This is a genomic window from Rhizobium sp. LjRoot254, from assembly GCF_964254105.1.
Classification (GTDB): domain Bacteria; phylum Pseudomonadota; class Alphaproteobacteria; order Rhizobiales; family Rhizobiaceae; genus Rhizobium_E.
Genome location: NZ_CAXUSM020000001.1, coordinates 1 through 895,246, shown reverse-complemented (window position 1 = coordinate 895,246; position 895,246 = coordinate 1). Strand labels below are relative to the sequence as shown.

Here is an 895,246-nt window from a genome sequence, read left to right as displayed (position 1 = left end):
AGATACAAGCTGAGATGATGGAGTCGTTCGGATACGTGGCTCTGCGCTTCGACTTCCGCAGCTGCGGAGAGAGCGAGGGTGAGCGCGGTCAGGTGCGGTGCCTCGACCAGGTGGCGGACGCCAAGAACGCACTGACCTTCCTCGCTTCGCGCGAGGAGGTCGATCCCAAACGGATCGGCATTACCGGACACAGCTTCGGGGCTGCGGTGTCGGTCTACGCGACTGGCGCGGATGAGAGGTTCGCTTGCTGTGTCTCTTCGTGCGGTTGGGGCGACGGGGAAAGGAAATTCCGCGGGCAGCACCCGACGCCGGAAGCGTGGGAGAAGTTCACCGGGATTCTCAAGCGAGGACGTCTGCATAAACGCGACACGGGTGAAAGTGCCTGGATGTCACGGTTCGACGCGGTGCCGATTCCGGAGCACCTGCGCAAGAACCTATCCCCCAAGGCGATCATGGAAATCCCCGTCGAGACCGCCTGGTCCATGTACAACTTCAGGGCCGACGACGTCGTCGCCAACATCGCCCCGCGTCCTCTTCTTCTTTTCCATACCGCCAACGACACTATCACGCCGACATCGGAATCTATCAGGATGTTCGAGAAGGCGGGACAGCCCACCGAACTCATGCTCATTGACACCACGGCTCATTTCCCGCTGGCACCGAGTGACGCGCCCCGGACGAAGGCCATGATGAAGGGCTGGCTGGACAAGTTCTTTCCGTCGCCACTCGGGGGCGCGACATGAGCGGCGGCAAAACGATCGTCTCCCGGGTCGCGCTAGAGGACTTTGCGCGGGCGCTTCTCGAAGCGGGCGGTTTTAGCGCCGAGTACGCGAAAACATCCGCTGAGCTCCTCGTCTGGGCGAATCTGCGCGGCGCGGATTCCCACGGCGTTCTCCGCATCCCGCGTTACGTTGAGATGGTCGAGAGGGGAATTGTGCACGGCCACGCCGAGCCTCGATATCTGACGGAGAGAGGTGCGACGGCTGTCATCGACGGAGACAAGGTGCCAGGTGCCTCTGGCATGGCAATGGCGACGGACAAGGCACTTGAACTCGCAGAGAAGTTCGGCATTGGCCTATGCTCGATCATGCGAACGAGCCATGCCGGGGCGATCGGTTATTTTGCCGAGCGCGCGACGTTCTCGGGCAAGATCGGCATCGTCATGTCCGCGTCCAAGCCCTTGATGGTCTACCACGGCTCCAAGAAGGAAGGCGTCTCGACTAACCCGATAGCGATAGGGGTCCCAACCTCGGACCCGGCACGGCCCATCGTACTCGACATGTCGACCGCCGCCGTTGCTCTCGGCAAGATCATGGCCGCCAAGGATTCTGGAAAGACAATCCCGGAAGGCTGGGGTGTCGATGAAGATGGCTCTAGCACGACCGATCCCGCAAAGGTCAAGGCGGTCTTGCCAATGTCAGGTCCAAAGGGTTCCGGACTCTCCTTGATGATCGAGATGTTGGTAAGCATTCTGGGTTCAAATCCTATCATCGCTCCTGCACTGACACAGAACCGCGATGCCGGCTTCAATGGAATGGTGATCGTGATCAATCCAGGATTCTTTCCGGTCGCCGACTTCGCCAAGGTCGCGACTGAGCTGGGTACGGCCATCACTGCTCTTCCGCCAGCGAATGGGACGGAGAAGGTCCATTTACCTGGCGAACGCGGTTCCGATTTGGCCGTTGGAAGGAAGGTAGACGGCATACCGCTCTCAACTGGCACGGCCTCTCGATTGCGCGATCTGGCATCGAAGTTGAACGTTGCTGTGCCCGACGCATTTGCCTGAAACTCGACGCAAGCGATCCCAGCGAGGTAGCGAACATCGGTGGGACCGCGGGGTTCGGCTACAGTTGTGCCACCTTGAATCGGCGCTTGTGACAGCCGTCCTCGCAGGGTGCTCTTGAGAGCTGGCCTAAATCGACTTGTCGACGACAGTGGCCTGAGTGTTCTGCCGATGATAATATAGAGCATCGCCAGGGGAGCTCCGAGTCCGCTTTGGGCCACGAACCGCCCAGTCGTGGTATTCTGTCGACGCTCATAGGGAGCGACGTGGTGGGAGGCGCGGCGGAGGAACCGTCATGGAGTCCGATGTACCGCGTGCCCGTCATCCATGGAACAAGGGTATTCTCGTAGGTCAGAAGCGACCGCTTCAGCCCAAGAACGTGTGGTCAATTCGCGTCCGACTCGAGATGAGCGGCGCAACCAGGGAACTGGCCCTGTTCAATCTCGCGATCGACAGCAAGCTCCGCGCGTGTGACCTCGTCAGACTGAGAGTTGAGGACCTTTGGTCCGGAAGCGCGATCAGGGACCGGGCTACGATCATCCAGAAGAAGACAAGACGCCCTGTCCAGTTCGAAGTCACAGAACAGACGAAGGCGGCCCTCGCCGCATGGCTGCCGTCGGTGAAGAGAACCGGAGGGAGCTATCTGTTCCCGGGCAGACGTCGACAATCAACTCATTTGTCGACACGGCAATATGCGCGCATCGTTCACCGATGGGTCCGGAGCATTGGGCTCGAAGCGAGCGCCTATGGAACTCATTCGATGCGGCGAACGAAGGCAGCCTTGATTTACAAGAAGACGGGCAACCTGCGCGCCGTCCAAATCCTCCTCGGGCACACGAAACTGGAAAGCACAGTTCGCTACCTCGGCATAGAGATCGACGACGCGCTGCGGATCGCCGAGCAGATCGAACTCTGAGATCGGCGGCCATCAGCGAACGCTGGTGGTCGCCATCGCGCCAATTGCAGACAATTCGACTCACTTTATAGTGTCGTTCATGGATCACGCCACACCCAACCTCCCGTCGCGCGACTATGAAGCGACTTTCCAATTTTTCGCCAGTCTGGGGTTCCAGGAAAGCTGGCGCGATGGAGGCTGGATGATCCTCACACGAGGCAGCATCCATCTTGAGTTCTTCCCTCACCCCGATTTGGACCCCGCAACGAGCTGGTTCAGCTGCTGCCTCCGGCTTGATGACCTTGATGATTTTTACGCCGTCTGTCTCGCTGCAAACATCCCAGAAGCCACCCTGGGCGCACCCCGTGTCCATAAACCTGTACTGGAAAATAGCGGGTTGCGCATAGGCGCGTTGATCGATCCCGACGGCACACTCATCCGGCTCATCCAAAACTGATGTAGCAGAACGAATAAATCCGGAACCTTCTGCTAAATCGTTGGCGAGTTAGATTCCTCAAATCGGGAGCTAGCGACGTCTTCCCGTGGCAGCTTCGGGCCAACGGGAGCCAAGACTTCAGGTCTCTGAAGCGCCAATAAGAGACATTGGGCTGCGCGGCCTGACACTATTTCCGCTGTCTATGTCGGAAAGCATCGACGAATGCCGAGAAGGCTGGCGAGGAATTTCGACGGCTCGGATAATAGAGGTGGTAGCCCTGGAAGGTCGGGCACCAGTCCGAAAGTACCTGCCGCAGCCGCCCACGCTCGACATGCTGCAAGACGAGGTCCGTGGGCACGTAGGCAAGACCGATGCCGTCCAATGCAGCGTCGATCGCGGGAGCGATGTTGCTCAGGGTGAGCTGGCCCTCGACCCGCACGCTGAACTCACGGCCGTCCCGCTCGAACTCCCAGGCATAAAGTCCCCCCGACGTTGGAAGTCGAAGGTTGACGCAGTTGTGGCCTGTCAGGTCCTGCGGGATTGACAGCGGCTCGTGACGCTTCAGGTAGTCGGGCGACGCGACGACGGAATAGGACACGTCAGGTCCGATACGCACGGCCACCATATCACGGGCGACGGCCTCGCCGAGCCGCACACCAGCGTCGAACTGCCGCTCGACGATGTTGGTGAAGCCGTTGTCGACAATGATCTCCACCGTGACATCAGGGAAGTCCCGCAGGAAGGTCGAGAGCTTTGGACGGAACACGAGTTCGACCGCATCGTCCGGGCAGACGACCCTTACTTGACCCGATGGCTTGTCGCGCAGCGCACTGATCGCGTTAAGACCCGCGGCGATACTTTCAAAGTGCGGTTGGATGCTCACAATGAGACGTTCGCCGGCCGCCGTGGGGGCGACATCCCGGGTGGTGCGGGAAAGAAGCCGAATACCGAGGCGCTCCTCCAGCGCACTGACCGTGTGACTGAGCGCCGAGCGTGTGAGCCCGAGCTTGGCGGCGGCACGGGTGAAGCTCCGTTCCCTGGCCACTTCGAGGAAAGCCCTCATCTCGGTGAACTCGTCCCGCCGCATTGTTGAATCTCCCTCACCTCGACATGCAGATTATACCTTCTAGTCCATCTAACCCCGTTTGGCTATTTGTTGCGGCAACCGCACAGGAGAGCCCGGAATGGCCATTGAGCTGACAGCGAATGACGTAGTCTCGACGGAAACCGCAGAAACGCCGTGGGCGGCCGTGACCTGCCTGTCGCTCCTGACCTTTCTTCTGGTCGGATTGGAGTTCCTCCCGGTCAGCCTCCTGACCCCGATCGCCGCAGAACTGTCGGTTTCGGAAGGACAGGCGGGATTGGCCATCACCATCTCGGGCGTCTTCGCGGTCATCACCAGCCTCTTCGGCAATGGCCTCTTGTCGAAGATCGATCGGAAGGCGGTCGTCCTGCTCTACACCGCGGTCCTGGTCCTCTCCAGTCTGGCCGTCGCTCTCGCTCCCAACTTCGCGGTCTTTCTCATGGGCCGGGCGCTCGTCGGCGTCGCGATCGGCGGCTTCTGGTCGCTCTCGACGGCCATCCTCGCGCGCTTGGCTTCGAAGTCGGACCTGCCCAAGGCCATTGCTCTGCTCCAGGGCGGCACCGCATTCGCCATCGTCATCGCCGCCCCTCTCGGCAGCTTTCTCGGCGGGCTGATCGGCTGGCGCGGCACCTTCCTGATCACGGTTCCGATCGGTCTCGTCGCCCTTGTCTGGCAGTTTGCAGTCCTGCCGAAGATGCCCGCGACTGAGACCGTATCGGTCCGCCGGATGTTGCGCCTCTTGCGCAATCGCGCCTTCCTGATCGGAATGGCGGCGACGGGTCTCGTCTTCATGGGAATGAACGCCCTTTCGATCTATCTGCGTCCGTTTCTCGAAGGTGTCACCGGGGTCGGCGTCAACACGCTCTCGCTGATGCTTCTGGGTGTCGGACTCGGCGGTTTGGCTGGAACGTCCCTGATTGGCTTCGTTTTGCGCCGACACCTGATCGCCGCGCTGATTGGCCTGCCCGGCACGGTCGCCGTGATCGCACTCCTGCTGATCGGCTTCGGGCCTTCACCGTGGGCCACTGCGGTCCTTCTCGTGCTCTGGGGATTCTTCTCGACCCCGACCCCGGTGGCCTGGAACACCTGGATGGCGAGGTTGGTCCCCGGTGAGTTGGAAGCAGCGGGCGGTGTCCAGGTCGCTTTGATCCAGTTGGCCATTGCAGGCGGAGCGTTTGCAGGTGGCGTTCTCTTCGACATCGCAGGCTGGTGGAGCGCTTTCCTTCTCGCCGCCCTCCTTCTTGCGAGCTCCGCCGCGTTCGGAGCACTCGCCGGCCGCCGCGTTTGACCTCTCAACAATCTCGAACAGGAGAACATCATGTCTCAAGGAATCGAAAACAAAGTCGTCGTCATCACCGGGGCAAGCAGCGGACTTGGAGCAGCTACGGCACGCCATCTCGCCCAGCGAGGTGCCGCCGTGGTACTTGGTGCGCGGCGGCGTGAACGCATCGATGCGCTGGCGGAGGAACTCACCGCAAATGGCCACAAGGCAAGGGCGATTCAGACCGATGTCACGGACCGACAGCAGGTCAAGAACCTGGTGGACACGGCGGTACAGGAATTCGGCCGCATCGATGTCATGTTGAACAATGCCGGACTAATGCCGCTTGCCCCGCTCGAACGCCTCAAGGTGGACGAGTGGGACCGCATGATCGACGTCAACATCAAGGGCGTGCTCTATGGCATCGCCGCCGCGCTGCCTCACATGAAGGCGCGGAAGTCCGGCCACATCATCAATGTCTCGTCGGTCTACGGCCATGTCGTCGATCCGGGTGCCGCCGTCTACTGCGCCACCAAGTTCGCCGTCCGCGCGCTCTCCGAAGGGCTGCGCAAGGAGGTGAAGCCCTACAACATCCGCACCACCATCATCTCGCCCGGCGCGGTCAGCACCGAGCTTCTCGAGCATATCAGCGAGAAGGACATCCAGGCAGGTACGAAGGAGTTTGTCAGCCAGATCGCCGTCGGCGCGGACACCTTCGCCCGGACAGTCGCGTTTGCGGTGAGCGAGCCTGACGATGTCGACATCAACGAAATCCTGTTCCGGCCCACGGCGCAAGCTGTTTGACAGGCCCCGAACCATGACGACGAACACCTTGGCTATAACCCGACGAAGGATCGTGGGTGGAGCCCTTGCAGCCGCGACTTTCCCCTTCGCAGTGCGCGGGCAGCAAGGTCGCGATCCAGCCAGCCAGGAGCCGAGCGACGTGAGGATCAGGTTCACGTTCAACGACCTGTCGATTACGGCCACGCTCTACGACAATCCGTCGGCACGTGATCTGGCATCGATGCTTCCTTTGGACCTCCAGATCGAGGACTTCGGTGGGAACGAGAAGATCGTCCATCTGCCTCGCAAGCTGACCGAGGAAGGCAGCGGTCCGTTCGGAAACGAGCGGCCCGGCGACCTCTGCTACTTTAAGCCATGGGGCAATCTCGCCCTGTTCTACGACGACTACCGCTGGGACGGGCTGATCCGTCTCGGCCGTTTCGACGGGGACTTCGAGCCTCTGCTCGTTCGCGGCGCATACCCCGTGCGCATCGAACGGATTTGAACCATCCACGCCATCATCCAAGAAGGAACAACTGAATGAAAAACCTCAAGATCGCACTTATGGCACTGACGATGACCATATCCTCACCCGCCTTCGCCGACGACGGAAAGTCCGAGATAATGGGGGCGTGGCGCATGACGTCGCTGCAGGTCACCGACGCGAGCGGCAAGCAGACCGAAATCCCCTATTCCGGCCAGGTCATCTTCTCGCAAGGCGGAACTCTCTCCGTCCAGGCGATGAACCCGGACGCCGCCGCAAAACCGACGCCCTACACGGCAAATGGCTACGAGGCATACTATGGCCCAGTCGAAGTCGACGAAACCAAAAGGACCTTCGCCATCACGGTGGAATCGTCGCTTGTCCGAAATCTCATCGGTCAGCGCATGGAGCGCAAGTTCGAGGTCGATGACGATCAGCTCACGATCACGCCCGCCGATCCCAAGGAAGGCTGGCGTGTGACCTACGAACGGCTCTGAGGAGAAGGGCCTACTGAGAGGGGGCTGGAAACGGAAGGAGGCGCTCGACCCGAACGGGGAGCGCCTCCTTCGTTAACCCGGAGGACGTCTAGCGTGCCAGCTATGCAGACTGTGTGACTCAACACACTCGATAAACAAGTTGCTCGATCAGCTCACATCTAGCGGTCCATCTCGATGGATGACTGCAATGGGCCACTGGCGTCAAGACCTCAGGTCTCTGAAGCGCTAATGGCCGACCTCGCCGGCGAATGCGAACTTGGGAGCTAGTACGAGCCCAGATGTGCGGCCGCGCGAGACCTCCCGAACCGGATGGGCGATGTCGCGAGGCATGAGCCTTAACGTGTCCTGCCCCACAGATAGCCGACCAACGCGGCGATGCCGACGGAGGCGAAGACGTTTCGCTTTAAAGCCTCCTCGACATCGGCGACTGTCAGGTCCACCTTTTCAGTCGCCACTCCCCGCGCCGTGGTGGCGATCGTCGCGACCGAATGCTTGAGGTTCTCGAGTTCAGCCTTCAATGCTTTAAGTTGGTCGTCCGCCGCATTTGTCTTGTCTCGCTTCAGCGCACTGCCGTTACCATCGACCAGCGGCGGGGTCTTGGTCGTGGTTCCGGAAGACGAGCCATCGGAAGCCGCACTGCGCGCGATCGAACGCTCGAATTCGGTGTTTGGAGCTCCGCCGTTTGCGTTTTCGAATTTCTCTGCCACATGAACCTCCCATTGAACTCATCGGCCTCGTTTCTCGGGCAACAGAGGACAGCATGTTGAACTCGCAGGAATCCTGTTGGTTCCTCGACAACCGATCTGGGCCACCCGCCGGAAGACTCTGTCTTGAAGGGATTTCGGGAAACGGGTAGGCTAGTAGTGCTGGATTTTGTGAGCAACAATTCTTCACGTGAGAGCTCAAAGGGCCAGAATCACAATTGTTGACCAGACCGTTGCCCAGAAACGGGTGGCAGGCAAATCGGGTTGGCGCGAGAGAAAGCGAAAGCCGTGGAAAGCGCCAGCCTCTCCCAAAAATCATTTAATGGTTATCGAGCGTTGGACGCCGTTTATCAACCGTCGAACGCCGTTTATCGCGCGCAAATTCCCCATGTGAAAACAAGTCATTCTCATCAGTTGCCCAAAGATTCTTTGGTAACCGGTTGAAAACAAAGTCTGTTTGCGGTAATGTCAGGTCGCCAAATTAGATTTGGCATGTAGCCCGGGGACCGTCGTCAGACGGGCATGGACGATGCGATCCCTAGGAAGCGGTGGTGGGCCCGGAGGGACTCGAACCCCCAACCAAGCGGTTATGAGCCGCCGGCTCTAACCATTGAGCTACAGGCCCACTCTGCCCTCGTGCGGGCGCGATGCAATGGTCATTGACGTGGCGAAGGCTCTAGCGGAAAAATCGGAGGCCGGCAAGCCGCTGCCGCAAAAGGCGCACAATCGATTGCGAGGACGTATGTTCATGCAACTCAAGGGGAAAACCATGCCCGCCTACCCGCTTCGTCTCGCTCTCGCCGCCCTCGCCGTCGTGGCGGTGCCGCTATCGATGGCTTCCGCCCATGATTCCGACAAGAAGGAGCCGGTGATCGTGGTTTCCGGCCAGGGCGATGCCTCGGTCGTGCCCGATCTCGCCATCGTCACGCTGAGCGTGGCCGAGACGGCCAGGACCGCGCGCGAGGCGCTCGATATCAACAATGGCGCCATGACATCGGTCATGAAGGCCCTGAAGGACCAGGGGATTGCCGACCGAGATCTGCAGACGTCCGGCCTCGCCATCCAGCCGCAATACAGCTATCCGCAGAACGAGGACGGCACGCCGAAGCTGCCCATTCTCAACGGCTACACCGTCACCAACGGCCTGACCGTCCGGGTGCGTGACCTCGCCAAGCTCGGCGCGATCCTCGATCAATCGGTCACATCGGGCGTCAACCAGGGTGGCGATATCCGCTTCACCAACGACGATCCGGAAAAGGCGCTCGAAGAGGCCCGGACCGAGGCCGTCAAGAACGCCGCCGTCAAGGCCAAGACGCTCGCCGACGCCGCGGGCGTAAAACTCGGCCGCGCCGTCGAGATCAGCGAAGGCGCCGGTGGTGCCGATCCGCAGCCGATGATGCGGATGCAGATGGCCAAGGAAGCGGCCGATGCGGTGCCGATCGCGGCCGGTGAGAATACCTACGTCGTCAATGTCAGCGTCACCTTCGCGATCGCCGAATAGACAGTAAAAGAGCCGGTTCGCTTTTCAGCAAACCGGCTCTCGGACATGGCCAGACACCACTCACAGGCCCTGTCCTAACTTCTTGGTCCGCCCGCTGCTTCCTCCATGGCAGCAAGCCATGGAGGAAGACGGTCCATCGCGAATTGGGGGCGACAGATGGACCGGAGCGTGCCGGCCGTTACAGGCGCGGGCAGCCGCGGACGTTGGCGAAGGAGATCTTCGCCCAGGCGCCATGGATCTTGCCGGAAACCGTCACGCGGTTCGGGCCGATACGGCTGATCGCCACCTTGTTGAGGCCGTTACGCGACGCCTTGGCAAGCGCCAGGCCAGGCTGGCAGCGGCCATATCCCGGCTTGACCACGACAACAGGCGCCGGCTTGACGACAACCACACGGCGCGGCGCGGGCTTGATGACGACACGGGGGTTCACGACCACGTGCGGGTTCTTGACGATGACATCGACGCTGCCGGCATTGGCCTGGGACGTGGCGCCGAATGCGCCAAGGGTAACCGCTGCAGCGACTGCAATCTTTGTGAATATAGAGGTCATTTTGCTCTCCTGAAATCCTGTTGTTTCGTACGTTCCAGGGGCTGGTTTTCGTCCCGCTCTGAAGCGTTGAGGTGACAATAGGATGAGGAGGCTGAATGGATTCGGAACTGGCTGTTCAGAATCGGTTCAGAATGGTGAATGCGCGTTAACACCATAACGAGTTGATTTCGCAAGTAATTTCAGGCGCGGCGCGGCAACTCCGCTCAGTTGATCGTCCCGATCAGCTCGCGATAGGCGGATTCCGGAAACGCCTTCATCGTCCGGCTCCTGACGTTACCCGCTAGGCTGAGAGTCAGGCAGAACCGGGCCATGACCGCGTCATCGGGCGCCTCGCAGATCGCCACCATGTCGCTTTCGCCCATGGTCAGGTAAAAATCCCGGATCGCACCCCCCATCGCTTCGAGCGATTTCTTGGCGGCATCCAGGCGCTTGGGCGATTCGCGCAGGTTGCGCGCGCCCTGATCGGTCCAGTTGAGCAACAGGATATAGGTGGTCATGGCGATCCTCCCATCAAGCCACCCGCAGGGCGGCGCAGGGATTTTACGCCGCCTGTGCCTGTTCGGCAAATCACACATGAAAAAAGCGGCCCGGAGGCCGCTTTCGTCGATGTCGTAGTGGATTGCTCAGCTATCCAGGAAGCTTCTGAGCTTGCGGCTCCGGCTGGGGTGCTTGAGCTTGCGGAGCGCCTTTGCCTCGATCTGGCGGATACGTTCGCGGGTGACCGAGAACTGCTGGCCGACTTCTTCCAGCGTGTGGTCGGTGTTCATGCCGATGCCGAAGCGCATGCGCAGCACGCGTTCCTCGCGCGGCGTGAGCGAAGCGAGCACGCGCGTGGTCGTCTCGCGCAGGTTCGCCTGGATTGCCGCGTCGATCGGCAGAAGCGCGTTCTTGTCCTCGATGAAATCGCCGAGATGCGAATCCTCTTCGTCGCCCACGGGGGTTTCGAGGCTGATCGGCTCCTTGGCGATCTTCAGCACCTTGCGCACCTTTTCGAGCGGCATGGCGAGCTTTTCGGCCAGTTCTTCCGGGGTCGGCTCGCGGCCGATCTCGTGCAGCATCTGGCGCGACGTGCGGACGATCTTGTTGATCGTCTCGATCATATGCACCGGAATGCGGATGGTGCGGGCCTGGTCGGCGATCGAGCGGGTGATCGCCTGCCGGATCCACCATGTGGCATAAGTCGAAAACTTGTAGCCGCGGCGATACTCGAACTTGTCGACAGCCTTCATCAGGCCGATATTGCCTTCCTGGATCAGGTCGAGGAACTGCAGGCCACGGTTCGTGTACTTCTTGGCGATCGAGATGACGAGACGAAGGTTGGCTTCCACCATTTCCTTCTTGGCGATGCGGGCTTCGCGCTCGCCCTTCTGCACCATCTGCACGATGCGGCGGAATTCCGAGATCGAGATACCGGTTTCGGTCGCCAGATTCTGGATTTCCAGGCGGAGATCCTTGATCGTCTGGTTCTCGCTACGGGAGAATTCCTTCCAGCCGCGTGCCGAGAGATTGCCGATCGACTTCATCCAGTTCGGATCGAGTTCGGCGCCCATATACTGGTTGAGGAACTCGTCGCGGGCGACGCCGAAGCTCTCGGCGAGACGCAGCAGCTTGCCTTCGTTCTGCACGAGGCGCTTGTTGATCTCGTAGAGCTGCTCGACAAGGCTGTCGATGCGGTTCTGGTTGAGAGACAGCGACTTGACCGCGGTGATCAGTTCGTCCTTGAGCTCCTTGTAGCGGCGCTCCTGGGCTGGCGAGAGCGTGGCGGAGGCGGAGAGGCGCGCTTCCACCTGCTGGTCCTGCAGCTTGCGCAGTTTCTTGTAGGTTTCGGCGATCTGGTCGAGGGTTTCCATGACCTGCGGACGCAGTTCCGCTTCCATCGCGGCGAGCGACAGGTTGCTCTCGTCCTCGTCTTCTTCCTCTTCCTCGAGGTTCATGCCCTCGCCGCCGACATTGGTGACGTCGTCGTCCTCGCCGCCACCGAAGCGGGCGCGGCGAACCTTTTCCTTCTCTTCGGCAGCCTTGCGGTCGGCCTCGATCTTTTCAGGCGACTGGAACTGCGGTGCGGCCTTGGCTTCCGGACCGGAATAGGTGGTTTCGAGATCAATGATCTCGCGCAGCAGCGTCGTGCCTTCGTTCAGTTCGTCGCGCCAGATGATCAGCGCCTGGAAGGTCAGCGGGCTCTCACAGAGGCCCTGGATCATTGTTTCGCGGCCGGCCTCGATGCGCTTGGCGATGGCGATTTCGCCTTCGCGCGACAAGAGCTCGACAGAACCCATTTCGCGCAGATACATGCGCACGGGATCGTCGGTACGGTCGGTCGGTTCTTTCTTCTTGGTGGTCGCAAGCTGCGTGCCCTGCGACGGGGCAACCTCGCCGCCTTCGCTCTCGCCTTCGGAATCGCCGTCGCTGTCGGGCTCTTCCTGCGTCTGCTCCTCGGCTTCCTCGTCCTCGACGACGTTGATGCCCATGTCGGACAGCATCGCCATCGTATCTTCGATCTGTTCCGAGGTCACTTCTTCCGAGGGAAGCACGGCGTTGAGCTCGTCCATGGTGACGTAACCGCGCTTCTTGGCGGTCTTGATCATCTTCTTGACGGCGTCATCAGAAAGGTCCAGAAGCGGGCCGTCCGGAGCGCCTTCGCGTTCGGTTTCCGCCTCTTCGTTTTCTTTGACTTTTGTTGCCATAGTGTGTGACTTTCTCTACGCCAATAACGATATACGAAGCTGTGGATGTGACCTGCCGCCTGACGGCACGCGAATCAACAGCGACGAACTAACAGGATGACGGATTAAGAGCCGATTAATCGCGGCGCCGTTTCATCAGTCGAAACCGGCGCTTGCCGAAGCGAGCGATAGATCGTCCCGTACCCTACCCAACCTGCAATGAATTTATTCTCGAGTGTTGCCTGAATTGGTGATTCCCGCAATTTTATGTCTCGTCAAGCAAATAAGCTCAAAAACCGACAATTAGCCTGATTCCTGCGGGTTACCATTCACTTCTGCGGCTTGCCTCCTATTTAGGGTGCGAATCGCAAAAGACAAGGTCGTGAGCGGATACGCCGACGAAAGCTTGCGGCAAACTTCCCATGCGAGAACGAATTTCGCACGCCCGTATGGTGAAGACCTCGCGCGGCGGAAAGTTCCAACCCGCATGATCGAAGGCCCAGGATGAAAACGAAGCGAGGCACCGCCGGCATCGACGATTTGAACGGCACCCGTCTTGCGGACCAGATTCTTGGGTTGGAGGGCGCCGACATCATTTCCGGCAAGGGCGGAAACGACAAGCTGCGTGGCGGCGAGGGATCCGATGAAATTCGCGGCGGCGGCGGCGGCGACAAGATATTTGGCGACGGGAACGACGATTTTCTGTTCGGTGACAGCGGCAGTGATGTCATCAGCGGCGGCGATGGCAACGATATCATCATCGGCGGATCGGGCAGCGATGGCCTGAACGGCGGCGACGGCAACGACAGGATGTTCTCCAACACCGGCAACGACCGGATGAATGGCGGCGAAGGCGACGATTATTATGAGATCGGACGCGGCACGGTTGAGACCGTCGACAAGATCGGCAATGACGAATACAAGATCACGGCCGACAGCTCAGTCAAGATCGACGACATGGATGGGCACGACAAGCTTCGCTTCGCCGATACCGAGAAGAGCTGGACCATCACCATGCGCGATCTCATGTTCCAGCGGTCGGGCGACGACCTGGTGATTACGGTCGACGGCTACAAGGGCGAAACCACCATCACCTTCTTCTACGCCGAGGAAGAGACCTATCGCGTCGAGCGGATCTACGACGAGGATCCCGATCACGTCACGGGCTACAACCTCGAGATCGAGAACATCCTCAATCTCTCGAATGGCGACGAGCCGATCCGCGGCATAGACCTCTGGGAACTCTGACCGCTGAAGGCAGCGTCAGTTCCAGTCCATCACCACCTTGCCGGAATTGCCGGATCGCATGGCCTCGAAACCATCGCGGAACTCGTCGATCTTGATCCTGTGCGTGATGATCTGGCTGACGTCGAGCCCACCTTGGACGAAGGCGATCATCTTGTACCAGGTCTCGAACATCTCGCGACCATAGATGCCCTTGAGCGTCAGCATCTTGAAGATCACCTTGTTCCAGTCGATGCCGAAACCATCCGGCGCGATGCCGAGAATGGCGATCTTGCCGCCATTGTTCATCGTGTCGATCATCGAACGGAAGGCAGGCGGCGCACCGGACATTTCCAGCCCGACGTCGAAACCTTCCTTCATGCCGATCGAGGTCATCACGTCCTTCAAGTCCTCTTTCGAGGGATCGACGACATAATCGATGCCGCACTTGCGGGCGAGTTCGAGCCGGAGTGGATTGATGTCGGTGATCACCACCTTGCGGGCGCCCGAGCGCTTGGCGACCATGGCGCCCATGATGCCGATCGGGCCTGCGCCGGTGACCAGCACATCCTCGCCGACGAGATCGAAAGACAGCGCGGTATGCACCGCATTGCCGAACGGGTCGAAAATCGCGGCGACCTCGTCGGGCACGTCGTCAGGGATCGCCACGACATTATGCTCCGGAATGCAGACGAACTCGCCGAATGAACCCGGCCGGTTGACGCCGACGCCCTTGGTGTAATGGCAGAGGTGGCCCCTGCCCGCACGGCAGTTGCGGCACTTGCCGCAGACGATATGACCCTCGCCCGAAACCCGCTCGCCGACCTGGTACTTGGTGACGGACGAACCGATCTCGGCCACCTCGCCGACGAATTCATGACCAACGACCATCGGCACTGGAATGGTCTTCTGTGCCCAAGAATCCCAGTTCCAGATATGCACATCGGTGCCGCAGATCGCCGATCTCTTCACTTTGATCAGCACATCGTTCGGACCCGGTTCCGGCACCGGCACGTTTTCCATCCAGAGACCGACTTCCGGCTTCGCCTTGACCAGCGCTCGCATCATACTCGACATTTCAATTTCCCTATCGAATTCTGCCGGGGTTTCACCCCTCACCAACTTCGGCCAGGGGTTCGCGTCGCTCACCCGGCCTTCGTATCCTCTCCCGCAAGGGGAGAGGTAAACTCGTTGCACCACCTCGCCTCAAGCAAGGCCGAGCGTGAAGGGCACCCTACCTCTCCCCCTGCGGGAGAGGATAGCAAGCCCGCATGAGACATAGTCGAATGCTTGGGCGCGCTTGGTGAGGGGTTCTCCCATCAAGCCCGACATCAAATCACACCCAATTCCTTGCCAACCTCGGCAAACACGGAAATCACCTTCTCGACATCGGCCCGCGAATGCGCCGCCGACATCTGCGTCCTGATACGCGCCTGACCCTTCGGCACGACGGGGAAGGAAAAGCCGACGACATAGACCCCGCGCTCCAGCATCCGGGACGCCATCTCCTGCGCCAGCGACGCATCGCCCAGCATGACCGGAATGATCGGGTGCCCCTCGCCGGCCAGCGTGAAGCCAAGCTTGGTCATCTCGGTGCGGAAGAGCGCCGCATTGTCATCAAGCCGCTCGCGCAACGCGTCGCCATGCTCGATCAGATCGAACACTTTCAGCGAGGCCGCTGCGATCACCGGCGCCAGCGTGTTGGAAAACAGGTAGGGCCGCGAGCGCTGGCGCAGCCAATCCACCACCTCGCGCTTGGCCGAGGTATAGCCACCCGAAGCCCCGCCCAGCGCCTTGCCGAGCGTGCCGGTCATGATGTCAATCCGCCCTTCGACACCGCAATGCTCCGGCGAACCGCGCCCATGCCTGCCGACGAAACCCACCGCATGGCTGTCATCGACCATAACCATCGCATCGTATTTCTCAGCGAGATCGCAGACGCCGCCGAGATTGGCAATGATGCCGTCCATCGAGAACACGCCGTCGGTGGCGATCAGTTTGAAACGGCTGCCCTCGGCCTTCTTGAGCTCCTCCTCCAGCGCCTTCATGTCGTTGTTGGCATAGCGGAAGCGCTTGGCCTTCGAGAGCCGGACGCCATCGATGATCGAGGCATGGTTGAGCGCATCGGAAATGATCGCGTCCTCTTCGCCAAGCAGCGTTTCGAACAGGCCGCCATTGGCATCGAAGCACGAGGAGTAAAGGATCGTGTCCTCATAGCCGAGAAACTGCGAGATCCGCGCCTCGAGCTGCTTGTGTTCCTCTTGCGTGCCGCAAATGAAGCGCACAGAGGCCATGCCGTAGCCGTAGCGATCGAGCGCCTTCTTTCCCGCCTCGGCAAGTTCCTCGTTATCGGCGAGGCCGAGATAGTTGTTGGCGCAGAAATTCAGCACCTTGGCACCGGATGCGACCTGGATCTCACCAGCCTGCTTGGAGGTGATCACACGCTCGGATTTGTAAAGCCCGGCGGATTTCAATCCATCGAGTTCGGTTCTCATATGCTGGAGAAAGGGTGAGGTCATCGGGGTCTGCTTTCATGGCCTGTCAGGTCGAAGCGGTATAGCAGAAGCCGGCGCCCAATGCTGCATTTGCGACGCCGGATTTCTGCCGTTTGAAGGATATCGTTTTCAGTAGCGCTCGGGCCGGAAAGGCCGGATATCGACATCGGGCGTGCCGCCATCCATCATCGTTGCGAGCACATCGGCACTCGCCGGACCGAGGGTAAAGCCTTGGTGCCCGTGCCCGAAATTCATCCACAAGCCTCGCTCGTGCTGGGACTGGCCGATGACAGGCAGCATGTCGGGCATGCACGGCCGCGTGCCCTGCCAGGGCTTGTCCTCGATGCGCGGGCCGAGATCGAACAGGTCCCTCGCCGACTCTTCGGCGTGTTGAAGCTGGTTATAGGCCGGGCCGGCATGGAATCGTGCGAGATGCGCTCCCGTGGTAATGCGCGTGCCAGCCAGCATCGGCAGCAGAAGATAGCCATTCTCGCTATCCATGACCGGCGCGTTGAGCTGCTCCGGCGAGCGGTAGTGCGCATGATAGCCGCGCTTGTAGACCATGGGAAAATGATGGCCGAATTTCTTCAGCGTGTCGGATGACCAAGGCCCGAGCGAGAAGACGGCATGTTCGGCCTCGATCGATCCTTCCTCCGTCATCACAGTCCAGCCCGCGCCGACGCGTCGCAGCGTTGCCGCATCGCCATGAACAAACCTGCCACCCGATCGCTGGAAGAGATCGGCGTAGGACTCGACCAGCCCGCCAGGATCACTGACCGTCCAGGAATCGAGCCAATGGACCGCGCCCGCGCCGCCGGTCTTGAGCGCTGGCTCGGCTGCCGCCATCTCGCTTGCCGAGAGCGCGGTATAGCCGATGCCATAGGCCTCCTTCTTACGCTCGGCATCCTTCAAGGCAGCTTCGAGTTCAGCTGCGGTACGATGAAGCACACGAAAGCCGGATTTCCGGACGAGATTGCCGGCGCCGGCGCGTTCGATCAGCTTTTCATGCGTCGAAGTCGCCTGCGCGATCAGGCTCGCCCAGGCAATGGCGGCCGCGCGGTGGCGACCTTCCTCGGAATGCCACCAGTAGCGAAATAACGCGCCTATATGGAACGGCAGTTCGCGGAAGGCGTAGAAGACGTCATTGGTCTGGCCGAACGCGATATCCACGAGTTCGCGGATCGAGCGCGGCATCGCATAGGGCTCGACGGCCTCTGATTGTATGATGCCGGCATTCCCGAAGCTGGTTTCCCGCCCCGGCGCCTTGCGATCGACCAGCGTGACCGCCCAGCCGCGGTCCTGAAGCGCCAAAGCAGTGGAAACGCCTGATATGCCGGCTCCCAGGACGATTGCGCTCTTCATCGACGGCTTCCCTGCCCAAAGTCTCTTGTTTGAGCTTCTCAGTAGGTTCGGACGCCCTGCCGTTCAAGCTCTCTTTGAACCGAAGGCATATCGACACGGTCGAAATCGCTGCCATCCTTCACCGAGATCGCCGCAGCGACACCCGCGCCCTGCCCCGCGACCGCGCAGCAGGCCATGTTGCGGGTGGCGGCGTGCGCGATACGGTCGCCCCCGATGGCCCGGCCGGCGACCAGCAGGTTCTTCACGCCCTTTGGCAGCATGCAGCTATAGGGAACATGCATGTAGCGGCCCGTCGTCGGCAGGATCAGTACGCCATAGCCATCGATGAACTCGGGGTAGATGCCGATCGTATCCTCGAACCGGCCCTCGTTGCGCACGTCATTCTCGGTCATGTTGTAGACTGCATCGAGCTTGCGTGTGTCGCGGATGCCGATGGACATGCCGAAATTCCTCAACCGCGCGCCCTCGCAGCCCGGTGTATAGAGGCGCAGTGCCTCGATCGCCAGCATCGCCTGCTTGCGGCCCTCGATCTCGAAGATGGTCATGCTGTCGGGGTCCGTGCCGTCGCATCCCGCCAGATGGACGAGGTTCATATAGGTCAGTTCGCCGCTGTCGTGCATCGCGCCCCAGGTGCCGGCGATCGTGTTGAGATGCTTGGGGATCACACCATCCTTGATGGCCTGGGCAAAGGGTTTTGCCAGGAAGGGCGAGAACATCTCGTCTTCCTTGCCCGAGGTCTCGATCTGCCACTCGCCGGTCGACCAACTCGAATAGGTCTGCGGATCGGCGCGGATACCCTCCATGAATTTCTTCTTGTCGACGCCCGCGAGATGAAACATCACCGAGGCGGCCTGCATCTGTTCGACCGGCGTCTTGAACGTGGCGGCACCCGCGCGCGTCGCGACATCGGCGTCACCCGTGGCATCGATGACGCGCCTGGCCAGGATCGCCTCCCGGCCTGCCTTGGATTCGACAACGATGCCGATGATCGTATCGCCCTCCATCAGCGGCGCCACGAACTGCCGGTGGAGCATCGGATGGATGCCGGCTTCCTCGACCAGACGGTCGGCCACCAGCTTGAAGCCCTCGGAATCCAGTTCGTAGGACAGCGACTGGCTCTCGGGCACCGCAGCTCCCATCGCCTTGGCGCGTTCCTCGAACTCCCGGCCGATGCCGTTCGCCTCGACCGTCGCTTCATGCCGGTACCAGGCAAAGCCCTCGACGCCGACGACGGTGATATTGCCGCCGAAGCAGCCGAAACGCTCGACCAGCGTGACCTCGACGCCGGCTCGCGCCGCAGCCAGTGCGGCCGCCAGCCCCCCGGGACCCGAGCCTACGACCAGCACATCCGTCTGGCGGATAACCTCTATCTGGCGGGCGGGTTCGGTGATGAAGGTCGGCGTGATGGGCATCGGGAATCTCATGAAAACGATGAATCTCGGGAGAGTAGCCGGATGCGGCGGCTTGCACCATGTCAGGCGCGACAGGCCAGCGGCGGCTTCTGACAAGGACCGTCAACTGGCTTGTTTACAGGCTGTCCAGAGCCATAGCATTCAATTTCCTGAAGAAAATACAGCCGCCCAAAAACTAGCGGTTGCTTTCGAGGGTCATAGCGCCTACATATGGAGCACCGATATTTGCTTGCTGAGCTTTTGTTATCGCACCCTGGCAGGTGCAGTTGCCGAACCCTCTTCAAACATCGCTACACAATCTGTCGCGCATTCCCGCGTGCCGGAAATTCAATCTGCTATGAAAGGGTTCATTATGGCCACTGGCACAGTTAAATGGTTCAATTCCACCAAGGGCTTCGGCTTCATCCAGCCGGATAACGGCGGCGAAGACGCATTCGTCCACATCTCCGCCGTAGAGCGTGCTGGCATGCGCGAAATCGTGGAAGGCCAGAAGCTTTCCTACGAACTCGAGCGTGACAACAAGTCGGGCAAGATGTCCGCCACTCAGCTTCGCGCTGCTTGATCAAGATCCGATCTCGCCTCTGACCACGAATGTACTGGCATTGCGTGGGATCGATCTAAAGACAAAGCCAGGCACCATGCCTGGCTTTTTGCAATTTCCGACAGGATAAGATATTGACCGAATCCACCAGCAAAGCCCGCGAACGGGCCGAGTCTGCGTTCGGCAAGACACAATCGCAATTCATGGCACGTAGCCGGATCGTCTCCGAAGACGACGCGATTGTTCAAGCCCGCGACGAGAAGACGATGCGCCTGCGCGAATTGCGCAAGGCAAAGGAAGCCAGCGATCTGGCGGCAGCGGCCGAAGCGCCCAAGCCGACCAAAGGCGGCCGCAAACCCTGACCATGATGCAGCAAGGCCAAAGGCCCGTGGCTGCTGAACGCCTCCAATGGAACCGAGATTTGAAAAAGCGCGACAATGAACTGAATGACCGCCGCAAGGCAGCGACCGACACCAAGGCAGCGCTGCTGGAGAAATTCCGCGCGGCGCAGAGCGATCCCGAGCGTGAAGCCAAGCTGGCCGAGCGAGTTGCGCTGGCCGCCGCACGCGAAGAGCGCCAGGCCGAACGCGATCGCCTCAAGGCCGAAGAACAGGAACGCCTCAAGCGCGAGGAAGCCGAACGCTTGGCAGCGCTGGAAGCTGCGGCCCGTGCCGAAGCCGAAGAGCGCGAAGCTGCTGACAAATTGCGCATCTCCCGCGTGATCGAAGACGAAGCCGCCCGCAAGGCCGAACGCGACCGGCGCTACGCCGCCCGCAAGGCACGCCAGGGCTGATCAGCATTCATTGTTGAGAACGGCGGGATCAATGCCCGCCGCCGGCCGGCCCCTTGACGCGGCCCGACATCACGCCGAAGCCATCGACCAGCGCCTCCTGGTTTTCCAGGCGCGTGACTTCGAGTTGCACTTCCTTCAGAGTGCGCATCAAGCGCTCAACATACTCACTCTGGTTATGCTCCGTCGCCTCAGCGAGTTCACGTTCGATTTCGCGCTGTTGGCGAATGAGCGCGCGCGCACGAATGTTAAGAGAGAGTGCTTGTCCAAAGCCCTCTCGCGCATCCTCAATTGCAGCATGCTCACTTGCGGTCCACAAACGGGCGTAACGTATTTGCTGATCAATTTTCGCCAGCAGACTATCCAGATTGCGCACTTCCAATGCCGTTATTAACTCTTCCCGGGTCAGTTCATCGCCACTTGCCGCAGCGATGGAAAGTATCGCTTGCCAGAATTTTTGAGATTCTGGATTCTCAAACTCAATCTGAGAGAGTTCGTCATAGGCCTCAAAAAAGAGTTGCGGATGATTGACGACAGTTAAGATCAATACGCTCTCGCGAAGCTTCGGCAGTGAGCGATATCCAACCACCACTCCGGATCGAGCAAGCTTTTCAGTAACTTGAACGGACTGCGACGGCGCATTACTTTCTGCGCGGGTCTCTCGTGATCTCTTTTGTGAATTACCTCGACGATCGTCTTTGCCGGGTCGCGCGGCATTTTGGAAGAACGCATAGAGCCGGTCGCGCATATCTTGCTGGTAATGCCGGCGCACGCTTTCGTCGCCGATCACCTGCGTCACCTGCTTCAGCCGCGCCTCGAGTTCGGCGCGCTTCTCCGGCGTTTCAAAGGTCGCGCCCGATGTCTCGCGCAGCCAGACCATGTCGGCCAGCGCCCGTGCCTCGGCAATAACCTTGTCGAACGGTGCACGGCCCTCGATCTTCACCAGATCGTCCGGATCCTTGCCATCGGGCAGAAGCGCGATACGGAGCGACTGGCCGGGCTTCAGATGCGGCAGTGCCAGATCGACCGCACGCGAGGCCGCGCGCATGCCCGCCCCATCGCCATCGAAGCAGAGCACCGGCACCGGCGTCATCTTCCAGAGCAGCGCCAGCTGGTTCTCGGTCAGCGCGGTGCCGAGCGGGGCCACCGCGTTCTCGACGCCGGCCTGTGCCAGCCCGATCACGTCCATATAGCCTTCGACCGCGATGATGGTGCCAGCACCATCGGCACCTTGCGATGCGCGGCGGGCGCGGGAGAAATTGTAGAGAACCTGCCCCTTGGAAAAGAGTTCTGTCTCGTTCGAATTGAGATATTTCGCCGGCGCATCCGATGACAGCGCCCGGCCGCCGAACGCAATGACCTTCTCGCGTGACGACAGGATCGGGAACATGATGCGGTCGCGGAACCGGTCATAGGAGACCGGAACATCCGGCCCATGCACGACCAGACCACAAGCCTCGATCTGTTCCCTGGCGACACCCTTGGACGCCAGGAATGCCTTCAGCGCATTGCGGCTGTCCGAGGAATAGCCGAGCCGGAAAGTCTCGATCGTCCGGCCGGTCAGCCCGCGATCGCGAAGATAGGCCCGCGCCTTCGCACCCGCCGCCGTCTGCAACTGGTCCTGGAAGAAGCGTGTCGCAAGCTCCATCACATCGAAGAGATTGTGCCGCTCGCGTTCGCGGCGCTCGGTCTCGGGATCGGGCGCGGGAAGCGCCACGCCCGCCATGTCGGCAATCTGCTGCACCGCTTCGTTGAACGGAAGGCCATCCAATTCCATCAGGAACCGGAAGTGATCGCCCGACACGCCGCAGCCGAAGCAATGGTAGCGGCCCTTGCGGTCCTCGCAGTGGAAGCTCGGTGATTTCTCGCCATGGAACGGGCAGCAGGCCCAGTAGTCGCCCTTGCCGGTATTGGTCTTGCGCCGGTCCCAGGTCACGCGACGGCCAATCACGTCCGAGATCGTGACGCGGTCGCGAAGCTCATCCAGAAACTGGTTCGAAAAGCGCATGGATATTTTGGAGCCTTGTTAGGGAGAAGATATAACCACGTCCCCAACCGATTGCCAATCGATCAGCGCCGATATCAGCTAAGCAAGCCCTTGATCTGCCCCGAAGCCTTGCCGAAATCGAGCTGGCCGGGATAGCGTTCCTTGAGAGCGCTCATCACCTTGCCCATGTCCTTCATGCTGGTGGCACCGGTCTCGGCGATGATGCCCTTGATGATCTCGATGACTTCGGTTTCCGAAAGCTGCTTCGGCATGAATTCGCCGATGATCGCGATCTCCTCGCGCTCCTTGGCGGCGAGTTCCGGCCGGCCACCTTCGTCATAGATCTTGGCAGACTCTTCGCGTTGCTTGACCAGCTTTGAAAGCAGCGACGCGATGTCGCCGTCCGAGGTCGTTGGATCCGCCTTGGTGCGGTTGGCGATCTCGAGATCCTTGATGGCAGACTGCATCATGCGGATCGTTGAAATCCGGTGCGGCTGCTTGGCCTTCATGGCCTCTTTGACGGCATCCATCAGTTTGTCGCGCATCGCGGGATTCTCCTAATTGTGACGCGCTTATGACCCCGGCCTACAAAAAATGCAACGCGGATTCAATAATCGATTGAAATTGCTCGTCTTTTAATAAGTGAGAAAAGTGCTCCACACATTGACCGCGAAAGCGTCATTCACTATTTTCCGGCCTCAACCAGAACAATGGGGAAAATTGGCAACGCCGGATGATGATCCGTGCGCCTTTTTTCGCGAGCAAATGGCGCCCGCAATATCGCGAGCCGCGCCGGAATGGAGAACCATGACCCAAGGATGGACCCGGGAAAAGCCCACTGCCCTACTCGTACTCGCCGATGGCACCGTCATCGAAGGCAAGGGAATTGGTGCTACGGGACGAACCCAGGCCGAGGTCTGTTTCAACACGGCGCTCACCGGCTACCAGGAAATCCTGACCGACCCGTCCTATCTCGGCCAGATCGTCACCTTCACCTTTCCGCATATCGGCAATATCGGCACCAATGACGAGGACATCGAGGACCTGACGCCGGCGGCCCGCCGCGGCGCGGTCGGCGTGATCTTCAAGGCCGACATCACCGACCCGTCGAACTACCGCGCCGCCAAGCATCTCGATACCTGGCTGAAGGCACGCGGCATTATCGGTCTCTGCGGCATCGATACGCGCGCGCTGACATCGTGGATCCGCGAAAACGGCATGCCCAACGCGGTGATCGCACATGATCCCAGCGGCGTCTTCGATATCGAGGTGCTGAAGCAGGAAGCCAAGGCGTGGAGCGGGCTCGAAGGCCTCGACCTGGCCAAGGAAGCAACCTCGGGCCAGTCCTCGCGCTGGAGTGAGAAGCCCTGGGTGTGGAACGAGGGCTATTCGGAGCTTTCGGAAACCGAGGCTAAGTATCACGTCGTCTGCCTCGATTTCGGCGTCAAGCGTAACATCCTGCGGCTGTTTGCTGGCCTCGATTGCAAGGTTACCGTCATGCCGGCCACCGCCTCGACCGAGGAAGTGCTGGCGCAGAAGCCGGACGGCATCTTCCTGTCGAACGGCCCCGGCGACCCGGCAGCGACCGGCATCTATGCCGTCCCTGTCATCAGGGACCTGATCGGCACCGACATCCCTCTCTTCGGCATCTGCCTCGGCCACCAGATGCTCGGCCTGGCGCTCGGCGCCAGGACCGAGAAGATGCATCAGGGCCATCACGGCGCCAACCATCCGGTCAAGGACTATACGACGGGCAAGGTCGAGATCGTCTCGATGAACCACGGTTTTGCCGTCTCGTCGAAGTCGCTGCCATCAGGCGTAGAGGAAACCCATGTCTCGCTGTTCGACGGCACCAATTGCGGCCTGCGCGTATCAGGCAAACCGGTCTTCTCGGTACAGCACCACCCCGAAGCATCGCCCGGCCCGCAGGACAGCCACTACCTGTTCCGCAGGTTCCTCAACCTGATCAAGGAAAAGAAGGGCGAACCGGCATTGGCCGAGCGCTGACAGACGAAAGGGAGGCTCAGGCCTCCCTTCTCTTTATGTGGCTCGGGATGGAAGTCCATCGACCAGAAGCCGCGCGCCGAGTGCGCCGAGAACGGCGCCGGCCACCCGATCCACCCAGGTCTTGGACCTGAGATACGCCGCGCGCGGACCGCTGGAGGAAAAGGCCAGCGCCACGATCGCATACCAGCCGGTCTCGATCAGGAAGATCAGTGGCGGCAATGCGAACATCAACCATGGCGCAGGCTTCGCCGGCAGGAGCGCCGCGAAAATACTCGCATAATAGATCGCGGTCTTCGGATTGCTGAGTTGGGTGACCAGTCCGAGCCAGAACGAACGAGCGGCCGATCTCTTCCTGCCCGCCCCCATTTCATCCATGACAAGTGGCGTCGTAGCGCTCCGCCAGATGCGGATGCCGAGATAGACGAGATAGAGCCCGCCGACGATCTTGAGTGCGAGATGAAGCCACTCGACCTGCTGGAGCAGGGCGCTCAGCCCCGCGAGCGCCAGCATGCCGAACGTGGCACCGCCGACCCCCATCCCGAGCGCAGCCGCAAGCCCATTGGGTCTGGAAGCGGTAACCGCCACGCGCGAGACGAGAACGAAGCTCGGACCCGGGCTCATCGCACCGATGGCGAGCGCCCCGGCAATGGTCAGGAGAATGACAATATCGGGCATCGCGAATTCCTCCATATGACGCTGGCTGTCACGGCGCCAGCCACGCCGACGTCACACTTCCATCCGGCGAACGAGAATAACGAATCTTCCGAGCAGCAAGAACGACGCGGCCAGCAGGCCGAATACGAAGCCCAGCCAGATGCCGATGCCGCCCCAACCCAGCGGAAATGCCAGGACATAAGCCAGCACAAAGCCGATCCCCCAATAGGAAATCAGGGCGAGGATCATCGGTATGCTTGTGTCCTTGATGCCGCGCAGCAACCCCGCGCCGATCGCCTGCAGGCCATCGACCAGCTGGAAGACACCGGCGACGATGACGAAGGTCGTGGCGAACCCGAGCACTGTCGTCGCATCGTCCTTCGTCCGGTCGAGGAAAAGCCCTGCAAAGAAAGCCGGGAAGATGGAGAAAGCCAGCCCGCCGATCACCGCGATTCCAGCGGAGATCGTCACGACGACCCAGGACGCCCGGATCAGCGCCTCGCGATCGTTGGCACCCGCGGCAACGCCGACCCGCACGGTCGCGGCTTGCGCCAGGCCGAGCGGGATCATGAAGGCGAGCGACGCGCATTGAAGCGCAATGCCATGGGCGGCGAGCTCGGCGGTGCCGATCCATCCCATGAGGAGCGACGCAACGGTGAAGAGGCTGACCTCGGCGAGAATGGTGAAGCTGATCGGCAGGCCGAGATTGAAGACCTCCTTCAGCACATGCCAATCCGGACGCCAGAAACGCACGAAGATCTCGAAGCGCTGAAGATCGGCCTTGGTGTGGATGTACCAGATCGTCAGCACAAGGCTCAGGATGTTGACGCCGAGCGCCACCATCGCCGCGCCGCGCAGCCCCAGCGCCGGCATGCCGAAATGACCGAGAACCAGCGCATAGGCGAAGGCGGCATTCACCACGAGGATGATCAGCGTCACATAAAGCACAAAGCCGGCGCGGCCCACCGCGCTCAGGAAGGACCGCAGCACCATGAAGCCGAGGGCGGGGAACATGCTCCATCCGGCGATTTGCAGATAGCTCGCCGCAAGCTGCGCCACATGTGGATCCTGGCCGAGCGCAAGCAGCACGGGTTCCGAAAGAAGAACGATCGGCATGGTCAGCGCCGAGAAGGCCATCACGACCCACAGGCCCATGCGCGTCGCGCGGCGAACCTGTTGTATGTCGCCACGCGCAAAGGCCTGCGCCGCAAGCGGCACCACGGCGGCCGCAAAGCCGGAACCGAAGATGAAGATGGTGAAATAGAACTGCGCCGCGAGCACCATTGCCGCAAGCTCGTTGGTGCCGATGCGGCCGATGATCACGATGTCGGTGACATGAATGCCGTTCTGCGCCAGCTGCGCGCCGATCAGCGGCAGGCCGAGCGCGAGCGTCTCGACGAAATGGCTTTTCCAGCCACTGCCTTTCGCTACGAGAACATTTCTTTCGGCAATCTCGGCCATCACGGCACCTGTCTCCTCACAAAGGCGACCTGATAAGGGAGAACATCCCGTAACGCCACCTGTGGAAGCCCACTCAACTCAAACATTCATAACCACCATCACCTTCAGTGATGGGTTGCAGCCGCCATTTCGCCCGTGCCGCGCCAATGCGGCACCTTGAGCACGAAGATCGCGAGGCCCGCCGCAGTCATCAGGGCGGCGACGAAATAGGGCGCTCCGGGAAAGTGGACCGAGGCACCGGGGCCGGAGAAGGTCGCGAAGATATAGGAGAACATCAAAGGCCCGACGATCGAGGTGACGCTCGAAAGGCTCGTCAGCGTGCCCTGCAGGTCGCCCTGCTCCGACGACGGCACGCCGGCCGAGGTGATCGCCCTGAGCGCCGGGTCGGAAATACCTTCGAGACAGGCGACCAGGATGACGACGAACACCATCCAGCCTTCCCAGGCGAAGGTATAGCCGAGGAAGCCGACGGCACAGAAGACCAGGCCGATCACCGATGTGTTCCACTCTCCATAGCGCTTGACGATCTGCGGCAAAGCCAGGCCCATCACCACGGCGCTCATGACGCCGAAGGCACCGAGCGACAGACTGATCATCAGCGGACCCCAGCCATAACGGTAGTCCGAAACGAATGGCCAGACGACTGGATAGACCACATGCGCCAACCAGAACAGGAACATGACGGTCACGATCCAGCCGATGCCGTGATACTTCCTAAGCTGCAGCAGCCCGCCGAGCGGATTGGCACGCTTCCATTCGAACTTGCGGCGCTGATGCCGCTCAAGCGTCTCGGGCAGCAGGAAAGCAGCAACGACGAAATTGAGGAAGGCCAGTCCCGCCGCCACATAGAAGGGCACACGCGGGCCGAACTCGCCGAGCAGGCCGCCGATCACAGGCCCAAGCGTGAAGCCGACGCCGAAGGAAATGCCGACAAGCCCGAAATTCTTCGCACGCGTCTCGTCAGTCGAGATGTCGGCGACATAGGCCGAGGCCGTCGCGTAGCTGGCGCCCGAAATGCCCGCCAGCACGCGGCCGACGAATAATATCCAGTAGCTGCCGGCCATGGCGCAGATCAGATTGTCGATGGCGAAAGTCAGCACCGAGGCGAGGAGGATCGGGCGGCGACCGAAACGATCGGAGAGATTGCCGATGAACGTGCCGAACAACAGCTGCATCAGCGAATAGACGATGAACAGCCAGCTGCCTTCCATCACGCCCTGGGTCGCGTCGGCGCCGGTCAGTTCCTTCAGATAGGCCGGCATGACGGGCATGATCAGCGCGATGCCCATCATGTCCAAAAGCAGAATAAAGAATACCAGCGCGAGCCCGCGGCGGGCGCGTTTTTCATCGATCATGGCAAACGTCCGAATTACCCGCGCGTAGAATTGCGGAACATAAAATGAACAGACCGCCTTCTAATGGAAAAATTGCCGCGGTTCAAGGAGTAGAGAGCGTTCTGTCGCGGCACACGCACCAGCTTTGAGGGCGATGAGGCTTTTCCGCAACCCCGATCAAATCCGGTGGTTGAACCCATCTCCAGAATTGATGAAAAATAAGTTGACTCTTTTTATCATGTAAAATAGTTGACATGCATGGGTTGAGCCAGCCGCTCGAAGCACTCGCTTCTGAAGCCATATTGCCAGCGAAATCCGATCCAACGATCGACAGCGAGATGTGAGAACGCCTGCCTCGGGATGCCTTGTCCGGGGCCGCTTGGGCGCGCCCGCATGCCAGCCATCCATTCGCTTCGCGACCCCACCCCAGCGAACAGGACTGAACGATGGCCATCCATCCCGACCGCCGACCTTGCGAACGCCTCCCACTGTGTCCGGCACCCGGCCAAGGGTGCTTGGGGGCAATCATCAAGGAGGCACAATCATGACAATTACGATTTCGGTCAACTCCACTGCCGGCGTCAACGTCAATTACGGCGCTACGAACTATCTCGACACGGTCAACGACAATTTCAACTCGATGACCGGCAGGTTCGGCTACTTCTACAACTCCTTCACCAACGCCTCCCAATACGGCATCGCGACATCAGACGATGCCGATCTCGATGCGTATGTCGATGACGGCAACGCCTTCGTCGCCGGCGGCAACATGACCTACAATCTGATGACCAACACGCTTTCGGGCTCCATCGATACGCTCGCCTTTGGCGACGGTATCAATGGCGTATCGTCGGTGGCGCCGGGCCTGACGACCGGCTCTATCTCTGTTGGCACCTCGGCTTTCACCATCACAAGCCTTGGCATCACGGGAACGGCGCAGACCGACGACACCCACGAAATCCTCTACAACCTGATGAACGGCGACGAGTCCTACCTCGAAGCCTATCTCAATTCGCAATCGGTCATCTTCCAGGGCAACAGCGGCAACGATCTCTATCAGGCCGGAAACTCGGCCGATACGCTTCACGGCAATGCCGGCAACGACACGCTGGCCGGCGGCGGCGGCGCCGACACCATCAACGGCAATGATGGCAACGACACGGTGCTCGGTGAAGCCGGCAATGATACGATCGACGCCGGCAAGGGTACCGATATCCTCAATGGCGGCGCGGGCGTCGATACACTCATCGGTGGCGACGATGCCGACATCTTCGTGTTCTCGGCGGCAGGCGACAGTGCTGTTGGTGCAAACGACACGATCGCCGTCTTCGATGCCGGTGGCATTTCGACCTCGGTCGACAAGTTGGATCTGGATGCACTCAACTTGACTGGTTTCTCAGCTGGAGGCGTCGCGGCCGCCAACAAGGCCTGGGTTTCGGGTGGCTTTGTCTATGCCGACACGACGGGGGACACCACGGCCGACTTCGCCGTGAATATCACGACGCTCAACGGCACGCTGAACGCCGGCGACTTCATCTTCTAACGCGCTCGGCCGCCCGCCCGTTGGGCGGCCGGCCATTCACTCGAAACGGCCTTCCGGCCACGCACCATTTCATCAGCAGGAACCGAGATGACCACGACGACCTTCACCAGCGAGAACGGCACGACCGTCACGATCGAATATGCGGAACTAGCCGACGAAACGCCCGCGGGAACCGTCCTGGCGAGCGTCACTGTCACCAGCGTCGGCCACACTCTCGCGGACGTATATCTCTCGATTCCTCTCAATATCGTCGATCAGAACGGCAACTATCTCGAAGACCTTATCGCCTACAGCACTGATAACGGCGCGACGTCCTCAAGCTACAATCTGGGTCTCTATGCGGCAGGAGCCACCAGCTTCACCTTCCAGCTTGTCTCGATCGCGGCGATAGATTTCTCCGATTTCGATCTCGGCGGCGATCTCGACCTCTCCTTCGACGCTGGCCTCGACGATTCCTCGATCTACGACTTCTTCGAAGCGGTCGACGTGCCGGTGGAGGAAGACCTCAACCAGGCCCCTGTCGACCTCGGCATATCCAATGCCATCGTCTCGGAAGCTGCTCGCGCAGGCTCAGTGGTCGGCACGCTCTCGGCGACCGATCCTGACGGCGACGCTATCACCTGGTCTCTGGTGGCCGGTCAAGGTGACAATGACGACTTCTTCAGCCTGAAGACCAATGACGACGGCACGGTCAGCGTCGTGCTGAAACAGCCCCTTAACTTCGAGGGCAATGCGGCGGTCAACGGCGTTTACGATCTGGTGGTCAAGGCAACGGATTCGGCGGGCAACGAGACGACCGAAACCATCAACGTGCAGTCTACCGACGAACTGATGCTGATGGCCGCTTCGCCCACCGGCAAGAACTATGTCAGCGTCATGGAAAACGTTGACGCAGGCACCGAGATCGGCTTCTTCGTCAATTTCGACGATAGAGCCACGCCTCTTACAGCCACGCTGCTCGACGATGCGGATGGCATGTTCGAGATCAAGACCCGCACGGTGGACGGCGTCACGCGCTATTATCTGACGACGAAGGGCGAACTGGATCACGAGACCGAGGACCTGCATTCGGTCACGGTCCGGGCGACCGATGCAAATGGCAATACTCAGGACAAGACCTACGAGGTGCATGTCCTGGACGCGGCCGAAACCGGCGATACGGCACGCGGCCGCATCACCATCGATGCCGCGACCGCGCTTGCCAAGTCCAATGGCGGAGTCAACTGGAACACCTACATCCAAGCCGCCTATGAAAAGGTCACCGCCAACCTGCCGAACGGCGTGACATTCGCACCGGATACGTCGTCGGAATATCTCTATACCTATGACGATGGCGACGGCCTGATCTCGCTCAAGGGTTCGGACCTCGCCTATTGGTGGACCGATCCCGAAAGCGGCGAGGACGTGCATGTCGTCGGCGGCACCGTCAATTCGCTGGCCTTCGGCAACAACGATAACGGCGAGATGACCGAGACCGAACTTTCGATCACCGGCCTCGACCTGAGCAACGGCTCGAACCTGCTCGACCGCATCTATGGCGAAACCAACGCCATGGCGTCGGCCTGGATGCATGGCTCGGATGGCAACTCGCCGTCTGAAATCGAATTCGTCAAGGCGTTGCTCTCATCCTACGCCCAGGACTTCATCGGCTCGGGCGGTAAGGACAGCTTTACCGGCACGATCTTCGACGACACGGCCGACGGTGGCAGGGACAAGGACACCCTCAAGGGCGGCGAAGGTGCCGACACCATCGACGGCGGCCAGGGCGCCGACAAGCTCTATGGCGGCGCGGATGCCGACATCTTCGTCTTCGCCAAGGGCGATACCGGCAAGACGAAAACCGAAGCCGACACGATCTATGATTTCGTGGTCGCGGACGGCGACACCATCGATCTCTCCGCCATCGACGCCAATGGCAGGAAGGCCAACGACCAGGCGTTCAGCTTCATCGGCGGCCAGGGCTTCCATGACAAGGCGGGCGAACTGCGCGTCGTCAAGGAAAAATCCGACACCTGGATCCAGGGCGATACCAATGGCGACGGCAGGGCCGATTTCATCATTCATCTCGATGACGCGATGAAGCTCGAGGCCGAACATTTCGACCTTTGATGACCTGACGAAATCGGCGCGGGCGGGTGTTGCAGTCCGCCCGCACGATCGCGCGTGCAAAACAAGGAATCCGGGATGACAATCAAGATCACCATGCAGTCGGCCGAGGGCGTCAACGTCAATTCGGGCAATGGCAGCTATCTCGACCAGATGCCTTCGACATTCGATACCGGCGCGGGCAATTTCGGCTATTTCCGCGACACGTTCAACAAGTCCAAACAGTATGGCGTCGCCGAGGACAAGCAGAGCGGAACCATGATCTATAGCGAAGGAGCAGCACTCCTGGCAGGCGGCGCCCTCACCTATGATCTCTCCAGCCACACGCTGACCGGCAAGCTGGACACATTGTCGTTCGGCACGGGATTGGGCGGCGTCACATCGTCAAGCGGCGTCACCCGTTCCAAAATGAGCCTGGACGAGACGGATCTCAGCTTTTCGGGCCTGGGCCTGAACAGCGCACAGAACGACAAGGTGCACGACATTCTCTACGGCATGATGACCGGTGATGCCGGTGCGTTCCTGAATTATCTCGCCAAAAACGCCGTAACATTCAGCGGAGGCGATGGCGCCGATGCGTTCGCCGGCGGGCGCAAGGCCGATAGGCTGAATGGCCTCGCTGGCGACGACAAACTGTCGGGGGGTAATGGTAACGACCAGATCAACGGCGGCTTGGGAGCGGATATACTATCTGGCAACCAAGGCAGGGATATTTTTGTGTACAAGTCCGTGGAGGCCTCGACTTTGAGTGATATGGATACCATATCTGCCTTTGATGGTGCTGCCGGTGATCGGATCAATCTGAAGAGGATCGATGCCGAAATCGGCTCAAGCACCAACGATGCATTCGATTTCATTGGTGAAGCTGCGTTTTCAGGCAAGGCGGGCGAGCTTCGCTTCGAGGTCTCCTTGGATACGACGATGCTCTACGGCGACGTCGACGGAGACGGCAATGCAGACTTTGCCATTCAGTTCGACAGCCTCTTGTCACTGCACGAAAGAGATTTCGTACTGTGACTGAACCGGGTCGACCGCTGCGTTTCCAGCCATGTTTTCGCAGCGGCCGGCCCGGGCCCGGCTCAAATCGGGCCGGACAATGTGTTGCAGGCGTCTACCCTACCCGTGTCGAAACCGCGACGGAACCACTTGGCGCGCTGGGCAGCCGTTCCGTGCGTGAAGGAATCCGGCACGACATAGCCCTGTGAACGCTTCTGCAGTGTATCGTCGCCAATCTGGTTGGCGGCATTGAGGGCCTCTTCGAGGTCACCCTTCTCTAGAATGCCTTTCTGGTCGGTATAGCGGCCCCAGATTCCGGCATAGCAATCCGCCTGAAGCTCGACCCGAACCGACATTTCATTGGCCTGCGATTCACTCATCGACTGCCGCGCGCGGTTGAACTGCGGCAGCACGCCGGTGAGGTTCTGTACGTGGTGCCCCACCTCGTGCGCGATCACATAGGCCTGGGCGAAGTCGCCTTCCGCCTGGAATTGGCTGCGCATTTCATCGAAGAACGCCGTATCGAGATAGACCTTCTGATCGCTGGGGCAATAGAACGGACCGGTCGCCGCACTCGCCATGCCGCAGGCAGAAGGAACCTGGCCGCTGAACATCACCAGCCTGGGCTCGACATATTTTTCGCCGCTCGCGGCGAAAATGCCCCTCCAGGCATCTTCAGTCTCGCCGAGGATCTTGCGGATGAACACCGCCGACTCGTCGTTGGAATTCTGCGTTTGCACGGTCTGGCTGTCGCCCGGACGCGAAGTCGTCGTATCGGAACCGCCGCCGAGCAGCGAACTCACATCCACGCCCATGAATTGCAGCACGATGATGACGATGATGATCAGCACGATGGAACCGATGCTGCCGCCGCGCATGTTGCCGATGGGAATATTCATCCCACGCCGGCCGAAGGGGTCACTGCCCGGCCCAGGGCCACGTCCCATTCCGCGCACGTCTTCGACGTTGTCGGATTCCCTGCTGTCCTTCAGATCCATGGGCGGTTTTCCTCTCCGTATGCCAGCCGGTTATAGACCCGGAGCCGTGGGCGAGGCAAGCTTGTAAAGCCCGACCATGGCTAGGGTGTGAAGGAACGGCGAAGGGGCCGTGTGAGTTCCGGTGGGCCTTCGCAAAACGCAAGATAACGGCGCCTGAGAGCGCTGGATGCCACGCCTGGTTGCGGTGAGGTCCGACTTGAGCTGAACCCACGAGAATTCCCGCATTTACACGTCAAAAACCATAGAACTATTTCAATCTTTCATTAATTCTCACCGATTAGCCTCACGGCAGCAGAATGAGTCTGCCGGATTGCCGACGCTTCGCGTCGTTTCATTTCCCACATTCCCAAAAACGCACGCCATACCGATCTCCTGGGGGACATCTCATGCTTTTCAAATCTGCAACCGGTCGGAACATCTTTGCGATCGCAGCTTCCGGCCTGGTTGCGACGCTGGCAACGGCGGGCGTGCTTTTCACCATTGCCTACAAGGATTCCGAGGAAGCAAGCCTGGAGCAGATGCGCCAGATCGCCAGCAACAACGCGCTCGGCATCGAAAAATCCATGGCGCAGGGGATGCAGACCGTCGACAACCTCAAGAGCACGCTCACCGCGATGAAGCTTGGCGGCAACGCCGATCGCGCCAGCGCCGACCGGCTTCTGGAGACGTTGCTCAAGGACAACAAGATGGCGCTCGGCGTATGGACGGGCTGGGATCCGAATGCCTTCGACGGCAAGGATGCAGAATTCGTCGGCAAGAAGGGCCACGACAAGACCGGCCGCTACGTCCCCTATTGGGTGAAGAGCGGCGATAAAATCATTGTCGAGGCGCTGGTTGACTATACCGTGCCCGGCGCCGGCGATTACTATATTCTCGCCCACAGCCAGAAGAAGGCTGTCGTCATCGAACCATACATCTATCCGATCAATGGCAAGCCGGAACTCATTACGACGCTTGTGACGGCCATCCTCCTGGACGGCAAGTCGGCGGGCGTTGCAGGCATGGACATTTCGCTCGCCAGCGCCAATGAGGCGCTGTCTGCGATCCGGCCTATGGGTGACGGCTTTCTGAGCCTGGTCACTGGCGCTGGGAATATCGTCGCCCATCCCGTGAAGGAGCTAGCAGGCAAGCCCATCAAGGATGCCGGCGAGATGGCCATGGGCTGGGATAAGCTGATGGCCAATCCCGGCGTAGTCGAGGAAACCACGCTTGCGAATGGCGAGACTTACCTCTCCGTCGCCTACGCCGTAAAACTCACAGCCGACAACAACTGGTACGCTGTAGTTTCCATCCCGAAGAACACGGTTTTCGCCGGCCTCTATCACATGGCCTGGATGGCTGCAGCCGTCACCGCCATTGCGGCAATCCTGCTCGCGGGCCTCGGCCTGCTGATTTCGCGCCGCTTCATTGGCCGCATTTCAAACGTCATCGGCCAGACCGACCGGATCGCCAAGGGCGACCTCGACGTCGTGCTGTCCGACGCCGACAAGAAGGACGAAATCGGCGATCTCTCCCGCTCGCTCGCGATGCTTCTCGAAAACAACCGCCACAAGGTCGAACTCGAGGCACAGGCGCATGCCAATCAGGCCCAGCAGGAAAAGGAGCGCGAGGATCGCGCCCGCATCACATCCGCCCAGGAGGAGGAAGTCCGCTTCGCCGTCACCGAACTCGCCGGCGGCCTGAAGCAGCTCTCCGATGGTGATATGACGATCCGCCTCGAAAAGCCGTTCACCGGTGCGCTCGAGCAGATCCGCAACGACTTCAACGGCTCGATCGAAAAGCTGCGGGAAGCGCTCGTCTCCTTCTCGGAAAATGCCGCGACGATCGAATCGGGCTCGAAGGAAATCCGCTCCGCCGCCGACGACCTGTCACGCCGGACCGAGCAGCAGGCCGCCTCAGTGGAAGAAACCGCAGCCGCGCTCGAACAGATCACGACCTCGGTCAAGGATTCGACCACGCGCGCCGAGGAAGCCGGTTCGCTGGTTGCCAAGACCAAGGACGGCGCCGAAAAATCCGGCGAAGTCGTTCGCAATGCCGTTGCTGCAATGAGCGAGATCGAGCGTTCCTCGCAGTCGATCTCCAATATCATCGGCGTCATCGACGAGATCGCATTCCAGACCAACCTGCTGGCGCTGAACGCGGGTGTCGAGGCGGCACGCGCGGGTGAGGCCGGCAAGGGTTTTGCCGTCGTCGCCCAGGAAGTCCGCGAACTTGCCCAGCGCTCCGCCAACGCGGCGAAGGAGATCAAGGGCTTGATCACCTCGTCGGGTGACCACGTCAAGCGCGGCGTCAGCCTCGTCGGCGAGACGGGCCAGGCACTGGAAATGATCGTTGTCGAGGTCCAGCAGATCAACAGCAACGTCCAGGCCATCGTCCAGGCCGCACGCGAGCAGTCCATCGGGCTCCAGGAAATCAACACGGCCGTCAACCAGATGGATCAGGGAACCCAGCAGAACGCCGCCATGGTCGAGGAAACCAATGCCGCGGCACACACACTGGCGACCGAAGTGTCCTCGCTGTCGAACCGCCTCGGCCAGTTCAATCTCGGCGGCCGCACCGCGAACTCCCGTGTGGAACCTGTCCGGCATTCGCAGCCTGTTGCAGCAAGACCGGCTGCCATCAGGCCGGCCTCGGCCCCGGTGCGCATCGCGCCGGCAGCCGTCTCCCGCGCAGTGCCTGCCGCCTCCCCTGCCCGCGCGCTCGGCAACAAGCTGGCAGCCGCTTTCCCTGCCGCCTCCGCCCCAAGCGGCGGCGAGTGGGAAGAATTCTAGGATCGCTCCAAATATTCGCACATATGAGCGGCGGGATTTTCCCGCCGCTTTTCATTTGTGGCGACCTTCCAACGCGGCTTGACCCTTGGCAGCTTTCCCGCTCCAATCAGAGCTGAGCATATTGGGAGGAACGTTCATGAAGGCCATGCGGCTGGAATCCGTCGGAAATCTCTTCGTGCGGGACGTGGAGAAGCCGCAGCCCGGTCCGGATGATCTGCTGGTTCGGGTTGAGGCCTGCGGCGTCTGCGGCACGGACCGTCACCTACTCCTTGGCGAGTTTCCGTCCAAGCCGCCCGTGACCATCGGACACGAGTTCGCCGGCATCATCGAGGCCATCGGCACCGATGTGACCGGCTTCAAGATCGGCGACCGCGTTACCGGCGACCCGAACATTTCCTGCGGCCGCTGCCCACAATGCACGGCCGGCCGCGTCAACCTGTGCCGCAACCTCCAGGCCATCGGCATCCACCGGGATGGCGGCTTTGCCGAATATGTGATCGTGCCGCAGAAACAGGCTTTCTCCATTCCGCTCGACCTCGACCCGATGCATGGTGCCTTCTGCGAGCCGCTCGCCTGCTGCCTTCACGGCGTGGATATGGCCGAGATCAGGACGAGCTCATCCGTGGTCGTGCTCGGCGGCGGCGTCATCGGTCTGCTGGTCGTCCAGCTTGCACGGCTGGCCGGTGCGACGACCGTCATCCTCTCGACCCGGCAGGAATCAAAACGCCGTCTCGCCGAGGAACTGGGTGCGACCGCAAGCGTCGATCCCTCCTCTTCCGACATCATCGAGGAGATCACCGGCCCGAACGGCCTCGTGCCGGGCGGTGTCGATGTCGTCATCGAATGCGCCGGCGTGGCTGAGACCGTGGAGCAGACGACGCGGTTGGCCAAGGCCGGTGGCACGGTAGTGATCCTCGGCGTCATGCCGCAGGGCGCCAAGGTCCAGATCGAGCCGTTCGATATCCTGTTCCGCGAGCTTCGCGTACTCGGCTCCTTCATCAATCCCTTCGTCCACCGCCGCGCCGCCGACCTCGTCGCATCCGGTGCGATCAATGTGGAGAAGCTGATCTCCCGCCGGGTGTCGCTCGATGAAGCGCCGGAAGTCGTCCGCAACCCGGCTCGGGCGGGAGAGGTGAAGGTGCTGGTCGTGCCAGCCTAGCTCTCTTGCAGTTGTTTCGCGTGCAGTTTCTATCTCTGGATGATATGATTGCGCAGAAACATCCTTTGACCAATGTTTGGAGGAAAAATTGAAGGAACCAGCCAAGGCGAGAAAAGCAGTTGCGGTCGTGCGGTTCCACCCGAAACCCGGCCATGAAGAAGAGTTCGAACAGCTGTACAAAAAAAGCGACACGTGAATTCGAAGGGCTTCGACGGGTACGTCTCGTCGAGGCCCCGAACGGCGGGTACTTCGCCATTGGAGAGTGGGATAGTTTTGACGATATCGTGGCCGCCCGACCCTTGATGGCCGGGAATCTGAGCAAGTTCCGGCATACTCTGAAGGAACTGGATGGAAAGCAGGAAGGCGTCACCGATCCGATTTCGGGAGAGGTGATCTTCAGCAAGCGGTACGACGGAAAAGTCGAGACCGGGCGCAAGCGAAAAGAAGAGCAATAGGATCAAGCCGTGTAGTTCGTCTGCGCCACATCATTTTCCTGTCCATTGTCGCATTTGCGGGGTTCCGTTCTGCGAAACATTTCCCTATAAGCCGCTTCTAGCCTTGACACACCCGCAGTCTGCGCCCGGCCGGTTCCCAGAACCGAATGCCGGCTCTTGCCGCAGGCCATTGAGATGGAAGCATAGATGCCGAAGCGCCAGGATATCAAATCGATCCTCATCATTGGTGCCGGCCCGATCGTGATCGGTCAGGCCTGCGAATTCGATTATTCCGGCACACAGGCCTGCAAGGCGCTCAGGGAGGAAGGCTACAGGGTCATCCTGGTCAATTCCAACCCCGCCACGATCATGACCGACCCCGATCTCGCCGACGTCACCTATGTCGAGCCGATCACCCCTGAAGTGGTCGCCAAGATCATCGCCAAGGAACGCCCCGACGCGCTGCTGCCGACCATGGGCGGCCAGACCGCGCTCAACACCGCGCTCTCGCTCCGCCGCATGGGCGTGCTCGACCGCTACAATGTCGAGATGATCGGCGCCAAGCCCGATGCGATCGACATGGCCGAAGACCGCGCGCTGTTCCGCGAAGCGATGAAGCGCATCGGCCTCGAAACCCCGAAATCCATGCTGGCCAACGCCACCGATATCAAGGATCTGGACCGCAAGACCCATGAGGCCGAACGCGCCAAGCTGAAATCGGAATTGTTCGGTGCCGAACTAGATGTCGCCCTCGACGCGCTGGAAAACCGCTGGAACCTCGGCGAGAGCGACCGCAAGCAGCGCTATATGAGCCATGCCCAGGCGATTGCCGCCCAGGCAATGGATTTCGTCGGCCTGCCGGCCATCATCCGTCCGTCCTTCACGCTCGGCGGCACCGGCGGCGGCATTGCCTATAACCGCTCGGAATTCTTCGAGATCGTCGGCTCGGGCCTCGATGCCTCCCCGACGACAGAGGTACTGATCGAAGAATCGGTGCTGGGCTGGAAGGAATATGAGATGGAAGTGGTCCGCGACAAGGCGGACAATTGCATCATCATCTGCTCGATCGAGAACATCGATCCGATGGGCGTCCATACGGGCGATTCCATCACCGTCGCGCCGGCGCTGACGCTGACCGACAAGGAATACCAGATCATGCGCAACGCCTCGATCGCGGTGCTTCGCGAGATCGGCGTCGAGACCGGCGGCTCGAACGTGCAGTTCGCCGTCAATCCGGCCGATGGCCGTCTGGTCGTCATCGAAATGAACCCGCGCGTCTCGCGCTCCTCGGCACTCGCCTCCAAGGCCACCGGCTTCCCGATCGCCAAGATCGCGGCGAAGCTCGCGATCGGCTACACGCTCGACGAACTCGACAACGACATTACCGGCGGCGCGACGCCTGCCTCGTTCGAGCCTTCGATCGACTATGTCGTGACCAAGATCCCGCGCTTCGCCTTCGAGAAATTCCCCGGCGCCTCGCCGATGCTGACCACCGCCATGAAGTCGGTCGGCGAAGTCATGGCCATCGGCCGTACCTTCCAGGAAAGCCTGCAGAAGGCGCTGCGTGGCCTGGAAACCGGCCTCACCGGCCTCGACGAAATCGAAATCCCCGGCCTCGGCGACAGCGACGACCACAATGCGATCCGCGCCGCGATCGGCACGCCGACACCGGACCGGTTGCGGCAGGTCGCACAGGCGCTCCGCATGGGCATGGGCGAAGACGAAGTCCACGGCGCCTGCAAGATTGACCCGTGGTTCATCTCCCAGATCAAGTCGATCGTCGATATGGAAGCCCGCATCCGTGAGCACGGCCTGCCCGACGACGCCGAGAACCTGCGCATGCTGAAAGCCATGGGCTTCTCCGACGCGCGCCTCGCGACACTGACCAACAAGCGGCCAAAGGAAGTGGCGGAGATCCGCAACCGTCTCAACGTCCGCCCGGTCTACAAGCGCATCGACACTTGCGCCGCCGAGTTCGCCTCACCCACCGCTTATATGTATTCGACCTACGAGACGCCCTTCGTCGGCGCCGCGCGTTCGGAAGCCCAGGTCTCCGATCGCAAGAAGGTTGTCATCCTCGGCGGCGGCCCGAACCGCATCGGCCAGGGCATCGAGTTCGACTATTGCTGCTGCCACGCCGCCTTCGCGCTGAAGGATGCGGGCTTCGAAGCGATCATGGTCAACTGCAACCCGGAAACCGTCTCCACCGACTACGACACCTCCGACCGCCTCTATTTCGAGCCGCTGACGGCCGAAGACGTCATCGAGATCCTCAAGATCGAGCAGGAACGCGGCGAGCTTCTCGGCGTCATCGTCCAGTTCGGAGGCCAGACGCCGCTCAAGCTCGCCGATGCGCTGGAACGCGCCGGCATCCCGATTCTCGGCACCGCGCCCGATATGATCGACCTCGCCGAAGACCGCGACCGCTTCCAGAAGCTTTTGATGAAGCTCGACCTCACGCAGCCGCTGAACGGCATCGCCTATTCGGTCGAACAGTCGCGTTTGGTCGCCACCGAGATCGGGTTCCCGCTCGTCGTGCGTCCGTCCTACGTGCTCGGCGGCCGCGCCATGCAGATCATCCATTCGGAAGGCCAGCTCCAGACCTACCTGCTCGACACGGTGCCGGAATTGGTGCCCGAGGATATCAAGGCCCGCTACCCCAACGACAAGACCGGCCAGATCAACACCCTGCTCGGCAAGAACCCGCTGCTGTTCGACAGCTATCTGACCAACGCGATCGAAGTCGACGTCGACTGCCTCTCCGATGGCAAGGACGTCTATATCTGCGGCATCATGGAGCATATCGAGGAAGCAGGCATCCATTCGGGCGACAGCGCCTGCTCGCTGCCGCCCCGCACGCTCGCTACCAACATTCTCGACGAACTCGAACATCAGACCAAGATGCTGGCCAAGGCGCTCAATGTCGGCGGCTTCATGAATGTCCAGTATGCCATCAAGGATGGCGTGATCTACATCCTCGAAGTCAATCCGCGTGCCTCCCGCACGGTGCCCTTCGTTGCCAAGACCATCGGCGCGCCGATCGCCAAGATCGCCGCCCGCGTGATGGCTGGCGAAACGCTCAACACCGCCTTCCATGCCTATGTGCCGGAGCGGCCCGACCCGCGCGCGCTGAAGCACATCGCGGTCAAGGAAGCCGTGTTCCCCTTCGCAAAATTCCCGGGCGTCGATACGCTGCTTGGGCCGGAAATGCGCTCGACCGGCGAAGTCATCGGCCTCGATACCGATTTCGCTTTGGCCTTCGCCAAGGCCCAGCTCGGCGCCGGCGTCGAGCTGCCGCGTTCCGGAACGGTCTTCGTTTCGGTCCGCGATGACGACAAGCAACGTGTGCTGCCGGCGATCCGCCTGCTCGACGAGATCGGCTTCAAGGTCCTCGCGACGGCAGGCACGCAGCGCTTCCTGATCGAGAACGGCATCCAGTCCGCCAAGATCAACAAGGTGCTGGAAGGCCGTCCGCATATCGAGGACGCGATCCGCAACCGCCAGGTCCAGCTCGTCATCAACACCACCGACGGCAACAAGGCGATCTCGGATTCGAAATCGCTCCGCCGCGCAGCGCTGATGCAACGGGTGCCTTACTACACCACGATGGCCGGGGCGCTTTCCGCCGCCGAGGCGATCAAGGCACTCAAGGCCGGCAGCCTGGACATCAAGCCGCTGCAGGCTTATTTCGCATAAGCAATGACCTGATAGCTTCGCATGATGCTGTCATTTTTTGACAGCATCATGCAGTAAGGTTCTTCCATCAAACGAACAGGAGGACGCCATGCTGAAGACCTACCGCGGAAGCTGCCATTGCGGCCGAGTGAAATACGAAGTCGATGTCGATCTCGCCTCCGGCACTGGCCGCTGCAACTGCACCTTCTGCTCCAAGTCCCGCTCGTGGGTCGCCAATGTCAAGCCGGAGGCCTTCCGCCTGCTCTGCGAAGAATCCGACACGACCGACTACCAGTTCGGCACGATGAGCGGTCATCACCGCTTCTGCAAGACCTGCGGCCTGCACGCCTATGGCGACGGCTATGTCGAACAGATCGGCGGCGCCTTCGTCTCCGTCAATGTTGCCTGCCTCGACGATGTCGCACCGGAGGAACTCGCGAGCCTTCCTATCCACTATGCCGACGGGTTGAACTACAACTGGCAGAACTCTCCCAAGATCACATCCTATCTCTAGGGGTTCTTGGCCCTGGATGGCTTGAGGAATGGCGATTTGATGTCGATGCGCGAGGGTGGCACGGAATCCCGGATTCCCATCCGCCCCGCACCGACCGTCTTGTCGCCTTCCCATTCATGGGCGGAGCCGCGCCGTTTCGATCACGGACCGTCAATTCAGCTCGCGTAATTCATCCTCAGGCAGGGTGGCGTCCTTGGGCATGACGATATGCGACACGCCGGGAATATAGGGCCGTCCTCGTATCATGCGCTGCCACGGCTTGAAGCCCTCGCCCGTCACGTCGTATTCCGGCCGGTCGAATGCGGTCGCAATGTCGAGCCGCTTCAGGATGGTCCAATCGATCTGGTCCGTCTGGTAAGGACGCTGTTCCAATTCGCTCTTTTTTGCCAGTAGGGCGGGGTTATCCTTCAGCCATAGGATCACTGGCACGGTAAATCCGGATTCCAGAAAGAGCTGGTGGCCCCAGACATCCGTTAACTGGCCAACTTCCTGCCCGTGGTCGGAGAGAAAAAGCATTTCGCTGTTTTTCACCTTGTCAGCCTTGAGCCTTGATATCACCGAGGACAGGATGAAGTCGGTATAGCGGATGGTGTCGTCGTAATGGTTGCGAGCAACCGCAAGCCCGCTCCATTTGGCGGCCATTTCGTGCGCGACCTCGTCGTCGGCATTGTCATAGACCGCGAAATTCTCCGGATAGCGCAATTGGTAATGCTGATGCGAGCCGATCGTGTGCAGCACGATGAATTTGCGTTCGGCAGGGTCTGCCAAGGCCTTGTCGAGTTCCGGCAGCAGTTTCTCGTCAAGGCTGGTATCGCTGCGCTGGCCGAGACCATTATTGACGATTGTGAACTGATCCGCCTGTTGGGCGAAAACGGTATTGATCAGAAAACCATTCTGGTTGGTGAGCCAGAAGGTCTTATAGCCCGCGGCCTTGGCAAGGCCCAGGACATCTGGCTCCGCGCGCCAACTGTTATCGTTTTCATGGTCGGCAATGGTGAAGATGCGGGTGACTTCGCGGTTGGTACTGCCCCAGGAAGAGACAGCATCGCGGAAAACCAGCGTTTCGCCGGCCAGCGCGTCGAGTTTCGGCGTCGTTTTGCGCTTGTAGCCGTAAAGCGACCAATCGGAGCGATTGGAGCTTTCCCCAATGACCAACACGAAGGTTTTCGGATCCTTGGCGGCAATGTGCGGGCTCCAGGCGGGAAGACGCTTCTCGGCATCCTTGCGCGAGGCGACCAGCAGAACGCGATAGTTCTGCTCGTTCTGATACTTCTGGTAAAACTTGATCCAGCGCCACGCGGGGTCGGCGCGCGCGACGACCGGATTGCCGTGATAGGCGAGCGGCAGCACGATCAGGATCAGACCCGCCAGCATTACGAAAGCCCGATGCCAGCGAACGGGGCCGAAGCTCCTCGCGGATATCCGGACCAAAGCTGTCAGCAGCCAGGCCAAAAGTGGCGTGAGCAGCAGAATGACGACGATCAGCATCCAGGAGTCGTCGAAATATTCCCTGACATCGAGCAGGCTTGTATTGGAGAGCGCCTCGATAACCACCGGCGACTCGAGGCTCAGGCTGTAGCGCGCCATGACGAAACCGGCGGAAAAGAAATCGGCGACCCAGAGCATCGCCCAAAGAAAATAGAGCCCATATCCGATGAAGGCCCAGCGCGGAAAGAGGATCGCAAATCCCCAAGCCGGCATCGCCATAACAGGAATGGCAAGGCCAGCGACGGCGGCGATGCGCGTCGGGGCGCCGCAAAGGTAGAGAATGCCGGTAGCAAGCCCGTAAAGGCTCAGGAAAATTGCCGCGTCGCGCAGCAATTTCGAGGTCGAGATTTGCATGGGTACTTCCGAGGGGTCTTGCGACATCGCGCTCTTGTTTTCCGCTGTTAACAGCAAACATCAGGAGCAACAAGACAATTTTGTGACACTCTAATGGAGGAAGCGGCTTCGCTCAGATGCCGACCTCTCCCTCTCGAAGCCGGTCAACAATCCAGGAATGCTGGCGCTTTAGTTATCAGGATTCCGTCAACAGGCCACGCTCGGCTTCGGCCTTCATCGCGGCGAGGCCGCGTTCGAAATCGCCGCCCACCATTTTGTCCATGCTCATGAACATGCCCATGATCTTGAACATGAGATTGTTGGTGCCGGTCATTTCCCACAACACCTGCGATGCACCGCCGACGGGCGTGATGGTAAATACCGTACGGTTCTCCGCTTTGAATGGCTTGAGGAATGACAGTTTGATATCCACGCGCGAGGGTGGCACGGAATCCAGGATTTCCATCCGCCCCGCGCCGACCTTCTTGTCGCCCTCCCATTCATAGACCGAGCCGCGTCCAGCCTCCGCGCCGGAAAGCGTCCGCTTGAGATGGGGATCGAGCTTTTCCCAGGGCGACCATTTCGGCCATTGCCGGAAATCGTTGATCAGCGCGAAGACCGTGTCGGCGGGAGCCTTGATCTCGGCCGTGCGCTTGACCGAGAACTCGTTGGGCCGCGTCGATGCGAATGTCAGCACCACGACGGCGACGGCCAGCAGGATTACGACGATATAGAGGAGGACTGTGAGCATATCTTTTCCCCATCGCTGCCAAGGCTATCAATTTACGAACAATGCGCCGGCAAGCAAGCAAATCCTTGGCAAAACAGCCGTTGTTCCAGTCGAAGGAGAGTCTTAAGGCGTATGCGGTAGGGTAAGCGAATGCGCATCGGGAACTTCAGGGCATGCAGCAATCGATTGCCATCAAACGACCCGTGACGATTCTTTCGCGTCTTCGACGCTTCGCTGGGTTGAGCGCCGCGACGATCCTAGTCGTGATTGGTGCAGCGCTCGCCTGGTATTCGCTCGCGGCTTTCCTTCGCGAGACGGTCGAGCCGGGACGTCATGGGCATCCGGGCACCTACATCGAGGCAGCCGGGCTCGACATCCATTACAAGAGCTGGGGGCCGCCCACCGGCACGCCGATCCTGCTCATCCACGGCACGCTCGCGTGGTCCGACACTTGGTACGAGATCGCCGACAGGCTGGCCAAGCGCGGCTTTTACGTCATCGCGCCTGACCTGCCGCCATTCGGTTTTTCCGAGCGGCCTGGGGATGGTGACTATTCGCGCAAGGCGCAGGCCGGTCTTATCCTTGGCTTTGCCGATTCACTCGGCCTCAGGACCTTCGTTCTTGCGGGCCATTCCTTCGGCGCCGGCGCAACGCTTGAGGCTGCATTTGCCGCCCCGGACCGGATCGAACGCCTGCTGCTGCTCGATGCAGCGTTAGGACTCGACAATCCAGCCGGCTCAAGCATGATCGCCAGCCTGTTCGGTGCGCCCGTCCTGGGCCGCGCGCTAACGGCCTCGCCCTTCACCAATCCGCTGATGACCAGCAAGGGTCTGCGCGACTTCATCTATGACGACCGGATCGTCGATGCCAAGCGCATCGCGCTCTACCAGCAGCCCTTCGTGTTGACGAACACCAGTAGCGAAACCGCCAAATGGCTGGCCGGAGCGCTCTACGCCGACGAAAGCCGGTCGCTGGCTGCCGATCCAGCCAATTACGCAAAGTTCGATCGGCCTGTCGTGCTGGTCTGGGGCCGGCAAGACAGCGTCACCCCGCTTGCCCAGGGCGAGCACATCCGGTCGCTCTTGCCGCGCGCAACGCTTGTCGTGCTCGATCATGTGAACCACATTCCGCATGTCGAGAAACCGGAAGAAGTCGCCGATATAATCGCCGAGTTCGCAGGGTCTCTCGGCGGACAGGAAACGCCCCTACCCCAGGCGCTGCTGCGCCGGACACATTGATCCACGGGCGGCACGCAGCAAAAAATGCTCGCATTTTCCACCCGGACTCTGCTATATAAACAAAACACGAATTTTATTGACGGTTCAGAAGTTCGCGCTTCTGGGGCCGTTTTCTTTTTGTGCCCGGTTGGATGGGGCACGAATGCCAAGGAAGAATGAAATGGTCGAAAAGGTACCGATGACACAGAGCGGCTTTGTGAAGCTGAACGAGGAACTGAGGTGGCGCCAACAGGAAGAGCGTCCGCGGATCATCGAGGCGATTTCCGAAGCCCGTGCGCATGGCGACCTCTCTGAAAATGCTGAATATCACGCCGCCAAGGAAGCCCAGAGCCACAATGAGGGCCGCGTCGGCGAGCTTGAGGACTATATCGCTCGCGCAGAGGTGATCGATCTCTCCAAGATGTCTGGCTCCAAGATCAAGTTCGGCGCCAAGGTCAAGCTGATCGACGAGGATACCGAAGAGGAAAAGACCTATCAGATCGTCGGCGACCAGGAAGCCGATGTGAAGGAAGGCCGCATTTCGATTTCCTCGCCGATCGCACGCGCGCTGATCGGCAAGGAAGCCGGCGATTCCGTCGAGGTGAATGCACCCGGCGGCTCCAAGGCCTATGAAATCGTGGCGGTCAACTGGGGCTGATCGCCCTTGTCTGGAATTGACGACATCGAGGTCATCGCGCCGCATTTCAAGCAACGCTTGTCCGGCGTGACCTCGACGATCATCCAGCTCATTCCCCGGCAGATCGAGGCGGGCGTCAAGATCGCAGCGCTCGGTCCCGGCCTGCCCCATGATCTTCCCAGGATGCAGTATCGCCAGCTTGCCGGGCTGTGGAAGCTGTTGGCAAACGGCCGCCCGCGCATCTGGCATGCGCGCCGCAATGTCGAAATGCTGGCGGGCATCGCGCTGCGCGACGTGCTGGGCATGAAGCTGAAGCTGATCTTCACCTCCGCCTCGCAGCGGCACCATACGCGCTATACGAAATGGCTGATCTCAAGGATGGATCACGTCATCGCCACCAGCGCGCGCGGAGGCTCCTATCTCGATGTGCCACACACCGTAGTGATGCATGGCATCGATACGGAGAGGTTTCATCCAGCGCCCGAAGGCCAGGCGGACGCCGGATTGGTGATCGGCTGCGCGGGCCGCGTGCGGCATCAGAAGGGCACCGACCTGTTCATCGATGCGCTGATCGCGCTATTGCCAAAGTATCCCGAATGGCGCGGCGTATCCGTGGGCCGGGTGACACCGGAACATCAAGGATTCGCCGACGACCTGAAAGAGCGGATCGAGGCAGCCGGTCTTTCGAACAGGCTCGTGCTGGCCGACGAGAACCACGACATGCCGGCCTGGTACCAGCAACTTGCCCTCTACGTCGCGCCGTCGCGCACCGAAGGCTTTGGCCTCACGCCGCTCGAGGCAATGGCATCCGGCGTGCCGGCGATTGCAGGCGACGTCGGCGCCTATCCGGAATTGATCGTGAACGGCGTGACCGGTGCGGTCGTCCCCACCGGCGATCTCGATGCCTACAAGGCCGCAATCGAACCCTATCTTGCCGATCCCAGCCTGGCCCGCGCGCACGGCGCCAATGCGCTTGCCCATGTGCATGAGAAATTCGCGATCGCCAACGAGGTCCAGGCACTCTCGAACGTCTATGAAACAGTCTGGTCCAACGGCCGGTAGTCGAAGCCGATCGATCTGAGCGCCGATACCTGGGAATGGTTGGAAAGCCGCACGCCCCTCCTTGCGGCCACATCCCGCGCCAGTGCGATATGGGCAAGGATGCGTGCTTCCGCTCCGGCTATCCCGGAATAGGCAACATCGCCCTCCTTCTCGTAGAAACGCGGCGCATTGGCATTGGCGATGTCGACGCCGAGAAACCCGATCTCGCGGGCGCCCGCCGCGAGCGCGAATTGCAGCGCGGAGATGGCCACCGAGCCACCCTGGAAAACACCCCGGTCTGGATCGGCTGAGAATCCTGCCTCGCCTTCGAGTACCACGAAATCGAAACCCGCAAGCGCCGCCTTGTCGCGGCGAGGCAGGCCATAGGGTTTGCGGATATCGTCGATCAGGATGATCGGCCTGTCGCGAAGAAATGTTGGGTCCAGTTCGCAGGTCGCGCGGATCACGCCGGGCGACAGAAGCAATGGCACCTCCCGTCGAGTCATCCTTTCTCGCATTAGGCCGAAATGACGCCAGACGAAGCGCTCGTCCTCGATCGCCACCGCCAGCGGCTCACGAATTTCCGAGCCGATCAGGCTGATGGCGCCGTTCAATAGCAATGCGCTGCGATCCGGCAACGAGGACAGGTCCGCACCCTTTACCGAAGGACCGGAGCCGATGATGACGATCCTCTCACCTGCACGCTCCGACAGGCTGCGAATGTCGCGCAAGGGAAAGTCGATCCCACCACGAAACTTCACTTTTCCAGGATGGCCTTCGCTCCGTCCCTTGATCACGAGCGACGGCAGCCAGGAATGATAATGCGCCCGCCGGTTCCCGAGCAGGACGCGTGCAAGAAGCTTTATCGCCTGGCGGCGAAGTGGCCGGTCGGATGCCAAAATATACTATCCCTGCCTTCAGGTTGTCCAGGGCGCTCGTGACAGCAAGCGGCCTTATGTTCCAGGCAAATCCCACATCACTTTGCCTAGGGATGGCCCTATTTCGCAGGCTCCGGCATCGTGAGGCCGGGCAGGCCTCCGGGGTCAGCACCGAGCGACGGCAGGTCGATCTTGATATCGATCGTGCTCGGATCAACCGTCGGCCCGCTGTCGAGCCAGTAGGTGACCGATTCCGGCCAGAAGATCACGATGGCCACGAGAATGATCTGCAGCCCCACCCACGGCAGCGCCCCGAGATAGATATCCGAACTCTTCACCGAAGGTGGCGCGATGCCACGCAGGTAAAACAGCGCGAACCCGAACGGCGGGTGCATGAAGCTGGTCTGCATGTTGACGCAGATCAGCACGCCGAACCAGACGAGATCGATCCCCAGCGAATGGGCCACCGGCGCCAGCATCGGAACGATGATGAAGGCGATCTCGAAGAAATCGAGAAAGAACGCCAGGATGAAGATGAAGATGTTGACGAAGATCAGGAAGCCGATCGCGCCGCCCGGCAGACCCGACAGCATGTGTTCGATCCAGCGGCCACCGCTCATGCCCTGGAACACCAGGCTGAAGACGGTGGCACCGATCAGGATGAACACCACCATGGCAGTGATCCGCATCGTGGATTCCATGCCCTGGCGGATCAGCGGCAGTGTGAACCTGCCGTTGATGGCGGCGAGGATCATCGCGCCCACCACGCCAAGCGCACCGGCTTCTGTCGGCGTGGCGATGCCCATGAAGATCGTGCCCAGCACCAGGAAGATCAGCACGATCGACGGGATCATGCCCAACAGCACCCTGAAGATCAGCTTGGCATCGAGGTCACCGCGCGCCTCTTTAGGCAGCGGCGGCATCATCTTGGGGCGGAAAATGGCAATGACGGTGATGTAGAGGATGAAGATGCCGATCTGCAGCAGCGACGGGCCGATCGCGCCGGCATACATGTCGCCGACCGAACGGCCGAGCTGGTCGGCGAGAACGACCAGCACCAGCGACGGCGGGATCAACTGCGTGATCGTGCCCGAGGCTGCAATCACACCGGTCGCTAGCTTCATGTCGTAGCCGTAGCGCTGCATGATCGGCAGCGAAATCATGCCCATAGTGATGACCGAGGCCGCAACGGTGCCGGTGATGGCACCGAGAATAGCGCCCACGAGGATCACCGCGAAGGCCAGGCCGCCGGGGATGCCGCCGAAGAGCTTTCCTGTGCCCTCCAGCAGGTCCTCCGCCAACCCGCATCGTTCGAGTATGGCGCCCATGAAGGTGAAGAACGGAATGGCGAGCAGCAGTTCATTGGAAATGATGCCGTAAAAGCGGAACGGCAGGTTTTCGAGGAAGGCCTCGGTGAAATGCCCGGTGCTGATGCCGATAATGCCGAAGAACAGGCCAACGGCGGCAAGCGAGAATGCCACCGGAAAGCCGTACAGCATGAAGATGATCATGCCGAGGAACATCAGCGGCGGTATGATACCGAAATCAAACATATGGCGTGTCCCCAGTCCGGCTTACTGCAGCGGTTTTTCGTAGTGCGTGTCGATCTTGACGACGCCGATCAGCGCGGCGACGCGCTTGATCAGTTCCGATATTCCCTGCAGGAACAGGAAGCCAAATCCGACCACGAGAAGCAGTTTCACCGGCCAGCGGATCAGACCGCTGGCATTGGACGACATCTCGTTGCCGACGAAAGAGCTGTAGAAGAATGGCCAGCATGCATAGGTGAAGTAAGCCGCCACCGGCAGCAGGAAGACGATGATGCCCACGATGTCGATCCACAGCCGTGTGCGGTCGCTGACCCAGCCGTAAACCAGGTCGACCCGGACATGCTCGTTCATTTTCAGTGTATAGGATGCGCCGAGCAGGACCATGCCCGCGAACATGTACCACTGGATTTCCAGCCAGCCGTTCGAACTGTAGTCGAACAGGTAGCGCACGATGGCATTGCCGGCGCTGATCAGCGCGCAAAACAGAACCAGGTAATCCGCGATTTGGCCAAGCTTTTTCGATACGGCATCGATGGCGCTGCTCAAGGATAAGAGAGCCTGCATTTCTCCTCCAGTCGGCCCCGCTCAAGGCTGTTGTTTTTCCGCGGGGGTTCCCCGGTCAAATCGTTTAAACGAGAAAGCCGGGCATGGAAAGTGCCGGAGTGTCACGTAACCCGGGGAAAAGGTCGTACTTGACAGGTCACGAATACGTGCTGCACTTGAATATCCATGCGCTCCGATCATAGATAAGCATCACATCGGCGCATGGCTTGCGCGACTGGAATCACAGGGATCTACGAAATGTCTGCTCGTCATACCAAAGTCCTGATCATCGGATCGGGACCGGCCGGATACACGGCGGCGATCTATGCCGCGCGCGCCATGCTCAACCCCGTGCTGATTGCAGGCATGGAACAGGGCGGGCAGTTGATGATCACCACCGATGTGGAGAACTATCCCGGCTACGCCGATCCGATCCAGGGGCCGTGGCTGATGGAGCAGATGCTCGGCCAGGCCAAGCATGTCGGCGCCGAGATCGTCAGCGACCTCGTGACCAATGTCGACCTCTCCAGCCGCCCCTTTCACGTAAAGACCGATTCGGGCCAGGACTGGATCGCCGATGTGATCGTCATCGCGACCGGCGCCAAGGCCAAGTGGCTCGGCATCGAGTCCGAGAAGGCCTATCAGGGCTTCGGCGTTTCCGCCTGCGCGACCTGTGACGGCTTCTTCTATCGCAACAAGGACGTGATCGTGGTCGGCGGCGGTAATTCCGCCGTCGAGGAAGCGCTCTACCTCTCCAATATCGCCAAATCAGTGACAGTCGTGCATCGCCGTGACTCGTTCCGTTCGGAAAAGATCCTGCAGGAGCGTCTCTTCGCCAAGGAGAACATCAAGGTCGAGTGGAACAGCGAGATCGCCGAGATCACCGGCGAACAGCTCTATCCGCCGGTTCCGGCCGCCGTCAACGCCGTCAAGATCCGCAATACCAAGACCGGCGAAGTGACTGCGCGCCCGATCGATGGCATCTTCGTCGCGATCGGCCATGCGCCAGCGACCGAGCTCTTCGCGAACCAGCTCCGCATGAAGCCGAACGGCTATATCTGGACCGCGCCGGATTCGACTGCGACCAATATCGAAGGCGTGTTTGCGGCCGGCGACGTGACCGACGACACGTTCCGCCAGGCGGTCACGGCCGCCGGCATGGGCTGCATGGCGGCGCTCGAAGCCGAGCGCTTCCTGGCCGGCGTTTTGCATGTGGCACAAGCCGCGGAGTAACCGCGGCACAAAAGGGGGAACTGGAACAAGATGGCGCTCGACTGGGACAAACTGCGGATATTCCATGCCGCGGCGGAGGCGGGCTCGTTCACGCATGCCGCCGACAAGCTGCACCTGTCGCAGTCAGCCATCAGCCGCCAGGTTTCGGCACTTGAAGCCGACATCAACACCAAGCTGTTCCACCGCCACGCCCGCGGCCTGATCCTGACCGAGCAGGGCGAGCTTCTCTATCGCACGGCGCACGACGTGCTGATGAAGCTCGAAATGGTCAAGATGCAGTTGACCGAGACGACCGAAAAACCGACCGGCCGCCTGAGGATCACCACGACGGTCGGCCTCGGCCAGGGCTGGCTGACCGACAAGGTGCAGGAGTTCCTGTCGCTCTACCCCGAAATGCAGATCCAGTTGATCCTCGACAACGAGGAGATCGACGTCAACATGCGCCACGCGGACTGTGCCATCCGCCTGCGCGAGCCGCAGCAGTCCGACCTCATCCAGCGCAAGCTGTTCACGGTGCATATGCATGTCTATGCGGCGCCCTCCTATCTCAGCCGCTATGGCGAGCCGCAGACGCTCGAGGACCTCGACAATCATCGGATCATCAGTTTCGGCGAGCCCGCGCCCAACTACCTGCTCGACGTGAACTGGCTGGAGACGGCCGCCCGCCCGGACGATGATCCACGCGTGCCGGTCCTGCAGATCAACAGCCTCACCTCGATCAAGCGCGCCGCCCTGTTGGGCATTGGCATCGCCATGCTGCCGGATTACATCGTCGGCCGCGATCCCGGCCTCGTGCAGCTCGTGACGGGTGCCGATGTGCCATCCTTCGACACCTATTTCTGCTACCCGGCGGAAATGAAGAATGCCGCCAAGCTGAAGGTCTTTCGTGACTTCATAGTAGCCAAGGCGCGCAACTGGAATTTCTGAGTATTTTCCGATCTCCGCAAATGCAGCGAAACATCCGGCATATTTCCGCCGGTTTTTCTGCTTCGACTCATTCATCCGGTCAATGAAACAGTACTATTATTGATGCTTGCCAATTCTGGATTTTGAAGCTTCCCAAAATTCTCAAGTATTATAAGTGCTTAGGTTGAATATTAGGAGTTCATGCACCCACTGCATATCAGTCATGCGTCAGCGTACATTGTGCCCTGCACAAAAAACACCCATATCGCACTCAGTTGATGCACATGGCGGTTTTCCTCCCAGTGCCGCCGCATCAGCTGTTCCCCTCTGGAGGTTTAAATCACCTTCAAAACTATAAGGGCCCGGCACTTGCCGTGGCCCTTTTTTTTGCCTTCAAATCCCCGAACGTTCGCCGTGCGCAGATGATTGAAACTCAGCTGCTTTCATTTTCCATCAAATTTGCATCTTTTATTCTACTTGTCCGGAATAATCGCGGCTGTGTCCACGTATTTCCAATATGAAGGCGGCTTGGGCCGCAATTCACGCGGAATGATCGGAGATCGTCATGGCCTACACCGGTGGTAAGGAAAGAAGGATCAATTCCTATACGACAGGCAACCAGTCCGACCCGGAAGTGACGGGCCTAGACGATGGCGGCTGGCTCGTGAGTTGGTCATCCTATGGGCAGGACGGCTCCGGCAACGGCATCTACCAGCAACGCTACAACGCAAACGGAACCAAGTTCGGCGCGCAGGAGAGCAAGGTTCCCACGACCACAACAGGCGTTCAGGACGCCTCCGATGTCGCGGCTCTCGATGACGGCGGCTGGGTTGTTACCTGGTCGTCCAGGCCGGCGCTGAACCCCGCAAATTTCGAGATTCGCTTCCAGGCCTACAATGCCGATGGCTCCACGCAAGGTGTAGAGACGCAGGCGAATACGACCTCGCTCAACGAACAAACCAGATCCAATGTCATCGGCCTCGACAATGGCGGCTGGGTCGTGACGTGGCAGAGCCAGAATGCCGACGGCGTCTTCGACGTCCATCAACAGGCCTACAATTCGTCGGGCACAAAGGTCGGCGTCGAGGCGCTGGTCAACACCGTAACCTCATCGGACCAGTTCGATCCTGCCATCACCGCGCTGGACAACGGCCGTTGGGTGGTCGCCTGGTCGTCCTACGGCCACAACAGCGATTTCAGCGGCATCTACCAGCAGGTCTACAATGCGAACGGTACGAAGTCCGGCACCGAGGTCCACGTCAACACCTATACGACGGGCAATCAGTACGATCCGGAAGTGACGACGCTCGACAACGGCGACTTTGTCGTGACCTGGGAAAGCCAGGGCCAGGATGGCAATGGCTTCGGCATCTACCAGCAACGCTTTAACGACAACGGCACGAAGGATGGCGGCGAGGTGCGCGTCAACACCATCACGGCCAAGGACCAGACCCATGCGGACGTGACGGCACTCTCGACCGGCGGCTATGTCGTCACCTGGGAAACCGTCGGGAAGGCCAATGCGGCCGGCGACATTCACGCCCGGGTCTTCAATGCCGCCGGCCACAAGGTCGGCAAGGAACTGCTGGTCAACACGCATACCAACAGCGAGCAGCTCGACCCGTCGGTCGCGGCGCTGGACAACGGCAGGTTCGTCATCACTTGGCAATCCTATGGCAAGGACGGAGACGGCGGCGCCATCTGCCAGCGCGTCTTCACCGACAAGGGCCTGAATATGGCCGACCAGAAGTTCACCCTCGACTTCCGCCCTGTCATCGAGGGCAATGGCAAGGACAACTCGCTGATTGGCAAGGACATCGGCGAGAAGTTCTACGGCAAGGGCGGTGACGACACGATCAACGCCAAGGGCGGCAACGATTTGCTCGACGGCGGCAAAGGCCGTGACCTGCTCATCGGCGGCGATGGCAAGGACGTCTTCGTGTTCAAGACCGGCTACGGCAACGATACGATCCGCGGCTTCTTCGACGGCGACCGCGTCGATCTATCCAAGCTCGGTAGCATCGCGGATTTCGATGATCTCACCGAGAACCACATGACCCAGGTCGGTGCGGATGTGCTGATCGACGGTCTGAACGGCGATCATATCTGGATCCGCCACGCACTCGGCGGCCAGCTGACCCAGGAAGATTTCATCTTCGCTTGACGGATGCGGCGGAGGTCTAGCCTCCGCCCATCTCAACTTATTTGCAATTGTTGCAAAAGCGCTGGATGCGTCGGCAGGACTCTTCCAGCAGTTCCTCCGAAGTCGCATAGGAAATGCGGAAATTCGGGCCAAGTCCGAACGCCGATCCATGCACCACGGCCACGCCCTCCGTCTCCAAAAGTTCGGAGACGAAATCCTCGTCGGTCTCGATGACCTTGCCCGACGGCGCCGTCTTGCCGATCAGTTCAGCGCAGGACGGATAGACATAGAAGGCGCCTTCCGGCGTCGGGCACTTGATGCCCTTGGCCTGGTTGAGCATCGAGACGACGAGATCGCGCCGGCCCTGGAACACCGCCTTGTTCTTGACGATGAAATCCTGCGGCCCTTCCAGCGCTTCGAGCGCCGCCCACTGGGCGATGGAATTGGTGCCCGAGGTCTGCTGACCCTGGATCATGTCCATCGCCTTGATCAGCTGTAACGGACCCGCGGCATAGCCGATGCGCCATCCGGTCATCGCATAGGCTTTCGACACGCCATTCATCGTCAGCGTACGCTCATAGAGGCCCGGCTCGACCTCGGCGGGCGTCGCGAACTTGAAGTCGTCGAAGGTCAGGTGCTCGTACATGTCGTCGGTCAGCACCCAGACATGCGGATGCTTCATCAGGACATCGGTCAGCGCCTTCAACTCGTCGCGTGAATAGGCGGCGCCCGAGGGATTGGACGGCGAGTTGAACATGAACCACTTGGTCTTCGGCGTGATCGCCTTGTCGAGATCGGCAGGCTGAAGCTTGAACTTGTTGTCGATCGTCGTCGGCACGAAGACCGGCGTTCCGCCGCAAAGCGCCACCATTTCAGGGTAGGACACCCAGTAGGGCGCCGGAATGACGACTTCGTCACCGGGATTGAGCGTCGCCATGAAGGCGTTGAACAGGATCTGCTTGCCGCCGGTGCCGACGATCACCTGGTTTGCCGTATAATCGAGATTGTTCTCACGCTTGTATTTCTTGGCGATCGCCTCGCGCAGTTCGACAATGCCGGCAACAGCCGTGTACTTGGTCTCGCCGCGGTTCATCGCGTCGATCGCCGCCTTCTTGATATTGTCGGGCGTATCGAAATCCGGCTCGCCCGCACCGAGGCTGATGACATCCCTGCCCTTGGCTTTCAGTTCGCGCGCCTTCTGCGAAACAGCAATGGTTGCAGAGGGCTTCACGCGGGAAAGGGCATCGGCAAGAAAGGCCATCTAAAGGTTTCCTTGGTAAGGGTGGGTGGGCGGTGGTTTTATAAGAGATGGCGTTGATGCGATCAAGGAAGGAATGCCCTTCAACGCCCTCGCTTTCATGAAGAATCTTGATGCCTGCTTAAGCCAACGGTAATGATTCACCCCCTATGATTGTGCCTTGGGCAGGGTTTGTCTGCGGAAGGACACATGAGCAGCATCTTTTCCAATCTCCGGCGTGACGAAGACGATGCGTGGGTCGCCGATTACGGCGTATACACCCTGCATTCCGCGCTCCAGCCGATTTTCAGCCAGGACCACGAGGGCGTGCTGACGCTCCAGGCGTTCGAGGGCCTTATCCGCCCGATGCGCAATGGCGAATTCGTTCGTCCCGGCGAGTTCTTCGCGAGTGTGGCGAGAGAAGACAGTGCGATGATCGACAGCCTCTGCCGCTCGCTGCATATTTTCAACACCGGCGCACTCAACCGCCGCCGTGCCAAGCTCTTTCTCAATTTCAATCCTGGCGTCTTCGTCACCAATGCCGATATCCGGCGCGAGGTCGAACTCATCAAGCTCGCGACGCTCGAATCCGGCATGAGCCCCGACCGCGTGGTCTGCGAGATCACCCAGAAGGAAAACGATTCCGAGGACATGCTGTCCCGCTTCGTACAGGAACTGCGCCACCACGGCTTCCGCATTGCCATCGACGAATACGGCGCCGAAGAGCGCGACATCGCCCGCCTCAACCTCCTGAAGCCCGATTATGTGAAGTTCGAGGCTGACTGGGTGAAGGAGTTCCTCGAGAATTCCGCCGGTTCCGCGCTGTTGCGCGTGATGGTCAACCAGTTCCGCGAACAGGGCATCCTCGCCATCTTCGAGGGCCTCGAGGACATCCGCCAGGTCGATATCTGCAACAATCTCGATGTTCCGCTTTTGCAGGGCTACGCCCTGGCGCGGCCGGAACTCGCCCCCACGCATTTCAACGCCGACTTCCCCGAGACCGGCGAACTGCCGCGCGAGGATGTGAGGCCCAGGGTCGACCTCGAACCTTACGACCCATCGGTCCACATGCCGAAACCTGCCCCCATCGCCTACACCGCGGCTCCGAAGCGCACAGCCACATTCGGCAAGCGCATGCGCTGATCTTCGGATTTAGAAACGGCACGACGCGATAACGGATTGTTGATCCGGATATCGCCGATGGTGAGGCCGTTCCGTCGCTCGCGCGAATCCCTGACATGTTCTGGCCGCAGTTCGCCGGGAACCTGCGTTGGTTCAACGTAGGAGGAAGACAATGTCGTCCACTCTATTGAAACTAGCGCTCCCGGCTCTTGCCGTGGTCTTGGCTGGCGCGGTGCAAGCCGAAGAATTCACGACGAAGGACGTCAAGATCAAGGTCGATGTCGTGGCCTCCGGTCTGGAGAATCCCTGGGCCGTCGAAGTGCTGCCGGATGGTGCCTATATCGTCACAGAGCGGCCGGGAAGGCTTCGGATCATCCGCGACGGCCAACTCTCCGAACCCATTTCGGGCCTGCCGAAGGTCGCCGTGCGCGGCCAGGGCGGGTTGCTCGATGTCGCACTCAGCCCGGATTTCGCGCAGGACCGGACGATTTTCCTGACCGCCGCGCTCGCCTATGACGGCGGCGCGGGCACCGGCGTGATACGAGCCAAGTTGTCCAAGGACGAACGCGCGCTCACCGACGTGAAGACGATCTTCCGGATGAAGAAGGTCGGCAGAACCGGCCGGCACTTCGGCTCCCGCATCGCCTTCGGCACCGATGGCACGCTCTATTTCGCCATCGGCGACCGCGGCGACATGAAGCGCGGCCAGGATTTCTTCGATCATGCGGCAGCCATCATGCGGATCAATACCGATGGCTCGGTGCCCAAGGACAATCCCTTCGCCGATGGCAGCAAGGCGCTGCCGGAGATCTTTTCCAAGGGCCATCGCAATGCCCAAGGCCTCGTCTTTGATCCCATGACATCGGGCATGATCACCGCCGAGCACGGTGCGCGCGGCGGCGACGAGATCAACCTGCCGAAAGCCGGGTTGAATTACGGCTGGGCGAAGATCACCTATGGCAAGAATTATAACGGCCGCAAAATCGGTGTCGGCGTCTCGGCACCCGGCCTCGAGCAGCCGGCGCACTACTGGGATCCGTCGATCGCGCCGGGGGCGCTGGTGGTCTATAGCGGCAAGATGTTTCCCGAATGGAAGAACGACATCCTCGTCACCTCGCTGAAATTCGGCCTGATCTCCCGCCTCGACCGGGATGCTACGGGCAAGGTGACAAGCGAGGAGCGCTTCATCGACGAAGAGTTCGGCAGGCTGCGCGACATCATCATGGCACCGGACGGGTCGCTGCTGGTGACCACGGATGAGGCTGACGGCCAGTTGCTCAGGATCAGCCGCGCGGGCGACGCCTCATAGCGTCGCCTTACGGCTGCCCACCGACCGGCCATTCCAGGGGAAAACTCTCCGGCCCGTCGCGGCTGCCGTCACATTCTTCCCAGGAGCGTTTTTCCAACAGCACCAGATGGCCCTCCAACGTCAGTTCCCATTTGTGCCATAGGCCGCAGATGCCCATGCCGTTGTCCTTTAGAAAAGCCGTCATGATCCTGGTCGCCGGATCGAAATCGACATTGTATTCGACTTCCGAGACACTTGGCTTGCCCTCCGCGATGTCGGGAAAGGATATCCGTGAGAGCGTGCCGTTGTAATAGCCCCGATAGAGAGCATATCCCTGATTATGAGCCCCGCCCTCACTACAGGGCACCAGCACGAGACGGATTCCCGACATGGAGATATCGAAGCCGTTGTATCGTTTGAGATCATCAGACATGAAAGATTCGGTGCAACTGCCGCCCGGAGCGATGAAATCGTCGCGGATCGAAGCCGGAATGTCGTCGATCGATTCAATGTCCTTTGAATCCGGTCCCTCCGGCACATTCTGCCCCACGGCCAGAAGCGCATCGTTGCGGCCCCGCCGGCCCTGGACATCGTCGATGAAGAACAGCGAACCCCGAAAGCCGGCAAGGTTCATATCCGTGGAAAATTTACCGGTCACGCCCTCATAGGACAGCTGCAATGCCGCACCAGTCTTCAGCGCTTCAAGCAATATCTGCACGGAAGCCCGATCCGTGAGCACGAACTTCCCCCACTCCACATCGAACTTCAGTTGCTGAAGGGTAAGCCGCAGCACCTCCTTGCCATCAACGGCGAGGTGAAAGATGCCGCCCGGGTCGAGATTGCGACTGACGCCCGGTGGCTTGGGCAGCCAGAGGGTGACATCGGAACTGAGGGCGCCCGAACGCCGGAATTCGAAGGCACCGAACTGTTCATAGAAATCCTCATAGCGCAATGAGCAGGTCAATCCGCTGGTACACGACGTGCTCCATTTGTCGATGTCTTTCCCCGTCCATGCCTGCACGCCAGCGGGGACAAGCAGGGCAGACAGAAGGCAAGCGGCGGCAAACGATCTTCGTACTGTCATGTCCTCCTTCTCCAATTCTCCAAGCGTACAATTTGGCGATTGCCAAGGCGCGGCGAACTGCCTATGCCTTTGCCATCATCCTCGTCTTTCCGAGAAGCTCGATACTATGACGCGCATACAGGCCAATCTTATTCTCCTGCTCACCGCTGCGATCTGGGGCGCGGCTTTCGTCAGCCAGAATCTGGCGATGAAGAGCATGGGGCCGCTCTGGTTCGTCGGCATCCGCTTCATGATCGGCTTCCTTGTCGTGCTGCCGTTCGCCCTGCGCGAGGATCGCAGGTCCGCAAAGCCGCTGTCGTTGAAGACCGGCCTGACCTTCGGGCTCTGTGGCATCGCACTGCTCGCAGGCGCTGTAACCCAGCAGATCGGCATGCTCACCACGACAGTGACCAATGCAAGCTTCCTGACCGGCCTCTACGTCATCATCGTACCGGTGCTGAGCGTGCTCATCCTGAGAAAGCTGCCGCATTGGGTGATCTGGCCAGCGGCGGCACTCGCGCTGACGGGTATTTTCTACCTCAGCGGCGGCGAGCTTTCGCGGCTGGTGGTCGGCGATTTCTGGATCATCCTCTGCGCGTTCTGCTTCGGCATGCAGGTGCTGCTCGTGGGGATCTTCGTGTCCGGCAGCGACCGTCCGCTCGGGCTTTCGGCGATCCAGTTCCTGGTCACCGGCGCCGGCGCTCTGGTTGTCGCGGCGTTCGTGGAGCCGATCACCTGGGAGGGGCTGAAAGAGGCCGCCCCGCATATCCTTTATTCGGGTGTCGTCTCGTCCGGCGTCGCATATACATTGCAGGTGGTCGGCCAGCGCTGGACCACGGCACCGCAGGCCGCGATCTTTCTCGCCAGTGAATCCTTGTTCGGCGCGTTCTTCGGGACACTGTTTCTCCACGAACGGATCCCGCCGCTCGGGTACTTCGGTTGCGCCTTGATCTTCATTGCAATGTTACTGGTTGAGTTCGTACCAGAGTTTACGAAAAAACGCAGCGTAGTTCGCTAATCTGAAATAAAGATTACATTTCCGAAGAAACCCTGCCTGCATATAATTGCGGCAGATTGCTTTTGCGCGCCATGACATCACAAAATTGGGCGCCGAAAGAAAGTTTCGCTTGCCAAAACCCCTTAAAACCATCACCTTACCTCTGTTCGGGCAATTGCGAACAACGGGAAGAACCTTGAGAATAGCGCGCCGGAGGCGCAATAAGCTCCGGGTGGCAGACAGACGGGAAACCGCCGGCCTGGCACGATATACAGGACTTTCCTTATCGACATCTGCCTGCTTACGCCCTTCGAGGGCTTTGATGACGATGCCTTCCTGCGTCGGAAGGCGATGATAAGGGAACAGTAAAATGGACACCGGCACCGTTAAGTTCTTCAATGCCGATAAAGGCTTCGGGTTCATCAAACCTGACAAGGGCGGCTCCGACATTTTCGTGCACATTACCGCAGTCCAGGCCTCCGGCCTGACGGGCCTGACCGAAAATCAGAAAGTCACCTACGACACCGAGCCGGATCGCCGCGGCAAGGGTCCGAAGGCCGTGAACCTCAAGGTCACCGGCTGATATCAATTCCTCCTGAAGGAGAAAAACGCCGCCCCGGCTTTTGCCGGCGGGCGGCGTTTTTGCTTTCGAACCCTGGAAATCCGCTGCCACAAAGAGGTCATTTTCCGTTCAGCCGTCATTCATGCTCGCGGCAATAGCGTCCGATCCCAAGAGGCCGAGCGTCTCCCCAAGCAGGGAAGAAGACCATGAACAAATTTTCAAAGACCCTTATCCTGTCGGTCGCGGCACTGGCCACGGTTGCCGGCACCGTCGAATTCGCATCCGCCGGCGATCGTTACTGGCGCAAGCATCATCGCGGCCACTGGCGTGGCAATGCGGTGATTGCCGGTGTCACGGCGGGCGTCGTCGTCGGCGGCCTGATCGCCGCCTCGCGGCCGCGTGTCGTCTACCGGGATGCGCCCGTCGTCGTCGAAGAGGAGCCGATCTATGAGGAGCGCGAGACCGTCTATGTCGATCCGGATGAAGATTACGAACGCCCCGTCTATCGCGAGCGGGCGCCGGTCGATGACGAATATGCGGCCCCGGATGACCGCTATGTCGAGCCGCAGGGCGACGGCTATGAGGACGACCAGCAAGCCGACCGTAGCGATTACTTTCCTGATAAGCCCGCGAAGCGTCAAAGCCAGCGCCGTGACGATAACAGCCGCGACTACGCCGATGCCGGCAACCTGAAACCCTGGACCTCCGAATGGCGCCGCTACTGCGCCGATCGTTACGCGTCGTTCAATTCGTCGAACGGCACCTATCTCGGCTACGACCAGAAGCGGCATTTCTGCAAGGCCGGCTGATCACGCCAAACTGACCGATACGAATGCCGGGGTTCTCGCCCCGGCATTTTCATATGCCAGCGAGGAATGGGTTCGACCGGCGCTCGTCACCGATGCGGCTCCCCGGCCCATGACCACAGATGAAGCCCACATCGTCGCCCAGCGGCAGGACCTTGGTGCGGATCGATTCCAGAAGCTGCTCGTGATTGCCGCCCGGCAGGTCCGTCCGTCCGATCGACCCGTTGAACAGCACGTCGCCGAGATGGGCGAAATTCTGCTCGCGGTTGAAGTAGATCACATGCCCCGGTGCATGGCCCGGCGTGTGGTAGACCTCGAATATATGATCGCCGAACGAGACCGTCTCCCCGTCTTCGAGGAACCTGTCCGGCACCATGTTGCGGATATTCATGTCGGCGCCGAAGCGCGCGGCGCTGGCCTCCATGCTCTGCAGCAGTGGCAGGTCGTCCCTGTGCGGCCCGATCACCTCGATGCCTAAGGCCTCCTTGAGGTCGAGGGCTCCACCTGCGTGATCCAGGTGACCGTGAGTCAGCCAGATCTCCTTGAGTCTGATGTCGTTCTCTTTGATCGTCTGGAGGATGACCTCAACGTCGCCGCCTGGATCGACAATCACGCCCTCCATCGTATCGGGATCGAAGAGCACCGTGCAGTTCTGCTGGAACGGAGTGACGGGAATGATCCCGGCTTGAAGCTTGGCCATGGCGTGTCCTGATGTCTGTCTCAGGCGGATATAGGCCGGGGTCTTCGCTTTGTCATTACCTCACAGGTAATTGAGATCATTCCCTCCAGTCATGATGATGGTCACGTCAACAGAGACAAAGAGGAAAAGACAATGACCAACGCTCAGGAAATCGCCACCAACTACATCGCAACCTGGAACGCGGCCGATGCCGCATCGCGCGACGCTTTGCTGGCCAGCCATTGGGTTGAAGAGCCGACCTATCACGATCCGCTGATGGCGGCGACGAATGCCAATGAATTAATCGGGCTGGTCGGCGCGGTCCAGGATCGCTTCCCGGGCTTCCGCTTCAAGCTCACCAATACGCCCGACGGACATGGCGACTTCATCCGCTTTTCATGGGGGCTCGGCCCGGATGGTGCGGAACCGGTGATCGAAGGCAGCGATGTGATCATGCTGGAAAATGGCCGGATGAAACACGTCGTCGGTTTTCTCGACAAGGTTCCAGCCACAGCCTGACGCACTTGGGCAGCGGCGCGTGCAATGCGCGCCGCGCTATCAATTTTGGTCGAGACTTGCGATTTCCATCGAGTTGATCGGCGATGCGCCAAGGGTCGCGGTCGTTACCAGCAGCGCCGTGACGGCAAAGCTAAAGGCAGCGACCATCATGACGAGCGGGCGAAGCTGGTGGGCGACGGATGCGGTTTCGGTGGCGGCGTTCATTGTCTTGTCCCTTGGTTGGCGACACATGGGCCGCTCTGCAAATTTAACGTTCTTATCCGCCAATTTGTTCGCCAACGCTGTTACCAAGGATACAGTTTCATGCCCGCCCAAAAAAAAGGCGGCCCGAAGGCCGCTCTGATGCATTCCTGTGCCGAAAATATCACTCGGCCGCCTGTGCGGCCGCCGGATAGACTTCCTTCATATAATCGTTCATCAGCGTCTCGCTGATCGTCGCCGGCGTGAACTTGTATTTGCCGCCGATCTCCGAAACCGGGGTCACCTCGGCCGCCGAACCGGTCAGGAAGCATTCGCTGAATTCAGGCAGTTCTTCCGGCATGATCGCGCGCTCGATAACCTGGATGCCGCGACGCTTGGCAAGCTCGATCACCGTCTGGCGCGTAATGCCGTTGAGGAAACAATCCGGATCCGGTGTATGGATCACACCATCCTTGACGAAAAAGATGTTGGCGCCCGTGGCTTCCGCAACGCGGCCGCGATAGTCGAGCATCATCGCATCGGCATATCCTTTGGCTTCTGCCGCGTGCTTGGAGATGGTGCAGATCATGTAGAGGCCGGCAGCCTTCGCCTTCGAGGGCGCGGTCATCGGATCGGGACGGCGGTATTCGGCAAGATCAAGCTTGATGCCCTTGAGCTTCTCCGCCGGATTGAAGTAGCTGCCCCATTGCCAGATGGCGATCGCGACATTGATCTTGTTGTTCTGCGCCGAGACGCCCATCATTTCCGACCCGCGCCAGGCGATCGGGCGGACATAAGCGTCGGCGAAACCCTGGCGCTTCAGAAGCTCGATCGTCGCTGCGTCGAGTTCTTCCACCGTATAGGGAATCTTGAAGCCCATCAGGTTGGCCGATGTGTGCAGGCGCTCGTTGTGCTCGGTCAGCTTGAACACCCGGCCGCCATAGGCCCGCTCGCCTTCGAACACCGCGCTGGCATAGTGCAGGCCATGGGTCAGCACATGGATCTTGGCGTCCTTCCACGGCACGAACTCGCCATTCATCCAGATCTGGCCGTCTAGCTGGTCAAAAGGAACTGCCATAGTGTAACCTCCGCGGCGCCTGAAGAAGCGTCTTTTTGAAATGGTTTTGCTTCCGTCCGGCCGGTCCGCGAGCTGTTGGCGAAGAGGGGAACGGCGCCTGGGGACGAAGTGGCGATCGGTGGATCGTATCTGTCCTCAAGATTGAAATTAGGCTATCAGGGGCATTAAATTATGTCAACGAAGCTGACTTATCGCATGTCGGCGGAACAGGAATGCGCGTGACCGCAAGGCATGAAAAGAAGACCGATTACAGCGACATCGTCCGCACGCCGATGACGGGCGATGGCGCCATCGATTTCGAAATCATCGAACTCCTGTTCTTCGCCTATCGCGACTTCATTTCCGATCCGGACGCGATACTGGCGAAGAAGGAGTTCGGCCGCGCCCATCACCGCGTCGTCCACTTCGTCAATCGCAATCCGGGCATGACGGTGGCCGACTTGCTCGATACGCTGAAGATAACCAAGCAATCGCTCGCGAGAGTGCTCAAGCAATTGATCGACTCGGGCTATATTGCCCAGGTCGAGGGAACCGAGGACCGCAGGCAGCGTCACCTCTACCCGACCGAGGCCGGACGAGAACTGGCGCTCGATCTGGCAAGGCCGCAATCGCGCCGCATTGGCCATGCATTCGGCGAAGCGAGGGCTGATATGCGGGAGGATGTCGTGCGGTTCCTCGCGGGCATGCGCGACAATGGAGGAAGGAAATGACCGAGCTCGAGCCGATGCCGGACGATGCACCGCATCTTCTCATTGTCGATGACGACACCCGTATCCGCGAACTGCTGCAGAAGTTTCTCAGCGGCAAAGGCTTTCGCGTCACCGTGGCGGCCGATGCCGCCGAAGCGCGCCGCAAGCTCGAGGGCCTCGATTTCGACCTTCTCGTGCTCGACGTGATGATGCCCGGCGAAACGGGTCTGGCTCTGACAAAATCGTTGCGCGAAATCCGCGACGTGCCGGTCATTCTGCTGACTGCGCGCGCCGAGGCGGAATCCCGCATTGCAGGCCTCGAAGCCGGCGCCGACGATTATCTGCCGAAACCCTTCGAGCCGCGCGAACTGGTGCTGCGCATCAACAATATCCTGAAACGCTCCGTCAATCCGTCGAAACCCAAGATCGATCAGCTCATCTTCGGCCCCTTCACCTTCTCCCTGGTCAAGAAGGAATTGCGCCGGGGCGCCAGCCTCGTCGGCCTGACCGGCCGCGAGCAGGACATCATGATGATTTTCGCCGCAAATGCCGGCCAGACCATCGCACGCCACGAACTCGCGGGTACCGGCGCCGATGTCGGCGAGCGGACGATCGACGTGCAGATCAATCGCCTGCGCCGCAAGATCGAGGAAGATCCCGGCAATCCGGTCTGGCTCCAGACCGTGCGCGGGATCGGCTACAAGCTGTCGCTGGACCAGAACGGATGACCGACACGGAACTGCCGCCGATCGTACTGGAAGAACCGAAGCCGAAAGCTCCGCTCTTCGAGGTCGGTCGGTTTTTCCGCCGCAACCTGCCGCGCGGCCTGTTCGCGCGCTCGCTGCTGATCATCGTGCTGCCGATGCTGATCCTGCAGACCGTGCTGGTTTTCGTCTTCATGGAACGCCATTGGCAGATGGTGACCAACCGCCTCTCCGCAGCCGTGACGCGCGACATCGCCGCCATCATCGACATGCTCGACACGACGCCCGGCAACGAAGCGCAGATCATCCATATTGCCGAGGAGCGCATGGGCTTGACGATCAAGCTCATGCCGGGCGGCAAGCTTCCGCCGCGCAAGCCCATCCCGCTGTTCTCGATCCTTGATAAAACGCTGTCACGGCAGATCAACAACCAGATCGATCGTCCTTTCTGGCTGAACACCAGTTTCGCCGAGAAAGAGGTCGAAATCCGGGTTGTCATCGACAATAATCGCATATTGAGAGTGGTGACGCGCCGCGATCGCACATCCGCATCCAATACTCATATCTTCCTGATATGGATGTTCGGCACCTCGCTGGTGCTGATCGTCATCTCCGTCCTCTTCCTGCGCGGACAGATCCGGCCGATCCTGGCGCTCGCCAGCGCGGCGGAAAGCTTCGGCAAGGGACAGAAGATCGCAGAGAACTATTATCCACGCGGCGCGGTCGAGGTCCGGCGCGCCGGCATTGCCTTCCTGCAGATGCGTGAGCGCATCGAGCGCCAGATCGAACAGCGCACGGCGATGCTCTCGGGCGTCAGTCATGATTTGCGAACGATCCTCACCCGATTCCGGCTGCAACTCGCCATCGCCGAGGACGTGAAGGATCTCGAAAGCCTCAATCGCGACGTCGACGACATGAACGCGATGCTCGACGGCTATCTCGATTTCGCACGCGGCCAGTCCGAGGAGGCAGAGGGCGATCTCGATCTTGAAAGCTTGCTAAGCCAGCTCGAACAGACCGCAGGGCTGCACGGCAAGACGCTCACCTCGTCGATCGAAGGCCCATCCCAAGTCCGGGTCCGGCCGAATGCATTCACGCGGCTCGTGACCAATCTGGCCGCCAACGCCTGGCGCCATGCGGCCACTGTCAGGATCGGGGCTAGGAATTCCGCCCGCTTCCTGACGATCATAATCGACGACGACGGCCCCGGAATTCCCGAAGCCATGCGCGAGGAGGTCTTCAAACCCTTCTTCCGGCTCGACGAGGCGCGCAATATCGACGCCTCCGGCACCGGTCTCGGGCTTGCCATCGCCCGCGACATCGCACGCGGCCACGGAGGTAATGTCACGCTCTCGGAAAGCCCGATGGGTGGATTAAGGGCGACGGTGCGCGTGCCGGTCTAACTCTACCGCCCGTAAACCTCATGCGGCACAAGCTCGAAAAAGCGCCGCTTGATGTTGTAACGATCCCAGGCCCTGATCCTGTTGGGATACCGTTCGCGCATCGCATCGAGCGGCCTGAGCAACGCCCCGTCGCACTGCCATTTCCGGTCGAGGATCTCGATGATGCGGCGGTTCGGCCAGGGCTTGTTGACGATGGAGAGGAAAGCACCGAAGGCTTCGTTTTCCATGCCGCGCCCTGCCCGATACGCAATCATGGCGTAGCAAAAGGCCGTCGAGCGGGAAACGCCCGCATGGCAATGGACGAGAATGCGCGAATGCGGGCTCTCCACCGCAGGACGGATGGTTTCGAACAGGCTCTCGACAATCTCGGGAAAATGATCGGTGAACTCAAGCGTTTCCTGGTCGCGCAGGCGCGCGACGATATGCTCGGCATTCCTGATGACGGGCACGTGCTCGGCGGCGAGTGCCGGGTCGATCAGTGACACGACATGCGTAGCGCCCCATTCCTCGGCAACCAGCGCAGCCTTCGGCAGGCATGACACGCGGAAGCGTTCATGGATCCCGTTGAGCGGCATTGTCCCCTTCTCCCCGATCATGTGACTTGATCCGAGATTGAGACCGAAACTGGGAGAAAATGAGTCAAAGCAGCTTCCGTCCATTGGGAATCTGTTGGCCGGGTCCGGCCAGCACGATCGCGCCGCTCTCGTCCTCGAAACCCAACGTCAGCACCTCCGACCGGAACGGACCGATCTGGCGCGGCGGAAAGTTGACGACGCCGAGCACCTGGCGGCCGACAAGGCTCTCCGGCGTATAGTGGATTGTGATCTGCGCCGAGGACTTCTTGAGGCCGATTTCCGGCCCGAAATCGATCACCAGCTTGATCGCCGGCTTGCGCGCTTCGGGAAAGGGCGACGCTTCCACCACGGTGCCGACACGGATATCGACGCGCTCGAAATCGGCGTAGCTGATCTGGTCCGACATGGATTTACCTTGCGAGTTCTTCCGCCCGGTCGCGGGCAGCCTTGATGGCGGCATCGAAAAGCGGCTGCATGCCACCCTCTGCCATCAGCACTTCGAGCGCCGCTGCAGTCGTGCCACCGGGAGACGTGACATTCTTGCGCAGGACGGCAGCGTCGTCGGGCGACTGGTGAACGAGTTCACCAGCGCCCGACACTGTTGCCCGTGCGAGACGCATGGCGAGGTCCGCCGGCAGACCGAGCTTTCGGCCTGCCTCCGCCATGCACTCGACGAGGTAGAACACATAGGCCGGCCCCGAGCCCGAAAGCGCGGTGACGGCATCGATGAGGGCTTCGCTCCCGACCCATTCGACGGGACCGGAGACTTCGAGAAGCGAGTGGACAAGTTTGCGCTGGGCCTCGCTGACGCGCCCGTTCGCGAATGCGCCCGTCACGCCGCGGCCGATCATGGCGGGTGTATTGGGCATGGCGCGCACCATGGGAGCGTCCCCAAGCTGCGCTTCGAGAAAGGCCAACGGCTTGCCGGCGGCAATGGAAATGACGATTGTGTCCGGGCCGATCAGCTTGCGATAGGCCGGAAGCACGGCTTCCATGACCTGCGGCTTGACTGCCACGAAGATCACGCCAGCCTTGAGGTTTTCAGGCGCGGCGGAAACGATATTGAGGCCCGCCTCACCGAAGCGCGCCTTCATCGCCTCGGGCGGATTGGGATCGGCGGCAATGATCGAGGATGCGGCAATGCCGCTCTTGATCCAGCCCAACGCCATGGCACCGCCCATATTCCCAGCACCGATAAGGACGATGGGTCCGGGTAGTGGAAGACTCATGCTTCCCCCACGGTTTCAAACATCACGGCGCTGACGGCGGACTGTGCGTCCATGCCGGACCAGACGACGAACTGGAATGCCTGATAGTAAGCTTCGCAGGCATCGAGCGCAGACGAAAGCAGGACTTCGACCTGCCGGCCGGTTGGCTCGACGCCGCCGGAGAGCAGAAGCGATTGCCGGAAGATGACGATATCGGCGCGCTGCCAGACATCGAAATGACCAAGCAGAACCTCGCCGTTGATATGGGCAATCAGCTTGATCACCTCGTTCATCCGGCTGTCGGGAATTTTGAGATCGAAGGCGCAGGAGAGATGCAGCGCCTCGAATTCCTCCATCCAGGCGAAAGAGACCTGATAGTCGGCCCACTTTCCCTCGACCGTCATGGCGATCTCGTCATCCGCGGGACGCTCGAACGACCAGTCATTGGTGTCCGCGACGAATTCGATCATGTCCACGGGATGGGACTGGCGTTCTGCTTTCAAGTCAAAAAGGCTCATGCGGCACCTAAAAACGGAATCATAGCCTCATCGCGCCCGGAAACAGACCAAACGCGACCGGAAGATTACCGGAAACTCAATGGAATGATCCGCGAACCGATATGGGCATAGTAGGCGTCCTAGCCTGCCCGGAACTTACGCATCCGCTTCGAATCATCTTGTAAAATCAGTGTATAACGGCGGATTCACGAAACCAGTCCCGTCACGCCAAAAAGCTGGTGATAGTTCGCCAGCCGGATTCATAAATTGATTCAATTTTGAATGGTAACCGACTCTCGCATATGGCTTTTCAGGCCTTTGGAGTGGCGGAAACTTTTGTCTTCCGCCGCTCTTCGCAGCTGTGGATAACCCTCCAGAGCGCGGGATCAGGGCTTCAAAGCGGCGAGTTTGGCTTCGAGTTCTGCGAGGCGGGCGGCAAGTGCGTCGTTTTCTTCGCGTGCCTTGACGGCCATTTCGCGCACAGCCTCGAACTCCTCGCGCTTGACGAGGTCCATGCCGTTGAGCCAGCGCTCGGCCTGCGCCTTGAATGCGCCTTCGACCTCGCGGCCCACGCCCTGCACGGCGCCGGCGGCATCGGTCATCAGCTTGGCGAAATCGTCAAGAATGCGGTTCGGTCCATCGGCCATGGCGTGTCTCCCTGGAGATTGTTGGTCGTGGAATTGAGGTAGGACGCGCCTCCGGCCGTTGCAAGGAAAAATCGGAACGCGCGGCATTTTGCGTGACGGGCTGCCTTTGAATGCGCTGTCCGCCGAACCATATCGTGCTATAAGCCGCCGAAAGTTCAGCCCGAATCCGGACATGCCGTTGGACCCCTTCATCCAGACCCTCGCCCTCACGCCCTTCCCTGATGTCGATCCGATCGCCTTTTCTGTAGGACCGGTCGATATCCGCTGGTACGGCATCTCCTACGTCGTCAGCATCCTGCTCGGTTGGTTCTACGCGCGAAAGATCGTGTCGGCGCCGAGGCTGTGGAAGAACGACATACCGCCGATGACGCTGCTCGACATCGATGATTTCGTGCTTTGGGCCGCGATCGGCATCGTGGTCGGCGGCCGCATCGGCTTCATCCTGTTCTATGACCTTCCGGTCTATCTCGCCGATCCCTTGCGCGTCTTCCAAGTGTGGCATGGCGGTATGTCCTTCCATGGCGGTATTACGGGCACGGCAATCGCCATGATCCTGTTCGCTCGCAAGCGCGGCATCAGCATGTGGTCGCTGTTCGATGTGGTCAGCACGGTCTGCGTCACCGGGCTGTTTCTGGTCAGGCTCGCCAATTTCATCAATGGTGAACTCTGGGGCAGTCAGAGCTTCCTGCCATGGGCCGTGATCTTCCCCGGCGAGATGTTCCCGCGTCATCCGAGCCAACTCTATGAGGCCGGTCTCGAGGGCCTGTTGACCGGCGTCGTGCTCGCGATCATGGTCTTCCGGTTCGGCGCCCTCAAGCGACCCGGCCTCGTCGCCGGAACCTTCGTCAGCCTCTATGCCATCAGCCGCATCGCCGTCGAGTTCGTCCGCGTGCCGGATGAGCAGGTCGGCTACCTCCTCGGCACAAGCTGGCTGACCATGGGCATGGTTCTATCCGTGCCGATGCTGCTGCTCGGCCTGTGGGCGATCTGGCGCGCCAACCGGATGGCCATCGCTGCATGACCACGCCGCTTGCGGAGAAGATCAAGGCGATCATATCGGTCAATGGCCCGATCAGCGTCACCGATTATTTCGCGCTCTGTCTGGCCGATCCGGAACATGGCTACTACAGGACGCGCGATCCGTTCGGCCGCGGTGGCGACTTCGTCACCGCGCCCGAAGTCAGCCAGTTGTTCGGGGAAATGATCGGCGTCTTCCTGGTCGAAGCGTGGCAGAAACATCTCAGGCCGACCCGCAACCTGCGCATCGCCGAGATCGGCCCCGGTCGCGGCACGATGATGGCGGATATCCTGCGCACCATCCGCCAACTGGCGCCGGAACTCCATGACGCGGCAACCGTGCATCTGGTCGAGACCAGCCCGGCTCTTCGCAGGATCCAGCAGACCACGCTGGCATCTCACTCGGAAAAGCTGGCATGGCACGAGAGCTTCGACACGATTCCACCCGGCTTCCTCCTGTTCGTGGCCAACGAGTTTTTTGACGCGGTGCCGATCCGGCAATTCGTCAAAACCGCGAACGGTTTTCGTGAGCGGTTGGTTGGCGCCGATGAGAAAGAAAATCTCGCCTTTGCCGCCGGGGTGACGGGCGTCGATCCGGCCCTCCTGCCGGCAGGGCACCAGGCTGCCGCACCCGGTACGATCGCCGAAGTCGCACCGGCCCGCATGGCAATCATGCAACTGCTGTCGGACAGGCTTTTCGACGGCGGCGGCACGGCATTGATTATCGACTACGGCCACTTGGCCACGGGGCTCGGCGATACGCTGCAGGCCGTCTTCAAACACACTTTCGACCCGCCGCTCGCTCATCCTGGCGAGGCGGACCTGACGAGCCATGTGGATTTCCAGTCGCTGGCGGAGATCGCCCGGAGCCGCTCCATCGCAGTCAACGGCCTGATGACACAGGGCGAATTCCTGCTGAAGCTTGGCCTCCTCGAACGCGCGGGCGCGCTTGGTCGCGGCAAGAGCCCGAAGCAACAGGCGGAAATTCAGGCCGCCGTTGAAAGGCTCGCCGGAACCGCCCCGAACCAGATGGGTGAACTTTTCAAGGTCATGTCGGTTTCAAGCCCGGATGTGCAGTTGGCACCGTTTATCGATTGAGTTGACACCTTCCATATGCTTCTGCAACATCCCGCCGCAATGACCGCTTCGCCGCGTGCCCAGCGCCAGACTTCGAAAGGCCGATCCTCGATGATATCAGCCGCGCGACCCTCCCCGATCCAGAGTCCCCTGCTGAGCGAGAATGCTGGAACCGGCATTGCGCATGGCTTCTTCACGCGGGCGGGTGGCGTATCGGAAGGTCTTTACGCCGGTCTCAATGTCGGCCTGGGCTCGCATGACGAACCCGAGCGTATCCGCGAAAATCGAGCGCGTGTCGCCGGCTGGTTCGGCGCCGGCGCTGGCGATCTTGCCACGCTCTACCAGATCCATTCGCCTGACGTCGTCACCGTGGACAAGGTCGGCGACGGCGAGCGGCCAAAGGCCGATAGTCATGTAACGGCCACGCCGGGCGTCGTACTCGGTGTGCTGACCGCCGATTGCGGGCCGATCCTTTTTGCCGACCCGGTTGCCCGCGTCATCGGTGCCGCCCATGCCGGCTGGAAGGGCGCATTCGACGGCGTGCTCGAGAACACAATCGCCGCGATGGAGACACTTGGCGCGAGACGCAAAAACATCGCGGCCAGTCTCGGCCCATCGATCTCCAAAGCCAATTACGAAGTCGGCCCCGAGTTTCATGCCAGGTTCATCGAGCGCAACGCCGATTGGGCGCGGTTCTTCACGCCATCCGAAAAACCGGGACACTTCATGTTCGACCTGCCGGGCCTGACGATCAGCCGGCTTGAACAGGCTGGCGTCCGGGCGGAAAATGTCGATGTCTGCACCTATGCGGACGAAGAGAGATTTTTCTCATATCGCCGCACGACACATAGAAACGAGCCGGACTACGGACGGCAGGTTTCAGCAATAATGATACGGGAGGACTAAATGGCGCTACATTTTTCGAGAGACGAATTCGCCTCCCGCCTGGAATTGGTCAAGGCGCGGATGAAGGAAGAAAAGCTCGATGCCCTGCTGATCTTCGCCCAGGAAAGCATGTACTGGCTGACCGGCTACGACACATTCGGCTACTGTTTCTTCCAATGCTTGGTGGTGAAAGTCGACGGCCAGATGGTGCTGATGACGCGTTCCGCCGACCTCAGGCAGGCTCGACATACATCCATCATCGAGGACATCCGCATCTGGGTCGATCGGACCAATGCCGACCCGGCGCAGGACCTCAAGAACCTCTTGATGGATCTCGACCTGCTCGGGACGAAGATCGGCGTGGAATACGACACCCACGGCCTGACCGGTCTCAACGCCCGCAGGCTCGATCATCAGCTGACGTCCTTCGGCACCTCGACCGATGCCTCCTACATCATCTCAAAACTTCGGCTGGTGAAGAGTGCGGCCGAAATTGAATATGCAGAGAAAGCCGCGGCACTTTCCGACGACGCCCTCGATGCAGCCCTGAGGCTCGCCAAATCAGGCGCCAACGAGGCCGATATTCTCGCCGCAATGCAAGGCGCGATCTTCGCCGGCGGCGGCGACTATCCGGCCAACGAGTTCATCCTTGGCTCAGGCGCTGATGCCCTGCTGTGCCGTTACAAGGCCGGCCGCCGCAATCTTGATGCCGTCGACCAGCTGACGCTCGAATGGGCCGGCGTCTTCGCGCATTATCACGCGCCGATGATGCGGACAGTCATCGTCGGCACGCCCAACGACCGGCAGAAGGAACTCTATGCCGCCTCGCGCGATGCCATCGAGGCGATCGAAACCGTCCTGATCACCGGCAACACATTCGGCACCGTCTTCGACACCCATGCGCGGATCATGGACGAGCGTGGCCTCGCCAAGCACAGGCTGAACGCCTGCGGCTATTCGGTCGGCGCGCGCTTCTCGCCGTCATGGATGGAGCACCAGATGTTCCATGCCGGCAATCCCGAACCGATCCTGCCCGGCATGACGCTCTTCGTGCACATGATCATCATGGATTCCGAAACCGGCACCGCCATGACCCTCGGCCAGACCTACCTCGTGACCGATGGTCCGGTGAAAAGCCTGTCGCGCCATAGTCTCGACCTGATTTCGGTATGAGTTAGGCCGGTCATTCCACCCCGGCCCCGGAACGATTGACTCGCGCAAGGATAACGAACGATACTTCCGGGCCGTCGGGGGTATCGGGCGGGGTTGGAGCCTTTCATGATGCGCAGGGTTTATCACGCATTGGCGGCGGCTGTTTTCATGGCTCTGCTCGCCGGCTGCAACACCGACGGTCTCACGCCGCAGGCGGAAATTCCCGGCGCCAGCCAGACGACCCAGCCAACCCAAGTGGATCAGCAGACCAAGGTCGCCGAGGTTCCGCAGGACCGGAAGCCAATGATCGATTCCGAGCCGGACCAGACGTCGACCGTGCGCTCGCCGCAGAATACGCTCGAGGCCCAGGCCCAGGCGATCGAGGGCGGCCAGGACAATCCATCCGAGACAAAGGTCAAGCAAACCGGCAATCTCGGCGCCAATCTCTACAAGACGGATGCCGACACCACGAAGGTCGCCAGCCTCTATTCGGCGAAGGCCACCGAAGGCTCGATCCGCTTCCTGCCGATCATCGGCGCGCCCGTGCAGGCCGTTACGCCCTTGTCCAAGGAACTCGGCGTCTCGGCACGCGGCAACGGGCTGACGATCAAGAGTTCGAGCGACCAGACCGCGCAACATGTCTTGAAGGGCTATCTCAGCGCCTTCAGTGATGGCAACAAGGTGACGGTCGTCTATGTCTGGGATGTGCTCGACAATGCCGGTGGACGGTTGCATCGCATCCAGGGGCAGGCAAGCGTGCCCGGTGGGGGCGGAGACGCCTGGGCTTCGGTCCCCGCGAGCGTCATGCAGGAAATCGGCGTCAACACGATCGCCGAATACATGAAATGGAAGCAGTCGCTGGGATAGAGACCGCAAACTGCGACCATTCGCACCTCATCGACGTTTCCCAACAGGAAAATCCGGCTATCCCCTTGCAATCACGGTGCAGCGCGGTATTAGAGCGCCATCCTGCATGAAATCAGGCGGACCCACATGAAGGTATTTTCTGGTAATTCCAACCGGCAGTTGGCCGAGGCCATCTGTGCGTACCTGAAGGTACCGCTTGGAAAGGCCAGCGTCCGGCGCTTCGCCGATCAGGAAATCTTCGTCGAAATCCAGGAGAACGTGCGCGGTGAGGATATCTTCCTCATCCAGTCGACGTCCTACCCGGCCAACGACAACCTGATGGAACTGCTGATCATGATCGACGCGATGCGTCGGTCCTCGGCAAAGCGCATCACTGCGGTCATCCCCTATTTCGGCTACGCCCGACAGGACCGCCGCGCGTCCGGCCGCACGCCGATCTCGGCCAAGCTGGTCGCCAACCTCATCACCGAAGCCGGTGCCGACCGCGTGCTCACGCTCGATTTGCATGCAGGTCAGATCCAGGGCTTCTTCGATATTCCTACCGACAACCTCTTCGCCGTGCCGATCCTGACCCGTGACATCAAGTCCACCTATGACCTTGATAACGTCGTGGTTGTTTCACCGGATGTCGGCGGCGTGGTGCGCGCCCGCGCGCTTGCCAAGCGCCTTAACGACCGCAACTTGGCCATCGTCGACAAACGTCGCGAACGCGCCGGAGAGTCCGAAGTCATGAACATCGTCGGCGACGTCGAAGGCAAGGACTGTCTGCTGATCGACGATATCGTCGACTCCGGCGGCACGCTCTGCAACGCCGCCGACGCGCTACTGGCACAAGGTGCTGCCAGCGTCACGGCCTACATCACGCATGGCGTTCTCTCGGGCGGCGCTGTCGATCGGGTCGCCTCGTCGCAGCTGCGCGAACTCGTCACCACCGACTCCATTCAGCCCCCGACCCGGGTTCTCTCCGCGCGCAACATACGTGTCATCAGCACCGCGCCTCTCATCGGCGAGGCAATCAATCGCACAAGCCTTGAAGAATCGGTCTCGAGCCTGTTTGATTGATCCTGGCGTCGATGACAGCGCCGGGAGGTACCTTTGGCGCTCAGCAGAGACGAAATCTTCCTTCACCCTGAACTGCATGCCCATATCAAAGTTCAGTCCGCGTCTCTGGTGGGAATGTTCCAGCAGGATGCCCGGCTGGCGGCGGTGTTTGCCACCCAGCAGCGCTGGCTGATGTCCCATGTCGGGCTTGCACTCTATTTCCGGGGCATGACAGCGGGCGGCCGCACAGGCCTTCACATCACAACCTTCCTGCAGACAGTCGATAACGCGCGCATCGCGAGCCGGAATACGGCCGATTCCTACCTCAAGGAAATGATCAAGTACAAATATGTGGAGATGCTTCCCTCGCCGGAGGACAAGCGCGTCCGCCCGCTGGCACCGGCTCCGCATGTCCTGATGGCGATCAGCGGCTGGCTGCGCATTCACCTGGCGAGCCTCGACAGCCTTGTGGGCGGTGAGCGTCTTGCAAATTTCGACCGTGATCCGTCGGTGATCTCGGAAATGCAGCCGATCATCTCCGACGGTCTCGTCACCGCGCGTGCGGTTCGCCATCCCGAGAAGACGTTTTCGCTCTTCACCTGGCTCGACAATGGCGGTCTCGTGATGGATTGGGTGATCACCAATATGGAGAACGCCCCGATGTCAGCGGAACGCGTCGCTGTCGGAAACGTGTCCACGGTGGAGATGGCGCACCGGCTCAATCTCTCCCGCACCCATCTCGCCCGCAAGCTGCGCGAGGCGGAAAGCATGGGCTCGATAGGCTGGGAAGGCCGCCGCGGAGATTCCGTCATGTGGGTCTCCCGCGGCTTTCGCGAGGAATATGCCGGCGCCCAGGCCGCCAAGCTTTCGATCGTCGACCACGCCTGCGAGGCCATGTTCGGCACGAGAGCCTGATCACCCGTGCATGCCGAGCCGGTTGATCTTCCGGTGCAGCGTGGCGCGGCTGATGCCGAGCATCTGCGCCGTCAGCGACACATTGTTGTTGTTGCGTGAGAGCGCCCGGCGAAGTGCCGCCCGTTCCGCCTCCAGCAGATCCCTGCCCTCGGCATCGAGATGCTCATGCAGAAGATCGGCCGCCGGCATGCCGCTGTCGATCATGTGGTCGTCGAGCTTGAGCGCCAGCCGTGCCGCCCGGGTCGCACCGAGCACCATGTCGTCGCGATCCACAGCCAGCAGAGCAGAGCCCGCATGCGACGAGGACTGGACGAGCACGATGCGCGCATCCTTGTAGGCGCGCCGGAAGAGATTGATCTCGATGCGGGCGGCCGAATCCCTCACCGCCTGGGCGAGCATGGGCATGACCATCTCGGTCGCATCGCGGCGTGCGGTGGAAATATCGATCGCCGCCACGATCCGGCCCTTGTGGTCGCGCACGGGCGCAGACGCGCAGGACAGGCCGATATTGGCGGAAAGGAAATGCTGGTCGCGGAACACCGTTACCATCCGGCCCTCGGCGAGTGCGGTGCCGATGCCGTTGGTGCCAACGCTCGCTTCGCTCCAGAGCGCGCCCATCCACAGGCCGAGATCCCTGAATTCCTTGTCTTCGGAGGCCACGCCGCGGCGGTCGAGCACCACGCCTTCGCTATCGGTGAAGACAAGACAGCAGCCGGCCTTGCCGACCATGCCGAACAGCCAGTCGAGTTCCGGCGACGCCTCTTCGACGACATGGCCGGAGCGGCCGAGTACCTCCTGGAATTCGGCATCCATTAACCGCACGGGCGGATGCGCCACCTCTGGCGCAAGCCCATGCCTGGTCAGACATCGCCGCCAGGATGCCGTAATCGGCGAGGCAGCAGGTCCGGATTTCTCGTTGGCCAGGGCATAGACCCTGTCCGCATGCTGGTTCTCTTCAAGCATTCGCTCCTCCCAAAGCATCGTGCTCGCATTCCACACCACGACCATAACACGGCGCGCCCGCATTGTTAGCAGGCATTTGGTCGAATTCACCCTGCATATATTAGCCAATCCGCCTTGAGGCACGAGAGCCCTCCGGGCCTTGCGACATCGGGTGCCACGACGTGTGATGCATTATTGAGACAGGTGCCGGTTCACACCGGCAGCGGCTGGCCATTGATGGTGATCTTGCCGCGCCCGTCCACCTTCACGTTCCAGAGCATCGAGCCGTCGGCCTGGGTCTTGCCGAGGCCCTTCGCCATCAGCGCGAAGAACGACGCCTGGCCGAAGATCGGCACCGTCTTGGAATTGTCCTGCAGGAACTTCACCGTTTTGTCGAAGTCCTTCGCGGTGATCGTCAGATCGGCCTCCGACTGAGCGTCGTCGCGGCCCGGTCGCATGAACAGCGAGCCCTCAAGGCTGAGGTCATAAACGTCGGAACGGGCATAGGTGTTGGAGAACTGCATGGTCACGCGCCCATCCGGCAGCATCACTTTGCGTATGTCGGTATCATGCGCTGCCATGTCTGGCTTCGAAAACGCCTCCCAGACCGGCTCGAATTTGAAGCCGAAGTAGCGCGCGTGAACCGCCATCTCCTTGGGCAGCGCCTTTTCCAGACCCGCCGGCCAGAAGCCCGGCGTGACGGAGGGATTGTAGGCGGTCGCGCCGAACACGAGGGCGCCATCCTTGGCCATGTCCTCGAACGACCAGTCGTAGGCCAGTTTTTCAACCATGAAGGCCTTGCCGGAAGAGTTTATCCTGACACCGGAAATCGCTGTCTTTCCGCCGAAACCATCGACGAACGGCTTGTGCATGCCGACGATCGACGAAAGCTCCTTCAGTTCTTCCGGCTTGAGAGACTTGATGTCCTGCGCCCTGCCCTCGGTGCGCCAAAAGGCCATCAGCTTGGCGATGCCTGCAATGTCGAAGCTCCTGGCGCTCAACTGGCCTTCGAGCGTTTCGCCAGTGATCTTGACCTCAGGATTGGGGAATGTGCCGAATGTCTGCGAAAGCCCGCTGCCGTTGTAATCGGACACGACATCCAGGACACCTGCCTTCACGTCGGTGGACCGTATCTTGGCCGAAAAGTCCTTGATGCCGGCCTTGATCGTGTCCTGGCTCGAACGCATCGTGGAGGTGACGTCATTCACCGAAATATCGGCTTCGCGAATAAAGGGAATGCTTGGGTCGAACTTGCCCTTGTCCTTGAGTTCACCGATTGAAAGCTGGAAGGCGCTTGTCCGGTTGGCAGCGAGAAGTTCGGTCGCCAGCCTGAAGCTGCCCTGCGTGGAAAAATCCCATAGCCCATCAGTGCCTAACGTGAGCGCGTGGATGACCGGCGTCACTTCCTTGACGGTCCACGGCGCGGTGCTCTTCGCCAGCAGTCCGGCGAGATCAAGCGTCACATTGAAATGATCGGTCGAAGGCGCCACCGTCACCGCGCCGGCCTTTCTCATCGCCGCCGGCAGCGACGAGGAGATCGCTCCCTCGATCCGCTTGGCCTCCGATTCATTGATCTCGGCGGCCAGCGAAGCCAGCGGCACAAACGCGACAGTGAGGACGAGGACGTTGCGAAGGGCTGCGTTCATACGAAAGACTCTCCTGTGAAACCCGCGATCACTAGTGGTGCTATTTGCGGGCAAGTTAAGGCAGCGTCAACGGTCGCTATGGCGCAAACAAAAACGCCGAACGCGAGGTCCGGCGTTTTCCAGATCAGTTGGTCGTGAAAATCAGATCTTCATTTCCTGGCCATTGATCATCACCTTGCCCGTTTCGTCCAGCTTGACATTCCAGACAATTGTGTCGCCCTCGGCCTTGCCGAAGCCCTTCATCATCAGCACCATGAACGACGCCTGGCCGAATTCCGGCACCTTGGCCGCATTGTCCTGGAGATACTTGATCGTCTTGTCGAGATCGCGCGCGGTGATCGTCACATCGACGATCGGCTTGTCGCTGTCATCAGGATTGACCTGCATGTTGCCGGCGAGCGAGAGGTCATAGACGGCGTTTTTCGCAAACACATCCGTGAACTCGATATGCATCTTGCCGTCCGGCAGGACGATCTTGCCGATTGCGGCGTTTTGTTCCGGCGTCAATGGCTCCGGTTTGGTGAAATCGGCATGCTCGACCATGTAGTTCACGACGCCTTCGAGATCGAGATTGCTGATCGCCACGGCGAAATTGGCGGATTCGGGCACCGCGCCTTCCGTTCCCGGCGGCAAGAGGCTCGCCGGAATGACCGGCTTGGTCATGCCCATGTTGAACCGGGCGCTCGCATCCTTCTTCAGCCCGGTGAAGCCAATGCCGTAGGTGAAGCTTTCCAGCGACACGTCCATGCCCTGGGCGCTGACCTTGACGCCGTCGAACTTCAGCTGCTCGTCGAACTTGTCGGTGAAGGGAACGTTGGCCTTGATCAGCGTCTTGAGCTTGTCAGCCTGGGCCTGGTCGAGCTTCTGAACGTCGGCTTTGACAAGGTCGAGCCCGAAGACGAGCAGGTCGCGCAAGGCATTGATGCCGAGGCGCTTGGCCTCGATCGTGCCGGTCATGGAGTTGGCGGAGATGACGACGTTGTTGGTCTTGTCGACGATCGTCTCGGTCAGATTGGCCATGGCCATCGTGCCGGAGAGATCGACGATACCATCTGCGACCTTGTCGCCCTTCATGTCGGCGGACATCGTGTCCATCGACATGTCGATATTGGCCTCACCGCCCGTCGTGGTCATCTTGACCTTGTCGATGCTGTACTTGCCCGTCGTGAAATAGCTGATCGACGGGTCGAACATGCCGTCGAACACCATCCTGTCGATCTTGTAGGTGAAGTCCTGCTTCTTGCCCTCGGCGGTGAAGCTGCCATTGACGTCGAAATTGTCGTTGACCTCGACCTTCCACATGCCACCGTCCTGCGGCGTCAGGTAATGCACGAACGGCTTGAGGCCGTTGATCGTGAACACATCCTTCTTGACGTCCTTCAGGAGCGGCATCAGGTCGACGGAAAGTTCGTAGCGATTGGCGGCAGGCGTGACCTTGAGGAAGCCCGTGTCGACCACATCCTTCGGCAGATAGTAGGTCAGCTTTTCCTTGATCTGGTCAGCGCCGGCCTGGTCGATTTCCGCTGCCTGCGCATGAATAGGTAGAATGATCGCGAGCGCCGCGACGGTGGAAAGAAGCGCCTTGCGCATGATTGGACCTCCAGGTGCCTGTATGCATATGATGTGTTCGACGGGAGATTGCCCCGATGCTTAGAGCCTTTCATTGTTAAATGGAAGGCTCTTGGGTCCCGTCAATGCCGCATCTGGGTGAGGCGGATACTACAGGAACGGTTGACCCGGTCGGGAAATTCGCCGACATGGCGCCTTGCAATCCCGGAACTTCTGGTCTATGAGCCCGCATCCGCCCAGACACCCTTGGAGGCACGGCGGAGGTATGCCTATGGCATGCCGGTTCCCGGTTTCATCTGATGCTTGGAACTCTCCATAACACTTGAAAGGAATAGCCATGAGCCACGATACTTACGAGCTCAAGGCCGAGCTGCGCGAACGGGTTGGTAAGGGGTCCTCCCGTGAACTTCGCCGCAAAGGCCTTATTCCTGCGGTCATCTATGGTGACAAGCAGGAACCTGTTGCCATTTCCCTGCCCAGCAAGGAAGTGACACTGAAGATCCACTCCGGCGGTTTCATGACCACCGTTGCCACCATCGATGTCGGTGGCAAGAAGATTTCGGTTCTGCCGAAGGATTACCAGCTGGATCCCGTCCGCGACTTCACGATGCATGTCGATTTCCTGCGCGTGGGTGCCAACACCCAGGTGAACGTCGAAGTGCCCGTGCATTTCATCAACGAAGCGAAGTCGCCCGGCATCAAGATCGGCGGCGTTCTCAACATCGTTCGCCACGAAGTCGAGCTGCATTGCCCGGCCGATTCCATCCCCGAATTCCTCACGGCCGACCTCTCGGGCCTGAAGATCGGCGACGGCATCCATATCTCGCACATCAAGCTGCCGCAGGGCGTTACGCCCGTGATCGGCGACCGCGACTTCACCATCGCAACGATCGTCTCGCCGGCTGGCGGCACGACGGGCGAAGAAGAAGCGACCCCGGCAGCCGAAGGCTGATCCGCGGCTGGACATTGTCCGGCCACATCGCATGCATTCTCAGCCGCTCGGCCCCTGGGCCGGGCGGCTTTGCCGTTTTAGCGGTTCGAGATTTAGCGACATCTTAAGACTCGTACGCCTATAGTCACTGCCGCGAAACCCGCAGACCGTAGCGCGAGCATCGACATTCCGGTGCTCGGCGAGCGGTGGTAGAGAGTGAGACGGCGCCTAGATGTTGGCCCATTCTGTCGAGAAGCGGTTCATCGCCATCATCTTTGCCGTTCTCGTCCTTCTGGTCGCCCCGCTCTTCGTGTTGTTTTTTCAGCTCTCAGCGAGCCGGTATGAGAAAGACGCTCTCGACCGCGGCGCGATTATCCTCGAAGCCAATGCGAAGGCGCTTGGCAAGCCGCTCTGGGATTTCGATACCGAAAGCGTGAAGCAGATCGCCCGCGCTATTGCGACGGGTCGCTCCGTGATCGAGGTGCATGTTCGCGACGTCTCGGGCGAGATCGATATATCCGTACCGGAAAAGCCGACCGGCGAATTTGAAGGCGAGCTTTTGACCGCCGAAGTAACCTACCAGTCCATCAGCGGCCTCAGGACCGTCGGCACGCTGGAAATGCGCCTCGCGCCGCAGTCCATGTTCACCGGCGACCATCGCGGCGACTTCGCCTTCATCGCCATATTCGTAATCGCGGTGCTTGCGATTTTCGTCACCGCAATCATCGGCAACCGCCAGATGGTCATCAAGCCGCTGCTGAAGCTGACGGCGGCGATAGAGGCGACCCGCAGGCTCGGCTTCCGCCACCATGTGGACTGGGTGGCGGATGACGAAATGGGCGCTCTTGCCGCCAATTTCAACGAAATGCAGGAGCGTCTTTCGCGCGAGGAGAACGAGCTCAAGCGGGCACATGCGCGGACCACGGAAATATACAACCGCACGCCGGCCATGCTCTACTCGGTCGATGCCGACGACAATCTCATTGCCGTCAGCGATTACTGGCTGCTGGCAACGGGCCATACTCGCCTGGCGGTCATTGGCCGGCCATTCGCCAGCCTGCTGGAACCGGAATGCCGCATCCTCTATGGCGCGCGCAGGCGCATTTCGCTCGATGGCCATCTCGATCAAGGCGTTACGCTCAAGTTCCGCTGCGCCGACGGCCGCGTCATCGACGTGCTGATCATGGAAGCGGCAATGGAGCAAGCCGCCAGCGAGACATCGCTCGCCCTATCCGTGATGACCGATGTAACGGAACTCAAGGCTGCCGAGCGCCAGAACCATCTCCAGGCGATCACCGATCACCTGACCGGCCTCCTCAACCGGCAGGGTTTCGAGATGGCGATCGAGGACAAGATCCGCATCGCCGACCTCGAGAAATCCGAACTGGCCTGCCTCTTCGTCGATCTCGACCGTTTCAAGTGGATCAACGACAATCTGGGGCATGCGGCCGGTGACGAGGTTCTCAAGAACGTGGTCGCGGCCATCGGCACGCAGCTCAGGACCACCGACACGATCGCTCGTCTCGGCGGCGACGAATTCGCCATTCTCGTCAGCGCCAGATCGGCGAAGACGGCCGCGCTCGAAATTGCCGCCCGCATCAGCACGGCCGTCGAACGGCAGATGGACGTCGCCGGCAGCATCGTGAAGCTCAGCGCCAGCATCGGCATCGCGCTCTATCCCGAACATGCGCCCAACGCCGCCGAACTGCTGCAGAAATCCGATCTCGCCATGTATGCGCGCAAGAAGGCGGGCAAGAACGGCACGCGCTTCTTCGATCCCGATCTGGCAAATGCGGCGCGAAACCGCGCCTTCATGGAAAAGAATATCGAAGCCGGGCTCCGGGAAGACTGGTTCGACGCTTATCTGCAGCCGATCTTGAACCTTCAGACCGGCCGCGTTGCCGGCTTCGAAGCGCTGATGCGCCTCGTCCACCCGATCGAAGGCATCATTCCGCCGGCGGGCATCATCCAGATCGCCGAAGAGACCGGCTCGATCGGCCGTGTCGGCGAACGGATTTTCGAGAAGGCCGTCAGCCGTCTTGCCAGCTTTTCGAAGCATGCAGCGCTCAGCGACGCCTATGTCTCTGTCAACATCTCGCCGCTGCAATTCGAGCCCGCCATGCTCGACCGGATGATGGCTGTCCTGATGAAATGGGGCGTCCTGCCCTCCCAGATCGTCGTCGAGATCACCGAAGCCGTGCTGATGCACCACAATCCGGTGATCCAGCAGGTGCTCGAAGCGTTGTGCAAATCGGGCTTCCGCATCGCACTCGACGATTTCGGCACGGGTTATTCGTCGCTGAGCTACCTCAACCGCTTCCCCGTCGATATCGTCAAGATCGACCAGTCCTTCATCCGCTCCATGACCGAGGACGACGAGACCTCGCGCCGGAAGAGCCGCATGCTGGTCGAAGGCATCAAGACGATCTCGCACCAGATGAACTGCATCGTCGTTGCAGAAGGCATCGAAAAGCAGGAGCAGCACGACGCGCTTGCCGCCATGGGCGTCGATGCCGGCCAGGGGTATTTCTTCAGCCGCCCGCTGCCGGCACTGGAAATCATCGCCAAATATGCCACGCTCGGGGACGCGTCCCTGCCGGCCGCCAAATCCGCATAACAACAGCCTTTGGGGACACCATGAGATACTTGATCGTGACTGCCTGTCTCCTGTTCGGCTCCGTCGCACAAGCCGAGGACATCCATCTGGTGACCGAGGAATATCCGCCCTTCGCCTTCCGCGAAGACGGCAAGTACAAGGGCTCCTCGGTCGACCAGGTGGAAATCCTGATGAAAGATGCAGGCCTCGATTACTCGATGGACATGATGCCATGGGCGCGCGCGCTGGCGCTGGCCGAGAGGCAACCCATGCACTGCGTCTTTACCGCCGCCCACAACGAGGAGCGCGACCCGCATTTCAAATGGGTCGAGCCGCTGCTGGCCGGCCGGACGCTTCTGATCCGCAAGGCCGGTTCCAAGATCGCGCCGAAGACCATCGACGAGGCCAAGGACTATCTCGTCGGCACCCAGCGGGACGACTTCACGGCTGACCTCCTGAAGAAACACGGCTTCGACAAGCTCGATCTAGCCACCGATTTCAATCTGACCCTCAAGAAGCTGATGCTCGGCCGCATCGACCTGATGCCGATCTCCGAGGACAATTATGGAAAACTCCGGAGCGAGGGCGCCAAGATCGAATCGACCCTGGTGCTCTCCGAACAGATCTATTCGATCGCCTGCAACAAGTCCGTGCCCGACGCCGATATTGCCAGAATGCAGGCGGGTCTGGACAAGCTGATCGCCGACGGAACGCAAGCCGCTCTGCTCAAGAAATACGGTCTCGTATCCCACAGCCAGTAAGCGCGCTGTTGACACCAACGTCATTCTGCGTTTTTGAAAGCGTCAAACAGACGAGGCGCTTTCGTGTTCATCATCGCAGGGCTCGGCAATCCCGGCCGGCAATATCAGGATAACCGCCACAACATCGGCTTCATGGCGGTCGATGCGATCAAGCACGCACATTCCTTTTCGCCCTGGTCGAAGAAGTTCAAGTCGGAAATCTCCGAGGGCACGATCGGGACTGAAAAGGTCCTGCTGATGAAGCCGCAGACTTTCATGAACCTCTCCGGCGACGCCATCGGCGAGGCGATGCGCTTCTACAAGCTCGCGCCTGCCGACGTCATCGTCTTCCACGACGAGCTCGACCTGCCCGCCGCAAAGGTGCGGGTCAAGGTCGGCGGCGGCAATGGCGGGCACAACGGCCTGAGGTCGATGGACGCCCATGTCGGCCGCGACTACAAGCGTGTCCGGCTCGGCATCGGCCATCCCGGCGTCAAGGACATGGTGAGTGGCCATGTGCTGGGTGACTTCCACAAGGTCGATCAGGAGTGGCTGGAGCCCCTGCTGGAGGATATCGCCCGCAATGTCGAACTCCTGTTCACCGGCGACGGCAGCCAGTTCATGAACAAGCTTGTCGGCCAGTCCCCCGCCCCGAAGGCCGAGAAGCCTGCTCCCAAGGCGCAGTCGCATATCCGGCAAGCGCGTGAGCCCGGCCGCCCAGTTGTCGAACCGACGGGACCGATGGCCGCCATGCTCAAGAAGCTGCTGGGCAAGGGCGATTGAGCCTGCAGCCGCTCGCCTTACCGTTGCAGTTCGGCAACAACCGACCGCCTAGCGCCGTTTTTGAATAAAACGGGTTTGCATTTCGTCAAATCGGGACTAAGTACGCCACATCCGGGCCATTCGGCCCCTGATTTACGAGACAGGAGCGCGCAATGAGCACTATTGCTAGCCGCCCTACGGGGCTTTGTGGCTGATCAGCGTTTGATACGCTGAGCACCGTTTTGTTCTGAACTGGCCGCCACGGCCGGACGTCAATCCGTATTCGGAAATCAAAATCATGAGCAATCCTTCAGGGGGCGAAATCCCCTTTGACGCGTCTTCGCGCGACCGCGCGATTTCACGTTTCTACTCCTCCGCGACCTGGATCGAAGGCGCGGCCGAGAAACAGCTCCACGATGTCGCGGCCTTGGCGGGCATGATGTCGGTCGCTGCGTTCCCCGACCTCCACCCGGGCAAATACGGCCCGGTGGGCATGGCGGCACGCAGTGACCGGCTCTATCCCCAGCTTGTCGGCAACGATATCGGCTGCGGCATGTCCTTCTTCGAACTCGATCTTCCCCTCAGGAAGCTCAAGATCGAAAAGGCTGCCAACCAGTTGCGCGGGCTCGAGGACATCGAACTCGACGACCCCGCCGAACGCCTCGAGGCGCTTGGTATGGCGGGCGATTACTTCGCGAGCGCGCTCGGGACGATCGGCGGCGGCAATCACTTCTGTGAACTGCAGGCCGTTGAGGATGCCGTGGACGGCGCAGGCGTGGACCGGCAGCGGCTCTATCTGCTCGTCCATTCCGGCTCGCGCGCGCTCGGCGCGTCCGTCTTCGGCGATGTGATCGCCGCCAACTGCTCCATGCCCGAAGGGCTGGAAATCGGCACGGAAGCAGCCGTGGCCTACATGCTGGATCATCAGTCGGCGCTCGCCTGGGCGAGCCTCAACCGGCAGATGATTGCCGAGCGTGCCGCCACGACGCTCCGCGCCGACCTCAGGCTGGTGGCCGATGTGCCGCACAATCTCGTGCGGCTCACCGACAACGGCGTGGTGCACTACAAGGGCGCGGCGCATGTCGCGCCCGGTGCGCTGGCGCCGGTCGCGGGTTCACGCGCGACGCTCAGCCATCTGGTGCGGGCGCTCGATGGCGTGGAGGCGTCACTCGAAGCCATCTCGCACGGCGCCGGCCGCAAGTATGACCGCAAGTCGATGCACGGTCGCGCCGGCGCCAACCGGTCGGAGCGCGAGGCGCTGATAACCAACGAATGGGGTGGCATCGCAATCTGCGACGACCGCGACCTGGTCATCGAGGAAGCCGCCGGCGCCTACAAGGATGCCGGCAAGGTGGTCGCCGATCTCGAAAGCTTCGGGCTGGTCGAGCCGGTCGCCACCATGCGGCCGCTGGTGACCTACAAGGCCGCAAGATTGGAAGACGCGCCGCGCGCGCTCGATTGGAAGCGCGAACGGACATTCGCAAGGAGGCGTAACAATGGATGAGACGTCACTTTTTCTGACCTCGGGAAACGGCCCGGTGGAATGCCGGGCCGCCCTTTCCGAACTGATCGAAATCCTCAAGGTCGAAGCCTGGAACGGCGGGCTTCGAGCCGAGATCGCGCTCGGGCCCCAGCCGGATGCACACGGCCCGAAATCGGCGATCGTCACGCTCACCGGCGATGGCGCGCAGGCCTTTGCCCGGCGTTACCACGGCACGGTCCAGTTCATCTTCAAGAGCCGGATCCGGCCGGGCCACAAGCGCCAGAACTGGTTCGTCGGCGTCAAGCCGATCAATCTTTCGACACTGGAACCGGAGACGGAGGATATCCGCATCGAGGACCTGCGCTTCGAGACACTGCGCGCCGGTGGTCCCGGCGGCCAGCACCGAACACGACCGACAGCGCTGTGCGGGCAACCCACATGCCGACCGGCATCACGGTCGTTTGCCGGGACGAGCGCTCCCAGCACCGCAACAAGGCGCTCGCCATCAGGCGGCTCGCCGGCATGCTGAACCTGCTCGCCATCCGCCGGGAGCAGGATGCCAAGGCGTCGCTGTTCATGGCGAGCAAGGATCTGGAACGCGGCAATGCGGTCAGGGTGTTCAGGCTTGGATAAGGGTATCGCGGATTTCCGCGCTACCCAATCTCACCACCAACTCGCCTCGGCGAGCCGTTGGACGAAGAGCCCCCCGACCCATGCGAAAAGCGCATCCGCCGCTGTGACGAAGGCAAGCGCGATCTCCGTCGAAAGCAGCATCGCGCCCCAGCCAAGCGCGAGCGTCGACAGCACCGCGATCTTGAGGTTCCTGCCGCTGTCGAGCTTGTAGAAACCGGCCTCGTCATATTCGGTGCCGAACAGCCAATCGTCTGCATCGTATCCGTCGCTGATCGCCATATCCATCAAAGGCTTGTCGGAAAGCCTGTCGGGATAGACGTTGAACACCGCGCGCGACACATGGGCCACCGTACCGAAAAGCACGAAGCACATACCGGCCAGGAGATAGTACCAGAGGCCAATCACGGTCTGCATGGTTGGAACCTAACAGGCCAATGGCAAATTTGCGTTAAGACCCCGGTTTCAATTTTCACGATCCGCATGTATCGATGGCCTTGCCCAGATGGAGGAACCCATGCCCGAGATTTCGATCGCCGATGAACTTTTCACCGTCCGCGACTTCTGGCGCCATGCGATCAGCCGGTTCCAGGCCGCGAAGCTCAGCTTCGGCCATGGCACCACGACGGCGACCGATGACGCAGCCTTCCTGGTGCTCGATTCGCTCGACCTGCCGATCGATACGCTCGACCCGTTCCTCGATGCCCGGCTGACCACGGCAGAGCGCAAATTGCTCGCCGAACGGATTGATGCCCGCGTGACGACCCGCAAGCCATCCGCCTATCTCACCGGCCGCTCCTATATCCAGGGCATCCGCTTCTATGTCGACGAGCGGGTCATCGTGCCGCGCTCGTTCATCGGCGAGATCCTGTTTTCGGAATACGGCGGCCAGGAGGATTCGCTCTACCTGCCGGACCGGTTCGGCGTCGAAAGCGTGGTCGATATCTGCACCGGCTCAGGCTGCCTAGCGGTCATCGCAGCGGGCCTGTTTCCAAATGCCGAAGTCGACGCGGTTGACTTGTCGTCCGACGCGTTGGAAGTGGCAAGGATCAATGTCACTGACCACGAATTCTCAGAGCGGCTGACGCTTTATCGGGGAAATCTGTTCGCACCGCTCAAAGGCAAGACCTACGACCTCATCATCACCAACCCACCTTATGTCGATCACGACGAAATGGCGGTGCTGCCGGAGGAATACCAGCGCGAGCCGGCCATGGCGCTCGACGGTGGCCCTGACGGGCTCGACCTCGTCCGCAGCATCCTCTCGCAGGCGCCAAAGCATCTCAATCCGGGCGGCGGGATGATCTGCGAAATCGGCACCGGCCGCGAGATGCTGGAAGAGGAATATCCCGACCTCGACTTCTTCTGGCTGGATACGGCGGAGAGCCAGGGCGAGGTGTTCTGGATCACGGCCGAGGCATTGGGCGCGGGTGACAGGAAGAAGCGGAAATGACACCAAGACCCGTCACCATAGAAGAATGGCGCGGAGCGTTGGGCGTCGCGATTCAACGGTTAAGCTCGATAAGCGGTCAGCAATTTTTTCACGAGGAAACCCTGCAGTATGACTCCGACTGTGGGGCACTCGATTGGATTGGTGGCGCTTTCGAGTGGGATATCGACCACTGGAAGCTGTTTATGGCGGCAAACAAGCCCGGCAGAGGACCTTGGCTTCCGCCGAACTCCGATGCATTGGACAGCATGAGCACAACCGAGATCTATTACCGCCTGCGTGAAAACATTGCCGGCGAAAACTGGGTTGATGGCGCGCTTGTCGAGGCTTTCGAAAGCGGCGTGCTGGTCCGGGCGCTCGAGAGGCTGCTTCTCGGAATCGACGATTTCATATTGACTCGATAGTCCGCCCTACTCCTCCGGCTCAGCCGTGAGCATCAGCGGAAAACCCGCATCCTTCGCATAGTCCATCGCTTCCTTGACCTTGGTCTCGGCGATGTCCCTGGCATAGACCGCCACCACGCAGGAACCCTTCTGGTGGGCCGTGATCATGATGTGGTAACCGACGGATTCGCCGGTCTTGAACACCGCCTGCAGGATCATGATGACGAATTCGCGCGGCGTATAGTCGTCGTTGAATAAAATGACCTTATAGAGCTTGGGCTTGTCGACCTTGGGAATGACCTCGGTCTTCGGTGTGATGACAATGTCGTCTTGGCTCATCGGCGTCGGTCCCGCGATGACAATGGAAGTAAGGTTTTGAAAGAGCTGGCGCGGAGCCACGTCTGGAGGCCCACGCCAACCAATATATTGCACCGCAAACACGGATTTTTCAAGTGACTTCCGCTCGGGCCTCGTCAGAGCCAGCCGCGCTTCTTGAAATACAGGAACGGCATGACCGCCGAGAGCAGCATCAGCAAGATGGCCCATGGATAGCCCAGCGCCCATTTGAGCTCCGGCATGACATCGAAATTCATGCCGTAGATCGAGGCGACGAGCGTCGGCGGCAGGAAGACCACCGAGGCCACCGTGAAGATCTTGATGATCTGGTTCTGTTCGAGGTTGATCAGGCCGAGCGTCGCGTCGAGCAGGAAGTTGATCTTGGCCGACAGCGAGGTCGCATGCTCGGCGAGCGAACCGACATCGCGCTGGATCAGCTTTATGCGTTGCCGCGACTCTTTCGACATCTTGCGCGCATCGGTTTCAAGCGCCAGATGATAGGCGGTCAGGCGCGCGATGCTGACAAGGCTTTCGCGCACCATCGACAGGAAATCGCCCTTCCGCCCGATCTGCTCGATCAGCGACTGGAGATCGCGCGTCTTCTTGGTGGCATTGGACGCCTTGTTACGGAACACGTCGCGCGAAATGCCATCGATCTCGTTGGCGAGCCGCTCGAGCGTATCGGCCATCCGGTCGATCAGGGCTTCAAGCAATCCGATCATCACGGATTCGCCGGCAGCGGAAGATGCCCCAACGCCATTGGACCGCTGCACCCGGCTTGCGAAGATGTCGAACGGCTTGTGCTCGGCATAACGAATAGTCACGAGGCACGCGTCCTTCAACACGAAGGTAATCGGCGTCTTGCGGGGGTCATCGCCTTCCAGCCCGGCCAGCGCCGTGATGGTCATGAAGTCCGCGCCATCCTCGTAGTAAAGTCGTGCGGATAGCTCGATCTCTTCCATCTCGTCGCGGGTCGGGATGGAGATCGCCAGCCGTGCCTCCACCGTCCCGCTTTCGGCGGCAAGCGGATTGACGAGGTCGCACCAGACCGGCAGTTGTGGCCGGCTCAGTACCTGGGTGTCAGCCTGGGCGTCGGGTTTGGAAAACGAAGCCATAGCTTCGACGACGGCAAGATGATCGGCCTCGCGTGCGTAGATGCGCAGCATGTTACTCTCCTTGACAGCTCTGTGGCCTGTCCGGAGAGCGACCCCTCAAAGATCACATTGCCGGAACAGGCGTGATTATTGACGTCGAACTTCGACTGTCGGGGTTCATCTGGGTTGTCCTTTTTGAAGGGCGGCACGGAAACTGTGCCGCTGGAGGCGGCTATGCGCCTCGCATCCGGGCTTGTCAACAGCGAGCGAAAACCGCGACAAACCGTAACAATCCGAGGTCATGCGGCGCGCGATTCGACCTCGATCGTCACATGCGAGAGGTCATCGATATGGGCCAGTTTTTCCCGATAGAAGGCAGGCGGCTGCGGCCTCTCCGACTCCAATGAAACGATCGCCGCATGGTGCCCGGGGCCGACCTGCCAGACGTGCAGGTCGGTGATGCGATCAGCCTCGCCCTCGATCGCCTCACGTATTTCGGCGGGTAGGTTTTCGCCCGCCGGCACATAGTCGATCAGCACCGCGCCGGATTGCCGGATGAGGCCCCACGACCAGCGCGCGATCACCAGAGCACCCACGACACCCATTGCGGGGTCGAGCCAGAGCCAGCCATAAAGGCTGCCGAGCAGCAGCGCGGCTATGGCCAGCACTGACGTCAGCGCGTCGGCGAGCACGTGCAGATAGGCCGCCCTGAGATTGTTGTCCGTGGCGTGGCCGTGGTGATGGGCGTGATCATGCCCGCCATCGTGCTGGTGACCGTGATGATGGTGCGAATGATCTTCCCGCAGCAACCAGGCGCTCGCGAGATTGACCACCAGCCCAATGACCGCGACGCCGATCGCCTGCGAAAAGTCGATCGTCACGGGATTGTACAGCCGCACGAGGCTCTCCCAGCCGATCAGCAGCGCCACGAGCGCCAGTACGACGGCACTCGCAAAGCCGGCGAGGTCGCCCACCTTGCCGGTGCCGAAGGTGAAGCGCGGGTCGCGCGCATGACGGCGGGCGTAAAGATAGGCAAGCGCCGCAATCAGCATGGCGGCGGCATGCGTCGACATGTGCCAGCCATCGGCCGTCAGCGCCATCGACCCATAGAGGCTGCCGGCAACGATTTCCGCCACCATCATCGTCGCGGTCAGCGCGATCGCAAGCCAGGTCCGGCGCTCGTTGCGCGCGTGGCTTTTGCCGAGGAAGACGTGTTCGTGCGGATTGCCAAGACGGCCGATGTTCTCGTTCATTTCATGTATCTCCTGACGACCTCGATCAGATCCGCCGCACCCTGCGCCCGGACCGGGTCCGGATCGCGCACGGGATCTGCGATATGCTCGCGGATATGGTCCTCGATCAGTTCGCCTGTCAGCCCGGTCATGGCGCCACGGACCGAGGCGACGAGATTGAGAACGTCGCCGCAGGGCGTGTCGGTTTCGATCGCCCTCTCAATGGCCTCGACCTGCCCCTTGAGGCGGCGAACACGCGCCAGCAACTTTGCCTTGTTCTTCGAAATGTGGCTCATAGCATAGCCCCCTACCCTATATTTGCGACGTTGGCAACGCATCCTGTCCAGCTTCCGCGCAGGGCCGCCAAGTTTGCGCATCACGATCCGGCAGGTTTATCCCGGCATTTTGCCATCGTCTCTTGACCTTGCCGGGACCATTGCCCATAGGCAGGGGCAACAACGAGATCAATAGAACCGGGCATCACTCCCATGGGCTTCAAATGCGGAATCGTCGGGCTGCCGAATGTCGGCAAGTCCACCCTCTTCAACGCGCTGACCAGGACGGCGGCGGCACAGGCCGCCAACTATCCGTTCTGCACCATCGAGCCGAATACCGGCGAGGTGGCGGTGCCCGATCCGCGCATGCAGAAGCTCGCTTCGATCGCCGGTTCCAAGGAAATCATCCCCACCCGCATCTCCTTCGTCGATATCGCCGGCCTCGTGCGCGGCGCCTCGAAGGGTGAAGGACTGGGCAACAAGTTCCTCGCCAATATCCGCGAAGTCGATGCCGTGGTCCATGTGCTGCGCTGCTTCGAGGATGACGACATCACCCATGTCGAAGGCCGCATCAATCCGGTCGGCGATGCCGACACGATCGAGACCGAGCTGATGCTCGCCGACTTGGAAAGCCTGGAGCGCCGCGTCGATCAGACCCGCAAGCGTGCATCCAGCAAGGACAAGGAGTCGCTGGCGCAGCTCCCGATCATGGAAGCCGTGGTCAAGCTGCTCAACGACGGCAAGCCCGCGCGCCTGCTGCTCAAGACACTCGCCGCCGACGAGATCGAGATCCTCAAGGGCCTCAACCTGCTCACCTCGCATCCGGTCCTTTATGTCTGCAACGTCGCCGAAGCCGACGCGGCCACCGGCAACGAGCACACCAAGGCCGTCGAAAAGATGGCTGCGGAACAGGGCGCGGAATGCGTCACCATCTCGGCCGCGATCGAAGCCGAAGTCGCCCAGCTTCCGGACGATGAGTCCAAGGAATTCCTCGAAGCGCTAGGGCTGCACGAAGCCGGCCTCGACCGCCTGATCCGCGCTGGCTATCACCTGCTCGACCTGATCACCTATTTTACCGTCGGCCCCAAGGAAACCCGCGCCTGGACGATTCCGCGCGGCACCAAGGCTCCGGCTGCGGCGGGCGTCATCCATACTGATTTCGAACGCGGCTTCATCCGCGCCTTCACCATCGCCTATGACGATTTCGTCAACCTCGGCGGCGAAGTGCCAGCCAAGGAAGCCGGCAAGGCGCGCGACGAAGGCAAGGAATATGTCGTCCAAGACGGCGACGTGATCCACTTCCGGTTCAATACGTAAATCGCCACGGGTGATAGGGCTCGACAGCAAAAGTGGACTCCGCCCCCAACCATTCCAAATCTGGGGTGACCCTGATATCTAAGCCATTCTGCAACGACCCTGGCTTAGAACACAGTCCTTCGTTCAAAGTGGAGGTTCCGGAAGCGTAGGCAAATGGAAATAGGGGTTTGCCGGATCGTAGTGATTGGGCTTTGCAACCCCAATCTTGAAGAGGCCGGGACCCATGACGCCGTTCTTGCCGAAGAGATATTCTATTCCGGAGCACAGATGTGCAATCTCTCGGTCTGTCGTTCCGCGAAGACTGTTTCTTGCCTGAAACTCGGCGTCAGACCACCTTTTCCCCTTCAGCGCGAAAAAGCCATTTTCCGCAAGAAACCGCTGCTGCGCTTTTTGATCTATCGTAATGCCGTCGCATCCGCGAACGGCAAGTACCGATACCAGAAGGGCGCGCACCAACTCAGCATCTTTGTTTACCAGCGGCGACGTTATCTGTGCCAGAAAGTAGTTGGTTGAGGGATCGTTTGTCATGGTCTTCATCCAGCTTTTTGGGATTTCCGGAGTGCCGCCCGACGCCGACCACGGCAAAGCTGCCAACACCAAGACAGGAACCATCAAACGCCAAGACATAGAGCTACCTCTCAATCCACTCAAGATCCGGTCGTTATAGACGCAGGCTGTTTATAGAATCCACTGCAAAAGCTCGGTCGCGCTTCCTCCGCTGAAGCCTCAGGAGCGGGGGTGGCGCCAGGGGTCGTCGCACCGCATAAAGCTCCGCGAAAGGATTGTCCGCTAGGCTTTGCTGAAACGAGAGCCTGATGCCCCAACCCACCCTTTCCATCTGTGTGCCTTCGCGCAACCGGCAGATCTATTTCCAGCAAACCATCACGTCGCTGATGGCGTCGCTGCGCACGGATGTCGAGTTCGTCTTTGCCGACAATTCCGACGACGCGTCTGTCATGGATGAGTTCATGGCCGAACGGATGCGTGATCCGCGCGTGCGCTATCTTGCCTCCACCGGCCGTGCATTGCCGATGATGGAAAACTGGGAGCGCTCGATATCGGCCGCATCAGGGCGCTTCGTGGCCTTCATCGGCGACGACGACTATATCGATCCGGATCTCGCGGCGTTCATCATCAATCTCGAAAAGACCACCAAAGCCGACGCGATCGCCTGGACCGGCCCGAATTTTGTCTGGCCGGTGGAAGGCGCCCCGGTCCGTTCGGTCAGGGTGTCCCTCGGCAAGGAGGTGACCCGTTTTTCCAAGGCATCGCTCATGCGCAAGGCTTTCCTCTGGGAGGGCGCCAGCCACGTGCCGCTGAGTGGCTTCTCGATCTATCATGGCGCGCTATCGCGTGGGCTACTCGACAAGGTCAAGCTTATGGGCAACGGCCGCTTTTTCGAGTTTCCGATCGTCGACTACGAAATGGCCTTCAAGGCGATCCTGCTCGGCGAGAACTTCATCCATTCCGCTCGGCCATTCTCCATTCTCGGCGCCTGCCCACTGTCGAATTCCGTCGTGATCGGCAATGTCGCAGCCGAGCGCGAAGCCCAGCGTGTGTTCTTCGAAGAGCATGGCTGGAACATAAATGATGCGGAATGGATGGAAGGCACGCCCTTCCGGACATGGCATGGCGTCACCGCCTGCATCTACCTGATCCAGCATTGGCTCTCCCGCAAAACAGGCATGCAGCATCACGGCTTCGAAGAAAACCTGGTCCGCGCCTTCGCCGCCAATTGCGGCCTTTACCGCAAGCGCGCCGATTTCGACCAGATCACCGGCGAATTCCGCGAGGCTTTGGCCGGCTGGCACGATGGAAAATATCTCGAGCTTTTCACCCCCCGGTTTTTCGAGCCGCCTGCCGCCCAGGGACAGCGGCCTCCGGCTTTCACGGGACTTGGCGACAATTCAGTCCTGCATTTCCCCGACAATATCGGTGATATCAGCACGCCAGGCGAATTGTTCAAGCTGTTTGCCGATGTCATCGTGCGAGCGGACGAGATCCCTATCGACGCTGAAAAGCTGGTCTGTCAGCCGCCAAGCGCCACGATCGCCGCCTAGCGGACGGCCGGCAACAGTTTCTGCAGGCCATCAGGCAGATTGCCGACGATCACCCGCCGTAGCGGCTGCCACCCGATGCCGAGCGCCAGCACGACCACGCCGATCGTCAGCAGGGTCAGGAACGCCAGCGTATCGGTCGCCGCGAAAACCTTGGTGAAGCCGCCCTCTGTGAGCAGCACCTTGAAGGCATAACCGAAGGACAGCAGCCCCGATGTGACGAAGGCCCGCCGGTCCAGCACGATGCCGATCAGCATCAGCAGTAGCACCGCCCCGACGACCATTGCCGCCTGCCCGGCGGTTGTTTCCGCCGAGAACCACCCCTGTTTGTCGCCGAGATAGACATGCGCCATGATGGTGTAGAGGATCGCCGGCGCCGCTGCGAGATGCATCCAGAAGGCGACATCCGAGCGCCGTGTCAGGCGGTTCCGATCGGCGAAATCGAACTTCAGCGCCGCGCCAAAGACGACGAGCGCGAACAATCCGAGGAAGAATACCAGTATCAGTGGATGACGATCATAGAGCGTCGCATCGCCGGAGAAAACTCGCGTCGCGAGCGCCGCGCAATAGATGACCGATGCGAACAGGGTCACCAGTCCCGCCGCCAGCGCCAGCGGTATCTTGTAGCGCCAATAGAAGAGAAAGGTGACGACCGAGATCGTCGCCGCGATGCCGACGGGAGTCCATTCGTCGAGTTGAGGAGACATATCCTCCCAGATCGGAAAAGTTCCGATCGCCGACGCGATGCCGATGGCGATCGTCAGTGTCACCGCCGGAAGTGCCAACCGCTGGCGCCGGACCAGCACCTCGCCGAGAATAATCGCAGCCGGGATCACGGCATGGACGGTCGCGAGCCCGCCCAGACCAAGCAGCCCGACAATGATGCCGATCGTGATGAGGATATCGTGGAAGCCACGGATGAAGCGAGGCGCCTCGCTCTCCTCCACAGTCGAAGCAGGTTCGCTGGCGCGCAACGTATCGAGGCCCGAACCATCCACCACCGGAGCAGAAACCGGCGCACCGACACTGACTCCCCGGCCGAGCAAAAACTCCCCGAGCCGGGCTGTCGCATCGCCCTGCACGAGGCCTTCGCGGGCGGCGTCATCGAGCACCGGCAGCAGCAATCTCTTGCGGTTTTCCCAATCGCTTAGGTCAAATTTCACTTGCGCGAACTCCCCGAAACATCTTTTCTCCGCCAGATCATTCCTGAATTGAAGTTGCGATCAAAAATGCCCGAAATCCATTACGCGTTCGAAGATTTCACGCCCGGTCGCGCGTTTCATCACGCGACCCGGACTATAACGGCGGATGAAATCGTCCTATTCGCCGCGGACTTCGATCCGCAGCCTTTTCACCTCTCGGAAGAGGCCGGCAAGGCGAGCATTCTTGGCGGCCTATCTGCCTCCGGCTGGCATACCTGTTCGATCGCCATGCGCCAGTTCTTCGATACGATTCTGCAGTTCACCGCTGGCGAAGGCTCCCCCGGCGTGGACTTCGTGGAATGGCGCAAGCCTGTGCTGGCCGGCGACACACTGGGCGGCACGATCACGGTGCTTGAATCCCGCGCCCTCAAGTCTAGGCCCGGCCTCGGCATGATCCGCCTCCGGCATGAAACGACAAACCAGCGTGGCGAACTGGTCATGACCATGGAGCATCCGTTCATGGTCCGCTTGTGGGAAGGGGTTTCCGCATGATGCTGAAGGACTTGATGAAGCCCGGCGAGCCCATCGAGATGGGCACTTACGAATTCACCGCCGAAAGGATCGTCGAATTCGCCTCGCAGTTCGATCCGCAATTCTTCCATCTCGATGCGGAAAAGGCGAAGAACTCGGTGCTGGGCGGCCTCTGCGCGTCCGGCTGGCACATCTCGGCGGCGATGATGAGATGCAATGTCGAGGCCATCAAGCGTCAGGCCAAGGCGGTGATCGAGGCCGGCGGCGCGCCTCCGAGAATCGGCCCCTCGCCGGGGTTCAAGAACATGAAGTGGCTCAAGCCCGTCTATGCCGGCGATACCGTGACCTATTCCATGCGCTTCACAGGTAGCCGCCCGATACCCAGCCGGCCGGGCCGCAACATCGTAGAGATCAACTACGAAGGCCGCAACCAGAAGGGCGACCTCGTCTTCACGGTGGACGCCAGCGTGGTGGAGTTTGACTGAGCAATAGTGTCAGCCGTTCCCCTGCTGCCGCCACGCACCGGGCGACAGGCCATAGGCCCGTGTGAAGGCCCGGTTGAACGCGGCCTCCGAACCATAATTGGATTCGATCGCCACGCGTGTGATGGAATCGGATGTGTTTCGCAGCCGGACGCTTGCGAGGTAAAGCCGCCAATCCCGGAGATAGCGCATCGGCGACGTATCCAGCGCCGTCTGGAAGCGCTCGATCAGGCCGCTGCGGGACACCGCCGAGATCGAGGCCAATTCCCGCAATGTCCATTCACGCTCGGGATTGCGGTGAATGGCATTGAGGCAGCGCGACAGGACCGCATCCGACATCACGGGAAGCGTTTGCACTACGTTCTTCTCGGCATCCGACATCTGGTGACGCAGCACTTCGATCAGGGTCAGCTCGGTCATCCGCTCGATCATCGACTGGCTGCCATGCCGTGGCTCGTCCACCTCGCGAACGATCTGCCGAACCATGCTGGAAAGCCATGCCAGTTCCGCCTGGCCTGTCGTCCTGATGTGGACGAGTTTCGGCAGGACGCGCTGCAGCGGCGCGAAGTCCAGCACCTCGCAATGCAGGTATCCGCAGAGCAGCCGCACCAGATCCGGCCCATCCCCATAATGCAGCACCGGCGTTCGCGCCCACGGCTTCTGCGGCAGATCTCCAGTCGGGATGATGAGCCGTCCATCCTTGCCGGCACCGAGCTGGTGGCCAGTTCCGAACGGAAACACGACAATGTCGCCAGCATGGAGAACGACTTCGTCGCCCTCGATCCTCAACCAGCATGTGCCCTCAGCCATGATGTGGAAGGGCATCACGCCGGTGTTCGAAGCAGAGAGATTGGCGAGCGATGGCTTGGCATCGGTCTGCCAGTCACCTGATGGCATGAAGCAGAATTGCAGCGATCCGGACAGCCGGACCGATTCCAGCACGCTCGAAAGAAGATCGACGTAGGTCCCCTCACCCACATTTGGAATTTCGGTCAACACTCATGGACCTCCGGCCAACGACTTTCCCTCACGGCTCTCCTACCCTTCCCTCATAGCATGAACACACGGAAGGATAGAACCATGCAGAACACCACCGAAAACCTCGTCGTGCTCCTCACCAAGGGCATCGATTCCGAACTCTCCTCGGTCGCGCTGACCATTGCCAATGGCGGCATCACCGCGGGCCTCAAGGTCTCGCTGTTCCTCACCAGCACGGCGATCGACCTCGTCCGCAAGGGCGGCAACCGGATGACCCACGTTTCCCCGCTGGAGCCGCTCGCGGCGCTGATCGACGACTTCATGAAACGCGGCGGCACCATCTGGGCCTGCCCGCCCTGCGTGAAGTCGCGCGGCTACGAGCAGTCCGACCTCATCGACGGCGTGATCATCATCGGCGCGAGCGCCATGCATGCCGAGATCAAGGCCGGCGCGGCGACGCTGTCGTTCTGAGCATCTCCACCACAAATTCCTATGAGATTGGTCGGTATTTCGCGCAAACGACTCCGCAACCGAGCTTGCGGGGTCGCCCCTTGCGCGCAGGGAACCGTTTCATTTAACAATGAGACGCCTTGGGACCGTCGCATGAATGTCTTCGAAAGCCTCTTGCTGTTGCTGTTGAGCGCGGTTCTGCTGCTGCAGGTCGCGCGCAAGCTTTCCATGCCCTATCCCTCGATGCTGGCGATGGCCGGGGTCCTGTTCGCGCTGATCCCCGGCGCACCCCACTTCACCTTCGATCCGCACATCGCGCTCGCGCTGTTCATCGCGCCCGCGCTGATGGATGCGGCTTTCGACTTTCCGCTCGGCACAGCGCGGCGGCTCTGGCTGCCGCTGGTGGTCTTCGCAATCGGCGGCGTGCTGATGACGACTGCCGTGGTGGCCTATGCCGGATGGGCGTTCGCCGGCCTGCCGCTCGCGGCGGCGGTCGTGCTGGGGGCCATCGTCGCCCCGCCGGATGCGGCCGCCTCGACGGCGATCCTCTCGACCATGGCAATTCCCCGCACCACCGATACCGTGCTGCGCGGCGAAAGCCTGTTCAACGACGCGGCCGCATTGCTGATCTTCGGCGCGGCTCTCGCCGTGCAGTCCGCCGGCAGCGTCGATTCGTCGGTCGCGCTTCACCTTACGGCCGCAGTTCCGGGCGGCATTCTGCTCGGCGTGGCGGCGGCCTATGTCCTGGGCTGGCTCAATCGATACATCGCCGATTCGCTCGGCGGCAATCTGATGCAATTCGTCCAGACCTTCCTGCTCTGGATCGTCGCGGAGAGGCTGGAACTATCGGCCGTCCTCGCCATCGTCGCGTTCGCCATGACGATCGCCAGCCGCAGTACGGTGGTATCCTCGGCCCGCATGCGGGTGCAATCCTATGCCGTCTGGACGGTCGTGGTCTTCGTGCTCAATGTCGTCGCCTTCCTGATGATGGGCATGCAGGCACGCGACATCGTCACCGCCATGAGCGGCACGCATCTTCGCGATGCGATCTTCTTCGCCGCTCTCGTCGTTGTGATCGTGATCGTCGCCCGCTTCATCCTCTGCATCGGCTTCAACCGCGCCCGTGCCCTCTATGCCAGGCGCCACGGGCAGCCGGAGCCCGCCGGCATCAAGCAGGCAATCCTCGCAGGCTGGTGCGGCATGCGCGGCCTGGTGACGCTGGCGACCGCCTTTGCGCTGCCCGCGGATTTTCCCGAGCGGGAAACCGTCGTGCTCGCGGCCTTCGCCGTGGTGCTGGCAACGCTGGTCATCCAGGGGCTGACGCTTTCGTATCTGGTCCGAGCCCTCGGCCTCGATTTCCGCGACAAGGGCATCAGCGAACTGGCTGGCCTCAGGGGCGAACTCGCTTCCGTCGCGCTATCGAAGCTCGACGGCATCGACGTGCCGGAAGCCGAGTTGCTGCGTTCCGTCTTCCGGCTTGAGCAGGACGCCACCAACGATCCGGAGCGCACATTGCCGTTCGAGAAGTATCGCAAGCTGGCGCTCAAGGCCGTGATGGCCCAGCGGCAGTTGCTTGAGCAATTGCGTGCGGAAAACCGGGTCAATATCGACGAATACAATCTCCTGCTCGAGGAGATCGACTGGCGGGAACTTTCAGTGCTTCCCGCCGAAGCACGGCATATCGAGGAAACGTCCTGAGCGACAAGATACCCTTGCGGATCAATGCCCTTCGAATTCGATCAGCGTGCGCACGGTTACGCCAAGCGCCTCGAGCTTCTTGCGCCCGCCGAGTTCCGGCAGGTCGATTACGAAACATGCCGCGACGATATCCGCGCCCATCTGGGTGAGCAGCTTGACGGCGCCCTCCGCGGTCCCGCCCGTTGCGATCAGGTCGTCGACCAGGATCACCTTCTCGCCGGGCTTCACCGCATCCCTGTGCATCTCCATCTCATCGATGCCGTATTCCAGGCTGTAGGCGATGCGCACTGTGTCGTGCGGCAGCTTGCCCTTCTTGCGGATGGGAATGAAGCCGGCCGACAGTTGATGCGCCATGGCGCCGCCGAGAATGAAGCCGCGCGCCTCGATGCCTGCGATCTTGTGGATGTTCCGGCCGGCATAGGGATGAACGAGTTCATCGATCGCACGCCTGAAAGCCTGCGGATTGCCGAGCAGCGTCGTGATGTCGCGAAACAGGATGCCCGGTTTGGGATAATCCGGAATGGTCCGGATGGCGGCAAGCAGGCTTTCGCTAACAGTGCTCATATGCAAGTTCCCGGTTGAGGCGGCGCGAGCATAACAACATGCCCAACGCCTGACAGCAAAAAAGGCGGCACGAGGCCGCCTTTCCCAAATCGATCAAGACCGATCAGTGATCCTTGCCTGCGTAGATCGCGCGCTTGGTCATCCAGACCAGGGCGGTGAGGCCGAGGAGGAAGATCAGCACCATGAAGCCGGTGCGCTTGCGGTCTTCGAGCTTCGGCTCCGCCGCCCACATCATGAAGGATGCGACATCGTGCGAATACTGCTGCACCGTCTGCGGAGCGCCATCGTCGTAAGTGACCTGGTCATCCGAAATCGGCTTGGCCATCTTCAGCGCAATGCCGCCAGAGAAGTGCGGATTGAAATGCGTGCCCTCGGGAACTGTGATGCCGGCTGGCGGCTCCACATAGCCATTGAGCAGCGCATGGATATAATCCGGGCCGCCTTCCTGGTAGCCGCCGACCACGGGGATCATGTCGATCAGGAACTGCGGGAAGCCACGTTCGACACCGCGTGCCTTGGCGAGCAGCGAGAAGTCGGGCGGAGCAGCGCCGCCATTGGCGGCAGCGGCGGCCTGCTCGTTGGCGAACGGCGACGGGAAGTAATCGGAGGGAACGGCCTTGCGGGTGAACATCTCGCCCGCGTCGTTCGGTCCGTCCTGCACTTCATATTCGGCGGCGAAGGCCTTCACCTGCGCCTCGGTGTAGCCGAGGTCGTGCAGATTGCGGAACGCGACCCGCTGCATGGCATGGCAGGCCGAACAGACCTCCTTGTAGACTTTCAGGCCGCGCTGAAGCTGACCCTTGTCATACTTGCCGAACACGCCGGCAAAGGACCACTTTTCTTCCTCGGGCTTGAGCACGGGAAAATGCCCTAGCTCCACCGCATGCTTTACTTCGGCCGCGAGGTCATGTGCCTCTTCCGCCGCGTGGAGAGCGTCGACACCGGCGCCCGTGAGGGCCAGGGCGAGGACGAAGCCAGTCAAAAGTTTCTTCATCGGTCTTCTCCCCTCAAGCCCTGGCGTTCTTTTCAAGAACCGCTTCCGTAATCGAATTCGGAAGCCGCCTTGGCGTTTCGATCAGACCAAGTACCGGCATGATGACCAGGAAGAAGCCGAAGTAGTAGAGCGTGCCGAGCTGCGACATGGCAGTGAAGAGCGGGGTCGGCGTGCGCGAACCCAGCCAGCCCAGCATGATGGCATTCGCCACGAACAGCCAGAAGAACAGCTTGTACCAGGGACGATAGACCGCCGAACGAACCTTCGACGTATCGAGCCAGGGCAGGAAGAACAGGATGATGATCGAGCCGAACATCACCAGCACGCCGCCAAGCTTGGAGTCGATCGGGCCGACATTGAAGGTGATCGCACGCAGCATCGCGTAGAACGGCAGGTAGTACCATTCAGGCACGATATGCGCCGGGGTCTTCAGCGGGTTGGCCTCGATATAGTTGTCCGGATGGCCGAGGAAGTTCGGCATGTAGAAGACGAACCAGGCATAGACCAGCAGGAAGATCATCACGCCGAGCGCATCCTTCATCGTCGCATAAGGCGTGAAGGCCACGGTGTCGGTCTTGGATTTGACCTCGACGCCGGTCGGGTTGGTCTGGCCGACCACATGCAACGCCCAGATATGCAGCACGACGACGCCGGCGATCATGAAGGGCAGCAGGTAATGCAGCGAGAAGAAGCGGTTGAGCGTCGGATTGTCGACCGCGAAGCCGCCGAGCAGGAACTGCTGGATCCACTCGCCGACTAATGGGAAGGCAGAGAAGAAGCCGGTGATGACCGTCGCACCCCAGAAGGACATCTGACCCCAGGGAAGCACGTAGCCCATGAAGCCCGTTGCCATCATCAGGAGATAGATGACCACGCCGAGGATCCACAGGATTTCGCGCGGCGCCTTGTACGAACCGTAGTAGAGGCCGCGGGCGATGTGCAGGTAGACCGCAATGAAGAAGAACGATGCGCCATTGGCATGCAGGTAGCGCAACAGCCAACCTTGATTGACGTCGCGCATGATCTTTTCGACGGAGCCGAAGGCGAGCGTCGCTTCGGACGAATAATGCATCGCCAGCACGATGCCGGTCAGGATCTGCACGCCCAGCATTACGGAGAGCATGGCGCCGAACGTATAGGCGAAATTCAGATTGCGCGGCACCGGATAGGCGACGAAGGAATCGTACATCATCCGTGGAAGCGGCAGACGCGAGTCCACCCATTTCTCGATGCCCGTCCGCGCCTCGTAGGTTGATTGATGATCAACACTCATAATAAATTGTCCCCTCTATCAACCGATGCGGATGACGGTGTCCGAAATAAAGCTCGATACCGGAATGATCATGTTCTCAGGTGCCGGACCCGAACGGATGCGCCCAGCGGTATCGTAGACAGAGCCGTGGCAGGGACAGAACCATCCGCCGAATTCGCCGGACTCGCCGAGCGGTACGCAGCCGAGATGGGTGCAGACGCCGATCATCACCAGCCAGTTTTCCTTGCCCTTGCCGGCAGAACGGTCGGCACCGGTCGCGGGCGCGTCGGCAGCGACGTTGGCGTTGCGCGCCAAGGGATCCTTGAGTTCAGAGACGTCGATCTTGTTGGCGTCCTCGACTTCCTTCGGCGTGCGATTGCGGATGAAAACCGGCTTGCCGCGCCACTTGACGGTCAGCGACATGCCCGGCTCGAGCGCCGAGACATCGACTTCGATGGAAGCCATCGCGAGCGTGGATGCATCCGGGCGCATCTGGTCGATGAACGGCCAAGCGACTGCAGCCGCGCCCACGACGCTCGCCATACCCGTTGTCAGATAGAGAAAATCGCGGCGGGTCGGACCGCCCCCTGCCCCACTTGTCGTGTCGTGTCCGCTCACGGCATTACCATCCTTTGCGCGAATTAACGTAAGTCCCTCAAGCTCAGTTCGCCTGAAGCCATATTCAGGCCACAGATTCCCCTACTTTCGGGCGCGTTCTAAGCTTGATCGCAGATTATGTCCAGCCTTGGCAAGGGGATGTGGGCACAATGTCGCGGGAAAACAGCGAGGAGCGCGCGGGTCGCGCGATCCAGCCGCCCGCCGGACCGGAAGGCCTGTAATCGCGCCGTTCTTCCGATGCTCCGATCAGGCGAATTCAACCGATCATTTCAAATCGGCCGCTCGCGTTTGCATGCCCTCTTCGGGCGTGTTAGCCGGTTTGTGCCTCAACCATGGACATTGCCGAAATGAAGAACCTGTCGACCATCATCGGCACCTGCGCCTTCCTCCTCATCCTGGCGCTTTCGGGCCGCTATGTCAGCGGGCACTGGATCTTCGCGACATTTGCAAGCTTCCAGATCCAGGGCGCGGCAATTGCTGCAGTGGTCGCGGCGCTCGCCTGGCTTCTTCATCGCAATGCAGTGGCCAGTCTCCTCGTTATCGCAGCGCTTGCGATCGGCATTCACGGCTACGCGATGCTCGGTGACTTCCGCCAGGACCAGCCATTGCCGCCGCAAAGCTGGCCGCCGCAGCTGAAGGTGCTCTCGATGAACGTCATGGGCGACAATTCCTTCGACAACGGCGGCAAGGTCGCCGACTACATGATCGCCTCGGGCGCCGATGTGATCTTCATCCAGGAGTCGGCACCGCTCGGCCCGCATATCGATCGCATCAAGGTCGCATATCCCTATCGGCTCGGCTGCGGCGCGCAGACGATCACCTGTGACTCGTCGCTCTGGTCCAAGCGGCCGCTGGTCGCCGGAGAGGTGAAGACGGCAAGCCCGATCTATCGCGACAGGCTGTTGCTCGCTTCGATCGATATCGACGGAAAGCGCATCAACTTCGCCAATGTGCATCTGACGAAACCCTATTTCGACAATATCGTCGCCATCGAATTGAAGAAGGTACGGGAATTCATCTCCGATTTCGCTGGCGTGCATGCAGGCCCGACAATCGTCGCAGGCGATTTCAACGCCTCGATCCTGACGCGCGACGTCAGACGCTTCGTGTCGGAAACTCAGTTGATGACAGCCAATAAGGAACCCGTAACCTGGCCGGTCGATGCAGCGACGGTCGGCATGGCGATCGACCATATCTTCGTCGCCGATCCGCTGCGGTTCCGGAAGCTCGAGAGGCTGCCGGAAACCTTCGGCTCGAACCACTACGGGTTGATGGCCGAAATCTGGTGGCAGGACATCACCCTCAGCTATCCGCCGCAATGAACCCATCTGACTGGCATTTTCATTTCCTCGCTTATCTTTTATGATCGTTGCATGCTCAACGAGAAACTGAAGACCAAGCTTGAACACGTGAGGCCTGCGCTGTCTAACGCGGGCGTATCTCATTTGGCGGTTTTTGGTTCCCAGGCACGTGGGCAGGCCAGCCCCGAGAGCGATCTCGACATATTGATCGACGTCGAGCCAAAGGCGTCGTTCAGCCTTATCGACCTGATCGGCGTCGAGCACATCCTGACCCAGGCGACAGGGATCAAGGTGAATGCGTTGATGCGAAGAAGCCTCGATGAGCAGTTCAACAAGGAGATCCGCCAAGATATCGTCGAGATATTTTGATGGATCAGCGGACACGTCTTCGGCTCGAAGATATTCAGGATGCAATCGAGCAGTTGAACTTCATTTTTGGCGGCACGAGTTATTCCGATTTTGTAACTGACAAGATCAAACGTGCTGCGTGCGAGCGCTTCCTTGAGATCGTCAGCGAAGCCACTCGACACATTCCTGATGATTACAAGGCCCAGTTTCCGGAAATTCCCTGGAAGCAGATCGCGGATATCGGGAACCATCTACGACATGCGTATCACCGCATCGATGCAGAGATCCTTTGGCAGATACACGCAAGCGGACAGCTTGCCGATTTGCGGAGTGCTATCGAAGCGATGTTGAACGGCTCCGAGCCCCGATAATAACTCTAGCTATCCGCCGCAATGAACCCGCCGGATTGACGCGCCCAGAGCTCGGCATAAAGACCGCCGTTCGCAAGCAGTCCGGCATGTGTGCCCTGTTCGATGATCGCACCCCTGTCCATCACCACAAGCCGGTCGAGGCTCGCGATAGTCGATAGCCGGTGGGCGATGGCGATCACCGTTTTGCCCTTCATCAGCTTTGCCAGGTTCTGCTGGATTGCGGCCTCGACCTCCGAGTCCAGCGCCGAGGTCGCCTCGTCGAGCACGAGTATCGGCGCATTCTTGAGCAGCATGCGGGCAATCGCGATGCGCTGGCGCTGGCCTCCTGAAAGCTTCACCCCGCGCTCGCCGACATGGGCGTCATAGCCCGTCCGGCCACGATAATCCTGCTGTGCAAGAATGAACTCATGCGCCTCCGCTTCCTGCGCCGCCTCCACCAGTTCCGCCTCGGTGGCATCCGGCTTGCCGAACAGGATATTGTCGCGGATCGAGCGGTGCAGAAGTGCGGTATCCTGCGTCACCATACCGATCCGGCCGCGCAGCGATTCCTGGCGCACATCGCGAATATCCTTGCCGCCGACAAGGATCCGGCCGCCCTCGACATCGTAAAAGCGCAGCAGAAGATTGACCAGCGTAGATTTTCCCGCACCGGACCGGCCGATGATCCCGACCTTTTCGCCCGGTGCGATATCGAGCGTCAGGTTCTCGATGAGGCCTGTACCGCGTCCGTAATTGAACGTGACATTGTCGAACTTGACCGACGGTTCCTCGAACACCAGTTCACCTACGCCCGGCCTGTCCGCCAGCCCGACCGGCAGCGAAATCATGTCGGCGGAGTTCTGGATGGTGCCGACATTGCGCATGATGCTGTTGAACTGTGTCATCATCCGGCCGAGCAGCATGTTCATGCGCAGCACGAGCGCCAGCGTGAACGCCACCGCGCCCGTGCTGATTTCGCCATCCAGCCAGAGCTTCACAGTGAGCACGGCCACGGTCGCGATCATCAGGCCCGACAGCATGGCAAGCGCGGTACGGACGCCGGTCAGATAGCGTGTGAATGGTACGACGGAAGCATAGAATCGCTCGAAGCCGTCCCTGATATAACGGTCATTATCCTCTTCGCGGCCAAACAGCTTCAGCGTCTGGATATTGGCGTAGGAGTCATTGAGCCGGCCGTTGAGCATCGATGACACCTCGGCAGTCTCGCGCGCATGCTTGCGGATGCGCGGCACGAAGTAGCGGGCGAGGAAGGCGAATGACACAAACCAGGCAAGGATGACGAGTCCCAAGCGCCAGTCGAGGCTGGTGACCAGCGACAGCGTCGTGATCGCATAGACCAGGATGAACCAGGCGACCTGCAGCAGCGATACCATCAGATCGCCGGACGCCTGCCCGGCCGCCCAGACCTTGGCGACGATGCGGCCGGAGAAATCGTTCTGGAAGAACGTCATCGACTGGCGCGAAATCTGCGCATGCGACTGCCACCGGACGAGATTGAAGAAACCCGGCACCACGGTCTGCTCTTCAAGCAGCGCCGTCAGCGCGACGACAATAAAGCGGCCGACTGCGACCGCCAGGATCATGACCAGCAGTTCGGGACCGTGCTCGCGGATCAGGCCGGCCCAACCATCCGTTCGCGGGGTCGCGTCGAGGATATCGACAAGCCGTCCCGTGAACCAGAACAGCGACGCTTCGAGCATGGCGACGAACCCGCCGACGACAAGCATCGCGAGAAATATCCATTTGGCCTGGGAGACATAGAACCAAAGGAAGCCCAGCGCGCTTGCCGGCGGCTGAAATCCTGATGTCTTGCGGTAGGGATCGATCCAGGTTTCGAAGCGTCTGAGGATGCGGGTAAAAAACATGACCACTTCACTAAACGGATTCCCGCCCGAGGCAAAGTGCGACAGAAGCATGACCGCCTTTTCGGCGCACAAATGCACTTGCCCACTGGGCGAACTTCCCCCATCACTTTGGCGACAATCTGACGGGAGGTCCTATGCGTATTGCCATTATCGGAGCCGCCGGCATGGTCGGCCGCAAGCTCACTCAACGACTGGTCGGGGATGGCAGCCTGCGTGGCGGCACCATCGAACAGATGATCCTCGCCGACGTTTTCCCGGCCGACGCCCCGGCTGACTTCGAGGGCGATGTACAAATTCTCTCAGGTGATTTTTCATCGCGAGAAGAGATCGACAAGCTGGTCGCGGCTCGGCCCGACATCATCTTCCACCTGGCGGCGATCGTATCCGGCGAGGCGGAACTCGATTTCGACAAGGGCTACCGCATCAACATGGACGGCATGCGCCACCTGCTCGAATCGATCCGCGCGGCGAATACGGCCGAGGGCTATCTGCCGCGGCTGGTCTTCACCTCATCGATCGCAGTCTTCGGCGCGCCCTTCCCGGAGACGATCCCCGAGGAATTCTACCATACACCACTCACGAGCTATGGCACTCAAAAGGAAATCTCCGAACTGCTGCTGGCGGACTACAGCCGCAAAGGCTTCGTCGACGGCATCGGCATCCGCCTGCCGACGATCTGCGTGCGCCCCGGCAAACCCAACAAGGCAGCCTCCGGCTTCTTCTCCAACATCATCCGAGAACCGCTGAACGGCGAAGAGGCAATCCTGCCCGTCTCCGATACTGTCCGCCATTGGCATGCGTCACCGCGCTCCGCCGTCGGCTTCCTGGTCCACGCCGCCGAACTCGACACGGCGCGCCTCGGCCCGCGCCGCAACGTCACCCTCCCCGGCGTTTCCTGCACCGTGGAGGAACAGATCGAGGCACTGCGCAACATCGCCGGCGAGGACGCCGTGAAACTCATCCGCCGCGAACCCGACGAGATGATCATGCGCATCGTGGGAGGATGGGCGACGCGGTTTGATGCCTCGCGGGCGGAGAGTCTTGGATTTACGGCGGACAAGTCGTTCGAGGATATTGTGAGGGTACATATCGAGGATGAGTTGACGCCCGCCAAGCAGTAACGGGCGTTCATCCCGCCAAAGCTAAAACGCCGGGGTTCTCACCCCGGCGCCCTCATTCACTCAGCGGCCACATCGGCCTCTTCCTCATCATCCTCTCGCCTGGCCTTAGGTGCCAGCACCACCTGTTCGCCTTCCTCCGCATCGTCGGAGATGAAGCCGCCGGATTGGCGCGCCCAGAGGTCGGCATAGATGCCGCCGCTCGCAACCAGCGCATCATGCGTGCCCTGCTCGTGGATCTCGCCCTTGTCGAGCACGATCAGCCGGTCCATCTCCGTCAGCGTCGACAGGCGATGGGCGATGGCGATCACCGTCTTGCCCTCCATCAGCTTGAAGAGGTTTTCCTGGATCGCCGCTTCCACTTCGGAATCGAGCGCCGAGGTCGCCTCGTCGAGCACCAGGATCGGCGCGTTCTTGAGGAAGACGCGCGCGATTGCCACGCGCTGCCGCTGGCCGCCCGAGAGCTTCACGCCGCGCTCGCCGACTTGCGCATCGAGACCCTTGCGGCCGTTCGGATCGACCAGCGTCTCGATGAACTCCCAGGCATTGGCGCGCTTGGCGGCCTCGATCACCTCGGCGTCCGTCGCATCGGGCTTGCCATAGGCGATGTTGTCGCGGATCGAACGGTGCAGCAGCGACGTATCCTGCGTCACCACGCCGATCTTGCCGCGCAGGCTATCCTGCTCGACCTTGCTGATATCCTGCCCGTCGATGCGGATCTCGCCCGACTCCAGGTCGTAGAACCTGAGCAGCACATTCATCAGCGTGGTCTTGCCGGCACCCGACCGTCCCACCAGACCGACCTTCTCGCCAGGCTGGATCGAAAGCGAGATCGAGTCGATGACGCTCTTGCCCGACTTGCCGTAGTGAAAGCCGATCTTGTCGAACTCGATACGGCCTTCCCTGGCCGCCAGAGGAGTGGCGCCCGAAACATCGCGGATGTCCTGCTTCTTCACCAGCATCGCCATGCCGTCGTACACCGTGCCGATATTCTCGAACAGCGCCGAGACTTCCCACATGATCCACTGCGACATGCCATTGACGCGGAGCGAAAGCGCAATCGCGATGGCAATGGCACCGGTCGAGATCGAACCGGACATCCAGAACCAGATCGAAAGCGACGTGACCGTGAAGGTCAGCACCGCATTGTTGGCATAGACCAGCCCGTGGAAGGTCGTGACCAGTCGCATCTGCCGGTGCACCGTTTGCAGGAACGCGTCCAGGCCTTCCTTCGCGTAGATCTCCTCGCGGCCGGCATGCGAAAACAGCTTCACCGTTGCGATATTCGTGTAGCTGTCCACGATGCGGCCCGTCATCATCGAGCGGGTGTCGGCCTGTTGCTGGGAGATCGTCCGCATTTTCGGAATGAAGTACCAGAGCAGGCACGAATAAAATGCCACCCAGGCGCCGAGCGGCAGCATCAGCCGCCAGTCGGAGGTGCCGATCACCACGAACATCGTGATGAAATAGCTCAGCACATAGACGAAGACATCGAGTACTTTCATCGCCACTTCGCGCACAGCAAGCGAGGTCTGCATCACCTTGGTGGCGACGCGACCCGCGAATTCGTTGGCGAAGAAGGTCATGCTCTGGCGCAGCAGATAGCGATGCATCTGCCAGCGGCCGATCATCGGATAATTGCCGAGCAGCACCTGATGGATGACCATCGACTGGAAAAAGACCAGCAGAGGCAGCGCCAGCAGCGTGAACAGCGCCATGACCCACAGCCGGGCGGACTCGTCCTGCAGAAAGGTCTTCGGATCGGCCTTCGAGAGCCAATCGACGATCTGGCCAAGGAAGTTGAACAACATCACTTCGCCGACGCCGATCCCGGCTGTCATCACTGTCAACAGCGCAAGCCAGCCCACGACCGGGCGCGAATAATGATAGATGAATGCGAACAGTCCTTCCGGAGGCCGCTGGGGCTCTTCGGAGGGATAGGGATTCACACGATTCTCGAACCAGGCGAACATAAGGAATTCTCCGGATAAGAGCCGCCAATGCTGCTCTTGAGGAAATTGGCCGGTAGAATGCAGGCGGCGAGGGCAAATGCCGTCAGGATAAAACCGGTAAATCTAGGAAAGGCGAAGGATCCGTAGGATTTAGGACGCTCGTTGCATCATCCGGCGGAGGAAGCGAATAGCTGCAATGTTATCCATCTTTTACCCTCCTTGATCTTCGCGTTAGAGATGGCCTTGGATAGACCCGTTTTCAACCAAACGCCAGACCCGTTTCTGATCTTTATCGAGAGAAAACAGCTTGAGGCTGCAAATGTTGCGAATTGAGCACAGATGCGGTAGCGGCCTCCATCACCACGGAACCAGCCAATGCCCGAACTCTCCATCGCCCTTTACCAGCCCGACATTGCCGGCAATACCGGCACGATCCTGCGGCTCGCCGCCTGCCTGGGGCTCACGGTCGAGATCATCGAGCCGGCCGGTTTCGACCTCTCGGATCGCAATCTCAAGCGCGCGGGCATGGACTATCTCGCGTCGGTCGCACTGACGCGACATCTTGATTGGCGGCATTTCGAGGAGTGGCGGCACGGCACCGGCCGCCGGCTGATACTGGCTTCGACCAGGGCCGCTGATATCTATACGGAGTTCCGGTACGAGAGGAACGACATCCTGCTGTTCGGCCGGGAAAGTGCGGGCGTTCCCGGCGCAGTCCATGAGCACGCCGATGGCTGTGTGCTCATCCCGATGGTCGCCGGCCAACGATCGATCAACGTCGCGATGTCGGCGGCGATGATTGCTGGAGAGGCGCTGCGACAGACCGGCTTTGCCGCTTAAGCGGACATTGCCTTGCCGTCCTTGAACGTGTCGATATAACCGATGAAATTATCGATCGGCAGCGGCTTGGACCAGTAGTAGCCCTGGCCGGAATCGACGCCGAACAGCGACAGCATCGAAGCGGCACGCTGGGTCTCGACGCCCTCGGCAACGATCCTCAATCCGAGGGCCTTGGCCATGCGGACGATGGCTTCCACCAGCGCCAGATCCTGTGCGCTGTCGAACATGGCGAAGACGAAGGACTGGTCGATCTTCAGCGTCGCGACATCGAACTTGCCGAGATTGCCGAGGTTGGAATAGCCCTTGCCGAAATCGTCGACCGAGAAGGAAATGCCCTTGGCGGAAAGACGGCTGATCTGCCCCTTGATATCGAATTCGTCCTCGAGCAGCAGCGACTCGGTCAGTTCGAGTTCCAGCGATTCCGGCGAAAGACCGCAGACCTCGAGCGCGTCAAGCACGACGGCTTCCAGATTGCCTCGCTTGAACTGGACGGCGGAGATATTGACGGCGACCGCGAAATCCTTGTGGCCGAGATCCTGCATGCGTCTGCACTCGCGGCATGCCTCCTGGATCACCCATGCGCCAATCTCGATGATGATGCCGGTATCCTCGGCAACCGGAATGAAGACATCCGGCGGTATCGGCTTGTCGCCATCGGGGAACCAGCGCAGCAGCGCTTCGGCGCCCCTGATTCGGCCGGTTTCCAATTCGATCTTCGGCTGGAAGTAGAGCTTGAATTGCTGTTTCTCGATCGCGGTGCGGAGCTGGGCCGCAAGCGAAGCCGAGGCCATGACCTTGTTGTTCATGGTTTCGTCGAAAAGCTTGAACGTGTTCGCCGCCACGCCCTTGGCGCGGTACATCGCGATATCCGCCTCGCGCCTGAGGTGCTCGAAGGTCACCGAACCGTCGAGCCTGATCGCGCCGCCGATAGAGCAGGTCATCATGATCACATGCCCGCCAGCTTCCAGAGGTGCGGACACCCGCTTTTGAACGGTGTCTGCGAGCGCCTCGACCTGCTCGGGCGTGATTGCCGACAGGCTCATCATGCCGAAGACATCGCCGCCGATGCGGAAAAGGAAGGCGTCGCTCGCCACATCGGCAAGACGCGCCGCGATCGCCTTCAGCACGCCGTCGCCGAAGACATGGCCGAGTGAGTCGTTGACCGCCTTGAAATTATCAAGGCCGATCATCAGCACGGTAGCCTTCGGACCGTCGCGGCCGGAAATCTCGTCGCGGTATTTCTTCTCTGCCATGAAAAGGTTCGGCAGGCCGGTCAACGTGTCGTGGTTGGCAAGCCGGAAGATCTCATCCTCGGAGGCCTTCGCCTTGCGGTATTCCTTGTTGTAGCGCGACAGCAGCTGGCGCATGTCGTAGGCCAGGATGAAGACCGTGACCGCGGTGACCGAGTAAAGCATCACGGCGTCACCGACATTGGACCAGTCGAACGCAAAGCCGGAATAGTCGACCCAGCCAAATTCGTTGGCGAGACCGAGCGCGATCGTATTGAGCAGCACGGCCGCATACATTACGACAAAGTGGCGCGGCGTGGCCAGGATCGCGGCAAAGACCAACGAGACCGAATTTCCGAGGATGATCTGGTCGCGCAGGCCGTCGCCGGCCCATGTTATATAGCTGACGGCGCCGAAAATCGTCCATAGGAAGATGAACTGCGCGGCGGACGGGCGATCGGTGTCGTAATAGCGGCGTGCCACGAAGAGGACGCAGAAAACGGCGCCGGCCGCGAGGCTGAGCCACAGGCCGCGATCAAAGAGAACGTTGTTGATGATGGAAAGCACGATCAGCGCATTGATCGCGAGGATCATCTGCTTCACACGGCGCGCATTATAGCTGGCGAGCGCCTGGATCACATCGATCTTGTCGGAAGTCGACAGCAGCAGGTCGTCGGGCGAGGACGAACGGCCGGCAGCATGGCTGCTGCCCTGGTCCGGTCTGAATCTCGCGAATAAATCAAACAACATCACATTTCCGCTCAGTTGGCGCTATTTTGCCTTGTATGGCTTCTGCGTTCAACCTGTCGCATATGGGCGACACATAACTTCCTCAGGTTTGCCGGGAAAAACGTTGTGGTACCGGCACATGCCCGGTCTAGACCCGATCTTTTAGTAAACTTTTAATGCGGCGTGCAAAATCCGACATCTCCTCGACTGTTTGCCATCATGGTTGATTTTCTCTTTCGCTGCCGGGGCTGAGTTGCTAACAGGCGTCACCTGCAATTCGACGGAATAAAGACGTAATGGAAAGACCGGAACTGCCGAAAGGCCTGCCCGCTGACATAGAAACGAAGAAGGAGCAGGCCCGGCATTGGTTCGAAAGCTTGCGCGACGCGATCTGCGCGGAATTCGAAATGCTGGAGAACGAGCTCTCTGGCCCGCTCTCGCATTTCCAGCCGGGAAAATTCGTCAAGAAACCATGGCTTCGGGATGATGGTCGCGGTGGCGGCGGCACCATGTCCACACTGGAAGGCCGCGTGTTCGAAAAAGCGGCGATCCATACGTCCACCGTCCATGGCGAATTCTCACCGGAATTCCGCGGCCAGATGCCCGGCGCGAACGAAGATCCGCGCTTCTGGGCGTCCGGCATCTCGCTGATCGCCCACCCCGTCAATCCCAACGTGCCTGCCGTTCATATGAACACGCGCATGGTGGTCACGTCCTCGCACTGGTTCGGTGGCGGCGCCGACCTTACCCCCGTGCTCGACAGGCGTCGCACCCAGCAGGATCCGGATACGCTACTGTTTCATCGCGCTCTGGAGATCGCCTGCTCGCGCCATCCGGTTGCCGACTACCCGAAATTCAAGGCGTGGTGCGACGAGTATTTCTTCCTCAAGCACCGCAATGAGCCGCGCGGCGTCGGCGGCATTTTCTACGATTGGCAGCACTCGCCTGCCGAACAGGGCGGTTGGGATGCCGACTTCGCCTTCACGCGTGATGTCGGCCGCGCCTTCGCGCTGGTCTATCCCAAGATCGTGCGCGGCAGCTTTAACCAGCCGTGGACCGAGGCCGAACGCGATGAGCAACTGGTTCGCCGCGGCCGCTATGTCGAGTTTAATCTTCTCTACGACCGGGGCACGACATTCGGTTTGAAGACGGGAGGCAATGTCGAGGCGATCCTGTCTTCCTTGCCCCCGGTGGTGCGCTGGCCCTGAGGCACGTACCGCAGTACGATGGCGTTCAAAATGGTGTGAAACCAAGCTCCATCGTGTCTTTCTAATGCAAACCGTGTTATGATTCTTCAGTTCCTGAGAAACTGGAGGAGTTGATCATGGAAAGATTTGATGACGGTGCCCCATCCGCTTCGGATACGGGCAATGCCGTCGATCCCTCGACTTTGAGTTTCATCGATCGCATCTCCTGGTTCGAGCGGCAGAAGCCGGTCGAAGCCGACAATGACAATCATTCACCCCATGCGCGCGACGAACAAGGCTCTGCCTGCTTCGACAGCTGGGCACTGCCCGATTTCATGAGGAATTGAACGTTTTCCTGGCGGGGCTAATGCTTGAGCTTCGCCAGAAGTTCATCCTTCGATAGCTTGAAATTCGAGGAGACCCACAGGTTTTCGAGAGTCGTGAGCTTTTCGCCGATCTGTGGACCGGGCTCGAATCCCAATTCGACAAGATCCGCCCCTTTCACGGGCATCACTGGCTTTTGCCACTTCATGGCCTGGGCGAGAAGAGAATTGAGCCGCGCCACGCGCGGTAACTCCTCGGCATTTCCTTCAGCCTTGGCGGTCGCATTGGCAAGGGCGATCTTCAAATTCACCTCTGCACCGAGCGCTCCATGCGCATAGAGCATCGCGTCGAATTGCGGCCCGGATATCGGGTCAGGTATCGTGGGATGATCCGCAAACGCCGTCAGATAGGCGCGTTCCACCGTGGAGAGCTTCAGCCGATCCGCCATCGCCATCAGCCGCTCACCATCCGGCGGCACGATTGCGGCGAGCCTCAGCATCGGATCAGGCGCCCAGCCGAACTTGCCTTCCGCTGCCACGAGCGCTGGGACAGCGTCGATCCCCCATTTCTCGGTTTCGGGCAGGACCACGGTGAGCACACCTGATGTCCGCATCCACAGCAGCGCCCGGAACGGATCGGAAGCCGACAACAGCTTCTTCATCTCGGACCAGACCCGCTCGGACGAAAGCGTCCTGATCTTCTCCTTGGCGACAGCACTCGCCTTGATGCCCTGGGCATCCGGTCGGCCACGGCCATAATGGGCGAAGAACCGGAAGAATCGCAGAATCCTGAGATGATCCTCTTCGATCCGCTCGGCAGCATCGCCGATGAATCGGATATTCGCTTTTTCGATGTCTTCCAGCCCGCCGGCATAATCATGCACCAACCCCGACTGATCGGCATAGAGCGCGTTGATAGTGAGGTCGCGCCGTTCCGCATCCGCCCGCCAGTCCGTTGTGAATTCGACCTGCGCGTGACGGCCATCCGTCTCCACATCACGGCGCAGCGTCGTCACCTCGAACGGATGGCCATCGACCACCAGCGTGACGGTGCCATGCTTCATGCCGGTCGGCACGCATTTGACGCCTGCTTTTTCGGCCCGCGCCTGCACATCCTGCGGCAGCAGGCTGGTTGCGATATCCATGTCGGATACGGGAATGCCCATCAGGCTGTTGCGCACGGCGCCGCCCACGACACGCGCTTCGCCGCCATCCCGGTTGAGCAGTGCGAGTACACGCTGGAGCCCGGGGTCCTGGAACCAGCCCTCGCCGGCGACCGATGTCATTCATATAGCCTTTCGTAAACCGAACGGATGATGCCCGCGGTAATGCCCCAAATGCGCCAGCCGTCATAGGGCATCACATAGAATTTGTGGCTGAGGCCTCGCGTCTTCCACACGTCTTCCTCATGATTGCCGGGGTTCATCAGGAAGGCCAGCGGGACCTGGAACACATGCTCGACCTCATCTGGATTGGGGTTCAGCGTGAAGCCGGTGCGGATCGTCGCGAGAACGGGCGTGATGCGAAAGCCGGACAATACAGGTATCGCCGGCAGGGCGCCGATCACATCGACGAAATGCCTCGCGAGCCCGATCTCCTCCTCCGCCTCGCGAACTGCCGCCACTTCGGCACTCTCGCCGGGATCGAGCTGGCCGCCGGGAAAGGCGATCTGGCCGGAATGCTTTCTGAGCGCGTCGGTGCACTTGGTGAGGATGACATGCGCCGCATCATCCTCGACAATGCCGACCAGCACGGCGGCATCTTTCAGCTTCATGCCCTCGAGGCCGAGATGCAGGCGGTCGTTCAGGCGATAGTCACCATATCCAAGAAAATCCTCGGCATTACCGCCGGCATGCCTCTCCGCACGGAGGCGAAAATCTGTCGCTGTGAATATGCTCATATCGAAAGGGCTTCCAACTCGTCAGCGGGCATGACGGGGAACAGCTTGCCGCCCGAGCGTATGCAGAACATCATCACGCCGTCCAGTTCGACCTGCTCGCCAAGCTCCACCAGGTCATACATGACTGGCCGCGACACCAGCGCCTCCAGATTGCCCCGGATATGCAAATAGGGCTTCAGTTCGTGGTTTTCGCCATAAATCTCGAACCGCAATGCGTGATCCGGCCCGGCCTCTGCGACATCACCAACATTTGTTCGGAACGTGAGAACCTGGCCGGCGCCCTCGCCGCTCACCGCCATTTCAACAGCAAGAAACGGCGCGTCCTGCACGCGTATCCCCACCTTTTCCACCGGCGTGACGAGATAGGTCTTGCCGTCGTCGTCCTTCCTGAGCACGGTCGAAAACAGGCGGACCAGCGGCTGGCGGCCGATCGGCGTGCCCATATAGAACCATGTTCCGTCGGCACGGATTTCCATGTCGATATCGCCGCAAAAGGGTGGGTTCCAGCGATCCACGGGCGGCAGGCCGGTCTTGTTGTTGGTGTCATCAGCCGCCCGCGTGATCAACGCCGCCAGCTGTCCGGCATCCCTTAGGGCACTTATTTCGCCGTCTGCCATTGTTCTGTCCTCATCACCACCATTATGGGTGACGCAATCTTGATTGGAAAGCCGCTTGTCTGTTGTGGATACCCCTGTAAGGTTGAGAAGAGGCTTTAGACAAGCTGAAATTCCGATTCGTTCGGCGGCTTATTATTTCCGGAGGTTTTCATGGGTGCAATGACACCGGCGGAAGGCACGATCGACGAGGCAGCTGTCGCAGCCGAAGCCGAGCAGGCACTTGAGGATATCGCGCGCATCAAGACCGAGACCGCAAAGGCGATCTTCGGTCAGGAGGCCGTGGTCGAGCAGACGCTCCTGGCGGTGCTCTCGGGTGGCCACGCGCTTCTGGTGGGCGTGCCGGGTCTGGCAAAGACCAAGCTCGTCGCCACATTGGCCACCGTCCTCGGCCTCGCGACCAGCCGCATCCAGTTCACACCCGACCTGATGCCATCGGATATCCTCGGCTCGGAAGTCATGGACCAGGACGCAGCCGGCAAGCGCAGCTTCCGTTTCGTCAAGGGCCCGGTCTTCACCGAACTGCTAATGGCCGACGAGATCAATCGCGCCAGCCCACGCACCCAGTCGGCGCTGCTGCAGGCGATGCAGGAATATCATGTGACGATCACCGGCCAGCCCTATGCGCTGCCGCAGCCGTTCCATGTTCTGGCAACCCAGAACCCGCTGGAACAGGAAGGCACCTACCCGCTTCCCGAAGCGCAGCTCGACCGTTTTCTTCTCGAAATCGACGTCGAGTATCCGGATCTCGTAGCGGAAAAGCGCATCCTGCTTGAAACGACCGGCGTCCGCGAGCAATCCGTGCAGGGCATGATCGACGCCAAGCGCCTGCAGCAGATCCAGACCCTGATCCGCCGTATGCCGGTGTCCGAAAGCGTGCTCGAAGCGATCCTCAAGCTCGTACGCTCGGCGCGACCCGGCAATGGCAACGAATTCGCCGACCAGAAGGTCGCCTGGGGACCGGGACCGCGCGCCGGCCAGGCCCTGATGCTGACCGCCCGCGCCCGCGCCCTCTACGAAGGCCGCTTCGCTCCCTCCGTCGATGACGTCATCGCGCTGGCAGGCCCTGTGCTCCAGCACCGCATGGCACTGACCTTCGCCGCGCGCGCCGATGGCGTGACGATGAAGGAAGTGATCGCAAAACTCGTGGCTCCCCTCAGGGCCGGCTAACAGGCCGGATAAAGGAAAGACAAGCCCGACATTGGCACCCATTGGCCAGACCGTCCCTGCCACGACACCGGACGCCGCTCTTTTCCGGGCGCGTGAACGCGCGCGCCTGCTGCCCGATTGCCTGGTGGAGGCCAAACGCATCGCCAATACTGTGATATCAGGCTGGCACGGGCGCAAGAAGAAGGGCATCGGCGAAAACTTCTGGCAGTTCCGGCCCTTCGTCGATGGCGACAGCCTGTCGCGCATCGACTGGCGCCGCTCGGCGCGCGACGATCATACCTATATCCGCGACCGCGAATGGGAAGCCGCGCATACGATCTGGCTCTGGGCCAGCCTTTCGCCGTCGATGATGTACAAGTCGCAACTGGGCCTCGTCTCCAAGGAAAGCCGCGCATTGGTGCTGATGCTCGCCATCGCCGAGATCATGGCGCGCTCCGGCGAACGAATCGGCTGCCCCGGCGTTATGGAGCCGGTGGCCGCTCGCAACGCGGCGGAACGACTGGCGACGGCGCTGATGCATGCTGATATTTCCTCAAGCCTGCCGCCCACCGGCATGATCCGTGGTTCGAGCGACGTGGTGCTGTTCGGGGATTTCCTTGAGCCGCCCGATGAGGTCATCGCGACGCTGCAGCCCCTCTCCCGGCGCGGCCTACGCGGCCATGTGGTGGAGGTCTCCGACCCCGCGGAGGAAGGCTTCCCCTATGCCGGCCGCGTGGAATTCTCCGACCCGGCGACCGGCCGGAAATTCCTCTCCGGCCGGTCCGAGCTGCTCAAGGACGAATATCGCCAGCTCTATTTCGCCCGGCGCGAGTCGCTACGCGATGGATTGCGGCATCTCGGCTGGAATTTCGTATCACACAATACTGGAAGGCCTGCTTCCGAAGCGCTCGTCTCCGTCCATATGTATCTCTCGGGCCAGCCGGGCCGCACCGAGGGGAGCCGCTGATGGGAGCGCTCGCCTTCACCGCGCCGCTGATCCTGACCGCGCTCATCGCCCTGCCGCTGATCTGGTGGCTGCTGCGGCTGACGCCGCCGCGCCCGGAAAAGGAAGTGTTTCCGCCCTTCCGCATCCTGCTGGCGCTGGGAAAGCGCGAGGAAACACCGGCGACGACGCCATGGTGGCTGCTTCTGCTGCGGCTCGTGCTCGCCGGCCTGATTATCATCGCGCTTGCCGGCCCACTGCTCAATCCGAATGCCGCGACGCTATCGTCCGGCGGTCCGCTGGCGATCGTCTTCGACAATAGCTGGGCATCGGCACCGGCCTTCGACCGCCGCCGCGCGACCGCCGAATTCCTCATCGAGGAAGCGCGCGACAAGGACCTGCCGGTCAGCCTCGTCTTCACCGCTGATGAAACCCATGACGCCACCTTCGGAAGTGCCTCCGACGCGCTGACGCGGCTCGCGGCATCTGTGCCGAGACCCCTTCCCGCCGTCCGCGGTTCGGTGATTGCAGCCCTCAACACAGCCTTCACCGATGCGAAGCCCTCGACCCTCGCCTTCATCACCGATGGCGTCGCCGCAGCGCAGGACCAGCCGTTCCTCGACGGCCTCTCGGCGCTCGGCGCGAGCGATTTCCGCGTCATCGGCCGCGACAATCCCGATGCCGTCGCACTGACGGCGGCGGCCAACACCTCGGACCAGATGAGCGTCACCGCCGCCCGGCTCGACCCGGCTGGCGAGCAGACCCTGACCGTTTCGGCGCGCGACATGCAGGGCCATATCCTCGCCAACACCAACATCGTCTTCAAACCGGGCGAGCGCTCCGCAGAGGGCCTGATCGACGCGCCATTTGAACTGCGCAATGATTTCGCCCGGCTGACGATCGACGGCTATGAAACCGGCGGCGCGGTGCGGCTGCTCGACGACAGCTTCAAGCGCCGCAGCGTCGGCCTGATCTCGGGCGAAGTGGGCGACCGCAGCCAGCCGCTGCTCTCGCCGCTCTATTACATCACCCGCGCGCTGTCGCCCTATGCCAACCTTTCGCAGCCGGAGAGCAACGACCTCGCGACCTCGATCCCGGCGATGATCCAGACCGGGCCGTCCCTCATCATGCTCGCCGATATCGGGCGCATGCCGGGCGCCGCCGAACAGGCGCTCACGCAATGGATCGAACGCGGCGGCACGCTCGTGCGGTTCGCCGGACCGAGGCTCGCCACCGCGCCGGGTGACGATCCCCTGATTCCCGTGACACTGCGCCAAGGCGAACGCGCGCTTGGCGGCTCGATGTCCTGGGCTACGCCGCAGCCGCTCGATGTCTATCCCGAGACGAGCCCGTTTTATGGCCTGAAGGCGCCTGAAGGTGTACTGGTCAACCGCCAGGTTCTGGCCGAGCCCTCAAGCGAATTGCAGAGCATGACATGGGCCAACCTGCGCGACGGCACGCCGCTGGTGACCGCCAAGAAGCTCGGCAACGGCCGCATCGTGCTCTTCCATGTCAGCGCCGAATCCTCGTGGTCAAACCTGCCTCTATCCGGTGATTTCGTCGAAATGCTGCGCCGGATCGTGCAGATTTCCTCGACTGCGGCGCAGGCCACCACCACTGCCGAGGGCAAGATGGTGCTTCCCCCCTTCAGGATGCTGACCGCCAAGGGCACGATGACCACCGAAAAGGGACTCGCAAAGCCGATCGAGGCGATCGGCCAGACACGCGTCAGCTTCGCCAATCCGCCCGGCCTCTATGGCAGCGAGGATGGCTTCCAGGCGCTCAATCTGGTCAATAGCCAGCAGGCGCTGGCACCGATCCGCCTGCCTGATAATCTGGCCTACACCGAATCCGGCTTCATCGGCGATGGCAGCATGTCGCTCAAGCCATGGCTGCTCTCCGCCGCCGTGCTGCTCGCGCTGGCCGACACATTCGCCATGCTGCTGCTCGGCGGTGCCTTCGCCCGCCGGCTGGGTGCTACCGCCGCTGCCGCGATCATCGCTCTTGGTTTCGCGGGCATCGCCCCTGACTACGCACGCGCTGACGACACAAAGCCCGGCGACGAACAATTGATGGCCCGCCTCGACAAGACCCATCTCGGCTACGTGATCACCGGCGAGGCCGAGGTCGATCGCATATCCGAGCGCGGCCTCGCGGGCCTCACCGACTATCTCTATTACCGCACGACGCTCGAACCGGGCGACCCGGTCGGCGTCGATATCGCCAAGGACGAACTCTCCGTTTTCCCGATCCTCTACTGGCCGATTTCGTCGACCGCCAGCATGCCGAGCGAGAAGGCGATCAGCCGTATCGATGCCTATATGCGCGCCGGCGGTACCGTGCTGTTCGACACCCGTGATCAGTTCTCCGCGATCTCGGCGACCGGTTCGGTGAGCCCCAATACGGAGCGCCTGCGCGCCATCCTCGCCAATATCGACATTCCGCCGCTCGAAGCCGTGCCGACCGATCACGTTCTGACCAAGAGCTTCTACCTGCTCAAATCCTATCCCGGCCGTTATTCCGGCAGCCCGCTCTGGGTCGAGGCTTCGACCAGCAAGGCCGACCCGAACCGTCCGGCGCGTGCGGGTGATGGCGTGACGCCAATCATGATCACCGGCAATGATTTTGCCGGCGCCTGGGCGATCGACGATGCCGGCGCGCCGCTGCTGCCATTGGTGCCGCCGGATGAGAACCAGCGCGAGATGGCCTACCGCACCGGCGTCAATATCATGATGTATATGCTAACCGGCAACTACAAGGCCGACCAGGTGCATGTGCCGGCTCTGCTCGAAAGACTGGGGCAGTAAGAGATGAGCATCACCTTCGATCCGCTTCTGTCACTGTCCCTCATTGCCTTGCTGGCGCTTGCCGCCGTGGCTTTTGCCGGCCTCGGCCTTTATCGCCGCCAGCGCGGCATGGTCCTGCGCACCATCGCACTGGCGCTGCTCGTCGGCGCGCTGATCAACCCCGTCATCCTCAATGAGGAACGCGAGCCCCTCTCGACAATTGTCGCGATCGCCGCCGACCGCAGCCAAAGTCAGGACGTGGGCGACCGCAAGGCACAAACGGACTCCGCGATCGACCAGCTGAAGACCGCGCTCGGCCGCTTCAGCGGCATCGAAACGCGCGTCATAGATGCCGGCCGCGACACCGGTTCAGACACGCCCTCGACCATGCTGTTCTCCAATCTCGCCAGTGAGTTGGAGGACGTACCGCCGAGCCGCATCGGCGCCGTGATTTCAATCACCGACGGCCAGGTGCATGACATTCCGCGCGACAACAAGCTGTCGGGCATAGATGCGCCGGTGCACGGCCTGATCACCGGCAAGCCCGACGAGTTCGACCGCCGCATCGAAATCGTCAAGGCGCCGCGCTTCGGCCTGGTCGACCAGGAGCAGGAGCTGACGCTTCGGGTGATCGATGACGGCGTCGCGCAATCCGCGCCCGCCGAGGTCACAGTCCGCGTCAATGGCGAGGTGACCAACCGCATGGAGGCAACGCCGGGCGAGAACCGCGTTGCGCGCTTCAGGCTGCCCCGAGCCGGCAACAACATCCTCGAAATATCAGTGGCCGAGATTCCCGGCGAAGTGACCCCGATCAACAATCGCGTGGTTCAGAATATCGACGGCATTCGTGAGAACCTGCGCGTGCTGCTGGTCTCGGGCGAACCCCATGCCGGCGAGCGCGCCTGGCGCAATCTCTTGAAATCCGATGCCTCCGTGGACCTGATCCACTTCACCATTCTGCGGCCGCCCGAGAAGCAGGACGGCACGCCGATCAACGAACTGTCGCTGATCGCCTTCCCCACCCGCGAACTCTTCGTCGACAAGATCAAGGATTTCGACCTGATCATTTTCGACCGCTACCAGCATCGCGGTGTGCTGCCGATCCTCTACTACGACAACATCGCCCAGTACGTGAAGGAAGGCGGCGCGCTGCTGCTGGTCTCCGGCCCCGAACATGCCGGCGCGGAATCGATCGCCTATACCCCGCTCTCAACCGTCCTGCCCGCCATGCCGACCGGCAGCATGAACGAGAAGGCCTTTTTCCCGCGCCTCTCGGACCTCGGCAACCGGCATCCGGTCACGCGCGGCCTGACGGGTGCCAATACCGAGCCGCCGCATTGGGGCCGCTGGTTCCGCTCGGTAACGGTCAATCCGCCCGAAGGCAACATCCTCATGGATGGACCCGACAAGTCACCGCTGCTGGTGCTCAACCGCAATGGCGAGGGCCGCGTTGCGATGTTGCTCTCCGACCAGGGCTGGCTCTGGGCGCGCGGCTTCGAAGGTGGTGGCCCGCATGTCGATCTCTATCGGCGCATCGCCCACTGGCTGATGAAGGAGCCGGCGCTCGAGGAAGAAGCGTTGACCGCCAGTTCGCGCGGACGCGATATAGAGATCAACCGCCAGACGCTCGGCAAACAAGTTCCACCGGCAAGCGTGAGAGCCCCGGACGGCAAGACGAGCGAGGTGACCCTTACCGAGACTGAGCCGGGCCGCTTCACCGGGACTTTCAAGACCGCCGCGACCGGGCTCTACGAAGTCAGGAACGGCAACTTCACGACGCTTGTCCATGTCGGCGCCGTGGATGCTCCGGAATTCCGCCAGATGGTTTCGACCACCGAGAAACTGGCACCGATGGCCAGGGATAGCCGCGGCATCGTCCGCCGGCTCGACCAGGGCAACGGCACGGTAGAGCTGCCACAGATCCTCACCGTACGCGGCCAGGTCCGCGTCAGCGATCCAGACCGGATGGTGATCCGCATGACGGATGAAACGGAATTGAAGGGCGTCACCTCGCTGCCACTCTTCGCCGGCTTCATGGGCCTGGGCCTGCTGGCGCTGGCGATCGGCTCGACCTGGTGGCGTGAGGGGCGCTGAGCCTCTTCACTTGAAGGAAGGGCCGCCTGAGAGGCCCCTCCTCCTCACGGCCGCGAAGTTACATCATGTTCTTGTGCGCATTTTCCATGTGCATCATGCAGTCGTCCGTCTTGTTCATCTTCATCGCCTCCTTGGCCATGGTCAGCTCCTTCATGGCCTTGTCCTTCATTGCCGCGTCCTTGATGCCGTCGGCGTCCTTGTCCATTTTCATCAAGGTTGCCTCGTCGCATTTCATGGTCATGGCGTAAGCCGCTGGGGACATGGCGAGTGCGCCGGCGAAAACGGCGGCGGCGAGCGTCAATTTCAACATGGTTATCTCCTCGGTGTTTCGGGCGACATTGCCCCTTGGACACAGTCTCTCCATTGGCCGGCAAGTGATTGCCGGACCCCAGGATTCCTGGATCTGGATACGTGTCGAAGACCGTCTCGCGAGCCGGCCTTCATGCTGACTACGAGGCGGAGATGGAGATTGTTACAAGCATCGTCAAACGATTATGCCGGGTCTTTGTATCGAAGGCGGTCGCATAGCCGAGCCGGAGTTTTTGAGCTATCACATCCGGCAAGGCCTGCGGACGTTACTTTGCACCAGCCATTTCACCCGCGTTTCACGGAGATGTAACAAAGTCGTGTATCGCATCGTAGAGGATAATGTCGGGTGAACAGTTCGGCGCGTGAAGAGCAATGGGCGGCGTGGATGCGCGCGGCGATCGATGGCGACAAGCAGGCCTACCAGCGCTTTCTTGAAGCCGTCGTGCCCCATCTGCGCGGCCTGGCAAAACGGCGATGCGAGCAGTTTCGCGCGCCGGCCAGCGAAGCCGAGGATGTCGTGCAGGAAGTGTTGCTGGCAGTGCATCTGAAGCGCGGAACCTGGGATAGCTCGCGCCCGATCGGACCATGGCTTTCGACCATCGTGCGCAACAAGATGATCGACAGCCTTCGACGCCGCGGCAGGCATATCAACGTACCGATCGAGGATGTGATCGAGACGTTGGAAGCCGCAGAGCAGACCGACGCCATGGACCTTCTCGACGCCGAGCGCCTGCTCGAACGTCTCGGCGATCCGCAGCGCGACATCGTCCGTTCGATCTCGCTGAATGGCGCGGGCATTCGCGAAACGGCCGAGAGGTTGAAAATGACGGAAGGTGCGGTGCGCGTGGCGCTGCATCGTGCTTTGAAGACCCTTGCGGCCCTATACCGGAGTAACGAGCGTGAAAACTGATGATCTGATCAGTCTGTTGGCGGAAGACGCGACCGTTCGCACGAAGCTCGGCCGTATGCTTACCTATGCCCTGGTGGCCGGGATTGCGATATCCGCGATCATGCTCATCTCGACGATCGGCATGCGCCGCGACATGGCGGATGCGATGGAAACAGCACGTGTCCTGTTCAAGATCGGCGCAACGCTCGTGCTTGCGGTTGCCGCCTCAAGCCTGGTCTTCCAGATCGGCCGTCCTGCGGCACCGTTGAAGACACGCGGTCTGCTTCTGCTGGTGCCCCTGGCGCTGGTCGTGGCAGCCGTCATCGCCGAAATGAGCGTGATGCCGGCCGATAGCTGGCGGACCCGGATGATGGGCAACAATGCCCGCTTCTGCGTGATGTTCATTCCCGTACTGGCGCTTGCTCCGCTCGCCGCCTTCATGATCGCGCTACGCAATGGCGCGCCGGATAATCCCGGGCTTTCGGGCGCTGTGGCCGGTCTGGCGTCCGGTGGCATAGCCGCCGCCATCTATGCCTGGCATTGCCCTGATGACAGTCCGCTTTTCCTCGCCACCTGGTACACGCTGGGAATCGCCGTGGTCACGACAGCAGGCTACTTCACCGGCCGCCGTCTTCTTCGCTGGTGAGCGATCAGGCCACCGCCCGCACCGGCATCGTCGCTTCCTGATCGGGGTTCCACCACCGGATTTCGCCCTTCAGCCGCTCATGAACGCCATCGGCCATCGGCACGACGAGGATACGGCCGGGATCGACCGGCGCCGGAAACTTCAGCGCGTTATAGGCGACCTTCTCGAAGCCGAGCGGCATGTAATAGGGCGGGTCGCCCACAAGGATGACGCCCTCGGAGCCATGGCGCCGCGCGGCTTCCACGGCAATCCGCACAAGCTCGCGGCCGATGCCCATGTTCTTGTGCGAAGGCCGGACGGCCAGCGGCCCGAGCAGATGGCCCTTCACGCCTCCGGCCAGCACCGGCGTCATCCGCACCGAGGCGATCGTCTCGCCGAGATCGGCGCAGACGAAGGACAGCGACAGGTCATGCGGCCCCTGCTCCCGGATGCGAGCGGCAGCGCGCGCGAACCGGCCGGGGCCGAAAGCTTCTTCGTTGATATGTTCGATGGCGTCATGATGCGACGCATCTTCGGTCAGATAGACAAGATCATGCTTTTTCATGGAAAGGACAGTTCCCGGAGACGACAATGTGCGATGAGGGCTCGCGCGGTTCACGCACGGGCAGTAACGAGGTTCATCGCGGTCGTCGCAGCTGGGTCATCCGTCGGTCTATCTCTAGAGGAGTACGAAAGCGCCGATAGCAGGAAATTTTCAATCCGCCAAGAGCCAAAACGCAGCGTTCATAGTTTTGCCTCTCGTCATCGTGCATTTTGATTGCCACATTGGCGGGACGACACGATCAAGAACATGGAGAGACCCGATGGGACTGCTGGTCAACGGCGAATGGACGGATGCCTGGTACGACACCAAGGATACGGGTGGCCAGTTCGTGCGCTCCGCTTCCAGTTTCCGCAATTTCGTTACTGCCGACGGCAGCGCCGGCCCCACGGGCAAGGCAGGCTTCAGGGCCGAAAGTGGCCGCTACCATCTCTATGTCTCGCTGGCCTGCCCCTGGGCGCATCGTACGCTGATCTTCCGTAAGCTGAAGGGCCTCGAAGACCACATCTCCGTCTCGGTCGTGCACTTCCTGATGCTGGAGAACGGTTGGGAGTTCAAGGAAACCGACGGCGCAACGGGCGACCAGCTGTTCGGCCTGGATTACCTGTACCAGGTCTACACCAAGGCCGATCCCAACTATTCCGGCCGCGTCACCGTGCCGGTCCTGTGGGACAAGCAGACCGGTACCGTCGTCTCCAACGAATCCTCCGAAATCATCCGCATGTTCAATTCCGCTTTCGACGGCATCACGGGCAACAACCAGAATTTCTATCCGGAGAGCCTCCGCGCCGAAATCGACGAACTCAACGCGCTGGTCTACGACACCGTCAACAACGGCGTCTACAAATGCGGTTTCGCCACCAGCCAGGCGGCTTACGAAGAGAATTTCGACAAGCTGTTCGCCACTCTCGACCTGCTCGAAGCGCGGCTGGCCGGCAAGAAATTCCTGTTCGGTGACCGGCTGACTGAAGCGGATTGGCGGCTATTCACTACGCTCGTCCGCTTCGACCCCGTCTATGTCGGCCACTTCAAGTGCAACAGGAAGCGCATCGTGGATTACCCCCACCTGCAGGCCTACCTCAAGACGCTCTACAATGTCCCCGGCGTCGCCGAGACGGTGAGCTTCGACCACATCAAGAACCACTATTACCGGAGTCACAAGACGATCAACCCGAACGGCATCGTGCCGGTCGGGCCGATCATTGATCTCTCCGTCTGAGGTCGCTAGAACCCGGGCTCGATAAGCAGGGAGCATGGGCATGACGGTAACGATTCTCGATGGCGGCATGGGCCGTGAACTCGAACGCAGCGGCGCACCCTTCCGCCAGCCGGAATGGTCGGCGCTGGCGCTGATGGAAGCGCCTGATCATGTCGGGATGGCACATGCCGCCTTCGCCCGGAACGGCGCGGACGTCATCACCACCAATTCCTATGCCGTGGTGCCCTTCCATATCGGCCAGGAGCGCTTCGAGGCGGAGGGCCTGCGCCTTGCCGATCTCGCCGGCCGCATCGCGCGCACGACCGCCGACGAATTCGGCATCCGGGTCGCCGGCTCGCTCCCGCCGGTGATGGGGTCCTACCGGCCGGACCTCTTCGATGCCGAACTGGCGCGGCCGATTCTGGAAACGCTGATCGAAGGCCTCTCGCCCCATGCCGATATCTGGCTGGCGGAAACGCAAAGCTCGCTGGCCGAGGTTACGCTGGTCAGGCAATTGCTGGGCGATGATCCTCGTCCGCTGTGGCTGTCCTTCACGCTGGACGATCATCACTCTCATGACGTGCTGAAAGGCACGGAAAAGCCGGCGTTACGTTCAGGCGAAACCATCGCCGATGCGACACGCCACGCCATGACGCTTGGGGCGTCGGCCCTGCTGTTCAACTGCAGCCAGCCGGAAGTGATGGAAGCCGCCGTTCGGGAGGCTCGCGCAGCAGCCGGCGATGTCGATCTTGCGATCGGCGTCTATGCCAATGCCTTCGCCTCGGAAGCCGATGACGCGGCTGCCAACGAAACGCTGCACGGCATCCGCGCCGATCTTACCCCTCCCCTCTATCTGGGCTGGGCGCAAAAGTGGGTCGATGCCGGCGCCAACATGGTCGGCGGCTGCTGCGGCATTTCGCCGGAACATATCGGGGAACTCGCCAGGGCCTTGAAATAGTCTCACCAGACGTCGTCGAACTCGGCCTCGCCGGCCAATTCCTTGAGCCGGCGATAGGTTGCCGACGTAGTGCCAGTCGGAAGCGCATCGAGCGGAAAGAAGCCGGCCTCGACGATCTCGCGATCCCTCAGCCTCGGCGTGGTCTGCCTGACATCGCAACGGTAGAACACGACATGGTCGCGCTTCGAGGTGCGCCGGTTGAAGTAGACATGCACCAGCTGCGGCGGGGCGGTGAGTTCGAGATTGCCTTCCTCGCGCAGTTCCTTGGCAAGCGCCTCCCGCACCGTCTCGCGGCGCTCGACGCCGCCGCCCGGCATATGCCAGCCGGGAATGTAGGAATGGCGCACGAGGAAAATCCTGCCCTGGTCGTCGAAACAGGCGGCACGCACCCCCATCGTCATGCCCTTGATGAAGAAATAAACGAAATGCGCGACACGCGTGAGCACGCGGTAGCGGAACGCGCTCATCTCCGGCGGCGTTACATCCTGCATGCCACTTGCTCCTTCATCACGGCCACCATACAACGAGACAATGTTCACACTCGCGCATATCTCCGACGTTCATCTCGGACCATTACCTGACCTGACTTTCCTCGAACTGCTGTCGAAGCGCATTACGGGTTATGTGAACTGGCATCGCAACAGGGGCAAGAACCTTTTCGGCAACACGCTGGAACTGCTTCTCCTCGAAATCGTCAAGGCCAAGCCCAACCATCTCGCGATCACCGGCGATCTCGTCAACCTCGCGGCCGATATCGAATTCGATGCCGCCACGACGTGGCTGCGTGCTTTCCCAAGGGCGACCGAGGTTTCCGTGGTACCCGGCAATCATGACGCTTATGTGCCGGGTGCGCTCGACGACGCGGCGCGACTTTGGAAGCCGTGGATGAGCGGTGATGCACCGCGCGACGATGGTCACATCTTCCCCTATCTCAGGCTCCGCGACAAGGTTGCACTGATCGGCCTCTCCACCGCCACCGCCACGCCGCCATTCATGGCCTCGGGCTTCTTCGGACCCAACCAGGCGCGTCGCTTCGAAAGGGTACTCAAGGAAACCGGAGATGCGGGCTATTTCCGCGTCGTGATGATCCATCACCCGCCAATCCGGGGCGCAACCCCCAATTATAAACGCATGATGGGCATACGGCGCTTTGCTGCGGCCGTTCACATGGATGGCGCCGAACTCGTTCTGCACGGCCACACCCATCTCAACACCACCTATTGGCTCGATGGCCGCACCGGCAAGATCCCGGTCGTCGGCATCGCCTCCGGCAGCCAGATGTTCGGCGGGCGCAAACCCCCATCAGCCTACAATCTCTTCCATATCGATGGCGAGAGGGGCAACTGGTCGCTGCGCAAGGAACGCTTCAGCCTTATCGAGGACAAGACGAGCTTCGTGCGCGACGACGACGTCATGCTGATCAATCCAGCGTCCGCTTGAAGCGCATCAGCGCCAGCCCGGCATAGACGAGAATGAACACGCCGAGCATCGAGACCTCGAAGGCGATGATGTGCCAGTCGGCACCCTTGAGCATCACCGCGCGGATGACGCGGAGGAAATGCGTGAGCGGAAACAGTTCGCCAAGCCACTGCGCCCACTCCGGCATGCCGCGGAACGGAAACATGAAGCCCGACAGCAGGATCGACGGCAGGAAGAAGAAGAATGTCAGCTGCATCGCCTGCATCTGCGACTTGGCGACGCTCGATATCGTATAGCCGAGCAGCACCAACGACAGCACGAAGATCAGCACCGCCGCCAGCAACAGCGGCAACGAGCCCATGAAGGGCACGTCGAACAGCAGTTTCGCGGCGACCAGCACCACCACGACCTGCACGCCGCCGACCACCAGATAGGGAACGATCTTGCCGATCATGATCTCGAACGGGCTCGCCGGCATCGCCAGCAGGTTTTCCATCGTGCCGCGCTCGGTTTCCCGCGTCAGCGCCATCGATGTCATCATCACCATGGTCATCTGCAGAATGACGCCGAGCAGGCCGGGGACAATGTTATACTGCGTGATGCCCTCGGGATTGTAGCGGCGTTGGACGACGACTTCGAGGGCGTGCTTCTGCGCATCGTTCGCCTCGATTTCCTGGCCCTGTTCGCGGAGCAGCGCCTGCGCCGCCACGGTCGAGAGCGTCGATATCGCACCCGATGCGACCGACGGATCGGTGGCATCGGCCTCGATCAGGATCTGCGGCCGGTCGCCCCGGTCGACGCGCCGCGCGAAATCGGAGGGAATGGTCACGACGAAGGACACATGCCCGCCCTGGATCAGGTCCTCGGCATTTTCGGCACTTTCGCCGACCGAGACGAAACGGTAGTAGCCGGTAAGTTCGAGCGCCGACACCATGGCCCGGACATAGTGATCCGACGACGATGTCACGAGTGCGGCGGGCAGCCCCTTCGGATCGCTGTTGATGGCAAAGCCGAACAGGATCAGTTGCATCAGCGGCACGCCGAGCATCATGGCAAATGTGATGCGGTCGCGCCGCATCTGGATGAATTCCTTGATCAGCAGCGCCCTGAGCCGGGAGAACGAGAAGAGCCTGTTCATCCCATATTGTCCCTGGAGCCGGCCATGAACTGGATGAACACATCTTCGAGGCTGGTCTCGCCCGGTGTGACCTTGAACTCCGCCGTCTCGCGATAAGGCGCGAGTGTCGCTTCCAGCGCCTGGCGGTCCTTGCCGACGACATGCAGAGCCGTACCGAAGGCAGCAACCTGATCGACACCGGGCTTGCCCGCCAGTTCCTCGACCAGCGTTTCCAGCCCCTCACCTTCGATGACGAATGTCGTGAGCCCGGCACTGGCCACGACCTCGGGCACCGTGCCGCTTGCCAGCAGCTTGCCGTAGGAGATGTAGTGGATGCGGTGGCAGCGCTCGGCCTCGTCCATGTAATGCGTCGATACCAGCACGGTGAGGCCGCGCGCGGCAAGCCGGTGGATTTCGTCCCAGAACTCGCGCCGCGCCTTGGGGTCGACGCCTGCAGTAGGCTCATCGAGCAGCAGCAGTTTCGGATTGTGCATGATGCAGGCGGCGAGTGCCAACCTCTGCTTCCAGCCGCCCGAGAGCTTGCCGGCGAGCTGCTCCCTCCGCGTCGCGAGCCCAAGATCCTCAAGCGTCCGGTCGACATGTTCCTTGGCCGGCTTCAGCCCGTAGAGCCGGGCGACGAACATCAGGTTCTCCTCGATCGAGAGATCCTCGTAGAAGGAGAACTTCTGCGTCATGTAGCCGACTTCGCGCTTGATCCTGAGGCTGTCCTTCAGGAGATCGAAGCCGAGCACATTTCCCGAACCGGCATCCGGCGTCAGCAGCCCGCACATGATGCGGATCGTCGTGGTCTTGCCCGACCCGTTGGGACCGAGGAAGCCGGCGATCTCGCCGGTCGCAACCGTCATGGACACGTTGTCGACGACGGTCTTGTCGCCGAAGCGCTTGACCAGTCCATGCACCTCGATGGCGTTCATTTGCCAAGCACCGCATCGACGATCAGGCCGGGCTTCAGCACGCTTTGCTCGCTCTCCGGCCGCGCCTCGATGAGGTAGACGAGCTTCTGCCGGTTTTCGAGCGAGTAGATGACCGGCGGCGTGAACTCCGGACTGTTCGAGATATAGGTGATCGAGGCCTTCAGCCCCGGCGCGCAGCCATCACAGCGGATTTCCAGCGAGGTGCCCAGCTTGAGCGTCGAGACATACTGCTCGGCCGCATAGAGCCGGACCTTCACCGCGCCATCGGGCAGGATCGACAGGACCGGCTGCGACGGCCCCGCGACTTCGCCGACGCGCCGCACGACATCCTCGACCACGCCATCTTCGGGAACGGTAAGGCGCCTGTGTTCGAGCCGCCATTTCGCGTCGGCCAGCTTCGCCTCGGCCTGCTTGACCAGCGCATCCGCCGCGTCGATTTCCATTGGTCGCGCCGCCAATCGTGCCACCGACAGGTTGGCGGTCATTTCGCTGACTTTCGCATCCGCCTGCAGCAGCCCTGTCGACGCCTGGTCGAGGTCGGCCTTGGCATTGATCCCGCGCTTGGCGAGAGCCGTCTCGCGGTCGAAGACCCGCTTGGCTTCCGCGGCCTGCGCCCGGGCCGACTGCAGCGACGCTTCGATCACATCGATCTCCTCGCGGCGCTTGCCCTCCTTCAGGTTTGCCAACTGTGCTTGGGCGTGTTCGAGCGCCGCCTGCGCCTCATGGACGGCGATATCGGCATCGGCGCCCTCCATCTGGACGAGGGTCTCCCCCTTCGCCACGCGGTCGCCGCGCTTCTTGGATAGAGCCTCGATACGGCCGACCTCGACGGGCGCCAACAGCACATATTCGCCCTCGACATAACCGGTCGCCAGCGGCGGCGCCGGCGCGCAGGAAGCAAACAGGCCCGCGATCAGGGGCAATCCGCAAATCAGGTCCATCATGGGAAACTCCGATAGGCCAGAACGATGGCGCGTGTATTCTTGACCAGGCCCTCGACCACGTGCTCGGCCTCCCTGTCGCCGAGTTCGTCCCAATCCAGCCGGCGCATGATGAGCGGCTGCCCGACCCGGAAATGGAACACCTGGCCGATAAAGGAGAACACCGCGATCTTGACCTCGTGCGACTCCGGATCGCGGCCGGTCGCGATGCCGAAAAGCTCGCAGAACCGTTTATGCATCGGCTTCATCCAGGTGCAGTAGAACAGTTCCGAGACCTCGCCCTTGACCAGCAGTTCGCGCAGGATGAAGTTCACGAACGTCTGGCTGTTGGGATTGACCAGCCAGAAATTGCAGAACACCTTCATCATCCGCTCGATCATGTCGAGCGCTTCATCCGGCCTGAGCGGCGGCAGCGGCTTGAGGAAGGCCGGGCCTACAGTGGCCGAGATATTGCCGATGACATGTTGCGCGCAGGTCAGCCTGAGCCCCGGCTTGCCGCCGAAATGATAGGCGATCGACCCGATATTGGCGGCAGCGAGATCGGCAATCTCCCGGGTCGAGACGGCGTCATAGCCGCGCTCGCCGAAAAGCCGGATGGCGGCTTCGATCAGGGCAACGCGTGTGACTTCGGCACCGGATATTGGCTTGTCCATGCTGTTCTCCCGATATCAATTTAATCGCTTGATTAACTCAAGGCAAGCGCTGCCTGAAATAAACCGGCCAAAGTTGGAACGGTCATCACGAACATTTAGGTTGCGCATTTCAGGATTTCGTATGACCCTCGCATCAACCTCTCGGCCACGACAGGCCCAGGTTCATAACACTCAAGGACTAAGGAGCTCCCCCATGACCACCTTGACGATGAAGAACACCCTGCTGGCACTCGCAGCCACCGCCTCGCTGGCTTTTGCCGCACCCGTCTTCGCCGCCGGCGGCGGCAGCGATGGCGATAGCAGCGGCGGCGGCGACGCCAACAAATGCCCTGCAGGCCAGGTCTATGACAACGCGGCGAAGAAATGCGTCAAGAAGTCCAGCCAACTCAATGACAACCAGATCTATCTGTTTGCGCGTCAGTACGCCTATGCCGGAAAGTACGATGAGGCGCTCGATATGCTCAAGCGCGCCAAGAACCAGAACGATCCGCGCATCCTGAACTATTACGGCTACACCAACCGCAAGCTCGGCAATGTCGATGTCGCCATGACCTACTACAAGAAGGCCATCGCGCTCGACGGCAATTACCTCCTCGCACGCTCCTATATGGGCCAGGGCCTGGTGCTTCAGGGCGACATCGAAGGCGCGCGTGTGCAGCTCGTCGAGATCCGCGATCGCGGCGGCAAGGACACCTACGCCTACAAGGCGCTCTACGAAGCGCTGAAGACCGGCAGCACCTACTGACCCGGCACTTTACTCGCAGGCAAACCTGTGGGAAAAGGACAACAAGAGACAAGTGGACGCGAGCTTTCGCGTCCATTTTCTTTTATGCCCTTGCGAAATAAAGCCAAAATGTTTCATACCATGGGCCGCTCGAAGCCCCTTCCGGGACCTGGGGAATTTTCGACAGCAAATGAATAAACACGCCACAAACCACGTCATCATGTGTGAGGGTCATGAATAGCCAAGGCAAGGCAGATCAAATTAGCCGTGAACTGGTGACTTTGCTGCCAAAGCTGAGACGCTTTTCCATGACACTCACGCGCAATGCATCGGATGCAGACGATCTGGTGCAGGAAGCTTGCGAACGGGCCATCACCAGGAGCCACCTTTGGAACGGGGAAGGACGACTGGAAAGCTGGATCTACGCCATGACGAGGAATTTGTGGGTTGACGAAATAAGGAAACGGAAAGTGCGTACCGGTGGCGGTACGGTCGATGCGGCGGAGCAGGACGAGTTGATCGTCGAGGCCAATGCCGAGAAAGCCATTTATGCCGGCCAGTTGCACCAGATGATCCTGTCCATGCCGGAGGGCTTGTCCTCCGTATTTCTCCTCGTCAATGTCGAAGGGCACTCCTACAGGGAAGCCGCCGACATCCTTGGCATTCCGATTGGCACCGTGATGAGCAGGCTTTCGACCGCGCGTTTGAGGTTGGCCGCCATGGTCAACGGCACACAGGAAGCGAGGGCATGAGCATGGAGAATTTCAAGGAACTTCCTTTGGAAGTCAGGCTGTCTGCCTTTATCGACGGGCAGGTCGGCGAAGACGATGCACGCGAGCTCGAAGCGCTGATCGCTTCGAATGACGATGCGCGTGGCATCTACGAAACATTGAAGATGGGCTCGGATTTCGGCAACAAGGCATTCGAAGAAATGCTGCGTGAGCCGGTGCCGCTCGACCTCGTCCGCAAGATCAAGGCCATCGAGGCCAAGCCGGCGCCTGTGCGCCAGGCAGCGAACAACAACGTTGCGTCCTTCATGCGGTTCATTCCGCAGGCGATCGCCGCATCCGTGATGCTGCTCTTCGCCGGCGCCTATGCCGGCTACTACGTAGCCGAGAACCGCGTTCCCGGCGATCTTCCGGAACTGGTATCCGAGACATCGAATATCGAAGCGCCCGGCGGCGAAGTCAAAACCCGCGGCATGGGCAACCTGACTTTCGAACTGCCGGCTCCCGAAGCCGATAGCGAGATAAAGCCGGTTTCGACGCGCAGCATTACCAAGGCCGACGTCGCACTGGCGGAAGTCGCCAGCGCCCACAAGGTCTATGCGGCCGACAAGGTCCATGCCGACGAGGTTCCCGCGGCGCAGGAAAGCGAGTTGGTCGGTTATCTCGAAGCGGTCACGTCGGTGAAATTCGCCGTGCCGGATCTCTCCGCCGAAGGCTACAAGCTGCGTGGCGGCAAGTTCGTCGAAGTCGTGGGCCAGCCCACCGGCGCGCTGTTCTACGAAGACGGCGCGGGCAAATCCGTGGCGGTCTACTTCATGAAGAACGAGAACATCTCTGGCGCGGCACCCGCACAGGACGGCTTTACGGTGATCGGCGGCCAGAAGGATGCGACGAGCTATTTCATCGCCGCAGCCGACGAGGCGCTCGCCAAGAAGCTTGAGGGCAATGTCCGCTCCGTCTTCTAAGGCAGAGTATCAGCACACTCATTCAAGGCCGGGCCATCGCCCGGCCTTTTGCTTATGCCGTTTGCATCACCGCCTTGCCGTGCTAACCCTGCACAAATGCGAGTGATCCGGCGGAGCGTGCGTACATGCCGAAGGAAATCGAACGGAAGTTTCTCATCGCCGATGATACGTGGCGCGATCAGGCCGGCCGGGGCAAGGCCTTCCGCCAGGCGATTATCTTTTCCGAAAACAACCGCTCGATCCGCATCCGCACGATAGATGACGAAGAGGCCCGGCTGACGCTGAAGATCGGTATCGACGAAATGGCGCGCCACGAGTTCGAATACGAGGTGCCGATCGAAGATGCCAGGGAACTGCTCGACCTCGCCAGGGGCGGGCGTATCGCCAAGACCCGCTACAAAGTCGAGCATCAAGGACATATCTGGGAGATCGACGTCTATGAAGGCGACCTCAAGGGCCTCGTGGTCGCCGAGGTCGAACTCGAAAGCGAAGATGAAAAAGCCGCCCTGCCCCCGTGGCTCGGTCGCGAAGTGACCGGCGAGCGGCGCTTTTCCAATCAGGCACTCGCCGAAGGCAGCCTGGGAAAGGACTGGCGCGATGGAATATGACATCGACTTCGCCGAATCCCTCGAAAGCCAGGTCCGCCGCATTGCGCGCCACAGGCTGGAAGACGCCGCATCGCTTCTCGACGACATGCCCGATGGCCCCGACCATGCGATCCACGGCGCCCGCAAGCACATCAAGCAGTGCCGCGCGCTTTACCGGCTGGTCGCCGACTCCGCGAAGGAATTCCAGCGGGCCGAGAACCAGCGGCTCGGCGATATCGCCCGCGAACTTTCGCACCTTCGCGACGCAGCGGCACTGATGCAAGTGACCCAGTATCTCAAGCACGAGATCAACTCGAAATCCAACGCCATGCTGATGGACCGGCTCGCCAAACGGCTCGAACGCCGCCATCGGCGCTTGACCGGAGAATCAGAGGAGGCTTCGGAGATATTGCACAAGGCGTCAGGCGATCTCAGGCAGGCTGCATCGGATGTCAATCGGCTCGACCTGCCGAACGGCCCGCAAAAGGGCGCCGACTGCGTGGTGACCGGTTGGGAGAAGGTCGGCAAGAAGGCACGGCGTGCAATCGCTGCAGCCGCTTCCGGGCATCACGAGGAAGCCTTCCATGACCTGAGAAAACGCAGCCAGGACCGCTGGATGCACGCGGCCCTGATAAGCGATCTCTGGCCCACCGCGATGATCTCGATCCAGCGCCAGGCAAAAAGCCTTTCGGACCTGCTGGGCCACATGCAGGACCTCTCGGTGCTCGACGAAGCCATCACCACCGCGCCGGAGCTCGTCCAGGACAATGTGGAAAACGAAGCCGTTCGTGATGCCATCCGCACCCAGCAGGCAAAGCTCCGCGAAGAGAGCCTCGATCAGGCGGGCGATCTGTTCCGCAAATCCAAGCCGCGCGACGGCAAGGTAATCGGCCGCCTGATCCGCAAGCGCGCGGGAGAATAAGGGCCGGATTGCTCCGGCCCACGCAGCCTCAGCCGCGCTCTTCCAGCATCCGGTTGATCGCCGAGACGATGGCTTCAAGCGACGCCGCCACGATGTTGGTGTTGATGCCGGCGCCGAAAAGCTTGCCTTTCGGCGTGTTCATCTCGACATAGGCAATGGCCGCGGCGTTCGAGCCATGCTGTAGCGAATGCTCCGAATAATCCTCGACCGAAATCTCCACCCCGAGATAGATCGACATCGCGTTGACGAAGCCATCTATGGGACCGGTGCCCTTGCCTTCGATCCGCTTGGTCTCGCCCTTGTCGGTTATTTCGGCCGCGAGAACCCGCACCCCCTTCTGCCCGACATCGGGATAGGTGTGGTGGTCGATGAACTTGAAGCGGCCGTTCGGCTGATCGACATAGCGCTGGAGGAACCGCGCATGGATCGCCTTCGAGGGCATTTCCTTGCCTTCCTCGTCGGTGATGCGCTGGATATCGTTGCGGAACTCGACCTGCAGGTTGCGCGGCAGGTTGATGCCGTAATCCTCCTGCATGATGTAGGCGATGCCGCCCTTGCCGGACTGCGAGTTGATGCGGATGATCGCCTCGTATGTGCGGCCGACATCCTGCGGGTCGATCGGCAGGTAAGGCACTTCCCACAGCGGCTTGTTGGCCACTTTCAGCGCCTTCATACCCTTGTTGATCGCATCCTGGTGCGAGCCGGAGAAGGCCGTGTAGACCAGTTCGCCGACATAAGGGTGCCGCTCGCCGATTTTCATCTGGTTGGAATATTCGTAGACATCCTTCATCCGCTCGATGTTGGAGCAATCCAGCTTCGGATCGACGCCCTGGGTATAGAGATTCAGCGCCAGCGTCACGATATCGACATTGCCGGTACGCTCGCCATTGCCGAACAACGTACCCTCGACGCGATCGGCGCCGGCCATCAGCGCCAATTCCGTCGCCGCGATCGCTGTGCCCCGGTCATTGTGGGGATGCAGCGAGATCACCAGGTTCTCGCGGTTGTCGAGGTTGCGGCACATCCATTCGATCTGGTCGGCATAGACGTTTGGTGTCGCCATCTCCACCGTCGAGGGCAGGTTGATGATCAGCTTGTTATCCGGCGTCGGCCGCATTTCGGCGATCACCGCATTGCAGATCTCCAGCGCGACATCCAGTTCGGTGCCGGTAAAGCTTTCAGGCGAATATTCGAAGCGGAAGCCACCGCCGGCCTTCTCGGCCATGTCGGTGATCATCTTGGCGGCATCGACGGCGATCTGCTTGATGCCGCGAACGTCCTTGGCAAACACCACGCGGCGCTGCAATTCGGACGTCGAATTGTAGAAATGCACGATCGGCCGGTGGGCGCCCTGCAATGCCTCGAACGTCCGCGTGATCAGTTCCGGCCGGCACTGCACCAGCACCTGCAACGAGACATCCTCCGGCACGCCGCCTTCTTCGACGCACCAGCGCGCGAAGTCAAAATCGGTCTGCGAGGCGGAGGGAAAACCAATCTCGATTTCCTTGAAGCCCATGTCGAGCAACAGCTTGAACATGCGCTCCTTGCGGTCGTGACCCATCGGGTCGATGAGCGCCTGGTTGCCGTCGCGCAAGTCGACCGAGCACCAGACCGGCGGCGTCGAGATGACGTTTCCGGGCCAAGTCCGGTCCCTCAGGCCGATCTGCGGATAGGGTTGGTATTTGATCGCGGCATCGGGCATGCCGTTGTTTACGGAGTGGGTCTTGATGATCATGGTCGCGTCTTCGCTCTTCAGGCAGTCGGCTTCGCTGATACTGTCTCTGGATCGTTTTGACGACAGCAAATCGCGGGCAACCGAACAATTTCAGAAAATTCGGGTGATGGAGAAGGAGCGATTTTGCGCCTGCGGCGGTTTCGGCCGCCGGGCGCTCCTCAGTGGACCCGGCAACCGCGAGTAAGCTTGAGGAGAAGCAGCGACGACAGCGCACGGCAATGGGCGGCGGAAGCCGTCATCGTATGCCTGGAAATGTCCGCGCCGGAAATATTCATGCGGCTTCTATAGCGGGATGAACGCTGACAGGCAATAAGCCTCATGCTTTACCACGGTATTTTCTGCTCAATGCGCCAAGAGCCATAACCGCCCCACCTGCAAGCAATCCCCAGAACGCACCGGAAATCCCCGCAAACGCAATTCCCGAGGCCGTGACGAGAAAGGTCACCACAGCCGCTTCGCGTGTCTCCGGCTCCTTGAACGCCGCCATGGCCGAGCCCGAGAATGCGCCGATCAATGCGAGGCCGCCGACTGCCTCGATCAGGATCGCTGGCGACAGCGCCACGAATGCAGTCACCGCGCCCGCCGCGAGGCCGAGGATCACCTGGCAGGTGCCGTTGATGACCGCTGCCGTGTAGCGCCGCCTGGGGTCGCGATGGGCGTCCTCGCCGGCGCACATGGCGGCCGTGATCGCAGCAAGGTTGACCGCATGCCCGCCGAACGGCGCCGCGAGCAGCGAGAAGATGCCGGTTGTCGTAAACAGCGGCCCCGGCGCCGGCTCGTAGCCATTGACCCGTAGCACCGTGATGCCGGGAATATTTTGCCCGGCCATGGTGATGATGAACAGCGGCAGCGCGATCGACATGATCGCTTCCCGGCTGAACTGCGGGACCACCAATTCCGGCGCCGGCCAGATCGCGTGGCCGACATTGGCGAATGCGCCGTCGGGGATATCGACTCCGAAGGCGATGACAAACACGAAAGCCACCAGAGCCAGAGGAATCGCAGCAAGACGGTTGATCGCGCCGCCGATGAAGTAGGCGATCACAACAGGCAACCCGAACCAGGGATTGAAAGCAACCGCCTTGACCGGTGCGAAACAAAGCCCGATCAGTACGCCCGCCAGCATCGCATTGGCGAGCGGAGCGGGTATCGACGATACCGCCCGGTTCAGCGGCTTGAACAGCCCCGCCGCGATAATCAGCACAGCAGTGACGAGAAAGGCGCCGACCGCAACCGCGAACCCGCCCTGCAGCGGACCCGACGTCGCGAGAAAGGCCGCTCCGGGCGTCGACCAGGCGATGGAAATGGGCATCTTCGTTTTCAGGCTGAGCAGGATGCCGCAAAGCCCCATCGCGACCGACAACGCCATCAGCCCCGAGGCCGCCTGGGCATCGCTGGCGCCCATGCCTTTCAGCCCCTGCAGGACAACCGCAAAGGATGACGCGAAGCCGACGAACGCGGTGAGCGCGCCCATGACGAGGCTCTGCATCGAAAGGTCTTTGAACATGGTGGCGATCCGGCGGCGGGAATGCTGAATGAGAAACGGCGGCACACATGCCGCCGTCTGGAAATACGAGAATGATGCCTTCAAGTCAAAGCGTGGCTGCGAACCACTCGGCCGTCTTCATGATCACGCTGTCGGCCATGGTCTGGTCGGCGCCGAGAACGCCGAAGATGTGATCACCCTCCGGGATGATCATGGCTTCCTTGGTCGGGTTCTTAACGAGACCGACGAAACGATCTGCATACTGCGCCGAGAAATCCTTGGAGCCCGTGATCGTCAGATAGGGGCCGGGATAGGTCGCGATGGCGTCGTCGAGCTTGAAAGCCGAGAGGCTGTCGAAGAAGCTCTGTTTCAGGGCGATGGTGCGGAAGCCGAGATCGAGACCGACGATTCCATCTTCCTTGGCGCGGTCGAAGGCCTTCTGGCCCAGCGCGCCCAGCATGTCGGCCTGGAAATCGCCGACGGACGACCATGTCACGAGCGATTTCACATCCATCGGCTGACCCGACGCGACGAGCAGCGCGATGCCACCGCCGAGGCTGAAACCGAGCACGCCCACGCGGTTGGGATCGACACCCTTGGTGCCCTTGAGCACGGCAAGCGCGGCCTTCGCCTGATCGAGCTGCGCGTCGACTGTTGTTGAACCCGTGTCGCCATCGCTCTTGCCGAAGCCGGCGAAATCGATGCGGAGCGACGCAATGCCCTTCTGCGCCAGCGCCGTGGCGACGCGCGCATACATGCCGCCGACCTCGTCCTTCGAGCTTCCGAAACCGTGCAGCAGCAGCACCGCAGGTACCGGCTGCGTGGCATCTGGCATATTGAGTGTTGCCGAAATTCCGCCATCGAGCGTCAAGGGAACATCCGTGGCATGGGCATTGAGAGGCAAGAGGAAAAGCGCGAAAAGACAGGCGGCGAACCAGACCCTGAGGCCTGCGATGGATACCGGGTTTCCCCGACGGCACGCGCCGGCCTGGAAGCCCTCTGAACTTAGCATGAAAAGTCTCCCAGCATGCTGCAATGGAACGGGCGGGATGCTAAGCGGTTTCCGCCGCCCGTGCAAGGCGTGCAGTGCACAATCGCAGAGCTTTGAAAACAAAAAAGAAATACCCCGGCTTGATGGCCGGGGCAGTACCGAAATGTGGCGATTTTTGCCTTGTCTCAGATATCGGCTTGCGAGTTGATGATGCGCGAAACCAGGCCGTAATCGATAGCCTCCTGAGCGGAGAGCCAATAGTCGCGATCCGTATCCTTGGCGATCTTCTCGACCGGCTGGCCGGTCGCCGCTGCGTAAATCCGGTTCAGCCGCTCGTTCATGCGAATGATCTCGCGAGCCTGGATTTCGATGTCCGAGGCCATGCCACGGGTGCCGCCTGAGGGCTGGTGCAGCAGGAAGCGCGTATTGGGCAGGCAGAGGCGCCGCTCCTTGGGAACCGCGACAAAGATCAACGAGCCAGCCGACGCCGCCCAGCCCGTCGCAATCATCCAGACCTTCGGCTTGATGAATCGGACCATGTCATGGATGGCATCGCCGGATTCGACGTGGCCGCCCGGTGAGCTGACGAAAATCCTGATATCATCATCACTGGCCGCCGCAAGCGCGATCAGTTGTGCGCAGACCTTGTTGGCCAGCTCCTGCGTGATCGTGCCATAGATGAAAATGGAACGCGACTTGAAGAGATTGGACTCCATGTCCTTGCCCAGCGGTGCTTCGCTCTTCTTCTGCTTGTCGTCGTCATCGTCTTCGTCGTCGAGCATCCAATTCTCCAAACTTCCATTCGAATGCCCATGAGATAGGGCGACTCGGCTGCAAAAACAATGCAACATTCTCCGATTAAGGGAAACCGCTGAATTCAGGGTAAATGCCGCGATCCTCGGCGGGCGGCGGAACTGGTTGAAAGAGCGCGATATGGCGTTGCGTCAAACGACGTATCGACACATATTGACGCCTGACCATAAGATAAAGGTTCCTGCCCGGGAACCGCAAGCGACATGCCAGGGGAACAGAATGCTCAAGCGCCTTTCGATATCAGCCGCCATCCTTGCCACCATGACCGCGCCGGCCTTCGCCCATCTCAACCCCGCTGAACACGGCTCCTTCATGTCGGGCCTGACGCATCCTCTGTCAGGCGCCGATCACATGCTGGCGATGATCGCGGTCGGCCTCTGGGCCGCGCAGATCGGCGGCAAGGCGCGCTGGACACTTCCAGCAGCTTTCATATCGGTCATGGCAATCGGCTTCATACTCGCGCTTGTCGGCACCCCCCTGCCCTTCGTCGAGCCCGGCACCCTGGCCTCGGTCATCGGCCTCGGCCTGCTCGTGGCGCTCGCCGTCCGGGTGCCCGTGGCGGCAAGTGCGGCAATCGTCGGCGTCTTCGCGCTGTTCCACGGCCATGCCCATGGCGGCGAGCTGGGCATGGCAACGGCGACGTCATTCGGCCTTGGTTTCGTTGTGGCGACCGCCCTGCTCCACGCGTTCGGCGTCGGCATCGGGATGTTTGTTGGCGGGCGCAACCAAATCGTCACGCGCCTGCTTGGTGCCGCGACCGCGCTCGGCGGCACGGCGCTGATCGTCGGCTAGGACCGGTCGATATTCAGATCAGGCCGAGTCGAAAATGGTGGTTTTCGAGAACCGGAGCGGAGCGTACTTAAGGTACGTGAGCACCGGAAGCGCAGAAAACCGCCATTTGCAGACCGGCATCAGCTGAATGGCGGTCGGTCCTCAACCCCGCCCGCGATAGGGCGCCACACCCTGATCTGGCACCCAGACATGTTCCGGCGGCTTGCCGGATTGCCAGAACACATCGATCGGAATGCCGCCGCGCGGATACCAGTAGGCGCCGATCCTCAGCCATTTCGGCGACAGCAGGTCGACCAGCCGCTTGGCGATATCCATGGTGCAATCCTCGTGGAAGGCGCCGTGGTTGCGGAAGGAATGCATGAACAGCTTGAGCGATTTCGACTCCACCAGCCAGTCGCCCGGCACATAGTCGATCACGATATGGGCAAAGTCCGGCTGGCCGGTCATCGGACAGAGCGAAGTGAATTCGGGGCACACGAACCGCACCAGGTAATCCATGGCGCCATTTTGGGTCGGCACGCGTTCGAGGATCGCTTCATCCGGACCCTTCGCCGTGTGGGTGGTCGAACCGAGCATGGTCAGCCCGGAAACATCAGTCGTCGACATCAAAAGCTTCCTTACATCTGCATTTGAACGCGCACTCCATGCGCCTTTTCGCTTTCCGGCTCAACATGGATTTCGCATTGCGCAGTCGGGAGTACCACCTGGATCGCGTCTTCCAGCCGGTCGCAAATATCATGCGCTTGCGCCACCGTCATTGCGGCCGGCACCACCATGTCGAAATCGATGAAGATCGCCCGCCCCGCCTTGCGCGACCGGAGATGATGGACGTTGAGCGCACCTTCCGCATTGGCCGCGATCGCCGATTTGATCGCGTCTTCCTCATCCGCATCGACGGCATGATCCATCAATCCGCTGACGGAGTGCGAGATCACCTTCCAGCCCTGGTAGAGAATATTGACCGCGACGATCAGCGCCATGACAGGATCGAGAATGGCATATCCCGTACCGAGCACCAGCAGCAATCCGACCAGCACGCCGGCGGACGTGATGACATCCGACAAAATGTGCTCGCCATCCGCCGACAGCGCCGGCGAACGATGGCGCTTGCCCGCGGTGATCAGAACGTAGGCCCAGACTGCGTTGATCGCAGCCGCCACTGCATTGATGCCGAGCCCGAGCACCGGCGCCTCTGGCAGAGCAGGATTATCGAGACTTCCGATCGCCTCACGCGCGATCAGCAACGCGGCAACGACAATCAGCACACCTTCGATAACCGCCGACAGATATTCCGCCTTGTGATGCCCGAAGGGATGGCTTTTATCAGCGGGCCGCGATGCATAGCCGATCGCCAGCCAAGCGATCACGGCAGCAATCACGTTGACGGTCGATTCCAGTCCGTCCGAAAGCAGCGCTACCGACCCGGTCACATGCCAGGCAAGCATCTTCAGCGCCATCACCGCGAGCGAAAGCGGAATCCCCCAGAAGGCAAGTCGCTTCACCACGCTATCCGACTTTTCCATCAAAGCACCTTTGGCCCCGGCCACATTCGCAAATGCGAATGAATAGCAAGTGCATGTTTCAAAACGACAAACCGCGCGCAGGGTTTGCCCTGCGCGCGGTTTTGTCTATTGATGGTGATATGGTCTAATCAGGTGCGTTGGTCAAGCCATGACTTGCTTGTACACACCGCTCGCGATTGGGTGTCAGCTTGGCTTATGCACCAACGCCATCTGGAATTGCGCTATCTTCACCGCTTTGTTCCAACTGATGCCGTCACGTTGATCCACATACAGTGGATGGTCGCTTTCATGCAGCGTGATCAAGGGACGGAGCCCCTCCGCTTGCCAATGCACATCACACGCAAGGTGCTCCGATGGCTCATTAGCTCCGGTTCTTGTATATGAGGCGAGCGTTACCGGCATCCATCCGAAAGTACAGATGCCTCTCTGATCGGTTCCAGCGGCATCGACATAGCGGATAAAACTTTCTCTGGATTGCGTTACCCAAACACCCCACGAAAACGGCTCGGCGATGCTCTGGATAGGAATTTTCAGCATCACACGGATGGCAAATATGTCTTCGTCGGAGATCTCTTCAGCCGTGTTGCGGACGTGGCAAAGATCGTAGTCTTGATAGACTCGCTCAGCCAATTCCTCATCCGGAACGTCAGGAATGAATGGCGGCCCACCCATCGCAAAGGATGGCGACCCGGTCATTTTCTCACCGCAGCAGCTACAGGTGTAGGAAAAGGTTTTCCGTCGCTTCCAGAACAAAGTGACCCCGCCGCAATCTCCCCGGGAACCGAAGCGCACCACTCTTAAACGGCGCGCTCCGAAATGATGTTCCTAAGCCGCCTTCACCTTCACCCGCTTCGCCAGGTGCGCGACCACGTTCTCGATCATCCGCATGCCGGCATCGGAGCCCAGCGTCATGATCGATTCCGGGTGGAACTGCACGGCGGCCACCGGCTCCTTGGTGTGCTCGATGCCCATGATCGTGCCGTCTTCGGCCTCTGCGGTAATGATGAATTCACGCGCCAGCGTCGTGGGATCGGCGAAGATCGAGTGGTAGCGACCCACCGTCACTTCCTTGCCGAGGCCGGAGAAGACGATGCCCGGCTCCAGTACGCGGATGCGCGACGGTTTGCCGTGCATGGGGATAGCGAGATGCCGCAGCTCGCCGCCATAGGCTTCGGCCAGCGCCTGCAAGCCCAGGCACACACCGAAGATCGGCAGCTTGCGGGCACGCGCCTTCTTGATCGTCGCCTTGCAATCGAAATCCGACGGCGAACCCGGTCCGGGCGACAGCACGACGAGATCCGGCTTCATCCGGTCGAATACTTCCTCCGGCACCGGCGTGCGCACGGTCGTCACATTGGCGCCGGTCTGGCGGAAATAGTTGGCGAGCGTGTGGACGAAGGAGTCCTCGTGGTCGACGAGCAGGATGTTGACGCCCGTGCCGACCTTGGCGACATCGCGTTTGTTCATGGCGGAATTTCCCGATTTTGCGTCCCGGATGGCGGAGATCATGGCCGAGGCCTTGAGTTCGGTCTCGGCCTCTTCCTCTTCCGGAATGGAGTCGTAAAGCAGCGTCGCACCGGCGCGCACCTCGGCAATGCCGTCCTTGATGCGGACGGTGCGCAGCGTCAGCCCGGTATTCATGTCGCCATTGAAGCCGACGAAACCGATCGCGCCACCATACCAGACACGCGGGCTCTTCTCGTGCGCCTCGATGAAACGCATCGCCCAGAGTTTTGGCGCGCCGGTGACGGTGACCGCCCAGGCGTGGCTCAAAAATCCGTCGAAGGCGTCCATGTCGTCGCGCAGCCGGCCCTCGATATGGTCCACCGTATGGATCAGCCGCGAATACATCTCGATCTGCCGGCGGCCGATGACCTTCACCGAACCCGGCTCGCAGACGCGGCTCTTGTCGTTGCGGTCGACATCCGAGCACATGGTCAGCTCGGATTCGTCCTTCTTGGAATTCAAGAGCTTCAGGATCTGTTCACTGTCGGAAATTGCATCGTCGCCACGGCGGATCGTGCCCGAGATCGGGCACGTCTCGATGCGGCGGCCATTGACCCGCACGAACATCTCAGGCGACGCGCCGACCAGATATTCCTGGTTGCCGAGATTGATGAAGAAGGAATAGGGCGACGGATTGATCGCCTTCAGCCGCTTGGAAATGTCCGAGGGCTTGCTGTCGCAGCGCTCCATGAATTTCTGCCCCGGCACGACTTCAAAGAGATCGCCGCGGCGAAAGCTTTCCTTGGCCTTGGTCACCAGGCTGGCATATTCGCCGGGCCGATGGTCGCCACGCGGCGGGATTGCGTCGGTATGCTGGAAGGGCTCGGCAGGAATGTCGCCGGCCTTGCCTGATGTCGTACGCCCGCCCTTCTCATACTCGTAGCGGTCGATCCACGCCTTGGCCGAATAGTTGTCCACGACGAGGATTTCATCCGGCAGGAACAGCACCATGTCGCGCTGGTCGTCCGGCCGCTTGAGCTTGAGGTCGATCGCATCGAACTGGAAGCAGAGATCATATCCGAACGCGCCATAAAGCCCGATCGAGGAGTCTTCCGCTGAATGAAAGAGATCGGTAATCGCGCGCAGGACCGTGAACACGGTCGGCATCCGCGAGCGCTCTTCCTCGGTATAGATCCGGCTCGGCTGGTTGATTGTCAGATCCAGACGGCGCGCCGTGCGGGCACCAAGCGTGATCTCATCGACGCCCTCGAAGTGCTCGGCGATGATCTCGAGCAGCACTTCGCCGCGCTCGTTATAGGCATCGAGCCACATCGCCCGACCGAACGAGGAAATCCCGACCGGCGGATCGGCTACGGCGACGTCCCAGCGTGTATAGCGCCCCGGATACTCGTAGTTGGAGGAGAGCACCGCGCCGCGCCGCTCGTCGAGCTTCTCGACATAAGAGGTTATCGCATCGCCATATTGTATTTCGCGGCGGGCGCGGGTGATGACCACGCCGCCCTTGGTCGTATATTGTTCCGAGCCGTCTTCCAGTACGCGCGTTCCCATTCGTCTTCTCCTTGGTAGTCCGGTCTTCGCGCGGCTCCGGATATAGAAAAAGCCGCCTCAGGTCTCCGGGCGGCTTCGTGTCTTGTCGTTTCACATGACTGTTCGAGGCCGCGTTTTCAGCGAGCCCACCACCAGACAGTCTTGATCGACGACGTTTTCATGAAAATACAAATACCAGCGTTTTTCAGATTCACAAGGGGGATCGGACATTCCGCGTCCCGCCCTGTTCCCCGCGAAACATTCAGATCAGGAAATCGGCCTTCACCACAAGCACCTCGGCCTTCGTCACGTCTTCGATGGTCAGGATATCAGTACCGATCTGGATGACGACATTGCCGTCGTCATCCACCATATGATTGTCGAAGAGATCCTTGAAGTTGGAAAATCCCTTGAGGCGAGTGAGATCGATCTGATCGTCGCCTTCTGCGAAATCCTTGATCGCATCCTCACCGTAGCCGGTGGAGAATACGAAGCGGTCGGCGCCGATCTCACCGTAAAGTTCATCATTGCCGCGCCCTCCGTCGATCCGATCGTTGCCTTCGTCACCATGCAGAATGTCCGCACCGCTGCCGCCAAGCATGGTGTCATTGCCTGCAAAGCCGTACAGCGTGTTGCCGCCCTCGTTGCCGATCAGCAGATCACCCTTGTCGCCGCCATTGGCGTCTTCGATCTCGGCGCCATGCGCGATCGAAAAGCCGCCTGATGTGCCCCTGTAATCAGCGCCGTTGGTCGCAAGCACGCGCGAGAGGAACCCGCCCGCGTGATGCCAGGCATCCGTGATCTCATCTTGCAGCCTGGACGACAGGTGATCGAAAAACGCCGTGATCTTCAGCTGGGAAATAAGCGCCTTGAGATCGCCGGTCGGCTTGTTCGTATCGAGCGTCGCGTCATTGAGATTGATAAGGACCGAATTGTCCTCACCGGCATAGTTGATCTGGTCGTTTCCGGCGGAATCCCAGATGCAGTAATAGGCCCGGCCGATATGTACCTCGCCTTCCTCCAGGCTCAGCGCGCCACCGCCAGCATCGAACAGCGTGTAGGTCGAGCCCGTGACAGCATAATCCTCCGCCCCGTAGAGCGCCTGGAGCGAGGCAATATCGAGCGCCATGAAGCTGACGGCGTGCCCGTACTCGTTGGCCTTGGCCGAACCATTATATGACATCACCGAGTAACGCTCATTGTCCATGAACTTGCCGACCGTCGAAAGCGGCGGCGTTCCCCTGCGCTCCTGATGCGTATGCTTGAGCTCCAGCCCATGGCCGATCTCGTGCAGAACGGTCCAGTTGGCATATTCGCCATCGCCGGCGAGTTCCGGCGTCGCTGTCATCACCTCGATCCCGCTGTTGAGGGCACCGAGCGAAAGGCTGTTATCAGGATCGTCAAACTTACTGTCGCCGTCTCGATAGAGCCATCCGGGGAACTCGAAATAGCCCTCGAGCGGCGCTTTCGGGCCGTTGAAACTGACCAGGACATGATCGGCTTCGGTCAGATTGCTCGTTGCATCGAAATTGAGAGAGGAGACCGCGTCGATCATGGCGTATGCTTGTTCGGCCAGCTCGGCGAAATAGAATTCCGAGTCCGGGTCCCTGTGCAGCATGCTGTCATAGCTTTCCTGCAACTGTTCATAGCCCGGCGTGGCGAGGGTATCGGCGTTGCCGAAATAATATTGCAGATCGCTATCGTCCCAGATCGTCCTGGCTGTCAGCGAATTGAGCAGCTTCAGTCCCTTGGCCGAGAGATCACTCAAGTTGTCGGGCAGTGTTTCCGAAAAAACCGGCCTTGGTGTCGTGGCTGCCATTTCCCCTCCGGCGGCGCCCGAAGCGCCTCATCGCATTCCCGTTTCACGGGCAATACCATGATTCACCTCGCTCGCATCACCCCAACTTATGGCGATGGGCGCAAACGAAAAATGCCGGACTCTCCACTCGGAAGAGCCCGACCGCGACCACGCACCACGCTGCGGTCAGATCACGAAATCACCGGCGTTGACTTCGGTTACGCCCTTGATAACGAACTGGTCCGCACCGACAGTTATCACCACGTCACCATCGATGACTTCCATATGGTTGTCGAACAGGTCCTGCATGTTCTCGAAACCGAGCAGGGCGCGTAGATCGATCACATCGTCGGCGTCGAAATCCATGATCGTGTCGGTGCCGTAGCCGTCCGAGAACACGAAAATGTCCCGGCCCGCGCCACCCCACAGAAAATCGTCGTCCGTGCCCCCGTCGATCCAGTCGATCCCGGCATCGCCGCTGATGCGCTCCTCGCCGGCACCGCCGAGGATCGTGTCGTCGCCGTTGCCGCCGACCAGGCTGTTGTCCTGCTCGTTGCCGATCAGCAGATCGGCCCTGTTGCCGCCGATGGCATTCTCGATCTCGGCGCCATGCGCGATCGAAAAGCCGCCATCAATGCCATCGTACTTGTTCTTCTTGATGTCGAGCACCTGGGAGAAGAAGCCGCCGGCATTGTGCCAGGCGTCGAGCACCTCCTGTTTGAGCGACTTCGACATGAAATCGAAGAAATTCGTCGCCTTGAGCTGTTCGAACAGGGCCAGGAGTTCCGCGCTGCTGCCCGATGTATCGAGGGTCGCGTCGTTGAGATTGATCAGTACGGATTTTCCGGCGCTCTTGTAATCGATCGAGTCCGTGCCGCCCGAATCCCAGACACAGTAATAGGCCCGACCGATCTCGACCGCGCCCTCGGCGAGCGAAAGCTTGCCGCCCTTGGCATTCATCAGCGAATAGCTCGAACCATCGTCCGCGTAGGTCTCGGCACCGTAGAGCGCCTGCAGCGCCGCCACGTCGAGCGCCATCATCGAGACGGCATGGCCATATTTGATGCCGTCGGACGCGCCATTGTAGGACATCACCGAATAGCGCTCATTGTTCATGAATTTGCCGACGGTATCGAGCGCCGGCAGGCCTGAGACCTCCTGATGTGTATGCTTGAGGCCCAGGCTGTGGCCTATCTCGTGCAGGATGGTCCAACTGCCATATTGACCGCCGCCCGCCTCCGGCCTCGCGGTCAGCGCCTTCATGCCGCTGTTGAAGGCACCGATCGACCAGTTCTCGAAGGTCCCGTCTTTGTTCATGTTGCCGGGAAACTCGAAGAAACCTTCGAGCGAACTCCTCGGCTTGTCATTGGTGCTGGCGAGCACGAGATCGACTTCTTCCAGGCTGTCGGTCGCCTCGAAATCGAGGTTCGTCACCGAATCGATCATCGTGAAAGACTGTACGGCCTGCTTGAGGAAGGCGAAATTCGCATCCGGCTTGGCATTGCCGAACATCGAACGGAAGATCTGCCTGAACTCGTTATCGAAGGTCAGTACATCGTTGCCACCGAAGCCATATTGAATGGTGGCATCATCCCAGATGACCGATGCGGTGATGTCGTCGAGCAACGCGATGCCGCTGAATGAAACGTCGGGCATGGTCTCGGTAAAGTCGGGCTTGAATGTCGTAAAAGCCATAATTTCCCCTTACAAATGAGCCGGCACGAATACCGGCGGACTGACGCCGGTCACCTGAAACTGGGGCCGGCGATTGTATCAACGGTTCCGAATTTCGATTCATTCGCGGCTGCAAAGAATTATTTGTTACGGCGGACAAGAACGGTGCAGTCTTTGCTGCCGGTTTCGGAATACCGGTCCGTGGCACGGCTCTATCGTCGAAAACGGGTGTACAATCTTGGTCGAGAACGAACTGAATGGGCTCCCGCGCGTTCTCACCCTGCCGATCCGATCCGGAGGACAGCCCATTTCCCGCCGCTTGCCGCTTTTGCTCCCAGCCATCCTGCTGCTGACCGCCGCCGCTTTGCCGGAAGAGATCCCGGTGCCCGAACCGCGGCCGGATATTGCTGCACCCGGTGATACCAAGCCTGCCGACGAGAGGACGGAACCCGTCGAGGACAAGGCCAAACCTGCAACCGATGTTCAGAAAAAGAAACCCGCGACCGAGAGCGAGGACGAGAAGCCCGAGGCCTATGTCCCACCGCCCATCGAGACGGAAAACCCCAAGGTCTACGCCTTCTGCATCGCGGAGATGAAGGCGATGGGCGCTGAATTCACCGAGGCGAAGCGGATCGACGAGCACAATGGCTGCGGCATCGACAAGCCGTTGAAGGTCAAGTCCATCGGCGGCGGCGTCGAGCTTTCCCCACCCGGCACGATGCGTTGCCAGGCAGCCGTCAACCTCGCCCGCTGGACGCGCGATGTCGTCACGCCGATGCTGAAGAAATCGCAACCCAAGGAAACGCTCGCCGAGGTCAACCAGGCCTCGGCCTATGTCTGCCGCAAGCGCAACAATGCCGGGACCGGCAAGATTTCCGAACACGCCCATGGTAGCGCCGTCGACATCGCCGGCTTCACCTTCCGGTCGGGCAAGACCTTCACAATCTCACCCCGCCAGGAGGATTCGACGCTCAACGGCGCCTTCCAGCGAGCCATCGCCACCGCCGCCTGCTTGTATTTCTCGACCGTGCTCGACCCCGGCAGCGATCAGGCGCACGAGACGCATCTCCATCTCGACACATTGAAACGGAAGGGTGGCTTCCGCTATTGCTGGTAGCGGACAGGTCAGCGCAGGGCAGAGGTGTATCCACGCACTTCAGAAACGGGATTGGAACGTCTTGATCGCCCAGTCACCCTTCCCCTCGTTCATCGTTGCCATCAAGATGGTTTCGCCGTCGGTCCTGAGATTGACCAGCCCGTAGATCAGTCCCGCGACAACCTTGGTGCGCGACAGCGGCTTCTCCTTGTTCGCCGTGAAGCCGCCGGCTTTGGTCTCGGTGTAATGCACATCGACATGTTGTATGTCGGCGGGCGCCACCGCCGCCGCCGCGGTCATGCCGGGAAACGCCCCCTGATTGAGCGTGAGGCTCTTGACGTGGCCGATCGAAACCGATCGTGCGAGCTCGGTGGAATAGACGAGCGGCGTGATGATCTCGTCTCGCTTGATCGTCAGATAGCCCGTGGCACCGCTGGCCGCGACGATGCGCGGGCGCGGATGGTCGTGGCCCTCGCCGTCGCCCGAGCTGATCACCGTGGCGCCGGGCTCCATCGCCTGCAGGAACGAGTAGGACACGTCCTCGCTGCCGTGATGGCATGCCTTGGCAACATCGCATTTGAACTCAAGCCGCCGCCCGGCATACGCTTCCATCAGCGATGTCTGGCTGGATTTGTTGAGGTCTCCGGTCAGGAGAATCCGCGAGCGGCCATAGTCGAGCCGGAGCAGGATGCTGTTGCCGTTCGTGGTCTTGGAGTCGCCGCCGAGTTCCTCCAGGGCCGGCTTGCCGCCCACGGTGAATTCCACCGGCCCCAGGACGCGAATGGATGCCTGGCCGCCGTTCGGGACAAAACCCGGCAGGTAGTCGGTCTGGTCGCTCATGCGGGTTATCGGTGTCGGCTGCCCATCGGCGCGTCTCGCCTCCACCACCTTCTCGATGAATTTGCCCCATTCGCCCTGCAACTGTGGCCCCGCACCGCCGGACGTCGCGGCCACCGCCGATGGGCGGTCCCCCAGCAATTGAACGTGGAAATCCTTGGCTCCGTTGCTTTCGACGGCACCCAGAGTTCGTCCAGACCCGCTCATCCACCAGGAAATGCCGGCGTGATAGAAAGCCTCCACCGAGATTTCCTGGGCGTCGAGTTCTTGCTCCTGGCTTGCATCGAGCAGGTCGGCAAGCCCGCCATAGTGGTCGAAATCGTTGTGCGAGGTGATCATTGCGTCGAGGACGATCGCAGTCAGTCCGTAGTCCTTGGCGAACTTCCAATCGACGAAGTCAGCGCCACTTTTTCCGGTGTTCTGCTTTGCGCGGGGATGCCCGCCATCGATCATGATATGGCGGAAATCAGGCAGCTTGATCAGAATGCCGTCGCCCTGTCCGACATCAATGAAATAGACTTCCAGCAGCGACTTGCCGCCATGGAGCGCTTCCTCCTTGATCCAACCGTCCCGGCCACGAGCATGAACCTTGACGTGGCCGCCGGCGGGCGGGGAAAGAATGCGAACGCCGTCCCCCCAGAGCAGGGCTCCTTTTGATGGTTCGTCCGGTCCATCGGGATAAAAAGGAGTTGTCTGAACGCCAACAAATCCGTCGAAGTTTGGATTCACCATGCCACTCGCTCCCGTTTCCGCGAGGATCGCATGGTCTCATGACAGAGTAAAGACGGTTGCAGAAATCAGCCATAGACTCTTAAGATTGAATTCGTTCAATCTTAAGTGCCGGCCTCAGGGATGCCCGATGGTCGCCGCCAAACTTTGCGGACAGTCGCTCTCGGCCTGCCCATCAGATGAAAATGCCCGCCGCCGGAGCGGCAGGCAGATGTCTTCCTGCAGCGATCAGAACAGACCTTCGATCTGCCCCATCTCATTGAGGAAAATCCGTTCCGAAGACGGTGACTTCGGCAGGCCCGGCATGGTCATGATCTCGCCGGTGATGACGACGATGAAGCCGGCGCCGGCCGAGAGCCGCACTTCGCGGACCGGGACGGTGTGGCCCTCGGGCGCGCCGCGCAGGTTCGGGTCGGTCGAGAACGAATACTGGGTCTTGGCCATGCAGATCGGCAGGTGGCCGTAGCCCTGGTCTTCCCAGGCGCGCAACTGGTCGCGCACCGACTTGTCGGCGATCACTTCGCCGGCATGGTAGATGTCCTTGGCGATCGTCTCGATCTTGTGGAACAGCGGCATGTCGTCGGGATAGAGCGGCGCGAACTGCGACTGGCCGGATTCGGCGAGCTGCACGACCTTGTTGGCGAGGTCTTCGATACCGGCTGAGCCCCTGGCCCAATGCTTGCAGAGGATGGCCTCGGCGCCGAGCGTCGCGACATAATCCTTGATCGCCTGGATTTCGCCTTCGGTATCGGAGATGAAGTGGTTGATACCGACGACGACAGGCACGCCGAACTTCTTGACGTTCTGGATGTGGCGGCCGAGATTGGCGCAGCCCTTGCGGACGGCCTCGATGTTCTCCTTGCCGAGATCGTCCTTCTTGACGCCGCCATTCATCTTCATGGCGCGAGCGGTCGCAACGATCACGGCCGCATCAGGCTTCAGGCCGGCCTTGCGGCACTTGATGTCGAAGAACTTTTCCGCACCCAGGTCGGCGCCGAAACCGGCTTCGGTCACGACATAGTCGGCAAGCTTCAGCGCCGTCGTGGTGGCGACGACCGAGTTGCAGCCATGCGCGATATTGGCGAACGGACCGCCATGCACGAAAGCCGGATTGTTTTCCAGCGTCTGTACCAGGTTCGGCTGCATCGCATCCTTGAGCAGCACGGTCATCGCGCCGTCGGCCTTGATGTCGCGGGCGAAGACGGGGCTCTTGTCGCGGCGATAGGCGATGATGATGTTGCCGAGGCGCTTCTCGAGATCCTTGAGGTCCATCGACAGGCAGAGGATCGCCATGACTTCCGAGGCGACCGTGATGTCGAAGCCGGTCTCGCGCGGATAGCCGTTGGGCACGCCGCCGAGCGAGGCGGTGATCTGGCGGAGCGCCCGGTCGTTCATGTCCATCACCCGGCGCCATGCGACGCGGCGGATGTCGATATTCTGCTCATTGCCCCAGTAGATGTGGTTGTCGATCAGCGCGGAGAGCAGGTTGTGCGCCGAGGTGATGGCGTGGAAGTCACCCGTGAAATGCAGGTTCATGTCTTCCATCGGCACGACCTGTGCGTAACCGCCGCCGGCAGCACCGCCCTTGACGCCGAAGCAGGGGCCGAGCGAGGCTTCGCGGATACAGACGATCGCCTTCTTGCCGATGCGGTTGAGGCCGTCGCCGAGGCCGACCGTCGTCGTGGTCTTGCCTTCGCCGGCAGGCGTCGGGTTGATAGCGGTGACCAGGATCAGCTTGCCGCTCTTCTTTTCGCGCTGGGCGGCGATGAATTCTGCGGAAATCTTGGCCTTGTCGTGGCCGTAGGGCAGAAGATGCTCGGAGGGGATGTTCAGCTTGGCGCCGATCTCCATGATGTTCTTCTTATTCGCGGCGCGCGCGATTTCGATGTCGGATTTAACTTCGGCCATGGCCTGTGAGCCTCCCTGGTGTCACTCTTAAAGTTGGCTGGAATAGAGCGCGAACGCGCCCTTTATGGTCTATCGAAATCTGTCGCGGAATAGACAGAATGCGACATTGGCGACATTTCGTACGGCACTTTGCAATAGCCCTCGACTTCCGGCTCTATTTTGCCATCCGCTCCAGCATATGTTGCAGCACCACTGCGCCATAGGCGCCGTTCATATGCAGGAGCTCATCGTCCTCATGCTCGCCGAGCTCCTCATCAAGGCGTGCAGCTCCGGTCGAGTAGATACTGTCGGTCAGCAGGCCCTCCACGAGCAGATTCTCAGGCGGCCTGATGACATCGGCCATTCCGCGCACCGCGCTCTCGGCCGCGTCCCAGAGAATGTCCGAAAAGAGCGGCCCATATCCCATGCCGACAAGTCTGGAAATCGCGCTCTTGGGCTTGAGCGCGAGTGTCGTCGATGACGGAAAGGGGGCAGGCAGATGATATACGGGGATGCTGGAAGAAGCCGCGATCTGCCGGATCAACGCGGCAGCCGGCGTTTTGGCGGACCTGGCGATCATGGTCTGGCGCATCAGCGCGCTCGACACCAGCGAAGGCTCTTGCCCCCGATAGAAGCGGGCAAGCTTTTGCACCGGCTTGCGGTCGCCACCTTCACTTCCCCTGAGAAGATCGGCATTCATGAATGGCGGACACAGGGTCTTGAGGACGTTCGCCATGGTGAATATCCGGGCGCCCGCCCCCACCACGACGATCCGATCATAGGCATCGAGCGCGATCTCCGTGCTGCCGCCGGTCAGCTTGAAATAGGCGACGCTCGTCTCGCTGTCGGCGATGATTTTCCCGTCCGAGACCGATAGATCCAGGAACGATGTGCCATATGTGCCGAACATGTCGATGGTGGTGTCGGGATATTTCTCCCGCACCGCGGGCCAGCCCCGCTTCAAAGCAGCAACATGCGAGTTTCCGACGATGCAGATACGCAAGCTCATCGCGCAAAGGCCTCGAGCAGTTCCTCTTCGCACACGACATCGCCGCGGCGCTCCTCCTTGGCCTTCCGCCGGCTGGCGCGGGCCGCCTTTGCTTCCATCGCCTCGGCGGTAGCCGGCGCAGAGATCGACGCCCCCTCGGCCGCATGCGCTTTCAGGAACTGGCTCATGACCAGCGCCACGCCGTTGCGATTGATCGAACGGAGGTTCGGCTCGTAGAAAAATCCACGCGCGGCCGGCGAGGCAATCAACTCATAGGACGGGAAGTAGTCGACATCGTCGAACATGCCGCTCAGCGAGCCGCAAACGGCCCTCAACACCGATTTCGAATAGGTCGTTGCCACGAGAACATGCCGGCCCGACGCCGTCGCGGTCAACGGCACGGGCGACACAGTCAGAAGCAGTTTCATGTCAGGATTGATCGCCTTCAGCAGCGCACGCACCTCCACCATGTCGGCAAGCACCGCATTGAAGTCGTAATTCACGAACCTGCATTTGCTCTGGTCGAACGCGCCTGCGATCACGCCGGGACATGTCGGATAGGCGATTCCGGACTCGACGCTCTCCCAGGCTTCCGTCAGGCCGAGCGTGAAGATCATCACATCGGTCTCGCCGAAGAGCGCCTGGACCTTCGAGAGGTGCTGTCTGCGATGAAGAACCGCTTCCTCGACGCTTTCGAGACCATCCGGTTCGACATTCGGCCTCAGCGCATCGAACACGCGCTCACCGCGCCACCAGAAATCCTCTTCGCGCGTCACGCCGTCCGCGCTGTCCTTGATCAACTGCACGAGTTGTCGCGCTGTATAGATATTACCGTAGCGGCCGGAATAGATCCCGTAGCCGAATGTCCTGGCAACATCCTCGCTGAGGAACTCGGGCGGCGGCTCCTTGTCGAGCACGTCGAAGCCTTGCGCCTTCAGGTTCCGGCCGACATGCTGAGCAAAACAGCTCCCCGCAACCGTGATCCGGTCGCTCGGACGAAGCACGAATTTGGGCTGATAGAGGTCTTCGAGTTCGGTGACATGACGCTCCGCGACTGCACTCTTCCAGTACCGCGACGCCGGAAGACTGGAATACGGATTGTCTTTTTTCATCCAGGTATCCTGTCCCATTCCACCTTGATCGTCGTCGTGCCGACATTTCGGCGACCATAGAAGGCCGGGTTGCGAAAATCAAATTCTCCTGTCGCGAGGTTCTTCGGCTTACATCAGCAAAAAATCCTTCGGCTGCGGCAATGGCGGCAGATCCGTTTCTCCCAGCGCCTCGCGCAGGTTGATCTCGATCGTCTCGCTCATCGCCGCCAGCGCGAGTCCGTTGGGGTTGTCCTCGAAGGGTTCCTCCAGATGCATCGAAAGCGCATCGAGCCCGAAAAAAGCATAAGCCGTCAAAGCTGCCGCAAAGGGCGTACCCCAGCCGAGCGACTCCGCGAAACCGAACGGCAACAGGAAGCAGAAGATGTAGGCCGTCCGGTGCAGCAGCAGCGTATAGGCGAAAGGCACCGGCGTGTTATGGATGCGCTCGCAGGCCGCCTGCACCAGCGCCAGCCGTCCCGCACTCTGGTCGAGCACCTGGAACAGGATGTCGCTGATTGCACCGCGTGACCGAAGCGCGGCAAGCTCACGCCCCATCAGCCGGAGAATGGCGTCCGGCCTGCTGCGGCTCGCCTCCACCGAGGCAATGTCATCAGGATCGAGGAAGGCTGCGACACCGGAGAAGTCCCCGGCCGAGCGGCGAAGACTGCGCGCCAGCGAGCGCGCAAAGGCGATCTGCAGATGGAGGATGCGCATCCGGCTCGGTGCATCCGGTGTGCCATCGAGCACGATCGTCTGGCGTGCGAGATTTCTCGCCACCGCGATCATCTCGCCCCACTGCCGGCGCGCCTCCCACCAGCGGTCGTAGCAGGCATTGTTGCGGAAGCCGAGGAAGATCGAAAGCGCGATGCCGACCAGTGCGAAGGGTGCGCCGTTGAACACCGGCACGACATGCGGCCAGTTCTTGTGCGCCAGCACGACCAGCGCTGCCACCACTGCGGCCGCAATAATCTGCCCGATGATATCGGGCACGATCGAGCCGCGTGTGATGAAGAGCAGTTGCAGGAAACTCGGGCGCGGACGGACGATCAAGGCACTTACTCCGGAGTGGCTGGAGCGGAACGTAACCGTGATCGGACCCACTGGCTATGCCAGCCGCGACGCGGCTTATCCCGGACCAATCAGGCCGGCTTGCCGGGCTCGCCCTGCGGCTTGATATCCGTCAGCGGCTCCGGATTGCGCATGATGCAGTTTTCCGGCACCGCGCGTGCCGCGCAGATGCTGGGATTGGCAAGCACATCCGATGGCGACATCTCGGTGATCAGCTTGAGACCCAGCATTTCCACCGGCTCCAGCCGGCGGATCTGGTCGGGTGGCGTCGAGAGCATCGCGTCGAGGATCCGGTTTTCGATCCCCATTTCCTTGAAATAGGCGAGCAGCGCCTTGCGGGTCTTCTTCGGCAGCTTGGTGCTGCTCTGGGTTCCCGCTTTCTTGCGGCTGACGACCTTGCGGCTGATCACCTTCTTCTTGCCGTTGACGACGCGATACTTCTCCTTGAAATACACGCGCTCGCGGGCATAGACCGTGGTGATCTGGTGTACGCCGGTATGCGACCACTGGCTGGAAATGCGGCGTTCGCCGGCCGCGAGTATCAGCGGACAGGCCGACCAGCAGAACGCGCCGGCTGAAAATGCCATGCCCCGATACTCGCCTTTCAGCGGGCCGTCCGGCGTGCATTTGTCGTCACGCGGCGAGCAGGAAATGAACCGGGTTGCGCTCACCTCGACATTCATGCCGCGCTTGCGGATGATGCGGCCCATCTCGAGCGCCGCCGTCACATTGCCGCCGGGCGAGACGATGAGCAGCGGCAGCTTCCGGTCGCCGGCCTTCTTGAGGATTTTCTTGAATGCCGCGGGCGACGCGCCGACGATCTGGCCTTCGGCATAGATCCATTCGGGGCAACTCGGCTCGCAGAAACCAGCGGCCGAGCGCACGATCGAGAAAACCATCGGCTGATCGAGCGGATTGACGGCCTTTTCCACGGTCTGCTTGCGGCTCGCCGCGTCCGTCGGCACAGCAAGCGCCAAGGCAAGCGTCATCGCGGCGATAGTCACCGCCATCGCCAGGATAGACCGACGTCCTGCCCCTGTCATTGCCAAACTTTGCCGCACCACCGCGTTTCGAACCGTTTTAAAGGATTAGAGTCACCTGAAATTGGCCGCAAGTGCGGGAACGCAACACTCGTCGAGAACATGATGAAAAGAAGGAATCCATGCAAAAAAGCGCCGGTTTCATCCGACGCTTTTCATATCAGGCGCAACATTGTCGATCAGCGGCCGATCAAGCGGCCGACTTGTTCTCGGCAGCACCAACATAGATGCTTTCCAAGGCATCGAGCAGCGTCAGCACCTGGCTGGCATTGCTGGAATAATAGATGGTCTGCGCATCGCGGCGCGTCTTGACCAGCTTCTGCGCACGCAGCTTGGAAAGATGCTGCGACAGAGCGGACTGGCTGAGACCGACCTGCGTGGCCAGCACGCCGACCGGCACTTCGCCGTTGACGAGATTGCAGAGAATCAAAAGCCGCTTCGGGTTTGCCATGGCGGACAGCAGAGCAGCCGCGGAACCCGAATGCTCTGAAAGCTTTCTCATTTTCATAACAAGGTACTTTCGTTTTTATATTGAGTAACCGCTCAGTCAAAAGCAGCAAGCGGTTTGAAATCGAACGGAAAAAACATATAAATCAGGATTTGAATTTGTACATCGCTAATTTTTAGTCGGTTCTATTAGTAATTTTGAATATTCTGCAATCAAGCCGTTTGAATCGGTAACGCGATTTACAAACTCCAACCGGTGAATCGTCTCTTTCCGCGCGAGATCGACCCCATCCGCGTCGATGCCGCTGATATACCAATTGCCTGTTTTTTCTCTAAAATAATGCTTCGCCAGCAAATCGGGAACATTGCAACCGAGTTTTTCGATTATCGCAACAAAGTGCCCTTCCTGCGTGCATAACTCGAGATTGAACGGTGAATCAATTATTAATTCGTCCCCCGAAATATTATAGGCCCGGCCGAAGCCGGCATTCAGACTGACCCGTTTTGGCACAAGCCTGAAGAAGGAGAAGTCCCGAAATGAGGCATAGAGCTTTGCTTTGGGATGCCGCTTGAGGAAACGCGCGCGGATGCGCTCGTCCGATTCGCCGTCCAGCTCGATCCGTTCGGCTATGCAAAGAAGGGTCACGCGCGGCCAGGCCAGCGGGTCTCCCCTGCCCGGCTCGCCAAGGAGCAGCGAGCAACGCGGATCGGCAATGATCGCCTTCATATGCGTGGTCAGCATCGAGGCCAGTATGACGGGCACGCCGTCGAAATCCGTGCCGACGAGCACGCGGCTCGCGAAGGGATGACCCGTCTCCGGTTCCAGCACGCCGATCGCGCCGAAGCGCGCCTCGCGGACGAGCCTCCGGGCCAGCTTTATGGAATCGGCGTCGGTCGGCCGGATGACGGACGGCTTCTCCGCCTCGGAGCCGCCAGCCGCCACGTCCCCGGCCATCGCGCTCAGACCCTGCGGTGACGCGTCAGTCCGGTCACCACATCCTGCGCCGAGATCACGCCGACGATCGCGCCATTGTCGACGACGCCGACCACGCCCGGCTGCCGCGTCATGGCGTCGAGCACATCGACGAGGCGCGCGGTCGGGGTCGCCGTCCCGGAAACCGTCTCGCTCGGCGATGCCGTCTTGCGCATCACGTCCTGAGCCGTCAGCATGTTGATCGGGTTCATGTTCTGCACGAAATCGGCGACATATTGATTAATCGGATTGCGGACGATCTCCTGTGGCGTGCCGCACTGAATGATATGCCCGCCTTCCATGATGGCGATGCGGTTGCCGATGCGGAACGCTTCGTCGAGATCGTGACTGACGAACAGGATCGTCTTCTTCAGTCGGCGCTGGAATTCAAGCAGCTCGTCCTGCAGACGGGTACGGATCAGCGGATCGAGTGCCGAGAACGGCTCGTCCATCAACAGGATTGGCGCCCCGGTCGCAAACGCACGCGCCAGGCCCACGCGCTGCTGCATGCCGCCCGAGAGTTCCTGCACCTTGCGGCTCGACCATTTCGCCAGATTGACCAGTTCTAGCTGCTCGCCGACCCGCCTCTTGCGCTCGTCCTCCGGCACGCCGGCAAGCTCGAGGCCGAAGCCGACATTCTCCTCCACAGTCCGCCACGGCAGCAGCGCGAACTGCTGGAATACCATGGAGACCGTGTGCATGCGGAGATCCCGCAGCTTCTGCGGCGGGCATTTGTAGGGATTGGTGGTGCCGCCACCGGAGAACACCTTCACCTCGCCGCGCACGACGGGCGCCAGCGCGTTGACCGCACGCAGCAGCGTCGATTTGCCGGAGCCCGAAAGCCCCATGAGGACGAGGATTTCGCCTTCCTCGATATCGAGCGTGGCATTGGCCACGCCGAGCACGAGGCCCGTCGCGGCACTGATCTCGTCGCGCGTCTTGCCCTCGTCGGCCATCTTGAGCGCGCGCTCGGGCGCGTTGCCGAAGACGATGGAAACGTTGTCGAAGTGAACCGCGGTCATCAGGACACCTTCTCGTCGGAGGAGCGGAAGACGCGGTCGAGGATGATCGCGAGGATGACGATGCAGAAGCCGGAATCGAAGCCCTTGGCGATCTGCACCGAGTTCAGCGCGCGCAGCACTGGAACACCGAGCCCCGGCGCGCCGACGAGCGCCGCAATGACCACCATCGACAGCGACAGCATGATACACTGGGTCAAGCCGGCCATGATCTGCGGCTGGGCGAAGGGCAGTTCCACCTTGGTCAGCACCTGGGTTTTTGTGGCGCCGAAGGCTTCCGCCGCCTCCACCAGCGAGGGCGGTGTCGAGATGATGCCGAGCCGGGTGAGCCGGATTGGCGCGGGGATGGCGAAGATCACCGTCGCAATCAGGCCCGGCACCATGCCGAGGCCGAAGAGAATGAGCGCCGGGATCAGGTAGACGAAGGTCGGGATCGTCTGCATCAGGTCGAGAATGGGGCGCAGGATGGCGTAGAGCCAGGGCCGGCGCGCGGCGGCGATGCCGATCGGAACGCCCACGGCCATGGAGACGGCGGTCGCCGCCAGCACCAGCGCCAGCGTCTCCATCGTTTCCTTCCAGTAGCCCTGGTTATAGATCAGCAGAAGGCCAAGCAGCGTGAAGACCGTGACACCCGCCGAACGCCGCATGAACCAGGCAATGGCGGTGAAGACGAGGATCATCAAACCCGGATAAAAGGTTTCGAGACCGGTGCCTTTCAAGAACGGCCCCTGCAATACATAGAGCATCGCGCTGATGATGGCGCTCAGCACGGTTGCGATGAAGTCGAACATCACCGCGAGATTGGCGGTCAGCCAGTCGACCACCGCCTTCGCTCCATTGCCGATCGGTATCTTGTATTGTGTCAGCCAGTTCATGCATTCCCCCGAGGCCCTAGCGGCATCCGCCAAGAAAGAAGGAGCGGCTCTTTGGCCGCTCCTTTATCTGCTATCAGAGGCCCAAGGCGCTCTTGACCGCGGCGGTGGCGTCGCCACCATCCTTGGTGGTCACGCCTGCGAGCCAGGGCTCGAATGCACCCGGATTGGCGGTCAGCCACTCGGTAGCCGCAGCTTCCGGCTCCATGCCGCCATCGAGGATCTTCGCCATGATCTCGTTTTCCATCGGAAGCGTGAACTTCAGGTTCTTGAGGAATGTGCCGACATTGCTGCATTCGGACGTGTAGCCCGCCCGCACATTGGTATAGACGGTAGCACCTCCGAAGTTCGGGCCGAACACGTCGTCGCCGCCCGTGAGGTAGGTCAGCTTGAAGTTGGCGTTCATCGGATGCGGCGCCCAGCCGAGGAAGACGATCGGCTTGCCGTCCTTGTCGAGCTTGGCGACCTGCGACAGCATGCCCTGCTCGGAGGATTCGACCAGTTCAGTGCCCTTGAGGCCGAACTTGTCGCCCTCGATCATGCCGAGGATCAGGCGGTTGCCGTCGTTGCCGGGCTCGATGCCGTAGACTTTGTTTTCCAGCGCATCCTTGTTCTTGGCGATGTCGGCGAAATCCTTGATGCCAAGCTTGGCGCCGGCTTCGTTGGTAGCGAGCGTGTATTTCGCGCCTTCGAGATTGGCGCCGAGCACTTCCACCGACTTGTCGTCGCGGTATGGCTTGAGGTCGGCTTCCATCGTCGGCATCCAGTTGCCGAGGAAGACGTCGATGTCCTTGTTCTTCATCGACTGCATGGTGACGGGAATGGAGAGGACCTTGATGTCGGTCTCGTAGCCGAGCGCCTTGAGGACGACGGATGTGGTGCCGGTCGTCGCGGCAATGTCGGACCAGCCCACATCGGCGAAACGCACCGTGCCGCAGCTTTCGGGCTCGGCAGCGAACGACGCGCCGGCCAATGCGGTCACCGAAAAGCCGAAGGCGAGGATAGTCGTGGAAAGCAGTTTGTTCATATTTGTTCTCCCGGTTGTTTTTATGTCGTTAGCCAATCACCATTGAAAGTTAAATTCAAGCGGATAGACGCCGCCAATCTGCGCATTAGCGACCTTGATGTGACGTTTTGGGATTTGCAGCGGAGATGGAAAGACAAAACCGTGGCCTGAACAACCGGCCAATTATGCCAGCCAGAACTGTATCCCTTGCCGGCTAAGTATCGATGATGTGGAACATCCAGGCTGCATTCCGCAAAATAATCTTGTCTTTTCAGCCGTCTTTTGATCTCGATCACGAGAGAGCAAGAGCGACCATTCCGAGGATCCGACAATGAAATTGCAAGCCATCCTGTTGAGCGCCGCAATCATCTCCGCGGCAGGCGCCGCCCAGGCAGGCGATGCGAGCGCGGGCGCCGTGGTGTTCCGCAAATGCCAGAGCTGTCATAGCGCGACGAACCCCGGCAACCGGGTCGGCCCGTCGCTGATGAACCTCATCGGACGTCCGGTCGCAACATCAGAGAACTTCCGCTATTCCGAGGCCATGACGGCATTCGGCGCCGGCAAGGTATGGGACGAAGCGACGCTCACGGAATATCTCGCGGCACCCCGCGACTTGGTGCCCGGAACAAGAATGGCCTTTCCCGGCCTGAAGACGCCGGAAGACATCGCCAATGTCATCGCCTACATCAAGGATCCTGCTGCGGCGCAGTAAACGTGCAAATAGTCTCGAATATTATCCGCCACTTGTGCGTCAGACAGCCGACACCAATCTATTGTATTGGCAGGTCGGGACCGCGCCGCGCTTTAAGGTTTCAAAGCAACCAAAAAAAGGTAATGTCGCGCTCGACCAATTTATCTCAACCGTTCCGCCCGCCAGCGGACACAAGGGGGACACCATGGCCACACTTCAATCCTTCGATGCGGAAATCCAGAAAACCCAGACGATCGTCAACGACATGCGCGGCAAGCTCGATGCTTCGACCGGCGTGCTCGACCAGTTCGCCAAGGCGGACGCCAAGATCGGCGACGTCAATTTCGATATCGAGAACGCCCGCATCCAGGATGTGATCAACCAGCAGAAGGTCATGGAAGGCAATATCGCCGACCTGATCATCGGCCTGGAAGACGCGACCAACGTCTTCGGCTCCGAATTCGAGAGCATGAAGAGCCAGACCGGCTGGGAAAGCTTCATCGGCATCTTCTCCAAGCAGTCGGCCCAGCGCATGCGCACCGAGCGCGTCCGCAACATGTCGCTCGCCGGCAACCTGCAGGAACTGCTTGCCAAATCCGATTCGATCGTCGGCATGCTGAAGGAGCAAAAATCCGTCCTCGAACAGCGCTATAAGTCCTCCGAGACCAACCTCGTGCAGGTCATCCAGCGCCGCAAGAACACCATCACCAATCTCGAAGCCGTGCAGAAGCGGATCGAGGAAATCAACCCGCTATTGATGGATATCGAAAACAAGATCGCGGCCACCACCGATCAGGTCGCCCGTCAGGATCTCGAGGCCGAGCGCTCGAAGCTCGCCACCGAATACAACCAGATGCAGGCCAAGGAGCAGGAACTGCTCGCCGAGAGCCAGACGCTGGAACGCTACACCTCGATGTTCCAGACCTTCGTCGATTCGCTCAACAACCAGTTGGCGGCCCAGAACACGCTGATCAACAAGCTGACGATCGATACCGAGCAGCGCATCGTGCTCTACAAGGCGCTCGAGGATTCGTTGAAGACCGCCGCCCAGCAGGATGTCGCCCACAAGATCAACACGCTCGGCAGCCAAGTCGATACCGCCGCGGAGGAAACCATGGCCGGCATCGGCGCGGCAGCCCAGAAGCACATCGGCGACCTGCTCGAAATGCACGAGAAGAACATGTTGTCGACCCAGGACATCCAGCGCCGCAAGAAGCTCGCCGACGATGCTTTCGCCCGCCGCTTCCAGACGGTGCTCGACAAGCACAATTCCGCGAACTACGTGAAGCAGTAACGAAAAACAGTTTGGTTCCTTGCCTGGTGGCCGGTCATGCCGGCCGCCAGCGGACCTGTGGGAGAGATTTGAATGGCTGAAGCAGCGGCACCGGCACCCAGGCGAGGCTTCCTGAGAACGGCGGCAATCGCAATCGTCATCGGCATCGTGGCGCTGATCATCTTCGGCGGCAGCTTCTACACGATCGACCAGGGCGAGCGCGGCGTGATCCTGCGCTACGGCGCGGTCGTCGGCACGGCCGAGCCCGGCCTCGGCTTCAAGCTGCCGATGATCGACAGCGTCGTGAAGATCTCCGTCCAGAGCCGCGCCAAGGTCTATGACGACGTCAATACCTATTCCCGCGACCAGCAGCCCGCGAACATCACGATCTCGGTGAACTATCGCCTGCCGGCTGACCAGGTCGACAAGATCTATGCCGAATATGGTGGCGAGGAGGGCATCGTCAACCGCCTCATCGACCGCCGCCTGTTCGAGCAGTTGAAGAACGTCTTCGGCCGCTTCAACGCCGTGACCGCGATACAGGACCGCGCCAAGCTGAACGCCGAGACGGAGGACGCAATCCGCAAGTTCATCGTCGGCCCGGTGGTGATCGAAAGCGTGCAGATCGAGAATATCGATTTCTCCGACGCTTACGAGCAGTCGATCGAAAACCGCATGCTGGCGGAAGTCGAGGTCCAGAAGCTGCAGCAGAACGCCGAGCGCGAAAAGGTGCAGGCGCAGATCACCGTCACCCAGGCCAATGCCCGCGCCGACGCCGTTCGCGCCGAAGCCGAAGCCAACGCCGCCGCCACTCGCCTCGCAGGTGACGCTGAAGCCGACGCGATCCGCGCCAAGGGCGCGGCACTCCGCGACAACCCCTCGCTCATCAACCTGACGGCCGCCGAAAAATGGAACGGCGCGCTTCCCTCGACCATGGTGCCGGGATCGGCCCTGCCCTTCATCGGCGTCAAGTAAAGAGAGCCGGTCGATGCGCCCAGTGGAACCCGCAGTCCAGCAATATTTCTCGACCGTCCGCGCGGCCTTCCAGGGCATGGAGATCTATCTCGATGACCTGAACCGCGGCCAGGCGATCAAGGACCTGACGGCGACGCTGATCATGAAATATGTCGAGCGGCTCAAGACCTCGCTCGGATGCTGGGAAAACAAGACCGGCTTCATGGATCGCTTCAAGATCTCGCGCGCCGAATCCGGCTTTCCGATCTACCAGAACGTGCTCGAACTCGAAAACGACCGCAAGACCGCGCCGGAACGCCTGTCGGGCATCCCCGACGGCAACAAGCTGCGCGCCGAGATGGTCGATTTCATCCTGCGCAACAAGGCTTTCCCTGAGGCACTCCAAGGTCGCATGGCCGAGCGGCTCTATCTCGAGGAAGTGGTCAAGGGCGAGGTGTTCTCCCCCGTCATCCTGCCAGAGACATCGGGTATATCGGTCAGTCCCGATAGTGGCCGCCCCTCGATCGTCGTCAACTGGGCGGCTTTCGACGGCAGCCAGACGTTGCCGATGATCTACATCGCCAAGATCGAGGATTCCTCCGAGAACATGGGCCGCATGCTGGTCACCCGCGACGGCAAGCTCAATAGCGATCTCGATATCCCGCTGCCGGTCGGCGGCCTGCTCAATCCCGAACTCGCCGCCCGCTTCGACGATTTCGTGATCCGCAATTCGGGCTTCGCACTGTCGCCGGTGACGATCGTCACCAACATGGACAAGGATTTCGAAACACTGCATCCCAAGCAGATGCGCCGCATCGTCATCGGCCCCTTCTATTCCGCCGGCATCACCGAGAACAACGCGGTGATCAACGGCATCCTGTCGCGCGTGAAGAGACAAGAGAATGCCTGGCTGCTCACCTGGACCGTGCAGGAAGTCTTCTCGACGCGCGAAAAGCCTGAAGTGAAGGGCTTCTTCTCCTCGACCAAGGCGAGCCAGGAATTCCATATCGACACCACCAACATGGAAGCCTCCCGCATGGGCGTCTCGGCCTTCGAGAAACACGCGCTGGTGCCGCACGAAGCCTATACCGCGCTTTACGCCTCCAACGAAGCCGACACGATTTTCGCCGGTTATAAAGTGCATGTGATCTCGGGCAACCAGGTGACGAGCGAGGTGTAATTTTGGTGTGGGATTCACCCCTCACCAACTTCGGCCAAGGGCTCGCAAGCTCGCCCGGCCTGCGTATCCTCTCCCACAAGGGGAGAGGTAGAGTGCCACAAGCCCGACCTTCACTTTGGGCGGAACGGTGCCACGGATTTTACCTCTCCCCTTGTGGGAGAGGATAGCAAGCCCGCACGAGACCAAAGGTCGAGTGTCTGGGCGCGCTTGGTGAGGGGTTAACCTCCCCACGCGAAGAGCCAGTTTGACTGCCGAAAAGGAAGACCCCCATGTCCCTGAACACCGGCCTGACCGCCATCCCCGAAGACGACATCACCAAGCACCTCGCCATCGCCCAGAGCTTCGTCACCAAGGTGGTGATGCTGGAAAACGATTCCGGCACGTCGGGCACGGCGCTTGCCGGCACCAACCGCCGCTTCGTCTCCACCGTCTCGACCGGCGGCACCCGCCGCACCCGCGAGGTCGAACTCGCCCGCGCCATCCAGTCGGTCCGCGCGGCCGACCAGATGCTCTCGCCGAACCAGCACACGCTGCTCTTCCGCGCCCGGCGTGGCGTGATGGTGGGCCTGGCCGTCGCCGATGTCTTCTCGCGCCAGACCAATCTCGAAGGCCTCCAGGCCCGCAACACAACCGCGCCGCTACAAGGCCCCGACGCAGATAATTTCAAAGCGCTGCTCTCGGCCGCCGCCTACATCACCGCGTTCACCTTCGCGGCCTACCTCACCACCACGCTCCCCGGCGAGGGCGAACCTGCCGAGGATGTTGCGGAACCCGATTTTCTCTTCGATACCCCGCAGGATGCCGCCAAATCCATGGTCGCCGGCCTCGAACGCGCGATCGCGGGCTCCCCGGACGATACTGCCATGATCAGCCGCGCCCGCGCTTTCGCCCGCGTTGCCACCGAGGGGCTTATTTCGCGTAAGGCGCGCTTCACCGGCCTCGCGGCCTTCGAAAACGTCCATATCCGTATCGAGCAGGACGATTTCGACCTAAACGGCTTCGACGTGACGCCGGGTACGAAGCGTAAACCCCTGGTCATGACCTTCAAGAAGCCTGAAGAGGTCGTCGGCAACCACATCGCCAAATACCAGTCCATGAAGCTCGCCAAGATGATCATGGCCTACGACTTCCAGAGACAGATGAACCCCTTCGTCGAACTCGGCGGTTTCCTGTTCACCTTCATCGGCGACGGCATGCCCGGCACCGGCAAGACCACGCTGATCCAGATGATTGCCGGCCTGATGAACAACTATTGCGAAATCGCCGGCTACGCCTTCCACTACGAGAATTTCGGCGTCGACCAGATTTCCTCCTACCAGGGCAAGTCGGGCCAGAACTGCAAGGACTTCATCAACAACGTGATGAACCCCAAGGCGATCGGCTTCGGCACGATCGACGACGTCGACCAGGTCGCCGCCAAACGCTCCGACGACCGCGCCTCCGCCGGCCAACAGGAAGTCACGGCCGTGCTGATGGAGAGCTTCGCCGGCGCCTCGACCGTGGTGCGCGGCAATTGCACGTTCGGCATGCTCTCCAACTACCCGGAAAATGTCGACGATGCGCTCCGCCAGCGTGCCGGCGCCCGCTGGCTTGTCGACGGTCCGCAGACCCGCGAGGACTATATCGATATCTTCGCCCTGCTCGCCGGCAAGAACCACACGATCCCGCTCGGCGAGCACCAGCTCTATGCCAACCAGGAGATCAAGAAGGCCGTCTCCGAAACCTACCAGGCGCATGCCAAGCCGCACGAGGAAGGCCTCGCCGCCGTCTGGGAGAAGTTCGAGAAGGAAAAAGGGGGTCTGAAAACCATCGCCGATGTCGGCACCTACCTCCACATGATCCGCCTCGCCGAACCCCGCTTCACCGGCCGCGCTGTCAAGAACATCACCGACGCGGTCAAGATGCGCGCCATGGATGTCGAGCTCCCTGACCAGTGGTTCGAGAAGCCGGAAAACTTCATGCACAAGTCCTATGACGAGAAAAAAGCCATGATCGAGCATCTGCGCGGCCCGATCACGCTTCCCATGATCCTCCAGGAAATCAACCGCTACGCCGATAGCGAATTCCGCTACACCGACAAATCCGACGACGCCGCGATCAACGACATCATCCGCCGCGAACGCCAGCGCGAGAAGGCGATCAAGGAGATCGAGGAGATGCGCAAGGATGGAAGGTGGAGCGCCACTTGATTTACGAGGATCTTCGTACTAGATGAAGAGGGCGGATGGCTTCAAGGAAGCGAGGTTGAAGGTGCTCAAGGCGCTTGCCGAGGGCAATTTTCAGCATGCCGAGCGAAAGGCCATTGACGTAAAGAACTTATTGCAACTGGGTCACGTGTCCGTCGAGGAAGTCGCTGCGGTGATCCAGCGCTGTAACGGAACGCATCATTCCTGCTCGCCGCATCATTCAGCGCCGCAGGTAATGGTTCACGTCCTGAAACGAGATGGTTGGTACATCAAATTCTACTTCGTTGATCCGCACACCATGTTCGTCAGCGTCCACAGATAGGAAACTCATATGAAACTGTACCGCGCGGGCGAAAAGAGCAAAGCCATTTGCGACCACTGCCACGGTGTTGTCGATGCCACTTTTCAATACCGGGACGTGCCTTTCAGTGATGGCAAGGGTGTTGTGAAGAATATACTTGCGCTCGTCTGCGACACTTGCGACGAGGTGGTCGCCACGCCTGCTCAATCCACGCCAGCAATCAAGGCGGCACGAGAAACGGCTGTAAAATCCGTAGAGGTCAGCCTGCCCGCTTCCTTCATCGAGGCGCTCGACCTTGCCGCCTTCCGGATCGATCCCGAAGCCACGACAGAGTTCCGCAAGCGGCTGCTCGCTTATTACATTCATCGCGCCGCGGAAACCGACCAGTCCAGCGAGCACTTTCAGGACAAGTTTAGAAAGAGTGCTCAGCGCTTCGATGGCAAGGCACCGAAGCGTCGGCTGTCCCTCAAGGTTACGCCACGCCTGATCGGCGAGATCGACCGGATGGTCGAAAAGTCGAAACTGACGAAGTCCGATCTCATTCGAAGCCTTGTCATGCAGATCGACGAGGACATTCTCCAACCGAAATCGCCACAGAATATGAAGGAACTGCGGCGTCTCGCGGCAGTTGCGGCGGCATGAGCCATTTGCGGCCTCCAGGACAATAGGCTAGTGGTTCTCGTGATCGAGATTGGACACAGCAGTGAAATCTACAGGTAGAATATCGGCCGCCGCATGAAACGCCTCCTCGAAGCAGAACTGATTTACGGACGGCTCCTGTCGGTGGGCGAGCCGCATCTGATCGCCCGTTACAACAAGGCGCTCAAGGGTTTCGGCCTGCCCGAGACCCAGCTCACCGAATTCGACATCGACATGACCGGCTTTTCGCCGCAGATCGCGGCCGAGCTCGGCGACAGGGATTATCTCGACCCCAACCGCGTCAACCGCCGCTTCATCATCCTGACACCCGGCCAGGAGCAATTGCCCGTCGTCCATACGAGCTTCTCCAACACCGCCGCCTTGATGCACGAATTCTTCAATGCCAATGCGCGCGCCATCAACGCCGTCACCATCAAGGACGCGCTCTATGGCGAGATCGAGGATTCCGTCGCGACCGTCGACCACATCGAGGACCTGCTCTCGATCAACGAAGTGCATTTCAAGGTCTATTCGGCGGAGGACATTCTCGGCAAGGCCGCCGAGCTCCGCGAGCTATCCGACATGCTGGTCTCCAAGCCCGATGCCTGGCGCGACAACGACATGCTCAACCGCATGGTCGAACTGACGAGAACCACCGGCGACATCCGCCAGAACACGCTCGTTCCCGACCAGCTCGTCTTCCGCCACGATGCGTTCTGGGCCAATCATTTCGGCGGCGTCTTCGTCTTCCACGATGACCGCAGCACGACGGTCATCTGCAAATCCGATGTTCCAGGCTTCCGCAAGGCACGGCCGTGGCAGGTTTCCTATATCGACATCGAGGATTACGAGACGATCTATGGCTTCCTCGCCCGCACCAAGCGGCTCGAACTGCCGCAAGGCTCCTGGATCCGCGAATCCGGTCTGCTCGAACACCGCATGGAGATGGCTCTCCTCAGCCTCGCGGGCCAGCAGGATCCCGCCTTCGATCCCGCCAAGGCGGATCGCGTCTGGCTGCAGACCTGGGCGCATATGAACGCCAGGACGGTCGCCGAGGATGGCGTCTATCCTTTCCTGGCCGAGATGCAGCGCCAGATCGTCTCGACCGGCCAGGTCCGCATGCCCGATGTCGCGGCCCGCTTCCGCTTCCTGCTCGTCCGCGCCAACCCCGACCATCCCGACAAATGGCTGGTCAACCAGTTGATCTCGCAGATGCAGACGTTCGATTTCGTCTCGCTATACGTCTTCGACAAGCAGGGTTTCTACGAAGCATACCAGCGCTACCCGGACAAATTCCAGGAACACGTTGTGCAGGCGCTGCAGGATACATATCTCACTGACAAGGCCGCCTTCCGCCGCCGCCTGTACGGCATCAAAGAGGATTGACCATATGCTCGACCCGATCATCCAGTTCTTCCAGAACATCTTCAGCGCGATCGGACGCGGCATCGGATATGTCATTGCCTGGATCCTATTCCCCTTCCTGAGCGCCGGCCGCTGGTATGCCTCGCGCGGCATGATCATAAAGGCCGTGGTGGGGTTGATCGTCGTCCTGCTTTTCATCGCCTACGCGCATTTCATCTACCAGACGCAGGTCTGGTACGGCTTCAACCCCGATCGCGTCGCCGATTACAAGCTCGCGGCCCGCACCCTGCCCGCCGGCGCGCCGCTGCCGGGCGAAGACGCCGCCGCGCCGAAGAAGTGCCAGCCATCGGCGATCGTCGAGGTGACCGCGGATCTGATCGACATGGAAGTCAACCAGAACAGCTGGATCACCCAGGCGCCGCTCTACAAGATGGGCCTTTTCGGCATCGATTGGGACAATACGCCCTGGCTCGACAACAAGGCATCGTTTCAGCGCGGCGTGAACCAGGCAGTCCGCCGAACCACGGTGGAGCTTGTCGATCGGCTCGCCCGCGTGCGCGGTACGTCGGGCATCAACGCGAAACTGCAGGTCGCTCGTTCCGCCACGCTTTACGATGAGACGGCCTGGTACTTCAACTTCCCCTTCAGCATCAGGGATCCCGCGTCCAAGCAGTTCAACATTGCGATGAACAACCTGAGGGATTTCAATACGGAGTTGGGCAACTGCCAATCGATCTTCGATGGCCGCACCGACAATCTGCTGCAGTTCATGGACAACATTGCCAATGACCTCGGCAATACGTCGAGCATCCTGACCCAGCGCTCGCAGAACTACAATGCAGGCTGGTTCGACACGCGCGCGGATGACCGGTTCTGGTTCACCTTCGGCCAGATCTACGGCTATTACTCCATCCTTTCGGCCGCCCGTGCCGATTTCGCACCCGTGGTCAAAGAGAAGAACCTCGGCGCACTCTGGCAGCAAATGCTCGATCGCCTCCGCGCTTCGCTCAAGATCCAGCCGGTGATTATCTCGAATGGCGCCGAAGATGGCTGGATCATGCCCACACATCTGGCGACGCAGGGCTTCTATCTGCTGAACGCGCGCAACACGATCGTTGACATCCGCGACGTGCTCGACCGCTGACGCGACGAGCTCCAAAAGAAAAAACTCCGTTTCCACGGTCATTTGGAAACGGAGTTATTCTGGCTTGCCGCCGATATTGCAGAGTACAGCCGATGAATTCGCCCTGAATCGAGGCTGCGCTCCGAAGCCATAAGTTGCACCGAAACCTTGCCTCGGCCTTGTCCGATTGCGCGATATGGATCAATTCCGGTGATCTCTTATGAAATTCGTTTGCCTCCCTTGACCCGGCAAGCGCGCTTGGTAGTTTGCGCGGTGATGACGACGGCGCCTAACGCCTGCCCAAACCCTTGAATTTCCGGGCAGCGAGCGAAACCAAGGCGCCCTTTCCGGAGAACGAAATGTCAAACCGCCTGAACACGACGCCCAATGACATGCGGGCGTTCTGGATGCCCTTCACCGCCAACCGCCAGTTCAAGAAGGAGCCCAGGCTCTTCGTCAGCGCGAAGGACATGTATTACAAGACCCATGACGGCCGCACCGTGCTCGATGGCACCGCCGGCCTCTGGTGCGTGAACGCCGGCCACTGCCGCCCGAAGATCACCGAAGCCATCCAGCAGCAGGCCGGCGAACTCGATTACGCCCCCGCCTTCCAGCTCGGCCACCCCAAGGCCTTCGAGCTTGCCAACCGCCTGATCGATATCGCACCCGAGGGCATGAGCCACGTCCTCTACACCAATTCCGGATCGGAATCGGTGGAGACCGCCCTCAAGGTCGCGCTCGCCTATCACCGGGTGAAGGGCAACGGCTCGCGCTTCCGCCTGATCGGCCGCGAACGCGGCTATCACGGCGTCAATTTCGGCGGCATCTCGGTCGGCGGCATCGTCGCCAACAGAAAAATGTTCGGCACGCTTCTCACCGGCGTCGACCACATGCCGCACACCCATTTCCCCGACAAGAACGCCTTCACCAAGGGCGAGCCCGAGCATGGCGGCGATATCGCGTCGGAACTCGAACGCATCGTAACCCTGCATGACGCATCGACCATCGCGGCCGTCATCGTCGAGCCGGTCGCCGGCTCCACCGGCGTCATCCTGCCGCCCAAGGGCTACCTCAAGAAGCTGCGCGAAATCTGCACCAAGCACGGCATCCTGCTGATCTTCGACGAAGTCATCACTGGCTTCGGCCGCCTCGGCACTCCCTTCGCCGCCGATTATTTCGGCGTCAAGCCCGACATGATCACCATGGCCAAGGGCCTCACCAACGGCGTGATCCCGATGGGCGCCGTCTTCGTGACCGACGAGATTCATGACGCCTTCATGCAAGGCCCCGAGCACATGATCGAGTTCTTCCACGGCTACACCTATTCGGGCAACCCGATCGCCTGTGCCGCAGCCCTCGGTACGCTCGACACCTACAAGGACGAAGGCCTGCTTACCCGCGGCGCCGAAATGGCCCCCTACTGGGAAGAGGCCCTGCATTCGCTGAAGGATTGCCCGCATGTCATCGACATCCGCAACATCGGCCTGATCGGCGCGATCGAGCTGAAGCCGATCGACGGCGAGCCCACCAAGCGCGCTTTCTCGGCCTTCCTCAAGGCCTATGAGAAGGGCCTGCTGATCCGCACCACGGGCGACATCATCGCGCTGTCGCCGCCGCTGATCATCGAGAAGAGCCATATCGACGAACTCGTTGGCAAGCTGCGCGACGTGCTGGTGGCGAACGCCTGAGGGCGGGCGCACATAATGGAATAAAAAAGGCGACCGAGAGGCCGCCTTTTTGTTACTCTGCAGAGCAGCTATTTCGCTAAAACAGCATCGGGGGATTTTCACATGGACCAATTGAGCCTGACAAACCCTGTATTCGCGACATACGTCATCGCCGCGACATTGATGATCTTGAAGGGCGTTGCGATGTCCTGGCTGACGGTTATCCGCATGATGGGTGAAAACGGCGGCTTCAGAAATCCCGAGGACCTGAAAAAGACAATGGCCAACCCAAGGCCGAACGACACCCAATTGGCGCCCAACGAGCGCGTCGAACGTATCCGGCGCATTCAGCTCAACGATCTCGAGAATCTTCCCTATTTCCTTGTTGCAGGGCTGTTGTATGTCACGACAGCGCCACCGCTGCTCCTCGCGCAGTTTCTCTTCTATGGCTATGTCGTGACGCGTCTGCTGCACTTCGTTGCCTACTACACCGCCCAGATTCATGACATTCGCGCGGCATTGTGGACACCGGGCTCACTCATCATCATCTTCATGGCGGGCAGCACGTTCGTGAGCGCTGTTTGGTGAGCGGCCCTTTCGGCAACGGCGCAACGTGAACGCTCCCCCGGTGCCCACCGAGGCTCCGATGAGCAACCCATTACGCGGCCAATCATCGTCACACCGCCCGCCGCAACGCATGTCACAATGAAAGTGTTGGATACTGCTGCTGCCGCCACTACATGAGTGTATGAAGACAGCCGGAACCGGGAGAAGGCGATGAAGGCATTTATGAAATCCACTCTCTCCGTGTCCCTCGTGATATCAGGGCTTCTGGGCTTCTCATGGACCAATGCCCTGGCCGATGATTGCCGCGAGGCCCCGACGCCGGGCATTAACTGGCAGGAGTGCGACAAGAAGCTCCTGATGCTGGGCGGCAGCAATCTCGAAGGCGCCAAGCTGGTAGGCACCGATTTCACCACCACCGATCTCGGCAATGCCAATCTGCTCGGAGCAAATCTTGAGAAGGCCAAGCTCTTGCGGGCGAGCCTTGCCGGTTCCACCGCCAAGGGCGCGCGCTTCGTACGTGCCGAGGCCTACCGCACCGACTTCACCGGCATAGGCGCCGACGACGCGAATTTCGAAAGCGCCGAACTTCAGCGCTCCAATTTCAAGGACGCCAAGCTTTCCAACGTCAACTTCACAAAGGCCGAACTGGGCCGGTCGCAGTTCGATGGCGCGGAAGTCGGCGGCAGCCACTTCTCGCTTACCAATCTCGCACGCGCAGATTTCCGCGGCGCGCATTTCTCGGGTCCGGTCGATTTCGATCGCGCCTTTTTCTACCTCACCCGTATCGAAGGCGTCGATTTCTCGGCCGCGACCGGGCTGAGCCAATGGCAGCTCGACATGGCCTGCGGCGACGACAAGACCGTGCTGCCGAGTGGATTGAAGAAACCCGACCAATGGCCCTGCAAATTCCAGCAGGAGTGACAAGCAGTCATTGCACTGGCGGTCTGGCCCCTTCCCTGCGGCATCCGTCTCACGAAAACGGCACCCGCGGGTCCTGCACCAGATAGAATTCGCCGACCGGCGTGACGTCGGTGATGAGAAAGCCGAAGAGCGGCCGGTCCCGGGGATCGACATGACCCTCGCTGAAGCGCAGCCGGTCGAAGCTCTCGAAATTGCTCTTGAAATGGGCGAACCGGTTGGACGAGATAAGGTCCGGATTGGGACTGATCTGAGAAAATGACAAGCCGTCGTAAAAGTCGCTCGGCTTGCCACGGATCTCCTGAAGTTCGAATTCGAACTCGATCCAGGCCAGTCCGCTGTTGTTCGCGGGAACGACGCGCAGGTAGAGGGCGCCGTCGCGCGCCGTGTGCTTTACGGCCCTGATCACCAGTGTCACGGGATTGGCCGAGTCGAGCTGCTCGCTGATCTCGATCGGGTCGGCCTTCGTCCCCGAGCCGGTCACCGAGAGGATGCTGAAGCCGCCAAGCTCGTCGGAAAAGGAATAATCCCCGGCATACCAGCGCCCGTCGTCGGCCGGCCCGGCACTGATGGTCAGCAGTGACAGTGTCAGCAATGCAGCCAGAATTCGCAAATGACGCATCATCGCCTTGGCTCCCAAGGCGGAGTATCGCAGCGATGCGGCGAATTTCAAGCGCGCAATGAAGACGATGCCTTCGGCGCCGGAACCGGCGCGCCTGCCCGGCGATTATAGTGGGCAACCGAGGATCGACGAATGCCCAAATACATCACCATCGGCTATGGCGACCAGGCCGGATATGACAGGACGCCGCATGATGTCAGGCAGGCGGCACATGACCACGATGCGTCGCTCAAGGAGCGCGGCGTGGTGATGGGCATCGCCGAAACGCCGGTACAGGTGAGGAACCCCGATGGCACAGGCGTCGCCACCAAAACCGGCCCCTACATGTCGTCAAACCTGCCCATCACCGGCTTTTCGATCATGGAGGCCAAGGACATCGACGAGGCAATCGCGCTGGCATCGAAATCGCCATGCGCCGTCGCCCATGGCGTGATCGAAATCTGGCCGCTCATGGAATAGCGAAGCTCACTCATCCCGGACTTCATCGGGTTTGTCCGGCGATCGCGGCAACCGGCGTCGCGTCGGGACAGTCCGTTGACGGCGGCTTGCGGAATGATGCAACCTGTCGAAACGAAGGAGAGCGTTATTGTCCATGCACCGCGATCGCCATGAATAGCGCGCAACCCTCCAGCGGCCTTCTCGTCGCCGTCATGATCGCCTGCGTCGCCACATGCTATGGCTTCGGCATCGCCCTGTTTTCCCAGATCATTCCCGATATGCGCCACGACCTCGGCTTCGGCTATGCCTATGTCGGCGCCGTCACCGGGCTGGTCCAGCTTTCCTCGGTGGCGTTCGCTTTGCTTGGAACCTGGCTCGTCCACCGCATAGGCGCGGCCCGGACGGTGGTGGCGTCGGTCTCGCTATGCGGGCTTTGCCTCACGAGCGTCCCCCTTACCGGCAATCTCTACGTGGTCGCGATTCTCCTGATGATATCAGGCGGAACCGGCGCATCGACCTTCGTGCCGATGATCGATCTTGCCGCGCGCGTGGTGAGCACCGAGCGGCGCGGCTTTGCCATGAGCCTGATTTCCAGCGCGCCGGCCTATGGCGTGCTCGCCAATAGCGCGCTCGTGCCGGCCTTCGCCGGCAATGGCCACTGGCAGATGGTCTGGTACGTCACCGGCGCCGCCACCATCGCACTGGCGGTCGCCGCTCATGTGCTGTTCGGACGGGCAGGCCTCTTCGACCATGGGACGCGCCATGACACGCCCGCATCCTCGGCTGGCGGCTCCGTCAGCCTGCGCTCGACGATGCCCTGGGTAGCGCTGATCTTCGCGCTCGGCTTCGTCAACGGCATGATGCCCTATCCCTATCTCACCTATCTCTCGCCGTTCCTGCGCGAGGAACTGGGCTATTCGGTCGGCTTTGCCTCATGGCTCTGGGCAACCATCGGCGCAGTGGGCATCGGCGCGGGCTTCATTATGGGCACGATCTCATCACGCCTCGGCTCCCGCCATGCCATGCTGTTCTGTTATCTGGTCTTCCTCGCCGCGGGCGCGCTGATGGTGCTCGATCCATCGAGAGAACTGTCGATCCTCGCCGGCATCCTGTTTTCCCTCGGCTTCTATCCGATCTACGGCCTGCTGCCGGCCTATGTCTCGCATCGCGCCGTCTCGAGCGTCGCCGTGACGATATTCGGCATCTGCACCGTGCTCCAGGGCATCGGCGGCACAACGGGCAATTTTTTCGGCGGCGTGATCAAGACCTGGACCGGGAGTTTCAGCGGCATCTACCTCGCCGTCGCGATCATATCAGCCATAGCCGTGGCGATGACAATCGCGCTGCCGAAGGACCACCGCACCCGCTGAAACGGTAAAAGGAAATTCTATCGCCATCCCTGTCGCGCACGGAAAACAGCAAGGGCGCCGCAACGCCGGTGAAGAGGTCGCTCGGTTGATGTGAATAATGCACTCTCGCTGCCCGCGAGATTGTCACGACAGGTGTTCCGACGCCCGCTGGCCTGTCGTGACGACGAGCAGTTGACTGACTTGGCGGAAATTTGCAATACTTCGCTACATGGCGAAGTATCAGATATCGAGCATAGACCGAACATTCTCCGCGCTTGCCGATCCTACCCGTCGAGGCGTGCTCCTGCGTCTGAAGGAAGAACCCGGACTGTCGGTGAGCGAACTCGCCCGTCCGTTTTCGCTAAAGCTTCCTGGAATGATGAAGCATCTGGATGTTCTGTCCGATGCGGGATTGATCACCCGAACCAAAACCGGCCGCACCGTATCGGTCAACCTGTCGGTAGGCCCGATGCAAGAGGCGATGGCGTGGCTCGAACGGTACGAAAGCTTGTGGACGGTTAGCCTCGATCGACTTGTTGCGCTCGTGGAAAAGGATGCCGATTGATGGTCGGGAGCCTTCCAAGCGTGACAATCGTGCGCCGGATCAAGGCTCCGGCAGCCAAGGTTTATGCGGCGATTACGGAGCCCACGCAAATGCTGCTGTGGTGGGGTCCCGATGCCGGACCGACGCTCCGCGCCGAGGCGGACGTGCGGCCGGGAGGTCGCTTCAGTATCGTATTCCGGCTGCTGAATGGCGACGAGCACAATCCGACCGGTGTTTACCGGGAAGTGGTTCCCGACAGGAAGCTTGTTTTCACCTGGGAGTGGCCCGGGATGCCCGAACGGGAGTCGCTGGTCACGTTCTTGCTGGAGCCGTTTGACGGCGGCACCAAACTGACACTGATCCACGAAAACCTCCCCGACGAAGAGGCGCGCGAAAGCCACGAGGCAGGCTGGAGCGGCCTCATAGAGAAACTGATAGCTTTCCTTGGAGATGCCAAATGGGCGAGTTGATACTTACCACCTATGACTGGGTTCCCGAGACGCCGCGCGGCTATGTGCGCGACATACGGTTGCGCTGGGCGCTGGAAGAGGCCGGCTTGCCATATCGCGTCGAGAGCACGCCGTTCCACGATCGGGGTGCCGAGCATTTCTGGCATCAGCCTTTCGGCCAAACGCCGTGGTTGACCGACGGCGAGATATCGATCTTCGAGAGCGGCGCGATCCTGCTGTATCTGGGCGAGCTGAGCGACAAGCTGATGCCCACCGACCCACGCGGCCGCAGCGAGGCGGTGGAATGGGTTTTCGCGGCGCTCAATTCGGTTGAGATGGCGAGCCTGCCGTGGTCCCTGTTCATGTTCTCCGGCAACAACAATGATACGCCAGCCTGGAAGCTCTTTGACGGGTTCCTTAATCAGCACCGGCTCAAGCATCTGGAGCCGGTGCTGGCGGGACGCGAATGGCTGGCGGGGAGCTTTTCCATCGCCGACATCGTCATGGCGGATGTGCTGCGCCTTGTGGATCGGTTTGACGGGCTTGCAAATTATTCGTCCTGCCGGGACTACGTTGCCCGCGCGACGGCGCGTCCGTCTTTTGGAAAGGCACATGCGGACCAGTTGGCGCATTTCGAGGCGGCGGACTGAGCATCAATGTGCGGGTGCGCGATGGTCGATCTCGCACCAAACCGGCGCGTTGAAATGTATCTCACAGAAAAGCCCGGGGCGAACCGGGCTTCTTTTCTGTACAAGTTACCTGCACACACGCACGCGCTTGATCACGACGTTGCCCCAGTTGTTCACTCTGCGAACCTTTTTGGTGTAGCAGTCGGAACGATAGACGACGCGCGGCGCCACGTAGACGCGGGCACGGGGCCGCACCACGACGGTGGCATTGTTGCGATGATGATAGCCGTTCTTGTATTTCAGGACGACCTCTGCGTTTGCAGAAGACGCGAACGACGTTGCAGCGATTAAGGCGGCAATGCCGCCGATGATGAACTTACGCATTGGCGTTTCCTCCTTATTCTGGTGTCGTCAATATAAGTCCCCACAAACATAAACGTTCCCAAAATAGGCCCACAAAGAACCGCGGGCCGCACAGTGTTCGAACGCAAAGGCCATAGCGCAACTCGACATGGCGGAGACGCGACCGCATGAGATTTCCGGGGGCGGCACCGCCCAACATCGCCTCTTCACCTTCCCCCGCTTCGCGCCTATCATGGCGGCGAAGTGGGCAGGCAGCAGGAAGATTGAGAGATGCTGGAACAGGTCAAACCAGTCATCCGCTATGGCGACGAGCCCGGCCTGCGTTTCGCGCTGTTGCTCGACGGCAAGGGCGGCTGCACGCCGCTGACGATGGAAGGTGTTTGCGCCTGGAAGCCCGGCGATGGCGTGGTCTGGCTGCATTTCGAGCGCGATCATCCGGCCGCTGCCGACTGGATCACCAACAAGGGCGGCTTTGATCCGCTCGTCACCGAAGCACTGCTGGCCGAGGACTCCCGTCCGCGCGTCGAGCCGATCGAAGACGGCCTGCTCATCATCCTGAGAGCCGTTTGCGCCACTCCTCCCGAGGAGGTGCAGGTCACGCTTCCTGATATCGACCTAGTGCCGGTGCATATCTGGGTCGAGGAACACCGGCTGGTCAGCCTGCGCGACAGTGGCCATTACATCACGGCGCTGCGGGACATCAGAAAGGCGCTCGAAACGGGCAAGGGGCCGAAGCAGACGGGCGAACTGCTCGCCATGGTCAGCGACAAGCTGGTCCGCGATCTCGAACCGGTGCTCGACGGCATGGACGAGGAGGTCGACGATCTCGACGATCTGATGTTCCAGGGCGAGGAAGGCGAGGTGCGTGGACGCCTCAAGCAGCTCCGCCGCCGCTCGGTCCAACTCCGCCGCTACCTCGCGCCGCAACGTGACGCGCTCAACCGCATCGAGCACGACGACGCGCCGTGGCTGAAGGAGCGCGACAAGCTGCGCTTCCGCGAGGTGATCGACAAGCTGATGCGCTTCATCGAATATCTCGACGCCATCCGCGACCGCACCGGCATCCTGCATGACGACCTGTCGACCATGATCAGCGAACGGATCGCCCGCAATTCCAACCGCTTCGCAGCCCTCGCAGCGCTCCTGCTGCCGCCGAGCCTGGTGGCCGGCCTGTTCGGCATGAATGTCGGCGGCATACCCGGCGTCCACGAAACCTGGGCCTTCATCGCGATCGTCGGCGCGGTGGCAATCACCTCCATCGCCACGCTGATGGTCCTGAAGCGGATCAACTGGCTCTGAGCGTTTTCAATTTGCTTCCCGCGCCCTCGCCGCTACACTGAATTGCATCGTGAATCGGAGCCGCGTATGCAAAATCTCGAACGGATGATCGACCAGGGCACCGGCCGCGAGTCGGCCGATATCGTGCTGAAGGGCGGGTGCTTCTTGGATCTCGTCACCGGCGAACTGGTGGCATCCGACATCGCCATATCGGGCGACCGCATCGTCGGCACCTGCGGCGACTATACCGGCAAGACGGAGATCGACGTCTCGGGCAAGATCGTCGTCCCGGGCTTCATCGACACCCATCTGCACATCGAATCCTCGCTGGTCACGCCGCTGGAATTCGACCGCTGCGTCCTGCCCTACGGCGTGACGACGGTGATCTGTGATCCGCACGAGATCGCCAATGTGCTGGGCACCGAAGGCCTGCAGTTCTTCCTCGACTCGGCGCTCGAAACGATCATGGATGTCCGCGTGCAGCTATCGTCCTGCGTGCCGGCGACGCATCTGGAAACCTCCGGCGCCGACCTGCCCATCGAGCGGCTGATGCCGTTCCGCAAGCATCCGAAAGTCATCGGGCTGGCCGAGATGATGAATTTCCCGGGCGTGATCCACAAGGACCCGATCCCGCTCGCCAAGCTCGCGGCCTTCCAGGACGGCCACATCGACGGCCACGCGCCACTGCTTTCGGGCTACGACCTCAACGGCTATCTTGCCACCGGCATTCGTACCGATCACGAATGCACCAGTGCCATGGAGGCGATGGAAAAAATCCGCAAGGGCGTGCATATCCTCATCCGCGAAGGCTCTGTCTCCAAGGACCTGCATGCCCTCATGCCCATCATCACCGAGCGGCTGTCGCCGTTCATCGCGCTCTGCACCGACGACCGCAATCCGCTCGATATCGCCGAGCAGGGCCATCTCGATTATATGATCCGTACCGCGATCGCCAATGGCGCCGAACCCCTCGCCGTCTATCGTGCCGCCTCGATTTCAGCCGCCCGCGCCTTCGGCCTGCGAGACCGAGGCCTCGTGGCGCCAGGCTGGCGCGCCGATCTCGTGGTCATCGACAGTCTCGAAAGCTGCAAAGCCGACATGGTCTTCTCCGCCGGCAGGCGGGTGACATCAGAGCTGTTCGAAACCCGCAATTTCGTCGAACCGGTGGGCCTCGATAGCGTCAGGGCGCGCCAGGTGACATCGGCGGACTTCGCCGTACCGGCGCGCAATGGCGAAACCTCGGTTCTCGGCGTCATCCCCGGCAAGATCATCACCGAACACCGCCGCTATCAGCTACCCAATTCAGGAAATCAGGCGACCGTCGATCTCACCAACGATATCCTCAAGATCACCGTCATCGAACGCCACGGCAAGAACGGCAACATCGCCACCGGCTTCGTCCAGGGCTTCGGCCTGAAGAAGGGCGCGATCGCCTCGACCGTCGGCCATGACAGCCACAATATCTGCGTCGTCGGCGCCAGCGACGAGGACATGGCGCTCGCCGCCAACCGGCTCTCCGTGATCAAGGGCGGCTTCGTCGTCGTCGAGGACGGCAACGTGACCGGCGAGATCGCGCTCCCGGTTGCGGGCCTGATGAGCCTGGAGCCCTACGAAAGCGTGCGCGACACCCTGCATCACCTGCGCCAGGCAGCCTTCGCGCTGGGCTCGACGCTACAGGAACCCTTCCTGCAACTCGCCTTCCTGCCGCTGCCGGTGATCCCGCATCTCAAGATCTCGGACAAGGGTTTGGTGGATGTCGACAGGTTCGAGCTGATCCCATGATGATCTTGAAATGCACGCCGAGTTGTGCGATATATTGTACAAATCAAGAGGTATGGAAATGGATACGATATTCTTCTCGAAAGCACGCGCAGAGTTCGCCAGCCTGTTGGATAAGGTCAACGACGATGCAGCGCCGGTAGAGATTGTCCGCAGGGATAAGCCATCAGCGATTCTTATCAGCAAGGACGATTACGAGGGAATGGTTGAAACGCTTTACCTGCTATCGACACCAGCCAATGCTGACCGTCTCCGTCGGGGTCGAGAGGATGTTGAAGCTGGCAGATATTTTACACCCGTCATTCCCGGCGTGACCGACGAATAGGATGCGTGTTTCATTCAACGCCGATGGCTGGGAAGACTATGTCTATTGGCAAGGGGCAGACCCGAAACTGGCCTCACGCATCAATGAAATACTGAAAGATATTAGACGCCATCCCTTCGAGGGGCTTGGCAAGCCGGAACCGCTGAGGGGCGATCAAAAGGGCTATTGGTCGAGGCGTATAAACCAGGAACACCGGATCGTCTATACCGTGACGGGAAAGGGTGACGATCAAGCCGTGATCGTCACCCAATGCCGGTTTCATTATTGAGGACGATGTTTCAGCTATCGCGGCGATAGAGGACCATCCCGGCATGGTAAAGGATACCATCCTTGAAGTCCCCGTCGGCGATGAAGCCGGTGTCGTCCTGGTATTCGATGTGATCGCCGACGAGGCGGTACTGGCCCTGATAGGCCTGCTCGCGTTCGCCGCGATCTTCGACATAACGGCCGCCGGGCAGCAGCCGGTGCTGGATGTAACCGTCGGCGGTCACCCAGAGCCCGGTATAGGATTGTGTCGTCATCCCAACCTCCTGTTCATCATTCTTCTTGCGGGCCGCGTCGCCCGGTGTGAACCCGAATGAAGCGAGCGCCGCGACGAGCGAGAGCGAAAAGGTCAGCGCACTGAGCAGAATTCCATTTCTAGCCATTGAGCCACCTCGCATCGTCGTCGTTGCGATCCGCGACAAATTTCGCGATTTTTTCGCGGATGATATTGAAAAGCGTCACAGGGAAATCCCACATCACCTGGAGCAGCGAATTTACGGTCATGGTCTTTCCTTTCTTCATCGGTCTTCGTTCCATCCGACGAGTACCGATATAGGCGATGAAACGGAAAATACGGTAGACCATTTCTCCGCAAAGATTGCACATTTCTCCAAACATAGAATTTTCGCCTTTGCCAATTTGGAGTTTTGTTCTATCGATATAGCCACAATCTCCATTCAACGGCCACAAATTGAGATGTAACAATGGAACGCTTCGAGGAACTAAAAAGCCTTATTGCACGATGCGCCAAGACGGACGGTCTCCACGAGACTGCGGTTCCGCGCCTCACTGTGATCCGCAAATCCGCGCCCAGCGAGCCCATGCACGGCGTGCACAAGGCCGCGATCTGCATCATCGCGCAGGGTCGGAAACAGGTGATCGTCGGCGACGAAGTCTTCCAGTATGGCCCGTCGCAGCATCTTCTCGTTTCGGTCGACCTTCCGGTGATCGGCCAGGTGATCGAGGCGAGCGAAGCCGAACCCTATCTCTGTGTCCGCCTCGAACTCGATCTCGATCTCTGTGCCGAGATGCTGCTCAAATCGCCGCCGACACAGGCCGAAACCTGCCTCGGCATGGCAATCAGCCAGACCTCGCCCGATCTGCTCGACGCGGCGATCCGCTTGTTGAAGCTGCACGAGACGCCGGAAGATGCTGCCGAGCTTGCGCCGCTGATCGAGCGCGAAATCCTCTACCGCCTGCTGAAGGGCGACCAGGCCGCCTTCATCCGCCGCATGCTGGAGCCGCAGAACCGCAACCGTCACGTCGGCCGCGCCATCACCTGGATCAAGGAGAATTACACGCGGTCGTTCACGATCGAGGAAGTCGCCTCGCTGTCGGGCATGAGCACGTCTTCGCTGCACCAGCATTTTCGCGATGCCACCGCGATGAGCCCGCTGCAATACCAGAAGCAGCTCCGGCTGCAGGAAGCGCGGCGGTTGATCCTCACACGTTCGCTCGACGCGGCAAGCGCCGGCCATACGGTCGGCTATGACAGTCCCTCGCAGTTCAGCCGCGAATATAAGCGCCTGTTCGGCGCGCCGCCACAACGTGACATCGAACGGCTGCGGACTGAGCCACAGAGATATGCGGATGCGTGAGGGTTAAAGCTGGCGCAGTCCTAGATGCTCCACCATGGGGATGAAGTCGCGGTCGCTGTGAAGAAGAGGCACATCGCTTTCGATGCACCAAGTACCGATAATAAGATCCGGAGTTGTACGGATTGTGACGCCCATCGCGCGCAAATGACGATAGTTAGACGCGGCCTTTATCGCAATTCGATTGTCCAGCATGGTCACTGGTCGATAGCGTGCCAATGTGTCTTGCAGCCTCTTGGCATGCAGATCGTCGCGCGCACCCTGCAGCACCTCAAGAAGAACTATGTCGCCAAGGGCGATAATGTCCTTGTTAATTAGCAATTCCAGTTTGGTGGCGCCGTCCGTCTGCCGGCGCCAAATCCAATCAATCCAGACTGAAGTATCAACGACGATCACTTCGAATCTTCGGTCGGCCAGCGCGACCTGATTTCTTCAAGATCACCGTCCCAACCGATTTCGCGAAGCTTGTAGAGCGACTTCCTTTGTTCCTCCAAGCGGATCAGATGTCTCAACGCTTCTTCGACCGCGCCTTTTTTTGTTGTTTGGCCGGTCACCTTCATTGCACTCTTCAAAAGTTTCTCGTCAATATCGATATTGGTCCGCATCGCTTGCTCCGATGTGTATGAATTCAGGAATCATACACATTGATTGCGACGTATTCAAGCCACGTCAACCCAGCCCCAATTTCACCGCCACCCGCGCCACATCGGTCTCGTCAATCGTCTCGTCCCCCCAACCGTCTGCATCAGGAACAACTCTTCCGGCAGCGTTGTGACCATCTCCATCTTCAGCACCATGGCCGGCGTGGCTCTGCATCTGTGGAAAGTGCCGATGAGGATCGCTAAAGCCCGGCATGATCAGGTGCGGCCGGTGGTCGTTTCGCTGTTATTGCACGACACCGCCGGCGATCGCGCTCTCATACCAGGCCGCCAGCAATTTCCGCTCCTCCGGCGTGATGTCGGTGATGTTGCCTGGCGGCATGGCGTGGCTCCGCCCGGCCTGCAGATAGATTTCCCTGGCATGCATGGCAATCGCATTGTCGCTATCGAGCATCACGCCTTTCGGCGCCGAAATGATGCCTTCCCAGACGGGCTCTGCGGCATGGCACATCGAACAGCGCGTCGAGATCGTCTCAGATGCCTTGGCGAAATGGGTGTCGGACTTGAAGCGCTCGAAGGCGGGCGCGAGCGCCGCATCCTGTTCGCCGGTCAGCACCCTGGGCACTGTGGAGAGCCACATGATGAGGATGAACAGGATCACGGTGACCAGCCATGTCCAGTGCGGCTCGCCCTTGCGCGCATGCACGGTGTTGAACCAATGGCGTATGGTGACGCCCATCAGGAAGACCAGCGCCGCGATGATCCAGTTGAACTGGGTGGCGAAGGCCAGCGGGTAATGGTTCGACAGCATGAAGAAGATGACGGGCAGCGTCAGGTAGTTGTTGTGCAGCGAACGCTGCTTGGCGATCTGGCCGTATTTCGGATCAGGTGTTCGCCCGGCGATCAGGTCGGCGACGACGATCTTCTGGTTGGGGATGATAATCATGAAGACATTGGCCGACATGATGGTTGCGGTGAAGGCGCCGAGGTGGAGGAAGGCGGCGCGGCCGGTGAAGACCTGCGAATAGCCCCAGGCCATGGCGACCAGCACGATGTAGAGCAGGATCATCAGTCCCCAGGTGTTCTTTCCCAAGGGCGACTTGCAGAGCAGATCGTAGAGAATCCAGCCCACGGCAAGCGAGGCGATCGAGATCAGGATCGCGACTGGCGCCGAGACATCCAGCACGTGGCGATCGATCAGGAAAAGATCGGCGCCACCGTAATAGACCACGGCGAGCATGGCGAAACCGGAGAGCCAGGTCGCATAGCTCTCCCATTTGAACCAGGTGAGATGCTCGGGCATGTTGGCGGGTGCGACGAGATATTTCTGGATATGGTAGAAGCCGCCGCCATGCACCTGCCATTCCTCGCCATAGGCGCCTTCCGGAAGGCCTAGGCGCTTCACCAAGCCGAGGTCGAGCGCGATGAAATAGAAGCTCGAGCCGATCCAGGCGATTGCCGTGATCACATGCAGCCAGCGCACGGCAAAGGATAGCCACTCCCAGGCTACGGCATATTCATACATCGGCGTCCCCAGTTTGTTTTTCGCGGATTATGACCATATTTCGCGAGTGCTTGCAAAGCTTTCCCGGAATTCAGAGCAAGGCGCCGAGCAGTTCCGCCGCCACCAGCGCCGCGATCACTTCCGGCCGCTTGTCCCTCAGTTTGCGGCCGCCGATCGGCAGGACGAGACCATTGATCATGTCGTCGTCATAGCCCTCGCGGACGAGCCAGTTGGAAAACACACCGCGCTTGGTCTTCGAACCGATCATGCCGACATAGGCGAGATCGTCGCGCTTCAACGCTTCCGCGCCGACCAGGAAATCCAGCGCGTGATCATGGGTGAGGATGACGACGGCACCGCCCGTCCGGATTTCTCCGACTAGGCTTTCCGGCATGGCGACCAGGCGGGTTTCGATTTCGGGATGGAGGTCCGCGAGTTCCTCCCGTCGCGTCTCGATGACGACAGTGTGAAGCGGCAGAGGCTTCAGCGCGATCGCCAATGCACGGCCGACATGACCGGCGCCAAACAGATAGACATCGGGAAAGGTAAGCTTTTCCCTGGCGAGCCTCGCCTTGAGGTTTGACGTGGCGGCTTCGTCGGCGACCGACAGTTCGAGATCGACCACGCCTCCACAGCACTGGCCGCTGTCGGGGCCGAGCGTGATGCGCATGGCCTCGGATTGGGCTCCGGAGGCGAGCATGCCACGCGCCTCGTCGATGGCGGCGAATTCGAGATTGCCGCCGCCGATCGTGCCCCACATGCCTGTCGCGGAGACGAGCATGAAGGTGCCGGTTTCGCGTGGCACCGAACCCTTGGTGGCGATAACTTCGACGAGGATGGATGGGCCGGAATGGGCGAGGAAGGATTCGAAGGTCATGGTTGTGACCACCGCCGTCAAACCGCCCGCATCCGCTCGACCGCCATCAACACCCGCTCGGGCGTCGCGGGCGCATCCAGCCTCGGGCAGACGCAATAGTCGGCCACCGACGCCACCGCCATCGACAGCGCTTCGAGCACCGAGACGCCGAGCATGAAGGGCGGTTCGCCGACGGCTTTCGAGCGGCCGATCGTCATCTCCTTGTTTTCAGACCACTCGGCGAGATCGACTTTGAAGATCTTCGGCCGATCCGACGCGAGCGGGATCTTGTAGGTCGAGGGCGCATGGGTCCGAAGCCTGCCCTTGTCGTCCCACCAGAGTTCCTCCGTCGTCAGCCAACCCGTGCCCTGCACGAAGGCGCCCTCGACCTGGCCTTTGTCGATGGCCGGATTGAGCGATTTGCCGACATCGTGGAGGATATCGGTCCGATCCAGCAGGTATTCGCCCGTGAGCGTATCGATCGACACTTCGGAAACCGAGGCGCCATAGGCATAATACAGGAACGGCCGGCCCTGCCCGCGTGCGCGATCCCAATGGATCTTCGGCGTCTTGTAGAAGCCGGCGGCGGAGAGATGCACGCGGGCCATATAGGCCTGCTTGATGAAATGCGGGAACGGGATTTCCTCGGTTCCGATTCGCACCCGGTTCGGCAGGAAATGCACATCCGCCACCGGCACCTGCCAGCGCTCGGCAGCGAAGGAATAAAGCCGGTCCTTGATCTGCCGGGCGGCATCATAGGCCGCCATGCCGTTGAGATCGGAGCCGGAAGAGGCGGCGGTCGCCGAGGTGTTGGGCACCTTGGCGGTCGTTGTCGCGGTGATCATCACCTGGTCGATATCGATCTGGAACTCGTCGGCCAGCACCTGGGCGACCTTGGTATAAAGCCCCTGCCCCATCTCGGTGCCGCCATGGTTGAGGTGCACCGAGCCATCCTGATAGATATGCACCAGCGCGCCGGCCTGGTTGAAGGGCGTGAAGGTGAAGGAGATGCCGAATTTCACCGGCGTCAGCGCGATGCCCTTGCGGATGACTTTCGAGCTCTTGTTGAACGCGATGATAGCCTTCCGCCGCGCCTGATAGTCGGAACTCGCTTCGAGTTCCTCGACGATCCGGTGGATGATGCTGTCCTCGACCTTCTGGTGGTACGGCGTCAGGCAACGCTCGTCGCCCTCGCTGGCATAGAAGTTCCGCTTGCGGATTTCGAGCGGATCGACGCCAACGGCATAGCCGATCTCCTCGATGATGCGCTCGGCGCCGATCAGTCCCTGTGGACCGCCAAAACCCCGGAAGGCGGTGTTGGAGACGGTGTTGGTCTTGATCGGCTCGGAGGTCAGCAGGACATTGGGATAGTAATAGGCATTGTCGGCATGGAAGAGCGCGCGGTCGGTGACCGGGCCGGAGAGATCCGACGAGAAGCCGCAGCGCGCCGCGTAATTGGTCTTCACCGCCAGGATATGGCCCTCATCGTCGAAGCCGACGTCGTATTCGGCAAGAAAATCATGCCGCTTGCCCGTCATCATCATGTCTTCGTCGCGGTCGGGGCGGAATTTCACCGCGCGTTTCAGCCGTTTGGCGGCAAGCGCCGAGAGCGCCGCGAACTGGTTTCCCTGGGTTTCCTTACCGCCGAAGCCGCCGCCCATGCGTCTCGTGTTCACGGTCACGGCATGAACCGGGATTTGCAGTATATTGGCGACCATGTGCTGGATTTCGCTCGGATGCTGTGTCGAGGACCAGACGATGACCTCGTTGTCCTCGCCGGGAATGGCGAGCGCGATATGGCTTTCGAGATAGAAATGCTCCTGGCCGCCGATGCGCATCTCGCCCCTGATCCGGCGCGGCGCCAGTTCGAGCGCGGTGATGGCATCGCCCCGCTTTAGCGTCAGCGGATCGGTGACGTTCTTGTAGCCGAGCGCGCGGGCGTCGAGGATGTCGGTCGCATGCGGCAGGTCGTGATAGGTGAACTTTGCTTTCCGCGCGGCGGCGCGGGCGATCTCGCGCGTCTCGGCCACCACCACGAACACCATCTGGCCGTGGAATTCGATGCGCTTTTCCGCCAGCAATGGCTCATCGTCGCGATGGTTGGGGCCGATATCGTTGTGGCCGGGAATGTCCTTGTGGGTCATGACCAGCACGACGCCTGATGTGGCTTCGACTTCCGAAAGGTCCAGCGAGAGAATATCGGCATGCGCCCGGTCCGACAGGCCGGCGGCCATGTGCAGCGTGCCCTCGGGAAGCGGCATATCGTCAATATAGTCGGCCTCGCCGGTCACGTGCTTGTGCGCGGAGTCATGCCGGAGATCGCGGTGCATGCCGCCGGTCACTTCTTCCTTGTGCATGCGGATATCGATATCGATTTCGTTCATGCCCGGCCTCCTGCAGCAAAGCGCTGGAGTTCGGCCTGTTCGCCCTGGCTCTCGAGATAGAACCTTAGGATCAGGTTCTTCGCTGACATGAGGCGATAATCGGCGGAGGCACGCCAGTCGGTTAGCGGCGAGAAATCCTCGCCGAGCAAATCCATTGCCGCCCGGACATTGGTCTCGGTCCAGGGCTTGCCCGTAAGTGCCGCTTCGACAGTCGCCGCCCGCTTCGGCGTGCCGGCCATGCCACCATAGGCGAGCCGGATTTCCGATACAGTGTCGCCGTCAAGCATGAGATAGAAAGCACCAAGCACGGCGGTGATATCCTCGTCGCGGCGCTTGGAAATCTTATGGGCGGCGAATTGGGCGTTTGCCGGCAAAGCCGGAATGAAGATGCTTTCGACGAATTCATGACGCTGCCGGTCCTGCTTACCGTATTCGATGAAATACTCTTCGAGCAGCACCGTCCGGGCACCTTCGCGCGAGCGCAGGCGGACCTCGGCGCCCAGCGCAATGAATGCCGGGGGCATGTCGCCGATCGGCGAGCCATTGGCGATATTGCCGCCGATCGTGCCCATGTTGCGTATCTGCGCGCCACCGATGCGCGGGATCAGCTTGCCCATCGCCGGATAAGCCTCGGCAAGCGCTTCCAGCGCCTGGCTATAGGTCACCCCGGCGCCGATCGTGATGCCATGCCGGGTGACGCTGATTGTCTGAAGTGCAGTAAGACCGTTGATGAAAATAACCGGATTGATCGGCCGCATCTGCTTCGTCACCCAGAGGCCGACATCGGTCGAGCCTGCAACGACCGTCCCGTGCGGATGGGCTGCCAGAATCTCGACGAGGTCCGGCACGCTTGCCAGCACGAAAAGCTCGTCGCTGCCGTGGGAGATATGCACGGAGCCCTGTGCGGCGATCTCGCCCAATCTTGCCATGACCCGTTCGCGCATCGCCTCGATCGGATCGAACGCATCGGCGGGTCTGGTCTTTGCAGCCATTTCCGCTGCCTTGACGATCGGCTCGTAGCCCGTGCAGCGACAGAGATTGCCTTGCAGCGCGACTTCGATCTCTTCTCGGCTGGGATCGGAATTGGCGAGCCACAGGCCATAGAGCGACATCACGAAGCCGGGCGTGCAGAAACCGCATTGCGAACCGTGACAGTCAACCATCGCCTGCTGCACCGGATGCAGCTTGCCGTCCTCACCCTTCAAATGTTCGACGGTAACAACGTGGCAGGCGTTCAGCGAGCCCATGAAACGAATGCAGGCATTGACGGATTCATAGACCAGCCTGCCCTCGATGAGGCGCCCAACGAGCACCGAACAGGCGCCGCAGTCACCCTCCGCACACCCCTCCTTGGTGCCGGTCAATCGCCGATCCAGCCGAAGCCAGTCCAGCAGCGTCTGCCGGGGCGGCACGGAGGCCAACGAGACCTCTTGCCCGTTCAGGATGAATTCGATGCTGTCCCTGTATGCGATAGCCATCATGTTCCACTTTATTGTTATCTCTAGCCAGCCTGTGCGCAGACGCCAAAAATCGCAAGAGGCGATTTTTACCCGATGGTCAAAAAATTTGCAAAAATAATGCCAGATGCGCCGGAACCAAACCGGGACGTTGGGAATTGTTCGGTTTGGCCGTTTTGCGGCCATAGGCAACCCACGAAACAGCATGGAGTTGACATGATAGTCCAGACACCAACGGCAGAGGATCTGCCGGAAATTCAGGCACTATTACGCCAATCATTCCCGGGAGAGGAGGAATCCGTACTGGTCGAGCGTTTGCATGAGGAGGGTGACGCAGAGATAGCCCTGATTGCAAAACATGAAGGCAATATCTGCGGATATGTCGTCTTTTCAAAAATGTCGGCGCCCTTCCGGGCGCTGGGCTTGGGGCCCGTCGCGGTCCGCGAGGATTTGCGCCGAAGGGGCATCGCCGCCAAACTCATCCACGAAGGCCTGCTGAAGGCCGGAGAGATGGAGTTCGAGGGCGTCTTCGTGCTCGGCGAGCCGAACTATTATCAGCGTTTCGGCTTCCGTCCGGATCACGCCGCAAGTTTCGAGTCGGCGTTTGCGGGACCGTACCTGATGGCCGTGCCGCTCAAGCCCGATGGCTTGCCGGCGCAATCCGGAAAGGTCGAGTACGCACCGGCCTTCACCATGTTCCAGTAGCCGGAACCGGCCTACATTGATGAAAGCCGCGGGGCCCTGTGCTCCGCGGCTTTTCTCATATGGCTCCAGAGCTCGAGGCGCGTTTATTTTCCTTTGACTTTCGTTTGAAGTTCAGATTGAAAATCTCTGTGAGGAATTGGGATGGGGAGGATCCGATGAGCGGCTATATCTTGGCGATCGATCAGGGCACGACTTCGAGCCGTGCGATCGTTTTCGATTCCAGCATGAAAGCCGCTGGCTCCGCCCAGAAGGAATTCACCCAGATCTTTCCGCAATCGGGCTGGGTCGAGCACGATCCCGAGGAAATCTGGAGTTCGGTGGTTTCGGTCGTCAAGTCGGCGATCAAGAAGGCCGGCATCACGGCATCGGACATATCCGCCATCGGCATCACCAACCAGCGCGAGACGGTCGTGGTCTGGGACCGGGCGACGGGCCAACCCATTCACAACGCCATCGTCTGGCAGGACCGCCGCACGGCACGCCTCTGCGATGCGCTCAAGATCAAGGGGCTGGAGAAAAAGTTCACCAGGAAGACGGGACTGCTGCTCGACCCCTATTTCTCGGGTACCAAACTTTCCTGGCTGTTGTCCAAGATCAAGGGCGCCCGCGCCCGCGCGGCCAAGGGCGAACTCTGCTTCGGCACGATCGACACCTTCCTGCTCTGGCGCCTCACGGGTGGCAAGAGCTTCCTGACCGACGCAACCAACGCCTCGCGCACCTTGATCTACAACATCGCCGAGAACAAATGGGACGAGGAATTGCTCGGCATACTCGACATCCCCGCCGCGATGCTGCCTGAAGTGCGAGACTGCGCCAGCGATTTCGGCGTCACGGAAAAGTCCCTGTTCGGCGCGGAAATCCCGATCCTCGGCATTGCCGGCGACCAGCATGCGGCAACCATCGGCCAAGCCTGCTTCAAGCCCGGCATGCTGAAATCGACCTATGGCACCGGCTGCTTTGCGTTGCTCAACACCGGCGAAGACATGGTGCTTTCGAAGAACCGCCTGCTCACCACCATCGCCTATCGCCTCGACGGTAAGACCACTTACGCGCTCGAAGGCTCGATCTTCATCGCTGGCGCGGCCGTGCAGTGGCTCCGCGACGGCCTGCGCGTCATCAAGGCCGCGCATCACTCCGCCGAACTGGCCGAGAAGGCCGATCCCAGCCAGAACGTCTATCTCGTCCCCGCCTTCGTCGGCCTCGGCGCGCCTTGGTGGGATGCCGACGCGCGTGGCGCGATCTATGGCCTGACCCGTAATTCCGGGCCGGAGGAAATCACCAAGGCGGCGCTCGAAAGCGTCTGCTACCAGACCCGCGACCTGGCGGACGCAATGCACAAGGACTGGAAGATCGAAGGCGAACGCGAAACGGTGCTCCGCGTCGATGGCGGCATGGTGGCATCAGACTGGACCATGCAATGCCTCGCAGACATTCTCGATGCGCCCGTCGACCGTCCGCAGGTGCTGGAAACGACCGCACTCGGCGCCGCCTGGCTCGCCGGCTCCCGCGCCGGCGTGTGGCCCGACCAGAAGGGCTTTGCCAAGAAATGGGCACTGGAACGCAAGTTCGAGCCCAGGATGGATGAGAAGACCCGCAACGCCAAGCTCAGGGGCTGGAAGGATGCCGTCCGGCGGACCCTGACGACAGGGTAGCTGTCTGTCTTGACATTGTCATGGCACCTTATTAGGCTGAAGGCAGCAAAGGATCGATCCATGGCTACGGCTTCCCAACGCACCGACAAGCTCGACATTCGCATCTCGCCATCGGCAAAGCGCATCCTGCAAGAGGCGGCGCGGGAGCGTCATACGACGATCAGCCAGTTCGTGATCGATAGCGCGCTCAGCACCGCACAGGAAATCCTGACGGAGCGCACGCGCATCGGGCTTGACGCCGAACAATGGGCAGCATTCACGGCGGCACTCGATGCGCCGGCCGAACGGCATCCCCGCATGGAACGGCTTCTCAAAGAACCGACCATTCTCGACTGAGCGCCATGCAAGAGAAGCTGCAAGTCGCCAAGCTGGCTGCGGTGCATGACACAGCATCGTTCGATTGCGGCAACGATGCGCTCAATCGCTTCATTCAAATGCATGCACGGCAAGGACAACAGGCCGGCATCTCGCAGACGTACGTGGCCACGGAGGGCACACGTATTGCCGGGTTTCACACGCTCGTCGTCGGCCAGGTCATGCACGATGAAGCGCCGGAGCGGTTGGCAAAAGGCCTGCCGCGATTTCCCGTTCCTGTGGTGATCCTCGCACGGCTTGCCGTCGATAATGCGTGGAAGGGAAAAGGTCTCGGCGCGGCCCTCGTCACCGACGCAATGCGTCGCGTACTGCAAGCAGCAGACATCGCCGGCGTCCGTGCGATGGTGGTCCATGCGAAGGATGAGACAGCCCAGAAGTTCTATGAACATCTTGGCTTTTTGCCTTTCCCCGGCAAGCCGCTCACGCTCTATCGTCTGCTGAAAGACATCCGCGCGATGCGCGACAGCTGACCGAAAAAATCTATCGCCACCTGTCGGCACGCGCGCTATCCATGCGTCCTCCGTTTCGAGAAAAGGGTTACCCATGCTTTACGCCATCCTTTGCTACAATGAAGAAGACGTGATCCAGGCCTGGTCCAAGGAAGAGGACGAGGCCACCATGGAGCGGCTGTTCACCGTCACCAACCGGCTGACATCGGAGAACAAGCTCGGCCCTGTCGCACGGCTGCTGCCGACCACCGCAGCCACGACATTGCGCAAGAACGGCAAGGAGAAGTTCGTCATGGACGGCCCCTTCGCCGAAACCAAGGAGCAGTTCCTGGGCTTCTACGTCGTGGATGTCGAGACGCTCGACGATGCGATCGCCATCTCGCATGAACTCGCCGATGCCAATCCTGGCACCGGTTCCTATGAAATCAGGCCGCTTGCGGTCTATGTACCTGACGGACGGACGAAATGACTGAGTTAGCCTGGATCGACGCAGCCTTCAAAGCAGCACGGCCCCAGGCACTCGGCGCTTTGTTGCGCTATTTCCGCACGCTGGATCTCGCCGAAGAGGCATTCCAGGAAGCCTGCCTCCGGGCCTTGAAAAGCTGGCCGAAGAACGGCCCGCCGGGCGACCCCGCCGCTTGGCTGATCTTCGTCGGCCGCAATGCCGGCGTCGATCAGATCCGCAAGCGCGCGAAGCTCGAGGCACTGCCCGACGAAGACCAGATCTCCGACAAGGAAGATGTCGAGGCCGATATGGCCGAACGGCTCGATGGCGCGCATTATCGCGACGACATCCTGCGCCTTCTCTTCATCTGCTGCCATCCCGACCTGCCGGCGACCCAGCAGATCGCGCTGGCGCTCCGCATCGTCTCGGGGCTTTCAGTGAAACAGATCGCCCGGGCTTTTCTCGTCAGCGAGGCGGCGATGGAGCAGCGCATCACCCGCGCCAAGGGCCGCGTTGCCGCCGCCGGCGTGCCCTTCGAGGCGCCGGGGCCGGCCGAGCGCGCCGAGCGGCTGGGACTGGTGGCCTCGATGGTCTACCTCGTGTTCAACGAAGGCTACTCGACGGCCAATCCCAATAACACCAATGCCACGCTTTGCGACGAGGCGATCCGGCTGACACGCCTGCTGATCAAGCTCTTCCCCGGCGAGCCGGAACTGATGGGCCTGCTGGCATTGATGCTGCTGCAGCATTCCCGCCTCAAGGCGCGCTTCGACGCACAGAATGCCATCGTGCTGCTCGAAAAGCAGGACCGGACGTTGTGGGACCGTGTGTTGATCACCGAGGCACTCGCACTGATCGACAAGGCCATGCGCCATCGCGAGCCGGGCATGTATCAGGTACAGGCGGCGATAGCCGCGCTCCATGCCCGCGCTGCAACGCCGGAAGACACGGACTGGGCCGAGATCGAACTGCTCTACCGCATGCTGGAGAAGCTGCAGCCCTCGCCCGTGGTCACGCTCAACCGCGCCGTCGCCGTCTCGAAGGCAAGGGGTGCCGAAGCGGCGCTCGCAATCGTCGAACCGCTCGCAGATGAACTCTCGGGATACTTCTATTTCCATGGCGTTCGCGGCGGGTTGCTGAAAGAACTCGGCCGCGCCGCCGAAGCCCGCGAAAGTTTCGACCGCGCCATCGCGCTCGCCAATTCGCCGGCCGAGGCGGCGCATATCCGCGACCATCTCGATTCTCTCGCGGATATCAGCGCCAGCAAGGCCAAGGTTGTGGTCGACGGATAAGTTTTTCTCAGCTGCTGTCGGCGATCGGAGTTGCCTTACGTCCTTGGAGCATAAGCCAACCAACTCTCAGGGACCACGCCATGACCACGATCGAACAGATTCAAGCTCCCGAAGCAGCGATTATTGCAACACCCGGCAAGGCCGCCAAGATCACCGGCTGGGTGCTGAGCGGATTGCTCATCGCCTTCCTGATCTTCGACGGCGCCATCAAGCTCGTGCCGTTGCAGGTGGTGCTCGATACGAGCGCCCAACTCGGCATACCCAATGACGTGACTTCGGCACGTATCCTCGGCGTCCTGACCTTGCTCTGCGCAGCCCTATACGCGATCCCGCGAACCTCGATCCTCGGCGCGATCCTGATGACGGGATACCTCGGCGGCGCGATGGCCACGCATTTCAACGCCGGCAGCCCGCTGTTCAGCCACCTGCTGTTCGGGCTCTATCTCGGCCTGTTCGCCTGGGGTGGGCTGTGGTTCCGCGATCCGCTGGTGAGAAGGATGATTCCGTTCAGAGGTTGACAACAAGAGAGCCGGCGGCAAATCGGCCGGCTCCATTGTTCTGATTGCATTCTCCACCAAATAATGTATAAACGTTCCTACAATTTCGGAGATTGCGATGACATTGATGTCCAGCCGGGAATTCAATCAAGACACGGGCACCGCAAAAAAGCTGGCCGAAAAAGAGCCGCTTATCATCACCGATCGCGGCGAACCTTCTTTTGTCCTGCTTTCATATAAGCAGTATCAAAGGCTTTCAGGCTTGAAGCCCAGTCTCAGTGATATGCTTTCGATGAAGGAAGATATCGAATTCGAGCCCGTCATTCTTGACGATTCATTCCTGCGGCCCGCGGAATTTGATTAATGTATGTGCTTGATACGAATGTTATTTCCGAGCTTCGAAAAAAGGATCTTGGTAAAGCAGCCTTGCCGGTCGTCAAATGGGCAGACAGCGCACCTCCAGAGACACGTTATATATCGTCGATAACCATCATGGAAATCGAGATGGGAATCTTGTCGCTGGAGCGCCGTACAAATCAGCAATCCGACAATCTGCGCAATTGGCTCAGGAATCAGGTTTTGGTAGCCTTTCGCGATCGCATCCTGCCAGTTGACGAGGGTGTTGCGCTCCGCTGCGCACAAATCATGACACCGAGAACTCGACCGCTTCGCGACGCACTTATCGCGGCAACGGCACAGCATCACGGCTACACCGTTGTTACCCGCAATGTGAAAGACTTCATTGAATTGCCAGTGCGGCTTCTCAATCCCTGGGAAGCCTAAACCACCGCCCGCTTCCACCCAACTGCCAGCACCCCCGCCCCGATCATCAGCGAACCGCCGGTGCGGTTGACGATGCGCTGGACGCGCGGCTTGCGGATCTGGCCACGCGCCATCCCGGCGAGCAGTGCGTAGAGGCTGGCATTGGTGATTGCCAGAACCAGGAATGTCGCCTCGAAGATGACGAGCTGCAGCGGCACCGAACCAGACGCATCCAGGAACTGCGGCAGGAAAGCCACGAAGAAGATGATGCTTTTCGGGTTGAGCGCGGTGACCAGATAGGTATGGGCGAAGATGCGGAACGGCTTCTCCCTTGGGAGGGCGGCCGTATCGCCTTCGATGGAAGGCTCAGCTACCGGCGCGCGCCAGAGCTTGATGCCGAGATAGACGAGGTAGGCCGCACCGATCCATTTGAGCACCGTGAAGATCGTTGCGGATGCCGCGAGCAGGGCGCCAAGGCCCAGCATCGATGCGGTCATCGCCGTGAAATCGCCGAGCGCGACGCCTGCGACCGTCGCGAAGGCGGTTCTTCGCTCATGGCCGAGCGCGTAGGATATGACGAGAAGGACGGTAGGGCCGGGGATGGCGAGCAGGATGGCGGACGCAGCGCAGAATGCGAGCCAGTGTTCGATAGACATGGATTCCTCCGCTTAAAAACCAGACTAATCCATAAGGCCCCCAGCTTGGCAAGTGAGAAATTTCGCCTGGAAAGAGAGAAAATTGGACGGCAACGAACACAGTGTTCGTTCGGCTGCCCTTTTCATTTCCAGTGCAGATCGCCATGTTCGCAGAAAGCAAATCCCGGAGTCCGACATGGAACTTGGCCTATACACCTTCGCCGACGTCAATCCTGAAGCCGCCAGCGGCGATCGCGGCCGGGATGCGGCGCAGCGGGTGAAGAACCTGCTTGAAGAGATCGAACTCGCCGATCAGGTCGGTCTCGATGTCTTCGGCCTCGGCGAACATCACAGGCCGGATTACATGGCGTCTGCCCCTGCCGTCATCCTCGCCGCCGCCGCCGCGCGAACGAAGAATATCCGGCTGACCAGCGCAGTGACCGTGCTCAGTTCGGATGATCCGGTGCGGGTCTACCAGCAATATGCGACGCTCGACCTGATCTCCAACGGCCGCGCCGAAGTCATGGCCGGGCGCGGTTCCTTCATCGAGAGCTTTCCGCTGTTCGGCTATAATCTTGACGACTACGACCAGTTGTTCTCTGAAAAGCTGGAACTGCTGCTCGCCATCCGCGACGAGGAGAAGGTGACGTGGTCGGGCGAGACACGTGCCCCGATCGATAGCCGTGGCGTCTATCCGCGTTCGCTGCAGGAGAAGCTTCCGGTCTGGATCGCGGTCGGCGGCACGCCAGCCTCGGTGGCGCGGGCGGGCTATCTCGGCCTGCCCCTGGCGCTCGCCATTATCGGCGGCGAGCCGGCCCGTTTTGCACCGCTCTTCGATCTCTATCGTGAGGCGGCGAAGAAGGGCGGCCATGATCCAGAAGCGCTGCAGACTTCGATCAATGTCCACGGTTTCATCGCCGATACGACCGAAGCGGCGCTCGACCAGTTCTATGGCCCCTCGACTTCGGTGATGAATCGGATCGGCCGCGAGCGCGGCTGGGGTCCATCGAGCCGGGCGCAATTCGACCAATCGGCTTCATCCCGGGGCGCCCTGTTCATCGGCGACCCCGAGCGCGTGGCGGAGAAGATCGTCGCGCAGCACAAGAATTTCGGCAATACGCGCTTCCTGCTGCAGATGGCGATCGGCCTGATGCCGCATGACCAGATCCTGCGCGGCATCGAGCTTTATGGCACCAAGGTCGCGCCTATGGTGCGGCAGATGCTGGCCGACCAGAAAGTTGACGCGGTCGCCGAATGACCGCATAGAACGGCATCGAAAACCGGACGGACTGGCATGGTTGTCTCCAACGACACGGAACTTCAGGCGCTGAAGGAAATCGGGCGCATCTGCGCGACGACGCTCAACCGGATGGCGGCAGCGATGGAGCCCGGCATGACCACCCGAGAGCTCGACCAGATCGGCCGGAAGCTTCTCGATGATGCCGGCGCGCAATCGGCGCCCGAGACCTGCTACCAGTTCCCCGGCGCCACCTGCATCAGCGTCAACGAGGAAGTCGCGCACGGCATTCCGGGTGACCGCGTGCTGCAGCCGGGCGATCTCGTCAATATCGACGTCTCGGCGGTCAAGGACGGCTATTTCAGCGACACCGGCGCATCCTTCGTGATCCCGCCGGCCAAAGGCAAGGCCGACAAGCTGTGCCGCGATGGCAAACGGGCGCTGTGGGTGGGGCTCAACCAGGTAAAGACCGGCCGGCCCTATGCCAAGATCGGTGAGGCAATCGGCGCATTCGCCGCCAAGAACCGCTACACGCTGATCGAAAATCTCGCGAGCCACGGCGTCGGCCGCTCGCTGCACGAGGAGCCGACCGAGCTTTCCACATGGCCGGATGCAACCGAGAAACGGATCATCGAGGACGGCCAGGTCTTCACCATCGAGCCCTTCCTGTCGCTCGGCGCGCATTGGGCCGAAGGCAGCAAGGACCCCTGGACGCTGCTCGCCGAGCCGAAGGCACTGACCGTGCAATACGAGCACACTGTTGTCGCGACCCGGAATGGGCCGATTGTGCTGACGCTGGCGGAGTAGGCGGCATTGCCGAGGAATTCCCGGCATAAGGCTCACCTTCCCGTTACATTTTCTCCATCTTGGCCGCGCGCCATTGAAGCGCCCGATTTTCTGAACTACGGTCCCGGCAAATTCAGTGCTTCGCGGGCGATCGCGGGGCTCAGTGGAGATGTCAGTTGTTCAAGTCTTTCTTTCCCTCCCCCAAACTCTTTTTTGCCTCAGCTGCGGTCTGGTGCCTTTTGGCTGGTGCACTCTGGTTTGGTGTCCTGGATTCCTGGAAGCCAGCTCTGGATTTCTTCCAAAGCCTCGCGCCGACAGGTGTAGGGGCGGACGGCAAGCCTCCGTTCATCACGCCGGACAGGCTTTACATCTATGCCTTTCTGCTTATCACCGGCTTTAGTTTTGCTGCCATATGGGAGCTCGCCAGTGACCATCCCTGGCGCCGATGGTCAGTTTGGGGCTCGGTTATCATTGGGCTGTCCTCGTACTTCAACGTTCAGTTCGATCTTTATATAAACGACTGGTACGGAAGCTTTTTCGACCTTATCCAGGACGCCCTTTCAAAGACAAGACCTGTAAGTGGCGGGGAATACTACGGCCTGCTTTTCTCAATTACCTGGGTTCTAGTCCTCAACATCACAGGACTCGTCCTGCTTGCATTCTACACCCAGCACTATGTCTTTCGCTGGCGCACCGCGATGAATGACTACTATGTCGACCACTGGACAAAAGTCCGGAAAATCGAAGGCGCCTCGCAGCGTGTGCAAGACGACACGATGCGCTTTGCGAGAGGCATTCAGGGCTTGGGCATGCAGTTCATCAGCTCTATTATGACTCTGATCGCGTTTCTGCCTCTGCTCTGGGTTCTGTCGCGGCAAGTGACGGAGCTGCCGCTCATCGGCAAGATTGATGGTTCGATGGTCTTTGTCGCCTTGCTGTCTGCAAGTTTCGGCACCATTCTTTTGGCGTTGGTGGGCATTCGACTGCCCGGTCTCGAATTCCGGAACCAGCGTGTGGAGGCCGCCTATCGAAAGGAACTGGTCTATGGAGAGGATCATGAAGACCGCGCTGAACCGGCCACGCTGAAGGAACTCTTCGACGGTGTCCGCAAGAATTATTTCCGGCTCTATTTCAACTATATGTACTTTAACGTGGCGAAATACGCCTACCTACAGAGTACCACCTTCGTTCCATGGTTCGCGCTGGGCCCCACCGTTATCACAGGCGCGATCACACTCGGCTTCTTCCAGCAGATCAATCAGGCTTTCGACAACGTCGATCGGTCGTTCCGATTCTTCGCGAGCTCGTGGACTGACATCGTGGAATTGATTTCGATCTATAAGCGTCTGCGGGCGTTTGAGGCCGCAATCGAGGGCGACGAACTGCCTTCCATAGAGAAGCCTTTTGTCGATAGCTCGACAACGGAAATCGCCCAGGCGGAAATGTAGCAAACCTCAAAAGGCCGAACCCTCGGCCTTCTTCCCCTTCATCATCCCCATCGCCTGCGCGTAGTTCACGCAGGCGACCTCGGGTTTGCCGCAGGTCTCGGTGAGAAACACATCCAACGCATCCCAATAGGCGCCACCGTTCATCTCGACGAAATGGAAACCCAGCTGCAGCGGCACGCGGCGGCCGTCATACTGTTCCTTGAAGGCATGCCGGAAGGCGTCCAGCGTGCGTGCCTCGAACTGCTTCGCGCGACCCGGTGAGTTCAGCCCTGCGGAGTGCCTGACATAAAGATTGTAATCCATGCCAATCACCAGCCGGCCCTTGGGGCCTTCGGGAATACGCGGCAGCGCGAAGCGGGTGATGCCTGAGGTCTTCTCGACCTCTGCCGGTCCCTTCGAGATCGAGCTCGCATCATAGATGAAGCCTTTGGCCTTCAACGCCGGCAGCAGTCCCGGGCCGGTGGAGAGGTAAGGCGCCCGAAAACCCTTGATATCGTTCTCGACGAAATCCGCCCATTCCTTTGGCTCGAACTCGGCGAAGTCGTTGTTCTTCCATGCTCCGAGCAACGCCTTGTCGAAGTCGTTGAATTCCTGTCTCCACTCAGCCTTGGTCCAGGTCTTGCCGTCGAAATGGCCGCAGGCATGTGAGCCGATCTCGTGGCCTTCGAGATGCGCCTGCCAGATATTGCCGAGCCGTGTCTGGATCTCAGGCACGCTCTGCGCCCAACCGGTATTGGAGCGACCCGGTTTCTGGTGCGGCGCGCGATAGGCGTGCCGATCCCTCGGATTGACCAGATATGTGCAGGACAGAAAATACGTGAAATGCGCGCCGGTCTTCTTTGCGAGCTTGCGCGAACGATCCCAGAGCTTGTTGTCGTGGGCGCCATCGAAGGAGATGATCACCAACTGCCTGGGTTTTTCCTGTGCCTCCGCGATTGAATGTGTCGCTGAGAGAAGAGCGAGCGAAGCAGACAGGAAAAGGCGCATGGAAAATCCGGGAAGCGATGGCGGGAAGCCATCCATCCCGGAACATTGCGGAGATTTCGTGAAGAAGTCTTAAAGTTTCCCGCAGAATGCGTCCATGCCCGCGAGGCTCACCACCTTGCCGTCAAAATCCGGATTGAAGCCCGGAATAGCGAAAGCAGAGATCCCATCGAGGCCGGATGGAACGGCAAACTGCACGGTTTCGCGCGTCAGGTTGAAAACGAAGAGGAACGTGTCCTTGCCCTTCGTCCGGGTGAACGCGAGAAGGTCCTGGTTGGTCGCCAGGAATGCGATGTCGCCATCGATCAGCGCACCATGCGCCTTTCTCAGCTTCAGCATCTGCCGATAGTGCGAGAGCACCGATCCCGCTTGCTTGTCCTGCCTGTCGACGGCAACCGCGGCATGGGCGGGCGGCACGGGCAGCCACGGCTTGACGGTCGAAAAACCGGCAAACGGCATGCCGGCATCCCAGACCATCGGCGTGCGGCATCCGTCGCGGCCTTTGAACGCCGGCCAGAAGCGGATGCCATAAGGATCTCTGAGGTCCTCGAAGGCGAGATCGGCTTCGAACAAGCCGAGTTCCTCGCCCTGGTAGAGGCAGATCGAACCACGCAATGTCGAAAGCACCGTCAGCGCCAGCTTGGCGATGCGCGCCGGATCATCGCCATCGGCCGTGAAACGGCTCGCATGGCGCATCACGTCATGGTTGGAGAACGCCCAGCAGATCCATCCATCTACGCACTGGGTTTCCACTGCCGTGACGCAGTTGCGGATGTGGTCGGCGGTGAAATTCGGCGACAGAAGATCGAACGTGTAGCACATGTTGAGCTTGTCGCCGCCGGTCGTATAGGCTGCGACGGTGGAGAGCGAACGGTAGCCGTCGCCCACCTCGCCGACGGTTGCGCGGGCCTCGTATCTGTCGAGCAGGCTCCGGAGACGCTTCAGGAATGCGACATTCTCCGGCTGGGTCTTGTCATGGAGATGGTGCTGCATGCCGTAGGGATTGGTGTCCGGCGCATCCGCGGTGCCGCCCTTCAAACTGCCATCGAGCGGCGGATTGTCCCGCAGGTGCTTGTCGTGGAAATAGAAGTTCACGGTGTCCAGGCGGAAGCCGTCGACGCCGCGCTCGAGCCAGAATTTCACCGTGTCCAGCACCGCGTCCTGAACGTCGGGATTGTGAAAATTGAGATCCGGCTGCGAGGTCAGGAAGTTATGCATGTAGTATTGCCGGCGCACGCCATCCCATTCCCATCCCGGCCCGCCGAAGATCGAGAGCCAGTTGTTGGGCGCCGTGCCATCCGGCTTCGGGTCCGCCCAGACATACCAGTCGGCCTTCGGATTTTCGCGGCTGACGCGGCTCTCCTTGAACCACGGATGCTGGTCCGATGTGTGCGATATGACCTGGTCGATGATCACCTTCAGGCCGAGCCGATGCGCCTTGTCGACCAGGGTGTCGAAATCAGCGAGCGTGCCGAACATCGGATCGACATCGCAATAATCCGACACGTCGTAGCCCATATCGGCCATCGGCGACTTGAAGAAGGGCGACAGCCATATGGCATCGACGCCGAGCGAGGCGGCATGTTCGAGTCGCCCCGTGATGCCGTTCAGGTCGCCGCTGCCATCGCCGGTCGAATCCTGGAAGGATCTGGGATAGATTTGATAGATTACGGCGCCGCGCCACCAATCCTTGCCCCCTGAAATGGCGGTCGTCTTAACGCTCATGCGGAAATCTCCATCAATGGTCTATCCCCTTTACCGGCTGCCCGCGATTCCGTAAACGGGCATCAGCTTCAACATCCGGATTTCAATGGAGTTTCCATGCCCAGATTCCTGTCGATCGGCGAATGCATGATCGAACTCGCAAGCCTCGGCGGCGACATGATGCGAAAAGGGTTCGCGGGCGACACGTTCAACACCGCCTGGTATGCCCGCGCATTTCTCCCCGAGAGCTGGGCCGTCGAGTATTTCACAGCGCTCGGCGACGATCGTGCCTCGGGCGAAATGCTGGAATTCATGGCATCGGCCGGCGTCGAGACCGGCCGTATCCGCCGTCTGCCTGGAAAGGCGCCGGGCCTCTACATGATCCATCTCGACCAGGGCGAGCGCAGCTTCAGCTATTGGCGCAGCGTATCAGCCGCCCGGCAACTGGCGGATGACAGGGAAACGCTGCGAGCAGCGATCGATGCGGCTGATGTGATCTACTTCTCCGGCATCACGCTTGCGATCCTGGTACCGGAGGCACGCAAGACGCTGCTTGAACTGATGCAGGCTGCGCGCGACGGCGGCAAGACAGTTGCATTCGACCCCAACATCCGGCCGCGCCTGTGGGCGGACAAGCAGGAAATGCTGTCGTCGATTTCAGCCGCTGCCGCGACGGCGTCGATCGTTCTGCCCGGCTTCGACGACGAGGCCGCCCATTTCGGCGACGGCTCGGTCGAAAAGACCATCGAGCGATATCATCGACTTGGCGTAGCTTCCGTTATCGTCAAGGATGGCGCCAAGGGTGCCACGATCTCCGACCAGAAAACCGTCATCCACATCCCCGCCCATCCACCCGCCGCGGTGGTCGATACGACATCCGCCGGCGACAGCTTCAATGGCGGTTATCTTGCTCGGCTCGCGGCGGATGACAGCCCATCGGACTCCGCCCGGTTCGCCGCCCGCTTGGCATCGGCGGTGATCGGCCAGCCCGGCGCGCTGATATCCAGGGAAAAGCTCGGCCTTTGACCGTCATAAGCCTGTAACAAAATCGTAAGAAAAGCCTCCTCGACGGGGTGTTCCGCGAGTGAGTCGGGACAGTTGACACGGGGCGCAGCCATCGCATGGCGAGAATCACTGTAGTCACGGATGCCTGGCATCCTCAGGTGAATGGCGTTGTCCGGTCGCTTGAAAATACGATCGAAGAGATGCGCCGCATGGGCCACGAGATCATGCTCGTGACGCCGGATAAGTTCCGCAACATTCCCCTGCCCTCCTATCCCGAGATACGTATCGCGCTGACGCGTTACAAAACGGTCGCTGCCGCGATCGATCGCTTCCAGCCGTCCTTCGTGCATATCGCCACGGAAGGACCGCTCGGCTTCTACGCCCGCCGCTGGTGCCTGTCGCACAAGATGCCCTTCTCGACCAGCTATCACACGCGCTTTCCGGAATATGTCTCGGCGCGCCTGCCGCTACCGCAGAGCCTGCTCTATTCGATGGTCCGCTGGTTCCACAATGCCGGCAATGTCTGCATGGTGGCGACGCAAAGCCTGGAAACCGAGCTCTCGGGCCGGGGCTTCCGCAACCTCATGCGGTGGACGCGCGGTATCGATCCTACGCTTTATGCGCCCAGGCCCCTCGAGGAAAAGCCGTTCGGGCTGACCCGCCCGATCTTCATGCAGGTGGGCCGCGTCTCGGTGGAAAAGAACATACCCGCCTTCCTCGAACTCGATCTGCCCGGCTCCAAGATCGTCATCGGCGACGGCCCCGATCGAGAAAAGCTCGAAAGGCTCTATCCGGACACACTGTTCATCGGCTCCAAATTCGGCGCGGAACTTGCCGAAGCCTATGCCCAGGCGGATGTCTTCGTCTTTCCATCCAAGACCGACACGTTCGGCAATGTCATTCTTGAAGCGCTCGCCTGCGGCGTGCCGGTCGCAGCCTACCCGGTCACCGGCCCCGCCGATATCCTCGGCAGCCATCCGGAAGCGGGCGCGCTGGACGAGGATCTGCGCACGGCCTGCCTGCGGGCGCTGACTGCATCGCGGCCCGCGGCGCGCACGTTAGCCGAGAGCTTCACCTGGGAGGCGGCGACACGCCAGTTCCTAACCAACGTGATGCGGGCGAACGGGATCACATTGCCGGCGGAGTGAAGATATTGCAATTTCCATTGCCATGTATTATCCTTAGTCAGAATTAGCTAAGGATAATAGCGATGCCTGTCGTCAACATGCTGGATGCAAAGACAAACCTTTCTAAGCTCGTCGATGCTGTGGAAAGCGGCGCCGAACGCGAGGTGATCATCGCGCGCAATGGGAGGCCGGCGGCGAAGCTGGTGGCCGTGTCTAGCGAGAAGCCGCCGCGCAAACGCATGGGTTTTCTGGAGGGCAAATATCCTCCGATGTCCCTTGAGGATTTCAATGCTTCGAACGAAGAAATCGCTAAGGCATTCTATGGAGAGGATGAGTGAGGCTGCTTTTGGACACCCATGTCGCGATCTGGGTTCTTACCAAGCCATCATTGATCCCCGCGCATATAAGGAAAGAAATCGATGAGACGCCTGAGGACGTCTTCATATCTTCGATCTCAATCTTCGAGATCGCAACAAAATTCAAGTTGAAGCGGAATGACTCACCGCCGTTTAACGGTGCCGAAGCAGCTGGTTATTTCGAAGAAATGCATTTTCAGTTTCTATCTGTGACGCCGCAGCACGCCGCCACGGTCGATCAGTTGGAGCCTTTTCACAGCGATCCGTTCGACCGCTTGCTCATCGCCCAGGCAATCGCCGAGCCGATGTACCTGATCTCAAACGACGCTATGATCGCGCTCTACGATTGCCCACGCATCCCGTGGCAGTGATCACTTCCGCTTGTTGGCTCTGCCCTCAAACGGGTTCACCGTGCCGCGGTAGGATATGCGGATCGGCACGCCGGTCAGGCCGAAATCGTCGCGCAACCCGTTGATCAGGTAACGCGTGTAGCTCTCGGGCAAGGCTTCCGGCCGCGACGAGGAGATGATGAAGCCCGGTGGGCGGGACTTGATCTGCGTCATGTATTTGAGCTTGATGCGGCGGCCCGATACGGCCGGAGGCGGATGGCCCTGGGTCTGGAACTCGAGCCAGCGATTGAGCTTCGCGGTCGAGACGCGCTTGTTCCAGATCTTGTCGGCCTCGATCACCGCCTGCATCAGCCGATCGAGCCCCTCTCCGGTCTCGCCCGAAACGGTGACGGCGCGGATGCCGCGCACCTGCGGCAGCAGGCGGTCGGTCTTTTCGCGGAGATCCGCGAGCACCTTCTGGCGATCTTCGATGAGGTCCCATTTGTTGAAGGCGAGGACACAGGCGCGGCCTTCCCGGACCACGAAATCGACGATATGCAGATCCTGCTTCTCGAACGGGATCGTCGCGTCGAAGACGATGATGACGGTCTCGGCGAACCGCACGGCGCGCAGCGCGTCGGCGACCGACAGCTTTTCGAGCTTCTCTACCACCCTTGCCCGCTTGCGCATGCCAGCTGTGTCGAACATCTTGATCGTGCGTTCCTTCCACTTCCATTCGACGGAAATGGAATCACGCGTGATGCCGGCTTCGGGGCCGGTCAGCAGCCGGTCTTCACCCAGGAAGCGGTTGATCAACGTGGATTTGCCGGCGTTCGGGCGACCGACGACGGCGATGCGAAGCGGCTTAGTCTCGTCATAGACCGGCTCGTAATTCTCGTCGTCGAGTTCTTCTTCGGTCGGACGGACATCGACATCGGTCTCGGCGATATCCTCGTCGCCAAAGGCTTTCTCCTCGCCGATGGCGGCGACGATGGCATCGCGAAGATCGATCATGCCTTGGCCGTGCTCGGCTGAGATCGGGCAGGGTTCGCCGAGCCCGAGCGTATAGGCATCGTAAAAACCGGAGTCGGAACCCTTCGCCTCGGACTTGTTGGCGACCAGCACGACAGGTTTTCCCCGACGGCGCAGCATCTCGGCCAGAGTATTGTCGAGGGGCGTCAGGCCGTGCTTGGCGTCGACGAGAAACAGCGACAGGTCGGCCTCATCGATCGCGGCTTCCGTCTGGGCGCGCATGCGGCCTTCCAGCGAGTCCTCATGCGCTTCTTCGAGACCGGCCGTGTCGATGATGCGGAACCTGAGGTCGACAAGGCGCGCATCGCCCGGCCGGCGGTCACGGGTGACACCCGGCAGGTCGTCAACCAGCGCCAGCTTCTTGCCGACCAGCCGGTTGAACAGGGTGGATTTGCCGACATTCGGCCGCCCGACGATCGCCACTGTAAAAGTCATGCCGCTCTCCGGGACAGGGTTCTTGGCATTCAGGACAGTTTGCCGCTGGCAGTGATCAGTGCCAGCACCGTCCGGGCACGCGTCTTGGCGCCTCCAGAGGCATCGGCATCATTGAGCACCAGTTGGAGCCATTCGCGCGACTTGGCATAGTTGCCGGCCTTGAACGCGGACAGGCCGAGCACTTCGCGGGCGCTGTTGCGCACCGGCGACGACGCGGCAGCGAGTTCTTCCACGGCGCTGGCAAGTTCTCCATAGGAACTGTTGTCGACCATCAGCCACGCGGCGCGAAGCTTGGCGGCATTGCGCACAGGGCCCGGCACGGCCGCATCCTGGCCAAGCGCGTTGAAATCGGCGATGGCGCCCTTTGCGTCACCCTTGTCGGCCTTCAATGTCGCAAGCCGCATGCGCGCCAGCACCGGATAGGCGCCGAAGCCATCCTTGCTCAGCGCTTCGAGTTCCTTCATCGCCTGGTCGGACTTGTCGGCGCTTGCATTCTTGACCGCATTGATGAACCGGTCGCCGGATGCGGAGGATTCCCGCGCCTGCCACCATTCGAACAGCGCACCACCGGCCACGCCCAGCACGATCAGCACGGCGACGCCGATGATCAGCGGCCGGAAACGCTTCCAGACATTCTGTATCTGCTCGGAGCGCAGTTCCTCATTCACTTCGCGAATGAAGCTGTCATCACTGTTATTCATTACCATGGCATAGTCCGTTCATGCGGCCGATCGACTTGAAAGGCGCTTCTAACCTATTTTCCCGGCAAAGTAAGGGGGGAAGCTGAGATTCTGGCGGTGGCCGTGACGTGGGGTCAGCCGGCTGACGAAGCGGTCGCCTTACTGTCCGATCCCACCCAGAGGCGGATCTTTTCCTCAAGCCGCTCGGGGCTGATCGGCTTGGTAATGTAATCGTCCATGCCGGCGGCGACGCACATTTCCCTGTCGCCATCGAGCGCATGTGCGGTCACGCCGATGATCGGTATGTGCTCGCCGGAGCCGGTCTCGATGCGGCGGATTTCCTTGGATGCGTCCAACCCGTTCATCACGGGCATGGAAATGTCCATCAGGATGAGGGATGGACGCTCAGCGCTCCAGGCCTCGACCGCTTCCGCGCCATTGGTGACGATGCGATAGGCAACGCCTGCCGCATCCAGAATCTGGCTGAAGACGATGCGGTTGACCTCGTTATCCTCCGCGACCAGCACATCGACGCCACCGAGCGTCGCCGCAGGCACTGCCGGGGTCGGGATGGCCGCCGGTGGCAAATATTGCGGCGCGACCGCTTCGAACCTCGGTGTCGCGCGCATACGTGCCACGGGAGCAACAGTAGTCCCCAACTTTATGCGGTTGCCGCGGATCACGTCGATCACCGTCTCGCGCAGGATCGCCGAACGCGCCGGCTTCATCAGATGGGCCTGTACGCGGAGATCGGAGAGGTTGTCCTCGCTGTCCATGATATCGACCGAGGTCAGGAAGATGATAGCGGTCGCGTCGTTTGCGGGGTTGGCCCGTATCCGGCGGGCGACTTCCATGCCGTTCATTTCCGGCATCTGGCAATCGAGGATGATGACATCGAGACACAGGCCGTGGTCGCGCGCGGCATCGATGATGGAGAGACCCGTGGCGCCATCGGGCGCGGCCACGCCTTCGAAGCCCCATTCCGTCACCTGTTCCAGGAGAATGGTGCGATTGACCTCGTTGTCGTCGATGACGAGGATGCGCGCACCTTCCACATTGATCGGCAGCGGCTTCCTGCGGCCATGGCCGGCGGCAACCGTGAGCGGCAGCGACAGGGTGAAGGTCGAACCTTGACCTTCGATGCTTGCAACGGAAATCGTGCCGCCTTGAATGCGGGCAAGCCTCTCGGAAATCGCCAGGCCAAGCCCGGTGCCCTCGTGACGGCGCGTGGATGAGCCATCGACCTGGGAGAATTGCTGGAAGATCGTTTCCAGCTTGTCGGCGGGAATGCCGATGCCGGTGTCTTCCACCACGACATCCAACGTCACTGTGCCATCGTCAGCTGCGCATGCCGCAATGGTCGCTACCACATGGCCGCTCTCGGTGAACTTCACGGCATTGCCGATGAGGTTGGTAACGATCTGCCGGAAACGCCCCGCATCGCCGCTGACCATCGCCGGCACATCACCCTTGCGGCGGATGATGAGTTCGATGTCCTTCTCGGCCGCGCGCGAGGCAAGCAGCGTTGCGACGTCCTCGACCGCCTCGATAGGATCGAAGGACGAGAGCTTCAACTGCATCTGCCCGGCGTCGAGACGGGAGAAATCCAGGATGTCGTTGATAATGGTGAGCAGCGCCGAGCCCGACTTCATGATGATGTCGGTGAAGGTCTTCTGGCGCGTATCGAGCGCGGACTTCGACAGGAGTTCCGTCATGCCGAGAATACCGTTCATCGGCGTCCGGATCTCGTGGCTCATATTGGCGAGAAACTCCGACTTGGCCCGATCGGCCGCCTCGGCCTTGGAGACCAGGCGCTTGAGTTCCGCCTCGCGCTGGAAGACCTTGGTCTCGTCGCTGCAGATGATCACCGTCTGGTCATTGTCCTTGGCGCGCATTTCGAGATGGATCCACCGACCATCATTGAGCGGAAAATCGTATGAAGGACTCTTGCGACCGATGACGGCTTCACGGAAGCGCGCGGCATTCTCCTCTTCCATAACAGGGTCGTAATCGCGGTTTTGCCTGAGCGTCGCCCGATAGCAGGCCTCCCATGTCTGGCCGGGCTCGAGCATCTCCTCCGGCACATTGAGCAATTGGGCAAGGCTGCGATTGGTCAGCACGATCTCGTCGCCTTCGAGCACCATGAGGCCCTCGGGCATCGTATCGGTCGCGCTCAGCACGAGCTTGTAGGCGCGGTCGGCCTCCTCATGCGCTGCGATCACCTCGCGATCCCTCGCGCGGAGTTCGGTGAGATCAACATAGCACAGCAGGTGCTTGCCGTCGGTGAGCGGAATGCCCGAATAGAGAATGACATTGCCGCTGTCGAAAGCCTTTTCGCGATAGTGCGGACCGCCGCGTATCTCATCCACCCGCTTGTTGTAATAGGTGTCGATATCCTCGCCTTCCGGCTGCTGCCCCGTCTCGAACATGTTGACGACGAGATCGCGGAACGGCCGGCCGATGACATCGCCTTCCCAGGCCTCCTGACCTATGGCGCCCCAGATTCTGGACTTGTAGGCGTCATTCATCAATTGGATGTTGAGGTCCCTGTCGAGAACGATCAAACCGACATCAATGGACGAGACGATGTTCTCGAGGTCACGCGTGATAAGTTCGGCCCGTTCGTTGGCCTGCTGCAGCAGAATCTCGCGCTGACGGATCGCTGAGATATCGATCACCGTGCCCACGACATATGGTTTTTTGTTCTCGCTGATCATGCGTCCGGTCTTGACGATGGTGGCGGCGATGCGCCCGCCCGCGACCGGTGTCTCTTCTTCCTGCTCGTATTCCACGCCATGTTCGAGCGTGTTGCGATTGGCTTCCCAGACTTCCTGCGCATAGTCGCCCAGAAGCGAAAACTCGTCGCTGCCCACCAGTTCGTCGTAGCTGCGACCGAAAAGATCGGCATAGGCTTGATTGATGAAATGCAGCCGCTGGTCCGGTCCGCGCGCGAAAGCCGCGACCGGCAGCCGGTTGAGCAATTCGCGATAAAGGCCTGCCTCTTCGATATGGTTCTTGAGCAGTTGCTCCTGGTCCTTCATCTCGGTCACGTCGACCCTCAGGCCGATGAACGTGCCGTCCGGCAGCCGCCGGTTGACGCATTGCAGCCACTTGCCGTTCGACAGCGGCATCAGGTCCGTGCTCTCGGGCACGCGCTGAAGAGCAATTCTTTGCGCGACCCATCGATCGCGGGTCGAGGCGTTGAGTTCGGGGTCGTCAGGATGCGCGCGGATATTGTCGTCGGCCAGTCGCGAGAGCACATCCCGCAATGTCGCGCCGAGCTTCAATTCGCCGATCAGCGGCGCATAAAAATCCTGGAGCTTCTGGTTGAAATAGACCAGCCGGTCGTCCCGGTCGTAGATGCAGATGCCGGCCACCAGGCCGTCGACAATATGTTCGGCGAGTTCACCCGTCAGTCCGCCCATGGCCGCTACCGGCGCCAGCGGCGGCGGAACGACATGCAGCTTCACGGGGGCCGGCTTGTCGCCGTCGCCGGGCATCGTGATCGACCCTTGCGGGTTAAACACGCAATACAGCAAGCTCTGGCCATCGGCGAGGGTGAAGCGTTCGATCTCGATGATGAACCGGCCCTTGCCGAACGGGTCGGAATGCAGCGCCCGCTGGTCTTCACCGAAGACGATGCAGCTGCGTTCCTTGTCCTCGAGATCGATCAGCGCCTCGATTTCCGAATATTCGCCCGGGCCTGTGCCGACGAGATCGCTCACATTGAGGTTGAAGAGTTGTGCCAGGGCCTGGTTGGCGGCGACGAAGACGCGTTCGCTGTTCTTCACATAGGCCGGGCGGTCCAAATCCGAGATTCGGTCGCAGATCGTATCCAGCAATGGATCCCGGTAATAAATCAACTGACACCCCGAACCCTCGGATCCCCGAGCCTGAGAGCATTAGCATTCCGGGCTTGAACATTTGGTTAACCATGACGGGTAAAACCTCGCCGTAACCGACCTTGCCGCGCAGAGAACAAGGCCTTTTCTCCCAGCGTCACCTGATTGTGCAAATTGTCGTTTTGGCAGGTGCTTTCCTGCGCCCGATTTGCTACTATTATGTATATACAAATCCATTCCAATCAGACAGGCATCAGATGAGCGTCGAGGGCACACAGGCTGCAATCATTCACGAGGAAAATGCCGGCGACGGCACGCGGCGCAGGCGCCCGGGCGGACGCGGTGGCGATCGTGTCCGCAAGGCCAGCGGCTCCTCCTATCTCAACCTGACGAACACCCGCCCGCACACCGAACTGCTATCCGCCGACCAGATCGAGGCCATCCACAATGCTTCGCTCACCGTGCTCGAGGAAATCGGCATGGACATCATGCTGCCGGAGGCGCGCGAGCGCATGAAGGCCGCAGGCGCGCAGGTGACACCCGGCAGCGACCGCGTCCGTTTCGACCGTGGCCTCATCCTCGACATGATCGCTTCGGTGCCCAAGCAATTCACGCTGCATTCCCGAAATCCCATCCGGAGCGTCGAGATGGGCGGCAACAACCTGGTCTTCGCCCAGGTTGCCTCCGCGCCATTCTGCTCAGACCTGCAAGGCGGCCGTCGCACCGGCAACCAGAAGGACTATCGCGATTTCCTGCGTCTCGCCCAGTCCTACGACATCATCCACGCCACAGGCGGCTACCCCGTCGAGCCGGTCGACATCCACGCCTCGGTGCGTCATCTCGATTGCATTTCCGATCTCATCAAGCTGACCGACAAACCGTTCCATGCCTATTCGCTCGGCCAGCAGCGCAACACCGACGCCATCGAGATGGCCCGCATCGGCCGTGGCATATCCCACGAGCAGCTGGAACTCGAGTGCTCGCTCTTCACCATCATTAATTCCTCCTCTCCGCTTCGTCTCGATGGACCGATGCTGCAGGGCATCATCGAAATGTCCTCGCGCAACCAGGCGGTCATCCTGACGCCGTTCACGCTCGCTGGCGCCATGGCCCCGGTGACGGTCGCGGGCGCGCTGGTACAGCAGAATGCCGAGGCGCTCTGCGGCATTGCCTTTACCCAGATGGTGCGACGTGGCGCCCCGGCCGGCTATGGCGGCTTCACTTCCAATGTCGACATGAAGACCGGCGCCCCCGCCTTCGGAACGCCGGAATACATGAAGGCCGTGATTGCCGGCGGCCAGCTCGCCCGCCGCTACGGCTTCCCCTACCGCACTTCCAACACCAATGCCGCCAACACGATCGACGCGCAGGCAGCCTATGAGTCGGTCTTCTCGCTCTGGGGCGTGGTCGAGGGCGGCGGTAATTTCGTCATGCATTCGGCCGGCTGGACCGAAGGCGGCCTGACCGCGTCCTTCGAGAAATTCATCCTCGATGTGGACCTCCTGCAGATGGTCGCCGAATTCCTCAAGCCTCTCGATGTGTCGGATGAGGCGCTAGCGCTTGACGCCATCCGTGATGTCGGCCCCGGCGGCCATTTCTTCGGCACGCCGCACACACTCGCCCGCTACGAGACCGCCTTCTATTCGCCGCTGATCTCCGACTGGCGCAACAACGAGACCTGGGTCGAGGCCGGCAGCCCGACGGCCTTCGAACGCGCCAACAAGATCTACAAGGAAACGCTTTCGCATTACGAGCGCCCGCCGCTGGATCCGTCGATCGAGGAAGAACTCGACGCCTTCGTCGCCAAGCGCAAGGAAGAAGGGGGCGTGGCGACGGATTTCTGATCACCGAGTGACAAAGGTGCTAAGGCGAGACAGCCGATCGGGCTGCTCTGGCGTCACCTTAGCTTGATGACGCCAGCCTCCGTCGACCGAAACCCGCACTTTCGGTAGAGCCCCGCAAAATCTGGTTCGAAGTCGACGTGGAGCCACTCCGCTCCACGGTCTCGTGCGAGCTCAGTTGCCTTCTCGACAAGCTGCGTTGCAATTCCCCGCCGCCGCATGGCGGGCGCAACGCATGTATCCAATATGAAGGCATGAATGCCGCCGTCCCAGGCGATATTGATGAAGCCGACGAGTTGGTCGCCCGCAAAGGCCCCGATATGTCCCAGGCTTCTCGACAGAATGGCCGAGAAATCCCGATCCTCACGCAAACTCCAAGCTGCCCGCCACAGCCCGTTCAGCGCATCGTTGGACGGAAATGGATCGACGCGCAGTGTTACATTTGCAGTATTCAATTCCGTATTCCGCAAGGATTTGCGACGACGTAAGCGCCAGCAGACCATGGTCTCTGTAAGCACAGCGCAGTCACTCGTCGATTGCGTTCCAATGCTGACAAAATCTGGCACCATCTCGCTGTACATTCATTGTCACGAGATGGGGAGGTGACATGAAGCTCACGGGAAGTTGTCATTGCGGTGCCACGAAGTTCGAAGTCAACATGGCACCGACAAGCGTCAAACGTTGCACATGCTCCATCTGTTCCAAGCTGGGTGTTCTCTGGGCCTATTACAAGCCGGAGAACTTCAAGCTGCAGGAGCGGCCGAGATGTGAAACGACCTATCGCTGGAATACCAAGGCCGTCGCGTTCAAGTTCTGCTCTGCCTGCGGCTGCAGTACATACGCTGAGACGTTCGGCTGGGCGACCGGCGATGGCGCCAGGCCGATGATCTCCGTAAACGCCCGGCTGTTCGACGATTTCGACCTCGACGCGGTGCCCATCGACGTGATCGACGGCAAGAACCTCTGGTAGTGCATTTCGCATATGCAAAAGCAACCCCTTGACTTTCCCCGCCAAATACACGACATGAGCCGCAGCTTTCCCCTCAAGGGCGCCGCGTGAGCTGCCCGGGCGATCTCCAAAGATCGCAAGTAACAGGTGAAGCGCCGTTAGTTGGTACCCTCGCCGAGGGTCGAATGCGCCGGAAAGCATAATCCAGAAACTAGCAAGTTCCCAAATCACGCGGGGTTCTTGGGCCAGACGAACCGGGAAGCAATCGTGCTTTTCCGGCCTAGCCGTTTGGTACCCCGAAAGGCATATATAAATTGACCAGCTTTGATACGCTCGGACTTTCCAAGCATACTTTGCCCACACTCGAAGCCAACAACTTCACAGTCGCCACGCCGATCCAGGCGCAGGCCATTCCGCATCTTCTTCTCGGCCGCGACCTCGTCGGCCTCGCCCAGACCGGCACCGGCAAGACGCTGGCCTTCGGCCTGCCGATCATCGAGATGCTGCTGAAGGAAGGCCTCCGCGCCGAGCCGAAATCGGCCCGCGCCCTGATCCTCGCCCCCACACGCGAACTGGTGAACCAGATCTGCGACAGCCTCAACATGTTCACCCGCAAGACCCCGCTCAAGATCACATCGGTGGTCGGCGGCCAGTCGATCAACAAGCAGATGCAGATCGTCGGCCGCGGCGTCGATATCCTCGTCGCCACACCGGGCCGCCTGCTCGACCTTTGCGACCGCCGTGCACTTACGCTGACCGCGACCCGCGTCCTGGTGCTCGACGAAGCCGACCAGATGCTCGACCTCGGTTTCATCCACGATCTCAAGAAGATCGTGAAGATGGTGCCGAAGCGCCGCCAGACCATGCTGTTCTCCGCCACCATGCCGGCCGCAATTGCCGACATTGCCGAGAACTACATGGAAAGCCCGGTCGAGGTCTCCGTGACCCCTCCCGGCAAGGCCGCCGACAAGGTCGATCAGCAGGTTCACTTCGTGCTCGGCCGCGACCACAAGGCCCAGCTTCTCAAGGAACTGCTGCGCGCTAGCCCCGACAGCCTGTCGCTGGTCTTCGCCAAGACCAAGCATGGTGCCGAAAAGCTGATGACGCATCTCGCCCATTCGGGTTTCAAGGCCTCCTCCATCCACGGCAACAAGAGTCAGGGCCAGCGCGATCGTGCGCTCAAGGGCTTCCGTGACGGTGAAGTCCGCGTGCTCGTAGCGACCGACGTTGCCGCCCGCGGCATCGACGTCCCCGGCGTCAGCCACGTCTTCAACTTCGATCTGCCGACCGTGGCGGAATCCTATGTCCACCGCATCGGTCGCACGGCGCGTGCCGGCCGCGAAGGCATTGCCATCGCGTTCTGCGGGCCGGAAGACGTCAAGATGCTCTATGACATCGAAAAACTGCTTGGCACCGCGATCCCCGTTGCCGGCGGCGAGCGTCCCGAATACCAGGGAAAGAAGAAGGCAGGCGGCGGCGAAGGCCATCGCGGCCGTCGTCCGACCGGACACGAACAGCCGAGAGCACCGCGCGAAAACCGCGAGCCCCGCGGTGACCGTCCGGCTCGCGGCGAGCGTCAAACCCGTCCGCAGTCGGCTTTCGCCGAGGTCGAAGAACTGAATGGCGGCGAATTCCGCCCGGTTCGCGAGAGCGCCGGCGAGCATCGCGGCAATCGCGGTGATCAGGGCCGTCGTGATGGCAATCCAGGTGGACGCTACCCCGGCGATACCCGCAACGAGCGCGGCGAACGCCCAGTGCGTGCGGAGCATGCCGACGGCGCCAAGCGTCCGGCCCAGGCTCCCAAGCAGGCCCAGAACCGCCATTCGCCAGCCCGCCATGCAGGCTTCGCTGGGGATGGTAATATTGCCACCAATGGCGAGCGCACACCGGCCGCTGGTCCGGACAATCGCAATCATGGCAAGCCCGCCAACGGCAAGAAGCGCTTCCATGGCGGCGGCAACCGCAGCAACAATGGCGGTGGCCAGGGCGGCGAACGCCGCGCCCAGTCCGGCAATCGCCGCGGCTGATTGATCTTAGACATCAAATCGAATGGGGCGGCCGATCGGCCGCCCCTTTTTGTTGTTGCTGAAACGGCGGTCAGCCCATGGCCACATCATAGGGCAGCTTCACATTGAGCGCCGCAATGAAGACGGCGATAATGACGGAAAATAGCGCGAACCGATAGGAAGCTCTTCGTGAGATCGGAAAAGCGGCCATATTGTCCTTGCAAAAGCGCGCCAACACCCCGACGTTGTGATTGAGGCGTGGGAGAAGGTTGCAAGCAAGGCGCAGATGATTGAATTCCTTTCCACTTATTGGCCGCATTTCCTGGCGGCACTGTCGATTGTGATCGGCACCATCGCTGCATCTCACGCGGCAATGACCAAGGAGGATGTGCGCGCGGCCACCGGCTGGGTCGGTATCATCCTGCTGTCGCCGATTGTCGGCGCGATCTTTTATTCCGTAGCCGGCGTCAACCGCATCCGGCATACGGCGCTCGCCACGCGGCGGTCGGCGCGGCATGCGCTGTGGCGGGAATTCTACGGTCCCGCCGTGCCGCGCCAAACGATCGCCGACTGTTTCTCGACGCAATTCCTGCCGATGAAAATGCTGGGCGATACCGTCACCCGTTTTCCGCTCACATCAGGCAACAACATCCAGATGCTGCATGACGGGGATGAGGCCTATGCGCAGATTTGCGAAGCGATCGAAAAGGCGCGGCATAGCATCGTCTTGGAAACCTATATTTTCGACCGCGACCGCATCGGCAGGCGCATTGCCGACCTGCTGATCGCGGCAAAGGAACGGGGAGTCGCGGTCCGCGTGCTGATCGATTCCGTCGGCGCCCGCTATTCGGTGCCGAGCATCGTGCGTCATCTGCGTGTGGGCGGCGTCAACACACTCACCTTCAACGGCAAGGTCATCACAGGCCTGCGCCTGCCTTATGCCAATCTGCGCACGCACCGGAAGATCATCGTCATCGACGACGAAGTCGCATTCACCGGCGGGATGAACATCCGCGAGGCGTTCACGCGTGAATTCCATGGCGATAACCGCAGCCTGGATACCCATTTCCGCGTCACCGGCCCGGTTGTGGGAGACCTTTTCGCCGTCGCGGCAGAAGACTGGCATTTTGCATCGGGCGAGAAACTCGCGGCCGCCAGCGATCCGCAAGTAACTGTTGCCGCCACTGACCCGATCTTTGCCCGCGTCGTCTCCTCCGGTCCGGATGGCAGCATCGAGACGAACCACAAGATGCTGATCGGCGCCTTTTCGGTGGCGCAGAAGACGATCCGCATCATGTCGCCCTATTTCCTGCCTGATCGCGAACTGATCAGCGCCTTGGTGACAGCGGCCCGGCGCGGAGTGGAGATCGATATCCTGCTGCCGTCGCAGAACAATCTCAAGCTCGTCGATCATGCCATGACCGCGCAATTCGACCAGGTGCTGAAGGGCGGCTGCCGCATCTGGCGCGTCAACGGCGCCTTCGATCACTCCAAGCTTTTGACGATTGATGGCCAGTGGTCCTATGTCGGCTCATCCAATCTCGATCCACGCTCGCTGCGGCTCAACTTCGAGGTCGATCTCGAAGTGCTCGATTCAGGCTTTGCATCCATGCTCGAGGACCGGTTCGCGCTGGCCATGCGCGATGTGACCGAGGTCACGCTGCACGGCCTTCGCAGGCGGCCCTTCCTGCTGCGCCTGGTGGAAAAAATTCTGTGGCTCGGCTCGCCATATCTGTGATCTGATGCGTTGATACTGCATTGCAAACGAGGTTGCTGAACACATGATCCTATCGGCGATCCACGCCATCAGAAGCAGGGGCAGGCAGCAATACCAGCAGTCGGAAGTCCCTGACGGCGCTCTTGTCGTAGCATCCTACAACATCCACAAATGCGTCGGCACCGACGGCAAGCGCGATCCCGGCCGCATCGTGGATGTGATCGGCGAGATCAACCCCGATATCATCGCGCTGCAGGAGGTCGATACCCGCTTCGGCGAGCGCAAGGGCCTGCTCAATCTCGAACGGCTGGAGCACGAATACGGCCTGGTGCCGGTGCCGCTGTCGAAGCCATCCGCCGCGCATGGCTGGCATGGCAATATCGTGCTCTATCGCAAGGGCCTGGTCAGCCATGTCCACGAATTGACTTTGCCGGGGCTCGAGCCGCGTGGCGCATTGGTGACGGAACTCGATCTCGACGAACAACGCGGCGTTCGCATCATCGCAGCCCATTTCGGGCTGCTGAGGCGCTCGCGCGAACAACAGGCACGCGCCATCGTCGACCTGATGCGCCGCGACCGGCAGCGGCCGACTCTGGTGCTGGGCGATCTCAACGAATGGCGCGTCGGGGTTAAATCCGCGCTCAACAGCTTCAGCCCGGCTTTCGGCCCGTTGCAGCCATCGGCAGCGAGCTTCCCCTCGCGCCTGCCGTTCCTGGCGCTCGACCGGATCATTCCCAACCAGCCGGGATTGATTTCCGAGGTCTTGGCCCACGAGACACCGCTGTCCCGCGTCGCTTCCGACCATCTGCCGATCCGAACGACACTGCTTTACGACGCGCTTTGAGATTTCTTTCCGGCAAGCCAGACGCCGAACACGACGACCACGGTGCCGAGAATCATGGCCGGCCCCAAGGGCTCGCCCAGGAAGATGAAGGACTCGATCGCCACGGTCGGCGGCATGAGATAGATAAGTGATGCCGCACGCGACACCTGCCCTCGCCCGATCAGATAGAGCAGCAGCGCCACCGCGCCCATCGACAGCACGAACACCGACCACAGCAGCACGAGCATCAGCGGCAGGCTGAAATCGAAGCGCGGCGGTTCGCCCAGCAGGGTAGCCGGCACGACGAGGCACAATGCGCCGACATATTGCCAGACGGCGGTCGTCCGCATGTCGCCGGATGTGACGAAGCGCTTCTGATAGAGCGTTCCGAGCACCACGCCACTCATCGCCACCACATTGACGGCGACCGGCAAAGCAGTCTTGGCGAAGAGATCACCGCTGATGCCTTCGAATGTGGGAATGAGGCAGATGATGATGCCGGCAAAGCCGAGCAGCAGGCCGGCGATCTGCACGACAGACAGCCTTTCGCGCACGATGATCGGCGCCAGTGCCGCTGTCATCAAGGGCTGCAGCGCGGCGATGACGCCGGAGACAGATGCCGGTACGCCATGAAAGATCGCCCACCAGACGCCGCCGAGATAGACGCCATGCATCAGGAGACCTGAAACGAGCGCGTGAAAGATGGCGCGCGGATCGCGCGGCCAAGGCGCACGGAGAACCAGACTGAGCACGCCAAAGGCCACGGCCGCGCCTGCAAACCGCACGGAGAGGAACAGTTCGGCGCTGGAATGCGAGGCGGCTATGGCCGGCGCGATCCAGCCGGACGACCATAGAAGCACGAACAGGACTGGCGCGATGCGCTCGAGAGACAATGAAAGCTCCGGGGAACGGGCGACGCAGAGTCGCGGGTAAGGTGCGCCAGAACTAACGCAGCCGCCAGGCAACGTCAAAGCGCATTCGCGACGTCTGCTCCACTAAATTGGTCAGGTGTTCAGAGGCCGATAAAGGGCTGTGCAAGGCGGCCGAGCCAGCTCTTGATCCGCATCGGTCCCTCGATGGACGCGAGACAGATGCATTCCCCGCCTTCATCCACGACGGGCGTGTGGTCGGTTTCCTCGTCTTCGCCGATCAGATCGCCAACCATGTAACGGCCGGTTTCGTCATGGAAAGAGCCCTTGACGACGAGAGTGAATTCCTCGCCGGAATGGCTGTGCTCCGGCAGCGCGCGGCCGGAAGGCACGCGCAGAAGAACCAGATTGTGATCGGGATCCTCGGGCATCTCGATCCTGGCAAAGCGCATGCCCGGGCCAAGCCACTTCCACGGACCGATCTTCCGCCTGGTGAGCGGCTCCGGCAAGGTAACCCCCATGGCGAGATGGCTGTAGTCATATGTTTTCGCGATGGATTGCTGGGGCACGCTGTCGCCGATCCGCGCAAGGGTCTGCTCGAAGAGACCGGCCGAGAGCTCCGCCATCGGCTGTTCCTCGATGAGCGCGCCGCCAACATTTTCGAACTGGGTAAGAATCGCGCGGCTCGACTGCGACATCGCAATATGGCTGGCGACCACCAGGGCCGGGGCTGGACGCAACTGCCCGGCTGCGTAGCGCAGCAGCAGGTCCTCGCTGGTCTGGTGAACGGTCGTCATAGATTGTCTTCCATAGTCTGGCGCAGGCGCTGGAGAGCAAGCCGTACGCGTGATTTCACTGTGCCGAGCGGTATTCCCAGCACTTTGGCGATTTCCGCCTGGGGATTTTCGGCGAAGAACGACATGCGAATGACGGCGGCCTGCTCAGCCGGCAGCAGCGTCAGCGCCTGCCTCACCCTCACCTCGCTCTGGCGTGCGATCATGATCGCTTCAGCGGTCGGATCGGGATCGACCTCTTCGAAGGTCTCGAGTTCTCGCCGAGTTCCGCCCCGCCCATCGCGGCGGCGGCGATCGATGCCGAGATTGCGGGCAATGGTGAAAATCCAGGTCGAGACACCTGCCTTCACGGGATCGAAACTGGCGGCCTTGCGCCAGATATTGACCATCGTCTCCTGCACGAGATCCTCGCACTCGTTCTCGGCATAGCCCTGCCTGATCAGGAACGACTTCAGCCGGGGTGCGTAAAAACGGAAGATCGCCGCGAATGCCTGCTTGTCCTCATGCAATGCGACGCGTGTGAGGAGGCCGGCGATTTCATCCGGCGAGGGCATCAGTTCGCGATCGCCGGCAAGCGTCATATAGGACGCTCGCGGCTTCTTTGGTCGCCGTCCACTGGCACCGTGAAGGATGTCGCTATCTGCATTCATGCCCTCATTTACGCGGATGCAGGCAAGTAAGATCACCATTACTCGAGATTAATGGCGGCCTTCTCGCTCGGGACTTGATAGCGCAGGCGGCCGGCAGTTGCCAACCCCGGTCGGCTGTAGCACGCGGCTGGGTGGCGCAAGAGACCGGCCATATCCGCAGGCCCATCGACACACCAAAAATTCGCCTTCCCCGATCCTGCATGGTTCTTGCATTGCAAACAACATTGGTTTCAAATGCCTGCATAAAAATGGGGAACGACAATTTGGCCTTCGACGAAATGATCTGCGCGGATGGGAGTCCGCGCGAACCCTACAAAAAATACTTCGAATGGTTTCAAGCGCAGGATCCAGGGCACTTGCAGGCAAAAGCCCAGGATGCCGAAGGCATTTTCCGAAAGACGGGCATCACCTTCGCCGTCTACGGCCATGAAGACGCCGCCGAAAAGATCATTCCCTTCGACCTTATCCCCCGCATCATCTCAGGTTCCGAATGGCGCAAGCTGGCGCTGGGCATCGAACAGCGGGTGCTCGCCCTCAACGCTTTCCTCGAGGACATCTATCACAAGCAGGAAATCATCCGCGCCGGCCGCGTTCCACGCGAACTGATCGAAAGGAATGTAGCCTTCCTGCCTGAGATGATCGGCATGAAGCCGCCGGGCGGTGTCTATACCCACATTATCGGCACCGACATCGTGCGTACCGGCGAAGACCAGTTCTATGTGCTGGAGGACAATGCCCGCACGCCATCCGGGGTGTCCTACATGCTGGAAGACCGCGAAACCATGATGCAGATGTTTCCGGAGCTATTCCAGAAGGTGCGGGTGCGCCCTGTCGAGGACTATCCGACCAAGCTTCGCCAGAGCCTCGACAGCTTGGCGCCTCCCGGCTGCAAGGGTAAGCCACGCGTCGCCGTGCTGACACCCGGCATTTTCAACTCCGCCTTCTATGAACACGCCTTCCTCGCCGACCAGATGGGCGCGGAACTGGTGGAAGGCTCGGATCTTCGCGTCATCAACGGCAAGGTCTGCATGCGCACCACGCTCGGCTACGAGCCGGTCGACGTGATCTATCGCCGCGTCGATGACGACTTCCTCGACCCCCTCACCTTCCGGCCGGATTCGGCATTGGGCGTCGCCGGCATCATGGACGTCTACCGCGCCGGCAATGTCACCATCGCCAACGCGCCGGGCACCGGCATATCCGACGACAAGGCGATCTATTCCTACATGCCCGAGATCGTCGAATTCTACATGGGCCGCAAGGCGATCCTAGAAAACGTGCCGACCTGGCGGTGCTCCGAAGCCGATAGCCTCAACTACGTGCTCGACAATCTCGCCGACCTCGTCGTCAAGGAAGTGCATGGTTCCGGCGGCTATGGCATGCTCGTCGGCCCGACCGCGAGCAAGAAGGAAATCGCCAGTTTCGGCGAGAAGCTCCGGGCGAAGCCCGGCAACTACATCGCCCAGCCGACGCTGGCGCTGTCAACCGTTCCAATCATGGTCAAGAAGGGTATCGCACCCCGGCATGTCGATCTTCGTCCCTATGTCCTGGTCTCCGACAAGGTGCATATCATTCCCGGCGGTCTGACCCGCGTGGCGCTGAAGGAGGGGTCGCTGGTGGTTAATTCAAGCCAAGGGGGCGGCACCAAGGACACCTGGGTGCTGGAGGACTGATCATGCTCGGAAGAACAGCAAACGGACTATTCTGGATGTCGCGCTATCTCGAGCGCGCTGAAAACATCGCCCGGCTCATCGATGCCGGGTTCCGCATGTCCCTGATCCGCCAGGCCAATGCCGAGGACGATTGGGGCGGCGTGCTCGAAAGCGCCGGCGTGCGCGAAGTCTATGGCGAAAAATCCGATCGCGTGCTCGGCGCGGACGCGATCAATTTCCTGCTGCGCGACAAGACCAACCCGTCTTCCGTGATCAATTGCATGGAAAATGGGCGCAACAATGCCCGAATGGTGCGCACGGCGCTGACCCGCGAGACCTGGGAGAGCATCAACGAGAGCTGGCTGCAGCTCAGCCAGTTGCTCTCCAAGAAGGTGGCGCATTCGAACCTGCCCGACGTGATCGATGTCATCAAGCGGCGCATTGCGTTGATGCGCGGCATGTTCTCCGGCACGCAGCTGCGCGACGAGATCCACAATTTCGCGATGCTCGGCGCCTTTGCCGAACGTGCCGACAACACGGCGCGTATCCTCGACGTCAAATATTACGTGCTGCTGCCGTCGCTGATGCATGTCGGCGGCTCGATCGACAATTTCCACTGGCAGTCGATCCTGCGCTCGGTCTCGGCGCACAAATCCTATTCATGGGTCTACGAGTCCGAATACAAGCCGGCCAACATCGCCCACTTCCTGATCCTCAACCGCCGCATGCCGAGATCGCTCGCCTTCTGCTACGAAGCGATCAACAGCAATCTCGCCCATCTGGCACGCGATTATAAGGGCCAGGTGGCGGCGCACGAGACGGCCGCAAAAACCCGCAACATGCTGCTGACCGCCTCCATCGACCAGATCATGGAGACCGGGCTGCATGAATTCCTCGAGGATTTCATCCTGTCGAACGACAAGCTCGCCACCGAGATCAACGAAGGCTACCGCTTCTACAAGTGACAAGTGAGTTGAGACATGCGCCTGAAGATCAGCCACATGACGGAATATACCTATGCCGAGCCGGTCGAATTCGCGCTCCAGCGGCTGCGGCTGACCCCGCAGGATGGGCCGGGCCAGCATGTGCTGAACTGGCAGACATCGGTCACCGGCGCCGGCCGCGAAGCCGTCTATCGCGACCATTTCGGCAACCGCGTCGAACTGGTCAGCGTCAATGACGGCGCCTCGTCGATCAGCGTCATGGCAATGGGCGAGGTCGAGACCGAGGAACGCAACGGCGTGTTCGGCCCGCATATCGGCTATGTGCCGCTCTGGCTCTTCCGCCGCGAGACGGCGCTGACCAAGCCGGGCAAGCTGGTGCGGGAACTGGTCAAATTGGTAGATGGCGATGGCGAACTCGCCAGGATGCACGCCCTCATGGCGGCGATCACCGATGCTGTCGAGTACAAGAAAGACGTGACCGGCCCCGAGACAACGGCCGAACAGGCGCTCGAACTCAAGGCCGGCGTCTGCCAGGATCACGCGCACATCTTCATTTCAGCCGCCCGACTGATGGGCCTGCCAGCGCGCTATGTCTCGGGCTACATGCTCGACGAAAGCGCGATGGACGCCGCAAGCCACGCCTGGGCCGAAGCCCATGTTCCGGGCCTCGGCTGGGTTGGCTTCGACCCCGCCAACCTCATCTGCCCCGACGAGCGCTATGTCCGCATCGCCTCCGGCCTCGACTACGCCGATACCGCACCGGTCTCTGGCATGGTTGTCGGCAGCTCGCCGGAGATGATCGCGGTGACGGTGAGCGTGGAGCAGTAACGAGCCGGAAGGCCCAGCGAACTCACCCCGCTGTCGATGCCTCCACCACCGCCAGCGCCGCCATGTTGACCACGCCGCGCGAGGTGACCGATGGCGACAGGATATGCGCGGGCTGGGCGGCACCCAGCAGGATCGGGCCGACATGCAGCGCGTCCATCATCGAGCGCACGATGCCGAGCGAGATGTTCGCGGCATCGAGGCTGGGAAATACCAGCAGGTTCGCTTCCCCGGTCAGCGTCGAATTGGGTAGCGCCCGCTTGCGCAGCATTTCATTGAGCGCGGAGCCACCCTGCATTTCGCCATCGATCTCGAGGCTAGGCTTGCTCTCGCGCACAAGGGCCAGGGCATCGCGCATCTTCCGGCCACTTTCGGTATCGCGCGAGCCGAAATTCGAATGTGCAAGCAGGGCCACTTTCGGTTCGATATCGAAGCGGCGCATCTCCTCGGCGGCAAGCATCGTCATCTCCGCAATTTCGGCAGCGGTCGGGTTATCGGTCACGAACGTATCGGCGAAGAAAATGGCGCCCCGTTGCGAAATCAGCAGGCTCAGGCCCGAGAAGGCGCAGACACCAGGCCGCTTGCCGATTATCTGGCCGACATCGCGCAAATGCCGGTCGTACTGACCCTCCACCCCGCAGATCAGCGCATCGGCATCGCCGCGCTTGACCGCAAGTGCGCCGATCACCGTGGCATTGGTGCGCACGACGGTGCGGGCGGCTTCCGGATTGACGCCCTGGCGCCCGGCGAGCTGGAAATAAAGGTCTGCATACTCCCGGAAACGCGGGTCTGCCTCGGGATTGACGATCTCGAAATCTTCCTCCGGCCGGATCCGCAATCCGTAGCGCTTGAGGCGCGTCTCGATCACCTGTGGCCGGCCGATCAGGATGGCGCGGCCGATATCCTCTTCCTTGAGCACCTGTGCTGCGCGCAGCACACGCTCGTCCTCACCCTCGGCGAAGATCACCCGCTTGCTCCGCGCGGCCTTTGCTGCGGCGAAAATCGGCTTCATGATGAAGCCCGAGCGGAAGACGAAGCGATTGAGCCGGTCGAAATAGGCATCGTAGTCGGCGATCGGACGCGAGGCGATGCCGCTTTCCTCTGCTGCTCGCGCAACGGCGGGCGCGATGCGGAGGATCAGCCGCTGGTCGAAGGGCGACGGAATCAGGTAATCGGGGCCGAACACCGGCGTCTCGCCGCCGATCGCCTTGGCGGCAACCTCGTTGACCTCCTCCCGCGCCAACGCAGCGATCGCCTTGACCGCCGCCATCTTCATCTGTTCGTTGATCTCGCGCGCGCCGCAATCGAGCGCGCCCCGGAAGATATAGGGAAAGCAGAGGACATTGTTGACCTGGTTGGGGAAATCCGACCGGCCGGTGCATATCATAGCATCGGGGCGCACGGCGCGCGCCAGTTCAGGCATGATCTCGGGCGTCGGATTGGCGAGCGCCATGATCAGTGGCTTCTCGGCCATCGATTCCAGGAGCTCCGGCTTGAGCACGCCGGCTGCCGACAGCCCGAGAAACACATCGGCGCCACCGATGGAATCGGCTAGCACCCGCTTGTCGCTCGGTTGCGCATAGACATCCTTCCACGGATCCATCAGCACCGGCCGGCCGACATAGACCAGTCCTTCCAGATCGTGCACCCAGATATTCTCGCGCTTGGCGCCGAGCTCGACGAGAAGATTGAGGCAGGCGAGCGCCGCGGCACCCGCGCCCGATGCAACGATCTTGACGTTGGAGAGCGTCTTGCCCGCGAGCTCGAGCCCGTTGAGGATCGCGGCGGCCACGATGATCGCGGTGCCATGCTGGTCGTCGTGGAAAACAGGGATGTTCATCTTCTCGCGGAGCTGCCGCTCGACCTCAAAGCACTCCGGCGCCTTGATATCCTCGAGATTGATGCCGCCGAATGTCGGCTCAAGCGCCGAGATCGTGTTGACCATGGCTTCGATGCCGGATGCATCGATTTCGATGTCGAACACATCGATGCCGGCAAATTTCTTGAACAGGACGGCCTTGCCTTCCATCACCGGCTTGGAGGCGAGCGGACCGATATTGCCGAGACCGAGCACCGCGGTGCCGTTGGAAACCACGCCCACGAGGTTGGCGCGCGACGTATATTCGGCGGCCATGTCGGGGTTGTCGCGGATCGCAAGGCAGGGTGCCGCCACGCCGGGCGAGTAGGCCAGCGCCAGGTCGCGCTGATTGCCCAGCGGCTTGGTCGCCATGATTTCAAGTTTGCCGGGCCTTGGGTGACGATGGTAGAACAGCGCCTGCTCGTCGAGATCCCCGCTCGCTGGCGCGGATTTCACCTTGTCTTCATCCATGACCGACTCCCTGAATATCGGGCGAGAGGTTTAACCGATTTCTCCGGCAAATCCAGTTCGTTCTCCGATTAAAAGTCATACTAATACCAGCACTGAACGAAACAGCCGTCCGTTGGCAGGAATTCGGCCATTCACTTGAGTTGCCAAACCATAACTGAAAGTCATTTGCCTCACACGGCGCCGCCTTCTATCCCCTAGCAGCCCAGCCCTCTGACGCCCAAAGGACCGCAGCAATTTCTGAAATTCTCCAGAGCCTGATCATAGAAGCCCAAGCGCCGATGATGCTCGCGGCATTGACCGGGGCTTTCCTGGCCGGCCTTGCGCGCGGCTTTTCGGGCTTCGGCAGCGGGCTCATCTTCATGCCGATCGCCTCGGCGGCGCTGGGTCCAAAGGTGGCCGTGGCTTCTCTTCTGGTTTTCGATTTCATCGTCGCAGGCCTCCCTGTCATCCGCAATTTCGATGTCGAGCGCGCCAGGCGCCTGCTACCGATCGCCTTGAGTGTCTCCGCAATTATTCCGATCGGCGGATGGGTCGCCGCCAACGGCGATCCCGACGTGATCAGATGGAGCCTGTCCTTCGTGGTGTTTGCCGCGCTGGCAATGATCACCGCCGGCCTCAAATGGCATGGAAGGGAAACGTTGCTGATCGCGATGATGGTGGGCGCGCTGTCCGGCTTCCTCGGCGGGCTGGCCGCACTGTCAGGTATCGTCGTCGTGATCTACTGGCTGGCGCGGGACATCACGCCCTCGGACCTGCGTGCCAACATGTTCACGCTGGCCCTCCTCACGACACTGGTGACGGCCGCGACCTATGCGCTGAACGGCATGCTGACTGCACACGTGTTTCGCGTCGCGGTGCTGATGCTCGTACCTTATCTTGCCGGAGCCTGGATTGGCACCTCTGTCTTCCATCTCGCCTCGCCGCAGACTTTCCGCAAGATCGTCTACGTGATGATCCTGATGTCGGGCGTGATCGGGTTGCCGGTCTTCGACAGTTTGCTCGGCCGCTGAAAAGGCAACGCCATCGGCGACGAATCCATTCAGCCTTGCTAAAGCCCGAATACCAGGCGTTCGCCCTCTTCCGAGAACGGGATGGTCGCGCCGATTGCCTTGAAATGAGCTGCCAGTTTCTCTTTCCTTTCGTTTTCATTTTTGGAAGCCATGGCAAAGGTGGCGATCCATTCGCGTTTCTGCTGGCACGCCACAGCCACGGTTGGCGTGGCACCGCTGACCGAAAACGAGCGGCACTGCTTGCCACGCTTACTGCGGACGGTTGCCAGGAGACGCACGGTAAGGGTTCCGGCGCTCGCCTCATGTCCGGACAGCGTTGTTTCCATCAAGGCTTCGATCTTCGATGGCAGCGGCTTGCCTATGGCAATCTCATCGGACCATTGCCGTGTTGAGAGGAAGATTGCCAACCCCAACACCGCGGCGACGACGACCGCCATGCCTGCGCGCCTGTCGTAACGAAGTTGCCACAGCCAACTTGCAGCTTTGCTGAACACGGATGGTTCGATCGTCGAGGCGCTGCCAATTCCGGCATTCTCGCGACCTTTGAAGAACCCCAGTTGAACATACATCACCAAGGTGGCCAGAGTGACCAGATAAGAGAAGTACTGCAGAACCACGCCGGGTCTGGGCACGATCAAGCTGGCAATCTTGGGGTGCTCCGTCCATATGAAGCCAACCCCGCCGACGTTGATCACCCATTGGTTCCCGAAGGCATAACTGGCCAGGGTAGCGAAATTGAGCAGGAGGCAGAGTTGGAGGTCCCATCCATTGCTTCCACGATCGCGGCGACGCTTTATGGATATGACGTAGAACGGATAGACCAGCAGCAGGAAAAGCAAAAAATGCATCCAGCCCGCGAAGCGATAGAAGGCGATGATATTTCGAGCGCTGACCTCGGAGAGGACATCGAGGGCAATGGTCGTGGAGACATACACCAGCGCGACAATCACGACCGCAATGCAGCCGAATCCAAGCCACCAACCCTTCCTCGACAGAATTCCCGAGGGATTGAAAAGCAGATCGCCAGCACGGATCAAAAGCGTCACAGTCTATCTCCCACAGTCAACCGCCTTGTTGACTACATCAGAGAAGTATATTTCACATTAAGAGAGCTTCTCAAGGTTGAGCAATGTGTTCTCGCGCCGAACTTTGGCGGTGCATGGCCGAGCGCCGGCAACGATTTCCGGATGTCCGGATTGTCTGTGCGGACAAAAAAGCCGCCTCAAAGGGCGGCTTTCATAAATTTGTGGGTCTTCAGCAATCCTAGTCAGCGTGCGGAAGGGCCAACTCAGCCTACCCTGACGCGCTTGCCCGTCGTGGCACTTTCGAGCGCCGCATCGGCCAACTCTAGCGCAATCAGCCCGTCCGTGCCCGAGGGGCTGATCGCCGTGCCCTTTTCGATCGCCGAGATGAAGGAGGCGATCTCGTTGGCATAGGCTTCGGTGTAGCGGGTCATGAAGAAATCATGCAGCGGCGGGCGGGTGTAACCGTCGCCGTTGGCGATCTCGATCGACACCGGACGCTGGTTCTCAGCCGACACGACGCCCTTCGAGCCATGCACTTCGATACGCTGGTCGTAGCCATAGGTGGCACGGCGGGAATTGGAGATCACCGCCTGCTTGCCCTTCGCGGTTTCCAGGATCACCGTGACGGAATCGAAATCGCCCGCCTCGCCGATCTCGGGATCGACCAGCACGGCCGCGTGGGCAGACACCGAAGCGACCTCTTCACCGAGCAGGAAGCGCGCCATGTCGAAATCATGGATCGTCATGTCGCGGAAGATGCCGCCGGAACGCTTGATGTAGTCGACCGGCGGCGCGCCCGGGTCGCGTGATGTGATGGTGACCATCTCCACGGTGCCGATCTTGCCGTCATCGATGGCAGCGCGAACCGCCATGAAATGCGGATCGAAGCGGCGGTTGAAGCCGACCATCAGCTTGGCGCCGGTCTCTTCCACCACCTTGAGGCAGGTTCTCACCCGCTCGGAATCGAGATCGATCGGCTTTTCGCAGAAGATCGCCTTGCCGGCGCGGCTGAAGCGCTCGATGAGATCGGCGTGTGTGTCGGTCGGCGTGCAGATCACGACGGCGTCGATGTCGTTGGCTGCCTCGATCTGGCTGATCGAGCGCACTTCCGCGCCATATTGCGTGGAAAGCGCATTGGCGGCATCCGCGAAGGCATCGGCGACGGCCACGAGCTTCGCATTGGGATTGGCACTGACAGCCTTCGCATGCACCTTGCCGATGCGTCCCGCACCGAGAACGCCAAATCTTACCGTCATCTTGCTCTCCCTAGGATTTGATTTGCGCTGGTCTAGCAAAACGGAACAACCGGATCAATCTCTCACTTTTGGAATATTCATTCTAATCCATGGTTTTTGAATATGGTGTTTCATTCACGCCGCAGTGACTTGAACGCCGCGCATCAAAGTGTCATTGGCTGATATCGCAGCGCCCGGAGGATCGATGACCGACAAGAAAAACAAGCAGCCCTTCTATCTCATCGATACGGATGCCGATTTCTATCGTCCGCTCGGCGTGCGGCTGGCGATCTGCATATCGGTCGCGTGCTGGGCGGCAATCGAGATTTACAATGGCGACGGCTTCTGGGGCGTTCTTTCGGGTGCGGCGGCAGCCTACTGCGTCTATGCGCTTTTCCTGAGCTATAATCCCCCGCCCAAGGTCGAGGTGCCCGTCCGTCCCGCTGATGACGAAGAGGAGGAAGAGGACGTTGTAACGGAAGCGGCCAAGGACGACGAGCCACCCAAGGCCTAGCCCAGCGCAGAAATCGCGTCGTCGATCAGGCGGTTGGCGATCGTCATGCGGATCGTTGCAGGACCGCGATAATCGGGATGCACCACATCGGGATGATTGTTGCGGGCGAATGAGCGGCGGCGTTCCCGCAGGTCGGTATCCGATTTGCAACTCGAGAGGTCGAGATCCTGAGTGATCTCTTCCTTGGATAGCCGCACAAGCCATGCCGGCGGCTGCGCATCCACGGGAAAGACCGGCAAGCCTTCACCGTAATCGGAATAGAGATCGGCGAAATCACCGCGATCCGGCTCACCGCCATTGGACAGGCTTGCAAGAAGCGTGGCGCCGAGGCCCGTCATCCGCCGCGCGGGGCCCGCATCTTCCTCTTCCCGTTCCTCCGGTTCCAGTCCGTCGAGCACGGTTTCGAAGAGCGATTTTCCAAAGACCGGCATCGGCATCCTTTCCTCGCGGGCAACGTGCTATAGCGATCGGAACTGGTCCCGGCCATTCCGAGAGCCTTTCATTGATAAATGGAAGGCTCTGGGGCCTCACAGGCGATTCTACTGTAGTTTGCCTACCGGAATCGTGCTCGGAAGGCCGCCGAACGGGGTTTTCCCCGGTCTCATTAACGTTTTTTTTGAAAAGTAATACTTTTTGAAGATTCCATTTGACAGTCACCGGCATTTGAATGCAGTTTGCCGACCGGCGCGTGGGAGGAAAACCTAGCTCGTTTGAGATCGCAACCGCATAAACCTTAGAAAAGGTGTGCGGTGCGCAATCGATGATCCTGACGACCTCCGGTGCTGCCGGACAGGGGCCGCGCCGCTGACTACAACCTAGGGAGAGAACCTAATGAAACTCATCACATCGCTGCTCGCAGCTGCAGCTATGTCCGTGGCGGCGTTTGTCGCTCCGGCATTCGCGCAGGACAAGGGCACCGTCGGCATTTCCATGCCGACCAAGACCTCCACTCGCTGGATTTCCGACGGCGAAACCATGGAGAAGCTGTTCAAGGACGCCGGCTACACGCCTGACCTCCAGTTCGCCGACGACGATATTCCGAACCAGCTCGCCCAGATCGAGAACATGGTCACCAAGGGTGCCAAGGTTCTCATCGTCGCTGCGATCGACGGCACCACGCTGTCGGACATCCTGCAGAAGGCCCATGATGCTGGCGTCAAGGTCATCGCTTACGACCGCCTGATCCGCGATTCCGGCAATGTCGACTACTACGCGACGTTCGACAACTTCCAGGTCGGCGTGCTCCAGGCAACCTCGCTCGTCGAAGGCCTGAAGGCGAAGTTCCCGGGCGTGAAGCCTTACAATGTCGAACTCTTCGGCGGTTCGCCGGACGACAACAACGCCTTCTTCTTCTATGACGGCGCGATGAGCGTTCTTCAGCCTCTGATCGACTCCGGCGATATCGCCATCAAGTCGGGCCAGATGGGCATGGACCAGGTCGGCACGCTGCGTTGGGACGGTGCTGTTGCACAGGCCCGCATGGAAAACCTGCTGTCCTCGACCTACACCGATGCGAAGGTCAACGGCGTTCTGTCGCCTTATGACGGTCTCTCGATCGGTATCCTGTCGGCTCTCAAGGGCGTCGGCTACGGTTCGGGCGACATGGTCATGCCTGTTGTCACCGGCCAGGACGCCGAACTGCCGTCGGTCAAGTCGATCCTTGCCGATGAACAGTATTCGACCGTCTTCAAGGACACCCGCGAACTCGCCAAGGTCGCCGTGGGCATGGTCGATGCGATCATGAACGGCAAGGAGCCCGAGATCAACGACACCAAGACTTACGACAATGGTGTCAAGGTTGTTCCGTCCTACCTCCTGAAGCCGGTTTCAGCCGACAAGTCCAACGTCAAGGACATCCTGGTCGGTGCCGGTTACTACACCGAAGACCAGATCAACAACTGATCGGTTGATCGATCTTCTGGGGCCTGCATTCAACTGCAGGCCCCTTCTCACTTCCGGAGTGAAATCCTATAGTCCCCGGCCGATCCATGCAGGATCATCCGTGGTGGAACAGCAGGTTATGACTGATATAATTCTAGAAATGCGGAACATTACGAAGGCCTTTCCGGGCGTCAAGGCCCTGGATGATGTGAGCTTCAAGGTCCGCGAAGGCGAAATTCACGCCCTGGTCGGCGAGAATGGCGCCGGAAAATCCACCCTCATGAAGGTGCTGAGCGGCGTCTATCCCGCCGGGACCTACGAGGGTGAGATCATCTATGACGGTGAAGCCCGGCGTTTCTCGACGATCTCCGACAGCGAGCATCTCGGCATCATCATCATCCACCAGGAACTCGCGCTGGTGCCGCTGCTGTCGATCGCGGAGAACATCTTCCTCGGCAACGAGATCGCCACCAATGGCGTCATCGACTGGCCGCAGACCTTCGCCCGCACCAAGGAACTGCTGACCAAGGTCGGCCTCAAGGAACCGCCTGCCACACTCATTACCGACATCGGCGTCGGCAAGCAGCAGCTGGTGGAAATCGCCAAGGCGCTTTCCAAGAAAGTGCGGCTGCTGATCCTCGACGAACCGACCGCATCGCTCAACGAAACGGATTCCGACGCGCTGCTCAAGCTGCTGATGGAATTCCGCAAGCAGGGCATGACCTCGATCATCATTTCCCACAAGCTCAACGAGATCCGCAAGGTCGCCGACCAGATCACCATTCTGCGCGATGGCGGCACGGTCGAGACGCTCGATGCCTATACCGGTGACGTCAGCGAAGACCGGATCATTAAGGGCATGGTCGGCCGCGACATGGAAGACCGCTATCCACCGCGCGACGTGCCGATCGGCGACATGCTGCTCGAAGTGAAGAACTGGAACGTCTTCCACCAGAACCACCGCGACCGGCAGTTCCTGCATAATGTGAACCTCAACGTCCGGGCGGGCGAAGTGGTGGGCATTGCCGGACTGATGGGCGCCGGACGCACCGAGACCGCGATGAGCATCTTCGGCAAGGCTTGGGGTCACAAGATCACCGGCGAGGTGCTGATGCACGGCAAGCCGGTCGATGTCAGCACCATTCCGCGCGCCATCGACGCCGGCCTTGCCTATGTGACCGAGGACCGCAAGCAGCTCGGCCTCGTGCTGATCAACAACATCATGCACAACACGACGCTCGCCAACCTCAACAAGGTCGCGAATGTCGGCGTGATCGACGAGCACGCCGAGCGAAAGGTCGCGAGCGATTATCGCAACCGGCTACGCATCCGCTCGCACTCGATCATGCAGGAGGCCGTCAACCTCTCGGGCGGCAACCAGCAGAAAGTGGTGCTGTCGAAATGGCTGTTCACCAATCCCGAAGTGCTGATCCTCGACGAGCCGACTCGCGGCATCGATGTCGGCGCGAAATATGAAATCTACACCATCATCAACCAGCTTGCCGCTGAGGGAAAAGGCATTCTGATGATATCATCGGAAATGCCGGAACTGCTCGGAACCTGCGACCGCATCTATGTGATGAACGACGGTCGCATCGTCGCCGAACTGTCCAAAGAAGAAGCAAGCCAGGAATCAATCATGCGCGCCATCATGCGCTCCGGGGAGAAGCACTAATGGTCTCCGATACCATCACCGAAAAATCACAGCCGGGCTTCGGAGAATATTTCCGCAAGAACATACGCGAATACGGCCTGCTGATCGCGCTCGTGGTCATCATGCTGTTCTTCCAGATCATCACCGGCGGCGTGCTGTTCCGGCCGGTCAACCTCACCAACCTGATCCTGCAGAACTCGTTCATCGTCATCATGGCGCTGGGCATGCTGCTGATCATCGTCGCAGGGCACATCGATCTCTCCGTGGGTTCGATCGCAGCCTTCGTCGGCGGCATATCGGCGATCATGCTGGTGAAATTCGGCTGGCATTTCTCGATCGTCGTGCCGCTATGTCTCATTATCGGCGGCCTTGCCGGCGCCGCACAGGGCTACTGGATCGCATATCAGAAGATTCCGGCCTTCATCGTGACGCTGGCCGGCATGCTCGTCTTCCGCGGCCTGACTTACCTGGTGCTGTCGAACCGTCCTCTCGGTCCTTTCCCGAAGGACTTCCAGATGCTTTCGACCGGATTCATTCCTGACTTCCTGTCGTTCACGGATCCTTCGACCAGCCTGATCAAGAACTATCTGGCGCTTATCGTCGTACTGGTCCTGGTCGGCCTTGCCATTTATTACGGCTTCCGCGGCCGCAGCCGGAACGAGGCGCACGGCACGGAAAACGAACCCTTCCTGTTTTTCGCGCTGCAGATGGGCATCATCAGCGTCGTCGCGGTGTTCCTCGGCTTCCAGCTTTCGACCTATCGCGGCCTGCCCAACGTGCTGGTCATCATGGGCGTATTGATCGCGCTCTACACATTCGTGACCAACCGCTCGACGATCGGCCGCCGCATCTACGCCATGGGCGGCAACGAGAAGGCGGCCAAGCTTTCCGGCATCAATACCGAGCGGCTGACATTCCTGACCTTCATCAACATGGGCGTGCTTGCGGCGCTCGCCGGCATGATCATCGCGGCCCGCCTGAACTCGGCAACGCCGAAGGCCGGCGTCGGCATCGAACTCGACGTCATCGCCGCCTGCTTCATCGGCGGTGCTTCGGCATCCGGCGGCGTCGGCAAGATCACCGGCGCGGTGATCGGCGCATTCATCATGGGCGTCATGAACAACGGCATGTCGATCATGGGTCTCTCGATCGATTACCAGCAGCTGGTCAAAGGGCTGGTCCTGCTGCTTGCCGTCTATTTCGACGTCTATAACAAGAGAAAAGGCTGAGGAACCACGCGGGCCCAACCGCTCCACCTCACGAATGCTCCTGCCATGAAATTCGGGATCTCGTATCCCGTCTCGGGCCGGGCATGCCATCGAAAGGAATAAGAAAGTGCTGATTTCGCAGATCAGGGATAACTCGGGCGCCATCACCGTCGCCGTCCGCGAACAGGGCGGAGAAGCCCGCGCCGTCAAGAACGCACCGAGCGTCTACGCGCTCGCCATGGAAGCCGCCGACAGCGGCAAGTCGCTGGCCGATATCATTGCTGCCCATGGTCTCGGCGATGTCGTCGACCTCACCAAGGCGCGCGACGAGGGCCGCTTCCTGCCGCCGATCACCCACCCGGATCCGGCGCATGTGCACCTGACCGGCACCGGCCTGACCCATCTCGGCTCGGCCGCGACGCGCGATTCCATGCACAAGAAGACGACGGAAGCCGCTGAAGAGACGCTGACCGACTCGATGAAGATGTTCCGCATGGGCCTCGAAAACGGCAAGCCGAAGCCGGGCGAAAAGGGTGTGCAACCCGAATGGTTCTACAAGGGCAACGGCACGCAGGCCGTCGCCGGCGAGCAGCCGCTGACCTCCCCCTCCTTCGCGCTCGATGGCGGCGAAGAGCCCGAAATGGCGGGTATCTACGTGATCAGCAAGGGCGGCGCGCCGTTCCGCGTTGGATTTGCCGTGTCGAATGAATTCTCGGACCATGTAACAGAGCGGATCAACTACCTCTACCTCGCCCATTCCAAGCTGCGCCAGGCAAGCTTCGGCCCGGAAATCCGCATCGGCGCACCTCCCGAGGATATCAGGGGCACATCACGCATCCGCCGCGGCGACAAGGTGATTTTCGAGAAGCCCTTCCTGTCGGGCGAGGCGAACATGAGCCACACCTTCGCCAATCTCGAATACCATCATTTCAAGTACGGCTTGTTCCGCCAGCCGGGCGACATACATGTCCATATGTTCGGCACCGCAACGCTTTCCTTCGCCGACGGCATCAAGCCGGAAGCCGGCGACGTCTTCGAAATCGAGGTCCCCGAATTCGGCATGGCGTTGCGCAATCCGCTTGCGATCGCGTCCGAAGAAGACGTCACCGTCCGCACACTTTAAGGGCTCCCACCCTTCAATCCTGACCAGGAGATACAAATGGCACTTCACCAGAACCTGATCGCCGGCGAATGGACCGGTGGTGATGCTATCCCGAACATCAATCCGTCCGACACCAATGAAATCGTCGGCGAATATGCCCGCGGCACCGCCGACGACATGAAGAACGCGATCGCGGCCGCCAAGGCCGCCTTCCCCGCTTGGTCACGCTCGGGCATTCTCGAGCGCCATGCGATCCTCAGGAAGACCTCCGACGAGATTCTCGCCCGCAAGGACGAACTCGGCGCGCTTCTGTCGCGTGAAGAAGGCAAGACGCTGCCCGAGGGCATCGGCGAGGTCATCCGCGCCGCCCAGATTTTCGATTTCTTCGCTGGAGAAACGCTGCGCCTGACCGGCGAACTCGTGCCGTCGGCACGCCCGAATATCGGCGTGGAGATGACCCGCGAACCGATCGGCGTCGTCGGCATCATCACGCCGTGGAATTTCCCGATCGCCATTCCTGCCTGGAAGATCGCGCCGGCGCTCTGCTACGGCAACACGGTCGTCTTCAAGCCCGCCGAACTGGTGCCGGGTTCCGCCTGGGCGATCGTCGATATCCTTAATCGCGCCGGCCTGCCCAAGGGCGTGCTCAACCTCGTCATGGGCAAGGGCTCGGTCGTCGGCCAGGCGATGCTCGACAGCCCCGATCTCGCGGGTCTCACCTTCACCGGCTCTCAAGGCACGGGCAAGCGCGTCGCCCTCGCCTCCATCGAGCATAACCGCAAGTTCCAGCTCGAAATGGGCGGCAAGAACCCCTTCGTCGTGCTCGACGATGCCGACCTTACCGTTGCCGTCGAAGCTGCCGCGAACTCCGCCTTCTTCGCCACCGGCCAGCGCTGCACGGCATCCTCGCGCATCATCGTCACCGAAGGCATTCATGATCGTTTCGTCGAAGCGCTGACGGCGCGGCTCTCGGGCCTCAATATCGACAACGCGATGAAGCAGGGCACCCATATCGGCCCGGTCGTCGATCCGTCCCAACTCAAGCAGGACGAAGACTATATCGAGATCGGAAAGCAAGAAGGCGCCAAACTGGTCATCGGCGGCAATCGCGTCGAACGCGAAACGCCCGGCTACTATCTGGCCCCTGCCCTGTTCACCGAGGCGACCAACCAGATGCGCATCTCCCGCGAGGAGATCTTCGGGCCAGTGGCGTCAGTTATCCGCGTCAAGGATTACGACGAGGCGCTCGCCACAGCCAACGACACGCCCTTCGGCCTGTCCTCCGGCATCGCCACGACCAGCCTGAAATATGCGACGCATTTCAAGCGCAATGCCGAGGCCGGCATGGTGATGGTCAACCTGCCGACCGCAGGCGTCGATTTCCATGTGCCGTTCGGCGGCCGCAAGGGCTCGTCCTTCGGTTCCCGCGAACAGGGCAAATACGCAAACGAGTTCTTCACCACGGTGAAGACCGCTTACACGCTGGCATGATCAAAGTGCCCTGGTGCTGGCACCGGGGCCACTCTATCAAGGACGACGACGCATGAAAAAGAAGGCGGAATGGCCGCGCAAGCTGAGATCGCAGGAATGGTATGGCGGCACGAGCCGTGATGTCATCTATCACCGCGGCTGGATGAAGAACCAGGGCTATCCCCACGACCTGTTCGACGGGCGTCCGGTGATCGGCATCCTCAACACCTGGTCGGACATGACGCCGTGCAACGGCCATCTTCGCGATCTCGCTGAGAAGGTGAAGGCAGGCGTTTGGGAGGCCGGCGGCTTCCCGATGGAAGTGCCGGTGTTTTCGGCATCGGAAAATACTTTCCGTCCGACGGCGATGATGTATCGCAACCTGGCCGCCCTCGCGGTCGAGGAGGCGATCCGTGGCCAGCCGATGGACGGTTGCGTGCTACTGGTCGGCTGCGACAAGACCACGCCGTCGCTGATCATGGGTGCCGCGTCCGTCGACCTGCCGTCGATCGTCGTCACCGGCGGGCCGATGCTGAACGGTTATTTCCGCGGTGAACGGGTCGGCTCGGGCACGCATCTGTGGAAGTTCTCCGAAATGGTCAAGGCCGGCGAGATGACACAGGCCGAGTTCCTCGAAGCGGAAGCCTCGATGAGCCGTTCGTCGGGCACCTGCAATACGATGGGCACCGCCTCCACCATGGCATCGATGGCCGAGGCACTCGGCATGGCACTGTCGGGCAATGCGGCGATTCCGGGTGTCGATTCCCGCCGCAAGGTCATGGCGCAGCTCACCGGCCGCCGGATCGTCCAGATGGTCAAGGATGACCTGACGCCATCGGACATCATGACGAAGCACGCCTTCGAAAACGCCATCCGCACCAATGCGGCCATCGGCGGTTCGACCAATGCCGTCATCCACCTGCTCGCCATGGCGGGCCGCGTCGGCATCGATCTGACGCTGGACGACTGGGACCGTTGTGGCCGCGATGTGCCGACCATCGTCAACCTGATGCCGTCGGGCAAATACCTGATGGAAGAGTTCTTCTACGCCGGCGGCCTTCCCGTGGTGCTGAAGCGCCTCGGCGAAGCAGGTCTTCTGCACAAGGACGCAATCACGGTCTCGGGCGAAACCGTCTGGGACGAGGTCAAGGACGTCGTCAACTGGAACGAGGACGTCATCCTGCCGGCCGAAAAGGCGCTGACGCAATCCGGCGGCATCGTGGTGCTGCGCGGCAACCTCGCGCCCAAGGGTGCGGTGCTGAAGCCATCGGCCGCGTCGCCGCATCTGCTGACCCATCGCGGACGGGCCGTGGTGTTCGAGGATATCGACGACTACAAGGCCAAGATCAACGACGACAATCTCGACATCGACGAGACCTGCATCATGGTCATGAAGAACTGTGGTCCGAAGGGCTATCCCGGCATGGCCGAGGTCGGCAATATGGGGCTTCCCCCGAAAGTGCTGAAGAAGGGCATCCTCGACATGGTGCGCATTTCCGACGCGCGCATGTCCGGCACCGCCTACGGCACCGTCATCCTGCACACCTCGCCGGAAGCCGCCGTCGGCGGACCGCTCGCGGTTGTTCGGAACGGTGACTTCATCGAGGTGGATGTGCCCAACCGTCGCATTCATCTCGACATCTCGGAAGAGGAAATGGCGCGCCGGCTGGCCGCCTGGGAGCCGAACCACGATCTGCCGACATCGGGCTATGCCTGGCTGCATCAACAGCACGTCCAGGGCGCCGATACCGGTGCGGACCTCGACTTCCTCAAGGGATGTCGCGGAAACGCAGTCGGCAAGGATAGTCATTGACCTGACGAGGGGCCTACCTTAAAGTGGTCATAAGTGACCACTTTAAGGTGTCGGGATGTCGCAGGTTAGTTTGAAAGACGCGAAGGCCGGATTTTCCGCCCTTGTTGACGAGGCGGTGAAGGGCGAATTCGTGACAATCACCCGCCACGGCAAACCCGTGGCGGCACTGGTCAGTATCGAAGCCGCGGAGGCAGCCAAGAAGGCGCTCAACAAGACCCGTCCCAACTTCGGCGAATATCTCCTGCAATTTCCCGGTGGCATCGAGTTCGAGCGAAACAAATCGAAAATGCGGGACGTCGAGTTTTGAGCGGCTTTCTGCTCGACACCAACGTCGTTTCCAAATTTGCGCCCGGCCGACCGGACGTACCGGCAGAATTGCAGGACTGGATGCGTTCGCAAGGCGCCCTTGGCCGCCTCTTCATATCTTCGATGACCGTAGCCGAGATCAGCAGCGGGCTCAGGCGGCTGCAGCGGAAGGGCGCCACGGCGAAGGCGGCTGCCCTTTCAGCCTGGCTCGATGGGATAATATCGACCTTCGAGGATCAGATACTTGCCATGGATTTGAATGTCGCCTTGCTGGTGGGCCAAATGGAAGACGAGGTCATTGCGAAAGGTTTCGACCCGGGTCTCGCCGACATCATCATTGCCGCGACTGCCAAGGCGCATGGTCTGACGGTCGTAACCGAGAATATCAGGCATTTCGCGCCATTCGATACTGCATGCGAACAGCCCCTCGGATCCCACCCCTTGAAATAATTCCTATCCGCACCATATACGGTCCAGCGATGTCATAATTCCTTAACCATATCGGTTTATGAACATCAGTATTCGATTTTCCAGTGACCACGGATGTACTGGCACTGTAGAGGATCGGATGTCGGAGAGGTCAGGCTGAAATCGCCTGGCCTTTTTGTTTTTCTCCGCCCAGATCAACCGCCCTTCGAAGCGATATATTCGCGCGCAACGCGCTGCATCTGTGCGCAATCCATCACCTCACCATGTCCGGCATAGACCGTGCTCACATCAAGCGATGCCAGCCTGTGCATCGTGCGGAGATAGGTCTCCACATCCGCCCCGGGAATATCGTCCACCAGCCCCTCGTCATAGATCGCATCGGCGCTGAAGAAGTCGCCATTATGCTCGTCGAACAGCGCGATCGAGCCCGGGGAATGTCCCGGCAGGTGAAGTACGATGAACTTGCGGTTCCCCAGATCGACGACATCACCTTCATCGAGGAATTCAGTAAGCGGCGCCGGCGTCAGCGCGTAATTCGTGATCATCCAATCCGGCGATGGCAATGCCGTGACCGGCGACTTGATTCCGACAAATGCCGATGCCAGCGTGCCGGCGTCGTCCATCTCGGCAAAAGTGTGCGCCTCGATCCGGTGCCCGGCACGACGTTCATATTCGTGAAACGACCCGACATGGTCGACATGGGCATGCGAGGCGATCGCCAGCACCGGACGACCAGTCACCGGAGAGACCTCCGTCAGGCTCCTGACACCCACACCGAAATCGAGCTGGATGTCGAAATCGCGGCCCTCTATCCGGTAGAGATTGGCGCGGAAGAATCCATGCACATACGGCTCGGTGAACCGCGTGATGCCGGGGGCAAGGACGGTGGCTTCGAACCAGGGCGTGACGACCATCACCCGACTCTCAGGGGCATTTCCCCCACGCCGGGAATATTGCCATCGAGGAAAATCAGCGCGCTCATCAGGTTGCCGGCTTTTGTCAGCGCCACATGATCCGGCTCCACGTCGATGACGCTGATGGGGACCGGCAGGCCATAGCTCGGATTGTCGAGTGTCCTCGCGATACTGTCCTTCATCAAGTCCATGAATTGAACGCCCGGCCCGGCGAACACCAGGGGGATCGGGTCGAACATGCTGAAGAGATTGGAGAGCCCAGTGCCGATCGCCCGGCCGGCTTCATGAAACGCTTCGCGCTCGGGACCATCCGCGGCACGCGCCTTGTTGGCGAGCGCCTCCAGTTGGGCAGGTGTAGGCTCTTCGGCCAGCATCTTGCCGGTATCTTCGCCCATCGCCGCGCGCCAGATCGAATGCTGGCCGGCATAGGCTTCGATGCAGCCGTGCCGGCCGCAGCGGCAAAGTGCGCCGTCCGGCTTGTAGCACATATGGCCGAATTCGACCGCCGACGAGGCGATGCCGGAGAACAGGCGGCCGTTGAGATAGAGCCCCATGCCGATGCCGATAGTCATCAGCACGGCGGCGAAATTCGGGCCGTAGCGTTCGGGCGCGCGCCAGCGCAGCGCCTCGGCGATCATGTTGCATTCATTGGCAAGCTCGGTCGGCGCGCCGAATTCGCGTTCCAGCGCAGCCCCGATCGGAATGTCGCCCACATCGATAACCGGCGAAGACAGGAAGATCCTGCCATCGCCATCGACAATGCCTTCCGCGCCGACGCTGATCCGCGCCAGCGGGCCGATCTCATTGCATTGCTCGTCGAGTAAGGAGCGCAACGTGCCGATCATCGAATGGATAAGCTCGTCTGAGGTCATCGCCTTTGTCTTCACCGCCTCCGTACGTGAACCGAGGAGATTGCCCGAATAGTCGTGGATATCGGCGCTGATCATGTTCAGCGCCAGCCGCATGATGGCGATCGATGCATAGCGCGGGTTGGGAAGCAGCCGCACCTGCGGGCGCCCGCGGCGCTGGCCGATGGGCTCGCCGACCTGTTCGGCCGTCAACACGTCGCGCTCCATCAGGCTGTTGGTGATCACCGTCACGGTGGAAGCCGACAAGCCCGTCGCTGCACTGAGTTCGGTACGCGACAGGTTTCCATTGCGGCGCAGGGCCATCAGAATACCGAACTGGTTCTGGCGGCGCACGTCATCGGGACGCACGATAATGCTCACAGGCAGGCTCCTCCGCGAAGGCCCGCTGCAGTGCAAAATAATCTTTGCAGCGCAACAGCTTAGGCCTCCATCAAAATCCATCTTGACACAGGTTGCATTGTGCGTCACTACTTTTTTCGAACCTCGAAAAAAAGAGGCTCAGGAGCGGCCAGACGAGCCTGATGCGTAGGTAAGAGGACAGCATCCGGGCCACGCGGCCAAATTTTGTTGATGCGATTCCGCATCGGGAGGACAAGATGAAGAAATTAGCAATCGCGCTCGCCAGCGCCGTATTCGTGATGTCTGCCGCGGGCACTGCGCTCGCCAAGGACAAGACCATCGCCGTATCCTGGAAGATCTTCCAGGAAGAGCGCTGGAAGACCGATGAAGCCGTCATCAAGAAGATCGTCGAAGCCAATGGCGACAAGTATATTTCCGCTGACGCCCAGGGTTCCGCGGCCAAGCAGCTGACCGATATCGAATCGCTGATGTCGCAGGGCGCGGACGTGCTGCTGATCGTCCCCTACGACTCCGAAGCAATTCTGCCTGCCGTCGAGAAGGCGGCTGCCGAAGGCATTCCGATGATCGCCTATGACGTTCAGATCGAGCATCCCTCCGTTCTCTACATGACCTTCGACAATGTCGGCGTCGGCCGCTTGATGGCGCAGGAAATGCTGAAGGCGAAGGATTCCGGCAACTTCGCGATCATTAAGGGCGACCCGGGCGATCCGAACGCCACCTTCCTCTATAACGGCATCATGGAAGTGCTGAAGCCGAACATCGATGCCGGCAAGATCAAGATCGTCGGCGAAGCCTCTTCGGATGGCTGGAAGCCGGAAAATGCCCAGAAGAACATGGAGCAGATTCTGACTGCCAACGACAACAAGGTTGACGCGGTCCTCTCCGAGAATGACGGCATGGCCGGCGGTGTCGTGGCCGCTCTCCAGGCCCAGGGTCTCCAGGGCGCGGTTCCTGTCACCGGCCAGGACGGCGACAAGGCCGCTCTGAACCGCGTTGCTCTCGGCACCCAACTCGTGTCGGTCTGGAAGGATTCCCGCGCGCTCGGCAAGATCGCTGCTGAAGCAGCCCTCATGCTTTCCGACGGCAAGTCCATGGAAGAAGTGCCGAATGTCGGCAAGTTCAAGGACGGCGCGCGCAAGGTCGAGGTCAACGCAGTTCTGCTGACGCCGACCGCGATCCTCAAGGACAACCTGAACCTCGTGATCGACGCCGGTTGGGTCGACAAGGCCACCGTCTGCGCTGGCGTTGCCGCCGGCACAGTCGCTGCCTGCAACTGATCCACGCTTGACAGCGAACGATTTGCGCCGTCCTTTGCAAGAAGGGCGGCGCATTTTACAGATGGACTAGGGACGCTGCACTTCGGGGAGTGCGGCATGGGTGACAACAAGGAACAGGGATCGGCAAGATCCCGTCGGGGAGGCAAGCCATGAGCAACGCGCAAACATTGAGTGGTCCGGCGATGGTCCAGGAAGGACCGATCAAGACATTCTTGCGAGCGACCGAGATCGATTCGCGCATGCTGGGTATGATCGGCGCGCTCGTCGTCATTTGGCTTGGCTTCAATTATTACGGCTACTTCGTCAACGGCAACGCCGCTTTCCTGACCTACCGCAACCTCTGGACGCTTTCGGTGCAGACCGCGTCGATCACCGTGATGGCGACGGGCATGGTTCTGGTCATCGTCACCCGGAACATCGACCTTTCCGTCGGCTCGATGCTCGGCGTCACCGCAATGTTCATGGGCATTTTTCAAGTATGGGTGCTGCCGCAATGGCTGGGCCTGGGGCATCCCGCGATCTGGATCATCACTGTCTTGGCCGGTCTGCTGGTCGGCACCCTGATCGGGACATTCCACGGCTATCTTATCGCCTATCTTGAAATCCCGTCATTCATTGTAACGCTAGGCGGCCTGCTGGTCTGGCGCGGGGCTGCCTGGCTGATGGCACGCGGCGAAACCATTGCACCGCTTGATGCCACCTTTGCGCTCATCGGCGGCGGTCCATACGGATCGATTGGAACAACCGCCAGCTGGATCGTCGCGGTTATCGCCTGCGTCGGGATCGTGCTTCTGCAGGTTTCCGCGCGCCGGCAAAGAATGCGCTTCGGCTTTCCGATGCGTCCGGTCTGGGCCGAGTACCTGATCGGCTTCATAAGCATGATCATCGTGCTTGGGGCCACGTATGTGATGAACAGCTATTTCTGGCCCAAGGGCATCGTTCGCGAATATGCCATAGCCCATAACATCGATCCCGCCACGCTGGTCAATGTAGGCCATGGCTGGGCCATACCGGTGCTGATCGCCCTGTTCGTCGTCATGGCAATGACTTTCGTTGCCACGCGCACTAAATTCGGGCGGTATGTCTTCGCCATGGGTGGAAATCCCGAAGCTGCGGAACTCGCCGGCATCAATACCAAGCGCATGACGATGCTGATCTTCTCCCTCATGGGTTTTCTCGTTGCGATCTCGGCCAGCATATCGTCCGCGCGCCTGAGAGCGTCGACAGCGGATCTCGGTCGTATCGATGAGCTCTACGTTATTGCGGCGGCCGTCATCGGCGGCACCTCGCTGGCAGGCGGCTCCGGCACCATCTACGGCGCCATGATCGGCGCGCTGGTCATGCAGTCGCTCTATTCGGGCATGTCGCTCGTCGGGTTCGACGTGTCGATCCAGAGCATGGTCGTCGGTGCGGTCCTTGTACTGGCCGTCTATATCGACACCGTCTACCGCAAGCACGCGAGCTAAAGGAGGGAAACGAAATGGAAACAGTCGCAACATACCAGAAGCCCTCCGGCACCCCGCTTGTCGAAATGCGTGACGTCTCGATCGCCTTCGGCGGCATCAAGGCGGTCGACCATGCCTCGGTCGATCTCTTCCCCGGCGAAGTGGTGGCACTTCTCGGCCATAACGGCGCCGGCAAATCGACCTTGATCAAGGTTCTCTCCGGCGCCTACCAGCGCGACCACGGCGATATCCTGATCAATGGCGAGACGGTCGAGATCAACAATCCGCGTCATGCCAAGCGCCACGGCATCGAAACCATCTACCAGACGCTCGGTCTTGCCGATAACGTCGATGCCGCCGCCAACCTTTTCCTCGGCCGCGAGATCCTCACCAAGTGGGGCACGCTCGACGACGTGGCGATGGAAGCCGAAGCCCGCAGGGTGATGGGGCGCCTCAACCCGAACTTCCGTCGCTTCAAGGAGCCGGTAAAGGCTCTCTCCGGCGGTCAGCGGCAATCGGTGGCGATCGCCCGCGCGATCATGTTCAACGCGCGCATCCTGATCATGGACGAGCCGACGGCAGCGCTCGGACCGCAGGAGACGGCCCAGGTCGGAGAACTGATCAAGCAACTCAAGGCGGACGGCATCGGCATCTTCCTGATCAGCCACGATATCCATGACGTCTTCGACCTCGCCGATCGCGTGTCGGTGATGAAGAATGGCAAGGTCGTCGGCTATGCGCGGACCCAGGATGTGACCAAGGACGAGGTGCTCGGCATGATCATCCTCGGCAAGGTGCCGCCGGGCGCCGTGCCCGGTCCGGGCGCCATGGTCTGAGTGACACGGAAATCCAGCAGATAGGGCGCGGCATTCCTGCCGCGCCCTTTTTGCTTTTCAAGAGCCGCGAATCACCCGGCGAATATTCATACTTTCTTAACCAAGGGCGTCCTTGGGCGGCGCGATTTCATATCGCGCTATGCAACTGAATCGATTTTATCCCGCACTACACCGCTATATTACCGCCTACGGGTTGCATTAGCGGCACGATCGGTCATCCTGTTCCCTGGAGGAAAGTCGTATGACTCATACGCTGGGGGAAAATGGCAAATCCGGTAGATCATTAAATTGCATCATATCGGCACAAAGATTTCTTAGAAGGTTTCAGGCAATCTCCCGATAGTAAGGTTTGCTCTGGAGGGCACGATGATCTTCATGACCGCGCTTGCCACGGGTCTGTTTACTGCGATGCTGCGATCGGCTTTTGCCGTCATCGCCGTATCGTTCATGATCGCGCTCGCCTTCTTCGCGGCGTTTCTGATCTCCGGCGCGGGGATTTACACCTTTCTCGTATCGGTCGCAGGTTTCAACGCCGGGCTCATCGCCCTCGGCGCGGGCTACATGATCAATTCGGCAGTCACGTCGAACTGAACATGGGCGGCGCCTCCGGCGCCAAATTTGAACATCCTGATTTTGCTAAACGATTGAAACTGCGCGATGCCATTGACCGCGCCCGAAGTTGCGGCAATATCGCTAGCTGCGGCCCTCAAGGGCACGCATCGGTGCCGAACCTGCCTTCAAGGCGGGAACGAAAAAGGGAAGGAATTCGGATGGCGCGTATCACTCTCAGGCAATTGCTCGATCACGCCGCGGAACACAGCTATGGCGTTCCTGCATTCAATATCAACAACATGGAACAGGGCCTCGCGATCATGGAGGCCGCGGCCGCGACCCGCTCGCCGGTGATCCTGCAGGCGAGCCGCGGCGCCCGCGCCTATGCCAACGACATCGTGCTCGCCAAGCTGATCGACGCGCTGGTTGAGCTGCATCCCGACATTCCGGTCTGCATGCATCTCGACCATGGCAACAACGAAGCCACCTGTGCGACCGCCATGCAGCACGGCTTCACCTCCGTGATGATGGACGGTTCTCTGAAGGAAGACGGCAAGACGCCGGCCGATTATGGCTATAACGCCGGCATCACCCGCCGCGTTGTCGACATGGCCCATTGGGGCGGTGTTTCAGTCGAGGGTGAAATCGGCGTGCTCGGCTCGCTCGAGTCGGGCGAAGGCGAGCAGGAAGACGGCCATGGTGCCGAAGGCGTGCTGAGCCATGACCAGTTGCTGACCGACCCCGAACAGGCCTCGCAATTTGTGCGCGAGACCCAGGTCGATGCGCTGGCCGTCGCCATGGGCACCAGCCACGGCGCCTACAAGTTTTCCCGCAAGCCGGATGGCGCGGTGCTCGCCATGAACGTCATCGAGGAAATCCACCGTCGCCTGCCGGATACCCATCTCGTCATGCATGGCTCGTCCTCCGTGCCCGAGGATCTGCAGGAGATCATCAACAAGTATGGCGGCCAGATGAAGCCGACCTGGGGCGTACCGGTTGAGGAGATCCAGCGCGGCATCAAGCACGGCGTGCGCAAGATCAACATCGATACCGACAACCGCATGGCAATGACCGGCGCGATCCGCAAGGTGCTGACCGAGAACCCCTCGGAATTCGATCCGCGCAAATACCTGACGCCTGCCATGGCGGCGATGCGGAAGCTCTGCGCCGAAAGGTTCGAAGCCTTTGGCACGGCAGGCAATGCGGAGAAGATCAAGGTGCTGCCGCTCTCCGAAATGGCCAAGCGCTACAAATCGGGCAGCCTGGCGCCAAAGATCGCCTGATTTATCCCGGACGGATGAACATTGCGCGGCTGCCTCGGCGGCCGCGCTTACGTCAGTGCACCGTGCCACTCTTCTCGAGATCGCGCTCCAGCGCTTCGGCTTGGTGCCTGTGGCCCAGAAATTCGTACCCCACGACGGTGACGATCGGCGCAAACATCAGGATAATCAACGCATAGGTGAGATTGATACCAGCCGCAGCAGCCGCGACCGAGGCCGCGATGACCAACAAAGTTGCGGCAATAAGCCAGACGTGGAAACGATCGCCTTCCTGCACCATGTAGGTATAGAGTGCGTAGATCGATCCGACATAGACCAGCACCGGCAGGGCGACAGTCAATAGCGTCGCCACCGCCCCGATATGGGCCTTGTGATCGATGTAATACGCCGCGACATGCAGGCCCGCGCCCGTCGCCACGATCGCCGCGAAGATGATCATGTGGCTATAGCCCCAGACGAATGAGCGCTCGCGATGCACATGCAGCACATGGGCACTCGGGATGGTGTAATACATCCACCACATGGCGAAGGTCAGCCCCACGCCTGATATGCAGACGAGTCCCGCATCCATGGTCCAGCCCTGGCCATCGACCACCGCCGACAGGCTCGCCACGGTGCCGACCACGCCCTCGCCCAGCGCGATGATGGCCAGCAGGCCATAACGCTCGGCGATGTGATGCGCATGCCACGGCGTGCCGCCGAACTTTCTTTCGGCGATGTAGGGACCGGTCATCTCGATGACCACGAGGACCGCCGCCATGACGAAGGTCACCAGCAGCGAGAAATCGATGAAGATCAGCACGATCCAGCCGATCTGTGCGATGGTGATTGCCACCACATAGGCCATGCAGGCCTGACGGCGCGCCGGATCCTGCCTCGCGGCCCGCAGCCACTGGAAGATCAGCGCCACCCGCATGATGACATAGCCCAGCACCATGATGCCGTTGTCGAACTTGTCTCCATGTTCGATCGAGGCGAACATGCGCGGCAGGCCGATGGCGAGCACGATGACCCCTATCATCTGCACCATGGTGACGACACGGAATATCCAGTCGTCGGTATCGTAGGCCGAGGCGAACCAGGAGAAATTGATCCAGGCCCAGCATATGGCGAAGCAGGCGAAGCCGAAGCCGATGAGCGCGGTGAAATAGTGTGCCTCGGCCAGGGCATGGGCAAATTGCGAGGCAGCCAGCCCGAAGGCGATGACGAATGTCAGGTCGAAGAGCAGTTCGAGCGAGGTCGCCGTCCGGTGCTCCTCATGCGGGTCGCGGCCGCCCATCTGGGTGACATGGTGATGAAGCTCTTCCGGTGTCGGCGGCTTTGGGCTGGACGGCATTGCGCTCCCCTCGTGTCTCTGGCGCGACTTAACGAGGACGCGACGAAAACGTCAAGCCGGTCAGGCGCTTGCCTTTTCCCGTATCGACTGGTGGCCATAGGTGCCGAAGCTTTTGGCGACACCCGCGATCTCGTCATCGGCCAGGAGGACCGGCCCGCCGATCAGCAGTGCATGATAATATTGCTTGGCGATGGTCTCCAGTTCCACGGCCGCCCACATGGCCTTTTCGAGGCTCGAACCGGTGGTGAGCATGCCGTGATTGGCCATCAGGCAGGCGCTGCGCCCTTCGAGCGCCTTCAAGACGTTGACCGACAGTTCCTGGGTTCCATAGCGCGCATAATTGCACACCCGGACATCGTTGCCGCCGAAGGCCGCGATCATGTAGTGGCAGGCGGGGATGGGCTTGCGCGCCATGGCGAGGATGGTGGCGAAGGTCGAATGCGTATGCACCACCGAATTGACCTCCGGCCGCGCGCGCATGATATCGAGGTGGAACCGCCATTCCACGGAGGGCTTCTTCGGCCCATCCCAGGCACCGTCAGTGCTGGCGAGCGAAAGTGACGCGATCATGTCAGGCGCCATCTCGTCATAGGGAATAGAACTCGGCGTGATCAGCATCCGGTCGCCATGCCGCACGCTGATATTGCCCGATGTGCCCTGGTTTAGCCCTGTCGCGTTCATCTGGCGGCAATGATCAATGATGGATCGGCGGATTTCCAGTTCGGACATGATGCTTCCTCGGCGCATGATTTTGAGATCGTTTCCGGCAACATAGGACAGTTGTCCGATCACGGCATCTCAATTTTCGCGAGTCACGTCGGGATTCCAACAAGTTACCGTAATGACTCTATTTTCCTGGATTCGAGTCTTGCTAATGTTCTTCTTTTGTTCTAGTTTTTCCACATGTCTCATTCTTTCGATCCAGTGGCGTTGCGTTTGGTGCGGGTGACCGAAAAGGCCCCGCCCGATACGACATTCGAAGGGTTGAGAGCCTCGATCGCCCCGGCGCCGCTGGTCGAGGTGATGCCGGCGGCCTATGGCGACCATGTCTCGGCACTCGGCTTTTCGCTCGCCTGGGCGTTGATGGCATCCGAGGGCGGGCTGATTTTCTGGGCCGCGCCCGAGCAGGATTTCTTCGAGGACGGCCTGCCCAATGCCGAGGGCTTGGCGCAGTTCGGCATGCCGCTCGACCGGTTGCTGCTGGTCCGGGCGCAATCGCAGAAAGAGGCTCTCTGGGCCACCGAACAGGCACTTTCGACGCCGGGCATCATCGCGCTCTGCGCCATCACACCCTCGAAAAGGGGCGTCGGCCTGACCGAAACACGCCGGCTGCTGCTGATGGCCGAGCATTACCGAACCCGATGTCTGCTGCTCAGGCTCGATGCGGCCGGATCGAGCGCCGCCCGCGCTCGCTGGCGGGTTGCGGCGGCACCGAGCGAAGCGGAGGAGGAGGAACTTGGTGCCCCCAGCTTTTCCGTTCACCTGGCCCGCAATCGCACCGGGCCTCACAATCTTGATTTCAATCTTCGCTGGAGCATTCACGATCATGCTTTCCACCTCATGGAAAAACGGCACGAGCTCACGCTGGATGGCGGTGTGGCTCCCGAGGCTCCCCTGCGACCGGCTGATCCGATCCCGCAAAGTGCCTGACGGCATCCCGCTCGTCGTCTATGCCAAGCAGGGCAACGCCTACACCATCACCTCGCTCGACCGCCGGGCCTCCGCCGCCGGCCTCAAGGTCGGCATGCCGCTCGCAGATGCGCGCTCGATCCGGCCGGACCTCACGGCATGCGAGGCCGACGAAGAGGCCGATGCACTCCTCCTCGACCAGATCGCGGCCTGGTGCGACCGCTATTCGCCTATCGTCGTCAAGGACCCGCCGCATGGCCTGCTGATCGACATAACCGGCTGCGCGCATCTCTTCGGCGGCGAGACAGCCGTGCTGTCCGATATCGGCAAGCGGCTTTCGCGACAGGGTTTCATATCCAGGACCGCGATTGCGCCGACATCCGGCGCCGCATGGGCGCTGTCGCGTGCCGGCCATTGCCACCCGGTGGAAGGGGAGAACCTGCGCGAGGCCCTCTCGCCGCTTCCCGTCACCGCGCTCCGGCTGGTGCCGGAAGCCGTCTCGCTGCTGCGACGGCTCGGCTTGGAGACGATCGGCCAGATCATCGATGCGCCGCGCAAGCCTTTCTCGGCGCGGGCAGGCAAGAATGCCATGCTGCGGCTCGATCAGGCACTCGGCCTGGCGCGGGAAGCACTCTCCCCTCGCCGCCCGCCGCCGGAACAATTTGCGCTCAGACGCCTCGTCGAACCGATCCTCAGCATGGAAGCCGTGATGACGGTGACCGGGGCGCTGTGCAGCGAGCTTTGCGGCAGGCTTTCAGAAAACGGCGCTGGCGCAGGGCTCTTCCGTCTCAATCTATTCGGTGTCGATAACCGGACGCGGGAACTGGAACTCGGCCTCAGCCGGGCGGAAAACGATCCCACGATCGTCACGAGGCTGCTGGGCGAACGGCTAGCCCTGACGCCGGAGGCGCTAAATGCGGAATTCGGCTTCGATGCGCTCCGGCTCGAAGCCTATGAAATCATGCCGATCGTGTTGCGGCCGATCGATCTCGCGCCCGTATCCTTGCGCGATGCGGAAGCCGAAACACGACTGATCGATCGCCTCGGGATCCGGCTCGGTGATACCAGCATCGGCCGCCCCTCGATCCGGCTCGTCCATGCGCCCGAACGGGCCAACCGGTGGGTCAAGATGCCCGTTGCCGCAAACCAGATTCGTCTCGCGGAAGACGGCGTGGTCCGCCGGCCCCTCACCCTGTTTCGCAAGGCCCAGCCGGTCGATGCCATTTCCCCCATGCCGGATGGGCCGCCCAAGCGCTTCACCTGGCGGCGCATTCCTCATGACATCGTGCGCGCCGAAGGTCCTGAACGCGTCGCACCCAATTGGCTGCGCGCGCCGGACGATCGCGCGCGCGATTATTACCGGGTCGAGGACAAGGAAGGGCGTCGCTTCTGGCTCTACAGCGAAGGCCCCCGAAACGGCGTCACGCCGCAATGGTACCTGCACGGGCTTTTCCCATGAGCCGGTTTTTCGAACTCTGCACGACCACCAATTTTTCTTTTCTCCGGGCTGCATCGCATCCCGAAGAATTCGTCGAGCGCGCCTGGGAGTTCGAATATGCAGGCATTGGCATAGCCGACCGCAACACGCTTGCCGGCGTGGTACGGGCCCATGCCAAAGCCAAGGAAATGTATGCCGAGGCGAAGAAGGAAGGAAAGAGCCACAGCGTCAAGCTCGCGATCGGCGCAAGGCTGGTTTTCCGCGACGGCACGCCGGATATCGTCGTCTATCCCAAGGACCGGGAGGCTTATGGGCGGCTGACCCGGTTGCTCACGATCGGCAATCGCCGTGCGCCGAAGGGTGAATGCTTTCTGGATTTCTCCGATTTCCTCGACCATGCCGAAGGCCAGCGCGCCATCGTCATCCCCGACATGCAAACCGGTGCTCTGCCCGACGAAACGCTGCGCGCGACGCTCCAGGCCGTTCAGGCGAAATGTCGCATAGTCTGGCTTGCCGCGCGCTTCATATTCGACGGCGAGGATCACCGCCGTCTCAGGCTTCTGAGCGATCTCGCATTTTCGACCGGCGCCCGCCTCATCGCCACCACGGAACCGCATTGCCATGTGCCGGAACGCCGCGCACTGCTCGATGTCATGACCTGCATCCGGGAAGGAACCACGCTCGATGAAGCGGGACGGCTGCTCGCCGCCAATGCAGAACGGCATCTGAAGCCGGCAGAGGAAATGGAACGGCTCTACAAAATGGCACCGGGAGCCGTGGCCGAGACTGTCAGGTTCGCGAGCAGGCTTGGATTCTCGCTGGATGACCTGAAGTTCAATTATCCGCTGGAACTGGTGGAAGGCTATCCGAATGCCCAGGCAGCACTCGAGGACATGACCTGGAAGGGTGCGGCAAAGCGCTATCCCGACGGTATTCCGGATGGCGTGCGGACATCCCTCGAACGCGAACTCGAAATTGTCAGAGACCTCAAATACGCGGCATATTTTCTCACTGTTGCCGATATCGTGCGGTTTGCCCGATATGAAAAGAATATCCTTTGCCAGGGGCGTGGCTCCGCCGCCAATTCGTCGATCTGCTATTGCCTTGAAGTCACTGAAGTGAACCCCGCGAAAAACACTCTTCTCTTCGACCGCTTCATTTCGACCGAGCGAAATGAACCGCCAGACATCGACATCGATTTCGAACACGAAGAGCGTGAGGAAGTAATCCAATATGTTTTCAAGAAGTATGGCGCCAGACGGTCTGCCCTAACCTCGACCTTGATCTGCTATCGTCAGCGCAGTGCGCTGAGAGATGTCGCCAAGGCCTTCGGCTATTCCGAGGATCGGATCATGGCGATCTCGCGCACGCTGCATTGGTGGTCGAAAGGCATCAAGAAGGAAGATCTCAAAGCGCTCGGCCTCGATCTCGACGACAAGAAGCTGGTGACCTGCCTGCGACTGGTGGAGGAACTCAAGGATTTCCCGCGCCATCTCTCTCAGCATGTCGGTGGTATTGTCATCACAAATGACAATCTCGACGAGATCGTCCCAATCCAGAATGCCCGCATGGATGATCGCATTGTCGTCGAATGGAACAAGGACGACCTGCAGGTCCTCAATATCCTGAAGGTCGATATGCTGGCGCTCGGCATGCTCACTTGCCTGCGCAAGGCCTTCGATATGGTCAATGCGACCTATCCGGATTGGTCGCCGGAGAAGAAGACACTCGACCTTGCCACTCTGCCGAAAGAGGATCCGGCAGTCTATGGAATGCTTTGCCGTGCGGATTCGATCGGCGTCTTTCAGGTGGAAAGCCGGGCTCAGATGTCGATGCTGCCTCGGCTAAGGCCGGAAAAATTCTATGATCTCGTTATCGAAGTGGCGATCGTCCGGCCTGGGCCGATCCAAGGGGGCATGGTGCATCCCTATCTCAAGCGCAGACAGGGTATTGAGGAGGTCACATATCCTTCTAAAGCTCTCGAAGCCGTTCTCGAACGCACACTCGGCGTGCCGCTGTTCCAAGAGCAGGCCATGCAGATCGCCATCGTCGGAGCAGGCTTTTCGCCGCCGGAAGCCGATAAGCTTAGGCGTGCCATGGCCACCTTCCGGCGGGTCGGAACGATCAATCAATTGAAGGATAAGTTCATCGAAGGCATGATATCCAATAAATATGAGCGCGAATTCGCAGAAGCCTGTTTCAAACAGATCGAAGGTTTTGGCGAATACGGCTTCCCAGAGAGTCATGCCGCAAGTTTCGCGCTGCTGGTCTATGCCTCGTCCTGGTTGAAATGCCATTACCCGGACATCTTCGCGGCAGCACTCCTCAACGCCCAGCCGATGGGCTTTTATGCGCCAGCCGAAATCGTCCGCGATGCGGTCGAGCACGGGGTCGAGACCCGGCCTCCAGATGTTAATCACTCAACGTGGGACAATAGTCTTGAAGAAGGACAGGTCGCGGCTGAGAACCTGCATAAACGCCACATCTCCATGACCTATATGATCCAGTCCCATCATGCCCTCCGGCTCGGTTTCCGGCAGATCAAAGGTCTACGAGAGGAGGAGATCAACACCTTTGTCGCCAATCGCGGCGCGGGCTATGATTCCGTGCGTGACGTCTGGCTGCGGGGCGGGCTCGATGCCTCGACAATCGAGCGGCTCGCCGATGCCGATTGTTTCCGCTCCTTGGGGCTACAGCGCCGCGATGCACTCTGGGCTGCCCGGGGCCTGAACCAGGTCGGCGGCCAGGAGGATCTGCCGCTGCTTTCCAGGCCCAAAGCATACAATCTGGAACCCGATTTTATGCTGCCGTCTATGCTTATCGGCGAACATGTCGTGGAGGATTACCGTACGCTCGGACTTTCATTGAAGAACCATCCGGTGGCTCTGCTGCGGGATGAATTCAGGGCGCGGGGCGCAATCGCTGCCGAGGAGCTCGTAAACATTCCAAACGGAAAACGTGTCCGCGTCGCGGGTCTTGTTCTCGTGCGTCAGAGACCGGGCACGGCCTCCGGCGTCATTTTCATGACGCTGCAGGACGAGACGCATGTTGCCAATATCGTTGTCTGGACGAGGATCTTTGAACGCTTCCGGCCGGAAGTGCTGGGCGCGCGGCTCTGCGCCGTCGATGGTATTGTCCAGAAAGAAGGGGAAGTGGTTCACGTCGTCGCGGAACGGCTGCATGATTATAGCCCCATGCTGGCGAAACTGTCGGGCAGCGAATTCGAAATAGCCGCCATCAATGCCGATGAAGTCCGCCGCCCGGTCGAGGCGGACAGTCGATCACACCCACGTAATGTCAGGCACGATCTCAGCTACAAGCCTGCGGCAAAGGTCATGCCGAAAGGCCGGAACTTCCATTAGGGAAGAGCGAATTCAGTGCTTGGGCTGGTTCGTGGTCTCGCGCATCGCGTCCACGTGATACCAAGCCGGCTCGAGCGCCTCGATCATTCTGTTATCGAGTTGCGCGGCCATCTGATCGCGTCGCGCGGCCATGCGCGCATTGGTGGGAAACTGTATGATCTGGGCGCTTTCACGCTTCTTATTCATCATCATTTTCAAATCGCCTCCGGGCAATGGTGACATCCGTTTTGTGCCGCCCAACGAATACATACACTATTTCGTTTCCAATTGCACAAAAAAAATTCATATTGCCTAAAATATAGGCAGTATTTTTATCCGCTTATGCAGCCAGCGTTTGCAGCGGCAACGAGCAGGCGAGGAAACTGCCTCGAAATCACGCAATTCCCGAAAATGCCCGGACAGAATGCCGCACCCGGGCCAACTGGCACGCCACATGCATCATCTTATGCGGCCCATGGAAGCCGGCTTGTCCGGCGGCTCGAATGTGATCCCGGCACCGGTTTTCGGAAGAGATCATGTTCAACAAGAAATAGATGGGGAGCCAGGGAGGCTTCCACTATACCTATGAGAGGTCTGAAATGACGAAATACAAGCTCGAGTACATCTGGCTCGATGGCTATACCCCGGTACCGAACCTGCGCGGCAAGACGCAGATCAAGGAATTCGATGCCTTCCCGACACTCGAGCAGCTTCCCTTCTGGGGCTTCGACGGCTCCTCGACCATGCAGGCCGAAGGCCGCAGCTCGGATTGCGTGCTGAAGCCGGTTGCGCTTTATCCCGATCCGGCCCGCACCAATGGCGTCCTCGTCATGTGCGAAGTCATGATGCCCGATGGCGTCACGCCGCACGCCTCCAACGCCCGCGCGACCATCCTCGATGACGAAGGCACATGGTTCGGCTTCGAGCAGGAATACTTCTTCTATAAGGACGGCCGTCCGCTCGGCTTCCCCGAGCATGGCTATCCCGCACCGCAGGGCCCCTACTACACCGGCGTCGGCTATTCCAACGTTGGCGACATCGCCCGCGAGATCGTCGAAGAGCATCTCGACCTCTGCCTCGAAGCCGGCATCAACCACGAAGGCATCAATGCCGAAGTGGCCAAGGGCCAGTGGGAATTCCAGGTATTCGGCAAGGGCTCCAAGAAAGCCGCCGACGAAATCTGGATGGCGCGCTACCTGCTGCAGCGCCTGACCGAGAAGTACGGCATCGACATCGAGTATCATTGCAAGCCGCTCGGCGACACCGACTGGAACGGCTCGGGCATGCATTGCAACTTCTCGACCGAATATATGCGCACCGTCGGCGGCAAGGCCTATTTCGAAGCGTTGATGGCCCAGTTCGACAAGAACCTGATGGAGCACATCGCCGTCTACGGTCCGGACAACGACAAGCGCCTGACCGGCAAGCACGAAACCGCCCCGTGGAACAAGTTCTCCTATGGCGTTGCCGACCGTGGCGCTTCGATCCGCGTGCCGCACTCGTTCATCAAGAACGACTATAAGGGCTATTTGGAAGATCGCCGCCCGAACTCCCAAGGCGACCCCTACCAGATCGCTTCTGCTGTTCTGAAAACCATTTCGGAAGTTCCGTTGTCGGGCTCCGCTTCGGCCGCAGCATAAGACCTTTCTTTCGTGGCGCGGTCAGCAATGTCCGCGCCACGATTCCGTTCGGGCCCTGCTTCGGACGAGCTCTTGCTCAGACGCCCCGCGGTCGCAAGTGATAAGCCAGCGCCATCGCCAGCATGAATTCGAGCGGCGCCCGGTCGATATCGCCTGTCACCGGCAGCAGCACAGCGCGATTGGTCTCGTATTCGAACATGCCGCCAAATCTCTCGCGGAATGAATCCACCAGCGTCGTGTGACAGATGAAATAGATCGCCGCGCGATCCGGCCTCTTCCGCGGCCAGCCGAGGCGGATCGTGCTGCCGCTTCCGGTCGCCTCCGTCAGATAGGCCGGCTCGCCCCACTTCAGCGTCTCGGTGACGGTCCCAATACGCGGATCGTCGGCGGCAACGTCTGATATCATCGCGCGTATTTCGGCGAGCCGATGCCGCACCTCTGGCGGAAAGGCCTGGAATGCGGCTTCGACATTCTCCGGCATCGGCTGCATCTCAAACCTCGATCGGCAGGAAGATATCGGTGCGCAGGTCCGGCGGCGCCACTTCAGCCGGGCTGTTGAGATATTCCTCCAGCATCGGCCCATCAGCCGCCTCGTGTCCGGATGCCGGCAGCCAGACGCCCATCAGCCAGCGATAGGCGTCGCGCATGTCGGCGTAGGGGCCTTTGTATGAGAGCTTCGCATAGGCGCCGCCCCTCGTCTTGATCACCTCGAAATCGTTGGGCACCGCCCTGCCTTCATCGAGCGGCAGGCAGGCAGCCGAGCGCAGTTCATCTTCGCCCACAGCATAGGGATCGTCATAATAGACGCCGATCATGCGTGACTGGCGCGTGACGAGACCTGCCGGGCCGGCGGCAGCGAAAAGCTGCTCGAAGGCGCGGCTGATCTGCATGTACGAGCCCTTGTGTGGCACGGCAACGCAGCGCTCGGCCGGCAGGATCACGATCTCGACGGGGAAACCGGATGCGTCGCTCGCCCGGTTGGCGGCCTTGAACAGTGCGTGGCTGCCGCCCTCGCGATAGGCGCCCGGCGTCATGCCGTAGGATTGCTTGAATGCCCGCCCGAATGCTTCCGCCGTCGTGTATCCCGCCCGCTTTGCGATATCGCCAAGATCGGCGTCGGAATTGGCCAGCCGGTCGGCGGCGCGCGACAGCCTCAGCCGTCGCACCGTCGCCGCCACGGTCTCGCCCTGCATCGCGGTATAGACCCGGTGCCAGTGCCAGCGCGACATCGCCGCGACATCGGCCAACAGGTCGAGATTGAGCTCGTCCTCCAGGTGGTCGTGCAGGTAATCCACCACGCGGCCGATCCGCGCGGTGTAACTATGCCGGTTGTCGTTGGTCTTCATAAGCATTGGATGATCTCCCTTTTGGCGAAAGGCAACATCCCACAAACCGGGCTGACAAATATTGCTGACTTTCCGCGTTATCAGGGGGCGGAGCGCAGTCATACGCCCGACACAAAACTGTAATCGGCGCGTCACACTCACTTCGCATAAGTCCCGCTCGCCGGCGCTCAACTGTCCGGCTTTTACTTAATTCATTTCCACCCGCCGCCCAGCCACCCAGGAGGACGCCATGCCGACAATTACCACTCCGATCATCCTTACCGGAAACGATAATATCACGCTCGCAGCGGGCGATATTCTCGACGTCTCCACCGGTCCCGCCGTCACCTGGACCGGCACCGGCACCGCGGTCACTTTTACCAACAATGGCTTCATCACCGATGGCGACGACCAGGCCTTCGAACTCGGCAACACACTGCCGACAGGCACGCTGATCTTCAACAATTCGCTCGGCGCCACAGTCGATGCCGAAGTGAAGTTCGAGGATCTCGCAGCCGGCTCGACGGTCACCATCAACAATGATGGTCTGATGACGGGCCGCGACAAGAACGCGCTCGAACTCTCGACCGCTGGTGCGACCTTCATCGTCAACAACCACGCCACCGGCGTGATGACCCAGGACGATCCTGGCTCGGATATCATCAAGGATGCCTCCAACCTCACGCTCAACAATGCCGGCAAGATCATTTCCGCCGGCGACATCGTAGGCCCGGACGGCGAACCCGTGGAAACCGGCGGAGACGCGATCGATCTCGGCGAAGGCACCAACAACGTCATCAACAACCTCGCGGGCGGCATCATCGAAGGCTCGCGCCACGGCATCACCGGCGATATCGGTGCGACCGTTAACAATGCCGTCGGCGGCGTCATCTCGGCCCGCAACGGCGCCGGCCTGAACTTCGACAACAACCCCGACGATCCGGCCGACCTCGAGGACGCAATCCTGACCGTGGTCAATCGCGGCGTCATCCTGGGCAATTCCCGCACCTATGAAGACTCGGACGGCGATGCCATCGACGCCGATGGCCTGCTGATGCTGGACAATTACGGCTTCGTCGGCGGCATGGGCGCGGCGGGCGAGCATGACGGCGGCACCAACCACGCCGAGGGCATCGCGGCCGGCGGCGGCACGATCAACAACCATCTCGGCGGTGTGATCTTCTCCGTGCAGCGCGCCATCCAGATCGATGACAGCTCGGAAGGCGCCGCACCTGGCGCGGTGACGATCAACAACCAGGGCATCATCCAGGGCCTCGATGGCGGCGCGATCGTCATCGTCGGCGAACAGAACGACACGCTGACCAATTCCGGCACCATCCTCGGCGATATCACCATGGGTGGCGGCGATGACACCGTGACCTTCTCCAAGGGCTCGAATGTCGTGGGCGACATCATGCTGGGTGCCGGCGACGACACCTTCACCGGTTGGTCGGGCGACGACATGATCTTCGGTGGCGCGGGCGTGGATGAGATGACCGGCGGACGCGGCGCGGACACCTTCCTCTTCGCAACCGGCGATACCGGCGGCACCAAGGCGACCGCGGATACGATCTTCGATTTCAAAGCCAGGGAAGGCGACCTGCTCGATCTCACGGACGTCGATGCCAACTCGGTTCTGGTCGACGACCAGGCCTTCAAGTTCATCGGCACCAAGGACTTCCACGACAAGGCCGGCGAGCTTCGCTATGTCACCGACAAGAACGGCACATGGATCCAGGGTGACACGGATGGCAACGGCAAGGCCGATTTCTTGATCCATCTCGACGACAAGATGGCCATGAAGGCGGACTACTTCGACCTCTGATATTGAAGAAGCCGTGCGGTCCGATGACCGCATGGCCCTCACTCCAAAAAGAAATGCCCCGCCGGGAAATCCGCAGCGGGGCATTACTCAACAAGCAAATCTGAACCGTTCAGTAGACGTCAGGAACATACATCTCATCGGGCACTTCATGGCGCTGATAGTCCGAATGCCGGATGCGTTCGGGAAGCTCGACCGGCGACTTGGGCACATCCTGGTACGGAATCTGCGCCAGGAGATGGGCAATGCAGTTCAGCCGTGCCTTCTTCTTGTCGACAGCCTCGACCACCCACCACGGCGCTTCCGGGGTATGGGTGCGGGCCAGCATCTCTTCCTTGGCCTTGGTATAGTCTTCCCAGTGCTTGCGGCTCTCCATATCCATCGGCGAGAGCTTCCACTGCTTGAGCGGATCATGGATGCGCATCTGGAAGCGGAATTCCTGCTCCTCGTCGGTGATCGAGAACCAGTATTTGATCAGGATGATGCCGGAGCGCACCAGCATGCGCTCGAATTCGGGTACCGAGCGGAAGAATTCCTCGAGTTCGTCCTGGGTGCAGAAGCCCATGACGCGTTCGACGCCGGCGCGATTGTACCAGCTGCGGTCGAACAGCACCATTTCACCGGCAGTCGGCAGGTGGGCGGCATAGCGCTGGAAATACCATTGGTCCCGCTCGCGCTCGGTCGGCGCGGGCAGCGCGACGACGCGGCAGACGCGCGGATTGAGCCGCTGGGTGACGCGCTTGATGGCGCCGCCCTTGCCGGCGGAATCGCGGCCTTCGAAGATCACCACGACCTTGAGCTTCTGGTGCTGGACCCAATCCTGCAGCTTTACCAGTTCATGCTGCAGCCGGAACAGTTCGCGGAAATAGACCTTGCGCTCCAGCGTCGGCTCGGCCGGTTCGGTCATCCCCTCGACGACGAGTTCGTCAAGACGATCCTCGTCAAGCTGCATTTCCAGCTCTTCATCGAAGCTGTCGGCGATCTCGGCCTTGATGCGCTCGAGCTGGTCGTGTTGGTCCATCGGCATGGTCATGAGTCCTTATGGTTTTCGGCCACAGAAACAGGTGCATGCGACAGAGATGTGACAGAGCAGTCCACGAGCATATCAAGGGTGCCGGAACAAATCTGACGATATGCGTCGACGGACAGTATCAACGCAGACCGAAGAAGGAAAGAACGGCCAGAACGATGACAACCGCGCCGACAAGCCAAACAATGTTATACATTGCAAATCTCCATATTCATGATCGTGCCGGGATAATTCGTAACCCCGCTTCCGAGTTCCCTCGGCCATGTCCCGCATGAAATGATGTATGGAGATCAGGCGTGCCCGACGAGCGCGCCGCATAGTTCTTTTATCGGTCTGAAACGTCTTGAGTTCAGACCGCAGCGCCTGCGCCGACCTTTTCCCCAAAGCTCGAAAAGAACTGGCCGGCCAGCTTCTTGGCGGTGGAATCGATCAGCCGCGCGCCGAGCTGCGCGATCTTGCCGCCGACATCCGCCTTGACGACATAGGTGAGGACCGTCTCTGACCCTTGTGCTTCAAGCGAGACGTCCGCGCCGCCCTTGGCAAAGCCCACCACCCCGCCCTTGCCTTCACCCGATATCGTATAAGAGTTCGGCGGATTGAGATTGGAAAGCTGCACCGCACCCTCGAAACGAGCCTTGACCGGCCCGATCTTCAGCACCACCACCGCCGTCATTTCGGTGTCGGACAGCTTCTGCAATTCCTCGCAGCCGGGAATGCACTGGCGCAGGATTTCCGGATCGTTCAGCGCCGCCCATACCACGTCGATCGGCGCGTTGATCGTTTCGCTGCCCTTCATGTCCATGAGTAGTTCTCCCGTATTTGCAGTTCGGCCGGTGTCGTGTCCTTGCCACCGTTGCCGCAGAAACCATAGTAGTTCATCGGCTACGAGAGCGACGAGCGCAAGCCCTGGCCCGGCAAGATGCGCGCTGACTGATCCAGATCTGCGTCAGTGGCTGCGCGTTTTCCACTGCCCTGACAATCCGTTTTACCTGCTGAACTACGGACGAGTGTCACTCCGGCGTGCCCACAAAGGGCGCCCGGGCGCGGATCAACGTACGTGCGGTATGTTGCGGTTCCGGCATGGGATCGCTCTCGAGTGCTGAAAACAGCCAGTCGATAAAGACCTTGACGATCGGCGCGGCGCGGACGTCATTGCGGCAGGCGACGTAGAAGGCATTGTTGGCGGGAACCGTCAGGTCGAACGGCGCAATCAACTCGCCTTTGGCGATCAGGCCGCCGACGGTGATCGTATCGCCCAGCGCGACCCCCTGATTGTGCAGCGCCGCTTCGGTCGAAAGACGCGCGTCGCTCATGAAATGCTGGCGCCGGCGCGGTATCACCTCGCTGTCGGCAGCGGCAAGCCACGTGTTCCATTCCCGCCCGTCATCCGCATGCAGGATGACGTGATCGCTGAGATCGCGGATTGTGCGAAGCGGCTGCATGTTCAACAGCGCTGGGCTGACGACGGGAAACAGCACCAGCTGACTCCAGAGCCGCGACCAGTGGTCCGGCCAGTCGCCATTGCCATAAAGCAGGCAGAGATCGATATCGGGCGAATGGAGCTGTGCCAGGTCATTCGAGGCGACCAGCGTCAGGCTGATATCGGGATACTGGTCGGTGAACTCATGCAAGCGCGGGATCATCCAGAACGACAGCAGCGCCGGCACGCAGGCAAATCGCAACTGCCCGCTGGTCGTCGGCCGCGTCATCGCCGCCGTCGCTGCCGCGATTTCTCCGAATGCATGCGTGACGGCCGGCAGCAGAAGAGCGCCCTGCGGGGTCAGTTTCAGGCGTTTGCCGCCGCGAACGAACAGCGAGACATTGAAGGAGAGTTCCAGCGCCCGGATCTGATGGCTGACCGCGCCGTGCGTCACGTTGAGTTCGCGCGCGGCGGCCGAAACCGATCCGCGCCGCGCGGTCGCCTCGAAGGCTCTCAATGGGTTGAGCGGCGGCAGACGGTTTGACAAAGGCGGCTCTCCGAATGGAACGACGTGTGAGTTTTTCTCACATCATAGCCAACAACATTGTCAATTGATTTTCAATTCGATTTACCACCTAATATGCAGAACAGGGAAAAAAGCTGGGAAATGCCTCAAAGTGTGAACTTCCGCTGCCCTTCGCAGGGCTCGAAGCACGATCTTTGAAGCTTGGCCAAATGCGATCCGGTAATGCGTATCGCAGCTGACGCGAAGCCCAACTTCTAAACAACTCAAAAAGGGGAATAAGATGACAACGAAATCCACATTGAAATCATCGCTCGCGGCAATCGTCGTACTCGGCGGTGCAATTCTTGCCATGGCAACGAACGGCGCGAAGGCTGATGCGCTGGACGATATCGCCAAGGCCGGCGTCCTGAATGTCGGCGTTTTCTCCGACTTCCCACCATTCTCGTCCGCCAGCGCCGACATGAGCCTCAAGGGCTATGACATGGATGTCGCCCAGGCGATTGCCGATGCGCTGAAGGTCAAGCTCGTTCCGGTCAGCGTCACCGGCCAGAACCGTATTCCCTACCTCACGGAACGCCGCGTCGACCTGCTGATGAGCGTCGGCTATAGCAAGGAACGTGCCGAGGTTCTCGATTATGCCGCGGCCTACGCACCCTACTATATCGCCGTAATCGGTCCTGCTGCCCTCGAGGTCAAGGCTGCGGCAGATCTCGCCGGCAAGAGCGTCGCGGTCAATCGCGGCACACTGGAAGACACGTCGCTGACCGCGGCGGCTCCGGCGGACGTCGATATCAAGCGATTCGACAACTACAATTCCGTCATCCAGGCTTTCATATCGGGCCAGACGCAGTTGATGGTCGTCGGCAACGACGTCGGTGCCCAGGTGCTGGCAAAGCAGGACGCATTGAAGCCCGAGCAGAAGTTCCAGCTGATGACGTCGCCCTCGCATATGGCCGTCAACAAGGGCGAGGATCGCCTCAAGAAGCTTGTCGATGACACGGTGGCCAAGATGCTGGCCGACGGTTCTCTCAGCAAAAGCTCCGAGGCCTGGTTGAAGGTGCCGCTCAATCCTGACAACCTCAAGGATTGAGGATGGGCTATGCGCTCGATTTCGGCTGGCTAGAAGCAGCGGTCGGAGCAATTGCCAACGGCGCGGTCATGACGATCTTCCTGATCGCGGTGACCTCAGTGCTCGGCATTGTGTTGAGCATTCTCGGGGCGGCTGCCAGGCGCAGCCGCTACCGGATATTGCGTAGTGCGATTTCGGCCTATGTCGAAGTGATCCGCAACACGCCTTTTCTCGTCCAGTTGTTCTTCATCTTCTTCGGCCTGCCGCGCTTCGGCATCCGGCTCGATCCGGTCGTTGCCTCGATGCTCGCCATGACGCTCAACATGACCGCCTACACGACGGAGATCGTCGGGGCCGGTCTCGATGCGGTTCCATCGGGCCAGAAGGAAGCCGCGACTGCACTCGGCCTGAGGCCGGTGCAGGTCTTCATCAAGGTCGTCCTGCCGCAGGCGCTGAAGGTCATCTTCCCGGCGCTGACCAGCCAGATCGTCATCATGATGCTGGAATCCTCCGTGGTCTCGCAGATCGCAGTGCGGGAATTGACCTACGAGGCGGATATGCTGCAGGCCCGCACGTTCCGTGCCTTCGAGACCTATTTCATCATCACGCTGGTCTATCTCGGCTTGAGCATCGCTCTGCGCAGACTGCTGTTTGCCGCTGGCCGGAAGGTGATACCGGGGGGCATGGCGTGATCGAGTTTACCCTCTGGGACATCGTCCGCAATCTGTTGCTTGCCGCGCGCTGGACCATCCTGTTGTCGATCGTGGCCTTCGCGGGTGGGGCGATCGTCGGTATTCTCATCCTGTTGCTGCGCATATCCAAGCGCCCATGGCTGCGCCGATGCGGCGAATACTATATCGGCCTGTTTCAGGGCACGCCGCTGTTGATGCAGCTTTTCCTGCTGTTCTTCGGCCTGCCGTTGCTCGGCTTTCGCATCGAGGCATGGACGGCGGCGGCGCTCGGACTGACGCTCTGCGCCAGCGCCTATCTGGCGGAAATCTGGCGGGGTGGTGTGCAGTCCCTGCCGACAGGCCAATGGGACGCCGCCCAAAGCCTCGGCCTGCATTACATATCGCAGCTCCGCCTGATCATCCTGCCCCAGGCCTTCACGATCACGCGCGCCCCGATCGTCGGCTTTCTGGTGCAATTGATCAAGAGCACTGCGCTGACCTCGATCATCGGCTTTGACGAGCTGGTCAAGACATCCAACGCCATCAACAACGCGACCTTCGAACCGTTCACGGTCTATGGCCTCGTCGCGGTGATCTATTTCTGCCTCTGCTATCCCTTGACGCGTTACGCCAGATTTCTGGAACTTCGGACGGCCGGCCGAAGTTAAGCCGCGCCATACGCACGAGCTTAGAATCATCGATTTTCAGCAGCTTGAACCGAACTGGCGCACCCGACAGGATTCGAACCTGTGACCTTTGGAATCGGAATCCAACACTCTATCCAGCTGAGCTACGGGTGCTTCGAGGTGGAAATTTCAGGAGATTCCACCTTGCCGGTATCGGTCTCATAGCCTGTTCGCGGGCGTTCTTCAATGCCTAATTGGCATCATGCGAAAGCCTTCAGGCCGAGGCGCCGAGAAGCGGCATGGCTTCGATCTGGATCGGTGCGGCCTGCCTGAGATGGAACGACAGGAGCGAGGGGATATCCACGTCGTAGCGCACCGCGAGATCCCGCCACCATTGATCGCGCTCGAAGATTTCGATCGCGGTCGCAGCGTGTTCCTGCGCCAATTCCAGCTCGCCCATGCCCTGGTAGCAGCGCGACATGTAGAGATGGCCGAAGGCATGGTCGGGATATTTCGACACCACGTTCTTCATATAATGGACCGCGACGCCGTAATTGCCGATCTTCATATTGTAGTTTTCGATGAAATTGACGCGCAGCTGCGTCTCGTAGGCGTAGGCTTCCAGTTTGACCGGATCAACGCCGGGGGCGCGGATGACCGATTTGGTCGCCACGAAATTGTCGTTGTCGGTATTCTCGATATAGCCGTTCTCGACGCAGATATCGTAGAGCCGGCTGCCGAAGATCGGGATCGCCAGATAGACATGCACCCAGTCGAAACCGTTCTCGATCAGCATCTCAAGAGTTTCGGCCCGGTGCTCGTCCTGCTCGCCGGGCAGGCCGGTGACGATGAAGACATGGCTGCGGACATTGAACTTGCGCAGCGCCTCGACGGCCGGGCGGATCAGCTTTTTCTTGAGCGGCTTCTTGATGATGTTGTTGAGCACGTGGTCGGAACCGGATTCGACGGCAAGCGCCACAGCCGACACGCCAGCCTTGGCAAAAAGGTCGGCGACCTCCTCGTCGATCGCGTAGACCGCCACGCCATTGGGAAACTCCAGCCGGATACCGAGCAAGGCCAGTTCCCGCAGCAGCGTTTTGGCGCGTTCCTTGTCGTGGAAGAAATGGTCGTCCTCAACCAGCAGCACCGTCATGCCGAACTCGTCGCGCATACGGATGACATCCTTGATGATCCGCTCGATGGTCATGAAGCGCACGTCGCGGCCATGCAGCGACGGGTTGGAGCAGAAGACGCAAAGGAAGGGACAGCCGCGCGAGGTGTGGATCGCCATTTCCCGCTTCGGCATATCGACATAGCGCTTGTCGATGCCGCGGTTGTTGTAGTCATTGAGATCGACCATGCCGTAGTTCATCTCAGGGATGTCATCGAGATTGTCGATGAAGCTGTGGCCCGGTTGCTTGCCCTTGGCAGCGGACTCCCGGTTGACCCAGGAACGATGTGTCCGGATCACCGTTTCCGGATCGTCGGAATCGATCAGTTCCTTGAGCGGCAACTCGCCCTCGCCCTTGCAGATGGCATCGAGGTCGGGGCACTTTTCCAGCATCAGCTTGAAGGCCGCCGACGGCAGGCCGCCGCCGCCGATCGTCAGCATGTTGGGGTCGAAATCCTTGACCGCCTTGGCAAGCGACTGGATGTAACCGAAGGACGAATTGAACAGTGCCGAGATGCCGACGATATCGGGCTGGAAGTCCTTCAGGATCTCGACAAGTTCGGCATTGAACACCCGCTCGTAATTATCGACCGAGCGCTCCTCGACCAGCCGCTTGAGCGTGAGGTTGAAATCGACAAGCCGGATTTCCTCGAGATTGGTGCAGTAGCGGGTGAGATAGGCCTCCATCGAAAGGATGCCATAAGGAATGGTGAAGGCCGGCAGGACGGATGCGCGCGACTTGTCGAGATAATCCGCCGCATTGAAATAGGGCGGGATCACAAACAGCACTTTTTTCATATCGAAACGTCCCCGGCCGCTCCCGGCATGAGGTGGGAGGGCAAAACCGGGGTAAGGTTCGCAAATCGAGCTTTAGCGAGGCTGGTCGAAGCCGCTCAGAGGGCCATCTCCCGGCGCTCCTTGTCGGTGAGGAACGCGAGGTCGAGCGCCTTTTGCAGTGTCGCGGCATGGCGGAAATCCGGTTCGCCGTTGACGCCTGATCTCACGGCGTCGGCAAAGCGCATATAGTTGGTCGGCACGGTGCCGGCGTCGATCTCGTCCCATTCGGCGCTCTCGGCGTCCTCGCCGATGCAGGCCCGCAGCGCCGAACCCTTCGGCGTGTGCTGCACCTCGATGCCGCCCTTGTCGCCGTAGATCCTTAGACGCAGGTCGTTGTAATGGCCGGCGGCCCAGCGGGTGGCGTGGATGACGCCGAGAGCGCCGTTCGAATAATCCACCGACATGACGAAGCTGTCATTGGCGTCGAGCGTATATTCGCCGATCTTGCCGCCATCGGCCTTGTCGTAGGTCTTGAGCCGGCCAAAGATGTGGCCGATCTCGAGGCCTGCGCCGTAGGACGCGAAATCGAGGATGTGGATGCCGATATCGCCCAGCACACCGTTCGAACCATGGGCGGTGGAGAGCCGCCACAGCCACTGACTCTCGGTGCGCCAGTCGCCCCATTGCTTGGAAACGAGCCAGCTCTGCAGATAGGAGGCCTCGACATGCTTGACGAAGCCGATATCGCCCGATCGCACCATTTCACGTGCCCGCTGTAGCGGCGCAACATTGCGATAGGTGAGATTGACCATGTTGACGATACCGGCGGCCTCCGCGGCCTCGGTCATTTCCAGGGCCTGGATATAGTTTTCCGCCAGAGGCTTCTCGCAGAACTGATGCTTGCCGGCTTCGATGAGCCGCATCGTGGTGGGGTAGTGCGCGCGGTCGGGCGTGACATTGGTCACCGCGTCGAACTCGCCCCATGCGATGGCATCATCAAGCGAGGTGAAGGTGCGGCCGATGCCGTGCTTCTCCGCAAACATTGCCGCACGCGCGGGGTCGACGTCGACCGCCGCGACCATCTCCACGCCCTCGATATATTTGAAGTTTTCGGCATGGTTGTTGGCCATGCCGCCGGTGCCCAGAACAAGAAGGCGCATGTCAGCTCTCCCGTCCCTGGCTCACTTGTAGCCTTCTTCGCCCGCGGCATGCAGCTTGGGGCCGCGTTCGACGATCGGCTCCAGCGCCTTTTCGACCGGCACGTTCGGCGCGTCGTGAACGGCCTTGTAAGTATTGAGCGGATTATAGGCCCATTTTACCGCGTTCTGGAGCACGCGTTGCACCGGCGCCTGATGATAGGTCGGATAGGTCTCGTGGCCGGGGCGGAAATAGAAGATATTGCCGAGCCCGCGGCGCCAGGTCATGCCCGAGCGAAACACTTCACCGCCCTGAAACCAGGAGATGAACACGGTTTCGAGCGGTTCAGGCACGGAGAAGTGCTCGCCATACATTTCCTCGTATTCGATGACGAAATGATCGCCTACGCCTTGCGCAATGGGATGGCCGGGATTGACAACCCATAGCCGCTCGCGCTCGCCGGCTTCGCGCCATTTCAGGGCGCAGGGCGTACCCATAAGGCGCTTGAAGATTTTCGAGAAATGGCCGGAATGAAGAACAATCAGGCCCATGCCTTCCTGCACGCGCCTGGCGACACGCTCGACGATCTCGTCATTGACGGCACCATGGTCCTTGTGGCCCCACCAGATCAATACATCGGTCTCATCGAGCCGCGCCTGCGGTAGACCGTGCTCGTCTTGCTCAAGAGTCGCCGTGGTGGCGGAAATCGCGCTGTCGGTGTTGAGCGCATCGGCGATCGTCGTATGCATCCCCTTGGGATAGATCTCGGCGACCACCGCGTTTATACGCTCGTGGATATTCTCGCCCCAAACCACTGTCCGGATGGCCATGTCCTGTCTCCTGCTGTCTTTGCTGAAACGCCTTCGAGAATTTGAAAGCGCTTTCAATTTTTGATACAATAAAACCTTGCTGAGCGACTCGCAAGGCCTGCTCTCACTGGAAAACCATTCACGCGCGGAAATGTTCGATCAGATCCGTTTTCCGGTCTCGGGATCGAAGAGATGCACAAGCGCCGGACGGATTTCCACACGCAGCTTATCGCCCGGCCTCACCCGTTCGCGGCCCTGTTCGACCAGCGTCAGTTCGGGGTCATTTCCCATGACGATATAGGTGAGCGATCCCGTCGATTCGATCATCGTCACCGGCAGTTCGAAACCACCCTCGCCCTGGTGAACGACCGTGAGGTGCTCGGGGCGCAAGCCCGCCACGACCTTGCGTCTGGCTTCGACGGCCTGCCCTGCCGTAATCCTCGGCTTACCTGATATCTCGAGCTCGATCATCTCGCCGCCAAGCCCGATGCCATTGACGAAGTTCATCGCCGGTGAGCCGATGAATCCGGCCACGAAGCGATTGGCGGGACGGTCATAAAGTTCCAGCGGCGCGCCCTGCTGTTCGATCACCCCCTCGCGCATGACGACGACATGGTCGGCCATGGTCATCGCCTCGATCTGGTCATGCGTGACATAGACCGAGGTCGCGCCCAGCCGGTCATGCAGCGAGCGGATTTCCTTGCGCATCGAGACGCGCAGCGCCGCATCGAGGTTGGAGAGCGGCTCGTCGAACAGGAAGGCCTTGGGGTTTCGGATGATGGCGCGACCCATCGCGACGCGCTGGCGCTGGCCGCCGGAGAGCTGGCGCGGATAGCGATCGAGAAGCCCCGTCAAGCCGGCGATTGCCGCGACCTCCTCGGCCTTGCGCCTGGCCTCGGGTTTCGGGACTTTCCGCATCCTCAGCGAATAGGTGAGGTTCTGCTCGACGGTCATATGGGGATAGAGCGCGTAGGACTGGAACACCATGGCAATGTCGCGCATGCGCGGCGGCACGTCGTTCATCACGTCGCCGGCGATCTTCATCGTGCCGCCGGTGATCTGTTCGAGCCCGGCAAGCGAGCGCAGAAGGGTCGATTTCCCGCAGCCCGAGGGGCCGACCAGCGCCACGAACTGGCCCTTCGGGATCGTCAGGTTGATGTTCTTCAGCGCGTGATAGGCGCCGTAATGTTTCTCGATCCCGGAGAGTTCAATCTGGATATCCTGGTTCATACGCGGCGACCTTTGCTGCGGGAGAAGAGAGCATGCGGGGCATGAAAGAAAGACCCCGCCCCAACCCCTCCCCACAAGGGGGAGGGGCTAACCTGCGGCCCCGTCGACGCCCCAAGCAGCGTTGTACCGCGCTTCACGGCCGAAGATTGTAGAGGGCGATGCCGCGGGTTAAGCCCCTCCCCCTTGTGGGGAGGGGTTTGGGGCGGGGTCTTTTTCATCGCGAGTACCATCACTTCACCGCCCCCACCGCGATGCCGCGCGTCAGCGTGCGCTGGAAGATGAGGAAGAAGATCAGGGTCGGTGCGATGCCGAGGAGGGCCGCCGCAGCTGTTGTCGTCGGCGTCTGTACGAACTGTCCGTTGAGCACGCCCATCGAAACCGAGACGGTCTGGTTGAAGTTCGACACCAGCAGCACCAGCGGCAGCAGGAACTCGTTCCACGTCCAGATGAAGAAGAAGGTCGCGAGCACGGCGAGCGTCGGCATCAGCATCGGCACGACGATGGTCCAGAGGATTTTCCACGGCGTCGCGCCGTCCATCTCGGCCGCCTCGATGATCTCGCGCGGAAATGCAGTCATGACCGACGAGAGCAGATAGGTGCCGAAGGCGCTTTGCAGCACCGAGAAGACGATGATGACCGACCAGATCGTGTCGAACAGGCCGATCGCCTTGGAGAGATAGTAGATCGGATAGATCAGCGATTCATGCGGGATCATGATGCCGATCAGCAGGATCGTCAGCATCCATCTGTTGCCTTTAACCCGGCCGATCCCGAAGGCATAAGCGTTGAGCAGGCTGATCAGCACGGCGATGACCGCCGTCGATGCGCTGATGATCGTGCTGTTGATCAGCTTCTGGGTGAATTCGACATTGTTCCAGAAGGTGCGGAGCGCCGTGAGGTCGAAGCTGCGCGGAAAGGCCAGCGGGCCATAGGTGCCGTAGTCCTCCGGCGTCCGGATCGCGTTGGTGAAGGCCAGCACGAAGGGGCAGAGGAACAGGATCAGTCCGAAGCTGACGGCCGCCAGCACCCACCAGCGAGAATATCCATGCATCGTGCCTGACGAAGCGGGCGCGCGGCTGATCTTGCTTGAGACGCCGAGTGATATGGTCGCGTCGCTCATCGATCATTCTCCGTGTGGCGTGCCTGGATGCGGATGAAGATGAAGCAGATCACCAGCGTCATCAGCATCTGGGCGGTGGTGATGGCGGCACCGTAGCCGACGCGATTGGTGGCGAAAAACTGGTGGTAGGACATCTGCGACGGGACCATGGTGGCATTGTCCGGACCGCCCGTCGTGAGCACGAAGACCGGCGCGAAGACCTTGAGCGCGGCGATGGTCGTCGTCAGTCCGACCACGAATATCTCAGGTTTCAGCAACGGCACGGTGATCGTCCAGAACCGCTGCAACCACGTTGCGCCGTCGAGCTCAGCCGCCTCCTGCAGCGACGGGTCGACACGGGCGAGACCCGACATGAAGACAACGAGGCAATAACCAAGCTGCAGCCAGATCATGACGACCATGAGGGAGAGCAGCGCGAAATTGGGATCGCCCAGCCAGTTCTGCTTCATGCCGCCAAGCCCGACCGCATCGAGAATGGCATTGACGGTGCCGAATGGGTTCAGCATCCAGCCCCAGAGGATACCGGCTGCCGAAACCGGCAGGATCTGCGGCAGGTAGAAACCGGCCCTGAAGAAGCTGGCGAGCGCGCTGGAGAAGCGCGAACTGATGTAATCGAAAAGCAGTGCCGCGAGCAGCACACCGATCGCGGTCGGGATGATCGCCATGGCGAAGACGAAGGCGACCGTGTTGAGAAGCGAATGCCAGAACGTGTCATCCGTGAGCAGCCGTTCGTAGTTGCGCAATCCGGCGAATTTCGGAATGCCGATGCCCTTCCACGTGGTGAAGCTGATCACCAGATTCATGACGAAGGGTATGAGAATGATGGCGATGAAACCCATCATTCCGGGGATCAGGTAGAGCCAGTAGACCCTGCTTGGCTGTGCGCCGACGGCTGTATCGGACATGATTTCTCCCGCTTCGCTTGCTCCGCTTCTCCCCTTGGGGAGAAGGTGGCCCGCAGGGCCGGATGAGGGGTTGCGCGAAGCGCCGAATACGCCTCTGGGAACCCCTCATCGCCTCGCTTATGCTCCCACTTCTCCCCAAGGGGAGAAGTGGGAGCAAGATGCATGCTCCGATGTCATCTTCTATGACCTCGGTCCTTTTCTCGGTAGACCGGCGGGACGTTTTCGCCCGCCGACCAAATCAATCAGGACTTACTGGTCGCCCTGCACTTCGTCATAGGGCTCCTTCAGGCGCTCGGCGAATTCCTCCGGCGTCACGGAGCCGCCGATAACCGCCTGGGTCGCCTTCAGCATGACGTCGTAGTAGCCGGGGACCGGCCAGTCGGGATAGAAGCCGAGACCGTTCTGCGCGACGAGCTTGTTGAACAGCTCGACCTCGATCTTGCCGACCGGATCGGTGACGTCGGCCGGATCGGCCGCGATCGGCAGGCCGCCGGAATTGCCGAACAGCGCCTGGTTTTCCTTCGACAGCGTGATGTCGATGAATTCGTAGGCGAGGTCCTTGTTCTTGGCGTTCTTCGGCACGACCCAGATATTGCCGGTCGAGGCGGGCGAAATCACATTGCCCGGGAACAGGAACTGGTTGGCCTTGAAGTTCTTGATCTTGCCGAACTGAGCACCGTACCAGGTGCCCGTCACCACCATCGGCGACTTGCCGGTTTCGAAGAGGTTCGCCATGTCAGGCGCCTTGAGGCCGGTCGAGTCCTTCGAGATATAGCCCTTCGAGACCCATTCCTGCAGCTTCTGGCCGGCATAGACGAACGGCGCCGTATCGAGCGGAGCACGCACTGCCTGGAAATCGCTGACCCACTTCGCATCGGCCTTGGACAGCGCGAACAGATACATCAGGTGCTGTGCCGGATAGTCGTTGGCGGCTTCGGCAATCGGGGTGATGCCCTTCTTGACGAAGACATCCATCACCTTTTCCATCTCTTCGAGGGTCGTCGGCACGGCGACGCCTTCGGCCTTGAACATGTCTTCGTTGTAGAAGACCGAGACGAACTCACCATAGTTGGCGACGCCGATCAGCGGGCCGTTGCCGTAGATGCCCTTCTCGTCATAACGGCTGAGCTGGTTGCTGGCATCGGTCAGGACCTTGTCCCAGCCGCGCTCCTTGGCGACGGCGTCGAGTTCCGTCAGCAGGCCCTGCGAGGCGGCGAGGCCGGCGACCGCATTGCCCTTGTTATATTCCATCAGATCCGGCGCTTCGGCCGAATTCAGGATCATCGTTCCGGACTTGGTGATCTGGTCGAACGTCTTCAGCTCGAACTGCACTTTGACGTCGGGATGCTTTGCCTGGAATGTTTCGAGTGCCTTCTTCCAGGTGATGCCGGCTGCGCTATCGGCCGCTTCGTACCACCAGATCTTGAAGGTCTTCTCCTGGGCATAAACGGCCGTGCTCATCAGCATGGACGCGCCAAGGGCCAGTGCAAGTCTTGACAAGGCTTTCATACTCTCCTCCCAAAAATGCGGCAGCGCCGCCCAAAAAACTTTTGTTCGGCCTCTGCGCACGGGTCTCCTCCCTGGCGCCTGGGCACGATAGGTCACTCAACCCGGATCGGCAACAAAATCCCCACCCCGGCAATGCTTCAGATAGTTCAGCGCATGGACCTGACCGGTCATTTCAAGCGCATCGCGATAGACCGGATCGTGCCAGCCCTCGATGTCGATGGAACCGGACCAGCCGGCGAGCCGGAGCTCGGAAATCACATCGGTCCAGTTGGTATCGCCAAAGCCCGGCGTCCGCATGAAGACGAACTTTTCCTTGCCGAAAATCCCGTGTTCCTTGATCACATCCCAGCGGATCGTCGCGTCCTTGCCGTGAACGTGGAAGATCTTCGAGGCCCATTTGCGGATCTGCGGGATCGGCTCGATCAGATAGACCATCTGGTGGCAGGGCTCCCATTCGAGCCCGATATTGTCGAACGGCGTCTCGTTGAACATCAGCTCCCAGGCATCCGGATTATGCGCGATGTTCCAGTCGCCGGTCTGCCAGTTGCCATCCATGGCGCAATTCTCGAAGGCGATCTTGATGCCCTTGTCGGCGGCACGCTTGGCGAGATCGGTCCAGACCTGCTTGTAGCGCGGCAGGCTGTCAGTCAGCACCTTGCCGCGGATACGGCCGGTAAAGCCAGCGACGCAGGCGGCGCCAAAGTGATGCGCGTTGTCGATGCAATCCTTCCAGCCCTGCAAAGTATCGAGGTCGATCGCGGTCTCCTCGAGCGGATTGCCGAACATGCCGAGCGTCGAAATGGTGATATCGCGATCGCCGATCGCTTCAACGCAACGCTTTCCCAGTTCGGCGAGATTCTGACCATTGGTCGTCTGCCAGAAGAACGGCTCGAAACTCTCGAAGCCCAGATCGGCGATCTCTCGGATGCGCGCCGCCGCCTGCCCGCCACTGGCGCTGACCATCGTGCCCACGCGGATTGCCTTTGCCGGATTGCTCATCGTCCTCAACTTTCCCTGATCGTGACGCGCTGACCGGTACGGGCGCTTTCGATCGCTCCCATCACCATGCCCAGACTGCGGATATTGTCTTCGGCCCGCGTTTCGGGCGCGGTGCCGTTGTCGATTGCATCGAGGAAGGCCGCGATGACGCTGGCATGTCCCTCGGTCTCGGAAGCGTTCGCGGCTTCGGGTACGGAAATCTCCTCCTGCTCCCGCAGGAAGCCTTCGTCGGAGGCGACGCGATGCGCCTCGAACGCATCCTTGCCATCCCATAGCACCGTGCCCTTGGTGCCGGTGATGCGCCACTGGCTCTCCCAGCTCGTATTGCCGCCCTCGGCGCACCATGAGCCGCGATAGGTGAAGGGCACGCCGTCGCTCATCTCGAAGATCGCGAAGGCCGACGCGCCGGTCCGGTACCAGGAACCAGCCGGATTGGTCTCATTGCAATAGACAGCCTCGGGCACCTTGCCGGACATGAAGCGCGCCGCGTCGAATGTATGGATCGCCATGTCGAGCAGCAGCACATTGTCCATGTCTTCGCGGAAGCCGCCGAAATGCGCGCCGATGAAGAAATCGGCATGCAGTCCTGTCAGTTCGCCGATCGCACCGCTCTCGATGAAAGCACGCAGTCGGCGGACGCCGGGGATGTAACGGCGGTTCTGGACCACGGCGTGGATACGGCCGGCTTCGCTGGCCTTGGCAATGAGATGACGCGCATCCTCGATCGAATTCGCCATCGGCTTCTCGGACAGCACGTGGCAGCCATGCTTCAAGCCAGCCTCGACCACGGCGCGGCGCGCAATGGGAATGACGATGTCGAATAGCAGATCAGGCTTGAGTTGGGTGAGCGCGACATCGAGATCGGTGAACAGCGGAACATCGCCGAGTTCACATTCCTCGGCAAGCTTGCGTGCCGTCTCGAGGTCGAGATCGACAAGGCCGACAATCTTCACGCGCTCTGAAATGTTCTCGTTCGAGGCTATCGCCTTCAGCCAACCCTTGGCCATGGCGCCGCAGCCGCAAATAACCGCAGTATTTTGCACGGAACCCCTCCCTTGGTTGTGCGAAGCCCGGAAAACATCTTCCGTAAACGTTTACGAAACTATGCGGAACATGCTATCCATGTCAAGAGAGGAAATCGGGGAGGAGGTCTTTTGCGCATGGGACGTGGAAAATGAAGGGCATAAAACACCTCGCCCGCCATCTCGATATCTCCATCGGTACGGTCTCGCGTGCGCTCAACGGCAAGCCGGATGTCAACCCGGATACCCGCAAACGCGTGCTGGAGGCGGCCGACGAACTGGGCTATGTCGCCAACCAGTCCGGCCGCGCGTTGCGCCAGGGCCGCACCGGTGTCATCGGTTTCATGATGCAGACCGGTTCCGAGATCACCGGCCAGGGCGATATCTTTTTCATGAGCGTGTTCGATGGCGTCCAGACCGTCTTCGCCCGTCACAAGCTCGATCTCGTCGCCCTTCTCTGCTCCTCGGACGAAGACCCGCACGACTATCTTCGCCGCATGGTGTCGCGTGGTTTTGCCGATGGCGTCATCATCTCGGCGACCCGCCGGCATGACCCGCGCATCGAGTTCCTCGCCAAGCGCAAAATCCCTTTTGTGACGCTCGGGCGCAGCCTGACCGAAGCCGGGCAGTCCTGGCTGGACCTCGACTTCGAAGGCATGGCGGAAGCGTCGATCGACCGGCTCGTCTCCCACGGCCATCGCCGGATCGCGGTGACGCGGCCGCAGGACGACATGAACCTCGGTTACGTCTTCGTCGATAGATGCCGCGAGGCGATGGCGCGCCACGGACTGTCGCTGGCTGACGAGTGCGTCTTCCGCTCGACGCCCAGTGAAGCCGGCGGCTATCAGATCGCGCGAGACCTTCTGGCGCTGAAGGAACGACCCACGGCAATCGTTCTGGTCAACGAATCCATCGCCATCGGCCTCTATCGCGGCCTGCAGGAGGCCGGCGTCATGCCCGGGCGCGACATTGCCGTGATCGGGCGCCACAGTCCGAACTCCAACTTTCTCTCCCCGCGACTGACCAGCTTCCGGCTCTCGCTCCACGATCTCGGCGAAGCACTGGCGGAGGCCCTGCTGGCCACGATGCCAGATTACATCAGCCTCTATCCGCACGGCACGACCCGGAAAATGTGGCCAATGGAACTGGTGGCCGGCGAAAGCGATGCCTTCACGCTTCCCTAGAGCATGTCGCAGACACGCTCGGGATGAACGCCATGTCGCATTGACCGGCGCCGTTCATCACCGCATATGAAACCCATGACCGAAGAGACAATCACCCTTTATCAAGCCATCGGCGGCGATGCGACCGTGCGGAAGCTGACCCATCGCTTCTACGAACTGATGGACACGCTGCCGGAGGCGAAAAACTGCCGCGCCATCCATCCGGCGAGCCTCTCGGGCTCGGAGGCCAAGCTCTACGATTACCTCACCGGTTATCTCGGCGGTCCTCCCCTTTATGTCGAGAAATACGGCCATCCGCGCCTGCGTTCCCGACATTTCGGCGCCGCCATCGGCCCTGCCGAGCGCGACGAATGGATGCTGTGCTTCCGCCGTGCGATGGAGGAAACCATCGAAAATCCAAAGCTTCGCGACATCATCTGGCCGCCGATCGAACGGCTCGCCTTCCACATGCAGAACAAGGATGAAGGCCAAGGATGAGCACTTCGAACAATCCGATCTTCCCACGGCTGACGCTTTTCCTCGCCGGCCTGGTCGGCGCCTGTGGCGTGATCTTTTCCGCTCTGGCCGCGCATGGCGGCGACACGCATCTCTTTAGCGCCGCAGCCACGGCCTGCATGGCGCAGGCCCCTGCTTTGCTTGGCATCTATATCGGCTGGGAAAAGGTCCGCACCGCGCTGATCGCCAGTGCATTGATCGGCATCGGCTGCCTGCTGTTCGCCGGCGACCTCATCTTCCGCACCCGATTCGGCCACGGCCTGTTTCCGATGTCGGCGCCTACGGGCGGTACGATGATGATATTGGGCTGGGTGGCTGTTGCGGCTGGTGCGCTCTTCAGGCGATAAAACCCCTCATCCGGCCCTTTGGGCCACCTTCTCCCCAAGGGGAGAAGCGGGAGCGAGGGGCGCCCGGCTCAATCCATTTTAAACCGCGATGGTTTAAGATAGTCCCATGCCGATGCCGCAGGCGACCGCTTCTCCCCTTGGGGAGAAGGTGGCGCGCAGCGCCGGATGAGGGGTTCCAATATCTAAGCGTTCCGGCCGAATTTCAGCAGGTTTCCGTGCGGATCCCAGACATAGAATTCCTCCATGTTCCACGACCGCACCTTCATCTCCGAAAGCTTCGGTGCCTTCCGCTTGGTGAATTCAGCATGCAGCGCATCGATGCCACCGCCGCGGATATAGACCGCTGAAACCTCACATATCTTCCGATCGTCCGTCAGCCAGAAATGCAGTTCCATCCGTTCGCCGACGAATTCCCGGCGGATGATCAGGTAATCGCTGGCCTCATAGACGATCTCGTTAAAGCCGAGATGGTGGCGATAGAAATCCCGCGTCTCCGGTATCGAGAGCGAGGGCAGCATCGGCAGCACCTCGACGCGATCGTCATGGGTAAGTATGCGGCTCATGCGTCCCCCATTCGCGGCAAAATCAGCGGCTGATTGTCCCGCGTCGCACATTCGGAAAGGCGATGACATTGTTCTCGTTCGAGGCGGATCTGAGCATCATGGGAGAAACTGGCTCGATATCGCGCTCGGGAAAATGCATGACATTGGCGCTCGCGTCAAAACCTTCCCGGCTGCGCTTCAGGATCTCCAGCATTTCCGGCACTAGGCCGTCGCCGCGTTCGGCGGCCATCTTGTGCAGTCCCACCAGCATGAAATCGTCACCCGTAATTCTCGTCACCGCGTCGCCCTTTCGCTCAATTCATGCATGGCCCGCTCGAAGCTGGATTTCGACCCGTTGCGCAGCGGAATGAAACTCGTCCCGGTCTTCTTGCAGCCGGTCTTCACCCGCAGACACGCGTCATGGCTGATACAGTCGATGGGGCAGAAGACACATTCGACCGACGGCAGAACGGTGTCGATCCGTGAGACCGCCTCGCGCAATCCGCCGTCGTGGTGGATCAGTTCCGCACCGTAGTTTGATGCAATCTGCCGGAGATGCGCGACCTGGCAATCGCGCCCGCCGACATAAAGAATGGAGCGACCGCTGAGGCCAACCCTGCCCGGCGGCTCGGCCGGGGTCGGGGCAACCACAGCACGATCGTTGCCATGCCGGTTCCTATTGAATTTCTTCGCCATCAGCCGCCCTCACAGGAGTTTCATCCTCGTGAATCGACTGATACATAACTTGATAAAACGAGTAAAGATTAAAGTTGACTATTTAAGTCATAATTATCGAAAGCGCGAAATCGGCGTCAATACGGCAACCCCACATAGTTCTCGGCCATCGCTTCCTGCGCGGCATGCGAGGTCGTGAGGTAATCCAATTCGGCTTCCTGGATGCGCTGCCCGAAATCGCCGCTGTCGGGGAATCGATGCAGCAATTGCGTCATCGACCAGGAGAAGCGCACCGCCTTCCAGATCCGGGCGAGCGCACGCGACGAATAGGCATCGAGGGCTGCGTCCGTTTTGTCGAGATAGAAATCCCGCAAACCCTCGAACAGATAATGCACATCCGACGCCGCAAGATTGAGCCCCTTGGCGCCGGTCGGCGGCACGACATGGCCGGCATCGCCGACCAGGAAAAGCGAACCGTAGCGCAACGGCTCGGCCACAAAGGACCGAAGCGGCGCAATGGATTTTTCGAGCGACTGACCCGTCACCAGCGCCTGCGCGACGTCATCCGGCAGGCGGCGACGAAGCTCGTCCCAGAACGCATCGTCCGACCAGTTCTCGACCTTTTCCTCTAGCCCCACCTGCACATAGTAGCGGCTACGGCTCAGCGATCGCTGCGAACAGAGCGCAAAACCCCTGATATGGTTGGCGTAGATCAGTTCATGATCGACCGGCGGCACATCGGCCAGCACGCCGAGCCAGCCGAAGGGATAGACGCGCTCGAATGCCTTCATCCCTTTGTCGGCGACCGCCGCACGCGACGCACCGTGAGCGCCGTCGCATCCCGCGATGAAATCGCAATCGATCCGATGCGTCACGCCGTCCTTTTCGTAGGTGACATAAGGCGCACCACCGAAATCATGCGGCGTCACATTCCGCGCATTGTAGATTGCCTTGCCGCCCGTGGCCTCGCGCCGGTCCATCAGGTCATGCGTGAGTTCCGTCTGGCCGTAAACGGTCACGGATTGGCCCGTCAGTCGCTTCAGGTCGATCCGGTGACGCCGTCCCGAGAACGACAGGCTGAAGCCGTCATGAATGAGCCCTTCTGCATGCATCCGCGCGCCGGCGCCCGCCTCGTCCAGAAGCCGCGTCGTGCCGCTTTCCAGCACGCCTGCCCGGATACGCCCGAGGATATAGTCGCGATCCACCCGGTCGAGAATGACATTGTCGATTCCCGCATTGGTCAGCAACTGGCCGAGCAGCAGGCCCGATGGACCCGAGCCGATGATGGCGACCTGGACGCGCATGCTTCCTCCCATTGAACGCATTCCAGCACCGCTGGAGCTTGCCAAAAGGTAATCCCGCAGGCACAGTCCTTGAATGCAATTTCCGGCCAAGGAATTGCACTTTTCGAACATGGACGACCCGATGCGGACATCGACGGCACGCGTGCCCACCTACGGCCTCTATGGCGAAGCGCAGCAGTCCGCTCCGGATTTCTGGATTCATTCCGAGACCATCGCCTCACGCAGCCGCCTCCACAATTGGGAGATCAAGCAGCACCGGCATGAAAGCTTCTTCCAGATCCTGCAAATTCGCAGCGGCGAAGGCGATGCCCTGTTCGATGCCGAAAAATTCCGGCTGACCCCTGGCACACTGGTCTTCGTACCGCCGGGTTTCATCCATGGCTTCCGCTTTTCGCGCGATCTCGATGGCCAGGTGATCACCATGCTCGCCGAACGCGTCGCCGCGCGACCCATCGAAAGCCGCGACATGTTCGCCCGGCCCCGCGTTGTACATCTCGCCCAAAACAGCGACAGCGCCTTTCTCAGCACCACGCTCGACCGCATGGAAGGCGAACTTGCATCCGGCTTTTCGCCCCGCGGCGCGCTTCTTGAAGCCTGCCTCGACATTGTCCTGACGATCGCCGCAACGCTTGCCGATCCCGGCGCCGACGCACAGCAAATAGCAGCACGCGACCGCATCTCTCGCCTCAATGCCCTGATCGGCAGCCACTACCGCGAACACCGGCCGACGGCCTTCTATGCGGATAAGCTCGGCGTCTCCGTCACCCATCTCAACCGCATCGCCCGCGCTGGGACTGGCAGGAGCATGAACGCTCTCCTGACCGAACGCCTGATATCGGAGGCACAACGCAACCTCGTCTTCAGCCTGCTGAGCATCCAGCAGATCGCCTACGATCTCGGCTTCTCCGATCCCGCCTACTTCATCCGTGTATTCACCCGTGTCACCGGCGAGACACCCGGCGCGTTCCGCGAACGCGAGCGCGGCAAGCCTCCAAGCTTTAAGACTTGACTTGACGACCGTTGACCCGAATATCCCCGCCGCGCACGCAGCATCAAAGAGGATGGCGCGGACGCGGAAAAGGACACGATATGAGTTACGGCAGTACCATTCTTCTCGTTGTTATCCTGGTGATCATGGGCATTGTGCTGGTGGTCGCCATCCGCGGCATCACCTGGGCACAGAATGCGCGCGACGAACTCAATACCGAGGAAGAACAGCGGCTGATGATCAAGAGCATCGGCGACGGCCAGCGCAGCATCGCGGCCGCCCTCATCTCGATCCAGTCGGAACTCGCCGATATCCGCAACCGCATCTCGGCCATCGAGAACCATATCAAGGACGGCAAATGACCAGTTCCGAAGAAGATCGCCGCCAGCTGCGCCGCATGCGGCTTGCCTCGGTCCTCGAGGCCACGACGCTCGCGGTCCTCGTCTTCATTGCCGTGCCGCTCAAGCATGTCTTCGGCATGCCGCAGTTCGTGTCTGCCATCGGTCCGATCCACGGCCTCGCCTTCCTCTTCTATATCTGGATGTTGATCCAGTCTCACTTCCAGCTCAAATGGACTGGCAGGGAATGGCTGCGCGTGGTGGCATTCGCCTTCATCCCGCTTGCCGGTTTCGTCAATGAACGCCTTCTCAAACGCCGCGAAGACAGCCACGCTTACGCATGAAAGGGACTGCGCAATGGACTATTATCTCTGGGTCAAGGCCATACATCTGATCGCGATCATGATCCTGATCGGCGGCATGCTGATGAATGGTTTCCTTTTCCGAAATGTCGCGCCGGGTACGCCGGATGCCGATCGCGTGCTGGGTGCCGCGGTGTCCTTCAACCGCGCCTTCGTCGGCACGGCCCTCGGTGTGGTCTGGATCGCCGGCCTCTACCTGGTCTGGGACAGCGGCTTTTATCGCGACGGCTGGTTCATGGTGAAGTTCGTGCTCGTGCTCGCCCTATCCGGCATCCACGGCGCCCAGACCGGCCGGCTGAGCAAGATGCGGCAGTCGCCGGCAGATCCGGTACCGGCTTTTTTCAGGAATTCCGGCCAGATCACATTGGCCCTCGTCATTATTGTTGTCTGTCTCGTGGCCGTAAAACCGTTCTGAAACGTTATGCCTGGCAGGTAACTATGAGGCCAGGCTAATGTTGATGATCGATACACCCTTCCGGATGCGCCGCCTGGGCGAAAGCACAGTGCTGTTCTACGAGCCAGATGGCGGCAAAATCGCCATGGGTTACCTGCTCAACGAGTTGATCGCCGAGGCATGGTCGGTCAAGGCCGACACGCTGGCGATACCGATCTCCTGCCTCAATCCCAGCTTCTTCGATCTCAGCACCGGCGTTGCGCATGCCGTCGTCCGGCCGCTCGTCAACTACCGCATCACCATCGCCTTCCTCGGCCGCATCCCGCGGGAATATCTCGAAGACGCAGCACTGCGCGATTTCATCCGCGACACCAACCGCGGCCGCTCCGCCTGGTTCCTCGATGATCTGGCGGCGCTGGAGAAGAGGCTCGGCTAGGCGAAATTTGAGCTCGCCCGCTCCAAAAAATTTACCGTTTGATAAAAATTTCAAGTTTTGTTAGCCTCACGCAAGCAAAATATAAAAAGAGGGGTTAACATGGGCAATCTTGCTCCCGGCATTCATAGCGGGCGGCTCGCGCCGCAGGAATATGACGCCAACTTTTCGGACCTGCATCCGGCCTATGACAAGCACGAAGCGCTGGTCGCCGCCGATCGCTGTTACTTCTGTTATGACGCGCCGTGCATGACGGCCTGTCCCACCGCCATCGATATCCCGATGTTCATTCGCGAGATATCGACTGGCAACACGCTCGGTGCCGCGAAGACCATCTTCGACCAGAACATCCTGGGTGGCATGTGCGCCCGCGTCTGTCCCACCGAGACGCTTTGCGAACAAGCCTGCGTGCGCAACACCGCCGAGGAAAAGCCCGTCGAGATCGGCCGCCTGCAGCGCTATGCGACCGATGCCGCCATGGCGATCGAGAAGCAGTTCTACAATCGCGCACCGGCGACCGGAAAGAAGGTCGCCGTGATCGGTGCGGGCCCGGCTGGCCTCGCCGCCGCCCATCGCCTCGCCCTGCGCGGGCATAGCGTCACCATCTACGATGCGCGTGAAAAATCCGGTGGCCTCAATGAATTCGGCATTGCCGCCTATAAGACCCCCGGCGATTTCGCCCAGCAGGAGGTCGAGTACATCATCGGCATCGGCGGCATCGAGATCCAGAACGGCAAGGCGCTCGGCCGCGATTTCTCGCTCGACGACCTCAAGGCCAGCCATGACGCCGTCTTCCTCGGCGTCGGTCTCGCCGCCGTCAACGCGCTCGCCACCAAGGGAGAGGAAGTCCAGGGCGTCGAGGATGCCGTCGATTTCATCGCCAACCTCCGCTCCTCGGTGAAGGCCACCGTCCCGGTCGGCCGCCGCGTGGTGGTGATTGGCGGTGGCATGACCGCTGTCGATGCCGCGATCCAGTCCAAGCTCCTCGGTGCCGAGGAAGTGACCATGGTCTATCGCCGCGGCAAGGAGAACATGAACGCCTCCGAATACGAGCAGGATCTCGCCGCCTCCAAGGGCGTGCTGATCCGTCATTGGCTCAAGCCCCGCGAGATCATCGCCCAGGACGGACGCGTCACCGCCATCGAACTCGAATACACCCATATCGAGAACGGCGCTCTCACCGGCACCGGCCAGACCGTCACGATCGCCTGTGATCAGGTGCTGACCGCGATCGGCCAGAAGCTCGATCTCTCCGGCATCAATGCGCTGAAGATCGAGGGTGGCAAGATCACTGTCGATCCGGAAGGCCGCACGACGGTCACAGGCGTCTGGGCCGGCGGCGATTGCGCGCTCGGCGGAGACGATCTCACAGTATCGGCCGCCGCGATGGGTCGCGACGCCGCTGAATCCATCAACCGCGCGCTTATGGCGTAAAGGGGAGAATGCGAAATGGCTGATATCCGCAACAATTTCGTCGGCATCAAATCCCCCAACCCGTTCTGGCTGGCCTCCGCGCCGCCGACCGACAAGGCCTACAATGTCGAGCGCGCCTTCAAGGCGGGCTGGGGCGGCGTGGTCTGGAAGACGCTGGGCGAGGAAGGCCCGCCGGTCGTCAACGTCAACGGCCCGCGCTACGGCGCGATCTGGGGTGCCGATCGCCGCCTGCTCGGCCTCAACAATATCGAACTGATCACCGACCGGCCGCTGCAGATCAATCTTCAGGAAATGAAGCAGGTCAAGAAGAACTGGCCCGACCGCGCGCTGATCGCCTCGATCATGGTGCCCTGCGAGGAGAATGCCTGGAAGGCCATCCTGCCGCTGGTCGAGGAGACTGAGGCCGATGGCATCGAGCTCAATTTCGGCTGTCCGCACGGCATGTCCGAGCGCGGCATGGGCGCCGCCGTCGGCCAGGTGCCGGAATATATCGAAATGGTGGTGCGCTGGTGCAAGCAATATACCCGCATGCCGGTCATCACCAAGCTCACCCCCAACGTCACCGACGTACGCCGCCCGGCGCGTGCCGCGAAAGCCGGTGGCACGGATGCCGTGTCGCTGATCAACACGATCAATTCGATCGTCTCCGTCGATCTCGACAATTTCGCCCCCAACCCGACGGTCGGCGGCAAGGGCACGCACGGCGGCTATTGCGGCCCGGCGGTCAAGCCGATCGCGCTCAACATGGTGGCCGAAATCGCCCGCGATCCCGAGACCTACGGCCTGCCGATCTCGGGCATCGGCGGCATCACCACCTGGCGTGACGCGGCCGAGTTCCTCGCACTTGGGGCCGGCAACGTGCAGGTCTGCACTGCCGCCATGACCTATGGCTTCAAGATCGTGCAGGAAATGATCTCCGGCCTCTCCAACTGGATGGACGAGAAGGGCCATCGGACGCTGGACGACGTCATCAGCCGCGCCGTGCCCAACGTCACCGACTGGCAATATCTCAACCTCAACTACGTCGCCAAGGCCCGCATCGACCAGGATTCCTGCATCAAATGCGGCCGCTGCCACATCGTCTGCGAAGACACGTCGCATCAGGCGATCACTGCGACCAAGAATGGCGTCCGCTATTTCGAGGTCATGGACGACGAATGCGTCGGCTGCAATCTCTGCGTCAGCGTCTGCCCGGTCGATAGCTGCATCACCATGGTCGGCCTCGAAGCCGGCATGATGGACGAGCGCACCGGCCTGCCGGTCAGCCCGGTCTATGCCAACTGGACCACGCATCCGAACAACCCGATGGCGAAGCCGGTCGCGGGACAGGCTGCGGAGTAATACTTCGCCTCATGGGCGACTTGGGCCCGTGCTGAGCAATCCGCGCGGGCCTTCATTTTCGCTCAATGCCGCTGCCCACTCGCCACCATGTTCGATGCATCGGGCAGTTTCGGCTTCACCTTCGTGTCCTCGGCAAGCGCTTCCACCGGCACCGCCGGCTCCTGCACCTTCTCGAAGGATATCTTCGCCGACTTGCTCAGCGCACGCGCGGTCGGGCCATAATCCGACGTGTTGACCCATGCCTCCAGCTTGATGCTCACGGTGTCCTTGGTGATGTCGGAAACCTGCGTCACCGGAGCAGGCTTGCCGTTGACCCGCGTGTCGCGCTCGGCGATCGCGAGCAGCATCGACTCCGCCTTCCTGATGTCGCTGTCGGCAGGCAATACCACCGTCAGGTCGTATCGGCGCGTCCTGAGACGGCTGAAATTCTTGACCGGCGTGTTCCAGAGCAGCGCATTCGGTACCAGTTGAAAGAGCCCGTCGCCGGTTCGGAGTTCGGTGGCGAAGAGTCCAATTTCCTGCACGCTTCCATTCACGTCCTTGGTCTCGATAGATTCGCCGACGCGGAAGGGCCTCAGGATCAGCAGCATGATACCGGCGGCGATATTCTGCAGCGTGCCCTGAAGGGCAAGACCAATCGCCAGACCTGCGGCACCCATGGCAGCAATGATGGAGGCGGTCTGCACGCCGAACTGCCCGAGCACCGTGACCATCACCAGAAGCAGGATGACATAGCGAAGGAGGTTGGCGAGGAAGTGCGCCAGCGTCACGTCGAAGCCGCGTATCTGCTGCATGCCATAGAGCGCCCATTTGTGCAGGTAGCGCGACGCCAGCCAGCCGACGAACAGCAGCACGAACGCGCCGACGATGGAGAAGGAATACTGCACCAGCAGCGCGCCGGCCTGGGTGACCGCCGCGCGCGTGGCGACAATAAAGTCGAGATTCTGGGGTTCCACGGTCCGCTCCCTTGCATCCACATAAGGAGCCGGAACGCCGGTCATCCGTGTTGGTTCCGCATTGCAGCATGGGCCGGATGGGCATCGAGGCGGTGCCGGATGCTCCAGTCGAAAATGGCCGCGGCGATCGCCTCCGGCTGGTCCTCGGGCACCAGATGCTTGGCCGGGCCGCAGCCGACGACATCGAGCACCGCAATATTGGCTCGGCACCAAGCCACCATATCAGGCCCGATCAGCAGCGTTTCCGGCGAGCCGTCGAAGGTCAGCAGCAGCTTCGGAACATCGTGGCTTGCGGCGAGCCAGCGGTCATACGCCTCGACCCGCTCGACCACATCGCGCGGCTCACCCTCGATCGGCATCGCACGCGGCCATTGCAACAAGGGAATGCGGCTCTCTCGGGTCGGATAGGGTTCACGGTAGATGTCGAGATCGGCGTCGCTGAGCCCGTTCAACGTGGTCGCCCTGAGCGCCTGTTCAATAAAGAAATTCTCGTCCAGCACCTTGGCCTCGCCCGTGCCCGCACCCCGCAGCACATCGTAGCGCGGCCGCGCCCCGGCGGGCATATCGGTCCAGCGGTATGGCCTGATGATCGTCTCCATCAGCACCAGGCCGCGCACACGGCCGCTATTCCGCGCCGCCCAATCCATCGCAAGCGCCCCGCCCCAGTCGAAGCCGACCAGGACAACATCGTCGAGCCCGAGTGCTTCCATCCAGGCTGCGAAATAGCGGGTCTGGTCATCGAATGTGTAGGCGATGGCAGGCTTGCCCGATTTTCCCATGCCGATCAGATCCGGCGCCAGAAGCCGACCGGCATCAGAGAGTGCAGGCAACACATTCCGCCAGACATAGGACGAGGTGGGATTGCCGTGGAGGAAGACATAGATCGGCCCCTCGCCCCGCTCTTCATGGAAAATGGTGGAATCGAGAACCTTGGTGACCGGCATGGCCCTAGCCTTTCCATTGGAAACATAGTAAGGTACCTGTCTAATATGTAGTTTAGTCAGGCACCTGTCAATATCCTATGGCGAAAGATTCCACACATCACTACTCCCTCGGTCTCCTCCTCCGCCTCACCCATCAGCAATGGACGCTGGCCGTGGACACCAAATTGGCCGAGGAAGGCTTCGACGACATCAAGCCGCATTACGCCAATATCTTCACCTTCGTTCCGCCGGAGGGCATGCAGGTGAGCCAGCTCACCGAGCTCGCCCATGTCCGAAAGCAGAGCATGACACAGACCATCGAGGAGCTGGAACAACTCGGCTATGTCGAGCGCCGCCCCGACCCTGGCGACAAGCGCGGCAAGCTGGTCTTCCTCACCGAGCGCGGCAAGAAGGTGAGCCCGATCGCGCGGGCGGCCGGCAGGCTGGTCGACCAGCATTGGGCGGAGATGACGAGCGCAGAAGAGATCGAAGGGTTGCGCAAGGCGTTAAGGTCAGTGCTGGCGGCAACGACCCGGCAGACCCAGGGATAGAACTTGATATCAAATCAATTTCTATGATATCATATTGACGACTGGAGATATCGATGGCCGCTGTTACGATCCGGAATTTACCTGATGAAACGCACCGTGCGCTGAAGCAGCGGGCTACCGCGCACGGTCGCAGCACCGAGGCGGAGATTCGATCCATACTCGAGGCAGCCGTTCACCCGAAGGAGCGACTGAAGCTGGGCTCGGCCATTGTCGCGCGCGTCCGTGAGATTGGTGGCGTGGATTTGGATATTGAGCGCGACCGCTCTCCCATCGAGCCACCCAGCTTCGAATGATCGTACTCGATACCAATGTCGTTTCAGAACTCATGAAGCCGCTCCCGGATGCGCGAGTGGTTGAGTGGCTGGATAGCCAATCAGCCGACATATTTTGGCTAACTTCGGTTGTTCTCGCGGAGCTTCTGAACGGTCTTGAGTTACTGCTGGACGGCAAACGAAAGCGCGATCTCATTCAACTATTGGACGATATTGTGGAAGAAATGATTGAAGATCGTGTCGTTTCCTTCGATGTCATGATGGCGAGGAAATTCGCAACGATCTACAGCGCTGCGCGATCAAAAGGCGTGAGTGTCGGATTTGCAGACTGCCAGATCGCCGCAGCGGCGCTTGTGCATGGATATTCTGTTGCGACGCGTGACGAGCTTCCGTTTCGGGCGATGGGCGTCACCGTCATTAATCCTTGGACGGCCTAACCTCAGCTTACCACCCCATCCAGCAGCTTCTCCAAATTCTCCAACGTATCAGCCTCCGCCGGCGGCTTGTCCCACCTGAGCCGTGAGATGCGAGGAAAGCGCATCGCCACGCCCGATTTATGTCGCGTCGAACGGCTCAGCCCTTCGAAAGCCACCTCGAACACCAGCCCCTCGTTCTCCGTCGCCTTCACCGAGCGCACCGGGCCGAAGCGCTCCGTCGTATGGTCGCGGACATATTTGTCGATCAGTACCAGTTCCTCGTCGGAAAAGCCGAAATAGGCCTTGCCGACCGGCACCAGTTCCAGCACTCCGCCCTCCTCGCGCCAGACGCCGAACGTATAGTCGGAATAGAAGCTCGACCGCTTGCCGTGGCCGCGCTGGGCATACATCAGCACCGCGTCGATCGTGTGCGGATCGCGCTTCCACTTGAACCACGGCCCCTTCTTGCGGCCCGGCAGATAGGGCGAATCCTTGTGCTTGAGCATGACGCCTTCGATGATGGGATGGATGGGTGTCTTCCGGAGTTCGTCGAGCTTCTCCCAGCTATCGAACTCCACCTGCGGCGAGAGGTCGAAGCGGGCAGGATCAATCGTCTTCAGCAACTCTATGAGCCGCGCCCGGCGTTCGTCATACCCGAGCGTCCGTGTGTCCTCGCCATCCAGCATCAGCAAGTCATAGGCCCGCACGAAAACCGGATATTGCTGGATTGTCTTCTGCGTTACTGTCTTGCGATTAAGCCGCTGCTGCAGGTCGGAAAAGGTGCCGGTGTAATCCGCAGGCACGCCGACCAGCAATTCGCCGTCGATCACCGCCTCGAAGATAAGCGCGTCCATCAGATCAGGGAACGCCCCGGATATCTCGTCGCCGCTGCGTGAATAGAGTCGCCGGACGCCGCCTTCGGAACTCACCTGCACGCGGATGCCGTCCCATTTCCATTCGGCGCGATAGTCGGCGATGTCGAGGGTCGCAAGATCACCATCCTCCACGGGATTGGCCAGCATTACCGGTCGGAACAGCGCCTTGGCCAGATTGTCCGGCTTGCCGGTCGTGCCCTCCAGCCAGCTGAACAATTCCGTGTAGGGCACTTTCAGCCCGTGCCAGAGTTCCTCGATCTCGACCACATCCTTGTGCCCGAAATCCGCCAGTGCCTGCTTGGCGAGCCGCGCAGAGACGCCGATGCGAAGGCCGCCGGTCACCAGCTTGATCACCGCATAGCGGCCGGGCGGATCGAGCCGGTCGAGCAGGCTGGCAAACTTCGCCGGCGCCTCGCTGCGTGAAGCCCGCGACAAGGCTTCAACCACATAGGCTAGGCTTGGATCGTCATCGTTGGATATCTGGTTTTCCGGTTCCGGCCAGATCAGCGAGATCGTTTCCGCGAGATCGCCGACATAGTCGTAGGAATAGGAGAACAACACCTCGTCCATGCGCTCGGTGGCGAGCGCCCGGATCACCGCCGGCTTGATCGCCGGAATATCGAGGCCGCCATCGGTCAGCGCCGCCAGCGCGTAGCCGCGATCCGGGTCGGGCGTCTCGGCGAAATAATCCCGAAGCAGCTTCAGCTTGCCGTTGCGCGAGGGCGTCAGCACCAGCCGGTCGAGAAGATCTGAGAACGCCTTCATTCGTTTTCGTCCTCATAACCGACGAGATGCAGCGGCCGCGCCTTGAGGCCGTTGAGTTCGCACCAGCGCACCAGCGCCTCCTCGCGCCCGTGCGTCACCCAGATCTCGCCCGCCTTCACATCCCGGATCGTGTCGGTCAGTTCATCCCAGTCGGAATGGTCCGACAGGATCAGCGGCAGTTCCACACCGCGCTGCTTGACCCGCTGGCGGATGCGCATCCAGCCCGACGCAAAACACGTCACCGGATCGGCAAAGCGCCGCGCCCAGCGATCCTGGAACGCCGATGGCGTGCAGACGATGATCTCGCCGGCGAAATCCTTCGCCTTGCCCTTCTCCAGTGTCGCCGGCGCAAGCGTGCCGAGGTCGATGCCTTGACTCTGGTAGTAGCTGGAGATCCGTTCCAGCGCGCCGTGAATATAGATGGTCTTGTCGTAGCCGGCTTCGCGTAGCAGCCTGATCACCCGCTGCGCCTTGCCGAGCGCATAGGCGCCGACAAGGTGCGTCCTCTCCGGGAACTGCGCCACCGAGTGGATCAGCCGCTCGATTTCCTCGCGATCATCGGGATGCCGGAATACCGGCAGTGCAAACGTCGCCTCGGTGATGAAGATATCGCATTCCACCGGCTCGAACGGCGCGCAGGTCGAATCCCGCCGACGCTTGTAATCGCCCGAGGCGACGATCCGCATCCCTGATTTCTCGACCACGATCTGCGCTGAGCCAAGCACATGACCGGCCGGCACGAAACGCACCTTGACCCCGTTGAAATCGAAGCTCTCCTCATGTCGCGCAACCTGCTGCGACCCGCTGAACGCCCCGCCATAGCGGATCGCCATGATGTCGAGCGTCTCCTTGGTCGCCAGCACCTTGCCGTGACCGGAGCGCGCATGGTCGGAATGGCCATGGGTGATCAGCGCCTGGTCAACCGGCAGTACCGGGTCGATGTAAAAATCCCCGGGCGGGCAATAGAGCCCCTGTGGCATGGGAAGCAGAAGGTCGGAGGCGCGCATGGAGGCCCAACTTGATACTGTGGCGCTGAAAATCAAGACGGAAGCATAATGGAACGACAGTGGACGAAGTTCCGGCAGCATGAAAATCAAAAGGGCCGCTCCAAGAGCGGCCCCCATGAGATTTGGCCTCTAACGGGCCGGATCGCATTTCTACGATCCTAGGAAGGTAGGCTCAGAGCGAGGGCTGCCCCGCTGTCTTCACCTGAACTCCCATGCCGGTCACGAGTACCGAAAACTCATTAGACATCGGATCACCTTCCTTTCTGTTCGTTGACGTTGATTCGAATGTAATCCTGTTCGCCCCGATTGCAAGGTCCCTGCCTCCCAATTAAATTTACATCCTGAGGAGAAACGTGATGGAAAAAATTCTTGGGCTCGGCGGCTTCTTTTTCAGGGCGAAAAACCCCGAAGCCTTGACGGATTGGTACGAAACCCATTTCGGCATCAACCGCGTCGGCCAGAATTATGGCGACCCCGCCTGGCAGCAGAAGGCAGGCACCACGGTGTTCGCGCCCTTCAAGCAGGACACCGACTATTTCGGCGCGGCGGATAAGACCTGGGCAATCAATTTCCGGGTCGCCGATCTCGACAGGATGGTGGAACAGCTTCGCGCGGCCGGCATCGAAGTGACGATCGATCCGGAAACCTACCCCAACGGCCGCTTCGCAACGCTCCACGATCCCGAGCAGAACCGAATTGAACTCTGGCAGCCGATGCCGGCGGAATAAGGCTCACACATGCCCATCCGACGGAATCTTCAGCACTGCACCGCAATGCTTGCAGTGCGCGGCATCGGCCTCGTGCAGGAACAACCCGCAATCCGTGGATAGTGCGCTCGCCCACGCCGCGGCATGCCGGTTCCGGGCCAGCGGACACTTGCGGCATCCTCTACCAGCGGCGTATGATCTACATCTATCTTTTTATCGCGATCGTCGCCGAAGTCATCGCCACATCGGCGATGGCGAAATCGGACGGTTTCACGCGGTTATGGCCGACGCTGATCTCAGCTGTGGGATACGGCCTCGCCTTCTATCTGCTTTCCGTGGTGACCCGCACCGTGCCGGTGGGCATCGTCTATGCGGTCTGGTCCGGCGCCGGCATCGTGCTAGTCGCGGCCGCCGGCTGGCTGCTCTTCGGCCAGAAACTCGATTTGCCGGCGATCATCGGCCTCGTCATGATCGTGGCCGGCGTGCTGATCATCAATCTCGTCTCGAAATCCGTCAGTCACTGAGCGCATTGCATTCAGCGCGCTGCCGGGGCATGTATCCCGCCATGTCCGATGCCCCCACCATAGCCAATCCCCACACCGTCCACGCCACAGGCCACGAGAAGCTCAAGGCGCATTTCGCGATGATGCTGTTTGCCGTGCTCATCGCCGGCTCGTTCTCGCTTGGCGGGCTGGCGGCCACACGCATGCCGGGCTTTGCCGTCAATCTCATGCGTTATGCGGTAGCGATCGGCGCGATGGCGGCATTCGGCATCTGGTTTCTGAAAGTGGAACTGCGCTTTCCCTCGGCACCCTGGCGCTTCCTGCTGCTCGGCGGGCTGATGGCGGTCTACATGTCCACCATGTTCAAGGCGCTCGAATTCACCAGTCCCGTCTCGACCGGCGCGGTTTTCACGCTGATGCCGCTGATCAGCGCGGGGTTTGCCTGGCTCTTCATACGGCAGGTCACGCGCCCCGCCGTGATGGCATCGCTCATCATCGCTGCCGCCGGCGCCATCTGGGTTATCTTCCGCGGGGATATCGACGCGATCCTCTCCTTCGATGTCGGAGCAGGCGAGGTGATTTTTTTCGTGGGAGTCGTTTGCCACGCGGCCTATGCCCCGCTTCTGCGCAAGTTCAACCGAGGAGAACAGCCGTTCAATTTCGCTTTCTGGGCCGTAGCCGCAACGCTCCTCTGGCTGATCCTGCCCGGCGTGCCGACAATCCGAGCGGTCGAACTTGCGCAAGTGCCGGGGATTGTCTGGTTCGCGGTCGCCTATCTCGCCATCGTCACGACAGTGATCACCTTCCTGCTGCTGCAATATGCTTCGATGAGGCTACCGGCGCCCAAGGTGCTTGCCTATGGATATCTGACGCCGAGCTTCATCATCGTTCTCGAAGGACTGCTCGGCCATGGCTGGGTGCATCTGTCGGTCGTTGCCGGCGCGCTTGTGACCGCCTGCGGCCTGCTGGTCATGGCACTGCTGCCGGACTGAGCACTCACTCCGGCAGCAGCGAATATCCGATCTCGGCCGGATGAAGACCAATCCGGCCGATCGATTGATTTGGCTGACCGCTTAGCGGGCCAGCATCTTGTTCTTGATCAGGCCGATGACGATCTGCAGGATCGCGCCGCCGACGCCGCCGCCGACCAACTGGGTCACGATTGCGCCGATATCCATCGAGGCCGCCGCCGGAGCGGCTGCCGTGGCGGTGGCTGCGCCTCCCATGAGGGTACCGAGCAACGTGCCGCCGCCGAGACCGCCGATCGCGCCCACGATCAGGTTGACGATTGGCCCGAGATCGGAATCCTTGATGATCTTGCCGCCGCCGAGACCACCGATCGCGCCGCCGATAAGCTGTGTAATAATTGCCGTAAGATCCATATTACCCTCCACCATAGGTCCCCACTGCTGTGAGACCACACCCTTTGTACTCCATACCGGTGAGTCTGGATAGTAGCCCCAATCGCTGCGCAGGATGCTGTGAAAAGTCAGGCCGGCAGCCGCCGCGCCGCGAACTCCGCCAGCAGCGCCCTGCCGTCCGGCCAACTGCCAATTCCGCTCTTGCCATTGATATGACCGCGATCGCCGATTTCGACGATTGCGCTGCCCCATTGGCGGGCGCGCATCCGCGAATAGTCCGGCGTTCCGAAGGGATCGTTGCCGCTCGCCACGATCAGGGATTCGAAATGGAAGCGATCCGCCGGCGGATCGGCGAATCCCGCAGCGGCGGCCGGAAATGCAGGAGACGCCGGATCGGGCACGGCCACCAGCATCGCGCCCGCAATTCTGGACCTCGTCGCGGCCCGCCAGTGGGCCACCAGCAGGCACGCCAGACTATGTGCGACAAGCACCGGCGGCTCGTGCGATTGCGCTATTTCCGCGTCGAGCGCATGGATCCAATCCGCGAGGTCCGGCCGATCCCAATCGGACGGCCTGAAGCGTCTGAACGCGCCGCCTTCGCGCTCCCAGTGACTCTGCCAATGGTCGCTACCCGAGCCGCCGATACCCGGAAGCAGGATGATATCAGGCATGAATTTCCCTTTCGTGACGTGGTTGACAGGACCCGGGATACTGTCTTCTATGGCCGCGTTCCATGGCAAACCCATGGAAAAACTCGTGAGTTTCCGTTGAATCGAAGGCAACGAATGATTGACCCGCTCAATGGCAGATACGGGCTGGATCCGACCGATGTCGCCATTCTGGAACAGCTTCAGAACGACGGCCGGATAGCCATTGCCGAGCTTGGACGGCGGGTAGGCCTCTCGCAGCCGGCGACAGCCGAACGCATGAAGCGGCTCGAGGAACGAGGCATCGTTTCCGGATACGGCGCCCGCATCGATCCCGCCGCCCTCGGCCTCACCATGACGGCCATCGTCAGGTTGCGCACGACGCACGAGCATATCGCCGCATGCCTTGCGCTTTTTGCGACCATCCCGAATGTCATCGAAGTTTATAGATTGACCGGCGAGGACTGCTTCTTTCTCAAGGTGCTCGTGCCGCGGCCGGAGGAACTGGAGCCGATCGTCGATTCCATCGCGCGCTACGGTGCTGTCACCACCTCGCTCGTGCTTCGCCAGGAAAAGCCGAAGCCGATCTCGCGCAGCCTCATTCCCCGGCCGTGACGGCTATTTGCTGATCGCCAGCCCGCCCATGAACAACTGTTCGAGATAGCGCGCCGCATCTTCGAAACGCCCGTCGCCGGATTTTTCCTGGCCCAGCACGGCGCGCACCTGCACGTCGAAGTCGGCATAGTGCTGTGTCGTCGACCAGATCGAGAAGATCAGGTGGTAAGGGTCGCATTTGGCGATCTTGCCCGCCTTCGCCCAGGCGCGGATCACCTCCGCCTTCTCATCGACGAGCTGCTTGAGCGGACCCTTCAGCTCGTCCTCGATCAAGGGCGCGCCGCGCAGTACTTCATTGGCGAACAGCCGGCTCTCGCGCGGGAAGTCGCGCGCCATTTCCAGTTTGCGCCGGATATAGCTGCGGATCTCGGCTTCCGGATTGCCCTCGGCATCGAATTCCCGGAGCGGATCGAGCCAGGTATCGAGCACGCGCTCGATCAGCGCCTTGTGCATCGTCTCCTTGGTGCGGAAATAATAGAGCAAGTTCGGCTTCGACATGCCGGCGACTTCGGCGATCTGGTCGATCGTCGCGCCACGAAAGCCATGCATGGAGAAAACCTCCAGCGCGGCTTCGAGGATCTGCTCCTCCTTCGCCTCCTGGATGCGTGTCCGGCGCTGGGTCCGTGCTGCCCTCGGTATCGGCATGTGATCGATGTCTCCCGCCCTCGCCCGTCACCGAAAAATGTCTGCTGGCACCTGCTTTTTCGGCTTGAGTGCGGCGCCAGAAATTGTAATGTTTACCAAACGGTCAAATTATTGGACAAATCGTTTCTCAAACGCAAGTCCAATTCGGGAAACAGATGAAAATCATCGGCCCTGACCACGGGAACATCGGCGCGGAACTAACCGCGCCCAAGGCATGAATGCCAGACAGGGAGAAGATCGTGACCGCACGCGGCGAGAACATGCGCATCAACAGCGACCGGCTGTGGGATTCGCTGATGGACATGGCCAGGATCGGCCCGGGCATCGCAGGTGGCAACAACCGCCAGACGCTGACCGATTCCGACAATGAAGGCCGCCACCTCTTCAAACAGTGGTGCGACGAGGCCGGCATGACCATGGCGGTGGACAAGATGGGCACGATGTTCGCCACTCGCCCCGGCACCGATCCCGATGCGCTGCCCATCTATGTCGGCAGCCATCTCGATACCCAGCCGACCGGCGGCAAATATGACGGCGTGCTCGGCGTGCTCGCCGGCCTCGAAGTCGTCCGCTCGATGAACGATCTCGATATCAAGACCAAGCACCCCATCGTCGTCACCAACTGGACCAATGAGGAAGGCGCCCGCTTCGCGCCGGCCATGCTGGCCTCCGGCGTCTTCGCGGGCGTCCACACGATGGACTATGCCTATGATCGCAAGGACCCCGAGGGTAAAAGCTTCGGCGATGAGCTCAAGCGCATCGGCTGGGTCGGCGAGGAAGAGGTCGGCGCGCGCAAGATGCACGCCTATTTCGAATATCACATCGAGCAAGGCCCGATCCTCGAAGCCGAGAACAAGCAGATCGGTGTCGTCACCCATGGCCAGGGGCTCTGGTGGCTGGAATTCACGCTCGCCGGCCGCGAGGCCCATACCGGCTCGACACCGATGAATCTCCGCGTCAATGCCGGTCTCGCGATGGCGCGGATCATGGAAATGGTGCAGGGCGTGGCGATGCAGAACCAGCCGGGCTGCGTCGGCGGCGTCGGCCAGGTGTTCTTCTCGCCCAATTCGCGCAACGTGCTGCCGGGCAAGGTCGTGTTCACGGTCGATATCCGTTCGCCGATTCAAGCCAAGCTCGACCGCATGCGCGCGGAAATCGAGACGAACGCAGCCGAAATCTGCGCCGCCCTCGGCGTCGGCTGTTCCGTCGAAGCCGTCGGCCATTTCGACCCCGTGACCTTCGACCCGGCCCTCGTCTCCGCCGTCCGCAAGGCAGCCGAGGACCTCGGCTACAGCCACATGGACATCATCTCCGGCGCCGGCCACGACGCCTGCTGGACCGCCAGGGTGGCCCCCTCGACCATGATCATGTGCCCCTGCGTCGGCGGCCTTTCCCACAACGAAGCCGAGGACATCTCCAAGGAATGGGCCGCCGCCGGCGCCGACGTGCTGCTGCGCGCGGTGATCGAGACGGCGGGGATCGTGGAGTGAGCGGATGCGCCCTGGCGGGGAACCCCTCATCCGCCCTTCGGGCACCTTCTCCCCAAGGGGAGAAGCGATACCTGTTGCACCGCGGTGCCCCTTCGCTAGCCTTGAGTTGGAGCGCGGTCATAAGTGCCGACAGCGCAACAATCTCCCGCTTCTCCCCTTGGGGAGAAGGTGCCCGAAGGGCGGATGAGGGGTTCCCACTATGACCCAGAAGACCACGGCATGGATGCGGAAGTCCGGAGCAACCGGCCGCGCTCGTGAGCTGAGGAAAAACGAAACCGATGCGGAATACTGCCTCTGGACCGAACTCAGGAACCGCCGCCTCAACGGCCACAAATTCTCCCGCCAAATCCCGCTCGGCCCCTACATCGCTGATTTCGTCTGCCGTGAGAAGAACCTGGTCATCGAACTCGATGGCTCCCAACACGCAGACAGCCAACACGACGTCATCCGAACCCAATGGCTGAACGCCAACGGCTATTCCGTGCTCCGTTTCTGGAACACGGCGGTCCTTCAAGAAAGACGCTCCGTTCTCGAAACAATTGTCGCTGCACTCGACGGCCGGCTGACCACCCGAGACGACAACAACCAATTCTATCCTTCTTGTTCACTGGAGGAGATCATCTGATGACCTCCGACCCCGACGCCGACCTCGACACCCTCCCCCACGCCGACCTCCTCGCCGCAGCCCGCGCCATGCGCCAAGCCATCCGCGCCCACCGCGACACGACCGAACACGAGCTCTGTTGGCATCACCCCGATATGTGGGCGCTCCTGCCCGATCCGCCGCAGGTCAAGCCCATCGTTCCCGAATGGCCGCAATTCATGCGCGGCTGCATCCGCTATCGCCAATCCCTCGATCAACAGCTTGCTGGCGCGCCGCGCACCAATAAGGAGTTTGGACAATGAGCACCAAAGTCATCAAAGGCGGAACCATCGTCACCGCCGATCTCACCTACAAGGCAGACGTCAAGATCGACGGCGGCAGGATCGTCGAGATCGGCCCAAATCTCTCCGGCGACGAGACGCTCGACGCCACCGGCTGCTATGTCATGCCCGGCGGCATCGATCCGCATGTCCATCTCGAAATGCCCTTCATGGGCACCTATTCCACCGATGATTTCGAGAGCGGCACGCGCGCGGGCCTTGCCGGCGGCACGACCATGGTGGTCGATTTCTGCCTGCCCGGACCGCAGCAGTCCCTGCTCGAGGCGCTGCAGATGTGGGACAACAAGACATCCCGCGCCAATGCCGACTATTCCTTCCACATGGCGATCACCGGCTGGAACGAGCGCGTCTTCAACGAGATGGAGACCGTGGTCAAGGATCGCGGCATCAACACGTTCAAGCACTTCATGGCGTATAAGGGCGCCCTGATGGTGAACGACGACGAGATGTTCGCCTCCTTCCAGCGCTGCGCCGAGCTCGGAGCGCTCCCGCTCGTTCATGCCGAGAACGGCGATGTGGTCGCCTCGATGACCGCCAAGCTTCTCGCCGAAGGCAACACCGGCCCCGAGGCCCACGCCTATTCCCGCCCGCCCGAAGTCGAGGGCGAAGCCACCAATCGTGCCATCATGCTGGCCGACATGGCCGGCGTGCCGCTCTATGTCGTGCACACATCCTGCGAACAGGCGCATGAAGCCATCCGCCGCGCCCGCCAGAAGGGCATGCGCGTCTATGGCGAGCCGCTGATCCAGCACCTGACGCTGGACGAGAGCGAGTATTTCGACAAGGATTGGGACCATGCCGCCCGCCGCGTCATGTCGCCGCCCTTCCGTTCGAAGCAGCACCAGGATAGCCTGTGGGCCGGCCTGCAATCGGGCTCGCTCTCGGTCGTTGCCACCGACCACTGCGCCTTCACCACCAAGCAGAAGCGCTCCGGCATCGACAATTTTTCCCTGATCCCGAACGGCACGGGCGGCCTCGAAGACCGCATGCCGATGCTCTGGACCTACGGCGTCGCCACCGGCCGGCTGACGATGAACGAATTCGTCGCCGTGACCTCCACCAACATCGCCAAGATCCTCAACATCTATCCCAGGAAGGGCGCGATCCTTGTCGGCGCCGATGCCGATATCGTCGTCTGGGATCCGAAGCGGTCAAAAACCATCTCGGCCAAGACCCAACAATCGGCGATCGATTACAACGTCTTCGAAGGCAAGCAGGTCACCGGCCTGCCGCGCTTCACGCTGACCCGCGGCGAAGTCGCCATCGAGGAGACGACCGTCAAGACCAGGGAAGGCCACGGCCAGTTCATCAAGCGCGAGCCATTCCAGGCGGTCAACAAGGCGCTCTCGACCTGGAAGGAACTGGTTGCGCCGCGCAAAGTGGAACGAACCGGCATTCCGGCGACGGGGGTATGATCGTTTGAGATTGGAAATCCCGGGCGCTGCTTCCCAACTATCGCTCGGGGAGCGCATCAAGACGGCAGTCCGCTTCATGCTCGGCTACTTAATCGCCGTTGCCGCTGGAGCCGTGCTGTTGTCGGCCGTGAGGTACTTCGAAGATGCGGGTGCTCTAACTGTCGATCTCAAAGCGGCGGGTGCGGCGATCTGGAATACCGCGTCCGTGATCTTTTTCATGGGCTTGGTCTTTGGGCTACCCTACACGATCTTCGGCGCACTCCTGTTCAGGTTTGTCCTGCCGCGCAACTGGATCACTTTCATGGTGGTTGGCACGCTCTGCCCCACCTTCGCGATCTTCACCTTGGATTTGGCCTCCGGAAATTTCTTGTGGGAGGCAGGGAAGCTCGAATTACTATTGATGACGCTGCCTGCGGGCCTCGTCGCCACTTATCTCTTCGGCGCCATCGGCTTCGGTCAAGGCTTTCGCCGCTGGAGGTTCGCATGACCTCAATCCGCAAACCTCTCCAGTTCCGGCAACAACACCACGCTCTCCTGCTCGTTGGGATCGGTGCGCGCGATCACCGCCGTCGCCGGCTCTGTCTTCGACCGGTTGACCGGCAGGTGCGGCACCCCGGCGGGGATGTAGAACATGTCGCCGGCTTTGGTCATGATACGGTGTTCGAGATTGGCGCCGTAGAAGGTTTCCACCTCGCCCGAAATGATGAAGATCGCCGTCTCGTGCCCCTCGTGCATATGCGCCTTGGCGCGGCCGCCGGGCGGCACGGTCAGCAACATCATCGCGATGCCGTGCGAGCCGGAGGATTCCTTCGAAATGCCTTCGAGATAGGAAAATCCCTGCTTGCCGTCATAGGGGATTGCCGGGCGGATCAGCTTGCATTCGGGAAGCGGTGATGATGACATAGCAGAAACGTCCTCTTCAAAAAATTACAGGCGGAGAACCGCCGCGGGAACAGAATATGAAACTGGGTGAACATGTCCAACACTAATGAAACCGTCGTCGCAGCGAGCGATCTGGGTCTCACATTCGACACCAATGACGGGCCCGTGACGGCGCTGACATCAGTCAATCTGGATATCAGGAAGGGTGACTTCGTCTCCTTTATCGGGCCATCCGGCTGCGGCAAGACCACGTTCCTACGCGTGATCGCGGATCTCGAAAAGCCCACATCAGGAACCATCTCGGTCAACGGCATGACGCCCGAACAGGCGCGCCACAAGCGCGCCTACGGCTATGTCTTCCAGGCCTCGGCGCTTTATCCCTGGCGCACGATCGAGAAGAACATCGCGCTGCCGCTGGAGATCATGGGCTATCCCCGGGGCGAGCAGATCGCCCGTATCCATCGCACGCTCGATCTTGTCAACCTCACCGGCTTCGAGAAGAAGTACCCCTGGCAGCTCTCAGGCGGCATGCAGCAGCGCGCCTCGATCGCCCGCGCCCTCGCCTTCGATGCCGACCTGCTCTTGATGGACGAACCCTTCGGCGCGCTCGATGAGATCGTCCGCGACCACCTGAACGAGGAGCTTCTCAAGCTCTGGTCCGCTACCCAAAAGACCATCTGTTTCGTCACCCACTCCATCCCCGAGGCGGTCTATCTCTCGACCCGAATCGTGGTGATGAGCCCGCGGCCCGGCCGAGTCACCGACGTCATCGAATCGACGCTGCCCAAGGAGCGCCCGCTGGATATCCGCGAAACGCCGGAATTCCTCGAAATCGCCCATCGCGTCCGCGAGGGCCTGCGGGCCGGGCACTCCTATGAACTCTAGCCATACACATTGCCCTGGAAAGACACTTCAGACATGAGCGGAACCTTCGTCTTCCTCCTCACCGGCGCCTCGGTTATTTTCATCGCGGCAGCGACGGCGACGCGAGCCTATATCTCTTCGGACAACTGGCTTTGGGTGGCGCTTTCGCTGGCGCTTTATGTTGCAGGCAACCTCGTCATGATCCGCATCATGCGCGAGGGCGGGCTGGGTCTTGCGATCTCCGTTTCGGCGATCGCCCAGCTCATTCTTGTCAATGTCATTGCCTTGACTGTCTTCGGCGAGCGTTTGACCAACATCCAGATCGGCGGCGTTGCGCTCGGAATCCTGGCAATGGCGCTGATGATATGGCCGCAAAAGGTTGGAGCGTAGCATGAGCAGTCCGGCCAAGGCGCGCGACAAGATCTTTCCGGTCCTGACCATCACGGCGATCATCATCGTCGCGTGGTACCTCGCCGCGATCCTCATGAACGCACCATTCCAGCGCGACCAGGACAAGCGCGACGGCGTCACGTCGACCATGTCCGAACTGGTGGCGAAAACGCTCTCGCAGCCGAAGCCCACCATGCCCGCACCACACCAGGTGGTCGAGAACCTCTACAAGAACATCTTCACCGTAAAGCCCTGGTCGGCGCGCAGCCTCGTCTACCATGCATGGGTGACGCTCTCGTCGACCTTGCTGGGATTTGCCATGGGTACGATCCTCGGCGTGGTGATCGCGGTCGGCATCGTGCACGTGCCGGCGCTCGACAAATCCTTCCTGCCCTGGATCATCGCGTCGCAGACCATACCCATCCTCGCCATCGCGCCGATGATCGTGGTGGTGCTGGCGGCGGTCAACATAACAGGTATCTTGCCCAAGGCGCTGATATCGACCTACCTCTCCTTCTTCCCCGTCGCCGTTGGCATGGTGAAGGGGTTGAGATCGCCGGAGGTCATGCATCTCGATCTCGTGCATACCTACAATGCCACGAAATGGCAGACCTTCTGGAAGCTGCGCGTGCCGGCTTCGATCCCCTTCTTCTTCACCTCGATCAAGGTGGCCGTGGCGGCAAGCCTGGTCGGCGCGATCGTCGGTGAACTCCCGACCGGCGCTGTCGCCGGCATCGGCTCCAAGCTGCTCGCGGGCTCCTACTACAGCCAGACCATCGATGTCTGGGCGGCGCTGATCGCCGGCTCCATCGTCGCGGTGCTGCTGGTCACGATCGTCGATATCGCCGCCAAGCTTGTCGGCATGAGCATGGGAGCGCGACCGGAATGATTTCTTTCAAGCCGAATTGGCAATCCATACTTGCCGCGATCGCACTGATCGTCGGCCTGATAACCCTGCCGCTGACAAGCACGGCCTCGGTACTGGTCACTGCGCTCGTCCTCCTCTTGATCGCCGCCTCGGTCGCTTTTGCCTCGTCAGGTGCCGACCGCAATATCACGGCAATCGGCCTCGGCATCATGGTGCACCTCGCGGTGCTCATGCTGATCGGCACGGTCGCCGGCGCCGAGGGAACCGCGGGCTGGAGCTTCTTTGCAGCACTTGCCGCCTGCTGGCTGCTGGCCTGGCGACTGGTTACGATCCTGTCGGGCGGCGGCCGCAGGAACGCCGGCGGCGCCATTGTTGGCCGTGTCATCGTGCCCGCGATCTTCGGGGTCTGGATCCTTATCCTGTGGGAAGCCATCACCCGTGGTGCGGGCGTGCCCTTCGTTCTGCTGCCGCCGCCGTCGGCCATCGGCGTCCGCATCGTCTCGTCGATACCGATCCTCGCCGCGGACTTCCGTCAGACGGTGCTGAAGGCCGTGCTGTTCGGCTTCTTCGTCGGCTCCGGCGCCGGCTTCCTCGTCGCGGTGCTGGCCGATCGGTTCCGTTTCCTCTCCAATGGCCTGCTGCCGATCGGCAATCTCGTCTCCGCGCTGCCGATCATCGGCGTGGCGCCGATCATGGTCATCTGGTTCGGCTTCGACTGGCAGTCCAAGGCAGCGGTGGTGATCGTGATGACCTTCTTCCCGATGCTGGTCAACACGATCGAGGGCCTCAAGACTGCCGGCCGCATGGAACGCGACCTGATGCAAACCTACAACGCCGGCCACTGGCAGACGCTGGTCAAGTTGCGCCTGCCCGCCGCCATGCCTTTCATCTTCAATGCATTGAAGATCAATTCCACGCTTGCCCTGATCGGCGCGCTGGTGTCCGAATTTTTCGGCACGCCGGTGGTCGGCATGGGCTTTAGAATCTCGACCGAAGTGGGTCGGATGAACCTCGACATGGTCTGGGCTGAAATAGCTCTTGCAGCCCTTGTCGGGTCGTTGTTCTATGGCGCTATCGCACTTCTCGAGCGCGCCACAACCTTCTGGCATCCATCATACCGCTCTTGATGGCCGCCTTAACAACAGGGGAATAAAAAATGAGGAAAACAATGAAAGTCACTCTCGCTCTGGCCATGTCGCTGATGGCTGGTTCGGCGCTCGCCGCCGACAAGGTCGTGCTGCAGCTGAAATGGGTCGCACAGGCGCAGTTCGCCGGCTACTTCGTCGCCAAGGACAAGGGGCTTTACGAGAAGGCCGGCCTCGATGTCGAGATCAAGCCGGGTGGCCCGGATATCGCGCCCGAGCAGGTCATCGCCGGCGGTGGCGCCGATGTGATCGTCGACTGGGCCGGTGGCGCGCTCGCCGCCCGCGAAAAGGGCGTCGGCCTCGTCAACATCGCCCAGCCTTTCAAGAAGGCCGGCATGGAACTCGTCTGCCCCAAGGATGGCCCGGTCAAGACCGAAGCCGATTTCAAGGGCAAGACGCTCGGCGTCTGGTTCTTCGGCAACGAATATCCCTTCTACGCCTGGATGAACAAGCTCGGCCTCAAGACCGAAGGCGGCGCCGATGGCGTAACCGTCCTCAAGCAGTCCTTCGACGTTCAGCCGCTGATCCAGAAGCAGGCCGACTGCATCTCGGTCATGACCTATAACGAATACTGGCAGCTGATCGACGCCGGCTACAAGGCCGAAGACCTCGTCGTCTTCAACTATTCGGCCATGGGCAACGACCTGATGGAAGACGGCCTCTACGCCATGGAAGACAAGCTCAAGGACGCGGCCTTCAAGGAAAAGATGGTCAAGTTCGTCAAGGCTTCGATGGAAGGCTGGAAATACGCTATCGACAATCCCGATGAGGCAGCCGCGATCGTCATGGACAATGGCGGCCAGGACGAGAACCACCAGAAGCGCATGATGGGCGAAGTCGCCAAGCTGATCGGCGAGCCCGACGGCAAGCTCGACATCGCGCTTTATGAACGGACGGAGAAGGCGCTGCTCGACCAGAAGATCATCGCCAAGAAGCCGGAAGGCGCCTACACGACCGAAATCACCGACGCGGCGAGCAAGTAAGCTTCGGGATTAGTCGGATAAAGGAGGCGGGTCGCGAGGCCCGCCTTTCTTTTGCACCGAAAATGCTTGGCATGCCTGCCGTCTGGTCGCAGCATCGCGAACGAGAGCGTTAACTTTAGATAGCTCATGAATGCACTATATAGTTGCGCAGGGCAGCTGAGCCCGTATATTCAATTCCATGTCCAAAACCAGTGTTCGAAACGCCCCAGTCGCCGCCCTGATCTACGAATTCCTTTACGACGTCTACGTAATGATAGAAGTGGATCGATCATTTTTAAGTTGGCTTGCGAACGAAGAGACGACACCACTCGGAGTGTTTGATCACAGATTCACGAGCAAGTGGGAATGGAGCGCCAGCATCCTCAAGGAGGTCGGGGCGATTACTCCCATTGAGCCCCCTCGCTTGGCGGCACAAGAGATCGATACGCAGCGTCGGATTGTTCAAACCCCATTTTACACGCCGGCCATGACGTTGGAAGCATGTCAAGCGACCGATTTTTCGGCCTTTGAGAGCTTCGATAACTATTGCTACGCGATGTTCACTTTCGATCAGCACGTGGATCATGATAATCAACTCAGGTTCATATCTCCCCGATTTTCCAATGCAGTCGCTGCCAGGGACGATATTTTCGAAATCGACGAATTTTCTCGCGTGACTTACAACAGCGGCCGTTTCAATGAAAAGGTAATGTCCCGTTGGGAGGAAATGCAAATTCGGGCATTTAAGGCTGCTTGATTGCCTTGGCGGCCAAGGTCAATGAGGCTGCACATTGGTTATGCTCGGATCGATTTGCCAGCGGGGCAAGGCAACTTCTGGCGCAATGTGCTTTCGCAGACATAACACAAGTATCCCAAGCGGTATTGGGCATCATAGTCATGGTGCGAGCATGACAGCGCTTACTGCTGAGGGATAATATTCTAGCCAACACAAAAAAAGCCCGGCGCTTGCGCACCGAGCTCCATTTCATCTATTCAAATTCGGCTTACTTCAGGCCGATTTCGAAATAGTTGTACTTGCCGTCTTCGCCCTTCTTCCACTCATACATGGTGTAGTCGGGACGGGTGATGTCGCCCTTGGTGTCGAAGCCGATGTCGCCGATAACGGTCTTGAACGGACCCTTGGCCTTGGCAGCTTCAGCAACCTTCATCGGATCGATGTCGCCAGCAGCCTTGGCGGCTTCGGCAATGATCTGAACGGCAGCGTAGGAGTAGAGCGTGTAGGCTTCCGGCTCGAAGCCCGCGTCGCGGAACTTCTTGACGGCGTCTGCAGCGTTCGGGTTGTTACGCGGATCCGGCGGGAAGGTCATCAGCGTGCCGTTGACGGCGTCGCCGGCGATCGAAGCCAGTTCGTTGGAGGTGATGCCGTCGCCGGACATCAGGGTAGCCTTGAGGCCCTGGTCGGCCATCTGGCGCATGATGAGACCAGCTTCGGTGTGCAGGCCGCCGAAATAGACGACCGAGACGCCTGCGTCCTTCATCTTGGCGATGAGAGCCGAGTAGTCCTTTTCACCCGGGGTGATGCCTTCATAGATGACTTCGGTGATGCCGAGGCCGTTCATTGCCTTCTTGGTTTCGTCGGCAAGGCCCTGACCATACGGGGTCTTGTCGTGAACGACGGCTACTTTGGCGTCCTTGAACTTGTCGGCGATGTACTGACCGGCAACAGCGCCCTGCTGGTCGTCACGGCCGCAGGTACGGAACGTGTTCCACAGGCCGCGCTCGGTGAAGTTCGGGTTGGTCGAAGCCGGTGTGATCTGGAAGATGCCGTTTTCGGCGTAGACTTCCGAAGCCGGGATCGAAACGCCCGAGTTGAAGTGGCCGACCACGAACTTCACGCCGTCACCGACGAACTTGTTGGCGACCGAGATACCCTGCTTCGGGTCGGAGACGTCGTCGCCGAGCACGATCTTGACCTGCTCGCCATTGATGCCGCCAGCGGCATTGAGGTCTGCGGCGGCCTGTTCGGCACCCTTCTGGAGCTGAGCGCCGAAAGCGGCGTTCGGGCCAGTCAACGGACCCGCGACGCCGATCAGAATGTCGGCCCAGGCGGAACCGCCAAACGCAACCATGGCGGTAAGAGCCACGGCTGAGAGAAGCATCTTCTTCATTTTTTAACTCCCAAATTGAGGCGGGCTTGTTCCCTTTCCTCCCCTGGTCCGCCCGCCTGTTGGACCAGGGAGTATTCCCCTTGCGCCTATCTGTTCATAGGCGATGGAAACTTGTCAAACACTCTTTTTCTTCCATGAGAAGGGACCCGCCTTCTCATAAAGCCAGTAGTACTTCGTCGACATCTGCTTGGCGCGCGTATAGCGGAAGCCAAGTAGTGCGAAGACCATCAGTATGACGGTGTCGATTATATAGTATTGTAGCGAGAACATCGTGCCGTTGAACAGCGCATGATGGATGAAGCGGATACCGATGCCGAGCAGCAGGACGTAGATCACGACATGCGGGACGATTTCGCCCCAGCCGTCGGCCACGCTCTTGCCGGTCCGCCACGCCGTCCAGCCCCCGATCAGGATGGAGATCATGACGAAGGCCCCGAAACTTGGCTCCTCATGCAGAATTCCCTGCAACATTTCAAAGCTCCTTCGCGCGGAAATCTATTCCTTTGCGCCTCAAGCGCAAGCGGTTCCGCGAAATAATCTTAATGGTGGGCGCCTTCGAGATAGGCGGCGCGCACTTCCGGATTGGCGAGCAGTTCCTGGCCGGTTCCGCTCATCGTCACCAACCCGTTGACCATCACGTAGCCACGGTGCGCGAGGCGAAGTGCCGCGAATGCGTTCTGCTCGACGAGGAAGACGGTCAGCCCCTCGGTCTTGTTGAGCCTGCCGATCGCCTCGAAGATCTGCTTGGAAATCAGCGGCGCGAGACCCAGCGACGGCTCGTCCAGCATCAGCAGCTTGGGACGCGCCATCAGCGCGCGGCCGATCGACAGCATCTGCTGTTCGCCGCCCGAAAGTGTGCCGCCGCGCTGCGCCTGGCGTTCCTTCAGACGGGGAAAGAGCGTGAAGATCTTTTCCACGTCCTCGTCGAAATGCTTCTGGTTGTCGAGAGACGCGCCCATCTGCAGGTTTTCGTGTACCGTCATGCGCGGGAAGATGCGACGTCCCTCCGGCGACTGCGCGATCCGGAGCCGGGCAATCTCGTGGGTCGGCATGCGGGTGATGTCGCGGCCCTGGAAGGTTACGCTCCCCGTGCGCGCCTGCGGGCTGCCGCAGATCGTCATCATCAGCGTCGATTTGCCGGCGCCATTGGCGCCGATCAGGCAAACGATCTCGCCTTCGTTGACGTCGACATCGACGCCGCCGAGTGCGCGGATATTGCCGTAAAAGGCTTCGACACCCTGTACCTTGAGGAGAGGCTGGGACATCAGATATTGCCTTCCACGATCTTGAGTGCTTCTTGTTCGTCGTCGACGCCGAGATAGGCGGCGATGACCTTGGGATCGTTCTTCACGTGGTCCGGGTTGCCATCGGAAATCTTCTGGCCGTATTCGAGCACCACGATATGGTCGGAGATTTCCATGACCACCGACATGTCGTGCTCAATGAGCAGGATGGATGTACCTGTCTCCTGGCGGATCGCGCGAAGCAGGGTGTTCAGAACCTGGGATTCGCGCGGGTTGAGGCCGGCGGCGGGCTCATCGAGGCAGAGCATCTTCGGCCCCGTGCACATGGCACGCGCGATCTCAAGCCGGCGCTGGGCGCCATAGGGCAGGTCACCGGCCGGATCGTCTGCGCGGTCGATAAGATCGGCCTTTTCGAGCCAGAAGCGCGCGGTCTCGATCGCCTCGCGGCTTTCCTTGTAATAGGTGCCGATGCCGAGCAGGCCGAGAACCGTGAAGCCCGAAGCCTTCATCAGCTTGTTGTGCTGCGCGACGAGCAGATTTTCGAGCACCGTCATGCCGGAGAACAACCGGATGTTCTGGAACGTGCGCGCCACCTTGGCATGCGCCGTGATCTTGAAATCCGGCATCTGTTCGAGCTGGAAGATCTTGCCCTCGTTCTCGAAGCGGATCATGCCCATCGTCGGCTTGTAAAAGCCGGTGATGCAATTGAAGACCGTGGTCTTGCCGGCGCCGTTCGGGCCGATCAGCGCCGTGATGTCACCTTCATAGGCCTCGAAGGTCAGATCGTTGATCGCCATCAGGCCGCCGAACTTCATCGACAGGTGCTCCACCTGGAGCATGGGTTTCTTGTTCATTGTCGTCATTGTCCCTTGCCCGTCAGCCATGGCCTTCCTTGGTGAAACTGCCCGACACGTTCTTGCGTGCGAACAGGAACGCCGTCGGTTCTCGGCTGCCCACGAAGCCGCGGGGCTTCCAGACCATGATGATGACCATGGCAGCGCCGAAGATCAGCATGCGGTAGAGTTCCGGGGTGAAATTCTGGCCGAATATCTGCTTGAGGAACGACATCTCGCGCAACAGTTCGGTGCCGCCGATCATCGCGATCGCTGCGACCGCGATACCGACCAGCGAACCCATGCCGCCGAGAACCACGATGGCGAGGATGATCGCCGATTCCAGGAAGACGAAGGATTCGGGCGACACGAAGCCCTGGCGCGCCGCGAAGAAGGAGCCCGCGAAGCCACCAAACATCGCGCCGATCGCGAAGGCCGTCAGCTTGGTGTTGGTCGTATTGATGCCGAGCGAGCGGCACGCGATCTCATCCTCGCGCAACGCTTCCCAGGCGCGCCCAACAGGCATGCGGCGCAACCGGATCGTCACGAAGGCCGTCAGCAGGCAGAGCAGCAGGATCACATAGAACAGGAAGATCTTGTAGTATGCCGAGGACATCGGCAGATCCCACATTTTGGCGAAGTTGTTCGGCGCACCCACGTCGAAGCTCCAGATACCGAAGATCGACGCCTTGGCAACGCCGGAAATACCGGCCGCGCCACGGGTCACCTCTCGCCAGTTGACCAGCACGAGACGAATGATTTCACCGAACGCAAGCGTCACGATCGCGAGGTAGTCGCCCTTGAGCCGCAGCACGGGGAAGCCGAGGATGACGCCCCAGAAGGCCGACAGGATGCCGGCGAGCGGCAGCAGGATCCAGAAGGAGAAGCCGAAATGAAGTGACAGCAGCGAGTAGGAATAGGCGCCCACCGCGTAGAAGGCGACGTAACCCAGGTCCAGCAAGCCGGCAAGTCCGACGACGATGTTGAGACCCCAGGCCAGCATCACGTAGATCAGGATCTGGATGCCGAAATTATCGACGTACTTCAATGAGCCCTGGACGCCCGCGAGCCAAACGCAGAGTATAGGATATAGGAACAGCACCACGATCATTAGCGCGGTAAAGTATTTCTTGAAGAAGCCGGGCTCGGAAACGACTTGCGGTCCGGCAGCTTTCGCCGCCTTCTGCCGCTCGAAATACGGCCGGATCGTCGTGATCATCAGGAAGCGGACGACCATCACCGCCACGACGACAAGCGCCAGCTTCAGCCAGTGCGGAACGATGATCAGCTCGTTGCGGATGTTCTGCGTGGTTTCGAGGCCGATGAAGAAGAAGAAGAGGCCGAAGGCGATGACGCCGGCGAAAATCGATTCGCGGATGGCGTAGGCGGTCAGGTTGGAATTGGCCGCCCGGTCGGGGTTCACATTGTTCTGCATTGGATTAGACCTTTTCGACTTCGGGGCGTCCGAGGATGCCTGAAGGCTTGAAGATGAGCGCGATCGCCAGGATCGAGAAGGTCGCGACATCCTTGTAGTCGATGCTGAAATAGGCCGACCACAGCGCCTCGATCAGGCCGATCAGCAACCCACCGAGCACTGCGCCCGGCAGCGAGCCGATACCGCCCATGACGGCTGCGGTGAACGCCTTGACGCCCGGCACGAAACCGTCGGTGAACGAAATGACGCCATAGTACATCATGTACATCGTGCCGGCGACGGCGGCCAGTGCCGCACCCATGACGAAGGTGATGGAAATCGTCCGGTCGACATTGACGCCGAGCAGTGCCGCCATCTTGCGATCCTGCTCCGTCGCCCTTTGCGCGCGTCCCAGTGAGGTGTGGTTGACCAGATACCAGAAGCCGGTCAGCAGCACGGCGGTGATCAGGACGATGATGATCTGCTTGAGCGAAATCGAGATCCCGCCGACGTCATAGACCGAGGTGACCATGCCGGGAATCGACTTGTTGCGCGGCCCTTGCGTGACCTGCACGAAGTTCGAAAGCAGGATCGACATGCCGATCGCGGTGATCAGCGGTGCGAGCCGGAACGAACCGCGCAGCGGCCGGTAGGCCATTCGCTCGATTGTCCAGTTCCACAGGCTGGTGACCGCCATCGCGACGACCATCATGATCAGCAGCGCGAGCGCCACCGGAAAGCCCGCAATCGCCGCAGTGAGCAGCAAGTACACAACCAGCGCCGTGAAGCCGCCCAGCATGAAGATATCGCCATGGGCAAAATTGACCATGCCGATAATGCCGTAGACCATTGTGTAACCGATTGCGATCAGGCCATAAATCGAGCCAAGCGTCAGCCCATTGACGAGCTGCTGGATAAAATACTCCATCCGTTTTCCCCTGCGCGCAGTTTTTCCCGTTCTGCGCCTATTCTTCTTGAAGCAACTGTTACTCGTCGCCTTGTCGTGTTGGGGATTCCATAACGCTTTCATCAAAAATGTGAAGCTAAATTTTAAGCAATCCCGAAAAACTTTCGCCGAACGGTTAAAAGCGGCACTTTTTCCCTCACATTGCGCTAAAATTCGCCAAATCATGCCGCGAAACTAGACAGATTGAGATCATTTTTCCGAAAACCGCGATCCGGACCCATTCCGGTTATTCTGAATTTCAACCTCATGAAACAACTTTTCCCGGCAGGACATAATGCGCAGCCGCCCCGTCGCTCGCGGATTTTCGCACCCACGAGTCCCTTAAAGAGGCGCGCTGATGCTGGGAAATATTTTCCTGCCGGATGATTGAAATCGCTTCGCTCAAACGTTTCGGCAAAGTTGCCGAAGCCTCACGGAATGTTTCAACACGAACAAGATTTCACACCCTCAAAACGCCGCATATCCAGCAAAGAGGTTGCCTTGGCGGGACAAAGACACTAAACGCACACCAAATTTCATGCCTGAGCCTACAAAGCGGAGCATATCCCAATCATGTCGTTGACACATCTTCAGCGTCTCGAAGCTGAATCGATTCACATTTTCCGCGAAGTGGCGGCGAGCTTCTCCAACCCGGTCATGCTCTATTCGATCGGCAAGGATTCGTCGGTCATGCTTCACTTGGCGATGAAGGCCTTCTACCCCGCCAAGCCCCCCTTCCCTTTCCTGCATGTCGATACGACCTGGAAATTCAAGGAGATGACCAAGTTCCGCGACGACATGGCAAAGAAGCTCGGCATCGATCTTCTCGTCCATGTCAATCCGGACGGCATCGCCCAGGGCATCGGCCCGTTCACCCACGGATCGAACACCCACACCCATGTGATGAAGACGCTCGGCCTGCGCCAGGCGCTGGAAAAATACGGCTTCGACGCAGCTTTCGGCGGCGCCCGCCGCGACGAGGAAAAGAGCCGCGCCAAGGAGCGAATCTTCTCCTTCCGCAATGCTCAGCACACATGGGACCCGAAGAACCAGCGTCCCGAGATGTGGAAAACTTATAATACCCGCGTCGGCCAGGGCGAATCCATCCGCGTCTTCCCGCTGTCGAACTGGACCGAACTCGACATCTGGCAGTACATCATGAAGGAAGACATCCCGATCGTGCCGCTCTATTTCGCGGCCAAGCGCCCGGTTGTCGAGCGCGACGGAATGCTGATCATGGTCGATGACGAGCGCATGCCGATCGGCCCCGAGGATACGATCGAGAACAAGCTCGTGCGTTTCCGCACGCTCGGCTGTTACCCGCTGACTGGCGCGATCGAATCCGATGCCGCCAACCTCCAGGACATCGTGCGCGAAATGCTGACGGCGCGCACCTCCGAACGCCAGGGCCGCCTGATCGACAAGGACGAGGCCGGGTCGATGGAGAAGAAGAAGCGCGAGGGTTATTTCTGATGAACGTGACAGTTCCGGCCGACGTTACCGGCGATATGATCGAATATCTCCGCGAGCAGGAAAAGAAGTCCCTGCTGCGCTTCCTGACCTGTGGCTCGGTGGACGACGGCAAGTCGACACTGATCGGTCGCCTGCTCTACGACACCAAGCTGATCTTCGAGGATCAGCTCGCGACGCTGGAGCGCGACAGCATCAAGCACGGCACCGATGGCGAGAACATCGATTTCGCACTGCTGGTCGATGGCCTCGAGGCCGAGCGCGAACAGGGCATCACCATCGATGTCGCCTACCGCTTCTTCGCCACCTCCAAGCGCAAGTTCATTGTCGCCGACACACCCGGCCATGAGCAATATACCCGCAACATGGCAACCGGCGCCTCGACCGCTGATCTCGCCGTCGTGCTGGTCGACTCCCGCCAGGGCATCCTGCGCCAGACGCGCCGCCATTCCTATATCGCCTCGCTCCTCGGCATCCGCCACATCGTGCTGGCGGTCAACAAGATCGACCTGATGGACCATTCCCAGGAGGTCTTCGACACGATCGTTGCCGACTATATGGAATTCGCCAAGGATCTCGGCTTCGCCACCATCCAGCCGATCCCGATGTCGGCCCGCTTCGGCGACAATGTCACCATGGCCTCCCCGAAAATGCCCTGGTATAGCGGCCCGACCCTGCTCGGCCATCTCGAAACCATTCCGATCGAGAACGACTATGCCGGCCGTGCCTTCCGCTTCCCGGTCCAGTATGTCGTCCGCCCGAACCTCGATTTCCGCGGCTTCGCGGGCCAGATCGCTTCGGGTTCGATCAAGGCGGGCGACAGGATCACCGTCGCGAAATCCGGCCAGCAGTCCAGGGTCAAGGATATCGTCACGCCGGACGGCAACCTGAAAAGCGCCTCCGAGGGCCAGGCCGTCACCATCGTTCTCGAGGACCAGATCGATATTTCGCGCGGCGACATGCTGGTCGATCCGGAAAACCGCCCCCACGTGGCCGACCAGTTCCAGGCGCACGTGATCTGGTTCGATGCACAGCCGATGATTCCCGGCCGCAGCTATATCCTGCGCACCGAGGTCGACAGCGTCAGCGCCACGATCACGACGCTCAAGCACCACATCAACATCAACACGTTCTCGCATGAGGCCGCCAAGCACCTCAACATGAACGAGGTCGGCGAGTGCAACATCTCCACGCAGTCGCCGATCGCATTCGATTCATACAAATCGAACCGCGTCACCGGCAACTTCGTGCTGATCGACCGCTTCACCAACGCCACCGTCGGCGCCGGTATGATCGATCATCCGCTGCGCCGAGCATCCAACGTCCATTGGCAGGCGATGGAGGTCAACAAGACCGCGCGCGCCGAACTCAAGCACCAGCAGCCGACCGTGCTCTGGTTCACCGGCTATTCCGGCTCGGGCAAATCGACCATCGCCAACACTCTGGAAAAGCTGCTGCACGCCCAGGGCAAACACACCTTCATGCTCGATGGCGACAATGTCCGCCACGGCCTGAATCGCGACCTCGGCTTCACCGACGACGACCGCGTGGAAAACATCCGCCGCGTCTCGGAAGTCGCCAAGCTGATGACCGATGCCGGCCTGATCGTCATCGTCTCCTTCATCTCGCCGTTCCGTTCGGAGCGCCGGATGGCGCGCGACCTGTTCCCCGAAGGCGATTTCGTCGAGGTGTTTGTCGATACCCCGCTCGAAGAGTGCATCAAGCGCGATCCGAAGGGCCTCTACAAGAAGGCGCAGGCAGGCGAGATCGAGAACTTCACCGGCATCAGTTCCGGCTACGAAGCGCCGGAGAACGCCGAAGTGCATCTGCACACGCTCGGCCATGATCCCGAGGCTCTCGCGATCATGATCGAAACCTACCTCAAGAAGCGGTGAGATGATGCTCAAGATTCTCGAAGACGTGGCGATCTCCGCCGGCAAGGCCATTCTCGAAGTCTATCACGCCGGCCCCAATGTAACGCTGAAGCAGGATGCCTCGCCGGTGACGGAAGCCGACGAGCGCGCCGAGGCGATCATCCTCGCGGGCCTCGCCAAGGCCTTTCCGGATATCCCTGTTATTGCCGAGGAATCCGTCGCCGCCGGCCGCATCCCGAGTGTCGAAGGCGGACGCTTCTTCCTCGTCGATCCGCTCGATGGCACCAAGGAGTTCATCAACAAGCGCGACGATTTCACGGTCAACATCGCGCTCATCGAGAATGGCACGCCGGTCGCCGGCATCGTCTATGCACCCGCCAAGGGCGTCGCCTGGGCTGGCGAAAAGGACAACGTCGAGAAGCTGCTGGTCGATGAGAATTTCGCGGTCACATCGCGCACCAGGATCGGCTGCCGCATGCCGTCCTCGGATCTGACCGCCGTCGCCAGCCGCTCGCACAATTCGCCCGAGACCGAGGCCTTCCTCACCGAGAAGGGCATCAAGTCCACCAAATCCGTCGGCTCGTCGCTGAAATTCTGCCTCGTGGCGGAAGGCGACGCGGACGTCTACCCCCGCTTCGGCCGCACCATGGAATGGGACACGGCAGCTGGCGATGCCGTCCTCCGCGCCGCCGGCGGCATGACCGTCGATCTCGACGGCAAGCCCTTCCGCTACGGCAAGACCAAGCAGGCCACCGACAGCGATTTCGCCAACGGGCATTTCATTGCGTGGGGTCGGCGCGGCTGACGTCGCCGGAGCAGTCGCTCCATCCGCCGCTACTGCTTCCGGGAATTGCCGATAAGCAGCGGGTTCGTCAGTCCCGGCGGGAAGATCCGCAAGCGTCCGGGCGTCGTTCGGCTGACGGCCGGGCGTTGAGTTGGAACAGCGTGCCGCGCTTACAGGATAAAATCCCCCGCCGACATGCTGGCGAGTTTAGTATCCTCCAAGCGGATTGCAAAATCGGCGTCGCGACCGCCTCGCGTGTTGACTTCCACCAGCACGTCCGGCCCGGCGATGTCGTTGATGCGTACCTGTCCGGCTCCCGTGAAAGCACCGTTGTGGCGATAAACCAGTACACCGCCAAAGACGGCTGAAAGGTCGATCTTGTCGTTGCCACCGGAATCATCGAAGTCGGTGATGATGTCGGGATTGCCAACCGACGAATCCGCCCGGGCGTCGAAGATGAAGGTGTCGTTGTTTTCCTTGCCTGCCATGATGTCCCTGCCGCGACCGCCATTGAGTTGGTCGGCGCCGCGCGCGCCGAACAGGAAGTCTTTGCCGTCTTGTCCAAATAGGACGTCATTGTCCGGACCTCCAATCAATCGGTCGTTGCCGGCTCCGCCCGACAGACGATCGGCGCCCAACCCGCCGATCAGGCGATCATCCCCCCCTTGTCCAATCAGTGTGTCGTCTCCGCCGTTACCGTCTACCGTCGCACCATCGATGCGCGACGTGATCGTCTCGCTGCCGTCATCGCCGTTTATGACATTGTCGCGTGGGTCCAGCATCACCTGCGAGATCTCGCCCGTCGTGTTGTTGAACGTCACCAGAATGCGGCCGTCGTCCGTAAGGCCGAGTTCGTGATCCGTGATGGCGCTGCCAGTGGCGATCGTAAACGTTGTTCCGATGACGGTGCCGGTCGCGCTGAAGCGCTGGCCGCGCAACTCGCCTAAAGTGTCATCGTCCCAGGCGACGAAGAAGCCGCCATCCTTGAGTGCGACGAGCTCGGGCTCGTTTTCGGCGTTCGCGCTCCCCTGCACGAGTAAAGCCGGCGTCACCACCCCGCCGGCGTCGCTGCGAATCTCGGCGCGTATGTCTCCATTGTTCGCAGCATCCTGCCAGACGACGACGAACCCGCCGCCTGCGAGCGCCGCAGCATGGGGGTCGGTGCCTGCATTGGCCACCTGGACGTTGGTGACAACCGCTCCGGTGGTCGTGGTGATAAAGCCCTCTATTCCGACACCGCTATCAGTTTCCTCGTAGACGGTGAGGAAGTTGCCGCTCGACAGGACGATAGTGTCTGGGTTCGCATCGACGTCCGCGCTATTCTGTGCGGCTGTCAGCGCGGAACCTACGACATTCGATGCGCCGTTGACGATCTTGGCGAACACGTTGGTGTTGCCAGCTGAAAGCACTTGATAGCTCACCACGAAATCGCCGTTGGCGAATACTGCAATCGACGGATTGGAGTTGACCACGCCGCCGATGCTTCCCGAGACGATCGTCCCACTAGTTATCGGTGTTCCGCTCGCGTCAAAGCGCTGAAAGCGGATGGCGGCGTCGCCACCGGTCCCCGTACCGTTGTCCTCATAGACAACGACGAAGCCGCCATCGGGTAGCGCGGCGATCGCAGGGTCGTTCTCGTTATCCAGGAAATTGGCTAAATTGAGCTGAAAGGCGCCCCCCACGGCATTGCCTTGGGCATCGTAAATCTGGCCGATGATATCGGTCCCCGCATCGTCGTCGATATTATTTGTGTCGTCGACCCAGATTGTGAGGAATCGGTTATCGATAAGGCCGATCGTGACGGGGGAAAACTGTGCCCCCGCGATGTTGCCGGCATTTGCGGTGAATTCTGCCTGCCATACGGTTGGCGTCGTCGTCATGATGACCTCCACGTGGCTTCCTGATCTCATCGGTGCTATGCACACTATGCGACAGTCCAGAGACTAGGCATCCGCTTTACAGGGTCGCCATCACCACAACTGTGTGCGGAGAAGCAACGTCTGCCTGCCATTTATTCTAACATAAAAAATGTGAAGGCACTGCCCGTCATCGAATGATTTGAGACTTTTGGGTCTTTGGAGGATTGGAGTTTCCGGCTCTGTTCACGGGTTGATTTAAGCAGCTTTGGCGTTGTGGTTCAAGCGGCTCTGTCGAAGGGTCTCGTTTGATCCTCTCGCGTTCGAGCCGGATGGTCTGGCCGCGCCCGAAGTAGACGTCGGCCGGGGTGAGATTGTCGAGGCTCTCGTGATATCGGCGGTGGCTGTAATGCTCGATGAAGGCCGCGATCTGCGCTTCAAGATCCTCCTGGAAGAATTAGTTTTCCAAGAGCCGTCGGAAAAGTCTGCGAACTCTTCACGCGACGGGATTGCAGGAACTACTTCGGGCAAACCTCATGTGTCGCAGATTAATCGCCCGATGCTCTGGATCTCACTCCGCCGCGTCGGGCTTTTCCTGATCGAACACGCCGCCGACGATTTCTGCCGATGTTTCGCTGAGCATCATCGCCTTGTCGGCGAGAACCTGCTCGATCTTGACCTTGAGTGTTGCGACCGCGGCCTCCATGCCGTCCTTGGCGTAGAAATCGCCGCCGGCGAGGCATTGGTGGTGGATCCAGCTCAGGTAGCGGTGCCGCATCTTCTCCGGGGCCACGAAGGCCTCGGACCAGAAGCGGTCCATGTCGATGCCGCGCTCGACGCAGAAGGCGAGGTCCGGATGGCGATAGAGCGCCTGGCCGAGAACCGCGAGCGGCACGCCATGGTGGATCGCGGAGAGACCCGAGGTCGAATTGATGGTGATCATGCCGGCGGAATGGCGCGTCAGCAGGCTGAGCGAGCCGCCGTCGAGCACATGTACACGATCCTTGACGTCGTTCAGCGCGCTGACCTGGCGGATGAAGTGCCAGTCGCGGGTATGGCCACGCTCCATCGGATGGATCTTGAACACCAGCTGATGATCGGACGGCGCATTGCGCGCGAAGGAAACGATGGTCTTGAGAATGAGCTTCTGGTTGTTCCAGGCGTTCGCGGCGCGACCGAGCTGGGTATCGTCATGCACCTGCAGCGGCACGATATAAAAGCGCTTATCGTGATGTTCGAGCAGGCGCTCCGAGATGTGATAGTTGCGGCCGACATGGGAGAACTTGCGATAGTAGTTCTTGACCCAGTAGAAGCCCTCGGACAGCAGCGTCCGCTTCTGCTTGTGGAACAGCTTGCGCTCGCCGGGCGTGGAGATCATCGCGCGAACGGTGAAATACTGCAGCGCGGCCCAGGCCATGGCGCTGAAGGAGCCCGATGTGGTGACCGGCTTCGGCCCTTCCCGGCGCGGCGATGTGAATTCAGGTGGCGGCAGCTGGCCCGCGATCGGCGAACGCCAATTGTTTCCGCCGATCTCCATCGTCACAAAACCTGGACGAATATAGCCCTCTTCGAGGCAGATGACGGGAATGCCCATCTGCTCGGCGCATTCGACGGCCACGCGATGCACGATGCGTTCGGAGCCGAACAGCACCACGGCATCAAAACCGTTCTCGCGCAGGATTTCATTGAACCAGGTGCGCCAGGTATCGACATTGCCCGAGAAGTCGAGCGTCTTCTGGCCGCGCGAAAAAAGCCGGTCGCCGGCATTGAAGCTGATGCGCCAGGCATCGAAGCCATTGGCGTTCATATGCTCCTGCGCGCGGCGGAAAAAGCTGCCGACCGGACCCTGCAGCAGCACGACGCGCGGGCAATCCTTGTTCGGAAAACGGTGACGCACCCGGCGCATGAACGGAAAGCTGATCAGCCCGGCCGAATTCCCGTTACCGGGCTTCGCCTTCTTGCGGGCTTTGTCGCCGTTGCGGCCGTTTGAATCAATGGGTGCGTTCATGTTTAAGTTGCTTCAATCATCATGAGGTCGGCAAACCACCTGGGAATGCTCATTACACATATCGGCGGTCACTTTTCAACCGGCGGAGCCGAACCCTCTGCGGCACTGATGCTGCAATATCACACAGGTACCGTGCAGGCCCCAACGTATCGGCACTCTGTTACATGATATTGAATAAAATGCGACCGATTGGAGTTCTGCTAATCTATTGGCAAACATGGTTAATCCGCGCCAGCGCACGGCGATGAACTTAGACGCGGGGCAACCGTCGCCGCCAGCGAAGGTTAGCCGCGACCATCACGTATTCTGACGGCTGAACGATTAATTGATTGCGAAATCCACAGCATCAGCCGCGCGGGCAGCGAGGCCTTCACCTTTCGCTTCAGGGCAATCTCGTCGACCAGTTCCTCCGGCGTGCAGGGCATGGCACTCAGGGGGTGGACATAGAAGGGATAGAGAATCAGCGCCGCCGCCGCCAGCATCTCGATCGTGATCGCCCGCGATCGTCGCGGCACCGGCATCCGGTCGTCGGTGAGGCCCCAGCCGGCATAGAAGGGAATGCCGTGCACGCCGACCGGCTTGTTGCGGATCAGCGCCTCGAAGCCGGCAAGCGAGGTCATGGTTTCCAGCCTGTCGCACCAGGCGATCCAGTGCTTGATGTCACCCTCGCGCACGATGATATCGGCCTGATCAGGAATCTCGCCGCCCGAGCGCAGCCCGGATGTGACATCCGGATGTTCCTTGTAGGCGAGGTAAGCATCGGGATAGAGCCTGCGCACCGCAGCTACCAGCCCGCGATTGGTTTTCACATCGGGCGAACCGAACTTGATCGACGCATCCTTCTCGACCTGGCCCGGCACCAGTATCTTCAGCCGGCCCTCGGCGACATCGGGAAAACGCACATCGGTGCCGACATTGTATTTGGAAACGCCCTTTTCCACGATCGAGGCGACCAGCCGCGCCGCCCGGTCAGTGAGCTCCTGCGGGAACGGATGGCCGGCGATGATATGCTCCAGCCGGCTTTCCCCGCGCGCGTCGTAATAGACGTGATCCCCATCCATGGCCAATGACGACGGCAGCGCAAGATTGGCACCCAGCCCCCGCGACCGGATGAAGCCATCCTCGAACCTGAGCGCCGCGACATCCCGGGGAAACGGCTTGCTCGAACCCCAGAGCGCCACCTGCCCGTTGTTTTCTCGGGCAAGATGCACGGCCTCGCGCAGCCTGCGGCAATGGACCGCCCCGCCCTCAGGCCCGACGACGAACGGATCGAGCGCCCGCTTCTTCCAGGGCGACAATCCACCGGTATAGACGCGCCTGGCGATCTGCCCGCGCTGGTCGCGCACGGTCAGTATCTGGTCCAGCGCATGTTCGATCTCGACCGGCCGACGGTCGTGGAGGTCGAGATAGTGCGAATAGTCGATATAGGCGGCATGGAAAATCTGTTCGAGCGTCGCCGGATTTCGCAGCGCCGGCGCCCTGCAATGGTCCTCGGTCAGCCCCCGGTGGGAATAGTAGGTGACGCCGAACATGTGCACGGTCTTCCGCGCCATCAGCGCTTCGAAGCCAAGCTGGCTCGACACGGTGTAGACAGCCTCGGCACCCTCCAGCAGTGGCCAGGGATTCATGCGGCCGGGGATCGTGACTTCGATGCCAAGCGCGCGCGCAACATTCAGAATCGGACTGCGGTCGCCTGCGGCCGGATGCGTGCGCGCCGCCAGTATGGCATCCGGATATTGCGCCCGGGCATGCTCGACCATGGCAGCGAAGCTCGATTCGTCCGCGAGCGCCCCTGATATCGACGCATCGCCCGCCACCTGATCGACAAGCAGCACATACGGTCTGCCCGAGGGAAGCCCGCTCTCGGACAGTTCTTTCAATGGCGAATTGTTGTATTTGGAAATCCGGTTCCGCCGGATGAAATCCATCGCCGTTTGCGCCCGCGTCGCGGCCTCAGGCGTGATCGGCCTGTCGATCAAGGCCGCGAGATCGCTCGCGCTCGTGGCATCGAAATAGATGCCGCCGTGATCGACGATATAGGAATGTGCCGGCTCGATCTTTCCCGGCGCGTAGCTCTTCAGAAAGCCGTCCTCCAGAATGACCGCCGGCTTGCTGAAGCGCCGCGCGAGCCGCCGCGCCCTTATGCCGGATGCACGACCGCCCCAGCCGACGAATCCATCGACCGCAAAGGGCAGCACTGCCGGAAAGAACCGGATCGTGGCGTCGAGAACGGTGGCAATGTCGATCCGCTGCGCCCAGAGCCCAGGCGACGTCACCGCATAGACCGGCTTGTTGCCGGATCGCGAAGCACTCATCGTGAACGACCCTGGTTCGGACCAGAAAGCTGCTTCAAGGAAACATGCTAATTAGACGCGTTGTTGATCAACTGCACATCCCTGGCGACGGCCAGCGGCCCGCGGATAATCTGGACGAACTTGATGAAATCGGTCGCCGGATGCCGCGAGAGATATAGCACGTCCTTGTTGCGAACCGGGAAGTTCTGCGTCACGAGAAAGGACTGCGGGTCGGTCATGTCGATCTTGTAGACGATCGGATAGCGGCCTTCCCTGTCAGGGACCATGCCCTGCTGTATCAGATCGCGGAAGCGGTTGTCCCCGACGACCTGACGATAGACGACTTCATATTCATAACGGAAGACGAAATAGCCCTTCGGGTCGGCCAGGTCGGCACGGGCGCCGCCGGAAAGAGCGGCCGCCTCGACCAGCGTCAGCGTGCTCGTCTCGAACGGAATCTTGCCGTTCTTGAGAACGTTGCCGAGCGCCGTGAAGGTCTGCGGATCGTAGGTCAGGAAGATCTTGTCGTCCGGGCGGATCATGATGTCTTCTTTCGGACGATCGATCACGCTCTGGAGTAGGACGGTGGAAGACTTCCTGCCGCGCGTCAGCGTGACATAAGTATCGTATGATGCCTTGGTCGGGCCGCCGGCTGCAGCAATCACGCTGGTCAGCGGCTGCGGCGACAGGCCCAGCACGACCATTTCAGGCCGGTTCACGGCGCCTTGCACCGACACCATGCGCGAATAATTCTTGCTGATGTTGACGACGACATCCGGCTCGACGGCCTTGGCCTTGAGCGCCTGGGCAATCTCCTGCCGGGCGCCTTCGAGCGTCTTGCCGGCGAACATGATCGAACCCGCATAGGGGATCTGGCCATGGCCGTTCGGCTGGACAACGACTGGAATCGTAGTGGATTTGCGTTCGACGGTCGAGAACAGCCCGTCCGGACCAGCTTCGAAAATAAGAACACTGAGCTCGTCGCCGACACCGATCACGGGTGTACCGGGCGCGCTGCCGAAACCAAACGTGCTCACCAGCGATGGCTGCCCGAGCGTTGTGACCGAATTGGCAACGCGCTGATCGACATTGATGACATCGAACACCACATTGGTCTGCTCGATCGTCGTCGTCTTTTCGGCACCGGACTCGACGACCTTCGAGCTGAGCGGGCCGTTATTGGGCACGCATCCCGCCAGCAGCGCCAGCGAGGCAGCCGCGAGAGCCAAGGTTGCTCTATTCTTCAATCCCGCCGCCCGTTTCCCGATCACTGCCGTTTGACGCATGTCACCAATATTCCCTCCGGCGATGCTCTTGAGCATCAGCCCCATTTCCGGCAGGCAATGACAGCCCGAACGGCTCTCCTGTCGGAGAAACCCATCCAGACCGCTTACCTGTGCGAGCGGTTTCCCACCCATGTCCGAATTTGCAACATTTCTCTTGCACATTCGTTAAGCCAAAGGAAGTCGCTCGCGGCAATTATCCATTCCCGCGACGCTTCTTATAGCGGGAAATGGCAGAGGTGCTGCAAAAAAATCGCATTGCAGCACCTTACAAATTCTTACAGACCGTCGCTTATCTTGAATAGCCTTGTACAAACAGGCCGTCCGGACGACGCCGGTTTTCGTATCCCAGCGCGGTGAGCTGTTCGTTGGCCGGAAAGGCCTTACGGTTGAAGTGGGCTTCGCGGCCGGGTCTGTCGCGGCGGAGCCTCAGGGTTTCGTAGCCCGAATGAACGGGGCGATGAATTTCACGCATGGCGTTGGTCCTTGAATAAAAGTCCTCCCAAGCCGAGTCATATATTGCGATGCAACGCGAATTTTTGCAACGCAGCAAAGGCTGAACTGCCATGCATCCTGCGCATGGATGTTGACCCATTTGTGGTCGACACAGAGATTTCAGGAAAATCGAGATAATAAATTTTATCGTTAAAAATCAGCACTATGTGGCACGCATTCTCCGACACATTTCCGTCACAGTTATGAATTTTTGGTAGGAATGACGGCGTTTTTGTGGTTTTCCGCACCTGCCCTGTCCGGCGGCATATGTTTGCAAATGCGCCAACGTGATTAAAATGCCACAGGCCAAGGCACTAACCTCGCTGCGGCGGCGCGTCCATCTCGGCGCGAAACCGCAAAATATCCTGCCATGCCAGCCCTTTGCATGTCGGCGCGGTGATCATCTCCTGCGGATGAAAGGTCGCCAAACCGGGCACATCAGCGATGTCGAACCATTTGCCCCTGAGCGAATGGATACTGCCCTTGGCCGCCTTGGAAAGCACCCGCACCGGAAGATTGCCAAGCACGAGCACAGCCTGCGGCCGAACAAGTTCGAGCAGCCGCATGCCGAACGGCAGGCAGATCTCGACCTCCCGCACGGTCGGCGCACGATCGCCGGGCGTTCTCCACGGAATGAGGTTGAAGGACAGCACGCTGGCCGAATCGAGCCCGATGCCGGCCAGCATGCGCGACAACATGACGCCAGCGGGGCCGGAGAACGGAGCACCCTCGCGGTCGTCATCGGCGCTGGGCACGCCTCCAATGACGGCGATGCGAGCAGAGAGGTCTCCCCCCGCAAACACCGTATTGCGCGCGCTGTTGCGAAGATTGCAGCCGCCAAAGCCATTGACGGCTTCGATAAGCGCTTCCGGCGACTCTGCAGCCGCAGCCAGCCTTACCGCCGCTTCGACCGCTTCCGCATCTGGAATCGCCACGGCGGGTGGCGCAGCAGGTCGCGCCTCGGCCCGCTCCGGCCTGCGGCTCGGCCGTTCCGCGGAGGCCTGCTGCGGCTGTTCCAGCGCGGCGGGAGCGGTGCGAGCCTCTTTCTTCGCGCTGCTGAGAGCCACGAATTCGGCAAACCGGTCGATCGGCTCGTCCTCGCCAAGCCAGCCGACACCCGCCTCGGCATAGAAATGCATGAGGGCGGCGAGTTCGTCCGGCAGAAGCTGATCGGCAGGGATTTGGTCCATGCGGGTCAGGATAGCGGCTCCCGGCTGGAATGGAAACGTCCGTTTGCCGACATTTACTAAATGGCGTTTCCAAGTTAGACCGGCCCCACCTTTTCGGCAGATCCAGGGAGTTTTCGATGGCAGTATTGGTGACGGGCGGCGCGGGCTATATCGGCAGCCACATGGTCTGGGCGCTGCTGGATGCAGGGCAGGATGTCGTTGTCATCGACCGGCTTTCGACCGGTTTCCGTTGGGCCATCGCGCCCGAGGCGCGCTTCTACGAAGGCGACATCGCCGACGAGACGCTGCACGAAAAGGTCTTCACCGAGAACAATATCGACGCCATCATCCATTTCGCCGGCTCGATCATCGTGCCGGAATCGGTGGCCAATCCGCTGATGTATTACGAAAACAACACGGTCAAATCCCGTGCGCTGATCGCCGCGGCCGTGAAATACAAGGTGCCGCATTTCGTCTTCTCCTCGACCGCCGCCGTCTATGGCACGCCCCGGGGCACCGAGCCGGTCACCGAGAGCGAGCCGCTCAATCCCGAATCGCCGTATGGCTCATCGAAACTGATGACCGAGATCATGCTGCGCGATACGGCGCTTGCCCACGATTTCACCTATACGGCGCTGCGTTACTTCAACGTCGCCGGCGCCGACCCGCGCAGCCGCACGGGCCAGTCCACCGTCGGCGCGACGCATCTGATCAAGGTCGCCGGCGAAGCCGCACTCGGCAAACGCGGCCATATCGATGTCTTCGGCACCGACTACCCTACACCCGACGGCACCTGCATTCGCGACTACATCCATGTCAGCGACCTCGCGAATGCCCATCTCAAGGCGCTCGAGCGCATGCGTGCCGGCGGCGGCTCGCTGGTCGCCAATTGCGGCTATGGAACCGGCTTCTCGGTGCTCGAAGTGCTGGAAACCGTCAAGAAGGTCCACGGCAAGCCCTTCGAAGTCAGGCTCGCCGGCCGCCGGCCGGGCGATGCCGTCATGATCGTTGCCAATCCGTCGGTCGCCAAGCGCGAACTGAACTGGCAGCCGCAATACGACAACCTCGAATTCATCATCGAGACGGCTCTGGCCTGGGAAGATCACCTCGGCAAGCGCAACGACCGGTGAGGCTCACAGCCTTCCCCTCTCCGCGATCGCGATCCCGACCAGAACCAGCGCCATGGCAAGGAAATGATAGCCAAGAAAGGCTTCACGCAGGAAAATCACCGACAACAGCGTTCCGAAAACCGGAATCGTGTTGATGAAAATGCCGGCACGATTCGGTCCAATCAGTTCGACGCCCCTGACATAGAGGATCTGCGATACCAGCGACGGCGCGAGCGCCGTGAACAGGATGGCACCCCATCCGATCAGGTCGGGCGTGATGAAATCAGCCGAGGATGCTTCCCAGGCGAAAAGCGGAACTGCCGCGACCATCGCTCCGAACGCCGATGCGGCGAACAGGCTTTTCCAATGGATGCTGGGCTTGTAGCGCAGGCTGATCGTGTAGGACGCATAGACCACGCCCGCCAGCAGCATCATGAGGTCGCCCAGATTGAAGCCGAGATCGAGGATGGTCTGCAGTGAACCATTCGACGCCGTCACGGCAACGCCAAGCAGCGTGATCAGATAGCCCGCGATCTGCCCCGCCCCGAGCTTGGTTCGGAAAAGCAGGTAGTTGCCGAGAAAAATAAGGCCCGGAATGCCGGCCTGCTCGATCACCACGTTGATTGCCGACGTGTGCTGCAGGGCCGAATAAAGCAGCGCGTTGAACCCGGTGAAACCCAACCCCGCAGACACGAAGCACACCAGCCAGTTCTTCCTGATCTCCGGCCAGTCGACCTTGATCTGCGGCAGGGAGATAATGACGATGATTGCCAGCGCGATCGACCAGCGCCCGAGCGTGAGCGTCATCGGCCCGACATGGCCGACGGCGAATTTGCCGACGACGGCATTGGCTGCCCAGCCGAGTCCGGTGATGACGAGGAAAAGGTAGGCTTTTGCTGTAGGCGACATGAATGAACTGCATGCATTAAGGAGGAAAAGTCGAGGCTTAGCCTCGCACCGATGTCCTGTCACGCAAAAAGCCCCGCCCGCGCCATTTACCGGGTCGCTTTCCCGATCGTAAAGATTTATATGTGCGCCGGTTTGAAAGGGCGCTGAGACGCCGATCCAAAGGCAGGAAACACAAGATATGGCGAATGTGGTTGTCGTGGGCACCCAGTGGGGCGACGAGGGCAAGGGCAAGATTGTCGATTGGCTCTCCGAACGCGCGGACATCGTGGTCCGCTTCCAGGGGGGACACAATGCCGGCCATACGCTGGTCATCGATGGCACCAGTTACAAGCTCTCGCTGCTGCCCTCGGGCGTGGTGCGTCCGGGCAAGCTCGCGATCATCGGCAATGGCGTGGTGATCGATCCGCACGCGCTGCTGACCGAAATCGACAAGCTGGCCGGTCAGGGCGTGATCATCACGCCGGAGAACCTCCGCATTGCCGACAATGCGACACTCATCCTGTCGCTCCACCGCGAACTCGACGGCATCCGCGAGGATGCGGCCTCCAATTCCGGCACCAAGATCGGTACCACCCGCCGCGGTATCGGCCCGGCCTATGAGGACAAAGTCGGCCGCCGCGCCATACGCGTCACCGATCTCGCCGACCCGTCCTCGCTCGGCCTCAAGGTCGATCGCCTGCTCACCCATCACAATGCGCTCCGCCGCGGCCTTGGCGAAGCGGAAGTCAGCCATGCCGCGATCATGGCGGAACTGGCAGCCATCACCGAGCGCGTGCTGCCCTATTCCGAAACCGTCTGGGCGCTGCTCGACCGCGAGCGCCGCAAGGGTTCGCGCATCCTTTTCGAAGGCGCGCAAGGCACGCTTCTCGACATCGACCACGGCACCTACCCCTTCGTGACCTCCTCCAACACGGTTGCGGGACAGGCTGCGGCGGGCTCCGGCATGGGTCCGTCAGCGCTCTCTTACGTGCTCGGAATCACCAAGGCCTACACAACGAGGGTGGGCGAAGGCCCCTTCCCGACCGAGCTTTTTGACGAGGTCGGCGTATTTTTAGGTGAGCGCGGCCATGAATTTGGCACAGTTACCGGTAGAAAGAGACGGTGTGGCTGGTTTGATGCAGCACTTGTGCGGCAATCCGTTGCCACCAATGGCGTCACCGGCATCGCGCTGACCAAGCTCGATGTGCTCGATGGCCTCGAGGAGTTGAAGATCTGCACCGGCTACAGGCTGGATGGCCAGGAGATCGATCATCTCCCGGCAGGTCAGGCGGCTCAGGCCAGGGTCGAGCCGATCTATGTCACGCTCGAAGGGTGGAAGGAATCCACCGTGGGCGCGCGGAAATGGGCCGATCTGCCCGCGCAGGCGATCAAATATGTGAGGCAGGTGGAAGAGCTGATCGGGGCCCCGGTCTCGCTTCTGTCGACCAGCCCCGAACGGGATGATACTATCCTCGTCACGGACCCGTTCGAAGACTGAACCGAAAGTTCCGGGCATGGATAGTGCACTATCCTGCCCGGCTTATTGAGTTGAGAAGGATCCTATGGCGGATTTTGTAGCAGTTATCCGACGCGCTGTTGACGGCCTCACCGACAACACGCCCGAGATGCGCGCGAAGGTCTATGACAAGGCCAAGAGCGCCGTCGTACGCCAGCTCGAGAACATGAAGCCCCGGCCGCCTGAAGTCATGTTCAAGCGCCAGCTCGACAAGCTCGACGATGCGATCCGCCAGGTCGAGGGGGAACATTCCGAGGCCGCTCCCGCCGAACAGGATGCGCAGCCGGCAGCCGCGGACGAGCCAGCCGCCCAGCCGGTCGTCGCCGATGCCGCGGACGAAGAGGCCGTCGAAACCCGCCACTCCGAAGCCGAACCCGTCGAAGCGGCCTATCACGAACCTGCACCGGTCGAGCCGGAAGCCGTTCGCCATGAAGAACCCGCCTTCATAGACACCGCCCCGTTTGTAAACCGCGAAGAGCCTGTGGCTGCGGTGCAGGACGAGCCCGTCGCGGAAACTGCCCACGTCCAATCCGTCGCCCACGCCGACGATCACGACGATCCGATTCTCGCCCATGCCGAGCCTGCGCGCCGCCATGTCGCCAATCGCGTCATGGAACAGCCGTTCGTCGAGGCCGAATCGGAAGTGCCCGGCGGCGATGACGACGCCACAGCCGAACCGCGCCGTGAAGACCAGGAACCTGCCTGGATGACGGCCATGCAGCAGGAACCCGAGCAGCCCGTGCGCGCCGAGGCCACCACGCCCGATTGGGCGGTGGACATCGACCAGGAGCCGGAAGTCGCCCCGCCGGAGCCTGTCCAGGACGAGCCGCAGATGCCGCGCGCCGCCCTCACCGAGACCGACGTCGCGACAGGCTTCAACGATTTCCTGAAGCAGGAATTCGCGACCCCCGCCGTTTCGCCGCCACCGTCGAAAAAAGGCCAGGACGGCGATTTCTCCTGGGACGCACCGTTCGACGATCTTCCCGATCTGCCCAAGCCCGTCGCCTTCGAGGAGGCTCTCGAGGCCAAGCAGAAGGAAATCGACGCCACCCCTGCGAAGGAACAGCAGCGCCAGAAGAATGCGCGTACCGAGCTCGAGGATCTGATCGGCTACGACAGCCAGGCTGACGGCGACAAGGCAGGCAACGGCGAGAAGCTTCCACCCGAGGTGTCGCGCGCCATGTCGAAGCTCGAAGGCAAGAGCTTCCGGGTTCAGAAACGCAAGAAAAAGAACCGCTTCAACCCGCTCCCGATCGCCATCGGCGTCGGCGCCGCCCTGATCGTCGCAGGCGGAGCGTACGGCCTCTATCATTACCGCGCCGATGTCAGCACGCTGGTTGCCAGCTATATGCCTTCCGGCGAGAGCAAGGACGCCTCGGAAACACGTGCCGTCGATGAAAAGGCCGCCACTGACGCCAAGGGTGTCGAGGACAAGGCAGCCGCAACCGACACGAAGCCGGCGGATGCCGATGCCAAGCCGACCGAGGTGGCCTCGCTCGATCCCAGCATGCCGACGAAATTCACCCAGCGCCTGTTGGCCGATGGTACCGAGGCTGAAACCGATGCCGCCAAGATTCCGGTCGACCAGACCCTGAAGGAAGGCAAGACCATTGCCGGCCAGACGGATGCCGGCGAACAGGTCGCTTCCACCGACGCGGCCGTCCCCGCCGACAACAAGGCCAATGCCGAGACGCCGGCGCTCGCGGTCACCCAGAAGATGTTCCTTTACGAGGAGCAGCTCGGTGGCTCGCCGGTCGCCGTCCCCGGCACTGTGACATGGTCGGTCAAATCGGACACGACCAGCGCAGGCGACAAGAAGCAGCCGATGATCGAGGCGAATATCGACATTCCCGGCCGCAAGATGAAGGTGCTGATCTCCTTCAAGCGCAACAGCGACGTCTCGCTGCCCGCAAGCCATATCATCGAGGTCGTCTTCGACCTGCCCGAGAATTTCCCGGAAGGCAATGTCGAGAAGGTCGAACGCGTCGCCTTCAAGCAGACCGAGCAGGATCGTGGCAACAGCCTGATCGCCGTGCCCGCCAAGATCACCGACGATTTCCACATGGTGGCGCTCAACGACGACGCCGATGCCCGCAAGTCCAACACCGAACTGATGAAGACACGGTCCTGGATCGACATCCCGATCACCTACCGCAACAACCGCCGCGCACTGATCACGATCGAAAAGGGCGCATCCGGCACGGATGCCTTCGACAAGGTGATGGCCGAATGGGCGGCACTCGGCGCGCAGGTCAACAACGACTGATCGGCCGAACTGTTCTCAAAATGAAAGCGCCGGGCAATTGGCTTGCCCGGCGTCTTGGTTTGTATTGGCCCACGATCACCCACGGCAGCGCAACACCCACAGCCGTCATCCTCGGGCTTGTCCCGAGGATCTGGTGAGGGAAGATAGACCCACCATCGTCGATTGCTTGATGAGCGTCACCAGATCCTAGGGACAAGCAACCGTGGTTTTCAGGTTGCGAAAGCTGGATCGGTCCTTGCGATGGCGTTGAGGATTGTGATGAGCTTGCGGATGGTGGCGACCATGGCGAGTTTGAAGGGCTTTCCGTTCTGCCTGAGGCGCTTATAGAAGCCGCCTAGGATTGGGTCGCCTGCCTTGATGGCGCTCAAGACCGCCATGTAGGCAATATCGCGCAGATGTTTACGACCGCCCGAACACCGTCCCGGCCGGTTGGCTTTTCCTGATTGGCGTGCATGCGGTGCGACGCCGAGAAGAGCGGCGACGGTCTTACCCGAGACCTGGCCTAGTTCCGGCAGGTCGGCGAGCAGCGTGGTGGCGAGCACTGGTCCGACACCGCTGACCGCCGGATTGTCGGCGACAAGCGCATGCACCGCGTCCTTGATGCGCACGATCGCTCGCTCGATCGCGGCGAGGCGCTCTTCGATCAAGCTGAGCACCAGGGGTTCGGTCTCGGTATCGCACTGGCTGAGCAACCCACTGCGCTCGGCGACCAGCCGCCGCCTGTGGCCGAGCAGCGCCCCAAGGCTGCCAAGCGCCGGATCCCGACGGTAGGGTGCAAGCGCCTGATGGGCGGTCGCGAGATAGCGGGCAATCACGGCGGCATCGATCGCATCGGTCTTGGCGAGCTGTCCGATCGAGCGGGCAAAGCCGCGCACGCGCGATGGCTGCAGGATACGGACATCGATGCCCGCGGCATGGAGCGCGTCGGCAAGCGGCCGTTCATAGCCACCCGATGCCTCAAGACCGACGACAGATGCCCCCAGAACACGCAGGCGTGCGATGAGATCACTGAAATGCTCTGAAATATTGGCGAGCACCAGGACGTGACCCGCAGGATGGATGTGGACATCGAGGCGGGCTTTGGAAACGTCGATGCCGACAAAGGAAAGTTCAGATATCATGGCCTTGCTCCCAGGCTTGTGGTGCGGGCGAAAGCCCGATCAACCGTTCGGGGTCTAAGGGAGCAGGCAGGGCCAAGCTTGTCCTCGGCTATTCAAAGCCAGCCCAAGTGAACGGCCTCCTGCCTGCACCGGCCGGAAGTTCAGTCCGGCCGGTGCATCAAGTTAAACACACTTCGTCCACACAAGCCCGAGGATGACGACCGGAAGGCCTGTCCAAAAACAGAAGCGCCGGGCAACACAGTTGCCCGGCGCTATCAATTCATGTGTCTCACGACACCGGCCTTTACGCGGGCTCAACCATCCTGAGCGCCTTGGCCTGGGCAAGCGCCGCGTCACGCACGGCATCCTGCACCTTTTCAAAGGCACGCACTTCGATCTGGCGCACGCGTTCTCGGCTGATGTCGAATTCGGCGGACAGCTCTTCCAGCGTCACCGGATCTTCGCGGAGGCGGCGGGCTTCGAAGATGCGCTTTTCGCGATCGTTCAGGACCTTCAAGGCGCCGGCAAGCATCGAACGGCGGTTTTCCAGCTCGTCCTGCTCGATCAGCATGTCTTCCTGGCTTTCATGGTCGTCGACCAGCCAATCCTGCCATTGACCCGAATCGCCCTCGGACGCCTTGATCGGCGCATTGAGCGACGCGTCGCCGCCGAGACGGCGGTTCATCGAGATCACTTCCTCCTCGCTGACCTTCAGCTTGGTGGCGATCTCGGCGACCTGTTCCGGCTTCAGATCGCCGTCATCGATGGCCTGGATGCGGCCCTTGAGACGGCGCAGGTTGAAGAACAGGCGCTTCTGGTTGGCGGTGGTGCCCATCTTCACGAGCGACCACGAGCGCAGGATATATTCCTGGATCGCAGCCTTGATCCACCACATGGCATAGGTCGCCAGGCGAAAGCCGCGATCCGGCTCGAACTTCTTGACAGCCTGCATCAGGCCGACATTGCCTTCGGAGACGACTTCGCCGATCGGCAGGCCGTAGCCGCGATAGCCCATGGCAATCTTGGCGACCAAGCGCAGATGGCTGGTCACGAGCCTGTGGGCGGCATTTCTGTCCTGATGTTCGGCAAAGCGCTTGGCGAGCATGTACTCTTCCTGCGGCTCAAGCATCGGGAACTTGCGGATTTCATCGAGATAACGGTTGAGGCCGCCTTCAGCGGTCAACATGGGCATTGTATTACGGGCCATAGAGCACCCCTCTCTTTCGGCTTCCTTTGCGGCAAGCCTCGCAGGGCAAGTCACGGACTCCGCCCTTGCTATAATTTAGGTGTTGTTGCGGCTGTTTCAAGGCGACAGCCATCACGCTCGCGTGAAAATAAGGTAACCTTATCAATCACGGCGCTAGAGAGTGCGATGCGTCTAAATGCGCAACGAAGATATAAGTTCCCGCATGTCTTCAGGCAAATCCGCCTCGAATCGCATCACTTCGCCGCTCCTGGGATGCACGATCTGCAGCAGGTAGGCATGCAGCGCCTGGCGGTGGAACCCTGACACGACCGAACGCGCCGGTTCGGGCAGCAGGTTGACTTTGGTGCGGAACGCAGCCCCGTATTCGGGATCGCCGAGCAGGGGGTGGCCGATATGGGCCATGTGGACGCGGATCTGGTGGGTCCGCCCCGTTTCCAGCCGGCAGACGACCATTGAAGCGATCGCCGTGGCGTCCGGCCGCTCGTGATATCGCGCGGTCACCTCGTAGTGGGTGACGGCATGGCGCGCATCGGCCGCGTCGTCGTTGCGCACCGCGCGCCGGGTCCGGTCCGACGAACGACCCAAGGCCGCATCGATCGTGCCCTTGTGCGGCCGCGGCAGGCCCCAGACCACGGCCTGGTAGGCCCGTTCGAGCTGCATGGTCTTGCCGTGGTCGGCGAATTGCTCCGACAGGCTGCGATGGGCGAGATCGGTTTTCGCCGCCACCATCACCCCGCTCGTCTCCTTGTCGAGGCGATGCACGATGCCCGGCCGCTTGACGCCGCCGATGCCCGAGAGGCTCTCGCCGCAATGATGGATCAGCGCATTGACCAGGGTGCCGGTCCAGTTGCCCGCACCGGGATGGACGACAAGCCCGGCGGGCTTGACCAGCACGATCAGGTCGTCGTCCTCGTAGAGCACGTCGAGCGGGATATCCTCGCCCTGCGGTTCGGCGTCTTCCGGTTCGGGCATGACGATCTCGATCCGGTCGCCCGGATGGATCTTCTGCTTGGCCTCCTTGGCGGGCACGCCGTTGATGCTGATATCGCCACCCTCGATCAGCGCCTTGATCCGGCTCCGCGACAGCTCGCCCGCCAGCGCGCCTGCAAGCCATGCGTCCAGCCGCCCTGCGGCATGCTGGTCCGCAATGAGGACTTTCCCTGCATCGTCATCTTGGTTAAAGGATTGTGACATCAACGACTAACCAATGCTGGAGCGCAAATGACCAACCCGAACTTCACCGACGAGGAAGAAAAACCGCTTGATCCGGCGATGGAAAAAATCCGCCGCAAGATGGTTCGTCTTCTGGTGATTTCGAGTTCGGTGATCATTATCGGTCTTATGGCGGTCGTCTTCTCGATTGTCTACAAGATCGACAGGAATAAGCCCGATCAAAGCCGGCTGCCGGCAACCACCACGGCGACCATGACGGACGTCGTGCCTGCCGCGAAGCAGACCATCACGCTTCCCGAAGGCTTCGTGCTCGAAAGCTCGTCGCTCAGCGGCAACCGCATATTGATGTTCGGCGCCGATCCCGAAGGCCGCCAGCGCATGTTCGTCTACGATATCGGCACCGGCAAGCAGGTGACCGAGATCGAAGTCAAGTAATCCGTGCCGGCGAGAGCGCTGATCCGCATCGAGGACGCCGATGATCCCCGGATCGCGGGCTTCCGCGAAATCCGCGAGCGCGACCTGACGCGCCGCGAGGGCCGCTTCATCGCAGAAGGCACCGTCGTCCTCAACCTGCTGGTCGATTCGCGCGACGGCGCGGGCGCCTTCGCCGCCGAATCTCTGCTGCTGCTCGAAAACCGCGTCGAGGGCCTTGCGTCCTTGATCGAACGGTTGCCTGATGACGTGCCGGTCCACATCGCCTCGAAGACGGTGATGAACGCCATTGCTGGCTTCGACATCCATCGCGGCGTCCTTGCGCTGGGCGTTCGGAAGAACTCGCCCACCGCACAGGCGCTTCTCGCTTCGCTGCCGGAGAATGCCCTTGTCGTCGCGGCCTGCGGCATCGCCAACCACGACAATATCGGCGCCATCTTCCGCAATGCGGCAGCCTTCGGCGCCGATGCAGTGCTCCTCGACGAAACCTGCTGCGACCCGCTCTATCGAAAGGCGTTGCGCGTATCGGTGGGCTCGGTTCTGCGCATTCCCTATGCCAGGGAGGGATCGATCGCCGATCTGCTGACGGCGCTGCGGGAGGATGGTTTCTCGCTCTGGGGCCTGTCTCCACGCGGCTCGATCGACATCAGGCAGATCACACCCGGCAATCGGGCTGCCCTGTTGACCGGAACCGAGGGGGAAGGCCTGCCGCAGGAGGTTCTCGCCTCGATCCAGACGGCACGCATACCGCAGGCGCCAGGCCTCGATAGCCTCAACGCCGGCACGGCAACCGGCGTGGCACTGTTCGCCATCGCCTCGGCGATGGGGCGGATTTGAAGGGTCAACTCGAGCCCCGCTTCTCCCCTTGGGGAGAAGATGCCGGCAGGCAGATGAGGGGTTGCGCGAAGCGCGGAATGTGGATGGGAACCCCTCATCGCCTCGCTGCGCTCGGCACTTCTCCCCAAGGGGAGAAGTGGGTGCCACGCGTTAGCGCCCCACCTTACTCCTGGTGCATCAGCGATGAAGCCCGGTTCGAAAGCGAGACCCGCGCCGAAGCACTTTCCTGCGGCCGCCCGGACAGCATGGACCGGATCGGCGACGACATGCCTTCCTTCTGCGCGACGATCGCCATCATTTTGGCGGCGATGTCGGCGATGTCGATGCGCAGTGCGTCGTCGCGATCCTCGTTCTCCAGATTGAGCAGCATGTCGGACACCGCATTGGCCTGGCTGCGGGCTTCATCGGAAAGTTCCGAAGCACGCTTCTCGTCGATCAGCCTGGTGGGCAACATCGCAAGCGGCGCGGATTCCGGCGACAGCGCCGGCGGCGTGGCTTCGACCAGCTTCGCGGGCTCGTCCGACTTCAGGTCCTCAAGCGTGGCGCGCCTCACACTGCTGGGCAGCGTCTTGATGCGTTCCGGCGGCGGCAGCTTGGTGATCGCAGGCTTGCGCGCCGTCTCGCGGACCTCGGCATTGGCCGCCTTCAGCCGCTCCTTCAACCGGTTGACCTCGGATAGCCGGCGCTCGATGATCGTATCCTTGTCGACGCTGCCCGAAATCTCGCTGTTGAGGCGATCCTCGAGCCGGGCCGACTTGTTCTCCTCGCGGGCGAGCCGGAGTTCGGCATCCTTGGCGCGCTGGGTCGTCAGCCTCAGGTCGTTGCGTAGCGTCTCGCGTTCGTCGCGCAGCGCATTGATGCGCGACCGGAAGCTTTCCGCCTCGGTGTCGCGCGTGGCGATATCGATCTTGAGGTTGCCGACATCCTGGTCGAGTTGCTGGATCTTGCCGAGAAGCTGCGAAATGCGCTCCTCCTTGGCGCGATCCCGGATCGCGCCTTCCGAGAGCTGCTCGCGCAGGCTCACCACGTGCATTTCCTCCTGGCGCAGCGCCGCACGGATTTCGCCCGCTTCATGGTCAAGCGCTTCCATTGAGGTCCGGAGGTCGAAATTCTCGCTGGCAAGTCCACCGGCTTGGCTGATCAGATGATCGTTTTGGATACCAAGCGTCGCGGCCTTGCCGCGCTCAAGCTTCAGGTCATGACCCGTCCGGGCGACACTGGCCGCCATTTCGGCCCGCACCATGTCCTTCTGCGCGCGCAGTTCGCCGGGGCTGACCGGCATGGTGGCGATGATGCGGTTCTCGGTGAATTTGACGATACGGCGGTGGATGGCGGGTGCCAGCAGAAGGCCTGCCAGCATCGCGGTCACAAAGCCCAGTACGAAAAGCAAAGCATATTCTATCACGGCCGTCGCGCCCGATGTTGAAACAACTTGGGCCGTTTAAAGCATGCGACCATGGCACCTGCAAGTTACGTAGGTAACAGGGCCGGTAATTTTGGCAGATGTTGTTAACGTGGGCGGGAGGAGGATGCCGTCGGGGGCGGCTGGCTCGACTCCGCTTCTCCCCTTGGGGAGAAGATGCCCGCAGGGCAGATGAGGGGTTGCGCGAAGCGCCGACGACTGGATGAGAACCCCTCATCCGGCGCATTCGCGCCACCTTCTCCCCAAGGGGAGAAGCGGGGGCCGTCATTCCGGCAGATCTTCCCTAAAATGTCATATACTGCCCCCAAAACGAGAGCGGCGCCCCGAACCCGGAGCGCCGCCCGTCATCCCCGCCCGATGGGAAAGCTCAAAACGGATTCCACGTAGCCCGCTTGGTCATCTTCAAATACCCGACGTTCACGCCCAGCCGTGCGCCGATGCCCGTGCGGATCGGTACGATCAGCACATTCTTGTTCTTGAGCACCGTCATGCCGAAGCCGGCGACCACATAGGCCTGGCCGGACACGCCGCCGAAGCGGGTATAGATCGAGTTCACGCTCGGCAGCTCATAGACCAGCATCATCACGCGGCTGCCCTGGCCGCCGTAATCCAGCCCGATCGACGGCCCCTGCCAGAAGGTCGTGTGCTGGCCGGCATTCTTGGTATAGAGCTCGCCCTCGCCATACGTGGCGCCCAACACCAGCGAACCGGCGGCTTCCTGGCCGAGAATATAGCCGTTCGGTAGGCCATACTGCTTGAAGGCGGCTTCGATCACCTTCGCCAGCCCGCCGGTGGTGGAACCGAAGAAACCGTGGCCGGCGTCGACGATTTCCTGCATCGTATATTGCGAATTGTCCGCGCGTGCCGGCGCGCCTGCCGCCAGCATCACTCCGAAAACCAGCGCGACAATTGCCGCAGCCCTGCCGAATAAACCCATCATTCCCCGCATTGTCAGCTCCATCGCCTCGTGCTCCCAGCGCCCTCTCGAAAAAAGGCAACTATGGTGAATTATCTGCATTTTGAACCGATGGTCTTAACAATCGGTTTACCAAATGTGGTGTCTTTATGGCAGAGGCACGCGGGCCACCTTGACTCGCCCCATACCCGTTGACTCTCCCGGCTTTGCGTATTGCGGGGAATGCTCGAATTACGTTATGTGACGATCTGCCCGGTTTCGAACGACGAACCGGACGGACCAGGAGAAATCGAATGGCGAAAAACCCGAACCTGACGCTCACCGGTGCCGATCTGGCCTCACTCCTGTGCAGCCGGGTCTGCCATGACGTCATCTCCCCGGTCGGCGCCATCAACAACGGCCTCGAACTGCTCGACGAAGGCGGCTCTGACGCCGACGCGCTCGACCTGATCCGCACCTCGGCGCTCAATGCCTCGGTCCGCCTCAAGCTCGCCCGCCTGGCATTCGGCGCATCCGGCTCCGTCGGCGCCTCGATCGATACCGGCGAGGCCGAGAAGGCCGCCCGCGAATTCGCCGCCGCCGAAAAGAAGACCGAGATCACCTGGAACGGACCCCGCGTCATCATCCCCAAGAACCGGGTGAAGCTGCTGCTCAATCTCTTTCTCGTTGCTTACGGCTCTATCCCGCGTGGCGGCACCGTCGATGTGACGCTCGAAAATCCCGAGACGGACCCGAAATTCACCATGACCGCCAAGGGCCGGATGATGCGTCTGCCGCCGAAGTTCATGGAAATCAATTCGGGCCAGGTGGAAGAGGCGATCGACGCCCACACCATCCAGCCCTATTACACCGTCATGCTCGCCGATGAAGCCGGCATGCAGCTCCACGCCGTGCAGAATCCCGAGGAAATCGTCTTCACGGCGGAGATGGCCAAGGCCGACTAGTCGACGAAACGGTGCGGCTCCGCTTCTCCCCTTGGGGAGAAGGTGGCGCGTAGCGCCGGATGAGGGGTTGCGCGAAGCGCCGAGCAATTAGCTTAGAACCCCTCATCGCCTCGCGTTGCTCGGCACTTCTCCCCAAGGGGAGAAGGGGGAGCAAGCGTCAGCCATCCGCCTCAATCAATCCCCCTGCCGTCCCCCAGGGAACAGCCGGTAAGGTTCCGTTATGCTTTTCTATTTAAATTGAATTGTCCATAACGCGCCAAAACGAGACGGCGCCCAGGGGTCCTGTTCCATGTTGCGTCTGTTGATATCAGATGAATCCGAATCCGTGCGGGAGGCCGCCGACGGTATTCTTTCCGAACTCGGCTTTGCCGTGACCGGTTGCGCCAGTGCCCTCGATGCCATGGCGAAATGCGACAGCGCGCTCCCCGACGTCATCATCGTCGATTCCAATCTCGAAGGCGCCCTGGACCTCATTGCCAATATCCGCCTGATGCCATCAGGCAATTCCACCCGCATCCTCTACGGCGTCGAAACCGCCGACCTCCGCCACCTGATGGCCGCAAAACGCGCCGGCGCCGACGATTTCCTGCTCAAGCCCTATGAGAGCAAGGTCCTGCACGCGCTGTTCGACGAGATGCTCGCCAAATCGGCTGCTGCGGCCTGAAGTTTGCAATACAACTCTTGAGTTTCCATCTGGCGCGAGGCACAATTGACGGGAACGCCACGACGGGTTGCATTTCATTGGATTCAGCATCCATTCCCAGCATCTATCGAACAGCCTGGACTTCAACGAAGTTCAATCTTGGCTTCGCCTCAGCCGGCACGATTATCAATCTCATGCTTCTCGATAGCTATGAGCCAGTACTTGCCGCCTTGCCATTGGTATTGGGGGCTTTGTTTTCAGCGATCGTCGGCCTGACTCGGCACAGGACAATTCGGGAGATCGCGGCTGCCGCAGGGCTGATAATTTTTTCCGAAGCGATCGTGCTGCTTCTACAGCTATCGCTGGCTGACGTGTTGCTGGGGGCGCCGAAAAGCGTTCACGACACCATCTACAATGCCTTTCCCGGCTTGTTGCTGGTCTACTCTCTAGCTCTCATCGGCATTCGACTTACGATGGCCCTGCATGAAAGATTGGTAGGAGACCAATAAATCAGGCGAGACCCACGCCTCGCGATATCCGAACCACCGTCTCGCAATAAACAATTTCACAACCCGCCTCATCACTGGAACACTGCGGTCTTCGCTTAGGCAAGATCGGAGAACTGGGATGATCGCATTCAAGATCGGCACATCAGCTGCGGCACTCGATGTCTGGGGGCCGCCGGAGCGATTGTCCGCCGTCACGCTCGAAGGCGAGCCGATCATGCACGGCACCAATCTCTATACATCGGCCAATGGGCAGGTGCTGAGCGGCATCTACGAAGTCACCAAGGGCAAGTTCAAGGTGATCTATCCCTTCCACGAGCACGCGACCGTGCTCGATGGCGAGGTGACCCTCACCGACGAAGCGGGAAACAGCGTCACATACGGCCCCGGCGACAGTTGGTTCTGCCATCAGGGCGAGGTCGTGACCTGGGACGTTAAGGAAAAACTGCGCAAGACGTTCTTTGTCGTCAACGCCAACCAGTTCGTCACGGTGTCGCCCTTGCCGGTCGAACCCTCCGAATATCGGATGGCGGGTTAAGCGACACAACCCTGCCCCAAAACGCAAATGCCCGCCCCAAACCGGGACGGGCATTGCGAATCGGGTTAACACTTGACGATTGTCAGGCGCTTTCCATCAGTTCGACACCCTCGGGCTCGCGCAGCACGTAGCCGCGGCCCCAGACGGTCTCGATATAGTTGGCGCCGCCGGCAGCTGCCGCGAGCTTCTTGCGCAGCTTGCAGATGAAGACGTCGATGATCTTCAGTTCCGGCTCGTCCATGCCGCCATAGAGGTGGTTGAGGAACATTTCCTTGGTGAGCGTGGTGCCCTTGCGGAGCGAGAGAAGCTCCAGCATCTGGTATTCCTTGCCCGTGAGATGCACCCGCTGGCCGCCGATTTCCACCGTCTTGGCGTCGAGATTGACGATCAGGTCGCCGGTGATGATGATCGACTGGGCGTGGCCCTTGGAGCGGCGCACGATCGCATGAATGCGCGCAACCAGTTCATCCTTGTGGAAAGGCTTGGTCATGTAGTCGTCGGCACCGAAACCAAGGCCTCGTACCTTGTCTTCGATCCCGGCCATACCAGAGAGAATGAGGATCGGGGTCTTGACCTTCGACAGGCGTAAAGTGCGCAGCACTTCGTAGCCGGACATGTCGGGCAAGTTCAGATCCAGGAGAATGATATCGTAATCGTAGAGCTTGCCGAGATCGACGCCCTCTTCACCGAGATCGGTGGTGTAAACATTGAAACTCTCGGATTTGAGCATAAGCTCAATACTTTGCGCTGTCGCGCTGTCATCTTCTATGAGTAGAACCCGCATATTCTTCCCCTTTTCCGCCGCCTTGAAAGGTTCACAACCTCACCTTCAGGGCTGGGATCCAGCTAATTGCCTGATTTGGAGGCTGCCATTAAATGGTTAACAAATTCTGATTCCATCTGGCAAGATGTATCGACTTTGTTAAATATTTTCCCCAGCCACCTGATTTACCACATGAATCCCCAAATGACGACTCTTAACCAATACATTAAGAATTCGCGCTAAGCGATTCAGCCGACTCATTCTTCGCCAAAAAAGTGAAACATCCTTCCGGCATTTACCGAGCCTTAAACCATGGCCGTTATCATTAACGATGCCCGTAAACGAATGGTTACCGTCGTTAGGAATTATTAACGTCCGTGAACATTTTTTTGAGATGTGTCCTTTGGGACTCTTTCAAGCCGGGTTTTGTAAGTTAACCGGGATCACGCTATCCACGGAGTATTGCGTATGAAGTCGCGTGAAAGCCTAGTGCGTCTGAAGGAATTCCAGCTGAAGGAGAAACGCCGTCAGCTGAGACAACTGCAGATGATGATGGCCGAGTTTGAACGCATGGCGAAGGAGCTGGAGAACCAGATCCAGTACGAAGAGAAGAAGTCCGGCATCACCGATCCGAATCACTTCGCCTATTCGACCTTCGCCAAGGCCGCCCGCCAGCGGTCCGACAATCTGGGGGTCTCGATCCGGGAATTGAAGGTCCAGCAGGACGCGGCCGAAACGGCCGTCGAGGAACTTCAGTCCGAATTCGACAAGGCCTCGGCCATCGAGGAGCGGGATCTCAGACTGCGCGCCTGACGCGCGGTCCGGATTTCTCCGACTGACTCTTCCGAACCCTCGCTTGCGGGGGTCCAATGCCGTTGCTCGCAATTCATGCGAAGCTTGAAGGATGGCCCCTGTTCGCATCGGGGCTATTTTTCGTGGTCAGACACACGCTTACGCCGCCCCATCCCCCGACACAGCGTTGTGCGGGAATGGGGCGGCGTGCGCAATTGGTCTTCGCTTGCCTCAGGCGCCGATTGCGCCGCCGTCGGCCTTGCGGATCGCGATCACCGAAGGACGCGGCAGTTCACCCTTGAAATCCGGCCAGAGGGTCTCGACCTTGTCGAGCGTCTCGGCGTTTTCGGCGGGATGCTGGACGGAGATGAACAGCGTCGTGCCATCTGGCGTGAAGCAGGGGCCGGTGGCCTCGGCGCCGGTCGGGCAGGTAAACAACAGTTTCGGCAGGCCGCGGCCCGGGCCTTCGGTATCGACCGCATAGATGCCGTCCGGCAGATCGAAATCGTTGGCGCCGTCGGTCGCGACCCAGAGACGGCCGGCCGGGTCGAAGCTGATATTGTCGGGACAGACGAACCAGCCATTGCTGGATGTCTCGGGATGGAAACTCGCCTTGATCGCCGGATCCGAGGGATTGCCGGCGAGCACGAAAATGTCCCAGGTGTATTTCGCGGCGGTGTGATCGGCATCCGTGCCGCGGCCACCGGGCGGGATCATCTCGACAATATGGCCCCAGAGGTTTTCCGGCCGCGTGTTGGCCGGGTTGAGCTTGTCCTGCTTGCGCTTCTTGTTCTTGGTCATGACGGCATAGACGCGGCCGGTGACCGGGTTGGTCTCGATATCCTCGGGACGGTCCATCGGCGTGGCACCGAGCGCATCGGCCGCAAGCCGCGTCTTCAGCAGCACATCCGCCTGCGAGGCAAAACCCTTCTCCGTCGTCAGCGGCCCTTCGCCATGCACCACGGGCAGCCAATCGAGCGTTCCATCCTCGTTGTAGCGCGCGACCGAGAGCACGCCTTCGTCGAGCAGATCCTTGCCGGATTCGGGCTTGGCCGGGTCATAGGCGTTCTTGCTGACGAAGCGATAGACATATTCGAAATAGTCGTCGTCGCCCATATAGACGACCACGCGGCCATCCTTGTTGAGCACGACGGTCGAGGCCTCATGGCTCATGCGGCCAAGCGCGGTGCGCTTTTTCGGCACGGAATCGGGCGCATAGGGATCGATCTCGACCACCCAGTCGAACCGGTTCGGCTCATTGGGTTCCTTGGTCATGTCGAACCGGTCGTGGAAGCGGGCGCGGCCGTAGAAATCGGAGCCGTCGAAGCCATAGCGCTCGAGCAGGGCCTTGGCCGGAAGCCCTTCTATGGAGCCGCCGAACGTGTCGGAAGCGCCTTCCTCGCAGGTCAGCACCGTGCCCCAGGGGGTCACGCCGCCGCCGCAATTGTAGTTGGTTCCCTTGACCATCCGGCCCTCGGGATCGTCCTTGGTCTTGACCAGGTCATGGCCGACCACGGGACCGGTGAGTTCCATCGGCGTTTCCAATGTCAGGCGGCGATTGTAGGCGCTGTCCTGCACGACCTGCCAGCCCTCGGTCCCGAGCTTGATCTCGACGATCGAATGGCCCATGGCGGCCATGCCGAAATCGACCTGTTCCTTGGTCATCTTCTTGCCCGCGTCATCCTCGGTCATGCCGGGGAAGATCACGTTCGGCGAGATATATTCGTTGTTGACGCAGAGCAGGCCGTGATCGGAGCTCTGCGAGCCCTTGGGCAGCGACATGAAGGCGATATAGTCGCAATTGTAGCCGAAGGACACGGCCTGTTCGGCGGCGGTCGGAACACCTGCGAAAGCCTTGCCGGCTGAGGTCATCGGGTCGCCCCACTTGGCGACGACATGGGCGGAATAACCGTCCGCGACAGCCATGTCCTTGTCATAGACGCGCTTGAGCTCGGTAAAGCCGAGGCTCGACGTGCTCGCGGCGGCAAAGCCCTCGCCGGCGAAGAGCGAGCCGACGAAGCCGCCGGCGGCAATGGTCCCGACGCTCGCGGCACCTTGCAGGAATGCCCGCCGCGACGATCTGAGCGCAATCAGATCGCGAATGACGGGCGACGAATTCTTAGGACAGTCTGTCATGGCCTTTTCCCCCTGAATATGGCGTCGATATCAACCCACGCCAACTATCAGCGGCAGGTGACAGGCGCATGATGCGCCGGAGGTGGCTCAGGCCGGCCGCTGTAGCGGCGCCAGCCCTCTCATCCCGCAAACCTGCTCGGATAGACCCAAAAATAGTCAGGCGCGCACACCAGCGACTTGCTAGAACCCTGCTGTTCACGCCCTGGATAAGGCTCCGCGGTTGAACCCCCTTTATGACAAGCGGAGCAAACATGACATCCAATGCGACAGCCGGCGACGAAACTCGCGTCAACACGTTCACGACGGGCATCCAGGCGCACTCGTCCGTGATCGGGCTTGCCGATGGCGGCTGGCTGGTTGCGTGGCAGTCCAACGGGCAGGATGGCGACGATGGGGGCATCTACCAGCAGCGCTACGACGCCGATGGCGTGGTCGCAGGCGCGGAAATACATGTCAGCACTCACACGACCGGCGCGCAGGAGGACGCGAATGTCACGGCATTGGCTGACGGCGGCTGGGTGGTGACGTGGGCGTCCGATGGCCAGGATAGCGACCTCTCCGGCATCTATCAGCAGCGCTATGACGCCGATGGCATCGCATCCGGGGTGGAGACGCTTGTCAACACCTACACCACGGGTTATCAATGGGAGCCGTCGACCACGGCCCTGTCCGATGGCGGCTGGGTCGTGACGTGGTCGTCTGACGAAGTCGATGGTGACCGCGTTGGCATCAGCCAGCAACGCTATGATGCCGATGGCGTCGCGGTCGGCACGGAGACCGTCGTCAATTCCTATACGACGTTCAGTCAGAGCGAACCGTCGATCGCAGCGCTCTCCGGCGGCGGCTGGGTGGTGACATGGCACTCATACAAGATCGGGAGTGGCGAAGACATCTATCAACAGCGCTACAACGAAGCGGGTGCTGCGGTGGGTTCCGAGACGCGCGTCAACTCCTTCACGACCTCGGATCAAAAATTCTCATCCGTGACCGCTTTGGCCGATGGCGGCTGGGTCGTGGCGTGGGAATCATCGAACCAGGACGGCGGCAGCCGGGGCATCTACCAACAGCGTTACGATGCTTCGGGCGCGACGGACGGCGTCGAGACGCAGGTCAACACCTATACCACCGGCTTACAGTATTTACCTTCGATCACCGCGCTTGGCGACGGCGGCTGGCTGGTCGTTTGGAACTCAAATGACCAGGACGGCAACGACGGTGGCGTCTACCAGCAGCGCTATGACGCCGATGGCGAGGCATCGGGCAGCGAAACGCTGGTCAACCTCTATACGACAGGCGAGCAATATTCCACGTTGGTCGCCGCACTCGAAGATGGCAGCTGGGTGGTGACCTGGTTTTCCGACGATCAGGACGGTAGCAGCCTCGGCGTCTACCAGCGCCACTATGCGCCCGACCGCATCGGCACATCAGCCGCCGAGACGCTTTCCGGCACCAGCTGGAGCGAGACGCTCTCAGGCGCCAGCGGCGCCGATACGCTCAAGGGCTTCGGCGGCATCGACATCGTCGATGGCGGCAAGGGCCGCGACAGGCTCTTTGGCGGCGCCGCCGGCGACATCTTCCTCTTCGAGTCCGGCGACAGCGGCAAGACCAACGCCAAGGCCGACACGATCTTCGACATGACCCACGCCGACCAGATCGACCTGCACCTGATTGACGCCCGCGAAACCCCTGATAACGACCAGGCCTTCAAGTTCATCGGCACCAAGGATTTCACCGGCCATGAAGGCGAGTTGCGCTACGAGAAGCTGAAGAGCGACACCTACATCTACGGCGACACCGACGGCGACAAACGCGCCGATTTCGCCACCCATCTCGATGATGCGATGAAGCTGAAGGCGGACGATTTCGCGCTGTAGCCGTGCCGGGAAAAGCCATCCGCGCCCGCAAATATGCCGGATAGACCCAAAAAAGGTCAGGTGCAAACGCGCCGAACCTGCTAGAACGCATGCGTTCACGCCTTGGATAAGGCTCCGCGGTCGAACCCAACCTATGCGACAAGCGGAGCGAACATGTCATCCAATGCCACAGCCGGCGACGAGACACGCGTCAACACCTACACGACCAGCTACCAAGCCCTGCCATCACTGGCAGCGCTTGCCGACGGCGGCTGGATCGCGACCTGGTACTCCTCCGGGCAGGACGGTGAAGGCGGCGGCATCTATCAGCAGCGATACGACGCTGACGGCACGATGGTGGGGGTCGAAACAGCAGTCAATACCTTCACGACGGGCGAACAAGGATTGCCGGAGGTTACGGCCCTTTCCGACGGTGGCTGGCTGGTTGCATGGACCTCGTACGACGGACAGGATGGCGACGGTTCTGGCATCTACCAGCAACGGTATCATGCCGATGGCTCGGTGTTCGGCGGGGAGATGAAGGTCAACACATATACGACAAACACGCAAGAATTCGCGCAGACGGCGGCGTTTGCCGATGGCGGCTGGATCGTGACCTGGTCTTCCGACGGTCAGGACGGCGACAACAAAGGTATTTACCAGCGGCGTTACAACGCCGCTGGTGAAACCGTGGGTACGGAGACGCAGGTTAACAGCATAACGACAGGTATCCAGGAGCAGCAGGCCGTGGCTGTGCTTGCCGATGGCGGCTGGATCGTCACCTGGCACAGCTTAGACCAGCCGGAGCAAGGGCATAATGTTATCCAGCAGCGCTACAATGCAGCCGGCGAAACAGTCGAAACCGATGCGCTGGTCAATACCACGACGGCGGGACTTCAGGGAGAACCGTCCGTTGCCGCGCTCGTCGATGGCGGCTGGGTGGTGGCATGGCGCTCGGACGGTCAGGATGGTTCAGGCGCAGGCATCTATCTGCAGCGCTATGGCGCCGATGGCGCAACCGTCGGGGTCGAGACACAGGTCAACACCTACACCACGGGCGAGCAGGAAGGGCCTTCAATCGCCGCGCTTGCCGATGGCGGCTGGGTGGTCACGTGGGATTCCGACGGTCAGGACGGCAGCGAGACTGGCGTCTACCAGCAGCGCTATGACGCCGATGGCGCCGCCGCCGGCACGGAGACGCTGGTCAACCTCTTTACCACCGATTATCAATTCAGCCGGGGGCTCACAGCGCACGATGACGGCAGCTGGGTGGTCAGTTGGACTTCCGAGGACCAGGACGGCAGCAACCGCGGCGTCTACCAGCGGCACTATGCACCCGACCGCATCGGCACGGTGGATGCCGAGACCCTCTCCGGCACCAACTGGAGCGAGACCATTTCCGGCGAGGATGGCGACGACACGCTCAAGGGCCTCAATGGCGGCGACATCATCGATGGCGGCATCGGCCGCGACCGGATGACCGGCGGCAAGGGCGCCGACACATTCCTGTTCCTGACCGACGAAACCGGAAAGACCAAAGCCAGGGCCGACATAATCCTCGACATGACCCACGCCGACCAGATCGACCTGCACCTGATCGACGCCCGCGAGACCCCTGATAACGACCAGGCCTTCAAGTTCATCAACACCAGGGCCTTCACCGGCCACGAGGGCGAACTGCGCTACGAGAAGCTCAAAAGCGACACCTACATCTACGGCGACACCGACGGCGACAAACGCGCCGATTTCGCCATCCATCTCGATGACGCGATGAAGCTGACGGCGGGGGATTTCGCGCTGTAGCAGCGGCGGGAGATCGCGGCATCTCCTCGCAAATTGATCAGGTCCGTTGCAAGCTGGGATGGATTGCCCAAGAGGCGGATATCACCCCCGCGCCAGCAACGCCTCGACCTCGGCGAGATCCGGCATCGACGGCGCCGTCCCCGCCCGCGTCACCGAAATCCCCGCCACGGCCGAACCGAAGCGCACTGCCTCCAGCGGCGTCATGCCCTTCGACAGCGCCGCCGCGAAGCCGCCGTTGAAGGCATCGCCCGCGCCCGTGGTTTCCTTCACCGGCCCGGCGTTGAACGGCGCCACCAGCACGCTCTCGGTGGCGCTGTGATAGAGCGCGCCCTTTTCGCCGAGCGTGATGATCGCGGTCTTGACGCCGAGTTCCAGCAGCCGCGCTGCCGCGACCCTGGCTTCCTCGACATTGGTCACCGGCAGGCCGGTCAATATCTCGGTCTCGGTCTCGTTCGGGGTCACGTAGTCGCAGAGCGCGAACACTTGACTGTCGAGTTTCTGTGCGGGCGCCGGATTGAGGACCGTCGCGGCCCCTCCAGCCCGCGCGATCTCCAGCGCCCGCACGGCCGCATCAAGCGGTTGTTCCAACTGTGTGACGAAGACTTTGGCGCCACCGATAAGGTCGGCCTGCGCATCCATGTCGGCGGGCGAGATGGTCGCGGCCGCACCCGGCGAAACGATGATCGCGTTGTTGCCGGTGCCTTCCTCGACGAAGATATAGGCGGCACCCGTATAGCTCGATTTGTCGCGGCTGACGACGGGATGCACGCCCGCCTCGTCCCATGTCTTCATCGCCATGTCGGCGAAAGCATCGTCGCCGAGCTTGGAGAGGAACGCCGTGTCGCCGCCGGCCTTGGCCGCCGCAACCGCCTGGTTGGAGCCCTTGCCGCCCGGGCCGAGCGCAAAGCCGTTGCCGAGCAGGGTCTCGCCCATCTTCGGCTGGCGGGCGGCGCGATAGGCGGTGTCGGCAACGAAGACGCCGAGAATGACGATGTCGTGGCTCATCGCATCAACCTCACTTCATTTCACTTCACTGGGCATCCGGCGGGATCACGCCCTTTGTCAGCACGAAGCAGCCATAGAAGCGGCGCTCGCCGGTCTGGATCACGCAATAGGCCTTCTTCGCCTTCTCGTAGAAGGCGAAGCGCTCAATCGATTTCAGCGGCCAGGACTTACCCTCGGCCTTGTCGATGGCAGCCTGCACCTCCTGCTGCACGGCGGGCAGTTCATCGGGCGAGCCGACGATTTCCATCCGCTCGGCGGCATTGTCGATGAACGTATCGAGCGGCATTAGCGACAGAATCGCAGCGGCCGCCTCGGCCGATGTCGTGTTCTCCATCCTCAGCAGCTCGCCGAGCACAGTCTGGCGGGCGATGGAATCGGCGGGGAAATTGGTGTCCGACAGGATCAAATAGTCGCCATGCCCCATGGCCTTCAGTGCATAGAGCACATCGGCGTTGAGCAGCGGCGAGATGTTCTTGAGCATAGTGTCCTCCCAAGCAGGTTTCGGAAAAGTGTAACGCGGTTCTCCGCTTAAAAACCTGCGACAAACAAAGTGCTATCGAATGTCAGATCCGCTTACCGGTCGCGGTGTCGAAAATATGCGCCGCATCCTTGCGCGGCTTGAGCTTGATCGTCTGGCCGGTGGTAAAGGTGTGCCGCTCGCGGAACAGCACCAGCAAGTCATTGCCGCCGGCATGGACGAACACCATGGTTTCCGAGCCGGTCGGCTCGATCACGCCCACCTTTGCCTCGAAGCCATCCTCGGCGAGTTCGATATGCTCGGGGCGGATGCCGTAGGTGACATCCTGGCCCTCGGCAACCTGATGCTTGGTGCCCGCAGGCAGCAGCGTGCCGCCCGCATCGACGAAAACCTCGCCGTTGATAATCTTCGCCTTGCCCTTGATCAGGTTCATCGAGGGCGAACCGATGAAGGTCGCGACGAACAGGTTCGCCGGGTTGTCGTAGAGATCGAGCGGCGCGCCGACCTGCTCGACATTGCCGTCCTGCAGCACCACGATGCGGTCGGCCATGGTCATGGCTTCCACCTGGTCATGCGTCACATAGACGGTCGTCGTCTTCAGCCGCTGGTGCAGTTCCTTGATTTCCGTTCGCATCTGCACGCGCAGTTTGGCGTCGAGATTGGAGAGCGGTTCGTCGAACAGGAAGACCTGTGGATTGCGCACGATGGCGCGGCCCATGGCCACGCGCTGGCGCTGGCCGCCGGACAATTGGCGCGGGTAACGATCGAGATAGGGCGTCAGGCCGAGGATGTTGGCCGCCGATTTGACGCGTTCTTCCACCACAGCGGGATCGGTCTTCTTCAGCTTAAGCGAGAAGGCCATGTTGTCCTTCACCTTCATATGCGGGTAGAGCGCATAGGACTGGAAGACCATGGCAATGTCGCGGTCTGAGGGCGGCACATTGTTGACGACCTTGTCGCCGATCAGGATCTTGCCGCCGGTAATGCTCTCAAGCCCGGCTATCATGCGCAAAAGCGTGGATTTTCCGCATCCGGACGGGCCGACCAGCACCACGAACTCGCCATCCGCGATATCGATATTGACACCATGGATGATCTCCAAGGCGCCATACGCCTTGCGCACATCGCGCACCAGAACCTGTGACATCCCCTCTCCCCCGGACCTTTGCGTCCGTGTCTGAACCTCAAGATTGCCATTCGCAATTGCTACATATGGTTGTAGCTTGATCGCGCGGCGGCCTCGTTCTTCCTGCCCGGTTTGCCGGTTCTCCCGCCGGGCCTCCCAATGTCCTCTAACCGAGGGGAGAAAGCTTGTCCACTGGTTTTGAAGTCCGCCATTGCCGCGACGCAACGCAAATGCTGCAATGCGGTGAGGCGCTTGGGAAAAATCGCCATTGACGCATTTTGGTAAAAGGGTTTACTTTGTTTCTTACCAGGGCATGAAGACAGCCATTGGAGACGCGTAAGAAATTGCTTCGGTTGTCCTTTTCTAGGACGATAAAATACAATTTGCGCGAGGCAGGATTGCTGTGCAAGACTGCCGGCGACAGGTGGGGTGCGCGGGAGAATGTGCCCTGTCTTGACAACCTTAACGGGAGGATAAGGCGTGAAAGTCGATCTTTATGAACTTCTAGCGATGCAATCCATCAGCCGTCGCGGCTTGATGAAGGGCGCAGCAGGCATTGCCGCAACGGCGGCGATGAGCTCGTCGATGGTAGGCCTCGCCGGCCCGGCCTATGCACAGGCCGTGGACCGCGCGGCACTGCTCAAGGTTCCGGGCGTCGGCGCTGGTTCGCCGACGGATGCCGACTGGCAGAAGGTCGGTGAAATGTGCCTCGGCGCGACCAAGGCAAGCATCAAGGAAGGTGAATTCAAGGGCGTCGAGCTCTCGTTCATGGGCCTCAACAACCAGAACCTTCACAACGTTCTGTTCCGCGGCCTGCTTTATGCGTGGGAGCAGTATACCGGCGCCAAGATCAACTGGATCGACCTGGCACAGGCGGACTATAACGCCCGCCTGCAGCAATCGATCGCCACCGGCACCGTCGATTTCGACATTGCCGAAATGGGCGCGCCTTTCGAAGGCGACGTCTGCGGCAAGGGCCTTGCATCGGTCATGCCGGATTGGGTCAAGACCCAGATCGACATGGACGACTATGTCGGCTACCTCAAGGCGCCGGTCGGCACCTGGGACGGTAAGACCTACCGCATCTCGGTTGACGGCGATTGCCACAACTTCAACTACCGCACCGACGTGTTCGCTTCTGCCGACCTCGCGAAAGCCTGGAAGGACGAAGGCCACGAGGGCGATTTCGGCGTTCCCAACACCTGGCAGAAGGTGCAGGAAGTCACCAAGTTCCTCAAGGGCAAGCAGCTCGATGGCCAGGATCTCTACGGCTATCTCGATGCACCCAAGGGCTGGGGCGGCTTCGGCTTCTACTTCCTCGCCTCGCGGGCTTCGGCCTATGCCAAGCATCCGGACGACAAGGCATGGCTGTTCGACGCCGACACGATGAAGCCGCGCATCAACAACCCGGCCTGGGTTCGCACCATCCAGGACGTCATCGACGCGCTGCCGTCCGAACCGGCCGACCAGCTCAATGCCGATCCGGGCACGACTGCCTTCCAGCAGTTCCTGGCCGGCACCGGCTCGATGGTCGCATGGTGGGGTGACGTCGGCTCGATGTCCAAGACGTCCGACAGCTCGGTCGTCGGCGAAACCGTCGGCTTCTCGATCCTTCCGGGTTCGGACGATGTCTACAACGCCAAGACCGGCCAGTGGGACAAGCTCGCATCGGGCCCCAACTACGCACCGAACATGGCCTATATCGGCTGGGGCGTTTACGTCATGGCCCGCGTCGATTCCGATCCGGTCAAGCAGAAGGCCGCATGGTCGGCTGCAGCGCACCTCGGCGGCAAGGACATCTCGCTCTGGACGGCTGCCTACCCCTCAGGCATGCAGCCTTACCGCAACTCGCATTTCAACATTCCGGAATGGGTCGCGGCAGGTTACGACGAAGCCTTCATCACGTCCTACCTGAACTCGGAAAAGGATTCCTACAACCATCCGAATGCTGCGATCGAGCCCCGTATCCCGGGTATCTTCCAGTATTACTCGATCGCGGAAGACGAACTGGCGAAGATCTTCGCCGGCCAGATGTCCGCCCAGCAGGGCGCCGACAATATCGCCGCCGCGTGGGAAAAGCTGACCGACCAGATCGGCCGCGAAAAGCAGGTCGCGCTCTACAAGGCCTCGCTTGGCCTGTAAGGCGTGACGGTTCAAATTGGAGGCCGGCGGCAGGAGTCGCCGGCCTCTTGGTTGCCGGCAAAGCTCTCCAACGTCATGCTCGGGCTTGTCCCGAGCATCTGGTAACGCTCGATCCGGATGCTTCGTGAGTGGCATACGGGACCGGCACCAGATCCTCGGGACAAGCCCGAGGATGACGTCGCGGGTTTGGGGCGGCCTGTGCCACCAATACGCAGGAAGGCGGCCCCGACCGCGGCAGCCTTCTTGTTGTCTTAAGCGAGAATGCTAATATCCTCCGGCGCTAACAGCCGGAACCAACGGGACTTAAAATACATGGCAGACAAGGACCTGTTGATCGATAGGCTCTACACCGTCAACACCGACGAGGAGATCCCGGCCAGCCGCAAGCGGCTCGGCAAGCTGATCTTCTGGGGCGCTACGGTCCTTCTGCTCGGCACCTTCCTCATCCAGTCGCTGCATGTCGCCGGCAAGCTGGAATTCGGTTTCGCCAACTGGCAGCCCGCGCTCTATGCGATCGTCATCTGGTGTCTCGGCCTTTGCGTTTCGCAAGTGATCATCCGTGGCGAAGCCGGCAAGAAGCTGCTGTTCATCCTGCCTGCCTTTCTCTTCACCGTCTTCATGGTGATATTCCCGACCCTGTTCGGGCTCTACATCGCATTCACCGACTGGAACCTCTCGGCCTTCGAGGGCCAGCATTTCAACGGCACCGACAACCTCGTCCAGATGTGGCACGATCCCTATTTCTGGAACGCGCTGATCAACATGTTCTATTACTCGGCCGCGGTGATCGTCGAATATGCGATCGCCTTCGGCCTGGCGCTGCTGCTCAATGCCGAGATCCGGGCGCGCAAATTCTTCCGGGTCGCCTTCCTCCTGCCCTTCATGCTGTCGCCGGTCGCGGTGTCATGGATGATCGGCAAGTCGCTCGGCGAGTATCGTTTCGGGCCGCTCGCGACGCTTGCCCGCGAACTCGGCTGGTCGCAGCCCGCCTTCTTCACCAATCCGGTCATCGCCCGCATCTCGATCATGATGATGGATGCCTGGACCTACATTCCCTTCATGATGATCATGCTGCTCGCCGGCCTCCAGGCCATGCCGAAGGAAGTGCAGGAGGCCGCCCGCGTCGATGGCGCGAACCCCTGGCAGGCGTTCTGGAAGATCACCTTCCCCCTGATGCTGCCGGTCTCCATCACCGCCATCATCCTCCGCATCATCTTCAAGCTGAAGCTCGCCGATATCGTCATCAACGTCACCTCGGGCGGACCTGGCGGCGCGACCGACACCGTCACCAGCTTCATCTACCGCGAATATCGCGAGCGATCGAATGTCGGCTACGGCACCATGCTCGCCTTCGTCTATCTCGTGATCATCATCCTGTTCATCACCGGGCTCCTGAAGCTCGCGAGCAGGTGGACCATCGCGAACAGCAATGAATAGGAAGTTCGAACCGTGACCGTCACCGCCGAGACACTGCCCAACGTGAGCATCGACGACCAGATCGGGAACCCACCCGCCAGGTTCGATTTTTCCCGCATCTTCATCTATGGCGCGCTGTCGCTATGGGCCATCGTCTGCCTGTTTCCGATCTACTGGACGGTCACCACCTCGTTCAAGGTCGCCAAGGACGTGCAGAAGGGCGCCATCGTGCCTTGGGTCGGCTACAATCCCAACTGGCTCGGCTGGCGCTCGCTCGGCCTGTCGCCGGATACGATCGGGCGGCCTTCCACCGTCCGCAGCGAATTCATCGGCCGCTTCTTCAACAGCGTCATCACCTCGGTCAGCGCCTCGTTGCTCGCGGTGCTGATCGGTTCGCTCGCGGCCTATGGCCTCTCCCGCTTCGCCTACAAGATCGGCTGGATGCGCAACAAGGACATTTCGTTCTTCTTCCTGTCGCAGCTCATCCTGCCGCCGGTCGTATTGGCCCTGCCCTTCCTCGTCCTCTACAAGGAACTCGCACTGCTCGACACCACGGTCGGATTGATCCTGCTCTATACGCTGATGGTGCTGCCGATCGTCATCTGGATCATGCGCGACCAGTTCGGCGGTATCCCGATCGAGCTCGAGGAAGCAGCTCTCGTCGACGGCCTCTCCATCTGGGGCGCCTTCTTCCGCATCGTCTTCCCGCTCGCCGCCCCCGGCATGGTCGCGGCCTTCATCCTGGCGCTGGTGCTCTGCTGGAACGAGTATTTCTTCGCGGCGCTGCTCACCGCCACCCACGGCAAGACGCTGCCCGTCATGGTCGCAAGCCAGACCGGCTCGCAGGGCATCAACTGGTGGTCGATGGCAGCACTTTCGGCCGCAGCCATCGCGCCGCTGGTGGTGATCGGCATCGTGCTCGAACGCTACATCATCAAGGGCATGACGGCCGGCAGCGTGAAATAGGGGCGTTTGCCGGCGCCCCAAAATCCAACGCGGTCGTCGGCACGGCATGCCTACAGGATTATGAAGTCACCCGCATCGAGGTCGGCAAGATCGACATTCCTGAGAAGAATCCTGTCGCCATGCAATCCGTTGATGACAACACCGAGGGCGCCCTCGGTGACGTGATGGGCCATCAGGTCGTCGAATGACTTGATCGTATTGACGCCCGAAAGGTTGAGCGTATCGTGGTCGGCATCCGTCGCGTCGAAATCGGCGATGGTGTCACGGTCATGGCCCTTCTTGAACAGGAAGATGTCCTCGCCAAGCCCGCCCCTCAGCTTGTCATTGCCCGCTTTGCCGTTGAGAATGTCGTCTCCATCGGTGCCGACGAGTTTGTTGTTGCGTCTGTTCCCGTTAATCCGGTCGACGACCTCGGTGACGTCGAAGGTTATCGTGTCCGGGTCGGCATCGGTGTTCTCGCCGCCGTTCGCCTCACCACCGTCATCGACGACCTGGAAGGTGAACGCCGCATAATCGTCGCCGTTCGCGTCCTTGGCAGCCTTCCAGGTGAGTTCGTCGATATCGCCGGCCGCAATGACCTGTCCCGCGACCACATTGACCCCGTCCAGCTTCAGCGTTCCCGCAGTTGAAAGCGTCGTTATCACGACCGCCGACAATTCATCGCCTTCGCCGTCGCCAAATCCGAAGTCCGCCTGCGAGAACGTATAGGATGTGTCCTCGTTGACCGTGACCGTCTTGTCGGTGCCGGTTGGGGCATCGTTGACTGCGGTGACCGCGAAATTGAAGGTCGATGCGACGGGCGTCGAACCATCCTCGTCGCCGTCTTCGACCACGACGTCGAATGACCCCATCGCCGTCTCCGAGCCGTCGTGGTTGAATGCCACCAATCCCGAGGCAAGCTGTGCGCCCGTGAAGCTTGTCGCGGTGGCGCCATCGACCAGCAGCGTGCCATTGATCAGACTGGAGACCGTGAAGGTCACTCCAGCATCTGTATCTTCAGCATCGGTATAACCAAGATCAGCGGCGACAAGTATATAGCTGCCGCCTTCCAGCACGGTGGCCGCAAGATCGCCGGTCAGGACTGGAGGGGTGTTCGGCGGTGCCACCGTGAAATTGAACGTCTGCGCGACAGGCGCCGAACCGTCCTCGTTGCCGTCTTCGACGCTGACATTGAATGACCCGGTCGTGGTTTGGCTGCCGTCGTGCAGGAAAGTCACCAATCCTGCCGCAAGCTGGGCGCCGGTGAAGCTGGTGAGCGCGGAACCGCTGACCAGTATCGTGCCGTTGACGAGGCTGGAGACTGTGAAGGTGACACCGCCCGCACTGTCGTCCGAGTCGGTATAGCCCAGGTCGGCCGTCGTCAGCTGATAGCCCCCGCCCTCCGGAACGCTCGCCGCGAGATCGCCGGTCAGGACAGGCGCGTCGTTGACGGGCGTCACTGTGAAATTGAAAGTCGAGGCAACGGGCGTCGAGCCATCCTCATCGCCGTCTTCAACCACGACGTCGAAAGAACCGGTCACGGTCTCGCCGCCGTCATGGACAAATTTCACCAGCCCGCCCGCAAGCTGCGCCCCGGTGAAGCCGGAGGCCTCAACGTCGTTGACCAGCAGTGTCCCGTTGGCAATGCCGGACACCGTGAAGGTGATCCCAGCCGCGACGTCATCGGTGTCGGTATAGCCAAGATCGGCAGCGCCCAGCGTATAGCCGTCGCCCTCCAGAACCGTCGCCGCCAGGTCTCCCGTCAGGATTGGGGCGTCGTTGACCGCATCGATCGTGATCGTGTGCTGGCCGGAATTGACACCAGTGGGATTGCCTGCCGCTCCGTCATTGACCTGCCAAGTCACCGTCCGGGTCGCGTTGGCGCCATGGTTGGTGGGATTGTCGCCGTTGGGATTGTATCGGATATCGCCCAGCACCTGCTGATAATGGGCGACTGTATCATAGCCGGTGAGCGTCAGCGTCTGGTTGCCGCTGCCGTCGGTGGTAATCGTCACCGTGATATTGGTGCCGCCGATCAGGCCGCTGGTGGTTCCGGCGACGGACAGTTGGTCCCCGCTGCCGAGAAAACTGCCGCCGAGCTTGACGGTCGCGCTCGCAAGATGATCGCCGTCGATATCGGTGATGGTAGGATCGGCAATCAGAACCTGGTGATTGGTCTGCTCCACCGCATTCGCCGTGTTCGACGAAATCGCAAGCTCCGGCAGGTTGTCGTAGAAGATGCCGCCGATGTTGGCGCCCGCCCCGGTCAGGCCGGGCGAGATCGTCTTGACATAGCTGGCGGCCGTGCCGGCGGCATCGAGCTGGAAAACATAGATGACATCGTCGGTTTCGACACCACCGCCCTGTTCGGACTCGACATAGATCTGGCGGGTCGCGGGATCGAAAGTCATGTCGCCCGGATAGAAGAGCGCGGCGTCGGCGAAGCCGGTCAAGGTTACCTTCGCGGCTGTTCCGTTGGCGGCATCGCCGGCAATCCACCAGATTGCATTCTGGCTGGCATTGAAGGTCGCGCCAGGAGATGGATTCTGCGACTCGGTCGTAAAGTAGACCTTGTTGTTGGACGCATCGACTTCGACATCGACGATAAAGCCATTGCTGCCATTGTCGGGAAACTGCGCCTGGCTGACGAGTTGCACCGTGGTGTTGGGGCTGGCAAGATCCAGTCTGAAGAGCCCGATCGAGTTGGCGCCACCGTTCAGCAATTCCGTGTAGTAAAGCGTGTTGGTTGAGCTGTTCAGCGCGAAATCGCGGGGATCAAGAAGATCGAACCCGCCTTCCTGCCCGCGCGTGTCCGTCGCTGATGTCGTGATGAACCCGCCATCGGTCGTAGCGCCCGTCGTCGGATTGTAGTTGTAGACCTTGATGCCCGTGTTCGCCGGCACCGATCCGCTGCCATCCTGATAGCCGACATAAATCTTGTTCGTATAAGGATCGATCTGCATCGTGTTGACGATGACGCTATCGGGGAAATCGACCACCAGCGTGGGTGCGGCGCCGCTGTTGATATTGCCGCGCAACAGAACCGCGGTGTCTCCGAGCACACCACCACTGTTGGAGAGCACGAAGTAATATCCGGTGGCGGGGTCGAGCACGATCTCCTGCGGAAACGAGGTACCGAGATTTGCGGCGCCACTGACGACGATCGTGCTTTCAGTTCCATCGTCATTGATGCGAACCAGCGCCGTTTCGCCGCCATTGCCCTGTGTCAGATACCAAAGCTGCCCACTGACTGCCATTTTGAACTCTCCCGAGACGAACTGAAAATTGCTGCAAGCACGTCCTGTGCCCGGCCGCCGTCAACCGGAGCGAGCATATCCACAGGTTGCGGAAAGGCAAGCACGAAACGCCGCATACATTTGAGCCCTTAGAGCGCTTCATTGTGAAATAGGGACCCGACCTATGAAACAAAAACGGCGCCGGAACGCTTCCGGCGCCGCTATTCGTGACGGTTACATCAACCCGCCGCGCGCGCCGTCTTCAACGCATTGGCCCACCAGACGAGCTCGTCCAGCAAGGTCTTGATGCCGGCCTCGATATGGGCGAGTTCGCGCAGGTTCTTGCCCTGCTGCCAGACCGCCATGAAATCGCCGCCGCCGATATGGACGCCGCTGCGAGTCGGCGCCATCTGCAGTTCAATGGCGATCGTCCGGAGATGCTCGGCGGCACGGGCCGCGCCCACGCTGCCGTAGCCGACGACTGCAGCGGGCTTCTTGTTCCATTCGGGATAGGCGAAATCGAAGGCGTTCTTCATCGGCGCCGTGATCGAACGATTGTATTCCGCGATGACGAAAATATAGCCATCGAACTCGGCAACCTTCTTCTGCCAGCGCTGACCGACCTCGTTCTGGGTCGGCGCCCAGGCGTTCGAAGCGACCTCGTCGAAGAACGGCAACGGCCATTCCTTGAGATCGACGATCTCGGTATCGATATCGTCCCGTGCCGAGGCGATGTCATGCACCCATGCCGCCGGTTTGTCACCGAAGCGGTTGCCGCGTATGCTGCTGATTATAATTGCAATTTTAGGCTTGGCCATATCAGTCTCCCCTGGGTTGAATGGCCGCACCGTATGCCCTGTCACCGGCGTCCTCAATCGACGGAATCAGAACGCTGTGTTCAACTGGTGTTGACAGGCTCAAGGGAGATTTCGCCGGCGGCATCGGGAGGAGACACCGCCGGCGCGACCGCTCAATGCAGCCCGAACTCCGCAAGAAGCTCCTGGCGGAACCTGACGAAGCGGGCTTCGCTCCGGTCTCTCGGCCGTGGCAGGTCGATCTCGATTTCCCGCGGGCGCCCGTCCCGCTCCTTGGGCAGGATGAGTACGCGATCCGCCAGATAGATCGCCTCTTCCAGGTCATGCGTCACCAGGATCATCGTCACCTTTTCCTCCCGCCAGATGCGCGACAGTTCTTCCTGCATGGTGATCTTGGTCATCGCATCGAGCGCGCCGAACGGCTCGTCGAGCAGCAGGATCTCAGGCTGCACGGCAAGCGCCCGGGCGATGCCGACGCGCTGGGCCATGCCGCCCGAGAGTTGCGAGGGCAGAGCGGTCGAGAATTCGCCAAGCCCCACCAGCCTTATATAGCGGTCCGCCAGGCTGCGGGCCTCCCTGCCATGAATGCCGCGAACTTCAAGCGGAAACGCGACATTGTCCTCGACGCTCAACCAGGGCAGCAGCCTCGGTTCCTGGAAGATCACCGCGCGTTCGGTGCCCACCCCGTCGATCGGCCTTCCGTCGATCGAGACATGGCCGCTGTCGGCCTCTTCCAGTCCAGCGAGAATGCGGAGAAGCGTCGTCTTGCCCGAACCGCTGGCACCGACGATAGCGAGGCTTTCGCCACCCTCGATCCTAAGGTTGAGGTCGCGCAGCACGTTGAGGCTGCGGCCGTTGATCGCGAAGGTCTTGGAGAGGTTGCTGATCGCGACATCGCCGCGTTGTGCCAGATGGGCGTCCGTCATGTCGGGCCTCAATTGACCGCGCCGGCCAGCTTGGCCGGATCGAACAGCACGTCGGCGACCTTGATCTGGCCTTCCTTCAACGTGCCGCCGCGCACCAGCACATCGATCCAGAACTGCAGGTCGCGCTCTACCGGCAAGCCGCCGGCGCGGACGCCATAACCAGCGAAATACTGGGCGATGTCAGGGTTCTCGCCCCGTGTCGCCAGCACCTCGGCGATCAGCTTCTTGGTCTCATCCGGGTTCTCGCGGGCATAATCCAGCGCCTTTGCCGATTGCTCCACGAATGTCTTGGCAGCCTGCGGATGCTCGCCGATCCAGTCGCGACGCAGCACCACGAAGCCGCCGGCGATCTCGCCGAGCACCTCGGTATCGCTGAACACCTTGCGCAAACCGCCGTTCTTGCGGGCGACGCCCTCGAAGGTCGATTGCCAGTATCCGAAGGCTGCGACATCCACCTGTTCCGAGCGCAACACCTGTTCGAGCTGCGGTCCGGGCACGACGACGAGCTTGGCCGCATCCTCGGGCAGGCCTGCGGCATGCAGCGCCTCGCGCACGGTATAATCGAGATGCGCGCCGAGCGTATTGACCGCAATCGTCTTGCCGACAAGATCCTTGATCGATTTGATCGGGCTGCCCTCCAGCACGTAGAAAATGCTCTCGACATCCTTGGTGATGCCGTTGCTCGGATAGGCCGCGACGAAATCATTGCCGCCCGCGATCGAATTGAGCACCGCAGCCGTCGCGGCACTGCCGATCTCGATATCGCCGGATGCGAGCGCAAAGAGCGAGGCCGGCCCGCCCGCGGCATAGCCCTTGTTCTCGAGCTTGATGCCGGTATTGTCGAAATAGCCGAGCGCATCGGCAAGTTCATGCGCGGCGAGCCCACCCTGGCTCGCGAGATAGCGCAGCGTCACCGGTTCGGGCTGGCTTGCATGTACCAGGCCAGCGGAGCCGACCAGCGGAAGCAGGCTTGCGGACGCCAGGAGTTTCGAAAAACCGCGTCGGGAAATGTTCATATCGTCACCTCTGTGAGAGTGTTGAGAGAATTGGTCAGCCCTTGATGTCGCTCCACCGGCAAAGCCGCTTCTGGAGCGTGACGAGCGCATAGTTCGCCGTCAGCCCCAGCCCGGCGAGCAGCAGGATCGCGGCGAACATCAGGGGAATCTGGAAATTGTACTGCGCATTCATCACCTGGAAACCGACGCCCTTGTTGGCGCCGATCATCTCGGCCGCGATCAGCAGCAGGAGCGATGTGGTGGCGCTCAGGCGCAGGCCGACGAAGATTGAGGGAAGCGCACCGGGCAGCACGACCCGCCGGAACACGGTCAGCCGGTTGGCGCCATAGACCCGCGCCATCTCGATCAGCTTGCCATCGACCTGCTTGACGCCGCCGGTGGTCGCCAGCAGCACCGGAAACAGCGTCGCCCAGAAGATCACGAACACCTTCGATGTCTCGCCCAGCCCGAGGAGCAGGATGAACACGGGATAAAGTGCCAGTGCCGAGGTCTGCCGGAACAGTTGCAGGATCGGATCGAGGCTGCGCTCGACCCCGCGCATCTGCCCCATCAGCAGTCCGAGCGGCACGCCGATCACGACCGCCGTACCAAACGCGATGCCGGCCCGTTGCAGGCTGATGGCGATATCGCCGAGCAGCGGACCGCCGAACACGCCCTTGAAGAGCGCCGTCACGATCTGGTCGAGCGGCGGCAGCACCGCGGGATTGGTCCAGCCGAGCGCCGGTGCTACCTGCCAGAGCACGAGAAAGCCGACCAGAAGTGCGTAGCGCGAGAAGAACTGGCTCGATGCACCGGCCACCAGCCGCGACGCGGCTTGGCCCCAGTCCGTTCGCTGGCGTGAGAGCCCCAGCGCGCCCGCATGTTCTGTATCCAGGGAAGACATGGCTTGTCCTTTCCAGAATTGCCTTATTCGGCGGCCTGTCGCGCGGTCGCACGCGTCCAGCGGTTTGCGGGAAATGGCAGGCCGAGATTTTCCCTCAGCGTCCGGCCTTCATAGGCCGTGCGGAACAGCCCGCGCCGCTGCAATTCCGGAATGACCAGTTCGACGAAATCGTCCAGCCCCGCCGGCAGCCACGGCGGTAGGATGTTGAAGCCGTCGGCGCCCTCGTTCTCGAACCATTCCTCAAGCGTATCGGCAATCTGCACCGGCGTTCCGACAATGGTGAAATGCCCGCGTGCCGAGGCGATCCACTGGTAGAGCTGGCGGATCGTGAAATTGCGCTCGTCTGCGATCCGGCGGATCAGCGCCTGGCGGCTCTTCATGCCCTCCGTGGGCGGGGTCGGCGGCAGCGGACCGTCGAGATCATGGCCGCTGAGGTCGAGCGTGCCGCCGGTCAGTCCATTGAGAAGCGCCAGGCCATCCTCTTCCAGGATCAGCGCGGTCAGCTTCTCGTATTTCTCGCGCGCTTCCGCCTCGGTCCGGCCGATGAAAGGCGAAACACCGGGCATGACCAAGACATGGCCGGGATCGCGGCCGACGCCGATCGCCCGGGCCTTGATATCGCGATAGAATTCCTGCGCCGTTTCAAGATGCTGGTGGGCGGTGAAGATCACCTCCGCGGTGGCGGCGGCAAGCCCCCGCCCATCCTCGGATTGCCCCGCCTGCACGATGACCGGATGACCCTGCGGCGAACGCGAGACGTTGAGCGGCCCCTTGACCTTGAAATGCTCGCCGCGATGGTTGGTGTAATGCAGCTTGTCCGTATCGAAGAACTGCCCGGTCCGCTTGTCGCGGATGAAGGCGTCGTCCTCGAAACTGTCCCACAGCTTCTTGACCACCTCGACATGCTCGGCGGCGCGGCGGTAGCGCACAGCATGCGGATGCTGCTGGTCGAGGCTGAAATTATAGGCCGCAGCCTCCGTTCCGGTCGTCACCACGTTCCACCCGGCGCGACCCTGCGAGATCAGGTCGAGAGACGCGAATTTGCGCGCCAGATTGTACGGCTCCTCATAGGTGGTCGAGGCGGTGGCGATGAAGCCGAGATGCGTCGTCAGCGGCGCAAGCGCCGAAAACAGCGTCACCGGCTCGAAGCCCGCGACCTTCGCATTGCCCCCTTCCGTGCCGCCGCCGAATGAAACTGCAAGACCATCGGCCAGGAAATAGGCATCGAACAGACCCCGCTCGGCGGTCTGGGCCAACTGCTTGTGAAACTCGAAATCCGTCGCCCCGTCCGCCGGCTGCCCCGGATGCCGCCACGCCGCAACATGTTGTCCACCGCCGGGAAGAAAGGCACCAAGTTTGATCTGTCTGGGCTTGATCTGTGTGGCCATCACGAACCTCCATGTTGATATTGTCTATATTATTTATAGACTATCAGAATGGGGAGCGAGATTTTGCTAAATATGAGCATTCGGAGCGAATGTGGTTCCTCAAAAGCGCCCATTGTCGGAATGAGAACTGCCAAGAGGCTGGCATACTGCACTGCTCGGCGGCGCGATCCCTCGTAGAGAGACGCTTCATGCCCAAGCCCCATAGTCCTCAACGCGTGATCAAAACCATACGCGAAATGGTTTCGCCGGCCTGAAATCGACAAATCCGAGCTAAGCCACGTTCGGCAGGCCCGATGTGAACGTCGCACGCGTCACCGAAATTTCCATTCCATTTTCGTCGATCACGCTCTCCCTGACCGCCTCCAGCTGGCTCACCAGAGCCTGGACGATCGCGGTGCCCAGGCCCGTACCCGTACCCTTGACGTCGCTGGCGGTTTGGCCGACCCCGTTATCGGAAACCGTCAGTTTCCAATCCAACTCATTGGTCTCATATGTCACATATATGTGGGCATCGGCCTTGGATTCTGGGAACGCGTATTTGATTGCATTGATCACCAGTTCCGTGACGATCAACCCGATGCTGACGGCCTTGTCGGAGCCGATCGCGCCCGAGTCGGCACGGACCTTGATCTCGATGGGCTGGCTTTCGCCGATCATCGACGATCCCAGGCTGCTGCAGAGTTTAGTGAGATAGGAGCGGACATCCACCGTGTCGAGCCCGGCCGAGGTGTGCAGATGACGCTGCACCTCCGCGACCGACATCACCCGCTGATGGGCGTCCTTCAAATGCTTGCGCGTCTCCTCCGATGAGACCGCGCGGGCCTTGATAAGCAGGATACTGGCGATGATTTGCAGGGAATTGGCGACCCGGTGTTCCATTTCCTGGAGCAGGACATCCTTCTGCCGAAGCAGTTCCTGCGTTTGCCTTTGAAGCTCGTCCTTCTCGCGCTCGATCGTCCTGCTGACGGTGGCATCGCGGATCGCAAGCAGGATCGTCGATTTGGAGTGATCTTCGTAGACCACCTGCCGGGCATTCAGAAACATTGTCTTGCGGCCGATCCGCGGAAAATCATGTTCGACTTCGAAGCCATCCATTGCGGTCCGCTCCGGAATGATCGTCTCCAGAAGCACCCTGAGACTTGGAATATCCCATTGGCCATCCCCCAATGCGTAAAGCAAACACCCTATCGTTTGCTCGGGATCGACCTCAAAGGTCCGGTAGAATGCCGCGCTTGCCGCGAGCACGCGAAACTGATCGTCGAGCACGAGAAACGGCTCGGGCAGCGTGTTCATGATGGCCTGTGCCAGCGTCTGCGCATGCTCTGTGGTTTGGAAACTGATCATGGGAAAAGTGGACTATCCGATCTGGAACGCGGTTCCGTTCCCCAGGCGGTCTCGGCCGTGTGGATAGACCATATAGATACCGCACGCCCGCGTCCGAATTAAAACGCGGGCGACGACGGCGACCAACGGCGCGCCAGCAGAGTCGACAAATCGCAAACGCCTTCCGCCACGCACTTCACGTCCGCAGCGGCCTTGGTCGCCTACACCTTCTCCTTTTTCCGCACCGGCGCCTTGGGCTTCTCCTCCGGAGGAGCATCGGGGCTTGGCGCGAGAAGCTTTCTCAGCGAGCCTATCCTGTCTTTCACCAGCGGCCTGAACCGCGATGCCCGATACGGCATGTCGGCCGCGCCATAACCCTCGGGGCCATCGTCATTGCCGCGATGGATTTCCTCGAGCTTGACCCCGAGAAACTCGCCATCGACATAGTGCGAATACATGCCGACCCAGCGGATCGTGTAGATCTGCCCCTTTCGGATCACCTGGTCTATCGAGACATGCTTGAACTTGTCATCGATGCACACGACCTGCTGGCCGACGTAGAAATCATTCATGGCAATCTCCGGTCCGCATAGCCGCTTCGTTCGAAACATGGCGCTGGTCTCACCGCCATATCCGTCTTTGCCGCTAAATAATGATTAAAACGCGACCCGGCAACGGTTCACGCGAATGAAGTACCGTGACATCCTGAGAGGTCACACCTTCGGACAGAGCGCGCCCGTATCGACCCAGGCCCGGATGAGCTTGCCGAACTCCTCCTGCGTACCCGGAACCGGCTCGCGTCCGTCTCCCGGTTTCCATCCCCAGCCGACGAGATCATCATGCGCCATGTGCTCGACCATTTCCTCCATGGTCATGTCGCCGTTGCGCTTGCGGTCCTTGAGCTGCTCGCAGATCTTGCCGAGCGACTTGCCCTCCCAGGCCATTTCGATCGGCGCGAGATGCCAGGCGGGATTGCCTGGAATGCTCTTCAGCGTATCGGATTGGCCGACCACCTTGATGTTCTCGGCGCCGTGGCAGGTGTTGCACTGCATGCCCACCAGGCCCATGCCGCCATCGCCGCGAAACACCGGCGGCTGGTGCAGATGCATGTTCATGCCCTGAAGCGGCTGGTCGGCCGCCGGATGACAGTTGACGCACCGGGGATGCTGGATGACTTTCCCCGCCTCCTCGAAGAGCGCGACCGACCGCGCCTGCTCGTCGGCGATCGACTTGAAGGACTCGGCGGAACGAAGCGCGTTGGCATCCTGCGCGACCGAGACGGAGGTGAGCGCCAATCCGGCGCCCGCGATGAGACAGAGCGCTGCAGCGCCCGAAAACAAGAGCTTGATGTTCATGTGTCACGATCCCTCAGGAGGATATGAGATTGACGATGGGAAGCTGGCGTACCGGGGCACCGGTCAGTTTTCGCCATGCATTGGCGACCGCCGGTCCCACCGGCGGCACGCCGGGCTCGCCGACACCAGTCGGCTTCTCGGTGGACTTGATGATTTCCACCGCGACATCGGGCATCTCGTTGATGCGGATGGACCGGTAGTCGTGGAAGTTCGACTGCATGATCTTTCCGCCCTTTCCGAGCGTCACCGCATCGAAGAGGACAGCACCGAGCCCGTAGCCGATGCCGCCTTCCATCTGCGCCTTGATGATGTTGGGGTTGACGGCAACGCCGCAATCCACCGCGCACCACACCTTGTGGACACGCGGCGCGCCATCGGCACCGACTGAAACTTCCGCCACCTGAGCGACGAAGGAGCCGAAGCTCTCGACGACAGCGACCCCGCGCGCACGGCCTTCCGGTACCGTCGCACCCCAGTTCGCCATCTCGGCCGCCTTGCGCAGCACGCCGGCATGACGCGAGGTTTTAGCGAGCAGCGCCAGCCGCCCCTCGACCGGATCCTTGCCGACGCGGATCAGCAGTTCATCGACAAAGGTCTCGACCGCAAACCCGGTATGGGTATGGCCGACCGACCGCCACCAGAGCGGCGGGATCACCAGCTTGGTATTGTGCGAGGTCACCTTGAGGTTGGGGACGTGGTAGGGAAGGTTCGATGCACCCTCCACCGAGGTGGAATCGAGGTCGGCCTTCGCCATGATCGACTGGCCGACGATCACCTGTTCCCACGCCGTGATCTCACCATCCTTGTTGATCGCGCCGCGCATCTTGTGGGCATACATCGGCCGGTAGAAACCGCCCTGGATGTCATCCTCGCGGGTCCACATATGCTTGAGCGGCCGGTCGCCGCCGGTCGCGGCATAGACTGCCGCGGCTTCCTGCATGTAGGGCGACCCGAACTGAGCCTTGCGGCCGAAGCTGCCGCCGGCGAGCTGGGTGTTCACCCGCACCTTCGACTCGTCGAGCTTCAGAATCTGGGCGGCCACCTGCTGGTCGAAACCGGGAAACTGTGCACCGGTATAGACATCGACCGATCCATCCGCTGCCTTGATGAAGACCGCGTCGAGCGGCTCCATCGGGGCATGGGCGAGGAACGGAAAGACGATCTCGGCCTCGATCGTCTCGATACCCGGCTGCTTGAATGCCTCGGCGACATTGCCGGTATTCGTTGCCTCGAGACCCGGCTGGTTGAAATGCTTGGCATAGTCATCGGCCAGTTCCTGCGACGAACGGGTTTCGGCCTTGCTCAGGTCCCATTCGATCTTGAGCGCGTCACGACCCTTCAGCGCCGCAAATGTGTTGTCGGCATAGACCGCGACACCCTGCGGCATCTGCTTGACGTCGACAACGCCCTTTACCTTTCGCGCCTCATTGTCGTCGAAGGATTTGACCGTCGCGCCGAAATGCTTGGGATGCGCGACCACCGCGATCAGCAGATTGTCCGGCGCAATGTCGAGCGTGAAGATCGCCGTGCCATCGGTCTTGCCTTGGGTGTCGAGCTTCGGAAGCTCCTGCCCGATCAGCACGAAGTCCTTGGGGTCCTTGAGCTTCGGATTGTCTGGCGGCGTCTGCTTCGCCGCCTTGTCGGCGAGTGCGCCGAAACCGCTCTCCTTGTTGGAGGCAGCGTGTTTGATGCGGCCCTTCTCGACCGTGATCTCGCTCGCCGGCACCTTCCATTCCTCGGCGGCTGCGGCCACCAGCATGGCGCGGGCCGTGGCGCCTGCCGTGCGCATCTGCTCATAGGCATTGGCGATCGAACTCGAACCGCCCGTGCCCTGCAAGCCGAACAGCAGGTTGGCATAGATCTTGTTGTCGGTCGGCGAATGGACCGCGCGCATCTGGCCCCAATCGGCGTCGAGTTCCTCGGCGACAAGCGTCGCGAGACCGGTAAACGGCCCCTGTCCGAACTCGATATGCTTGGAGAGCACGGTGACCGTATCGTCCGTGCCGATCTTGACGAAGGCGTTGAGCGGCATGAGTTCAGGTGCGCCGCCGCCCGGCACGCCGGTTGGCGCCGCCGAGAGATATTTCGGCGCAATCGCCACGCCGATAACGAGGCCAGCGCCGGCGAGAAAACCGCGGCGGGTCGTATTGATATCATGGATCGACATGGCTCAGCCCTCCATCGAGTTGGCGGCATTGTGGATCGCCACTCGAATGCGATGATAGGTGGCGCATCGACAAATATTGCCCGCCATGGCGCCATCGATCTCTTCGTCGGTCGGCTTCGGCACCATTTGCAGCAGCGCCACGGCGGACATGATCTGCCCGGATTGACAGTAGCCGCATTGCGGCACGTCGAGCCCCGTCCATGCCGTCTGGATCGCCTCGGCTTCTTTGCCCTCGATCCCCTCGATCGTCACCACATCGGAGCCGTCGATCGTCGAGATCGGCGTTATGCAGGACCGTCGCGGCATGCCGTCGAGATGCACGGTGCAGGCGCCGCATTGCGCGACGCCGCAGCCATATTTGGTACCCATCAGCTTTTCGAAGTCCCGGATAACCCACAGCAGGGGCGTGTCGGGGTCGCCGTCGAAGGTTCGTTCTTTTCCGTTGAGCGTGAAAGTTACCATGTCCCTGCTTCCTTCCAAAATTGGTGGGTAGCTTGTTCGAGCCGGGTCAGCGGCCCGGCGCGGTAAAAATTAGACCTGGAAATTCGACCGAGACCGTGGGTGAACCCATCGCCCGCATGCAATTCCAATTGCAGTGAAGGGGCCATTCAACAAACTCCGCCAAAAACGCTTGAATGCGGTTGGCCGGCGTTGGTTCCATGGGTCGACAACTCGCATGTCGAATCTGGCAAGAAGCCAAAATAGGAAAATATTCATAAAATCTCTTCCCATCCGCAAAATCCCGTGCTACATTCCTTGTCGTTCCGTCGTCGGATACGCGGGTGGCCTCACCCGGCGAGACGGATCATGTGCCTTCGGGTTTGCTCAAGAGGCGGAGCGGCGCGCGGGGCTCATGCAGAGAATGGTTCTCCTCCGGGCTGAAAAAGGCCCGGGCGTGCCTGTGAGGCATTGGAGGCCCGAGCGGAATGTGGGGGTGATGGTCCCGCGAACGCCATGCCAGCGATGGATGGCGGGATACGTACATCGGAGGCGATCGGAGACTGACAATCTCCGGCCAAACCCAGGCCGTTCGGTGACGCAGAGGAACCGGAGTTGCATGGGATAAATGCATAACGGGGCGCCTTGTGGCGCATTATAAATCAAACAAATAGAGAGGCTCTACGAGGCGCCCCGTCCGACATTTCTACCAACCCCACGGACCGAAAACCGGCCGCGTGAACGAGGACTTATGTCTTGTCGAGTTCAGCCATCAGATGCTTCGTGCTCAGGTAGAGTTCCTTGAAAATCCGGTAGTTCCTGGCATAGGCGGCATCGGCCACCGGCACGACCTCGCTTTCGACCGGATTCCAGCGCGTGATGGTCGATCGATCCGCATCGCCCACGCCGATCGCCGCAAGGCAGGCATCGCCATAGGAAGCCCCGATCGTCTTCCGCGCCAGGATCTGCTTCAGCCCCGAAATATTCGACGTCGCCTCCAGCCAGAGCTTGTTCCTGGTGCCGCCGCCCACCGCCATCAGCCGCTTCGGCGGGCTGCCCACCTCGGCATAGGTTTCGAAAATATGGTTGGTGCCATAGGCGATGCCCTCGATCAGCGCCCGGTAGATATCACCGCGCTTGTGGGTGAGGTTCAGCCCGAACAGCGTGCCCTTGGCACTGACATCGTGGATCGGCGTCCGCTCGCCGGAGAAATAGGGCAGGAAAATCAAGCCATTGGCGCCCGCCGGCGACAGGGCGGCCTCCCTGGCAAGCTCGCCGAACGCCCTGGCCGGATCGAGCTCCTTGGCCAGTTCGTCGCGGAACCAGTGGGTCAGCGTCCCCGACGTCGCAAGCCCCGACATCGAGGCATGCTGGCCTTCAAACATCCAGGGCGCATACCACAATCGCGCATCCCGCACTCGCTCATCGGTCAGCTGGATGATGAAGATCGTCGAGCCATACATCACCATCATATCGCCACCATCGAGCACGCCCACCGAAAAGGCCTCGGCGCTCGCATCGATCGTGCCGCAGATCACCGGCGTGCCTTCGGCCAAGCCGGTCGCCTCGGCTGCCTTGGCCGTCACATCCCCCGCGACATCCGTGCTCCACATCAGCTCCGGCAGCTTGTCGAGATCGATGATCCCGGGCGCCAGATCGCTGGTATAGCCGAGCTTGCTGACATCATAGAGCGGCGAGAAATTCGCCGCCGTATAGTGATCGATGACGCAATTGCCAGTCAGCCGCTGCACGATGAACGTGGTGGACGTCACGATCTTCGCCGCCCTGGCATAGACATCCGGCCGCTTGTTCCTGAGCCACAATATCTTCGGCCCGACCGATTGCGAGGTCAGCGCATTGCCGCAGACATCGAGCACGCGGTCTTCGCCGATCTCGCCATTGAGCGCCGCGATCTCATCGACCGACCGCGTATCGACACCATAGAGCACGCCGTTCATCAGCGGATTGCCCTCGGCATCGACCGGCAGCATGCACGGCCCGATCGCCGACGTCCCGACCGAACGGATCGACGTGGGATCGATACCGCTCTCGGCGATCAGCTTATTGGAAATAAAGCAGAAATCGCCCCACCAATCCTGCTCCGGATCATGCTCCGCCCAGCCCGGCTGCGGCACCAGCATGCGGTGCGGCCGCGACGCCTGCGCCACGATCCCGCCCGCCTCGTCGACCAGCACACCCTTGGATTCGAAGGTCCCGATATCGATGCCGAGATAGTGTTTCATTGCTCGAAATCATCCCGATCCAGACTGAAATCCGGACCGATATTGGCGATCGCCGAAACCAGCAGCCGCGACAATTCCTCAAGATCGGAGAGATCGCAGACCTCGAGCGCCGAATGCGAGTAGCGCATCGGAAAACCCATATCGATCGAGGCAACACCTTGGCCCACAAGCTGGACATAGGACGAATCCGTAAGGCAGCCGATATGCGCGCTTTTCTGCAGCCGCACGCCGGCGGCCTTCGCGGTGTCTTCGAAGAGACCGACAAGCGCCGGATGCGGGATCGTGCCATTGAGCGTGCCTCGCCCATGAAACGAGAACATCGCCATCCCAGGCCCGCCGCCGAGCACGACATCGCCACGGCTGGTCATATCGGGCGTGTCGGATGTCAGGATCAGGTCGATTTGAACAGCAATATCAGGCTGCAGCACTTGAGCCGCCGTCACCGCGCCGCGCAGGTTGAATTCCTCCTGCGTCGAGAACACGATATGTATGGTCGGTCGCGGCACCGTCGCCATCAGCTGCCGAGCAACTTCCAGCACCACCGCACAGCCGGCGCGATCATCAACCGAGGTGCCGGCAATGCGCCCGTCCGCCAATTCCATGACATGCGGCTTGTAGACCACAGGTGTCCCGATATCGATCCCGGCTTCCCGCACCGCTTCGGCACTCGAAAAGCCGGCGTCGATATAGATGTCCTGATAGGGCACGACCTTGTATTTTTCGTCCTGCCCCGTTGCATGGTGCGATTTGTGCGCGATGACACCAGGCACATCGTGCCCCTCGCCGATCGAAAAGATCACCGCCTGCGCCGCCAGCGCCCGCTCCGGCACGCCGCCCAACCGCTCGACCCGGACAAGCCCGTTCTTCTCGATCTTGCGAACGATGAGGCCGAGCTGGTCCATATGGGTGAACAGCATCACCGATGGCGCGCCTTCCCGGCCCGCGATCGTCGCGATCAGGTTGCCCATCCGGTCGGTTTTCGTCTTGAGCCCGAAGCCCTGCAATTCCGTCTTGAGGTAGCGCCGCACGCGACCCTCGTAGCCCGAAAGACCGGGGATCATCATCAGGTCCGTGAGCCAGGTTTTCAACCGTTCACGCATCGCTCACCTGTCCTGCCTGACGAGCGCCATGAATTCCTTGGCCCGCTCGGGATCGACCGCGTTCCAGGTATGCCCATCGACCTTCAGCGACGAGCCGACGATCACACCATCGGCGATCTTCAAGGTGTCGCGCACGGTCGCATGTTTCACGCCTGTATTGGCGAAGACATAGGTGTCGGGCAGAACCTTCTTGACCGCTTCGAGGTCGACCATCTCAGCCGCCTCGCCGGTGATCGTGCCGGACACCAGCACCGCGTCGGGGATCGACGAGAACACCGCCGAACGCGCACGGTCGGCGACACTGCGCTGGTCGAGCGAATGGGCGAATTCGGCGGAGACATTATAGAGCAGCGCCAGATCCTTGCGGCCCAGCCGGTCGCGGTAGCGCATCGCGCGGCCGGCATCCGGCGTCCACGGCCCCATGTCCGAGGCATAGGTGCCGGTGAAGATTTCGCGCACGAAGGCCGCACCCGTGGCCGCGGCAAGCGCAATGGAGCTCTCGGGATCCCACAGAACATTGACGCCGAAGGGAATGCGGATCTCGCCGGCGAGCCGGCCTATCACATAGGCCATGGTCGCGGTGGAGGCGGTATCGACCTTGAATTCATATGGCCGGTCGTTCTCGTTGCCGAACATCACGGCGTCGAAGCCGGCGTCCTGGAGTGCGGCCAAATCCTTGCGCGCGCCCTCGACCAGCGCCTCCAATCCGCCTTCCTGATCATGCAGCGGCGAGCCCGGCAGCGCGCCGAGATGCACCATCGCGATCACGGGCTTTACGTCGCCGAATATGGCTTTCAACTTATCGCTCAAAATATGATTTCCTCCCATAGAGACGGCGGGAACTTTGCCATTTCGAATCCGGGATGTCATCAACTGATGTTTGAAACACGATTAAAAACAATTGCTTTCGGCCAGCCGACTGTCTTTAATCCGGCCAAAATCAGAGCAGCATTCGGGAGGAATTGGCGATGAAGATCAGGCATTGGGACCGGCTCGGCAATGGCGGCATCAAGTTCAGCGAACTCGGCTTCGGCTGCGCGCCGCTCGGCAATCTCTACCGCGCCATCACCGACGAGGAGGCGCACAATGTGCTGCAGGCGGCCTGGGACGACGGCTGCCGCTATTTCGATACCGCGCCGCTTTACGGCCTCGGCCTTTCGGAGGTCCGCGTTGGCAATTTCCTGCGCGGCAAGCCCCGCGATCAATACGTGATTTCCACCAAGGCCGGGCGCCTGATGAAGGTCAGCCCACCGGACCAGCGAACCGGCATCGGCAAATTCTTCGAAGTGCCCAACCGCCGGGAAGTCTACGATTATTCCTACGACGGCGTGATGCGCTCCTTCGACGCCTCCTTCGAACGCACCGGGCTCGACCGTTTCGACATTCTTTACGTCCACGACCTCGACGTCTGGACGCACGGATCGAAGGAGATCAACGACGCCTATACGGAAACCTTCATGAAGAGCGGCTATTACGCCATGCTGTCCCTGCGCGACCAGGGGGTGATCAAAGCCTTCGGCGGCGGCGTCAACGAATGGCAGGCCTGCGAGGCGCTCGCCCGCCGCGGCGATTTCGACCTGTTCCTGCTGGCCGGCCGCTATACGCTGCTCGAACAGGAGGCGCTCACGAGCTTCCTGCCGCTCTGCACCGAGCGTGGCATCGGCATCGTGCTCGGCGGTCCCTACAACTCCGGCATCCTGGCGCGCGGCCCCTCGGACGACGCGCAGTACAACTATGCCGATGCGCCGAAGGCGGTCATCGATCGGGTCCGCCGGATCAATGCGACATGCGAAAAGCACGGCGTGAAGATGATCGAGGCGGCGCTGAACTTTCCGCTCCATCACCCCGCCGTGGTCAGCGTCATACCCGGCGGCCAAAGCGTCGCGGAGGTCAATTCCAACCGCGCGATGCTGGGCCGAGACATCCCCGCGGCACTCTGGGCGGACCTCAAGTCCGAGGGCCTGATGCGGCAGGATGCACCGGTCTGAGCCATGCCGGAGCCCGTGTTAACGGTTGGGGAACCGTATAGCCTGCGGCTAAAAAATATATCATTTTAACAGCTTGTAAAAATGGGTGACTTCTGGCACACAATCCCGGTCGATTTTTTGAAGGCCGAATGGCTTGGCTCCGTTCCCTGAGTTTTGCTTCCGGACGCGGCCGACCAACTTCCCAGACGAATTTATCGATACGAACGCCAGCTTTCGGCCGGCAAAACTAACGTGTGAAATACAAGGATACCCCAGATGAACACTGGCACCGTAAAGTGGTTCAACGCAACCAAGGGCTTCGGCTTCATCCAGCCTGACAATGGCGGCCCGGACGTTTTCGTTCACATCTCCGCCGTCGAGCGCGCTGGCATGACCACGCTCAATGAAGGCCAGAAGATTTCCTACGAAGTGCTGGCCGACCGCCGCACCGGCAAGTCCGCCGCCGGCAATCTCCGCGCTGCTTGATTTGGATTGCGCCGGCCGCCACCGGCAGATCCCAGAATAAGAAAACCGTCCGGGCCAACCAGGGCGGTTTTTTCGTTTCTACTGCCGAAAAATGAATTCCGGCTGCACGCTCTCGGTCTTGACCAGCCGCCCGTTCGGCAGGTCGTTAACATCCATCTTGTAGGCGAAGGTCTCCGGGTCGAGATCCTTCCAGCGATCGGTCAGCCGCCGGCGCAATTCCTCCTCCGCCACATCGATCAGCACCGTCGTGTCGTAATGCTGGTGCAGCGTGCGCCAGTCGCCTTTGTTGAGCAGGATGTAGTTGCCCTCGACAACAAGGTGCCGCACCGTCTGCGGGATCATCCGCGCGCCGGCGCGGGCGATCTCGATCGAGCGGTCGAAGACCGGCACGGCAATCTCGGTCTCCTGGTTCTGTTTGAGGCGGCCCAGCATCGTGGCAAACCCCGACACGTCGAACGTCTCCGGCGAACCCTTTCGAGGACGCAGGCCGCGTGGCACCAGCACCATGTCGTCATAGTGATAGCCATCCATCGGAAACACTGCTGCCGAACCGGGTTCAGCGGCGTTCAGCGCATCGGCGAGGTCATCGGCCAGGGTCGATTTTCCCGCACCCGGCGGCCCGGCGATCGCGGTGATCGAGCGGCCGGCCTTGCCGCGTTCGGCAACGATTGAAAGAAGGGTCGGAAGATCGATCGGCTTCATGTGATCCTCGAGTGCTGGGAGAAGCTTGCACTATCGGAAATCGGCAACCGCTCCGCAAGTGGCGAGTTACCCTTTGCGGGCATAGCTGACCCGCGCCAACGAGACTGTTCTTTGCGCGCGGCGGGATTATGACTGTCGGTCATACTATTTTGGGAGGATGCAATGCGCGTACTTTTCGATCCGGAACCCCGTGCGGCCAAGGACATTTTCTCCGACGCCGACTATCAGAAATTCCTGTCGACCTATGACGTGATCGCCTGGAACGGCGAGGACCGCGAAAGCTTCTACCGCACCCACCTGCCGACCACCGAAGTGCTGATGAGCCAGCAGCCGATGGAGAAGGCACAGCTCGACTTGGCGCCGAAGCTCCGCTGCATCATCAACGTCGAAACCAACTTCCTGCCCAATGTCGATTACGAGACCTGTTTCCAGCGCGGTATCCATGTCATTGCGCCGAGCTCGGTCTTCGCGGCACCCGTTGCCGAGATCGGATTGGGCATGGCGCTGTCGCTGGCGCGCGGCATCCATACCGGACACGGCGATTTCGTCGCGGGCAAAGAACTCTACGGCCTCGATGGCAATCATGAAGCCGAGCTGCTGGCCGGCGCCGATGTCGGCTTCGTCGGCTTCGGTGATCTCGGCCGCGCGGTCCACAAGCTGCTGGCCGGCTTCCAGCCGAAAATCCGCGCCTTCGATCCCTGGCTTCCGGATGGTGTGTTGGAACGGATGGGCGTCAACCCTGCCCCGCTCGACGAGGTGCTGGCGAAGAGCCGCTTCGTCTTCGTCGTCGCGACGATCACCACCGACAACGCCCATCTGCTCAACGCCGACAAGCTGAAGCTGATCCAGAAGGGCGGCAAGCTGATCCTGCTCAGCCGCGCCGCAGTAGCGGATTTCGATGCGCTGAAGGAATTCGCCGAATCCGGCCGCATCCAGGTCGCCACCGACGTGTTTCCCGAAGAGCCGGTCGCCGCCGACGATCCGATCCGGAAAGTGCCGAACATCCTGTTTTCCGCCCACCGGGCCGGCGCGCTGACCTCGGCGCTCGAGAATATCGGCAAGCTGGCGCTGGAGGACCTCGGCCAGATCGCCAAGGGCCTGCCGCCTGTCGCCTGCAAGCGCGCAGAGCGCGAGACGGTGATGCGGCTGAGGTCGAAGCCTATTGATAAGTCTTAAGTAAGACCCCGCCCCAAACCCCTCCCCACAAGGGGGAGGGGCTTAACCTGCCGCACGGCCTCGAGAGCCTTCAAAGCTTTCGACGATTGGCGACGTTAAAGATGAGCAATGCCAGCGCCACAGGTTGGCCCCTCCCCCTTGTGGGGAGGGGTTTCGGGGCGGGGTCTAATGCCGACGCTTTACTTTCGTTTTTTTCGTTCTATCGTGAAGACGAAATCAACGACGGCTGAAACGAATGTTCCTGATACCGCGCCACAAGGAAATCCTCGACATCGCCCGCGTGCAGGGCAAGGTCTTGGTGGAGGAACTGGCGAGCCGGTTCGAAATCACCCCGCAGACCATCCGCAAGGATCTCAACGACCTCTGCGAGAAGAAGCTGCTCAACCGCATCCATGGCGGCGCGGTCTTCCCCTCCGGCACAGAGAATATGCAATACGAGCAGCGCCGGCTGATCGCGGCGACCGAGAAGGACGCGATCGGCCGGGCGGCGGCGGCGCTCATTCCGGACAATGCCTCGCTATTCGTCAATATCGGCACCACGACCGAGGCCGTCGGGCAGGCACTGCTCGATCATGGCCGGCTGATGATCATCACCAATAATATCAACGTTGCCAACAAGTTACGCGTCTATCCGCAGTTCGAAGTGGTGATCGCCGGCGGCGTCGTGCGCGGCACGGATGGCGGCATCGTCGGCGAAGCGGCGGTCGATTTCATCCGCCAGTTCAAGGTCGATTACGCCGTGATCGGGGCCTCGGCGATCGACGACGACGGCGCGCTTCTCGATTTCGATTTCCGCGAAGTGAAGGTCGCGCAGGCGATCATCGCCAATGCGCGGCACGTGATTCTCGTGTCGGATTCGACGAAATTCGAGCGCACCGCACCCGTTCGGATCGGCCATATTTCGCAGGTCCACACCTTCGTGACCGACAATTGCTTTCCCGAAAATCTCAGGAAAATCTGTCGCGAGAACGATGTGCAGCTGATCGAAACCGCGAAAGTGCGTTAATATTTCCGACTATAAGGTCCTCCGACGTCTTGCTCGGGCTTTTCCCGAGCATCTAGGACGCCCAATAAGTATGCTTCCTCAACGACTTACAGCGCGCTCACCAGATCCTCGGGACAAGCCCGAGGATGACGTCGCGGGTGGGGCACGCCGTCTCGCAGCCGTTGGGCAAATTCATCATCCATATTCGATTGACATTCGTTTTGATTTCGTTTTGAATGCTTTCAGTTTCGCAAATGCAATAAAATGCTGCATTGCGAAAGGGGATGGAAGCATATGACGGACGGAGTCTACGACATCTTTATCGCGGGCGGCGGCATCAATGGCTGCGGCATTGCACGCGATGCGGTTGGACGGGGCTTTTCCGTGTTCCTCGCCGAAATGAAAGACCTTGCCTCGGGCACCTCTTCCGGCTCCACCAAGCTCATCCATGGCGGACTGCGTTACCTGGAACACTACGAGTTCCGGCTGGTGCGGGAGGCGCTGATGGAGCGGGAAGTGCTCTGGGGCATGGCACCGCACATCATCTGGCCGCTCAGGTTCGTGCTGCCGCTGCACAAGGCGATGCGCCCGGCCTGGCTGATCCGGCTCGGCCTGTTCCTCTACGATTACCTTGGCGGTCGCAAGGCGCTACCGCCGACCCGGACACTCAACCTTGAGACCGACCCCGCCGGTGGGCCGCTCAAACCGGGCTTCCGCAAGGCGTTCGAGTATTCCGACTGCTGGGTCAATGATGCCCGCCTCGTAGCGCTCAATGCCCGCGACGCGGCCGATCGCGGCGCCGTCATCAAGACCCGCACGAAAGTGGTCTCGGCCCGCCGCGAAGGCGGCTTCTGGTCTGTTGTCACCGAGGATGTCCACACCGGCCACACCGAAACCATCAGCGCCCGCCTGTTCGTCAACGCGGCCGGCCCCTGGGTCGACAAGCTCCTGCAGAATGCCGCCGGCTCGAATGCCAGCAATGTCCGCCTCGTCCAAGGCAGCCATATCGTCATCCGCAAGAAGTTCTCCGATTCCCGCGCCTATTTCTTCCAGAACAATGACGGCCGGATTTTCTTCGCCATCCCCTATGAGGAAGATTTCACGCTGATTGGTACTACCGACCAGGACTACAAGGGCGACCCGCAGGACGTGAAGATTACCGATGCCGAGATCGACTATCTCTGCGCCGGCGCCAGCGAATATTTCGCCGAACCGGTGACGCGGGCCGACATGGTCTGGTCCTATTCCGGTGTCCGCCCGCTCTACGACGACGGCGCCTCCAAGGCGCAGGAAGCCACCCGCGATTATGTACTGAAGGCCGATGGCGCTGCCGGCGAGCCGCAATTGCTCAATGTCTTCGGCGGCAAGATCACCACATACCGGCGGCTCGCCGAATCCATGCTGGAAAAGATCGAGGACGTGCTCGGCAGCCGCGGCAAGCCGTGGACAGCGGGCGCGACGCTGCCGGGCGGCGATTTCGACAAGCAGGGCTTCGAGGGCCTGGTGGCAAAATTCCGCCGCGAGTTTCCGTTCCTGAGCGAAGCGCATTCGCGGCGTCTGGTGCGGCTTTACGGTACGCGGGCGTGGCGGATCGTGGGGAAGGCAAAGAGTTTTACCGATCTCGGCCAGCTCTTCGGCGGCGACCTGACGGAAGCCGAGGTCGCTTATCTCATGGCAAATGAATGGGCGCTGGAGGCCGAAGACGTGCTCTGGCGCCGGACAAAGCTTGGCCTGAAGCTCGAAGCGAATGGCAGGCAGGCACTTGAGGAATTCATGAAAGGCCGGCCGGGCGCGGATGCCCGGCTCGCCGCCCAGTAAGCGGGCGACAATCGTCGCCTGCCTGGGGAGGAGGATGGAATGCTGGAACTGAAAAGCGTAACCAAGCAATCGGGCGCTGATATTCATATCAACGACGTCTCGATCCGCCTTGAGCGCGGTTCGCTGAACGTGCTGCTCGGCCCGACGTTATCGGGCAAGACATCGTTGATGCGGCTGATGGCCGGGCTGGACAAGCCGACCAAGGGTTCGGTCTGGTTCGAGGGCAAGGATGTCACCGGCGTTGCCGTGCAAAGCCGCAACGTCGCGATGGTCTACCAGCAGTTCATCAATTATCCCGCCATGACGGTCTATGAAAACATCGCCTCGCCGCTGCGCGTGACCGGCAAGAGCCGCGACGAGATCGACAAAGCGGTGCACAAGGCGGCCGATCTGCTGCGCCTGACGCCCTATCTCAAGCGCCTGCCGCTTGAACTCTCAGGCGGCCAGCAGCAGCGCACGGCGCTCGCCCGCGCCATGGTCAAGAATGCCGGCCTCGTCCTGCTCGACGAACCGCTCGCCAATCTCGATTACAAGCTGCGCGAGGAACTGCGCGCCGAACTGCCGAAGATCTTCGCCGAGACCGGCGCGATCTTTGTCTATGCCACGACCGAGCCATCCGAGGCATTGCTGCTCGGCGGCAATACCGCGACGCTGAGCCAAGGCCGCATCACCCAGTTCGGCTCAACGGTAGATGTGTTCCGCAGGCCGGCCGATCTCGTCACCGCTCAGACATTCTCCGACCCGCCGCTCAACACCGTCGGCGCGGTCAAGCAAGGCTCTGTAATCAAGCTCGACACCGGCACTGAAATGCCGGTTCCCGCTTACCTCTCAGGCATTGCCGACGGCCGGGTCGTGATCGGTTTTCGCCCGCATCATCTCTCACCCGTGCCGGTGAGCGCAGCGAGCGTCGCCATTCCGGCCAAGGTCACGGTCACCGAGATCACCGGCTCGGAGAGTTTCGTCCACGTTTCGAACGGTTTCGGCAAATGGGTCATGCTGGCGCGCGGCGTCCATGACCTCACGCCCGATACCGACATCACCGTCAATCTCGACACGCGCCACCTGCTCGCCTTCCGCGAGGATGGGACGAGCGCGGCGCAAGCCCGGCCGCTCGCGGCTTGAGGAGGAACGCTTAACTTGGCCCGCATCAACCTTGATCATATCCGTCATTCCTACATGGAGAAGCCTCAGGCGCCGTCCGACTATGCGCTGAAGGAAGTCGACCATGTGTTCGAGGATGGCGGCGCCTATGCCCTGCTCGGACCGTCCGGCTGCGGCAAGACCACGCTTCTGAATATCATTTCGGGCCTGCTGACGCCGTCGCATGGCCGCATCCTGCTCGGCGAGCGCGACGTGACGAGGCTGCGCACGGAAGACCGCAACATCGCCCAGGTGTTCCAGTTCCCGGTTATCTACGACACGATGACGGTGTTCGACAATCTCGCCTTCCCCTTGCGCAACCGGCATGTGCCCGAGGCCGAGGTGACGCGCAAGGTCAACGAGATCCTCGACGTGATCGACTTGAAATCCATGGCCAAGCGCAAGGCCCAAGGCCTGACCGCCGACCTCAAGCAGAAGGTGTCGCTCGGCCGCGGCCTCGTCCGTTCGGACGTCAACGCGATCCTGTTCGACGAGCCGCTGACTGTCATCGATCCGCATATGAAGTGGCTGCTTCGTGCGCAGCTCAAGCTCCTGCACCGCCAGTTCGGCTATACAATGGTCTATGTCACGCATGACCAGACCGAGGCGCTGACCTTCGCCGACAAGGTGGTCGTCATGTACGACGGCGGCGTCGTGCAGATCGGCACCCCGGCCGAGCTTTTTGAGCGACCGAGCCACACTTTCGTCGGCTATTTCATCGGCTCGCCAGGGATGAACGTGCTGCCTGCGAAGATCGAGGGCGCCAATGCCTTGATCGGCGACCAGACCGTGGAGCTGAGTGCGGCCCCGGTGATCGCGCCGGGCGCCAAGACCGAACTCGGCATCCGCCCGGAATTCGTCCGCCTCGGCCGGGAGGGCATGCCGATCACCATTTCGAAGGTCGAGGATATCGGCCGGACCAAGATCGTCCGCGCCATGCTTGCCGGCCTGCCGATCACCATCGTGGCGCAGGAGGACGACGAGATTCCCGCCGACCCGCGCATCACGTTCGACCCTGCTGCAATGAGCATCTACGCCGATTCCTGGCGCGTGAAGACGGAGGGCTGAGCCATGAACAAGACCGTCAACAACAAGGCCTGGTTCCTCGTTCTCCCCATGCTGGTTCTGGTCGCCTTTTCGGCCGTCATCCCGCTGATGACCGTCGTGAACTATTCGGTGCAGGATACGTTCGGCAACAACGAATTCTTCTGGGCCGGCACCGACTGGTTCATCCAGACCCTGGAATCCGATCGCTTCTGGGATGCGCTCGGGCGCAACCTGCTGTTCTCTTTCATCATCCTCGCCATCGAAGTGCCGCTCGGCATTTTCATCGCGCTCAACATGCCGAAAAAGGGCCTTGGCGTGCCCGTCTGCCTCGTGCTGATGTCGTTGCCGCTGCTCATTCCGTGGAATGTCGTCGGGACGATCTGGCAGATCTTCGGCCGCGTCGATATCGGCCTCCTCGGCTACACGCTCGAAGCGATCGGCATCGATTACAACTATGTCCGCGATCCCTTGGACGCCTGGGTGACGCTCGTCGTCATGGATGTCTGGCACTGGACGAGCCTGGTCGTGCTGCTCTGCTATGCAGGCCTCGTCTCGATCCCGGAAGCCTATTACCAGGCCGCCAAGATCGACGGCGCGTCGCGCTGGTCGGTGTTCCGCTATATCGAACTGCCGAAGATGAAGCGCGTGCTGCTGATCGCGGTGCTGCTGAGATTCATGGACTCATTCATGGTCTATACCGAGCCCTTCGTCGTCACCGGTGGCGGGCCCGGCAACTCGACCACCTTCTTGTCGATCGACCTCGTCAAGATGGCCGTCGGACAGTTCGATCTCGGCCCGGCCGCGGCCATGTCGATCATCTACTTCCTGATCATCCTGCTGCTGTCATGGATCTTCTACACGGTCATGACTTCAAGCGACGCGCAGAATTGAGGGAGGCAAAACAATGAACACCGACAGCAAGAAATTCACCTCCTTCACCGTCTCGACGCTCTACATCCTGTTCCTGCTGGCGCCGATCTACTGGCTGATCAACATGAGCTTCAAGACAAACAGCGAGATCGTCGGCACCTTCACGCTGTGGCCGGCCAACCCGACGCTCGGGAACTACGCCGTTATCTTCACCGATCCGTCATGGTATAACGGCTATATCAACTCGATCACCTATGTGGCGATGAACACCGTCATCTCGCTGCTGGTGGCGCTGCCGGCGGCCTATGCCTTCTCGCGCTACAGGTTCCTCGGCGACAAGCATCTGTTCTTCTGGCTGCTGACCAACCGCATGGCGCCGCCCGCCGTCTTCGCCCTGCCCTTCTTCCAGCTCTATTCGGCATTCGGCCTGATCGACACGCATGTCGCGGTTGCCTTGGCGCACTGCCTGTTCAATGTTCCCTTGGCGATCTGGATCCTGGAAGGCTTCATGTCCGGCGTGCCGAAGGAAATCGACGAGACCGCCTATATCGACGGCTATTCCTTCCCGCGCTTCTTCGTGAAGATCTTCATGCCGCTGATCGCATCCGGCATCGGTGTCGCGGCCTTCTTCTGCTTCATGTTCTCATGGGTGGAACTGCTGCTGGCCCGGACGCTGACCACGACTGACGCGAAGCCGATCGCCGCGACCATGACCCGTACCGTCTCGGCTTCCGGCATGGACTGGGGCGTGCTGGCCGCCGCCGGCGTGCTGACGCTCATACCGGGCGCGCTGGTGATCTACTTCGTCCGCAATTACATCGCCAAGGGCTTTGCCCTGGGGAGGGTTTGATGACCTCTACACGTCGCTGGCCGCTCGCTCTCGGTCTCGTTCTTTTTGCCTATCTCGCGGCTGTCTTCGCGCTCTACAGCGTGCTGCCGGTCAAGGATGGCGCGGTCGATTGGTTCGCTCCGCTGATCCGTGGCGGTTGGATGGCCTGGTCGTTCCCGGGCGGTCTCTTCTTCCTCACCATCGCCCTGCTGATCTCGCTGATGGCGGTGTGGGAATATGCCTCGCCGGGTGGCAATCCGCGCGTCGGCATCCTTCGTTTCGAGACGACCCGGGGGGATCGTCTCTTCATATCGCTGCTCGGCAGCGCATTCATTCATCTCGCATGGTTGGGGCTGGTAGGCGCCAACCTGTGGTGGGCTCTTGTCTTGTCGGTTGTCTACGCCATCGGCGTATTCAAACTGGTCTAGGCAAGGATAGGGAGTGGACGGGACGGCTGCCACCGGACCGTTTTTAGACGTGAATCGCAAAACCCCAGGGAGGATCTTATGCGAAAGCACTTACTGACGACGACTGCGGCAGTGCTGCTTGCCTTTGCCGGCACGGCATTTGCAGGAATGGACGAAGCCAAGACGTTCCTTGACACGGAAGTCAAGGACATGTCGGCGCTTTCCCGCGCCGACCAGGAAAAGGAAATGCAGTGGTTCATCGACGCCGCCAAGCCTTTTGATGGCATGGAAATCAAGGTTGTCTCCGAAACCATTGACACCCATGTCTATGAATCCAAGGTGCTCGCACCGGCTTTCACGGCTATCACCGGCATCAAGATCACCCATGACCTGATCGGCGAAGGCGACGTCGTCGAAAAGCTGCAGACCCAGATGCAGTCTGGCGAGAACGTCTATGACGCCTATGTCAACGACTCCGACCTGATCGGCACCCATTGGCGCTACCAGCAGGCTCGTTCGCTGACCAAGTGGATGGCAAACGAAGGCAAGGACGTGACCAATCCCGGCCTCGACCTCGCCGACTTCATCGGCACCAAGTTCACGACCGCTCCGGATGGCGACCTCTACCAGCTGCCCGACCAGCAGTTCGCGAACCTCTACTGGTTCCGTTACGATTGGTTCAACGACGAGAAGAACAAGGCCGACTTCAAGGCGAAGTACGGCTACGACCTCGGCGTGCCGGTCAACTGGTCTGCCTACGAGGACATCGCCGAGTTCTTCACCGGTCGCGAAATCGACGGCAAGAAGGTCTATGGTCACATGGACTACGGCAAGAAGGACCCATCGCTCGGCTGGCGGTTCACCGACGCCTGGCTCTCGATGGCCGGCAACGGCGACAAGGGCCTGCCAAACGGCCTTCCGGTCGACGAATGGGGCATCAAGGTCAACGAGAAGTCCCAGCCGGTCGGCTCGTGCGTTGCACGTGGCGGCGACACCAACGGCCCGGCTTCGGTCTATGCCATCCAGAAGTATCTCGATTGGTTGAAGGCCTATGCACCGGCTGCGGCCCAGGGCATGACCTTCTCCGAATCCGGACCGGTGCCTGCGCAGGGTGAGGTCGCTCAGCAGATGTTCACCTACACGGCGTTCACGGCGAGCTTCGTCAAGGAAGGCCTGCCGGTGGTCAACGCCGACGGTACGCCGAAGTGGCGCTTCGCACCGTCGCCGCATGGCGTCTACTGGAAGGACGGCATGAAGCTCGGCTATCAGGACGTGGGTTCCTGGACGCTTCTGAAGTCCACGCCTGACGATCGCGCCAAGGCCGCATGGCTCTATGCGCAGTTCGTCGTCTCCAAGACCGTCGACGTCAAGAAGAGCCATGTCGGCCTGACGCTGATCCGCGAAAGCTCGATCCAGCACCAGAGCTTCACGGACCGTGCGCCGAAGCTCGGCGGCCTGATCGAGTTCTACCGCTCGCCGGCCCGCGTGCAATGGTCGCCGACCGGCACCAACATCCCTGACTATCCGAAGCTGGCTCAGCTTTGGTGGCAGGCGATCGGTGACGCATCCTCGGGTGCGAAGACCGCGCAGGAAGCCATGGACTCGCTGTGCGCCGAGCAGGAAAAGGTGCTCTCGCGCCTCGAACGCGCCGGCATCCAGGGTGATATCGGTCCGAAGCTCGCCGAGGAAACCTCGCTCGAGGACCAGAACGCCAAGGCAGTCGCCGCCGGCAATCTCGCGCCTCAGTTGAAGATCGAGAACGAGAAGGACAAGCCGATGACCATCAACTACGACGAACTGGTCAAGAGCTGGCAGAAATAAGAAGAAGTATTACAGCTTCTCTCCCAGGCCGGGGCAGCAATGCCCCGGCTTTTTTTGTGAGTTGATGTAGCCGTAGCGGGACAGCAACGCCATCATCGTACAAACCGCATGCGGTATTCCCGCGGCGTGACCCCGCGCAGGCGCTTGAACTGGCGATTGAAGTTGGCGAGCGAGCCATAGCCCACCTCGCCCGCGACATGGGCGATGGGCAGACTGGTCGCCGACAGCAGCGAGCACGCCTCGCCGATCCGCATGCGGATCAGGTATTCCGAGGCGGTCGTGCCGGTATGCCGGCGGAACAGGCGGTGCAGGCCGGAGACACTGAGCGCGGCGATATCGGCCAGGTCTTCCATGCCGATATCCGTTCGGTGGTGGCCGTGGATGTGGTGCAGCACGCGGTCGATGCGGTCGCGCCCCTCCTGTTTTGGAACAGTGCTGGCGCTCGTGCAAAGCGTGGTGGCCGTACGGTCCGCCGCGAGCCGACCAAGTATCGACAGAAGGCCGAGCAACTGATCGGCGGGTGGCAGATCAAAAAGCGCGCTGTAATCGGCACGAATGGCTTCGGACGCGGCCCGGCTGAAATGGAGGCCACGGCCGGCACGCTCGATCATTGACCGGATCGGCCGGAACTCCACAGAGGATTCCACGATTCTGTCGATCCATTCCTGCCGGAACCAGAAGACCAGCGCGACGTGCGGCGCGGTGTCGTCCAGGCGATCGACCGACGACCAGCTATGCGGCAGGTTCGGCCCGATCAGCACCAGGTCGAGATCGTCATAGGTGCCGACGTGATCGCCGATGAAGCGCTGGCCGCGCGAATTCAGCGTGAGCGTCAGTTCGAATTCCGGATGATGATGCCATTGGAAGGGAATGCCGCCCTCGAGCCGCCGGTTGAGGCTGTTGAGCGATGAGTGTTCGCTGGGCGCGAGCTTTTCCAGATAGGGCTTCATGCGGCCTCGATCGCATCATGGACGCCAGAATAGTATCAGTATTTGCCTTTGCCGTACAACATGGCTTTTCAGTCGTCGCTATGCTGTCTGTCATCGTTAAGCAAACCTGGGAGGGCACCATGCAGCAAGCGACTTTACGCGACCACCACCCCACAACCAGCGCCACCACGCAACTGGCCGAGATCGAAAAGACACTGCCCTTGCGCGTCCTGTCCAGCGCCGATTGGCAGCACTGGATCACCAAGGGCTATGTCATCATCCGCCAGGCCGTGCCGGCCGCCAATGTCGAGCGGCTGGTCGACCTGCTGTGGCAGTTCGACGAGAAGGATCCGGCCGACGCCTCGACCTGGTACGCGCCGCAGCGGCGTGAGCACAAGATGAAGGAGCTCAACAACACCGGCATGCTGGAAATCTATAATCATCAGTATCTGTGGGACAATCGCATGGAGAGCCGCATTTACGATGCCTTCGTCGATATCTGGGATCGCGAGGACCTGTGGGTGACCATCGACCGCGCCAATCTCAATCCACCGAAGAAGGTCAAGGGCAATCCGCACGGCTTCATCCACTGGGATGTCGATACCTCCATCCGTCCGCTGCCGATCGGCGTGCAGGGCGTGCTGAGCCTGAAGAAGCAGGACGGCGATGTCGGCGGCTTTCAATGCGTGCCCGGCCTGTTCTCCGGTTTCGAGGAATGGGAAAAGACCCAGCCGGCCGACCGCGACCCGATGCACCCCGATATGACCGGCCAGACCGTCGTCAATATCGACATGGAGCCGGGCGACCTGCTGATCTTCAATTCGCTGCTGGCCCACGGCGTGCGACCGAACCATTCGGGAGACCGCGTGCGCATGGCGCAATACATTTCCATGCATCCCGCCGAATGGGAAAACCGCGCCGAACGCGAGGAGCGCATAAGGCTGTGGCGCGAACTCGACCACCCGCAGCGCGATGCGTTTCCGGGCGATCCGCGCGACTGGGAGAAGAAGAATGCCACGACTGCGGAACTGACGCCGCTGGGCGAGAGGTTGCTGGGGCTGAAGCGGTGGTGATCTCACGCTCGGCGGACGGTCGGGGCAGGAAAGACCCCGCCCCAAACCCCTCCCCACAAGGGGGAGGGGCTTAACGCGCTTCACCGCTTCGATAAAAAAGCAACCTCCCAACTTGCTGTGAGGTTGCTTTTGGTGCTCGGGGTGCGGCTGGGTTAGCCCCTCCCCCTTGTGGGGAGGGGGTTGGGGCGGGGTCTTTCTCAAATCAACTGTCGCCGTGCTTGTCCGACCACGTTGCCGTCGTGAATTCGAACTACCCCCGAAACAGATACTCTTCCCGCGAAGCTTCCTTCATCTCGATCGAGAAGCCCGGCATGACAGGCGGCATATAGGCTGCGTTCTGGATGTTGCAGGGGTCGAGGAAGTGCTCGTGCAGGTGATCGACGAATTCGATCACCCGGCCATCCATGGTGCCCGACACGGCGACATAATCGATCATCGAGAGATGCTGGACATATTCGCAGAGGCCCACGCCGCCGGCGTGCGGCCAAACGGGCAGGCCGTATTTCGCCGCCATCAGCAGCACGGCGAGAACCTCGTTCAGCCCGCCCATGCGGCAGGCGTCGATCTGGACGATGTCGATGGCGCCACCGGCGATCATCTGCTTGAAGATGATGCGGTTCTGGCACATCTCGCCGGTCGCGACCTTCACCGGTGCGATCTGCTCGCGGATCGCCTTGTGACCGAAGACGTCGTCGGGGCTGGTCGGCTCCTCGATGAAGAACGGCTTGGAGAATGCGAGTTGCTTCACCCAATCCACCGCCTGGCCGACTTCCCAGACCTGGTTGGCGTCGATCATCAGGTAGCGATCCGGGCCGATCACCTCGCGGGCGATGCGGAGGCGGCGAATATCATCTTCGAGATCGCGGCCGACCTTCATCTTGATATGGTTGAAGCCGGCATCGATCGCCTCGTGGCACAGGCGCCGCAGCTTGTCGTCGTCATAGCCGAGCCAGCCGGCCGAGGTCGTGTAGCAGGGATAGCCCTTGGCCTCGAGTTTCGCGATGCGCTCGGCCTTGCCGGGCTCGGCTTGTCTGAGGATCGCGAGCGCCTCGTCGCGAGTGATGGCATCGGTGAGATAGCGGAAATCGACGATATCGACGATCTCCTCCGGGCTCATGTCGGCGACCAGCCGCCAGACGGGCTTGCCGGATTGTTTCGCCAGCAGGTCCCAAACCGCGTTGACCACCGCGCCGGTGGCGAGATGAATGGCACCCTTGTCCGGTCCGATCCAGCGCAATTGGCTGTCGCCGGTGACATGGCGCCAGAAGCGGGCCGGGCTTTCGCGGATCCAATCGAGATCGAGGCCGACGACGAGATGGCGCATCGCCTCGATCGCGGCGCAGCAGATCTCGTTGCCACGGCCGATGGTGAAGGTCAGCCCGTGACCCTCCAGCCCGGATTTATCCGTGCCGAGAATGACATAGGCAGCGGAATAATCCGGATCCGGGTTCATCGCGTCCGAACCGTCGAGGCTCTGGGACGTGGGGAAGCGGAGGTCGAGAGTCTGGAGACTGGTTATCTGGGTCACGGTCGCCTCTTTCATTTGAGGTAGTCGTCTTCATGCTTGTCAGCGTTCGCGGCACCCCCCTCTGTCCTGCCGGACATCTCCCCCTCAAGGGGGGAGATCGGATGGGGGCGTGCTCACCGCATCAAATGAACGTCATGCGGATGATCGACCTTCGTTTGGGGCGATGCCCGAGTCTCCGGCCAATCTCCCCCCTTGAGGGGGAGATGCCCGGCAGGGCAGAAGGGGGGTAAACCCACTCTGCCAACGCCAGCTTACTACTTATCCTGCACGAACGTCTGCTTCTGCGTACCAAGCCCCTCGATGCCGAGCTCGACCACGTCGCCGTCTTTGAGGAAGCGTGGCGGCTTGAGGCCCATGCCGACGCCCGGCGGCGTGCCGGTCGAGATCACATCGCCCGGATGCAGGCTCATGAACTGGCTGAGATAAGAGACGAGGTATTTCACGCCATAGACCATGGTGTTGGTCGAGCCGTCCTGCATCTTCTGGCCGTTGACGGTGAGCCACATGCCGAGATTCTGCGGATCGGGGATCTCATCCCTGGTCACCAGCCAGGGGCCGATGGGGCCGAACGTGTCGCAGGACTTGCCCTTGGTCCACTGGCCGGAGCGCTCGGTCTGGAAGGCGCGTTCGGAGACGTCGTCGCAGACGGCATAGCCCGCGACGTAATCCATCGCCTCCTCCTCGGAGACATATTTCGCTGTCTTGCCGATGATGACGGCGAGTTCGACTTCCCAGTCGGTCTTCTCGGAACCGCGCGGGATCAGCACATTGTCGTTGGGGCCCGATATCGCCGACGTGGCCTTCATGAAGATGATCGGCTCGGGCGGCACCGTGGCGCCCGTCTCGGCGGCATGGTCGGAATAGTTGAGCCCGATGCAGATGAACTTGCCGGTGCCGGCGACGCAGGCGCCGATGCGGGTCGAGGCATCCACCACGGGCAGCGAATTGACGTCGATCGCGGCGATCTTCTTGAGCCCCTCGGGAGAAATCGCTGGCCCGCCGATGTCGGCGACATGGGCCGAGAGATCACGGATCGTGCCATCGGCCGCCTGGATTGCAGGCTTTTCGGCGCCGGGTGCGCCAACTCGCATCAATTTCATTTTATGTCCTCTCCTGGGATTGTCTGATCAGATCGTCCAGCCGCCGTCGATGGCATAGGCCTGGCCGCTCGTGTAGGTGGCGCCGGCGAGATAGAGCGCGAGGTCGGCGATCTCTTCCGGCGTGCCGAGCCGGCCCATCGGCTGGCGGGCGATGAAGGCGGCGCGGGCGGCATCGTAATCGCCCTGCGCACGCATGCGCTCCTGCAGCGACGGGCTCTCGACCGTGCCGGGGCAGATGGCGTTGACGCGGATGCCGCGCGTGACGTAATCGGCGGCGACGGACTTGGTGAGACCGATGACGGCCGCCTTGGAAACGCCATATGCGAAGCGGTTCGGCACGCCCTTGATCGAGGATGCGACCGAGGCGATGTTGACGATGGCGCCATCGTTGCGTTCCAGCATGCCGGGCAGCACGGCGCGGATGGTGCGGATCATCGACTTGAGATTGAGATCAAGCGCGAAATCGAGGTCCTCGTCCTTCATTTCGAGGATCGAACCATTGTGGACGACGCCGGCGGAATTGACCAGCACATCGACCTGCCCGACTTCGGCGACCAGTGCCTTGACGGCGGCGTCGTCGAGCACGTTGAGCTTGGCCGTGGCGATGCCGTCCTGGCCGTCGATCTCGCGCAGCACCGTTTCGTTGATGTCAGTCGCCGTGACTTTCGCGCCGGCGGCGGCGAAGGCCAAAGCGACCGCGCGGCCGATGCCCTGCGCGGCGGCGGTGACCAGTACCGATTTGCCCGTGAAATCCATTGTCGTTCCTTCCTATTCAATTCTGCCGGCTTCACCTTGGGAAGCCGCAGCTTACCTTTTCCGGATCAGTCGGCGTGGAAGACTTCTTCCATCCCGGCCCACCATTCGCCTTCTTTTCGCGTCTCGAACGGCTTCTGGAGGGGACCGCAAACAGCCCACCATTCCTGTGTCCTGGGGTGTGCCGCCATCTTCTTCTGGTCGGCTGCGAAATCGTCGCCGACATATTCGAAATAGGAGAACATCAGGTTCTCCGGCTCCTTGAGATAGATCGAGTAATTGCGGATGCCGCACTTTGTGATCATCTCGAGTACCTCGGGCCAGACGGCCGCGTGCAGCCGCTTGTATTCCTCGATCTTGTCGGCCTTGATGCCGATCACCGATCCCATCCGCTGCATGGTCTACTCCTTGACGATCACGGTGTCGAATTCGGGGATCGAGCGGCGTTTGACCTCGTCCCAGTCCCAATCGATGCCGATGCCGGGTGCATCCGGCGCCAGTGCATGGCCGTTTTCGATCCGCATCCTGGCGCCGGTGATCTCGTCGAGCTGGGGAATATATTCGACATATTTGCCGTTTTGAACCGCGCATGCGAGGCTGACATGCAGTTCCATGAGAAAGTGCGGGCAGACCGGGATGTCGAAGGCTTCCGCCGCATGCGCAACTTTCAGCCATGGCGTGATGCCGCCGATGCGGCCGACATCGACTTGCACGATCGAGCAGGCGCCCTTCTGCATATATTCGCGGAAATGGCGGATGGAATAGAGCGATTCACCGACGGCGATCGGTGTGGCGGTGCTGGCCGACAGCCTTGTGTGTCCGTCGATATCATCGGCGGCGAGCGGCTCCTCGATCCAGGCGAGATCGACATCGCGGAGACGATCCGCGCGGCGGATCGCTTCATCGAGACGAAAGCCCTGGTTGGCGTCGGTCATGATCTCGTAGCCCGGACCGACCGCTTTGCGCACGGCCTCAAGGCGCCCGAGATCCTCGGAGCCATGCGGCTTGCCGATCTTGACCTTGGAGCCGGTGAACCCCTGGGCCTGGGCGGCAAGCGCGTCATCGACCAGCGCCTGCGTCTCGATATGCAGCCAGCCGCCCTCGGTCGTGTAGAGCGGGCAGCGATCCCTGGCGCCGCCGGCAAGCTTCCAGAGCGGTAGGCCCTGCTTCTTGGCGCGCAAATCCCACAGCGCGGTGTCGATCGCGGCGATGGCGATCGCGGTGATCGCGCCGATCGTCGTGGCATGGGTGAAGAATTCGAGATCGTGCCAGATCGCCTCGATGCGATCGGCATCCTGGCCGATGATCCGTGGCGCGAGATGATCCCTGAGCAGCCGCATGACCGACGAGCCGCCGGTGCCGATCGTGTAGGAATAGCCGGTGCCGGTGGCGCCGTCGCTATCAGTGATGGTGACGATGGGCGTTTCCTGGCTGACGAAACTCTGAATGGCATCCGTGCGCTTCACTTTCGGCACGAGATCGACCATCCGGAGCTCGATTTTTTCGATCTTCGCCATTTCTCACTCCCAGGCGCGCCGCTCCATCCACGGCAAGACGAAGTCTTAGTCAGCTTACAACGCCAGCGCAACGGCGGCGGCATTGTTTTCAATTGCCAATTAATGATACATTCATATATAAAGCATTTATTCAAATATAGTCAAGCGTCGTCTTGCCTGCCGTAGACTTTGCGTATATGAATTTGGGAATTCATTAGGGGGATGAAGCGTGACGCCGGACGACGACAAATATCGGGCGCCCGCGCTCGACAAGGGCCTCGACATCCTCGAGCTTCTCGCCGGCATCGACGGCGGCCTGACCCAGGCGGAAATCGCCAAGCGCATGGGCCGCAATGCCAACGAGTTCTATCGCATGCTCGACCGCCTGGTCCGGCGCGGCTACGTCACAAGACTAGAGGGCGACCGCTATTCATTGACGCTGAAGCTGTTCGGCCTGGCGCAACTGCATGCGCCGGTGCGGCGGCTTGCCTCCTATGCCACGCCGCTGATGCGTGGATTGGCCGAAGAGAGCCGGCAGGCCAACCATGTCGTGGTGTTCGACCGGGGCGCGGCGGTGGTCGTCGCCCAGCAGGAAGCACCCGGTTATTTCGGCATTTCACTGCGCGTCGGCGCGCATATGGCGCTGTTCAACACCGGCTCCGGCCATGTGCTGCTCGCCTTCCGCCCTCGGGATGAGCGAGCGATGATGATCCGCGAATATGAGGGCGCAAACGAAGGGCCTGCGGGGCAAACGCCGGAATTCTTCGCGCGGCTCGACCAGATCCGGGATCGGGGTTACGAGATGATGCCGAGCGCCCAGACAGCCGGCGTCGTCAACCTCTCGGTGCCGATCATGGGTGCGGATGGCAATGCCATCGCCGCGCTTACCATTCCCTATATCACGCTGATCAATCTGCCGGCTGCGCCCGATATTTCCGCGACGATCCAGTTGCTGCAGAAGACCGGCCGGCAATTGTCGGAACTGGCGGGCCATGAACTCGCGGCCTGAAATTTCCATCTGAAGATTGCATTTTTATTTGAATGACCGGCTGCCGCATGCCAGCATCAGGTCACCAGGAATAGGAGGAATACCGATGATCGTCGATACACATCTGCATATCGTGGACCAGAACGCGCTCAGCTATCCATGGCTGGCCGGCGCCGGCGCGCTCAACCGCAATTCCTCCTATGATGAATATGCGAGCGAGGCGAAGAAGCTGGGCTTTATCGCATCGATGCATATGGAAGTGGATGTAGCCGAGAGCGATATCGAGAAAGAAACGGCTTACGTGATCGGGATCGCCGCGCGGCCAGGCAGCATGCTCGTCGGCGCCATCGCCGCCTGCCGGCCGGAAAACAAGGACTTCCCAGCATACCTCGAACGCACCCTGGATAAGAAGCGCGTCAAGGGCTTCCGCCGCATCCTGCACGAAATGCCGGACGAGCTCTCCACGCAACCGCTGTTCCGCGAAAACCTTTCCCGCCTGGCCGGTACGGGCCTGACCTTCGACCTCTGCGTCCTTCCCCGCCAGCACGAAAAGGCGATGGCGCTGATCGACCTCAATCCCGACATCCAGTTCATTCTCGACCATTGCGGCGTGCCCAACATCAAGAGCGATGAATATGCCGGCTGGGCGAAGACCATGACCGAGATCGCCAAACGCCCCAATGTGGTGGGAAAACTCTCCGGCATCGTCGCCTATACCGACACCGCAAACTGGACGCTCGACACCATCCGCCCCTATGCGGAACACACGATCGCAAGCTTCGGCTTCGACCGCATGGTCTGGGGCAGCGACTGGCCCGTCTGCACGCTGGCCGGCACGCTTTCCACCTGGGTCGGCGCGACCTATGCGCTGCTCGAGGGCGTGAGCAAGGATGAGAAGGCGAAGCTGTTGGGTGGGAATGCGGTTAGGCTGTGGGGATTAGATCAATTGCGTTGACACCGTATTTGCACGACGCCACTTGACCTATTCTTCCTGCCCTTCCCCTTCACCAAGATTGAGGTTCTTAATCCGTAGAGCGAAGGCTGCACGGAATTTTTGCATTTTGTCCAGCATCCAAGCATGAACGACATCGAAACCGCCTTCGTCAGCGGGGTCGGTGTCGATCCGATAAAGTGCAATGCGGCTCGCTTTCTTACCAGGCAACTCTTGCCATTCAAGTTGAGATCCGATTTGCTGTTCGATCAGTAGGCGATCCTTCTCCAGCGTCTTTATTGCGGTCTTGAACGGGTCACGGTGCATATAAAGCTCCACGCCAACACGCCTTTTCTTTGTATTGATTGTTGCGCTTATCGCAAAACCGGAACGCCCGATTTTGAATTCATGCCAATGGTCTCGATTATCTGCTCGGACGGCAAAGGAAGGATCATGTTGTTTGAGGTACGCCGAAAATGAGTTCCAGTACTTCATACGAATAATATGCCGATCGGCATTGTCGGAATCGGCAGTTACCTTCGCCGCAACGGCGCGCGTCCAGTTATTAGGCTGTGCCACAACACGAAAGAAAGGCGCGGGATCGCTGTCTCCAATCTGCAAAGCCTCCACTTCCACGGCAAAGAAGTCGAAGCCATCTTTGGTCGTAGCATTTAGCCAATCAATCGCGGCGCGATGATCTTCCCTGATCGTTTCGGCAATCCAGATGGCTGTCGCGTCTTTTCTTTGGCTTGCCATATAGGTTATCAATTGACCCAAATGCCCATGGTCGGTTTTCCCAAACTGATTCTCGATTAAAACAGGGTTACCGCCGTCATCTTCGGCGAGTATATCTAGCCTAAACTCGCCTGCGGGCACTTCTGTACTCTTGAGTTCAAGCTCGCCAATACCGAGAGCTTCACCAAGAAGATCCAGATTCTGAGCTAACCATGGCGTAAAGGTTTGGGCCTCGTACAGCCAAACGCTCTTTGCACTAAGAGTTATTAACTTGCCCAACTTCGGAAAATTCAAGTGTCCCCTCCCCCCAAGTGACTGCCTGCGGCTATCATTTAACAACTAACGAGCATAACAGCCAAGATTCAGCAACTAAAGAAAGTACCGCCTTGGGCACGAAATAACCAATATTCGATCGCGTCTGCTACTCCGCTCCCCCATAAATCGCCGCCGCATATAGCTCGTCTTGACTGCGAGCCCGCCGGATCATCTGCTGCACGGCCGGGTCGCGAAGCTGGCGGGAAATGGCGGCCAGGCATGTCAGCTTCTCGGTGGTCTTCTCAGGCGGATTGAAGAGCAGGCAGACGATATCCACCGGCAGGTCGTCGATCGCTTCGAAGTTCACGGGCTGGGACAGACTCGCGAGCAATATGAAGGGCGCATCGATCTCCGTGAGCGAGGCATGCGGCATGGCGATGCCGCCGCCGATTCCGGTGGAACCCAGCCCCTCGCGGGCAAGCAGCCGGGAGAGCAGCATATCAGGGTCAAGCTGCAGCGCTTCTCCCGCCCGGTTGCAGAGCGCTTTCAGAAGCTGCTGCTTCGTCCTTGCCGAAAGCCCCGCCAACATGTGCTCGGGGCGGAATAGAGTGTCGATCTTCATGAGTATTCTCTTGGATTATGCCTGTTCGCCTTCGCGCAGCCGGTAGCCGACACCGGTCTCGGTCAGCAGGTATTCCGGCTGGTCGGGATGCTTCTCGATCTTCTGGCGCAGCTGGCGCATGTAGACGCGCAGATATTGAACATCGGTGGAGCCGTTCCAGACCTGGTCGAGCAGGTGACGGTGGGTCAAGACCTTGCCGGCATGCTGGACCAGCACGCGGAGAATGTCGTACTCCTTGGGTGACAGCTTGATGTCCCTGTCGCCGACCCGGACGATCCTCTTCACCAGATCGACCGAGAGTTCGCCGGTGCGGAATACAGGCCGCTCGCCCTGCTGCGCGAGCCTATGGCGGAGTGCCACGCGGATGCGGGCGCCAAGCTCGTTCATGCCGAACGGCTTTGTGACATAGTCGTCGGCACCAAGTTCCAACGCTTCCACAATTCCCCTCTCGTCGGTGCGGCTGGAGAGGATGATGATCGGCAGTTCCAGCGCTTCGCTTCGCCATGTCCGTAACGCGTCATGGCCGCTGATGCCGGGCAGCCCGAGGTCCAGCAGGATGAGATCCGGCATGTCCTTTGCCATTTCCTCGATCGCGAATTTCACACTCGGCGCTTCAGTTACCGCATAGCCCTGTGCGGTCAGGCCGACGCGCAGCAGCTTGCGGATCGGCGGCTCGTCATCGACCACCAGGATTTTCACTGACGTCGTCGTCATTCGAGGTCTCCAATATCGGTCTCGCCGGTCGGTAGCGGCAGCGTGATCCTGAAGACCGCCCCTCGCCCGCCGGGCCTGTTGCCTGCCGCGATCCTGCCGCCCATCGCCTCGGTGAAGCCGCGCGATATCGACAGGCCAAGCCCAGTGCCGGCGCGCACGGTGTCGCCCTTGCGGACCCGGTAGAAACTGTCGAAGACGCGCTCCAGGTCCTCGGGTGGAATGCCGGGCCCCTCGTCCGTGATTTCCAGTATCACGGATTGGCCCTGCCGCCGCGCCTCGATGCGGATGATCGTATCCTCGGGCGCATATTTCGCGGCATTGTCGATGAGGTTGAACAGCACCTGCTCGAACAGCACCGGGTCGACCCTCACCATGGGCAGGTCGGATGGCACATCCATCTCGGTGCGATGGTGTGCGGTGATCTTGGCGGCGCGGCCGAGCGCGGTTCCGACAATGTCGCCGACATAATGCAGCGCGAAGTTCGGCTGCATGGCGCCGGATTCGATGCGGGTCATATCCAGCAGATTGACGATGAACCGGTTGAGCCGCTCGGATTCATCGACAACGGTGCCGATCAGTTCCAGTTGGGCATTCTTGTCGAGTATGTCGGCATATTCGCGCATGGTTCCGGCCGCGCCGAGGATCGCCGCAAGCGGCGTCTTGAGGTCGTGCGAGATCGAGGTCAGAAGCGCGGTGCGCAGCCGGTCGGTCTCGACCGCGAGCTTGGCCTTGTCCTCGTCGGCAACAAGCTGGATGCGCTCGATGGCGATCGCCGCCTGGTCGGCCAGTGCTTCGAACAGCCGCTGCTGGTCGGTGTTGAGCAGCGGTCCCTGCCGGTCATTGTCGAGGCCGATCACGCCCACGGCCTTGCGGCTGGTGCGGAGCGGCAGATAGAGCCGCTTCGCGCCTGGCAAGGTATCCGCCGCGCGGCCGGCGGGACGATTGTGCTCCCAAGCCCAGCGCGCCGCGGCGATATCGGCATCGACCAGCGTATCATCCGGCGGATAGCCGGCGCGTACCACGATCGTATCCTCCTGCGGCAGCAGGATCACAACCCGCAGCTTCAGCATCGAAGCGATCTGGAAGGCTGTCGCCCAGAGTACGTCGTCCAGCGTGCCGGTGCCGGCAAGTTTCTTGGAGAAGAGATAGAGATCCTCCGCCGTCCGCGCCCGCTGCCGCGCGGCCGCCGCCTGCCTTTGCACCGCGGCAGTGAGATTGCTGGCGATCACCGCGACAAGGAGGTAAAACAGCAACGCGATAATGCTCTCGGGATCGCGCACGGTGAACGTATAGCGTGGCTCGAGGAAGAAAAAATTGAAGCACAGCGCGCCTGCGACACTGGCAAAGAGCCCTGGCCAAAGCCCGGCCCTGACGGCCGTCACCAGCACCGCCATCAGAAAGACAAGCGCCAGATTCTGCACGTCGAGAACCTCGTCGAGCAGCACGCCGGCCAAGAGCGCCAACGCCACCGACCCGGCGCCGATCGCGAACGGCATGATCTGGAACTGGCTCGGCAGCGGGGCCGCCTCGACGCCGCGCCGCGGCTCGTTCTCCTCGCGCCGGGCGGAAATAACATGCACGCTGATATCGCCGGCAAGGCGGATCAGCGCATGCGTGACCGAACCCTGCACCAGTTCGCGCCACAGCGGCTTCCTGGGCTTGCCGACGATGATCTGGGTGTAGTTGTTGGCAGTCGCATATTGAATGATGTCAGCCGCCACATTCTGGCCCGGGAGCGTGACCGCCTCGCCGCCCAGTTGCTCCGCCAACCGCATGCTCGCAGCCAGCCGGTCCTTGTCGGCCTCGCCAATGACGGCAAGCCTGGGCGTCTCGATGGACAGCGCCGCCCATGGCGCGCGCAGGCGGTCGGCGAGCCGCTTGGCCTGCCGTACCAGCGCCGAACCATTCTCTCCGTGATCTATGCAGACCAGCACGCGATCTCCCGCCGGCCATGGCCCTGATATGGCATGCGCCTGCATGTGGTTGAGAAGCTGGTCGTCGACGCGCTGGGCTGTGCGGCGCAGCGCCAGTTCGCGCAGCGCCGTCAGGTTGCCGGGAGAGAAGTAGTTTTCGACGGCGCGCTCGGCGGTTTTCGGGATATAGACCTTGCCGTCCCTGAGGCGCTTGATCAGGTCATCCGGCGTGATGTCGATGATCTCGATGTCGTCGGCCCGGTCGATGATCGAATCGGGGACCGTCTCGCGGACGGTGATGCGGGTGATCTGCGCCACGACATCGTTGAGGCTCTCGACATGCTGGATGTTGAGCGTCGAATAGACATCGATGCCTTGGGCCAGCAGTTCCTGCACATCGAGATAGCGCTTCGGATGACGGCTTCCCGGCGCATTGGTGTGCGCCAGTTCATCGACCAGCACGAGGCCAGGGCGGCGGGCGAGAATGGCGTCGATATCCATCTCCTCGAGGCCATGCCCCCTGTAATCCATGATCCGGCGTGGAATCACCTCCAGCCCTTCGACCAGTGCCTGGGTTTCACGCCGGCCATGTGTCTCGACAACGCCGACCACGACATCCACGCCATCGGCCTTGCGGGCATGGCCCGACAGCAGCATTTCATAGGTCTTGCCGACGCCCGGCGCCGCTCCAAGAAAGATCTTGAAGCGGCCGCGCGTTTCCCGTTCGGCGTGTTCGAGCAAGGCATCCGGATTGGGCCGGGTCCCCTGCTCACTTCTATCGTCAGGCATGCGTCAATTCCCGTCGCCCATGCACTTCCATCAGCTGGACACCAATGAATCCAGCGCGATGTTGAGCTTGAGCACGTTTACCACAGATTCCCCGAACAGGCCGAGTTCCCGGCCATCGACATGCTGCTCGACCAGCGCGCGGAGCTTTGCCTCGTCCACGCCGCGCGCCATGGCAATGCGCGGCAGTTGGAAATAAGCGGCTTCTGGCGAGATATGCGGGTCGAGGCCGCTGCCGGATGTGGTCACCAGGTCCATCGGCACCGGCACGGTTGGGTTCTCGGCCTTCAGCTTCTCGACGTCGGCTTTCATCCGGTCGAGCAATTTCGGGTTGGTCGGGGCGAGGTTGCTGCCGCTTGAGCTTGCTGCATTGTAGCCGTCGCCGGCGGCCGAGGGACGACCGTGGAAATACTTGTCCGAAGTGAACATCTGGCCGATCAGGTCGGAGCCGATCACCTTGCCGTCCTTCTCGATCAGGCTTCCGTTGGCCTGAATGGGGAAGATCGCCTGCGACAGGCCGGTCATGGCGAGCGGATAGGCGAGCCCGAGAAAGGCAGTGAAGAAGACAATCATCACGATCGCGGGTCTGAGTTGTTTCAACATTGTTTGATTTCCTTATGCGAGACCGATTGTGGTGATCACGAGGTCGATCGCCTTGATGCCGATGAACGGGACGACGACGCCGCCGAGGCCGTAGATCAGCAGGTTGCGGCGGAGCAGCGCACCTGCGCCGACCGCCCGGTAGCGGACGCCCTTCAGCGACAGCGGGATGAGTGCCACGATGATCAGCGCGTTGAAGATGATCGCCGAGAGGATGGCGCTTTGCGGCGTGGCGAGGCCCATGACATTGAGCGCGCCAAGCTGCGGATAGAAGGCCAGGAACATCGCCGGGATGATCGCGAAATATTTGGCGATGTCGTTGGCGATCGAGAAGGTCGTCAACGCACCACGTGTCATCAGCAACTGCTTGCCGATTTCCACGATCTCGATGAGCTTGGTCGGATCGGAATCGAGGTCGACCATGTTGCCAGCTTCGCGCGCGGCCACCGTGCCGGTGTTCATCGCCACGCCGACATCGGCCTGGGCGAGTGCCGGCGCGTCGTTGGTGCCGTCGCCGCACATGGCAACCAGCTTGCCCTTGGCCTGTTCCTCGCGGATCAGCGTGAGCTTGTTCTCGGGCGTCGCCTGGGCCAGGAAATCATCCACGCCGGCTTCGGCGGCGATCGCGGCGGCCGTCATCGGATTGTCGCCGGTGATCATCACCGTGCGGATGCCCATGCGGCGGAGTTCGGCGAAACGCTCGCGGATGCCGCCCTTGACGATGTCCTTGAGCTGGACGATGCCGAGCAGGCGTCCGTCGCGGGCGACCGCCAGCGGCGTGCCGCCGGATTTCGCGATCTCGTCGGTGATCGACTGCGCCTCGCGGATCGTCTGCGGATCGCTCGAGTTCGGATGCGTCGTGGCGAGATAGTTGAGCACCGCATCCACGGCACCCTTGCGGACCGAGGACCCCTCGAGATCGACGCCGCTCATCCGGCTCTGCGCCGTGAACGGCACGAAGGTCGCCTGCAGCGCAGCCATATCGCGGGCGCGAATGCCGTACTTTTCCTTGGCGAGCACGACGATCGAACGGCCTTCTGGAGTTTCGTCGGCGAGCGAGGCAAGCTGCGACGCATCGGCGAGTTCCTGCTCGGTCACGCCGCGCACCGGCCGGAAGCTGGTCGCCTGGCGGTTGCCGAGCGTGATCGTGCCCGTCTTGTCGAGCAGCAGCGTGTCGACGTCGCCGGCGGCTTCCACTGCGCGGCCGGACATGGCGAGCACGTTGAAGCGAACCAGGCGGTCCATGCCGGCAATGCCGATGGCCGAGAGGAGCGCGCCGATGGTGGTCGGGATCAGCGTCACGAACAGCGCGACGAGCACGATGATCGGGATCGAACCGCCGGCATAACTGGCGAAGCTCGGTATGGTGGCGACGGCGAGCACGAAGATCAGCGTCATGCCGGCGAGCAGGATGTTGAGCGCGATCTCGTTCGGCGTCTTCTGGCGTTCGGCGCCTTCGACGAGCGCGATCATCCGGTCGATGAAGGTCGAGCCGGCAGCGGCCGTGATGCGCACGCGGATCCAGTCGGACAGCACCTGCGTGCCGCCGGTGACGGCCGAACGGTCGCCGCCCGATTCACGGATCACGGGAGCGGATTCGCCGGTGATCGCCGCTTCGTTGACCGACGCGATGCCTTCGATCACCTCGCCGTCGGACGGGATGATATCGCCGGCTTCGACGATCACGACATCGCCGACCTTGAGGCCAGTGCCGGGCACGGTTCTGTACTGCGTGCGATCATGGCCGGTGAGCAGCTTGGCCTGGGTATCGGTGCGTGCGCGACGAAGTGAATCCGCCTGCGCCTTGCCGCGTCCCTCGGCCACCGCCTCGGCGAAATTCGCGAAGAGTACCGTGAACCACAGCCAGATGTTGATCTGCAACGAAAATGCGAGATCAGGTCCACCTGTCACGAGGTCCTTGAGGAAGAGAACCGTGGTCAGCGTGGAGACGACGGCCACCACGAACATGACGGGATTTTTCGCCAATGTGCGCGGGTCTAATTTCTTGAATGCACCACCTATGGCGGGCACGAGGATGCGGGCATCGAAAATGCTCGCGGATTTGAGATTGCTCATAATCTTGAGACTCCGGAATTAAAATGTCTGCCCGAGCGCCGTGGCGAGATGCTCGACAACAGGACCGACGGCGAGCGCCGGGAAGAAGGTGAGGCCGCCGACGATCAGGATCACGCCGACGAGGAGGCCTACGAACAGCGTGCCGTCGGTCGGGAAGGTGCCTGATGAAGCGGGCACGGTCTTCTTGGCGGCGAGCGAGCCTGCGATGGCGAGCGCTGGAATAATCACCAGGAACCGGCCCATGAACATGACGATGCCGAGCGTGATGTTGTACCAGGGCGTATTGCCGGTCAGGCCGCCGAAGGCAGAGCCGTTATTGGCCGCGGCCGACGTATAGGCGTAGAGGATTTCCGAGAATCCGCGCGGGCCGGCATTGGCGATCGATGCGACAGCCGATGGCATGACGACACTGATCGCGGTGAAGGTGAGCATGCCGAGCGGCAGGCAGAGCACCGCGAGCATGGCCATCTTCACTTCCTTGGCCTCGATCTTCTTGCCGAGATATTCCGGCGTACGGCCGACCATCAGGCCGGCCACGAAGACCGTGATCACCACGAACATTACGATGCCGTAGAAGCCCGCGCCGACGCCGCCGATGATCACTTCGCCGAGTTGCATGTTGATCAGCGGGATCATGCCGCCGAGTGCGGTGAAGCTGTCATGCATGGCATTGACCGCGCCGCAGGATGCGGCCGTGGTGATGACGGCGAACAGCGACGAGAGCACGATGCCGAAGCGGACTTCCTTGCCTTCCATATTGCCGCCCTCGATGCCGAGCGCATGAACCAGCGGATTGCCCGCGGCCTCGGCCCAGTAGGTGACGACGACACCAGCGGCGAAGAGAAGGCCCATCGTGGCGAATATCGCCCAGCCCTGCTTCTGGTTTCCGACCATCCGGCCGAAGACGTTGGTCAATGCCGCACCGATCGCGAAGATCGAAACCATCTGGATGAGGTTCGAGATCGCATCGGGATTTTCGAACGGATGGGCCGAGTTGACGTTGAAGAAGCCGCCGCCATTGGTACCCAGCATCTTGATGGCAAGCTGCGAGGCGACCGGGCCGACCGCGATCGTCTGCTGCGCGCCTTCGAGCGTGGTGGCATTGATGTAAGCGCCGAGGGTCTGGGGCACGCCGAGATAGACATATGCCAGCGTCAGCACGATGCAGAGCGGCAGCAGGATATAGAGGTTGGCGCGGGTCATATCGACCCAGAAATTGCCCACCGACTTGCCCGATGCCCGCGAGAAGCCGCGGATGATCGCGATCGAGATCGCGATGCCCGTGGCGGCGGACAGGAAGTTCTGCACACCAAGGCCCGTCATCTGCACCAGGTAGGACACGGTGCTCTCGCCGCCGTAGTTCTGCCAGTTGGTGTTGGTGACGAAACTGATCGCCGTGTTGAATGTCAGTTCAGGCGGCACCGCCGTCATGCCGGCCGGGTTGTAGGGAAGCGATCCCTGCAGCCGCATGAGGAAATAGAGCACGATGAAGCCGGCGAGATTGAAGAGCAGCATCGCCACGGCATAGGCCGTCCAATGCTGCTCGTCTTTCTGGTTTGTCCCGGCAAGCCTGTAGATAAGCCTCTCGAAGGGCGAGAGGATGGGCGACAGGAATGTCCGTTCGCCCGTGAAGACGCGCGTCATGTAGCCGCCGAGCGGTTTGACGAGCAGAGTAACGATCCCGCAGAAAAGCAGGATCTGGATCCATCCGTTGAGGGTCATGTTGGTTGCTTTCGGAATTTGAAAGGCGGCAAGATTTGAACGCTGCTCAGAAGCGTTCGGGACGCACGAGCGCATAGGTCAGGTAAACGAGCAGGAAGAGCGTCGTCGCGCCTGCGAGCATGTAGTCGATCAGCATGGCTGGCTCCCTCAAATGTCGTTGCAGATTCTGGTGTAGGCGAAGGCCAGCGCGAAAAGCGCGATTGCGCCGCCCACAAGTACGATGTCCATATCGGTCACTCCTGTTGAAAGCCGAGTTCTGGTGTTGCCCGTGAAGGCCGCGTCTTTATTAAGGAGATCAGGTGTGCCTGACGGCAAAGCGAGATGACCCGCGGTTTCCCGGTATCGGAATTTATATGCTCCCGAACCGCATTAAGGTTCGAGATTGCCGGCCTCGAAAAGATATAAAAATCCTATAGGTGAAATGCCGGTGGGCGTTCGCGGAGCCAAGGGTGCATAAAGAAATCCTGATGGTTTCTTTACATCTTTGCACCGGCATCCCAATCGAAACCCTATGCGATAGGGTCTACCTTTCTCATGACATCAACTGCGATGAGTGAGTGCCATGCACAATCCGCGAAACGCCAGCCTGCCGTTGACCACGGCCCGGCTCGCCTTTGTCTATCACCTGATCAGCCGCAGCCCGGGCAGGCAGCAACAGCCCGGCAAGCGGCAGGCAACCAACGGGCATTCGTTGTTTTCTGCCATCCTGATCGTCGGCTTCATGACGGTGGGAACGATCTTCGTGATCAGCCTGCTGCAATTGCTCTTCGCGGCGGCGAATTGAGGCAGTCAAGTCGCAGACTATGACCGGTCAAAGAAAACGTCTCTTCAGATAGCGGGCCAACTGACGCACCCGACTTCCTTGCCCGTCGTTGTGGGTTGTTTCAAACGGGATGTAGTGATCCCAAAGCCTATCATCGTCGGCAATCTTTCTGAACACAGCCATGGTGCTCGCGCGCTGAGGGACCAATTCATAGTGCCTGTTCAATGCAACGAATGAAGCCACGCTCTTGACGGAATCCATCCACAGGTCATCAAACGCCACAATGCCGCCGACTCTGAGAACCTGATCGGCAAGATAGAAATCGACGACCACATCATCAAAGCGATGATTTCCATCGATGAACACCGCGTCAAAGGTCTCGCCGGATCGAATGAAATCACTCAAAGCGTGAATTGAAAACGCCTCATGCCACTTGAACAATTTGTCAAAGCCGGTTGTCTGGTTGACCTGGTGTAGACCGACACCACCCCATCTTCGCTTTTCAAATGGATCGATCGCGTTGTGAGTACCGCCATGCATCGCAACAGCATCCAACAGCCAAATGGTCGAGAACCCATATGCAAAGCCGATCTCAAGGGTTTTCGCGGCTTTGATATCCTTGAGGATCCTGTTCAGTTCAGACCCTTGAAGGATGTTTATTTTTTCCTGCCCAATGGATCTTGCTTTTTCCTCGGTTCCATCAAGAACACTGGATGAGTACATCCGACTGAGAGTTTCACGAGCGGCGCCGGAGATTTGCGGCGCAAGGTCGCCGAGTTCTGTTTCTACTTCTCTCGCGCTATACATCTATCCCCACTGTTGCAGATTGTAGTCTGGAACTGCAACGTTATACGTGAAGGTGGGTTTGATGTAAGCGTTGTTTTCAGAAGAGCATTACCGAGGCGCAGATCAACGTCGTTCAGCCGCGTGAAGAATACCGCTGTGATCTCAAAGGATGGCTCAGCGCCATCGCTGGGCCGGAACTTTCGGCTGATTTTGGTAGCGGGAGGCAGAGTTGAACTGCCGACCTTGGGGTTATGAGTCCCACGCTCTAACCAACTGAGCTATCCCGCCATGGCCGATCCGGGAACGGTGCCCGGCCAGACGGGCGGCTTATAAGTCGGGGCTTCCCGTTCTGTCAAGCGATATCCGGCAAATTCCCGGGGTGAAAACGCTTGCCCGGTCTACGCCGCGACATGGGTCGAAAGCAGTTCCTTGAGCAGCCGTTCGGCCGTCACATCCTTTTCCGAACGCGCGATGAAGCCGCCGCCATAGACGCGGGCATCCTCGCCGGGCGCGGAATAGAGCGCGCAGGCCTGGCCGGGCGCGACACCCGCCTCGCCTTCCTCGAGTTCGACATAGATGCCGGTGGCGTCGGCGAACAGGCGTGCCTCCTTCGGCGGGCGTGTCGAGCGCACCTTGGCGAAGCAATCCATGCCGTCCTCGGCCATCGCGCGGAGATCGCCGTCGCCCAGCCAGTTCACGTCGCGGAGATAGAGCCGATGCGTATCGAGTGCTTCCTTCGGACCGACGATCACGCGCTTCGAGCGGGCATCGAGATGTACGACATAGAGCGGCTCGCCGACGGCGACGCCGATGCCGCGGCGCTGGCCGATGGTGAAATGCAGGATGCCATCGTGGCGCCCGAGCACGCGGCCATCGAGATGCACGATCTCGCCGCCCAGCGCCGCATCCGGCCGAAGCTTGTTGATGACGTCGGAATATTTGCCATGCGGCACGAAACAGATGTCCTGGCTGTCGGCCTTTTCGGCGACGACAAGGCCCATCTCGGCCGCATGCGCGCGAACCTCGGCCTTGGACATGCTGCCGAGCGGGAACCGCAGGTAATCGATCTGCTCCTGCGTGGTGGCAAACAGGAAATAGCTCTGGTCGCGCTCGGCATCGACGGGACGGAACAGCGCCCGGCGTTCCGGATGGCCGGCGGTCGGCGCGGGCTTGGAGCGGATATAGTGGCCGGTCGCGAGAGCATCGGCACCGAGTTCCTTGGCGGTGATCAGCAGGTCGGCGAACTTGACGGTCTGGTTGCAGGCGACGCAGGGGATCGGCGTTTCGCCGGCGACATAGCTTTCCATGAACGGATTGATCACCGCGTCACGGAAGCGGCGTTCGTAATCGAGCACGTAATGGGGAATGCCGAGCGTCTCGCAGACGCGACGGGCGTCATCGATATCCTGGCCGGCACAGCAGGAGCCTGCGCGGTGCACGGCCGCGCCGTGATCGTAAAGCTGCAGCGTGATGCCGATGACATCATAGCCCTCTTGTTTCAGAAGACCGGCGACGACGGAAGAATCGACACCTCCCGACATGGCGACAACCACGCGGGTATCTTCTGGACGCTTGTCGAAATCGAGGCTGTTCACGGGCAGTTTTCTTATTGCACTACAGGGATCGGGCCATGCTTAGCATGAAATTCAGGGCGGATATAGGTCGTTATGTCAGGCAGGACAAGCCAAGGTTTTCAACGGATTGGCGAGTCGATTCCGGCAGAATTTTGTTTTCAAAAGGCTTTTCGTAAAATTCTTTCCCAGTGTTTAGGCAATTTTTAAATGTGACACCGTAAAGTCGCTGCATATGGTCTTTGTTTGTGTAGAGAGTCCAAATGACCGAAGCAATTCGTCCACGTGTTAAATATGTCATCGGCCCCGATGGCAGTCCACTAACTATCGCCGATCTGCCCCCGGCAAACACCAGGCGCTGGGTGATCCGCCGCAAGGCTGAAGTTGTCGCGGCGGTGCGTGGCGGTCTCTTGAGCCTCGAAGAGGCATGCGATCGCTATACGCTGACAGTGGAGGAATTCCTGTCCTGGCAAAGCTCAATTTCCGACCATGGCCTGGCGGGCCTGCGCACCACGCGAATCCAGCAATACCGCCACTAAAGCTTATTTCCGAGATCATATCGAGGGCCGGGTTTTACCCGGCCTTTTTCGTTTTAAATCATAGACTTATAGAAAATTTTCCACACGCTCCAAACAGGCCCGATAATGATCGATGGCGACCCAAGCCTTTTCATTATCCATTTTCCAAGGAGCACTTCATGTCGGAACAAACGGTCAATCTTTCCCTTCCCTATATCCTGTCTTCCCAGGCCCAGAAGCATGTAACCCACAATGAGGCGCTGCGCCGCCTCGACGGGCTGGTGCAATTGGTCGTGCAATCCGAAACCAACACGCCGCCATCGTCGCCGGCCGAGGGCGCATGCCACGCGATCGGCAGCGCGCCGACAGGCGCATGGACCGGAAAGGCGGGCAAGATCGCGCTGTTCGAGGACGGCGCATGGATCTACTTGACCCCCCGCACGGGCTGGGTTGGATGGTTTGTAAACGCATCGCGGCAGAGGATCTGGACCGGAACTGCCTGGGCAGACCTGCTGACCGAGAGCGAAATTTCCCAAATCGGGATTAATGCCTCGGCGGATGCGACCAACCGGCTCGTTGTCTCCGCCGCCGCGACGCTGCTCAATCACGCGGGCGCCGGTCATCAGTTGAAGATCAACAAGGCCGACGACGGCGATACCGGATCGCTGATGTTCCAGACCGGCTTTTCCGGCCGCGCCGAGATGGGGCTTTCCGGCTCGGACGATTTCGAGATCAAGGTATCGGCCGATGGCTCGGCATGGGCTACCGCGTTGAAGACCAGCGCCAGCGGTGCGGTGCTGATGCCCGGCCGGCCGCTGGTGCGCGCCTCCTATGGCGAAACCGCACTGACGCCGGCCAACAACACCCGCACCGGCTTCGGCACGCTGCATCTCAACCAGGGCGGATTTGCGCTCGGGGCGACAGTGACGTCAGGCGTCGGCAGCCGGCTGACGGTGCCGGCGACGGGGTTCTACATGATCACGCTCAACGTATCCTCGCTCGCGGCGGCGAGCTATTCGGTGGCGGTCCAGCAGAACGGCTCAACCAACCTGCTGGCCGTGCGCGACAGCGATACGGGGTCTGAGAGCTACAGCCAGTCGGCGATATCGCTCGCCTATCTCACGGCGGGAGACTGGATCGCGCTGCACCATACGGGGACCGCGGAATTCCAGTTCGGCTATGGCAAGACGGAGTTGGTGATGGCGCTGATGTAAGAAAATTCCCCGCCCCAACCCCTCCCCACAAGGGGGAGGGGCTTAACCCGTTGACGCGCCTTCACCTCTACTCAATATCGAGCGAGACCTACCCGTCGGCGCGACATGCGCGAGAATGAGTGGGGCAATGTGAGCGCCACCAGTTGGCCCCTCCCCCTTGTGGGGAGGGGTTCGGGGCGGGGTCTTCTCAGCCATCCTCAATCGACGTTGAACACCAGCGGCTTGGCCTGGCGGATGGCGTTGTGTGCGGTCAGCTTGTCGAGCACCTCCTGCTTCACCGGCTCATCGACATAGAGCAGCGCGATGGCATCGCCGCCCTGCTTGTCGCGGCCGAGCTGGAAGTTGGCGATGTTGACGCCGCCCTCGCCCAGCGTCATTCCCATGAAGCCGATCATCCCCGGCACGTCGGTGTTGGAGATGTAGATCATGTTGGCGCCGACATCGGCATCCATGTTGATGCCCTTGATCTGGATGAAGCGCGGCTTGCCATCCGAGAACACAGTGCCGGCGATCGAACGGGTCTGGTTCTCGGTGGTGACCGTGAGCTTCACATAGCCCTCGTAGACGCCCGACTTGTCGCGCTTGACCTCCGACAGCATGATGCCCTTTTCCTTGATCATCACGGGTGCAGAGACCATGTTGACGTCTGCGACCTGGCTGCGGATGAGGCCGGCCAGGAGCGCCGAGGTCAGCGCCTTGGTGTTCATCTCGGCGACGACGCCGTCATAGAGGATCTCGATCGCCTTGATCGGGCTCTCCGTGACCTGGCCGACAAAGGCGCCGAGGCAATCGGCGAGCTTGATATAGGGCTTGAGGATCGGCGCCTCTTCGGCGGTGATCGAGGGCATGTTGATGGCGTTGGAGACCGCCCCCTTGATCAGGTAATCCGACATCTGCTCGGCGACCTGTAGAGCAACATTCTCCTGTGCTTCCGTGGTCGAGGCGCCAAGATGAGGCGTGCAGACAACGTTGGGCAGGCCGAAGAGCGGGCTGGCTTCGGCGGGCTCGACCTCGAAGACGTCAAAACCGGCACCGGCGACCTTGCCCGACTTGATGGCTTCGGCGAGATCGGCCTCGACGACGAGACCGCCACGGGCGCAGTTGATGATGCGGACGCCGTCCTTCATCTTGGCCAGTGCCGCATGATCGATGATGTTGCGGGTCTTGTCGGTCAGCGGCACATGCAATGTGATGAAATCGGCCTTCTCGAACAGTTCGTCGAGCTCGACCTTCTGGATGCCCATCTCAAGTGCGCGCTCGTGGCTCAGGAACGGGTCGTAGCCGATGACATGCATCTTGAGCCCAATGGCACGCTGGCAGACGATGCCGCCGATATTGCCGCAGCCGATCACGCCGAGCGTCTTGCCGGTGATCTCGACGCCCATGAACTTGGACTTCTCCCACTTGCCGGCCTGGGTCGAGGCGTCGGCGGCGGGAAGCTGGCGGGCAACGGCGAACATCATCGCCACCGCATGTTCCGCCGTGGTGATCGAATTGCCGAACGGCGTGTTCATAACGATGATGCCGCGGCGCGAGGCGGCCGGGATATCGACATTGTCGACGCCGATGCCGGCACGGCCGATGACCTTGAGATTGGACGCGGCGGCGATCAGTTTTTCGGTCGCCTTGGTGGCGGAACGGATCGCAAGTCCGTCATAATTGCCGATGATCTCGGCGAGCTTGTCCTTGTCCTTGCCGAGCTTCGGCTGGAAATCGACGTCGACGCCGCGATCGCGAAAGATCTGGACGGCGGTTTCCGAGAGTTCGTCGGATACGAGTACGCGCGGTGCCATGATGGCCTCCTCAAAAAGGATATGAAATCTGGAATGACAGCCTTCTCCGATGGCCGGAGGAGGCAAGAAATCAGGCCGCCTTGGCGGAAAGCGTTGCCTTCTGCTTTTCGAAAGCGAAGGAGAGCCACGGCATCAGACGTTCGAGATCGGAGGTCTCGATGGTCGCGCCGCACCAGATGCGCAGGCCGGACGGCGCATCGCGATAGGCGCCGATATCGACCGCAACACCCTCCTTCTCGAGCGTGGCGACCACGCCCTTGGCGAAGGCGTCCTGCGCATCGGCATCGAGCGCCGTCACGGTGGGATCGACGATCTTCAGGCACACCGAAGTATTGGAACGTGTGGCCGGAACTTCGGCGAGATTGGCGAGCCAGGGGTTCTTGTCGCAGAAGTCGAAGATCACTTGGGCATTCGCATCGGCCCGCGCCATCAGAGCCTTGAGGCCGCCGAGCGACTTCGCCCAGTTGAGCGCATCGATATAATCCTCGACGCACAGCATCGAAGGCGTGTTGATCGTCTCGCCCTGGAAGATGCCCTCGATGAGCTTGCCTGATTTGGTCATGCGGAAGATCTTCGGCAGTGGCCAGGAAGGCTCATAGGATTCGAGGCGTTCGACGGCGCGTGGGCTGAGGATGAGAACGCCATGCGCGCCCTCCCCGCCCAGCACCTTCTGCCAGGAGAAGGTGACGACATCGAGCTTGGAAAAATCGAGGTTCTGCGCAAACGCCGCAGAGGTCGCATCGCAGATGGTCAGGCCTTTCCGGTCGGCGGGAATGAAGTCGCCATTCTCGACGCGGACACCCGACGTCGTGCCGTTCCAGGTGAAGACCACGTCACGGTCGAAATCAACCTTCGTGAAATCCACCAGCTTGCCGTAATCGGCGTTGAACTTGCGGACATCGGGAAGCTTGAGTTCCTTGACCACGTCGGACACCCAGCCGGCGCCGAAACTTTCCCAGGCCACCATGTCGACGCCCCGCGCGCCGAGCAGCGACCACAACGCCATTTCGACGGCGCCGGTATCCGAAGCGGGCACGATACCGATGCGATAATCGGCCGGCACGTCGAGAATCTCGCGCGTCAGGTCGATCGCCTGCTTGAGCTTGTTCTTGCCGAGTTTCGAGCGGTGGGAGCGGCCGAGCGCTGCATCCTTGAGCGCGTCGAGCGACCAGTTCGGACGCTTCGAGCAGGGGCCGGAAGAAAAATGCGTGTTAGCCGGACGCAGGTCCGGTGCGGCGAGTTCTACCATGATAAACTACCCTTCCAGGTATATGGCCTCTCGTTGGGGAGAGGTGTCCCGCCGTTGGGAATATGGGAAGGGCAATTCCAAGTCAAGCGCGTTATGGCGCAAACAGAAGATAAATTGACGCATCAAAAAGGCGGGGTCGTGTGCCCCGCCTTGCTGCATCAATTCTGTTGCCGGGTGGCTAATACCAAGGATCGATGATAGGATCCCATAGGATCGGCTCGATCTTCGTTTCCGGCCAGGAGAGGTTCGCAGCCACGATGCCTTCGCATCGTGCAAGAGCCTCGACGCCGCCGGAGACGAAGAGAAGCCGACCGGAGGTGGTTCATACAGGCCTTTCGGCGTTGTTGCGATCCTCGACCGATGCGAAGCATCGCTCTTCGAACCGCGCCTAGCCGAAAGGCCTGTATGAACCATCCTATGGGTTCCTATCATCGATCCTTGGTATTACCAGGTGGTCAGGCGCAGACCGGCGCGGAACTCGTGGCGGCCGATGCCGTCATCCTGGGCCTTGGGGTTCTTGGCGCCCTTCTTCTGCTCGTTCTCGCTGTAGTCCGTCATGTCACCGCCGGCGATATTGGCATAGCGGTAGCCCAGATCGAGCTTGGTGCGGGGAGCAATGTCATAGCTGACACCGGCCATCAGCGCATAGGTGAAACGCCAGCTTTCGATGCCGGACGTCTCCTGGTCCTCGTATTTGATCCCATTGTCGCAGTCCTTGCTGCCGGTGCAATATTTCGAGGTCGTCATGCCCTTCCAGTCGACACTGGCCACACCGGCGCCGGCGCCGACATAGGGCGTCAGCCCCCAGACCGTGCCGAGATCGACATAGGCGTTGGCGAGAAGACCGAGCGAGGCGAGGCTGTCAGTATGGCTGAAGCCGCATTTGGTGCTGGCCAATTGCCCGGCGGAACATGATGTGTTCCGAATCGACTTGCCGTCGAAATCGGTCTTGAAATAATCGAGCGTCAGGTCGGTACGGAAATAGTCGTTGAACTGGTAGCCGGCGCCGGTGCTGAGGTTGAAATTGCCGTCGAGCCGCGCCGAATCGAATGTCACATTGTCGTAGCTGTTGTCTTTGGAACTGTAGCTCTCCCAGCTCGGCTTGCCGGCATCGAGGGAGGCGTTGTAGCCGAGGTCGCCGCGGATATACCAGCCGCTAACGCCCGAGATCGTGCCAGTATATTCCGGCGCTTCGACCGGCGGCGGCAGGTCGAAGGCGAGTGCCGGTGTCGCGACGGCTAAAGCCAGAACGGCAAACAGGCTATGGCGGATTTTCATGGCATTTTCCTCGCGACGCGGCCGGCGCAAACCAGCCGGAATTCGATTTGGAAAAACTATGCCAAGGAGAGGTTAACCCTGAGTTAAGCATACCTGGAGAGGGTTCGTTTACCTCGTTTGTTAACCACAGTCCGCTCTTTAAGATTGTTTGTCACCCGGATCGGGGTCGGGTTCGCCGTTGCTATTTTCAAGGAATTTCACCGCGACGTAAGCGAGCAAACAAATCAATCCGATTCCGACATATTTGTTGATGAAGACCGCCGCGACAAAACAAGACGTAATGGCGGTACTGACGATCAATCCGAAGCGAAAGGAATGGGGTCGTCCCCGTCCGCCCCATCCGACAGTAAGCGTCATGACGATCCAGAAGATCAGGAGAAACGTCGGCATGCCCCATGCAGAATGCCAGAAAGGCCGAAAATACACGGCTACGACGGCACAGGCTGCAAAGGCCACGCCAATCGCACAGCCTAGGGCGAACTGAGCCAGTTTGGTCATCGGCGGACTCCATCGCGCGAATTTCCCTGCCACATTAAAGAATGGCGCTTGAGAAAATCAAAATACTAAAAGTAGAATACAACGGAATTGTCCCGGCATCATCGCTCGCGCAACCGTCAGGTGATCGGTGTCAGGCTTGCGCTGCGTTCGACCAGCGCCTCCACCAGCAGGGCCGCCTCCTTCGCGATCCCCGGAACGATGCCGGAATTCCGCGTCGACGCGAAATCGAGGCCGTAGAAATAGAGACCGGGCACAGTGGCGACGCCATCCACGTGGATTGGCTGGCCGTCGGCGTCGAGGGCGCCCGGGAGCTGGATCCAGGAGAAATCGCCGGTGAAGCCCGTGCACCAGATCACCGTTCCGAGGTCGCTTGCCCGCCAGTCGAGCGCACGGATCGGGGGATGGGGCAGGCGCGGCTCGACGGTCTCGCCGGGGTCGTCCTCGGCCGGCGGCGCATCGGGACCGGCGCGCTCGATATACTCATCGACCAAGCGCTTCGTGTTTGCGGAGACCTCGTCGCCAAATCTCAGATGCTCGTGGAGCTCGTCGCCGAAAATCAGGCAGCCGTCCTCCACGCCCCTGAAGCGGCCGAGCAGCACCACGCCTTGCGCGCTCAGTGATTGCAGGCTGATCGTATGCGTCGCGCCGATAAGCGCGCGGGTTGGCACCCTGCCGGCCAGGCGGATCACCTCGGCACGCGTGACGTCCATGAAGCCGGAAAGCGTCAGCCAGTGGAGCATATTGCCGCCGCGATAGTGCCGCACCCAGCGCCCGGTGCGGCTGGTCGCGAGATACACCTTGCGCCCGGCCAATACCAGATCCTCGGTAATCTGGGCGCCCGACTGCCCGCTGCCGACGACCAGGACCGCGCCGGGCGCAAGTGAATCGGCACTGCGGTATGCGGGACAATCGACCTGGGCAATCGTCGACGGCAGATCCGCCGACATGGGCGGCCGGACGGGTCGGTTCTGGTCGCCGGTGGCGATCACCACATTGCGCGCCAGCAGCACGTCATCCGATGTGGTGACCCGAAACATCCCTTGGTCCGCTACCAGTTCCGTCACGCGGGTCCGGGTGCTGACCGGCAGATGGTGCCGTTCCGCATAGTTTTCGAGATAGGAGACGAAATCCTGGCAGGTCATCGCACCCCAGGGGTCCGTGCCCTCATAGGTATCGCCCGGCAGCAGGGAACGGATGGTGGGCGAGTTCAGTAGAAACGAATCCCACCGCTGGGTCCGCCATGTCTCGGCGATGCGGCCTCCATCGAGCACTCGGTGCGCGAGGCCCTGCTGGCTCAGGAAATAGCTTACGCCGAGCCCCGCCGAGCCGGCGCCTATCACGATGACGTCGAGAATGTCGCCCATGCTGATCCCCAGAGCGATGGTCTGATGCATCCTACGCCTACGTTTCGGCCTCGGGCAAGACCAGCCTGGATGTAGAGCGACGCCATCCTGCCGCTACGCCCCGGCGCGATGGGCGCGACAATACGGATCTCGTCGCCATGCGCCGTTCCCCCTGAGTTGTGAACCCCCTGTTACGCAACGCGACTCGCTGGTAGTCTCTTGCACCCGAGCCCAGCTTGCCGCACCACTGGCGGCCATGGCTCGATCGCCGAAAAGTTGACGGGAAATTACCGATGGCGCTGAGAGACGAACGGACGTGCCCATGGCGCCTGTGAAAGTCGATCCTGAAAAGGTTCATGAATTCGTCGATGAGCAGAGCTTCTACAACTGGCTCGAACAGCACCATGACAGCGAGGACGAGGTGTGGATAAAGGTCCACAAGGTCGGCTCCGGGCTGAAATCGATCACGCCGAAGGAGGCGATCGACGCGGTGCTCTGCTGGGGCTGGATCGACGCCGTGCGCAAGGGTCTCGACGACAAGAGCTACCTGCAGCGCTACACACGGCGCACCCGAAAGAGCATCTGGAGCAAGATCAATGTCGAGAATGTCGCCCGGCTGATCAAGGCGGGCCGCATGACCGAACACGGATTGAAAGAAGTCGAGGCGGCCAAGGCGGATGGCCGCTGGGATCGCGCCTATGGCAGCGGCAAGGACATGAAAATCCCCGACGATCTTCAGGCCGCGATCGATGCCGAGCCGAAGGCGAAGGAGATGCTCGGCAAGTTGAGCGCGCAGAACCGCTTCGCGCTGGCCTTCCGCACCCATCACATGAAGACCGAGGCGGGGCGGAAGAAAAAGATCGAGACTCTGGTGGACATGCTCAAGCGTGGCGAGACGATCTATCCGCAAAACCGGAAATAGCATTCCGACGGAGAGACAGAGAATCCAGCGCCTTCGAAAAGTCCCAATGGAAAGTGAAGGATTGGCCTGTGTCGGCGGCATCTCGAGATGCGCGAGCCCGATCTTTGAGTGGCGTTCACCTCCGGGTGCGGCGGCCAACGGCAATTGAGAAGGACAGTTCAATGGACAAGACAATTATCACGGCCCTCGCCGCAACCGCGCTGGCAATCATGGGCGGTATAGTCGCCCGCGCCGCGGACACGCTCATCGTCGAGGAACCCCCGGTCGCGGTGGAACAGGACGTCGAAGGCGGCGTGAAGATCGGAACCCTCACCTGCGATATCGGCAATGGCGGTGGTTATGTCCTGGGTTCCGCCAAGGAACTCGATTGCGTCTTCCATTCGAGCTTCCGCGGCGATCCACCGGACCTATACACCGGCTCGGTCAAGAAGCTCGGCATCGATCTGGGCTATACCGCGCGGGGCAAGCTCGTCTGGGCGGTGTTCGCGCCCACGGCGGGATATCATCGCGGTTCGCTGGGCGGCGTCTATTACGGCGCGTCGGCGGAGGCCACGCTCGGCGCCGGCATCGGTGCCAACGTGCTGTTGGGCGGCACGAAGGGCTCGATCCAGTTGCAACCGATCAGCGTTGCGGGCCAGTTGGGCCTTAACGTCGCCGCGTCGAAGACGACCGTTACCCTCGTCTCCGTCAGGTAACCGGCCGACGTCGCCTTGACAAAAAAGAAGCCGCCCGTCACCAGGCGGTTTCTTATTTCAGGACCTGCATTCTGCCTTATTTGAAGACCGGCTGCTCGGCAGGAAGTTCAGCTGGCGGCATGTAGGCTACCGGGCACGCGTCGCCGAACTGGTAGCGGATACCGGAGCGGACTTCGTGGATGTCAAAGCCCTTATCGGAGCCTGGGCCGCCGTTAAACTTGCGGCCGAACATGCTGCCGCCGTCCACATGGCGGTAACGATAGCCGACATCGGCCTTCCATTGGCAATTGATGTCGATCGAGGTGCCGGCCATCAGGGCGTAGGTGAAGCGCCAGCTGTCCCTACCCTTGTGCGTCACCGTATCGTCGCAGCCGCTGCCATCGGTAGCGCAGGAAGTGTTCTTCAAATCACCCCAGTTGATGTAGGTGGTACCGAGGCCGGCGCCGACATAAGGCGTGAACACGCCCCAGCGGTAGATGTCGACATAAGCGTTCGCCATCAGGCTGAAGGCCTTGAACGAAGAGGCATCGGTCGAGGTGCACTTGACGTCGCATGCGCCGAAGTCAGACTGGCCGCCCTTCGTCGTTCCACGGAACTTGGTCGAGAACATATAGTCGAAAGTCTTGTCGACGCGGAAGTAGTCGTTGATCTGGTAACCGACACCAAAGCCAAGGTTCCCGGTATCGTCGAGGTCGACGTCGCTAAAATTCGCCATCTCGTTCCCGCGTTTGTATTCGACGCCATCCGAGTTCATGAAATCGTAGGAGATGTCCTTGCGAAGGTACCAGCCGCCGGTGGGCAGCGGTTCGACGGCTTCCGGAGCGGGTGCGGGTTCGACAAAGTCAGCCGCGTAGGCCGGTGCCGACAGCACCGCCAGGACGGATGCGAATGCCAGAATTCTCTTCATGATCAATACTCCACCTAACCGTGCCAGGCTGAAGAGCCGGCTCTTGAATTTCGGATCAGGTTGAATCATGAACGAGAATGGTTAAGGCACGCTTAAACTGGCCCATCATGGTGCAAAAATTGCTAACCGGCTTGGTTAAGGATGTAAAAATTCCGGCATTGCCTTAACCATACTTATGCGTTCGAACACAACTACAGCATCGTGAACTGGAGTTCTGGATTTACCGGCCTCGGCCGCCGAAGGCGCGATTCATCGCTGCAGGCCGGATCACGGTTTCCTGGCGAAGGCTTTCGTCGCGCTTGTCCTCGAGTTCCTCCAGCATGACCGGCCGGGAGAAATAGTAGCCCTGGACATAGCGAATGCTGGTGCAGGCCTTGAGATAGGCCAGTTCCTCGAACGTCTCCAGGCCCTCGACGATGACATCCATGCCGAGCGAGCGGCTGAGCGCTTCCACTGCTTTCAGGATATTCTGGCTGCGCGGCCTCTGGTGCAGGTTGGTGATGAACGAGCGGTCGATCTTCACTTCGTCGGCCGTGATATCGGCGAGCGCCGAGAGCGACGAATAGCCGACGCCGAAATCATCGATCGAGACGCGCGCACCGATCTCGCGGATCAGCGGCAGCACGCTCTCCTGGAAGGTGCTCTTCGACACGAAGGCCTCCTCGGTGATCTCGAGAATGAAACGCGTGGCGAATTCCGTTGCCGCGATGCGGTCGAGCAACGCGCGCATGAACTTTATATCGCCCGCCTGCTTGGCCGCCACATTGAGGCTGATCGACGCCGTCTCCCCGAATGCTTCGTTGATGCGGTCGATCGATCGGACCGTCTTGTCGAGCACGAGGTAGGTCAGGTCATCCATTAATCCAAGTTCGATGGCGAGCGCGATGAAATCGCCCGGCGGCTGGATCACACCATCCTCGTCGATCCAGCGCAGAAGCACCTCGACGCCGCATACATTGCCGGTCAGGATATCCATCTTGGGCTGGTAGGCGCAGCTCACACGGCGATCGCGGATCGCCAGCCTGAGGCGCTGCTCAAGCCGGCTCTTTTCGATCGCCGCGTGCTCGATCGTGGCATCGAAGAACTGGACGGAGCCGGTGCCGACCGCCTTGCCGCGATACATTGCCCTGTCGGCATTCGCCGTCAGCGCGTCGTAGCTCGCTCCGTCATCAGGGAAAACGCTGACGCCGATCGACGCCGACGACAGGATCTCGTTGCCCTCGATGTAGAATGGCAGCTTCAGGCGATTGGTGATCGTGCCGACCTCGTGGTTCACCTGATCGCGGTCGCCGACAGGCGAAAGCAGGAGAAGGAACTCGTCGCCGCTCAGCCGCGCCAGCATGTCGGACGGACGCAATCCGGACGCCACCCGCTCGGCGATCTGGACCAGCAGCGCATCGCCGACATTGTGGCCATAGAAATCGTTGACATGCTTGAAGCCGTCGACATCGATGAAGGCCAGCGCGAACGCCGCCGCACCCGGGCCGACGAGAGCATTGACGCTCTGCTCGATGACACGGCGGTTCGGCAGACCGGTCAGTTCGTCGAAATAGGCGCGCCTGATCAGCGCCTGCTCGCGGGTCATCTGCTCGGTTTCGTCGACCAGCAGCGACACCGTGTACGGCTTGCCGCCGAGGGTGAAATCGAAGCACCGGGTCTTGAGCACGCCGTCCGCTCCCTGACCGGCAACCGCGGCGGAAAGCCACGCAAAGCTCTCGTTGGCATAGGCGACCTCGCCCGCCGGGCCCGCGATCTGCATGCCGAAGGGCAGCACGTCGAGCATATGCCCGAGATCAGGCGCGGACGCGACAACGCCGACCGCATCCAGCTGCGGCCCGAGCGGATCGTCCATCCATTCCGTGTCGGGATTGCGCATACCGAACCCTCGATTGGCGATCGTCGCCTTCGACTAGAATTTGTTCCGTCGCGAAAGCAGGCCCTCGCCGGCAAGTGCTGCCTGCAACCCGCGCGTCAGGGCATTCTGCCCCCCCGCCGTGTCCGGCTGCACCGATGGCTCCTGCGGAATGGGAGCAATGGGTTCACCGGGAACGCCCGCCGGCGTGCTGGTCGCACGGCGCCAGCGGTCGATGGCTTTTTCCACATTGGCGGCGCGCTCGGCGTCTGTCAGATGCATGCCGTTGGTCAGCTGGTCGCTCGACGGGAGACGCTCGCGCGGCAGGCGCCGGAAGGAGAAGCGCATCGGCAGGGGCATTGCTTCGCCCACGCCCACGACTTCGCCGGTACCAAGCGAGGGCACCAGCAGGAGCAGGTTGCTCGCCGCATCGGCCACCGCCGAGCGCAGCAGGCTGTGATCCCGCTCGTTGGACATGCGCATCATGAAGAGGGTCGAGCATTGCGACACGATGGTCGGATCGAGTTCGGCCGGACGCTGGGTGACGAGGCCCAGATGCACGCCGTATTTGCGGCCTTCCTTTGCGATGCGCGACAGCGCGCGGCGCGCCGGTGCGAAACCGATCGAGTGATCGGCGGCGGCAAAGCGGTGCGCTTCCTCGCAGACGATCAGCAGCGGCGTGCCGCCATCGCTCCACAGGCCGAATTCGAAGGCCAGGCGCAACACAACGCAGACGACGGCATCGATCACCTCGCCCGGGAATTCCGCGAGCTTGAGCAGCGTGACACCGGTACGGTTGGTGTTGACCGCAAAGAGCTGGCCGAGCACCGAGGCCATCGTATCGCCGCCGACATTGGCGTTTTCGAACATGAAGGCATAGCGCGGATCGTTGCGGATCGTCTCGATGCGCGCCATCAGGCGATGATGCACCATACGCGTCGCGCGGTTTTCCAGCTTGCCCATGCGATCATCGATCAACGAAACCAGGTCCTGGATCATGTAGGGCGCGGGCGTATCGACGGTGAAGCCGCTCTGGCGCGGATGGCGCCGGGCGAGAAGCGACCGTTCAGCACCGCTCTTGATGCTGGAATAGCTGCTCTTGGCGAGAGGGATCAGTTCGGCCAGGATATCGAGTTCCTCGAGCACCGCCGGCTTGCCGCCGTAGATGGCATCGGTCAGTTCCTCGAAGTTGAACAGCCAGAAGGGAAGCTTGAGGCTGTCCGGATCGACCACGGTGGATCTGGCGCCGAAGCTGTTGGAATATTCGTTGTGCACATCGAGCAGCAGGACGCGGACATCCGGACGCGCGTTGACCAGTTCGTTCAGGATGACGGCGGTGCCCGAGGACTTGCCTACGCCGGTCGAGCCCAGTACCGCGAAATGCTTGGTGAACAGGCCTTCGGCATCGATATAGGCGGGAACGCCGCCATCTTCCTGCACTTCACCGATCTTCAGCGGCTGGCCGGAGAAGGAGGAATAGATCAGGTGGAGATTGTCCCGCCCGAGCAGTTCGACTTCGTCGCCGATTGCCGGATATTCGCGCACGCCGCGATCGAACTTGATCGACCCATCCGTTGCGAAGGTGATCTCGCCCATGAGATCGACCTGGGCCACTGCATGGCAATTTGCCATGCTCCCGGTGGAAGCTGCGGCCGAAATCTCGCTGATCATGCCGACCGAGGCGCCCTTGCCGTGCTTGAGCGCCACGAACTTGCCGACAGTGGCGCGCGGCATTTCCGCCGCCGAGCGCCGGATGAGACCGACATGGGCCTGCGATCCACGACAGGACAGAACACTACCAAGCAGGCTGCCCCGCAATGGGTTTCCAGACGACGACGGCCCGTTGTCTTCGAGGTTCATAAGTCTCTCCAGCGTAAAATCTGCTGGAGAGTAGGCCTGCGACTGCTAAAGAATTGCTACGATAGACGGGCGGCTTAAATCGCAGTTAACGCTTTATCTCGAAAGACCAGTCCCGGTTGCCCTCATGCTGCCGTCTTCACCTTGCCGATGAGATCGATCAGGCCATCGACGATCCGTTCGAGCTGGCCGGGATCGTCGCCTTCCGCCATGACGCGGATCAGGGGCTCGGTGCCCGAAGGCCGGATGACGAGACGACCGCGATTGGAAAGCTGGCTTTCGGCGTCGGCAATCGCGCTCTTGACCTGCTTGTCTTCCAACGGCTTGCCGCCCGAAAAGCGGACATTCTTCAGAAGCTGCGGCACCGGCTCGAAACGGTGGCAGACCTCGCTCACTGTCTTGCCCAGGCGCTTGACGGCAGCGAGCACCTGGAGTGCCGCGACGAGGCCATCGCCCGTAGTGCCGAAATCGGACAGCACGATATGGCCGGATTGCTCGCCACCGACATTGAAGTCGTGTCTCCGCATATGCTCGACCACGTAGCGGTCGCCGACCGATGTGCGCGCCAGCGTCATGCCACGCTCGATCATGAAGCGCTCCAACCCGAGATTCGACATGATGGTCGCAACGATGCCCTGCCCGCGCAGCGTGCCGTCATTGGCCCAGGTTTCGCCGATCAGCGCCATCAGCTGGTCGCCGTCTACGATATTGCCCTTCTCGTCGACGATGATCACCCGGTCGGCATCGCCATCGAGCGCGATGCCGATATCGGCGCGCACTTCGTGCACCTTGGCGATCAGCGATTCCGGATGCATAGAGCCGCAATTGAGATTGATGTTGGTGCCGTTCGGCTCGGTCCCGATCGCCACGACTTCGGCGCCGAGTTCCCAGAGTACGGCGGGGGCAACCTTGTAGGCGGCGCCATTGGCGCAATCGATGACGACCCTCAGACCGTGCAGTGTGACATCGCGCGGCAGCGTCCGCTTGGCGAATTCGATATAGCGGTCATGCACGCCGTCGATGCGCTTGGCGCGGCCGATGGCGTCGGACTTGGCGAGCTGCGCAGTTATATCCTGATCGACCATGGCTTCGATCTGGGACTCGATCTCGTCCGAAAGCTTGTAGCCATCCGGGCCAAAGAGCTTGATGCCGTTGTCCTGATAGGGATTGTGGGAGGCGGAGATCATCACGCCGATATCGCAACGGAGCGAACGCGTGAGCATGGCAACGGCCGGCGTCGGGATGGGGCCGAGCACGAAGGCATCGACACCGGCAGCGGTGAAGCCCGCGACGAGCGCGTTTTCCAGCATGTAGCCGGAGAGGCGCGTGTCCTTGCCGATCACCACGCGATGGCGATGGCCGCCGCGCCGGAAGATCGTGCCGGCCGCGATACCGACCCGCATGGCCAGATCCGGCGTCATCGGGAACTTGTTGGATTGGCCGCGAATGCCATCCGTGCCGAAGTAACGTCTTTTCATGTTTCCACCCGCTCGATCCCTGGGGCGCATTCGGCCCCGTTCTTGATCAATCTGAATGCCATATCCCACGAATTTTGCCACATCAAATTGGGCAAAGCGTCAACACATAGCGTTAACGTGAAAAAGGCCCGGGAAGAGCCCAGGCCTGATTTTCATGCATGTCGGCCGATTATTGAGGCTGAGGCTCGAAACCGCCTTCAGGCTCTTCCTTGCCATGCGAACCATCCTTCTTGTTGCCGGTGGTCGGCACCGACGAATGGCGATGGGAGGGCGTCGTGTCGTCGAAGGGATCGCGTGACGGAGGCTTGCCGTTCATCAGTTCACGCAATTCGTCACCGGTCAATGTCTCGAATTCGAGCAGAGCCTCGGCAACCGCGATGAACTGCTCCCGGTTCTCCGTAATGATATTCCGCGCGGACTGCTCACCCTGTTCAATCAGGCGGCGAACTTCCTCATCGATGATCTTGGCGGTCTCGTCCGATATGTTGGTGGACTGGCTGACGGAATGGCCAAGGAACACTTCCTGCTCGTTGGAACGGTAACGCACGCGGCCGAGCTTTTCGCTCATGCCCCATTCCATCACCATGGAGCGGGCAAGCGAGGTCGCCATCTGGATATCGCCGGATGCGCCAGTGGTCACCTTTTCCTGGCCGAAAGTCAGGATCTCCGCTTCACGGCCGCCGAACAGCATGGTCAGGCGCGAAACGGCCTTCTCATAGGTCCAGTTGTAGCGATCGCTTTCCGGCAGGGTCATGACCATGCCCAGCGCGCGACCGCGCGGGATGATCGTCGCCTTGTGGATCGGGTCTATCGTTCCTGCGAGCTTCAGCGCGATGATCGCATGACCGGCCTCATGATAGGCGGTGTTGCGCTTTTCTTCCTGGGTCATGGCCATCGACCGGCGCTCGGCGCCCATCATGACCTTGTCCTTTGCGTCCTCGAACTCGCTCTGGGTAACGACGCGCTTGTTGCGCCGTGCGGCAAGCAATGCAGCCTCGTTGACGAGGTTCATCAGATCGGCGCCGGAAAATCCGGGGGTGCCGCGGGCCAGCACCTTGAGATCGACATTCGGAGCCATGGGCACGTTGCGCACATGAACCTTGAGAATCTTCTCGCGGCCGATGACATCGGGATTCGGAACCGTGATCTGGCGATCGAAACGGCCGGGACGCAGAAGCGCCGGGTCGAGTACATCGGGCCGGTTGGTGGCGGCGATGATGATGATGCCTTCATTCTGCTCGAAACCGTCCATCTCGACCAGCAACTGGTTGAGCGTCTGTTCGCGCTCGTCATTGCCGCCGCCGAGACCGGCGCCGCGATGACGGCCGACTGCGTCGATTTCGTCGATGAAGATGATGCAGGGTGCGTTCTTCTTGGCCTGGTCGAACATGTCTCGAACACGGGACGCGCCCACGCCGACGAACATTTCGACAAAGTCGGAACCGGATATGGTGAAGAAGGGCACATTGGCCTCGCCGGCGACGGCACGCGCCGTCAGCGTCTTGCCGGTGCCCGGAGGACCGACGAGAAGCACGCCGCGCGGAATACGACCGCCGAGACGCTGGAACTTCTGCGGATCGCGAAGGAATTCCACGACTTCCTCGAGGTCCTGCTTGGCCTCGTCGATACCCGCGACATCGTCAAATGTGACACGGCCATGCGCTTCGGTCAGCAGCTTTGCCTTGGACTTGCCAAAGCCCATCGCGCCGCGCGAACCGCCCTGCATCTGCCGCATCAGGAAGAGCCAGACGCCGATGATCAGCAGGATCGGCAGGAGATTGATCAGGAAGCCGAACAGGCCCGAAGAAGAGTCGGCCTCGGGACGCACGGTCACCGTGACGTTCTTGCTTTGCAGCTTGTTCATTAGGCCGTCATCGACCTGCGGTGCATAGGTCTGGAACACGGAGTTCGTGTCGGCATAGACGCCGCGGGCGCGGTTGCCAGTAAACTCGACCTGCCGGACACGTCCGCCGTCAACTGCCTTGATGAAATCGGAATAGGGAATTTCGCTGGAATTGACGCGATCGCCCTGGCTTTGGAACATGCTGAAAAGCGCTACCAGCAAGACAGCGATGATGGCCCAAAGGGCGATATTTCTGAAATTGGGGTTCATTTCCCTCACCGGAACTATTGGGCTGCCGGATTAAACCGAGAAGCAGGCCTTTTCAAGGTGTAACATAGGCATGCATACCGGGCTTGCCAAGCCGAGATACGTGGAAAACGCGCCGTCAACCAAGAGATAGTGAAGGAAAGTGTTCCAAACCGGCCACAAAAGCAAGACTATTGGCAAGCTCCAACCTGCCCGACGGCAGGAAATGTTCGCACTGTGGAATGATGATACGAACGCGCATGGCTCCGGGATCACCCGAGATCAGCCGGGGAATCGTGATCCTCGCGCGATGATAGACACTTTTGGGCAAGCGGTCGGCCTGCGGCAAATCAATGATCGGATAGGCCTCCAGATCGCCCGCAGCGATCTGCGCAACGGCCTTGCCGCGATTGATGATGTGGAAGCGATTGTCCCAATAGGCCGCCTCGCCCGGCGCGATCGTCACACGCGGCAGACCCCTCGCCTCTCGACCGATGAAAAGCGACCGGCCACGCCTGTCCAGAATCACCCGCTCGGCGGCGAGCCGCATCCCTTCGCCGCGTGCCAGGAAATCGAAGACGCGCGTTGCCGTCTCCTTGCCCGCAAGGTGATCGCGCCCGCCGAAAAAGGCCACAAGCGAGAGCATGGCGAGACGATGCGTCGGATCGTCCGGCGAAAGACGCTCCAAGTCGACCTCCGCGACATGCCCCGGATGGAGCTGCACTGCTGCATGGATAAAGCGGGCTGCCTCGTCCGAGATCGCGGCAGAGTCGCCGCCGGAGTCTGGCTCCGGGGTCGCGGCCGCCGATCGCTGCCTGACCCGTACACGCTCGAAGGCCGGATTGTCGTTGCTGGGATCCTCGATCCAGCCGATGCCCTTGTGCCTCAGATAGCCCCGGATTTCATCGCGACGGACATCGAGGAAGGGCCGAACAACCCACACCGTCCGCTCCACCAGGACCGCGTCCGAAATGCCGCCTATGGCGTCGGGGCTGCGGGCGCGCCGCATGGCGAGCGTTTCCCTCTGGTCTTCCAGATTATGAGCCGTCACGACAAGATCGATCTGGTTACGGATGGCGTGTTCCGCCAACAGACGATAGCGCGCCGACCGGGCCGCAGCCTGGATGCCGGTCTTCGGCTTGTCGCCCACCCATGTCAGCACCGTATGCGGGATATCGAGCGCGCGGCAGAGCGCGCCGACCTTCAGCGCCTCTTCGGCTGAGCCCGGGCGCAGACCATGATCGACCGTCGCGGCCATGATCGCAAGGCCGGGGCAATCCGCACGCAACGCCGCAAGCGCGACCAACAGCCCGGTCGAATCGCCGCCGCCGGAATAGGCGACAAGCAGCCGGCATGGCCGCTTCAGTCGCTTGAGGAAATGGAATGCCGCCGCTTCAGGCTGGGTCCGGCTCGACGCGAGATGCGGAGCATGGCCCTGCGGCTCGGAGATCATCCGCAGGAAAGCCGCTTCTGTTCGCTGGCAACCTTGGTGACGATCGAGCGCGAGGCTTTCGGATAGGCCTTGGCGACCTCGCGCAGCGTCGCGCAGGCGGTATCCTTGCTGTCGAGCGCCGCCAGCGACATGGCGAGCTTCAGGAGCATTTCGGGTGCCTTTTCCGACTTGCCGTATGTCTTGTAGGCATTGAGGAAGGTCTTGGCGGATTCGTTGAACTTGCCCTGCGAATATTGTGCTTCGCCGAGCCAGAAATTCGCGTCGGCGATCTTCTTGCTGTCGGGGTGCGTGGCGATGAAATCGGCAAATCCCGATTCCGCCGAGGCATAATCGCCGGATAGAACCTGCTCGTAGGCCGACTGGTATTGATCGCCGTCGGAACTGTTGTCCTTGTTGAGTGAGGCAGTCTGGTCCACCGTGGTCGTGTCCACCGTGCTCGTGTCGGGCGGCGGCAGATCCTGGGTGGCTACCGCATTGGGATCGGCTTCCTCGGCGCCGAGCACATTACCGCCCTCATCCACCTTCAACTTGCCGAGATCGATCGGCGGCGTGCCGGTGTCGTCCAGCGTATTGCCGGAACTGTCCATCGGCTGGTCGAGCGCCGCCGTGTCGTCCTGCCGGGTCACTTCCGGCGTTTGATCGCCGGAAGTGTTTGCTGCTGTGTCCTTGTCGGCGGGCTGTTCGAGCGAGCTCTTCTTCTTGGCCTTGCCGCCTTCGAGCTCCTGGAAGCGGAACTCATTGTCTTCCTGGGCCTTGCGGAGCGTTTCCTGCATCTGCAGGATCTGGAAACTCATCTCCTCGACCCGGCCGTTCAACTGCCTGAGCTGTTCCTCCAGTTGCTGCACCCTGAGCTCGGCATCCACACCCTGTGCGGAAGCGGAGAGCGGGGCGATCGCAAAAAATGCCGTGGCCGCGATGGCGAGCATGCCGGCCAGAAGCTTCTTCCTCATATGTCCTCGATCCTAGTGTTTCGGTATTCCGCGCGAAGCAGCGCGAACAACTGGAGTTGTTTCAATTCCGGGACAAAAAAGCAACGGAGTCAGGCGGAAGTATGGACGGCGTCACAACAAAATGATGCCGGATCGGCTGATTTGACGCCGACTACACTTCGCGGTCCAGTATTTTGTGCATGCGGAAATTGATGAACGTCTCACCCTCCTTGGTCACCTGCTGCTGCGCATCAACGACAAATCCCCGCTTCTCGAAGAAAGGCCGTGCCGTGATGCTGGCCTCTGTGAAAATTCTGGAGAGGCCCTCCTGCCTGGCAGCGCCTTCGACGGTCGCCAGCAACATGGAGGCCACGCCGATGCCTTGATGTGCAGGATGCACGAACATCATATCGAGATGTCCATCGGCTTCGAGGTCGCTGAAGCCTATGATCTTCTCGTCCAGAACGGCAACCCAGGTAGGCCGAGTGAGCCGCCAGGGCTCCCATTCGTCGCGATCGACTTTCGACCATGCCGCCACCTGCGCCGGATCATAATCGCGGCAGGCGACCTCGCGGATCGCGCGCTGGAAGACCTCGATGACAGCGTCGAGATCGGTCGTCACATACCGCCGTCGGACAATCCGGTCTGTCGATCGCATCCGCTTCACTCCCTCATGGGAAACAAACTGCCATCAAATCCACAAAACGAAAACCGCCCGCAGCGATGCACTGCGGGCGGTTTCGTGTCCAATATTGCCGGTTGCCCGGACCTTATCAGCCGTTCGGGCCGCCCTTGAGGGCTGTCACCGCGCGGCGGTTCTGCGACCAGCAGGAAATGTCGTCGCAGACCGCGACCGGCTGTTCCTTGCCGTAGGAGATCGTCTTCATGCGGCCGCCATCGACGCCTTGCGCGACGAGATAGTCGCGGGTGGCTTCGGCACGGCGGGCGCCGAGCGCCAGATTGTATTCGCGGGTGCCGCGTTCGTCGGCATGGCCTTCGACCACGATGCGATAGCTCGAATACTGGTTCAGCCACTGTGCCTGCTTGCGCAGCGTCTGCTGGGCGTCGGCACGGATCGAGGTCGAATCCGTATCGAAGAAGATGCGATCACCGACATTGACGGTGAAGTCCTGCTGCGAGCCCGGCGTTGAGGCATTGTTGGTGTTCAGGCCGAGATCGTCGGCGCTGTTGAGCTTGTCTTTCTTGGCGCAGCTTGCAAGTGCGATGCCGCAGACAAGGGCGATGACGAAGGGATTGCGTGCGAGCGTCGCCATCTTGCCGGGTTTGTATGTTTCAGAATGGCTCATGGCCTGCTCCTAAGTCTTAATAATCACGGTTTCCAGACTCTAACCCGGTGAGGTTAACCTCGTTTCAACGATCGTGGTTAACAAACCGGAAATTGGCAGCTATTTCATAAAATTCTAATGAACAGCCGCCGGCATTCTCCTCATGAAAGCGCTCACTCAAGGAGCGGCGACCATGCCGGGTCGGATGCGAAAGCCGGGGTCGGCACGCGCAATTCGTTGTAGCCCGACAGGTCGATCGAAAAGAGCGTCGGACCACCAGCGCCGGCGCCCTGACGGAAGAACATCAGGACACGGCCATTCGGCGCCCAGGTCGGGCCTTCGTTATGGAAGCCCGTGGTGAGGATGCGCTCGCCGGAACCATCCGGACGCATGACACCGATCGAGAACTTGCCGCCAGACTGCTTGGTGAAGGCGATCAGATCACCCTTTGGCGACCAGACCGGTGTCGAATAGGCGCCGTCGCCGAACGAGATGCGGTTCTGGCCCGAGCCGTCGGCATTCATCACGTAAAGCTGCTGGCGGCCGCCACGATCGCTTTCGAATACGATCTTCTGGCCATCCGGCGAATAGGACGGGCCGGTATCGATCGCGGCCGTCGAGGTCAGGCGCGTCGTGGTGCGCGAGCGCAGGTCCATGGTGAAGATATTGGCATTGCCCTTTTCCTGCAGGCTCATGATCACCCGCGAGCCATCCGGCGAGAAGCGCGGCGAGAAGGTCATGCCGGGGAAATTGCCGACCACTTCGCGTTGTCCGGTCTCAAGCTGCAGCAGGTAGACCTTCGGCTGCTCGCCCTCGAAGGACATGTAGGTGACTTCCTGCTGGTTCGGCGAGAAACGCGGCGTCAGAACGATCGACTTGGACTTGGTCAGGATGCGCATATTGGCGCCGTCCTGGTCCATGATCGCAAGCTGGCGGACGCGGGCAGTCTTAGGTCCGGTTTCGGACACGAACACGATGCGGGTATCGAAATAGCCCTTCTCGCCGGTCAACTTCTCATAGACGGCGTCGGCGATGATATGCGCCACGCGGCGCCAGTTCTCCGGCCGCGTATAGAACTGCTGGCCGATCAGCTGGGTGCCGCCATAGACGTCCCACAGCCGGAATTCGGCGCGCAGGCGGCCATCGGCCTCCTTGGTCACGCGGCCCGAGACCATGGCCTGGGCACTGATCGTCTGCCAATCCTGGAAACGGGGCGCAGCATCCGGGTTGGTGATCTTCTGGATAAAGGCCTGCTTGCTGATGGGAGCGAAAAAGCCAGAGCGCTTTAGGTCCGCAGCGATCACGTCGCTGATCTGAACTCCAAGTTCATCGTTGGAAATCATGTCGGTGATGGCAATGGGCATGGGCTCGACCGTACCCTTGCGGATGTCGAGCTTGACCTCCGCCTGCGCTGGCATTGCACAGAGTGCGAGCAGCCCAGCGATAACGAGGAGAGCTTTGATCATCTGGTGTTTCATCATCCTATATAAGCCTTTCAGCCATGTATTATGGTTTGCGGCGCGGAAACCCTTTCCGCCGATTGCCGTTCACGTCACATCAATTCGCTCGGATAGAAGCTGAGCTCGACGACTTTCCAGGTCTCGTACTTTTCCTTGGGCAGTATATCGAAGGGTGCGGACTTCATGACCGCACGCTTGGCACCACCCTCAAGCGCGCTCAGCGATGAACCATCGCCGCCGGAACTTGTGATTTCGGGTTCGCCAATAACTTCGCCGTTCTCATCGAGTTCGAACCGAACCACGATTTTGACATCGCTCGAAGACACTTGGCCCGGCATCACGGTCCAGTTCTTTTCGATGAGACCCATCAGCGCGGCATTCTCATCTTGAGAAAGCTTTTCGCCGCCTGTCGCCTTCTTGGCGCCAAGCGATGCTTCCTGCTTGCTGCGCTTGGTGCCGCCGGCCTTGCTGTCGACCTTGCTCAATTCCTTGGCGATATCGTCGGTGTTGAAATCGGTTTCCTTGGTGGTCGTGGATTTGGCCGATTTGGTGTTCTTGTCGGACTTCTTGCGATCCGGCTGCTTTTCGGGCTTCGCCTCGGCGACCTTCACCTCTTTCGGCTCGACTTTCTTTTCCTCGACCTTCTTCGGCTCGACCTTTGGCCGCATCACGGGGACCGGGACATTGTCCGGGATCGGCTCCTCGACCGCTTGCTCGACGGGCTCCGTCTTGGCCTCTTCGACCGGCTTAACCTCCGGCTTGACTTCGACCTTGGGCTGCTCGATCGCAGCGACCTTTTCCTGTGTCGGCTCGATGGCGGTGTCTTCCCTCAGAATATCCTCGACATTCTCCGCCTGGGTAATCTTCTGATCGGGAATGACCTTCTCGGATGCCTTCTCCGCGCCGGCTTCCTGCACGTTGGACGGCTTCTCGGCTGGGGTCGGCACGGCCTTCAGGTCGAAATCATTGTCGCCGGTATTCTCGGCGTTTTCCTTGGTGTCTTCGCGCTTGGTCTTTGCAGAAGCGGATTTCTCCTTCTTCGGCGCTTCCTTGTCGCCTTCCTGAAGCTGTGCCACGTCCTCGAAGGGCACCAGATCAACCGGCAGCGATTCGGACATCGCCACCTCGAGAGGCGCGGGCGAGAACGAGAACAGCAGCCACGCTGCGAGCAGCGCGTGCAAACCGACAGATGTGATGAGGCTGCCCTTCATCGTCGTCCTGCTACTTCGGCGTTTCCGGCTGCGTCACAAGACCGATATTTTTGTAACCTGCGGCCTGGATGCGGCCCATGACACCCATGATCGCGCCATATTCGGTGCCGCCATCGCCGCGCACGAAGATGCGCTCTTCGGCGCCGGTCTTGGCGATCGCCTGGAGCTTCGGCACGACCTCATCGATCGCAATCGCAACTTCGGTTTCGTCGCCGAAGAAGATCTGGCCGTCCTTGTTGATCGAGATGGTGATCGGCTTGGTGTCCGAATTCATTTCCTTCGCCTGCGTTTCCGGCAGGTCGATCGGCACGCCCGTCGTCATCAGGGGCGCGGCGACCATGAAGATGATCAGCAGCACCAGCATGACGTCGACCATCGGCGTCACGTTGATTTCACTCATCGGCGCCTTGCGGCCACCACTGCCGCGGCGGCGGCCACGGCCGCCCGATCCACCTGTCTGCGCTCCAGCCGACATTGCCATAGGAAGCTCCCCTTACTGCGCCGCGGCGCGCGGCTGCAGCCGCTCGTCGATCTGGCGCGACAGGATGGCGGAGAATTCGTCCGCGAAGGCTTCCATGCGTGCCACCAGCTTGTTGGCGTCGCCCGAGAACTTGTTGTAGGCGATAACCGCCGGGATAGCGGCAACCAGGCCTATCGCGGTGGCGAGCAGCGCTTCTGCGATACCCGGTGCCACGACGGCTAGATTGGTGGATTTCGAAGCCGCGATGCCCTGGAACGAAGTCATGATACCGACGACAGTACCGAACAGACCGACGAAGGGCGCAGCCGAGCCGATGGTCGCAAGCGAAGAAAGCCGGGCTTCGAGCGTTTCGGTCTCACGCGACAGCGTGACATCCATGGCGCGATCGATGCGCATCTGTAGGCCGATCGGCGACCGGGCGCCGCGTTCGAAGCTCTTCTTCCATTCACGCATGGCGGACACGAATATCGTCGCCATCCCGGACGTCTGACGTTCGGACAGGGTACGATAAAGCTCTTCCAGCGATTGACCGGACCAGAAGACCTGCTCGAAGCTGTCGAACTGGCGGCGCGCCCTGTTGTAGTTGACCAGCTTGTCGACGACCATTGCCCAGGTCCAGACCGAAGCGCCAAGGAGGCCGATCATCACGAGCTTGACGACCCAGCTTGCCTGCATGAAGAGCGCCCACAAGCTTACATCTGCGTGTACGGCTGCCAGAGGTGCAGTTTCCATATGTTTTCAAATCCCCGAATCGAGACGCCCGGCCATGAGAGAATTCCCAGCCAGGCGGCCATTCACGTCCATCCATCGCTAATCGGCTGGTTCTGCAGCCTTTGGCATCGCCCTATCTGCATCCCAGCCTTCTTTACGCCAAATTTGGTCAAAGGAAGGCGTGCGATGCACAAATTTAACTGAAGTCAGTAAGACTCCATTATAGTTAAAAGAAGGTTATCAAAACCGGGGCAATGCCATGCGGCAATGGCGCGCAGGCCGCTGAAAGCAACCTGCGCGTCAGAGCGAATTGATTCTATTTATTTGCTCCGGCTTACCGGGCGCCAGATTTGCATGATCGCGCCAGACGCAAACAACCTCTGCTGCGCCAGCTTGAAATCGGTCTTGACCTGCGTGTCGGGGAAAAAGCGGAAACCGCTGCCGACAGCGACCGGGAAGACGAGCATCCTGACTTCGTCGATCAGGTCGTGCTTGAACAGCTGATGCACCACCGAATGGCTGCCCGGCACGAGGAGCGGCCCGCCATCGCCCTGTTTGAGCGCTGTCACTTCCTCCACTAAGTCACCCGCGATCACCTTGGAATTATTCCATTCGAGCGATTTCAGGGTGCGTGAGAAGACGTGCTTCGGCATCGCGTTGAGCCGCTGCGACAAGGGATCGGTGCCTTGTGCAAAGCCACCGCAGAACGATTCGTAGGTGACGCGGCCAAGGAGAAGCGCGCTTGCCTCACGCGCTTCATCGATCTTCAGCTGGAACTCATCATCGCCGATGAACGGAGCAGCCCAGCCGGTATGCTTGTGGCCGGGCTCGCCACCTGGTGCTTCCATGACGCCGTCGAGGGTGACGAGCGGGGCGACGACCAGCTTTCTCATTTTGATTCCCACGCCTTGAGGTCCTCGACCACATCGCCGAGCTGGTCGAAGCCCGACTGCATGCCTTCGGCCATGCCGAGGCCAAGATATTCGTCCTTCATGGCGATACTCTCGAAGACGGTTGTCACGGCGAGCGTCGTGCGGCCTTCGAACTCCTCGAAAAGCACGGTGACGTGAAACCTGCCGCTGCCGGGTGCTTCGAAGCCATTGTCATAGACGATCTTCCGGTTTGGCACGATTTCGAGATAGGTACCGCCGAAGGGCGGGCCGACCTCACCTTCGTCGCTGGTCATCTGGAAATGGAACTCACCACCCTCGCGGAAATCCATCTCGCATTTGCTGATCGGCCAACCCTTGGGGCCGAACCAGCGGCTGATATGTTCGGGCTTCGAATGGGCGAGGAACAGAAGCCGTGCCGGTGCATCGTAGACGCGTTCGATCGTAAATTGGCGATCGGCTACAGGCTCTGCGGTCTTGGCAAGGATATCCATGATCATTCTCCCTTTTCGATGAGTTCTTTGACGTAAGCATCGAGATGCTCCAGGCTTTCCTCCCAGCAGCGCTTGTAATTTCCGATCCACATGGAAGCCTCCTTCAGTGGAGTTGCATTAAGTCTCACCGGCCGGAACTGCGCCTCCCGCCCCCGCGAGACGAGGCCCGCACCTTCCAGCACCTTGATATGCTTGGTGATCGTCGGCTGGGCGAGCTTGAAGGGCTCGACCAGCTCATTGACCGTAGCCTCACCATCGGAGAGGCGAGCAAGGATTGCGCGCCGGGTCGGATCGGCGAGCGCCCCAAAGACGAGGTCGAGATGATGACTGTCAATCTGCTGCATTTTGCCTTCCGCGTCATATATATTGATATATAGCAATGTAGCTATATACAGGGTCCGACGTGGAGTCAATCGCAAAGCGCATGTGTCGCCGGCGCCTGGAGGTTTTCCGAAGGCTGGCATTGCCAAGCCATGCCCAGGCAACTAGGAATTCAGCCATGGCTACAGCGTCCTACATCATCTGCGCGACACCGAGATCCGGCAGTACCCTGCTTTGTGATTTGCTGACGGGGACTGGCAGGGCCGGAAAGCCGGCGTCCTATTACAGGCAGCAATCGATACCGTACTGGGCGGAGCACCTCGCCGTGCCTCTACCGCACAAGCCCGGTAAGCTTGAATTCGAGCGGGCCTATCTTTCGGCGGTCATCCGCGAGGGAAATGGCGAAAGTGAAATCTTTGGCCTCCGTCTGATGTGGGAAGGCGGTCGGGAACTCGCGGCTGACCTGGCGATTCTCTATCCAGAGCTTGAGAGCGACCAATGCCGGTTCGCAAAAGCCTTCGGGCAGGTCAGCTTCCTGCATCTGTCGCGCGAGGACAAAGTCGCGCAGGCCGTATCCCGGCTCAAAGCGGAGCAGTCCGGTCTGTGGCACATGGCAGCCGATGGCTCCGAGCGGGAGCGCACGGCCGCGCATCGAGCCCCGGTCTACGACGCGGAACGCATTGCGGCTTTTGTCGATGAAGCGGAGACGCATGACGCCGCCTGGCGGCATTGGTTCGTGGAGCAGGGCATCGAGCCGCTTCACCTGACCTATGAAGGTCTCACCGCCGATCCCGGCAGGGCATTGGCGGCAGTACTGCACCACCTTGGGCTGGATGCGGAGGCGGCGGATGTGAAGACCAGAAAGATGGCCGATCAGCAGAGTCTCGAATGGGCGGCGCGTTTCCGGGCCGAAGCTTCGAGTACGGTGCGATAGCTAACCCTGCATCAATATATTCGCTGCCTTCACCGCCGCCGAGGCACGGTTCTCGACGCCGAGCTTCACATAGATCTGCTCGAGATGCTTGTTGACCGTGCGCGCCGACAGCCCGAGGATTTCGCCGATGTCGCGGTTGGATTTGCCCTTGGCAATCCAGGCCAGCACCTCTGATTCGCGAGCGGTCAGCGCGAAATGCTGCTTGAGGCGTTCGTTGTCGCTGCCCTGCGTCTGGCCGGTCAGCCTGAAAAGATGCTCGTCCTGGCCGATCGAACCGAGGAAGGACAGCGCCAGCGACGCTTCCCCACCGGTTTCCATGACAAAGCCGGGATCTTTCTGGACACCGACCTGCCGGCGCTCTTCCATCCATGTGAGGATACGCGCGGCCACGAGATCGATGCCCTCGTCGCTGCCGGTCGCGGCATTGACCAGCCTGATCGCCTGCGGCGTCGACCATAGGATCTTACCATTGCCTCGCACGGCAAGCAGATGGCGGCCGGCGGCATCGAGCGCCACGCGGGCACTTTGTGCCGAGCGGGCATTGGCGAGATGGACTCGGATGCGGGCGCGCAACTCGTCCACATTGATCGGCTTGGTGAGGTAGTCGACGCCCCCTGCCCCCAACGCCCGAACCACATGCTCGGTCTCGGTGAGGCCGGTCATGAAAATCACCGGCACCTGCGCGGCGGCGCCATGCGACTTGAGCCGCTGGCAGGTCTCGAACCCATCCATTCCTGGCATGACAGCATCGAGCAGGATGAGGTCGGGCGTGATGCGGTCGGCAATGTTGAGCGCCGAGGCGCCCGACGTTGCGATCAGCACCGAATAGCCGGATTCCTCCAGCGCCTCGGTGAGGAAGCTCAGCGATTCCGGGCTGTCGTCGACCAGGAGCACGATGTCGCGCGGGCTCTCCACGGCATTCATGGCCCGGCCTCCTCGCGTTCGAGCTTGCGGAGATCGGCGAGATAGGCATCGATATTGAAGGCCTTGATATGTGCGGTCATGACCTCCGCGAAATGCCTGAGATCACCATGCTTTGCAAGGTCGTTCAGCTTGGCTTCGATGCCCCTGACATAGCCGATCTCGCCCAATCGGATGAGTTCCTGCACGTGGTCGGGTCCCGGGCTGCGGAAAGCCGGCTCGTGATGTCCGTTGATCGCCGCCACGGGAATCGCGGCATAAACCCATTCGAGCCCCATCCAGGTCGCAAGCTTGTCGTGCAACTGGCGGAAATCCACGGGTTTGGCCAGCGTATCGCTGTGGTCGCTGCCAGGCAATGTGCCCGCCGCACCATCGCCGATATTGGCCGACAGCATGATGACGGGCGCGCCGAACCCGCCCGCCCGCAGCTTCGCCGCGAGCTCCCAGCCGTTCATGCCGGGCATGGAAATATCGACGAGGAAAATATCCGGTCGGGCGGCTTCAATCAGCATCAGGCAATCCGGCCCCGAGATCGCCGTCAGCACCACGAAATCGAGTGGCACCAGCGCCTCGCGCATCAGTTCGCGGTGCTCTTCATTGTCATCGACGACCATGATCGTCCGTCGCGGCCCCGTATAGGTGAGGATCTTGCGATCGGGCGCCGGCGCGCTCGGTTTGTTGAGACCATAGAGCATCAGCCGCACCTTGAAGGTCGTGCCGTGACCATGTTCGCTTTCGACCGTGATCTCGCCGCCAAGTGTCTGGGTGAGCAGCCTTGTGATCGTCAGCCCCAGACCGAGGCCGGGTGCGAGTTTCGCCTGATCGCCCGTGCCGCGCTGGAACGGCTCGAAGATCACCGGCAGGTCGCTCGCGGGAATGCCCGGACCGGTGTCAGTGATCGTCAGTGTCGCCACCTGGCCGCGATAGGCGAGTTCAAGCGAGACCGAGCCGTCACTGGTATATTTCACCGCATTGGAGAGCAGATTGACGAGAATCTGCCTCAGCCGCTTCTCATCGGTGCGGACATATTGCGGCAGCTTGTCGTCGATCGTCACGTTGAAGACGAGCCCCTTGGCCTCGGCCTGCGGCCGCATCATGCCGGTGACCTGATCGAGGAAATCGCGGATGTTGATCTCGTTGGAATAGACCTGCAGCCGGCCGGCCTCGATCTTGGAAATATCGAGGAGCCCGTCGATCAGCCCAGAGAGATGGTCGGCACTTCGCTTGATGACCTTGATCGCCGAGCGTTTCGTGTCCGGGATGGATTCGTCGCGTTCCAGCAACTGGGCATAGCCGAGCACCGCGTTCAACGGCGTGCGCAGTTCATGTGTCAGGCCCACCACATAACGGCTCTTGGCGCGGTTGGCGGATTCCGCGGTTTCCTTGGCATATTGGAGCGCCGCATCGGTTTTCTTGTGGGCCGCGATTTCCTTGAGCAGCAGTGTGTTCTGGCGCGAGGATTCCTCTTCCGCCACCACCCGGCTGTCATGCGCCAGCACGAAGAACCATGTGGCGATGCCGGTGAGGATCGCAAAGACAAGAAAGACGATCCACACCGTCCCATTGACCACCCCCGCCGCCTCTGGCAGCACGCTCCCGGCCCGCTCGGCGATCATCCAAAGCACCGCACCGATCAATGTCAGCGCCAATATAGTGATCATCGAATAACGGCCAAGGCGGGTTCCGAGCTTTTCGACCACGCTTTCGGGCAGGATCGCACGCGCCACTTCTGTTGCCTGGTATTGCAGCCGCGCTTTCGGTTTGCAGAGATCGTGGCACCGGCTGTCGAGCGAGCAGCAAAGCGAACAGATCGGCGCTGCATAGGCCGGGCACCAGGCCATGTCCTCGGGCTCGAACGGGTGCTCGCAGATCGAGCAGGTGATCGTTGCAAGATTCTTCCACTGGTGGCGCGGCTTGCGGGCCAGATAGTATTTGCCCTTGGTCGCCCATGCGATGGACGGCACCGAAATGAACGCCACGACGGGCGTGATGTAGATGGCAAGCGAGCCCACATAGGTGCCGAACAGGCCGAAATGCGCGGCGAGTGCGATCGCTACCGTGATCGCCATGCCGCCGACGCCAACCGGGTTGATGTCGTAGAGATGCGCCCGCTTGAACTCGATGCCCTCGGGCGACAGGCCGAGCGGCTTGTTGATGAAGAGATCGGCCGAGATTGAGCAGAGCCACGCCGCCGAGATGATCGAGAAGACGCCGAGCGTTTCCTCAAGCAGCTTGTAGATGCCGAGTTCCATCAGCAGCAGCGCGATGGCGACATTGAAGAACAGCCAAACCACGCGGCCGGGATGGCTATGCGTCAGACGCGAGAAGAAGTTCGACCACGCCAGCGACCCGGCATAGGCATTCATCACGTTGATCTTGAGCTGCGAGACGACGACGAAGGCCGCCGTTAGGATCAGAGCAAGCGTATGGTTCGGCACCATATAGCCAAAGGCCGTGACATACATATGCGCCGGATCGGCCGCTTCGCTCGCGGGTATGCCGGAACTCAGCGCCAGCACGACGAGGAACGAGCCGGCGAGAAGTTTGGGCGCTCCCACGACAACCCAGCCCGGACCGGCCAGGAACCGCATGATCCTCTGCATGATCGACGGCGGTTTGTGGTCCGCCGGCAGGAAGCGCAGGAAGTCGACCTGCTCGCCGATCTGCGCCATCAGCGACAGGATGACAGCGGATGCCGCCCCAAACATCGCGAGGTCGAACGGCGCAATCGTGCCGATCTCACCCGATTCATGGCCGCGCCCGGCAAAGCCGAGCCAGATATCGAACTTCTGCCAGTCCGACATGGCGATGAAGATAAAGGGCAGGATGTTGAGCACGATCCACACCGGCTGGGTGAGCAGCTGGAAGCGCGAGATCATCCGCACGCCATGCGTCACCAGCGGGATCACCGCGAGCGCCGAGATGATATATCCGAGCCAGAGCGGAATGCCGAAGACGAGTTCCAGCGCCCCGGTCATGATCGAGGCTTCGATCGCGAACAGGATGAAGGTGAAGCTCGCATAGATCAGCGAGGTGACCGTCGAGCCGATATAGCCGAAGCCCGCGCCACGGGTCAGCAGGTCGATATCGACGCCGTGTCTGATCGCATATTTGCTGATCGGAATGCCGATCAAGAGCAGCAGAACCGAGGCGACGAGGATCGCGAAAATCGCGTTGGTCGTGCCGTAGGACAGCGTGATCGCACCGCCCACAGCCTCCAGCGCGAGGAACGAAATCGCGCCGATGGCGGTCTGGGAAATCCGCGACGGCGAATATTGCCGCGCGCTCTTCGCCGTGAAGCGGAGCGCATAGTCTTCCAGGGTCTGGTTGGCGACCCAGCGATTATAGTCGCGACGCACCGGAATGATACGCTGCCGGGCCGTCTGATGCGTCGTCCGGACGCCGTTATTGCCTATTTCTGAGGCAGATTTCAGATTTGCGGAATTTTCGTTCATTCCGCATCAAAAGCATGATGCGGCGAGCGCTGCAAGTCTGTTGAGTGCGTGCCATCCTTGCAAATCTTCCACGCCGTGGACAATTTGCAAGGTTGACACAAAAGCGCTCAGCGCTTGAACGGCCATTTCTGGGCGGCGTGCAGGACCGTGATGATATGCACGCGATCACCGATCACGCGGTAGGGGATGACATAGGGGAAGTCCGCAAGAACGAGTTCGCGTGTATTGTTGAGCCGTCCAGGACGGCCGGATTGCGGATAATCGGCCAGCCGCTCCGTTACCGCCATCAGTCGCCCAACGACCTTGGCGGCCGCAGCGGGATTTTCATGGGCAATGTAGGTGCCGATCTCGTCAAGTCTTCTGAGTGCACGGCGGGTCCAAATGACTTCGTGGCTCATCCCGTGGACAATCATGAACCACGCTTGATGTATTTCGCCGCGACCGCCGCAACTTCCTCCGCCGTCGCAAAGTCGCCTGCATCGGCCTCTGCAAGTCCTGCCTCGATCTCGGCGATCTGCCACTCCTCGCGAGCAAGGAAATCCTCAATGGCCTGCTCGGCCATTGTCGATTGCGAGCGATCGAGCTTTCTCGCCAACTGATCTAGGCGGTCGGCGGTGTCATCGGATATACGAATGGTAATCGCGTTCATGGATGGGCTCCAAAATCCCGCCCGATTATCCAGCGCCGGCGCCACATCGTCAACCATGACCGATTCTTCCCTCTTTGCCCCCTGCCGGTACGTCAAATGACGTATGTCGCGGTGCACAATTCGGACGGATAGTTCCCTCAAGACGGCGGATGTTAAGCACGCGTTAATCCGCTGCTCGATGCTCAACAGAGGGGAAATCCAATGAAAATCAAGAACCTGATGACAGGTGCGGCGCTGGCTGGCATGCTTTCCGCGACCATGTTCCAGAGCGCTTACGCAGCCGAAGACACGATCAAGATCGGTATCCTGCACTCGCTGTCGGGCACGATGGCGATTTCCGAGACCACGCTGAAAGACGCCATGCTGATGCTCGTCGAAGAGCAGAACAAGAAGGGTGGCGTTCTCGGCAAGAAAATCGAAGCTGTCGTCGTCGATCCGGCTTCGGACTGGCCGCTGTTCGCTGAAAAAGCACGCGACCTGATCGAGAAGGACAAGGTTGCCGCCGTGTTCGGTTGCTGGACCTCGTCGTCGCGCAAATCCGTCCTGCCGGTCTTCGAAGAGCTCAATTCCATCCTCTTCTACCCGGTGCAGTATGAAGGCGAAGAGTCTTCGCGCAACATCTTCTACACCGGTGCCGCTCCCAACCAGCAGGCAATCCCGGCCGTCGATTACCTGATGGCAACGGAAGGCGTCGAACGCTGGGTTCTCGCCGGCACCGACTACGTCTATCCGCAGACGACCAACAAGATCCTCAAGGCTTATCTCGAAGCCAAGGGCGTGAAGCCCGAGGACATCATGGTCAACTACACGCCGTTCGGTCATTCGGATTGGCAGACCATCGTCTCCGATATCAAGAAGTTCGGCTCGTCGGGCAAGAAGACTGCCGTGGTTTCCACCATCAACGGCGACGCCAACGTTCCGTTCTACAAGGAACTCGGTAACCAGGGTATCAAGGCTGAAGACATCCCGGTCGTCGCCTTCTCGGTCGGCGAAGAAGAACTGGCCGGCCTCGACACCGCCCCGCTCGTCGGCCACCTAGCTGCCTGGAACTACTTCCAGTCCGTCGATGCGCCGGTCAATGCCGAGTTCATCAAGACCTGGAAAGCCTATACCAAGAACGACAAGCGCGTGACCAACGACCCGATGGAAGCCGCCTATATCGGCTTCAACGCCTGGGTGAAGGCCGTCGAGGCCGCCGGCACCACCGACACCGATCCGGTTCTCGATGCCATCATCGGCGTCTCGGTTCCGAACCTCTCGGGCGGCACCTCCACCGTCATGCCGAACCACCACATCACCAAGCCCGTGCTGATCGGCGAAATCCAGGCCGACGGCCAGTTCGAGATCGTCCAGCAGACCCCGGCCGTCGTCGGCGACGAATGGTCCGACTACCTGGCCGACTCCAAGGACCTGATCTCCGATTGGCGCAAGCCCATGTCATGCGGCAACTTCAACGTTGCCACCGGCAAGTGCGGCGGCAAGGGCTCCTGATCATCCTGTTACCCCAAGGATGAGATCCGGAGCGGGCAGTGACGAACTGCCCGCTCTGTTTTCCAAGACCCAAGAAATTTTCAAGACACAAGAAATCTCCAAGACCAGAGAAAAGTTGGACCCGAGATGTCGCGCGCGCTGCAAACCGTCCTTCTGGCTTTATGCCTCGTGATACTGGTGTTCGGCCGGATCGGCTTTGCAGCCGATGACCTGAAAACCCAGATCAACGAACTGGCGACCATTAAGCTTCCGCAGATGGCGGAAAAGGTCCAGGCGCTGGCCTCGACCGGCGATCCCAAGGTGGTTCCCGCGCTCGACGCGCTCGGCGAAGGCGATCTCTATTTCCGCAAATCCGACAACACCGTTTTCCTGACCAAGCCGGCCGGCGCCAATTTCACCTTGATCGATCCGCTCACGGGCGAGGTCGTCGGCGAGGAAGCCAAGGGCGCGCTGACCAAGATCCGCGTCAACAACAGTCTGCGCCGCACCATCCGCTCCGCGCTCGGCGGCCTGACATTGTTGAGCGATGACCGCAACGTGCGCCTCCAGGCGGCCGACGCCGTCCTCAAGTCCCCGAGCGCCGAAAATCTCGGCCTGCTCGAAACAGCCATCGCCAAGGAAACCGATGCCGCCGTCAAGACCCGCATGGAGACCGCGCGCGCCGTTTCCATCCTGACCTCCGATCGTGGTGACGACGAGAAGCGCGCGGCAATCGCGATGATCGGCGAAAAGGTCGGCGGGCGCGATGCAGTCGGCATTCTGATGTCCGCGGCACCGTCACTCGACGCCGCACTGAAACCTGATCTCGACACGGCAATCGCCAAAATTCAGAGCACGCTGGCCTTCTGGGACCTCGGCCAAAATGTCTGGTACGGCATCTCGCTCGGCTCGGTGCTGCTGCTTGCCGCGATCGGGCTCGCGATAACCTTCGGCGTCATGGGCATTATCAACATGGCGCATGGCGAAATGGTTATGCTCGGCGCCTACTCGACATTCGTGGTGCAGGACATCGTCCGTGACAATTTCCCCGGTCTGTTCGACTGGTCGCTCGCGATCGCCCTTCCCGTCGCCTTCATCGTTACCGGTGCCGTCGGATTAATCCTCGAGCGCGGCGTCATTCGCTTCCTCTATGGCCGTCCGCTGGAAACGCTGCTCGCCACCTGGGGCATCTCGCTCATCCTGCAGCAACTGATCCGCTCGATCTTCGGCCCGACCAACCAGGAAGTCGGCAATCCCTCATGGATGTCCGGTTCCTTCCCGCTCGGCGGCATGACCATCACCTGGAACCGGATGTGGATCGTGTTGTTCTCGCTTTCGGTCTTCTTCGCGCTCTTGGCGCTGATGAAGCGCTCGCCTTTTGGCCTGCAGATGCGGGCAGTGACCCAGAACCGGCGCATGGCCTCGTCGATGGGCATCCGCACACCATGGGTCGATGCCTTCACCTTCGCACTCGGCTCGGGTATCGCCGGCATCGCGGGCGTTGCACTCAGCCAGATCGACAATGTGTCGCCCAATCTCGGCCAGTCCTACATCATCGACAGCTTCATGGTCGTGGTGTTCGGCGGCGTCGGCAATCTCTGGGGCACGCTGGTCGGCGCGCTGTCGCTCGGCATCCTCAACAAGTTCCTCGAACCGACGGTCGGCGCCGTGCTCGGCAAGATCCTTGTCCTCGTCCTCATCATCCTTTTCATCCAGAAGCGGCCGCGCGGTCTCTTCGCACTCAAGGGAAGGGCGATTGAAGCATGATTACCGGCTTTCTTCTCCGCGCACTCGACCAGCGTATCATCATCGCGATCGCCATCATCCTGGCCGTTGCCGTGCTGGTGCCCGCCTCCAACCTGCTGCTGCCGGTCGATAGCCCGTTCCGCATCCCGACTTATGTCATGAGCCTGATGGGCAAATACCTGACCTATGCGCTCTTGGCGCTGACGCTCGATCTGGTCTGGGGCTATTGCGGCATCCTCTCGCTCGGCCATGCGGCGTTCTTCTCGCTCGGCGGCTATGCCATGGGCATGTATTTGATGCGCCAGATCGGACCGCGCGGCGTTTATGGCAACCCCATCCTGCCCGACTTCATGGTGTTCCTGAACTGGAAGGAACTGCCGTGGTTCTGGCACGGCTTCGACATGTTCTGGTTTGCGGCGCTGATGGTGGTCGTGGTGCCCGGCCTGCTGGCTTTCATCTTCGGCTGGTTCGCCTTCCGCTCCCGCGTCAACGGCGTCTATCTCTCGATCATCACACAAGCCATGACCTACGCCCTGCTGCTCGCCTTCTTCCGCAACGACATGGGTTTCGGCGGCAATAACGGCCTGACAGATTTCAAGGAAATCCTGGGCTATTCGGTGCAGGCCGACGGCACCCGCGCCTCGCTCTTCGCGGCCACCGCCATCATGCTGGCGGTCTGCCTGTTGATCTCCTCGGCGATTGTGCGGTCGAAATACGGCAAGGTGCTGATCGGCGTCCGCGATGCCGAAAGCCGCACAAGGTTCCTCGGTTACCGCGTCGAGAACATCAAGCTCTTCACCTTCGTCGTCTCGGCCATGATGGCTGGCATTGCCGGGGCACTGTTCGTGCCGCAGGTCGGCATCATCAATCCCGGCGAATTCGAGCCGGGCAATTCGATCGAGGTCGTCATCTGGACGGCGGTCGGCGGGCGCGGCACGTTGATCGGACCGATTATCGGCGCGGTGCTGGTCAATGCCGGCAAGACCTTCTTCACCGGCGCCTTCCCCGAAGTATGGCTGTTCGCGTTGGGCGCGCTCTTCGTGCTGGTCACGCTGTTCCTGCCCAAGGGCATCGTCGGCACATACCAGCAGTTCATGGCACGCCGGAAGGAATATTCCGCCGCCGCAGCCAAGGAAAAATCCCGCGTGGTTGATATGCCAGCCGCCATCGCCGAACCGGGAGCCGCAGAATGAACGCCGTCAACAAGGAAATGAAGCCCAAGAGCATCCTCTATCTCGATGGCGTGTCGGTGTCCTTCGATGGCTTCAAGGCGCTCAATTCGCTTTCCTTCGTCGTCGAGCCGGGCGAGTTGCGCGCCATCATCGGCCCTAACGGCGCCGGCAAAACGACGATGATGGACATCATCACCGGCAAGACGCGGCCCGATTCCGGCGAGGTGTATTTCAACGGTGATGTCGACCTGACCAAGATGGACGAGGCGGCGATTGCCCAGCTCGGTATCGGCCGCAAGTTCCAGAAGCCGACGGTGTTCGAAAGCCACACCGTCTGGGACAATCTCGAACTGGCGCTCAACCGCAGCCGCGGCGTCTTCGGCACGCTCTTCTACACACTCTCGGCGGCCGACAAGGAGCGTATCGAGGAAATCCTCGAGATCGTCCGCATGACCCATCGCAAGGATGACTACGGCGCCAATCTCAGCCACGGCCAGAAACAATGGCTGGAGATCGGCATGCTGCTGGCGCAGGAGCCCAAGCTTCTGTTGGTTGACGAGCCGGTTGCCGGCATGACGGACGCGGAGACGGCCGAAACCGCGATCCTGCTGAAAGACATCGCCAAGACGCGGTCGGTGGTGGTGGTCGAGCACGACATGGGCTTCATCCGCGATCTCGGCGTCAAGGTCACATGCCTGGCGGAAGGTTCGGTTCTGGCGGAAGGCTCGATCGACTTCGTCAGCGCCGATCCGAAGGTGATCGAGAATTATCTTGGACGGTGAGCGGAAATAGAAAACGGCAATTGAACGTCAATGAGAAATAGGCTTCAAACTGATGCAACCTTTCCTCATTGGAGTTTCAACATGCCTTTTCTTGGTGTCCTCTTGATGGTGGCCGCTGGTGCGGCCGTGTGGTGGTGGCGATTGAAGATGGTGAAGGAAGCGGGAAGCGAGATCATCGACTCGGTCGAGCGGATACGCGGCGCCTTCAACCGCCGGCAGTTCCGCAAGAAGGCCGAGGCGGCGCCGCTCGCCTCGATCCAGAACCCGGCGATCGCGGCCGTGGTGTTCCTGCTGACGCTGGCAAATGAAAAGCCGATGCAGAAGGATATCGCGAAGGCGATCATCCGCGAGCGGATGAAGGATATCATCGACGCCAAGGACATGGACGAGGTGCTGATCTTCGCCGACTGGACGGCCAATAGCGTGGTCAATATCGACGATCCGCTTCGCCGCTTCCGGGACCTGTGGCTCAATGCACTCGATGACCGCGAACGCCGGCAGTTGATCTCGATGGCAGAGGACATCGCCGATGTCGGCGGCGAGCGAACCATACAGCAGGCCGACGTCCTCCAGAAACTGAAGAGGGCTTTGCTCAATTGACTTGTAAAGGGGAATGAGATGCTAGCGGTCGAAAACGCCAACCTGCACTATGGTGCCGCCCAGGCGCTACGCGGAATCACCATCAAGGCCGAGATGGCCAAGATCACCTGCGTTCTCGGCCGCAACGGCGTCGGCAAATCCTCCCTCCTCCGCGCCGTCACCGGCCAGCATCCGCTGTCATCAGGCAAGGTGAGCTTCGAGGGCAAGGAACTCAACGGCATGGCGCCTTACAATCGTGCCAAGCTCGGCATCGGATATGTGCCGCAGGGACGGGAGATCTTCCCGCTGCTGACCGTGAAGGAAAATCTCGAATCCGGCTATGCGCCTCTCAAGCGCGCCGATCGCAGCATTCCCGACGACATATTCAGCCTCTTTCCGATCCTCAACAGCATGCTGGGCCGGCGTGGCGGCGATCTGTCGGGCGGCCAGCAGCAGCAGCTCGCCATCGGACGGGCGCTGGTGACACGGCCGCGCATCCTCGTGCTCGACGAGCCGACGGAGGGTATCCAGCCATCGATCATCAAGGATATCGGCCGGGCGATCAAATATCTGCGTGACTCTACGGGCATGGCGATCCTGTTGGTCGAGCAATATCTTGATTTCTGCCGCGAACTCGCCGACCATGTCTACATCATGGACCGCGGCGAGATCGTGCATGAAGGTCCCGCCGAGACGCTGGACACGGCTGAAGCGCGACGGCATTTGACGGTGTAGTTTGGAACTGAGCATGTTGCTTACCCCCCTCTGCCCTGCCGGGCATCTCCCCCTCAAGGGGGGAGATCGGATGTGGCGCCGCCTTGCCCTCCAAACAATCTCCCCCCTTGAGGGGGAGATGTCACGAAGTGACAGAGGGGGGTGCTCTTGATGCTCGCTCCCAACCTCGACGTCCTCCCCCAGCGCACCAAGGGCATCGCCCGGCTCGCCACCAAAAACGTAGACGGCCGCACCCGCCTCGACGTCTTTTATCAGGAGAGCGCCGCCAAGATCCGCATTCCAGAATCCTATGACGGCAGGATGGAAGCGGTGCTGATTAACACGTCGGGTGGCCTGACCGGCGGCGACCGTATCGCATGGGAGGTCGCGGCGGGCGAGAACACCTCGGTCACCGTCACGACCCAAGCCTGCGAACGCATCTATAAGTCCTCGGGCGGCGAGGCCCACATCGCGTCGCGACTGTCTGCGGCATCGGGCGCCAGACTGCACTGGCTGCCGCAGGAGACGATCCTGTTCAACCAGAGCGCTTTGAGCCGCACACTCGATGTCGATCTCGCCGAGGACGCCGAATTGATCGCGCTGGAAGCCGTTCTCATCGGTCGCAAGGCGATGGGCGAGATGGTGCGGAGCGGAAGCTTCCGCGATCGCTGGCGCATACGCCGCGCAGGCAAGCTGATCCACGCCGAGGATGTGCATTTCGCCGGCGATATCCAGAACCTTCTGGGAGGCCGCGCATCGCTGTCCGGTCATCAGGCATTCGCGACATTGCTCTATGTCGGTGACCATGCGGAAGCCCTGCTGCCGAAGCTGCGCGCACTGCTCGGAGACCATCTCGCAGGCGTCAGCCATTGGAGCGGCAAGCTCATCGTGCGCCTCGTCGCATCGGAGGGTTTCGAGCTGAGAAAAATACTGATCCCGGCCATTTCGCTCTTGCGAAATGGTGAGCCCGCGCCGAAAGTGTGGAACCTCTGACGTCGGTGCACACACCGTCATTTGGCGTATTGCGCTGTGTTGCCCAAGCCCTTGAATATGATGCCTGATCATTGCGGAGCCATTCATGAACCTCACTCCCCGTGAAAAAGACAAGCTGCTGATTTCAATGGCCGCCATGGTGGCCCGCCGGCGGCTCGAGCGCGGCGTCAAGCTCAACTATCCCGAGGCGATCGCGCTGATCTCCGACTTTGTCGTCGAAGGCGCCCGCGATGGTCGTTCAGTGGCCGATCTCATGGAGGCTGGCGCGCATGTCGTCACCCGCGCGCAGGTCATGGAGGGCATCGCCGAAATGATCCATGACGTGCAGGTGGAAGCCACATTCCCCGACGGCACCAAGCTGGTGACCGTCCATGAACCGATCCGCTGAGGTTGCGCCATGCTCGACCTGCGACCCAATTGCGAATGCTGCGACAAGGATCTTCCGCCGGATGCCACCGATGCGATGATCTGCACCTTCGAGTGCACATTCTGCGCCGATTGCGCGGAAACCGCGCTCGGGGGCACCTGCCCGAACTGCGGCGGTAATTTCACTAGCAGGCCGATCCGCCCGGCCGCCATGCTCGCCAAATATCCCGCCTCCACCAAACGTATCCTGAAGGCCGAAGGCTGCGCGCCGCAAAAAGCCGCTTGAAGAGGAACAACCATGATCCCCGGTGAACTGATAGCCGCCCCAGGCGAAATCGAACTCAATGTCGGCGCCCCGACCACCACGATCGACGTCGCCAATACCGGCGACCGTCCGATCCAGGTCGGCTCGCATTATCATTTCTTCGAGACCAACAAGGGCCTCGATTTCGACCGCAACAAGGCGCGCGGCATGCGGCTCGACATCCCCTCGGGCACGGCCGTGCGCTTCGAGCCCGGCCAGAAGCGGACGGTTCAGTTGATCCCGCTCGCAGGCAAGCGCGAAGTCTACGGCTTCCGCCAGCAGGTGATGGGGAAGCTCTAAAACAAGAAAATCAACGGGAGATCTGGAATGAAGAGGCTTGTCATTTTGGCACTGCTGCTAACCGGCGCGACATGCGCCCTGGCCCAGGAAGATCCGCCTGTCGACTGCGCCAATGCCGTGACGCAGGCGGATATGAACCAGTGCGCCTACCAGGATTTCGAGAAGGCCGACAAGGAACTCAACGCGGTCTACAAGCAGGCGCTCAAGAGTCAGGAAGAGGCGGATAAGGAAGCGGCCGAAATAAACCCAGTCTATGTCGGCGCGGTCAAGGCGCTCAAGAAAGCCCAGCGCGCCTGGATCGACTATCGCGACGGCCATTGCGATGGCGTCGGCTACGAAGCCGTTGGAGGTTCCATGCAAGGCATGCTCATCAGCGGCTGCCAGGCAACCATGACCACCGCCCGTACCAAGGAACTGCGCGAACTCATTCAAGGCATGGGGAACTGATGGCACGTCGGATCGTGATCGTCGGCAATGGAGAGATCGGCGAAGGTCTTGCCGACGTCATAGATTCCGCCGATCTAGTGATCCGCTTCAACGACTGCCGTTCGGTGGGCGCCGGTGGCGGCAGGACCGACATCGTCGCGGTCTGCAATACCGGCCGCCCCGGAAAGGCCATGCTCGAAGGTGCCGGCTGGTCATGCAACAAGGCTGTCTGGCTCGCCTCATCCATCTGGTGCGTCCGTGACCCACAGAAATTTGCAGCCATGCGCGCACCCCTTGCGCAAACCCATCCCGAACTCGACGATTTCTGCGACGACTACACCGACGGCTTTGCCGACTATGCCCGCCAGAACGGCAAGGATTTCCATATCATTCCGGCCTCCACTCATGAGGCAGTCGACCACGATCTCGCGGCCTTCGACCCGGCGCCTTATGTCGTGCCTTCAAGCGGCGCGATCGTGATCGCCGAATTCCTCGCCCATTATCGCCGGCCCGGCGATGAACTGTTTCTCGCCGGCTTCGGCCACCAGGGCTGGGAATGGCACCCCTGGGATGCCGAGCGGCAATGGGTGGATCACCTGATCGCCGTTAACAAACTCGTCCGCCTCATCGCCAATCCCTCCAGACATTTCGCTTCAGGAGCCTGAACCATGTCCTACAAGATGTCCCGCGCCGCCTATGCCTCGATGTTCGGGCCGACGACCGGCGACAAGCTCAGGCTCGCCGATACCGAACTCTTCGTCGAGGTCGAAAAGGATTTCACCACCTATGGCGAAGAGGTGAAGTTCGGCGGCGGCAAGGTCATCCGCGACGGCATGGGCCAGAGCCAGGCGACGCGCGCCGAGGGCGCCGTCGATACGGTCATCACCAATGTGCTGATCATCGACCACTGGGGCATAGTGAAGGCTGACGTCGGTCTGAAGGACGGCCGGATCGCCGCGATCGGCAAGGCGGGCAATCCCGATACCCAGCCGGGCATCACCATCATCATCGGTCCCTCAACGGAAGCCATAGCAGGCGAAGGCAAGATCCTGACGGCTGGCGGCATGGATGCGCATATCCACTACATCTGCCCGCAGCAGATCGAGGAAGCGCTGATGAGCGGCGTCACCACCATGCTCGGCGGTGGCACCGGTCCGGCGCATGGCACGCTGGCCACCACCTGCACCGGCGCCTGGCATATCGAGCGGATGATCGAGAGTTTCGATGCTTTCCCGATGAATCTGGCGCTCGCCGGCAAGGGCAATGCGTCGCTACCCGCGCCATTGGTGGAAATGGTGCTTGCCGGCGCATCGAGCCTGAAGCTGCATGAGGATTGGGGCACGACGCCGGCGGCGATCGATAACTGCTTGACGGTCGCCGACGAACTGGACATCCAGGTGATGATCCACACCGATACGCTCAACGAGAGCGGCTTCGTCGAGGACACAATCGACGCGATCCGGGGGCGCACGATCCACGCATTCCACACCGAAGGCGCCGGCGGCGGCCACGCGCCCGATATCATCAAGGTCTGCGGCTCGCTGAACGTCATCCCCTCCTCGACCAATCCGACCCGGCCTTACACCGTCAACACATTGGCCGAGCATCTCGACATGCTGATGGTCTGCCACCACCTGTCGCCCTCGATCCCGGAAGACATCGCCTTCGCCGAAAGCCGCATCCGTAAGGAGACCATCGCAGCCGAGGATATCCTGCACGACATGGGCGCCTTTTCGATCGTCTCCTCAGACAGCCAGGCCATGGGCCGGGTCGGCGAAGTAGCGATCCGTACATGGCAGACCGCAGACAAGATGAAGCGCCAGCGCGGGCCGCTGAAGGAAGAAACCGGCGACAACGACAATGCCCGCGTCAAGCGCTACATCGCCAAATACACGATCAATCCGGCGATCGCCCAGGGTCTCAGCCACGAAATTGGTTCCATCGAGGTGGGAAAACGCGCCGATCTCGTGCTCTGGTCGCCAGCCTTCTTCGGCGTGAAACCTGATATGGTACTACTCGGCGGCTCGATCGCCGCAGCCCCGATGGGCGATCCGAACGCCTCGATCCCGACACCGCAGCCGATGCACTACCGGCCTATGTTCGCCGCCTACGGCAAGCTGCGCACCAATTCCTCGGTGACTTTCGTGTCGCAGGCGTCGCTCGATGCCGGGATCGTCAGCCGGCTCGGGGTCGCCAAGAAGCTGCTGGCGGTGAAGAACACCCGCAGCGGCATCAACAAGAAGTCGATGATCCACAACGACCTGACACCGCATGTCGAGGTCGATCCCGAAACCTATGAAGTCCGTGCGGATGGCGTGCTGCTGACATGCGAACCGGCGACGGTACTGCCGATGGCGCAGCGGTACTTTTTGTTCTGAGCAAGGCGACCGAGACCGGCTCGGTCGCCAGACTTCAGATCACTCAGTCTCGCCAAGCGCTTTCCAGACAATCCCGGCGATCGCGGCGCCGAGGATTGGTGCCACCCAGAATAACCAGAGCTGCGGCAGCGCCCATCCACCTTCGGCAAAGAACGCCACGCCGGTCGAGCGCGCCGGGTTGACCGACGTATTGGTCAGCGGGATCGAGATCAGGTGGATCAGCGTCAATCCGAGACCGATGGAGATCGGGGCGAAGCCGGTCGGCGCGCGGCCGTGCGTCGAGCCGAGGATGATCAGCAGGAACATGAAGGTCAGCAGCGCCTCGGCAATGAATGCCGACAGCATCGAATAGCCACCCGGCGAATGTTCGCCATAGCCGTTCGAGGCAAATCCGCCCGGCACCCAGCCGGCCTTGCCGCTGGCGATCAGATAGAGCATCAGCGCCGCGACCACGGCGCCGACCACCTGCGCGATGATGTAGCCCGGCAGGCTCGCTGCGGGGAACCGCCCGGCCGCCGTCAGCCCGATCGATACGGCGGGATTGAAATGGCCGCCTGATATGCCGCCTACGGCATAGGCCATGGTCAAGACCGTGAGGCCGAAGGCGAAGGAGACGCCGACGAAGCCTATCCCGAGTTCGGGAAAACCCGCCGCGATGACGGCGCTGCCGCATCCCCCGAAAACGAGCCAGAACGTACCGATGAATTCGGCGAAGAGTTTCTTGAGCATGAAGTCCCCCGACGGTTGCCTATTTACAAGGCAATGATATTCATCAGGTCTTGATATCAGTCAACAAAAAGCTGCACTAGCGCATGGTTCAACCACCGGATTTTTGCAACCGTGTACTCGGCTTATGCGAAGTCTTGTTCCAGGAGAATGGATTACGCCGCAGTTCGATCACCGCCTTCCAGGCGGCAAAGGACATGAGCATCCAGTAGGCCGGCACGTAGCGCCATTTGATGCCGACACGCATGCGCTCGTTCCAGCCCATGGCTTCCCAGCCCAGTCGCATGAAGATCGTATAGGCCGCGATCACGTTGAACCAATCGAGGCACAACATGCCGATCTCGAACGATGTCGCATGCGGTGCAAAGACAAGGCTCCACATCGTCACCGCGATGAAGAACAGGATCAGTGGGTGGCCAAGCGCGGAAACCAGCATGCCGGTAACCAGGACATGAAACATGATGGTTGCTCGCAAGCCGAGTTCACCGCTCAACTTCACTGGCGTGCGCATGAGGACCAGCCATGTCTGCATCCAACCTTTAAACCAGCGGGTCCTCTGGCCAAGCCAGGCGGCGCGGTCGGTCGGGGCGTCCTCTACCGTATAGCGCGTCAGCATCTCGGCGTGATAGCCGAGGCGATAAAGGCGCATGCCGAGATCGGCGTCTTCCGTCACGTTATACGGATCCCAAGCGCCGACCGCCCTAAGCACATCGGTACGGAAGTGCGGTCTTATGTAGCAAAAGCACCAAGAAAGCAGAGGCTTTAATGGCCACAGAAGGGTACGATCCCCGCCAAGATAATCAGTTGGATGCAGGGATAAAGCCGCATGTCGAATTGCTGCTATCAGTGGGGATTGAGACGTTTGAATCGTGCGAGGGTGGCGAGGGTCACGCGTTCCATGAACCCACAGTGCGGTTTCATGGCGACCGCAGCGTGGGCTTCAAGGCGCTCGCTGCGGCAATGCAAAACGACCTGCATCCGTCAGAGCTTCGGCGCATATGGCCGATCAATGACGGGGAGCCAACCGGCCCGTGGTGGGAAATTACTTTCCGGCCTGATTGAGTTTCGAACATTCGGAACAAATGGGCTTCCCGCCGTCACCTGTTCGGAGGTTCTCTTTCTCGATGTTGTTGCCAGTGTTGCAGTTCGTGTTGTTGTGGTGAACGCTCTGCTTGATGGAGTGCCACGGCGATTTCTTCGGCATGCTATTCCTCCCCTGAATGCGCGTCATGCGCGAAATAATACTATCACAAAATCATAGAGAGTCTATCGTGAGAGTTGCGAGAACTGACACGTACGACCATACGATTAGTGGATTGCTTGCCAAGAGAGCCGAGCTATTCAACGAAGCCGAGCGCATCCGCGACAGGCTTGCCGAGATCAAGAACGATATCGGGGCAGTGGACAGGGTTTTGGGCACGCTTGGCTATACGGGCGATCTGGACGCCGCCATGCCCCGCCAGAAGCGGGAAGTGATCTTCGGCAGGGGCGAGCTATCCAAGGCCATCATGGGCGAGCTACGGCACGCTACAGAGCCTGTAAGCAGTCGGGATATCGCGCGGGAGATTGTTACCATGCAAGGTAACGACGCGAGAGATCGCAAGTACCTATCTGAGTTGACCAAGCGGGTAAGCAAAGCCCTCCGGTCAATGAAGGCCGAAGGGCTGGTTAGATCGGTTGCCGATACAAAGGGCAACCTGAGTTGGGAACGAAGAACTTAAATCGCGTTCACGGTAGCATACCTAGCTATGCGCTGCGGAGTATCATCGGACGAGTAAATCCCCGCCGTTATTCGAGCGAAAGTATCGTTTGGGAAGTTGTCTTTCGGTATGTAGTAGTTGTTGCCAACCAATCGCGAAATCTTTCCCGCGTTCAAAGTTTCTGCCATGCGGTACAGAAGATAACTTGGGCGATCTATGAACGGGTGATCCCCGACATTCAGGACGCACGCCGGATCGTGATATTTTCCCTCTTTTATGCTGGTTATCATGATCGTAAGACAGAGGTTGCCAGAACATTTGTTGTTCATCACCGCAAATAGATGATGGACCTCGTTGAACGGGATTAAAATACCAGCCTTTCGATAGGGCTCGTAGCTCATTTCTCAGCAGCTAGTTCAGCGGTCAAACGACGCTCCGCCTGTAAGTCTTCGGCTAAAGAAACCGGATCGCTCTTACCCAGCTTTGCGAAGATTGTGGCGTAATCGATAGGGATAGAACTTCCGTGCGGGAAAACCCATTCTGGGCAAAATTCATGCGTCCATTCCGCTAGATCAAAGCGGTCTATATCCTCGAATTTCTCCCATACCTCATAAAGGATTTTGACCTCGGATCGGCTCAATTCATCCAAGTCGTCGCCGATTGATATCTCACGCGAAAGAGGGAGATCGTTGCCGTTCCTGATGCCGATAAACTCATGCCATTCGTCTTGCCCGTGGTCGGCAAGACCTTTCATGTAGTTGTACGTTGACGAATTGACCGGACCAAAATCCATGGAGACATATTGGTCATTTGTAATGGGCGCATCCCTGCGCTCCATGCTCAATCTGTCGGACAGATAGATAAGCTTCACTACCTTAAGAATATTAATTTTGCCGCCAGACATCGCAGCAAAAAAGGCTGCGACTTGCGCAGCTTTTCGCGTTTTGAACCAGTCTGGAATGGACGGAATATAATTCATGAAGGAACATATAGCGCGAATTGCGCCAGAAGTGAATCCATCAGTTGGCACGCTGCCAATAGCCCTTCCAAGTGCGGCTAACCGGGTGGTCAAGCGCAGCACCAAGGATGCCAGCGGCATTGCCACCGTTCGAACGGCGGCGATGATCCTCGCACCATGCAGCGTGATTGGCGTACTGATATAGGTACTTGTGCGATACGTGGTGATGCTGGCCAGAAACCATGCGACGAAGGCGTGAGAAGTAGCTTTCAACCCAATTGGTGTGCTTGCCGTTGCGGTCGCTGTAGGCTTCGCTGTGATTGATGCGGCCCGTATCGAAGTTCATATCGAGGATATCCCAATGCGTGGCTTCGTCGGCGTACACGATGGAGTCGGCGTCAATGCGTTCCTTGGCGATATCGACGCCATCGGCTTCCGAGTTGCGGACGAATGTAAGTGTGCGGCCATCACGTTCACGCAACGCCACCACGACGCGGCGCTTGTCTGACTGGTTCTTCTTCAGGCGACGGTCCTTACGGTCTTCCTTGCGGTTCTCAGGGCGAACGTGGCCACCGAAATAGGCACCATCAATCTCGACTTCGCCGTCAAGGGTTGCGAACTCGGTTTCGGCGGCAAGAGCTTCGCGGAGCTTGTGGGCGAGAACCCAAGCTGTCTTGTATTGAACGCAAAGGTCACGCGAGAACTGGAGGGCGGAAAGGCCCTTCACCGCGTTGACGAAGATGCAGATCGCGGCCAGCAGATCGGTGAAGGCCATCTTGCGGCTGGCGAAAATCGTGCCGGATGTAACCGAGAACTGAGCGGAGCATGCAGCGCACTTGAACTTGCGGCGGGTGCTGATGATGTAGCTATCCAGGCAGCCGCACTTGGGGCAAACGGGCTCGCCTTGCGTGTCTTCCCAGCGCAGCTTGCAGAACGTTGCATAGGCCTTGTCTTCTCCACCCTTGTAGATTTCCTTCAGGGAGAGGGAGCGGGCTTCTGCCGAGAGTAGAAAGTGCTGCGCCATTGTCATCATATCCGTTACGTATGTATCGGATATAGTGCGTTGACCGGGCTTTGTAAAGTGCTTATATCATCATATGCGATACATTTTGCATCACAGGTGATACATGGCAGAAAAGACGGACTATGAAATGCTCGCCGCCAACCTCCTGAAGGCGGAATTGAAGCGCAAGGGCGTCACCTACGCCGCGCTAGTTGAGAAGCTGGCACAAATAGGAGTTGACGAGAAGGAAGTGAACGTGCGGAATAAGCTTTCTAGGGGCAAATTCACAGCGGCGTTCTTACTCCAATGCTTAAGCGCTATAGGGTCATCATCCTTGCACTTGGATTGATCTCTGTTTGCTCGTTAGGGCAAGCACAGGATCAGGCCACCCAGCCCGAGCGGAGCGCAGACGCAAAGCAGGCACCATCCTACCAGCTTCCGTTTTCTGTTCCGGTCAACGTGATCGAGAATAAGGCCGCCGCCGATACCCGCGAACGGCAAGAGGAAGAAGCTCGCCAGCGCGAGAAAGAAGACCTGATCGCCCAACAGGGCATGAATTCTGCCACGCAGGCCATGAATGAAGCCACCCAGAGAATGGCTGATTACGCTCTCTGGTCTACCCTCTTGGTCGGCGCCGGCACCATCCTCTTGTTGGTCACTTTGTGGCTCACTCGACAAGCCAATAGGGCCGCTCAGGATGCTGTAGAGGTCACCCGTGACATAGGCCAAGCGCAGATCAGGGCTTACATGAGCCTTAAGGCCTTCCTCTTTGATAGCGACGGTGTGGGTCCAGCGTTCAAAGGCATTAAGATAAACTCCAGATGGGAGAATAGTGGTCAAACACCCGCCCGCGCCGTAAGTCCAGGTATCCACCTTCAAATTGGCCCAGCCGCCGAGAACTTGGCGGGTAAATCGATTGTTGGCGCTGACAAAGGGAACGTTTCGACAGGAACACTCGGGCCAGGTCAAACGAGCCTCAGTGAATTCCGAATTTTGAGCCCTGGCACGCTCGTAGGCATTGAACAGGGAACGCTTAGGGTCTTTCTGATCGGTCGATGCGAATATCGTGACGTCTTCAACGTCCCGCATTTTACGGAAATCTGCTCCGAGATTGTGCTTTATAAAACCGTCGCTCAGATCGTCGCCGGAGATGTTGATAATTGCCTTCGATTCCGCACCGAAGGCGAGATAAACCAGTCCGATTAAAAGCGCAGCGGCGGAAACGAACAAAGCCTTACCCATCAGCGGTCTCCCGCCTTGGTGCTTTTGCTACATAAGACCGCGGAAGTGGTTCGACGTGCCGCCGAGCGGCATCGGCTGGTGGTGAGCACCGAGGAACGGCAAAAGCCGGCGGAAGAGACCGGAATATTCCAGCGCGAATAGAGCGGATAGCCAACTCTCGCCGGCATTGGAAATGATGAGTGGCGCCTGCAGGCAGGCGAGATCGGGCGAGCCATCCTTGAAATGGCGGTATGCTTCAAGCAACTGATCGGCATGCGGGCGATCCTCCGCGTCAAAGATCACGACGAATTCGCCTCTCGCACCAGCAAGTCCGTAGTTGAGCGCCTTCGGCTTGGTGCGCGGCATGCGATCCGGCACTTCGACGATCTCGAAATGTGGCGGCAGTTCCATCGTCTCCAACGCGTCTATCGTCTCGCGGTCGCCGGCCTCACAGATCAGTTTGATATCCAGTCTCGACGTCGGCCAGTCGAGGCGCAGCAACGAATTGACGAGTTGCGGCACGACCTCTTTTTCCCGGTAGAGGGCCGCAAGCACGGTGTAGACCGGCAGGTTCGAGTCCTCGGCCAGCGATGCGAGCGGCTTAGGCTTGGGCGCACGCTTGATCGCGAGCGCCCGCAACACGATCAGGATGCAGAACGCCGATGACAGCGCGACGTGCGAAACATGCAGTGTTGCCAAGGGAAACAATAGGAGACAGCAGAGATATGCCATCAGCATGAAGCCGGCGAGGAAACCCTGCCCGCCCGTCAGGACCGAGCGCGCGCTGAGTTCAGGGCTGGCATCAAACAACTGATCCGCCGCGGTATCGACCCGGCGGGTGGCACCTGCCCGCCAGACAGCATGCCGAAGCACGGACGGCGTCGTGATGGCGAGTGCCGAACGCAACGTCTCCGAAGACTTTAACCGGCTGAGCCAGGTCGCAAGATCTCTCGCTTCAGGAACGACAAGCGTCAACGGGCTGCCCATTGGCGGGCTCAAGCGAAGAATGGAAGGCTTGAGGAGTTGGCTGTCGAGGCCCGGGCTATCGACCACCGATCCCGCATCGATCTCCTGGACGAAACGCAAGCCGAGCACCTTGGCTAGCGCGCCGTAATAGGCATCCTCGCGCACCTGGCCGCTGGCAAGCAGTTCAGTTTCAATTGTTGTGCCGTTTTGGAATGCCCGTGCCTTCATCGCCGCAACGAAGGGCTTGGAAAAGCCGAGCTTCAGGAGAAAACGCTCTTCATCGGTTTTCTCTTCTTGTATAAAGCTTAGGGAAGAGGTGACCTTGCCCTCAAGCCGGAGATCCCGGGAAGGTCCTTCACGCGCTGAATTGTAGTCGACACGCCCCCGGTCGCCCATGTAGTTTCACAGACCAACGCACAACAAGTTTTAATAAAACCGGAAACAATATTCATGAAGCCAGCGGTTGTGTCACGTTGTTTTTGGGTTTTGGCTCTGGCTCTCGGTATTTTTTCGCAATTGCCGGCAGCGCAACCGGCAAAAGCGCAGGAAAACGACGCGATTTCATTGCCGCTGATGTTCGACCCGCGGGAAAGATTGCAGAAACCAGACCTCGCCTCTGTTCCGCGCATCCGGTTTCTCACGACGGTCGATTTTCCGCCTTTCAACTTCATCGATCAATCCGGCAAGCTCTCGGGATTTCATGTCGATCTGGCGCGCGAAATTTGCCGCGAACTGGAGGTGCTGGAGCGCTGCCAGATCGAGGCCGTGCCCTACAAGGACCTGAGATCCGCGTTGGAGAAGGGCGACGGCGAAGTGATCGCGGCGGGCGTCCGCATCACGCCCGAACTACGCCGCGATCTCGGACTCTCCCGGGTGTTCATGCAGCTTCCCGCGCGTTTCATCATTCGCTCGGATGCGGCTGCCGGAGTGAAGACGCCATCCGCCCTGAAACCGGGCGAAACAGGCATCGTCGCGGGCACGGCGCATGAGGCAATGCTGGCATCCTATTTCCCCGATCTCAAACCAAAGACTTTCCCGAAGCGGGAGGAAATGCTGGCGGCACTCAAGAAGGGCGAGATCAAGGCTGCCTTCGGCGATGGCCTGCAGCTATCCTTCTGGCAGGAATCGCCGGATGCCAACAATTGCTGCGACTTCCTCGGCGATCATTATTACTCGTCGATCTTCTTCGGCGATGGATTGGCGCTGGTCACAAGCAAGGATACGCCGCTGATCACACGCGCGATGGACGCGGCGCTTCTCGCGCTTGCGCGCAACGGCCGGCTCAATGAGATCTATCTCCGCTATTTCCCCAACGGGCTGTAAATCCAACTTCCGCTTTTACGCATTGCAAGCCGTGGCGAAATGCGGTGAAGATGACCGCTGAATTCAAGGCGAGGAATGCGCATGCCCTACCGCTCGACACGCATCGAAAAACCCGGCCACACCGACAAGCCGCCGATCGACGTCGTGGTCCTGACCCACGACGAGCGCCATCTGCGCCGCAAGCTCCTGCACATGGTCCACGACGATGTCGTGATGCTCGACCTCAAGGAACCGGTCGTGCTTGAACATGGCGACCTGCTGGCGCTGGAGGGTGGCGGCCACGTCGAAGTCATCGCCGCCGACGAGAAACTGTTGGAAATCAAGGCGCGCAACCTCGTCCACCAGATGGAACTCGCCTGGCATCTCGGCAACCGCCATCTCGCGACCCAGATCGAGGAAGGCCGCATCCTGATCGAGCGCGATCACGTGATCCAGTCCATGCTCGCCGGCCTCGGCGCCGTCGTGACCGAAGTCGTCGAACCGTTTCATCCGGTGCATGGCGCCTATCACAGTCACGCGTCCCACGGACACGGGTCGCACGACCATGGATCGCACGATCACCACGATCATGACCATTGAGCACGACACGCAATCGCTGTTGCGGCTGATGACCTGGCTGTCGCCGGCATTCCCGGTGGGTGCGTTTGCCTATTCGGGCGGTCTGGAAGCGGCCGTGCGCGAAGGGATCGTCACGGATGCCGGCGAGCTTCAGCAGTGGCTCGAAACCTTGCTCCGGAATGGCGCGATCTGGAACGATGCCGTGCTTCTGTCGGAAGCGTGGCAGGCCTACGAAGACCTGCCACGTCTTGCAGCGACTGCCGAGCTGGCGACCGCACTTGCAGGTTCGGCCGAACGGCATCTCGAAATCACCGCCCAGGGCGGAGCGTTCCTGGAGGCAGCTGGTGCCTGGCCGCACCCGGTGCTCGCCGTGCTGGATCATATGACGCCCTATTGCATTGCTGTAGGCGCCGTTGCCGCCGCAAACGGCGTGCCTCTCGAAGGGACACTCGCCGCCTATCTCCACGCGCTGACATCCCAGTTCGTTTCATCAGGCATCCGCCTGAGCGTGCTCGGCCAACGGCAGGGCGTGGCCATGCTCGCCGCACTGGAGCCTGATATTCTCGACGTCGCGGCATGTGCGAGCCGCTCGACGCTTGATGATCTCGGAAGTGCCACCATGATGGCGGACCTGATGGCGATCAAGCATGAGACCATCCACACGAGGCTGTTCCGCTCATGACCTTGATCGCGGCCCTCACCTTCCTGATCCTTGCCGTGATCGCCGCGTTGCATTTTGCCTGGGCGATGGGTTTGACCTTCCCTGCGGCGGATGCGGCGGAATTGTCGCGGATGGTGACTGGCTTCAAGCGCCGTGACCTGATGCCGGGAAAGCCAGCAACACTGCTAGTTTCCGTTGCGGCGCTGCTCGCCGGGTTCTGGGCGCTGATGCTCGCCGAATGGGCATGGCTGCCGGTGCCGAACTGGTTCGTCGGGCTCGGTGGCATCGTGCTGACGGCCGTCTTCCTCGCACGCGGCATCGCCGGCTACACCGATCGCTGGCGCCGGTTGACGCCCGAACAGCCCTTCGCCCGCCTCGATCGCAAATACTATTCGCCGCTTTGCCTCGTGCTTGGCCTGTTCTTCATCATCTTGACCCTGGGATATTTGCTATGACTTCGCGCAACGGACCTCTTCGCATCGGAATCGGCGGGCCTGTCGGCTCCGGCAAGACGGCGCTGACGGAAAAGCTCTGCAAGGCCATGCGGGAGAATTTCTCCGTCGCCGTGGTGACCAACGATATCTACACCAAGGAAGACGCCGAGGCGCTGGTGCGCATGCAGGCGCTGACCTCGGATCGCATCGTCGGCGTGGAAACCGGCGGCTGCCCGCATACCGCCATCCGCGAGGACGCCTCGATCAATCTCGCGGCCATCGCCGATCTCAACCGGAAATTCCCGGACCTCGACATAGTGTTCATCGAATCCGGCGGCGACAATCTCGCGGCCACCTTCTCGCCGGATCTCGCGGACCTGACCATCTATGTCATCTCGGTCTGCCAGGGTGAGGAGATCCCCCGCAAGGGCGGACCGGGCATCACGCGCTCAGACCTGCTTGTTATCAACAAGAAGGATCTGGCACCGCATGTGGGTGCCGATCTCGATGTGATGGAGCGCGATGCGACGCGGATGCGTTCGGGAAAGCCATTCCTGTTCTCCGATATGAAGCGCGGGGATGGCGTCGGTGAAATCGTCGATTATCTGAAAAGTTACGGCGGGCTCGCCGCCTGACTAGAGCCTTTCATTGCTAAATGGAGGCAGTTCTGTTGGCTCAAACGGAGTCGGATGGTCGACCGGCCGGCGCGTGTCGTAGCCAAATCTACGGCCAAGCCGGCCGGTCGATCAGCCGGCCCGTTTCAGCCAACCCGAAGGGCCGGGCATCTTTCCACCAGGGCAGAGGCGATCGTCTCGGACGTATATCTGGATATGCCCGTCGCCAATCGCCTCTGCCCTGACGAAAACCTGCTCCGGCAGAACTGTGTCCATTTAACAATGAAAGGCTCTAGCTTATTCGTGCCAGTCGTCGTGAAGGATGCTCTGCATCAGCTCTTCCTTCCGGCGCGCGGAAAGCGGCGTGTAGTTTGCGTCCTTGCGCTTCGCAAGCTTCTTTGCCTTGCGCGGCGTGCTGAGCTTGAAAGCTTCCTTCGACAATGCGGACATGCCGCTATTCGAAGCCACGGCGGACACCAAAAACAGGCCGGAATTCAATGCACTCATTTCGGCCTCCTTTTTTATTGAGCCCTTGTTTGCTGCTGTGTAATGCTCTGGATATAAAACGGTTCCACAGGACCATCTATTCTCCAGGTAACAGCCTGATGATTGAAATGTGGTGCCGATCGCGGCTTTTCCAAGATAGACGCGGAGGATTCGGCATCACCGGGCTTCACATCTCGGTGAGCGGATAGAGTTTCTTGAGCACCAGATAGAGTATCGCCCCGAAGAACAAGCTGCCGGACGCGACTTCAAGCGACAGCGCGAACCCTGCCGCATGCGTCGCGGCATGGCTCAATATGCCGGAGACGACCAGCGGACCGACGATCTGCCCGATGCCATAGGATGCCGTCATGAGACCGATGAACACGGTGGCGCCCTTCGGCTTCAGCCGTCGCGCCTCCTGCATGCCGAACAGTGTTATCGTCGTGAACGGCAGGCCAAGCAAAACACTACCGATCACGAAGCCCACGATATTGGGCAGCATGAGCGGAAAGAGAACGCCCAGGCCCTGCATGACATAGAGGATGGCAAGTAGAATGCGCCGGTCGATCGTCATCGGCACGAAGCGCGTGACCAGCGCACCCACCGCGACGAATATGCCGACCACCGGCCAGAAGAGATCGACCCAACCGGAGCCCGGAAGAGCCTCGCGTGCGATGACGGGCAGAAACGTCGCCGTGACGATGTAGCCGAAGCCCGCAAGGCCGTAGGCGAGCGTGAGCAGCGCATCCTCGAATGTCCAGTGCTCGGGCGCGGCCTCGGCCGGAGCGCTCGCTTTCTGCGCCACGCGCCGTGTCGGGGTGAAGAACGGCCAGATCGCTGCGGTCAACGCCGACGCGACAGCGCCGAAAACCGCCCAGCCGAGCATCGAGGAGCCACCGGCCGAGGAAAGCGCGAGTGCGGCAAGCCCCGAAAGCGTGATGCCGATACCGGGACCGACATAGATGATGCCGCTGAGATGCGGCTCGCCCAGTTCGGCAAGCCGCGCAAGGCACCAGCCCGACGTGTAGACGAAGGCGACGCCGCTGATCACTCCAGAGAGAAACCGCAGCAGGGGCCATAGGAGCGGACTATCGATCGCCATGGCAAGCGTCAGCACAGCAGTGCTAACGAGCGCAAACCGCACCAGAAGCGCACTATCCGGCATGCCGAACCCGAACCGCCTGAGCAAGCCGGGCAGAACCATGCAGAGCAGCGCACCAGCGAGATAGCCGAGATAATTCGCCGTGGCGAGCCGGCTGCCGGCATTGATGTCGATCAAACCGTCATGCAGCATCATTGGCAGCAGCGGTGTGAAAGCGAAACGACCAATCCCCATGGCGATGGCGAGCGACAGCGCACCGGCAATTGCCACGACAAGCGCGGACGAGCCTTTGCGTTCGCCGGCAAGCGGCGTCATGTTGAGTGTCATGGGAAGGCCTTCTGTTTCCTGCCGGCCAATATATGGGTTGGCCCGACGTTCAATCAATTTGAAACTTTGAATGCTTTGCATCAATTCTGGTGAAGCATGCGCAAGCGATAAAGAGCGACGCAGCCTGCCGCAGCAATGCATTGTCAGCGGTGCCGACTTCTGCTCTGTTCGGACTGCTCCGAAGCGGAGGCCGATATGCCTGACGATGAAGATATCCAAGCCGAATATGCCTCACCTGCCTGTCTCCTGCATGAGATCGATCCGGTCTACGCCGGACTTGCACCGCCCACGCCGCCCGAAGGCGTCTCGGCATGGCGCAAGGCGCGCCGCGAGGCGCTGATCGCCAAACGTCTGGCGCTATCGGCCGATACCCGCAGCGCCCATTCCCAAGCGATTGCCGATGCACTCGATGATCTTCTTGGCGATATCGCGGGAAAAACCGTCAGCCTCTACTGGCCATTCCGAGGCGAGCCCGACCTGCGCGGCTGGATGGAGACTGCGACCGCGCGCGATGCCACCTGTCTTCTGCCCATCGTCGTCGCCAAGGGCCAGCCGCTGATCTTCAAATCGTGGAAACAGGGCGAGAAGCTCGATCGCGGTATCTGGAATATTCCGATCCCCGCCGAGGGCAAGGAAATGCTGCCCGATATCGTGATCTCGCCGCTGGTCGGCTTCGACCCCTCGCGCTATCGGCTTGGCTATGGCGGCGGCTTCTTCGACCGCACGCTTGCCGCCCATCCCGGCAAGCCGCTGGTGGTCGGCGTCGGCTATTCCAGCCAGCACATCCCGACCATCCACCCGCAATGGCACGACATACCGATGCAGGCGATCATCACGGAGCGCGGACTTTGGCGCTAATGCTTGAAGACCGCGATCATGCCATGCTCAATGGCGAGGCAGGCAAGGCCGCGGCCTTCGCTTTCGAGATCCTGGTAGGCTTCGCCGGCTCGGTCGGCGCCAAGGGCTTTCTCGACATCGCGGGATCGCATATCGACGGCTGTCTCTATCACGGCCAGGTCAGTCTCGATTTCGTCGAGCGGCTCGTCGATCTCGGCGGCAAGGTGAAAGTGCCGACGACGCTCAATGTCGGCTCGATCGACCTGATCCATCCCGAAATCATGCTGATGACCCGCGAGGAGACCGAGCCCCTCGCCCGGCTGATGAAGGCGCATGAGGAACTCGGCTGCATGCCGAGCTTCACTTGCGCGCCCTATCAGACCATGTTCCGGCCGCGCTTCGGCGAACAGATCGCCTGGGGCGAATCCAACGCCATCGTCTTCGCCAATTCGGTGATCGGCGCTCGCACCAACCGCTATGGCGATTTCATCGATCTCTGTTGCGCCATATCAGGCCGCGCGCCCGCCTATGGCCTGCATCTCGACGAGAACCGCAGGGGCCGCATCCTGTTTCGACTCCAGGGCTTCAAGGACAATGAATTCGATCTGGATTCGCTCTATGTCGCGATCGGCCTGATCATTGGCCTGAAATCGGGCGAGCGCGTGCCCGTCATCGAAGGCCTGCCGTCGCCGCACGACGAGGATCAGTTGAAGGCACTGGGTGCCGCTTCAGCATCATCCGGCGCAGTCGGCCTGTTCCATGCCGTCGGCATCACGCCCGAGGCGCCGACGCTTCGCGATGCGCTGCATGGATACGAGCCGGACGAGACGATTATTGTTACGCCCGATGGTATCAAGGATGTGCTGGCGCATCTCTCCACCGCACCCGATGGCAAGGAGATCACGGCAGTCTGTCTCGGCACACCGCATTTCTCCCGGGCCGAATGGGACCGGCTGATCCCGCTTCTGCGCGCCACTGAACCGCGCGCCGGCATCCCCATCTACGTCAATACCGGCCGCGAGACTTATGATGGACTGTTGCGTGATGGAATGCTGGGCGGTTGCGAAGGTTACGGCCTCAAGGTCGTCACGGACACCTGCACCTATCTCACCGCGATCCTCGAACGCCTCGACGGCACCGTCATGACCAATTCCGGCAAATGGGCACATTACGCGCCGGGCAATATCGGCGTCCAGGTGGGCTTCGGCTCGATGGAGGACTGCGTCGCGTCGGCCGCCGCCGGCCGGATCGTGAGGCTGGCGTGAGGGGCATCTTTTATCTGAGGGGCACCGCCGAGGGGCTGGTGATCCGATTGGCGACACCATTAAGTTTCTGGGGCGGGGTCGAGGCCGAGACCGGCAGGATCATCGATCAGTCCCAGACCCATCGCGGCGCGCTCCTCAAGGCTAAGGTGCTGGTCATGCCCTCGGGACGCGGCTCGTCATCCGCCTCGTCGGTGCTCGCGGAAACCATCCGGAACGGCACCGGCCCGATCGCTATCGTCATGCAACGGCCGGACCCGATCATTACGGCGGGTGCGATGGTTGCCCACTCGCTCTATGGCATCGTCTGCCCAGTTGTCGTTTGCACGATCGACGGGATCGCAGACGGTCAGACGGTCCGTATCCATGAAGACGGTGAGGCCGCCCTAATCGAAATCAACTGAGTTTAGGCCAAGTATCCGACAGCTTGTAGCCGCCCGGCCACGGGTCAGCCGGATCGAGCATCAGTTGCGATGTGCCGGTGATCCACGCGCGGCCTGAAATTGATGGCACGATGGCTTTCTGGCCGGCGACGGTGGTTTCGCGCACCACCGTGCCGGTGAACCGGGAGTCGATGATCGAGATGCCGGTGAGTGTCTCGCCGACATTGAGCTGGCCGCGCGCATTGAGGATCGCCATGCGCGCCGAGATCGCTGTGCCTGTCGGTGAGCGGTCGATCTTGCCCGGCTGGATTGCCACGGCGGAGCGCGACATCAACCTGCCCTCCTCGCGGTAAAGCGGACCGGCAAAGGCGCAGAACGAGATGTGATCCCAGCCCGTATCTTCCGGATGGGTGAAACCAAGCTGCTCGTTCGCTGCCTTGGTGATCGCAATGCCGGTCTCGGCGAGTTGCCGCGCTTCATCTGCCACCAGTTTGAAGCCCAGCTTTTCGGCATCGACCACCACGAAACTGTCGCCGCCATAGGCCGTATCCACGGTCAGAGTTCCAAGTCCCGGCACTTCAAGTACAGCATCGAGCTTTGCGGCAAAGCTTGGCACATTGGTCACCGTAATCCGCTCGGCCTTGCCATTACGGCATTCGGCGACGACTTCGACCAGCCCTGCCGGCGCTTCCAAAATGATCCGCGTCTTCGGCTCTGTCATCGGCAGGATGCCACTGTCGAGCAGCACAGTCGCGACGCAGATCGAGTTCGAGCCGGACATCGGCGGCGTATCCTCGGGCTCCATGATAATCCAACCCATCTGCGCCTTCGGGTTCTTCGGCGGCACCAGCAGGTTCACATGCCGGAAGACACCGCCGCGCGGTTCGTTGAGCACGAAGTTCCTCAAGCTCTGGTCCTTCGCGATAAAGCGGCTCTGCTCCCAGATCGTATCGCCCGGCGGCGGCGCGACCCCACCCACGATCACATCCCCGACCTCACCCTCTGCGTGGCAGGTGACGACATGGATGACTTTGGAAGAACGCATGAGGAGTACCCGGATGATGACGATATCGTGATCCATAGCATGGAAGCGAGGTCCCGAAAGAGGCCAAGTCTTGCTCCACAAGCCCGTTTGCTCCAAGCTTGCAGCAGGAACGGGAACCGACGCATGTTTCTACGAGCCGTCGTCATGGCAATGGCACTGCTTTTTTCTCTGCCGGCGGTGGCGGAGGAAGAGAAGTCGCCTTCGCTCTCTGCCATTCTGGCGAAAGCCGGGGCGCTGAAACCGCTCCGGACGGTGGTTGTCGCGCGCCGGGGCGAGATCATCGCCGAACACGGCTATCGCGGCTACACGTCGAAGGACCCGACCAGCATCATGTCGGCGTCGAAATCCATCATGTCGGCGCTCGTCGGCATCGCCATCGAAGAGGGCATCCTCCAAGGCACGGACCAGCGCATCGAACCAATCCTGTCCGATGATATGCCCGAGAACGCCGATCCACGCCTATCCCAGATCACCATCGGCAACCTGCTCTCCATGCAGGCGGGGCTCCGCTCGACCTCCGGCGAGGAATACGGCGCATGGATCGAGAGCTCCAACTGGGTGCGGACTGTCCTGTCGCAGCCCTTTGAGGACAATCCCGGCGGAGGCATGATCTATTCCACCGGTTCCACACATCTGCTTTCGGCCATCCTGACCAAGAAAGCCGGCCGTTCGACGCGCGCGCTCGCCAACGAATGGCTCGGCCCGCTCGAAGGGTTCCGGATCTCCTGGTGGAGCCGCGATCCGCAGGGCATCTATGTCGGCGGCAACATGATGGCGATGAGCCCAAGGTCGCTTCTGGCTTTCGGCGAACTCTATCGCACGGGCGGGATCACGCCTGAAGGCAAGCGGCTGATTTCGAAGGACTGGATCGACAAATCCTGGCAACCGCGCACCACCTCCCGCTACACCGGCGACAGCTATGGCTACGGCTGGTTCATGCGGCGGATCGCCGGCGAGGAGGTTCATTTCGGCTGGGGCTACGGCGGGCAGATGCTCTACATCGTGCCGCGTCTGGAACTGACGGTCGTGATGACATCAGACGAAGGTTCGTCCGCCGCGCGCTCCGGCCACCGCGACGATCTTCATGCGCTGCTTGCCCAGATCATCGATGCGACACGCGCTGCAGAAGGCAAGCAGACCAAGACGAACTAGCTAAAGTCCACGATAGAAAAGGGGCGCCGGAAGGTTCCTCCCGGCGCCCTTGATGCATGCCGTTGGGCTTGTCAGTGGGTGATTTCTTCGAGATCGAAGGTGCGCGGTTCGCCGTCGAAGGCAACCAGCACGGCGGCGTTCTCTTCGCGCTTCAGAAGCTGCAGGATCGCGTCTTCGCTCGGATTGCCGGGCGTGTCGTCCATGGCTTCGAAGAATTCGCCGACAGTCATGTTGTCGCTCGGCTGGAATTTCAGCGTCTCGCCGGTCTTGCCACCGACCAGCATGATGAAGCGGAACTCGACATCGTCATGCTCCTCCCCGACCACGACCGCGATATCGTCATCGCTGCCCCCGTATAACAAGACTCCGATGGGTTCGATCATTGCGGTTTACCTTTCTGCGTGGCGGGAACCGGCGACATTGCAAGTTCTCTCATCCGCTCTGAGCACATAAACGGCGACTTTGCAAAACCTGTGAACGCTGGCCGCGAAATAAACGCCATACAGGAACACATGCGGCCGGCACGCGTTCTCAGACAAAATCAGGAGAGGATTTCGTCATGGCGTTCCGCAACAAGATCAACAAGCCCACCCATGCCAGCACCCCGGAAGAGGAGAGTGCACCCTTGGTCGATGAAGCACTGGATGCGGTGAACAACCGCGAGCGTGAGGCCGCCGAGCAGGCGTTCGAGGCGACAAGTGACGAGGAACTGTCGGCGATTGGCGCGGAGATTGAACGCATCAAGGAATCCATAGCGCTGATCACCCAGGCGAGTTCGCACTACGTCAAGCGCCGCGTGGCCGAGAACTCCACCGACATGATCGCGGAAAACCCGGTTCGTGCAGCGCTATGGGCCGCCTTCATAGGCTTCTGCATCGGCCGGCTGTCGCGCTGAATCCGAATGCTTGAGGATGGGTGCCAAGCCCATCCGATCGGACCTCCAGCCTGCGACCGGTCGCCGCATCACCTTTTTGCCGCCATGGAATGACCTCGATTTTTGCCCATATGAAAGGGAACCAAAGGAACTCGGCAAGGTTTGAGTTTCGCGGTTTACCTCGAATTCGCGTGGGTAAAGAGTCGAAGGAGCATACTATGATCAGGACAATTCTCGTTTCTGCCTTGCTGGCGGGTTCGGCCACCGTAGCGATGGCTGCGGACCTCGTCGAACAGGTGCCGACAGCACCGGAAACGGTTGTCGAAGAGGCTCAGGTTTACTCCTGGGACGGCGCTTATCTCGGCGCCTATGGTGGCGCCAGCTGGCTGAGAGGCCGACTGGACGATGGCGTCAATGAATCATCCCGCAACAACATGGGCGGGACGCTCGGCGGCTTTGCGGGCTGGAACAGGCAGCTCGATAACAATATCGTCCTCGGCGTCGAAGGCGATTTCAGCTACGACTGGAACAACAAGAAATTCGACAATGGCGTCGAAGCCGGCACCGATTGGGGCGGCAGCGCCCGTGCCCGCGTCGGTTACGCGTTCGACAACGCGTTGATCTTCGGTACCGGCGGCTGGACTGCAGCCAACGGCTATGTAGATCCCGCGGGCGGCAACAACTCCAAGGAAAAAGTCCTTCAGGGCTACACCCTTGGCGCCGGCGTGGACTACAAGTTCACCGACAGCATGTTCGCCCGTGCCGAATATCGCTTCAACGATTTCGGCGAAGAGAAGATCGGCGGAACGAAGGTCGATTTCCAGCAGCACAAGGCTTTGCTGGGCCTCGGCTTCAAGTTCTGATTTCCATCTCGGGACGGTTTGAAGAGGGCGTCCCTTGCGGGCGCCCTTTTCATTTTGCGCTCTTGCTCGCAGCGGAACATTTCCAACATCCGTCCGTTGAATCCGGACCTTTCACGGAGTGCGGATCATGGTAGATTTCAAGCCTCGCGAGGATCATCGCGGTCAAGACGAACCGCATATCGGCCAGAGCCACTTTGAAAAGGATCAGGTCGAGAAGGCGGCCAAGGCGATCGACCAGGGACCCAATTTCGGGACGCCCGGCGACCCGCCCGGTCTCGATCCGAATGCGGAGAAGAAACTCGACGAGGCCTATGAGGATATCGATCGCGAAGAAGGCGTACCGCGCTCGGGATGATCGGTTTCTCCAATGATCCGCATCACCTCTTCATCAGGCACCTGGCCGAAATCGTCGTAATGGCCGCCCACCGACATGAAGGTCCGTGGCGTCGATAGGCAGTTGACCCGATCGACCTCGCGGGCGAGCCGTTCAATCGTCTCCGGTGGAGCGACGGGAACAGCAAGCAGCACATAAGCCGCCTGCATCTGCCTCAGCCCCTTGATCGCGGCGAGCACGGTATTTCCCGTCGCTATGCCGTCATCGACAAGGATCACGTTGCGTCCCGCCAGCGGAATGGGTGCACGACCGCCGAGATAACGCGCGCGGCGCTCGGCGATGACGGCCAGTTCACGCGTGGTTTCCTCTTCCACATATTCGTCCGTGGCACCGGCATAGCGCATCGCATTCCGATCCAGGACGCGTTCGGGCGGATCGCCGTCGATCACGGCGCCTACGCCATATTCCTTGTTCGCAGGCGCTCCGATCTTGCGCACGAAGAGGAGATCGAGCGGAGCGTCGAGGAAGCGTGCGATCTCATAAGCCACCGGCGCTCCACCGCGCGGCAGGGCGAGCACCACAGGGTCCTCGATCGCAGTGCCGCCGAGTGCCTCGGCAAGCTGCCTGCCGGCGTCTGTTCGATCTCGAAATTCAGCCGATCCAAACATGGTCACAGTCCGAATGGATAGGTTTCGGGCACCCTGCCACCCGATCCGCGTCGTTGGGCTTTAGGTCTGCCATGCTCATGACGTTCACCTTGGCGTGCTATTTGTTGGTGCGTCCTCGTTGTTTTGGATCGATGCCGCCTTGCGGCGTCGTGTCGTTGGCAACGTCGCCTTCCACCGTGTTGTCCGCCTGCAGCGACTCATCCTCCTCGGGCAGGATAATGCCGCGCGAACGGCCGATGCCGGGGTCTTGCTTGAGATCCTTGTCGCTTGGTTTTCGTGTCTTGAAATGTGCAGCCGAAGTCATGATCGGTTCCTTTCCAACCTAGTGTACTTCGAAAGTGCCGGTCAGTTCCGCCTCGGCGAGCGCGTGTTTCCTCGCCTCTTTCCATAGATGCTCCACCCCTGCCGACCCTGGCACAGCCAGATGCGGAACATCGAGCGCCGCTAATCGGAAGTGGTAATGGTGCGTACCGTGACCCTTCGGCGGCTGCGGGCCATCGTAGCGAGCATCGCCGAAATCGTTCTTGGCAAAGCGCGGACCATTGCCGGGCTTGGTGTCGATGCTTTCCGGCAAGCCATCCCAATCGGCGGGAATGTTGAAAATGCCGCAATGACGGAACGTGCCGCGCGGCGCATCCGGATCCTCGACGATCAATACGAAGCTTTTGGTATTTTCCGGCGGACCGCTCCATTTCACCGGTGGAAAAAGGTTCTCGCCGTCGCGTGCATATTTCGTCGGGATTTGCTGCCCATCGGCGAAAGCCGGGCTCATGAGTGTCAGGGACATCTGATCCTCCTATCACTCTCGAATGATGACAGATTCAGTGCGGTTTGCCGGAGCCTTTGTGATGCGCGCTTTCCTGGTTGCCACCGCGGATCACACCACGGTTCTCGGCGAGGCCGTCGGGACCGGGCTTCAGGTTCTCACCTTGCTGGAAAGCTCTCTTGGCCCCATCGGAGCGCTTGAGGTCGGTTTCGATATCGAAATCCGGGCCGGCATTGGCCGTATTGACGCGCTTCTCGATGATGCGCATCTGCTGCTCGTGCGTCTTCTTGGATTGCATCACGAAGCTCCTCTTCATTTTCATGACAGGAGCAGAACAATCGGGAAATGGAAGTGTTCCCGAATTTATCGCGACGTGATCTTGCGGAACGCATATGACATGGGCTGGGCGCCGAAGGTCAAGACAGCGATGAATGCGAGAACGAACAGGTGCGACATTTGAAATGCCTCCATTGGCTTGATTGCCGTTGGAGGGTTTCTTGCATGGCTGGGTCGATTTGGCTGTTCCGAATGTAACAGGCCGTTACTTGCTGAGACGGCGATGGTTGGCGCGGACTTGTCTGCGATAATGCGCGACCGTGCTCTTGCCGACCGATTCCATGGATTTGCCCGAGGCGAGGGCAAACGCGCCATCTATCATAACCGAAGAGGCCGCCTGAAGTTTCTCCGAGGTCATGAGGCTCGCTTCGCTGATTGCCTTGGGTCCGCCCGCTGCGAGTTTCATCATCCTGAGGCCAATCACCATGTTGGATTCGAAGGCGAGTCGCGAGAGATCGAAGAACATCTGGTATGGCGAGTGCCGCATGGCGAGCCCCTTTGCATGTGTGGACCTTCAACGGTCTCTGTTCCTACCGTGTTCCAGCCAGTCAATAATCCCCCGGGCCGCAGCACGCCCCGTGGCAAAGCAGGCTGTCAGGAGATAGCCGCCGGTGGGCGCTTCCCAGTCGAGCATTTCGCCCGCAACAAACGTGCCCGGCAACATATCTAGCATGTAATTGGCATCGATAGTGTCAAAAGTGACGCCGCCGGCCGATGAAATCGCCTCCTCGATCGGGCGCGGCCCGAGCAGCGGAATCGGCAGTGTCTTGATATGCCGCGCCAGCCGCTCGGGATCGGCGAGATCGGCTGGTGGGACGAGTTCGCGGATCAGTGCAAGCTTGACGCCTTCGATTCCGGCGCCCTTGCGGAGCCGGGTGGAGAAGCTGGCCTTGCGATCCTGCCGGGCGAGATCCTTGGCAATGCGCTCCAGGTGTCTTCCCGGCATCAGGTCGACGACCAGTTCGGCATGGCCCTCTTTTTCCAATCTATCGCGCAGGGCGGCAGAATGCGCGTAGACCAGGCTGCCTTCGATGCCATGATGGCTGATGACGAACTCGCCCGAAAACGTGCCTGCGGCCGATGTGGCGGTGACCGATTTAAGCGGGGCACCGGCGAAGCCTTCGCGCATGATATCGCTCCAGCGGACATCGAAGCCGCAGTTTGCCGGCCGGAGCTGCGCGATCCGGATACCCTTGTCCGCGAGCCAGCCAGTCCAGGCGGCATCCGAGCCGAGCTTCGGCCAGCTGGCGCCACCCAGCGCGAGCAGGACGGCGTCAGGTGTGATGGCAAACCGGCCGGCGGGCGCCTCAATCAGCAGGCTCTGGCCGTCGAACCCGATCCACCGATGGCGCGTCAGTATCTTCACGCCCTGCGTTTCCAGGCGTTTCAGCCAGGCGCGCAGGAGTGGCGACGCTTTCATCGTGGTTGGAAACACGCGATTGGATGAGCCGACGAATGTCTCCGTGCCAAGGCCAGCAGCCCAGTCTCGCACGTCCTGCGGCGTGAAGGCATCGAGCGCCGGCCGCAATATCGCGGATGTCTTGCCAAACCGGGTGCGAAACGCGGAATAATCCTCGGCATGGGTGATGTTGAGACCCGACTTTCCGGCCAGCAGGAATTTACGGCCGATCGTCGGCATGGCTTCATAGATGGACACGGCATGCCCGGCGGACGACAGCACCTCCGCCGCCATCAGCCCTGCGGGTCCGCCACCGATGATCGCAATTTCTCTATCAGGCATTCAGCCACCCGAATCCTCTCCCGCCACTGATGACCCAGCCCGGCCGCCGGCGCAAGAATATCAGCGAAATACAAGAAACGGGCTGCCTCGCGCGAATGACCCCGCTAACCTGATCCCTTCTCTCGAATGACATGGAAGGATCGACCGATGAACACGCATTTCCAAAACCCCACCAGCGCCGATGCTGCAAGCCGGGTCGCCGCTTATGATTGGCCGGCGCTACGTGCCGAACTGGATTTACACGGCGCCGCCATCCTCCCGAGACTGCTCACGCCTGAAGAGTGTGCCGATATCGCAGCGCTTTACCCGGACGAATCCTATTTCCGCAGCCATATCATCATGGCCCGCCACGGCTTCGGTCGTGGCGAATACCGCTATTTCCGATATCCCTTGCCATCGCTTCTGTCAGGCCTGCGCGGCGCACTCTATGCGCAGCTTGTCCCGACCGCCAATGCGTGGAACGAGCGGATGGGCGACGAGACCAGATATCCGACCGATCATGCGGAATATCTCGAGTTCTGCCACAAAGCCGGCCAGACAAGACCGACGCCGCTTCTGCTGCAATATGTCGAAGGCGACTTCAACGCGCTGCATCAGGATCTCTATGGCGATCTCGCCTTTCCCCTGCAGGTGGCGGTCCTGCTCTCCGACCCCGGCCGCGATTTCACCGGCGGTGAATTCGTGCTGACCGAACAGCGGCCGCGCATGCAGAGCCGCGCCGAAGTCGTGCCGTTGAGGCAGGGCGATGCTGTAGCCTTTGCCGTACATAACCGGCCGGTGCGCGGTTCGAAAGGCTATTATCGCGTCAACCTGCGGCACGGCGTCAGTCGCCTGCGCTCCGGCAAGCGCCACACACTGGGTCTCATTTTCCACGATGCGAAATAACACGCGATAACGGAGGAAATTCACGCCGTTCTTGAAGGGAAGCGATTTTGACGGGCTGCTATTACCTGACCTGAACGAGATATGGCAGCCTGAGCGCCTCCGGCAGCGCTTCGAGCCGGTTCAGAATTTCGAGGTTGGGATTGAGCGCCCGCCGCAGATGCGCCTCCAATATCGAGCACGCCAGATCGATATCGTCATTCAGCAATGCCTTGTACACCATGACATGTTCTTCCGACATCTGTGTGATTTCACCGCCATGCTGGTAGTTCTCGAAGGCCGAGTGCGTCGCGATCAGTATCCGCTGGCTGCGACGGACGGCGTGAAGGAGCAGTGAATTCGGACATGGCGCGAGCGTATGTATATGCAGGTCCGCTTCCAGTTGCTCACGATCAAGCGGCAGCATCTCATGCTTCCGCGCTGTCTCGATCCGATCGAGCCGGGCGCTGATCTCGTTCTTGTCCAACCACCGATATGCGTGACGCAGTGCCTGCGGTTCGAGTATCCACCGCATTTCGAAATGGTGCTCGAGATCGTCCGATGTCATCGGGCCGGCATACCATCTGTTATTGCTATCCTGTTCGATGATGCCAAGCCGTTCGAGTTGCGTCAGCACTTCATGGGCGATCGTGCGGCTGACATCGAAATGCTGGGCAAGCGCGGTTTCATTGAGCATGAAGCGGCCATAGGCAAGGCAGGCCGCGACCGCATGCTCGACGTCCGAATAGATCTGCTCGCGCCGCGTCACGGACGGATTGACGACCTCGGGCGGAACCACGAGGCCGGCCTCGAAGAGCTCGGTCCTGAACGGCTTCGCGCCTGGCACGACATAGCCCCGGCCCTCGAATGTACTCACCAGGCCATCGTCGCGAAGTCTGGAGAGCGCGATCCCGGCAGGCACGCGACTGACATTGAACGCGCGCGCGACATTGGCCTGGCCGAGCACGAGGCCGGGCGGTAGCTTGCCGCGTTCGATGTGATCGCGCAGCACCGCGTGGATCGTCGCGTAAATGGGCTCGTCGCGGCCACCATTCAGCGTTGCGATTTCGCGCTCCGGTTCCAAAAAACTGTCCTCCCCAAACGGCGCATCCACCGAACAACTCCAATAGAGCCCGATCGGCAAAAAAGTCAATAAACGAATATTGCATGCGATATTCGTTCATGTTACCGATAGCTCCAGAGGCACCCTGCGGGAGGAAATCCAGGCTGCACTCACAAGGAGGAAATCATGCGCACTCGTTTTTCCCGCGGCTTTGCTGTCGCGACACTTGCCTGCTCCGTCGCCCTTTTTCCGCTCGTCGCGTCCGCGTCCGATAACAAGATCGTTCTCGTGCCCGGCGGCCCGCATCCCTATTTCGCGCCTTGGGAACAGGCTGCCGCCGACGCCCAGAAGGACTTCTCGATCGCTTCGGTCGAATACAAGGTGCCTTCCGAATGGAAGCTCGAACTGCAGACCGAGCTGCTCGAAAGCCTCGCGGCACAGGGCACCACTGCATTCGGCATTTTCCCCGGTGACGCCGTCGGCATCAATTCGACGATCGGCGAGTTCAAGGCCAACAACATCCCTGCCGTCGCACTCGGCGGCTGCGCCCAGGACCCGACCGACATGAACTTCTGCATGGCGACCGACGTCTACCAGTCGGCCTATATCGGCACCAAGGCGCTGATCGAAGCCATGGGCGGCAAGGGTGCCGTCGTGCACATGGCGGGCCTGCTCATCGATCCAAATACCGTGCTCCGTGTCCAGGCCGTCGAGAAGGCCGTGGCGGAAACCAATGGCGCGGTCACCCTGCTCCAGACGATCGGCGATACCGACAGCCAGGAAGCCGGCGACCAGAAGGTCAACGCGCTGCTCGCCTCCTCGAAGGACAAGGTCGGCGGCATCATCGCCACCGGCTATGTCTCGTCGGTCGTCACCGCGACCGCGCTGAAAAACCTCGGCGACAAGCGCATCAAGATGATCGGCATCGACGACGACAAGATCGTGCTCGATGGCATCAAGGATGGTTTCGTCTCCGGCACCATGGCGCAGAACCCCTATGGCCAGGGCTATATCGGCGCCTATGCGCTCGACCTGATCGCCGGCGGCTGCACGCTGAAGGCCGACGCGCCTTGGGTGAAGACCCCGCAGACGGCACACTTCATCGATTCCGGCACGCTGCTGATCTCCTCGGCCAATGCCGAGACCTACAAGGACGACCTGAAGGCCCTAACCAAGAAGATCCAGGGCTCCTTCAAGGACACCTACCTGACCTGCCCATAAGGCCGGGTCTCTCGCCTATAAACAGCGGGCGGAAACAAGAGAGGTTTCCGCCCATTGGTTTTTGCGGCACACTATCAGCCGACTTCCGCAAACCGGATTTGCTTTCGCCATGACATCCACGGATCAAGTCAGTACACCCCGACGGCCCGGCATGGCCGCGGGTCTCCTCACGCGCGGCTCGACCCAGTTCGGCCTCTTCGTGATCCTCTTCATCATGTGGGTCGTGTTCTCCAGCCTAGCGCCCGGCTTTCTCTCGCGCTTCAATCTCAATTCGGTCGGCCGGTCGGTCGCCATCGATATCGTCGTCGGCTTCGCTCAGATGGTGGTGCTGGCAACCGGCGGCATGAACCTCTCGGTCGGCGCGATCGGCGTGTGCTCGGTCATGACGCTGGGCTACCTCCTGCAGATGTGGGGCCTGCCCATATCCGTCGCGATCCTGCTGACGCTCGGCCTCGGCGGCGTTTTGGGATGGCTGAACGGCTTCGCGATCACCCGTACCGGCGTCAATTCCTTCGTCGTCACGCTTGCGACGGCGAGCCTGTTCACCGGCGCGATGCTGATCTTCTCCAAGGGCGTGCCATTGAATGGCCTGCCGCCCGAGCTCGGCGCATTCGCCAAATCCTCGGTGGGCCGCGTGCCAACGCTGGCAATCGTCGCGATCGGCATCGGCATCGCGCTCTATGTCCTGTTCAAGCATTCCGTCCTCGGCCGGCAGATTCTCGCCGCCGGCGCAAATCCGCGTACGGCGGAAATGTCCGGTGTGCCTGTCGATCGCGTCATCGTCTTCGTCCATGTGCTCTCCGGTGTTCTTGCCGCAGCAGCCGCCATCATGCTGACCGCCAAGAATGGCGCCGCACTGCCCGGCGCTGCCGGCGATGACTGGCTGCTGCCGTCGTTTCTCGCCCCGGTCATCGGTGGCACATCGCTTGCCGGCGGATTGATCTCCGTGGTCGGCACGATTTTCGGCGCGCTGCTGGTCTCGACCATAAGAAGCGGGCTGCTGGTGCTGCAGATCGGCAATTTCTGGCTCCAGCTTTTCCTCGGCATCTTCCTGCTCTGCGCAATCCTGCTTGAACGTTACCGCTCCGCACTCAGCGTCCGCGCACAGACGAGGGCCGCATGAACCGCATCCTTTCCTTTGCTATCCGCCAGCAATGGTCGGGCATCCTCGCGGGCGTCATCGTCGGCGGCATTGCGCTGTCCTTCGCCACACCGCAATTCCTCAGCGAGTTCAACTGGTTCGTGATGCTGCGCAGCATCTGCGTGTCGCTGCTCGTGGCGTTCAGCCAAATGGTCATGCTCGGCGTCGGCCAGATGAATCTCTCAGTCGGTGCGCTCGGCGGCTTGGTCGCGATCATCGTCGGCGGACTGATGGATGCCTGGGGCATGCCACCGCTGCCTGCCATCCTGATCGCCGTGGCCGCTGGCGGTGCGGCCGGCTTCATCAATGGCTGGCTGACGGTCCGAACCGGCATCAATGGCTTCATCGTGACGCTCGCGACTGCCTCCGCCTTCGCGGGCATCAATACCGGCATCACCCGCGCTATCCCCTTCTACAATCTGCCACCGGAATTCGTGGCCTTCGGCAATGGCCGTCTCGGACCGTTTCCCTATCTGCTCATCGTCCCGCTGATCGTCACGGTATTGCTCGCCGTCTTCTTCTCCCGCGTGAAGACCGGCCGCTACATGCTGGCCGTGGGCGGCAATGCCCATGCGGCGCAACTTTCGGGCATTTCGGCGCCGCGCGCGATCATCACAGCGCACGTCATTTCCGGATTGACCGCGGCGGCTGCCGGCGTGCTCGCCGTCGCTCAGCTCGGGTCTGCGCAACCCAGCATCGGCGCGGAATGGCTGGTGATCTCGTTTGCCGCGCCGATCATCGGCGGTGCAAGCCTGGCGGGCGGATCGATCTCGATCCTGGGCACAGTCATTGCCGTGATGCTGATCGGCCTGATCCAGAACGCCATGGTGCTGCTCGCGGTCGATCCCTACTGGGTTACCTTCCTGCTCGGCGCGTTGATCCTCACCGCGGTCTGGATCAACCGCTACCGCGCCTACCGGCTGGGAGAAGACTGATGGTCATGCTTCTCGACAAGATTACCAAGTCGTTCCCGGGCGTCCGCGCGCTGAACAACGCCTCGATCAGCTTGGCGGCGGGCGAAATCCACGCCCTGATGGGCGAAAACGGCGCCGGCAAATCCACGCTGATCAAGATCATCACCGGCATTCACAAGCAGGATTCCGGCTCGATGACGCTCGATGGCCAGGAAATCTCGCTCGCCTCGCCCCGCGAGGCGATCCGGCTTGGCATCACCGCCGTCCACCAGGAGCGCAATCTCATCCCGCGCTTTTCGATCGCCGAGAACATCTTGCTCGAACAACTACCGACCAAAAATGGCCTCGTCGATTTCAGCCGCGCCAATAGAGAGGCGCGCGAACACCTCGCCAAGATCGGCCTCGATGTCGATCCCGCGATCGAGGTCCGGCATCTCTCGGTGGCGCAGATGCAGATGGTCGAAATCGCCAAGGCGCTGAGCCACAAGGCCAAGGTCCTGCTGCTCGATGAGCCCACCGCGTCGCTGACATCGGCGGAGACCGAGACCCTCTTCAAGCTCGTCCGGCAATTGAAGACGGAGGGAACGGCGATCGTCTTCGTCAGCCACAAGCTGGAAGAGGTTCTCTCGCTCTGCGATCGCGTGACCGTACTCCGCGATGGCGAGACGACGCTGGAAGGCGCTGATATGGCCGGCATGACCCGCCAAACACTGATCGAAGCGATGATCGGCCGCGCCGAGCGCATTGTCGCCCATCGCGATCCACGGGTAAGCCAGGGCGACGCCAAGCTCGAAGTGCGCGGACTATCGACTGCCGTCGGCCATCGCGACATATCGTTCACGCTCGGCCGGGGCGAGATTCTCGGTCTCTATGGACTGGTCGGCGCCGGCCGAACAGAACTCGCCCGCGCCCTGCTCGGCAAGGATAGGATCACCGGCGGCGAGGTCATCATCGATGGCAAGCCGGCCCGCATCCGCTCGGTCGAGGATGCCGTCAAGCGGCACCGCATCGGCTATGTCAGCGAGGATCGCAAGCATGAAGGCGTGATCCTCGAACACCCGATCCGCTCGAACATCGCCATCACCGTCTGGAGCCGGATCGCCAAGGCGCTCGGCTTCCTTACCGCGCGCGACGAGACCACGGTCGCGACGCCGCTATCGAAGCAGCTCGAAATCCGCACGCCGAGCCTCGAACAGCTGGTCGGCAATCTCTCCGGCGGCAACCAGCAGAAGGTCTCGCTGTCGAAATGGCTGGCGGCGAATGCCGACATCCTCATCATCGACGAGCCGACCGTCGGCATCGACATCAAGGCCAAGGCCTATTTCCATGAGTTGATCAACGATCTCGCCGACAAGGGCATGTCGATCCTGCTGATCTCGAGCGACATGCCCGAAATGGTGACACTGGCCGACCGCATCCTTGTCATGCATGAATTCGCGATCGTCTCGGAATATGCGAACGACCGGCGCTACGAGAATGCGAGCCGCGCTATCATGTCCGCTATCCACGCCGGACGCGAGCATTCACAAGCGGCGGCTCACTGAGCCTTTTCAGCGAGCCTGGCTTGCAGCCGGCCGGTCAGATGATCGAGCGAAAACGGCTTCTGGAAGAATTCGGCGCCGGGCGGAAGTTCGCCCATCTCCGTTTCGCTGCGGCCCGAAATCAGGAAAACAATGACGTCGGGCCAACGCGACGAGACGATATGGGACAGGTCGATCCCCGACAGCGTTCCCGGCATCCTGATATCCGCCAACAGCACATCGATCGGGAAATAGGCGAGATGCTGCATCGCCTGGCTGGCATCTTCGACGGCGATGACTTCATACGACGCGTCTTCCAACGCATCGGTCATCGTCGCCCGGACGAGCGGGTCGTCTTCCACCAGGAGAACTTTAGACATGATAGCCCCTTCTCGGGCCGCAATAAATCAAACCTGCGGGCCGAGCGCCATCGCAATTTATTGGGATTGACGGCCGGTTTCCCGAATGGCCCTGCCGGCGCCCTGGAGCAGTTCGAAAGCCTTGAACCGCCTGTCATGCCAATCGGCAACCGCCGGCTGCGGTCGGTAGATTTCACCGAGTTCGGACATCGCCGACATGGCTTCAGCCGTGTCCCTGTAGCGCCCGGCGGCAACCGCGCCGAGAATGGCCGAGCCGAGCAGCACCGGTTCCGGCGAGGTCGAGGCAGCGACCGTCAAGCCCGTCGCGTCGGCCAATAATTGGCGCACGAGCGGGCTCTGCCCTGCTCCGCCGCTGACGACGATCGTGTCGGTTGGGATGCCTTTGCTCTGTTGCGCACGAACGATCTGCTTCGCACCGTAGCCCAGACCGCAAACACCCGCGACATAGAGGCCGATCAGGTTCTCGATGCCGGTCTCCATGCCGATGCCAGCGACGAGCGCACGTGCGTCCGGATCGGCGAAAGGCGCGCGATTGCCGAGAAATTCCGGCACGACATGCAGATCACCCACAAGCTTCGCTGCGGACGCGGCACCGCCGCGCTTCTCGGCCTCCTGCGAAAGCCATGCGCTGAGACTGAGATTGTCCTGGTCGGCAAGGACGCTGGCGCCTGAAGCAGCCGGATGCATCCGCACAAGATGGTCGATTGCGGCGCCCGCCGCCGACTGGCCGCCTTCATTGAGCCAGAGCCCCGGCACCATAGCTTGGTAATACGGACCCCATACACCCGGCACGAAAGCCGGTTCCGATGTCGTCGACATGGTGCAGGCGGATGTGCCGAACACATAGGCCATTCGGGTCAGCACCGTGCCGACATTTCCGCGCGCGCCGACCGTGCCGATGCCGCCGGCGTGGGCATCGATCAGGCCGGCGGCGACGGGTGTTCCCAGAGCAAGGCCGAGATCGTCCGCAGCGTGTTTGCTAAGCCCCGATCCAAGAGATGTGCCACCGGGCACGATTTCCGTACCGATGCGCTCGAATCCTTCATCGGCCAGTGCACCGAGCCCGACCTTCCGGAAATAGCCCTCATCCCACCGCGCTTCGTGCGCCAGATAGGTCCATTTGCAGGTGACGGTGCAGACCGAACGCGCAACGCTGCCCGTGCAGCGCCAGGTCAGGTAGTCGGTCAGATCGAAGAACTGCCAGGCCTTGCCGAACGTCTCGGGCATGTTCTCCGCGAGCCAGAGCAGCTTCGGCGTTTCCATCTCCGGCGAGATCGTGCCGCCGACATAGTCCAGCACCTTTTCGCCGGACTGGTTGATCCGGCGTGTCTGGTCCATGGCACGATGGTCCATCCAGACGATGATGTTGCGATCCGCGTCGCCCGATGGCGAGACCGAGAGCGGCTTGCCGCCCTCGCCCAGCACGACCAGCGAGCATGTGGCATCGAAGCCGATCCCGCCGATCGAAGCGGGCTCGACGCCAGCTTCCGCCACGGCGCGTTTCACGCAATCGCAGACAGCCCGCCAGATATCCTCGCTCGACTGTTCGACGACATCGCCCGCTTCGCGCCATACCTGGATATCGCGCTTTGCCGAGGCCAGCATGTTGCCGGTCGCGTCGAAGACCCCCGCTCGCGCGCTGCCGGTGCCGACATCGATACCGAGGAAATGCTCACTCATGATCCGTTCCGTGTCCTTAGAGGTCGTTGCTCTGCGGCAAGATGACGATGTCACGGATCGTCACGTTCCTCGGACGCGATAGCATGAAGAGCACGGCGTCCGCCACTTCCTTGGGCTCCATCAGTCCGCCCGCCGCCAGTTCCTGTTCGAGCTTGTCCTTCGGCCAATCGCTGATCAGTGCTGTCACCACCGGCCCCGGCGCCACGGCGCCGACGCGGATGCCGTGCTTGGCGACCTGTCGTCGGACCGTATGTGTGAACGCCTGCACCGCGAATTTCGACGCAGTGTAGATCGGCTCCCAAACCACTGGCACCAGACCGGCGATCGAGCTGGTGAGGATGATGTCGCCCGTCTTGCGCTCCACCATATGCGGCAGCACGGCACGCACTGAGCGGAAGACCGCATTGATGTTGAGATTGAGCATGCGATCCCAGACGTCCGGGTCGCCATCGACGATCTCGCCGCCGACATAGGTGCCGGCATTGGCATGGAAGATGTCGAGATGCCCAGCCTTTTCCAGAATCTGCGGTAACATGGTGCTGACGCTTTGCGGATCCGTCAGGTTGACGACCACCGGGATCGCCTTCGGCCCGAGCTCGGCGCAAAGCGTCCTCAAGGCTTCTTCAGCCCGGTCCACGAGCGCCACCGTCGCACCTTCCGCCAGAAGGCTTCTTGCGCATTCGAGGCCGATGCCGGAGGCAGCTCCGGTGATCGCCGCGACTTTTCCCTGGAATTGCTGGCTCATCTTTTGTCTCTGCTTCTTGAAGGTTTCAGGCGCGGCCATGCGACATGCGCGAGCGGCGGGCCAGCGAGTCGACGATGACGGCGATTGCGAGCACGGCACCGGTGATCATGTACCGGAGCGATGATGACAGATCGAGCAGCGTCAGCCCGCTGGCGATCGACTGGATGACGATGATGCCGAGCAGTGCCGAATAGGCACTGCCCCGCCCGCCGAACAGGCTGGTTCCGCCGATCACGGCCGCCGCGATTGCGTTGAGATTGACGTCGCCGGTGCCGGCCTGCTGGCTGGCCGAGGCGAGCCGCGATGCGGCCAGTACGCCACCGGTGGCGGCGAAGATCGAGCACAGTACGAAGGCCGATGTGTAGATGAAGCGGACATTAATGCCGGCGCGGCGCGCGGCTTCGCGATTGCCGCCGACGGCGTGCATCATGCGGCCCCATTGGGTGCGCGTCAGCGCATAGTTCATCGCCATCGCAAGACCGACGAAGAGGCCGAACATCCAGGGAATACCCCGGTCACCGCGATTGATGTAGAAGGCAATGGCTTCCAGCAGCACAGTGATCGCTATGGCCTTGAAGGCCAGCCCGCCAAGCGACGGCGAAGACAGCCCCGCCTCCCTCCGGCGCGCAGCGGTGCGGTATCCCGTGACGAAGATCGACAGGCCGGCAATCGCGGCGAGCGCGTAGGCGACGATGTCGGGCATGACCATTGTCTGACCGAAATCGACCAGCATCGAGCCATAGGGAAGATTGATCGAACCGGTCGAGCCGAGCAGGTAGAGTTGCAACCCGAGCACCGCGAGCAGGCCGGCCAGCGTCGAGACGAAACTCGGCATGCCGAACCTGTTGAAGAGAGTGGCATAGAGCATGCCGATCACCGCGCCGAAGAACATAGCGGTGATGATCGCAAAGCCGACCGGCCAACCCTGGTTGACCCAGAGCACGCCGACGATCGCGGAAGCAAATCCGCTAACCGAGCCCACCGAAAGGTCGATCTCGCCGACCATCAAGATGCAGACGATGCCGAGCGAAATGATACCCACGGTCGAGCAGTCGAACAGCAGGTTGACGAGATTGTTGGGCGCGAGGAATACCGGATTGAGGGTCTGGAATACCGTCCAGATGATCACCAGCCCGACGATGACAGGCAGCGAGCCGAGATCGCCTGACCGCACGCGGTCCCAAAAGGCCTCTATCGATCCGCTGATGCCCTGCCTATGCTTCACGCGCTCGTCGCTACGATCGAGCAGCGGTGTGGGTGCGGCGCCATTGTCCGTCGTGTTGATCATGGCTGCGTCTCCTGGGATTGTTCGCGCTGGGCGCCGCGCCGGCTGGCACGCCGGGAAACGGAATTGTTATCGGCGCCGGTGATTGCGCTGACCAGTTCCTGGTTCGATGCGTCGGGGTCGAAGATGCCGTTATTTTTTCCGAGCCTGAGCACCACGATGCGGTCGGCGACAGCGCGGACATCTTCCATGTTATGGCTGATCATGATCACGCCGAGCCCACGGTCGCGGACGCGCTCGATGAGATCGAGCACTTCGGCCGTCTGCGCGACACCGAGTGCTGCGGTCGGTTCATCGAGCATGATCAGTTTGGGGTCGAGCAGTAGCGAGCGCACGATAGCGACCGTCTGGCGCTGGCCGCCGGAGAGCGACGCGATCGGTTCGCGGACGCTCGGGATTCGCGCGGAGAGTTCGTTGAGCAGCTTCCAGGCCTTGATCTCCATCGAGACCTCATCGAGCCGCCACGGATTCATCTCCTTGCCGAGAAAGATATTGGCGACGACATCGAGGTTCTCGCAGAGCGCCAGATCCTGGAACACCGTGGCGATGCCGAGGCCAAGCGCCGCACTGGGATCGGCGAGCGTGACCGTGTCGCCACGGAACTTGATTGTGCCCGACGACGGCTGATGCACGCCGGCGAGGATCTTGACCAGCGTCGATTTGCCGGCGCCGTTGTCGCCGACCAGCGCCACGACCTCGCCCGCATGGACGTCGAGATCGATATTGGTCAGCGCCGAGACCGCGCCGAAATTCTTCGAAACACCGCGCAGACTGAGCACGATTTCGCGCGGCGAGGGCCGTCCTTGTTGTATGTCCGTCATGAGGCAGGCCCTTCTCGTGGCAGGCGTTGCAGGCTGCCCGGCCACCCTAGGGATGGCGACCGGACAGCGGTCCTGGGAGGATATTACTGGATAATGCCGAGCTTCTTGCAACCCTCGACGTAACGATCGACACAAAGCTGTTCGGCCGTGTTGATCTTCTTGTCGATGATTTCAGCCTTGAGGTTCTCGGCGGTGACGACGGCCGGCACGAAGAGTTCCGACGGCGTGTTGTAGAGCGTCGTCTTGGCCTCGGGTGTCTCGCCCGACAGGAACTTGATGGCGACATTTGCTGCGGCGGCCGCAACGATCTCGGAAGGCTTGGAGATCGTGTTGTACTGGTCGCCTGATATGATCAGCTGGAGTGCCGCGATCGTCGCATCGTTGCCGGTGACCGGCGGAACCGGGTCGAGGCCGGCTGCCTTGAAGGCAGCGATCGCGCCACCACCGGTGCCGTCATTGGCGGCCACGACACCGAGGATGTTCTTGCCGAAGCGGGTCACCTGGCCGCTTGCCCATTGCTGAGCCTTCGGCGGCGCCCAATCCGGCGTGTCGAACTCTGCGAGCAACGGATAGCCGCTGTTGTCGACACCTTCATGGATGCCCTTCTTGATCAGGCCGGCGGCAGCATCGGTTGGCGAGCCGTTGATCTGCAGGATACCCTGACCTTCACCGGCGGTGACGCCCGAAGCCTTCAGATGCGCAACCAGCGAATCCGCAATGGCCTTGCCGATGCCCTGGTTGTCGAACGACACGTAGTAATCGGCGACCGCGTCCGGAATCGGCCGGTCATAGGCAATGACCCTGATGCCCTGCGCCTGGGCCTGCTTGACCAGCGAGGCGGCAGCCGTGGAATCGACAGGGTCGAGCACGATCACCTTGGCGCCCTGAGAGATCACCGAGTTGAACTGCTGCTGCTGGCGCGACATGTCGGCATCGGCATTCTGGTAGAGCACGGTGCAGGTCGGGCAAAGCTTCGCCATCTCGGCCTTGAAGCCCGGATAGTCATGTTCTTCGTAGCGGGTCGAGCCCTGGTCGGGCATCAGGAATGCCACGGTGGCATTCTCGACATTGGCGGCCTGCGCCAGCGTCGATGCGCTTCCGAGTAGAGCCAAAGCCAGCGTTGCGATACCGGCGGATTTGATCAGAAAATTCGTCATTTCGTCTTCTCCCTTTGACGATGCGATTGTCAGTCAGTGGTTGCGTTGTTATGAAGCGCGAAACCCGTGCGGCATGGCCCACAGCTCCTCCGCTGCATCGGCCATGTCGGGAATTCAGGACAAGCGCTTCCCATCACGGGCCGCCTGTCGCGCGCCCGCGTTCGTGAATTTCATCGATTTGGTTTCCTCCCGGTCTCCTCCCGTCTATGCGGCCTTCGCCGCGCTGATATTCTCGACCAGCAGCCTGCGGAACTGCGAGGGCGGCATGCCCTTCTCAGCCAGGAACTGCCGGTTGAAATTCGAAAGATTGTTGAACCCGACCTCGAAACAGATTTCGGTGATCGCCGCCTGCTCGTCGCTCATCAGGATCTGACAGGCGAGGTTGATGCGCAGGCGCTTCACGTATTGCACCAGCGACATGCCGGTATGGCGGCGGAAGGCGCGCGAAAAGGCACTCGTCGATTGTCCCGCGATCTCGGCGAGATCGGCCTCGCTGAACGGTGTCGTCAGGTGTTCGCGGATATAGGCGAGCGCCTTGTTCATGCCGGCCGACATGTAACCCGACGGGTCCGGCAGATAATTTGCACTGGCCAACATTTCCGCACCCTGCGCCCGGCTCAGCATGCCCGCGATGATCATGAAAAGCTCGATGCGACGTACGCCCTGCGCGGTCATCATCTCTTCCATCACGGGCGCCACGAGCCGGCTCGTCTCTTCCGTGAAGCGCAGACCACGGCGCGAGGATTCGAGCAGCGGCCCGAGCGCCGCGAGTTCCGGAAACACGCCCATGACGCCGCCGATGAAGTCCTCGCTGAATTGGATGATCCGGCAGCGGAGCGGAACGCTGGTATCCCTAGGGATGTCGCTGACCCAGTTGTGCGGAAGGTTCGGGCCGGTGAGGATCAGATTGCCCGGCTCGAACTCGCCGATGAAATCGCCGACAAAGTAACGGCCATTGGTCGCCGCGATGATGTGAAGTTCGTATTCGGGATGAAAGTGCCAGCGGACCGTATGGAACGGATAGCCATGCGACCAGGCCTTGAAGGATTCGCCTTCGCGTATCTGTACGACTTCCAGATCCGGCTTCATCTTTATTCCTCCCGGGCCCATGGCGATTGCGCGCCATCTGCCGTCTTCCTCCTCCGACCGGCCGGTTATCCGGCTCTGACCTTGATCCAAAGGTACGCCTCGCGGGAAAGCCGCGCCACCACGATTCACATCCAACGCTGATATTTTTTTGACATTTCGGTGAGGAATATTAGTGAAATCCGAGCCATGGCCGCCTGTGCGGCTTGGCGCAAACGTAAAACGCCGACCGGCGCAGGCCCGGTCGGCGTTCTCCAGCGCGCTACCGCCTACCCTACTCGGCGGCCTGCGGCAGGTGCCTGACATTGTCGGGCAATTCGATCATCGGCTCATCCGCCGGTTCCGGCTGCTCGCCCTTCCGCTTCGGCTCGCGGCCGAAGAACAGGGCGTAGCCGGCCGGCAGGACGAGGATGGTCAGCACCGTGGCAACCAGGATGCCGCCCATCATCGAATAGGCAAGTGGACCCCAGAACACGCCGCGCGAGATCGGGATAAGAGCTAGTACCGCGGTCATCGCTGTCAGCACGATAGGCCGGAAACGACGGACCGCGGCACCGATAATCGCCTCGGATCTCTCCATACCCGCTGCGATATCCTGATCGATCTGGTCAACGAGGATGATGGAATTGCGCATGATGATGCCGAGCAGTGCGATAACGCCGAGGATGGCGACGAAGCCAAACGGCGCGCCCGATATCAGCAGCGCCGCTGCTGCACCGATAATGCCGAGCGGACCGGTGGCGAGCACCAGCATCGCCTTGCCGAAATGCTGCAGCTGGATCATCAGCAGGATGACGATGACCGCCAGCATGACAGGCGCCTTGGCGGCGATCGACATCTGGCTTTCAGCGGCATCTTCGGCGCCGCCCTGGATCTCGACCTTGTAGCCGGCCGGCAGCGCGGCACGCAGGCCCGCCATATCGCCATACATCTTCATAGCGACGTCGTTCGGCTGCACGCCATCCGGCAGCGTTGCCCGGACGGTGATCGTCGGCAGGCGGTCACGGCGCCATTCGATGCCCTGTTCGAGCACCGGCACGACCTTGGCGACCTGCGAGAGCGGAACGAAACCGCCGAGATCGGTCGGGATATAGACCGAGTCCACCGCCGACAGTAGCTTCCGGCTCTCTTCCGGCTCCCGGGCGACGATGGAGACTGTCTCCTCGCCATCGCGGAAGTTGTCGAGCGGCGCGCCGGACATCGTTGCCTGCAGCATCTGGCGGATGCGCTGCGAAGTGACGCCGAGGGCGCGGGCACGGTCCTGGTCAACGACCAGCTTCATCGACGTCACCGGCTCAAGCCAGTCGTCATGAATGGCGCCGAGCTGCGGATTGGCCTGGAACTTCGCCTTCACCTCGTCGGCGATGCGGCGGACCTCGACGCGATCGGGACCCATGACGCGCATCTGTACCGGCCAGCCCGTGGGCGGGCCGAGGAACAGGCGGTCGACCTTGCCGCGCACGTCGGGGAAATCCTGGGCGAGAATGGTCCTGAGCTTGATGATCAGCCTCTCGCGCGCCGGTTCGTCATTCGCCATGATCAGCAGCTGGGCGTAGTTCGGATTGCGCAGCTGCTGGTCGAGCGGCAGGAAGAAGCGCGGCGCGCCTTCGCCGATATAGGTGGCGATGAACTTCTTGTCCTTGTCGTCCATCATCTTGGCTTCCAGCGCCTTGGCCTGGCTCTCGACCTCCTTGATGCTGGTACCCTCGGGCAGCCAGAGGTCGACGAGGATTTCCGGCCGCGACGATTGCGGGAAGAAATTCTGCGGGATGAACTGGAAGGCCCACAGGCTGGTGACGAAGGTCATCAGCGTCAGGGCCAGCACAATGATGCGATGACGTACCGCCCAGCCGACCGTACCGCGCAGGCCGCGATAGAATCGCGTATCGAACGCATCGTGGTGATCGCCGGCATGCGCCCGCTGCTTGAGGATCATATTGCCGAGCCATGGCGTGAAATAGACCGCCACGAACCAAGAGACCACCAGCGCGATGCCGACCACGTAGAACAGCGAGCGGACATATTCGCCGGCCGTCGAGGCCGCGAAGCCGACCGGGATGAAGCCGGCCGTGGTGATCAATGTGCCGGTCAGCATCGGGAAGGCGGTGGAGGAATAGGCGAAGCTCGCCGCATCGACCTTGTGCAGGCCCTCCTCGAGTTTCCGCTCCATCATTTCGACGACGATCATGGCATCATCGACCAACAGGCCGAGCGCGATGATCAGGGCGCCGAGCGAGATACGCTGCAGGTCGATGCCGAGCTCGTACATGATGGCGAATGTGGCCGCCAGAACCAGCGGAATGGTGATGGCGATGATGATGCCGGAGCGCCAGCCAATCGACAGGAAGGAGACGATCAGCACGATGACCAGCGCTTCGCCAAGCGCCTTCATGAATTCGCCGACGGCTTCGGTGACGACTTCAGGCTGGTTGGAGATCTGGCTGACCTCCATGCCATAGGGAAGTGCCGCTTCGAACCGCTTGTAAGTGTCCTCGACCGACGCGCCGACATCGATGACGTTAAAACCCTTGGCCATGACAACGCCGATCTGGACGCTGTCGGCGCCATTGAAACGGAACTTGCGCTGGTAGGGGTCTTCAAGGCCGGTGCTGACATGGGCGATATCGCCGAGCCGCGTCACCTGGCCGCCCGCAGTCAGGCGCAGGTTGCGGATATCCTCGACCCGATCGACGGCACCCTCGACGGAGATGCGCACCGAGCGCGTGCCGGTATCGACCGTGCCCGCCGGATCGACATTGTTCTGGCCACGGATGGCATTCTGCAGATCGGTGAGTGTCAATCCACGCTCGGCGAGCGCCTTGGAGGATACGTCGATATAGATCTTCTCCGGCTGGTCGCCGAGGATAACCGCCTTCTCGACACCCGGGGTCGTCAGCAGCATGTCGCGGGCCTGGATCGCGTATTTCTTCAATTCCGGATAGGAATAGCCCTCACCCGACAGCGAATTCAGGGTGATATAGGTGTCGCCGAACTCGTCGTTGAAGTAGGGGCCGAGCAGGCCCGACGGCAGGTCGCCGGAGATGTCGCCGACCTTCTTGCGCGCCTGGTAGAAGGCATCGGCGACGTCCCGACCATCGGTATCGCCCTTGACCTGCAGCGTGATAATGGCGCTGCCGGCGCGGGTATAGGAGCGCACGAAATCGAGATGCGGCACTTCCTGCAGCTTGCGCTCGATCTTGTTGACGACCTGGTCCTCCATCTCCTGGATCGAGGCGCCGGGCCAGACAGCCTGCACGACCATGACGCGGAAGGTGAAATCCGGGTCTTCCTTCTGGCCCATATTCATCAGGCCGAACACGCCGGTCAGGATGATCAGGCCAAAGAGGAAGCGCGCGATGGAGGGATGCCCGATCGCCCAGCGCGACAGGTTGAAGGATTGCTTACCTGCGTTCGATGTAGACATCGGCTTCTTCCACTTTTGGAACTTGGAAACGCGTTTACCGGCGCGTTGAAGCCCCGCTCCAACGCTCTCGATCTGCTGTCATGCACTGTGGAGTTCGCCGCTCGATGGCGGCGACGCCTACTTCAAGAGGTCGGCTGTCACTTGCCCGATAATGTCGGGCAGCTTGACCTTGAGGTTTTCGGTCATGAACTGCGTGCCGGCCGAGACGACGATGTCGCCGGGCTTGAGGCCTTGGGTCACATCAACCCCCTCGCCGGTAAAATCGGACACTTGGACCGCGCGAGAGTGGACGGTCGCTTGCCTGCGATCGACGGTCCAGACGATCTTGCTGCCGTCCCTTTCCGCCAGCGCGCTGAGCGGCACGGTGATATCGCCGCCATCCCGGGCCGCATCAGCCTCGACGGTTGCCGTCATGCCCAGAAGGACACGAGGATCATCAGGCAGGCTGACGCGGACCGAGAAGGTGCGCGACTGCGGATCGGCGCTGCCGGAGACTTCACGGACCTTGCCTGATAGCACCAGCTTGTCGTCGGACCAGAAGCGCGCCTTGACCGCCTTGCCCGGCTTGAACTCGGAAATATCGTTCTCGGGAACGGCGATCTGCACTTCCTTCTCGTCATCGGCGACGACGGTGAGAACAGGCGTTCCGGGGCTGACCACCTGGCCGCGATCGGCAGCGATGGCGGTGACGATGCCATCGCGGTCGGATTTCAGCTCCGCATAGCTCAGCTGGTTCTTCTCCTGGTCGAGCGAGGAGGCAACGGCGACGCGGGTCGAAACGGCCTGGTCATAGGCAAGCTGCGCCTGCTCGACCTGCGCCTTTGGCACGGCATTCTTCTTGTAGAGGATCTTGGCGCGGTCGATGGCCAGCTTTGCCGTCTCGACCGCCTTGTCGGCGGCCGCGAGATTGGCCCCGGCGGAAGCCACGGCAAGCCTGTAGTCGGTCGGATCGATGCGCGAGAGAACATCGCCCGGCTTCACCCGGTCGCCGATATCGACGAGCCGCTCGGTCACCTTGCCGGCAACGCGAAAGCCGAGGTTCATCTCGGTGCGCGACTTGACCGAGCCGGAAAATTCCAGCGTGCGCGTCTTGGTCGCCTTGGCGATCTCCACCACCTTCACCGGCCGGATGACCGGGGCGGTCTCCGCCTTCTCCTCGGTGCAGGACGAAAGGGCGAGTGCCGCCGCGAGGACAGCCCCGCCGACCGATAGATTTCTGACTGTGCGATTGAGCGAGAGCATATCTGTCTCCGGTCTAGTTCTTGAGGGCGCGGATCGCGAATTCGACCAGCTCCCCGGGTGTTGCGCGATTGGGCTTGGCAAGGCATTGCGCCACCATCTGCGGATGGCACAGAAGCGCGGTCGCTGCGCCGAAGCAGCGCGCCGCCGAATCCGGGTCCTGCTCGGGGAATTCGCCAAAGTCGATGCCCTCGCGGATCACGTCGGCGACGATGACATTGATGCGGTCGATATGGGCATCGACGACGTGCCAGTCACGCTCCATGGCGATAATCACCATTTCGTGGACCTTTTCCTGGTCCATCATCGTCTCGACGGTGATCTTGTGCATGGCATGCACCCACTGCCGCAGGCGATCTTCGGCGCTCACGTCGTCCTGGCTGAGGATCAGCTCTGCGAGCTGCCTCACGGTCGATAGCAGGCGCGCGCAGATCGCCTGATGGATTTCCACTTTCGATGCGAAGAAACGGTAGATATTCGCCGGCGACATGCCCAGATCCTTGGCGATGTCGGCGACATTCGTCTTGGCATAGCCATAGTGGCGGAACAGGCGCTCGGCGCTATCTAGGATGCGCGTGACGCTCTCCTGACGCTGGGTTTCCGCTGGCGTTTCTAGGACTTCGATCATCGACTCAGTGCTTTCGATTTACGAGTGACGAATTTTGAATTTCGTCACTCGTAAATCGAAAGCCGAGTTTTGTCAAGTTCCGCAACGCACAAAATTACATATATCGGCGTAGCCATAATCACGAATTGCATGATAACGATCGGGATGGAGACGCCCGCGTTACGACGTTGGCAGGTGGAATTGCAGGAGGAATGCATATGCGTGAAGCACTGATCGTCTGGGGCGGCTGGAGCGGCCATGAGCCGGAACAATGCGCTGATGTGATCAAGGACATACTCGAGGAAGACGGCTTCACGGTCCGCGTCGAGAGCTCGACCGCAGCCTTCGCCGATCCCTCGATCCACGATCTTTCCCTGGTCGTGCCGATCGTGACGATGTCGAAGATCGAGAAGGAAGAGGCCAACAATCTCGCGTCGGCGATCGAAAGCGGCGTCGGTATTGCTGGCTATCACGGCGGCGCCGGCGACAGTTTCCGCGATTGCGTGGAATACCAATTCATCATCGGCGGCCAGTGGGTGGCTCATCCCGGCAATATCATCGATTACCGCGTCAATATCACGCGGCCGGACGATCCAATCATGCAGGGCATCTCGGATTTCCCCTACACGTCGGAACAGTATTACATGCATGTAGACCCCTCAAACGAGGTGCTGGCGACGACGACATTCACCGGCGACCACGCCTACTGGATCGACGGCGTCGTCATGCCTGTTGTGTGGAAGCGCAAATACGGCAAGGGCCGCGTCTTCTATTCCTCGCTCGGCCATCAGGCCAAGGAATTCGATGTTCCCGAGATGCGGACGATCTTCCGTCGTGGCGCCAATTGGGCCGCACGCTGATCGCATCGGCACCCACTCCGGCTGAAGGCCTTGCGATTAAGCCAGGGCCTTCTGCATCGCTGCAATCACCACGACCGCCGAGGCAGCACCGGGATCCATGTGACCCAGCACGCGGTCACCGAGGCGCGACGCCCGGCCCTTCGACGCCAGCATGGCCTTGGTTGCTTCAGCCCCGACCTCTGCGGCGGTGAGAGCCGCCGCGAGGCATTCGGACAGGGTCCGGCCGGTCGATAGCGCCGCCTCACACGCATCCGCGGCAGGCAACCAGGCGTCGATCATCGTCTTCTCGCCGATCTCCGCCTTGCCGCGCTCCTGGATTCCCCGCGCCATGGCGATGAAGGCCTGCGCGAAGTCACCATCGTCGAGCACGGGCTTGCCTTTGACCGTGGCTCCGGCCCGCATGAACGCGGTTGCATAGAGCGGCCCGGAAGAGGCGCCGACGGCATTGAGAAACGACTTTGCGGCAGTGTTGAACACCAGCGTCGGCTCGGCGCTGGCGAGATCGAGCGCCTGCACCGCCTTCGCGGCCGCGCTAAAACCCAGCTCCATGGCAATGCCATGATCGGCATCACCGATCACACCATCGAGTTCGCAGAGCCGATCCTTCTCACGCGCCATCGCTTCGGCGATCTGCGCAAACATGTTCGAAAGTGTCGTGGAGGTGATTTCCATTCGATGTGCCTCAGCCGGAGCGGAACATGGCGCAGTCGCAGGGATGATCGATCAGCGCTTGAAGCTCGTCGTCAAGATGCATCAGCGTCACCGAAGCGCCCGCCATTTCGAGTGACGTGCAATAATTGCCGACAAGCGATGTGTGGATGACCAGCCCTGCCTGATCCAGCCGCGTCTTGACGTGCCGCATCATGATGTAGAGTTCCATCAGCGGCGTCGATCCCAGCCCGTTGACCAGCACCGCCACGCGATCGCCAGCCTTGCCACCCATCTCATCGAGAATGCGATCCATCAATTGGTCGGTGATCGCATCGGCCGTCTGCAATTCCCCGCGCGCGACGCCGGGCTCGCCATGGATGCCCATGCCGATTTCCATCTCGTTCTCGCCGATCTCGAAATTCGGCTTGCGGGTCTGCGGCAGCGAACAGGGTGAAAGCGCGACACCCATCGTATAGGTGCGATCATTGGCGTGGCGGGCGACGCGCACGCATTCGTCGAGGCTCATCATCCGGTCGCAGGCCGCACCCGCAGCCTTGAAGATGAAGACATTGCCGGCGACGCCCCGGCGTTTCTGCCGCTGATCGCGCGGTGCCGATGCCACATCATCAGTCGTCAGCACCGTGCGGGCCCCGATGTCGTCCATCTCGAGCAATTCTGCCGCCATGTCGAAATTCATCACGTCGCCGGCATAGTTGCCGTACATGAAGAGCACGCCGGCGCCGCCACTGACGGCCTTGGCGCATTCCACGATCGGATCGGGTGGCGGCGAGGCAAAGACATTGCCCACGGCTGCCGCATCCGCCAACCCCTTGCCGACATAACCGAGAAACGTCGGCTCATGGCCCGAACCACCGCCGATCACCAGACCGACCTTTCCCGGCCGTGGACCGTTCACCGCCACGATCGATCGCGGCGAACCATCGACCGCCCTGAGATGTCCGGGATGCGCGGCGAGAATACCTTCCAGCATCTCATCGACGGCATTGGCTCCGTCATTGATGATCTTCTTGGTCGTCACGAACGCCCTCCCACGACATATCGATTTGGCAGGGAAACTAGCAATAATTCCCTCGGCATGTCACCTGAATTGCGGACATTCCAAGGGAACGGACTCTAGTCATCCCATCAGCGCGCGTTGTACTTCGCGTCGACGTCGTTGATCGCATTGACATTGCCGGCCGAGCGGCCGTTTTCGTCGAAGGTCTGGGCCAGGAAGGCGTCGGCCACGGCCTTTGCCAGTTCCGGGCCGATCACCCGCGAGCCCATAGTGATGATCTGGGCGTTGTTGGAAAGCGCCGCGCGCTCCGCCGAATAGGTGTCGTGGGTCAAGGCTGCGCGGATACCCGGCACCTTGTTAGCGGCGATCGACACACCGATGCCGGTGCCGCAGACGAGGATCGCCTTGTCATAGGTGCCATCGAGCACGCCCGAGGCCACGCGATCCGAGAGATTGGCGTAGAAGGCATCGGGACCTGCATCGGTCCGCGACACTTCGGAAACTTCAAAGCGATCCTTGAGATGATCGGCGAGGATCTTGGCGAGGCCTTCGCCCGCGCTGTCTCCGGCAATAGCAAGTTTCATGGTCGTACTCCTAAGGTCTGTATAGGTTAGATTTTGGCCGCGCACTTTGCCAGGATGTCGAGATAGAACTCGACACTCCAGGCCGAGCGGCCGATGAACAGCCCGTCGATATGCGGGCAGGATATCAGTTCTTCGCAATTGCCTGGATTGACCGACCCGCCATAGAGGCAGGGGACCCGTCGCCCGAGCACGTCCTCCGCCACCGCTATGATTTCGGCCTGGCGGGCATCGGCATAGTCCGACGTGGCGGGGATGCCATTCACGCCGATCGCCCAGACCGGCTCATAAGCGAGAAGGATTTCCGCCGATTTCTGTGCGCCCGACAGCTTGCCGAGCGCACCGCGTACCTGACGTTCCAGCACTTCCCTCGCCCGGCCATCCTCGCGTTCGGCAAGTGTTTCGCCAATGCAGATCAGCGGGATCAGCCCATGGCGCACGGCAGCCTCGGTCTTCAATCCGACGGTCTCATCGGTCTCGCCAAAATGCTCGCGGCGTTCGGAATGACCGAGTTCGACGATGTCGAGATTGCAGTCCTTCAGCATCACCGGCGAGACCTCGCCGGTCCAGGCGCCCTCATCGGCCCAATGCATGTTCTGCGCACCAACCTTCACGGATGTCTCCGCCAGCATTGCCTTGACCTCGCGCACGGCGGTGAAAGGCGGAATGACGAAGCGCTGGATGCGCGGATCACGCGCCTTGTCCGCCGCGACCAGACCTGTCGCAAAGACCTGCGCCTCGGCAAGCGTCTTGTTCATCTTCCAACTGGTTCCAACCCAGAACCGGGGCGCTTCAGTCATGTCGTCTCCAAACCATTCTTATCCGCAATTTGCATCCGTCAGCCCTCGCGCAGGATTGCATGCGCCGTACGGTCGTCGGTGATCAAGCCGGTCAGATGGCGGCTCGCCAGCACGGCCTTGATCGCCGCGACCTTGTCCGGACCGCCAGCTACGGCGACGATGTTGTCCTTCTCCCTGCCGTGGAACGACACCGCCAATGTCCGGGCGGTCAGCGTCGTCTCCAGAAGCCGGCCATGATCATCGAAGAAATGACCCAGCAGTTCGCCGACGCCGCCGCCTGCGGAGATCGCCTTGATCTCCTTCGGCTCGATCATGCCGGACGAGACGAGCTGCGCATCGGCCTCCACCGTGCCGATGCCGACCACCTTGAGATCGGCATTGTTGGCCATTTCGAACACTTCCTTCACGCCGCGTTGCGCGAGCAGCACCTGCCGGTCCTCCGCCGTATTGGCGAAAAACGGCACCGGCATCACATGCGCCTGCGCGCCGGTCTTCTCGGCGATGCGATGCATGACGTCATGCGGGTTGGCTGTGTAGTTGCGGGTCAATCCGCCCAGCAGCGAGACGAAACGAAGGCCATTCGACACGATGCGCGGCAATTGCTGCACGGCAGCGGCAAGCGTACGCCCGTGCCCAAGGCCGATCACGGAGTGCTCACCGCGCTCGATCTCACGCCTGAGATAACGCGCACCGGCATAGCCAAGCGCCCGCAGCGGCAGACCCTCCTCACCGAGATCGGGCGCCACCTCGCAATGTTCCAGCCCGAAACGGCTGGCGAGTTCGGCTTCGAGCTTGACGCATTCGACGATGTCGCCCTCGATCGTCACCTTCACCACGCCATCCGCAACAGCGCGCGAGATCAGCCGATGCGCCTTGACCGAGGGCAGGCCGAGCCGCTTGGCAACCGCCGACTGCGTCAGGCCGCCGACATAATGGAGCCAAGCCGCCCTGATGGCGAGAGAATCGTCTTCGTTGTGCATTCAGACACTCATCACATCAGTGTACCAGCTAGATCAAGCCGCTTTATCTCGTTATCGTCACGACGTTGCAATCGCCAACGTCAAATATTCAGGTCTCGCGCGCCAGTATCGATATGTGGCGCCCAGAAGGCGACGCTTTCGGCGATTTGGGCAACGACCTGGCGATCGTTGGGCTCGCGCTCCTTGAAAGAAAGTTCGAGGCATATCTCGTTGTTATCGGCGCCACCCTCGGCGAAGGCCTTTAGCAGCGGTTCGGGCTGGATGCGGCCCCGGGCGTTGAATTCGGCAGTGAACGGGCGATGCCCGCCCTTGTCCATCAGGCTCTGCTTGATGTGGATAATGGGCGAAACATCGGGCACCGCGCGCGCCCAGGCATAGGGATCGAAATCATCAGGATTAGCGGAGGTTACGTCGCCGTGGTCGATATCGGCCATCATCCACATCGGGATTGCCATGTGAGTGGAGGCCAGGCGATCTTGCAGCCGCATGCACTCGGAAATCGTCTCGCCGAATTCGCGGCCCACGCTCATCGGTTCCCAGAAAAGGTATAAGAGGCCCGCCGCCTTCGCATGTTCCGCAACCTCCGCCCAACAGTCGATAGCGATCTGCATCAGCGCCTCGCGCCGCTTGACGTCGTCATAATCCTTGTAGGTGAAGATCGCAAACTGCGTGCCGACCGAGGTGCCGCCGAGATCGGCCGTGATGTCGGCAAAGGTCTTGAACCAGTCGACATAGTAGCGCCGCACCTCCGCATCCGGATGGCCGAAATGGTTTAGGCGTCCATAGGGACCAGTCATGCCCGACGTCACCCGCACCCCTGTCCGGCCGAGCGCCGCCGCCATGTCGCGCGTCAGCCGCCGGATGACATTGGCCGGCCAGCTCGGATTGATGAATTCGTGGGTCAGTTGAAGGTCGCGGATCTTGATATCCCGCGCAACGGTCTCGATCAGGTCGGCCGGTTCGGCGAAGCGGTTCACCAGCGGGTTGGTGTTGAGCGACAGGGTCAGCGGCATCGGTTCGTTTCCTCAGGCCGCCTGGGCCAGTTCATTGTTGAACCACGCCTCGAACGCCGACTTCTGTTCGGCGCTCAGGTGCAGCCCCTGCTTCGTCCTGCGCCGCAGGACATCCTCTGATGTCTGCGCCCATTCATTCGCCACGAGATAGCGCACCTCGGCCTCATAAAGCTCGGCGCCGAAATGGCGGCCTAGCCCTGCAAGCGAACTTGCACCGGCAACGAGCCGCACGGTCCGCGCGCCATAGAGCCGGCCGTAGTGATGGACCAATGCGCGCGGCATCCAGGGATAATCGCGCCGGAGCTTTTCGGTGAACTGCACATAGTCGGCATTCTCGATCTCGCCTCCCGGAAGCGTGGCGCCTCGCGTCCAGTCGCCGCCCATGCCGGGAAAGAACTTCGCGATCCGCTGGATCGCATGCTCGGAGAGCTTGCGGAAGGTCGTGATCTTGCCGCCGAACACGTTGAGCAGCGGCGCGCCGCCGGTCTCGTCGAGATCGAAGACATAGTCGCGCGTCACCGCCGACGGATTGCCCTTGCCATCGTCGAACAGCGGACGCACGCCGGAAAAGCTTTCGAGCACATCGCTGCGCCGCAGCTTTTCCTTGAAGTAGCGATTGACGGCCGCGATCAGATATTCGATCTCGCTCTCGTCCGCCTTCACCTCTTCGGGCCGGCCTTCATAGGGAATATCGGTGGTGCCGATCAGCGCCTTGTCGCCTTCGTAAGGGTTGATGAAGATCACCCGCTTGTCGTGGTTCTGCACGAGATAGGCCTGCTGGCCCTCCCAGAACTTTGGCACGATGATGTGACTGCCCTTCACCAAACGCACATTGCGGCGGCTGTTGGAACCCGCCACCCGGCCGACGATATCATTGACCCACGGCCCACCGGCATTGACCACCACCTTGGCACGCACCGAGCGGATTTCGCCAGTCCGCTCGTCGCGTATCTGCACGGTCCAGCCGCCGTCCTCACGCCGCGCGCTTGTGCAGGCCGTCCGCGTCAGCACGGTGGCGCCCTTTTCCCTGGCGTCGAGCGCATTGAGCAGCACAAGCCGCGCGTCATCGACCCAGCAATCGGAATATTCGAAACCCTTGGCATATTTGTCCAGGATCGGCGCGCCTTCGGGATCGCGGCGCAGGTCGAGCGTACGGGTGCCGGGCAGCCGCTTGCGGCCGCCGAGATGGTCGTAGAGAAACAGGCCGAGCCGCACCAGCCAGGCCGGGCGATCCTCAGGGCTGTGCGGCAGCACAAACCGCATCGGCCAGATGATGTGGCTTGCCGAGTTGAGCAGCACTTCGCGCTCGATCAGCGCCTCGCGCACCAGCCGGAATTCGTAATATTCGAGATAGCGAAGGCCGCCGTGAACGAGCTTGCCGGAACGCGACGACGTGCCCTCGGCGAGATCGCCCTTCTCGCAAAGGATCACCGAAAGCCCGCGGCCCGCAGCATCGCGCGCAATGCCCGCGCCGTTGATACCGCCGCCGATCACAAGGAGATCGATCATCTCGGTTTCACTCATCTCATACTCCCCGGAGCGCTGACATCGCGCCGCTTGTCACGTCGCCGTCCGGCTGTTTTGTAATCGTTGCGGAATTCTGCCGGGCGAGATCATCCCACACCGGCGCAAGCGCCTTGCGGGCCTTCACATAGGCCGGGAACATCGCGTCATAGCGGCGGGCCAGTTCCGCATCCGGCGCCTCGGCCTCGCCGAGCAGCGGCGTTACCCAGTCCTTGATGCAGTCATCCATCGACTTGTAGGCGCCGATCGCCACCGCCGCCATCATCGCGGCACCACTGGCGCCCGCCTCCTCGCGGCTGGAAACGCGGATCGGCGCATTGACCGATGCACCAAGCACGGCACGTAACGACCTCGAACGAGCCGCCCCGCCGGTCAGGCGAAGCTCGGCCGGCAGCGGACCCATGGCCGCGTAGCAATCGCGCGTCGCCATGCCGAGCCCTTCGACGACGGCACGCACCATGTCGGCGAAACCATGCCGGCCTGAAAGCCCGATGAAACCAGCGCGCGCATCGGCATTGACGAAGGGACCGCGCTCGCCCGCTTCCGATATATAGGGATGGTAAAGCAGCGCGCCGGGCCGGCTCTTCGCCAGCCAGCCATCGATGCGCGCGACGAGATCGGCATGGCCGACCTCTTGACCGAGCTCGGACATCAGGTCGCCGGCAATCTTCAGTATCCAGTCGATATTGAGCGTCGCGCTCATATTGGTCTGGACCTGGGTCACCATGTCAGGGACAGGCAGCGCGATCACGTAGCCCGTACTCTCCTTGTTGAGATGCACGTCCCCGGCACGTTTGGCCACCATATGCACGCCGGTCGAGCCGACGGTCGAACAGGCCGCATTGCCCGAACCGGTCCAGACGCCGGCGCCGAGCGCGGTCATCACCATGTCTACATAGCCGAGACAGACCGGCGTGCCAGCGAGAAGCCCGGTGGCGTCGGCAGCGGCTGGCGAGAGCGGATGCGTGACCTCCGTACCTTCGACGATTGTCGGCAACAAATGACGGCGATGGCTGAGGCCCAGCGCCTCGATTACCGTATCGTCGTACTGACGCGTTCTGAAATTGCCGAAGGTGAAGCTTGCCTCCGAGGGATCGGTCGCCCGCACCCCAGTGAGGTTGAGATAGAGCCAGTCCTTGCAATGTAGCGCCACCTCGGCGCTGTCGAGCAATGCCGGGTTCGTGCCATCCATATGCGCCATCTGCGCGCCTTGCTGGCAGGTGTTGAGGCCGGTGCCGGTCGCCTCGAACCGCGGCCGGTCGCTCGATTGCGCGCTGAGGCGCCGCACTGTGGGTGCCGCGCGCGCATCGAGCCACAGCCAGGCATCGCCTACCGGCTTATCGTCTTTACCAACCAGCCAGGTGCCGTCGCCCTGTCCGGTAACTGCGATAGCAGCGGTGCGAGCGGCCAGCCCTTCAACCCGTGAACCCAGCTTCTGCAAAGCGAAAACGCAATCCAGCCAGGTCTGGTCGAGCGATTGAGAGGCCGAGCCGTCGTCGCCCGTCACGTAATTGTTGCGAGCAGAGGCACAGGCGATCTGCCGGCCGGAAAGATCAAAGGCCACGGCCTTGATCACTGATGTGCCGGCATCGATACCAATGATAATATGACCGCGGTCAACCATGACGGCACGGTCCCGATGCTGGGCAAACAGCGATGCCTGTTTCCAATCTCATCCTCTCCTCCCAGTCTCTTCTCGCCCGTGTTCCTCAGACGCATCAAGGGTAAGCAATGCGCTATCGCCGCGCGTATGTCCAACCGCAAGCCGCGCCATATCCAGATGGAACGGCGCTCAAGATATCATCATGGGATATCCTAACCTAGTTTATCTCACAAAGATATCACCTCTGCCGAAAGATTTTTCTGCAAAAGAATTTTTTTTCACCAAAAATTGGTACTCTGAATGGGCGAGAGAACATGTGGAGGCACCTTTGATCGTTGCGACAGTCGAAGGCTCACCCGAAAGCCAGCAGCGGTCTCCCACCGGAGTGATTTGAAGTTGTCATCACCTCAATAACGCGCTCATTGCCAAACAAAAACTCGAATAAGTTCTCATGATTTCAATATAATGTGGAAGCGCGTCGGATCTTCACGCCGTTCGACAAAAACCCATCAAACTCCTTGACGCCAACGACGATCTTGCACCCGAACGGTATGTCAAATCGACCATCTACGGCTTATAAACGCGCCAGTTTTTGGTCCGGGCCAGATCGCTCCAGCCAAAACCGACCGATTGACAGGCCAGAGCTTTTATATCATGCTTCGGGAAATTGATAACATAGTGCTATCACAAAGCGGATACCTCTTTGTGAGACAACAAGTGCGCAGAGCTAGCGGGAGGAAACGGCCGGCTCAAGCGAACACGGACGATGGAGGAGACCATGATCAAGCTTTTTATGGCACACGCTGGCGCGCAATCGCGGCTGCCGGCGCCATCGCGTTCATGGCAACACCTCGAGCCCTCCATCACCTGCTCTCAGATCGCCAGCCTCCCAAGCGGTGACATTGCACTGGCCCGTTCCTGAGGGAGCGGGCCGGTGTCCCCTGATGCTTGTTTTCGAAACCAAATGCCTCGCTGCAACGATCACGTCCAAGGCCGCCCAACATGAGCACAGTGACCGAACCGAAACCGCAAGCGCCCGCCATGTTCACCCGGCGGACGATGATCATTGGCGCCATCGCCGTGGTGCTGGTTGCCGCCATCGCGCTTGACACCAAGGTGGTCCAGATCGGCTCCGAGCATGACGTCCGCAAGGCGGCGTTCTCGCCCGAGACATATGGCGTCGCGGAATATCCGAAGGCGAAGGCCAGCATCGAGGAACGGGCTGTGCCCGCCGCCGAACTCGCCACCGCAATCACCGCCAGCAAGGCCGAAGCGGGCAAGAAATACGGCATCGCCACCAGCACCGGCCCGGTCATCCCCGTCACCTTCAAGGGCGTCGTCGGCGAGAAAAAGGCCAATACTCACACGATCGCCGTGGAGGGCCTTCCCGAGGGGCTGCTGGTGCGGGTGCAGACCGGCCCCGCGATCAACGGCACCGATCTTCGCGACGCGACGGGCACCATCGAGTTCGGCCAGTTCAAGAACCAGATCGAGTATCAGGATGCGGGATCGGCGCTCAACAACGAAGTGAAGAAGCAGGTTCTGGCGCCCGTCGACGTGGCGACCCTGACCGGCAAGACCGTAACCGTCGTCGGCGTGTTCAAGCTCATCAATCCCAAGAGCTGGCTGGTGACGCCGGTAAGGCTGGAAGTCCAATGACGGCGGCGCCATCCAGCGGGGAAGTCGTGCTGGCCGCGCGCAACATCGCCAAATTATACGGCAGCATCCATGCCCTCAAGGGCGTCAATTTCGACATTCATCGCGGGCAGGTGACGACGCTGTTCGGCGAGAACGGCGCCGGTAAATCGACGCTGATGAAGATCCTGTCGGGCGTGGTGCAGCCGACATCGGGCGAAATCCTCCTCGATGGCGAACCGGTGAGTTTCTCCTCGTCCTCCCATGCCCGAGATCGCGGCATCTCGATCATCCACCAGGAACTCAGCCTCGCGCCCAATCTCAGTGTACGTGACAATATCTTCATGGGACGCGAGATCATGACCGCGACCGGGGTCAACTTCGCCGAGGAGGAGCGCCAGACCCGCGCGCTGATGCAGGAACTCGAAGAGGATATCGACCCGCTCACGCCGGTCGAGGAGCTTCGCCTCGGCCAGCAGCAGATCGTCGAGATTGCCCGCGCGCTGTCGGTCAATTCCCGCATCCTGATCATGGATGAGCCGACATCGGCGCTGAGCGCGTCGGAAGTCGAGGTGCTGTTCAAGGTGATCCGCGACCTGACGAGCCGCGGCGTCTCGATCGTCTATATCTCGCACCATCTGGAAGAAGCGCTGCAGATCACCAATCACGCCGTCGTGCTGCGCGACGGCGCGATGACAGCCTATGCCGAGCGTAGGGATATCGATCTCGAATGGATCGTCCGCAACATGGTGGGTGACAATTTCGACCTCGGCTCGCCGCCGACGGACCACAAGATCGGCGAGACCGTGCTTGCGATCGAAAACCTCAGCATCGCCGATCCCGCCGGTGCCGGATATTCCCTGGTCGACCGCATGTCGATCAATCTCAAGGCCGGCGAGATCGTCTGCATCTACGGGCTGATGGGCGCCGGCCGGACCGAACTGCTCGAATGCGTCGCGGGCCGCCTCGCCTCGTCGGGCGGTCGGGTCCTGCTGTACGGAGACGACGTCTCGAACCTCAGCATCGCCGATCGCATCGCCCTAGGCCTGGTTCTTGTGCCCGAAGATCGCCAGCGCGACGGCCTGGTGCAGACCATGACCGTCGGCAACAACCTGTCACTTGCCAGCATCGGCGCCTTCACCAAGGGCCTGTTCACCTCGCGAAGCGCGGAGCAATCGATCGTCACGGATTCCATCCGCAAGGTTCACATCAAGACTGATGGCGGAGCTGCCACGATCGGCTCGCTCTCCGGCGGCAACCAGCAAAAGGTCGTGATCGGCAAGATGCTGGCAACCGATCCGAAGGTCATCCTGCTCGACGAACCGAGCCGCGGCATCGATGTCGGCGCCAAGGCCGAGGTCTTTAGGCTTCTTGCCGAGCGCGCCAAGCAGGGCCTTGGGGTGATCTACTCGACCTCCGAGGTCGGCGAATGCCTGAGCATCGCGCACCGGATCATCGTCATGCGGCGCGGCAAGATTTCCGCGGAATTCGGTTCGGATGTCACCAAGGAAAAGATCATGGCCGCCTCGGGCGAAGCAGTGGTCGCCCACTAAAGGTTCTATGGAGCACTTGTTATGTCGGTCACGAACACGTCGGCGAAAGCAGCGGCAGCGGGGGCAAAGCGCAACCTCAATATCGTGCATCTCTTGCTGGAGGGCCGTGCCTTCTTCGCGCTGATCGCGATCATCATCGTGTTCTCGTTCCTGTCGCCCTACTATCTCAGCATCGACAACTTCCTGATCATGGCCTCGCATGTGGCGATCTACGGCCTGCTCGCCATCGGCATGCTGCTCGTCATCCTCAATGGCGGTATCGACCTGTCGGTCGGCTCGACGCTTGGGCTTTGCGGCGTGGTCGCCGGCTTCCTGATGAAGGGCGTCACGCTCGATTATTTCGGCGTCGTGCTTTATCCGCCGGTCTGGGCGGTGGTGGTGATCACCTGCGCGCTCGGCGCCCTGGTCGGCGCGGTCAACGGCGTGCTCATCGCTTACTTAAGGGTTCCGGCCTTCGTGGCAACCTTGGGCGTGCTCTATGTGGCGCGCGGCGTGGCGCTGCTGATGACCAACGGCCTGACCTACAACAATCTCGAAGGCCGGCCCGAACTCGGCAATACCGGCTTCGACTGGCTCGGCTTCAACCGCCTGTTCGGCGTGCCGATCGGCGTGCTGGTTCTCGGCGTGCTCGCCATCGCCTGCGGCCTGATGCTCAGCCGCTCGGCATTCGGCCGCTGGCTCTATGCCTCTGGCGGCAACGAGCGCGCGGCGGAGCTCTCGGGCGTCCCCGTCAAGCGCGTCAAGATCACCGTCTATGTCCTCTCCGGCATCTCAGCCGCAATCGCTGGCCTCGTCCTGTCCTCCCAGTTGACGTCGGCCGGTCCGACGGCCGGCACCACCTATGAACTGACGGCCATTGCGGCCGTGGTCATCGGTGGTGCCGCGCTGACGGGCGGACGCGGCACGATCGGCGGCACCATGCTCGGCGCCTTCGTCATCGGCTTCCTGTCGGATGGCCTCGTTATAATCGGCGTGTCTTCCTACTGGCAGACCGTCTTCACCGGCGCGGTCATCGTGCTCGCCGTCCTCCTCAACTCCATTCAGTACGGCCGCCCCAGGAAAGCGTGAGCGGCCGGCGTTCGAACTTCTCCGCCAACGCGGAAAGCACCGCCGGGCGTCCGGCACCACCAAACTCATCAAGGGAGAGCAGAGAAATGTTTAAGAGAGGTTTGCGTGTTCTGATGGCCGCCGCGGCTGCCACGACACTGTTCGCCAGCGCTGCCTGGGCCGATGGCCTGATCACCATCATCGTCACCGATCCGGCGAACCCCTACTGGTTCACCGAAGGCGAAGTCGCCAAGGCGACGGCCGAGAAGCTCGGCTATACCGCGACCGTCGGCGCCCACAAGGGCGACACGAATACCGAAAGCAACATGATCGATACCGCGATCACCAACAAATCGGTGGCGATCATCCTCGACCCGGCCAATGCCGATGGCTCGATCGGCGCCGTCAAGAAGGCCGTCGCAGCCAACATCCCGGTCTTCCTCGTCAATGCCGAGATCAATCAGGAAGGCCTCGCCAAGGCGCAGCTCGTCTCCAACAACGCCCAGGGTGCAGCCCTCGGCGCAACCCAGTGGGTCGAAAGCGTCGGCGACAAGGGCAAGTATGCGGAACTGTTTGGCAACCCCGCCGACAATAACGCCGCAACGCGTTCGAACGGCTATGAAACGGTGCTCACGCAGTATCCGGATCTCGTGAAGGCCGCCAAGGAAGTCGCCGATTGGGACCGTACCAAGGGCCACGACAAGATGCAGTCCATGCTGCAGGCCAATCCCGATATCATCGGCGTGATCTCCGGCAATGACGAAATGGCGCTCGGCGCGATCGCAGCTCTCAAGGAAGCCGGCAAGCTCGAAGGCATCAAGGTCGGCGGGTTCGATGGTTCCCCGGATGCGGTGGAAGCGATCAAGGCTGGCGAAATGCAGTACACGGTTCTGCAGCCGGTGGCCGTGTTCTCGGCTGAAGCCGTCCGCCAGGCGGATAACTTCATCAAGACGGGCAAGACAGGTGCCGACAGTGAGAAGCAGCTCTTCGATTGCTTGCTGATCACCAAGGACAATATCGACAAGTACACGGCTCCGTTCGTTCTTTCGGAGTAAGCCAGACGTGAAGGCGCCGGCAACGGCGCCTTCGCCACTTTCCACAGTCTCATTTCCGGAAACGCTCTTGTCCTGTATCGGCCTTTTGCTACAGAGGCTTAGGCGACCAAACATTGGATGGCAGAGACGTGACGAACAAGGCAGCAGTCGGCCAGCTCATGTCGGAGCAGCTTCCCAGCGACAGCAGGCATGCGCGCCAGCTGGTGCGCCGGCAGTTGATCGCCGAAGCCGTGATGTCCGAGGGCTCGATGCGGATCGAGGATCTGACCGCCCGTTTCGGCATCAGCCTGATGACCGCGCACCGGGATGTCGATGAACTCGTCAGCCGAGGGCTGTTCCGCAAGACGCGCGGCATCGTCACCGCCGCCCCCACCAGCCTGATCGAATCCAGCGACGTCTACCGCTCCACCCGCCAATCCGCCGAAAAACGCGCCATCGCCGAGGCCGCGATGCAGTTCATCGAGCCGGGACAGGCGATCTTCTTCGACGACTCCACAACCGTGCTGCAGATGGCAGCGCTGCTGCCCGCCAAGGTGCCGCTGACGGCGATCACCAATTCGCTCAACCTCATGAACGCGCTGCGTGAAATCCGCGACCTGACCATCCTCGGGCTCGGCGGGCATTTCTACAATTGGTGCAATGCCTTCATGGGTCGCATGACGACCAACGAGATCATGCGGCTGCGCGCCGACACGGTGTTCATGTCGATGTCCGCGATCATCGACGACACGGTGTTTCACCAGTCGCCGGAGATGGTGGAGACCAAGCGCGCGATGTTCGATTGCGCCGCCAGGCGCATCCTGCTCGCCGATCACACCAAGTTCGAACGCCGGGCGCTTCACAGCTTCGCGGCTCTCACGGAATTCGACATCGTGATCGTCGATGACGGCACGCCGATTGTGCATCTCGAGCGGATGCGCTCCAAGGGCATCAAGGTCGTCGTCGCCCGCACGGAACGGCAGAACGGCCTAGTTTGACCGTAAGACCTTATCGGCGACAAATTTTTTTGTAACACACATTGCCGTTAATATCACATTTTGATATGTGCATTTCATATCGATCGCTCATATCTGGACATTCTCCGTGCCAAGCCTTCTCGGCATCGACAACGGGTTGACCGTCACCAAGGCGGTGGTCTTCGACATCGATGGCACACCGCTCTCCGTCGCTCGGCGGCGGGTGCCGCAATTGATGCCGCAGCCGCGCCATGTCGAGCGCGATATGGACGGCCTATGGCTGGCAACCGCCGAGGCCATTGGGGAAGCCGTTTCCAGTAGTGGTCGACCAGCCGCCGATATCGTTGCAATCGCCGCCACCGCACACGGCGACGGGATCTATCTACTCGACGCTGGCGAACGACCGCTTGGCCCCGGCATCCTCTCGCTCGACAGCCGCGCGGGCACGATCGCCGACGATTGGGCTGCCGGGCTCGTTGCCCAACAGGCGCTCGTGCTGACCGGCCAGATGCCGCATGCCTCGGCGCCGGCGGCCCTGCTCGCCTGGATCAAGATCCATGAACCCGAGCGCTACCGCCGCATCGCCCATATCCTGAGTTGCAAGGACTGGCTCCGCTATTGCCTCACGGGCACGATCGGAACCGACCGGACCGAAGCCAGCACCTCTTTCACCTCGGTCACCGACCAGACCTTTTCCATCGACGCGATGCGGCTGTTCGGACTGGATGAACTCTATCGCGCGCTCCCTGCCGTCGCTGGCTCGGCGGAGATCGTCGGGCATGTCAGCGCCGCCGCAGCGAAACTGACCGGCCTCACCGAAGGCACGCCGGTCGCGGCCGGCTTGCATGATGTCACAGCATCCGCGCTCGGCATCGGCGGCCACAGGCAGGGCGTCGTGGCGATCGTGGCCGGCACCTATTCGATCAACGAGGTTGTCTCCGCCCAGCCCAAAGTCGATCCCCGATGGTTCTGCCGCAACGCCATCGCACCCGGCAGGTGGAACAACATGGCGATCTCGCCCGCATCGGCCGCAAACTATGACTGGTTCCTCGACACACTCTGCCAGGCCGAACACCAGAAGGCGGAAGCAACCGGCCAGTCCGTCCATGCCTTGCTTGGCCCCGAGATCGACGCCGCATTGGCCCGGCCATCGACCGCCATCTTCCATCCCTATCTGTTCGGTTCGCCTTACGGTTCAGCCGCCAGCGCCAGCTTCCTCGGGCTGCGCGGCTGGCAGGACAGGGGTGATATGCTGCGCGCCGTGCTGGAAGGCATCGCCTTCAATCATCGCGTCCATATCGATGCGCTGCGCGACGGCTTCGCGGTGACCGAGGCGCGGCTGACCGGCGGCGCCTCGCGCAACCCGGCCTTCGCGCAGATGTTTGCCGACATATTGGGAATGCCGGTCACGGTCACCGCCACCGACGAGGCGGCGGCTTGGGGCGCGGCGCTCTGTGCCGGGTCCGGTGCCGGTGTCTTCGCGAGCCCAAACGACGATCCGCGCAATCTGGATGAAATGCAGCAGACCTATAGGCCGGATAGCGGCCGCAGCGCCACCTATCAAACGCGCTACGCACTCTTCCGCGATATCGCCGATGCCCTTCAACCGCTCTGGCCCAGGATCGACGGACTGGCATCAGGGGGAGACACTCCATGAAAGTCGACAATCGCCTCGATGAAATCGCCAACTATGTAATCGAGAAGGGTGAAGTGCGCATCGACGAGCTCGTCACGCGTTTCAACGTTTCCCGCATGACCATCCACCGCCATATCGATCGCCTCGCGCAGCAGGGCGTGATCCGCAAGCTGCACGGAGCGGTCAGCGCCCAGCCGTCCGGCATTTATGAAAGCCTGTTCCGCTACCGCGAGACTGTTGCGACAGCCGAGAAAGCAGCATTGGCCCAAGCGGCACTCGACTATATCTCGGGCGGCGAGGTGATCGTGCTCGACGATTCCTCGACGGTCAATGCACTCGCGCCGCTTCTGCCGGAAGCCGCGCCGCTGACCGTTGTAACCAATTCGGTACCCGCACTCGCGACGTTGCGAGATGTCGATGGCATCGACCTGATCTGCACCGGGGGCCAGTATCACCGCACCTACAATGCCTATATCGGGCACAATTGCCTCAATACGATCGCTCGGCTGCGGGCCGACGTGTTCATCTGCTCCGCCTCCGCCGTCGATGGCACGACGGCCTTCATCCAAGACCAGCAGGTGGTGAGCGTCAAGCAGGCGATGATGGCCTCGGCGAGCAAACGCATCCTGTTGGTCGACCACACCAAGTTCGGCAAGGTCGCGCTGCATGTGTTTGACGATTTGACGTCATTCGATGCGGTTCTCGTCGATGACCGCCTACCCCCGGCGGAAGCCCAGCGGCTGAGGGATGCCGGCGTGCGGCTGCAGGTCATCAGGACTGTAAGGAAATGACCGGCGCAATGGCTGAAGACATGAACACCCGCATCGCCCGAATCTCGCAGGAGGACGTCGATGTCCTTATTATCGGCGCCGGCATCAATGGCGCCGGCCTCTTCCGCGATCTCTGCGAGCAGGGCGTCAATTGCCTGATAGTGGACAAGGCGGATTTCGGCTCCGGCACCAGCGCCGCCCCGTCGCGGCTGATCCATGGCGGGCTCAAATATCTCGAAACCGGCGAATTCGGGCTGGTGGCGCAATCGACGCTGGAGCGGAACCTGCTGCTCCGCAACGCGCCGCATTGTGTCGAGCCACTGCCGACGTTGATCCCAATCTTCTCCTGGACGCGCGGCATATGGGCTGCACTCCGCACCCTGATGGGCTCCACGCGCGCGCCGCGCAGCCGCGGCGCCGTGCTGATCAAGATCGGCCTGGCCCTCTATGATTTCTACGGATCACGCAGCCGGGTGATGCCGCGCCACAGCCTCGTCGGCAAGACCCGCGCCCTGCGCGACCTGCCAGCACTGACCAAGAAGATCGTGGCTGCCGGTACTTATTACGATGCCAAGATCAGCCGCCCGGAGCGACTTGTCTACGAACTGGTGCGCGATGGTCTCGATGCGAACCCCCGGTCGGCCGCCTCCAATTTCACCATGCTTGCGTCTGCCTCGGAGGGTGCGGTGACATTCCAGCAACCAGGCGGAACGTTCTTCTCTGTACGGCCGAAGATCGTCATCAATGCCGCCGGCCCCTGGATCGATCGCGTCAATGCGTCTCTAGGCGTCGAGACGCACCTGATCGGCGGCACGAAGGGATCGCACATCCTTCTCGATCACGACGAACTGATCCGCAGCCTGAACGGCCGGATGATCTATTTCGAGGCCGATGACGGGCGGATCTGCCTTGTTTTCGATTATCTCGGCCGCGCGCTGGTCGGCTCGACCGATATCCCCGCCGGCGACCCCGAGAATGTCCGCTGCGAGGATTGGGAGATCGAATATTTCCTCGACAGCCTGCGCTCGCTGCTGCCGGGGCTTCAATTCAGCCGCGACCAGATCGTCTACACCTATAGCGGCATCCGCCCCTTGCCCGCATCGAATGCCGCCGAGCCCGGGCTGATCAGCCGCGACCACAGCGCGCCTGCGATCGAACCGGTTCAGAACCGCCCCTTCCCCATCATCTCGCTGGTCGGCGGCAAGTGGACGACCTTCCGGGGCTTTGCGGAAGAGGTCGCCGATACCGTATTGGCACGGCTGAAGCGCGCACGGGCGATCTCGACCCGCGACCTCGCCATCGGCGGTGGCAGAGATTTTCCGAAGGACGCATCCGCACGGGCGTTGTGGATCAAAGGGATGGTCGCCCAGGCCAGTATTTCCGAGACTCGGACTGACCAGCTTCTCTCCCGCTACGGCACCACCGCACGCCAGATAATCGCCCACCAGTCTGAATGGACGGATGCCGACCGCCTGCCGGATGCCAGCGACTACAGCCTCGCGGAAATCGACTGGGTCGCCCGCAACGACATGGTGGTCCATCTCGCGGATATCGTCATGCGCCGGACGACGCTCGCAATGTCAAGCAAGCTGACGCTGCGCGACCTCGAAATCATCGCCGGCGTCGCCGCTCAAGGGCTTGGATGGGATGACGCCCGCCAGGATCACGAAATCTCATCGCTCAAGGCCATGCTGGTGCGGGATCACGGCGTTGCAGCCGCGCCGGAGGCGTAGCGCCGGCGAAGCCGTCCGTCCGGAACCTTGCGCCCTGTTTGCTCTCATTTTAGCGCCAGCTTAAATTACAGCTTAAATGCAACTTCCTGCATATAAATGGCCTGCATATCATGCTATTGATTCGCGGTCGCTGTTCATGAGGTGGGGCAAGTTCCATACATCCTTTGGAGGGGGCAATGCAGGCTACACGTGCGTCCAGGTCGTTTTCGCCGCGTCATGCGACCAGCGATCGACAACCGGACACCGTTTCGGGACCAGGGCATTTTCACGTAGTTCAGGAACAATCCTCGCATGGGATTTGTGGCGCGCTTCGACACCTACGGCCATCAGGAACCATATTCGTCGGCATGGCGATCACCTCGCTATACTTTATGGCAAGCGCTAGCGAAGCATTCGCCGGGAACTGCGATTCGCGCGGTGGCCTGGCCTATCTTGGCAACGTAAAGGATGGAACGCGCTCGGTGTGGCTATCCGGAACCACTGCCGGTGTCTTTGGCCTTGAATCGGCCCAGGGCGGCCAAACCGTCGACAACTGGACCAAGGATACGCGTGGCCTACACCTTTCGCTTTCCCCATTCGTTTCGAACGGAAATGGCGGAACACACAAGCTTTACGATCTCTCGGGCAAAAAACCTTGCCTGCTCGATACGCAAAACCAGAAGCGTGCGCTTATTCCACCGGACTTCACGTTTCCCGAGGGGCGTCCGGATAACCACCTGCCGCGCGTCTTTCCCGACTTCGCGTTGCCAGAGGGTCGTCCCGACAACGACTTGCCGCACGTCATCGACCTGCCCGAAGGACGTCCAGACAACGATCTGCCACACGTCATCAATCTGCCCGAGGGACGTCCAGACAACGACCTGCCGATCATCCCGCCGGGTTGGCGCGATGGAACTCCCGATACGGATGATACCTCCCAGCCCGATCGCTCGGCGATCAAAGGAGCGCGCGTGAGGCCTGTTCGCACGACGCGGGATTGTGTCGATCCGCGCTCAGTGGATGAAAATCAAAAGCGCGAACAGCCGATATGCCGGGAACTTGTTCCCGAGGAGGCCGCAAGCCAGCTCTCGCAAGTGCCGCTGACACCTGGCCGTGATCTGCCTGCGCCGTCACCGTGGAATTTCTGGTGGGATACGCAATTCACCGACATATCCGACGACCGTCACGGACGCGACAGCGACACGCTTGCCCGCTCGCTGACCCTAGGCCTCGATCGCCGGATAACCGACAATTTCGTCCTCGGCATGTCCCTTGCATTGGAAGACAGCTCGACAGGCTCGTTCAACGAAACGCTGAATATCGATACCGAGGGATTCAGCGTCGGGCCGTATGCGGCCTACCGCCTTACCAAGCACTGGGCCGTCGACGCATCCCTGACCTACGGAAGGTACAGCAACGACGTGAACCTGAGCGTACTCGACGGCAATTACGATTCGGAGAAGTTTTCCGGATCAGTCACGCTCCAAGGGCAATACCAGTATGGCGAATATTTCTTCCGCCCCAGGACAACCGTCAACTTCTCCCACGTCGAGAGCGACAGCTACGACCTTTCGGGCCGCCTGCTCAATCTGCCGGTCAGCCTGTCACTTGCGGGAGATAGCTTTAACTATGGTGTCCTTGATCTGGCCACCGAGGTCAGCCGGTACGTCCGCTTGCCGGGCGGCAAGCCGATTGTCGTGTTTGGGGAGCTTGGCGCTCATTACGAATTCGAACGCCCGGGTGGCGGCAAGATCCTGACTGCCGATCTCTCCGAGGTAACGACTTCTCCCTGGACGTTTTCAGCCCGCTCGGGATTCAGGACCCTGCTCAAGGACAACCTCCAGGTCGAGGCAACAGTCGGATACCTGAGCCTCGGCCAAACAAACCTTGATGTCTGGGAAGGAAAACTGCGCGTCTCGTGGGCTTTCTGAGGCGGGTGACAAACTGGCAAACTGGCAGCCGGCCGAGCCGGAGCGCTACCAGGGTTAAACCGGATCGCCAGCCCGGCCTGATCAGTCGCGATCACGGCGCGCCTGCAATCGAGCCGGAGCGGCGGACGCCTCTTCCCGATCATCCCGCTTGTCGGCGGCAAGTGGACGACCTTCCGGGGCTTTGCGGAAGAGGTCGCCGATACCGTACTGGGCGGGCTGAAGCGCGCACGGGCCATCTCGACCCTCGCCATCGATCTCGGCCATGCTTCTTAGAGATCATGGTGTCAGGTTTTAGCACGTCGCATCATTTCAGACGGGCCCTGCGGAAAATTCGGTCTTGATAGTCAGGCGTCGCGGCAGCATCTTATTAAAGGCACTCCTGCCTGTCATGTTGCCGCGCCAAGGCGTCTCGCGACAAACGGGACAGGCTCGACTATCCTCCGCCTCCGCCGAGGCTCGCCAAAAGCAACCGTGGGAGAGACCGATGCAAGAAGCCCTCTTGGTACACCGTGAAGCACACATTCCGGCGCCGCCCGCCTCGGTATTTGCCCTCCTGACCGATCCTGAGAAGATTCTGCGCTGGATGGGGACAGAGGCACAGCTCGAGCCGCAGCCCGGCGGACTCTATCTGGTCAACGTCACCGGCGCGCGCTTTGCCCGGGGCTCGTTTCGGGAAGTGGTGCCCGTGCATCGTCTGGCCTACAGCTTCGGTTGGGATGGCAGCGAGGTCGTGCCGCCGGGATCGAGCCTGGTCGAAATCGATCTGGCCGACGAGGCGCCGAACGGAACGCTGCTGCGCCTGACCCACACCGGCCTGCCCAATGCCGAGCAATGCGCGGGTCATAACGAAGGCTGGGCGCATTACATCGGCCGGCTGGCCGTGGCTGCTGCCGGCAAGGACCCAGGCCCGGACCCGATGGCCGGCAGGACCGGCTGAGACGCTGGTTCACCGGGCGGCCGGCGACACATGGCGGGCGGGTGCAATTTCGCGGTCGAACGGATGACAGCCCGTGACTGTCATGCCATGATCCCGGCATGAACCTCTCCGCCCCCCTCGCCTGGCTGGTGGACCATGCCGGCGCATCACCGAGCCCCGAATCGTTCCTGGCCGAACTTGGCCGCAGGCTGCTGGCCGACGGCCTTCCATTGGCCGGCGGGGCGCTTACGCTCGCCGTGCCGCATCCGATCATCGCCAGCCGAACCTGGCTGTGGCGGGCGGAGACCGGCGCCGTGATCGAGGCATTGGATTTCCCCGGCAGCCCGCCCACGAAAGCCGGACACGACTGGCTGGCCGGACTTGGCCCGGTGCAGGCGGACGTGGCGGGCCGTGCTTCCAACAGCCCTTTGCTGGGCTGGGCTTGGGCCGGCGAATTCAGCCCCGATGAGGCCGAGCGCCTGCGCCAGGTCACCCGCTTCGCAGCAGCGCCCTTGGCCGCCCTGGCAGCGAAGGCGGCGCAGACGGCGCTCCTCGAAGCCTATCTCGGCCGGCGCACCGCCGCCCGTGTGCAGGCCGGGGGCATGCATCGCGGCACCGGCGAGACAATCCGGGCAGCGCTTCTGTGCACCGATCTGCGCGATTTCACCGCCCTCTCCGAGGTGACCGAACCCGCGGCGATGATCGCTGCCCTCGACGCCTGGTTCGACCGCGTCGCTGGCGCAGTGCATGCTTTCGGCGGCGAGGTGCTGAAATTCATCGGCGACGGCGTGCTGGCTATTTTTCCGGTCACCAGCCCATCGGCGGCTGAAGCCTGTGACGCGGGGTTGCGCGCAATCGTTGCCGCGCGCGCCGGCATGACCCATCTGGACAAGACCCGCCAGGCCCAGGGACTGCCGCCCTTGCCATTCGGCGCCGCACTGCATTTCGGCGAGATACTATGGGGCAATATCGGTTCGGCCGACCGGCTCGATTTCACCGCGATCGGCCCCGCGGTCAACCTTGTCAGCCGGCTCGAAGGCTTGTGCCGGCCGCTTGGCCGCAGCGTACTCATATCAGGCGCGGTCGCGGCTGAGACGACCACAGCCTTGGTCCCGCTGGGCGAACACACATTGCGCGGCATCGCAGCTCCGTGCGCGGTCTTCACGCTTCCCGGAGACTGAGCCCGAGCGAACGTTCGATCAGCAACTCGAAGTCAGAGGCGATTGCTCACCTCGACGAGGTTCAAGTCCGGATCTCGAAAGTACACCGAAAGTATCCTGCCGACCGCCCCTGCCTTCTCGGCCGGACCTTCGACAATCTCGACATTCATCGATCGAAGCTGCTCGACCACCTCGGCGATCGGCGTGTTCGTCAACACGCAGAAATTGCCACTCCCCGGCACGGTGCGTTTCGCAAGATCCGGAGACGACTGCACATCCTGAAGGCTGATCTTGTTTGATCCAAAATGCAGGGACCATTTACCCGGCCGCTCCTCACGGCGCTGCATTCCGAGGACGCGCTCGTAGAATTCGAGCGTTTCCTCGACGTTTTTGACGCAGAGAACAATATGGTCGAAGCCGAGTATGTTCATGTCTCGACATTACGTTCATGATCGGGCTGCTTCAAGGCGGGAACAGTTGCACTCACGCCCTGAGTCTAAGGCCATCCGCATCGAATGGCGGCCTTTCCAATATGGTTGCTTCATGCGGCCGGCCGAGGATGGCGACGCTGACCTTGTCGCCGGGCTTGGCGGTGCCAGCCTTGATGTAGCAAAGCGCCAGCGACATATCGACGGAATAGCCATAGGCGCCTGAGGATACCTGGCCGATCGGTGTGCCATCGGGAAGGAAGATCGGCTCACCGCCGGTCGCGTCCGCATCCACGGCATCGATTGATACGATGGCGAGCTTTTGGCGCGGCGCCTCCGACGCAACTTTCAGATAAGCGTCCTTGTTGAGGAACTCACCTTTCTCCAGTTTGATCAAGCGATCGAGCCCGCTCTCCTGCGGCCAGTATTCCGGCGAATATTCGCGGCTCCAGCTGCCGTAACCCTTCTCGATGCGCAACGACATCAACGCGCGTGAGCCAACCGGGCCGGCGCCGAGTTCATTGCCGGCATTGAGCAGGGCATCATAAAGCTCCTCCTGTTTGGTGGCATAGCAATAGAGTTCCCAACCGAGATCGCCGGTGAACGAGACGCGAAGCGCCACGACGTCGATGCCCGCAACCACCATCCGCCGCGAGCGCATGAACGGGAACGCCACGTTCGACAGGTCCTCGTTGGTGAGCCGCGACAGCAGTTCCCTCGATTTCGGCCCGGCGACATTGAAGGCACACATGCTCTCCGTGAGCGATTTGAACATGGTATTTTCCGGCAGCGGCACGGCCTTGAAGAAACGCTGATGGAAACGCTCGGCAATGCCCGATCCGAAGATCATGAAATCACCTTCACCGAGCTTCGTCACCGTGAAATCGCCGGCAATGCCACCGCGTTTGCCGATCAGCGGCGTGAGGCAGGAGCGCCCCACTTCCGTTGGCATGCGATTGGCGAAGATGGCGTCCAGCCAGGCCCCTGCGCCTTCGCCCGCCACCGAATATTTCGCGAAGTTCGAGATGTCGATGATACCGGCATGCTCGCGCAGCATGCGCGCTTCGCGGCCGACCGGACCCCACCAGTTCTGCCTGGTGAAGCCGATCGATTCTTCGCGTGGCTCTTCGCCTCGCGCGAACCACAGGGGATGTTCCCAGCCGAAATTGAGGCCGAAAAGTGCGCCCATCGCCTTCTGTTTCTCATAAGCCGGGCGCACGCGCGCCGGCCGGCCGGCCGAACGCTCCTCGTTGGGGAAATGTATCTTGAAGCGATGGCTGTACTGGTCCTGCACCCGCGCCTTTGTGAAGGCCTTGCTGGCCCAATGGCCGAAGCGCGCGACATCCCAGCCGAACATGTCCAGCGACGGCTCGCCCTCGATCATCCATTCGGCGGCGAGCTTGCCCATGCCGCCCGATTGCGAGAAGCCGGGAATGATGCCGTTGCAGCAGAAGTAATTGTTAAGCTCCGGCACTGGCCCGAACAGGACAGCGCTGTCCGGCGACCAGATCATCGGGCCGTTGATGACGCGCTTGATGCCGGCGGTGCCGACAGCGGGCACGCGGTCGATCGCCCGCATCATGTTTTCCTCGATACGTTCGAGATCGTCCGGAAAGAGTTCATGCCCGAAATTCTGCGGCGTGCCACCCTCCGCCCAGAATTTCATGTTGCGCTCATAGGCGCCGATGAGGAGGCCGAGCCCTTCCTGGCGGAGATAATATTCCCCATCGCGATCCGCGACTGACGGCAGGCGACGATCAAGTGCTGCGATCTCGGGAATGGTTTCGGTGACGAAATACTGATGTTCGGTTGGTATCAACGGCAGTTCCAACCCGGCCATGGCCGCGACTTCACGGCCCCAGAGCCCGGCTGCGTTGACCACCCACTGCGTGCGAATGTCACCCTTGGTGGTCCGCACGATCCAGCTGCCGTCCGGCTGCGCCTCGGTGCCGATCACTGGCGTGAAGCGATGGATCTCGGCGCCCCGCTGGCGCGCGCCAGCAGCATAGGCCATGGTAACGCCCGACGGATCGACATTGCCGCCCTCCGGCTCGTACATGATGCAGCGAATGCCATCGAAATCGACGAGCGGATGCAGGCGTTCTGCCTCGTCGCGCTGGATCTCGTAGAAATTCATGTTGTAGCGGCGGGCCTTGGCTTCCTGGAGCCGGAGCTGATGCTCGCGCGCCTCGGTCTGCGCCAGATAGAGCGAACCCGGCTGGAATATGCCGCAACCCTGCGCGGTCTCCACTTCCAGCTCCTTGTAGAGCGACATGGTGTAGTGCTGCAGCAGGCTGATATTGGTGGAGTCGTGCAGGCCGTGGATATTCGCCGCCGCGTGCCATGTCGAACCCGAGGTCAGTTCATCGCGCTCCAGCAACACGACATCGGTCCAGCCCAGCTTTGCCAGATGATAGAGAATCGAACAGCCGATGAGTCCGCCGCCGATGATGACGGCTTGAGCATGAGTGCGCATTGCGTTGCAGCCCCAGGAATGATGACCAAGTTTCAGATCGGCAATCCAGGCCGCCGACTGATGTCATCTTAGAGACAGGTCAAATCCGGGGAAAGCACCGGCACGCACGGTTCTCGCTTCGAATGGCCAAATAAAACGATGCCATTGAGCCTTCAAAAATCAACGGTCGAATTCGTCCGGTCCGGCTGCGACGACTGCGGCATGAACCGTTCCGCTTCCGCCAATATCCATTCCCGGACCTTTTTGACCACCGCACCCTTGGACACCTGGCTCTCCGAGAGATAGTAGTTCCACGGGCTGGCGACATGGTTCGGAAACGGCTCGACCAAAAGCCCCCGTTCCATATAAATGCGCGCGAGCGAGAGCGTGGTCACCAAGCATCCGGCACCGTTGGCGGCGAGTTCGAGCGCGATGTTGGTCGAGTTGGTCGACAGTCGCTTGTCGTTCACCGCGGCATCGATGCCGAGTGCAGTCGTCATGTCCTGCCAGAGTTCCTGGCGGCCATGCACCGCGATCCAGTTGGCCTTGAGAATGTCCTGGGGGGCCTTGAAAGCATCGGGCCCGGCGGCGAACTGCGGTGCGCAAAGCAGTGCCAAACGGTCCTCCCACAGCTGCAACGCGCCCTCCGGCTTGTTGTCGTAGCGGCGGATAGAGATCACGAAATCCGCGATCTGCTCGGTCCGCTCTTCCCAGATCGTTCCGTGCAGCAGGATTTCGACTTCGGGATTCTGCTTGCTGAAATTGGCGATGCAGCGGGAGAGCCAGTTCTCGGCGAGACTGGTCGGGCAGGAGATCACCACGGTCCTGTTGCGCACCGCCGCCAGCACCGACTCGGTGGCGAAATCGATCTGGTTGAGCCCTTGCCGCAGGGTGGGGAGAAAAGCCTCTCCCATTTCGGTGAGTTCCAGGCTCCTCGGATAGCGGATGAAAAGCTGTCGCCCGAGATACTGCTCCAGCGCACGCACGTGGTTGCTAATCGCGGCCTGCGTATAGCCGAGTTCGTTGGCGGCCTCGGTGAAACTCAAATGCCGGGCTGAGCATTCGAACGAGCGGATGTAGTTGAGTGGCGGAGGTGGCTTCATGATATCCCTCTTTGCGAGACAGCCTAAATCCACCCACTCCACCGCCGCAATAGTCATTTGCGCCATGACCTCGTTTTTCTTGGTCATTGCCGACGTTCTTATCGTGTGAAGAGCGCCCGCACTTTGGTCATAGTTCGACCGTGGAGGAAGCGATGCAGTCAGCATTCGTCAGGAAGGGCATTCGGCAATGAGTCAGGACCGGCGCGGCGGCGGACGGCGATCACGGATCGCGCGGGGCGGCAGCGGCATACCGCAAATGCCCTGGCAGGAGGTGCTCAATCCCTATGCGCCCATGCAGATCATGGACGAGGAGCGGATGGAGACGCTGCATCGCACCTCGATGCGCATCCTGTCCGAACTCGGCATCCGCGTGCTGAGCGAAAAGGCCATGGACATTTTCGAGAAGGCGGGCGCCATCGTCGATCGCGAGAACCTGATCATCAAGATCGACGAATCGCTGGTCAATGCCGCGCTGGCAACCGTGCCTTCGAGATTCACGCTGACCAGCCGCAATCCCGAAAAGCGCCTGACCATCGGCGGAAACGCCATGGCTTTCGGTCTCGTGGCCGGCCCGCCCAATGTCCATGATCGGATCAACGGCCGCCGCGCCGGCAATCTCAAGGACTACGAGAATTTTACTCGCCTCGCGCACCATTTCAACGCCATCCACATTCTCGGCAATCAGGTCTGCGCGCCCGTCGAGCTACCCGCCAATTCCCGGCATCTCGATGCCTATAACGCCAACCTGACATTGAGCGACCTGTGCTATCACTGCACGGCCATCGGCGCAGGCCGTGCCATCGATGGCATCAAGATGATGGCGATTGCCCGGGGCGCCAGCCTTGAGGACATGAAGGCGTCGCCCGGCGTGATCACCATCATCTCGGTCAACTCGCCGCGCATGCTCGACGACGCGATGACGGACGGCCTGATCGCCATGGCCGAACATGGCCAGCCCGTGACGATCACCCCGTTCACGCTGATGGGCGCCATGACGCCGGTGACGCTCGCCGCGGCCCTCTGCCAGCAGAATGCCGAGGCGCTGTTCGGGGTGACGCTCACCCAGCTCGTCAATCCCGGCACGCCGGTCATGTATGGCGCGTTCACCTCGAATGTCGACATGCGCTCCGGCGCCCCGGCATTCGGCACGCCTGAAAATACCAAGGCCAATGTGATCGCCGGCCAGCTCGCGCGCCGCTATGGCCTGCCCTACCGTTCCTCGAACGCCAACGCCTCCAATGCCGTCGATCTTCAGGCGGCATATGAGACCGGGATGGCGACCTGGGGGGCGGTGCTCGGCGGCGCCAACCTGATCTACCACGCTGCCGGCTGGCTGGAAGGCGGGCTCACCGCCTCCTACGAGAAGCTCGTCCTCGACGTCGAAATTCTGCAGAACATGATGGGCTTCCTGCGGCCCCTGCCCTTCACGGAGGATGACCTTGGCTTCGAGGCGATCAAGGCCGTACCGGCTGGCGGCCACTTCTTCGGCTCGGAACATACGATGTCCCGCTACGAGACCGCCTTTTACCAGCCGATGCTGTCCAATTGGCAGAACCATGGCGCATGGCAGGAAGCCGGCGCAAAGGACGCGTCGGAACGCGCAACCGATATCTGGCAGCAGGCCCTCCGCGAATACGAGCAGCCCGAGATGGATCCGGCAATCCGCGAGGAGCTCGATGCCTACATCGCGCACCGCAAGGAGGAAATCGGCGCGGGCGAACCCTGACCGGCACGGGAGAGCCGACAGGATTCGCCTCGTAGGAATGAAAGCTGCACATAAATTCAGGATTCTGAGCAATGAGCGCTCGGCGGCTTCGCCCATGGTGAAGCATCAGGACAACGGCGAAAGCCGACGATAACAAAGCCACAAAGGCAGGTTGGGAACGAATGGAGACAGTGGCGTTCATCGCTGACAATATCGACGTGATCGGCACGCGGGCCATCGAGCATATCTCGATCGTCTTTGCGGCTGTCGGCATCGCGATCGCGACGGCTGTGCCGATCGGCATCGCCATCACCCAGTCGAAGAGCGCGGCGGACACTGTTCTCTATCTCGCATCAATGATGATCACCGTACCTTCGATCGCGCTGTTCGGGCTGATGATCCCGCTTCTGTCGCCGATTGGCCATGGTATCGGTTATATGCCGGCCGTCATCGCGGTCATCCTCTATTCGCAGCTCCCGATCATCCGCAACACCTATACGGCGATCGCCAATGTCGACCCGGCGCTGCGCGAGGCGGCACAAGGCATGGGTATGAGCACCTGGCAGCGGCTTCGCCAGGTCGAACTGCCGCTGGCGGTACCGGTCATCATGGCGGGCGTCCGCACCGCCGTCGTCATGAACATCGGCGTCACCGCCATCGCCACCTATATCGGCGCGGGCGGCCTCGGCACGTTCATCTCGCGCGGCATCAGCCAGTCCGATCCACGGCAGCTGATAACGGGCGCATTGGCGGTCTCCTTGCTGGCGATCACCGCCGATCTGTTCCTCGGGTTCCTGCAATCACTGCTGACTTCGCGCGGCATCAAGGTCGAGGTCGCACAATGATCAGGCTCGAAAATCTCACCAAGACCTTCGGCCCGGCAACCAACCCCATCGTGGCCGTCGACAATGTCAACCTCGACCTGCCGACGGGTGAGATCTGCGTCCTGCTCGGGCCTTCGGGATGCGGCAAAACGACGACGATGAAGATGATCAATCGTCTCATCCAGCCGACCAGCGGCAAGGTCTTCATCGACGGCAAGGATACGAGTTCGGTGAACCCCATCGAACTGCGCCGATCCATCGGCTATGTGATCCAGCAGATCGGCCTCTTCCCGAACAAGACGGTGGAAGACAATATCTGCATCGTGCCCGACCTGCTCGGCTGGGACAGGGCCAAGTCGCGCTCGCGCGCCAAGGAACTGCTCGAACTCGTCGGCCTGCAACCAGACCTTTTCCTCAGGCGCTTTCCCAAGGAACTCTCGGGCGGACAGCAACAGCGCGTCGGCGTGCTGCGTGCGCTGGCTGCCGATCCGCCCGTCATGCTGATGGACGAACCCTTCGGCGCGATCGACCCGATCAACCGCGAGGTCATTCAGGAAGAGTTCCTGAAGATGCAGAAGGCGATCCGCAAGACGATCATCTTCGTCTCGCACGACCTCGACGAAGCGGTGAAGATGGCCGACAAGATCGCCATCTTCCGCTCAGGCAAGCTCGAGCAATTCGCAAGCCCAGACGAGCTTCTTGCCAGGCCGGCGAACAGCTTCATCGAGAACTTCCTCGGCACCGACCGGGCGCTGAAGCGGCTGCGGATCGTTCCGGTCAGCAAGGCCATGGTGCCAAACTTCGTGCAGGCCGCTCGGCAAATGCCGATCGCCGAACTCTGTCATCGGCTGAACGCGTCAGTGGTGCCGGCTGCCCTCGTCGTCAACGGCGACGGAATCGCTGAAGCGATCGTCGATGGCGAACTCATCCGGACCGCCGGCGGCACTGTCGCCGATCATGCCAGGCCTGTCCGTGCCACGGTTCCCATAACCGCCGATCTGCGCCAGGCGGTCTCGCTGATGTTCGCACACGATATGCCGGTCCTGCCCTGTGTGGATGAGGCCGGGAAGGTTCGCGGCGTCATGACCTTCCGCTCCATCGTCGACAATCTCGCCAGCGGGGACGAGCCATGAGCCTGCCGGTCACCACAAGCGGCACAGTCGAGGCGCGGCCGGGCGGCATCGCGCCCTATATCGCGCTCGCCGTTCTGCTCCTGGTGATCTACTGGCTCTGGGCCAGCGGCATGGCCGGGGAAATCCTGATCTACTGGGATGACATCGTCTATCTCAGCATCCAGCATATCGAACTCGTGGCCTGGGCCGGCGGCCTTGCGATCATCGTCGCCGTGCCTGTCGGCATCATCCTGTCGCGGCCGTTCATGCAATCGTTTTCCGAAGCGTTCATGCAGGTGTTCAACATCGGCAGCACCGTGCCGACGCTGGCGATCCTCGCGCTGTCGATGAGCTTTCTCGGCATCGGCACCGTGCCGGCGGTCTTCGGCCTCTGGGCCGCGACGCTGCTGCCGATCGTGCGCAACACTTATGCCGGAATCCGTGCCGTCTCGCCGCATCTGATCGAGGCGGCCCACGGCATGGGCATGACGCCGCTGCAACTGCTCTGGCGCGTCGAGCTGCCCAACGCGCTGTTCGTGATCTTCGGCGGGATCCGCACCGCGCTCGCTGTCTGCGTCGGCTCGGCACCGCTGGTTTTCCTCATCGGCGCCGGCGGTCTCGGCGAACTCATCTTCACGGGAATTTCGCTCGACGAGCTGCCGATGATGCTGGCGGGCGCCATTCCCACGGCATTACTCGCGGTCCTGGTCGATTTCCTGGTCGGTCAGCTCCAGTACCACCTCGTTCCACGAGGCATCAATCCACTACGCTAGTTCAACAAGAGAGGAGAAGGGGAATATGTCTATCATTTCGAAATTTGCAAAGGCATTGGCAACGGCTGCGGCACTCGTCATCGCAGGCGGAACCGCCTGGGCGGCGGACACGATCACTGTCGGCGGCAAGAACTTCACGGAGCAGCTCGTCATCGCCGAGATCACCAAGCAGCTTCTGGAAAGCAAGGGCTATACGGTCGACAAAAAGGACGGGATGGGCACCAAGATCGTCCGCGCCGCGCTGGAAAACGGCGAGGTCGATGTCTATTGGGAATATACCGGCACCTCGCTGATCACGTTCAACAAGATCAAGGACCGCCTGTCGCCCGAAGACACCTACAATAAGGTCAAGGAACTTGATGGCGAGAAGGGGCTCGTCTGGCTCGCACCGTCCAAGGCCAACAACACCTATGCCTATGTGGTTCGCGGCGACAACCCGAAGACCGACAAACTGCAGACGCTGTCGGATCTCGCGGCCGCCTATAATGCCGGCACGGCGATCGTCATGGGCACGACCGCGGAATTCCCCAAGCGTCCCGATGGCCTGCTCGGCCTTCAGGAAACCTACGGCTTCGAAGCGGGCCGCGAGAACGTCCGTCCGATGGATCTCGGCCTTGCCTATAACGCACTGGCCAATGGCGACCTCGACACGATCGCCGCGCAGGCAACCGACGGCCAGATCGCAGCGCTCAAGCTGCGCCTTTTGAAGGACGACAAGGGCTTCTTCCCGAACTACGCGCTGACGCCCGTCGTCCGCAAGGAAGTGCTCGACGCGCATCCCGATCTCAAGGAAACGCTGGAAGCCGTTTCGACCAAGCTCGATGATGCCACCATGCAGCGGCTGAACAGCGAAGTCGATGTGGACAAGAAGACCATCGAGACCGTCGCTGCCGGCTACCTGAAGTCGATCGGCATGTAATCGATCGTCCACACGAGGCCTTTGCCCCTCACCCTAGCCCTCTCCACGCAAGAACGGGGAGAGGGACGCTGGAAGCACCAACGCTACCACGTGTCCCTTCTCCCCGCCTGCGGGGAGAAGATGCCGGCAGGCAGATGAGGGGCAAACCTGAAATACAATTGCAGCCTTACGAGGAAATGAGAATGGTCAAGATTACCAAGGTGCGGGTCCGTCCACTGGTCCTGCCTTTGAAGCAGCCCTATCACTGGTCCTACGGCATCCGCGAATCCTTCGCGGTCAACCTGATCGAGATCGAGACCGACGACGGCACTGTGGGCATCGGCGAATGCACCGTGGCGCCGGATCAGACGGGGACTGCCGCCATCCTCAAGCGGCTCGCGGGCCATCTCGTCGGCCATTCGCCCTATGATGTGGCGCCGCTGATCGACCGCATTTTTCGCCAAGAGTATCTCGGCCACGGCGCCAATGTCATGCGCGCCGCAAACCAGATATTCTCCGGCATCGACATGGCCATGTGGGACCTCCAGGGCAAGCTTGCGGGATTGCCGGTGCACCGCCTGCTCGGCGGCGCCCACCGCAAGGCAGTCGGCTATTTCTATTTCCTCCAGGGCGAAACGGCCGAGGAACTGGGGCGCGATGCCGCCGCCGGCTATGCCAATGGCGAACGTGTCTTCTATCTCAAGGTCGGGCGCGGCGAGAAGATCGACCTCGAAATCACCGCGGCCGTGCGGCGGGAAATCGGCAATGCCCGGCTGCGGCTCGATGCCAATGAAGGCTGGAGCGTGGTTGATGCGGTCAACATGTGCCGCAAGCTCGAGAAGTACGACATCGAATTCATCGAGCAGCCGACCAACAGTTTCAGCATTGCGGCCATGGCACAGGTCCGCCAGGCGGTCGGCATACCCATCGTCGCCGACCAGTCGGCGTTCACGCTCTACGATGTCTACGAAATCTGCCGCCAGCAGGCCGCCGACATGATCTGCATCGGCCCGCGCGAGATCGGCGGCATACAGCCGATGATGAAGGTGGCCGCGGTGGCGGAGTCGGCAGGCCTGAAAATCTGCATCCATTCCTCCTTCACGACGGGCATCACCACCTGCGCCGAGCATCATATCGCGCTCGCCATCCCCAATCTCGACGATGGCAACCAGATCATGTGGCAGCTGGTGCAGAAGGACATCGTGTCCTCGCCGAACCTCGCTCCGGTCAATGGCTGGATCGATGCGTTCCAAGGGCCCGGCCTCGGCTTCTCGCTTGCCGAGGATCTCATTGCCGAAGGCGAGGCGCGCTACGCGGCCAAGATCTCGGCGTGACAAGACAACGCCGGGGAGATCACCACCCGGGCGTCCGCACAGCCTATTGAAGCGGCGAAGCCTCACAACGCTGCAATCAAAATCCCGGTATAGGTCAGGTGATGCAGTAGCTGGTCGAAGCCGTGTGAGGCCCAGAATGCGCGGGTCGTCACGTCAGCCGGATGGGTGCGCGAGTAAACTGCCTTGAAATGGTCGATCAGGTAGTGGATCACAAATTCGACCAACGCCGCCACGGCAACTGTCGCCGCGTCCACCCCGAACACCACGAGACCCGGAATAGTGCCCGCGACATGGATCGCGGCATGGGCATATCCGCCGGGATGGCGAAAATCGCCCTTGCCCCGGAGAATCCAGGCCGGCTGCAGCAGATAGTCGGCGACGAAGTGCTTGACCTGCAACCAGGCAAGCAGGCCGATAAGGGGAAGTGCGTTCTCCATGCTGCCTCTCCCTTACACCGAGGCCGATTGCCTGTCCAAGGTAAAGATTTGCACCGATTTCAAACTGCCGCGCCACGACGTCTTTCCAACCAGTGCACGACCATTGGATCATCCGTGCTCCATTTCATTCCAGAAAATCGATTGACAACCGAACAAGCGCCGTTCTATTGATACGTATCACTAATACGTATAAGCGGAACAACAAGTGGCCGGACGGGCAACACAGAAAGACGTGGCGAAGGCGGCCGGGGTCTCCCAGGCCACCGTCTCGATGGTGCTCAGCGGCGGTGGCGCGCCGTCAATCCCCGCCGAGACGTGGCAGCGCATCACCAAGGCCGCCAAGGACCTCGGCTATGTGCCGAACCGCTTCGCCCAGGCGCTGAAGACCAGCCGCTCGATGACCATCGCCTGCATCGTCCCAGATATCTCGAACCCGTTTTATCCATCGCTGATCCGCGGCATCCAGACCGTCACCGACGGCCTCAACTACGATGTGATCGCCGTCAACACGGACGGTTCGTCCGAGCGGGAGAGGCATTTCCTGGATTGGGCGCGGCAGGGTCGTGTCGATGGCGTCATCGGCGTGTTCTTCACCCTGCGTGCCAGCGATTTCGGCCCGCTGGTCGAGGCCGGCGTTCCCGTTGTCCGCATCGAATCCTCGAAAAAGCGCGGCGGCGATCTCGCGATCGACGATATCTTTGTCGATAGCCACGCGGCCGCTTTCGGCGTGACCGAATATCTGATCGGAGAGGGCCATTCCCGCATCGCCATGGTCGCTGGCAAAGGCGGTCCGCAGGGCACGCGCATCATGGGCTATCGTGCCGCCTTGGCCGAGAAGGGTTATGCCGACCATGTCGTCATCGATGAAGAATTCAACGAGGTCGGCGGCATCCGCGCCGCTGAAGCCATCCTCGCAAGTGGCTTCCAGCCGACCGCAATCTTTGCCGCCAACGACCTGATGGCGATCGGCGTCATGCAGGCGCTTCGCGATCGCGGCATCAAGATCCCAGAACAGATCGCCGTGGCGGGTTTCGACGATATCTCGGCCGCCAAACTGGTCACCCCGTCGCTGACGACGGTTGCTCAATTCCAGTCGGACATGGGCAAGACAGCCGCCCTGACGCTGATGGAACGCCTGCAGGGCCGGAAAACCGGCGCAGGCACTGCACTCGAAATGCCATTCGAACTGATCCAAAGGGGTTCGACCCGAACCACTTGAGGCAAAACCTGGAGGAGGAACTCATGGAACGCCGCACACTACTCAAGGCCGGGCTCGGTCTTGCAACCCTGCCATTCATGTCTCGTCTGGCCTATGGCCAGGACGCCAAGCCGGTCGGATTCTGGTACGAATCCGCCTCGCCAGAGAACCAGGAGAACCTGCAGAAGTTTCTTGTGGACGCCTTCAATACCAAGCATCCCGAGAATGCCTTGAGCATCGATTTCCGTGGCTCGGACCTCGACAAGCAGTTGCGCGTGGCGATGTTGTCGGGCACCGGCCCGGATGTCGTCTATACCGCAGGTCCCAGCTATGTCGCGGCGATGGCGCAGGCCGGCCAGCTGCTTCCCCTGGATGATTATGCGAAGAAGTTCGGTTGGAATGAACGCTTGCTGCCGATGTTCCTCGACATGGGGAAATATGAAGGCAAGCTCTACGCGCTGGCCAAGACTTACGAGACACTTGGACTTTTCTACAACAAGACACTGTTCGCCACGAACAATTGGAAAGCGCCGACCACGATACCCGAACTGGAAGCGCTGGCCGACGAGATGAAGGCCAAGGGTCTTGTGCCCTTCGGTGCCGGCAACGCCGACTGGCGCGGGGCCAACGAATGGCACGTCTCGATCGCCTTCAACTCGATCGCCGGCCCGGACAACGTCTACAAGGCGCTTACCGGCGCGATCCCCTGGACGGATCCGGCTTTCGCCACTGCGATCGACAAGCTCGCCGAGTGGTGGGACAAGGGCTATTACGGCGAAAACTATTTCTCGCTGACGCTCGAACAATCCTTCGCCCAGATCGCCACGGGCCAGGCCGGCATGGCGCCGACCGGCACCTGGAGTTTCACCAACATACCGGCCTACTTCCCGCCAAACAACGTCGAGCCCGGCTTCGTTGGCTTCCCCAGCATGAAGGGTGATCCGGTCTTCGCCCTCGGCGTCGGCTCGACGCTCTCAGTCAATGCGAAGTCGGAAAATCCGGATGGCGCCGCCGCCGTGCTCGACTACATGTTCTCGGACGAGTTCTACAGCGCGATGAATTCGGTCTGGCAGGGCGAGTGGAACCTGCCGCTGGTCGACCTCTCCAAGGTCAAGCTGTCCGACAAGGTTCTGCCGCTCTACGCCGAGGTGATGAAGGAATTGTCCAGCGCCGTCGGTGCCGGCAATTACGGCTACACGAGCTGGACCTTCCTGCCGCCCGCGACCGATACCTATCTGGTCAGCGGCATGGAGGAAGTCTGGCTCAAGAAGACATCCACGGCGGATTTCCTCAAGAAACTCGACGAGACGTTCAAGGGCGAGAAGGAAGCCGGCAAGGCTCCCGCCATTCCGCCCCGCGCCTGATATCACGACATGAAGGACCGGAGGCGATGGTGAGCCCATCGCCTCCACCTGGAGGAAAATTCCATGCACTGGCTCTACGTCGTTCCGACGATGATCATCAATTTCGTCATCGTGCTCATCCCGGCATTGCTGACCGTGGTGCTTGCCTTCTGCAATTTCGACGGCCTCGGCATGCCGACATATGCAGGTCTGGCGAACTTTCAATCGCTCGCCGCCGATCGCGTCTTCTGGGTGGCGCTCGGAAACAACATTATCTGGACGGTGATCTTCCTTGTTGTTCCCATGGCGATGGGCCTGCTTGCCGCATCCATGCTGTTGATCGCGCGGCGCGGCAGCAGTTTCTTCCAGATCGTCTACTTCCTGCCGGTGGTGATCGCGACGGTCATCACGGCCCGCGTCTGGCAGGGCATGATCTATAGTCCCGTAACCGGCGTTTTCGGCCTCCTGAAACAGTATGGGATCCCGATCACCAATCCGCTGAGCCAGCCATCCATGGCGTTGTTCGGCGTTGCGACCGTCGATCTCTGGCATTGGTGGGGTTTCCTCTGCGTCATCTTCTTCGCAGCACTCAGACAGGTGCCGCAGGAGCAGATCGAGGCGGCCCGCATCGAGGGCGCCACCTATTTCCAGATGATGCGTTATGTGATGCTGCCAGCCATTCGCCCGACGATCATGCTTCTCATGATCATGACCGTGATCTGGTCGTTCCTCGCCTTCGATTTCGTCTACATCCTGACGCAGGGCGGACCCGCCCTTTCGAGCGAATTGCTTTCGACACTCGCCTATCGCAACGCCTTCTATGATCTCAATGTCGGCCGCGCGGCCGCGGCTGCGCTGGTGATCAGCCTGTTCGGCCTTGTCGGCACCTTCTTCTATGTCCGCATCCAGACGCGGGAGGGCGAGCAATGAGATTGGTCGAAAGCCGCGGCACGCTGTTCATCGCCTATCTGGCGCTCTCGATCTTCGCCTTCATCGCGCTTTTCCCGATCGCGCTTCTGGTGCTCAATTCGCTGAAGCCGGCAGCCCAGATCGTGCAAAATCCGCTCGGCCTGCCTGAGACGATCCGTTGGGAGAATTTCGTCAATGCCTGGAAACACGCGAAATTCTCGCGGACATTCATCAACTCGCTTCTGGTCAGCGGAACGACGATCCTTATCGTCTGCAGCACGTCCTCTCTGACCGCCTATGTCATTGCGCGCAAGAAGATCGAGTCCTGGAAGATCCTGACCTTCTATCTCCTGGCGACCACGACGGCGCCGATCCAGCTCTATATCTTCCCGCTCTATTTCGGCTTCGCCAAGCTCGGCATGATCAACAACATCTTCGGCGTGGCGCTGATCTATTCGGCGATCTTCAGCCCCTTCGCGGTGATGCTGATGCGGACCTATTTCATCGCCGTGCCAAAGGAGCTCGAAGAGGCCGCGATCGTCGATGGCGCGACATCCTGGCAGGTCTTCTGGCGGGTGATGCTGCCGATCGTCTCGCCCGGCATTCTCACCGTGGCGCTGATCATCGGGCTCAATTCCTGGAACGAGTTCCTGATCGCCACGACCTTCCTGCAGAAGCAGGAGAATACCACGGCCGTCATCGCCTTCTTCCTGCTGTCCGGCCAGTACAGCTCGGACTGGGGTGAGATCATGGCTGCCGCCCTGATCATCGTGCTGCCCGTCGTCGCGCTTTTCGTCTTCATGCAGCGGCGTTTCATCGAGGGCATGGCCGGCGGTGCCGTCAAAGGTTGAGCCCCCAACAATCAAGACCTGAACGATTTGAATATTTTGATGGAGAATATGATGCAGCTTCCCAATGACTATCTCGAACGCGTCTATGCCGGTGTTCTCGGCAAGCTGGTCGGTGTTTATCTCGGCCGGCCGTTCGAAGGCTGGACTTACCAGAAGATCATGGAAGAGCTCGGGCCGATCGAATACTACGTGCATGAGCGCCTGAACCAGCCGCTCGTCGTCACCGACGACGATGTCGCCGGTACTTTCACCTTCGTCCGGGCGCTTGAGGATTACGGCATCAAGAAAGATCTCTCGGCCAAGGAGATCGGCAAGGCCTGGCTTAACTACATCGTCGAGGAACGCGCCATTCTCTGGTGGGGCGGCAACGGCAATTCCACCGAGCACACGGCGTGGCTCAATCTCAAGAAGGGCGTTCCTGCTCCTGCATCCGGCTCGATCGCCACCAACGGCCAAGCTGTCGCCGAACAGATCGGCGCGCAGATCTTCATCGATGGCTGGGCGATGGTCGCACCGAACCAGCCGGAACTAGCGGCAAAGCTCGCCGAACAGGCCGGCAAAGTCAGCCATGATGGTGAATCCGTCTATGCCGCCATGCTATGGGCGGCGATGGAAGCCGAGGCTTTTGGTTCCGCTGATATCGACCATCTGCTCGACACCGGACTTGCCCAGATCCCGCGCAACAGCCTGATTGCCAAGCTGATCGCCGATGTCCGCGCATGGCACAAGGCCCATCCCGACTGGCGCGACACGCGACAGAAGATCCAGGACAATTACGGCTACGACAAATATCCCGGAAATTGCCATGTCGTGCCCAATCATGCCCTGATGATCATGTCGGTCCTCTATGCACCGCATGACTTCCAGAAGGCGCAGATGATCGTCAACACGTCGGGATGGGACACCGATTGCAATGCCGGCAATGTCGGCTGCCTGCTCGGCATCATGAACGGTCTTGAAGGACTGGAGGAAGGGCCGGACTGGCGCGGCCCGATCGCCGACCGCATGTTGATCTCGTCGGCCGATGGCGGCAACTCGATCAACGACGCGGTGCGTCAGGCCTATTTCCTCACCAATCTCGGGCTCGAACTCTCGGGCGGCCAGGCGCTCGACGCGCCCAAGAGCGGCGCGCAGTTCCATTTCTCTCTGCCGGGCAGCCAGCAAGGTTTTCGCCCGCAGCCGTCGATCGATGCCAGCAAGACCGTGCGCATCGGCAATGCCGAATTCGAAGGCAGCTGGGCACTGGCGATCGACTATGAAGCACTCGGTCCCGGACAGGTCGCGGGCGTAACCACGCCGACATTCTCGCCGCGCGAAATGCTCGACATGCGCACCTATGACCTGATGGCGACGCCGCTGGTCTATCCCGGCCAGGTTGTCAAGGCGCGCGTGAGCGCCGACGGGAGCAACAAGGGATCGGTTGACGTCCGCCTGCGCATCCGGGTCTATAACGAGCGCGACGAACTCACCGATATCGATGGCGAGATCGTCAACATCGCGGCCGGTAGCGAGGCCGTGCTCGAATGGACGTTGCCCGACACCGGCGGCCAGCCGATTGCCGAGATCGGCATCGCCATCACCGGCAGCGGCAAGCGCGCCGATGGCCGGCTGCTGGTCGACTATCTTCGCTGGGATGGCGCGCCCGACCTGATACTCCGTCGCCCCACCGGGGATTGCGATTTCTGGCGCATGTCCTGGGTCAACGGCGCGAGCTTCTTCTCCAAGCGCTTCCCGCAGGCGTTCCGCATCGCGCAGAACCGTGGCGAAGGCATCATCATCCACGGCACCCGCCAATGGACCGACTACGAGGCGTCGGGAGACGTGATGATGCATCTCGGCAATTACGGCGGCATGGCCGTCCGTGCCCAGGGCCTGCGCCGCTTCTACGGCGCCCGCGTCACCCGCGACGGCAAAATGCAGATCGTCCGCGTCCGTGACGAGGAGACGCAGGTGCTAGCCGAAACCGCCTTCGCGACCGAATTCGAAAAGCCGATCTCGATGAGGGTCTCGGCCAAGGGCAATCGCATCTCCTTCAAGGCCAATGGCACATCGCTCTCGGTCGAGGACGACAGCCGGGAAGCCTTCGCAGATGGCGGCGTCGGCCTGCTGGTGCATGAAGGCGCTCTATCGTCGAACGAAATACGGATCGGAGCGGTTTGATGGCGAACGTCACCATCGACAAGGCCCGCAAGGCCTATGGCGCGATCGAGGTGCTGCACGGCGTCTCGGTCGATATCGCGGATGGCGAATTCGTCGTTCTGGTTGGCCCGTCCGGCTGTGGAAAATCGACGCTGCTGCGGATGATCGCGGGGCTCGAAAACATCACCGATGGTACGATCAGCATCGGCGGACGGGTGGTCAACAACCTCCCGCCGAAGGAGCGCGACATCTCCATGGTGTTCCAGAGCTACGCGCTCTACCCGCACATGACGGTTGCCGAGAACATGGCATTCTCGATGACCCTCGCCGGCGCGCCGAAAGCCGAGAAAGAGCGCCGAGTCGCCGAAGCCGCTCAGATCCTGGGCCTCACGCCTTTGCTAGACCGCTATCCGCGCCAACTCTCGGGCGGCCAGCGCCAACGCGTTGCCATGGGCCGCTCGATCGTGCGCGACCCGAAGGTCTTCCTGTTCGACGAGCCGCTCAGCAATCTCGATGCCAAGCTGCGCGTCGCCATGCGCGCCGAGATCAAGAGCCTGCACCGGCGGCTCGCCACGACGACGGTCTATGTCACGCATGACCAGGTCGAGGCGATGACCATGGCCGACCGCATCGTCGTCATGAATGCCGGCAATATCGAGCAGATCGGCCGCCCCCTCGATCTCTACGACAATCCGCAAAGCGTGTTCGTCGCCGAGTTCATCGGCTCGCCCTCGATGAACCTCCTCAAGGGGAGGATCGAAAATGCTGCCGGATCCGCCGTGTTCTGGTTGAGCCCGGATGTAGTGCTGCCGTTGCCTCAGGCGTTTGCCGCATCCAAAGACTCCGAAGTGATATTCGGCATCCGGCCCGAATATGTCGCCATCACGGAACCTGGAACGGGCTTTCCTGCAAAGGTCGTCGTTATCGAGCCGCTCGGTTCGGAAACCCAGATTGTTTTATCCGCCGGCGACCATACGATCGTCGTCGTCACCAGGGCGCGAACCACGCTGGAGCCCGACGAGGTCATATGGATCAGTCCGGAGGTGGAGCATGTCCGCTTGTTCGGTTCCGATGGCCGGCGTCTGAACGGATAGTCCATCGCGATCCGGATGCGCAATTCGGCGCATAAATCCTTATCGATGAAGATTCATGTCCGCGCTGCGCGGGAGCGGTCATTGCCAACAACTCAAGTTGAATTATTGTCTAAAGCGTGTCGCAGGTAATCAGATTCGGGATTCCGTTATTTTGTGATTTGTGATTCAATTTGCCCACGGAAGGAGAACGACCATGGGCAAGCCGCATCCGATAGCGTTGCGTGCGCGTGTTGTTGCGTTTGTGGAAGAGGGTCATAGTCATCGTGAGGCTGCCCGGCATTTTCGGGTATCTCCTCGGTTCGTCAACAACATGATGATCCTGCAACGATCGTCGGGCTCACTTGCGCCTGCCCGGCAGGGCCAGCCGCCCGGCAGCAAGCTGTCGGCTCACGGCGAATGGATCAACCAACGTGTGTCAGGCCATGGCGAAGTGACACTGGACGAATTGTGTGTCGAGCTCGCCGAGCGCGGTGTCGAAGTCCATCGCGCGACCGTCGGCCGGTTCCTGCATCGGCTGGGGCTCAGCAATAAAAAAAAGCCTCAGGGCAAGCGAACAGTGCAGGCCGCAGATCGCCAAGGCGCGTGACCTGTGGATTAGGCGTCGAAAGCGGTTCTTCAACAAGGCATTGGCGCGGCTGATCTTCGTCGATGAGACATCGACAAACACGCGGCTGACCAAGCGCACCGGATGGTCCCGCAAAGGGCGGCGCTTTGTCGCCTATGCTCCCTTCGGAAAATGGAAGACGCAGACATTCATTGCTGGACTTCGCTGCCACGGCCTCACTGCCCCCTTCATCGTCGATGCACCCATGAATAGCCGCATCTTTGATACCTGGGTTGAAACACAGCTTGCCCCGACGCTATCGCCAGGTGACGTCGTCATTCTCGACAATGTCGGCTTCCACAAGAGCGAGCGCGCAGAGCAGCTCGTCAAGGCCAAGGGTGCCTGGCTCCTCTTCCTCCCGCCTTACTCGCCGGACCTGAACCCGATCGAGATGGCATTCTCCAAGCTCAAGTCCCTATTGCGAAAACGAGCCGCTCGAAGCTTCGACGCCATCACTCAGGCGCTCGGCGACATTGTCGCACTCTTCTCCGTGTCAGAATGCAGAAACTTCTTCAGAGCAGCCGGCTATGAGGCTGAATAAATGCGACACGCTTTAGGCTTTGCAGCCAAGCTTGATGGTGACCATGCCGGCAGTGACGCGACATCTAATCGACCGGGAAGACGGAGCCATGGTCGAGCTTTTTCAAGCTCAGGCTTCGACCAACACGCCCTCGGGAGCAATCCTGTTCGTCCACGGCAACCAGGGTGGTCGTCTCCTTGGCGCGATAGAGACAGTCAATAATGGCGTGCTGCTTCGGTTCTGTTCTGCTTTGAATATTACCGCAGCGGCAGTCTCGCAGCCCGGTTTCGGGGCTTCGGGCGGCCCTCCGGATTTCTGCGGCCCAGGCACCCAGCAAGCGATCGCAACCGCCCTCGCCTTCCTGCGCAAACAGCCGTCCGTCGATCCTGACCGTATCGTTCTCTATGGCAACAGTCGCGGGGCTGTTGCAGCGGCAATGGTCGCCACCCGGGTCTCCGATCTGCGGGCGGTCATTCTATCCAGCGGCGTCTACGATCTCCAGGCGGCCTTTCAAGCCAGTTCGCAAGGTTTGCGATGGGCAATCGAGAAAGAGGCGGGCGTATCGAGTGAAGCCTTTCTGGCTCGCTCGGCGTTACATCATGCGCATAAAATCCAGTCGGAAACGATGTTGTTACATGGAAGGCATGACGACCGCGCTCCTCTCGCCCAGGCCGAACGGTTCTCGAATGCTCTTTCGGATGCCGGACTTCCGGTTACGCTCAGCGTGTTCGAATGCGGACATCGAATTCCAAGGGAATACGCGCAGGCAGTTCTCCGCCCATTCCTGCAAAAGATATTCAGCCCCAATGTAACCTACCACTAAGCCAGCATGCCCGTGATCACGCATCATTGCCCTTTCGCTCATGAATTTCCGCGCTATGCTGTTGCCATGATATCAAACGCGAGACTCTCATGACGGAGCGACGTCAAAACCATTTCGACGAGCGGATGACCATTCGCGGCGCCCTCGAGCCTGCGTCCTTCGTGCCGTGGATCAATCGCCATGCCGCCAAGCTCGGCCTTGTGCAGCACATCGCCCACATGAGTTCAGACCGGATAGAACTCGAGCTTTCCGGTTCGGTGGAACTGATCGACATGATGGAAATGGGCTGCTCGCTCGGACCTATAGAGGTCTGGGTCGAGACGATCGACCGTGCGCCGGCCGATCGGGAATCCAGCTAGTTTTGCGTGCGTTCGCCATTGATTGCACTCGATTTAATCAATGTTGCAAATGCGAAATTATTATGCAAACGTCGCCGGGTCGAGCATTCAGCCATCTTCTTCCGCTGACGCCTCAAGCTCGGCGAATATTGAGTAAAATACGGAAAGTAAGATCATGCTGTCCGACAAGACGGACACCTGGGTCCCAGTCGCCCTTGCCCAGGATTTGCCGCCGGCAACTGCCATGCCGGCACGGATTCCCGCCGGGTCCATTGCCCTTTGGCGCAGCCAATCAGGGCGCGTCGCGGCATCGGCGGATCGCTGTCCGCATCGCGGCATGCGCCTCTCCCACGGCTTCGTGCGCGGCGAGCAGCTCTCCTGCATCTATCACGGCTGGAGTTATTCGCAGGCCGGGAACTGCGTCCGCATCCCCGCCCATCCCGGCCTCGTGCCACCGGATACGATTCGCGCCGTGACGCACGCGACCGATGAGGCGGGTGGCATTATCTGGGTCGCCAACGGGGAGCCGGCTGGCGGGCCACCGCTGTTTGAAGGTTTCGTCCCCCTCCGTTCCCTGCTGGCTCATGCCGGACGCGCGGCGCTCGCCGCCGCCGGCGCGAAGGTTGCGACAGACGGTATCTCCTGGGAGGTGCCAAGCACGCCGGCAATCCGCCTGCTGCCCGTTCCGCAGGAGGATGGCGAGACGTTGATCCATGTCCTCGTGCCTGAAGGCTGCACAGCCTCGGACCGTATCGCCGCCTCGCGGGCAGTCGAGAGTCTTCGGCGCATGGCGGAACGAATCGAAGCGAAAGGGGGCGTGTCATGACCGAGGGTGCGATGCGCGACGAATGGTATCCCGTCGGGATTTTCGGCCAACTCGATAGCGAAGGTCGCGAGACAGCCTTGATGGACGAGCCGATCAAGGTTGCGCTCGACGCCGACGGTACCGCGCGCGTCACAGGCAGCGACGGGCGCACCCTGCCCGTCTGCGTGCGATACGGCCATGTCTGGTCCTCGCTTGGCGATCCGAAGAAGCCGTTATTTCCGATTCCCGAGGCGGACCAACCCGGCCGCCGCTTCGTCGATGTCGGCGTGGTGCGCGTGCGCTGTTCGCCACTGCGCGCCGTCGAGAATTTCCTCGATATCGCGCACTTCCCCTTCGTCCATACCGACATCCTCGGCGCCGAGCCGCATACGGAAGTCCAGAACTACAAGGTCGAAATCCGCGAGGAGGAAGACGAGGTCTGGGCAACCCAGGTGAAATTCTACCAGCCGCAGGCCGCGAAGTCGGCCGCCGGAGGCATCACGACCGAGTACATGTACCGAGTGCCGGCCCCGACCTGCTCGGTCCTCTACAAGACCTGTCCGCCACGCCCCGGCGAATGGGACGTCATCACGCTCTTCGTCCAGCCGCTCGCGGAGGATCTCTGCGATGTCTGGCCGTGGATGGCGTTGTTCGACGACGAAACGTCATTGACAGACCTCATCCATTTCCAGCAGACGATCTTCCTGCAGGATCGTTCGATCCTCGAAAACCAGATTCCGCGTCTGCTACCGCTCGATCCCGGCATGGAAATCCCCACCCGGGCGGACCTCACCTCGGTCGCCTATCGCCGCTGGCTGAAACGCCACAACTATACCTATGGCGCGCAGCTGGTGGCGGCATGAAACTCTACGACTACATCCTCTCGCCAAGTTGCTACAAGGTGCGCCTGATGGCGGCGCTCGTTGACGTGAAGCTCGAACTCCGCCCGGTCGATTTTCATCCCGGCGCCGAACATCGCGGCCCGGAACTTCTGGCGCTCAATCCGGGCGGCTCCATTCCGATCCTCGAAGACGGCGACCTGATCCTCACCGAGTCCTCCGCGATGCTCGCCTATCTCGCCGCGAAGGCCGCGCCCGAGTGGCTGGGCAGCGGCGGGGCGGAAGAGACAGCCCGCATCCAGCAATGGCTGTCCTTCTCTCACCGGCTGACCGCCAATCTCGGCGGCGCGCGCCTGCATGAAATGCTGCTCCGCCCCGGCGACATCGGCGCACTTCAGGCCAATGGCATGGCGGCGCTGCGCGAACTGGAAGCCGGCCTCTTCGAACAGAAAACGCGCGGCATGCGGTTCCTCGCATCCGACCAGCCGACGATTGCCGATATCGCCTGCTTCCCCTATGTCGCGCTGGCGCCCGACGGCGGTGTCTCCCTCGACCCATACCCGACAATTAGACTCTGGTCGCGCGCGCTCCGCAGCCTCGACGGTTTCATCGAGATGCCCGGCATCCACCGGCTGCACGAGCTAAAGCCCGAACCGCAACTCGAACCGGGCGAGGCCTGAGTTGGCGGGCTATCTCCTGAAAAACTGTGCAGCGGTTATTGTCGATGAGGGCAAAGGTCTCAGCGTCCGGCGCAATGTCGATGTGCTGACCAGCGGTCCGGCGATATCAGCGATTGGCGAAGGCCTGCACCGGGGCGAACTGCCGGCCGGCACGACCGTGCAGGATGCCGATGGCTGGTTCGTCTATCCCGGCCTCGTCAACACGCACCATCACTTCTTCCAGTGCTTCGTGCGTAATCGCGCCGAGCTCGACTGGACCAAGCTCTCGGTCATCGAATGGCTCGACCGCATCTATCCGATCTTTTCGGCGTTGAATGAGGATTGCTTCTACCACTCCTCGGTCACCGCTATGGCCGAGTTGATCAAGCACGGATGCACGACGGCCTTCGACCACCAGTATAATTTCCCGCGCCATGCCGGAAAGCGCCTCATCGACCGGCAATTCGAGGCGGCTGAACTTCTCGGCATGCGTTTTCACGCAGGGCGCGGCGGCAATACGCTGCCGAAATCCGAAGGATCGACTATCCCCGACGAGATGCTGGAGACGACCGACGAATTCATCACCGATTGTGCCCGGCTGATCGACACCTATCACGACACCAGCCAATTCAGCATGCGGCAGGTCGTGGTCGCGCCCTGCCAGCCGGTCAATTGCTACCGCGAGACGTTCGTAGAGTCGGTTTTGCTGGCGCGCGATCGCGGCGTGCAGATGCACACTCATGTTGGCGAGGGCGAAAGCCCGGTCATCCTGGCCCGCCACGGCATGCGTACGGTGGACTACCTCGAGGAGATCGGTTTTGCTGGCCCCGATGCCTTCTACGCCCATTGCTGGGAACTGACCCACGACGAGCTTCGCACTATGGCAAAGAGCGGCACCGCCGTGTCGCATTGCCCGGAGCCTGTCTATCTCGTCGGTGCCGAGGTGACCGATATTCCTACCATGTCCGCTTTTGGCGTGCGCGTGGGCCTCGGCTGCGACGGCGCTGCCTCGAACGACAATTCCAACCTGATGCACTGCATCCATTCCGCCTATATGCTGCAATGCCTGGCGGCCTCGACGCGCGCCCATCCGGTACCGCCGCCAGCCGATTTCCTCGGGTATGCGACATCAGGCGGGGCCGCGCTGCTGGGCCGCAAGGACATCGGGCGGCTGGCATCAGGCATGGCCGCCGATCTCTTCGCGATCGACACGCGCCGCATGGATTATGTCGGCACGCGCCATGATCCGCTCAGCCTGATCGCCAAGGTCGGCATCGGCATGGCGACCGACATGACGATGATCAACGGCCGCATCGTCTGGGAGAAAGGTGCGTTCGTTGGTCTGGACGAGGCCAAGCTTGCCGCGGACGCTGAAGCCGCACTTGCCACGGTGGAATTCTAGAAACTCAAAACAGGGGAACTGACATGTTTGATTATCTCACTCGCAGAAACTTGATGAAAGGCCTTGCCGCGACCGGCCTGGCCGGCGCGTTTGGCGGCAAGGCCGCCTTTGCCGCCGACGAACCACTCGGCATTACGCTCGTGGTTCCGTCTCCGATCGGCGATGTCGGCTGGGGCCATGCGCTGGCCGCCGGCCTCGAGCCCATCAAGGCCGCGTACGGCGACAAGGTGAAGGTCACCATCCTCGAAAACATCGCCGAGGGCCCTGATGCCGACCGCATCATGACCAAGACCGTCGCCGACGGTAACAAATTCCTGATCGCCGGCTCCTTCGGCTACCAGAACGGCGCGCTGCAGATCGCCCGCCGCGATCCCAGCGTCACCGTCCTGCATGCCTCCGGCTTCCAGGTCGCACCGAACTTCTCGCCCTTCGCGGCGCAGTATTTCCAGGGCACCTATCTCCTGGGCATGGCCGCCGCTGCCCTGTCAAAGACAGGCAAGCTCGGCTCGGTCTCGGCCTTCGCCATTCCAGAACTCATCACTTCGATCAACGCGTTCGCGCTCGGCGCGCAGGCTGTGAAGCCTGATATCGAAGTGTCGGTCGTCTGGGTAAACTCCTGGTTCGACCCCGCTAAGGAACAAGAGGCCGCCAAGGCATTGATGGCGCAGAATTGCGATGTGATCTTCTCCAACGCGCAGGATACGCCCTCCGTCATCTCCGCCTGCGAAGAGGCCGGCGTCTACGCCTTCAACCTCAATTCGTCGATGAAGAAATATGCCGAGAAGAAGTATCTCGGCTGCGTGGCCACCGACTGGTCGCCCTTCTTCAAGGCCTCGGTCGACGCCCATCTCGCCGGAACCTTCAAGGGCGCCAACGCCTTCCTCGGCGTCGCCGACAAGGTGGTCCAGGTCGTCGATTGGAACCCGGATGTCCCGGCCGACACGATGACGAAGATCAAGGAACTGGAAGCAAAGATCGCCGATGGCAGCTTCTCGCCCTTCACCGGCCCGATCACCAAGGCTGATGGCAGCGAAGGCGTCGCGAGCGGTGTGACAATGACGAATCCGGAGATCATCGCGATGAACTGGCACGTCAAGGGTGTCACCACCCCGCTGCCGCAATAAGTCATGACCCCGCCCCTTCTGTCGCTTCGCGGCATATCGAAGAGCTACGGCCAGATCCAAGCCAACCAGGCTGTGGATCTGGACGTGGCTCCGCGATCGATCCATGCGATCCTCGGAGAGAATGGGGCGGGCAAATCGACCCTGATGAAGCTCATCTATGGCGTCGAGCAACCGGACGACGGCACTGTCGTCTGGAATGGAGAGCCCCTCACCCTCGCCTCGCCAGCCGAGGCACGGCGCAAGGGCATCGGCATGGTCTTCCAGCATTTTTCGCTGTTCGAGACGCTGACGGTCGTCGAGAATATCCAGCTCGTCGTGCCCGGCAGCAAGCCGGAGCTGACGAAACGCATCCGCGCCCTCGGCCAGGATTTCGGCCTCGAGGTCGACCCGCTAGCGGAGGTGCATGCGCTCTCGGTCGGCGAGCGGCAGCGGGTGGAGATTATCCGCTGCCTGATGACCGACCCGAAGCTCCTCATCCTCGACGAGCCGACGTCGGTACTGCCGCCTCAGGCCGTGGGGAAACTGTTCGACACGCTCCGGCGCCTCCGCGACCGCGGCGTCTCGATCCTGTTCATCTCGCACAAGCTGGAGGAAATCCGCGCCATCTGCGACCATGCGACCATCCTCCGTGGCGGCCGCGTTACCGGCAATGTCGATCCGCGCGACCATGACGCGCATGACCTCGCCCGCATGATGATCGGCCGCGACATGCCCGAAGTGATGCCGGCGCTTGCCATGCCGGAGGGCGAGAAGCGGCTGGAAATCATCGGCATGGATTACACGCCGGATGACCCATTCGCCACGCCGCTCGCGGGCATCAGCCTCACGGTGCGCGCCGGTGAGATCCTCGGCATTGCGGGAATATCGGGCAACGGGCAGACCGAGCTTGCCGCACTCATATCAGGCGAGACGCGACTGCCGAAGGAGCAGCGAGACCGGATTTTCATGATGGGCAGCGACGTCGGCAGACTCGACGCGGCCACCCGCAGAACACTCGGTTTCGCCTTCGTACCCGAAGACCGGCTCGGGCGCGGCGCGGTCCCTGAAATGTCGCTCGTCCTCAACACTGTCCTGACCGCCCACCCGTTCGATCTCGTGAAGAACGGCCTGATCGACAGTGCCGGGGCGACGGCGTTCGCCAATGAATGTATCCGCCAATACGACGTCCGCACATCAGGACCGGCTGCCGAGGCCGGCTCGCTGTCCGGCGGCAACTTGCAGAAATTCATCGTCGGTCGCGAGATCATGCTCGCGCCGAAGCTGCTGTTCGTGGCGCAGCCGACATGGGGCGTCGATATCGGCGCCGCATCCGCCATCCGCCAGCGCCTCATCGCGCTCCGCAACGCGGGCATAGCAATCCTCGTCATATCGGAGGAACTCGAGGAGCTTTTCGAACTCTGCGATTTCATCCAGGTCCTGCATCACGGGACCCTCAGTCCACCACTGGTTACGCGCGACACGCGCCCTGAGGAGATCGGTCGGTACATGATCGGAGCCCATTCGTCGCAAGAGAAGGTCCCCGCATGAGTATTCTGGCCGGGACTTTCCTGCCCACGCTCGTCCGCCGCGAGCGTGCATCGCTCACTGCGGCCATGCTGGCTCCGCTGGCCGCCCTCGGCATCGCGATCATCCTCAACTTCAGCGTCTACGTGCTGATGGGTCGCGACCCGGCGGCCGTGCTCTATGCGATGCTGCTCGAACCGTTCCTCTCCTGGGCGTCGTTTTCCGAGGTACTGCTTAAAGCCGGCCCGCTTCTTCTCATCGCACAGGGGCTGGCGATCGGTTTCCGCGCCAAGGTGTTCAATATTGGCGCGGAGGGTCAGTTCATCCTTGGCGCCATCTTCGCCTCGTCGATTCCGATCTGGTTTCCCTTGGCGACGGGCCAGTGGATCTGGCCGCTGATGCTGATCCTCGGCGCCATCGGGGGTGCGCTCTGGGCCTCGATCACCGCCTTCTGGCGCGTCAGGCTGAATGCAAACGAAATCCTCGTCTCCCTGATGCTGAGCCTCGTCGCGGCGCAGTTCCTGAACTACCTCTTGCTCGGACCCTGGAAGGACCCAGCTGGCTTCAATTTCCCGCAATCCGTCATGTTTCAATACGATGCCATGATCCCGACCTTGATATCAGGCACCCGCGTCAACGTTTCGCTGTTTATCACGCTTGCACTCTCGCTCATGGCCTGGGTCTTCATGCAGCGGAGTTTCATGGGCTACAAGCTCAAGGTCGGCGGCCTCGCGCCGCGCGCAGCGGGCTATGCCGGCTTCAGCGAAGGACGCGCGATCTGGCTGTCGCTGCTGATCGGCGGATTTGCGGCCGGGTTGGCGGGTGCGGCGGAGGTCGCAGGGCCGATTGGCCAGCTACAGCGCTCGATCTCGACCGGCTACGGCTATGCCGCGATCATCGTCGCCTATCTCGGCGGCCTGCACCCAATCGGCATCATCTTCTCGGCGCTCTTCATGGCTGTCCTTTATATCGGTGGCGACAACGCGATGGTATCGGCAAACCTGCCGATCGCCGCCGTGCGCGTCTTCCAGGGCAGCCTGCTGCTCGCTTACCTCATCGCCGTAGCCTTCGTGCGCTATCGCCTCGAATGGCCCCACGCCCATCACCGGAGCAGCCAGCCATGAACGCCGTCGAGTTCATCATCGCAGGCATGCTGGCGGCGGCGACGCCCTTTCTGCTCGCTGCATTGGGCGAGCTTGTGGTCGAACGTGCGGGCGTCCTCAATCTCGGTGTCGAAGGGCTGATGGCCTTGGGCGCCGTGCTCGCCTTCATCGTGGTCTATCACGGCGGCGGACATCTGCTGGGCTTCATTGTCGCAGGCCTCGGCGGTGCTGCGCTTTCGCTCGTCTTTGCAGTCGTGGCGCTCGGCTTCCGGGCAAACCAGGTGGCGACGGGCCTGGCGATCGGCATCCTCGGCCAGGGCCTTTCGGCGCTGTTCGGCAAGACCTACGAGAGCCTGACGATCAGGGGAATTCCGAAACTTGCCTTTCCGGGGCTCTCGGAAATCCCCGTCATTGGCCGGCTGTTCGTCCAGGACATCGTCGTCTGGATTTCCCTTTTGGCGACCCTCGCGATCTGGGCGGTGTTTGCCTATACGAGGGTCGGTCTTGTCGTGCGGGCAATCGGCGAGAACCCAAAGGCCGCGCACGCCATCGGCTATCCCGTCATCGCGATCCGTGTCGCGGCAATCGCCTTCGGCGGCATGATGGCGGGCTTTGCCGGCGCCTATGCGGCGGCGGTCTACACGCCGCTCTGGGCGGATGGCATGATTGCAGGTCGTGGCTGGATCGCCATCGCGCTGGTTGTCTTCGGCACATGGCTCACCGGCCGCATCTTCCTCGGGGCCTGCCTTTTCGGAGCCGTCTCGCTGATGAGCCTCGCCGCTCAGGCGACAGGCCTCGACCTGCCGTCGCAACTGCTGTCCAGCCTGCCCTATCTCGTCACGATCATCGTGCTCGGCATCATCTCCGCCGATCGCCGCCTGCTCAAGCTGAACGGCGTCGCCTCGCTCGGTGAGCCTTTCGAACGTTAGGCAGATGCGATCACGGCGGCAGCAGCCTGAAATCCGCACCTTCCGGTAATAGCTGTCCGCCATCGACGATAACAGTCGTGCCGGTGATATAGCTCGCGTCCTCCGAAGCCAGGAACAGGAAGGCATTGGCGACATCGCGCGGTGACCCAAGGCGGCCGAGCGGAATGGCATTTTCCATATTCTTGATGAAGGCGTCGCCGCGATGGAGCTGGATGGCCTCGGTCAGGATATTGCCCGGCTCGACGCCGTTGACGTTGATCCCATAGGAAGAGAATTCCAGCGCCGCCGAGCGGATGAAGCCATTGATGCCGGCCTTCGTCGCCGAATAGTGGCCGTGGCCCGGACTTGTCACATGCGGACCGGTGATCGATGAGGTGAAGAGGATACGGCCTTGGCCCTGCTTCTTCATCTGCGGCAGGGCCGCGCGGGCGGCATTGAAGGCGCCGCGCAGGTTGACCCCCATGACATGATCCCAGTCCTCGGGGCTGGTATTTTCGATGAGCTGCCAGGGATAGATACCGGCATTTTGCACGATGATGTCGAGCCGGCCATAGCGCTCGATGGTGAAGGCGACCGCAGCGATGGTATCGTCCATTTTGGCAATATCGGTCTGGATGAAGGGCACACCGATTTCATCCGCCGTGGCCTTGCCGCCCTCGGCGTCGAAATCTGCGAGGACTACTTTCGCGCCTTCCTCGGCGAAGCGTTCGACAATCGCCCGGCCGATGCCGCGCGAGGCGCCGATCACCAGCGCCACCTTGTTTTCCAGTCTTCCTGTCATGCCAATCTTCCCATCAGGCGAGCCTCTGGCGCAGTCTCTGCTTGAACGTATCGAGAAGCACCGCCGCGAGCACCAGGAAGCCATGGATGACCTGGGTGAAATTGGCGGGTAGTCCCATCAGGTTGATTGCGGTATTGATCGAGGAGAGCAGCAGCACGCCGGCATAGACGCCCGGCAGTGCGCCCACCCCACCTTTGAGGCTGACGCCGCCGATCACCACGGCCGCAAACGCGTTGAACAGCAGGCCGACACCGAGATTGGCGGTGGCCCCCGAGGTGCGGATGACGAGCAGCCAGCCCGCGAGGCCGGCAATGGCGCCCGCCAGCACGAAGGCGATGATCAGGTTGCGGTTGACGCGGATGCCGGCGCGAAAGGTCGCGGTCTCATTGCCGCCGATCATCACCAGATGCCGGCCGAAGGGCGTCTTTGTCATGATGATCGAAAAGATCAGAAAGCAGGCGATGGCGATCCAGGCAGTCAGCGGGATGCCAAGAAAGCGCTCGATCGCGAACCAGCGGATTGCCGGCGCGAGATCCTGCGCCGACCGGCCGCCGGAGACGGCGAGCACGATGCCGCGCACCCAGATGAAGGACGCAAGCGTGATGATGAAGGCGCTCATCTTCAGCTTGACGATAAGCACGCCGTTGAACAGGCCGATCAATCCGCCGACGGCACAGGCGACCAGCAGCGATGCCGGCACCATCAGCCATTCGGGCGAGAGCTTGATGCCGAGCCCGATACCGGCCGAGCAGAACAAGATCCCGACCGCCATGGCCGAAAGCGCGGCCACGGATTCCACCGAGAGGTCCATATGCCCCGCGATGATCACCAGGGCCAGCCCGATCGACATCACGCCGAGCACGCTCGATGCCTCGATGATGTTGACGAAAATGCCGAGCTGGAAATAGTGCGGGATCAGCGCCGAAAACACCGCCAACACCAGGATGAGCATGAACCAGACGAGATTGTCGAGGATGAATTCAAGAGTCTTGCGCGTGCGTGGCGTCATGCGGTTGGTCCGGGTTGGATGGTGTTTGAATGTCGTGCCGGTGTTAAAGCCCCCCAACCCTCCCCACAAAGGGGAGGGGCTCAATCTGCCGCACCCTTGCTGCCCAATCACCGTTGCAGAAAGCCGCAGCGTTGGCTTGGGGCATCGTGGGTGCCGCGGGTTGGCCCCTCCCCCTTGTGGGGAGGGGTTTCGGGGCGGGGCCTTGTCAAGATGCAGTCAGCCCTACTCGACCGACTTCACCGTCGATGTCGGCGGCTTCAGGTTGCCCCAGAAGGCCGGGTCATCGACATTCTCCTTGGTGATCGCAGCGCCGGGGATCTTGATATTCGGACCCCACGCTTCGATCGTCACGGTGCTCTTGAGGCCGAGCACATCATATTCGCCGGCCTTGATTTCCTTCTTGCCGGCGATCTTGTCCATGAACATCGCGACGGCGGCGGCCTGGGCATAGAGCGGCTGCTCGACTTCGGTGTTCAGCCAGCCCTTGCGGATCAGGTCGAGGCCGACGGGCGCGCCGTTCGAGCTCATCATCTTCACGTCGCCCGGCTTCTTGCCGGCAGCCTCGAGCGAAGCGACAGCGGCGACCGAGAGATGGGCGGCATGCAGGAAGATCAGGTCGATGTCAGGATTGGCGAGCATCTGGTCGGAGACGATCGTCCCGGCGTTGCTGGCTTCCCACTGCATGGCGGGCACCGAAATGATGGTGACGCCTGGGAAGGCCTTCATCTTCTCCTCGAAACCCTTCTGGATATCGAGCGTATAGGGATCGCCGGGATCGCCCAACACCTGCAGGATCTTGCCCTTCACGTCGCCGTTCTTGGCCTTGAGCATCATCTCGGCCTGGTCGGCGGCGACATGGCCGATCTCGATCGTGCCGGCCACCGAAGTGAAGTCCGACATGGTCGATGTGATCTGGCGGTCGAACTCGACCACAGGGATGCCGGCGGCACGCGCCGCCTCGATCGAAGGCTTGAGCGCGTTGAAATCGACGGCGGCAAGGATGATCGCCGCGGGCTTCAGCGCAATCACGTCGTTCATCTGCGATTGCTGCGCGTCCGTCTTGTTGTCGGCATTGAGCGTTTTCATCTCGTAGCCGGTCTGCTTGAGAAACATTTCGAGCGCGCTGACGGAGCCGGTCTGGAATTCGTCGAGCAGCGTCGGCACGAGATAATAGACCGTGCCCTTGGATTGGGCAGCGGCCGTGGTGAGCATCGCGAGGCCGAGCACCAGAACGCTCAGCAGGGCTAACGTTATTCGCTTCATGATCGTTCTCTCCAGTTTGCCGGACCCCTTTTCATTAGTTCCCCACCGGTCCGGCGCCAGCGAGGGTTTGCCCTGTGATCATTTCGATCACTGCATCCGGGCTTGTCTTGGCTCTCTCCACGTCGCCTGCCACCACGCCGTGGCGAATGACGACGATGCGGTCAGCGACCTGAAAGGCCTGCTGCATGATGTGGGTGATGATGACGACGCCGATCCCCTGGCTCGCGACATGACGGATCATGTCCAGCCCGCGCCGCGTCTGTTCGACACCCAGCGCCGCGAAGGGCTCGTCGAGCAGCACCAGCTTGCCGCCCCAATGGACGAAGCGATTGAGTTCGATCGCCTGCCGTTGCCCGCCCGAGAGATGCTCGACCTTGGCGCGGAGCGAGGGAATGCGGGTGCCGGCATTGGCCAGCGCCTTCTCCACCACCGTTTCCATGGCATGCTCGTCGAGAAAGGGAATGCCGGCGATCTTGCGGACGATCTCGCGACCCATGAAGAAATTGGCGACGACATCGACATTGGTGCACAGCGAGAGGTCCTGATACACTGTCTCGATCCCGGCGGCCTTGGCCTCGGCAGGGGTCCTGGCCTGATAGTCCTGGCCTTCGAACAGCATGCGGCCGGATGTCGGCGTCAGTCCGCCCGAGATGATCTTGACGAGCGTCGACTTGCCGGCGCCATTGTCACCAAGGAGCGCCACGACCTCTCCCTTGCCGATCGAGAAACTGATGCCTTTCAGCGCTTCGATGGCGCCGAAATTCTTGCGAATATTGTCGAGGACCAGCAGTTTCTCGCTCATGCTGCAGCATCTTTCTCTGTGGTTTCGAACATCTGCCCGAAGCGCGGCGAGAGCACGCCGAACACGGCGAGTGCTGCCGCACCCCTGAGCGCCGAATGCTGACAGTCGCTCGCCACGACCAGGCGCGGATGGCTGCGGTTGGTGCGGGCGGCGATCGAATTGGTGAGCCCCTCGCCGAGCGTGGCGAGCTGCTCGATCAGCGCCTGCGGCGCCAGCCCGCCAAGCACGACGGTCTCGGGATCGAACAGGTTTTCGATGGTTCGCACCGCGTTCCTGAAAATAGGTGCAATCTCGGCCACCCAGTCGGCTTCCGGCAGCCCGCGACGATTGAAGGCGTCGAGCGACAGGTAGCGCTCGAGACAGCCGCGATTGCCGCACGGGCAAGGCTCACCATCGAGCACAACAGGGATATGGCCGATCTCACCGGCATTGCCCCAGGCGCCTCGGATCACGGATCCGTCATGCACCATGACGCCGCCGAGCCCGACGCTGAAGAAGAGATAGTAATAATCGGAAAACTGCTGGCCCAGACCGTAGAGCTGTTCGCCGAGCGCTGCTGCTGCCATGTCGTTTTCCATGAAGGCCGGAAGCCCGGTCGCATCGGCCAGCCGCTCGCGGATATCGACATTCTTCCAGCCGCTCATCGTGGTCGGCCCGACGAAGCTCATGGCATCGACATCGAACGGGCCTGGCAGGGCAATGCCGGCGCCGAGCAGGCGGCCGTGTTTGCCGCTGGCCTTGAGCTCAGTCACCATCTCGCCGATCAGTGCGAAGGCCTCGTCCGGCATTGCATTGGGCGCATCCCGGTGCCGGCTTTCGACGACCTCGCCGCGCAGATTGACCAGTGCCGCCTCGATGCCGAGCGGCGTGAGGTGGATGCCGACGGCATGGCCACCTTCGGGATCGATCGTCAGCGCCGACGGCGGGATGCCCCTGCCCTTGGGCTTCTCCCGCACCGACAGGATCAGGCCTTGTTCCTCGAGTTCGCGGACGATGGTCGATACTGTCTGGACGGTGAGACCGACGCGTTCGGCAATCTCGCCACGCGTCGTCGGGCCTTTCAGGCGGATCGATTCGAGCACGATCCGCCGGTTGTACGGCCTGCCAGATTCCTGATTGGTACCACGCAACGTCATGTCAACGGTCCTCGGAATTGAGGACAGATTGGCACCAGCGCTGTATTTAGTCAAATGGTTTTCAAAAATAGTTGCAAACAGCCATCAGCCATGTTTTGACTTGACGTGCGAGGCAATGGCTCGCCAGATCAGATACCAATATCCGCCGGAACAAAAATCATGCTGCACGCCCGTCCGTATGAAATGCTGCCGAAGCCCGGCGATGCCGTAGCCGACATTTCGACACCACGTCCGATCGTGGATGAGATCAGGATGCGGGCGAATATCGCGCGGGTCCAGGCCTATGCGGACCAGCACGGCCTCGCCTTCCGGCCACACATCAAGACCCACAAACTGCCTGTTATCGCCAAGCTGCAGGTGGCGGCGGGTGCGAAAGGCATCAACTGCCAGAAAATCACCGAAGCCGAAGTCTTCGCCGATGCCGGCTTCGAGGACATCCTGATCACCTTCAACATCCTCGGAATGGACAAGCTTGAGCGCCTCGCCGCACTGAACGAGCGGATTTCGAGTTTGAAGGTCACCGCCGACAGCCGGACGACCGTCGAGGGGCTCTCAAAGCATTTTGCGAAGTTGAAACCGATCGCGGTTATAGTCGAATGCGATACCGGCGCCGGGCGCTGCGGCGTACAGACGCCGCAGGAAGCCTTCGATCTCGCTAGCCTGATCCAGGACATGCCCGGCCTTACCTTCGGCGGTCTACTGACCTATCCGAAGCCGAACGCGGCGGCGGCCGTGCAAGCCTATTTCTCGGAGGCGCTGTCGCTACTTGATGGCGCCGGCATCCCCTGCCCTGTTGTCAGCCATGCGGGCACGCCGAGTCTCTTCGAGGGCCATCAGGTCCCCGCTGCGACGGAGTACCGGGCGGGCACCTACATCTATAACGACCGTTCGATGATCCGCGCCGGCCATTGCACGGAAGCGGATTGCGCAATGACCATCCTGGCGACCGTGGTTTCCCGCCCCACCCCCGGTCGCGCGGTCATCGATGCCGGCGTCAAGACGCTGACCAGCGACCTGCTGGGTTTCTCGGACTACGGCCTCGTCGTCGGCTTCCCTGACGCCGTGATCAAGGCGCTGTCGGAGGAACATGGCGTCCTCGACATCTCGGCTTGCAACGACACATTCCCCGCGATCGGCGAGAAAATCCGCATCATTCCAAATCACACCTGCGTTGTCACCAATATGTTCGACACGATGGTCTTCCATCGCGACGGTGTCGTGACACGTGTCGAGGACATCGCCGCCCGCGGACTCGTCTGGTAAATACACGAGCAACGCCCAAAAAAGCAAAAAGCCCCGGGGGTCCCGAGGCTTGGCGTCTTGGAGAAACTGGAGCGGGCGAAGGGGTTCGAACCCTCGACCCCGACCTTGGCAAGGTCGTGCTCTACCACTGAGCTACACCCGCTCACTATCGCTGGTCCGTGGTAGATCGCTAGACCGCGATGCCGCCCTTCGGCAACGGGGGCTATATGGCCCAAGGCATTTTGAAATGCAACAGAGAAATGACATTTTGGCCGAGAAATTTTCGAACCATCCTCTATCAGATTGATTTCGCGGCGTATTTGGCGCCGGCGGCGACGCGCGCAGGCCATTGCGGCGAGAATGGAACCATACTATCACGGGCATCATTTCAGACGATATGCGGAGCGTGAGCGAATATGAGTGAGAATGCGGCAAAGACCCCGGCGGAACTGTTCGAGTATCTCGATTCGCTCGGAATCGCCCATAAAACCAAGCATCATCCGCCCGTCTTCACCGTCGCCGAGTCCGAATCGTTGCGCGACGAAATTCCCGGCGGCCATACCAAGAACCTCTTCCTCAAGGACAAGAAGGACCAGTTCTTTCTGCTGACCGTGGACGAACATGCGAGCGTCGACCTCAAGACCGTGCACACGATCGTCGGCGGCGCCTCGAAATTCTCCTTCGGTAAGCCCGAAAAACTGATGGAATATCTCGGCGTCATACCGGGCGCGGTCACCGCATTCGGCATTGTCAACGACACCAGCCGCAACGTGACCATTGTGCTCGACGCTGATTTGATGAAGAATGACATCATCAACTGCCACCCGCTTTCAAACGATGCCACCACCTCGGTCTCGAGCGCCGACCTCATCCGCTTCGTGGAGGCCACAGGACATACCGCGCATGTCTTGAAAGTGACCGCCTGACATACGACATTCAGCGCGAGTTTCGGCCCTCGCAGGCCCTCAGGAATTTGGAGAGAGAATCAGGATGACGGGCAATACATCAGGCGCAAGCTTCGCCACGCAGATGACCGCCAGTGCCAATACCACGAATGGTGCGGCCCCGCCGGTTGGCCTCGTCAAGGACACGACGACGGCGACCTTCCAAAGAGACGTGCTTGAGGAATCCACGCGCCAGCCGGTGCTGGTCGATTTCTGGGCACCTTGGTGCGGCCCCTGCAAGCAATTGCAGCCGATCATCGAACGCGTCGTTGCCGAGAGCAATGGCCGCGTCAAGCTCGTCAAGCTCAACATCGACGACCACCCTTCCATTCCCGGCCAGCTCGGCATCCAGTCGATCCCTGCGGTCATCGCCTTTGTCGGCGGCCGTCCGGTCGATGGCTTCATGGGCGCGGTTCCCGAAAGCCAGGTTCGCGCCTTCATCGACAAGGTCGCCGGCCCTGCGGTCGATGATGCCGAAGTGCAGATCGAGGCAGCACTCGAAGACGCCAAGACCCAGTTCGATGCCGGCGACCTGGCAGCCGCCGCCGATATCTATGGCGCCGTGCTGCAGGCCGATCCGGAAAACACCAAGGCGCTTGCCGGCATGGCGGAATGCATGCTGGCGGCAGGCCAGTGGGAACGGTCGCGAGACCTGATCGCCAGCCTTTCCGACGAGCAGAAGGCTGACCCGGCAATTGCGGCACTCTCGGCCAAGCTCGCGCATATCGAGGAAGCCCGCAAGCTGGGCGATCCGCGCGCACTCGAACAGGAACTCGCTGCTGACCCGGATAATCATGAAGCACGCGTCAAGCTCGCCAAGATCCTCAATGTCGAAGGCGACCGCGAGGCGGCGACCGATCATCTGATAAGCATCATGAAGCGCGACCGGACATGGGATGAAGACGGCGCGCGCCGGCAACTGCTCCAGTTCCTCGATGTCTGGGGCTTCAAGGACCCGGCGAGCGTTGCAGCCCGCCGCAAGATGTCGGCCATCTTGTTTTCGTGAAGCCGGTGTACACCTGAGGTAATAGGTCAAGCGTCCACGCAAGCGGAGATCGATTGATGCATGTTGGAAATGCGCGATATCTGACCGAAAGCGACCTGCCGGAGACGCTCGCCGTCTTCCCGCTCTCGGGCGTGTTGCTGCTTTCGGGCGGCCACCTGCCGCTCAATGTCTATGAACCCCGCTACCTGTCTCTGATCGATGATGCGCTGAAAGGCAATCGCCTGATCGGTATCATCCAGCCCGACCTTGCGGAAACCGAAGAGAGCCCGTCAGGACATCCCGAACTCTGCAAAGTGGGCACGATCGGCCGCATCACCACCTTCGGCGAAACGGGCGACGGCCGCTATGTGGTCGATCTCTCCGGTGTCTGCCGCTTTCGCCTGATCAACGAACTCCAGACGACGCAGGCCTATCGCAAGGTCAAGATCGCACCGTTCGTCTCCGACCTGCACGAGCCGGAAGACGATCCCGCCGTCAACCGCGACAACCTGCTGCACGCCTTCCGCTCCTATCTCGACGCCAACAAGTTGGAAGTCGACTGGGAGGCGGTGACCAAGACGTCCAACCGCACGCTGGTCAATTCGCTCGCCATGATGGCCCCCTTCGGCGCGCCGGAAAAACAGGCGCTGCTCGAAGCACCAGACCTCAAGACCCGCGCCGAGACGCTCGTTGCCATGACCGAAATGGTGCTCGCCCGCGCATTCGGCGACGTCGCCAAGACGCTGCAGTGAGGCCCGGCCATGGATCTCAATATTTCCCGCCCCGACCCAAAGATGCTGGAATTGCTGGTCTGCCCGGTCACCAAGGGCCGGCTGGTCTATAGTCGCGATACAAGCGAACTGATCTCCGAAAAGGCCAAGCTCGCCTATCCGATCAAGGACGGCGTGCCGATCATGCTCGAATCCGAGGCTCGCCGGATCGAGGACTGATCAGTTCCCGTTCTGCTTCCTGATCTGCGTCGAACTCAGTGTCGAACGCGGACCATGGATGAAGGTCCAGGCGGGAGCCGGCAAGCGCGCAAGCAGTCCGGCGTCATGCTCATCCACTCGCGCGAAATCAAATGTGCGGGCCATTTTCGAGGACAGGAAGGACAGAGTCGATCCCGGACGATCGATGACCGCGATCGGAAAGGTCTCGGCGATCGCATACCAATTCTGCCAGAGATGGAAATTCCTCAGATTGTCCGCTCCCATGATCCAGACGAAATCGACATCGCGGTTCCTGGCCTTCACATGCGCCAGCACCTGCGCGGTATAGCTCGATCCCAACGCCTTCTCAAACGCCGTGACCCGGATTTTCGGATTGGGGAACAGCGCCTCGGATTGCGCGATACGCTCGGCGAGCGGCGCCAGAACGCGCTTCGATTTCAAGGGATTACCTGGCGTCACCATCCACCAAAGCTGATCGAGATCGAGTGCGCGTAGTGCAATCTCGGCGACCAGTCGGTGACCATCATGCGGCGGGTTGAACGACCCGCCGAACAGCCCGACCTTCATGCCGGCTTCGACATGCGGCATGACGAGGTATTTGCGATCCAACTCCCCCGGCTTCAAGTCTCACGGCCTTGTCTGGCCGTCACCGCGGACCCTGTACTTGAAGGATGTGAGCTGTTCGACGCCGACCGGTCCGCGCGCATGCATCTTGCCGGTGGCGATGCCGATCTCCGCACCCATGCCGAACTCGCCGCCATCGGCGAACTGCGTCGAGGCATTGTGCAACAGGATGGCTGAATCGATCTCGTTGAAGAACCGTGCGACCGAGGCAGGATCCTCCGAGATGATCGCCTCGGTGTGATGCGAGGAGTATCTGTTGATATGCGCGATCGCCCCACCGATGCCGTCCACGATCGCCACTGAGATAATCGCATCGAGATATTCCGTCGACCAGTCCTCGTCGACCGCTGGCTTGAAACCGGGAAACACCTTGAGCACAGTCGCCGAGGCGCGGATTTCGCAGCCGGCTTCGGTGAGCGCTTCGAGCAAGGGCATCAGATGCGTGCCGAGTGCGGCACTGTCGACCAGCAGCGTCTCGGCCGCGCCACAGATGCCGGTGCGGCGCATCTTGGAATTGACGACGAGCCTCTTCGCCATGTCGAGATCGGTGGTGGCATCGACGTAGATGTGGCAGATGCCTTCGAGATGGGCGAAGACCGGCACCCGCGCATCGTTTTGTACCCGGGCGACGAGGCTTTTGCCGCCGCGTGGAACGATGACGTCAATGGCGCCATCGAGGCCGGTCAGCATCTCGCCGACGGCGGCGCGGTCGGACACCGGCACCATCTGGATCGCATGTTCCGGCAGGCCGGCGTCGCGCAGGCCCTTGACCAGGCATTCGTGAATGGCTTGCGACGAATGGAGCGAATCCGAGCCGCCGCGCAGGATCACGGCATTGCCCGCCTTCAGGCAGAGCGCACCTGCATCGGCCGTGACGTTCGGGCGGCTCTCGTAGATCACGCCGATGACGCCGAGTGGCGTGCGCACGCGCTCAATATGCAGCCCGTTCGGCCGGTCCCATTCGGCAATGACCTCGCCGACGGGATCCTTGAGCTCCGCGATCGCGCTTATGCCATCGGCCATGGCGCGAATGCGCGCCTCGTTGAGCGTCAGGCGGTCGATGAAAGACGGCGCCATATCCGAAGCGCGGGCATTTTCAAGATCGATCGCATTGGCGCCCAGAATGACGTCCTTGCGCGCGATGATCTCGCGCGCCATCGAGACAAGCGCGGCGTGCTTGCGTTCCGCCGAGGCGATGGCGAGCGGGTGCGCGGCGGCGCGCGCATTGCGGCCGATCTGCAGCATCAGTGCTCTTACATCGTCCTTGGCAACATCAAGCATCGGCGCTTTCCTTCTTGGCCTTGGCCTTGCGCGCCGCGGTCATCACCATATCGTCGCGATGCACCATGGCCGCCCGGCCGGAATAGCCGAGAATAGCCTCGATGTCAGCGGATTTCTTGCCTGATATCAGCCTGGCCTCCTGCCCGTCATAGCTCGACAAGCCGCGCGCGATCTCGCGTCCGTCGAGAGACATGACAGCGATCGTATCGCCGCGCGCGAAATCCCCATCGACCGCGCGAACACCGGCAGGCAGCAGGCTCTTGCCGCTCATCAATGCGCGCTCGGCGCCGTCGTCGATCGTCAATCGGCCCGCAGGCGCCAGCTTGCCGGCAATCCAGGTCTTCCAGGCGGTCACCGGCTTCGAGGACGGTGCGAACCAGCTGTGCCGGGCGCCATCCACGATCGCGCGCAGGGGGTGATCGACCTTGCCCGAGGCGATGATCATCGCGCATCCAGCGGAGGTCGCGATCTTGCCGGCATCGATCTTGGTGCGCATGCCGCCGCGCGAGAGTTCGGAAGCCGCACCACCCGCCATCGCCTCGATCTCGGGCGTGATCGCCTGAACCACGGGCAGGAACTCGGCTTTGGGGTCGAGATGCGGCGGGGCGGTGTAGAGCCCGTCGATGTCGGAGAGCAGCACCAGCAAGTCGGCGCCGACCATGGTCGCCACGCGGGCGGCGAGCCGGTCATTATCGCCGTAGCGGATCTCCGATGTTGCGACCGTATCGTTCTCGTTGATCACGGGCACGGCCTTGAGCCGCATCAGTTGCGAGATCGTGGCGCGCGCATTGAGATAACGACGGCGTTCCTCGGTATCGCCCAGCGTCAGCAGGATCTGGCCCGCAACGATATCATGCCGGGAAAGTCCTTCCGACCAGGCACGCGCCAGCGCGATCTGGCCCACGGCCGCAGCCGCCTGGCTCTCTTCGAGCCTCAGCGCCCCTGCCCCGATATCGAGCACCGTGCGGCCCATGGCAATCGCGCCCGACGAGACAACCAGCACTTCCGTGCCCTTGGCGGTGAGAGCCGCGATATCCTCGCACATCGCGTCGAGCCATGCCTTTTTCAGGCCCGATGCGCGATCGACCAGCAGCGCCGAGCCGATCTTGATGACAATGCGGCGGCAGGACGAGAGGGTCATGCGGTCAATCGTCATCGCCCCAATCGTCCTCGTCGTCGCCCATCGGCGCCATTTTGACTTTTTGGTTGAGCATCACGCCGCTCTCGGCCTTGGGCAGGTTCGGATCCTGGGCCTTGCTCGCCTCGATGATGCCGGCAAGTTCGCGCAGCACCTCCGGCATGCCCTTGCCGCCCGTGGCGGCCGAGATCGCGAAGGGCGTCTGGCCACAGGCGCGCTTCAGCGCGGCCTTCTTCTTTTTCAACGTTTCGGCATCGACCGTATCGGTCTGCGAAAGTGCGACGATCTCGGCCTTGTCTTCAAGCCCCGCGCCATAGGCGTCGAGTTCGGCGCGCACGGTCTTGTAGGCCTGGCCGACATTCTCTTCCTGCGCCGAGACCAGATGCAGCAGTACGCGGGTGCGCTCGACATGGCCGAGGAACCGGTCGCCGAGGCCGATGCCCTCATGGGCACCCTCGATCAGGCCCGGAATATCGGCCAGCACATATTCCTTGCCGTCCACCGTCGCCACGCCGAGATTGGGATGCAGTGTCGTGAACGGATAGTTGGCAATCTTCGGCCGCGCGCGGGTACAGGTAGCGAGGAAGGTGGATTTTCCGGCGTTCGGCAGGCCGACGAGGCCGGCATCGGCGATCAGTTTCAGCCGCAGCCAGACCGTCTTTTCCTCACCGTCCTGGCCGGGATTGGCCCAATCGGGCGCCTGGTTGGTGGAACTGCGGAAATAGGCATTGCCGAAGCCGCCATTGCCGCCCTTGGCGATGCGGTATTTCTGCCCGACCTCGGTCATGTCGCAGATCAGCGTCTCGCCGTCTTCCTCGAAAATCTGGGTGCCGGCCGGCACCTTCATGACGACGCTTCCACCCTTGGCGCCATGCCGGTTGCGGCCCATGCCGTGGACGCCCGTCTCGGCCTTGAAATGCTGCTGGTAGCGATAGTCGATCAGCGTGTTGAGACCGTTCACCGTCTCGACCCAGACGTCGCCGCCACGGCCGCCGTCGCCGCCATCAGGACCGCCGAATTCGATGAATTTCTCGCGCCGGAACGACACCGATCCGGCACCGCCGTCACCGGCCTTCACATACACTTTGGTCTGGTCGAGGAACTTCATCTTAGCTTACGGGGCCTTGCCATCTCTAGAGTTGCGTGTTCGATATAGTGGCAGCCGTGAAAGGTCAAAGAATAACATGAAATTCGTGAGCTTTAACATCCAATACGGCTTCGGATCGGATGGAAAGTACGATCCCGAGCGCATCGCGGATGCCATCAAGGGGGCCGATGTCATCGCTTTGCAGGAGGTCACCCGAAATCTCCCCAAAAATAGTCGGGCCGATCTGCCTGATGTATTTGCCGGGCTTTTGCCGGAATTTTATCACTTTTTCGGCGCCGGAACCGTTGCTGATTCGGGCTCCGGAATCGTCGATGGCAAGGCTCAAATGCGGCAGGTTGAATTCGGCAATATGATCCTGTCGCGCCATCCGATCCTGGCCACCCGCAACATCCTTTTGCCCCGCACGCGCACCTTCGATCGCCTCAACCTGCAACGCTCCGCGCTCGAGGCGCTGATCGGCACGCCGACCGGTGCGATCCGGGTCTATTCGGTGCATCTCGATCATCGCAGTCCCGAAGAGAGGATCAGCCAGATCGCCTTCCTCAAGGAGCGGATCGTCAACTATTCGCTCGAGGGCGGCGCGGTCAGCGGCGGCGCCGAATTCGGCTTCCCGGAACTGCCAAGCCCCGAGGATTATGTGATCATGGGCGATTTCAACATGCAGCCCGAACAGCCGGAATATATAGCGATGGCCGGCGCCAGCGACCTCTATTACGGCCGCACGCCGAACTCCTCCAACCCGACCGACGCGCTGGACCGGCTCGGCAAGCGGGGCGAAGCTTCCTACACGTGGGAAGAACCGGGAAAGCCCGACATACGCCAATATCTCGATTACTGCTTCCTGAGCGCATCGCTCCTGCCGCGCCTGAGGGATGGCTGGATCGACGAGACCTGCCTCGGTTCCGACCACAAGCCGGTGTGGGTGGAGATCGCATAACATCACGGCGCCCGGTCGGTCCGGCAAGGCTACTCGGCGTAGCGCCGAACGTCGATTATCGATTCAAGGCCCATCACGCGCGGATCAAGTTGCTCACTTATCTTGGTTTGTGGAAGATCGGACTGCTTGAGAGCGGTAGCCAGCATTTCGGCAGGCTTGTTGCGGCAGTGCACGTCCCGACATTCCCCGCCCAGCAATTTGTCCCTGTCCTGCATCTCGATAAACAGCTGGACATTGGATGAGAGCCACCAGCTCATGGAAATCGAGGCGAGTTGAACGCGGCCCGTTTCGCAGTAGTCGCCCTCCGCCGTCAGCGTACCCACGCAGATCGCCTTGTAGATGTTGTTGGCAATGAAACTGTTGTGACCAACACGATTGATCGTCGCGTATCTGTTCTGGAGGATATGTCCCTCGCTTGAATTCAGGAAGGCCTGGACAGGAGACGGGGCCACGTCGATCTTCTCGGTCGAAACCTCGAGGGAGGGTTGGCGGATATTCTTCCGCCCCGGGAAACGCCAGAGACGGTCGGCATTTTCGTCGAGCGGATTGTTCCGGATGCTGATGACGACGCTATCGACTTTGTTGCAGTTGAGCGCATCAACGATGTCGAGAATGCTGGCAAGACCGCTATTGTCGAAATATCCGCCATCGACCAGTTGCCCGACAAGAACACGATCCTTGTCTCTCACATTGCCACGGGTGGATATGACGGGAAAGCGAGCCGAGGAAACGATCGCCGTGGACATGCGGATATCGCGAATGACCTTCTGTCTGTCGGATACCGCTTTCTGCGCGCCGGCCCTCGCATCCATCAGTTCGAAGATATCATAGGCGGTAGGTATGGCGTCAGCATAGACCAAGTGCGCCGGATACACTCTTTGTGCAGTGGATCTGCAGGTGTCCCCCGATGGAAATAACGATGAGGGATCGATGTCGCTCACGACGACGGTTTGTCCGCGTTCGACAAGCGTGCTGTTGAGAATGAGCGCCGGCAACCATGTTGCTGATCGATCGACATGGCCGAATGCCGCGCACAGGCCTTCGAACTTCTCGCAATCCTTGCCGGTTATGGCCGCGTAGTGCCGCTCAATCGCCCGCTCGAGCAACGCGGAACGATCGTCAAACCCCAGGTCGAGAATGGCGGGCACCGCCATCCACCAATCCCGCAACGCCAGCCCAACAACGGCCGGCGTCAGATAGTCCGCCGACACGAGCAGTTGAAGGCATTTGCGCCAACTTATAGTGACGTCCTTGGCGCGATCTGTCTGGTAGAAGATCCAGTGTCTGCCCGCACGACCGGACGTCTCCTTGCATGGCGGCTTGCCGTCTGTGCCATCGGCCAGCGCCTGCCTTACCGTCGCAAGGCCCAAGGAACCACCTGACACGCCGGAGAACAGAAACAGTTTTTCGCGGAAACCCTCCGACGGTGGCCTGTCCAGAAGCCCGCCCATCACGGTCGCAACCTGGAATGCGGCGCGGCTCGCCCCTCCTTCGGCTGTGACGAGTATTGCCTTGCATCGCCCGCGGTCTGCCTCGACCGCGACGCAATTATTGGCGGTCTTCCATCGTTCGATCGCAGCCTGAAGAGTCATTTGCGCCGGTTGTCGCGGCTTTGTCGCATCCTCAGGCATCACCCGGATGTCGTGAAACGGATTGCTCGAATACGCGTTTGCCAAAACCATCGCGAGAACCGCTGCAACGGCGCCCAACTGTACGATCCTGCGCCAGAAGAGGCTGCTTTTGGCAAGCACCATCGACCCCACCAACGGCATGATCCAGCCGCCGACAAGCATGGGAAAGAACAGCAGCCCGCCGAAAAGGTCGGCCACGTGAAACGGTGCCATGCTGGCCACGAAGACGAGGACCACGGAGATCCCGGTGAAAATCATTGACGACCGCCTTCCCGACCGGGCCGACATGGAGTCGTGTGTCTTTTCGCGGATGCCCAGATAGGCAAGGAAGATCAACAAGACGACGAGCGGTACGACCCAGAGCCCTCCGCCGGGTCCATGGAGCGCGCTTTCCTCGAAATGGGTGGTCAGAATCGCAAAGTCCTGGCTCTGGGTGGTTATCGCGACCGCAAGTGCGAGGATTGCCACGAAGCCGAGATCCTTCGGCAACCAGATATCGAGCCTGTCTTGCGGACCGACCTCCTTGTCCGGCTCACCGGTCCGCGTGTTCAGCAATATCCGCGCACCCAGATGCAACGGGACGATCCAGAAGAAGACCAGGCAGACGATAAGGACGATCACCTCGATCAGATCGAGCGGCCTCGCCAGTAAGTCGGCCACCTGTGACAACGTCAAAAGCAGCACGCCGACGATTAACGAGAGAAAGGACGGCCATATGGAGAATAGTCTCTTGAGCAGGATGATCAGATTTTCGATGCAATCGAACGTCAACAACTGCTTGACCGCAAGCATGTGGTCTCTGAGGAAGCTCCTCAGGCCACGCAGGAGAATTCCGAGAAATGCCGGGTATCGGAGCGTCATGCCATTCCCCCACATCGTCGCGCGATGGGAATAACTATAGATTGAACATGAGCTATATTCAATTGAGGAATGCACCGCCACCCCCGGGGCACCGCATCCGATGGCGCGGGGCGGATCGCTCCGCCCCTTGCACGTTCACATCGGCATATAGCCGCCGAAGGTGAGCTCCGTCGTGATCAGCCGCACACCCTCCGCCCGCGAAGCGGCATAGACATCCTCGACCCCGGTGACATCGAAGCCCAACTTGCCCTGGATCCTGAGCGATCCCGGATTGTCGGCCATGACCGACGAGAACAGTGTCTCGCCCATCATCACCGAGAAGAAGCGCGCGACGACGGCATTGACGGCATCGGTCATGATGCCTCGGCCCCAATGCGTTTCATCCAGCCAGTAGCCGAGATGCCAGCCAGTGCGGTTGCCCGCGTCCCGCCATTCGATCGAAACGAAGCCTATCAGTTGGTCCGAGACATTGCCGTTGGCAGCCTCCAGTTCGGGCGACAGGATTGCGCGAACACCACCCAGCGTAATCGCGAAGAGCCACGCCTCCTGCGCGAGCCCGCCGAGCGAGGCAAGCCACTCCTCCGCGTCCTCCAGATGATAGGGCTGGGGGACACGGGTCAGCATCCTAGCCACGCGGTAGTTGGCGAGCGACGCCGAAATCGTTTCGGCATCGCGGGGCTCGGGCCGGCGCAGCGTCAGCCGCCCCGTCCGGATCAGCGGCTGGCGCGGCAGCGCATGGCTCCGGAGTTCGATCTCCGGAACCCGCCGCAACTGGGCCGGCGAAGGCGCGACCGGGAATATCTCTCGATGTTCGATCAGGGCACTCATCTTGCCCCTCCCCAACTTCTCAGCGAACCCCAGGTCTTGCGGTCGAGCCGGAACCATTCAACGGCGACGCTGCCGCCCAGCGCCAGCGAATCGGCCATGCCGGTGCCCTGGAACTGGAAGCCGCATTTCTGGATCACGCGCCGGGAGCCGATGTTCATCACCCGGCAACGAGCATCGATGAAATCGACGTCGAAATGGCGGAAGCCGAAATCGATCAGGGTCTGCGCGGCTTCCGTCGCAAAACCCCGGTTCCAATAGCTTTCGCCGATCCAGTAGCCGAGTTCGATCCCGCGGCCGGTCTCATGCGCCTCCAGCCCGCAGGCGCCGATAAACGCCTTGGTTTCAGCGAGGGTAATGGCGTAGACGCATTTGCCCATCGCGCCCGAGGCGACGCGGGCGACGAAATTCTCGGCGTCCTTGATCGTATAGGGGTGCGGCATGCGCGACACCATGGAGGCGACGTTCATGGTGTTGGCGAGATGGGCAATTGCGTTGGTGTCCGCCATCTCAGGGGCGCGCAGAACGAGGCGCTCCGAGACGAGAATGGGCGAGACGAACTCCAGCGGCGCCGAGTCCCTCGACTCCTGCCGCATCTCACTTCTGAAGCCAGCTTGGCTTTGGCTTTCCTTCAGTTGAGTTTGCATTTTTTCCTCCTGGGGTGAGCGCAAACGAAAAGGGAAGATGGATTTCACCCCATCTTCCCTTTTCTTAACCCTGGAGGTCTTTTGACCTGAAGCGTCAGTCGGGCCGATGAGGCGCCGACTGTTTAAAGAGTGCCGGCTTACTCTGCTGCTTCCGCGGTTTTCGGCATTACGGACACGTATACTCGGCCGTTAGCCTTGGAGCGGTAATTCACGTTGCCTTCGGCGAGTGCAAAAATGGTGTGGTCCTTGCCGAGGCCAACATTGGCGCCGGGATGCCACTGGGTGCCGCGCTGGCGAACGATAATGTTGCCTGCGAGCACGGCTTCGCCACCGAACTTCTTCACGCCGAGGCGCTTGGAATTTGAATCGCGACCGTTACGCGATGAGCCGCCAGCTTTTTTGTGTGCCATGGTCTTACTCCTTGTCCTCTAACCTATTAAGCCGCAATCTCGAGAATGCGGACCTTGGTGAAATGCTGGCGGTGGCCCTTCTTGCGCTTGGAATTCTGACGGCGGCGCTTGACGAAAGAAATGGTCTTCCGCGTGCGGCCCTGCTCGACGACTTCCGCAGTCACGACAGCGCCGATTACAAACGGCGCGCCGATCTTGGCGCTGGCACCCTCGCCAACAACGAGGACTTCTGTGAATTCGATCTTCGCACCGGCTTCGCCGTCCAGCTTTTCGATCTGGATGACGTCGTTGGCAGCAACCTGGTACTGCTTTCCACCGGTCTTGATGACTGCGAACATTTTTTATCCTTTCATGTTCTGTGAACACGCCTCTGGCAAAACCTGTTAAAGGCCTCGGTCGGGCGGTCTTTTTGTTCAGTCGGTTGGTCTTTGGCGGAGAAAACCCCGCCGGTGAGATATGCCCTGATTCCCGCCTCTTGGCAAACATCAAAACACGCCGCGAACACATCTGTCCGCAGTCTTCCGCTCATGCGTGTACGCGAGGCCCCAAATCCTGTCAAGCCAATCGCATGCAAAGAAACGACGATCGGCACTTTTTCTATCTTGCGTCAGCCATTTTTCATCGCTATATCGCGGCCCACACGCTCGGAACCCACGCTGGTTCCCAGTGCCCCGCGGAGAGGTGGCAGAGTGGTTGAATGTACCGCACTCGAAATGCGGCGTACCTGCAAGGGTACCGTGGGTTCAAATCCCACCCTCTCCGCCATATCCCTTTGTTTCATATAGAGATTTTTATTGGCTTCCACAAGAGGCCCACTTTTGCGATGTCCGTTCTGTGTGGACTTCTGCCAAAAGAGGGCGTGATGACAGCAGCAAGCCGACATTTGGATAACTCAGCGTGACCGCTTTGCGCCCGCTTCTCCGTCATAAAGTCGCGCCAAGCCGCGGCTCGAAAGCGGACAATGCAGTAGACCCGCGAGGCGGTATGCTTGCGCCTCGCGGCGGACTGCGGACGAAAACGCCTAATGTATCCGCGACAAAGCCACGTCAGGATAGTAGCGTGTGACGGTCGCATCCGCTCGGTTTACCCTATGCTCGGCCTGTTACCGTAGCCCTTGGTGAAGCTTGCCGCTTTTTGATGAATTCGCGGAGCACGACCGCGCTCCCCCCCTCAAATCTCCGTGTGATGTGCCGCTGTAGTTAGGAACCACAGGCACCGGCGCACCCGGAAAATTAATCCACAGGACGCCCAAAAGCCGGAAAATTGACTATTGCATTTAATTTCTATATTTTTTATAGACGATAAAGAGATACGGAGCGTGAAGAATGAAAAAGGTGCGGGTGATAGGCATATCGGGCAATGTAAAAGCCCCCTCGCGAACCTCGGCGCTCGTCGGCTCGATCCTTGGCTCGATCGAAAAGCAGATCGACGCGGAAGTCAGGCAAATTGACCTCGTCGATGCTGCGCCGACCCTGTTCAAGGCACTCCGTTCGGACCAGCTCGGCGAGGCTGGACAGGAGATCGTGCGGGCCGTCGAGACTGCCGATGCGCTGGTTGTGGGCACGCCCGTCTATCGTGCCTCCTATTCGGGAGCGCTGAAGCATCTTTTCGACCTAGTCCATTTCGAAGCGCTGATAGGACGGCCGGTGATACTGGCCGCCACCGGCGGAACGCCGCTGCACGGCCTTATGACCGAGCATCAGTTGCGTCCGCTGTTCGGCTTCTTCAAGGCGATCACGCTGCCGACCGCGATCTACGCGCTTGAAGCCGATTTCGAATCCCATCGCCTCGTCAACACTGACATCGCCCGCCGCATAGGCCTCGCCGTGCGTGAACTCGAAACCATCCTGCCGGCCAGCCGCCAGCTTGTTTCAACGAACCATTCGATCGACAGGCCGCGCCTTTCGGCCTGATCTCATTACTGGAGGGAAACCAATGCCGCATTCCAAGAAAGAACCCTTAAAATTCGCCTACTGGGTGCCGAATGTTTCCGGTGGCCTGGTCATCAGCTCGATCGAGCAGCGTACCGATTGGGGCATCGACTATAATCGCAAGCTGGCGCAGATCGCGGAGGCCTCCGGATTCGACTATGCGCTGAGCCAGATCCGGTTCACGGCGGGCTATGGTGCCGATAACCAACATGAGTCCCTGTCGTTCAGCCATGCGCTGCTGGCGGCGACCGAGAAGCTTCGGGTGATTGCCGCCGTTCTTCCCGGCCCCTGGCATCCCGCGCTTCTGGCCAAGCAGGTCGCTTCTATCAGCCATTACACCAACGGCCGTATCGACGTGAATGTCGTTTCCGGCTGGTTCCGTGGCGAGTTCTCGTCCATCGGCGAACCCTGGCTCGATCACGATGAGCGCTACCGCCGTTCGGAAGAGTTCATCCGCGCCATTCGCGGCATCTGGACCGAGGAGAGCTTCAACCTGCGCGGCGACTTCTACCGCTTCACGGATTATTCCATGAAGCCGAAACCGCATGGCGGTATCCCGCAGGTCTTCCAGGGCGGCTCGTCCCGTGCAGCGCGCGACATGGCTTCCCGCGTATCGGATTGGTACTTCACCAACGGCAACACGCCGGAAGGCCTGGCGGCGCAGGTGGATGACATCCGCAGCAAGGAAAAGGCTTTCGGCAAGTCATATCGCACCCGGATCGGCATGAACGCCTTCGGCATCGTGCGCGATACCGAGAGGCAAGCACAGGAAGTGCTGAAGGAGATCATCGACAAGGCGATCCCTGACGCCGTCAACGGCTTCAAGCACGAGGTGCAGAATGCCGGCGCAGCTTCGCCCGAACGCGAAGGCAACTGGGCGAAATCCACGTTCCAGGACCTCGTGCAGTACAATGATGGCTTTCGTTCGAACCTGATCGGAACTCCTGAACAGGTCGCCGAGCGCATCATCGGCCACAAGCGGGCCGGCGCGGATTTGATCCTGCTCGGCTTCCTGCATTTCCAGGAAGAGGTGGCGGATTTCGGCAAGAAGGTCCTTCCGATCGTCCGGGAGCTCGAAGCCCAGGAAGATACGGCCCGCGAAGCCGCCGAGTAACGCGTAACGCAACTGAGATGAAAACGAACGGCCTCCCGGCATCGGGAGGTCGATGGAGAAGGCGTGCCCGAACTTGAGGCGCCTCCGATCGAGAGGGATCGACATGCTAGATGCGCATTATACATTCGCGGCCTTGGATGGCAGCACAGCGTTTCGCGAGTTCCCATCGATTCCGCCCTTGCCGCGGCGACGGTCGCTAACTGCCGAAAGAACGCTACCACTCAGCCTCGCGGATCGGCCGGTGCTCGCGCTGGACGACATCAGCCTTTCGTTCGGCGGCGTCACCGCGCTCGCAAATGTAAGCCTCTCGATCCGCCCGGGCGAGATCCGCGCGATCATCGGCCCGAACGGCGCCGGCAAAAGTTCGCTCGTCAATGTAGTCAGCGGTCTCTACCGACCGGACTCCGGGTCGATCCGCCTCAACGGATATTCCTTCAGCCGCATTCCAGCTAGCCGCGCGGCGCGCCTCGGCCTCGCCCGCACATTTCAGAACCTCGCCTTGTTCAAGGGACTGACGGTGCTGGAGAATGTCATGTCGGGCCTCGCCTTCGCCCGCCATTCCACTTTCATCGGCCAGGCACTCGGCTTGCCCTGGGCTCGGCGCGAGGAGCGCGATGCCCGACAGCGGGCGACCGCGATCCTCAATTTCCTGCATCTCGAAGCCGTAACCCATAAGCTGGCCGGCTCTCTGCCCTATGGATTGCAGAAGCGGGTCGAACTTGCCCGTGCCCTGGTGGCTAATCCTGAAATCCTGCTGTTAGACGAACCGATGGCCGGCATGACGGCGACGGAGAAGCAGGAGATGGCGGGCTTCATCCGTCAGACGCGCGAAATTTACGGCACGACCATCATCCTGATCGAGCACGATATCGGGGTTGTCATGAACCTTTCCGACCGCATTGCCGTGCTCGACTATGGCCGCAAGATCGCGGACGGCACGCCCGCCGAGGTCCGGGCCGACCAAGCCGTCATCGATGCCTATCTCGGCATTGCCCGGGATGATGGCCATGAGGACGATATCTGATGGCCGAGAGCTTCGATTATCTGTTCTTCATCGAGGTGCTCACCGGCGGGCTGCTCTCCGGTGTCATGTACTCGCTCGTCGCAATCGGCTTCGTGCTGATCTACAAGACCTCCGGCGTGCTGAACTTCGCCCAGGGTGCCATGTTGCTCTTCGCGGCACTGACTTTCGTGTCGCTGGTCGAGCGCGGCGTGCCCTTCGCGCTCGCGCTTGGCATTACCTTTGGCATCATGGTGCTGATGGGGATCACCGTCGAACGCACGGTTCTGCGACCTCTCGTCAACAAGCCCCCGATTACGCTCTTCATGGCAACGCTGGGCCTTTCCTACGTTATCGAGGGTTCGGCGCAGCTTCTCTGGGGAACGCAGGTGCATGCGCTGGATCTCGGCATCGAGGACATTCCCTTCGAATTCTACGGTGTCTACGTCTCGAAGTTCGACCTTTTTGCCTCGGGTGTTGCGGCGGTCATGGTGACCGCTCTCACCCTCTTCTTCCGCTACACCCGCGTGGGCTTGTCCTTTCGCGCGGTGGCCGACGATCAGTTCGCGGCACTCGCCGTTGGTCTGCGCCTTCCGCGCATCTGGGCGACTGTCTGGGCTGCATCTGGCCTCGTGGCCCTGGTCGCCGGCCTGCTCTGGGGTGCGCGGTCCGGCGTGCAGTTCTCGCTCTCCCTGGTCGTGCTGAAGGCGCTGCCCGTATTGGTGCTCGGCGGTTTCGACTCGATTGCCGGCGCCATCGTCGGTGGGCTGATCATCGGCGCCTCGGAGAAACTCGCGGAGGTCTATGTCGGCGAATATTTCGGCGGCGGCATCGAGGGCTGGTTTGCCTATGTCCTGGCGCTCGCCTTCCTGCTCGTCCGGCCCTCGGGCCTCTTCGGCCAGAAACTCGTGGAAAGGGTCTGACATGGCCGCCATCACCTCTGATCGCGCCGACGGCCCCAACGCCCTTGCATGGGTGGCACCTGTTGCGATCCTGATCGTCGCCTTCGGGATCGTGCCCTATCTGGGGTCGAGCTATCTGATCGAAGCAATCATGCTGCCCTTCCTGGCGCTGTCACTGGCAGGCGTAGGGTTGAACATTCTGACGGGTTATGCGGGACAGGTCTCTCTGGGAAGTGCTGCCTTCATGGCCGTTGGCGCCTTTGCCGCGTTCAACTTCAACTTCCGGATCGATGGACTGCCGTTGGTTGTCAGCATCATGCTAGCAGGCGGCGTGGCGGCGGCTGTCGGTATCGTCTTCGGCCTGCCGAGCCTGCGCCTGAAGGGCTTCTATCTGGCAGTCTCGACGCTTGCCGCGCAGTTCTTCGTTCAATGGGCACTGACCAAGTTCGGCTGGTTCTCGAACTACAATCCCTCCGGCGTGATCGATGCCCCGGCGCTTTCGATCGCCGGTATCGTGTTCGAGGGATCTATCGGCCGCTACTATTTCGCGTTGATCATCGTGACCGCTTTGACCTTCTTTGCCTGGCGGGTCGCCACCTCGCAGACCGGCCGCAATTTCATCGCGGTGCGCGACAACGAAACCGCGGCGAAGTTCATCGGTGTGCCGGTGCTCAAGACCAAGCTGCTCGCCTTCGCGCTGTCGTCCTTCATCATAGGCGTCGCGGGCGTGCTCTGGGCATTTGCCTATCTCAGGACTGTCGAACCGGCGGGCTTCAATCTCGATCGTTCCTTCCAGATCCTGTTCATCATCATTATCGGCGGTTTGGCGACGATCCGAGGCGCCTTCTTCGGCGCGGCGCTGATCGTCGTCTTCCCTGTCGTTCTGTCGCGGATCGGCTCGTTCCTGCTGGGTGACATGTTCGACTCCGGTGTCCTCGACATGAGCCAGCGCATCGTGCTCGGCGCGCTGATCATCGCATTCCTGATTTTGGAACCCGACGGACTTGCCGCACTCGGCCGGCGCTTCTGGTCCAGGATCAGAACGAAAGTCGGATCGCTGTCGGAAGCCTGACCGGTAGCGATTCGCGAAGCATTCAACTTGAAAACATCATCGGGACCGGACTTCGTCCGGCCAATAGAAGGAGCATGCCTCATGACAAGCCTGAAAACCCTTTTGCGAACCGCTGCCGCGGGCCTCGTTTTCTCCATCGCCGCGGCGGCCTTGCCCGCTCAGGCCGACGAGCAGTATTTCCCGCTGCAGAGCTACCGCGTAGGTCCTTACGCGGCTGGCGGAACCGGCTTCTTCGGTGGTTTCATCGACTACATGAACCTGATCAACACCCGCGATGGCGGCGTCAACGGCGTCAAGCTGACTTGGGACGAATGCGAGACCCAGTATGAGGTCGAGCGCGGCGTCGAATGCTACGAGCGCCAGAAGAGTCGCGCCAACGCCGCAGCCTGGAATCCGCTCTCGGTCGGCATCGCCTATGCCATGATCGACCGCATCGCCACTGACAAGGTGCCGCTGATCACCGTCAACCACGGCCGGACCGACTCCACCGACGGACGCGTTTTCCCATACGTCTTCCCGCTGCTGCTCAATCCATACTCCGAGACCTCGGGTATCGTGAACTACCTCGCGTCGAAGGAAGGCGGCCTTGAAGGCCTCAAGGGCAAGAAGATCGTCGTCCTCTACCATGGCTCGCCCTACGGCAAGGAAACGATCCCGATCTACGACCTTCTGGCCGAGAAATATGGCTTCACCGTTCAGCAGATCGAAGTGCCGCATCCGGGCAACGAGCAGCAATCTCAGTGGCTGACGATCCGGCGCGCCAAGCCGGATTATGTCGTGTTGCGCGGCTGGGGCGTCATGAACCCCGTGGCCCTGAAGACCGCCCAGAAGGTCGGCTTCCCCGCGACCAAGATCGTCGGCAACGTCTGGTCCAATTCGGAAGAGGACGTGATCCCCGCCGGTGACGCTGCGATCGGCTACACCGCCATCACCACCCAGGCATCCGGCGCCGATTACCCCATCGTCAAGGAGATCGTCGCATCCATCTACGACAAGGGCCTGGGCAATCTCGAAGACAAGAAGCGCATCGGCTCGGTCTACCACAATCTCGGCATCGTCAACGGCATCCTCAATGTCGAGGCCATCCGTATCGCCCAGGAGAAGTTCGGCAAGCGGACGCTGACCGGCGATGAGGTTCGCTGGGGCTTCGAGCATCTGAAGCTCGATGAGGCCAAGGTCGCCGCACTCGGCGCCAAGGACCTGTTCCATTCGATCAATGTCAGCTGGGATAATCACGAAGGCGAAGGCTATGTGACCTTCCAGCAGTGGGACGGCAAGAAATGGAACGTGGTTTCCGACTGGATCGCACCGGACTGGAAATTGCTGCGCCCGATCATTGAAAAGTCGTCCGAGGCCTATGCCAAGGAAAAGAACATCAAGATCCGCACTTCGGCCGAAGCCGAAAATGTCCTGAATTAATGTGCTCGGGCGGCGTCGCCCTCCAGCCTTGCCGCCCGATGGCATGCGGGTTCGGTCCTGAACACCGAATCCGCATGCCTCTGCAACCCACCGATGGAGCAACTCATGGCCGATCCAGCCATCCTGCTTGATGTCGCCGCGATCCAGGCGACCTACAGTCAGACGATCCGTGCGCTCAATGGCGTCAGCCTATCCGTCCGCAAGGGGAAAATCCTCGCGGTCCTGGGCTCCAACGGCGCGGGCAAGACGACCACGCTCCGCGCGATCTCGAACCTGCTTCCCGCCGAACGCGGCCAGGTGACCTCGGGTTCGATCACCTTCGAAGGTGACAGCGTACTCACGCGCAAGCCCGCCGATCTCGTCCGCGCCGGGCTGGTGCAGGTGCTTGAAGGCCGGCATTGTTTCAAAAGCCTGAATGTCGAGGAAAACCTCGTGTCCGGTGGTCTGGGTCGAAGCGCGACCCGCGCTCAAATCGCAAGTGATCTCGAATTCGTCTATCAGACATTTCCCCGCCTCAAGGAGAAGCGCCGCGTTTCGGCGGGCCTGATCTCGGGCGGCGAACAGCAGATGACGGCCATCGGCCGGGCGCTTATGTCGCGGCCGCGGCTGCTGGTGCTGGACGAACCATCCATGGGCCTCGCGCCCATGATCATCCGGGACATTTTCCGGGCTCTGAAGCGGCTCAACCGCGAAAGCGGCCTGTCCATTCTGGTGGCGGAGCAGAACTCCACCGTCGCACTCCAATATGCCGACTTCGCCACCGTGGTCGAGAACGGCCGAACCGTGCTTTCCGGCACAGCAGCCGAATTGCGTTCCCGTGAGGACATCAAGGCCTTCTACCTCGGCGAAGCCGACAGTCTTTCCACCGGCAGGCCCGCAGCCTGATCAGAAAAGGAGAATTCCATGAACATCAATACCAATATTAAAGCGACCGCCGTGCCGGGCGTCACGCGCCCCAATCAGCCCGCGCATGTCATCAAGTCGGATGCCGAGGCGATCGAAATCGCCCACCGTCTCGCGGCGCAATTCATAAAGGGGTCAGCCGCACGCGACCGCGACCGGATCTGGCCCGTCGAGGAACTCGACGCCTTCTCGCAGAGCGGCCTCTGGTCGATCAATGTGCCGAAGACGTTCGGCGGCCCCGAGGTTTCCTATGCGACGCTCGCCAAGGTCGTCGAGATCATCTCTGAAGCGGATTCCTCGATCGGCCAGATATCGCAGAACCATCTCGGCGTCGTGGCCGCGATCCGCACCGTGTCGGACCCTGCGCAGCAGAAGCTGCTGTTCGGCGAAATCCTCAAGGGCACCCGCTTCGGCAATGCCTTCTCGGAATTCGGCTCCAAGCGGGCAGTGGACTTCGAAACCAAGTTCACCGACCACGGCGACCATATCGTCGTCAACGGCCGCAAGTTCTATTCCTCAGGTGCGCTGCTCGCCCACAAAGTGCCGATCGTCGCTCTCGATGACCAGGGCCGCGCCTGGTATGCGATCGCCGACCGCGATGCGCCGGGCCTCACCGTGATCGACGACTGGTCGAGCTTCGGCCAGCGCACCACGCTCTCGGGTACCGTCATCCTCGATAACGTCAAGGTCGACAAAGCCTGGCTGGTTCCCGGCTACAAGGGCTACGAGGTGCCGACGGCCGACGGTGCGATCTTCCAGATCATCCAGGTCGCGGTCGATACCGGCATCGCGTCGGCGGCGATCAAGGAGACCATCGATTTCGTGCGTACCAAGTCGCGCGCCTGGGTCGACAGCGGCATCGACAATGCATGGGACGACCCCTACACGATCCAGGCCGTCGGCACACTCAAGCTCCGGCTGCATGCGGCGCAGGCTCTGCTTGAGAAAGCCGGTCACGCCATCGACCGCGCCGTCGCCAACCCGAATGCCGAAACCGTCGCCGAAGCCCAGATCATCACCGCGGAATCGAAAATCCTCTCGACCGAGATCGCCATCGAGGCGACCAACAAACTCTTCGAACTCGCTGGCACCCGCTCGACATTGGCCGAACACAATCTCGACCGCCACTGGCGCAATGCCCGGACGCACACGCTCCATGACCCCGTGCGCTGGAAATACTCGATCCTCGGCAAATACTACCTAAACGGCGAAAACCCGCCGCTTCATGCCTGGAGCTGAACGAAGTTTGCCCGCGGCGTCCATCTGGGGACGCCGCGAAGAAAAATCCCGGTTGCCGGCCAACGAACACAGCAGCCTATCCCAGCCTTGGCACCGAGCGCCGAAACGTCCGCTTTCTCGTTGGGTATGCCAACAGCGGACAGTCGGCTACCGGCCCGAAGGGTCGGAGTGACTCCGACCATTTCCGAAGGCAGAAACAGGCAGTGTCTGCAGCGGATTGAACAAGCGCGAAAAATCTGTCGCGCTACTTCGAGCATCCCTGTCGGCCGGAACTTTCAATATCCCTGAGGCGCCTATTTCTCAGAGCCGCGCTTCATTCGAACAACTCGGGATTGTCTGCCTCGATCTGAGGCAAGTCGGACAGAATACCGTTGAGATGCCGGCGCATGGCTGCAGCGGAGGCATCGGAATCCTTCGAATCGATCGCCACAATGATCGCTTCATGCTCGGAGATCAGATTCTTCATCGAATCCGGATGGCGGAGCTGAAGATTGCAGACCCGGTCCATATGCGCCTTGATGTCGGCAACTGCGTTCCAGGCCAACCCGCAGCCCGCGCCTTCGGCAATCGCGATATGAAACTGCTCGTCCTCGCGCCGGAATGCGTTGTGATCGTGCGCTTCCATAGCAGCTCTCTGGCGAGACAGGATCGTGTCGACCCGGCGTCGGGTCCAATTGTCGAAGCCCTCGCTTGCGCGCCGAGCCACGGCCACCTCGATCGCTTCACGCACGAACCGGGCTTCCATCATCTGCCGCGCCGAAATACGAACGACCACCGTCCCCCGATTTGGCCGTATGTCCACCAGTTTCGATTTGCCAAGCGCGATCAGCGCCTCGCGCACCGGCTGCCGCGACACGCCCATGCGGGTGGCTATCTCCTGCTCGGAAAGGCGCGTCCCCGGCGCAAGTTCCAGGCGGATGATCGCCTCGCGGAGATCGCGTTCAACCTGCGCCGCCGTGCTTTCTCCGGTCTCCGTCTTCAGAATTTCAAGTCCCATTACCCGCGCCGCCATGATACGTTGACAACCATCTAAAACCACCATACAGTACCATACAATGCATTCGCAACATAATTCTCACCGCCTGGGGGGCCTGAGAAAAGAGAAGGCTCCGGAACCGGATTCCGGGGGGGAGGAGAAGTTTTGCTCGCCAATTTCATATCACCCGATACCACGGATTCTCGCCTGGACATTAAAGCGCGCTATCGCATGCTTGTCGATGGCAAGTCCGTTGATGCAGCGTCCGGCCGCACGATTGATCGTGTAAGCCCCGGCCATTCCGGCATCATCGTCGGCACATGGCCGGAAGCCTCGGCGGATGACGTCGGTCTCGCGATCGCCGCAGCCCGCCGCGCATTCGACACGGGTCCATGGCCGCGCATGTCGGGTGCCGAGCGTTCGCGCCTGATGTTCAAGGTGGCCGAACTCATCCTTGCCAATCAGGAAGAGCTCGCGGTCGCCGAGAGCCTCGAAGTCGGCAAGCCTATCGCTCAGGCGCGGGGCGAGATCGGCTTCTGCGCGGATCTTTGGTCGTATGCGGCAGGTCAGTCCCGTGCGCTCGAAGGCCAGACGCACAACAATATCGGTGACGACCGTCTCGGCCTCGTGCTGCGCGAGCCGGTCGGCGTCGTCGGCATCATCACGCCGTGGAACTTCCCCTTCATCATCGCATCCGAGCGCGTGCCCTGGGCCATCGGCGCCGGCTGCACCGTGGTGCTCAAGCCGTCGGAATTCACCTCGGGCACGTCGATCCGCATGGCCGAACTGGCGCGCCAGGCCGGCATCCCGGACGGCGTCTTCAATGTCGTCACCGGATACGGCGATCCAGCCGGCCAGATACTGGCGGAAGATCCCCGCATCGACATGGTGGCGTTTACCGGCTCGGTCCGCGTCGGCACGAAACTCGGCGAGATCGCCGCACGCAGCGTCAAGCGCGTCGGGTTGGAACTCGGCGGCAAGGGGCCGCAGATCGTCTTCGACGATGCCGACCTTCAGGCCGCGGCCGATGGCATCGCTTATGGCGTCTATCACAATGCAGGCCAGTGCTGCATTTCGGGCAGCCGCCTGCTGGTGCAGGAGGGCATACGCGACGCGCTGATTGAGCGGGTACTCGACATTTCCCGCAAGGTCACTTTTGGCGATCCGCTGAACGAAAAGACCAGGATCGGCGCGATGATCTCGGAGGCGCATGCAGCCAAGGTCCAGTCATATGTCGATGCCGGCGTTGCCGATGGCGCGGAACTGCTTCTGGGCGGGACGCGGGCCGGCGAGGGCAAGGGCCTCTATTTCGCGCCGACCGTCTTCAGCGGCGTGAACTCGGCCATGTCGATCGCGCGCGAGGAAATCTTCGGGCCGGTTCTCTCGACGATGACCTTCAAGACGGCAGACGAGGCGGTTGCGCTCGCCAATTCCAGCGAATTCGGCCTTTCGGCGTCAGTCTGGTCCACCAATCTCGAAAACGCGCTGCAGAGCATCCGCCGAATCCGCGCCGGGCGCTGCTGGATCAACAGCGTCATCGACGGAACGCCGGAACTGCCGATCGGCGGCTACAAGAAGAGCGGTCTCGGGCGCGAGCTCGGCCGCTACGGTTTCGATGAATATTCGCAGTTCAAGGGCATCCACGTCACATTGGGACGACCGGCGCCCTGGTTCGGTTGATTGCCTGTCGCGTTTCGCGACGGGAGGAGGAGGAAATCTCGGCTGGCGCGATCTTTGGTCGGAGCTCGCCAGCCGAGACATGGGTCATACGACCCCTATTGCACATCCAAAAGGGAGGATACGCAAATGAAACTGACCAGATTGACCACCGCGGCGCTCGCCGCAGGCGTTGCTCTAACCATGTCGTCGGCAGCACTCGCCGCCGACGTCAAGGCAACGATGATCATCTACCTGGATCCGAGCGTCCAGTTCTTTAATCCGGTCGTGAAAGGCGCACAAGATGCGGCAGCCCAGTTCGGCGTCGATCTTGACGTGCAGTATGCCAACAACGATCCCGTGCGCCAGAACGACCTGATCGAAAGCGCGACCGCCGCCGGCGTTGACGGCATCGCCGTCGCAATCTCCAGCTCGGACGCGTTCGACGCCAGCATTTGCTCTGCCGTCAAGGCGGGCATCATCGTGATCGGCTTCAACAATGACGATCTCGAGGGTGCCAAGGGCAATTGCCGGCAGGCTTATGTCGGCATGAATGAATTCGCCTCGGGCTACGAGCTTGGCAACCGCATGATCGAGAAGTTCGGCCTCAAGGAAGGCGACATGGTCTTCAATCCGCGCGAAATCCCCGAGGCGAGCTTCGCCGTGGCACGCGGCGGCGGCATCGAGAAGGCGATGAAGGAGAAGGGCATCAAGGTCGAGACGGTTCGCGCCGGGCTCGATCCCGCCGAGGCACAGAACATCATGGCGCAGTTCCTGATCGCCAACAAGAACGTCAAGGCATTGTTCGGCACCGGTTCGGTCACCTCGACCGTTGGCGCCGGCGCCATCAAGGACGCCGGCATCGACATCCCGTTCGGCGGCTTCGACCTTGCGGTCGAGATCGTCAATGCGGTGGAGTCAGGCGCCATGTTCGCGACGATGGACCAGCAGCCCTATCTGCAAGGCTACTACCCGATCGCGCAGATCGCGCTGGCGAAGAAATATGGGTTGACGCCGACCGACATCGATACCGGGCAAGGCGCCTTCCTCGATCAGTCGCGCATCAGCTCGGTGAAGCCGATGATCGGCACTTATCGCTAACTGCAATGCGCGGGAACCTTCCGGCAAAATCCGGAGGGTTTCCCCGTCATCCCTGCGCGAGTATTCCAAAGTGACTCCCATTATGGCCGACACCGCCCCGCCCCGCACGCGGACCCAACGACAATCGCTTCTGAAGCAGATCATGGCGATGCCCGCCGGCGGCATTCTCCTGGTCTTTGCCACATTGCAGGTCGCCTGCATCGTCGGCGCGCTGATCTATCCGGACGATTTCCGCTATCTCTCACCGCAGAACCTGACGATCCTGATGAAGGCCGTCCCTGTTCTCGGATGCCTAGCCCTTGGCGCTGGCATCCTGATGATATCGGGTGAATTCGATCTCTCGATCGGTTCGGTCTACACATTCACCGCCATTCTGATGGCAACACTGGTCAATGATGGCTTGAGCGCCTTCATCGCCGCACCCATCGGCATCGCGGCGGGCGTCCTGATCGGCATGCTCAACGGGACGATTACGCTGCGTTTCGGCCTGCCGTCCTTCATCGTGACGCTCGGTGGCCTGCTGTTCTGGCGTGGGGCCGTGCTGCTCTACAACGGCGCGGTACAGGTGCGCTTCGATCCGGAACCCGCGTTCTCCAGCCTGTTCGCCGGCACCATCTTCGGCATCAACGCGGCCTTCATCTGGATCCTCGTCCTCGCCGCCGCCTTCCACCTGCTGCTTCATCGTCACCGCTTCGGCAACCATGTCTTCGCCACGGGAGGCAATCCCGGTGCTGCAACGGCGATCGGCATCAACACGGGCCGCGTCAAGCTCATTGCGTTCGCCATTGCCGGCGGCATGGCAGCGGTCGCGGGCATCATCGCAACGGCAAGAGTCGGCAGCGTTCAGCCGGGCCAGGGCGCGGGCCTCGAATTGCAGGCGATTGCCGCCTGCGTCATCGGCGGCCTGTCGCTGCGCGGCGGCCGCGGCACGATCCTCGGCGTCTTCCTCGGCGTGCTCCTGATCCACACGATGACGGACGTGCTGCTGCTACTGCGTGCTCCGGGCTTCTATCTCGACATGTTCATCGCGACGCTGATCGTGGTTGCGGCGATCTTCAACCACCTCATAGAGCGGCGGGGGCTCGCCTGATGGCCAATCTTCTTGAACTCCACAACATCTCGAAGAGTTTTGGCGCGCTGACGGCGCTGCGCGATCTCAGCTTTCATATCAGCGAGGGCGAGGTGGTCGGCCTGCTCGGAGACAATGGTGCCGGCAAGTCGACCACCGTCAACCTGATCTCTGGCATCCACAAGCCGACTGTCGGGCATCTCAGCATCGACGGCACGAAGACCGAATTCACCTGCCGCTCGGATTCCGCCGCCGCAGGTATCGAGACGATCTACCAGCACACTGCGCTGGTGGACTCGTTGTCGATCACCCGCAATATCTTCATGGGGCGCGAACTGACGGATGCCTTCGGTTTTCTCAGGCAGGGCGAAATGCGCGACACGGCCATGCAGGTGCTGAAAAACGCGGTGCATATATCCGGCATCGACTCGCCGGACGTGCTGGTCGGCAATCTCTCGGGCGGGCAGAAGCAGGCGGTCGCCATCGCCCGCGCCGTCCATTTCAAGAAGCGGGTCCTGCTTCTGGACGAGCCGACATCTGCACTTTCCGTCCGCGAGACCGAGGCGCTGCTGAACCAGGTGCTGAAGCTCAAGGCCGAGAATGTCTCGAGTGTCTTCGTCACCCACAATCTCTACCACGCCTACCAGGTCTGCGACCGTTTCGTGATCATGAGCCACGGCACCAAGGTGTTCGATGTCCAAAAGGCGGACACGAGCATCAGCCAACTCACCGAGTACGTGGTTCTGACTTGAACCCGAAATGAAAGACGAAAGGCAAGTGCCGTGACAATTTCCGTGAAAACCCGCCAGGTCGTGGGCCCCGAAGACACCGCCCGCCGCGATACGCAAGGGCTGAGAGACGGGTTCGTGATCGAAGGTATGTTCCGGCCCGACCAGATCAACCTCACCTACAGCCATCTCGACCGCATGATCGTCGGCGGCATAGTGCCGGCCTCGGGACCATTGACGATCGAGCATATCAAGGAAACCGGAACCGACCGCTTCCTCGACAGGCGCGAGGCAGCGATCGTCAATATCGGTGGTGCGGGCGTGGTGACGGTGGATGGTGCGGACCATATACTCGGCAACAAGGAAGCCCTCTATGTCGGCATGGGAGCGAAGGCGCTGACCTTCGCCAGCCGGGACCAAGCAGCGCCGGCCCATTTCTATCTGCTCAGCGCGCCCGCCCACCGGACCTGCCCGACAGTCCTGATCACGATCGACATGGCAAAGAAGGTGGTGACCGGTTCGGCGGCGGAAGCCAATGCCCGCACCATCAACCAATATGTCCATCCCGACGTCTGCGAAAGCTGCCAGCTTCTGGTCGGCCTGACAATGTTCGAGCCGGGCTCAGTGTGGAACACGATGCCGGCGCATGTGCACGACCGGCGCATGGAGGTCTATCTCTACTTCGGCATGGAGGACTCGACGCGGATCTTCCACTTCATGGGCGAGCCGAGTGAAACGCGGCATGTCGTGCTCAAGAACCACGATGCGGTGCTGTCGCCCGGCTGGTCCATTCATTCGGGCGCGGGCACCGGCAGATATTCCTTCATCTGGGCGATGGCCGGAGATAACATGAGTTTCACCGACATGGACAAGGTGCCGATGGAAGCTTTGCGATGAACCCATTCGATCTCACCGGCCGCTGGGCAATCGTCACCGGCGCCAATACCGGAATCGGCCAGGCGATTGCCGTTGGATTGGCTCAGGCCGGTGCCGACATTGTCGGTGTCGGGCGGTCTGACATGGATGAGGCGGCGGCACGGATCATCGCCGCCGGGCGCAAATTCGTGGCGCTCAAGGCCGACCTCTCCAACAAGGCAGAGGCCAGCGCTGTCATAGACCGGGCGATCGCGGCGCATGCCACGCCCGACATTCTCGTCAACAATGCCGGTATCATTCGCCGTGCCGACGCCCTGGATTTCTCGGAAGCCGATTGGGACGATGTCATGGACACCAACCTGAAATCGGTTTTCTTCCTGTGTCAGGCATTCGCGAAGGCCGCGATCGCGGCAGGTCGCCCCGCCAAGATCATCAATATCGCGTCGCTTCTGTCGTTTCAGGGCGGCATCCGTGTCGCATCCTATACGACGGCAAAGAGCGGTGTTGCCGGGCTGACCAAGCTCATGGCAAATGAATGGGCCGCTCGGGGCATCAACGTCAACGCCATCGCTCCGGGCTATGTCGAGACAAACAACACCACTGCACTTCGGGCCGACGCGGAACGCAGTGCGGATATACTCAAGCGCATCCCCGCCGGGCGATGGGCCAAGGCGGAAGACATGGCAGGCGCTGCCGTCTTTCTCGCGTCGTCGGCCTCGGATTATGTTCATGGTACCATCCTGCCCGTCGACGGCGGCTGGCTGGCGCGTTAGGAAAACAGCATGAAGTCGTTCTACAGCCTCCCGGAAGATATCACCTGGATAGAAGTCGCGCCGGGCAATCTCCGAGCAGTTCTTTCAGAGCGCCCGGAAGTGATGCTCGTCGCCTTCAGCTTCGAGCCCGGCACTGTCGGGGCGCTACATTCGCACCCGCATACGCAGGTCAGTTATATAGCGGAAGGCAGCTTCGAGGTAACCGTCGATGGTGTCACCCAGCGCCTCGCCGCCGGAAGCAGCTTCATTGTCGCGCCCAACCTTGTTCATGGGGTTCTGGCGCTGGAAAAAGGGCTGCTGATCGATACATTTACGCCGAGGCGTGACGACTTCCTGTAGGCTCTTGACGGCAGACCGTGGACAAGGCCCTGGTGTAGGCTCCATTCAAGGCGCTCAGGTCAGCGGTCATGCTGCGGCCTGTTGGATATGCTGGGCCCGCTTCACGAAGCCGAGAATTTCACCGTCACGCCGCGCTGCCGAAAGTACGCCTGCATCAGCTTCCTGCCAGACCGGTTGTTCTGGACGAGCCTAGCCGGATCGAATACCGCCTCTTTCAAACCCGCCAGCGTCAACGCTTCCTTAAGAGTCGCGATATGCACGTCGATGTCGGCATTGCCCGCCTGCAGGGATTCATAAATGCGGTTTGTTGCATCTGCTACGGTTGGTTCGCTCACTATGACACTCCTGCTATCGTTGGCTGGCGCTTACCACATTTCGGCATGACCATATCGTGGTGATAAAGGTCCACGTCAATGGGCGTCGATGGATGGATCATCGCGTCCACTTTCGAAGATGGGGCGCAGCAGCGAACCAACGAGGACCGGTCTTTATGGTGGAGATGCCATGGTAGCTTCGCACCAGAGCAATCGTCCTCAATCGAAGCTCATACAGTCCATTAAAATGGAATGAGAAAACAGAAACTGTCGGATTTCGCTTATGTGCATGGCCAAGCGCTTCATGCCGCCGGTCGCCGCGCTTTCGGATTGGATAGGACATGTCCAGGTCCACTTGTTCGTGTGACGGGTGCCGCTGTCGGCAGCGTGTCCGCTGATTGCTCCTTTACAGCGCCGAAGGGACCCGCGACGGCAAGCGCCGGGAGGCAGCGGTCCGCACGGTCCTTCGGAAGATAGAGATCGCCGGACAGTGCGATGCCGTAGCGGTTACGGAACGTGACCTTCTGATGGTCCACGGCTTCGCTCTCGGGAAAGGTCTTGTCCCAGCTCATGTTGTTTTGGGCCATGGCTGGTCCTCCTGTCGCGGTTGCGACGCCCAGAGCGGCGACGCCAACTCCGGTCAGTTTGAGAAAGGTGCGGCGAGCTTCATTGTGGTCGGTCATATGTGGTTCTCCTTGGGTTGCTTGTTGAATGGGAGTCGGGTCAAGCGCGGACGCGGAGATGCCATTGCGGAAGCGACGGCTCCGCATCTGCGATGCGCATCAGGGCGCAGGGGCGGCGGCCGGGCACGAATTCGGCCCGACGACCGGAGGGCGTCAGAAGCGCAGCAACGTCTTGATGGCGCGGCGCTCATCCATGGCCCGATAGCCCTCGGCGACGTCTTCCAATGGGACCTCGAGGTCAAACACCTTGCCGGGATTGATCTTGCGATCCAGCACGAGGTCCATCAGGTGTGGAAGGAAGCGACGAACGGGCGCCGGGCCGCCGAGCAGGCTCTTCTGCTGGAAGAACAGGCTTTGACCATCCAGTTGGACCCCGTGGGGCACGCCGACGAAACCGATTTTCCCGCCGGGCCGGGCGGCGTTGATCGCCTGGGACATGGACTCCTGCGTTCCCACACATTCCAGAACCGAGTCGGCGCCGACACCACCTGTCAATTCCTTGATGCGGGCAACGCCTTCATCGCCGCGCTCGGAGATGATGTCCGTTGCGCCGTATTCCAGTGCAAGGTCCTGGCGGGATTTGTGCCGGCTCATGGCGATGATCCGGCCCGCGCCCATCTGCTTGGCCGCGAGGACGCCCATGAGGCCGACCGCACCGTCGCCGACGACGACTGCCGTCGACCCTTCCTGCACTCCGGCGGCGTCGGCCGCGAACCAACCGGTCCCAAGGACGTCCGACGTTGCAAGCAGGCTCGGGATCAGATCGTCGGACGGCATCTCCCGGGTCGCGACGAGCGTTCCGTCGGCCAGGGGAATCCGGGCATAGGGAGCCTGAGCGCCGGACATGAATTGCCGCTGTTCACAGGAAGACTGGAAGCCGAAACGGCAATGCGGGCAGGTGTTGTCGCACAGAACGAAGGAGCCGACGACGAACTGACCGGGCTTCACGGTTTTGACGGCCGATCCGACCTCGACCACTACGCCGCAGTATTCATGCCCCATATGGGACGGCTCGTTGACGGGTTGGAGACCGCGATAAGGCCAGAGGTCCGACCCGCAGATGCAGGAGACCGAGAGCTTGATGATCGCGTCGGTCGGTTCGATGATCCTGGGGTCTTCGACTTCGACACAACGGACGTCGCCGGGGCTGTAGAGAACGGTTGCACGCATGATGGGGCCTTTCTTTATTCAGCGCGTTCGATGCGCAGGGGAAACTCGCCGCGGGTGAGCAGGGGCTCGATGCTGCCGTCGATGCGACCGAGCCGGATCAGGCCGCGCGAATACCGATAGGCTGCGTAGTACAGGACGATGTTGCCCATCGGGGCGTAGTAGCCGACGTCACCCGGCCGTTCGTTTCCGAAAGGGCCGCTGGCCTCCTCGGTCAGCTTGCGCGGAAGATAGGCAATCTTCTCGTTGTTCGAGTAATCCTCGATCTTGAGGTCGAGCGCAAGCATCGAGGCAAAGTCCCGCGCCGACGGATTGTCGTAAAGCGTCGCGGTGACCGCGTGCCTGTCGAAAAGGAATCTGACTTTCACGTTCGCAGTCTCCTGGTTGGCGGGATCGCGGCCTTGCTGGCCGAGCGCCATCAGCGGCAGGCCGGCGGCGGCCAAACCACCGATCAAGAGCGCTCGGCGATGGATTGGAAAAGGTGTCACGCGACGGTCCCCTTCGAGTTGCGCCACGCGGCGACGGCCAGGACGGACGAGGCGGCGAGGATGGCGGTCGAGAGCACAAACGGTCCCCACCAGCCGACCGTGTCGAAGAGAAGCCCGCCGATCGCGCCGGCCGTGATGCCGTGGGCCACGAGAGGAAGCAGGCTGACGGGCATGAACTCCGAGGCGACCAGGACGAATGCCGCCAGCGCCATCGAGAAGACGGCACCCCAGGCTCCTGCTATGCGGACGGGTTGTTCATCGTAGCTCAATGCCATTGGACTGCTTCCATGTTGTCGTGTTTTTCGGACAACTGGAATATACGCAGGCGTCACTCTCGTGATAAGCCATGGCAATCCGCATGGACCTATCGACTGCGAACATAAATGGAGTGGCCGCCTTGGAGCGTCAGGACCTCAACGACATGCTCTACTTCATCGCTGTGGCCGAAGAGCGAAGCTTCACCAAAGCGGCGGCCAAGCTCGGGACTTCCCAATCCACCCTGAGCCATACCATCAAGCAGTTGGAGACCAGGCTGGGACTCCGGCTGCTGAACCGGACCACCCGTAGCGTGACGCCCACGGAAGCCGGAGAGCGCCTGCTCAATGCCTTCGTCCCGCGCCTGCGGGAACTCGAGGGCGAACTCGACGATCTGATGTCGGCCCGCGACAGACCCGCGGGGATGGTCAGGATCACTCTTTCGGACCATGCGCTCGAAAGCGTCGTATGGCCGAAGCTGCGGCCGCTGCTGCTGGATTATCCGGACATCAAGCTTGAATTGAACATCGACAATGGCTTCAGGAACATTGTGGAAGAGCGCTTCGATGCCGGCGTGCGCCTGGGCGAAAGTCTCGACAAGGACATGATCGCCATTCGAATCGGGCCGGACTGGCGGCTGGTCGCGGTGGCTGCTCCTTCATATTTTGCCACGCATCCGATTCCCGAAATCCCGCAGGACCTTGTCGGCCATATCTGTATCAACACCCGCCAATCCCGATCGGGTGGTCTTTATGCCTGGGAGTTCGAAAAAGATGGCCGAGAACTCCGGGTGCGCGTCGATGGGCAGATCACGCTCAACAGTTCGCTGGCTCAGGTCGATGCGGCGGTCGCCGGCTATGGCATTGCTTATGTGCCGGAGAACCTCGTGGAACGACAAATTGCAGAAGGCACGCTTACGCAGATGCTGGATGATTGGTGCCCCATGTTTACGGGCTACTACCTCTATTATCCGAGCAGACGACAAAACTCCGCAGCCTTTTCTCTGATCATCAGCGCATTGCGTTTCAAGGCAGATTGAGCGGCCGATATAAAGCAACGTGCGAGTGCCACCTCGTTTCCGTTGTAAGCGGCCGTCCCTTGAGGGCCTCGACCGGACCCCGGCGGTGGTCAAGGCAAGGGCTCTGACGGGTGAAAGTTGGTTCAGCCCCGCGCCGATAAGAGCCGCCGCGGCCAAGTATTTGGTCGCCAGGTTCATGTACATCGCGGAAATGATGCCGCTCGCAGCTCGACTGCAAGCCCGCGGTCACAGCGGCCAAGGATCATTCCTATGAGGAAAGGACGGTTGTGGCTGGCCGGTAGGGGGCGTCCTGCACTAATCAGGGGGATTATTCTGGCGCGAGGCGGCGGGTATGCTCGAGGGGGGCAAGGTTGCGAGCGTTTGTTTCGCTCGGGATTGCCAGGTCTTCGCCCCCTGCTTGTGCGCAATGGCCAGAGATTTTTCCAAGGCGGCCCGCGCCTCCGATACCGCGGCGGAGGCCGCTAATTCGCCGCTCAACCTCCAAAGCTCGGCAATAAAGTAGTTTTCTCCCGTCTTGGCGGCCAATGTAATGGCCCTATCTACTGTTTGAGATGCCTCAGAAATACGACCCAACCTGATATAGCTTTCTGCGAGAATGCCGAAGTAACAGGTCTTGTCGATCTCTTGTTCACCCATGTTGTCGCAGATATGACGCATCTGTAGCAGACCCGTCGCGTCCTGACGGTTCATGACCAGCATCCAGCCTTGGAAGAACAAGGCCATGTTGAGCCAGAGTTGGAATCCGTTCCGCTTCGCCAGCGGTATCAACTCGCCGACCATGGCTTCCAACATTCCCGTGTCGTGACGCAGGGCCATAAGGATACAACCGTTGCCAAGACACGCCGCAAGGCGATAGTCCGTCTCCTGGCGTGCCTCAGCCAAGGCCGTCAGGTAGAGCGCCAAGGCTTTCTCCTCGTCGCCAAGCAGTTGCAGCGTCCATGAGAGATAGATCAGGGACATGCTGGGAAAGTCGCTTTGCACCGCGTCAGCATTTGTTCGGTGAGTCAACGCCTCGGTCAGATAGGACTTGGCCATCTTGAGCCGGCCCCGCGAAAACGAACACATGCCCAGGAATTGTGTTCCGAGAACTAGAGCTCTGATATTCTCCTGCTTCTTTCCGATCTCGAGGAGTTGTTTGCTCGCCCATTCCGCGTCGCCAAGGCGAGCCGAATTGAACGCCGTGCCGAACAGGCCGTCCAGTGCGCGAATGGCTGCGTCGGCGTCTCCCAACGCTTCGCTGAGCCTCATCACGTCCCGGTAGGCGGCACTCCCCTCATGCGTCACATATCCGTATGCTGCGTAGAGCACATCGCCACGCTCAAGTTGCAGCCTTAGTTCCTTCCTATCGCGGTGGAGAGACGGAGGGAGCCTATCCAGGCATTCCAAACCCTTGGTAAACATGTTCGCCGCTTCAATCTTTGCCCATGTCTGCCCAACCCTGATGCCGGCTGCCAGCCAACGGTCTGCTGCGCGTTCGAACAGCCCGGCTTCGTTCAGATGCTGAGCCAACACTTCGGGATGTTCGGCTTCCGTGGTCGGCTCTGTTTCCTCCATCGTTTCGGCGACGCGCGCGTGGAGTTGCCGTCGCCTGTCCCGAAGCAACGCCCCACAAGCGGCCTCCTGGAGCAGCACGTGGGTGAATGCATATCTCGGCCAGTCTGCAAAGGGTTGCGGCGCGATCAGGCCGACTTCCGTCAAGCGCTCCAACTGCGTCTTCAGCGCATCGGCGGAGATGTCGGCGACCCGCGCAAGGACCTTCACGTCGAATTCGCGGCCAATCACGGCAGCGACCTGGGCGATGCGCTTTCCCTCGCCAAGCCTGTCGAGCCTGGCGAGCAATGCAGATTGCAGGTTGCTGGGGACTTCTATCAAAGGCGTTCGCAAGGTCTGGGATGCGTCGCCGGACGTCGTCAACTCCAGTGCGGATTTTGCCAACTCCTCCAGATAAAGTGGTACCCCCTCTGCCTTCTCGAGCAAGGATCGTTCGACTCCCGACGCAAGCTTAGCGCCTGATGCGACACTATCGACGAGAACCCCGGCATGTTCATTTGTGAGGCGCCCGATCCTCATCGTATCGACAGGCGGCCGCAGGTTATCGATTTTGAGCTTGTCTTCGCGTGACGTTATCAGCACAAGTGCAGGGACATCCTGGACCTCTTCGTGAAGCGTTGCGAGGAGGCTGCGTGACGAAGGATCTATCCACTGGGCATCCTCTATCGCCAGCAGCAGCGGACCCTGATTTGCCAAGTGATGTAACCAAGCGACAAAGACCCTGTGCACGGTCGCTTGTTGCTCGGTCGTGGTGAGTTCCGAGGGCGGATAACCTGCATGGTCGACGGCCAGGAGCCTTGTGAGGATCGGCATTGAACCAGCGAGCGGCACGTCGATGGCCGCCAATAGTGACTCGAGGCTTCTCGTTGCTGCAGGCGCCGGCAGGGCCTCCGAGATGGCGCATTCCTTCTTCAGAAGTTGCAGAAAAGGAAAGAGCGCGCTGTTGGAGTGCGCCGGAGAGCATTGCGCGATCATCGTCCTTGCGTTTTGAAGCTTCTGGGCGATTTCGAAAAGGAGCCTGGACTTGCCGATTCCTGGTTCTCCGCAGAGGTGAAGCCAGCGAGTGCGATTGTTCTCGATTGCCTGCTTGGCGATAGTCAGAAGTCGTTTCATTTCATTCTCTCGACCGATGAGCGGCGTCAAAGTCGTCCGGGTGAATCTGTTTCCGCGCGGTAAGGGCTTGTCCACGCGCCAAACATGAACCGGCTGAGCAAACCCCTTCAAATTGGCCTGCCCAAAATCCCGAAATTCGAAGGAGCCGCAAGCTGATGCATATGTGCTTTGATCGACGAGAATGGCATTTGGATCCGCGAGCGCCTCCAGCCGCTGTGCGAGATTGGGTATGGAGCCAAAAGCCACGGTGGAGACTCCCTCCGGGGCCCCCTTCACGTCACCGACGACGACGACCCCGCTAGCAATTCCGATCCGGGCATTCGGCCTAATGCCATCCGGCGCCTTGATCTGCGGAACGGCGGCTATCAGGTCGAGGGCGAGAGCAACCGCGCGCTCCGCGTCGTTCTCTTCGGCGGCAGGATAGCCGAAAAGGACCTGAAGCGAGTCGCCCACATAGTTCGCGACAAAACCCCCGTGAGATCTGGCAAGCCCGCCGCATCGGTTGAGATAATTCTGGGTAAGATCGCTGAAGTCCTCGGGATCAAGTCGTGCTGCATATTCGGTGGATCCCACCATATCGCAGAATAGAATCGTAAGTTGTCGGCGCTCGGGCGGCTTTCTCGGATTACCGACCGGCGGCATAGGCCCCATGCCTGCAACCGCGGAAAGCAACTTGAGCCTCGGACCGAGTGGAATGCGCATGTCTCGCAGGTCTTTGTCCGTGAGGAGTCGCAAGCTATCGAAATCAATCTCGGCGCGAGCGAAGCTCTGCGCCAAATGCGCAAGACCAAGCTCCATCAACCACGTCTCGATGTCGCTCATTGCTCCTCCTCGCGGCGCAATAAGGTTGGATACCTCAACATATATGACAAATTACTACAGGCTAAATGAGCAACAGGAAATAGTCAGAAAATTGTGGCCATGACTGCAGCGAAAGCCTGGCAGCGCCCGCCGCCTGTTAGAGCGTTTCATTGTTAAATGGAAGCAGTTCTGCCGGAGCAGGTTTTCGTGAGGACCAAGGCTGCGGGCGAGCGTCGTACCCATAGGTACGGCCGAGGACATCGCCGCGGGTCATGGCGGAAACCTGCTCCGGCAGAACTGATTCCATTTAACAATGAAGCGCTCTAGCCTTGCTCAATGGCACGTCACATCTGCGTAGTGCAGGTAATCCGTGCTCGCATAGGCTAAGATGTTTTGATCGAAGCAAAACCTCTTAGGCAGCAGGCGAACAAGGTAGCGACGATTGCATTTGGCGGGCAAAGTGAGCTGGAACACCCGCAAATCCCTGGACGGTGTGGGCTCGGTAAATCTGGCATGTCCAAGGTAGGACAGGTTGCGAATGATCATCGCTTCGCGCGACGTTCCCACATCCTTTGCGATTGGAGCGAAAAACGCGTCTTTCAAGTCCTCGATCCCGGGATAGGAATCGGCGGCAGGAGCGGCACCTGAAGCGGGAATCTCTGTCGATATTATGCCGACATTGAACCGTACATCGTCTCTCTGGGGAACTTCACCGTAACTGTTGAGATATTTCCACCTGAGGCGAAGTACTCGATCGGACTGCAAATCTGCAGAAACGATGGTCAGCACTCTCGCAGAGAAATCAACGGGTTCGGACGTATCCCCTTGTTCCGGCACGCCCGGCGCCGGGCAGGCGGTGTACAAGGGTTTGTAGTCGCATTCCTTCCCACCGGCACCCCACAGGCAATTACTCAGGACGCTCCAGTCAGTGGCGCTGATCCCGGTGGCCAGCGTCGTCGGATTGTTGCCTTCGATCGGTACCATCCACGGGTGGATCTTCCCGCGGCCCTTGCGGGTTGCCCACTCTGTTCGGTTCGCGGCAATCTCCTGCAGCTTGTGCTGTTCTGCCGTGAGGCGGAGGAATTGCGACCGGCGGGGTCGGTCGATCGTCGGAAGTTGCGCGACTGCATCGGCCGCAAAACGCTGGCCGGTGACCTGCGTCGTCAGCGTATGACATTCCGTGCAGTTGCCCGTGGGGTCGCGCACGGTTCTGGCACGTTCCAGGCTGACGCGATGTGTGGCGGTATAGGCCGATCCGACGATACGATAGGGTGTCGACCTGTATCGTGACGTTGATGGCAGGAAATTACCAAGGCTAAATCCAGCCGTGGCCGGATCGGGGTGGGTTCCGAAGCCGACGCGCGCCTGCTGGATGCTGGGCGTGATGACAAGCGCGGTCTTGTTGTCGTGGCAAGCGGAGCACTCTATGCGAAAGGTTGGGTCATAGAGCTTCGCCGCTGTTTCCCGGCCCTCGCGATCCAAATAGGATAAACCCCCGGGTGGCGCGAAGGTATGGGACCAATCGAATTCGTCGCGATCCTTTCGACCGTCGAAGAATGCCGTCTCTCCTGTACGCCGATTGAAACCGATGACCCCCAGAAGGGCGAATTTGGGATTTGAGCGCTGCCAGTATTGCGTCGGGGTGACTTCACCGTTAGCGCTCGACTTGCGGCAGAAGAAAAGCCATTCGACATTACCGCTCGCGATACGGCTCAGTCGTGAGTTGAGGCCGCAATACAATGCGCTCCCCGCCAATGAAGGTTTGTCGCACTGCGAGATACTGCTCGTCCATTTGACGACCTTGCCAGTTGTATCCCGGTGTTCAAACTCCAATGGGTGCCCCTGTTTACTCAAATTTGGCTTCAGGTCGACGACATTGCCATCGACTTGCAAGGTTAGAGTTCTTGAGTTGCCGTCCGTACAATTGCCCTCGGGGATGGGACCAAGGACGGCGCGGACCTCGTCCCCGAATCTGGTGATCGTCTCGACACTTGCTGATGCCGGCGCCCAAAGATAGGCACCGTTCCAGCGCTGAACGGTGTCTGCAAAAGTGAACTCCTTGAACCCGGACGCGCCGAGGTCGACCAGACGCCAACCATCGCCTCCGCCGTCTCTCCACATTAGCGCCAGTTGCCGGCAGAGTTGATAGCTCTCCAACGCGCGCGCATACCGGCTGTGGGCCTCATCATCGGGCAAGACATCGGCGGCAACGGCTTGCGGACGCACCGGCGCCATGCAGCCGGTTGCCCTGTCACATCGCGCGTTCTGGTCACAGGCGAGTCCGTCGATCCGCTCGTATGCAGACAGCGGGTATGGCGTCGCCTCTTCGGCCACTGTCGGTTCAAGCAAGCTCGATCCGCCTGAGGCAGAAACGACCAAGGCCATGATCGCTAGCCGGTAAATATGTCCCATCGAAATCTAGAGCCTCTTGCATTGAAATGGAGCCGGTTCTGCCGGAGCAGGTTTTCGTCAGGGCAGAGGCGATTGGCGAAGGTCGTACCCAGATGTACGGCCGAGCCGATCGCCTCTGAGCCTGGCGGAAAGATGCCCGGCCCTTCGGGTTGGCTGAAGCGGGCCGCCTCTTTGACCGGCCGGCTTGGCCGTATGCTTTGGCTACGGCACGCGCCGGCCGGTCAAACATGCGACTCCGCTTGAGCCAACAGAACCGGTTCCATTTCAATGCAGGAGGCTCTAACAACCGTCATCGCGCTCGCGCTTGGAGGCGGGGACCGTCTGTTATGAGTGTGATTTCTGTGAACTGCCAGATGTTTCCGTCCTTTTTGAATACGGTCCTTAGCTCGCCCGTGTAGTCGAGCACAGGTGTTTCGATGTCGGAATGTTGCAGCGTCACGACAACAGTCGATTTGCCCTGAACGGTATTCGCATCGACCATATTAAGCAGCGTGTTGCTCTCAATATGCCGGGGCTGAGTGCCGCTTTTGTCAAATACGTCGAAATAGATGCCGAGATAAGATTTCAGTTTCCCGCTATCGCTTGCCGTCATCAGTTGATCTCCGGCGGCGTTGCACAGCTCATAGAAGATTTTGTCGGCAAAGAGGTTCTCCAGTTGCAATGCGCTGTGATCGTCGAGAGCCCAATTGTATCGCGTCAGCAACTTCCGGATCGCGATCTCGTCCGCAGGTGGTGGGTCGTTCGCGTTCAGTGGCCAGGTGATGGTAGGATCGTTTTCGCAAGCCGCTTTATCCGGTTGTTGCGCAGCGGCGGCTGTTGCGAAAATGCCAAGGCCAACCGCGCAGGCAGTCAATTTCGCGCGACAGGCGAGGAGTCTGACGGACTTGGGCAGCATTAGGAACCTCCCTTTTCTTGATAGTGGCGTCGCGCCGCCATCGACTGGCTGAACTGGAATGAGACTCTCTTCAAGTGAAGACGACCACCGATGCGCTCGATACGATGGGTCACAAGACCCTCAGAGAGAGGGCTCTCTGTTTCCTCCTCGCGAATATCGACGAGCCCTCGCTCGAACAACCGATCCACGAACATCGTCGCTGCTTCTTCCGGACTTAAAGGCGAAAGCGACGCGTCTTCCACCGCACTTCTTGCAGTAGTAGCTAGTGGATTGGCCGAGATCTCGACCTCGATCGCCTCAGTCAGGCCGTGGCGTTCAGACGCGACCGAACTGGTTATGATCGCTCGACTGTTTTCCGCGATTTCTCCCGCGAACCCTGTGTCCTCCTGTGGCGTCGGCGAGGACAAAATGGCATCCGCCGATGCCGATGAGAGGATCGAGCGTGCCACGAATATGTCTCTGAAGACCGTCTCATACGCCTCGTTCTTCTCTCTCGCCGCAAGCATCATCTTTGCCGCGACCGAAGCGTAGTATAGCTGCACTAACGGTGCCCGCTTCACTGCCTCGATCATGATGTCGCGCAACTCAAGCGTGATATCATGCAAACGATCAGGCGTGGCGGAGGCATGCACGGCCATCATTCCCTCAAGCGCTTCTAACATCGCGCGGGTGAACACCCGCGAGAAAGAGTGTGGGCTGGATGTCAGTACCGCAGTTGATCCTGTCGAGTTAAGTGTTTCGGGTGGAACATAGCTAAAGCTGTTATGTGCGTTACGGAGGCAATTGGAATCCGCTTCATCAGGCCGCAGGGTGTGCAGCGCTGTTCCGAACTGCTTGGCAATTCGCGAAAGCGCCGTATCTTGGAAAATCGCCCCGCCGGTGACTGCCAAGACTGAATTTCGAACTGATGGTATCTGAAGCGCGCACAATATCGCACTCACGTCGCCGAACGACTCGTGAAAGGCAGCGATTTCATTGTGGCATGTGTTCCAGAGGTTCGGTTGAGCAATATCGAGCATCGCATGCCCGAGTTCGTGGCAGAGCATGTCGGCGCTCTCGGCCGCATATATGACAGTGTCCTGGTTCAGCACCCCCCGATGGAACAAGAGCTTCCGCCTGTTATACACTGCATTCCAGTCGGCCCCAGCATCAAGCCTGACTTCAAGAACGGGACCGGTGAACCATTGCGCGTTCGGGCCCATCGCCGGGCCCCAGAAATCGGCGCCGCGCCTGAGGGCCGCCGCCGCATTCCAGTATCGGAAAGCAGGCGTTGCGCTATCGGGGTCGGGATCCGGAGCAGGAAGTGGAAAAAAGAACGCGAAGGGAGGCCCGTCAATCCGTGGCCTTTCCACACTGATCTGCAAACCTGAGGCGGGATCGGTCTCCCACGTCTGTATTTGCTCAGACACAACATCCTCCTGCAAAGTGGTGCTGCGCGGGCAGGCAGACTTCTTTTGCGCTGAGGCCCGACTTAGTCCACATGTAGATGCATGAATGGCACTATGGCTTGGTGTGAAGCCCCGATGCTGCTGTATTAGCGCTCCGACGGGACCCACTTTCGCATATCCGGCGGAATAACCGAAAAAAATCTAACATAAGTCCGCGCAACTATAAATCGATTTGTTAGGCGTCTTGTCCATGGCCGAAGGACAGAACGATCGCAGTGCGCATCCATCCAGTCAGCCATGTCAATGTATTCCTATCCCGTTCGCGAGCAGGAAAAGAGTCAGGACGGAAATCCGAATTGAGCAAATGGCGAATTGAATTGGTGTGTCCAACATTCAATATCTTGAATCTGTCCGCAGTTATCCTAAATTGAGATTATTCTTTTTTAGTCGAAGATGACCGAAGGAGGATAGCATGCAGGTCATTGAAACCTATTGGCAAAAGCCAATCACCGTCAGGCTGCAAAATGGTCTTCAGCACACTTTTCATTCGCTCGAGGACACGATTGATTTCATGGAAAACGAATGGCCGGTAAAGTTCGGTGTGCATCATCGCCGAGCCTTGGATCTATGTCGTGCGGCGGCAAAACGCATGGTCGCGACCGAGGCCGCGCGGGAGGCATTCATATCGGCCTGTCTTGAGGCCGGAATGCCTCTGGTCATGCACACCGCATCTTCGCGGCGGCAGCATTTGCCCCATGTTGGGAATTGAGCACGCACGCTATGGCAACGAAAAGCCCAGCCGAGCTTTCGCGCGACCGGGCCGGAGTCCTCATGCGATGTAAACGGTGACGAGGCAGTAATGCGGCATCCGCCCATCGGTTCCGCCGTCGAAACCTATTTCACCAAATTGCGTTAAACAAGGTTCGTCCCCGCGAACACCGGACGTGGCGCAAGCCAGGCACCTCATTCCGGCAAGTTTGAACTGCCGCCCTTTGGCCGTCCGGTTACTGTCCCTGCCCTCTCGCAGCGTTGACTCTTCGGAGATAAATTGCGCGTGGTGATGCAGCGCAGGGTCATGGTCATCGATCCAGCGGCAGGTTGCCGCGAGTGGCATGGCGTCCCCTCGCGGCGGGCAGAGTGGGTCTGCCGTTCTTGTCCCCGCTGCAAGCGCAGAATCGTATCATGACAAATTTTTGACAGAGAACAATCACGAGATTTGGGGATGGGGCGGCCCAGCCAACCGCACGCGCGTCGGCTGTCCTCGATTGGGCGCGAAGCATTAAGATTGTGCGTCTCGTCGCGAGCCGGCGCAAGGCCCTGAAACCTGCACGCAACACTTTGTTCGTTTTTGACCAAACGCCGCTGTTCGGGAACTCTGGGGGACATTGGCGGTTTGCTACAGTGTCGCGTGTTTTATATTGCGACCTGCCGCGCCCAGAGTCCATTGCCCATAGACAAGGGCGCGGCTGCCACGCCTAGGTGACCACCGGAACGGCTTGGCTAAGCATGTCGCAGGCCAGGGCGGTCAACGGCTATTCCACGAGCCCGACGATCGGGCCGTAACCGCCGTGGCCGGACCAGTCTTCGCGATCCAAAGCCGGCACGTAAGTTCCCGCGCCCCTGCCGCCGTCGAGAAACAGGGCGTTGGAACATTTCAATTCCTCGCGGAAAAACTCCGCGAAATCATGGAAGTTCACCGGCCCGTCGCTGATCGCAAATCGAACCACGCCACTCTCGCAGATCCCAACGCCGCTTCGTCGGGTTCGGTCCGTTGATCCCGGGATAAAGATAGGGTTGGTCTTGCCATCGATGACAAGCATCGGACCGGACTGGGTCGCAAACGTCGCCTTGCCGTGGTGCTTCAAATAGATGTCCAGGGGGAGTATCCCCGCGTGCCTGTCTTCCAGGAAGAACACGCCTTTCGGCTTCTTGTAGAAATTCGGGACTGAGCCGGGCGGCCCCTTGATCTCGAAGGTGTTGGCTGGCGCCACTGTCTCGCCATCCGCGACAAAGAGGCCCAAGGGCGAGAAATCATCCTTGTACATCCCGGCATTCATGGCGAATGTCAGTGACTTCCCTTCCGTGGCAAGCGCTTCGGCCACGTGCGCGAAGGTTCGGTAGGGCTTGCCTTCGGCATCCTTCCAGAACAGCCTGAGATGCGCCTTCCCGGGATCCGCCGTGCATATGATGTAGTTGACCGCCGCAAAGGTCTGCGCTTTGCACGCAGGCGGCTGCGGCTGTTCGGCGGCCGTGGTTGCGCCGCCGAACGCAATAGCTGCGGACAACAGCAGGCCTTTGAGGAACATCTTCATGCGGAGCTCTTAACCAATCCGCCGCCCTTTCGGCGAGGTGCCGTAGTTTTCGCGATAGCGGCGCGCGAAGTGGGAACGGGAATGATAGCCGGCAGCTTCAGCCGCAGCCACGCTCGATGCGCCGGAGGCGATCGCGCTTCGACCCGCCTTGAGCCTCTCAACCCGCAGGATCTTGCGGAACGACTGATCCTCCGACGCCAGGCGGCGGCGCAGTGTCGAAGCCCCCAGGCCAAGCTGTCGGGCGAGGCGCTCCACCGTCCAGGCCTCGGACGGCGCGGCGCGGATCGTCCAGGCAACCTCTTCGGCGAGACTGGTTTCAAAGAGCGGCCGCGCCGCGGCGAGCGGCTGCATCAGCGTCAGCACCTCGGCAAGGCGCAACGCCTTCAGCACGTCGCCTGCCGCATCGCTGGCGATCGAGGTGGCGGCGTGAACGAGCGCATCGACCAGATCGGTGTCGAGAGGGATGGTGAATCCGTGGGTCCCAATTCCGGATTGCTGCCCGATCAACGGCGATATGCCTGGCGGCAGCGATGGCACTTCGAGCACCAGCGACTCGTAGGGCGTGTGCTCGGCGGGAATGTTGACGACGTCCATCCGCACCCGGCCGGGAAGCACGAATACAGTGCCAGGCTCAAAGACATGAACCGTGTCGCCGAGCCACACTTCCTTCTGTCCGCGCAGGAGAATGCCGATCAATGGATTGGGTAGCTCAATTGCCTTCAACCGTTCCCGATCGATCGAGCAGTAGGAAAACAAACGATTTCCATGCTGATACCACCCGGCAGTCCCCATCGGCGCCAGCATCGGGCGCAGCCGCTCGAGCAGCGTGGTTCTCAGATCTGGGTCATTATTGGTCCGGTGATGCATGTTCATAACCCGAACATAGGCGAGGATCGCATGATAGAAAATACACCCGAGAGCGTTTCGGGCTCAAACGCGATCATACCGGTCCCAAGTTGCGTTTCGAACTCGGGCACAAGCTGGCCTCCATCCAAGGAGACCACAATGAACGTAATGACAACAAACCTTCTCGCCGGCGCAGTCCTGATGATGTCGGGGGCTGCGGCAAATGCCGCGGACGTAGAACTCTGGCGCCTGGACTGCGGAGAGATAGCAGTCGGCGACCTGGCGCTGTTTTCCGACACCTACAATTACTCCGGCGAGAAGCGGACGCTGACCGACAGTTGCTATCTCATCCGTCACGACAAGGACTACATGCTCTGGGATGCGGGACTTCCCGCGGCATTGATCGGAGCCAAAGTCGATAAATCCGCAGCCCTCGCGCCAACGCTGGCGGAAGATCTGCCGACGCAGCTTGCCAGGATCGGCATCAAGCTGGAGCAGATCAGCCGGCTCGGCATCAGCCACAATCATTTCGATCACGTCGGCCAGGCATCGACCTTCCCCGGGGCGACGCTGATGATCGGGGCTGCGGATCTCGCGCAGTTCAAAGCCGATCCCCTGCCCTTCGCCGTCGACCCGGGCTTCATCAAGCCCTGGCTCGATGGGACATCGAAAGTCGATCCGATCTCAGGCGATCGCGATGTGTTCGGTGACGGATCGGTGGTGATCCTTGCCACGCCGGGCCATACGCCCGGCGAAACCAGCCTTCTGGTAAAACTGGCGAAGACGGGGCCGGTGTTGCTGTCCGGCGATGTCGTGCATTTCGAAGAGCAGTTCGCCAATCACGGCGTGCCAAGCTTCAACCACGATCGCGCCGACACGCTGGCGTCGATGGAAAGGCTGACAGGCATTGCAAAATCGCTCGATGCGACCCTGATCGTCCAGCACGATGCGGCTGATATCGCGAAACTCCCGGCTTTCCCGAAGAGCGCAAATTGATGCGGGCATAGCATTGCCGAGACGCGGCCCGTCAATATGACGGGCCGCCCGATTACGGACTATTCCATAAGACGCGGCAGTTCGGTTGCCAATGTATCGATCGCCAGCCGTACTCTCGGCAACATGACCGGCGACCGCGGCCAGACCGCATGCGTTTCGAACGTCACCGAAGGCACCGACGTCAGGACCTGTCGGAGCCGCCCGGCGGCCACGTCGTTCCGGATCATCCAACAGGGCAGCCAGGCAAGGCCGAACCCGGCACAGGCGGCGTCCCGAATCGACTCGAGGTCGTCGAGCCGAAGCCGCGATCGTGGCAGGACGACCCGCCACGGATCGTCCGGCGATGGAAACACCCAGGTGTCGTGGCTATCCCGCTTGCCGTAGACGATGCCCTCATGTGTCGGGAGTTCATCCAGATCGCTCGGCTCGCCATGTTTCTCCAGATAGGCCGGCGCCGCACATACCGTCAGGCGCTGGAAGGCGATCCGCCGGGCCATGGTTTCGCTATCGTCCTTGAGACGGCCGTTGCGAACGGCCAGATCGAGGCCATCGGCGCGAAGATCGGCGACGCGGTCGCTGAACGACAGATCGAGCTCGAGCGCCGGATGCTTGTCGAGCAGGCCGATAAGGAGCGGCGCGACACACTGGCGGCCGAAGATCACCGGCATCGTTACCCTGAGCTTGCCGCGAACTTCGCGGCGGCCGGATTCAAGCTCGGCCTCCCCCGCTCGAATTTCCTCGACGGCCCGCTGGCATCGTTCGTAGAAGAAGCGCCCTTCTTCGGTGATGCTCTGGCTGCGGGTGGTGCGATGAAACAGCCGTACCTTGAGCCGTTCCTCCAGCCGGGCGACCGTCTTGGCGACTGCGGAACGTGTCAGGTTGAGCCTCTTCGCCGCCGCGGAAAAGCCTCCGGCTTCGACCGTTTCGACATAGACCGCAATATCTTTGAGATGCTCCATATTGTATCCCCAATGGAACCAGTATGACGAATTTATAGCGCAACTGCCGATGCATTTTCAACAGTATGCTTCTTTTATCGAACAGTGAAGGAGCAACTTGATGAGAATGGCACGGCAATGGAGCATGACGGCAATCGGCCCGAAGGACTTCGAGATTCGGACGGCCGAGGTCGCCAAACCCGCCCATGGCGAGGTCCTCGTACGGACAGAGGCGGTCTCGCTGAACTATCGCGACAAGCTGGCCTTGGAAAACGGCATGGGCCTGCCGCTGCAATTTCCCTTCGTGCCGACGTCCGACATGGCGGGCACGGTCGAGGCCGTCGGCCCCGGCGTGACCCGCTTCAAGCCGGGAGACAAGGTGATTTCCACGTTCATGCCCGGCCGAATCGAAGGCAAGGGGTTGGGCGATGCGCGCAACCCGCCCTACAGAACACTCGGCGGCGCCTATCCCGGCGTGCTCAGCGAATATGTGACGTTCCCTGCGGACTGGTTCGTCGCAGCGCCACGGACACTCGATCCGGGTGAGGCCAGCACACTCCCCTGCGCCGGGCTCACCGCATGGATGGCGCTTGTGGAGAGCGGACATCTCAAACCCGGTGAAAAGGTGCTGATTCAGGGAACAGGCGGTGTCGCGCTTTTCGCGCTGCAGATTGCCAAGGCCCATGGTGCCGAGACCTTCGTCACCTCGTCGAGCGCCGAGAAGCTCGAGCGTGTGCGTTTGCTGGGCGCCAATCATCTTCTGCCGAGGGATGGCTGGGTTGAAGGCCTTCTCAACCTGACCGATGGCTATGGCGCCGATCACGTACTCGACATTGCGGGCGGTACCGGCTTCGCGGAGGCATTGAACGCCGTCGCCGTGGGCGGCCGTGTCTCGCTCATCGGGGTGTTCGCCGGTCTCGAGATTTCCGGTCCGGCGCCGGCGCTGTTGCTCAAGTCGCCGGTGGTCCAGGGCATCTCCGTCGGCCATCGCAGGGCGTTGGAGGATTTCGTCCGGGCCGTCGATACGATCGGGCTCAAGCCGGTGATCGACAGGCGGTATGGTTTTGACGAAGCCGAACAGGCATTTGCCCATCTCGATCGCGGCCCCTTCGGCAAGGTCGTGATCGAATTCTGATCATGTCCGCGTGAGAAAGAGAACCTGAAAGCGAAAGGCCCGGAAACAGGTGGTTCCGGGCCATTGGCCTTGCATGCCTGATGATCCCTTCACACCAAATAAATCATGGCGTCACGGCCGCGTCGAAGCGCCAAGACAGCCTCGATCCAGCTTCCGGGAGGAATAATAGCGCTTCGCTTTGCTGCTCATCAGCCAATGAAAATTCTCAGCCATGTCAGACGCACTCACGGACGCTCGTTCTATCCGCATCAAAGGCAAGTCCTTTCTTGCTGTCGTCCTGACGCCCGAAATGCCTCTCGACCAATGGCTCGCGGGTCTCGATAACCTTGCGGCGCGTTCGGCGGGTTTCTTTCTTGAGCGCCCTGTCGTCCTCGATGTCACGGACCTCGCGGTGAGCAAGCACGAATTCAAGCATCTCCTCGGCGAACTCTCGACGAGAAGCGTCAGGATCATGGGTATCGAAGGCGCTCGCCCCTCAATGCTCGAGCCTGGCATGCCGCCTATCATGAAGGGCGGCCGTCCCGGCGCGGATATCGAAGTCCATTCCGTCACGTCAGCCGTAGAATCGAAAGCGGAGCCGCAGTTCGAGATCGCGGAGGCCAGCCGCGCACCGGTTGCGGTTCCCGCTTTACAACAGTCCATCGTGATCAGGCAGCCTGTGCGCTCGGGCCAGTCCATCATCTACCCGGAGGGCGACGTCACGATCATCGGCTCGGTCGCCTCCGGCGCGGAGGTGATCGCAGGCGGCTCGGTTCACATCTACGGAACCCTTCGCGGCCGCGCCATTGCCGGCACACTGGGCAACGCGTCGGCGAGCATCTTTTGCCGCAAGCTCGAGGCCGAGCTTCTCTCGATCGATGGCATCTACACCACTGCCGATCAGTTCACGTCGGATCTGCAGGGCCAGGCTGTTCACCTCTGGCTGGACGGTGACGAAATGAAAATTCAGAAAATTGCATAGCAACAACGGAGCGGACCGGATGGGAAAAGTAGTCGTTGTAACTTCGGGCAAGGGGGGCGTCGGCAAGACGACATCCACCGCTGCGCTCGGTGCCGCCCTCGCCCTGCGCAACGAGAAGGTCGTGCTCGTCGATTTCGACGTCGGCCTGCGCAATCTCGACCTGATCATGGGTGCGGAACGCCGGGTCGTCTACGATCTCGTCAATGTCATCCAAGGTGACGCCAAGCTCACGCAGGCTTTGATCCGCGACAAGCGGCTCGAAAACCTGTTCCTGCTTCCGGCCTCCCAGACCCGCGACAAGGATGCGCTGACCGCCGAAGGCGTCGAGTGGGTCATCGCCGAACTCAAGCGCTACTTCGACTGGGTGATCTGCGATAGCCCCGCCGGCATCGAACGCGGTGCGACGCTGGCCATGCGCCACGCGGACGAGGCCGTGATCGTGACCAATCCGGAAGTCTCATCGGTGCGCGACTCCGACCGCATTATCGGGCTGCTGGATTCGAAGACGATGAAGGCCGAGCGCGGCGAGCGGATGGAAAAGCACCTGCTGCTGACGCGTTACGATGCAGTGCGGGCCGAGCGCGGCGACATGCTCAAGGTCGATGACGTTCTCGAGATCCTGTCCATTCCGCTGCTGGGCATCATTCCTGAGAGCCCCGAAGTGCTCCGCGCATCCAACGTTGGTGCCCCCGTCACGATCGCCGATTTCAAGAGCGCACCGGCGCAAGCCTATTTCGATGCGGTTCGCAGGTTGGCCGGCGAAGACGTGCCGATGTCCATCCCGGGAAGCAAGACCAGCCTGTTCGGGAAAATCTTCGGTCGGAGGGCAGCATGAACATACTCAGCCTGTTCAAGCGGCAAAAATCAGCATCCACGGCGCGCGACCGGCTTCAATTGCTGCTCGCCCATGAGCGGTCATCGATCGGGCAGACGGATCTCGTGGCCATCCTGCGGGAAGAAATCCTCGCCGTCATCTCCAAGCATATCCAGCTCGATGCCGACAAGGTCCAGGTCAAGCTCGACCGCGACAAGAACTTCTCCCTGCTGGAAATCGACGTGGAGATTCCGTTGCACAGCGAGCTGGACGCGGCCTAGACGGGCACGGGTTACCGGCCGTCATGACCAGACACCCGGCGTTCAGACGGCTTCGGCGATACACTGCAGTTCGATCTGAACGGCGGCCTGGAAGTCGAGTATCTGTTCCCGCACCTCGTTTTCAGCGACACCCATGGCCTGCATCCTTGCGGCCATGGACCGCATGAGCTCCTTCCACGCCAAAACCGCGGCTGCCCCGTGCGTCTCGTTGAGCATCCTCGCTGCCTGTTCGATCTCCGACCGGCGTCGTGCGGCGGGAAATGCGATGGCGTGGAATGTCATGGACGGCTCCTGAAAAATCGAATCGGTTCGGTTCTTCAGGTTGCACGGCGGATGGTTAAGAATTGACTTCAGGCGCCAAATACAAATCGACGAGAGATCTTGCCCAGATATCACCGGGCAGGATCTCGCAACAGATTGAGGCTCATACGTCGAGCGTGGTCGAATGTTCCCAGGCGGTGAACTGTCCGCAATAGGCATTCCATTCGCCATGCTTGAGCTTGAGGTAGGCGGCCGAGAAATCGGCGCCGAGCGCCGCCTGAAGCTCGGTGTCCTTCTCGTATTCGCGTAGCGCGTCGAGAAGATTGAGCGGCAGCTTCGGTGCATCCTTGACCGTGTGCCCCTCCTTGTACATGTCGATATTGTGATGCGGCCCGGGATCGGCCTGGCTGCGCATACCGGATAGACCGGCAGCAATGATGATCGCCTGCAGCAGATATGGGTTCACCGCACCATCCGGCAGGCGAAGCTCGAAGCGGCCCGGCCCCGGCACGCGAACCATATGCGTGCGGTTATTGCCGGTCCAGGTCACGCTGTTGGGCGCCCAGGTGGCACCCGAGATCGTACGCGGCGCGTTGATGCGCTTGTAGGAATTGACCGTCGGGTTGGTGACGGCGGCCAACGCCGAGGCGTGCTTCATGATGCCGCCCAGGAAGGTACGGCCACGTGCCGAGAGGCCGAAATCCATCTTGGGATCGGCAAATGCATTGGTGTTGCCCTCGTTATCCCAGACCGAGATATGCGCGTGGCAGCCGTTGCCGGTCAGCCCCTTGAACGGCTTGGGCATGAAGGTCGCCCGCAGGCCATGCTTTTCGGCGACCGACTTGACCATGAACTTGAAGAACGAATGCTTGTCGGCGGTCTGCAGGGCGTCGTCATATTCCCAGTTCATCTCGAACTGGCCGTTCGCGTCCTCGTGGTCGTTCTGGTAGGGCTTCCAGCCGAGTTCCAGCATGTGGTCGCAGATCTCGGTGATCACGTCGTAGCGTCGCATCAGCGCCTGCTGGTCGTAGCAGGGCTTTTCGGCCGTATCGAACTCGTCGGAAATCTTGGAACCATCCGGCGAGATCAGGAAGAATTCCGGCTCCACGCCCGTCTTCACCCTCAGGCCGTCGGACGCCGCCTCCGCCACAAGGCGCTTCAATGTATTGCGCGGCGCCTGGTCGACCGGCTTGTTGTCCATCCAGCAATCCGCGGCGACCCAGGCGGTCTCCTTCTTCCAGGGAAGCTGGATCGCCGACGCCGCGTCCGGCCTTGCGAACAGGTCGGGATGGGCCGGCGTCATGTCGAGCCATGTGGCGAAACCGGCAAACCCGGCGCCCTCTTCCTGCATGCCCCTGATCGCTGCCGTCGGAACCAGCTTCGCGCGCTGCGCCCCGAAAAGATCGGTGAAGCTGATCATGAAATATTTGACGCCCCGCTCTTTGGCCCAGGCTTCAAGATCGATTGTCATCCGTCGGTTCCCCATTCCTCGTTTTCGATCGGCCCGATAGGCCTTATTATTCAGCAGGTTCGCACCGCACCTCGGTCCGAACGGAATTGGCGATGAAGCACTCGTCATGCGCCGCATGATGAAGTTCGTCGATAATATCAGCCGCAGGCGTCGCACCTTCCCAGTCAATGCGTGGCTTGAGCGTGACACGGGACACCCAGAAGCGCCCCGCCTCGTTCTTGGACATGATGCCTTCGGCAATGTCCTCATAGCGATTGACCACCAGCCCGCGCTTTGCCGCGAGGTAGAGGAATGTCAGCATGTGGCAGGAGGAGAGGCTGGCGATGAAGGCCTCTTCCGGATCGACCCCGGCGGGATCGGAATAGCGAGGCACGACATGCGGCGACGAGGACGCGCGAATGCTCACCCCGCCGTCGAACGACCAGCTATGTCCACGGCCATAGCGATTGTCGGTGAACGGCTCCTCGGGAGCACGTTCCCAGACTATCGTTGCCGTGTAGCTCGCCATGTCAGAAACCGCCCTTGCCCGGGATCCAGCTGGTGCCGGCAAGCGGCACCTGCGCCATGGCGGATGCCTCGATCGTCAATGCCACCAGGTCTTCCGGCTCGAGATTGTGCAGGTGGTTCTTGCCGCAGGCGCGCGCGATGGTCTGCGCTTCCAGCGTCATCACCTTGAGAAAGTTCGCCAGACGCCGGCCGGCGGCAACCGGATCGAGGCGCATGGCGAGTTCCGGGTCCTGCGTCGTGATGCCGGCCGGATCCTTGCCCTCGTGCCAGTCGTCATAGGCGCCTGCTGTCGTGCCGAGCTTCCGGTATTCCTCTTCCCAATGCGGATCGTTGTCGCCGATCGCCACGAGCGCTGCCGTACCGATCGCGACCGCATCGGCGCCGAGCGCCAGCGCCTTGGCCACATCGGCACCCGAACGAATGCCGCCGGAGATCACCAGTTGCACCTTGCGATGCATGCCGAGTTCCTGCAGCGCCTGGACGGCCGGGCGGATACACGCCAGCGTCGGCATGCCGACATTTTCGATGAAGACGTCCTGCGTCGCAGCCGTGCCGCCCTGCATGCCGTCGAGAACCACGACGTCGGCGCCGGCCTTCACGGCAAGCGCGGTGTCGTAATAGGGCCGCGCACCGCCGACCTTCACATAGATCGGCTTTTCCCAATCGGTGATTTCGCGCAGTTCGAGGATCTTGATTTCGAGGTCGTCGGGGCCGGTCCAGTCCGGATGACGGCAGGCCGAGCGCTGGTCGATGCCCTTGGGCAGGTTGCGCATATTGGCAACACGGTCGGAAATCTTCTGGCCGAGCAGCATACCGCCGCCACCGGGCTTGGCGCCCTGCCCCACCACGATCTCGATCGCATCGGCGCGGCGGAGATCCCTGGGATTCATCCCATAGCGCGATGGCAGATACTGGTAGACCAGCGTCTGGCTGTGGCCGCGCTCCTCGTCCGTCATGCCGCCGTCGCCCGTCGTGGTCGATGTACCGGCAATGGTCGCACCGCGTCCCAGCGCTTCCTTGGCATTGCCCGAAAGCGCGCCAAAACTCATGCCGGCGATGGTGATCGGCGTCTTTAGCCGGATCGGCTTCTTGGCAAAGCGCGAACCGAGCACCACGGACGTGTCGCAGGTCTCGCGATAGCCTTCTAGCGGATAGCGCGAGATCGAGGCGCCGAGAAACAGCAGGTCATCGAAATGCGGCACCTTGCGCTTGGCGCCGGCGCCCCGGATATCATAGATGCCGGTCGCCGCCGCACGGCGGATTTCCGCAAGCGTGTAGTCATCGAACGTCGCTGACTTGCGAGGCGGCGTATAGGGATTGTGGTACGACATGAATGCCCTCTCGTCGCTCAGTATGCGTCGGCGTTGTCGATATTGAAATTGTAGAGTTTGCGGGCCGAGCCGTAGCGTTTGAATTCTTCCGGCTTGACGCCAGTCACGCCGGCCTTCTCCAGAAGCCCGGCCAGCACTGTGATATGCTCCAGCCGCATTTCCTTCTCGATGCAATCGGCGCCGAGGCTCTTGACCTTGCCGCGCACGAAGAGCTTGGCCTCGTAAAGCGAGTCACCCAGCGCATCGCCGGCATCACCCAGCACGACGAGGTGACCGGATTGTCCCATGAAAGCCGACATATGGCCGATATTGCCATGCACGACGATATCGATGCCCTTCATCGAAATGCCGCAGCGCGATGCCGCATTGCCCTTGACGACCAGCAACCCGCCGCGGCCGGTGGCGCCGGCATACTGGCTGGCATCGCCCTCGATGACGACGGTGCCTGACATCATGTTCTCGGCGACACCAGGCCCGGCCGAACCGTGCACGGTGATCGTGCCGCCGTCATTCATCCCGGCGCAGTAATAGCCCACCGAGCCTTTGACATCGACATTGACTGTTGCATCCACCCCGACCGCCACGGAATGGCTGCCGCGGGGATTGATCACCTCGAATTGCGTATCGTTGGCGCCTTGGGGAAGCGCGTGGAGCGCGCTGTTGAGTTCCCTGAGGGGCGTTGTCGAAAGATCGAAAACCGGCATTAGAAAACTTTCTCGCTACAAAACTTTTGACTTCGGCCGGCTCAGGCGGCTTTTTCGTGATCCCAGAAATAGACGGTGGCGGGCTCCGGCTCCCACACACGGGCGTTCTCGATGCCCGGCAGGTTGACGAGCGCCCGGTATTCGGAGCCGAAGGCGACATATTGGTCGGTCTCGGCCATAACGGCGGGCTTGCAGGCGATCGGATCGCGCACCACGCCAAAGCCGGATTTCGTGCCGACGACGAAGGTGAAGAAGCCGTCGAGATCATCGAGCGCGCCGGTCAGCGCTTCGCCGAGATCCTTGCCCTTGGCCATCTCGGCGGTGAGATAGGCGGCCGCGACCTCGGTGTCGTTCTCGGTCTCGAAGGTCATGCCCTCGCGCTTGAGTTCGCGGCGCAGGTTGTTGTGGTTTGAAAGCGAACCATTGTGCACCAGGCATTGGTCGCCGCCGGTCGAGAACGGATGCGCGCCGAGCGTCGTCACCGCCGATTCCGTCGCCATGCGGGTATGGCCAATGCCATGCGAACCAGACATTCCGCGCACATCGAAACGGGCCACGACATCCTTGGGCAGGCCGACTTCCTTGTAGATCTCGACGCTGTCGCCCGAGCTCATGATTTTAACATCCGGGCGGACTTCGGCAATTTTCGAACGGATGGAGGAGACGTTATCGGCGTCGAACTCTATGACCGCGTGGGTGCTCTTGACTGTCACGGTGGCGTCGATGCCCACTCGGGAAAGATCCTCCGCGAGACCTGCGAAATCAACCTTGGGCTTGGCCGATTGCAGCGTCACTTTCGCACGCCCTTTGGCCGCCGAACCATAGATGGCGATGCCGGCCGAATCCGGACCGCGATCCGACATCGTGATCAGCATATCCGAGAGCAGCGCACCCAGTTGGGGTTCGAGACTCCGGTCCTTCAGGAACAATCCGACAATGCCGCACATAGCCAACATCTCCACTTTGTGTAGGTGGAGAAGAGTGCTAACAGAGGACCGCGATCAAATCAACCTTGAGGAATAAAATATTCTTCTTAGGAAAACATGTCCGCTAGTATGAGTGGCCGCCGAGGATGGTCGCCAGCAGTTCGCCTTCCAGTTCGGAAAGCTCCGCCAAACCGTGCTTGCGCGGATGCGGATGAGGCACCGCAATATCCCGGGAAATGCGGCCTTCGTCCAGCACGATCACCCGATCGGCGAGATGCACCGCCTCGCTCACGTCATGGGTCACCAGTACTGCCGTGAAACCCTGTTCGCGCCAGACGCGGCTCAGCAATTGCTGCATGCTGATGCGGGTCAGCGCATCGAGCGCGCCGAGCGGCTCGTCGAGTGCCAGGAAATTCGGCTTCGACACCAGCGCCCGGGCCAGCGCCACGCGCTGCCGCTGGCCGCCCGAAAGCTTTGACGGCCATTCCTTGGCCTTCTCCGAGAGTTGCACTTCGTTGAGCGCAACCCGCGCCTTCGCCCGGCCCTCCGCCGCCTGCACGCCCTCGCCAAGCCCGACCGCGACATTGTCCGCCACATCGAACCACGGCAACAGCCTCGGCTCCTGGAACACGATCCGCCCATTGGCCGTGGTTTCCGTGCCATCGGCGCTGTGGAATGACAGTTGGCCGCCTGTATGGTGGTCGAGTCCCATCAGGATGCGCAGCAGCGTGGACTTGCCGCAGCCGCTCTTGCCGACAACAGCCACGAACTGGCCGGCGGGCACTTCGAGATCGATGCCGCGCAGCACACGGTTCGAGCCGAATGTCTTCTCGATGCCTTCGAGGCGCAACCCAACGGCGCGTTCGCCCGTCTGGCTGTCCGGAAAGTTCTCAAGTCCATTGCCCGTGCGCAGACTAGTTGCGATTGCCATGGGAGGCTCCTTTATTTCTGGTAGGCCGGGTTCCAGCTGAGCGCCTTGCGCTCCAGGAACCGTGCGACGACGTCGGCGAGCTTGCCCAGCAGCGCATAGATCACCAGCGCCAGCACCACCACATCGGTCATCATGAATTCGCGCGCCGTATTGGCCATGTGTCCGATGCCGGAAGATGCCGCGATCGATTCCGACACGATCAGCGTCAGCCACATAATGCCGAGCGCATAGCGCAGGCCGACGAAGATCGACGGCAGGGCGGCGGGGAAGATGATCTTGCGGAACAGAGACCAGTTGCCCATGCCATAGACCCGGCCCATCTCGATCAGGTCGCGATCGACATTGCGCACGCCGTGATAGGTGTTGAGATAGATCGGAAACAGCACGCCGAGCGAAGTGAGGAAAAGCTTGGATTCTTCGCCGATGCCGAACCACAGGATGACCAGCGGGATCATCGCCAGATGCGGCACGGTGCGGATCATCTGCAGGGTCGTATCCGTGAGCTGTTCGGAAAGCTTCGACACGCCATTGGCGATGCCGAGCAGGAAGCCGATCGAGCCGCCCACCGCCAGCCCTGCCAGCGCACGACCGGCACTGACCGCGATATCATGCGGCAATTGCCCTGTCCGCGTCGTTTCCCAGAAGGCCGCCACCACATCGAGAGGCGACGGCATGATGCGCGCCGAGATCCAGCCCACCGCGGACAGGAATTGCCACACCAGGATGACGGCGACCGGCACCGCATAGGGCAGCAGGTTGCGAGGCTCGAAGGACGGCAGCCTTATGGCGGCCGGTTTCGACCGGCGTTCAGAGCCGATTGCCGGCCCTTCATATGTGTCGATCGTGGTCATTGGATCATCTCCGTTCTGGTCAGCCTGAAAGCCTGACGTCTGATGCGAAAGACGCGGCGATTGCCCGCCGCGCCAGTCGTCCAATTCACGATCCCGAAACGACCTTGAGATTGCCGCCATGGCCGCCGCCTCCAAAGACCCGCGCCTGCGGGAACTCGCTGTTGGGGTTCACCGTCTTTGCGCCGCCATCGATGCCGAGTTCCGGGAACAGCAGTTCCGCGACCCTGTAGGCCTCTTCCAGATGCGGATAGCCGGACGCGATCAGCGTATCGATGCCGATGTCCTGATATTCGCGCAGCCGCGCCGCCACAGTTTTCGGCGAGCCGACCAGCGCCGTGCCCGCGCCGGACCGCACGAGGCCGATGCCGGCCCAGAGGTTGGGGGAGACTTCCAGCTTGTCGCGACGGCCGTTGTGCAATGCCGCCATGCGCTTCTGGCCCACGGAATCCGCTTCGGTCACGAACCGCGCCTGCGCTTCGGCGATCGTATCGTCGCCGAGCTTCGAGATTAGTTTGTCGGCCGCTTCCCAGGCTTCCTCGTCGGTCTCCCGTACGATCAGGTGGAGACGGATGCCGAAGCTGGGGTCACGGCCCGTCTTGGCACAGGCCTTGCGAACGGCTTCGATCTTCTCGGCGACCTGTGCTGGCGGTTCGCCCCAGGTGAGGTACTTGTCGCCACGGTTGGCGTAGAAATCGATTCCCGCATCCGACGAGCCGCCGAAATAGAGCGGCGGGCGGGGAGACTGCACCGGCGGGAAGCCGAGCCGCGCACCCTTTGCCTGGATGTATTTGCCGTCGAGCGTCGCCTCGCCCTTGGCCAGCAGCGCTTCGAACACGTCGAAGAATTCGTCGGCATGATCGTAACGCTCGTCATGCGGCAGGAAGATGCCGTCGCCGGCAAGCTCGGCGGGGCTGCCGCCGACCACGATGTTGAGCAGCAGCCGGCCGTTGGAGATGCGGTCGAGCGTGGTGGCGAGACGCGCATAATAGGCGGGCGATGCCGTTCCCGGCCGGATCGCGACCAGGAACTTCAAGCGCTCGGTCGCGGTGGCAAGGCCTGCGGCGGTGACGAAGGATTCCTCGCAAGCAACGCCCGTCGGCAACAGCACGCCGGAATAGCCGAGGCGGTCCACCGCCTGAGCGATCTCGCGGAGATAGCGGAAATCCGGCGCGCGGTTCAGTTCGCTCGAACCGAGATAGGTCCCGTCGCCCGAAGTCGGGATGAACCACATGAAGTCGATCGGTTTCTTGCTCGACATGAGAAGTGCTCCTTGAAAATGTATCGCCGGGGCGCACCTCAAGAGGCGCGCGGTCGCCAGACGATATCGCTGATGTTGAGTTTTTTCGGCAGGATGCCGAGTCCGTGGAACTCGTCGGCAAGCGCCTGCTGGTAGGTCACGGCCTCGTCGGTCAGCAGATAGACCCTGCCGAGGTCGGCGCCGGGCCGGTTGAGCACGATACGGGTCACGTCTTCCTTGACGCCGGTGATCGCCGAAAGCGCCTTGATCGTTTCGTCGAGGTTGGACTGTGCAGCGGTGCCGACCTTGGTCAGTTCGTCGATCACCTCTTCCACGATCTCCGGATTGGCATTCGTGAAGTCGGCATTGCCGAGATAGAAGCTCCAGGATTGGACGATGCCATCCGCCGTGGTCAGGACGCGCGCGTCCGGATCGGCTTCGGCAACCGCATAATAGGGATCCCAGATCGCCCAGGCATCGATCGAGTTGGTCTTGAACGCCGCAGCCGCATCCGGCGGCGGCAGGTCCACGGCTTCCACGTCGCCGATCTCCAGACCGGCCTTGCGCAGCGCCTTGACGGTGAAGTTATGCGCGCTGGAGCCACGCTTGAAGGCGACATTCTTGCCCTTTAGATCTTCCAGTTTCTGGATCGGCGAATCCTTGTGAACGAGGATCGCCGAACCAGTGGACGGCCCCCGGTAGGCGCCGACATAGAGAAGGTTGCCGCCCGCCGCCTGGGCGAAAAGCGGCGGCACGTCGCCGGTCGGGCCGAAGTCCAGCGCGTCGGCGCCGAGCGCTTCGAGCAGCGGCGGGCCGGAGGTGAACTCCGCCCAGGTGACGCTGACGCCGCGAGGCGCCAGCCGCTTCTCGAGCGAACCGAGGCTCTTGGCGAGCGCAAGCACGCCGTTCTTCTGCCAGCCGATCCGGAATGTGGTGGCTGTGGCCGCCTGCGCCGTACGAATGTTCGGCATGGCAAGCGCGGCGCCCGCCGCTCCGATGAGCCCCAAAGTCTGCCTGCGTGTGAACATCGTCGCTTCCTTTCTCTCTTGCCGTGATTGGCCTCGCGTCAGGCGCCCTTCGGTCGCCAGACGATATCGTTGATGGTGAGCTGCTTGGGCAGGACGCCCAGTTTGAAGAAATCGTCGGCAAGCGCCTGCTGGTAGGTCACGGCATCGTCGGTGACGGTTCCCACCTTGCCGAGGTCGGAGCCGGCGCGGGTCAGCGTCACCTTGGTGATTTCTTCGGAAACCCCGGTCAGCGCCGAAAGCGCCTTCGCTGTGCCGTCGATATCGGCTTGCGCAGCCGCGCCGACCTTGGCGAGTTCGTCGATCAGTTCGACGACGATCTCGGGATTGGCGGCGACGAAATCGCCATTGCCAAGCCAGTAGCCCCAAGCATCGACAATGCCTTCGGATGTCACGAGCAGCCTAGCCTGCGGATCGGATTCAGCGACGGCGAAGAAGGGATCCCAGATGGCCCAGGCATCGATCGAACCGTTCTTGAAGGCAGCAGCCGCATCCGGCGGCGGCAGGTCGACATTCTCGATGTCATCGGGCGTCAGGCCGACCGTGGCCAGCGCCTTGAAGGCAAAGTTGTGGGCGCTCGAGCCACGCTTGTAGGCGACCTTCTTGCCCTTGAGGTCTTCCAGTTTCTGGATCGGTGAGTCCTTATGGACGAGAATGCCGTGGAATGCCGCCGGCGGCCTGTAGGTGCCGACATAGAGCAGGTTGCCACCGGCCGCCTGGGCGAAGAGCGGCGGCACGTCGCCGGTCGGGCCGAAGTCCAGTGCATTGGCGCCCAGCGCTTCGAGAAGCGGCGGTCCCGAATTGAATTCCGACCACTCGATCGTCACGCCTTTCGATGCCAGACGCTTCTCCAGCGCGCCGTTCTGCTTGGCAAGCGCCAGCACGCCGAATTTCTGCCAGCCGATGCGAAGCGTCACGGCAGCGCGCGCCGCCTTTACCTGAGGCAATGTGAATGCCGCAGCGGTGGCGCCGAGAAGGCCGAGTGTATGTCTCCGAGTGATCATGGAAGCTGCTCCTGGTCTGTTCCACGGTTATGAGAACGGCGGTCCTGAGCATGTTCGTTCTCGATCGCATTATATTGATATAGTCTATCAAATTTATCGAGATAATAAATTTCTAAATTGACGGCGGTTTATGGATCAGAATTCCAGATATCGAAAAATGGAGGATTCACGATCCAAGAAAGAGCAATGTTCCAAAATCGCGTTGAAAGGAATCAAGCGGCGTCTGTTGCAGACTCACCGCGCGGACCGGCGATCGCCAACGCCACTTCCGAGGCCACGAAGGCCGCATGCTCGGAGACCTGCGGTAGGCCCATCAATTCGCCGAACGTGCCGCGCGCGAGCGGTCCCGCTATGTAGAGCCCGGGCGTCGCCTCACCACTGGCGCTCGTCGCAAGGGCGTGGTCGTCGCAGGCAATGCCGAGATGGGCTGGATCGGCTGTGATAAATCCGCCAGCCGAGAGGCCGGCGAGATAGGGCTGGCTTTCTATGATACCCCCATGTGCTGGACCCGTGGTCACCACGACGGCATCGAAATCCCGGATCTGCGTGCCGCGCTGATGGGCGAGCCTGAGAACCGTCCTGATCTTCGCGCCGTTGTAGCACACGGCTCCGACCGAGGCCGCGAGCACATCGAGCTGGCCCGACGCAATGGCGCTATCGACACTCGCCTCGACCTGCGGCGCGATGCGGAAGCGGTGCACGTCCCAGAAGGGCCTGAGGTGGCGGACCAGCCGCTTCCGTTCCTCGACCGGGAGATTGGTCCAGATTTGCCGGCCCTGTGCCCGTACCGCATCGATCACCGCGTGCCAGCTGAGATCGAAGATCGCGGCATCGCGGATCGCCTCGCGAATGCGTTTCGACAGAAGCCGGACCGAGCGGATCGGCCGCGTGGTGAAATCGCCGAATGCTTCCTGCACTTTCGATGCATGGCCGCGCGAACGCAACCCACGGCGCGAGACCGCGGTAATCTGCCCTTTGTGGCCGCCATCCACCAGTGCGGCAATCACATCGGCCGATGTCAGCCCGTTGCCGACGACGAGTACGGCATCATCCGGACGCACCGGCTTCAGCGCATCGGGCTTCGTCGCATCGGCTATGAAGCGGGGATGGCCTTCGAGAAATGCGGCAAGCGGCTTGGGCGCGGCCGGAGAAGGATGGCTGGTGGCGATGACGACGTAATCGGCCTCGACCGTGCTTCCGTCCTCCGCATCGATTCGCCACCGGGCGCCGATTGGCTCCACGCGAATCACCGATGTCCTAAGATGTTCGATCCGTCCGGATTCGATCAGCGGCGAGACCTGGGCGTGCACATAATCCCCGAACACCCTCCGGCGCGGATAAATGCTGCCATCCGGCCAAGCGACCTTGTCGTCGCCCGCCACCGCGGCGTTCTCCGCGATCCATTGGGTGAAGCTCTCGGGCTCACCGGGGTCGAGGCTCATCTTCGCCGCAGGCACATTGATCCGGTGCACGGGATCGAGCGATTCGTAAGCCACGCCCATGCCGATCTTTTCGCGCGGTTCGAACACCAGGACACGGGCGTCCAGCCCCTCATCGCGTCCGAGATGATAGGCGACCGCAGCTCCGGTAAATCCGCCACCGATTATGGCGATCACCGCCCTTGCATCCACTTGCGCCACGTTCAACACTACCTTCTGTTTCATGGTCACAATATATTGTCTATAAAATTTATTGACAATAAGGATTTTACGACTAGGTTCCTGCCAGAATGCCGGATGACGGCGATAGAGACAAGCATGGAGAATGCCAATGACCCCGGCTCAAAACGCGGCCCGTTCCTCGGACGAGAACGCCTTTCCCGCCAATGCCTTCTCGGCCGACGTCGCCAATGTGAAGGGTGCGATGCGCAGCCTGGCGGGCGGCATCTCTGTCATCACGGCAGGCGTCGGCGATGACCGAACCGGTGCGACGGTGACCACGGCCACGGCGCTTTCCATGGATCCGCCGACCATGATCGTCAACATCAACAAAAGTTCGTCGTCATGGCCGGTGATCGAACGTCACCGCCATTTCTGCGTCAACATCCTGTCGACCGACCAGCAGGGCATTGCGGAGAAATTTGCCGGCTTCGGCGGCGTCAAGGGTCTCGCCCGTTATGATGGCGCGGAGTGGATCACGCTCGAAAGCGGCGCGCCGGTGCTGGCCGACGCGCTTGCTGCGATCGATTGCGAAGTCGAGGAAATCATCGAGCGCCACAGCCACGCCATCATCATCGGCCGAGCCGTCGCTGTGCTGAAGGGCGAAGGCCGTTCGCTGGTCTATAGCGGCGGAAAATTCGGCCACTTCGCGGAGTAAGATCGCCGGGCGCTCCTCAGGCAAGTTTCTGCTTGGCGCCCGCGCTCTTTCCGTCCGAACTCTTCGACCGTTCTTCGAACCGGTCCTTGCCCTTGGCAAGTTCGGCGCCCATGCGGGCCTCCGTCTTCTTTTCCTCCTTGCGCGTGCTCTTCTTGAACCCACGCGCAGCCTGCCGGCCTTTTTCGGTCGGTGCCTGTTCGATACCCATGACGTTTCCTCCAGTCTCAGGTTTTGCTGATCCTGAACGCCGGGGGCACGTCGTTGTTCCGGTGCGCACGATCCTTCAAGACGCCCGTTGTGGACGACAATAAAATGACGCACTCGACGAATTGGAGAGCCGCGTCCCATGACCTACGATCAGTCGCTCGCCTTCCTGGCCTTTGCCGTGGTCGCGGCGGTCACGCCCGGCCCCAGCAATGTCATGATCACGGCGACGGGTGCGGCCGTTGGCATCCTGCGGGGCCTGCCCTGCGTCCTCGGCGCGTCACTCGGCATGGCGTCGCTTCTCTTCACGTCCCAGCTCGGCGCAGGCGCGCTGATCACCGGCAATCCTGCGATCCTCACGGCGCTGAATTGGGGCGGGGCCGCGCTCCTGCTCTGGATGTCCTGGAAGATCGCCACCGCCGGCGCGGCAAAAGGCGAGCTGACTCCCAGGCCCGTCGGCTTTCTCGGTGCCGCCATCTTCCAGTGGCTCAATCCCAAGGGCTGGCTGGTCGCGGTCAGCGCGGCGGGTGCCTATTCGCAGGCCGTATCCCAAGGCGCGCTTGGCAATGCCCTCGCCTTCGCCGGCCTGTTCTTCATCGCCGCCTTTCCGAGCGGCCTGGTCTGGCTCGTCTTCGGTGCCGTGATGCGGAGCTTCCTCGGCGACGAACGCAAGGCGTGGATATTCAACATCGCCATGGGGTTGCTGCTGGCGGCTTCGGTAATCTTGATGCTCGTATGAAGGACATTATGGCCGGTCCATCAGGCCGACCGCACGGCCTCCGGAGCCTTGAGCCAGCGCCGTTCGCGGATGAAGCCGAGCAGATCGCCCGGCGCCATCGGCCGAGCGAGGCCGTAGCCCTGCAACACATGACAGCCGAGGTCCCGCAGGATCGCGGCATGCCCCATGGTCTCGACGCCCTCCGCGACGATTTCGATGCCGCGCGAGCGGCCGATATCGATGATCGAACTGACAAGCTGCTGCTGCGAGCGGGATTCGAGCAGAGGAATGATCAGCTGGCGGTCGATCTTGAGCCGCCTCGGGGTGAGCTTCAGAAGCGTCACGATCGAGGCATGGCCGGAGCCGAAATCATCGATCTCGATATCGGCGCCGAGCGCCTTCAGCCGCTCGATCTGGTGGATCAATCCGGCATCGTCGCCATCAAAGGAAATCGATTCGAGAAGCTCGAAGGACAATGACCCCGGCCTGAATTCGAGGCTTTCGAGCCGCTGGAAGAGGCTCGCATCCCTCAGCCGCTGGGCCGAGACATTGACGGAAACTTTTGGCACGGGGAAGCCTGCCGCCGCCAGCCGGAACTGTTGCAGCAGCGCCTGGTTGAGCACGATGGCATCGATCTGCGAGACGACCTTGAGGCTCTCGGCGATCCTCAGGAACTTGTCGGGGGTGAGGATGCCCTTGGTCGGATGGTCCCAGCGCACCAGCGCTTCGAGGCCGACGATCTCCAGCGTCTTCGCGTCGAATTGCGGCTGGAAGTAAGCGACGAATTCGTTCTGCTCCAGCCCGCGCAGGATCTCGTCGGCTGTCTTCTTGGTGTTGACGGCGACGTGGCGGAGCGTGTCGGTGAACCATTCGACGCGATTGCGCCCTGAACGCTTGGCCTCATAAAGCGCGATATCGGCATTGACCAGCAATTGCCCGACGCCCTCGTCGCCGCCGGTGCGCGAGGCGATGCCGATCGACGTGCCGACCCGACATTCGTGGCCTTCGTGGATGAGCGGACGCGAGATGGCATCGACCAGCCGGGTCGCAAGCTCCATATAGTCCTGCCCGGCATTGGCGGCGCTGGAAATGATGACGAATTCGTCGCCGCCGATGCGGGCGAGGAAGTCGCCTTCGAAAATGTTGGCGCTGAGGGTCGAGGCAGCGTGCTTGAGGATGCGGTCGCCCGCCGCATGGCCGAGCGTGTCGTTGATATCCTTGAAGCGGTCGAGATCGATATGCATGATCGTCAGCCGCGGCTCGCGCTTGGCGCTGAGTTCATGCTCGGTGACGATCCGGTCGAGATAGCGGCGGTTCGGGAGGCCGGTCAGGGCATCGTGCATGGCGGCACTTTCCATGACCAGGCGGGCCTGTTCCAGCTGCGCATTCTGGATATCGGCATGCCGATTGGCATTGCGCAGGTCTTCCTGCAGCCGTACGTCGCCGGTCACATCCCAGTTGACGCCGACGATCTTCTTGTGGCCCCGGGAATCCCGGTAGGCGGTGCCCATCGCCCTGATATGGCGGATGTCGCCATTACGGCAGATGACGCGGAAATCCGAATTGTACTGGCTTTCGGACTCGATCGCCCGGGCAAATTCGGCCTCGCACTTGGCGAAGTCGTCGGGATGCAGCGCGCCCTTCCAATCGCTATAGCTGGCCTTGCCGCCGGACGGATGGACGTCGTAGAGGTCCATCATCCGTTCGTCCCAGATCAGCTCGCCGGTGACGGCGTCGAAATCCCAGACACCGATCTTGGACGTCTCGAGCGCGATGTCGAGCCGCTGCGACAGGACCCGCATCGCTTCCTCGCGCTCCTGCAGCGCCCGGACATGCCTGACCCGCTCTTCGGTGAGACGGCCGGTCCAGAGCATGGGTGCGACGACGATGAAGCCACCCAGCGCAAGCAGCAAGCGGAAAAGCCAGACCTCGGAAAGCGGCTGGCTCCAGCCGGTCTTCGGCATGGCGGCGAGCTGCCAGTCCTCATGGCCGAGCTTGACCGTCATGATCACCGGGTTTTGCTCGAAGATACCGTCGTCGCCGAAGAAGGGGCGGCGTTCGCTACCAGCCTTGGTGGCGGCCATGGCGACATCGATGCCGAGGCTCGCCGCGCGGAGCCCGCTTTCGGCATAGAGCTTGTTGACATCGATGACTGCCGAGACGATGCCCCAGAAACGATCGCTGCCATCGGGCAGCACGTTGATCACGGGAAAGCGTGCGATCACGGCTTCCCCTCCCTGTACGAGTTTTACCGGCCCGGTCAGCAGCATGCGTCGCGTATCGCGCACCTTGAGCGCGGCTGCGCGTTGCGCTTCGTTCTTTGTATAGTCGAGGCCGATCGCCTTCTCATTGCCTTTGACCGGATAGACGAGAGAAACCACGAAATCGGGCGCGGCGGCAACGTTCTTGATCGACGTATCGCCCTTGATTATATGGCTGCCCAATTGCGTGTATCGCGCCTGGGACATATCAGGCTCGGTTTCGAGCGCGGCGACATAGCCCTGCACCAGCTTCACATTGCCGTTGATGTTGTTTTCAAGACGGGTGCTGATCCTGCCGAGTTCCTCGGTCGCGGCCTGGCGGATCTTGCCTTCCTCGATCGTCCGCATCTGCATATCGGCAAAGATAATGACTGCGGACATCGCGAGAAAGGCGACGAACGCCGGCAGATAGTGAGGTGTGAAGAAACGTCGGAACGGCGAAAAGACGTCATCCGAGTCCCGGTCTTGATCTGAATTGCTCGCCGTCATCGATCGCCTACGCTCTTGCTGGCGTGGGCGGCGCCGGCAAAGATATGGGTAATGACCTGATATTTCACGTTTGCCTTAATAATCCCTTGCGGGAGGAGACGCGACAATTCAGGTACCCATGCAGCGAAACGCCAGTCTTTAGAGCGTCAGGCGCAGCGGATTGATGCGCTTGCGCAGGACCTTGCGGGGACCATCCGCAGACCATGTCATGGTCTTGGCCGGCACCCAGCCGCGCTGGCCGTCGGATTTGACCTCGCACCACAGCGTATCCTGCTGGCAACCGAGCACACTGAGGCCCTGCCCCCAGGTGACGATCCCGATGCGCGGATATTCCTTCGACGGGCCGCCATAGAGCACCATGGAATTGCGCGCGAGCGCGATGTCGTCCTTGGCGGTCGAATCGGCCGCGAAAGCCGTGCCTGAAAAGACACACAGAGAAAAAATCGTCGCAGTTACCAATCGGGCGAGCATGACAAATCTCCAGCCACACGGCGAAACCCCGAGAGTTCCACCATTCTGATGTTATGACGATGAAATCCGATATCAAGGGCATTTGTTCCGGAAAAAATGAAAAAAGGCTTGACACACGAAAATGTGATGTTGCAGCCGCGTTGGACTTGGTGCAAGTGCGTCGGATTAATCAGATAATTACGCGCCAGTTCACCGCCTCTGCCCTGCCGGGCATCTCCCCTCAAAATACACCTCTTCCTTCACGCGAGCCCTTCCGCCCCGTGGTATGACCATGCACCACCCCGATCCCTTCGCTGGTCGCTAAGGATCGGCCGGGGCACGTCTCCGTGCCGGAGGGATGAAGCTCACGCTCTCCAGTTCCCCGAAAGCTTCGGCAGCCAAAATGGAGTAAAACAGGATCCCGCATGATGCGGGCGATTCGGATGGCGAGAGAAGCGCGATGAAGGCGGTCATTCTGGCAGGCGGGCTCGGCTCGCGGCTGGCCGAGGAAACCCAGACACGGCCCAAACCCATGGTGGAGATCGGCGGCCGGCCGATCCTCTGGCATGTGATGAAGATCTATTATGCCCACGGCATTCGCGACTTCGTGATCTGCTGCGGTTTCAAGGGCTATATGATCAAGGAATATTTCGCCAATTACGGCCTGCATATGTCCGACATCACCTTCGATCTGGCGGAAAACCGGCTGGAATTCCATCGCCAGAACGCCGAGGCCTGGCGGGTGACACTGGTCGATACCGGCGAGAACTCGATGACCGGCGGGCGGTTGAAGCGGGTCGCGCCCTATCTGCAGGGCGGCGAGGATTTCTGCTTCACCTATGGCGACGGCGTTTCCTCGACCGATATTTCGGCGACCATCGCCTTCCACAAGAAGCATGGCAAGCTGGCGACCGTCACCGCCGTGCGGCCCCCTGCCCGTTTCGGCGCGCTGCGCTTCGAGGGCGACGACGTGACCGGCTTCATCGAGAAGCCCGAGGGCGAAGGCGGCTATATCAACGGCGGCTTCTTCGTGCTCAATCCCTCGGTGCTCGACCGGATCGATAACGACGGCACGAGCTTCGAGGGCGAACCGCTGACCGGACTGGCGGAGGAAGGTCAGCTCAAGGCCTGGTTCCACGACGGCTTCTGGCAGCCGATGGACACGCTACGCGACAAGATACAGCTCGAGAACCTCTGGCAGACGGGCACGCCGCCCTGGAAAGTGTGGTGACGCGATGGGTTTCTGGCGCGGCAAAAGAGTTCTGCTGACCGGCCATACCGGCTTCAAGGGCGCATGGCTGCATTTCTGGCTGAAACAGCTCGGCGCGCATGTGCAGGGCCTGTCGCACGCGCCGGCGACCTATCCCTCGCTGTTCGACCTGCTCGCCAATGACGGCGCGCATGCCAAGGGCATCGTCGATATCCGCGACCGCGTGGCCGTGCTGGCGCGTGTGCATGAAGCCAATCCGGAGATCGTCTTCCACCTCGCCGCCCAGCCGCTGGTGCGGGCGGGCTATCGCGAGCCGGTCGAGACCTTCGAGACCAATGTGCAGGGCACGGTGAACCTGCTCGACGCGCTGCGCGTGGCACCCGACCTGCGCGCGATCGTGGTGGTGACCACCGACAAGGTCTATGAGAATCCGGAAAGCGCCAAACCCTTCGTCGAAGCTGATCCGCTCGGCGGGCACGACCCCTATTCCGCCTCCAAGGCCGCGGCCGATATCGTCACCGCGAGCTACCGGCGCTCCTTCTTCCTGCCGCGCGGTGTGGGGCTGGCGACGGCGCGGGCCGGCAATGTGATCGGCGGCGGCGACTGGGCGGTGGACCGGCTGATCCCCGATGCAGTGCGGGCGCTGACCTCGGGCCAGGTGCTCGACATCAGGCGGCCGGACGCGGTGCGGCCGTGGCAGCATGTGCTCGAACCGCTCAACGGCTACATGCTGCTGGCCGAGAAGCTGTGGAACGCGCCAGAGGCCGGGCCGGCCTACAATTTCGGCCCTGATCCCGAGAGCACGGCGACGGTGCGCGAGATACTGGAACTCTCCGCACTCTATTTCTCGCTCGCCAATATCGGCTGGGGCGATGGCAGCGACGGGCCGCATGAGGCCGGCCTGCTGACGCTCGACAGCACCAAGGCCGCCGACGAACTGGGCTTCAAGCCACGGTTTACGCTCAGCGAGACGATTGATCGTACATGGCGCTGGTATCGCAGTTTGAACGAGGGCAAGTCGGCGTCGGATTTGTGCCTCGCCGATCTCATCGCGTTTGAGGGTGGGCGGCTGGACATGGGTCAAAGGGCGACGGCGTGATCATCGAGCTTTTCCGCCGGAACACCCCCCTCTGCCCTGCTGGGCATCTCCCCCTCATGGGGGGAGAACGGATAGGGCACGCGCACCGCCCTCAATTGAATGCCGCATTTCTAGCACTCGACATGCATTTGAGCCGGAACGCGTGCCACGAGTCATTCTCCCCCCTTGTGGGGGAGATGTCCGGCAGGACAGAGGGGGGTGCCAGCGGGCGCCACACCGCCCGATGACAGCCCGCTTCGAAATCATCGACACCCCCCTCGCCGGCCTGAAACTCCTTCGTCGCAAACGGCTCGGCGACCACAGGGGCTATCTCACCCGTCTCTTCGATGCCGAGGAGCTCACAAAACTCGGCTGGGCCGGCGGCATCTGCCAGATCAACGAGACGGGCACCGGCGAGCGGGGCACGGTGCGCGGCTTCCATTACCAGACGCCTCCGTTCAGTGAGGCCAAGCTGATTGCCTGCACGAAGGGGAAAATCCTTGATGTGGCGGTGGATATCAGGCGGGGTTCGCCTACGTTTCTCCAGCATTTCGCGGCCGAACTTTCGGACGACAATGACCTTTCCTTCCTGCTGCCCGAGGGGTTTGCGCATGGCTACCAGGCACTGACATCCGATGTGCGCATGATCTACGCCCATTCCGCGCCCTACCGCGCCGAGGCCGAGGCTGGGCTCAACATCGCCGACCCCAAGCTTAGTGTGGCATGGCCGCTGCCGGTCGCCAACCTCTCGGCCCGCGACCAGGGATTTGCCATGCTGACAGACGAATTTACGGGAGTGTCCCCATGAAATGCCGGCATTGCGGCCACCAGGATTTCTGGCCGTTTCTCGATCTCGGCACGGCGCCGCCATCCAATTCCTACGTCGCGGAGGAGGCGCTGTCGAAGCCCGAGCTCTGGTATCCGCTGGTGATCCGCACCTGCGCCCACTGCCTGCTGACCCAGACCGAGGACTTTGCGTCCCGCGAGACGTTCTTCTCGGAGAGCTACGCCTATTTCAGCTCGTTTTCGACGTCATGGCTGAACCACGCGAAGGACTATGTGGAGACGATGGCCGCCCGCTTCGGGCTCGGGCCGGAGTCGCGCGTGGTCGAGATCGCGGCAAATGACGGCTACCTGCTGCAGTTCGTCAAGGCCAGGGGCATCCAATGCCTCGGCGTCGAGCCGACGACCAGCACGGCCGAGGCCGCGCGGGCCAAGGGGATCGAGGTCGTCGAGGACTTCTTCGGTGTTGGGCTGGCCGATGATCTTGCTGCCAAGGGCTGGCAGGCCGACCTGATGGCGGCCAACAATGTGCTGGCGCATGTGCCTGACATCAACGATTTCGTATCCGGTTTTGCGCGGCTCTTGAAGCCCGAAGGTGTCGCAACCTTCGAATTCCCGCACCTGCTCAACATGGTCGGCGAAAGCCAGTTCGATACGGCCTATCACGAGCACTATTCCTATCTCTCGCTGATCGCGGTGGAGCGGATTTTCGCCCAGAACGGCCTCACCGTCTTCGATGTCGAGACCACGCCCTGGCATGGCGGCAGCTTGCGCGTCTTCGCGAGCCGGGCGGACGCGAAAACAAGGCCGGTGCAAGCATCCGTGGCTAGGATGCGCGAGACCGAGGAAAAGGCCGGCATGCGCGCCAAGGCATTTTACGAGGGCTTCCAGGCCGCCGCTGAGCGGGTCCGGAACGATTTCGTCGAATACCTGATCGACTGCCGCAGGAAGGGTCTGAAGGTCGCCGCTTACGGAGCCGCCGCGAAAGGCAACACGCTCCTGAATTTCGGCGGCATCAAACCCGACCTGATCTCCTTCGTGGTGGACAAGAACCCTGCCAAGCAGGGCCAGTACCTGCCGGGGAGTCGCATTCCGGTCGTGGACGAAGCACGGCTCAAGGCCGAACAACCGGACAGGGTGGTCATACTGCCATGGAATATCGAGACCGAGATCAGGGCACAGCTTTCCTATATAACCGCCTGGGGTGGGAAGTTCGCGACAGCCGTGCCAAGGCTCCGGGAGATGTGACCGGGGCGCCGGCGACCGAGATCGCGCCGGCCGATTCGGATACCGCACCCGTGGCGGTGCCGGCGATCCAGGTCTTCAAACTGCCCGATGCCTGATGTCCCGAAACTCTCGATCTGCGTACCCTCGCGCAATCGGCAGGACTGCTTCCGCCAGACGATATCGGACCTGACGGCCAATCCGCGCACCGACGTGGAATTCGTGTTCGCCGACAATTCCGACGATCCTGATGTGATGGACGGTTTTATGCGCGGGTTGAATGATGTGCGCGTGGTCTATCTGCGGTCGCAGCCGTCACCGCTCTCCATGGCCGACAACTGGGAACGCACCGTCTCCGCCGCCAGCGGCGCATGGGTCTGTGTGATCGGCGACGATGATTACGTCGATCCTGATCTTGCCGACTACATCCTCGATATCGAGGCGCGCGACGCGGCAGTCGATGCGATCGGCTGGAACCGCGCGCCGTTCCAGTGGCGGTCGGCGCGGACGGACACCAAGTCGGTCCCGTTCTCGCTTGCCAATCGCATCATGCGCCACCCGCTCGGCCAGATAACCGGCCGTCTGTTCGGCTGGCATGGCGCGAGCTACATGCCGCAATGTCCCTATGGCGTCTATCACGGCGCGGTGGCGCGCCATTCGCTGGACCGGGTAAAAGGCCGCTTCTCGGGCCGCTATTTCGAGCACCCGACGGTCGATTACGACTTCTCGCACAAGATGCTCGCGACCGTGGAGAACCTCGTCTACATCAACCGGCCGATGTCGATACCAGGCGTGGCGAAGAGCAGCAATTCGGCTGCGGTCGGCGATGCAGGCCGGATGCGGCAAGCCGTCGATGCGCATCGGCAGGAATACGGCACGGAGTTCGAAGAGGCGGTGCTGGGCGCAGGCTTTCCCTTCACTGCGGAAACGGGCGTCGCCGGCAATATCATGGCGGCGCAATTCTGGTTCAAGCAGAAATACGGCTATGAGCATGCCGGCTGGGAGGCCAATTTCGCCCGTGCAGTCTCCACCGAATGCCAGCTCTGGCTCGAACCGGAGGAATATGCCCGCCATGTCGCCCGCATCCGGGCGGCGTTCGAAGCCTGGGAAGGCGGCAAGTACCTGCATCTGTTCGAGCCCAAATTCGTCGGCGCCGCGACGCGTGATCCCTATTGGGGGCTGCTCCAAGATACCCTTCATATCAGCCAGGAGGTCGCGGGCGCGGAAACCCCGGCACAGTTCTACCGCGTGCTGCAGGACATCCTGCCCGAACGGGCGCAGATCGAATTCACTTTCTAGGACCGACCGACCTTCGGCTGATGCCGGTCTGCAAATGGCGGTCGGTCCGGGAGCACTCAAGCCCCGTGAAAGTCATCGCGGTTAGGGTGACCGCGAACGGAGTTTCCCATGAGCCCCCGGCTTTCCATCTGTGTCCCATCGCGCAACCGGCAGGTCTCGTTCCGGCAGACGATCCGCGACCTCTTGGCCAATCCACGGGGCGACGTGGAGTTCGTCTTCGCCGACAATTCCGATGACGGCGCTGTTATGGATGCCTTCATCGCCAGTCTCCGCGATCCGCGCATTCGCTACCTCAAGTCCTCGGACCATCCGTTGCCGATTCAGGACAACTGGGATCGGACGATAGCGGCGGCATCCGGCGAGTGGATCGTCTTCATCGGCGACGATGACTATGTCGATCCCGATGTCATCGACACGATTGCCGAGATCGCCATACGCCGGCCGACGGTCGACGCGGTGGGTTGGAACCGGATGAGCTTCAAATGGCCGGAATACCGGCCGTTTCGCGGCAACACCTGCCTCTCGCTCGGCAACAGCGTGACGCTCGCCGATCGCGACAAGCAGTTCCGGACGATGTTTCTCTGGGAAGGCGCGGCGCCGATTCCGAAGGTCGCTTTCGGCGCCTACCATGGCGCGGTGCGCCGGGACGTGATGGAACGAATCCGGACAACCTTTTGCGGCCGCTATTTCGAGCACCCGACGGTGGATTTCGACTGTTCGTTCAAGCTTCTGCTGACCGCGCGGGAACTGGTCTATGTCGACCGGCCTTTCTCGGTGCTCGGCACGACCTCGGCCAGCAACTCGGCGGCGGTCGGACGTTTCGACCGGGTTGGCGAGATTCATGACGAGATGTCAGGGCGGGAAGCGTCATCCTTCGAGGACCCGGCCTTTCCGTTCACCAGCAGGCTCGGCGTGGCCTCTTCGATCCTGGCCGCGCAGCATTGGTTCAAGACGAAATACGGCATCCGCTTCGACGGCTGGGAGGAAAATTTCACCCATGCGCTGGCCATCGACTGCGGCCACGCCGAGGACAAAGCAGGCTTCGACCGGCACGCGGCGCAATGCCGGGACGCCCTCTCAAAATGGCAGGGCGGGCGGTTTCTCGCGGCATTCAATCCGTGCTTCCTGCCGCGTCGGAATTCCGGCGTCTATACCGGCTTGCGCGGCCAATATCTCTTTATCGACGAGACGATCGCGGCATGCCGGACGCCGGCGGAGTTCTACGGGATCGCCCAGTCGGTCCTGGAACCACCCTCGGAACTCAAATATCAATTCGACCGGGCAAAGCATCTGGCGCCGATGGTGAGCGCCGCCTGACAACCTCCGACAGGTTCAGAAAAGCAACCCGCTCTACGCTCCCGCCAACGGAGCCATATCATGACCCATGTTCCCACACTTTCCATCTGCGTGCCCTCGCGCAACCGTCAGGTCTATTTCCAGGCGACCATCCGGGCGCTGACAGCCTCCCTGCGCTCCGATATCGAGCTGGTCTTCGTCGATAATTCCGACGATGCCTCCGTTATGGATGCTTTCATCCAGCCCTATCTCGCCGATCCGCGCGTCAAATATGTGCCCTCCGGCGCCACGGTGCGGCCGATGGTGGACAATTGGGAAGTGGCACTGCAGGCGACCACCGGGCGCTGGATCTCGGTGATCGGCGACGACGACCATATCGATCCAGATGTCGCGGGCCTGCTCACACGGATTGAGGCCGAGATGCCCGATGTCGAGGCACTGGATTGGGCGCGGCTGTTCTTCACCTGGCCCTATCCGGGCAAGCCGCCCTACTCCAATGTCGTGCAACTGCTAACCGAAATCCATGAAGTGCCCAAGGACCAGCTCAAGGAGCGCGCCTTTCGCTGGGACCATGCCCGCGAGGTGCTGGGCTGCGGTTTCGGCATCTATCATGGCGCGGTCTCGCGGGTGCTGATGGAGCGGATCAAGTCGCTCTCGAAGACCAATCGCTATTTCGAGCACCCGATCGTCGACTACGACAACATTTATAAGCTGATCATGCACGGCAAGCGCTTCGTGCATTGCCGCCGGCCGCTGTCGGTCATGGGCGCCTGCCCGCTGAGCAACACGGCCGCAGTCAACGATCTCAAGGACGCGAAGAAGAAGCTCGAAGCCTTCCATAGGGAACACAAGAACCCGATCGACGACTGGGAATGCTACAGGGATTTCCCCTTCCGCGCCCATCATGGCGTCACCGCCTGCATCGGCATGACGCAGCACTGGTTCGCCAAGGAATATGGATACGACTTCGCGGGCTTCGAGAAGAATTTCGCCAGGTCATGCGCCATCCAGTGCGAGGGTTATCCGACGCGGGAGGAATTCGAGGTGTCGTCGGCGGCCTATCGCGAGGTCTTCGCGAAATGGCAGGGCGGCAGGTTTGCCAAGTATTTCCGACCGGTATGGAAGGATCGCGAGGCGCCGCAGGCGTTCGGTGGGATGCTTGAGGGCAAGCTCTACCTTTCGGACGCCTACGAGACTGCGGCCACGCCTGCCGAGTATTACGACATGGTCGGAGGAATTCTGTTGCCGGTCGAGAACCTGGTGATTGATTTCGAGAATGTCAGGGTTGTGTCGGGGGTGGCGGCTTAGCTGCCAGAGAGGATCGCCCCTCATCTGCCTGCCGGCATCTTGTGTGTTGAATTTCTGGTAAAGTTGGTTTTGTCCGGTTTGTCCGCCTGATGTTGACGCACCAGGCGGACCACCGTCGGAGGGACCGTTGGCATCAGAGCCCTTTGGGCTGTGGAGAAGCTGGGTCGCCGTCGGCTGTTCACTGATCCGGATGGTTGCAGGGACGATCGGGTCCGGAGCCACAAGGAGGGATCGATGAACATATCGAAGTCTAACACATTTAGCGCCGGGGTCGATGTCGCCAAGCTCTGGCTGGACGCGGCGATCCACGGCTCGGAGGCGATGGTTCGGGTGGCCAACACGCCGGCCGGACATGGCGAGCTGATCGACTGGCTTTGTGCCCAGGGCGCCGGGCGCGTCGGACTGGAGGCCACCGGCGGTTATGAGCGCGCCATCGTCAAAGCCTTGCGCGACGCAGCGCTTGAGGTGGTCGTGCACCAGCCCATCGAGGTCAGGCTGTTTGCCCGCATCAAGCGCCTGCGGGCCAAGAATGATCGCATCGACGCCCGGCTGATCGCCTGCGCCACGGCCCAGGTCGAGAGCGTCAGAGCCGCCGCCGATCCGCGCCTTGCCGAACTGGCCGAGCGACTGACGGCCTATGAGCAAGCCAGCGAGCTTGCAACGCTGCTGAAGACCCAGATGGAGCATCTGAGCCTGCCCGACCTGATTGAGGATGCCCGCGCCCAGTTGACCATCCTGCTGGCGCGAAAGGCCAGGATTGTCGCCGACATCATGGCCCGCGTCCGGCTCTGGCCCGACCTCGCCCGGCGGCTCGCCCTGCTCAACTCCTTGCCTGGTGTCGGTTCCATCGTGGCGCTGAGCCTGCTGATCCGGATGCCCGAACTGGGCGCGATGAAGCGCGGACAGGCCGCCGCCCTGGTCGGTGTTGCGCCGTTCGACCGCGATTCCGGCGAGCGAAAGGGCCAGCGCTTCATTGCCGGAGGCCGCCGCAGGCCTCGAAAACTGCTCTACATGGCTGCTCTTGCCGCCAAACGATGCGATCCCGGCCATCGCAGCTTCGCCCAACGCCTGGCTGCCGCCGGAAAACCGCCCAAGCTCATCCTCGTCGCCATCATGCGAAAGCTCATCGAGGCCGCAAACCTCGTCATCCTGCGCGATACGCCTTGGGTTCCACAATAAAAATGACATGGTTGCTTCTCCCGCAGGCGGGGAGAAGGGAGTCGTGCCTGGACCCCTGCTCCCGCCAACGTTGAGCTCGTGGCAAGGCTGGGCGCCCAGCGCCCCCTCGCCCCGTTCTTACGGGGAGAGGGCTGGGGTGAGGGGCAACCATTCACACCCGCTTCAAGAACCCATCTGGCGCGGCCGTGATCGTGATCTTGTTCTCGATCCTCAGGTCGATATCGAAATTCAGCTTGCCGCCGTCACGCGCGGTGCGGCCTTCATTGGCGAGCCGCTTGCGGTATTCCCAGACGGCGGTCTTCGGGTTGTCGCCTTTGCCCCAAGGGCGATCCGATGTAGCGCCCTCGGGCAGGTCCTCGACGCCGGTATCCCAGACGACACAATAGGAACCCGGGCTGACATACGGCGCGTAGAGTTCCAGTTCCGCGAGCACGTGCTCATGGGTATGGTTGGAATCGAGGAAGACCATGACTCGCTCATAACCCTCGGCAAGTTTGGCGACCTGTTCCATGATCTCGGGCGCCACCGATGAGCCCTGCAGCAGTTCGATCTTGTGGCGCATCGGATGCGCGTCGATTGCCGAGCGGTTATGCGGGCGGATGTCAATGTCGACGCCGACGACCTTGCGGCGGCCGGCGCGCGGGTCGAGCACGGTGCCGGCTTCGACGGCATCGCAATAGTCGAGCATCGCCAGCATTGAAGCGCTCATCACCAGCGAGCCGCCATGGGCGATGCCGGTCTCGATGATCAGGTCCGGACGGCAGGTCCAGATCAGCTCCTGGATCGCATAGAGATCCTGCGGCACCTGGATCACCGGCCGGCCGAGCCAGGTGAAATTCTGGGCGTAGCCGTGGCCGATGGCGGCCATCAGCCAGTTGAGCGTCAGCGCCTTGAAGGACGTATCCTCGCCGATGCCCTTGATATTGCCCTCGACGAGGGTGCGGAAATGTTCGACAGGATCCAAGGTCATTCTCCCTATTCTCGCCGGCACGGACTCTGATCGGAGTCTCGCGGCCGCGGCGTCACGTATCAGTTTTCTCGTTCGGAATGGCATAGACGACCGCGCCCGTGCCGCACCAGCTGTGGGTGCGAAACAGGATGCGGTAAGCCTCAAGGTTTTCCATCAGCCAGAGCGGCGTTTTCCAGATGCCATCGGCATTGTGATAGACGGTTGCGGCGATGATCGGCCGGGCGTGGCGGAACGTCTCGAGGCCGCCTTTCAACGCATCGAGCTCGCCGCCTTCGAGATGCAGCTTGACGAAGGTCGGCTCGATTTCCAGCGTATCGAGGGTGGCGAGCGTGACTGTATCTTGTCCGATCGGCGAGATCTGGGAGGCATAGCCGAGGCCTGAATGGAAGCGCGCTTCACCTGGTTCGGCGCCGAGTGCGTCGCAGATGATCCGGGTGCGACGATCATCCCGCCAATGATCGTTGAATGTCTTTTCGAGCACCGCGCGATTGGCTGCATCCGGCTCGACCGCGATGATTTGGCGCCAGTCCGGGCGCAAGCCATCGAGCGCTAGAGAAACGCTGCCATGGTGGGCGCCGCCATCGAAGAAGACGGGGTCGGGCTCCAGCGCGTGCAGCACTTCGGGGATGAAGAAGCGGTTGTGGTTGGCGACCACGGTGCCATCAAATATCCACTCCTGCCGCAATTGCCGCCAGGCGAGGAACTGTAGGTGGTGCGCACGAGACGCGTCGTCGGCGAAGCCCGAGAGTACGCGGGCGGCATTCCGATGGTCCGCGTCTGACAGCGGCGGCGCATACCAGCCGTTGGACAGCGAATGGACGGCGCGAAAATTCTCGGCGAAATCGTAGAAGGGTGCGACATGCGCGAATCCGAGATCGTCGAGCATCGCTTCCAGCGGCACATAGGGCGCGGTGACGACCGTGACCAGTACGAGATGGCTCTGCTTGAGATGGGCGGGCACGGCATCCGGCGCATAGACCGGCTTGTCGCGCCACAGGGGATTTTCGCTGAGTGCATCCGCGTTGCGATCGATGACGAAATCGAAATCCCGGCCGACCTCGGCGAGGAATTCCCGCGCCATCTGGCCGAGATTGCCGGCACCATAGAGGGCGAGCGGCATGTCGGTTGGCACGGTGGGGAAATCCGGCCTGGAGGCGGCGATCTCGTCGAGCAAGGCTAAGGCTTCACCAGCAGAGGGCGGCGCGGCGAAGTGCCGGGCGCGGTATCGCCCGGTGCCGATGCTGTTCTTGCTTGCCGCCAACTGGGCCAATCGGATTCCTCTGTCTGTGACCGTTCAACTACAATGAACACACTTGCCCGGAGCTAGAGCCGGGCCGCATGGATATCCCACCAATGGGTCCGGTCGGCGATGCGGTTGCCTTCGCGGTCGCGCACAACAGAGGCGTAGAGCGCGACGATGTTCTCGTGCGACAGCCATTCACCGTCGATCTCATCGCCCAACGGACCTGACGCACCCTTGGGAAACGCCGCGCCGCTCGTCTCATCCTGCAAATCCGGCACGGTCGACTGGTCGAGCAGCTTGAAGCCGTTATAGCCCGCCGAGGCGAGGATATCGAGATACTGGAAGCCGAAGCGGCAATCCTCGACGCTGACCCGGGCGGGGAGCAATGGCAGCGACGTGAGCTGTTCCAGCACCTGGAGGTCGACGCCCTCGACATCGATCTTGAGATAATACGGCACGCCGTGCTCGGCGAACAGTTCGCCCAGCGTCATCGAGCGCACGGTGATCGGCTGTGTCGCGCTATTGTCGCGGCCGGCCCAGCCGGTCTCGATCGAACTCCAGTGGTCGTTGTCGAGATTGACGTGGAAGGTCACCTCGCCGGACTGGTCCCAGATCGCGGCGTTGACGATGGCGAGCTTGTCCTCGGCGATCGCATCGACGAAGCGCGCCTCGGCCTTACGGCAGAGTCCCGGATTGGCCTCCAGCGCCACGACCTTGAAACCCTTGCGCAGGTAGAAGCCGGTGTCGTCGCCGTTGTTCATGCCGAGATCGGCGACCAGCCTGCTGTCAAGCGCGTATTCCATCATGCCATCCTTTTGAGCGGCTCATCGGCTACTCTGATATTCCATGGCGGCTTGCCCGTGGCTAATGTCGCTGGCGATTCGCCCATCGAGAAGGATGACATGAAAAAGAGAATCCTGCTCACCGGAGCGTCGGGCTTCGTCGGACGGCAGGTGGCGCGCGCGCTGATCGAGGCCGGACATCGGCTTGTCGTGACCATGCGACCTGGCGGGCTGGAGCGTTCCGGCATGGGCGCGGATGAGGCCGATGTCATCGAAACGCCGGATCTTTTCGCCGAAAGCGAGGACTGGTGGGCGGCGCATATGGCAGGCGTCGATACGGTGATCCATGCCGCCTGGTATGTCGAGCCGGGGAAATATCTCGATTCATCGCGCAATGTGGATTGCGTCGCGGGTAGTCTCAGACTGGCGGATGCGGCGAGACGCGCCGGGGTCGGGCAATTCATCGGCATCGGCACCTGTTTCGAATATCGCCTGCCCAATGACCAGATCACGGCGGATGCGGCCCTCGGTCCGGTGACGCTCTATGCCGCCGCAAAGCTCGCGCTCTATCACATGCTGGAGCGGCGGTTCGCGGGAAGCGCCACGCAACTGACATGGGCGCGGCTGTTCTATCTCTTCGGCGTGGGCGAACACCCCGCACGGTTGTTTCCGATGCTGCACCGGAAGCTTGCCGGTGGAGAAACGGTCGAGCTTTCCTCGGGCGACAAGATCAGGGACTTTCTCGACGTGGCGGAGGCAGGCAGCATGATCGCACGCGTAGTGGAGAGCCAGCAGGCCGGCGTGGTCAATATCTGTTCCGGCCGGGCGGTGACGATCCGCGAGATCGCCGAGGAGATCGCCGATATCCACGGCCGGCGCGACCTTCTGCGCTTCGGCACCGCCACGGTCCATCCCCGCGATCCGTTTGCCGTGGTCGGCGTGCCCAATATTCTCTAGGCACAAGAAAAACCCGCCGGATCGCTCCGGCGGGTTTTGACTGGAGATGTCAGGTATCAGGCGAGCGCGGGCTGAGCCACACCGCGGCGGGCATCGATGGAAATCGCACCGGCACCGACGGTGGCGAGCAGGACATAGGCGCCGGCCAGCGTGAAATTCTTCATCATCATAATCTGGTTCAGTGTGTTGATCCAGCCGAGCGCGCCTTCCGGCCAGCCTTCAATGGCGACAGTGCCGCTGTGGAAGACGGCGCCGGTGAAAATGCAAAACAGCGCAAGTGCCCAACCGGCGATCGTGGTCTGGAAACCGACGAGAACGGCGAGGCCCGCGACAAGCTCGAAGAGACCGGCGAGATAAGCGAGAGCGGAGGCGCCGGGCAAGCCTGCGCCGGTGATCATACCGGCAGTCGCGGCCGGATCGGCCAGCTTGCTGAAGCCGGACAGGATGAAGATGAAGGAAAGGAGAATGCGGGCGACGAGAATGAGAATTGACTTGGACATCGGGGTTGCTCCGTTGAATTCGTTGGAGCCCTTCAACCACGTCTTGGTTGTTTACGATAGAGCGCAAATGATGCACATATCGTGCACTAATATTGAACGACATCCCTCTTGAAATGTGGCTGGAATTGGGCATCTGTCGCTTGTCGCGGCCGATACGAGTAATTATGTTGCCGGCACCATACTTTTCCGCACCCACAAGGACCCCTGCATGGCCGACCTCTCCTCCTTCAAGATCACCCAGCGCTGGCCCGCCGCCAATCCCGACGTGATCCAGCTCTATTCGCTGCCCACGCCGAATGGCATCAAGGTCTCGGCCATGCTCGAAGAGACCGGCCTCGCCTATGAACCGCATCTCGTCAATTTCAGCAGCAACGACCAGCTGACGCCGGAATTCCTGTCGCTCAATCCCAACAACAAGATCCCCGCGATCATCGATCCCAACGGTCCCGATGGAAAGCCGCTGGAGCTGTTCGAGAGCGGCGCCATCCTCTTCTATCTCGCCGAAAAGTCCGGCAAGTTCATCCCCCAGGACGCCGCAGGCCGCTACGAGACCCTGCAATGGGTGATGTTCCAGATGGGCGGTCCCGGCCCGATGTTCGGCCAGGTCGGCTACTTCGTGAAATTCGCTGGCAAGGACATCGTGGATCCCCGCCCGCGCCAGCGCTATCTCGACGAAGCCAGGCGCCTGCTCGGCGTCATCGAAGGCCGGCTCACCGGCCGCGACTACATGATGGGCAGCGCCTACACGATCGCCGACATCGCGCTCTGGCCCTGGCTCCGCACCATCAACGGCTTCTACGGCGCCGGCGAGTTGGTCGGCATTAAGGATTTTCCCAAGGTGCTGGATTACGTAAAGCGCTGCGAGGAACGACCGGCCAGCCAGAAGGCAGTCAACATTCCGGCGCGGGGCTGATCGCATTTACCTTCGTCGCTAGCCGACTTCTACCTGCGCGATCACCTCGCGCAGGATTGCATTGAGCGCCTCGGGACGTTCCATCGGCACATAATGCCCGCAATCCTCGATCACGTGCAGTCGGCCATTCCGGGTGAGCCCGGTCTGTCGCGCCGAGGATTCCACGCCGGGTGCAGTGTCGTCCGCACCGGTAACGAAGACGACCGGGATTTCCAGTTCCGAGAGCAACGCCTCCCGGTTTGGCCGCGTGTGAAACACGCTGACGCCACGCGCAATATCTTCCGAGGGATGGCTGAGCGCGAGTTGATGCGCCCGCGATCTCGCCTCGGTACTGACATCTGCAAAGAGTGGGTTCCAAAAGGTCGCCCACGCCGCTTCGACGCCCGCCTCGTCCAGAATATGCAATGCACGGGCATGAAGTTCGGGATTCGGCCGGTGCCGGGCGTTGGTGCCAACCAGCACAAGCGCCGCAACGCGCTCGGGCGCGATGCTTGCCACTTCAAGGGCACAGGACCCGCCGACGGAGTTTCCGACGACAATGATCCGCTCCTCCTTCACCGGGCTCAGCGCGGCGGTCGCCCAGGCGCGCATGGTATCGCCATATCGGTAGAGCGTCGGCGCATATGTCGAACCCGGAAGAAGGCTCGCCTGCGCCGACCACATCCTGCCGTCCAGTGGCAGCGCATGCAGGAAAAGAATGCCGATCCTTGCGCGTGAGGTCATGGCCACAGCCATCCTTCACATCGGACTGGGGTCAATGGCCCGAGGTCTCGACGGGCATACGGGGAAAGATGAACACGCCGGACATGCGGCCATTGTTATGCTCGCCGAAGCCGCTGGATTCGCCGATGCAGACCAGCGGCTGGCGCTCACCTGGTCCGGTGACGATGTGAGTGGAGAAGCAGAAGGACGAGGCCGACGAAGAGGCATTCTCGAGCAGTTCGAGAATGCTGATCCTGTCCGCCGCATCGTAGCAGCGCAGCAGGGTCAGCAGGCCGCACTCTCCGCCTGCAAGTCCATGCAATTGCTCGCTGAGTGTTCCGAGCTGGAACAGGCCATTGGCCAGATCACCGCTCCATTCGTCGGTGACGCAGAACTTGTCGAGGGCTGACGGCTCGAAACCGCTTTCAAGGCGTTCCTGCGGAATCTGCAATGCAGGCGCTTTCACCTTGGATATTCTGAACACTGCCTGCCCCCGCCCCTTTTCCGCCGACTTGCCGCGAACTCTCTGCTTTACTCATGGTCAATAAGTAAGCTTGCCCTGTTGGCGGCAAGATTGCGCTGATTCAATGACACATTCACCCAATAGTCTGCAGAACAACAGCACTCTTCCGAGCGCGACCATAAAACATGATACTATGTCATGTTTTTGGCCTCCCATTCAGCTGGATGGCAGGTATCCGGACCCCATTTCCTCGAATCGAAGGCAATTCTTATAGGAGCTTTCATCCGCTCGGCAATAGAGAATCCCCGCGCCTTATACTTTAGTAAAAAATACTTGATCACTAGCCAGAGTAAACGGCCTCGTTATTTCTCTTTCCGCACCCAATGAACCTTTTCGCGCATGCAGATAGCACATGACCTTGCTCAAACGAAAAGAGGCGCCTCGAAGGACGCCCCAATTACATTAGACGATGATAATAGGCCGTGGCCTATTACATCATGTCCATTCCACCCATGCCGCCCATGCCGCCCGGCATGCCGCCAGCGGCATCCTTCTTCGGCAGCTCGGCGATCATCGCTTCGGTGGTGATCAGCAGCGAGGCGACAGAAGCAGCGTTCTGCAGCGCGGTGCGGACAACCTTGACCGGGTCGACGATGCCCATGGTGATCATGTCGCCATATTCAGAGGTCTGGGCGTTGTAGCCGAAGTTCTCTTCGTTCTTTTCGAGGATCTTGCCCACGACGATCGAAGCTTCGTCACCGGCGTTCTCGGCGATCTGGCGAACCAGCGACTGCAGAGCGCGGCGAACGATGTTGATGCCGGCTTCCTGGTCGTCGTTCTCACCCTTGGAGGTGATCTTGGTCGAGGAGCGGAGAAGAGCGACGCCACCACCGGCAACGATGCCTTCCTGAACGGCAGCGCGGGTCGCGTTGAGCGCGTCGTCGATGCGGTCCTTCTTTTCCTTGACTTCGACTTCCGTCGAGCCGCCGACGCGGATCACGGCAACGCCGCCAGCGAGCTTGGCAAGACGTTCCTGCAGCTTTTCGCGGTCGTAGTCGGAGGTGGTTTCCTCGATCTGCGCCTTGATCTGGGTGACGCGGCCTTCAATGTCGGACTTCTGGCCGGCACCGTCGACGATCGTGGTGTTTTCCTTGGTGATCGACACCTTCTTGGCGCGGCCCAGCATGTCGAGGGTCACGTTTTCGAGCTTGATGCCGATGTCTTCGGAGATCACGGTGCCGCCGGTCAGGATGGCGATGTCTTCGAGCATGGCCTTGCGGCGGTCGCCGAAGCCGGGAGCCTTGACGGCAGCGATCTTGAGGCCGCCACGGAGCTTGTTGACGACGAGCGTTGCAAGGGCTTCGCCTTCGACGTCTTCAGCAATGATGAGCAGCGGACGCGAGGTCTGGACGACAGCTTCGAGCACCGGCAGCATGGCCTGGAGGTTCGAGAGCTTCTTTTCGTGCAGCAGCACGTAGACGTCGTCGAGATCGGCGACCATCTTCTCGGCGTTGGTCACGAAATACGGCGAGAGGTAGCCGCGATCGAACTGCATGCCTTCGACGACTTCGAGTTCGGTTTCGGCGGTCTTGGCTTCTTCAACCGTGATGACGCCTTCATTGCCGACCTTCTGCATGGCTTCGGCAATGTCGAGACCGACCTGCTTGTCGCCGTTTGCGGAGATCGTGCCGACCTGTGCGACTTCTTCCGAGGTCGAGATCTTCTTGGCCTTGCGGGCGAGATCCTTGACGACTTCGGAGACAGCGAGGTCGATGCCGCGCTTGAGGTCCATCGGGTTCATGCCGGCGGCAACGGCCTTGTTGCCTTCGCGGATGATCGAGGCGGCGAGAACCGTCGCGGTCGTGGTGCCGTCACCAGCGATGTCGTTGGTCTTCGAAGCGACTTCGCGGACCATCTGGGCGCCCATGTTCTCGAACTTGTCTTCAAGTTCGATTTCCTTGGCGACCGAGACGCCGTCCTTGGTGATGCGCGGAGCGCCGAAGGACTTGTCGATGATGACGTTGCGGCCCTTGGGACCGAGGGTGACCTTCACCGCGTCAGCGAGAATGTCGACGCCGCGCAGCATCTTTTCGCGTGCGGTGCGGCCAAACTTGATTTCTTTTGCAGCCATTTTAGAAAACTCCCGGGCTCAGTGCCCATTGGTTGTCATGGATTGAAGGGATACGGCAATCAGCCGATAACGCCCATGATGTCGGATTCCTTCATGATCAGAAGGTCTTCGCCGTTCACCTTGACTTCGGTGCCCGACCACTTGCCGAACAGAACGCGGTCGCCGGCCTTGACATCAAGAGCAACGAGCGAGCCCTTGTCGTCACGAATGCCGGAGCCGACAGCGACGATTTCGCCTTCCTGCGGCTTTTCCTTGGCGGTGTCGGGGATGATGATGCCGCCCTTGGTCTTTTCTTCGGATTCCACGCGGCGTACGACGACGCGGTCATGGAGCGGACGGAAATTGATGTCTGCCATCGTTAGTTTCCTCGATCAAATAGATTGCCGGGTCTTCTCCGGATGAATGGATTGTTAGCACTCGTCTCCTTGGAGTGCTAGCGGCGTGGATTTAGGCTTCACGTGTTCGTGAGTCAAGGATCGGCCTGTGAAATATTTTTGACGGAATGGTGAACGCGACGGACCTGCCCTGCGCGCCGTTCTGCTGGAGGTGCTGGTCCCGGATTGTCAGACCACCTATGACACCCGCATCGCCCCACATTGTGACATTGATCTGGGCAGGGCAAGGCGGCAGGTTAAGCCCCTCCCCCTTGTGGGGAGGGGTTTGGGGCGGGGTCTTTCTTCAAAACGGTACAGGGTCCTCCGGATACCCTTTGAGCAGATGCCGCAGACTGCGTTCGATCTCAATGAACACATGGTCAGGTCCATCGATCACCTGTCCATTGTCGAACCGGAGCACAGTGACGCCCTGCGCCTTCAGGAAGGCATCCCTCTTTATATCGTGCGCCTTACCATGCGCCGTCTCGTGCGTGTCCCCATCGACCTCGACGATCACGCGGACCGACAGCCAAGCAAAATCCGCGATATAGGGACCGATGGGTGTCTCACGCCGGAACCGGGCGCCATACGGCTTGAGGTCGCGGAGCATGTTCCACATTCGCTGTTCGGCCTTGGTCCGATCATGGCGTAGCGCTCGTGCGCGCTTTCGCGTTTCCGGTTCGACATTGGAATGCGGCATGGAAGTGCCCTCATTACATCAAGACCCCGCCCCAAACCCCTCCCCACAAGGGGGAGGGGCTTAACTCGCGGCAACCGCCGTTGCCACATGCAAACACAATACACATTCATCAATGAAGAATTTAAGCGTCAACGCGCAAAGCCGTTTCGGCCGAGCTTATCCTGCCAGTGTTTTCCGAGCGTACGTATCGCCCAAGCTCTTGCTGCCTCGACGCTGCCGGCGGGCAGGGTTGGGAAATCCTCGTAAATTTCACGCGCCGAGCTTCCAGTCTTGAGGTAAATCAGGATCGTCTCGACGGGTACGCGCGTGCCTGAGATCACCGGCTCTCCGCCCATTACTCCCTCGGCGGTTTCGACGGCTACTTCGTCAGGCATCATATGGGCTACAGAAGACATCGTCGTGCTCCAATATTCATTGCATGATGCCACAGACCTGCAGCCGTGCAAATCCCTCCCGCGACTGCCACACTCGTCTCCAGCCAGCGTTGACATCGAGCCTCATTTGCCGCAAGACATTGCCCATGGAGTGTGCGAATACTCCACGAGGCGTCATGCTGCAGTTTCGCATCCCGATTTCCAATTGCGGAGCAAACCCATGGCGAACTTTGGTTTGATTTCGGTCGACAAGCTTTTCAAGCTCATCGGCACACCCCAATCCCCTGTTATCATTGACGTACGCGACGACGACGATTTCGCCGCGGTTCCATCGCTCATCCCCTCCTCGACCCGACTTGATTATTCCACCGCCGATACCTGGGCCCGCAATTTTGCTGGAACCCAGGTCGTCGTGTCCTGCAAGCGCGGCAAGAAGCTCTCCGAGGGCGTGGCGGCCTTCCTCAGGCTCGCCGGCGCATCAGCGGAAGTTCTCGACGGCGGCACGGAAGCCTGGATCGAGGCCGGCCTGCCGATGGTGCCGGTGGCGCGGATTCCTGGCGGCGCGGTGACCGGCGCCACGCTCTGGGTCACCCGCTCGCGTCCGAAGATCGACCGCATCGCCTGCCCCTGGCTGATCCGGCGTTTCGTCGATCCGCAGGCAAGGTTCCTGTTCGTCACCGCGTCCGAGGTCGAGGCGGTAACCGAGAAGTTCGGCGCCACGCCCTTCGACATCGAGGGCGTCTTCTGGAGCCATCGCGGCGAGACCTGCACCTTCGACACCATGATCGAGGAATTCGCGCTCGACATTCCCGCACTCCATCGGCTTGCCGAGGTTGTGCGCGGAGCCGACACGGATCGCCACGATCTCGCACCCCAGGCCGCGGGGCTGCTGGCGGTGTCGCTCGGCCTCTCCCGCATGCATTCGAGCGACCTTGCGCAATTGGAAGACGGCATGCTGGTCTATGACGCCTTCTATCGCTGGGCGCGCGACGCGACGGAAGAGCGCCACACTTGGGAAGCGCACGCGCCGAGGCGGGCCAAGCCATGATCGTGGGCGTTGAAACCGCGGCCCGTCCGGAGCAGGCAGCTCCGGCCGAGGCTCCATCCTTCTCCGAAGCGACCCGTGTCTGGGCGAAGATCGGGTTTCTCTCCTTCGGTGGACCGGCGGGCCAGATCGCGCTGATGCACAAGGAACTGGTCGACGAGCGGCGCTGGATATCCGAGAGCCGCTTCATGCATGCGCTGAATTTCTGCATGCTGCTGCCGGGGCCTGAGGCGCAGCAGCTGGCGACCTATATCGGCTGGCTCATGCATGGCTGGCGCGGCGGCGTGGTGGCCGGAACGCTGTTCGTGCTGCCTGGCTTTCTCGTCATGCTGGGCTTGTCCACGGCTTACGCGCTGTGGGGGCAGACCGATTGGCTCGGCAGCCTGTTCTTCGGGCTGAAGGCGGCGGTGCTTGCCATCGTCATCGAAGCGGTGATCAGGATCGGCAAAAGGTCGCTGAAGACCAATGCCATGAGGGCGATCGCGCTCTTCGCGTTCCTCGCGCTTTTCCTCATGAACGCGCCCTTCCCGCTGGTGATCCTGCTGGCGGGTATCGCCGGCTATGTCCTGTTCCGGACCGGCGCCAAGACGCCGGCAATCGGGCATGGCGCAGCGGTCGAAGTCGCCGACAACCTGCGTACGGACCATCGCGCCTCGCCGAAAGGCGCGCTGGCTGCCGTCATTCTCTGGGGCGCTTTATGGGCGCTGCCCTTCGTCCTCATCTGGATGGCGGGCAATCCCGGACAATACTCGGAGATCGGCAGCTTCTTTTCCAAGATGGCGGTGGTGACCTTCGGCGGCGCCTATGCCGTGCTCTCCTATGTCGCCCAGCAGGCGGTGGATCATTATCACTGGCTGCGGCCGGGCGAGATGCTCGACGGGCTGGCGCTCGCCGAGACGACGCCGGGGCCGCTGGTGCTGGTGCTCACCTTCACCGGCTTCATGGCGGCCTACCGCAATCCCGGTGGCCTGCCGCCGCTGGCGGGTGGCATCACGGGCGCGATCCTCACGACATGGGTGACCTTCGTGCCGTGCTTCCTGTGGATTTTCCTCGGCGCGCCATGGATCGAGAAGCTCAGGGAGAACAAGGCCCTGGCCAGCGCGCTTGCGGCGATTTCGGCAGCGGTGACCGGAGTGATCCTCAATCTCGCGATCTGGTTTGCGCTGCATGTGCTCTTCGCCCGCGTGGACACGGTCCGAGCCGGACCCTTCGCGGTCGTATCACCCGAATGGGCAACGATCGACCCCGCCGCACTGGTTCTGGCACTCGCCTCCGCCATCCTGCTCTTCCGCCTCAAGGCCGGGACCTTCGCCACCCTGGCGATCTGCGGCGCGGCGGGCATGGCGTTGAAATATTCGGGGCTCGCCTGAGAGCCAATCTCAGCGGCTTGACAGACAATGAGAAGGGGCGCGACCTCGCGGGGCGCGCCCCCTTGTTGTTGTCAATAACAACCGCAATCAAGCCGTTTCAAGCGTGCCGTTCGGGCTTGCCTGGTCGACGACCGCCGGCAACTGGTTGGCCAGCACGTTGGCAACCTGATCCATAGGGATGCCGAGCTTGCCGGCCAGTTGCAGCAACTGTTCACTGCCCAGCACCGAACTGATTTCCTCGGCACTAACAGGCACATTGTCGCCCTTACCGAGCCATGAATTGACCTGCGGACCGAGCCCGGCATCATTGAGCTTGGCGAGCACGCCATTGAGCCCGCCCATGCCGTTGAACGCATCCGACATCAGGCCGCTCAACCCGCCGGCATGCGAGCTGATAGCATTTTCGAGCATTCCTGAGAGGCCATCGAAGAGACCCATCACGAAGACGACTTCAATTTCGTGTTGCACAGGCTGTAATAGCCGCCGCCCTTCTGGATCCATTTCAGCGAACCCAGCGTATTGTTGGCCTTGTTCTGGTGATAGGCATCGACGCAGGTGTGGAGACGCCCCTTGCCAGCGGATTCGGACGAATATTTCGCTGATATCGCCTTGGGGAACTGGACACCCTTGGGAGCGGCAACCGTCGCCTTTTCCGGTTCCTCGTCGGCATCCATCGAGACATCCGGCTCGGCGGTCGCGTCGGCGCCGCACTGTGCCTTGCGGAAGTCGTTCCACTTCACGTTCTTGGCCGACCCGTCCTTCTGGGCGATCTTGTATTTGGAACTGCACTCTTTCATCGTCAATGCCGAAGCCGGCGTCGCCGCCGTGAAGATTGCCACGGACCCTAGAAGTGCGAGAGATGTGAGGATTGCGGCTCGACTCGACATGGAAAATCTCCTTCCAGTTGCACGATTGCTACCATCGGATTCATCGAAGCAGTTGTCAATGTGGTAGACACAACTGAAGAAACTGTCGTCGACAGTGGCGGATTGATGGCAAAACAGAGAAGCAAGTGGCCTTCAGGACAGGTCGATGACGAGGCTCTATGCCTTGCCCAGATGTTTGGGCCAGAATTCCTGATGTATTGCGGCGGCTTCCTCTTCAAGGTTCGTCGGACCGACGACGGTGACGATGCGCGCGCCGGTTTGCAACACCGCCCGGCTCGGTACGTTCAACCCGATCCCGGCGATCTCGCCAAGCCGCGTTTCGGAACACGCAAACACCATCCGCCCGATGCCTGACCAGTAAATCGCCCCGGAGCACATCGCGCACGGCTCCGTGCTGGTGTAAAGCGTGCAGTCAGCGAGAAAAGCGGTGTCGTAGTGTTTCGCCGCCAGCTTGACCAGGTTCATCTCGGCGTGGTTCGTCATATCGTGACCGGTGAAGACGCTGTTTTCAGCGCGCAGGATGACTTCGCCGTCCTTCACCAGCACCGAGCCAAACGGTTCGTCGCCGTTTTCCATCGAGGATTTCGAGAGCGCAATCGCCTCGCGCAAGAACGGCTCGTGGTTTTCCATCAGAGTCTCCCCCCAAAAAACTGGCGCGCGATGACTTTGTATTAAATCGAAGGGATTTCATAGAGGCTGCAAATCGGATAACCAGTTCCTCGCTATCAGCCAGAATACCTTGTTCATCAGGGAAGTCATCGAAGGTCTCTTCGCTGATACATGCCTTGCTGGTACTCATGCCGCCTGCTTCCGCCGATACGGATCGAACCGCGTGTAAAACGTCTCGCCCTTCGCCGCCATGTCTTTCAGCAGCGGCGTCGGCGCGAAATGGCTGCCGTATTTGGCGGCGAGTTTTTCGCACAGCGCGACGAAAGTCTTCACCCCCATGCCGTCGATGTAGCTCAGCGTACCGCCGGTATAGGGCGCGAAGCCGAAGCCGAGGATCGAGCCGACATCGGCTTCGCGCGGATCGGTGACGATGCCTTCCTCGACGGTGCGCGCCGCTTCGAGCGCGATGGTGACCAGCAGGCGCTGCTTGAGCTCGTTGAAATCGACTTCTTCGGCCGTCTTCTGCGGGAAGAGACCCTTGAGGCCCGGCCAGAGAGATTTCTTGGCGGGCTTCGGCGGATAGTCGTAGAAGCCTTTCTGGTTCTTGCGACCAAGGCGGCCGAGATCGGTCACCATCTTGTCGACCAGCGCCATGTGGTGCTTCTCGACCGAGGCTTCTCCCAGATCGTTGATCGAGGCTTTCATGATCTTGTAGGAGAGGTCGATCGCTACTTCATCATTGAGCGAGAGCGGCCCCACCGGCATGCCGGCGAACTTTGCGGCATTTTCGATCATGATGGCGGGCACACCCTCGGCCAGCATGTCATACGCCTCGTTGATATAACGGAAGACGCAGCGGTTGACGTAGAAGCCGCGCGTGTCGTTGACGACGATTGGGGTCTTCCTGATCGCCGCCGCGTAGTCGAGCGCAACCGCGATCGCCTTGTCCTCGGTCTTCGCGCCGAGGATGACTTCCACCAGCATCATCCTGTCGACTGGCGAGAAGAAATGCACGCCGATGAACTGGCCGGGGCGCTTGGAATTTTCGGCCAGGCCCGTGATCGGCAGGGTCGACGTATTGGAGGCGAAGATCGAGCCTTCGGGCAGCACCGCCTCGACGGCTTCGGTCACGGTCTTCTTCACGCCGCGATCCTCGAACACGGCTTCGATAACGAGGTCGGCATCGGAGAGTGCGGAGTAATCCGGCGTTGCCGTGATCAGCGACAGCAGCCTCTCGCCGTCCTCCTTGCTCATCTTGCTCTTGGCGACCGCGCCCTTCACTAGGTCCTCGGAATGCGCCTTGCCCTTGTCGGCAGCCTCCTGGTCGCGGTCGATCAGCACAACCGGAATGCCTGATCGAGCCGTGACATAGGCAATGCCGGCGCCCATGAAGCCCGCGCCGATGACACCGATCTTCTTGAACCTGGTCAGCTCGATGCCGGCGGGACGGCGGGCGCCCTTGCCGAGTTCCTGCATCGAGACGAACAGCGAACGCACCATCATCTGCGCTTCGGTGGTCTGCAGGATGTTGGTGAAATAGCGCTGCTCGATCTTCAGGCCCGTGTCGAACGGCACCTGCAGGCCCTCATAGACGCATTTGAGGATCGCATGCGCACCGGGGTAGTTCATGTTGGTCTCGCGGCGCAGGATCGCATTGGCCGCCGAGAACAGCTGCACGCCCTGCGGCGACCAGATCGTGCCGCCCGGCGCCTTGAAGCCCTTCTTGTCCCAGGGCGCGACGGGATCGACGCCCTTCTTGATGAGTTCCTTGGCTGATGAGATCAGATTTTCGGGCTCGACCACTTCGGTCAGCAGACCGAGCGCCTTGGCGCGGGAAGCAGTCAGATCCTGGCCGGTCGTCATGATCTGCAACGCGTCCTGCGTGTTGATCAGGCGCGGCAAGCGCTGGGTGCCGCCGGCGCCGGGGAAGATGCCGATCTTGACCTCGGGCAGCGCGATCTTCACGGACTTGGAATTGGACGCGATGCGGGCGTGGCATGCCATGGCAAGTTCGGTCGCCCCACCCATGCAGGTGCCGTTGATTGCCGCGACCCAGGGCTTGCCACAAGTCTCGATCTTGCGCCACAGCCAGCTCATCCGGCCAGCCGCATCGAAGAGCCGCCTGGTCGCACCGGCAGGGTCGGCCGCCCGTCCCTCTTCCATGGTCCGCGAGATGGCGTTCAACATCGTGATGTCGGCACCGCCCGAGAACTGCGGCTTGCCCGAGGCGAAGACCACGCCCTTGACGGCAGCGTCCGCGACCGTGGCATCGACGATCGCCTCGATCTCGTCCATCACCTCCTGGGTGAAGACATTCATCGATTTATCAGGCATGTCCCAGGTGACGAGTGCTACCCCATCGGCATCGGTTTCGACGGTGAAATTCTTGTAGGTCATGTCCTGTTCTCCCGTCTTACACGCGTTCGATGATCGTCGCGGTGCCCATGCCGGCGCCGATGCAGAGCGTGACCAGCGCGGTGTTGAGGTCGCGGCGTTCGAGTTCGTCGAGCACCGTGCCGAGGATCATCGCACCGGTAGCGCCGAGCGGATGACCCATGGCGATGGCGCCGCCATTGACGTTGATCTTGTCGTGCGGGATGTCGAAGGCCTGCATGTAGCGCAGCACGACGGCCGCGAAGGCTTCGTTGAGTTCGAACAGGTCGATGTCGGCAATTGTCATGCCGGCGCGCTTCAGCAGCTTCTCGGTGACGTCGACCGGGCCGGTCAGCATCAGCGCCGGTTCCGAGCCGATATTGGCGATCGCCCTGATGCGGGCGCGTGGCTTCTTGCCCAGTGTCTCGCCACCCGCCTTGGAGCCGACCAGCACGGCTGCGGCGCCATCGACGATTCCAGACGAATTGCCGGCATGGTGGACATAGTTGATCTTCTCGACATCCGGATGGGCCTGGATCGCCACCGCATCGAAGCCGCCCATCTCACCCATCATGGTGAAGGAGGCCTGAAGCGCGGCCAGCGCCTGCATGTCGGTGGTCGGGCGCATGTGCTCGTCGCGGTCGAGGATCACCATGCCGTTGATATCGGTGACCGGCACGACGGAATTCTTGAAGTAGCCGTTCTGCCAGGCATGGCCGGCCCGCTTCTGGCTCTCGACCGCATAGGCGTCGACATCGTCGCGGGAGAAGCCGTATTTGGTGGCGATCAGATCGGCGGACACGCCCTGCGGCATGAAATAGGCCGGCACCGCCACAGAGGGATCGACCGGCCAGGCGCCACCCGACATGCCCATGCCGACGCGGCTCATGCTTTCGACTCCGCCGGCGATGATCAGGTCGTCAGCCCCCTGCGCCACCTTGGCGGCGGCAAGGTTGACGGCATCGAGACCCGAGGCGCAGAAGCGCGAGATCTGCATGCCGGGCGCGCGATTGGAATAACCGGCCTCGAAGGCCGCCGCGCGGGGGATGACTGAACCTGCCTCCATCACCGGATCGACGCAGCCGAAGATGATGTCGTCGATGGTGTTGGTGTCGATACCGTTGCGGTCGCGCAGCCATTCCAGCGTATGCGCGGCAAGCCGCACCGGCGGCACTTCGTGGAGCGAACCATCCTTCTTGCCGCGCCCTCGCGGGGTGCGGACGTGGTCGTAGATGAATGCGTCGGTCATGGTGTGTTTCTCCCTGGGCGGTCCGCGAGAATTTGCTTGATTGTCATTCGGGGTTACCCCCCTCTGCCCTACCGGGCATCGCCCCCACAAGGGGGGAGAGTGGATGGGGCGCGCTCCCGGCCTCAAACTCAAATCGGAACCAGTGAAAACGCCGTTGCGGTGGGGCATGACGGAAGCCACGAGCCACTCTCCCCCCTTGTGGGGGAGATGTCCGGCAGGACAGAGGGGGGTAAGCCACGTTGAAACCTGTCATTCGAATTTCTCCACCCCGATCGTCCTGATGATCGCGTCACAAACGGCATTGATATTCTTCAACGGTTCGTCATTCCAGAACCTAAGCACCGTCCAACCGTCGGCTTCCAGCCGCGCTGTACGAATCTTATCATATTGCTGGTCACTATCATTGCCATGCTGAGAACCATCGACTTCGATGATTAGTTTGTGATCGGAGCACGCAAAGTCAACGATGTATCCCGCAATTGGCATCTGGCGTCGGAAGCTCAACCCCATGAGACGATGCGCCCGTAGCTCACTCCATAGTTTGCGTTCGGCATCGGTCATTTCAGAGCGTAATCGCCGAGCGTTGTTGCGGGCACGATCAGGGATTTTGGTGTGGGACATCAGATGTGACACCCCCCTCTGTCCTGCCGGACATCTCCCCCACAAGGGGGGAGCCGGCGCACCCTGCTGTTCTCCCCCCTTGTGGGGGAGATGTCCGGCAGGACAGAGGGGGGTGTCGCCAGCATCAAAGCCATCGTCAAAACGCCGCCGCGTCCAGCGCCATCACGCTATCCGCACCGGTCTCGATCCGGGCCTTGCGCAAGACGGTCTCGGGCATCATCCGATCCATGAAGAACCGTGCCGTCACCAGCTTATTGTTGAAGAAATCGGTGCGTGCATCGCCCGCATCCAGCCGTTCATACGCCGCCTTGGCGCTCTTGCCCCACATGAAGCCGAGGATGACGAGGCCGAAGAGGTGCATGTAATCGGTGGCGCCGGCGCCGGCATTGTCGGGCTTGGCCATGGCGTTGCTCATGAACCACATCGTCGATGCCTGGAGATCGTTGAGGCCTTTCTTGAGCGCCTTGGTGAAGGGTGCCAAGCGTTCGTCGGCGCGGTTTTCCTCGCAGAAATCGGCGATCTCCTTGAACACAGCCATCACGGCGCGGCCGCCATTGGCGGCGAGTTTGCGGCCGACGAGGTCCATGGCCTGCACGCCGTTGGCACCTTCATAGAGCATGGTGATGCGGGCATCGCGGACATACTGGCTCATGCCGTTTTCCTCGATATAGCCATGGCCGCCGAACATCTGCTGGGCCTGCACGGCATTTTCGAAGCCACGATCGGTCATCACGCCCTTGAGGATGGGCGTCATGATCGAGAGGATATCGTCGGCCTTCTGCCGCTCCGCTTCATCGGGCGAACGATGGGCGATATCGGATTGCAGCGCGGTATAGAGCAGAAAGGCGCGGCCGGCTTCGTTGATCGAACGGATCTGCATCAGCGTGCGGCGAACATCGGCATGGACGATGATCGGATCGGCCTTCTTGTCCGGCGCCTTGGGGCCGGTCAGCGAGCGCCCCTGGATGCGCTCGCGGGCATAGTGGGCGGCGCTCTGGTAGGCGGCCTCCGAGATCGCCAGACCCTGAAGGCCGACGCCGAGGCGGGCCTCGTTCATCATCACGAACATGGCGGCGAGACCCCTGTTCTCGGCGCCGATCAGGTAGCCGGTCGCCTCGTCGTGGTTGATGACGCAGGTGGCATTGCCGTGGATGCCCATCTTGTGCTCGATCGCGCCGCATGAGACGCCGTTGCGCGCGCCAACCGAGCCATCGGCATTGACGATGAACTTCGGCACGATGAACAGCGAAATGCCCTTCGTGCCTTCGGGCGCCCCTTCGATGCGGGCGAGCACCAGATGGACGATATTCTCAGTCATGTCGTGTTCACCGGCGGAGATGAATATCTTCTGGCCCGAGATCTTGTAGCTGCCATCGGTCTGCGGCACGGCCTTGGTGCGGAGCAGGCCGAGATCGGTGCCGCAATGCGGCTCGGTTAGGTTCATGGTGCCCGACCATTTGCCCGACACCATGTTGGGCACATAGGTGCGCTTCTGCTCCTCGGAGCCATGGACGAGGATCGCGGCGACTGCGCCGTTGGTCAGGCCCGGATACATCATCAGCGCCATATTGGCGGACGACATATACTCGCCGACGGCGCTGTGAAGCGTGTAAGGCAGGTTCTGGCCGCCGAATTCCTCCGGCACCGAAAGACCGGACCAGCCACCCTCGCAGTAGGCGTCATAAGCCTGCTTGAAGCCCTTGGGCGGCGTCACCGAGCCATCGGCGTGGCGTGTGCAGCCTTCCTGGTCGCCTGAGAGATTGAGCGGGAAGAACACTTCCTCGGAAATCTTGGCGGCTTCGCCGGCGATCGCTTCGATCATGTCGGGCGTGGCATCAGCGAAACCCGGAAGGTTGTGATATTTCTCAAGTCCCAGAACGTCGTTGAGAACGAACAGCGTATCTTCGACGGGCGCCTTGTAAACGGGCATTTCAGGTCTCCTCACCCAATCCGGCTTTGCTCTTGCGATGCCATCTCTACTACAAAACTTTGACGTTTGCGTAAACGTCAAAAATCATTTTCGAACAGTTTTGCCGACGCTCCCGGCCTGCCCCCTGGTCTGGCTTCGCGGAATGACGATAGGGCGCCTCGCTTGGGCAAGGATGGATTCATTGAGGGTTTGGGGACGCAAACAAAGGGGCAAATGACCAAAAACCATGCCCAAAACCCGAAAGGTTAAAGAAATTTCATTCGGGTTAACGGGTTGTTTACCACGATTTGTAAAACCTCGTTAATGAAAAGCGGCGCGAGTATTCGATTTGGCCCGCTCTCCGCATTAGTCTGTCCAGTCCCAGTCAGCCCGGCGAAAGTCCTGCTGGCTACTGTTCGAGGACGAAGGACTGCCCGGAGAGCTGGCTTGATCGGCGCCGGTGACAGCAACGCCGGTAGTTTCCGGCAGGGAGTCGAGCGGGCTGCTGATATGAACGGATCGCGATCAAACACCCCCAATGGCGGCAAGTCCTCGCTGGACCAGCTCAATCGCACGATCGAAGGGCTGGAGGCACGGATACAGGGCCTCATGGGCGAGAAAAACCAGATGAAGCCGGCCGGGCGAAGCCCCGTCGACGAGATCCTGGAGCGCCAGCGCTCGCTGGGCGGCACCCGCGAACGCGTATCCGCCGTCATGGAACGCAGCAGACCCGAGCCCCAAAGATATCCCGAGCAACAGAGATACGAAGCGCCCGTTTACGAACAGCCCCAACGCATGAACGAGCCCGCATGGGATCGCCCCGCGCCCCGCGTCGCGGCACCGGACCCGGCGATCGGCGAGATCGCCGCGACGCTCGCGGCGCTCCGCGAGGAACTGCATCGGGAACTCGGCGACGGCCTGCAGGGTAGCCTGAGCGAGCTGAAGAACGAAATGCGCAGCCTGAAGGCAGCCGCCGCGACCGCACCACAGGGCGGCGTGGAAGACCTGCACGACGACCTGATGGTGCTCGCGCAGTCGCTCGACAAGCTCGAAGGCGCCAGCCGCAACATGGACACGCGCCCTCTGCGCGCCGATCTCGACGAGCTACGCGCCATGCTGGGCGGCGTCGCCCGCGAAGACAGCGTGCGCGGTCTCGAAGCGCGCTTCGCAAATACCGAAAAGGCGATTTCCGGCTTCAGCCCCGATGCGCTGAAGGAGGAGCTGGTTCAGCTTGCCTGGCGGATCGACGGCATCAAGTCAGGACTCGGCGAAATGAGCGCGGCCCCCGCGGTCAAGGCGCTCGAGGACAAGCTGCTCGCCGTCGCCAATGCGGTGGAGATGCTCGGCCGCAAGATGCAGGGCCAGAATGTGATCGCCCAGCAACATACTGCCATAGCCGAACAGTTCTCCGGCCTCGACCAGCGGCTCGATGAAATCACCCGCGCCATTGCGGCCTCTGCCCGGCCATCCGGCTCGGTGCTCGATGGTGCTACGCTGCAGCGGCTCGAAAACCGGATCGAGGACCTTGTCGATCATATCGGCGCGATGCAGACCGCAAACCCCGCCGATGAGGTCGCCGCTCGCATCGAGGCGCTCACCGCCCGCATCGAGGAGATGGCGACCGAGGAAGCCACCCGCAAACTCGAGGACAGGCTCGGCCAGCTTTCCAGCCTGATCGAGCGGAATTTCCGTGAGAGCGCTGCACCCGCTGCCTTTACCGGCCATCTCGAGGATATCTCCCGCAAGATCGATAGTCTGGGCGGCGGCAATGCCGATGCGCTGATCGATCGTCTTGAAATGCTGTCGCGCAGGATCGACGAGATCGAATTGCCGGCAACGGTAGCGGCTGTGGCATCGACCGACTCGGCGGCCATGACACGGCTTGAAAACCGGCTGGCCGATATCGCCGCCCGCCTCGATGAAAGTGCGGCAGCGCCCGCCACCGACAAGGGTGCGCTGAAGAGCCTGGAAGAGCAGATCGCCAACCTCTCGGGCCTGCTCAACCAGCCCGGCACGGCGATGCCGGTTGCCTCCGGCCTGCCGCAAGACTTCGGCACCCGGATGAACGCCATCGAGGACTATATCGCTTCCAGCGACGAGTTCATCGTCGAAGCGGCGCGCCAGGCGGCGGAAACGGTCGTCGAGGCCTATTCGCGCAACGGCTTTGCCGCGCAGCAGGGCGTCAGCGCCTCCGAAATGCAGGCGCTCAGCGGCTTGGCCGAAGATCTCCGCACACTGGAATCACATAGCCGCTCCAGCGAGGAACGGACCCAGGCGACCTTCGAAGCATTGCACGAGACCCTTGTGCAGATCGCCGGCCGGCTGAACGACCTCGGCACGCCCGCGCCCACCGAGCGGTACGTCGAGCGCGCAGCCCCGGTTCAGGAACCCGTCCGCGAAAGCCGTGAACGGCTGATGGAAACGGTCGCTATGCCAAGGGCACCGCAGCCGGATTTCGCCCATGTCGACCTGCTGGCCGATGAGCCGAAGCTGCGCCGCGCACCCGAAAATTCCAAGGTCGCGGTCTTCGACGAAGAAGAGATGATGCCGGCGGACGAAACCGCCTCGGACGATCTCGTGGAAGCCAACCCCGCACCGGTGGCGGCAAAGGCTGATGCCAAGCCATCGAAAAGCCTGATCGCCAGCCTTGCCGCGAAGCTGAAGCCGGGGAAAAAGGACAAGCCCAAGGACGCAGCCCGTGTCTCCATCGAGCCGGCGCCCGCGCTCGATCCGGGCGAGGCAGTCGTCGCTGCCGAACCCAATATGTTGCTGGAGCCCGGCTCCGGCGTGCCGGATGTGAAGAAAATTCTCGAAAAGGTTCGCAATGGCCAGCAGAACGGCAGGCGCGACGCCGCTGCGTCTGGCAGTTCGAGCGATGTGATCGCCGCTGCCCGCCGTGCCGCCCAGGCCGCCGCCGCGGAAGCCGGCGCTCAGAAATTCGCTCAGCCGACAGCCTTCAAGAAGGAAAAGCAGCCGTCGAAATCGATGTTCGGCGGTATGGGCAGCAACCGCCGCCCCATCCTGCTCGCCGCTGCCGCCGTGCTGCTGGTGATGATGTCCTATCCGCTGGTGTCCAACCTGATCGGCAATCGCGATGCCGCGGTCGTGGCACCGGAAGTCGCCCAGGAACGTGCGATCGACATTCCCGCCGAGACGACGAATGCCGCCACGACGGATACACCGGTGGCAAACGATGCTGCGGCACCGGTCGAAGCCGAAAAGCCGGTGGACGATGCTGCTGCGCCGGTGGATACGACTCCCGTAGAGGAGACCGCATCCGACAAGATGATGGCACCCGTCGAGAGCACCGACAGTGCATCCGTGCTGGAGAAGCCGGCTGATGCGACGCCTGAGGCCGTCACAGCCGATGCGCCTAGGGATGCGGCCGTTCCCGCCGAAACCACGGACACCATCCCCGCCGCCGACGAGCAGAAAGCAACCGACCAGGCCGCCGAGGTTCCGGCAGACAAGCAGGCATCGGCAAAGACCGAAGTCGAAGTCCCCGCCGGTCTGAGTCCGGCTTCACTCGCCGAAGCCGTCAAGAAGGGCGATCCACTCGCCTATTTCGAAATCGGCGCCCGCTATACCGATGGCCGTGGCGGCGTCAAAGTCGATCTGGCGGAAGCGTCCAAGTGGTATGCGCTCGCCGCCGACAAGGGTAATGCACCGGCTGAGTACCGGCTCGCGAACTTCTACGAGAAGGGCACCGGCGTCACCCGCGATATCACCAAGGCGCGGACGCTCTACACGGCTGCGGCCGACAAGGGCAATGCCAGCGCCATGCACAATCTCGCGGTGCTCTATGCGACGGGTGTCGGCGGCACGCCGGATTTCGCGCAAGCCGCGCATTGGTTCACCGAGGCGGCCGACCTCAATGTGCGCGACAGCCAGTTCAACCTCGCGATCCTTTATGCGCGTGGCAATGGCGTACCGCAGGATCTCACGGAATCCTACAAGTGGTTTGCGATCGCCGCCCGCGAAGGCGACCAGGACGCCGCCCAGAAGCGCGACGAGGTAGCCAACGCCCTTTCGCCCGAACAGTTGAAGAGCGCCAAGGCCAAGCTGGATCTCTGGAAGCCGAAGGCAATGAACGACGCGGCCAACACGCCGATGGTGCCGGACGAATGGCTCGCCAAGGGCAAGACCACCGCGACCGTCGACATGAAGCGTGCGATCCGCAACATCCAGGCGATCCTCAACAACAATGGCTTCGACGCCGGCAAACCGGATGGCGAGATGGGCAAGAAGACCGTAACCGCGATCAAGGCGTTCCAGAAATCCGTCGGCCAGGAACCCAGCGGCCGCATCGACGACGCCCTTGTCAAGGAACTGCTCAAGCGCAACAAGGCGAAGACTCCGGCCTAAGTCGCTCGAACCTTCTCCGCCGCTCCGCAAATCCTCGCCGCAACCGAACTGCCTGTGTCAGGCCTTGGTTGCGGCTCTCTGATTGCGCGTTCTGATATAGTAGATCGCCAACATCAAACCGCCCAATAAAGCGGCCCTTGCGATGTTCCGGCGATCGAGCACGTATTCGAGCACCCAATCGCCACGTTCCAGCGGCCAGATGCCAGCGCTATCTTTTACCGCTGGGCGGCCGGAAGCAGGGTCCAGGATAAACTCGCAACCATTTGTCTTTAGCACCGACGGGCCGCGGTTGAGGAATTTGAACGGCATCTGCAGATTGTCCATCTCACGCCTCTGCAGGAATGTCCCGTCCAGTTTGAAAGTGTCGATCGAGTCCGTTCTGACGCTGAAGATGCTGAGCGTGTCGTCCGGATTGACGGCGATCTTGAACAAGCCCCCTCCATTATCCGGCTGAAAGGCGGTTCTGAATTCCCCGCGGCAATTGTAGCGCTGAACCTTATTTGTCCGACCCATAATCGGGTCGCTCATCTTCACGAAGACATCGCCAGCCGCAGTCACCACCACTTGGTCGAATATGTTGACCGGTGGCCAGACTCTCACGTTCAAGGCGCGCTGATAGAAAAGGTTTGCAGCGGACCCGACTGCCAGCGCGAGAATGATCCCCACGGCTCCAACCCTGCCAAGGCGGCCGTCCCGAGGCTGGCTTCGTCGCCACAGTTGAACGCCCAGGATCAGGGTCATCATCACCGGGAAGGCGATCTCGAACCAATTAGCGGAAACATGCGGATTCATGTCCCCCTCTTACCTCGAAAAATCTTAAACCTGATTAAAGAGTGTTCAGCAGTGACGACATCGGGACGAAATCCGACAAGAAGATCAATCACGACTTAACCTGTCTACAATACAGCGAAAATCTAAATTAATTAAACTTGAAATCAGGTCGGCGGGCTGGTTGACAGCCACAATTGCCCGGCGCAAGAGTTTATTAAAATCAATATGTAACGATCGCAAACAGGCCCGGAAAAACTCCCGCCTGTCCTGCTTGTATTGCGAAAAAGGCTCATAGCCAGTGACGATCTACCTGCCCATCGCCGAGCTTTCGGTGAACATCTTCATCATACTGGGCATGGGCGCGGCCGTCGGCTTTCTCTCCGGCATGTTCGGTGTCGGTGGCGGGTTCCTGATCACGCCGCTGCTGATCTTCTACAATGTACCCCCGGCAATCGCGGTGGCAACCGGTGCCAACCAGGTCGTCGCCTCCTCGATCTCGGGCGCGATTACCCATTTCCGGCGTGGCACGCTGGATTTCAAGCTGGGCGGCGTGCTGCTCGCGGGAGGCTTGGCCGGCGCCACGCTGGGCATATGGATATTCCAGGCGCTGAAGAAGCTCGGCCAACTCGATCTCATGATCTCGCTCCTTTACGTCGTGCTGCTCTCGTCCGTCGGCACGATGATGATGTGGGAGAGCGTTAACGCGATCCGCCGCGCCCGCCGCAACGAGACGATCACCCTCAATCGCAGCGGCCAGCACAATTGGGTGCATCGGCTGCCATTCAAGATGCGGTTCAAGAAGTCGAAGATCTATCTCTCGGTCATCCCGGTGGTGGCGCTCGGCTTCGGCGTCGGCGTGCTGACATCGATCATGGGCGTCGGCGGCGGCTTCATCATGGTGCCGGCGATGATCTATCTGCTGCGCATCCCGACATCAGTCGTCGTCGGCACCTCGCTGTTCCAGATCATCTTCGTGTCGACCTATGCGACGATCATCCAGGCGGTGGTGAACAATTCCGTCGATATCGTGCTGGCTTTCATACTGATGCTTGCCGGCGTGGTCGCCGCGCAATATGGCGTGCGCGCCGGCCAGAAGCTGAAGGCCGAGCAACTGCGCGCGCTGCTCGCCATCCTGATCCTCGCGGTCGGCGCCCGGCTGGCGCTCGATCTCTTCACACCGCCGGCGGATATCTATTCGATCGTCCGCTCGGGAGCCGTGCGATGAGAGGCCGGGTGGCAATAGCGCTGTTGCTGCTGACGGCCGTGAATGCCGTCGCACAGGTGGCGGCTCCGGAAGACCAGACGCCGCTCCGCGAGGCGCTCAATATCGGCATATCCTCGACCGAGATCGCCATCGTGCCGGATTTCGCAGGCACCGATGTCACGCTGTTCGGAGCGATCGAGAATGTCGATCCGGCACTGCTCGCCAAGGGCGGCTACGATATCGTGGTGGCGCTGGAGGGTCCGCGCGACCGCATCACCATGCGGCGCAAGGAACGCGTTGCCGGCATCTGGATCAATCGCCATTCGGTGGTGTTCGAGGCGATGCCGGAATCCTATTCGATGGCCTCGACGCGCGACCTAGACAAGATCGCGCGTGGCAGCGAACTCGTGACCCATTCCGTCGGCCTGCCGCGTGCGCGCATCGTGCCGTCGTCCTTTTCGGGCCGGGCCGAGGACGTGGCGCTCTATCGCGACGCGTTCCTGAAGCTGAAGGAGGATTCGCGCCTCTACCAGACCAATCCCGGCGGCGTGAAATTCGTCTCCTCGTCGCTCTTCGCCGCAACGATCCATATCCCTGCGGATATCCCGAATGGCGCCCACACGATCCGTGCCTACCTGTTCAGGGAAGGCCGGCTTTTCGACGAAAAGACGCTGCAAATGAGCGTCGTCAAGACAGGCCTCGAGGAGGCGATAACCGCCGCCGCCTTCGACCAGCCGCTGCTCTACGGGATGTTTTCCGTGCTGCTCGCGGTGCTTACCGGATGGACGGCGAGCCTGATGTTCCGGCGCGATTGAACTTGCGGCGGATTACGCCGCGACTTCTTTCCTCGCCACGACCGCTTCATAGGCCGAGCGTAACTCTCCGAACACCGATCTCTCAGGCGCCGGCGCGCCGAGATGCAGATGGCGAAGTTCTTCCATGAAGCCCTCCCACATTTTCGGCCCGCCGTTTTCCAGAAGCTCGGCGCGAATCGATAGCTCTTCGGAAACGGCCAGGAACTTGCGGCCCCAGGTACCCATGGCGGCAAAGACCGGCACCAGCTGGATGCCCATCTCGGTGAGGCTGTAGATCGATTTCTGCTTGTGGCTGGGGTCGTCGACCTTGCTCAGCAGCCCCTCCTCCACCAGCCGCTTGAGCCGGTCGGCGAGAATGTTGGAGGCGATGCCCTCCTGGGATTTCGACAGCAATTCGCGGAAATGCCTGCGGTTGCCGAACATCATGTCGCGCAGCACGATAAGGCTCCAGCGATCCCCCAGGATTTCCAGCGTCAGGTTGATCGGACAACCCGACCGATGTGCGTCTTTCATCTTTTTTCTCCTAAACCACTTGCAATATAAAACCGGTTTCGCTACAAATCAACCGCTTGCAAAATGCAACTGGTTAGAAACAACATTGGAGGAATTGAAATGGCTAAGCTCATCGCATGGAATATCCTGTCGCTCGACGGCTTTTTCGAAGGCGAGAAGAAGTGGGATCTGGAACTGCACAATTTCGTCTGGGGTCCGGAACTCGAGAAGCTGAGCGACGAATTCGGCGAGAAGGCTGCTGCACTGGTCTTCGGCCGCGTGACCTATGAAGGCATGCGCGACTACTGGACCAAGTCCGAGCCCTCCACGACGACGACCTACATGAACGCCCTGCCGAAGCTGGTGGCGTCCCGCACCCAGAAGACCTCGGAATGGAACAACACGCGAATGACCGATGATATCGAGGGCGAGATCACCCGTATGCGCCGAGAAGACACGAAGGATTCCTACATCTTCGGCAGTGCCGATCTCACCCATTCACTGCTGCAGGCCGGCCTGGTCGACGAATTGATGATCTGCTACGCGCCGATCGCCATCGGCAAGGGCAACCCGTTCTTCAAAGGCAAGGTGAAGGTCGACCTGATCGAGGCCAAGGGGCTTTCCGGCGGCGGCGTGATCGTGCGCTATCGGCCGGAAAACGTGAAATGAAGAACTCAGCCGCTCAGGCGGCTATAGGAAATCGAGTGGACGCGGCCCTGGCCCAGCATATGGGCAACGAGCTGCGTCTTCTCGAACAGGCCGGCAAAGGCCTTGTGGCGGAGATCGAGCCCGCCGGTCATCACGCCGAAGGACGGCATGATCAGCCGCTTGCCGTCGGTGGCGAAACAGGGGCGGCGCACACCTCGCTCCCGGCGGATCAGTACTGCAGCCGGGTGAAGATGGCCCGAGATTTCGCCGGCATGCGGCTCCTTCAGCGGATCGTGCCGGAAATGCAGGCCGCCATAAGTGAGTGTTTCGGCTGAGATACCGGGCAGGTTCTCGACGCCATCGGGATCATGATTGCCCGAGATCCAGATCCATTCGCGGCCGGCCGCCATCTCGCGGATCATCGTCCGGCCAAGCTCCGGCATTTCAGCCGAACCGCGACGATCGTGGAAATTATCGCCGAGCGAAACGACGAGACGTGGATTGTGGCGCGCGATGACGGTGCCGAGTATTTTCAGTGTCGCGAAGGTGTCCCATGGCGGCAGAAGCTGACCACGCCGCGCATAGGCCGCGCCTTTTTCCAGATGAAGATCGGAAACGCAAAGCAGGCCGCAATCGGGGAGATAGATTGCACCAGCGGGGTCGAGGACAACGGTCTGGCCGTTGAGTTCAGTTTCGATGAAGGCGTGTTGCGCCGGATTTGCGATGGAACTCAAGGCATAAGCAAGGTTGCGCACGATCAGCACCCCCCTCTGCCCTGCCGGGCATCTCCCCCACAAGGGGGGAGAATGGATGGAGCACGCTCCCTGGCTACAATTGCTGTCGAGCACCAATCCTGTGACGCTTGCTTGGAGCGATGGGCGCGCCGCAAGTCGTTCTCCCCCCTTGTGGGGGAGATGCCCGGCAGGGCAGAGGGGGGTGCTATTGACGTCATGCTCATGCCTGCTCAATTCATCCCATTGCATCCGCGATCAAATCCTCGGCGGCCTCCTTGAGGAGTTCCTCGTCAGCGGCGCCGCTGACCGATTCCTTGCCGATTTCGAGCATGACCGGAATCGCCAACGGCGAAATCTGGTCGAGCCGCTGGAGCCTGATATGCCCCTTGATTCGCGCCAGCATATCGCCAAGTCGCTGAATATCCAAAAGCCCCTTTGCCGCGTCGCTGCGCGTGGCTTCGAGCAGGATGTGGTCGGGCTCGTGAGCGCGGAGAACATCGTAGATCAGGTCGGCTGACACCGTAATCTGCCGGCCCGACTTCTCCTTGCCGGGATGCCGGCGCTCGATCAGGCCCGCGATGACCGCGCAGGCGCGAAACGTCCGCTTGAGGAGATAGGTCTCGTTGAGCCAGGCCTCGAGATCGTCGCCCAGCATGTCTTCGTCGAAGAGCTTCGCAAGCGACAACTTCTTCGCCCCGATCATCGCGCCGATATCCTCGAGGCACCAGATGGCGATCGAGTAATCCGTGGCGACGAAACCCAGCGGCTTGGCGCCGGCGCGATCCAGACGCCGGGTCAGCAGCATGCCGAGCGTCTGGTGCGCGAGACGGCCCTCGAACGGATAGGCCACGAAATAGAAGCGCTGCCCGCGCGGAAAAGTCTCGATCAGCAGTTCGTCGCGCTTCGGCAGGACCGATTTCTCAGCCTGTATCGCCAGCCAGTCGCGCACCTGGTCGGGCAGGCGCTCGCGGCGGGCGGCATCGTCGAGCATGGCGCGCACGCCTTCAGCCAAAAAGGTCGAGAGCGGGAACTTGCCGCCGGCATAGGCCGGAATCCTGGGATCCTCGGCGCGCGCTTCCGAGGCCAGGCACTCATTTTCGTGGATGCCCTCGAATCGCAGCACCCGGCCGCCAAACATGAACGTGTCGCCCTGCTTCATCGTCTCCAGGAAGTATTCCTCGACCTGGCCCAGCACCGGCCCGCCGCGTCCGGTGGCACCCCTGCCTTTTCGGACGAGTCGCACGTTCAGTACCGGCGATTCGATGATCGTGCCGATATTGAGCCGGTATTGCGTGGCGTAGACCGGATTGGAGACACGCCAGAGCCCGTCAGCATTTCTGCGAATCTTGGCATAGCGCTCATAGGTCCGGAGCGCATAGCCGCCGGTGGCGACGAAATCCAGCGCTCGCTCGAAAGTCTCCCAGCTTAGGTCCGCATAAGGCGAGGCCGAGATGATCTCGTCATAGAGGTGAAGCGCATCGAAGGGATCGGCGCATGCCATGCCCATGATGTGCTGGCAGAGCACATCGAGCGCGCCGCGACCGACCGGCGGCGTATCCTGCGCGCCGACATAGTTTGCATCGAGCGCGGCCTGGCACTCCATAACCTCGAAGCGATTGGCCGGCACCAGGATCGCCTTTGATGGTTCATCCATGCGGTGGTTGGAACGTCCGATGCGCTGGGCGAGCCGTGACGCGCCCTTGGGCGCGCCGATATGAATGACCAGATCGACATCGCCCCAATCGAGCCCGAGATCGAGAGTCGAGGTTGCCACCACGGCGCGCAGCTTGTTCTCCGACATCGCGGCCTCGACCCGCCGGCGCTGGCCGACATCGAGCGAACCATGATGCAGCGCGATCGGCAGCGAATCGTCGTTGATCCGCCAGAGTTCCTGGAACAGCATCTCCGCCTGCGAGCGGGTGTTGACGAACAGGATGGTCGTCCTGTGCTCGCCGATTGCCTTGTAGACTTCGCCCATCGCATAGCGCGCCGAGTGGCCGGACCATGGAATGCGCTCCTCCGTATCGAGGATGGTGATGACAGGCCGCGCACCGCCCGACACCGTGACGAGGCCGGACAGCCGCGCTTCCTCCGGTGCCTGCGCGACCAGCCATTTGCGAAGGTCGTCCGGCTCCGCGACGGTCGCCGAGAGGCCGAGCGTCTTCAGCTTTGGCGCGAGCTTCCTCAACCGCGCCAGCCCGAGCGACAAAAGATGTCCGCGCTTGGAGGTGACCAGCGAATGAAGCTCGTCGAAGATCACATATTCCATGTCCTTGAAAAAGCGCTCGGCCTCGTTGGAGGCGATCAGCAGCGCCACCTGCTCGGGCGTGGTCAGCAGGATATCGGGCGGATTGAGCCGCTGGCGGGTGCGCTTGCCCTGCGGCGTGTCGCCGGTGCGGGTCTCGACCGAGATGTTGAGGCCCATTTCGGACACGGGGCGCTCGAGATTGCGCTCGATATCGACGGCCAGCGCCTTGAGCGGCGAGATGTAGAGTGTGTGGATGCCGCGGAAAGCCGAGCCCGGCGGCTTCCTGCCACGACGGGTCAGCGCGATCAGTGACGGCAGGAAACCAGCAAGCGTCTTGCCCGCCCCGGTCGGCGCGATCAGCAGCGCCGATTGCCCTTTTGCGGTCTCGTCGACCAGCGCCAGTTGGTGCGGACGCGGACGCCAGCCCTTGGATGCGAACCAGCCGGCAAAGGGCTCGGGCAGCATCGCCCCGGTCTCCTCGTTTGCTCGGCAATCCATCCATGATCCTCTGGCTCCAACAAGAGGAAAATAATCCTTTTGCTCCCGCTGGCAAGACCGAAACGCTGCGTTCACAAAACATGGCTTGATCACTGCGATAATCATAGATAAAAAATATCCACGATTAAGGAACAAGCCAATGAAAATGAGCGACGGCGTAGAGCAGGCCATTCACAGCGTGACGATGCTGGCGCACCTCACGGATGGCAGCGTGCTGTCGGCGGCGGCGCTGGCTGAGTTTCACGGCGTATCGCCGAGTTACCTGCTCAAGCACCTGCAGGCACTGTCCGGCGCTGGACTTGTCCAGACGGTGCCTGGACCCAAGGGCGGCTACCGGCTTGCCCGGGCGCCCAGTGATATCTCGCTGCTCGATATCGTGCTCGCGGTCGAAGGCGATGCCCCGGCCTTCCGCTGCAATGAGATTCGCCAGCGCGGGCCGAACCCCATTCCCGGCATACCCACGAAACCCTGCGGCATCGCCTCCGCGATGCTGAAGGCGGAGCGCGCCTATCGCAATGAGCTTGCCCGCGTGAAGATATCGGACGTGATCAGCGACCTGAACGAAACAGATACCGACGGCGCCATCGCCGCCCGAGGCTGCGCTTTCCTCGAAATCAACGAACGCAAATCCGCGTGAACTCCCCCTGAGAAACTGAAAGGAAAACCTAAATGCAGCCCCGCTTCAACTTCTACAAAGCCGCCCCGGATGCCTATAAGGCCGTCGCCGCACTCGAGGAATATGTCCAGAACTCGGGCATCGAAAAGCGCCATATCCACCTGATCAAGCTGCGCGCGTCGATCATCAATGGCTGCGCCTATTGCGTCGACATGCACAGCAAGGAAGCCCGCCATACCGGTCTTTCGGAACAGTGGATCAACCTGATGTCCGTGTGGAAGGAATCGCCGGTCTACGATATCAGAGAACGCGCCCTGCTCGGCTGGGTCGATGCGGTGACCAACCTCGCCCAGACCGGCGCGCCCGACGATGCATATGAAGCGCTCAAGGCGCATTTCAGCGAGGAGGAGATGACCAAGCTGACGGTCGCGATCGGCGCGATCAACATCTGGAACCGGCTCGCGGTCGGCTTCCGCTCGCAGCACCCGATCGACCAGGCTGCCGAGGCGGCGTGATCATATTGCTATGTAGCGATCGGTGCGATGATTGACGGCGATGAAGAAATTCATCGCCAGCGCGCCGATCACCGAGCAGAGGACGATGAAGGGGCTGGCGACGAAGAAGGACACGGCAAGGATCACCAGATCGATGCCAAGCTGCACCAGCCCCGCCCGCCAGCCGAACCTATCCTGGAAATAGAGCGCCATGATACCGATGCCGCCAAGGCTCGCCCGGTGGCGAAACAGCGCCAGCATGCCCATGCCGATCAGCAGGCCGCCGAGCACTGCCGCCCAGATCGGGTCGATATGGCCGATCTCCAGCAGTCTCGGCTGGTATTCGGTGAGCAGCGCGAGAAGCCCGATCGCAAGAAATGTCTTGATCGTGAACGCCCGGCCGAGCCTCTTATAAGCGAGGTAATAGAAGGGCAGGTTGATCAGGAAGAAGCCGAGGCCGAAGCTCCAGCCGAAGGCATAATGGAGCAGGAATGCAACGCCGGCCACGCCGCCAGTCATCAGCCCGGCCTTGGCAAGCAGCATCACGCCGAGGGCCGCGAGCACCGTGCCGGTGAACAGTCCCTGCGCATCCTCGAACAGGGAATGCCTGGCCGGTTCGGTATTCCAGAAGCCGATCTTCGCCATGCCCGCTCCGCTAAGGTCTCCCGGGTCCTTATCCCGGATTAGGGTGCACTGCAACATGGGCTTTGGTCTTGAGTGATATGTGGAGCTTCGCCCCTCATCCGGCTGCCGCCACCTTCTCCCCGCTAAGGCGGGGCGAAGGGCGCTAGAGGCGCCGACAGTGCCACAAATTTCTTCTCCCCGTAATAACGGGGAGAAGGTGGCGGCAGCCGGATGAGGGGCGAACCAGAATTCGAAGTCGTTATCCCGATCGTCGCGCCAGGAACAACAACCCCGTGATCGGCTCGCCCGCATCCGTGCGGATCACGGTTTCCTCGGTCGCGATTGTCTCCAGCCCGTTGGCGGCGAGCGCGGTTGCCACATGCGTTTCGGAATGGGCGTAGCGGAGCGACGGGCGAAGCTCGAAGCCGCTGTCCTCGGCCGATTTCTCGACCGAGAAAGCGAAGACGCCATCGGGCTTGATCAGCGCGGCGACATTGGCGAAGGCCGCCTTCAAGTCGCCGAGATACATCATGACGTCGGCGGCCGAAACCAGATCGGCGCGGCGGGGGGAGCCGAACAGGCCGGATTGGTCGGGCGGCAGGGATAGGTCGGCCCGGCCGAGATGATTGTAGATCTTCTTCGCCGCTGCCTTGGCCAGCATGGAATCCGATATGTCATAACCTTCGAGCCGGTAACAGTTGGCTGATATCTCGGCGCCGAAAAGGCCGGTGCCGCAGCCGATATCGACGGCGTTGAAGAACTTGTGCCCGGCGCCGAGATGGGCATCAACCAATGCGCTGAGCTTGGCCGGCACAGTATATTGCAGCTTTTCCACCAGGGACTCGTCGAAGCGGCTGGCGTAATCGTTGAACATCTCCGCGACATAGGCGCTCGGCGGCAGATCAGGCGTCCTGCCCTCGATCTTGGCGATCTTGAGCCCGGCGCCGAACATGTCGTTGTGATCAAACTCCGTCACCTTGCGAAACGCATCCACGGCGCGCTGCTTGTCGCCGGCCTTTTCCGCGAGTTCGCCGAGCTGGAACCAGCCCGCGGCCCAGTTGGGCACGAGCTCGAGAGCCTGCTGCATCAGGTCGGTGGCGGCGCTGTGATCGCCGTTCTCCGAGAGCATCTTTGCGTAGTCGGCGCGGCGGTCGGCGGTGATATCGCCGGAGGAAAGGTTTCTGGCCATGGGATTCTTTTCAATGTTGCATCTAATACCAAGGATCGATGATAGGAACCCATAGGATGGTTCATACAGACCTTTCGGCTAGGCGCGGTCCGAAGAGCGATGCCTTCGCATCGGTCGAGGATCGCAACAACGCCGAAAGGCCTGTATGAACCACCTCCGGTCGGCTTCTCCCAGTCTCCGGCGGCGTCGAGGCTCTTGCACGATGCGAAGGCATCGTGGCTGCGAACCTCTCCTGGCCGGAAACGAAGATCGAGCCGATCCCATGGGTTTCTATCATCGATCCTTGGTATAAGGTCTAATTTCCGCCTTGTCGGTGGGTCAAGCGAATTCGCGATTCGAATGGAGAGATTAAATGGCCGAAGGGCTGAACCGGTTGCTCGGGGACACACCGGGACGCACGATCATCAAACTTGTCGTCATTTCAGTGGTGGTCGGCTTCGTGATGAGCATGATGGGCTTCTCGCCGTGGGACCTCGTGCGGTTCATCCAGCGCGGTCTGCGTGACCTCTGGAACTCGGGCTTTGCGGCACTCGGTCGGGTCGGCGATTACCTGATCGTCGGCGCGATGATCGTTGTGCCTGTCTTTATCATTCTTCGCATTCTCAACTGGCGGAAAACCTGAAAACCATGGACTATCCATTCTCCCGGCGTCTCTTCCTGATCGGTTTCGGAACCACGCTTCTTCTCGCCGGCTGTTCGGTCACATCGACGCTCGCGCCGATCGAAAGCGGCACGTCGGCCGACATGACCGATGCGGCACTTCCGATGGTCAATAGCGTCAGGCGCAGGCAGGGCAGATCCAGCCTGTTCAACGATCCGGTCGCGGCCAATGCCGCAAAGGATCACGCAATCCGCATGTCGCGCTACGGCAAGATGAATCACGATCTCGGCGATGACAGGAGTTTCCTCGCCCGCATGAAACGAATGGAAGTGCCCCTGCCCGCCGCCGAGAATATCGCGACAGGACAGGACAGCGCCGAGGCGGCGATCGAGGCCTGGATCAATTCCCGCAAACATCTCGAAAACATGCTGGGTTCCTATAGCGGCGTCGGTGTCGCCGTTGCCAAGAACACCGGCACCGGCGACCGGCCCTTCTGGGCCATGGTGCTCTCCAATTCGCCCGCGCACTTTTCGCTGAGATCCTGATGCAGCGTGATGCCAGGCCAGCCGGTGCGTTCGAGGTGACCCACCGGATGGTGCTGGGTCTGGCGCTGCCGATGACCCTGGGCTTCCTCACCATTCCGCTGCTCGGGATCACCGATACGGCGGTGGCGGGACGGCTCGGCGATCCCGCCATGCTGGCGGGACTGGCGATCGGCGCCGTGCTGTTCGACCTGATTTTCGGCAGCTTCAATTTCCTGCGGGCGTCGACCACGGCGCTCGTGGCGCAAGCCTGGGGCCGCGAGGATCGTGCCGAGCAGGAGGCAGTGTTCTGGCGGGCGCTGGCAACGGCTGTGGTCTGCGGCGTGGCCATCGTGCTGCTTTCCCCATTGCTGCTGGCGGGTGGGCTGTGGATCATGTCACCCGGTACGGAGACGGCCGCTGCCACATCCGAATGGTTCATGATCCGCATGCTGTCGGTGCCGGCCGGGCTCGCGAATTTCGCCATCCTCGGCTATCTGCTTGGCCGGGCGCAGACCCGGATCGGGCTCTTCCTGCAAGTACTGATCAACAGCATCAACATCGTGCTGACCATCCTGTTCGGCCTCACGCTGGGCTACGGTATCGCGGGCATCGCGGTCGCCACGGCGATCAGCGAGGTGATCGGCACGGCGGCCGGCCTTTATGTGGTGCTGAAGCCGTTCCGGGCCAGAAACCCGCTCGATGTGCCCGGCACTTTCGCGCGCGAAAAGCTCAGGGCGCTCTTCGCGCTGAACGGCGATATCCTGATCCGCACCTTCGTGCTGATCGGCGCGTTCTTCATCCTGACCCGCATCGGCTCCGGCTTCGGCCCGGTCACGCTTGCCGCCAATGCGGTGCTGATGAACTTCTTCATGGTCGCGGGCTTCTGGCTCGATGGACTGGCCAATGCGGCAGAGACGATCATCGGACGCGCGATCGGTGCTACCTATCGGCCAGCTTTCGAGCGTGGCGTTTGGCTGACCGGCATATGGTCGGCGGTGCTGGCGGGCTTCACCACGCTGGTCTTCCTCGCCATCGGCCACCCCCTGATCGATTTCCTGACGACAGTGCCGGAAGTGCGCCTTGCCGCCTACCAGCATCTGCCCTGGGCTGCGCTGACCGCGCTGTCGGGCTTCCTCGCCTTCCACATGGATGGGGTCTATATCGGCGCGACATGGTCGCACGCGATGCGCAACCGCATGGTCATGGCCTTCGCGGGCTATTGTCTGGCGCTGGCTTTGCTGGTGCCGTCGCTCGGCAACCACGGGCTCTGGATATCTCTCAACATCTTCCTCGTGTTGCGCGGCGTGCTGCTCCTAATGCGGCTGCCCGGCTTGAAGGCCGGACTGTTCACACCCGCGCCCGCGACTTGAGCCAGCGGTCGAAGGCCACGGCCAGGATCAGGATCAGGCCGATCACCACCGACTGCGTGTAGGACGAGACGTTGTTGAACTGCAGCCCGTTCTGCAGCACCCCGATCAGCGCCGCGCCCACCACCGTTCCCCCAACGCTACCGATGCCGCCGAACAGCGAGGTGCCGCCGATGACCACCGCCGAGATCACGGTCAGCTCATAGCCGAGGCCCGCTACGGCTTCGGCGGAATTGAGCCGTGCGGAGAGCACGAACGCCGCGAGCCCGCAGAAGAAACCGACGATGACATAGACCGAGACCAGCACGCGATCGACCCGGAGGCCGGAGAGACGCGCTGCTTCCGAATTGCCTCCGACGGCATAGACCGCCCGGCCGTAGCGCGTATAGCGCAGCACGATATGGCAGAGCACGGCCGCGATGGCGAAGATGATAACCGGAACTGGAACCGGGCCGATCAGCCCCGTGCCGAACCAGCGCATATCGGGCGTGAAGCCCGAGATCGGCCCACCATTGGAGAGCATGAGCGTCAGGCCACGAAAAATGGTAAGACCGCCGAGCGTGACGACGAAGGGCGGCACCTTCAGCTTGGTGATGGTCAGACCCTGTATCCCACCGGCCGCCGAGCCGACGACGACGGCCGCAAGCAGCGCCGCGAACCAGCCATAGCCGGTGCCCTCGGATGCCGAGAGCGACAGCGTGCTGGCCGCCCCGCCCTTGGCGACGATGGCCGCGACCATGCCGCAAAGCGCCAGCAGCGCCCCGACGCTGAGGTCGATGCCGGCGGTGAGAATGACGAAGGTCATGCCGAGTGCAATCAGCCCCGTGATCGAAATCTGGCGCATGATATTGAAGACGTTGATCGGATCGATGAAGCTTGGCTTCAATACCGTGAAAACGATCATCAGGATGATGAGAAACAGAAGCGGGCCGAACTGCTTGAGGATGCGGAAGATATTCGGACCCTTGCGTTCTTCCGTGTCGATCGTGACTGTCATCAAGCGTCTCCCTGCCGCTGCCCATTCTGATCGGCGCCCAGCGCCATCAGCGCCATGAGCTTTTCCTCGGTTGCTTCCACTGCGGGCATTTCGCCGGTGATCCTTCCCTTGCGCATTGTGACGATGCGGTCGCTGACGGCAAGCACTTCAGGCAGCTCGGACGATATCACCATCACGGCGATGCCGCGCGCGGCAAGTTGCACGAGAATCTGGTGCACCTCGGCCTTGGCGCCGACATCGACGCCGCGCGTCGGCTCATCGACAACAAGCACCTTGGGATCACGGGTCAGCCAGCGGGCGATGATCACCTTCTGCTGGTTGCCGCCAGAGAGGCCCTCGATCGCCTGGTCGGGCGACGCCATGCGGATCGACAATGCCTTCTTGTATTCGCCGAGCGCTTGCCGTTCACGCCCCTCTGCCATGATGCCGATGGCGTTCGAATAGGTATCGAGCGCCGCGACGGAGAAATTCTGCTGGATCTCCAGCATGGCGAAAATCGCCTGGTGCTTGCGATCCTCGGGCACAAGGCCGATGCCGAGTTCGATGGCGTCGGCGGGAGATTTCGGCGCGATGGGCTTACCGTCGAGGGTGATCGTGCCCGCGGCGATCTGGTCGGCGCCGAAGATGGCCCGGGCAAGCTCCGTGCGGCCGGAACCGACAAGGCCCGCCACGCCGAGAATTTCGCCTGATTTGAGATCAATATCGACGCCGTCCAGCACGATGGCATGCGGCGCCTCGGGGTCGCGCTGTGTGCGAAGGCCGCGCACGCTGAGCCGGACGGCACCTGCGGTTTCCCGCTGGGTAGGCCGGGCATAGAGTTCTGATGCGGCGCGACCGACCATCTTCTCGATGATGGCAGGGATCGGCACCGGCCGTCCCTCCTCTCGCAACAGATGTCCGGCGAGTCGCCCGTCGCGCAGCACCGTCATGCGGTCGCAGATCGTGCTTGCTTCCTCCAGCCGGTGGGTGACGAACATGATCGCCACACCTTCCTTGCGGAGGCGGTCCATGATGCCGAGCAGCCGCTGGACTTCGGATTCGGTGAGCGCCGAGGTCGGCTCGTCCATGATAATCAGCCTGCCCTTTATGGAGAGAGCGCGGGCAATCTCGACAAGCTGCTGTTCGGCGACGGAGAGCGCGGAAACCGGTGTATCGGGGTCGATAGAGAGGCCGACGCGGGCGATATGAGTACGGGTCTCGGCCCGCATGCGGCGCCAGTCGATCAGCCCGAGACGGCCCACGGGCGCGCGGCCGATGAAGATATTCTCCGCGACCGACAATGTCGGAATGAGGCTGAGTTCCTGGTAGATGGTGACGATACCGGCGTGCTTGGCGGCAGCGGGATTATGTGGTTTGTAATCGATGCCGTCGAAGGTGATGCTGCCGCTGGACGGCGGCTGGGCGCCCGACAGGATCTTGAGCAGCGTGGATTTCCCCGCACCATTCTCGCCGAGCAGGCCGAGGATTTCTCCGGGCCGGACATCGAGCGAAACATCCTGCAGGGCCGCGACACCCGAGAACTGCTTGGATATGCCGTGGACTTCGAGCAAGGGTACGTGCGTTGGCAAGGCGGCGGCCAATGCGGCCATGGATGTCTCCCGGTTCGAATTCGTTGTCGCCTGCCTGGCGACCACCTGTGGAAATGGCACGGGCGCGGCTATCTCCCGCTTCTCCCCTTGGGGAGAAGTGCCGAGCGTAGCGAGGCGATGAGGGGTTCCCACACCGTCGGGCTCTTCGCGCAACCCCTCATCCGACCCTTCGGGCCACCTTCTCCCCAAGGGGAGAAGAGGGAGCACGCCGCCGGCCATTTGCACCGACCAGCGGCAACCGTCCTTACTTGGCTTCACCAATCCGCTCGGCCTTGTCGAGATTGTCCTTGCCGATGACGATCGGAGTCAGGAGAACGAGTTTCTCCTTGGGCTCGGTCTTGTCCTTGGCATAGGCAACGGCGATCTTGACCGCGGTACGGGACTGTTCGCCCGGGAACTGCTCGACAGTGCCGGCGAGCTTGCCGTCGCGCACCGCGACGATTGCTTCCGGCAGGGCATCGAAGCCGTAGATTTTCACATCGTTGAAGCCGCGGGCCGCGCAGGCTTCCATCGCACCGAGCGCCATGTCGTCATTGGCGCAGATGATCGCATCCGGCTTGCCGTTGGCCGAAAGACCGGCCTCGGTGACCGCCAGGCCCTGATCGCGGGCGAAGTTGCCGGTCTGCTCGAAGATGATCTGGTACTTGTCCTTCATACCGTCGAGAACGTTGTGGACGCCCTTGTTGCGATCGATCGCCGGGCCTGCTCCGGGCTGGCCCTGCAGGTGGAAGAGTTTCGCACCATTCGGGAAGGCATCGACCACGGCCTGCGCCTCGGCTTCGCCGCCCTTGACATTGTCGGCGCCAACATGGGCGAGAATGCCTTCCACGCCATCGACACGACGGTCGATGGTAACGACCGGCACGCCAGCCGCGATCGCCTGTTCGATCGCCGGCGCAAGCGCGTTGACGTCGAGCGGCGAGATGACGATGGCATTGACCTTCTGCACGATCGCCGACTCGATATCGGCGGTCTGCTTCGGCGCTGAATTCTGGCCGTCGCTTTCGATGATGTTGACGCCCTGTGCCTCAGCCTCGGCCTTGATCTGGTTCAGCATGTGGACGAAGAACGGGAAGCCGAGATTGGGCACCGAGCCCAGAATGGTCAGCTTCTCCTGTGCGAGCGCGCCGGGGGTCACCGCGGCAAGGGTAGCAAGAGCTACGGACGACAATAAAAATTCGCGTCTATTCATAAAGCTCATCCTCCTCAAAAAGCTTGCGCGGGATGGCCGCCACTCCTCATTGCAGCCGAGCGCGGGCGGAACCTTATGAATGGAGTTAGTAAAGCGCAATACCAATAGTGTTGCGCAGTGCGAAGCATCTATACCGCACTGCGAATATAGCTAGACGCTTGATCGAATTGTCTTTTTCACTTTTGAAAAAGACAATGTCCGGAACTGGACTTATGTGTCGGAAGACGGCCCGTGATCGCTTCCATGGCCCGCGCCGATGATCTCGCGCTTGCCCACATGGTTGGCGGGGCCGACGAGGCCTTCCTTTTCCATGCGTTCGACCAGCGAGGCGGCCTTGTTGTAGCCGATGCCGAGCCGGCGCTGGATATAGGAGGTCGAGCACTTCTTGTCGCGCAGGATCACCTTGACGGCCTTGTCGTAGAGGTCGTTGCCATCCTCGGCGGCCATGTCGGATTTGTCGAACACGGCGCTGTCCTGTTCTTCATCGTCCTCGCCCTCGTCGTCGGTGGTGACCGTGTCGAGATATTCCGGGCGGCCCTGGAGTTTCAGATGCGCCACGACCTTCTCGACTTCGAGATCGGAGACAAACGGTCCATGGACGCGGGCAATGCGGCCGCCGCCGGCCATGTGCAGCATGTCGCCCTGACCGAGCAACTGTTCGGCACCCTGCTCGCCGAGAATGGTGCGGCTGTCGATCTTCGAGGTGACCTGGAAGGAAATGCGGGTCGGGAAATTCGCCTTGATCGTGCCGGTAATGACATCGACCGACGGACGCTGGGTCGCCATGATCAGGTGGATGCCGGCGGCACGCGCCATCTGGGCGAGCCGCTGGATCGCGCCTTCGATCTCCTTGCCGGCGACCATCATCAGGTCAGCCATCTCATCGACGATGACGACGATATAGGGCATCGGCGCGAGATCGAGCGGCTGGTTCTCGTGGATCGGCTCGCCGGTGCCCTTCTCGAAACCGGTCTGGACGACATGGGTGATCGTCTCGCCGCGGGCGCGAGCCTCGGCAGCGCGTCCGTTGTAGCCGTCGATATTGCGGACGCCGAGCCGCGACATCTTGCGGTAGCGGTCCTCCATCTCGCGAACCGCCCATTTCAGCGCCAGAACCGCCTTCTTGGGATCGGTGACGACGGGGGTCAACAGGTGCGGGATGCCGTCATAGACCGAGAGTTCCAGCATCTTCGGATCGACCATGATCAGCCGGCATTCCTCGGGCGTCAGCCGGTAGAGCAGCGACAGGATCATCGTGTTGATGGCGACGGATTTGCCGGAGCCGGTCGTACCGGCAACCAGCAGATGCGGCATCTTGGCGAGTTCGGCGATCACCGGCTCGCCACCGATGGTCTTGCCGAGGCAAAGCGGCAGCTTGTAGCCGGTCTTGGAAAAATCCGGCGAGTCGATGAGTTCGCCGAAATAGACGGTTTCGCGGGTCGCATTCGGCAGTTCGATACCAATGACATTGCGGCCGGGCACGACGGCAACGCGGGCGGAAAGCGCCGACATCGAGCGGGCGATATCGTCGGCGAGACCGATGACGCGGGAGGACTTCACGCCCGGTGCGGGCTCGAATTCATAGAGCGTGACGACAGGACCGGGGCGGACATGGATGATCTCGCCACGGATGCCGAAGTCCTCGAGCACGCTTTCGAGCAGGCCGGCATTGCGCTCAAGTTGCTCCTGGCTCATCACGAAGCCGATGGTCTCCGGCGGATCCTGCAACAGCGCGCGCGGTGGAAACTCGTAGCCGCCGGCACTGGCTGCGGCACGCGCAATCGGCTCGATCTTGAACGGCTTGGAAACCTGGACCGCCGATGCTGTCTGAACCGGCTCAACTGTAGCAGGAGCCGGCGAAGCTTGGGGCTGGATGGCGGTTGGCACCGCGGCCCGCCCGGCAGGCTTCGCCGTCTCGAGAGGTCTTGCGCCGCGGCTCCACGGGAAAGCCACCGGCTTGGCGGCAAGCGTCGGCACCACTGGAACCGGTGCGGCGACCGTCGTCGCAGATGGCATACTTGCGACGGCCACAGGCGCGGCGGCCTGCTTGACCTCGATGCTCCTGTAAAGCCCGAGCACCGATGACGAAGCCTCGACCGTTTTTGACCGGGGCGATTCCTTCGGCCGGGCGACCGGTACCGGGGCAGGCTCGGCAATCGGCGGAGGCATTTCGTCCCCCATCGCGTCAAAGGATTCCCAGAAGGCGAAATCCGAGAGCTGGGCGAATGGCGCCGACGGTTTCGATGCAATGGGAACCTCTACTGCCTTCACCGGCTCGACAACCGGCACGGCATTATCATTGACGGGTTGCTCTTGTGCCGGCTCGATCAACGTGTTCGGCGCGGCGGAGCCGCTATTCAAAATCATCATTGTGGAAATCATTTCCTGGAGTTCTGAGACCGACGGCGCCTTTTCGGCAATTTCCGAGCGGGGTTCGATCGTCTGCTGCACGTCGTCCGGATGCAGATCGCGATCCGGAGTACGGGTGAACCGTACATTCGGCGCGAGGAAAAAATGCCGCTCCCACATCGGCTGCTCTGCTTTCGCCGCCGCTTCGGCGATCTGCCGCATGCGCCGGAGCGCCGCCCCCTCGCGGGGCTGGTGCTCCTCGCCATCCACGCCGGATTCGCTGCCGTCGTTGAAGGAGGCAGGCGGAAAATTTGTTCTGGGAATACGCATGAGACCTGCACGCAAGGAGAAGATGAGCCCCATCAGGGATAGGAAATGAAGGTTAAGAATGTCTTCCCGGCGCGAAGAAAATTCTCCCCGGTTGATGAGTGCCATCAGCAAAATTCATTAGTTTTCATGCTCTTAAGGAATATGCTACTGCGCAGCTTACAGGAATCGACCGTGTCGGCGCTGTCTCAGCGAGGAGGCCAATGGTTCCGGCGCGCATAGGTGCGTTTTACACGGATTTCCGGGCCGATCAGGTCTTGACGCAGTGCAACAAAACCAATTAAAGAACGAACGTTCGAATTTTAATCCGGCGACATCAATGGCCCGTAACCGCACGATCGATACCGATGCAGTCCTCGATGCTGCCGAGCGCGTCGCGATTCGCGATGGCGCCGTCGGCTTGTCCATCGATGCCGTGGCGAAGGAAGCCGGAATCAGCAAATCGCGCGTCGTCTATGACTATAAATCCAAGAGCGGCCTCTTACAGGCGCTGATCGAACGACGCCTGCGCACCGAGGACGATCGTATCCTGGCGGCGATCGAACAGCATCGCGAGAGCGCAAATCCCGAGCTCTGCGGTCGTATCGCGGCAGCCTCGGAGGTGCCCAAGGACGACGACAGGGCGATCGCGCTCACCATCTGCGCCGCCATGTCAAGCGAGGAACCGCTGCAGGCCATGGTGCGCAAGTGGGTCGATCGTGACATTGGCGCGGTCCAGGTAAGCGCCAGCAACCGGGCGCTCGCGCTCGTCGCCTATCTTGCGCTGCATGGGCTGATGTCACTGGAATACATGGACTTCCATCGCTGGGAACCAGCCGAGCGCGACACGATCCTGACCGAAATCAAGCGGCTTTCCGAAGCCGCTTCGAGCCAAACGACGTGACACCAATGACAGAGTTTCGCCGGGAGATATATTATCCCGGTGCCGATGATTATAATCCGAAGGCCAATAATATGACCCGTAAGTGGACCAGACCGTTCCGTTCTATCGCACTCGCGACGCTGATCGCCGCAGCACCGCTCGCAACCTTTGCCCAGCAGCCCGGCGAAATGCCGCCGACCGGCGTGAGCTTCGTGACACTCAAGGCGCGCGACATACCCGTGACGAACGACCTTCCGGGTCGCATCGCGCCGGTCAGGATCGCCCAGGTGCGTTCGCGCGTGACCGGCATCGTCAAGGAACGCGTGTTCCAGCAGGGCAGCCTGGTCAAGGCCGGCGACGTGCTCCTTCGCATCGAACCCAACCTGTTCAAGGTTCGGGTTGCGAGTGCCAAGGCCTCGCTGCAGAAGGCGCAGGCGACCGAAGTCAATGCCAGCCAGCAACTCGAGCGCCAGAAGGTGCTGCGCAAGCGCAATGCATCGAGCGATGTGGAGTATGAGAACGCGGTCTTTGCCCAGGCCCAGGCCAAGGCCGATGTTGCACTTGCCCAGGCAGCATTGGAAGAAGCAGAAATCAATCTCGGCTATACGGAAGTCACGGCGCCGATCACCGGTATCATCGGCGGCGCATTGGTGACCGAAGGCGCGCTGGTCAATGCCGATGGCGTCCTGCCGCTTGCCGCTATCCAGCAGATCGACCCCGTCTATGCCGACTTCACCCAGGCAGCGGGCGACCTGCTCGCCATCCGCCGCGATATTGCGGCAGGCAAGCTGGCCGCCCCGCCCGAAGCGGCGAATATCCGGCTGATCTTCGACGACGGATCCGTGCACGACAAGCCCGGCAAGCTCCTCTTCTCGAGCACGACAGTGGATGAGACCACCGGCCAGGTGACGCTGCGCGCCGAGTTCCCCAACCCGAACCGCGAACTGCTTCCCGGTCTCTATGTCCGCGTCCGGATCGAGCAGGCGGTGCGGAAGAATGCCCTGAGCATTCCACAGCGCGCCGTGCTCCGAGACGCGTCCGGTGCCGCGACGGTCTATGTGGTGGGTGCCGAAAACAAGGCCGAAGCCAAGTCGTTGACGCTCGGCCCCGCACTCAACGGCGAGTGGATCGTCGAGAAGGGCCTCGCCGCCGGCGACAAGGTGATCGTCGAAGGCGGCCAGAAGCTGCAGCCCGGCATGGTCGTCGCGCCCGAGGAATGGAAGCCGGCGAACACCGCCGACGCCAACGCAACCCAACCGGCGAAGTAAGACAAGACATGGCTCAGTTTTTCATCAACCGGCCTATCCTGGCCTGGGTCATAGCGATCTTCATTTCGATCGCCGGCCTGATTTCATTGCCGTTCATGCCGGTCGCGCAATATCCCAAGGTCGCGCCGCCGCAGCTGACGATCTCGACGGCCTATCCCGGCGCCTCGCCGCAGGAAATCTACCAGGGCGTGACCCGGCAGATCGAGGAGGAACTGAACGGTGTCGAGAACCTCTCCTATTTCGAGTCGACATCCGACACGTCGGGTTCGGTCTCGATCACGGTGACGTTCAAGACCGGCACCGATCTCAGCGAGGCAACCGTGGACGTGCAGGACGCGATTGCCCGCGTCGAGCCGCGCCTGCCGCAGAGCGTCAAGTCGCAGGGCATCAATGTGGAGCAGGCGGGCGCCGGCTTCCTGATGATCGTTTCGCTGACCTCGACCGACGGAAGGCTCGATGACGTCGGCCTCGGCGACTATCTGAGCCGCAACATCCTCGGCGAACTGCGCCGCATCAACGGCGTCGGCCGCGTACAGCTCTTCGCCGCCCAGCGCGCCATGCGCATCTGGCTCGATCCTGCCAAGATGCAGGGCCTGAGCATGACCGTGGGCGACATCAATGCCGCGATCACGGCGCAGAACGCCCAAGTTTCGGCCGGCCAGATCGGCGCTGAGCCGAACCCGATCGGCCAGGACCTGACGGCGACCGTTCTGGTCAAGGGCCAGTTGGTCGATCCGGCGGAGTTCGGCAATATCGTGCTGCGCGCCAATGCCGATGGCTCGCTGGTGCGGCTGAAGGACGTGGCACGCATCGAGGTCGGCTCGGAAAGCTACAATTTCTCGACGCGCCTCGACGGCAAACCGAGTGCCGCCGCAGCCGTGCAGCTTTCCTCCACGGGCAATGCCGTGGCGACATCCGCCGCGGTGAAGGCCAAGATGGCGGATCTCGCAAAGTTCTTCCCTGATGGCATCGAATATTCAACGCCTTATGACACCAGCCCCTTCGTCAACGCTTCGATCCAGAAGGTGGGCGAGACGCTGGTCGAGGCCGTAATCCTCGTCTTCATCGTCATGCTGATCTTCCTGCAGAGCTTCCGCTACACGATCATTCCGCTGCTGGTCGTGCCGGTGGCACTTCTCGGCACGGTATCGGTCATGCTGGTCACCGGTTTCTCGATCAACGTGCTGACCATGTTCGCCATGGTGCTGGCGATCGGCATCCTGGTCGACGACGCCATCGTCGTGGTCGAAAATGTCGAGCGCATCATGGCCGAAGAAGGCCTGCCGCCCAAGGAGGCAACCCGGAAGGCGATGCGGCAGATCACCGGCGCCATCATGGGCATCACGCTGGTTCTCGCCTGCGTCTTCATTCCGATGGCCTTCTTCCCCGGCGGCACGGGCGTCATCTATCGCCAGTTCTCGCTGACCATGGTCGTGGCGATCCTGTTCTCGGCGTTCCTCGCGCTATCGCTGACGCCGGCGCTTTGCGCTACCTTCCTCAAGCCCATTCCGCAGGGCCACCATGAGAAGAAGGGGCTTTCAGGTCTCTTCAACCGTGGTTTCGGCAAGATCACCAGCGGATACGCCTGGACCATCGGCGGCATCACCAAGCGCGCCGGCCGCATCATGCTGATCTATCTGCTGATCGCCGGCGCGCTCGGCTATCTCTTCCTGCAGGTGCCCTCGGGCTTCGTGCCGAACGAAGACCAGGGCTTCCTGATCGTCGGCGTACAGGGCACCCCGGAAGCGTCGGCCAAGCGGACGAGCGAGGCGATCAACAAGGTCGAGGCGATCTTCAAGACCGAACCGGCGGTCGAGCATATGGTGGCCGTGCTGGGCTTCGGGTTCTCGGGCCAGGGACCGAACGCCGCAATCTCCTTCGTCACCCTCAAGGACTGGGACAAGCGCGGACCGGGCAACAGTGTACAGGACATCGCCAATCGCGTGAACATGCAGCTCTTCGGATTGAAGGATGTGGCCTTTGCCTTCGCCGTCTCGCCGCCGCCGATCGAAGGATTCGGCCTGTCGGAAGGCTTTACCTTCCGCCTGCAGGATCGCGCGGGGCTAGGCCCCGAGGCCTTGGCGGCCGCAGGCAACGAGTTGATGACCAAAGCCGCGCAGAGCAAGCTTCTTGCAGGCCTGCGCGTCGAAGGCTTGCCGGATTCGGCGCAAGTAGCGCTGACGATCGACCGCGAAAAGGCCAATGCCTTCGGCGTCACCTTCGCCGACATCAATGCGTCGATCACCGCCTATCTCGGTTCGTCATACATCAACGACTTCCCGAATGCCGGGCGCATGCAGCGCGTTATCCTGCAGGCGCAGGACCGCAGCCGCCTCAATGCCGAGGATTTGTTGAAACTTAACGTGCGCAATGCCTCGGGCAGCATGGTGCCCTTCTCCTCCTTCGCTTCGGTGAAGTGGATCAAGGGTGCGGCGCAGGTCGTCGGTTACAATGGCTATCCGTCGATCCGTATCACCGGCGGCACGGCCCCCGGCATTTCGACCGGCGAGGGAATCGCCGAGATGGAGCGGCTGGCGGCGGAACTGCAGGACGGCTTCGGCTATGAGTGGACCGGCCAGACGCTGGAGGAAATCACCTCCGGCAACCAGGCGCCGCTGCTCTACGGGCTGTCGATCCTGTTCATCTTCCTGCTGCTCGCGGGCCTCTACGAGAGCTGGTCGATCCCGTTCTCGGTGATGCTGGTCGTGCCGCTCGGTGTCATCGGATCGGTACTGGCTGTGATGCTGGTCGGCGGATCGAACGACATCTACTTCAAGGTCGGCCTGATCGCGATCATCGGTCTGTCGGCGAAGAACGCGATCCTGATCGTCGAATTCGCCAAGGACTATTTCGCCGAAGGACGGTCGTTGCAGGAGGCCGCCACGGATGCCGCGCGCATCCGTTTCCGGCCGATCATCATGACCTCGCTGGCCTTCGCGCTCGGCGTCGTGCCGCTGGCGATCGCCACCGGTCCCAGTGCCGCGAGCCAGAACGCGATCGGCACCGGCGTGCTGGGCGGCATGATCTCGGCCACGGTGCTGGCGATCTTCTTCGTGCCCGCCTTCTTCGTCTTCGTGCTCTGGCTGCTAAGGACCAAGCGGCCGGAACATGCGCATCATGTGCTTCCCGACGCACCGCCAGACGAGTCGATCGGGCACGCCTGAACGATAAAGGTTACAAACAAGAAGGCGGGCAGTGTCACCACTGCCCGCCTTTCTCATGAGCAAGGATAAGTGGCGGCCTTAGCGCTTGCGCATCACATTGACCACGACCACACCGAAGATGGCGAGCGCTCCGCCGATGGCGCCGATCAGGGTGGGCACTTCACCGAGCCAGACGAAGCCGATCAGGGTTGCCGTCGGCGGGATTCCATAGAGGAAGTTCGAGGCACGGGCGGCCGGCAGGCGCTTCAGCGCGATGGCCCAGGTCACATAGGCGACCACGGTCGAGAAGATGACAAGGTAGGCGAGGTTCCAGAGGGTCGCTGCCGAAGCGGACTTCAGGACATCCACCGTCTGCGGCACGGTCGGGCACAACGGGATCGAGCCAAGGAACATGATCCACGCCGTGACTGAAAGGGCGGGCATGCGGCCGAGGACCGGCTTCTGGAGGACGCTGGCGATTGCCGAGCACAGGGCTGCACCAACGATGATCAGCGCATTCGGATCGAGCTTGAAGCCTTCAGGGCTCGCAGCGGCGATGAGGCCGACACCACCGAAGGAGATGGCCGTGCCGATCCAGCCCCAGCGGCCGAAGCGTTCGCCGAGCGAGACTGTGGCAATGAGTGCCGTGAAGACCGGCATCGTGTTGATGATGAAGCTCGCCGGTCCGGCCGCCACCGTCGTCTCGCCGATATTGAGCAGCACCGCATAGGTCGCGATGAAGAGTATGCCGGCGACGAACAGACGGGCGAAATCCTTGAGTGATAGAACCGGCCTGACGACCGCGAGGTAGGCGAGTGCGATGAGGCCGGCCGGCACATAGCGGGCGGTGGCGAGTTCCACCGGCGTCAGCGGCCCGAGCAGGACGCGGATGACGGCAAAGGCGGACGACCAGAAGACGATCGTCACGAGGATGGCCCCGAAGGCCACCAGATCGAAATTACCTGACTTTGCTGGCATGACTTGCTCACTGGCAACGGCGCTCATTTGATTGCTCCATTCGTTTGATGAGCAATGGTTACGCCGCACATCTATGCTTGAAAAGCACCGCAATCGATGATCTTATGTGCGCATGGTTCACAGCTCAGCAGTCCTTCCGCCCCTCGATACGCTTGAGACCTTTGCTCGTGCGGCACGTCTCGGCTCCTTCACCGCCGCCGCCGAGGAGAGCGGCGTCACCCATGGCGCGGTCTCCCGGCAGGTCTCGCGGCTCGAGCGCTGGATGGGCGTGAAGCTCTTCGCCCGTGAGGCGCGCGGCGTGACGCTGACACCGGAGGGCATGCGCTTCCTGACCCGCACCGAGGAAGCGCTGGCGCTGCTCGGCAATACCTGGGAACGCTGGACTCCGAAGCCTACCAAGGCGGTGGTGCGCCTTTCGGTGACGCCGTCGGTCGCCTCGCTCTGGCTGTTCTCGCGGCTCGCGAAACTGGAAGGCCGCGATATCCATGTCGAGATCGCGCTCGAACACCGGCTCGCCGATTTCGCCGAAGGCACCGATCTCGCCATCCGTTGCGGCAAGGGGCCCTGGGCCGGCGTGCGCGGGCTTCAGCTATGGCAGGAAAAGCTGTTTCCCGTCGCCTCCCCTGCCCTTGCCGAAAAGCTCGGCGGGCGGTCCGATGCGGCTGCGCTTTTCGAACTGCCGCTCATCCACGATTCCAACATCGAAACCTGGCGGCGCTGGCTGGCGGTGGAGAATATCGCCTACATCCCGCGCGGGCAGGATCGGCGGTTCGAGGACTATAATATCGTGCTGGATGCCTGCGCCCAAAGCGCCGGCCTCGCGCTCGCCCGCCGTCCGCTGGTCGACGCCCACATCGCGTCCGGCCGCCTCGTGGCAGTTTCGGAGAGGACCATCGACCATCATGTCGCCTTCCACCTGATCCGCGCGAACGAGGCCCTGCGCGGCCCCGCCGCCGAGTTCGCACGGCGCTTTCTTAAAGAGTCGGGCCGGGATGAGGAGACGATCGCCGCCTTCATTGCATCGGGTCGTGGTAAAGGCTGATCTGCTTTCGGAAGATCAGGTCAGCGACTCGTTGGCCCAGTAGTCCGCGCGGCTGTCGCGGATATCCCTGATCGAACCGAGCTTTTCGCGCGTGCATAGATCGGACAGGCCGCGAACGATGCGACCCGGCAGGCCTGGCCCTTCATAGACCATGGAGGAATAGAGTTGGATAAGATCGGCCCCGGCGCGGATTTTCTCGGCCGCGCTCTCGACCGAATGGATGCCGCCGACGCCGATGATGGGAAAATTGCCGCCCAGCCGTTTGCGCATCTTGGCCAGCACGATCGTCGATCGCTCGAAGAGCGGCTTGCCGGACATGCCACCCGTCTCGCTCGCCTGGACTTGATCTCTGAGACCCGCACGAGACAGCGTGGTGTTGGAAACGATCAGCCCATCGAGATCGGAGGCGAGGATTTCCGCCGTCACGTCGTCGAGGCCCGCATCGGTGAGATCGGGCGCGATCTTGAGGAAGACAGGCACCTTGCGCCCCACCCTGATCGCCTCTTCGTCGCGGGCCGCCATGACCGCAGAGAGCAGCGCGCGAAGACTGTCCCGCGCCTGAAGGTCGCGCAGCCCAGGCGTATTGGGCGAGGAAATGTTGGCGGTGAAATAGCTCGCGACCGGCGCAAAAGCATGAATGCCGGCGACATAGTCGGCAATGCGATCGGCGGCATCCTTGTTGGCCCCGATATTGACTCCGACAAGGCCGCTGCGCGCCCGGCGTGCCATCAATCGAGCAAGTGCCGCCGCATGGCCTTCGCTGTTGAAGCCGAAGCGGTTGATCACTGCCTGGTCCTGCACGAGCCGAAAGCTGCGCGGCTTCGGGTTGCCCGGCTGCGCGAGCGGCGTGACGGTGCCGATTTCCACAAAGCCGAAGCCGAGCCTGAGGATTTCGTCCGGCACTTCGGCATTCTTGTCATAACCGGCGGCCAGGCCCAGCGGATTGGGAAAACGCAGGCCGACGATATCGACGAACAGCCTCGGGTCGGGCGGAAGCTTGACGATCGGCAAGAAGCCCGATTTCAGGCCGGTGATCGAAAGACCATGGGCGGTTTCCGGGTCGAAGCGGAACAGGCCTGCTCGGATCAGTGGCCAGAGAAAATCGCTCATGCGAAATCATCCGGGAAATCGTGCAGGCCATCGGCTCGTAGAATGAGCGGCTTCTTCCAGACGACGGCTGACAGCGGCAGCGGCCCGTAGAGATGGGGAAACAGATCGCGGTCACGCGAGGCTTCGTATTTCAGCGCATCGCCCAGCTTCTCGCCATCGACAGCCACCAGCAGCAGCCCGTCCTGGCCGCGAAAATAGAGTTCGGCCGTGCGCTTGGCCTGGACGCCCGTCGATAGATGGATGTAGCCGTCGGTCAGGTCGATCGCCGCGCCACCGAAGACACCGGCCAGTTCCGCTTCCTGCCACAAATCGGCTGGAACGATCTTGTAGATGATGCCATTCATGACGAAACCCCCACCGCTTGGGTGTCCTAACGCGTTTGGACGGGGATCGACAAGGGCATTTTGTCCAATTCAGGGAGAGATACGATGCGCTCCATGCCTCTCGTTGCAGCCCTTTGTATGCTGCCGCTCGCTGCGGTTGCCGATGATGCGCCTGTTGGCCGCTATCAGATAAGCCCGGCGCTCGACGGCTATGTCAGGCTCGATACCGCGACCGGCGCCATGCTCTATTGCCGGACCTTCGATCCGACGCTTCGTTGCGAGGAGGTCGGTGCCGATACCACGGGGAAGGCCGCAACCGAGGCCGAGATGGACGACCTCCGGAACCGGCTCGCGGCGATGGAGCGCAAGGTCGCCATCCTCGAACGCGACCAGATCCGCCTGCCGGACCAGAAAGACCTCGATCGCACGCTCGATACGATGGAGAAATGGATGCGGCGCTTCCTCGACGACCCGCCCGGCAAGAACGGCACAGCGTTGTAAAGGCCGGGAATTACGGATTTTTCGCTTGCAACCCCCAAGCTTTTCGTAAACGCTGCCCTATAAAAGAACAAAAGGACGCCGATGGGAGGAGCCGGAGGCGAGCCGGGGGACAAGATGGGCTCTGCTGCCACGATCATCATTGCTGACGACCATCCGCTGTTTCGCGGCGCGTTGGGCCAGGCGCTCGGCAGTGCCGAGGGCGGCCCTGAAATCGTCGAGGCGGCGGATTTCGACAGCGCGCGCCGCGCCGCGACCGAACATCCGGACGCCGACCTGATGCTGCTCGATCTTTCCATGCCTGGCGCCTCGGGCCTGACCGGGCTGATGATGATGCGCGCCGAGCACCAGAACATCCCGGTCGCGGTGATCTCGGCAAGCGACGACACGACCACCATCCGCCGCGCGCTTGAACTCGGCGCCTCGGCCTTCATTTCCAAATCGAGCGGCATCGACGAAATCCGCCAGGCGATCGATACGGTGCTTGAGGGCGGCTTCTGGACACCACCCGGCTTCGACGCCGACCGCGAGCACGATCCTGAGATCGAGACCCTGATCACGCGATTGAAGACATTGACGCCGCAACAGACCCGCGTGCTCGGCATGATCGGCGAGGGCCTGCTCAACAAACAGATCGCCTATGAACTCGGGGTTTCCGAGGCCACGATCAAGGCGCATGTGTCGGCGATCCTGCTGAAACTCAACGTCGACAGCCGCACCCAGGCAGTGATCCAGATGGCCAAGATCGGCGCCGCGCCGGCGGGTCCCTGATCAACAGAATTATTCAGGATTTTATTCCTTAAACTCTTTACGAAAGCCTGGGAAAGGGATAATATTCCGATCATCCGGGTGCCACGAGAGGCGCCCCTGCCGCATTTCACGACGGACCTGCCATGTTCTCACATGACAAAATCTGGGACGCAATCGATCAGCTTGCCAGGCATCACGACCTGACGCCGTCAGGACTGGCGCGCAAGGCCGGGCTCGATCCGACATCGTTCAACAAGTCGAAGCGTCATTCGGCCGACGGCCGCATGCGCTGGCCCTCGACGGAGTCGATCCACAAGATCCTGGGCGCGACCGGTTCCTCGATCGAGGATTTCATGAGCTTCATGGGCGGTCGCAGGAATGCAATTCCCGATGGCAATTTCCCGCCGCAGCTTTCCAGCATTCCCCTGCTCGGCTTTGCCCAGGCCGGCGCCGGCGGCTTCTTCGACGACGGCGGATTTCCGGCCGGACAGGGCTGGGATGTCGTGGATTTCCCGGTCTCCCCGGCACAGAAGGCCGGTTGCTACGCGCTGGAAGTGCAGGGCGAGAGCATGATGCCGCTCTATCGCGACGGTGACGTGCTGATCGTCGAGCCGGGCGCGCAGGTCCGGCGCGGCGACCGCGTCGTGGTCAAGACCCGCGAGGCGGAGGTGATGGCCAAGGTGTTGGTGCGGCAGACACCGAAGACGATCGAACTCTCGTCGCTCAATCCCGAACATCCCGGCCGGACGATTGACATGGCCGATGTCGAATGGATCGCCCGCATCATCTGGGCCAGCCAGTAAAACCGTTCTCCGCTTCTACTGAAGTTCGAGCACCGGCTGCTTTTCACGCGCCGGCTTGACCGTGGCCAGCACGATGCCGCCGACCGCGATGAGTGCCGCGCCGGCCGCGACGCCCCAGGTGGGGATCTCGCCGAAATACCAGCCGATCAGGGCCGCGAAGATCAGCCAGCTGTAATCGACCGGCCCGACAATGGAGATATCCGCCATGCCATAGCCGCGGATGGTGCAATATTGCGCGAACACCCCGACAGGTCCGAGCGCGGCATACATCAGCATGTCCTGAAGCGGCAGCGGCTTCCAGTAGAAGTAGGCCGGAACGGCGAGGAGCAGAATGGCGAAGATGTTGACATGGATCAGCAGCACCATCGGCCGGTCATGCGCGGCGAGATGCTTGATCAGCAGGCCCTCCACCGCAAAGAGTGCCGCCCCGAGCACGGCGCCGCCTGCCGGTAGCAGATAGGCGGTGTCGAAATTCTCGAAGGCGCCGCGCGACATCATGATACCCACGGCGCCAATGCAGCAGAGCAGGATTCCCGTCCATTGCTTGCGCCCGATGCGCTCATGAAACACGACCATGCCGAGGATCAGGACGAAGACGACATAGAGCAGGCCCATCGCCGTGGCATCCACCGTGGGCATATCCGTCTGGGCATATATCATGGCGACCGAGCCGGCCGAACCCAGCACCGCGCGCAGGAAATGCGACACCGGCCGCTTGCTTCGATAGCTCCTTAGCCCATTACCCAGGAAGGCAACGATAATCGAAAGACAAATGAAGCCGCCGATGGTGCGCAGAAGGTTGATCTGGACCACGCTTGCCGAGCCGGCGGCAAACTTGCCGGATGCGAAGATCAACGCGAAGATTCCGGTCGAAAGCAGCACCCAGAGAATTGCCTGGGCATTCGTCGTCCATAAATTCTTCACGCTGCATTCCCTCGATTCCACAACCACTTGTGCCTGCGTCCAAGGGTCGAAATCAAATGAGAAAATCCAACCCTTGCATGATATTTTTTGATGTGCGCGGCCATTGCGGAATGAAGCTGGGCAAGCGCCTTGATTTCATACCCGCCGGGTTCTAACTGGAGCCAAGGAATTCGTCCAAGGACTGGAAGCGATGGCAAAAGAAGTCACGGTGCACGAGGCACTGATCTATGTGATGGTGATGATATCTGCCGCCGACGGCAAGATGCCCGAGATCGAGCTGAAGCGCATCGGCCGGCTGGCGAGCTTCCTGCCCGTGTTCGAAGGCTTCGACCCGGAGCGCATCATCCCGATCGCGCGCGACGTCCAGGCGATCGTTGCCGGCCCGGAGGGCATGGATATCGCGCTCGAGATCGTCAAGGACGCGCTGCCCCACCGCCTTTATGACACCGCTTATTCGCTGGCGGTGGAGATCGCCACGGCCGACCTGCATCTCGACGCGACCGAAATCCGCTTTCTGCAGATGCTGCGCGCGCGTTTCGAACTCGACAAGCTGACGGCTGCCGCGATCGAACGCAGCGCCATCGCCCGCTTCCGCCGCGCCGGCTGACGCCGTGCGCAATCTCGGCCCCAAATCGGAAACGTGGCTGGCCGAGATCGATATCCATACACTCGACGACCTTCGCGCGATCGGCGCCGTCGAAGCCTATGCCCGTCTACGGTTCCGCTTCGGCAGGGAGATCACCCGCAACATGCTGCACAGCATGGCGGCGGCCATTGCCGATATCGACTGGCGCCAGCTTTCGCCCGAGCACAAGGCCGACCTTGATCGGGCGGCGGCGGAGCGGCTGGCCAGATTCAACCTCACGAAAAGTTAATCCCCTTCCTTCGGGCCATCGGATCGAGGACATCCGGGAAAAGATCAGCGGCGGAATTCGCTGATCATTCCGGCGCTTCGCAAACCGCCGACAGCTTGTTACCGTCGGGATCGCGGACATACGAGCCGTAGAAATTCTCATGGAACGGCCGGATCCCCGGCGGCCCTTCATCCGTGCCGCCATAGAGAAGGGCAGCGGCGTGAAAGGCCCGCACGGCTGGCCGGTCGGGCGCGAGTAACGCCGTCATCGAGCCATTGCCGACGCTCGCCTCCTGCTTGTCGAAGGGATAGACGACCCAGAACCGGCAGCGGATATCACGCTGGGATGCATAACCCGCCTCGTCGTGATTGGTGAACAGCCTCTCGTAACCCAGCGTCCTGAGCACCGGATCGTAGAATTCGATCGCCCGATCCAGGTTGTTCGTGCCGACCGTCACGTAGAGAAGCATGCTCACTCCTGATCGGCTGCCTCGGCATGCCGTCCCTTGAAACCCTTGGCGAGCAGGAACATCTCGACCGATTCCGCACGCGAAGCACCGGGCTTCACATGTACAACTTGCTTGAAATTCTGCTTCAGCAAGTTGAGAAGGTCTCGTTCTGTGCCGCCCTGGAAAGTCTTGGCAAGAAAATGCCCGCCTTCCGCAAGAACTTCAATAGCAAAATGCGCCGCCACCTCGCAGAGATGCATGGTGCGGATATGGTCCGTGCGCCGATGACCGGTCGTCGGCGCCGCCATGTCGGAAACCACGAGATCTGGCTCGCCGCCAAGCGCTTTCATCAGCAAGCCGGGCGCCGCATCATCGAGGAAATCCATCTGCAGGAAATGGACGCCGCCGATATTGTCCATCTCCAGGAAGTCGATTGCCACGACGCGGATATTGTCGTTGGTCGAATTGGTCACGCGCGCGGCGATCTGCGACCACCCGCCCGGCGCGGCGCCAAGGTCGATGATGCGCTTGGCGCCCGTCAGTATATGATGTTTCTCATCGATCTCGAGCAGCTTGTAGGCCGCGCGCGAGCGATAACCATCGGCGATCGAACGCTGCACATAAGGGTCGTTGATATGACGCTCCAGCCAGCGGCGGGAACTCTCCTTGAGCTTGGTCTTCTTGATGCGCTGGGTGAGCATCTTGCGGCCGGCGCCGCGGCTCGATTCCGGAGGCTTTGCCATCAGTTCCCTCTTTGATAGGGCGGCCGCGCCCTGGAACGGCGCCAGACGCCGTCATCGGCCATCATCTCGGTGAGCAGGCCCTCGCGCAAGCCCCGATCGGCGACGCGCATGCGGTCGGTGGGGAAGCGGCGGCGGATGGCTTCCAGGATCGCACAGCCGGCAAGTACCAGATCCGCACGATCCGGACCGATGCAGGGATTGGCGGCGCGCGCCTCGAAATCCAGCGACACCAGCTTGTCCTGCATCGATGTCACCTCATCGGCGCTCATCCACAGCCCGTCCACCTGGCGGCGATCATAGCGCGGCAGGTTGAGATAGACGCCGGCAAGGGTGGTGACCGTCCCTGATGTGCCGATCATGTGGAAGCCTGAGTCGGCGCCGTTGAGCGCCGAGGCATGCGGCGCCTCGAAGCCGTCCAGCATCCCCGATACCTCCTGCACCATGTCCTCGAAAATCTCCGGCGTCACATGCTGGCCGCCATGCCGCTCCGACAGCGTCACGACGCCGACCGGCAACGAGGTCCAGTGCGTGATGTGATTGGCAAGCCGCGGCTGGCGCTGGCCCTCGATCTGCAGCACGGCGATCTCCGACGAGCCGCCACCGATATCGAACAGCACGGCTGAACGCGCCTCGCGGCCGATGAGCGAAGCGCAGCCGGACACGGCAAGACGCGCCTCGGTCTCGCGATTGATGATTTCAAGCGAAAGCCCGGTCTCGGCCGTTACACGTTCCAGGAAGACTTCGCCATTGCCCGCCGCACGGCAGGCTTCGGTGGCAATCAGGCGCATGCGGCGGATGTTCTTCGAGGCGAGCTTTGCGGCGCAGATACGCAGCGCCTCGACCGAACGGTCCATGGCGCCTTCGGACAGCATGCCGCTGGCGCCTAGCCCCTCGCCCAACCGGACGATGCGCGAGAAGGCATCGACGACGCGAAACTGACCCGGCCGGGTCGGCTGCGCGACCAGCAGACGGCAATTGTTGGTGCCGAGATCGAGCGCCGCATAAAGCCCATCCTGCTCCGGATGGAAATTGCGGTGATGCCGCTGCGCCTGTTCCGGACGCTGGTCGCGCTGGACAGGCTGCTGCGCGACAGGCGGAGCGATCTGGCGCGGCTGTTCCTTCGGCGGCGTGTTCTGCGGCAGGGGGCGGGCCTGCAGTCGGCGATGGCCGCTGTCGTGACCATGCTTGCTCTGGCGCTGGCCGCCGGGGCGCGTGCCATCCTGCCCGCTATTCGCAGCCTGCTGCCGGCCAGCATCGGCCGGACGCGCAGAAGCATTGGCGCCACGCGAACGCCGCCTGCGCTTCTTCTTCGGGCCGCTGCCCGCTGGAGGATTGCTTTGTGGGTGTTCCGAACCGGCCGGTGCCTGGGGCGCCGCGACCGTTACGGGGGGCTGGACGTTGGCGCTGCCTCTCTTGCGCTTCCGCTTGCCGCGCCTGGATCTCTGTGATCCCGGCATTTGCCCCGCATCCGACACACCCGCTTCATACGGCTTTGCGCCGGAATCGGGGTCGTGCACTTTTACTGTCCATTCGCGCCGCGCAAGACTCAGGAGTCGCAGCAGGCGCATGCTTGTTTTGACGTTGGCGCGACCATATCAGCATGTCACGAAATCGCCAAATTCTTTTTGGCCGGCACAAAAGCACCCGATAGCGAACGATACTCATCCCGCCTTGTGGAAATCCTTTCGAATTACCACTTGATCAGACCGGCGAATATGTTAGAAGGCGCTCGAAACCGGCTACGGGTTTGCCTGACCGAGGCAAACAAGCGCTATCAACGCGCACCACGATCCGGACCAGGACGCTGATCACTCAGCCATTGGGGAATAGGTTAACGGTAGACCCACGGACTCTGACTCCGTTAGTCCTGGTTCGAATCCAGGTTCCCCAGCCAAACTTTCCTAAGCCATTGATCCGAAATAAGTAGTTGCTTTCATTGCCATATAGCGCCTATCGGTGTTCCGGAATCGTGTAACGGTTCGGTGCTACGGAAGGATAGGCCAATGGCTCGACACCCGAACTTGGAGCGCCGCAAACCAAGTGGCGTGTATTATGCCAGGCTAGACATACCCGTCGATCTTATCGCTCACTACAACAGGCCAACTCTAAAGAAATCGCTTTTCACCAAAGATCCAATGAAAGCGAAGCGCCTCTACCCTCCGGTCATAGAGGGCTGGCGATGTGAATTCGATGGAGTCAGGTCCCGGCGCAGCCTCACTGCCGACGATAAAGCGAGAGCCGTTTGGGATCACTTCACTAGAACCGTCGAACTAGACGCGCAGCGACGCCTGGCAATGCCGACACAGTCTGACATTGATGCCGAAGAACAAAAAGTTTGGGAGAAAATCGAAACAGGTCAAATCCAGTCGAACGACATGATTGGTATGATCAATGCGCAGACAGAGCATAGTCTCCTTTCGCTGCAGCGCACGCTTGACGCAAACGGCCGTGCACGGCGGCTTGCCGCCTTGCGAAGAGATTTGGCATCGGGAACGACGGACCTAGTGGCAGGTGAGACTGAAGTTTTCATCACGAAAAACCGTCTTCTTGTCGGACGCAACTCGAGCGAGTTCAACGAACTGTGCCAACTATTGCTACGCGGCGAAATTGAGGGGCTGCGGCGAACACTGGAAAGAGATCTTGGAGACTATTCAGGCGTTCCAAGAGATCCGATCGTCAAGCCATCGACAGGCGTATCGAAGCTGGCAGCACCGGTCGGCGAGACCTTGAGCGAGCTATTCGAACAGTATGCCCGCGAGAACCAGCGCAAGATTTCACTTGCAACGTTGAAGCAACAGCGCCGGGATGTCGGCACCCTCATTCAACTTGTTGGTACGTCATTTCATGTTTCCGGCCTAGATAAGAGTGCCGTGCGGCAATGGAAAGCACTGCTTCTTCGATATCCCGTCAAAGCCACTGAATCTGCCGTGTTTGCTGGAATGACAATGAAGCAAATCATCGTGGCCAATGAGCAGGTTAAGAAGCCCATCATCAGTGGGAAAACGGTGAATCGATACCTAGCTAGCCTGGGAGCATTTTGCAGATGGCTCGTCGACCACAGCTATATCACGGTCAGTCCCACCAGCGGCATGTTTCTGGCCAAGGACGATACTAAAACGACGCTTCCATTTTCAACCGAGCAGCTGAACCTCCTCTTTCGCTCGCCTTTATTCACCGGATGCCAAAGTGATGCCCAGTGGCGCTTTATCAAGAAGCCCGGGAACGTCCGCATACGGGACCACCGTTACTGGATCCCTTTGATAATGCTCTTCTCAGGTGCACGACCTGGCGAGGTCGCCCAGCTGCAGTTGGCAGACGTTCGCGAACAGCATGGTGGATGGATCATGCACATCACCGTCGAAGGAACTGGCGAGAAGCGAGTGAAAACGAAGGGCTCGATGCGTATCCTGCCCGTTCATTCTGAGCTTTTACGCCTTGGGTTCGCGCAGTATCACTCAGAGATGATAGCTGAGGGACACACAGCCTTCTTCCCTGGGGCAAAGCGGAACGATAATGGCCAAATGGTTCCCGAGTTCTCAGATGGCTTCAACAAGTATTTGACCCATCTGAAAATTAAGTCAGGCAAGGGCATATCTCTCTACAGTTTCAGACATGGCACGGTGGACGCATTCAGACGCGACGAACTGCTTGACGAGCAATTTGGTTTCATGCTCGGACACGCCAAAGCAACGATGACGGGCCGATACGGCAATATGCCAGAAGGTATGCTCCGCCAACGCGTCGAACTGGTAGAAAGCATCAAATATCCAGGGCTCGATCTGAGACACCTCTATGGGTAACAAACTGCTGCCGGGTCATCTCGCTTTCGGCCGTCGCCAGTCAAGGCTTCTGTCTGTGGGGGAGTAGCCATGGGCGAAGCGACGAGATGCCAAGTCCTATGTTGATTTATCTTCCAGCAGCGAATTCGGAGGCTTCCAGACAAGTCTCTCGGATGTGGCAGCGATTAACCACGACATGCATACGCAATTATTATACACCTTTAAGTTGAAGATGTTGCATATTGGCAACGAATTCGTCGTCTGGGGAAAATAGTTGTCGCAATATGTCGTTTGCCCAGTTTCAAATAGGTGAATCCTTCGAATTCTCACTATCAGCTTCTGCCAGGGCTCATCCTGGTATCAACAGGAGCTATAATGGCCTCGTACACCCAGCCTAATTCCCACTATCCGCTCATCGGCAAAACTCGTCTCTTCAATCGCCGAGACAGAGCGGGCAACTTCGGCTATTCCACGATTTTTGAGTTTCCATGCAATACCCTCTATCCTTCCGGTCACTCAATGTGGACGTTTAACACAGTTTACGTGCTGGAACTGATTGTCAAACACCTGCGGCAGAGCAATGACGCTCGCTCAGAACTCCTCGCAATGCTTGCTGATTGCCTCGAAAAGGAAATCGAGGCGGACGGCAGGGACGATTCCACTCAGTTGAGCGAGGACGAGATCGATGATCTCCAGCGCACGTTGGATTTGTTGGATGCCGAGCGCGACAACTTGAACGCAGGAACGCTGGAAGATCATAGGCGCCCAGAAGAAGACGAGCGCTGGTCAGAAGCAACAGCAATTGAGTATGGTTCCGATATGTACATTAGACCACAGCGGAACTTCACCATCGCGTTCCCTTCAAAGTATCTGGCGGGAATGGGTGAGAGCAAGTGGCGTTTTTCAACGCGCCAGTTGCTTGATCTCATTTGTGACGACCTGGACGCCTCCGAGAAAATCGAATTGTATGTGGAAGACAACGGCGCCGTCTACGGGTCATACGACTCAGCCCTGCTTAGAGAATTGACTGAATATTTTTTCCCTGCCATCGAACCAAGTAAATGGACTTCCCTTGATCTGCGTTTTGACAAAGGGCATCGGAAGCCTTGCGAATATGCAGATGGGTTCGAAAACTGGGGTGGAGAATGATCGATCGTTGCGATTGATCGCCGGTCACTGCCGACGCTCATAATCCGGTGTCGATCGCAACGATCGTAAGCCAAACCTTTCGATGGCTGCATGCAGGTAATCATAAGTCGTTGCGCTTAAAAATCGGCTGCGTTTCTAACGCAGCCGGTCCGAGGGCGCCGCACTTGTGGGATTTTCCTGCACTGGCAAAAACTGGCGCTCTGCTTCCTCTTCGCCTACTCTCTCCAATAATTACGCCTAAATGCCCGCAGGTCGTCGAGATCGATCAGCCGATCGTCTGGTGCTGACTCACAGTGCGCCGTAGAGGCCACCCAGGAGTCGTCGGCATTGCCGAATGATATATCCAGGCCGCCGAAGGCAAAAACTCGCCCATGAGTCACCTCGTCGGTTTAGCATGCATGACGACAAATGCGTGTAATGCCGTATCTCGACGTCTGCGTGAGTTTTCCAGCCGGTGAGTTGCTAGACCTAAGTATTCCGGAAGGGTGAAAGAGAGGAGGAGGCGCCGGAGGCGCCCCAAGCCCGAAGGGCGCGGAGCGTTCGCCCGCAGGGCGAACCGTAGCATCGGCATGTCACACTTCCTGTATTTCTTGTCTCTTTATAGTCTGATTACAATTATTAGTGTCGACAAAGGATCACCTAGGGAAAAGCCAGAAAGTGTGACACCGGGAAGTATTGACCTTCCGGCCATGACACTGATGTAATCAAACTCCGGCGGTGATACATGCGGCGCCTGTTGCTTCGACACCAGTCGAGGTTTGGAGCCGAACGCCTTGTCCAAGAAAAATGACAATCCCGAAAACTGCGGTGGTGACGAAGATACGCGAAGTTGTTTTCACATTCCCTTCGAGATATCTCATCAGCATCGGCGAACACGAGTGGCGTTTCGAAACCAGGTTGATGTTGAAGCTTTTTTGTGAAGAGCTGACAAGCCGCATGTATGATGAGCACCTCGAACATGTGACTCACGGCTGTATGTTGCATGTTTTAACGGATTTCTTCTTTCCAGAAACTGAGCGTGAAGAATGGCTCAACCTAGAGCCCTGTGTTGCAGACGATGGTTGCGGGAAACCATACTTACTCGATGACATTGCGTAAGCATGGATCAACCAACTTAGTTAAGTCGATCGGCGATACGTCCGCGAAAACAATCGACCGCACAGATAATGCGGTCGATAAAAAGTCTTCCTTGTGCGATCGGCGGCTGTCTCTATTCGTCTTGAATTGCGCTGCATTTAGCTAAGCAAAACTTTACCTCATTTCACATCAATCTGTGCAGTGAGTATTGATCAACACTCACTACCACACGCTAAGTTTACCTCAACTTGACAAAATATCCTCCGTTTTCATTTTTTCCTATCTTGTCAATTAATCGTCGAGAGCGAATTTCGTTAGTAAATATTTCGCAACCAGCAAACGAGTGTCTTCTCAAGAAGCGAAGCTAAGATTGCTAAATTGAGCGTAGATTTTGTTTCGCCAGTATGCCGTCAACAGCCATTGAACAATGTGGCGTTCAGGGATTATTGATAGTTCATGGCGAGACGACGGATCCATTGGGACACGTTCCTATTTCTTGTTGAAATCGCTTTGTTCGGTATCGCGGCACTCTCTTGACTGACCTTCCACGTAAAAGCACACGAACCTCGCGAGCTAAGAAATCGAAACAGCGCCGTCAGCTAGCCCATCCCATTCATTCTTGCCTTAGAGGTTTGGGAACTTCATACCTGTGCCGCTCACGCCGCCCGCTCCCTACCCGGCAGGAAAGCATTGTTTGCGCAGCAACTCCCTCGGGGATTGATCACGAAGCTCACCGCGGTTTCGGAACGATGCACCTGGCTCCCTTGTACCCACCGCGGCGCCTCGAAGATCGTTACATCAGCCGGAGGCGGCGCGGCGATGGTATGCGCGGCGTAAATGCTGTATTTGCAGAGTTATCCATGCAACTGTGCGAAATCAACGCGCAGAGGAACCCCCATGGCCACGCAGACGATCACCAACTTCGGAAATGTAGGCGGGGCCCATTTTTATTCCCTCTACAGCGGCATTGTCACGCTCACGGCGTCGTCGGATCTGAAGGCGCGGTTTGATGACCCCAATTCCCTTGGCTACTACGTTCTTAAAGGTGAGGGGTTTGAATATGCCGACGGCGTGGTCTCATCGGGTGCGGTGAAGTCAATCACCTTCTTCGATGGCTCGGGGAACCTTATGAGCGAGATCAGAGGCATTTCTAAAGGCGCAGAAGATATCTATGCAGGCGGCTTGTCCCCTTTCCATCTCCTTCTAGGTGTTCTTGATGGTGCAGACATAATTACTGGCTCTCGAGCCTCAGAGGGGCTTTACGGATTTCAAGGCCGCGACGTTATCAAAGGTGGGGCGGGCAACGACTTCATTGAGGGCGATGAAGGCGCTGACACCATGACGGGTGGAAGAGGAACGGACGATTTTTTCTTTGGCGCGGCTGATAGACGGAACGTAATCACCGACTTCGATAGCGATGGGCCACGAAGAACGCATGACCATCTTCGATCGGCGTTTGCCGAGGAATACGATGTGATTAAATCTGGCCGGGACACCGTGATTAAGTTCGACGATGGCAGCGACGTGCGTCTCCTGGACTTCAAGCCTGCGGAGTTAGACGGGAGTGATATCATTCTGGCTTTTTAGATTGCGCGCGTCGAGGCCACTGCCACTGGCAACGACACGATTGTGTTTGGTATGTTGAGGATGTTTACTCAAGCGGTCCCTATTCATGGTTGGCTTGACTTGGAAATGGAGGTCTGATGACCCAACCGCTCGGAAAGATGGTCGTGATGGCCGCCTTCGACGAGGATGAGGAAGGCAACCTTGTGCCGGCGTTTGATCCTCGCGAATTCACAGACGCGGCCCGGGCCAAGCGCGAAGCTCAGATGATCTCAGGCAAGCATGCCGGCGTCATTGCTTGGCAAAGGACAGCAGATCCGAGCGTCGGAGAGTACGGGCCGCCCGAGGTGCTGTTTCAGCATGGCAAGTTACCGGATATGGATTGACAGCTCTGTGCCGCATACTCCCAGCTCCGGGTGTGAATACCGGGGAAACTCCAAGCAAATGTGCCGATATGCTCCATTGGCGCCGTCGCGACGTTGACGCGCTAAATTAGCTCGTTGACTATGAAATCAGTGAGCGGGGTGTGGCATGGATTACTTGGAGACAGAACTGGGCGCCTTGAATGCCAAGTTGGTCGATGTCGAGCGGCGTCGGGCATGGATGTCTGAAATCGCAATCGCACTTAAGGCAAGGAACTGCGCTGTCAACGTTGCCGAGCGCCAGGAAGCCAGATTTGCTGAGATGGCTGACGCAATGCGGGTTCTGCGTTCGCGAATAGAAGATTCGATCATCGCGAAGCGGGAGACAGATACGTCCGGCTAGTGCACTGAGTGCATCGGCGCGCTGCGGCCGGATCATTGGTTTTCGTTATCAGGAGGCGTGAACTTCCTCCTCCATGTTTGCTCGACGTGGTCCTTGTGTTCTGCTGGAACAGTCGCATCAGCATCAGCGAGGTAGGTGCCCACATTCTTGCTCTTGCAGACATCACAATGAACTTTGGGAACGAGATACATCGGCAGCGAGCTATGTTTGCGGCCGAGCTTCCTGGCGACCTCGGCAAGATCGATTTCCGCGTCATGGCCGCAATCCATGCAGAAGCCGTGGATCTTGAGGCCTGCATCGATTACTGACCCGATTGTCGTATGCCTCGTGGGATAACGTTTCTCAACCATGGCACGCCACCAACGTTACAGCGGGATAGTCCACGACTGCACCCTACGGATTTGCGTTCGTCAATTGGTTCATTGTTTCAAGCAGGTCGTCGGCCTCTTCAAACGGTAATCCGAAGAGCATCTGGTCGTTCCAGATTGCCGCCGCTTTTGTCGTCTGGTCCATGACCGTAAAGCTGCCGTCCTCTTCTCCGACCAGCACGTATCGTGGCCCGCTTCCCACAATTAGGAGCGGATCAAGGTCAAGCCAGTTCAACGGGCCATTGGCCATGTTAGGGTCCACCTGTTTGAGGGCTGTTTCAGTTGAGAACGGTCACAATACCAGCTTTGATGGTTCAAGCCGCCAGCTTCACCAACTGGTCATCTGGCAACGGACGCTGCAACGCTTTCGCCTCGTCCCACGGCTTCGTCAGCCAGGTGTTGACCTCTTCCGGCGTGATGAGGATGACCGGCATCGCCTTCTTATGAACTGGCTCGACAATACCATTCGGGTCCGTCGTCAGGAAGCCATAGAGATCGGTCGTGATCATGCCTTCCTTGATCTTGCGGACGCTCGTCCACCGTGGCACCCAGATGCCGGCGAAGTAAGCCAGCGGCTCGCTTTCGTCGAGAGCAAACCAGGCGTTGGGTCTATAGCTCAACCTCTCCGCCTCTTGCCGGACAGGATCGGGCTCGGCAAACCGGGTGAAGGGAACGAGGCAACGGTTCTCGATGCCAAGCCAGCGTTTCCAATGTTTGCTGTCGGTCCTGCGGACGTTCGTGGTGCCGCCGTCAGGCTCCATTCTCAACAGATCGTTGAAATCGAATTCCTTGCCCTTGGTCCGCAGTTTGTCAGCGCGCTTCTTGGCGTTTTCGAACAACGCATTTTGCGAGCTCGGCAATCCCCATCGAACGTGCGCCAGTTGCCGGCGGCCAGAGGCGGTGTTGCGGAGGATCAACCCTTCACGATAGGGGTAGACCTCATAGCTGTCCATCATGTTGACGAGGTTGTCGAAGCTCTGAGCGTCTTGGACGAATTTGATCGTCCAATCGCGAGCGTCCAGCCGGTACAGATTGCACATTCACAGCACCCCGTTCTTCCACCTGCTTTTCTTCACATAGTAGACTTCGACCAACTCCCGGATCGGCAACTTTCCAATGTACGACCCGTCGTAGCTTCGAAGCTTTGCCGATATATAGTCCTTCTTCTTGCATTTCTGGCAAGTCATATGGGTTTCGATAGAATAGGTTTTCTGGTCACCCAGTACAGCAATGAGGTCAGCCGGCCGGAAATTGTGCGTGAGGTTGCAGTATCGGCAATGCGCCTCGATAATCTGTCCATTGCGGTCAGCGTCGGACAGTGTGTAGCTCTTCTCGCGATAAGTGAAGGTTGTTTTTTCCGGCATACCGGCACCCGTCTACCACTCATATGGATTGCGTGATTTTTGCAGCCTGCGGATATCGCCAGGCGGCCGGTTCCAGTTCTTACCCTTCCTGTCCTCGGGATAGAATGGGATGCCTCCCAAGGCTTCCTTGAATTGAAGCGCATCCACGACATCAGCGAAGCAGAAGACGAGATACTTTTCGTCGCCGTGCAACACTGTGTGGGCTCGCCCGCAGACGCTCAGCCCTCGAATGAAAGTGTGAGGCGGATCGTAATTCTTGCCCGTACAGCTATCATACGGCATGGCAACCTGATGCGGCCAGCCTTGATCGATGCCCGCCGGGGAAAGCTCGCCTTTGCGGCGAGTCATAGCACGCGCTCGTATTTCGGTTTCCATCCTCGGCCATAGCATTGGCTCATCAAGCGGGAGGCCGTGTAGAGCTGGTCACGAAGGAAGTCGGCATCTAGCATCAACTCAGCGACCGCGCGTCTGGCGTCGCCGCCATGGGCACTGATCATTGCATCGACGAGATCGACTTCTTGACGGGGGCTTCGTTCGAATGAGCCAACATTCAGGCGCAATTGTTCGGCCGCTGACATGGCGGTTCTCCTATCGCTGACAATGTGAAAATGCTCCGCTCATGCGGAATATGTTCTCATTTTGTTCTCAGATAGGAAAAGAGTCAAGGCGGCAATCGGTTTTGATCTGATCGGACACGCTTTGTCTGCTTTCGTACAAAGCCTTGCGTTTGCTGATTATCCCCCTAAATTTTAAGTATCCGCTTAGTTTTTGATGGCCAAAGGAGGATGAAATGCAGGTCATTGAAACTTTTTGGCGTAAGCCGATCACCGTCAGGCTGCAAAATGGTCTTCAGCACACTTTTCATTCGCTCGAAGACACGATCGACTTCCTGGAGAAAGAATGGCCGGTTAAGTTCGGTGTGCATCATCGCCGAGCGCTGGATCTCTGTCGCGCGGCCGCTAAGCGTATGGTCGCGACCGAGGCAGCGCGCGAGGCACTGATATCGGCCTGCTTGGAGGCCAATATGCCGCTTGTGATGAACTTCTCTTCGTCGCCGCAGCAGCCTCAGCCGCAGATGCTGCCTTAGTAAAGGCGCGCGATATCCGAAGAAAGCCCGGCCGCACTTTCGCACGACCGGGCCGGAGTCCTCATTCTGGGAGAAATGACGATGCAATAACGCGACTTTCCGCACATCAGTTCCAACTCCGAAACCTATTTCATAAAGCCGCTTAAACTATGCCCGTCCCCGCGCGTCCCGGACGTGGCGCAAGCCGGGCACCCATCCCGGCAAGTTTGATTTGCCGCCCATCGGCCGTCCGGTCACTGTCCCTGCCTTATCACAGCCCTTAACTCTTGCGAGACAAATTGCGGGTAGTCATTAGGCGGGTGCATCCCAAGGTCGTGGAAGAACCGCCCTGTGCCGCAGATCGCTGAGAGTAATGGAAATGAAAAGAGAATATCCAGACGACAATCTGCCAGCGCGGTTCGCGGCCGTCCGACGGGTCTATGACGCGATTGTCGCCTCTACGTGGTTCTACGACACCGAGGAGACGAGAAGCGACTGTTATGAAATGATCTTTGCGCAATTCCGGAAAGGCGTGACCAATCCCGACGAACTGATGAAAGAGTGCTTGGAAACAGCGCGCGAACGGTTCGCAGCACGCTGATAGCCCCAATCTCCTCTTTCTATCCTCGGCCGAACCGTCCGGCCATTCGGCGCGGCCGACGGGCCGGATGGCTGGAGTTGCGTGGGTTCCGACCTTCATCAGCAAAGAGCAGATGCGACATCAAAATGAAACAGGCGTGTCCCAAAACAAATGGCATGGCAGTCAGAATGTGGTCGAGGCTGGGAAAGTCGATCGACGGTAAGGTTAAGAATGGGTTTCGGTTGCGACGCTCCTCACCTGTGGCATCGTGAAGTCCCGGGCAGTTGGATCTGCGCAAACAGAGCCGGTGGACTACACTGCCCACGCATCCACGCACTGCCCGGGACGATCAATGCACGAGACCTAAGGAGGGACTTGCGCATGCCAAAGTTCATTGAAGCATCAAGATCAACAACGGCGAGTGAGGCGCGAGACCGATGCCGCGCTGTCGCTTGCTGACGCAATGGATGACTACTGCCTGCACTTGGTGAGGGCCCGCGATCACAGGCATATGGCTGCGAATTCCAACTGAGCTACCGGATGCCGCGTTTTCGCCCGCTCTGCATGTTCTCGAGGATAGGCATCAGTCGCTTTGCCAAGGCGACAATTGCGCCACAGATTCATTAAAATGCCACCTGCATTAGTCTGTCATAAATTAGAAGTTCTTGCTGCGCGGCCGTGTAGAGCGCAGGATTGCATTGCTTCGTTTCTTTTGAGGACTTCGCGAAGCACGGGGAGGTTGGCGGACTTCCCCGTTTCTATTTCGGACACTTATCGCCGTTGTTCATCTTGTGGCGCTTCGCGAGCACAATGGCCGCTTCGGTCAATTCATCTTCCGACCATCCCGCCTTCAGGGCGTCGTCGGCAATAGCGATAAGTATTGCATCGAGGTCTATAAACGGCGTGTGGGCGTCTACCACTTCGCGAAGAAAGTCACGCTCGATTGCAAGTTCGCAGTCGGTTGCTCGTTGAGAGTATGATCCGGGATATCGCGGTGAATTTATAGACATGACGCGCGCCTTTACTATCCTCAATTTTGGCAGGCGCGCGCTGGCCGTCAACGGTCGGGCAGTTGAACTGAAGTCTGGTTGCGAAGATTCTTTTCCTCACCCACGGAACGAGTCGCGGGAGATTCGATTGAGCCGCATCGGTTGCGTTAGGAGTGTCGCGTCATGGCCGTTCAGCCCTGGGAAGACGGAGTAGATTTGCAGCTTCACGGCATTGGCGGATATCGAACTGTAGGCTCCACGGAAGACGCAGCACGCTGTTTGCTAGAGCTTTGGCCCCGAGATAGCGGTAAGGCCTTCATGGCCGCTCAGCGGGCCTGTCTCGCGGCTCTCGAGGGCAAGGCGACCGCAGCCAAGGCTCGCTCCGCATTCATCAAGGCAGCCGAGGAAGCAGACATCCATATCCGATCGCATGAAGACCCGCGAAAGGTGGCGATGCGGAACCCGGCCATTTCCCAGGCATGGCGCAAGGCGAACCGGGATGCCATTGACGCGGTCGAGAAATCCGTCACCAAGCTCAAGGCAGAGCGGGAGCGGTTCTTTCGAGCTCGGCGCAACAGTGAGGATTGATGATGGACCCGGGCGCATGGCAGAAAAAATACCGCTGGCGCCGCACCTGGCCTGATGAGACCGACGTGGACGGAAAACCATTCGAGGATTACTGCGCGTTCGATGACGATATCAACGCCGGTAGGATCAGGCTCGACCGAGAGACCCTGAAAAAAGGCCAATGGCGCTGGTCCGGCAGTTGTCCTCCGCGATTTCGCGGCTCGCCGATCATGCCAAATGCCGGATATAGCCCAACGGCATCTGAGGCGGCGAAAGCGGTTGAGAATTACTGGGATCGAATGAAGGCCCGCACGAGAACGCGCTCATAATCGCGCCATTTCGTTTGCCGCAGCCTTGGTCCGGCACGTTGAGGTCAGTGGGAAGTGAGGCCACTGTGCCTTGGTGTCACCTTGAATGGCGCTCATACTCGCTAGCTTGCAACACCACTGATCAGCGCGACCACGCCTGGCGCATAACGCACACACGAAAGGTAAAGCGCATGACCAATAACACGACGAAAACGCGATGACTTATGACGACGCCATCGCCGCAGGGCTGTTTCCCCACGGCGCGGACGCCCTCGAAACCAAAGTCGCTGAAATGATGGAAATCGCCGGCGATTCTAAGACACTTGAGCCGCACACAGCGTCGCAGGTCGGCGAAAATCACGCGCCCGACTTGATCAGCTTGGACTTAACGCAGGAAGAGCACGACCATATTCTGGAGCGCCGCGCCCGAACCCGGTTCGCGTCCCTAGCCAGATAAATTTATCTCTCGACACCACGATATCGCCTCGGCCACCACGCCGGCGCGTTTTCGCATTGGCTTCGCGCCGCTCTCCGGCGCCCACAATCATGTGAGGGCGGGCGACCCCCATTTGGGGGATGGTTGAAGTGTGAGCGTATGCTAATCTATCGCTTTGCGAGAGGCGGGTCGCATGATGGATCTTCATACCACGCTCAGCATGGTCGCTGGGCTAAGCGCAGGCGCGGCTGTCGGGCTCCTATTGATATCTGAGGTTATCCGAAAACGGCGCCGGATTAAGGCGCGGCTTTGGTTGGTCGAAGACCTGCCCGACAATTGATCAATGCTTATATTCATTAGCATGATGGCGGGGGCAGAGCCATGTCGCCCGTGATGTCAGCGGGGCTTGTGGTACATCTTTTTGATTGCCTTATTGCGTTTCTCTTCCTCGGCAGGGGTCAAGCGTCGTTGCGTCATCAACCCGTACGCTATTGCGCAACCGAGGACGATCGGCCCGGCAGCCAGCACCATCACCCACATGAAGGTCGTCATCTGAGTTCTCCTTTTGTCCACTGAAACAGCGGAGGCAAAGAAACGTTCCGGAACCACCGCCCGCTCATCCGCGTTACTGCCGCAAGTCCCTGCGGGTTTTTCTCCCGACCCGCTCTCATCTAGCCGGCCCTAGTGGCCGGCTTTTCTTTTGCGTGTCACCATCCGGTGATCCTCGCGCCGTTGAGCCCCGCCGGCCTGGACGCCAATTACACTCGCAACGAAATTTTACTGGACACCCTTAAATTTAAGGGGTTTTATATTAGTGGGACGATATGTATCTGGGGGTTTCATCGTGCACGCTAAAATCGAAATGTGCGTTCCTAAATTCGCTCCGTCTGACCGACGACGCGACGCGGAAAGGCAAAAAGCGGCTACTTTGCTCGTGCGGCAACTAATGGTCCACCTGGTCCAGGCCGGCTGGCGCGAGAGCGAGGCGGCGCTGTCTCTCGCCGACGCGTGTGACGATTATTGCTTATACCTTGCACAGTATCCTCAGCGGATGCTTGAGCCTGCTAACAGCAACGCGTTTTCGGTCGCGTCGTAGGCGACGGGCCGCCCAAAACAAAAGGCCGACGCGAGCGCCGGCCCAAGTTCGCGGCAGGGGTAGCCACCGCATTTTTGGTGTCTGATCGGCACCTAGCTTGCGTTATACTTTTCCGACAAAACTCCGTCAAGTAATTCTAACTTAAGTCTTATTAAGCTTTTCTTATAATTAACCTGGGTCAATTCCATGAACAAACATCACTCTTCGGGCGTTATCGATTTAAGCGCGCGGGCTTAAAGCCTGAGACCAGTACCCCGGTCTACCCAAACAGCCCTGCATGGGTCGAGCGACTACTCTCCTGATGAAGGCGTGGGTGTTAGCTACCAGATTCCCATTCCGCGCCTCAATCGCGAGTCACCCCGGCCGACGCCCATGGAAACTTGGATCCCAGTCGGCCGGGGCAGCTATCGTTCCTTCGGCAAACCTCGCGCGTCTCCGTCCATTTTTCTTTAGTTCAGTTCGGCGCAACTTATGTTCGATCGGTACGTTACTAAATGCTCGTCCCCACGGGTGCCGGACGGAATTTGTATCTAGTTCTGGCGCCTATTCCGGCAAGTTTGGTGCGCCATCCCTCAAAAGGCCATCCGGCACTCGTGCGGGCTCGCCGATTTTCGAGGAACGTGAACAGGAGGCCTCCATGCCGATACCCAAAGAGCACCTTGAGGTATTCAATCGTCACCTGCGCAGCTCAATTGTCGAGGCAACGGTCGAAGGGGGAGCATATGCATTCCGGGTCAGCGTGCCTGATCTTGAAAGCAGCACTCAGCAGGAGGTCGCCGTGGCTTTAGAAGCCGCTGTAAAGGAGCTTCGCGATAGCGGTCAAACCGTACCGCGTATCAAATGGGGGCCAACAACAGTCCTGCGCGCAAAGCGGGCTCCCCATCATGACTGAGATAATAACCATTGACTGATTTTACTGTCCGGATCACGTCATGGCGTCATCGAAGCATTGACCTTAACACTCAAAAACGGTGCCAGCGGGCGCAGATAAGGTGGACGCAAGGGTGGATATAGAACCAAACTTTTATATATTATCACGTAAAAACAACCTATTGTGATCTGCATGCAGTGCAAATAATCGGCAACGAACGCCATTTTGTCATGGAAATCAACTAATAAGGAAGGGCAACGCGCACGTCCTTCAGCATGTCGAGACTTGAATTTTTAGTCGCCTTTTCTTAAAATGCAGCCCGTCAACCGAGCCTGGATTAAGGAGGTAGCAATGGCATATGCCCGGTTCGATCGCCCTGTATTTCTGCAGCGCAAATACTTCATTGAGGAGGTCACAGGTCTGGATGATGTGTTCGACATCTTGGAAGAATGGCCCGAAAACCAACGCGGGCTCCCATTCGAAATGCTTGAAGAAGCATGTCGTCGCGCCGCGCGTGGTAGCTTTCCGGTGGAAGCCGTTCGCGAGAATTTTCAACGCTACTTAAGGAAGGCTGGATTACTCGCCGAAATCGAAGATGTGCCGAACTTCGAGCGCTTCGTGAATGATCAAAACATCGGCGGCAACTGAGTCCTTTCAATGCATTGCGGTTGTCAGGCCCGTCGAAAGCTCGACGGGCTTTTTCGTGGCTATGTTCAGTAGAAACGGCGTTATCAAGATGCCGCCCGAGACTACTGGGTGTTGGTCGTCGGCTGCGTCGTGTCGGCAGGCGTGGTAGTGGTCGTCGTCGCCGGCCCCGGTCCTGACGTGCGGTCGCCCAGCATGGAGTAGGCAATTATAGCCAGTACGACGACGCCTAAGACGAGGGCGATGATGCGTGTGTTCCGACTCATGGTGTGCTCCCTTCTGATTGGAACCCTCAGCCTCGGATTACTCCGCGACGTCCTTGGCTGCGTCCTGGGTGGCATCGACAGTGTTCGACGTATCCCTGCCTAAGCCACGGATAGTGTTGCCGCATGACGCAAGCATTAGAACCGCCAGGAGGGCCGCTACGATTTTGGGGAAGGTGTTCATGAGTGCGTTCTCAATCTAACATAGAGTATCCGAAGCGCGGTCGCGCCCCGGCCAATGACTGGGCAACACCCCAAAACTGCGTGATTGCACCAGACCCTAAACGCGCGAAAAGCGATTTGGTTCAGATCGATTGAAATAGGCGCCTCTGCCTCGCGCCGTAATGCTGGGGCTTTTTCGTTGCCTGCGATGGTCGGATATCAATCCAACCTCTTTACTGCGGGCAGTCGATATGGTCCTGACGTGAGGCCGCCGGCGGAGCATGGCGCAATCGCATCTAGCTCGATCGCGTTTCCATAGAATGTTGGCCGCGCGCTCCTGCGGCCTTCTTCTAATCCATCGATATCAGACTATCTGGCAACTGGTTCCACTCCCATTGGGCGCCGCTTGGAACAACCTTCCGGGATCCGCATTATGAGCCCGTCCAGCCAAAACTTTTGCCGGTCCCAGTGGCCGGCTCTTCTTTGCTAGATGCGGATCTTCAATCCAGAGGGGGCCGCGTCCTCGTCGATAAACATGGAGCTGGGCGCGGCCTTGTCGCGAATACGCTGGACGCGACCGCCTGATACGCGGTTAGCTCGGAGAGGGTTCCCGCCCAACTGCGGTCGGTCAAAAACGTACAAAGCCGCGCCGACGATAGAAGTGAACCTCGTTTAAGCATATGCTAGGACTGCAGTCCCCCAAAAGATTGCACCCTCCGACGGTCGGCGTCCCCTCAAAAGGGGCGTCGGCCGTCACCATTAATGCGGCAGTATTCGACCGGCCGCGCGTCAGCCTCGCGGGTTTCGCGCAATCACGGATCTTATCAGTGTGACAAACCTGGCCCAACCGCTTTTCGGCGGCGATTGCACTGCGGCCGGTGGCGATTCACGCAAGGGTTTTTGATAGGTAGCGACCAGTTTGATATAAGTGTCGGTCTCCTCCACTGGCCGCATATAAAATTCAGCGATGTAGCGGCCTCGTGGCAGGCGAATATGCACGTCGTGCCCAGCGCCCAACGAGAGATAATAATGCTCCAGCGATTGTCGTAACCGCATCGCCTCAATCCGAACGATGGGATCGGTATCACCGTCGAAATCAGAGTTCCGACCAAACACATCTACGGCGATTGAGTACGCCTTGATCCCCTGAGATTGACCGTTGATCGCCGCTTCGGCAATATACTTCAGGAAGGCCCGGTTTCGCACAGAGACCTTAAATCGCGGATCGGACAGTATAAGCGCCAACTCAGCGCCCGCGACGTCGGTGCCTAGCGCATGATTGCTCGCAATTACCGCCAAGGTGCCTCCTGATGTAGCGTCGATTGCGCCAACATAGCAGTCTGGCGCGATCCGCAAATCACCCAGATGGAGGATGGTTTCTATTTAGTTTAGTAATGCAGACTCACAGCACGCGAGATATGGCGGCAGATAGATCGTCTGTCACTCCACCGGCCGATCAACCCGCACACCGCCGATTATTTGCCGGCCCTGGTGGCCGGCTTTTCTTTATGCTTAGCCGTCACATTTATTAGGCAGCAACCGTATTTAAGTAGTTGCACATATGATCAAATCACTGCACTGAAAGGTAGACCAGTCGGTGACTACCCGCGCCTTTAAGGCCCGCCGGCTTGGGCCGGTGGTTCCTTGGAGAGGTACACGCAGTAATCGTCACAAGCATCGGCAAGGGCCAGTGCCGCCTCACTCTCCCGCCAACCGGGGCCGCCCAACCCATCGCGACCCAGCACTTTTCATTCGGTCGAAGAAGCGATCGATTTCATGGAAAACGAGTGGCCAAACGGTCTCGGTGTGCATCACCGTCGCGCGTCGAATCTATGCCGCTGGGCGAAGGAGCGGTTCATCTCCCGAGAAGTGGCCCGTGAGGCTTTTATCTCGGCGTGCCTGGAAGCGCGGATGCCGATCGTGATCGACGTGGATCAACGTTGCCAAGCCGCTCCACACGCCCCGACGAGCATTTAGACCGGCAGCCGCCCGCAACCCTGCGCAAGCTTCCTCTTGCCCGCCGCCCCGCGCCATGTAATCTAACCCTGTTCATTTCGGGAAAAACATGGAACGCGACTGGCTGACCGTCATCACAGAACAGGGCGAAATCGCGAGGATCAAAATAAGGGTCGCGACGATCTTGCTTGCCGATCCCGACATTAATCCCGAAACGGTTTCCCGGCTCTACCGCGACGTCGAGGAGAAGGCTCGGCAATTCGATGCGGTATTCCTCGAGATATCAGACGAGCTTGACCTTGATCATCCGCTAGTGGACGAGGCGCTCTCGGTGGAGCGCCTTTGGTCCGGCATGTCCGTCAGTATTGCCGATCGCATTAGCTCGATGGCGGGACGTTCGACGAACGCGGCCGAGGACGGGTGAGGGCGACCAGTCACCGTCGCGGCCCATCCACGAATTAGCCAGTGGGCTTCGCGCCCTCAACTGGCCAAAGGCAGGATCAAGCGGGTGATCAAGAGCGTCACGATCGGATCTGAGTCTGAATTACATACTTTCGGCATGGGGCGAGCGCTGACGGCTCCCTTAGGAGAATATATGTTCGATCATGTGAAATTCGGAGTGAACGATTACGCGAGAAGCAAAGCCTTCTATCTCAAGGCGCTGAAGCCTCTCGGTGTAACCTCCGTGTCGGAAGGATCGCCATCCTACGGCGTTGAGCTGAGCAACCCACAAAGCCCGGTATCCTTATGCCTCTTTCAAACCGAGGAAAAGCCGGCGCATCTTCACATCGCATTCATGGCTGAAACCCGGCCACAGGTCGACGCATTTCATCGCGCCGCTTTGGAAGCAGGCGGCAGAGACAATGGTCCGCCGGGTCTGCGCCCGCACTATCATGCAAACTACTATGCCGCCTTTGTCATTGATCCGGATGGGCACAACATCGAAGTGGTCTGCCACACGCCTACGGTCTGATCGGTTGGTCTACAGCCCGGCAACCTTTGGGAAATTCGGGCAACTAAGCGGTGCGAATTTTTTCCGCCGAACTATATCAAGTTGGCGCTAGCGATTGAACGCCTCTCCAAAATGAAAAAGCCTGCCGCGGGAGGAGGTGCAGGCTTCATCTTGCGCTATAGCGTCCTCAGGCTTTGAACCGGTCAAAAGCCGTCAGCCGTCGGATCGGTGGGTCGGCATCCGGCCAACGATAGATCTCCGAGCGGAGATAATGCAGCTCTTCGTCAAGTGCCTCCTCAGGCAGCTCGATCCACCAGGATTTTGGCCGGCCGTCGCTGCCATCCGACCACCGGTAGCCTCGCGCCTTGAGATGATCCTTCATGTCGAAGGGGCTGTTTTCGGCGAAGATGCGAACCCGCGACCGCTGGCTGGTCTGGTAGAGTTCGGCAAATGCTGTCTCGGCAGTGCCTTCCGCCTGACGCGCCAGAACTTCGAGCAGCGCAAAGCAGTCGTCCGCGGCGCGATGGCCGTCGTGAAAATAGCCCGCTTGCCCGATGAGATATCCAAGCTTGGTGCCTTCATAACCTCGCGATGACCATTGAATTTCCGAGTTCGAGCATGCCCAGGCCTTGTCGGCGAAGATCGGCGAGAGCGCCTCGCAAAACGGCCGATCGAAACCGGCATTGTGGGCGATGATCAGATCGGCGGGCTCGATGAGGTTGTGCAGCGCCGCCGTATTGATGAGTTGGCCCGCGACCATCTCGTCGGTAATGCCGGTGAGCTTTGTGATCTCGGCCGGTATCGGAATGCCTGGCTGTTGCAGCCCACTATAGATGCCGGTGACATCACCGATATTGCCGGCGGCATTGAAGGTGAAGGCGATTGCGCCGATCTCGATGATTTCGTCCTTGCGATGATCGAGGCCGGTGGTCTCGGTGTCGAGAATGACACCGCGGAGCGGGAACTCCGGACGAATGACCTCGGCGACGGCTCTCGGCTCGAGCTTGCTCAAAATGCGATACCGGCCTGTCTCCGTGAGATGCTGGACCATATCAGCTTCGGAATATTCGACCGGAACGCGCCGTGTCGAAGCCAAGCCACGACCGCGCTTTGGCGGCTGCTGGCCATCGTCGTCCAAAAACATGTCGAACTGTAATGCCATGCTACCGCACCCTGAGGTCGCCGGTCTCGTAGACCGGACTATTCAAACATCCGCATATCCAGGTCCATGTAGTCAGCCAGCGAGTGGAACAATGAGGCTGATCGTAATCCAACCCGATATAAATGAAAGCCGCCTGGGATGCATCCTTTAGCCACTCGACGCGTTGAATCGGTCGGATAACTTTGAGGCCGAGATTCAAGCAAAGGAGTTTTGGTGATGACCGGCGACATACGCGATGCGCGCTTCTACCTCGTGGACGAAAGCGCATCAGCTCCGAATACTGAACCACTCGAATTCGAGGAAGCCTTTGCCAAAGCGCACGCATTGGCAGACGCCGGCTCGACTGTCCGTGTCCTCTATACCGAGGAAGCCTCGCAGAGCGAGATCACAAGACTTGTGAGCCATGGCATTCCGACTGCGCTTGTCTCTGGAGCTTAAATGACGGCCCAGTTACCGACCAGGATCACCGACATGTCTCTGACCGAGATATATGCCAAATGAAAATGGCGCTCGACCCTTTCGGGGAGCGAGCAGATCTTCAAAACTGTCGAAGGTAATATCTGGATAGCCATGCAAACCTCCTTCCATGAAGGGCTCGAGGCGGTCATTTGTAACAGGCTGGCTAAGGCTGAAGGCGATGCGGACGAAATTGCCGTAGAGTATCGCGTGGCTGTCCTATTCTCTGAAATTGAAACAGGCCTAAAACAAACTTGGCGTGAGCATGTTTAGATAGGTGAGTGGCCTGGACTGGGCCGTATAGGAGGATCCGGCGAAATAGGGAAAGCTAACCAACGTGTCAGTTTCAGTCTGACGATGCCCACTAATGCCAGCCGTCATATCAGAACCCGTTTGCCCATTGCCGTCGGCCAATTGACAGGATCTTCCATGGCTGCGCCACCGCCATCGGCCTCGACGGTTGACCCCGGCTGCACCGAAGAAACCACAAACTCCTCAGCATGTTAATCTGCCCAGATCGGGATGTAATAAGCATCCTCCCAAGGAGGACAATGTGGAGCGCCGGCCGAACCTTTCGTTCCTTGCAGGCGCATTGGCGGCGCTGGTAACGATCGGCACCGTTTGGCTTTTCTGGAATTGAATACCACACCGGACCGGCTGCGATCTAGGAATAACCGGCGCCGCCCCGGCCACGATCAAGGATCGCTGATCGGCGTGGAACTACCAATCCATCGCTATTGATAATTTTTTCGAGAGCGCTCCGAACCCAAGTGCGAACCTAGGCTGCAACGGAAAGACGCTGAGTCAGGTGGGATCTGACGGCATCGCGCGCCTCGGTGGGCGACGAAAAGCTCCTGCCATCGAGTTCCATGACGTCGTACTTGACTGCCATGAAGGCAAGAGAGCCATCACGCGGAAGGAGGACCCCGACTGGGACACCCTGGTATTCGACAACTTGCTTTGTCATGAAAAATTCTCCGATCAAGCGAATGCTGTTTGGTGAGCCATGTGATGGGACGCCGATTGCGTCACATTCGCAGGCAACAGCCGCGCTCGTTTCGGTTTATGGCAACGAGAGACAACGTGCTTATGAGAGCAGGCAAGGCACCCTCCCCTTTTTTTCTTGGGCCTGACCTTTAGGTCGCGAACTGAAAGTACAATACGCGTTGAACATGTCAATTAGAAAACAAGAATAGATAGCAAAAACTTCTAATAGTATTACATTTTGAGAGCATACGCGGAAGTATACTGCGGTATTTCCTTGTGCGACGCAATATATTCCTTGCAACACCGAAATCTCATCGGGGCGCCCGCCCTGTGGGCTGCGCTGATGCAACGGCTTCGGGTCAGTTCACCAAGAAGTCCGAAGCGTCGATCTGGCCGGGCTTCACGCCAAGCAGCGTCAGCGTGTCGCCGTCACCGAAATCAATGATCATGTCATGGCCGGATTTGTGGATCGAGGTCGTTTCGGGAACCAGATGGTGGATGAAGTCCTGATGTCCCACACCACCGACAGCGTCAAAATCGGTGATGAGTCGTGGCTCGACCCTCGACCAAGGAATTTGAACTCGCTGGAGCTGCCTCGACTGCAGGACCCGATTTGTGGAGCCAAAAGCATACTCAGGCCTCCCCGATTTCCCGCCCGTCATCCTGACCTCAATTATCGACGTCCAGCAGAGCCCGGTCCGATCACCTGCCAATATAGGCGGCAAGTTCGTCGGGTGTCCCATTTGGAAAAGCCTGCTTTAGAAAGTCCACGAATGCCGACACGCGCGCGCTGAGCAGCCGCCTGGACGGATAGAGCGTCCAGAGTGCGATCTCGGGGCCGTCGATGTCTCCCCAATTGACCAATGTGCCATCCGCGAGGTCGTGGCTCACCAGCGAAATGGGAAGACGTCCTGCACCGACGCCAGCGCGCACCGCATCCCGGACCATGATGAGTGTCGCCAAGGTGAGCACAGGTTCGATCTTGATGGTCGCCCGGCCGCTGGCTGTCTTCACCTGCCATGTTTGCCGATCGCCTGCTCCGCGCGCAACGCCGGGAGCGGTGTGCCCGCCGGTCGGGCGGGGAAGATCGGGGCTCGCCACGACCACCAGGCGGTCACGGAGAAACGCCCGCCCGACCAGGCTTTCGTCGGGATCTGGATTGACCCGGATAACCAGATCGTAGCCTTCCTCGATCATATCGACGGGCCGGTCCTCACTCGTCACCTCAAGCCTCACCTCCGGATATTTGAGAGCAAAGCCTGCGGCAATCCTCCCCATCGCGGTCTGGGAAAAATGCAAAGGCGCGCTGATCCGCAATCTCCCCTTGGGCCTCTGACCGCCCGAGGCAATCGCCGAAGCCGTCTCGTCCAGTTCGGCGAGCAACGCACCCGTCCGCTCGAACAGCGCTCGTCCTTCCTCGGTGAGTTTCAGGTTACGCGCACCCCGTTCAAACAGCCGCAGATCGAGACCGGTTTCCAGCTCGGCGACACGCCGGGACAGGGTCGCCTTGGGCCGGCCGGTGGCGCGAGCTGCTTTGCCGAACCCTCCATGGCGAGCAACAAGATTGAAATCGCTAAGTGCAAGGAGATCCATGAGTGTTCCAGTCGTGAGACGGATCGTCTAAATTGATGGTCTATTGGATCGATAATGATCCGTCCATATTCGGGGCGTCAAGCAAACAAACCCGGAGATACTCTCATGACCATTCTCGTTACCGGCGCCACCGGCAATATCGGCAGCCAAGTTATCCAGCACCTCGTCAACGCCGGCGCCGACGTCCGCGCACTTGTCCGCGATCCTTCCAAAGCCAACTTCCCGTCGGGTGTTTCTGTCGTTAAGGGTGACTTCCTCGACGTTGACTCGCTCCGTAGCGCCTTCGACGGCGTGTCTACGCTCTTCCTGCTAAACGCCGTGGTATCGGACGAATTCACCCAGGCATTGGTCGCCCTCAACATTGCCCTTGCGGCCGGCATCGAACGCATCGTCTACCTGTCGGTGATTCACCCTGACGCCTACGTGAATGTGCCCCACTTCGCCGGCAAATTCGGCGTCGAGCGGATGATCGAGCAGATGGGCATGCACGCGACCATCCTGCGTCCGGCCTACTTCATTCAGAACGATCTGATGATCAAGGACGCCATCACCGGCTACGGCGTGTACCCCATGCCGGTCGGCGACAAAGGTCTCGCCATGATCGACGTTCGCGATATCGCGGAGATCGCTACCCTCGAACTACTGCGTCGCGAACGGGCCGCTCAGCCGCTTCCTCTCACGCGCATCAACCTTGTCGGCCCCGACACACTGACCGGAACGGATATCGCCACCATCTGGTCGGACGTTCTTGTCCGCCAGATCAACTATGGCGGCGGTGATACTGCCGCCTTCGAGCAGAACCTCAAGCAGTTCATGCCGCCGTGGATGGCTTACGACATGCGGATGATGGGCGAGCGTTTCCTGACTGATGGAATGTTGCCAGAGGGCGGCGACGTCCAGCGCCTGACGACACTTCTCGGCCGGCCGCTCCGCACCTATCGCAACTTCGCCAAGGAAACCGCAGTCGCTGTCTGAGGCAAAGCCGTCCCACAATTTCCAAACAAGGACCGTCGCCATGATCTATTCAACCGCCACCGTCCCCGTGAATCCGGAAGGCGAAACAAAGCTCACCCGCGAGCAAGTCTGGAAGGGCCTGGAACTGAAGGCACGCGACGCCCGCGAGTTCCTTCCACCAGGTCTATGCACACGCTGCGACGTCGTCGAGGAAAGCGCGACCCATTTCGTGCGCGAGGCCACCATCGCCGGCTCCGACTTGCGTGAGATCATCACCCTCGAGCCACAAAGCAAGGTCACCTTCTTCCAGGCTACTGGTCCGCGCGAAGGCGCCATCATCAATGAACTGTTCGAGGACGAATCCGGCGCCCTGCAGCTCAAATTCTACTGCTACCTCGGCCTGCGCGACAAGGAGCCTGATGGCCCCGAGGAGCAGGCGGAGCAGACGCAGTTCGACAGTGACCGGGGCTACAAAGCCGCCTTGCTGTCGACCTTGAAGCGGACCCGCGAACTGCTCGCAGAGGGCCGGCTCTGATCACCTCAAGAAACGAGGGTCGCCTCACAACGAGGCGACCCAGGAAGGCGACGGCGCTGCCCTGACGGGCTTCCAGACCTTCGGATTCGTGCCAGGCAGGTGAAAGCCTAATGGCTGGAGACGCGGAAACTATTTCCGCGTCCGTATGCTAAAGAGTGAAGGGGTTGATTGGATTCGAACCGACGACCTGTTGATGACAAAAGCACCTTATCTCAAATTCACCTGAAGCTGACATCGCTACGGCAGGGAACAAATGACCGATTTGGGGCCGCTTGCGGACTGGCGGCTTCTGGCGTCGGCGGGAAGGGAGCAGACGTTTACGTCTACCACGTACCTGTTCGACGGCAATCTCCGATTGTTCGGCTTCGTCGGCCCTCGCTCGCAGCAAATCGAGACTGAACCCCTTGGAACGACCGATTTCCTTGCCAACTTCCACCATATCCCGCGATATGTAGGTCGATCAGGTCGGAGACCGTCTCGATCTCGTCCATGTGCTGTGGGGCGGGTTTATAACCCAAGTCGATCTCTCGCTCAATTCGACGCGCCCAAATTTCGGCGTCCTTGCAAAGCGAGAAGCTGTTGCTGAGGTGGTGGTCCTTGCAGCGGACCTGGACGCGGCCAGCGCCGCATGGCGGTCTATTGCTACGGCCCGAGCTTGGGGCGTTTGCGCTATCCGTTCAGGATCAGCGAAGGGATGCTGGCGCGGCTGACTCCGGAGCGGCGGACGATCATCGAACCGCAGCCGCAATCGCTCGTGCCACCCGGCGCGGCGGCGTGAGGCCGAACGACCCAGCAGCAAAAAAAGACGGACTCGCGAGCAGTTTTGGTTTATGCCGACGCCCGTTGCCGGTGCGCCGGCCTAGTAGAAACTGGCCTGTCCGATGCAGCGACTGTCAACCACATCGAGCCTTTTGCGTCGCCTGAACCGGTCGGCCGCAGTGGATCTGATCCGCACCGAAGGGGTGATTTCACCATCGAGCCTCGCCGAGCGGCTGAACATCAGCCTGCCCACGGTGATGCGCGTGATCGAGGATCTGATCGCCGAGGATCTGGTCGCCTATGACGGCTTCGACGAGACGCCACGGGGCCGGCCGCGGGCGCGCATCAAGTTCCGCGGTGCGGCGCATGCGATCATCGGCATCGAGGCCGGCAAGGGCGAGTTCTACGGCGCCGTGGCCAATCTCGAAGGCGTCGTGCAGACAGAAATGCACGAGACGGCCGACGATGATGGCGAGCGCAATTTCGAAAAGCTGGTCGGCCTGATCCGCCGGCTGATGGCGGCCCCCCGCCCGCGCGGCCAGACCATTCGCGGCATCGGCATTGGCCTGCCCTCGATCGTCAGGCAGCCGGAGGGCGAAGTGGTGCTGACGCTCGGGCTCGGCTGGCGCGACATGCCGTTGCAGGCGCGGCTTAGCGAACATTTTCAGATGCCCATCGTCGTCGAGAACGGGCGCAACCTCGCCGCCTTGGGCGAATGGGGATTCGGGGCCGGGCGTGGCGCCGACAGCGTCGTGAGCCTCTCGATCGGGCCCGGTGCCGGCGCGGGCGTCGTGATCGACGGCAAGCTTTATGGCGGGCACTCGCATGCGGCGGGCGAGCTCGGATGGTATCTCGATGACCCCCTCCTCACCGGGCGGCCGTTCGAACATCTGGGCGACAAGCAATCGCTGCGCTTTTTCGGCATCCCCGAACAGGCGACCAAGATGCTCGAAGAGGCCAACACGCAGTATGCGGCGGGGAAGCTCACCCTGGCTGCCGTCACCGACCGGCAGGCGGGCAAAATCGCGCCAGTCGTGACCGAACTGCTCGACTATGCGACGATGGCGGTGGGCAGTGTTGCTGCCTTCATGAACCCCGAAATCATCGTACTGGCGGGCCGGGTCGTCGGCGGCGGTGATCTGGTGCTCGATGTGCTGCGGCATCGCCTCAAGGGCAATGTGTACGACCCACCGCGCCTCGTGATAGGCGCGCTGGGGCACCGCGACATCGTGCTTGGAGCGGTGCGCCTGGTGCTCGATGCGACGACGCTCAACCCTGCCGACAGCCTCGTGATGGCCGACTAAGGATCAATCGATCGCGATTGACAGGGACTGAAACTTGCATTAACTTTCTAACTGAAAGAAAATGCGCCGTGGGAGCGTATCTTTCGTGGGAGGAGTTCAATGATGAAGATTTTCAATCCGCTTGGGCGGACAATGCATCGCCGTGACTTCTTGAAAGTTGCGGGCGCGAGCGCAGCGGTAGCGGCCCTGCCAGCGGCAGTTCGCGGTGCCGAGCCCGTCAAGGTGCTTGTGTGGTCGTGGGTGCCGGATCTCCAGCTTCAGGTAGACATGTTCAACGCCGCGCATCCGGGCATCAAGATCGAACTCGTGAATGCCGGCCAGGGCGACCCGGAGTATCAGGCGGTCCGCGCGGGCCTGCAGGCGGGCAGCGGCCTGCCCGACGTCGTCCAAATCGAATACCAGCACCTCGAGAGCTTCCGCCAGGTCGACGCCTTCGCCGACATCGGCCAGTACGCCAATGCCCATAAAGGCGAGTTCCCCGAAGCCACGTGGAAGCAGGTGGCCAAGGGCGACGTGGTCAACGCCATGCCGCAGGATACCGGTCCAATGGCGATGCTCTATCGCAAGGACATCTTCGACAAGCAGGGGATCACGCCGCCCACCACCTGGGCCGAGTTTGCCGATGCGGCCAAGAAGATCCATGCGGCCGATCCGAATGTGTTCATCACCGACGCGCTGTTCAGCTCAGGCGACTGGGTCACTGCTCTGCTGTGGCCGATGGGCTGGAAGCCGGTCAGCCGCGATGGCGACAAGCTCGTGATTAACATCAACGACAAGATTTCCAAGGACTTCGCCGCCTATTGGCAGGACCTTATTACCGCGGGTGTCATCGAGACCAAGCCGGGGTTCAACAATGAGTGGTACACCGGTCTCGACACGGGCCGCTATGCCACCTGGCTCACTGCGGGCTGGGGTCCAGTGTTCCTGACCTCGTTCGCCAAGACCAGCGCGGGCCAGTGGCGTGCCGCCGATCTGCCGCAGTGGGACACGAGCAAGTTCGCGACCGGCAATTGGGGTGGCTCATCGCTGGCCGTGATGAAAGCGACCCAGCATCTGCCCGAGGCCGCCGAAGTCGCGATTTGGCTGTGCACGAATCCCGAAGCCACAATGCTCTACACCACCAAGCAATTCTTCTTCCCCTGTACCTCCGCGCTGCTGTCGAGCCCGGAATGGGCGGGCAACAAGATGGATTTCTACGGCGGCCAGGCGGTGAACGAAGTGTTCGCCAAATCGGCGAATGCCGTGACGCCATTTGAGTGGAGCCCGTTCCAGAGCTTCTTGTACCAATCGATGTCCGATGAATTCGGCGCCTCGATCGGCGGCAAGGGCACGCTGTCGGATGCGTTCGACCGCATCCAGGACGCCGTGGTCACCTACGCGAAGGAACAAGGCTTCACCGTAGCCTGACTTCTCCCGGGCAACGGCCGGGCGCGCTTGATCGGCGCGCCCGATCTTTTCATCTTGCCGGACGGGGGACCATGGCATTGTCGAATTCGCCAGCCGCAGCGACGCGCCCAGCGCGATCGGGCGGTTTTACGTCACGAACGCTCGCGCCCTATCTATTCCTGGCGCCCTTCATGCTGCTGTTTATCGCCTTCATCGTCGCGCCGCTGGTTTATGCGTTCTATATAAGCCTCTACCGTGACACGCTGGTGGGCGGACGGCAATTCGCGGGTGCAGCCAGCTACATCAAGGTCATGGGAGACGCCAAATTCTGGGGCGGCGTGTGGAACCTCGTTTTGTTCGGCATCGTGCAGATGCCGATCATGCTGGGCCTGGCGCTGTTGTTCGCCATCGTGCTCGATCGTGGCCAGGTCTATGCAAAGGGCGTCTTCCGGCTCGGCTTCTTCCTCCCCTACGCCGTGCCGAGCGTGATCGCGACGATCATCTGGGGTTATCTCTACGGCCCCACTTTCGGCCCGTTCACGCAGATGGCCAAGGCGTTCAACCTCCCTCCGCCAGACTTCCTGTCGCCGGGCGCGATGATCTTCTCATTGGCCAATATCGTGACGTGGGAATATGTCGGCTACAACATGGTGATCTACTACGCCGCGCTGAAGGCGATCCCGTCGGACCTCGCCGAGGCCGCGCGGGTCGAGGGCGCCTCGCCCTGGCAATTTGCGCGCCTGGTCCAGCTGCCGCTACTGTGGCCGGCGATCCTGCTCACCATCATCTTTTCGATCAACGGCACACTTCAGCTGTTCAATGAGCCGTATTTGATGCGCTTTCTTGCCAGAAACACCGTCAATTCGAGCTATACGCCGAACCTCTATGCCTATTCGCTGGCGACTTCGAACCAGCAGTATGGCTATGCGGCCGCCGTCTCGTTCGTGCTTGGTATCGTGATCGCCGGTGCCTCCTATATCTTCACCCTGATCACCAACCGCCGTCGGCCGGAGCAATGATGACTGCGACCACCGACACCGCCACTTTCGAAGCTGCCAAGCGCCGGCGCAGAGAGCGGCGGCGCTCGCGGATCATGCTCACGCTGCTGCTATCACTGTTCCTCCTCTACAGCTTCATGCCGCTGGTCTATCTGGTCCTATCGGCAACGAAGACGAATGGCGACCTGTTCACCACGTTCGGCTTCGGTTTCGGCACCGAATTCAATCTCTGGCAGAATCTGAGCGATCTGCTGGCGCGCGACAACGGCGTCTTCATGCGCTGGATGTTCAACAGCCTGCTCTATTCGACCGTCGCCGGCCTCGGTGCCGCGATCTTGGCTACCGCGGCAGGCTATGCGTTAGCCAAATTCAAATTCGTCGGCCGCAATCTGCTGTTTGCGCTGGTCTTGGGCGCTGTGATGATCCCGCAGACGGCCCTCGTCGTGCCGACCTTCCTGCTGCTGGCGCTTTCGGGACTCAGCGACAATCCGCTGGGCGTGATCCTTCCCTCGATGATCTCGCCGATCGGCGTCTATCTGATGCGCGTCTATATGGAGCAGGGCCTCGACAACGAACTGCTCGACGCAGCGCGTATCGAAGGCGCCGGCGAGTTCGTGATCTTCCGCGCTATCGTGCTGCCGCTGGTGGCGCCGGGCATGGTGACCGTGGCGCTGCTCTCCTTCGTCGGAACCTGGAACAATTACTTCCTGCCGCTCATCGTGCTGCGCTCTCCGGAGTATCAGCCGATCACGGTGGGCCTTGCGACCTGGTATCAGCTCGCGCAGCAGGGCGGTGGCGGCGGACAGGTGCTGTTCTCGATCATCATCACCGGCGCGCTGGTCAGCATCATCCCGGTCATCGTAGTGTTCCTGCTGCTGCAGCGGTTCTGGCAGGGCGGCCTCACCGCCGGCGCCATCAAATAGACTATTGCCTGGAGTTTTCCGACTATGACGACTGCCTCGAAATCCGCGCCGCTCTCTGTCTGGCGGCCGATCGCGACCGATACTTTCCTCGTCGGTACCCCGCATTACCCGGAGCATGTCGATGAGAGCTATTGGCAGCGCGACGCCGATCGCATGGCCGCCGCGGGCTTCAACGTGGTGCGACTTGCGGAATTCGCCTGGCATATTATCGAGCCGCATGAGGGAACGTTCGACTTCGATTTGTTCGACCGCGCCATAGATGTGCTGGGCAAGGCTGGCATCAAGACCATCATGTGCACGCCGACGGCGACGCCGCCGCGTTGGCTGACGGCGCGTTATCCCGAAGTGTTGCGGGTCGATGCCAATGGCCGCGCCATGAGCCATGGCTCGCGCCAGCACGCCAATCTGGCGAGCGGAGTGTTCCGCGAGCATTCGAAGCGCATCACTAAAGCGATGGCCCAGCATTATCGCGGCAATTCGCACATCATCGGCTGGCAGACTGACAATGAGCTCAATACCTCTGGATCGCTGTCCTACGGTCCGGTGACTCTGGCCGAGTTCCAGGCCTTCCTCAAGGACAAGTACAAGACCATCGCCGCGCTCAACAATGCGTGGGGCGGGCATTTCTGGGCCACCGCCTACGACAATTTCGATCAAGTGGTGCTGCCCCTCGACTACGCCCCTGCCCCGGTCGGGCCTACCCATGTGGTCGACTATCACCGCTTCCTCGCCTTCGTCACGGCGCGGTTCCAGCACGATCAGGTGCTGATCCTGCGCGCCACCAATCCAGACTGGTTCGTCTTCCACAATCTGGGGCGGATCGACGACATCGACTTCCGCGGCGAGTTCTCGACCGATCTCGATTTTCTCGGCTTCGATATCTACCCGCATCTCTATGACGAGATGCAGCGGGTCGGCGGCGTCGGCGAGGTGCAGGCGCTGCATCTCGACATCTGCCGCGGCTTCACTGGCAACTTCATCGTGCCCGAGCAGCAATCGGGCTTCGGTGCCCAGCCGAACATCTCGACGCTGACGCCCGAACCCGGCGAGATGCGCCGCATGGCCTATACGTCAGTCGCGCGCGGCGCCGATGGCGTGATGTTCTTCCGCTGGCGGCCGGCGCATTTCGGCGCCGAGATCTATTGGATGGGCATCATCGATCACGACGACATCCCGCGGCGGCGCTATGACGAGGCCAAGCAGTTTGCGGGTGAGGTCACGGCGCTCAAGGACAAGATCCTCGGCACGCATGTGCGCATGGATTTGGGCATCGCCGGATCGGATTTCGACAATCAGGAGATGCACCGCTCCTACCCCATCGGCATGCCGAGCCCGCAGGACGATGCGACGCTGCTGCACCGCTATTGCTACCGCCACAACATCGCCTGCGGCTTCATCCATCCCGAGGATGATCTCAGCAAGCTCAAGGCGCTCTACGTGCCGCATTGGCTGAAATGGACCGATGCATGGACGGCGCGGATCGAGGCCTTCGCTAAGGCGGGTGGAACGGTAATCCTGGGCGGCCGCACCGGATCGCGCGACGTTAACAACCACGTCATCCGAGACACCTCGCCGGGCAAGACGCTCTCGGCGCTGGCCGGGGTCACGGTCGAGGAATTCGGGTTGCTGACGCCGATCGGCGGCGAAGGCCTGTTCGAGCATGGCGGCCGCTTCGGCGCCAACACGGTGCGCAAGAAGCTGCCGGCGACGTCGGCGAACCGCCAATACGAGCTAAAGATCGGGAATACGCAGGTGACGGCGGCGCATCTTTATGAGCTGCTTAACGTCGCCCCCGGCACGAAGGTTATCGGCAGCTGGGCCAGCCGCTTCGCCGAGGGCCAAGCCGCGATGACTTCGCGCAAAGTCGGCAAGGGCAATGTGATCTACCTCGGCACGTACCTCACCGATGCTCTGGTCGAGGTGCTGGCCGATCAGGTGCTGGCGCCCGCCGGTATCGTGCCGCTCATCGCCGACACGCCGGCCGGCGTCGAAGCGACCATGCGCGAGAACAAGGACCGCCGCCTGCTGTTCATCCTAAACACGCTGGGCGAGCCGGCAGACGTGCCGAATATTCCAAAGGGGACCGATTTGCTCGTTGACGCGCAGGTGAAGACAGGCCGCATGAGGCTTCCTGCCTATGGCTGCAGCATCATCGAACTGGCTTAGTCTGCATCAGGCGACGACTAGCATCGGACGGAGCGGCGGTGCGAAGACTTCGTTGTCTGATGCTCAGGGTTAGATCGCATCAAGCCGCTGCGGCGATCCCGTTCGAATTGCGGGTCTGTAGTTCGATTCCGATCAAGGCATGTCCAGACAACCGCTGTGAAAGGGTGCAGCCTGACTGCAGAGTCAAGGGCTGATGGTCGATACGTAAACTTTGCCAATCGGAGGATATCGGCATGACTGACGTGACAATTCGTTCGCTGAACAAGACGTTCGGTGCGCTTGAGATAATCCCAGACCTCAACCTGAATGTGCCAGATGGTTCGTTTACGGTTCTCGTCGGACCATCTGGATGTGGAAAATCGACCCTCTTGAGAATGATCGCCGGACTTGAGCAGCCGACGCGCGGCTCCATTGCGATCGGTGGCACCGACGTGACCTATGAAGAGCCGTCGAAGCGCGGGATTTCGATGGTGTTTCAGTCTTATGCACTATTCCCGCATATGACGGTCGGCCAGAACATCGACTTCGGCATGCGCCTAGCAAAGATGCCGAAGGAGGAACGGGAGAAGCGAGTCGCCTATGCGGCTGGCGTGTTGAAGCTCGAGAAACTGCTCGATCGCAAGCCATCGGCGTTGTCGGGCGGACAGCGGCAGCGTGTGGCAATCGGCAGATCGATTGTCCGCGATCCCAAGGTGTTTCTGTTTGATGAGCCTTTATCCAATCTCGACGCCGCGTTGCGCGGGCAAATGCGGGTCGAACTGGCCGAACTTCATCAGCGACTAAAGGCGACAATGATCTATGTGACGCATGACCAGGTCGAGGCGATGACGCTGGCGGACCAAATCGTCGTCATGAATGCGGGCCGCATCGAACAGATCGGCGATCCGTTGACACTTTATGAGAAGCCGGAAACCGAATTCGTCGCAACCTTCATCGGCTCGCCCAAAATGAACCTGATCAAGGGTGCCGCCGCGCAGGCGATGGGCGTGGCGACCATCGGAATACGGCCGGAGCATCTGGAGGTCGGCGACTCCGCCAAATGGAGCGCCGCCGTGCGAGTTGTGGAGAAACTTGGCAACGAAGCGATTGCTTACCTGGACTCGGACGTCGGTGATCTGACCCTTAGACTGGTCGGGACGCCGACATTGAAGCCGGGCGACCAGTTGAGGATATCACCGAGGGACGGCCACGCGCATTACTTCGACCAGGACGGTCGAAGGGTGGCCGGACCCTCCTCCTAGTCCGACTACCGCGGGCGGCCTCGTCCCGATGGCGGGGCCGCCCGTACGGGCTTGAGAACGCATTGGAGCTTCAGTTATCCCGAGGGCCAATCACGATCCCGATCTCAGGAGAACTGACCATGGACAGCGGCGAAGCTCCGTGGGCCGCGGCAGGGTCGGGACACGGTGTTATTCTCCAGCCCATGGAGCTTCTGCGCGCTGGCATCGCATCCAGTCAGGCATACCTGTTCCACTCCTGCCGAGGTATCACATGCCCACGAGGCAATTCCGTGTCCTTCACGCTCCCGATCGGCATATCACATCAAAACTTCGCAGTTTTTTACTTTGCCGCAGCAGAATTCGGCGATCGATAGCCTGTGGGAAAGGCAGCGCATTAGCCGATGTCATGACGTTCGTGCTAACCCCGCTACGTGGTATGACAATTCGTGACGTTGTCATGACGCCGATCAATTTCGACCTCTAGGCCCTCACGGTATTGAACAAGGCCTATAACCGAAGGGGGCCACCCTGGATGTCTCCTCGCACGGGGTACGCGACGTCTGCTTTCAGGCGTGGCCGATAATGGCCTCTATGGCCGAGATGGGGGCGCATAGCCGCTCGTATCGAGACGAACGGCCCCGCTTCGCGGGGCCACATGTTCTCAAATCTCCGTATGCTCTGCCAGTTCCAGCGCATCCTCGATGTCCACGCCTAAATACCTGACCGTGTTCTCGATCTTCGTATGTCCGAGCAGGATCTGGATCGCACGGAGATTGCCAGTGGCTTTGTGCATCATCGCTGCCTTTGTGCGTCGGAGCGAGTGCGTGCCGTAGTCTTCCCGGCGTAGACCAATCGCGGTGACCCACTCATCGACCAATCTGGCATATTGGCGAGTGCTGAGATGATCGGCATGATCGATCCTACTGGGAAAGGCGAAGTCATCGATAGTGCCGCCTCTCCGTTCAAGCCACGCAAGCAAACTTGCCCTGACGTCCGCCGTGATCTCGAATTGTACAGGACGCCCGGTTTTCTGTTGGACAACCATGGCGCGGCTTCGGATCTCCTGGCCTGTGACGAGGGTTCCGATCTTGATCTTAACCCGATCGCAGCCTCGTAGCTTGCTGTCGATCGCGAGATCGAACAACGCTCGGTCTCGCATGCGCCCTTCTCTATCGAGAAGGAAACGAATTGCCCAAATCTGCCGCTGCTTTAGAGGCTTCTTTACGCCGACTTTCCGACTCGTGTTCCAAGCCGGGCGACCCAGTGCAGCAGTATCATATTGTGCGATACCCATCTGAGTTCTCCTGCGGCCACAATTGGCCGCTGTAAGAACGCGCAAATTCGGGATGGGGGCCGACGGCAGACAGTCTGCTGTTAGGACATCCACCGCGAAAGCAGACATTTAGGTACTCGGCGCCAAGGTCTGGGATTGGCCCAAGAGGTCATCTCCAGAGCTTAGGCAATATTCAAAATTTAAAAGCGATCTGGCCCTCAGCATACACCTTGGGCGGTCGCTCCGCCCGAGGTCTCGGTTTGTCATTCTCTGAACGTGGAAGTGACGGATTCGATCACCTCGGTCGCTATCTTGACGCGTCGCATCGTCTTCGAAGCGACCCCCGTGCTACACCGCAAAGAAGAAGTCGGCTGTGTCAAGGTCCGCTTCGGCAACGCCCTTCAAAGTCAGGGTATCTTTGCCCGCGGTGATGATGGCGTCGCCGTTCGCGAATTCGAGGTGATTCTGCATCAAATCATCGAAGCCTGAAATCGCTTTCCAGCCGGAGATATCGATCTTGTCAGATGCGTGCGCAAAATCCGTGATCGTGTCACGGCCGTCGCCGGTCAAGAAGTGGAAAATATCGCCGTCGCCGCCGCCGGTCAGCATGTCCGCGCCTTTGTGGCCATAGAGTTCATCCAGTCCAGACAATCCGTTGATGACATTGTTGCCAGAATTGCCATGGATGATATTTTCCAGATCGGTGCCGGTCGCGCTCGTATTCCTGGAGCCGAGAAGGAAAAGGTTTTCGACATTTTCCGAAAGCGTGTAACTCACGGTCGATCTGACGGTATCGTGAATTCCCTGATCCACCGCCTCGATGAGCTTTACCGTGGCGCTATCGGTGACCAGCGTATCGTTGCCCATTTCCCCACGCACACCGCTATCCGTATTGACAATGATACCGCGGCGATTGTCAAAGCGGTCGTCGCCACCAGCGAGTGCGATTTCGCCTTTCATCGTGCCGTCGTTGATCACGATTTCGTTGCCATCTCCGCCCGAAATAGCGTGCGTCCCACCTGTGATCCTGCCATGGTTTTCGATCCGAGCACTGGTCCCGGGAGATGTTCCAATCTGGACACCATTTTCCAGCGCGATTATCCGTGCGCCCCTGCCATTGATGAGTTCGGCATTGGCAGCACTGCTCGCTCCAAAAAAGAAAACAACGCCGTATGTTCCATTGATATCGCCTGCGTTGCGAAAAGACGCCCCGGAGTCATCCGTCAGGACAGCACCGGCAAGCTTTGCTGATATCTGGCCTCCGTTTACGACGTCGAGGTGATTGCCGGTCGCCACAATGCCGTACCCGCCCGTCAATTTGCTGGTATCGGCGAGAACGATATCGACGTCGTCGGCTTCGGTATAGAGTGCCGCCTGTTTACCGGAAGCTCTTCCGCCCAGGGCGATCCTGGTATTATCGTACTTTGCGGCAACGTGTATGCCCAACATATCGCCTGACACGGAAAACCTGTCCGTGAACCTCCAATCATCACCCGCCCGTTTGATTTCGTAGGTTTTGTGGAAGTCAGCGGTAATCGTATGCTTCGTCATGATTGGTTCCTTGCTGGAGTCGGCGCGAGAATTCGCGCCGGATGCAGGCAGGATGGCGGAGACAAGCGAGGGTTTGAAATGCCATCTGGCTTTGCATTCGATAACCACTGGGTATCGCGGAGAAGGTGCGCATCTCGGTTTGGCGATGACCTATTGAGGTTAGCTCAAGTTGACGATCCGGTACTGGCTATCGCGACTGGCTGAGATCGTAACGACAGACAACTACAGCCAAAAAGGTCGCCTGCAGAGGCGACCTTCCAGCCCGAGTTGGATCGTCATATCCGGTCGAACTCGGGGCCGCCCGAATACAGCCGCATCTTCATTGCTGGACGGATGCTGTGACGGCCTTGATGACTTCCGTCGCCATTTTTAATTGCTTCTTGCGGTTTGTGATGCCGTGGCGGCGCGCGATCCAGTCAAAATCCGTATAGGCGACACGAACTGAACCGTCTTCCGCCTGATAGACAAGCACGCGCACCGGCCAATCCAGGCCCGACGACGGGTTTGCGGTGATAAAGGTGGTGCCCAAAGCGGGATTTCCGAACAGGATCAGACGGGACGGCCGGACATTATTGCCGGCGGCAATGCCGAGTTTGGCTTGGTCGATATCATCGAACAGCATGATGCCCTTCTCGACGATGTCGGCCTTGATCCGTTTGGCGGTCTCGCTGACCGAATACCGGCTCTTGACCGTGACGACGCCGTCACGTTTTCCCGCTTGGGCGATGCTAGCGGATGCCACGCCGAGAGCAGCGGATATCAGCACGGTGAATGCAAATAATAGACTGATAAACCTGGGCATTTCTTCATTCCTTTGTTGGGTTGGAGGATACGTTTGGATTGTCGCAGTAGCTGTCCGGCATGGATAATGCCGTTCGATGTGGGTTTCGATGACTCTGGATTATCGCCGGGACGGACTGAGCGCGGAGCCGATGGGGAGAGCGATCACGATTGCCGCAAGCAGCGCCGCAACCAGCACGCCGACACAGGCCGGCCAGCCCACATGATCGTAGACCTGGCCAAGCACAAGGCTGCCCGCGAGCCCGCCGGTGTAATAGGATGCGAGGTAGATGCCGCTGGCACCCGCCTTGTCGGCGATCGCGCGTCGGCCGACCAGTCCGGTTGCGATCGCCTGAGCGAGAAATGTCCCGATCGCTACGAGCGCAAGCCCTGTAAGCACCAAAGGCAAGCTGACGCTGAGGAGTGCGGCGAGGCCGACAATGGCGAGCGCGATCGTCGAGATGATCCCGCGTTTTGCCCCAATGCGGTTTGCGAGCCTACCGGCCATCGGCGTGGTCAGCATGGACGGAAGGAAGACGAGGTAGACGAGGCCGAGCGCCATCGGTGACAGGCCGAGAGCCACGAGCTGGAAATTCACATAGGTGAAGGTGCCGATGAAGACGAAGAGGATGAGGAAACCGATCGCGAAGACGCAGCGCATTTCAGGATCGGCAAAATGATAGGTCCAGCGGCGCATGTTGAACGAGCCGTCCTCGCTAGTCTGCATCATCATCGATGTCTTTTTGAGCGTGAGCCAGACAAGGAGCGCGCCAGCGAGGTTGAGAGCTGCGAAGGTGAGGAAGTTGATCTCAAGCCCGCCGAGACTGGCTACGGCGGCAGAGAGAATGCGGCCAAAGAAATTGCTGGCGACATTGCCGGTGACATAGGCCGCCAGCGCCCCTGCTGCCTGGGCCGGTGTGAAATGCTCGGAGAGATAGGCCATGGTCAACGTAAACGCCGCCGACATGCAGAGACCCTGGACGACGCGAAGTATGGTGAAAACCCTCAAATCGTCGGTGAAGGCAAGCGCCGTCGTAGGAATCGAAAGCAACGCGAGGCTGATCCAGATGCCGTTGCGGCGATCGATTCTGCTGCCGAAAAAGGCGATACCGAGCCCCGCGACCGCCATGCCGAACGTGCTGGCATTGACGGCGAAACCCATGGCGCCACGGCTGACCTGAAACTTCTCGACCAGCGTCGGCAGGATCGCCTGTGCGGCGAAGAGATCAACCAATGTCAGGAAGGCGATCAGCGCGATGACGGCAAAGCGCCAGCCGTCGGCGGCGGCGGAGCCGAAATTCGTGCGCGGCGGATTGAGAACATGCTCGATGCCGGTCATGGCGATCGCTCCAACGTTTGGATGATGTGGTGCCGCGTCTCCGGCCGAGCGAGGCCGGAGACGCCTTTCCGTGAGCCTGGGGAGAGCCTCACATGGCTTCGTTGGCATCCATTGCCGGGGGCAGAATGTCGGCGGAGTAGAGCACGACCGGTTCGCTGCCATTATTCTTCCACCAATGCGAGAGGTGACCGGATTCGGCGGTCGCGTCGCCGGCCTTGTGCTCGATCGGCACCTTGCAGGTGCTGCTATATTCGGTGATCGAGCCGGAAATGATCACGATGTTGGCAGGGCGGGCCTCGTGCGAATGCCACGGAACGACGCCGCCGGGCTGCACGACGAGCTTGCGCAAGCGCAACGTGTTGTTCTTCCAGGCATCGCCCTTCGAACTGAGATCGATCGAGGAGATGAGCTCGTCGGTCACGTCCTTCGGCATCATTTCGCCGGGCTGCATGCCGTTTGCAGCAACCTCGTCGGCCGGGCATTCGCCGGCATAGGCATGGCCGGTCGGGATTGCGGTGAAGGAAGCGAGGGCGAGAAGGGTGGCAAGCGTCAGCCGCTTGGCATTGAGTTCGAATTTCATCAGAGTTCTCCTTGTTGGGCCCGGACGAAATGTTCGCGCCGGGCATGACAGGGAGCATGGAGAAGGTGATGACGAATGAGAAATGCCGCCTCATTCTCAATTCCATAGCCTGAGGCTATCGTGGAACGCAGGACGTGCGGAAGCGCCCGCATCGGCGGGATACGGAACGCAGTTCATTGTATCGTTATGGATTCAATGCGAACGGCTTGGCAGCGTTGCCCAACCGTAGGATTTGACAGCGCCGACGAAGGCGGAGACAGCGGGAGAGAAGCGGCGGCCAGCTACGGTGACCAGGCAGACTTCGCGGGTTACCTCCGGCTCGGCGACGGGCCGCACTTGCAGGCCAGGCACGACTGCGCTGTATTCCGGAATGAAACAGATACCGAGGCCCCCGGCGACAAGGTTCTGAATCCAGTCCTCGCGCTCGCTCGAATAGGAGACGATGGTGTTCACGCCCTGGGCGTCACAGAGATCTGTGAGATAGTCCCAATATTCGCAATTGACGCGGCGCAGGTAGATCTCTCCATCGATCGCCGCGATCGGGATGGCATCGTATTGGCTGAGGCGATGGCCGGCCGGAAAGGCCAGCATGAAACGTTCCCGAAAAAGCGGAGTCACATCAAAGCGTTCGGGAAAATTTTCTGCGCTCGACATGATCGCAATATCGAGCTCGCCCTGCTCCAGCAATCCCGACAATTTGGCCGGAATGCCCTCGACAAGCTGGAGCTGAATGCCCTTGTGGCGCATGTTGAAGTCCGTCAGTAGACCTGTGAAGCGGCGCGGTCCGATCGTGCACATGATGCCGACCTTGAGATGGGCATCGTTGAGGCAGAGAAACTTCGATGCCTCGGATTTGACGCCCAGCAACTCATCCTGCACCTGCTGGAAACGCGGCCGCAGCAGGTTGCCCAGATCGGTTATGTGCGTGAGGTTCCGTTCGCGACGAAATAATAGACCGCCGACCTCGTCTTCGAGCTGCTGGATTGCTCGGCTCAGCGCGGGCTGGGTGACATTGCAGTTCTGCGCCGCACGCGTGAAATTGCGCGTTTCGCACACGGCCAGAAAATACCGGATGTGATGGATATCCATATCCGCTCCCCGAACGATTACATAAGTGCCGATGCATCTATCCTGGCCCCGTGCGCCATCTTCTGCCAATGCCGCTGAATTATCAATTCCATTCGACAGCGGCATTTCTCTTATGATGCGGGTCGCGCCATTTTGAACGGGAAGCCACACGCAGTGGTGCCTGAAAAATGGAGAATGGGATGCTCAACCTACTGGATAGCGAAACTGAAGCCCTAGCTGGCCGCAAGATGCTTGAGGGCCGCACGGCGATCGTAACAGGCTCGACAAGCGGCATCGGTCTCGGCATTGCTCATGCTCTAGCAAGGGCGGGCGCCTCGGTCATGCTCAATGGTTTCGGTAATCCGGTCGAGATCGAGGCGTTGCGCGCCGAGATGGCCGAGGGCAACGATGTCGATGTCGCCTATGACAGCGCCGACATGTCGAAACGCGATGCCATCATGATGATGGTGGAGCGCGCTCACACCCGGTTCGGTCAGGTTGACATCATCATCAACAATGCCGGCATCCAGCATGTGTCTCCCATCGGCGAATTTCCGCCCGAGAAGTGGGATGCAATCATGGCGATCAACCTGTCGGCCGCGTTCCATCTCGTCCAGGCGACCTTTGACGGCATGTGCGAGCGCGGCTATGGCCGCATCATCAACGTCGCCTCGGCCCACGGCCTTGTCGCTTCACCCTTCAAATCGGCCTATGTGGCCGCCAAGCACGGTCTGGTGGGCTTTACGAAATCGATTGCGCTCGAAGGCGCCGAGTTCGGCGTGACGTCGAATGCGATCTGCCCCGGCTATGTCTGGACGCCGCTCGTCGAGCAGCAGATCGATGCCCAGGCGAAGTCGCACAACATCGCCCGCGATGCTGTGATCCGCGACGTATTTCTCAAGAACCAACCGACCAAGCGGTTCGCGACCGTCGAGGAAATGGGCGCGCTCAGCGTCTTCCTTTGCTGCGATCTCGCAAGTTCAATCACCGGCACCGCCATTCCGGTCGATGGCGGCTGGACGGCGCATTGAACATATCAATCAGGGCAAATCGGGGAGTGACTGACATGAACAAGCACGCAGACGTGAAGAAAATGACCGCCGACAGTGCCGTTGTCGCCTCCCGCAAGCGGGAGCCGCGAATGCTCAATCTTGCCCTCCAGGGTGGAGGTGCCCACGGCGCCTTCACATGGGGGGTGCTCGATCGGCTGCTCGACGAACCGAACCTCTCTTTCGAGGGCATCGTGGCAACCAGCGCCGGCGCCATGAATGCTTCCGTGCTGGCCTATGGCCTGGCCGAAGGTGGTCGCAGCGGGGCCCAGACCGCGCTTGCCAATTTCTGGCGGCGCGTCAGTCACGCATCGGCATCCGGACCTCTGCAGCCGACGATCTTCGACAAGTTGGCTGGATCGCGAGCGCTGGAATTTTCTCCCGCCTTCATGATGTTCGACATGGTGACGCGGCTGATGTCGCCCTACCAGTTCAATCCGTTCAACTTCAATCCACTCCGCCAGGTGCTGGAACAATCGGTCGACATGGATGCGATCCGCATGGCGCGCTGCCCGGTGAAACTCAGCATCTGCGCCACGAATGTCAGGACTGGCAAGGTCAAGGTGTTCGGCAATGACGAACTCTCGATCGACGCCATCATGGCGTCGGCCTGTCTGCCCTTCCTGTTCCAGGCTGTCGAAGTCGATGGCGAATCCTATTGGGATGGCGGCTATATGGGCAATCCGGCGATCTTCCCGCTGATCTATGGCTGCGACACGCCGGATGTGCTGGTCGTCCATATCAACCCGATCGAGCGGGCCGAAGTGCCGCGGACCGCTTCCGAGATCCTCAACCGCATCAACGAGATCAGCTTCAACTCGTCGCTGCTGCGGGAAATGCGGGCGGTGGCTTTCGTCACCGACCTGGTTGATGCCTCGCCGGAAAATTCCAGCAACCTGAAACGCGTCTTCGTTCATGGCATCTCGGACGACGAAACGATGAAGAGCCTCTCCGTATCGAGCAAGCTCAATGCCGACTGGGGTGCGCTGGTCGATCTGCGCGACCGCGGCCGGGAATGCGCGGACATGTGGCTGCTTGCCAATTACCAGGACATCGGCAAGCGATCGACCGTCGACATCCGCGAACGATATCTCTGATCTTACGAGTAGTTCCCCCGCGTAGCCGGTTTCGTCCCGCCCGTTCCCTCCCGGCACGCCATCTCGCCCCCTCCCGCCCGAGGGGGCGTTTTTTTGCCTGTTCGGCAACCCATCGCTGCGCATGGAAACCATGCCGCAACAGCATTTCAAACATCGCCGGGATTACGGGAAAGTAATTCCAGTCAAGCCGGCAAGCGGTTTGATCGAACCTCAAACAGGAGACATTTCCATGAACTCGACCAAAATCCTCATCGGCTCCGCCCTTGCTGCCATGACCTCCATGGCTGCCTCCAGCGCTTTCGCCGGCCCCGCTGCACAGCCCGAATTCTCATTCGAGAAGTGCTATGGCGTCGTCAAGGCTGGCCTCAACGATTGCCAGACGGCCACCCATTCCTGCGCCGGCACCTCGACGGCCGACAAACAGGGCGATGCCTGGATCTACGTGCCGGCCGGCACCTGCGCCAAGATTTCCGGCGGCGCGATCGAACCCAAGGCTTGAGGCCTTCAGAGCTTCATCCAACCGATATGAAGGAGTGACCGATGTCCAAGATATTTCCCAGTCTTCCAGTTCCGGATGTCGCAGGCATTGGTCTGCGCTCCCCCCATATCTCCGAAATGATCTCCCGCCGGCCTTCGGCGGGATGGCTGGAAGTCCATGCAGAAAACTACATGGGCGATTCCGCCGCCGTCGATGCTTTGGAAAAGTTGCGCGAGACCTATCCGCTGTCAGTGCACGGCGTCGGTCTCTCGCTGGGCAGCGCTTCGGGCCTGGATCGGGACCATCTGGAACGGTTGCGGAGAGTGTGCATCCGGTTCCAGCCAGGATTGGTCTCGGAACATCTGGCCTGGAGCGTTGCCGACGGCGCCTATCTCAACGATCTTCTGCCTTTGCGCTATGACGAAGAGGCGCTCGATATCGTTGCCGCCAATGTCGACCAGCTGCAGAACGCGCTGCAGCGCCGGGTCTTCATCGAGAACCTGTCAGCCTATATTGCATTCGCCAATTCCACCATGACCGAGGCGCAGTTCCTCGCCGAGCTCGTCAAGCGCACCGGTTGCGGCCTACTGCTCGATGTCAACAACGTCTATGTCTCGGCCTGCAATCTCGATTTCGACGCCAAGGAATTCATCGACGATCTTCCTCCCGAGGCTGTCGGCGAAATCCATCTCGCCGGCCACGCGGTCAACGAGGTTGAGGGCGACATCGTGCTGATCGACGATCACGGTTCGCGCGTGCCGCCAGCCGTCTGGTCGCTCTATGCGTATGTGCTGCGAAAGATCGGGCCGCGCCCGACGCTGATCGAATGGGACACCGAAGTTCCCGCACTCGATGTGCTGCTCGGCGAGGCGATGTGGGCTGACATGATGGCTGCCTCGATCGGCTTCGAAAAGCGCGCCGCGCCGCAGGCTGCTCGACCGAAAGATCGCAGCTTCGCCCGCATCGACCTGCCGTCCACCAACAATCTCGCGCACGGCGCCATGCCGGGCATATCGGCGATGACCACGATCACGCCGTCAGTCTTCGCCAGCAATTCGGTCACAAGGAGGATGCGTCATGCTGTCTGACCTGAACCTACAGAATGCTGTCGCCCGGGCGATCCTCGGCAATGGCGAATGCGAACTTGCCCGGGCATTCGAGCGGGCCGGCTTCGACTCGATGCGCCGCTTCAACATCTACCGCAACAACACACTCGCTTCACTGAGTGCGGCGCTCGTGTCCGTCTTCCCTGTCACAGTTAGCCTGATCGGGGAGCGGTATTTCCGCCATATCGCTGCAAGCTTCATCCGCGTGAGCCCGCCATCCGAGCCCCGGCTCGTGCGCTATGGCAGCGACTTTGCAGACTTCCTCGGCCGGCTCGAAGACCTCAAGGCCATGCCCTTCATCGCCGACACAGCGCGATTGGAATGGCTGATTGCCGAGGCACTCGATGCACCGGTGCTGACACAAGCCATCATGGCCGAACTCTCGAGCGGTGGCGAAGGCACGATGCCTGACCTCATCCTCCAGCCGTCGCTGCGGATGCTCTTCTGCCGCTGGCCGGCGCTCGACATCTGGTCGGCGCACCAGGCGAGCGGCGATCTTGAACGGCTCGGCGACATCGGGCGGCAACCGCAGCGGATCGCGCTGTGGCGGAACCGGGACAGCGTCCGCTTCCTCCGCCTGAACGGCGCCCATTACGCCTTCCTGCACGCGTTGAAAAGCAGTCGCGGACTCGAACACGCGGTCACGAAAGCCGCCGCGCGCGATCCGGATTTCGACCTCGTCGCGTCGCTTGGCGGCCTCTTTGCCGATGGACTCGTCACACGTGTCCGCCATCAGTCTGCAAACATCAACTGACAAGGATTGGATCGATGACCATGATGACCCCGACATCCATGCCCGCGCGAGGCGGTCTCGCCGGCCACTATTTGCAGGCACTCCAGCTTGCCTCTTCCGTGCCGCTTTCGGCAGTGCAGCTCGTCGCACGGCTCGCGGTGGCGAATGTGTTCTGGCACTCGTCGCAGAGCAAGCTCGCCTCCTGGCCGGTCACCGTGCAGTTGTTCGCCTTCGAATACCGCCTGCCGGTGCTCGATCCTGGTGTTGCGGCCGTGCTGGCGACGGCTGCCGAGCTTTCAGGTGCGATCCTGCTCTTCTTCGGGCTCTTCTCGCGGCTTGCGGCGCTTATGCTGCTCGGCGTCGTGGCAACGATCCAGATCTTCGTCTATCCCACCCATTGGGGAGAGCACCTTACCTGGGCGGTGCCGTTGCTCCTGATCTTCGCGCGCGGCGCGGGCGTCATCTCGCTCGATCATCTCGCCGGCCGCTTTTTCTCGCGGGAGCGCTGAGTCATGCGGATCGAAGCTGAAGGCGCGATGACAGGCGGTGCGCCGAACATGATCCGCCCGATACCCGGGGATGGCCGCCCGCGCGTGGTCATTCTCGGCGCCGGCTTCGGTGGTCTCGCCGCGGCTATGGGGCTGAAGGGTGCCGATGTCGACATCACCGTTATCGATCGTCGCAACTATCACCTCTTCCAGCCCCTGCTTTACCAGGTAGCCACCGCCGGTCTGTCCCCGGCACAGGTCGCCATGCCGATTCGCCGCATCCTGTCGCGCCAGAAGAATGTGACAGTGCTGATGCAAAGGGCGGAGCAGATCGACAAGGCAATGCAACTCGTTCACACCGCCGAGCGCGCCATTCCCTACGACTATTTGATTGTCGCCACCGGCGCCCGCCATGCCTATTTCGGCCACGAGGAATGGGCCGAAAGTGCGCCTGGGCTGAAGACGATCGGTGATGCCACGGAGATCCGAGCCCGTATCCTCTCTGCCTTCGAGCGCGCCGAGGTCACCGAGGATGAGAAGCGGCGCGAGGCTTTGCTGACCTTCGTTGTTGTTGGCGGCGGTCCGACCGGGGTCGAAATGGCTGGTGCGATTGCCGAACTTGCCCGCAAGGTCGTAGTCCGCGACTTCCGCCACATCGATGCCGCTTCGGCGCGGGTGGTGCTGGTCGAGGCCGGAAATCGCATCCTGCCGACCATGCCGGCCTGTCTTTCGGCCAAGGCCCAGCGACAGCTCGAGGGCCTTGGCGTCGAGGTGTTGCCGACGGCTGCCGTCACCCATTGCGATGCCGACGGCGTCCTGCTCGCCGACGACCGCCAGATCCGTTCTGCCTGTGTGCTTTGGGCAGCGGGCGTCATGGCATCGAAAGCGGCCAAATGGCTCGGCGCCGAAGCCGACCGCGCAGGCCGCACAGTGGTCGACGAACGGCTGAATATACTCGGTCATGATAACATCTTCGTCATCGGCGATACCGCCGCCGCGAAGATCAAAGACGGTTCGCCGGTTCCCGGCATCGCGCCGGCCGCCAAGCAGATGGGCGAGCACGCGGGCCGCGCAATCCGGGCGCTGATGGCAGGCAATCCGGTCGAGCCATTTCACTACCGGCACTTCGGTAATCTCGCCACGATCGGCCGCAAGGCGGCGGTCGCCGATTTCGGACGGATCAGGCTCTCCGGCTTTTCGGCCTGGCTGGTCTGGAACCTCGCCCATCTCTGGTTCCTGGTAGGCTTCCGCAATCGCCTCGTGGTTTTCATGGATTGGGGCCTGGCTTATCTCCGCTACGAGCGGAGCGCCCGCCTCATTACCGACCGCCATGAGCGCTGATTTCCTCCCCCGCGTGAAGATGGGTCGTGCGGTCACCGCGCTGCTTCTGCTGGCCGTCCTGTCGACGGCAGGACTGGTCCATCTGATCTGGCAACGCACCGCGAGTGCCAATGTCGATAATGTCGTGGCGGCGCTCGATGCGCAGAGCACCGGAGCCGTGCGCAACGAACTCGCCTCGCAACTCGCACTCGTGTCGAGCACGGCGGAAATCATCCGCTCCGTCTTCTTCCAGGGCGCCATCAAGCCCGACGACGAGGTCAAGCGCGAGTTCCTCTTCCTTTCACTGCTCCGCGAGCAGCCGGCGATCGCCTGGATCGGCTTTGGGTTTCCCGACGGGCGCTTCTTCGGCTCGCATGCCGCGCCTGATGGCCGGATCGAGATGATCGAAATCGGCAAGGCCGCGCCCGGCGAGCCTCGCGCGCTTCGCCGCGACCGCTACAAGCCGATCCCCGGCGACATTTTCTTCGAGGAGCGCGTCAAGACCGAGAGCGCCTATGTGACGGAGGGCTCGCCCTGGTATCGCAGGGGCAAGGACAGCACGGATCCGGCCTGGACCGTCGTGGACATATTGCCGAGTGGTTTCGAGCCATCGATCGTTCTCTCAAAGCGGGTCGAGGCCTTCGGCCGGCTCGAAGGCGTGGTCATGGTGGCGGTGAGCCTGCGGCAATTGTCGCTGACGCTGCAGGACCTCAACATCCCCTCCGAGAGCAAGGTCTATGTGCTCGCCAAGGACGACGTCGTGCTCGCGACCTCCGAACCGTCGGACGGCGTCATGGCCGCCCATCTCGCCGATTTCCCGAAGGCAGATGTGCTTTCCGCCGCCGTCGCATCCGCGCGCCGGGCCAATCCGCAAAGCGTCTTCCGCACGCTGCAGCAGAGTGAGGCGCTCGGGCCGGTCTTCATTTCATCCAGCGCGTTGCCCTTCGAGAATTGGCGGCTGCTAACGGCCATTCCGCGTTCCACCTTCGCCGGCGACATCGACGAGAACACCAAGCGCGTGCTCTTCATCGTCGCGGGCATTGCGCTGCTCGCCGCCGTCACAGCCATCATCTTTGCCCGGCTGCTTTTCGCGCGGCCGCTCGCCCGGCTTGCCCAACAACTGCATGCGGTCGAACGCTTTGAGCTCGATGCCGTTCGCCACACGCCGACCGTGCTGGTTGAACTCAACGACTTCTCGGTGGCGCTAAAACGGATGTCGTCGGGGCTATCGGCCTTCGCGCGTTTCATGCCGCTCGACGTCGTGAGGCCATTGGTCGATGGCGGCATCGAGCCCAAGCCCGGCGGCAAGCTCACCGATATCACGGTCCTCTTCGCCGACCTGCCGGGCTTCACGGAGATGACCGAGGAGCTCGGCGCCGGCGTCGAGCCACATCTCACCCGCTTCCTCACACTGTCCATCGCCGCGATCCACGCCGAGGGCGGCACGGTCGACAAGTTCATTGGCGATGCCGTGATGGCGATTTGGAATGCGCCGAACGACGAGCCGGACCACGCACTGCGCGCCTGCCGCGCCGCTGCCGCCATTCGCGACGCGATGCATGCCATGCCGCCACTGGCTCCCCAGCATGACGCGGTGCGTGTCAGGATCGGTATCAACAGCGGCATCGCCCTGGTGGGCAACATCGGCTCGGCCGAGCGCCTGAGCTACACGGCGATCGGTGATGCCGTAAACCTCGCAAGCCGTCTCGTCGGCGTCGCCAAGGAGAACGGCGTAGAGATCGTGCTGAGCGGCGAGACGCTCGACGGGACTTGCGGGCGAATCGATGCGCGCTCGCTAGGAGAGACGGCAGTGCGTGGCAAGTCGCAACCAGTGCCAATCTTCACCCTGGATAGAAAATTAACCCCGGCTTGAGGAGGGGCAGCATGGAGAATGCACTTTCACTCATCGGCCTGCTCACCTGGTTACAGGCCAAGCACTTCGCCGCCGACTATCTGCTGCAGCCGGGCTGGGTCCTTCGCGGCAAGGGCGATCTCCGCCATCTGGGCGGCTATGCTCATGCGGCAATCCACGCGGCGGGCACCGTTCCGGGGCTCTGGCTGTCCGGTCTGGATGCGATGACTGTGACGGTGCTGGCACTGGCGGAATTTCTGATCCACTACCTGATCGACCACTTGAAGGCGGCCCACGCGAATCTCCATCCGGCGGCGATGACGACCCGCGCCTACTGGGCTGCCCACGGAGCTGATCAACTGCTCCATCACCTGACCTACACCGGAATATTGGTTGTCGTGATGTGATGGAGTCCGCTTTTTTGGGCGCGAAGGTCCCAACTCGCCTAGCTGCTCAAATGTCTGCTTCTGGCCGGCGGCCATAACGGGTTCAATGGCCGACTTGGGGGCGCGAAGCCGTCGTACAATGACAGGATCTAAAATGTCGGCTCGCGCCAGCAGGAGCCAAGACTCCATGTCTCCAATTCGTATCTCAGCCAAACTGCGAAGTTGCGTGGCGAAGGAGGCGATGCTGCCCAACCGTTGATAACCATCGCGTGAAGAATACGCGTTATATCACCTGTTTCGCGTCCCTGAGATCGACGCCATCACCCCGGAACGCCGGCTGCCCTTAGATGGCGCGCGAGGTGTTCGACGTCTTCCGGATTCTTGTACGGGATGAAATCCGGCGACGTCCACATCGCTATCGTCGATGCCGGCTCCTTCGCGAGTAGTTCCTTGACGGTCGCCCCTGCCGATTCCATGTTGCCCAGCGCGGCATGACTGGCCGCCAGATAAACCATCGTGGCTGCAGTGATGTGATTGCGGATACCTTCAAAGGACCGGACAGCGTCTTCGTAGCGCCTTGCGGTGAAGAACACCTGGCCCAGTTGGTCGTCATAGTATTCAGGATGGTTCGGGTTGATGCGGTTTGCTTTGAGGGCGAACGGGATACCCTCATCGGCTCGGCCGACATAGGACAGGAACAGACCCATATCCGCCAATACGTCGGCGTCGTTTGGGTTGAGTTCGACGGCGCGCGTAATGCCGGAAATCGCCCGGTCGTGCCGGCCCTGCTGCATGTCGCATCCGGCGATCGCCCAATATCCCCACGCCTCGGAATCGTCCGCCGCCACCGCCGCTTCGGCGAACTGGAGCGCCGTGCGCAACGAAGCCGCAGCGTCCTCGGTCCAGCCGAAGTTGATCTTGTAGATATGGACCCAGCAGGATTTGGCGTGCGCCTTGGCGTATCGCGGGTTGGCCTTGATCGCCAAAGAGAAATGCTCTCCAGCTCGTTCGACGGATTCCTCGGTGCATTTGTTGAGTTCAACCATGCCCTGGACGAAACTGTCGAAAGCCGGGAATGACGTCGGTCCGGTTGTCGCCGCGCTTTCTGCAGCGGCCTTGCGCAGGCGTCCGCCATATGTGGTCGCCAGTGTCGCCACGATCAGTTCGGTGATGTCGTCCATAACGGCGAACAGATCGTCCGCCTTGCGGTCGTAACGCTCCGCCCAGACATGCTTTCCCGACACGCCGTCGATCAGCTGCGCATTGACACGTATCCTGTCACCCGCCTTCTGTATGCTTCCTTCGAGGACATAGTTGGCCCCGAGTTCGCGGCGGATGTCCTGGACGCGGGCCGCCCTGCCCTTGTAGGCGAAGCTCGAGTTCCGGGCGATGACCGTCAAGTCCTTGAAACGAGCGAGGTCTGTCAAAATGTTCTCCGACATCCCCTCGCCGATGAAATCATGTTCCGGCACGCCGCTCATATTGTCGAAGGGAAGAACCGCGATGGACAATCGGTTCTCCTTGCTCTCGCTCGTCGCAGCCGTTGATGCTGACATGTCTCCAGGACGCAGTCGAAACGCTCGGATCGATTTTGCGATGTTCTTGAGATCGAGGTCGCCGATCTCCTCCGCTTCGAACGCCAGTCGGCCACGCACGGCGTCGTGAACGCTCTGTGAGACGCAGAGTTCGCCCGGCCTGGCCACGCCTTCCAAGCGCGCGGCGATGTTGACATCATCGCCAAAGATGTCGTCGCCGTCGGAAATCACGTCGCCGAGATTGATGCCGATGCGGAGTTGGATGGCGGGCGCATCTGGGGCACTCTCGTTCGCCGCGGCCATTCCATTTTGGATGGCGAGCGCCGACCGCACAGCGTCGACAGCGCTCGAAAACTCCATCAACGCCCCGTCGCCGAGAAACTTAACAACTCGGCCGCCATTTTCATGGACGATGGGTTTGAGCACGGTTTCCCATCGAGCATTGACGGTCGCGACGGTGGACGCTTCGTTCTCGCCGACAAGCTTGCTGTAGCCCACGACATCGGCCACCACCACGGCCGCCAGTCGCCGCTTTGCATTCACAGCCATTCGTCAGCGCTCCCGCGTCCCGAGGCGGACAACGTACCATGCCCATTCGGATTGCGGTAGCGTGAGGCGAATTGCCCAAGCTTTCGTAATTTACAGTATGACCTCAAGTCGCCTTCGCGCTATTTGCGGTCATTCGACACCCCCATACCCCCCATCGTCGGGTTTCGGGGCGAATTCTGCGATTGCAAAAGAGATGACGCTGCGCAGGCGCGGCGTCATCCGCCTGTCACGATGATAGACAAGCCACATTGGCCGCTCGCGCAGATGCCAGTCCGGAAAAAGCCTGACCAGCAGGCCAGACTCGATATCCGCTGTCAGCAGTATGGCGGGTTGCATGATCACGCCCAATCCGGTGCGGGCTGCCATGCGAACAGCCTGACCGCTGTTGACGCTCATCGACATGCGCGGTGTAACTTCGACAGCCTCATCGTGTTTCGACAATTTCCATGGCGACTTTGCCGCAGGGGTGAACCCGACGGCTTCGTGGTTCGAAAGCTCGCTGGGATGCTGGGGCATTCCGCGGCTAGCAAGGTATTGCGGTGAAGCGCAAACGACCATCCTGTAGGGAGCAAGCTGGCGGGCGATGAGGCGGCTATCCGGAAGTTCGCCGATACGGAATGCAATATCGAATCCTTCCTCAACGATATCGACATTGCGGTCGGTCAACGTGACGTCCAGGGTCACGTCCGGTGCAATTTCACGATACCGTCCCAGGGCGGGCATCAGGGCTTCTGCCCCAAAGGTAGTCGGTGCCGTAATCCTGAGTTGGCCACGGGGGTTCGTCTGCGATGCCTCGGCCTCCTCATCCGCAACGGCCACACGCTCGAGAATGTCGCGGCACTGATCGACATAGGTCCTGCCGAAATCCGTCAAGCTCTGACGACGGGTCGTTCTGTTCAGAAGCCGTGTGCCAAGCCGCTCTTCCAGTGCCGCCACATGCTGGCCTACCATCGCGGGCGACATGCCGAGCTTGCTGGAGGCGGCACTCATTGAGCCCTCCTGAACGGTCGTCACAAAAACCTGCATGGACCGAAAAAGCCCCATTCGATAGTTTCACTTTCAGATGAATAATGTATTTTGGCAATTATCACTGTTTACCTACCGAATTACAACCGCCCTGTTGCTGTAACCAAAGGAGCACGACATGGCGCAGAACAGATTTACGGGCAAAACGGTTTTCATTACCGGGGCAGGAACGGGCATGGGGCGGGCCGCCGCACTTCGCTTGGTCGAGGAAGGTGCTCAGGTCGCTCTTATCGGACGTCGCCCGCACCCGATCAATGAATTGCGGTCGGAGGTCGAGACCGCAGGCGGCATTGCCATCGCAATTGCTTGCGACATCGCAGACAACGATGCAGTTGCAGCCGCGGTGCAGACGACCGTAGGGCAGTTCGGGAAACTGGACGCCGTTTTTGCAAACGCCGGGGTCCTGGGCGAATTTAAGCCCCTGGCGGTGACAGAAGCGGACGAGTTTGACGCGCTGATCGGGACCAACCTGCGCGGCACGCTTTTTACCATCAAGCAATGCCTGCCATTCTTAGACAACGGTAGCATCCTCATCAACGCGTCCAGGACTGCGAGTGGGGTCATGCCTGGAGCCGGGGCCTACGCCGGCACCAAGGGAGCCTTGCAGGCGATGATGCGTACGCTTGCGGTGGAGGAAGGTCCTCGGAACATCCGTGTCAATGCCATCAATCCGGGCATTATCCTGACCCCCATGGCAGACGATGTCATCGATCCCGTCTTTGCCGCGCGTTTGGCCAGCCACACGCCACTTCGCCGTAACGGTCGATCAGAAGACGTCGCGGGCACCGTTGCCTGGCTGCTTTCAGACGATGCCAGTTTCGTCACGGGCCAAGAGATCACCGTTGATGGCGGTTTCACCATCGGAGGCATCCGACCTTAGCCGGATCCGACAGCACTGATTCCGGTCCTCGCAACACGCAAACCTGAATCAAGGCCCAGGCTTCGCGTGTTGTCTTCACAAGGCTTGGGCCGATACCGGAGGAGTGATGTGCGGCAGCTTGGGGCCGAAACCTGTCAACTCCTTGGAGGGTCGCCTGCATATGTCGCCTTCCATGTCCACGCCGCGACGCCCCTGCCTTAGCCGACGCTGTCTCTCGGGTGATTTCATATCCGGTCTTGCGCGAACGGCGCCGCCCGCATCACATCCCTGGAGATAGCACCAAAATACCTCGCTCATAGCAAATGCACATAGGAGTCCACTGAGAGTCATCAGCACCTATCGGCGGCACCGGCGAACAAATCAGCGCGAAACGCCTCCAGTAGCTGTTAGCCGACCGCTGCGTTTCAGGTAGCTGGGCCTCACATGACAAGAGCGAGCGGATCGCACTTGCATTTCCGCTATTTGACATCGAATAATGATGCCCGACGGGAGGTCACATGCAGCTTGAGCGTGCGCGCATAAAGAATTTCAGATCGCTTCGCGAAGTCGAAGTTTCCTTTGGCGCCCATACTGCACTAATCGGCGGTAACGGCGCAGGCAAGTCATCGATCCTGAAGGCTATCGAGAAGTTCTACTCGACTTCGAAGAGCTGCGATGCTGATGACTTCTTCGGACGCGACCAAGGACAATCGATCGAAATCGAACTAACTTTCCATCAGCTCGGCGATCAAGAAGCCGCTGCGTTCGAGGACCGGGTGCGTGATGGCAAATTGGTCGTCACCCGTATTTTTGATGGGGGTGCCTCAAGCGGACGCTACCAAGGCCTCGTCCCACAGATTGGAGACTTCGCGGCGATCCGGCTGCATACCACTGCGACCGCTAAGCGCGCCGCCTACCATGTCCTACGGGAGAATAATCCGTCGTACGCCGACCTGCCCAATGCTGGCAGCGCAGCAGCAGTCGACCAAGCGTTGCGGGATTGGGAAGCTAACCATCCCGATCAGTTAGTGCTGTTGCCCGACGATGGCCAGTTCTTTGGGTTCCAGAACAATAGCCGCGGCAAACTCCAGCGGCACACGAGTTTCGTGTTCATCCCTGCGGTGCGCGAGGCGTCGGCGGATGCGGCGGACAGCAAGACGAGTGTCATCGGCAAGTTGCTCGAACTACTGGTACGCAGTCAGATTCTCCAGCGACCAGACGTCCTAGCGTTCAAAGCACAGATGACCGAAGCCTATCAAGCTCTGGTTTCCGCCGAGAATATGCCCGAACTTGGCGCACTCGCTGGGACGCTCACCGCCGACTTGCGAGGTCTGTACCAGGATGCCGAAGTTTCGTTGAACTGGCGTGAGATTGGCGAAATGCCGGTCCCGTTGCCGATGGCGGATGTGTTCCTGAAGGACGATGGCTTCGGTGGTCCGGTGGACAGGCAAGGCCATGGTCTCCAGCGCGCCTTCATCTTTACGTTGCTACAGCATCTTGCGCGAACGGCGGTGCCGGAGCCCGACGACGCACCCATAGAGGATGATGCGGGCGGCGGCGATGATGCGCCGGCTGCCGCCGCGGTCCAGGCACCGACACTAATCCTCGCGATCGAAGAACCTGAGCTGTATCAGCATCCGACCAAGCAGCGGCATTTCGCGGAGGTGCTGCGGGGACTGAGCAGCGGCACGCTTCCCGGCGTCCAAGGTCACACGCAAGTTATCTTTGGCTCGCACTCACCGATATTCATTTCAATGGGGAAGGCCGATGAGATTAGGCTCACGCGGCGCTCACCTTGTGCCGACAGCGAGTTAAAGCAATGTACCTTGCAAGCGCTCGACCTCGGTATCGTTGCCCAGAAGCTCGAACATGGCTGGGGCAAACCCACGGGCACCTTCACCGCAGAGACATTGATGCCGAGGCTCCACATTCTTGGTGCTGAGCTGGCAGAAGGCTTTTTCGCCAACGGCGTCATTCTGGTAGAGGGTCGAAGTGATAAAGCGGCGCTGACCGCGACGGCTCGGATGCTCGGCGTGAGTTTCGAGGCGGCAGGCATCGCCATCTTGTCCGCCGAAGGTAAAGCCAATCTCGATCGCCCTTATGTAATCTTCCGTGAACTGGGTATCCCGATCTTCATGCTATGGGATTGTGACCAGCAGTTGGCCGAGGCCAAACGAACGCCGGCAACCGATCTTGCGTTGAGTAGGCTCGTCAAGCCGGACGATCAATTCGAGGCCGCGCCGACACATGATCTCATCAGCGATTGCTACGCACATTTCGAAAAGACGTTGGAGCACAAGCTCAAGGACGATCTCACGCCCGAGGTACACGCGGAGTGCCTTGCTGCTGCCTGCGAACCATTTGGTGTGCATCCCAACAACGATACGCAGAAAATCCCGGAAGTTGTTTATCAAACAATTCTGCGCGCCAAAGAACATGGTCGCGAAAGCGATATGCTCAAGAATCTTGTCCGCACCACGTGGCGTTTCTTCCGCAACGAGGAAATTCCGGAACCACCTCAGGCGCAATCTGTGGTTGTGGCCGCCTGATCCCTTGCCAGCGCGCCGCTCCAGACGGTGCGGAGCATCGTGAGCTCGGTCTTGGTGACAGTCACGTATCAGCAATATCGCATCGTTCGCCATCTGTGCCATATTCGGAAGTGGGCACACGTTGGCCGAGATCCTTTGGGGGCAGAAATTGAAGCAGATGAATGGTGCGGGCGATATCGAGGCGGAAAATCTGAATCCCGCTCCTAATAGAATCGCCGTCGGCCCTTGGTCCGATCTGGCACTTCATACGATTGGCTGGCGCGCATTTCAGGATCTTTGCTCGCAAATTTGCGAGGTCACGCTCCGTCGACCGGTCGAGATTTTTCGGGAGGCCCAGGACGGCGGTCAGGATGCGGTCTTTCTCATCCCATCCGACGATCCTGCGGGTGCGCCCATAGGTACGGTTCAATGCAAACACACGTCGGATGCCGCAAAGGCGCTCAGGACCAGTGATCTCAATGCGGAAGTCGACCATGTTCGAGAATTGGTCGCTAACGGCCAAGCAAACACCTACGTCTTCATGACCAACATGAGCGTCGACGCGGGTGTCGCGATGGAAATCCGCACGCGCCTTCTCGAGCTCGGGGTTCGCAAAGCCCACATCCTTGGGCGCCAGTATGTCGTTCGTACTATCAGGGGCAGTGCTCGCCTGCGGGCGCTGGTGCCACAAGTGTACGGGCTAGGCGATCTGACTTCGATTATTGACGAGCGCATAACGCAGCAGAGCCGCGCACTGCTCGACAATTGGATACCCAAGCTCAAAACTTATGTCCCGACCCGCGCCCACCGCGATGCGGTGCGGGCGATCGGAAATCACGGCATCGTGCTCCTGCTTGGCAACCCTTCAAGCGGGAAATCCGCGATCGGTGCCATCATCTCCACAATCGCCTCTGAGAACCCTAATAATACCGTTCTCGCCCTGACGAGCCCGCGGGATTTCGAGGCAGGTTGGAATCCCAGCGATCCCGGCCGTTTCTTCTGGATCGACGATGCGTTTGGTTCGAACCAAGTGCGCGAGGACTATGTTCAGGATTGGACATCTGCCTTCGCCAAGCTTCGCGCGGCAATCGGGCATGGCAATCGCTTCCTTCTGACTTCACGAAAACACATCTACGAAGCGGCGCGGCGCCGCCTCGGTCAGCGCAATCTACCGCTCTTTGCGGATGGACGGGCCGTCGTCGACGTCGGTGTGCTGACCGCAGAAGAAAAGGCGCAAATCCTCTATAATCACATCAATTACGGCAGCCAAAGCCAGAGCTGGAAATCGAGTGTGAAGCCGCATCTCGGCGCGGTCGCAGCCGTCGACGAATTCCTGCCCGGGATCGCCGAGCGGCTGGGTGATCCAAATTTTACCAAGAGCCTTGCACCGAGAGAAGCTTCCCTTGTGCGCTTCATGCGCGAACCTCGCGAACAACTCATCGACACAGTCAACGCGCTCGAACCCGTCCTGCAGGCGGCGCTCATCCTCATCTATGTGCATCAGGGTGCATTCAGGATCATTGGGTTCGATCCGGAAGCCGCTGCCGCGGTGGCGGAGTTGACCGGATGCGGCCTGCCGCAGATTCAGGATGCCTTCGCCGATCTGAAGGGGTCGTTCCTCAAGGCCTCTGGCAGCGGCACGGGCACGATGTGGACTTTTGCCCATCCTACTATTTCGGACGCGCTGACCGAAATCCTGAGCGAGAAGCCCTTCATGATGGCGGCTCTCCTTCGGGGGGCTACCATAGATACGGTGTTGGACAACTTCATCTGTGAGGGATCGCAAGACATTCCGAATGCATTGACCATTCCGGCAAGTCTAAACGACACGCTGGTCGAGCGTCTGGCGCGAACGCCCGACGAAGCCGAACGAACCTGGTCGCTGTTCATTTTCCTCGCCTATAGAGCGAGCGATGCTGTATTTGAAAAGCTGATCCGGCTCGATCCCGACATTCTCAAACGCAAGACCTGGGAAACGACCGTGATTGCCAACAGTCCAAAGTTAGTCACGCACGCCCGCGCCTACCGCGCCAGGCTACTGGACGACGATTTGCGCGAACGCGCTGCCGTATCGCTCGAGAGCGCCGCAGCGGATGAGTTCGACTTGTCGTTCTTCGACAATTCAGCGATGTTAGAGCTTATCCCCGCTGAGCGGCTCGTCCGCCTTGGAATGTCGCTTCGCATTCAGAGACTACCTGAACTCGAGGATAAGATATCCGAAATCACCGACAGCGCCGATCTCGATGATGACCCAGAGAGCCACTTTGAGAAGATCGGCAATGCCCTTACGAAACTGGAGAACCTCGATGTCGACGATAGGGGTAGGGAGCTCATTAATGAGGCCCGAAGGGAGATCAAGCGTTCGATACAGCTCCTCGAGGAACGAAAGGAGGAGCGCGATAGCGAGTCGGACGACGATTCCGATTGGAGTCACATCGTCACCGCCTCCGCCGTCGAGGCGCCGGCACCAACCAAACCAGCAAAGACGACAACTCGGTCGATATTCGAGGATGTCGACAGCGCCTAGCCCAAGGCACCCCCTTTCTGACATCGCTCAATCACGACGCATACAGCAGCTAACGCGGTAAACGCGCCAAAACCCGACAGGCAGTAATCGGCCCCTTAGCGGGCATGCACCAACGTGGGAAGCCGGCCGCCGCATTCATTTCATTCTTGAGGCTAGAGCACGTCCTGTTTAATCTGGATCATATCCAGCGGCTTTGAGGTAGTTGGCGCATTCGGGCCGCGTGAACTGGTCAAGAATCCCGCCAACTGCATCCCACGGACGTGCTCTAATTCATTCAAATTTCTATGTTGCTGACTTCGAGTAAGCACCAACCTCCACGAAGCTCTTGGCAGCGATCTAGAAATGACGGTCAATGAGGCACTGCCTGACGCATGCCCCTGTGAGTCGCCCTCATCCCAAATCGAAGCTCTATTCCGTTTTTGCTGCCAGCTCAGGACTCTCCCACCACCATATTTCTTGATGGCGTCGATCTAGGTCCTTTCAAGACCCCTGTCGCAGGAGCCAACGACGTCTGCAACAGCTCAACAACATCTGTTGGAAACCAACTTTTCAGCACCAGGGTGAGAAGTTCGGACTTGTTGCATTCAATTGCATCCGCGAGTGGGGCGACCTTATCGAGCGGCAGTCTGATTTCGGCTCGTCGAAACGCCAAAAGAGTCTTCTCGCTGCGAAAGCCGCATTCTAGAGCAATCTCGGCTGCGGTGAGTGGCGATCGCTTGACATTTTCATCAATGAATTTGGCGACGGCAAACTTCTGTTCCGTAAACATCTAATGATCCATTCAATTACAGTTGTTCATACTCGTTATATAGCGATCTCATGATGGGATACAAAAAGAAATGCAAAACTTCCATTGTGAAAACTTGATTACGTAATAGGAGTAGTAAATCAATTTTTACTTACCATATGTTGTACAAATGTAACAGTTGCACTGCAATAAGTTTTCTATACAATGACGCAAAGAGGATTAATTATGATTCGTAGGCCATTGAACTTCAAGATTACAACTGACATGTATAAACGTTTCTGGCAGCTCGCGATTGAGTTGGATGTTTCAGGAGTCAAGTTATTAGCTCTTATGATTGACGAACTCGAGGCCAAGGTGAGGGCAAAGATCCGTCGAGGCGAATGGTCAGACGGAGAATAGGCTCAACAATTGATGCCAAACTACGGAACTCGGTACGTGAAATTCACTGAGGCTGCGGTCCGAAGACACCTCCACAGGCATCACCCTGGATGCCCAGAATTTGCCGTGGATTATGTCGTAGCGCAGATTGTCGGCCGTGAATGGCAGGGGGTTTCACTGGGAGGAGCTACCGGTATAATCTTGCAGACCCTCCTCCGCCATCTGATGACTGACTACGATCAGCTTCTCCTTGCCGGTGTTGATCGAAAGGCGGCAAGAAAGAGGGTTCAGCCAAAGATCGACGCCATGCTCTCGCACTGGTCGCGGTCACCAACTTCTGATTAGAAACGCTTCCAAAGCGCCACCTGCAATGCAAGCCAAGGCCCGATCAAACTGGTCGTGCGGACGCCAAGGACTAATCAACGGCCTATCCAGCAATTGTCTGGAAGAGCGCCGGAAAAATGCGTAGCTTAAGTGTTCCGGAATCTATTTTTGTGCATATAATAACCTATTGAAAAATAACGATTATCATTGATAACAATAGGATCCAGGTTCCCCAGCCATCTATATATTTATCTTATTTTTCAATGACTTAGTTAATATTATAAAATGCTAAGTGTTACAGACTTGCGGATGATCCATGTGGTCAACCGGATAGCAAAGCGATCAGCTTCGCCACGCCAATCTTGATTATAGAAACGGCGCCTTCGTCACGAATCTTTTTCGCTGTCCATGTTAGCGACGGTATAAGGACGCGCTTGATGAGGTTTTCGTTCACTTGTTCGGACTGGATGAGAACTTTGCCGGCTTCGAGTTCTGCGAGACGCTGCCCACCTTCTGCGTCAGACATCAGCATGTTATCAGACCGCAACTCTTCGATCGCGGTATTCAGCCCGGTCTCGACTTCTCTAAAGTCCGATGAATCTCGGTTCAGCGTCATCTTCCGGCCTTGCTCAACCACGCTAGAACCGAACCCTTGTTCGGCGACTTCATCGATATCGGGCCACAGATTCCAGCCCTCATAGGCGGCAATTCGCTCGGCCTCTTCCAATCCCTTCTCGGTGAGGGTGTATAAATCAGCACCGGCTTCACCCCACTGGTAGGCTCTTCTCAGCTTACTCGCCGATCCTTCATCAGCGTTTAGCACTTCGGATACGTCGAAAAGAGGCCGAGCCCACTTTCGAATGTATTTTTCAAGAACGAATTTTTGCGTTACTGCCGATATCCAGCTTTGCTGAAATTTTCCATTTACAGTGAGCGCCACATCGGCCACGTCAATTGGTCGATCAAAATCAGCCTCTACCGCCACCGCAAGCTTGTATAACAACACGCGCTGAAAATCAGTGTAGGTTAGTCGCTTGATATCCATCTCGCACCGAATCGCTTGAACTAGATCATGCTGATACTAGGTTCGCACCGTCACGTGTCCAATTACAAGGTCACACGTTCCGGTCAAGCTGCCCCCTTGAGCGTTGCACGATCTCTGCTACTGTCGGCATAATCACGCTTGGGTGAAGTTCTTTCGGGTGGACGTATGCGTGTTTTGATAGCGGTTGCTCTTTGTGGCCTATCTTGGAACGGCGCACATGCTGGCCCGTTCGGCCTGGAGAAGGGCCAGCGAAAAGAAGCGCTTTCTCTCGAAAATCCGGGCGACGCTAGCGGTTCGTTTGTCTTACGAAGCGTGCCTAAACCGCATCCTGACTTCGTTGTCTATCAGGTTCAGTTCTCCAAAAAGACTGGCCTCTGCATCGTCAGTGCCGCATCGGCGCCTTATGCCCATGATCCTTATGGCGAGAACGTGGGGAGGGATTTCTTGAAGATCGAACGTCAGCTTAATGACGTCTATGGCGCAAGCATTCCACACAATTATTTGAAGCCAGGCGCCATGTTTGTTGAGCCTCGACATTGGACGATGTCAATATTTCAGAATGAGCGGGTGTTTGGGACACGCTGGAGTAAGAAAACCGGCGCGCATCTGAAAGACAATATCGAAGAAATTAACTTGAAAATTAAGACGATCGCGTTCGACCAATCCTATATTGGAATACATTATTACTTCAACAACTCTCGTGCCTGTCAGGCCGAGAACGATAGTAACGGCCAGGACTCATTGTGATGACTGTCTATCTTCGCGCGGCCGAATCCGCGTCATTGATAACGTAACCGGATAGAGATCGGGAGGTAATGCTCTTGGAATTCGAGGAAGGCACGTTGCACTTACAATGCGATGTCGAGTTGGAGTTCGTCGGCCCTACTGTAGCCGTGGTCAACAAGTGGGCGGCAGACACACTGCGCAAACTGGCCGATCGCATAGAGCAGAATGAGTTCGATAGTGCTTGGCACGATGTCACTGATAACGTCGGCAAGCCGGTCGGCAAGCTCTACGTTGATTACTCAGAAACTTTCGAAGAGCCGTAGCGGCCCGCCGATCTTCACCGGCGGGCTTCGTTGTGGAGTCATGAGCGAGGCAAATTATGTCTTGGTGCCAAAATTCGGGCGGATCACATTGGCAGCAGGGGCCGTCCGCGCAAGATGAAGCCGAACACTCGCCGTTGCCTGTGAGGCGGGATGGCAGAATTAGAACTTCGCCTCGATCCAGTTGGCGATCTCAAGCGCGCTGACGCTGTCCTCGAATATCCCGCTGATGTCTTTCTTGACGATTACCCGCCGGCGCTCGCCTTCTTCGGCGACGATGATCGCCTTATGCACCATGCTCGTTGCGGGATCGGCATCGATCAACACGCCGAACAGCCGGATGGAGCCGAGATATTTCGGCACCTGTTCGACAAGCGCCAGGAGATCGTCGACATGCTCGACCTCGAGCGCATCGGCGAGCGACGTGAAATGCGATCCCTCGATCTCTTCACCGACGAAGGACCCGAGCATTTCCAGCATCTCGCCCTCGCCATTGGCGACCAGGAAAATGCGTGAGCTCTTGTCCAGCCTGCGGATGCGGCCGAACTCCTTCACCTTGGATTTTGCCTTGAGATCGATACTCCCAGCCTGCATTGCCATTCCCCTTTTTTGATTTTGGCATTGATGCATATAAAGCAGGGATTTGAAGTGCTCGGCAAGCTGTTCTTTGTGATCGTTCTGCCGTAAGAGGCTTTGATTGAAGCCGGTCCCAGAACCGGCCATAATAAACCAGTGACGATTGTGGGGGTCGCACGAATGCAAAAGACAAAGGGTGCCAAATCGGGCGCCGGGCCGGTCACGCGCGCCAATGGCGACCAGACCAAGGAAAAGATACTTGACGCCGCCGAAGAACTGTTCGGCGCCCAGACTTTCGATACGGTCTCGCTGCGCGACATTACCAATCGCGCCGATGTGACGCTGGCGCTTGCCAGCTATCATTTCGGCACCAAGGACAACCTGTTCGGCGCCGTGGTCGCCCGCAGGGCGGATATTCTCAACAGGATTCGCTTGGAACGGCTGGAGGAACTGCAACGCGAGGAAAGTACGAGTGTCGAGGCTCTGCTCGATGCCTTCATGCGGCCGCTCTTCACCCAGACGCTGAATGGCGGCGACGGCTGGAAGGCCTATGTCAGCCTGATCTCCAAGGTGGCAATGACCGACCGTTGGCATGAACTCGTGCGCGCCAATTTCGACGAAACCGCCAACCTGTTCGTCGCGCGAATCCGCGATCTCAGGCCGGGCCTGTCCGAAGAGGCTCTCTACCGGGGCTTCGCATTCACGCTTCAACTCGGCCTGCAAGTCGTTTCGCAGAACCAGCGGGTCGATGCGCTGTCGGGCGGACGCTACTCGGGGAGCGAGCTCGAACGCTCTTACGCCATGGCGCTGAAATTCGTCGCGGCAGGCATGCTGGGTCTCGAGGGCTGACGCTGGAGGACCGATCGACATTCAGCTCAGGCCGAGTCGAAAATGGTGGTTTTCGAGAACCGGAGCGGAGCGTACTTAACGTACGTGAGCACCGGAAGCGCAGAAAATCACCATTTGCAGACCGGCATCAGCTGAATGGCGATCGGTCCTAACGCACGCGGTCGAGCGAGCGGGAAACCATGACCACGGGAACCAGGCCGGCGACGATGATGATCAGCGCCGGCACCGCCGCATCGGGCACCTGGGAGCGCGAGGCGTCCTCATAGACCAGCGTCGCCAGCGTGTTGAAATTGAACGGCCTGAGCAGGATCGTCGCCGACAGCTCCTTGATTGTCTCGATGAAGACGAGAAGGGCGGCGGTCAGCACCGCCGGCCGCATGGCGGGGATGAGGATGGCGCGCAGCGTCTGGCCGCCCGTGCGGCCGAGCGTCCGCGATGCATGATCGAGGCTGACGGGCAGCTTGTGGAAGCCCGCCTCCACCGTGCCTTCAGCCATCGTCAAGAACCGCGCCGTCAGCGCATAGACGATCGCGAACATCGTGCCCGACATGATCAGGCCGGGCTGGAGGCCGAACGCCTGGTTTACAAGCGAACTGATCGTGTTGTCGAGCGATGCGAGCGGGATGAGCACCCCGATCGCCAATACCGTTCCGGGAATCGCATAGCCGAACGCCGCCGAGCGTGCGGCGAGCGCCGTGAACCGATTGCGCCCCACACGGGCCGAATAAGCCAGAACGAAAGCCAGCGTCACCGCAATGGCCGCCGTCGCGCATCCCACCAGCACGGTATTCCCCAGTGCCGAGAGAACCCGGTTCGTGAACAGGACGTCGAGCCGCTTGACGGCATAGCCACCCAGCACGAAGGCGGGAATGAGAAAGCCGGCAGCGATTGGCAGGGCGCAGAACAACGTTGCGAGCCATTTGCGCGCACCTCTCAGCTGGACCCGCGCGGCATCATGGACCGTGGTCGTCGTCTTGCCGCCCGCGAAGCGCTGGCTGCGCCGCGCGTGCCGTTCCGCGAGGATCAACAGGACGACGAAGACCAGCATCACCACCGCGATCTGCGCCGCGCCCGAGAGGCTCCCCCGGTTGAGCCAGGTGTCGTAGATCGCGAATGTCAGCGTGTTGACGCCGAGATACTCCACCGCGCCGATATCGTTCAGCGTCTCCATCATCACCAGCATCAAGCCGGCGGCGATCGCCGGCCGCGCCATGGGAAGCTGCACCCGGAAAAACACCCGGACGGGCGAAGCGCCCAGCGTGCGGGCGACATCCGCCGCCGACCGGCCCTGAAGCAGGAACATCGACCGGCAGGCGAGATAGACGTAAGGGTAGAGCACGGAGCCCATGACCAGGACCGCGCCGCCGAGCGATCGGATATCCGGAAACCAGTATTCGCTCGGCCGCGAAAAGCCGAAAATTGCCCGTACGGCCGTTTGCAGCGGACCGGTGAAATCGAAGAATTCGCCCGCCGCATAGGCCGCGAGATAGGTCGGCATCGCCAGCGGCAGCACCAGCGCCACGGTGAGAAGCCGCCGCAGCGGGAACTCGAAGGACACCGTCAGCCAGGCGGCAACGATGCCGGTGACAGCCGTGGCGATGCTGATCAGGACCAGCAGCGCCGCGGTCCGCGCCAGTGCGCGTGGCAGGATGCTGGTCGCGACATGCACGAGGTCCGCCGTGCCGCCGGTCAGCGCGATCCAGACGATCGCCGCCAAGGGAACGATGATGATCAATGAAAAGAGAACCGCCGCCCCCTGTAGCAAGGGGTGCTGCTGTCGCTTGAGAAGCGGCGCGCTCACATGTCCGGCAGGCAGGTCCAAACTGGCGTCCCCAGGTCAGGTTTCAGCCTGGCCTTCTATGCCCGGCGCGCTCAGTCCGCAAGCACGCGCTGGGGCGGAAAGGTGATTTCCACCAGCGTTCCCTCGTTCGGGGCGGAGTGGATCGAGAACATCGCCCGGTTGGCCTCCGTCATTGCCTTGGTCAGCGGCAGGCCGAGGCCGGTTCCGTCGCCGCGTTGACGAGTGCCGGACGAAACCTGACCGAACGGCTTCATCGCCTGGTCGAGCTCGCCTTTCGACATGCCGACGCCGGTATCGCGGATACGAAGCGTCACCGAGCCGGATGGCTCGTAAGCCGTCGATACGACGATCTGGCCGCCGGATGGCGTATAGCGGATGGCGTTGGCCAGGATGTTGAGCGAAATCTGCTTGATCGAGCGCAGGTCGGCCACAATGTCGGGCACCGATTGCGAGAGCGACGTGCGGATGATCACCCGCTGGGCATTCGCCTGGGGCTGCACCAGCGACACGGCTTCCGAGACGCAGTCGTTGATGCCGACGGCGGCGAATTCGAGATCCATCTCGCCCGCCTCGATCTTGGAAATGTCGAGCAGGTCGTTGACGATATCGAGCACGTGGCGGCCGGAGCGGCCGATGTCGCTTGCATATTCCACATAGCGCGCATGTCCGGCCGGGCCGAAATGCTCGCTCGCGATCATGTCCGAGAACCCGATGATCGCATTGAGCGGGGTGCGGATTTCGTGGCTGACGCGGGCGAGGAAATCGCTCTTGTGCTGGTTGGCGGTCTCGGCCGCACGCTTGGCGGCCTTGAGTTCTTCCTCGGAACGTTTCCACTGGGTGATATCGCGCATCACGGCGCAATAGCTGTTCGACCCCGGCATGCGCCCCATGGTCATGAAGAGCGGTATGAAGCCGCCCGAGGATTCGCGGCCGATGACCTCGCGGCCGTCGTTCAGCACGCTGGCAACGCCGTGACCGGAGAGTCCGGCAAGATAATCCTGCACCGACTTCTGGCTCTCATGGGCAAACAACATGGCAAAAGGCTTGCCGCGGGTCTCGGCGTCGTCGAAGTTGAACAGCGCCGAGGCCGAACGGTTCATCGAGCGGATGCGTCCCTCGGTATCGAGGACGACGACGCCGTCGGTGGCGGTCTCCAGGATCGAGCGCATTTCCTCGACCTCGACCTTGAGGCCCGCGAGCTTGCGCGCCGCCTCGCTCTCGCCGATGATTTCAGGCTCGGCGACGACGGCCAGCATGCCCGCAGCCGGCGTGACAGCCAGCATCAGCGCGCTGGAACTGTCATAGCGGACAGATTGCAGCCGTGCTGACACCAGTATCTGCGTTCCATCGGCGCGGACGAGATAGACGCCGGCATCCGGGCCTTCGCGACGGGTGATCAACGCATCGAGACCACCGGCGCGTTCGAGCGCTGCCACGCTGTCATAACCCGTCAGGCGCCTGAATTCCGAATTGGCCTCGATCAGCCGGTCGCCGGCATGGATGAGGATCGCCATCGGCACGAGGTCGATGGCATAGGCCGTCAGGCCAGGGCCTGTGCCGAGATCCTCGAACATGGTCTGGACGCGCTCTTCGTCCATCAAGGGGTCTTCGGCCTGCTCATCATGCTCGCCGCCGCCGGCATCAGCACCCTGCGCGCCTGCGTCCTCGGCATCGAAGACGTCATCGGCCGGCGCGCGATCATCGCGATCCGTCCGGTCGTCATCCCCGCCCTGCATCAGGCCGCTGGTCGACTTCACCACGTCGTCATTCGGCCGCTTGCCGAAAGGCTCGAGCTGGCGCGCGATTTCCTTGAGTGCCGCCTGTTCGCTGGCACTCAACCCGTCACGCGTGCTCTTGGCGCGGCGCTCCTCGAGTTGAATGACCTTGTCCGAAAAATTGCCCAGCGGATTGGAAGCGATGCTGAGGGCCGGCACTTCGCCCTGGAACTCGTCCCGTGACGGAGGCAGAGGCTCGTCAGCCGTCGGCTGGTCGCCCGCAGACTGTTCGAACGTGCCATCGACCGTCAGCGGAACGTCGTCGTCCTCGGCGTCGTCATTGGCTTCATCGGCAGCGAAGGTCAGGCCGAAAGCATGCGGATCCTGTTCGGCGTCACTGACGCGAATGATCCCGAAGCCACGGAAACCGTCGAATTCACGATTGCGCGAATAGGTGGGAAGTGCGGCGAGATCCACCGGCACGACGAGATTCGTGCCCTCGACCGGCCATTTGATCGTACGGCCCGACCAGGTATCGCGGCGGTCGAGCAGGCCGGCAATCTCGTTGTCGGAATCGAGATCGAAGAGTGCCGCGAGATCGCGGAACGACTGGCCGTTGATATCACCGGAGCGGGGACCGACGGTGCGCGCGAATTCATCCGAGACCTCGGCGAAACTGCCATTCGCATCGAGCTTCCAGACGAAGCGAACCGGCCGGCTGCCGGGATCGAACGCGAAGCCAGCATCTGCCGGAATCGGCTCTGGAGCGTCTTTAGGTTGCGTGACGGATGCCACCTCGACAAAATCTTCCGGCGCCTCGGCTGGCTCGTCGGACGCTTCGGCGATATCTGCAACGAGTTCCGGCGATTCGATTTCGCCGGTTGCTTCTTCAAGCGCGACAGCATCCTGTTCAGCCGCTTCAGCCTTTGAGGCCGGTGTCTCTGCGATGTCCTCTGGCGTGTCGACGTGCGCGTCAGACGCTTCGGCGATATCGCCGGTCAATTCCGGCGAGAGGAATTCCTTGTCCGTGTCTTCGTTCTCTTCGGCAGACACTTCTGCGGACGCGTCAGCGGCCACGTCAATTTCGGCATCTGCAACGGCGTCTTCGGTCGTCCCGGCATCCAGGGGCTCGCTGAACGCCTGCTCGGTATCGGCGGCGTGCTCAAGGATTTGCGGATCGGTCACGGTTTCCATAGCGGAAGCCGCTTCGATCTGGTCTTCATCGGCACCATCGATGGCGGCAAGATCGGCGATATCCTCCGGAGCCTCGCCCTCATAGACCTCGTCTGCGGTATTCTGCGAAGGGATATCGAGCGCTTGTTCGGCGTCGAGCAGAGCAGCGGCATGAACCTCATCGGCGACCGGCTCGATGACATCCTCGGCGGCAACCGATGGCAGATCGTTCTCGCCGATGTCGGTATCACCGCTATCCACAACTTCGGATGCGGCAACATCCGTTTCGGCTTGCGCCGGCACGCCGTCGTCCAGTTGCGCGGCAGCCGCCACGAGGGCTGGCGTTTCGTTACGCAGTTCCGAGGCGTCCGATAATGCTGAGTCGTCCTCGACCTCGTCATCCGGTGCATCCATCCGGCCAAGAGACGTCTCGACACAGAACAGCAGATAGAGATCATCGGACAGCTTGCCGATCGCGGCCGGAAGATAACCCGAGCCAGAGGGCACCGGCCGCTTGATCAGGCCATCGGCACTGCGACTGGCTGCCGCGATCAGCGCCCGCGCCGTATCCTGCATGATGCCGATCGAGCTGAAACCCTGGGATGCCTGTAGAACCTCGCCGTCGCGATCGAGCACGGCCATGTGGGTGTCGGGATCGTCGAAGCCCTGAAGCATGCCCTTGAGATGCTGTGCCGTGCCACCGGAAACCGGCGACGAGAACATCACCAGCAACTGATCGCCGATGGCCTCCAGACTGACTTCCGCCTGCATCGCCGATGTGCTGAAGCCGCTCGCGATACGCATCACGAAACCACGCTTGTCGCCGACGGTGACCAGTTGGGCGGCGGTCGCCGTCAACTGGCGATAGGCCACGCCGCCGCGATCCGGTCCGCTGTCGATAAGATCGTAAATGGCGCGATGGCCGAACAGGCGGGCGCCCTCGCCATTGGCCCAGAGCACGTCTTTCATGTCCCGCGAAAACAGCGCGATCGCCTCACCCGCGGCAAAGCGGGCGCGCACCGCCGGGTGCACGGCGACATCTATGAATGGGTATTGAACCTGCGGCATGGCGGACCTTGGAACGCAAAACTTGGTAAACGCGATGTTAACTCTTCATTAATATCTCCTCTGCGGCGAAGGGTCCACAGTGCCATGCGGGAATTGCATGAAAGGGTTAACTTTGCTGCGTTGCGGAATTATGTTGCAATGCACAATAATCGATGCTATATGACGATCATCGAATAGAGACTACCCGGAAAAACCGGTCAACCCATTCCAAGGAGCATTCCACATGGCATTCGCGAAGAAAACCGCTTCCGACGACGTATTCTCCCTCTCCGCCTTCGACCCGTCGAAGTTCTCCGACACCTTCCGCGACTTCGCCGAGAAGAGCTCTTCCAAGACCAAGGAAAGCCTTGCCAAGGTGAAGGAAGTTACCGAGGAAGCCAGCAAGACCGTTGAAGCCACGCTGCAGAGCGCCCAGGCCGGCACCGTCGAACTCGGCATGTCCGCCATCGGCATGTTCCGCACCAACACCGAGACCTCGCTCGCCCATCTCGAATCGCTGCTCGGCGTGAAGTCGGTCTCCGAATTCTTCGAACTGCAGACCTCCTTCTTCCGCAAGCAGGCCGAAGCCGCTGTCGAGCAGGTCAAGGCACTCTCGGAAACCTCCAAGAAGGTTGCAGAGAACGTCGCCAAGCCGGGCAAGGATGCCGCCGAGAAGGCCATGTCGGCCTTCAAGATGAGCGCCTGATTACATCGCATATCAGTAACGCGTCCCCTGTGAAGCGTATGAGGCCGGGCTATGCCCGGCCTTTCTGTTCCCTGCGGCACAGACCGACAGCCATGCCCGCGCTATAAATTGCCTCAAGTTGAAAAAAGCGGCCGAGGGGCTTGAAAAAAAATCTTACCCCTCGTATGTCACGCCCAAGAATGCTAAGAGCGTTCCAGTGGATATGCGGTTGTAGCTCAGTTGGTTAGAGCGCAGGATTGTGGCTCCTGAGGTCGGAGGTTCGAGACCCCCCAACCGTACCATTCACCAAAGTTTCAGCTTGAAAACTTCATGATATTCGGCTCTTGCGGCGAGTATGCCCAGAGTTTGCGAACCGTTCGCACCTGCGGCAATTCTTAACAAAACACTACCTATCCGCTCTTGCTCTCTTCGCACACGCAGCATAATAGATGTGTGTCCAAAAGAGGGCAGAATTGAGCATTGGGGATCTGCCGGTTTCGACAGATAGAATACGAAGGACCTTATATGAACATTTCACTCAATCATCTGGATCAATCCGAAAACGCCATTATCGACGTGTCGCTTGTGGCAAACCGTGTCAGAACGAGCCGCCAGGCCGCTGGATACAGCATCGAAGACCTGGCCGTGACATGCGGCCTTACGAGCGCGGAAATTGTCCGCATCGAAGACGGCATCGAGATCGACATGCAGCACCTGAAGCGCATTGCCCCGGCGCTGCAATTGTCTGTGACCAGTCTTCTCGAAGCCCAGGCTTGACCATTCCCAGCGGCCGACCCTGCTGGGCCGGCCGCCTGCATTCCAGAGCCGCGCATTGTTGAATGTAGGCTCTATCCAAGAAGCCGGGCAAGCGCCTGCAAATCCCTCATGAAATCCTGTCTTGCTTCCGCCCGTGCCTCCGGATCACCGGCACGCAGAACCGCTGACGGGTGAATCGTGATGAAGACATGCGTGCCGTCTTCGAGGGTTTCGATCCTGCCGCGCCGTTTCAGAATGCCTGTACCCGAACCTGTCACGGCCTGGGCGGCAGTCGCCCCCAATGCCACGATCATTTTCGGCTTGATCAAGTCCCGTTCAATGCGGAGCCACCAGCGGCAACACTCGATCTCGCCCGCATTCGGCCGCTGATGCAGCCTGCGCTTGCCCTTGGGCACATACTTGAAGTGCTTGACGGCGTTGGTGACATAGTAGCGATTCCGGTCGATACCGGTCTCCTCGAGTAGCTCATCGAGCAACTGCCCGGCTGGCCCGATGAATGGCTTGCCCGCCAGGTCCTCCTTGTCGCCCGGCTGTTCGCCTACGAACATCACTTCGGCTGACCGCGGGCCCTCGCCGAACACCGTCTGCGTTGCGTATTTGTAGAGGTCGCAGCGCGTGCAGACCGCTGCCGCACGCCGCGCCTGCCCTATCGTCTTGAAATGTTCGACCGGTTCGATGAGCCCGGATGTCCGGCCGGGTCGGCGTGCGGCCCTTTCGTCGTGGGCATGGGTGAGATCCTGCATGTCCAATTTCCTTGCATGTCCGTGCAAAAACGCACGGCGAGGCAAGGCGTTGCAGCTTTCCAGCTCATTCGCGATATAAATGGACGGCTAGTGGTTATGCCTGGGCGGGTTCTTGGCGATCTGCCGGAATTCCGTCGCACCTTCGAGCGTGGCGCCCTCGGCGAGCGAATTGACCGTCTTGCGGTAGATGCGCTGCCAGGGCGTGGCATCGGGCGGAACGCCGGGAATGCCGTCGCCCTTGCGGCGCTCGATCTCGGCGTCATCCACCAGCATGTCGCAGCGGCCGTGGTTGAAATCGATGCGGATGACATCACCGGTCCGGAGCCAGGCAAGCCCGCCGCCGGCCGCGCTTTCCGGCGAGGCATTGAGGATCGACGGGCTGTCGGATGTGCCGGACTGGCGGCCGTCGCCGATCGTCGGCAGGCTCTTGATGCCGCGTTTCAGGAGATGATCCGGCGGCTGCATGTTGACCACCTCGGCCGAACCCGGCCAGCCTATGGGACCGGCGCCGCGAATGACCAGGATCGTCTTCTCGTCGATGCCGAGCGCCGGATCATTGATGCGCTTGTGGTAATCCTCCGAACCGTCGAACACCACGCATTTGCCTTCGAACACGCCTTCGTGGCCGGGTTCCTGCAGGTAGCGGCGGCGGAAATCATCCGAGACCACGCTCATCTTCATGATCGCATAGTCGAAGAGATTGCCCTTGAGCACGAGGAAGCCTGCGCGCTCCATCATCGGCGCCGCATAGGGATAGATGACCTCGCGGTCTTTGGCTTCACGACCCTCGAGATTCTCAGCCATCGTCCTGCCCGTGACGGTGCGACAGTCGCCGTTCAGCTTGCCGTTCTGCAGCAGTTCCCACATCACGGCGGGCGTGCCGCCGGCGCGATGATAGCGCTCGCCGAGATAGGCACCCGCCGGCTGGACATTCGCCAGCAGCGGAATATCGAAGCCGTGCACCTGCCAGTCCTCGGGATAGAGCTCGACGCCGGCATGCTTGGCCATCGCGGCCAGATGCGGCTGGGCATTCGTCGATCCACCGATCGCCGAATTGGTGCGGATGGCATTGAGGAAGGCGTCACGCGTCAGGATGTCGGACGGCTTGAGATCCTCGAGCACGATCTCGACGGCACGGCGTCCGGTGCGATAGGCCATCTGGCCACGCTCGCGATAGGCTGCCGGGATATTGCCGCAGCCGGTCAGCGACATGCCGAGCGCCTCGGCCAACGCATTCATGGTCGAGGCCGTGCCCATCGTGTTGCAATGGCCGATGGAAGGTGCGGAATCGAGGACCGCCTCCATGAATTCTTCCTTGTCGATCTCGCCTGCCGCATAGCGCCGCCGCGATTGCCACATGGCCATGCCGGAACCAGCCAGCTTGCCGTCGTGCCAGCCATCCAGCATCGGACCGCCCGAGAGCACGATCGCCGGGATATCGACGGTCGAGGCCGCCATCAGCGCCGAGGGCGTGGTCTTGTCGCAGCCGGTCGTCAGCACGACGCCATCGATCGGATAGCCGTAGAGCACTTCCACCAGGCCGAGATAGGCGAGATTGCGATCGAGCGCCGCTGTCGGCCGCTTGCAATTCTCGAACAACGGATGCGTGGGGAATTCGATGGCGATGCCGCCCGCATCGCGGATGCCGTCGCGGACCCGCTTCGCCAGTTCGATATGATGGCGATTGCACGGATTGATATCGCTGCCCGACTGCGCGATGCCGATAATCGGCTTGCCGGAACGCAATTCCTCGGGGGTAATGCCTTGGTTCATGAAGCGCTCGAGATAAAGCGCCGTCATGTCGATGTAGTCGGGGTTGTCGAACCAATCCTGCGAACGCAGGCGGCGCTTTGGATTGGATTCGTCGGACATGGTATTCCTCCCACGCGTCGCGTGTCATAAGCCTGCGCTTGGCGCTTCACCCCTCACCAAGCGCGCCTATGCCTTCGACCTGCGGTCTCATGCAGGCTTGCTATCCTCTCCCGCAAGGGGAGAGGTAGGGTGCCACACTTGCCGCCTTCGCTTGAAGGCAGGCGCCGCCGCAGGTTTACCTCTCCCCTTGCGGGAGAGGATACGAAGGCCGGGTGAACGTAGTGAACCCTTGGCCGAAGTTGGTGAAGGGTGAAGCCCAACCCACCAACTTTGTCTTATTTCCCGACCTTGCTCAACGCCCGATCGAAATCCTCGATCAGGTCATCCGCATCCTCGATCCCGGCCGAGAGCCGCAGCAGTCCCGGCGAGATGCCCAGTTCGACGCGCGCATCTTCGGTGAGGTTCTTGTGCGTCGTCGTGGCCGGATGCGTGATCAGGCTCTTCGCATCACCGAGATTGTTGGAAATCATGACGACATCGAGCCCATCCTGCACCGCAAAGGCAGCATTCTTGCCGCCCTTCAGCTCGAAAGCGACGAGCGTCGAGCCGCCGGTCATCTGGCGCGCAATGATGTCAGCCTGCGGGTGATCCTTGCGGCCGGGATAGATGACCTTGGCGACCGCATTGTGGTTGGCGAGAAAATCCGCCACCTTGGTCGCGTTCTCCGTCTGCTGCTTGACGCGTAGCGCCATCGTCTCCAGCCCCTTGAGAAGGACCCAGGCATTGAACGGCGACATGGCCGGGCCGGAATGGCGGAAATAATCGTGCAGGTTGGCGTCGATCCATTCCTTGTCGGACAGCACCACGCCGCCAAGGCAGCGACCCTGGCCGTCGATATGCTTGGTGGCGGAATAGACGACGATATGGGCGCCGAGTTCGAGCGGCTTCTGGAACAGCGGCGTGGCGAAGACATTGTCGACCACGACCTTGGCGCCGACTTGGTTGGCGAGCCTGGCGACGCCTTCGAGATCGACCACTTCAAGTGTCGGATTGGTCGGGCTCTCCAGGAAGAACACCTTGGTCGTCGGGCGGATCGCCTTTTCCCAGTTGACGAGATCCTTGCCGTCGATCAGCGTACATTCGATGCCGTATTTCGGCGCCAGCGTCTCGACCACCCAGCGGCAGGAACCGAAGAGTGCACGGGCAGCGACGATGTGGTCGCCCGCCTTCAACTGGCAAAGGATCGCGGCGGTGACGGCCGCCATGCCGGAGGCTGTGGCGCGGGCATCTTCCGCGCCTTCCAGCAGGCACATGCGCTTTTCGAACATGTCGTTGGTGGGGCTGCCGTAACGCGCATAGATGAAGCCGTCCGTCTCGCCCTTGAAACGGGCTTCGGCCGCGGCCGAATTTTCGTAGACAAAACCCTGCGTCAGGAAGATCGCTTCGGAAGTCTCCCCATATTGCGAACGCAATGTGCCGCCGTGGACGAGTTTGGTTGCCGGCCGCCAGTTCTTGCTCATGTTATCACCTTCAGACATCAAAAAACCGGCCGCAAAAAGCAGGCCGGTTTCCAACGAACCCGGCCTTTTTAGCTACTTGTTTAACGTGGCTGCAAGCCGGCCGGCCAAATCACCACGGGACAAATCGGGCTTAACGCATCTGCCTTCTTGCGTCAACGGCAACGGATTTCTATTGTCCCGCAAAACCTTGGAGATGAAATGGCAGGCATACTTGCAGACCGCGCAATCCGGACATTGTCCGAAGAAGGCCGGCTCATATCCGAAAAGCCGCTCGACGCCGACCAGATCCAGCCGGCAAGCCTCGATCTCCGGCTGGGCGCCAACGCGTTCCGCGTGCGCGCGTCCTTCCTGCCGGGGCCATCCAAGCGCGTCGCCGACAAGCTCGACAGGCTCAAGCTGCATGTGATCGATCTCTCGGAAGGGGCTGTGCTGGAAACCGGCTGCGTCTATATCGTGCCGCTCATCGAAAGCCTCGATCTGCCGGCCTCGCTCTCGGCCTCCACCAACCCGAAAAGCTCGACCGGCCGGCTCGATATCTTCACCCGGGTGATCACCGATTATTCCCAGGAGTTCGACCAGATACCGCTGGGTTACAAAGGTCCGCTCTATCTCGAAATCTCGCCAAAGACCTTCCCGATCGTGGTCCGCCGCGGCTCGCGTCTGTCACAGATTCGCTTCCGCAACGGCCAGTCTCTACTGCGGGAAGACGAGATGCTGGCGCTGCATCTGTCAGACACGCTGGTCGCGAGCGAAAAGCCTGTCATATCAGGTTCCTCGATCGCGCTGTCGATCGACCTCAAGGGCACCGGCCCGGAGGGGCTGATCGGCTATCGCGGCAAGCGGCATTCGGCGGTCATCGATGTCGATGTGAAGGCGGCCCATGACATCTTCGATTTCTGGGAGCCGATCTACAGCCGCGGCCGCAATGAGCTGATCCTCGACCCGGATGAATTCTATATCCTCGTCTCCCGCGAAGCGGTGCATGTTCCACCGCTTTATGCTGCCGAAATGGTGCCCTTCGATCCGCTGGTGGGTGAATTCCGCGTGCACTATGCCGGCTTCTTCGATCCCGGTTTCGGCCACGCCCAGGCAGGCGGCGCGGGCGCGCGGGCGGTGCTCGAAGTGCGCAGCCATGACGTGCCGTTCATCCTCGACCACGGCCAGATCATCGGCCGGCTGGTCTACGAGCACATGCATGAAATGCCCGAGGCGCTCTACGGCTCGGGCCTCGGCTCGAACTACCAGGCACAGGGCCTGAAGCTCTCCAAGCATTTCAGGGGCGCGACCGAATAGAACTTATCCATGTTTTGAGCGGCGCAGTTCGACGAGTTCATGCCGGATCTCGCGCAACTCGCGCAGGATCTCGGCCTGGTCCTCCTCCATCTCGGCCTGTGCCTCCTTCACCTCCGCCTCGTGCTCAGTCTGCATGGCCGAGACGATGATACCGATGAACAGGTTGAGCACCGTGAACGAGGTGGCCAGGATAAAGGGCAGGAAGAACAGCCACGCCTGCGGGTGCCTCTCCATCACCGGCCGCACGATCTCGGCCGCCCAGCCTTCGAGCGTCATGACCTGGAACAGCGTGAAGGCGGAGGCGGCGATATTGCCGAAATAGACCGGAAAATCCGCGCCATAGAGCTTTGTCGCCATGACGGAGAAGACATAGAAGACGAGCATCAGCAGCAGGAAGATCGACCCCATCGAAGGCAGCGCCAGGAACAGGCCTCCGACGACGCGCCGCATGGAAGGGATGATCGAAACCAGCCGCAGGACGCGCAACACGCGCAACGCACGCAGGATCGAGAGCGGGCCGCTGGCGGGAAGCAGCGAGATGCCGATGACGAGAAAATCAAACACCCGCCAGGGATCTCGAAAGAACGCAGTCCTATAGATCACGATCTTGGCCATCAACTCGACGACGAAAACGCCGAGCAGCAGATGATCGATCAGATGCAACAGGTCGCCGTACCTCGCCATAATAGAAGGCGAGGTTTCCAGCCCAAGCGTGACGGCGTTGATCACAATCAGCCACGTTATGGTGAGATCGAATACGCGCGACTCGATCAGGCCCTGCAAGCGCTCCATGTCTCGCCTTCCCTTTTGATTTCACCGCCCGCTCTTAGCAAAGCGGCCCGTGGGGAAGGAAGACCTATCTTGACGATGTTTGTCGGGCCGGGTCGAAATACCCTGGGATCACGATGAGGCCGCGTGCCGGAGCGTGTTTCGCCTGTCGCGGATAGACCCTTGACAGCGAACCGAATGTGTCGGATTTGAAAGGCCGCGCGGGTGTAGCTCAATGGTAGAGCAGCAGCTTCCCAAGCTGAATACGGGGGTTCGATTCCCCTCACCCGCTCCAGCATCTTTCCCGTCAGAAATTCTTCAGCGCCTCGGCATCGGTGATCTGCACCATGCGGCCGCGAATGGAAACGCCGGCGTTCCGGAGCATGGAGAAGGCGCGTGACAGCGCTTCCGGCGCGAGGCCCAGCTTACCCGCGAGCAGGCTCTTCTGGAACGGCAGCTTGAAGGCATTTCCGGGGCCGCCATGGGCATGCCAGAGTTCCAACAGGTATTTGGCAACGCGCTGCGGCGCGGTGTGCAGCCGGTCGTTGGCGACGCTGAGACGGGCATCCATCGCATGGAACGCCATGATCCGCATCAGCGACAGCGCGAGCGCGGGCTCCTCGACGAGCATCGGCCGGATTTTCTCTCCATCGAAGCGGGCGAGCGTTGTCGCCTCCGCCGCCTGCACCTGGAACGGATAGCATTCCTCCAGGAACATCGCGCATTCGGCAAAGACATCGCCGGCGCCGTAGACCGCGATATCCGCCTCGCGGCGATCGTTTTCGAGCCGGTAGAGACGGACATGCCCACTCAAAACCACGAAGAACTCCTGCGGCCGCGAGTCCATCTCGATCAGAATCTCCCGGTTCGGATGGGCAGTCACCACAGCGCTGTCCAGCATCCTTCTCTGCAGCCGCGGATCGAGAGAGGCAAGCAAACGCGACCTGGTCAGGACGTCCCGGTCGCGCGCATTCAATTTCAGGCTCTTGTGCAATCCATAGTCTCCCGATGGCAGCTCCGGCATGCTCCACAGTACAGCAAGCGCGGGCAACCGAATTGATCTGGATCAATTCCGGGCAAATATTCTCGGGAAAAAAAGCAAAACCCGGCACATGGCCGGGTTTGTGTCTTTTGTCATGGAATGGAGAGCTTTACTCCGCAGCGAGCGGCTTGCTCTCCCGGTCATTGGCAGCAAAGTCCCTGCGGCTTTTCGCTGCGGCCGGCGCCGTTTCAGTGTCGGGCCTGTCGCTTTCGATCCGCTGGAGGCGTTCCTCGAGCGAGGAGATCGTACGGCTGTTCTCGTTGAGCAGCCGGGTCAGTTCCTCGTTTTCGAGAACCTCCATCTCCTCTTCCTTCTTGCCGATCATGCGGCCGAAGATCCAGCCAAGCAGGCGGGAAATGTCGTCCATGATCAGGAAGAAGGCAGGCACGACAACCAGCGACAGCACTGTCGACACCAGGATGCCACCCATGACGGCGATGGCCATCGGCGCGCGGAAGGCACCACCCTCGCCTACACCGAGCGCCGAGGGAAGCATACCGGCCGACATCGCGATTGACGTCATGATGATAGGACGGGCACGCTTGCGGCCCGCCTCCACCATGGCTTCGGACCGCTTCATGCCGCGATGCATCATCTCGACCGCGAAGTCGACGAGCAGGATCGCATTCTTCGCCACGATACCCATCAGCATCAGCATGCCGATCATGACGGGCATGGACATCGCATTGTTGGTGATGATCAATGCGATCGCGACGCCGCCGGTCGCCAGGAACAGCGAGAAGATGATGGTGATCGGCTGCAGCACGTCCTTGAACAGAAGGATCAGCACAGCGAAGACCAGCATGATCCCGAGGATCATGGCGGTCACGAAGCCCTGGATCATTTCGCCCTGGATCTTTGTGTCGCCGCTCTCCAGTTGCTGCACCGTCGGCGGAAGCTTCACATCCTTGACGGACTTGTTGAACGCGGCCATGGCCTGATCAAGCGCCACACCCGTCGGCAGGCTGGCACCCAACGTCACGACGCGATTGCGGTCGTAACGCTTGATCATGCTCGGGCCCTCGGAGTAATTGACATCGGCGACCGAGGCCAGAGGCACGCTGGCGCCCGTATTCGTCGGAATCTTGAGCGCCTTGATCTCGGCCAGGCTGCGACGAACCGTGAGATCGAGCTGGACCCGTACCGGGATCATGCGGTCGTCGAGAGAGACCTTCGAAAGCGCCTGATCGATGTCGCCGATCGTGGCGACACGGACCAGCTCGGACACCTGTGCGGTGGTGATACCAAGTCGCGCCATGCGAACCGGGTCCGGCCTGATCTGGATTTCCGAGCGAGGCAGAGCGCCTTCAACGCCGACGTTGAGCAGTTCCTTCTGCTTGCGCAGATCCGCCTCCAGGCGCGCCGCGGCAGCGTCCAGATCCTTGGCATTGGACGAGGTCAGGTTATAGGCGACGTCACGTTCGCCACGGTCGTTGAGCTTCAGGATGCGCGCATCCGGAATATCGGTGACACGCTTGAAGATTTCCGTCTCGATATCCCATTGCGGAACCGTACGCCCGTGGATTTCCATCTTCGGGATATAGGCACCCACAACAGGGAGTTTCCCGAAGACATCGTTGACCATCTTCTTGAGCAGTGAATGTTCGATCTTGTCGAGGTTGACATAGATCGACGCGCGGCGCAGTTCGAGATCGCCTTTCGGTGAGGAGCCGCCGAGAATGTAGATGCTATCGACTCCCTCGATATCCTTGATGCGATCACCGACGACCTTGGTCAGCGCATCCGTATCCTCGAGCTTGGCGCTCGGCGGCAATTCCACCGAGAGGATAACGCGGCCGGCATCCTCAGGCGGCATGAAGCTGCCGGGAACGCTCGCGAGCAGCACGAAGGAGCCGAAAAGCACGCCAAGTGATATGACCAGTGTGCCGTAGCGACCGTACCAGCGGTGCGTGACGGCACCGATCAGCGCGGTGTAGCCGCGCATGATCCAGCCTTCCTTGCCATGCTCGTCATGTCCGACGTCGGCGTCGGATGCCCGCATCAGATAGGCAGCCATCAATGGCGTGATCAATCGCGCCACCGCCAGCGAGAAAAAGACCGAGATCGCTACCGTCAGGCCGAACTGAATGAAGTACTGGCCGGGTATGCCGCCCATGAACGACACCGGCGCGAAGACCGCGATGATGGTGAAGCTGGTGGCGATGACGGCGAGCCCGATTTCGTCGGCAGCCTCGATAGCCGCGCGATATGGCGACTTGCCCATCTTGATATGGCGCGCGATGTTCTCGATCTCGACGATCGCGTCGTCGACCAGGATACCTGTCGCGAGCGTCATGGCGAGGAACGAGACGAGGTTCAGCGAGAACCCGATCATGTCCATGATCCAGAAGGTCGGGATCGCCGAGAGCGGCAGTGCAACGGCCGAGATCAACGTCGCACGCCAGTTCCTCAGGAACAGGAACACGACGATAACGGCAAGCAGGGCGCCTTCGATCAGGGTGTGGATCGCCGATTCGTAGTTGCCGTAGGTGAAGTAGACTGCGTCATCGACGAGCTGGATGTTTACTTCGGGATTCTTTTCGCGGATCGTCTTCAGACCGGCATCGACAGTCTCCGCAACCGTGACTTCGGAGGCCCCCTTCGACCGGAAGACGGCGAAGGAGACGACCGGATTGCCGTTGAAACGTGAAAACGACGTCGGCTCCTTGTAGGTGTCCTTGATCGTGCCGAGATCGGCGAGCTTCACGAACCTGTTGGCCGAAACATAGATCGTCGTATTGGCGAGCGCCTTGACGTCGCGTTGGTCGCCCAGCGTACGGATCGCCTGCTCGGCGCCGGCAAGCTGGCTACGGCCGGAACCCATGTCGGCATTGGTGTTCCTAATCTGGCGGTTCACGTCGGCGGCGGTGATGCCGAACGAATTCAGCTTGGCCGGATCGAGTTCGATATGAACTTCGCGATCGGCGCCGCCGAAGCGATCGATACGGCCGACGCCCGGCTTGCCCTGCAACGCGCGCTTGACCGTGTCGTCGACGAACCATGAAAGCTCTTCGAGCGTCATGTTCGGCGAAGAGATCGCGAATGTCTGGATCGCGTTGCTTTCAACGTCGATCTTGGTGACTTCGGGCGTCTCGGCCGTGGCGGGCAGGTCGGACTGGATCCGGTCGATCGCATCCTTGACGTCCTGCAGCGCCTTGTCGGAGGGCACCTCGATCTTGAACATGATGGCGGTCGTCGAGACGCCGTCATTGACCGTCGATTGGATGAAATCGACGCCGGCGATACCGGCAACGGCATCCTCCACCTCTCGGGTGACCTGCATTTCGAGTTCGGCCGGGGCGGCACCCGCCTGCGACACGCTGACCGAAACGATCGGCACGTCGATATTGGGGAAGCGAGTGATCGGCAAATCGTAGAACGACTTGATGCCGAGCACGGTCAACAGGAAGAACGCCAGAAGCGGCGCGACGGGATTGCGGATGGACCACGCGGAGAAGTTCATGATCGCGCCCCCGTCAGTTCGATGCGGTCTGCGGGAAGACCGGGTTCACGCGGTCGCCATCGCGGACATAGGCGCCCGCCTTCTCGACCACGATATCCCCAGCCTTCAGGCCGCTTTCGATCTCGACGAAGTCGCCGTCCTGCACGCCGGTTTTCACCTTCGTCAGCTTGACGACGCCCTTGCCATCGACCAGGCGCACGATCGGCGCACCGTCTTCCGTCGTCACCGAGGTCAGCGGCAGGGTCAACACATTGCGATCCGAAATGATGATCTCGGCGGTCGCATACATACCGATTCGGGCGGCGGAGGCATCGTCGATCGTTATCTTGACCGTGCCGAGTCGGGTCGTCTGGTCGATCACTGGATCTATGGTACGCACCTTGCCTTCGATCTCAGTGCTCGTGCCGGCGACCGCCAGATGAACGACCTGGCCCGGCTGCAGCTTCAATATATCGCCTTCGGCGACATCCGCCTTCAGTTCCAGCGCGTTGTCGCGAATGATCGTGAACAGCGGATTGCTGCCGCCGAGCGCGATCGCGCCGATCTTGGCATTGCGGACGGAAATGATCCCGCCGACCGGGGTCTTCACCTCGGTTCGTGCCAGCTTGAGATCGATATCGTCAAGCTGCGCATCGACGACCTTAATGTCGGCGACATTAGCGAGGATTGCCTGGTTCGCGGAATTGACGCGCGCTGTGGAGGCCGTTGCGGTTGCCCGCAACTGCTCCGCCTGCGACACGGCGATTGCCTTGCTCTTGACGAGCTTTTCCGCCCGTTGGGCCTGGCGGAGGGCTTCCGCCTCGTTGGCCTGCGCCTCGACGAGTTGTGCCTGGAACTGGGCGCCGACGGCCTCGGCCTTGGCGCGGTTGGCCTGCAACTGGCTCTTCTGAAGGATCAGCGCGTCGCGCGAAAGCGTGGCGAGTACATCGCCCGCCTTGACGGTATCGCCGACATCGGCCTTGAGATCCTCGATCCTGAGGCCTTCGACCTGCTGCTGGACATAGACCTCTTCGACCGCCTGGATCGTGCCCGAGACAATGACGCGATCGACGAGCTTGCGCTCGCGAACGTCCATCACCCGGATCGCGGGAAGGTTTGCCTTGTCATCGGCCGGCTTGGCTGCTGTCTTGGTAACGGCCGCGGGCTCATCCGCGGCAGTGGAAAAGGCTGGAGAGGCCGCAAAAACCGAGGCGGCAATAGCAAACGCTAAATTTCTTATAGACATGTTTCATCGTCCCTGGCCGGTGGTCGAAGTTTGAAATGATAAACCGGTCCCGGCCGAAGCCAGGAGCATACCCTTTTTGCTGCAATGCAACAAGTCCGCTAGCGGACTTCGCGCCAATCACACTGCAACGCGGTCGTCATCCAGTCCGTCAATCACACGCTGCCTCGACCGGCGGGGCAAAACGAACGTGGAACCGACAACCCCCGCTATGTGGACATCACGGATGCGCCGCACAAGAGGTATGGAATGCTCTATAACAGCAAAATTGTAAAAATTTGAAGGCGGGAAAAGACCAAGTTTGGAAACTGTTACGAAAAGGTGACAGTTTTGATCGGAAGCGATCAATTTGTATTGCATGCAATACTTCCTTGGTCGTTCGATCAATCAATTGATCTAGGCAACCTTAACGTCCTGCTTCACGGAGCGCAAGAGCATGCCGTAGAGATCGCGCGGCTCATCGGGATCGGCGAGCAGATCGAGTTCCTGATAAAGGCCCGTGCCGGCCAGCCGGTCGCGCAGGTAGCGTAGCGCCGAGAAGTCCTCGATCGCGAAACCGACGGAATCGAACAGCGTGATCTGGCGATCGTCGGTGCGGCCTTCGGCCTGGCCGGCGACGACCTTCCAGAGTTCGTTGATCGGATGGGACTTGTCCAACTGCTGGATCTCGCCCTCGATCCAGGTCTGCGGCGGATATTCGACGAAGATTTTCGACCTGAGCACGATGTCCTTGTGCAACTCGGTCTTGCCGGGGCAATCGCCGCCGACGGCGTTGATATGCACGCCTTGGCCAACCATGTTGTCGGTCAGGATCGTCGCATTCTTCTTGTCTGCCGTCACCGTGGTGAGGATGTGGGCGCCACTGACCGCTTCTTCTGGCGTAGCACACTCGACGATCTCGAAGCCGTGACCGGCGAGATTGCGCGCGCATTTCTTTGTGGCATTGGGATCGATGTCGTAGAGGCGCAGCTTGTTGATGCCGAGCACGGCCTTGAACGCCATCGCCTGGAACTCGGACTGTGCGCCGTTACCGAAGATTGCCATCGTGGTGGCACCCTTCGGCGCAAGATACTTGGCGGCCATGGCCGAGGTCGCGGCGGTGCGCAGCGCGGTCAGGATCGTCATCTCGGTGATCAGCGTCGGATAGCCGCTCGCCGTATCGGCGAGCACGCCGAAGGCGGTGACCGTCTGGCGGCCGGTGCGGGTATTATAGGGATGGCCGTTGACATATTTGAAGCCATAGAGCGTGCCGTCGCTGGTCGGCATCAGTTCGATGACGCCGGCTTCCGAATGAGCGCCGACACGCGGCGTCTTGTCGAACAGTTCCCAGCGGCGGAAATCCTCTTCGATATAGCTGACCAGATCGGTCAGGAAGGTCTCGACCCCCGTCCGCATCACGAGCTTCATCATGTTGTCGACGCTGACGAACGGGACGATGTTGAGGTTCGGGATCATGCATAGCTCCTGGTGGGTCTGTCCATCACCTGCTTGCCCATCAGGCTGGTGGTGAAGTCGGTCATGAGGAAAGCGGTACGGCCGCGATCGTCGAGGAAGGGGTTGAGTTCGACGAGGTCGAGGCTTGAAACGAGCCCGCTGTCGTGCAGGATTTCCATGACGAGATGCGCCTCGCGGAAGGTCGCGCCGCCGGGCACGGTCGTGCCGACTGCCGGCGCGATCGAGGGCTCGAGGAAATCGACGTCGAAGCTGACATGCAGCATGCCGCCCGCATCCGCGATCTCCTTGAGGAACCGCCTGAGCGGCGCCACGATCCCCTCCTCGTCGATCATCCGCATGTCGGCGACCTGGATTCCGGCTTCGCGAATGGCGCGGCGCTCGGCGGGATCGACGGAGCGAATGCCCATCATGAACATGTTCTCGGGCTTCACCGGCACTTCGAGCGTCGGGAAATAGCCTTCGAACCCCGGCTGGCCGGTGAAATAGGCGACTGGGGTGCCATGCAGGTTGCCTGATGTGGTGGTGACCAACGAATGGAAATCGGTATGCGCATCGAGCCAGAGCACATAGAACGGCTTGCCGAGTGCCTTGGCGCGCTTCGCCATGCCCGCGACGGTGCCCGCCGACAGGCTGTGATCGCCGCCCATGAAGACAGGCACGGCATCCTTGCTCTCGTTAAAGGCGGCATAGGCAAGCGCCTCGGTCCAGGCCACGGTCTCGCCGAGATTCTTGAGCGCCTTGTTCGGATGATCGAATGTATGCGGCACCGGCGGCGACACGTTGCCGGCATCGGTGACGTCGTGGCCGAGATCGCGCAATGCGCCGGCAAGGCCGGCGGCACGAAACGCAGCCGGTCCCATATCGCATCCAAGGCGTCCTGCGCCTTCCTGAACGGGCGCACCGATAAGCGTGATCTTCATGAATTTCTCCTTGGGCTGAATTGGACCATATAGAGGTGGCGATGTGAACAATATGATTTGGCAAAATTAGCGATTTAACTTATCATTCTGATGAATTTGACCGCCATATTGGAACATGATGGACGATCTCGACCAGAAGCTCATCACGCTGCTGAGGCACAACGCGCGCCGCAGCGTCTCGGATCTCGCGATCGAACTCGGCATGGCGCGCGCGACGATCCGGACCCGCATGGAACGATTGGAGCAATCCGGCGAGATCATCGGCTATACCGTAATGTTGAAATCGGATGCAGCCGCGCTACCGGTGCGCGGCATCATGATGATCGAAGTCGAAGGCCATTCCGCGGACCGCGTGCTCAGAGCGCTCAATGGCTTCTCCGAGATCTCCGCCATCCACACGACCAACGGCCGCTGGGACCTGATCGCCGAACTCGGCGCCGGCACACTGCCGGATTTCGATGCGGTGCTGCGTCGCATCCGCCTCATTCAGGGTATCACCAGCAGTGAGACGACACTGTTGTTGACGACGCCCAGGAGCACGAAGGCGCGATTTTAGGTCGGATACTCGACAGAGGCCCAGACAGGGAATGACGCATTACGCAGCCGATCCATGCCTTCAGACTCTTCGTCTGATGCCGGTCGCTCAAGCCATTGCAGCACCAACTCGAAGGCGTCGGCGTCCAGACCTATCATGGTCTGGTCCAGAAACGCCTCGATTGCTTGCGCGTCAGATTTCTTACCGAGTTTAGTCATAGCAACAGGATTGGATGCCAAGCGGGTCGGTTGTCAACACATCTACCTCGCGATCTCGGTCGGCGTGCCGACGAACACCTTCGATGGCAAGCGAACGCTGGCGAGATCATCCACGTCGAAAGCGACATATTCCCAGAAGAACAGCGTCTGCTTCCGCGCATTGTGTATGGCGGAAAAGGGGATGAAGAGCGGATGATGCCCCGGCCGGAAGACTTTACGATTTTCTATGTAAAGACCTGCGTCGGTCGTGATCACCGTCAGCACGCGCTTGTAGCTCGCCACGCCGAACATGCCGGTGACATGCACGAGCACGGCGCCGGATACCGGCCGCTCACTGGCCGGATATTGTTTCGCCACCTTGCCCCAGCCGCCGATGAACGACATGAGCAGCGTAATGCCAACCCAGAGCACTGAGAAGAAAATGGGAAAGGCTATCAGCACGAATAGCAGGACAAGCCAGGTTCCCGTGCCGTTGCTCATTCTGCCCTTCCCCTTTTGATAGAAGAATGGCGGGAAATCCCGCCATTTGTCCACTCGTTATTTTGCTTTGTTCAGCACATTGACACCGGGGAGCGGCTTGCCTTCCATCCATTCCAGGAAGGCGCCGCCAGCGGTCGATACATAGGTGAAATCATCGGCAACACCGGCGTGGTTGAGTGCCGAGACCGTATCCCCACCACCGGCCACAGAAACGAGCTTGCCGGCCTTGGTTTCCTCGGCGGCATGCTTCGCAGCAGAGACGGTCGCCTTGTCGAATGGTTCGATTTCGAAGGCGCCGAGCGGGCCGTTCCAGACCAGCGTATTGGCTTTGCCGATCCAGGCATTGACCGCCGCCACCGAGTCCGGACCGACATCCAGCATCATCGCATCAACGGGAATGGATTTCACCGAGACCGTCTCATTGGCGGCACCGGCCTTGAATTCGCGGGCCACCACGCCATCGACGGGGAGCACGATGTCGCAGCCGGATTTCTTGGCTTCGACCATGATCTCACGTGCAGTGTCGGCCAGATCGTGCTCGCAGAGCGACTTACCGACATTGATACCCTGTGCGGCAAGAAAGGTATTGGCCATGCCGCCGCCGATGACGAGGGCATCGACCTTCTTGACGAGATTCTTCAGCAAATCGATCTTGGTCGAGACCTTGGCGCCGCCGACGATGGCGACGACCGGGCGCGTCGGATTGCCGAGGCCCTTTTCCAGCGCCTCGAGTTCGGCCTGCATGGTGCGGCCGGCATAGGCGGGAAGGATATGGGCTAGGCCTTCAGTCGAGGCATGAGCGCGATGCGCCGCCGAGAAGGCATCGTTGACGAAGATATCGCCATTTGCAGCAAGCGCCTTGACGAAATCCGGCTCGTTCTTCTCCTCGCCCTTATGGAAGCGGGTATTTTCCAACAGCAGGATACCGCCATTCTCCATCGAGGCGATCGCTTCCGCCGCCGGCGCGCCGATGCAGTCGCTGGCGAACTGAACGCGATGATCGAGCACGGCCTCGACGGCGGACTGGATGATCTTCAACGAGAATTCCGCATCCGGTCCCCCCTTCGGGCGACCGAAATGCGCGAGCAGGATCACCTTGGCGCCCTTGGCCGAAAGTTCGAGAATCGTCGGCGCAACGCGTTCGATGCGCGTCGCGTCGGTGACCTTGCCATCCGACACCGGCACATTGAGATCGACGCGCACGAGGACACGCTTGCCGGTGATGTCGTTGAGATCGTCGAGGGTCTTGAAAGACGGCATATGAGCATTCCGCGCTGATGTTGAAACCGGCGCGAACATACTACGGCAGGCATCAGACGCAAGCCGCGATTTGCCTCCAGGATGGGTCCTAAGCCGACGGCTTGAACTTGTTACGCACGCGCTCGGCAATCTCGTGAAGATTGAGGAAAACCGGCAGCGTGTGCTGCGGCTCGACGGCCTCCATGGAGATGCCGATCGAGGAGACGTGGTTGGTTTCGTCGATATCGCGCACGATGAGAATGATCGGCCCGAGACGCACGCGATCGGCATAATCGGCCTTGCCGCCGAGCCGCGACAGCATCATCTCGCCGACCGTCATGCCCTTCTCCGCCTCGAGTAGCAGGCCCGGTCCATAGGCCGCGTCGAGCTCGCGCGCCGGACGGTGCGGGGAAATGGCGAACGTGCCGAAGAATTCCTCGTCATCGACATCGAGCTGGGCACGGCTCGCAAACAGCCTGTCGAGGAGCGGAATGAAAGTCGGTGTCACGAAGAGATAGGCAAGATCGTTTTCGCGCAGCCGCCCGGCATACTGGTAGCGCATCGATCGCCCATCGCGAATCACCAGCGAAGGCGTCGCCCAGCGCGGAATGCGCTCGCCGGTCAGAACCGGGCTGTCCTTGATCACGCGATACGCCACCAGTTCATGGCTCGACGAGCGCGGCAGATCGACCTCCAGGCGGTCGACCTCGCCGGTCTGCTTGGGGATGATCAGGCCCAGTCGCTTGGCGACGGGCTTGATCGTCCAGCCCTGCAGCACGAGCGAGACGAGCACGATGATGAAGGTGATATTGAAGAACTGCTGGCCGTTTTCCAGCCCCGAGAGAATGGGCACGATGGACAGCAGGATCGACACCGCCCCGCGCAGGCCGACCCAGGCCAGGAAGGTAATTTCCTTCTGGTTGAAGTCGAAAGGCAGCAAGCAGAGCCACACCGCCAGCGGGCGCGCGACGAAGATGAGGAAGAGGCCGAGCACGATTGCCGGAACGATGATGACGTTGAATTGCGACGGCGTCGCGAGCAGCCCGAGCATCACGAACATGATGATCTGCGCCAGCCAGGTCATGCCATCCTGAAACCGCTTGATCGCCAGTCGCGACTGCAGCTTCTTGTTGCCGGCGTAAAGCCCCGCGACATAGACCGCGAGGAAGCCGCTGCCGTGCAGGGCCCCGGTAATCGAAAAGACCAGCAGCGCCAGCGCCAGCACCAGGATCGGCGCCAATCCGCGATCCTCGTCGAAACGGTTTGCCGCAGCGGCAATAAGCCAGCCGCCAGCAAGACCGGCGACCAGGCCGATGCCCATTTCCCGGACGAAGGACATCAGCAGCGAGAGATTGAAGCCGGCGAATCCCTGGCCCGAGGTGATCAATTCGACCAGCATGATCGTCAGGAAAATCGCCATCGGATCATTGGTGCCGGATTCGACTTCCAGCGTCGAGGTTATCTGATCGCGGATATTGATGCCGCTGATGCGCAGCAGGAAGAAGACGGCTGCAGCGTCCGTCGAGGCGACGATCGAGCCCAGCAGCAGGCCTTCGAGGAACGAGAAATTCGTGAGGTAGATGGTGACGATCGCAACGAGGCTGGTCGTTATCAGCACGCCCACCGAGGCCAGCAGCATGGCCGGGGCGGCGGCGGTCTTGAACGCCTTGATCGGTGTGCCGAAGCCTGAATCGAACAGAATCACCGCAAGTGCGACATAGCCGAACATGAGTGAAAGCCCGTTATTGCTGAAATCAATACCCAGACCATCAACACCGGCAATCAGGCCGACGCCGAGAAAAAGTAAAAGAAGAGGCGCACCAAATCTAAATGCGAGTATAGATGAAAACGCGGCCAGCAAAACCAGCGCCGAGCAGACCAAAACAACTGTATAAAATGCGTCCAAACTTGCCCCCTTTCGCCACGCATCAGTACCGACGAAACTCAAAAGACTTCGCCATAGACAATATAGAATTTTAAATTACCACTGCCCGATGCAATCATATCTCGGACGTGGAGAAGGAAGAGGCCGGAGCGAATCCCGGCTACGCATTATTGAAACTATATATATGGACAAGAATGCGGCGAAGACAATTGGAAAAAGAAAAAAGGCGGGCAAAAATGCCCGCCTTTGGAAATATTTTGCGAGTATTAGAAAGTTCAGATCAGCTTGGCCATCGCTATAGCGGTGTCGGACATGCGGTTGGAGAAACCCCACTCGTTGTCGTACCACGCCAGAACCGAAACCAGCGAACCGTCCATGACCTTGGTCTGGTCGAGCGCCACGGTCGAGGAATGCGGATCGTGGTTGAAGTCGATCGAGACGTTCGGATGGTTGGTATAGGCCAGCACGTTCTTGAGGCGGCCATCGGCGGCAGCGATCAGCGCGTCGTTGATGTCCTTCACGGTCACCGACTTCGAAGCGACGAACTTGAAATCTACGAGCGACACGTTCGGGGTCGGCACGCGCACGGAAATACCGTCGAGCTTGCCCTTGAGCGCCGGAATGACAAGACCGATCGCCTTGGCTGCACCGGTCGAGGTCGGAATCTGGCTCAGCGCCGCGGCGCGGCCGCGATAGAGATCCTTGTGCATCGTGTCCAGCGTCGGCTGGTCGCCGGTGTAGGAATGGATCGTGGTCATCATGCCGCGCTCGATGCCGAAGGCCGAATGCAGCACATCGACGACCGGCGCCAGGCAGTTGGTGGTGCAGGACGCGTTCGAGACGACAAGGTCTTCCCTGGTCAGCGTGTCGTGGTTGACGCCGTAGACGATCGTCTTGTCGGCACCTTCCGACGGAGCGGAGACGAGAACGCGCTTGGCGCCGGCGGAGAGGTGGATCGCCGCCTTGTCCTTCGCCGTGAAGATGCCCGTGCATTCCATCACGATATCGATGCCGAGATCGCCCCAGGGCAGCTTGCCCGGATCGCGCTCTGCATAGACCTTGAAGCGCTCGGAACCGACCGAGATCACGTCGCCGTCGACCTTCACTTCATGCGGGAAGCGGCCATGCACCGAGTCAAATCGCATCAGGTGCGCATTGGTCTCGACCGGGCCGAGATCGTTGACGGCAACGACGTCGATGTCCTTGCGGCCGGATTCGTAAATCGCGCGCAACACGTTGCGGCCGATGCGGCCGAATCCGTTGATCGCTACCTTGACTGCCATGGTGTGTTTCTCCTGGTCAACCTTATCGAGGCGCTTGTTTAGCGCCCCTTTTGATGCATTTCAATCGATTTATGCGAGCTTCTTTTCGGCAAGCGCGACAACTGCTTCCGGCGTAATGCCGAAATAATTGTAGAGATCCTTGTAGGGGGCCGAAGCGCCGAAACTCTTCATCCCGACAAAGCCGCCATCGTTGCCGATGAACTGATCCCAGCCCTGTCGCACGCCGGCTTCGACCGCGATCTTCACCTTGGAGGTGCCGATAACCGATGCCTGATATTCCGCCGACTGCTTGTCGAACAGCTCAAAAGCGGGCACCGAGACGACGCGTGCGGCGATGCCCTTGGCGCCGAGCAATTCCTTCGCCTTGAGGGCGATTTCGACTTCCGAACCAGCGGCGAAGATCGTTACCGGAGCGTCAGTGGCATCGGAGAGCACATAGGCGCCCTTGGCCGACAGATTTTCCTCGGTAAAGGTCGTTCGTGCCGCGATCAGGTTCTGACGCGTCAGCGCAAGACCTGAAGGATGCTTCTTGGCTTCGAGCGCCAACTGCCAGCATTCGGCCGTTTCGGTCGCATCCGCCGGGCGGAACATGACGAGCCCTGGGATCGCGCGCAGGGCGGCCATCTGCTCCACCGGCTGGTGGGTCGGACCGTCTTCGCCGAGGCCGATCGAATCATGCGTCAACACATGGATGACGCGGATGCCCATCAGCGACGCCAGACGAATCGGAGGACGGCAATAATCCGAGAAGATCAGGAAACCGCCGCCATAGGGAATGAGACCGCCATGCAGTGCGACACCGTTCATCGCCGAAGCCATGCCGTGCTCGCGAATGCCCCAATGCATGTAGCGGCCGCTGAAATCGGTCGGCGTGATCGATTTCATCTGGCTGGTCTTGGTGTTGTTGGATGGCGTCAGGTCGGCCGAGCCGCCCAGCGTTTCGGGCAGGAACCCGTTGACGACTTCCAGCACATCCTCGGATGCCTTGCGGGTGGCGACACTCGCCTTGGACTCGGCAAGCTTGCGCTTGTGGTCGTTGATCGCTGCATCGAAGCCCTTCGGCAGCTCGCCGGCAAACCGGCGCTCGAATTCGCTCCTGTGCGACGACGCAGCGAGGCGGCCTTCCCATTCCTTGCGCGCAGACGCGCCACGGCCGCCGGCTTCACGCCAGGGCTTCAGGATCTCGTCGGGAATGACGAAGGCTTCCCACGGCCAGTTGAGCGCCACGCGGGTCGCGGCGATTTCCTCGGCGCCGAGCGGCGAGCCGTGGACCTTGTGGGTGCCGGCCTTGTTCGGGGCGCCGAAGCCGATGGTCGTCTTGCAGGCGATGAAGGTCGGCTTGTCGGATTTGTGCGCCTGTTCGATGGCCCAGGCGATCGCTTCAGGATCATGGCCGTCGATCTCGATCGTGTTCCAATGCACCGACTTGAAGCGGGCGATCTGGTCGGTCGAATCCGACAGCGATACGGCGCCGTCGATAGTGATCGAGTTGTTGTCCCAGAAGAGAATCAGCTTGTTGAGCTTCAGGTGACCGGCCAGCGCGATCGCCTCATGGCTGATGCCCTCCATCAGGCAGCCGTCGCCGGCCAGCACATAGGTGTAGTGGCTCTGGAGATCGGAACCGAACTCCTCCTCAAGCTTGCGCTCGGCAATGGCGAAGCCGACCGAATTGGCAAGACCCTGGCCGAGCGGGCCGGTGGTCGTCTCGATACCGGTCGCATGGCCGTATTCCGGATGGCCGGCGGTCTTGGAATGGAGTTGGCGGAACTGCTTGAGGTCCTCGATGCCCATATCGTCGTAACCGGTGAGGTAGAGAACCGAATAGAGCAGCATCGAACCGTGGCCGGCCGACAGGATGAAGCGGTCGCGATCGGGCCAGTGCGGCGCCTTCGGATCGAATTTCAGATATTTCGTGAACAGCACCGTGGCCACGTCGGCCGCCCCCATGGGCAGGCCCGGGTGACCGGAATTCGCCTTCTCGACGGCATCCATGGAAAGGAAACGGATCGCATTCGCCATCCGGTCGTGTTGTGCGCGTGATGTCATGATCTTTGTCGCCGGCTCCGGTGTTCGTGAAGGGCAACTCGCGGGCTGCCTAAAACCGACGGGAGACATAGCAGTTGGACGCAGGCTGTCAATCAATTCGGCCCAGCTTTGGCGGAGCTCGCGGCAAAAATTGCGCCTGCTGCGCAGCCATGAATTGCCCCGCGCCATTAACCACCGCGAGGAAGCACTGCAAGTCTTCCACAGAATTGCCTGATTCTACGTCGCTTTGATTGATTGACGCGGGCCGAACCCTTCCAATACTATCGCGTAAGAAGGTTCGGCCCGCAGCCGGTCGATTCGTAAAGGTGCGATGGGTTTGGTAACGATGCCCGCAGGGACGGCGGTCAAAACTGCGATCGAAGAGCTTCGCGACGCGTTGGGCGCACTTGATCGCTCAATCGACCAGCGCTTCGAGCGCGAGAGGGATTCCTCCGAAATGGAGCAGGAGATCCGCCGCGTCCATGCGGACCGGTCGCGCCTTGCGCAGGATCTCGACCAGTCGGAATTCCGGGCCAACCGGCTTGAAGAAGTCAACCGCGAGGTCTCCCGCCGCCTGGTGACCGCGATGGAAACCATCCGCGCGGTTCTCGACCGCTGAATCTATTGGAAAAGCAGACAGTCTCATGGCCCAGGTAATTGTGACGATCGACGGCAAGGCCTATCGCATGGCTTGCGAGGAAGGCCAGGAAGCGCATCTCGAAGGGCTTGCGCAGAATTTCGACCGTTATGTCGGCCACCTCAAGACCCAGTTCGGCGAGATCGGCGATCTCCGGCTCACCGTCATGGCGTCGATCATGGTGATGGACGAGCTCTCCGAGGCGAACCGCCGCATAAGCCAGATCGAGCAGGAGCTCGAAAGCATGAAGAAGCATCGCGAGGGCTCTGCCGCCGTCGCGGAAAAGAGCGACCAGGCGCTGGCCGGCATGCTGAGCGAGCTGACCAGCCAGGTCCGGTCGATCGCCGCCAAGCTGGATGGCGCCGGAGACACCGCCTGAGCGCGAAATAAGCCTTGGCCTGCCCCTTCCGTTCCCTCGAAAAAACAACTATATAGCGTGTGCGGTCTGCGCCTCTCGACAGGATAAATGTTTCCTTGGGCCATACTCGATCTTAAGGGAGCTGTCCCTGTTCCGGCCCGTGGGCTGGGGCACACGGTTCCCACCTACTTTGTAGGCACCAGGGATCGAACCATCCATCGGATGTTGTGGATCGCACTTTTCCCCTTATCTCCCTGGAATTCAGCCCGCTTGGGTCAGCAGCAATGCCGTGATCCACATGCCAACAGCGAATATGGTGTGCCCGAACAGGTTCATCGCCCGTGCCTTGGTCGGATCGGGCGTCTTCGATGCCGCCCGGCCGAGGCCGAGGCCCGGCTGCAGCAGGAACCATCCGGCGGACACCGTGACAATTCCCCAGACGAACGCGGGCATGAAGGTGGGGTATGCCAGCCATCGCGATCCCATGACCACGGCGAGCACGACGCCATAGACGATGCCGACCGCATAATGAAAGATCCAGCCGAGCGCCTGCTCATAAGCATAGGGTCGTGCTTGGGTGATGCTCTTGTGAAAGACCACACCATCCTTCAGATGCCATACCCAGCGGCCGACCGGCGCCCAGTTTGGCGCGTTTTCCTTGAAAACCTTCCAGAGGATGACAGCCCATATGTCCATGGCGACCGTGCCGCCGATGCCGATCAGAATACCGCGCCAGATGATGTCGAGCATGTGAAGTCCGTATGAGGTTGGACCTCATAGAAATCATTACCCGGCACCGGATGCAACCGGAGAAATGAAGGAAGCCCGGTCCGGCAGGGCGGCGGACCGGGCTTCAGGGCAATCTGCGCCTTGGCGAACGGGGTTAGGCGCAGATGCGGACTTTCTTCAGATAGGGATTGCCATGGAAATCGTATTTCAGGGTTTTCTCGATGCGGCAGCCGGGCAGGACATATTTGGTAACCACCGTGGCTTCGATGCGGCTGGTCTTCTGGGCGGCATCGAGGCGAACCGTCATGCCGGCCTGCGAAACGGCCGCAAAACCCAGTGCGCCGATGCCGATTACCAGTGCCATCGTCAGAATCTTGCGCATCGTTTCGAACCTTCTTGCTGTCCCGTTTCCAGTGGGCCAAACCCATCCGTTGCATCTGTTTTCGCACGGAGAGCGGCCGACGGCTGTTACGAAGGGAACAGCTATTCAAAGTTCGTAACGCGGTGATGACGTTTCAGGGGTTCTCAGGCGCGAGACTTGTTACAATCGCTGCCGGCAGACGCCTCGGCCGCCCGCCGCGATTGATGACGGCAATGGTGACGCGGGCGGCAATCAGCACCTTCTCGCCAAGCCGGACTTCCTGATCGAGAACGAGCTTTGCCGCCAGCGCCCTTTCGGTCTTCGTGACAACAGTCAGGATATCGTCCATCCGTGCCGATGCCTTGAATTCGATTTCCATGCGATGGACGACGAAGGCCAGCCCCTCACCCTCCGCGGCGTGCAACTTCACCTGATCGACGCCGAGGCAGCGGAGATAATCCGTCCGGCCGCGCTCCATGAAATGCAGGTAGCGGGCGTGATAAACGACGCCGGAGAAATCCGTGTCCTCATAATAGACCCGCTGGGTCAGCACGTGACCCTCTGGTGTCAGGGCGCCGGATAGGGGAATATTCGTCATGGGCTAGCCGTAGTGATGTTAGCGAACTCTGCGCGGAAGCCCGCGGTCGTCGCAGCTATACTGGCAAGCGAAAGGATATGACAATGCCCATTCGTTCCGGACTGATCGTCGTACTCCGGCTCTTCGCGATCCTACTGCTGCTTCAGATCGCAGGATATTTGTTGGCCGTCGCGGCAACCATGCCAGGTTCGGAGGGAGCTTCGAAGCTACCGCAGATCGCGATCGCATCCTTCCTGCTGATCCCATTCCTGCTGATCTTCTGGGGCTCCGCTGAGATCGTGGATTTCCTTGCTCCGAGATCGGCCGAAATCGTGCCGGAGGGGCCGGTGTCGGAAGCCGGCTTGCAGGCGATCGCCTTCAGCGCGCTGGGTGCCTTCATTCTCTATCTCACCCTCACCGAGACGATCGGCCTTTTGGCCGCCTGGCATTATGTGAGCCTGACTCCTGGTTCGGAATCGCTCTATCCGGTTGAGAAGGTGCCGCAAAACCTTCTGGGCTGGGTGATCGGTATCTATCTCCTGCTCGGCGGCCCAGGCCTGGGCCGGTGGCTCAGCAACCTGAGGCGCGCTGGCGCGAAGGCAGACTGAGGCACTAAACCCGCGCCTTCTTTTTTAGTGGATTGACGCGCTGGCTGGTCCGATAGTGGTTGAAAGCTCTTTCGAAATCGCGATGAAGTAGCATTGTCTTTCGCTTTTTCAGGGATTCCGCATGACCATCCGTTCCGGCCTTGTCGTTCTCATGCGCGCGGCAGCCATATTGCTTGCCTTCCAGGTCGCAATCTACATCATCGGCGTCATTGCGCTGCCGGGTACGGCCACTGAAGCCAAGTTCGCACAAATCGCGGCACTGTCGCTTCTCTTCGCGCCGTGCCTCGTGATCCTGTTGTTCGCCGAGCCGATGGTGAACTTGCTGACGCCGAAATCATCCGAACTACTCGCGGAGACCGAAACCAAGCCCGACGACCTTCAAGCCATCATTCTGAGCGGCGTTGGGGTCTATGTGCTCTATTATGCAATCCGGGATACGATCTTCCTGCTCGTCGCACACCAGCAATTGGATCAGTTCACGACCTCAATGTGGTTGACGGCCGACTATTACCTTCTTCCGCTTATCGGCTGGCCGCTTGGTCTCTATCTTCTCATCGGCGCGCCCGCCCTGCGCCGCTTGCTCGGACGGCTGCGGCGTGCTTCACCGCCCCTCGACTAACCGAGTTCCAGCAGCACGATCTCTGGCGGCGCCATGAAGCGCACGGGCGCTATCGAGCAGCCGAGCCCGCGCGAGACGATGATGTGCATGCCGTCTTCCACGACATGGCCGCCGGCATATCGCGGGCCGTAGCGCGACGGCACGACCGGCTTCCAGCCGAAGACATTGATCTGTCCTCCGTGCGTGTGGCCGGAAAGCGTGAGACAAACACGTGGCGGAACTTGGGGGAAGATGTCCGGCTCATGCGCGAGCAGGATGACCGGCGCCATGTCGGTCACCTGCGCAAGCGTCGCCGGCAGCTTGTCCATGCCCATCCATCGCGTGCGGTTGAATCTTCGGCCCGGACGCATGGCGGATTGATCACCCAGGCCCGCGAGCCAGAACGGGTGGCCGTCCTTTTCGAGCCGGACGGCCTCGTTGACGTAAACTGGAATGCCGATCGCGCGCAGCGCTTTCTCCGCGAACGTCGCCTGCGATGGGTCACGCTGGAAGGTCAGGTCCTCCCAATAATCGTGATTGCCGAGGATCGCATGCACACCGAGCGGCGCCCTGAGGCCCGCCATGGCCTTGGACCAATCCTGGGAATGGACATAGTCCGTCACGAAGTTCATGCCGCTGACATAATCGCCGAGCAGCAGGATCAGGTCCGCATCGAGTTCATTGGCCCGGTCGCATATGCCTTTGATGCGTTCCGCGCTCATCCACGGCTCGCAAGCGTGGATATCGGAGATGACGGCGATTTTCAGCTTGAGCCCGGGCGTCCAGTTCGGCGGCGTGAGCTTGTACTCCTGGATTCGTGGACGCGCCATGACCTCGGAAAGCGGATAGCCGACCATGGCCGCAGCCAGAATCGCACCGCGCAGGACGAACTTCAGGAACCCGCGACGTGTGAGCAATCAATCCTCATCCTGGAAAAGCGCGAACTGCGTCGCTGCAAGGTTTGGCGGCGGGTTGAGGCCCAGATGTTTCCACGCATTTGCAGTCAAAACACGGCCGCGCGGTGTACGCTGGATGAAACCCTGCTGGATAAGATAGGGCTCGATAATGTCCTCGATCGCATCGCGCGGCTCGGACAGGCCCGCCGAGATCGTCTCGATCCCCACCGGCCCGCCGCCGAAATTCATCGCAATCATGTTGAGGTAGCGCCGGTCGAGCTGGTCGAAACCCATATGGTCGACATCGAGCCGGGTCAGCGCCTCGTCTGCGACCTTCCGATCCACCGTTTCAACCCTGGCGACCTCGGCGAAATCACGCACCCGGCGCAGCAGCCGGCCGGCGATACGCGGCGTGCCCCGCGCCCGCCGCGCGATTTCCCTGGCACCTTCGTTCGTGATCGGAAGAGCCATGATACGCGCGCCCCGGCGCACGATGAGCTCCAGTTCCTCGACGGTATAGAAATTGAGCCGCACCGGAATACCGAACCGGTCGCGCAGCGGATTGGTCAGCAGGCCCAGGCGCGTGGTCGCGGCGACAAGCGTGAATTTCGAAAGGTCGATCTTCACCGACCGGGCAGCGGGGCCCTCGCCGATGATGAGGTCGAGCTGGTAGTCCTCCATCGCCGGGTAGAGGATTTCCTCGACCGCCGGGTTGAGCCGATGGATTTCGTCGATGAAGAGCACGTCGCGCTCCTCGAGATTGGTCAGCAACGCCGCGAGATCGCCAGCCTTGGCAATGACGGGACCCGAGGTCGAACGGAAATTGACGCCGAGTTCCTTCGCCATGATCTGGGCAAGCGTCGTCTTGCCCAGCCCGGGCGGGCCGACGAACAGTACATGGTCCAGCGCCTCGCCGCGATTCTTGGCCGCCTCGATGAAAATCTTGAGATTGGCGCGCGCCTCCGCCTGGCCTGTGAATTCATCGAGCGACTGCGGCCTAAGCGCCGTATCGATATCGTCGCCACGCCGCTCGGGCGTCAGCAGGGCATTGGGGCCGGTCATTGCAGGAGTTCCATGCCGGGCACCTTGCGGGCGGCTTTGATGTCGAAAGTGTATGTCAGACTGCAACCGGCAATTCGATTGAACTCTCCAACCAGTGTATCCGCAAAATCGGCCCCAGATTCCCGTGACTCCAAAAGAGCGTGACCGATGATCTCGTGCTCATCCAATTCAACCGAGCGCTGTTCCAGCAGCAGTTCCACAAAACCCAGGCATTGCTCTCGCGAATAGCCGTACATTCTCCGCAGCGTCCATACCGCTTCCAGCACGACGATAAGATTGACATACAGAACATCGTCAGAAGCAAGTTCGTTGAAGAGCCTCGCGGCGGCTCGCTCCTGAACATCGTCGTCGTGCACGACAAAACGAATAAGGACATTAGTATCCAGACCGATGCGAGCCATTATTCGTCGTCATCCTCTAAACCAAGCACATGGCGGCCGGCTGCCTCTTCGACGGCCTTATCGATTTCCTCTAAAGTTGATCCAGCGCCTTTGGGTGGCTTTCCTAGCAGTCCCGCAAGATCGTTGAAATTCTTGTTTTTTGGCATCACGACGATGTCGCCGCCACGCACCCAAACGTAGCATTGGTCGCCCGGCAGTATCTGCAACTCGTCCCGAATTTGCTTGGGAAGCGTCATCTGCCCCTTCGAGGTTATGGTAACAAGACCCATGTGACTAATCCGTCCTTACAATTCTGAAAAAGTAAGGAAATCCTACCTTGAAACCAATCACCGCGCCAGTTCCTTCAGACCCAACCGGATCAGCCTGGCGCTATCCGCACCCTCGCCCCCATTCCTCAGCGCCGTGGCAATCGCGTTGGCCGCCTGGTCGCGGGAATAACCGAGATTGGTGAGCGCCGAGACGGCATCCGACACGGGAGCAGCCGCCACGCCTTCGCCGATCTCCTGCTTCAGGCCGATATTGATCGATTCGCCCGCAAAAGCCGGCGCCTTGGTCTTGAGTTCGGTCAGGATACGGATCGCGACCTTGGGTCCGACGCCCGGCGCCCGCGAAATTGCCGTCTTGTCCTGCAGCGCGATCGCATTGGCGAGTTCGGAGGGCGTCAGCGTCGAGAGCACGGCAAGCGCCACCTTCGAGCCGACGCCCTGGACGATCTGCAACAGGCGGAACCACTCGCGCTCGAGCGCCGTCATGAAGCCGAAAAGCTTGAGTTGATCCTCGCGCACATAGGTCTCGATGAACAGCACCGCCGCTTCCCCCACCGAGCCGATTCGGCCGAGCGTGCGCGACGAGCAGAAGGCGACGTAGCAGACGCCATGCACATCGACGAGTACGTAATCCTCGCCGATTTCCTCGACCGTGCCTTTCAGTTTTCCAATCATGTCAGCACTTTCAGGGATGGGTTTCGGGTGTGATCAGTTCTATGGCCGGGAAATAGCTTGAATACCTGGGTCCATCCCGTGTGAGCAAGCGATGGCCACCGAACTCGGCATGCGCACCGATAAAAAAATCCGGCAGCGTCCGTTCACGAAGTCCGCCTGCAAGCCGGTATCGCCGGTGAGCCTTACCCGCGGCGAACGCCGCCTCGAAAGGAAGGGCCTCCCGCTTCAGTGCAAGCATGCCGAATACTGACGAGAGCTCGGCTTCCGACAAGGGTGAGGACGCGAGTTCGGCCCAGATGACGGGATTGACGACGAGAACGCCATCTTCAATGCAACGCTCCAACGCCCCTAATGACCACGCCCTGTGCCCGGTAGCCGGCCCCAGCATGTCGATCAGGACGTTCGTATCAACGAGGGTCGAGGTCATCGCGCTCGCCTCGCAGCCATATCATGTACTCATCGGTCGTCATTCCATCCAGATCGAACGTCCCTTCGACCTGTTTTGCCCAATCCTCAATTCGCTCGCGGCGTTCGGATGATGTCGTTGCATCGGATTTGACGAGAAGCGCGCCCCTCTCGGATGCAATGAATTCGACCTCCGAACCCGGCTTGATGCCAAAATGGTCCCGGATGTCCTTGGGAATTGTAACCTGGCCTTTTTCAGTCACGCGCATGGTAATACCTCTGCGGTATTACTTGTCACGCCAAACAGAACAAGTCAAGAACAAATCAGAGATTGGCGATCTTCAACCGCGCCCGCGCACCGCCCATATGGTGGGCATGGCAGATGGCAATGGCCAGCGCGTCGGCCGCGTCGTTGCCGACAAACTGAGCTTTCGGCATCAGCACTTTCAGCATCATATGGATCTGCTGCTTCTCGCCATGACCGACGCCGATCACCGCCTTCTTGACCGCATTCGGCGCATATTCCGCGACCGGCAGGCCGGCGCGCGCCGGCACCAGCATGGCGATGCCCCGCGCCTGGCCGAGCTTCAATGTCGCGACTGCATCCTTGTTGACGAAGGTCTGCTCGACCGCCGCTTCATCCGGTTTGTGGATATGCAGCACGTCGGACAACCCATCATGAAGCTGGCAAAGCCGTGACGCGAGATCCGCCTTGTCGTCGGATGTAACCGTGCCGGACGCCACGAATCTGAGGGAATTGCCGAGCGTTTCGATGACGCCCCAGCCGGTGCGGCGAAGGCCGGGATCGATGCCGATTATTCGAATCAAGCTGTTCATGGAGACCTTATACGACGCCCTTGACCGGTCCGCCATTTGCCCAACGGCGGCTCGCGCCTAAAAAATTCAATAAAATTTGAAATAACAGAGATCAAGCGTCTGAAAATTAACCACGAATTAAGCGGTTTCCCGCGAAGAATCGATCTTCGAAGAAGGCAGAAAACTGCCTCGGGGAACGCATGACCACCGGCCACCAGATGCCTCCTTCCCGGAAGGTCCACGTCGTTCCGCCGCGCCGCCACGTGATGGAGCCGTCAATGCCCAGACTTCTACATTCCCTCCAGGGAAAAGTTATCGCGGTCTTCCTTGTGTTGATCGTCATCTCGGAGACGGCGCTCGCGCTGCTCAGCTACTATAGCTCCAACACGATCTTCCTCGACCAGACCAAGACCTCGATGCAGAGCATTCTGACCTTCCGGTCGTCGAACCTCTCGAGTCAGTTGAACCAGATCAGCGACCAGGCTTCCTCGCTCGCCAAGATCGAATCGCTCGGCAAATCGATGGTCAATCTGAAAAGCGGCTGGAAAACGCTCGACAAGACGCCCGGCGATGCCAAGAAGGAACTGCAGAAGTTTTTCGTCAGCGGCAATCCAAACCCTGCCGAAGAACGCGAGAAGCTGATCAAGCCGGAAGGTCCCGGCGGCTACTATTATTCCGCCCATGAGGAACTGCAGCCGCAACTCGCCAAGGTCCTTGCCGCGACGCCCTTCAAGGACATGCTGATGCTCGATGCCAAGGGCAACATCATCTATTCCTACAAGAAGGCCGACACCTTCGCCGAGAATGCCACCGATACCCGCTTCGTCGAAAGCGGCCTCGGCAAGGTCTTCGCCGAGACCATGGCGAACGTGAAAAAGGCCGAGACGGATGAAGTGCCCGGCGCATTCTCCGGCCTGATGATGAACAAGGAAACCGGCAAGTCCGATATCTATGCCGCTGTCCCACTGGTCAATCTGGGCCAGTTGCGCGGCATCTTCATCTTCCAGGTCCGCGACGATGTGATCGGCAATATCCTGTCGATGGGTATCCCGGCCGGCAGTTCCGAAAAGACCAACATCATTACCGCCGATGGAACCGTGATCGGCCTCAACGACGCCGGCCAGCTCGTGACAGTCGATGCCGCCGCCTACGCCTACAAGGATGCGGCGCTCGCCGATACCGCCATGACGGTTGCCGCATTCGCTCGCGCCGATGGCTCGGCCACCAGCTTCAGCATGCCGCTTGTCGAAGACAATGCGAAATACCTGATCTCGGAAAGCGTGCTCGATAGCGAACTCCAGGCTGGATCCCTCCAGATCGCAGGCCTTCTGACCCTTGTCGGAACGCTCGTTCTTGCCGTTACCTCGGCCATTGCCTGGTTCGTGCTGCGCCATATGTTCGGCCCGCTCGGCAAGCTCGCCACCGCGACCGAAGCTGTCGCCAGCGGCGATCTGAACATTACAGTCAAGGGCGCGTCTCGAAAGGACGAGCTCGGCACAATGTCGCGGGCGCTTTCGAGCTTCCGTGACTCACTGCTGGCCCAGCGCGTGCTGGAGTCCCAGGCCAGGGCGGCCCAGGTCGCTGAAGAAGAGGGCCGCCGCAGCCGTATCGAGGAACAGCAGCGCGAAGCCCAGACGCTGCAATCGGTCGTCTCCGCACTCGGCGAAGGCCTCACCCGCATGGCAAGCGGCGATCTCGCCTACCAGATCGACCAGGCTTTTCCGCCGGCGCTCGAAGGTCTGCGGCACAATTTCAACGCATCCGTCGACCAGCTCGCCGAGGCGCTGGCCGCGATCAGCCGCAACTCTAACGCTATGCGCGCCGGCACCGAGGAAATGCGCTCCTCCGCCGACCAACTCGCCGAGCGCACGGAACGCCAGTCGGCGTCGGTCAGCGAAGCGGCGACGGCAATCGACCAGATCACCAAGGCGGTCAAGCAGCAGATGGCCCGCGCCGAGGATGCGAGCAAGATCGCCCGCGATGCCAATGCCGGCACCCAGGCGTCGGCCGACATCATGGAACAGACCATCAAGGCGATGGAAGCCATCCAGGGTTCCTCGCAGCAGATCAACACGATCATCTCGGTGATCGACGAGATCGCCTTCCAGACAAACCTTCTTGCGCTCAATGCCGGCGTCGAGGCGGCCCGCGCCGGCGATTCCGGCAAGGGTTTCGCGGTCGTCGCCCAGGAAGTACGCGAACTCGCACAACGCTCCGCGAAGGCCGCCAAGGAAATCACCGACCTGTTGTCGAAATCCACGACCGAGGTCGAGGCCGGCGTGTCGATGGTCGAGAAGGCCGGCAAGGCGCTCAAGGGCATCGGCGGCCATGTCGAGGCGATCAATGTGCAGATTGCCGCGATGATGGAATCGACCCGCGAGGAAGCCGAGACATTGCGCGAGATCAACACCACGGTGAACGAGATCGAAACCATGACACAACAGAACGCCGCCATGGTCGAGGAAACCACCGCCTCTATCCATCAACTGGCGCAGGAAGCCGGCGAAATGGATGGCCGCATCGGCCAGTTCCAGTTGGCTGAGGAAGCCGACAACCAGTGGCGCAAGGCCGGCTGATCACGGCCGTCATTCAAACGAAAGGCTGCGGCATCGTCCGCGGCCTCTTGGTTTCAGAACATGCCGTTCGGATTTTCGGAGTGCTCGGGCAACACCTGCAGCACGTCCCAATGCTCGACGATCTTGCCATTATCATCGAGGCGGAAGATGTCGATCCCGGCATAATCGTGATCGCCGGGCCAATGCTGATGGCAATGAAGTACGACGAGATCGCCCTCGGCGATGGCACGTTTCACGGTCACCATCTTGCCCGGCCATTCCTTCGACATCCGCTCGAAATAGGCGATGAAGCCCTCCTTGCCCGTCGCAACATGCGGATTGTGCTGGATATATTCGTCGCCGACATAACGCTCGATCGCCTCGCGCGGCCGGCACTCGTTGAACATCATTTCGTAGAAGGCAATGACATTCCGTTTGTTGGTTTCAAGGTTCATGGCATGTCTCATCTCTAAGAATGAATCGACAAGCACTTGCTTGGCGACGACAACTTTGGAAACATTGGTCAATCCGCGCTGCAAAAAGGTCGCAACAATGAGCTTTGAAACGCTCAGAAAGAACCAGCATATCAAGGTGTGGCAGGACAGCGCCAGCATAGACGTAACGTATGAAAACCATGTCCAGATTTGGGAAGATCTCACGCAGCTTCGGAAGCGGCCAAACTCCAGGATCGATTATCAGGCAAAACCGCAGATTCTCAAACTTCGCATGGGCGACAATCGATTTTCCAAAGAGAGTGCCGAAATTGCGGTCGCAGCTTTCGACGAAGAAACCCTGGATGTCCTCATCCATTTGCTGGCAACAGTTCTGCATGGCAGACGGGTCGAGGCTAGGTTCTTCGAGTTCCAGATGAAATTCAACGACGGCGAGCACGCTGACTATCGCTTTACCATCTGCTTTGATTCCGAACTCTACTCCTACGCCCAACAGAACATGGGTCAGGTAGAGGAATTCACGCCGTATGCGCAACCATGGGACAAGATCGTAAAGTAGTCCGGCCGCGCCCCATCCTTGACTCCGCCACCGCGCATACCCAAGTCAGGTCGAATTCTCCTCCCAAGGATTTGAGCATGATCCCCTTTTCCATTCTCGACCTCTCGCAGGTCGTCGAAGGCGGCACTGTCGAAGAAAGCTTCCGCAACACCGCCCGCATGGCGAAAGCCGCCGAGGACGCGGGCTATCTGCGCTACTGGCTTGCCGAACACCATGGCATGCCGGCGGTCGCAAGTTCCGCGACCTCGGTGCTGATCGGCCACGTCGGCCATGCGACCTCCAAGATCCGCATCGGCTCGGGCGGCATCATGCTGCCGAACCATGCGCCGCTGGTGATTGCCGAGCAGTTCGGTACGCTGGCTGCACTGTTTCCGGGCCGTGTCGATCTCGGCCTCGGCCGCGCGCCGGGCACCGATATGCGAACCGCGCGGGCCTTGCGCCGCGATCTGGACGCAGGCGCCCATACATTCCCCAACGACATCCAGGAACTGCAGCGCCTGTTCGGGCCGGTCGAGGATGGCCAGCAGATTCTCGCCATGCCGGGCGTCGATTCCAATGTGCCGATCTGGCTGCTGGGCTCCAGCCTCTATTCGGCGCATCTCGCCGCCGCTCTCGGCCTGCCCTATGCCTTCGCCTCGCATTTCGCGCCGGACGCACTGATGGATGCGATCGCCATCTATCGCGAGCGCTTCCAGCCCTCGGCGCAATTGGACAAGCCTTACGTCATGGCCGGCATCATGGGCGTCGTGGCCGATACCGATGCCGAGGCCAAATATCATTTCACCTCGGCCCAGCTGCAGTTCATCAATCTCCGGCGCAATGCGCGCGGCTATTTCCCCAAGCCGGTGGAAAACATGGACGAGCACTGGACCGAGAGCGAGAGGTACAATGTCGAGCACACGCTGCAATATGCGATCGTCGGCTCGCCGAAGGCCGCCGAGCGTGACCTCGCCGATTTCATCCGGGTCACGGGCATCGATGAACTGATCATCTCGATGCCGATATCAGATGTCGATGCGCGGCTGAGATCGATCGATCTCTTCGCCGGCCTCGACACGATCGTCCGCAAGGCGGCATGAAAAAGCCCGGAGCGATCTCTCGCTCCGGGCTAATTTCTGATCGCGCTCAGGCTCAGGCCGAAAGCTTGGCCATGACGTCCTCGGGAATGTCCATGTTGGTATAGACATTCTGCACGTCGTCATCGTCTTCAAGCGAGTCGGTCATCTTCATCAGCGATTGCGCGCGCTCTTCATCGACCGGAATGGAGTTCTGCGGCCGCCAGATCGCCTTGACCGTCGAGGCTTCGCCGAGCTGGGCTTCGAGTGCCTTGGACACTTCGTTGATCGATTCGAAGGCGCAATAGACGTAGTGCCCTTCCTCATCGGTCTCGACGTCATCGGCGCCGGCCTCGATCGCCGCTTCCATCACCTTGTCGGCATCGCCAGCGGAGAGCGGATAGACGATCTCGCCGACATGGTCGAAGGAGAACGACACAGAGCCGGTTTCGCCGAGTGCGCCGCCGCCCTTGGTGAAGATCGAACGGACATTGGAGGCCGTGCGATTACGGTTGTCGGTCAGGGCTTCGACGATGACGGCGATACCGCCGGGACCATAGCCCTCATAGCGGACCTGGTCGTAAGTCTCCGCATCGGCGCCGGAGGCCTTCTTGATAGCGCGGTCGATATTGTCCTTCGGCATCGATTGCGCCTTGGCGTTCTGGATTGCCAGGCGAAGTGCGGCGTTCATCGTCGGGTCGGGCAAGCCGGCCTTGGTGGCAACGGTGATTTCGCGCGCGAGCTTGGAGAACATCTTCGAACGGATGCCGTCCTGCTTGCCCTTGCGGTGCATGATGTTCTTGAACTGTGAATGGCCGGCCATGGCACCCCTATGCGTCCTGTTTTCCCTAGAGGCGGCCTTATATTGCCGGAAAAGGCTGTGTTCAAGAGGGTGTGGGCGCGTTTCGGGTTCGGATTTCGGTCAAACTCCCTTCAGGACATAGATCGTGGGCTTCTTCGGCAGCGAGCGGACAGACACCTGTATCGTATCCTCGGGCGATCTGAACACGTCATATCCGGAGCCGAACATGCCGAGGAAATCGTCGATCACCGGACCACGGCGATGCATGGGCAGAATCACCGAAGACCGCAGCCGCTGCACCACCTTGCTCATTGATTGCTTGCCCATGGTCAGCCCGCCATCGACAGGCACCATCAGCACGTCGAGCCTGCCGATCTCGGCATAATGTCCTTCAGCGAGTTCGTGATGCAGATGGCCGAGATGGCCGATGCAGAGCCCCGCGACCTCGAAGATGAAGATCGAGTTGCCGTTTTCCTCGAACGTGCCCCACCTTCGGATATCGGTCGTCACGTTGCGGATGAACGTATCGTCCACCATCAGCTCATGCTTGATTGCCTCGCCCGGTGTGTCGCTCCAGCCATGCAGCACATGCTGGATTCCGGGGTCGGGCGTCAGCGTATAGTGGGTGGTATGCGCGTGATTCATGGTCGCGACCATGGGCCGGACCGGCGGCTTGTACCAGCCATTGTAGTCCGTGGCGATCGTCACGCCACCCGGCGTCTGGATGTAGAATGTGGAATGTCCGAGATAGGTGATCGTCACCGGCTCATCGGTCATCGCCGCCGGCTGCGACTTGATCGAATCGGCGCTGGGCTCGAAACGGGCGAAGGTCGCGCCTGGCAGATTGCCGGCAATCGCCTGGCACTGGCTGAAATGTCGGGGTTTGGCGTCCTCAGCATGCGCTACGGAGACGAGGAATCCTACGGCAGCAAGTGCCGATAAAAGCCATCGGAGCATCGCATACCTCCATTCAGCCTTGTCGCAGCTGCGAAAGATGCGGCACCATCATACGATCGTCCACCCTGAAAATCCCGGCGGCCGCTCACAATGGCGTTATCCAATAGGCTTTACGGCCGTACTAGGACCAGAAGTCCGGCACGGTCTCCTTGAGGCGCGGGCCAAGCCGGAGCGGTGCGATATTCTCCGCGAGCCCCGTGCGATCGGAAATATCCACGCCGACGCCACAGATCGTCGCTGGACCGGATGCCGCCTCGAAGCGGCCGCGCGGCACCTTGGAGAGGAACCGGTTGAGCGGCTCCTCCTTCTCCATGCCGAGCGAGGAATCATAGTCGCCGCACATGCCCGCGTCCGAGAGATAGGCCGTCCCGCCATTCAGGATCTGGTGGTCGGCGGTGGGCACATGGGTGTGGGTTCCGACGACGAAGCTTGCGCGGCCATCGACGAAATGCCCGAAGCACTGCTTTTCGCTCGTCGCCTCGGCGTGAAAATCGAAGACGACGGCATCGGCCTGCTCGCCGAGCGGACAAGCCGCAAGAATGTTCTCGGCCGCCTTGAACGGATCGTCGAGATCGGGGCTCATGAACACCCGCCCCATGATATTGGCAACGAGGACCCGCGCGCCGTTCCGCGCCATGAAGACGCCCGCCCCCTTGCCCGGCGTGCCGGCGGGATAATTGGCCGGCCGCAGGAACTGGTCGTGGCGGTCGGCGAAGATCAGCGCCTCGCGCTGGTCCCAGACATGGTTGCCCGTGGTCATCACGTCGGCACCCGCGCCGATCGTCGAATTAAGAATGTCCTCTGTGATGCCGAAGCCGCCCGCCGCATTCTCGCCATTGACGATGACAAAATCGAGCCTGAAGTCCGATATCAGGCCGGGCAGCCGATCAAACACCGCCTGCCGTCCGGTCCGCCCCACCATGTCTCCGAGAAAGAGCAGCCTCATGCCAGTTCCTTCCCGAAGACCTTGAAACCGCTTTCGGTCAGGATCGCATCGAGCGCGACGTCGTGATCCTCAGCCGGGATCACCTCGATCTCCTGGCAATCGAAGGCGACGCCGATCAGCCGAGGCTGACGGCCCATGTCGTGGAGACGCGAAATCGCCCGGTCGTAGAAACCCGCGCCATAGCCGATACGGTGCCCGATACGATCGAAGGCCGACATCGGAACAAGCATGATCTCGGGATCGACGACCCTGGCATCCGGCCCCGGACCGAACGTGCCGAAACCGGTGCTGACAAGCGGAACGCCGGCAACCAGTTCGCGAAAGACGATCGTTTGCTTGTCGACGACGACAGGCACCGAGAGGCTCGCGCCCTTGTCCTTCAGCCGCTGCATGAGCGGCCGGACATCGACTTCCGACTTGATCGGAAAAAAGCCGGAGACTTCCGTGCCGGGCACGAAGTCGATCGCGGCGCCGCCCGCTTCCGCCATGACAAGGCTTTTTTCTATGCGGCTTTCGCTGGGAATGGCATCGCGTGCGGCAAGTCTTTGCGCACGCAGCTGCGCCTTGAGCGCCCTGGAAATCATTCGTCTTCTTTCTCAGTCTTTATGAGCAACCCTATTAGGCCGAATTCCCTGCCCGGGCAATCCGGCGCATGCTGCGCATGTCTCTCGCTCATTTCTGAAGCAGGCTTGCCGCGATGTTGATCGTCAGCGCCAGAATAATGGTGTTGAAGAAATAGGAAATGATCGAATGGACTAGGACCAGCACGCGCATGGCGCGGGATTCGATCGCGATATCGGCCGTCTGGTTGGCCACGCCGATGGTGAAGGTGAAGTAGAGAAAATCCAGATAGTCGGGCTCCTTCGTGCCCGGAAACTTCAACCCCTGGCTCTCCTGGATGTCGGCCGTATTTCGATCCCGGTCGACGTAGAATTCGTGAGCATAATGTTCCGTGAAGATGACGTGGATGAAGCTCCACGCCGTCAGGATCGTTAGGCCGGACAGGCCGATATAGAGGACGGCGTCAGCACCCGGATGATTGCGGAGATTTATGAGTTCGAAGACAATCGCGGCCAGGCTCGCGGTCGCGGCAACAAAGGCCATGGTGAGGACGGTATAGTGCCCCTCATCCAATTCTTGTGCATGCTTGCGCATGGATTCGCCCGTGGCTCGGCGCATGGCAATTCCCGCGAGCACCAGGAAAAGCACAACTGCCGCGTTCCACGCGATGAGCGAGCGTGTCGCGATGTCGAAGCCACTGACAGGGACCAGCCAATAGACCACGATCCCGAAAACGATCGCGGCCACCAGCTTGGGGCGGCCCATGAAATGTCGAAATGGTCCCAGGGCACGCGTGGCCTTCATGTCGAGCCCCGCTATTTCTTGAAGAGACTCTCCGCGACATTGCGGCTGGAGGATTTGGCAGCGATCTCGGCATCCAGCCGCGCGATCTCGGCCTGCAGGATCGCTATCCGCGACTTGAGTTCGTCGACGGACAGCAATGAGATATCGGAGCCGATCTCGTGGCCCGGCTTCTTGATCGGCTTGTCTTCGTCGAACAGGCTCATGCCGGTTCCGCTCCTTTATCGCTGCGCGGAAGGTTAGCGGCATCCTCGCTTTCCGGCAAGGGTTGCGCGCGCGGGCTGAGCGAAAGGCTTTCGGGCGTCACCGTCGTCCCCGAGGAAACCGACTGGTAGCTGTCACGCTCGCCGACCGGAACCGGTGCCCGCATCCGCGAGCGCAGCAGTGCGTAGACGACGATCAGGAAATGGGAAACCGCCGTGACCGCGAACAGCGCATAGGGCCCCATATACTGCATGACCGGACCGCCGACCGAGGGTCCGATCACCGTGCCGATGCCGTAGAGCAGCAGCAACCCGCCGGAGATCGCCACAAAGTCCGATGACTTGGCAAAGTCGTTGGCATGCGCCACCGCGATCGGATAGAGCGCATAGGCCGTAGCGCCATAGACGCCGATCAGGATCAGCAGGGTCGTCACGTTTTCGGGCCGCACGACGAAAAGCTGGAAGCCTGCGAGAAACGAGACGCCGGACAGGATCGCAAGCACGTAACGCCGGTCCATCCGGTCGGACATCCGGCCCGCCGGGATCTGCATCGCCGCACCGGCGAAGATCGTGATCGTCATCATGATAGCGATGTCGCCGGGAGAAAGACCCGCCTTCGCACCGAACACGGCGCCCAGCGTACCCCACGCACCGTTGGCGATGCCCACCAAGAGGATGCCGACAAACGACACCGGCGAGTTCCGGTACAGCGCAACCAGATCGAGCTTCAGCTCGTTGAGCGGCTTGGGCGTCTGCGCGTTGGAAACAAGCGTCGGCAGCATCGCGAAGCAATAGAATATGCCCGCCAGCAGGAACAGCGTCTGGCCATTGATATCCGCGCCCGCAACGGCCATCTGGCCACCCACGACGCCGATCAGCGTGATCGAGATGTAGAACGAGAAGATCATGCCCCGGCTCTCGTTCGTCGCCCGCTCGTTGAGCCAGCTCTCGATGATCATCACGGTCGCCGCCGACGAAAAACCGGTGACGGCGCGCGAAAATATCCAGACATTTTCATCGACCACGATGCCGGTGGTCAGTGCCGTGATCGCGATGATCGAGATGAAACCCGAAAAGGCGCGGACATGGCCGACCCGCTTGACCAGCCGCCGCGCAAAGATGCAGCCGAGCACGAAGCCCGCCGCCCAGGATGTGCCGAAGAAGCCGAGTACGGTTTCCGAATAGCCCTCATTGGCCCCACGCATGGGCATCAGCAGACTGTGCAGACCGTTGCCGAGAAACAGGAATAGGGTTCCGATCAGGAGTGCCAAAACGGAAAACAGATTCTGTCTCATGCGGCATAACTCTTCGTGCTTCAGGTTGTCTCGAACTGATTCCGAATGGCGCGTGGCGTAAAACCAACCCGGCCACCTTCACAGCTATTATGCATTGGCGGAGCGACCCGATTCGTGCGACTTAAATCTACGTGACACGGCCGCACACTCCAAATAGAGGGAAGGCTCGACGGCTTCGCCACCAAAGGCGCCGATAATATGGCATATACCCACTAAGGACCGGAGAAAATTGACAAAAATCGTCCCGCTCCTCGGTATCTTCCTGATGCTTCTCCACCTTATCTGGCCGTTCAACGTACCGGGCCTGCGCCAGCGCCGCGACTTCTGGAAGATCGCCGTCGTCATGGGCATCGCGATCGTCTTCACCGCATTGCTGCGCGAGTAGACGTTACTTCTCGGTCAGTTTCAGTTCGATGCGGCGGTTCTGGTTGCGCGCCTCGTCGCTGTCGCCTTCCGCGATCGGCTGATATTGGCCGAAACCCGCCGCCACCAGCCGGTCAGCCGGCACGCCCCGCAAGATCAGGAATTTCACCACCGAGGTCGCGCGCGCCGATGAGAGCTCCCAGTTGTCGGCATATTTGCCGGTGCCGGAGAGCGGCACGTTGTCGGTATGGCCATCGACGCGCAGCACCCAGTTGATTTCGGCCGGGATTTCCTTGGCAAGATCGAGCAGCGCCTGGGCGAGCTTGGACATCTCCGCCTTGCCGGCATCGTTGAGCTCGTTGCCGCCCGACGGGAACAGCACCTCGGATTGGAACACGAAGCGGTCGCCGACGATGCGGATATTTTCGCGATCGGAGAGGATCTCACGCAACCGCCCGAAGAAGTCGGACCGGTAGCGGTTGAGCTCCTGGACGCGCTGGGCGAGCGCCACATTGAGCCGGCGGCCGAGATCGGCGATCTTGGTCTGGGACGACTTGTCCCTGGACTCGGACGCCTGGAGCGCCTGTTCGACGGCGGCGATCTGCGCCCTGAGCGCCGCGATCTGCTGGTTGAGCAGTTCGACTTGGCTCAAGGCCTGCTGGCTGACGTCCTTCTGCTGGGACAGTTCCTCTTTCAGCGTGCCGATGCGGGCATTGGCGGCATTCGAATCGCCGCTTCCCTGCTCGAGGATCTTCTGCAGCCGCGACCGCTCGGTCTCCGCCGACATGAGTTGCGACTGGAGATTGGCGAAGGAATCCTCGAGATCCTGCTTGCCGCCCTTCTCGAGCGCCAGGAGTTCGGTCAGTTCGTTGATTTGGTTGTTGAGCCGTTCCAGCACTTCATCGCGGCCGGAGATTTCCCGGCTCAGGATGAACTGCCCAAGCACGAACACGGTGAGCAGGAACATGATGGCGAGCAGAATCGTCGACAGCGCATCGACGAAACCCGGCCAGTAATCGACGGTGCGCTCACGGCCGCCCTTGCGACGCAAGGCCATGCTACTTGCCCCCGATCTTGTCGGTCAGTTGGTCGAGCGTGCGCCTCAGTGCCTTGGATTCCTCCTGCTGCGCCTCAATCCAGTCGCGCAACATCTGTTGCTCCGTCCGCATGTTGCGCACCAGACCCTGGATGCCCTCGGCGAGCGAGGCCATGGCGGCGGTCGAACGCTGCGTGCTGCCGCCTTCCTGGCTGATCTTCACCAGCTGTTCGGAGAGCGACTTCAGCTCCTCGGTCGAACCCGTGCCGGCACCTTCGACAAGCGCCGGCGCGAAGTCGTGGCTGACATCGGTCACCGACGACAGCCAGTTTTCCAGTTCGTTATAGAAGCGATTCTGGGCGCGACCCGCCTGAAGGTCGAGGAAACCCAGCACCAACGAGCCCGAAAGGCCGAAGAGCGATGACGAAAACGCCGTGCCCATGCCGGTGAGGGGCGCCGACAGGCTTTGCTTGAGGGTGTTGAGAATATCTGCCGTCTGGCCGGAGCCGGGATCGAGCCCCTGGATGACGGTGTTGATCGATCCGATCGTGCCGAGCAGACCCCAGAAGGTTCCGAGCAGACCGAGGAAGATCAGAAGCCCTGTGAGGTAGCGTGTGGTATCCCTGGTCTCATCCAGCCGGCTTGCGATCGAATCGAGAATAGACCGCAGCGCCGCCGGCGACAGCGCGCCCCTCTGGCTCGTCGACATCAGTGCCCGCATCGGCCCGAGCATGACAGGTTCGCGGCCCGCCTTTTCAGCACTGCCTGCCGCACGAAACGAATTGAACCAGCGCACTTCGGGCCTGAGCGCCAACACATGGTTGAAAGCGAGCAGGATGCCGATGCCCAGGACGCCGAGAATCAGGCCATTGAGGCCGGGATTGGCGATGAAAGCCTCGCGGCCCTGCCTGAACAGGATAGCGGCTGCAAAGCCGACAAGTATGAGGAAGATAACCATGGTCCAGAAGTAGGACATCGGGCTTGAAAGTCTTCGTCCATAGGACGTCGGTTCGCCACCCTCTTCATCCCGATCGAAAAACCCTGCTCCTGCCATGCGCTCTTTCCATCCGCCCAAATCGTGACGGGAGACTAGAGGAAGATTGCGCCGAATTGAAGAGGTGTCGCGACTGACGGGGTACCGTCCTGCGCAACAATCCGAACAGCGCGCCCAATGTAAACCACGTGACAATGAGAGGCTGACGCAAGAATGATGCAGAGGAAACGAAGGATATCCGGCCTTTCAAACGCCGTGGTTGCGACTTATTCTTCGGGCGCGGGCCGGTCGTTAACCATTCGTTAACCTTTCCATGTTATTACTGATCACATCCAGAGCTTCTGGACTCAGACAATTTCCTTCATCGGGTAGCGTCTGATTTTTCTCGCTGTTTTACCTTGAGAGCCGCTTTCCGCGGCTCTTTTTTTGTTGGCGGGAAAGTGGAGCAATTTCATGGCATTTAAGTTTAGTTGTGGAGATTAACCGTTCCTTAAGAATCGGCTTGCGCAAACGTCCAAGTGGTAGCATTCTCGGCCTCGTTCTATCGGAGCTTCTCGCTGCTTTCCACTGTGATGCGTATTTGGGAATGAAATGAATGTCTGAGACCGGGGCCAACACAATCAGTTTTGCCGGACACGCGGCGTCGTCCGCACAGTTCAAGGCACTCTATTCCGAAGGGATGACGCTGGTCGAAGAGACCGCCAGCTATCTCGACGGACCCGGTCGCCTTGCGTCCAAGGCCCTGCCGCGCATGGCATCGGTACTCTACGCCGCAGAATCCATGCGTCTGACGACCCGCCTCATGCAGGTTGCCTCCTGGCTGCTGCTGCAGCGTGCCATCAACAATGGCGAGATGACCCGCGACCAGGTCGTCAACGAGAAGAAGAAGGTTCGCCTCGATACGTTCAATGTCGACCGCACCGCTCCGGGCTGGAACGACCTGCCGGGCGACTTCCGCGATCTCGTCGAAAAGTCGATACGCCTGCAGAACCGGGTCGCTGTGCTCGATCGGGAAATCTATCGCCCCGGCGAGCAGGTCGTGCCGGCTGCCAACAACCAGAATTCGGTTCAGGCGCAGCTTTCACTTCTGAAGACTGCCTTCGGCGGGCACTGAACAATTCAAGCCAACGCAAACGACAAGCCGGCGCCGTCAGGCTTTTTCATGTGTAAATCAGGCCGGATGGCCTAGAAATTCGAGCCCTTGAAGGTTGACATCGCCTCCTTCAAACGGTACATGCCTCACCAAATTCGGGCGCGCACCTTAAAGAAGTGGCGCGCCTTTGATTGTCAATGAAGCAGGATCAACCTGCTAACCTCGCGGATCAGAACAATGAAGATCAAGAACTCGCTGAAAGCGCTCAAGGCACGTCATCGTGAAAACCAGCTGGTCCGCCGCAAGGGCCGGGTTTACATCATCAACAAGCTGAACCCGCGCTACAAGGCCCGCCAGGGCTGAACGGCCGCCGGCTGCTCACGACATTTTGCCTTTGAATATTCACGATGGCGGGCTAGCATGCCCGCCATGCGCTTTATTACGTCCACGATTTCGATTCTCCTCCTCGCGGCCGCACTCGGGCCTGCACACGCACAGGACAGTGCCAAGAGCAGCAAGCCCGCCACCGTCAAGGAACAGCTTCCCGGCCCGCTCGCCACGGAAGCTGAGCGCCTCGACAGCCTTTTCGACCGGCTGAAGAAAGAACGCAGCACCGAACTGGCGCTCGGTATCGCCAACGAGATCCGCGAAGTCTTCACATTTTCGGGCAGCGCCACGGTCGATCTCCTGATGCAGAACGCGTCACGCGCGGTCAACGACAAGCGTTACGGCGCGGCGCTCGATTTTCTCGATCAGGTCACTCTGCTCGCCCCGGATTACGCCGAGGGCTGGAATAGGCGCGCCACCATCCACTATCTGCTCGGCAATTATCCCAAGGCGATGTCGGACAGCGCCCGTGTTCTGGCACTGGAACCGCGCCACATCGGCGCCCTTGCCGGCATTGCAGGCATCCTGCAGGAAACCGGCCATGACCGGCAGGCGCTCGAGGCATGGGAGGCCTACCTCGCCTATTATCCCTCGGACCGGGAAGCGCAGCAGCAGCTAATCGAACTGACGAACAAGCTGGCCGGCCAGAAGACCTGAACCGGAATGCAATCGGCTTCGTATCAGTTCTGATTCTCAACCGGCCTATTCTCATTCATGTATTTTGCATTCAAGCTTGTCTTCATCCTTTTTGCCATTCTCCTCGGCATGCTCTTCCTGGCGTTCCTGTTCACCCAGTGGCAGGCGCGGCAGATCAGTGAGCGCTATCCCAACACAGGTGAATTGATAGATGTCGGCGGGCTCAGGCTCAACAGCGTCCATGTGCCGCGACCGGAAGGCGCGGATCTGCCGCCGCTCGTCTTCATCCATGGCGCCAGCGGCAACCTGCGCGATCCGATGATGGCATTCCTCGAACCGCTCAAGGGGCGCGCCGAGATGCTGTTCATCGATCGGCCCGGGCACGGCTATTCCGACCGCGGCGGCGACCAGAACCTGACGCCCGATGGACAGGCCGACGCAATCGCCAAGCTTATCGAGAAGCGCGGCATCCGTCGTGCAATCATCATCGGCCATTCCTTCGGCGGCGCGACCGCGGCGAGCTTGGCGCTCCGCCACAAGAGCATGGTCCAGGGCCTCGTCTTCCTGTCACCCGCGACACATCCCTGGCCGGGCGGCATCGACTGGTATTATGACCTCGCGAACATTCCCTATCTCGGCCCGATCTTCTGCAACACGCTGAGCCTGCCCGCCGGCCTGATGCAGCTCGATGCCGGCGTGGAGCACGTCTTCCAGCCCAATCCGGTACCGGAGGGATACTCGGAGCGCGCCGCAATCCCTCTCGTCCTGCGGCCGCAAAATTTCTGCAGCAATGCGCGGGACGTCGCCAACCTGCTGGTCTACGTGCGCAGGACGCAGCCCCGTTACAAGGAGATCACCGCGCCCACGGTGATCGTCACCGGCGACAGCGACGACATCGTCTACGAGGAACTGCATTCGCTGGGATTGAACCGGGACATCGCCAGCTCCGAACTGGTCTGGGTCAAGGGTCTCGGCCACAAGCCGGACTATGTCGCCACCGATCTGGTGATCGCAGCAATTGAAAAGGTCGCAGGATTGCCCCGCGACCTGCAGAAGATTGCTCGTGATGTCGAACGGCGCATCGCGCCGAGGTAGACGCGACGGTCGATATTCAGTTGATGCTGAATAGAACTTAGACGCCGCTTTGTCCGTCCGAGGCGATATACGCAATGCGCAGCATGTTGGTGGCGCCTGGCGTGCCAAGGGGGACGCCGGCCGTAATAATGACGCGATCGCCCGGCGTACCAAAGCCTTCGTGGTGCACGATACGGCAGGCGCGGTTGACCATGTCGTCGAGGTCACTCGCATCCTCCGTCACCACGCAATGCAGGCCCCACACGACCGAGAGCCGGCGCGCGGTCTCGATGATCGGCGACAGCGCCAGCACCGGCACTTCCGGCCGCTCGCGCGCGGCACGCAGGCCGGTATTGCCCGAGCCCGTGTAACAGACGATCGCCGCAAGCTTCAGCGTCTCGGCGATCTCGCGCGCGGCGAGCGAAATGGCGTCCGCTCCGGTCGGCTCCGGCTTCGGGCGCTGGGCGTGGATGATGTTGGAATAATACGGATCCTGCTCGACCGTGCTGGCGATCGACGCCATCGTGGTCACCGCCTCCACCGGATACTGGCCTGACGCGGATTCGGCCGACAGCATGATCGCGTCCGCACCTTCGAAGACGGCGGTCGCGACGTCGGAGACTTCGGCGCGGGTCGGCACGGCGGCGGAGATCATCGATTCCAGCATCTGCGTGGCGACGACCACCGGCTTGCCAACGCGACGGCAGGCACGGGTCAACTGCTTCTGGATGCCGGGCACCGCTTCGAGCGGCATCTCGACGCCGAGATCGCCGCGCGCCACCATCAGCGCATCCGACATCTCAATGATCTCATCGATCCGCTCCAGCGCCTGCGGCTTTTCGATCTTCGACATGATCCCAACCCGGCCGCGCGAGATCTTGCGCACCTCGGCCAGATCCTCAGGCCGCTGCACGAAGGACAGCGCGACCCAGTCGACACTGCCGGTGGCGAGCACGGCGTCGAGATCGACGCGGTCCTTCTCCGTCAAGGCGCCGATCGCAAGGATCGTATCCGGGAGCGAGACGCCCTTCTTGTCGGAGATCTTGTTGCCAGCAACGACTGTCGTCACGATGCTGGTGCCGTTGCATTCAACGGCCTTGAGATGCAGCTTGCCGTCATCGATCAGCAGGCGATCGCCCGGCTTGACGGCTTCGAGAATTTCGGGATGCGGAAGGTAGACTCTGGTGTCGTCACCAGGCTCGCTGCGGTTGTCGAGCGTGAAGGTCTGGCCCGCTTTCAGTTCGACGGATGTGTTGGCGAACTTGCCGACGCGAAGCTTCGGCCCCTGGAGGTCGGCCAGAATGCCGATCGGCCGGCCGGAGCGTGCCTCGACTGCACGGATCTTGCCGATCAGCTCGCGCATCATGTCGTGGCTCGAATGGCTCATGTTGATCCGGAAAAGATCCGCGCCTGCCTTATGCAGCTTCTCGATCATCGCTTCTTCGTTCGAAGCCGGGCCGAGCGTGGCGAGGATTTTGACTTTTCTGTTCCGCTTCATCAATTCTGGCTTTCATTTGTAGTCGGCGTATCCGTCAGCTGAACCATCCAGCTTCCCTGACGCCCCGTGTCATATTCCTTGAAGCCGAATTGCTGGTACCCGCGGGCATAGCAATCTTGCACTCCGGTTATCTTAAACTCGTTTTCTGCGACACACATATTAACGTTGCCGGTCCAGCGTCCCCCGCGGGCCGCATCCTCGGCATAAAGGTAGTAATATCGCGACTGCAATTGCCCCTCGATCAGCGTGTAGCAGGTCGTCGCCGGTATCTGCCACCAGCCCTCCGATATCCAGCCTTCCTTGGCGCGATAGCCGATCGCGACGCCCACGGCGTTCTGCGTGGCATTGCACACCCGGAACTCGGCCGATGCCGCGCCGGCGCTCAAAGCCATGCCTCCGGATGCCATTGCCAAAGCGAGCAATATCCTCCTGATCGAAAAGATGCTGTCTGTTTTCCCGAGGACACCGGCAAGGGCTTGTCCCCAGATCCTGCGTGCCGCGATCCGCGATGCTGCAACTGTGGGCATGATGGTCCAGGAGGCTCCCATGACGTGAGTGCTATTTGCGCTGCCAAAAACCGAAAGTCAACGCAAATTTAATCGATTATATTCAGCTTTTTCCGTTATTCGACACGGGTTTGGCCAACAATCGCAGTTCATTCCCGCACTGCGTTTACAAGTGTCCGGCAGCACGTCGAATCCATTCATATTGCGCCTTTTGCCAAGTCTCAATAACGCCTGCCTTGAAAGACACTGCTTCGCATGCAAAGACTTTAAAAAAATGTCAAAAAGTGTGCCCAGAGGGCAATCCATGCAAGATTCTCAGGCCTTCGAAGTGATCGAAGGCAATCTCGATCTCGGCCTCATCCTGCTGGCCGACCATGCGACCAACCATCTTCCCGCAAAGTACGGAACGCTGGGCCTCGGCCCCGAGGCGTTCACGCGGCACATCGCCTATGACATCGGCATCGAACCGCTGACCCGCGCGCTCGCGGCCAGGCTCGGCGCCCCGGCCGTCATGAGTTGCTTCTCGCGGCTCCTCATCGATCCCAACCGGGGCGAGGACGATCCGACCCTGATCATGAAGATTTCCGATGGCGCGATCGTCCCCGGCAACTATCCGATATCGCCGGAGGAATGGGACGCGCGACTGCACCACTATCACCGGCCGTACCATGGCGCCGTCACGGGCATGATCGCGGCCGTGGAGAACGCCACCGGCCGCGCGCCGCTGATCATGTCGCTGCATTCCTTCACGCCATTCTGGAAAGCCTATGCCAGGCCCTGGCATGCCGGCGTGCTGTGGGATAATGACCCACGTGCCGCACAGGCCCTGATCCATGCGCTCGCCGCCTTGCCCGGCATTGTGACCGGCGACAATGAACCCTATGACGGCGCACTGCGCGGCGACACGATGTACCGCCATTGCATGAAAAGGGGCATTCCGCATGCGTTGCTCGAAGTGCGGCAGGATCTCATCGCGGTCGAGCCGGGCGTCGCTGAATGGGCCGATCACCTGGCGCCGATCTTCGAGCGGTTGAATGCCGACCCGGCGCTGCATAGATATGAGGTCTATCCGTCGAGAACCGGCCCATATGAAGATTGAAGCGATGACCGACCTGACACCAGACCAGAAGACTGAATTCGAAGCCGCCGCTTTCCGCCGGCTCGTCACCCATCTTCGCGAGCGCGACGACGTGCAGAACATCGACCTGATGAACCTCGCCGGCTTCTGCCGCAACTGCCTGTCGAACTGGTATCTCGATGCGGCGACCGAGGCCGGAGCGGGCCTCACCAGGGACCAATCGCGCGAGATCGTCTACGGCATGCCCTATGACGAATGGAAGGCCAGGCATCAGGATGTGGCAAGCGATGCACAGAAGGCCGCATTCGAGATCAATCGTCCCAAAGAGTAGGGCCAATCCGGCCGAATCCGCTTGACCTCGGCCGCCTTTCGCGGCACGTGAGCGCTCGAAATATTGTCACGGAATCATCAAAGGAGCGGGCATCAATGGCAGATGCACATGGCGTCGCACGCGACCAGTTGCGGTCTTTCATCGAACGGATCGAGCGGCTGGAAGAAGAAAAGAAAACCATCGCCGACGACATCAAGGACGTCTATGGCGAGGCCAAGTCGACCGGCTTCGACTCGAAGATCCTGAAGAAGGTGATCGCCATCCGCAAGCAGGATAAGGACGAGCGGATGGAACAGGAAGCCATCCTCGAGACCTACCTGGCGGCGCTCGGCATGATCGAAGGCCCGCCGGAGGAATAATCGCTTCGACTGGATAGTTTCAAAAGCCGCCGGATGGAAACACCGGCGGCTTTTTGTTGGTCATTTCCAGGTCCGGCACAGCACGTCGATCCAGTTGCCATGGCAGAGCTTGGTCATCAGCGCCGCGCCATAGCCGGCATCCAGCATCGCCTGGCGTAGTTTGGGCAGGCCTGCCACATCCTTGATCTCGCGCGAGACCATCGCCCCGTCGAAATCGGAGCCGAAGCCGACGCCATTCTCGCCGAGCTTGCCTATGAGGTAATCGAAATGGCGCAGCATCACATCCAGCCCGAAGTCGGTTCGCATCTTTCCATCCGGGCGCAGAAAGGCAGCCGCGAAATTGACGCCGACCATGCCCTTGGATTCGGCGATCATGTCGAGCTGGCGATCGGTGAGATTGCGCGCATGCGCGCAGATCGCATGGGCATTACTGTGGGTCGCGATCAACGGCGCATCGGTGATCGCGGCAACGTCATCCATACCCTTCTCGTTGAGATGCGACAGGTCGATCGCAATGCCGAGCCTGTTGCATTCCCGGATCAGCCGCTTCCCGTCCTCGGTCAGCCCCGGCCCCGTGTCGCCCGTCGAGGGAAAGCGGAACGGTACCCCCTCCGCCCAGCGCGTCTTGCGGCTCCAGACCGGCCCCAGGCTTCTGAGGCCGAGCGCGTAGAGCACATTGAGCGCCCTGAATTCCGGATCGATGCTGTCGGCCCCTTCCAGATGCAGGACCGCGGCCATCGGCGGCTTGTCGAGCGCGGTTTCGATCTCCTCGGCCGTGCGGCAAATGATGACTGAGCCATCCCCAGCGAGTTCATGAAGAAGTGCCGCCTGCCCCACCGTCGAGCGCAGCGCCACATCGGGGTCCAGCAAACCCGATAGCGCCATGTCGTCCGTCATATTGTCGAGGCTGCTCGAAGCGCCCGGCGGATCGGGATTGAAGATGGCGAACATTCCGCCTCCGAAGCCGCCTTCGGTGGCACGAGGAAGATCTATGTGGTGCTTTCCTCCGCCATTGCGAACCTGTTCCACAGTCGTATGGCCGAGCAGCAGCCGCAGCAGAAGATCGTTGTGCCCGTCGAATACCAAAGGCGTTGTCGGCAAAGTCATTCCAATTATCCTCTTTGGCGGGGCGCAATCACAAAGCAAAAGCGCCGGATCGACGACCCGGCGCTTTTCATTCCACAAAACTTGAGACGCTTAGTTTTCGAACTTCTTGACCGGCATGAAGTTGACCGCGGTGCCGGAGAACCGGGCCGGATTGACTTCCGCCGTGCTGAGGCTGAAACCGTCGGCATAGACCGCAGTCGGCTGCTTGCGCATCGTGCGGCTGACGAAGCGCGGCGCCTTGACCGGCTTTGCAATCACTTCCGCGCGGCCCTTGGTCAGCGCCCACTGGGCGATCAGGTTCTGCGTCAGCTTCGGCTCGATACGGGTGCTGTCATTGGCATCCGCCTTCGCTTCTTCGCGGGTCAGGCGGCGGCCCTTGGTGGCGGCCTTCGGAGTCACGGCAGCCTCGTCTTCGGGAAGGCTGGCCGGAATCTCGAAACCACGCGTTACAGTGGTCTTCGGCATGTCGAGCGACGCCATTTCGGCAAGGTTGGCATCCGCATTGGTCTTGTCGGCGCCGTCCAGGCTATCGATCATGCCTGCAACTTCGTCTGAATCAGTCTGGTCATCGGCGTTGAGCTTCTCGCCGGTTTCACGAGCGAGTGCTGCAACTTCCTCGGCCTTCAGGTCAGGCGCCGGAGCGTTGAGGTCGTCGGCAGCCGCGGTGACCAGCTTCTGCCCATCTTCCGGACGGAACACCGGGACCGGCACGCCACCCAGCGCAGCCATGGTCGCACCGTCGAGAGTCTCCGCCGATGCGGTCAGCACCTCTTCGCCGTCGCCCGGACGCTTGCGCTCACCGAGAAGCTCGGGAACCGGAATCTTGTATTCCGCGAGATTGGAGAATTCAGACTTCTCGTCTTCCTTGCTCGCGTCTTCCTTGCTTGCGGTTTCCAGCGCCTCGATCTGCGGCGTCAGTGCCGCCTTCATCGCATCTTCGGCAGCATTCTTCTTGGTCGAGAGAAGCGCCGTCTGCAGCGTCTCGGTCTCTTCCTCGGCATAGGCCGGGCGGACACGGGGAACCGGTGCAGCAATCTTTTCGTCCTCGACCGAGGCCGTCAGGATTTCTTCCTTGGGCTCTTCCTTAACCTTCTTCGAAGGCTTTTCGGCGACTGCCTCCGGCGCATCGTTGAAATCGCCCTCATCCTCGTCGGCACGCGAGAAGAGTGCCGCAAGCAGGCTCTTGCCTGGCTTCGAATCTGAATCCGAATTCGTCGACGAGCCGCCCGCGACCAGAATGGAGCTGGAGCCGACACGACGCTTGTAATCCTTCAGAGCGGCGGTGTAACCGGGCATCTGGCCACCTTCCGCGGGCCGATGCAATGTCTTGCCATCGGGGAAGAGGCGCGAGAGTTCGCGGCGCGGCATGCGCGGCCAGGCACGAACGCCGCCGACATCCATGTGCACGAAGGGCGAACCTGATTTGGGATAGAAGCCGACACCGCCGACCTGGAACTTAACGCCGATTTCGCGCAGCTTGCTCAGGCGGACATCAGGAATATAGAAGTCCATCGCCTTGCCGAGCATGTGCTGGCTCTTTTCGGCGACGCCCGAGCGGCGCGAACGGCCCTTGAGCATGGCATTGGTGCCGGGCGAACGGTAGCCGCAGACAACGTGGATATAATCGCGCGAACCGGATTTCTGGTAGACTTCCCAGATCAGGTCGAGCAGACGGGGGTCCATCTTGGTCGGCTGATTCTTGCGCCAGTCGCGGAGAATGTAATTGATCTTCTTGAGACCCGACGCGTCGTATCGGCCGCCGCGTTTGAAGACGATCGTCTGCTTCTCGTTTGTATGAACGTTATACAGCTTCAAGGCGCGTGTCTGCGCCGAGGCCTCGGAGTTGGCCGCCAGCAGCCCGATGACGAGCAGCACAGCCGGAACAAGGGTCCTGAGAGTAGCCGCCGTCTTCCGCATAAAAGCAGAAATACCGCCCGCCCCTTTTGAAACCCGGTTCTTGGACTCTTCGTTATAAATCAACTCGATCCCCGTCCACTGGTCACCGCCCGTTGCCCTATTGAAAGCCAAATACGGTAAGACGATGGCAAATGCGTATAGTCACGTCAGATCCCAATTTATAGTCAACGAAGCACTAATAAGGGATAAACGCCAACCAGGATTTTAACCAAGGTCTCGCTTTAAGCCGATTTTCTCGCGGTTTTCCAGCGGTTTTTTAAGATTCGGTCAAATCAGGTTGCCGATTTTTATACGGTGTGACTTGTCCGTACCTGATTCTGCGGGGTTTCCGGCGACTCAAAAAAATTTCACCTGATGCACGTAAACCACAGAAAAATCGTATCGCCGTAAGCCAAAAAGCGGATTCAATTTTAGGAATCCATAAATAAAGCGGCCAGAGACAAGCCCTGGCCGCCGATCGATGCGCATGCGATTCGGAGAGAATCACACCCGTTCGAGTTCCCGCGTCTTCAACGGATCGTCCGGATCGATGCCATAGTCCTTGAGCTTGCGATAGAGCGTCGACCGGCCGATGCCGAGCCGCCGCGCCACTTCGCTCATCTGGCCGCGATAGAAGCGCAGCGCGAAACGGATGAGTTCTTCCTCGACGCCGGCGATGGTTCGTACCTCGCCATCATGGCCAAGTCCGGAAATCGTGCCCTCGCTCGGCGTATTGGCGGCTGACGGCTGGCGGAACTGGCGCTCCTCGCCGATGCCGGTGCCTGCGAAATCCGGATAGACCGGTGGCATGTGGTTCACCGCCATGCTCGGCACCTGTAGCACATCCCGGTTGCCCATGAAGATGCTCTCGCCGTCCTCGGTGATGTAGCCGGGGATCTGCGCCGCGATCTGCGGGAAGTCGCCGATGTCGAGATGCGGCTCCTCGGCCAGCACGACGGCGCGGAAGATTGAATTCTCTAGCTGGCGGATATTGCCCGGCCAATCGAAAGCCGTCAGCAGGGCCATGGCGGCTGGCGTGATATCGGGCACCCGCTCGAGCTTCTGGCCGCCGGCGAAGCGCTCGGCGAAGGTGCGCGCCAGGACGGGGATGTCTTCCTTGCGGCGGCGAAGTGCGGGAATGGTGATCGGGAAGACGTTGAGGCGATAATAGAGGTCCTCGCGGAACTCGCCGTTCTTCACCGCAGCGATCAGGTCCTTGTTGGTGGCGGAGATGAGCCGCACATCGACCTTCTGCGTGCGGCGCGCACCCACCGTCTCGATCTCGCCGTGCTGGATGGCGCGGAGCAGCTTGACCTGGACTTCGAGCGGCAGGTCGCCGATCTCGTCGAGGAACAACGTGCCGCCATCGGCCTCGGCAAATTTGCCGGCATGCTTTTCCGTGGCGCCGGTGAAGGCACCCTTTTCGTGGCCGAACAGGATGCTCTCGACGAGGTTGTTCGGGATGGCGCCGCAATTGACCGTGACGAAGGGCTTGTGGGCGCGGTCGCTGCCGGCCTGGATGGCGCGGGCCACCATTTCCTTGCCGACGCCGGACTCGCCTTCCAGCACCACCGGGATGTCGGATTGCGCGGCGCGGCGGGCGAGTTCCATCACCCGCGACATGGCCGGGCTGACGGCCACGATATCGTCGAAGCGGATCGCGCCACCTCTCGAACGGGATGGAGAGCGGACCGCGGCGGTACGATCGACCTTCAGCGCATTATTGATGGCGGTGCCGATACGTTCGGGCGAAACCGGCTTGACCACGAAGTCGAAGGCACCGGCGCGCATCGCCATGACGACGGTCTCGATACCGCCCTGGCCGGTCTGCACGATCACCGGAATATCCACGCCCTGGTCGTGCATCGCGTTAAGAAAGGCGATGCCGTTCATTTCGGGCATCATCAGGTCGAGAATGATGACGGAAACCTTGTCGCCGAGGCGCGCGAGCGCCTCCAGCCCCTGCTTGCCGTTTTCCGCCATATGCGCGGTGTGTCCAATGCGTTCCACCGCGTGGCGCAGAAGCCGGCGCTGGACCGGATCGTCGTCAATCAACAGGATGTGCGTGCTCATAGGATACCCCCTGAGTTTTTCGTTATGACCACACATTGATCCGGATGCTTTGACATCCCGTTTTGAGAAATACTCGCATTTTAGCGATATGCATGATTTCGTGACGGCGCTGTATCAAGACCAAAACGACGCGGCTGGAATGTTCACTTTGCGGAAGTGATGCTCTAAAGAGGGCGTGACTTTTTCCAGAGGCAGTTCCATGCACCCTTTCGTCTCCCCTCGCCCAAACCATGCAGCCACCGAGGCCACGCACACCGATGAAGCGCTCGGCAATCTGCCCGAGTGGAATCTCGGCGACCTCTACCCGTCGCGCGATGGTTCGGCCTTTCTCGGCGATCTCGAAAAGGCCAAGACCGATTCCGCCGCCTTCCAGGAAAAGTGGAAAGGCAAGCTCGATGCCGCCTGCGGCAAATCGGGAAGCGAAGGACTCGGCCAGGCTATCCGCGAATTCGAAGCGCTCGAGGACCTGATCGGCCGCATCGGCTCCTATGCCGGCCTCGTCTACTATTCCGACATGATGGACACGGCGAGCGGCAAGTTCTTCGCCGACACCAGTGCTGCCATCACCGACATGGCCGGCAACCTGCTGTTCTTCAGCCTCGAACTGAACCGGGTGGAAGACGCAACCCTCGAAACGGCGCTGTCGAACGATGCGATCGCCGGCCACTATCGCCCGTGGATCGAGGATCTGCGCAAGGAAAAGCCGTATCAGCTCGACGACAAGAGCGAGCAATTGTTCCTCGAAAAATCCCAGACGGGTGCCGCAGCCTGGAACCGACTGTTCAACGAGACGCTCGCCTCGCTTCGCTTCGAGATCGATGGCGAGGCGCTCGCGCTCGAAGCCGCGCTCAACAAGCTTCAGGAGCCCGATCCCGCCACCCGCGCCAAGGCAGCCGAAGCAATCAGCAAAGTCTTCAAGGACAATATCCGGATCTTCACGCTGATCACCAACACGCTCGCCAAGGACAAGGACATTTCCGACCGCTGGCGCGGTTTCAAGGATATCGCCGACAGCCGCCACCTCTCAAACCGCGTCGAAGGCGAAGTGGTCGATGCGCTGGCTGCAGCCGTGAAGGCCGCCTATCCCCGCCTCTCGCACCGCTATTACGCGATGAAGGCGAAATGGCTCGGCATGGACCAACTCAATTACTGGGACCGCAATGCGCCGCTGCCCGAAACGCCATCCCAGTTGGTGCCCTGGGACCAGGCAAAGGAGACCGTGCTCTCGGCCTATAATGAATTCGCGCCTGAGATGGCTGACATCACCCGCGATTTCTTCGACAAGAACTGGATCGACGCGCCCGCCAAGCCGGGCAAGGCGCCGGGCGCATTCGCACACCCCACAGTGCCGTCCGCGCACCCCTATGTCCTGGTGAATTATCTCGGCAAACCGCGCGATGTGATGACGCTCGCGCACGAACTCGGCCACGGCGTCCATCAGGTGCTGGCCGGCGCCCAAGGCGCGCTGATGTGCTCGACGCCGCTGACGCTGGCCGAAACCGCGTCGGTCTTCGGCGAGATGCTGACGTTTCGCGCGCTGCTTGCCAAGACCAGGGACAAGGCCGAGCGCAAGGCGATGCTCGCCCAGAAGGTCGAGGACATGATCAACACGGTCGTGCGCCAGATCGCCTTCTACGAATTCGAGCGCAAGCTGCACACCGCACGCAAGGATGGCGAACTGACCTCCGAGCAGATCGGCGAACTCTGGCTTTCGGTCCAGGCCGAGAGCCTTGGACCCGCGATCAAAATCTCCGAGGGCTATGAAGGCTGGTGGTCCTATATCCCCCACTTCATTCATTCGCCCTTCTATGTCTACGCCTATGCCTTCGGCGATTGCCTGGTGAATTCCCTCTACGCCGTCTACCAGAATGCTGCCGATGGCTTCCAGGAGAAGTATTTCGCGCTGCTCAAGGCAGGCGGCACCAAGCATTATGCCGAACTGCTCAAACCATTCGGCCTCGATGCCACCGATCCGTCGTTCTGGGACAAGGGCCTGTCGATGATCGAAGGGCTGATCGACGAGTTGGAAGCGCTTGATAAAGGCTGATAGGTTTTGACCCTGGCCTGAGCAAGAGAATGAAACCGCAAGACCCCTTTGTGCTGCTGCGTGACGACCTCGCGGACGAGACTCTGGTTTTCGCAGAACCGGAGCGTCTCGTGCTGGCGCACGACAAGGCGACGTTCTTCGCCGGGCTGCAGGTGCTCGAAGCCGCGCGCGCATCAGGCAAATGGATCGCCGGTTTCATGGCCTATGAGACCGGCTATCTGTTCGAAGAAAAGCTGGCGCCGCTCGTGACGCCCGGCCGCGAGACCCCGCTGATGGCCTTCGGCATCTTCGATGCGCCCCAGACGGATCACCCCCTCGCTACGCCAAGGCAGAGGACCGAAAACGAGCCGTTCCTGTCCAGCCCGCGCGCCGAATGGAATTTCCCGGCCTATAAGGAGCGCTTCGACCGGCTGCACTTGCACCTGCGCCGCGGCGATTGCTATCAGGCCAATCTCACCATGCCGATCCGTGGCCGCTGGTCGGGCGATCCGGTCGCGGCCTTCTGGTCGCTGATCGAACGGCAGCCGGTGCATTACGGCGCGCTGGTCAATCTCGGCGGCCCGGTTCTGCTGTCGCGTTCGCCGGAACTCTTCTTCAATGTCGATAAAGACGGCTGGATCGAGACCCATCCGATGAAGGGCACGGCGGCTCGCGGCTTCTCACCCGAGGAGGACCTGCAAATCATCGAGGCGATGAAGGCCGACGAGAAGACCCAGGCCGAAAACCGGATGATCGTCGACCTGCTGCGCAACGACATCTCACGCATCACCGAGGTCGGCACGCTCGATGTACCAAAACTCTTCGACATCGAGACCTATCCGACCGTCCACCAGATGGTCAGCCATGTCAGGGCGAAGCTGCTGCCGGACCTCACGATCCGCGACGTCTTCGCCGCCCTCTTCCCCTGCGGCTCGGTGACCGGCGCGCCGAAAATGTGGGCGATGAGAATCCTGCACGAACTGGAGGTAGGCCCACGCGACGCCTATTGCGGCTCGATCGGCTACATCGCGCCGGATGGCCGCATGCGCTTCAATGTTGCGATCCGTACCATCTCGCTGTTCGACAGCGGCGAGGCGGTGTTCAACGCCGGCGGCGGCATCGTCTTCGATTCCCGCGCCGAGGACGAATATGCCGAATGCCTCCTCAAGGCCCGCTTCGCCGTGGGTGACGAGGAGATCGCCGCATGAGCGATTTCTCGCTCATCGAAACCATGCGCTTCGAGCCGGAAACCGGCATCCCGAGATTCAACCTTCATATGTCGCGCTTAAGAAATTCCGCAAAAGTCCTGGGCTTCGCAGGCGCTGAAAGTGCATCTCAAGCATTGCACATATATATAAGAGAGAAAATCGAAGTATTGCGCCTGCGTCTGGAGCTTTTTCACGACGGAAGATACGAGATCACCTCGGCTCCCTACTTGCCGCTGGCGGACGATACCATATGGCGCATTCGCATCGCCCACGAGGCGAGGCTTAGCTCGACCGATCCCATCCTCCGCCACAAGACGTCAAAGCGCGCCGTCTATGAAGCGGCCCGCGCGGAATACAGCAGGGACGATGCCGACGAGGTGATCCTGCTCAACGAGAAGAACGAGGTCTGCGAAGGCACGATCACCAATATCTTCGTCGACGACGGCTCGGGAACCTTTCTCACGCCACCGCTTTCCTCCGGCTGCCTCGCCGGCATCCTGCGCACCTCGCTCATCTGCCAGAAGAAGGCGCGAAACCAGCGTTTGACGCCAGCGGACTTGAAAGATCGCGATTTCTATGTCGGAAATTCGCTGCGCGGCTTGATCCGCGCGCGACTCGTCTGAAAGGCCAAGATGTTCATCCTCTCCCTCACCTATATCGCGCCGCTCGAAGATGCCGACAAGCATATGGACGCGCATATGGCCTGGGTGCGCGAGGGTTATGACGGCAATTTCTTCCTCGCCTCGGGCCGCAAGATACCGCGCACCGGCGGTGTGATTCTGGCGCGCGGCGTGAGAGCCGTCATCGAGGAAATGTGCGCGACCGATCCCTTCGTCATCCACAAAGTCGCCGAATACGAGATCATCGAGGTCACCTTCACGACCGTTGCACACGGCATCGAGATTCTGAAGACATGATCATCGATGCCGGATGCCAATTCCGCGCGCAAAAATGCGCGTCCGGGTTTTCCTCGCGGTGAAATCTAACCCGAATTCGCTTTTGTGTGACAGGATTTTATGATTTGTAGCCAGCCATCGCTGTCAACAGAAGGAGTAAAGCGGGAAATGGCTGAACAAAACTATCCAATCTATGGCGAAATTACAGGCCCGATCGTGATGATCGGCTTTGGCTCGATCGGACGTGGAACTTTACCCCTCATCGAGCGTCACTTCAAATTCGACAAGAGCCGGATGGTGGTCATCGAACCGCGAAACGACGAAGCCGAACTGCTTGCGCGCCATGGCGTGCGGCACATTCAGGCCCATGTCACCAAGGACAATTACAAGGAATTGCTCAAGCCGCTGCTGACCGAAGGCGAAGGCCAGGGCTTCTGCGTCAACCTTTCCGTCGATATTTCTTCCGTCGACCTGATGAAGCTCTGCCGCAAGCATGACGTGCTCTACATCGATACGGTCGTCGAACCATGGCACGGCTTCTATTTCGACAAGGACAAGGACAATGCCGCGCGCACCAATTACGCGCTGCGCGAAACCATGCGCAAGGAGAAGTTCAAGAGCCCGGGTGGAGCCACCGCGGTCTCCACCTGCGGCGCCAATCCCGGCATGGTGTCATGGTTCGTCAAGCAGGCGCTCGTCAATCTCGCCAACGAAATCGGCGTGAAGTATGACGAGCCGTCGCAGGACGATCGCGAAGGCTGGGCCAAGCTCATGAAGAAGCTCGGCGTCAAGGGCGTGCACATCGCCGAACGCGACACCCAGCGCACCAAGCATCCGAAGCCGCTCAACGTCTTCTGGAACACCTGGTCGGTCGAAGGCTTCATTTCCGAAGGCCTGCAGCCGGCCGAGCTTGGCTGGGGTACCAACGAAAAATGGATGCCGAAGACCGCCAAAAAATTCAAGAAGGGCCACAAGTCCGCCATCTACCTGGAACAGGCCGGCGCCAATACCCGCGTCCGCACCTGGTGCCCGACACCCGGCCCGCAATATGGTTTCCTGGTGACGCATAACGAATCGATCTCGATCGCCGAATATTTCAGCGTCTACGACAAGGACGGCGACGTGAACTATCGCCCGACCTGCCACTATGCCTATCACCCGTCGAACGACGCCGTGATCTCGCTGCACGAAATGTTCGGCAATGGCGGCAACGCCCAGCCCGTCCTGCACGTTCTCAACGAGGATGAGCTCGAGGACGGCGTCGATGAACTCGGCGTGCTGCTCTATGGCCACGAGAAGAACGCCTACTGGTACGGTTCGCGGCTATCGCTCGAAGAGACCCGCAAGCTCGCGCCATACCAGAACGCCACCGGCCTGCAGGTAACCTCCGCAGTGCTCGCCGGCATGGTCTGGGCGTTCGAAAATCCCAAAGCCGGCATCGTCGAGGCCGACGAGATGGATTACAAGCGGTGCCTCGAAGTGCAGATGCCCTATCTCGGACCTGTCGAGGGTCACTACACCAGTTGGACACCGCTCGATGGCCGCCCGGGCCTGTTCCCGGAAGACCTCGATCACTCCGATCCGTGGCAGTTCCGCAACATTCTCGTTCGCTGATCCAACGCATCGAAGCCATTGTAAAACCCCGCGAATTCATCTCGCGGGGTTTTCTGTGTCAGCACCTGTGAAAGCAGAACCTGCAGCACGGCAAACGCTTGCTTTCGTTTTCGAAAGGCGGCAAACTGCCACGCGAAGGGTAGAGAGCGGCAGCCAAAGGCATCCGCCGAGCCCCCGCAGGGAGACATGCATGAAAAAATTCGCCATCCCGGCGCTCGTCGTCACCGCCGCACTCGCTTCGTGCACGACAGAACGGCAGCGCCCGCTGCCCGTCGCCCCGGCACCGACCACGATCGAGGGCACCTGGTCCGATCCCAACGGACTGATCTCGACATTCCAGACCGGCAATTTCAGCACCCGGACGACGGACACCAATCAGCTCCTCGCAACCGGCAATTACATCAATTCCTCGGGCAATCTCTATGAGATCAGCCTCACCTCCCTGGTGCAGAACAAGCAGTCCAAGGTCAATTGCGCACTGGTCAATCCCAACCAGCTGAATTGCACGGCCGATTCCGGCGCCCAGTTCACGCTTGCCCGCAAATCGACCACTGTCGCATCGGTACAATAGGCCGGGCTCTTCCGGCCAACAGAATTCCTGGCCGCTCTCTTCTTCGCCTGCGGTCATGGATCACAAGACGAATAGATGTCCACAGTCCGGGTCAACCGGACACGCCGACGTTCCGGATCGAGAAGGAGAGAGACCATGAACCGCTTTATCAGGCTTGCCATGCTGGGCGCATCCGCGTTTGCCCTGTCGGCAGGTGCCGCATTCGCCGACTATGAACTCAACATTCTCCACATCAACGATTTCCATTCCCGCATCGAATCGATCAACAAATTCGATTCGACGTGCTCGGCCGAGGACGAGGGCAAGGGCGAATGCTTCGGCGGCGCCGCGCGCCTGCTGACCGCGATCAACGAGACGCGCGCCGCTCTCGCCGGCAAGAACGTCCTGCTGCTCAATGCCGGCGACAATTTCCAGGGCTCGCTGTTCTACACTATGTACAAGGGCACGGTCGAAGCCGAGATGCTGAACGCCATGAAGTTCGACGCGATGACCGTCGGCAACCATGAATTCGACGACAGCGAAGATGCGCTGGCGCCCTTCCTCGACAAGGTGCAGTTCCCTGTTGTCACCGCCAATGTGGTGGCGGGCTTCAGCTCCAAGATCAAGGACAAGATCAAGCCTTCGATCGTGCTGGATGTCGGCGGCCAGAAGATCGGCATCGTCGGCGCTGTCACCAATGATACGCCCGAAATCGCCACGCCCGGCCCGAATATCATGATCGGCATCGACGAGCAGGCGATCAAGGACGAAGTCGCCAAGCTCAAGGCGGAAGGCGTCAACAAGATCATCGCGCTGACCCATGTGGGCTATCCCCGCGATCTCGCCGTGATCGCCAAGATTCCGGATGTCGATGTCGTCGTCGGCGGCCATACCCACACGCTGCTGTCGAACACCGACAAGGATGCGGCGGGCCCCTACCCGACCATGGTCGACAACCCCGGTGGTTACAAGGTACCGGTCGTGCAGGCCGGCCAGTACAGCAAGTATCTTGGCGACCTCAACGTCGTCTTCGATGACGCCGGCGTGCCGAAATCGGCCAAGGGCGACCCCATCCTGGTCGACGCCAAGTTCAAGCCCGACGCGGCGACCGTGACCCGCATCGCGGAACTCGCCAAGCCGATCGAGGAACTGAAAAACAAGGTCATCGGCGAAAGCGCCGAGGCGATCGACGGCGACCGCAAGAATTGCCGTGCCAAGGAATGCGCGATGGGCAACCTCGTGGCCGAGGCCATGCTGGATCGCGTCAAGGACCAGGGCGTGACGATCGCCATCCAGAACGGCGGCGGCGTGCGCGCTTCGATCGATGCCGGTCCGGTCACCATGGGCGAAGTGCTGACCGTGCTTCCGTTCCAGAATTCGGTCGCGACCTTCCAGATCACGGGCGCCGATCTCACGGCCGGGCTCGAAAACGGCCTGTCGCAGTTGGAAGAAGGCGCTGGCCGTTTCGCGCAGGTCGCGGGGATGAAATATTCCTTCGATCCGAAGAAGCCGGTGGGCAGCCGCGTGATCTCGGTCGAGGTCATGGAAGGCGGCAAGATGGTCGCGCTCGATCCGGCCAAGACCTATAGCGTCGTGACCAACAACTATGTGCGTGGCGGCGGCGACGGCTACAAGATCTTCGCCGAAAAGGCCAAGAACGCCTACGATTTCGGACCGAGCCTCGAGGACGTGACTGCCGCCTATATCGGCAAGCATTCACCCTACAAGCCTTTCACCGACGGCCGTATCACGATCGTCGACTCCGCCGTCCCGGCAGCGGAGACCGCACAATCCGAGACTGGCGGCGACGTGAAGACGCCAGACCTGCCGGCCGCATCGACCGACATTGCCAAGCAGCCGCCGGCCGTCACCCAGGACGCGGCGACGTCGAAGCAGACGACCACCTCGGAAGGCGCCGAAAGCGCCAGCACGCAGGCGACGACCGAGCAGAAATACACGATCGCCAAGGGCGACAACTATTGGGATCTCGCCGAGAAATATTACGGCGATGGCGCGGTCTGGAAGAAGATTTCCGAAGCCAATCCCGGCCTGCGGCCGCGTTATTTGCCCGTCGGCAAGGAAATCAGCGTCCCGGCGAAGTAAACGACCCTCGATGACATGCGACAGACGGCCCGGGCGTTCCGGGCCGTTTTTACTTTATGCGCGGCATCATTCAGGGTAATCCACGCCGCATCGACCGACGTAACGATTGCAAGAACAATTGGACCGACAATGACCGCCCGCCCCGCCAATCATCCGCCCGTCAAGTCCGGAAAGGTCGGCGTGCTGCTCGTCAATCTCGGAACGCCCGATGGCACCGACTACAAATCCATGCGGCGCTATCTCGCGGAGTTCCTGAGCGACAAGCGGGTGATCGAGTGGTCGCGGCTCTACTGGTATCCCATCCTCTACGGCATCGTGCTCAATCGCCGGCCGCAAAAGGTCGGCAAGGCCTATGAGACGATCTGGAACAAGGAGCTCAACGAGAGCTATCTGCGCACCTACACAAGGTCGCAAGCCGAGAAGATGTCCGCGCGGCTGGCGGAATATCCCGATGTGATCGTCGATTGGGGCATGCGCTACGGCAAGCCCTCGATCGCCGAAAAGCTTCAATCGCTACAGGCCCAGGGTTGCGAAAAGATCCTGCTTTTCCCGCTCTATCCGCAATATGCTGCCGCGACGACCGCGACCGTGAACGACAAGGCCTTCGACGCGCTGAAAGCCATGCGCTGGCAGCCGGCTCTGCGCACCGTCCCGCCCTACCCCGACGATGACGCCTATATCACGGCACTTGCCAAATCCATCAACAGGCATCTGGCGACACTCGATTGGCAACCGGAAAAGGTGCTGACCTCGTTTCACGGCATCCCGCAGAGCTATTCCGACAAGGGCGATCCCTACTATTGCCAGTGTCACAAGACCCGCCGGCTTCTGCTGGAAAAGCTCGACTGGCCGGAGGACAAGCTGGTCCTGACCTTCCAGTCGCGCTTCGGCCCCGAGGAATGGCTCAAGCCCTACACCGACAAGACTGTGGAGCAGATGGCGAAGGACGGCATCAAGCGCATCGCCGTCATCAATCCCGGCTTCGTCTCGGATTGCCTAGAAACGCTCGAGGAAATCGCAGTGGCAGCGGGCGAGATCTTCCATCACAATGGCGGCGAGAAATTCACCCACATCCCGTGCCTGAACGACGGCGAAAACGGGATGAATGTGCTCGAGGCGCAGGTCCGGCGCGAGTTGCAGGGCTGGGTCTAGCGTTTCTGCCGGTTCTCGTCCCAGCCGAGTGCATGGATATCCCCGCCACGCGCATCTACATCGCCGACGAGAATGAATTCGTCCAGCTGCGGCGGCCGGATGCTGGAGCCGGCGAGCATCGCGTGAACCTGCCCACGGTGATGCTGGCCGTGCAGAAAGAAATGCAGGAGCGTGTCGCCTAGCGTTTCGGTGAAAATCTGATCCGGCCACTCGATAGTGATATCGCGGGCAAGATCACCATCCGTCAGGCGTTCGCAATAATCCACTAGCCACTCATCGACTTCTGCTCTCTCGCGGGCGAATTCCCCAGCGTTGGTGCGCCCGCCCGCCGGGTTAACGATACCTGGATGCGGGCCACGGAACGTGTCAATATAATAACGATCGGCGTTCAACAGGTGCACCATCGTCTCCCTCAGGGATGGAAAGAACGACGTGCGCTCCGCTTCCCACTCATCGGGTCCCAACGCCATGCAGGCAAGATCGAGCCGGCGATTGGCGAGCCGCGCATTGCGCGCGAGCAGTCGGAACGGCCGGCAGAGAGGATTTTCGAGATCGATCATGCACACCCGTTGGCTAGATCGCCAGCTTGCACAAATGAATTGTCGCGGTAAATGTCAGGAAGCAATGGAGGTTCCCTGTTCAACGACGCCGAAAATATATGAAGAATTTCAGAGTCGTCGAGGCCGGCAAACGTCAAATTTGTTCGCAATCCGTAAGCAATTGTTCGCCTCACGCTCTCAGGAGCACTTGGATCTTCATACCCAAAGCGGGCATTTTTTATCAAGGTTAGATAAACCGATCTCACGCAATAGTTTTCGGTCTGGGAAGGTAGCTTCTCATAAGCGATCATAGTCTCAACTTCTTCCATGACATTCAGGGAAAATCTTCGCGAGCAAAAGTCTGCTGCCTCAAGAACGATACTATGAATCGCCAGAACGCTTTGAATGCCTTCGTAGCTCGAAACCTGCCGCATTATCTCGAACAGTCTATCTCTATCAGCAATGTCAGTCATTACTATCTCGGCCCCCAGTCCGGCACTCGACGCCCCATACCACACTTTCCGCCGGCGGGGACGACCTCACCCAAAATAAATATTTTATCCCAACAAAATCAATCGCTTATCATTTTCTCACTCCCCATTTCATCCCCGCTCTTCCGGCCCATGCCATCATGACTCCGTTCCCGTCTCCGGAGTGTATCGCGAGACATCACGTACAGGCGGGAGCGGGCGCTTTCATCGGTTTCCAGAATGTGTGGAGGCGGATGAGAGAGATGCGGGACGCTGCGGCAATTGCCGCTGCGACGGTTTCCCCCGGCGGCCGCCCAGCCGCCGGTTTGGGTCCTCCATGCAAGCGGAAGCGAAAATGCTCCGTGCAGCGAAACAGGACCGCATCTGAAGGAGGCGCGGGCCGCTTCCGAAGAACGCCCCAAGGCCGCGCGAAAGCGAAGCCACACTAACCCTTACCCCTGAGGCGACGCTTTCGCGCGGCTTCTCCGGTCCAAGTTCAACAATAAACCGGCGGGGTTTCCCGCGCGGCAACGAAGAGGCATGTCCATAGTCCCGCATCCGATTTCCGACGCTGCCATATTGCAAATAAAAGTCCGCATACCGACGTTTATGCTAATGCTAGTGTGCGCTAGGCGCGAGAGAACGCCGCTTAACCGGAGGGACAAATGGATTTCAATCTTTCAGGCATGGACTACGCGGTCATTGCCCTCGTCGTGCTGATCATCTTGACCCTTTTCGCCGGGGTAAAAACCGTGCCGCAGGGTTACAATTATACCGTCGAGTTCTTCCGGAAATATACCCGCACGCTGCATCCCGGCCTGAATTTCATTATCCCATATTTCGAGACGATTGGCGCCAAGCTCAACGTCATGGAGCAGGTGCTCGACGTTCCGACCCAGGAGGTCATCACCAAGGACAATGCCAGCGTCAAAGCCGACGCCGTGGCCTTCTACCAGGTGCTGAACGCTGCCCAGGCCGCCTACCAGATTTCAAACCTCAATCAGGCGCTCCTCAACCTCACGATGACCAATATCCGCTCGGTCATGGGTTCGATGGATCTCGATGAGCTGCTCTCCAACCGCGATCTCATCAACGAAAAGCTGCTGCGCACGGTCGATGAGGCCGCCAATCCCTGGGGCATCAAGATCACCCGCGTCGAGATCAAGGACATTTCGCCGCCGCAGAATCTCCTCGATTCCATGGCCCGCCAGATGAAGGCGGAACGCGAGAAGCGCGCGCTGGTGCTGGAAGCCGAAGGCACGCGTGCCGCCCAGATTCTCAAGGCGGAGGGCCTCAAGCAGTCCGCCATCCTCCAGGCGGAAGGCAAACGCGAAGCCGCATATCGCGAGGCCGAAGCCCGCGAACGTCTGGCCGAAGCCGAAGCCAAGGCGACACGCCTTGTGTCCGTGGCGATCGGCGAGGGCAATGTCCAGGCGCTGAATTACTTCGTCGCGCAGAAATATACCGAGGCTCTCGTCTCGATCGGCACAGCCAACAATTCCAAGATCGTGCTGATGCCGCTCGAAGCCTCGTCGCTCATCGGTTCGCTCGGCGGCATCGGCGCCATCGCCAAGGAAGTCTTCGGCGATGGTGGCGGATCGACGCCCACCACGCCGCGACCCAGCACGCGCTCGACGCCAAGCATCAATACCACGACCGCCCAGGCCAACCCCTTTGTCATCCGCCCGGAGGGTAGCCAGACATGATCCTGACGCTGATCAAGGACGCTGGCCCCTGGGCGTGGTGGATTTTCGGCATCGTCCTGCTGGTTGCCGAGATCGCGGTGCCCGGCAATGTCCTCGTCTGGGTAGGCGTCGCAGGTCTGGCTACGGGCCTGCTGTCCACCATCCTCTGGGACACGAGTTGGTGGGTATGGGAAGTGCAGTGGCTGGTCTTCGCCGTGCTGTCAGTCGCAAGCCTGTTCGTCGGCCGCACCTGGCTGCGCCGCAGCGGCGGCCATTCAGAGGAGCCGACGCTCAACATGCGTGGCGCCAGCCTGATCGGCCGCACCGCCGACCTAATCGACCCGATCCATAACGGCCGAGGCCGCGCCAAGATCGGCGACACTGTATGGATCGTCGCCGGCCCGGACCTGCCCGCCGGAGCGAAGGTCAAGGTGATCGGCAGCGATGGCAGCGACCTCAGGGTCGAGGCCATCTGAACCGCGACGGGAGAACAGTATTCCGGAGACAGCCATGAATTTCATCAGGAACCTCGCGGTCTCGGTGGCAATGCTATGCACTTTCGCCACTGCTGCGAATGCCGGCACGGTCAGCGGCCGGGTCACCGACCAGAGCGGCACACCGGTTTTCGGCGTCAATGTCGAGGTGGTCTACCAGACCTACAATTCCGACGACTTGCCGAATTGCGGCGCCAGTATCAAGGAATCGGCGGTCACCGATGGCGACGGACGCTACTCGATCGCGACCGATCACCTGCCGCCGGGCGAATACTCGGCCAATGCCTTTCACGTCATCACCAACGGCGGAAAGGAGATCAATATCGATTTCCAGCCGGAGGACAGTTCGACGTTTGCCGGCAATGCCGACACGGTGCGGAATTTCACCGGCGGCTATTACGAAAGCACACCTGAAAATCCCTACGGCAATGGCGGCATCTTCGTCGTCAACAATGCCATCGGCGACTTCACCGACCTGAGCGATGCCGAGGTGGCCCTGGTCCACGTCGAGAGCGGAACGGGCTATCGCAGGAAAGTCCGCCAGACGGGCGAAGGGCTCGTCGTCACCGGCATTCCCTTCGGCAACTATTTCGCCGCAGTCTGGCTCAATGGTCGGCAGATGCAGGTCAAACTCTGGGGACCCGAAGAGCCGGACGAGTTTTCGTCGATCGTCTCCCACGAATTCACCATGGGATACATGGGCAACCAGTTCCAGGTCGCCGTGAAGCCTTAAGCGACGCCGATCTTCAGCAGGTCATGGAAATGCACGATGCCGAGCGGCCGCTTGTCGTCGTCGGTCACCAGCAGCGCGGAAATATTGTACTGGTTGAGCAGGCCCATGGCGCTGGTGGCAAGCGTCGTCGGCCGTACGGTCTTGGGATTGCGGGTCATGATCTCATCGACCTTCATCTCGACGAGGTTCTTGTCGAGATGCCGCGCGATATCGCCATCGGTGATAATGCCGATGAGGCAGCCATCATCGCCGATGATGCCGACACAGCCGAAGCGCTTGATCGACAGCATCATCACCGCGTCGCGCATCGATGTGCCCATCGGCACAAGCGGGATCTCGTCGTCCCGGTGCATGACATCGCCGACATGGCTGAGCGTCGCACCCAGCTTGCCGCCGGGATGGAAGGTCTTGAAGTCGATCGCCGAAAAGCCGCGTGTTTCCAGCAGCGCCACCGCGAGCGCGTCGCCGATGGCAAGCTGCATCAGCGCGGACGTGGTCGGCGCCAGGCCATGCGGACAGGCTTCCTGCGATTTCGGCAGGCAAAGCACGATATCGGCCTCGCGCGCCAGCGTCGAATTCTCGCCTGATGTGATGGCGATCAGCGGGATCGAGAAGCGCCTCGAATAGGCGACGATGCCCTGCAGTTCCGATGTCTCGCCGCTCCAGGAGAGTGCGACGATCGCATCGCGGGCTGTGATCATGCCGAGATCGCCATGATTGGCTTCCACGGGATGGACGAAGAAGGACGGCGTGCCGGTCGAAGCGAGCGTCGCGGCGATCTTGGCGCCGACATGGCCGCTCTTGCCGATGCCCGTCACCACGACGCGGCCGGGCGTGGAATGGATTTTCCTGACCGCCTCGGTGAACGGCGCGGAAAGCCCATTGCCGAGCGCGCGCTCGAGATCGGCGAGACCGGATTTTTCAGCCTTGATGGTACGCAGCGCCGAACGGGCGGCGTCGCTTTCGGGAAGTTTCAGTACATTTTCTGCCATAGCAGTGATTTACTCTTTCTTTTCAGCCTGTCCAGAGCGGATTTATCCGCCCCACATCGTTTTGAACCGCGAAGTCATCGCGGCGCCACCGCCTCTGCTAGGTCATTGCGCCATCTGACTTCTGCCAGCAGCCCGACACTTGCCACTGAAGGAACGGGCGAGACCTTCAACCCGGCATTGGCGAGCAACCCACCGATCCACATGTTGCAGGTGTTGATCACGCTGTAATGGCCGTTGGCCCGGTAGAACAGGCTTGCGCCATATATGCCCTTGCCGAGTTCGACCGGTTGCGAGAGTTCATCCCTCGCAAAGGCCTGCGACACGCCCGTCATCACCTCTCGCATTCCAGCTTCGGAGAGATGGATGCGCTGCAGGTCGGAATGCTTGAACACCTCTTCGGGCGCCTTGCTCAGGCCCACCACATGCAGCACCGTGGCGTCGTTCATCCCCGACAGCGCATTGAATGCCATCTTCACCGTTACATCCGAGATCGCAGGCGCAAAGCGATAGAACTGCTCGTCGCCCCAGCCGATCTCCAGCCATTCATATGCCTGATAGCGCACGAAGAGCGCCGAGAGAATCGGATCGTTCAAGGCGAGCGAATATCGGTCGAGATCGGCGCGCCGGATGATCAGCCCGGCATGATAGCCGTGGTCGGCGATCACAACAGGAAAAGTCTCGACACCCTCTGCTGGCGGATAGAGCGCCGCGTCGCCGAAACGCATCGTGAAGGCATAGAGCAGCACCACCGCCAGGGGCAGCGCGACGACGATCATCACCAACCATTTCAGAAAGCGCCGCATTCGCCCCCAACGGCCGAAATCGAATCCCTTGATCTTGCAATCCCGCGAAATCACGACGGATTTATGTTCGTGGTGCAATGCCTCGAGAAACCATTGATTAACCTTGCTCCTTTACCAATGGGTAACGATATCCGACAATTGCCGCATCGGCCGGTACCCTATGACGCGTCAACACCCCTCGCCAGTCCGTATCCGCCGCCCGCTCGCCGCAGGGCTGGTCGCGGCGCATCTGGCAATTGGCCTGGCGGGCGCCGCCTTCGCGCAATCCGCCGACGAGCAGAAGGTGGCCGAGGACCAGTTCCGCACCCAGCCGGCAAACGAGCCTTCGACGACTTCCGACGACCCCAACGCTGCTGATGCTTCCGATGAGGCGGAACTGGCGGATGCACCGCTTAAGGAGACGATCGACACGTCGGGCATCGACTCGCCGATTACCGATCCCACCGAACTTCTCGACCAGGAGGCCTTGCAGGAACTGCGCCGCCAGAACCTGCGGGAGAATGCGGTGGACGGCTTGAAAGCAACGGCCGACGCGACGCGCAACGATGCACAGGGCATTAAGGTCGGCTCCTTCGTGCTTCGACCGGCGCTCACCGAGACGCTCGGCGCCGAACGCACGATAACAGGCAAGGACAGCACGACCCGCTATTACCTGCGTTCGGGACTCCAGGCATCGGCGACCTCGAACTGGTCGCTGCATCAGTTGAAGATCGATGCGGAAGGCACGTGGGACAAGACTTTCTCCGGCCCGCCGGACGACGATCCGGAAGGCAAGATCGAAGCGGAACTGCGGCTCGACCTCACCGATGAGATGACGGGCACGCTGAAGGCCGGCTATTCGCTGGAACGCGAGGATGTCAGCGATCCCAATGCGGTCGCCAACGCCACCACGCAATCGGATGTCGAGACATATACCGCAAGTGCCGCAATAACACGCGACCTCGGCGTCTTGCGCACCACGGCGGGGCTGGAATTCAACCGCTATGTCTATGGTCCGGCAGTGCTCGACAACGGCGACCTGCTTTCCCAGGCCGAGCGCGACCGGAACGCCGGCATCCTCCGTGGCCGTGTCGGCTACGAACTTTCGCCGGCGCTGATCCCCTTCGTCGAGGCCGCCTACGGCCAGACGATCTACGACCAGCACAGGGATTCGCTCGGCTTCGTGCGCGACGCAACGCTCTACGCCCTGAAGTCGGGTGTGGAGTTCGATTTCGGCGAAAAGCTGAAGGGCGAGCTCGCGGGCGGCTATACGGTCGCCGAATTCAACGATTCGGCGCTCAAGTCCATTTCGGCCGCGACGATCGACGGCACCGCTATATGGTCGCCCCATCGCGGCACCGATCTCGCGCTCAATCTGAAAACTGAAATCGAGCCGTCGTCCACTCCGGGCGCTTCGGGCGACGTCGCCTATTCGGGAACCGCAATCCTCAGCCAGATCATCCTGCAGAACCTGACCGGTCAGATTTCCAGCGGCATCACGCTTCGCGATTATGAGGACCAGGCCACCGCCAGGCAAAGCGTCGTCACGCTCGGCACAGGCTTGACTTGGGGCATTTCCCGCTCGCTCGACCTCGTGACCGACGTCTCGTGGGAGAGCACAAGGCAGGATAACGTGGCCGACATAGATGTCTTCCGCGCCGGCATCGGCCTCACGCTGAAACGCTGACTATTTCAACGCCGCGACAAGCGCCTTGAGGTCGGCCTCCACCAGTCCCCTGATGTCCGGGCGATCCAGCGCAAAGGCGATATTGGCCATGATGAAGCCGTCCTTGGCGCCCGTGTCATAGGTCACGCCCTTGTAATGATAGGCCGTGAAATCCTGTTGCTTCAGCAGTTTCAGCATGGCGTCGGTGATCTGGATCTCGTTTCCGGCACCGCGTTCCTGCGTCTCGAGGATATCGAAGATTTCCGGCTGCAGGATGTAGCGGCCGTTGATGAAGAAGTTCGAAGGCTGCGTGCCTTTCGCTGGCTTCTCGACCATGCCGGTGATGCGGAAGCCGTCGCCAACCGTGTCGCCCCTTGCCACGATGCCGTAGCGATGGGCGAGTTCCGGCGCGCATTCTTCAACGGCGATCACATTGCCGCCGCTCACCGCATGCAAGTCCACCATGCCCCTGAGGCAGGCGACTTCGGATTTCATGATCATGTCGGGGAGCAGGACTGCGAACGGTTCATTGCCGACGATGTCTCGCGCACACCACACGGCATGTCCCAACCCGAGCGGTTCCTGCTGGCGGGTGAAGCTGGTCGAGCCCGCCTTGGGCAGGATCGAGGAGAGAAGGTCGAGTTCCGCATTCTTGTTGCGGGCCTTCAGCGTCGATTCGAGTTCGTACTGGATGTCGAAATAGTCCTCGATGACGGCCTTGTTGCGGCCCGTCACGAAGACGAAATGCTCGATTCCGGCCTCGATCGCCTCTTCGACCACATATTGGATGACGGGCTTGTCCACGACGGTCATCATTTCCTTCGGCACCGCCTTGGTGGCTGGAAGAAATCGGGTTCCCAGGCCCGCGACAGGAAACACCGCCTTTTTTACCTTACCAGCCGTCATTATATTCTCCCGGATCGGAACCGACATTGTCGTGGATGCGCGCAGTCATACACGAATTCCTATTACTTTTTAAAAAGGTGACGCAAGTGAGTCGCCATGGTAAAGAATTTGTTGACTTCGTTTGGGTAAATTCTGTCCTCGACCATCCACAACCGGAATGAAGCCAATGCTGAAAGACCGCAAGACGATCCTGAAAACAAGCCTTCTGTCGATTTTCGCGGCAGCGAGCCTTTTCATCGCCTCTCCGGCGCATGCCGATAAAGGTTTTGTGAAGTGGATCAACAGTTTCTACACGACCGCCGCCAAGGCGGGCATCAGCAAGTCGACCTATGTCGCAGCCTTCAAGGGCGTGACCGAGCCCGACCCGGAAGTGCTGCGCAAGGCCAATTACCAGCCTGAATTCGAGCACAAGATCTGGGATTATCTCGACGGTCGCGTGAACCCTTACACGGTCGGCATCGGCCGGGACATGCTGCGCGAACATGGCAAGACGCTGGCGGCCATCGAACGGCATTTCGGTGTCGACAAGCATATTCTTCTGGCGATCTGGTCGATGGAGAGCAATTACGGCGCGGTGTTCGACAAACCCGACCGGTTGCACAATGTTCCCCGTGCGCTTGCGACGCTTGCCTATGCCGATCCGAAGCGCGGCAAATTCGCCCGCACGCAGCTCATCGCGGCCCTCAAGATTCTCGAACATGGCGATGTCGCACCGAAGTCGCTGACCGGCTCATGGGCGGGCGCGATGGGCCATACCCAGTTCATCCCGACGAGCTACCTGATCTACGCCTATGACGCTGACGGCAACGGCAAGCGCGACATCTGGAATTCAATCCCCGATGCGCTGGCCACATCGGCCAATCTGCTCAAGAAGAACGGCTGGCAGCCGGGCAAGACCTGGGGCTACGAGGTCAGGCTTCCTTCGTCCGCAGGTAAATACGAAGGCAAGAGCAAATCGCTCGCCGAGTGGCAGAAGCTCGGTTTTGTCCGCCCTTCAGGCAAGGGCTTCAAAAATGGCAAGGACCGGGCAGTGCTGAAAATGCCGGCCGGCCCTAACGGCCCCGGCTTTCTCGTGACCAAGAACTTCTTCGTCATCAAGCGGTACAATGCCGCCGATTCCTATGCCATGGGCGTCGGCATGCTGGCCGACCAGATTGCGGGCTATAACGGCGTGGCACAGGCTTGGCCTCGCCCCAATGGTTCGCTCGACATCAAGCAGAAGTTCGAGCTTCAGGAACGCATGAAGACGCTCGGCTATTATGACGGCAAGATCGACGGCAATTTCGGCTCCGGCTCGAAGGCGGCGATTGCGGCGATCCAGAAACAGCTCGGCATGGAACAGGATGGCGAACCGTCCGAGGCTCTGCTCAAGGCCTTGCAGCGCTAAGGTCTAATCATCTATAATCGGAAGGGGCCGGCTAGTCCGGCCCTTTCTTTTCGTGGAGTGCGGAATCGATGATGCTGATCGTTACGCGAAGCCGCCTTGCCGGCCTCATCACGAAATGTCTGCTGCCGCTGCTGGCGGCCGCCTTCCTCATCCTTGACCCGGCGTTCAACTACACCAATGTCGCCCAGGCGCAGGAAACCCGCGAGCGCCGTTCCATCATCGACATGATCTTCCGGCCCAACCGCAGGAAGAAGGTCACCAACGCCAACACCTCGGTGATTCGCGTGAAGCGGCCGCGCCGCAAGAAGAGCAAGACCACCAGCGATCCAGCCGTGACGGGCGCCGAGATCGAGATCGCCAAGCTGCCGGATGCCAAGAAGGTGATGGTGATCGGCGATTTCATGGGCAGCGCGCTGGCCGATGGCCTGGAAGTCGCTTTCGCACCCGATGCCGGCATCGTCATCGACAAGCGCACCGACGGCTCGTCCGGCCTCGTCCGCACCGACCATCTCGATTGGCCGCAGACACTGACTACCTATATCGGCGAGGTGAAGCCTGCGATGATCGTCATCATGCTCGGCGCCAATGACCGCCAGCAGATGAGCATCAATGGCAAGAAGGAAAAATACCAGACCGAAGCCTGGAATGCCGAATATGAGAAGCGCATCGCGGCGATCATCGAGATCGCCAAGCAGAACAAGACACCGTTCCTGTGGGTTGGCCTGCCCGCGTTCTCCTCGCCATCCCTCAGCGCCGATGCCGCGATCCTGAACAATCTCTATCGCGTCAAATCGGAAATGGCGGGTGGCGAATTCATCGATATTTGGGACGGTTTTGCCGACGAGAACGGCAAGTTCATCGCGTCCGGTTCCGACATGAATGGGCAGCCGGTTCGCCTGCGCGGCTCGGACGGTTTGAGCTTTACCAAAGCCGGCAAGCGCAAGGTCGCCTTCTATGTCGAAAAATCGATCCGTAAACTGATCGGCGTGGGCGTGCCCGCGATTTCGCAGCTCAATCCGGCGGGGACGATCGACAGCGCGGCGACGTCACCGACGATCACCAATATCGTGGCCGTGCCGCCGATCAGCCTGGTCGATCCGGAACTCGACGGCAGCAGCCGGCTTCTGGACCAGGCCTCGGTTCCCAAGGCCAGCGGCATCACCCCGCGTGACAAGCTGATCGAGAAGGGCGAGACCATCGACGCGCCCGAGGGACGCGTCGATGACTTCAAATGGAAGCCGGTCGCCAAGCCAGCGGGCTGAACGAAAAATGCCCCGGAGACCGGGGCACTCATTCCTGAAAAACAGACAATTTATCGCGGCAGCGTGGTCGCGCCGATCAGCGCTTCATCGATCGCGCGGGCGGCCTGACGGCCCTCGCGGATGGCCCAGACCACGAGCGACTGGCCCCGGCGCACGTCGCCTGCGGTCCACAGCTTATCGACCGACGTCTTGTAGTCGTCCTCGTTGGCGACGACATTGGTCGAACCGCGCCGGTCTGTATTGAGCGCCAGCGTGTCGCCCATGTCCTTGAGCACACTGTCCGTGAAGGGCCCACGGAAACCGATCGCGATGAAGGCGAGATCGGCCTTGATAATGAATTCCGTGCCCTCGACGGGGCGGCGGCGATCGTCCACCTGACAGCACTTCACGCCCGTCAGGATGCCGTCTTCACCGACGAATTCGAGCGTGGCGACCTGGAATTCTCGCACGGCACCCTCGGCCTGCGAGGACGATGTCCGCATCTTGGTGGCCCAGAACGGCCAGACGGCGAGCTTGTCTTCCTTCTCCGGCGGCTGCGGCCGGATGTCGAGCTGCGTCACGCGAACCGCGCCCTGGCGAAAGGCAGTGCCGACGCAGTCCGACGCGGTATCGCCACCGCCGACCACCACGACATGCTTGCCGCCGGCGACGATCGGCGCGGAAGGCCAGCCGACGCTGTCGATGTTTTCGCGGCCGAGGCGGCGGTTCTGCTGCACGAGATAGGGCATGGCGTCATGGACGCCGGCGAACTCGACGCCCGGAATACCGGCATCGCGCGGCGTCTCGGAGCCGCCGCAATAGAGCACGGCATCGTAATCGGCGAGCAGCTTTTCCATCGGCATATCAACGCCGACATTGACGCCGCAATGGAAGGTCACGCCCTCGCCGCGCATCTGGTCGGCGCGGCGGTCGATGAAGTTCTTCTCCATCTTGAAATCGGGAATGCCGTAGCGGAGCAGGCCGCCGGGACGGCTCTCGCGCTCGTAGACATCGACATTGTGGCCGGCCCGAGCAAGCTGCTGGGCAGCCGCCATGCCGGCGGGACCGGAGCCAATGACGGCGACCGACTTGCCTGTCTTGATGGTCGCCGGTTGCGGCACGATATAGCCCATCTCATAGGCCCGGTCTGCAATCGCCTGCTCGACGGTCTTGATGGCGACAGGAACATCCTCGAGGTTCAGCGTGCAGGCTTCCTCGCAGGGCGCCGGACAGACACGGCCAGTGAATTCGGGGAAATTGTTGGTCGAATGCAGATTGCGGATCGCCTCTTCCCACTTGCCGTTGAAGACGAGGTCGTTCCAGTCCGGAATCTGGTTATGCACCGGGCAGCCGGTCGGGCCGTGGCAGAAGGGAATGCCGCAATCCATGCAGCGGGCGGCCTGTTTTTCCACTTCCTGATCCGACATCGGAATGGTGAATTCGCGGAAATGGCGAATCCGGTCCGAGGCGGGCTGATACTTGCCAACCTGCCTGTCGATCTCAAGAAATCCAGTTACCTTGCCCATCGTCCCTGCCTGTTCTCTACTCCGCCGGAACCCGGCGCTACTTCAACCAATTCTCGATTTTTAATCCCGGTACCCGGCCAAACTCACCTTCATTGTCCGTCACCAGCACTGCATCAAGAGCCACTGCGTGGGCCGCGATCCACATATCGTTCGGCCCAATATTCTTGCCCTGCCTCAAGGCGAGCCGAATGTCGGCATACCGTTGGTCGCCGGGCATTGTGAAAGGGGCAACGAAGAGCCTACCGGTGACATTCGATACCTTTGCCGCAAGTTCCTTGGAGCCTTTCTTCTTGACCCCATACCAGATTTCCGCGTGGACGAAGATGCTCGTGAAAACATTCACTTCGCCCACGTCGATCAGTTTCTGGAAGACCCTTCCCCGCGGCTCGTAAACAACCGCCGAGATTATGTTCGTATCGAGCATGTACCTCATGGCAGATCGATTTCGTCCAAGGGTGCAAACTCATCGTCAACTTCAGCCAGGAAATCGTCGCCATTCCAGGCTTCCGCAGTCTGCAAATAGTCAACCAATCCCGACGTTTCACCCGTTCGTATCAGGATAGATCCGTCAGGCTGCTTGCTCATCACGACAGTTTTGCCCGAGAACTCGAATTCCTTGGGAATTCTGATTGCTCGGCTTCTGCCATTGCTGAACACGCTGACGGTCACGCCCTCTTGCTCATTGTCGATGGGCACATGCTCATTCATCGCGGCCTCCAATGTTGTCATATGCCAACGTCATATCACAACGCAGACACACAGACAACTTACTCCGCCGCCTCCTGCATTTTCATCCGCTCCATGTCCTCGAGCGCACGACGGTACTCGACCGGCATGACCTTGCGGAATTTCGGCCGGAACGCGACCCAGTTGTCGAGGATCTCCTTGGCGCGGGTGGAGCCGGTATAGTGCGCATGATTGGAGATCAGCTGGAACAGCCGCTCCTCGTCATGCCGCGTCATGTCGCCGGATACATCGACCATGCCCATATGGGCGATGTCGCCGCCGTGATGATGCAGTTTTTCGAGGAGTTCGTCCTCTTCCGGCACCGGCTGCAACTCGACCATCGCCATGTTGCAGCGGCGGGCGAAATCGCCGCTCTCGTCGAGCACATAGGCCACGCCGCCGGACATGCCGGCCGCGAAGTTGCGGCCCGTCTCGCCGATCACGACGACGACGCCGCCGGTCATGTATTCGCAGCCATGGTCGCCCACGCCCTCGACAACCGCGACGGCGCCCGAGTTGCGCACGGCGAAACGCTCGCCGGCCACGCCACGGAAATAGCATTCGCCGGTCGTCGCGCCGTAAAGCACCGTGTTACCGACGATGATCGAGTTTTCGGCAACGATCCTCGAATTCTCAGCCGGCCGGATGATGATGCGTCCGCCCGAGAGACCCTTGCCGACATAGTCGTTGCCATCGCCTTCAAGGTCGAAGGTGACGCCGCGCGCGAGGAAAGCGCCGAAGGACTGGCCCGCCGTGCCCTTGAGCTTGACGGTGATCGTATCATCCTTGAGGCCCTTCTGGCCGTAACGCTTGGCGACTTCGCCAGAAAGCATGGCGCCCGCCGAACGGTCGACATTCTTGATGACGGCCTCGATCACCATCGGTTGCTTGGTTTCGAGTGCCGGCATGGCGCCCGCGATCAGCTCGCGGTCGAGGATGTCGTTGATCGGGTGGCTCTGGCGCTCGGTCCAGTGCGTCGCTTCCACTGGCGCTTCGACCTTGTGGAAGAGACGGGTGAAGTCGAGCCCCTTGGCCTTCCAATGGCTGATCGACTCATTCTTCTCGAGATATTCCGAACGCCCGACAATCTCGTTCAGGCTCCTGAAGCCCATGTCGGCGAGGATTTCACGGACGTCGTTGGCGACGAAGAAGAAGTAGTTGATCACATGCTCGGGCAGGCCCTTGAAGCGCTTCCTGAGCACCGGATCCTGGGTGGCGACGCCGACCGGACAGGTGTTGAGATGGCACTTGCGCATCATGATGCAGCCGGCCGCGATCAACGGCGCGGTCGAGAAGCCGAACTCGTCGGCGCCGAGCAGCGCACCGATGATGACATCGCGGCCGGTCTTGAGGCCGCCGTCGACCTGCAGCGCCACACGTGAACGCAGGCCGTTGAGCACCAGCGTCTGCTGGGTCTCGGCGAGGCCGATTTCCCATGGCGAACCCGCATGCTTCAGCGACGTCAGCGGCGATGCACCCGTGCCGCCGTCATAGCCGGAGATCGTGATGTGGTCGGCGCGCGCCTTGGCGACGCCGGCGGCAACCGTGCCGACGCCGACTTCCGAGACAAGCTTGACCGAAATATCGGCGGCCGGATTGACGTTCTTCAGGTCGAAGATCAGCTGCGCCAAATCCTCGATCGAATAGATGTCGTGATGCGGCGGCGGCGAGATGAGGCCGACACCCGGCGTCGAATGCCGGGTCTTGGCGATCGTCGCATCGACCTTGTGGCCGGGCAACTGGCCACCCTCGCCGGGCTTGGCACCCTGCGCGACCTTGATCTGCAGCACGTCGGCATTGACGAGATATTCCGTCGTCACGCCGAAGCGGCCGGATGCGACCTGCTTGATCGCCGAGCGTTCAAGCGGGATCGAGCCGTCGAGCTTCGGCATATAGCGCTCGCTCTCCTCGCCGCCCTCGCCGGTGTTGGACTTGCCGCCGATCTTGTTCATCGCGATCGCCAGCGTCGTATGGGCCTCGCGGCTGATCGAGCCGAAAGACATCGCGCCCGTGGCGAAGCGACGGACGATATCGGCAGCCGGTTCGACTTCGGAAACATCGATCGGCGCACGGCCGATCGCGTCGGCCATCTTCACGGTGAACAGGCCGCGCGGCGAGTTCATCCGCACCGATGACGTGTTCACCAGCCGCGCGAATTCCTTGTAGCGGTCCTCGGCATTGCCGCGCACGGCGTGCTGAAGTTCCGCCACCACGTCAGGCGTCCATGAATGCGCCTCGCCGCGCATGCGATAGGCATATTCGCCGCCGATATCGAGCGTGCTCGCCAGGACCGGATCGCGGCCGAAAGCGGACGTGTGACGGCTGAGGGTCTCTGCCGCGACTTCATCGAGACCGACGCCTTCGATCATCGTCGCGGTGCCGAAGAAGAACTTGTCGACGAATTCGGTCGACAGACCCACGGCGTCGAAAATCTGCGCGCCGCAATAGGACTGATAGGTCGAAATGCCCATCTTGGACATGACCTTGAGGATGCCCTTGCCCACCGCCTTGATGTAGCGATAGACGACCTCGTCGTCCGAGACTTCCTTGGGGAATTCGCCCCGCTTGTGCATATCGATCAGCGTGTCGAATGCGAGATAGGGGTTGATCGCCTCGGCGCCGTAGCCGGCCAGGCAGCAGAAATGATGGATCTCGCGCGGTTCGCCCGATTCCACCACGATGCCGACCGAGGTGCGCAGACCCTTGCGGATCAGGTAGTTGTGGACGGCGGCGGTGGCGAGCAGCGCCGGGATCGCGATGCGGTCCGGGCCAAGCTGGCGGTCTGACAGCACGATGATGTTGTAACCGCTGCGAACGGCGGCTTCCGCCCGCTCGCAGAGCCGGTCGAGCATTTCGGGCATGGCTTCGGCGCCGCGCTCCACCGCATAGGTGAAGTCGAGCGTCTTGGTGTCGAACCGGTCTTCCGTATGGCCGATCGAGCGGATCTTCTCGAGATCGCCGTTGGTCAGGATCGGCTGGCGCACTTCCAGCCGCTTGGCCTTGGATGCGCCTTCGTGGTCGAGAATGTTCGGCCGCGGGCCGATGAAGGAGACGAGGCTCATCACCAGTTCCTCGCGGATCGGATCGATCGGCGGGTTGGTGACCTGGGCGAAGTTCTGCTTGAAATAGGTGTAGAGCAGCTTCGACTTGTCCGACATCGCCGAGATCGGCGTATCGGTACCCATGGAGCCGACAGCTTCCTGGCCCGTCGTCGCCATCGGCGACATCAGCAGCTTGGTGTCCTCGGTCGTGTAGCCGAAAGCCTGCTGGCGATCGAGCAGCGATACGTCGCGGCGGAGCGCACGCGGCTCGACCGGGTCGAGGTCCTCGAGGATGAGCTGGCTCCTGTCCAGCCATTCCTCGTAAGGATGCGCCTTGGCCAGGCCTTCCTTGACTTCCTTGTCGGAGACGATGCAGCCCTTCTCCATGTCGATCAGCAGCATCTTGCCCGGCTGCAGACGCCACTTCTTGATGATTAGTTCCTCCGGCACCGGCAGCACACCGGACTCGGAGGCCAAGATCACGCGATCGTCGGAGGTGACGAGATAGCGCGCCGGACGAAGGCCGTTGCGATCAAGCGTCGCGCCGATCTGCCGGCCATCGGTAAAGGCTACGGCAGCGGGGCCGTCCCATGGTTCCATGAGCGCGGCATGGTATTCGTAGAATGCCTTGCGCTCGGCCTTCATCAACTGGTTGCCGGCCCAGGCTTCGGGGATCAGCATCATCATGGCGTGAGCAAGCGAATAGCCGCCGCGCACGAGGAATTCGAGCGCGTTGTCGAAACAAGCGGTGTCCGACTGGCCTTCATAGGAGATCGGCCAGAGCTTGGAAATGTCGTCGCCATAGAGCGGCGAGGAGACGGATGCCTGCCGCGCCGCCATCCAGTTGACATTGCCGCGCAGCGTGTTGATTTCGCCGTTATGGGCGACCATCCGGTAAGGGTGCGACAGCTTCCAGCTCGGGAAGGTGTTGGTCGAGAAGCGCTGGTGGACGAGCGCCACCGCCGACTGGAAGCGCGGATCGGCAAGATCCGGATAATAGGCGCCGACCTGAAAGGCCTGGAACATGCCCTTGTAGACCACTGTGGTGGTCGACAGCGACACGATGTAGAAGCCGTTGTCCTCCCCTTGCGTCTCCGCATAGATCTTGTTGGAGATCACTTTGCGGAGCGTAAACAGCCGGCGTTCGAATTCGGCATTGTCCTGCACGGCTTCGCCCGCGCCGATGAACACCTGCACATGGAACGGCTCGGTCGCGGCAATGTGGGGCGCCTTGGAAAGCGAGGAATTGTCGACCGGCACTTCGCGATAGCCGAGCAGCACCTGGCCTTCGGCCGCAACAACCTCGGCGATGATGCTCTTGATATGAGCACGCACCGCCTCATCCCGAGGCATGAAGAGGTATCCGACGCCATATTGCTCCGCAGGCGGCAGCGTGACGCCCTGCCCGGCCATTTCCTCGCGGAAGAACTGATCGGGAATCTGCACCAGAATGCCCGCGCCATCACCCATCAAGGGGTCGGCACCAACGGCGCCACGATGGGTCAGGTTTTCGAGGATGAACAGGCCATCCTTGACGATCTGGTGCGACTTCTCGCCCTTCATATGGCAGACGAAGCCGACGCCGCAGGCGTCGTGCTCGTTCCGGGGGTCGTAAAGACCCTGTTTCTTGGGGAAGCCGGGATTGAAAGAGGGCGCTTTCAGCGAAGTCGTCGCCTGCAAAGCGCCAAACTCACCGAATGCACGTGATGCGGTATGGTCCGTCATCGTCATGTCCTCCTGCCGCGCGAGCGTCCGCGCTGTTTTCCGTGTTCGCAGGCGCGGAGCTTCAGCTCTTGCGCCGCAAGCGATTTCAATCCTCGCATTTTCCTGAACGCGCTGCAATTACCGGGCCAAATCGACCCAGTCTTGCAGCCACTGCCGGCTTCTGCCTTGGCCTGATTTCCCCATCAGTTTTTCCAAGGCCGGACCGCTTCTTAAAGGCCGTTGACCAGCCTTCAGGATCCATGCAGCAAAATAGGACAGCATGACTGTCCTATTGCATGGAATTGATGACATAAACATCCACGCCCCGCAAGGTCACTTTCCAAAAAATATGACGGAAAATGGACATGAGTAAGATCGCTCTCGAATCTGGTGCGACATGGCTTTTTCGGCGCGCGACCTTCGCCTATAAAGCGCGCATTATAGAAGGAGTTTTCAATTGATTTTTGCCTCCGACAACTGGGCCGGCGCCCATCCCCTCATCGCCGAGAGGCTCGTTGAAGCCGCCGGCATTTACACAGCACCGTATGGCGAGAGCGATGCCGACCTGGCAGTCGAAGCAAAGCTGTCGGAAATGTTCGAGCGTGAGGTCTCCGCCTTTTTCGTCGCAACCGGCACGGCCGCGAATTCGCTCTCGCTCGCCTCCGTCTCGAAAACCGCAAGCGTCATCTTCTGCCATACTGAAGCACATGTCATCCATCACGAAGGCGGCGCCGTCGAACTGATGTCCAACGGCGGCAAGCTGGTCGGCGTCGGTGGTGAGGTCAGGGGCAAGATCAGCCCCGAAAAGTTGGAAATGGCCATGGCCCGTTTTCCCAGCGAGGACGTGCATGTCGGCCAGAAGGTGGCGCTGACATTGTCCCAGGCGACCGAGGCGGGAACGATCTACACGCTGGATGAAATTCGCGCGCTCGCCGATGTGGCGAAATCGGCCGGCATGAAAGTGCATATGGATGGCGCCCGCTTCTCCAACGCGGTCGCGGTACTCGGCGTCTCGCCGGCCGAGATGACCTGGAAATCCGGCGTCGATATCCTCTCGCTCGGCGGCACCAAGAACGGCTGCTGGTGCGCCGAAGCCATCATCTGTTTCAACAAAGCGGATGCTGCCGCGATTCCACACCTGCGCAAACGCGGCGCCAACCTGTTTTCAAAATCCAACTTCGTCGCCCAGCAGTTCGACCGCTGGCTCGAAGGTGATCTGTGGCTCGACCTGGCGCGCCATTCGAATGGCATGGCAGAGAAGCTCGCCGATGCCGTACGCAGGTCGAAAGATGCGCGCCTCGCGTGGGAGACAGGCGGCAACCAGCTCTTCATCGTCATATCAGACGAGAAAGCCGAAGCGCTCAGGGCAGCCGGCGCTAAATTCTATGATTGGGATACGCCGATCGGAATGGAAGCCTCGATCGGCAAGGGCGAGCGCATCCGCCGATTCATCACCAGCTTTGCTACGAAGCAGGAAGACATCGATCGCGTCGCGGCACTTTTCTAGCACAAACGAAAAGCCCTTCCGGAGAGGGGGCCGGAAGGGCTTCATTCAACCCGAAAGCTCGGGGCTACGGGTTTAGTTGACGGCTTCGCCGTCGGCCACCACATGAGCTTCGATCGCCTTGGGCTCGCTGTTCTTCTGCGGAGCTGCAATCTCGATCTTGCGCGGCTTCATCGCCTCGGGAATGTTCCTGACGAGGTCGACATGAAGCAGGCCGTTCTTGAGGTGGGCGGACTTCACTTCCACATGGTCGGCAAGCTGGAAGCGGCGCTCGAAGGCGCGCTTGGCAATGCCGCGATAGAGGGTCTCGGAGCCTTCGCCATTCTCGGTGCCCTTTTCGCCCTTCACGGTGAGCAGGAGCTGGTTGAGTTCGATCGAGAGCTCGCTCTCATCGAAACCGGCAACGGCCATCGAGATGCGATAAGAATTCTCGCCGGTGCGCTCGATATTGTAGGGCGGATAGGTGGGCTGTTCGGGCTGGGCAAGGCTGTCCAGCATCGAGAAGACGCGGTCGAAACCGACGGTGGAACGATAGAGGGGAGAAAAATCAACGTGACGCATGGTGTCCTCCTTCAGAGCAACGGTTGCGATTTTCACTTGAAGCAATGCTGACCCTGATTTCAGGCGCCGGCCGCTCCGCTTTACGAGACCCTGGTATAGGCGCCTCGTGACACATGAGGTGGTTAGGGCCAAAAGCCATTTCAAGAGGAAAATTTCGAAAAATTCAAAAGATGAACGCCAGATGAACGGCGGATTTGGCATGCGTTCAGCCGTCCGCTGATAAATCTGGATCATTGGGAGCGAAACCTCCCTTGACTGGTGCGAAAGTCCCTTCCGTTCCAGCCTTTTCTTAACCGGAAGCTGCTTGCCCCTCAACATGGCGGTTTCCGGTTCTTTTTCCCCGCCGATTATTTCGCTATCGCGCTTGCGCTCACTGCTGCGAATTGTGATAAGCCGTTAGAGCATTTCCACATCTTCCGGGCGCCATGACCGACGTGCTTTTCGAATCCCCCGGCAATCCGGTCCCACCCAATCATTTCGCAGGCTACTTCACATCGTTCGATGGCATGAAGCTGCGCTACGCGGTGTTCCGCTCGGGTTCGCAGGTGCCATCCGGAACGATCGTCCTGCTGCCGGGCCGCAACGAGTCGATCGAGAAATATTTCGAGACGATCCGCGACCTGAACGCGATGGGGCTCTGGGTCGCGGCAATGGACTGGCGCGGCCAGGGCGGTTCGCCGCGCCTGTTGAAAAACAGCCCGCGTCGTGGCCACATCAGGCGCCTGCGCGATTACGAACGCGACCTCGACCTGTTCCTCGAGCATATCGTGCTGCCCGATGCCAAGCTGCCCTTCTTCATCCTCGGCCACTCCATGGGTGCGTTGATTGCGCTGAAGGCGGCGCCACGCCTTGCCAACCGCATCGAACGCATGGTGCTGGTCTCGCCCTTTGTCGGCGCCGCTGGCCTTGGAATTCCCAATTGGCTCTTGAAGCTGCTCGCCGATGCGGCGACGCTCTTCGGCTTCGGCTGGATCCAGTTTTCCCGCGACTCGCTGCTCAACCGGCCCTTCAAGGACAATACGGTCACCTCGGACCCGGCACGCTTCGCGCGCAACCAGGCCATTGCCCAGACACACCCGCAGCTCGGGCTGGGGCCGCCCACCGCGCGCTGGATATCGGTCATGATCAACGCGATCGAGGACGTCATGACCATGGATCATCTCAGGAAGATCGAGGTACCTTGCCTGGTCATCGCACCCAGCAACGACCAGATCGTGCCTTATGAGAGGCTTGAGGAACTCTCGCGCAAATTCCGCGCCGGCAAGCTTCTCACCATCCCCGGCTCCCAGCACGAAGTTCTGCAGGAACGCGATATTTTCCGCCAGCAGGCACTTGCCGCGATCGATGCCTTCATCCCCGGTTCGGATGCCGACCCCGGGCAATATTCTAGCGAATGAAAATCAACTGTTGAGGATTTCCAGCGCCTCGGCATGCAGCGTCTTATTGGCGGCGGCGATGATGTAACCGCCCATTTCGGGCCGCCCGCCGTCCCAAGTCGTCATGATGCCGCCCGCCTGTTCGACGACGGGAATGATGCCGCCGACATCATAGGGCTTCAGGGAATTCTCGACCACGAGGTCGATCTGGCCGGTTGCCAGCAGGGCATAGGCATAACAATCGCAGCCGTAACGGAAGAGCCGGGCTTTACGCTCGATCTCGCGATAGCGGCGGTCGTCTTGATCCTGGAAGAGATGCGGCGAGGTGGTGAACAGGATGGCGTTCGAGATCGTCTCGCAGGCGCTCGTCCGCAACGTCTTTTCGCCGCCAGGCCCGCGATAGAGCGATCGCTCGCCATCCGCGAACCAGCGTTCGCCGGTGAATGGCTGGTCGATCAGGCCCATCTTGGCGCGGCCATTCTGGTAAAGCCCGATCAGCGTACCCCAGACCGGCACGCCCGATATGAAGGCGCGCGTCCCATCGATCGGGTCGATCACCCAGACATATTCGCGGTCGAGCCCCTTGGAGCCATGTTCCTCGCCGAGAATGCCGTGATCCGGAAACGCCTCCTCGATCAGCGCGACGATCGCAGCCTCGGCCATCTGGTCGCCTTCGGTCACCGGATCGTAGAACTGCCCGCCCTTGTCGGTCACCGCAATCTCGGAACGAAAGCGAGGCAGGGTCTCGGCCTTTGCGGCATCGGCAAGCCGGTCGAAGAAAGCGCGGTCGGGAATCATGTCATGGCCCTGAAGATGGTGGCGGTGAAACGGTGGAAAAACATCGACGCACCCGATAAAGTTTACGTGAAGCTCCGGTTTTCGAATTCGCGAATGCAGGAAAATCTATCCCATAGGCGAGTATTGAGCAGTTTTTACGCAGATGAAAATAGTGTCAATTATTTCATCACTTGTGTTGACTTTTCCGCAGTGCAGCAGTAGCTTTTTCTTACAGTCTTTACCGGCTGTAAATGCCCTCCTTGGGTGTTTCCTCCCTAGACTTGACCGCGCTTTTGAGCGCGGTTCTTTTTTGGGGACCACACAAGCTCACTACATTTGCATATTCAGATAGAGCGCTTTATTCGGCCGCCAACGACATATCGCCGCCGCTGGCGCCGACTTCCGCAGCAAAGTCCACGAGAAACTGCTCGATGGACCGGGCGACCTTGGCGAAATCGGGCTTCTTCCTGAGCGTCGATTCATCGATATAGAGGCCGCGATTGACCTCGATCTGCAACGCATGCAGGCCGCGCGCCGGGCGCCCGTAATGCTCGGTGATGAAGCCACCGGCATAAGGCTTGTTGCGCACCGCAGCAAAGCCCTGGTCTTCCAGCAGCTTGAGCGCCAGCCTGGAGAGATCCGACGACGCCGACGTGCCGTAGCGGTCGCCGATGATGAAATCCGGCCTGATCCCGCTGCCCGAGATGCGGATATTGCCCGGCATGGAATGGCAATCGATCAGCACGGCGCGGCCGAAACGCGCATGCGTGCGGGCGATAAGCCGCCTCAGCGCCGCGTGATAGGGCTTGTAGATATGCTCGACGCGGAGCAGCGCCTCTTCCACCGGCATCTTCGTGCGGTAGATTTCCATGTTTTCGCCAACGATGCGCGGCACGGTGCCGAGACCGCCGGCGACCCGCACAGAAGCGATATTGGCATAGGGCGGCAGGCGCCCCTCGAACATGGTGGGATCGAGCTCGTAGGGCTCGCGGTTCACATCGACATAGGCGCGTGGGAAATTCGCCGCCAGCATCGGCGCGCCGTGGCGGACGCCGGAGAAAAACAGTTCATCGACGAAATGATCTTCCGACCGGCGGATACCGATCTGGTCAAGGCGGGAACTCTCGATGAATTCCCTGGGATAGATGCGGCCTGAATGGGGAGAATTGAGAATGAAGGGCAGCTGTTGATGATCCGGCTCCCAGACTTCGAACAGTTCCCCCTCCCTGAAATCCCAGATCATTCGGCTCCATCTCATAACACGGCAAATTAGATGATTTGCGCATGTTGCCAGCAGCCTGCCATCAAGTCCATACTATTGAGGGCTAAAACACTGTAACGTTGGGGTGATCGGGGTAAATATCGGTTCTGTTCACTGGATTTTTACCGCAGGCACGTTAACTTTCGCTCCATTGCGCTTACATACCGCTCATAGACAGCAACGGACACCACATGAGTCAGAAAATTCTTCTCGCCGAAGACGATAACGATATGCGCCGCTTTCTGGTGAAAGCGCTGGAGAAGGCGGGCTACCGCGTCATCTCCTACGACAATGGCGCAAGCGCCTATGACCGTCTGCGCGAAGAGCCCTTCTCCCTGCTTCTGACCGACATCGTCATGCCGGAGATGGACGGCATAGAGCTGGCACGGCGCGCCACCGAACTCGACCCGGATCTCAAGGTCATGTTCATCACCGGCTTCGCGGCCGTGGCGCTGAACCCCGATTCGAACGCGCCGAAGGATGCAAAGGTACTTTCCAAGCCCTTCCACCTGCGCGAACTGGTCGACGAAGTGAACAAGATGCTGACCGCCGCCTGAGGCGACGGCATCCGCATGAAGAAATCACCAAACCGCGCCAAAAACCCTATTGACCTGCCAACGGTTTTTTGGTCTATGCGCGTCGATCGGATGGGCGTGTAGCTCAGCGGGAGAGCACTACGTTGACATCGTAGGGGTCACAGGTTCGATCCCTGTCACGCCCACCATTCGATCTCTCTATTCTACAATGGTTTGTGGCAGTCATTTTCATGGCTGTCCCTTTCCGTTTTCCGTTTCGCCCAATTTTCGCCCACGAAACCGCCTTTTCAGGCCTTTCAAGTGCTCCGTGGAATGATGGCCATAGGTGTCGCGAATTACCTTTTCCGTGGTGCCCAGCCAGCCCGCGACATCCCAAATTGATTCGCCCTCCATCAAGAGCCAGGTCGCGCAAGTGTGGCGGAGGACATGCGGAACGACATCACGGCCCAGACCTGCTCGATCACGGGCATTATTGAAGCCGGTTTTCATTTTCGCGATGAGCTCCCCCCGATATTGCACTGGCCCATTCTGGGTACGTCTCCGCCAGCGCGGGAGATGAAGCATTAGATCTTCGCCGATAGGAACGGGCGGTCGGCGCTTGTTGGTTTCTGCCTCGCCTTCTCCGCGCCGATACATGACGCCGTGGGCGAGGTCGAACCATCCGCCGTCATCGTTTCGCGACCAGCGGAGGTTCAGGATCGCATCGTGCCGGGTGCCGGTGTAGAGGCCAATTAAGATGAAACGAGCGACGTGATATTGAGGCGCATGAGGCCGACGCCATCCCATGTGTCTTCTGGTGGCGACATCACAATAGGTCGGGACAAAGCCCAGCGCAGCACGTAGCAGACGCGCCACTTCCATGTCCGTGAGCCAACGCACACGGGCCGGCGACTTCTTCGGTTTCTTGACCTTGATCGGATAAAGGAGCTTTTTCTCGTCATATGCGAAGTTGAGCGCAGCCTGCAGTGTCTCCAGTTCGCGGCCGGCCGTCGCCGCCTTGACTGCGCGCCGGCCGACGCGGCCCGCTTCCCTGCCCTTCACATAGTCGCGGCATGCCTTGCCATCAATCTCGGAACACATCATGCTGCCGAAAAACTGATTGAGCGGCAGCATGTGATAGCCGATCAATTCGGGATGCGTCGTCTCGGGCGCCTTTTCCTCGACGTAGTAGAGCAGCACATCTGCGACGGCTACCTGTGCCGGCTCACCCTTGTGGAATTGCGGCCGGTGCCGCTCGGCGAGATACTTTTCGAGCGCTCGATCAGCGCCAGCGACATCGTCTGCAAGGCATCCTGTGCTGACTTCACGCGGTCCGTCGAGAATGACCCAGAACGATGGTCGGCCGGTTCTTTCTCGGAGCCACTTGCGGACCCCTTTGGATTTACGAGGCATTGTTCTCTCATCCTGCCGATATAGCCGAGCGTGGTGTAGATTTTTCCGGCGATCCGTTCGGAAGCCAGGCGGCCGCGCGCGATTTCGCGTTGCAAGCCCCTCTCGGTCATAGATTTATCTGGAAATGCGATGGCCGCAGCCACCCTAAGGCGCAGCGGCGTATCAGCCGTAATCGCGTCAAGCGATGGCAGCTCGGCCATTATCGCGTTCCTCGAGGAACGCGGCCCGGCCGCTTGGGCAGCCGGGTCGCTGGCTAAGGGCGCGGTCATGCCACACCTGCCACGGCGGCCCGTTCGTTGCGGCGAGGCGGGCGGCCGGGTGCAGGATCAAAGCACTTGTGCATGTCAGCGCGGAGCCGGAAAATAGGGCTCACCTCGATGCCGAGTTGATAGGCGGTGGGCGCAGAGCCGTACATTTCAAGCGGGCGTTCACCGTCCAGCACCATGTGCAGAACCTGAAGGGCCTCGACTTGCTCCAAAAGCACGTCGACGAAGCCTACCATATCGTCGTAAGAGCACCGGAAGGGCCGTGACGCCACAATATCTTGTTCAGCACGTTTGGTGGTCATTTGCCGCAAAAGCAGATCTGCATCGGAGATCAGCTCAGCGGCTTCGGTCACCATTGTTTCGATCTGGTAGGCGACCGCAATTGCGGCACGGACGTTGCGGAGCGCGAAGGCCGGTAGGTCGGCAATCGCGGGAACTTCAGCGAGTAGTGCATCGATCGCCCGAGACAATCTTTTGACATCCAGGGTCGCGCCCTCCGGGTCTGACAATATTCTCGCTGGACCTCCTTCTTTGGATTGGTTTGCATTTTCGATTTTCAGCTTAGAAAGTGCGCGCATTTTTAGCCCCTTTCCAAATGGGTGTTTGGGATAAAAATGGCTCTGTCGGTTGTTCAGGCCATGACGGAGCCATTTTGCGTTTCAGGGGATCGCTGCTGGACCTGCTTTTCCAGCATGACGACGATTTCGGCATTCATCGATCTTCGGTTCTCGGCCGCGATTTCCTTAATGCGTTCACGCATGCCATCAGGCATGCGCACTATGTACTGTTCCCGCCTTGCCTTCATTTCAATCTCCCTTGGGTGCGAGTAGCACTCATAGTTAATGTCATGTGTCGCCCATAGGTGCAAGTAGCACTCATTGATTTTTTGGGTGCGAGTTGCAATCATTCGGTAATGAGCGATGAAAAATACCCGAGCCAACTCGCCGAACGGTTTCAAATCCGCATGCCTGATGGGCTACGCGACCAACTGCGCAACATCGCAGAGTTCTCAGGTCGCTCGATGAATTCGGAAATTATCCAGCGTCTCCAGCGATCATTCGCCGCCGACCAAGCAGATGACTTGAAACTGGAGCTTCCAGGTGAACTCTGGAACACCCTGATGATGGACGCCCACGCCCGTGGGGAAGAACTCGAGGACCGGGCAATCAATATTTTAAACGGCGCATATTCGAACGACAATGGACCGCTTATCGAGAAGCTCGCAGCGATCTTCGAAGAGAAGATAGATTTGGAAGACAGACTAAGCAATCTCAAAGCAGATCAAGACGTAGATTTTCTATTATACTATAACAAAGTAGTTCTGCTTAACGAATTCGCCCATCGCGTACTGGCGGAGGGTGGAACATCTGATGGATTAAGCAATTCTGCACGAAATATTGTCGATTTGACTGGCGCCGAGATTGATGCTCTGCGCGGTCGAGCTAACGCAGCGAACAACACTGCGCAGCGCCGGAAAGCCTCGCGCGCCGCTAATATTGCAGAAGTAGGCCCCGATCAGGCGGACGAACTCGAGTAGTTGTAGAGGGCAAATAGGCCGCAAAGGCACTCGCCCGTCTCCGGAGGCGCTGCATCCGGGCCATGAGTTCCATATTCGCGGCGCACCTCTCGAGGCCCGGAGGGCCGCATACAAGCCAGCAAAATCAATTGGCTACCGGATCGGTTCGCCAATGAATTTCCCGGTCTGTTCTGAATTGGTGGCTAACCGCGCCTCAGCAACGTCTCGCGCATTTTCAAAACGGCTGGAATTCTTCAGGAAACTTCTTCGCTACAGTATCTATGAGCCAATCATAGGACCAGTCCACACCCTGGAAGATGATATTCCGAATCCCGTTCTTCGCAGGCGGGTCTTGAAAATACGCGACCCCGAGGAGCAAGCGGCCAAGCGCTCCTTCCGCCTCGTTGATTGCCCAAACGCCCGCTCCGCTGAGCCCCCCGAAACTGTGTGGCATAGATGCGGACGTTTCGGGTACGAAAACCCAAGGACCGGCAGGCGCCACCTGATGGTTCGGCTTGATTATATCGCCAAGCAGCATGATAAACTGTGACTTGATGCCAGCCCAGCCCTCCGGGCTCAGAGAAACCTCAGAAGATTCGCCGATCATGCCGAACGTGTAAAACGTGTGAGCAGGAAGAGGTCTGCTTCCTCCGATATAAAGGTCATATCGAGTGGAATAGTTATAGAAGTTTCTGTTGAGCAAGGCCCAATCCCTGACGTCATTGGGCAATCGTAGGAAGGCAATGTCCGGCCCTCCTCGAGACTCGATGCCGTCCCAATTTCGAATTGTAGCTCCAGTCTCGATCACCACTTCTCTTGCGTCAGCGTATCGTGTCGGGCCCGTTGTCGACAGCATGCGGAAGGAGTCGTCGCGCTCGATTTCATTGAGGACGTGCCCAGCGGTCAGAATGCCATGAACACCGCCGACGCTCACAAGTGTGCCGCTGCCGCAATGGTAGGGGCGCGGCACTGTGGGTGACGATCGCAAGAAGCCAACCGCGTACTGTTCGTAGATAGAAGCTCCAGGCGGCCGATTGTCCAACCTCACTCTCCTTCTAACTCTCTTGATTCCGGTTCCATTACCCTAGGCGGAACGATAGGTCGGCGCGACACTTAGCGATCGAGCCGCCGATCTTACGTCCCCTGCCATGCAATTACCCCACCTGCAAAGTTAGGGGCAACATCACAACTTGTGAGGTGTCAGGCAACTGGTTTCACAAACCCGGACGACACGGACATCCGTCACCGTCATGCTCTATCTGGCAGCGATCGCTGGCGTCCTATCCAGCTTTTGCTTTGTGGCAAGTGCAATTGCTGTCGTGCAGGCGCTTGCCATCAAGTAGCGACAATGACACTTATCGCTAGTAGTGGAACGGCATCCGCCCGCCTGCCCTATGGCGTGGCTCTGTTAGAGACGCCGAGAGTTATCGACTTGGTCTGGCCCACTGCAGCCCTCATTCAACAATCGGGACCGGCCGCTTTGCGCCCCCATAATGGTCTTTGAGCCACCCGTCGCTGTTGCTGCGATGCGGACATGACGCAGTGACAACGCGGGTCGCAGTTGCGCCAAAAGGAGCCATTCGCTATCTCAGTTGATCGAGGATATGGTTGAATGCCCTCGCCACAGCAGGTCTCGGAGGCGCTGCCTCCGGGTCCTGCTCGGCCTCCACGATCAGCCAACCCTGATAGCCGCCGCTCCGGGCGAAGTCAGCGACCGGACCGAAATCGACATCACCATCTCCCGGCACGGTGAACATGCCTCGGCGCACGCCTTCATTGAAGCTGAGGTCGGCAACGCGCACCGGCTCCATAACGCGGCTACGAACGTCCTTCAGGTGAATGTGGGCGACCCGGTCGCCGAAGCGTTCGATCAACAGCGCATAATCGAAGCCGGCACCGACGGCGTGCCCGGTGTCGAGGAGAAGGCCAACTTCCGATCCCGCTCGGTCGAACAGCGCGGAAACGTCGTCGAATGTTTCCGCTACCATCATCAGATGATGGTGGTAGGCCAATCGAAGACCGTATTGCCCACGAAGGCGCTTGGAGAATTCGGTTAACCGCATCACATAATCCGCGACAGCGTCGTCAGGCATGACCAGGCGCTTCGACATCGGTGCGTCGAGCGGCGCGCCGGGGGTCATCATCGCCACCTCACCGTAGACCATGACCGAGCTGCCCAGGTCTCGTAAGAGGCTGGCATGAGGGGCCACCGCGGCCATCTCGGCATTAACGTCGCGCTCCGCCAGTTCGCCCGAATGCCACCCAGAAGCCAACGCCAAACCGCGCGATTCCAGAAATGGACGAAGCGTCGCGGCGTCACGAGGAAACTTGCGCCCGAGTTCAATGCCCTGGTAGCCGATTGCGGCCGCATCATCCAGGCAGGTCTCGAGCGGGATGTTCGCGCCGAGGTCCTCAAGAACGTCGTTGGCCCAGGACAACGGACTCACTCCAAGACGGACGCCTTGCGGGAGGGAGGATAGGGACTGGTTCATCTGCGTCTCCAAATCTTGCGCACGGGTTCGCGATCCCGCGCCGCAGGGCGCAGGTTCGAATGACAGGTTTCAGGTCACGTGGACGACCGGACGACGAGCTTGCCCGGAAGGGAAATGGTCTCTCCTTCGCGCTTGCCAGTGACCATTTCCACGATGAGGTCGACCATCTCGCGGCATGGCTGTTCGTAAGTCGTGAGGCCGAACGCGGGTGTCGCGCCGAGTTCGTAGTTGTCGAAGCCGACGACGGCGATGTCCTCCGGCACCCTAAGACCGAACTCGCTGCGGATCGTCTCCATCGCGCCGATCGCCAGGATGTCGTTCTCGCACATCAGGACATCGACCCGGTCTTCGGGGGAGGTATTCTTCAAATACTCACGCGCCGAGGCTCCTCCGTCCTCCCGGCTGTACCGCTCCGCCGCGATGTCCACGATATGCTCTACGCCCTTCTCTCTCCAGAAGTCGGCAAAGTGCTGCCGCCTGCGCAACGCGGTGGAGAGTACGGCCGCTCCGGTCATGAAGCCGGGCTTTCGGTATCCGCGTCCATGAAGATGGTCGACGATGTCCCTGAGACCGACTTCCGAGTCGCAGACGACCGCCGGGACACCCTCGATCTGACTATCGCGCGCCAGGACAAACGTGGGCGGCATGCCCGGTCTCAAGCGACGGTCGTTCAGGGTCTCGTCCCGAAATGCGGTGCCGAGGAGAATGATGGCGTCGACCAGGCGCTGGTCGGCATTGAGAAGCGCATGCACATGGTCGAAGTGATTGTTGATGTTGATGAGCATCGCCACGAGACCCTCGGCCTGCAGGCGCTCGGTCAGGGATTCCAGAAACGGAAGTTTCTGCGGGTTGGCGAAGTCGTCGACGAGCACGGCCACCTGATGGGTGACATTCGTCGAAAGGCTGCGCGCGAGCAGATTGGGCGAATAGTTCAGTTTCTCCGCCACCTCCATGATCTTGCGTTTGGCTTCGTCGGTGATCGACGCGCCGGGCTTGAACGCGCGAATGACCGTCCATTTGGACACCCCCGCAGCCTCCCCCACTTCCTTTGCCGTAGCCCGCTTTCGCATGCCTCTCCCCTTGGGATGGAACAAATATTCCATCATTGCCTGCCGATGAAATAATCTCTTGCTTTTATAACATCTGGCGATAATATGCACCTACTTGCACCCGGGTGCAAGCGATTTTGCACCCGAGTGCAAAGTGTTTTAAGCCGACCTGAGGAGTGGTCGGCCCATCAGGAGGAAGAAATGAAAGCTCTTTTCAAGACGCTCGCCATGAGCGCAATCGCATTCGGCGTCGCCACCTCGGCCGCCGTGGCCGTCAAGGCGCAGGACATCAAAATCATCGCTGTAACGCACGGCCAGGCGTCCGATCCGTTCTGGTCCATCGTGAAGAACGGCATGATGCAGGCGGCCAAGGACAGCAACGTCGAGGTCGACTACCGCGCACCCGAAACCTTCGACATGGTCGCGATGGGGCAATTGATCGAAGCCGCCGTCAACCAGAATCCGGCAGGCATCGTCATCTCCAATCCCGATCCGGACGCTCTCGGCCCGGCGATCGAAAAGGCCGTCGCCGCGGGCATCCCGGTCATCTCGATGAACTCGGGCATCGCCGCCCAGGAGAAGCTCGGCATCAGGCTCCATGTGGGCCAGGACGAAACTCCGGCAGGCATCAAGGTCGGCGCGAAGCTCAAGTCGCTCGGCCTCAAACATGTCCTCTGCGTTAACCAGGAAGTCGGCAACGCCGCGCTCGACCAGCGTTGCGCCGGGACCGAGAAGGGCTTTGAAGGCGGCAAGGTAACCGTGCTTCCGACGAGCGCCGATCCGGCCGAAATCGAAGCCAAGATTCAGGCCGCATTGACCTCCGATCCGTCGATCGACGTCGTCCTCGGGCTCTCCGCTCCGCTGGTTGGCGAACGTGCCGTCGCCGTCGTCGAGAAGATGGGCAATGGCGATAAGGTCAAGGTAGCATCCTATGACCTCTCGGCCAACTTCCTCCAGGCCGTTGCCGACGGCAAGGCGCTTTTCGCCGTCGACCAGCAGCCCTATCTGCAGGGCTATCTGCCCGTGACCTTCCTCGCTCTCAATGCGCGCTACGGCACCATTCCGGCAGGCAGCGTCCCGTCGGGTCCGGCCTTCATCGAGAAGGATACCGCGGCTTCCGTCATCGAGAAGTCCTCCCAGGGCATTCGCTAAGCGAAGCCCGGCGGTCCCCAACCTCCACGGGGGCCGCCACCCTTTCTGACGCATGACGCTGTCCGAGTTCCCTGTTGGAGCTGTGGTGTCCTCGCGACTTACGACCATTCTCAAAGGAACGGGCCATGTCCCTCGTCAATGAACAGAACGGCGCGACGGCTTCGCGCGCCGATGAGCGGCTGAAGAAGGTGTCAACCATAGCCTCGCTTCTGCGCCGCCCTGAACTCGGAGCTGTCGCCGGATTGGTGCTCGTGGCGATCTTCTTCGCCTTCACCGCGAACCCGGCGATGTTCACGCTCGCGGGCATCATGAACTTCATGGCTCCGGCCGCGCAGCTCGGCATCCTCGCGATAGGAGCTGCCCTGCTCATGATTGGAGGGGAGTTCGACCTCTCCATCGGGTCGATGGTGGCCTTCGCCGGCCTCGTCTTCGGCACCGCTCTTGTCGTGCTCCAGCTTCCCCTCAGCGTGGCCATCCTCATCGCCATGGCTTTCGCGGTCTGCATCGGCATCACCAACGCCCAGATCACGATCCGGACGGGTCTGCCATCGTTCATCGTGACGCTTGCATTCCTCTTCATTCTACGAGGCCTGACACTCGTGGGTCTCAAATGGGCCAGCGGCGGTTCCACGCAGCTCCGTGGCATGAAGGAAGCCGCCGCCAACAGTCCTCTCGCCCCCATTTTCTCTGGCGACGCGTTTCCAGGATTGTTCCGTTGGATGGCCGAGCTCGGCGTGATCGCCAAGCTTCCCAACGGCAATCCGCAGGTACCGGGCATCCCTGTCGAAATCCTCTGGTTCATCGCCATCGCGCTCGCCGCGACCTGGCTTCTGCTGAGGACCCGTTTCGGCAACTGGATATTCGCGGCCGGCGGCGACGCATGGGCGGCCCAGAAGTCGGGCGTTCCGGTTCGCCGGGTGAAGACTACGCTCTTCGTGATCACCGCGCTTTGCGCCACGCTCGTTGCCATCCTGACCGTCCTCGATGCCGGCTCTACGGATGCGCGTCGCGGGTTCCAGAAAGAGTTCGAGGCGATCATTGCCGCGGTGATCGGCGGCTGCCTCCTGACGGGCGGCTACGGTTCGGCGATCGGTGCCTTCTTCGGCTCCATCGTGTTCGGCATGGTTCTGATTGGCCTGACCTACACCTCGATCGACCAGGATTGGTATCTCGTGTTCCTCGGCGGCATGTTGCTGATCGCGGTCATCTTCAACAACGTCATCCGCAAGCGCGTTACGGGAGAACGGTGATGAGCAATTCCCAGACGCCCCTCGTCGAGGTCAAGGACCTCGTCAAACATTTCGGCTCGGTCATCGCCCTCAACGGCGTGTCGATGAAGGTCCATGCCAACGAAGTTCTGTGCCTGCTGGGGGACAATGGCGCGGGCAAGAGCACGCTTATCAATACCCTCGCTGGCGTGCACAAACCCAGCTCCGGCGAGTTCCTTGTCGATGGCCAGCCGAGGTTGTTCTCAGGCCCGCGCGACGCCCTCGATGCGGGCATCGCCACGGTCTATCAGGACCTCGCCATGATCCCGCTGATGTCGGTCACCCGGAACTTCTTCATGGGCCGGGAGCCCCTGAAAGGTTTCGGCCCGTTCAAGACCATGGACATGGACCTCGCCGACAACGTCACACGCGACGAGATGCACCGGATCGGCATTGATGTCCGCGATCCACAGCAGGCTGTCGGTACGCTGTCCGGTGGCGAACGCCAGTGCGTCGCCATCGCACGAGCGGTCTACTTCGGCGCAAAGGTCCTGATCCTCGACGAGCCGACGTCGGCGCTGGGCGTGGCTCAGACCTCGATGGTGCTAAAATACGTCAACCAGGTCCGCGAGAAGGGCCTCGGCGTGATCTTCATCACTCACAACGTCCGCCACGCCTACGCAGTCGGAAACCGCTTCACGGTTCTCAACCGCGGCAAGACGCTCGGCACCTTCACGAAGGGCGAGATCAACATCGACGAGCTTCAGAACCTGATGGCCGGCGGCAAGGAGCTGCAGTCCGTTTCGCAGGAACTCGGGGGCACAATCTAGCCCGCTCCGTGGCCCCCGGAGTCCAGAGCCACACCTCACTCCGATCGATGATCGGCTCGATCCAGAAACAAGCCAAGAGGAGTCCGGCGACGACCGGACCAGGTAATGACATGACTTCTTCGTTCCCGCTCGCAGCCTGCGCCGAAATGATCTGGCGCGACAAGCCAATCGAATGGCGCGCCTCCCGTCTCAAAGAGCTCGGTTTCGGTGTCGGTCTCTGGAACTGGCCGGAGCACGACATCGGCAAGCTCGAAGCGACCAGAGCGACGTTCACGATCATGAATGGCTATCTGGCCGGCCGCCTCACCGATGACGATGGTGCCGCCGAGCTGCTCAAGACGGCCCGCGAGACCGCACAGGTCGGCAAGCGCCTCGGCGTTCAGCGCCTGAACCTCCACGGCACGGGGCTTGGCGACCGTGGGCTCCCCGTCCAGCCGATTGAGGTCGTGACAGGGGCCATGTGGCTCAAGGCCCGCGACACGCTCTCCCGGATAGTCGATCTCGCCGAAGAGGAAGGCGTGACATTTACGCTAGAGAATCTGAACCTCCCTGTCGACCATCCAGGCGTCCCGTTCGGCCGCGCCGAGGACACGCTGGCGCTCGTCTCTTCGATCAATCATCCCCGCCTGCGGCTCAATCTCGACCTCTATCACGCCCAGATCGGCGAAGGGAATTTGATCGAACTGTGCCGCAAGTCTCTGCCTTGGATCGGTGAAATCCAGGTTGCCGACGTTCCCGGTCGCTTCGAGCCGGGCACAGGGGAAGTCAATTGGAATGGCATCGCCAAAGCGCTCGCCGCCATGGGCTATTCCGGTCCGATCGGCATGGAGGCCTGGGCATCTGGAGACTCCGACGCCGCTCTCGAGGCCTTCCGCAAGGCCTTCACTCTCTGACAGTTCCCATTCCCCCAAACAGGATTACGACCATGCCCACCAAGAAACCCGTCAAGATCGGCCTTATCGGAGCCGGCCGTATCGGCTCCTTCCATGGCGAGACCGTCGCCCGTCGTCTCGTCGACGCCGAACTTGTCGCCGTTGCCGACCCGGCTGCCGGAGCGGCCGCAAACCTGGCCGCCAAGCTCGACGTCGACGCCTCCTATACCGATGTCGCCGAACTGCTCGCCCATCCCGGCCTCGACGCCGTGATCATCGCGACGCCCGCCCGCTTCCACACCAACGTCGTCGTCCAGGCGGCGGAGGCCGGAAAGGCCGTGTTCTGCGAGAAGCCGATGGCGCTTACCCTCGAAGATGCCGAGCGCGCCGTCGCGGCCGCCAAGTCGGCTAGTATTCCTCTGCAGGTTGGTTTCAACCGACGCTGGGATCAGGCCTTTGCGGAAGGCCGTGCCGCCATCGACGCCGGAAAGGTGGGAACACCGCAGCTCATCCGCTCGCTCACCCGCGATCCCGGCCCCTTTGGCGCTGATCCTGATCGCATTCCGCTCTGGACGATCTTCTACGAGACGCTGATCCACGACTTCGACACGCTGCTGTGGCTGAACCCGGGCGCGAAGGCGACTGAGGTCTATGCCGCCGGTGACGCGCTCGTCCGCCCGGACGCCAAAGACAAGGGCTTCCTCGACACCGCCGTCGTCACCATCCGTTTCGACAACGGCTCCGTGGCCGTGGCGGAGGCCAACTTTTGCGCCATGTACGGCTACGACATCCGCGGCGAGGTGTTCGGCTCAGGCGGCATGATCACCATGGGCGACGTCCGCCGCTCCAGCATGACCCTGTTCGACAAGGACGGCGTGTCCAACGACACATGGCGTCGCGACACCGACCACTTCATCCACGGCTACACCGCCCAGCTCGCCTCATTCGCGAAGTCGGTTCGCGAAGGGAAGCTCTCCGGCGGCGCGACGGGCCACGACGCCCGCCAGGCACTGGCGATCGCGCTCGCCTGCATCGAGTCGATCCAGAAGAATGGCCCCGTGCCCGTGAAGTGATACGACGATATCGGCCGCGATCAATCCGGAGCTATGGACATGATTGACATAGAGGGATCGGCGCGGCCGACGACAATTCAGGACCTCAAAGGTCTGGTGCTATCCCGAACCGTGGTCCTGCCGGGGCAACTCGAAAGAGTCGCGCGGTTCGCGTTCGAGCGGCCTGAGGAAATCGCTTTCGGTACGATCCAGTCAATATCGCTTTCATGCGATGTTGCGCCACGGACGGTCTTGAGGCTCGCGAATGCATTTGGCTTCGAGCGCTTTCGGGACTTCAAGACGCTCTTCCAAGAACATCTCAAGAGCCTTGCCTCCGATTAGAAGTCACTTGGCATGGCCCGGAGTTTGGCCGCTTAGGGCCAACAGCGGAAGTGACTTCAGCTTTGCGCCCTCAATTCGGTCAAAGAATCTATCCTAGCGGTGTCCCGAAAGCGGACATCACAGTGGCTTGGGGAGGACCCGGGCGCGGCCGACTTCCATGCAACAGCCGCTCAATAGCGCTTAAATGCGCTTTGTACTGCTCGAATGAAGGCGGTGGCATGCCAGCGCTCATGTGCCTGTCGACTGTTGATCGCCGTCACCTCTGTTGACGACGCGGAAAGACCGCTGGAGAGATCCTGAAACAATTCGGGATTTCTGCCGAAAATTTCAATCAGCGTCGCGCTGTTAAGCTCGAAGGCATTCACCATCGTCAGCGCTCTGAACGACGGCTCATCGCTGCCAATGGCCAGCTGGCCGACGATGTCCCCGGAAGCGAGTCGGATGGGCTCGATACCCGGATACTCCGCGACTGCCACGCCACGGTTCAGGATACGTGCGACAGGCAACGGATCCGATTTGTGGACCAGTGAATCGCCGATCTCGTAGTGCCTCTGCGTCGCGCACGCCTCCAGGGCCGCGAGGTCCTCATCACGCAATCTCGCAAATGCCGGATTTGCGCGTAGGAGTTCACGCAGCGATACCGTATCAGCCGAGATAACGGAGGGGTGTTCGATCTGAACGTAGCTCGGAGACGGCAGCGCCAAGGTGATGCCGTCCGCTCGGCACTGGCGATAGATGAGATCAATGATCTCGTTTCGGGCAGCAATGCGAGCTGCGATATGCCGGACGCTGAAATAGATTTCCACGCTCAACGCGATGTGATCAACCCCCTGAAGCGCCACGACGGGCGCCGGGTCCTGAACAATGACATTGGCTCCCATCAATGCCTGTTGCAGGACCTCTACGATCAGCGCGGGGTTCCGCGTCGTCCTCGCACGGATCTTCAACGTCATCTGATGTGTCTCGCCCGGCCGGCTGACATTGGTGAGCCCGATCTTGGCCAGGTAGCTGTTTGGCAGGACGACGATGTTGTTGCCTGTGGCCAAGATTTGGGTGGAGCGCCAGGTATTCTCGACCACGCGACCCTCGGTGCCATCGGTCAGCATGATCCAGTCCCCGATTGCATAAGGACGCCCAAGCGTCAAAGCGAGGCCCGAGAAGACATCGCTGAGCGTGCTCTGCAGGGCAAGGCCGAGGATGATGGCGATGACGCCCGAGGTCGCCAACAGCGTGCCGATCGCGATGCCGAAAACAAATGACAGTATCGCCAGACCGACGCCGAGATAGATGGCCGCAACCATCAGGTCCTGCACCAGACGTGCTTCGTGCGGTCGCCCGTCGAGATCGAGATAGAGACGCAGAAAGCCAATGACCGCCCAGGCGAGATGAATCCACCAGAGCGCCTTGGCCACGTTCAGCAGATTACCGTCAGGTGCATGCGGCTCGAACCGGGTCGGCCCGATGTTGGATTGCAGCAGCACCGCCGTCATGAGGATGAAGACTGCGATCTGAACCACGAGCCTGGCATTCGGCCGTCGACGGCCCTGCAGATGCCAGACGACGATTCCGGCAATCCCCAGCACGACGATTTGGCCCACCGGCGAAAGAAGCGGATCAAGCATGAGATAGTGCCTTTAGATAAACAGCAGAAGCATACGAAGGCCGGCCCGGATGAAATTCCACCGAGCCGAGCCGATACGCAGATTACTTCTTCGGCGGAGGATTGAGCGGAAGCCAGTCGTCGTAATGCGTCTTGGCGATGCGGGCGACGGGGCCTGGCACCAGCGAGCCATCATCGAGCTCGACTCCGAAATATTTGGCATGCGGATCGGCAACGGCCTCGCGCGGATCGTTGGTTGTTTTCAGGAAGCGTGCCACGATCTCGTTAAGGCGCACCTTGTCCGGTCCGGCGATTTCGATAATACCGTTAAGCGGCTTGCCAAGCGCAACTTCGGCCATCACATCGGCCACTTCGTCGCCCGCGATGGGCTGGACATAGGCCGGCGAGAGATGCACCGTCTGCCCCACCGTTCCGGATTGCGCGATGCCGGCCATGAATTCGAAGAACTGCGTGGAATGGACAATGGTGTAGGGGATGCCGGACTGCCGGATCATGTCTTCCTGGGCCATCTTGGCACGCATGTAGCCGCTGCCCTGCAGCCGTTCCGTGCCGACGACCGAAAGCGCGATGTGATGCTTCACCTCCGCCAAGGCGCCGGCGGTGAGAAGGTGGCGCCCAGATGTCTTGAAGAAATCCATGACCGCGTTGTCCTCGAAGGACGGCGAGTTGGCGAGGTCGATCACGACCTGCGCGCCGGTCAGCGCTTCTGAAACGCCCTTGCCTGTCATGGTGTCGACGCCGGTGTTGGGCGACGCGGCCACGACCTCGTGCCCCTGCTTGCGGAGCCTTTCGACTGTCTTCGAGCCGATTAGTCCTGTTCCCCCGATGACGACGATTTTCATGTCCGTTCTCCTGGTTTCCTGATCGTTAAGAACTGTGGGCTTTGTGCTCGACGGTGCGGTCTTTACTGACCGGTGGCGGCATCTTCGATAAGGGCGGCGACGGCATCGGGATGGGAGACCATCAATGCGTGAGAGGCGCCGTCGATGACGATGGTCTTGACGGACTTGGCGCGTTTGGCCATGAAGTCGAGCACTGCGGGTGGAATGTTGCGGTCTTGCGAACCGTAGATCATGTAGGACGGCAGCGTCTTCCAAGAGGCAAGGCCTGAAGGCTCGACAAGAGCGCCATGGGCAATCGGCCGCTGTGTAGCGGCCATCAGCTTGGCCTGTTCTTTGGGGACATCAGCTGCGAACTGCAGTCGGAACTTGTCCGGCTGAATGTAGAGATCTTCCGCCCCGTCCGGCAGCACGATTGGAGCAAGTGCTGGTCCCAGCGTGCTCCCGGGAAACATCCCCGAAAGCGAGAGGCTCGACTCGCCGGTATCGGGCGCAAAGCCCGCGACATAGACCAGTGCCTTGACATTCCGGTTGCCATTGGCGGCCTCAGTGATCACGGGGCCACCGTAGGAATGGCCGACCAGGACCACGGGTCCATTGATCGAACGGACAATGGCAGAGATCGACGCCGCATCCGAGGCGACGCTGCGAAGCGGGTTCGCCGCCGCGATCGCTTGGTAGCCGTCTTCTTCGAGTTTGGCGATAACTGCGTTCCAGCTCGAAGACTCGGCAAAGGCGCCATGAACGAGGATGACCGTCGGCTTGGCCTTCGCATCGGCAGCCGTTGCGCTCACGCAGACCGGCAGCAAGAGTGCCGTCGCGAGCGCCAGAATTCCTATGACTTTACGCATCTGTTTTCTCCTGTGCGGCCAGTAGCGACCGATGGAAAGAAAGATGCGCCGGGATCGTGGTTGTGAGCCATTCTACGTGGGTATTCAGCACCCTATGCGAAGGTATGGGAGGAGATGTCCAAGACGGTGGGATGTGCCGCTCTCAAGGGAAATTCGCCATAACACGTCGCATCGGGGAAGCGCACCTTCGCGCCAGATGGATGCGAGACCCCAAACCATATTCATTGGTCGGCGAGCCACACGGCTCCGCGAACATAACCAAGACGGAGAGAAGAAATGATGAAACGGCTGAATTTCATGGCCCGGAAGAATGGCGGAATCGACGCATTGGTGGCTGTCGAAGCATGGATCGCCAAGAGCTTCGATCCCAAACTGCTCGAACTGGTCAAAGTCCGCATTTCCCAGATGAACGGGTGCGCGCATTGCCTCCACATGCACCGCCTGGATGCCCTGAAGCTGGGCGAAACCGAAGATCGCCTGCTCCTGCTCAACGCGTGGCACGAGTCGCACCTTTACACCGACCGTGAGCGTGCCGCGTTGGCTTGGGCCGAGGCGCTCACCGACATCAAGCAAGGACATGCTCCCGACGTCACATACGAGCAAGCGCAGGCCATGTTTTCGGATGACGAGCTGCTGGCGCTCTCGATAGGCATTGCGATGATCAATGCGTGGAACCGGCTAGCCATCGGCTTCCGCGCCCAGCATCCCGCAGATCATAAGCGCGCTGCCTGATGTTGCTCGTCCGGCCGGGTGAACGTCGCCCAGCCGGATTTGCCTTCTTGGACCCGCATTGGGCAGCGAAAGGAGAATATACACCCGCCCGCGCGCTTCAGCGACGTAACCGCGTCTTTCGCGGAATGAACTCTCGTCAAAGCAGCGTCATTCCTCCGTCTACGCGCAGATTGATCCCGGTGATGAAACTGCTTGCATCCGACGCCAGGAAGAGGGCTGCGCGGGCAAGTTCATCCGGATAGCCCATGCGCCCAAGCGGGATCGCGTCGGCCATCATCTTCTCGAAGGCAGGCTGCGCCTCGGCCGGAATGCCCATCTTGGCGAGGATCTCGGTATTAACCGGCCCGGGACTCAGGACATTCACTCTTATACCACGGGCCTTCAGTTCGAGAGCCCAGGTTCGGGCGAAAGCACCGATCGCCGCCTTGGATGCCGCATAGACGGCGTGCCCATCCAATATCTTGTCGCTCGCGATCGATCCAGTCAGGACGATCCGGCCGCCATCGCGCATGACCGGAAGCATTCTCTGTACGCCGAAAAACACGCCGCGCGCATTGGTGGCGAACTGGTCGTCATAGTCGGCCTCGGAGACATCGGCCGAATTCTTGATGATGTTCACACCGGCATTGGCCATGTAGATGTCCAGCGCGCCGAATCTTCGGGCGATCTCGTGAGCCAGCGCATCGTGATGGGCGCTGTCGCCAACGTCGCCAGTGAGGCCGAGGGCGCCGAAGCCGATTTGCTCGGCGGCCTCCTCGACGGTCCTTTGCCGCCGCCCTGTGATGACGACCTGCGCGCCTTCCGCCGCAAAGAGTTTGGCGGCCGCGAGGCCAATGCCGCTGTTGCCGCCCGTGATCAGTGCAACTTGTCCTTCCAGAACGCCCATGACGCATAGCTCCTGTCTTGTGGTGGTGTTGGTGAAGCGGCACTCAGCCGCAGAGATCGATAGTCATGCCGCGCAGGGTTGGAATAGGCAGCCGCAAGGTCGCGGTCGTCCCGCGCCCGGGTTCACTTTCGAGATGGAGCTGCCCGCCGGCTTCCTGGGCGAAGCGCTTCACCATGGGAAGGCCAAGGCCACCCAGGCCGGACATCTTGGTCGTGAAATAAAGTTCGCTCGCCTGGCGCAGCACGTCCTCGCTCATCCCGAGCCCGGTGTCCGAGCAACGCAATTCGAGCCCGGTCGCGATATGATCCTCATAAATTGCCGTCGCGACGACGGAAATCGCGCCGCCGTTGGGCATCGCTTCTCGGGCATTTAGCAACAGGTTCATCACCGCGCTCTGCAGGCCGACGCGGCTGCAGACGACCGAGGGCAGTTCCCGGCCGGCATAGAGTTCGAGCCGGATCTCACTGCCCCAGGTGGCTGTGATCAGCGCTTCGATTTCGACAAGGCATGCCCACACATCCACCGGTTCGACCGCTGCATCGCCGTAGCGGGCAAAGCGCATCGTCTGCTGCACAAGCGTGCCCGCCCGCTGGAGCGACACCCGTGCGCTGCTGATCGTCGTACCCACGGTCGAGCCCATGTCCATGTCCGGGCTGCGGGAGACGATGTTGAGCGCGGAGGTGGCGACCTGGATAAGATTGCCGAGGTCGTGCACCACGCCGAAGATCGTATCGCCAAGATCAGCCCCGCGTGCATCGGGTTCCGGTCTCGAATGGAAATCAGCCTGTTTCTCCAGTCTCGTCATTCTGATTGCTCCTCATCCGTCCGGCGACGCTATGTCGTTCCTGGGCAATGTGTGGAGGCTAAGTCGAGGCGGCGGGTGCAGTCGATTGGATGGAGGAAGCAGGTATCCCATACCTTCGTATGGTCCCGCTATCAGTTCGCCCAGGGACGGAGTGTCCGACGTGGGTTGAATCCGGGCGGCGCGCACCCGGCGACTATATCGAGAGGAAAGGTAGAGCCGGACAGGTGGGACGCTCGACTGCCTGTTCGTTGGCTACGGGGTGAAACCGAAAAAACCCCCGTATTCATCATCCCTGCCGCGTTCGGTTGACACGGCTCTCGGTCGCCCTTCTGCCAGCAAGTGATGCCGTTGCCCATCGGACGCTGGCACGGGATGGAACATCCCAAGGTCCAGTCTGGCCGATCCCTAAGCGAACAATTGCCAGCGCGACCCAGCCATCCGCGCGGGCGGCCTGTCCACAGGGATGACGTGTGGTGCCGAAGCGCCAACGTGCACCTGGCCGACATCGGCCTCCTCCTCAACTCCAGGGCAATGCTTGGTCGCATCGCCGGCCGATAAGCTGACGATGCGTCCAGTTGTTGGCGCGCTCCGCAACCACGGGCCAAGGAGGCACGCTCATGCCATACCCGCAATCAAACCTCGCTGATCCGGTCATTTCGGAGCTTTCGAGCCCGGCCATATCAAGATCCAGGCAGCTTCTGCCTTCGCTCGGCAATCGGATGGTCGGACCTTTCGTCTTCCTCGAGCAACTCGGACCGACGGTCTTTGAAGCCGGCCAGGGCTTCGACATGCGGCCGCATCCGCATGTCGGGCTGGCAGCAGTGACCTATCTCATCGACGGCGAGCTTGTTCACCGCGACAGTCTCGGCAGCGTCGAGACCATTCGCCCGGGCGAGGTCAACTGGATGACATCGGGATCCGGCATCGTTCATTCCGAACGCACCTCGTCTGCATCACGGCTGAAAGGCGGCGCCTTTCTCGGGGTACAGGCCTGGGTCGCACTTCCCTCCAGCTTTGAAGGCAGCGCGCCGAATTTCACCCATCATGGCCTGCTCTCTGTTCCCAGGACCTGTGCCGAAGGCGTGGAATTCACGCTGATCGCCGGCCAGTCCGACGGTCTGATCTCGCCGGTACAGACGCTTTCCGAGATGGTATTGGCCGACATTGTCCTGACCAGCGGCGCGCGCTATCAGGTCAAGCCCGACCAGGCTGAGCGGGCAATCTACGTGATGGCCGGCGAACTCGAAATTGTTGGCCGGAACCGCAGGCTGGCGGAGGGAGCCTTCATCGTTCTGCCGATGGGCAGGGATGTGGTGCTCAAGGCGCCGGCATTCCATTCGGCCCGGATCCTGCTGATGGGGGGAGAGCCATTTCCCGAGCCGCGATACATGTATTGGAACTTCGTCTCATCCAGCGCAGATCGCATCGAGCAGGCGAAGTCGGATTGGCGCAGGCGCCTGTTTCACGCTATCGCGGGTGACGACGAATGGATGCCGCTTCCACCGGATTGAACATGGCACAAACGCGGATTTGCGCGACAGGCAATTGCATCTGCTCGTCGCGCAAATCTGTCTGCCGCCGGCAATGGCGGTCACCGGCCGGCAGATCTCACTTCAGGCCGGACTTGTCGAGGCCGAACTTGGCATCGGCCGAACCCGGAACGGTCTTGAAGCCGATATTCAGGCGGTTCCAGGAATTGACGACCATGATGATGAAGCTGAGATCCGAGATTTCCTTCTCGGACAGCTGCGAACGAACGCGCTCGTAGAGTTCGTCCGGCACGCCCTGCTCGGGGATCTTGGTGAGGACTTCAGTCCAGGCGAGCGCCGCTCGCTCGCGCGGGATGAAGAGCGTCGAGTCCCGCCAGGAGGCGAGATGATAGAGCCGCAACTCGCGCTCGCCATGCACCTTCGCCTGTTTGACATGCATGTCGAGGCAGAATGTGCAGCCGTTGAGCTGCGCCGCGCGAATGGCGACGAGGTCGCGGATCGGCTCCTCGATCGCGCTCTCGCGGGTGGCTGCCAGGAATTCCGTAAACTTCTTCAGAAGCTCGGGCGACTGCGTTGCGTAGTTGACGCGCTGGGTCATGGTCGTACCTTCCAGTTGCTGAGGTTGATGATCGCGAGGATCGCTCACAACCATGAAGACCGCCGCCGAAAGCTTCCATCACGCGAGCGCACGTCACACCCCCTGCGATGGCGCCTGTGCCGACATCCCGAAGTTTGAAAAGTGCGCCGGCGCACCTTGATCGGCGATGCGCGCCGCAGCCAACGTCCTGCCAGTGGCCACCGCTCGTCTGAAGTCCCCTAGCCTTAAGTACTATGGGACCCGGTAGACGGCATGATTTTTCCGATGACAAACGACACCCATGGTGGCGCCTGAGCCACCAGCAAAGCTGTGCCGGCGGCCGCGTCAACAATCGCCCGAAGGAAACCCATCGTGAAACTCTATTACGCCCCCCTCGCCTGCAGCCTCGCCGACCACATTGCCCTGCTCGAAGCAGGCGTTTCGTTCGAGAGCGAACGGGTAGACCTCAAGACCAAGCGCACGGCCTCCGGCGGCGACCTGCATGACGTCACACCCAAGGGATATGTGCCGGTCCTGGTCCTCGACGATAGCGAAATACTTACAGAGAATATCGCGATCCTCGACTGGCTAGCGTCGCAACATCCGCAACTGGGCGGCAACGGCCCACTCGGCCGAACCCGAGTGCTGGAGGCGCTGGCCTTCATCTCCACGGAACTGCATCGCAGCTTCAAACCGATGTGGCACGCAAGCAGCGATGCCGACAGGGCGAAAGCGACACGCATCATCGGCGATCATTTCGACTTCCTGTCGCAAGGGCTCACCACCGATTATCTGTTCGGCGAAAACCCTTCGGTCGCCGACTTCTATCTCTTCGTGATGCTGCTCTGGGCCGAGAAATTCGCCATCCCCGTTCCGCCGCAGATGGTGGGATTGCGGGCACGCATGAAGGCGCGGCCCGCCGTTCGGCGTGCGATGGAGAGAGAAGGTCTGATCTAGACCGGGAAGCATGAGCGCGATTAGCAATTACAGCGGGCGGCCGTCATACGAGACGGTCGCCCGTCTTAGTTTGGCGCAGTGACCGCGATCTCCGCAAGCCTGGTGCAGGGACCATTCGCTTCCGGAATAGTCGAGACAAGACCGAAGCCAACATCGGTCGATCGGTCCAACCATCCGGAGCAGGTGCCACGACGATTGTCGTGCCCAACCCACCCCTAGGTATCAAGACGCATATGCCTCCAGGGAATAGGCGGAAACGGCCACGAACGGCATCTTCCTCACATCAGCCAACCAGCAGCGTGAAGGAGAAAAAGATGCCCAATCCAATCGACCCGTCCATGCCCCGCAAGACCCCCCGAGCGAGCGAGCCCACATCCTTCTTCGCGCTGCGCCGCGATTTCCTGCTCGGAACCCTTGCCGCCTCCGCGGCGGCGGGAATGCCGGCCACCGCATCCACCCAGCCCCTCGCCTCCTCTCCCGCAACAGAAGGAATCCGCACGATGAGCAGCATCACGATGAAAGACGGAACGCAGATCTATTACAAGGACTGGGGCAGCGGCCCGGTCGTGACCTTCTCCCACGGCTGGCCCCTGAACGCCGACGCCTGGGATGGCCAGCTGCTGTTTCTCGCCCAGAACGGCTATCGTGTCATCGCCCATGATCGCCGTGGCCATGGCCGCTCCAGCCAGCCTTCGACAGGCAACGACATGAATGGATATGCCGACGATCTGGCGACCCTGATCGAGGCGCTCGACCTCAAGGGCATCACCATGGTCGGTCATTCAACCGGCGGCGGCGAAGTTGCACGCTATATCGGCCGCCATGGCACAAGCCGTGTCGCCAAGGCCGTGCTGATCGGTGCCGTTCCCCCCATCATGGTCAAGACCCCGGCGAACCCGGAAGGCCTGCCCATCGAAGTCTTTGATGGTCTGCGCACCAGCCTGCTGGCCGACCGCTCGCAGTTCTACCAAAATTTCGCTAAGGCCTTCTACGGTGCCAATCGGCCGGGGAGCACCGTCTCGCAGGGCGTGCTCGATCAGTTCTGGCTCTCGAGCATGCAGGTAGGCCTCGTGAACGCCTATGACTGCATCAAGGCCTTCTCGGAAACCGACTTCACCGAGGACCTCAAGAAGTTCGACGTACCGACGCTGCTGATGCACGGCGAGGACGACCAGATCGTACCGATCGACGACTCGGCGCGCAAGGCCGTTCGACTGATCCAGAACGCCAAGGAACTCTATTACCCCGCGGCACCGCACGGTCTCACCGCGACGCATCGCGACCAGGTCAATGCAGACCTTCTCGCCTTCATCAAGGGCTGAAAGCACCGCAGCAACACAATCCAACAGGAGAGACACATGATCAGAATACTTTTCTGCGCGCTTGCGCTGGCCGGCCTTTCCGCGACCGAAGTCATGGCCGACGATTTCCACGGCGACAAGGTGACCGTTGTCTACGATCACCCGCTGCCCAACGCGCCCGGCAAGAGCCTCAAGGGCGTGCTCGTCGAATATGAGCCCGGCGGCAAGTCGCCCGGCCACACTCACCCGAACTCAGCCTTCATCTATGCCACCGTCCTCGAAGGCGCGATCCGCAGCCAGGTCAATGATGGTCCGGTCACGACATATCGAGCCGGCGAGAGCTTCTCGGAATATCCCGGCGACCGCCACGGTGTCAGCGAGAATGCGAGCGCCACCGAGCCCGCTCGACTGCTTGCCATCTTCGTCGTCGACACCGGCGAAACCGTGCTGACCACTCCGATCAATAAGTGAGACGCGTCTGGCGCGCCCTCGGACGCGCCAGCCAACATCCAATGAGGAGGCTACGGCCATGACGCAAATTCGCACCCGCATGCTCGCCGGAGTCTCGGTGCCCGACACGCCCGTCGTCGGCCGCGCGATCGAATATGCCCGCGACGCATGCGAACCCTATCTGTTCAATCACGTCGTGCGGTCCTGGCTTTTCGCCGTCCGCATTGGGGAATTGCAACATGTCGAATACGATCCGGACGTTTTGGCGGTTGGAACGCTGCTGCATGACATCACGCTCAATGAGCGGTTCGACGGACCACGGCGCTTCGAAGTCGAAGCGGCGGATCTGGCGAGGTCCTTCGCCCGAGCGGGCGGCTTCGACGAACGCCAGGCGCAATTGATCTGGGACAGCGTTGCTCTGAACTCGACGGCATCGATCGCTCTCTACAAGGAAGCCGAGGTCGCTCTTTGCACGGCCGGCATCTGCCTTGACGTCATCGGCCTGCAATATGAGCTGCTGCCGCAGGCGGATATCGCCCGGATCGTCGAAGAATTCCCGCGCCTCGAAATGAAGCGCCGGATGAGCCGATGCTTCTGCCACATCGCCGAAACCCATCCGGAAACGACATACGACAATTTCGTCGCGGCTTTCGGGACGCGTAACGTCAGCGGCTACAAGGCAGTCTCCGCCACCGACCTCGTCGAGAACGCGCCATTTGCGGAATAGGAAGAATGAAATGGAGCAAACGGTTCAGAAAAGCGCAACACAAGTCCATCATCTGCATTCAGTAACGTCCTCCCGGCTCATGACCGTCGATCTCGATGCCGAATTGCGGACTGCTGCCCTGCTGTTGGCAAATCCCGGCGTCGGTCTCGTCGTCATCTGTGCAAAGGGTGGCGAGGCAGCCGGGGTGCTCAGCAAGTCCGACCTGGTCCGACATCTCGCGACATCGAAATCGAACGAGGCAATGGTGAGGGCACTGATGAGCCGGCCGATCGTGTCCTGCGGTCCTGACGACGATCTTCATTCCGTCTGGGAGACGATGGCGGGACGAAGCCTTCAGAACATACCCGTGCTCGACGCTGCGTCCAAACCGATCGGCATCCTCGATATCAGGGACGCGCTCAAAGCGCTGCTTCAAGAGGAAGAGATCCAAGAGCACATGCTCACCAACTATATTGCGGGCGTCGGTTATCAGTGAGTGGCGCGATCCGCAATGCTGCAGCGATGCGACTGAATGCGGTCAGCCGATCGACGGACTTCGCCTGATGCGCCTAACGCGACATTACACGCGTCGAACTCAGCCGCCCCCGCCTTCAATATGTCCGGCCCAGACCTTTCATGGTTTGAGGCTCGAGCAGGCTGTCGAACCAGACCTCGAGGACCGTCTCCAGCAGATATTCGTCGGATGCCTCTGAAAACAGCGTCAGGGAAGCATGGAGTTTCTGCGCGTCGATATCGCCGAAAACCGCATCGGCGCTGAGCCCCGGGAGATGCTGTAGCGCCCCGATACATTCGCGATACCGGCCGCCCAGGACGGGTGATGCAAGATAGGCGCTGGCCTCGTCGACCGAACCTACGGCGAAAAGCGTCGCCGAGGTCTCCTCGAAACCCGTTGTCAGCCGCGGAAAGATGAAATCCATATAGGGACTGCACATCATGCCGCGGCGGAGGATGGACAGCGCATTGTCGTAAACCGGCGCCTGTGCGTCTATGAAGCGTTGAAGATTATATTCGTCGGTCATGGAATTCTCTGCCTCTTCTCAAATGACCCAGGCAAAATCGTAGGCGCGACAGTAGAAGCGGATCGAAATCCGGGTCGCGATCCATGCCATTGACATGGGACGGCGCGCCTTGCTTAGGCTTGCGGCGGCTCGTTCAACCGATCACGACGTCTCGATTTTCAGGATGCCGGGCAATGAAGTTCGCCATGAATTCGCATCGCACGGCCGCCCGGCGGCCGCTCTTGCGGATGGCGTGGAAGACCCCCTCCGCAAGACGCGTGCCGATGCCGCTGCCCGAATATTCGAAGGGAACTTCGGTATGGATGAGAACGACGACACCGTCGTCGAGCCGGTAGTAGGCGGCGGCCATGGCGCCGCCCGAAATCGACATCTCGTACCGGTGCTCGGCGGGATTATCCTGGACGGATGTGCTCATGACGGATCTCCTGGGTGCGTGGTGCAAGCCCAAGCGCCTGCTTATACGACTATTATCGCCAGGCATGGCCGAAGAATATCGAACGCAAGCATAGTCCCGCAGGCACTGATTCATAACCCGGCCTCAACCTTGGTATGGAGTTGACGAGCCGAAAGCGGGAGATATCGCCGCGGATGGCTGCCATGGCCCAACCAGGGATCCGGAAGACTTGACGGCGCCGCCCGGACGCTCCGACCGACGCCGAAGATAATTCCCAACCGATAGATGGATTTCCATAAGTTGCCGCATCACACTGACACGACTACGGTGCTTGGCAGCTTTGCCAATCCAAATCGTCAATCAATGCCTCCACGACGATCTCGCGAATTCTACAGGAACAGTCGACAATGCGCATCTGGTCGTCCCCTCCTGCACCCCTGTATCTTGGTCTCTTTATCGCAGCCTATGTCCTTGGTTGCGGTTTCGCCCAATCGCTTGCAATCGTTCCTGGAACCGGCATTTCGATTTGGCCGCCCAGCGGACTGTTCATCGCCACGCTCGTGGTCTCGCCTCGGCGAAACTGGCCGTGGTGGGTGCTGGCGGGCTGCGTGGCGGAACTGCTTAGCAATGTTCTATGGTTCCACAGCCCTTTTCCGGCAGCCGTTCTGATCTATGCCGCCAACGCGACAGAAGCGTTGGTCGGAGCCTGGCTCGTGAACAGGTTCCTGAGCCCGCCGCTGCGCCTGGAATCACTACGTGAAGTTCTGGCATTCGTCGTGCTTGGGGCAGGCGTTGCGCCAATCTTCAGCGCCACGATCGGAAGCGCGACGCTCGCTTGGTTCGGCATGCAATCGCAGACATTTGTGGGGGCCTGGCCTCTGTGGTGGATTGGTGATGCTACGGGTGTTCTCATCGTGGCGCCACTGGCGCTCGTCGCATTCCAGAACTGGCGAGGCAAGACCAGGCTCACGTCCGCGCAGTGGACCGAAGTCGCTATCCTCGGGGTCATCTTCTTGGGCGTCGCCATCCTGTCGCTGAGCGGCTATCTGCCCTTTGCCTATATCATCATGCCGCCGCTTCTTTGGGCGTCCGTGCGTTTTGAGTTCAAGGGCGCGGTCATTGCCTTGACCCTGTTGGCGCTGGTTACGGCGATTTTCACGCTAACAGGCACGAGCCAGTTTGTCGGCGACGCTGAGACGCAGAAACACAAGCAGATCATGCTTCAGCTGTTCCTCGCCATCTCTGCGTTTTCATCACTTATCGTTGCGGCGATTTCCCGGCAGCATCAACTGGCCGTGTCCACTCTGCGCCAAAAGGTCGAGGAGTTGCGCGATCGGGAGCGCGAACTATCGCAGATTGTGAACATGGTTCCCGTACATATCCGGCGCCTCACACCAAAGGGTGAGCCGACTTTCTTCAACAAGCGCCTGCTCGATTTTTTCGGGATAAATGAAGTCGCTGAGCTGGATCAGCCGGGCATGAGCCTGTTGGCCGCTGCCATAAAGAGCCGCGTTCATCCGGAAGATTCAGACCGGTTGTTTGACGCAGTCCGTCAAGCCGTAAATTCCGGTGAACCGTACGCCATGAAATACCGCATGCGTCGGGCGGACGGCGTGTACAGATGGGTCGATGGCCGCGGCGAGCCGGTACGGGATGGAGCCGGTGCTATCATTCAATGGTTCGCGATTTCCATCGACATACACGATGAGGTGCGCGCCCAGGAAGCTCTGCGCGAGCGGGAACGACAGCTCCAGGTGCTTACTGACGCCGTACCGGCGTTGATCTGGGCGACGACTCCAGAAGGCCGGCCATCCTACATCAACAAGCGCTTCCAAGAGGAAACCGGAGCGACGCTGGAAGACATCACCGCCCCGGACGGCTCACCGTCGCTGAGTGTCATCCATCCTGACGACATGGAAGCTGCACGGCAAGCCGTGACACACTCGTTCGAGACGGGCGATCCATACATTCAACGGTATCGTCAGCTTCGATCGGACGGAAGCTATCGGTGGAGTGAGACTCGCGCGGAACCGTTGCGAGACGACGATGGCACCATCCTCCAATGGTATGGCGTCAGCGTTGACATACACGATCTCGTCACTGCGCAGGAGGCGTTGCAACAGAGCGAGCGGCGCTACCGCGACCTGTTTCACTATATGCCGATCGGGCTGACCCAAGTGGACGCCGCCAAGCTCATCCCCCTATTCAAAGGACTGAAGGCGCAGGGCGTGGCCGACCTCGAGTCCTACATCAACGAGAACCCCGAATTCCTTCCCCGTGCCGTAGAGGCCCTGGAAGTTGAGGAGGTCAATCGTCATACGATCGCAATGTTCAACGCGGCGGATGCGGAGGAGATGCGCGGCCCGATCTCGCGCTATTGGCAGCCGGGCCTCGCCACAATCCGTCGTTCCATCGAGGCGCGCTATCGCGGAGAGGAAGTCTTTCAGGAGGAGACCAAGGTGGAGAGAATGGACGGCAGCGTGATAGACGTGCTGTTCACGACCGCCCGTCCGGGCGCTGTTGCTGACAAGAGTCTCGTTGGCTTCATCGACATCACCGAACGCAAGAAGGCCGAGGAGGCATTGCGCAACCGTGAACGCGAGTTCTCGCAGCTTGTGGACATGGTGCCGAGTCTTCTCTGGCGTCTCGATCCGACGGGCGAACCGACATTCTTCAACAAACGCTTGATGAATTTCCTGGGCCTGGATGCTGAGGCTACGAACCCCGGACGGCTGGATGCCATCATCAAGGCCGCGGTACATGCTGAGGACGCAGCCGCGCTGTCAGATGCGCTCAACCGCAGCCTTGCCACGGGCGAGCATTTCGCCCTGCGATACCGGCTGCGGCGGGCTGACGGCGTCTACCGCTGGTTCGATGGCAGTGCGGAACCCCTACGCGATGAAAACGGAAACATCGTCCAGTGGTATGGACTGTCGCACGATGTGGACGATCAGCTGCGGGCGGAGGAGGCTGTTCGGGAGAGCGAAACTCAGTTGAGGCGGCTCGTCGATGCATTGCCCACACAGATCTGGGCGGCAGAAGCAAACGGAGAACCGTCCTATCTCAACAGGCGATTGGCGGACTATGTCGGCCTGACATTGGCCGATCTCAACTCGCCCGACGCCAGCCGGTTGCAGATGGCGATACAAAACTCGGTTCATCCCGAGGATGCTGCTGGCGTGGGTCAGGCTCTCGTGCATTCATTCACGACGGGGGATACTTTCGGAATGAAATACCGGCAGCGCAGGGCCGATGGTGCCTATCGCTGGATCAATGGACGCGCTGAACCATTGCGCGATGCAAACGGCTTTATCCAGCAATGGTATGGCGTGAGTTTCGACATCGACGACGATGTACGCACGCAGGAGGAACTGCGCCAGACGCAACAAAGACTGGCGGTCGCCTCGCAGGCGGCAAGTCTCGCGGAACTTTCCGCGTCAATCGCCCACGAAGTGAATCAGCCTCTCGCTGCGATCGTTGCAAATTCGCACGCTTGCCATCGTTGGCTATCCGTTTCCCCTCCCAATGTCGAACGCGCGAAAGTCGTCGCGGAACGCATTATCCGCGACGCCAATTCAGCTGCGGACGTTGTCGGTCGAATTCGCGCGTTGTTCAAGCAATCCCTGGAAGAAAGGAACAATTTCGCACTGGATACAGTTGTCTCCCAAGCCCGTGATCTCATGGCTGAGGAAGCGGCAAGACGGCGGGTTCAAGTCGATGTCCACGTCGAACGCGACCTTCCATTGGTCGCGCTGGATCCCGTACAAATTCAACAGGTTATGATCAATCTTATCCGCAACGGCATTGAGGCCATGGCCTCGTCTGAACGTGACAAAATACTAGAGATACGGGTGCACCGCGTTGGTGATCTGGTTCAGACAGAAGTCATCGATCACGGCCAGGGCCTTGAATTCCCTGACAGAGTTTTCGAGCCTTTCTTCACGACCAAGGACCAGGGTATGGGCATGGGGCTCGCGATCTGCAGGTCGATTGTCGAGTCTCATGGTGGTCGGCTATGGGCTGAGGGCAACGACCCGTTCGGCGCTAGATTTATCTTCACCCTGCCGGTTGCGACGAGAGTGGCGCCATGATGAAGGACGACCATATTGTCTTCATCGTCGATGATGACAGGCGTGTTCAGGAAGCGCTCGGTGAATTGCTCGAGGCTCATGGAATGAAGGCCGTTGTCTTCGGGTCAGCGGGTGAATATGTTCGAAGCGAGAAGCCGGACGTTCCCGCTTGTCTGATCCTCGATGTCGAGTTGCCTGACATAAACGGCCTTGAGCTACAGCGGCAGATTGCTCAAGCCGATCATCCTCCTATCGTCTTTATTACCGGACACGGCGACATACCGTCTTCCGTGCGGGCGATCAAACGTGGCGCAATCGATTTCCTGACGAAACCTTTCAGCGACGCCGATCTCATGACCGCCGTGCACGCCGCGATCGCGGAGGACCGGAAAAAGAGAGCAGAGCGAGCCGAGCTCGGCATGCTGAGGAAAAGGTATCTCGAACTGACGCCCCGTGAACGCGAGGTCCTGCCCCTCGTTGTCAGCGGCCTCCTGAACAAACAGGCGGCCTCCGAACTGGGAATTAGCGAGGTCACCCTGCAGGTCCATCGAAGGAATGTAATGCAAAAAATGGCGGCAGCGTCGCTCGCTGATCTTGTTCGTATCGCGGAGCGTTTGGAAATACCCATCACCCATTCGCGACGAGCGGGAGGGAACTGACATGGAAAATACAAGACCCGTCATTGCGGTCGTGGATGATGATCCCAGACTGCTCGAATCTCTGGAGGAACTCCTGGAGTCCGCCGGCTATGCGGCTCTGACGTACAAGTCGGCCAGAGATCTGTTCGCGCGCGGCCTTGCGGATCTGGACGTGCTCATCACCGATATCGGCATGCCGGACACCAACGGTTTCGAACTTCGAGCCATGGTGAAGAAGCTTCGTCCGGAACTCCCGGTCTTCCTGATTACCGGGCGCCACGAAATAGCGGATCAGACACGCGCCCAAGGCATCAGCGGCTTCTTTCGAAAGCCATTCGATGCCCAGGCATTACTGAGTGCGATTGCGGAATCCTTGCATAAATCAAGAAATGGAGCGTGAAAATGATAGTTGACCGAGCTTACCGGAATGCGACGCATGTTCCCTTGCAGGCAAACAATGAGTCTGAGCAACCGACCGTGATTATTGTTGATGATGATCTGTCGGTCCGTGAGGGATTGTCCGAACTGATCCTGTCGGCAGGCTTTCCGGCGGTCAGCTTTGCATCGACACGCGAACTGCTCGAAGCCGACATCCTGGAGCGACCGGGATGCCTTATTCTCGACGTTCGCATGCCAGGCGCGAGCGGCCTCCATCTTCAGCATCATCTGGCCCAGACCGGAAACCCCAAACCGATTATCTTTCTGACCGGCCATGGCGATATTCCCATGAGCGTTCAGGCGATGAAGGCGGGCGCCGTTGACTTTCTGACCAAACCGGTACGTGACCAAACGCTGCTCGATGCGGTCATTGCCGGCATATCGATTGACATAGATCGAAGGGCAAGAGCTTCGGTGGTCAAGCGAGGCATCGAGCGACTTGAGACGCTGACGCAACGTGAGCGTGAGATTTTGCGCGAGGTAGCGCAAGGACGGCTGAACAAACAGATCGCCTTTGACTTCGGCATAAGCGAGGTGACCGTCAAGCTGCATCGGTCCAATGTCATGCGCAAGATGGAAGCCGGATCCATAGGTGAATTGATCAGAATTTGGGAGATTCTACCCGAGCAGATGCGGTAGCATTTGAGCTTGTGAAAGAGACAGTCGATCTTGCAATGTCGCGTGCGCCTGGCCCCTGACGTTTCGCACGAGGGATTGAGCCATTCAGACACCTCCAAGCCTAAGGACGCCGGGAAGCAATTCCTCGTTCGGCGACAAGGGATTGAATCACTTGATGGGCAATTGACCCGGCGCTCGATGGCTTAGACCGCTTTGGTCCAATTCCCGACCTTGGCGTCGAATAGCCAAATGTCCGCTTCCTCGTTGGATATCTTAACACCGGACGGTCTGCCGTCGGCCCCAAAGTGGTCACTGGCGCGACCAAGATGAGTGACTGGATTGGGGCCGTCTGCGGTCTGACCGCTCTTGGTGCACAATAGACGCCTACGGTCCGGCTGGTTCCGTGGCTATTGCTGATTGTGAGCGTCGCCGACCAATCGCCTTACCGAGTAGTGGCGCATCCAGGTCTGCACTTAGCAGTTCTCTAACGAGAAATCTGGGCAAGATATTTTTCTCTGTCTGCATAGGAAACTTCGGTCGCGCCGCTCGCCTTAGAAGCAACTCGTTTCAAGTAATTGTCCATGTGATGGTCGCTCAGACTTGCGATCGCAAGAGATTTCCAAAACTCATCCACGGAAATGCGCTTCGCGTCGTGGCTCGATAAATAAGCAAAGTCAGTTCCCTTGAGCAAGATAACTTCAGGACCAACATGGGCATACTTGTCCTTCTTAAAAAGAGAATCTGGTGGCAGCATGGGAACTAGATCATTCTCGTCCACTACACGCGTGAGTGGAACTGAGCCAATATGCTCTACACCAGCGGATGTCGTGAACTTTGGCTGCCCAAAGGTCACCACCCTTTCTACTTGATAGCCTTCCCTTATCAAGTAAACGGACAACATGGCAGCAACAGCACCACCTAAAGAGTGCCCTGTGATGAACGTTTTGTAGTTGCGCTTAAGGTAGGGTTTTACATCGTACAGTATGGCTTTTGTGCTGAGGTCGAACCCTGAATCTACCGGAATATCAATCTCAAGATCGGACAAGATCTTAATATCAAGGTCTTCGAGGAAGTTTACTTTATTTGCCGTCCCGCGGATCGTTATGAACTGAATTTCCAGCTTGTCGTCTTGCTCAACAAAATACTGAATGTCGAACTTACCTGGAGAGCGAACTCCCAAAGTCATCGGATATCTTGCGCGAATTGCAGGCTCGTCTGCGTATGCGAAGTTGGCTCGTTCGGCATAGTCATAGAGTTCGACGAAATCGACTTTCTTAGCGGGAACAGAGGTGCCCAAAGAGCTCACCGCGCTAGGGGTAATACCAACACAAGCGGTCAACAACGTCAGCACGAGAGCCAGCGTTGTTAGAGTTTGAAGTCGAAGTTTCATTGGGAGAATTCTTTGCGGATGGAGTTGAATGCCGACCATGATAACAGACCTGTTCGAGTTACTAGAGGGCTATCAAGACTTATGTAGGAGATCGCCGATTTTTTGCCGCCCGCGCCGACATTTCGTCATTCATTCCGTGCCGCGACTAAGGAACCGCCGAGACAAGCAGAAAAACGGCGAAAATCACCAGGTGAACGGCCCCTTGCAAAACTGTTGTGCGACCCGTGCCCAATGTCAGGGTACTTACGAACAGCGTCAGCACAAGCAGCGTCATATTGGCGGCAGATATGCCGAGCGTTACTTATTCCTGCTCCGTGAACGAATATGATGATGATCAAGAACAAGGTGCCGAAAACTATTTCCATATTTCCATCAGGGGTCGAGGGGTTAAAGCGTGGACTATCTCTTCATCCATCCATTGTGTTAATCGCACGAAAGATGTTCCCGCCGGCTTCATGCAGGTGATTGGGCCACAACAGCAATTAGCCGCACGCCGCGCCGCGGCGAGCCCTACCGCACGGTATCTGGTCTCAAAACGCCGACACGTACCCTTCCGTCGGTAAAATAGGGATCACCGCCGCCGTTGCGCCCAGCTTGGGTCGCGCCAATACCTGGTTGCTCGTACGTGAGCGAAACTTCTCCCCCCTCTTGCAGATCGTTGATGACGAGTTGTCGATCCGCGTCCAGGTCAGGGCCTATATGGTGCGTGATTTGCCCAGTGTCGTGGCTGAGGCCGACACCGCGATCAAAGCTTGCCGAACCGAGCCAGAGAGGTCGACCGTCAGACCCCGACGTCGTCGTCTTCCAAAAACGTACGTGATGCCTTTCATCGGCACTCTTCCCGACAGGTTTCTCGAAAGCCAGATCCTGTTTGCGCCCTTCGAACAGTAGCGCGCTTACCGGGGCATCGAGGTCCGGACGATCGAGTACGACGCTCAATCCGATTTCGACTGATGAGCGCAAGGTGATTTTGTCTGCTGGATCCCAGCCAGCCGCGGCAAACGCGCGGATAACCTGCTCCCTTGTACCAATCAGGCCGACGTTAATAGGATCACCCGGAATATCCTGTTCGGTCGTCGTCACCATCTTACTCAAGTCCGTCACACGAGTCCGGTCACGAAACAGCCATAACTCGGGCATGATGAAATAGCAGAGAAAGAGATATCCGGTCAGCAGGACAGCGATAAGTGCTGCCGCCACTCTAACTCCGCTCAGATTGCGCATAGCTCACCGTCCATGATTTACGTCGTCACCCGTTGTGCCGCACCAGCCCAGTTCGAGGTTAGTGGCGCGTCGATAGCAGAAGATTCTCGGCGGTTGTCTGATTAGATCGTAGCTGTCCCATTGGCGCTGGCCTTACCGGACATAGTAGATCACACTGCCGTTCATTGCCCGGTCCGCACCGATGATGTTGCGGATCTGAATGTTCATGGCGCGCAATTGGGAAACAAGTGCGCGATCACCGTTGATTTCGGTCTGTATCGCTGCGACACGGGACTTTGTCGCCCTTGTTCTTATCAAGGCCTTTTCGCCGTGGTTCGAAATATCGGAGAGATAGATCACTTTGAAAGGCTTGGCACTCTGCGCGCGCGTCGGAGTAGACGAGCCGGTCAAAATTATAAGTCCAACTGCAAGAAATGCGGTGTAAAACCGTTTCATGGTCGCCTCCACTAGTCGCCGCCGTTGATGGGCCGGTGGAAATTAGTCGGCCTCGAAGCTGAGGCTCACGGTGCGAACGCCGGCAGCAACGTTGATCCCGATTTCGCCTTCAACCGACAATGGCTGGAGGATGAACCCCTTGCCTGTTCCTCCCATAAGCGCATTGGCGCCGGCACCCACGCCCAGAGCCGCGCTCGCATCGACCCCGGCATATTTGCCAGCGAGGGCGCCGGGCTGCATATCGATCAGTGCCGCGGCAAACACGCCCCAGATGAGATGGCCCTGCTTGACCTCGCCGAGTTCGATCCCGATGTCCGTGATCTTGCCGACATAATTTTCCGTCGGCCCGCTGACCGGACGGAATTCGCAGGTCATTTTCTGCTTCTCAATTATAATCAGCCCGATGCCCTTAGACATGTCGCAGACCAGCGTGCCGAGATTGACGGATTTGGCAGCGAATGCATCCGCGCCGAAGAGGAGAGAACTTGCCAACAGCATCATGACATAGAGAAAATGTCGCATAATTCGGCCTTCCTTTGCCCAAGTGTGAAGGGTCCATGCAGGCAGTGCGCTCGCGGACACCTTCCGACGTGTATAGAGATTCGGAGAAGGGGTGACGGCGCCACCCCCTCTGCTAAGATTCAGTTTACGCTCGGCAATCGAAGGTCTGCTACTGACCACGTTTGCTTATGGCGTGCTCGATCTGTTCCTTGACCGCACTCAAACCGAAGCTTGCACCTGCCTGCAGAGGCGGAAACTCGACGGCAGATTTCGCGAGTTCTGCCACCTTCTTCTGCACGAGAACGAACCGCCAGAACTCGTATTTGTACCACTCCATATATTCGAGCGAGCCCGTATTACCCTTGTGCCAAGCCGTACGTTCGAAGGGGTCAAGTCGCAAGTTAACGACCGTGGGTGCGCCTAGCGTGACAGTATCGCCGATCCAACCTTCGGGTTGTTCCTTGAAAGTATACTTGTAGTCGTCGATGCGGGCGGCCCCGAGAATGCTTTCGGCGAAGTACCAGATTTCGTGGCGGTTCGATGGGCCGGTTTCAGTTATCATGCTCGTCTGGTCGTAGCCGTCGAGATGGACCTTGTACATTTGGCCGTTGAGTTCTTTCCCCGCCTTCAACTCGACGACAATGTTCGTGTTGCCTGCGGCTGCGACAAGAGTGGGAAACCAATCAAGCCCTGAGATCAAACCGTTGCCAATCGAGCCAGCGGGGACGTGCCCCGGCCAACGGACCATCGCAGGAGCTCGGAAGCCGCCTTCGTAGGTCGTGCCCTTGCCGCCAAAGAATGGCGTCTGACCGCCGTCGGGCCATGTGAAGTTTTCGGTGCCGTTGTCGGTGGTGAACACGACAATGGTGTTCTCATCTTCGCCGATGTCCTTGAGCTTCTGCATGGTCGCGCCAACAATATCGTCGAGTTGCGCCATGCCGGCTTCGTGAATAGTCCATCCGTTTTCCGACGTACGCATCTTCTCGTACTTCTCGGAAAGATGGGTAACAATGTGCATGCGCGTTGGGTTGAGCCAGAGGAAGAACGGCTTACTGTCGCTCATCGCCTTGTCGATGAATTTGAACGAGAGTGCTTGAATTTCATCATCGATGGTTTCCATCCGCTTGGGATAGAGCGTGCCGGCATCCTCGATCTTCTGTTTGCCGATCTTGCCCCAGCGCGGCATCTCAGTCGGATCGTCAACCTCAGTGGCCCACGAATGGACCATGTTGCGCGGCCCTACTTCGTTCAGGAGTTCCTGAGGATAACCAGGGTGAGCCGGGTCTTCCATGGCATCCAGGTGATAGAGATACCCGAAGAACTCGTCGAAGCCGTGGACGGTTGGTAGGAATTGATTGAGGTCGCCAAGATGGTTCTTGCCGAATTGCCCTGTAGCGTAACCCATGGACTTCAGCACGGTTGCAATGGTCGGCGCGGCAGCTGGCATACCGATGGGTGAACCCGCCTGACCGACCGTGGTCATGCCAGTGCGTATGGGGAGTTCGCCGGTGATGAAGTTGGCGCGGCCAGCCGTACAACTCGCCTCTGCATAGTAATCGGTGAATAACATACCGTCGGCAGCAAGCTTGTCTAAGTGAGGTGTCCGACCTGCCATCATCCCACGGCTGTACGCGCCGATATTCCAGATGCCCACGTCATCGGCCATAATGACGACGATGTTCGGTTTCTTGCCTGACGAGGCCGCCCTTGCGGCGGTGCTCACTGCTGTAGTCGCAATCGTTGCGACGGCCGAGGCGGCAACCAGTGACCCCCCTGCCAATAAAAAGTCGCGTCTAGTGGCGTCGATGCTAACTGTCATTGGATTTCCCTCCCGTTAACGTGCCAAACGACGCCTGAAGACGCCAGAGGCATTGCTCAAATCAAATCATTGATGCGTGTCGCGAAAAGTATGCAAGGAGCCTAAAAGCCTAGTGGCGCGCTATAGCGAAGCATCGTCTTCGTTTATTCGGCAGGCAAGTACGTTACGGTAACATATACGCAAACTTGGCCACGAATGACGGCCGCATTCCTGGCTTCGCGCGGTGTGGGAAAAGCCGGTTGCGAAAAAAAGCCTTTGCTGCCACGCCTGCCAGCGCAAGACGCCTTCTACGCATGTCTGTCGAATTCCGCATGGTCGTTTCTCCCTGATGTATCATGTTGAAGTTCAGAACTTCACGGTCACTCCGAAGATCGGTCCCTGCTGAACCGTGTCGAAGACGAAGCCGTCGTCACGATAGTTCACGCCGAGCGCCCGGTAGCCCGCCACCGCCGAGATGGTGTCGTTGAACTGGTAGCCAATGTTGGCGGCGACATCCCAATCGACATTGGCGCCGCCGGTGCCGACCAGGCCCCAGCCGGAGATGAACCATTCTTCGGTCAGATCATACTTGCCGCGAAAGCCGGCCATGCCATCGACCCAGGTCGCGCCGTCGCTCGTCGAGCGCCCGTCGAGGAAACCGCCATTGAGAGATATCGTCGTATCGACGGACCACACCCGTATGCCGGCGACGACATCGAGATGGCCCCGGTCGCTATCGAGCACCGCATAACCGACGCCGAGCAATCCGGTAACGGTTTCCGATTGCACGTCGACTTCCTTGGTCAGCAGGCCGAACGGTGTGTCGGCGTCGGCCGAGAGCTTGATATACATGAAGTCGCCGATGACGCTGAAACGCTCATGGCGCAGCTCGGCCGCCCCCATGAAGGCGAAGTCGAGGTTCTGGAATATGTCGCTGAAGCTCGCATCGACCTTGATGGTCGGCAAGCCGAACTGCGAGACCTTGCCTGACAGGCCGGCAGCCCAGAAATAGGGCGAAGCGACGAAAGACCAATCCTCCGTACTGTCCTCTGGCGCCGTTTGCGGCATGACAAGCGGCGAAACATCCGCGGCAAGCGCGGTCGAGCCGAGCATCATTGCGATCGCCGCCGCCAAACCCAGTTTGTGATATCCAGTCATTGCGAAGTCCCTCTTGCTTTAGGCGCCAGTCGTCCCTGCAGGTGACGACCCTGGCTCAGTTCAAATCCGGTGCCCTTCAGTGACTGCTGGCAAGCGATGTGTTTAGGAAAAGTGATGATTCGATATTCAGTAGCCTTCGAGGGTGTTGCTAATCTCCAATAAAAGCTCATCCACAATTTCCTCCCACTCCCTCTGGCGTGCCTCGCGATGCGCGGCGACACATTCAGGAACTTTAGAAAGGGCAATTTCAGCGTCTGCCAGTTCCTCGCAAAGTTCGCGAAACGAATCCCTTGAACGAATCAGCCTCAGTATCGTGAACTCGGCGTGCGGAAACCGCTTCGCGGCCGCTTCAAATGCCCGACAATGGGCGCCTCCCAGATCGCGCTCAGTCGCCATCATCCCCCCGGGTCTCATCTGCCATTACTATGCGCGATCTCTTCGGCGGGATACGTAAACAGTGTAATTTACGTGGTAGATTTACGTGGTTCGAATTGAGCCAGGAAGTTAGCCGAAGGACAATCGGCCCGTTAAAGGTGAAACAATCACTCCTGTGGCACGGTCGGGTTCCGATGATTGCGTGCCAACCCTTACAAGGATAGACTGGCGGTCGAACAAGATATCACTTCACCGAAATCGATGTCGCTGGCAGTGGGAAAGCATGGGGATGGTGTGAACTACGTAGCTGCGATAGACCAGTCTGATCCGAAATTAAGGGCAGAAGAATATCGAGCCCAATTGGATAGGATTATATCATGCCCCAACTTCCAAGCCACGCAGAGAGAACAGCAATTTCTTGCTTACATTGTAAACGAAGCTATCTCCGGCCGCAGTCGGGGTATTAAGGCTTATTCAATTGCAATTGAAGTCTTGGGTCGCGATGCGTCGTTCGACCCCCAAAACGATCCGATCGTCCGCATTCTTGCCGCTCATTTGCGCCGCACGTTGGAACGATATTACCTCACGGAAGGCAAAACCGATCCCGTCGTAATAACAGTGCCAAAGGGATCTTACATCCCTACGTTCCAATCTAACCCACAAGTTCTTCGGGTTGCGGCGCCTAAAAACGAGCCGCTAACGGCTACTTCCACGGTGAATGCAGTGGCCTCGCGATGGCTCTGGCCTACAATGCTTGCCGGTTTTGGAGCGGCAGCGCTTATCGTTTTTACAGTGTTTACGTTCTTACCCGGGACCGGGCCGCCGCCTGGTTCGCCCGAAGTCCCGCGAGTTCAAGTCATGCAGCTAGAGGATCTTGCGAGGTCCGGCTCTTCGTCACTTATTGCTGATGGACTGACGCAAGAGATCGTGGCTCAACTCGCCAAGTTCAGGGATATTGTGGTCGTACAGGCTGCGTACGGTGGCGCCACGCTCAAGCCTCCGCCTCGATTCATTCTGGCGGGAAGCGTGGATATTTCGAAGGATGCCTTTCACCTACGCGTTCGGCTCATCAATCGCGAAGACGGATCCATCCTCTGGGCCAACACCTTTGAGGGGGCTCACAAGACATCGAACATAGTGAAGGTTCAGTCCGACATCGCCCAAAACGTCGCCACGTCGCTGGCCCAAACCTACGGGGTTATCTTCCAGGCGGATATATCGCGGGTGACTGGTCAGCCCCCCGACGACTGGGCGGCCTATTCATGTACGCTTTCCTACTACGCATACCGTATGTCGATGGATCACACTTTACAGGCGAAGGTCCGGCAATGTTTGGAAACGTCAGTCGAGCGGTTTCCAAAATATTCGACTGCATGGGCGTTGCTGGCACAAATGCAACTGGAGCAGGTCCGTTTCACGGTGCCATATGATCCTGCCAAGGCTCAACCAGCTATCGACAAAGCTTTGGCCAACGCGAGGCACGCCAGCGAAATTGATCCGCTAAACGTTCGGGCTTTACAGGCGCAGATGTTCGCTTTGTTTTTCAGCGGTCAATTCGAAGCAGGCCGACAAGTTGGAGAAAAGGCGCTGCAACTCAATCCGAACGATACGGAACTGCGTGGCGAGTACGGTTATCGGTTAGCATTGTCAGGCGACTGGGAGCGGGGATGCACATTGCTGCGGACAGCACGCGAAACTAATCCAGGCGCCAACGGATACTACGAGAGCGGCTTGGCGCTGTGCAGCTTTTTTGACAGAGAGTCGGAAAATGCCGCCATGTGGATCGAGAAAACGCCAGTGCCAAACAATGCCTTCTATCACCTGATCGCCGCCGCGGTGTTTGGCAAAGAAGGATTGGCTGCCAAGGGTCGCAAGGAATTGAAGTGGCTATGCGTCAATCGGCCCGTACTCATTCAGAACCTCACTGGAGAGGTTAGTGCTCGGCTTGGTCGGAAGGAAGATGTGCGATTATTTCTGGGCGCGCTAGAAAAAACCGGTGTGAAAGTATCCTCACATGCCGGCATCTGCTCAGCGCTGGAATCAATAGATCCTACTTAGCCAATCAATTTCATCCCTTTCAAAAACCAACGCTCGATTTTGTCTCGAAGGCGCCAATGTCTGCTTCTGGCCCACGGCCATAACGGGTTAATGGCCGACTTGGGGGCGCGAAGCGGCCGCCGCACTAATCCGGCGTGGCCATTCTGCTGCGAAACTCTTCGGAACTGTTGCGTTGTGGGTATGGCTGGTCCGGGACAGGCACGCCCAGATGTCGGCACAGCGGTTCCCAACCATCGCCCAGCGCATGCACGAGCAGCCGATCAGGTGGGACCGTGGCGAGCACATCGCGGCGATGCGCCTCGTAGACGGAGATTGCGTGGGCGCGCTCCATGCGGCCGCCAAATACCTTTCCCGCGATCAGGACCACGCCGAGAGAGTCCGGGTCCATGGCGGCTCGCGACATGCTGAGAAAGGAACTTTCGATGCTATGCCACCAACCCTCGGCCGAGCGATCCGTGTGAATGACACGCGCCGGCGGGTGGGCCTCGATCAGTTCACGCCAGTAATAGCATGAGGGCCAGTCCACGCAGGACGAATAGCCTTCGAACAAGCCTTCTTCCCAGTCCGGGGATGCGCCCTTTGCCACGGCGCGCCAGCGTTGCTTCTGAGTTTCGTTGCTGGTGACCTCGTACATATGATGGCAGGGACCGAAGCCAAGCATGTTGAGTGCCTCCCGCATGGAGTCGGTGCCGGCACGCCCAAACCCCGTCCCGATAACTAGAAGCGACATGGCCACCCTCCGTGCGCCGCCAAATCCTCCGGAAGTCTTTAGTAAAATCCGCCGTCAAGTGGGATTGTAGGGCAGGAGGGGTTCGATGTCGATGACAAGGTGTACCTGTATTCAGGGCGTTGCGCGACGATGGAAGAGATCGGGCAGGGTTGTGCTTCTGGCGCAGTTATGCCGTTGAAGCGTCGGTTGATCGATGTCAACTTTCAGGCACGCCCCTTGGCCCTATGGCCGATGGGAGGGCGCATTGCCGCGCGCTGGCAATGGCAATCGGTCGGTGGTGTCTCTGATCGCATTTCTGCTAAAGTTGGGAAGCAAATCGCCCGCGATGTCACCAACTGAAGGAGGAGCACTAGGATGAGCACCGATCGGGAGACCGTGCAGTCTTATGATGCGGTCGCGGCGGAGTACGCCGCCGAGGCCGCGGCGATGCCCGAATGGGTCGCGACAGAGATAGATGCATTCGTGACCGAATTGGGTGGCTCGGGCAGGGTGCTGGAGATCGGAAGCGGTGGCGGGCGAGATGCACTTGAGCTTGAGAAGCGGGGGATTAGCGTCCGGCGCACCGACATTTCGAAGGGTTTCGTCGAACTGCTTCGCGAGAGTGGCTTCGAGGCCGACCTGTTGGACCCGCTGACCGAAGACTTGGCCGACCCGCAGCGTCCCGGCACGCCGTACGACGGGATCTGGGCCTGTGCCTGCCTGATTCACGTCACACGCGATGATTTCGGTACGGTGCTTGGACGGCTCGCCGAGGCGACCCGGACCGGCGGCCGACTGCACGTCTCGGTTAGAGAGGGTGACGGCGAGGATGCGTCCACACACGGCAGTGCTGAGGCGCCGCGGCGTTACGTCGAGACGTATTGGCGCGAGCCGGCCCTGCGGTCTGCACTCACAGGCGCCGGGTGGATCATCAGCGAGGTACGTCGGTGCATCGGAAAGCCCCATGATCGGTGGCTGAGCGTTCGGGCGAGTAGGGCATAGCAGACAGACCTGCGGGAATGGCCGGTTGTGGCGCGACCATGAGCTTTAGGTGATCGCCAATGTCTGCTTCCGGGCGGAGGCAAAGATCGCCTCTATGGCCGATATGCGGGCGCGAAGCTGACCTACCAATTGCTCGGGTTGAAGTCTGCTTACGACCAACCGAACCGGCAGTTCATTCGACCCGGCAAGTGAAGACCGGACGATCAATCTCACATCCCTGCTTGCTCGCGCTGCCATCAGCCTGAGCGGTCGGACCGACGAGAGATCACTTCTCACCGAGTCAACGAGTGGCTTTTTGCCTCCAATTTCCACTCGCTACAAACGAATGCCCCAAGCCGGTAGGCGCCCCAGCCCTTCTAGACTTTGACCCACCCCCTCCCCTCTACAGAAGGCCCCACCTGGAAGTCGGCCGGCCCGTTCCATCTTCCCTGAGTGAGCCAATGGAGCCATTGCGCACTGGATATCCGGAGGATGTTGGTGTCGCCCCAATGGGTTCGGTCGTGGACGCTGAAAAGGTTCACATGCATATCGCGTGACAACCTGAGCGCGCGGCGAACGGTCCTGGGCGAAACCCCCGCCATTCTCCCAATCTCACCTACCGACAATCGGCAGTCATGCTGCAAGAAGCACTCGAATGCGATTGCTGAGAGAGCTGCCCTCTCGCCCTCAAAGCGCGGCGAGAGGCGGCGGAATGCATCTGCAACTCGACCAAATCGCCTTCAATTTTGCTTGTGTGTCAGCGGTCATGGTCTCAACACCTCGGCAACGTTAGGGTGTTCTCGAAACCCCCGCCGACCGCCACAGGCAATGACTGCATGTTGAAGCGCCACGGTTCCGCCTGCTCTTTCGCTGGAGCCTTCTTGAACCTTGCAACACCCTCTGAGAGAGAGCTTTCTATTAATCTCTCAGAGGGGTTCAGGGATTTGAACCCTATGCTGCGCTTCAGCCAGCGCATCCATGCGCTCGAAATAATCCGGATAATGTTGGTCAGGTTCTTCTGCCCCGACCGAGGGCGCAGTTGCACACTGATATGCGCCCGCTCTCCGCTGCGCGCTTTCCTGATGGCGTTCTGCACGGTCGTGCGACGCACGCCGGACATCTCGGCAATCTTATCAAGGCAGAGATCGCAGAAGCCCTTACGCTTGACCTGCTCAGCGATAACCCCCAAGACCGCACGTTCACCCTCGGTGTAGAAGTGGCGAAGGTCGTGAGGCATGATGCTTGATCCGCCCCACTTGCGCCGCCTCTGACGCTCTTGGGTAACGTCAATTTGCCGTCGCATCCTTGGTTTGGTGAAGGCGGCTGCCATCTTGGCGACGATGCTTGGTGGCGTCTGGCGGGCGCGATGCGTGATCGCGGCGCCGGTTTCGAAGTCTCGCATAAGTGCTTCATTGCGGCACGGACGTGAAGCGAGCTGCTGGCGAAGGCGATCGGATATCTGAAGGCCGCTCATCGCAATGCCCTCGCACGACCGAGAGCATTGCCGAGCTTCAACGCTTCGATGGCATCGAGCGCGGACAAGCCGAACTGTTGACGAAGGGCAGGAAGGGGAGCGCCTTTGACGCTGAAACCATGAACTGACCACCATTCGGCCGCAGCTTGGCGCGCCGGAATGTCGCCCATGTTTCGCCCATGAAATGTGGACGAACATACGACTGAATGGGGGATTTCGTCCTCGGGCGATCCCGAGTATTCCCGCCTATTCCCAGCACCAACTGTGTTGACATCGTAGGGGTCACAGGTTCAATCCCTGTCACGCCCACCATTCGATCTCCAGGCTTTGACAGAAGCTTAGCAAGGGCGCCGCGAGGCGCCTTTTTGCTGCGAACTTTTCAAAAGTAAGCAAATAGTAAGCGCATGAGCGGGAACTGCCAGGAACTCGAATCGTCGATTTGAAACGGGGTTCGCGGCAAAACGCGGCAATTTGGATCGCTCCGTCGCCTCCCGCTTGCGGCAAATCAAGCCGGGAGCCGCCACATTCGCACACGACCTGCACCACGCAATTCTGTTTCCTCGAGTGGGTAGCAAGCAAATTTTCGTCCAAGCAGTTGGCGAGTTGCATCCGAAATGCGGATCTCATCGGGCTCCGCGGACGTTTGAATGCGTGAGGCGAGATTAACGGTCTCGCCCCACAGGTCATAGGCGAACCGCCTTTTGCCAATGACGCCAGCGACGATCGGTCCCGAGTGAATTCCAATTCTGAGCCTCAGCGGTTCTCCTGCGAAGCGTTCGCGCTTTACCGCCTTCCGCAGTTCAAGTGCATAGCGCGCGAGAGCTTCTGCATGATCGGATCGCGCGGTGGGCAGGCCAGCGACCACCATCACACAATCGCCGATTGTCTTGATCTTTTCGCAGCCGTATCGTTCCGAGAGCCGATCCGCCGCCTTGAAGAAGTAATTTAACATAGCGAGCGTCGTCACGGCGCCGACGCTCCGGGTTCTTTCCGTAAAACCGACGATGTCGGCAAAAAGCACACTCACCTCGGCGTGGTTGTCTGCAATTTTTTTGTGCGCTTTTAGCCGCTCCGCGATCGACGCCGGAAGAATGTTGAGGAGTAGGGATTCGGCGCGCTGGTATTCACGCGACAATCCCTCCTGGCTCTTCCTCAACGCCTCGTTCGTCGATTGTAATTTCTCGTTGAGTTGACGCTCCCTCTCTTGCAGGAGCGTCATTTCATAAGCCTTCTGTTGAAGCCGCTGCTTGTTGTCGCGTTCGGCTGTGGCATCAAGAAAGAGCAGCCACACGCAGGCATTGCCGGCAAAAAGATGAAGGTCCGCGACGCGCCCGCTGGGCAGTTCGACCATGGCCATATGATATGGAAGCTCCGGGCAAGGCAGCAAACCTTCCATAAATTCAAGCTGATCGGCAACAGGCTTGCCAGTCCGAAGCGACGAGAGCCCGTAATGTTTAAGGTTACCGCCCTTCGCGGCTATGCAAAGCTGGGAGTCAATTTTCAGATATGCGACAGAGTGCTGATTGTAGAAGAAATCATAAATCCAGCTTCCGACTTCTTTTGGCAATCTATGCATGGCCTATTTGGTGACCATCGAAGCAAGCTGACGAAACGCATCATCAACATGTTCACCGGAAAGCGCACTTGTTAGATAGATTTGCCATCCACGTTGCCTGAGTTCGTTAATCTCACTATCCGATATTGCCCACCGATCGGCCAGGTCGGATTTGTTGAACAGCAATACAAACGGCATAGCGCCGAATTCGGCCTCGGCCCGCTCGCGCAGAGTGAGCGCCACGGCAAGAGTAGAGGCGCGCGTCCCATCGACGACAAGCACGAGCCCGGCCGCACCCCGCACATTGCTGACGCGGAATGAGCCGATATCGTCTTCGCCGGCCAAATCCCACAAAATCAGATCCACGGTTTTGTCCGGGAGTGCGACACTCTTCTTGTCGATTTTCACTCCCACCGTGGTCAAGTAGGTATCTGAAAAGATGCTTTGCACAAACCTGCGAACCAGACTCGTCTTTCCGACAGAGAACCCACCCAACATGCAGATCTTTTTTTGCAATATCCTAGCTCCGCACTACTCTAGCTTTACCGTAATCGAAACCCGGCGATTGGTGGAGCTCCCAGTTAGACTATTTTCAGGCACCACCGGCTCAAAGGTGCCAGCGCCCCGAACCAGCAGCAGTTCCGGAGCGACGCCGCGCTTGTTGAGAAGCGCACGAACTGTCTCGGCGCGGGCGGCGCTGATCGACACGTTGGCCGTCTCACGGCCCGTGGCGTCCGAATGGCCGGTCAACATGAACCGCGCTGTTACGCCTGACTTGCGGGCATTTTGGGCGAATTCCTTTATTTGATGCGCCAACCTGTCGAGGACCGGCATCTGCTCTGGTCCTGGCACAGCTTTGCCGGAATAGAAGAAAATATCGGTCGCCTGGATGGCCTCTCTCAAATAATTAAGTTCTGCAAGGTCCAGCTCATGCAGCTGCGAGAGATCCAGAACCACTCCGTCCGCCGAAAGTTGTTCTGCGGCGGCCCGCGCCCGGTTGATCCAGTTGGCAGGAGCCTCACCCACGACAACGATGCGACCCTGGACGATCGAAAGCAGAACAGATTTGGGCGGGGTCAGCGACGCCGTCAGCCGCTTCACCACGAACTTCGGATCAAGGCTCTGATAGAATTGCCAGCGTGAATGAACGCTGGCGGGATCGACCTGCGTTCCAGACAACAGCGACAGCGGGTCGGCGGCAAGCGGGTCTCTCAAGCCGGCAATA

At 60.6% G+C, this 895,246-nt stretch carries 877 protein-coding genes, 9 tRNA genes, 1 other RNA gene, 9 pseudogenes and 1 riboswitch (1 of these 897 cut by a window edge); of the genes and pseudogenes, 451 read left to right on the top strand and 445 right to left on the bottom strand.

Annotated features, from left to right (window positions below):
- The 4 genes from ACSQ26_RS04480 to ACSQ26_RS04465 form a co-directional block, all read left to right on the top strand.
- Nucleotides 1-743, top strand: the 3' portion of a protein-coding gene (locus ACSQ26_RS04480; RefSeq protein WP_436006679.1) for an alpha/beta hydrolase. The gene continues 145 nt to the left of window position 1, outside the view; 743 of the gene's 888 nt are visible here — the last part of the coding sequence; its start codon lies beyond the left edge, outside the window; its stop codon occupies nucleotides 741-743.
- Nucleotides 740-1,786, top strand: coding sequence for an Ldh family oxidoreductase (locus tag ACSQ26_RS04475; RefSeq protein WP_436006677.1), 1,047 nt, complete (start codon nucleotides 740-742; stop codon nucleotides 1,784-1,786). The genes ACSQ26_RS04480 and ACSQ26_RS04475 overlap by 4 nt, the downstream gene beginning before the upstream one ends.
- A 292-nt stretch (nucleotides 1,787-2,078) precedes the next feature.
- Nucleotides 2,079-2,699, top strand: a complete 621-nt coding sequence (locus tag ACSQ26_RS04470) for a tyrosine-type recombinase/integrase (RefSeq protein ID WP_436006675.1) — start codon at nucleotides 2,079-2,081, stop codon at nucleotides 2,697-2,699.
- Nucleotides 2,700-2,778: 79 nt separating this feature from the next.
- Nucleotides 2,779-3,135: a bleomycin resistance protein gene (locus ACSQ26_RS04465; RefSeq protein WP_436006673.1), complete on the top strand. Its 357-nt coding sequence runs from the start codon at nucleotides 2,779-2,781 to the stop codon at nucleotides 3,133-3,135.
- Nucleotides 3,136-3,301: 166 nt separating this feature from the next.
- Here ACSQ26_RS04465 and ACSQ26_RS04460 read toward each other — a convergent pair whose 3' ends face one another.
- Nucleotides 3,302-4,201 (bottom strand): LysR family transcriptional regulator, encoded by a 900-nt coding sequence (locus ACSQ26_RS04460; RefSeq protein WP_436006671.1) that lies wholly within the window; start codon nucleotides 4,199-4,201, stop codon nucleotides 3,302-3,304.
- A 97-nt stretch (nucleotides 4,202-4,298) separates the two neighbouring features.
- Between ACSQ26_RS04460 and ACSQ26_RS04455 the strand changes: the two genes are divergently transcribed.
- Genes ACSQ26_RS04455 through ACSQ26_RS04440 form a run of 4 tightly spaced genes read left to right on the top strand, consistent with a single transcriptional unit; the run spans nucleotide 4,299 to nucleotide 7,223 of the window.
- Nucleotides 4,299-5,486 carry an MFS transporter gene (locus ACSQ26_RS04455; protein ID WP_436006669.1) on the top strand — a complete coding sequence of 396 codons (1,188 nt, stop codon included), beginning with the start codon at nucleotides 4,299-4,301 and terminating at the stop codon, nucleotides 5,484-5,486.
- A 30-nt stretch (nucleotides 5,487-5,516) separates the two neighbouring features.
- Nucleotides 5,517-6,263: an SDR family oxidoreductase gene (locus ACSQ26_RS04450; RefSeq protein WP_436006667.1), complete on the top strand. Its 747-nt coding sequence runs from the start codon at nucleotides 5,517-5,519 to the stop codon at nucleotides 6,261-6,263.
- 13 nt (nucleotides 6,264-6,276) lie between these two features.
- Nucleotides 6,277-6,747 (top strand): cyclophilin-like fold protein, encoded by a 471-nt coding sequence (locus tag ACSQ26_RS04445; protein ID WP_436006665.1) that lies wholly within the window; start codon nucleotides 6,277-6,279, stop codon nucleotides 6,745-6,747.
- A gap of 35 nt (nucleotides 6,748-6,782) precedes the next feature.
- The gene (locus tag ACSQ26_RS04440; protein ID WP_436006663.1) at nucleotides 6,783-7,223 is read left to right on the top strand and encodes a lipocalin-like domain-containing protein; all 441 of its coding nucleotides are present in this window, start codon (nucleotides 6,783-6,785) and stop codon (nucleotides 7,221-7,223) included.
- A gap of 335 nt (nucleotides 7,224-7,558) precedes the next feature.
- Here ACSQ26_RS04440 and ACSQ26_RS04435 read toward each other — a convergent pair whose 3' ends face one another.
- Both ACSQ26_RS04435 and ACSQ26_RS04430 read right to left on the bottom strand, forming a co-directional pair.
- The gene (locus tag ACSQ26_RS04435; RefSeq protein ID WP_436006661.1) at nucleotides 7,559-7,930 is read right to left on the bottom strand and encodes a hypothetical protein; all 372 of its coding nucleotides are present in this window, start codon (nucleotides 7,928-7,930) and stop codon (nucleotides 7,559-7,561) included.
- 546 nt (nucleotides 7,931-8,476) lie between these two features.
- A tRNA-Ile gene (locus ACSQ26_RS04430) sits at nucleotides 8,477-8,552 on the bottom strand.
- Nucleotides 8,553-8,696: 144 nt separating this feature from the next.
- On the opposite strand from ACSQ26_RS04430, the gene ACSQ26_RS04425 reads away from it, so the two are divergent.
- Nucleotides 8,697-9,428, top strand: a complete 732-nt coding sequence (locus ACSQ26_RS04425; RefSeq protein ID WP_436006659.1) for an SIMPL domain-containing protein — start codon at nucleotides 8,697-8,699, stop codon at nucleotides 9,426-9,428.
- A gap of 178 nt (nucleotides 9,429-9,606) precedes the next feature.
- Here ACSQ26_RS04425 and ACSQ26_RS04420 read toward each other — a convergent pair whose 3' ends face one another.
- The 3 genes from ACSQ26_RS04420 to rpoD all read right to left on the bottom strand — a co-directional run bounded on the left by ACSQ26_RS04420 (nucleotide 9,607) and on the right by rpoD (nucleotide 12,662).
- The gene (locus tag ACSQ26_RS04420) at nucleotides 9,607-9,978 is read right to left on the bottom strand and encodes a hypothetical protein (protein ID WP_436006657.1); all 372 of its coding nucleotides are present in this window, start codon (nucleotides 9,976-9,978) and stop codon (nucleotides 9,607-9,609) included.
- A gap of 203 nt (nucleotides 9,979-10,181) precedes the next feature.
- On the bottom strand, nucleotides 10,182-10,475 hold the full coding sequence (locus ACSQ26_RS04415) for a GYD domain-containing protein (protein WP_436006655.1): 294 nt from the start codon (nucleotides 10,473-10,475) through the stop codon (nucleotides 10,182-10,184).
- A gap of 126 nt (nucleotides 10,476-10,601) precedes the next feature.
- Nucleotides 10,602-12,662, bottom strand: coding sequence for an RNA polymerase sigma factor RpoD (gene rpoD / locus ACSQ26_RS04410; protein WP_436006653.1), 2,061 nt, complete (start codon nucleotides 12,660-12,662; stop codon nucleotides 10,602-10,604).
- Nucleotides 12,663-13,145: 483 nt separating this feature from the next.
- Here rpoD and ACSQ26_RS04405 point away from each other — a divergent pair, with 483 nt between their 5' ends.
- Nucleotides 13,146-13,889 (top strand): calcium-binding protein, encoded by a 744-nt coding sequence (locus ACSQ26_RS04405; protein WP_436006651.1) that lies wholly within the window; start codon nucleotides 13,146-13,148, stop codon nucleotides 13,887-13,889.
- A 15-nt stretch (nucleotides 13,890-13,904) separates the two neighbouring features.
- Here the strand turns inward: ACSQ26_RS04405 and tdh are convergent, their stop codons facing one another.
- The 4 genes from tdh to ACSQ26_RS04385 all read right to left on the bottom strand — a co-directional run bounded on the left by tdh (nucleotide 13,905) and on the right by ACSQ26_RS04385 (nucleotide 19,134).
- Entirely contained in the window at nucleotides 13,905-14,942 is a 1,038-nt protein-coding gene (gene tdh, locus ACSQ26_RS04400; RefSeq protein ID WP_436006649.1) for an L-threonine 3-dehydrogenase, read from the bottom strand.
- Between the two features lie 254 nt (nucleotides 14,943-15,196).
- A complete protein-coding gene (locus ACSQ26_RS04395; RefSeq protein WP_436006647.1) occupies nucleotides 15,197-16,384 on the bottom strand; it encodes a glycine C-acetyltransferase in 1,188 nt (395 codons plus the stop codon).
- 105 nt (nucleotides 16,385-16,489) lie between these two features.
- Complete coding sequence (locus ACSQ26_RS04390; protein ID WP_436006645.1) at nucleotides 16,490-17,722, bottom strand: NAD(P)/FAD-dependent oxidoreductase; 1,233 nt, start codon at nucleotides 17,720-17,722, stop codon at nucleotides 16,490-16,492.
- 38 nt (nucleotides 17,723-17,760) lie between these two features.
- Nucleotides 17,761-19,134 carry an FAD-dependent oxidoreductase gene (locus tag ACSQ26_RS04385; RefSeq protein WP_436006643.1) on the bottom strand — a complete coding sequence of 458 codons (1,374 nt, stop codon included), beginning with the start codon at nucleotides 19,132-19,134 and terminating at the stop codon, nucleotides 17,761-17,763.
- A 337-nt stretch (nucleotides 19,135-19,471) separates the two neighbouring features.
- On the opposite strand from ACSQ26_RS04385, the gene ACSQ26_RS04380 reads away from it, so the two are divergent.
- The 3 genes from ACSQ26_RS04380 to ACSQ26_RS04370 all read left to right on the top strand — a co-directional run bounded on the left by ACSQ26_RS04380 (nucleotide 19,472) and on the right by ACSQ26_RS04370 (nucleotide 20,468).
- Nucleotides 19,472-19,696, top strand: a complete 225-nt coding sequence (locus ACSQ26_RS04380) for a cold-shock protein (RefSeq protein ID WP_308737968.1) — start codon at nucleotides 19,472-19,474, stop codon at nucleotides 19,694-19,696.
- 113 nt (nucleotides 19,697-19,809) lie between these two features.
- Complete coding sequence (locus ACSQ26_RS04375) at nucleotides 19,810-20,037, top strand: hypothetical protein (RefSeq protein WP_436006642.1); 228 nt, start codon at nucleotides 19,810-19,812, stop codon at nucleotides 20,035-20,037.
- 59 nt (nucleotides 20,038-20,096) lie between these two features.
- Entirely contained in the window at nucleotides 20,097-20,468 is a 372-nt protein-coding gene (locus ACSQ26_RS04370; RefSeq protein ID WP_436006640.1) for a DUF6481 family protein, read from the top strand.
- A 28-nt stretch (nucleotides 20,469-20,496) separates the two neighbouring features.
- Here the strand turns inward: ACSQ26_RS04370 and dnaG are convergent, their stop codons facing one another.
- Together dnaG and ACSQ26_RS04360 are read right to left on the bottom strand one after the other, a co-directional pair.
- Nucleotides 20,497-22,473, bottom strand: coding sequence for a DNA primase (gene dnaG, locus ACSQ26_RS04365; RefSeq protein ID WP_436006638.1), 1,977 nt, complete (start codon nucleotides 22,471-22,473; stop codon nucleotides 20,497-20,499).
- Between the two features lie 74 nt (nucleotides 22,474-22,547).
- Entirely contained in the window at nucleotides 22,548-22,997 is a 450-nt protein-coding gene (locus ACSQ26_RS04360; protein WP_436006636.1) for a GatB/YqeY domain-containing protein, read from the bottom strand.
- Nucleotides 22,998-23,217: 220 nt separating this feature from the next.
- On the opposite strand from ACSQ26_RS04360, the gene carA reads away from it, so the two are divergent.
- Nucleotides 23,218-24,459 carry a glutamine-hydrolyzing carbamoyl-phosphate synthase small subunit gene (gene carA / locus ACSQ26_RS04355; RefSeq protein ID WP_436006634.1) on the top strand — a complete coding sequence of 414 codons (1,242 nt, stop codon included), beginning with the start codon at nucleotides 23,218-23,220 and terminating at the stop codon, nucleotides 24,457-24,459.
- A gap of 33 nt (nucleotides 24,460-24,492) precedes the next feature.
- Here the strand turns inward: carA and ACSQ26_RS04350 are convergent, their stop codons facing one another.
- The 3 genes from ACSQ26_RS04350 to ACSQ26_RS04340 all read right to left on the bottom strand — a co-directional run bounded on the left by ACSQ26_RS04350 (nucleotide 24,493) and on the right by ACSQ26_RS04340 (nucleotide 27,929).
- Nucleotides 24,493-25,134 (bottom strand): LysE family translocator, encoded by a 642-nt coding sequence (locus tag ACSQ26_RS04350; RefSeq protein WP_436006632.1) that lies wholly within the window; start codon nucleotides 25,132-25,134, stop codon nucleotides 24,493-24,495.
- A 51-nt stretch (nucleotides 25,135-25,185) separates the two neighbouring features.
- The gene (locus ACSQ26_RS04345) at nucleotides 25,186-26,574 is read right to left on the bottom strand and encodes an MATE family efflux transporter (protein ID WP_436015096.1); all 1,389 of its coding nucleotides are present in this window, start codon (nucleotides 26,572-26,574) and stop codon (nucleotides 25,186-25,188) included.
- Between the two features lie 104 nt (nucleotides 26,575-26,678).
- Nucleotides 26,679-27,929, bottom strand: a complete 1,251-nt coding sequence (locus tag ACSQ26_RS04340; RefSeq protein ID WP_436006630.1) for a TCR/Tet family MFS transporter — start codon at nucleotides 27,927-27,929, stop codon at nucleotides 26,679-26,681.
- Nucleotides 27,930-28,452: 523 nt separating this feature from the next.
- On the opposite strand from ACSQ26_RS04340, the gene ACSQ26_RS04335 reads away from it, so the two are divergent.
- The 3 genes from ACSQ26_RS04335 (at nucleotide 28,453) to ACSQ26_RS04325 (ending at nucleotide 32,574) form a co-directional block, all read left to right on the top strand.
- Nucleotides 28,453-29,451: a calcium-binding protein gene (locus ACSQ26_RS04335; RefSeq protein WP_436006628.1), complete on the top strand. Its 999-nt coding sequence runs from the start codon at nucleotides 28,453-28,455 to the stop codon at nucleotides 29,449-29,451.
- Nucleotides 29,452-29,538: 87 nt separating this feature from the next.
- The gene (locus ACSQ26_RS04330) at nucleotides 29,539-31,560 is read left to right on the top strand and encodes a cadherin domain-containing protein (RefSeq protein WP_436006626.1); all 2,022 of its coding nucleotides are present in this window, start codon (nucleotides 29,539-29,541) and stop codon (nucleotides 31,558-31,560) included.
- A gap of 75 nt (nucleotides 31,561-31,635) precedes the next feature.
- A complete protein-coding gene (locus tag ACSQ26_RS04325; protein WP_436006624.1) occupies nucleotides 31,636-32,574 on the top strand; it encodes a heme acquisition protein HasA in 939 nt (312 codons plus the stop codon).
- Between the two features lie 62 nt (nucleotides 32,575-32,636).
- Here the strand turns inward: ACSQ26_RS04325 and ypfJ are convergent, their stop codons facing one another.
- Nucleotides 32,637-33,551 (bottom strand): KPN_02809 family neutral zinc metallopeptidase, encoded by a 915-nt coding sequence (gene ypfJ / locus ACSQ26_RS04320; RefSeq protein WP_436006622.1) that lies wholly within the window; start codon nucleotides 33,549-33,551, stop codon nucleotides 32,637-32,639.
- A 386-nt stretch (nucleotides 33,552-33,937) separates the two neighbouring features.
- On the opposite strand from ypfJ, the gene ACSQ26_RS04315 reads away from it, so the two are divergent.
- The 5 genes from ACSQ26_RS04315 to ACSQ26_RS04295 all read left to right on the top strand — a co-directional run bounded on the left by ACSQ26_RS04315 (nucleotide 33,938) and on the right by ACSQ26_RS04295 (nucleotide 42,104).
- Complete coding sequence (locus tag ACSQ26_RS04315) at nucleotides 33,938-36,322, top strand: methyl-accepting chemotaxis protein (RefSeq protein WP_436006620.1); 2,385 nt, start codon at nucleotides 33,938-33,940, stop codon at nucleotides 36,320-36,322.
- A gap of 136 nt (nucleotides 36,323-36,458) precedes the next feature.
- On the top strand, nucleotides 36,459-37,481 hold the full coding sequence (locus ACSQ26_RS04310; protein ID WP_436006618.1) for a zinc-dependent alcohol dehydrogenase family protein: 1,023 nt from the start codon (nucleotides 36,459-36,461) through the stop codon (nucleotides 37,479-37,481).
- Between the two features lie 152 nt (nucleotides 37,482-37,633).
- Nucleotides 37,634-37,936, top strand: coding sequence for a hypothetical protein (locus tag ACSQ26_RS04305; protein WP_436006616.1), 303 nt, complete (start codon nucleotides 37,634-37,636; stop codon nucleotides 37,934-37,936).
- A gap of 186 nt (nucleotides 37,937-38,122) precedes the next feature.
- Nucleotides 38,123-41,611, top strand: coding sequence for a carbamoyl-phosphate synthase large subunit (gene carB / locus ACSQ26_RS04300; protein ID WP_436006614.1), 3,489 nt, complete (start codon nucleotides 38,123-38,125; stop codon nucleotides 41,609-41,611).
- An 88-nt stretch (nucleotides 41,612-41,699) separates the two neighbouring features.
- On the top strand, nucleotides 41,700-42,104 hold the full coding sequence (locus ACSQ26_RS04295) for a GFA family protein (RefSeq protein ID WP_436006612.1): 405 nt from the start codon (nucleotides 41,700-41,702) through the stop codon (nucleotides 42,102-42,104).
- Between the two features lie 150 nt (nucleotides 42,105-42,254).
- Here the strand turns inward: ACSQ26_RS04295 and ACSQ26_RS04290 are convergent, their stop codons facing one another.
- Both ACSQ26_RS04290 and ACSQ26_RS04285 read right to left on the bottom strand, forming a co-directional pair.
- Nucleotides 42,255-43,946 (bottom strand): phosphoethanolamine transferase, encoded by a 1,692-nt coding sequence (locus ACSQ26_RS04290; RefSeq protein ID WP_436006610.1) that lies wholly within the window; start codon nucleotides 43,944-43,946, stop codon nucleotides 42,255-42,257.
- A gap of 175 nt (nucleotides 43,947-44,121) precedes the next feature.
- Nucleotides 44,122-44,676, bottom strand: coding sequence for an SRPBCC family protein (locus ACSQ26_RS04285; protein WP_436006608.1), 555 nt, complete (start codon nucleotides 44,674-44,676; stop codon nucleotides 44,122-44,124).
- Between the two features lie 152 nt (nucleotides 44,677-44,828).
- On the opposite strand from ACSQ26_RS04285, the gene ACSQ26_RS04280 reads away from it, so the two are divergent.
- The 3 genes from ACSQ26_RS04280 to ACSQ26_RS04270 all read left to right on the top strand — a co-directional run bounded on the left by ACSQ26_RS04280 (nucleotide 44,829) and on the right by ACSQ26_RS04270 (nucleotide 47,571).
- Entirely contained in the window at nucleotides 44,829-45,893 is a 1,065-nt protein-coding gene (locus ACSQ26_RS04280; protein ID WP_436006606.1) for an alpha/beta fold hydrolase, read from the top strand.
- Between the two features lie 160 nt (nucleotides 45,894-46,053).
- Complete coding sequence (gene greA / locus ACSQ26_RS04275) at nucleotides 46,054-46,530, top strand: transcription elongation factor GreA (protein WP_258157737.1); 477 nt, start codon at nucleotides 46,054-46,056, stop codon at nucleotides 46,528-46,530.
- A 6-nt stretch (nucleotides 46,531-46,536) separates the two neighbouring features.
- Complete coding sequence (locus tag ACSQ26_RS04270) at nucleotides 46,537-47,571, top strand: glycosyltransferase family 4 protein (RefSeq protein WP_436006604.1); 1,035 nt, start codon at nucleotides 46,537-46,539, stop codon at nucleotides 47,569-47,571.
- Here ACSQ26_RS04270 and ACSQ26_RS04265 read toward each other — a convergent pair.
- The 3 genes from ACSQ26_RS04265 to ACSQ26_RS04255 all read right to left on the bottom strand — a co-directional run bounded on the left by ACSQ26_RS04265 (nucleotide 47,541) and on the right by ACSQ26_RS04255 (nucleotide 50,542).
- Nucleotides 47,541-48,449 (bottom strand): glycosyl transferase, encoded by a 909-nt coding sequence (locus ACSQ26_RS04265; protein WP_436006602.1) that lies wholly within the window; start codon nucleotides 48,447-48,449, stop codon nucleotides 47,541-47,543. The genes ACSQ26_RS04270 and ACSQ26_RS04265 overlap by 31 nt on opposite strands.
- Before the next feature lie 98 nt (nucleotides 48,450-48,547).
- Nucleotides 48,548-49,981 carry a TRAP transporter large permease gene (locus ACSQ26_RS04260; protein ID WP_436006600.1) on the bottom strand — a complete coding sequence of 478 codons (1,434 nt, stop codon included), beginning with the start codon at nucleotides 49,979-49,981 and terminating at the stop codon, nucleotides 48,548-48,550.
- A 21-nt stretch (nucleotides 49,982-50,002) separates the two neighbouring features.
- Nucleotides 50,003-50,542: a TRAP transporter small permease subunit gene (locus ACSQ26_RS04255; protein WP_436006598.1), complete on the bottom strand. Its 540-nt coding sequence runs from the start codon at nucleotides 50,540-50,542 to the stop codon at nucleotides 50,003-50,005.
- Nucleotides 50,543-50,779: 237 nt separating this feature from the next.
- On the opposite strand from ACSQ26_RS04255, the gene trxB reads away from it, so the two are divergent.
- The 3 genes from trxB to ACSQ26_RS04240 all read left to right on the top strand — a co-directional run bounded on the left by trxB (nucleotide 50,780) and on the right by ACSQ26_RS04240 (nucleotide 54,824).
- On the top strand, nucleotides 50,780-51,754 hold the full coding sequence (gene trxB, locus ACSQ26_RS04250; RefSeq protein ID WP_436006596.1) for a thioredoxin-disulfide reductase: 975 nt from the start codon (nucleotides 50,780-50,782) through the stop codon (nucleotides 51,752-51,754).
- Between the two features lie 30 nt (nucleotides 51,755-51,784).
- Complete coding sequence (locus ACSQ26_RS04245; RefSeq protein WP_258157742.1) at nucleotides 51,785-52,681, top strand: LysR family transcriptional regulator VtlR; 897 nt, start codon at nucleotides 51,785-51,787, stop codon at nucleotides 52,679-52,681.
- A gap of 544 nt (nucleotides 52,682-53,225) precedes the next feature.
- The gene (locus ACSQ26_RS04240) at nucleotides 53,226-54,824 is read left to right on the top strand and encodes a calcium-binding protein (protein WP_436006593.1); all 1,599 of its coding nucleotides are present in this window, start codon (nucleotides 53,226-53,228) and stop codon (nucleotides 54,822-54,824) included.
- Between the two features lie 37 nt (nucleotides 54,825-54,861).
- Here the strand turns inward: ACSQ26_RS04240 and ACSQ26_RS04235 are convergent, their stop codons facing one another.
- Nucleotides 54,862-56,064 carry a pyridoxal phosphate-dependent aminotransferase gene (locus ACSQ26_RS04235; protein ID WP_436006591.1) on the bottom strand — a complete coding sequence of 401 codons (1,203 nt, stop codon included), beginning with the start codon at nucleotides 56,062-56,064 and terminating at the stop codon, nucleotides 54,862-54,864.
- A 186-nt stretch (nucleotides 56,065-56,250) separates the two neighbouring features.
- Between ACSQ26_RS04235 and ACSQ26_RS04230 the strand changes: the two genes are divergently transcribed.
- On the top strand, nucleotides 56,251-57,183 hold the full coding sequence (locus tag ACSQ26_RS04230) for an EAL domain-containing protein (RefSeq protein WP_436006589.1): 933 nt from the start codon (nucleotides 56,251-56,253) through the stop codon (nucleotides 57,181-57,183).
- 151 nt (nucleotides 57,184-57,334) lie between these two features.
- A complete protein-coding gene (locus tag ACSQ26_RS04225) occupies nucleotides 57,335-58,471 on the top strand; it encodes a PQQ-dependent sugar dehydrogenase (protein WP_436006587.1) in 1,137 nt (378 codons plus the stop codon).
- Nucleotides 58,472-58,478: 7 nt separating this feature from the next.
- Here the strand turns inward: ACSQ26_RS04225 and ACSQ26_RS04220 are convergent, their stop codons facing one another.
- Nucleotides 58,479-59,534, bottom strand: coding sequence for a DUF1176 domain-containing protein (locus ACSQ26_RS04220; RefSeq protein WP_436006585.1), 1,056 nt, complete (start codon nucleotides 59,532-59,534; stop codon nucleotides 58,479-58,481).
- 106 nt (nucleotides 59,535-59,640) lie between these two features.
- Between ACSQ26_RS04220 and ACSQ26_RS04215 the strand changes: the two genes are divergently transcribed.
- The 3 genes from ACSQ26_RS04215 (at nucleotide 59,641) to ACSQ26_RS04205 (ending at nucleotide 61,881) form a co-directional block, all read left to right on the top strand.
- Nucleotides 59,641-60,531, top strand: coding sequence for a DMT family transporter (locus ACSQ26_RS04215; protein WP_436006583.1), 891 nt, complete (start codon nucleotides 59,641-59,643; stop codon nucleotides 60,529-60,531).
- Between the two features lie 349 nt (nucleotides 60,532-60,880).
- Complete coding sequence (locus tag ACSQ26_RS04210; protein ID WP_258157750.1) at nucleotides 60,881-61,093, top strand: cold-shock protein; 213 nt, start codon at nucleotides 60,881-60,883, stop codon at nucleotides 61,091-61,093.
- Between the two features lie 185 nt (nucleotides 61,094-61,278).
- Nucleotides 61,279-61,881 (top strand): BA14K family protein, encoded by a 603-nt coding sequence (locus tag ACSQ26_RS04205; protein WP_436006581.1) that lies wholly within the window; start codon nucleotides 61,279-61,281, stop codon nucleotides 61,879-61,881.
- 49 nt (nucleotides 61,882-61,930) lie between these two features.
- Here the strand turns inward: ACSQ26_RS04205 and ACSQ26_RS04200 are convergent, their stop codons facing one another.
- A complete protein-coding gene (locus ACSQ26_RS04200) occupies nucleotides 61,931-62,578 on the bottom strand; it encodes an MBL fold metallo-hydrolase (RefSeq protein WP_436006579.1) in 648 nt (215 codons plus the stop codon).
- A gap of 132 nt (nucleotides 62,579-62,710) precedes the next feature.
- Here ACSQ26_RS04200 and ACSQ26_RS04195 point away from each other — a divergent pair, with 132 nt between their 5' ends.
- Complete coding sequence (locus ACSQ26_RS04195; RefSeq protein ID WP_436006577.1) at nucleotides 62,711-63,076, top strand: nuclear transport factor 2 family protein; 366 nt, start codon at nucleotides 62,711-62,713, stop codon at nucleotides 63,074-63,076.
- A 39-nt stretch (nucleotides 63,077-63,115) separates the two neighbouring features.
- Here ACSQ26_RS04195 and ACSQ26_RS04190 read toward each other — a convergent pair whose 3' ends face one another.
- Both ACSQ26_RS04190 and ACSQ26_RS04185 read right to left on the bottom strand, forming a co-directional pair.
- The gene (locus tag ACSQ26_RS04190; RefSeq protein ID WP_436006575.1) at nucleotides 63,116-63,280 is read right to left on the bottom strand and encodes a hypothetical protein; all 165 of its coding nucleotides are present in this window, start codon (nucleotides 63,278-63,280) and stop codon (nucleotides 63,116-63,118) included.
- 160 nt (nucleotides 63,281-63,440) lie between these two features.
- On the bottom strand, nucleotides 63,441-64,334 hold the full coding sequence (locus ACSQ26_RS04185; protein WP_436006573.1) for a branched-chain amino acid aminotransferase: 894 nt from the start codon (nucleotides 64,332-64,334) through the stop codon (nucleotides 63,441-63,443).
- Nucleotides 64,335-64,606: 272 nt separating this feature from the next.
- Between ACSQ26_RS04185 and ACSQ26_RS04180 the strand changes: the two genes are divergently transcribed.
- The 3 genes from ACSQ26_RS04180 to ACSQ26_RS04170 are packed head-to-tail and all read left to right on the top strand — an operon-like array spanning nucleotide 64,607 to nucleotide 67,130.
- Nucleotides 64,607-65,044 (top strand): MarR family winged helix-turn-helix transcriptional regulator, encoded by a 438-nt coding sequence (locus ACSQ26_RS04180; RefSeq protein WP_436015094.1) that lies wholly within the window; start codon nucleotides 64,607-64,609, stop codon nucleotides 65,042-65,044.
- Complete coding sequence (locus tag ACSQ26_RS04175; RefSeq protein WP_436006571.1) at nucleotides 65,041-65,751, top strand: response regulator; 711 nt, start codon at nucleotides 65,041-65,043, stop codon at nucleotides 65,749-65,751. Before ACSQ26_RS04180 ends, ACSQ26_RS04175 begins: the two co-directional genes overlap by 4 nt.
- Nucleotides 65,748-67,130, top strand: a complete 1,383-nt coding sequence (locus ACSQ26_RS04170; protein ID WP_436006569.1) for an ATP-binding protein — start codon at nucleotides 65,748-65,750, stop codon at nucleotides 67,128-67,130. Before ACSQ26_RS04175 ends, ACSQ26_RS04170 begins: the two co-directional genes overlap by 4 nt.
- A gap of 2 nt (nucleotides 67,131-67,132) precedes the next feature.
- Here ACSQ26_RS04170 and ACSQ26_RS04165 read toward each other — a convergent pair whose 3' ends face one another.
- From ACSQ26_RS04165 to ACSQ26_RS04145, 5 genes are all read right to left on the bottom strand, one after another.
- Entirely contained in the window at nucleotides 67,133-67,705 is a 573-nt protein-coding gene (locus tag ACSQ26_RS04165; protein ID WP_436006567.1) for a protein-tyrosine phosphatase family protein, read from the bottom strand.
- A 64-nt stretch (nucleotides 67,706-67,769) separates the two neighbouring features.
- Nucleotides 67,770-68,111: a tRNA-binding protein gene (locus ACSQ26_RS04160; protein ID WP_436006565.1), complete on the bottom strand. Its 342-nt coding sequence runs from the start codon at nucleotides 68,109-68,111 to the stop codon at nucleotides 67,770-67,772.
- A 4-nt stretch (nucleotides 68,112-68,115) separates the two neighbouring features.
- Nucleotides 68,116-68,934: a pyrroline-5-carboxylate reductase gene (proC, locus tag ACSQ26_RS04155; protein WP_436006563.1), complete on the bottom strand. Its 819-nt coding sequence runs from the start codon at nucleotides 68,932-68,934 to the stop codon at nucleotides 68,116-68,118.
- Nucleotides 68,931-69,431: a YbjN domain-containing protein gene (locus ACSQ26_RS04150; RefSeq protein ID WP_436006561.1), complete on the bottom strand. Its 501-nt coding sequence runs from the start codon at nucleotides 69,429-69,431 to the stop codon at nucleotides 68,931-68,933. The genes proC and ACSQ26_RS04150 overlap by 4 nt, the downstream gene beginning before the upstream one ends.
- A 365-nt stretch (nucleotides 69,432-69,796) precedes the next feature.
- The gene (locus tag ACSQ26_RS04145; protein WP_436006559.1) at nucleotides 69,797-70,057 is read right to left on the bottom strand and encodes an accessory factor UbiK family protein; all 261 of its coding nucleotides are present in this window, start codon (nucleotides 70,055-70,057) and stop codon (nucleotides 69,797-69,799) included.
- Nucleotides 70,058-70,229: 172 nt separating this feature from the next.
- Here ACSQ26_RS04145 and lgt point away from each other — a divergent pair, with 172 nt between their 5' ends.
- The 7 genes from lgt (at nucleotide 70,230) to ACSQ26_RS04110 (ending at nucleotide 77,011) form a co-directional block, all read left to right on the top strand.
- Entirely contained in the window at nucleotides 70,230-71,078 is an 849-nt protein-coding gene (lgt, locus tag ACSQ26_RS04140) for a prolipoprotein diacylglyceryl transferase (protein WP_436006557.1), read from the top strand.
- Nucleotides 71,075-72,172: a class I SAM-dependent methyltransferase gene (locus tag ACSQ26_RS04135; RefSeq protein ID WP_436006555.1), complete on the top strand. Its 1,098-nt coding sequence runs from the start codon at nucleotides 71,075-71,077 to the stop codon at nucleotides 72,170-72,172. The genes lgt and ACSQ26_RS04135 overlap by 4 nt, the downstream gene beginning before the upstream one ends.
- Before the next feature lie 90 nt (nucleotides 72,173-72,262).
- Complete coding sequence (gene pgeF, locus ACSQ26_RS04130; RefSeq protein WP_436015092.1) at nucleotides 72,263-73,057, top strand: peptidoglycan editing factor PgeF; 795 nt, start codon at nucleotides 72,263-72,265, stop codon at nucleotides 73,055-73,057.
- On the top strand, nucleotides 73,058-74,209 hold the full coding sequence (locus tag ACSQ26_RS04125; protein ID WP_436006553.1) for a M24 family metallopeptidase: 1,152 nt from the start codon (nucleotides 73,058-73,060) through the stop codon (nucleotides 74,207-74,209). It abuts the gene before it with no gap.
- A gap of 105 nt (nucleotides 74,210-74,314) precedes the next feature.
- On the top strand, nucleotides 74,315-75,055 hold the full coding sequence (locus ACSQ26_RS04120) for a hypothetical protein (RefSeq protein WP_436006551.1): 741 nt from the start codon (nucleotides 74,315-74,317) through the stop codon (nucleotides 75,053-75,055).
- Nucleotides 75,056-75,181: 126 nt separating this feature from the next.
- Nucleotides 75,182-76,117, top strand: a complete 936-nt coding sequence (locus ACSQ26_RS04115; protein ID WP_436006549.1) for a ribose-phosphate pyrophosphokinase — start codon at nucleotides 75,182-75,184, stop codon at nucleotides 76,115-76,117.
- Nucleotides 76,118-76,150: 33 nt separating this feature from the next.
- Nucleotides 76,151-77,011 carry a hypothetical protein gene (locus tag ACSQ26_RS04110; RefSeq protein ID WP_436006547.1) on the top strand — a complete coding sequence of 287 codons (861 nt, stop codon included), beginning with the start codon at nucleotides 76,151-76,153 and terminating at the stop codon, nucleotides 77,009-77,011.
- Here the strand turns inward: ACSQ26_RS04110 and ACSQ26_RS04105 are convergent, their stop codons facing one another.
- The 3 genes from ACSQ26_RS04105 to ACSQ26_RS04095 form a co-directional block, all read right to left on the bottom strand.
- Nucleotides 77,012-77,974 carry a helix-turn-helix domain-containing protein gene (locus ACSQ26_RS04105; protein ID WP_436006545.1) on the bottom strand — a complete coding sequence of 321 codons (963 nt, stop codon included), beginning with the start codon at nucleotides 77,972-77,974 and terminating at the stop codon, nucleotides 77,012-77,014.
- A 191-nt stretch (nucleotides 77,975-78,165) separates the two neighbouring features.
- Complete coding sequence (locus ACSQ26_RS04100) at nucleotides 78,166-79,599, bottom strand: hypothetical protein (protein ID WP_436006543.1); 1,434 nt, start codon at nucleotides 79,597-79,599, stop codon at nucleotides 78,166-78,168.
- 141 nt (nucleotides 79,600-79,740) lie between these two features.
- Entirely contained in the window at nucleotides 79,741-81,189 is a 1,449-nt protein-coding gene (locus ACSQ26_RS04095; RefSeq protein ID WP_436006541.1) for a hypothetical protein, read from the bottom strand.
- 316 nt (nucleotides 81,190-81,505) lie between these two features.
- Between ACSQ26_RS04095 and ACSQ26_RS04090 the strand changes: the two genes are divergently transcribed.
- From ACSQ26_RS04090 to ACSQ26_RS04065, 6 genes and pseudogenes are all read left to right on the top strand, one after another.
- Nucleotides 81,506-82,120 carry a 50S ribosomal protein L25/general stress protein Ctc gene (locus ACSQ26_RS04090; RefSeq protein WP_436006539.1) on the top strand — a complete coding sequence of 205 codons (615 nt, stop codon included), beginning with the start codon at nucleotides 81,506-81,508 and terminating at the stop codon, nucleotides 82,118-82,120.
- A 214-nt stretch (nucleotides 82,121-82,334) separates the two neighbouring features.
- Nucleotides 82,335-84,716: a putative bifunctional diguanylate cyclase/phosphodiesterase gene (locus ACSQ26_RS04085; protein ID WP_436015090.1), complete on the top strand. Its 2,382-nt coding sequence runs from the start codon at nucleotides 82,335-82,337 to the stop codon at nucleotides 84,714-84,716.
- A gap of 20 nt (nucleotides 84,717-84,736) precedes the next feature.
- Entirely contained in the window at nucleotides 84,737-85,456 is a 720-nt protein-coding gene (locus ACSQ26_RS04080) for a substrate-binding periplasmic protein (protein WP_436006537.1), read from the top strand.
- Between the two features lie 63 nt (nucleotides 85,457-85,519).
- On the top strand, nucleotides 85,520-86,218 hold the full coding sequence (pth, locus tag ACSQ26_RS04075; protein ID WP_436006535.1) for an aminoacyl-tRNA hydrolase: 699 nt from the start codon (nucleotides 85,520-85,522) through the stop codon (nucleotides 86,216-86,218).
- Nucleotides 86,219-86,495: 277 nt separating this feature from the next.
- A complete protein-coding gene (locus tag ACSQ26_RS04070) occupies nucleotides 86,496-87,701 on the top strand; it encodes an RNA ligase RtcB family protein (RefSeq protein ID WP_436006533.1) in 1,206 nt (401 codons plus the stop codon).
- Between the two features lie 355 nt (nucleotides 87,702-88,056).
- Nucleotides 88,057-88,188: pseudogene (locus tag ACSQ26_RS04065) on the top strand (peptide chain release factor-like protein); the annotation flags it as partial.
- A 155-nt stretch (nucleotides 88,189-88,343) separates the two neighbouring features.
- Here the strand turns inward: ACSQ26_RS04065 and ACSQ26_RS04060 are convergent.
- Nucleotides 88,344-88,727: a hypothetical protein gene (locus ACSQ26_RS04060; RefSeq protein ID WP_436006531.1), complete on the bottom strand. Its 384-nt coding sequence runs from the start codon at nucleotides 88,725-88,727 to the stop codon at nucleotides 88,344-88,346.
- 100 nt (nucleotides 88,728-88,827) lie between these two features.
- On the opposite strand from ACSQ26_RS04060, the gene prmB reads away from it, so the two are divergent.
- Together prmB and ACSQ26_RS04050 are read left to right on the top strand one after the other, a co-directional pair.
- Complete coding sequence (gene prmB / locus ACSQ26_RS04055) at nucleotides 88,828-89,763, top strand: 50S ribosomal protein L3 N(5)-glutamine methyltransferase (protein ID WP_436006529.1); 936 nt, start codon at nucleotides 88,828-88,830, stop codon at nucleotides 89,761-89,763.
- Nucleotides 89,760-90,164 (top strand): hypothetical protein, encoded by a 405-nt coding sequence (locus ACSQ26_RS04050; RefSeq protein ID WP_436006527.1) that lies wholly within the window; start codon nucleotides 89,760-89,762, stop codon nucleotides 90,162-90,164. Before prmB ends, ACSQ26_RS04050 begins: the two co-directional genes overlap by 4 nt.
- A gap of 6 nt (nucleotides 90,165-90,170) precedes the next feature.
- Here the strand turns inward: ACSQ26_RS04050 and clpS are convergent, their stop codons facing one another.
- From clpS to ACSQ26_RS04030, 4 genes are all read right to left on the bottom strand, one after another.
- Nucleotides 90,171-90,482, bottom strand: a complete 312-nt coding sequence (gene clpS / locus ACSQ26_RS04045) for an ATP-dependent Clp protease adapter ClpS (RefSeq protein WP_436006525.1) — start codon at nucleotides 90,480-90,482, stop codon at nucleotides 90,171-90,173.
- Between the two features lie 134 nt (nucleotides 90,483-90,616).
- Entirely contained in the window at nucleotides 90,617-91,645 is a 1,029-nt protein-coding gene (gene corA, locus ACSQ26_RS04040) for a magnesium/cobalt transporter CorA (protein WP_436006523.1), read from the bottom strand.
- 227 nt (nucleotides 91,646-91,872) lie between these two features.
- Entirely contained in the window at nucleotides 91,873-92,826 is a 954-nt protein-coding gene (dmeF, locus tag ACSQ26_RS04035; protein WP_436006521.1) for a CDF family Co(II)/Ni(II) efflux transporter DmeF, read from the bottom strand.
- Entirely contained in the window at nucleotides 92,823-93,101 is a 279-nt protein-coding gene (locus ACSQ26_RS04030; RefSeq protein ID WP_436006519.1) for a metal/formaldehyde-sensitive transcriptional repressor, read from the bottom strand. The genes dmeF and ACSQ26_RS04030 overlap by 4 nt, the downstream gene beginning before the upstream one ends.
- A gap of 192 nt (nucleotides 93,102-93,293) precedes the next feature.
- Between ACSQ26_RS04030 and ychF the strand changes: the two genes are divergently transcribed.
- Nucleotides 93,294-94,397, top strand: a complete 1,104-nt coding sequence (gene ychF, locus ACSQ26_RS04025; RefSeq protein WP_436006517.1) for a redox-regulated ATPase YchF — start codon at nucleotides 93,294-93,296, stop codon at nucleotides 94,395-94,397.
- Between the two features lie 123 nt (nucleotides 94,398-94,520).
- Here ychF and ACSQ26_RS04020 read toward each other — a convergent pair whose 3' ends face one another.
- The gene (locus ACSQ26_RS04020) at nucleotides 94,521-94,925 is read right to left on the bottom strand and encodes a hypothetical protein (RefSeq protein ID WP_436006515.1); all 405 of its coding nucleotides are present in this window, start codon (nucleotides 94,923-94,925) and stop codon (nucleotides 94,521-94,523) included.
- Nucleotides 94,926-95,212: 287 nt separating this feature from the next.
- Between ACSQ26_RS04020 and ACSQ26_RS04015 the strand changes: the two genes are divergently transcribed.
- On the top strand, nucleotides 95,213-96,457 hold the full coding sequence (locus ACSQ26_RS04015; protein WP_436006513.1) for a glycosyltransferase family 2 protein: 1,245 nt from the start codon (nucleotides 95,213-95,215) through the stop codon (nucleotides 96,455-96,457).
- Here the strand turns inward: ACSQ26_RS04015 and ACSQ26_RS04010 are convergent.
- Nucleotides 96,454-97,617 (bottom strand): hypothetical protein, encoded by a 1,164-nt coding sequence (locus ACSQ26_RS04010; protein ID WP_436006511.1) that lies wholly within the window; start codon nucleotides 97,615-97,617, stop codon nucleotides 96,454-96,456. The two genes, ACSQ26_RS04015 and ACSQ26_RS04010, sit on opposite strands and share 4 nt — an antisense overlap.
- A gap of 66 nt (nucleotides 97,618-97,683) precedes the next feature.
- Between ACSQ26_RS04010 and ACSQ26_RS04005 the strand changes: the two genes are divergently transcribed.
- Both ACSQ26_RS04005 and ACSQ26_RS04000 read left to right on the top strand, forming a co-directional pair.
- The gene (locus tag ACSQ26_RS04005) at nucleotides 97,684-98,148 is read left to right on the top strand and encodes a MaoC family dehydratase (protein ID WP_436015088.1); all 465 of its coding nucleotides are present in this window, start codon (nucleotides 97,684-97,686) and stop codon (nucleotides 98,146-98,148) included.
- Nucleotides 98,145-98,612, top strand: coding sequence for a MaoC family dehydratase (locus ACSQ26_RS04000; protein WP_436006509.1), 468 nt, complete (start codon nucleotides 98,145-98,147; stop codon nucleotides 98,610-98,612). Before ACSQ26_RS04005 ends, ACSQ26_RS04000 begins: the two co-directional genes overlap by 4 nt.
- A gap of 9 nt (nucleotides 98,613-98,621) precedes the next feature.
- Here ACSQ26_RS04000 and ACSQ26_RS03995 read toward each other — a convergent pair whose 3' ends face one another.
- A complete protein-coding gene (locus ACSQ26_RS03995) occupies nucleotides 98,622-99,605 on the bottom strand; it encodes a cupin domain-containing protein (RefSeq protein ID WP_436006507.1) in 984 nt (327 codons plus the stop codon).
- An 84-nt stretch (nucleotides 99,606-99,689) separates the two neighbouring features.
- Here ACSQ26_RS03995 and ACSQ26_RS03990 point away from each other — a divergent pair, with 84 nt between their 5' ends.
- Nucleotides 99,690-100,058, top strand: coding sequence for a DsrE family protein (locus tag ACSQ26_RS03990; protein WP_258157792.1), 369 nt, complete (start codon nucleotides 99,690-99,692; stop codon nucleotides 100,056-100,058).
- Nucleotides 100,059-100,190: 132 nt separating this feature from the next.
- Nucleotides 100,191-101,735 carry a cation:proton antiporter gene (locus tag ACSQ26_RS03985; RefSeq protein ID WP_436006505.1) on the top strand — a complete coding sequence of 515 codons (1,545 nt, stop codon included), beginning with the start codon at nucleotides 100,191-100,193 and terminating at the stop codon, nucleotides 101,733-101,735.
- Nucleotides 101,736-101,756: 21 nt separating this feature from the next.
- Here ACSQ26_RS03985 and ACSQ26_RS03980 read toward each other — a convergent pair whose 3' ends face one another.
- The 4 genes from ACSQ26_RS03980 to petA all read right to left on the bottom strand — a co-directional run bounded on the left by ACSQ26_RS03980 (nucleotide 101,757) and on the right by petA (nucleotide 105,163).
- Nucleotides 101,757-102,299 (bottom strand): adenine phosphoribosyltransferase, encoded by a 543-nt coding sequence (locus tag ACSQ26_RS03980; protein WP_436006503.1) that lies wholly within the window; start codon nucleotides 102,297-102,299, stop codon nucleotides 101,757-101,759.
- Between the two features lie 103 nt (nucleotides 102,300-102,402).
- Entirely contained in the window at nucleotides 102,403-103,293 is an 891-nt protein-coding gene (locus ACSQ26_RS03975; protein WP_436006501.1) for a cytochrome c1, read from the bottom strand.
- A 13-nt stretch (nucleotides 103,294-103,306) separates the two neighbouring features.
- Complete coding sequence (locus ACSQ26_RS03970; RefSeq protein ID WP_436006499.1) at nucleotides 103,307-104,566, bottom strand: cytochrome b; 1,260 nt, start codon at nucleotides 104,564-104,566, stop codon at nucleotides 103,307-103,309.
- Between the two features lie 18 nt (nucleotides 104,567-104,584).
- The gene (gene petA / locus ACSQ26_RS03965) at nucleotides 104,585-105,163 is read right to left on the bottom strand and encodes a ubiquinol-cytochrome c reductase iron-sulfur subunit (RefSeq protein WP_436006497.1); all 579 of its coding nucleotides are present in this window, start codon (nucleotides 105,161-105,163) and stop codon (nucleotides 104,585-104,587) included.
- 347 nt (nucleotides 105,164-105,510) lie between these two features.
- Here petA and ACSQ26_RS03960 point away from each other — a divergent pair, with 347 nt between their 5' ends.
- The 3 genes from ACSQ26_RS03960 to ACSQ26_RS03950 are packed head-to-tail and all read left to right on the top strand — an operon-like array spanning nucleotide 105,511 to nucleotide 107,183.
- Entirely contained in the window at nucleotides 105,511-106,485 is a 975-nt protein-coding gene (locus ACSQ26_RS03960; RefSeq protein WP_436006495.1) for an endonuclease/exonuclease/phosphatase family protein, read from the top strand.
- 51 nt (nucleotides 106,486-106,536) lie between these two features.
- On the top strand, nucleotides 106,537-106,833 hold the full coding sequence (locus tag ACSQ26_RS03955) for a nucleotidyltransferase family protein (RefSeq protein WP_436006493.1): 297 nt from the start codon (nucleotides 106,537-106,539) through the stop codon (nucleotides 106,831-106,833).
- Complete coding sequence (locus ACSQ26_RS03950; protein ID WP_436006491.1) at nucleotides 106,833-107,183, top strand: HepT-like ribonuclease domain-containing protein; 351 nt, start codon at nucleotides 106,833-106,835, stop codon at nucleotides 107,181-107,183. The genes ACSQ26_RS03955 and ACSQ26_RS03950 overlap by 1 nt, the downstream gene beginning before the upstream one ends.
- 5 nt (nucleotides 107,184-107,188) lie before the next feature.
- Here ACSQ26_RS03950 and ACSQ26_RS03945 read toward each other — a convergent pair whose 3' ends face one another.
- A complete protein-coding gene (locus tag ACSQ26_RS03945; RefSeq protein ID WP_436006489.1) occupies nucleotides 107,189-109,048 on the bottom strand; it encodes an ABC transporter ATP-binding protein in 1,860 nt (619 codons plus the stop codon).
- Nucleotides 109,049-109,182: 134 nt separating this feature from the next.
- Here ACSQ26_RS03945 and denD point away from each other — a divergent pair, with 134 nt between their 5' ends.
- Complete coding sequence (denD, locus tag ACSQ26_RS03940) at nucleotides 109,183-110,169, top strand: D-erythronate dehydrogenase (RefSeq protein WP_436006487.1); 987 nt, start codon at nucleotides 109,183-109,185, stop codon at nucleotides 110,167-110,169.
- A 56-nt stretch (nucleotides 110,170-110,225) separates the two neighbouring features.
- Here the strand turns inward: denD and ACSQ26_RS03935 are convergent, their stop codons facing one another.
- On the bottom strand, nucleotides 110,226-112,139 hold the full coding sequence (locus ACSQ26_RS03935) for an ABC transporter ATP-binding protein (RefSeq protein WP_436006485.1): 1,914 nt from the start codon (nucleotides 112,137-112,139) through the stop codon (nucleotides 110,226-110,228).
- A gap of 354 nt (nucleotides 112,140-112,493) precedes the next feature.
- Here ACSQ26_RS03935 and ACSQ26_RS03930 point away from each other — a divergent pair, with 354 nt between their 5' ends.
- Nucleotides 112,494-112,958, top strand: a complete 465-nt coding sequence (locus ACSQ26_RS03930) for a tRNA (cytidine(34)-2'-O)-methyltransferase (protein ID WP_436006483.1) — start codon at nucleotides 112,494-112,496, stop codon at nucleotides 112,956-112,958.
- Here the strand turns inward: ACSQ26_RS03930 and ACSQ26_RS03925 are convergent.
- Nucleotides 112,955-114,937, bottom strand: a complete 1,983-nt coding sequence (locus ACSQ26_RS03925; protein WP_436006481.1) for a putative bifunctional diguanylate cyclase/phosphodiesterase — start codon at nucleotides 114,935-114,937, stop codon at nucleotides 112,955-112,957. The genes ACSQ26_RS03930 and ACSQ26_RS03925 overlap by 4 nt on opposite strands.
- A 275-nt stretch (nucleotides 114,938-115,212) precedes the next feature.
- Between ACSQ26_RS03925 and hemF the strand changes: the two genes are divergently transcribed.
- Together hemF and ACSQ26_RS03915 are read left to right on the top strand one after the other, a co-directional pair.
- A complete protein-coding gene (gene hemF, locus ACSQ26_RS03920) occupies nucleotides 115,213-116,124 on the top strand; it encodes an oxygen-dependent coproporphyrinogen oxidase (RefSeq protein WP_436006479.1) in 912 nt (303 codons plus the stop codon).
- A 116-nt stretch (nucleotides 116,125-116,240) separates the two neighbouring features.
- Nucleotides 116,241-116,450, top strand: coding sequence for a hypothetical protein (locus tag ACSQ26_RS03915; RefSeq protein ID WP_436006477.1), 210 nt, complete (start codon nucleotides 116,241-116,243; stop codon nucleotides 116,448-116,450).
- A gap of 17 nt (nucleotides 116,451-116,467) precedes the next feature.
- Here ACSQ26_RS03915 and ACSQ26_RS03910 read toward each other — a convergent pair whose 3' ends face one another.
- Genes ACSQ26_RS03910 through ACSQ26_RS03900 form a run of 3 tightly spaced genes read right to left on the bottom strand, consistent with a single transcriptional unit; the run spans nucleotide 116,468 to nucleotide 118,943 of the window.
- On the bottom strand, nucleotides 116,468-117,712 hold the full coding sequence (locus ACSQ26_RS03910) for a CCA tRNA nucleotidyltransferase (RefSeq protein WP_436006475.1): 1,245 nt from the start codon (nucleotides 117,710-117,712) through the stop codon (nucleotides 116,468-116,470).
- Entirely contained in the window at nucleotides 117,709-118,326 is a 618-nt protein-coding gene (locus ACSQ26_RS03905) for a CoA pyrophosphatase (protein WP_436006473.1), read from the bottom strand. Before ACSQ26_RS03905 ends, ACSQ26_RS03910 begins: the two co-directional genes overlap by 4 nt.
- Nucleotides 118,323-118,943 (bottom strand): DUF1285 domain-containing protein, encoded by a 621-nt coding sequence (locus ACSQ26_RS03900; RefSeq protein WP_436006471.1) that lies wholly within the window; start codon nucleotides 118,941-118,943, stop codon nucleotides 118,323-118,325. The genes ACSQ26_RS03905 and ACSQ26_RS03900 overlap by 4 nt, the downstream gene beginning before the upstream one ends.
- A 150-nt stretch (nucleotides 118,944-119,093) precedes the next feature.
- Here ACSQ26_RS03900 and ACSQ26_RS03895 point away from each other — a divergent pair, with 150 nt between their 5' ends.
- The 4 genes from ACSQ26_RS03895 to ACSQ26_RS03880 are packed head-to-tail and all read left to right on the top strand — an operon-like array spanning nucleotide 119,094 to nucleotide 125,912.
- Complete coding sequence (locus tag ACSQ26_RS03895; RefSeq protein ID WP_436006469.1) at nucleotides 119,094-120,110, top strand: AAA family ATPase; 1,017 nt, start codon at nucleotides 119,094-119,096, stop codon at nucleotides 120,108-120,110.
- Nucleotides 120,111-120,141: 31 nt separating this feature from the next.
- The gene (locus ACSQ26_RS03890; RefSeq protein ID WP_436006467.1) at nucleotides 120,142-121,056 is read left to right on the top strand and encodes a DUF58 domain-containing protein; all 915 of its coding nucleotides are present in this window, start codon (nucleotides 120,142-120,144) and stop codon (nucleotides 121,054-121,056) included.
- Nucleotides 121,056-123,839, top strand: a complete 2,784-nt coding sequence (locus ACSQ26_RS03885) for a DUF4159 domain-containing protein (RefSeq protein ID WP_436006465.1) — start codon at nucleotides 121,056-121,058, stop codon at nucleotides 123,837-123,839. The genes ACSQ26_RS03890 and ACSQ26_RS03885 overlap by 1 nt, the downstream gene beginning before the upstream one ends.
- A 3-nt stretch (nucleotides 123,840-123,842) precedes the next feature.
- Nucleotides 123,843-125,912, top strand: coding sequence for a hypothetical protein (locus ACSQ26_RS03880; RefSeq protein WP_436006463.1), 2,070 nt, complete (start codon nucleotides 123,843-123,845; stop codon nucleotides 125,910-125,912).
- Between the two features lie 58 nt (nucleotides 125,913-125,970).
- On the opposite strand, the gene ACSQ26_RS03875 is transcribed toward ACSQ26_RS03880, so the two are convergent.
- A complete protein-coding gene (locus ACSQ26_RS03875) occupies nucleotides 125,971-126,222 on the bottom strand; it encodes a hypothetical protein (RefSeq protein ID WP_436006461.1) in 252 nt (83 codons plus the stop codon).
- Between the two features lie 345 nt (nucleotides 126,223-126,567).
- On the opposite strand from ACSQ26_RS03875, the gene ACSQ26_RS03870 reads away from it, so the two are divergent.
- Together ACSQ26_RS03870 and ACSQ26_RS03865 are read left to right on the top strand one after the other, a co-directional pair.
- Nucleotides 126,568-127,131 carry a sigma-70 family RNA polymerase sigma factor gene (locus ACSQ26_RS03870; RefSeq protein ID WP_436006459.1) on the top strand — a complete coding sequence of 188 codons (564 nt, stop codon included), beginning with the start codon at nucleotides 126,568-126,570 and terminating at the stop codon, nucleotides 127,129-127,131.
- Nucleotides 127,121-127,756: an NrsF family protein gene (locus tag ACSQ26_RS03865; protein ID WP_436006457.1), complete on the top strand. Its 636-nt coding sequence runs from the start codon at nucleotides 127,121-127,123 to the stop codon at nucleotides 127,754-127,756. The genes ACSQ26_RS03870 and ACSQ26_RS03865 overlap by 11 nt, the downstream gene beginning before the upstream one ends.
- Nucleotides 127,757-127,760: 4 nt before the next feature.
- Here the strand turns inward: ACSQ26_RS03865 and ACSQ26_RS03860 are convergent, their stop codons facing one another.
- The gene (locus ACSQ26_RS03860) at nucleotides 127,761-128,300 is read right to left on the bottom strand and encodes a GNAT family N-acetyltransferase (protein WP_436006455.1); all 540 of its coding nucleotides are present in this window, start codon (nucleotides 128,298-128,300) and stop codon (nucleotides 127,761-127,763) included.
- Between the two features lie 259 nt (nucleotides 128,301-128,559).
- On the opposite strand from ACSQ26_RS03860, the gene ACSQ26_RS03855 reads away from it, so the two are divergent.
- On the top strand, nucleotides 128,560-129,516 hold the full coding sequence (locus ACSQ26_RS03855) for a glutathione S-transferase family protein (RefSeq protein WP_436006453.1): 957 nt from the start codon (nucleotides 128,560-128,562) through the stop codon (nucleotides 129,514-129,516).
- A gap of 34 nt (nucleotides 129,517-129,550) precedes the next feature.
- A complete protein-coding gene (locus ACSQ26_RS03850; protein WP_436006451.1) occupies nucleotides 129,551-130,453 on the top strand; it encodes a homocysteine S-methyltransferase family protein in 903 nt (300 codons plus the stop codon).
- Nucleotides 130,454-130,455: 2 nt separating this feature from the next.
- On the opposite strand, the gene ACSQ26_RS03845 is transcribed toward ACSQ26_RS03850, so the two are convergent.
- A complete protein-coding gene (locus tag ACSQ26_RS03845; RefSeq protein ID WP_436006449.1) occupies nucleotides 130,456-130,944 on the bottom strand; it encodes an NUDIX domain-containing protein in 489 nt (162 codons plus the stop codon).
- A 40-nt stretch (nucleotides 130,945-130,984) separates the two neighbouring features.
- On the opposite strand from ACSQ26_RS03845, the gene ACSQ26_RS03840 reads away from it, so the two are divergent.
- Nucleotides 130,985-131,893 (top strand): metallophosphoesterase family protein, encoded by a 909-nt coding sequence (locus ACSQ26_RS03840; RefSeq protein ID WP_436006447.1) that lies wholly within the window; start codon nucleotides 130,985-130,987, stop codon nucleotides 131,891-131,893.
- On the opposite strand, the gene ACSQ26_RS03835 is transcribed toward ACSQ26_RS03840, so the two are convergent.
- Genes ACSQ26_RS03835 through ACSQ26_RS03820 form a run of 4 tightly spaced genes read right to left on the bottom strand, consistent with a single transcriptional unit; the run spans nucleotide 131,874 to nucleotide 135,518 of the window.
- On the bottom strand, nucleotides 131,874-133,010 hold the full coding sequence (locus ACSQ26_RS03835) for an ABC transporter permease (RefSeq protein WP_436006445.1): 1,137 nt from the start codon (nucleotides 133,008-133,010) through the stop codon (nucleotides 131,874-131,876). The genes ACSQ26_RS03840 and ACSQ26_RS03835 overlap by 20 nt on opposite strands.
- Nucleotides 133,007-133,924 carry an ATP-binding cassette domain-containing protein gene (locus ACSQ26_RS03830; RefSeq protein ID WP_436006443.1) on the bottom strand — a complete coding sequence of 306 codons (918 nt, stop codon included), beginning with the start codon at nucleotides 133,922-133,924 and terminating at the stop codon, nucleotides 133,007-133,009. The genes ACSQ26_RS03835 and ACSQ26_RS03830 overlap by 4 nt, the downstream gene beginning before the upstream one ends.
- Nucleotides 133,921-134,868, bottom strand: a complete 948-nt coding sequence (locus tag ACSQ26_RS03825; protein WP_436006441.1) for an HlyD family secretion protein — start codon at nucleotides 134,866-134,868, stop codon at nucleotides 133,921-133,923. Before ACSQ26_RS03825 ends, ACSQ26_RS03830 begins: the two co-directional genes overlap by 4 nt.
- Nucleotides 134,865-135,518 (bottom strand): CerR family C-terminal domain-containing protein, encoded by a 654-nt coding sequence (locus ACSQ26_RS03820; RefSeq protein ID WP_436006439.1) that lies wholly within the window; start codon nucleotides 135,516-135,518, stop codon nucleotides 134,865-134,867. Before ACSQ26_RS03820 ends, ACSQ26_RS03825 begins: the two co-directional genes overlap by 4 nt.
- A gap of 193 nt (nucleotides 135,519-135,711) precedes the next feature.
- Here ACSQ26_RS03820 and ACSQ26_RS03815 point away from each other — a divergent pair, with 193 nt between their 5' ends.
- From ACSQ26_RS03815 to ACSQ26_RS03795, 5 genes are all read left to right on the top strand, one after another.
- Nucleotides 135,712-136,263 (top strand): tetratricopeptide repeat protein, encoded by a 552-nt coding sequence (locus ACSQ26_RS03815; RefSeq protein ID WP_436006437.1) that lies wholly within the window; start codon nucleotides 135,712-135,714, stop codon nucleotides 136,261-136,263.
- Nucleotides 136,264-136,475: 212 nt separating this feature from the next.
- Nucleotides 136,476-136,994, top strand: coding sequence for an RNA polymerase sigma factor (locus ACSQ26_RS03810; protein ID WP_258157826.1), 519 nt, complete (start codon nucleotides 136,476-136,478; stop codon nucleotides 136,992-136,994).
- Nucleotides 136,991-137,935 carry an anti-sigma factor family protein gene (locus ACSQ26_RS03805; protein WP_436006434.1) on the top strand — a complete coding sequence of 315 codons (945 nt, stop codon included), beginning with the start codon at nucleotides 136,991-136,993 and terminating at the stop codon, nucleotides 137,933-137,935. The genes ACSQ26_RS03810 and ACSQ26_RS03805 overlap by 4 nt, the downstream gene beginning before the upstream one ends.
- A gap of 125 nt (nucleotides 137,936-138,060) precedes the next feature.
- Entirely contained in the window at nucleotides 138,061-138,543 is a 483-nt protein-coding gene (locus tag ACSQ26_RS03800; RefSeq protein ID WP_436006432.1) for a CYTH domain-containing protein, read from the top strand.
- On the top strand, nucleotides 138,533-139,444 hold the full coding sequence (locus ACSQ26_RS03795) for a CHAD domain-containing protein (protein ID WP_436006430.1): 912 nt from the start codon (nucleotides 138,533-138,535) through the stop codon (nucleotides 139,442-139,444). Before ACSQ26_RS03800 ends, ACSQ26_RS03795 begins: the two co-directional genes overlap by 11 nt.
- A gap of 28 nt (nucleotides 139,445-139,472) precedes the next feature.
- Here the strand turns inward: ACSQ26_RS03795 and leuA are convergent, their stop codons facing one another.
- Nucleotides 139,473-141,179 (bottom strand): 2-isopropylmalate synthase, encoded by a 1,707-nt coding sequence (gene leuA, locus ACSQ26_RS03790; RefSeq protein ID WP_436006428.1) that lies wholly within the window; start codon nucleotides 141,177-141,179, stop codon nucleotides 139,473-139,475.
- Between leuA and ACSQ26_RS03785 the strand changes: the two genes are divergently transcribed.
- On the top strand, nucleotides 141,169-141,363 hold the full coding sequence (locus ACSQ26_RS03785; protein ID WP_436006426.1) for a hypothetical protein: 195 nt from the start codon (nucleotides 141,169-141,171) through the stop codon (nucleotides 141,361-141,363). The genes leuA and ACSQ26_RS03785 overlap by 11 nt on opposite strands.
- Nucleotides 141,364-141,495: 132 nt before the next feature.
- On the opposite strand, the gene ACSQ26_RS03780 is transcribed toward ACSQ26_RS03785, so the two are convergent.
- The 3 genes from ACSQ26_RS03780 to ACSQ26_RS03770 form a co-directional block, all read right to left on the bottom strand.
- Nucleotides 141,496-142,686: a benzoate/H(+) symporter BenE family transporter gene (locus tag ACSQ26_RS03780; protein WP_436006424.1), complete on the bottom strand. Its 1,191-nt coding sequence runs from the start codon at nucleotides 142,684-142,686 to the stop codon at nucleotides 141,496-141,498.
- A gap of 85 nt (nucleotides 142,687-142,771) precedes the next feature.
- Nucleotides 142,772-143,677 (bottom strand): alpha/beta hydrolase, encoded by a 906-nt coding sequence (locus ACSQ26_RS03775; RefSeq protein ID WP_436006422.1) that lies wholly within the window; start codon nucleotides 143,675-143,677, stop codon nucleotides 142,772-142,774.
- Nucleotides 143,678-143,841: 164 nt separating this feature from the next.
- On the bottom strand, nucleotides 143,842-144,438 hold the full coding sequence (locus tag ACSQ26_RS03770; protein ID WP_436006420.1) for an ATP-dependent Clp protease proteolytic subunit: 597 nt from the start codon (nucleotides 144,436-144,438) through the stop codon (nucleotides 143,842-143,844).
- Nucleotides 144,439-144,688: 250 nt separating this feature from the next.
- On the opposite strand from ACSQ26_RS03770, the gene ACSQ26_RS03765 reads away from it, so the two are divergent.
- On the top strand, nucleotides 144,689-145,261 hold the full coding sequence (locus tag ACSQ26_RS03765) for a HupE/UreJ family protein (RefSeq protein WP_436006418.1): 573 nt from the start codon (nucleotides 144,689-144,691) through the stop codon (nucleotides 145,259-145,261).
- 141 nt (nucleotides 145,262-145,402) lie between these two features.
- Here the strand turns inward: ACSQ26_RS03765 and queF are convergent, their stop codons facing one another.
- The 6 genes from queF to ACSQ26_RS03735 all read right to left on the bottom strand — a co-directional run bounded on the left by queF (nucleotide 145,403) and on the right by ACSQ26_RS03735 (nucleotide 153,271).
- Complete coding sequence (gene queF / locus ACSQ26_RS03760) at nucleotides 145,403-145,867, bottom strand: preQ(1) synthase (protein WP_436006416.1); 465 nt, start codon at nucleotides 145,865-145,867, stop codon at nucleotides 145,403-145,405.
- 11 nt (nucleotides 145,868-145,878) lie between these two features.
- The gene (locus ACSQ26_RS03755; RefSeq protein WP_436006414.1) at nucleotides 145,879-146,784 is read right to left on the bottom strand and encodes a cation diffusion facilitator family transporter; all 906 of its coding nucleotides are present in this window, start codon (nucleotides 146,782-146,784) and stop codon (nucleotides 145,879-145,881) included.
- A gap of 183 nt (nucleotides 146,785-146,967) precedes the next feature.
- Entirely contained in the window at nucleotides 146,968-147,576 is a 609-nt protein-coding gene (locus ACSQ26_RS03750) for a DUF2199 domain-containing protein (protein WP_436015086.1), read from the bottom strand.
- A gap of 33 nt (nucleotides 147,577-147,609) precedes the next feature.
- Nucleotides 147,610-149,799, bottom strand: a complete 2,190-nt coding sequence (locus tag ACSQ26_RS03745; RefSeq protein ID WP_436006412.1) for an anthranilate synthase — start codon at nucleotides 149,797-149,799, stop codon at nucleotides 147,610-147,612.
- Nucleotides 149,800-150,040: 241 nt separating this feature from the next.
- The gene (locus tag ACSQ26_RS03740) at nucleotides 150,041-151,597 is read right to left on the bottom strand and encodes a M10 family metallopeptidase C-terminal domain-containing protein (RefSeq protein WP_436006410.1); all 1,557 of its coding nucleotides are present in this window, start codon (nucleotides 151,595-151,597) and stop codon (nucleotides 150,041-150,043) included.
- Between the two features lie 165 nt (nucleotides 151,598-151,762).
- Nucleotides 151,763-153,271 carry a M10 family metallopeptidase C-terminal domain-containing protein gene (locus ACSQ26_RS03735; RefSeq protein ID WP_436006408.1) on the bottom strand — a complete coding sequence of 503 codons (1,509 nt, stop codon included), beginning with the start codon at nucleotides 153,269-153,271 and terminating at the stop codon, nucleotides 151,763-151,765.
- Between the two features lie 217 nt (nucleotides 153,272-153,488).
- On the opposite strand from ACSQ26_RS03735, the gene ACSQ26_RS03730 reads away from it, so the two are divergent.
- The gene (locus ACSQ26_RS03730) at nucleotides 153,489-154,367 is read left to right on the top strand and encodes an extensin family protein (protein ID WP_436006406.1); all 879 of its coding nucleotides are present in this window, start codon (nucleotides 153,489-153,491) and stop codon (nucleotides 154,365-154,367) included.
- A 39-nt stretch (nucleotides 154,368-154,406) separates the two neighbouring features.
- Here ACSQ26_RS03730 and ACSQ26_RS03725 read toward each other — a convergent pair whose 3' ends face one another.
- From ACSQ26_RS03725 to ACSQ26_RS03675, 11 genes are all read right to left on the bottom strand, one after another.
- The gene (locus tag ACSQ26_RS03725) at nucleotides 154,407-155,915 is read right to left on the bottom strand and encodes a ComEC/Rec2 family competence protein (RefSeq protein ID WP_436006404.1); all 1,509 of its coding nucleotides are present in this window, start codon (nucleotides 155,913-155,915) and stop codon (nucleotides 154,407-154,409) included.
- A gap of 225 nt (nucleotides 155,916-156,140) precedes the next feature.
- Nucleotides 156,141-157,820, bottom strand: a complete 1,680-nt coding sequence (locus ACSQ26_RS03720) for a formate--tetrahydrofolate ligase (RefSeq protein WP_436006402.1) — start codon at nucleotides 157,818-157,820, stop codon at nucleotides 156,141-156,143.
- Between the two features lie 154 nt (nucleotides 157,821-157,974).
- The gene (locus ACSQ26_RS03715; RefSeq protein WP_436006400.1) at nucleotides 157,975-158,808 is read right to left on the bottom strand and encodes a hypothetical protein; all 834 of its coding nucleotides are present in this window, start codon (nucleotides 158,806-158,808) and stop codon (nucleotides 157,975-157,977) included.
- Nucleotides 158,805-159,899, bottom strand: a complete 1,095-nt coding sequence (locus ACSQ26_RS03710) for a GSCFA domain-containing protein (protein WP_436006398.1) — start codon at nucleotides 159,897-159,899, stop codon at nucleotides 158,805-158,807. Before ACSQ26_RS03710 ends, ACSQ26_RS03715 begins: the two co-directional genes overlap by 4 nt.
- A gap of 108 nt (nucleotides 159,900-160,007) precedes the next feature.
- On the bottom strand, nucleotides 160,008-160,928 hold the full coding sequence (locus ACSQ26_RS03705; protein ID WP_436006396.1) for a bestrophin family protein: 921 nt from the start codon (nucleotides 160,926-160,928) through the stop codon (nucleotides 160,008-160,010).
- An 89-nt stretch (nucleotides 160,929-161,017) separates the two neighbouring features.
- Nucleotides 161,018-161,950, bottom strand: coding sequence for a hypothetical protein (locus ACSQ26_RS03700; protein WP_436006394.1), 933 nt, complete (start codon nucleotides 161,948-161,950; stop codon nucleotides 161,018-161,020).
- Between the two features lie 226 nt (nucleotides 161,951-162,176).
- Nucleotides 162,177-162,494 (bottom strand): ArsR/SmtB family transcription factor, encoded by a 318-nt coding sequence (locus ACSQ26_RS03695; protein ID WP_436006392.1) that lies wholly within the window; start codon nucleotides 162,492-162,494, stop codon nucleotides 162,177-162,179.
- Between the two features lie 108 nt (nucleotides 162,495-162,602).
- On the bottom strand, nucleotides 162,603-163,388 hold the full coding sequence (locus ACSQ26_RS03690; RefSeq protein WP_436006390.1) for a HugZ family protein: 786 nt from the start codon (nucleotides 163,386-163,388) through the stop codon (nucleotides 162,603-162,605).
- 5 nt (nucleotides 163,389-163,393) lie between these two features.
- A complete protein-coding gene (gene choV / locus ACSQ26_RS03685) occupies nucleotides 163,394-164,428 on the bottom strand; it encodes a choline ABC transporter ATP-binding protein (RefSeq protein ID WP_436006388.1) in 1,035 nt (344 codons plus the stop codon).
- A complete protein-coding gene (gene choW / locus ACSQ26_RS03680; RefSeq protein ID WP_258157852.1) occupies nucleotides 164,428-165,300 on the bottom strand; it encodes a choline ABC transporter permease subunit in 873 nt (290 codons plus the stop codon). The genes choV and choW overlap by 1 nt, the downstream gene beginning before the upstream one ends.
- A gap of 73 nt (nucleotides 165,301-165,373) precedes the next feature.
- The gene (locus ACSQ26_RS03675; protein WP_436006386.1) at nucleotides 165,374-166,324 is read right to left on the bottom strand and encodes a choline ABC transporter substrate-binding protein; all 951 of its coding nucleotides are present in this window, start codon (nucleotides 166,322-166,324) and stop codon (nucleotides 165,374-165,376) included.
- A gap of 310 nt (nucleotides 166,325-166,634) precedes the next feature.
- Between ACSQ26_RS03675 and ACSQ26_RS03670 the strand changes: the two genes are divergently transcribed.
- From ACSQ26_RS03670 to ACSQ26_RS03615, 12 genes are all read left to right on the top strand, one after another.
- Nucleotides 166,635-167,015 carry a c-type cytochrome gene (locus ACSQ26_RS03670; protein WP_436006384.1) on the top strand — a complete coding sequence of 127 codons (381 nt, stop codon included), beginning with the start codon at nucleotides 166,635-166,637 and terminating at the stop codon, nucleotides 167,013-167,015.
- A gap of 184 nt (nucleotides 167,016-167,199) precedes the next feature.
- Nucleotides 167,200-168,288: a hypothetical protein gene (locus ACSQ26_RS03665; protein ID WP_436006382.1), complete on the top strand. Its 1,089-nt coding sequence runs from the start codon at nucleotides 167,200-167,202 to the stop codon at nucleotides 168,286-168,288.
- A 72-nt stretch (nucleotides 168,289-168,360) separates the two neighbouring features.
- Nucleotides 168,361-169,242, top strand: a complete 882-nt coding sequence (locus ACSQ26_RS03660; protein WP_436006380.1) for a prohibitin family protein — start codon at nucleotides 168,361-168,363, stop codon at nucleotides 169,240-169,242.
- Nucleotides 169,243-169,255: 13 nt separating this feature from the next.
- The gene (locus ACSQ26_RS03655; protein ID WP_436006378.1) at nucleotides 169,256-170,401 is read left to right on the top strand and encodes a hypothetical protein; all 1,146 of its coding nucleotides are present in this window, start codon (nucleotides 169,256-169,258) and stop codon (nucleotides 170,399-170,401) included.
- 269 nt (nucleotides 170,402-170,670) lie between these two features.
- Nucleotides 170,671-172,590: an ATP-binding protein gene (locus ACSQ26_RS03650; RefSeq protein ID WP_436006376.1), complete on the top strand. Its 1,920-nt coding sequence runs from the start codon at nucleotides 170,671-170,673 to the stop codon at nucleotides 172,588-172,590.
- Nucleotides 172,591-172,612: 22 nt separating this feature from the next.
- The gene (locus tag ACSQ26_RS03645) at nucleotides 172,613-172,909 is read left to right on the top strand and encodes a hypothetical protein (RefSeq protein ID WP_436006374.1); all 297 of its coding nucleotides are present in this window, start codon (nucleotides 172,613-172,615) and stop codon (nucleotides 172,907-172,909) included.
- Between the two features lie 9 nt (nucleotides 172,910-172,918).
- Nucleotides 172,919-173,530, top strand: a complete 612-nt coding sequence (locus ACSQ26_RS03640; protein WP_436006372.1) for a hypothetical protein — start codon at nucleotides 172,919-172,921, stop codon at nucleotides 173,528-173,530.
- A gap of 93 nt (nucleotides 173,531-173,623) precedes the next feature.
- Nucleotides 173,624-174,913 carry a DUF6638 family protein gene (locus tag ACSQ26_RS03635; protein WP_436006370.1) on the top strand — a complete coding sequence of 430 codons (1,290 nt, stop codon included), beginning with the start codon at nucleotides 173,624-173,626 and terminating at the stop codon, nucleotides 174,911-174,913.
- Between the two features lie 4 nt (nucleotides 174,914-174,917).
- Nucleotides 174,918-176,036, top strand: coding sequence for a DUF2333 family protein (locus ACSQ26_RS03630; RefSeq protein ID WP_436006368.1), 1,119 nt, complete (start codon nucleotides 174,918-174,920; stop codon nucleotides 176,034-176,036).
- A 338-nt stretch (nucleotides 176,037-176,374) separates the two neighbouring features.
- The gene (locus ACSQ26_RS03625; RefSeq protein ID WP_436006366.1) at nucleotides 176,375-177,703 is read left to right on the top strand and encodes an aspartate aminotransferase family protein; all 1,329 of its coding nucleotides are present in this window, start codon (nucleotides 176,375-176,377) and stop codon (nucleotides 177,701-177,703) included.
- A 102-nt stretch (nucleotides 177,704-177,805) separates the two neighbouring features.
- Complete coding sequence (locus ACSQ26_RS03620; protein ID WP_436006364.1) at nucleotides 177,806-178,270, top strand: MAPEG family protein; 465 nt, start codon at nucleotides 177,806-177,808, stop codon at nucleotides 178,268-178,270.
- A gap of 189 nt (nucleotides 178,271-178,459) precedes the next feature.
- Nucleotides 178,460-179,170, top strand: coding sequence for a pentapeptide repeat-containing protein (locus ACSQ26_RS03615; RefSeq protein ID WP_436006362.1), 711 nt, complete (start codon nucleotides 178,460-178,462; stop codon nucleotides 179,168-179,170).
- A gap of 49 nt (nucleotides 179,171-179,219) precedes the next feature.
- Here ACSQ26_RS03615 and ACSQ26_RS03610 read toward each other — a convergent pair whose 3' ends face one another.
- Nucleotides 179,220-179,792, bottom strand: coding sequence for a hypothetical protein (locus tag ACSQ26_RS03610; RefSeq protein WP_436006360.1), 573 nt, complete (start codon nucleotides 179,790-179,792; stop codon nucleotides 179,220-179,222).
- A gap of 129 nt (nucleotides 179,793-179,921) precedes the next feature.
- On the opposite strand from ACSQ26_RS03610, the gene ACSQ26_RS03605 reads away from it, so the two are divergent.
- From ACSQ26_RS03605 to ACSQ26_RS03585, 5 genes are all read left to right on the top strand, one after another.
- On the top strand, nucleotides 179,922-180,248 hold the full coding sequence (locus ACSQ26_RS03605) for a YciI family protein (protein WP_436006358.1): 327 nt from the start codon (nucleotides 179,922-179,924) through the stop codon (nucleotides 180,246-180,248).
- Nucleotides 180,249-180,397: 149 nt separating this feature from the next.
- Nucleotides 180,398-181,597, top strand: a complete 1,200-nt coding sequence (locus ACSQ26_RS03600) for an MFS transporter (protein ID WP_436006356.1) — start codon at nucleotides 180,398-180,400, stop codon at nucleotides 181,595-181,597.
- A 208-nt stretch (nucleotides 181,598-181,805) separates the two neighbouring features.
- Nucleotides 181,806-182,141 carry a metalloregulator ArsR/SmtB family transcription factor gene (locus ACSQ26_RS03595; protein ID WP_436006354.1) on the top strand — a complete coding sequence of 112 codons (336 nt, stop codon included), beginning with the start codon at nucleotides 181,806-181,808 and terminating at the stop codon, nucleotides 182,139-182,141.
- A gap of 20 nt (nucleotides 182,142-182,161) precedes the next feature.
- Nucleotides 182,162-182,590 carry an SRPBCC family protein gene (locus ACSQ26_RS03590; protein WP_436006352.1) on the top strand — a complete coding sequence of 143 codons (429 nt, stop codon included), beginning with the start codon at nucleotides 182,162-182,164 and terminating at the stop codon, nucleotides 182,588-182,590.
- Entirely contained in the window at nucleotides 182,578-183,219 is a 642-nt protein-coding gene (locus ACSQ26_RS03585) for a glutathione S-transferase family protein (protein ID WP_436006350.1), read from the top strand. Before ACSQ26_RS03590 ends, ACSQ26_RS03585 begins: the two co-directional genes overlap by 13 nt.
- A gap of 105 nt (nucleotides 183,220-183,324) precedes the next feature.
- Here the strand turns inward: ACSQ26_RS03585 and ACSQ26_RS03580 are convergent, their stop codons facing one another.
- Complete coding sequence (locus ACSQ26_RS03580; protein WP_436006348.1) at nucleotides 183,325-183,582, bottom strand: hypothetical protein; 258 nt, start codon at nucleotides 183,580-183,582, stop codon at nucleotides 183,325-183,327.
- Nucleotides 183,583-183,831: 249 nt separating this feature from the next.
- Between ACSQ26_RS03580 and ACSQ26_RS03575 the strand changes: the two genes are divergently transcribed.
- From ACSQ26_RS03575 to ACSQ26_RS03560, 4 genes are all read left to right on the top strand, one after another.
- Nucleotides 183,832-184,860 carry a CorA family divalent cation transporter gene (locus ACSQ26_RS03575; protein ID WP_436006346.1) on the top strand — a complete coding sequence of 343 codons (1,029 nt, stop codon included), beginning with the start codon at nucleotides 183,832-183,834 and terminating at the stop codon, nucleotides 184,858-184,860.
- A 66-nt stretch (nucleotides 184,861-184,926) separates the two neighbouring features.
- Complete coding sequence (gene ade, locus ACSQ26_RS03570) at nucleotides 184,927-186,621, top strand: adenine deaminase (protein WP_436006344.1); 1,695 nt, start codon at nucleotides 184,927-184,929, stop codon at nucleotides 186,619-186,621.
- A gap of 58 nt (nucleotides 186,622-186,679) precedes the next feature.
- Complete coding sequence (locus ACSQ26_RS03565; protein ID WP_436006342.1) at nucleotides 186,680-186,943, top strand: type II toxin-antitoxin system Phd/YefM family antitoxin; 264 nt, start codon at nucleotides 186,680-186,682, stop codon at nucleotides 186,941-186,943.
- A gap of 1 nt (nucleotide 186,944) precedes the next feature.
- The gene (locus ACSQ26_RS03560; protein ID WP_436006340.1) at nucleotides 186,945-187,211 is read left to right on the top strand and encodes a Txe/YoeB family addiction module toxin; all 267 of its coding nucleotides are present in this window, start codon (nucleotides 186,945-186,947) and stop codon (nucleotides 187,209-187,211) included.
- Nucleotides 187,212-187,221: 10 nt separating this feature from the next.
- Here ACSQ26_RS03560 and ACSQ26_RS03555 read toward each other — a convergent pair whose 3' ends face one another.
- Nucleotides 187,222-187,590, bottom strand: coding sequence for an Atu4866 domain-containing protein (locus tag ACSQ26_RS03555; protein WP_436006338.1), 369 nt, complete (start codon nucleotides 187,588-187,590; stop codon nucleotides 187,222-187,224).
- A complete protein-coding gene (locus ACSQ26_RS03550) occupies nucleotides 187,583-187,711 on the bottom strand; it encodes a hypothetical protein (protein WP_436006336.1) in 129 nt (42 codons plus the stop codon). The genes ACSQ26_RS03555 and ACSQ26_RS03550 overlap by 8 nt, the downstream gene beginning before the upstream one ends.
- A 200-nt stretch (nucleotides 187,712-187,911) precedes the next feature.
- Between ACSQ26_RS03550 and ACSQ26_RS03545 the strand changes: the two genes are divergently transcribed.
- Nucleotides 187,912-188,805 carry an AraC family transcriptional regulator N-terminal domain-containing protein gene (locus ACSQ26_RS03545; RefSeq protein WP_436006334.1) on the top strand — a complete coding sequence of 298 codons (894 nt, stop codon included), beginning with the start codon at nucleotides 187,912-187,914 and terminating at the stop codon, nucleotides 188,803-188,805.
- A gap of 3 nt (nucleotides 188,806-188,808) precedes the next feature.
- On the opposite strand, the gene vapC is transcribed toward ACSQ26_RS03545, so the two are convergent.
- The 7 genes and pseudogenes from vapC to xdhA form a co-directional block, all read right to left on the bottom strand.
- A complete protein-coding gene (gene vapC, locus ACSQ26_RS03540; protein WP_436006332.1) occupies nucleotides 188,809-189,198 on the bottom strand; it encodes a type II toxin-antitoxin system VapC family toxin in 390 nt (129 codons plus the stop codon).
- A complete protein-coding gene (locus ACSQ26_RS03535) occupies nucleotides 189,195-189,407 on the bottom strand; it encodes a type II toxin-antitoxin system VapB family antitoxin (protein ID WP_436006330.1) in 213 nt (70 codons plus the stop codon). Before ACSQ26_RS03535 ends, vapC begins: the two co-directional genes overlap by 4 nt.
- A gap of 64 nt (nucleotides 189,408-189,471) precedes the next feature.
- Nucleotides 189,472-189,611: pseudogene (locus ACSQ26_RS03530) on the bottom strand (guanine deaminase); the annotation flags it as partial.
- Nucleotides 189,612-189,687: 76 nt separating this feature from the next.
- Nucleotides 189,688-190,926, bottom strand: coding sequence for a urate hydroxylase PuuD (puuD, locus tag ACSQ26_RS03525; RefSeq protein ID WP_436006328.1), 1,239 nt, complete (start codon nucleotides 190,924-190,926; stop codon nucleotides 189,688-189,690).
- Between the two features lie 70 nt (nucleotides 190,927-190,996).
- Nucleotides 190,997-191,782 carry a xanthine dehydrogenase accessory protein XdhC gene (xdhC, locus tag ACSQ26_RS03520; protein WP_436006326.1) on the bottom strand — a complete coding sequence of 262 codons (786 nt, stop codon included), beginning with the start codon at nucleotides 191,780-191,782 and terminating at the stop codon, nucleotides 190,997-190,999.
- Nucleotides 191,783-191,799: 17 nt separating this feature from the next.
- Nucleotides 191,800-194,118, bottom strand: coding sequence for a xanthine dehydrogenase molybdopterin binding subunit (gene xdhB / locus ACSQ26_RS03515; protein ID WP_436015084.1), 2,319 nt, complete (start codon nucleotides 194,116-194,118; stop codon nucleotides 191,800-191,802).
- 23 nt (nucleotides 194,119-194,141) lie between these two features.
- Nucleotides 194,142-195,623: a xanthine dehydrogenase small subunit gene (xdhA, locus tag ACSQ26_RS03510; RefSeq protein ID WP_436015082.1), complete on the bottom strand. Its 1,482-nt coding sequence runs from the start codon at nucleotides 195,621-195,623 to the stop codon at nucleotides 194,142-194,144.
- A 75-nt stretch (nucleotides 195,624-195,698) separates the two neighbouring features.
- On the opposite strand from xdhA, the gene ACSQ26_RS03505 reads away from it, so the two are divergent.
- The 9 genes from ACSQ26_RS03505 to ACSQ26_RS03465 all read left to right on the top strand — a co-directional run bounded on the left by ACSQ26_RS03505 (nucleotide 195,699) and on the right by ACSQ26_RS03465 (nucleotide 201,800).
- Nucleotides 195,699-196,307, top strand: a complete 609-nt coding sequence (locus tag ACSQ26_RS03505; protein WP_436006324.1) for a GNAT family N-acetyltransferase — start codon at nucleotides 195,699-195,701, stop codon at nucleotides 196,305-196,307.
- Nucleotides 196,308-196,462: 155 nt separating this feature from the next.
- Nucleotides 196,463-197,959: a glycerol kinase GlpK gene (gene glpK / locus ACSQ26_RS03500; protein ID WP_436006322.1), complete on the top strand. Its 1,497-nt coding sequence runs from the start codon at nucleotides 196,463-196,465 to the stop codon at nucleotides 197,957-197,959.
- A 60-nt stretch (nucleotides 197,960-198,019) separates the two neighbouring features.
- A complete protein-coding gene (locus ACSQ26_RS03495; RefSeq protein ID WP_436006320.1) occupies nucleotides 198,020-198,295 on the top strand; it encodes a DUF1778 domain-containing protein in 276 nt (91 codons plus the stop codon).
- Between the two features lie 5 nt (nucleotides 198,296-198,300).
- Entirely contained in the window at nucleotides 198,301-198,804 is a 504-nt protein-coding gene (locus tag ACSQ26_RS03490; RefSeq protein WP_436006318.1) for a GNAT family N-acetyltransferase, read from the top strand.
- A 73-nt stretch (nucleotides 198,805-198,877) separates the two neighbouring features.
- Complete coding sequence (locus ACSQ26_RS03485; RefSeq protein WP_436006316.1) at nucleotides 198,878-199,252, top strand: YciI family protein; 375 nt, start codon at nucleotides 198,878-198,880, stop codon at nucleotides 199,250-199,252.
- On the top strand, nucleotides 199,249-200,520 hold the full coding sequence (locus ACSQ26_RS03480; protein WP_436006314.1) for an RNA polymerase sigma factor: 1,272 nt from the start codon (nucleotides 199,249-199,251) through the stop codon (nucleotides 200,518-200,520). Before ACSQ26_RS03485 ends, ACSQ26_RS03480 begins: the two co-directional genes overlap by 4 nt.
- Nucleotides 200,521-200,600: 80 nt before the next feature.
- Complete coding sequence (locus ACSQ26_RS03475; protein ID WP_436006312.1) at nucleotides 200,601-201,038, top strand: DoxX family protein; 438 nt, start codon at nucleotides 200,601-200,603, stop codon at nucleotides 201,036-201,038.
- A gap of 97 nt (nucleotides 201,039-201,135) precedes the next feature.
- Nucleotides 201,136-201,381, top strand: a complete 246-nt coding sequence (locus ACSQ26_RS03470; RefSeq protein ID WP_436006310.1) for a type II toxin-antitoxin system Phd/YefM family antitoxin — start codon at nucleotides 201,136-201,138, stop codon at nucleotides 201,379-201,381.
- Nucleotides 201,381-201,800 carry a type II toxin-antitoxin system VapC family toxin gene (locus ACSQ26_RS03465; RefSeq protein WP_436006308.1) on the top strand — a complete coding sequence of 140 codons (420 nt, stop codon included), beginning with the start codon at nucleotides 201,381-201,383 and terminating at the stop codon, nucleotides 201,798-201,800. Before ACSQ26_RS03470 ends, ACSQ26_RS03465 begins: the two co-directional genes overlap by 1 nt.
- On the opposite strand, the gene ACSQ26_RS03460 is transcribed toward ACSQ26_RS03465, so the two are convergent.
- Complete coding sequence (locus ACSQ26_RS03460; RefSeq protein ID WP_436006306.1) at nucleotides 201,797-202,435, bottom strand: LysE family translocator; 639 nt, start codon at nucleotides 202,433-202,435, stop codon at nucleotides 201,797-201,799. The two genes, ACSQ26_RS03465 and ACSQ26_RS03460, sit on opposite strands and share 4 nt — an antisense overlap.
- A 175-nt stretch (nucleotides 202,436-202,610) precedes the next feature.
- Here ACSQ26_RS03460 and ACSQ26_RS03455 point away from each other — a divergent pair, with 175 nt between their 5' ends.
- From ACSQ26_RS03455 to sbmA, 3 genes are all read left to right on the top strand, one after another.
- Entirely contained in the window at nucleotides 202,611-203,672 is a 1,062-nt protein-coding gene (locus ACSQ26_RS03455) for an LLM class flavin-dependent oxidoreductase (RefSeq protein WP_436006304.1), read from the top strand.
- Nucleotides 203,673-203,708: 36 nt separating this feature from the next.
- Nucleotides 203,709-204,458, top strand: a complete 750-nt coding sequence (map, locus tag ACSQ26_RS03450) for a type I methionyl aminopeptidase (RefSeq protein ID WP_436006302.1) — start codon at nucleotides 203,709-203,711, stop codon at nucleotides 204,456-204,458.
- A gap of 155 nt (nucleotides 204,459-204,613) precedes the next feature.
- A complete protein-coding gene (gene sbmA / locus ACSQ26_RS03445) occupies nucleotides 204,614-205,885 on the top strand; it encodes a peptide antibiotic transporter SbmA (RefSeq protein WP_436006300.1) in 1,272 nt (423 codons plus the stop codon).
- A gap of 6 nt (nucleotides 205,886-205,891) precedes the next feature.
- Here the strand turns inward: sbmA and ACSQ26_RS03440 are convergent, their stop codons facing one another.
- Nucleotides 205,892-206,872, bottom strand: coding sequence for a polysaccharide deacetylase (locus tag ACSQ26_RS03440; protein ID WP_436006298.1), 981 nt, complete (start codon nucleotides 206,870-206,872; stop codon nucleotides 205,892-205,894).
- Between the two features lie 69 nt (nucleotides 206,873-206,941).
- On the bottom strand, nucleotides 206,942-208,594 hold the full coding sequence (gene bglA, locus ACSQ26_RS03435; protein WP_436006296.1) for a beta-galactosidase BglA: 1,653 nt from the start codon (nucleotides 208,592-208,594) through the stop codon (nucleotides 206,942-206,944).
- Between the two features lie 96 nt (nucleotides 208,595-208,690).
- Here bglA and ACSQ26_RS03430 point away from each other — a divergent pair, with 96 nt between their 5' ends.
- From ACSQ26_RS03430 to ACSQ26_RS03415, 4 genes are all read left to right on the top strand, one after another.
- Nucleotides 208,691-209,599 (top strand): sugar kinase, encoded by a 909-nt coding sequence (locus ACSQ26_RS03430; RefSeq protein ID WP_436006294.1) that lies wholly within the window; start codon nucleotides 208,691-208,693, stop codon nucleotides 209,597-209,599.
- Nucleotides 209,600-209,694: 95 nt separating this feature from the next.
- A complete protein-coding gene (locus tag ACSQ26_RS03425) occupies nucleotides 209,695-210,726 on the top strand; it encodes a glycosyltransferase family 4 protein (protein ID WP_436006292.1) in 1,032 nt (343 codons plus the stop codon).
- Between the two features lie 62 nt (nucleotides 210,727-210,788).
- On the top strand, nucleotides 210,789-211,043 hold the full coding sequence (locus ACSQ26_RS03420; RefSeq protein ID WP_436006290.1) for a type II toxin-antitoxin system Phd/YefM family antitoxin: 255 nt from the start codon (nucleotides 210,789-210,791) through the stop codon (nucleotides 211,041-211,043).
- Entirely contained in the window at nucleotides 211,040-211,432 is a 393-nt protein-coding gene (locus ACSQ26_RS03415) for a type II toxin-antitoxin system VapC family toxin (RefSeq protein WP_436006288.1), read from the top strand. The genes ACSQ26_RS03420 and ACSQ26_RS03415 overlap by 4 nt, the downstream gene beginning before the upstream one ends.
- Here ACSQ26_RS03415 and der read toward each other — a convergent pair whose 3' ends face one another.
- The 3 genes from der to ACSQ26_RS03400 all read right to left on the bottom strand — a co-directional run bounded on the left by der (nucleotide 211,433) and on the right by ACSQ26_RS03400 (nucleotide 217,400).
- Nucleotides 211,433-212,857 (bottom strand): ribosome biogenesis GTPase Der, encoded by a 1,425-nt coding sequence (gene der, locus ACSQ26_RS03410; protein WP_436006286.1) that lies wholly within the window; start codon nucleotides 212,855-212,857, stop codon nucleotides 211,433-211,435. It lies immediately after the preceding gene.
- A 29-nt stretch (nucleotides 212,858-212,886) separates the two neighbouring features.
- Nucleotides 212,887-213,558 (bottom strand): tetratricopeptide repeat protein, encoded by a 672-nt coding sequence (locus tag ACSQ26_RS03405; RefSeq protein ID WP_436015080.1) that lies wholly within the window; start codon nucleotides 213,556-213,558, stop codon nucleotides 212,887-212,889.
- A 113-nt stretch (nucleotides 213,559-213,671) separates the two neighbouring features.
- Complete coding sequence (locus tag ACSQ26_RS03400) at nucleotides 213,672-217,400, bottom strand: response regulator (protein WP_436006284.1); 3,729 nt, start codon at nucleotides 217,398-217,400, stop codon at nucleotides 213,672-213,674.
- Nucleotides 217,401-217,636: 236 nt separating this feature from the next.
- On the opposite strand from ACSQ26_RS03400, the gene ACSQ26_RS03395 reads away from it, so the two are divergent.
- Nucleotides 217,637-219,223: a trimethylamine methyltransferase family protein gene (locus ACSQ26_RS03395; protein WP_436006282.1), complete on the top strand. Its 1,587-nt coding sequence runs from the start codon at nucleotides 217,637-217,639 to the stop codon at nucleotides 219,221-219,223.
- 53 nt (nucleotides 219,224-219,276) lie between these two features.
- On the opposite strand, the gene ACSQ26_RS03390 is transcribed toward ACSQ26_RS03395, so the two are convergent.
- Complete coding sequence (locus ACSQ26_RS03390) at nucleotides 219,277-219,654, bottom strand: GNAT family N-acetyltransferase (protein WP_436015078.1); 378 nt, start codon at nucleotides 219,652-219,654, stop codon at nucleotides 219,277-219,279.
- A gap of 173 nt (nucleotides 219,655-219,827) precedes the next feature.
- Between ACSQ26_RS03390 and ACSQ26_RS03385 the strand changes: the two genes are divergently transcribed.
- The 4 genes from ACSQ26_RS03385 to ACSQ26_RS03370 all read left to right on the top strand — a co-directional run bounded on the left by ACSQ26_RS03385 (nucleotide 219,828) and on the right by ACSQ26_RS03370 (nucleotide 224,736).
- Entirely contained in the window at nucleotides 219,828-220,190 is a 363-nt protein-coding gene (locus tag ACSQ26_RS03385) for a GFA family protein (protein ID WP_436006280.1), read from the top strand.
- Between the two features lie 293 nt (nucleotides 220,191-220,483).
- Complete coding sequence (locus ACSQ26_RS03380) at nucleotides 220,484-222,196, top strand: DEAD/DEAH box helicase (protein WP_436006278.1); 1,713 nt, start codon at nucleotides 220,484-220,486, stop codon at nucleotides 222,194-222,196.
- Between the two features lie 265 nt (nucleotides 222,197-222,461).
- Nucleotides 222,462-223,913, top strand: coding sequence for a cardiolipin synthase (gene cls, locus ACSQ26_RS03375; protein WP_436006276.1), 1,452 nt, complete (start codon nucleotides 222,462-222,464; stop codon nucleotides 223,911-223,913).
- Nucleotides 223,914-223,956: 43 nt separating this feature from the next.
- Nucleotides 223,957-224,736 (top strand): endonuclease/exonuclease/phosphatase family protein, encoded by a 780-nt coding sequence (locus ACSQ26_RS03370; RefSeq protein ID WP_436006274.1) that lies wholly within the window; start codon nucleotides 223,957-223,959, stop codon nucleotides 224,734-224,736.
- Here ACSQ26_RS03370 and ACSQ26_RS03365 read toward each other — a convergent pair.
- The 3 genes from ACSQ26_RS03365 to ACSQ26_RS03355 form a co-directional block, all read right to left on the bottom strand.
- Entirely contained in the window at nucleotides 224,721-225,608 is an 888-nt protein-coding gene (locus tag ACSQ26_RS03365) for a DMT family transporter (protein WP_436006272.1), read from the bottom strand. The two genes, ACSQ26_RS03370 and ACSQ26_RS03365, sit on opposite strands and share 16 nt — an antisense overlap.
- A 119-nt stretch (nucleotides 225,609-225,727) precedes the next feature.
- Nucleotides 225,728-226,381, bottom strand: a complete 654-nt coding sequence (locus ACSQ26_RS03360; RefSeq protein WP_436006270.1) for a ChrR family anti-sigma-E factor — start codon at nucleotides 226,379-226,381, stop codon at nucleotides 225,728-225,730.
- A complete protein-coding gene (locus ACSQ26_RS03355; RefSeq protein ID WP_436006268.1) occupies nucleotides 226,378-227,028 on the bottom strand; it encodes a sigma-70 family RNA polymerase sigma factor in 651 nt (216 codons plus the stop codon). Before ACSQ26_RS03355 ends, ACSQ26_RS03360 begins: the two co-directional genes overlap by 4 nt.
- 248 nt (nucleotides 227,029-227,276) lie before the next feature.
- Between ACSQ26_RS03355 and ACSQ26_RS03350 the strand changes: the two genes are divergently transcribed.
- Genes ACSQ26_RS03350 through ACSQ26_RS03340 form a run of 3 tightly spaced genes read left to right on the top strand, consistent with a single transcriptional unit; the run spans nucleotide 227,277 to nucleotide 230,452 of the window.
- Nucleotides 227,277-228,701: a circularly permuted type 2 ATP-grasp protein gene (locus ACSQ26_RS03350; RefSeq protein ID WP_436006266.1), complete on the top strand. Its 1,425-nt coding sequence runs from the start codon at nucleotides 227,277-227,279 to the stop codon at nucleotides 228,699-228,701.
- A gap of 2 nt (nucleotides 228,702-228,703) precedes the next feature.
- A complete protein-coding gene (locus ACSQ26_RS03345) occupies nucleotides 228,704-229,645 on the top strand; it encodes an alpha-E domain-containing protein (protein WP_436006264.1) in 942 nt (313 codons plus the stop codon).
- A gap of 15 nt (nucleotides 229,646-229,660) precedes the next feature.
- Nucleotides 229,661-230,452 carry a transglutaminase family protein gene (locus ACSQ26_RS03340; RefSeq protein ID WP_436006262.1) on the top strand — a complete coding sequence of 264 codons (792 nt, stop codon included), beginning with the start codon at nucleotides 229,661-229,663 and terminating at the stop codon, nucleotides 230,450-230,452.
- Nucleotides 230,453-230,474: 22 nt separating this feature from the next.
- Here ACSQ26_RS03340 and ACSQ26_RS03335 read toward each other — a convergent pair whose 3' ends face one another.
- Nucleotides 230,475-232,778 carry an NADP-dependent malic enzyme gene (locus ACSQ26_RS03335; protein WP_436006261.1) on the bottom strand — a complete coding sequence of 768 codons (2,304 nt, stop codon included), beginning with the start codon at nucleotides 232,776-232,778 and terminating at the stop codon, nucleotides 230,475-230,477.
- A 278-nt stretch (nucleotides 232,779-233,056) separates the two neighbouring features.
- On the opposite strand from ACSQ26_RS03335, the gene ACSQ26_RS03330 reads away from it, so the two are divergent.
- The gene (locus ACSQ26_RS03330; RefSeq protein ID WP_436006259.1) at nucleotides 233,057-233,788 is read left to right on the top strand and encodes a TSUP family transporter; all 732 of its coding nucleotides are present in this window, start codon (nucleotides 233,057-233,059) and stop codon (nucleotides 233,786-233,788) included.
- Nucleotides 233,789-233,826: 38 nt separating this feature from the next.
- Here the strand turns inward: ACSQ26_RS03330 and ACSQ26_RS03325 are convergent, their stop codons facing one another.
- On the bottom strand, nucleotides 233,827-234,834 hold the full coding sequence (locus tag ACSQ26_RS03325) for a DUF805 domain-containing protein (protein ID WP_436006257.1): 1,008 nt from the start codon (nucleotides 234,832-234,834) through the stop codon (nucleotides 233,827-233,829).
- A gap of 242 nt (nucleotides 234,835-235,076) precedes the next feature.
- Nucleotides 235,077-236,069, bottom strand: coding sequence for an inositol 2-dehydrogenase (gene iolG, locus ACSQ26_RS03320; protein ID WP_436006255.1), 993 nt, complete (start codon nucleotides 236,067-236,069; stop codon nucleotides 235,077-235,079).
- A 184-nt stretch (nucleotides 236,070-236,253) separates the two neighbouring features.
- On the opposite strand from iolG, the gene ACSQ26_RS03315 reads away from it, so the two are divergent.
- Nucleotides 236,254-236,562, top strand: a complete 309-nt coding sequence (locus ACSQ26_RS03315; RefSeq protein WP_436006253.1) for a hypothetical protein — start codon at nucleotides 236,254-236,256, stop codon at nucleotides 236,560-236,562.
- On the opposite strand, the gene ACSQ26_RS03310 is transcribed toward ACSQ26_RS03315, so the two are convergent.
- Entirely contained in the window at nucleotides 236,559-236,993 is a 435-nt protein-coding gene (locus ACSQ26_RS03310; protein ID WP_436006251.1) for a hypothetical protein, read from the bottom strand. The genes ACSQ26_RS03315 and ACSQ26_RS03310 overlap by 4 nt on opposite strands.
- Before the next feature lie 400 nt (nucleotides 236,994-237,393).
- On the opposite strand from ACSQ26_RS03310, the gene chvE reads away from it, so the two are divergent.
- The 3 genes and pseudogenes from chvE to mmsB all read left to right on the top strand — a co-directional run.
- A complete protein-coding gene (gene chvE / locus ACSQ26_RS03305; protein WP_436006249.1) occupies nucleotides 237,394-238,464 on the top strand; it encodes a multiple monosaccharide ABC transporter substrate-binding protein in 1,071 nt (356 codons plus the stop codon).
- 118 nt (nucleotides 238,465-238,582) lie between these two features.
- Nucleotides 238,583-240,118: a multiple monosaccharide ABC transporter ATP-binding protein gene (gene mmsA / locus ACSQ26_RS03300; RefSeq protein WP_436006247.1), complete on the top strand. Its 1,536-nt coding sequence runs from the start codon at nucleotides 238,583-238,585 to the stop codon at nucleotides 240,116-240,118.
- A pseudogene (gene mmsB / locus ACSQ26_RS03295) lies at nucleotides 240,118-241,260 on the top strand (multiple monosaccharide ABC transporter permease); the annotation flags it as partial. The gene mmsA and the pseudogene mmsB, both read left to right, overlap by 1 nt.
- A 4-nt stretch (nucleotides 241,261-241,264) precedes the next feature.
- Here mmsB and ACSQ26_RS03290 read toward each other — a convergent pair.
- A pseudogene (locus tag ACSQ26_RS03290) lies at nucleotides 241,265-241,330 on the bottom strand (hypothetical protein); the annotation flags it as partial.
- Nucleotides 241,331-241,432: 102 nt separating this feature from the next.
- Here ACSQ26_RS03290 and araD1 point away from each other — a divergent pair.
- From araD1 to ACSQ26_RS03265, 5 genes are read left to right on the top strand one after another with little or no spacing between them, the layout of a single operon-like run.
- Entirely contained in the window at nucleotides 241,433-242,428 is a 996-nt protein-coding gene (gene araD1, locus ACSQ26_RS03285) for an AraD1 family protein (RefSeq protein WP_436006245.1), read from the top strand.
- A gap of 36 nt (nucleotides 242,429-242,464) precedes the next feature.
- Entirely contained in the window at nucleotides 242,465-243,898 is a 1,434-nt protein-coding gene (locus tag ACSQ26_RS03280; protein ID WP_436006243.1) for an aldehyde dehydrogenase family protein, read from the top strand.
- A gap of 52 nt (nucleotides 243,899-243,950) precedes the next feature.
- Nucleotides 243,951-245,690 (top strand): L-arabinonate dehydratase, encoded by a 1,740-nt coding sequence (araD, locus tag ACSQ26_RS03275; protein ID WP_436006241.1) that lies wholly within the window; start codon nucleotides 243,951-243,953, stop codon nucleotides 245,688-245,690.
- 55 nt (nucleotides 245,691-245,745) lie between these two features.
- Complete coding sequence (locus tag ACSQ26_RS03270) at nucleotides 245,746-245,997, top strand: type II toxin-antitoxin system Phd/YefM family antitoxin (RefSeq protein ID WP_436006239.1); 252 nt, start codon at nucleotides 245,746-245,748, stop codon at nucleotides 245,995-245,997.
- Nucleotides 245,994-246,446, top strand: a complete 453-nt coding sequence (locus ACSQ26_RS03265; protein ID WP_436006237.1) for a type II toxin-antitoxin system VapC family toxin — start codon at nucleotides 245,994-245,996, stop codon at nucleotides 246,444-246,446. The genes ACSQ26_RS03270 and ACSQ26_RS03265 overlap by 4 nt, the downstream gene beginning before the upstream one ends.
- A gap of 173 nt (nucleotides 246,447-246,619) precedes the next feature.
- Here the strand turns inward: ACSQ26_RS03265 and ACSQ26_RS03260 are convergent, their stop codons facing one another.
- The gene (locus tag ACSQ26_RS03260; RefSeq protein WP_436006235.1) at nucleotides 246,620-247,339 is read right to left on the bottom strand and encodes an MBL fold metallo-hydrolase; all 720 of its coding nucleotides are present in this window, start codon (nucleotides 247,337-247,339) and stop codon (nucleotides 246,620-246,622) included.
- Complete coding sequence (locus ACSQ26_RS03255; protein ID WP_436006233.1) at nucleotides 247,339-248,568, bottom strand: ROK family transcriptional regulator; 1,230 nt, start codon at nucleotides 248,566-248,568, stop codon at nucleotides 247,339-247,341. Before ACSQ26_RS03255 ends, ACSQ26_RS03260 begins: the two co-directional genes overlap by 1 nt.
- Before the next feature lie 236 nt (nucleotides 248,569-248,804).
- On the opposite strand from ACSQ26_RS03255, the gene ACSQ26_RS03250 reads away from it, so the two are divergent.
- The 5 genes from ACSQ26_RS03250 (at nucleotide 248,805) to fba (ending at nucleotide 253,961) form a co-directional block, all read left to right on the top strand.
- Nucleotides 248,805-249,845, top strand: a complete 1,041-nt coding sequence (locus ACSQ26_RS03250) for a substrate-binding domain-containing protein (RefSeq protein WP_436006231.1) — start codon at nucleotides 248,805-248,807, stop codon at nucleotides 249,843-249,845.
- A gap of 149 nt (nucleotides 249,846-249,994) precedes the next feature.
- The gene (locus tag ACSQ26_RS03245) at nucleotides 249,995-251,311 is read left to right on the top strand and encodes a sugar ABC transporter permease (protein ID WP_436006229.1); all 1,317 of its coding nucleotides are present in this window, start codon (nucleotides 249,995-249,997) and stop codon (nucleotides 251,309-251,311) included.
- 14 nt (nucleotides 251,312-251,325) lie between these two features.
- Nucleotides 251,326-252,126 (top strand): ATP-binding cassette domain-containing protein, encoded by an 801-nt coding sequence (locus tag ACSQ26_RS03240; RefSeq protein WP_258157930.1) that lies wholly within the window; start codon nucleotides 251,326-251,328, stop codon nucleotides 252,124-252,126.
- Nucleotides 252,127-252,492: 366 nt separating this feature from the next.
- Complete coding sequence (locus ACSQ26_RS03235; RefSeq protein ID WP_436006227.1) at nucleotides 252,493-252,717, top strand: hypothetical protein; 225 nt, start codon at nucleotides 252,493-252,495, stop codon at nucleotides 252,715-252,717.
- Between the two features lie 179 nt (nucleotides 252,718-252,896).
- A complete protein-coding gene (gene fba, locus ACSQ26_RS03230) occupies nucleotides 252,897-253,961 on the top strand; it encodes a class II fructose-bisphosphate aldolase (RefSeq protein ID WP_436006225.1) in 1,065 nt (354 codons plus the stop codon).
- Nucleotides 253,962-254,013: 52 nt separating this feature from the next.
- Here fba and ACSQ26_RS03225 read toward each other — a convergent pair whose 3' ends face one another.
- Nucleotides 254,014-255,294 carry a low temperature requirement protein A gene (locus tag ACSQ26_RS03225; protein WP_436006223.1) on the bottom strand — a complete coding sequence of 427 codons (1,281 nt, stop codon included), beginning with the start codon at nucleotides 255,292-255,294 and terminating at the stop codon, nucleotides 254,014-254,016.
- Nucleotides 255,295-255,354: 60 nt separating this feature from the next.
- On the bottom strand, nucleotides 255,355-256,023 hold the full coding sequence (locus tag ACSQ26_RS03220; protein ID WP_436006221.1) for a class II aldolase/adducin family protein: 669 nt from the start codon (nucleotides 256,021-256,023) through the stop codon (nucleotides 255,355-255,357).
- Between the two features lie 174 nt (nucleotides 256,024-256,197).
- Here ACSQ26_RS03220 and ACSQ26_RS03215 point away from each other — a divergent pair, with 174 nt between their 5' ends.
- Genes ACSQ26_RS03215 through ACSQ26_RS03205 form a run of 3 tightly spaced genes read left to right on the top strand, consistent with a single transcriptional unit; the run spans nucleotide 256,198 to nucleotide 261,723 of the window.
- Complete coding sequence (locus ACSQ26_RS03215; protein ID WP_436006219.1) at nucleotides 256,198-256,944, top strand: hypothetical protein; 747 nt, start codon at nucleotides 256,198-256,200, stop codon at nucleotides 256,942-256,944.
- The gene (locus ACSQ26_RS03210) at nucleotides 256,883-258,382 is read left to right on the top strand and encodes a Y-family DNA polymerase (protein WP_436006217.1); all 1,500 of its coding nucleotides are present in this window, start codon (nucleotides 256,883-256,885) and stop codon (nucleotides 258,380-258,382) included. The genes ACSQ26_RS03215 and ACSQ26_RS03210 overlap by 62 nt, the downstream gene beginning before the upstream one ends.
- Nucleotides 258,379-261,723, top strand: a complete 3,345-nt coding sequence (locus ACSQ26_RS03205; protein ID WP_436006215.1) for an error-prone DNA polymerase — start codon at nucleotides 258,379-258,381, stop codon at nucleotides 261,721-261,723. The genes ACSQ26_RS03210 and ACSQ26_RS03205 overlap by 4 nt, the downstream gene beginning before the upstream one ends.
- A 12-nt stretch (nucleotides 261,724-261,735) precedes the next feature.
- Here ACSQ26_RS03205 and ACSQ26_RS03200 read toward each other — a convergent pair whose 3' ends face one another.
- The gene (locus tag ACSQ26_RS03200) at nucleotides 261,736-261,915 is read right to left on the bottom strand and encodes a hypothetical protein (protein WP_436006213.1); all 180 of its coding nucleotides are present in this window, start codon (nucleotides 261,913-261,915) and stop codon (nucleotides 261,736-261,738) included.
- 386 nt (nucleotides 261,916-262,301) lie between these two features.
- Between ACSQ26_RS03200 and ACSQ26_RS03195 the strand changes: the two genes are divergently transcribed.
- Entirely contained in the window at nucleotides 262,302-263,342 is a 1,041-nt protein-coding gene (locus tag ACSQ26_RS03195; RefSeq protein WP_436006211.1) for a glutamine synthetase beta-grasp domain-containing protein, read from the top strand.
- A 76-nt stretch (nucleotides 263,343-263,418) separates the two neighbouring features.
- Here ACSQ26_RS03195 and ACSQ26_RS03190 read toward each other — a convergent pair whose 3' ends face one another.
- Complete coding sequence (locus tag ACSQ26_RS03190; RefSeq protein WP_436006209.1) at nucleotides 263,419-263,832, bottom strand: DUF1801 domain-containing protein; 414 nt, start codon at nucleotides 263,830-263,832, stop codon at nucleotides 263,419-263,421.
- Between the two features lies 1 nt (nucleotide 263,833).
- Nucleotides 263,834-264,694: an AraC family transcriptional regulator gene (locus ACSQ26_RS03185; protein WP_436006207.1), complete on the bottom strand. Its 861-nt coding sequence runs from the start codon at nucleotides 264,692-264,694 to the stop codon at nucleotides 263,834-263,836.
- A gap of 223 nt (nucleotides 264,695-264,917) precedes the next feature.
- Between ACSQ26_RS03185 and ACSQ26_RS03180 the strand changes: the two genes are divergently transcribed.
- Nucleotides 264,918-266,492 carry a hypothetical protein gene (locus tag ACSQ26_RS03180; RefSeq protein ID WP_436006205.1) on the top strand — a complete coding sequence of 525 codons (1,575 nt, stop codon included), beginning with the start codon at nucleotides 264,918-264,920 and terminating at the stop codon, nucleotides 266,490-266,492.
- Between the two features lie 109 nt (nucleotides 266,493-266,601).
- On the opposite strand, the gene ppk2 is transcribed toward ACSQ26_RS03180, so the two are convergent.
- The 3 genes from ppk2 to ACSQ26_RS03165 form a co-directional block, all read right to left on the bottom strand.
- Entirely contained in the window at nucleotides 266,602-267,516 is a 915-nt protein-coding gene (ppk2, locus tag ACSQ26_RS03175; RefSeq protein WP_436006203.1) for a polyphosphate kinase 2, read from the bottom strand.
- A 352-nt stretch (nucleotides 267,517-267,868) separates the two neighbouring features.
- Nucleotides 267,869-268,321, bottom strand: a complete 453-nt coding sequence (locus ACSQ26_RS03170) for an SRPBCC family protein (protein ID WP_436006201.1) — start codon at nucleotides 268,319-268,321, stop codon at nucleotides 267,869-267,871.
- 208 nt (nucleotides 268,322-268,529) lie between these two features.
- Nucleotides 268,530-269,486 carry a LysR substrate-binding domain-containing protein gene (locus ACSQ26_RS03165; RefSeq protein WP_436006199.1) on the bottom strand — a complete coding sequence of 319 codons (957 nt, stop codon included), beginning with the start codon at nucleotides 269,484-269,486 and terminating at the stop codon, nucleotides 268,530-268,532.
- A 259-nt stretch (nucleotides 269,487-269,745) separates the two neighbouring features.
- On the opposite strand from ACSQ26_RS03165, the gene ACSQ26_RS03160 reads away from it, so the two are divergent.
- The 3 genes from ACSQ26_RS03160 to ACSQ26_RS03150 are packed head-to-tail and all read left to right on the top strand — an operon-like array spanning nucleotide 269,746 to nucleotide 271,873.
- Entirely contained in the window at nucleotides 269,746-270,555 is an 810-nt protein-coding gene (locus ACSQ26_RS03160) for a transporter substrate-binding domain-containing protein (protein ID WP_436006197.1), read from the top strand.
- A 2-nt stretch (nucleotides 270,556-270,557) separates the two neighbouring features.
- Nucleotides 270,558-271,226: an amino acid ABC transporter permease gene (locus ACSQ26_RS03155; protein ID WP_436006195.1), complete on the top strand. Its 669-nt coding sequence runs from the start codon at nucleotides 270,558-270,560 to the stop codon at nucleotides 271,224-271,226.
- On the top strand, nucleotides 271,223-271,873 hold the full coding sequence (locus ACSQ26_RS03150) for an amino acid ABC transporter permease (RefSeq protein WP_436006193.1): 651 nt from the start codon (nucleotides 271,223-271,225) through the stop codon (nucleotides 271,871-271,873). The genes ACSQ26_RS03155 and ACSQ26_RS03150 overlap by 4 nt, the downstream gene beginning before the upstream one ends.
- Nucleotides 271,874-271,928: 55 nt before the next feature.
- Here the strand turns inward: ACSQ26_RS03150 and ACSQ26_RS03145 are convergent.
- The 10 genes from ACSQ26_RS03145 to ACSQ26_RS03100 form a co-directional block, all read right to left on the bottom strand.
- Nucleotides 271,929-272,005: transfer RNA gene (locus ACSQ26_RS03145), tRNA-Arg, on the bottom strand.
- Between the two features lie 100 nt (nucleotides 272,006-272,105).
- A complete protein-coding gene (locus ACSQ26_RS03140; protein ID WP_436006191.1) occupies nucleotides 272,106-273,800 on the bottom strand; it encodes a radical SAM protein in 1,695 nt (564 codons plus the stop codon).
- Nucleotides 273,801-273,895: 95 nt separating this feature from the next.
- Nucleotides 273,896-274,939, bottom strand: coding sequence for a Gfo/Idh/MocA family protein (locus tag ACSQ26_RS03135; protein ID WP_436006189.1), 1,044 nt, complete (start codon nucleotides 274,937-274,939; stop codon nucleotides 273,896-273,898).
- Between the two features lie 21 nt (nucleotides 274,940-274,960).
- On the bottom strand, nucleotides 274,961-275,746 hold the full coding sequence (locus ACSQ26_RS03130) for a ThuA domain-containing protein (RefSeq protein WP_436006187.1): 786 nt from the start codon (nucleotides 275,744-275,746) through the stop codon (nucleotides 274,961-274,963).
- 138 nt (nucleotides 275,747-275,884) lie between these two features.
- Nucleotides 275,885-276,955, bottom strand: coding sequence for an ABC transporter ATP-binding protein (locus ACSQ26_RS03125; RefSeq protein WP_436006185.1), 1,071 nt, complete (start codon nucleotides 276,953-276,955; stop codon nucleotides 275,885-275,887).
- Between the two features lie 229 nt (nucleotides 276,956-277,184).
- Nucleotides 277,185-278,075: a carbohydrate ABC transporter permease gene (locus ACSQ26_RS03120; RefSeq protein WP_436006183.1), complete on the bottom strand. Its 891-nt coding sequence runs from the start codon at nucleotides 278,073-278,075 to the stop codon at nucleotides 277,185-277,187.
- Nucleotides 278,072-278,980 (bottom strand): carbohydrate ABC transporter permease, encoded by a 909-nt coding sequence (locus ACSQ26_RS03115; RefSeq protein WP_436006181.1) that lies wholly within the window; start codon nucleotides 278,978-278,980, stop codon nucleotides 278,072-278,074. Before ACSQ26_RS03115 ends, ACSQ26_RS03120 begins: the two co-directional genes overlap by 4 nt.
- A gap of 249 nt (nucleotides 278,981-279,229) precedes the next feature.
- Entirely contained in the window at nucleotides 279,230-280,489 is a 1,260-nt protein-coding gene (locus ACSQ26_RS03110; protein WP_436006179.1) for an ABC transporter substrate-binding protein, read from the bottom strand.
- 96 nt (nucleotides 280,490-280,585) lie between these two features.
- Nucleotides 280,586-281,488 carry a sugar phosphate isomerase/epimerase family protein gene (locus tag ACSQ26_RS03105; RefSeq protein WP_436006177.1) on the bottom strand — a complete coding sequence of 301 codons (903 nt, stop codon included), beginning with the start codon at nucleotides 281,486-281,488 and terminating at the stop codon, nucleotides 280,586-280,588.
- Between the two features lie 5 nt (nucleotides 281,489-281,493).
- A complete protein-coding gene (locus tag ACSQ26_RS03100; protein ID WP_436006175.1) occupies nucleotides 281,494-282,531 on the bottom strand; it encodes a Gfo/Idh/MocA family protein in 1,038 nt (345 codons plus the stop codon).
- A gap of 131 nt (nucleotides 282,532-282,662) precedes the next feature.
- Between ACSQ26_RS03100 and ACSQ26_RS03095 the strand changes: the two genes are divergently transcribed.
- The 3 genes from ACSQ26_RS03095 to ACSQ26_RS03085 all read left to right on the top strand — a co-directional run bounded on the left by ACSQ26_RS03095 (nucleotide 282,663) and on the right by ACSQ26_RS03085 (nucleotide 284,536).
- A complete protein-coding gene (locus ACSQ26_RS03095; protein ID WP_436006173.1) occupies nucleotides 282,663-283,694 on the top strand; it encodes a substrate-binding domain-containing protein in 1,032 nt (343 codons plus the stop codon).
- A gap of 75 nt (nucleotides 283,695-283,769) precedes the next feature.
- Nucleotides 283,770-284,171, top strand: a complete 402-nt coding sequence (locus tag ACSQ26_RS03090; protein ID WP_436006171.1) for a group II truncated hemoglobin — start codon at nucleotides 283,770-283,772, stop codon at nucleotides 284,169-284,171.
- On the top strand, nucleotides 284,168-284,536 hold the full coding sequence (locus ACSQ26_RS03085) for a DUF423 domain-containing protein (protein WP_436006169.1): 369 nt from the start codon (nucleotides 284,168-284,170) through the stop codon (nucleotides 284,534-284,536). Before ACSQ26_RS03090 ends, ACSQ26_RS03085 begins: the two co-directional genes overlap by 4 nt.
- Before the next feature lie 182 nt (nucleotides 284,537-284,718).
- On the opposite strand, the gene ACSQ26_RS03080 is transcribed toward ACSQ26_RS03085, so the two are convergent.
- The 4 genes from ACSQ26_RS03080 to pobA all read right to left on the bottom strand — a co-directional run bounded on the left by ACSQ26_RS03080 (nucleotide 284,719) and on the right by pobA (nucleotide 287,057).
- Nucleotides 284,719-285,099 (bottom strand): VOC family protein, encoded by a 381-nt coding sequence (locus tag ACSQ26_RS03080; protein WP_436006167.1) that lies wholly within the window; start codon nucleotides 285,097-285,099, stop codon nucleotides 284,719-284,721.
- A 22-nt stretch (nucleotides 285,100-285,121) separates the two neighbouring features.
- On the bottom strand, nucleotides 285,122-285,376 hold the full coding sequence (locus ACSQ26_RS03075; protein WP_436006165.1) for a hypothetical protein: 255 nt from the start codon (nucleotides 285,374-285,376) through the stop codon (nucleotides 285,122-285,124).
- The gene (locus ACSQ26_RS03070) at nucleotides 285,373-285,774 is read right to left on the bottom strand and encodes a DUF2325 domain-containing protein (RefSeq protein ID WP_436006163.1); all 402 of its coding nucleotides are present in this window, start codon (nucleotides 285,772-285,774) and stop codon (nucleotides 285,373-285,375) included. Before ACSQ26_RS03070 ends, ACSQ26_RS03075 begins: the two co-directional genes overlap by 4 nt.
- 116 nt (nucleotides 285,775-285,890) lie before the next feature.
- Nucleotides 285,891-287,057, bottom strand: coding sequence for a 4-hydroxybenzoate 3-monooxygenase (pobA, locus tag ACSQ26_RS03065; protein WP_436006161.1), 1,167 nt, complete (start codon nucleotides 287,055-287,057; stop codon nucleotides 285,891-285,893).
- A 121-nt stretch (nucleotides 287,058-287,178) separates the two neighbouring features.
- Between pobA and ACSQ26_RS03060 the strand changes: the two genes are divergently transcribed.
- The 7 genes from ACSQ26_RS03060 to preA all read left to right on the top strand — a co-directional run bounded on the left by ACSQ26_RS03060 (nucleotide 287,179) and on the right by preA (nucleotide 292,347).
- Nucleotides 287,179-288,066, top strand: a complete 888-nt coding sequence (locus tag ACSQ26_RS03060; RefSeq protein WP_436006159.1) for a helix-turn-helix domain-containing protein — start codon at nucleotides 287,179-287,181, stop codon at nucleotides 288,064-288,066.
- An 80-nt stretch (nucleotides 288,067-288,146) separates the two neighbouring features.
- Complete coding sequence (locus tag ACSQ26_RS03055; protein ID WP_436006157.1) at nucleotides 288,147-288,407, top strand: hypothetical protein; 261 nt, start codon at nucleotides 288,147-288,149, stop codon at nucleotides 288,405-288,407.
- Nucleotides 288,404-288,727, top strand: a complete 324-nt coding sequence (locus ACSQ26_RS03050; RefSeq protein ID WP_436006155.1) for a DUF3817 domain-containing protein — start codon at nucleotides 288,404-288,406, stop codon at nucleotides 288,725-288,727. Before ACSQ26_RS03055 ends, ACSQ26_RS03050 begins: the two co-directional genes overlap by 4 nt.
- A gap of 13 nt (nucleotides 288,728-288,740) precedes the next feature.
- Nucleotides 288,741-289,160: a CopD family protein gene (locus tag ACSQ26_RS03045; RefSeq protein ID WP_436006153.1), complete on the top strand. Its 420-nt coding sequence runs from the start codon at nucleotides 288,741-288,743 to the stop codon at nucleotides 289,158-289,160.
- Nucleotides 289,161-289,203: 43 nt separating this feature from the next.
- Entirely contained in the window at nucleotides 289,204-289,575 is a 372-nt protein-coding gene (locus ACSQ26_RS03040) for a DUF4180 domain-containing protein (RefSeq protein WP_436006151.1), read from the top strand.
- 99 nt (nucleotides 289,576-289,674) lie between these two features.
- Nucleotides 289,675-291,006 carry an NAD(P)-dependent oxidoreductase gene (locus ACSQ26_RS03035; protein ID WP_436006149.1) on the top strand — a complete coding sequence of 444 codons (1,332 nt, stop codon included), beginning with the start codon at nucleotides 289,675-289,677 and terminating at the stop codon, nucleotides 291,004-291,006.
- A 15-nt stretch (nucleotides 291,007-291,021) separates the two neighbouring features.
- Complete coding sequence (preA, locus tag ACSQ26_RS03030; RefSeq protein ID WP_436006147.1) at nucleotides 291,022-292,347, top strand: NAD-dependent dihydropyrimidine dehydrogenase subunit PreA; 1,326 nt, start codon at nucleotides 291,022-291,024, stop codon at nucleotides 292,345-292,347.
- Between the two features lie 62 nt (nucleotides 292,348-292,409).
- On the opposite strand, the gene ACSQ26_RS03025 is transcribed toward preA, so the two are convergent.
- Nucleotides 292,410-293,303: a mechanosensitive ion channel family protein gene (locus ACSQ26_RS03025; RefSeq protein ID WP_436006145.1), complete on the bottom strand. Its 894-nt coding sequence runs from the start codon at nucleotides 293,301-293,303 to the stop codon at nucleotides 292,410-292,412.
- 41 nt (nucleotides 293,304-293,344) lie between these two features.
- Nucleotides 293,345-294,247 (bottom strand): haloalkane dehalogenase, encoded by a 903-nt coding sequence (locus ACSQ26_RS03020; protein WP_436006143.1) that lies wholly within the window; start codon nucleotides 294,245-294,247, stop codon nucleotides 293,345-293,347.
- A gap of 152 nt (nucleotides 294,248-294,399) precedes the next feature.
- Here ACSQ26_RS03020 and ACSQ26_RS03015 point away from each other — a divergent pair, with 152 nt between their 5' ends.
- From ACSQ26_RS03015 to ACSQ26_RS03005, 3 genes are read left to right on the top strand one after another with little or no spacing between them, the layout of a single operon-like run.
- Nucleotides 294,400-294,777: a MarR family winged helix-turn-helix transcriptional regulator gene (locus tag ACSQ26_RS03015; protein WP_436006141.1), complete on the top strand. Its 378-nt coding sequence runs from the start codon at nucleotides 294,400-294,402 to the stop codon at nucleotides 294,775-294,777.
- Nucleotides 294,778-294,830: 53 nt separating this feature from the next.
- Entirely contained in the window at nucleotides 294,831-295,070 is a 240-nt protein-coding gene (locus ACSQ26_RS03010) for a FitA-like ribbon-helix-helix domain-containing protein (RefSeq protein ID WP_436006139.1), read from the top strand.
- Nucleotides 295,067-295,486: a PIN domain-containing protein gene (locus ACSQ26_RS03005; RefSeq protein ID WP_436006137.1), complete on the top strand. Its 420-nt coding sequence runs from the start codon at nucleotides 295,067-295,069 to the stop codon at nucleotides 295,484-295,486. The genes ACSQ26_RS03010 and ACSQ26_RS03005 overlap by 4 nt, the downstream gene beginning before the upstream one ends.
- 2 nt (nucleotides 295,487-295,488) lie before the next feature.
- Here ACSQ26_RS03005 and ACSQ26_RS03000 read toward each other — a convergent pair whose 3' ends face one another.
- Together ACSQ26_RS03000 and ACSQ26_RS02995 are read right to left on the bottom strand one after the other, a co-directional pair.
- A complete protein-coding gene (locus ACSQ26_RS03000) occupies nucleotides 295,489-297,105 on the bottom strand; it encodes a cisplatin damage response ATP-dependent DNA ligase (protein ID WP_436006135.1) in 1,617 nt (538 codons plus the stop codon).
- Nucleotides 297,102-298,112, bottom strand: coding sequence for a ligase-associated DNA damage response exonuclease (locus tag ACSQ26_RS02995; protein ID WP_436006133.1), 1,011 nt, complete (start codon nucleotides 298,110-298,112; stop codon nucleotides 297,102-297,104). Before ACSQ26_RS02995 ends, ACSQ26_RS03000 begins: the two co-directional genes overlap by 4 nt.
- 356 nt (nucleotides 298,113-298,468) lie before the next feature.
- On the opposite strand from ACSQ26_RS02995, the gene ACSQ26_RS02990 reads away from it, so the two are divergent.
- The 3 genes from ACSQ26_RS02990 to ACSQ26_RS02980 all read left to right on the top strand — a co-directional run bounded on the left by ACSQ26_RS02990 (nucleotide 298,469) and on the right by ACSQ26_RS02980 (nucleotide 300,314).
- A complete protein-coding gene (locus ACSQ26_RS02990; protein ID WP_436006131.1) occupies nucleotides 298,469-298,840 on the top strand; it encodes a VOC family protein in 372 nt (123 codons plus the stop codon).
- Nucleotides 298,841-299,013: 173 nt separating this feature from the next.
- Complete coding sequence (locus ACSQ26_RS02985) at nucleotides 299,014-299,343, top strand: SMR family transporter (protein ID WP_436006129.1); 330 nt, start codon at nucleotides 299,014-299,016, stop codon at nucleotides 299,341-299,343.
- A gap of 41 nt (nucleotides 299,344-299,384) precedes the next feature.
- A complete protein-coding gene (locus ACSQ26_RS02980; RefSeq protein WP_436006127.1) occupies nucleotides 299,385-300,314 on the top strand; it encodes a DMT family transporter in 930 nt (309 codons plus the stop codon).
- An 81-nt stretch (nucleotides 300,315-300,395) separates the two neighbouring features.
- On the opposite strand, the gene ACSQ26_RS02975 is transcribed toward ACSQ26_RS02980, so the two are convergent.
- Together ACSQ26_RS02975 and ACSQ26_RS02970 are read right to left on the bottom strand one after the other, a co-directional pair.
- Nucleotides 300,396-300,704: a hypothetical protein gene (locus ACSQ26_RS02975; RefSeq protein WP_436006125.1), complete on the bottom strand. Its 309-nt coding sequence runs from the start codon at nucleotides 300,702-300,704 to the stop codon at nucleotides 300,396-300,398.
- 107 nt (nucleotides 300,705-300,811) lie between these two features.
- Complete coding sequence (locus ACSQ26_RS02970) at nucleotides 300,812-301,354, bottom strand: RBBP9/YdeN family alpha/beta hydrolase (RefSeq protein ID WP_436006123.1); 543 nt, start codon at nucleotides 301,352-301,354, stop codon at nucleotides 300,812-300,814.
- A 114-nt stretch (nucleotides 301,355-301,468) separates the two neighbouring features.
- Between ACSQ26_RS02970 and ACSQ26_RS02965 the strand changes: the two genes are divergently transcribed.
- Nucleotides 301,469-301,945, top strand: a complete 477-nt coding sequence (locus tag ACSQ26_RS02965; RefSeq protein ID WP_436006121.1) for an Lrp/AsnC family transcriptional regulator — start codon at nucleotides 301,469-301,471, stop codon at nucleotides 301,943-301,945.
- A 3-nt stretch (nucleotides 301,946-301,948) separates the two neighbouring features.
- Here ACSQ26_RS02965 and ACSQ26_RS02960 read toward each other — a convergent pair whose 3' ends face one another.
- Nucleotides 301,949-302,590: a TetR/AcrR family transcriptional regulator gene (locus ACSQ26_RS02960; protein ID WP_258158005.1), complete on the bottom strand. Its 642-nt coding sequence runs from the start codon at nucleotides 302,588-302,590 to the stop codon at nucleotides 301,949-301,951.
- Nucleotides 302,591-302,826: 236 nt separating this feature from the next.
- Here ACSQ26_RS02960 and ACSQ26_RS02955 point away from each other — a divergent pair, with 236 nt between their 5' ends.
- From ACSQ26_RS02955 to ACSQ26_RS02935, 5 genes are all read left to right on the top strand, one after another.
- Nucleotides 302,827-304,080 carry a Zn-dependent hydrolase gene (locus ACSQ26_RS02955; RefSeq protein WP_436015076.1) on the top strand — a complete coding sequence of 418 codons (1,254 nt, stop codon included), beginning with the start codon at nucleotides 302,827-302,829 and terminating at the stop codon, nucleotides 304,078-304,080.
- A 199-nt stretch (nucleotides 304,081-304,279) separates the two neighbouring features.
- Entirely contained in the window at nucleotides 304,280-304,705 is a 426-nt protein-coding gene (locus tag ACSQ26_RS02950) for an endonuclease domain-containing protein (RefSeq protein WP_436006118.1), read from the top strand.
- Nucleotides 304,705-304,986 carry a hypothetical protein gene (locus ACSQ26_RS02945; RefSeq protein ID WP_436006116.1) on the top strand — a complete coding sequence of 94 codons (282 nt, stop codon included), beginning with the start codon at nucleotides 304,705-304,707 and terminating at the stop codon, nucleotides 304,984-304,986. Before ACSQ26_RS02950 ends, ACSQ26_RS02945 begins: the two co-directional genes overlap by 1 nt.
- A complete protein-coding gene (gene hydA, locus ACSQ26_RS02940) occupies nucleotides 304,983-306,440 on the top strand; it encodes a dihydropyrimidinase (protein ID WP_436006114.1) in 1,458 nt (485 codons plus the stop codon). Before ACSQ26_RS02945 ends, hydA begins: the two co-directional genes overlap by 4 nt.
- Nucleotides 306,441-306,450: 10 nt before the next feature.
- On the top strand, nucleotides 306,451-306,927 hold the full coding sequence (locus ACSQ26_RS02935) for a hypothetical protein (protein ID WP_436006112.1): 477 nt from the start codon (nucleotides 306,451-306,453) through the stop codon (nucleotides 306,925-306,927).
- Nucleotides 306,928-306,929: 2 nt separating this feature from the next.
- Here the strand turns inward: ACSQ26_RS02935 and ACSQ26_RS02930 are convergent, their stop codons facing one another.
- Nucleotides 306,930-307,343: a cupin domain-containing protein gene (locus tag ACSQ26_RS02930; RefSeq protein WP_436006110.1), complete on the bottom strand. Its 414-nt coding sequence runs from the start codon at nucleotides 307,341-307,343 to the stop codon at nucleotides 306,930-306,932.
- A gap of 72 nt (nucleotides 307,344-307,415) precedes the next feature.
- On the opposite strand from ACSQ26_RS02930, the gene ACSQ26_RS02925 reads away from it, so the two are divergent.
- The 6 genes from ACSQ26_RS02925 to ACSQ26_RS02900 all read left to right on the top strand — a co-directional run bounded on the left by ACSQ26_RS02925 (nucleotide 307,416) and on the right by ACSQ26_RS02900 (nucleotide 312,308).
- Nucleotides 307,416-308,207, top strand: a complete 792-nt coding sequence (locus ACSQ26_RS02925) for an ABC transporter ATP-binding protein (RefSeq protein ID WP_436006108.1) — start codon at nucleotides 307,416-307,418, stop codon at nucleotides 308,205-308,207.
- Nucleotides 308,208-308,240: 33 nt separating this feature from the next.
- Nucleotides 308,241-308,576: a hypothetical protein gene (locus tag ACSQ26_RS02920; RefSeq protein ID WP_436006106.1), complete on the top strand. Its 336-nt coding sequence runs from the start codon at nucleotides 308,241-308,243 to the stop codon at nucleotides 308,574-308,576.
- A 1-nt stretch (nucleotide 308,577) separates the two neighbouring features.
- A complete protein-coding gene (locus tag ACSQ26_RS02915; protein WP_436006104.1) occupies nucleotides 308,578-309,465 on the top strand; it encodes an ABC transporter permease in 888 nt (295 codons plus the stop codon).
- Nucleotides 309,462-310,571 carry an ABC transporter permease gene (locus ACSQ26_RS02910; RefSeq protein WP_436006102.1) on the top strand — a complete coding sequence of 370 codons (1,110 nt, stop codon included), beginning with the start codon at nucleotides 309,462-309,464 and terminating at the stop codon, nucleotides 310,569-310,571. The genes ACSQ26_RS02915 and ACSQ26_RS02910 overlap by 4 nt, the downstream gene beginning before the upstream one ends.
- 29 nt (nucleotides 310,572-310,600) lie before the next feature.
- Nucleotides 310,601-311,572, top strand: a complete 972-nt coding sequence (locus ACSQ26_RS02905; RefSeq protein WP_436006100.1) for an ABC transporter substrate-binding protein — start codon at nucleotides 310,601-310,603, stop codon at nucleotides 311,570-311,572.
- Between the two features lie 250 nt (nucleotides 311,573-311,822).
- Entirely contained in the window at nucleotides 311,823-312,308 is a 486-nt protein-coding gene (locus ACSQ26_RS02900; RefSeq protein ID WP_436006098.1) for a hypothetical protein, read from the top strand.
- 247 nt (nucleotides 312,309-312,555) lie between these two features.
- Here the strand turns inward: ACSQ26_RS02900 and ACSQ26_RS02895 are convergent, their stop codons facing one another.
- The 6 genes from ACSQ26_RS02895 to ACSQ26_RS02870 form a co-directional block, all read right to left on the bottom strand.
- Nucleotides 312,556-313,680 carry a branched-chain amino acid ABC transporter substrate-binding protein gene (locus ACSQ26_RS02895; RefSeq protein WP_436006096.1) on the bottom strand — a complete coding sequence of 375 codons (1,125 nt, stop codon included), beginning with the start codon at nucleotides 313,678-313,680 and terminating at the stop codon, nucleotides 312,556-312,558.
- Between the two features lie 114 nt (nucleotides 313,681-313,794).
- Nucleotides 313,795-314,148, bottom strand: coding sequence for a DUF6867 family protein (locus ACSQ26_RS02890; RefSeq protein ID WP_436015074.1), 354 nt, complete (start codon nucleotides 314,146-314,148; stop codon nucleotides 313,795-313,797).
- A gap of 71 nt (nucleotides 314,149-314,219) precedes the next feature.
- A complete protein-coding gene (locus ACSQ26_RS02885; RefSeq protein WP_436006094.1) occupies nucleotides 314,220-314,945 on the bottom strand; it encodes an ABC transporter ATP-binding protein in 726 nt (241 codons plus the stop codon).
- Nucleotides 314,945-315,787, bottom strand: coding sequence for an ABC transporter ATP-binding protein (locus tag ACSQ26_RS02880; protein WP_436006092.1), 843 nt, complete (start codon nucleotides 315,785-315,787; stop codon nucleotides 314,945-314,947). Before ACSQ26_RS02880 ends, ACSQ26_RS02885 begins: the two co-directional genes overlap by 1 nt.
- A gap of 13 nt (nucleotides 315,788-315,800) precedes the next feature.
- On the bottom strand, nucleotides 315,801-317,192 hold the full coding sequence (livM, locus tag ACSQ26_RS02875; RefSeq protein ID WP_436006090.1) for a high-affinity branched-chain amino acid ABC transporter permease LivM: 1,392 nt from the start codon (nucleotides 317,190-317,192) through the stop codon (nucleotides 315,801-315,803).
- 4 nt (nucleotides 317,193-317,196) lie between these two features.
- Nucleotides 317,197-318,099, bottom strand: coding sequence for a branched-chain amino acid ABC transporter permease (locus ACSQ26_RS02870; RefSeq protein ID WP_436006088.1), 903 nt, complete (start codon nucleotides 318,097-318,099; stop codon nucleotides 317,197-317,199).
- A gap of 591 nt (nucleotides 318,100-318,690) precedes the next feature.
- Here ACSQ26_RS02870 and cysD point away from each other — a divergent pair.
- From cysD to cysQ, 3 genes are read left to right on the top strand one after another with little or no spacing between them, the layout of a single operon-like run.
- The gene (gene cysD / locus ACSQ26_RS02865; protein ID WP_258158020.1) at nucleotides 318,691-319,590 is read left to right on the top strand and encodes a sulfate adenylyltransferase subunit CysD; all 900 of its coding nucleotides are present in this window, start codon (nucleotides 318,691-318,693) and stop codon (nucleotides 319,588-319,590) included.
- The gene (gene cysN, locus ACSQ26_RS02860; RefSeq protein ID WP_436006086.1) at nucleotides 319,590-321,482 is read left to right on the top strand and encodes a sulfate adenylyltransferase subunit CysN; all 1,893 of its coding nucleotides are present in this window, start codon (nucleotides 319,590-319,592) and stop codon (nucleotides 321,480-321,482) included. Before cysD ends, cysN begins: the two co-directional genes overlap by 1 nt.
- Before the next feature lie 4 nt (nucleotides 321,483-321,486).
- Nucleotides 321,487-322,266: a 3'(2'),5'-bisphosphate nucleotidase CysQ gene (gene cysQ, locus ACSQ26_RS02855; protein WP_436015072.1), complete on the top strand. Its 780-nt coding sequence runs from the start codon at nucleotides 321,487-321,489 to the stop codon at nucleotides 322,264-322,266.
- 149 nt (nucleotides 322,267-322,415) lie between these two features.
- Here the strand turns inward: cysQ and ACSQ26_RS02850 are convergent, their stop codons facing one another.
- The 7 genes and pseudogenes from ACSQ26_RS02850 to ACSQ26_RS02820 form a co-directional block, all read right to left on the bottom strand.
- A complete protein-coding gene (locus ACSQ26_RS02850) occupies nucleotides 322,416-324,125 on the bottom strand; it encodes a calcium-binding protein (RefSeq protein WP_436006084.1) in 1,710 nt (569 codons plus the stop codon).
- A gap of 234 nt (nucleotides 324,126-324,359) precedes the next feature.
- Nucleotides 324,360-324,546, bottom strand: a pseudogene (locus ACSQ26_RS02845) (IS3 family transposase); the annotation flags it as partial.
- 126 nt (nucleotides 324,547-324,672) lie between these two features.
- The gene (locus tag ACSQ26_RS02840; protein ID WP_436006082.1) at nucleotides 324,673-326,109 is read right to left on the bottom strand and encodes a capsular polysaccharide export protein, LipB/KpsS family; all 1,437 of its coding nucleotides are present in this window, start codon (nucleotides 326,107-326,109) and stop codon (nucleotides 324,673-324,675) included.
- Between the two features lie 284 nt (nucleotides 326,110-326,393).
- A complete protein-coding gene (locus tag ACSQ26_RS02835) occupies nucleotides 326,394-328,424 on the bottom strand; it encodes a capsular polysaccharide biosynthesis protein (RefSeq protein WP_436006080.1) in 2,031 nt (676 codons plus the stop codon).
- A gap of 47 nt (nucleotides 328,425-328,471) precedes the next feature.
- Nucleotides 328,472-329,650 (bottom strand): polysaccharide biosynthesis/export family protein, encoded by a 1,179-nt coding sequence (locus ACSQ26_RS02830; RefSeq protein ID WP_436006078.1) that lies wholly within the window; start codon nucleotides 329,648-329,650, stop codon nucleotides 328,472-328,474.
- Nucleotides 329,651-329,978: 328 nt separating this feature from the next.
- Complete coding sequence (locus ACSQ26_RS02825) at nucleotides 329,979-330,161, bottom strand: hypothetical protein (protein WP_436006076.1); 183 nt, start codon at nucleotides 330,159-330,161, stop codon at nucleotides 329,979-329,981.
- A 334-nt stretch (nucleotides 330,162-330,495) separates the two neighbouring features.
- Nucleotides 330,496-331,371 carry a uracil-DNA glycosylase gene (locus tag ACSQ26_RS02820; protein ID WP_436006074.1) on the bottom strand — a complete coding sequence of 292 codons (876 nt, stop codon included), beginning with the start codon at nucleotides 331,369-331,371 and terminating at the stop codon, nucleotides 330,496-330,498.
- Nucleotides 331,372-331,487: 116 nt separating this feature from the next.
- Between ACSQ26_RS02820 and galE the strand changes: the two genes are divergently transcribed.
- Nucleotides 331,488-332,480, top strand: a complete 993-nt coding sequence (gene galE / locus ACSQ26_RS02815) for a UDP-glucose 4-epimerase GalE (protein WP_436006072.1) — start codon at nucleotides 331,488-331,490, stop codon at nucleotides 332,478-332,480.
- 3 nt (nucleotides 332,481-332,483) lie between these two features.
- Here galE and ACSQ26_RS02810 read toward each other — a convergent pair whose 3' ends face one another.
- Entirely contained in the window at nucleotides 332,484-333,368 is an 885-nt protein-coding gene (locus tag ACSQ26_RS02810; RefSeq protein WP_436006070.1) for a DMT family transporter, read from the bottom strand.
- A 178-nt stretch (nucleotides 333,369-333,546) separates the two neighbouring features.
- On the opposite strand from ACSQ26_RS02810, the gene ACSQ26_RS02805 reads away from it, so the two are divergent.
- Together ACSQ26_RS02805 and ACSQ26_RS02800 are read left to right on the top strand one after the other, a co-directional pair.
- The gene (locus tag ACSQ26_RS02805) at nucleotides 333,547-334,845 is read left to right on the top strand and encodes an adenylosuccinate synthase (protein ID WP_436006068.1); all 1,299 of its coding nucleotides are present in this window, start codon (nucleotides 333,547-333,549) and stop codon (nucleotides 334,843-334,845) included.
- A gap of 64 nt (nucleotides 334,846-334,909) precedes the next feature.
- Nucleotides 334,910-337,129 carry a hypothetical protein gene (locus ACSQ26_RS02800; RefSeq protein WP_436006066.1) on the top strand — a complete coding sequence of 740 codons (2,220 nt, stop codon included), beginning with the start codon at nucleotides 334,910-334,912 and terminating at the stop codon, nucleotides 337,127-337,129.
- 209 nt (nucleotides 337,130-337,338) lie between these two features.
- Here the strand turns inward: ACSQ26_RS02800 and ACSQ26_RS02795 are convergent, their stop codons facing one another.
- From ACSQ26_RS02795 to ACSQ26_RS02785, 3 genes are all read right to left on the bottom strand, one after another.
- A complete protein-coding gene (locus ACSQ26_RS02795) occupies nucleotides 337,339-338,250 on the bottom strand; it encodes an IS110 family transposase (protein ID WP_436006064.1) in 912 nt (303 codons plus the stop codon).
- A 283-nt stretch (nucleotides 338,251-338,533) separates the two neighbouring features.
- Nucleotides 338,534-339,436 (bottom strand): RNA polymerase sigma factor RpoH, encoded by a 903-nt coding sequence (rpoH, locus tag ACSQ26_RS02790; RefSeq protein ID WP_436006062.1) that lies wholly within the window; start codon nucleotides 339,434-339,436, stop codon nucleotides 338,534-338,536.
- 171 nt (nucleotides 339,437-339,607) lie between these two features.
- The gene (locus ACSQ26_RS02785; protein WP_436006060.1) at nucleotides 339,608-340,630 is read right to left on the bottom strand and encodes an RluA family pseudouridine synthase; all 1,023 of its coding nucleotides are present in this window, start codon (nucleotides 340,628-340,630) and stop codon (nucleotides 339,608-339,610) included.
- Between the two features lie 27 nt (nucleotides 340,631-340,657).
- Here ACSQ26_RS02785 and ACSQ26_RS02780 point away from each other — a divergent pair, with 27 nt between their 5' ends.
- Both ACSQ26_RS02780 and ACSQ26_RS02775 read left to right on the top strand, forming a co-directional pair.
- Nucleotides 340,658-341,044 carry a hypothetical protein gene (locus ACSQ26_RS02780; protein ID WP_436006058.1) on the top strand — a complete coding sequence of 129 codons (387 nt, stop codon included), beginning with the start codon at nucleotides 340,658-340,660 and terminating at the stop codon, nucleotides 341,042-341,044.
- A gap of 3 nt (nucleotides 341,045-341,047) precedes the next feature.
- Nucleotides 341,048-341,878 (top strand): TrmH family RNA methyltransferase, encoded by an 831-nt coding sequence (locus ACSQ26_RS02775; RefSeq protein ID WP_436006056.1) that lies wholly within the window; start codon nucleotides 341,048-341,050, stop codon nucleotides 341,876-341,878.
- Between the two features lie 163 nt (nucleotides 341,879-342,041).
- Here the strand turns inward: ACSQ26_RS02775 and ACSQ26_RS02770 are convergent, their stop codons facing one another.
- Both ACSQ26_RS02770 and ACSQ26_RS02765 read right to left on the bottom strand, forming a co-directional pair.
- Entirely contained in the window at nucleotides 342,042-343,283 is a 1,242-nt protein-coding gene (locus ACSQ26_RS02770; RefSeq protein WP_436006054.1) for a hypothetical protein, read from the bottom strand.
- 385 nt (nucleotides 343,284-343,668) lie between these two features.
- A complete protein-coding gene (locus tag ACSQ26_RS02765; RefSeq protein WP_436015070.1) occupies nucleotides 343,669-344,238 on the bottom strand; it encodes a DUF1134 domain-containing protein in 570 nt (189 codons plus the stop codon).
- A 272-nt stretch (nucleotides 344,239-344,510) separates the two neighbouring features.
- Between ACSQ26_RS02765 and chpT the strand changes: the two genes are divergently transcribed.
- The 4 genes from chpT (at nucleotide 344,511) to ACSQ26_RS02745 (ending at nucleotide 346,848) form a co-directional block, all read left to right on the top strand.
- Entirely contained in the window at nucleotides 344,511-345,161 is a 651-nt protein-coding gene (gene chpT, locus ACSQ26_RS02760; RefSeq protein WP_436006052.1) for a histidine phosphotransferase ChpT, read from the top strand.
- Nucleotides 345,162-345,450: 289 nt separating this feature from the next.
- A complete protein-coding gene (locus ACSQ26_RS02755; RefSeq protein ID WP_436006050.1) occupies nucleotides 345,451-345,825 on the top strand; it encodes a response regulator in 375 nt (124 codons plus the stop codon).
- A gap of 77 nt (nucleotides 345,826-345,902) precedes the next feature.
- Nucleotides 345,903-346,313, top strand: a complete 411-nt coding sequence (locus tag ACSQ26_RS02750) for a hypothetical protein (RefSeq protein ID WP_436006048.1) — start codon at nucleotides 345,903-345,905, stop codon at nucleotides 346,311-346,313.
- Between the two features lie 118 nt (nucleotides 346,314-346,431).
- A complete protein-coding gene (locus tag ACSQ26_RS02745; RefSeq protein WP_436006046.1) occupies nucleotides 346,432-346,848 on the top strand; it encodes a cupin domain-containing protein in 417 nt (138 codons plus the stop codon).
- A gap of 82 nt (nucleotides 346,849-346,930) precedes the next feature.
- Here ACSQ26_RS02745 and ctrA read toward each other — a convergent pair whose 3' ends face one another.
- Nucleotides 346,931-347,632, bottom strand: a complete 702-nt coding sequence (gene ctrA, locus ACSQ26_RS02740) for a response regulator transcription factor CtrA (protein WP_258158042.1) — start codon at nucleotides 347,630-347,632, stop codon at nucleotides 346,931-346,933.
- A gap of 447 nt (nucleotides 347,633-348,079) precedes the next feature.
- On the opposite strand from ctrA, the gene ACSQ26_RS02735 reads away from it, so the two are divergent.
- Complete coding sequence (locus tag ACSQ26_RS02735; RefSeq protein ID WP_436006043.1) at nucleotides 348,080-348,424, top strand: flagellar export protein FliJ; 345 nt, start codon at nucleotides 348,080-348,082, stop codon at nucleotides 348,422-348,424.
- 210 nt (nucleotides 348,425-348,634) lie between these two features.
- Here the strand turns inward: ACSQ26_RS02735 and ACSQ26_RS02730 are convergent, their stop codons facing one another.
- Nucleotides 348,635-350,539 (bottom strand): PhoX family protein, encoded by a 1,905-nt coding sequence (locus tag ACSQ26_RS02730; protein WP_436006041.1) that lies wholly within the window; start codon nucleotides 350,537-350,539, stop codon nucleotides 348,635-348,637.
- A gap of 251 nt (nucleotides 350,540-350,790) precedes the next feature.
- Between ACSQ26_RS02730 and ACSQ26_RS02725 the strand changes: the two genes are divergently transcribed.
- Nucleotides 350,791-352,413 (top strand): calcium-binding protein, encoded by a 1,623-nt coding sequence (locus ACSQ26_RS02725; RefSeq protein WP_436006039.1) that lies wholly within the window; start codon nucleotides 350,791-350,793, stop codon nucleotides 352,411-352,413.
- Between the two features lie 153 nt (nucleotides 352,414-352,566).
- Complete coding sequence (locus tag ACSQ26_RS02720) at nucleotides 352,567-354,195, top strand: M10 family metallopeptidase C-terminal domain-containing protein (RefSeq protein WP_436006037.1); 1,629 nt, start codon at nucleotides 352,567-352,569, stop codon at nucleotides 354,193-354,195.
- Nucleotides 354,196-354,276: 81 nt separating this feature from the next.
- Here ACSQ26_RS02720 and rbsK read toward each other — a convergent pair whose 3' ends face one another.
- From rbsK to ACSQ26_RS02705, 3 genes are all read right to left on the bottom strand, one after another.
- The gene (gene rbsK, locus ACSQ26_RS02715) at nucleotides 354,277-355,200 is read right to left on the bottom strand and encodes a ribokinase (protein ID WP_436006035.1); all 924 of its coding nucleotides are present in this window, start codon (nucleotides 355,198-355,200) and stop codon (nucleotides 354,277-354,279) included.
- Nucleotides 355,201-355,225: 25 nt separating this feature from the next.
- Nucleotides 355,226-355,681 carry an RbsD/FucU family protein gene (locus ACSQ26_RS02710; protein WP_436006033.1) on the bottom strand — a complete coding sequence of 152 codons (456 nt, stop codon included), beginning with the start codon at nucleotides 355,679-355,681 and terminating at the stop codon, nucleotides 355,226-355,228.
- A gap of 82 nt (nucleotides 355,682-355,763) precedes the next feature.
- A complete protein-coding gene (locus ACSQ26_RS02705; RefSeq protein ID WP_436006031.1) occupies nucleotides 355,764-356,825 on the bottom strand; it encodes an ABC transporter ATP-binding protein in 1,062 nt (353 codons plus the stop codon).
- Between the two features lie 459 nt (nucleotides 356,826-357,284).
- On the opposite strand from ACSQ26_RS02705, the gene ACSQ26_RS02700 reads away from it, so the two are divergent.
- The 3 genes from ACSQ26_RS02700 (at nucleotide 357,285) to ACSQ26_RS02690 (ending at nucleotide 361,328) form a co-directional block, all read left to right on the top strand.
- Nucleotides 357,285-358,946 carry a sugar ABC transporter substrate-binding protein gene (locus ACSQ26_RS02700; protein ID WP_436006029.1) on the top strand — a complete coding sequence of 554 codons (1,662 nt, stop codon included), beginning with the start codon at nucleotides 357,285-357,287 and terminating at the stop codon, nucleotides 358,944-358,946.
- 312 nt (nucleotides 358,947-359,258) lie between these two features.
- Nucleotides 359,259-360,383, top strand: a complete 1,125-nt coding sequence (locus ACSQ26_RS02695; protein ID WP_436006027.1) for a carbohydrate ABC transporter permease — start codon at nucleotides 359,259-359,261, stop codon at nucleotides 360,381-360,383.
- A gap of 42 nt (nucleotides 360,384-360,425) precedes the next feature.
- A complete protein-coding gene (locus tag ACSQ26_RS02690; protein WP_436015068.1) occupies nucleotides 360,426-361,328 on the top strand; it encodes a carbohydrate ABC transporter permease in 903 nt (300 codons plus the stop codon).
- A gap of 50 nt (nucleotides 361,329-361,378) precedes the next feature.
- On the opposite strand, the gene ACSQ26_RS02685 is transcribed toward ACSQ26_RS02690, so the two are convergent.
- The 14 genes from ACSQ26_RS02685 to ACSQ26_RS02620 form a co-directional block, all read right to left on the bottom strand.
- The gene (locus tag ACSQ26_RS02685) at nucleotides 361,379-364,564 is read right to left on the bottom strand and encodes a cadherin-like domain-containing protein (protein WP_436006025.1); all 3,186 of its coding nucleotides are present in this window, start codon (nucleotides 364,562-364,564) and stop codon (nucleotides 361,379-361,381) included.
- Nucleotides 364,565-364,782: 218 nt separating this feature from the next.
- Complete coding sequence (locus ACSQ26_RS02680; RefSeq protein WP_436006023.1) at nucleotides 364,783-365,361, bottom strand: NADPH-dependent FMN reductase; 579 nt, start codon at nucleotides 365,359-365,361, stop codon at nucleotides 364,783-364,785.
- Between the two features lie 152 nt (nucleotides 365,362-365,513).
- Nucleotides 365,514-366,284: an ABC transporter ATP-binding protein gene (locus ACSQ26_RS02675; protein WP_436006021.1), complete on the bottom strand. Its 771-nt coding sequence runs from the start codon at nucleotides 366,282-366,284 to the stop codon at nucleotides 365,514-365,516.
- An 8-nt stretch (nucleotides 366,285-366,292) separates the two neighbouring features.
- Entirely contained in the window at nucleotides 366,293-367,300 is a 1,008-nt protein-coding gene (locus ACSQ26_RS02670; protein WP_436006019.1) for an ABC transporter substrate-binding protein, read from the bottom strand.
- Nucleotides 367,301-367,334: 34 nt separating this feature from the next.
- Nucleotides 367,335-368,183 carry an ABC transporter permease gene (locus tag ACSQ26_RS02665; RefSeq protein WP_436006017.1) on the bottom strand — a complete coding sequence of 283 codons (849 nt, stop codon included), beginning with the start codon at nucleotides 368,181-368,183 and terminating at the stop codon, nucleotides 367,335-367,337.
- A gap of 23 nt (nucleotides 368,184-368,206) precedes the next feature.
- Nucleotides 368,207-369,571, bottom strand: a complete 1,365-nt coding sequence (locus tag ACSQ26_RS02660) for an LLM class flavin-dependent oxidoreductase (protein ID WP_436006015.1) — start codon at nucleotides 369,569-369,571, stop codon at nucleotides 368,207-368,209.
- Between the two features lie 270 nt (nucleotides 369,572-369,841).
- Nucleotides 369,842-370,915, bottom strand: a complete 1,074-nt coding sequence (locus tag ACSQ26_RS02655; protein WP_436006013.1) for a sensor histidine kinase — start codon at nucleotides 370,913-370,915, stop codon at nucleotides 369,842-369,844.
- 200 nt (nucleotides 370,916-371,115) lie between these two features.
- Nucleotides 371,116-371,466 carry a CAP-Gly domain protein gene (locus ACSQ26_RS02650; protein WP_436006011.1) on the bottom strand — a complete coding sequence of 117 codons (351 nt, stop codon included), beginning with the start codon at nucleotides 371,464-371,466 and terminating at the stop codon, nucleotides 371,116-371,118.
- A 141-nt stretch (nucleotides 371,467-371,607) separates the two neighbouring features.
- Entirely contained in the window at nucleotides 371,608-372,249 is a 642-nt protein-coding gene (locus ACSQ26_RS02645) for an Isoquinoline 1-oxidoreductase subunit (protein WP_436006009.1), read from the bottom strand.
- Nucleotides 372,250-372,262: 13 nt separating this feature from the next.
- A complete protein-coding gene (locus ACSQ26_RS02640; RefSeq protein ID WP_436006008.1) occupies nucleotides 372,263-374,416 on the bottom strand; it encodes a molybdopterin cofactor-binding domain-containing protein in 2,154 nt (717 codons plus the stop codon).
- Nucleotides 374,417-374,419: 3 nt separating this feature from the next.
- Complete coding sequence (locus tag ACSQ26_RS02635) at nucleotides 374,420-374,878, bottom strand: (2Fe-2S)-binding protein (RefSeq protein ID WP_436006006.1); 459 nt, start codon at nucleotides 374,876-374,878, stop codon at nucleotides 374,420-374,422.
- A 725-nt stretch (nucleotides 374,879-375,603) separates the two neighbouring features.
- Complete coding sequence (locus ACSQ26_RS02630) at nucleotides 375,604-377,097, bottom strand: FGGY-family carbohydrate kinase (protein ID WP_436006004.1); 1,494 nt, start codon at nucleotides 377,095-377,097, stop codon at nucleotides 375,604-375,606.
- On the bottom strand, nucleotides 377,094-378,197 hold the full coding sequence (locus ACSQ26_RS02625) for a M42 family metallopeptidase (protein ID WP_436006002.1): 1,104 nt from the start codon (nucleotides 378,195-378,197) through the stop codon (nucleotides 377,094-377,096). Before ACSQ26_RS02625 ends, ACSQ26_RS02630 begins: the two co-directional genes overlap by 4 nt.
- A gap of 3 nt (nucleotides 378,198-378,200) precedes the next feature.
- The gene (locus ACSQ26_RS02620; protein ID WP_436006000.1) at nucleotides 378,201-379,007 is read right to left on the bottom strand and encodes a BtpA/SgcQ family protein; all 807 of its coding nucleotides are present in this window, start codon (nucleotides 379,005-379,007) and stop codon (nucleotides 378,201-378,203) included.
- Nucleotides 379,008-379,165: 158 nt separating this feature from the next.
- Between ACSQ26_RS02620 and ACSQ26_RS02615 the strand changes: the two genes are divergently transcribed.
- A complete protein-coding gene (locus ACSQ26_RS02615) occupies nucleotides 379,166-380,185 on the top strand; it encodes an aldo/keto reductase (protein WP_436005998.1) in 1,020 nt (339 codons plus the stop codon).
- Between the two features lie 255 nt (nucleotides 380,186-380,440).
- Nucleotides 380,441-380,650 (top strand): cold-shock protein, encoded by a 210-nt coding sequence (locus ACSQ26_RS02610; RefSeq protein WP_258158063.1) that lies wholly within the window; start codon nucleotides 380,441-380,443, stop codon nucleotides 380,648-380,650.
- Between the two features lie 78 nt (nucleotides 380,651-380,728).
- Here ACSQ26_RS02610 and ACSQ26_RS02605 read toward each other — a convergent pair whose 3' ends face one another.
- Nucleotides 380,729-381,352 carry a nucleoside triphosphate hydrolase gene (locus ACSQ26_RS02605; RefSeq protein WP_436005997.1) on the bottom strand — a complete coding sequence of 208 codons (624 nt, stop codon included), beginning with the start codon at nucleotides 381,350-381,352 and terminating at the stop codon, nucleotides 380,729-380,731.
- A 162-nt stretch (nucleotides 381,353-381,514) separates the two neighbouring features.
- On the opposite strand from ACSQ26_RS02605, the gene ACSQ26_RS02600 reads away from it, so the two are divergent.
- The 9 genes from ACSQ26_RS02600 to ACSQ26_RS02560 all read left to right on the top strand — a co-directional run bounded on the left by ACSQ26_RS02600 (nucleotide 381,515) and on the right by ACSQ26_RS02560 (nucleotide 391,445).
- The gene (locus ACSQ26_RS02600; RefSeq protein ID WP_436005995.1) at nucleotides 381,515-382,528 is read left to right on the top strand and encodes an NAD(P)-dependent oxidoreductase; all 1,014 of its coding nucleotides are present in this window, start codon (nucleotides 381,515-381,517) and stop codon (nucleotides 382,526-382,528) included.
- Nucleotides 382,529-382,763: 235 nt separating this feature from the next.
- Nucleotides 382,764-383,534, top strand: a complete 771-nt coding sequence (locus tag ACSQ26_RS02595; protein WP_436005993.1) for a DeoR/GlpR family DNA-binding transcription regulator — start codon at nucleotides 382,764-382,766, stop codon at nucleotides 383,532-383,534.
- A 273-nt stretch (nucleotides 383,535-383,807) separates the two neighbouring features.
- Complete coding sequence (gene glpD, locus ACSQ26_RS02590; RefSeq protein ID WP_436005991.1) at nucleotides 383,808-385,331, top strand: glycerol-3-phosphate dehydrogenase; 1,524 nt, start codon at nucleotides 383,808-383,810, stop codon at nucleotides 385,329-385,331.
- A gap of 39 nt (nucleotides 385,332-385,370) precedes the next feature.
- Nucleotides 385,371-386,453, top strand: a complete 1,083-nt coding sequence (locus ACSQ26_RS02585; protein WP_436005989.1) for an ABC transporter ATP-binding protein — start codon at nucleotides 385,371-385,373, stop codon at nucleotides 386,451-386,453.
- A 15-nt stretch (nucleotides 386,454-386,468) separates the two neighbouring features.
- Complete coding sequence (locus ACSQ26_RS02580; protein WP_436005987.1) at nucleotides 386,469-387,539, top strand: ABC transporter ATP-binding protein; 1,071 nt, start codon at nucleotides 386,469-386,471, stop codon at nucleotides 387,537-387,539.
- A 3-nt stretch (nucleotides 387,540-387,542) separates the two neighbouring features.
- Nucleotides 387,543-388,409 carry a carbohydrate ABC transporter permease gene (locus tag ACSQ26_RS02575; protein ID WP_436005985.1) on the top strand — a complete coding sequence of 289 codons (867 nt, stop codon included), beginning with the start codon at nucleotides 387,543-387,545 and terminating at the stop codon, nucleotides 388,407-388,409.
- 13 nt (nucleotides 388,410-388,422) lie between these two features.
- On the top strand, nucleotides 388,423-389,238 hold the full coding sequence (locus ACSQ26_RS02570; protein ID WP_436005983.1) for a carbohydrate ABC transporter permease: 816 nt from the start codon (nucleotides 388,423-388,425) through the stop codon (nucleotides 389,236-389,238).
- A complete protein-coding gene (locus ACSQ26_RS02565) occupies nucleotides 389,238-389,645 on the top strand; it encodes a DUF2160 domain-containing protein (protein ID WP_436005981.1) in 408 nt (135 codons plus the stop codon). Before ACSQ26_RS02570 ends, ACSQ26_RS02565 begins: the two co-directional genes overlap by 1 nt.
- A gap of 78 nt (nucleotides 389,646-389,723) precedes the next feature.
- Nucleotides 389,724-391,445 (top strand): ABC transporter substrate-binding protein, encoded by a 1,722-nt coding sequence (locus ACSQ26_RS02560; RefSeq protein ID WP_436005979.1) that lies wholly within the window; start codon nucleotides 389,724-389,726, stop codon nucleotides 391,443-391,445.
- Nucleotides 391,446-391,537: 92 nt separating this feature from the next.
- On the opposite strand, the gene ACSQ26_RS02555 is transcribed toward ACSQ26_RS02560, so the two are convergent.
- Nucleotides 391,538-392,395, bottom strand: coding sequence for a helix-turn-helix domain-containing protein (locus tag ACSQ26_RS02555; RefSeq protein ID WP_436005977.1), 858 nt, complete (start codon nucleotides 392,393-392,395; stop codon nucleotides 391,538-391,540).
- 119 nt (nucleotides 392,396-392,514) lie between these two features.
- On the opposite strand from ACSQ26_RS02555, the gene ACSQ26_RS02550 reads away from it, so the two are divergent.
- Nucleotides 392,515-393,447, top strand: coding sequence for a phytanoyl-CoA dioxygenase family protein (locus ACSQ26_RS02550; RefSeq protein ID WP_436005975.1), 933 nt, complete (start codon nucleotides 392,515-392,517; stop codon nucleotides 393,445-393,447).
- A gap of 250 nt (nucleotides 393,448-393,697) precedes the next feature.
- Here ACSQ26_RS02550 and ACSQ26_RS02545 read toward each other — a convergent pair whose 3' ends face one another.
- The 5 genes from ACSQ26_RS02545 to ACSQ26_RS02525 form a co-directional block, all read right to left on the bottom strand.
- A complete protein-coding gene (locus ACSQ26_RS02545; RefSeq protein ID WP_436005973.1) occupies nucleotides 393,698-394,975 on the bottom strand; it encodes an L-fuconate dehydratase in 1,278 nt (425 codons plus the stop codon).
- A gap of 254 nt (nucleotides 394,976-395,229) precedes the next feature.
- Nucleotides 395,230-396,075, bottom strand: a complete 846-nt coding sequence (locus ACSQ26_RS02540) for a fumarylacetoacetate hydrolase family protein (RefSeq protein ID WP_436005971.1) — start codon at nucleotides 396,073-396,075, stop codon at nucleotides 395,230-395,232.
- 27 nt (nucleotides 396,076-396,102) lie between these two features.
- Nucleotides 396,103-396,831: an SDR family oxidoreductase gene (locus ACSQ26_RS02535; RefSeq protein ID WP_436005969.1), complete on the bottom strand. Its 729-nt coding sequence runs from the start codon at nucleotides 396,829-396,831 to the stop codon at nucleotides 396,103-396,105.
- A gap of 65 nt (nucleotides 396,832-396,896) precedes the next feature.
- Nucleotides 396,897-397,226 carry an L-rhamnose mutarotase gene (locus ACSQ26_RS02530; protein ID WP_436005967.1) on the bottom strand — a complete coding sequence of 110 codons (330 nt, stop codon included), beginning with the start codon at nucleotides 397,224-397,226 and terminating at the stop codon, nucleotides 396,897-396,899.
- A gap of 3 nt (nucleotides 397,227-397,229) precedes the next feature.
- Nucleotides 397,230-398,345, bottom strand: coding sequence for a mandelate racemase/muconate lactonizing enzyme family protein (locus ACSQ26_RS02525; protein ID WP_436005966.1), 1,116 nt, complete (start codon nucleotides 398,343-398,345; stop codon nucleotides 397,230-397,232).
- A gap of 208 nt (nucleotides 398,346-398,553) precedes the next feature.
- Between ACSQ26_RS02525 and ACSQ26_RS02520 the strand changes: the two genes are divergently transcribed.
- Nucleotides 398,554-399,333, top strand: a complete 780-nt coding sequence (locus ACSQ26_RS02520; protein WP_436005964.1) for an IclR family transcriptional regulator — start codon at nucleotides 398,554-398,556, stop codon at nucleotides 399,331-399,333.
- 85 nt (nucleotides 399,334-399,418) lie between these two features.
- Nucleotides 399,419-400,267, top strand: a complete 849-nt coding sequence (locus ACSQ26_RS02515; protein ID WP_436005962.1) for an amidohydrolase family protein — start codon at nucleotides 399,419-399,421, stop codon at nucleotides 400,265-400,267.
- 27 nt (nucleotides 400,268-400,294) lie between these two features.
- Here ACSQ26_RS02515 and ACSQ26_RS02510 read toward each other — a convergent pair whose 3' ends face one another.
- The 8 genes from ACSQ26_RS02510 to ACSQ26_RS02475 all read right to left on the bottom strand — a co-directional run bounded on the left by ACSQ26_RS02510 (nucleotide 400,295) and on the right by ACSQ26_RS02475 (nucleotide 409,802).
- Entirely contained in the window at nucleotides 400,295-401,272 is a 978-nt protein-coding gene (locus tag ACSQ26_RS02510) for a DUF4268 domain-containing protein (protein ID WP_436005960.1), read from the bottom strand.
- A gap of 127 nt (nucleotides 401,273-401,399) precedes the next feature.
- A complete protein-coding gene (locus ACSQ26_RS02505; protein WP_436005958.1) occupies nucleotides 401,400-401,855 on the bottom strand; it encodes a PTS sugar transporter subunit IIA in 456 nt (151 codons plus the stop codon).
- Between the two features lie 15 nt (nucleotides 401,856-401,870).
- Complete coding sequence (locus tag ACSQ26_RS02500; RefSeq protein ID WP_436005956.1) at nucleotides 401,871-402,569, bottom strand: response regulator; 699 nt, start codon at nucleotides 402,567-402,569, stop codon at nucleotides 401,871-401,873.
- Nucleotides 402,566-405,271: a DUF4118 domain-containing protein gene (locus ACSQ26_RS02495; RefSeq protein ID WP_436005954.1), complete on the bottom strand. Its 2,706-nt coding sequence runs from the start codon at nucleotides 405,269-405,271 to the stop codon at nucleotides 402,566-402,568. The genes ACSQ26_RS02500 and ACSQ26_RS02495 overlap by 4 nt, the downstream gene beginning before the upstream one ends.
- 30 nt (nucleotides 405,272-405,301) lie before the next feature.
- Nucleotides 405,302-405,871 (bottom strand): potassium-transporting ATPase subunit KdpC, encoded by a 570-nt coding sequence (gene kdpC, locus ACSQ26_RS02490; protein WP_436005952.1) that lies wholly within the window; start codon nucleotides 405,869-405,871, stop codon nucleotides 405,302-405,304.
- Between the two features lie 12 nt (nucleotides 405,872-405,883).
- A complete protein-coding gene (gene kdpB, locus ACSQ26_RS02485) occupies nucleotides 405,884-407,944 on the bottom strand; it encodes a potassium-transporting ATPase subunit KdpB (RefSeq protein ID WP_436005950.1) in 2,061 nt (686 codons plus the stop codon).
- Nucleotides 407,945-407,962: 18 nt separating this feature from the next.
- Nucleotides 407,963-409,666, bottom strand: coding sequence for a potassium-transporting ATPase subunit KdpA (kdpA, locus tag ACSQ26_RS02480; RefSeq protein WP_436005948.1), 1,704 nt, complete (start codon nucleotides 409,664-409,666; stop codon nucleotides 407,963-407,965).
- A gap of 46 nt (nucleotides 409,667-409,712) precedes the next feature.
- Complete coding sequence (locus ACSQ26_RS02475) at nucleotides 409,713-409,802, bottom strand: K(+)-transporting ATPase subunit F (protein WP_258158092.1); 90 nt, start codon at nucleotides 409,800-409,802, stop codon at nucleotides 409,713-409,715.
- A 426-nt stretch (nucleotides 409,803-410,228) separates the two neighbouring features.
- Here ACSQ26_RS02475 and ACSQ26_RS02470 point away from each other — a divergent pair, with 426 nt between their 5' ends.
- Nucleotides 410,229-410,450, top strand: coding sequence for a hypothetical protein (locus tag ACSQ26_RS02470; RefSeq protein ID WP_436005946.1), 222 nt, complete (start codon nucleotides 410,229-410,231; stop codon nucleotides 410,448-410,450).
- 27 nt (nucleotides 410,451-410,477) lie between these two features.
- Here ACSQ26_RS02470 and ACSQ26_RS02465 read toward each other — a convergent pair whose 3' ends face one another.
- The 3 genes from ACSQ26_RS02465 to mnmA form a co-directional block, all read right to left on the bottom strand.
- Nucleotides 410,478-411,236 (bottom strand): class I SAM-dependent methyltransferase, encoded by a 759-nt coding sequence (locus ACSQ26_RS02465; protein WP_436005944.1) that lies wholly within the window; start codon nucleotides 411,234-411,236, stop codon nucleotides 410,478-410,480.
- Between the two features lie 190 nt (nucleotides 411,237-411,426).
- Nucleotides 411,427-411,503, bottom strand: a tRNA-Met gene (locus ACSQ26_RS02460).
- Between the two features lie 110 nt (nucleotides 411,504-411,613).
- Entirely contained in the window at nucleotides 411,614-412,810 is a 1,197-nt protein-coding gene (gene mnmA / locus ACSQ26_RS02455; protein WP_436005942.1) for a tRNA 2-thiouridine(34) synthase MnmA, read from the bottom strand.
- A gap of 239 nt (nucleotides 412,811-413,049) precedes the next feature.
- On the opposite strand from mnmA, the gene sciP reads away from it, so the two are divergent.
- Both sciP and ACSQ26_RS02445 read left to right on the top strand, forming a co-directional pair.
- A complete protein-coding gene (sciP, locus tag ACSQ26_RS02450; protein WP_201657174.1) occupies nucleotides 413,050-413,325 on the top strand; it encodes a CtrA inhibitor SciP in 276 nt (91 codons plus the stop codon).
- Nucleotides 413,326-413,483: 158 nt separating this feature from the next.
- Complete coding sequence (locus tag ACSQ26_RS02445) at nucleotides 413,484-414,518, top strand: DUF2793 domain-containing protein (protein WP_436005940.1); 1,035 nt, start codon at nucleotides 413,484-413,486, stop codon at nucleotides 414,516-414,518.
- Nucleotides 414,519-414,715: 197 nt separating this feature from the next.
- Here ACSQ26_RS02445 and serA read toward each other — a convergent pair whose 3' ends face one another.
- The 5 genes from serA to ACSQ26_RS02420 form a co-directional block, all read right to left on the bottom strand.
- Nucleotides 414,716-416,311, bottom strand: a complete 1,596-nt coding sequence (gene serA, locus ACSQ26_RS02440) for a phosphoglycerate dehydrogenase (protein WP_436005938.1) — start codon at nucleotides 416,309-416,311, stop codon at nucleotides 414,716-414,718.
- Between the two features lie 70 nt (nucleotides 416,312-416,381).
- A complete protein-coding gene (locus tag ACSQ26_RS02435) occupies nucleotides 416,382-417,560 on the bottom strand; it encodes a phosphoserine transaminase (protein ID WP_436005936.1) in 1,179 nt (392 codons plus the stop codon).
- Between the two features lie 444 nt (nucleotides 417,561-418,004).
- Nucleotides 418,005-418,838, bottom strand: coding sequence for an outer membrane beta-barrel protein (locus ACSQ26_RS02430; RefSeq protein WP_436005934.1), 834 nt, complete (start codon nucleotides 418,836-418,838; stop codon nucleotides 418,005-418,007).
- A 138-nt stretch (nucleotides 418,839-418,976) separates the two neighbouring features.
- Nucleotides 418,977-419,336 (bottom strand): hypothetical protein, encoded by a 360-nt coding sequence (locus ACSQ26_RS02425; RefSeq protein WP_436005932.1) that lies wholly within the window; start codon nucleotides 419,334-419,336, stop codon nucleotides 418,977-418,979.
- A gap of 116 nt (nucleotides 419,337-419,452) precedes the next feature.
- Nucleotides 419,453-420,676, bottom strand: coding sequence for a flavin-containing monooxygenase (locus ACSQ26_RS02420; RefSeq protein WP_436005930.1), 1,224 nt, complete (start codon nucleotides 420,674-420,676; stop codon nucleotides 419,453-419,455).
- A gap of 325 nt (nucleotides 420,677-421,001) precedes the next feature.
- Between ACSQ26_RS02420 and ACSQ26_RS02415 the strand changes: the two genes are divergently transcribed.
- Nucleotides 421,002-421,601, top strand: a complete 600-nt coding sequence (locus ACSQ26_RS02415) for a YdeI/OmpD-associated family protein (RefSeq protein WP_436005928.1) — start codon at nucleotides 421,002-421,004, stop codon at nucleotides 421,599-421,601.
- A gap of 161 nt (nucleotides 421,602-421,762) precedes the next feature.
- Nucleotides 421,763-422,296, top strand: coding sequence for a DUF992 domain-containing protein (locus ACSQ26_RS02410; protein ID WP_436005926.1), 534 nt, complete (start codon nucleotides 421,763-421,765; stop codon nucleotides 422,294-422,296).
- A 76-nt stretch (nucleotides 422,297-422,372) separates the two neighbouring features.
- Here ACSQ26_RS02410 and ACSQ26_RS02405 read toward each other — a convergent pair whose 3' ends face one another.
- The 16 genes from ACSQ26_RS02405 to ACSQ26_RS02330 all read right to left on the bottom strand — a co-directional run bounded on the left by ACSQ26_RS02405 (nucleotide 422,373) and on the right by ACSQ26_RS02330 (nucleotide 439,738).
- On the bottom strand, nucleotides 422,373-423,203 hold the full coding sequence (locus tag ACSQ26_RS02405; RefSeq protein ID WP_436005924.1) for an outer membrane protein: 831 nt from the start codon (nucleotides 423,201-423,203) through the stop codon (nucleotides 422,373-422,375).
- Between the two features lie 220 nt (nucleotides 423,204-423,423).
- Nucleotides 423,424-425,079: a putative bifunctional diguanylate cyclase/phosphodiesterase gene (locus ACSQ26_RS02400; RefSeq protein ID WP_436005922.1), complete on the bottom strand. Its 1,656-nt coding sequence runs from the start codon at nucleotides 425,077-425,079 to the stop codon at nucleotides 423,424-423,426.
- 33 nt (nucleotides 425,080-425,112) lie between these two features.
- Complete coding sequence (locus ACSQ26_RS02395; RefSeq protein ID WP_436005920.1) at nucleotides 425,113-426,915, bottom strand: ATP-binding protein; 1,803 nt, start codon at nucleotides 426,913-426,915, stop codon at nucleotides 425,113-425,115.
- A gap of 122 nt (nucleotides 426,916-427,037) precedes the next feature.
- Nucleotides 427,038-428,390, bottom strand: a complete 1,353-nt coding sequence (glmM, locus tag ACSQ26_RS02390) for a phosphoglucosamine mutase (protein ID WP_436005918.1) — start codon at nucleotides 428,388-428,390, stop codon at nucleotides 427,038-427,040.
- Nucleotides 428,391-428,559: 169 nt separating this feature from the next.
- Nucleotides 428,560-430,503 carry an ATP-dependent zinc metalloprotease FtsH gene (ftsH, locus tag ACSQ26_RS02385; RefSeq protein WP_436005916.1) on the bottom strand — a complete coding sequence of 648 codons (1,944 nt, stop codon included), beginning with the start codon at nucleotides 430,501-430,503 and terminating at the stop codon, nucleotides 428,560-428,562.
- A 115-nt stretch (nucleotides 430,504-430,618) separates the two neighbouring features.
- Entirely contained in the window at nucleotides 430,619-431,932 is a 1,314-nt protein-coding gene (gene tilS, locus ACSQ26_RS02380) for a tRNA lysidine(34) synthetase TilS (RefSeq protein WP_436005914.1), read from the bottom strand.
- A complete protein-coding gene (gene ybgF / locus ACSQ26_RS02375) occupies nucleotides 431,929-432,882 on the bottom strand; it encodes a tol-pal system protein YbgF (protein WP_436005912.1) in 954 nt (317 codons plus the stop codon). Before ybgF ends, tilS begins: the two co-directional genes overlap by 4 nt.
- A 151-nt stretch (nucleotides 432,883-433,033) precedes the next feature.
- Nucleotides 433,034-433,519: a GNAT family N-acetyltransferase gene (locus tag ACSQ26_RS02370; protein WP_436005910.1), complete on the bottom strand. Its 486-nt coding sequence runs from the start codon at nucleotides 433,517-433,519 to the stop codon at nucleotides 433,034-433,036.
- A gap of 115 nt (nucleotides 433,520-433,634) precedes the next feature.
- On the bottom strand, nucleotides 433,635-434,168 hold the full coding sequence (pal, locus tag ACSQ26_RS02365) for a peptidoglycan-associated lipoprotein Pal (RefSeq protein ID WP_436005908.1): 534 nt from the start codon (nucleotides 434,166-434,168) through the stop codon (nucleotides 433,635-433,637).
- Between the two features lie 152 nt (nucleotides 434,169-434,320).
- Complete coding sequence (gene tolB / locus ACSQ26_RS02360; RefSeq protein WP_436005906.1) at nucleotides 434,321-435,613, bottom strand: Tol-Pal system beta propeller repeat protein TolB; 1,293 nt, start codon at nucleotides 435,611-435,613, stop codon at nucleotides 434,321-434,323.
- 86 nt (nucleotides 435,614-435,699) lie between these two features.
- Entirely contained in the window at nucleotides 435,700-436,818 is a 1,119-nt protein-coding gene (locus ACSQ26_RS02355) for a hypothetical protein (protein ID WP_436005904.1), read from the bottom strand.
- 10 nt (nucleotides 436,819-436,828) lie between these two features.
- On the bottom strand, nucleotides 436,829-437,299 hold the full coding sequence (gene tolR / locus ACSQ26_RS02350) for a protein TolR (protein WP_436005902.1): 471 nt from the start codon (nucleotides 437,297-437,299) through the stop codon (nucleotides 436,829-436,831).
- Nucleotides 437,300-437,311: 12 nt separating this feature from the next.
- Nucleotides 437,312-438,031 (bottom strand): protein TolQ, encoded by a 720-nt coding sequence (gene tolQ / locus ACSQ26_RS02345; RefSeq protein ID WP_258158120.1) that lies wholly within the window; start codon nucleotides 438,029-438,031, stop codon nucleotides 437,312-437,314.
- A 299-nt stretch (nucleotides 438,032-438,330) separates the two neighbouring features.
- Nucleotides 438,331-438,903 carry a dihydrofolate reductase family protein gene (locus tag ACSQ26_RS02340; protein ID WP_436005900.1) on the bottom strand — a complete coding sequence of 191 codons (573 nt, stop codon included), beginning with the start codon at nucleotides 438,901-438,903 and terminating at the stop codon, nucleotides 438,331-438,333.
- Nucleotides 438,900-439,394: an SRPBCC domain-containing protein gene (locus tag ACSQ26_RS02335; RefSeq protein WP_436005898.1), complete on the bottom strand. Its 495-nt coding sequence runs from the start codon at nucleotides 439,392-439,394 to the stop codon at nucleotides 438,900-438,902. The genes ACSQ26_RS02340 and ACSQ26_RS02335 overlap by 4 nt, the downstream gene beginning before the upstream one ends.
- A gap of 2 nt (nucleotides 439,395-439,396) precedes the next feature.
- Nucleotides 439,397-439,738 carry an ArsR/SmtB family transcription factor gene (locus ACSQ26_RS02330; RefSeq protein WP_436005896.1) on the bottom strand — a complete coding sequence of 114 codons (342 nt, stop codon included), beginning with the start codon at nucleotides 439,736-439,738 and terminating at the stop codon, nucleotides 439,397-439,399.
- A gap of 155 nt (nucleotides 439,739-439,893) precedes the next feature.
- On the opposite strand from ACSQ26_RS02330, the gene ACSQ26_RS02325 reads away from it, so the two are divergent.
- Nucleotides 439,894-440,649 carry a Stf0 family sulfotransferase gene (locus ACSQ26_RS02325; RefSeq protein ID WP_436005894.1) on the top strand — a complete coding sequence of 252 codons (756 nt, stop codon included), beginning with the start codon at nucleotides 439,894-439,896 and terminating at the stop codon, nucleotides 440,647-440,649.
- Here ACSQ26_RS02325 and ACSQ26_RS02320 read toward each other — a convergent pair whose 3' ends face one another.
- The 4 genes from ACSQ26_RS02320 to ACSQ26_RS02305 all read right to left on the bottom strand — a co-directional run bounded on the left by ACSQ26_RS02320 (nucleotide 440,650) and on the right by ACSQ26_RS02305 (nucleotide 445,674).
- The gene (locus ACSQ26_RS02320; protein ID WP_436005892.1) at nucleotides 440,650-441,573 is read right to left on the bottom strand and encodes a response regulator; all 924 of its coding nucleotides are present in this window, start codon (nucleotides 441,571-441,573) and stop codon (nucleotides 440,650-440,652) included.
- Complete coding sequence (locus ACSQ26_RS02315; protein ID WP_436005890.1) at nucleotides 441,570-445,025, bottom strand: hybrid sensor histidine kinase/response regulator; 3,456 nt, start codon at nucleotides 445,023-445,025, stop codon at nucleotides 441,570-441,572. Before ACSQ26_RS02315 ends, ACSQ26_RS02320 begins: the two co-directional genes overlap by 4 nt.
- A gap of 107 nt (nucleotides 445,026-445,132) precedes the next feature.
- A complete protein-coding gene (locus tag ACSQ26_RS02310) occupies nucleotides 445,133-445,423 on the bottom strand; it encodes a type II toxin-antitoxin system RelE/ParE family toxin (RefSeq protein WP_436005888.1) in 291 nt (96 codons plus the stop codon).
- Nucleotides 445,424-445,434: 11 nt separating this feature from the next.
- A complete protein-coding gene (locus ACSQ26_RS02305) occupies nucleotides 445,435-445,674 on the bottom strand; it encodes a CopG family ribbon-helix-helix protein (RefSeq protein WP_436015066.1) in 240 nt (79 codons plus the stop codon).
- A gap of 201 nt (nucleotides 445,675-445,875) precedes the next feature.
- Between ACSQ26_RS02305 and urtA the strand changes: the two genes are divergently transcribed.
- The 13 genes from urtA to ureC all read left to right on the top strand — a co-directional run bounded on the left by urtA (nucleotide 445,876) and on the right by ureC (nucleotide 456,904).
- Nucleotides 445,876-447,165 carry an urea ABC transporter substrate-binding protein gene (gene urtA / locus ACSQ26_RS02300; RefSeq protein ID WP_436005886.1) on the top strand — a complete coding sequence of 430 codons (1,290 nt, stop codon included), beginning with the start codon at nucleotides 445,876-445,878 and terminating at the stop codon, nucleotides 447,163-447,165.
- Nucleotides 447,166-447,420: 255 nt separating this feature from the next.
- Complete coding sequence (gene urtB / locus ACSQ26_RS02295) at nucleotides 447,421-448,911, top strand: urea ABC transporter permease subunit UrtB (RefSeq protein ID WP_436015064.1); 1,491 nt, start codon at nucleotides 447,421-447,423, stop codon at nucleotides 448,909-448,911.
- A complete protein-coding gene (urtC, locus tag ACSQ26_RS02290; RefSeq protein ID WP_436005884.1) occupies nucleotides 448,908-450,083 on the top strand; it encodes an urea ABC transporter permease subunit UrtC in 1,176 nt (391 codons plus the stop codon). The genes urtB and urtC overlap by 4 nt, the downstream gene beginning before the upstream one ends.
- On the top strand, nucleotides 450,080-450,844 hold the full coding sequence (gene urtD, locus ACSQ26_RS02285) for an urea ABC transporter ATP-binding protein UrtD (RefSeq protein WP_436005882.1): 765 nt from the start codon (nucleotides 450,080-450,082) through the stop codon (nucleotides 450,842-450,844). The genes urtC and urtD overlap by 4 nt, the downstream gene beginning before the upstream one ends.
- An 81-nt stretch (nucleotides 450,845-450,925) precedes the next feature.
- Complete coding sequence (locus tag ACSQ26_RS02280) at nucleotides 450,926-451,444, top strand: hypothetical protein (RefSeq protein WP_436005880.1); 519 nt, start codon at nucleotides 450,926-450,928, stop codon at nucleotides 451,442-451,444.
- Nucleotides 451,445-451,462: 18 nt separating this feature from the next.
- Nucleotides 451,463-452,158 carry an urea ABC transporter ATP-binding subunit UrtE gene (gene urtE, locus ACSQ26_RS02275; RefSeq protein ID WP_258158132.1) on the top strand — a complete coding sequence of 232 codons (696 nt, stop codon included), beginning with the start codon at nucleotides 451,463-451,465 and terminating at the stop codon, nucleotides 452,156-452,158.
- 150 nt (nucleotides 452,159-452,308) lie between these two features.
- Nucleotides 452,309-453,130 carry an urease accessory protein UreD gene (locus ACSQ26_RS02270; RefSeq protein ID WP_436005878.1) on the top strand — a complete coding sequence of 274 codons (822 nt, stop codon included), beginning with the start codon at nucleotides 452,309-452,311 and terminating at the stop codon, nucleotides 453,128-453,130.
- A gap of 85 nt (nucleotides 453,131-453,215) precedes the next feature.
- A complete protein-coding gene (locus tag ACSQ26_RS02265; protein ID WP_436005876.1) occupies nucleotides 453,216-453,518 on the top strand; it encodes an urease subunit gamma in 303 nt (100 codons plus the stop codon).
- A gap of 9 nt (nucleotides 453,519-453,527) precedes the next feature.
- A complete protein-coding gene (locus tag ACSQ26_RS02260; RefSeq protein WP_436005874.1) occupies nucleotides 453,528-453,782 on the top strand; it encodes a DUF1272 domain-containing protein in 255 nt (84 codons plus the stop codon).
- 12 nt (nucleotides 453,783-453,794) lie between these two features.
- Complete coding sequence (locus ACSQ26_RS02255) at nucleotides 453,795-454,100, top strand: urease subunit beta (RefSeq protein ID WP_436005872.1); 306 nt, start codon at nucleotides 453,795-453,797, stop codon at nucleotides 454,098-454,100.
- A 27-nt stretch (nucleotides 454,101-454,127) separates the two neighbouring features.
- The gene (locus ACSQ26_RS02250; protein WP_436005870.1) at nucleotides 454,128-454,547 is read left to right on the top strand and encodes a lysozyme inhibitor LprI family protein; all 420 of its coding nucleotides are present in this window, start codon (nucleotides 454,128-454,130) and stop codon (nucleotides 454,545-454,547) included.
- Complete coding sequence (locus ACSQ26_RS02245) at nucleotides 454,547-455,191, top strand: Urease operon accessory protein (RefSeq protein WP_436005868.1); 645 nt, start codon at nucleotides 454,547-454,549, stop codon at nucleotides 455,189-455,191. Before ACSQ26_RS02250 ends, ACSQ26_RS02245 begins: the two co-directional genes overlap by 1 nt.
- Before the next feature lie 3 nt (nucleotides 455,192-455,194).
- Complete coding sequence (ureC, locus tag ACSQ26_RS02240; RefSeq protein ID WP_436005866.1) at nucleotides 455,195-456,904, top strand: urease subunit alpha; 1,710 nt, start codon at nucleotides 455,195-455,197, stop codon at nucleotides 456,902-456,904.
- A 39-nt stretch (nucleotides 456,905-456,943) separates the two neighbouring features.
- Here ureC and aqpZ read toward each other — a convergent pair whose 3' ends face one another.
- Nucleotides 456,944-457,633: an aquaporin Z gene (gene aqpZ / locus ACSQ26_RS02235; RefSeq protein ID WP_436005864.1), complete on the bottom strand. Its 690-nt coding sequence runs from the start codon at nucleotides 457,631-457,633 to the stop codon at nucleotides 456,944-456,946.
- Between the two features lie 88 nt (nucleotides 457,634-457,721).
- Complete coding sequence (locus ACSQ26_RS02230; RefSeq protein ID WP_436005862.1) at nucleotides 457,722-458,339, bottom strand: glycosyltransferase family 2 protein; 618 nt, start codon at nucleotides 458,337-458,339, stop codon at nucleotides 457,722-457,724.
- A 56-nt stretch (nucleotides 458,340-458,395) separates the two neighbouring features.
- Between ACSQ26_RS02230 and ACSQ26_RS02225 the strand changes: the two genes are divergently transcribed.
- Entirely contained in the window at nucleotides 458,396-458,692 is a 297-nt protein-coding gene (locus ACSQ26_RS02225; RefSeq protein ID WP_436005860.1) for a hypothetical protein, read from the top strand.
- A gap of 254 nt (nucleotides 458,693-458,946) precedes the next feature.
- On the top strand, nucleotides 458,947-459,351 hold the full coding sequence (locus ACSQ26_RS02220) for a hypothetical protein (protein WP_436005858.1): 405 nt from the start codon (nucleotides 458,947-458,949) through the stop codon (nucleotides 459,349-459,351).
- 376 nt (nucleotides 459,352-459,727) lie between these two features.
- Here ACSQ26_RS02220 and ACSQ26_RS02215 read toward each other — a convergent pair whose 3' ends face one another.
- Nucleotides 459,728-460,309, bottom strand: a complete 582-nt coding sequence (locus ACSQ26_RS02215) for a Panacea domain-containing protein (protein ID WP_436005856.1) — start codon at nucleotides 460,307-460,309, stop codon at nucleotides 459,728-459,730.
- A gap of 40 nt (nucleotides 460,310-460,349) precedes the next feature.
- Entirely contained in the window at nucleotides 460,350-461,312 is a 963-nt protein-coding gene (locus ACSQ26_RS02210; RefSeq protein ID WP_436005854.1) for an IS1595 family transposase, read from the bottom strand.
- Nucleotides 461,313-461,415: 103 nt separating this feature from the next.
- On the opposite strand from ACSQ26_RS02210, the gene ACSQ26_RS02205 reads away from it, so the two are divergent.
- A complete protein-coding gene (locus ACSQ26_RS02205) occupies nucleotides 461,416-461,640 on the top strand; it encodes a DUF6471 domain-containing protein (protein ID WP_436005852.1) in 225 nt (74 codons plus the stop codon).
- 14 nt (nucleotides 461,641-461,654) lie between these two features.
- Here the strand turns inward: ACSQ26_RS02205 and ACSQ26_RS02200 are convergent, their stop codons facing one another.
- Nucleotides 461,655-462,533 carry a hypothetical protein gene (locus ACSQ26_RS02200; protein WP_436005850.1) on the bottom strand — a complete coding sequence of 293 codons (879 nt, stop codon included), beginning with the start codon at nucleotides 462,531-462,533 and terminating at the stop codon, nucleotides 461,655-461,657.
- Nucleotides 462,534-462,560: 27 nt separating this feature from the next.
- Nucleotides 462,561-463,874, bottom strand: coding sequence for a glycosyltransferase (locus ACSQ26_RS02195; RefSeq protein ID WP_436005848.1), 1,314 nt, complete (start codon nucleotides 463,872-463,874; stop codon nucleotides 462,561-462,563).
- A 69-nt stretch (nucleotides 463,875-463,943) separates the two neighbouring features.
- Between ACSQ26_RS02195 and ACSQ26_RS02190 the strand changes: the two genes are divergently transcribed.
- The 5 genes from ACSQ26_RS02190 (at nucleotide 463,944) to ureG (ending at nucleotide 467,089) form a co-directional block, all read left to right on the top strand.
- On the top strand, nucleotides 463,944-464,801 hold the full coding sequence (locus ACSQ26_RS02190) for a transporter substrate-binding domain-containing protein (protein ID WP_436015062.1): 858 nt from the start codon (nucleotides 463,944-463,946) through the stop codon (nucleotides 464,799-464,801).
- Nucleotides 464,802-464,882: 81 nt separating this feature from the next.
- Nucleotides 464,883-465,380, top strand: coding sequence for an urease accessory protein UreE (gene ureE / locus ACSQ26_RS02185; protein WP_436005846.1), 498 nt, complete (start codon nucleotides 464,883-464,885; stop codon nucleotides 465,378-465,380).
- A complete protein-coding gene (locus ACSQ26_RS02180; RefSeq protein ID WP_436005844.1) occupies nucleotides 465,346-466,041 on the top strand; it encodes an urease accessory protein UreF in 696 nt (231 codons plus the stop codon). The genes ureE and ACSQ26_RS02180 overlap by 35 nt, the downstream gene beginning before the upstream one ends.
- On the top strand, nucleotides 466,038-466,475 hold the full coding sequence (locus ACSQ26_RS02175; RefSeq protein ID WP_436005842.1) for a DUF3995 domain-containing protein: 438 nt from the start codon (nucleotides 466,038-466,040) through the stop codon (nucleotides 466,473-466,475). The genes ACSQ26_RS02180 and ACSQ26_RS02175 overlap by 4 nt, the downstream gene beginning before the upstream one ends.
- A complete protein-coding gene (gene ureG / locus ACSQ26_RS02170) occupies nucleotides 466,472-467,089 on the top strand; it encodes an urease accessory protein UreG (protein ID WP_436005840.1) in 618 nt (205 codons plus the stop codon). Before ACSQ26_RS02175 ends, ureG begins: the two co-directional genes overlap by 4 nt.
- Before the next feature lie 276 nt (nucleotides 467,090-467,365).
- Here ureG and ACSQ26_RS02165 read toward each other — a convergent pair whose 3' ends face one another.
- Complete coding sequence (locus ACSQ26_RS02165; RefSeq protein WP_436005838.1) at nucleotides 467,366-467,575, bottom strand: hypothetical protein; 210 nt, start codon at nucleotides 467,573-467,575, stop codon at nucleotides 467,366-467,368.
- Between the two features lie 166 nt (nucleotides 467,576-467,741).
- Nucleotides 467,742-468,983 (bottom strand): YbfB/YjiJ family MFS transporter, encoded by a 1,242-nt coding sequence (locus tag ACSQ26_RS02160; RefSeq protein WP_436005836.1) that lies wholly within the window; start codon nucleotides 468,981-468,983, stop codon nucleotides 467,742-467,744.
- A gap of 195 nt (nucleotides 468,984-469,178) precedes the next feature.
- Here ACSQ26_RS02160 and ACSQ26_RS02155 point away from each other — a divergent pair, with 195 nt between their 5' ends.
- Genes ACSQ26_RS02155 through ACSQ26_RS02145 form a run of 3 tightly spaced genes read left to right on the top strand, consistent with a single transcriptional unit; the run spans nucleotide 469,179 to nucleotide 471,486 of the window.
- Nucleotides 469,179-469,841, top strand: coding sequence for a 5-formyltetrahydrofolate cyclo-ligase (locus tag ACSQ26_RS02155; protein ID WP_436005834.1), 663 nt, complete (start codon nucleotides 469,179-469,181; stop codon nucleotides 469,839-469,841).
- Nucleotides 469,832-471,085, top strand: coding sequence for an aconitase X (locus tag ACSQ26_RS02150; RefSeq protein WP_436005832.1), 1,254 nt, complete (start codon nucleotides 469,832-469,834; stop codon nucleotides 471,083-471,085). The genes ACSQ26_RS02155 and ACSQ26_RS02150 overlap by 10 nt, the downstream gene beginning before the upstream one ends.
- Nucleotides 471,082-471,486, top strand: a complete 405-nt coding sequence (locus ACSQ26_RS02145; RefSeq protein ID WP_436005830.1) for an aconitase X swivel domain-containing protein — start codon at nucleotides 471,082-471,084, stop codon at nucleotides 471,484-471,486. The genes ACSQ26_RS02150 and ACSQ26_RS02145 overlap by 4 nt, the downstream gene beginning before the upstream one ends.
- Here ACSQ26_RS02145 and ACSQ26_RS02140 read toward each other — a convergent pair.
- Entirely contained in the window at nucleotides 471,479-472,510 is a 1,032-nt protein-coding gene (locus ACSQ26_RS02140) for a trans-3-hydroxy-L-proline dehydratase (protein ID WP_436005828.1), read from the bottom strand. The two genes, ACSQ26_RS02145 and ACSQ26_RS02140, sit on opposite strands and share 8 nt — an antisense overlap.
- Before the next feature lie 123 nt (nucleotides 472,511-472,633).
- On the opposite strand from ACSQ26_RS02140, the gene ACSQ26_RS02135 reads away from it, so the two are divergent.
- The gene (locus tag ACSQ26_RS02135; RefSeq protein ID WP_436005826.1) at nucleotides 472,634-473,662 is read left to right on the top strand and encodes a serine hydrolase domain-containing protein; all 1,029 of its coding nucleotides are present in this window, start codon (nucleotides 472,634-472,636) and stop codon (nucleotides 473,660-473,662) included.
- 71 nt (nucleotides 473,663-473,733) lie between these two features.
- Here ACSQ26_RS02135 and ACSQ26_RS02130 read toward each other — a convergent pair whose 3' ends face one another.
- Nucleotides 473,734-474,045, bottom strand: coding sequence for a hypothetical protein (locus ACSQ26_RS02130; RefSeq protein WP_258158155.1), 312 nt, complete (start codon nucleotides 474,043-474,045; stop codon nucleotides 473,734-473,736).
- A 176-nt stretch (nucleotides 474,046-474,221) separates the two neighbouring features.
- Here ACSQ26_RS02130 and ACSQ26_RS02125 point away from each other — a divergent pair, with 176 nt between their 5' ends.
- The 3 genes from ACSQ26_RS02125 (at nucleotide 474,222) to ACSQ26_RS02115 (ending at nucleotide 475,754) form a co-directional block, all read left to right on the top strand.
- The gene (locus tag ACSQ26_RS02125) at nucleotides 474,222-474,557 is read left to right on the top strand and encodes a hypothetical protein (RefSeq protein ID WP_436005824.1); all 336 of its coding nucleotides are present in this window, start codon (nucleotides 474,222-474,224) and stop codon (nucleotides 474,555-474,557) included.
- Between the two features lie 197 nt (nucleotides 474,558-474,754).
- On the top strand, nucleotides 474,755-475,399 hold the full coding sequence (locus ACSQ26_RS02120; protein WP_436005822.1) for an outer membrane protein: 645 nt from the start codon (nucleotides 474,755-474,757) through the stop codon (nucleotides 475,397-475,399).
- A 127-nt stretch (nucleotides 475,400-475,526) separates the two neighbouring features.
- Nucleotides 475,527-475,754 (top strand): hypothetical protein, encoded by a 228-nt coding sequence (locus ACSQ26_RS02115; protein ID WP_436005820.1) that lies wholly within the window; start codon nucleotides 475,527-475,529, stop codon nucleotides 475,752-475,754.
- On the opposite strand, the gene ACSQ26_RS02110 is transcribed toward ACSQ26_RS02115, so the two are convergent.
- The 6 genes from ACSQ26_RS02110 to ACSQ26_RS02085 all read right to left on the bottom strand — a co-directional run bounded on the left by ACSQ26_RS02110 (nucleotide 475,709) and on the right by ACSQ26_RS02085 (nucleotide 479,244).
- Entirely contained in the window at nucleotides 475,709-476,401 is a 693-nt protein-coding gene (locus tag ACSQ26_RS02110) for a phosphoribosyltransferase (protein WP_436005818.1), read from the bottom strand. The two genes, ACSQ26_RS02115 and ACSQ26_RS02110, sit on opposite strands and share 46 nt — an antisense overlap.
- Nucleotides 476,402-476,498: 97 nt before the next feature.
- A complete protein-coding gene (locus ACSQ26_RS02105) occupies nucleotides 476,499-476,705 on the bottom strand; it encodes a hypothetical protein (RefSeq protein WP_436005816.1) in 207 nt (68 codons plus the stop codon).
- Between the two features lie 18 nt (nucleotides 476,706-476,723).
- Complete coding sequence (locus ACSQ26_RS02100) at nucleotides 476,724-477,188, bottom strand: YbhB/YbcL family Raf kinase inhibitor-like protein (RefSeq protein ID WP_436005814.1); 465 nt, start codon at nucleotides 477,186-477,188, stop codon at nucleotides 476,724-476,726.
- 34 nt (nucleotides 477,189-477,222) lie between these two features.
- A complete protein-coding gene (locus ACSQ26_RS02095) occupies nucleotides 477,223-477,465 on the bottom strand; it encodes a hypothetical protein (RefSeq protein WP_436005812.1) in 243 nt (80 codons plus the stop codon).
- A gap of 243 nt (nucleotides 477,466-477,708) precedes the next feature.
- A complete protein-coding gene (locus ACSQ26_RS02090; protein ID WP_436005810.1) occupies nucleotides 477,709-477,990 on the bottom strand; it encodes a hypothetical protein in 282 nt (93 codons plus the stop codon).
- A gap of 27 nt (nucleotides 477,991-478,017) precedes the next feature.
- Nucleotides 478,018-479,244 (bottom strand): TIGR03862 family flavoprotein, encoded by a 1,227-nt coding sequence (locus ACSQ26_RS02085; protein ID WP_436005808.1) that lies wholly within the window; start codon nucleotides 479,242-479,244, stop codon nucleotides 478,018-478,020.
- Between the two features lie 147 nt (nucleotides 479,245-479,391).
- Between ACSQ26_RS02085 and ACSQ26_RS02080 the strand changes: the two genes are divergently transcribed.
- Nucleotides 479,392-480,129, top strand: a complete 738-nt coding sequence (locus tag ACSQ26_RS02080) for a 2OG-Fe(II) oxygenase (protein ID WP_436005806.1) — start codon at nucleotides 479,392-479,394, stop codon at nucleotides 480,127-480,129.
- Nucleotides 480,130-480,190: 61 nt separating this feature from the next.
- On the opposite strand, the gene ACSQ26_RS02075 is transcribed toward ACSQ26_RS02080, so the two are convergent.
- Entirely contained in the window at nucleotides 480,191-481,189 is a 999-nt protein-coding gene (locus ACSQ26_RS02075) for a GntR family transcriptional regulator (RefSeq protein ID WP_436005804.1), read from the bottom strand.
- A gap of 165 nt (nucleotides 481,190-481,354) precedes the next feature.
- Between ACSQ26_RS02075 and ACSQ26_RS02070 the strand changes: the two genes are divergently transcribed.
- From ACSQ26_RS02070 to ACSQ26_RS02055, 4 genes are all read left to right on the top strand, one after another.
- The gene (locus tag ACSQ26_RS02070; RefSeq protein ID WP_436005802.1) at nucleotides 481,355-482,389 is read left to right on the top strand and encodes a substrate-binding domain-containing protein; all 1,035 of its coding nucleotides are present in this window, start codon (nucleotides 481,355-481,357) and stop codon (nucleotides 482,387-482,389) included.
- 151 nt (nucleotides 482,390-482,540) lie between these two features.
- Nucleotides 482,541-483,512, top strand: coding sequence for an ABC transporter permease (locus ACSQ26_RS02065; RefSeq protein WP_436005800.1), 972 nt, complete (start codon nucleotides 482,541-482,543; stop codon nucleotides 483,510-483,512).
- Nucleotides 483,509-484,465, top strand: coding sequence for an ABC transporter permease (locus ACSQ26_RS02060; protein WP_436005798.1), 957 nt, complete (start codon nucleotides 483,509-483,511; stop codon nucleotides 484,463-484,465). Before ACSQ26_RS02065 ends, ACSQ26_RS02060 begins: the two co-directional genes overlap by 4 nt.
- Complete coding sequence (locus ACSQ26_RS02055) at nucleotides 484,465-485,988, top strand: sugar ABC transporter ATP-binding protein (RefSeq protein WP_436005796.1); 1,524 nt, start codon at nucleotides 484,465-484,467, stop codon at nucleotides 485,986-485,988. Before ACSQ26_RS02060 ends, ACSQ26_RS02055 begins: the two co-directional genes overlap by 1 nt.
- On the opposite strand, the gene ACSQ26_RS02050 is transcribed toward ACSQ26_RS02055, so the two are convergent.
- The 10 genes from ACSQ26_RS02050 to ACSQ26_RS02005 form a co-directional block, all read right to left on the bottom strand.
- Nucleotides 485,982-486,344: a response regulator gene (locus ACSQ26_RS02050; RefSeq protein WP_436005794.1), complete on the bottom strand. Its 363-nt coding sequence runs from the start codon at nucleotides 486,342-486,344 to the stop codon at nucleotides 485,982-485,984. The two genes, ACSQ26_RS02055 and ACSQ26_RS02050, sit on opposite strands and share 7 nt — an antisense overlap.
- Nucleotides 486,345-486,401: 57 nt before the next feature.
- The gene (locus tag ACSQ26_RS02045) at nucleotides 486,402-488,024 is read right to left on the bottom strand and encodes an FGGY-family carbohydrate kinase (RefSeq protein WP_436005792.1); all 1,623 of its coding nucleotides are present in this window, start codon (nucleotides 488,022-488,024) and stop codon (nucleotides 486,402-486,404) included.
- A 16-nt stretch (nucleotides 488,025-488,040) separates the two neighbouring features.
- Nucleotides 488,041-488,769: an SDR family oxidoreductase gene (locus ACSQ26_RS02040; protein WP_436005790.1), complete on the bottom strand. Its 729-nt coding sequence runs from the start codon at nucleotides 488,767-488,769 to the stop codon at nucleotides 488,041-488,043.
- 25 nt (nucleotides 488,770-488,794) lie between these two features.
- A complete protein-coding gene (locus tag ACSQ26_RS02035) occupies nucleotides 488,795-490,057 on the bottom strand; it encodes a sugar ABC transporter permease (protein ID WP_436005788.1) in 1,263 nt (420 codons plus the stop codon).
- Nucleotides 490,054-490,875: an ATP-binding cassette domain-containing protein gene (locus tag ACSQ26_RS02030; protein ID WP_436005786.1), complete on the bottom strand. Its 822-nt coding sequence runs from the start codon at nucleotides 490,873-490,875 to the stop codon at nucleotides 490,054-490,056. Before ACSQ26_RS02030 ends, ACSQ26_RS02035 begins: the two co-directional genes overlap by 4 nt.
- An 83-nt stretch (nucleotides 490,876-490,958) precedes the next feature.
- Nucleotides 490,959-492,032 (bottom strand): ABC transporter substrate-binding protein, encoded by a 1,074-nt coding sequence (locus tag ACSQ26_RS02025; RefSeq protein WP_436005784.1) that lies wholly within the window; start codon nucleotides 492,030-492,032, stop codon nucleotides 490,959-490,961.
- Between the two features lie 204 nt (nucleotides 492,033-492,236).
- Nucleotides 492,237-493,121 (bottom strand): helix-turn-helix domain-containing protein, encoded by an 885-nt coding sequence (locus ACSQ26_RS02020; protein WP_436005782.1) that lies wholly within the window; start codon nucleotides 493,119-493,121, stop codon nucleotides 492,237-492,239.
- Between the two features lie 271 nt (nucleotides 493,122-493,392).
- Entirely contained in the window at nucleotides 493,393-496,542 is a 3,150-nt protein-coding gene (locus tag ACSQ26_RS02015; protein ID WP_436005780.1) for an efflux RND transporter permease subunit, read from the bottom strand.
- Nucleotides 496,543-496,659: 117 nt separating this feature from the next.
- A complete protein-coding gene (locus ACSQ26_RS02010) occupies nucleotides 496,660-497,784 on the bottom strand; it encodes an efflux RND transporter periplasmic adaptor subunit (protein ID WP_436005778.1) in 1,125 nt (374 codons plus the stop codon).
- 13 nt (nucleotides 497,785-497,797) lie between these two features.
- Nucleotides 497,798-498,409: a TetR family transcriptional regulator gene (locus tag ACSQ26_RS02005; protein ID WP_436005776.1), complete on the bottom strand. Its 612-nt coding sequence runs from the start codon at nucleotides 498,407-498,409 to the stop codon at nucleotides 497,798-497,800.
- A gap of 197 nt (nucleotides 498,410-498,606) precedes the next feature.
- On the opposite strand from ACSQ26_RS02005, the gene ACSQ26_RS02000 reads away from it, so the two are divergent.
- Nucleotides 498,607-499,248 carry a ThuA domain-containing protein gene (locus tag ACSQ26_RS02000; protein WP_436005774.1) on the top strand — a complete coding sequence of 214 codons (642 nt, stop codon included), beginning with the start codon at nucleotides 498,607-498,609 and terminating at the stop codon, nucleotides 499,246-499,248.
- A gap of 36 nt (nucleotides 499,249-499,284) precedes the next feature.
- Here the strand turns inward: ACSQ26_RS02000 and dhaL are convergent, their stop codons facing one another.
- The 8 genes from dhaL to ACSQ26_RS01960 all read right to left on the bottom strand — a co-directional run bounded on the left by dhaL (nucleotide 499,285) and on the right by ACSQ26_RS01960 (nucleotide 507,439).
- On the bottom strand, nucleotides 499,285-499,920 hold the full coding sequence (dhaL, locus tag ACSQ26_RS01995; RefSeq protein ID WP_436005772.1) for a dihydroxyacetone kinase subunit DhaL: 636 nt from the start codon (nucleotides 499,918-499,920) through the stop codon (nucleotides 499,285-499,287).
- Nucleotides 499,921-499,930: 10 nt separating this feature from the next.
- Nucleotides 499,931-500,938, bottom strand: coding sequence for a dihydroxyacetone kinase subunit DhaK (locus tag ACSQ26_RS01990; RefSeq protein ID WP_436005770.1), 1,008 nt, complete (start codon nucleotides 500,936-500,938; stop codon nucleotides 499,931-499,933).
- 107 nt (nucleotides 500,939-501,045) lie between these two features.
- Nucleotides 501,046-501,501 (bottom strand): D-erythrulose-4-phosphate isomerase, encoded by a 456-nt coding sequence (derI, locus tag ACSQ26_RS01985; protein ID WP_258158184.1) that lies wholly within the window; start codon nucleotides 501,499-501,501, stop codon nucleotides 501,046-501,048.
- Between the two features lie 26 nt (nucleotides 501,502-501,527).
- A complete protein-coding gene (locus ACSQ26_RS01980; RefSeq protein ID WP_436005768.1) occupies nucleotides 501,528-502,298 on the bottom strand; it encodes a triose-phosphate isomerase in 771 nt (256 codons plus the stop codon).
- Nucleotides 502,299-502,336: 38 nt separating this feature from the next.
- The gene (locus ACSQ26_RS01975; RefSeq protein WP_436005766.1) at nucleotides 502,337-503,278 is read right to left on the bottom strand and encodes a sugar-binding transcriptional regulator; all 942 of its coding nucleotides are present in this window, start codon (nucleotides 503,276-503,278) and stop codon (nucleotides 502,337-502,339) included.
- An 80-nt stretch (nucleotides 503,279-503,358) separates the two neighbouring features.
- Entirely contained in the window at nucleotides 503,359-504,291 is a 933-nt protein-coding gene (locus tag ACSQ26_RS01970; protein WP_436005764.1) for a sugar phosphate isomerase/epimerase family protein, read from the bottom strand.
- Nucleotides 504,292-504,303: 12 nt separating this feature from the next.
- Nucleotides 504,304-505,815, bottom strand: a complete 1,512-nt coding sequence (locus ACSQ26_RS01965) for a glycerol-3-phosphate dehydrogenase (RefSeq protein WP_436005762.1) — start codon at nucleotides 505,813-505,815, stop codon at nucleotides 504,304-504,306.
- Between the two features lies 1 nt (nucleotide 505,816).
- A complete protein-coding gene (locus ACSQ26_RS01960) occupies nucleotides 505,817-507,439 on the bottom strand; it encodes an FGGY-family carbohydrate kinase (protein WP_436005760.1) in 1,623 nt (540 codons plus the stop codon).
- A gap of 981 nt (nucleotides 507,440-508,420) precedes the next feature.
- On the opposite strand from ACSQ26_RS01960, the gene ACSQ26_RS01955 reads away from it, so the two are divergent.
- The 12 genes and pseudogenes from ACSQ26_RS01955 (at nucleotide 508,421) to ACSQ26_RS01900 (ending at nucleotide 521,810) form a co-directional block, all read left to right on the top strand.
- Nucleotides 508,421-509,077 (top strand): DUF2291 family protein, encoded by a 657-nt coding sequence (locus ACSQ26_RS01955; RefSeq protein ID WP_436005758.1) that lies wholly within the window; start codon nucleotides 508,421-508,423, stop codon nucleotides 509,075-509,077.
- Nucleotides 509,074-510,606 carry a sugar ABC transporter ATP-binding protein gene (locus ACSQ26_RS01950; RefSeq protein ID WP_436005756.1) on the top strand — a complete coding sequence of 511 codons (1,533 nt, stop codon included), beginning with the start codon at nucleotides 509,074-509,076 and terminating at the stop codon, nucleotides 510,604-510,606. The genes ACSQ26_RS01955 and ACSQ26_RS01950 overlap by 4 nt, the downstream gene beginning before the upstream one ends.
- A gap of 21 nt (nucleotides 510,607-510,627) precedes the next feature.
- Nucleotides 510,628-511,674: an ABC transporter permease gene (locus ACSQ26_RS01945; protein WP_436005754.1), complete on the top strand. Its 1,047-nt coding sequence runs from the start codon at nucleotides 510,628-510,630 to the stop codon at nucleotides 511,672-511,674.
- 86 nt (nucleotides 511,675-511,760) lie between these two features.
- Nucleotides 511,761-512,708: a D-ribose ABC transporter substrate-binding protein gene (locus ACSQ26_RS01940; protein WP_436005752.1), complete on the top strand. Its 948-nt coding sequence runs from the start codon at nucleotides 511,761-511,763 to the stop codon at nucleotides 512,706-512,708.
- 158 nt (nucleotides 512,709-512,866) lie between these two features.
- Nucleotides 512,867-513,685 (top strand): DeoR/GlpR family DNA-binding transcription regulator, encoded by an 819-nt coding sequence (locus tag ACSQ26_RS01935; RefSeq protein ID WP_436015060.1) that lies wholly within the window; start codon nucleotides 512,867-512,869, stop codon nucleotides 513,683-513,685.
- 106 nt (nucleotides 513,686-513,791) lie between these two features.
- Complete coding sequence (locus ACSQ26_RS01930; protein ID WP_436005750.1) at nucleotides 513,792-515,321, top strand: FGGY-family carbohydrate kinase; 1,530 nt, start codon at nucleotides 513,792-513,794, stop codon at nucleotides 515,319-515,321.
- The gene (locus tag ACSQ26_RS01925; protein WP_436005748.1) at nucleotides 515,318-516,091 is read left to right on the top strand and encodes a DeoR/GlpR family DNA-binding transcription regulator; all 774 of its coding nucleotides are present in this window, start codon (nucleotides 515,318-515,320) and stop codon (nucleotides 516,089-516,091) included. The genes ACSQ26_RS01930 and ACSQ26_RS01925 overlap by 4 nt, the downstream gene beginning before the upstream one ends.
- Nucleotides 516,088-517,803, top strand: a complete 1,716-nt coding sequence (locus ACSQ26_RS01920) for an FAD-dependent oxidoreductase (protein WP_436005746.1) — start codon at nucleotides 516,088-516,090, stop codon at nucleotides 517,801-517,803. The genes ACSQ26_RS01925 and ACSQ26_RS01920 overlap by 4 nt, the downstream gene beginning before the upstream one ends.
- Nucleotides 517,804-518,150: 347 nt before the next feature.
- Nucleotides 518,151-519,713 (top strand): autotransporter outer membrane beta-barrel domain-containing protein, encoded by a 1,563-nt coding sequence (locus ACSQ26_RS01915; protein WP_436005744.1) that lies wholly within the window; start codon nucleotides 518,151-518,153, stop codon nucleotides 519,711-519,713.
- Nucleotides 519,714-519,784: 71 nt separating this feature from the next.
- Nucleotides 519,785-519,974 (top strand): annotated as a pseudogene (locus ACSQ26_RS01910) (glycerol-3-phosphate dehydrogenase); the annotation flags it as partial.
- Nucleotides 519,975-520,197: 223 nt separating this feature from the next.
- A complete protein-coding gene (locus ACSQ26_RS01905) occupies nucleotides 520,198-520,650 on the top strand; it encodes an SRPBCC family protein (RefSeq protein WP_436005742.1) in 453 nt (150 codons plus the stop codon).
- A gap of 98 nt (nucleotides 520,651-520,748) precedes the next feature.
- On the top strand, nucleotides 520,749-521,810 hold the full coding sequence (locus ACSQ26_RS01900; protein WP_436005740.1) for an adenylate/guanylate cyclase domain-containing protein: 1,062 nt from the start codon (nucleotides 520,749-520,751) through the stop codon (nucleotides 521,808-521,810).
- A gap of 32 nt (nucleotides 521,811-521,842) precedes the next feature.
- Here the strand turns inward: ACSQ26_RS01900 and ACSQ26_RS01895 are convergent, their stop codons facing one another.
- The 3 genes from ACSQ26_RS01895 to ACSQ26_RS01885 form a co-directional block, all read right to left on the bottom strand.
- The gene (locus tag ACSQ26_RS01895; RefSeq protein ID WP_436005738.1) at nucleotides 521,843-522,220 is read right to left on the bottom strand and encodes a VOC family protein; all 378 of its coding nucleotides are present in this window, start codon (nucleotides 522,218-522,220) and stop codon (nucleotides 521,843-521,845) included.
- 52 nt (nucleotides 522,221-522,272) lie between these two features.
- Nucleotides 522,273-524,693, bottom strand: coding sequence for a GcvT family protein (locus tag ACSQ26_RS01890; RefSeq protein ID WP_436005736.1), 2,421 nt, complete (start codon nucleotides 524,691-524,693; stop codon nucleotides 522,273-522,275).
- A gap of 152 nt (nucleotides 524,694-524,845) precedes the next feature.
- Entirely contained in the window at nucleotides 524,846-525,775 is a 930-nt protein-coding gene (locus tag ACSQ26_RS01885; RefSeq protein ID WP_436005734.1) for a LysR substrate-binding domain-containing protein, read from the bottom strand.
- Nucleotides 525,776-525,962: 187 nt separating this feature from the next.
- Between ACSQ26_RS01885 and ACSQ26_RS01880 the strand changes: the two genes are divergently transcribed.
- The 6 genes from ACSQ26_RS01880 to ACSQ26_RS01855 all read left to right on the top strand — a co-directional run bounded on the left by ACSQ26_RS01880 (nucleotide 525,963) and on the right by ACSQ26_RS01855 (nucleotide 532,421).
- Nucleotides 525,963-527,501, top strand: coding sequence for a trimethylamine methyltransferase family protein (locus ACSQ26_RS01880; protein WP_436005732.1), 1,539 nt, complete (start codon nucleotides 525,963-525,965; stop codon nucleotides 527,499-527,501).
- 161 nt (nucleotides 527,502-527,662) lie between these two features.
- Nucleotides 527,663-528,325 carry an ABC transporter permease gene (locus tag ACSQ26_RS01875; RefSeq protein WP_436005730.1) on the top strand — a complete coding sequence of 221 codons (663 nt, stop codon included), beginning with the start codon at nucleotides 527,663-527,665 and terminating at the stop codon, nucleotides 528,323-528,325.
- Nucleotides 528,322-529,437 carry an ABC transporter ATP-binding protein gene (locus ACSQ26_RS01870; RefSeq protein ID WP_436005728.1) on the top strand — a complete coding sequence of 372 codons (1,116 nt, stop codon included), beginning with the start codon at nucleotides 528,322-528,324 and terminating at the stop codon, nucleotides 529,435-529,437. The genes ACSQ26_RS01875 and ACSQ26_RS01870 overlap by 4 nt, the downstream gene beginning before the upstream one ends.
- On the top strand, nucleotides 529,434-530,189 hold the full coding sequence (locus ACSQ26_RS01865; RefSeq protein ID WP_436005726.1) for an ABC transporter permease: 756 nt from the start codon (nucleotides 529,434-529,436) through the stop codon (nucleotides 530,187-530,189). The genes ACSQ26_RS01870 and ACSQ26_RS01865 overlap by 4 nt, the downstream gene beginning before the upstream one ends.
- A 25-nt stretch (nucleotides 530,190-530,214) precedes the next feature.
- Nucleotides 530,215-531,108: a glycine betaine ABC transporter substrate-binding protein gene (locus ACSQ26_RS01860; RefSeq protein ID WP_436005724.1), complete on the top strand. Its 894-nt coding sequence runs from the start codon at nucleotides 530,215-530,217 to the stop codon at nucleotides 531,106-531,108.
- A 182-nt stretch (nucleotides 531,109-531,290) separates the two neighbouring features.
- On the top strand, nucleotides 531,291-532,421 hold the full coding sequence (locus tag ACSQ26_RS01855; RefSeq protein ID WP_436005722.1) for a mandelate racemase/muconate lactonizing enzyme family protein: 1,131 nt from the start codon (nucleotides 531,291-531,293) through the stop codon (nucleotides 532,419-532,421).
- Between the two features lie 62 nt (nucleotides 532,422-532,483).
- Here ACSQ26_RS01855 and ACSQ26_RS01850 read toward each other — a convergent pair whose 3' ends face one another.
- A complete protein-coding gene (locus ACSQ26_RS01850) occupies nucleotides 532,484-532,858 on the bottom strand; it encodes a DUF3307 domain-containing protein (RefSeq protein ID WP_436005720.1) in 375 nt (124 codons plus the stop codon).
- A gap of 205 nt (nucleotides 532,859-533,063) precedes the next feature.
- Here ACSQ26_RS01850 and ACSQ26_RS01845 point away from each other — a divergent pair, with 205 nt between their 5' ends.
- The 18 genes from ACSQ26_RS01845 (at nucleotide 533,064) to ACSQ26_RS01760 (ending at nucleotide 551,041) form a co-directional block, all read left to right on the top strand.
- The gene (locus tag ACSQ26_RS01845; RefSeq protein ID WP_436005718.1) at nucleotides 533,064-534,077 is read left to right on the top strand and encodes a LacI family DNA-binding transcriptional regulator; all 1,014 of its coding nucleotides are present in this window, start codon (nucleotides 533,064-533,066) and stop codon (nucleotides 534,075-534,077) included.
- 23 nt (nucleotides 534,078-534,100) lie between these two features.
- The gene (locus ACSQ26_RS01840) at nucleotides 534,101-535,420 is read left to right on the top strand and encodes an ABC transporter substrate-binding protein (protein ID WP_436005716.1); all 1,320 of its coding nucleotides are present in this window, start codon (nucleotides 534,101-534,103) and stop codon (nucleotides 535,418-535,420) included.
- A 63-nt stretch (nucleotides 535,421-535,483) separates the two neighbouring features.
- Nucleotides 535,484-536,329 (top strand): carbohydrate ABC transporter permease, encoded by an 846-nt coding sequence (locus ACSQ26_RS01835; RefSeq protein WP_436005714.1) that lies wholly within the window; start codon nucleotides 535,484-535,486, stop codon nucleotides 536,327-536,329.
- A complete protein-coding gene (locus tag ACSQ26_RS01830) occupies nucleotides 536,326-537,159 on the top strand; it encodes a carbohydrate ABC transporter permease (protein WP_436005712.1) in 834 nt (277 codons plus the stop codon). Before ACSQ26_RS01835 ends, ACSQ26_RS01830 begins: the two co-directional genes overlap by 4 nt.
- 51 nt (nucleotides 537,160-537,210) lie before the next feature.
- Entirely contained in the window at nucleotides 537,211-539,319 is a 2,109-nt protein-coding gene (locus ACSQ26_RS01825) for an ADP-ribosylglycohydrolase family protein (RefSeq protein ID WP_436005710.1), read from the top strand.
- Nucleotides 539,319-540,392, top strand: a complete 1,074-nt coding sequence (locus tag ACSQ26_RS01820; RefSeq protein WP_436005708.1) for an ABC transporter ATP-binding protein — start codon at nucleotides 539,319-539,321, stop codon at nucleotides 540,390-540,392. Before ACSQ26_RS01825 ends, ACSQ26_RS01820 begins: the two co-directional genes overlap by 1 nt.
- A gap of 193 nt (nucleotides 540,393-540,585) precedes the next feature.
- Entirely contained in the window at nucleotides 540,586-540,978 is a 393-nt protein-coding gene (locus tag ACSQ26_RS01815; RefSeq protein ID WP_436005706.1) for a winged helix-turn-helix domain-containing protein, read from the top strand.
- Between the two features lie 40 nt (nucleotides 540,979-541,018).
- Nucleotides 541,019-541,537: an IS630 family transposase gene (locus tag ACSQ26_RS01810; protein WP_436005704.1), complete on the top strand. Its 519-nt coding sequence runs from the start codon at nucleotides 541,019-541,021 to the stop codon at nucleotides 541,535-541,537.
- A gap of 34 nt (nucleotides 541,538-541,571) precedes the next feature.
- A complete protein-coding gene (locus tag ACSQ26_RS01805) occupies nucleotides 541,572-542,339 on the top strand; it encodes an alpha/beta hydrolase family protein (protein WP_436015058.1) in 768 nt (255 codons plus the stop codon).
- 89 nt (nucleotides 542,340-542,428) lie between these two features.
- Complete coding sequence (locus tag ACSQ26_RS01800; RefSeq protein ID WP_436005702.1) at nucleotides 542,429-542,698, top strand: acylphosphatase; 270 nt, start codon at nucleotides 542,429-542,431, stop codon at nucleotides 542,696-542,698.
- A gap of 154 nt (nucleotides 542,699-542,852) precedes the next feature.
- Nucleotides 542,853-543,503, top strand: a complete 651-nt coding sequence (locus ACSQ26_RS01795) for a Rieske 2Fe-2S domain-containing protein (protein ID WP_436005700.1) — start codon at nucleotides 542,853-542,855, stop codon at nucleotides 543,501-543,503.
- Nucleotides 543,500-544,345 (top strand): aromatic ring-hydroxylating dioxygenase subunit alpha, encoded by an 846-nt coding sequence (locus tag ACSQ26_RS01790; protein WP_436005698.1) that lies wholly within the window; start codon nucleotides 543,500-543,502, stop codon nucleotides 544,343-544,345. Before ACSQ26_RS01795 ends, ACSQ26_RS01790 begins: the two co-directional genes overlap by 4 nt.
- Entirely contained in the window at nucleotides 544,342-545,001 is a 660-nt protein-coding gene (locus ACSQ26_RS01785) for a glutathione S-transferase family protein (RefSeq protein WP_436005696.1), read from the top strand. The genes ACSQ26_RS01790 and ACSQ26_RS01785 overlap by 4 nt, the downstream gene beginning before the upstream one ends.
- Nucleotide 545,002: 1 nt before the next feature.
- Nucleotides 545,003-546,382, top strand: coding sequence for an amidohydrolase (locus tag ACSQ26_RS01780; protein WP_436005694.1), 1,380 nt, complete (start codon nucleotides 545,003-545,005; stop codon nucleotides 546,380-546,382).
- A 23-nt stretch (nucleotides 546,383-546,405) separates the two neighbouring features.
- Nucleotides 546,406-547,506, top strand: coding sequence for a BMP family ABC transporter substrate-binding protein (locus ACSQ26_RS01775; RefSeq protein ID WP_436005692.1), 1,101 nt, complete (start codon nucleotides 546,406-546,408; stop codon nucleotides 547,504-547,506).
- A 3-nt stretch (nucleotides 547,507-547,509) separates the two neighbouring features.
- Entirely contained in the window at nucleotides 547,510-549,033 is a 1,524-nt protein-coding gene (locus tag ACSQ26_RS01770; protein ID WP_436005690.1) for an ABC transporter ATP-binding protein, read from the top strand.
- On the top strand, nucleotides 549,030-550,133 hold the full coding sequence (locus ACSQ26_RS01765; protein WP_436005688.1) for an ABC transporter permease: 1,104 nt from the start codon (nucleotides 549,030-549,032) through the stop codon (nucleotides 550,131-550,133). Before ACSQ26_RS01770 ends, ACSQ26_RS01765 begins: the two co-directional genes overlap by 4 nt.
- Nucleotides 550,130-551,041: an ABC transporter permease gene (locus tag ACSQ26_RS01760; RefSeq protein WP_436005686.1), complete on the top strand. Its 912-nt coding sequence runs from the start codon at nucleotides 550,130-550,132 to the stop codon at nucleotides 551,039-551,041. The genes ACSQ26_RS01765 and ACSQ26_RS01760 overlap by 4 nt, the downstream gene beginning before the upstream one ends.
- Before the next feature lie 10 nt (nucleotides 551,042-551,051).
- Here ACSQ26_RS01760 and ACSQ26_RS01755 read toward each other — a convergent pair whose 3' ends face one another.
- The 5 genes from ACSQ26_RS01755 to ACSQ26_RS01735 all read right to left on the bottom strand — a co-directional run bounded on the left by ACSQ26_RS01755 (nucleotide 551,052) and on the right by ACSQ26_RS01735 (nucleotide 556,032).
- The gene (locus tag ACSQ26_RS01755; RefSeq protein WP_436005684.1) at nucleotides 551,052-551,822 is read right to left on the bottom strand and encodes an SDR family NAD(P)-dependent oxidoreductase; all 771 of its coding nucleotides are present in this window, start codon (nucleotides 551,820-551,822) and stop codon (nucleotides 551,052-551,054) included.
- Between the two features lie 13 nt (nucleotides 551,823-551,835).
- A complete protein-coding gene (locus ACSQ26_RS01750) occupies nucleotides 551,836-552,831 on the bottom strand; it encodes an ABC transporter permease (protein ID WP_436005682.1) in 996 nt (331 codons plus the stop codon).
- A 222-nt stretch (nucleotides 552,832-553,053) separates the two neighbouring features.
- On the bottom strand, nucleotides 553,054-554,094 hold the full coding sequence (locus tag ACSQ26_RS01745; protein ID WP_436005681.1) for a sugar ABC transporter substrate-binding protein: 1,041 nt from the start codon (nucleotides 554,092-554,094) through the stop codon (nucleotides 553,054-553,056).
- Nucleotides 554,095-554,128: 34 nt separating this feature from the next.
- A complete protein-coding gene (locus ACSQ26_RS01740; RefSeq protein WP_436005680.1) occupies nucleotides 554,129-554,896 on the bottom strand; it encodes an ATP-binding cassette domain-containing protein in 768 nt (255 codons plus the stop codon).
- The gene (locus ACSQ26_RS01735; protein WP_436005678.1) at nucleotides 554,893-556,032 is read right to left on the bottom strand and encodes an ROK family transcriptional regulator; all 1,140 of its coding nucleotides are present in this window, start codon (nucleotides 556,030-556,032) and stop codon (nucleotides 554,893-554,895) included. The genes ACSQ26_RS01740 and ACSQ26_RS01735 overlap by 4 nt, the downstream gene beginning before the upstream one ends.
- A 162-nt stretch (nucleotides 556,033-556,194) precedes the next feature.
- Between ACSQ26_RS01735 and ACSQ26_RS01730 the strand changes: the two genes are divergently transcribed.
- Nucleotides 556,195-557,295: a D-TA family PLP-dependent enzyme gene (locus ACSQ26_RS01730; RefSeq protein ID WP_436015056.1), complete on the top strand. Its 1,101-nt coding sequence runs from the start codon at nucleotides 556,195-556,197 to the stop codon at nucleotides 557,293-557,295.
- A gap of 67 nt (nucleotides 557,296-557,362) precedes the next feature.
- Here the strand turns inward: ACSQ26_RS01730 and ACSQ26_RS01725 are convergent.
- Nucleotides 557,363-557,437 (bottom strand) — tRNA-Gly (locus ACSQ26_RS01725).
- A 253-nt stretch (nucleotides 557,438-557,690) separates the two neighbouring features.
- Here ACSQ26_RS01725 and ACSQ26_RS01720 point away from each other — a divergent pair.
- The 4 genes from ACSQ26_RS01720 (at nucleotide 557,691) to ACSQ26_RS01705 (ending at nucleotide 560,153) form a co-directional block, all read left to right on the top strand.
- On the top strand, nucleotides 557,691-558,200 hold the full coding sequence (locus tag ACSQ26_RS01720; protein ID WP_436005676.1) for a prolyl-tRNA synthetase associated domain-containing protein: 510 nt from the start codon (nucleotides 557,691-557,693) through the stop codon (nucleotides 558,198-558,200).
- A 64-nt stretch (nucleotides 558,201-558,264) separates the two neighbouring features.
- Nucleotides 558,265-559,224 carry a thioredoxin gene (gene trxA, locus ACSQ26_RS01715; RefSeq protein WP_436005674.1) on the top strand — a complete coding sequence of 320 codons (960 nt, stop codon included), beginning with the start codon at nucleotides 558,265-558,267 and terminating at the stop codon, nucleotides 559,222-559,224.
- Between the two features lie 56 nt (nucleotides 559,225-559,280).
- A complete protein-coding gene (locus ACSQ26_RS01710; protein WP_436005672.1) occupies nucleotides 559,281-559,955 on the top strand; it encodes an LON peptidase substrate-binding domain-containing protein in 675 nt (224 codons plus the stop codon).
- A gap of 9 nt (nucleotides 559,956-559,964) precedes the next feature.
- A complete protein-coding gene (locus ACSQ26_RS01705; RefSeq protein WP_436005670.1) occupies nucleotides 559,965-560,153 on the top strand; it encodes a Trm112 family protein in 189 nt (62 codons plus the stop codon).
- Here the strand turns inward: ACSQ26_RS01705 and ACSQ26_RS01700 are convergent, their stop codons facing one another.
- From ACSQ26_RS01700 to obgE, 4 genes are read right to left on the bottom strand one after another with little or no spacing between them, the layout of a single operon-like run.
- Nucleotides 560,154-560,741, bottom strand: a complete 588-nt coding sequence (locus ACSQ26_RS01700) for a nicotinate-nucleotide adenylyltransferase (RefSeq protein WP_436015054.1) — start codon at nucleotides 560,739-560,741, stop codon at nucleotides 560,154-560,156.
- A 39-nt stretch (nucleotides 560,742-560,780) separates the two neighbouring features.
- Complete coding sequence (locus ACSQ26_RS01695; protein ID WP_436005668.1) at nucleotides 560,781-562,058, bottom strand: glutamate-5-semialdehyde dehydrogenase; 1,278 nt, start codon at nucleotides 562,056-562,058, stop codon at nucleotides 560,781-560,783.
- Nucleotides 562,051-563,199 carry a glutamate 5-kinase gene (gene proB / locus ACSQ26_RS01690; protein ID WP_436015052.1) on the bottom strand — a complete coding sequence of 383 codons (1,149 nt, stop codon included), beginning with the start codon at nucleotides 563,197-563,199 and terminating at the stop codon, nucleotides 562,051-562,053. Before proB ends, ACSQ26_RS01695 begins: the two co-directional genes overlap by 8 nt.
- A 4-nt stretch (nucleotides 563,200-563,203) precedes the next feature.
- Nucleotides 563,204-564,304, bottom strand: coding sequence for a GTPase ObgE (gene obgE, locus ACSQ26_RS01685; protein ID WP_436005666.1), 1,101 nt, complete (start codon nucleotides 564,302-564,304; stop codon nucleotides 563,204-563,206).
- Between obgE and ACSQ26_RS01680 the strand changes: the two genes are divergently transcribed.
- Nucleotides 564,219-565,241 (top strand): endonuclease/exonuclease/phosphatase family protein, encoded by a 1,023-nt coding sequence (locus tag ACSQ26_RS01680; RefSeq protein ID WP_436005664.1) that lies wholly within the window; start codon nucleotides 564,219-564,221, stop codon nucleotides 565,239-565,241. The two genes, obgE and ACSQ26_RS01680, sit on opposite strands and share 86 nt — an antisense overlap.
- Before the next feature lie 29 nt (nucleotides 565,242-565,270).
- Here ACSQ26_RS01680 and ACSQ26_RS01675 read toward each other — a convergent pair whose 3' ends face one another.
- From ACSQ26_RS01675 to rplU, 5 genes are all read right to left on the bottom strand, one after another.
- A complete protein-coding gene (locus tag ACSQ26_RS01675; protein ID WP_436005662.1) occupies nucleotides 565,271-567,664 on the bottom strand; it encodes a hypothetical protein in 2,394 nt (797 codons plus the stop codon).
- Between the two features lie 204 nt (nucleotides 567,665-567,868).
- Entirely contained in the window at nucleotides 567,869-568,561 is a 693-nt protein-coding gene (locus ACSQ26_RS01670; protein ID WP_436005660.1) for a GNAT family N-acetyltransferase, read from the bottom strand.
- Complete coding sequence (locus tag ACSQ26_RS01665; RefSeq protein WP_436005658.1) at nucleotides 568,558-569,205, bottom strand: GNAT family N-acetyltransferase; 648 nt, start codon at nucleotides 569,203-569,205, stop codon at nucleotides 568,558-568,560. The genes ACSQ26_RS01670 and ACSQ26_RS01665 overlap by 4 nt, the downstream gene beginning before the upstream one ends.
- A 137-nt stretch (nucleotides 569,206-569,342) precedes the next feature.
- Nucleotides 569,343-569,615: a 50S ribosomal protein L27 gene (gene rpmA, locus ACSQ26_RS01660; protein ID WP_436005656.1), complete on the bottom strand. Its 273-nt coding sequence runs from the start codon at nucleotides 569,613-569,615 to the stop codon at nucleotides 569,343-569,345.
- Between the two features lie 26 nt (nucleotides 569,616-569,641).
- Nucleotides 569,642-569,953, bottom strand: a complete 312-nt coding sequence (rplU, locus tag ACSQ26_RS01655; protein WP_436005654.1) for a 50S ribosomal protein L21 — start codon at nucleotides 569,951-569,953, stop codon at nucleotides 569,642-569,644.
- A gap of 337 nt (nucleotides 569,954-570,290) precedes the next feature.
- Here rplU and ACSQ26_RS01650 point away from each other — a divergent pair.
- From ACSQ26_RS01650 to ACSQ26_RS01610, 9 genes are all read left to right on the top strand, one after another.
- Nucleotides 570,291-570,380 (top strand) — tRNA-Ser (locus ACSQ26_RS01650).
- A 560-nt stretch (nucleotides 570,381-570,940) separates the two neighbouring features.
- Nucleotides 570,941-571,528 (top strand): FMN reductase, encoded by a 588-nt coding sequence (gene msuE, locus ACSQ26_RS01645; protein ID WP_436005652.1) that lies wholly within the window; start codon nucleotides 570,941-570,943, stop codon nucleotides 571,526-571,528.
- 22 nt (nucleotides 571,529-571,550) lie between these two features.
- On the top strand, nucleotides 571,551-572,660 hold the full coding sequence (sfnG, locus tag ACSQ26_RS01640; protein ID WP_436005650.1) for a dimethylsulfone monooxygenase SfnG: 1,110 nt from the start codon (nucleotides 571,551-571,553) through the stop codon (nucleotides 572,658-572,660).
- A 103-nt stretch (nucleotides 572,661-572,763) separates the two neighbouring features.
- On the top strand, nucleotides 572,764-573,684 hold the full coding sequence (locus ACSQ26_RS01635; protein WP_436005648.1) for an ABC transporter ATP-binding protein: 921 nt from the start codon (nucleotides 572,764-572,766) through the stop codon (nucleotides 573,682-573,684).
- Nucleotides 573,684-574,583, top strand: a complete 900-nt coding sequence (locus ACSQ26_RS01630; protein ID WP_436005646.1) for a branched-chain amino acid ABC transporter permease — start codon at nucleotides 573,684-573,686, stop codon at nucleotides 574,581-574,583. Before ACSQ26_RS01635 ends, ACSQ26_RS01630 begins: the two co-directional genes overlap by 1 nt.
- A 1-nt stretch (nucleotide 574,584) precedes the next feature.
- Nucleotides 574,585-575,634 (top strand): branched-chain amino acid ABC transporter permease, encoded by a 1,050-nt coding sequence (locus ACSQ26_RS01625; protein ID WP_436005644.1) that lies wholly within the window; start codon nucleotides 574,585-574,587, stop codon nucleotides 575,632-575,634.
- A gap of 81 nt (nucleotides 575,635-575,715) precedes the next feature.
- Nucleotides 575,716-577,053, top strand: a complete 1,338-nt coding sequence (locus ACSQ26_RS01620) for an ABC transporter substrate-binding protein (protein ID WP_436005642.1) — start codon at nucleotides 575,716-575,718, stop codon at nucleotides 577,051-577,053.
- Nucleotides 577,054-577,158: 105 nt separating this feature from the next.
- The gene (locus ACSQ26_RS01615; RefSeq protein ID WP_436005640.1) at nucleotides 577,159-577,938 is read left to right on the top strand and encodes an ABC transporter ATP-binding protein; all 780 of its coding nucleotides are present in this window, start codon (nucleotides 577,159-577,161) and stop codon (nucleotides 577,936-577,938) included.
- 18 nt (nucleotides 577,939-577,956) lie between these two features.
- Nucleotides 577,957-579,195 carry an SfnB family sulfur acquisition oxidoreductase gene (locus ACSQ26_RS01610; protein WP_436005638.1) on the top strand — a complete coding sequence of 413 codons (1,239 nt, stop codon included), beginning with the start codon at nucleotides 577,957-577,959 and terminating at the stop codon, nucleotides 579,193-579,195.
- A 313-nt stretch (nucleotides 579,196-579,508) separates the two neighbouring features.
- Here ACSQ26_RS01610 and ACSQ26_RS01605 read toward each other — a convergent pair whose 3' ends face one another.
- Complete coding sequence (locus tag ACSQ26_RS01605) at nucleotides 579,509-580,210, bottom strand: GntR family transcriptional regulator (RefSeq protein ID WP_436015050.1); 702 nt, start codon at nucleotides 580,208-580,210, stop codon at nucleotides 579,509-579,511.
- Nucleotides 580,211-580,336: 126 nt separating this feature from the next.
- Between ACSQ26_RS01605 and ACSQ26_RS01600 the strand changes: the two genes are divergently transcribed.
- From ACSQ26_RS01600 to ACSQ26_RS01570, 7 genes are all read left to right on the top strand, one after another.
- Nucleotides 580,337-581,851: an aldehyde dehydrogenase family protein gene (locus ACSQ26_RS01600; protein WP_436005636.1), complete on the top strand. Its 1,515-nt coding sequence runs from the start codon at nucleotides 580,337-580,339 to the stop codon at nucleotides 581,849-581,851.
- Nucleotides 581,852-581,977: 126 nt separating this feature from the next.
- Nucleotides 581,978-582,928 (top strand): sugar ABC transporter substrate-binding protein, encoded by a 951-nt coding sequence (locus tag ACSQ26_RS01595; protein ID WP_436005634.1) that lies wholly within the window; start codon nucleotides 581,978-581,980, stop codon nucleotides 582,926-582,928.
- Between the two features lie 142 nt (nucleotides 582,929-583,070).
- Nucleotides 583,071-584,018 carry an ABC transporter permease gene (locus tag ACSQ26_RS01590; protein WP_436005632.1) on the top strand — a complete coding sequence of 316 codons (948 nt, stop codon included), beginning with the start codon at nucleotides 583,071-583,073 and terminating at the stop codon, nucleotides 584,016-584,018.
- Nucleotides 584,018-584,749 (top strand): ATP-binding cassette domain-containing protein, encoded by a 732-nt coding sequence (locus ACSQ26_RS01585; protein ID WP_436005630.1) that lies wholly within the window; start codon nucleotides 584,018-584,020, stop codon nucleotides 584,747-584,749. Before ACSQ26_RS01590 ends, ACSQ26_RS01585 begins: the two co-directional genes overlap by 1 nt.
- A 30-nt stretch (nucleotides 584,750-584,779) precedes the next feature.
- Nucleotides 584,780-585,622, top strand: coding sequence for a 5-dehydro-4-deoxy-D-glucuronate isomerase (gene kduI / locus ACSQ26_RS01580; protein ID WP_436005628.1), 843 nt, complete (start codon nucleotides 584,780-584,782; stop codon nucleotides 585,620-585,622).
- Nucleotides 585,619-586,374 carry a 2-dehydro-3-deoxy-D-gluconate 5-dehydrogenase KduD gene (kduD, locus tag ACSQ26_RS01575; RefSeq protein WP_436005626.1) on the top strand — a complete coding sequence of 252 codons (756 nt, stop codon included), beginning with the start codon at nucleotides 585,619-585,621 and terminating at the stop codon, nucleotides 586,372-586,374. The genes kduI and kduD overlap by 4 nt, the downstream gene beginning before the upstream one ends.
- A gap of 9 nt (nucleotides 586,375-586,383) precedes the next feature.
- Nucleotides 586,384-586,713, top strand: coding sequence for a cupin domain-containing protein (locus tag ACSQ26_RS01570; protein WP_436005624.1), 330 nt, complete (start codon nucleotides 586,384-586,386; stop codon nucleotides 586,711-586,713).
- A gap of 101 nt (nucleotides 586,714-586,814) precedes the next feature.
- On the opposite strand, the gene ACSQ26_RS01565 is transcribed toward ACSQ26_RS01570, so the two are convergent.
- The 5 genes from ACSQ26_RS01565 to ACSQ26_RS01545 form a co-directional block, all read right to left on the bottom strand.
- Nucleotides 586,815-587,051 carry a hypothetical protein gene (locus ACSQ26_RS01565; protein WP_436015048.1) on the bottom strand — a complete coding sequence of 79 codons (237 nt, stop codon included), beginning with the start codon at nucleotides 587,049-587,051 and terminating at the stop codon, nucleotides 586,815-586,817.
- A gap of 278 nt (nucleotides 587,052-587,329) precedes the next feature.
- Nucleotides 587,330-587,710 (bottom strand): twin-arginine translocation signal domain-containing protein, encoded by a 381-nt coding sequence (locus tag ACSQ26_RS01560; RefSeq protein ID WP_436005622.1) that lies wholly within the window; start codon nucleotides 587,708-587,710, stop codon nucleotides 587,330-587,332.
- A 153-nt stretch (nucleotides 587,711-587,863) separates the two neighbouring features.
- A complete protein-coding gene (locus ACSQ26_RS01555) occupies nucleotides 587,864-588,880 on the bottom strand; it encodes a zinc-dependent alcohol dehydrogenase family protein (RefSeq protein WP_436005620.1) in 1,017 nt (338 codons plus the stop codon).
- Between the two features lie 14 nt (nucleotides 588,881-588,894).
- Entirely contained in the window at nucleotides 588,895-589,365 is a 471-nt protein-coding gene (locus ACSQ26_RS01550; protein ID WP_436005618.1) for a cyclophilin-like fold protein, read from the bottom strand.
- Nucleotides 589,362-589,640 carry a hypothetical protein gene (locus ACSQ26_RS01545; RefSeq protein ID WP_436005616.1) on the bottom strand — a complete coding sequence of 93 codons (279 nt, stop codon included), beginning with the start codon at nucleotides 589,638-589,640 and terminating at the stop codon, nucleotides 589,362-589,364. The genes ACSQ26_RS01550 and ACSQ26_RS01545 overlap by 4 nt, the downstream gene beginning before the upstream one ends.
- 122 nt (nucleotides 589,641-589,762) lie before the next feature.
- On the opposite strand from ACSQ26_RS01545, the gene ACSQ26_RS01540 reads away from it, so the two are divergent.
- The gene (locus ACSQ26_RS01540) at nucleotides 589,763-590,659 is read left to right on the top strand and encodes a LysR family transcriptional regulator (protein WP_436005614.1); all 897 of its coding nucleotides are present in this window, start codon (nucleotides 589,763-589,765) and stop codon (nucleotides 590,657-590,659) included.
- A 294-nt stretch (nucleotides 590,660-590,953) separates the two neighbouring features.
- Here ACSQ26_RS01540 and ACSQ26_RS01535 read toward each other — a convergent pair whose 3' ends face one another.
- From ACSQ26_RS01535 to ACSQ26_RS01520, 4 genes are all read right to left on the bottom strand, one after another.
- A complete protein-coding gene (locus ACSQ26_RS01535) occupies nucleotides 590,954-594,145 on the bottom strand; it encodes an ATP-binding protein (RefSeq protein WP_436005612.1) in 3,192 nt (1,063 codons plus the stop codon).
- A gap of 312 nt (nucleotides 594,146-594,457) precedes the next feature.
- Nucleotides 594,458-596,509, bottom strand: a complete 2,052-nt coding sequence (locus ACSQ26_RS01530; RefSeq protein ID WP_436005610.1) for a hypothetical protein — start codon at nucleotides 596,507-596,509, stop codon at nucleotides 594,458-594,460.
- 316 nt (nucleotides 596,510-596,825) lie between these two features.
- Nucleotides 596,826-597,431 carry a nuclear transport factor 2 family protein gene (locus tag ACSQ26_RS01525; protein WP_436005608.1) on the bottom strand — a complete coding sequence of 202 codons (606 nt, stop codon included), beginning with the start codon at nucleotides 597,429-597,431 and terminating at the stop codon, nucleotides 596,826-596,828.
- Entirely contained in the window at nucleotides 597,431-598,840 is a 1,410-nt protein-coding gene (locus ACSQ26_RS01520) for a hypothetical protein (RefSeq protein ID WP_436005606.1), read from the bottom strand. The genes ACSQ26_RS01525 and ACSQ26_RS01520 overlap by 1 nt, the downstream gene beginning before the upstream one ends.
- 451 nt (nucleotides 598,841-599,291) lie before the next feature.
- On the opposite strand from ACSQ26_RS01520, the gene ACSQ26_RS01515 reads away from it, so the two are divergent.
- Nucleotides 599,292-599,588 (top strand): DUF982 domain-containing protein, encoded by a 297-nt coding sequence (locus ACSQ26_RS01515; protein WP_436005604.1) that lies wholly within the window; start codon nucleotides 599,292-599,294, stop codon nucleotides 599,586-599,588.
- Nucleotides 599,589-600,351: 763 nt separating this feature from the next.
- On the opposite strand, the gene ACSQ26_RS01510 is transcribed toward ACSQ26_RS01515, so the two are convergent.
- Both ACSQ26_RS01510 and ACSQ26_RS01505 read right to left on the bottom strand, forming a co-directional pair.
- Nucleotides 600,352-601,131: a phosphodiester glycosidase family protein gene (locus ACSQ26_RS01510; RefSeq protein WP_436005602.1), complete on the bottom strand. Its 780-nt coding sequence runs from the start codon at nucleotides 601,129-601,131 to the stop codon at nucleotides 600,352-600,354.
- A 9-nt stretch (nucleotides 601,132-601,140) separates the two neighbouring features.
- On the bottom strand, nucleotides 601,141-602,004 hold the full coding sequence (locus tag ACSQ26_RS01505; protein ID WP_436005600.1) for a helix-turn-helix domain-containing protein: 864 nt from the start codon (nucleotides 602,002-602,004) through the stop codon (nucleotides 601,141-601,143).
- Nucleotides 602,005-602,136: 132 nt separating this feature from the next.
- Between ACSQ26_RS01505 and ACSQ26_RS01500 the strand changes: the two genes are divergently transcribed.
- Nucleotides 602,137-602,973: an N-acyl homoserine lactonase family protein gene (locus ACSQ26_RS01500; protein ID WP_436005598.1), complete on the top strand. Its 837-nt coding sequence runs from the start codon at nucleotides 602,137-602,139 to the stop codon at nucleotides 602,971-602,973.
- Between the two features lie 59 nt (nucleotides 602,974-603,032).
- On the opposite strand, the gene ACSQ26_RS01495 is transcribed toward ACSQ26_RS01500, so the two are convergent.
- Nucleotides 603,033-603,932: a LysR family transcriptional regulator gene (locus ACSQ26_RS01495; protein ID WP_436005596.1), complete on the bottom strand. Its 900-nt coding sequence runs from the start codon at nucleotides 603,930-603,932 to the stop codon at nucleotides 603,033-603,035.
- 100 nt (nucleotides 603,933-604,032) lie between these two features.
- On the opposite strand from ACSQ26_RS01495, the gene ACSQ26_RS01490 reads away from it, so the two are divergent.
- The 4 genes from ACSQ26_RS01490 to minE all read left to right on the top strand — a co-directional run bounded on the left by ACSQ26_RS01490 (nucleotide 604,033) and on the right by minE (nucleotide 607,102).
- Nucleotides 604,033-605,046 (top strand): zinc-dependent alcohol dehydrogenase family protein, encoded by a 1,014-nt coding sequence (locus ACSQ26_RS01490; RefSeq protein ID WP_436005594.1) that lies wholly within the window; start codon nucleotides 604,033-604,035, stop codon nucleotides 605,044-605,046.
- A gap of 211 nt (nucleotides 605,047-605,257) precedes the next feature.
- On the top strand, nucleotides 605,258-606,007 hold the full coding sequence (gene minC / locus ACSQ26_RS01485; RefSeq protein ID WP_436005592.1) for a septum site-determining protein MinC: 750 nt from the start codon (nucleotides 605,258-605,260) through the stop codon (nucleotides 606,005-606,007).
- Nucleotides 606,008-606,026: 19 nt separating this feature from the next.
- On the top strand, nucleotides 606,027-606,842 hold the full coding sequence (gene minD, locus ACSQ26_RS01480) for a septum site-determining protein MinD (protein WP_436005590.1): 816 nt from the start codon (nucleotides 606,027-606,029) through the stop codon (nucleotides 606,840-606,842).
- A complete protein-coding gene (gene minE, locus ACSQ26_RS01475) occupies nucleotides 606,839-607,102 on the top strand; it encodes a cell division topological specificity factor MinE (protein ID WP_258158255.1) in 264 nt (87 codons plus the stop codon). Before minD ends, minE begins: the two co-directional genes overlap by 4 nt.
- A 42-nt stretch (nucleotides 607,103-607,144) precedes the next feature.
- Here the strand turns inward: minE and ACSQ26_RS01470 are convergent, their stop codons facing one another.
- From ACSQ26_RS01470 to ACSQ26_RS01415, 12 genes are all read right to left on the bottom strand, one after another.
- Nucleotides 607,145-607,384 (bottom strand): DUF6074 family protein, encoded by a 240-nt coding sequence (locus tag ACSQ26_RS01470; protein ID WP_436005588.1) that lies wholly within the window; start codon nucleotides 607,382-607,384, stop codon nucleotides 607,145-607,147.
- A 142-nt stretch (nucleotides 607,385-607,526) separates the two neighbouring features.
- Nucleotides 607,527-608,834: a type III glutamate--ammonia ligase gene (glnT, locus tag ACSQ26_RS01465; protein ID WP_436005586.1), complete on the bottom strand. Its 1,308-nt coding sequence runs from the start codon at nucleotides 608,832-608,834 to the stop codon at nucleotides 607,527-607,529.
- Nucleotides 608,835-608,880: 46 nt separating this feature from the next.
- Nucleotides 608,881-609,342 carry an OsmC family protein gene (locus ACSQ26_RS01460; protein ID WP_436005584.1) on the bottom strand — a complete coding sequence of 154 codons (462 nt, stop codon included), beginning with the start codon at nucleotides 609,340-609,342 and terminating at the stop codon, nucleotides 608,881-608,883.
- Nucleotide 609,343: 1 nt separating this feature from the next.
- Nucleotides 609,344-610,672: an FMN-binding glutamate synthase family protein gene (locus ACSQ26_RS01455; RefSeq protein ID WP_258158259.1), complete on the bottom strand. Its 1,329-nt coding sequence runs from the start codon at nucleotides 610,670-610,672 to the stop codon at nucleotides 609,344-609,346.
- 17 nt (nucleotides 610,673-610,689) lie between these two features.
- A complete protein-coding gene (locus tag ACSQ26_RS01450; RefSeq protein ID WP_436005581.1) occupies nucleotides 610,690-611,376 on the bottom strand; it encodes a protein GlxC in 687 nt (228 codons plus the stop codon).
- A gap of 41 nt (nucleotides 611,377-611,417) precedes the next feature.
- Complete coding sequence (locus ACSQ26_RS01445; RefSeq protein ID WP_436005579.1) at nucleotides 611,418-612,323, bottom strand: class II glutamine amidotransferase; 906 nt, start codon at nucleotides 612,321-612,323, stop codon at nucleotides 611,418-611,420.
- 103 nt (nucleotides 612,324-612,426) lie between these two features.
- Entirely contained in the window at nucleotides 612,427-613,233 is an 807-nt protein-coding gene (locus ACSQ26_RS01440; RefSeq protein WP_436005577.1) for an ABC transporter ATP-binding protein, read from the bottom strand.
- Between the two features lie 11 nt (nucleotides 613,234-613,244).
- On the bottom strand, nucleotides 613,245-614,084 hold the full coding sequence (locus tag ACSQ26_RS01435) for an ABC transporter permease subunit (protein ID WP_436005575.1): 840 nt from the start codon (nucleotides 614,082-614,084) through the stop codon (nucleotides 613,245-613,247).
- Between the two features lie 85 nt (nucleotides 614,085-614,169).
- A complete protein-coding gene (gene ssuD / locus ACSQ26_RS01430; RefSeq protein ID WP_436005573.1) occupies nucleotides 614,170-615,342 on the bottom strand; it encodes an FMNH2-dependent alkanesulfonate monooxygenase in 1,173 nt (390 codons plus the stop codon).
- Nucleotides 615,343-615,380: 38 nt separating this feature from the next.
- Complete coding sequence (locus tag ACSQ26_RS01425) at nucleotides 615,381-616,349, bottom strand: aliphatic sulfonate ABC transporter substrate-binding protein (RefSeq protein ID WP_436005571.1); 969 nt, start codon at nucleotides 616,347-616,349, stop codon at nucleotides 615,381-615,383.
- A 38-nt stretch (nucleotides 616,350-616,387) separates the two neighbouring features.
- Entirely contained in the window at nucleotides 616,388-617,350 is a 963-nt protein-coding gene (locus tag ACSQ26_RS01420; RefSeq protein WP_436005569.1) for an aliphatic sulfonate ABC transporter substrate-binding protein, read from the bottom strand.
- Nucleotides 617,351-617,562: 212 nt separating this feature from the next.
- On the bottom strand, nucleotides 617,563-619,014 hold the full coding sequence (locus ACSQ26_RS01415; protein WP_436005567.1) for an FAD/NAD(P)-binding protein: 1,452 nt from the start codon (nucleotides 619,012-619,014) through the stop codon (nucleotides 617,563-617,565).
- A 106-nt stretch (nucleotides 619,015-619,120) separates the two neighbouring features.
- Here ACSQ26_RS01415 and ACSQ26_RS01410 point away from each other — a divergent pair, with 106 nt between their 5' ends.
- Entirely contained in the window at nucleotides 619,121-619,666 is a 546-nt protein-coding gene (locus ACSQ26_RS01410; RefSeq protein WP_436005565.1) for a flavin reductase family protein, read from the top strand.
- Between the two features lie 16 nt (nucleotides 619,667-619,682).
- Here ACSQ26_RS01410 and ACSQ26_RS01405 read toward each other — a convergent pair whose 3' ends face one another.
- Nucleotides 619,683-619,874: a hypothetical protein gene (locus tag ACSQ26_RS01405; protein ID WP_436005563.1), complete on the bottom strand. Its 192-nt coding sequence runs from the start codon at nucleotides 619,872-619,874 to the stop codon at nucleotides 619,683-619,685.
- A gap of 138 nt (nucleotides 619,875-620,012) precedes the next feature.
- Here ACSQ26_RS01405 and ACSQ26_RS01400 point away from each other — a divergent pair, with 138 nt between their 5' ends.
- On the top strand, nucleotides 620,013-620,609 hold the full coding sequence (locus ACSQ26_RS01400; protein ID WP_436005561.1) for a LysE family translocator: 597 nt from the start codon (nucleotides 620,013-620,015) through the stop codon (nucleotides 620,607-620,609).
- 20 nt (nucleotides 620,610-620,629) lie between these two features.
- On the opposite strand, the gene ACSQ26_RS01395 is transcribed toward ACSQ26_RS01400, so the two are convergent.
- Both ACSQ26_RS01395 and ACSQ26_RS01390 read right to left on the bottom strand, forming a co-directional pair.
- Entirely contained in the window at nucleotides 620,630-623,230 is a 2,601-nt protein-coding gene (locus ACSQ26_RS01395; RefSeq protein WP_436005559.1) for a bifunctional diguanylate cyclase/phosphodiesterase, read from the bottom strand.
- A gap of 246 nt (nucleotides 623,231-623,476) precedes the next feature.
- A complete protein-coding gene (locus ACSQ26_RS01390; RefSeq protein ID WP_436005557.1) occupies nucleotides 623,477-623,809 on the bottom strand; it encodes an SH3 domain-containing protein in 333 nt (110 codons plus the stop codon).
- Nucleotides 623,810-624,248: 439 nt separating this feature from the next.
- Here ACSQ26_RS01390 and rfbF point away from each other — a divergent pair, with 439 nt between their 5' ends.
- From rfbF to ACSQ26_RS01350, 8 genes are all read left to right on the top strand, one after another.
- Nucleotides 624,249-625,019, top strand: a complete 771-nt coding sequence (gene rfbF / locus ACSQ26_RS01385) for a glucose-1-phosphate cytidylyltransferase (RefSeq protein ID WP_436005555.1) — start codon at nucleotides 624,249-624,251, stop codon at nucleotides 625,017-625,019.
- A 4-nt stretch (nucleotides 625,020-625,023) separates the two neighbouring features.
- Nucleotides 625,024-626,097 (top strand): CDP-glucose 4,6-dehydratase, encoded by a 1,074-nt coding sequence (gene rfbG / locus ACSQ26_RS01380; RefSeq protein ID WP_436005553.1) that lies wholly within the window; start codon nucleotides 625,024-625,026, stop codon nucleotides 626,095-626,097.
- 223 nt (nucleotides 626,098-626,320) lie between these two features.
- On the top strand, nucleotides 626,321-626,884 hold the full coding sequence (locus ACSQ26_RS01375; RefSeq protein WP_436005551.1) for a dTDP-4-dehydrorhamnose 3,5-epimerase family protein: 564 nt from the start codon (nucleotides 626,321-626,323) through the stop codon (nucleotides 626,882-626,884).
- Nucleotides 626,881-628,107, top strand: a complete 1,227-nt coding sequence (locus ACSQ26_RS01370) for a methyltransferase domain-containing protein (RefSeq protein ID WP_436005549.1) — start codon at nucleotides 626,881-626,883, stop codon at nucleotides 628,105-628,107. The genes ACSQ26_RS01375 and ACSQ26_RS01370 overlap by 4 nt, the downstream gene beginning before the upstream one ends.
- 87 nt (nucleotides 628,108-628,194) lie before the next feature.
- A complete protein-coding gene (locus ACSQ26_RS01365) occupies nucleotides 628,195-629,382 on the top strand; it encodes a glycosyltransferase family 2 protein (RefSeq protein WP_436005547.1) in 1,188 nt (395 codons plus the stop codon).
- Between the two features lie 108 nt (nucleotides 629,383-629,490).
- Nucleotides 629,491-630,699, top strand: coding sequence for a glycosyltransferase family 2 protein (locus tag ACSQ26_RS01360; protein ID WP_436005545.1), 1,209 nt, complete (start codon nucleotides 629,491-629,493; stop codon nucleotides 630,697-630,699).
- Nucleotides 630,700-630,759: 60 nt separating this feature from the next.
- The gene (locus ACSQ26_RS01355) at nucleotides 630,760-631,986 is read left to right on the top strand and encodes a glycosyltransferase family 2 protein (protein ID WP_436005543.1); all 1,227 of its coding nucleotides are present in this window, start codon (nucleotides 630,760-630,762) and stop codon (nucleotides 631,984-631,986) included.
- A gap of 234 nt (nucleotides 631,987-632,220) precedes the next feature.
- On the top strand, nucleotides 632,221-633,165 hold the full coding sequence (locus tag ACSQ26_RS01350) for an IS110 family transposase (protein ID WP_436005541.1): 945 nt from the start codon (nucleotides 632,221-632,223) through the stop codon (nucleotides 633,163-633,165).
- A 151-nt stretch (nucleotides 633,166-633,316) separates the two neighbouring features.
- On the opposite strand, the gene ACSQ26_RS01345 is transcribed toward ACSQ26_RS01350, so the two are convergent.
- The 3 genes from ACSQ26_RS01345 to ACSQ26_RS01335 are packed head-to-tail and all read right to left on the bottom strand — an operon-like array spanning nucleotide 633,317 to nucleotide 636,181.
- Nucleotides 633,317-634,129, bottom strand: a complete 813-nt coding sequence (locus ACSQ26_RS01345; protein WP_436015046.1) for a cephalosporin hydroxylase family protein — start codon at nucleotides 634,127-634,129, stop codon at nucleotides 633,317-633,319.
- Nucleotides 634,130-634,187: 58 nt separating this feature from the next.
- The gene (locus ACSQ26_RS01340) at nucleotides 634,188-635,405 is read right to left on the bottom strand and encodes an FkbM family methyltransferase (RefSeq protein WP_436005539.1); all 1,218 of its coding nucleotides are present in this window, start codon (nucleotides 635,403-635,405) and stop codon (nucleotides 634,188-634,190) included.
- A 53-nt stretch (nucleotides 635,406-635,458) separates the two neighbouring features.
- Nucleotides 635,459-636,181 carry an FkbM family methyltransferase gene (locus ACSQ26_RS01335; RefSeq protein ID WP_436005537.1) on the bottom strand — a complete coding sequence of 241 codons (723 nt, stop codon included), beginning with the start codon at nucleotides 636,179-636,181 and terminating at the stop codon, nucleotides 635,459-635,461.
- A 99-nt stretch (nucleotides 636,182-636,280) separates the two neighbouring features.
- On the opposite strand from ACSQ26_RS01335, the gene ACSQ26_RS01330 reads away from it, so the two are divergent.
- Complete coding sequence (locus ACSQ26_RS01330) at nucleotides 636,281-637,117, top strand: NAD-dependent epimerase/dehydratase family protein (protein WP_436005535.1); 837 nt, start codon at nucleotides 636,281-636,283, stop codon at nucleotides 637,115-637,117.
- Nucleotides 637,118-637,173: 56 nt separating this feature from the next.
- Here ACSQ26_RS01330 and ACSQ26_RS01325 read toward each other — a convergent pair whose 3' ends face one another.
- Nucleotides 637,174-637,617 (bottom strand): DoxX family protein, encoded by a 444-nt coding sequence (locus tag ACSQ26_RS01325; protein WP_436005533.1) that lies wholly within the window; start codon nucleotides 637,615-637,617, stop codon nucleotides 637,174-637,176.
- A 208-nt stretch (nucleotides 637,618-637,825) separates the two neighbouring features.
- Between ACSQ26_RS01325 and ACSQ26_RS01320 the strand changes: the two genes are divergently transcribed.
- The gene (locus tag ACSQ26_RS01320) at nucleotides 637,826-638,530 is read left to right on the top strand and encodes a glutathione binding-like protein (RefSeq protein ID WP_436005531.1); all 705 of its coding nucleotides are present in this window, start codon (nucleotides 637,826-637,828) and stop codon (nucleotides 638,528-638,530) included.
- Nucleotides 638,531-638,548: 18 nt separating this feature from the next.
- Here ACSQ26_RS01320 and ACSQ26_RS01315 read toward each other — a convergent pair whose 3' ends face one another.
- The 6 genes from ACSQ26_RS01315 to ACSQ26_RS01290 all read right to left on the bottom strand — a co-directional run bounded on the left by ACSQ26_RS01315 (nucleotide 638,549) and on the right by ACSQ26_RS01290 (nucleotide 643,295).
- Nucleotides 638,549-639,253: an alpha/beta fold hydrolase gene (locus ACSQ26_RS01315; protein ID WP_436005529.1), complete on the bottom strand. Its 705-nt coding sequence runs from the start codon at nucleotides 639,251-639,253 to the stop codon at nucleotides 638,549-638,551.
- Nucleotides 639,254-639,284: 31 nt separating this feature from the next.
- Complete coding sequence (locus ACSQ26_RS01310; RefSeq protein WP_436005527.1) at nucleotides 639,285-639,716, bottom strand: hypothetical protein; 432 nt, start codon at nucleotides 639,714-639,716, stop codon at nucleotides 639,285-639,287.
- Nucleotides 639,717-640,185: 469 nt separating this feature from the next.
- Nucleotides 640,186-641,826, bottom strand: coding sequence for a chaperonin GroEL (groL, locus tag ACSQ26_RS01305; protein WP_258158287.1), 1,641 nt, complete (start codon nucleotides 641,824-641,826; stop codon nucleotides 640,186-640,188).
- Between the two features lie 59 nt (nucleotides 641,827-641,885).
- Nucleotides 641,886-642,182, bottom strand: coding sequence for a co-chaperone GroES (gene groES, locus ACSQ26_RS01300; protein WP_436005525.1), 297 nt, complete (start codon nucleotides 642,180-642,182; stop codon nucleotides 641,886-641,888).
- 322 nt (nucleotides 642,183-642,504) lie between these two features.
- Nucleotides 642,505-642,900, bottom strand: a complete 396-nt coding sequence (locus tag ACSQ26_RS01295; protein WP_436005523.1) for an endonuclease domain-containing protein — start codon at nucleotides 642,898-642,900, stop codon at nucleotides 642,505-642,507.
- 128 nt (nucleotides 642,901-643,028) lie between these two features.
- Nucleotides 643,029-643,295, bottom strand: a complete 267-nt coding sequence (locus tag ACSQ26_RS01290; RefSeq protein WP_436005521.1) for a DUF433 domain-containing protein — start codon at nucleotides 643,293-643,295, stop codon at nucleotides 643,029-643,031.
- 199 nt (nucleotides 643,296-643,494) lie between these two features.
- Between ACSQ26_RS01290 and ACSQ26_RS01285 the strand changes: the two genes are divergently transcribed.
- The gene (locus ACSQ26_RS01285; RefSeq protein WP_436005519.1) at nucleotides 643,495-644,322 is read left to right on the top strand and encodes a chromate resistance protein ChrB domain-containing protein; all 828 of its coding nucleotides are present in this window, start codon (nucleotides 643,495-643,497) and stop codon (nucleotides 644,320-644,322) included.
- The gene (chrA, locus tag ACSQ26_RS01280) at nucleotides 644,319-645,689 is read left to right on the top strand and encodes a chromate efflux transporter (protein WP_436005517.1); all 1,371 of its coding nucleotides are present in this window, start codon (nucleotides 644,319-644,321) and stop codon (nucleotides 645,687-645,689) included. Before ACSQ26_RS01285 ends, chrA begins: the two co-directional genes overlap by 4 nt.
- An 87-nt stretch (nucleotides 645,690-645,776) precedes the next feature.
- Here chrA and ACSQ26_RS01275 read toward each other — a convergent pair whose 3' ends face one another.
- The 7 genes from ACSQ26_RS01275 to ACSQ26_RS01245 all read right to left on the bottom strand — a co-directional run bounded on the left by ACSQ26_RS01275 (nucleotide 645,777) and on the right by ACSQ26_RS01245 (nucleotide 653,358).
- Nucleotides 645,777-646,127: a YidB family protein gene (locus tag ACSQ26_RS01275; RefSeq protein WP_436015044.1), complete on the bottom strand. Its 351-nt coding sequence runs from the start codon at nucleotides 646,125-646,127 to the stop codon at nucleotides 645,777-645,779.
- Nucleotides 646,127-646,576 (bottom strand): hypothetical protein, encoded by a 450-nt coding sequence (locus ACSQ26_RS01270; RefSeq protein ID WP_436005515.1) that lies wholly within the window; start codon nucleotides 646,574-646,576, stop codon nucleotides 646,127-646,129. The genes ACSQ26_RS01275 and ACSQ26_RS01270 overlap by 1 nt, the downstream gene beginning before the upstream one ends.
- Before the next feature lie 156 nt (nucleotides 646,577-646,732).
- Nucleotides 646,733-647,206 carry a nucleoside deaminase gene (locus ACSQ26_RS01265; RefSeq protein ID WP_436005513.1) on the bottom strand — a complete coding sequence of 158 codons (474 nt, stop codon included), beginning with the start codon at nucleotides 647,204-647,206 and terminating at the stop codon, nucleotides 646,733-646,735.
- Nucleotides 647,207-647,371: 165 nt separating this feature from the next.
- Nucleotides 647,372-649,582 carry a 3-hydroxyacyl-CoA dehydrogenase NAD-binding domain-containing protein gene (locus tag ACSQ26_RS01260; protein WP_436005511.1) on the bottom strand — a complete coding sequence of 737 codons (2,211 nt, stop codon included), beginning with the start codon at nucleotides 649,580-649,582 and terminating at the stop codon, nucleotides 647,372-647,374.
- Between the two features lie 16 nt (nucleotides 649,583-649,598).
- Nucleotides 649,599-650,807: an acetyl-CoA C-acetyltransferase gene (locus ACSQ26_RS01255; RefSeq protein ID WP_436005509.1), complete on the bottom strand. Its 1,209-nt coding sequence runs from the start codon at nucleotides 650,805-650,807 to the stop codon at nucleotides 649,599-649,601.
- A gap of 249 nt (nucleotides 650,808-651,056) precedes the next feature.
- A complete protein-coding gene (locus tag ACSQ26_RS01250; RefSeq protein ID WP_436005507.1) occupies nucleotides 651,057-651,428 on the bottom strand; it encodes an endonuclease domain-containing protein in 372 nt (123 codons plus the stop codon).
- A 136-nt stretch (nucleotides 651,429-651,564) separates the two neighbouring features.
- Entirely contained in the window at nucleotides 651,565-653,358 is a 1,794-nt protein-coding gene (locus tag ACSQ26_RS01245) for an acyl-CoA dehydrogenase C-terminal domain-containing protein (protein ID WP_436005505.1), read from the bottom strand.
- A gap of 489 nt (nucleotides 653,359-653,847) precedes the next feature.
- Between ACSQ26_RS01245 and ACSQ26_RS01240 the strand changes: the two genes are divergently transcribed.
- Nucleotides 653,848-657,702, top strand: a complete 3,855-nt coding sequence (locus ACSQ26_RS01240) for a peptidoglycan-binding protein (RefSeq protein ID WP_436005503.1) — start codon at nucleotides 653,848-653,850, stop codon at nucleotides 657,700-657,702.
- A gap of 57 nt (nucleotides 657,703-657,759) precedes the next feature.
- Here ACSQ26_RS01240 and ACSQ26_RS01235 read toward each other — a convergent pair whose 3' ends face one another.
- Nucleotides 657,760-658,494, bottom strand: coding sequence for a hypothetical protein (locus ACSQ26_RS01235; RefSeq protein WP_436005501.1), 735 nt, complete (start codon nucleotides 658,492-658,494; stop codon nucleotides 657,760-657,762).
- 277 nt (nucleotides 658,495-658,771) lie between these two features.
- Here ACSQ26_RS01235 and ACSQ26_RS01230 point away from each other — a divergent pair, with 277 nt between their 5' ends.
- Nucleotides 658,772-659,698 carry a sulfite exporter TauE/SafE family protein gene (locus tag ACSQ26_RS01230; protein ID WP_436005499.1) on the top strand — a complete coding sequence of 309 codons (927 nt, stop codon included), beginning with the start codon at nucleotides 658,772-658,774 and terminating at the stop codon, nucleotides 659,696-659,698.
- Nucleotides 659,695-660,492 (top strand): TIGR02186 family protein, encoded by a 798-nt coding sequence (locus ACSQ26_RS01225; protein WP_436005497.1) that lies wholly within the window; start codon nucleotides 659,695-659,697, stop codon nucleotides 660,490-660,492. The genes ACSQ26_RS01230 and ACSQ26_RS01225 overlap by 4 nt, the downstream gene beginning before the upstream one ends.
- Nucleotides 660,493-660,504: 12 nt before the next feature.
- Here the strand turns inward: ACSQ26_RS01225 and ACSQ26_RS01220 are convergent, their stop codons facing one another.
- Nucleotides 660,505-661,005 carry a winged helix-turn-helix transcriptional regulator gene (locus ACSQ26_RS01220; RefSeq protein ID WP_436005495.1) on the bottom strand — a complete coding sequence of 167 codons (501 nt, stop codon included), beginning with the start codon at nucleotides 661,003-661,005 and terminating at the stop codon, nucleotides 660,505-660,507.
- Nucleotides 661,006-661,104: 99 nt separating this feature from the next.
- On the opposite strand from ACSQ26_RS01220, the gene ACSQ26_RS01215 reads away from it, so the two are divergent.
- Nucleotides 661,105-661,653: a dihydrofolate reductase family protein gene (locus tag ACSQ26_RS01215; protein ID WP_436005493.1), complete on the top strand. Its 549-nt coding sequence runs from the start codon at nucleotides 661,105-661,107 to the stop codon at nucleotides 661,651-661,653.
- A 5-nt stretch (nucleotides 661,654-661,658) separates the two neighbouring features.
- Here the strand turns inward: ACSQ26_RS01215 and pdeM are convergent, their stop codons facing one another.
- Nucleotides 661,659-662,393 carry a ligase-associated DNA damage response endonuclease PdeM gene (gene pdeM, locus ACSQ26_RS01210; RefSeq protein ID WP_436015042.1) on the bottom strand — a complete coding sequence of 245 codons (735 nt, stop codon included), beginning with the start codon at nucleotides 662,391-662,393 and terminating at the stop codon, nucleotides 661,659-661,661.
- Between the two features lie 208 nt (nucleotides 662,394-662,601).
- Nucleotides 662,602-665,112 (bottom strand): ligase-associated DNA damage response DEXH box helicase, encoded by a 2,511-nt coding sequence (locus ACSQ26_RS01205; protein ID WP_436005491.1) that lies wholly within the window; start codon nucleotides 665,110-665,112, stop codon nucleotides 662,602-662,604.
- A 139-nt stretch (nucleotides 665,113-665,251) separates the two neighbouring features.
- On the opposite strand from ACSQ26_RS01205, the gene ACSQ26_RS01200 reads away from it, so the two are divergent.
- The gene (locus ACSQ26_RS01200; RefSeq protein ID WP_436005489.1) at nucleotides 665,252-665,749 is read left to right on the top strand and encodes an RrF2 family transcriptional regulator; all 498 of its coding nucleotides are present in this window, start codon (nucleotides 665,252-665,254) and stop codon (nucleotides 665,747-665,749) included.
- A 32-nt stretch (nucleotides 665,750-665,781) separates the two neighbouring features.
- Nucleotides 665,782-666,243 carry a carboxymuconolactone decarboxylase family protein gene (locus ACSQ26_RS01195; RefSeq protein WP_436005487.1) on the top strand — a complete coding sequence of 154 codons (462 nt, stop codon included), beginning with the start codon at nucleotides 665,782-665,784 and terminating at the stop codon, nucleotides 666,241-666,243.
- Here ACSQ26_RS01195 and ACSQ26_RS01190 read toward each other — a convergent pair whose 3' ends face one another.
- Both ACSQ26_RS01190 and ACSQ26_RS01185 read right to left on the bottom strand, forming a co-directional pair.
- Nucleotides 666,244-666,867, bottom strand: a complete 624-nt coding sequence (locus tag ACSQ26_RS01190; RefSeq protein ID WP_436005485.1) for a YitT family protein — start codon at nucleotides 666,865-666,867, stop codon at nucleotides 666,244-666,246.
- Between the two features lie 238 nt (nucleotides 666,868-667,105).
- Nucleotides 667,106-668,035 (bottom strand): methyltransferase, encoded by a 930-nt coding sequence (locus ACSQ26_RS01185; RefSeq protein ID WP_436005483.1) that lies wholly within the window; start codon nucleotides 668,033-668,035, stop codon nucleotides 667,106-667,108.
- Between the two features lie 352 nt (nucleotides 668,036-668,387).
- Between ACSQ26_RS01185 and ACSQ26_RS01180 the strand changes: the two genes are divergently transcribed.
- The 3 genes from ACSQ26_RS01180 to ACSQ26_RS01170 are packed head-to-tail and all read left to right on the top strand — an operon-like array spanning nucleotide 668,388 to nucleotide 670,530.
- Nucleotides 668,388-668,657 (top strand): DUF6460 domain-containing protein, encoded by a 270-nt coding sequence (locus ACSQ26_RS01180; protein WP_436005481.1) that lies wholly within the window; start codon nucleotides 668,388-668,390, stop codon nucleotides 668,655-668,657.
- Between the two features lie 5 nt (nucleotides 668,658-668,662).
- On the top strand, nucleotides 668,663-669,181 hold the full coding sequence (locus tag ACSQ26_RS01175) for a CAP domain-containing protein (protein ID WP_436005479.1): 519 nt from the start codon (nucleotides 668,663-668,665) through the stop codon (nucleotides 669,179-669,181).
- On the top strand, nucleotides 669,181-670,530 hold the full coding sequence (locus ACSQ26_RS01170) for an MATE family efflux transporter (protein WP_436005477.1): 1,350 nt from the start codon (nucleotides 669,181-669,183) through the stop codon (nucleotides 670,528-670,530). Before ACSQ26_RS01175 ends, ACSQ26_RS01170 begins: the two co-directional genes overlap by 1 nt.
- Here the strand turns inward: ACSQ26_RS01170 and ACSQ26_RS01165 are convergent.
- The 5 genes and pseudogenes from ACSQ26_RS01165 to ACSQ26_RS01145 form a co-directional block, all read right to left on the bottom strand.
- A complete protein-coding gene (locus ACSQ26_RS01165) occupies nucleotides 670,508-671,524 on the bottom strand; it encodes an ABC transporter permease (RefSeq protein WP_436005475.1) in 1,017 nt (338 codons plus the stop codon). The two genes, ACSQ26_RS01170 and ACSQ26_RS01165, sit on opposite strands and share 23 nt — an antisense overlap.
- A complete protein-coding gene (locus ACSQ26_RS01160) occupies nucleotides 671,524-672,612 on the bottom strand; it encodes a sugar ABC transporter ATP-binding protein (protein WP_436015040.1) in 1,089 nt (362 codons plus the stop codon). Before ACSQ26_RS01160 ends, ACSQ26_RS01165 begins: the two co-directional genes overlap by 1 nt.
- A pseudogene (locus tag ACSQ26_RS01155) lies at nucleotides 672,586-673,014 on the bottom strand (ATP-binding cassette domain-containing protein); the annotation flags it as partial. The gene ACSQ26_RS01160 and the pseudogene ACSQ26_RS01155, both read right to left, overlap by 27 nt.
- Nucleotides 673,015-673,357: 343 nt before the next feature.
- Nucleotides 673,358-674,305, bottom strand: coding sequence for a substrate-binding domain-containing protein (locus tag ACSQ26_RS01150; protein WP_436005473.1), 948 nt, complete (start codon nucleotides 674,303-674,305; stop codon nucleotides 673,358-673,360).
- Between the two features lie 210 nt (nucleotides 674,306-674,515).
- A complete protein-coding gene (locus ACSQ26_RS01145) occupies nucleotides 674,516-676,984 on the bottom strand; it encodes a DNA translocase FtsK (RefSeq protein ID WP_436005471.1) in 2,469 nt (822 codons plus the stop codon).
- Between the two features lie 316 nt (nucleotides 676,985-677,300).
- On the opposite strand from ACSQ26_RS01145, the gene ACSQ26_RS01140 reads away from it, so the two are divergent.
- The 3 genes from ACSQ26_RS01140 (at nucleotide 677,301) to ACSQ26_RS01130 (ending at nucleotide 682,275) form a co-directional block, all read left to right on the top strand.
- The gene (locus ACSQ26_RS01140) at nucleotides 677,301-677,864 is read left to right on the top strand and encodes a TetR/AcrR family transcriptional regulator (protein WP_436005469.1); all 564 of its coding nucleotides are present in this window, start codon (nucleotides 677,301-677,303) and stop codon (nucleotides 677,862-677,864) included.
- 71 nt (nucleotides 677,865-677,935) lie between these two features.
- Entirely contained in the window at nucleotides 677,936-679,111 is a 1,176-nt protein-coding gene (locus tag ACSQ26_RS01135; RefSeq protein ID WP_436005467.1) for an efflux RND transporter periplasmic adaptor subunit, read from the top strand.
- Between the two features lie 8 nt (nucleotides 679,112-679,119).
- Nucleotides 679,120-682,275 (top strand): multidrug efflux RND transporter permease subunit, encoded by a 3,156-nt coding sequence (locus ACSQ26_RS01130; protein ID WP_436005465.1) that lies wholly within the window; start codon nucleotides 679,120-679,122, stop codon nucleotides 682,273-682,275.
- Nucleotides 682,276-682,353: 78 nt separating this feature from the next.
- Here ACSQ26_RS01130 and ACSQ26_RS01125 read toward each other — a convergent pair whose 3' ends face one another.
- A complete protein-coding gene (locus ACSQ26_RS01125) occupies nucleotides 682,354-683,259 on the bottom strand; it encodes a DMT family transporter (RefSeq protein ID WP_436005463.1) in 906 nt (301 codons plus the stop codon).
- Nucleotides 683,260-683,344: 85 nt separating this feature from the next.
- On the opposite strand from ACSQ26_RS01125, the gene ACSQ26_RS01120 reads away from it, so the two are divergent.
- Complete coding sequence (locus ACSQ26_RS01120) at nucleotides 683,345-684,274, top strand: LysR family transcriptional regulator (protein WP_436005461.1); 930 nt, start codon at nucleotides 683,345-683,347, stop codon at nucleotides 684,272-684,274.
- 15 nt (nucleotides 684,275-684,289) lie between these two features.
- Here the strand turns inward: ACSQ26_RS01120 and ACSQ26_RS01115 are convergent, their stop codons facing one another.
- Together ACSQ26_RS01115 and ACSQ26_RS01110 are read right to left on the bottom strand one after the other, a co-directional pair.
- Nucleotides 684,290-685,384, bottom strand: a complete 1,095-nt coding sequence (locus ACSQ26_RS01115; RefSeq protein WP_436005459.1) for a quinone-dependent dihydroorotate dehydrogenase — start codon at nucleotides 685,382-685,384, stop codon at nucleotides 684,290-684,292.
- Nucleotides 685,381-685,728 carry a DUF952 domain-containing protein gene (locus ACSQ26_RS01110; RefSeq protein ID WP_436005457.1) on the bottom strand — a complete coding sequence of 116 codons (348 nt, stop codon included), beginning with the start codon at nucleotides 685,726-685,728 and terminating at the stop codon, nucleotides 685,381-685,383. The genes ACSQ26_RS01115 and ACSQ26_RS01110 overlap by 4 nt, the downstream gene beginning before the upstream one ends.
- An 84-nt stretch (nucleotides 685,729-685,812) precedes the next feature.
- On the opposite strand from ACSQ26_RS01110, the gene ACSQ26_RS01105 reads away from it, so the two are divergent.
- The 3 genes from ACSQ26_RS01105 (at nucleotide 685,813) to ACSQ26_RS01095 (ending at nucleotide 687,758) form a co-directional block, all read left to right on the top strand.
- On the top strand, nucleotides 685,813-686,208 hold the full coding sequence (locus ACSQ26_RS01105) for a hypothetical protein (protein ID WP_436005455.1): 396 nt from the start codon (nucleotides 685,813-685,815) through the stop codon (nucleotides 686,206-686,208).
- A gap of 114 nt (nucleotides 686,209-686,322) precedes the next feature.
- Nucleotides 686,323-686,976 carry a response regulator transcription factor gene (locus tag ACSQ26_RS01100; RefSeq protein ID WP_436005453.1) on the top strand — a complete coding sequence of 218 codons (654 nt, stop codon included), beginning with the start codon at nucleotides 686,323-686,325 and terminating at the stop codon, nucleotides 686,974-686,976.
- A gap of 122 nt (nucleotides 686,977-687,098) precedes the next feature.
- Complete coding sequence (locus ACSQ26_RS01095; RefSeq protein ID WP_436005451.1) at nucleotides 687,099-687,758, top strand: S24 family peptidase; 660 nt, start codon at nucleotides 687,099-687,101, stop codon at nucleotides 687,756-687,758.
- Between the two features lie 15 nt (nucleotides 687,759-687,773).
- Here ACSQ26_RS01095 and ACSQ26_RS01090 read toward each other — a convergent pair whose 3' ends face one another.
- Nucleotides 687,774-688,682 (bottom strand): DMT family transporter, encoded by a 909-nt coding sequence (locus ACSQ26_RS01090; RefSeq protein ID WP_436005449.1) that lies wholly within the window; start codon nucleotides 688,680-688,682, stop codon nucleotides 687,774-687,776.
- Between the two features lie 190 nt (nucleotides 688,683-688,872).
- Here ACSQ26_RS01090 and ACSQ26_RS01085 point away from each other — a divergent pair, with 190 nt between their 5' ends.
- Nucleotides 688,873-689,289: a tellurite resistance TerB family protein gene (locus ACSQ26_RS01085; protein ID WP_258158337.1), complete on the top strand. Its 417-nt coding sequence runs from the start codon at nucleotides 688,873-688,875 to the stop codon at nucleotides 689,287-689,289.
- A gap of 4 nt (nucleotides 689,290-689,293) precedes the next feature.
- Nucleotides 689,294-689,557 (top strand): TfoX/Sxy family DNA transformation protein, encoded by a 264-nt coding sequence (locus ACSQ26_RS01080; protein WP_436005446.1) that lies wholly within the window; start codon nucleotides 689,294-689,296, stop codon nucleotides 689,555-689,557.
- A gap of 64 nt (nucleotides 689,558-689,621) precedes the next feature.
- On the opposite strand, the gene ACSQ26_RS01075 is transcribed toward ACSQ26_RS01080, so the two are convergent.
- Genes ACSQ26_RS01075 through ACSQ26_RS01065 form a run of 3 tightly spaced genes read right to left on the bottom strand, consistent with a single transcriptional unit; the run spans nucleotide 689,622 to nucleotide 692,184 of the window.
- On the bottom strand, nucleotides 689,622-690,005 hold the full coding sequence (locus ACSQ26_RS01075; RefSeq protein WP_436005444.1) for a VOC family protein: 384 nt from the start codon (nucleotides 690,003-690,005) through the stop codon (nucleotides 689,622-689,624).
- Nucleotides 690,006-690,007: 2 nt separating this feature from the next.
- Nucleotides 690,008-690,727 (bottom strand): RlmE family RNA methyltransferase, encoded by a 720-nt coding sequence (locus ACSQ26_RS01070; protein WP_436005442.1) that lies wholly within the window; start codon nucleotides 690,725-690,727, stop codon nucleotides 690,008-690,010.
- Nucleotides 690,727-692,184, bottom strand: coding sequence for a Ppx/GppA phosphatase family protein (locus ACSQ26_RS01065; protein ID WP_436005440.1), 1,458 nt, complete (start codon nucleotides 692,182-692,184; stop codon nucleotides 690,727-690,729). Before ACSQ26_RS01065 ends, ACSQ26_RS01070 begins: the two co-directional genes overlap by 1 nt.
- Before the next feature lie 363 nt (nucleotides 692,185-692,547).
- Between ACSQ26_RS01065 and ACSQ26_RS01060 the strand changes: the two genes are divergently transcribed.
- From ACSQ26_RS01060 to ACSQ26_RS01030, 7 genes are all read left to right on the top strand, one after another.
- Nucleotides 692,548-692,621 (top strand) — tRNA-Gln (locus ACSQ26_RS01060).
- Between the two features lie 109 nt (nucleotides 692,622-692,730).
- Entirely contained in the window at nucleotides 692,731-694,527 is a 1,797-nt protein-coding gene (locus tag ACSQ26_RS01055; protein ID WP_436005438.1) for a DUF6538 domain-containing protein, read from the top strand.
- 354 nt (nucleotides 694,528-694,881) lie between these two features.
- Nucleotides 694,882-695,655 (top strand): hypothetical protein, encoded by a 774-nt coding sequence (locus ACSQ26_RS01050; protein WP_436005436.1) that lies wholly within the window; start codon nucleotides 694,882-694,884, stop codon nucleotides 695,653-695,655.
- A gap of 786 nt (nucleotides 695,656-696,441) precedes the next feature.
- Nucleotides 696,442-696,753 carry a hypothetical protein gene (locus ACSQ26_RS01045; protein WP_436005434.1) on the top strand — a complete coding sequence of 104 codons (312 nt, stop codon included), beginning with the start codon at nucleotides 696,442-696,444 and terminating at the stop codon, nucleotides 696,751-696,753.
- Between the two features lie 876 nt (nucleotides 696,754-697,629).
- The gene (locus tag ACSQ26_RS01040) at nucleotides 697,630-698,319 is read left to right on the top strand and encodes a calcium-binding protein (RefSeq protein ID WP_436005432.1); all 690 of its coding nucleotides are present in this window, start codon (nucleotides 697,630-697,632) and stop codon (nucleotides 698,317-698,319) included.
- Nucleotides 698,320-698,435: 116 nt separating this feature from the next.
- The gene (locus tag ACSQ26_RS01035; protein ID WP_436005430.1) at nucleotides 698,436-698,681 is read left to right on the top strand and encodes a hypothetical protein; all 246 of its coding nucleotides are present in this window, start codon (nucleotides 698,436-698,438) and stop codon (nucleotides 698,679-698,681) included.
- Between the two features lie 145 nt (nucleotides 698,682-698,826).
- On the top strand, nucleotides 698,827-699,060 hold the full coding sequence (locus tag ACSQ26_RS01030) for a hypothetical protein (RefSeq protein WP_436005428.1): 234 nt from the start codon (nucleotides 698,827-698,829) through the stop codon (nucleotides 699,058-699,060).
- Between the two features lie 32 nt (nucleotides 699,061-699,092).
- On the opposite strand, the gene ACSQ26_RS01025 is transcribed toward ACSQ26_RS01030, so the two are convergent.
- The 6 genes from ACSQ26_RS01025 to ACSQ26_RS01000 form a co-directional block, all read right to left on the bottom strand.
- Nucleotides 699,093-699,410 carry a hypothetical protein gene (locus ACSQ26_RS01025; protein WP_436005426.1) on the bottom strand — a complete coding sequence of 106 codons (318 nt, stop codon included), beginning with the start codon at nucleotides 699,408-699,410 and terminating at the stop codon, nucleotides 699,093-699,095.
- A gap of 43 nt (nucleotides 699,411-699,453) precedes the next feature.
- Nucleotides 699,454-699,678, bottom strand: coding sequence for a hypothetical protein (locus ACSQ26_RS01020; RefSeq protein ID WP_436005424.1), 225 nt, complete (start codon nucleotides 699,676-699,678; stop codon nucleotides 699,454-699,456).
- A 64-nt stretch (nucleotides 699,679-699,742) separates the two neighbouring features.
- Nucleotides 699,743-700,468, bottom strand: coding sequence for an SOS response-associated peptidase family protein (locus ACSQ26_RS01015; RefSeq protein ID WP_436005422.1), 726 nt, complete (start codon nucleotides 700,466-700,468; stop codon nucleotides 699,743-699,745).
- On the bottom strand, nucleotides 700,469-700,792 hold the full coding sequence (locus ACSQ26_RS01010) for a hypothetical protein (RefSeq protein ID WP_436005420.1): 324 nt from the start codon (nucleotides 700,790-700,792) through the stop codon (nucleotides 700,469-700,471). It lies immediately after the preceding gene.
- A gap of 12 nt (nucleotides 700,793-700,804) precedes the next feature.
- On the bottom strand, nucleotides 700,805-701,140 hold the full coding sequence (locus tag ACSQ26_RS01005) for a hypothetical protein (protein ID WP_436005418.1): 336 nt from the start codon (nucleotides 701,138-701,140) through the stop codon (nucleotides 700,805-700,807).
- Nucleotides 701,137-701,370: a hypothetical protein gene (locus tag ACSQ26_RS01000; RefSeq protein ID WP_436005416.1), complete on the bottom strand. Its 234-nt coding sequence runs from the start codon at nucleotides 701,368-701,370 to the stop codon at nucleotides 701,137-701,139. The genes ACSQ26_RS01005 and ACSQ26_RS01000 overlap by 4 nt, the downstream gene beginning before the upstream one ends.
- Nucleotides 701,371-701,582: 212 nt before the next feature.
- Between ACSQ26_RS01000 and ACSQ26_RS00995 the strand changes: the two genes are divergently transcribed.
- Both ACSQ26_RS00995 and ACSQ26_RS00990 read left to right on the top strand, forming a co-directional pair.
- A complete protein-coding gene (locus ACSQ26_RS00995) occupies nucleotides 701,583-701,879 on the top strand; it encodes a DUF982 domain-containing protein (RefSeq protein ID WP_436005414.1) in 297 nt (98 codons plus the stop codon).
- 358 nt (nucleotides 701,880-702,237) lie between these two features.
- The gene (locus ACSQ26_RS00990) at nucleotides 702,238-702,459 is read left to right on the top strand and encodes a hypothetical protein (protein ID WP_436005412.1); all 222 of its coding nucleotides are present in this window, start codon (nucleotides 702,238-702,240) and stop codon (nucleotides 702,457-702,459) included.
- A gap of 737 nt (nucleotides 702,460-703,196) precedes the next feature.
- On the opposite strand, the gene ACSQ26_RS00985 is transcribed toward ACSQ26_RS00990, so the two are convergent.
- The gene (locus tag ACSQ26_RS00985; protein WP_436005410.1) at nucleotides 703,197-703,448 is read right to left on the bottom strand and encodes a hypothetical protein; all 252 of its coding nucleotides are present in this window, start codon (nucleotides 703,446-703,448) and stop codon (nucleotides 703,197-703,199) included.
- 162 nt (nucleotides 703,449-703,610) lie between these two features.
- On the opposite strand from ACSQ26_RS00985, the gene ACSQ26_RS00980 reads away from it, so the two are divergent.
- The 3 genes from ACSQ26_RS00980 (at nucleotide 703,611) to ACSQ26_RS00970 (ending at nucleotide 704,759) form a co-directional block, all read left to right on the top strand.
- Nucleotides 703,611-704,015 (top strand): DUF982 domain-containing protein, encoded by a 405-nt coding sequence (locus ACSQ26_RS00980; RefSeq protein WP_436005408.1) that lies wholly within the window; start codon nucleotides 703,611-703,613, stop codon nucleotides 704,013-704,015.
- A complete protein-coding gene (locus ACSQ26_RS00975) occupies nucleotides 704,015-704,323 on the top strand; it encodes a hypothetical protein (protein ID WP_436005406.1) in 309 nt (102 codons plus the stop codon). The genes ACSQ26_RS00980 and ACSQ26_RS00975 overlap by 1 nt, the downstream gene beginning before the upstream one ends.
- Nucleotides 704,324-704,519: 196 nt before the next feature.
- Nucleotides 704,520-704,759, top strand: coding sequence for a hypothetical protein (locus ACSQ26_RS00970; protein ID WP_436005404.1), 240 nt, complete (start codon nucleotides 704,520-704,522; stop codon nucleotides 704,757-704,759).
- A gap of 375 nt (nucleotides 704,760-705,134) precedes the next feature.
- On the opposite strand, the gene ACSQ26_RS00965 is transcribed toward ACSQ26_RS00970, so the two are convergent.
- Nucleotides 705,135-705,290, bottom strand: a complete 156-nt coding sequence (locus ACSQ26_RS00965) for a hypothetical protein (RefSeq protein WP_436005402.1) — start codon at nucleotides 705,288-705,290, stop codon at nucleotides 705,135-705,137.
- A gap of 1,181 nt (nucleotides 705,291-706,471) precedes the next feature.
- Here ACSQ26_RS00965 and ACSQ26_RS00960 point away from each other — a divergent pair.
- Together ACSQ26_RS00960 and ACSQ26_RS00955 are read left to right on the top strand one after the other, a co-directional pair.
- Complete coding sequence (locus ACSQ26_RS00960; RefSeq protein ID WP_436005400.1) at nucleotides 706,472-706,726, top strand: hypothetical protein; 255 nt, start codon at nucleotides 706,472-706,474, stop codon at nucleotides 706,724-706,726.
- Between the two features lie 330 nt (nucleotides 706,727-707,056).
- The gene (locus tag ACSQ26_RS00955; protein WP_436005398.1) at nucleotides 707,057-707,353 is read left to right on the top strand and encodes a DUF982 domain-containing protein; all 297 of its coding nucleotides are present in this window, start codon (nucleotides 707,057-707,059) and stop codon (nucleotides 707,351-707,353) included.
- A gap of 101 nt (nucleotides 707,354-707,454) precedes the next feature.
- On the opposite strand, the gene ACSQ26_RS00950 is transcribed toward ACSQ26_RS00955, so the two are convergent.
- The 3 genes from ACSQ26_RS00950 to ACSQ26_RS00940 all read right to left on the bottom strand — a co-directional run bounded on the left by ACSQ26_RS00950 (nucleotide 707,455) and on the right by ACSQ26_RS00940 (nucleotide 709,074).
- Nucleotides 707,455-707,616: a hypothetical protein gene (locus ACSQ26_RS00950; protein ID WP_436005396.1), complete on the bottom strand. Its 162-nt coding sequence runs from the start codon at nucleotides 707,614-707,616 to the stop codon at nucleotides 707,455-707,457.
- Nucleotides 707,617-707,653: 37 nt separating this feature from the next.
- Nucleotides 707,654-707,797, bottom strand: a complete 144-nt coding sequence (locus ACSQ26_RS00945; protein WP_436005394.1) for an entericidin — start codon at nucleotides 707,795-707,797, stop codon at nucleotides 707,654-707,656.
- Nucleotides 707,798-708,564: 767 nt separating this feature from the next.
- Complete coding sequence (locus ACSQ26_RS00940) at nucleotides 708,565-709,074, bottom strand: hypothetical protein (protein WP_436005392.1); 510 nt, start codon at nucleotides 709,072-709,074, stop codon at nucleotides 708,565-708,567.
- Nucleotides 709,075-709,524: 450 nt separating this feature from the next.
- Here ACSQ26_RS00940 and ACSQ26_RS00935 point away from each other — a divergent pair.
- The 3 genes and pseudogenes from ACSQ26_RS00935 to ACSQ26_RS00925 form a co-directional block, all read left to right on the top strand.
- Nucleotides 709,525-709,752: pseudogene (locus ACSQ26_RS00935) on the top strand (DUF982 domain-containing protein); the annotation flags it as partial.
- A gap of 88 nt (nucleotides 709,753-709,840) precedes the next feature.
- Nucleotides 709,841-710,155 (top strand): hypothetical protein, encoded by a 315-nt coding sequence (locus tag ACSQ26_RS00930; protein WP_436005390.1) that lies wholly within the window; start codon nucleotides 709,841-709,843, stop codon nucleotides 710,153-710,155.
- 171 nt (nucleotides 710,156-710,326) lie between these two features.
- The gene (locus tag ACSQ26_RS00925) at nucleotides 710,327-710,704 is read left to right on the top strand and encodes a VOC family protein (protein ID WP_436015038.1); all 378 of its coding nucleotides are present in this window, start codon (nucleotides 710,327-710,329) and stop codon (nucleotides 710,702-710,704) included.
- 166 nt (nucleotides 710,705-710,870) lie between these two features.
- Here the strand turns inward: ACSQ26_RS00925 and ACSQ26_RS00920 are convergent, their stop codons facing one another.
- Nucleotides 710,871-711,845 (bottom strand): 3'-5' exonuclease, encoded by a 975-nt coding sequence (locus tag ACSQ26_RS00920; protein WP_436005388.1) that lies wholly within the window; start codon nucleotides 711,843-711,845, stop codon nucleotides 710,871-710,873.
- A 216-nt stretch (nucleotides 711,846-712,061) separates the two neighbouring features.
- Between ACSQ26_RS00920 and ACSQ26_RS00915 the strand changes: the two genes are divergently transcribed.
- Nucleotides 712,062-712,283, top strand: a complete 222-nt coding sequence (locus ACSQ26_RS00915; RefSeq protein WP_436005386.1) for a hypothetical protein — start codon at nucleotides 712,062-712,064, stop codon at nucleotides 712,281-712,283.
- Between the two features lie 796 nt (nucleotides 712,284-713,079).
- Here ACSQ26_RS00915 and ACSQ26_RS00910 read toward each other — a convergent pair.
- From ACSQ26_RS00910 to ACSQ26_RS00900, 3 genes are all read right to left on the bottom strand, one after another.
- Nucleotides 713,080-713,268, bottom strand: coding sequence for a hypothetical protein (locus tag ACSQ26_RS00910; RefSeq protein WP_436005384.1), 189 nt, complete (start codon nucleotides 713,266-713,268; stop codon nucleotides 713,080-713,082).
- A 379-nt stretch (nucleotides 713,269-713,647) separates the two neighbouring features.
- Nucleotides 713,648-713,806: a hypothetical protein gene (locus ACSQ26_RS00905; RefSeq protein WP_436005382.1), complete on the bottom strand. Its 159-nt coding sequence runs from the start codon at nucleotides 713,804-713,806 to the stop codon at nucleotides 713,648-713,650.
- A 184-nt stretch (nucleotides 713,807-713,990) separates the two neighbouring features.
- Complete coding sequence (locus tag ACSQ26_RS00900; RefSeq protein ID WP_436005380.1) at nucleotides 713,991-714,881, bottom strand: LysR family transcriptional regulator; 891 nt, start codon at nucleotides 714,879-714,881, stop codon at nucleotides 713,991-713,993.
- A 105-nt stretch (nucleotides 714,882-714,986) separates the two neighbouring features.
- Between ACSQ26_RS00900 and ACSQ26_RS00895 the strand changes: the two genes are divergently transcribed.
- From ACSQ26_RS00895 to ACSQ26_RS00855, 9 genes are all read left to right on the top strand, one after another.
- A complete protein-coding gene (locus ACSQ26_RS00895) occupies nucleotides 714,987-715,856 on the top strand; it encodes an SDR family oxidoreductase (protein ID WP_436005378.1) in 870 nt (289 codons plus the stop codon).
- A 40-nt stretch (nucleotides 715,857-715,896) separates the two neighbouring features.
- Nucleotides 715,897-716,370: an SRPBCC family protein gene (locus ACSQ26_RS00890; RefSeq protein ID WP_436005375.1), complete on the top strand. Its 474-nt coding sequence runs from the start codon at nucleotides 715,897-715,899 to the stop codon at nucleotides 716,368-716,370.
- A gap of 628 nt (nucleotides 716,371-716,998) precedes the next feature.
- Nucleotides 716,999-717,148: a hypothetical protein gene (locus tag ACSQ26_RS00885; protein ID WP_436005373.1), complete on the top strand. Its 150-nt coding sequence runs from the start codon at nucleotides 716,999-717,001 to the stop codon at nucleotides 717,146-717,148.
- A gap of 103 nt (nucleotides 717,149-717,251) precedes the next feature.
- On the top strand, nucleotides 717,252-718,433 hold the full coding sequence (locus tag ACSQ26_RS00880) for an ROK family protein (protein WP_436005371.1): 1,182 nt from the start codon (nucleotides 717,252-717,254) through the stop codon (nucleotides 718,431-718,433).
- A gap of 99 nt (nucleotides 718,434-718,532) precedes the next feature.
- Nucleotides 718,533-719,840: an ABC transporter substrate-binding protein gene (locus tag ACSQ26_RS00875; protein WP_436005369.1), complete on the top strand. Its 1,308-nt coding sequence runs from the start codon at nucleotides 718,533-718,535 to the stop codon at nucleotides 719,838-719,840.
- 71 nt (nucleotides 719,841-719,911) lie between these two features.
- Complete coding sequence (locus ACSQ26_RS00870; protein WP_436005367.1) at nucleotides 719,912-720,838, top strand: carbohydrate ABC transporter permease; 927 nt, start codon at nucleotides 719,912-719,914, stop codon at nucleotides 720,836-720,838.
- Nucleotides 720,838-721,740: a carbohydrate ABC transporter permease gene (locus ACSQ26_RS00865; RefSeq protein ID WP_436005365.1), complete on the top strand. Its 903-nt coding sequence runs from the start codon at nucleotides 720,838-720,840 to the stop codon at nucleotides 721,738-721,740. Before ACSQ26_RS00870 ends, ACSQ26_RS00865 begins: the two co-directional genes overlap by 1 nt.
- 24 nt (nucleotides 721,741-721,764) lie before the next feature.
- The gene (locus ACSQ26_RS00860) at nucleotides 721,765-723,906 is read left to right on the top strand and encodes a beta-galactosidase (protein WP_436005363.1); all 2,142 of its coding nucleotides are present in this window, start codon (nucleotides 721,765-721,767) and stop codon (nucleotides 723,904-723,906) included.
- A gap of 233 nt (nucleotides 723,907-724,139) precedes the next feature.
- On the top strand, nucleotides 724,140-725,147 hold the full coding sequence (locus ACSQ26_RS00855; RefSeq protein ID WP_436005361.1) for an ABC transporter ATP-binding protein: 1,008 nt from the start codon (nucleotides 724,140-724,142) through the stop codon (nucleotides 725,145-725,147).
- Nucleotides 725,148-725,787: 640 nt separating this feature from the next.
- Here ACSQ26_RS00855 and ACSQ26_RS00850 read toward each other — a convergent pair.
- The 6 genes from ACSQ26_RS00850 to ACSQ26_RS00825 all read right to left on the bottom strand — a co-directional run bounded on the left by ACSQ26_RS00850 (nucleotide 725,788) and on the right by ACSQ26_RS00825 (nucleotide 731,738).
- On the bottom strand, nucleotides 725,788-726,420 hold the full coding sequence (locus ACSQ26_RS00850) for a tyrosine-type recombinase/integrase (RefSeq protein ID WP_436005359.1): 633 nt from the start codon (nucleotides 726,418-726,420) through the stop codon (nucleotides 725,788-725,790).
- Between the two features lie 327 nt (nucleotides 726,421-726,747).
- Complete coding sequence (locus ACSQ26_RS00845) at nucleotides 726,748-727,950, bottom strand: calcium-binding protein (RefSeq protein ID WP_436005357.1); 1,203 nt, start codon at nucleotides 727,948-727,950, stop codon at nucleotides 726,748-726,750.
- A 319-nt stretch (nucleotides 727,951-728,269) separates the two neighbouring features.
- On the bottom strand, nucleotides 728,270-728,752 hold the full coding sequence (locus ACSQ26_RS00840; RefSeq protein WP_436005355.1) for a DUF302 domain-containing protein: 483 nt from the start codon (nucleotides 728,750-728,752) through the stop codon (nucleotides 728,270-728,272).
- A 99-nt stretch (nucleotides 728,753-728,851) separates the two neighbouring features.
- Nucleotides 728,852-730,069 (bottom strand): MFS transporter, encoded by a 1,218-nt coding sequence (locus tag ACSQ26_RS00835; RefSeq protein ID WP_436005353.1) that lies wholly within the window; start codon nucleotides 730,067-730,069, stop codon nucleotides 728,852-728,854.
- 88 nt (nucleotides 730,070-730,157) lie between these two features.
- The gene (locus tag ACSQ26_RS00830) at nucleotides 730,158-730,649 is read right to left on the bottom strand and encodes a cupin domain-containing protein (RefSeq protein WP_436005351.1); all 492 of its coding nucleotides are present in this window, start codon (nucleotides 730,647-730,649) and stop codon (nucleotides 730,158-730,160) included.
- A gap of 192 nt (nucleotides 730,650-730,841) precedes the next feature.
- Nucleotides 730,842-731,738, bottom strand: coding sequence for a LysR family transcriptional regulator (locus ACSQ26_RS00825; RefSeq protein ID WP_436005349.1), 897 nt, complete (start codon nucleotides 731,736-731,738; stop codon nucleotides 730,842-730,844).
- Between the two features lie 179 nt (nucleotides 731,739-731,917).
- On the opposite strand from ACSQ26_RS00825, the gene ACSQ26_RS00820 reads away from it, so the two are divergent.
- The 9 genes from ACSQ26_RS00820 (at nucleotide 731,918) to ACSQ26_RS00780 (ending at nucleotide 740,247) form a co-directional block, all read left to right on the top strand.
- Nucleotides 731,918-732,748, top strand: coding sequence for a 3-hydroxybutyrate dehydrogenase (locus ACSQ26_RS00820; RefSeq protein WP_436005347.1), 831 nt, complete (start codon nucleotides 731,918-731,920; stop codon nucleotides 732,746-732,748).
- 35 nt (nucleotides 732,749-732,783) lie between these two features.
- Nucleotides 732,784-733,863, top strand: coding sequence for a patatin-like phospholipase family protein (locus ACSQ26_RS00815; protein WP_436005345.1), 1,080 nt, complete (start codon nucleotides 732,784-732,786; stop codon nucleotides 733,861-733,863).
- Nucleotides 733,864-734,092: 229 nt separating this feature from the next.
- On the top strand, nucleotides 734,093-734,362 hold the full coding sequence (locus ACSQ26_RS00810; protein WP_436005343.1) for a BufA1 family periplasmic bufferin-type metallophore: 270 nt from the start codon (nucleotides 734,093-734,095) through the stop codon (nucleotides 734,360-734,362).
- Nucleotides 734,363-734,403: 41 nt separating this feature from the next.
- Nucleotides 734,404-735,429, top strand: a complete 1,026-nt coding sequence (bufB, locus tag ACSQ26_RS00805; RefSeq protein ID WP_436005341.1) for an MNIO family bufferin maturase — start codon at nucleotides 734,404-734,406, stop codon at nucleotides 735,427-735,429.
- Nucleotides 735,419-736,201, top strand: a complete 783-nt coding sequence (locus ACSQ26_RS00800) for an HvfC/BufC family peptide modification chaperone (protein WP_436005339.1) — start codon at nucleotides 735,419-735,421, stop codon at nucleotides 736,199-736,201. The genes bufB and ACSQ26_RS00800 overlap by 11 nt, the downstream gene beginning before the upstream one ends.
- A gap of 14 nt (nucleotides 736,202-736,215) precedes the next feature.
- Nucleotides 736,216-736,689 (top strand): DoxX family protein, encoded by a 474-nt coding sequence (locus ACSQ26_RS00795; RefSeq protein ID WP_436005337.1) that lies wholly within the window; start codon nucleotides 736,216-736,218, stop codon nucleotides 736,687-736,689.
- Nucleotides 736,690-736,692: 3 nt separating this feature from the next.
- A complete protein-coding gene (locus ACSQ26_RS00790; RefSeq protein WP_436005335.1) occupies nucleotides 736,693-738,009 on the top strand; it encodes an NAD(P)/FAD-dependent oxidoreductase in 1,317 nt (438 codons plus the stop codon).
- The gene (locus ACSQ26_RS00785) at nucleotides 737,999-739,861 is read left to right on the top strand and encodes an adenylate/guanylate cyclase domain-containing protein (RefSeq protein WP_436005333.1); all 1,863 of its coding nucleotides are present in this window, start codon (nucleotides 737,999-738,001) and stop codon (nucleotides 739,859-739,861) included. The genes ACSQ26_RS00790 and ACSQ26_RS00785 overlap by 11 nt, the downstream gene beginning before the upstream one ends.
- A gap of 11 nt (nucleotides 739,862-739,872) precedes the next feature.
- Nucleotides 739,873-740,247 carry a DUF3307 domain-containing protein gene (locus ACSQ26_RS00780; protein WP_436005331.1) on the top strand — a complete coding sequence of 125 codons (375 nt, stop codon included), beginning with the start codon at nucleotides 739,873-739,875 and terminating at the stop codon, nucleotides 740,245-740,247.
- A 299-nt stretch (nucleotides 740,248-740,546) separates the two neighbouring features.
- Here ACSQ26_RS00780 and ACSQ26_RS00775 read toward each other — a convergent pair whose 3' ends face one another.
- Both ACSQ26_RS00775 and ACSQ26_RS00770 read right to left on the bottom strand, forming a co-directional pair.
- Complete coding sequence (locus ACSQ26_RS00775) at nucleotides 740,547-742,310, bottom strand: adenylate/guanylate cyclase domain-containing protein (protein ID WP_436005329.1); 1,764 nt, start codon at nucleotides 742,308-742,310, stop codon at nucleotides 740,547-740,549.
- Between the two features lie 129 nt (nucleotides 742,311-742,439).
- Complete coding sequence (locus ACSQ26_RS00770) at nucleotides 742,440-743,336, bottom strand: LysR family transcriptional regulator (protein WP_436005327.1); 897 nt, start codon at nucleotides 743,334-743,336, stop codon at nucleotides 742,440-742,442.
- A gap of 118 nt (nucleotides 743,337-743,454) precedes the next feature.
- Between ACSQ26_RS00770 and ACSQ26_RS00765 the strand changes: the two genes are divergently transcribed.
- The 3 genes from ACSQ26_RS00765 to ACSQ26_RS00755 all read left to right on the top strand — a co-directional run bounded on the left by ACSQ26_RS00765 (nucleotide 743,455) and on the right by ACSQ26_RS00755 (nucleotide 749,250).
- The gene (locus ACSQ26_RS00765; RefSeq protein WP_436005325.1) at nucleotides 743,455-744,216 is read left to right on the top strand and encodes an SDR family NAD(P)-dependent oxidoreductase; all 762 of its coding nucleotides are present in this window, start codon (nucleotides 743,455-743,457) and stop codon (nucleotides 744,214-744,216) included.
- A gap of 497 nt (nucleotides 744,217-744,713) precedes the next feature.
- The gene (locus ACSQ26_RS00760) at nucleotides 744,714-746,744 is read left to right on the top strand and encodes an ATP-dependent nuclease (protein ID WP_436005323.1); all 2,031 of its coding nucleotides are present in this window, start codon (nucleotides 744,714-744,716) and stop codon (nucleotides 746,742-746,744) included.
- 121 nt (nucleotides 746,745-746,865) lie between these two features.
- Entirely contained in the window at nucleotides 746,866-749,250 is a 2,385-nt protein-coding gene (locus ACSQ26_RS00755; protein ID WP_436005321.1) for a restriction endonuclease, read from the top strand.
- A gap of 430 nt (nucleotides 749,251-749,680) precedes the next feature.
- Here the strand turns inward: ACSQ26_RS00755 and ACSQ26_RS00750 are convergent, their stop codons facing one another.
- A complete protein-coding gene (locus ACSQ26_RS00750; protein ID WP_436005319.1) occupies nucleotides 749,681-750,019 on the bottom strand; it encodes a hypothetical protein in 339 nt (112 codons plus the stop codon).
- A 390-nt stretch (nucleotides 750,020-750,409) separates the two neighbouring features.
- Between ACSQ26_RS00750 and ACSQ26_RS00745 the strand changes: the two genes are divergently transcribed.
- Entirely contained in the window at nucleotides 750,410-750,721 is a 312-nt protein-coding gene (locus tag ACSQ26_RS00745; protein ID WP_436015036.1) for a DUF2293 domain-containing protein, read from the top strand.
- A 301-nt stretch (nucleotides 750,722-751,022) separates the two neighbouring features.
- Here the strand turns inward: ACSQ26_RS00745 and ACSQ26_RS00740 are convergent, their stop codons facing one another.
- Nucleotides 751,023-751,745, bottom strand: a complete 723-nt coding sequence (locus ACSQ26_RS00740; protein ID WP_436005317.1) for a hypothetical protein — start codon at nucleotides 751,743-751,745, stop codon at nucleotides 751,023-751,025.
- 138 nt (nucleotides 751,746-751,883) lie between these two features.
- Between ACSQ26_RS00740 and ACSQ26_RS00735 the strand changes: the two genes are divergently transcribed.
- Both ACSQ26_RS00735 and ACSQ26_RS00730 read left to right on the top strand, forming a co-directional pair.
- Entirely contained in the window at nucleotides 751,884-752,492 is a 609-nt protein-coding gene (locus ACSQ26_RS00735) for a hypothetical protein (protein WP_436005315.1), read from the top strand.
- Between the two features lie 74 nt (nucleotides 752,493-752,566).
- A complete protein-coding gene (locus tag ACSQ26_RS00730) occupies nucleotides 752,567-752,794 on the top strand; it encodes a hypothetical protein (protein WP_436005313.1) in 228 nt (75 codons plus the stop codon).
- A gap of 159 nt (nucleotides 752,795-752,953) precedes the next feature.
- Here the strand turns inward: ACSQ26_RS00730 and ACSQ26_RS00725 are convergent, their stop codons facing one another.
- Nucleotides 752,954-753,385, bottom strand: coding sequence for a hypothetical protein (locus ACSQ26_RS00725; protein ID WP_436005312.1), 432 nt, complete (start codon nucleotides 753,383-753,385; stop codon nucleotides 752,954-752,956).
- Between the two features lie 162 nt (nucleotides 753,386-753,547).
- Here ACSQ26_RS00725 and ACSQ26_RS00720 point away from each other — a divergent pair, with 162 nt between their 5' ends.
- Nucleotides 753,548-754,216, top strand: coding sequence for a TetR/AcrR family transcriptional regulator (locus ACSQ26_RS00720; RefSeq protein ID WP_436005310.1), 669 nt, complete (start codon nucleotides 753,548-753,550; stop codon nucleotides 754,214-754,216).
- A 148-nt stretch (nucleotides 754,217-754,364) separates the two neighbouring features.
- On the opposite strand, the gene ACSQ26_RS00715 is transcribed toward ACSQ26_RS00720, so the two are convergent.
- Both ACSQ26_RS00715 and ACSQ26_RS00710 read right to left on the bottom strand, forming a co-directional pair.
- Nucleotides 754,365-756,038, bottom strand: a complete 1,674-nt coding sequence (locus tag ACSQ26_RS00715; protein WP_436005308.1) for an ABC transporter permease — start codon at nucleotides 756,036-756,038, stop codon at nucleotides 754,365-754,367.
- A gap of 50 nt (nucleotides 756,039-756,088) precedes the next feature.
- On the bottom strand, nucleotides 756,089-759,973 hold the full coding sequence (locus ACSQ26_RS00710; protein ID WP_436005306.1) for a PAS domain S-box protein: 3,885 nt from the start codon (nucleotides 759,971-759,973) through the stop codon (nucleotides 756,089-756,091).
- 223 nt (nucleotides 759,974-760,196) lie between these two features.
- Here ACSQ26_RS00710 and ACSQ26_RS00705 point away from each other — a divergent pair, with 223 nt between their 5' ends.
- The 3 genes from ACSQ26_RS00705 (at nucleotide 760,197) to ACSQ26_RS00695 (ending at nucleotide 761,414) form a co-directional block, all read left to right on the top strand.
- Nucleotides 760,197-760,658, top strand: a complete 462-nt coding sequence (locus ACSQ26_RS00705) for a phasin family protein (RefSeq protein WP_436005304.1) — start codon at nucleotides 760,197-760,199, stop codon at nucleotides 760,656-760,658.
- Nucleotides 760,659-760,862: 204 nt separating this feature from the next.
- Nucleotides 760,863-760,939, top strand: a tRNA-His gene (locus ACSQ26_RS00700).
- Nucleotides 760,940-761,162: 223 nt separating this feature from the next.
- Nucleotides 761,163-761,414 (top strand): helix-turn-helix domain-containing protein, encoded by a 252-nt coding sequence (locus ACSQ26_RS00695; RefSeq protein ID WP_258158349.1) that lies wholly within the window; start codon nucleotides 761,163-761,165, stop codon nucleotides 761,412-761,414.
- Nucleotides 761,415-761,485: 71 nt separating this feature from the next.
- Here ACSQ26_RS00695 and ACSQ26_RS00690 read toward each other — a convergent pair whose 3' ends face one another.
- The 3 genes from ACSQ26_RS00690 to ACSQ26_RS00680 all read right to left on the bottom strand — a co-directional run bounded on the left by ACSQ26_RS00690 (nucleotide 761,486) and on the right by ACSQ26_RS00680 (nucleotide 765,489).
- Nucleotides 761,486-762,157, bottom strand: a complete 672-nt coding sequence (locus tag ACSQ26_RS00690) for a UdgX family uracil-DNA binding protein (RefSeq protein WP_436005302.1) — start codon at nucleotides 762,155-762,157, stop codon at nucleotides 761,486-761,488.
- 87 nt (nucleotides 762,158-762,244) lie between these two features.
- Nucleotides 762,245-764,029, bottom strand: coding sequence for an IlvD/Edd family dehydratase (locus ACSQ26_RS00685; RefSeq protein ID WP_436005300.1), 1,785 nt, complete (start codon nucleotides 764,027-764,029; stop codon nucleotides 762,245-762,247).
- A gap of 275 nt (nucleotides 764,030-764,304) precedes the next feature.
- On the bottom strand, nucleotides 764,305-765,489 hold the full coding sequence (locus ACSQ26_RS00680) for an O-succinylhomoserine sulfhydrylase (protein ID WP_436005298.1): 1,185 nt from the start codon (nucleotides 765,487-765,489) through the stop codon (nucleotides 764,305-764,307).
- A 47-nt stretch (nucleotides 765,490-765,536) separates the two neighbouring features.
- Nucleotides 765,537-765,615: riboswitch (SAM riboswitch) on the bottom strand.
- A 72-nt stretch (nucleotides 765,616-765,687) separates the two neighbouring features.
- Between ACSQ26_RS00680 and ACSQ26_RS00675 the strand changes: the two genes are divergently transcribed.
- On the top strand, nucleotides 765,688-766,782 hold the full coding sequence (locus ACSQ26_RS00675) for a 2'-deoxycytidine 5'-triphosphate deaminase (protein WP_436005296.1): 1,095 nt from the start codon (nucleotides 765,688-765,690) through the stop codon (nucleotides 766,780-766,782).
- Nucleotides 766,783-766,785: 3 nt separating this feature from the next.
- Here ACSQ26_RS00675 and ACSQ26_RS00670 read toward each other — a convergent pair whose 3' ends face one another.
- On the bottom strand, nucleotides 766,786-767,574 hold the full coding sequence (locus ACSQ26_RS00670; RefSeq protein ID WP_436005294.1) for an ion transporter: 789 nt from the start codon (nucleotides 767,572-767,574) through the stop codon (nucleotides 766,786-766,788).
- Nucleotides 767,575-767,771: 197 nt separating this feature from the next.
- On the opposite strand from ACSQ26_RS00670, the gene ACSQ26_RS00665 reads away from it, so the two are divergent.
- A tRNA-Gly gene (locus tag ACSQ26_RS00665) sits at nucleotides 767,772-767,845 on the top strand.
- A 12-nt stretch (nucleotides 767,846-767,857) separates the two neighbouring features.
- Here the strand turns inward: ACSQ26_RS00665 and ACSQ26_RS00660 are convergent.
- The 5 genes from ACSQ26_RS00660 to rocF form a co-directional block, all read right to left on the bottom strand.
- Nucleotides 767,858-768,451: a Crp/Fnr family transcriptional regulator gene (locus ACSQ26_RS00660; protein WP_436005292.1), complete on the bottom strand. Its 594-nt coding sequence runs from the start codon at nucleotides 768,449-768,451 to the stop codon at nucleotides 767,858-767,860.
- 250 nt (nucleotides 768,452-768,701) lie between these two features.
- Nucleotides 768,702-772,055, bottom strand: coding sequence for an efflux RND transporter permease subunit (locus ACSQ26_RS00655; RefSeq protein WP_436005290.1), 3,354 nt, complete (start codon nucleotides 772,053-772,055; stop codon nucleotides 768,702-768,704).
- 13 nt (nucleotides 772,056-772,068) lie between these two features.
- Complete coding sequence (locus ACSQ26_RS00650) at nucleotides 772,069-773,280, bottom strand: efflux RND transporter periplasmic adaptor subunit (protein WP_436005288.1); 1,212 nt, start codon at nucleotides 773,278-773,280, stop codon at nucleotides 772,069-772,071.
- A 393-nt stretch (nucleotides 773,281-773,673) separates the two neighbouring features.
- Complete coding sequence (locus ACSQ26_RS00645; RefSeq protein WP_436005286.1) at nucleotides 773,674-774,732, bottom strand: ornithine cyclodeaminase; 1,059 nt, start codon at nucleotides 774,730-774,732, stop codon at nucleotides 773,674-773,676.
- Nucleotides 774,729-775,652 carry an arginase gene (gene rocF, locus ACSQ26_RS00640; RefSeq protein WP_436005284.1) on the bottom strand — a complete coding sequence of 308 codons (924 nt, stop codon included), beginning with the start codon at nucleotides 775,650-775,652 and terminating at the stop codon, nucleotides 774,729-774,731. Before rocF ends, ACSQ26_RS00645 begins: the two co-directional genes overlap by 4 nt.
- Nucleotides 775,653-775,770: 118 nt before the next feature.
- On the opposite strand from rocF, the gene ACSQ26_RS00635 reads away from it, so the two are divergent.
- Entirely contained in the window at nucleotides 775,771-776,208 is a 438-nt protein-coding gene (locus ACSQ26_RS00635; RefSeq protein WP_436015034.1) for an Lrp/AsnC family transcriptional regulator, read from the top strand.
- 239 nt (nucleotides 776,209-776,447) lie between these two features.
- Here the strand turns inward: ACSQ26_RS00635 and ACSQ26_RS00630 are convergent, their stop codons facing one another.
- The 5 genes from ACSQ26_RS00630 to tkt all read right to left on the bottom strand — a co-directional run bounded on the left by ACSQ26_RS00630 (nucleotide 776,448) and on the right by tkt (nucleotide 783,338).
- Entirely contained in the window at nucleotides 776,448-776,885 is a 438-nt protein-coding gene (locus ACSQ26_RS00630; RefSeq protein WP_436005282.1) for a hypothetical protein, read from the bottom strand.
- 57 nt (nucleotides 776,886-776,942) lie between these two features.
- Nucleotides 776,943-778,145, bottom strand: a complete 1,203-nt coding sequence (locus ACSQ26_RS00625) for a phosphoglycerate kinase (protein WP_436005280.1) — start codon at nucleotides 778,143-778,145, stop codon at nucleotides 776,943-776,945.
- Nucleotides 778,146-778,233: 88 nt separating this feature from the next.
- Nucleotides 778,234-780,030: a potassium/proton antiporter gene (locus ACSQ26_RS00620; RefSeq protein WP_436005278.1), complete on the bottom strand. Its 1,797-nt coding sequence runs from the start codon at nucleotides 780,028-780,030 to the stop codon at nucleotides 778,234-778,236.
- 254 nt (nucleotides 780,031-780,284) lie between these two features.
- A complete protein-coding gene (gap, locus tag ACSQ26_RS00615) occupies nucleotides 780,285-781,292 on the bottom strand; it encodes a type I glyceraldehyde-3-phosphate dehydrogenase (protein WP_436005276.1) in 1,008 nt (335 codons plus the stop codon).
- Nucleotides 781,293-781,361: 69 nt separating this feature from the next.
- Nucleotides 781,362-783,338 carry a transketolase gene (tkt, locus tag ACSQ26_RS00610; RefSeq protein ID WP_436005274.1) on the bottom strand — a complete coding sequence of 659 codons (1,977 nt, stop codon included), beginning with the start codon at nucleotides 783,336-783,338 and terminating at the stop codon, nucleotides 781,362-781,364.
- 325 nt (nucleotides 783,339-783,663) lie between these two features.
- On the opposite strand from tkt, the gene ACSQ26_RS00605 reads away from it, so the two are divergent.
- The 3 genes from ACSQ26_RS00605 (at nucleotide 783,664) to ssrS (ending at nucleotide 784,550) form a co-directional block, all read left to right on the top strand.
- Entirely contained in the window at nucleotides 783,664-783,936 is a 273-nt protein-coding gene (locus tag ACSQ26_RS00605) for a DUF4164 domain-containing protein (RefSeq protein WP_258158367.1), read from the top strand.
- Nucleotides 783,937-783,961: 25 nt separating this feature from the next.
- On the top strand, nucleotides 783,962-784,333 hold the full coding sequence (locus ACSQ26_RS00600; RefSeq protein ID WP_436005272.1) for a cell division protein ZapA: 372 nt from the start codon (nucleotides 783,962-783,964) through the stop codon (nucleotides 784,331-784,333).
- A gap of 60 nt (nucleotides 784,334-784,393) precedes the next feature.
- Nucleotides 784,394-784,550, top strand: a non-coding RNA gene (ssrS, locus tag ACSQ26_RS00595) — 6S RNA.
- Between the two features lie 23 nt (nucleotides 784,551-784,573).
- On the opposite strand, the gene ACSQ26_RS00590 is transcribed toward ssrS, so the two are convergent.
- From ACSQ26_RS00590 to ybgC, 3 genes are all read right to left on the bottom strand, one after another.
- Nucleotides 784,574-785,062, bottom strand: a complete 489-nt coding sequence (locus ACSQ26_RS00590; RefSeq protein ID WP_436005270.1) for a DUF2938 domain-containing protein — start codon at nucleotides 785,060-785,062, stop codon at nucleotides 784,574-784,576.
- Between the two features lie 133 nt (nucleotides 785,063-785,195).
- Nucleotides 785,196-785,423, bottom strand: a complete 228-nt coding sequence (locus ACSQ26_RS00585) for a hypothetical protein (RefSeq protein ID WP_436005268.1) — start codon at nucleotides 785,421-785,423, stop codon at nucleotides 785,196-785,198.
- 133 nt (nucleotides 785,424-785,556) lie between these two features.
- Nucleotides 785,557-786,000 (bottom strand): tol-pal system-associated acyl-CoA thioesterase, encoded by a 444-nt coding sequence (ybgC, locus tag ACSQ26_RS00580; protein WP_436005266.1) that lies wholly within the window; start codon nucleotides 785,998-786,000, stop codon nucleotides 785,557-785,559.
- 83 nt (nucleotides 786,001-786,083) lie between these two features.
- Between ybgC and ACSQ26_RS00575 the strand changes: the two genes are divergently transcribed.
- Together ACSQ26_RS00575 and ACSQ26_RS00570 are read left to right on the top strand one after the other, a co-directional pair.
- Nucleotides 786,084-786,587: a hypothetical protein gene (locus ACSQ26_RS00575; RefSeq protein WP_436005264.1), complete on the top strand. Its 504-nt coding sequence runs from the start codon at nucleotides 786,084-786,086 to the stop codon at nucleotides 786,585-786,587.
- A 121-nt stretch (nucleotides 786,588-786,708) separates the two neighbouring features.
- Nucleotides 786,709-787,206 (top strand): hypothetical protein, encoded by a 498-nt coding sequence (locus ACSQ26_RS00570; RefSeq protein ID WP_436005262.1) that lies wholly within the window; start codon nucleotides 786,709-786,711, stop codon nucleotides 787,204-787,206.
- On the opposite strand, the gene ACSQ26_RS00565 is transcribed toward ACSQ26_RS00570, so the two are convergent.
- From ACSQ26_RS00565 to ruvC, 8 genes are read right to left on the bottom strand one after another with little or no spacing between them, the layout of a single operon-like run.
- Nucleotides 787,203-788,102, bottom strand: a complete 900-nt coding sequence (locus ACSQ26_RS00565) for a metallophosphoesterase (protein ID WP_436005260.1) — start codon at nucleotides 788,100-788,102, stop codon at nucleotides 787,203-787,205. The two genes, ACSQ26_RS00570 and ACSQ26_RS00565, sit on opposite strands and share 4 nt — an antisense overlap.
- Entirely contained in the window at nucleotides 788,103-789,143 is a 1,041-nt protein-coding gene (ruvB, locus tag ACSQ26_RS00560; protein WP_436005258.1) for a Holliday junction branch migration DNA helicase RuvB, read from the bottom strand. It lies immediately after the preceding gene.
- Nucleotides 789,140-789,544 (bottom strand): PIN domain-containing protein, encoded by a 405-nt coding sequence (locus ACSQ26_RS00555; protein WP_436005256.1) that lies wholly within the window; start codon nucleotides 789,542-789,544, stop codon nucleotides 789,140-789,142. The genes ruvB and ACSQ26_RS00555 overlap by 4 nt, the downstream gene beginning before the upstream one ends.
- Nucleotides 789,544-789,813: an AbrB/MazE/SpoVT family DNA-binding domain-containing protein gene (locus ACSQ26_RS00550; RefSeq protein ID WP_436005254.1), complete on the bottom strand. Its 270-nt coding sequence runs from the start codon at nucleotides 789,811-789,813 to the stop codon at nucleotides 789,544-789,546. The genes ACSQ26_RS00555 and ACSQ26_RS00550 overlap by 1 nt, the downstream gene beginning before the upstream one ends.
- A gap of 57 nt (nucleotides 789,814-789,870) precedes the next feature.
- A complete protein-coding gene (gene ruvA / locus ACSQ26_RS00545) occupies nucleotides 789,871-790,485 on the bottom strand; it encodes a Holliday junction branch migration protein RuvA (protein WP_436005252.1) in 615 nt (204 codons plus the stop codon).
- Between the two features lie 10 nt (nucleotides 790,486-790,495).
- Nucleotides 790,496-790,912, bottom strand: coding sequence for a type II toxin-antitoxin system VapC family toxin (locus ACSQ26_RS00540; protein WP_436005250.1), 417 nt, complete (start codon nucleotides 790,910-790,912; stop codon nucleotides 790,496-790,498).
- A complete protein-coding gene (locus ACSQ26_RS00535; RefSeq protein ID WP_436005248.1) occupies nucleotides 790,893-791,159 on the bottom strand; it encodes an AbrB/MazE/SpoVT family DNA-binding domain-containing protein in 267 nt (88 codons plus the stop codon). Before ACSQ26_RS00535 ends, ACSQ26_RS00540 begins: the two co-directional genes overlap by 20 nt.
- Before the next feature lie 55 nt (nucleotides 791,160-791,214).
- On the bottom strand, nucleotides 791,215-791,727 hold the full coding sequence (gene ruvC / locus ACSQ26_RS00530) for a crossover junction endodeoxyribonuclease RuvC (RefSeq protein ID WP_436005246.1): 513 nt from the start codon (nucleotides 791,725-791,727) through the stop codon (nucleotides 791,215-791,217).
- Nucleotides 791,728-791,984: 257 nt separating this feature from the next.
- Here ruvC and ACSQ26_RS00525 point away from each other — a divergent pair, with 257 nt between their 5' ends.
- A complete protein-coding gene (locus ACSQ26_RS00525) occupies nucleotides 791,985-794,282 on the top strand; it encodes a methyl-accepting chemotaxis protein (RefSeq protein ID WP_436005244.1) in 2,298 nt (765 codons plus the stop codon).
- 53 nt (nucleotides 794,283-794,335) lie between these two features.
- On the opposite strand, the gene ACSQ26_RS00520 is transcribed toward ACSQ26_RS00525, so the two are convergent.
- On the bottom strand, nucleotides 794,336-794,716 hold the full coding sequence (locus ACSQ26_RS00520) for a nuclear transport factor 2 family protein (protein WP_436005242.1): 381 nt from the start codon (nucleotides 794,714-794,716) through the stop codon (nucleotides 794,336-794,338).
- A gap of 40 nt (nucleotides 794,717-794,756) precedes the next feature.
- Between ACSQ26_RS00520 and ACSQ26_RS00515 the strand changes: the two genes are divergently transcribed.
- Both ACSQ26_RS00515 and ACSQ26_RS00510 read left to right on the top strand, forming a co-directional pair.
- Nucleotides 794,757-795,272 carry a hypothetical protein gene (locus ACSQ26_RS00515; RefSeq protein WP_436005240.1) on the top strand — a complete coding sequence of 172 codons (516 nt, stop codon included), beginning with the start codon at nucleotides 794,757-794,759 and terminating at the stop codon, nucleotides 795,270-795,272.
- Nucleotides 795,273-795,349: 77 nt separating this feature from the next.
- Nucleotides 795,350-796,351, top strand: coding sequence for an LLM class flavin-dependent oxidoreductase (locus ACSQ26_RS00510; protein ID WP_436005238.1), 1,002 nt, complete (start codon nucleotides 795,350-795,352; stop codon nucleotides 796,349-796,351).
- Between the two features lie 52 nt (nucleotides 796,352-796,403).
- Here ACSQ26_RS00510 and ACSQ26_RS00505 read toward each other — a convergent pair whose 3' ends face one another.
- From ACSQ26_RS00505 to ACSQ26_RS00475, 7 genes are all read right to left on the bottom strand, one after another.
- On the bottom strand, nucleotides 796,404-797,150 hold the full coding sequence (locus ACSQ26_RS00505) for a YebC/PmpR family DNA-binding transcriptional regulator (RefSeq protein WP_436005236.1): 747 nt from the start codon (nucleotides 797,148-797,150) through the stop codon (nucleotides 796,404-796,406).
- A 99-nt stretch (nucleotides 797,151-797,249) separates the two neighbouring features.
- The gene (locus tag ACSQ26_RS00500) at nucleotides 797,250-798,086 is read right to left on the bottom strand and encodes an MBL fold metallo-hydrolase (RefSeq protein ID WP_436005234.1); all 837 of its coding nucleotides are present in this window, start codon (nucleotides 798,084-798,086) and stop codon (nucleotides 797,250-797,252) included.
- Nucleotides 798,087-798,207: 121 nt separating this feature from the next.
- The gene (locus ACSQ26_RS00495) at nucleotides 798,208-799,032 is read right to left on the bottom strand and encodes a TIGR00282 family metallophosphoesterase (protein WP_436005232.1); all 825 of its coding nucleotides are present in this window, start codon (nucleotides 799,030-799,032) and stop codon (nucleotides 798,208-798,210) included.
- Nucleotides 799,029-799,616 (bottom strand): 5-formyltetrahydrofolate cyclo-ligase, encoded by a 588-nt coding sequence (locus tag ACSQ26_RS00490; RefSeq protein ID WP_436005230.1) that lies wholly within the window; start codon nucleotides 799,614-799,616, stop codon nucleotides 799,029-799,031. Before ACSQ26_RS00490 ends, ACSQ26_RS00495 begins: the two co-directional genes overlap by 4 nt.
- 88 nt (nucleotides 799,617-799,704) lie before the next feature.
- A complete protein-coding gene (locus ACSQ26_RS00485; protein ID WP_436005228.1) occupies nucleotides 799,705-800,397 on the bottom strand; it encodes a DUF1345 domain-containing protein in 693 nt (230 codons plus the stop codon).
- 11 nt (nucleotides 800,398-800,408) lie between these two features.
- A complete protein-coding gene (locus ACSQ26_RS00480; RefSeq protein WP_436005226.1) occupies nucleotides 800,409-800,600 on the bottom strand; it encodes a DUF1192 domain-containing protein in 192 nt (63 codons plus the stop codon).
- Nucleotides 800,597-801,892: an MFS transporter gene (locus tag ACSQ26_RS00475; RefSeq protein WP_436005224.1), complete on the bottom strand. Its 1,296-nt coding sequence runs from the start codon at nucleotides 801,890-801,892 to the stop codon at nucleotides 800,597-800,599. The genes ACSQ26_RS00480 and ACSQ26_RS00475 overlap by 4 nt, the downstream gene beginning before the upstream one ends.
- A 229-nt stretch (nucleotides 801,893-802,121) precedes the next feature.
- Here ACSQ26_RS00475 and ACSQ26_RS00470 point away from each other — a divergent pair, with 229 nt between their 5' ends.
- A complete protein-coding gene (locus ACSQ26_RS00470) occupies nucleotides 802,122-802,277 on the top strand; it encodes a hypothetical protein (protein WP_436005222.1) in 156 nt (51 codons plus the stop codon).
- Between the two features lie 3 nt (nucleotides 802,278-802,280).
- On the opposite strand, the gene ACSQ26_RS00465 is transcribed toward ACSQ26_RS00470, so the two are convergent.
- Nucleotides 802,281-803,312, bottom strand: a complete 1,032-nt coding sequence (locus ACSQ26_RS00465; protein ID WP_436005220.1) for a peptidoglycan -binding protein — start codon at nucleotides 803,310-803,312, stop codon at nucleotides 802,281-802,283.
- A gap of 1 nt (nucleotide 803,313) precedes the next feature.
- Nucleotides 803,314-804,345 (bottom strand): flagellar motor protein MotA, encoded by a 1,032-nt coding sequence (locus tag ACSQ26_RS00460; protein WP_436005218.1) that lies wholly within the window; start codon nucleotides 804,343-804,345, stop codon nucleotides 803,314-803,316.
- 535 nt (nucleotides 804,346-804,880) lie between these two features.
- Between ACSQ26_RS00460 and rcdA the strand changes: the two genes are divergently transcribed.
- The 4 genes from rcdA (at nucleotide 804,881) to ACSQ26_RS00440 (ending at nucleotide 807,496) form a co-directional block, all read left to right on the top strand.
- Nucleotides 804,881-805,399 carry a protease adaptor protein RcdA gene (gene rcdA / locus ACSQ26_RS00455; protein ID WP_258158394.1) on the top strand — a complete coding sequence of 173 codons (519 nt, stop codon included), beginning with the start codon at nucleotides 804,881-804,883 and terminating at the stop codon, nucleotides 805,397-805,399.
- Between the two features lie 216 nt (nucleotides 805,400-805,615).
- Nucleotides 805,616-805,741, top strand: a complete 126-nt coding sequence (ykgO, locus tag ACSQ26_RS00450; RefSeq protein ID WP_258158395.1) for a type B 50S ribosomal protein L36 — start codon at nucleotides 805,616-805,618, stop codon at nucleotides 805,739-805,741.
- Between the two features lie 57 nt (nucleotides 805,742-805,798).
- On the top strand, nucleotides 805,799-806,422 hold the full coding sequence (locus ACSQ26_RS00445) for a hypothetical protein (RefSeq protein ID WP_436005215.1): 624 nt from the start codon (nucleotides 805,799-805,801) through the stop codon (nucleotides 806,420-806,422).
- Nucleotides 806,423-806,479: 57 nt separating this feature from the next.
- Nucleotides 806,480-807,496: an alpha/beta fold hydrolase gene (locus ACSQ26_RS00440; protein WP_436005213.1), complete on the top strand. Its 1,017-nt coding sequence runs from the start codon at nucleotides 806,480-806,482 to the stop codon at nucleotides 807,494-807,496.
- A gap of 37 nt (nucleotides 807,497-807,533) precedes the next feature.
- Here ACSQ26_RS00440 and pyk read toward each other — a convergent pair whose 3' ends face one another.
- Together pyk and ACSQ26_RS00430 are read right to left on the bottom strand one after the other, a co-directional pair.
- Nucleotides 807,534-808,973, bottom strand: a complete 1,440-nt coding sequence (gene pyk / locus ACSQ26_RS00435; protein ID WP_436005211.1) for a pyruvate kinase — start codon at nucleotides 808,971-808,973, stop codon at nucleotides 807,534-807,536.
- Complete coding sequence (locus ACSQ26_RS00430) at nucleotides 808,973-809,380, bottom strand: DUF1036 domain-containing protein (protein WP_436015032.1); 408 nt, start codon at nucleotides 809,378-809,380, stop codon at nucleotides 808,973-808,975. Before ACSQ26_RS00430 ends, pyk begins: the two co-directional genes overlap by 1 nt.
- Before the next feature lie 403 nt (nucleotides 809,381-809,783).
- On the opposite strand from ACSQ26_RS00430, the gene ACSQ26_RS00425 reads away from it, so the two are divergent.
- The 3 genes from ACSQ26_RS00425 to ACSQ26_RS00415 all read left to right on the top strand — a co-directional run bounded on the left by ACSQ26_RS00425 (nucleotide 809,784) and on the right by ACSQ26_RS00415 (nucleotide 811,247).
- Nucleotides 809,784-810,578 carry an N-formylglutamate amidohydrolase gene (locus ACSQ26_RS00425; protein ID WP_436005209.1) on the top strand — a complete coding sequence of 265 codons (795 nt, stop codon included), beginning with the start codon at nucleotides 809,784-809,786 and terminating at the stop codon, nucleotides 810,576-810,578.
- Between the two features lie 4 nt (nucleotides 810,579-810,582).
- Nucleotides 810,583-810,888, top strand: a complete 306-nt coding sequence (locus tag ACSQ26_RS00420; RefSeq protein WP_436015030.1) for a DUF1244 domain-containing protein — start codon at nucleotides 810,583-810,585, stop codon at nucleotides 810,886-810,888.
- Nucleotides 810,889-810,983: 95 nt separating this feature from the next.
- Complete coding sequence (locus ACSQ26_RS00415) at nucleotides 810,984-811,247, top strand: GapR family DNA-binding domain-containing protein (protein WP_025557135.1); 264 nt, start codon at nucleotides 810,984-810,986, stop codon at nucleotides 811,245-811,247.
- Between the two features lie 60 nt (nucleotides 811,248-811,307).
- Here the strand turns inward: ACSQ26_RS00415 and ACSQ26_RS00410 are convergent, their stop codons facing one another.
- The 3 genes from ACSQ26_RS00410 to ACSQ26_RS00400 all read right to left on the bottom strand — a co-directional run bounded on the left by ACSQ26_RS00410 (nucleotide 811,308) and on the right by ACSQ26_RS00400 (nucleotide 816,323).
- Complete coding sequence (locus ACSQ26_RS00410) at nucleotides 811,308-812,354, bottom strand: dipeptidase (protein ID WP_436005207.1); 1,047 nt, start codon at nucleotides 812,352-812,354, stop codon at nucleotides 811,308-811,310.
- A 90-nt stretch (nucleotides 812,355-812,444) separates the two neighbouring features.
- Entirely contained in the window at nucleotides 812,445-814,271 is a 1,827-nt protein-coding gene (locus ACSQ26_RS00405; protein ID WP_436005205.1) for a DUF882 domain-containing protein, read from the bottom strand.
- Between the two features lie 483 nt (nucleotides 814,272-814,754).
- Nucleotides 814,755-816,323: a sigma-54-dependent transcriptional regulator gene (locus ACSQ26_RS00400; RefSeq protein ID WP_436005203.1), complete on the bottom strand. Its 1,569-nt coding sequence runs from the start codon at nucleotides 816,321-816,323 to the stop codon at nucleotides 814,755-814,757.
- Nucleotides 816,324-816,522: 199 nt separating this feature from the next.
- Between ACSQ26_RS00400 and ACSQ26_RS00395 the strand changes: the two genes are divergently transcribed.
- The 8 genes from ACSQ26_RS00395 to hemH all read left to right on the top strand — a co-directional run bounded on the left by ACSQ26_RS00395 (nucleotide 816,523) and on the right by hemH (nucleotide 825,872).
- Nucleotides 816,523-818,370: a M3 family oligoendopeptidase gene (locus ACSQ26_RS00395; protein ID WP_436005201.1), complete on the top strand. Its 1,848-nt coding sequence runs from the start codon at nucleotides 816,523-816,525 to the stop codon at nucleotides 818,368-818,370.
- Between the two features lie 29 nt (nucleotides 818,371-818,399).
- Entirely contained in the window at nucleotides 818,400-819,557 is a 1,158-nt protein-coding gene (locus ACSQ26_RS00390; RefSeq protein WP_436005199.1) for an aminodeoxychorismate synthase component I, read from the top strand.
- Nucleotides 819,554-820,180 carry an aminotransferase class IV family protein gene (locus ACSQ26_RS00385; RefSeq protein WP_436005197.1) on the top strand — a complete coding sequence of 209 codons (627 nt, stop codon included), beginning with the start codon at nucleotides 819,554-819,556 and terminating at the stop codon, nucleotides 820,178-820,180. Before ACSQ26_RS00390 ends, ACSQ26_RS00385 begins: the two co-directional genes overlap by 4 nt.
- Before the next feature lie 9 nt (nucleotides 820,181-820,189).
- Nucleotides 820,190-820,474: a YciI family protein gene (locus ACSQ26_RS00380; protein ID WP_436005195.1), complete on the top strand. Its 285-nt coding sequence runs from the start codon at nucleotides 820,190-820,192 to the stop codon at nucleotides 820,472-820,474.
- A 147-nt stretch (nucleotides 820,475-820,621) separates the two neighbouring features.
- The gene (locus ACSQ26_RS00375; protein ID WP_436005193.1) at nucleotides 820,622-822,067 is read left to right on the top strand and encodes a homospermidine synthase; all 1,446 of its coding nucleotides are present in this window, start codon (nucleotides 820,622-820,624) and stop codon (nucleotides 822,065-822,067) included.
- 190 nt (nucleotides 822,068-822,257) lie between these two features.
- Nucleotides 822,258-822,638: a hypothetical protein gene (locus ACSQ26_RS00370; protein ID WP_258158412.1), complete on the top strand. Its 381-nt coding sequence runs from the start codon at nucleotides 822,258-822,260 to the stop codon at nucleotides 822,636-822,638.
- Nucleotides 822,639-822,773: 135 nt separating this feature from the next.
- Nucleotides 822,774-824,720, top strand: a complete 1,947-nt coding sequence (locus ACSQ26_RS00365) for a 5'-nucleotidase C-terminal domain-containing protein (protein ID WP_436005192.1) — start codon at nucleotides 822,774-822,776, stop codon at nucleotides 824,718-824,720.
- A gap of 129 nt (nucleotides 824,721-824,849) precedes the next feature.
- A complete protein-coding gene (gene hemH, locus ACSQ26_RS00360) occupies nucleotides 824,850-825,872 on the top strand; it encodes a ferrochelatase (protein WP_436005191.1) in 1,023 nt (340 codons plus the stop codon).
- Here the strand turns inward: hemH and ACSQ26_RS00355 are convergent.
- Nucleotides 825,869-826,432, bottom strand: coding sequence for a DinB family protein (locus ACSQ26_RS00355; protein ID WP_436005189.1), 564 nt, complete (start codon nucleotides 826,430-826,432; stop codon nucleotides 825,869-825,871). The two genes, hemH and ACSQ26_RS00355, sit on opposite strands and share 4 nt — an antisense overlap.
- Nucleotides 826,429-826,884, bottom strand: coding sequence for a hypothetical protein (locus tag ACSQ26_RS00350; RefSeq protein ID WP_436005187.1), 456 nt, complete (start codon nucleotides 826,882-826,884; stop codon nucleotides 826,429-826,431). The genes ACSQ26_RS00355 and ACSQ26_RS00350 overlap by 4 nt, the downstream gene beginning before the upstream one ends.
- A 662-nt stretch (nucleotides 826,885-827,546) precedes the next feature.
- Here ACSQ26_RS00350 and ACSQ26_RS00345 point away from each other — a divergent pair.
- The 3 genes from ACSQ26_RS00345 to ACSQ26_RS00335 are packed head-to-tail and all read left to right on the top strand — an operon-like array spanning nucleotide 827,547 to nucleotide 829,793.
- Nucleotides 827,547-828,587 carry an SPFH domain-containing protein gene (locus ACSQ26_RS00345; RefSeq protein ID WP_436005185.1) on the top strand — a complete coding sequence of 347 codons (1,041 nt, stop codon included), beginning with the start codon at nucleotides 827,547-827,549 and terminating at the stop codon, nucleotides 828,585-828,587.
- Nucleotides 828,584-829,042, top strand: a complete 459-nt coding sequence (locus ACSQ26_RS00340) for an NfeD family protein (RefSeq protein WP_436005183.1) — start codon at nucleotides 828,584-828,586, stop codon at nucleotides 829,040-829,042. The genes ACSQ26_RS00345 and ACSQ26_RS00340 overlap by 4 nt, the downstream gene beginning before the upstream one ends.
- A 34-nt stretch (nucleotides 829,043-829,076) precedes the next feature.
- Nucleotides 829,077-829,793 carry a carboxypeptidase regulatory-like domain-containing protein gene (locus ACSQ26_RS00335; RefSeq protein ID WP_436005181.1) on the top strand — a complete coding sequence of 239 codons (717 nt, stop codon included), beginning with the start codon at nucleotides 829,077-829,079 and terminating at the stop codon, nucleotides 829,791-829,793.
- Here the strand turns inward: ACSQ26_RS00335 and ACSQ26_RS00330 are convergent.
- Nucleotides 829,790-830,785, bottom strand: coding sequence for a KpsF/GutQ family sugar-phosphate isomerase (locus ACSQ26_RS00330; protein ID WP_436005179.1), 996 nt, complete (start codon nucleotides 830,783-830,785; stop codon nucleotides 829,790-829,792). The genes ACSQ26_RS00335 and ACSQ26_RS00330 overlap by 4 nt on opposite strands.
- Nucleotides 830,786-830,859: 74 nt before the next feature.
- A complete protein-coding gene (locus ACSQ26_RS00325; RefSeq protein ID WP_436005177.1) occupies nucleotides 830,860-831,588 on the bottom strand; it encodes a DUF2459 domain-containing protein in 729 nt (242 codons plus the stop codon).
- A 160-nt stretch (nucleotides 831,589-831,748) separates the two neighbouring features.
- Between ACSQ26_RS00325 and ACSQ26_RS00320 the strand changes: the two genes are divergently transcribed.
- Nucleotides 831,749-833,254, top strand: a complete 1,506-nt coding sequence (locus ACSQ26_RS00320; protein WP_436005175.1) for an outer membrane beta-barrel protein — start codon at nucleotides 831,749-831,751, stop codon at nucleotides 833,252-833,254.
- Here ACSQ26_RS00320 and galU read toward each other — a convergent pair whose 3' ends face one another.
- Nucleotides 833,255-834,139, bottom strand: a complete 885-nt coding sequence (gene galU / locus ACSQ26_RS00315; protein WP_436005173.1) for a UTP--glucose-1-phosphate uridylyltransferase GalU — start codon at nucleotides 834,137-834,139, stop codon at nucleotides 833,255-833,257. It lies immediately after the preceding gene.
- Nucleotides 834,140-834,305: 166 nt separating this feature from the next.
- On the opposite strand from galU, the gene ACSQ26_RS00310 reads away from it, so the two are divergent.
- Complete coding sequence (locus ACSQ26_RS00310) at nucleotides 834,306-835,526, top strand: lytic murein transglycosylase (protein WP_436005171.1); 1,221 nt, start codon at nucleotides 834,306-834,308, stop codon at nucleotides 835,524-835,526.
- 68 nt (nucleotides 835,527-835,594) lie between these two features.
- Entirely contained in the window at nucleotides 835,595-836,788 is a 1,194-nt protein-coding gene (locus ACSQ26_RS00305) for an SGNH/GDSL hydrolase family protein (RefSeq protein ID WP_436005169.1), read from the top strand.
- A gap of 50 nt (nucleotides 836,789-836,838) precedes the next feature.
- On the opposite strand, the gene ACSQ26_RS00300 is transcribed toward ACSQ26_RS00305, so the two are convergent.
- From ACSQ26_RS00300 to gltB, 4 genes are read right to left on the bottom strand one after another with little or no spacing between them, the layout of a single operon-like run.
- The gene (locus ACSQ26_RS00300) at nucleotides 836,839-838,293 is read right to left on the bottom strand and encodes a glutamate synthase subunit beta (RefSeq protein WP_436005167.1); all 1,455 of its coding nucleotides are present in this window, start codon (nucleotides 838,291-838,293) and stop codon (nucleotides 836,839-836,841) included.
- Between the two features lie 37 nt (nucleotides 838,294-838,330).
- The gene (locus ACSQ26_RS00295) at nucleotides 838,331-838,717 is read right to left on the bottom strand and encodes a type II toxin-antitoxin system VapC family toxin (RefSeq protein WP_436005165.1); all 387 of its coding nucleotides are present in this window, start codon (nucleotides 838,715-838,717) and stop codon (nucleotides 838,331-838,333) included.
- A gap of 5 nt (nucleotides 838,718-838,722) precedes the next feature.
- A complete protein-coding gene (locus ACSQ26_RS00290; protein WP_436005163.1) occupies nucleotides 838,723-839,001 on the bottom strand; it encodes an antitoxin in 279 nt (92 codons plus the stop codon).
- Between the two features lie 59 nt (nucleotides 839,002-839,060).
- Entirely contained in the window at nucleotides 839,061-843,785 is a 4,725-nt protein-coding gene (gene gltB, locus ACSQ26_RS00285) for a glutamate synthase large subunit (RefSeq protein WP_436005161.1), read from the bottom strand.
- Nucleotides 843,786-844,221: 436 nt separating this feature from the next.
- Here gltB and ACSQ26_RS00280 point away from each other — a divergent pair, with 436 nt between their 5' ends.
- Nucleotides 844,222-845,271 (top strand): threonine aldolase family protein, encoded by a 1,050-nt coding sequence (locus tag ACSQ26_RS00280; RefSeq protein WP_436005159.1) that lies wholly within the window; start codon nucleotides 844,222-844,224, stop codon nucleotides 845,269-845,271.
- A gap of 72 nt (nucleotides 845,272-845,343) precedes the next feature.
- Here ACSQ26_RS00280 and ACSQ26_RS00275 read toward each other — a convergent pair whose 3' ends face one another.
- Entirely contained in the window at nucleotides 845,344-845,829 is a 486-nt protein-coding gene (locus ACSQ26_RS00275; RefSeq protein ID WP_436005157.1) for an Hsp20 family protein, read from the bottom strand.
- 425 nt (nucleotides 845,830-846,254) lie between these two features.
- Between ACSQ26_RS00275 and ACSQ26_RS00270 the strand changes: the two genes are divergently transcribed.
- Entirely contained in the window at nucleotides 846,255-847,226 is a 972-nt protein-coding gene (locus ACSQ26_RS00270) for an alpha/beta fold hydrolase (protein ID WP_436005155.1), read from the top strand.
- Nucleotides 847,227-847,229: 3 nt separating this feature from the next.
- Here ACSQ26_RS00270 and hisN read toward each other — a convergent pair whose 3' ends face one another.
- Both hisN and ACSQ26_RS00260 read right to left on the bottom strand, forming a co-directional pair.
- On the bottom strand, nucleotides 847,230-848,003 hold the full coding sequence (hisN, locus tag ACSQ26_RS00265; RefSeq protein WP_436005153.1) for a histidinol-phosphatase: 774 nt from the start codon (nucleotides 848,001-848,003) through the stop codon (nucleotides 847,230-847,232).
- A gap of 337 nt (nucleotides 848,004-848,340) precedes the next feature.
- Entirely contained in the window at nucleotides 848,341-849,225 is an 885-nt protein-coding gene (locus ACSQ26_RS00260; RefSeq protein WP_436005151.1) for an N-formylglutamate amidohydrolase, read from the bottom strand.
- A gap of 209 nt (nucleotides 849,226-849,434) precedes the next feature.
- Between ACSQ26_RS00260 and cpdR the strand changes: the two genes are divergently transcribed.
- Both cpdR and ACSQ26_RS00250 read left to right on the top strand, forming a co-directional pair.
- Nucleotides 849,435-849,800 carry a cell cycle two-component system response regulator CpdR gene (gene cpdR, locus ACSQ26_RS00255; protein WP_258158432.1) on the top strand — a complete coding sequence of 122 codons (366 nt, stop codon included), beginning with the start codon at nucleotides 849,435-849,437 and terminating at the stop codon, nucleotides 849,798-849,800.
- A gap of 92 nt (nucleotides 849,801-849,892) precedes the next feature.
- Nucleotides 849,893-849,967: transfer RNA gene (locus ACSQ26_RS00250), tRNA-Val, on the top strand.
- 40 nt (nucleotides 849,968-850,007) lie between these two features.
- Here ACSQ26_RS00250 and ACSQ26_RS00245 read toward each other — a convergent pair.
- The 4 genes from ACSQ26_RS00245 to ACSQ26_RS00230 form a co-directional block, all read right to left on the bottom strand.
- Nucleotides 850,008-850,958 (bottom strand): tyrosine-type recombinase/integrase, encoded by a 951-nt coding sequence (locus ACSQ26_RS00245; RefSeq protein WP_436005149.1) that lies wholly within the window; start codon nucleotides 850,956-850,958, stop codon nucleotides 850,008-850,010.
- An 11-nt stretch (nucleotides 850,959-850,969) separates the two neighbouring features.
- Nucleotides 850,970-851,371 carry an excisionase gene (locus ACSQ26_RS00240; RefSeq protein WP_436005147.1) on the bottom strand — a complete coding sequence of 134 codons (402 nt, stop codon included), beginning with the start codon at nucleotides 851,369-851,371 and terminating at the stop codon, nucleotides 850,970-850,972.
- A 65-nt stretch (nucleotides 851,372-851,436) separates the two neighbouring features.
- The gene (locus ACSQ26_RS00235; RefSeq protein WP_436005145.1) at nucleotides 851,437-852,015 is read right to left on the bottom strand and encodes a hypothetical protein; all 579 of its coding nucleotides are present in this window, start codon (nucleotides 852,013-852,015) and stop codon (nucleotides 851,437-851,439) included.
- 53 nt (nucleotides 852,016-852,068) lie between these two features.
- Nucleotides 852,069-852,242, bottom strand: coding sequence for an Arc family DNA-binding protein (locus ACSQ26_RS00230; RefSeq protein ID WP_436005143.1), 174 nt, complete (start codon nucleotides 852,240-852,242; stop codon nucleotides 852,069-852,071).
- Between the two features lie 108 nt (nucleotides 852,243-852,350).
- Between ACSQ26_RS00230 and ACSQ26_RS00225 the strand changes: the two genes are divergently transcribed.
- Nucleotides 852,351-852,974: an Arc family DNA-binding protein gene (locus ACSQ26_RS00225; RefSeq protein WP_436005141.1), complete on the top strand. Its 624-nt coding sequence runs from the start codon at nucleotides 852,351-852,353 to the stop codon at nucleotides 852,972-852,974.
- A gap of 214 nt (nucleotides 852,975-853,188) precedes the next feature.
- Here the strand turns inward: ACSQ26_RS00225 and ACSQ26_RS00220 are convergent, their stop codons facing one another.
- The 3 genes from ACSQ26_RS00220 to ACSQ26_RS00210 form a co-directional block, all read right to left on the bottom strand.
- Nucleotides 853,189-853,995 (bottom strand): hypothetical protein, encoded by an 807-nt coding sequence (locus tag ACSQ26_RS00220; protein ID WP_436005139.1) that lies wholly within the window; start codon nucleotides 853,993-853,995, stop codon nucleotides 853,189-853,191.
- Nucleotides 853,996-854,536: 541 nt separating this feature from the next.
- Nucleotides 854,537-855,445 (bottom strand): myo-inosose-2 dehydratase, encoded by a 909-nt coding sequence (gene iolE, locus ACSQ26_RS00215; RefSeq protein ID WP_436005137.1) that lies wholly within the window; start codon nucleotides 855,443-855,445, stop codon nucleotides 854,537-854,539.
- Between the two features lie 74 nt (nucleotides 855,446-855,519).
- Nucleotides 855,520-856,515 (bottom strand): LacI family DNA-binding transcriptional regulator, encoded by a 996-nt coding sequence (locus ACSQ26_RS00210; protein ID WP_436005135.1) that lies wholly within the window; start codon nucleotides 856,513-856,515, stop codon nucleotides 855,520-855,522.
- A 180-nt stretch (nucleotides 856,516-856,695) separates the two neighbouring features.
- Here ACSQ26_RS00210 and ACSQ26_RS00205 point away from each other — a divergent pair, with 180 nt between their 5' ends.
- The 5 genes from ACSQ26_RS00205 to ACSQ26_RS00185 all read left to right on the top strand — a co-directional run bounded on the left by ACSQ26_RS00205 (nucleotide 856,696) and on the right by ACSQ26_RS00185 (nucleotide 861,629).
- A complete protein-coding gene (locus tag ACSQ26_RS00205) occupies nucleotides 856,696-857,646 on the top strand; it encodes a sugar ABC transporter substrate-binding protein (protein ID WP_436005133.1) in 951 nt (316 codons plus the stop codon).
- Between the two features lie 125 nt (nucleotides 857,647-857,771).
- Entirely contained in the window at nucleotides 857,772-858,896 is a 1,125-nt protein-coding gene (locus ACSQ26_RS00200; protein ID WP_436005131.1) for an ABC transporter permease, read from the top strand.
- Entirely contained in the window at nucleotides 858,896-859,684 is a 789-nt protein-coding gene (locus ACSQ26_RS00195) for an ATP-binding cassette domain-containing protein (protein ID WP_436005129.1), read from the top strand. Before ACSQ26_RS00200 ends, ACSQ26_RS00195 begins: the two co-directional genes overlap by 1 nt.
- Nucleotides 859,685-859,794: 110 nt before the next feature.
- Nucleotides 859,795-860,577, top strand: coding sequence for a TIM barrel protein (locus tag ACSQ26_RS00190; RefSeq protein WP_436005127.1), 783 nt, complete (start codon nucleotides 859,795-859,797; stop codon nucleotides 860,575-860,577).
- Between the two features lie 32 nt (nucleotides 860,578-860,609).
- Nucleotides 860,610-861,629, top strand: a complete 1,020-nt coding sequence (locus ACSQ26_RS00185) for a Gfo/Idh/MocA family oxidoreductase (protein ID WP_436005125.1) — start codon at nucleotides 860,610-860,612, stop codon at nucleotides 861,627-861,629.
- Between the two features lie 491 nt (nucleotides 861,630-862,120).
- Here the strand turns inward: ACSQ26_RS00185 and ACSQ26_RS00180 are convergent, their stop codons facing one another.
- The 3 genes from ACSQ26_RS00180 to ACSQ26_RS00170 form a co-directional block, all read right to left on the bottom strand.
- Nucleotides 862,121-863,572: a mechanosensitive ion channel domain-containing protein gene (locus ACSQ26_RS00180; RefSeq protein ID WP_436005123.1), complete on the bottom strand. Its 1,452-nt coding sequence runs from the start codon at nucleotides 863,570-863,572 to the stop codon at nucleotides 862,121-862,123.
- Nucleotides 863,573-863,654: 82 nt separating this feature from the next.
- Complete coding sequence (locus ACSQ26_RS00175) at nucleotides 863,655-864,413, bottom strand: SDR family oxidoreductase (RefSeq protein WP_436005121.1); 759 nt, start codon at nucleotides 864,411-864,413, stop codon at nucleotides 863,655-863,657.
- A gap of 62 nt (nucleotides 864,414-864,475) precedes the next feature.
- On the bottom strand, nucleotides 864,476-865,261 hold the full coding sequence (locus ACSQ26_RS00170) for an alpha/beta fold hydrolase (protein WP_436005119.1): 786 nt from the start codon (nucleotides 865,259-865,261) through the stop codon (nucleotides 864,476-864,478).
- Between the two features lie 276 nt (nucleotides 865,262-865,537).
- Here ACSQ26_RS00170 and ACSQ26_RS00165 point away from each other — a divergent pair, with 276 nt between their 5' ends.
- Nucleotides 865,538-865,993 carry a carboxymuconolactone decarboxylase family protein gene (locus tag ACSQ26_RS00165; protein WP_436005117.1) on the top strand — a complete coding sequence of 152 codons (456 nt, stop codon included), beginning with the start codon at nucleotides 865,538-865,540 and terminating at the stop codon, nucleotides 865,991-865,993.
- 136 nt (nucleotides 865,994-866,129) lie between these two features.
- Here the strand turns inward: ACSQ26_RS00165 and ACSQ26_RS00160 are convergent, their stop codons facing one another.
- Nucleotides 866,130-866,879: an SDR family NAD(P)-dependent oxidoreductase gene (locus tag ACSQ26_RS00160; RefSeq protein ID WP_436005115.1), complete on the bottom strand. Its 750-nt coding sequence runs from the start codon at nucleotides 866,877-866,879 to the stop codon at nucleotides 866,130-866,132.
- A 43-nt stretch (nucleotides 866,880-866,922) separates the two neighbouring features.
- Nucleotides 866,923-867,684, bottom strand: a complete 762-nt coding sequence (locus ACSQ26_RS00155) for a sensor histidine kinase (protein ID WP_436005113.1) — start codon at nucleotides 867,682-867,684, stop codon at nucleotides 866,923-866,925.
- A gap of 617 nt (nucleotides 867,685-868,301) precedes the next feature.
- On the opposite strand from ACSQ26_RS00155, the gene ACSQ26_RS00150 reads away from it, so the two are divergent.
- Nucleotides 868,302-869,195, top strand: coding sequence for a pirin family protein (locus ACSQ26_RS00150; RefSeq protein WP_436005111.1), 894 nt, complete (start codon nucleotides 868,302-868,304; stop codon nucleotides 869,193-869,195).
- A 97-nt stretch (nucleotides 869,196-869,292) separates the two neighbouring features.
- On the opposite strand, the gene ACSQ26_RS00145 is transcribed toward ACSQ26_RS00150, so the two are convergent.
- On the bottom strand, nucleotides 869,293-869,772 hold the full coding sequence (locus tag ACSQ26_RS00145) for a carboxymuconolactone decarboxylase family protein (protein WP_436005109.1): 480 nt from the start codon (nucleotides 869,770-869,772) through the stop codon (nucleotides 869,293-869,295).
- A 351-nt stretch (nucleotides 869,773-870,123) separates the two neighbouring features.
- Between ACSQ26_RS00145 and ACSQ26_RS00140 the strand changes: the two genes are divergently transcribed.
- The 5 genes from ACSQ26_RS00140 (at nucleotide 870,124) to ACSQ26_RS00120 (ending at nucleotide 873,661) form a co-directional block, all read left to right on the top strand.
- On the top strand, nucleotides 870,124-870,708 hold the full coding sequence (locus ACSQ26_RS00140; protein ID WP_436005107.1) for a glutathione S-transferase C-terminal domain-containing protein: 585 nt from the start codon (nucleotides 870,124-870,126) through the stop codon (nucleotides 870,706-870,708).
- A gap of 338 nt (nucleotides 870,709-871,046) precedes the next feature.
- Nucleotides 871,047-872,030, top strand: a complete 984-nt coding sequence (locus ACSQ26_RS00135; protein ID WP_436015028.1) for an alpha/beta fold hydrolase — start codon at nucleotides 871,047-871,049, stop codon at nucleotides 872,028-872,030.
- Nucleotides 872,031-872,066: 36 nt separating this feature from the next.
- The gene (locus ACSQ26_RS00130) at nucleotides 872,067-872,480 is read left to right on the top strand and encodes a cupin domain-containing protein (protein ID WP_436005105.1); all 414 of its coding nucleotides are present in this window, start codon (nucleotides 872,067-872,069) and stop codon (nucleotides 872,478-872,480) included.
- 58 nt (nucleotides 872,481-872,538) lie between these two features.
- The gene (locus ACSQ26_RS00125; protein ID WP_436005103.1) at nucleotides 872,539-873,186 is read left to right on the top strand and encodes a hypothetical protein; all 648 of its coding nucleotides are present in this window, start codon (nucleotides 872,539-872,541) and stop codon (nucleotides 873,184-873,186) included.
- A gap of 10 nt (nucleotides 873,187-873,196) precedes the next feature.
- A complete protein-coding gene (locus ACSQ26_RS00120) occupies nucleotides 873,197-873,661 on the top strand; it encodes a CBS domain-containing protein (RefSeq protein WP_436005101.1) in 465 nt (154 codons plus the stop codon).
- A 115-nt stretch (nucleotides 873,662-873,776) separates the two neighbouring features.
- On the opposite strand, the gene ACSQ26_RS00115 is transcribed toward ACSQ26_RS00120, so the two are convergent.
- Entirely contained in the window at nucleotides 873,777-874,205 is a 429-nt protein-coding gene (locus tag ACSQ26_RS00115; protein WP_436005099.1) for a DUF1810 domain-containing protein, read from the bottom strand.
- Nucleotides 874,206-874,338: 133 nt separating this feature from the next.
- A complete protein-coding gene (locus tag ACSQ26_RS00110; protein ID WP_436005097.1) occupies nucleotides 874,339-874,620 on the bottom strand; it encodes a GNAT family N-acetyltransferase in 282 nt (93 codons plus the stop codon).
- Between the two features lie 386 nt (nucleotides 874,621-875,006).
- Between ACSQ26_RS00110 and ACSQ26_RS00105 the strand changes: the two genes are divergently transcribed.
- From ACSQ26_RS00105 to ACSQ26_RS00090, 4 genes are read left to right on the top strand one after another with little or no spacing between them, the layout of a single operon-like run.
- Nucleotides 875,007-878,690, top strand: a complete 3,684-nt coding sequence (locus ACSQ26_RS00105; RefSeq protein WP_436005095.1) for an MASE1 domain-containing protein — start codon at nucleotides 875,007-875,009, stop codon at nucleotides 878,688-878,690.
- Nucleotides 878,687-879,328, top strand: a complete 642-nt coding sequence (locus ACSQ26_RS00100; RefSeq protein WP_436005093.1) for a response regulator transcription factor — start codon at nucleotides 878,687-878,689, stop codon at nucleotides 879,326-879,328. The genes ACSQ26_RS00105 and ACSQ26_RS00100 overlap by 4 nt, the downstream gene beginning before the upstream one ends.
- 1 nt (nucleotide 879,329) lies before the next feature.
- Nucleotides 879,330-879,707, top strand: coding sequence for a response regulator (locus ACSQ26_RS00095; protein ID WP_436005091.1), 378 nt, complete (start codon nucleotides 879,330-879,332; stop codon nucleotides 879,705-879,707).
- A gap of 2 nt (nucleotides 879,708-879,709) precedes the next feature.
- The gene (locus ACSQ26_RS00090; protein WP_436005088.1) at nucleotides 879,710-880,384 is read left to right on the top strand and encodes a response regulator transcription factor; all 675 of its coding nucleotides are present in this window, start codon (nucleotides 879,710-879,712) and stop codon (nucleotides 880,382-880,384) included.
- A gap of 463 nt (nucleotides 880,385-880,847) precedes the next feature.
- On the opposite strand, the gene ACSQ26_RS00085 is transcribed toward ACSQ26_RS00090, so the two are convergent.
- The 8 genes and pseudogenes from ACSQ26_RS00085 to ACSQ26_RS00050 form a co-directional block, all read right to left on the bottom strand.
- Nucleotides 880,848-881,792: a lipase family protein gene (locus tag ACSQ26_RS00085; RefSeq protein WP_436005086.1), complete on the bottom strand. Its 945-nt coding sequence runs from the start codon at nucleotides 881,790-881,792 to the stop codon at nucleotides 880,848-880,850.
- A gap of 106 nt (nucleotides 881,793-881,898) precedes the next feature.
- Nucleotides 881,899-882,024, bottom strand: a pseudogene (locus ACSQ26_RS00080) (ionic transporter y4hA); the annotation flags it as partial.
- Nucleotides 882,025-882,263: 239 nt separating this feature from the next.
- A complete protein-coding gene (locus tag ACSQ26_RS00075; protein ID WP_436005084.1) occupies nucleotides 882,264-882,977 on the bottom strand; it encodes an LssY C-terminal domain-containing protein in 714 nt (237 codons plus the stop codon).
- A 132-nt stretch (nucleotides 882,978-883,109) separates the two neighbouring features.
- Complete coding sequence (locus ACSQ26_RS00070; RefSeq protein WP_436005082.1) at nucleotides 883,110-883,412, bottom strand: hypothetical protein; 303 nt, start codon at nucleotides 883,410-883,412, stop codon at nucleotides 883,110-883,112.
- A 42-nt stretch (nucleotides 883,413-883,454) separates the two neighbouring features.
- Nucleotides 883,455-883,934 carry a DUF992 domain-containing protein gene (locus ACSQ26_RS00065; protein ID WP_436005080.1) on the bottom strand — a complete coding sequence of 160 codons (480 nt, stop codon included), beginning with the start codon at nucleotides 883,932-883,934 and terminating at the stop codon, nucleotides 883,455-883,457.
- Nucleotides 883,935-884,082: 148 nt separating this feature from the next.
- Nucleotides 884,083-885,732: an arylsulfatase gene (locus tag ACSQ26_RS00060; RefSeq protein ID WP_436005078.1), complete on the bottom strand. Its 1,650-nt coding sequence runs from the start codon at nucleotides 885,730-885,732 to the stop codon at nucleotides 884,083-884,085.
- Nucleotides 885,733-886,077: 345 nt separating this feature from the next.
- A complete protein-coding gene (locus ACSQ26_RS00055; RefSeq protein ID WP_436005076.1) occupies nucleotides 886,078-886,869 on the bottom strand; it encodes a hypothetical protein in 792 nt (263 codons plus the stop codon).
- A 126-nt stretch (nucleotides 886,870-886,995) separates the two neighbouring features.
- Nucleotides 886,996-887,268: a hypothetical protein gene (locus tag ACSQ26_RS00050; RefSeq protein WP_436005074.1), complete on the bottom strand. Its 273-nt coding sequence runs from the start codon at nucleotides 887,266-887,268 to the stop codon at nucleotides 886,996-886,998.
- A gap of 174 nt (nucleotides 887,269-887,442) precedes the next feature.
- Here ACSQ26_RS00050 and ACSQ26_RS00045 point away from each other — a divergent pair, with 174 nt between their 5' ends.
- Nucleotides 887,443-889,302, top strand: coding sequence for a hypothetical protein (locus ACSQ26_RS00045; RefSeq protein WP_436005072.1), 1,860 nt, complete (start codon nucleotides 887,443-887,445; stop codon nucleotides 889,300-889,302).
- Between the two features lie 124 nt (nucleotides 889,303-889,426).
- On the opposite strand, the gene ACSQ26_RS00040 is transcribed toward ACSQ26_RS00045, so the two are convergent.
- A complete protein-coding gene (locus tag ACSQ26_RS00040; protein WP_436005070.1) occupies nucleotides 889,427-890,032 on the bottom strand; it encodes a sulfotransferase family protein in 606 nt (201 codons plus the stop codon).
- 129 nt (nucleotides 890,033-890,161) lie between these two features.
- Here ACSQ26_RS00040 and ACSQ26_RS00035 point away from each other — a divergent pair, with 129 nt between their 5' ends.
- Together ACSQ26_RS00035 and ACSQ26_RS00030 are read left to right on the top strand one after the other, a co-directional pair.
- A complete protein-coding gene (locus ACSQ26_RS00035; protein ID WP_436005068.1) occupies nucleotides 890,162-890,371 on the top strand; it encodes a hypothetical protein in 210 nt (69 codons plus the stop codon).
- Between the two features lie 15 nt (nucleotides 890,372-890,386).
- Nucleotides 890,387-891,013 (top strand): class I SAM-dependent methyltransferase, encoded by a 627-nt coding sequence (locus ACSQ26_RS00030; RefSeq protein ID WP_436005066.1) that lies wholly within the window; start codon nucleotides 890,387-890,389, stop codon nucleotides 891,011-891,013.
- A gap of 751 nt (nucleotides 891,014-891,764) precedes the next feature.
- Here the strand turns inward: ACSQ26_RS00030 and ACSQ26_RS00025 are convergent.
- From ACSQ26_RS00025 to ACSQ26_RS00005, 5 genes are all read right to left on the bottom strand, one after another.
- The gene (locus ACSQ26_RS00025) at nucleotides 891,765-892,466 is read right to left on the bottom strand and encodes a hypothetical protein (protein ID WP_436005064.1); all 702 of its coding nucleotides are present in this window, start codon (nucleotides 892,464-892,466) and stop codon (nucleotides 891,765-891,767) included.
- Complete coding sequence (locus ACSQ26_RS00020; protein WP_436005062.1) at nucleotides 892,463-892,636, bottom strand: hypothetical protein; 174 nt, start codon at nucleotides 892,634-892,636, stop codon at nucleotides 892,463-892,465. The genes ACSQ26_RS00025 and ACSQ26_RS00020 overlap by 4 nt, the downstream gene beginning before the upstream one ends.
- A 335-nt stretch (nucleotides 892,637-892,971) precedes the next feature.
- On the bottom strand, nucleotides 892,972-894,042 hold the full coding sequence (locus tag ACSQ26_RS00015; RefSeq protein WP_436005060.1) for an adenylate/guanylate cyclase domain-containing protein: 1,071 nt from the start codon (nucleotides 894,040-894,042) through the stop codon (nucleotides 892,972-892,974).
- A 3-nt stretch (nucleotides 894,043-894,045) separates the two neighbouring features.
- Nucleotides 894,046-894,537, bottom strand: coding sequence for a Rab family GTPase (locus tag ACSQ26_RS00010; protein WP_436005058.1), 492 nt, complete (start codon nucleotides 894,535-894,537; stop codon nucleotides 894,046-894,048).
- Between the two features lie 15 nt (nucleotides 894,538-894,552).
- Nucleotides 894,553-895,246: OmpA family protein (locus ACSQ26_RS00005; protein WP_436005056.1), on the bottom strand; the 694-nt coding region annotated here is incomplete at its 5' end.

Excerpts from the sequence above, each read along its gene's own strand:
- ACSQ26_RS04475 (WP_436006677.1), top strand. The coding sequence starts at position 740 with ATGAGCGGCGGCAAAACGATCGTCTCCCGGGTCGCGCTAGAGGACTTT.
- ACSQ26_RS04470 (WP_436006675.1), top strand. The coding sequence starts at position 2,079 with ATGGAGTCCGATGTACCGCGTGCCCGTCATCCATGGAACAAGGGTATT.
- ACSQ26_RS04465 (WP_436006673.1), top strand. The coding sequence starts at position 2,779 with ATGGATCACGCCACACCCAACCTCCCGTCGCGCGACTATGAAGCGACT.
- ACSQ26_RS04460 (WP_436006671.1), bottom strand. The coding sequence starts at position 4,201 with ATGCGGCGGGACGAGTTCACCGAGATGAGGGCTTTCCTCGAAGTGGCC.
- ACSQ26_RS04455 (WP_436006669.1), top strand. The coding sequence starts at position 4,299 with ATGGCCATTGAGCTGACAGCGAATGACGTAGTCTCGACGGAAACCGCA.
- ACSQ26_RS04450 (WP_436006667.1), top strand. The coding sequence starts at position 5,517 with ATGTCTCAAGGAATCGAAAACAAAGTCGTCGTCATCACCGGGGCAAGC.
- ACSQ26_RS04445 (WP_436006665.1), top strand. The coding sequence starts at position 6,277 with ATGACGACGAACACCTTGGCTATAACCCGACGAAGGATCGTGGGTGGA.
- ACSQ26_RS04440 (WP_436006663.1), top strand. The coding sequence starts at position 6,783 with ATGAAAAACCTCAAGATCGCACTTATGGCACTGACGATGACCATATCC.
- ACSQ26_RS04425 (WP_436006659.1), top strand. The coding sequence starts at position 8,697 with ATGCCCGCCTACCCGCTTCGTCTCGCTCTCGCCGCCCTCGCCGTCGTG.
- ACSQ26_RS04420 (WP_436006657.1), bottom strand. The coding sequence starts at position 9,978 with ATGACCTCTATATTCACAAAGATTGCAGTCGCTGCAGCGGTTACCCTT.
- ACSQ26_RS04415 (WP_436006655.1), bottom strand. The coding sequence starts at position 10,475 with ATGACCACCTATATCCTGTTGCTCAACTGGACCGATCAGGGCGCGCGC.
- rpoD (WP_436006653.1), bottom strand. The coding sequence starts at position 12,662 with ATGGCAACAAAAGTCAAAGAAAACGAAGAGGCGGAAACCGAACGCGAA.
- ACSQ26_RS04405 (WP_436006651.1), top strand. The coding sequence starts at position 13,146 with ATGAAAACGAAGCGAGGCACCGCCGGCATCGACGATTTGAACGGCACC.
- tdh (WP_436006649.1), bottom strand. The coding sequence starts at position 14,942 with ATGTCGAGTATGATGCGAGCGCTGGTCAAGGCGAAGCCGGAAGTCGGT.
- ACSQ26_RS04395 (WP_436006647.1), bottom strand. The coding sequence starts at position 16,384 with ATGACCTCACCCTTTCTCCAGCATATGAGAACCGAACTCGATGGATTG.
- ACSQ26_RS04390 (WP_436006645.1), bottom strand. The coding sequence starts at position 17,722 with ATGAAGAGCGCAATCGTCCTGGGAGCCGGCATATCAGGCGTTTCCACT.
- ACSQ26_RS04385 (WP_436006643.1), bottom strand. The coding sequence starts at position 19,134 with ATGCCCATCACGCCGACCTTCATCACCGAACCCGCCCGCCAGATAGAG.
- ACSQ26_RS04380 (WP_308737968.1), top strand. The coding sequence starts at position 19,472 with ATGAAAGGGTTCATTATGGCCACTGGCACAGTTAAATGGTTCAATTCC.
- dnaG (WP_436006638.1), bottom strand. The coding sequence starts at position 22,473 with ATGCGCTTTTCGAACCAGTTTCTGGATGAGCTTCGCGACCGCGTCACG.
- ACSQ26_RS04360 (WP_436006636.1), bottom strand. The coding sequence starts at position 22,997 with ATGCGCGACAAACTGATGGATGCCGTCAAAGAGGCCATGAAGGCCAAG.
- carA (WP_436006634.1), top strand. The coding sequence starts at position 23,218 with ATGGCGCCCGCAATATCGCGAGCCGCGCCGGAATGGAGAACCATGACC.
- ACSQ26_RS04350 (WP_436006632.1), bottom strand. The coding sequence starts at position 25,134 with ATGCCCGATATTGTCATTCTCCTGACCATTGCCGGGGCGCTCGCCATC.
- ACSQ26_RS04345 (WP_436015096.1), bottom strand. The coding sequence starts at position 26,574 with ATGGCCGAGATTGCCGAAAGAAATGTTCTCGTAGCGAAAGGCAGTGGC.
- ACSQ26_RS04340 (WP_436006630.1), bottom strand. The coding sequence starts at position 27,929 with ATGATCGATGAAAAACGCGCCCGCCGCGGGCTCGCGCTGGTATTCTTT.
- ACSQ26_RS04335 (WP_436006628.1), top strand. The coding sequence starts at position 28,453 with ATGACAATTACGATTTCGGTCAACTCCACTGCCGGCGTCAACGTCAAT.
- ACSQ26_RS04330 (WP_436006626.1), top strand. The coding sequence starts at position 29,539 with ATGACCACGACGACCTTCACCAGCGAGAACGGCACGACCGTCACGATC.
- ACSQ26_RS04325 (WP_436006624.1), top strand. The coding sequence starts at position 31,636 with ATGACAATCAAGATCACCATGCAGTCGGCCGAGGGCGTCAACGTCAAT.
- ypfJ (WP_436006622.1), bottom strand. The coding sequence starts at position 33,551 with ATGGATCTGAAGGACAGCAGGGAATCCGACAACGTCGAAGACGTGCGC.
- ACSQ26_RS04315 (WP_436006620.1), top strand. The coding sequence starts at position 33,938 with ATGCTTTTCAAATCTGCAACCGGTCGGAACATCTTTGCGATCGCAGCT.
- ACSQ26_RS04310 (WP_436006618.1), top strand. The coding sequence starts at position 36,459 with ATGAAGGCCATGCGGCTGGAATCCGTCGGAAATCTCTTCGTGCGGGAC.
- ACSQ26_RS04305 (WP_436006616.1), top strand. The coding sequence starts at position 37,634 with ATGAAGAAGAGTTCGAACAGCTGTACAAAAAAAGCGACACGTGAATTC.
- carB (WP_436006614.1), top strand. The coding sequence starts at position 38,123 with ATGCCGAAGCGCCAGGATATCAAATCGATCCTCATCATTGGTGCCGGC.
- ACSQ26_RS04295 (WP_436006612.1), top strand. The coding sequence starts at position 41,700 with ATGCTGAAGACCTACCGCGGAAGCTGCCATTGCGGCCGAGTGAAATAC.
- ACSQ26_RS04290 (WP_436006610.1), bottom strand. The coding sequence starts at position 43,946 with ATGCAAATCTCGACCTCGAAATTGCTGCGCGACGCGGCAATTTTCCTG.
- ACSQ26_RS04285 (WP_436006608.1), bottom strand. The coding sequence starts at position 44,676 with ATGCTCACAGTCCTCCTCTATATCGTCGTAATCCTGCTGGCCGTCGCC.
- ACSQ26_RS04280 (WP_436006606.1), top strand. The coding sequence starts at position 44,829 with ATGCAGCAATCGATTGCCATCAAACGACCCGTGACGATTCTTTCGCGT.
- greA (WP_258157737.1), top strand. The coding sequence starts at position 46,054 with ATGGTCGAAAAGGTACCGATGACACAGAGCGGCTTTGTGAAGCTGAAC.
- ACSQ26_RS04260 (WP_436006600.1), bottom strand. The coding sequence starts at position 49,981 with ATGTTTGATTTCGGTATCATACCGCCGCTGATGTTCCTCGGCATGATC.
- ACSQ26_RS04255 (WP_436006598.1), bottom strand. The coding sequence starts at position 50,542 with ATGCAGGCTCTCTTATCCTTGAGCAGCGCCATCGATGCCGTATCGAAA.
- trxB (WP_436006596.1), top strand. The coding sequence starts at position 50,780 with ATGTCTGCTCGTCATACCAAAGTCCTGATCATCGGATCGGGACCGGCC.
- ACSQ26_RS04245 (WP_258157742.1), top strand. The coding sequence starts at position 51,785 with ATGGCGCTCGACTGGGACAAACTGCGGATATTCCATGCCGCGGCGGAG.
- ACSQ26_RS04240 (WP_436006593.1), top strand. The coding sequence starts at position 53,226 with ATGGCCTACACCGGTGGTAAGGAAAGAAGGATCAATTCCTATACGACA.
- ACSQ26_RS04235 (WP_436006591.1), bottom strand. The coding sequence starts at position 56,064 with ATGGCCTTTCTTGCCGATGCCCTTTCCCGCGTGAAGCCCTCTGCAACC.
- ACSQ26_RS04230 (WP_436006589.1), top strand. The coding sequence starts at position 56,251 with ATGAGCAGCATCTTTTCCAATCTCCGGCGTGACGAAGACGATGCGTGG.
- ACSQ26_RS04225 (WP_436006587.1), top strand. The coding sequence starts at position 57,335 with ATGTCGTCCACTCTATTGAAACTAGCGCTCCCGGCTCTTGCCGTGGTC.
- ACSQ26_RS04220 (WP_436006585.1), bottom strand. The coding sequence starts at position 59,534 with ATGACAGTACGAAGATCGTTTGCCGCCGCTTGCCTTCTGTCTGCCCTG.
- ACSQ26_RS04215 (WP_436006583.1), top strand. The coding sequence starts at position 59,641 with ATGACGCGCATACAGGCCAATCTTATTCTCCTGCTCACCGCTGCGATC.
- ACSQ26_RS04210 (WP_258157750.1), top strand. The coding sequence starts at position 60,881 with ATGGACACCGGCACCGTTAAGTTCTTCAATGCCGATAAAGGCTTCGGG.
- ACSQ26_RS04205 (WP_436006581.1), top strand. The coding sequence starts at position 61,279 with ATGAACAAATTTTCAAAGACCCTTATCCTGTCGGTCGCGGCACTGGCC.
- ACSQ26_RS04200 (WP_436006579.1), bottom strand. The coding sequence starts at position 62,578 with ATGGCCAAGCTTCAAGCCGGGATCATTCCCGTCACTCCGTTCCAGCAG.
- ACSQ26_RS04195 (WP_436006577.1), top strand. The coding sequence starts at position 62,711 with ATGACCAACGCTCAGGAAATCGCCACCAACTACATCGCAACCTGGAAC.
- ACSQ26_RS04190 (WP_436006575.1), bottom strand. The coding sequence starts at position 63,280 with ATGAACGCCGCCACCGAAACCGCATCCGTCGCCCACCAGCTTCGCCCG.
- ACSQ26_RS04185 (WP_436006573.1), bottom strand. The coding sequence starts at position 64,334 with ATGGCAGTTCCTTTTGACCAGCTAGACGGCCAGATCTGGATGAATGGC.
- ACSQ26_RS04180 (WP_436015094.1), top strand. The coding sequence starts at position 64,607 with ATGACGGGCGATGGCGCCATCGATTTCGAAATCATCGAACTCCTGTTC.
- ACSQ26_RS04175 (WP_436006571.1), top strand. The coding sequence starts at position 65,041 with ATGACCGAGCTCGAGCCGATGCCGGACGATGCACCGCATCTTCTCATT.
- ACSQ26_RS04170 (WP_436006569.1), top strand. The coding sequence starts at position 65,748 with ATGACCGACACGGAACTGCCGCCGATCGTACTGGAAGAACCGAAGCCG.
- ACSQ26_RS04165 (WP_436006567.1), bottom strand. The coding sequence starts at position 67,705 with ATGCCGCTCAACGGGATCCATGAACGCTTCCGCGTGTCATGCCTGCCG.
- ACSQ26_RS04160 (WP_436006565.1), bottom strand. The coding sequence starts at position 68,111 with ATGTCGGACCAGATCAGCTACGCCGATTTCGAGCGCGTCGATATCCGT.
- proC (WP_436006563.1), bottom strand. The coding sequence starts at position 68,934 with ATGAGTCTTCCACTACCCGGACCCATCGTCCTTATCGGTGCTGGGAAT.
- ACSQ26_RS04150 (WP_436006561.1), bottom strand. The coding sequence starts at position 69,431 with ATGAGCCTTTTTGACTTGAAAGCAGAACGCCAGTCCCATCCCGTGGAC.
- ACSQ26_RS04145 (WP_436006559.1), bottom strand. The coding sequence starts at position 70,057 with ATGGCCGATGGACCGAACCGCATTCTTGACGATTTCGCCAAGCTGATG.
- lgt (WP_436006557.1), top strand. The coding sequence starts at position 70,230 with ATGCCGTTGGACCCCTTCATCCAGACCCTCGCCCTCACGCCCTTCCCT.
- ACSQ26_RS04135 (WP_436006555.1), top strand. The coding sequence starts at position 71,075 with ATGACCACGCCGCTTGCGGAGAAGATCAAGGCGATCATATCGGTCAAT.
- pgeF (WP_436015092.1), top strand. The coding sequence starts at position 72,263 with ATGATATCAGCCGCGCGACCCTCCCCGATCCAGAGTCCCCTGCTGAGC.
- ACSQ26_RS04125 (WP_436006553.1), top strand. The coding sequence starts at position 73,058 with ATGGCGCTACATTTTTCGAGAGACGAATTCGCCTCCCGCCTGGAATTG.
- ACSQ26_RS04120 (WP_436006551.1), top strand. The coding sequence starts at position 74,315 with ATGATGCGCAGGGTTTATCACGCATTGGCGGCGGCTGTTTTCATGGCT.
- ACSQ26_RS04115 (WP_436006549.1), top strand. The coding sequence starts at position 75,182 with ATGAAGGTATTTTCTGGTAATTCCAACCGGCAGTTGGCCGAGGCCATC.
- ACSQ26_RS04105 (WP_436006545.1), bottom strand. The coding sequence starts at position 77,974 with ATGCTTGAAGAGAACCAGCATGCGGACAGGGTCTATGCCCTGGCCAAC.
- ACSQ26_RS04100 (WP_436006543.1), bottom strand. The coding sequence starts at position 79,599 with ATGAACGCAGCCCTTCGCAACGTCCTCGTCCTCACTGTCGCGTTTGTG.
- ACSQ26_RS04095 (WP_436006541.1), bottom strand. The coding sequence starts at position 81,189 with ATGCGCAAGGCGCTTCTTTCCACCGTCGCGGCGCTCGCGATCATTCTA.
- ACSQ26_RS04090 (WP_436006539.1), top strand. The coding sequence starts at position 81,506 with ATGAGCCACGATACTTACGAGCTCAAGGCCGAGCTGCGCGAACGGGTT.
- ACSQ26_RS04080 (WP_436006537.1), top strand. The coding sequence starts at position 84,737 with ATGAGATACTTGATCGTGACTGCCTGTCTCCTGTTCGGCTCCGTCGCA.
- ACSQ26_RS04070 (WP_436006533.1), top strand. The coding sequence starts at position 86,496 with ATGAGCAATCCTTCAGGGGGCGAAATCCCCTTTGACGCGTCTTCGCGC.
- ACSQ26_RS04060 (WP_436006531.1), bottom strand. The coding sequence starts at position 88,727 with ATGCAGACCGTGATTGGCCTCTGGTACTATCTCCTGGCCGGTATGTGC.
- prmB (WP_436006529.1), top strand. The coding sequence starts at position 88,828 with ATGCCCGAGATTTCGATCGCCGATGAACTTTTCACCGTCCGCGACTTC.
- ACSQ26_RS04050 (WP_436006527.1), top strand. The coding sequence starts at position 89,760 with ATGACACCAAGACCCGTCACCATAGAAGAATGGCGCGGAGCGTTGGGC.
- clpS (WP_436006525.1), bottom strand. The coding sequence starts at position 90,482 with ATGAGCCAAGACGACATTGTCATCACACCGAAGACCGAGGTCATTCCC.
- corA (WP_436006523.1), bottom strand. The coding sequence starts at position 91,645 with ATGCTGCGCATCTACGCACGCGAGGCCGATCATCTTGCCGTCGTCGAA.
- dmeF (WP_436006521.1), bottom strand. The coding sequence starts at position 92,826 with ATGAACGAGAACATCGGCCGTCTTGGCAATCCGCACGAACACGTCTTC.
- ACSQ26_RS04030 (WP_436006519.1), bottom strand. The coding sequence starts at position 93,101 with ATGAGCCACATTTCGAAGAACAAGGCAAAGTTGCTGGCGCGTGTTCGC.
- ychF (WP_436006517.1), top strand. The coding sequence starts at position 93,294 with ATGGGCTTCAAATGCGGAATCGTCGGGCTGCCGAATGTCGGCAAGTCC.
- ACSQ26_RS04020 (WP_436006515.1), bottom strand. The coding sequence starts at position 94,925 with ATGACAAACGATCCCTCAACCAACTACTTTCTGGCACAGATAACGTCG.
- ACSQ26_RS04015 (WP_436006513.1), top strand. The coding sequence starts at position 95,213 with ATGCCCCAACCCACCCTTTCCATCTGTGTGCCTTCGCGCAACCGGCAG.
- ACSQ26_RS04005 (WP_436015088.1), top strand. The coding sequence starts at position 97,684 with ATGCCCGAAATCCATTACGCGTTCGAAGATTTCACGCCCGGTCGCGCG.
- ACSQ26_RS04000 (WP_436006509.1), top strand. The coding sequence starts at position 98,145 with ATGATGCTGAAGGACTTGATGAAGCCCGGCGAGCCCATCGAGATGGGC.
- ACSQ26_RS03990 (WP_258157792.1), top strand. The coding sequence starts at position 99,690 with ATGCAGAACACCACCGAAAACCTCGTCGTGCTCCTCACCAAGGGCATC.
- ACSQ26_RS03985 (WP_436006505.1), top strand. The coding sequence starts at position 100,191 with ATGAATGTCTTCGAAAGCCTCTTGCTGTTGCTGTTGAGCGCGGTTCTG.
- ACSQ26_RS03980 (WP_436006503.1), bottom strand. The coding sequence starts at position 102,299 with ATGAGCACTGTTAGCGAAAGCCTGCTTGCCGCCATCCGGACCATTCCG.
- ACSQ26_RS03975 (WP_436006501.1), bottom strand. The coding sequence starts at position 103,293 with ATGAAGAAACTTTTGACTGGCTTCGTCCTCGCCCTGGCCCTCACGGGC.
- ACSQ26_RS03970 (WP_436006499.1), bottom strand. The coding sequence starts at position 104,566 with ATGAGTGTTGATCATCAATCAACCTACGAGGCGCGGACGGGCATCGAG.
- ACSQ26_RS03960 (WP_436006495.1), top strand. The coding sequence starts at position 105,511 with ATGAAGAACCTGTCGACCATCATCGGCACCTGCGCCTTCCTCCTCATC.
- ACSQ26_RS03955 (WP_436006493.1), top strand. The coding sequence starts at position 106,537 with ATGCTCAACGAGAAACTGAAGACCAAGCTTGAACACGTGAGGCCTGCG.
- ACSQ26_RS03950 (WP_436006491.1), top strand. The coding sequence starts at position 106,833 with ATGGATCAGCGGACACGTCTTCGGCTCGAAGATATTCAGGATGCAATC.
- ACSQ26_RS03945 (WP_436006489.1), bottom strand. The coding sequence starts at position 109,048 with ATGTTTTTTACCCGCATCCTCAGACGCTTCGAAACCTGGATCGATCCC.
- denD (WP_436006487.1), top strand. The coding sequence starts at position 109,183 with ATGCGTATTGCCATTATCGGAGCCGCCGGCATGGTCGGCCGCAAGCTC.
- ACSQ26_RS03935 (WP_436006485.1), bottom strand. The coding sequence starts at position 112,139 with ATGTTCGCCTGGTTCGAGAATCGTGTGAATCCCTATCCCTCCGAAGAG.
- ACSQ26_RS03930 (WP_436006483.1), top strand. The coding sequence starts at position 112,494 with ATGCCCGAACTCTCCATCGCCCTTTACCAGCCCGACATTGCCGGCAAT.
- ACSQ26_RS03925 (WP_436006481.1), bottom strand. The coding sequence starts at position 114,937 with ATGTTGTTTGATTTATTCGCGAGATTCAGACCGGACCAGGGCAGCAGC.
- hemF (WP_436006479.1), top strand. The coding sequence starts at position 115,213 with ATGGAAAGACCGGAACTGCCGAAAGGCCTGCCCGCTGACATAGAAACG.
- ACSQ26_RS03915 (WP_436006477.1), top strand. The coding sequence starts at position 116,241 with ATGGAAAGATTTGATGACGGTGCCCCATCCGCTTCGGATACGGGCAAT.
- ACSQ26_RS03910 (WP_436006475.1), bottom strand. The coding sequence starts at position 117,712 with ATGACATCGGTCGCCGGCGAGGGCTGGTTCCAGGACCCCGGGCTCCAG.
- ACSQ26_RS03905 (WP_436006473.1), bottom strand. The coding sequence starts at position 118,326 with ATGAGCATATTCACAGCGACAGATTTTCGCCTCCGTGCGGAGAGGCAT.
- ACSQ26_RS03900 (WP_436006471.1), bottom strand. The coding sequence starts at position 118,943 with ATGGCAGACGGCGAAATAAGTGCCCTAAGGGATGCCGGACAGCTGGCG.
- ACSQ26_RS03895 (WP_436006469.1), top strand. The coding sequence starts at position 119,094 with ATGGGTGCAATGACACCGGCGGAAGGCACGATCGACGAGGCAGCTGTC.
- ACSQ26_RS03885 (WP_436006465.1), top strand. The coding sequence starts at position 121,056 with ATGGGAGCGCTCGCCTTCACCGCGCCGCTGATCCTGACCGCGCTCATC.
- ACSQ26_RS03880 (WP_436006463.1), top strand. The coding sequence starts at position 123,843 with ATGAGCATCACCTTCGATCCGCTTCTGTCACTGTCCCTCATTGCCTTG.
- ACSQ26_RS03875 (WP_436006461.1), bottom strand. The coding sequence starts at position 126,222 with ATGTTGAAATTGACGCTCGCCGCCGCCGTTTTCGCCGGCGCACTCGCC.
- ACSQ26_RS03860 (WP_436006455.1), bottom strand. The coding sequence starts at position 128,300 with ATGAAAAAGCATGATCTTGTCTATCTGACCGAAGATGCGTCGCATCAT.
- ACSQ26_RS03855 (WP_436006453.1), top strand. The coding sequence starts at position 128,560 with ATGGGACTGCTGGTCAACGGCGAATGGACGGATGCCTGGTACGACACC.
- ACSQ26_RS03850 (WP_436006451.1), top strand. The coding sequence starts at position 129,551 with ATGGGCATGACGGTAACGATTCTCGATGGCGGCATGGGCCGTGAACTC.
- ACSQ26_RS03845 (WP_436006449.1), bottom strand. The coding sequence starts at position 130,944 with ATGCAGGATGTAACGCCGCCGGAGATGAGCGCGTTCCGCTACCGCGTG.
- ACSQ26_RS03840 (WP_436006447.1), top strand. The coding sequence starts at position 130,985 with ATGTTCACACTCGCGCATATCTCCGACGTTCATCTCGGACCATTACCT.
- ACSQ26_RS03835 (WP_436006445.1), bottom strand. The coding sequence starts at position 133,010 with ATGAACAGGCTCTTCTCGTTCTCCCGGCTCAGGGCGCTGCTGATCAAG.
- ACSQ26_RS03830 (WP_436006443.1), bottom strand. The coding sequence starts at position 133,924 with ATGAACGCCATCGAGGTGCATGGACTGGTCAAGCGCTTCGGCGACAAG.
- ACSQ26_RS03825 (WP_436006441.1), bottom strand. The coding sequence starts at position 134,868 with ATGATGGACCTGATTTGCGGATTGCCCCTGATCGCGGGCCTGTTTGCT.
- ACSQ26_RS03820 (WP_436006439.1), bottom strand. The coding sequence starts at position 135,518 with ATGGACAAGCCAATATCCGGTGCCGAAGTCACACGCGTTGCCCTGATC.
- ACSQ26_RS03815 (WP_436006437.1), top strand. The coding sequence starts at position 135,712 with ATGACCACCTTGACGATGAAGAACACCCTGCTGGCACTCGCAGCCACC.
- ACSQ26_RS03810 (WP_258157826.1), top strand. The coding sequence starts at position 136,476 with ATGAATAGCCAAGGCAAGGCAGATCAAATTAGCCGTGAACTGGTGACT.
- ACSQ26_RS03805 (WP_436006434.1), top strand. The coding sequence starts at position 136,991 with ATGAGCATGGAGAATTTCAAGGAACTTCCTTTGGAAGTCAGGCTGTCT.
- ACSQ26_RS03800 (WP_436006432.1), top strand. The coding sequence starts at position 138,061 with ATGCCGAAGGAAATCGAACGGAAGTTTCTCATCGCCGATGATACGTGG.
- ACSQ26_RS03795 (WP_436006430.1), top strand. The coding sequence starts at position 138,533 with ATGGAATATGACATCGACTTCGCCGAATCCCTCGAAAGCCAGGTCCGC.
- leuA (WP_436006428.1), bottom strand. The coding sequence starts at position 141,179 with ATGATCATCAAGACCCACTCCGTAAACAACGGCATGCCCGATGCCGCG.
- ACSQ26_RS03780 (WP_436006424.1), bottom strand. The coding sequence starts at position 142,686 with ATGTTCAAAGACCTTTCGATGCAGAGCCTCGTCATGGGCGCGCTCACC.
- ACSQ26_RS03775 (WP_436006422.1), bottom strand. The coding sequence starts at position 143,677 with ATGCTAAGTTCAGAGGGCTTCCAGGCCGGCGCGTGCCGTCGGGGAAAC.
- ACSQ26_RS03770 (WP_436006420.1), bottom strand. The coding sequence starts at position 144,438 with ATGCTCGACGACGAAGACGATGACGACGACAAGCAGAAGAAGAGCGAA.
- ACSQ26_RS03765 (WP_436006418.1), top strand. The coding sequence starts at position 144,689 with ATGCTCAAGCGCCTTTCGATATCAGCCGCCATCCTTGCCACCATGACC.
- queF (WP_436006416.1), bottom strand. The coding sequence starts at position 145,867 with ATGTCGACGACTGATGTTTCCGGGCTGACCATGCTCGGTTCGACCACC.
- ACSQ26_RS03755 (WP_436006414.1), bottom strand. The coding sequence starts at position 146,784 with ATGGAAAAGTCGGATAGCGTGGTGAAGCGACTTGCCTTCTGGGGGATT.
- ACSQ26_RS03745 (WP_436006412.1), bottom strand. The coding sequence starts at position 149,799 with ATGGGAACGCGCGTACTGGAAGACGGCTCGGAACAATATACGACCAAG.
- ACSQ26_RS03740 (WP_436006410.1), bottom strand. The coding sequence starts at position 151,597 with ATGGCAGCCACGACACCAAGGCCGGTTTTTTCGGAAACACTGCCCGAC.
- ACSQ26_RS03735 (WP_436006408.1), bottom strand. The coding sequence starts at position 153,271 with ATGGCTTTTACGACATTCAAGCCCGACTTTACCGAGACCATGCCCGAC.
- ACSQ26_RS03725 (WP_436006404.1), bottom strand. The coding sequence starts at position 155,915 with ATGGTGAATCCAAACTTCGACGGATTTGTTGGCGTTCAGACAACTCCT.
- ACSQ26_RS03720 (WP_436006402.1), bottom strand. The coding sequence starts at position 157,820 with ATGGCCGAAGTTAAATCCGACATCGAAATCGCGCGCGCCGCGAATAAG.
- ACSQ26_RS03715 (WP_436006400.1), bottom strand. The coding sequence starts at position 158,808 with ATGAGCTTGCGTATCTGCATCGTCGGAAACTCGCATGTTGCTGCTTTG.
- ACSQ26_RS03710 (WP_436006398.1), bottom strand. The coding sequence starts at position 159,899 with ATGAAAAAAGACAATCCGTATTCCAGTCTTCCGGCGTCGCGGTACTGG.
- ACSQ26_RS03695 (WP_436006392.1), bottom strand. The coding sequence starts at position 162,494 with ATGAAAATGAGAAAGCTTTCAGAGCATTCGGGTTCCGCGGCTGCTCTG.
- ACSQ26_RS03690 (WP_436006390.1), bottom strand. The coding sequence starts at position 163,388 with ATGGCCGGGGACGTGGCGGCTGGCGGCTCCGAGGCGGAGAAGCCGTCC.
- choV (WP_436006388.1), bottom strand. The coding sequence starts at position 164,428 with ATGACCGCGGTTCACTTCGACAACGTTTCCATCGTCTTCGGCAACGCG.
- choW (WP_258157852.1), bottom strand. The coding sequence starts at position 165,300 with ATGAACTGGCTGACACAATACAAGATACCGATCGGCAATGGAGCGAAG.
- ACSQ26_RS03675 (WP_436006386.1), bottom strand. The coding sequence starts at position 166,324 with ATGAACAAACTGCTTTCCACGACTATCCTCGCCTTCGGCTTTTCGGTG.
- ACSQ26_RS03670 (WP_436006384.1), top strand. The coding sequence starts at position 166,635 with ATGAAATTGCAAGCCATCCTGTTGAGCGCCGCAATCATCTCCGCGGCA.
- ACSQ26_RS03665 (WP_436006382.1), top strand. The coding sequence starts at position 167,200 with ATGGCCACACTTCAATCCTTCGATGCGGAAATCCAGAAAACCCAGACG.
- ACSQ26_RS03660 (WP_436006380.1), top strand. The coding sequence starts at position 168,361 with ATGGCTGAAGCAGCGGCACCGGCACCCAGGCGAGGCTTCCTGAGAACG.
- ACSQ26_RS03655 (WP_436006378.1), top strand. The coding sequence starts at position 169,256 with ATGCGCCCAGTGGAACCCGCAGTCCAGCAATATTTCTCGACCGTCCGC.
- ACSQ26_RS03650 (WP_436006376.1), top strand. The coding sequence starts at position 170,671 with ATGTCCCTGAACACCGGCCTGACCGCCATCCCCGAAGACGACATCACC.
- ACSQ26_RS03645 (WP_436006374.1), top strand. The coding sequence starts at position 172,613 with ATGAAGAGGGCGGATGGCTTCAAGGAAGCGAGGTTGAAGGTGCTCAAG.
- ACSQ26_RS03640 (WP_436006372.1), top strand. The coding sequence starts at position 172,919 with ATGAAACTGTACCGCGCGGGCGAAAAGAGCAAAGCCATTTGCGACCAC.
- ACSQ26_RS03635 (WP_436006370.1), top strand. The coding sequence starts at position 173,624 with ATGAAACGCCTCCTCGAAGCAGAACTGATTTACGGACGGCTCCTGTCG.
- ACSQ26_RS03630 (WP_436006368.1), top strand. The coding sequence starts at position 174,918 with ATGCTCGACCCGATCATCCAGTTCTTCCAGAACATCTTCAGCGCGATC.
- ACSQ26_RS03625 (WP_436006366.1), top strand. The coding sequence starts at position 176,375 with ATGTCAAACCGCCTGAACACGACGCCCAATGACATGCGGGCGTTCTGG.
- ACSQ26_RS03620 (WP_436006364.1), top strand. The coding sequence starts at position 177,806 with ATGGACCAATTGAGCCTGACAAACCCTGTATTCGCGACATACGTCATC.
- ACSQ26_RS03615 (WP_436006362.1), top strand. The coding sequence starts at position 178,460 with ATGAAGGCATTTATGAAATCCACTCTCTCCGTGTCCCTCGTGATATCA.
- ACSQ26_RS03610 (WP_436006360.1), bottom strand. The coding sequence starts at position 179,792 with ATGATGCGTCATTTGCGAATTCTGGCTGCATTGCTGACACTGTCACTG.
- ACSQ26_RS03605 (WP_436006358.1), top strand. The coding sequence starts at position 179,922 with ATGCCCAAATACATCACCATCGGCTATGGCGACCAGGCCGGATATGAC.
- ACSQ26_RS03600 (WP_436006356.1), top strand. The coding sequence starts at position 180,398 with ATGAATAGCGCGCAACCCTCCAGCGGCCTTCTCGTCGCCGTCATGATC.
- ACSQ26_RS03595 (WP_436006354.1), top strand. The coding sequence starts at position 181,806 with ATGGCGAAGTATCAGATATCGAGCATAGACCGAACATTCTCCGCGCTT.
- ACSQ26_RS03585 (WP_436006350.1), top strand. The coding sequence starts at position 182,578 with ATGGGCGAGTTGATACTTACCACCTATGACTGGGTTCCCGAGACGCCG.
- ACSQ26_RS03580 (WP_436006348.1), bottom strand. The coding sequence starts at position 183,582 with ATGCGTAAGTTCATCATCGGCGGCATTGCCGCCTTAATCGCTGCAACG.
- ACSQ26_RS03575 (WP_436006346.1), top strand. The coding sequence starts at position 183,832 with ATGCTGGAACAGGTCAAACCAGTCATCCGCTATGGCGACGAGCCCGGC.
- ade (WP_436006344.1), top strand. The coding sequence starts at position 184,927 with ATGCAAAATCTCGAACGGATGATCGACCAGGGCACCGGCCGCGAGTCG.
- ACSQ26_RS03565 (WP_436006342.1), top strand. The coding sequence starts at position 186,680 with ATGGATACGATATTCTTCTCGAAAGCACGCGCAGAGTTCGCCAGCCTG.
- ACSQ26_RS03560 (WP_436006340.1), top strand. The coding sequence starts at position 186,945 with ATGCGTGTTTCATTCAACGCCGATGGCTGGGAAGACTATGTCTATTGG.
- ACSQ26_RS03555 (WP_436006338.1), bottom strand. The coding sequence starts at position 187,590 with ATGGCTAGAAATGGAATTCTGCTCAGTGCGCTGACCTTTTCGCTCTCG.
- ACSQ26_RS03550 (WP_436006336.1), bottom strand. The coding sequence starts at position 187,711 with ATGACCGTAAATTCGCTGCTCCAGGTGATGTGGGATTTCCCTGTGACG.
- ACSQ26_RS03545 (WP_436006334.1), top strand. The coding sequence starts at position 187,912 with ATGGAACGCTTCGAGGAACTAAAAAGCCTTATTGCACGATGCGCCAAG.
- ACSQ26_RS03535 (WP_436006330.1), bottom strand. The coding sequence starts at position 189,407 with ATGCGGACCAATATCGATATTGACGAGAAACTTTTGAAGAGTGCAATG.
- puuD (WP_436006328.1), bottom strand. The coding sequence starts at position 190,926 with ATGTATGAATATGCCGTAGCCTGGGAGTGGCTATCCTTTGCCGTGCGC.
- xdhC (WP_436006326.1), bottom strand. The coding sequence starts at position 191,782 with ATGACCTTCGAATCCTTCCTCGCCCATTCCGGCCCATCCATCCTCGTC.
- xdhB (WP_436015084.1), bottom strand. The coding sequence starts at position 194,118 with ATGCACAAGGAAGAAGTGACCGGCGGCATGCACCGCGATCTCCGGCAT.
- xdhA (WP_436015082.1), bottom strand. The coding sequence starts at position 195,623 with ATGGCTATCGCATACAGGGACAGCATCGAATTCATCCTGAACGGGCAA.
- ACSQ26_RS03505 (WP_436006324.1), top strand. The coding sequence starts at position 195,699 with ATGGTCAAAAAATTTGCAAAAATAATGCCAGATGCGCCGGAACCAAAC.
- glpK (WP_436006322.1), top strand. The coding sequence starts at position 196,463 with ATGAGCGGCTATATCTTGGCGATCGATCAGGGCACGACTTCGAGCCGT.
- ACSQ26_RS03495 (WP_436006320.1), top strand. The coding sequence starts at position 198,020 with ATGGCTACGGCTTCCCAACGCACCGACAAGCTCGACATTCGCATCTCG.
- ACSQ26_RS03490 (WP_436006318.1), top strand. The coding sequence starts at position 198,301 with ATGCAAGAGAAGCTGCAAGTCGCCAAGCTGGCTGCGGTGCATGACACA.
- ACSQ26_RS03485 (WP_436006316.1), top strand. The coding sequence starts at position 198,878 with ATGCTTTACGCCATCCTTTGCTACAATGAAGAAGACGTGATCCAGGCC.
- ACSQ26_RS03480 (WP_436006314.1), top strand. The coding sequence starts at position 199,249 with ATGACTGAGTTAGCCTGGATCGACGCAGCCTTCAAAGCAGCACGGCCC.
- ACSQ26_RS03475 (WP_436006312.1), top strand. The coding sequence starts at position 200,601 with ATGACCACGATCGAACAGATTCAAGCTCCCGAAGCAGCGATTATTGCA.
- ACSQ26_RS03470 (WP_436006310.1), top strand. The coding sequence starts at position 201,136 with ATGACATTGATGTCCAGCCGGGAATTCAATCAAGACACGGGCACCGCA.
- ACSQ26_RS03465 (WP_436006308.1), top strand. The coding sequence starts at position 201,381 with ATGTATGTGCTTGATACGAATGTTATTTCCGAGCTTCGAAAAAAGGAT.
- ACSQ26_RS03460 (WP_436006306.1), bottom strand. The coding sequence starts at position 202,435 with ATGTCTATCGAACACTGGCTCGCATTCTGCGCTGCGTCCGCCATCCTG.
- ACSQ26_RS03455 (WP_436006304.1), top strand. The coding sequence starts at position 202,611 with ATGGAACTTGGCCTATACACCTTCGCCGACGTCAATCCTGAAGCCGCC.
- map (WP_436006302.1), top strand. The coding sequence starts at position 203,709 with ATGGTTGTCTCCAACGACACGGAACTTCAGGCGCTGAAGGAAATCGGG.
- ACSQ26_RS03440 (WP_436006298.1), bottom strand. The coding sequence starts at position 206,872 with ATGCGCCTTTTCCTGTCTGCTTCGCTCGCTCTTCTCTCAGCGACACAT.
- bglA (WP_436006296.1), bottom strand. The coding sequence starts at position 208,594 with ATGAGCGTTAAGACGACCGCCATTTCAGGGGGCAAGGATTGGTGGCGC.
- ACSQ26_RS03430 (WP_436006294.1), top strand. The coding sequence starts at position 208,691 with ATGCCCAGATTCCTGTCGATCGGCGAATGCATGATCGAACTCGCAAGC.
- ACSQ26_RS03425 (WP_436006292.1), top strand. The coding sequence starts at position 209,695 with ATGGCGAGAATCACTGTAGTCACGGATGCCTGGCATCCTCAGGTGAAT.
- ACSQ26_RS03420 (WP_436006290.1), top strand. The coding sequence starts at position 210,789 with ATGCCTGTCGTCAACATGCTGGATGCAAAGACAAACCTTTCTAAGCTC.
- der (WP_436006286.1), bottom strand. The coding sequence starts at position 212,857 with ATGACTTTTACAGTGGCGATCGTCGGGCGGCCGAATGTCGGCAAATCC.
- ACSQ26_RS03405 (WP_436015080.1), bottom strand. The coding sequence starts at position 213,558 with ATGAATAACAGTGATGACAGCTTCATTCGCGAAGTGAATGAGGAACTG.
- ACSQ26_RS03395 (WP_436006282.1), top strand. The coding sequence starts at position 217,637 with ATGAGCGTCGAGGGCACACAGGCTGCAATCATTCACGAGGAAAATGCC.
- ACSQ26_RS03385 (WP_436006280.1), top strand. The coding sequence starts at position 219,828 with ATGAAGCTCACGGGAAGTTGTCATTGCGGTGCCACGAAGTTCGAAGTC.
- cls (WP_436006276.1), top strand. The coding sequence starts at position 222,462 with ATGATTGAATTCCTTTCCACTTATTGGCCGCATTTCCTGGCGGCACTG.
- ACSQ26_RS03370 (WP_436006274.1), top strand. The coding sequence starts at position 223,957 with ATGATCCTATCGGCGATCCACGCCATCAGAAGCAGGGGCAGGCAGCAA.
- ACSQ26_RS03360 (WP_436006270.1), bottom strand. The coding sequence starts at position 226,381 with ATGACGACCGTTCACCAGACCAGCGAGGACCTGCTGCTGCGCTACGCA.
- ACSQ26_RS03355 (WP_436006268.1), bottom strand. The coding sequence starts at position 227,028 with ATGAATGCAGATAGCGACATCCTTCACGGTGCCAGTGGACGGCGACCA.
- ACSQ26_RS03350 (WP_436006266.1), top strand. The coding sequence starts at position 227,277 with ATGGGGAACGACAATTTGGCCTTCGACGAAATGATCTGCGCGGATGGG.
- ACSQ26_RS03345 (WP_436006264.1), top strand. The coding sequence starts at position 228,704 with ATGCTCGGAAGAACAGCAAACGGACTATTCTGGATGTCGCGCTATCTC.
- ACSQ26_RS03340 (WP_436006262.1), top strand. The coding sequence starts at position 229,661 with ATGCGCCTGAAGATCAGCCACATGACGGAATATACCTATGCCGAGCCG.
- ACSQ26_RS03335 (WP_436006261.1), bottom strand. The coding sequence starts at position 232,778 with ATGGATGAAGACAAGGTGAAATCCGCGCCAGCGAGCGGGGATCTCGAC.
- ACSQ26_RS03330 (WP_436006259.1), top strand. The coding sequence starts at position 233,057 with ATGATGCTCGCGGCATTGACCGGGGCTTTCCTGGCCGGCCTTGCGCGC.
- iolG (WP_436006255.1), bottom strand. The coding sequence starts at position 236,069 with ATGACGGTAAGATTTGGCGTTCTCGGTGCGGGACGCATCGGCAAGGTG.
- ACSQ26_RS03315 (WP_436006253.1), top strand. The coding sequence starts at position 236,254 with ATGACCGACAAGAAAAACAAGCAGCCCTTCTATCTCATCGATACGGAT.
- ACSQ26_RS03310 (WP_436006251.1), bottom strand. The coding sequence starts at position 236,993 with ATGCCGGTCTTTGGAAAATCGCTCTTCGAAACCGTGCTCGACGGACTG.
- chvE (WP_436006249.1), top strand. The coding sequence starts at position 237,394 with ATGAAACTCATCACATCGCTGCTCGCAGCTGCAGCTATGTCCGTGGCG.
- mmsA (WP_436006247.1), top strand. The coding sequence starts at position 238,583 with ATGACTGATATAATTCTAGAAATGCGGAACATTACGAAGGCCTTTCCG.
- ACSQ26_RS03280 (WP_436006243.1), top strand. The coding sequence starts at position 242,465 with ATGGCACTTCACCAGAACCTGATCGCCGGCGAATGGACCGGTGGTGAT.
- araD (WP_436006241.1), top strand. The coding sequence starts at position 243,951 with ATGAAAAAGAAGGCGGAATGGCCGCGCAAGCTGAGATCGCAGGAATGG.
- ACSQ26_RS03270 (WP_436006239.1), top strand. The coding sequence starts at position 245,746 with ATGTCGCAGGTTAGTTTGAAAGACGCGAAGGCCGGATTTTCCGCCCTT.
- ACSQ26_RS03260 (WP_436006235.1), bottom strand. The coding sequence starts at position 247,339 with ATGGTCGTCACGCCCTGGTTCGAAGCCACCGTCCTTGCCCCCGGCATC.
- ACSQ26_RS03250 (WP_436006231.1), top strand. The coding sequence starts at position 248,805 with ATGAAGAAATTAGCAATCGCGCTCGCCAGCGCCGTATTCGTGATGTCT.
- ACSQ26_RS03245 (WP_436006229.1), top strand. The coding sequence starts at position 249,995 with ATGAGCAACGCGCAAACATTGAGTGGTCCGGCGATGGTCCAGGAAGGA.
- ACSQ26_RS03240 (WP_258157930.1), top strand. The coding sequence starts at position 251,326 with ATGGAAACAGTCGCAACATACCAGAAGCCCTCCGGCACCCCGCTTGTC.
- ACSQ26_RS03235 (WP_436006227.1), top strand. The coding sequence starts at position 252,493 with ATGATCTTCATGACCGCGCTTGCCACGGGTCTGTTTACTGCGATGCTG.
- fba (WP_436006225.1), top strand. The coding sequence starts at position 252,897 with ATGGCGCGTATCACTCTCAGGCAATTGCTCGATCACGCCGCGGAACAC.
- ACSQ26_RS03225 (WP_436006223.1), bottom strand. The coding sequence starts at position 255,294 with ATGCCGTCCAGCCCAAAGCCGCCGACACCGGAAGAGCTTCATCACCAT.
- ACSQ26_RS03220 (WP_436006221.1), bottom strand. The coding sequence starts at position 256,023 with ATGTCCGAACTGGAAATCCGCCGATCCATCATTGATCATTGCCGCCAG.
- ACSQ26_RS03215 (WP_436006219.1), top strand. The coding sequence starts at position 256,198 with ATGTCTCATTCTTTCGATCCAGTGGCGTTGCGTTTGGTGCGGGTGACC.
- ACSQ26_RS03210 (WP_436006217.1), top strand. The coding sequence starts at position 256,883 with ATGGCGGTGTGGCTCCCGAGGCTCCCCTGCGACCGGCTGATCCGATCC.
- ACSQ26_RS03205 (WP_436006215.1), top strand. The coding sequence starts at position 258,379 with ATGAGCCGGTTTTTCGAACTCTGCACGACCACCAATTTTTCTTTTCTC.
- ACSQ26_RS03200 (WP_436006213.1), bottom strand. The coding sequence starts at position 261,915 with ATGATGATGAATAAGAAGCGTGAAAGCGCCCAGATCATACAGTTTCCC.
- ACSQ26_RS03195 (WP_436006211.1), top strand. The coding sequence starts at position 262,302 with ATGACGAAATACAAGCTCGAGTACATCTGGCTCGATGGCTATACCCCG.
- ACSQ26_RS03190 (WP_436006209.1), bottom strand. The coding sequence starts at position 263,832 with ATGCAGCCGATGCCGGAGAATGTCGAAGCCGCATTCCAGGCCTTTCCG.
- ACSQ26_RS03185 (WP_436006207.1), bottom strand. The coding sequence starts at position 264,694 with ATGCTTATGAAGACCAACGACAACCGGCATAGTTACACCGCGCGGATC.
- ACSQ26_RS03180 (WP_436006205.1), top strand. The coding sequence starts at position 264,918 with ATGCCGACAATTACCACTCCGATCATCCTTACCGGAAACGATAATATC.
- ppk2 (WP_436006203.1), bottom strand. The coding sequence starts at position 267,516 with ATGCCGATGGACCAACACGACCAGCTCGAGCGCATCAAGGCCGAGATC.
- ACSQ26_RS03170 (WP_436006201.1), bottom strand. The coding sequence starts at position 268,321 with ATGGACATGAAGGGCAGCGAAACGATCAACGCGCCGATCGACGTGGTA.
- ACSQ26_RS03160 (WP_436006197.1), top strand. The coding sequence starts at position 269,746 with ATGACAACGAAATCCACATTGAAATCATCGCTCGCGGCAATCGTCGTA.
- ACSQ26_RS03155 (WP_436006195.1), top strand. The coding sequence starts at position 270,558 with ATGGGCTATGCGCTCGATTTCGGCTGGCTAGAAGCAGCGGTCGGAGCA.
- ACSQ26_RS03140 (WP_436006191.1), bottom strand. The coding sequence starts at position 273,800 with ATGAAAAAAGTGCTGTTTGTGATCCCGCCCTATTTCAATGCGGCGGAT.
- ACSQ26_RS03135 (WP_436006189.1), bottom strand. The coding sequence starts at position 274,939 with ATGCGCCTTCTTGTTCTGGGCACCGGCGGCATGGCCAACAACCATGCC.
- ACSQ26_RS03130 (WP_436006187.1), bottom strand. The coding sequence starts at position 275,746 with ATGGCCATCCGGACAGTGGTTTGGGGCGAGAATATCCACGAGCGTATA.
- ACSQ26_RS03125 (WP_436006185.1), bottom strand. The coding sequence starts at position 276,955 with ATGAACCAGGATATCCAGATTGAACTCTCCGGGATCGAGAAACATTAC.
- ACSQ26_RS03120 (WP_436006183.1), bottom strand. The coding sequence starts at position 278,075 with ATGAGCGACGCGACCATATCACTCGGCGTCTCAAGCAAGATCAGCCGC.
- ACSQ26_RS03115 (WP_436006181.1), bottom strand. The coding sequence starts at position 278,980 with ATGTCCGATACAGCCGTCGGCGCACAGCCAAGCAGGGTCTACTGGCTC.
- ACSQ26_RS03110 (WP_436006179.1), bottom strand. The coding sequence starts at position 280,489 with ATGAAAGCCTTGTCAAGACTTGCACTGGCCCTTGGCGCGTCCATGCTG.
- ACSQ26_RS03105 (WP_436006177.1), bottom strand. The coding sequence starts at position 281,488 with ATGAGCAATCCGGCAAAGGCAATCCGCGTGGGCACGATGGTCAGCGCC.
- ACSQ26_RS03095 (WP_436006173.1), top strand. The coding sequence starts at position 282,663 with ATGAAGGGCATAAAACACCTCGCCCGCCATCTCGATATCTCCATCGGT.
- ACSQ26_RS03090 (WP_436006171.1), top strand. The coding sequence starts at position 283,770 with ATGACCGAAGAGACAATCACCCTTTATCAAGCCATCGGCGGCGATGCG.
- ACSQ26_RS03085 (WP_436006169.1), top strand. The coding sequence starts at position 284,168 with ATGAGCACTTCGAACAATCCGATCTTCCCACGGCTGACGCTTTTCCTC.
- ACSQ26_RS03080 (WP_436006167.1), bottom strand. The coding sequence starts at position 285,099 with ATGAGCCGCATACTTACCCATGACGATCGCGTCGAGGTGCTGCCGATG.
- ACSQ26_RS03070 (WP_436006163.1), bottom strand. The coding sequence starts at position 285,774 with ATGGCGAAGAAATTCAATAGGAACCGGCATGGCAACGATCGTGCTGTG.
- pobA (WP_436006161.1), bottom strand. The coding sequence starts at position 287,057 with ATGCGCGTCCAGGTCGCCATCATCGGCTCGGGTCCATCGGGCCTGCTG.
- ACSQ26_RS03060 (WP_436006159.1), top strand. The coding sequence starts at position 287,179 with ATGCGGACATCGACGGCACGCGTGCCCACCTACGGCCTCTATGGCGAA.
- ACSQ26_RS03055 (WP_436006157.1), top strand. The coding sequence starts at position 288,147 with ATGAGTTACGGCAGTACCATTCTTCTCGTTGTTATCCTGGTGATCATG.
- ACSQ26_RS03050 (WP_436006155.1), top strand. The coding sequence starts at position 288,404 with ATGACCAGTTCCGAAGAAGATCGCCGCCAGCTGCGCCGCATGCGGCTT.
- ACSQ26_RS03045 (WP_436006153.1), top strand. The coding sequence starts at position 288,741 with ATGGACTATTATCTCTGGGTCAAGGCCATACATCTGATCGCGATCATG.
- ACSQ26_RS03040 (WP_436006151.1), top strand. The coding sequence starts at position 289,204 with ATGATCGATACACCCTTCCGGATGCGCCGCCTGGGCGAAAGCACAGTG.
- ACSQ26_RS03035 (WP_436006149.1), top strand. The coding sequence starts at position 289,675 with ATGGGCAATCTTGCTCCCGGCATTCATAGCGGGCGGCTCGCGCCGCAG.
- preA (WP_436006147.1), top strand. The coding sequence starts at position 291,022 with ATGGCTGATATCCGCAACAATTTCGTCGGCATCAAATCCCCCAACCCG.
- ACSQ26_RS03020 (WP_436006143.1), bottom strand. The coding sequence starts at position 294,247 with ATGCCGGTCACCAAGGTTCTCGATTCCACCATTTTCCATGAAGAGCGG.
- ACSQ26_RS03010 (WP_436006139.1), top strand. The coding sequence starts at position 294,831 with ATGGCCGCTGTTACGATCCGGAATTTACCTGATGAAACGCACCGTGCG.
- ACSQ26_RS03005 (WP_436006137.1), top strand. The coding sequence starts at position 295,067 with ATGATCGTACTCGATACCAATGTCGTTTCAGAACTCATGAAGCCGCTC.
- ACSQ26_RS03000 (WP_436006135.1), bottom strand. The coding sequence starts at position 297,105 with ATGAAGGCGTTCTCAGATCTTCTCGACCGGCTGGTGCTGACGCCCTCG.
- ACSQ26_RS02995 (WP_436006133.1), bottom strand. The coding sequence starts at position 298,112 with ATGCGCGCCTCCGACCTTCTGCTTCCCATGCCACAGGGGCTCTATTGC.
- ACSQ26_RS02990 (WP_436006131.1), top strand. The coding sequence starts at position 298,469 with ATGGAAAAAATTCTTGGGCTCGGCGGCTTCTTTTTCAGGGCGAAAAAC.
- ACSQ26_RS02985 (WP_436006129.1), top strand. The coding sequence starts at position 299,014 with ATGATCTACATCTATCTTTTTATCGCGATCGTCGCCGAAGTCATCGCC.
- ACSQ26_RS02980 (WP_436006127.1), top strand. The coding sequence starts at position 299,385 with ATGTCCGATGCCCCCACCATAGCCAATCCCCACACCGTCCACGCCACA.
- ACSQ26_RS02975 (WP_436006125.1), bottom strand. The coding sequence starts at position 300,704 with ATGGATCTTACGGCAATTATTACACAGCTTATCGGCGGCGCGATCGGT.
- ACSQ26_RS02970 (WP_436006123.1), bottom strand. The coding sequence starts at position 301,354 with ATGCCTGATATCATCCTGCTTCCGGGTATCGGCGGCTCGGGTAGCGAC.
- ACSQ26_RS02965 (WP_436006121.1), top strand. The coding sequence starts at position 301,469 with ATGATTGACCCGCTCAATGGCAGATACGGGCTGGATCCGACCGATGTC.
- ACSQ26_RS02960 (WP_258158005.1), bottom strand. The coding sequence starts at position 302,590 with ATGCCGATACCGAGGGCAGCACGGACCCAGCGCCGGACACGCATCCAG.
- ACSQ26_RS02950 (WP_436006118.1), top strand. The coding sequence starts at position 304,280 with ATGACCCAGAAGACCACGGCATGGATGCGGAAGTCCGGAGCAACCGGC.
- ACSQ26_RS02945 (WP_436006116.1), top strand. The coding sequence starts at position 304,705 with ATGACCTCCGACCCCGACGCCGACCTCGACACCCTCCCCCACGCCGAC.
- hydA (WP_436006114.1), top strand. The coding sequence starts at position 304,983 with ATGAGCACCAAAGTCATCAAAGGCGGAACCATCGTCACCGCCGATCTC.
- ACSQ26_RS02930 (WP_436006110.1), bottom strand. The coding sequence starts at position 307,343 with ATGTCATCATCACCGCTTCCCGAATGCAAGCTGATCCGCCCGGCAATC.
- ACSQ26_RS02925 (WP_436006108.1), top strand. The coding sequence starts at position 307,416 with ATGTCCAACACTAATGAAACCGTCGTCGCAGCGAGCGATCTGGGTCTC.
- ACSQ26_RS02920 (WP_436006106.1), top strand. The coding sequence starts at position 308,241 with ATGAGCGGAACCTTCGTCTTCCTCCTCACCGGCGCCTCGGTTATTTTC.
- ACSQ26_RS02915 (WP_436006104.1), top strand. The coding sequence starts at position 308,578 with ATGAGCAGTCCGGCCAAGGCGCGCGACAAGATCTTTCCGGTCCTGACC.
- ACSQ26_RS02910 (WP_436006102.1), top strand. The coding sequence starts at position 309,462 with ATGATTTCTTTCAAGCCGAATTGGCAATCCATACTTGCCGCGATCGCA.
- ACSQ26_RS02905 (WP_436006100.1), top strand. The coding sequence starts at position 310,601 with ATGAGGAAAACAATGAAAGTCACTCTCGCTCTGGCCATGTCGCTGATG.
- ACSQ26_RS02900 (WP_436006098.1), top strand. The coding sequence starts at position 311,823 with ATGATAGAAGTGGATCGATCATTTTTAAGTTGGCTTGCGAACGAAGAG.
- ACSQ26_RS02895 (WP_436006096.1), bottom strand. The coding sequence starts at position 313,680 with ATGAAGAAGATGCTTCTCTCAGCCGTGGCTCTTACCGCCATGGTTGCG.
- ACSQ26_RS02885 (WP_436006094.1), bottom strand. The coding sequence starts at position 314,945 with ATGTCCCAGCCTCTCCTCAAGGTACAGGGTGTCGAAGCCTTTTACGGC.
- ACSQ26_RS02880 (WP_436006092.1), bottom strand. The coding sequence starts at position 315,787 with ATGACGACAATGAACAAGAAACCCATGCTCCAGGTGGAGCACCTGTCG.
- livM (WP_436006090.1), bottom strand. The coding sequence starts at position 317,192 with ATGCAGAACAATGTGAACCCCGACCGGGCGGCCAATTCCAACCTGACC.
- ACSQ26_RS02870 (WP_436006088.1), bottom strand. The coding sequence starts at position 318,099 with ATGGAGTATTTTATCCAGCAGCTCGTCAATGGGCTGACGCTTGGCTCG.
- cysD (WP_258158020.1), top strand. The coding sequence starts at position 318,691 with ATGTCGTTGACACATCTTCAGCGTCTCGAAGCTGAATCGATTCACATT.
- cysN (WP_436006086.1), top strand. The coding sequence starts at position 319,590 with ATGAACGTGACAGTTCCGGCCGACGTTACCGGCGATATGATCGAATAT.
- cysQ (WP_436015072.1), top strand. The coding sequence starts at position 321,487 with ATGCTCAAGATTCTCGAAGACGTGGCGATCTCCGCCGGCAAGGCCATT.
- ACSQ26_RS02850 (WP_436006084.1), bottom strand. The coding sequence starts at position 324,125 with ATGACGACGACGCCAACCGTATGGCAGGCAGAATTCACCGCAAATGCC.
- ACSQ26_RS02840 (WP_436006082.1), bottom strand. The coding sequence starts at position 326,109 with ATGAACGCACCCATTGATTCAAACGGCCGCAACGGCGACAAAGCCCGC.
- ACSQ26_RS02835 (WP_436006080.1), bottom strand. The coding sequence starts at position 328,424 with ATGAGTGCTTCGCGATCCGGCAACAAGCCGGTCTATGCGGTGACGTCG.
- ACSQ26_RS02825 (WP_436006076.1), bottom strand. The coding sequence starts at position 330,161 with ATGCGTGAAATTCATCGCCCCGTTCATTCGGGCTACGAAACCCTGAGG.
- ACSQ26_RS02820 (WP_436006074.1), bottom strand. The coding sequence starts at position 331,371 with ATGGACCAAATCCCTGCCGATCAGCTTCTGCCGGACGAACTCGCCGCC.
- galE (WP_436006072.1), top strand. The coding sequence starts at position 331,488 with ATGGCAGTATTGGTGACGGGCGGCGCGGGCTATATCGGCAGCCACATG.
- ACSQ26_RS02810 (WP_436006070.1), bottom strand. The coding sequence starts at position 333,368 with ATGTCGCCTACAGCAAAAGCCTACCTTTTCCTCGTCATCACCGGACTC.
- ACSQ26_RS02805 (WP_436006068.1), top strand. The coding sequence starts at position 333,547 with ATGGCGAATGTGGTTGTCGTGGGCACCCAGTGGGGCGACGAGGGCAAG.
- ACSQ26_RS02800 (WP_436006066.1), top strand. The coding sequence starts at position 334,910 with ATGGCGGATTTTGTAGCAGTTATCCGACGCGCTGTTGACGGCCTCACC.
- ACSQ26_RS02795 (WP_436006064.1), bottom strand. The coding sequence starts at position 338,250 with ATGATATCTGAACTTTCCTTTGTCGGCATCGACGTTTCCAAAGCCCGC.
- rpoH (WP_436006062.1), bottom strand. The coding sequence starts at position 339,436 with ATGGCCCGTAATACAATGCCCATGTTGACCGCTGAAGGCGGCCTCAAC.
- ACSQ26_RS02785 (WP_436006060.1), bottom strand. The coding sequence starts at position 340,630 with ATGTCACAATCCTTTAACCAAGATGACGATGCAGGGAAAGTCCTCATT.
- ACSQ26_RS02780 (WP_436006058.1), top strand. The coding sequence starts at position 340,658 with ATGACCAACCCGAACTTCACCGACGAGGAAGAAAAACCGCTTGATCCG.
- ACSQ26_RS02765 (WP_436015070.1), bottom strand. The coding sequence starts at position 344,238 with ATGGGTTTATTCGGCAGGGCTGCGGCAATTGTCGCGCTGGTTTTCGGA.
- chpT (WP_436006052.1), top strand. The coding sequence starts at position 344,511 with ATGGCGAAAAACCCGAACCTGACGCTCACCGGTGCCGATCTGGCCTCA.
- ACSQ26_RS02755 (WP_436006050.1), top strand. The coding sequence starts at position 345,451 with ATGTTGCGTCTGTTGATATCAGATGAATCCGAATCCGTGCGGGAGGCC.
- ACSQ26_RS02745 (WP_436006046.1), top strand. The coding sequence starts at position 346,432 with ATGATCGCATTCAAGATCGGCACATCAGCTGCGGCACTCGATGTCTGG.
- ctrA (WP_258158042.1), bottom strand. The coding sequence starts at position 347,632 with ATGCGGGTTCTACTCATAGAAGATGACAGCGCGACAGCGCAAAGTATT.
- ACSQ26_RS02735 (WP_436006043.1), top strand. The coding sequence starts at position 348,080 with ATGAAGTCGCGTGAAAGCCTAGTGCGTCTGAAGGAATTCCAGCTGAAG.
- ACSQ26_RS02730 (WP_436006041.1), bottom strand. The coding sequence starts at position 350,539 with ATGACAGACTGTCCTAAGAATTCGTCGCCCGTCATTCGCGATCTGATT.
- ACSQ26_RS02725 (WP_436006039.1), top strand. The coding sequence starts at position 350,791 with ATGACATCCAATGCGACAGCCGGCGACGAAACTCGCGTCAACACGTTC.
- ACSQ26_RS02720 (WP_436006037.1), top strand. The coding sequence starts at position 352,567 with ATGTCATCCAATGCCACAGCCGGCGACGAGACACGCGTCAACACCTAC.
- rbsK (WP_436006035.1), bottom strand. The coding sequence starts at position 355,200 with ATGAGCCACGACATCGTCATTCTCGGCGTCTTCGTTGCCGACACCGCC.
- ACSQ26_RS02710 (WP_436006033.1), bottom strand. The coding sequence starts at position 355,681 with ATGCTCAAGAACATCTCGCCGCTGCTCAACGCCGATGTGCTCTATGCA.
- ACSQ26_RS02705 (WP_436006031.1), bottom strand. The coding sequence starts at position 356,825 with ATGTCACAGGTTCTGGTGCGCGATGTGCGCAAGGCGTATGGCGCCTTG.
- ACSQ26_RS02695 (WP_436006027.1), top strand. The coding sequence starts at position 359,259 with ATGGCAGACAAGGACCTGTTGATCGATAGGCTCTACACCGTCAACACC.
- ACSQ26_RS02685 (WP_436006025.1), bottom strand. The coding sequence starts at position 364,564 with ATGGCAGTCAGTGGGCAGCTTTGGTATCTGACACAGGGCAATGGCGGC.
- ACSQ26_RS02680 (WP_436006023.1), bottom strand. The coding sequence starts at position 365,361 with ATGGCCAAGCCTAAAATTGCAATTATAATCAGCAGCATACGCGGCAAC.
- ACSQ26_RS02675 (WP_436006021.1), bottom strand. The coding sequence starts at position 366,284 with ATGACGGACGCCCATCTGGCACAACGCGGCGATGTCGCGATCAGCAAC.
- ACSQ26_RS02670 (WP_436006019.1), bottom strand. The coding sequence starts at position 367,300 with ATGAACATTTCCCGACGCGGTTTTTCGAAACTCCTGGCGTCCGCAAGC.
- ACSQ26_RS02665 (WP_436006017.1), bottom strand. The coding sequence starts at position 368,183 with ATGTCTTCCCTGGATACAGAACATGCGGGCGCGCTGGGGCTCTCACGC.
- ACSQ26_RS02660 (WP_436006015.1), bottom strand. The coding sequence starts at position 369,571 with ATGGCCACACAGATCAAGCCCAGACAGATCAAACTTGGTGCCTTTCTT.
- ACSQ26_RS02655 (WP_436006013.1), bottom strand. The coding sequence starts at position 370,915 with ATGATCAGTTTCCAAACCACAGAGCATGCGCAGACGCTGGCACAGGCC.
- ACSQ26_RS02650 (WP_436006011.1), bottom strand. The coding sequence starts at position 371,466 with ATGAATGATTTCTACGTCGGCCAGCAGGTCGTGTGCATCGATGACAAG.
- ACSQ26_RS02645 (WP_436006009.1), bottom strand. The coding sequence starts at position 372,249 with ATGAACATCAAGCTCTTGTTTTCGGGCGCTGCAGCGCTCTGTCTCATC.
- ACSQ26_RS02640 (WP_436006008.1), bottom strand. The coding sequence starts at position 374,416 with ATGTCGATCCATGATATCAATACGACCCGCCGCGGTTTTCTCGCCGGC.
- ACSQ26_RS02635 (WP_436006006.1), bottom strand. The coding sequence starts at position 374,878 with ATGGTAACTTTCACGCTCAACGGAAAAGAACGAACCTTCGACGGCGAC.
- ACSQ26_RS02630 (WP_436006004.1), bottom strand. The coding sequence starts at position 377,097 with ATGAAACACTATCTCGGCATCGATATCGGGACCTTCGAATCCAAGGGT.
- ACSQ26_RS02625 (WP_436006002.1), bottom strand. The coding sequence starts at position 378,197 with ATGCGTGAACGGTTGAAAACCTGGCTCACGGACCTGATGATGATCCCC.
- ACSQ26_RS02615 (WP_436005998.1), top strand. The coding sequence starts at position 379,166 with ATGAAGATCAGGCATTGGGACCGGCTCGGCAATGGCGGCATCAAGTTC.
- ACSQ26_RS02610 (WP_258158063.1), top strand. The coding sequence starts at position 380,441 with ATGAACACTGGCACCGTAAAGTGGTTCAACGCAACCAAGGGCTTCGGC.
- ACSQ26_RS02605 (WP_436005997.1), bottom strand. The coding sequence starts at position 381,352 with ATGAAGCCGATCGATCTTCCGACCCTTCTTTCAATCGTTGCCGAACGC.
- ACSQ26_RS02600 (WP_436005995.1), top strand. The coding sequence starts at position 381,515 with ATGCGCGTACTTTTCGATCCGGAACCCCGTGCGGCCAAGGACATTTTC.
- ACSQ26_RS02595 (WP_436005993.1), top strand. The coding sequence starts at position 382,764 with ATGTTCCTGATACCGCGCCACAAGGAAATCCTCGACATCGCCCGCGTG.
- glpD (WP_436005991.1), top strand. The coding sequence starts at position 383,808 with ATGACGGACGGAGTCTACGACATCTTTATCGCGGGCGGCGGCATCAAT.
- ACSQ26_RS02585 (WP_436005989.1), top strand. The coding sequence starts at position 385,371 with ATGCTGGAACTGAAAAGCGTAACCAAGCAATCGGGCGCTGATATTCAT.
- ACSQ26_RS02575 (WP_436005985.1), top strand. The coding sequence starts at position 387,543 with ATGAACAAGACCGTCAACAACAAGGCCTGGTTCCTCGTTCTCCCCATG.
- ACSQ26_RS02570 (WP_436005983.1), top strand. The coding sequence starts at position 388,423 with ATGAACACCGACAGCAAGAAATTCACCTCCTTCACCGTCTCGACGCTC.
- ACSQ26_RS02565 (WP_436005981.1), top strand. The coding sequence starts at position 389,238 with ATGACCTCTACACGTCGCTGGCCGCTCGCTCTCGGTCTCGTTCTTTTT.
- ACSQ26_RS02560 (WP_436005979.1), top strand. The coding sequence starts at position 389,724 with ATGCGAAAGCACTTACTGACGACGACTGCGGCAGTGCTGCTTGCCTTT.
- ACSQ26_RS02555 (WP_436005977.1), bottom strand. The coding sequence starts at position 392,395 with ATGAAGCCCTATCTGGAAAAGCTCGCGCCCAGCGAACACTCATCGCTC.
- ACSQ26_RS02550 (WP_436005975.1), top strand. The coding sequence starts at position 392,515 with ATGCAGCAAGCGACTTTACGCGACCACCACCCCACAACCAGCGCCACC.
- ACSQ26_RS02540 (WP_436005971.1), bottom strand. The coding sequence starts at position 396,075 with ATGAAATTGATGCGAGTTGGCGCACCCGGCGCCGAAAAGCCTGCAATC.
- ACSQ26_RS02535 (WP_436005969.1), bottom strand. The coding sequence starts at position 396,831 with ATGGATTTCACGGGCAAATCGGTACTGGTCACCGCCGCCGCGCAGGGC.
- ACSQ26_RS02530 (WP_436005967.1), bottom strand. The coding sequence starts at position 397,226 with ATGCAGCGGATGGGATCGGTGATCGGCATCAAGGCCGACAAGATCGAG.
- ACSQ26_RS02525 (WP_436005966.1), bottom strand. The coding sequence starts at position 398,345 with ATGGCGAAGATCGAAAAAATCGAGCTCCGGATGGTCGATCTCGTGCCG.
- ACSQ26_RS02515 (WP_436005962.1), top strand. The coding sequence starts at position 399,419 with ATGATCGTCGATACACATCTGCATATCGTGGACCAGAACGCGCTCAGC.
- ACSQ26_RS02505 (WP_436005958.1), bottom strand. The coding sequence starts at position 401,855 with ATGAAGATCGACACTCTATTCCGCCCCGAGCACATGTTGGCGGGGCTT.
- ACSQ26_RS02500 (WP_436005956.1), bottom strand. The coding sequence starts at position 402,569 with ATGACGACGACGTCAGTGAAAATCCTGGTGGTCGATGACGAGCCGCCG.
- ACSQ26_RS02495 (WP_436005954.1), bottom strand. The coding sequence starts at position 405,271 with ATGCCTGACGATAGAAGTGAGCAGGGGACCCGGCCCAATCCGGATGCC.
- kdpC (WP_436005952.1), bottom strand. The coding sequence starts at position 405,871 with ATGTTGAAACAACTCAGACCCGCGATCGTGATGATTGTCTTCTTCACT.
- kdpB (WP_436005950.1), bottom strand. The coding sequence starts at position 407,944 with ATGAGCAATCTCAAATCCGCGAGCATTTTCGATGCCCGCATCCTCGTG.
- kdpA (WP_436005948.1), bottom strand. The coding sequence starts at position 409,666 with ATGACCCTCAACGGATGGATCCAGATCCTGCTTTTCTGCGGGATCGTT.
- ACSQ26_RS02475 (WP_258158092.1), bottom strand. The coding sequence starts at position 409,802 with ATGCTGATCGACTACATGCTCGCAGGCGCGACGACGCTCTTCCTGCTC.
- ACSQ26_RS02470 (WP_436005946.1), top strand. The coding sequence starts at position 410,229 with ATGCACAATCCGCGAAACGCCAGCCTGCCGTTGACCACGGCCCGGCTC.
- ACSQ26_RS02465 (WP_436005944.1), bottom strand. The coding sequence starts at position 411,236 with ATGTATAGCGCGAGAGAAGTAGAAACAGAACTCGGCGACCTTGCGCCG.
- sciP (WP_201657174.1), top strand. The coding sequence starts at position 413,050 with ATGACCGAAGCAATTCGTCCACGTGTTAAATATGTCATCGGCCCCGAT.
- ACSQ26_RS02445 (WP_436005940.1), top strand. The coding sequence starts at position 413,484 with ATGTCGGAACAAACGGTCAATCTTTCCCTTCCCTATATCCTGTCTTCC.
- serA (WP_436005938.1), bottom strand. The coding sequence starts at position 416,311 with ATGGCACCGCGCGTACTCGTATCCGACGAACTCTCGGAAACCGCCGTC.
- ACSQ26_RS02435 (WP_436005936.1), bottom strand. The coding sequence starts at position 417,560 with ATGGTAGAACTCGCCGCACCGGACCTGCGTCCGGCTAACACGCATTTT.
- ACSQ26_RS02430 (WP_436005934.1), bottom strand. The coding sequence starts at position 418,838 with ATGAAAATCCGCCATAGCCTGTTTGCCGTTCTGGCTTTAGCCGTCGCG.
- ACSQ26_RS02425 (WP_436005932.1), bottom strand. The coding sequence starts at position 419,336 with ATGACCAAACTGGCTCAGTTCGCCCTAGGCTGTGCGATTGGCGTGGCC.
- ACSQ26_RS02415 (WP_436005928.1), top strand. The coding sequence starts at position 421,002 with ATGGCGCCTGTGAAAGTCGATCCTGAAAAGGTTCATGAATTCGTCGAT.
- ACSQ26_RS02410 (WP_436005926.1), top strand. The coding sequence starts at position 421,763 with ATGGACAAGACAATTATCACGGCCCTCGCCGCAACCGCGCTGGCAATC.
- ACSQ26_RS02405 (WP_436005924.1), bottom strand. The coding sequence starts at position 423,203 with ATGAAGAGAATTCTGGCATTCGCATCCGTCCTGGCGGTGCTGTCGGCA.
- ACSQ26_RS02400 (WP_436005922.1), bottom strand. The coding sequence starts at position 425,079 with ATGCGCAATCCCGACACGGAATGGATGGACGATCCGCTCGGGCCGCAG.
- ACSQ26_RS02395 (WP_436005920.1), bottom strand. The coding sequence starts at position 426,915 with ATGAACCTCGAAGACAACGGGCCGTCGTCGTCTGGAAACCCATTGCGG.
- glmM (WP_436005918.1), bottom strand. The coding sequence starts at position 428,390 with ATGAAAAGACGTTACTTCGGCACGGATGGCATTCGCGGCCAATCCAAC.
- ftsH (WP_436005916.1), bottom strand. The coding sequence starts at position 430,503 with ATGAACCCCAATTTCAGAAATATCGCCCTTTGGGCCATCATCGCTGTC.
- tilS (WP_436005914.1), bottom strand. The coding sequence starts at position 431,932 with ATGATCTCCGAGCCGCAGGGCCATGCTCCGCATCTCGCGTCGAGCCGG.
- ybgF (WP_436005912.1), bottom strand. The coding sequence starts at position 432,882 with ATGAGGAAGAAGCTTCTGGCCGGCATGCTCGCCATCGCGGCCACGGCA.
- ACSQ26_RS02370 (WP_436005910.1), bottom strand. The coding sequence starts at position 433,519 with ATGCGATCGACAGACCGGATTGTCCGACGGCGGTATGTGACGACCGAT.
- pal (WP_436005908.1), bottom strand. The coding sequence starts at position 434,168 with ATGAGCCATTCTGAAACATACAAACCCGGCAAGATGGCGACGCTCGCA.
- tolB (WP_436005906.1), bottom strand. The coding sequence starts at position 435,613 with ATGATCAAAGCTCTCCTCGTTATCGCTGGGCTGCTCGCACTCTGTGCA.
- ACSQ26_RS02355 (WP_436005904.1), bottom strand. The coding sequence starts at position 436,818 with ATGAAGGGCAGCCTCATCACATCTGTCGGTTTGCACGCGCTGCTCGCA.
- tolR (WP_436005902.1), bottom strand. The coding sequence starts at position 437,299 with ATGGCAATGTCGGCTGGAGCGCAGACAGGTGGATCGGGCGGCCGTGGC.
- tolQ (WP_258158120.1), bottom strand. The coding sequence starts at position 438,031 with ATGGAAACTGCACCTCTGGCAGCCGTACACGCAGATGTAAGCTTGTGG.
- ACSQ26_RS02340 (WP_436005900.1), bottom strand. The coding sequence starts at position 438,903 with ATGAGAAAGCTGGTCGTCGCCCCGCTCGTCACCCTCGACGGCGTCATG.
- ACSQ26_RS02335 (WP_436005898.1), bottom strand. The coding sequence starts at position 439,394 with ATGGATATCCTTGCCAAGACCGCAGAGCCTGTAGCCGATCGCCAATTT.
- ACSQ26_RS02330 (WP_436005896.1), bottom strand. The coding sequence starts at position 439,738 with ATGCAGCAGATTGACAGTCATCATCTCGACCTCGTCTTTGGGGCGCTC.
- ACSQ26_RS02325 (WP_436005894.1), top strand. The coding sequence starts at position 439,894 with ATGGCTACAGCGTCCTACATCATCTGCGCGACACCGAGATCCGGCAGT.
- ACSQ26_RS02320 (WP_436005892.1), bottom strand. The coding sequence starts at position 441,573 with ATGAATGCCGTGGAGAGCCCGCGCGACATCGTGCTCCTGGTCGACGAC.
- ACSQ26_RS02315 (WP_436005890.1), bottom strand. The coding sequence starts at position 445,025 with ATGAACGAAAATTCCGCAAATCTGAAATCTGCCTCAGAAATAGGCAAT.
- ACSQ26_RS02310 (WP_436005888.1), bottom strand. The coding sequence starts at position 445,423 with ATGAGCCACGAAGTCATTTGGACCCGCCGTGCACTCAGAAGACTTGAC.
- ACSQ26_RS02305 (WP_436015066.1), bottom strand. The coding sequence starts at position 445,674 with ATGAACGCGATTACCATTCGTATATCCGATGACACCGCCGACCGCCTA.
- urtA (WP_436005886.1), top strand. The coding sequence starts at position 445,876 with ATGAAAATCAAGAACCTGATGACAGGTGCGGCGCTGGCTGGCATGCTT.
- urtB (WP_436015064.1), top strand. The coding sequence starts at position 447,421 with ATGGCGGAAAAGGTCCAGGCGCTGGCCTCGACCGGCGATCCCAAGGTG.
- urtC (WP_436005884.1), top strand. The coding sequence starts at position 448,908 with ATGATTACCGGCTTTCTTCTCCGCGCACTCGACCAGCGTATCATCATC.
- urtD (WP_436005882.1), top strand. The coding sequence starts at position 450,080 with ATGAACGCCGTCAACAAGGAAATGAAGCCCAAGAGCATCCTCTATCTC.
- ACSQ26_RS02280 (WP_436005880.1), top strand. The coding sequence starts at position 450,926 with ATGCCTTTTCTTGGTGTCCTCTTGATGGTGGCCGCTGGTGCGGCCGTG.
- urtE (WP_258158132.1), top strand. The coding sequence starts at position 451,463 with ATGCTAGCGGTCGAAAACGCCAACCTGCACTATGGTGCCGCCCAGGCG.
- ACSQ26_RS02270 (WP_436005878.1), top strand. The coding sequence starts at position 452,309 with ATGCTCGCTCCCAACCTCGACGTCCTCCCCCAGCGCACCAAGGGCATC.
- ACSQ26_RS02265 (WP_436005876.1), top strand. The coding sequence starts at position 453,216 with ATGAACCTCACTCCCCGTGAAAAAGACAAGCTGCTGATTTCAATGGCC.
- ACSQ26_RS02260 (WP_436005874.1), top strand. The coding sequence starts at position 453,528 with ATGCTCGACCTGCGACCCAATTGCGAATGCTGCGACAAGGATCTTCCG.
- ACSQ26_RS02255 (WP_436005872.1), top strand. The coding sequence starts at position 453,795 with ATGATCCCCGGTGAACTGATAGCCGCCCCAGGCGAAATCGAACTCAAT.
- ACSQ26_RS02250 (WP_436005870.1), top strand. The coding sequence starts at position 454,128 with ATGAAGAGGCTTGTCATTTTGGCACTGCTGCTAACCGGCGCGACATGC.
- ACSQ26_RS02245 (WP_436005868.1), top strand. The coding sequence starts at position 454,547 with ATGGCACGTCGGATCGTGATCGTCGGCAATGGAGAGATCGGCGAAGGT.
- ureC (WP_436005866.1), top strand. The coding sequence starts at position 455,195 with ATGTCCTACAAGATGTCCCGCGCCGCCTATGCCTCGATGTTCGGGCCG.
- aqpZ (WP_436005864.1), bottom strand. The coding sequence starts at position 457,633 with ATGCTCAAGAAACTCTTCGCCGAATTCATCGGTACGTTCTGGCTCGTT.
- ACSQ26_RS02225 (WP_436005860.1), top strand. The coding sequence starts at position 458,396 with ATGGCCACAGAAGGGTACGATCCCCGCCAAGATAATCAGTTGGATGCA.
- ACSQ26_RS02215 (WP_436005856.1), bottom strand. The coding sequence starts at position 460,309 with ATGAATTATATTCCGTCCATTCCAGACTGGTTCAAAACGCGAAAAGCT.
- ACSQ26_RS02210 (WP_436005854.1), bottom strand. The coding sequence starts at position 461,312 with ATGGCGCAGCACTTTCTACTCTCGGCAGAAGCCCGCTCCCTCTCCCTG.
- ACSQ26_RS02205 (WP_436005852.1), top strand. The coding sequence starts at position 461,416 with ATGGCAGAAAAGACGGACTATGAAATGCTCGCCGCCAACCTCCTGAAG.
- ACSQ26_RS02200 (WP_436005850.1), bottom strand. The coding sequence starts at position 462,533 with ATGGGTAAGGCTTTGTTCGTTTCCGCCGCTGCGCTTTTAATCGGACTG.
- ACSQ26_RS02195 (WP_436005848.1), bottom strand. The coding sequence starts at position 463,874 with ATGGGCGACCGGGGGCGTGTCGACTACAATTCAGCGCGTGAAGGACCT.
- ureE (WP_436005846.1), top strand. The coding sequence starts at position 464,883 with ATGCCCTACCGCTCGACACGCATCGAAAAACCCGGCCACACCGACAAG.
- ACSQ26_RS02180 (WP_436005844.1), top strand. The coding sequence starts at position 465,346 with ATGGATCGCACGATCACCACGATCATGACCATTGAGCACGACACGCAA.
- ACSQ26_RS02175 (WP_436005842.1), top strand. The coding sequence starts at position 466,038 with ATGACCTTGATCGCGGCCCTCACCTTCCTGATCCTTGCCGTGATCGCC.
- ureG (WP_436005840.1), top strand. The coding sequence starts at position 466,472 with ATGACTTCGCGCAACGGACCTCTTCGCATCGGAATCGGCGGGCCTGTC.
- ACSQ26_RS02165 (WP_436005838.1), bottom strand. The coding sequence starts at position 467,575 with ATGAGTGCATTGAATTCCGGCCTGTTTTTGGTGTCCGCCGTGGCTTCG.
- ACSQ26_RS02160 (WP_436005836.1), bottom strand. The coding sequence starts at position 468,983 with ATGACACTCAACATGACGCCGCTTGCCGGCGAACGCAAAGGCTCGTCC.
- ACSQ26_RS02155 (WP_436005834.1), top strand. The coding sequence starts at position 469,179 with ATGCCTGACGATGAAGATATCCAAGCCGAATATGCCTCACCTGCCTGT.
- ACSQ26_RS02140 (WP_436005828.1), bottom strand. The coding sequence starts at position 472,510 with ATGCGTTCTTCCAAAGTCATCCATGTCGTCACCTGCCACGCAGAGGGT.
- ACSQ26_RS02135 (WP_436005826.1), top strand. The coding sequence starts at position 472,634 with ATGTTTCTACGAGCCGTCGTCATGGCAATGGCACTGCTTTTTTCTCTG.
- ACSQ26_RS02130 (WP_258158155.1), bottom strand. The coding sequence starts at position 474,045 with ATGATCGAACCCATCGGAGTCTTGTTATACGGGGGCAGCGATGACGAT.
- ACSQ26_RS02125 (WP_436005824.1), top strand. The coding sequence starts at position 474,222 with ATGGCGTTCCGCAACAAGATCAACAAGCCCACCCATGCCAGCACCCCG.
- ACSQ26_RS02120 (WP_436005822.1), top strand. The coding sequence starts at position 474,755 with ATGATCAGGACAATTCTCGTTTCTGCCTTGCTGGCGGGTTCGGCCACC.
- ACSQ26_RS02115 (WP_436005820.1), top strand. The coding sequence starts at position 475,527 with ATGGTAGATTTCAAGCCTCGCGAGGATCATCGCGGTCAAGACGAACCG.
- ACSQ26_RS02110 (WP_436005818.1), bottom strand. The coding sequence starts at position 476,401 with ATGTTTGGATCGGCTGAATTTCGAGATCGAACAGACGCCGGCAGGCAG.
- ACSQ26_RS02105 (WP_436005816.1), bottom strand. The coding sequence starts at position 476,705 with ATGACTTCGGCTGCACATTTCAAGACACGAAAACCAAGCGACAAGGAT.
- ACSQ26_RS02100 (WP_436005814.1), bottom strand. The coding sequence starts at position 477,188 with ATGTCCCTGACACTCATGAGCCCGGCTTTCGCCGATGGGCAGCAAATC.
- ACSQ26_RS02095 (WP_436005812.1), bottom strand. The coding sequence starts at position 477,465 with ATGCAATCCAAGAAGACGCACGAGCAGCAGATGCGCATCATCGAGAAG.
- ACSQ26_RS02090 (WP_436005810.1), bottom strand. The coding sequence starts at position 477,990 with ATGCGGCACTCGCCATACCAGATGTTCTTCGATCTCTCGCGACTCGCC.
- ACSQ26_RS02085 (WP_436005808.1), bottom strand. The coding sequence starts at position 479,244 with ATGCCTGATAGAGAAATTGCGATCATCGGTGGCGGACCCGCAGGGCTG.
- ACSQ26_RS02080 (WP_436005806.1), top strand. The coding sequence starts at position 479,392 with ATGAACACGCATTTCCAAAACCCCACCAGCGCCGATGCTGCAAGCCGG.
- ACSQ26_RS02070 (WP_436005802.1), top strand. The coding sequence starts at position 481,355 with ATGCGCACTCGTTTTTCCCGCGGCTTTGCTGTCGCGACACTTGCCTGC.
- ACSQ26_RS02065 (WP_436005800.1), top strand. The coding sequence starts at position 482,541 with ATGGCCGCGGGTCTCCTCACGCGCGGCTCGACCCAGTTCGGCCTCTTC.
- ACSQ26_RS02060 (WP_436005798.1), top strand. The coding sequence starts at position 483,509 with ATGAACCGCATCCTTTCCTTTGCTATCCGCCAGCAATGGTCGGGCATC.
- ACSQ26_RS02055 (WP_436005796.1), top strand. The coding sequence starts at position 484,465 with ATGGTCATGCTTCTCGACAAGATTACCAAGTCGTTCCCGGGCGTCCGC.
- ACSQ26_RS02050 (WP_436005794.1), bottom strand. The coding sequence starts at position 486,344 with ATGTCTAAAGTTCTCCTGGTGGAAGACGACCCGCTCGTCCGGGCGACG.
- ACSQ26_RS02045 (WP_436005792.1), bottom strand. The coding sequence starts at position 488,024 with ATGAGTGAGCATTTCCTCGGTATCGATGTCGGCACCGGCAGCGCGCGA.
- ACSQ26_RS02040 (WP_436005790.1), bottom strand. The coding sequence starts at position 488,769 with ATGAGCCAGCAATTCCAGGGAAAAGTCGCGGCGATCACCGGAGCTGCC.
- ACSQ26_RS02035 (WP_436005788.1), bottom strand. The coding sequence starts at position 490,057 with ATGATCAACACGACGGACAATGGCGCCGCACCCACACCGCTGCTCGAT.
- ACSQ26_RS02030 (WP_436005786.1), bottom strand. The coding sequence starts at position 490,875 with ATGACGGACATACAACAAGGACGGCCCTCGCCGCGCGAAATCGTGCTC.
- ACSQ26_RS02025 (WP_436005784.1), bottom strand. The coding sequence starts at position 492,032 with ATGACGAATTTTCTGATCAAATCCGCCGGTATCGCAACGCTGGCTTTG.
- ACSQ26_RS02020 (WP_436005782.1), bottom strand. The coding sequence starts at position 493,121 with ATGAAGCCGGATCTGGAAGTCGTACAGATACGCGAAGGCGAATCCTTC.
- ACSQ26_RS02015 (WP_436005780.1), bottom strand. The coding sequence starts at position 496,542 with ATGTCTACATCGAACGCAGGTAAGCAATCCTTCAACCTGTCGCGCTGG.
- ACSQ26_RS02010 (WP_436005778.1), bottom strand. The coding sequence starts at position 497,784 with ATGCTCTCGCTCAATCGCACAGTCAGAAATCTATCGGTCGGCGGGGCT.
- ACSQ26_RS02005 (WP_436005776.1), bottom strand. The coding sequence starts at position 498,409 with ATGATCGAAGTCCTAGAAACGCCAGCGGAAACCCAGCGTCAGGAGAGC.
- ACSQ26_RS02000 (WP_436005774.1), top strand. The coding sequence starts at position 498,607 with ATGCGTGAAGCACTGATCGTCTGGGGCGGCTGGAGCGGCCATGAGCCG.
- dhaL (WP_436005772.1), bottom strand. The coding sequence starts at position 499,920 with ATGGAAATCACCTCCACGACACTTTCGAACATGTTTGCGCAGATCGCC.
- derI (WP_258158184.1), bottom strand. The coding sequence starts at position 501,501 with ATGAAACTTGCTATTGCCGGAGACAGCGCGGGCGAAGGCCTCGCCAAG.
- ACSQ26_RS01980 (WP_436005768.1), bottom strand. The coding sequence starts at position 502,298 with ATGACTGAAGCGCCCCGGTTCTGGGTTGGAACCAGTTGGAAGATGAAC.
- ACSQ26_RS01975 (WP_436005766.1), bottom strand. The coding sequence starts at position 503,278 with ATGCACAACGAAGACGATTCTCTCGCCATCAGGGCGGCTTGGCTCCAT.
- ACSQ26_RS01970 (WP_436005764.1), bottom strand. The coding sequence starts at position 504,291 with ATGCCGCTGACCCTGTCGCTCAACACCAACCCGCTGGTGAACCGCTTC.
- ACSQ26_RS01965 (WP_436005762.1), bottom strand. The coding sequence starts at position 505,815 with ATGAGTGAAACCGAGATGATCGATCTCCTTGTGATCGGCGGCGGTATC.
- ACSQ26_RS01960 (WP_436005760.1), bottom strand. The coding sequence starts at position 507,439 with ATGGTTGACCGCGGTCATATTATCATTGGTATCGATGCCGGCACATCA.
- ACSQ26_RS01955 (WP_436005758.1), top strand. The coding sequence starts at position 508,421 with ATGAGCACAGTGACCGAACCGAAACCGCAAGCGCCCGCCATGTTCACC.
- ACSQ26_RS01950 (WP_436005756.1), top strand. The coding sequence starts at position 509,074 with ATGACGGCGGCGCCATCCAGCGGGGAAGTCGTGCTGGCCGCGCGCAAC.
- ACSQ26_RS01945 (WP_436005754.1), top strand. The coding sequence starts at position 510,628 with ATGTCGGTCACGAACACGTCGGCGAAAGCAGCGGCAGCGGGGGCAAAG.
- ACSQ26_RS01940 (WP_436005752.1), top strand. The coding sequence starts at position 511,761 with ATGTTTAAGAGAGGTTTGCGTGTTCTGATGGCCGCCGCGGCTGCCACG.
- ACSQ26_RS01935 (WP_436015060.1), top strand. The coding sequence starts at position 512,867 with ATGTCGGAGCAGCTTCCCAGCGACAGCAGGCATGCGCGCCAGCTGGTG.
- ACSQ26_RS01925 (WP_436005748.1), top strand. The coding sequence starts at position 515,318 with ATGAAAGTCGACAATCGCCTCGATGAAATCGCCAACTATGTAATCGAG.
- ACSQ26_RS01920 (WP_436005746.1), top strand. The coding sequence starts at position 516,088 with ATGACCGGCGCAATGGCTGAAGACATGAACACCCGCATCGCCCGAATC.
- ACSQ26_RS01915 (WP_436005744.1), top strand. The coding sequence starts at position 518,151 with ATGGCGATCACCTCGCTATACTTTATGGCAAGCGCTAGCGAAGCATTC.
- ACSQ26_RS01905 (WP_436005742.1), top strand. The coding sequence starts at position 520,198 with ATGCAAGAAGCCCTCTTGGTACACCGTGAAGCACACATTCCGGCGCCG.
- ACSQ26_RS01900 (WP_436005740.1), top strand. The coding sequence starts at position 520,749 with ATGAACCTCTCCGCCCCCCTCGCCTGGCTGGTGGACCATGCCGGCGCA.
- ACSQ26_RS01895 (WP_436005738.1), bottom strand. The coding sequence starts at position 522,220 with ATGAACATACTCGGCTTCGACCATATTGTTCTCTGCGTCAAAAACGTC.
- ACSQ26_RS01890 (WP_436005736.1), bottom strand. The coding sequence starts at position 524,693 with ATGCGCACTCATGCTCAAGCCGTCATCATCGGCGGCGGACTCATCGGC.
- ACSQ26_RS01885 (WP_436005734.1), bottom strand. The coding sequence starts at position 525,775 with ATGAAGCCACCTCCGCCACTCAACTACATCCGCTCGTTCGAATGCTCA.
- ACSQ26_RS01880 (WP_436005732.1), top strand. The coding sequence starts at position 525,963 with ATGAGTCAGGACCGGCGCGGCGGCGGACGGCGATCACGGATCGCGCGG.
- ACSQ26_RS01875 (WP_436005730.1), top strand. The coding sequence starts at position 527,663 with ATGGAGACAGTGGCGTTCATCGCTGACAATATCGACGTGATCGGCACG.
- ACSQ26_RS01870 (WP_436005728.1), top strand. The coding sequence starts at position 528,322 with ATGATCAGGCTCGAAAATCTCACCAAGACCTTCGGCCCGGCAACCAAC.
- ACSQ26_RS01865 (WP_436005726.1), top strand. The coding sequence starts at position 529,434 with ATGAGCCTGCCGGTCACCACAAGCGGCACAGTCGAGGCGCGGCCGGGC.
- ACSQ26_RS01860 (WP_436005724.1), top strand. The coding sequence starts at position 530,215 with ATGTCTATCATTTCGAAATTTGCAAAGGCATTGGCAACGGCTGCGGCA.
- ACSQ26_RS01855 (WP_436005722.1), top strand. The coding sequence starts at position 531,291 with ATGGTCAAGATTACCAAGGTGCGGGTCCGTCCACTGGTCCTGCCTTTG.
- ACSQ26_RS01850 (WP_436005720.1), bottom strand. The coding sequence starts at position 532,858 with ATGGAGAACGCACTTCCCCTTATCGGCCTGCTTGCCTGGTTGCAGGTC.
- ACSQ26_RS01840 (WP_436005716.1), top strand. The coding sequence starts at position 534,101 with ATGGAACGCCGCACACTACTCAAGGCCGGGCTCGGTCTTGCAACCCTG.
- ACSQ26_RS01835 (WP_436005714.1), top strand. The coding sequence starts at position 535,484 with ATGCACTGGCTCTACGTCGTTCCGACGATGATCATCAATTTCGTCATC.
- ACSQ26_RS01830 (WP_436005712.1), top strand. The coding sequence starts at position 536,326 with ATGAGATTGGTCGAAAGCCGCGGCACGCTGTTCATCGCCTATCTGGCG.
- ACSQ26_RS01825 (WP_436005710.1), top strand. The coding sequence starts at position 537,211 with ATGCAGCTTCCCAATGACTATCTCGAACGCGTCTATGCCGGTGTTCTC.
- ACSQ26_RS01820 (WP_436005708.1), top strand. The coding sequence starts at position 539,319 with ATGGCGAACGTCACCATCGACAAGGCCCGCAAGGCCTATGGCGCGATC.
- ACSQ26_RS01815 (WP_436005706.1), top strand. The coding sequence starts at position 540,586 with ATGGGCAAGCCGCATCCGATAGCGTTGCGTGCGCGTGTTGTTGCGTTT.
- ACSQ26_RS01805 (WP_436015058.1), top strand. The coding sequence starts at position 541,572 with ATGGTGACCATGCCGGCAGTGACGCGACATCTAATCGACCGGGAAGAC.
- ACSQ26_RS01800 (WP_436005702.1), top strand. The coding sequence starts at position 542,429 with ATGACGGAGCGACGTCAAAACCATTTCGACGAGCGGATGACCATTCGC.
- ACSQ26_RS01795 (WP_436005700.1), top strand. The coding sequence starts at position 542,853 with ATGCTGTCCGACAAGACGGACACCTGGGTCCCAGTCGCCCTTGCCCAG.
- ACSQ26_RS01790 (WP_436005698.1), top strand. The coding sequence starts at position 543,500 with ATGACCGAGGGTGCGATGCGCGACGAATGGTATCCCGTCGGGATTTTC.
- ACSQ26_RS01785 (WP_436005696.1), top strand. The coding sequence starts at position 544,342 with ATGAAACTCTACGACTACATCCTCTCGCCAAGTTGCTACAAGGTGCGC.
- ACSQ26_RS01775 (WP_436005692.1), top strand. The coding sequence starts at position 546,406 with ATGTTTGATTATCTCACTCGCAGAAACTTGATGAAAGGCCTTGCCGCG.
- ACSQ26_RS01770 (WP_436005690.1), top strand. The coding sequence starts at position 547,510 with ATGACCCCGCCCCTTCTGTCGCTTCGCGGCATATCGAAGAGCTACGGC.
- ACSQ26_RS01765 (WP_436005688.1), top strand. The coding sequence starts at position 549,030 with ATGAGTATTCTGGCCGGGACTTTCCTGCCCACGCTCGTCCGCCGCGAG.
- ACSQ26_RS01760 (WP_436005686.1), top strand. The coding sequence starts at position 550,130 with ATGAACGCCGTCGAGTTCATCATCGCAGGCATGCTGGCGGCGGCGACG.
- ACSQ26_RS01755 (WP_436005684.1), bottom strand. The coding sequence starts at position 551,822 with ATGACAGGAAGACTGGAAAACAAGGTGGCGCTGGTGATCGGCGCCTCG.
- ACSQ26_RS01750 (WP_436005682.1), bottom strand. The coding sequence starts at position 552,831 with ATGACGCCACGCACGCGCAAGACTCTTGAATTCATCCTCGACAATCTC.
- ACSQ26_RS01745 (WP_436005681.1), bottom strand. The coding sequence starts at position 554,094 with ATGAAGCGAATAACGTTAGCCCTGCTGAGCGTTCTGGTGCTCGGCCTC.
- ACSQ26_RS01740 (WP_436005680.1), bottom strand. The coding sequence starts at position 554,896 with ATGAGCGAGAAACTGCTGGTCCTCGACAATATTCGCAAGAATTTCGGC.
- ACSQ26_RS01735 (WP_436005678.1), bottom strand. The coding sequence starts at position 556,032 with ATGACGTTGCGTGGTACCAATCAGGAATCTGGCAGGCCGTACAACCGG.
- ACSQ26_RS01720 (WP_436005676.1), top strand. The coding sequence starts at position 557,691 with ATGAGTGAGAATGCGGCAAAGACCCCGGCGGAACTGTTCGAGTATCTC.
- trxA (WP_436005674.1), top strand. The coding sequence starts at position 558,265 with ATGACGGGCAATACATCAGGCGCAAGCTTCGCCACGCAGATGACCGCC.
- ACSQ26_RS01710 (WP_436005672.1), top strand. The coding sequence starts at position 559,281 with ATGCATGTTGGAAATGCGCGATATCTGACCGAAAGCGACCTGCCGGAG.
- ACSQ26_RS01705 (WP_436005670.1), top strand. The coding sequence starts at position 559,965 with ATGGATCTCAATATTTCCCGCCCCGACCCAAAGATGCTGGAATTGCTG.
- ACSQ26_RS01700 (WP_436015054.1), bottom strand. The coding sequence starts at position 560,741 with ATGCCGCATGTCGAAGCCGGCATGAAGGTCGGGCTGTTCGGCGGGTCG.
- ACSQ26_RS01695 (WP_436005668.1), bottom strand. The coding sequence starts at position 562,058 with ATGCTTGATGTTGCCAAGGACGATGTAAGAGCACTGATGCTGCAGATC.
- proB (WP_436015052.1), bottom strand. The coding sequence starts at position 563,199 with ATGACCCTCTCGTCCTGCCGCCGCATTGTCATCAAGATCGGCTCGGCG.
- ACSQ26_RS01680 (WP_436005664.1), top strand. The coding sequence starts at position 564,219 with ATGAATTTCTCGCGCCGGAACGACACCGATCCGGCACCGCCGTCACCG.
- obgE (WP_436005666.1), bottom strand. The coding sequence starts at position 564,304 with ATGAAGTTCCTCGACCAGACCAAAGTGTATGTGAAGGCCGGTGACGGC.
- ACSQ26_RS01675 (WP_436005662.1), bottom strand. The coding sequence starts at position 567,664 with ATGCTTGCGGTCAAGCAGTTGTTGACGTTCGATTGCATCGAAAATCTG.
- ACSQ26_RS01670 (WP_436005660.1), bottom strand. The coding sequence starts at position 568,561 with ATGAGTGCCCTGATCGAACATCGAGAGATATTCCCGGTCGCGCCTTCG.
- ACSQ26_RS01665 (WP_436005658.1), bottom strand. The coding sequence starts at position 569,205 with ATGCAAACTCAACTGAAGGAAAGCCAAAGCCAAGCTGGCTTCAGAAGT.
- rpmA (WP_436005656.1), bottom strand. The coding sequence starts at position 569,615 with ATGGCACACAAAAAAGCTGGCGGCTCATCGCGTAACGGTCGCGATTCA.
- rplU (WP_436005654.1), bottom strand. The coding sequence starts at position 569,953 with ATGTTCGCAGTCATCAAGACCGGTGGAAAGCAGTACCAGGTTGCTGCC.
- msuE (WP_436005652.1), top strand. The coding sequence starts at position 570,941 with ATGAAAAAGGTGCGGGTGATAGGCATATCGGGCAATGTAAAAGCCCCC.
- sfnG (WP_436005650.1), top strand. The coding sequence starts at position 571,551 with ATGCCGCATTCCAAGAAAGAACCCTTAAAATTCGCCTACTGGGTGCCG.
- ACSQ26_RS01635 (WP_436005648.1), top strand. The coding sequence starts at position 572,764 with ATGCTAGATGCGCATTATACATTCGCGGCCTTGGATGGCAGCACAGCG.
- ACSQ26_RS01630 (WP_436005646.1), top strand. The coding sequence starts at position 573,684 with ATGGCCGAGAGCTTCGATTATCTGTTCTTCATCGAGGTGCTCACCGGC.
- ACSQ26_RS01625 (WP_436005644.1), top strand. The coding sequence starts at position 574,585 with ATGGCCGCCATCACCTCTGATCGCGCCGACGGCCCCAACGCCCTTGCA.
- ACSQ26_RS01620 (WP_436005642.1), top strand. The coding sequence starts at position 575,716 with ATGACAAGCCTGAAAACCCTTTTGCGAACCGCTGCCGCGGGCCTCGTT.
- ACSQ26_RS01615 (WP_436005640.1), top strand. The coding sequence starts at position 577,159 with ATGGCCGATCCAGCCATCCTGCTTGATGTCGCCGCGATCCAGGCGACC.
- ACSQ26_RS01610 (WP_436005638.1), top strand. The coding sequence starts at position 577,957 with ATGAACATCAATACCAATATTAAAGCGACCGCCGTGCCGGGCGTCACG.
- ACSQ26_RS01595 (WP_436005634.1), top strand. The coding sequence starts at position 581,978 with ATGAAACTGACCAGATTGACCACCGCGGCGCTCGCCGCAGGCGTTGCT.
- ACSQ26_RS01590 (WP_436005632.1), top strand. The coding sequence starts at position 583,071 with ATGGCGATGCCCGCCGGCGGCATTCTCCTGGTCTTTGCCACATTGCAG.
- ACSQ26_RS01585 (WP_436005630.1), top strand. The coding sequence starts at position 584,018 with ATGGCCAATCTTCTTGAACTCCACAACATCTCGAAGAGTTTTGGCGCG.
- kduD (WP_436005626.1), top strand. The coding sequence starts at position 585,619 with ATGAACCCATTCGATCTCACCGGCCGCTGGGCAATCGTCACCGGCGCC.
- ACSQ26_RS01570 (WP_436005624.1), top strand. The coding sequence starts at position 586,384 with ATGAAGTCGTTCTACAGCCTCCCGGAAGATATCACCTGGATAGAAGTC.
- ACSQ26_RS01560 (WP_436005622.1), bottom strand. The coding sequence starts at position 587,710 with ATGACCGACCACAATGAAGCTCGCCGCACCTTTCTCAAACTGACCGGA.
- ACSQ26_RS01555 (WP_436005620.1), bottom strand. The coding sequence starts at position 588,880 with ATGCGTGCAACCGTTCTCTACAGCCCCGGCGACGTCCGTTGTGTCGAA.
- ACSQ26_RS01545 (WP_436005616.1), bottom strand. The coding sequence starts at position 589,640 with ATGGCATTGAGCTACGATGAACAACCCGTCCGCATAGCAGGAGCCTGG.
- ACSQ26_RS01535 (WP_436005612.1), bottom strand. The coding sequence starts at position 594,145 with ATGAGCGACATCGAGACGTGGTTGATGGAGCTTGGTCTTGCGCATTTG.
- ACSQ26_RS01530 (WP_436005610.1), bottom strand. The coding sequence starts at position 596,509 with ATGGCCTTGGTCGTTTCTGCCTCAGGCGGATCGAGCTTGCTTGAACCG.
- ACSQ26_RS01525 (WP_436005608.1), bottom strand. The coding sequence starts at position 597,431 with ATGCTGCCCAAGTCCGTCAGACTCCTCGCCTGTCGCGCGAAATTGACT.
- ACSQ26_RS01515 (WP_436005604.1), top strand. The coding sequence starts at position 599,292 with ATGCAGGTCATTGAAACCTATTGGCAAAAGCCAATCACCGTCAGGCTG.
- ACSQ26_RS01510 (WP_436005602.1), bottom strand. The coding sequence starts at position 601,131 with ATGAAGATGTTCCTCAAAGGCCTGCTGTTGTCCGCAGCTATTGCGTTC.
- ACSQ26_RS01505 (WP_436005600.1), bottom strand. The coding sequence starts at position 602,004 with ATGAACATGCATCACCGGACCAATAATGACCCAGATCTGAGAACCACG.
- ACSQ26_RS01500 (WP_436005598.1), top strand. The coding sequence starts at position 602,137 with ATGAACGTAATGACAACAAACCTTCTCGCCGGCGCAGTCCTGATGATG.
- ACSQ26_RS01495 (WP_436005596.1), bottom strand. The coding sequence starts at position 603,932 with ATGGAGCATCTCAAAGATATTGCGGTCTATGTCGAAACGGTCGAAGCC.
- ACSQ26_RS01490 (WP_436005594.1), top strand. The coding sequence starts at position 604,033 with ATGAGAATGGCACGGCAATGGAGCATGACGGCAATCGGCCCGAAGGAC.
- minC (WP_436005592.1), top strand. The coding sequence starts at position 605,258 with ATGTCAGACGCACTCACGGACGCTCGTTCTATCCGCATCAAAGGCAAG.
- minD (WP_436005590.1), top strand. The coding sequence starts at position 606,027 with ATGGGAAAAGTAGTCGTTGTAACTTCGGGCAAGGGGGGCGTCGGCAAG.
- minE (WP_258158255.1), top strand. The coding sequence starts at position 606,839 with ATGAACATACTCAGCCTGTTCAAGCGGCAAAAATCAGCATCCACGGCG.
- ACSQ26_RS01470 (WP_436005588.1), bottom strand. The coding sequence starts at position 607,384 with ATGACATTCCACGCCATCGCATTTCCCGCCGCACGACGCCGGTCGGAG.
- glnT (WP_436005586.1), bottom strand. The coding sequence starts at position 608,834 with ATGACAATCGATCTTGAAGCCTGGGCCAAAGAGCGGGGCGTCAAATAT.
- ACSQ26_RS01460 (WP_436005584.1), bottom strand. The coding sequence starts at position 609,342 with ATGGCGAGCTACACGGCAACGATAGTCTGGGAACGTGCTCCCGAGGAG.
- ACSQ26_RS01455 (WP_258158259.1), bottom strand. The coding sequence starts at position 610,672 with ATGTCGTACCACAATCCCTATACGCCGCCTCGCAAGTCAGCGACGTTC.
- ACSQ26_RS01450 (WP_436005581.1), bottom strand. The coding sequence starts at position 611,376 with ATGCCGGTTTTCGATCTTTCGACAACGCCCCTCAGGGAACTCAACAGC.
- ACSQ26_RS01445 (WP_436005579.1), bottom strand. The coding sequence starts at position 612,323 with ATGTGCGGCATTGTCGGATTGTTCCTGAAGGACCGGAGTCTCGAACCC.
- ACSQ26_RS01440 (WP_436005577.1), bottom strand. The coding sequence starts at position 613,233 with ATGGCAATCGCAACTAGTCTGCGCACGGGCAATGGACTTGAGAACTTT.
- ACSQ26_RS01435 (WP_436005575.1), bottom strand. The coding sequence starts at position 614,084 with ATGACCACGATCGACACATATGAAGGGCCGGCAATCGGCTCTGAACGC.
- ssuD (WP_436005573.1), bottom strand. The coding sequence starts at position 615,342 with ATGTCGAGCAAGAAACCGATCGACTTCATGTGGTTCATCCCGACTTCG.
- ACSQ26_RS01425 (WP_436005571.1), bottom strand. The coding sequence starts at position 616,349 with ATGTTCACACGCAGGCAGACTTTGGGGCTCATCGGAGCGGCGGGCGCC.
- ACSQ26_RS01420 (WP_436005569.1), bottom strand. The coding sequence starts at position 617,350 with ATGATCACTCGGAGACATACACTCGGCCTTCTCGGCGCCACCGCTGCG.
- ACSQ26_RS01415 (WP_436005567.1), bottom strand. The coding sequence starts at position 619,014 with ATGAAACAGAAGGTAGTGTTGAACGTGGCGCAAGTGGATGCAAGGGCG.
- ACSQ26_RS01410 (WP_436005565.1), top strand. The coding sequence starts at position 619,121 with ATGACCCCGGCTCAAAACGCGGCCCGTTCCTCGGACGAGAACGCCTTT.
- ACSQ26_RS01405 (WP_436005563.1), bottom strand. The coding sequence starts at position 619,874 with ATGGGTATCGAACAGGCACCGACCGAAAAAGGCCGGCAGGCTGCGCGT.
- ACSQ26_RS01400 (WP_436005561.1), top strand. The coding sequence starts at position 620,013 with ATGACCTACGATCAGTCGCTCGCCTTCCTGGCCTTTGCCGTGGTCGCG.
- ACSQ26_RS01395 (WP_436005559.1), bottom strand. The coding sequence starts at position 623,230 with ATGTCCGCAGTCATTATCTTTGCCGATATGCAGATGCGGACGATCGAG.
- ACSQ26_RS01390 (WP_436005557.1), bottom strand. The coding sequence starts at position 623,809 with ATGCTCGCCCGATTGGTAACTGCGACGATTTTTTCTCTGTGTGTCTTT.
- rfbF (WP_436005555.1), top strand. The coding sequence starts at position 624,249 with ATGAAGGCGGTCATTCTGGCAGGCGGGCTCGGCTCGCGGCTGGCCGAG.
- rfbG (WP_436005553.1), top strand. The coding sequence starts at position 625,024 with ATGGGTTTCTGGCGCGGCAAAAGAGTTCTGCTGACCGGCCATACCGGC.
- ACSQ26_RS01375 (WP_436005551.1), top strand. The coding sequence starts at position 626,321 with ATGACAGCCCGCTTCGAAATCATCGACACCCCCCTCGCCGGCCTGAAA.
- ACSQ26_RS01370 (WP_436005549.1), top strand. The coding sequence starts at position 626,881 with ATGAAATGCCGGCATTGCGGCCACCAGGATTTCTGGCCGTTTCTCGAT.
- ACSQ26_RS01365 (WP_436005547.1), top strand. The coding sequence starts at position 628,195 with ATGCCTGATGTCCCGAAACTCTCGATCTGCGTACCCTCGCGCAATCGG.
- ACSQ26_RS01360 (WP_436005545.1), top strand. The coding sequence starts at position 629,491 with ATGAGCCCCCGGCTTTCCATCTGTGTCCCATCGCGCAACCGGCAGGTC.
- ACSQ26_RS01355 (WP_436005543.1), top strand. The coding sequence starts at position 630,760 with ATGACCCATGTTCCCACACTTTCCATCTGCGTGCCCTCGCGCAACCGT.
- ACSQ26_RS01350 (WP_436005541.1), top strand. The coding sequence starts at position 632,221 with ATGAACATATCGAAGTCTAACACATTTAGCGCCGGGGTCGATGTCGCC.
- ACSQ26_RS01335 (WP_436005537.1), bottom strand. The coding sequence starts at position 636,181 with ATGGAATACGCGCTTGACAGCAGGCTGGTCGCCGATCTCGGCATGAAC.
- ACSQ26_RS01330 (WP_436005535.1), top strand. The coding sequence starts at position 636,281 with ATGAAAAAGAGAATCCTGCTCACCGGAGCGTCGGGCTTCGTCGGACGG.
- ACSQ26_RS01325 (WP_436005533.1), bottom strand. The coding sequence starts at position 637,617 with ATGTCCAAGTCAATTCTCATTCTCGTCGCCCGCATTCTCCTTTCCTTC.
- ACSQ26_RS01320 (WP_436005531.1), top strand. The coding sequence starts at position 637,826 with ATGGCCGACCTCTCCTCCTTCAAGATCACCCAGCGCTGGCCCGCCGCC.
- ACSQ26_RS01315 (WP_436005529.1), bottom strand. The coding sequence starts at position 639,253 with ATGACCTCACGCGCAAGGATCGGCATTCTTTTCCTGCATGCGCTGCCA.
- groL (WP_258158287.1), bottom strand. The coding sequence starts at position 641,826 with ATGGCTGCAAAAGAAATCAAGTTTGGCCGCACCGCACGCGAAAAGATG.
- groES (WP_436005525.1), bottom strand. The coding sequence starts at position 642,182 with ATGGCAGACATCAATTTCCGTCCGCTCCATGACCGCGTCGTCGTACGC.
- ACSQ26_RS01295 (WP_436005523.1), bottom strand. The coding sequence starts at position 642,900 with ATGCCGCATTCCAATGTCGAACCGGAAACGCGAAAGCGCGCACGAGCG.
- ACSQ26_RS01290 (WP_436005521.1), bottom strand. The coding sequence starts at position 643,295 with ATGTCTTCTGTAGCCCATATGATGCCTGACGAAGTAGCCGTCGAAACC.
- ACSQ26_RS01285 (WP_436005519.1), top strand. The coding sequence starts at position 643,495 with ATGGCGAACTTTGGTTTGATTTCGGTCGACAAGCTTTTCAAGCTCATC.
- chrA (WP_436005517.1), top strand. The coding sequence starts at position 644,319 with ATGATCGTGGGCGTTGAAACCGCGGCCCGTCCGGAGCAGGCAGCTCCG.
- ACSQ26_RS01275 (WP_436015044.1), bottom strand. The coding sequence starts at position 646,127 with ATGGGTCTCTTCGATGGCCTCTCAGGAATGCTCGAAAATGCTATCAGC.
- ACSQ26_RS01270 (WP_436005515.1), bottom strand. The coding sequence starts at position 646,576 with ATGTCGAGTCGAGCCGCAATCCTCACATCTCTCGCACTTCTAGGGTCC.
- ACSQ26_RS01265 (WP_436005513.1), bottom strand. The coding sequence starts at position 647,206 with ATGGAAAACCACGAGCCGTTCTTGCGCGAGGCGATTGCGCTCTCGAAA.
- ACSQ26_RS01260 (WP_436005511.1), bottom strand. The coding sequence starts at position 649,582 with ATGACCTACAAGAATTTCACCGTCGAAACCGATGCCGATGGGGTAGCA.
- ACSQ26_RS01255 (WP_436005509.1), bottom strand. The coding sequence starts at position 650,807 with ATGACCGACGCATTCATCTACGACCACGTCCGCACCCCGCGAGGGCGC.
- ACSQ26_RS01250 (WP_436005507.1), bottom strand. The coding sequence starts at position 651,428 with ATGTCCCACACCAAAATCCCTGATCGTGCCCGCAACAACGCTCGGCGA.
- ACSQ26_RS01245 (WP_436005505.1), bottom strand. The coding sequence starts at position 653,358 with ATGCCCGTTTACAAGGCGCCCGTCGAAGATACGCTGTTCGTTCTCAAC.
- ACSQ26_RS01240 (WP_436005503.1), top strand. The coding sequence starts at position 653,848 with ATGAACGGATCGCGATCAAACACCCCCAATGGCGGCAAGTCCTCGCTG.
- ACSQ26_RS01235 (WP_436005501.1), bottom strand. The coding sequence starts at position 658,494 with ATGAATCCGCATGTTTCCGCTAATTGGTTCGAGATCGCCTTCCCGGTG.
- ACSQ26_RS01225 (WP_436005497.1), top strand. The coding sequence starts at position 659,695 with ATGAGAGGCCGGGTGGCAATAGCGCTGTTGCTGCTGACGGCCGTGAAT.
- ACSQ26_RS01220 (WP_436005495.1), bottom strand. The coding sequence starts at position 661,005 with ATGAAAGACGCACATCGGTCGGGTTGTCCGATCAACCTGACGCTGGAA.
- ACSQ26_RS01215 (WP_436005493.1), top strand. The coding sequence starts at position 661,105 with ATGGCTAAGCTCATCGCATGGAATATCCTGTCGCTCGACGGCTTTTTC.
- ACSQ26_RS01205 (WP_436005491.1), bottom strand. The coding sequence starts at position 665,112 with ATGGATTGCCGAGCAAACGAGGAGACCGGGGCGATGCTGCCCGAGCCC.
- ACSQ26_RS01200 (WP_436005489.1), top strand. The coding sequence starts at position 665,252 with ATGAAAATGAGCGACGGCGTAGAGCAGGCCATTCACAGCGTGACGATG.
- ACSQ26_RS01195 (WP_436005487.1), top strand. The coding sequence starts at position 665,782 with ATGCAGCCCCGCTTCAACTTCTACAAAGCCGCCCCGGATGCCTATAAG.
- ACSQ26_RS01190 (WP_436005485.1), bottom strand. The coding sequence starts at position 666,867 with ATGGCGAAGATCGGCTTCTGGAATACCGAACCGGCCAGGCATTCCCTG.
- ACSQ26_RS01185 (WP_436005483.1), bottom strand. The coding sequence starts at position 668,035 with ATGGCCAGAAACCTTTCCTCCGGCGATATCACCGCCGACCGCCGCGCC.
- ACSQ26_RS01180 (WP_436005481.1), top strand. The coding sequence starts at position 668,388 with ATGGCCGAAGGGCTGAACCGGTTGCTCGGGGACACACCGGGACGCACG.
- ACSQ26_RS01175 (WP_436005479.1), top strand. The coding sequence starts at position 668,663 with ATGGACTATCCATTCTCCCGGCGTCTCTTCCTGATCGGTTTCGGAACC.
- ACSQ26_RS01170 (WP_436005477.1), top strand. The coding sequence starts at position 669,181 with ATGCAGCGTGATGCCAGGCCAGCCGGTGCGTTCGAGGTGACCCACCGG.
- ACSQ26_RS01165 (WP_436005475.1), bottom strand. The coding sequence starts at position 671,524 with ATGACAGTCACGATCGACACGGAAGAACGCAAGGGTCCGAATATCTTC.
- ACSQ26_RS01150 (WP_436005473.1), bottom strand. The coding sequence starts at position 674,305 with ATGAATAGACGCGAATTTTTATTGTCGTCCGTAGCTCTTGCTACCCTT.
- ACSQ26_RS01145 (WP_436005471.1), bottom strand. The coding sequence starts at position 676,984 with ATGCGTATTCCCAGAACAAATTTTCCGCCTGCCTCCTTCAACGACGGC.
- ACSQ26_RS01140 (WP_436005469.1), top strand. The coding sequence starts at position 677,301 with ATGGCCCGTAACCGCACGATCGATACCGATGCAGTCCTCGATGCTGCC.
- ACSQ26_RS01135 (WP_436005467.1), top strand. The coding sequence starts at position 677,936 with ATGACCCGTAAGTGGACCAGACCGTTCCGTTCTATCGCACTCGCGACG.
- ACSQ26_RS01130 (WP_436005465.1), top strand. The coding sequence starts at position 679,120 with ATGGCTCAGTTTTTCATCAACCGGCCTATCCTGGCCTGGGTCATAGCG.
- ACSQ26_RS01125 (WP_436005463.1), bottom strand. The coding sequence starts at position 683,259 with ATGAGCGCCGTTGCCAGTGAGCAAGTCATGCCAGCAAAGTCAGGTAAT.
- ACSQ26_RS01120 (WP_436005461.1), top strand. The coding sequence starts at position 683,345 with ATGGTTCACAGCTCAGCAGTCCTTCCGCCCCTCGATACGCTTGAGACC.
- ACSQ26_RS01115 (WP_436005459.1), bottom strand. The coding sequence starts at position 685,384 with ATGAGCGATTTTCTCTGGCCACTGATCCGAGCAGGCCTGTTCCGCTTC.
- ACSQ26_RS01110 (WP_436005457.1), bottom strand. The coding sequence starts at position 685,728 with ATGAATGGCATCATCTACAAGATCGTTCCAGCCGATTTGTGGCAGGAA.
- ACSQ26_RS01105 (WP_436005455.1), top strand. The coding sequence starts at position 685,813 with ATGCGCTCCATGCCTCTCGTTGCAGCCCTTTGTATGCTGCCGCTCGCT.
- ACSQ26_RS01100 (WP_436005453.1), top strand. The coding sequence starts at position 686,323 with ATGGGCTCTGCTGCCACGATCATCATTGCTGACGACCATCCGCTGTTT.
- ACSQ26_RS01095 (WP_436005451.1), top strand. The coding sequence starts at position 687,099 with ATGTTCTCACATGACAAAATCTGGGACGCAATCGATCAGCTTGCCAGG.
- ACSQ26_RS01085 (WP_258158337.1), top strand. The coding sequence starts at position 688,873 with ATGGCAAAAGAAGTCACGGTGCACGAGGCACTGATCTATGTGATGGTG.
- ACSQ26_RS01075 (WP_436005444.1), bottom strand. The coding sequence starts at position 690,005 with ATGCTTCTCTACGTGACGGTCGGCACGAACAACCTGGATCGGGCGATC.
- ACSQ26_RS01070 (WP_436005442.1), bottom strand. The coding sequence starts at position 690,727 with ATGGCAAAGCCTCCGGAATCGAGCCGCGGCGCCGGCCGCAAGATGCTC.
- ACSQ26_RS01065 (WP_436005440.1), bottom strand. The coding sequence starts at position 692,184 with ATGCCGGGATCACAGAGATCCAGGCGCGGCAAGCGGAAGCGCAAGAGA.
- ACSQ26_RS01055 (WP_436005438.1), top strand. The coding sequence starts at position 692,731 with ATGGCTCGACACCCGAACTTGGAGCGCCGCAAACCAAGTGGCGTGTAT.
- ACSQ26_RS01050 (WP_436005436.1), top strand. The coding sequence starts at position 694,882 with ATGGCCTCGTACACCCAGCCTAATTCCCACTATCCGCTCATCGGCAAA.
- ACSQ26_RS01045 (WP_436005434.1), top strand. The coding sequence starts at position 696,442 with ATGACAATCCCGAAAACTGCGGTGGTGACGAAGATACGCGAAGTTGTT.
- ACSQ26_RS01040 (WP_436005432.1), top strand. The coding sequence starts at position 697,630 with ATGGCCACGCAGACGATCACCAACTTCGGAAATGTAGGCGGGGCCCAT.
- ACSQ26_RS01035 (WP_436005430.1), top strand. The coding sequence starts at position 698,436 with ATGACCCAACCGCTCGGAAAGATGGTCGTGATGGCCGCCTTCGACGAG.
- ACSQ26_RS01030 (WP_436005428.1), top strand. The coding sequence starts at position 698,827 with ATGGATTACTTGGAGACAGAACTGGGCGCCTTGAATGCCAAGTTGGTC.
- ACSQ26_RS01025 (WP_436005426.1), bottom strand. The coding sequence starts at position 699,410 with ATGGTTGAGAAACGTTATCCCACGAGGCATACGACAATCGGGTCAGTA.
- ACSQ26_RS01020 (WP_436005424.1), bottom strand. The coding sequence starts at position 699,678 with ATGGCCAATGGCCCGTTGAACTGGCTTGACCTTGATCCGCTCCTAATT.
- ACSQ26_RS01015 (WP_436005422.1), bottom strand. The coding sequence starts at position 700,468 with ATGTGCAATCTGTACCGGCTGGACGCTCGCGATTGGACGATCAAATTC.
- ACSQ26_RS01010 (WP_436005420.1), bottom strand. The coding sequence starts at position 700,792 with ATGCCGGAAAAAACAACCTTCACTTATCGCGAGAAGAGCTACACACTG.
- ACSQ26_RS01005 (WP_436005418.1), bottom strand. The coding sequence starts at position 701,140 with ATGACTCGCCGCAAAGGCGAGCTTTCCCCGGCGGGCATCGATCAAGGC.
- ACSQ26_RS01000 (WP_436005416.1), bottom strand. The coding sequence starts at position 701,370 with ATGTCAGCGGCCGAACAATTGCGCCTGAATGTTGGCTCATTCGAACGA.
- ACSQ26_RS00995 (WP_436005414.1), top strand. The coding sequence starts at position 701,583 with ATGCAGGTCATTGAAACTTTTTGGCGTAAGCCGATCACCGTCAGGCTG.
- ACSQ26_RS00990 (WP_436005412.1), top strand. The coding sequence starts at position 702,238 with ATGAAAAGAGAATATCCAGACGACAATCTGCCAGCGCGGTTCGCGGCC.
- ACSQ26_RS00985 (WP_436005410.1), bottom strand. The coding sequence starts at position 703,448 with ATGTCTATAAATTCACCGCGATATCCCGGATCATACTCTCAACGAGCA.
- ACSQ26_RS00980 (WP_436005408.1), top strand. The coding sequence starts at position 703,611 with ATGGCCGTTCAGCCCTGGGAAGACGGAGTAGATTTGCAGCTTCACGGC.
- ACSQ26_RS00975 (WP_436005406.1), top strand. The coding sequence starts at position 704,015 with ATGATGGACCCGGGCGCATGGCAGAAAAAATACCGCTGGCGCCGCACC.
- ACSQ26_RS00970 (WP_436005404.1), top strand. The coding sequence starts at position 704,520 with ATGACTTATGACGACGCCATCGCCGCAGGGCTGTTTCCCCACGGCGCG.
- ACSQ26_RS00965 (WP_436005402.1), bottom strand. The coding sequence starts at position 705,290 with ATGACGACCTTCATGTGGGTGATGGTGCTGGCTGCCGGGCCGATCGTC.
- ACSQ26_RS00960 (WP_436005400.1), top strand. The coding sequence starts at position 706,472 with ATGCCGATACCCAAAGAGCACCTTGAGGTATTCAATCGTCACCTGCGC.
- ACSQ26_RS00955 (WP_436005398.1), top strand. The coding sequence starts at position 707,057 with ATGGCATATGCCCGGTTCGATCGCCCTGTATTTCTGCAGCGCAAATAC.
- ACSQ26_RS00950 (WP_436005396.1), bottom strand. The coding sequence starts at position 707,616 with ATGAGTCGGAACACACGCATCATCGCCCTCGTCTTAGGCGTCGTCGTA.
- ACSQ26_RS00945 (WP_436005394.1), bottom strand. The coding sequence starts at position 707,797 with ATGAACACCTTCCCCAAAATCGTAGCGGCCCTCCTGGCGGTTCTAATG.
- ACSQ26_RS00930 (WP_436005390.1), top strand. The coding sequence starts at position 709,841 with ATGGAACGCGACTGGCTGACCGTCATCACAGAACAGGGCGAAATCGCG.
- ACSQ26_RS00925 (WP_436015038.1), top strand. The coding sequence starts at position 710,327 with ATGTTCGATCATGTGAAATTCGGAGTGAACGATTACGCGAGAAGCAAA.
- ACSQ26_RS00920 (WP_436005388.1), bottom strand. The coding sequence starts at position 711,845 with ATGGCATTACAGTTCGACATGTTTTTGGACGACGATGGCCAGCAGCCG.
- ACSQ26_RS00915 (WP_436005386.1), top strand. The coding sequence starts at position 712,062 with ATGACCGGCGACATACGCGATGCGCGCTTCTACCTCGTGGACGAAAGC.
- ACSQ26_RS00910 (WP_436005384.1), bottom strand. The coding sequence starts at position 713,268 with ATGACAAAGCAAGTTGTCGAATACCAGGGTGTCCCAGTCGGGGTCCTC.
- ACSQ26_RS00900 (WP_436005380.1), bottom strand. The coding sequence starts at position 714,881 with ATGGATCTCCTTGCACTTAGCGATTTCAATCTTGTTGCTCGCCATGGA.
- ACSQ26_RS00895 (WP_436005378.1), top strand. The coding sequence starts at position 714,987 with ATGACCATTCTCGTTACCGGCGCCACCGGCAATATCGGCAGCCAAGTT.
- ACSQ26_RS00890 (WP_436005375.1), top strand. The coding sequence starts at position 715,897 with ATGATCTATTCAACCGCCACCGTCCCCGTGAATCCGGAAGGCGAAACA.
- ACSQ26_RS00885 (WP_436005373.1), top strand. The coding sequence starts at position 716,999 with ATGGCGGTCTATTGCTACGGCCCGAGCTTGGGGCGTTTGCGCTATCCG.
- ACSQ26_RS00880 (WP_436005371.1), top strand. The coding sequence starts at position 717,252 with ATGCAGCGACTGTCAACCACATCGAGCCTTTTGCGTCGCCTGAACCGG.
- ACSQ26_RS00875 (WP_436005369.1), top strand. The coding sequence starts at position 718,533 with ATGATGAAGATTTTCAATCCGCTTGGGCGGACAATGCATCGCCGTGAC.
- ACSQ26_RS00870 (WP_436005367.1), top strand. The coding sequence starts at position 719,912 with ATGGCATTGTCGAATTCGCCAGCCGCAGCGACGCGCCCAGCGCGATCG.
- ACSQ26_RS00865 (WP_436005365.1), top strand. The coding sequence starts at position 720,838 with ATGACTGCGACCACCGACACCGCCACTTTCGAAGCTGCCAAGCGCCGG.
- ACSQ26_RS00860 (WP_436005363.1), top strand. The coding sequence starts at position 721,765 with ATGACGACTGCCTCGAAATCCGCGCCGCTCTCTGTCTGGCGGCCGATC.
- ACSQ26_RS00855 (WP_436005361.1), top strand. The coding sequence starts at position 724,140 with ATGACTGACGTGACAATTCGTTCGCTGAACAAGACGTTCGGTGCGCTT.
- ACSQ26_RS00850 (WP_436005359.1), bottom strand. The coding sequence starts at position 726,420 with ATGGGTATCGCACAATATGATACTGCTGCACTGGGTCGCCCGGCTTGG.
- ACSQ26_RS00845 (WP_436005357.1), bottom strand. The coding sequence starts at position 727,950 with ATGACGAAGCATACGATTACCGCTGACTTCCACAAAACCTACGAAATC.
- ACSQ26_RS00840 (WP_436005355.1), bottom strand. The coding sequence starts at position 728,752 with ATGCCCAGGTTTATCAGTCTATTATTTGCATTCACCGTGCTGATATCC.
- ACSQ26_RS00835 (WP_436005353.1), bottom strand. The coding sequence starts at position 730,069 with ATGACCGGCATCGAGCATGTTCTCAATCCGCCGCGCACGAATTTCGGC.
- ACSQ26_RS00830 (WP_436005351.1), bottom strand. The coding sequence starts at position 730,649 with ATGAAATTCGAACTCAATGCCAAGCGGCTGACGCTTGCCACCCTTCTC.
- ACSQ26_RS00825 (WP_436005349.1), bottom strand. The coding sequence starts at position 731,738 with ATGGATATCCATCACATCCGGTATTTTCTGGCCGTGTGCGAAACGCGC.
- ACSQ26_RS00820 (WP_436005347.1), top strand. The coding sequence starts at position 731,918 with ATGCTCAACCTACTGGATAGCGAAACTGAAGCCCTAGCTGGCCGCAAG.
- ACSQ26_RS00815 (WP_436005345.1), top strand. The coding sequence starts at position 732,784 with ATGAACAAGCACGCAGACGTGAAGAAAATGACCGCCGACAGTGCCGTT.
- ACSQ26_RS00810 (WP_436005343.1), top strand. The coding sequence starts at position 734,093 with ATGAACTCGACCAAAATCCTCATCGGCTCCGCCCTTGCTGCCATGACC.
- bufB (WP_436005341.1), top strand. The coding sequence starts at position 734,404 with ATGTCCAAGATATTTCCCAGTCTTCCAGTTCCGGATGTCGCAGGCATT.
- ACSQ26_RS00800 (WP_436005339.1), top strand. The coding sequence starts at position 735,419 with ATGCTGTCTGACCTGAACCTACAGAATGCTGTCGCCCGGGCGATCCTC.
- ACSQ26_RS00795 (WP_436005337.1), top strand. The coding sequence starts at position 736,216 with ATGACCATGATGACCCCGACATCCATGCCCGCGCGAGGCGGTCTCGCC.
- ACSQ26_RS00790 (WP_436005335.1), top strand. The coding sequence starts at position 736,693 with ATGCGGATCGAAGCTGAAGGCGCGATGACAGGCGGTGCGCCGAACATG.
- ACSQ26_RS00785 (WP_436005333.1), top strand. The coding sequence starts at position 737,999 with ATGAGCGCTGATTTCCTCCCCCGCGTGAAGATGGGTCGTGCGGTCACC.
- ACSQ26_RS00780 (WP_436005331.1), top strand. The coding sequence starts at position 739,873 with ATGGAGAATGCACTTTCACTCATCGGCCTGCTCACCTGGTTACAGGCC.
- ACSQ26_RS00775 (WP_436005329.1), bottom strand. The coding sequence starts at position 742,310 with ATGGCTGTGAATGCAAAGCGGCGACTGGCGGCCGTGGTGGTGGCCGAT.
- ACSQ26_RS00770 (WP_436005327.1), bottom strand. The coding sequence starts at position 743,336 with ATGCAGGTTTTTGTGACGACCGTTCAGGAGGGCTCAATGAGTGCCGCC.
- ACSQ26_RS00765 (WP_436005325.1), top strand. The coding sequence starts at position 743,455 with ATGGCGCAGAACAGATTTACGGGCAAAACGGTTTTCATTACCGGGGCA.
- ACSQ26_RS00760 (WP_436005323.1), top strand. The coding sequence starts at position 744,714 with ATGCAGCTTGAGCGTGCGCGCATAAAGAATTTCAGATCGCTTCGCGAA.
- ACSQ26_RS00750 (WP_436005319.1), bottom strand. The coding sequence starts at position 750,019 with ATGTTTACGGAACAGAAGTTTGCCGTCGCCAAATTCATTGATGAAAAT.
- ACSQ26_RS00745 (WP_436015036.1), top strand. The coding sequence starts at position 750,410 with ATGCCAAACTACGGAACTCGGTACGTGAAATTCACTGAGGCTGCGGTC.
- ACSQ26_RS00740 (WP_436005317.1), bottom strand. The coding sequence starts at position 751,745 with ATGGATATCAAGCGACTAACCTACACTGATTTTCAGCGCGTGTTGTTA.
- ACSQ26_RS00725 (WP_436005312.1), bottom strand. The coding sequence starts at position 753,385 with ATGCAGGCTGGGAGTATCGATCTCAAGGCAAAATCCAAGGTGAAGGAG.
- ACSQ26_RS00720 (WP_436005310.1), top strand. The coding sequence starts at position 753,548 with ATGCAAAAGACAAAGGGTGCCAAATCGGGCGCCGGGCCGGTCACGCGC.
- ACSQ26_RS00710 (WP_436005306.1), bottom strand. The coding sequence starts at position 759,973 with ATGCCGCAGGTTCAATACCCATTCATAGATGTCGCCGTGCACCCGGCG.
- ACSQ26_RS00705 (WP_436005304.1), top strand. The coding sequence starts at position 760,197 with ATGGCATTCGCGAAGAAAACCGCTTCCGACGACGTATTCTCCCTCTCC.
- ACSQ26_RS00695 (WP_258158349.1), top strand. The coding sequence starts at position 761,163 with ATGAACATTTCACTCAATCATCTGGATCAATCCGAAAACGCCATTATC.
- ACSQ26_RS00690 (WP_436005302.1), bottom strand. The coding sequence starts at position 762,157 with ATGCAGGATCTCACCCATGCCCACGACGAAAGGGCCGCACGCCGACCC.
- ACSQ26_RS00685 (WP_436005300.1), bottom strand. The coding sequence starts at position 764,029 with ATGTCCGACGAATCCAATCCAAAGCGCCGCCTGCGTTCGCAGGATTGG.
- ACSQ26_RS00680 (WP_436005298.1), bottom strand. The coding sequence starts at position 765,489 with ATGAGCAAGAACTGGCGGCCGGCAACCAAACTCGTCCACGGCGGCACA.
- ACSQ26_RS00675 (WP_436005296.1), top strand. The coding sequence starts at position 765,688 with ATGGCAGGCATACTTGCAGACCGCGCAATCCGGACATTGTCCGAAGAA.
- ACSQ26_RS00670 (WP_436005294.1), bottom strand. The coding sequence starts at position 767,574 with ATGGAGCGCTTGCAGGGCCTGATCGAGTCGCGCGTATTCGATCTCACC.
- ACSQ26_RS00660 (WP_436005292.1), bottom strand. The coding sequence starts at position 768,451 with ATGCTGGACAGCGCTGTGGTGACTGCCCATCCGAACCGGGAGATTCTG.
- ACSQ26_RS00655 (WP_436005290.1), bottom strand. The coding sequence starts at position 772,055 with ATGAACTTCTCCGCGTGGTCCATCCGCAATCCCGTCGCGCCGCTTCTG.
- ACSQ26_RS00650 (WP_436005288.1), bottom strand. The coding sequence starts at position 773,280 with ATGTCTATAAGAAATTTAGCGTTTGCTATTGCCGCCTCGGTTTTTGCG.
- ACSQ26_RS00645 (WP_436005286.1), bottom strand. The coding sequence starts at position 774,732 with ATGATCCCGAACCTCAACATCGTCCCGTTCGTCAGCGTCGACAACATG.
- rocF (WP_436005284.1), bottom strand. The coding sequence starts at position 775,652 with ATGAAGATCACGCTTATCGGTGCGCCCGTTCAGGAAGGCGCAGGACGC.
- ACSQ26_RS00635 (WP_436015034.1), top strand. The coding sequence starts at position 775,771 with ATGGACGATCTCGACCAGAAGCTCATCACGCTGCTGAGGCACAACGCG.
- ACSQ26_RS00630 (WP_436005282.1), bottom strand. The coding sequence starts at position 776,885 with ATGAGCAACGGCACGGGAACCTGGCTTGTCCTGCTATTCGTGCTGATA.
- ACSQ26_RS00625 (WP_436005280.1), bottom strand. The coding sequence starts at position 778,145 with ATGCCGTCTTTCAAGACCCTCGACGATCTCAACGACATCACCGGCAAG.
- gap (WP_436005276.1), bottom strand. The coding sequence starts at position 781,292 with ATGGCAGTCAAGGTAGCGATCAACGGATTCGGCCGCATCGGCCGCAAC.
- tkt (WP_436005274.1), bottom strand. The coding sequence starts at position 783,338 with ATGACATCACGCGCACAACACGACCGGATGGCGAATGCGATCCGTTTC.
- ACSQ26_RS00605 (WP_258158367.1), top strand. The coding sequence starts at position 783,664 with ATGCCCGCAGGGACGGCGGTCAAAACTGCGATCGAAGAGCTTCGCGAC.
- ACSQ26_RS00600 (WP_436005272.1), top strand. The coding sequence starts at position 783,962 with ATGGCCCAGGTAATTGTGACGATCGACGGCAAGGCCTATCGCATGGCT.
- ACSQ26_RS00590 (WP_436005270.1), bottom strand. The coding sequence starts at position 785,062 with ATGCTCGACATCATCTGGCGCGGTATTCTGATCGGCATCGGCGGCACG.
- ACSQ26_RS00585 (WP_436005268.1), bottom strand. The coding sequence starts at position 785,423 with ATGCGCAAGATTCTGACGATGGCACTGGTAATCGGCATCGGCGCACTG.
- ybgC (WP_436005266.1), bottom strand. The coding sequence starts at position 786,000 with ATGACGAATATTCCCCTATCCGGCGCCCTGACACCAGAGGGTCACGTG.
- ACSQ26_RS00575 (WP_436005264.1), top strand. The coding sequence starts at position 786,084 with ATGCCCATTCGTTCCGGACTGATCGTCGTACTCCGGCTCTTCGCGATC.
- ACSQ26_RS00570 (WP_436005262.1), top strand. The coding sequence starts at position 786,709 with ATGACCATCCGTTCCGGCCTTGTCGTTCTCATGCGCGCGGCAGCCATA.
- ruvB (WP_436005258.1), bottom strand. The coding sequence starts at position 789,143 with ATGACCGGCCCCAATGCCCTGCTGACGCCCGAGCGGCGTGGCGACGAT.
- ACSQ26_RS00555 (WP_436005256.1), bottom strand. The coding sequence starts at position 789,544 with ATGGCTCGCATCGGTCTGGATACTAATGTCCTTATTCGTTTTGTCGTG.
- ACSQ26_RS00550 (WP_436005254.1), bottom strand. The coding sequence starts at position 789,813 with ATGGGTCTTGTTACCATAACCTCGAAGGGGCAGATGACGCTTCCCAAG.
- ruvA (WP_436005252.1), bottom strand. The coding sequence starts at position 790,485 with ATGATTGGAAAACTGAAAGGCACGGTCGAGGAAATCGGCGAGGATTAC.
- ACSQ26_RS00540 (WP_436005250.1), bottom strand. The coding sequence starts at position 790,912 with ATGACCTCGACCCTCGTTGATACGAACGTCCTGATCGACATGCTGGGG.
- ACSQ26_RS00535 (WP_436005248.1), bottom strand. The coding sequence starts at position 791,159 with ATGCGCGTGACTGAAAAAGGCCAGGTTACAATTCCCAAGGACATCCGG.
- ruvC (WP_436005246.1), bottom strand. The coding sequence starts at position 791,727 with ATGAACAGCTTGATTCGAATAATCGGCATCGATCCCGGCCTTCGCCGC.
- ACSQ26_RS00525 (WP_436005244.1), top strand. The coding sequence starts at position 791,985 with ATGCCCAGACTTCTACATTCCCTCCAGGGAAAAGTTATCGCGGTCTTC.
- ACSQ26_RS00520 (WP_436005242.1), bottom strand. The coding sequence starts at position 794,716 with ATGAACCTTGAAACCAACAAACGGAATGTCATTGCCTTCTACGAAATG.
- ACSQ26_RS00510 (WP_436005238.1), top strand. The coding sequence starts at position 795,350 with ATGATCCCCTTTTCCATTCTCGACCTCTCGCAGGTCGTCGAAGGCGGC.
- ACSQ26_RS00505 (WP_436005236.1), bottom strand. The coding sequence starts at position 797,150 with ATGGCCGGCCATTCACAGTTCAAGAACATCATGCACCGCAAGGGCAAG.
- ACSQ26_RS00500 (WP_436005234.1), bottom strand. The coding sequence starts at position 798,086 with ATGCTCCGATGGCTTTTATCGGCACTTGCTGCCGTAGGATTCCTCGTC.
- ACSQ26_RS00495 (WP_436005232.1), bottom strand. The coding sequence starts at position 799,032 with ATGAGGCTGCTCTTTCTCGGAGACATGGTGGGGCGGACCGGACGGCAG.
- ACSQ26_RS00490 (WP_436005230.1), bottom strand. The coding sequence starts at position 799,616 with ATGATTTCCAGGGCGCTCAAGGCGCAGCTGCGTGCGCAAAGACTTGCC.
- ACSQ26_RS00485 (WP_436005228.1), bottom strand. The coding sequence starts at position 800,397 with ATGAAGGCCACGCGTGCCCTGGGACCATTTCGACATTTCATGGGCCGC.
- ACSQ26_RS00480 (WP_436005226.1), bottom strand. The coding sequence starts at position 800,600 with ATGAGCCTGTTCGACGAAGACAAGCCGATCAAGAAGCCGGGCCACGAG.
- ACSQ26_RS00475 (WP_436005224.1), bottom strand. The coding sequence starts at position 801,892 with ATGAGACAGAATCTGTTTTCCGTTTTGGCACTCCTGATCGGAACCCTA.
- ACSQ26_RS00465 (WP_436005220.1), bottom strand. The coding sequence starts at position 803,312 with ATGGCCTTGCGTCGCAAGGGCGGCCGTGAGCGCACCGTCGATTACTGG.
- ACSQ26_RS00460 (WP_436005218.1), bottom strand. The coding sequence starts at position 804,345 with ATGGCAGGAGCAGGGTTTTTCGATCGGGATGAAGAGGGTGGCGAACCG.
- rcdA (WP_258158394.1), top strand. The coding sequence starts at position 804,881 with ATGTCTGAGACCGGGGCCAACACAATCAGTTTTGCCGGACACGCGGCG.
- ykgO (WP_258158395.1), top strand. The coding sequence starts at position 805,616 with ATGAAGATCAAGAACTCGCTGAAAGCGCTCAAGGCACGTCATCGTGAA.
- ACSQ26_RS00445 (WP_436005215.1), top strand. The coding sequence starts at position 805,799 with ATGCCCGCCATGCGCTTTATTACGTCCACGATTTCGATTCTCCTCCTC.
- ACSQ26_RS00440 (WP_436005213.1), top strand. The coding sequence starts at position 806,480 with ATGTATTTTGCATTCAAGCTTGTCTTCATCCTTTTTGCCATTCTCCTC.
- pyk (WP_436005211.1), bottom strand. The coding sequence starts at position 808,973 with ATGAAGCGGAACAGAAAAGTCAAAATCCTCGCCACGCTCGGCCCGGCT.
- ACSQ26_RS00430 (WP_436015032.1), bottom strand. The coding sequence starts at position 809,380 with ATGGCATCCGGAGGCATGGCTTTGAGCGCCGGCGCGGCATCGGCCGAG.
- ACSQ26_RS00425 (WP_436005209.1), top strand. The coding sequence starts at position 809,784 with ATGCAAGATTCTCAGGCCTTCGAAGTGATCGAAGGCAATCTCGATCTC.
- ACSQ26_RS00420 (WP_436015030.1), top strand. The coding sequence starts at position 810,583 with ATGACCGACCTGACACCAGACCAGAAGACTGAATTCGAAGCCGCCGCT.
- ACSQ26_RS00415 (WP_025557135.1), top strand. The coding sequence starts at position 810,984 with ATGGCAGATGCACATGGCGTCGCACGCGACCAGTTGCGGTCTTTCATC.
- ACSQ26_RS00410 (WP_436005207.1), bottom strand. The coding sequence starts at position 812,354 with ATGACTTTGCCGACAACGCCTTTGGTATTCGACGGGCACAACGATCTT.
- ACSQ26_RS00405 (WP_436005205.1), bottom strand. The coding sequence starts at position 814,271 with ATGCGGAAGACGGCGGCTACTCTCAGGACCCTTGTTCCGGCTGTGCTG.
- ACSQ26_RS00400 (WP_436005203.1), bottom strand. The coding sequence starts at position 816,323 with ATGAGCACGCACATCCTGTTGATTGACGACGATCCGGTCCAGCGCCGG.
- ACSQ26_RS00395 (WP_436005201.1), top strand. The coding sequence starts at position 816,523 with ATGCACCCTTTCGTCTCCCCTCGCCCAAACCATGCAGCCACCGAGGCC.
- ACSQ26_RS00390 (WP_436005199.1), top strand. The coding sequence starts at position 818,400 with ATGAAACCGCAAGACCCCTTTGTGCTGCTGCGTGACGACCTCGCGGAC.
- ACSQ26_RS00385 (WP_436005197.1), top strand. The coding sequence starts at position 819,554 with ATGAGCGATTTCTCGCTCATCGAAACCATGCGCTTCGAGCCGGAAACC.
- ACSQ26_RS00380 (WP_436005195.1), top strand. The coding sequence starts at position 820,190 with ATGTTCATCCTCTCCCTCACCTATATCGCGCCGCTCGAAGATGCCGAC.
- ACSQ26_RS00375 (WP_436005193.1), top strand. The coding sequence starts at position 820,622 with ATGGCTGAACAAAACTATCCAATCTATGGCGAAATTACAGGCCCGATC.
- ACSQ26_RS00370 (WP_258158412.1), top strand. The coding sequence starts at position 822,258 with ATGAAAAAATTCGCCATCCCGGCGCTCGTCGTCACCGCCGCACTCGCT.
- ACSQ26_RS00365 (WP_436005192.1), top strand. The coding sequence starts at position 822,774 with ATGAACCGCTTTATCAGGCTTGCCATGCTGGGCGCATCCGCGTTTGCC.
- hemH (WP_436005191.1), top strand. The coding sequence starts at position 824,850 with ATGACCGCCCGCCCCGCCAATCATCCGCCCGTCAAGTCCGGAAAGGTC.
- ACSQ26_RS00355 (WP_436005189.1), bottom strand. The coding sequence starts at position 826,432 with ATGATCGATCTCGAAAATCCTCTCTGCCGGCCGTTCCGACTGCTCGCG.
- ACSQ26_RS00350 (WP_436005187.1), bottom strand. The coding sequence starts at position 826,884 with ATGACTGACATTGCTGATAGAGATAGACTGTTCGAGATAATGCGGCAG.
- ACSQ26_RS00345 (WP_436005185.1), top strand. The coding sequence starts at position 827,547 with ATGGATTTCAATCTTTCAGGCATGGACTACGCGGTCATTGCCCTCGTC.
- ACSQ26_RS00340 (WP_436005183.1), top strand. The coding sequence starts at position 828,584 with ATGATCCTGACGCTGATCAAGGACGCTGGCCCCTGGGCGTGGTGGATT.
- ACSQ26_RS00335 (WP_436005181.1), top strand. The coding sequence starts at position 829,077 with ATGAATTTCATCAGGAACCTCGCGGTCTCGGTGGCAATGCTATGCACT.
- ACSQ26_RS00330 (WP_436005179.1), bottom strand. The coding sequence starts at position 830,785 with ATGGCAGAAAATGTACTGAAACTTCCCGAAAGCGACGCCGCCCGTTCG.
- ACSQ26_RS00325 (WP_436005177.1), bottom strand. The coding sequence starts at position 831,588 with ATGCGGCGCTTTCTGAAATGGTTGGTGATGATCGTCGTCGCGCTGCCC.
- ACSQ26_RS00320 (WP_436005175.1), top strand. The coding sequence starts at position 831,749 with ATGACGCGTCAACACCCCTCGCCAGTCCGTATCCGCCGCCCGCTCGCC.
- galU (WP_436005173.1), bottom strand. The coding sequence starts at position 834,139 with ATGACGGCTGGTAAGGTAAAAAAGGCGGTGTTTCCTGTCGCGGGCCTG.
- ACSQ26_RS00310 (WP_436005171.1), top strand. The coding sequence starts at position 834,306 with ATGCTGAAAGACCGCAAGACGATCCTGAAAACAAGCCTTCTGTCGATT.
- ACSQ26_RS00305 (WP_436005169.1), top strand. The coding sequence starts at position 835,595 with ATGATGCTGATCGTTACGCGAAGCCGCCTTGCCGGCCTCATCACGAAA.
- ACSQ26_RS00300 (WP_436005167.1), bottom strand. The coding sequence starts at position 838,293 with ATGGGCAAGGTAACTGGATTTCTTGAGATCGACAGGCAGGTTGGCAAG.
- ACSQ26_RS00295 (WP_436005165.1), bottom strand. The coding sequence starts at position 838,717 with ATGCTCGATACGAACATAATCTCGGCGGTTGTTTACGAGCCGCGGGGA.
- ACSQ26_RS00290 (WP_436005163.1), bottom strand. The coding sequence starts at position 839,001 with ATGAATGAGCATGTGCCCATCGACAATGAGCAAGAGGGCGTGACCGTC.
- gltB (WP_436005161.1), bottom strand. The coding sequence starts at position 843,785 with ATGACGGACCATACCGCATCACGTGCATTCGGTGAGTTTGGCGCTTTG.
- ACSQ26_RS00275 (WP_436005157.1), bottom strand. The coding sequence starts at position 845,829 with ATGCGTCACGTTGATTTTTCTCCCCTCTATCGTTCCACCGTCGGTTTC.
- ACSQ26_RS00270 (WP_436005155.1), top strand. The coding sequence starts at position 846,255 with ATGACCGACGTGCTTTTCGAATCCCCCGGCAATCCGGTCCCACCCAAT.
- hisN (WP_436005153.1), bottom strand. The coding sequence starts at position 848,003 with ATGATTCCCGACCGCGCTTTCTTCGACCGGCTTGCCGATGCCGCAAAG.
- ACSQ26_RS00260 (WP_436005151.1), bottom strand. The coding sequence starts at position 849,225 with ATGATCTGGGATTTCAGGGAGGGGGAACTGTTCGAAGTCTGGGAGCCG.
- cpdR (WP_258158432.1), top strand. The coding sequence starts at position 849,435 with ATGAGTCAGAAAATTCTTCTCGCCGAAGACGATAACGATATGCGCCGC.
- ACSQ26_RS00240 (WP_436005147.1), bottom strand. The coding sequence starts at position 851,371 with ATGGCCGAGCTGCCATCGCTTGACGCGATTACGGCTGATACGCCGCTG.
- ACSQ26_RS00235 (WP_436005145.1), bottom strand. The coding sequence starts at position 852,015 with ATGCGCGCACTTTCTAAGCTGAAAATCGAAAATGCAAACCAATCCAAA.
- ACSQ26_RS00230 (WP_436005143.1), bottom strand. The coding sequence starts at position 852,242 with ATGAAGGCAAGGCGGGAACAGTACATAGTGCGCATGCCTGATGGCATG.
- ACSQ26_RS00225 (WP_436005141.1), top strand. The coding sequence starts at position 852,351 with ATGAGCGATGAAAAATACCCGAGCCAACTCGCCGAACGGTTTCAAATC.
- iolE (WP_436005137.1), bottom strand. The coding sequence starts at position 855,445 with ATGAACCAGTCCCTATCCTCCCTCCCGCAAGGCGTCCGTCTTGGAGTG.
- ACSQ26_RS00210 (WP_436005135.1), bottom strand. The coding sequence starts at position 856,515 with ATGCGAAAGCGGGCTACGGCAAAGGAAGTGGGGGAGGCTGCGGGGGTG.
- ACSQ26_RS00205 (WP_436005133.1), top strand. The coding sequence starts at position 856,696 with ATGAAAGCTCTTTTCAAGACGCTCGCCATGAGCGCAATCGCATTCGGC.
- ACSQ26_RS00200 (WP_436005131.1), top strand. The coding sequence starts at position 857,772 with ATGTCCCTCGTCAATGAACAGAACGGCGCGACGGCTTCGCGCGCCGAT.
- ACSQ26_RS00195 (WP_436005129.1), top strand. The coding sequence starts at position 858,896 with ATGAGCAATTCCCAGACGCCCCTCGTCGAGGTCAAGGACCTCGTCAAA.
- ACSQ26_RS00190 (WP_436005127.1), top strand. The coding sequence starts at position 859,795 with ATGACTTCTTCGTTCCCGCTCGCAGCCTGCGCCGAAATGATCTGGCGC.
- ACSQ26_RS00185 (WP_436005125.1), top strand. The coding sequence starts at position 860,610 with ATGCCCACCAAGAAACCCGTCAAGATCGGCCTTATCGGAGCCGGCCGT.
- ACSQ26_RS00180 (WP_436005123.1), bottom strand. The coding sequence starts at position 863,572 with ATGCTTGATCCGCTTCTTTCGCCGGTGGGCCAAATCGTCGTGCTGGGG.
- ACSQ26_RS00175 (WP_436005121.1), bottom strand. The coding sequence starts at position 864,413 with ATGAAAATCGTCGTCATCGGGGGAACAGGACTAATCGGCTCGAAGACA.
- ACSQ26_RS00170 (WP_436005119.1), bottom strand. The coding sequence starts at position 865,261 with ATGCGTAAAGTCATAGGAATTCTGGCGCTCGCGACGGCACTCTTGCTG.
- ACSQ26_RS00165 (WP_436005117.1), top strand. The coding sequence starts at position 865,538 with ATGATGAAACGGCTGAATTTCATGGCCCGGAAGAATGGCGGAATCGAC.
- ACSQ26_RS00160 (WP_436005115.1), bottom strand. The coding sequence starts at position 866,879 with ATGGGCGTTCTGGAAGGACAAGTTGCACTGATCACGGGCGGCAACAGC.
- ACSQ26_RS00155 (WP_436005113.1), bottom strand. The coding sequence starts at position 867,684 with ATGACGAGACTGGAGAAACAGGCTGATTTCCATTCGAGACCGGAACCC.
- ACSQ26_RS00150 (WP_436005111.1), top strand. The coding sequence starts at position 868,302 with ATGCCATACCCGCAATCAAACCTCGCTGATCCGGTCATTTCGGAGCTT.
- ACSQ26_RS00145 (WP_436005109.1), bottom strand. The coding sequence starts at position 869,772 with ATGACCCAGCGCGTCAACTACGCAACGCAGTCGCCCGAGCTTCTGAAG.
- ACSQ26_RS00135 (WP_436015028.1), top strand. The coding sequence starts at position 871,047 with ATGCCCCGCAAGACCCCCCGAGCGAGCGAGCCCACATCCTTCTTCGCG.
- ACSQ26_RS00130 (WP_436005105.1), top strand. The coding sequence starts at position 872,067 with ATGATCAGAATACTTTTCTGCGCGCTTGCGCTGGCCGGCCTTTCCGCG.
- ACSQ26_RS00125 (WP_436005103.1), top strand. The coding sequence starts at position 872,539 with ATGACGCAAATTCGCACCCGCATGCTCGCCGGAGTCTCGGTGCCCGAC.
- ACSQ26_RS00120 (WP_436005101.1), top strand. The coding sequence starts at position 873,197 with ATGGAGCAAACGGTTCAGAAAAGCGCAACACAAGTCCATCATCTGCAT.
- ACSQ26_RS00115 (WP_436005099.1), bottom strand. The coding sequence starts at position 874,205 with ATGACCGACGAATATAATCTTCAACGCTTCATAGACGCACAGGCGCCG.
- ACSQ26_RS00110 (WP_436005097.1), bottom strand. The coding sequence starts at position 874,620 with ATGAGCACATCCGTCCAGGATAATCCCGCCGAGCACCGGTACGAGATG.
- ACSQ26_RS00105 (WP_436005095.1), top strand. The coding sequence starts at position 875,007 with ATGCGCATCTGGTCGTCCCCTCCTGCACCCCTGTATCTTGGTCTCTTT.
- ACSQ26_RS00100 (WP_436005093.1), top strand. The coding sequence starts at position 878,687 with ATGATGAAGGACGACCATATTGTCTTCATCGTCGATGATGACAGGCGT.
- ACSQ26_RS00095 (WP_436005091.1), top strand. The coding sequence starts at position 879,330 with ATGGAAAATACAAGACCCGTCATTGCGGTCGTGGATGATGATCCCAGA.
- ACSQ26_RS00090 (WP_436005088.1), top strand. The coding sequence starts at position 879,710 with ATGATAGTTGACCGAGCTTACCGGAATGCGACGCATGTTCCCTTGCAG.
- ACSQ26_RS00085 (WP_436005086.1), bottom strand. The coding sequence starts at position 881,792 with ATGGTCGGCATTCAACTCCATCCGCAAAGAATTCTCCCAATGAAACTT.
- ACSQ26_RS00075 (WP_436005084.1), bottom strand. The coding sequence starts at position 882,977 with ATGCGCAATCTGAGCGGAGTTAGAGTGGCGGCAGCACTTATCGCTGTC.
- ACSQ26_RS00070 (WP_436005082.1), bottom strand. The coding sequence starts at position 883,412 with ATGAAACGGTTTTACACCGCATTTCTTGCAGTTGGACTTATAATTTTG.
- ACSQ26_RS00065 (WP_436005080.1), bottom strand. The coding sequence starts at position 883,934 with ATGCGACATTTTCTCTATGTCATGATGCTGTTGGCAAGTTCTCTCCTC.
- ACSQ26_RS00060 (WP_436005078.1), bottom strand. The coding sequence starts at position 885,732 with ATGACAGTTAGCATCGACGCCACTAGACGCGACTTTTTATTGGCAGGG.
- ACSQ26_RS00055 (WP_436005076.1), bottom strand. The coding sequence starts at position 886,869 with ATGACTGGATATCACAAACTGGGTTTGGCGGCGGCGATCGCAATGATG.
- ACSQ26_RS00050 (WP_436005074.1), bottom strand. The coding sequence starts at position 887,268 with ATGATGGCGACTGAGCGCGATCTGGGAGGCGCCCATTGTCGGGCATTT.
- ACSQ26_RS00040 (WP_436005070.1), bottom strand. The coding sequence starts at position 890,032 with ATGTCGCTTCTAGTTATCGGGACGGGGTTTGGGCGTGCCGGCACCGAC.
- ACSQ26_RS00035 (WP_436005068.1), top strand. The coding sequence starts at position 890,162 with ATGGAAGAGATCGGGCAGGGTTGTGCTTCTGGCGCAGTTATGCCGTTG.
- ACSQ26_RS00030 (WP_436005066.1), top strand. The coding sequence starts at position 890,387 with ATGAGCACCGATCGGGAGACCGTGCAGTCTTATGATGCGGTCGCGGCG.
- ACSQ26_RS00025 (WP_436005064.1), bottom strand. The coding sequence starts at position 892,466 with ATGAGCGGCCTTCAGATATCCGATCGCCTTCGCCAGCAGCTCGCTTCA.
- ACSQ26_RS00020 (WP_436005062.1), bottom strand. The coding sequence starts at position 892,636 with ATGGGCGACATTCCGGCGCGCCAAGCTGCGGCCGAATGGTGGTCAGTT.
- ACSQ26_RS00015 (WP_436005060.1), bottom strand. The coding sequence starts at position 894,042 with ATGCATAGATTGCCAAAAGAAGTCGGAAGCTGGATTTATGATTTCTTC.